This is a genomic window from Dyella thiooxydans (assembly GCF_001641285.1).
In the GTDB taxonomy this organism is placed as follows: Bacteria; Pseudomonadota; Gammaproteobacteria; order Xanthomonadales; family Rhodanobacteraceae; genus Dyella_A; species Dyella_A thiooxydans.
In genome coordinates this window covers 899263-1813132 of record NZ_CP014841.1, presented here as the reverse complement: position 1 = coordinate 1813132, position 913870 = coordinate 899263, and the positions used below count along the sequence as shown (strand labels likewise).

General features: G+C 67.9%; 812 protein-coding genes, 6 tRNA genes, 1 other RNA gene, 4 pseudogenes and 2 riboswitches (2 of these 825 running past the window's edge). Of the genes and pseudogenes, 452 read left to right on the top strand and 371 right to left on the bottom strand.

Going from position 1 to position 913870, the window contains the following annotated elements; translation table 11 throughout:
* Both fghA and ATSB10_RS08175 read left to right on the top strand, forming a co-directional pair.
* A protein-coding gene (fghA, locus tag ATSB10_RS08180; protein WP_063671980.1) for an S-formylglutathione hydrolase crosses the window boundary here: on the top strand, positions 1-538 show its 3' portion. The gene continues 311 nt to the left of window position 1, outside the view; 538 of the gene's 849 nt are visible here — the last part of the coding sequence; the start codon falls outside the window, past its left edge; its stop codon occupies positions 536-538.
* Positions 535-1086 (top strand): GNAT family N-acetyltransferase, encoded by a 552-nt coding sequence (locus ATSB10_RS08175; protein ID WP_063671978.1) that lies wholly within the window; start codon positions 535-537, stop codon positions 1084-1086. The genes fghA and ATSB10_RS08175 overlap by 4 nt, the downstream gene beginning before the upstream one ends.
* Positions 1087-1131: 45 nt before the next feature.
* On the opposite strand, the gene ATSB10_RS08170 is transcribed toward ATSB10_RS08175, so the two are convergent.
* Positions 1132-2466 carry a DEAD/DEAH box helicase gene (locus ATSB10_RS08170; protein WP_063671976.1) on the bottom strand — a complete coding sequence of 445 codons (1335 nt, stop codon included), beginning with the start codon at positions 2464-2466 and terminating at the stop codon, positions 1132-1134.
* A gap of 288 nt (positions 2467-2754) precedes the next feature.
* Between ATSB10_RS08170 and ATSB10_RS08165 the strand changes: the two genes are divergently transcribed.
* Together ATSB10_RS08165 and ATSB10_RS08160 are read left to right on the top strand one after the other, a co-directional pair.
* Entirely contained in the window at positions 2755-3987 is a 1233-nt protein-coding gene (locus ATSB10_RS08165) for an MFS transporter (RefSeq protein WP_063671975.1), read from the top strand.
* Positions 3988-4025: 38 nt separating this feature from the next.
* Positions 4026-4511: an FKBP-type peptidyl-prolyl cis-trans isomerase gene (locus ATSB10_RS08160; protein ID WP_063671973.1), complete on the top strand. Its 486-nt coding sequence runs from the start codon at positions 4026-4028 to the stop codon at positions 4509-4511.
* A gap of 75 nt (positions 4512-4586) precedes the next feature.
* Here the strand turns inward: ATSB10_RS08160 and ATSB10_RS08155 are convergent, their stop codons facing one another.
* The 3 genes from ATSB10_RS08155 to ATSB10_RS08145 are packed head-to-tail and all read right to left on the bottom strand — an operon-like array spanning position 4587 to position 6850.
* Positions 4587-5156 (bottom strand): C40 family peptidase, encoded by a 570-nt coding sequence (locus tag ATSB10_RS08155; protein WP_063671970.1) that lies wholly within the window; start codon positions 5154-5156, stop codon positions 4587-4589.
* A gap of 58 nt (positions 5157-5214) precedes the next feature.
* Entirely contained in the window at positions 5215-6465 is a 1251-nt protein-coding gene (locus ATSB10_RS08150) for a M56 family metallopeptidase (RefSeq protein WP_063671968.1), read from the bottom strand.
* Between the two features lies 1 nt (position 6466).
* The gene (locus ATSB10_RS08145) at positions 6467-6850 is read right to left on the bottom strand and encodes a BlaI/MecI/CopY family transcriptional regulator (RefSeq protein ID WP_063671966.1); all 384 of its coding nucleotides are present in this window, start codon (positions 6848-6850) and stop codon (positions 6467-6469) included.
* 166 nt (positions 6851-7016) lie between these two features.
* Here ATSB10_RS08145 and hutG point away from each other — a divergent pair, with 166 nt between their 5' ends.
* Positions 7017-7808: an N-formylglutamate deformylase gene (hutG, locus tag ATSB10_RS08140; protein ID WP_063671965.1), complete on the top strand. Its 792-nt coding sequence runs from the start codon at positions 7017-7019 to the stop codon at positions 7806-7808.
* A gap of 10 nt (positions 7809-7818) precedes the next feature.
* Here the strand turns inward: hutG and can are convergent, their stop codons facing one another.
* The 6 genes from can to asnS form a co-directional block, all read right to left on the bottom strand.
* Positions 7819-8490: a carbonate dehydratase gene (gene can, locus ATSB10_RS08135; RefSeq protein ID WP_063671964.1), complete on the bottom strand. Its 672-nt coding sequence runs from the start codon at positions 8488-8490 to the stop codon at positions 7819-7821.
* A gap of 79 nt (positions 8491-8569) precedes the next feature.
* The gene (gene nei, locus ATSB10_RS08130; protein WP_063671963.1) at positions 8570-9361 is read right to left on the bottom strand and encodes an endonuclease VIII; all 792 of its coding nucleotides are present in this window, start codon (positions 9359-9361) and stop codon (positions 8570-8572) included.
* A gap of 4 nt (positions 9362-9365) precedes the next feature.
* Positions 9366-10154: an SDR family oxidoreductase gene (locus ATSB10_RS08125; protein WP_063671962.1), complete on the bottom strand. Its 789-nt coding sequence runs from the start codon at positions 10152-10154 to the stop codon at positions 9366-9368.
* Positions 10155-10173: 19 nt separating this feature from the next.
* Complete coding sequence (locus ATSB10_RS08120; protein ID WP_083966146.1) at positions 10174-10497, bottom strand: hypothetical protein; 324 nt, start codon at positions 10495-10497, stop codon at positions 10174-10176.
* Entirely contained in the window at positions 10497-11291 is a 795-nt protein-coding gene (locus ATSB10_RS08115; protein ID WP_157469164.1) for a MalM family protein, read from the bottom strand. The genes ATSB10_RS08120 and ATSB10_RS08115 overlap by 1 nt, the downstream gene beginning before the upstream one ends.
* Before the next feature lie 19 nt (positions 11292-11310).
* Complete coding sequence (gene asnS / locus ATSB10_RS08110) at positions 11311-12726, bottom strand: asparagine--tRNA ligase (RefSeq protein WP_063671961.1); 1416 nt, start codon at positions 12724-12726, stop codon at positions 11311-11313.
* A 164-nt stretch (positions 12727-12890) separates the two neighbouring features.
* Here asnS and ATSB10_RS08105 point away from each other — a divergent pair, with 164 nt between their 5' ends.
* The 7 genes from ATSB10_RS08105 to radA all read left to right on the top strand — a co-directional run bounded on the left by ATSB10_RS08105 (position 12891) and on the right by radA (position 18990).
* Positions 12891-13217 (top strand): HesB/IscA family protein, encoded by a 327-nt coding sequence (locus tag ATSB10_RS08105; RefSeq protein ID WP_063671960.1) that lies wholly within the window; start codon positions 12891-12893, stop codon positions 13215-13217.
* Between the two features lie 181 nt (positions 13218-13398).
* Positions 13399-13821, top strand: coding sequence for a 30S ribosomal protein S6 (gene rpsF / locus ATSB10_RS08100; protein ID WP_063671958.1), 423 nt, complete (start codon positions 13399-13401; stop codon positions 13819-13821).
* Positions 13822-13838: 17 nt separating this feature from the next.
* On the top strand, positions 13839-14069 hold the full coding sequence (gene rpsR / locus ATSB10_RS08095; protein WP_017462785.1) for a 30S ribosomal protein S18: 231 nt from the start codon (positions 13839-13841) through the stop codon (positions 14067-14069).
* A 107-nt stretch (positions 14070-14176) separates the two neighbouring features.
* A complete protein-coding gene (gene rplI, locus ATSB10_RS08090; RefSeq protein WP_063671956.1) occupies positions 14177-14626 on the top strand; it encodes a 50S ribosomal protein L9 in 450 nt (149 codons plus the stop codon).
* A gap of 236 nt (positions 14627-14862) precedes the next feature.
* A complete protein-coding gene (locus ATSB10_RS08085; protein WP_063671954.1) occupies positions 14863-16260 on the top strand; it encodes a replicative DNA helicase in 1398 nt (465 codons plus the stop codon).
* 76 nt (positions 16261-16336) lie between these two features.
* Positions 16337-17425 (top strand): alanine racemase, encoded by a 1089-nt coding sequence (gene alr, locus ATSB10_RS08080; protein ID WP_063671952.1) that lies wholly within the window; start codon positions 16337-16339, stop codon positions 17423-17425.
* Positions 17426-17613: 188 nt separating this feature from the next.
* Entirely contained in the window at positions 17614-18990 is a 1377-nt protein-coding gene (gene radA, locus ATSB10_RS08075; RefSeq protein WP_063671950.1) for a DNA repair protein RadA, read from the top strand.
* Positions 18991-19065: 75 nt separating this feature from the next.
* Here the strand turns inward: radA and purU are convergent, their stop codons facing one another.
* Together purU and ATSB10_RS08065 are read right to left on the bottom strand one after the other, a co-directional pair.
* Positions 19066-19929: a formyltetrahydrofolate deformylase gene (gene purU / locus ATSB10_RS08070; protein ID WP_063671948.1), complete on the bottom strand. Its 864-nt coding sequence runs from the start codon at positions 19927-19929 to the stop codon at positions 19066-19068.
* A gap of 15 nt (positions 19930-19944) precedes the next feature.
* Positions 19945-20745, bottom strand: a complete 801-nt coding sequence (locus tag ATSB10_RS08065; RefSeq protein ID WP_063671946.1) for a cytochrome C assembly family protein — start codon at positions 20743-20745, stop codon at positions 19945-19947.
* A gap of 114 nt (positions 20746-20859) precedes the next feature.
* Between ATSB10_RS08065 and ffh the strand changes: the two genes are divergently transcribed.
* From ffh to rplS, 5 genes are all read left to right on the top strand, one after another.
* Complete coding sequence (gene ffh / locus ATSB10_RS08060; protein ID WP_063671942.1) at positions 20860-22242, top strand: signal recognition particle protein; 1383 nt, start codon at positions 20860-20862, stop codon at positions 22240-22242.
* Positions 22243-22375: 133 nt separating this feature from the next.
* A complete protein-coding gene (rpsP, locus tag ATSB10_RS08055) occupies positions 22376-22630 on the top strand; it encodes a 30S ribosomal protein S16 (RefSeq protein ID WP_063671940.1) in 255 nt (84 codons plus the stop codon).
* A gap of 2 nt (positions 22631-22632) precedes the next feature.
* Positions 22633-23148 (top strand): ribosome maturation factor RimM, encoded by a 516-nt coding sequence (gene rimM / locus ATSB10_RS08050; protein WP_063671938.1) that lies wholly within the window; start codon positions 22633-22635, stop codon positions 23146-23148.
* Positions 23149-23185: 37 nt separating this feature from the next.
* Positions 23186-23959 carry a tRNA (guanosine(37)-N1)-methyltransferase TrmD gene (trmD, locus tag ATSB10_RS08045; protein WP_063671936.1) on the top strand — a complete coding sequence of 258 codons (774 nt, stop codon included), beginning with the start codon at positions 23186-23188 and terminating at the stop codon, positions 23957-23959.
* Between the two features lie 18 nt (positions 23960-23977).
* Positions 23978-24361 (top strand): 50S ribosomal protein L19, encoded by a 384-nt coding sequence (gene rplS / locus ATSB10_RS08040; RefSeq protein WP_063671932.1) that lies wholly within the window; start codon positions 23978-23980, stop codon positions 24359-24361.
* 90 nt (positions 24362-24451) lie between these two features.
* Here rplS and ATSB10_RS08035 read toward each other — a convergent pair whose 3' ends face one another.
* Entirely contained in the window at positions 24452-26497 is a 2046-nt protein-coding gene (locus ATSB10_RS08035; RefSeq protein WP_063671930.1) for a GGDEF/EAL domain-containing response regulator, read from the bottom strand.
* A 136-nt stretch (positions 26498-26633) separates the two neighbouring features.
* Positions 26634-27641: an EF-P beta-lysylation protein EpmB gene (epmB, locus tag ATSB10_RS08030; protein WP_063671928.1), complete on the bottom strand. Its 1008-nt coding sequence runs from the start codon at positions 27639-27641 to the stop codon at positions 26634-26636.
* Positions 27642-27726: 85 nt separating this feature from the next.
* Here epmB and efp point away from each other — a divergent pair, with 85 nt between their 5' ends.
* The 7 genes from efp (at position 27727) to folE2 (ending at position 33349) form a co-directional block, all read left to right on the top strand.
* On the top strand, positions 27727-28296 hold the full coding sequence (gene efp, locus ATSB10_RS08025; RefSeq protein ID WP_017462799.1) for an elongation factor P: 570 nt from the start codon (positions 27727-27729) through the stop codon (positions 28294-28296).
* Between the two features lie 137 nt (positions 28297-28433).
* A complete protein-coding gene (locus tag ATSB10_RS08020; RefSeq protein ID WP_063671927.1) occupies positions 28434-29765 on the top strand; it encodes a TRZ/ATZ family hydrolase in 1332 nt (443 codons plus the stop codon).
* On the top strand, positions 29762-30025 hold the full coding sequence (locus ATSB10_RS08015) for a YciI family protein (protein WP_063671926.1): 264 nt from the start codon (positions 29762-29764) through the stop codon (positions 30023-30025). Before ATSB10_RS08020 ends, ATSB10_RS08015 begins: the two co-directional genes overlap by 4 nt.
* A 22-nt stretch (positions 30026-30047) precedes the next feature.
* Positions 30048-30758, top strand: coding sequence for a bifunctional 2-polyprenyl-6-hydroxyphenol methylase/3-demethylubiquinol 3-O-methyltransferase UbiG (gene ubiG / locus ATSB10_RS08010; protein ID WP_063671924.1), 711 nt, complete (start codon positions 30048-30050; stop codon positions 30756-30758).
* Positions 30755-31432, top strand: a complete 678-nt coding sequence (gene gph / locus ATSB10_RS08005) for a phosphoglycolate phosphatase (RefSeq protein WP_063671922.1) — start codon at positions 30755-30757, stop codon at positions 31430-31432. The genes ubiG and gph overlap by 4 nt, the downstream gene beginning before the upstream one ends.
* Positions 31429-32277 carry a squalene/phytoene synthase family protein gene (locus ATSB10_RS08000; RefSeq protein ID WP_063671920.1) on the top strand — a complete coding sequence of 283 codons (849 nt, stop codon included), beginning with the start codon at positions 31429-31431 and terminating at the stop codon, positions 32275-32277. Before gph ends, ATSB10_RS08000 begins: the two co-directional genes overlap by 4 nt.
* A 118-nt stretch (positions 32278-32395) precedes the next feature.
* The gene (folE2, locus tag ATSB10_RS07995; protein WP_063671918.1) at positions 32396-33349 is read left to right on the top strand and encodes a GTP cyclohydrolase FolE2; all 954 of its coding nucleotides are present in this window, start codon (positions 32396-32398) and stop codon (positions 33347-33349) included.
* A 25-nt stretch (positions 33350-33374) separates the two neighbouring features.
* On the opposite strand, the gene ATSB10_RS07990 is transcribed toward folE2, so the two are convergent.
* The gene (locus ATSB10_RS07990) at positions 33375-33914 is read right to left on the bottom strand and encodes a DUF4339 domain-containing protein (protein ID WP_169816707.1); all 540 of its coding nucleotides are present in this window, start codon (positions 33912-33914) and stop codon (positions 33375-33377) included.
* 86 nt (positions 33915-34000) lie between these two features.
* Positions 34001-34279, bottom strand: coding sequence for a membrane protein insertion efficiency factor YidD (gene yidD, locus ATSB10_RS18955; RefSeq protein WP_083966144.1), 279 nt, complete (start codon positions 34277-34279; stop codon positions 34001-34003).
* 124 nt (positions 34280-34403) lie between these two features.
* Here yidD and dksA point away from each other — a divergent pair, with 124 nt between their 5' ends.
* From dksA to arsH, 6 genes and pseudogenes are all read left to right on the top strand, one after another.
* Positions 34404-35558, top strand: coding sequence for an RNA polymerase-binding protein DksA (gene dksA, locus ATSB10_RS19560; protein WP_205631112.1), 1155 nt, complete (start codon positions 34404-34406; stop codon positions 35556-35558).
* Between the two features lie 100 nt (positions 35559-35658).
* Positions 35659-36009, top strand: coding sequence for an ArsR/SmtB family transcription factor (locus ATSB10_RS07975; RefSeq protein ID WP_063671914.1), 351 nt, complete (start codon positions 35659-35661; stop codon positions 36007-36009).
* A pseudogene (locus ATSB10_RS19690) lies at positions 36006-36368 on the top strand (arsenate reductase ArsC); the annotation flags it as partial. The gene ATSB10_RS07975 and the pseudogene ATSB10_RS19690, both read left to right, overlap by 4 nt.
* Before the next feature lie 162 nt (positions 36369-36530).
* Positions 36531-36947: an arsenate reductase (glutaredoxin) gene (gene arsC / locus ATSB10_RS19685; protein ID WP_236886548.1), complete on the top strand. Its 417-nt coding sequence runs from the start codon at positions 36531-36533 to the stop codon at positions 36945-36947.
* Positions 36948-36975: 28 nt separating this feature from the next.
* A complete protein-coding gene (gene arsB, locus ATSB10_RS07965) occupies positions 36976-38046 on the top strand; it encodes an ACR3 family arsenite efflux transporter (RefSeq protein WP_063671912.1) in 1071 nt (356 codons plus the stop codon).
* The gene (gene arsH / locus ATSB10_RS07960; protein ID WP_063671910.1) at positions 38043-38771 is read left to right on the top strand and encodes an arsenical resistance protein ArsH; all 729 of its coding nucleotides are present in this window, start codon (positions 38043-38045) and stop codon (positions 38769-38771) included. The genes arsB and arsH overlap by 4 nt, the downstream gene beginning before the upstream one ends.
* A gap of 83 nt (positions 38772-38854) precedes the next feature.
* Here arsH and ATSB10_RS07955 read toward each other — a convergent pair whose 3' ends face one another.
* Together ATSB10_RS07955 and cysS are read right to left on the bottom strand one after the other, a co-directional pair.
* A complete protein-coding gene (locus tag ATSB10_RS07955; protein ID WP_063671908.1) occupies positions 38855-39283 on the bottom strand; it encodes a SufE family protein in 429 nt (142 codons plus the stop codon).
* Positions 39284-39407: 124 nt separating this feature from the next.
* Positions 39408-40775 (bottom strand): cysteine--tRNA ligase, encoded by a 1368-nt coding sequence (cysS, locus tag ATSB10_RS07950; protein ID WP_063671906.1) that lies wholly within the window; start codon positions 40773-40775, stop codon positions 39408-39410.
* Between the two features lie 183 nt (positions 40776-40958).
* Between cysS and ATSB10_RS07945 the strand changes: the two genes are divergently transcribed.
* From ATSB10_RS07945 to ATSB10_RS07880, 14 genes are all read left to right on the top strand, one after another.
* Entirely contained in the window at positions 40959-41498 is a 540-nt protein-coding gene (locus ATSB10_RS07945; protein WP_017462815.1) for a glycine zipper 2TM domain-containing protein, read from the top strand.
* Positions 41499-41860: 362 nt separating this feature from the next.
* Positions 41861-42868 carry an N-acetylornithine carbamoyltransferase gene (locus ATSB10_RS07940; protein WP_063671904.1) on the top strand — a complete coding sequence of 336 codons (1008 nt, stop codon included), beginning with the start codon at positions 41861-41863 and terminating at the stop codon, positions 42866-42868.
* A 10-nt stretch (positions 42869-42878) separates the two neighbouring features.
* Positions 42879-43502, top strand: coding sequence for an FMN-binding negative transcriptional regulator (locus tag ATSB10_RS07935; protein WP_063671902.1), 624 nt, complete (start codon positions 42879-42881; stop codon positions 43500-43502).
* Complete coding sequence (locus ATSB10_RS07930; protein ID WP_063671900.1) at positions 43499-43972, top strand: OsmC family protein; 474 nt, start codon at positions 43499-43501, stop codon at positions 43970-43972. The genes ATSB10_RS07935 and ATSB10_RS07930 overlap by 4 nt, the downstream gene beginning before the upstream one ends.
* 31 nt (positions 43973-44003) lie before the next feature.
* A complete protein-coding gene (locus ATSB10_RS07925; protein ID WP_157469162.1) occupies positions 44004-45197 on the top strand; it encodes an argininosuccinate synthase in 1194 nt (397 codons plus the stop codon).
* Positions 45198-45200: 3 nt separating this feature from the next.
* Positions 45201-45644 carry a GNAT family N-acetyltransferase gene (locus ATSB10_RS07920; RefSeq protein ID WP_063671896.1) on the top strand — a complete coding sequence of 148 codons (444 nt, stop codon included), beginning with the start codon at positions 45201-45203 and terminating at the stop codon, positions 45642-45644.
* On the top strand, positions 45641-46741 hold the full coding sequence (locus ATSB10_RS07915; protein WP_063671894.1) for an acetylornithine deacetylase: 1101 nt from the start codon (positions 45641-45643) through the stop codon (positions 46739-46741). Before ATSB10_RS07920 ends, ATSB10_RS07915 begins: the two co-directional genes overlap by 4 nt.
* A 40-nt stretch (positions 46742-46781) precedes the next feature.
* Complete coding sequence (locus ATSB10_RS07910) at positions 46782-48098, top strand: acetylglutamate kinase (RefSeq protein WP_063671893.1); 1317 nt, start codon at positions 46782-46784, stop codon at positions 48096-48098.
* Positions 48099-48114: 16 nt separating this feature from the next.
* Entirely contained in the window at positions 48115-49068 is a 954-nt protein-coding gene (gene argC, locus ATSB10_RS07905) for an N-acetyl-gamma-glutamyl-phosphate reductase (protein WP_063671891.1), read from the top strand.
* A 106-nt stretch (positions 49069-49174) separates the two neighbouring features.
* Positions 49175-50470 (top strand): argininosuccinate lyase, encoded by a 1296-nt coding sequence (gene argH, locus ATSB10_RS07900; protein WP_063671889.1) that lies wholly within the window; start codon positions 49175-49177, stop codon positions 50468-50470.
* A gap of 9 nt (positions 50471-50479) precedes the next feature.
* Positions 50480-50827, top strand: coding sequence for a cupin domain-containing protein (locus ATSB10_RS07895; protein WP_063671887.1), 348 nt, complete (start codon positions 50480-50482; stop codon positions 50825-50827).
* On the top strand, positions 50820-51950 hold the full coding sequence (gene proB / locus ATSB10_RS07890; protein ID WP_063671885.1) for a glutamate 5-kinase: 1131 nt from the start codon (positions 50820-50822) through the stop codon (positions 51948-51950). The genes ATSB10_RS07895 and proB (ATSB10_RS07890) overlap by 8 nt, the downstream gene beginning before the upstream one ends.
* A 126-nt stretch (positions 51951-52076) precedes the next feature.
* Entirely contained in the window at positions 52077-53255 is a 1179-nt protein-coding gene (gene proB, locus ATSB10_RS07885; protein WP_063674394.1) for a glutamate 5-kinase, read from the top strand.
* Positions 53256-53257: 2 nt separating this feature from the next.
* Positions 53258-54523: a glutamate-5-semialdehyde dehydrogenase gene (locus ATSB10_RS07880; RefSeq protein ID WP_063671883.1), complete on the top strand. Its 1266-nt coding sequence runs from the start codon at positions 53258-53260 to the stop codon at positions 54521-54523.
* Positions 54524-54922: 399 nt separating this feature from the next.
* Here the strand turns inward: ATSB10_RS07880 and ggt are convergent, their stop codons facing one another.
* The 3 genes from ggt to ATSB10_RS07865 form a co-directional block, all read right to left on the bottom strand.
* Positions 54923-56695 carry a gamma-glutamyltransferase gene (gene ggt, locus ATSB10_RS07875; RefSeq protein WP_205631111.1) on the bottom strand — a complete coding sequence of 591 codons (1773 nt, stop codon included), beginning with the start codon at positions 56693-56695 and terminating at the stop codon, positions 54923-54925.
* 149 nt (positions 56696-56844) lie between these two features.
* Positions 56845-58125 (bottom strand): kynureninase, encoded by a 1281-nt coding sequence (gene kynU / locus ATSB10_RS07870; protein ID WP_063671882.1) that lies wholly within the window; start codon positions 58123-58125, stop codon positions 56845-56847.
* A gap of 46 nt (positions 58126-58171) precedes the next feature.
* On the bottom strand, positions 58172-58693 hold the full coding sequence (locus ATSB10_RS07865; RefSeq protein WP_063671880.1) for a hypothetical protein: 522 nt from the start codon (positions 58691-58693) through the stop codon (positions 58172-58174).
* A gap of 441 nt (positions 58694-59134) precedes the next feature.
* Between ATSB10_RS07865 and ATSB10_RS07860 the strand changes: the two genes are divergently transcribed.
* The 31 genes and pseudogenes from ATSB10_RS07860 to ATSB10_RS07710 all read left to right on the top strand — a co-directional run bounded on the left by ATSB10_RS07860 (position 59135) and on the right by ATSB10_RS07710 (position 109868).
* Complete coding sequence (locus ATSB10_RS07860) at positions 59135-59704, top strand: ECF-type sigma factor (RefSeq protein ID WP_063671878.1); 570 nt, start codon at positions 59135-59137, stop codon at positions 59702-59704.
* Between the two features lie 373 nt (positions 59705-60077).
* Complete coding sequence (tssB, locus tag ATSB10_RS07855) at positions 60078-60596, top strand: type VI secretion system contractile sheath small subunit (protein ID WP_063671877.1); 519 nt, start codon at positions 60078-60080, stop codon at positions 60594-60596.
* A 6-nt stretch (positions 60597-60602) separates the two neighbouring features.
* Entirely contained in the window at positions 60603-62093 is a 1491-nt protein-coding gene (gene tssC / locus ATSB10_RS07850) for a type VI secretion system contractile sheath large subunit (protein WP_063671875.1), read from the top strand.
* Between the two features lie 201 nt (positions 62094-62294).
* Positions 62295-62795: an Hcp family type VI secretion system effector gene (locus ATSB10_RS07845; protein WP_017462835.1), complete on the top strand. Its 501-nt coding sequence runs from the start codon at positions 62295-62297 to the stop codon at positions 62793-62795.
* Between the two features lie 48 nt (positions 62796-62843).
* Complete coding sequence (locus ATSB10_RS07840) at positions 62844-63641, top strand: type VI secretion system accessory protein TagJ (protein ID WP_063671873.1); 798 nt, start codon at positions 62844-62846, stop codon at positions 63639-63641.
* A gap of 13 nt (positions 63642-63654) precedes the next feature.
* Positions 63655-64158, top strand: a complete 504-nt coding sequence (gene tssE / locus ATSB10_RS07835; RefSeq protein ID WP_063671871.1) for a type VI secretion system baseplate subunit TssE — start codon at positions 63655-63657, stop codon at positions 64156-64158.
* A gap of 7 nt (positions 64159-64165) precedes the next feature.
* Entirely contained in the window at positions 64166-66049 is a 1884-nt protein-coding gene (tssF, locus tag ATSB10_RS07830) for a type VI secretion system baseplate subunit TssF (RefSeq protein ID WP_063671869.1), read from the top strand.
* The gene (gene tssG / locus ATSB10_RS07825; RefSeq protein ID WP_063671867.1) at positions 66013-67035 is read left to right on the top strand and encodes a type VI secretion system baseplate subunit TssG; all 1023 of its coding nucleotides are present in this window, start codon (positions 66013-66015) and stop codon (positions 67033-67035) included. Before tssF ends, tssG begins: the two co-directional genes overlap by 37 nt.
* 96 nt (positions 67036-67131) lie before the next feature.
* The gene (tssH, locus tag ATSB10_RS07820; protein WP_063671865.1) at positions 67132-69867 is read left to right on the top strand and encodes a type VI secretion system ATPase TssH; all 2736 of its coding nucleotides are present in this window, start codon (positions 67132-67134) and stop codon (positions 69865-69867) included.
* Between the two features lie 144 nt (positions 69868-70011).
* Positions 70012-71028: a M35 family metallo-endopeptidase gene (locus ATSB10_RS07815; protein ID WP_063671863.1), complete on the top strand. Its 1017-nt coding sequence runs from the start codon at positions 70012-70014 to the stop codon at positions 71026-71028.
* Positions 71029-71338: 310 nt separating this feature from the next.
* Positions 71339-72442, top strand: a complete 1104-nt coding sequence (locus ATSB10_RS07810) for a phosphatidylinositol-specific phospholipase C domain-containing protein (RefSeq protein ID WP_063671861.1) — start codon at positions 71339-71341, stop codon at positions 72440-72442.
* 151 nt (positions 72443-72593) lie between these two features.
* Entirely contained in the window at positions 72594-73088 is a 495-nt protein-coding gene (locus tag ATSB10_RS07805) for a hypothetical protein (protein ID WP_063671859.1), read from the top strand.
* A 52-nt stretch (positions 73089-73140) separates the two neighbouring features.
* On the top strand, positions 73141-73650 hold the full coding sequence (locus tag ATSB10_RS07800) for a DUF6795 domain-containing protein (protein WP_236886529.1): 510 nt from the start codon (positions 73141-73143) through the stop codon (positions 73648-73650).
* Between the two features lie 27 nt (positions 73651-73677).
* A complete protein-coding gene (locus tag ATSB10_RS07795; RefSeq protein ID WP_063671857.1) occupies positions 73678-74847 on the top strand; it encodes a lipase family protein in 1170 nt (389 codons plus the stop codon).
* 352 nt (positions 74848-75199) lie between these two features.
* Entirely contained in the window at positions 75200-75490 is a 291-nt protein-coding gene (locus ATSB10_RS07790) for a PAAR domain-containing protein (protein ID WP_017462846.1), read from the top strand.
* Positions 75491-75593: 103 nt separating this feature from the next.
* Positions 75594-76889: a tetratricopeptide repeat protein gene (locus tag ATSB10_RS07785; protein WP_063671855.1), complete on the top strand. Its 1296-nt coding sequence runs from the start codon at positions 75594-75596 to the stop codon at positions 76887-76889.
* 23 nt (positions 76890-76912) lie between these two features.
* Positions 76913-78946, top strand: coding sequence for a type VI secretion system Vgr family protein (locus ATSB10_RS07780; RefSeq protein ID WP_063671853.1), 2034 nt, complete (start codon positions 76913-76915; stop codon positions 78944-78946).
* A gap of 11 nt (positions 78947-78957) precedes the next feature.
* Positions 78958-79497 (top strand): DUF6931 family protein, encoded by a 540-nt coding sequence (locus ATSB10_RS07775; RefSeq protein ID WP_063671851.1) that lies wholly within the window; start codon positions 78958-78960, stop codon positions 79495-79497.
* Between the two features lie 58 nt (positions 79498-79555).
* Complete coding sequence (gene tagH, locus ATSB10_RS07770; RefSeq protein ID WP_063671849.1) at positions 79556-80887, top strand: type VI secretion system-associated FHA domain protein TagH; 1332 nt, start codon at positions 79556-79558, stop codon at positions 80885-80887.
* A gap of 25 nt (positions 80888-80912) precedes the next feature.
* Positions 80913-82253, top strand: coding sequence for a type VI secretion system baseplate subunit TssK (tssK, locus tag ATSB10_RS07765; protein WP_063671847.1), 1341 nt, complete (start codon positions 80913-80915; stop codon positions 82251-82253).
* Between the two features lie 166 nt (positions 82254-82419).
* Positions 82420-83784, top strand: a complete 1365-nt coding sequence (gene icmH, locus ATSB10_RS07760; RefSeq protein ID WP_063671845.1) for a type IVB secretion system protein IcmH/DotU — start codon at positions 82420-82422, stop codon at positions 83782-83784.
* Positions 83785-83788: 4 nt separating this feature from the next.
* Positions 83789-87319 carry a type VI secretion system membrane subunit TssM gene (gene tssM, locus ATSB10_RS07755; protein WP_063671843.1) on the top strand — a complete coding sequence of 1177 codons (3531 nt, stop codon included), beginning with the start codon at positions 83789-83791 and terminating at the stop codon, positions 87317-87319.
* Positions 87320-87344: 25 nt separating this feature from the next.
* Positions 87345-88961, top strand: coding sequence for a type VI secretion system-associated protein TagF (gene tagF / locus ATSB10_RS07750; protein WP_063671841.1), 1617 nt, complete (start codon positions 87345-87347; stop codon positions 88959-88961).
* The gene (locus tag ATSB10_RS07745) at positions 88958-89677 is read left to right on the top strand and encodes a PP2C family protein-serine/threonine phosphatase (RefSeq protein WP_063671839.1); all 720 of its coding nucleotides are present in this window, start codon (positions 88958-88960) and stop codon (positions 89675-89677) included. Before tagF ends, ATSB10_RS07745 begins: the two co-directional genes overlap by 4 nt.
* A 17-nt stretch (positions 89678-89694) precedes the next feature.
* Positions 89695-91425, top strand: a pseudogene (locus ATSB10_RS07740) (serine/threonine-protein kinase); the annotation flags it as partial.
* 395 nt (positions 91426-91820) lie between these two features.
* The gene (locus tag ATSB10_RS07735; RefSeq protein WP_236886528.1) at positions 91821-92501 is read left to right on the top strand and encodes a glycine zipper domain-containing protein; all 681 of its coding nucleotides are present in this window, start codon (positions 91821-91823) and stop codon (positions 92499-92501) included.
* Positions 92502-92661: 160 nt separating this feature from the next.
* Positions 92662-96384, top strand: coding sequence for a bifunctional serine/threonine-protein kinase/formylglycine-generating enzyme family protein (locus ATSB10_RS07730; protein ID WP_063671833.1), 3723 nt, complete (start codon positions 92662-92664; stop codon positions 96382-96384).
* Complete coding sequence (locus ATSB10_RS07725) at positions 96381-96725, top strand: hypothetical protein (RefSeq protein ID WP_063671831.1); 345 nt, start codon at positions 96381-96383, stop codon at positions 96723-96725. Before ATSB10_RS07730 ends, ATSB10_RS07725 begins: the two co-directional genes overlap by 4 nt.
* A 500-nt stretch (positions 96726-97225) precedes the next feature.
* Positions 97226-98953 (top strand): ShlB/FhaC/HecB family hemolysin secretion/activation protein, encoded by a 1728-nt coding sequence (locus ATSB10_RS07720; RefSeq protein WP_425478199.1) that lies wholly within the window; start codon positions 97226-97228, stop codon positions 98951-98953.
* Between the two features lie 12 nt (positions 98954-98965).
* On the top strand, positions 98966-108769 hold the full coding sequence (locus ATSB10_RS07715) for a filamentous hemagglutinin N-terminal domain-containing protein (protein ID WP_063671827.1): 9804 nt from the start codon (positions 98966-98968) through the stop codon (positions 108767-108769).
* On the top strand, positions 108759-109868 hold the full coding sequence (locus tag ATSB10_RS07710) for a hypothetical protein (protein ID WP_157469160.1): 1110 nt from the start codon (positions 108759-108761) through the stop codon (positions 109866-109868). The genes ATSB10_RS07715 and ATSB10_RS07710 overlap by 11 nt, the downstream gene beginning before the upstream one ends.
* A gap of 27 nt (positions 109869-109895) precedes the next feature.
* Here ATSB10_RS07710 and tssA read toward each other — a convergent pair whose 3' ends face one another.
* The 8 genes from tssA to ATSB10_RS07670 all read right to left on the bottom strand — a co-directional run bounded on the left by tssA (position 109896) and on the right by ATSB10_RS07670 (position 116954).
* Positions 109896-110942 (bottom strand): type VI secretion system protein TssA, encoded by a 1047-nt coding sequence (gene tssA, locus ATSB10_RS07705; protein WP_063671823.1) that lies wholly within the window; start codon positions 110940-110942, stop codon positions 109896-109898.
* 91 nt (positions 110943-111033) lie between these two features.
* Positions 111034-113157 carry an FUSC family protein gene (locus ATSB10_RS07700; RefSeq protein WP_063671821.1) on the bottom strand — a complete coding sequence of 708 codons (2124 nt, stop codon included), beginning with the start codon at positions 113155-113157 and terminating at the stop codon, positions 111034-111036.
* Positions 113158-113258: 101 nt separating this feature from the next.
* On the bottom strand, positions 113259-113822 hold the full coding sequence (efpL, locus tag ATSB10_RS07695; protein WP_017462865.1) for an elongation factor P-like protein EfpL: 564 nt from the start codon (positions 113820-113822) through the stop codon (positions 113259-113261).
* A 112-nt stretch (positions 113823-113934) separates the two neighbouring features.
* Positions 113935-114702, bottom strand: coding sequence for an SDR family oxidoreductase (locus ATSB10_RS07690; protein WP_063671819.1), 768 nt, complete (start codon positions 114700-114702; stop codon positions 113935-113937).
* 108 nt (positions 114703-114810) lie between these two features.
* Positions 114811-115383, bottom strand: a complete 573-nt coding sequence (locus tag ATSB10_RS07685; protein ID WP_063671817.1) for a GNAT family N-acetyltransferase — start codon at positions 115381-115383, stop codon at positions 114811-114813.
* Complete coding sequence (locus ATSB10_RS07680) at positions 115380-115856, bottom strand: GNAT family N-acetyltransferase (protein WP_083966140.1); 477 nt, start codon at positions 115854-115856, stop codon at positions 115380-115382. The genes ATSB10_RS07685 and ATSB10_RS07680 overlap by 4 nt, the downstream gene beginning before the upstream one ends.
* Positions 115853-116452 (bottom strand): YdeI/OmpD-associated family protein, encoded by a 600-nt coding sequence (locus ATSB10_RS07675; protein ID WP_063671815.1) that lies wholly within the window; start codon positions 116450-116452, stop codon positions 115853-115855. Before ATSB10_RS07675 ends, ATSB10_RS07680 begins: the two co-directional genes overlap by 4 nt.
* A gap of 13 nt (positions 116453-116465) precedes the next feature.
* Positions 116466-116954, bottom strand: a complete 489-nt coding sequence (locus tag ATSB10_RS07670) for a GNAT family N-acetyltransferase (protein ID WP_063671813.1) — start codon at positions 116952-116954, stop codon at positions 116466-116468.
* 152 nt (positions 116955-117106) lie between these two features.
* On the opposite strand from ATSB10_RS07670, the gene ATSB10_RS07665 reads away from it, so the two are divergent.
* Positions 117107-117595, top strand: a complete 489-nt coding sequence (locus ATSB10_RS07665) for an NUDIX hydrolase (RefSeq protein ID WP_236886527.1) — start codon at positions 117107-117109, stop codon at positions 117593-117595.
* Between the two features lie 4 nt (positions 117596-117599).
* On the opposite strand, the gene ATSB10_RS07660 is transcribed toward ATSB10_RS07665, so the two are convergent.
* Both ATSB10_RS07660 and ATSB10_RS07655 read right to left on the bottom strand, forming a co-directional pair.
* Entirely contained in the window at positions 117600-118904 is a 1305-nt protein-coding gene (locus ATSB10_RS07660; protein WP_063671811.1) for a metal-dependent hydrolase family protein, read from the bottom strand.
* A 555-nt stretch (positions 118905-119459) separates the two neighbouring features.
* On the bottom strand, positions 119460-120371 hold the full coding sequence (locus ATSB10_RS07655) for a hydroxymethylglutaryl-CoA lyase (RefSeq protein ID WP_063671809.1): 912 nt from the start codon (positions 120369-120371) through the stop codon (positions 119460-119462).
* A gap of 269 nt (positions 120372-120640) precedes the next feature.
* Between ATSB10_RS07655 and ATSB10_RS07650 the strand changes: the two genes are divergently transcribed.
* On the top strand, positions 120641-121822 hold the full coding sequence (locus ATSB10_RS07650) for an alpha/beta fold hydrolase (RefSeq protein ID WP_236886526.1): 1182 nt from the start codon (positions 120641-120643) through the stop codon (positions 121820-121822).
* A 35-nt stretch (positions 121823-121857) separates the two neighbouring features.
* Here ATSB10_RS07650 and ATSB10_RS07645 read toward each other — a convergent pair whose 3' ends face one another.
* Positions 121858-123855, bottom strand: coding sequence for an acetyl/propionyl/methylcrotonyl-CoA carboxylase subunit alpha (locus tag ATSB10_RS07645; protein WP_063671807.1), 1998 nt, complete (start codon positions 123853-123855; stop codon positions 121858-121860).
* Positions 123856-124426: 571 nt separating this feature from the next.
* Positions 124427-125215, bottom strand: a complete 789-nt coding sequence (locus tag ATSB10_RS07640; protein ID WP_063671805.1) for an enoyl-CoA hydratase-related protein — start codon at positions 125213-125215, stop codon at positions 124427-124429.
* Positions 125216-125335: 120 nt separating this feature from the next.
* On the opposite strand from ATSB10_RS07640, the gene ATSB10_RS07635 reads away from it, so the two are divergent.
* The 3 genes from ATSB10_RS07635 to ATSB10_RS07625 are packed head-to-tail and all read left to right on the top strand — an operon-like array spanning position 125336 to position 127730.
* Positions 125336-125581, top strand: a complete 246-nt coding sequence (locus ATSB10_RS07635; RefSeq protein ID WP_063674388.1) for a FeoA family protein — start codon at positions 125336-125338, stop codon at positions 125579-125581.
* A complete protein-coding gene (feoB, locus tag ATSB10_RS07630) occupies positions 125578-127419 on the top strand; it encodes a ferrous iron transporter B (protein WP_063671803.1) in 1842 nt (613 codons plus the stop codon). Before ATSB10_RS07635 ends, feoB begins: the two co-directional genes overlap by 4 nt.
* Positions 127416-127730, top strand: coding sequence for a DUF6587 family protein (locus ATSB10_RS07625; RefSeq protein ID WP_063671801.1), 315 nt, complete (start codon positions 127416-127418; stop codon positions 127728-127730). Before feoB ends, ATSB10_RS07625 begins: the two co-directional genes overlap by 4 nt.
* A 12-nt stretch (positions 127731-127742) precedes the next feature.
* Here the strand turns inward: ATSB10_RS07625 and ATSB10_RS07620 are convergent, their stop codons facing one another.
* Together ATSB10_RS07620 and ATSB10_RS07615 are read right to left on the bottom strand one after the other, a co-directional pair.
* A complete protein-coding gene (locus ATSB10_RS07620) occupies positions 127743-129152 on the bottom strand; it encodes a J domain-containing protein (protein ID WP_063671799.1) in 1410 nt (469 codons plus the stop codon).
* Positions 129152-130840, bottom strand: coding sequence for a molecular chaperone HscC (locus ATSB10_RS07615; protein WP_063671797.1), 1689 nt, complete (start codon positions 130838-130840; stop codon positions 129152-129154). The genes ATSB10_RS07620 and ATSB10_RS07615 overlap by 1 nt, the downstream gene beginning before the upstream one ends.
* A 357-nt stretch (positions 130841-131197) precedes the next feature.
* Between ATSB10_RS07615 and ATSB10_RS07610 the strand changes: the two genes are divergently transcribed.
* The 3 genes from ATSB10_RS07610 to ATSB10_RS07600 all read left to right on the top strand — a co-directional run bounded on the left by ATSB10_RS07610 (position 131198) and on the right by ATSB10_RS07600 (position 133207).
* Positions 131198-131524: a cupredoxin domain-containing protein gene (locus ATSB10_RS07610; protein WP_063671795.1), complete on the top strand. Its 327-nt coding sequence runs from the start codon at positions 131198-131200 to the stop codon at positions 131522-131524.
* A gap of 4 nt (positions 131525-131528) precedes the next feature.
* A complete protein-coding gene (locus ATSB10_RS07605; RefSeq protein WP_063671793.1) occupies positions 131529-132374 on the top strand; it encodes an FTR1 family iron permease in 846 nt (281 codons plus the stop codon).
* An 89-nt stretch (positions 132375-132463) separates the two neighbouring features.
* Positions 132464-133207, top strand: coding sequence for a hypothetical protein (locus ATSB10_RS07600; RefSeq protein ID WP_083966137.1), 744 nt, complete (start codon positions 132464-132466; stop codon positions 133205-133207).
* A 19-nt stretch (positions 133208-133226) separates the two neighbouring features.
* On the opposite strand, the gene ATSB10_RS07595 is transcribed toward ATSB10_RS07600, so the two are convergent.
* The 4 genes from ATSB10_RS07595 to ATSB10_RS07585 all read right to left on the bottom strand — a co-directional run bounded on the left by ATSB10_RS07595 (position 133227) and on the right by ATSB10_RS07585 (position 137980).
* Entirely contained in the window at positions 133227-134834 is a 1608-nt protein-coding gene (locus ATSB10_RS07595) for a carboxyl transferase domain-containing protein (RefSeq protein ID WP_063671791.1), read from the bottom strand.
* A 59-nt stretch (positions 134835-134893) separates the two neighbouring features.
* Complete coding sequence (locus ATSB10_RS07590) at positions 134894-135706, bottom strand: alpha/beta fold hydrolase (RefSeq protein ID WP_063671789.1); 813 nt, start codon at positions 135704-135706, stop codon at positions 134894-134896.
* Positions 135707-135990: 284 nt separating this feature from the next.
* The gene (locus ATSB10_RS18935; RefSeq protein ID WP_205631110.1) at positions 135991-136113 is read right to left on the bottom strand and encodes a putative 2OG-Fe(II) oxygenase; all 123 of its coding nucleotides are present in this window, start codon (positions 136111-136113) and stop codon (positions 135991-135993) included.
* 103 nt (positions 136114-136216) lie between these two features.
* Complete coding sequence (locus ATSB10_RS07585) at positions 136217-137980, bottom strand: sensor domain-containing diguanylate cyclase (protein WP_063671787.1); 1764 nt, start codon at positions 137978-137980, stop codon at positions 136217-136219.
* A gap of 394 nt (positions 137981-138374) precedes the next feature.
* Between ATSB10_RS07585 and ATSB10_RS07580 the strand changes: the two genes are divergently transcribed.
* Entirely contained in the window at positions 138375-139397 is a 1023-nt protein-coding gene (locus tag ATSB10_RS07580; protein ID WP_236886525.1) for an amidohydrolase family protein, read from the top strand.
* 187 nt (positions 139398-139584) lie between these two features.
* On the opposite strand, the gene ATSB10_RS07575 is transcribed toward ATSB10_RS07580, so the two are convergent.
* Positions 139585-140007 carry a hypothetical protein gene (locus tag ATSB10_RS07575; protein WP_063671785.1) on the bottom strand — a complete coding sequence of 141 codons (423 nt, stop codon included), beginning with the start codon at positions 140005-140007 and terminating at the stop codon, positions 139585-139587.
* 289 nt (positions 140008-140296) lie between these two features.
* On the opposite strand from ATSB10_RS07575, the gene ATSB10_RS07570 reads away from it, so the two are divergent.
* Positions 140297-140617, top strand: coding sequence for a hypothetical protein (locus tag ATSB10_RS07570; protein WP_063671783.1), 321 nt, complete (start codon positions 140297-140299; stop codon positions 140615-140617).
* Positions 140618-140812: 195 nt separating this feature from the next.
* On the opposite strand, the gene ATSB10_RS07565 is transcribed toward ATSB10_RS07570, so the two are convergent.
* The 4 genes from ATSB10_RS07565 to ATSB10_RS07550 all read right to left on the bottom strand — a co-directional run bounded on the left by ATSB10_RS07565 (position 140813) and on the right by ATSB10_RS07550 (position 146923).
* Positions 140813-142873 (bottom strand): oxidoreductase, encoded by a 2061-nt coding sequence (locus ATSB10_RS07565; protein WP_063671781.1) that lies wholly within the window; start codon positions 142871-142873, stop codon positions 140813-140815.
* A 115-nt stretch (positions 142874-142988) separates the two neighbouring features.
* A complete protein-coding gene (locus tag ATSB10_RS07560) occupies positions 142989-144299 on the bottom strand; it encodes an amino acid permease (RefSeq protein ID WP_063671779.1) in 1311 nt (436 codons plus the stop codon).
* A gap of 252 nt (positions 144300-144551) precedes the next feature.
* Entirely contained in the window at positions 144552-145859 is a 1308-nt protein-coding gene (locus ATSB10_RS07555) for a Xaa-Pro dipeptidase (RefSeq protein WP_236886524.1), read from the bottom strand.
* Positions 145856-146923, bottom strand: coding sequence for an aromatic ring-hydroxylating oxygenase subunit alpha (locus ATSB10_RS07550; RefSeq protein WP_063671777.1), 1068 nt, complete (start codon positions 146921-146923; stop codon positions 145856-145858). The genes ATSB10_RS07555 and ATSB10_RS07550 overlap by 4 nt, the downstream gene beginning before the upstream one ends.
* Positions 146924-146984: 61 nt before the next feature.
* On the opposite strand from ATSB10_RS07550, the gene ATSB10_RS07545 reads away from it, so the two are divergent.
* Positions 146985-148142 carry a DmpA family aminopeptidase gene (locus ATSB10_RS07545; protein WP_063671775.1) on the top strand — a complete coding sequence of 386 codons (1158 nt, stop codon included), beginning with the start codon at positions 146985-146987 and terminating at the stop codon, positions 148140-148142.
* 11 nt (positions 148143-148153) lie between these two features.
* Here ATSB10_RS07545 and ATSB10_RS07540 read toward each other — a convergent pair whose 3' ends face one another.
* The 6 genes from ATSB10_RS07540 to ATSB10_RS07515 form a co-directional block, all read right to left on the bottom strand.
* Positions 148154-150190, bottom strand: coding sequence for a S9 family peptidase (locus ATSB10_RS07540; RefSeq protein WP_083966135.1), 2037 nt, complete (start codon positions 150188-150190; stop codon positions 148154-148156).
* A gap of 134 nt (positions 150191-150324) precedes the next feature.
* Positions 150325-151644 carry an acetyl ornithine aminotransferase family protein gene (locus ATSB10_RS07535; RefSeq protein WP_063671772.1) on the bottom strand — a complete coding sequence of 440 codons (1320 nt, stop codon included), beginning with the start codon at positions 151642-151644 and terminating at the stop codon, positions 150325-150327.
* A gap of 15 nt (positions 151645-151659) precedes the next feature.
* Positions 151660-152445, bottom strand: coding sequence for a CoA-transferase subunit beta (locus ATSB10_RS07530; protein ID WP_063671770.1), 786 nt, complete (start codon positions 152443-152445; stop codon positions 151660-151662).
* Positions 152442-153299 carry a CoA transferase subunit A gene (locus tag ATSB10_RS07525; RefSeq protein ID WP_063671768.1) on the bottom strand — a complete coding sequence of 286 codons (858 nt, stop codon included), beginning with the start codon at positions 153297-153299 and terminating at the stop codon, positions 152442-152444. Before ATSB10_RS07525 ends, ATSB10_RS07530 begins: the two co-directional genes overlap by 4 nt.
* 10 nt (positions 153300-153309) lie before the next feature.
* The gene (locus ATSB10_RS07520; RefSeq protein ID WP_063671766.1) at positions 153310-154893 is read right to left on the bottom strand and encodes an aldehyde dehydrogenase family protein; all 1584 of its coding nucleotides are present in this window, start codon (positions 154891-154893) and stop codon (positions 153310-153312) included.
* A 10-nt stretch (positions 154894-154903) separates the two neighbouring features.
* The gene (locus ATSB10_RS07515) at positions 154904-156223 is read right to left on the bottom strand and encodes an aminotransferase family protein (protein WP_063671764.1); all 1320 of its coding nucleotides are present in this window, start codon (positions 156221-156223) and stop codon (positions 154904-154906) included.
* 105 nt (positions 156224-156328) lie between these two features.
* Here ATSB10_RS07515 and ATSB10_RS07510 point away from each other — a divergent pair, with 105 nt between their 5' ends.
* From ATSB10_RS07510 to ATSB10_RS07490, 5 genes are all read left to right on the top strand, one after another.
* Positions 156329-157147 carry an IclR family transcriptional regulator domain-containing protein gene (locus tag ATSB10_RS07510; RefSeq protein WP_083966134.1) on the top strand — a complete coding sequence of 273 codons (819 nt, stop codon included), beginning with the start codon at positions 156329-156331 and terminating at the stop codon, positions 157145-157147.
* Positions 157140-158336 (top strand): 3-oxoadipyl-CoA thiolase, encoded by a 1197-nt coding sequence (pcaF, locus tag ATSB10_RS07505; RefSeq protein ID WP_063671760.1) that lies wholly within the window; start codon positions 157140-157142, stop codon positions 158334-158336. The genes ATSB10_RS07510 and pcaF overlap by 8 nt, the downstream gene beginning before the upstream one ends.
* Positions 158333-159733 (top strand): M20/M25/M40 family metallo-hydrolase, encoded by a 1401-nt coding sequence (locus ATSB10_RS07500; protein WP_063671758.1) that lies wholly within the window; start codon positions 158333-158335, stop codon positions 159731-159733. The genes pcaF and ATSB10_RS07500 overlap by 4 nt, the downstream gene beginning before the upstream one ends.
* Before the next feature lie 62 nt (positions 159734-159795).
* Positions 159796-161820 (top strand): tetratricopeptide repeat-containing sulfotransferase family protein, encoded by a 2025-nt coding sequence (locus ATSB10_RS07495; RefSeq protein ID WP_063671756.1) that lies wholly within the window; start codon positions 159796-159798, stop codon positions 161818-161820.
* Between the two features lie 101 nt (positions 161821-161921).
* Positions 161922-164342: a TonB-dependent receptor gene (locus tag ATSB10_RS07490; protein ID WP_205631108.1), complete on the top strand. Its 2421-nt coding sequence runs from the start codon at positions 161922-161924 to the stop codon at positions 164340-164342.
* A 152-nt stretch (positions 164343-164494) separates the two neighbouring features.
* Here the strand turns inward: ATSB10_RS07490 and ATSB10_RS07485 are convergent, their stop codons facing one another.
* The gene (locus ATSB10_RS07485) at positions 164495-164917 is read right to left on the bottom strand and encodes a hypothetical protein (protein WP_063671755.1); all 423 of its coding nucleotides are present in this window, start codon (positions 164915-164917) and stop codon (positions 164495-164497) included.
* 164 nt (positions 164918-165081) lie between these two features.
* Complete coding sequence (locus ATSB10_RS07480) at positions 165082-166266, bottom strand: thiolase family protein (protein ID WP_063671753.1); 1185 nt, start codon at positions 166264-166266, stop codon at positions 165082-165084.
* 198 nt (positions 166267-166464) lie between these two features.
* On the opposite strand from ATSB10_RS07480, the gene ATSB10_RS07475 reads away from it, so the two are divergent.
* Entirely contained in the window at positions 166465-169266 is a 2802-nt protein-coding gene (locus ATSB10_RS07475) for a S8 family serine peptidase (RefSeq protein ID WP_063671751.1), read from the top strand.
* 68 nt (positions 169267-169334) lie between these two features.
* On the opposite strand, the gene ATSB10_RS07470 is transcribed toward ATSB10_RS07475, so the two are convergent.
* The 23 genes from ATSB10_RS07470 to ATSB10_RS07360 form a co-directional block, all read right to left on the bottom strand.
* Complete coding sequence (locus tag ATSB10_RS07470; protein ID WP_063671749.1) at positions 169335-170492, bottom strand: isovaleryl-CoA dehydrogenase; 1158 nt, start codon at positions 170490-170492, stop codon at positions 169335-169337.
* 90 nt (positions 170493-170582) lie between these two features.
* Complete coding sequence (yccS, locus tag ATSB10_RS07465) at positions 170583-172730, bottom strand: YccS family putative transporter (protein WP_063671747.1); 2148 nt, start codon at positions 172728-172730, stop codon at positions 170583-170585.
* 130 nt (positions 172731-172860) lie between these two features.
* Positions 172861-173304: a hypothetical protein gene (locus ATSB10_RS07460; protein WP_063671745.1), complete on the bottom strand. Its 444-nt coding sequence runs from the start codon at positions 173302-173304 to the stop codon at positions 172861-172863.
* 66 nt (positions 173305-173370) lie between these two features.
* Positions 173371-174099 carry a 3-oxoacyl-ACP reductase FabG gene (gene fabG / locus ATSB10_RS07455; protein ID WP_063671743.1) on the bottom strand — a complete coding sequence of 243 codons (729 nt, stop codon included), beginning with the start codon at positions 174097-174099 and terminating at the stop codon, positions 173371-173373.
* Complete coding sequence (locus tag ATSB10_RS07450; protein ID WP_205631107.1) at positions 174092-174565, bottom strand: hotdog family protein; 474 nt, start codon at positions 174563-174565, stop codon at positions 174092-174094. Before ATSB10_RS07450 ends, fabG begins: the two co-directional genes overlap by 8 nt.
* A complete protein-coding gene (locus ATSB10_RS07445) occupies positions 174562-175755 on the bottom strand; it encodes a beta-ketoacyl-ACP synthase (protein ID WP_063671741.1) in 1194 nt (397 codons plus the stop codon). Before ATSB10_RS07445 ends, ATSB10_RS07450 begins: the two co-directional genes overlap by 4 nt.
* Complete coding sequence (locus ATSB10_RS07440; protein ID WP_236886523.1) at positions 175752-176540, bottom strand: class I SAM-dependent methyltransferase; 789 nt, start codon at positions 176538-176540, stop codon at positions 175752-175754. The genes ATSB10_RS07445 and ATSB10_RS07440 overlap by 4 nt, the downstream gene beginning before the upstream one ends.
* Positions 176497-176982, bottom strand: a complete 486-nt coding sequence (locus ATSB10_RS07435) for an acyl-CoA thioesterase (protein ID WP_063671737.1) — start codon at positions 176980-176982, stop codon at positions 176497-176499. Before ATSB10_RS07435 ends, ATSB10_RS07440 begins: the two co-directional genes overlap by 44 nt.
* Complete coding sequence (locus ATSB10_RS07430; RefSeq protein WP_063671736.1) at positions 176954-177937, bottom strand: lysophospholipid acyltransferase family protein; 984 nt, start codon at positions 177935-177937, stop codon at positions 176954-176956. The genes ATSB10_RS07435 and ATSB10_RS07430 overlap by 29 nt, the downstream gene beginning before the upstream one ends.
* Positions 177934-178290 (bottom strand): 3-hydroxyacyl-ACP dehydratase FabZ family protein, encoded by a 357-nt coding sequence (locus tag ATSB10_RS07425; RefSeq protein ID WP_063671734.1) that lies wholly within the window; start codon positions 178288-178290, stop codon positions 177934-177936. The genes ATSB10_RS07430 and ATSB10_RS07425 overlap by 4 nt, the downstream gene beginning before the upstream one ends.
* On the bottom strand, positions 178287-178835 hold the full coding sequence (locus ATSB10_RS07420; RefSeq protein WP_063671732.1) for a COG4648 family protein: 549 nt from the start codon (positions 178833-178835) through the stop codon (positions 178287-178289). Before ATSB10_RS07420 ends, ATSB10_RS07425 begins: the two co-directional genes overlap by 4 nt.
* Entirely contained in the window at positions 178823-179110 is a 288-nt protein-coding gene (locus ATSB10_RS07415; RefSeq protein ID WP_063671730.1) for a phosphopantetheine-binding protein, read from the bottom strand. The genes ATSB10_RS07420 and ATSB10_RS07415 overlap by 13 nt, the downstream gene beginning before the upstream one ends.
* A complete protein-coding gene (locus tag ATSB10_RS07410) occupies positions 179107-179913 on the bottom strand; it encodes a lysophospholipid acyltransferase family protein (protein WP_236886522.1) in 807 nt (268 codons plus the stop codon). The genes ATSB10_RS07415 and ATSB10_RS07410 overlap by 4 nt, the downstream gene beginning before the upstream one ends.
* Complete coding sequence (locus ATSB10_RS07405; protein ID WP_063671726.1) at positions 179874-180623, bottom strand: beta-ketoacyl synthase chain length factor; 750 nt, start codon at positions 180621-180623, stop codon at positions 179874-179876. Before ATSB10_RS07405 ends, ATSB10_RS07410 begins: the two co-directional genes overlap by 40 nt.
* A complete protein-coding gene (locus ATSB10_RS07400) occupies positions 180620-181867 on the bottom strand; it encodes a beta-ketoacyl-[acyl-carrier-protein] synthase family protein (protein WP_063671723.1) in 1248 nt (415 codons plus the stop codon). Before ATSB10_RS07400 ends, ATSB10_RS07405 begins: the two co-directional genes overlap by 4 nt.
* Positions 181867-183090: a beta-ketoacyl-ACP synthase gene (locus tag ATSB10_RS07395; RefSeq protein ID WP_063671721.1), complete on the bottom strand. Its 1224-nt coding sequence runs from the start codon at positions 183088-183090 to the stop codon at positions 181867-181869. The genes ATSB10_RS07400 and ATSB10_RS07395 overlap by 1 nt, the downstream gene beginning before the upstream one ends.
* Positions 183091-183124: 34 nt before the next feature.
* Positions 183125-185548, bottom strand: a complete 2424-nt coding sequence (locus ATSB10_RS07390) for an MMPL family transporter (protein WP_063671719.1) — start codon at positions 185546-185548, stop codon at positions 183125-183127.
* On the bottom strand, positions 185545-186174 hold the full coding sequence (locus tag ATSB10_RS07385; RefSeq protein WP_063671718.1) for a LolA family protein: 630 nt from the start codon (positions 186172-186174) through the stop codon (positions 185545-185547). Before ATSB10_RS07385 ends, ATSB10_RS07390 begins: the two co-directional genes overlap by 4 nt.
* Positions 186162-186932: a glycosyltransferase family 2 protein gene (locus ATSB10_RS07380; RefSeq protein ID WP_063671716.1), complete on the bottom strand. Its 771-nt coding sequence runs from the start codon at positions 186930-186932 to the stop codon at positions 186162-186164. Before ATSB10_RS07380 ends, ATSB10_RS07385 begins: the two co-directional genes overlap by 13 nt.
* Before the next feature lie 11 nt (positions 186933-186943).
* Positions 186944-187213: an acyl carrier protein gene (locus ATSB10_RS07375; protein ID WP_017462214.1), complete on the bottom strand. Its 270-nt coding sequence runs from the start codon at positions 187211-187213 to the stop codon at positions 186944-186946.
* 337 nt (positions 187214-187550) lie between these two features.
* Positions 187551-188654 carry a Glu/Leu/Phe/Val dehydrogenase dimerization domain-containing protein gene (locus tag ATSB10_RS07370; protein ID WP_017462215.1) on the bottom strand — a complete coding sequence of 368 codons (1104 nt, stop codon included), beginning with the start codon at positions 188652-188654 and terminating at the stop codon, positions 187551-187553.
* Between the two features lie 211 nt (positions 188655-188865).
* Positions 188866-189201 (bottom strand): YXWGXW repeat-containing protein, encoded by a 336-nt coding sequence (locus ATSB10_RS07365; RefSeq protein WP_063674381.1) that lies wholly within the window; start codon positions 189199-189201, stop codon positions 188866-188868.
* A gap of 439 nt (positions 189202-189640) precedes the next feature.
* A complete protein-coding gene (locus ATSB10_RS07360) occupies positions 189641-190444 on the bottom strand; it encodes a M48 family metallopeptidase (protein WP_063671714.1) in 804 nt (267 codons plus the stop codon).
* Positions 190445-190552: 108 nt separating this feature from the next.
* Between ATSB10_RS07360 and ATSB10_RS07355 the strand changes: the two genes are divergently transcribed.
* Both ATSB10_RS07355 and ATSB10_RS07350 read left to right on the top strand, forming a co-directional pair.
* Positions 190553-191155, top strand: coding sequence for a TetR/AcrR family transcriptional regulator (locus tag ATSB10_RS07355; protein ID WP_063671712.1), 603 nt, complete (start codon positions 190553-190555; stop codon positions 191153-191155).
* Positions 191156-191165: 10 nt separating this feature from the next.
* A complete protein-coding gene (locus tag ATSB10_RS07350; RefSeq protein ID WP_063671711.1) occupies positions 191166-192095 on the top strand; it encodes an alpha/beta hydrolase in 930 nt (309 codons plus the stop codon).
* 703 nt (positions 192096-192798) lie between these two features.
* Here the strand turns inward: ATSB10_RS07350 and ATSB10_RS07345 are convergent.
* Positions 192799-193263, bottom strand: coding sequence for an REP-associated tyrosine transposase (locus ATSB10_RS07345; protein ID WP_063671709.1), 465 nt, complete (start codon positions 193261-193263; stop codon positions 192799-192801).
* 471 nt (positions 193264-193734) lie between these two features.
* On the opposite strand from ATSB10_RS07345, the gene ATSB10_RS07340 reads away from it, so the two are divergent.
* The 5 genes from ATSB10_RS07340 to ATSB10_RS19325 all read left to right on the top strand — a co-directional run bounded on the left by ATSB10_RS07340 (position 193735) and on the right by ATSB10_RS19325 (position 202475).
* Positions 193735-197397: a methylmalonyl-CoA mutase family protein gene (locus ATSB10_RS07340; protein WP_063671707.1), complete on the top strand. Its 3663-nt coding sequence runs from the start codon at positions 193735-193737 to the stop codon at positions 197395-197397.
* Positions 197398-197406: 9 nt separating this feature from the next.
* Positions 197407-198651 (top strand): AAA family ATPase, encoded by a 1245-nt coding sequence (locus ATSB10_RS07335; RefSeq protein ID WP_063671705.1) that lies wholly within the window; start codon positions 197407-197409, stop codon positions 198649-198651.
* The gene (locus ATSB10_RS07330; protein WP_063671703.1) at positions 198648-199691 is read left to right on the top strand and encodes a hypothetical protein; all 1044 of its coding nucleotides are present in this window, start codon (positions 198648-198650) and stop codon (positions 199689-199691) included. The genes ATSB10_RS07335 and ATSB10_RS07330 overlap by 4 nt, the downstream gene beginning before the upstream one ends.
* Before the next feature lies 1 nt (position 199692).
* Positions 199693-201375, top strand: coding sequence for a DUF262 domain-containing protein (locus ATSB10_RS07325; protein ID WP_063671701.1), 1683 nt, complete (start codon positions 199693-199695; stop codon positions 201373-201375).
* Positions 201376-201557: 182 nt separating this feature from the next.
* Positions 201558-202475 carry a hypothetical protein gene (locus tag ATSB10_RS19325; protein ID WP_157469154.1) on the top strand — a complete coding sequence of 306 codons (918 nt, stop codon included), beginning with the start codon at positions 201558-201560 and terminating at the stop codon, positions 202473-202475.
* Between the two features lie 719 nt (positions 202476-203194).
* Here ATSB10_RS19325 and ATSB10_RS18930 read toward each other — a convergent pair.
* The 4 genes from ATSB10_RS18930 to ATSB10_RS18915 form a co-directional block, all read right to left on the bottom strand.
* Positions 203195-203491, bottom strand: a complete 297-nt coding sequence (locus tag ATSB10_RS18930; protein WP_236886521.1) for a HigA family addiction module antitoxin — start codon at positions 203489-203491, stop codon at positions 203195-203197.
* 34 nt (positions 203492-203525) lie between these two features.
* Positions 203526-203804 carry a type II toxin-antitoxin system RelE/ParE family toxin gene (locus ATSB10_RS18925; RefSeq protein ID WP_083966132.1) on the bottom strand — a complete coding sequence of 93 codons (279 nt, stop codon included), beginning with the start codon at positions 203802-203804 and terminating at the stop codon, positions 203526-203528.
* Positions 203805-204665: 861 nt separating this feature from the next.
* A complete protein-coding gene (locus ATSB10_RS18920; protein ID WP_083966131.1) occupies positions 204666-204920 on the bottom strand; it encodes a helix-turn-helix domain-containing protein in 255 nt (84 codons plus the stop codon).
* 146 nt (positions 204921-205066) lie between these two features.
* A complete protein-coding gene (locus ATSB10_RS18915) occupies positions 205067-205429 on the bottom strand; it encodes a helix-turn-helix domain-containing protein (protein ID WP_083966130.1) in 363 nt (120 codons plus the stop codon).
* A gap of 162 nt (positions 205430-205591) precedes the next feature.
* Here ATSB10_RS18915 and ATSB10_RS07320 point away from each other — a divergent pair, with 162 nt between their 5' ends.
* Together ATSB10_RS07320 and ATSB10_RS07315 are read left to right on the top strand one after the other, a co-directional pair.
* Positions 205592-208012 carry a TonB-dependent receptor plug domain-containing protein gene (locus tag ATSB10_RS07320; protein WP_063671699.1) on the top strand — a complete coding sequence of 807 codons (2421 nt, stop codon included), beginning with the start codon at positions 205592-205594 and terminating at the stop codon, positions 208010-208012.
* 188 nt (positions 208013-208200) lie between these two features.
* The gene (locus tag ATSB10_RS07315; protein ID WP_157469152.1) at positions 208201-210312 is read left to right on the top strand and encodes an Atxe2 family lasso peptide isopeptidase; all 2112 of its coding nucleotides are present in this window, start codon (positions 208201-208203) and stop codon (positions 210310-210312) included.
* A 10-nt stretch (positions 210313-210322) separates the two neighbouring features.
* Here ATSB10_RS07315 and ATSB10_RS07310 read toward each other — a convergent pair whose 3' ends face one another.
* From ATSB10_RS07310 to ATSB10_RS07300, 4 genes are all read right to left on the bottom strand, one after another.
* Positions 210323-212059: an asparagine synthase-related protein gene (locus tag ATSB10_RS07310; protein WP_063671697.1), complete on the bottom strand. Its 1737-nt coding sequence runs from the start codon at positions 212057-212059 to the stop codon at positions 210323-210325.
* Positions 212059-212727 (bottom strand): lasso peptide biosynthesis B2 protein, encoded by a 669-nt coding sequence (locus ATSB10_RS07305; RefSeq protein ID WP_063671695.1) that lies wholly within the window; start codon positions 212725-212727, stop codon positions 212059-212061. The genes ATSB10_RS07310 and ATSB10_RS07305 overlap by 1 nt, the downstream gene beginning before the upstream one ends.
* A gap of 56 nt (positions 212728-212783) precedes the next feature.
* Complete coding sequence (locus tag ATSB10_RS19320) at positions 212784-212921, bottom strand: benenodin family lasso peptide (RefSeq protein ID WP_157469150.1); 138 nt, start codon at positions 212919-212921, stop codon at positions 212784-212786.
* Positions 212922-213122: 201 nt separating this feature from the next.
* Positions 213123-213752: a GntR family transcriptional regulator gene (locus tag ATSB10_RS07300; RefSeq protein WP_063671693.1), complete on the bottom strand. Its 630-nt coding sequence runs from the start codon at positions 213750-213752 to the stop codon at positions 213123-213125.
* Between the two features lie 407 nt (positions 213753-214159).
* Between ATSB10_RS07300 and ATSB10_RS07295 the strand changes: the two genes are divergently transcribed.
* Positions 214160-215047, top strand: coding sequence for an AraC family transcriptional regulator (locus tag ATSB10_RS07295; RefSeq protein ID WP_063671691.1), 888 nt, complete (start codon positions 214160-214162; stop codon positions 215045-215047).
* Between the two features lie 69 nt (positions 215048-215116).
* Here the strand turns inward: ATSB10_RS07295 and ATSB10_RS07290 are convergent, their stop codons facing one another.
* Positions 215117-218233, bottom strand: coding sequence for a VPS10 domain-containing protein (locus tag ATSB10_RS07290; RefSeq protein WP_063671689.1), 3117 nt, complete (start codon positions 218231-218233; stop codon positions 215117-215119).
* A 429-nt stretch (positions 218234-218662) separates the two neighbouring features.
* Between ATSB10_RS07290 and ATSB10_RS07285 the strand changes: the two genes are divergently transcribed.
* A complete protein-coding gene (locus tag ATSB10_RS07285; RefSeq protein WP_063671687.1) occupies positions 218663-219229 on the top strand; it encodes a Tse2 family ADP-ribosyltransferase toxin in 567 nt (188 codons plus the stop codon).
* Between the two features lie 37 nt (positions 219230-219266).
* Positions 219267-219509 carry a hypothetical protein gene (locus ATSB10_RS07280; protein WP_063671685.1) on the top strand — a complete coding sequence of 81 codons (243 nt, stop codon included), beginning with the start codon at positions 219267-219269 and terminating at the stop codon, positions 219507-219509.
* A gap of 141 nt (positions 219510-219650) precedes the next feature.
* Here ATSB10_RS07280 and ATSB10_RS07275 read toward each other — a convergent pair whose 3' ends face one another.
* Together ATSB10_RS07275 and ATSB10_RS07270 are read right to left on the bottom strand one after the other, a co-directional pair.
* The gene (locus ATSB10_RS07275) at positions 219651-220160 is read right to left on the bottom strand and encodes a DUF1801 domain-containing protein (RefSeq protein WP_063671683.1); all 510 of its coding nucleotides are present in this window, start codon (positions 220158-220160) and stop codon (positions 219651-219653) included.
* Positions 220161-220319: 159 nt separating this feature from the next.
* Positions 220320-221105, bottom strand: a complete 786-nt coding sequence (locus ATSB10_RS07270) for a DUF4019 domain-containing protein (protein ID WP_063671681.1) — start codon at positions 221103-221105, stop codon at positions 220320-220322.
* 304 nt (positions 221106-221409) lie between these two features.
* On the opposite strand from ATSB10_RS07270, the gene ATSB10_RS07265 reads away from it, so the two are divergent.
* Positions 221410-222429 carry a hypothetical protein gene (locus ATSB10_RS07265; protein ID WP_063671679.1) on the top strand — a complete coding sequence of 340 codons (1020 nt, stop codon included), beginning with the start codon at positions 221410-221412 and terminating at the stop codon, positions 222427-222429.
* 343 nt (positions 222430-222772) lie between these two features.
* On the top strand, positions 222773-224479 hold the full coding sequence (locus tag ATSB10_RS07260) for a M28 family metallopeptidase (RefSeq protein ID WP_063671677.1): 1707 nt from the start codon (positions 222773-222775) through the stop codon (positions 224477-224479).
* 171 nt (positions 224480-224650) lie between these two features.
* Here the strand turns inward: ATSB10_RS07260 and ATSB10_RS07255 are convergent, their stop codons facing one another.
* The 5 genes from ATSB10_RS07255 to ATSB10_RS07235 form a co-directional block, all read right to left on the bottom strand.
* Positions 224651-225412: a peptidoglycan-binding domain-containing protein gene (locus ATSB10_RS07255; protein ID WP_157469148.1), complete on the bottom strand. Its 762-nt coding sequence runs from the start codon at positions 225410-225412 to the stop codon at positions 224651-224653.
* Positions 225364-225951, bottom strand: coding sequence for a glycoside hydrolase family 19 protein (locus tag ATSB10_RS07250; RefSeq protein ID WP_063671673.1), 588 nt, complete (start codon positions 225949-225951; stop codon positions 225364-225366). Before ATSB10_RS07250 ends, ATSB10_RS07255 begins: the two co-directional genes overlap by 49 nt.
* Before the next feature lie 28 nt (positions 225952-225979).
* The gene (locus ATSB10_RS07245; RefSeq protein ID WP_157469146.1) at positions 225980-226657 is read right to left on the bottom strand and encodes a hypothetical protein; all 678 of its coding nucleotides are present in this window, start codon (positions 226655-226657) and stop codon (positions 225980-225982) included.
* Positions 226658-226915: 258 nt separating this feature from the next.
* Complete coding sequence (locus ATSB10_RS07240; RefSeq protein WP_063671669.1) at positions 226916-227563, bottom strand: hypothetical protein; 648 nt, start codon at positions 227561-227563, stop codon at positions 226916-226918.
* A 45-nt stretch (positions 227564-227608) separates the two neighbouring features.
* Positions 227609-228415: a protein NO VEIN domain-containing protein gene (locus tag ATSB10_RS07235; RefSeq protein ID WP_236886520.1), complete on the bottom strand. Its 807-nt coding sequence runs from the start codon at positions 228413-228415 to the stop codon at positions 227609-227611.
* A gap of 616 nt (positions 228416-229031) precedes the next feature.
* Between ATSB10_RS07235 and ATSB10_RS07230 the strand changes: the two genes are divergently transcribed.
* From ATSB10_RS07230 to ATSB10_RS07220, 3 genes are all read left to right on the top strand, one after another.
* Entirely contained in the window at positions 229032-229559 is a 528-nt protein-coding gene (locus ATSB10_RS07230) for a hypothetical protein (RefSeq protein WP_063671668.1), read from the top strand.
* A 235-nt stretch (positions 229560-229794) separates the two neighbouring features.
* A complete protein-coding gene (locus ATSB10_RS07225) occupies positions 229795-231720 on the top strand; it encodes a M61 family metallopeptidase (protein ID WP_236886519.1) in 1926 nt (641 codons plus the stop codon).
* Between the two features lie 217 nt (positions 231721-231937).
* Positions 231938-232120, top strand: a complete 183-nt coding sequence (locus tag ATSB10_RS07220; protein ID WP_063671664.1) for a YgaP family membrane protein — start codon at positions 231938-231940, stop codon at positions 232118-232120.
* A gap of 123 nt (positions 232121-232243) precedes the next feature.
* Here ATSB10_RS07220 and ATSB10_RS07215 read toward each other — a convergent pair whose 3' ends face one another.
* The gene (locus tag ATSB10_RS07215) at positions 232244-232636 is read right to left on the bottom strand and encodes a winged helix-turn-helix domain-containing protein (RefSeq protein WP_063671662.1); all 393 of its coding nucleotides are present in this window, start codon (positions 232634-232636) and stop codon (positions 232244-232246) included.
* A gap of 328 nt (positions 232637-232964) precedes the next feature.
* Between ATSB10_RS07215 and ATSB10_RS07210 the strand changes: the two genes are divergently transcribed.
* Positions 232965-233453, top strand: a complete 489-nt coding sequence (locus ATSB10_RS07210; protein ID WP_063671660.1) for a hypothetical protein — start codon at positions 232965-232967, stop codon at positions 233451-233453.
* A 100-nt stretch (positions 233454-233553) separates the two neighbouring features.
* On the opposite strand, the gene ATSB10_RS07205 is transcribed toward ATSB10_RS07210, so the two are convergent.
* On the bottom strand, positions 233554-234579 hold the full coding sequence (locus ATSB10_RS07205; RefSeq protein ID WP_063671657.1) for an alpha/beta hydrolase: 1026 nt from the start codon (positions 234577-234579) through the stop codon (positions 233554-233556).
* 860 nt (positions 234580-235439) lie between these two features.
* Between ATSB10_RS07205 and ATSB10_RS18905 the strand changes: the two genes are divergently transcribed.
* On the top strand, positions 235440-238508 hold the full coding sequence (locus ATSB10_RS18905; RefSeq protein ID WP_083966127.1) for a PPC domain-containing protein: 3069 nt from the start codon (positions 235440-235442) through the stop codon (positions 238506-238508).
* Between the two features lie 199 nt (positions 238509-238707).
* Here ATSB10_RS18905 and ATSB10_RS07195 read toward each other — a convergent pair whose 3' ends face one another.
* Positions 238708-239616, bottom strand: coding sequence for a LysR substrate-binding domain-containing protein (locus tag ATSB10_RS07195; RefSeq protein WP_063671656.1), 909 nt, complete (start codon positions 239614-239616; stop codon positions 238708-238710).
* Between the two features lie 142 nt (positions 239617-239758).
* Between ATSB10_RS07195 and ATSB10_RS07190 the strand changes: the two genes are divergently transcribed.
* A complete protein-coding gene (locus ATSB10_RS07190; RefSeq protein ID WP_063671651.1) occupies positions 239759-240289 on the top strand; it encodes a lipocalin-like domain-containing protein in 531 nt (176 codons plus the stop codon).
* A 48-nt stretch (positions 240290-240337) separates the two neighbouring features.
* On the opposite strand, the gene ATSB10_RS07185 is transcribed toward ATSB10_RS07190, so the two are convergent.
* Positions 240338-240733, bottom strand: a complete 396-nt coding sequence (locus ATSB10_RS07185) for a DUF1398 domain-containing protein (RefSeq protein ID WP_063671648.1) — start codon at positions 240731-240733, stop codon at positions 240338-240340.
* A gap of 35 nt (positions 240734-240768) precedes the next feature.
* Positions 240769-241239, bottom strand: coding sequence for a MarR family winged helix-turn-helix transcriptional regulator (locus ATSB10_RS07180; protein WP_063671646.1), 471 nt, complete (start codon positions 241237-241239; stop codon positions 240769-240771).
* 374 nt (positions 241240-241613) lie between these two features.
* Here ATSB10_RS07180 and ATSB10_RS07175 point away from each other — a divergent pair, with 374 nt between their 5' ends.
* Positions 241614-242747 carry an aminotransferase class V-fold PLP-dependent enzyme gene (locus tag ATSB10_RS07175; RefSeq protein ID WP_063671644.1) on the top strand — a complete coding sequence of 378 codons (1134 nt, stop codon included), beginning with the start codon at positions 241614-241616 and terminating at the stop codon, positions 242745-242747.
* A gap of 151 nt (positions 242748-242898) precedes the next feature.
* On the opposite strand, the gene ATSB10_RS07170 is transcribed toward ATSB10_RS07175, so the two are convergent.
* The 4 genes from ATSB10_RS07170 to ATSB10_RS07155 all read right to left on the bottom strand — a co-directional run bounded on the left by ATSB10_RS07170 (position 242899) and on the right by ATSB10_RS07155 (position 250923).
* Positions 242899-243753, bottom strand: coding sequence for a glycoside hydrolase family 16 protein (locus tag ATSB10_RS07170; protein WP_236886518.1), 855 nt, complete (start codon positions 243751-243753; stop codon positions 242899-242901).
* Positions 243754-243887: 134 nt separating this feature from the next.
* Entirely contained in the window at positions 243888-246152 is a 2265-nt protein-coding gene (locus ATSB10_RS07165) for a beta-glucosidase family protein (RefSeq protein ID WP_063671641.1), read from the bottom strand.
* 100 nt (positions 246153-246252) lie between these two features.
* On the bottom strand, positions 246253-247527 hold the full coding sequence (locus tag ATSB10_RS07160; RefSeq protein ID WP_236886517.1) for a hypothetical protein: 1275 nt from the start codon (positions 247525-247527) through the stop codon (positions 246253-246255).
* Positions 247528-247698: 171 nt separating this feature from the next.
* Positions 247699-250923 (bottom strand): TonB-dependent receptor, encoded by a 3225-nt coding sequence (locus ATSB10_RS07155; RefSeq protein ID WP_063671639.1) that lies wholly within the window; start codon positions 250921-250923, stop codon positions 247699-247701.
* Positions 250924-251521: 598 nt separating this feature from the next.
* Here ATSB10_RS07155 and ATSB10_RS07150 point away from each other — a divergent pair.
* Complete coding sequence (locus ATSB10_RS07150) at positions 251522-252535, top strand: LacI family DNA-binding transcriptional regulator (RefSeq protein WP_063671637.1); 1014 nt, start codon at positions 251522-251524, stop codon at positions 252533-252535.
* 66 nt (positions 252536-252601) lie between these two features.
* Positions 252602-253897: an MFS transporter gene (locus ATSB10_RS07145; RefSeq protein ID WP_083966126.1), complete on the top strand. Its 1296-nt coding sequence runs from the start codon at positions 252602-252604 to the stop codon at positions 253895-253897.
* A 52-nt stretch (positions 253898-253949) separates the two neighbouring features.
* Here ATSB10_RS07145 and ATSB10_RS07140 read toward each other — a convergent pair whose 3' ends face one another.
* On the bottom strand, positions 253950-254645 hold the full coding sequence (locus ATSB10_RS07140) for an AIM24 family protein (protein WP_063671636.1): 696 nt from the start codon (positions 254643-254645) through the stop codon (positions 253950-253952).
* Between the two features lie 322 nt (positions 254646-254967).
* On the opposite strand from ATSB10_RS07140, the gene ATSB10_RS07135 reads away from it, so the two are divergent.
* Positions 254968-255810 (top strand): hypothetical protein, encoded by an 843-nt coding sequence (locus ATSB10_RS07135; RefSeq protein WP_157469144.1) that lies wholly within the window; start codon positions 254968-254970, stop codon positions 255808-255810.
* Between the two features lie 84 nt (positions 255811-255894).
* Here the strand turns inward: ATSB10_RS07135 and trmY are convergent, their stop codons facing one another.
* The 5 genes from trmY to ATSB10_RS07110 form a co-directional block, all read right to left on the bottom strand.
* Positions 255895-256488 carry a tRNA (pseudouridine(54)-N(1))-methyltransferase TrmY gene (trmY, locus tag ATSB10_RS07130; protein ID WP_063671632.1) on the bottom strand — a complete coding sequence of 198 codons (594 nt, stop codon included), beginning with the start codon at positions 256486-256488 and terminating at the stop codon, positions 255895-255897.
* Positions 256489-256651: 163 nt separating this feature from the next.
* Positions 256652-257287 (bottom strand): DUF4893 domain-containing protein, encoded by a 636-nt coding sequence (locus ATSB10_RS07125; protein WP_063671630.1) that lies wholly within the window; start codon positions 257285-257287, stop codon positions 256652-256654.
* 149 nt (positions 257288-257436) lie between these two features.
* Complete coding sequence (locus ATSB10_RS07120; protein ID WP_063671628.1) at positions 257437-258192, bottom strand: M90 family metallopeptidase; 756 nt, start codon at positions 258190-258192, stop codon at positions 257437-257439.
* Between the two features lie 119 nt (positions 258193-258311).
* A complete protein-coding gene (locus ATSB10_RS07115) occupies positions 258312-258929 on the bottom strand; it encodes a dihydrofolate reductase family protein (protein ID WP_063671626.1) in 618 nt (205 codons plus the stop codon).
* Between the two features lie 311 nt (positions 258930-259240).
* On the bottom strand, positions 259241-261181 hold the full coding sequence (locus ATSB10_RS07110; RefSeq protein WP_063671623.1) for a CocE/NonD family hydrolase: 1941 nt from the start codon (positions 261179-261181) through the stop codon (positions 259241-259243).
* A gap of 227 nt (positions 261182-261408) precedes the next feature.
* On the opposite strand from ATSB10_RS07110, the gene ATSB10_RS07105 reads away from it, so the two are divergent.
* A complete protein-coding gene (locus ATSB10_RS07105; protein ID WP_063671621.1) occupies positions 261409-262131 on the top strand; it encodes a hypothetical protein in 723 nt (240 codons plus the stop codon).
* An 83-nt stretch (positions 262132-262214) separates the two neighbouring features.
* On the opposite strand, the gene ATSB10_RS07100 is transcribed toward ATSB10_RS07105, so the two are convergent.
* Together ATSB10_RS07100 and ATSB10_RS07095 are read right to left on the bottom strand one after the other, a co-directional pair.
* Positions 262215-263111 carry a hypothetical protein gene (locus ATSB10_RS07100; protein WP_157469142.1) on the bottom strand — a complete coding sequence of 299 codons (897 nt, stop codon included), beginning with the start codon at positions 263109-263111 and terminating at the stop codon, positions 262215-262217.
* Positions 263112-263304: 193 nt separating this feature from the next.
* Entirely contained in the window at positions 263305-264012 is a 708-nt protein-coding gene (locus ATSB10_RS07095) for an SDR family NAD(P)-dependent oxidoreductase (protein ID WP_063671617.1), read from the bottom strand.
* Positions 264013-264143: 131 nt separating this feature from the next.
* Here ATSB10_RS07095 and ATSB10_RS07090 point away from each other — a divergent pair, with 131 nt between their 5' ends.
* The gene (locus ATSB10_RS07090; protein ID WP_063671616.1) at positions 264144-265073 is read left to right on the top strand and encodes a LysR family transcriptional regulator; all 930 of its coding nucleotides are present in this window, start codon (positions 264144-264146) and stop codon (positions 265071-265073) included.
* A gap of 66 nt (positions 265074-265139) precedes the next feature.
* Complete coding sequence (locus tag ATSB10_RS07085) at positions 265140-265907, top strand: DUF2189 domain-containing protein (RefSeq protein WP_063671615.1); 768 nt, start codon at positions 265140-265142, stop codon at positions 265905-265907.
* A 53-nt stretch (positions 265908-265960) separates the two neighbouring features.
* Here ATSB10_RS07085 and ATSB10_RS07080 read toward each other — a convergent pair whose 3' ends face one another.
* From ATSB10_RS07080 to ATSB10_RS07065, 4 genes are all read right to left on the bottom strand, one after another.
* Positions 265961-267160, bottom strand: coding sequence for an alginate export family protein (locus tag ATSB10_RS07080; RefSeq protein WP_063671614.1), 1200 nt, complete (start codon positions 267158-267160; stop codon positions 265961-265963).
* A gap of 88 nt (positions 267161-267248) precedes the next feature.
* The gene (gene nirK / locus ATSB10_RS07075) at positions 267249-268613 is read right to left on the bottom strand and encodes a copper-containing nitrite reductase (RefSeq protein ID WP_063671613.1); all 1365 of its coding nucleotides are present in this window, start codon (positions 268611-268613) and stop codon (positions 267249-267251) included.
* Positions 268614-269263: 650 nt separating this feature from the next.
* Positions 269264-270319 carry a sensor domain-containing diguanylate cyclase gene (locus ATSB10_RS07070; protein ID WP_063671611.1) on the bottom strand — a complete coding sequence of 352 codons (1056 nt, stop codon included), beginning with the start codon at positions 270317-270319 and terminating at the stop codon, positions 269264-269266.
* A gap of 46 nt (positions 270320-270365) precedes the next feature.
* On the bottom strand, positions 270366-271559 hold the full coding sequence (locus ATSB10_RS07065; protein ID WP_063671609.1) for a cyclic di-GMP phosphodiesterase: 1194 nt from the start codon (positions 271557-271559) through the stop codon (positions 270366-270368).
* 484 nt (positions 271560-272043) lie between these two features.
* On the opposite strand from ATSB10_RS07065, the gene ATSB10_RS07060 reads away from it, so the two are divergent.
* Positions 272044-272865, top strand: coding sequence for a hypothetical protein (locus ATSB10_RS07060; RefSeq protein ID WP_063671607.1), 822 nt, complete (start codon positions 272044-272046; stop codon positions 272863-272865).
* 46 nt (positions 272866-272911) lie between these two features.
* Here the strand turns inward: ATSB10_RS07060 and ATSB10_RS07055 are convergent, their stop codons facing one another.
* Positions 272912-273796 (bottom strand): LysR family transcriptional regulator, encoded by an 885-nt coding sequence (locus ATSB10_RS07055; protein ID WP_063671605.1) that lies wholly within the window; start codon positions 273794-273796, stop codon positions 272912-272914.
* Positions 273797-273924: 128 nt separating this feature from the next.
* Between ATSB10_RS07055 and ATSB10_RS07050 the strand changes: the two genes are divergently transcribed.
* The 4 genes from ATSB10_RS07050 to ATSB10_RS07035 all read left to right on the top strand — a co-directional run bounded on the left by ATSB10_RS07050 (position 273925) and on the right by ATSB10_RS07035 (position 276290).
* Positions 273925-274482 (top strand): cysteine hydrolase family protein, encoded by a 558-nt coding sequence (locus ATSB10_RS07050; RefSeq protein WP_063671603.1) that lies wholly within the window; start codon positions 273925-273927, stop codon positions 274480-274482.
* A gap of 351 nt (positions 274483-274833) precedes the next feature.
* Positions 274834-275283 (top strand): helix-turn-helix transcriptional regulator, encoded by a 450-nt coding sequence (locus ATSB10_RS07045; RefSeq protein ID WP_157469138.1) that lies wholly within the window; start codon positions 274834-274836, stop codon positions 275281-275283.
* Positions 275280-275723: a VOC family protein gene (locus tag ATSB10_RS07040; RefSeq protein ID WP_236886516.1), complete on the top strand. Its 444-nt coding sequence runs from the start codon at positions 275280-275282 to the stop codon at positions 275721-275723. The genes ATSB10_RS07045 and ATSB10_RS07040 overlap by 4 nt, the downstream gene beginning before the upstream one ends.
* Before the next feature lie 42 nt (positions 275724-275765).
* The gene (locus tag ATSB10_RS07035; protein ID WP_083966122.1) at positions 275766-276290 is read left to right on the top strand and encodes an iron chaperone; all 525 of its coding nucleotides are present in this window, start codon (positions 275766-275768) and stop codon (positions 276288-276290) included.
* Positions 276291-276311: 21 nt separating this feature from the next.
* Here the strand turns inward: ATSB10_RS07035 and ATSB10_RS07030 are convergent, their stop codons facing one another.
* Positions 276312-277604, bottom strand: a complete 1293-nt coding sequence (locus ATSB10_RS07030) for an MFS transporter (protein WP_063671597.1) — start codon at positions 277602-277604, stop codon at positions 276312-276314.
* Between the two features lie 95 nt (positions 277605-277699).
* Between ATSB10_RS07030 and ATSB10_RS19315 the strand changes: the two genes are divergently transcribed.
* A complete protein-coding gene (locus tag ATSB10_RS19315; protein ID WP_157469136.1) occupies positions 277700-277930 on the top strand; it encodes a hypothetical protein in 231 nt (76 codons plus the stop codon).
* Positions 277931-277965: 35 nt separating this feature from the next.
* Here ATSB10_RS19315 and ATSB10_RS07025 read toward each other — a convergent pair whose 3' ends face one another.
* Positions 277966-278676: a CPBP family intramembrane glutamic endopeptidase gene (locus tag ATSB10_RS07025; protein ID WP_169816706.1), complete on the bottom strand. Its 711-nt coding sequence runs from the start codon at positions 278674-278676 to the stop codon at positions 277966-277968.
* 460 nt (positions 278677-279136) lie between these two features.
* Positions 279137-279673 (bottom strand): hypothetical protein, encoded by a 537-nt coding sequence (locus ATSB10_RS07020; protein ID WP_063671593.1) that lies wholly within the window; start codon positions 279671-279673, stop codon positions 279137-279139.
* Between the two features lie 335 nt (positions 279674-280008).
* On the opposite strand from ATSB10_RS07020, the gene ATSB10_RS07015 reads away from it, so the two are divergent.
* The 5 genes from ATSB10_RS07015 (at position 280009) to ATSB10_RS18900 (ending at position 285581) form a co-directional block, all read left to right on the top strand.
* Positions 280009-280827, top strand: a complete 819-nt coding sequence (locus tag ATSB10_RS07015; RefSeq protein ID WP_063671591.1) for an HDOD domain-containing protein — start codon at positions 280009-280011, stop codon at positions 280825-280827.
* Between the two features lie 181 nt (positions 280828-281008).
* The gene (locus ATSB10_RS07010; protein ID WP_063671590.1) at positions 281009-282961 is read left to right on the top strand and encodes a M61 family metallopeptidase; all 1953 of its coding nucleotides are present in this window, start codon (positions 281009-281011) and stop codon (positions 282959-282961) included.
* Between the two features lie 165 nt (positions 282962-283126).
* Positions 283127-283492 (top strand): hypothetical protein, encoded by a 366-nt coding sequence (locus ATSB10_RS07005; RefSeq protein WP_063671589.1) that lies wholly within the window; start codon positions 283127-283129, stop codon positions 283490-283492.
* A gap of 66 nt (positions 283493-283558) precedes the next feature.
* A complete protein-coding gene (locus tag ATSB10_RS07000; protein WP_063671588.1) occupies positions 283559-284362 on the top strand; it encodes an SGNH/GDSL hydrolase family protein in 804 nt (267 codons plus the stop codon).
* 289 nt (positions 284363-284651) lie between these two features.
* Positions 284652-285581 (top strand): GGDEF domain-containing protein, encoded by a 930-nt coding sequence (locus ATSB10_RS18900; protein ID WP_169816705.1) that lies wholly within the window; start codon positions 284652-284654, stop codon positions 285579-285581.
* 6 nt (positions 285582-285587) lie between these two features.
* On the opposite strand, the gene ATSB10_RS06990 is transcribed toward ATSB10_RS18900, so the two are convergent.
* The 7 genes from ATSB10_RS06990 to ATSB10_RS06960 all read right to left on the bottom strand — a co-directional run bounded on the left by ATSB10_RS06990 (position 285588) and on the right by ATSB10_RS06960 (position 292291).
* Positions 285588-287387, bottom strand: coding sequence for a GGDEF domain-containing protein (locus ATSB10_RS06990; protein WP_063671586.1), 1800 nt, complete (start codon positions 287385-287387; stop codon positions 285588-285590).
* A 287-nt stretch (positions 287388-287674) separates the two neighbouring features.
* Entirely contained in the window at positions 287675-289468 is a 1794-nt protein-coding gene (locus ATSB10_RS06985) for a GGDEF domain-containing protein (protein WP_063671584.1), read from the bottom strand.
* 31 nt (positions 289469-289499) lie between these two features.
* Positions 289500-289847, bottom strand: a complete 348-nt coding sequence (locus ATSB10_RS06980; protein ID WP_236886515.1) for a hypothetical protein — start codon at positions 289845-289847, stop codon at positions 289500-289502.
* Positions 289819-290640 (bottom strand): SAM-dependent methyltransferase, encoded by an 822-nt coding sequence (locus ATSB10_RS06975; RefSeq protein ID WP_484488884.1) that lies wholly within the window; start codon positions 290638-290640, stop codon positions 289819-289821. Before ATSB10_RS06975 ends, ATSB10_RS06980 begins: the two co-directional genes overlap by 29 nt.
* Before the next feature lie 91 nt (positions 290641-290731).
* The gene (locus ATSB10_RS06970; RefSeq protein WP_063671582.1) at positions 290732-291280 is read right to left on the bottom strand and encodes a peroxiredoxin; all 549 of its coding nucleotides are present in this window, start codon (positions 291278-291280) and stop codon (positions 290732-290734) included.
* A gap of 106 nt (positions 291281-291386) precedes the next feature.
* Complete coding sequence (locus ATSB10_RS06965) at positions 291387-291926, bottom strand: SRPBCC family protein (protein WP_063671580.1); 540 nt, start codon at positions 291924-291926, stop codon at positions 291387-291389.
* Complete coding sequence (locus tag ATSB10_RS06960) at positions 291923-292291, bottom strand: ArsR/SmtB family transcription factor (RefSeq protein WP_063671579.1); 369 nt, start codon at positions 292289-292291, stop codon at positions 291923-291925. Before ATSB10_RS06960 ends, ATSB10_RS06965 begins: the two co-directional genes overlap by 4 nt.
* Positions 292292-292781: 490 nt before the next feature.
* On the opposite strand from ATSB10_RS06960, the gene ATSB10_RS19820 reads away from it, so the two are divergent.
* Together ATSB10_RS19820 and ATSB10_RS06950 are read left to right on the top strand one after the other, a co-directional pair.
* The gene (locus tag ATSB10_RS19820) at positions 292782-294440 is read left to right on the top strand and encodes a methyl-accepting chemotaxis protein (RefSeq protein ID WP_063671577.1); all 1659 of its coding nucleotides are present in this window, start codon (positions 292782-292784) and stop codon (positions 294438-294440) included.
* Positions 294441-294673: 233 nt separating this feature from the next.
* Positions 294674-295357 carry a hypothetical protein gene (locus tag ATSB10_RS06950; RefSeq protein ID WP_063671575.1) on the top strand — a complete coding sequence of 228 codons (684 nt, stop codon included), beginning with the start codon at positions 294674-294676 and terminating at the stop codon, positions 295355-295357.
* Positions 295358-295370: 13 nt separating this feature from the next.
* Here ATSB10_RS06950 and ATSB10_RS06945 read toward each other — a convergent pair whose 3' ends face one another.
* The gene (locus ATSB10_RS06945) at positions 295371-296246 is read right to left on the bottom strand and encodes a class I SAM-dependent methyltransferase (protein WP_205631104.1); all 876 of its coding nucleotides are present in this window, start codon (positions 296244-296246) and stop codon (positions 295371-295373) included.
* 111 nt (positions 296247-296357) lie between these two features.
* Here ATSB10_RS06945 and ATSB10_RS06940 point away from each other — a divergent pair, with 111 nt between their 5' ends.
* Together ATSB10_RS06940 and plsY are read left to right on the top strand one after the other, a co-directional pair.
* A complete protein-coding gene (locus ATSB10_RS06940) occupies positions 296358-298160 on the top strand; it encodes a DegV family protein (RefSeq protein WP_063671571.1) in 1803 nt (600 codons plus the stop codon).
* A 24-nt stretch (positions 298161-298184) separates the two neighbouring features.
* The gene (gene plsY, locus ATSB10_RS06935; protein WP_205631103.1) at positions 298185-298817 is read left to right on the top strand and encodes a glycerol-3-phosphate 1-O-acyltransferase PlsY; all 633 of its coding nucleotides are present in this window, start codon (positions 298185-298187) and stop codon (positions 298815-298817) included.
* 45 nt (positions 298818-298862) lie between these two features.
* On the opposite strand, the gene ATSB10_RS06930 is transcribed toward plsY, so the two are convergent.
* Complete coding sequence (locus ATSB10_RS06930; RefSeq protein WP_063671567.1) at positions 298863-299354, bottom strand: GNAT family N-acetyltransferase; 492 nt, start codon at positions 299352-299354, stop codon at positions 298863-298865.
* A 212-nt stretch (positions 299355-299566) separates the two neighbouring features.
* On the opposite strand from ATSB10_RS06930, the gene ATSB10_RS06925 reads away from it, so the two are divergent.
* From ATSB10_RS06925 to ATSB10_RS06915, 3 genes are all read left to right on the top strand, one after another.
* Positions 299567-300835: an FAD-dependent oxidoreductase gene (locus ATSB10_RS06925; protein ID WP_063671565.1), complete on the top strand. Its 1269-nt coding sequence runs from the start codon at positions 299567-299569 to the stop codon at positions 300833-300835.
* Between the two features lie 175 nt (positions 300836-301010).
* Positions 301011-302186: an MFS transporter gene (locus tag ATSB10_RS06920; RefSeq protein WP_236886514.1), complete on the top strand. Its 1176-nt coding sequence runs from the start codon at positions 301011-301013 to the stop codon at positions 302184-302186.
* Between the two features lie 92 nt (positions 302187-302278).
* The gene (locus tag ATSB10_RS06915; protein ID WP_063671562.1) at positions 302279-303028 is read left to right on the top strand and encodes an SGNH/GDSL hydrolase family protein; all 750 of its coding nucleotides are present in this window, start codon (positions 302279-302281) and stop codon (positions 303026-303028) included.
* On the opposite strand, the gene ATSB10_RS06910 is transcribed toward ATSB10_RS06915, so the two are convergent.
* Positions 303025-303483 carry a hypothetical protein gene (locus ATSB10_RS06910; RefSeq protein ID WP_063671561.1) on the bottom strand — a complete coding sequence of 153 codons (459 nt, stop codon included), beginning with the start codon at positions 303481-303483 and terminating at the stop codon, positions 303025-303027. The two genes, ATSB10_RS06915 and ATSB10_RS06910, sit on opposite strands and share 4 nt — an antisense overlap.
* Positions 303484-303638: 155 nt before the next feature.
* On the bottom strand, positions 303639-305441 hold the full coding sequence (locus ATSB10_RS06905) for a DUF885 domain-containing protein (protein ID WP_063671559.1): 1803 nt from the start codon (positions 305439-305441) through the stop codon (positions 303639-303641).
* A 200-nt stretch (positions 305442-305641) separates the two neighbouring features.
* Here ATSB10_RS06905 and ATSB10_RS06900 point away from each other — a divergent pair, with 200 nt between their 5' ends.
* A complete protein-coding gene (locus ATSB10_RS06900) occupies positions 305642-306400 on the top strand; it encodes a tetratricopeptide repeat protein (RefSeq protein ID WP_063671557.1) in 759 nt (252 codons plus the stop codon).
* Between the two features lie 25 nt (positions 306401-306425).
* Here ATSB10_RS06900 and ATSB10_RS06895 read toward each other — a convergent pair whose 3' ends face one another.
* Entirely contained in the window at positions 306426-308021 is a 1596-nt protein-coding gene (locus ATSB10_RS06895; RefSeq protein ID WP_063671555.1) for a tryptophan halogenase family protein, read from the bottom strand.
* 198 nt (positions 308022-308219) lie between these two features.
* Here ATSB10_RS06895 and ATSB10_RS06890 point away from each other — a divergent pair, with 198 nt between their 5' ends.
* A complete protein-coding gene (locus tag ATSB10_RS06890; protein WP_063671554.1) occupies positions 308220-308765 on the top strand; it encodes a hypothetical protein in 546 nt (181 codons plus the stop codon).
* Positions 308766-308891: 126 nt separating this feature from the next.
* On the opposite strand, the gene ATSB10_RS19885 is transcribed toward ATSB10_RS06890, so the two are convergent.
* Positions 308892-309152: a glutathione S-transferase family protein gene (locus ATSB10_RS19885; protein ID WP_236886513.1), complete on the bottom strand. Its 261-nt coding sequence runs from the start codon at positions 309150-309152 to the stop codon at positions 308892-308894.
* Positions 309153-309203: 51 nt separating this feature from the next.
* Positions 309204-309548 carry a glutathione S-transferase family protein gene (locus tag ATSB10_RS19880; protein WP_236886512.1) on the bottom strand — a complete coding sequence of 115 codons (345 nt, stop codon included), beginning with the start codon at positions 309546-309548 and terminating at the stop codon, positions 309204-309206.
* Between the two features lie 184 nt (positions 309549-309732).
* Here ATSB10_RS19880 and ATSB10_RS06880 point away from each other — a divergent pair, with 184 nt between their 5' ends.
* The 6 genes from ATSB10_RS06880 (at position 309733) to ATSB10_RS06850 (ending at position 323218) form a co-directional block, all read left to right on the top strand.
* Positions 309733-314724: an alpha-2-macroglobulin family protein gene (locus ATSB10_RS06880; RefSeq protein WP_063671552.1), complete on the top strand. Its 4992-nt coding sequence runs from the start codon at positions 309733-309735 to the stop codon at positions 314722-314724.
* A gap of 101 nt (positions 314725-314825) precedes the next feature.
* Positions 314826-317201, top strand: coding sequence for a penicillin-binding protein 1C (gene pbpC / locus ATSB10_RS06875; RefSeq protein ID WP_157469132.1), 2376 nt, complete (start codon positions 314826-314828; stop codon positions 317199-317201).
* Positions 317202-317259: 58 nt separating this feature from the next.
* On the top strand, positions 317260-318756 hold the full coding sequence (locus ATSB10_RS06870; RefSeq protein WP_063671548.1) for an amidase: 1497 nt from the start codon (positions 317260-317262) through the stop codon (positions 318754-318756).
* Positions 318757-318787: 31 nt separating this feature from the next.
* Complete coding sequence (locus ATSB10_RS06865) at positions 318788-319426, top strand: glutathione S-transferase family protein (RefSeq protein ID WP_063671547.1); 639 nt, start codon at positions 318788-318790, stop codon at positions 319424-319426.
* Between the two features lie 557 nt (positions 319427-319983).
* Entirely contained in the window at positions 319984-321537 is a 1554-nt protein-coding gene (locus ATSB10_RS19310) for a YadA family autotransporter adhesin (RefSeq protein WP_169816704.1), read from the top strand.
* A gap of 172 nt (positions 321538-321709) precedes the next feature.
* Positions 321710-323218 carry a glucosyltransferase domain-containing protein gene (locus ATSB10_RS06850; RefSeq protein WP_063671543.1) on the top strand — a complete coding sequence of 503 codons (1509 nt, stop codon included), beginning with the start codon at positions 321710-321712 and terminating at the stop codon, positions 323216-323218.
* Between the two features lie 3 nt (positions 323219-323221).
* On the opposite strand, the gene ATSB10_RS06845 is transcribed toward ATSB10_RS06850, so the two are convergent.
* Together ATSB10_RS06845 and ATSB10_RS06840 are read right to left on the bottom strand one after the other, a co-directional pair.
* A complete protein-coding gene (locus tag ATSB10_RS06845; RefSeq protein ID WP_063671542.1) occupies positions 323222-324367 on the bottom strand; it encodes a DUF1615 domain-containing protein in 1146 nt (381 codons plus the stop codon).
* A 64-nt stretch (positions 324368-324431) separates the two neighbouring features.
* On the bottom strand, positions 324432-325553 hold the full coding sequence (locus ATSB10_RS06840; protein ID WP_063671541.1) for a PilT/PilU family type 4a pilus ATPase: 1122 nt from the start codon (positions 325551-325553) through the stop codon (positions 324432-324434).
* A gap of 140 nt (positions 325554-325693) precedes the next feature.
* Here ATSB10_RS06840 and ATSB10_RS06835 point away from each other — a divergent pair, with 140 nt between their 5' ends.
* The 4 genes from ATSB10_RS06835 (at position 325694) to bglX (ending at position 331318) form a co-directional block, all read left to right on the top strand.
* Complete coding sequence (locus ATSB10_RS06835) at positions 325694-326980, top strand: MFS transporter (RefSeq protein ID WP_083966112.1); 1287 nt, start codon at positions 325694-325696, stop codon at positions 326978-326980.
* 184 nt (positions 326981-327164) lie between these two features.
* Complete coding sequence (locus ATSB10_RS06830) at positions 327165-328427, top strand: GGDEF domain-containing protein (protein WP_063671537.1); 1263 nt, start codon at positions 327165-327167, stop codon at positions 328425-328427.
* A 91-nt stretch (positions 328428-328518) separates the two neighbouring features.
* Complete coding sequence (locus ATSB10_RS06825) at positions 328519-328785, top strand: DksA/TraR family C4-type zinc finger protein (RefSeq protein ID WP_063671535.1); 267 nt, start codon at positions 328519-328521, stop codon at positions 328783-328785.
* Positions 328786-328933: 148 nt separating this feature from the next.
* Complete coding sequence (bglX, locus tag ATSB10_RS06820; RefSeq protein ID WP_063671533.1) at positions 328934-331318, top strand: beta-glucosidase BglX; 2385 nt, start codon at positions 328934-328936, stop codon at positions 331316-331318.
* Positions 331319-331379: 61 nt separating this feature from the next.
* Here the strand turns inward: bglX and ATSB10_RS06815 are convergent, their stop codons facing one another.
* The 4 genes from ATSB10_RS06815 to ATSB10_RS06800 are packed head-to-tail and all read right to left on the bottom strand — an operon-like array spanning position 331380 to position 335339.
* Complete coding sequence (locus ATSB10_RS06815) at positions 331380-332132, bottom strand: proteasome-type protease (protein ID WP_063671531.1); 753 nt, start codon at positions 332130-332132, stop codon at positions 331380-331382.
* 43 nt (positions 332133-332175) lie between these two features.
* On the bottom strand, positions 332176-332988 hold the full coding sequence (locus tag ATSB10_RS06810) for a transglutaminase family protein (protein WP_063671529.1): 813 nt from the start codon (positions 332986-332988) through the stop codon (positions 332176-332178).
* Positions 332989-333003: 15 nt separating this feature from the next.
* The gene (locus ATSB10_RS06805; RefSeq protein ID WP_063671527.1) at positions 333004-333945 is read right to left on the bottom strand and encodes an alpha-E domain-containing protein; all 942 of its coding nucleotides are present in this window, start codon (positions 333943-333945) and stop codon (positions 333004-333006) included.
* A complete protein-coding gene (locus ATSB10_RS06800; protein WP_063671525.1) occupies positions 333945-335339 on the bottom strand; it encodes a circularly permuted type 2 ATP-grasp protein in 1395 nt (464 codons plus the stop codon). The genes ATSB10_RS06805 and ATSB10_RS06800 overlap by 1 nt, the downstream gene beginning before the upstream one ends.
* A 596-nt stretch (positions 335340-335935) precedes the next feature.
* Between ATSB10_RS06800 and ATSB10_RS19815 the strand changes: the two genes are divergently transcribed.
* Positions 335936-337519: a carbohydrate-binding protein gene (locus ATSB10_RS19815; RefSeq protein ID WP_063671523.1), complete on the top strand. Its 1584-nt coding sequence runs from the start codon at positions 335936-335938 to the stop codon at positions 337517-337519.
* A 132-nt stretch (positions 337520-337651) separates the two neighbouring features.
* Positions 337652-338599: a DMT family transporter gene (locus tag ATSB10_RS06790; protein ID WP_063671521.1), complete on the top strand. Its 948-nt coding sequence runs from the start codon at positions 337652-337654 to the stop codon at positions 338597-338599.
* Here the strand turns inward: ATSB10_RS06790 and ATSB10_RS06785 are convergent.
* Positions 338568-340142 carry a phospholipase D family protein gene (locus ATSB10_RS06785; protein ID WP_063671519.1) on the bottom strand — a complete coding sequence of 525 codons (1575 nt, stop codon included), beginning with the start codon at positions 340140-340142 and terminating at the stop codon, positions 338568-338570. The two genes, ATSB10_RS06790 and ATSB10_RS06785, sit on opposite strands and share 32 nt — an antisense overlap.
* A 278-nt stretch (positions 340143-340420) precedes the next feature.
* Here ATSB10_RS06785 and panE point away from each other — a divergent pair, with 278 nt between their 5' ends.
* Positions 340421-341362, top strand: a complete 942-nt coding sequence (gene panE / locus ATSB10_RS06780; RefSeq protein WP_063671517.1) for a 2-dehydropantoate 2-reductase — start codon at positions 340421-340423, stop codon at positions 341360-341362.
* Between the two features lie 8 nt (positions 341363-341370).
* Here the strand turns inward: panE and ATSB10_RS06775 are convergent, their stop codons facing one another.
* From ATSB10_RS06775 to ATSB10_RS06750, 6 genes are all read right to left on the bottom strand, one after another.
* Positions 341371-341907, bottom strand: a complete 537-nt coding sequence (locus ATSB10_RS06775) for a cytochrome b (RefSeq protein WP_063671515.1) — start codon at positions 341905-341907, stop codon at positions 341371-341373.
* A gap of 18 nt (positions 341908-341925) precedes the next feature.
* Entirely contained in the window at positions 341926-342966 is a 1041-nt protein-coding gene (locus ATSB10_RS06770; protein ID WP_063671513.1) for a cytochrome-c peroxidase, read from the bottom strand.
* Between the two features lie 44 nt (positions 342967-343010).
* Positions 343011-343556 (bottom strand): hypothetical protein, encoded by a 546-nt coding sequence (locus tag ATSB10_RS06765; RefSeq protein ID WP_063671511.1) that lies wholly within the window; start codon positions 343554-343556, stop codon positions 343011-343013.
* Between the two features lie 97 nt (positions 343557-343653).
* Positions 343654-345048 carry a sensor domain-containing protein gene (locus ATSB10_RS06760; RefSeq protein WP_063671510.1) on the bottom strand — a complete coding sequence of 465 codons (1395 nt, stop codon included), beginning with the start codon at positions 345046-345048 and terminating at the stop codon, positions 343654-343656.
* A gap of 71 nt (positions 345049-345119) precedes the next feature.
* The gene (locus ATSB10_RS06755; RefSeq protein WP_063671508.1) at positions 345120-345872 is read right to left on the bottom strand and encodes an alpha/beta fold hydrolase; all 753 of its coding nucleotides are present in this window, start codon (positions 345870-345872) and stop codon (positions 345120-345122) included.
* Positions 345873-346468: 596 nt separating this feature from the next.
* Positions 346469-348622 (bottom strand): putative bifunctional diguanylate cyclase/phosphodiesterase, encoded by a 2154-nt coding sequence (locus ATSB10_RS06750; protein ID WP_063671506.1) that lies wholly within the window; start codon positions 348620-348622, stop codon positions 346469-346471.
* Between the two features lie 225 nt (positions 348623-348847).
* Between ATSB10_RS06750 and ATSB10_RS06745 the strand changes: the two genes are divergently transcribed.
* Entirely contained in the window at positions 348848-349711 is an 864-nt protein-coding gene (locus tag ATSB10_RS06745; protein WP_063671504.1) for a DUF3014 domain-containing protein, read from the top strand.
* A gap of 22 nt (positions 349712-349733) precedes the next feature.
* Here ATSB10_RS06745 and ATSB10_RS06740 read toward each other — a convergent pair whose 3' ends face one another.
* From ATSB10_RS06740 to ATSB10_RS06730, 3 genes are all read right to left on the bottom strand, one after another.
* Positions 349734-350516 carry an SDR family NAD(P)-dependent oxidoreductase gene (locus ATSB10_RS06740; protein WP_063671502.1) on the bottom strand — a complete coding sequence of 261 codons (783 nt, stop codon included), beginning with the start codon at positions 350514-350516 and terminating at the stop codon, positions 349734-349736.
* A 43-nt stretch (positions 350517-350559) separates the two neighbouring features.
* The gene (locus tag ATSB10_RS06735) at positions 350560-351228 is read right to left on the bottom strand and encodes a DUF4396 domain-containing protein (protein ID WP_063671500.1); all 669 of its coding nucleotides are present in this window, start codon (positions 351226-351228) and stop codon (positions 350560-350562) included.
* A gap of 63 nt (positions 351229-351291) precedes the next feature.
* Positions 351292-351834, bottom strand: coding sequence for a lipocalin family protein (locus tag ATSB10_RS06730; RefSeq protein WP_063671498.1), 543 nt, complete (start codon positions 351832-351834; stop codon positions 351292-351294).
* A 160-nt stretch (positions 351835-351994) separates the two neighbouring features.
* On the opposite strand from ATSB10_RS06730, the gene ATSB10_RS06725 reads away from it, so the two are divergent.
* Together ATSB10_RS06725 and ATSB10_RS06720 are read left to right on the top strand one after the other, a co-directional pair.
* Positions 351995-352669, top strand: coding sequence for a cupin domain-containing protein (locus tag ATSB10_RS06725; protein WP_063671496.1), 675 nt, complete (start codon positions 351995-351997; stop codon positions 352667-352669).
* Positions 352670-352674: 5 nt separating this feature from the next.
* On the top strand, positions 352675-353241 hold the full coding sequence (locus tag ATSB10_RS06720; RefSeq protein WP_063671494.1) for a TetR/AcrR family transcriptional regulator: 567 nt from the start codon (positions 352675-352677) through the stop codon (positions 353239-353241).
* Positions 353242-353405: 164 nt separating this feature from the next.
* Here the strand turns inward: ATSB10_RS06720 and ATSB10_RS06715 are convergent, their stop codons facing one another.
* The 4 genes from ATSB10_RS06715 to ATSB10_RS06700 form a co-directional block, all read right to left on the bottom strand.
* Complete coding sequence (locus ATSB10_RS06715; protein WP_063671492.1) at positions 353406-354287, bottom strand: SPFH domain-containing protein; 882 nt, start codon at positions 354285-354287, stop codon at positions 353406-353408.
* Between the two features lies 1 nt (position 354288).
* Positions 354289-354486 (bottom strand): hypothetical protein, encoded by a 198-nt coding sequence (locus ATSB10_RS06710; RefSeq protein ID WP_063671491.1) that lies wholly within the window; start codon positions 354484-354486, stop codon positions 354289-354291.
* 759 nt (positions 354487-355245) lie between these two features.
* Positions 355246-356220 (bottom strand): aldo/keto reductase, encoded by a 975-nt coding sequence (locus tag ATSB10_RS06705; RefSeq protein WP_063671489.1) that lies wholly within the window; start codon positions 356218-356220, stop codon positions 355246-355248.
* Positions 356221-356655: 435 nt separating this feature from the next.
* Positions 356656-357267 carry a hypothetical protein gene (locus ATSB10_RS06700; protein ID WP_063671487.1) on the bottom strand — a complete coding sequence of 204 codons (612 nt, stop codon included), beginning with the start codon at positions 357265-357267 and terminating at the stop codon, positions 356656-356658.
* 1146 nt (positions 357268-358413) lie between these two features.
* On the opposite strand from ATSB10_RS06700, the gene ATSB10_RS06695 reads away from it, so the two are divergent.
* Positions 358414-358947 (top strand): hypothetical protein, encoded by a 534-nt coding sequence (locus tag ATSB10_RS06695; RefSeq protein ID WP_157469128.1) that lies wholly within the window; start codon positions 358414-358416, stop codon positions 358945-358947.
* A gap of 65 nt (positions 358948-359012) precedes the next feature.
* On the opposite strand, the gene ATSB10_RS06690 is transcribed toward ATSB10_RS06695, so the two are convergent.
* The 6 genes from ATSB10_RS06690 to ATSB10_RS06660 form a co-directional block, all read right to left on the bottom strand.
* Complete coding sequence (locus ATSB10_RS06690) at positions 359013-360020, bottom strand: NADP-dependent oxidoreductase (RefSeq protein ID WP_063671483.1); 1008 nt, start codon at positions 360018-360020, stop codon at positions 359013-359015.
* A 211-nt stretch (positions 360021-360231) separates the two neighbouring features.
* The gene (locus ATSB10_RS06680; protein ID WP_063671479.1) at positions 360232-361020 is read right to left on the bottom strand and encodes an SDR family oxidoreductase; all 789 of its coding nucleotides are present in this window, start codon (positions 361018-361020) and stop codon (positions 360232-360234) included.
* A gap of 15 nt (positions 361021-361035) precedes the next feature.
* Positions 361036-361803 carry an SDR family oxidoreductase gene (locus tag ATSB10_RS06675; protein ID WP_063671477.1) on the bottom strand — a complete coding sequence of 256 codons (768 nt, stop codon included), beginning with the start codon at positions 361801-361803 and terminating at the stop codon, positions 361036-361038.
* A gap of 29 nt (positions 361804-361832) precedes the next feature.
* Positions 361833-362525, bottom strand: a complete 693-nt coding sequence (locus ATSB10_RS06670; RefSeq protein WP_063671475.1) for a histidine phosphatase family protein — start codon at positions 362523-362525, stop codon at positions 361833-361835.
* Between the two features lie 2 nt (positions 362526-362527).
* A complete protein-coding gene (locus ATSB10_RS06665; protein WP_063671473.1) occupies positions 362528-363598 on the bottom strand; it encodes a phosphotransferase family protein in 1071 nt (356 codons plus the stop codon).
* Positions 363595-364824: an acyl-CoA dehydrogenase family protein gene (locus tag ATSB10_RS06660; RefSeq protein WP_063671471.1), complete on the bottom strand. Its 1230-nt coding sequence runs from the start codon at positions 364822-364824 to the stop codon at positions 363595-363597. Before ATSB10_RS06660 ends, ATSB10_RS06665 begins: the two co-directional genes overlap by 4 nt.
* A 124-nt stretch (positions 364825-364948) precedes the next feature.
* On the opposite strand from ATSB10_RS06660, the gene ATSB10_RS06655 reads away from it, so the two are divergent.
* Positions 364949-365875, top strand: coding sequence for a LysR family transcriptional regulator (locus ATSB10_RS06655; RefSeq protein WP_063671469.1), 927 nt, complete (start codon positions 364949-364951; stop codon positions 365873-365875).
* Positions 365876-365883: 8 nt separating this feature from the next.
* Here ATSB10_RS06655 and ATSB10_RS19305 read toward each other — a convergent pair whose 3' ends face one another.
* Positions 365884-366042 (bottom strand): hypothetical protein, encoded by a 159-nt coding sequence (locus ATSB10_RS19305; RefSeq protein ID WP_157469126.1) that lies wholly within the window; start codon positions 366040-366042, stop codon positions 365884-365886.
* 213 nt (positions 366043-366255) lie between these two features.
* On the opposite strand from ATSB10_RS19305, the gene ATSB10_RS06650 reads away from it, so the two are divergent.
* Positions 366256-366849 carry a 2'-5' RNA ligase family protein gene (locus ATSB10_RS06650; RefSeq protein ID WP_169816703.1) on the top strand — a complete coding sequence of 198 codons (594 nt, stop codon included), beginning with the start codon at positions 366256-366258 and terminating at the stop codon, positions 366847-366849.
* Here the strand turns inward: ATSB10_RS06650 and ATSB10_RS06645 are convergent.
* Positions 366846-368306, bottom strand: a complete 1461-nt coding sequence (locus ATSB10_RS06645; RefSeq protein ID WP_063671467.1) for a GGDEF domain-containing protein — start codon at positions 368304-368306, stop codon at positions 366846-366848. The two genes, ATSB10_RS06650 and ATSB10_RS06645, sit on opposite strands and share 4 nt — an antisense overlap.
* Before the next feature lie 165 nt (positions 368307-368471).
* On the opposite strand from ATSB10_RS06645, the gene ATSB10_RS06640 reads away from it, so the two are divergent.
* Together ATSB10_RS06640 and ATSB10_RS06635 are read left to right on the top strand one after the other, a co-directional pair.
* Positions 368472-369236 (top strand): class I SAM-dependent methyltransferase, encoded by a 765-nt coding sequence (locus tag ATSB10_RS06640; RefSeq protein ID WP_063671465.1) that lies wholly within the window; start codon positions 368472-368474, stop codon positions 369234-369236.
* A 3-nt stretch (positions 369237-369239) separates the two neighbouring features.
* Positions 369240-369413, top strand: coding sequence for an oxidoreductase-like domain-containing protein (locus ATSB10_RS06635; RefSeq protein WP_063671463.1), 174 nt, complete (start codon positions 369240-369242; stop codon positions 369411-369413).
* A 9-nt stretch (positions 369414-369422) separates the two neighbouring features.
* On the opposite strand, the gene ATSB10_RS06630 is transcribed toward ATSB10_RS06635, so the two are convergent.
* From ATSB10_RS06630 to ATSB10_RS06615, 4 genes are read right to left on the bottom strand one after another with little or no spacing between them, the layout of a single operon-like run.
* On the bottom strand, positions 369423-369845 hold the full coding sequence (locus ATSB10_RS06630; protein ID WP_063671461.1) for a group I truncated hemoglobin: 423 nt from the start codon (positions 369843-369845) through the stop codon (positions 369423-369425).
* Positions 369846-369847: 2 nt separating this feature from the next.
* A complete protein-coding gene (locus ATSB10_RS06625) occupies positions 369848-370702 on the bottom strand; it encodes a DUF3034 family protein (protein ID WP_063671459.1) in 855 nt (284 codons plus the stop codon).
* Positions 370699-373065 (bottom strand): putative bifunctional diguanylate cyclase/phosphodiesterase, encoded by a 2367-nt coding sequence (locus ATSB10_RS06620; RefSeq protein ID WP_063671457.1) that lies wholly within the window; start codon positions 373063-373065, stop codon positions 370699-370701. The genes ATSB10_RS06625 and ATSB10_RS06620 overlap by 4 nt, the downstream gene beginning before the upstream one ends.
* Positions 373055-373750 (bottom strand): methylamine utilization protein, encoded by a 696-nt coding sequence (locus ATSB10_RS06615; RefSeq protein WP_236886510.1) that lies wholly within the window; start codon positions 373748-373750, stop codon positions 373055-373057. Before ATSB10_RS06615 ends, ATSB10_RS06620 begins: the two co-directional genes overlap by 11 nt.
* 275 nt (positions 373751-374025) lie before the next feature.
* Between ATSB10_RS06615 and ATSB10_RS06610 the strand changes: the two genes are divergently transcribed.
* The gene (locus ATSB10_RS06610) at positions 374026-374547 is read left to right on the top strand and encodes a hypothetical protein (RefSeq protein ID WP_063671454.1); all 522 of its coding nucleotides are present in this window, start codon (positions 374026-374028) and stop codon (positions 374545-374547) included.
* Between the two features lie 6 nt (positions 374548-374553).
* Here ATSB10_RS06610 and ATSB10_RS06605 read toward each other — a convergent pair whose 3' ends face one another.
* On the bottom strand, positions 374554-375582 hold the full coding sequence (locus ATSB10_RS06605; RefSeq protein WP_063671452.1) for an HDOD domain-containing protein: 1029 nt from the start codon (positions 375580-375582) through the stop codon (positions 374554-374556).
* A gap of 137 nt (positions 375583-375719) precedes the next feature.
* On the opposite strand from ATSB10_RS06605, the gene ATSB10_RS06600 reads away from it, so the two are divergent.
* Both ATSB10_RS06600 and ATSB10_RS06595 read left to right on the top strand, forming a co-directional pair.
* A complete protein-coding gene (locus ATSB10_RS06600; RefSeq protein ID WP_063671450.1) occupies positions 375720-376718 on the top strand; it encodes an LLM class flavin-dependent oxidoreductase in 999 nt (332 codons plus the stop codon).
* A 61-nt stretch (positions 376719-376779) separates the two neighbouring features.
* Positions 376780-377634 carry a PA4780 family RIO1-like protein kinase gene (locus ATSB10_RS06595; RefSeq protein ID WP_063671448.1) on the top strand — a complete coding sequence of 285 codons (855 nt, stop codon included), beginning with the start codon at positions 376780-376782 and terminating at the stop codon, positions 377632-377634.
* A gap of 57 nt (positions 377635-377691) precedes the next feature.
* Here the strand turns inward: ATSB10_RS06595 and ATSB10_RS19300 are convergent, their stop codons facing one another.
* The 4 genes from ATSB10_RS19300 to ATSB10_RS06580 all read right to left on the bottom strand — a co-directional run bounded on the left by ATSB10_RS19300 (position 377692) and on the right by ATSB10_RS06580 (position 383193).
* Positions 377692-377913: a hypothetical protein gene (locus tag ATSB10_RS19300; protein ID WP_157469122.1), complete on the bottom strand. Its 222-nt coding sequence runs from the start codon at positions 377911-377913 to the stop codon at positions 377692-377694.
* Positions 377914-377917: 4 nt separating this feature from the next.
* The gene (locus ATSB10_RS06590; RefSeq protein ID WP_083966109.1) at positions 377918-379903 is read right to left on the bottom strand and encodes a CocE/NonD family hydrolase; all 1986 of its coding nucleotides are present in this window, start codon (positions 379901-379903) and stop codon (positions 377918-377920) included.
* Positions 379904-379988: 85 nt separating this feature from the next.
* On the bottom strand, positions 379989-382460 hold the full coding sequence (locus ATSB10_RS06585) for a sensor domain-containing protein (RefSeq protein ID WP_063671446.1): 2472 nt from the start codon (positions 382458-382460) through the stop codon (positions 379989-379991).
* Between the two features lie 187 nt (positions 382461-382647).
* The gene (locus tag ATSB10_RS06580) at positions 382648-383193 is read right to left on the bottom strand and encodes a YaeQ family protein (protein ID WP_063671444.1); all 546 of its coding nucleotides are present in this window, start codon (positions 383191-383193) and stop codon (positions 382648-382650) included.
* A 134-nt stretch (positions 383194-383327) separates the two neighbouring features.
* Here ATSB10_RS06580 and ATSB10_RS06575 point away from each other — a divergent pair, with 134 nt between their 5' ends.
* From ATSB10_RS06575 to ATSB10_RS06530, 10 genes are all read left to right on the top strand, one after another.
* Positions 383328-384194, top strand: coding sequence for a pseudouridine synthase (locus tag ATSB10_RS06575; RefSeq protein ID WP_063671442.1), 867 nt, complete (start codon positions 383328-383330; stop codon positions 384192-384194).
* 31 nt (positions 384195-384225) lie between these two features.
* Positions 384226-385200 (top strand): alpha/beta hydrolase, encoded by a 975-nt coding sequence (locus tag ATSB10_RS06570; RefSeq protein ID WP_236886509.1) that lies wholly within the window; start codon positions 384226-384228, stop codon positions 385198-385200.
* Between the two features lie 87 nt (positions 385201-385287).
* The gene (locus tag ATSB10_RS06565) at positions 385288-387294 is read left to right on the top strand and encodes an OPT family oligopeptide transporter (RefSeq protein ID WP_063671440.1); all 2007 of its coding nucleotides are present in this window, start codon (positions 385288-385290) and stop codon (positions 387292-387294) included.
* Positions 387295-387490: 196 nt separating this feature from the next.
* A complete protein-coding gene (locus ATSB10_RS06560) occupies positions 387491-387859 on the top strand; it encodes a YajD family HNH nuclease (protein WP_063671438.1) in 369 nt (122 codons plus the stop codon).
* 137 nt (positions 387860-387996) lie between these two features.
* Entirely contained in the window at positions 387997-389061 is a 1065-nt protein-coding gene (locus ATSB10_RS06555; RefSeq protein ID WP_063671436.1) for a class I SAM-dependent methyltransferase, read from the top strand.
* Positions 389058-389762, top strand: coding sequence for a pseudouridine synthase (locus tag ATSB10_RS06550; protein WP_063671434.1), 705 nt, complete (start codon positions 389058-389060; stop codon positions 389760-389762). The genes ATSB10_RS06555 and ATSB10_RS06550 overlap by 4 nt, the downstream gene beginning before the upstream one ends.
* Before the next feature lie 202 nt (positions 389763-389964).
* On the top strand, positions 389965-390186 hold the full coding sequence (locus ATSB10_RS06545) for a hypothetical protein (protein WP_063671433.1): 222 nt from the start codon (positions 389965-389967) through the stop codon (positions 390184-390186).
* Between the two features lie 74 nt (positions 390187-390260).
* On the top strand, positions 390261-390554 hold the full coding sequence (locus tag ATSB10_RS06540; RefSeq protein ID WP_063671431.1) for a hypothetical protein: 294 nt from the start codon (positions 390261-390263) through the stop codon (positions 390552-390554).
* A 72-nt stretch (positions 390555-390626) separates the two neighbouring features.
* Positions 390627-390947 (top strand): hypothetical protein, encoded by a 321-nt coding sequence (locus tag ATSB10_RS06535; protein ID WP_157469120.1) that lies wholly within the window; start codon positions 390627-390629, stop codon positions 390945-390947.
* A gap of 62 nt (positions 390948-391009) precedes the next feature.
* On the top strand, positions 391010-391444 hold the full coding sequence (locus tag ATSB10_RS06530; RefSeq protein ID WP_063671427.1) for a hypothetical protein: 435 nt from the start codon (positions 391010-391012) through the stop codon (positions 391442-391444).
* Positions 391445-391521: 77 nt separating this feature from the next.
* Here the strand turns inward: ATSB10_RS06530 and ATSB10_RS06525 are convergent, their stop codons facing one another.
* The 5 genes from ATSB10_RS06525 to ATSB10_RS06505 form a co-directional block, all read right to left on the bottom strand.
* The gene (locus tag ATSB10_RS06525) at positions 391522-392463 is read right to left on the bottom strand and encodes a bifunctional helix-turn-helix transcriptional regulator/GNAT family N-acetyltransferase (protein ID WP_063671426.1); all 942 of its coding nucleotides are present in this window, start codon (positions 392461-392463) and stop codon (positions 391522-391524) included.
* Between the two features lie 73 nt (positions 392464-392536).
* Positions 392537-393091 carry a demethoxyubiquinone hydroxylase family protein gene (locus tag ATSB10_RS06520; RefSeq protein ID WP_205631102.1) on the bottom strand — a complete coding sequence of 185 codons (555 nt, stop codon included), beginning with the start codon at positions 393089-393091 and terminating at the stop codon, positions 392537-392539.
* 2 nt (positions 393092-393093) lie between these two features.
* Complete coding sequence (locus tag ATSB10_RS06515; RefSeq protein WP_063671425.1) at positions 393094-393684, bottom strand: DUF1415 domain-containing protein; 591 nt, start codon at positions 393682-393684, stop codon at positions 393094-393096.
* 57 nt (positions 393685-393741) lie between these two features.
* Positions 393742-394140: an OsmC family protein gene (locus tag ATSB10_RS06510; protein WP_063671424.1), complete on the bottom strand. Its 399-nt coding sequence runs from the start codon at positions 394138-394140 to the stop codon at positions 393742-393744.
* 229 nt (positions 394141-394369) lie between these two features.
* Positions 394370-394750: a VOC family protein gene (locus tag ATSB10_RS06505; protein ID WP_063671423.1), complete on the bottom strand. Its 381-nt coding sequence runs from the start codon at positions 394748-394750 to the stop codon at positions 394370-394372.
* 107 nt (positions 394751-394857) lie between these two features.
* On the opposite strand from ATSB10_RS06505, the gene ATSB10_RS06500 reads away from it, so the two are divergent.
* A complete protein-coding gene (locus ATSB10_RS06500; protein WP_063674369.1) occupies positions 394858-396420 on the top strand; it encodes a protein adenylyltransferase SelO in 1563 nt (520 codons plus the stop codon).
* Positions 396421-396627: 207 nt separating this feature from the next.
* On the opposite strand, the gene ATSB10_RS06495 is transcribed toward ATSB10_RS06500, so the two are convergent.
* The 8 genes from ATSB10_RS06495 to ATSB10_RS06460 form a co-directional block, all read right to left on the bottom strand.
* On the bottom strand, positions 396628-397341 hold the full coding sequence (locus ATSB10_RS06495) for an SH3 domain-containing protein (protein ID WP_063671422.1): 714 nt from the start codon (positions 397339-397341) through the stop codon (positions 396628-396630).
* Between the two features lie 94 nt (positions 397342-397435).
* Complete coding sequence (trxC, locus tag ATSB10_RS06490; protein WP_063671420.1) at positions 397436-397873, bottom strand: thioredoxin TrxC; 438 nt, start codon at positions 397871-397873, stop codon at positions 397436-397438.
* An 88-nt stretch (positions 397874-397961) separates the two neighbouring features.
* On the bottom strand, positions 397962-398465 hold the full coding sequence (locus ATSB10_RS06485; RefSeq protein ID WP_063671418.1) for a thioredoxin family protein: 504 nt from the start codon (positions 398463-398465) through the stop codon (positions 397962-397964).
* A gap of 78 nt (positions 398466-398543) precedes the next feature.
* Positions 398544-400118, bottom strand: coding sequence for an FMN-binding glutamate synthase family protein (locus tag ATSB10_RS06480; RefSeq protein WP_063671415.1), 1575 nt, complete (start codon positions 400116-400118; stop codon positions 398544-398546).
* Between the two features lie 201 nt (positions 400119-400319).
* Positions 400320-401822: a S10 family peptidase gene (locus tag ATSB10_RS06475; protein WP_063671413.1), complete on the bottom strand. Its 1503-nt coding sequence runs from the start codon at positions 401820-401822 to the stop codon at positions 400320-400322.
* A gap of 104 nt (positions 401823-401926) precedes the next feature.
* Positions 401927-402349 (bottom strand): FKBP-type peptidyl-prolyl cis-trans isomerase, encoded by a 423-nt coding sequence (locus ATSB10_RS06470; RefSeq protein WP_063671411.1) that lies wholly within the window; start codon positions 402347-402349, stop codon positions 401927-401929.
* A 60-nt stretch (positions 402350-402409) separates the two neighbouring features.
* Positions 402410-402880: a peptide-methionine (R)-S-oxide reductase MsrB gene (gene msrB / locus ATSB10_RS06465; RefSeq protein WP_063671409.1), complete on the bottom strand. Its 471-nt coding sequence runs from the start codon at positions 402878-402880 to the stop codon at positions 402410-402412.
* A gap of 184 nt (positions 402881-403064) precedes the next feature.
* Complete coding sequence (locus ATSB10_RS06460; protein ID WP_063671407.1) at positions 403065-404948, bottom strand: 3'-5' exonuclease; 1884 nt, start codon at positions 404946-404948, stop codon at positions 403065-403067.
* 167 nt (positions 404949-405115) lie between these two features.
* On the opposite strand from ATSB10_RS06460, the gene ATSB10_RS06455 reads away from it, so the two are divergent.
* Positions 405116-406288, top strand: coding sequence for a GGDEF domain-containing protein (locus ATSB10_RS06455; protein WP_063671406.1), 1173 nt, complete (start codon positions 405116-405118; stop codon positions 406286-406288).
* Positions 406289-406307: 19 nt separating this feature from the next.
* Here the strand turns inward: ATSB10_RS06455 and ATSB10_RS06450 are convergent, their stop codons facing one another.
* Positions 406308-407228, bottom strand: a complete 921-nt coding sequence (locus ATSB10_RS06450) for an oxygenase MpaB family protein (RefSeq protein ID WP_063674368.1) — start codon at positions 407226-407228, stop codon at positions 406308-406310.
* A 314-nt stretch (positions 407229-407542) separates the two neighbouring features.
* On the opposite strand from ATSB10_RS06450, the gene ATSB10_RS06445 reads away from it, so the two are divergent.
* The 4 genes from ATSB10_RS06445 (at position 407543) to ATSB10_RS06430 (ending at position 410335) form a co-directional block, all read left to right on the top strand.
* Positions 407543-408613, top strand: coding sequence for a 3-deoxy-7-phosphoheptulonate synthase (locus tag ATSB10_RS06445; RefSeq protein ID WP_063671404.1), 1071 nt, complete (start codon positions 407543-407545; stop codon positions 408611-408613).
* Positions 408614-408817: 204 nt separating this feature from the next.
* Entirely contained in the window at positions 408818-409111 is a 294-nt protein-coding gene (locus tag ATSB10_RS06440) for a GNAT family N-acetyltransferase (protein WP_063671402.1), read from the top strand.
* A 21-nt stretch (positions 409112-409132) separates the two neighbouring features.
* Entirely contained in the window at positions 409133-409807 is a 675-nt protein-coding gene (locus tag ATSB10_RS06435) for a DUF1345 domain-containing protein (RefSeq protein WP_063671400.1), read from the top strand.
* A 9-nt stretch (positions 409808-409816) separates the two neighbouring features.
* Complete coding sequence (locus ATSB10_RS06430; RefSeq protein ID WP_063671398.1) at positions 409817-410335, top strand: hypothetical protein; 519 nt, start codon at positions 409817-409819, stop codon at positions 410333-410335.
* An 8-nt stretch (positions 410336-410343) separates the two neighbouring features.
* Here the strand turns inward: ATSB10_RS06430 and ATSB10_RS06425 are convergent, their stop codons facing one another.
* Positions 410344-410826, bottom strand: coding sequence for a YajQ family cyclic di-GMP-binding protein (locus tag ATSB10_RS06425; RefSeq protein WP_063671397.1), 483 nt, complete (start codon positions 410824-410826; stop codon positions 410344-410346).
* 177 nt (positions 410827-411003) lie between these two features.
* Between ATSB10_RS06425 and ATSB10_RS06420 the strand changes: the two genes are divergently transcribed.
* Both ATSB10_RS06420 and ATSB10_RS06415 read left to right on the top strand, forming a co-directional pair.
* Positions 411004-412185 carry a BaiN/RdsA family NAD(P)/FAD-dependent oxidoreductase gene (locus tag ATSB10_RS06420; RefSeq protein ID WP_063671395.1) on the top strand — a complete coding sequence of 394 codons (1182 nt, stop codon included), beginning with the start codon at positions 411004-411006 and terminating at the stop codon, positions 412183-412185.
* A 110-nt stretch (positions 412186-412295) separates the two neighbouring features.
* A complete protein-coding gene (locus tag ATSB10_RS06415) occupies positions 412296-413186 on the top strand; it encodes an NAD(P)-dependent oxidoreductase (protein ID WP_063671393.1) in 891 nt (296 codons plus the stop codon).
* A gap of 96 nt (positions 413187-413282) precedes the next feature.
* Here ATSB10_RS06415 and ATSB10_RS06410 read toward each other — a convergent pair whose 3' ends face one another.
* Together ATSB10_RS06410 and ATSB10_RS06405 are read right to left on the bottom strand one after the other, a co-directional pair.
* On the bottom strand, positions 413283-413747 hold the full coding sequence (locus ATSB10_RS06410) for a YaiI/YqxD family protein (protein WP_063671392.1): 465 nt from the start codon (positions 413745-413747) through the stop codon (positions 413283-413285).
* Complete coding sequence (locus ATSB10_RS06405; RefSeq protein ID WP_063671390.1) at positions 413744-414631, bottom strand: PhzF family phenazine biosynthesis protein; 888 nt, start codon at positions 414629-414631, stop codon at positions 413744-413746. The genes ATSB10_RS06410 and ATSB10_RS06405 overlap by 4 nt, the downstream gene beginning before the upstream one ends.
* Before the next feature lie 106 nt (positions 414632-414737).
* Between ATSB10_RS06405 and ATSB10_RS06400 the strand changes: the two genes are divergently transcribed.
* The 5 genes from ATSB10_RS06400 to ATSB10_RS06380 all read left to right on the top strand — a co-directional run bounded on the left by ATSB10_RS06400 (position 414738) and on the right by ATSB10_RS06380 (position 419281).
* A complete protein-coding gene (locus tag ATSB10_RS06400; protein WP_063671388.1) occupies positions 414738-415346 on the top strand; it encodes a rhomboid family intramembrane serine protease in 609 nt (202 codons plus the stop codon).
* Positions 415347-415450: 104 nt separating this feature from the next.
* Positions 415451-415891, top strand: a complete 441-nt coding sequence (locus ATSB10_RS06395; RefSeq protein WP_063671386.1) for a hypothetical protein — start codon at positions 415451-415453, stop codon at positions 415889-415891.
* 33 nt (positions 415892-415924) lie between these two features.
* Positions 415925-417031: an aminopeptidase gene (locus tag ATSB10_RS06390; protein WP_425478170.1), complete on the top strand. Its 1107-nt coding sequence runs from the start codon at positions 415925-415927 to the stop codon at positions 417029-417031.
* Between the two features lie 324 nt (positions 417032-417355).
* A complete protein-coding gene (pncB, locus tag ATSB10_RS06385; RefSeq protein ID WP_063671382.1) occupies positions 417356-418543 on the top strand; it encodes a nicotinate phosphoribosyltransferase in 1188 nt (395 codons plus the stop codon).
* A gap of 255 nt (positions 418544-418798) precedes the next feature.
* Positions 418799-419281, top strand: coding sequence for a glutathione peroxidase (locus tag ATSB10_RS06380; RefSeq protein WP_063671380.1), 483 nt, complete (start codon positions 418799-418801; stop codon positions 419279-419281).
* 4 nt (positions 419282-419285) lie between these two features.
* Here ATSB10_RS06380 and dacB read toward each other — a convergent pair whose 3' ends face one another.
* Complete coding sequence (gene dacB, locus ATSB10_RS06375) at positions 419286-420830, bottom strand: D-alanyl-D-alanine carboxypeptidase/D-alanyl-D-alanine endopeptidase (protein ID WP_063671378.1); 1545 nt, start codon at positions 420828-420830, stop codon at positions 419286-419288.
* Between the two features lie 117 nt (positions 420831-420947).
* Here dacB and ATSB10_RS06370 point away from each other — a divergent pair, with 117 nt between their 5' ends.
* Positions 420948-421430: an FKBP-type peptidyl-prolyl cis-trans isomerase gene (locus ATSB10_RS06370; protein ID WP_063671376.1), complete on the top strand. Its 483-nt coding sequence runs from the start codon at positions 420948-420950 to the stop codon at positions 421428-421430.
* Positions 421431-421501: 71 nt separating this feature from the next.
* Here the strand turns inward: ATSB10_RS06370 and ATSB10_RS06365 are convergent, their stop codons facing one another.
* Together ATSB10_RS06365 and ATSB10_RS06360 are read right to left on the bottom strand one after the other, a co-directional pair.
* On the bottom strand, positions 421502-422569 hold the full coding sequence (locus ATSB10_RS06365) for a phospholipase A (protein WP_063671374.1): 1068 nt from the start codon (positions 422567-422569) through the stop codon (positions 421502-421504).
* Positions 422570-422678: 109 nt separating this feature from the next.
* The gene (locus ATSB10_RS06360; protein ID WP_063671372.1) at positions 422679-423041 is read right to left on the bottom strand and encodes a hypothetical protein; all 363 of its coding nucleotides are present in this window, start codon (positions 423039-423041) and stop codon (positions 422679-422681) included.
* 261 nt (positions 423042-423302) lie between these two features.
* On the opposite strand from ATSB10_RS06360, the gene ATSB10_RS06355 reads away from it, so the two are divergent.
* Complete coding sequence (locus tag ATSB10_RS06355; protein ID WP_335645881.1) at positions 423303-424427, top strand: winged helix-turn-helix domain-containing protein; 1125 nt, start codon at positions 423303-423305, stop codon at positions 424425-424427.
* On the opposite strand, the gene ATSB10_RS06350 is transcribed toward ATSB10_RS06355, so the two are convergent.
* Positions 424428-424709, bottom strand: coding sequence for a hypothetical protein (locus tag ATSB10_RS06350; protein WP_236886507.1), 282 nt, complete (start codon positions 424707-424709; stop codon positions 424428-424430).
* 445 nt (positions 424710-425154) lie between these two features.
* Between ATSB10_RS06350 and ATSB10_RS06345 the strand changes: the two genes are divergently transcribed.
* The 6 genes from ATSB10_RS06345 to ATSB10_RS06320 all read left to right on the top strand — a co-directional run bounded on the left by ATSB10_RS06345 (position 425155) and on the right by ATSB10_RS06320 (position 429273).
* Positions 425155-425364, top strand: a complete 210-nt coding sequence (locus ATSB10_RS06345) for a cold-shock protein (protein WP_017460964.1) — start codon at positions 425155-425157, stop codon at positions 425362-425364.
* Between the two features lie 257 nt (positions 425365-425621).
* Positions 425622-425831 (top strand): cold-shock protein, encoded by a 210-nt coding sequence (locus ATSB10_RS06340; protein ID WP_017460963.1) that lies wholly within the window; start codon positions 425622-425624, stop codon positions 425829-425831.
* 130 nt (positions 425832-425961) lie between these two features.
* Positions 425962-426831: an alpha/beta hydrolase family protein gene (locus tag ATSB10_RS06335; RefSeq protein ID WP_063671366.1), complete on the top strand. Its 870-nt coding sequence runs from the start codon at positions 425962-425964 to the stop codon at positions 426829-426831.
* A gap of 97 nt (positions 426832-426928) precedes the next feature.
* Positions 426929-427987 (top strand): NADH:flavin oxidoreductase/NADH oxidase, encoded by a 1059-nt coding sequence (locus ATSB10_RS06330; protein ID WP_063671364.1) that lies wholly within the window; start codon positions 426929-426931, stop codon positions 427985-427987.
* A gap of 35 nt (positions 427988-428022) precedes the next feature.
* Positions 428023-428898, top strand: a complete 876-nt coding sequence (locus ATSB10_RS06325; RefSeq protein WP_063671362.1) for a pirin family protein — start codon at positions 428023-428025, stop codon at positions 428896-428898.
* A 72-nt stretch (positions 428899-428970) separates the two neighbouring features.
* Positions 428971-429273 carry an Mpo1-like protein gene (locus tag ATSB10_RS06320; RefSeq protein WP_063671360.1) on the top strand — a complete coding sequence of 101 codons (303 nt, stop codon included), beginning with the start codon at positions 428971-428973 and terminating at the stop codon, positions 429271-429273.
* A 74-nt stretch (positions 429274-429347) separates the two neighbouring features.
* Here ATSB10_RS06320 and ATSB10_RS06315 read toward each other — a convergent pair whose 3' ends face one another.
* From ATSB10_RS06315 to ATSB10_RS06300, 4 genes are all read right to left on the bottom strand, one after another.
* A complete protein-coding gene (locus tag ATSB10_RS06315; protein WP_063671359.1) occupies positions 429348-431009 on the bottom strand; it encodes a M28 family metallopeptidase in 1662 nt (553 codons plus the stop codon).
* A 77-nt stretch (positions 431010-431086) separates the two neighbouring features.
* Positions 431087-432106 carry a response regulator gene (locus tag ATSB10_RS06310; protein WP_063671357.1) on the bottom strand — a complete coding sequence of 340 codons (1020 nt, stop codon included), beginning with the start codon at positions 432104-432106 and terminating at the stop codon, positions 431087-431089.
* A complete protein-coding gene (locus ATSB10_RS06305) occupies positions 432103-433440 on the bottom strand; it encodes a sensor histidine kinase (protein ID WP_083966106.1) in 1338 nt (445 codons plus the stop codon). Before ATSB10_RS06305 ends, ATSB10_RS06310 begins: the two co-directional genes overlap by 4 nt.
* Positions 433441-433459: 19 nt before the next feature.
* The gene (locus ATSB10_RS06300) at positions 433460-433849 is read right to left on the bottom strand and encodes a cytochrome c (RefSeq protein ID WP_063671355.1); all 390 of its coding nucleotides are present in this window, start codon (positions 433847-433849) and stop codon (positions 433460-433462) included.
* Positions 433850-434010: 161 nt separating this feature from the next.
* On the opposite strand from ATSB10_RS06300, the gene ATSB10_RS06295 reads away from it, so the two are divergent.
* On the top strand, positions 434011-434802 hold the full coding sequence (locus tag ATSB10_RS06295) for a tRNA threonylcarbamoyladenosine dehydratase (protein ID WP_063671353.1): 792 nt from the start codon (positions 434011-434013) through the stop codon (positions 434800-434802).
* A 97-nt stretch (positions 434803-434899) separates the two neighbouring features.
* On the opposite strand, the gene phbB (ATSB10_RS06290) is transcribed toward ATSB10_RS06295, so the two are convergent.
* Both phbB (ATSB10_RS06290) and gluQRS read right to left on the bottom strand, forming a co-directional pair.
* Complete coding sequence (phbB, locus tag ATSB10_RS06290) at positions 434900-435640, bottom strand: acetoacetyl-CoA reductase (RefSeq protein WP_063671351.1); 741 nt, start codon at positions 435638-435640, stop codon at positions 434900-434902.
* A gap of 74 nt (positions 435641-435714) precedes the next feature.
* Positions 435715-436581, bottom strand: coding sequence for a tRNA glutamyl-Q(34) synthetase GluQRS (gluQRS, locus tag ATSB10_RS06285; RefSeq protein ID WP_063671349.1), 867 nt, complete (start codon positions 436579-436581; stop codon positions 435715-435717).
* Positions 436582-436691: 110 nt separating this feature from the next.
* Here gluQRS and htpX point away from each other — a divergent pair, with 110 nt between their 5' ends.
* Positions 436692-437591: a protease HtpX gene (htpX, locus tag ATSB10_RS06280; RefSeq protein WP_063671346.1), complete on the top strand. Its 900-nt coding sequence runs from the start codon at positions 436692-436694 to the stop codon at positions 437589-437591.
* Positions 437592-437796: 205 nt separating this feature from the next.
* Complete coding sequence (gene htpG / locus ATSB10_RS06275; RefSeq protein WP_063671344.1) at positions 437797-439665, top strand: molecular chaperone HtpG; 1869 nt, start codon at positions 437797-437799, stop codon at positions 439663-439665.
* Positions 439666-439725: 60 nt separating this feature from the next.
* On the opposite strand, the gene gloA2 is transcribed toward htpG, so the two are convergent.
* The 3 genes from gloA2 to ATSB10_RS06260 are packed head-to-tail and all read right to left on the bottom strand — an operon-like array spanning position 439726 to position 441127.
* On the bottom strand, positions 439726-440136 hold the full coding sequence (gene gloA2, locus ATSB10_RS06270) for an SMU1112c/YaeR family gloxylase I-like metalloprotein (protein ID WP_063671342.1): 411 nt from the start codon (positions 440134-440136) through the stop codon (positions 439726-439728).
* A 5-nt stretch (positions 440137-440141) separates the two neighbouring features.
* Positions 440142-440444 (bottom strand): putative quinol monooxygenase, encoded by a 303-nt coding sequence (locus tag ATSB10_RS06265; protein WP_063671340.1) that lies wholly within the window; start codon positions 440442-440444, stop codon positions 440142-440144.
* Positions 440441-441127 carry an MOSC domain-containing protein gene (locus ATSB10_RS06260; RefSeq protein WP_063671338.1) on the bottom strand — a complete coding sequence of 229 codons (687 nt, stop codon included), beginning with the start codon at positions 441125-441127 and terminating at the stop codon, positions 440441-440443. The genes ATSB10_RS06265 and ATSB10_RS06260 overlap by 4 nt, the downstream gene beginning before the upstream one ends.
* Before the next feature lie 207 nt (positions 441128-441334).
* Between ATSB10_RS06260 and ATSB10_RS06255 the strand changes: the two genes are divergently transcribed.
* The 3 genes from ATSB10_RS06255 to ATSB10_RS06245 all read left to right on the top strand — a co-directional run bounded on the left by ATSB10_RS06255 (position 441335) and on the right by ATSB10_RS06245 (position 445570).
* On the top strand, positions 441335-443209 hold the full coding sequence (locus tag ATSB10_RS06255) for a potassium transporter Kup (protein ID WP_063671336.1): 1875 nt from the start codon (positions 441335-441337) through the stop codon (positions 443207-443209).
* A 115-nt stretch (positions 443210-443324) separates the two neighbouring features.
* On the top strand, positions 443325-444863 hold the full coding sequence (locus ATSB10_RS06250; RefSeq protein WP_236886506.1) for an ATP-binding protein: 1539 nt from the start codon (positions 443325-443327) through the stop codon (positions 444861-444863).
* Entirely contained in the window at positions 444860-445570 is a 711-nt protein-coding gene (locus tag ATSB10_RS06245; RefSeq protein WP_063671332.1) for a response regulator, read from the top strand. The genes ATSB10_RS06250 and ATSB10_RS06245 overlap by 4 nt, the downstream gene beginning before the upstream one ends.
* On the opposite strand, the gene ATSB10_RS06240 is transcribed toward ATSB10_RS06245, so the two are convergent.
* The 4 genes from ATSB10_RS06240 to ATSB10_RS06225 form a co-directional block, all read right to left on the bottom strand.
* Positions 445567-445908, bottom strand: coding sequence for a hypothetical protein (locus ATSB10_RS06240; protein WP_063671330.1), 342 nt, complete (start codon positions 445906-445908; stop codon positions 445567-445569). The genes ATSB10_RS06245 and ATSB10_RS06240 overlap by 4 nt on opposite strands.
* A 65-nt stretch (positions 445909-445973) precedes the next feature.
* Entirely contained in the window at positions 445974-446549 is a 576-nt protein-coding gene (gene pnuC, locus ATSB10_RS06235; RefSeq protein WP_063671328.1) for a nicotinamide riboside transporter PnuC, read from the bottom strand.
* Between the two features lie 2 nt (positions 446550-446551).
* Complete coding sequence (locus ATSB10_RS06230) at positions 446552-448750, bottom strand: TonB-dependent siderophore receptor (protein WP_063671327.1); 2199 nt, start codon at positions 448748-448750, stop codon at positions 446552-446554.
* Between the two features lie 63 nt (positions 448751-448813).
* A riboswitch (TPP riboswitch) is annotated at positions 448814-448912 on the bottom strand.
* Positions 448913-448968: 56 nt separating this feature from the next.
* Complete coding sequence (locus tag ATSB10_RS06225) at positions 448969-450105, bottom strand: phosphotransferase enzyme family protein (RefSeq protein WP_063671326.1); 1137 nt, start codon at positions 450103-450105, stop codon at positions 448969-448971.
* A 131-nt stretch (positions 450106-450236) separates the two neighbouring features.
* Between ATSB10_RS06225 and ATSB10_RS06220 the strand changes: the two genes are divergently transcribed.
* Entirely contained in the window at positions 450237-451139 is a 903-nt protein-coding gene (locus ATSB10_RS06220; protein ID WP_205631101.1) for an AEC family transporter, read from the top strand.
* 4 nt (positions 451140-451143) lie between these two features.
* Here the strand turns inward: ATSB10_RS06220 and ATSB10_RS06215 are convergent, their stop codons facing one another.
* Positions 451144-451407 carry a hypothetical protein gene (locus tag ATSB10_RS06215; RefSeq protein ID WP_063671325.1) on the bottom strand — a complete coding sequence of 88 codons (264 nt, stop codon included), beginning with the start codon at positions 451405-451407 and terminating at the stop codon, positions 451144-451146.
* A gap of 43 nt (positions 451408-451450) precedes the next feature.
* On the opposite strand from ATSB10_RS06215, the gene ATSB10_RS06210 reads away from it, so the two are divergent.
* Together ATSB10_RS06210 and ATSB10_RS06205 are read left to right on the top strand one after the other, a co-directional pair.
* Positions 451451-451861 (top strand): RNA-binding S4 domain-containing protein, encoded by a 411-nt coding sequence (locus ATSB10_RS06210; protein ID WP_063671324.1) that lies wholly within the window; start codon positions 451451-451453, stop codon positions 451859-451861.
* A gap of 91 nt (positions 451862-451952) precedes the next feature.
* The gene (locus ATSB10_RS06205) at positions 451953-452600 is read left to right on the top strand and encodes a response regulator (protein ID WP_063671322.1); all 648 of its coding nucleotides are present in this window, start codon (positions 451953-451955) and stop codon (positions 452598-452600) included.
* Positions 452601-452660: 60 nt separating this feature from the next.
* Here the strand turns inward: ATSB10_RS06205 and katG are convergent, their stop codons facing one another.
* Together katG and mutS are read right to left on the bottom strand one after the other, a co-directional pair.
* Positions 452661-454823, bottom strand: a complete 2163-nt coding sequence (gene katG, locus ATSB10_RS06200) for a catalase/peroxidase HPI (protein ID WP_063671321.1) — start codon at positions 454821-454823, stop codon at positions 452661-452663.
* Between the two features lie 448 nt (positions 454824-455271).
* On the bottom strand, positions 455272-457845 hold the full coding sequence (gene mutS / locus ATSB10_RS06195; protein ID WP_063671319.1) for a DNA mismatch repair protein MutS: 2574 nt from the start codon (positions 457843-457845) through the stop codon (positions 455272-455274).
* Between the two features lie 94 nt (positions 457846-457939).
* Between mutS and ATSB10_RS06190 the strand changes: the two genes are divergently transcribed.
* The 7 genes from ATSB10_RS06190 (at position 457940) to ATSB10_RS06160 (ending at position 464077) form a co-directional block, all read left to right on the top strand.
* Positions 457940-458449: a CinA family protein gene (locus ATSB10_RS06190; protein ID WP_063671317.1), complete on the top strand. Its 510-nt coding sequence runs from the start codon at positions 457940-457942 to the stop codon at positions 458447-458449.
* A 169-nt stretch (positions 458450-458618) separates the two neighbouring features.
* Positions 458619-459659: a recombinase RecA gene (gene recA / locus ATSB10_RS06185; RefSeq protein ID WP_017460932.1), complete on the top strand. Its 1041-nt coding sequence runs from the start codon at positions 458619-458621 to the stop codon at positions 459657-459659.
* Between the two features lie 4 nt (positions 459660-459663).
* Complete coding sequence (locus ATSB10_RS06180; RefSeq protein WP_017460931.1) at positions 459664-460236, top strand: protein tyrosine phosphatase family protein; 573 nt, start codon at positions 459664-459666, stop codon at positions 460234-460236.
* Between the two features lie 10 nt (positions 460237-460246).
* On the top strand, positions 460247-460732 hold the full coding sequence (locus ATSB10_RS06175) for a regulatory protein RecX (protein ID WP_017460930.1): 486 nt from the start codon (positions 460247-460249) through the stop codon (positions 460730-460732).
* An 81-nt stretch (positions 460733-460813) separates the two neighbouring features.
* Complete coding sequence (alaS, locus tag ATSB10_RS06170) at positions 460814-463450, top strand: alanine--tRNA ligase (RefSeq protein ID WP_063671316.1); 2637 nt, start codon at positions 460814-460816, stop codon at positions 463448-463450.
* A 258-nt stretch (positions 463451-463708) separates the two neighbouring features.
* Positions 463709-463915 carry a carbon storage regulator CsrA gene (csrA, locus tag ATSB10_RS06165; RefSeq protein ID WP_063671314.1) on the top strand — a complete coding sequence of 69 codons (207 nt, stop codon included), beginning with the start codon at positions 463709-463711 and terminating at the stop codon, positions 463913-463915.
* A 69-nt stretch (positions 463916-463984) separates the two neighbouring features.
* Positions 463985-464077: transfer RNA gene (locus tag ATSB10_RS06160), tRNA-Ser, on the top strand.
* A gap of 370 nt (positions 464078-464447) precedes the next feature.
* Here ATSB10_RS06160 and ATSB10_RS06155 read toward each other — a convergent pair.
* The 7 genes from ATSB10_RS06155 to ATSB10_RS06125 form a co-directional block, all read right to left on the bottom strand.
* The gene (locus tag ATSB10_RS06155; RefSeq protein WP_063671312.1) at positions 464448-465176 is read right to left on the bottom strand and encodes a UDP-2,3-diacylglucosamine diphosphatase; all 729 of its coding nucleotides are present in this window, start codon (positions 465174-465176) and stop codon (positions 464448-464450) included.
* A gap of 5 nt (positions 465177-465181) precedes the next feature.
* Positions 465182-465916 (bottom strand): peptidylprolyl isomerase, encoded by a 735-nt coding sequence (locus tag ATSB10_RS06150; RefSeq protein WP_063671310.1) that lies wholly within the window; start codon positions 465914-465916, stop codon positions 465182-465184.
* Between the two features lie 92 nt (positions 465917-466008).
* Entirely contained in the window at positions 466009-467526 is a 1518-nt protein-coding gene (locus tag ATSB10_RS06145; RefSeq protein WP_083966103.1) for a Ppx/GppA phosphatase family protein, read from the bottom strand.
* 64 nt (positions 467527-467590) lie between these two features.
* Positions 467591-469699 carry a polyphosphate kinase 1 gene (ppk1, locus tag ATSB10_RS06140; protein WP_063671306.1) on the bottom strand — a complete coding sequence of 703 codons (2109 nt, stop codon included), beginning with the start codon at positions 469697-469699 and terminating at the stop codon, positions 467591-467593.
* Between the two features lie 75 nt (positions 469700-469774).
* The gene (phoR, locus tag ATSB10_RS06135; protein WP_157469116.1) at positions 469775-471019 is read right to left on the bottom strand and encodes a phosphate regulon sensor histidine kinase PhoR; all 1245 of its coding nucleotides are present in this window, start codon (positions 471017-471019) and stop codon (positions 469775-469777) included.
* A gap of 102 nt (positions 471020-471121) precedes the next feature.
* Positions 471122-471811, bottom strand: a complete 690-nt coding sequence (gene phoB, locus ATSB10_RS06130; RefSeq protein WP_026107161.1) for a phosphate regulon transcriptional regulator PhoB — start codon at positions 471809-471811, stop codon at positions 471122-471124.
* A 92-nt stretch (positions 471812-471903) separates the two neighbouring features.
* Entirely contained in the window at positions 471904-473526 is a 1623-nt protein-coding gene (locus ATSB10_RS06125) for a M48 family metalloprotease (protein ID WP_063671305.1), read from the bottom strand.
* A gap of 147 nt (positions 473527-473673) precedes the next feature.
* On the opposite strand from ATSB10_RS06125, the gene grxC reads away from it, so the two are divergent.
* The 3 genes from grxC (at position 473674) to ATSB10_RS06110 (ending at position 475496) form a co-directional block, all read left to right on the top strand.
* Positions 473674-473937 carry a glutaredoxin 3 gene (gene grxC / locus ATSB10_RS06120; RefSeq protein ID WP_063671304.1) on the top strand — a complete coding sequence of 88 codons (264 nt, stop codon included), beginning with the start codon at positions 473674-473676 and terminating at the stop codon, positions 473935-473937.
* Positions 473934-474320 carry a carboxymuconolactone decarboxylase family protein gene (locus tag ATSB10_RS06115; RefSeq protein WP_063671303.1) on the top strand — a complete coding sequence of 129 codons (387 nt, stop codon included), beginning with the start codon at positions 473934-473936 and terminating at the stop codon, positions 474318-474320. The genes grxC and ATSB10_RS06115 overlap by 4 nt, the downstream gene beginning before the upstream one ends.
* 162 nt (positions 474321-474482) lie before the next feature.
* Positions 474483-475496 (top strand): isocitrate dehydrogenase, encoded by a 1014-nt coding sequence (locus ATSB10_RS06110; RefSeq protein ID WP_063671302.1) that lies wholly within the window; start codon positions 474483-474485, stop codon positions 475494-475496.
* A 78-nt stretch (positions 475497-475574) separates the two neighbouring features.
* Here ATSB10_RS06110 and ATSB10_RS06105 read toward each other — a convergent pair whose 3' ends face one another.
* From ATSB10_RS06105 to ATSB10_RS06080, 6 genes are all read right to left on the bottom strand, one after another.
* Positions 475575-476033 carry a carboxymuconolactone decarboxylase family protein gene (locus ATSB10_RS06105; RefSeq protein ID WP_063671301.1) on the bottom strand — a complete coding sequence of 153 codons (459 nt, stop codon included), beginning with the start codon at positions 476031-476033 and terminating at the stop codon, positions 475575-475577.
* A gap of 35 nt (positions 476034-476068) precedes the next feature.
* On the bottom strand, positions 476069-476974 hold the full coding sequence (sigJ, locus tag ATSB10_RS06100; protein ID WP_063671299.1) for an RNA polymerase sigma factor SigJ: 906 nt from the start codon (positions 476972-476974) through the stop codon (positions 476069-476071).
* A 107-nt stretch (positions 476975-477081) separates the two neighbouring features.
* Positions 477082-478005: an aspartyl/asparaginyl beta-hydroxylase domain-containing protein gene (locus ATSB10_RS06095; protein ID WP_269465621.1), complete on the bottom strand. Its 924-nt coding sequence runs from the start codon at positions 478003-478005 to the stop codon at positions 477082-477084.
* A 133-nt stretch (positions 478006-478138) separates the two neighbouring features.
* A complete protein-coding gene (locus ATSB10_RS06090) occupies positions 478139-479518 on the bottom strand; it encodes a PhoH family protein (protein ID WP_063671295.1) in 1380 nt (459 codons plus the stop codon).
* 60 nt (positions 479519-479578) lie between these two features.
* Complete coding sequence (locus ATSB10_RS06085) at positions 479579-480040, bottom strand: peroxiredoxin (RefSeq protein ID WP_063671293.1); 462 nt, start codon at positions 480038-480040, stop codon at positions 479579-479581.
* A gap of 242 nt (positions 480041-480282) precedes the next feature.
* A complete protein-coding gene (locus ATSB10_RS06080; protein WP_425478169.1) occupies positions 480283-480873 on the bottom strand; it encodes a glycine cleavage system transcriptional repressor in 591 nt (196 codons plus the stop codon).
* A gap of 65 nt (positions 480874-480938) precedes the next feature.
* Here ATSB10_RS06080 and dapA point away from each other — a divergent pair, with 65 nt between their 5' ends.
* Positions 480939-481865, top strand: coding sequence for a 4-hydroxy-tetrahydrodipicolinate synthase (gene dapA / locus ATSB10_RS06075; RefSeq protein WP_236886505.1), 927 nt, complete (start codon positions 480939-480941; stop codon positions 481863-481865).
* Between the two features lie 36 nt (positions 481866-481901).
* On the top strand, positions 481902-482486 hold the full coding sequence (locus ATSB10_RS06070) for a hypothetical protein (protein ID WP_063671285.1): 585 nt from the start codon (positions 481902-481904) through the stop codon (positions 482484-482486).
* Between the two features lie 131 nt (positions 482487-482617).
* On the opposite strand, the gene fdxA is transcribed toward ATSB10_RS06070, so the two are convergent.
* Positions 482618-482941 carry a ferredoxin FdxA gene (gene fdxA, locus ATSB10_RS06065; protein WP_063671283.1) on the bottom strand — a complete coding sequence of 108 codons (324 nt, stop codon included), beginning with the start codon at positions 482939-482941 and terminating at the stop codon, positions 482618-482620.
* 48 nt (positions 482942-482989) lie between these two features.
* Positions 482990-483065: transfer RNA gene (locus ATSB10_RS06060), tRNA-Glu, on the bottom strand.
* Between the two features lie 224 nt (positions 483066-483289).
* On the opposite strand from ATSB10_RS06060, the gene pcnB reads away from it, so the two are divergent.
* The 5 genes from pcnB to panD all read left to right on the top strand — a co-directional run bounded on the left by pcnB (position 483290) and on the right by panD (position 487385).
* Positions 483290-484618: a polynucleotide adenylyltransferase PcnB gene (pcnB, locus tag ATSB10_RS06055; protein ID WP_205631129.1), complete on the top strand. Its 1329-nt coding sequence runs from the start codon at positions 483290-483292 to the stop codon at positions 484616-484618.
* Entirely contained in the window at positions 484615-485112 is a 498-nt protein-coding gene (gene folK, locus ATSB10_RS06050; RefSeq protein ID WP_063671278.1) for a 2-amino-4-hydroxy-6-hydroxymethyldihydropteridine diphosphokinase, read from the top strand. Before pcnB ends, folK begins: the two co-directional genes overlap by 4 nt.
* A 159-nt stretch (positions 485113-485271) precedes the next feature.
* Positions 485272-486039 carry a 3-methyl-2-oxobutanoate hydroxymethyltransferase gene (gene panB, locus ATSB10_RS06045; protein ID WP_236886544.1) on the top strand — a complete coding sequence of 256 codons (768 nt, stop codon included), beginning with the start codon at positions 485272-485274 and terminating at the stop codon, positions 486037-486039.
* A gap of 11 nt (positions 486040-486050) precedes the next feature.
* Positions 486051-486911 carry a pantoate--beta-alanine ligase gene (panC, locus tag ATSB10_RS06040; RefSeq protein WP_063671274.1) on the top strand — a complete coding sequence of 287 codons (861 nt, stop codon included), beginning with the start codon at positions 486051-486053 and terminating at the stop codon, positions 486909-486911.
* Positions 486912-486998: 87 nt separating this feature from the next.
* Positions 486999-487385, top strand: a complete 387-nt coding sequence (gene panD, locus ATSB10_RS06035; RefSeq protein WP_063671273.1) for an aspartate 1-decarboxylase — start codon at positions 486999-487001, stop codon at positions 487383-487385.
* Between the two features lie 16 nt (positions 487386-487401).
* On the opposite strand, the gene ATSB10_RS06030 is transcribed toward panD, so the two are convergent.
* Together ATSB10_RS06030 and queG are read right to left on the bottom strand one after the other, a co-directional pair.
* Positions 487402-487797, bottom strand: a complete 396-nt coding sequence (locus ATSB10_RS06030; RefSeq protein WP_063671271.1) for a nuclear transport factor 2 family protein — start codon at positions 487795-487797, stop codon at positions 487402-487404.
* A 3-nt stretch (positions 487798-487800) separates the two neighbouring features.
* Complete coding sequence (gene queG / locus ATSB10_RS06025; protein ID WP_063671269.1) at positions 487801-488874, bottom strand: tRNA epoxyqueuosine(34) reductase QueG; 1074 nt, start codon at positions 488872-488874, stop codon at positions 487801-487803.
* 49 nt (positions 488875-488923) lie between these two features.
* Between queG and ATSB10_RS06020 the strand changes: the two genes are divergently transcribed.
* The 5 genes from ATSB10_RS06020 (at position 488924) to ATSB10_RS06000 (ending at position 495413) form a co-directional block, all read left to right on the top strand.
* Complete coding sequence (locus ATSB10_RS06020; RefSeq protein ID WP_063671267.1) at positions 488924-490411, top strand: bifunctional ADP-dependent NAD(P)H-hydrate dehydratase/NAD(P)H-hydrate epimerase; 1488 nt, start codon at positions 488924-488926, stop codon at positions 490409-490411.
* Complete coding sequence (tsaE, locus tag ATSB10_RS06015; protein ID WP_063671266.1) at positions 490404-490895, top strand: tRNA (adenosine(37)-N6)-threonylcarbamoyltransferase complex ATPase subunit type 1 TsaE; 492 nt, start codon at positions 490404-490406, stop codon at positions 490893-490895. The genes ATSB10_RS06020 and tsaE overlap by 8 nt, the downstream gene beginning before the upstream one ends.
* A 177-nt stretch (positions 490896-491072) precedes the next feature.
* On the top strand, positions 491073-492533 hold the full coding sequence (locus tag ATSB10_RS06010; protein WP_063671264.1) for an N-acetylmuramoyl-L-alanine amidase: 1461 nt from the start codon (positions 491073-491075) through the stop codon (positions 492531-492533).
* A 47-nt stretch (positions 492534-492580) separates the two neighbouring features.
* Positions 492581-494404 (top strand): DNA mismatch repair endonuclease MutL, encoded by a 1824-nt coding sequence (mutL, locus tag ATSB10_RS06005; RefSeq protein WP_063671262.1) that lies wholly within the window; start codon positions 492581-492583, stop codon positions 494402-494404.
* A 67-nt stretch (positions 494405-494471) separates the two neighbouring features.
* The gene (locus ATSB10_RS06000; protein ID WP_063674361.1) at positions 494472-495413 is read left to right on the top strand and encodes a DUF1684 domain-containing protein; all 942 of its coding nucleotides are present in this window, start codon (positions 494472-494474) and stop codon (positions 495411-495413) included.
* Between the two features lie 118 nt (positions 495414-495531).
* Here the strand turns inward: ATSB10_RS06000 and ATSB10_RS05995 are convergent, their stop codons facing one another.
* Complete coding sequence (locus ATSB10_RS05995) at positions 495532-496314, bottom strand: enoyl-CoA hydratase/isomerase family protein (RefSeq protein ID WP_063671261.1); 783 nt, start codon at positions 496312-496314, stop codon at positions 495532-495534.
* A 157-nt stretch (positions 496315-496471) separates the two neighbouring features.
* On the opposite strand from ATSB10_RS05995, the gene bamJ reads away from it, so the two are divergent.
* The 4 genes from bamJ (at position 496472) to ATSB10_RS05980 (ending at position 498862) form a co-directional block, all read left to right on the top strand.
* Positions 496472-497182, top strand: a complete 711-nt coding sequence (bamJ, locus tag ATSB10_RS05990; protein ID WP_063671259.1) for a BamJ family beta-barrel-assembly machinery protein — start codon at positions 496472-496474, stop codon at positions 497180-497182.
* Positions 497183-497304: 122 nt separating this feature from the next.
* Complete coding sequence (locus ATSB10_RS19655) at positions 497305-497412, top strand: DUF1289 domain-containing protein (protein WP_236886504.1); 108 nt, start codon at positions 497305-497307, stop codon at positions 497410-497412.
* Positions 497412-498014 carry a CoA pyrophosphatase gene (locus ATSB10_RS05985; RefSeq protein WP_017460890.1) on the top strand — a complete coding sequence of 201 codons (603 nt, stop codon included), beginning with the start codon at positions 497412-497414 and terminating at the stop codon, positions 498012-498014. Before ATSB10_RS19655 ends, ATSB10_RS05985 begins: the two co-directional genes overlap by 1 nt.
* Positions 498011-498862 carry a sulfurtransferase gene (locus ATSB10_RS05980; RefSeq protein WP_063671257.1) on the top strand — a complete coding sequence of 284 codons (852 nt, stop codon included), beginning with the start codon at positions 498011-498013 and terminating at the stop codon, positions 498860-498862. Before ATSB10_RS05985 ends, ATSB10_RS05980 begins: the two co-directional genes overlap by 4 nt.
* Before the next feature lie 4 nt (positions 498863-498866).
* On the opposite strand, the gene ATSB10_RS05975 is transcribed toward ATSB10_RS05980, so the two are convergent.
* The 4 genes from ATSB10_RS05975 to uvrA all read right to left on the bottom strand — a co-directional run bounded on the left by ATSB10_RS05975 (position 498867) and on the right by uvrA (position 504630).
* A complete protein-coding gene (locus ATSB10_RS05975) occupies positions 498867-499619 on the bottom strand; it encodes an enoyl-CoA hydratase/isomerase family protein (protein ID WP_063671256.1) in 753 nt (250 codons plus the stop codon).
* A gap of 19 nt (positions 499620-499638) precedes the next feature.
* Entirely contained in the window at positions 499639-501075 is a 1437-nt protein-coding gene (locus ATSB10_RS05970; RefSeq protein WP_236886503.1) for a DUF4139 domain-containing protein, read from the bottom strand.
* A 106-nt stretch (positions 501076-501181) separates the two neighbouring features.
* Complete coding sequence (locus tag ATSB10_RS05965; protein ID WP_083966102.1) at positions 501182-501694, bottom strand: acyl-CoA thioesterase; 513 nt, start codon at positions 501692-501694, stop codon at positions 501182-501184.
* A complete protein-coding gene (gene uvrA / locus ATSB10_RS05960) occupies positions 501691-504630 on the bottom strand; it encodes an excinuclease ABC subunit UvrA (RefSeq protein ID WP_063671250.1) in 2940 nt (979 codons plus the stop codon). The genes ATSB10_RS05965 and uvrA overlap by 4 nt, the downstream gene beginning before the upstream one ends.
* A gap of 148 nt (positions 504631-504778) precedes the next feature.
* Here uvrA and ATSB10_RS05955 point away from each other — a divergent pair, with 148 nt between their 5' ends.
* The 6 genes from ATSB10_RS05955 to ATSB10_RS05930 all read left to right on the top strand — a co-directional run bounded on the left by ATSB10_RS05955 (position 504779) and on the right by ATSB10_RS05930 (position 509150).
* A complete protein-coding gene (locus ATSB10_RS05955; RefSeq protein WP_063671248.1) occupies positions 504779-505315 on the top strand; it encodes a DUF2059 domain-containing protein in 537 nt (178 codons plus the stop codon).
* Positions 505316-505442: 127 nt separating this feature from the next.
* Positions 505443-505757, top strand: a complete 315-nt coding sequence (gene rplU, locus ATSB10_RS05950) for a 50S ribosomal protein L21 (RefSeq protein ID WP_063671246.1) — start codon at positions 505443-505445, stop codon at positions 505755-505757.
* A 19-nt stretch (positions 505758-505776) separates the two neighbouring features.
* Positions 505777-506034, top strand: coding sequence for a 50S ribosomal protein L27 (rpmA, locus tag ATSB10_RS05945; protein ID WP_017460882.1), 258 nt, complete (start codon positions 505777-505779; stop codon positions 506032-506034).
* 139 nt (positions 506035-506173) lie between these two features.
* Complete coding sequence (cgtA, locus tag ATSB10_RS05940; RefSeq protein ID WP_063671245.1) at positions 506174-507262, top strand: Obg family GTPase CgtA; 1089 nt, start codon at positions 506174-506176, stop codon at positions 507260-507262.
* A 95-nt stretch (positions 507263-507357) separates the two neighbouring features.
* On the top strand, positions 507358-508410 hold the full coding sequence (locus tag ATSB10_RS05935) for a glycosylasparaginase (RefSeq protein ID WP_063671243.1): 1053 nt from the start codon (positions 507358-507360) through the stop codon (positions 508408-508410).
* The gene (locus tag ATSB10_RS05930; RefSeq protein WP_063671241.1) at positions 508410-509150 is read left to right on the top strand and encodes a copper homeostasis protein CutC; all 741 of its coding nucleotides are present in this window, start codon (positions 508410-508412) and stop codon (positions 509148-509150) included. The genes ATSB10_RS05935 and ATSB10_RS05930 overlap by 1 nt, the downstream gene beginning before the upstream one ends.
* A 70-nt stretch (positions 509151-509220) precedes the next feature.
* Here the strand turns inward: ATSB10_RS05930 and rpsT are convergent, their stop codons facing one another.
* Entirely contained in the window at positions 509221-509484 is a 264-nt protein-coding gene (gene rpsT, locus ATSB10_RS05925; RefSeq protein ID WP_017460878.1) for a 30S ribosomal protein S20, read from the bottom strand.
* A 257-nt stretch (positions 509485-509741) separates the two neighbouring features.
* On the opposite strand from rpsT, the gene murJ reads away from it, so the two are divergent.
* From murJ to ATSB10_RS05870, 11 genes are all read left to right on the top strand, one after another.
* Positions 509742-511349: a murein biosynthesis integral membrane protein MurJ gene (gene murJ, locus ATSB10_RS05920; protein ID WP_063671239.1), complete on the top strand. Its 1608-nt coding sequence runs from the start codon at positions 509742-509744 to the stop codon at positions 511347-511349.
* Positions 511350-511385: 36 nt separating this feature from the next.
* A complete protein-coding gene (locus ATSB10_RS05915; RefSeq protein WP_063671237.1) occupies positions 511386-512339 on the top strand; it encodes a bifunctional riboflavin kinase/FAD synthetase in 954 nt (317 codons plus the stop codon).
* Positions 512340-512525: 186 nt separating this feature from the next.
* Complete coding sequence (ileS, locus tag ATSB10_RS05910; protein ID WP_063671235.1) at positions 512526-515387, top strand: isoleucine--tRNA ligase; 2862 nt, start codon at positions 512526-512528, stop codon at positions 515385-515387.
* A gap of 83 nt (positions 515388-515470) precedes the next feature.
* Positions 515471-515965: a signal peptidase II gene (gene lspA, locus ATSB10_RS05905; protein ID WP_063671233.1), complete on the top strand. Its 495-nt coding sequence runs from the start codon at positions 515471-515473 to the stop codon at positions 515963-515965.
* Positions 515966-516024: 59 nt separating this feature from the next.
* A complete protein-coding gene (gene ispH, locus ATSB10_RS05900) occupies positions 516025-516981 on the top strand; it encodes a 4-hydroxy-3-methylbut-2-enyl diphosphate reductase (protein WP_063671231.1) in 957 nt (318 codons plus the stop codon).
* A 199-nt stretch (positions 516982-517180) separates the two neighbouring features.
* The gene (locus ATSB10_RS18895; protein WP_083966101.1) at positions 517181-518155 is read left to right on the top strand and encodes a tyrosine-type recombinase/integrase; all 975 of its coding nucleotides are present in this window, start codon (positions 517181-517183) and stop codon (positions 518153-518155) included.
* A gap of 111 nt (positions 518156-518266) precedes the next feature.
* On the top strand, positions 518267-520657 hold the full coding sequence (gene hsdR, locus ATSB10_RS05890) for an EcoAI/FtnUII family type I restriction enzme subunit R (protein ID WP_063671229.1): 2391 nt from the start codon (positions 518267-518269) through the stop codon (positions 520655-520657).
* Positions 520658-520672: 15 nt separating this feature from the next.
* Positions 520673-522265 carry a class I SAM-dependent DNA methyltransferase gene (locus ATSB10_RS05885; protein ID WP_063671228.1) on the top strand — a complete coding sequence of 531 codons (1593 nt, stop codon included), beginning with the start codon at positions 520673-520675 and terminating at the stop codon, positions 522263-522265.
* On the top strand, positions 522262-523401 hold the full coding sequence (locus tag ATSB10_RS05880) for a restriction endonuclease subunit S (protein ID WP_063671227.1): 1140 nt from the start codon (positions 522262-522264) through the stop codon (positions 523399-523401). Before ATSB10_RS05885 ends, ATSB10_RS05880 begins: the two co-directional genes overlap by 4 nt.
* Positions 523402-523406: 5 nt before the next feature.
* Positions 523407-524150 (top strand): HipA family kinase, encoded by a 744-nt coding sequence (locus tag ATSB10_RS05875; RefSeq protein ID WP_063671226.1) that lies wholly within the window; start codon positions 523407-523409, stop codon positions 524148-524150.
* On the top strand, positions 524147-524989 hold the full coding sequence (locus tag ATSB10_RS05870; RefSeq protein ID WP_063671225.1) for a DUF3037 domain-containing protein: 843 nt from the start codon (positions 524147-524149) through the stop codon (positions 524987-524989). Before ATSB10_RS05875 ends, ATSB10_RS05870 begins: the two co-directional genes overlap by 4 nt.
* A 112-nt stretch (positions 524990-525101) precedes the next feature.
* Here ATSB10_RS05870 and ATSB10_RS19290 read toward each other — a convergent pair whose 3' ends face one another.
* Positions 525102-525257: a hypothetical protein gene (locus ATSB10_RS19290; RefSeq protein ID WP_157469112.1), complete on the bottom strand. Its 156-nt coding sequence runs from the start codon at positions 525255-525257 to the stop codon at positions 525102-525104.
* Between the two features lie 2228 nt (positions 525258-527485).
* Between ATSB10_RS19290 and ATSB10_RS05865 the strand changes: the two genes are divergently transcribed.
* Positions 527486-528184: a hypothetical protein gene (locus ATSB10_RS05865; RefSeq protein WP_063671222.1), complete on the top strand. Its 699-nt coding sequence runs from the start codon at positions 527486-527488 to the stop codon at positions 528182-528184.
* A 64-nt stretch (positions 528185-528248) separates the two neighbouring features.
* On the opposite strand, the gene ATSB10_RS19285 is transcribed toward ATSB10_RS05865, so the two are convergent.
* Entirely contained in the window at positions 528249-528800 is a 552-nt protein-coding gene (locus ATSB10_RS19285) for a hypothetical protein (RefSeq protein ID WP_157469110.1), read from the bottom strand.
* A 55-nt stretch (positions 528801-528855) separates the two neighbouring features.
* Positions 528856-529632 carry a hypothetical protein gene (locus ATSB10_RS19280; protein WP_157469108.1) on the bottom strand — a complete coding sequence of 259 codons (777 nt, stop codon included), beginning with the start codon at positions 529630-529632 and terminating at the stop codon, positions 528856-528858.
* Between the two features lie 1246 nt (positions 529633-530878).
* Here ATSB10_RS19280 and ATSB10_RS19275 point away from each other — a divergent pair.
* The 7 genes and pseudogenes from ATSB10_RS19275 to ATSB10_RS05845 all read left to right on the top strand — a co-directional run bounded on the left by ATSB10_RS19275 (position 530879) and on the right by ATSB10_RS05845 (position 538855).
* The gene (locus ATSB10_RS19275; RefSeq protein WP_157469106.1) at positions 530879-531037 is read left to right on the top strand and encodes a hypothetical protein; all 159 of its coding nucleotides are present in this window, start codon (positions 530879-530881) and stop codon (positions 531035-531037) included.
* A 778-nt stretch (positions 531038-531815) separates the two neighbouring features.
* On the top strand, positions 531816-533138 hold the full coding sequence (locus ATSB10_RS05860; RefSeq protein ID WP_236886502.1) for an HlyD family secretion protein: 1323 nt from the start codon (positions 531816-531818) through the stop codon (positions 533136-533138).
* A complete protein-coding gene (locus tag ATSB10_RS05855) occupies positions 533131-535278 on the top strand; it encodes a peptidase domain-containing ABC transporter (protein ID WP_063671218.1) in 2148 nt (715 codons plus the stop codon). The genes ATSB10_RS05860 and ATSB10_RS05855 overlap by 8 nt, the downstream gene beginning before the upstream one ends.
* 151 nt (positions 535279-535429) lie before the next feature.
* Positions 535430-535684: a hypothetical protein gene (locus ATSB10_RS05850; protein WP_063671216.1), complete on the top strand. Its 255-nt coding sequence runs from the start codon at positions 535430-535432 to the stop codon at positions 535682-535684.
* A 35-nt stretch (positions 535685-535719) separates the two neighbouring features.
* Positions 535720-536265, top strand: coding sequence for a hypothetical protein (locus ATSB10_RS19270; RefSeq protein WP_157469104.1), 546 nt, complete (start codon positions 535720-535722; stop codon positions 536263-536265).
* 96 nt (positions 536266-536361) lie between these two features.
* Positions 536362-537246 (top strand): glycosyltransferase family 2 protein, encoded by an 885-nt coding sequence (locus ATSB10_RS19265; RefSeq protein WP_157469103.1) that lies wholly within the window; start codon positions 536362-536364, stop codon positions 537244-537246.
* A 458-nt stretch (positions 537247-537704) separates the two neighbouring features.
* A pseudogene (locus ATSB10_RS05845) lies at positions 537705-538855 on the top strand (IS256 family transposase).
* A 201-nt stretch (positions 538856-539056) separates the two neighbouring features.
* On the opposite strand, the gene ATSB10_RS05840 reads toward ATSB10_RS05845, so the two are convergent.
* A tRNA-Thr gene (locus ATSB10_RS05840) sits at positions 539057-539132 on the bottom strand.
* 33 nt (positions 539133-539165) lie between these two features.
* On the opposite strand from ATSB10_RS05840, the gene ATSB10_RS05835 reads away from it, so the two are divergent.
* From ATSB10_RS05835 to ATSB10_RS05790, 10 genes are all read left to right on the top strand, one after another.
* A complete protein-coding gene (locus tag ATSB10_RS05835; RefSeq protein WP_157469101.1) occupies positions 539166-541274 on the top strand; it encodes a tetratricopeptide repeat-containing diguanylate cyclase in 2109 nt (702 codons plus the stop codon).
* Positions 541275-541356: 82 nt separating this feature from the next.
* The gene (locus ATSB10_RS05830; RefSeq protein WP_063674359.1) at positions 541357-541962 is read left to right on the top strand and encodes a GspH/FimT family pseudopilin; all 606 of its coding nucleotides are present in this window, start codon (positions 541357-541359) and stop codon (positions 541960-541962) included.
* 44 nt (positions 541963-542006) lie between these two features.
* Positions 542007-542429 carry a type IV pilus modification protein PilV gene (pilV, locus tag ATSB10_RS05825; RefSeq protein ID WP_236886501.1) on the top strand — a complete coding sequence of 141 codons (423 nt, stop codon included), beginning with the start codon at positions 542007-542009 and terminating at the stop codon, positions 542427-542429.
* A 50-nt stretch (positions 542430-542479) separates the two neighbouring features.
* A complete protein-coding gene (locus tag ATSB10_RS05820) occupies positions 542480-543442 on the top strand; it encodes a PilW family protein (RefSeq protein WP_236886500.1) in 963 nt (320 codons plus the stop codon).
* 1 nt (position 543443) lies between these two features.
* A complete protein-coding gene (locus ATSB10_RS05815; RefSeq protein ID WP_063671212.1) occupies positions 543444-544016 on the top strand; it encodes a pilus assembly PilX family protein in 573 nt (190 codons plus the stop codon).
* A 36-nt stretch (positions 544017-544052) separates the two neighbouring features.
* Positions 544053-547313: a pilus assembly protein gene (locus ATSB10_RS05810; RefSeq protein ID WP_063671211.1), complete on the top strand. Its 3261-nt coding sequence runs from the start codon at positions 544053-544055 to the stop codon at positions 547311-547313.
* Between the two features lie 89 nt (positions 547314-547402).
* Complete coding sequence (locus ATSB10_RS05805; protein WP_063671209.1) at positions 547403-547846, top strand: type IV pilin protein; 444 nt, start codon at positions 547403-547405, stop codon at positions 547844-547846.
* Positions 547847-548320: 474 nt separating this feature from the next.
* Positions 548321-552715: a PAS domain S-box protein gene (locus tag ATSB10_RS05800; RefSeq protein WP_157469099.1), complete on the top strand. Its 4395-nt coding sequence runs from the start codon at positions 548321-548323 to the stop codon at positions 552713-552715.
* Positions 552712-553170, top strand: coding sequence for a response regulator (locus tag ATSB10_RS05795; protein ID WP_063671205.1), 459 nt, complete (start codon positions 552712-552714; stop codon positions 553168-553170). The genes ATSB10_RS05800 and ATSB10_RS05795 overlap by 4 nt, the downstream gene beginning before the upstream one ends.
* On the top strand, positions 553167-555629 hold the full coding sequence (locus ATSB10_RS05790; protein WP_063671203.1) for an EAL domain-containing protein: 2463 nt from the start codon (positions 553167-553169) through the stop codon (positions 555627-555629). Before ATSB10_RS05795 ends, ATSB10_RS05790 begins: the two co-directional genes overlap by 4 nt.
* A gap of 108 nt (positions 555630-555737) precedes the next feature.
* Here ATSB10_RS05790 and ATSB10_RS05785 read toward each other — a convergent pair whose 3' ends face one another.
* From ATSB10_RS05785 to ATSB10_RS05775, 3 genes are all read right to left on the bottom strand, one after another.
* Entirely contained in the window at positions 555738-556304 is a 567-nt protein-coding gene (locus ATSB10_RS05785; protein ID WP_017460862.1) for a GNAT family N-acetyltransferase, read from the bottom strand.
* Between the two features lie 86 nt (positions 556305-556390).
* Positions 556391-557149 (bottom strand): cyclic nucleotide-binding domain-containing protein, encoded by a 759-nt coding sequence (locus ATSB10_RS05780; RefSeq protein ID WP_063671200.1) that lies wholly within the window; start codon positions 557147-557149, stop codon positions 556391-556393.
* Between the two features lie 62 nt (positions 557150-557211).
* Positions 557212-557571 carry an ArsR/SmtB family transcription factor gene (locus ATSB10_RS05775; RefSeq protein ID WP_063671196.1) on the bottom strand — a complete coding sequence of 120 codons (360 nt, stop codon included), beginning with the start codon at positions 557569-557571 and terminating at the stop codon, positions 557212-557214.
* A 204-nt stretch (positions 557572-557775) separates the two neighbouring features.
* Between ATSB10_RS05775 and ATSB10_RS05770 the strand changes: the two genes are divergently transcribed.
* From ATSB10_RS05770 to ATSB10_RS05730, 9 genes are all read left to right on the top strand, one after another.
* The gene (locus ATSB10_RS05770; protein WP_063671194.1) at positions 557776-559065 is read left to right on the top strand and encodes an NAD(P)/FAD-dependent oxidoreductase; all 1290 of its coding nucleotides are present in this window, start codon (positions 557776-557778) and stop codon (positions 559063-559065) included.
* A gap of 29 nt (positions 559066-559094) precedes the next feature.
* Entirely contained in the window at positions 559095-559304 is a 210-nt protein-coding gene (locus tag ATSB10_RS05765; protein WP_063671192.1) for a YgaP family membrane protein, read from the top strand.
* 25 nt (positions 559305-559329) lie between these two features.
* Entirely contained in the window at positions 559330-560418 is a 1089-nt protein-coding gene (locus tag ATSB10_RS05760) for an efflux RND transporter periplasmic adaptor subunit (RefSeq protein ID WP_063671190.1), read from the top strand.
* Positions 560411-563677 (top strand): efflux RND transporter permease subunit, encoded by a 3267-nt coding sequence (locus ATSB10_RS05755; protein WP_063671188.1) that lies wholly within the window; start codon positions 560411-560413, stop codon positions 563675-563677. Before ATSB10_RS05760 ends, ATSB10_RS05755 begins: the two co-directional genes overlap by 8 nt.
* The gene (locus tag ATSB10_RS05750) at positions 563674-564141 is read left to right on the top strand and encodes an OsmC family protein (protein WP_063671186.1); all 468 of its coding nucleotides are present in this window, start codon (positions 563674-563676) and stop codon (positions 564139-564141) included. The genes ATSB10_RS05755 and ATSB10_RS05750 overlap by 4 nt, the downstream gene beginning before the upstream one ends.
* A 136-nt stretch (positions 564142-564277) precedes the next feature.
* Positions 564278-564892, top strand: coding sequence for an OmpW/AlkL family protein (locus ATSB10_RS05745; protein ID WP_063671184.1), 615 nt, complete (start codon positions 564278-564280; stop codon positions 564890-564892).
* Between the two features lie 42 nt (positions 564893-564934).
* Positions 564935-566539 carry a cytochrome ubiquinol oxidase subunit I gene (locus tag ATSB10_RS05740; protein ID WP_063671182.1) on the top strand — a complete coding sequence of 535 codons (1605 nt, stop codon included), beginning with the start codon at positions 564935-564937 and terminating at the stop codon, positions 566537-566539.
* Positions 566540-566542: 3 nt separating this feature from the next.
* The gene (cydB, locus tag ATSB10_RS05735; protein WP_063671181.1) at positions 566543-567676 is read left to right on the top strand and encodes a cytochrome d ubiquinol oxidase subunit II; all 1134 of its coding nucleotides are present in this window, start codon (positions 566543-566545) and stop codon (positions 567674-567676) included.
* A gap of 11 nt (positions 567677-567687) precedes the next feature.
* The gene (locus ATSB10_RS05730) at positions 567688-567891 is read left to right on the top strand and encodes a hypothetical protein (protein WP_063671179.1); all 204 of its coding nucleotides are present in this window, start codon (positions 567688-567690) and stop codon (positions 567889-567891) included.
* A gap of 54 nt (positions 567892-567945) precedes the next feature.
* Here the strand turns inward: ATSB10_RS05730 and cydC are convergent, their stop codons facing one another.
* The 4 genes from cydC to ATSB10_RS05710 all read right to left on the bottom strand — a co-directional run bounded on the left by cydC (position 567946) and on the right by ATSB10_RS05710 (position 574518).
* A complete protein-coding gene (gene cydC, locus ATSB10_RS05725) occupies positions 567946-569706 on the bottom strand; it encodes a thiol reductant ABC exporter subunit CydC (RefSeq protein WP_063671177.1) in 1761 nt (586 codons plus the stop codon).
* Positions 569703-571448 carry a thiol reductant ABC exporter subunit CydD gene (cydD, locus tag ATSB10_RS05720; RefSeq protein WP_205631099.1) on the bottom strand — a complete coding sequence of 582 codons (1746 nt, stop codon included), beginning with the start codon at positions 571446-571448 and terminating at the stop codon, positions 569703-569705. Before cydD ends, cydC begins: the two co-directional genes overlap by 4 nt.
* A 96-nt stretch (positions 571449-571544) precedes the next feature.
* The gene (locus tag ATSB10_RS05715) at positions 571545-574070 is read right to left on the bottom strand and encodes a cation-translocating P-type ATPase (RefSeq protein WP_157469097.1); all 2526 of its coding nucleotides are present in this window, start codon (positions 574068-574070) and stop codon (positions 571545-571547) included.
* Between the two features lie 10 nt (positions 574071-574080).
* Positions 574081-574518, bottom strand: a complete 438-nt coding sequence (locus tag ATSB10_RS05710; RefSeq protein WP_017460847.1) for a universal stress protein — start codon at positions 574516-574518, stop codon at positions 574081-574083.
* 194 nt (positions 574519-574712) lie between these two features.
* Here ATSB10_RS05710 and ATSB10_RS05705 point away from each other — a divergent pair, with 194 nt between their 5' ends.
* Positions 574713-575513 (top strand): universal stress protein, encoded by an 801-nt coding sequence (locus ATSB10_RS05705; RefSeq protein WP_063671175.1) that lies wholly within the window; start codon positions 574713-574715, stop codon positions 575511-575513.
* Between the two features lie 9 nt (positions 575514-575522).
* On the opposite strand, the gene ATSB10_RS05700 is transcribed toward ATSB10_RS05705, so the two are convergent.
* The 3 genes from ATSB10_RS05700 to ATSB10_RS05690 all read right to left on the bottom strand — a co-directional run bounded on the left by ATSB10_RS05700 (position 575523) and on the right by ATSB10_RS05690 (position 578049).
* Positions 575523-576263: a murein L,D-transpeptidase catalytic domain family protein gene (locus ATSB10_RS05700; protein WP_063671173.1), complete on the bottom strand. Its 741-nt coding sequence runs from the start codon at positions 576261-576263 to the stop codon at positions 575523-575525.
* A 79-nt stretch (positions 576264-576342) separates the two neighbouring features.
* Positions 576343-577344 (bottom strand): L,D-transpeptidase family protein, encoded by a 1002-nt coding sequence (locus ATSB10_RS05695; RefSeq protein ID WP_063671171.1) that lies wholly within the window; start codon positions 577342-577344, stop codon positions 576343-576345.
* Positions 577345-577377: 33 nt separating this feature from the next.
* On the bottom strand, positions 577378-578049 hold the full coding sequence (locus ATSB10_RS05690; protein WP_063671169.1) for a DUF2238 domain-containing protein: 672 nt from the start codon (positions 578047-578049) through the stop codon (positions 577378-577380).
* Positions 578050-578275: 226 nt separating this feature from the next.
* Between ATSB10_RS05690 and ATSB10_RS05685 the strand changes: the two genes are divergently transcribed.
* Positions 578276-582070 (top strand): EAL domain-containing protein, encoded by a 3795-nt coding sequence (locus ATSB10_RS05685; RefSeq protein WP_083966098.1) that lies wholly within the window; start codon positions 578276-578278, stop codon positions 582068-582070.
* A gap of 10 nt (positions 582071-582080) precedes the next feature.
* Here the strand turns inward: ATSB10_RS05685 and ATSB10_RS05680 are convergent, their stop codons facing one another.
* Both ATSB10_RS05680 and ATSB10_RS05675 read right to left on the bottom strand, forming a co-directional pair.
* Complete coding sequence (locus ATSB10_RS05680) at positions 582081-584366, bottom strand: sensor domain-containing diguanylate cyclase (RefSeq protein WP_063671167.1); 2286 nt, start codon at positions 584364-584366, stop codon at positions 582081-582083.
* 173 nt (positions 584367-584539) lie between these two features.
* Positions 584540-584614, bottom strand: a tRNA-Val gene (locus ATSB10_RS05675).
* A 131-nt stretch (positions 584615-584745) separates the two neighbouring features.
* On the opposite strand from ATSB10_RS05675, the gene ATSB10_RS05670 reads away from it, so the two are divergent.
* Positions 584746-585087, top strand: coding sequence for a lipid-A-disaccharide synthase N-terminal domain-containing protein (locus tag ATSB10_RS05670; RefSeq protein ID WP_063671165.1), 342 nt, complete (start codon positions 584746-584748; stop codon positions 585085-585087).
* A 111-nt stretch (positions 585088-585198) separates the two neighbouring features.
* On the opposite strand, the gene metH is transcribed toward ATSB10_RS05670, so the two are convergent.
* From metH to ATSB10_RS05655, 3 genes are read right to left on the bottom strand one after another with little or no spacing between them, the layout of a single operon-like run.
* Positions 585199-587883, bottom strand: coding sequence for a methionine synthase (gene metH / locus ATSB10_RS05665; RefSeq protein WP_063671163.1), 2685 nt, complete (start codon positions 587881-587883; stop codon positions 585199-585201).
* Positions 587884-587919: 36 nt separating this feature from the next.
* A complete protein-coding gene (locus ATSB10_RS05660) occupies positions 587920-588999 on the bottom strand; it encodes a homocysteine S-methyltransferase family protein (protein WP_063671161.1) in 1080 nt (359 codons plus the stop codon).
* A complete protein-coding gene (locus ATSB10_RS05655) occupies positions 588996-589946 on the bottom strand; it encodes a metalloregulator ArsR/SmtB family transcription factor (protein ID WP_063671159.1) in 951 nt (316 codons plus the stop codon). The genes ATSB10_RS05660 and ATSB10_RS05655 overlap by 4 nt, the downstream gene beginning before the upstream one ends.
* Positions 589947-590089: 143 nt before the next feature.
* Between ATSB10_RS05655 and ATSB10_RS05650 the strand changes: the two genes are divergently transcribed.
* Both ATSB10_RS05650 and ATSB10_RS05645 read left to right on the top strand, forming a co-directional pair.
* A complete protein-coding gene (locus ATSB10_RS05650) occupies positions 590090-590347 on the top strand; it encodes a hypothetical protein (RefSeq protein WP_063671157.1) in 258 nt (85 codons plus the stop codon).
* Positions 590348-590429: 82 nt separating this feature from the next.
* A complete protein-coding gene (locus ATSB10_RS05645) occupies positions 590430-591590 on the top strand; it encodes an acyl-CoA dehydrogenase family protein (RefSeq protein WP_063671155.1) in 1161 nt (386 codons plus the stop codon).
* A gap of 68 nt (positions 591591-591658) precedes the next feature.
* Here the strand turns inward: ATSB10_RS05645 and ATSB10_RS05640 are convergent, their stop codons facing one another.
* The 3 genes from ATSB10_RS05640 to ATSB10_RS05630 form a co-directional block, all read right to left on the bottom strand.
* The gene (locus ATSB10_RS05640) at positions 591659-592708 is read right to left on the bottom strand and encodes an acyltransferase family protein (RefSeq protein WP_063671152.1); all 1050 of its coding nucleotides are present in this window, start codon (positions 592706-592708) and stop codon (positions 591659-591661) included.
* Between the two features lie 108 nt (positions 592709-592816).
* Positions 592817-595999 carry a multidrug efflux RND transporter permease subunit gene (locus tag ATSB10_RS05635; RefSeq protein ID WP_083966097.1) on the bottom strand — a complete coding sequence of 1061 codons (3183 nt, stop codon included), beginning with the start codon at positions 595997-595999 and terminating at the stop codon, positions 592817-592819.
* Positions 596000-596011: 12 nt separating this feature from the next.
* Complete coding sequence (locus tag ATSB10_RS05630; protein ID WP_157469094.1) at positions 596012-597196, bottom strand: efflux RND transporter periplasmic adaptor subunit; 1185 nt, start codon at positions 597194-597196, stop codon at positions 596012-596014.
* 532 nt (positions 597197-597728) lie between these two features.
* On the opposite strand from ATSB10_RS05630, the gene ATSB10_RS05625 reads away from it, so the two are divergent.
* The 4 genes from ATSB10_RS05625 (at position 597729) to ATSB10_RS05610 (ending at position 604842) form a co-directional block, all read left to right on the top strand.
* Positions 597729-602651, top strand: coding sequence for an NAD-glutamate dehydrogenase (locus ATSB10_RS05625; RefSeq protein ID WP_063671150.1), 4923 nt, complete (start codon positions 597729-597731; stop codon positions 602649-602651).
* Positions 602652-602769: 118 nt separating this feature from the next.
* Entirely contained in the window at positions 602770-603531 is a 762-nt protein-coding gene (locus ATSB10_RS05620; RefSeq protein ID WP_063671149.1) for an NAD kinase, read from the top strand.
* A gap of 39 nt (positions 603532-603570) precedes the next feature.
* Complete coding sequence (locus ATSB10_RS05615) at positions 603571-604500, top strand: 5'-nucleotidase (protein WP_063674354.1); 930 nt, start codon at positions 603571-603573, stop codon at positions 604498-604500.
* A gap of 90 nt (positions 604501-604590) precedes the next feature.
* Positions 604591-604842: a hypothetical protein gene (locus ATSB10_RS05610; RefSeq protein WP_063671148.1), complete on the top strand. Its 252-nt coding sequence runs from the start codon at positions 604591-604593 to the stop codon at positions 604840-604842.
* A 56-nt stretch (positions 604843-604898) separates the two neighbouring features.
* On the opposite strand, the gene ATSB10_RS05605 is transcribed toward ATSB10_RS05610, so the two are convergent.
* The 4 genes from ATSB10_RS05605 to smpB form a co-directional block, all read right to left on the bottom strand.
* Positions 604899-605777, bottom strand: coding sequence for an aldo/keto reductase (locus tag ATSB10_RS05605; RefSeq protein WP_063671147.1), 879 nt, complete (start codon positions 605775-605777; stop codon positions 604899-604901).
* A 42-nt stretch (positions 605778-605819) separates the two neighbouring features.
* On the bottom strand, positions 605820-606695 hold the full coding sequence (locus ATSB10_RS05600; protein WP_063671146.1) for a DMT family transporter: 876 nt from the start codon (positions 606693-606695) through the stop codon (positions 605820-605822).
* Between the two features lie 105 nt (positions 606696-606800).
* Positions 606801-607152: a transfer-messenger RNA gene (gene ssrA, locus ATSB10_RS05595) on the bottom strand.
* A gap of 66 nt (positions 607153-607218) precedes the next feature.
* A complete protein-coding gene (gene smpB, locus ATSB10_RS05590) occupies positions 607219-607710 on the bottom strand; it encodes an SsrA-binding protein SmpB (RefSeq protein ID WP_063671145.1) in 492 nt (163 codons plus the stop codon).
* 92 nt (positions 607711-607802) lie between these two features.
* On the opposite strand from smpB, the gene ATSB10_RS05585 reads away from it, so the two are divergent.
* Together ATSB10_RS05585 and ATSB10_RS05580 are read left to right on the top strand one after the other, a co-directional pair.
* Positions 607803-608234 (top strand): type II toxin-antitoxin system RatA family toxin, encoded by a 432-nt coding sequence (locus ATSB10_RS05585; protein ID WP_083966096.1) that lies wholly within the window; start codon positions 607803-607805, stop codon positions 608232-608234.
* Complete coding sequence (locus ATSB10_RS05580) at positions 608227-608529, top strand: RnfH family protein (protein WP_063671143.1); 303 nt, start codon at positions 608227-608229, stop codon at positions 608527-608529. The genes ATSB10_RS05585 and ATSB10_RS05580 overlap by 8 nt, the downstream gene beginning before the upstream one ends.
* A gap of 22 nt (positions 608530-608551) precedes the next feature.
* Here ATSB10_RS05580 and ATSB10_RS05575 read toward each other — a convergent pair whose 3' ends face one another.
* Positions 608552-608983 (bottom strand): outer membrane protein assembly factor BamE, encoded by a 432-nt coding sequence (locus tag ATSB10_RS05575; RefSeq protein WP_063671141.1) that lies wholly within the window; start codon positions 608981-608983, stop codon positions 608552-608554.
* A 74-nt stretch (positions 608984-609057) separates the two neighbouring features.
* Between ATSB10_RS05575 and fur the strand changes: the two genes are divergently transcribed.
* Entirely contained in the window at positions 609058-609477 is a 420-nt protein-coding gene (gene fur / locus ATSB10_RS05570) for a ferric iron uptake transcriptional regulator (RefSeq protein ID WP_017460823.1), read from the top strand.
* Positions 609478-609787: 310 nt separating this feature from the next.
* Here the strand turns inward: fur and ATSB10_RS05565 are convergent, their stop codons facing one another.
* A complete protein-coding gene (locus ATSB10_RS05565; RefSeq protein ID WP_063671138.1) occupies positions 609788-611398 on the bottom strand; it encodes an MASE1 domain-containing sensor histidine kinase in 1611 nt (536 codons plus the stop codon).
* Positions 611399-611461: 63 nt separating this feature from the next.
* Between ATSB10_RS05565 and ATSB10_RS05560 the strand changes: the two genes are divergently transcribed.
* Complete coding sequence (locus ATSB10_RS05560; RefSeq protein ID WP_017460821.1) at positions 611462-612100, top strand: response regulator transcription factor; 639 nt, start codon at positions 611462-611464, stop codon at positions 612098-612100.
* 3 nt (positions 612101-612103) lie between these two features.
* On the opposite strand, the gene recN is transcribed toward ATSB10_RS05560, so the two are convergent.
* On the bottom strand, positions 612104-613777 hold the full coding sequence (recN, locus tag ATSB10_RS05555; RefSeq protein ID WP_063671137.1) for a DNA repair protein RecN: 1674 nt from the start codon (positions 613775-613777) through the stop codon (positions 612104-612106).
* Positions 613778-613918: 141 nt separating this feature from the next.
* Between recN and hrcA the strand changes: the two genes are divergently transcribed.
* The 5 genes from hrcA to dapB all read left to right on the top strand — a co-directional run bounded on the left by hrcA (position 613919) and on the right by dapB (position 619767).
* Positions 613919-614980: a heat-inducible transcriptional repressor HrcA gene (hrcA, locus tag ATSB10_RS05550; protein WP_063671135.1), complete on the top strand. Its 1062-nt coding sequence runs from the start codon at positions 613919-613921 to the stop codon at positions 614978-614980.
* A gap of 81 nt (positions 614981-615061) precedes the next feature.
* On the top strand, positions 615062-615583 hold the full coding sequence (gene grpE / locus ATSB10_RS05545) for a nucleotide exchange factor GrpE (RefSeq protein WP_063671134.1): 522 nt from the start codon (positions 615062-615064) through the stop codon (positions 615581-615583).
* 146 nt (positions 615584-615729) lie between these two features.
* Positions 615730-617649, top strand: a complete 1920-nt coding sequence (gene dnaK, locus ATSB10_RS05540) for a molecular chaperone DnaK (RefSeq protein ID WP_063671133.1) — start codon at positions 615730-615732, stop codon at positions 617647-617649.
* 131 nt (positions 617650-617780) lie between these two features.
* Complete coding sequence (gene dnaJ / locus ATSB10_RS05535) at positions 617781-618902, top strand: molecular chaperone DnaJ (protein WP_063671131.1); 1122 nt, start codon at positions 617781-617783, stop codon at positions 618900-618902.
* Between the two features lie 52 nt (positions 618903-618954).
* Positions 618955-619767, top strand: coding sequence for a 4-hydroxy-tetrahydrodipicolinate reductase (dapB, locus tag ATSB10_RS05530; RefSeq protein ID WP_083966095.1), 813 nt, complete (start codon positions 618955-618957; stop codon positions 619765-619767).
* 43 nt (positions 619768-619810) lie between these two features.
* Here dapB and ATSB10_RS05525 read toward each other — a convergent pair whose 3' ends face one another.
* Entirely contained in the window at positions 619811-620506 is a 696-nt protein-coding gene (locus ATSB10_RS05525) for a 2OG-Fe(II) oxygenase (protein ID WP_063671129.1), read from the bottom strand.
* A 215-nt stretch (positions 620507-620721) separates the two neighbouring features.
* On the opposite strand from ATSB10_RS05525, the gene carA reads away from it, so the two are divergent.
* From carA to greA, 3 genes are read left to right on the top strand one after another with little or no spacing between them, the layout of a single operon-like run.
* A complete protein-coding gene (gene carA / locus ATSB10_RS05520; RefSeq protein WP_063671125.1) occupies positions 620722-621849 on the top strand; it encodes a glutamine-hydrolyzing carbamoyl-phosphate synthase small subunit in 1128 nt (375 codons plus the stop codon).
* Position 621850: 1 nt separating this feature from the next.
* On the top strand, positions 621851-625078 hold the full coding sequence (carB, locus tag ATSB10_RS05515; protein ID WP_063671121.1) for a carbamoyl-phosphate synthase large subunit: 3228 nt from the start codon (positions 621851-621853) through the stop codon (positions 625076-625078).
* Positions 625075-625551 (top strand): transcription elongation factor GreA, encoded by a 477-nt coding sequence (gene greA, locus ATSB10_RS05510; RefSeq protein ID WP_017460811.1) that lies wholly within the window; start codon positions 625075-625077, stop codon positions 625549-625551. Before carB ends, greA begins: the two co-directional genes overlap by 4 nt.
* Before the next feature lie 125 nt (positions 625552-625676).
* On the opposite strand, the gene ykgO is transcribed toward greA, so the two are convergent.
* The 4 genes from ykgO to ATSB10_RS05490 form a co-directional block, all read right to left on the bottom strand.
* The gene (ykgO, locus tag ATSB10_RS05505; protein ID WP_008215056.1) at positions 625677-625802 is read right to left on the bottom strand and encodes a type B 50S ribosomal protein L36; all 126 of its coding nucleotides are present in this window, start codon (positions 625800-625802) and stop codon (positions 625677-625679) included.
* A gap of 61 nt (positions 625803-625863) precedes the next feature.
* Positions 625864-626775: a LysR family transcriptional regulator gene (locus tag ATSB10_RS05500; RefSeq protein WP_063671115.1), complete on the bottom strand. Its 912-nt coding sequence runs from the start codon at positions 626773-626775 to the stop codon at positions 625864-625866.
* Between the two features lie 253 nt (positions 626776-627028).
* Positions 627029-629047, bottom strand: a complete 2019-nt coding sequence (locus ATSB10_RS05495; RefSeq protein ID WP_063671113.1) for an NADPH-dependent 2,4-dienoyl-CoA reductase — start codon at positions 629045-629047, stop codon at positions 627029-627031.
* 75 nt (positions 629048-629122) lie between these two features.
* Positions 629123-629380 carry an acyl-CoA-binding protein gene (locus ATSB10_RS05490; protein ID WP_017460808.1) on the bottom strand — a complete coding sequence of 86 codons (258 nt, stop codon included), beginning with the start codon at positions 629378-629380 and terminating at the stop codon, positions 629123-629125.
* A gap of 107 nt (positions 629381-629487) precedes the next feature.
* Between ATSB10_RS05490 and cmk the strand changes: the two genes are divergently transcribed.
* The 10 genes from cmk (at position 629488) to ATSB10_RS05440 (ending at position 639548) form a co-directional block, all read left to right on the top strand.
* Positions 629488-630168 (top strand): (d)CMP kinase, encoded by a 681-nt coding sequence (gene cmk, locus ATSB10_RS05485; RefSeq protein ID WP_205631098.1) that lies wholly within the window; start codon positions 629488-629490, stop codon positions 630166-630168.
* A gap of 162 nt (positions 630169-630330) precedes the next feature.
* Positions 630331-632004 (top strand): 30S ribosomal protein S1, encoded by a 1674-nt coding sequence (rpsA, locus tag ATSB10_RS05480; protein WP_017460806.1) that lies wholly within the window; start codon positions 630331-630333, stop codon positions 632002-632004.
* 78 nt (positions 632005-632082) lie between these two features.
* Positions 632083-632382, top strand: coding sequence for an integration host factor subunit beta (locus tag ATSB10_RS05475; protein ID WP_063671111.1), 300 nt, complete (start codon positions 632083-632085; stop codon positions 632380-632382).
* Positions 632383-632505: 123 nt separating this feature from the next.
* The gene (locus ATSB10_RS05470; RefSeq protein ID WP_063671110.1) at positions 632506-632760 is read left to right on the top strand and encodes a hypothetical protein; all 255 of its coding nucleotides are present in this window, start codon (positions 632506-632508) and stop codon (positions 632758-632760) included.
* Positions 632757-633926 carry a lipopolysaccharide assembly protein LapB gene (gene lapB, locus ATSB10_RS05465; RefSeq protein WP_063671108.1) on the top strand — a complete coding sequence of 390 codons (1170 nt, stop codon included), beginning with the start codon at positions 632757-632759 and terminating at the stop codon, positions 633924-633926. The genes ATSB10_RS05470 and lapB overlap by 4 nt, the downstream gene beginning before the upstream one ends.
* 6 nt (positions 633927-633932) lie before the next feature.
* Positions 633933-634958: an MraY family glycosyltransferase gene (locus tag ATSB10_RS05460; RefSeq protein WP_063671106.1), complete on the top strand. Its 1026-nt coding sequence runs from the start codon at positions 633933-633935 to the stop codon at positions 634956-634958.
* The gene (locus tag ATSB10_RS05455) at positions 634958-636853 is read left to right on the top strand and encodes a polysaccharide biosynthesis protein (RefSeq protein WP_063671104.1); all 1896 of its coding nucleotides are present in this window, start codon (positions 634958-634960) and stop codon (positions 636851-636853) included. The genes ATSB10_RS05460 and ATSB10_RS05455 overlap by 1 nt, the downstream gene beginning before the upstream one ends.
* Positions 636854-637729 carry a UTP--glucose-1-phosphate uridylyltransferase GalU gene (galU, locus tag ATSB10_RS05450; protein ID WP_063671102.1) on the top strand — a complete coding sequence of 292 codons (876 nt, stop codon included), beginning with the start codon at positions 636854-636856 and terminating at the stop codon, positions 637727-637729.
* 114 nt (positions 637730-637843) lie between these two features.
* Entirely contained in the window at positions 637844-639133 is a 1290-nt protein-coding gene (locus ATSB10_RS05445) for an NAD(P)/FAD-dependent oxidoreductase (protein WP_063671101.1), read from the top strand.
* 64 nt (positions 639134-639197) lie between these two features.
* The gene (locus ATSB10_RS05440) at positions 639198-639548 is read left to right on the top strand and encodes a tRNA-binding protein (RefSeq protein WP_063671100.1); all 351 of its coding nucleotides are present in this window, start codon (positions 639198-639200) and stop codon (positions 639546-639548) included.
* A gap of 231 nt (positions 639549-639779) precedes the next feature.
* Here the strand turns inward: ATSB10_RS05440 and ATSB10_RS05435 are convergent, their stop codons facing one another.
* The 3 genes from ATSB10_RS05435 to ATSB10_RS05425 form a co-directional block, all read right to left on the bottom strand.
* Positions 639780-640724, bottom strand: a complete 945-nt coding sequence (locus ATSB10_RS05435) for an MBL fold metallo-hydrolase (RefSeq protein ID WP_063671099.1) — start codon at positions 640722-640724, stop codon at positions 639780-639782.
* A 362-nt stretch (positions 640725-641086) separates the two neighbouring features.
* Entirely contained in the window at positions 641087-641788 is a 702-nt protein-coding gene (locus ATSB10_RS05430; protein WP_063671098.1) for a pirin family protein, read from the bottom strand.
* Between the two features lie 124 nt (positions 641789-641912).
* Positions 641913-642926, bottom strand: a complete 1014-nt coding sequence (locus ATSB10_RS05425; protein WP_205631097.1) for an NAD(P)H-quinone oxidoreductase — start codon at positions 642924-642926, stop codon at positions 641913-641915.
* 173 nt (positions 642927-643099) lie between these two features.
* Here ATSB10_RS05425 and ATSB10_RS05420 point away from each other — a divergent pair, with 173 nt between their 5' ends.
* The gene (locus tag ATSB10_RS05420) at positions 643100-644998 is read left to right on the top strand and encodes an esterase/lipase family protein (RefSeq protein ID WP_335645880.1); all 1899 of its coding nucleotides are present in this window, start codon (positions 643100-643102) and stop codon (positions 644996-644998) included.
* Between the two features lie 59 nt (positions 644999-645057).
* Complete coding sequence (locus ATSB10_RS05415) at positions 645058-645846, top strand: META and DUF4377 domain-containing protein (protein WP_063671095.1); 789 nt, start codon at positions 645058-645060, stop codon at positions 645844-645846.
* 57 nt (positions 645847-645903) lie between these two features.
* Here ATSB10_RS05415 and ATSB10_RS05410 read toward each other — a convergent pair whose 3' ends face one another.
* Positions 645904-646335: a PepSY domain-containing protein gene (locus tag ATSB10_RS05410; protein ID WP_063671094.1), complete on the bottom strand. Its 432-nt coding sequence runs from the start codon at positions 646333-646335 to the stop codon at positions 645904-645906.
* Between the two features lie 159 nt (positions 646336-646494).
* On the opposite strand from ATSB10_RS05410, the gene ATSB10_RS05405 reads away from it, so the two are divergent.
* From ATSB10_RS05405 to ATSB10_RS05370, 8 genes are all read left to right on the top strand, one after another.
* Entirely contained in the window at positions 646495-647097 is a 603-nt protein-coding gene (locus tag ATSB10_RS05405; RefSeq protein ID WP_063671092.1) for a sulfite oxidase-like oxidoreductase, read from the top strand.
* A 66-nt stretch (positions 647098-647163) separates the two neighbouring features.
* Positions 647164-647733 (top strand): AAA family ATPase, encoded by a 570-nt coding sequence (locus ATSB10_RS05400; RefSeq protein WP_236886499.1) that lies wholly within the window; start codon positions 647164-647166, stop codon positions 647731-647733.
* Between the two features lie 33 nt (positions 647734-647766).
* On the top strand, positions 647767-648159 hold the full coding sequence (locus ATSB10_RS05395; RefSeq protein ID WP_063674348.1) for a VOC family protein: 393 nt from the start codon (positions 647767-647769) through the stop codon (positions 648157-648159).
* 166 nt (positions 648160-648325) lie between these two features.
* Positions 648326-649636 carry an efflux RND transporter periplasmic adaptor subunit gene (locus ATSB10_RS05390; protein WP_063671091.1) on the top strand — a complete coding sequence of 437 codons (1311 nt, stop codon included), beginning with the start codon at positions 648326-648328 and terminating at the stop codon, positions 649634-649636.
* Positions 649633-650352 carry an ABC transporter ATP-binding protein gene (locus tag ATSB10_RS05385; RefSeq protein ID WP_063671090.1) on the top strand — a complete coding sequence of 240 codons (720 nt, stop codon included), beginning with the start codon at positions 649633-649635 and terminating at the stop codon, positions 650350-650352. Before ATSB10_RS05390 ends, ATSB10_RS05385 begins: the two co-directional genes overlap by 4 nt.
* Complete coding sequence (locus tag ATSB10_RS05380; RefSeq protein WP_063671088.1) at positions 650352-651560, top strand: ABC transporter permease; 1209 nt, start codon at positions 650352-650354, stop codon at positions 651558-651560. The genes ATSB10_RS05385 and ATSB10_RS05380 overlap by 1 nt, the downstream gene beginning before the upstream one ends.
* Before the next feature lie 78 nt (positions 651561-651638).
* Complete coding sequence (locus ATSB10_RS05375) at positions 651639-652223, top strand: TMEM175 family protein (RefSeq protein ID WP_063671087.1); 585 nt, start codon at positions 651639-651641, stop codon at positions 652221-652223.
* A 108-nt stretch (positions 652224-652331) separates the two neighbouring features.
* Positions 652332-652703: a carboxymuconolactone decarboxylase family protein gene (locus ATSB10_RS05370; RefSeq protein ID WP_063674347.1), complete on the top strand. Its 372-nt coding sequence runs from the start codon at positions 652332-652334 to the stop codon at positions 652701-652703.
* Here the strand turns inward: ATSB10_RS05370 and ATSB10_RS05365 are convergent.
* Both ATSB10_RS05365 and ATSB10_RS05360 read right to left on the bottom strand, forming a co-directional pair.
* The gene (locus tag ATSB10_RS05365; RefSeq protein WP_063671085.1) at positions 652700-654139 is read right to left on the bottom strand and encodes an MFS transporter; all 1440 of its coding nucleotides are present in this window, start codon (positions 654137-654139) and stop codon (positions 652700-652702) included. The two genes, ATSB10_RS05370 and ATSB10_RS05365, sit on opposite strands and share 4 nt — an antisense overlap.
* Positions 654140-654308: 169 nt before the next feature.
* Complete coding sequence (locus ATSB10_RS05360; RefSeq protein WP_063671084.1) at positions 654309-654821, bottom strand: hypothetical protein; 513 nt, start codon at positions 654819-654821, stop codon at positions 654309-654311.
* 121 nt (positions 654822-654942) lie between these two features.
* On the opposite strand from ATSB10_RS05360, the gene ATSB10_RS19260 reads away from it, so the two are divergent.
* From ATSB10_RS19260 to ATSB10_RS05340, 4 genes are all read left to right on the top strand, one after another.
* The gene (locus ATSB10_RS19260) at positions 654943-656436 is read left to right on the top strand and encodes an ATP-binding protein (protein ID WP_157469091.1); all 1494 of its coding nucleotides are present in this window, start codon (positions 654943-654945) and stop codon (positions 656434-656436) included.
* Positions 656436-657104 carry a response regulator gene (locus tag ATSB10_RS05350; protein WP_063671081.1) on the top strand — a complete coding sequence of 223 codons (669 nt, stop codon included), beginning with the start codon at positions 656436-656438 and terminating at the stop codon, positions 657102-657104. Before ATSB10_RS19260 ends, ATSB10_RS05350 begins: the two co-directional genes overlap by 1 nt.
* A 103-nt stretch (positions 657105-657207) precedes the next feature.
* The gene (locus ATSB10_RS05345; protein ID WP_063671080.1) at positions 657208-658113 is read left to right on the top strand and encodes an ABC transporter ATP-binding protein; all 906 of its coding nucleotides are present in this window, start codon (positions 657208-657210) and stop codon (positions 658111-658113) included.
* The gene (locus ATSB10_RS05340) at positions 658110-658871 is read left to right on the top strand and encodes an ABC transporter permease (protein ID WP_063671078.1); all 762 of its coding nucleotides are present in this window, start codon (positions 658110-658112) and stop codon (positions 658869-658871) included. The genes ATSB10_RS05345 and ATSB10_RS05340 overlap by 4 nt, the downstream gene beginning before the upstream one ends.
* A gap of 71 nt (positions 658872-658942) precedes the next feature.
* Here ATSB10_RS05340 and ATSB10_RS05335 read toward each other — a convergent pair whose 3' ends face one another.
* The 3 genes from ATSB10_RS05335 to ATSB10_RS05325 form a co-directional block, all read right to left on the bottom strand.
* Positions 658943-660151 (bottom strand): acetyl-CoA C-acyltransferase, encoded by a 1209-nt coding sequence (locus ATSB10_RS05335; RefSeq protein ID WP_017460777.1) that lies wholly within the window; start codon positions 660149-660151, stop codon positions 658943-658945.
* A 136-nt stretch (positions 660152-660287) separates the two neighbouring features.
* Entirely contained in the window at positions 660288-662675 is a 2388-nt protein-coding gene (locus ATSB10_RS05330) for a 3-hydroxyacyl-CoA dehydrogenase/enoyl-CoA hydratase family protein (protein WP_063671077.1), read from the bottom strand.
* 80 nt (positions 662676-662755) lie between these two features.
* The gene (locus ATSB10_RS05325; RefSeq protein ID WP_063671076.1) at positions 662756-663370 is read right to left on the bottom strand and encodes a TetR/AcrR family transcriptional regulator; all 615 of its coding nucleotides are present in this window, start codon (positions 663368-663370) and stop codon (positions 662756-662758) included.
* Between the two features lie 234 nt (positions 663371-663604).
* Here ATSB10_RS05325 and ndk point away from each other — a divergent pair, with 234 nt between their 5' ends.
* From ndk to der, 7 genes are all read left to right on the top strand, one after another.
* The gene (ndk, locus tag ATSB10_RS05320) at positions 663605-664030 is read left to right on the top strand and encodes a nucleoside-diphosphate kinase (protein WP_063671075.1); all 426 of its coding nucleotides are present in this window, start codon (positions 663605-663607) and stop codon (positions 664028-664030) included.
* Between the two features lie 10 nt (positions 664031-664040).
* Entirely contained in the window at positions 664041-665192 is a 1152-nt protein-coding gene (rlmN, locus tag ATSB10_RS05315) for a dual-specificity RNA methyltransferase RlmN (RefSeq protein WP_083966089.1), read from the top strand.
* Positions 665182-665976 carry a type IV pilus biogenesis/stability protein PilW gene (gene pilW / locus ATSB10_RS05310; protein WP_063671074.1) on the top strand — a complete coding sequence of 265 codons (795 nt, stop codon included), beginning with the start codon at positions 665182-665184 and terminating at the stop codon, positions 665974-665976. The genes rlmN and pilW overlap by 11 nt, the downstream gene beginning before the upstream one ends.
* Entirely contained in the window at positions 665973-666956 is a 984-nt protein-coding gene (locus tag ATSB10_RS05305; protein ID WP_236886498.1) for a helix-turn-helix domain-containing protein, read from the top strand. The genes pilW and ATSB10_RS05305 overlap by 4 nt, the downstream gene beginning before the upstream one ends.
* Before the next feature lie 165 nt (positions 666957-667121).
* Positions 667122-667772, top strand: coding sequence for a YfgM family protein (locus ATSB10_RS05300; RefSeq protein ID WP_063671073.1), 651 nt, complete (start codon positions 667122-667124; stop codon positions 667770-667772).
* Positions 667769-668980: an outer membrane protein assembly factor BamB gene (gene bamB, locus ATSB10_RS05295; RefSeq protein WP_063671072.1), complete on the top strand. Its 1212-nt coding sequence runs from the start codon at positions 667769-667771 to the stop codon at positions 668978-668980. Before ATSB10_RS05300 ends, bamB begins: the two co-directional genes overlap by 4 nt.
* A 186-nt stretch (positions 668981-669166) precedes the next feature.
* Complete coding sequence (gene der, locus ATSB10_RS05290) at positions 669167-670564, top strand: ribosome biogenesis GTPase Der (protein WP_063671071.1); 1398 nt, start codon at positions 669167-669169, stop codon at positions 670562-670564.
* 54 nt (positions 670565-670618) lie between these two features.
* Here der and ATSB10_RS05285 read toward each other — a convergent pair whose 3' ends face one another.
* Positions 670619-671182 (bottom strand): GNAT family N-acetyltransferase, encoded by a 564-nt coding sequence (locus ATSB10_RS05285; protein WP_063671070.1) that lies wholly within the window; start codon positions 671180-671182, stop codon positions 670619-670621.
* A 69-nt stretch (positions 671183-671251) separates the two neighbouring features.
* Here ATSB10_RS05285 and folD point away from each other — a divergent pair, with 69 nt between their 5' ends.
* The 5 genes from folD to ATSB10_RS05260 all read left to right on the top strand — a co-directional run bounded on the left by folD (position 671252) and on the right by ATSB10_RS05260 (position 677180).
* Positions 671252-672121: a bifunctional methylenetetrahydrofolate dehydrogenase/methenyltetrahydrofolate cyclohydrolase FolD gene (gene folD, locus ATSB10_RS05280; protein ID WP_063671069.1), complete on the top strand. Its 870-nt coding sequence runs from the start codon at positions 671252-671254 to the stop codon at positions 672119-672121.
* A 96-nt stretch (positions 672122-672217) separates the two neighbouring features.
* Positions 672218-673675, top strand: a complete 1458-nt coding sequence (guaB, locus tag ATSB10_RS05275; RefSeq protein WP_063671068.1) for an IMP dehydrogenase — start codon at positions 672218-672220, stop codon at positions 673673-673675.
* 243 nt (positions 673676-673918) lie between these two features.
* Entirely contained in the window at positions 673919-675511 is a 1593-nt protein-coding gene (gene guaA, locus ATSB10_RS05270; RefSeq protein WP_063671067.1) for a glutamine-hydrolyzing GMP synthase, read from the top strand.
* A 169-nt stretch (positions 675512-675680) separates the two neighbouring features.
* On the top strand, positions 675681-676169 hold the full coding sequence (gene tadA / locus ATSB10_RS05265) for a tRNA adenosine(34) deaminase TadA (protein WP_063671066.1): 489 nt from the start codon (positions 675681-675683) through the stop codon (positions 676167-676169).
* A 141-nt stretch (positions 676170-676310) separates the two neighbouring features.
* Positions 676311-677180, top strand: a complete 870-nt coding sequence (locus ATSB10_RS05260; RefSeq protein WP_063671065.1) for a fumarylacetoacetate hydrolase family protein — start codon at positions 676311-676313, stop codon at positions 677178-677180.
* Positions 677181-677192: 12 nt separating this feature from the next.
* On the opposite strand, the gene ATSB10_RS05255 is transcribed toward ATSB10_RS05260, so the two are convergent.
* Together ATSB10_RS05255 and fdhD are read right to left on the bottom strand one after the other, a co-directional pair.
* Positions 677193-678020, bottom strand: a complete 828-nt coding sequence (locus ATSB10_RS05255; protein ID WP_063671064.1) for an NAD-dependent protein deacetylase — start codon at positions 678018-678020, stop codon at positions 677193-677195.
* Complete coding sequence (fdhD, locus tag ATSB10_RS05250; protein WP_063671063.1) at positions 678017-678853, bottom strand: formate dehydrogenase accessory sulfurtransferase FdhD; 837 nt, start codon at positions 678851-678853, stop codon at positions 678017-678019. Before fdhD ends, ATSB10_RS05255 begins: the two co-directional genes overlap by 4 nt.
* Before the next feature lie 224 nt (positions 678854-679077).
* Between fdhD and ATSB10_RS05245 the strand changes: the two genes are divergently transcribed.
* The 9 genes and pseudogenes from ATSB10_RS05245 (at position 679078) to ATSB10_RS05210 (ending at position 685954) form a co-directional block, all read left to right on the top strand.
* Complete coding sequence (locus ATSB10_RS05245) at positions 679078-680283, top strand: molybdopterin molybdotransferase MoeA (protein WP_063671062.1); 1206 nt, start codon at positions 679078-679080, stop codon at positions 680281-680283.
* Between the two features lies 1 nt (position 680284).
* Positions 680285-681337, top strand: a complete 1053-nt coding sequence (gene moaA, locus ATSB10_RS05240; protein ID WP_063671061.1) for a GTP 3',8-cyclase MoaA — start codon at positions 680285-680287, stop codon at positions 681335-681337.
* An 18-nt stretch (positions 681338-681355) separates the two neighbouring features.
* Positions 681356-681847: a cyclic pyranopterin monophosphate synthase MoaC gene (gene moaC, locus ATSB10_RS05235; RefSeq protein ID WP_063671060.1), complete on the top strand. Its 492-nt coding sequence runs from the start codon at positions 681356-681358 to the stop codon at positions 681845-681847.
* Positions 681844-682437, top strand: a complete 594-nt coding sequence (locus ATSB10_RS05230; protein WP_063671059.1) for an NTP transferase domain-containing protein — start codon at positions 681844-681846, stop codon at positions 682435-682437. The genes moaC and ATSB10_RS05230 overlap by 4 nt, the downstream gene beginning before the upstream one ends.
* On the top strand, positions 682434-682676 hold the full coding sequence (locus ATSB10_RS05225; RefSeq protein WP_063671058.1) for a MoaD/ThiS family protein: 243 nt from the start codon (positions 682434-682436) through the stop codon (positions 682674-682676). The genes ATSB10_RS05230 and ATSB10_RS05225 overlap by 4 nt, the downstream gene beginning before the upstream one ends.
* Positions 682673-683077: pseudogene (locus ATSB10_RS19895) on the top strand (molybdenum cofactor biosynthesis protein MoaE); the annotation flags it as partial. The gene ATSB10_RS05225 and the pseudogene ATSB10_RS19895, both read left to right, overlap by 4 nt.
* Entirely contained in the window at positions 683075-684319 is a 1245-nt protein-coding gene (locus ATSB10_RS05220) for a ThiF family adenylyltransferase (protein WP_335645885.1), read from the top strand. The pseudogene ATSB10_RS19895 and the gene ATSB10_RS05220, both read left to right, overlap by 3 nt.
* Positions 684320-684341: 22 nt before the next feature.
* Positions 684342-685601 (top strand): molybdopterin molybdotransferase MoeA, encoded by a 1260-nt coding sequence (locus ATSB10_RS05215; protein WP_063674344.1) that lies wholly within the window; start codon positions 684342-684344, stop codon positions 685599-685601.
* Entirely contained in the window at positions 685598-685954 is a 357-nt protein-coding gene (locus ATSB10_RS05210; RefSeq protein ID WP_063671054.1) for a hypothetical protein, read from the top strand. Before ATSB10_RS05215 ends, ATSB10_RS05210 begins: the two co-directional genes overlap by 4 nt.
* Before the next feature lie 13 nt (positions 685955-685967).
* Here the strand turns inward: ATSB10_RS05210 and ATSB10_RS05205 are convergent, their stop codons facing one another.
* Positions 685968-686654, bottom strand: a complete 687-nt coding sequence (locus ATSB10_RS05205) for a glutathione S-transferase family protein (RefSeq protein ID WP_063671052.1) — start codon at positions 686652-686654, stop codon at positions 685968-685970.
* Positions 686655-686869: 215 nt separating this feature from the next.
* Here ATSB10_RS05205 and ATSB10_RS05200 point away from each other — a divergent pair, with 215 nt between their 5' ends.
* Positions 686870-687226 (top strand): hypothetical protein, encoded by a 357-nt coding sequence (locus ATSB10_RS05200; RefSeq protein ID WP_063671050.1) that lies wholly within the window; start codon positions 686870-686872, stop codon positions 687224-687226.
* Between the two features lie 94 nt (positions 687227-687320).
* On the opposite strand, the gene ATSB10_RS05195 is transcribed toward ATSB10_RS05200, so the two are convergent.
* Positions 687321-687899, bottom strand: coding sequence for a TMEM165/GDT1 family protein (locus ATSB10_RS05195; RefSeq protein ID WP_063671048.1), 579 nt, complete (start codon positions 687897-687899; stop codon positions 687321-687323).
* 10 nt (positions 687900-687909) lie between these two features.
* Positions 687910-688085, bottom strand: a riboswitch (yybP-ykoY riboswitch).
* A 76-nt stretch (positions 688086-688161) separates the two neighbouring features.
* Here ATSB10_RS05195 and ATSB10_RS05190 point away from each other — a divergent pair.
* Together ATSB10_RS05190 and ATSB10_RS05185 are read left to right on the top strand one after the other, a co-directional pair.
* Positions 688162-688800 carry an HAD-IB family hydrolase gene (locus ATSB10_RS05190; protein WP_083966317.1) on the top strand — a complete coding sequence of 213 codons (639 nt, stop codon included), beginning with the start codon at positions 688162-688164 and terminating at the stop codon, positions 688798-688800.
* Between the two features lie 137 nt (positions 688801-688937).
* Positions 688938-689294, top strand: a complete 357-nt coding sequence (locus tag ATSB10_RS05185; RefSeq protein ID WP_236886496.1) for a helix-turn-helix transcriptional regulator — start codon at positions 688938-688940, stop codon at positions 689292-689294.
* A 13-nt stretch (positions 689295-689307) separates the two neighbouring features.
* Here ATSB10_RS05185 and ATSB10_RS05180 read toward each other — a convergent pair whose 3' ends face one another.
* The 3 genes from ATSB10_RS05180 to ATSB10_RS05170 all read right to left on the bottom strand — a co-directional run bounded on the left by ATSB10_RS05180 (position 689308) and on the right by ATSB10_RS05170 (position 694776).
* Entirely contained in the window at positions 689308-690300 is a 993-nt protein-coding gene (locus ATSB10_RS05180; protein ID WP_083966086.1) for an L-threonylcarbamoyladenylate synthase, read from the bottom strand.
* The gene (locus tag ATSB10_RS05175) at positions 690297-692345 is read right to left on the bottom strand and encodes an NAD(+) synthase (RefSeq protein ID WP_063671042.1); all 2049 of its coding nucleotides are present in this window, start codon (positions 692343-692345) and stop codon (positions 690297-690299) included. The genes ATSB10_RS05180 and ATSB10_RS05175 overlap by 4 nt, the downstream gene beginning before the upstream one ends.
* 463 nt (positions 692346-692808) lie before the next feature.
* Positions 692809-694776: a pyrroloquinoline quinone-dependent dehydrogenase gene (locus ATSB10_RS05170; RefSeq protein WP_063671040.1), complete on the bottom strand. Its 1968-nt coding sequence runs from the start codon at positions 694774-694776 to the stop codon at positions 692809-692811.
* Between the two features lie 240 nt (positions 694777-695016).
* On the opposite strand from ATSB10_RS05170, the gene ATSB10_RS18875 reads away from it, so the two are divergent.
* The 5 genes from ATSB10_RS18875 to ATSB10_RS05150 all read left to right on the top strand — a co-directional run bounded on the left by ATSB10_RS18875 (position 695017) and on the right by ATSB10_RS05150 (position 698632).
* Positions 695017-696198, top strand: a complete 1182-nt coding sequence (locus tag ATSB10_RS18875; RefSeq protein ID WP_205631096.1) for a RelA/SpoT domain-containing protein — start codon at positions 695017-695019, stop codon at positions 696196-696198.
* Between the two features lie 127 nt (positions 696199-696325).
* The gene (locus tag ATSB10_RS05165; protein ID WP_157469088.1) at positions 696326-697012 is read left to right on the top strand and encodes a hypothetical protein; all 687 of its coding nucleotides are present in this window, start codon (positions 696326-696328) and stop codon (positions 697010-697012) included.
* 105 nt (positions 697013-697117) lie between these two features.
* Complete coding sequence (locus ATSB10_RS05160) at positions 697118-697423, top strand: cupin domain-containing protein (protein ID WP_017460741.1); 306 nt, start codon at positions 697118-697120, stop codon at positions 697421-697423.
* 145 nt (positions 697424-697568) lie between these two features.
* A complete protein-coding gene (locus ATSB10_RS05155) occupies positions 697569-697949 on the top strand; it encodes an MAPEG family protein (RefSeq protein ID WP_169816701.1) in 381 nt (126 codons plus the stop codon).
* Positions 697950-698026: 77 nt separating this feature from the next.
* Positions 698027-698632, top strand: coding sequence for a hypothetical protein (locus tag ATSB10_RS05150; RefSeq protein WP_063671036.1), 606 nt, complete (start codon positions 698027-698029; stop codon positions 698630-698632).
* A gap of 31 nt (positions 698633-698663) precedes the next feature.
* Here ATSB10_RS05150 and ATSB10_RS19875 read toward each other — a convergent pair whose 3' ends face one another.
* The 5 genes from ATSB10_RS19875 to ATSB10_RS05130 form a co-directional block, all read right to left on the bottom strand.
* Complete coding sequence (locus ATSB10_RS19875; RefSeq protein ID WP_083966082.1) at positions 698664-698867, bottom strand: integrase core domain-containing protein; 204 nt, start codon at positions 698865-698867, stop codon at positions 698664-698666.
* A gap of 4 nt (positions 698868-698871) precedes the next feature.
* Positions 698872-699387: an SRPBCC domain-containing protein gene (locus ATSB10_RS05145; RefSeq protein ID WP_063671034.1), complete on the bottom strand. Its 516-nt coding sequence runs from the start codon at positions 699385-699387 to the stop codon at positions 698872-698874.
* A gap of 79 nt (positions 699388-699466) precedes the next feature.
* Positions 699467-699823, bottom strand: coding sequence for an ArsR/SmtB family transcription factor (locus tag ATSB10_RS05140; protein ID WP_063671032.1), 357 nt, complete (start codon positions 699821-699823; stop codon positions 699467-699469).
* A 207-nt stretch (positions 699824-700030) separates the two neighbouring features.
* The gene (locus ATSB10_RS05135) at positions 700031-700792 is read right to left on the bottom strand and encodes a LytR/AlgR family response regulator transcription factor (protein ID WP_063674341.1); all 762 of its coding nucleotides are present in this window, start codon (positions 700790-700792) and stop codon (positions 700031-700033) included.
* Positions 700789-701901 (bottom strand): sensor histidine kinase, encoded by a 1113-nt coding sequence (locus tag ATSB10_RS05130; protein ID WP_063671030.1) that lies wholly within the window; start codon positions 701899-701901, stop codon positions 700789-700791. The genes ATSB10_RS05135 and ATSB10_RS05130 overlap by 4 nt, the downstream gene beginning before the upstream one ends.
* A gap of 135 nt (positions 701902-702036) precedes the next feature.
* On the opposite strand from ATSB10_RS05130, the gene ATSB10_RS05125 reads away from it, so the two are divergent.
* The 4 genes from ATSB10_RS05125 to ATSB10_RS05110 all read left to right on the top strand — a co-directional run bounded on the left by ATSB10_RS05125 (position 702037) and on the right by ATSB10_RS05110 (position 708145).
* A complete protein-coding gene (locus ATSB10_RS05125; RefSeq protein WP_063671028.1) occupies positions 702037-703878 on the top strand; it encodes a chloride channel protein in 1842 nt (613 codons plus the stop codon).
* Between the two features lie 103 nt (positions 703879-703981).
* Entirely contained in the window at positions 703982-706168 is a 2187-nt protein-coding gene (locus tag ATSB10_RS05120; protein ID WP_063671026.1) for a putative bifunctional diguanylate cyclase/phosphodiesterase, read from the top strand.
* A 144-nt stretch (positions 706169-706312) separates the two neighbouring features.
* Positions 706313-707278, top strand: coding sequence for an Lnb N-terminal periplasmic domain-containing protein (locus tag ATSB10_RS05115; protein WP_063674340.1), 966 nt, complete (start codon positions 706313-706315; stop codon positions 707276-707278).
* 72 nt (positions 707279-707350) lie between these two features.
* Positions 707351-708145: a TOBE domain-containing protein gene (locus ATSB10_RS05110; protein ID WP_063671024.1), complete on the top strand. Its 795-nt coding sequence runs from the start codon at positions 707351-707353 to the stop codon at positions 708143-708145.
* A gap of 5 nt (positions 708146-708150) precedes the next feature.
* Here ATSB10_RS05110 and ATSB10_RS05105 read toward each other — a convergent pair whose 3' ends face one another.
* The 9 genes from ATSB10_RS05105 to ATSB10_RS05065 all read right to left on the bottom strand — a co-directional run bounded on the left by ATSB10_RS05105 (position 708151) and on the right by ATSB10_RS05065 (position 717309).
* Positions 708151-708831 (bottom strand): sulfate/molybdate ABC transporter ATP-binding protein, encoded by a 681-nt coding sequence (locus ATSB10_RS05105; RefSeq protein WP_063671022.1) that lies wholly within the window; start codon positions 708829-708831, stop codon positions 708151-708153.
* Positions 708831-709508 carry a molybdate ABC transporter permease subunit gene (gene modB / locus ATSB10_RS05100; RefSeq protein ID WP_063671020.1) on the bottom strand — a complete coding sequence of 226 codons (678 nt, stop codon included), beginning with the start codon at positions 709506-709508 and terminating at the stop codon, positions 708831-708833. The genes ATSB10_RS05105 and modB overlap by 1 nt, the downstream gene beginning before the upstream one ends.
* Positions 709509-709512: 4 nt before the next feature.
* Positions 709513-710271, bottom strand: a complete 759-nt coding sequence (gene modA, locus ATSB10_RS05095; RefSeq protein ID WP_063671018.1) for a molybdate ABC transporter substrate-binding protein — start codon at positions 710269-710271, stop codon at positions 709513-709515.
* Between the two features lie 70 nt (positions 710272-710341).
* On the bottom strand, positions 710342-711574 hold the full coding sequence (locus tag ATSB10_RS05090; protein WP_063671016.1) for an MFS transporter: 1233 nt from the start codon (positions 711572-711574) through the stop codon (positions 710342-710344).
* Positions 711571-712203: a nucleotidyltransferase family protein gene (locus ATSB10_RS05085; protein WP_063671014.1), complete on the bottom strand. Its 633-nt coding sequence runs from the start codon at positions 712201-712203 to the stop codon at positions 711571-711573. The genes ATSB10_RS05090 and ATSB10_RS05085 overlap by 4 nt, the downstream gene beginning before the upstream one ends.
* The gene (locus ATSB10_RS05080) at positions 712200-713294 is read right to left on the bottom strand and encodes an XdhC family protein (RefSeq protein WP_063671012.1); all 1095 of its coding nucleotides are present in this window, start codon (positions 713292-713294) and stop codon (positions 712200-712202) included. The genes ATSB10_RS05085 and ATSB10_RS05080 overlap by 4 nt, the downstream gene beginning before the upstream one ends.
* Positions 713295-713396: 102 nt before the next feature.
* Entirely contained in the window at positions 713397-715619 is a 2223-nt protein-coding gene (locus ATSB10_RS05075; RefSeq protein WP_063671010.1) for a xanthine dehydrogenase family protein molybdopterin-binding subunit, read from the bottom strand.
* 23 nt (positions 715620-715642) lie between these two features.
* Positions 715643-716644, bottom strand: coding sequence for an FAD binding domain-containing protein (locus tag ATSB10_RS05070; protein ID WP_063671008.1), 1002 nt, complete (start codon positions 716642-716644; stop codon positions 715643-715645).
* An 11-nt stretch (positions 716645-716655) separates the two neighbouring features.
* A complete protein-coding gene (locus tag ATSB10_RS05065) occupies positions 716656-717309 on the bottom strand; it encodes a (2Fe-2S)-binding protein (protein ID WP_205631095.1) in 654 nt (217 codons plus the stop codon).
* Between the two features lie 239 nt (positions 717310-717548).
* Here ATSB10_RS05065 and ATSB10_RS05060 point away from each other — a divergent pair, with 239 nt between their 5' ends.
* Entirely contained in the window at positions 717549-718010 is a 462-nt protein-coding gene (locus tag ATSB10_RS05060; protein WP_063671006.1) for an Hsp20/alpha crystallin family protein, read from the top strand.
* A gap of 54 nt (positions 718011-718064) precedes the next feature.
* On the opposite strand, the gene ATSB10_RS05055 is transcribed toward ATSB10_RS05060, so the two are convergent.
* From ATSB10_RS05055 to ATSB10_RS05045, 3 genes are all read right to left on the bottom strand, one after another.
* Positions 718065-718508: a host attachment protein gene (locus tag ATSB10_RS05055; RefSeq protein ID WP_063671004.1), complete on the bottom strand. Its 444-nt coding sequence runs from the start codon at positions 718506-718508 to the stop codon at positions 718065-718067.
* 109 nt (positions 718509-718617) lie between these two features.
* Positions 718618-718974 carry an HPF/RaiA family ribosome-associated protein gene (locus tag ATSB10_RS05050; RefSeq protein ID WP_063671002.1) on the bottom strand — a complete coding sequence of 119 codons (357 nt, stop codon included), beginning with the start codon at positions 718972-718974 and terminating at the stop codon, positions 718618-718620.
* 276 nt (positions 718975-719250) lie between these two features.
* Positions 719251-720057 (bottom strand): universal stress protein, encoded by an 807-nt coding sequence (locus ATSB10_RS05045; protein ID WP_063671000.1) that lies wholly within the window; start codon positions 720055-720057, stop codon positions 719251-719253.
* Positions 720058-720268: 211 nt separating this feature from the next.
* Here ATSB10_RS05045 and ATSB10_RS05040 point away from each other — a divergent pair, with 211 nt between their 5' ends.
* Together ATSB10_RS05040 and ATSB10_RS05035 are read left to right on the top strand one after the other, a co-directional pair.
* Positions 720269-721096, top strand: coding sequence for a universal stress protein (locus tag ATSB10_RS05040; protein ID WP_063670998.1), 828 nt, complete (start codon positions 720269-720271; stop codon positions 721094-721096).
* Between the two features lie 9 nt (positions 721097-721105).
* On the top strand, positions 721106-722086 hold the full coding sequence (locus ATSB10_RS05035) for a zinc-dependent alcohol dehydrogenase family protein (RefSeq protein WP_063670996.1): 981 nt from the start codon (positions 721106-721108) through the stop codon (positions 722084-722086).
* 25 nt (positions 722087-722111) lie between these two features.
* Here ATSB10_RS05035 and ATSB10_RS05030 read toward each other — a convergent pair whose 3' ends face one another.
* The gene (locus tag ATSB10_RS05030) at positions 722112-724154 is read right to left on the bottom strand and encodes an ATP-binding protein (protein ID WP_063670995.1); all 2043 of its coding nucleotides are present in this window, start codon (positions 724152-724154) and stop codon (positions 722112-722114) included.
* A 4-nt stretch (positions 724155-724158) separates the two neighbouring features.
* Positions 724159-724908 (bottom strand): response regulator, encoded by a 750-nt coding sequence (locus ATSB10_RS05025; protein ID WP_063670994.1) that lies wholly within the window; start codon positions 724906-724908, stop codon positions 724159-724161.
* A 229-nt stretch (positions 724909-725137) separates the two neighbouring features.
* Between ATSB10_RS05025 and ATSB10_RS05020 the strand changes: the two genes are divergently transcribed.
* Both ATSB10_RS05020 and ATSB10_RS05015 read left to right on the top strand, forming a co-directional pair.
* Positions 725138-725899 carry a helix-turn-helix domain-containing protein gene (locus ATSB10_RS05020; protein WP_063670993.1) on the top strand — a complete coding sequence of 254 codons (762 nt, stop codon included), beginning with the start codon at positions 725138-725140 and terminating at the stop codon, positions 725897-725899.
* 83 nt (positions 725900-725982) lie between these two features.
* Positions 725983-726279, top strand: a complete 297-nt coding sequence (locus ATSB10_RS05015) for an ElaB/YgaM/YqjD family protein (protein ID WP_063670992.1) — start codon at positions 725983-725985, stop codon at positions 726277-726279.
* A gap of 16 nt (positions 726280-726295) precedes the next feature.
* Here the strand turns inward: ATSB10_RS05015 and ATSB10_RS19645 are convergent, their stop codons facing one another.
* From ATSB10_RS19645 to ATSB10_RS05000, 4 genes are read right to left on the bottom strand one after another with little or no spacing between them, the layout of a single operon-like run.
* Entirely contained in the window at positions 726296-726451 is a 156-nt protein-coding gene (locus ATSB10_RS19645) for a hypothetical protein (RefSeq protein ID WP_236886494.1), read from the bottom strand.
* A 12-nt stretch (positions 726452-726463) separates the two neighbouring features.
* Positions 726464-726925, bottom strand: coding sequence for a phosphoribosyltransferase (locus tag ATSB10_RS05010; protein WP_236886493.1), 462 nt, complete (start codon positions 726923-726925; stop codon positions 726464-726466).
* Positions 726926-726929: 4 nt separating this feature from the next.
* The gene (locus ATSB10_RS05005; RefSeq protein ID WP_063670989.1) at positions 726930-727427 is read right to left on the bottom strand and encodes a flavodoxin family protein; all 498 of its coding nucleotides are present in this window, start codon (positions 727425-727427) and stop codon (positions 726930-726932) included.
* A 9-nt stretch (positions 727428-727436) separates the two neighbouring features.
* Positions 727437-727886, bottom strand: coding sequence for a CBS domain-containing protein (locus ATSB10_RS05000; protein ID WP_063670987.1), 450 nt, complete (start codon positions 727884-727886; stop codon positions 727437-727439).
* Between the two features lie 237 nt (positions 727887-728123).
* Between ATSB10_RS05000 and ATSB10_RS04995 the strand changes: the two genes are divergently transcribed.
* Positions 728124-728363 carry a dodecin family protein gene (locus tag ATSB10_RS04995; protein ID WP_017464154.1) on the top strand — a complete coding sequence of 80 codons (240 nt, stop codon included), beginning with the start codon at positions 728124-728126 and terminating at the stop codon, positions 728361-728363.
* 225 nt (positions 728364-728588) lie between these two features.
* Here the strand turns inward: ATSB10_RS04995 and ATSB10_RS04990 are convergent, their stop codons facing one another.
* Entirely contained in the window at positions 728589-729995 is a 1407-nt protein-coding gene (locus ATSB10_RS04990; RefSeq protein WP_063670985.1) for a purine-cytosine permease family protein, read from the bottom strand.
* Between the two features lie 110 nt (positions 729996-730105).
* Here ATSB10_RS04990 and ATSB10_RS04985 point away from each other — a divergent pair, with 110 nt between their 5' ends.
* The gene (locus ATSB10_RS04985) at positions 730106-731740 is read left to right on the top strand and encodes a N,N-dimethylformamidase beta subunit family domain-containing protein (RefSeq protein WP_063670983.1); all 1635 of its coding nucleotides are present in this window, start codon (positions 730106-730108) and stop codon (positions 731738-731740) included.
* A 106-nt stretch (positions 731741-731846) separates the two neighbouring features.
* On the opposite strand, the gene ATSB10_RS04980 is transcribed toward ATSB10_RS04985, so the two are convergent.
* Positions 731847-732263, bottom strand: a complete 417-nt coding sequence (locus tag ATSB10_RS04980; protein WP_063670980.1) for an H-NS histone family protein — start codon at positions 732261-732263, stop codon at positions 731847-731849.
* 122 nt (positions 732264-732385) lie between these two features.
* Positions 732386-732784 carry an HU family DNA-binding protein gene (locus tag ATSB10_RS04975; protein WP_198506917.1) on the bottom strand — a complete coding sequence of 133 codons (399 nt, stop codon included), beginning with the start codon at positions 732782-732784 and terminating at the stop codon, positions 732386-732388.
* Between the two features lie 194 nt (positions 732785-732978).
* Here ATSB10_RS04975 and ATSB10_RS04970 point away from each other — a divergent pair, with 194 nt between their 5' ends.
* From ATSB10_RS04970 to ATSB10_RS04955, 4 genes are all read left to right on the top strand, one after another.
* Positions 732979-733401, top strand: a complete 423-nt coding sequence (locus ATSB10_RS04970; protein ID WP_063670978.1) for an OsmC family protein — start codon at positions 732979-732981, stop codon at positions 733399-733401.
* A 194-nt stretch (positions 733402-733595) separates the two neighbouring features.
* Positions 733596-733997, top strand: coding sequence for a VOC family protein (locus ATSB10_RS04965; protein WP_157469085.1), 402 nt, complete (start codon positions 733596-733598; stop codon positions 733995-733997).
* A 74-nt stretch (positions 733998-734071) separates the two neighbouring features.
* Positions 734072-735718: an acetolactate synthase large subunit gene (locus ATSB10_RS04960; protein WP_063670975.1), complete on the top strand. Its 1647-nt coding sequence runs from the start codon at positions 734072-734074 to the stop codon at positions 735716-735718.
* A 2-nt stretch (positions 735719-735720) separates the two neighbouring features.
* A complete protein-coding gene (locus ATSB10_RS04955) occupies positions 735721-737112 on the top strand; it encodes an aldehyde dehydrogenase family protein (protein WP_063670973.1) in 1392 nt (463 codons plus the stop codon).
* A gap of 142 nt (positions 737113-737254) precedes the next feature.
* Here ATSB10_RS04955 and ATSB10_RS04950 read toward each other — a convergent pair whose 3' ends face one another.
* The 4 genes from ATSB10_RS04950 to ATSB10_RS04935 are packed head-to-tail and all read right to left on the bottom strand — an operon-like array spanning position 737255 to position 742503.
* On the bottom strand, positions 737255-738196 hold the full coding sequence (locus ATSB10_RS04950; RefSeq protein ID WP_063670971.1) for an aldo/keto reductase: 942 nt from the start codon (positions 738194-738196) through the stop codon (positions 737255-737257).
* 17 nt (positions 738197-738213) lie between these two features.
* Positions 738214-739665 carry an efflux transporter outer membrane subunit gene (locus ATSB10_RS04945; protein WP_063670970.1) on the bottom strand — a complete coding sequence of 484 codons (1452 nt, stop codon included), beginning with the start codon at positions 739663-739665 and terminating at the stop codon, positions 738214-738216.
* A 16-nt stretch (positions 739666-739681) separates the two neighbouring features.
* Complete coding sequence (locus tag ATSB10_RS04940; RefSeq protein WP_063670968.1) at positions 739682-741178, bottom strand: DHA2 family efflux MFS transporter permease subunit; 1497 nt, start codon at positions 741176-741178, stop codon at positions 739682-739684.
* Positions 741175-742503, bottom strand: a complete 1329-nt coding sequence (locus ATSB10_RS04935; RefSeq protein WP_236886492.1) for an HlyD family secretion protein — start codon at positions 742501-742503, stop codon at positions 741175-741177. The genes ATSB10_RS04940 and ATSB10_RS04935 overlap by 4 nt, the downstream gene beginning before the upstream one ends.
* A gap of 8 nt (positions 742504-742511) precedes the next feature.
* Between ATSB10_RS04935 and ATSB10_RS04930 the strand changes: the two genes are divergently transcribed.
* Together ATSB10_RS04930 and mug are read left to right on the top strand one after the other, a co-directional pair.
* Positions 742512-743141, top strand: coding sequence for a TetR/AcrR family transcriptional regulator (locus ATSB10_RS04930; protein WP_063670964.1), 630 nt, complete (start codon positions 742512-742514; stop codon positions 743139-743141).
* Positions 743142-743203: 62 nt separating this feature from the next.
* Complete coding sequence (gene mug, locus ATSB10_RS04925) at positions 743204-743737, top strand: G/U mismatch-specific DNA glycosylase (protein ID WP_063670962.1); 534 nt, start codon at positions 743204-743206, stop codon at positions 743735-743737.
* A 120-nt stretch (positions 743738-743857) separates the two neighbouring features.
* On the opposite strand, the gene ATSB10_RS04920 is transcribed toward mug, so the two are convergent.
* Complete coding sequence (locus tag ATSB10_RS04920; RefSeq protein WP_083966078.1) at positions 743858-744106, bottom strand: hypothetical protein; 249 nt, start codon at positions 744104-744106, stop codon at positions 743858-743860.
* 168 nt (positions 744107-744274) lie between these two features.
* A complete protein-coding gene (locus tag ATSB10_RS04915) occupies positions 744275-745267 on the bottom strand; it encodes an aldo/keto reductase (RefSeq protein ID WP_063670960.1) in 993 nt (330 codons plus the stop codon).
* A gap of 282 nt (positions 745268-745549) precedes the next feature.
* On the opposite strand from ATSB10_RS04915, the gene ATSB10_RS04910 reads away from it, so the two are divergent.
* The 10 genes from ATSB10_RS04910 to ATSB10_RS04865 all read left to right on the top strand — a co-directional run bounded on the left by ATSB10_RS04910 (position 745550) and on the right by ATSB10_RS04865 (position 763587).
* Complete coding sequence (locus tag ATSB10_RS04910) at positions 745550-746566, top strand: sensor histidine kinase (protein ID WP_169816700.1); 1017 nt, start codon at positions 745550-745552, stop codon at positions 746564-746566.
* Complete coding sequence (locus ATSB10_RS04905; protein ID WP_063670956.1) at positions 746563-747303, top strand: LytR/AlgR family response regulator transcription factor; 741 nt, start codon at positions 746563-746565, stop codon at positions 747301-747303. The genes ATSB10_RS04910 and ATSB10_RS04905 overlap by 4 nt, the downstream gene beginning before the upstream one ends.
* Positions 747304-747410: 107 nt before the next feature.
* On the top strand, positions 747411-748709 hold the full coding sequence (locus ATSB10_RS04900) for an ABC transporter permease (RefSeq protein ID WP_063670954.1): 1299 nt from the start codon (positions 747411-747413) through the stop codon (positions 748707-748709).
* Position 748710: 1 nt separating this feature from the next.
* Positions 748711-749943 carry an ABC transporter permease gene (locus ATSB10_RS04895; protein WP_063670952.1) on the top strand — a complete coding sequence of 411 codons (1233 nt, stop codon included), beginning with the start codon at positions 748711-748713 and terminating at the stop codon, positions 749941-749943.
* Positions 749944-750419: 476 nt separating this feature from the next.
* Positions 750420-753365, top strand: a complete 2946-nt coding sequence (locus ATSB10_RS04890) for a TonB-dependent receptor (RefSeq protein ID WP_063670950.1) — start codon at positions 750420-750422, stop codon at positions 753363-753365.
* Between the two features lie 155 nt (positions 753366-753520).
* On the top strand, positions 753521-755740 hold the full coding sequence (locus tag ATSB10_RS04885; protein WP_063670949.1) for a WD40/YVTN/BNR-like repeat-containing protein: 2220 nt from the start codon (positions 753521-753523) through the stop codon (positions 755738-755740).
* Positions 755737-757341: a GH35 family beta-galactosidase gene (locus tag ATSB10_RS04880; protein WP_063670947.1), complete on the top strand. Its 1605-nt coding sequence runs from the start codon at positions 755737-755739 to the stop codon at positions 757339-757341. Before ATSB10_RS04885 ends, ATSB10_RS04880 begins: the two co-directional genes overlap by 4 nt.
* An 11-nt stretch (positions 757342-757352) precedes the next feature.
* Positions 757353-759878: a glycoside hydrolase family 3 C-terminal domain-containing protein gene (locus ATSB10_RS04875; protein WP_083966077.1), complete on the top strand. Its 2526-nt coding sequence runs from the start codon at positions 757353-757355 to the stop codon at positions 759876-759878.
* The gene (locus ATSB10_RS04870; RefSeq protein WP_236886490.1) at positions 759875-762313 is read left to right on the top strand and encodes a glycoside hydrolase family 31 protein; all 2439 of its coding nucleotides are present in this window, start codon (positions 759875-759877) and stop codon (positions 762311-762313) included. The genes ATSB10_RS04875 and ATSB10_RS04870 overlap by 4 nt, the downstream gene beginning before the upstream one ends.
* A gap of 47 nt (positions 762314-762360) precedes the next feature.
* Complete coding sequence (locus ATSB10_RS04865) at positions 762361-763587, top strand: SGNH/GDSL hydrolase family protein (protein WP_063670943.1); 1227 nt, start codon at positions 762361-762363, stop codon at positions 763585-763587.
* Between the two features lie 608 nt (positions 763588-764195).
* Here the strand turns inward: ATSB10_RS04865 and ATSB10_RS04860 are convergent.
* Positions 764196-765422 (bottom strand): IS256 family transposase, encoded by a 1227-nt coding sequence (locus ATSB10_RS04860; protein WP_063670059.1) that lies wholly within the window; start codon positions 765420-765422, stop codon positions 764196-764198.
* Between the two features lie 411 nt (positions 765423-765833).
* Here ATSB10_RS04860 and ATSB10_RS19255 point away from each other — a divergent pair, with 411 nt between their 5' ends.
* The gene (locus tag ATSB10_RS19255; RefSeq protein ID WP_157469082.1) at positions 765834-766730 is read left to right on the top strand and encodes a DUF5677 domain-containing protein; all 897 of its coding nucleotides are present in this window, start codon (positions 765834-765836) and stop codon (positions 766728-766730) included.
* Between the two features lie 660 nt (positions 766731-767390).
* On the opposite strand, the gene ATSB10_RS04855 is transcribed toward ATSB10_RS19255, so the two are convergent.
* The 3 genes from ATSB10_RS04855 to ATSB10_RS04845 form a co-directional block, all read right to left on the bottom strand.
* A complete protein-coding gene (locus tag ATSB10_RS04855) occupies positions 767391-768953 on the bottom strand; it encodes a family 43 glycosylhydrolase (RefSeq protein WP_236886541.1) in 1563 nt (520 codons plus the stop codon).
* Between the two features lie 131 nt (positions 768954-769084).
* The gene (locus ATSB10_RS04850; protein WP_083966074.1) at positions 769085-770752 is read right to left on the bottom strand and encodes an alpha-L-fucosidase; all 1668 of its coding nucleotides are present in this window, start codon (positions 770750-770752) and stop codon (positions 769085-769087) included.
* Positions 770753-770989: 237 nt separating this feature from the next.
* Positions 770990-772216, bottom strand: a complete 1227-nt coding sequence (locus tag ATSB10_RS04845) for a XylR family transcriptional regulator (RefSeq protein ID WP_063670941.1) — start codon at positions 772214-772216, stop codon at positions 770990-770992.
* Between the two features lie 305 nt (positions 772217-772521).
* Here ATSB10_RS04845 and xylB point away from each other — a divergent pair, with 305 nt between their 5' ends.
* The 8 genes from xylB (at position 772522) to ATSB10_RS04805 (ending at position 782669) form a co-directional block, all read left to right on the top strand.
* Positions 772522-774021, top strand: a complete 1500-nt coding sequence (gene xylB / locus ATSB10_RS04840) for a xylulokinase (RefSeq protein WP_063670939.1) — start codon at positions 772522-772524, stop codon at positions 774019-774021.
* Positions 774022-774060: 39 nt separating this feature from the next.
* Positions 774061-775401: a xylose isomerase gene (gene xylA / locus ATSB10_RS04835; RefSeq protein ID WP_063670937.1), complete on the top strand. Its 1341-nt coding sequence runs from the start codon at positions 774061-774063 to the stop codon at positions 775399-775401.
* A 49-nt stretch (positions 775402-775450) separates the two neighbouring features.
* Complete coding sequence (locus ATSB10_RS04830; RefSeq protein WP_063670935.1) at positions 775451-776878, top strand: sugar porter family MFS transporter; 1428 nt, start codon at positions 775451-775453, stop codon at positions 776876-776878.
* A gap of 157 nt (positions 776879-777035) precedes the next feature.
* Positions 777036-777329 (top strand): hypothetical protein, encoded by a 294-nt coding sequence (locus ATSB10_RS04825; RefSeq protein WP_157469079.1) that lies wholly within the window; start codon positions 777036-777038, stop codon positions 777327-777329.
* 313 nt (positions 777330-777642) lie between these two features.
* Entirely contained in the window at positions 777643-778416 is a 774-nt protein-coding gene (locus ATSB10_RS04820; protein ID WP_063670931.1) for a polysaccharide deacetylase family protein, read from the top strand.
* A 438-nt stretch (positions 778417-778854) separates the two neighbouring features.
* Positions 778855-781278 carry a glycoside hydrolase family 31 protein gene (locus tag ATSB10_RS04815; protein ID WP_063670929.1) on the top strand — a complete coding sequence of 808 codons (2424 nt, stop codon included), beginning with the start codon at positions 778855-778857 and terminating at the stop codon, positions 781276-781278.
* A 352-nt stretch (positions 781279-781630) separates the two neighbouring features.
* Positions 781631-782089: a hypothetical protein gene (locus ATSB10_RS04810; RefSeq protein WP_063670927.1), complete on the top strand. Its 459-nt coding sequence runs from the start codon at positions 781631-781633 to the stop codon at positions 782087-782089.
* Positions 782090-782159: 70 nt separating this feature from the next.
* Positions 782160-782669, top strand: a complete 510-nt coding sequence (locus ATSB10_RS04805; protein WP_063670925.1) for a DUF2127 domain-containing protein — start codon at positions 782160-782162, stop codon at positions 782667-782669.
* A 136-nt stretch (positions 782670-782805) separates the two neighbouring features.
* Here ATSB10_RS04805 and ATSB10_RS04800 read toward each other — a convergent pair whose 3' ends face one another.
* The 7 genes from ATSB10_RS04800 to ATSB10_RS04770 form a co-directional block, all read right to left on the bottom strand.
* Positions 782806-783306: a group I truncated hemoglobin gene (locus tag ATSB10_RS04800; protein ID WP_063670923.1), complete on the bottom strand. Its 501-nt coding sequence runs from the start codon at positions 783304-783306 to the stop codon at positions 782806-782808.
* A 28-nt stretch (positions 783307-783334) separates the two neighbouring features.
* The gene (locus tag ATSB10_RS04795; protein WP_063670921.1) at positions 783335-784243 is read right to left on the bottom strand and encodes a DUF3034 family protein; all 909 of its coding nucleotides are present in this window, start codon (positions 784241-784243) and stop codon (positions 783335-783337) included.
* An 87-nt stretch (positions 784244-784330) separates the two neighbouring features.
* Positions 784331-784720, bottom strand: coding sequence for a COG4315 family predicted lipoprotein (locus ATSB10_RS04790; protein WP_063670919.1), 390 nt, complete (start codon positions 784718-784720; stop codon positions 784331-784333).
* Between the two features lie 206 nt (positions 784721-784926).
* Positions 784927-785712: an anti-sigma factor gene (locus tag ATSB10_RS04785; RefSeq protein ID WP_063670917.1), complete on the bottom strand. Its 786-nt coding sequence runs from the start codon at positions 785710-785712 to the stop codon at positions 784927-784929.
* Positions 785709-786269, bottom strand: coding sequence for a sigma-70 family RNA polymerase sigma factor (locus tag ATSB10_RS04780; RefSeq protein ID WP_063670915.1), 561 nt, complete (start codon positions 786267-786269; stop codon positions 785709-785711). The genes ATSB10_RS04785 and ATSB10_RS04780 overlap by 4 nt, the downstream gene beginning before the upstream one ends.
* A 347-nt stretch (positions 786270-786616) precedes the next feature.
* Entirely contained in the window at positions 786617-787102 is a 486-nt protein-coding gene (locus tag ATSB10_RS04775; RefSeq protein WP_063670913.1) for a hypothetical protein, read from the bottom strand.
* Positions 787103-787422: 320 nt separating this feature from the next.
* The gene (locus ATSB10_RS04770; protein ID WP_063670911.1) at positions 787423-789396 is read right to left on the bottom strand and encodes a pyridoxal phosphate-dependent decarboxylase family protein; all 1974 of its coding nucleotides are present in this window, start codon (positions 789394-789396) and stop codon (positions 787423-787425) included.
* Between the two features lie 639 nt (positions 789397-790035).
* Between ATSB10_RS04770 and ATSB10_RS04765 the strand changes: the two genes are divergently transcribed.
* Positions 790036-791262, top strand: a complete 1227-nt coding sequence (locus tag ATSB10_RS04765) for an IS256 family transposase (protein WP_063670059.1) — start codon at positions 790036-790038, stop codon at positions 791260-791262.
* A gap of 107 nt (positions 791263-791369) precedes the next feature.
* Here the strand turns inward: ATSB10_RS04765 and ATSB10_RS04760 are convergent, their stop codons facing one another.
* Positions 791370-791735, bottom strand: coding sequence for a DUF3693 domain-containing protein (locus tag ATSB10_RS04760; RefSeq protein ID WP_063670909.1), 366 nt, complete (start codon positions 791733-791735; stop codon positions 791370-791372).
* A 211-nt stretch (positions 791736-791946) separates the two neighbouring features.
* On the opposite strand from ATSB10_RS04760, the gene ATSB10_RS19250 reads away from it, so the two are divergent.
* From ATSB10_RS19250 to ATSB10_RS19235, 13 genes are all read left to right on the top strand, one after another.
* On the top strand, positions 791947-792096 hold the full coding sequence (locus ATSB10_RS19250; RefSeq protein ID WP_157469076.1) for a hypothetical protein: 150 nt from the start codon (positions 791947-791949) through the stop codon (positions 792094-792096).
* Entirely contained in the window at positions 792093-792785 is a 693-nt protein-coding gene (locus tag ATSB10_RS04755) for a hypothetical protein (RefSeq protein WP_063670907.1), read from the top strand. Before ATSB10_RS19250 ends, ATSB10_RS04755 begins: the two co-directional genes overlap by 4 nt.
* On the top strand, positions 792782-793075 hold the full coding sequence (locus tag ATSB10_RS04750) for a hypothetical protein (RefSeq protein ID WP_157469073.1): 294 nt from the start codon (positions 792782-792784) through the stop codon (positions 793073-793075). The genes ATSB10_RS04755 and ATSB10_RS04750 overlap by 4 nt, the downstream gene beginning before the upstream one ends.
* On the top strand, positions 793065-793259 hold the full coding sequence (locus ATSB10_RS19245) for a hypothetical protein (protein ID WP_157469070.1): 195 nt from the start codon (positions 793065-793067) through the stop codon (positions 793257-793259). The genes ATSB10_RS04750 and ATSB10_RS19245 overlap by 11 nt, the downstream gene beginning before the upstream one ends.
* A complete protein-coding gene (locus tag ATSB10_RS04745; protein WP_157469067.1) occupies positions 793243-794307 on the top strand; it encodes a rolling circle replication-associated protein in 1065 nt (354 codons plus the stop codon). Before ATSB10_RS19245 ends, ATSB10_RS04745 begins: the two co-directional genes overlap by 17 nt.
* Positions 794304-794576 carry a hypothetical protein gene (locus ATSB10_RS04740; RefSeq protein ID WP_063670902.1) on the top strand — a complete coding sequence of 91 codons (273 nt, stop codon included), beginning with the start codon at positions 794304-794306 and terminating at the stop codon, positions 794574-794576. Before ATSB10_RS04745 ends, ATSB10_RS04740 begins: the two co-directional genes overlap by 4 nt.
* A 3-nt stretch (positions 794577-794579) precedes the next feature.
* The gene (locus ATSB10_RS04735; RefSeq protein ID WP_063670900.1) at positions 794580-794789 is read left to right on the top strand and encodes a hypothetical protein; all 210 of its coding nucleotides are present in this window, start codon (positions 794580-794582) and stop codon (positions 794787-794789) included.
* Positions 794790-794792: 3 nt separating this feature from the next.
* Positions 794793-795017 (top strand): major capsid protein, encoded by a 225-nt coding sequence (locus ATSB10_RS04730; protein WP_063670898.1) that lies wholly within the window; start codon positions 794793-794795, stop codon positions 795015-795017.
* Between the two features lie 169 nt (positions 795018-795186).
* Positions 795187-796521 carry a hypothetical protein gene (locus ATSB10_RS04725; protein ID WP_157469064.1) on the top strand — a complete coding sequence of 445 codons (1335 nt, stop codon included), beginning with the start codon at positions 795187-795189 and terminating at the stop codon, positions 796519-796521.
* On the top strand, positions 796521-796808 hold the full coding sequence (locus tag ATSB10_RS04720; RefSeq protein ID WP_063670894.1) for a DUF2523 family protein: 288 nt from the start codon (positions 796521-796523) through the stop codon (positions 796806-796808). The genes ATSB10_RS04725 and ATSB10_RS04720 overlap by 1 nt, the downstream gene beginning before the upstream one ends.
* Complete coding sequence (locus tag ATSB10_RS04715) at positions 796805-797941, top strand: zonular occludens toxin domain-containing protein (protein ID WP_063670893.1); 1137 nt, start codon at positions 796805-796807, stop codon at positions 797939-797941. The genes ATSB10_RS04720 and ATSB10_RS04715 overlap by 4 nt, the downstream gene beginning before the upstream one ends.
* Before the next feature lie 75 nt (positions 797942-798016).
* Positions 798017-798460: a hypothetical protein gene (locus ATSB10_RS19240; RefSeq protein WP_157469061.1), complete on the top strand. Its 444-nt coding sequence runs from the start codon at positions 798017-798019 to the stop codon at positions 798458-798460.
* A 24-nt stretch (positions 798461-798484) separates the two neighbouring features.
* Positions 798485-799027: a hypothetical protein gene (locus tag ATSB10_RS19235; RefSeq protein ID WP_157469059.1), complete on the top strand. Its 543-nt coding sequence runs from the start codon at positions 798485-798487 to the stop codon at positions 799025-799027.
* A gap of 446 nt (positions 799028-799473) precedes the next feature.
* Here ATSB10_RS19235 and ATSB10_RS04710 read toward each other — a convergent pair whose 3' ends face one another.
* The 6 genes from ATSB10_RS04710 to ATSB10_RS04685 form a co-directional block, all read right to left on the bottom strand.
* The gene (locus ATSB10_RS04710) at positions 799474-799812 is read right to left on the bottom strand and encodes a hypothetical protein (RefSeq protein WP_063670891.1); all 339 of its coding nucleotides are present in this window, start codon (positions 799810-799812) and stop codon (positions 799474-799476) included.
* A 135-nt stretch (positions 799813-799947) separates the two neighbouring features.
* On the bottom strand, positions 799948-800445 hold the full coding sequence (locus ATSB10_RS04705; RefSeq protein WP_063674334.1) for a hypothetical protein: 498 nt from the start codon (positions 800443-800445) through the stop codon (positions 799948-799950).
* 125 nt (positions 800446-800570) lie between these two features.
* Entirely contained in the window at positions 800571-801593 is a 1023-nt protein-coding gene (zipA, locus tag ATSB10_RS04700; RefSeq protein ID WP_205631094.1) for a cell division protein ZipA, read from the bottom strand.
* A 12-nt stretch (positions 801594-801605) separates the two neighbouring features.
* Entirely contained in the window at positions 801606-805106 is a 3501-nt protein-coding gene (gene smc / locus ATSB10_RS04695) for a chromosome segregation protein SMC (RefSeq protein ID WP_063670889.1), read from the bottom strand.
* A 132-nt stretch (positions 805107-805238) separates the two neighbouring features.
* The gene (locus ATSB10_RS04690) at positions 805239-805502 is read right to left on the bottom strand and encodes a BolA family protein (RefSeq protein WP_063670887.1); all 264 of its coding nucleotides are present in this window, start codon (positions 805500-805502) and stop codon (positions 805239-805241) included.
* Complete coding sequence (locus tag ATSB10_RS04685; RefSeq protein WP_063670885.1) at positions 805499-805798, bottom strand: YciI family protein; 300 nt, start codon at positions 805796-805798, stop codon at positions 805499-805501. The genes ATSB10_RS04690 and ATSB10_RS04685 overlap by 4 nt, the downstream gene beginning before the upstream one ends.
* 205 nt (positions 805799-806003) lie before the next feature.
* Between ATSB10_RS04685 and ATSB10_RS04680 the strand changes: the two genes are divergently transcribed.
* From ATSB10_RS04680 to yidC, 19 genes are all read left to right on the top strand, one after another.
* Positions 806004-807764 (top strand): PHA/PHB synthase family protein, encoded by a 1761-nt coding sequence (locus ATSB10_RS04680; RefSeq protein WP_063670883.1) that lies wholly within the window; start codon positions 806004-806006, stop codon positions 807762-807764.
* 2 nt (positions 807765-807766) lie between these two features.
* Positions 807767-808531, top strand: a complete 765-nt coding sequence (fabI, locus tag ATSB10_RS04675; protein ID WP_205631093.1) for an enoyl-ACP reductase FabI — start codon at positions 807767-807769, stop codon at positions 808529-808531.
* 166 nt (positions 808532-808697) lie between these two features.
* Positions 808698-809189, top strand: a complete 492-nt coding sequence (locus ATSB10_RS04670; RefSeq protein WP_157469056.1) for a phasin family protein — start codon at positions 808698-808700, stop codon at positions 809187-809189.
* On the top strand, positions 809179-809925 hold the full coding sequence (gene phbB / locus ATSB10_RS04665) for an acetoacetyl-CoA reductase (protein WP_063670878.1): 747 nt from the start codon (positions 809179-809181) through the stop codon (positions 809923-809925). The genes ATSB10_RS04670 and phbB (ATSB10_RS04665) overlap by 11 nt, the downstream gene beginning before the upstream one ends.
* 29 nt (positions 809926-809954) lie before the next feature.
* Complete coding sequence (locus tag ATSB10_RS04660; RefSeq protein WP_063670876.1) at positions 809955-811400, top strand: bifunctional enoyl-CoA hydratase/phosphate acetyltransferase; 1446 nt, start codon at positions 809955-809957, stop codon at positions 811398-811400.
* Positions 811401-811411: 11 nt separating this feature from the next.
* Positions 811412-812602, top strand: a complete 1191-nt coding sequence (locus ATSB10_RS04655) for an acetate/propionate family kinase (RefSeq protein ID WP_063670875.1) — start codon at positions 811412-811414, stop codon at positions 812600-812602.
* 114 nt (positions 812603-812716) lie between these two features.
* Positions 812717-814123, top strand: coding sequence for a F0F1 ATP synthase subunit beta (gene atpD / locus ATSB10_RS04650; protein ID WP_205631125.1), 1407 nt, complete (start codon positions 812717-812719; stop codon positions 814121-814123).
* Positions 814120-814545: a F0F1 ATP synthase subunit epsilon gene (locus ATSB10_RS04645; RefSeq protein ID WP_063670873.1), complete on the top strand. Its 426-nt coding sequence runs from the start codon at positions 814120-814122 to the stop codon at positions 814543-814545. Before atpD ends, ATSB10_RS04645 begins: the two co-directional genes overlap by 4 nt.
* Positions 814542-814844 (top strand): AtpZ/AtpI family protein, encoded by a 303-nt coding sequence (locus ATSB10_RS19230; protein WP_063670871.1) that lies wholly within the window; start codon positions 814542-814544, stop codon positions 814842-814844. Before ATSB10_RS04645 ends, ATSB10_RS19230 begins: the two co-directional genes overlap by 4 nt.
* Positions 814845-814854: 10 nt before the next feature.
* Complete coding sequence (locus ATSB10_RS04635) at positions 814855-815175, top strand: N-ATPase subunit AtpR (protein WP_063670870.1); 321 nt, start codon at positions 814855-814857, stop codon at positions 815173-815175.
* Complete coding sequence (locus ATSB10_RS04630) at positions 815172-815888, top strand: F0F1 ATP synthase subunit A (protein ID WP_205631092.1); 717 nt, start codon at positions 815172-815174, stop codon at positions 815886-815888. The genes ATSB10_RS04635 and ATSB10_RS04630 overlap by 4 nt, the downstream gene beginning before the upstream one ends.
* The gene (locus ATSB10_RS04625) at positions 815885-816133 is read left to right on the top strand and encodes a F0F1 ATP synthase subunit C (protein ID WP_063670868.1); all 249 of its coding nucleotides are present in this window, start codon (positions 815885-815887) and stop codon (positions 816131-816133) included. The genes ATSB10_RS04630 and ATSB10_RS04625 overlap by 4 nt, the downstream gene beginning before the upstream one ends.
* Before the next feature lie 13 nt (positions 816134-816146).
* On the top strand, positions 816147-816893 hold the full coding sequence (locus ATSB10_RS04620; protein WP_063670866.1) for a F0F1 ATP synthase subunit B family protein: 747 nt from the start codon (positions 816147-816149) through the stop codon (positions 816891-816893).
* Entirely contained in the window at positions 816874-818400 is a 1527-nt protein-coding gene (locus ATSB10_RS04615; RefSeq protein ID WP_063670864.1) for a F0F1 ATP synthase subunit alpha, read from the top strand. Before ATSB10_RS04620 ends, ATSB10_RS04615 begins: the two co-directional genes overlap by 20 nt.
* Positions 818397-819245 (top strand): F0F1 ATP synthase subunit gamma, encoded by an 849-nt coding sequence (locus ATSB10_RS04610; protein WP_063670862.1) that lies wholly within the window; start codon positions 818397-818399, stop codon positions 819243-819245. The genes ATSB10_RS04615 and ATSB10_RS04610 overlap by 4 nt, the downstream gene beginning before the upstream one ends.
* 45 nt (positions 819246-819290) lie before the next feature.
* The gene (locus tag ATSB10_RS04605) at positions 819291-820244 is read left to right on the top strand and encodes an LOG family protein (RefSeq protein ID WP_063670860.1); all 954 of its coding nucleotides are present in this window, start codon (positions 819291-819293) and stop codon (positions 820242-820244) included.
* Positions 820241-821620 carry an MBL fold metallo-hydrolase RNA specificity domain-containing protein gene (locus ATSB10_RS04600; protein ID WP_063670858.1) on the top strand — a complete coding sequence of 460 codons (1380 nt, stop codon included), beginning with the start codon at positions 820241-820243 and terminating at the stop codon, positions 821618-821620. Before ATSB10_RS04605 ends, ATSB10_RS04600 begins: the two co-directional genes overlap by 4 nt.
* A gap of 27 nt (positions 821621-821647) precedes the next feature.
* Positions 821648-824035, top strand: a complete 2388-nt coding sequence (locus ATSB10_RS04595) for a phosphoketolase family protein (RefSeq protein WP_157469053.1) — start codon at positions 821648-821650, stop codon at positions 824033-824035.
* Positions 824036-824108: 73 nt separating this feature from the next.
* Positions 824109-824750: a membrane protein insertase YidC gene (gene yidC / locus ATSB10_RS04590; protein ID WP_063670854.1), complete on the top strand. Its 642-nt coding sequence runs from the start codon at positions 824109-824111 to the stop codon at positions 824748-824750.
* A 201-nt stretch (positions 824751-824951) separates the two neighbouring features.
* Here the strand turns inward: yidC and lysS are convergent, their stop codons facing one another.
* The 9 genes from lysS to ATSB10_RS04550 all read right to left on the bottom strand — a co-directional run bounded on the left by lysS (position 824952) and on the right by ATSB10_RS04550 (position 835158).
* Entirely contained in the window at positions 824952-826469 is a 1518-nt protein-coding gene (gene lysS / locus ATSB10_RS04585; protein WP_063670852.1) for a lysine--tRNA ligase, read from the bottom strand.
* Positions 826470-826544: 75 nt separating this feature from the next.
* On the bottom strand, positions 826545-826832 hold the full coding sequence (locus tag ATSB10_RS04580; RefSeq protein ID WP_063670850.1) for a hypothetical protein: 288 nt from the start codon (positions 826830-826832) through the stop codon (positions 826545-826547).
* Positions 826833-826876: 44 nt separating this feature from the next.
* Positions 826877-828002, bottom strand: a protein-coding gene (gene prfB, locus ATSB10_RS04575) for a peptide chain release factor 2 (protein WP_157469049.1) whose coding sequence is annotated in 2 segments (ribosomal slippage) — positions 826877-827926 and positions 827928-828002 — 1125 coding nt in all. Because the reading frame shifts where the segments join, the coding sequence is not laid out codon by codon here.
* Between the two features lie 153 nt (positions 828003-828155).
* Positions 828156-829847, bottom strand: a complete 1692-nt coding sequence (gene asnB / locus ATSB10_RS04570) for an asparagine synthase B (RefSeq protein ID WP_063670846.1) — start codon at positions 829845-829847, stop codon at positions 828156-828158.
* A 142-nt stretch (positions 829848-829989) separates the two neighbouring features.
* Positions 829990-830118 (bottom strand): hypothetical protein, encoded by a 129-nt coding sequence (locus ATSB10_RS19795; protein ID WP_257726582.1) that lies wholly within the window; start codon positions 830116-830118, stop codon positions 829990-829992.
* Between the two features lie 61 nt (positions 830119-830179).
* The gene (locus ATSB10_RS04565) at positions 830180-830545 is read right to left on the bottom strand and encodes a SpoIIAA family protein (protein ID WP_063670844.1); all 366 of its coding nucleotides are present in this window, start codon (positions 830543-830545) and stop codon (positions 830180-830182) included.
* An 80-nt stretch (positions 830546-830625) separates the two neighbouring features.
* Positions 830626-832332, bottom strand: coding sequence for a single-stranded-DNA-specific exonuclease RecJ (gene recJ, locus ATSB10_RS04560; RefSeq protein WP_063670842.1), 1707 nt, complete (start codon positions 832330-832332; stop codon positions 830626-830628).
* A gap of 2 nt (positions 832333-832334) precedes the next feature.
* Positions 832335-833243 carry a hypothetical protein gene (locus ATSB10_RS04555; RefSeq protein WP_063670840.1) on the bottom strand — a complete coding sequence of 303 codons (909 nt, stop codon included), beginning with the start codon at positions 833241-833243 and terminating at the stop codon, positions 832335-832337.
* A gap of 10 nt (positions 833244-833253) precedes the next feature.
* Positions 833254-835158: an ABC-F family ATP-binding cassette domain-containing protein gene (locus ATSB10_RS04550; protein ID WP_063670837.1), complete on the bottom strand. Its 1905-nt coding sequence runs from the start codon at positions 835156-835158 to the stop codon at positions 833254-833256.
* Positions 835159-835317: 159 nt separating this feature from the next.
* On the opposite strand from ATSB10_RS04550, the gene ATSB10_RS04545 reads away from it, so the two are divergent.
* The 6 genes from ATSB10_RS04545 to ATSB10_RS04520 all read left to right on the top strand — a co-directional run bounded on the left by ATSB10_RS04545 (position 835318) and on the right by ATSB10_RS04520 (position 839881).
* Positions 835318-835659, top strand: coding sequence for a hypothetical protein (locus ATSB10_RS04545; RefSeq protein ID WP_063670835.1), 342 nt, complete (start codon positions 835318-835320; stop codon positions 835657-835659).
* Positions 835660-835759: 100 nt separating this feature from the next.
* A complete protein-coding gene (locus tag ATSB10_RS04540; protein ID WP_063670833.1) occupies positions 835760-836797 on the top strand; it encodes an agmatine deiminase family protein in 1038 nt (345 codons plus the stop codon).
* 33 nt (positions 836798-836830) lie between these two features.
* Positions 836831-837721, top strand: coding sequence for a carbon-nitrogen hydrolase (locus tag ATSB10_RS04535; RefSeq protein WP_063670831.1), 891 nt, complete (start codon positions 836831-836833; stop codon positions 837719-837721).
* A 95-nt stretch (positions 837722-837816) separates the two neighbouring features.
* Positions 837817-839049: a TraB/GumN family protein gene (locus ATSB10_RS04530; RefSeq protein WP_063670829.1), complete on the top strand. Its 1233-nt coding sequence runs from the start codon at positions 837817-837819 to the stop codon at positions 839047-839049.
* A gap of 139 nt (positions 839050-839188) precedes the next feature.
* A complete protein-coding gene (locus ATSB10_RS04525) occupies positions 839189-839512 on the top strand; it encodes a c-type cytochrome (RefSeq protein ID WP_063670827.1) in 324 nt (107 codons plus the stop codon).
* An 18-nt stretch (positions 839513-839530) separates the two neighbouring features.
* Entirely contained in the window at positions 839531-839881 is a 351-nt protein-coding gene (locus tag ATSB10_RS04520; protein WP_063670825.1) for a c-type cytochrome, read from the top strand.
* A gap of 62 nt (positions 839882-839943) precedes the next feature.
* On the opposite strand, the gene ATSB10_RS04515 is transcribed toward ATSB10_RS04520, so the two are convergent.
* Entirely contained in the window at positions 839944-840552 is a 609-nt protein-coding gene (locus ATSB10_RS04515) for an NfuA family Fe-S biogenesis protein (protein ID WP_063670823.1), read from the bottom strand.
* A gap of 152 nt (positions 840553-840704) precedes the next feature.
* Between ATSB10_RS04515 and ATSB10_RS04510 the strand changes: the two genes are divergently transcribed.
* On the top strand, positions 840705-841046 hold the full coding sequence (locus ATSB10_RS04510; RefSeq protein WP_063670821.1) for a 4a-hydroxytetrahydrobiopterin dehydratase: 342 nt from the start codon (positions 840705-840707) through the stop codon (positions 841044-841046).
* Between the two features lie 53 nt (positions 841047-841099).
* Positions 841100-842536, top strand: a complete 1437-nt coding sequence (locus ATSB10_RS04505) for a CPBP family intramembrane glutamic endopeptidase (RefSeq protein ID WP_063670820.1) — start codon at positions 841100-841102, stop codon at positions 842534-842536.
* Here the strand turns inward: ATSB10_RS04505 and ATSB10_RS04500 are convergent.
* Positions 842514-843482, bottom strand: a complete 969-nt coding sequence (locus ATSB10_RS04500) for an RluA family pseudouridine synthase (protein WP_083966070.1) — start codon at positions 843480-843482, stop codon at positions 842514-842516. The two genes, ATSB10_RS04505 and ATSB10_RS04500, sit on opposite strands and share 23 nt — an antisense overlap.
* A gap of 343 nt (positions 843483-843825) precedes the next feature.
* On the opposite strand from ATSB10_RS04500, the gene ATSB10_RS04495 reads away from it, so the two are divergent.
* Entirely contained in the window at positions 843826-846957 is a 3132-nt protein-coding gene (locus ATSB10_RS04495) for an Rne/Rng family ribonuclease (protein WP_063670819.1), read from the top strand.
* Between the two features lie 92 nt (positions 846958-847049).
* Here ATSB10_RS04495 and ATSB10_RS04490 read toward each other — a convergent pair whose 3' ends face one another.
* Positions 847050-847703: a response regulator gene (locus ATSB10_RS04490; protein ID WP_026107178.1), complete on the bottom strand. Its 654-nt coding sequence runs from the start codon at positions 847701-847703 to the stop codon at positions 847050-847052.
* Between the two features lie 829 nt (positions 847704-848532).
* On the opposite strand from ATSB10_RS04490, the gene ATSB10_RS04485 reads away from it, so the two are divergent.
* On the top strand, positions 848533-849759 hold the full coding sequence (locus tag ATSB10_RS04485; protein ID WP_063670059.1) for an IS256 family transposase: 1227 nt from the start codon (positions 848533-848535) through the stop codon (positions 849757-849759).
* Here ATSB10_RS04485 and ATSB10_RS18860 read toward each other — a convergent pair.
* The 4 genes from ATSB10_RS18860 to tpiA all read right to left on the bottom strand — a co-directional run bounded on the left by ATSB10_RS18860 (position 849722) and on the right by tpiA (position 851661).
* Positions 849722-850177 (bottom strand): Arm DNA-binding domain-containing protein, encoded by a 456-nt coding sequence (locus ATSB10_RS18860; protein WP_083966069.1) that lies wholly within the window; start codon positions 850175-850177, stop codon positions 849722-849724. The two genes, ATSB10_RS04485 and ATSB10_RS18860, sit on opposite strands and share 38 nt — an antisense overlap.
* Before the next feature lie 183 nt (positions 850178-850360).
* Positions 850361-850445: transfer RNA gene (locus tag ATSB10_RS04480), tRNA-Leu, on the bottom strand.
* A gap of 7 nt (positions 850446-850452) precedes the next feature.
* Positions 850453-850887, bottom strand: coding sequence for a preprotein translocase subunit SecG (secG, locus tag ATSB10_RS04475; protein ID WP_063670818.1), 435 nt, complete (start codon positions 850885-850887; stop codon positions 850453-850455).
* A gap of 24 nt (positions 850888-850911) precedes the next feature.
* Positions 850912-851661: a triose-phosphate isomerase gene (gene tpiA / locus ATSB10_RS04470; protein ID WP_063670816.1), complete on the bottom strand. Its 750-nt coding sequence runs from the start codon at positions 851659-851661 to the stop codon at positions 850912-850914.
* 114 nt (positions 851662-851775) lie between these two features.
* On the opposite strand from tpiA, the gene ATSB10_RS04465 reads away from it, so the two are divergent.
* Positions 851776-852585 carry an SDR family NAD(P)-dependent oxidoreductase gene (locus tag ATSB10_RS04465; RefSeq protein WP_063670814.1) on the top strand — a complete coding sequence of 270 codons (810 nt, stop codon included), beginning with the start codon at positions 851776-851778 and terminating at the stop codon, positions 852583-852585.
* Between the two features lie 50 nt (positions 852586-852635).
* Positions 852636-853316 (top strand): DUF6445 family protein, encoded by a 681-nt coding sequence (locus ATSB10_RS04460; protein WP_063670812.1) that lies wholly within the window; start codon positions 852636-852638, stop codon positions 853314-853316.
* 58 nt (positions 853317-853374) lie between these two features.
* On the opposite strand, the gene ATSB10_RS04455 is transcribed toward ATSB10_RS04460, so the two are convergent.
* From ATSB10_RS04455 to orn, 4 genes are all read right to left on the bottom strand, one after another.
* A complete protein-coding gene (locus ATSB10_RS04455) occupies positions 853375-854310 on the bottom strand; it encodes an isopenicillin N synthase family dioxygenase (protein WP_063670810.1) in 936 nt (311 codons plus the stop codon).
* A gap of 101 nt (positions 854311-854411) precedes the next feature.
* Positions 854412-855794 carry a phosphoglucosamine mutase gene (gene glmM / locus ATSB10_RS04450; protein ID WP_063670808.1) on the bottom strand — a complete coding sequence of 461 codons (1383 nt, stop codon included), beginning with the start codon at positions 855792-855794 and terminating at the stop codon, positions 854412-854414.
* Positions 855795-855851: 57 nt separating this feature from the next.
* Entirely contained in the window at positions 855852-856763 is a 912-nt protein-coding gene (gene folP / locus ATSB10_RS04445) for a dihydropteroate synthase (RefSeq protein WP_063670806.1), read from the bottom strand.
* 8 nt (positions 856764-856771) lie between these two features.
* Positions 856772-857329 carry an oligoribonuclease gene (gene orn, locus ATSB10_RS04440; protein WP_063670803.1) on the bottom strand — a complete coding sequence of 186 codons (558 nt, stop codon included), beginning with the start codon at positions 857327-857329 and terminating at the stop codon, positions 856772-856774.
* 67 nt (positions 857330-857396) lie between these two features.
* On the opposite strand from orn, the gene sbcB reads away from it, so the two are divergent.
* Both sbcB and ATSB10_RS04430 read left to right on the top strand, forming a co-directional pair.
* Complete coding sequence (sbcB, locus tag ATSB10_RS04435) at positions 857397-858842, top strand: exodeoxyribonuclease I (protein WP_063670801.1); 1446 nt, start codon at positions 857397-857399, stop codon at positions 858840-858842.
* Between the two features lie 11 nt (positions 858843-858853).
* Positions 858854-859540 (top strand): DUF2461 domain-containing protein, encoded by a 687-nt coding sequence (locus ATSB10_RS04430; RefSeq protein WP_063670799.1) that lies wholly within the window; start codon positions 858854-858856, stop codon positions 859538-859540.
* Between the two features lie 106 nt (positions 859541-859646).
* On the opposite strand, the gene ATSB10_RS04425 is transcribed toward ATSB10_RS04430, so the two are convergent.
* Positions 859647-860963: an MFS transporter gene (locus tag ATSB10_RS04425; protein ID WP_063670797.1), complete on the bottom strand. Its 1317-nt coding sequence runs from the start codon at positions 860961-860963 to the stop codon at positions 859647-859649.
* A gap of 304 nt (positions 860964-861267) precedes the next feature.
* Between ATSB10_RS04425 and ATSB10_RS04420 the strand changes: the two genes are divergently transcribed.
* Together ATSB10_RS04420 and ATSB10_RS04415 are read left to right on the top strand one after the other, a co-directional pair.
* Positions 861268-862116, top strand: a complete 849-nt coding sequence (locus ATSB10_RS04420; protein WP_063670795.1) for a hypothetical protein — start codon at positions 861268-861270, stop codon at positions 862114-862116.
* A gap of 5 nt (positions 862117-862121) precedes the next feature.
* Positions 862122-863384 (top strand): DUF4785 domain-containing protein, encoded by a 1263-nt coding sequence (locus ATSB10_RS04415; RefSeq protein ID WP_236886488.1) that lies wholly within the window; start codon positions 862122-862124, stop codon positions 863382-863384.
* A 64-nt stretch (positions 863385-863448) separates the two neighbouring features.
* On the opposite strand, the gene epmA is transcribed toward ATSB10_RS04415, so the two are convergent.
* Genes epmA through ligA form a run of 3 tightly spaced genes read right to left on the bottom strand, consistent with a single transcriptional unit; the run spans position 863449 to position 867178 of the window.
* A complete protein-coding gene (gene epmA / locus ATSB10_RS04410) occupies positions 863449-864408 on the bottom strand; it encodes an EF-P lysine aminoacylase EpmA (RefSeq protein ID WP_063674330.1) in 960 nt (319 codons plus the stop codon).
* Positions 864405-864797: a VOC family protein gene (locus tag ATSB10_RS04405; protein WP_063670791.1), complete on the bottom strand. Its 393-nt coding sequence runs from the start codon at positions 864795-864797 to the stop codon at positions 864405-864407. Before ATSB10_RS04405 ends, epmA begins: the two co-directional genes overlap by 4 nt.
* Complete coding sequence (gene ligA, locus ATSB10_RS04400; protein ID WP_063670789.1) at positions 864794-867178, bottom strand: NAD-dependent DNA ligase LigA; 2385 nt, start codon at positions 867176-867178, stop codon at positions 864794-864796. The genes ATSB10_RS04405 and ligA overlap by 4 nt, the downstream gene beginning before the upstream one ends.
* A 137-nt stretch (positions 867179-867315) precedes the next feature.
* Between ligA and ATSB10_RS04395 the strand changes: the two genes are divergently transcribed.
* From ATSB10_RS04395 to ATSB10_RS04385, 3 genes are read left to right on the top strand one after another with little or no spacing between them, the layout of a single operon-like run.
* Positions 867316-868785, top strand: coding sequence for an MFS transporter (locus tag ATSB10_RS04395; RefSeq protein ID WP_063670787.1), 1470 nt, complete (start codon positions 867316-867318; stop codon positions 868783-868785).
* Positions 868786-868833: 48 nt separating this feature from the next.
* On the top strand, positions 868834-870225 hold the full coding sequence (gene nhaD / locus ATSB10_RS04390) for a sodium:proton antiporter NhaD (RefSeq protein ID WP_063670785.1): 1392 nt from the start codon (positions 868834-868836) through the stop codon (positions 870223-870225).
* Positions 870226-870280: 55 nt separating this feature from the next.
* Complete coding sequence (locus ATSB10_RS04385) at positions 870281-871462, top strand: cation:proton antiporter (RefSeq protein WP_063670783.1); 1182 nt, start codon at positions 870281-870283, stop codon at positions 871460-871462.
* Between the two features lie 82 nt (positions 871463-871544).
* Here ATSB10_RS04385 and ATSB10_RS04380 read toward each other — a convergent pair whose 3' ends face one another.
* From ATSB10_RS04380 to serS, 6 genes are all read right to left on the bottom strand, one after another.
* Positions 871545-871805, bottom strand: a complete 261-nt coding sequence (locus tag ATSB10_RS04380) for a hypothetical protein (RefSeq protein ID WP_063670781.1) — start codon at positions 871803-871805, stop codon at positions 871545-871547.
* 154 nt (positions 871806-871959) lie between these two features.
* Complete coding sequence (locus tag ATSB10_RS04375) at positions 871960-873375, bottom strand: cryptochrome/photolyase family protein (RefSeq protein ID WP_063670779.1); 1416 nt, start codon at positions 873373-873375, stop codon at positions 871960-871962.
* Positions 873376-873452: 77 nt separating this feature from the next.
* The gene (locus ATSB10_RS04370; protein ID WP_063670777.1) at positions 873453-873848 is read right to left on the bottom strand and encodes a response regulator; all 396 of its coding nucleotides are present in this window, start codon (positions 873846-873848) and stop codon (positions 873453-873455) included.
* 142 nt (positions 873849-873990) lie between these two features.
* Positions 873991-874080, bottom strand: a tRNA-Ser gene (locus tag ATSB10_RS04365).
* A 111-nt stretch (positions 874081-874191) separates the two neighbouring features.
* Positions 874192-874569: a hypothetical protein gene (locus ATSB10_RS04360; RefSeq protein ID WP_063670775.1), complete on the bottom strand. Its 378-nt coding sequence runs from the start codon at positions 874567-874569 to the stop codon at positions 874192-874194.
* Positions 874566-875846 (bottom strand): serine--tRNA ligase, encoded by a 1281-nt coding sequence (gene serS / locus ATSB10_RS04355; RefSeq protein WP_063670773.1) that lies wholly within the window; start codon positions 875844-875846, stop codon positions 874566-874568. The genes ATSB10_RS04360 and serS overlap by 4 nt, the downstream gene beginning before the upstream one ends.
* Before the next feature lie 157 nt (positions 875847-876003).
* Here serS and ATSB10_RS04350 point away from each other — a divergent pair, with 157 nt between their 5' ends.
* On the top strand, positions 876004-876741 hold the full coding sequence (locus tag ATSB10_RS04350; RefSeq protein ID WP_063670771.1) for a DUF3047 domain-containing protein: 738 nt from the start codon (positions 876004-876006) through the stop codon (positions 876739-876741).
* A gap of 88 nt (positions 876742-876829) precedes the next feature.
* Entirely contained in the window at positions 876830-877795 is a 966-nt protein-coding gene (bla, locus tag ATSB10_RS04345; RefSeq protein ID WP_063670769.1) for a class A beta-lactamase, read from the top strand.
* Positions 877796-877859: 64 nt separating this feature from the next.
* Here bla and ATSB10_RS04340 read toward each other — a convergent pair whose 3' ends face one another.
* Positions 877860-879197, bottom strand: coding sequence for a replication-associated recombination protein A (locus ATSB10_RS04340; RefSeq protein ID WP_063670767.1), 1338 nt, complete (start codon positions 879195-879197; stop codon positions 877860-877862).
* Between the two features lie 211 nt (positions 879198-879408).
* Between ATSB10_RS04340 and ATSB10_RS04335 the strand changes: the two genes are divergently transcribed.
* Entirely contained in the window at positions 879409-882456 is a 3048-nt protein-coding gene (locus ATSB10_RS04335) for a ligand-binding sensor domain-containing diguanylate cyclase (protein ID WP_063670766.1), read from the top strand.
* A gap of 4 nt (positions 882457-882460) precedes the next feature.
* Here ATSB10_RS04335 and ATSB10_RS04330 read toward each other — a convergent pair whose 3' ends face one another.
* From ATSB10_RS04330 to ald, 4 genes are all read right to left on the bottom strand, one after another.
* On the bottom strand, positions 882461-883150 hold the full coding sequence (locus tag ATSB10_RS04330; RefSeq protein ID WP_063670765.1) for a YoaK family protein: 690 nt from the start codon (positions 883148-883150) through the stop codon (positions 882461-882463).
* 10 nt (positions 883151-883160) lie between these two features.
* On the bottom strand, positions 883161-883823 hold the full coding sequence (lolA, locus tag ATSB10_RS04325) for an outer membrane lipoprotein periplasmic chaperone LolA (RefSeq protein ID WP_063670764.1): 663 nt from the start codon (positions 883821-883823) through the stop codon (positions 883161-883163).
* A gap of 202 nt (positions 883824-884025) precedes the next feature.
* Entirely contained in the window at positions 884026-886356 is a 2331-nt protein-coding gene (locus ATSB10_RS04320; RefSeq protein ID WP_063670763.1) for a DNA translocase FtsK, read from the bottom strand.
* Positions 886357-886586: 230 nt separating this feature from the next.
* Entirely contained in the window at positions 886587-887642 is a 1056-nt protein-coding gene (gene ald / locus ATSB10_RS04315; protein WP_063670761.1) for an alanine dehydrogenase, read from the bottom strand.
* A gap of 217 nt (positions 887643-887859) precedes the next feature.
* Here ald and trxB point away from each other — a divergent pair, with 217 nt between their 5' ends.
* From trxB to ATSB10_RS04290, 5 genes are all read left to right on the top strand, one after another.
* The gene (trxB, locus tag ATSB10_RS04310) at positions 887860-888825 is read left to right on the top strand and encodes a thioredoxin-disulfide reductase (RefSeq protein ID WP_063670759.1); all 966 of its coding nucleotides are present in this window, start codon (positions 887860-887862) and stop codon (positions 888823-888825) included.
* An 83-nt stretch (positions 888826-888908) separates the two neighbouring features.
* Positions 888909-890189 carry a DUF2254 domain-containing protein gene (locus ATSB10_RS04305; RefSeq protein ID WP_063670758.1) on the top strand — a complete coding sequence of 427 codons (1281 nt, stop codon included), beginning with the start codon at positions 888909-888911 and terminating at the stop codon, positions 890187-890189.
* Complete coding sequence (locus ATSB10_RS04300) at positions 890186-891358, top strand: GNAT family N-acetyltransferase (RefSeq protein ID WP_063670756.1); 1173 nt, start codon at positions 890186-890188, stop codon at positions 891356-891358. The genes ATSB10_RS04305 and ATSB10_RS04300 overlap by 4 nt, the downstream gene beginning before the upstream one ends.
* Positions 891355-892089: a leucyl/phenylalanyl-tRNA--protein transferase gene (aat, locus tag ATSB10_RS04295; RefSeq protein ID WP_063670754.1), complete on the top strand. Its 735-nt coding sequence runs from the start codon at positions 891355-891357 to the stop codon at positions 892087-892089. Before ATSB10_RS04300 ends, aat begins: the two co-directional genes overlap by 4 nt.
* Positions 892090-892415: 326 nt before the next feature.
* Complete coding sequence (locus ATSB10_RS04290) at positions 892416-895343, top strand: TonB-dependent receptor domain-containing protein (RefSeq protein WP_063670752.1); 2928 nt, start codon at positions 892416-892418, stop codon at positions 895341-895343.
* Positions 895344-895882: 539 nt separating this feature from the next.
* On the opposite strand, the gene ATSB10_RS04285 is transcribed toward ATSB10_RS04290, so the two are convergent.
* The 3 genes from ATSB10_RS04285 to ATSB10_RS04275 form a co-directional block, all read right to left on the bottom strand.
* Complete coding sequence (locus tag ATSB10_RS04285; RefSeq protein ID WP_063670750.1) at positions 895883-896557, bottom strand: class I SAM-dependent methyltransferase; 675 nt, start codon at positions 896555-896557, stop codon at positions 895883-895885.
* Positions 896558-896561: 4 nt separating this feature from the next.
* Positions 896562-897821: a flavodoxin-dependent (E)-4-hydroxy-3-methylbut-2-enyl-diphosphate synthase gene (gene ispG / locus ATSB10_RS04280; RefSeq protein ID WP_063670748.1), complete on the bottom strand. Its 1260-nt coding sequence runs from the start codon at positions 897819-897821 to the stop codon at positions 896562-896564.
* 83 nt (positions 897822-897904) lie between these two features.
* Complete coding sequence (locus tag ATSB10_RS04275; protein ID WP_063674329.1) at positions 897905-899851, bottom strand: acetyl-CoA hydrolase/transferase C-terminal domain-containing protein; 1947 nt, start codon at positions 899849-899851, stop codon at positions 897905-897907.
* Positions 899852-899903: 52 nt separating this feature from the next.
* On the opposite strand from ATSB10_RS04275, the gene ATSB10_RS04270 reads away from it, so the two are divergent.
* From ATSB10_RS04270 to ATSB10_RS04260, 3 genes are all read left to right on the top strand, one after another.
* Positions 899904-901373: a phospholipase D-like domain-containing protein gene (locus ATSB10_RS04270; protein ID WP_063670745.1), complete on the top strand. Its 1470-nt coding sequence runs from the start codon at positions 899904-899906 to the stop codon at positions 901371-901373.
* A gap of 117 nt (positions 901374-901490) precedes the next feature.
* Positions 901491-902861 (top strand): exodeoxyribonuclease VII large subunit, encoded by a 1371-nt coding sequence (gene xseA / locus ATSB10_RS04265; protein WP_063670743.1) that lies wholly within the window; start codon positions 901491-901493, stop codon positions 902859-902861.
* A gap of 76 nt (positions 902862-902937) precedes the next feature.
* A complete protein-coding gene (locus ATSB10_RS04260; RefSeq protein WP_063670741.1) occupies positions 902938-904368 on the top strand; it encodes an aldehyde dehydrogenase family protein in 1431 nt (476 codons plus the stop codon).
* 105 nt (positions 904369-904473) lie between these two features.
* Here the strand turns inward: ATSB10_RS04260 and ATSB10_RS04255 are convergent, their stop codons facing one another.
* A complete protein-coding gene (locus tag ATSB10_RS04255; protein WP_063670739.1) occupies positions 904474-905394 on the bottom strand; it encodes an AraC family transcriptional regulator in 921 nt (306 codons plus the stop codon).
* A gap of 202 nt (positions 905395-905596) precedes the next feature.
* On the opposite strand from ATSB10_RS04255, the gene ATSB10_RS04250 reads away from it, so the two are divergent.
* Positions 905597-906658 (top strand): NAD(P)-dependent alcohol dehydrogenase, encoded by a 1062-nt coding sequence (locus ATSB10_RS04250; protein ID WP_063670738.1) that lies wholly within the window; start codon positions 905597-905599, stop codon positions 906656-906658.
* A 39-nt stretch (positions 906659-906697) separates the two neighbouring features.
* Here ATSB10_RS04250 and ATSB10_RS04245 read toward each other — a convergent pair whose 3' ends face one another.
* The gene (locus ATSB10_RS04245; RefSeq protein WP_063670737.1) at positions 906698-907528 is read right to left on the bottom strand and encodes a YdcF family protein; all 831 of its coding nucleotides are present in this window, start codon (positions 907526-907528) and stop codon (positions 906698-906700) included.
* 131 nt (positions 907529-907659) lie between these two features.
* On the opposite strand from ATSB10_RS04245, the gene ATSB10_RS04240 reads away from it, so the two are divergent.
* Together ATSB10_RS04240 and ATSB10_RS04235 are read left to right on the top strand one after the other, a co-directional pair.
* The gene (locus ATSB10_RS04240; RefSeq protein WP_157469046.1) at positions 907660-908130 is read left to right on the top strand and encodes a VOC family protein; all 471 of its coding nucleotides are present in this window, start codon (positions 907660-907662) and stop codon (positions 908128-908130) included.
* 90 nt (positions 908131-908220) lie between these two features.
* On the top strand, positions 908221-909669 hold the full coding sequence (locus ATSB10_RS04235) for a lipase family protein (protein WP_063670735.1): 1449 nt from the start codon (positions 908221-908223) through the stop codon (positions 909667-909669).
* Positions 909670-909673: 4 nt separating this feature from the next.
* Here the strand turns inward: ATSB10_RS04235 and ATSB10_RS04230 are convergent, their stop codons facing one another.
* On the bottom strand, positions 909674-910246 hold the full coding sequence (locus ATSB10_RS04230; protein WP_063670734.1) for a BLUF domain-containing protein: 573 nt from the start codon (positions 910244-910246) through the stop codon (positions 909674-909676).
* A 52-nt stretch (positions 910247-910298) separates the two neighbouring features.
* A complete protein-coding gene (locus ATSB10_RS04225; protein ID WP_063674328.1) occupies positions 910299-910772 on the bottom strand; it encodes a YehS family protein in 474 nt (157 codons plus the stop codon).
* A 115-nt stretch (positions 910773-910887) separates the two neighbouring features.
* Here ATSB10_RS04225 and ATSB10_RS04220 point away from each other — a divergent pair, with 115 nt between their 5' ends.
* From ATSB10_RS04220 to ATSB10_RS04210, 3 genes are all read left to right on the top strand, one after another.
* A complete protein-coding gene (locus tag ATSB10_RS04220; protein ID WP_063670733.1) occupies positions 910888-912639 on the top strand; it encodes a vWA domain-containing protein in 1752 nt (583 codons plus the stop codon).
* A 157-nt stretch (positions 912640-912796) separates the two neighbouring features.
* On the top strand, positions 912797-913351 hold the full coding sequence (locus ATSB10_RS04215; RefSeq protein ID WP_063670732.1) for an RNA polymerase sigma factor: 555 nt from the start codon (positions 912797-912799) through the stop codon (positions 913349-913351).
* Positions 913348-913870 carry the 5' portion of a hypothetical protein gene (locus ATSB10_RS04210; RefSeq protein ID WP_063670731.1) on the top strand. The gene runs 347 nt beyond the window's last position, so the window shows 523 of its 870 coding nt (coding positions 1-523); it begins with the start codon at positions 913348-913350; the stop codon falls past the right edge of the window. The genes ATSB10_RS04215 and ATSB10_RS04210 overlap by 4 nt, the downstream gene beginning before the upstream one ends.

The window sequence follows — 913870 nt, the reverse complement described above, 5'->3', positions numbered from 1 at the left end:
CGGCTTCTACGTCGATGCCACGCAGGCGCCTTATGCCGCCCGGTTCCGCATGTACAGCTACGTGGTCGAGGAGCTGCCGGCGCTGGTCGCGCGACATTTTCCGGTCGACCCAACCCACAGCAGCGTCTTCGGCCACTCGATGGGGGGCCACGGCGCGCTGACCATCGCGCTGCGCCATCCGGATCGCTATCGCTCGGTGTCGGCTTTCGCGCCGATCGTGGCGCCCAGCCAGGTGCCGTGGGGACTCAAGGCGCTGCCGCGTTATCTGGGCGAGGACCGCGCAGCCTGGGCCGACTACGATGCCTGTGAGCTGGTCGCGCGGCAGACCTTCCCGGGCACGATCCTCATCGACCAGGGCGAGGCGGACAAATTCCTCGAGGGCCAGCTCAAGCCGGAGCTGTTCGACCAGGCCTGTGCAGAAGCGGGGCAGGCGCTGCTGCTGCGCCGGCATCCTGGCTACGACCACAGCTACTGGTTCATCAGCACCTTCGTCGAGGACCACATGCGCCATCATGCGCAGGCGCTCGGGCTGGCGTGAGCGGTGGAATCGCCTGGCGCACGGCGCGCTTGTCCTGTCGTCTCGCCAGGCCGGACGACGCCGAAGCGCTGTGGCGCTATCGCACGGCCAATCGCGACCATCTGGCACCGTGGGAGCCTCTGCGCGACGAGGCCTACTACACACCCGCCCACAGTCGGCGGACGCTGGAGGAGTGGATGCTCGGCGTGGCGCAGGATCGCGCCTATCCGATCCTGATGTTCGATCCGGACGAGCGCGAAGTGCTCGGCAGCTTCACTTTCTCGAATGTGGTGCGAGGTCCCTTCCAGGCCTGCCTGCTGGGCTACGGCCTGGCGGCGGAGCATGAGGGCCGGGGATTGATGCGTGAAGCGCTGGCGCCGGCGATGGACTGGGCCTTCGACACGCTGGGCCTGCATCGGGTGATGGCCAACTACCTTCCACGCAACGAGCGCAGCGGCCGGCTGCTGGCCTCGCTGGGGTTCGAACGAGAGGGACTGGCGCGGCGCTACCTGCAGATCGCCGGCGTGTGGGAAGACCACGTGCTCACGGCGAAGATCGCGCCGGATTGAACGGAGTGGCGGCACGTTGCCGTGCCGCCACGCGATGGGGCGATCTCAGGCCTTGGCCGCCGGACGCCCGCGGCGACGCCGTGTGCGATTGCCCGCGGCATGTTCGCCGCCGGCGCCAGCCTGCACGTGACCGTGCGGACGGTGGCCCGGGTTCGCCTTGCCCTGGCCCGAAGGCCGGTTGCCCGGGCGACCCTGGCGCTGATTGCCCTGCACCGGCTTGGGCGCACCCGGATCCAGCCGCAGCGGCGCCGACGGTTCGAAGCCGGCGACCGGATCGATCGCGATCTCCTGCTTGACCAGCTTGAGGATGTCGCGCAGGAGGCCCGACTCGTCGTGGCTGACCAGCGACACCGCCAGGCCGGTGGAGCCGGCGCGACCGGTGCGGCCGATGCGGTGCACGTAGTCCTCGGCGACCATCGGCAGGTCGAAATTGATCACCATCGGCAGCTGGTCGATGTCGATGCCGCGGGCGGCGATGTCGGTGGCCACCAGCACGGTGATCCGCCCGCTCTTGAAGTCGCTCAGGGCACGGGTGCGTGCGTTCTGGCTCTTGTTGCCGTGGATCGCGGCGGAGCGCACGCCGGACACCTCCAGGAACTTCACCAGCTTGTCGGCGCCGTGCTTGGTGCGGCTGAAAACCAGCGTCTGGCGGCGGCTGTCACCGGCCAGCACGTGCAGCAGCAGGTCGCGCTTGCGCGCCGCATCCACCGGATGCACGTGGTGGCTGACCAGCGGCGCCACGGTGTTCGGCGGGGTCACCGAGACTTCCTTCGGCTCGCGCATGAACTGCATGGCCAGCGCCTTGATCGCCGGGGCGAAGGTCGCCGAGAACAGCAGCGTCTGGCGCTGCTTCGGCAGCGCCGAGAGCACCCGCTTGAGCGCCGGCAGGAAGCCCATGTCGAGCATGCGGTCGGCCTCGTCCAGTACCAGCGTGTCGATGCCGCCGAGGTCGATCGTGCGCTGCTGCATGTGGTCGATCAGCCGGCCCGGGGTCGCGATCACCACGTCCACGCCGCGGCGCAGGGCGTTGATCTGGGGCCCCATGCCGACGCCGCCGAAGATGGTGGTGGTGGCGACGCGGACGTATTTGGCGTAGTCGCGGAAGTTGTCGTTGACCTGGGCGGCCAGCTCGCGGGTCGGGGTGAGCACCAGCACGCGCGGGCGACGGGTCTGCGGGGCGCCGGCGTCGATCAGCTTGTGGATCACCGGCAGGGCGAACGCGGCGGTCTTGCCGGTACCGGTCTGGGCGGCGGCCAGCAGGTCGTGACCGGCGATCACCAGCGGGATGGAGCCGGCCTGCACCGGCGTGGGTTCGGCGTAGCCCTGGTCGGTCAGCGCACGCAGCAACGCGGGCGCAAGGCCCAGCGATTCGAAGGACATGGAAACTCCTGAGGTGGCCCTTCGCGCTCCCTGATACCGCGCGCCAGGCAAATGAACATCGGCGGCTGCGCACCGGGGGAAGGTGGGCTGGCCGGGTGTCGCGCGCGCTACCGGGGTGGGGAAATGGGCAAGGGTTCAACCCTCGCCGAAATCTCCGTTAGGGAGTCGGAGGCGTCTACGAACCGTACAAGTGTAGCGCAAAGCGGCCGGGCTTGTTGCCGTGCGTCAATCCACGGTGTCCGGAGGGCACATGCTAGCCTCGGCAGCCTTTCCGCCGAGGAGCCGAGCATGTCCCTGGTTGCCGCGTTTCGCGCCCTTGATTCCCGCCAGCGGCACACGGTGCTGGCCAGCTTTCTGGGCTGGACCCTCGACGCCTTCGACTTCTTCCTGCTGGTCTTCGTGATCGGCAACATTGCCGGGGAGTTCGGGGTCGCGACGAAGGAGGTCGCCTTCAGCATCCTGCTGACGCTTGCGGCGCGGCCCATCGGGGCGCTGCTGTTTGGCCGCCTGGCTGACCGCTATGGCCGTCGGCCCGTGCTGATGGTCGACGTGCTGCTGTTTTCGGTGCTGGAGCTGGCCTGTGCCTTCGCGCCCTCGCTGACCGTGCTGCTGGTGCTGCGCTTCCTGTTCGGCATCGCGATGGGCGGCGAGTGGGGCATCGGCGCCTCGCTGGTGATGGAGTCGATCCCGGCCGGCTCGCGCGGCGCGGTGTCCGGTCTGCTGCAGAGCGGCTATCCCTGCGGCTACTTCCTGGGCGCGCTGGCGTACTGGCTGGTGTTCGGGGTGTTCGGCTTCGGCTGGCGCGCGATGTTCGTCGTTGGCGCGCTGCCTGCGCTGCTGGTGCTGTACCTGCGCGCCAGGGTGCCGGAGTCGCCGGTGTGGGAGGCGCGCCGCCAGGCCGGGAAGCCCCGCCATGTGCTGCATGCGATGCGCGGGCACTGGAAGCGGCTGGTCTACATGATGCTGCTGATGGCGGCGTTCAACATGTTCAGCCACGGCTCGCAGGACATGTATCCGACCTTCCTCAAGTCGCAGCTGCACCTGGGTACCGGCGAGGTGACCCTGCTGACCATGCTGCTCAATGCCGGTGCCATCGTCGGCGGCCTGTTCTTCGGCGCGTGGTCGGAGCGGGTGGGGCGGCGGCGGGCGATGGTGGTGGCGGCCCTGCTGGCGCTGCCGTGCATCCCGTTGTGGGCCTTCGGCGGCTCGCTGGTGCTGCTTGGCCTGGGGGCGTTCCTGATCCAGGTGATGGTGCAGGGGGCCTGGGGCGTGGTGCCGTCCTACCTCAACGAGATGTCGCCGGACGAGGTGCGCGGTACGCTGCCCGGTTTCGCCTACCAGCTCGGCAACCTGCTGGCGGCCAGTACCGCCTACGCGCAGGCCTGGCTGGCCGAGGCCCACGGCGGCAACTACGCCATGGTGATGGCGCCGTGGATGGCTGCGGTGGCGGTGCTGCTGGCGCTGCTGGCCTGGCTCGGGCCGGAGGTGCGGGGCGTGCGCTTCGGCGGCGGGCAGGCCTGATACAATCGCCCGCTTTGCACGACCCGAAAGAGACCGACATGAAGGCTGGCAAGGACAAGGTGATCTCGCTGCACTACACCCTCACGGTGGACGGCGAGAAGGTGGAAAGCTCGCTGGACGGCAACGAGCCGCTGTGGGTTCTGCTCGGCCACGGGCAGTTGATCCCGGGGCTGGAGAAGGCGCTGGAAGAGCGCGAGGCAGGCGAGTCGTTCCAGGTCGAGGTGCCGCCGGCGGAAGCTTACGGTGAACGCCAGGAGGGCCAGACCCAGCGCGTGCCGAAGAAGTACTTCCAGCAGGCGAACAAGCTCAAGCCGGGCATGGCCACGACGCTGGCGCTCAAGCAGGGCGGCCATCGCGTGGTGGTGGTGCAGAAGGTGGGCATGACCACGGTGGACGTGGATCTGAACCACCCGATGGCCGGCAAGGCGCTCATCTTCGACGTCACCGTCAACGAGGTGCGCGAGGGCACCGAGGAAGAGATCCAGCACGGTCACGCGCATCCGCCGGGCGGCGCGGCCCACTGAGCTCGCCCCATCTGCGGGATGAACAAAAAAACGGCGCCCTCGGGCGCCGTTTTTTGTTCAGCGACACGTGCCCGGTCAGTCCAGCAGGCGTTTTCCGAACTCGAAGTGGTCGCGCCAGTACGGGCCGTCGATGTCGTCCAGGCGCACCGTGCCGCCGCTGTTCGGTGCATGCACGAAGCGTCCCTTGCCGACGTAGACGCCGACGTGGCTGATGCCGCCGCGGCTGCCGAAGAACACCAGGTCGCCGCTGGCCAGGTCGGTCATGTGCCGGATCTTGCGCCCGTCCATCGCGGCCATCTCGCGCGAGCTGTGCGGCAGCAGGATGTCCGCGGCGTGGCGGTAGATGTAGTCGACCAGGCCGCTGCAGTCGAAGCCGGATTCCGGCGTGTTGCCACCCCATTTGTAGGGCGTGCCGACCAGTGCCATCGCGCGGAACAGCACGTCGTTGGCGACCTGCGCCGTGGCCGCCGAAGGCGCACGGGCGGGCAGGTCGGCGAGGTCGGAATGGGAGGCCTTGAAGGTCGGTTCACGGCGGTGCGGCGCGCTGGAGCAGGCCGCCAGCGCAAGGCATGCGAGCGCAGCGAGCACCCAGCGACCGGATGGCCGTGCGGGGTGATTTGGCGAGGCGTTGGTGAGCGGCATCATGCGGTAGGCCCATACCCGGATGGCATGAGCCTACCAAAGCCATCAAAACACTTTCAAATCAGTGCTTTTTTGCATATTCCGAAGCCTTTTTCTCGGCTTCGGCCTTGCTGACGGGCGTGGGTAATCGGTCCAGCGAAAAGTTGACCGGAACCCGGGCGTAGCTCTCGATGGCGTGGCCGCCGCGCATGGCCGGGATGAAGTGCCATTGCATGGCCGCCTCGCTGGCGGCGGCGATCAGGTTGCCCGACGTGGTGTCGCTGGCCTTGGGGTCGTAATCCACCTGCTTCACCGAGCCGTCCGGGTTGACCAGGATCTTGAGCATCACCGTGCCTTGCTCCCTGTTCGCGATGGAGGCTTTCGGATAGTGCGGCTGCACGCGGGCGTTGAAGGCCAGGTCCTGCGAGGCGCCTGCCGCTGGCTGGGCCGGGGGCATGGTTCGTGCCGCCAGGGAGAGGCCGGTGCCGGCCAGTGCCAGGCCGAGCGTGCCGGCGACGCGAAGCGGGGTGCGGGTGCGGTGGCGTCGGATCATGGTCAGTCGTTCCTTCAGCTGCGGCTCGGCGAGCCAGGGGATCAGCACCGGCGCAGCATCCATGCCGGCGCTGGAAAGCAGGGTGCGCGCATAAGCGGGGGCGTCCGCACCGTGGGCGCGCAGGGTGCGCTCGTCGCAGGCCAGTTCCTGATCGAGGCGGAAGCGGGGCAGGGCCAGCCAGGCCAGCGGGTGGAACCACAGCACGGCGGCCAGGATCTCCGCCAGCAGCGTCCACAGCGGATCGAGCCGGCGCAGGTGGGTGCATTCGTGGGCCAGCACCATGCGCATGCGCTCGCGGTCGCGGTCGCCATCACGGGCGAAATCGGGCGGCAGCAGCACGAGGCTGCGGGGAGCCCACAGCACGGCCGGCCCCATCGGGTGGACCCGCAGCCGCCGTGGATCGAGCGTCGGCGCCACGGCGGCCACCATGGCCTGCAGGGCGGCAGGTGCTGGCCGGGCCTCGCGGCGCAGGCGGACGTAGACGACCACGAGCCGCAGCAGTGCCAGGGCGGTGCCCGTGCCCCACAGCAGCAACCCCATCTCGCGGGAGCTTGGACTTGCCGCCAGCGCAGCGGCCGTGGCCTGCCGTGCCTGCACCAGCACCGGCGGCAGCGCGTACTCCGATATCGCCGGGATCGGCAGCCATGCCATGGCGGCGAGCATCGGCGGCCACAGCCACAGCGTGAAAGCCGGGCCGGCGCCAAGCAGGCGCCGCACCGGGCGGCGCAGGATCAGTACCAGCAGCAATCCGAGGGTCATATCGAGCAGGAGGGCCGACATCTCAGCGCTCCTTGCGCTCGATGGCGTCGATCAGCGCACGCAGCTCGGCGATGTCTTTCTCGCTGAGTTTTTCGTGGCGGCTGAAGTGCGCCAGCAGGGGCGCCACGCGGCCGCCGAACACGCGGTCGAGCAGGCTGCGGCTCTCCTGCGATTGCCACTGCTCGCGGCTCAGCAGCGGCCGGTACAGGTAGCGGCGCCCGTCGCGGTCGGCGGCCACCGCCTGCTTGCCGAGCAGGCGGTTGAGCAGGGTGCGGATGGTCTTCTCGTGCCAGCCGGTATCGGCCAGTGCGGCGACGATCTCCTCCGAGCTGCGCGGGGCCTGCTCCCACAGCACGGCCATGACCTGGCTCTCGGCGTCAGTGATGCTCGGGACCGCTGGGTTCATCGACTCGCCCTCAAGGATTACGAATGTAATTCGAAGTGAAATTACATCTGTAATTTGATGGACGCAAGCGTTCCTTTCCCGGATCCACGGCGCGGGGAGCCGTGCGTTCGAGTCGCTGCGGCCCAGGTACGGGAGTGGCAAGGGTGACGGCGGTTACACTGATGCGATGGATATCCCGACCTTCACCCTCGAGCGCGGTACCGCGCCGCTGCTGATCAGCCTGCCGCACGACGGCAGCACGATTCCCGACGACATCGCCGCACGCATGCATCCATCGGCCCGGCGCTCGGTCGACACCGACTGGCACGTCGGCCAGCTCTATGCCCCGCTGGCCAAGGCGTTGGGCGCAAGCCTGCTGCGCCCGGCGATGTCGCGCTACGTGGTGGACCTCAACCGCCCGGCCGACGGCCACGCGCTGTATCCGGGGCGGCGCGAGACCGGGTTGGTATCGACCATCGGCTTCGATGGCGCATCGCTCTATCCGGATGGCAGCGAACCCGATGCCGACGAGATCGGCCGGCGCGTCGATGTGTTCTGGCATCCCTATCACCAGGCGCTGCAGCACGAACTCGCGCGGCTGAGGGCCGAGCACGGTCGCGTCGTGCTGTGGGAAGGCCACTCCATCCGCAGCGTGGTCCCGATGCTGTTCGACGGGCGCCTGCCGGACTTCAACCTGGGTACTGCCGACGGGGCGAGTTGCGGCGAGGCGCTGCAGCAGCGCCTCGCCGACCGGCTGGCGGCCCAGGACACCTACACCCATGTCGTGAACGGGCGCTTCAAGGGCGGCTACATCACCCGGCAGTACGGGCGTCCGGCCGAGGGAGTGCAGGCGGTCCAGCTGGAGCTGGCGCAGTGCAACTACATGGACGAGGACACGCTGGAGTACCGCCCGGAGCTCGCCGCACCAGTGCAGGTGCTGATCGGCGAACTCCTGCGCGGTTGCCTCGACGCGGCCTGATTGCGCCGGCTCAAGCCGGCTCGCCGACCCGCTGCGTCAGGCGCTCCAGGGCGTCGTGGTAGGTGGGCCAGAGCGCCTCGTGGCTGCGGATGTGCACGCCGAGGTCGTTCATGTGGCCATTGGTGAGGCTGTAGCACCAGGCGTGCACGGTCAGGTTCTGGCCGCGTTCCCAGGCGTCCATCACCATCGTGGTGTGGCACACGTTCACCACCTGCTCGAGCGCATTGAGCTCGCACAGGCGAACGTTGCGGTCGATCATGTTCTGGAGTCCGGCGAGCATGTCGTTGTGCTTCTGCGCGACGTCACCGACATGCCGCAGCCAGTTGTCGACCAGGCCCATCCGGCGCTGGTCCAGCACCGCCTGCACGCCACCGCAGCCGTAGTGGCCGACCACGATGATGTGCTCGACCTTCAGCACGTCGACGGCGAACTGGATCGTGCTCAGACAGTTCAGGTCGGTGTGCGAGACCACGTTGGCGACGTTGCGCTGGACGAAGATCTCTCCCGGCGGCAGGTCGACGATCTGGGTGGCCGGTACGCGCGAATCGGAACAGCCGATCCACAGGTACTTGGGCGACTGCTGCCCGGCCAGCCGTTCGAAAAAGGCGGGGTCTTCCTCGCGGACGTTGGCCGACCAGCGCCGGTTGCTGTCGATCAGGTCCTGCAACGGATTGCGACTCATGGATATTCCTGGGCGGGCGCGCCGAAAGGCGGAACGCCCTGCGCATGGACCGCCATGGTAACCCGAGCCGGCCGTGTGCTCAGCGCTGGCAGTGCGGGCAGGCGTAGAACGGTCGGCTGGCCACCATCGACTTCTCGATCGGCGTGAGGCAGCGCTCGCAGGCTTCGCCGGCGCGCCCGTATGCGCGGAAGCGGAACGGCGTGTCCTGCAGGTGCCCGGCGCCGCGACGGCCGCGGGTGCGGTACGAGCGGCGCGGCAGATCGAGAATCGCCCCGGCCAGCAGGGCACGCTCGGTGTCGTCCAGGTCACAGGGGCGGCGGTCGTGGTCCAGTCCGGCCTCCCACAGGATCTCCACACGCAGGTAATTGCCCAGTCCGGCGATGAAGGCCTGGTCCAGCAGCAGTGCGCCGAGCCGGCGCCGGGCGAAGCGCGGATCGCGCAGCCTTGCTTCGACGGTGCCTGTCTCGAGCGAGGCATCGAGCGCGTCCGGTCCGAGCCGCTGCAGGAACGGATGCTCGTGCACCTGTGCGGTCGGCCACATCTCGATGTCGGTGGCGCTGTACAGCAGGATCGCCTTGCGCGACGTCTCCAGCGCCACCTTCAGGCTGCGCCCGGTGGCCGGCCGCTCGCCGGCGCCGGCCACGCGCCAGACGCCGTAGAGCTGGTTGTGCGAATAGAGCGTGAGGCCGTTGTCGAAACGGGTGAGCAGGGCTTTGCCGTGCGGGGTGATGGCCTCAATGCGGCGGCCGACCAGCTTTTTCTCGTGGCGCTTCAGCGCCGGAGGTGCGAACCAGGCCTGCACCAGCGGTTCGCCGGCCACGGCCTTGGCCAGTGCATCGGCGGCGCGACGGATCTCGGGGCCTTCCGGCATGGCGTCAGTTCAGCGCGCGGGTTCGGCCGCCATCGACCGGGATGCTGGTGCCGTTGATGTACGCAGCGGCAGGCGTGCAAAGAAAAGCGACCATGGCCGCCACCTCCGAGGCCTCGCCGAAGCGGCGTGCCGGCACCGACGCGGCCAGCTCGTCGGCGATCTCCTCGAGCGGGCGGCCCGACGCGGCGGCCTTCGCGGCAAGCAGGCCGTCCAGACGTGCCGTGCGGGTGTAGCCGGGCAGCACGTTGTTCACGGTAATGCCGTCGGCGGCGAGCTCCCCGGCCAGCGTCTTGGCCCAGCCGGCCATGGCCGCGCGGATGGTGTTGGACACGCCCAGGCCGGGGATCGGCTCTTTCACCGAAGTGGAGATCACGTTGACCAGGCGACCGTAGCCTTCCGCGCGCATGCCGGGCAGCACCGCCTGCAACAGCGTCTGCGCGGCCAGCACATGTTGCCGGAAGGCGGCCTCGTACGCGGCGCGATCCGCTTGATGCGCGCTGCCACCGGGCGGGCCGCCGGTGTTGTTGACCAGGATGTGCACCGGGCCGGCCGATACGAGTGCCGTGGCGGCCTCCGCCAGCGCCGCGGTGTCGGCCATGTCCACGGCGCGCCAGTCATGCTGCTGGCCGTGCTGGCAGGGCAGGGATTGCGCCAGGGCTTCGAGCGTGTCTGCCGAACGTGCCAGCAGACTCACGCGTGCTCCCAGTTGGGCCAGTTCGACCGCCGTGGCACGCCCGATACCCTGCGAGGCCCCGCACACCAGTGCGTGTCGTCCTTCCAGGCTCAGATGCATCGGATGCCTCCGGGTGCGGTCAGCGAGTGATCCAGCGCAGTGCGAAAGCGGCGATCAGGAAGGCCCAGGCTAGCAGGGGGAGGATTCGCCACAACCGCCGCCAGCGGTTGAGCACGGGATCCTCCAGTGCGGGCATCACCGGCGAGCGCAGCGCATTCTGCAGGCGCATCCAGCGCATCGGCGTGCTGACTGCGAGCCCCCGCTCGTCCTGCGCGATGATTTTCCATTTGTCCGGATGCTGCTGGCGCAGGCGGCTGGCCAGCCGGCCCAGTGCCACGTAGTGCAGCAGGAAGCTGGCCACACCGGCCAGCAGCAGAACCAGGTAGAGGAGGCCCAACGGCATCAGGGGGCACTCCCGGTCCAGTGGCTGGGCAGCGTGCTCAGCGTCTTGAGCAGACCGTCGCCCTTGGGCGCCTCGCCACACACGGCCTGGTCGACCGCAGTCTTGTAGCCATCGTTCATCAGCCCGACCCAGATCGTGCCGTCGGGCCCGTGCGGAATCTTGAAGCTTCCCTTGGACGTCATGTTGACCGGTGCCTCGGCCGAGAAGGCCGCGGGCGACTGCTCCCAGTAGGTGTTGCCGGACTGCTGGTCGGACGAGGAATAGATCACCAGGTAGCGGGCCTTCGGGTTGTCGATCGTGGTGCTGCCGAATGCGCCGGTGCTGGACTTGCTCCAGCCCATGTATTCGCACAGCGGAATGTCCTTGCCTTCGATCGGCTGGAACGCCTCGTCGAGCACGACCGTGGTCGGGGCGAACAGGTAGGCCGAGTGCAGCCAGCGGCCGTTCAATTCAGACTTGATCGCCACGCGGTAGGGCATCTTCAGGTCCGGCGGCAGCTTGAACGCGAGGAAGTGGCTGCGCACACCGTTGAGATTGGCCACCGGGCTGTTCGGGCCAAGCTGGAATTTCTTCGGCCGCCAGGGCAGCAGGGTGCCGTACGAAAAGTCCGCGAAACTGGTGCAGCAGGGCGTGGCGTCCTGCAGGTGCTGCTGGGCCAGCTTCAGCGCGTCGCCGGTGTCGGTCGGCGGGCGCAGGTTCGGCGGCACGAATACCTTGGCGCTGTGGCACGCGCCGAGGGCCAAGCACAGGCCGAGGGCGACGAGCAGGGCGGGAATTTTCAGCAGCACGCGCATGCTTGGGGACTCGCGAAGGTCAGAACTCGGCCGAACCGGCCACACGGGGATAGGGGATGGCGTCGCGGATGTTGGACAGGCCGCAGACATAGACCAGCAGGCGCTCGAAGCCGAGGCCGAAGCCGGCGTGCGGCACCGTGCCGTAGCGGCGCAGGTCGCGGTACCAGCCGTAGGTTTCGGCATCCAGGCCGAACTTGGCCATGCGCGTGTCGAGGTAATCCAGGCGCTCCTCGCGCTGGCTGCCGCCGATGATCTCGCCGATGCCGGGGGCCAGCACGTCCATCGCCGCCACGGTCTTCTCGTCGTCGTTCAGGCGCATGTAGAAGGCCTTGATCGCCTCGGGGTAGTTCATCACGACCACGGGACGGCCGATATGTTTCTCGGCCAGGTGCCGCTCGTGCTCGGTCTGCAGGTCTACGCCCCAGGCGACCGGGAACTCGAACTTCTGGTCGGCCTTCTTCAGGATCTCGATCGCGTCGGTGTAGTCGATGCGCTCGAACGGCTGGGCGATGAAGTTCTCCAGGCGCGAGATGGCCTCCGGCAGCACGCGCTCGGCGAAGAACGCCATGTCGTCGGCACGCTCTTCCAGCACCGCCTTGAAGATCGCCTTGAGGAAACCCTCGGCGCAGTCGGCGTCGGCGGCGAGGTCGGCGAAGGCGATCTCCGGCTCCACCATCCAGAACTCGGCCAGGTGGCGCGGGGTATTGGAGTTCTCCGCACGGAAGGTCGGGCCGAAGGTGTAGACCTTGCTCATCGCCAGGCAGTAGGCCTCGACGTTGAGCTGGCCGGACACGGTGAGGAAGGCCTCGCGACCGAAGAAGTCCTTGCGGAAGTCGATCTTGCCGTCCGGCAGGCGCGGCAGGTTGGCCAGGTCCAGGGTGGACAGGCGGAACATGTCGCCGGCGCCTTCGGCGTCGGAGGTGGTGATGATCGGGGTGTTGATCCAGAAGAAGCCCTGTTCGGTGAGCCAGCGGTGGATCGCCGTCATCATCGTGTGGCGCACGCGGGTCACTGCACCGAACAGGTTGGTGCGCGGTCGCAGGTGCGCGACTTCGCGCAGGAACTCCATGGTGTGCGGCTTGGGCTGGATCGGGTAGGTCAGCGGATCGTCGACGAAACCGGTGACCTCCACCGTCTCGGCCTGGATCTCGAAGCGTTGGCCCTTGCCCTGCGACGGCACCAGGGTGCCGGTGACGATCAGGCCGGCGCCGGTGGTCAGGCGCTTCACGTCGGTCTCGTAGTTGGCCACCTGGTCGGTGACCACGGCCTGGATCGGGTCGAAGCAGGAGCCGTCGGTGACGTTGACGAAGGACAGGCCACCCTTGGATTCGCGGATCGTCCGCACCCAGCCGCGCACGGTCACCTTCCGGCCGGCCTCGACCTGGCCGGAAAGGGCCTGCTTCACGCTGCACACCGTCGCGCTGACCAACGCCATGGATTGAAACTCCTGCTGCCGCGCCGCATCTGGACGCATGAACTGTGGGAAGAGATGGCCGGGCGGGATGCCGACGGGATCGGAACCGGCCAAACCCGCATGATAATGTAGGTTCCGACGGACCCGCGAGCCTTTGCCGGTCGCCACGTAAACGGTTGCACGCCATGACGATTTCCATCACCCCCGCTGCCAGCCAGCGCATGCGCCACTTTCTCGACCAGACGCCGACGGCGCCGGGCGTGCGTTTCGGCGTCAAGCGCACCGGCTGCTCCGGCTTCGCCTACGTGGTCGATCTGGCCGACGCGGTGGCGGCCGACGACCAGGTGATCGAGATCGACGGCCTGTCGGTGGTGGTCGACGCCAAGAGCCTGCCGCTGGTCGACGGCACCGTGATCGACTTCCAGCGTCAGGGGCTCAACGCCAGCTTCGTCTTCCACAACCCCAACGCCACCGGCGAGTGCGGCTGCGGCGAGAGCTTCACGGTCGGCTGACCGGCCCCGGCGGCTTGCCGCCGTTTCCCCTCGAATCAATCGCTTGCGGTCGCCACCGGGCGCGCCGTACAATTCCGCTTCTGTCCAGAGCGCAAAGGCTCCGGACGGAACCTTGCCTCACCGCACCGACGGGAGGCTGCCAGGCCTGAAAAAGGCTGCATCCACAAGGAGTTACCCAACAATGACCCTGCGTCATTACGAAGTTGTGTTCCTGGTCCACCCTGACCAGAGCGAGCAGGTGCCGGCGATGATCGAGCGCTACAAGGCGCTGATCGAGGCCGACGGCGGCAAGATCCACCGCCTCGAGGACTGGGGCCGCCGCCAGCTGGCGTACCCGATCGTCGACTTGGCCAAGGCGCACTACGTGCTGCTGAACATCGAGGTCACCCAGAACGCGCTGAACGAGCTCGAGTCGGGCTTCCGCTTCAACGACGCCGTGCTGCGCCACCTGTGCATCCGCCGCGACGAGGCCGACACCGAGCCGTCCTTCATCCTGAAGTCGAAGGAAAAGGACGACGCCAAGGGTTCGCGTCGCCGTGACGACGACAACGACGGCGACGACCGCCGCGGCAGCCGCGACAACGATCGCGACAGCGACGACTGATCAGGAGCACACAAGCCATGTCCAAGTTCTTCCGCCGCCGCAAGTTCTGCCGCTTCACCGCCGAAAAGGTGAAGGAGATCGACTACAAGGATCTCAACACGCTGCGCCAGTACGTCACCGAGAACGGCAAGATCGTGCCGAGCCGCATCACCGGCACCAAGGCGCGCTACCAGCGTCAGCTGGCGACCGCGATCAAGCGCGCCCGTTTCCTGGCCCTGCTGCCGTACACCGACAACCACGACGTCTAAGTCGTATCCCGCGTGCCGGGCTCCGGTCCGGCGCGCGGGCGCTCACTCTTCGGACAACCGTCCACGGCTGCGCCGGGCCACACCGGTGCTAACGAAAGGAAAAAACCATGGAACTGATTCTTCTCGAGAAAGTCCGCAACCTCGGCAACCTGGGCGACAAGGTCAGCGTGAAGCCGGGTTATGGCCGTAACTACCTGCTGCCGCAGGGCAAGGCCGTGCCGGTCACCGCCGCCAACCTCGAAGCCTTCGAGAAGCGTCGTGCCGAGTACGAAGCCAAGGCTGCCTCGCAGCTGTCGGGCGCCGAAGGCCGCAAGGCCAAGCTGGAAGGCGTCGAGGTGACCATCGAAGCCAATGCCAGCCCCGAGGGCAAGCTGTACGGCTCGGTCGGTCCGCGCGAGATCGCCGACGCCCTGCAGGCGGCCGGCCACGACGTGCACAAGAACGAAGTGATCCAGGGCGAAGGCCCGATCCGCAACACCGGCGAGTACGAGGTCGTGGTGTCGCTCCACGCCGACATCCAGACCACCGTCAAGGTGATCGTGGTCGGCGAGAAGTAAGCCAACCCCCTTCCCGGGTTTGGAAACGGGCGCCGCGAGGCGCCCGTTTTCGTTGGTGGCCGCTGGATGGCGGGCGTTGCCGGGCCGGGTTATCCACGGCTGGCCACAGCTTATCCACAAGCTGACCACAGAGTTGTTGTCTCGTTCCGCGCGACGCGCCCGCGTATGCTGGTTCGTCAGTACCCTTCGCCTGCGCGCGTCACCCGCGCGGCCGTTCCCTTGTGAGGTATCGCTCCATGTCCTTCGTTTCCGAGCGCAAAGGCGAGCGCGCGCCCAGCATCGAGTCGCTGCGCGTGCCGCCGCACTCCATCGACGCCGAGCAGGCGGTGCTGGGCGGCCTGATGCTGGCGCCCGACGCGCTGGACAAGGTCGCCGACCGCCTGTCCGAGGGCGATTTCTACCGCAAGGACCACCGCCTGATCTGGCGCGCCATCACCGAGCTGGCGAACAAGGGCATGCCCTGCGACGCGGTGACCCTGGGTGACTGGTTCGAGGCGAACGGCCTGGCCGAGATGGTCGGTGGCGCCAGCTACCTGGCCGAGCTGGCCAACACCACGCCCAGCGCGGCCAACATCGGCGCCTACGCGGACATCGTGCGCGAGAAATCGATCCTGCGGCAGCTGATCGACGCCGGCGTCTCGATCAGCGAGGACGGCTACCTGCCGGACGGCAAGAGCGTGCAGGAAGTGCTGGAAAGCGCCGAGCAGCGCGTGTTCAAGATCGCCGAGTCCGGCTCGCGCGGCAAGAAGGATTCGGTGTCCATGCGCGAGGCGGTGAAGGATGCCTTCCGCCTGCTGCACGAGCGCTACCAGAACCGCGGCCAGCTCACCGGTATCTCCACCGGCTTCAACGACCTGGACGAGCTCACCTCGGGCCTGCAGCCGTCGGACCTGATCATCGTCGCGGCGCGTCCCTCGATGGGCAAGACCGCGTTCTCGGTGAACATCGCCGAGGCTGCCGCACTGCGCGGCAAGAAGGCGGTGGTGATCTTCTCGATGGAAATGTCGTCCTCGCAGCTGGCGCTGCGCCTGATCTCCTCGATCGGTCGCATCCATGCCCAGCACCTGCGCAACGGTGACCTGGAAGAAGAAGACTGGCCGCGCGTCACCAACGCCATCGCGATCCTCTCCGAGGCGAAGATCTTCATCGACGACACCCCCGGCCTGTCGCCGGTGGAACTGCGCTCGCGCGCCCGCCGCTTGCATCGCGAACACGGTGGCCTGGGCCTGATCGTGATCGACTACCTGCAGCTGATGCAGGTGCCCGGAAACAAGGAGAACCGCGCCACCGAGATTTCAGAAATCTCGCGTTCACTCAAGGGCCTCGCCAAGGAGCTGAATGTGCCGGTGATCGCCCTTTCCCAGTTGAACCGTTCGCTGGAGCAGCGCGCGGACAAGCGTCCGATGATGTCCGACCTGCGCGAGTCGGGCGCCATCGAGCAGGACGCCGACGTGATCATGTTCATCTACCGCGACGAGTACTACAACAAGGAGTCGCCGGACAAAGGCCTGGCCGAGATCATCATCGGCAAGCAGCGTAACGGTCCGACCGACACGGTGAAGCTGACCTTCCTCGGCCACTACACCAAGTTCGAGAACTACGCGCCGGATTCCTTCGTCGGCGCGTTCGAGTGAGCTTCTTTTTTCCGGCGCGTTCTGCCGGGGTATCCGCCCCTGGCAGGCAGGCGTCGCTGCCTGTCGATCCACGCCCATGAGTCGCACCACCGTCGCCACCATCCACCTCGGCGCGCTGCGCCACAACCTGGCGCTGATCCAGCGCACCGCGGCGCCGTCCCGGGTCATGGCGGTGGTCAAGGCCGACGCCTACGGCCACGGGCTGGAGCGGGTGGCGCGGGCGCTGGACGGGCAGGCCGAGGCCTTCGCCGTCGCGGCACTGGGGGATGGCCTGCGCCTGCGTGCGGCGGGCCACCGCCAGCGTATCGCCGTGCTTTCCGGGCCGGATCAGCCGGGCGACATCGCCGAGATGCAGCGGCTGGACCTGGACGCGGTGATCCACCACGAAGCCCAGCTCGCATGGCTGGCCGAGGCATCGCCGCGCCGTGGAAGGCTGCGGGTGTGGATCAAGGTCGACAGCGGCATGCACCGGCTGGGCTTCGCGCCGGAGCGGGTCGCCGCCGTCCATGCGCAGCTGGCGGCGATGCCCGGCATCGACCCGCAGATCGGCCTGCTCACCCATTTCGCCGAGTCCGAGGTGTTCGGCGGTACGGTAACCCGCGCCCAGATCGAGCGTTTCAACGCCGCCACGGCCGGTCTCGACGGCCCGCGCTCGCTGGCCAATTCCGCCGGCCTGCTGGGCTGGCCCGAGGCGCGTGCGGACTGGGTCCGCACCGGCGGTCTGCTGTACGGCCTGTCGGTGGTCGACGGCAAGAGCGGCGGCGATTTCGGCTATCGCCCGGCGATGACGCTGTCCACCCGGCTGATCGCGATCAACCGGATCCGCGCCGGTGAACGGCTGGGCTACAACGGCACCTGGACCTGCCCGGAGGATATGCCGGTCGGCGTGGCGGCGATCGGCTACGGCGACGGCTATCCGCGCAGCGCGGTGGCCGGCACGCCGGTGCTGGTCGGCGACCGCCGCGTGCCGCTGGTCGGCCGCGTGTCGATGGACCTGATCACGCTGGACCTGCGCGAGGCGCCGGCCGCCCGCGTCGGCGACCGCGTCACCCTGTGGGGGCCGGAGCTTCCCGTGGAAGCCGTTGCGGCCCAGGCCGGCACGATCAGCTATGACCTCACCTGCGGCATGACCCGACGCGTGCTGTTTGTCGAGGACGAGGGCTGAGCGTCGTCTCCAGTGGTTGCCGGCGTTGGCAAGTTCGCGCACAGGGTGCGCTCCCACCGCGACTATGGCTGTAGGAGCGCACCCTGTGCGCGAGCCCGCCGAAGCCCGATCGACAGATATCGTCTCGCGGCACGCGACGCCCGCCCGCTAAGCTGCTCACCCTGACCCATACACGCTTCGGAATCTTCATGGCCAAGGCCAAGACCGCCTATGTCTGCACCGAATGCGGTGCCGAGCACTCCAAGTGGCAGGGGCAGTGCGTCGAGTGCGGGGTATGGAACACGCTCAGCGAGATCGTGCTGCAGCCGGCGGTGAAGTCGGCCGGTGCGGCGCGTGGCGGCTACGCGGGCAGGGCGGCGGGGGCGACGAAGGTGACGCCGCTGACCGAGGTGGCGGTGACCGCCGAATCGCGCACGCTCACCGGCATCGGCGAGCTGGACCGGGTGCTGGGCGGCGGCCTGGTCGACGGTTCGGTGGTGCTGATCGGCGGCGATCCGGGCATCGGCAAGTCCACCCTGCTGCTGCAGATGCTGGGCACGCTCGGCAGCCAGCTGCCCAGCGTCTACGTGTCGGGCGAGGAATCGCTGGCCCAGGTGGCGGCCCGCGCGCAGCGGCTGGACCTGCCGCTGGCGCCGCTGCACGGCCTGGCCGAGACCTGCATCGAGCGCATCCTGGAACAGGCCGTCGCCAGCCGGCCGCGGGTGCTGGTGATCGATTCGATCCAGACCATCTGGACCGAGCTGCTCACCGCCGCGCCGGGCTCGGTAAGCCAGGTGCGCGAGTCGGCGGCCAAGCTCACCCGCTTCGCCAAGGAGACCGGCACGTCCGTGTTCCTCGTCGGCCACGTCACCAAGGAGGGCGGCATCGCCGGCCCGCGCGTGCTCGAGCACATGGTCGATGCGGTGCTGTATTTCGAGGGCGAGTCCGGTAGCCGCTTCCGCGTGCTGCGCGCGTTCAAGAACCGCTTCGGCGCGGTCAACGAGCTGGGCGTGTTCGCGATGAGCGAGAAGGGCCTGCGCGAGGTGCCGAACCCGTCGGCGATCTTCCTCTCCGCGCACAGCGGGCCGACGCCGGGCAGCGCGGTGATGGTCACCCGCGAGGGCACCCGGCCGCTGCTGGTGGAAGTGCAGGCGCTGGTCGACCAGAGTTCGCTCGGCAACCCGCGCCGCGTGGCGCTGGGCCTGGAGCAGAACCGGCTGGCCATGCTGCTGGCGGTGCTGCATAGGCACGGCGGCGTCGCGGCGTACGACCAGGACGTGTTCGTCAACGTGGTCGGCGGCATCCGCGTGCAGGAAACCGCGGCCGACCTGCCGGTACTGCTGGCGGTGCTGTCCTCGCTGCGGGACCGGCCGCTGCCGGACAAGACCATCGCCTTCGGCGAGGTCGGCCTGTCCGGCGAGATCCGCCCGGTGCCGAATGGCGAGGAGCGGCTGAAGGAGGCGGCGACGCACGGCTTCCGCCGCGCCATCGTGCCGAAGGCCAATGCGCCGAAGAAGGGCCGGGTGGGCGAGATGGAGGTGGTGGGCGTGGAGCGCCTGTCCGAAGCCATCGACGCCTGCCGCTGAGGCCTATGTAGGAGCGCACCCTGTGCGCGACCTCGTCGCGTCGATGCATCACGCGGTCGCGCACAGGGTGCGCTCCTACGGTGCGAACACCACCGTCTTGTGACCGTCGACCAGTACCCGGTCGTCCAGCACCAGCCGCAGGGTGCGCGCCAGCACCCGGCGCTCGATGTCGCGGCCGATGCGGATCATGTCCTCCGGGGTGTTGCTGTGGCTGACCCGCTCGATGTCCTGCTCGATGATCGGGCCTTCGTCGAGGTCGGCGGTGACGAAGTGCGCGGTGGCACCGATCAGCTTGACCCCGCGCCGGTGCGCCTGGTGGTACGGCCGGGCGCCCTTGAAGCCGGGCAGGAACGAGTGGTGGATGTTGATGCAGCGGCCGGCGAGCTTGCCGGCCAGCTCGTCCGACAGCACCTGCATGTAGCGGGCGAGTACCACCAGCTCGGCTCCGGACTGCTCGATCACCGCCCACACCTGTGCTTCCTGTGTCGCCTTGTCGGCGCGGTCGACCGGCAGGTAGTGGAACGGGATGGCGTCGAAATCCAGGTGGCGGTAGGTCTCGCGCGGGTGGTTGGCGATGATGCCGACGATGTCCATCGGCAGTTCGCCGATCCGCCAGCGGTACAGCAGGTCGGCCAGGCAGTGGTCGAACTTCGACACCATCAGCAGCACGCGGCGGCGCTGGTCGCGCAGACGCAGCGTCCACTGCATGTCGAAGCGCTGGGCGACCACCTTGAAACCGGCGCGCAGGTCGTCTGCGGCCACGTCGGCGGTGCAGGGGTGAAACACCAGGCGCATGAAGAACTGCCCGGTCTGCGCGTCGCCGAACTGCTGCGCCTCGAGGATGTTGCTGCCCTGGGCGGCCAGGTGGCTGGAGACGGCGCCCACGATGCCGGGGCGGTCGGCGCAGGAGAGGGTCAGGACGAACTGCGCGGCTTCCATTTCCCCTCCACTCCGCTACATGCTGCGATGAAGGACCAGTTCGAGCACGGCCTTGGTGCCGAAGAAGGCCAGCACCAGCAGTGCGGTGCCGGACAGCGTGAGGTTAACCGCGCGACGGCCGCGCCAGCCGTAGCGCCAGCGGCCGAACAGCAGTGCGCCGAACACCAGCCAGGCGAGGATCGACAGCACCGTCTTGTGCACCAGGTGCTGGCCGAACAGGTTGTCGACGAACAGCGCACCGGTGACCAGGGTCAGGGTCAGCAGAGCGAAGCCGGCGCCGATCAGCTGGAACAGCAGCGACTCGGTCAGGGTCAGCGGCGGCAGCGCGCGCAGCCAGGGCCCGAACTGGCGGTGGCGCAGGCCGCGCTCCTGCACCGCCAGGCCGATCGCCAGCACCGCGGCGATCGACAGCACGCTGAAGGCGAGCAGGGCGATGGTCACGTGCAGCTTGATCTGCCAGTCCATCGGTGTGGGAACGGTCGGCGGCGCGACGAAGCCGTCGATGGCCACCAGCAGGGCCGAAAGGGGAAACACCGCCACGCCCAGTATCGCGACCGGCCGGGTCAGGTTCACCAGCAGGGTCAGTGCCGACACCACGCAGGCGACCAGCGACAGTGCGGCGAAGAAGTGCAGGTCCAGCGCGCCGCGGTGCATGCTCAGCAGCGCCGTGGCGTGCAGCAGGACGGCGGCGGCGGCCACCACCAGCGGCATGCGTCCCCCGGGAGGCCGGCCCTCCCCGAGCAGCGGCCAGGCGAGCGCGGCCGTGGCGATCAGGTAGAGGGCGACGGCCAGCAGGTTGAGCGCGGAAAGGATCATGGCCGGGCAGTGTCGCACAGCCATCCGCGGCTCGGGCAGGGGTGCGGCGGACGATCCTGCCGGATGCCGGGCGGTTGGCTATAATCGGACGCTTTCCACCCTGGTTTGCCCTGCATGTTCGAGTCGCTCAGCCAACGCCTCTCCTCCACCGTCAACCGCCTGCGCGGTCGCGGTCGCCTGACCGAGGAGAACATCCGCGAGTCGCTGCGCGAGGTGCGCATCGCCCTGCTCGAGGCCGACGTCGCCCTGCCGGTGGTGCAGGCGCTGATCGAGCGGGTCAAGGTGCGCGCGGTCGGCCAGGAGGTGCTCAAGAGCCTGTCGCCGGGCCAGGCGCTGGTGAAGGTGGTCAGCGACGAGCTGACCGCGGTGATGGGCACGGTCAACACCGAGCTCAACCTCGCCCAGACGCCACCGGCGGTGGTGCTGATGGCCGGCCTGCAGGGCGCTGGCAAGACCACCACGGTGGGCAAGCTGGCCCGCTTCCTGACCGAACGCAAGAAGAAGCGGGTGATGGTGGTCAGCTGCGACGTCTACCGTCCGGCGGCGATCGAGCAGTTGCGCACGCTGGCCGAACAGGTCGGCGTGAGCTTCTTCCCGTCCGAGGCGGGCCAGAGCCCGGTCGACATCGCGAAGAACGCGATCGCCGCGGCCCGCCGCGAAGTGATCGACGTGCTGCTGGTGGACACCGCCGGCCGCCTCAGCGTCGACCAGGCGATGATGGACGAGATCAAGGCGCTCCACGCCGCGATCACCCCGGTAGAGACCCTGTTCGTGGTCGACGCGATGACCGGCCAGGACGCGGCCAACACCGCCAAGGCCTTCGCCGAGGCGCTGCCGCTCACCGGCGTGGTGCTGACCAAGACCGATGGTGACGCCCGCGGCGGTGCGGCGCTGTCGGTGCGCTATGTCACCGGCCGGCCGATCAAGTTCCTCGGCGCCGGCGAGAAGTCCGATGCGCTGGAACCGTTCCACCCGGACCGCGTGGCACAGCGCATCCTCGGCATGGGCGACGTGCTGTCGCTGGTCGAGGAGGTCGAGCGCAAGGTCGACCATGAAAAGGCGCAGAAGCTCGCCACCAAGGTGATGAAGGGCAAGCGCTTCGACCTGAACGACATGCGGGACCAGCTCGAGCAGATGTCCAACATGGGCGGCCTGGCCGGCCTGATGGACAAGCTGCCGGGCATGGCCAGCGTGCCGGACAACGTGAAGTCGAAGGTCAACGACGGCGAGCTCAAGAAGATGGTCGCGATCATCCAGTCGATGACCAAGAAGGAGCGCCGCCATCCCGATCTGCTGAACGGCTCGCGCCGCGCCCGCGTGGCCCGGGGTTCCGGCACCCAGCCGGCCGATGTCAACCGCCTGCTCAAGCAGTACATGCAGATGGAAAAGATGATGTCCAAGCTGGCCAAGGGCGGCAGCAAGGGCCTGCTGCGGCAGATGCGCGGCGCCATGAAGGGCATGGGCGGAATGGGCGGTGGCCTGCCGCCGATGCGCTGACCCGGGCGCGTAAGCTTTCGGGAGGGCTCTCCGCGGGTCTTCCTTTTTCCCTGAAACCGGCTAAAATGCCGCGTTTACCGCGCACGGTCTCGTGCGTGCGGCCGGCGATTCCGGCATCTCTGGAGCTTTTACTATGGTCAAGATTCGTCTTTCGCGCGGTGGCGCCAAGGGCCGTCCGTTCTACCACATCGTCGTGACCGATCAGCGCAACAAGCGCGACGGCCGCAGCATCGAGAACGTGGGCTTCTACAACCCGGTCGCGTCCGGCAAGGACAAGCGTCTCGAGCTCAACGTCGAGCGCGTCAACGAGTGGGTGGGCAAGGGTGCGCAGCTGACCGACAAGGTCGCCGCCCTGGTCAAGGAAGCCGGCAAGCAGCAGGCTGCCTGAGCATGGCTGAAGCCGGTCGGCGCGTCCTGATGGGACGCATCGTCGGGCTGTACGGGGTGCAGGGCTGGCTCAAGATCGAATCCTGGTCCGAGCCCCGCACGCGGATTTTCGACTACCAGCCCTGGCAGCTCTCCACGGCGCCGGGCGAAGTGGTCGAGGTGTCGGGTATCAAGGGGCGTCCGCAAGGCAAGGGGCTGATCTGCCACCTGCCCAACGTGGACACCCGCGAGCAGGCCGCGGCGCTGGTGGGCAAGGACATCCATGTCGCCCGCGAACTGCTGCCGCCACCCGGCAAGGACGAGTACTACTGGGTCGACCTCGAAGGGCTTGAGGTCGTCACCACCGAAGGCGTGGCGCTGGGGCGGGTCAGTCACCTGTTCGCGACCGGAGCCAACGACGTGGTGGTGGTTAGGGACGGCGAGCGCGAGCGGCTGGTTCCCTTCATCCAGGGCAGTTACGTGCGTTCGGTGGATCTGGAAGCCGGGCGCATGGTGGTGGACTGGGATCCCGAGTTCTGAAGCCCGCGCCACGCTGGCCGCCGACCGGAGGATCCTGATGCGCATCGACGTCGTCACGCTGTTTCCCGACTTCATGCGCCAGTGCGCCGCGGTCGGTGTCGTGGGACGCGCGCAGCAGCGGGAGCTGCTGCAGGTGGAAACCTGGAACCCGCGCGACTTCGCCACCGACAATTACCGTACCGTGGACGGCCGCACCTGCGGCGGCGGACCCGGGATGGTGATGCTGATCGAGCCCTTGCGGGCCGCCTTGAAGGCGGTGCGTGAGGCGGCACCGGAGCCGGTGCATGTGATTTACCTCAGTCCGCAGGGAGCGCGGCTGACGCAGGACCGGGTGGTGTCGCTGGCGAAAATGCCGCGGATCGCCCTGCTCTGCGGACGTTATGAAGGAGTGGACGAGCGTCTGCTGGCGCACGAGGTCGACGAGGAGCTTTCCATCGGCGATTATGTGCTGTCCGGCGGCGAGCTGGGCGCCGCGGTGGTCATCGACGCGGTGGGTCGCTTGCAGGACGGCGCGTTGAACGACGCGCAGTCGGCGCAGCAGGATTCGTTCTCGGACGGCCTGCTGGATTGTCCGCACTACACGAAACCGGTGCATGACGCACTGGGTGACGTGCCGGCGGTGCTGTTGTCTGGCGATCATGCGGCCATCCGCCGCTGGCGCCTCAAGCAGTCGCTGGGACGGACCTGGTTGCGACGTCCCGATCTGCTGGCGCGACGGAACCTCGATGCAGAGTCCGCCGTGCTGTTGGAAGAATTCCGCCGCGACTATCTGCGGCACCACGAAGCGGCCGTCGCAGACCGCGGTAATTGAATCGACACAGGTGTTGCCATGAACAAGATCATCGAACAGTTCGAATCCGAGCAGATCACCCGCCAGCTGCCGGAATTCGGCCCCGGCGACACGGTGGTGGTCAACGTCAAGGTGAAGGAAGGTAACCGCGAGCGCGTGCAGGCGTTCGAGGGCGTCGTCATCGCCAAGCGCAGCCGCGGTCTGCATTCGGCCTTTACCGTGCGCAAGATCTCGCACGGCACCGGCGTGGAGCGCGTGTTCCAGGCGCACAGCCCGACCATCGAGTCGGTGCAGGTCAAGCGCAAGGGCAAGGTGCGTGGCGCCAAGCTCTACTATCTGCGCAATCTCGAGGGCAAGGCTGCGCGCATCAAGGAAGACATCGCCGCGGCTGCCGCTGCGAAGGCCGCGAAGTCCGCCGAGTAAGACCGCTCACGCAGGGCGAGACGAAAAGCCGCGGAGGCATGCCTCCGCGGCTTTTTCGTGTGTTCCGAAAGGCGCCGGGGCCGGAGGGCTTCAGTCGACCAGGCGTTGCGGTTCCTGCAGGAAGTTGCCCTGCACGAAGTCCACGCCGCAGGCGAACAACAGCGAAGTGCTGCTGGCGTCCTCCACCCACTCGGCGACGGTGAACCGCTTGAGCTCGCGCGCGTGGTGGCAGATCTCGGCGATCTTTTTCTGGTTTTCCGGGTGCTGGGGCAGCTGTGCCATGTAGGACCGGTCGATCTTCAGGTAATCCGCGTCGACGTGGTTGAGCAACTGGAACGAGTTGAGCCCGGAGCCGAACTGCTCCAGTGCGAAGCGACCCCCGAGTTTCTTCCAGCCGGTGACGAATTCCTGTGCCGGGCGCAGCAGCGTCACCACCTTGCTCTCGGTCATCTCGAGCACGATCTGGCCGTTCTTGAGGCCGGCCTTGCGCAGCTGTTCGCCAAGCCAGGCCAGCAGGGTGCCGTCCTGGATGGAGTCGGCGGTGAGTTTCACGAAGAACGTGGTCTTGATGCCTTGGCCGTCGCGGGCGCGCAGCGTCTCGATGGCCTTGGCCAGGACCCAGCGGTCGATCGAAGTGGTCAGGCCGTGCTTTTCCGCGATCGGCATGAAGAAGCCGGGCAGGACCTCGCCCTGCGGTCCGTTCATGCGCAACAGGATTTCCGAATACTCGCCCTCGGCGTCCTGCAGGCTGATGGTGTGCTGGTGGTAGAGCACGAAGCCGTTGTTGGCGAGGGCGTGCTGGAGCAACTGCAGCCAGTAGCGATCGCGCTCGGCGTCGGCCTTTTCGCGGGCGGCCGGATCGTGCAGCTCGACCTTGCCGCCGCCCTGGCTGAGCGCGTTGCGCAGTGCCTGTCCGGCCTGGTTGAGCAGCAGCTCGGCGTTCGCGTTCTTCTCGCCGAGCAGGCTTCCGCCGACGCTGGCGGAGACCGCGATCGACTGCGAGCCGAGGTCGAAGATCTCGCTGGCGATACGCGCCTGCAGGTCGCTGATCCACTGCTTGACCGATTCGTCATTGCGGTTGCGCAGGATCACGCCGATGGTGTGCTCGGACAGCAGGCCGGCCACATCGTCGTCGCCGACGCTGACGGTGACGCGATTGGCGAAGGCCGCCATCAGCTCGTCGGCCTTGCCCATGCCCACGCTGTCGAGCAGCGACTGCCAGTTGTCCGGCTCGATCAGCAGCAGGCTCTGCCCCTTGGTGCCCTTGGCGGCGGCGGCGACCGCATCGTCGATGCTCTCCAGCGTGCGTGCACGGTTGTACAGACCGGTGACCGGGTCGCGATGCAGCTGCTGGATCAGCTGCGGATCGATCTGCTGGCGTCGGAACACGATCTGCAGGCAGGGCTCGCCCTCGAACGTGGCGTGGGCGAACTCGACCGTCGCCTGGAAGTTGCTGCCGTCGGAGCGACGCGCCTGAAGATCGATGTGCGCCGCGGCCTTTTCGTTGCGGGCGTGGCTGCGCAGCAGGTTCTTGAAAGGCTCGGCGTCGGCGCTGCTGATCAGGTCGAGTACCGGCAGGCAGAGCAGGTCGTCGAAATCGTCGTAGCCGAAGGTTTCCAGGTACGCCTTGTTGGCGCGTACGTGCATGCCGTCGTGAACGAAGGCGATGGGGTCCGTCGACGAGTCGAGCAGGGCGTCGGCGCGACGCTCGGATTCCCGGAGCGCGGCCTCCAGCAGGCGCACCTGGCGGCGTGTCTGCAGCGCCTCGTGCTCGCGTTGCAGGACGGTCATCATCTGCCGCGGCTGGCTGCGGATGGCGATGCCGCGCACGCCGGTGTTGAACAGGTCGGCGACCGTCTGGTTGTCCACCTGGGCCACCAGCACGACCAGCGACAGGTCGCGGCCATGTGCCTCCAGTTGCTGTGCCACGTCGCGCAGCGGCAGCTTTGCCGGCGCCGGGTCGTACAGCACGATGTCCGGGATCAGTTCGTCCAGCGCAGCCTGGATTTCCTCCGGGTTGGTCGCTCGCGCCGGTCGCACGGCGATGCCGCCATTGCGGAGCAGACTGATGATCTGTTCGGCGTCCTCCACCGAGGCCTCGACGAACAGGATCTTGATCACGGAATCTTTTTTCATGGACACATCGGTCGGTTCGGGGAGGCGCCGGCCGGCTGCGACCGACGCGCGCCAATCCTGGCGCACTCCCCACGGTTGTAACGGATTCCCGCAGTGGCCGCCAGCGGGACGAGGCCATGGTGTGGCGACCGGGTGCTCACAATGGAAGCTTCGAGGGTGCGCCGGGCACCTCGCGAACCAGTCGCGGCACCAGATAGCCGGGAAGGCCGCCGCGCAGGTCGTCCATCAGGGCGAGCGCCCTTGCGTCGTCCACTTCGAAATGGGCGGCGCCCTGTACCCGGTCGAGCTGGTGCAGGTAGTAGGGGAGCGCGCCGATGGCGAACAGCGCCTCGGAGAGCTCGGCCAGCGTGCCGGCGTGATCGTTGATCCCCCGCAGCAGCACGGCCTGGTTGAGCAGGGTGCACCCCGCCTCGCGCAACCGTCTGCAGGCCTCGGCCACGCCGTGGTCGATCTCCCGCGCGTGGTTGGCATGCAGCACGACCACCTTCTGCAGCGGCAGGGCGGAGAGCCACTCGACCAGTGGCCCGTCGATCCGGTCGGGTAGCACCACCGGCAGGCGGGTGTGCAGGCGCAGGCGGGTGACCTGGGGGAGGTCCGCCAGGCCGTCCGTCAGCTCGATCAGCTTGCGGGTGGACAGTGCCAGCGGATCCCCGCCGGAGAGAATCAGCTCGGTGATCCCCGGGTCGCGCCGGAGATGGTCCAGTGCCTGGCGCCATTGACCCGCGGCCGCCATTTCCTCGCCGTAGGGAAAGTGCCGCCGGAAGCAGTAGCGGCAGTTGATCGCGCAACTGCCGCTGGCGATCAACAGGGCGCGGCCCTGGTATTTGTGCAGCACGCCCTGCGCCTCGCGGGCGGCCAGGTCGCCTACCGCGTCGGTGGCGTAACCCTCCACCCGGTCCAGCTCTGCCAATTGCGGCAGCACCTGGAGCAGCAGCGGGTCATGGGCGTCCCCCGGCAGCATGCGGGCCATGAATGCCCTGGGCACGCGCAGGGCGAACCCGGCGTCCGCCTCCGGCAGCCGGTCGACCAGATGCTCCAGCCCCAGCAGGGCGAGCAGCTCGCGCGGGTCGGTGACGGCATCGCGCCACTGCTGGCGCCAGTCGCCGGCCGGGGTTATGCGGGTGCCGGGGCTTGCGGTTATCATGTACGGCCTTGTATCGGGCGTAAGCCCGGGTGATTGATCATTTTAGCCGCTCGTACGGGCGGATTCTTCGATTGGAGCGCACTGCATGGCCACCGCTGGTCTGAACGACGTCAAGAAGGGGATGAAGATCCTCCACAACAACGACCCGTGGGTCATCACCGACGCCGACTTCATCAAGCCCGGCAAGGGCCAGGCGTTCACCCGCATCTTCATCCGCAACCTGAAGACCGGGCGCACCACCGAGCAGACGATGAAGTCGTCCGACTCGTTCGAAGTCGCCGACGTGGTCGACACCGACATGCAGTTCCTCTACTCCGACGGCGAGTTCTGGCACTTCATGCAGCAGGAGACCTTCGAGCAGCACCAGGCCAACAAGGTCGGCGTGGGCGACGCCGCCAAGTGGCTGAAGGGCGAGGAGGAGTGCGTGGTGACCCTGTTCAACGGCGAGGTCATCGCCGTTCAGCCGCCGAACTTCGTCGAGCTGAAGATCACCGAGACCGATCCGGGGGTCCGTGGCGACACCTCCGGCGGCGGCGGCAAGCCGGCCACCCTGGAGACCGGCGCCGTGGTCCGCGTGCCGCTGTTCGTGGGCACCGACGAGGTGATCAAGGTCGACACCCGCACCGGCGAGTACGTCAGCCGCGTCGGCAAGTAAGCCGTTCGATCCCGCCAGGTGATCGACGAGAGGGGCGGGGGCCGCGAGGTACCGCCCTTTCTCGTTTTTGCATCGAACCGTTTTGCATCAAGCGCGCAGGCCATGGCCGCCTGCCCATCCCGCACAGTGAGGTGAAGATGAGTGTCACGCCCCCGCAATCCGTCGACCTGGTGATCGAGGCCCGCTGGGTGGTACCGGTGGAGCCGCATGCGGTGGTGCTGGAGCAGCACGCCGTGGTGGTGGATGCCGACCGCATCGTGGCGCTGCTGCCGATCGCCGAGGCGCGTGCCGCCTATGCGCCGCGCGAGCGGGTGGAGCTCGGCGAGCATGCGCTGATCCCCGGGCTGGTCAACAGCCACACGCACAACCCGATGACCCTGCTGCGCGGCCTGGCCGACGACCTGCCGCTGATGACCTGGCTGCAGGAGCACATCTGGCCGGCCGAGGCGAAGGTGATCGGGCCGGAGTTCGTGCGCGACGGCGTCGAGCTGGCGGTGGCCGAGATGCTGCGCGGCGGCACCACCTGCGCCAACGAAAACTACTTCTTCCCCGATGCGATCGGTGCGACTTACCGCAAGCTGGGCTTCCGCGCCCTGGTCGGCCTGCCGGTGATCGAATTCCCCACCGCCTGGGCGAAGACCCAGGACGAGTACTTCGAGCGCGCCGGCGAGGTGCACGACAGCTTCCTCGGCGACCCGCTGGTCGGTACCGCGTTCGCGCCGCATGCACCGTACACCGTGTCCGACGCCAGCTTCGAGCGCATCCGCGTGCTGGCCGACCAGCTCGACATCCCGGTCCACCTGCACCTGCACGAGACCGCGCACGAGGTGGAGGAGGAAAAGAAGAAGAGCGGCCTGCGTCCGTTCCAGCGCATGCAGAAGCTGGGGCTGGTCAACGATCGCCTGATCGCCGTGCACATGACCCAGGCGACCGATGGCGAGATTGCCGCCTGCGCGGAGGCCGGCGTCTCGGTGGTGCACTGCCCGGAGTCGAACCTCAAGCTGGCCTCGGGCTTCTGCCCGGCGGAGAAGTTTCGCCGCGCCGGCGTGAACCTGGCGATCGCCACCGACGGCTGCGCCTCGAACAACGACCTGGACATGTTCGGCGAGATGCGCACCGCGGCGATCCTGGCCAAGGCGGTGGCGCAGGACGCGGCCGCGTTCGACGCTGCCTCGGCGCTGCGGGCCGGCACGCTCAACGCCGCCCGCGCGATGGGGCTGGAGGAGCAGATCGGTTCGATCGAGCCGGGCAAGCAGGCCGACCTCGCCGCGGTGCGGCTGAGCGACCTGGAGACCCAGCCGCTGTTCCACGTCGCCTCGCAGCTGGTCTATGCCACCGGTCGCCATCAGGTCACCGACGTGTGGATCGCCGGCCGCCGCAAGCTGGCCGGGCGCGAGTTGGTCGGAATGGATCTGGAGGCCATGCTGGCCCGTACCCGCCAGTGGCGCGAGCGGATTGCCGCGGTATGAGCCCCAAGCCGGTGTATCTCGTCCTGCTCAAGCGCCGTCCGGTGGTCGATCCGGCGGCGATCGAGGCCCACCGCGCGTTCCTCGAGGCGCTGCGCGCGCAGGGCGTGCTGGAGCGCTCGGGGCCATTCGCCGACAAGAGCGGCGGCGCCTACCTGATCCATGCCGACGATCTCGCCGCCGCGCAGGCGATCGTCGACCGCGACCCGGCCCGCACCAGTGGCGGCTGGGACGTCACCATCCACGAGTGGCAGGCGCGCTGAGCGCACGCCGGGAGTCATCACCATGCCGACCACGCACGCCAACGTCAGCCCCGAGGAGATCGCCCGCTTCGACAAGCTGGCCGACCGCTGGTGGGATCCGGACGGCGAATCGCGTCCGCTGCACGACCTGAATCCGGTGCGCGCCGCCTACGTCGCCGATCGCGTCGCCCTGAAGGGCGCGAAGGTGGCCGACGTGGGCTGCGGCGGCGGCCTGCTCAGCGAGGCGCTGGCGGCGGCCGGCGCGCAGGTCACCGGCATCGACCTGGGTGAGCGGGTCATCGGGATCGCCCGGTTGCACCTGTACGAGTCGAACCTCGCGGTCGACTACCGCGTGCAGTCCTCGGCGGAACTGGCGGCGACCGAGCCGGCCGGCTTCGACGCGGTGTGCTGCATGGAGATGATCGAGCACGTGCCGGATCCGGAGGCGCTGGTCAACGATCTGGCGGCGATGCTCAAGCCCGGCGGCATGCTGTTCATGTCCACCCTCAACCGCACGCCGGTCGCCTTTGGCGCGGCGATCCTGGGCGCGGAATTCCTGATGCGCATGCTGCCTCGCGGCACCCATCACTACGCGCAGTTCCTCAAGCCGTCGGAGCTGGCGCGGCTGCTACGCCACGCCGGGCTGGAGCTGGAGGACGTCTCCGGGCTCGGCTACAACCCACTCAGCCGCAAAGCGTGGCTGAGCCGCATCACCGCCGTGAACTACCTGCTGTGCGCACGCAAGCCGGCATGAACACCTTGCCCGACCGCGTCGAGGGCGTGCTGTTCGACCTCGACGGCACCCTGCTGGACAGTGCACCGGACCTCTACGCCGCGCTGGTGCGCCAGTGTGTGGAAGAGGAGGTCGCTCCACCGGATTTCGCGATCGTGCGTGCGGTCGTCTCGCGCGGTTCGCGGGCGATCCTGCGCTGCGCGTTCGGTGATCGAGGCGAGGCGGGGGTCGAGGCGCTGGTGCCGCGTTACCTGGCGCTCTACGAACAGGCCATGGCGGAGGACACGCACGCCTTCGATGGCATCGAGGCATTGCTCGGTACGCTGGAGCAAAGGGGCATCCGCTGGGGCGTGGTGACCAACAAGCCCGGCTTCCTCACCGATCCGCTGCTCGATCGGATCGGCTGGTCCGCGCGCGCGGCAGCGGTGGTGTCCGGGGATACTTTGCCGGTGAAGAAGCCCGACCCGGCCCCGGTGCGGCTGGCCTGCGATACCGCGGGGATCGACCCGTCGCGCAGCCTGTTCGTCGGCGACGATCGCCGCGACGTGCAGGCCGGGGCCGCCGCTGGCCTCTATACCGTGGCCGTGCGCTGGGGTTACCTCGACGGCGGCGATCCGGACACATGGCAGGCGGACGCGGTGATCGACCACCCCGGGCAGCTTCTCCGCCTGCTGGCGCCGGAGGTCTCCGCATGAGCGACGCGCCGCACGGTCCGCTGCAGAGCTATGTCGACAAGTGGCTGGCGGTGCAGCCGCAGCAGCGCGTGGCGCTGGTGTTCGTCGATCCGCATCGTCATGCCGGGCACATCGCGCTGGCCGCGCTCGAGCAGGAGCTGCTGGCCGCCGCGTACGGCATCCGCGAGCCGCAGGTGGCGGCGGTCAAGCTCAACTGGTGGGCCGAGGAACTGGCCGGGGCGGCGCAGGGCGGCGGGCGTCATCCGCTGACCCAGGTGCTGTTCGACGACGAGCGCGCGCAGGCATTGCCGGCCGAGCTGTGGCTGGCGCCGGTGCGCGCGGCGATCGCGCAGCTGGAGGCGGGTACCGCGGCCGATTTCGGTGCGCAGCTGGTTGCCGCCGAGCCCCTGCACGGCGCTTTGGCCGCACTGGAGACCGCATGGTGGTTCGGCATCGATGCCGATCCGCGGCGAGCGGGTCGCGTGGCCGTGCTGGCGCACCTGTGCCATGCCCTGCGTCGACTGCAGGACGATGCCGAGCGCGACCGGTTGCCGTTGCCCATGGCACGGCTGGCCCGTTTCGGCCTGTCGCGTGCCGATCTGCGCGCGCCAGGCGAGGCGCGCGACCAGGCATTGCGCGCACAGCTCGCCGACCTCACCGCGGCGTGGCGCGAGGCAATGGGACTAGCGGGCCCGCTCGGCATGTTCCGTACGCTGGAGGCTCGCGAGTCGATCCGGTTGGCGAAGGCAGCGGCGCGTGCTGGCGATCCGCTGGCAACGCTGCAGCGCGGCCTGCCGGGCAACGGCTTCGGGCTGACCCTGGCGGCTTGGCGTGCCGCACGCCACTGGCGCCGCAGCGAAGGCTGAGTCGGCGCCGGCCGCAGGACGCAGCGTTTCCCCGGCGCAACTGTTGCGACGGGCGATCCCGCCCCTACATTGACAGTTCCACGCGAGTGCGCTCGCAGCCCGTTCCAGGATGTCTCCCATGCACAGTCACGAAAACACCGCCCGCCTGATGCCCGATGTCGCCCATCAGGCCCAGCCGCACCTGGCCGGTGCGCTCGACTGGGTCGGCATGGATGGCATCGAGGTGCCGGTCCGCTTCGATGTCGGCGATGGCGAGGTGCAGCGTGCCAGCGCCCAGGTCGGCGCCTTCGTCAACCTTACGCGGCCGGACCAGCGCGGCATCCACATGTCGCGCCTGTATCTGCTGGTCGATCGCCATCTCGGCGGCAGCGAGCCGCTCAGCGCGAAGGGGTTGGAAGGTCTTCTGCAGGCCTTTCTCGAGTCGCACAAGGATCTCTCCGACCGCGCGCGCCTGAGCATCCGCTTCGATGCGCTGGTGCGCCGGGCTGCGCTGCGCAGTGGCAACAGCGGCTGGCGCAGCTACCCGGTGTCGGTCGAGGCCAGCTTGGGGCCGGACGGTTTCGCGCTGGAGCTGGGCACCGAGGTGGTCTATTCGTCGACCTGCCCGGCCTCGGCGGCCCTGTCGCGGCAGCTGATCCAGGAGCGCTTCACCCAGGATTTCGCCGCCGACCAACCGATCGACCATGCGGCCGTGGTGGCCTGGCTCGGTAGCGAGCAGGGTATCGTCGCCACCCCGCACGCCCAGCGCAGCGTCGCGCGGCTGCTGGTGCGGCTGAACGACGGCGTGTCGTTCGATCTGCTCGATACCCTTGATCGTGTGGAAGGTGCACTCGGCACGCCGGTGCAGACCGCGGTGAAGCGCGAGGACGAACAGGCTTTCGCGCTCGCCAACGGCGGCAACCTGATGTTCTGCGAGGATGCCGCGCGCCGGATCCAGCGGGCTCTCGAGACCGACGATCGCCTGGCCGACTTCCACGTGCGAGTGGAGCACCAGGAAAGCCTGCATCCGCACGATGCGGTGGCCTACGCCAGCAAGGGCGTCCCCGGCGGCTTCGGCAGCGGCCCGCGTTGATCTGAACTCGCGATCGCAGCGGGATTCAGGCCGGCATGCCGCCCTGCAGCGCGAACAAGAAGAACATAGCAATCGCAAGCAGGCTGACCAGCACGTAGTCCCGCCGGTCGCCGAGCATCCCCGCGCGCAGGGACAGATAGATCGGCGCACCCACGCCACCGAGCAGGATCAGCCACCACCCGGCATGAAGCAACGGGCGACCCGCGCGTTGCAGTTGCCGCCGGTCATGCAGCGCCAGCGCGATATAGGCCACCATGCCAATCAGTCCGGAGCCCGGCACTGGCGACAGCAGCAACAGGGCAAACGGCAGGCAGGCGATCAGCCAGGCCACGGCCGGATTCACTCGAACCGACGCTTGTGCGGATGCCGCGGCCGGTGTGATCCGGAGAGGCACCTCGGCGGCGAACAGTGTCTGTTCGACCGGTGCCCAGCCGGACATGCCCTCGCACCACACGAGGGTGCCGGCCTGCATCCGGCCCTCGCTCAGGCGTCGCCGGATGACATCCTCCTCGACCGGTCCCACGGCACGCTGGCCGTCCTGGTAGTGCCAGGCGGTCGGGGACATCAGCAGCACGGTCCCGGTGATTGCCGGGATGGCGGGTGGAGAGGCGTGGCGGCTGATTCGGGCATCTTCGCGGTATGGATGTGCGCTCAGCGGGCAGGGCGGGAGTCGTCGGTGCCCGTGGGGGCCTCGTGGCGGCATCGGCGCAGCTCGAACGTCTCCGGCACCGGATCCTCGCCACCGCAGCACAACGGCTGGCAGCGGACAATACGCCACGCGGCGAGGATGCTCCCGCGCAACGGCCCGAAGCGGGCCACCGCAATCCGTGCATAATCCGAGCAACTGGGGTAGAAGCGACAGCGTTGTCCCAGCAGGGGGCTGAGCCAGCGTTTGTACAGGCGGAGCAAAAGAAGCAGGAATCGGGTCAAGGCACTTCACGCGGCCGAAGCGGCTGGCGGTTTGTAATGCCCCAGTATTCCAGAAAGCTCGCTTGCTGGTGTAAGGCACATGGGCTATAACACCCGGCCGCCACGGCCAAAATGGTGAAGGGAAATGGCGAAAACCACGCGTAGTTCGACCGCCAGCAAGGCGCAGAAGAACAAGCCTGCGGCCACGGCGAAGTCCACCAAGACAGGGAAGGCAAAGCCCGTCGCAGCCACATCGCGTGGTGCGTCCCGGACCATCGCCAAGCCCGCAGCCGGGAAAACCAAGGTCGCAGCCAAGAAGCCTGTGCCGAAGAAGCCGGTCGCGAAGAAGGTGGCGCCCAAGCCTGCAGCCGCCAAGAAGGCACCTGCCAAGAAGGCACCTGCGAAGAAGGTGGCCGCCAAGAAGGCTGCGGTGAAGAAGGTCGCGGCAAAGCAGGCCGTCGCGAAGAAGGTGCCGGCCAAGGCACCTGCCAGGAAGGTGGTCGCCAAACCGGCCGTGGCCAAGAAGGCCCCGGTAAAGAAGGCTTTGAAACCCGCGCCGGTGCCGAAGAAGGCGGTCGCGCCGAAGGCTGCCAAGAAGGCGGTGGCCAAGGCGGCTCCCGTCAAGACGGCTCCCGTCAAGACGGCTCCGGCCAAGCCTGCGCAGGTGGTCGCCAAGCCGGCTCCGGCTGCGCCAAAGGCAGCGCCGGCGCCAGCAGGCAAGGTAGCCAGTGCCACCTCGATCGCGACGCCGAAGGTGGCAACCGCTACCATTAGTCACTCTCCTCCCAAGAAACAGAAGTCCCAGCCGTCCTCAATGAATAAAGCTGCAGCCAACAACGACCATGGCGTGACGAAGGAAGACGGGCGCTACGCGCTGCCTGCCAGCGTCACCATCGACCTGCCCAAGGGCTACCGTCCCTCCGCCGACGAGGAGTACATGAGCCCGCGGCAGCTGGCGTACTTCCGCAACAAGCTCCGCGACTGGCGCGACCAGCTCGTCGAGGAGTCGCGCCAGACCATGGAGAACCTCCGCGACGAAGTCCGCGACGTCGGCGACGAGGCCGAGCGCGCCACCCGCGAGACCGAGAACTCGCTGGAACTGCGCACGCGCGATCGCTACCGCAAGCTGATCTCCAAGATCGACAAGGCGCTGCGCCGGATCGAGGAGGGCCGCTACGGCTACTGCGAGGAGACCGACGAGGAGATCGGCGTCGACCGTCTCGACGCCCGTCCGATCGCCACCCTGTCGCTCGATGCGCAGGAGCGTCGCGAGCATCTGCAGAAGCAGATGGGCGACTGACCTCGAGGCACTGCCTGGAGGTCCGTGCGAAGCCCCGCCCCGGCGGGGCTTCGTCGTTCCGGGGCTTGCGCGACGATGAAATATCGATAATTCTGGATATATGGAAGAAAGTGTCGCCCTTGCTGCCCTGGCCGCCCTGGCCCAGCCGACCCGGCTGGCGGTGTTCCGCCTGCTGGTCAGCCACGAGCCGCGCGGCCTGGCGGCCGGTGACGTGGCCAGCGCGTTGGACGTGCCGCAGAACACCATGTCCGCCCATCTCGCCGTGCTGGCGCGGGCCGCTCTGGTGGCGACCGAGCGGCAGGGCCGCTCGATCATCTATCGCGCGCGTCTCGACGCGCTGCGCGCGTTGATGGTGTTCCTGGCGCGCGACTGCTGCAGCGCCCACCCCGAACTGTGTACCCCGCTGCTGGCCGACCTGGCCTGCTGCCCACCCGCCAAGGCGAAACCATGAGCGAGCGCGTCTTCAACGTCCTTTTTCTCTGCACCGGCAACTCGGCCCGCTCGATCCTTGCCGAGAGCCTGCTGAACCAGCTAGGCGGCGGCCGCTTCCGTGCGTTTTCCGCCGGCAGCCAGCCGAAGGGCGAGGTGCATCCGCTTGCACTCGGGTTGCTGCGCGAGCTCGGTCATCCCGTCGAGGGGCTACGCTCGAAGAGCATCGACGAGTTCGCTGGTGCCGATGCACCGGTGATGGATTTCGTGTTCACCGTCTGCGACAACGCCGCGGGCGAGGTCTGCCCGATCTGGCCGGGACATCCTATGACGGCGCACTGGGGTATAGAAGACCCGGCGGCCGTCACCGGCACGCCCGAGCAGCGCGAGCAAGCTTTCCACACCGCCTTCCGCCTGCTGGCCCATCGCATCCGCGCATTCATCGCGCTGCCATTGGCGGGGCTGGAGCGTGAATCGTTGCGTGCGCAGATTCAGCACATCGGACATGCCGAGGGCGCCAGCGCGGCAGCGGCTCCGGTCGACGTGGTGATCTACCACAACCCCGATTGCGGCACCTCGCGCAACACGCTGGCGCTGATCCGCCACTGCGGCTTCGAACCGCATGTCATCGAGTATCTCAAGACGCCGCCCAGCCGCGCGTTGCTTGCCCAGTTGGCGGCGCGCACCGGTGAACCGTTGCGCGCCCTGATCCGCGAAAAGGGCACGCCGTATGCCGAGCTGGGCCTGGGCGATACCTCGCTGTCGGACGATGCGCTGCTCGATGCGATGGTTGCCCACCCGATCCTGATCAATCGCCCGCTCGTCGTATCGCCGCTGGGCGTGGCGCTGTGCCGTCCCTCCGAGCGCGTGCTCGATCTGCTGCCGGTGCGTCCACGCGGTGCTTTCGTCAAGGAAGACGGCGAAGCCGTGCTCGACGCCCAGGGCCGCCGCGTCGGCTGACCGCTCACCATCTCCCCAAGGCAACATGATGACCGCCGCCACCCCGAGTCCGCGCCTGCGCCTCTCGTTCCTCGATCGCTACCTGACCCTGTGGATCTTCGCCGCGATGGCACTGGGCGTGATGCTGGGGGCGTTATTCCCTGGCCTGCCGGCGGCACTGGACCGGCTCAGCATCGGCAGCACCAATATCCCCATCGCCATCGGCCTGGTGCTGATGATGTATCCGCCGCTGGCGCGGGTCCGCTACGAGGAGCTGCATCGCGTGTTCGCCGACCGCCATCTGCTGTGGCTGTCGCTGCTGCAGAACTGGGTGATCGGCCCGGTGCTGATGTTTGCGCTGGCGGTGATCTTCCTGCGCGACCGGCCCGAGTACATGACCGGGCTGATCCTGATCGGGCTGGCCCGCTGCATCGCGATGGTGATCGTGTGGAACCAGCTGGCTGGCGGCGACAACCAGTACGTCGCCGGGCTGGTGGCGTTCAACGCGATCTTCCAGCTGCTCACCTTCGGTGCCTACGCCTGGTTCTTCCTGTCGGTGCTGCCGCCGTGGTTCGGGCTGGCCGGGCAGGTGGTGCCGGTGGCCTTCACCACGATTGCCGGGGCGGTGCTGATCTATCTCGGCATCCCGTTCGCGGCAGGCTGGCTAAGTCGCCGCGTGCTGATCCGTCGCCGTGGCGCGACCTGGTTCAACGAGCGCTTCCTGCCGCGGATCGGGCCGCTGACCCTGGCCGCGCTGCTGTTCACCATCGTCGCCATGTTCAGCCTGAAGGGCGGCGAGCTGCTGGCGTTGCCGGGCGATGTGCTGCGGGTGGCGCTGCCGCTGGTGGTCTATTTCGTGGTGATGTTCGGGGTGAGCTTCGTGATGGCGCGCTGGGTCGGCGCGGATTACCCGCGCACCACGGCGGTCGCGTTCACCGCCGCCGGCAACAACTTCGAGCTGGCCATCGCGGTGGCGATCGCCGCGTTCGGGCTGGCCTCCAAGGTGGCATTCGCGGCGGTGATCGGTCCGCTGGTGGAGGTGCCGGTGCTGCTGCTGCTGGTGCATGCGGCGCGGGCGATGCAGGGGTGGTTCGGCGTTCAGGTGGGAGCGGAAGGATGAGCCGGCAGCGCACGCTGGTCGATCCGGACCATCTGCCGGCGCTGGACGCGCGCTATGCCCATCGTCGCCCGGCCGAAGGCCTCGGCCTGGGCGAACCGCCGCCGCGCATCCTGCTGCTGTACGGCTCATTGCGCGAGCGCTCGTATTCCCGGCTGGCCGTGGAAGAGGCCGCGCGCCTGCTGCGCTTCTTCGGCGCCGAGACGCGCATCTTCGATCCGTCCGACCTGCCGCTTCCGGACCAGGCGGGCGCCGACGCGCATCCTGCGGTGCAGGAGCTGCGCGAGCTCTCGCAATGGTCGGAAGGGCAGGTGTGGTGCAGCCCGGAGCGGCACGGGCAGGTCACCGGGGTGATGAAGGCGCAGATCGACCACCTGCCGCTGTCGATCGGCGCGATCCGCCCGACCCAGGGCCGCACGCTGGCGGTGATGCAGGTGTCCGGCGGTTCGCAGTCGTTCAACGCGGTGAACACGCTGCGCCTGCTCGGGCGCTGGATGCGCATGTTCACCATCCCCAACCAGTCCAGCGTGGCCAAGGCCTGGCAGGAGTTCGACGAGGCCGGGCGGATGAAGCCCTCGGCCTACTACGACCGCATCGTCGACGTGATGGAGGAGCTGGTGCGTTTCACTGTGCTGTTGCGTCCGCATGCGGCCCAGCTGGTGGATCGTTACTCGGAACGCCGGGAGACTGACCGGCCCGTGTCCGAAACCATCCTCGCCAAACTGTAGGAGCCCGCTCGCGGGCGCTGCTTTTGGTTTTGATGTTGATCCAGAGCGAAAGGCATCGCCCGCGAGCGGGCTCCTACAAGGGGTCAGCCGAGCGCGGCCGCGGCGTAGCTCTTGATCTTCGCGAGCGTGGCGGCCAGGCCGTTGGAGCGCGTCGGCGAGAGGTGCTTGGCCAGGCCGATCGCCTGGATGAACTCCGGCTCGGTCGCCACGATGTCCGCCGCGGAACGGTCGGAGTACACCCGCAGCAGCAACGCGAGCAGGCCCGAGACGATGGCCGAGTCGCTGGCTGCGTTGAAGTGCATCTTCGCCGCATCGCCGCTCGGCACCAGCCAGACCATTGACTGGCAGCCATGCACGCGCCACTCGTCGGTCTTCGATGCCTCGGGGAACGCCGGCAGCTGCTTGCCGAGGTCGATCAGGTACTGGTAACGCTCGGTCCAGTCGCTGAAGAAGGCGAACTCCTCGGCGATCTGCTGCTGGGCGTCGTGGGCGGTAGCGGTCGTTTCAGTCATCCCACCATTATCGCCCCCGCGCCGGCGCGAAGCGACCCACCGCCGTAGGAGCGCACCCGGTGCGCGATGGCTTTTCTTCACGCCGCGAAAGAGCATTCGCGCACCGGGTGCGCTCCTACATAGATCACGCCTTGGCGACGCTCCAGCGCGTGCCCTGGGCGCCGTCCTCGATCACCACGCCCATCGCGGTCAGTTCGGCACGGATCGCGTCGGCGCGGGCGAAGTCCTTCGCGGCGCGAGCCGCCTTGCGTTCTTCCAGCAGCGCCTCGACACGGGCGCCATCCACCGCGTCGGCCCCCTTGCGGAACCAGGCCTCGGGGTCCTGCTGCAGCAGGCCGAGCAGGGCGCCGCCGCCGAGCAGGGCGGCCTTGGCTTCCGGCGTGCCGGCCTGGCGCGCGGTATCGGCCAGCGTGGCCAGCTCGGCCAGCGCCTGCGGGGTGTTGAGGTCGTCGCACAGCGCGGCCTCGACCGCCGCCGGCACCGGAAGCTCACCTTCCACCGTCACGTCGGCCAGGTCACGCAGCACGCGGTACCAGCCATCCAGCGTGCTGACCGCCTGGGCGATCGCCTGATCGGACCAGTCCAGTGGCTGGCGGTAGTGGCCGCGCATCAGCAGCAGGCGCAGCGCCTCAGGTGGATGCTGCTGCAGCAGTTGGTGGACATGCAGCACGTTGCCCAGCGACTTGGACATCTTGCGGCCGCCGAAGGTGAGCATGCCGTTGTGCAGCCACCAGCGGGCGAACACCTTGCCGCCGTGGGCGCAGGTGGACTGGGCGATCTCGTTCTCGTGATGCGGGAACTGCAGATCGACGCCACCGGCGTGGATGTCGATGGTTTCGCCCAGGTGGGCGGCGCTCATCGCCGAGCATTCGATATGCCAGCCGGGGCGGCCACGCCCCCAGGGGCTGTCCCAGCCAGGCAGCTCCGGCGTGGACGGCTTCCACAGCACGAAGTCGACCGGGTTCTTCTTGTAGGGGGCGACCTCGACGCGGGCGCCGGCGATCATCTCCTCGGTATCGCGACCGGACAGCGCGCCGTAGGCGGCATAGGAGGCGACGTCGAACAGCACATGACCTTCCGCCTCGTAGGCGTGGCCGTTGGCGATCAGCGTCCGGATCATCGCGACGATCTCGCCGATATGCGCGGTGGCGCGCGGCTCGATGTCCGGCGGGGCGATGCCCAGCTTGGCCATGTCGTCGCGGTAGGTGGCGGTGAAGCGGTCGGTGATCGCCGAGATCGGCACGTCCTGTTCCCGGGCGGCGGCGTTGATCTTGTCGTCCACGTCGGTGATGTTCCGGGCGTAGACCACCTTCGGGTAATGCCGGCGCAGCAGCCGCACCAGCACGTCGAACACCACCGGGCCACGGGCGTTGCCGATATGCACGTAGCTGTACACGGTCGGGCCGCACAGGTACATCGTCACCCGCTCGGGATCGAGCGGTGCGAACGGTTCGACCTGGCGGTTCAGGCTGTTGTAGAGCGAAATCGGCATCGGCGGTGCATCCACGGGGCGGGCGTCCGGCAGGGCCGCCGGACGGGAATCGGCCGGGCATCTTAACAAGCGCTAAGCCGGGCCGGGTGCGGGGCCGGTGTTCTAAGCGTCGATTCAGTGTGAATTTGTTCGAATGCGACGGCCCCGCAGTGGGTCCAGAGAACCTCTCCGTCCGGAGTTCGTATGAACAAGATGTTGCTCCCCGCCCTGGCGCTGACCCTGATGTTCGGTGCCGCGCACGCCCAGGATCGTTACGGGCCGCCGCCGCCCCAGGGGGGCGACGACAATACGCATTACGGCTGGGCGGATGTGCTGCGCGTGGATCCCAACTATTCCATCGTGCGTACCGAGGCGCCGCAGCAGCAGTGCTACGACCAGCAGGTGGTGCGCCGCGAGGGTGGCAACAGCACCGCCGGTACCGTGCTCGGTGCCATCGTCGGTGGCGTGCTGGGCAACACCATCGGCAAGGGCGATGGCCGCAAGGCGGCGACCGTGGCCGGTGCCGTGGCTGGCGGCGCGATCGGCCACCGGGCGGCAGGCAGCGGTTCGGAATACCAGACCACCGAGACCCGTTGCCGCGAGGTCAGCCAGGTCAGCGAGCAGCGCCGCATCACCAGCTACGACGTGGAATACCGTTATCGCGGCGAGGTCTACGTGTCGCGGCTGAGCTATGACCCGGGCGAGCGCCTGCGGGTGCGCGTCAGCGTCGAACCGGCGGACTGATTCCCGCCAGTCAGAGCCTCTACCGACCGCCGCCTTCGGGCGGCGGTCCCGTTTTTGGCCCCGCCGCTCCCTGGGCCCACTTTTTTGTTGCACGGCAGCGGAATTGCCGCCATGATTCGGTTTCCGCTATCCGAGCCCTCCATGTCCACAGCCGTCTATACCGCCAACGTCCTCACCAGCGCCCGCATGGCCGCTGGCATGACGTCGCGTGCGCGCCGACCGCTGGTCCGACATTCGGCCGGGTAGGCTGTCGCGCGCTGCTGTTCATGTGCAACGACTGAAAAACCCGGCCCTCGCGCCGGGTTTTTTCGTTTCCGCTCCGCCACTTTCCAACTCGACCACCGACACAGGATTCCGAACGCATGGCACTTCGACATTTCCTGACCACCCAGGACTACAGCCGCGCCGAAATCGATGCGCTGCTGGAGCAGGCCGCCGTGTTCAAGCGCTCGCCGCGCGGGCAGCATTTGGCCGGCAAGTCGGTGGCGCTGCTGTTCTTCAACCCCTCGATGCGTACCCGTACCAGCTTCGAGCTGGGTGCGTTCCACCTGGGCGGCCACGCCATCGTGCTGTCGCCGGGCAAGGACGCGTGGCCGATTGAGTTCGAGGTCGGCAGCGTGATGGACGGTGACACCGAGGAGCACATCGCCGAGGTCGCCCGCGTGCTGAGCCGCTACGTCGACCTGATCGCGGTGCGCGCCTTCCCCAAGTTCCAGGACTGGTCGGTGGATCGCCAGGACAAGGTCATCAAGGCCTTCGCCCAGTACGCCACGGTGCCGGTGATCAATATGGAGACGATCACCCACCCCTGCCAGGAGCTGGCGCATGCGCTGGCCATGCGCGAGCACCTGGGCGACCTGACGAAGAAGAAGTACGTGCTGACCTGGACCTACCACCCCAAGCCGCTGAACACCGCGGTGGCCAACTCGGCGCTGCTGATCGCCACCAAGATGGGCATGGACGTGACCCTGCTGTGTCCCACGCCCGACTATGTGCTGGACGAGCGCTACATGCAGGCCGGCTACGAGAATGCCCAGGCCAACGGCGGTTCGCTGAAGGTCAGCCACGACATCGAGGAGGCCTACTCGGGCGCCCACGTGGTCTACGCCAAGAGCTGGGGCGCGCTGCCGTACTTCGGCCAGTGGGAGCAGGAAAAGCCGATCCGCGAGGCCAACAAGCACTTCATCGTCGACGAGGCGAAGATGGCATTGACCGACCACGGCCTGTTCAGCCACTGCCTGCCGCTGCGCCGGAACATCAAGGCCACCGACGCGGTGATGGATGCGCCGTACTGCATCGCCATCGACGAAGCCGAGAACCGCCTGCACGTGCAGAAGGCGGTGATGGCGTCGCTGATCGGGCAGGGCTGAGATCGAGTCCATGTATTTGCCCGGGCATTTTGCCGAGAGCCGCGACGAGGCCCAGTACGGGCTGATCGATGCGCACCCGTTCGCCACGCTGCTGGTGCCGGGCAACGCCGGCGTCGCCGTGAACCACCTGCCGCTGTTGCGGCAGGGCGGTGTGCTGCGCGGCCACGTGGCCGGTGGCAACGAACTGGCCGCGATGGATGGTGCCGCGGTGGTCGCGTTGTTCCACGGTCCGCAGGGCTACGTGAGCCCGAACTGGTATCCCAGCAAGCGTGAAACCGGACGCGAGGTGCCGACCTGGAACTACGCCGTGGCGCACGTCCACGGGCGCCTGCGCGTGATCCGTGACGCCGGCTGGCTGCGCGATCTGCTCGACGCGTTGACCGATCGCTTCGAGGCGACCGAGCCGTCGCCGTGGAAGGTCGCCGATGCACCGGCCGACCATGTGCAGAAGCTGCTCGGTGCCATCGCCGGCATCGAGATCGCGATCGATCGCATCGAGGGCAAGTTCAAGCTCAGCCAGAACCATCCGGCAGCGAACCGTGCCGGCGTGATCGCCGGTCTGGGCCGTCGCGGGCAGGGCGATGACCTCGCACTGGCCGCCCTGATGCAGGCACAGGAGGAGCACCACGCATGAACCGCCCGCATCGCTACCGCGTCGACGTGGTCTGGACCGGCAACCGCGGCACCGGCACCGACGGCTACCGCAACTACAGCCGCAACCATGTGATCCGCGTGCCGGGCAAGCCGGATCTGGCCGGGTCGGCCGATCCCACCTTCCGCGGCGATGCCACCCGGCACAACCCGGAAGACATGCTGGTGGCCGCGCTGTCCACCTGCCACATGCTGTCCTACCTGCACATGGCGACCGTCGCCGGTGTGGTCGTTACCGACTACCGCGACGCCGCCGAGGGCATGATGGTGACCGAAGGCGACGGCGGCCACTTCACCGAAGTGGTGCTGCGTCCCGTCGTCACCATCACCGCCGCCAGCGACCCGGCTCAGGCCGAGGCCGCGCACGAGGCCGCGCACCACGCCTGCTTCATCGCCAATTCCGTGAATTTCCCGGTGCGCTGCGAACCGCGCACCGTCGTCGCTTCCGATTGATCGCCCACCTTCGCCCCAGGATCCCCGCACCATGAGCCAGAAAGACATCGTCCTCGCCTTCTCCGGCGGCCTCGACACCAGCTTCTGTGTCCCCTACCTGAAGGAGCGCGGCTGGGCCGTGCACACCGTGTTCGCCGACACCGGCGGCGTGGATGCGGAGGAGCGCGCGTATATCGAGGCGCGTGCGAAAGAGCTCGGTGTGGCCAGCCACGTCACCGTGGACGGCGGCCCGGCGATCTGGGACGGCTTCGTGAAGCCCTTCGTCTGGGCCGGCGAGGGCTACCAAGGCCAGTACCCGCTGCTGGTCTCCGACCGCTACCTGATCGTCGATGCGGCGATCGCCCGTGCGAAGGAGCTGGGCACCAGGGCGATCGCGCACGGCTGCACCGGCATGGGCAACGACCAGGTGCGCTTCGACCTGGCGGTGAAGGCGCAGGGCGACTACCAGATCGTCGCGCCGATCCGCGAGATCCAGAAGGAGCACACCCAGACCCGCGCCTACGAGCAGGCCTACCTGGAAGAGCGCGGCTTCGAAGTGCGTGCCAAGCAGAAGAGCTACACCATCAACGAGAACCTGCTCGGCGTGACCCTGTCCGGCGGCGAGATCGACCACTGGAAGGCGCCGGGCGAGGGCGCCCGTGGCTGGTGCAAGCCGCGCGCCGAATGGCCGTCCGAAAGGCTGACCGTCACGCTGGGCTTCGAAAAGGGCGAAGCGGTGTCGCTCAACGGCGAGAAGTTGCCGGGGGCGGCGATCCTGGCCAAGCTCAACGCGCTGTTCGCGCCGTATGGCGTGGGTCGCGGCATGTACACCGGCGACACCACCATCGGCCTGAAGGGTCGCATCGTGTACGAGGCGCCGGGCCTGATCTCGCTGCTCGCCGCGCACCGCGCGCTGGAAGAGGCGGTGCTGACCAAGCAGCAGAACCGCTTCAAGCCCGAGGTGGCGCGCAAGTGGGTCGAGGTGGTCTACGAAGGCTTCTTCCACGATCCGGTGAAGACCGACCTGGAAGCCTTCCTCGCCTCCAGCCAGTCGCAGGTCAACGGCGAAGTGGTGCTGGAGACCGCCGGCGCCCAGGTCACCGCGGTGGAGATCCGCTCGCCGCACATCCTCAACGCCAAGGGCGCCACCTACGCGCAGTCGGCCGACTGGGGCGTGGAGGAGGCCGAGGGCTTCATCAAGCTGTTCGGCATGAGCTCGACGCTGTGGGCCGAGGTCAATCGCTGACGCATGGACGGCACGCTGCGCATCGACACGTCACGGGAGGCGCTGGATCGGGACATGATCCACGCCTTCCTCGCCGAGCAGGCCTACTGGAGCCGCGGCATCCCGCGCGAGACGGTGGAACGGGCCATCGAGGGCTCGCTTTGTTTCGGCGGCTACCTCGACGGCCGCCAGATCGCGTTCGCGCGGGTGGTCACCGATGGCGCCACCTTCGGCTACCTGGCGGATGTGTTCGTGTTGCCGCAATACCGCGGACACGGCTATGCCAAGGCGCTGATGGCGGCGGTGATGGCGCACCCGCAGCTGCAGGGCCTGCGGCGCTTCAGCCTGGCCACCAGCGATGCGCACACGCTGTATGCCGGCTTCGGTTTCACTGCACCGAGCCGGCCGCAGAACCTGATGGAAAAGCTCGACCCGGACATCTACACCCGACAGCCAGGCAGGCCATGAATCCTCTTCTGCAATCCACCCTGGAACACCTCCAGGCGCTGGTCGGTTTCGACACGCGCAATCCGCCGCGCGAGATCGGTACCGGCGGCATCTTCGACTACATCCGTGCGCAGCTGCCGGGCTTCGAGGTGACCGTCACCGACTACGGTGCCGGTGCGGTCACCCTGCATGCCGTGCGCGGTGCGCCGAAGCGGCTGTTCAACGTGCACCTGGACACCGTGCCCGATTCGCCGCACTGGAGTGCCGATCCCCATGTGCTGCGTATCACCGACGACCGCGCGATCGGCCTGGGCGCCTGCGACATCAAGGGGGCGGCGGCGGCCCTGATCGCCGTGGCGAACGTCACCGACGGCCCGATGGCGATGCTGTTCTCCACTGACGAGGAGGCCAACGATGCGCGCTGCATCGCCGGCTTCCTGCGCGCGAAGCACGACTACGACGCGATCATCGTGGCCGAGCCAACCAGGGGCGAGGCGGTGCTCGCCCATCGCGGCATCCATTCGGTGCTGATGCGCTTTGCCGGCCACGCCGGCCATGCCTCGGGCGAGCAGAAGCCCAGCGACAGCGCGCTGCACCAGGCGGTGCGCTGGGGCGATGCGGCGCTGGATTTCGCTGCGGCGCAGTCGCACGAGCGCTTCGGCGGGCTGACCGGCCTGCGCTTCAACATCGGCCGCATCGACGGGGGCATCAAGGCCAACATGATCGCGCCGACCACCGAGGTGCGCTTCGGCTTCCGCCCTCTGCCGACGATGGACCCGGATCGCATGCTGGAAACCCTGCGCACCCTGGTGGAACCGGTGCCCGCCGAGTTCACCGAGACGTTCCGCGGCGACTCGCTCCCGGCCGGTGACACCGCTACTGCCGAATCGCGACGGCTGGCCGCGCGCGACCTGGCCGACGAGCTGGATATCCCGGTCGGCAATGCCGTGGACTTCTGGACCGAGGCCGCGCTGTTCTCCGCCGCGGGCTATACCGCGTTCGTCTACGGCCCCGGCGACATCGCCCAGGCGCACACCGCCGACGAATGGGTGGCACTCGACCAGCTGCAGCATTACGCCGACACCATTCATCGCCTCGTCGCCCGCGGCAACGCGTGAGACGGCAGCTCCGTCCCCCGACATTCCCCCGATCAACGCCATGACCAACGGTTCCCACACCCGCAAGACCATCGTTCGCCTGCTCTCCGCCATGGGCAGCGCGAAGGAGATCCAGCAGTACCTCAAGCGCTTCTCCCAGCTCGACGCCAGTCGCTTCGCGGTGGTGAAGGTGGGCGGTGCGGTGCTGCGTGACGAACTCAACGATCTCACCTCGTCGCTGACCTTCCTGCAGCAGGTCGGCCTGACGCCGATCGTGCTGCATGGCGCCGGCCCGCAGTTGGACGAGGAGCTCGCGGCCGCCGGCATCGAGAAGCAGACCGTCAACGGCCTGCGCGTGACCAGCCCGAAGGCGCTGGGCATCGTGCGCCGCGTGTTCCAGCAGCAGAACCTCAAGCTGGTCGAGGCGCTGCAGTCGATGGATACCCGCGCCACCTCGGTGCCCTCCGGCGTGTTCATGGCCAGTTTCCTGGACCGCGACACCTACGGCATGGTCGGCAAGGTCGACAGCATCAACCTGGCGCCGATCGAGGCCAGCCTGCGCGCGGGTTCCATCCCGGTGATCGCCAGCCTCGGCGAGACCGACGAAGGGCAGTTCCTCAATATCAACGCCGACTTCGCCGCCAACGAGCTGGTGCGCGTGCTGCAGCCGTACAAGATCGTGTTCCTCACCGGCACCGGCGGCCTGCTCGACGACCAGGGCCGGCTGATCGACTCGATCAACCTGTCCACCGAGTACGACCACCTGATGGCGCAGCCGTGGATCAACGGCGGCATGCGGGTGAAGATCGAGCAGATCGCCGACCTGCTGGACAAGCTGCCGCTGTCGTCCTCGGTGTCGATCACCCGGCCGTCCGAGCTGGCCAAGGAGCTGTTCACCCACAAGGGTTCAGGCACCCTGGTCCGCCGCGGCGAGAAGGTGCTGACCTTCGACAGCTGGGCTGGCGTCGACCAGGTGCGCCTGCGCGAGTTGATCGAGTCGAGCTTCGGCCGCAAGGTGGTGGACGACTACTTCGAGCGCACCACGCCGTACCGGGTGTACGTGAGCGAAAACTACCGCGCGGCGATGATCCTCACGATGGACGAGGGTCTGCCGTATCTGGACAAGTTCGCCGTGCTCGACGACGCACAGGGCGAAGGACTGGGACGAGCCGTGTGGCAGGTGATGCGCGAGCAGCACCCGCAGCTGTTCTGGCGCTCGCGCCACGGCAATCCGGTCAATCCGTTCTATTACGCCGAGTCCGACGGCTGCTTCAAGCAGGAGCGCTGGAAGGTGTTCTGGTACGGGCTGGACGGCTTCGACACCATCGAACGCTGCGTCGCCCACTGCGCCACCCGCCAGGCCACGCTGGTCGACTGAACCCATGAGCCACGACATGACATCTGCACGCAAGACCCTCGGCATCGTCGGCGCACGCGGCCACACCGGTGCCGAACTGATCCGCCTCGTCGCGGCCCATCCGGCGCTGGAACTGGTGTTCGTCTCCTCGCGCGAGCTGGATGGCCAGCGCGTGGTCGACCACGTCGACGGCTATGCCGGCGAGCTGCGCTACGCCAGTCTCGACGCCGACGCGGTCGCTGCGCAGGGCGTCGACGTAGTGGTGCTGGCCCTGCCCAACGGCAAGGCCGCGCCGTATGTCGAGGCGATCGACAAGGCGAAGCCGGATACCCTGATCCTCGATCTGTCTGCCGACTACCGTTTCGACAGCACGTGGTACTACGGCCTTCCCGAGCTCACCCGCGGCAAGTGGCGCGGTGAGAAGAAGATCAGCAACCCGGGCTGCTATGCCACGGCGATCCAGCTCTCGATCGCACCGCTGAAGGACCTGCTGGCCGCGCCACCGGTGTGCTTCGGCGTGTCCGGCTACTCCGGTGCCGGCACCACGCCCTCGGACAAGAACGATCCCGAGAAGCTGCGCGACAACCTGATGCCGTACTCGCTCACCGGGCACACCCACGAGAAGGAAGCCAGTCGCCACCTAGGCGTGCCGGTGGAGTTCATGCCGCACGTGGCGCCGCACTTCCGCGGGCTCACCGTCACCACCAACCTCTACCTCGCGCGCAAGATGAGCCGTGAGGAGGTGATGCAGCGCTTCCATCACGCCTACGACGCCGAGCCGCTGGTGCAGGTGCTCGACGAGGCGCCGTGGGTGAGTGCCGTCGCCGGCAGGCATCACGTCGACATCGGCGGCTTCGCGGTTTCCGCCGACGGCAAGCGCGTGGTGGTGGTGGCCACGCTGGACAACCTGCTCAAGGGCGCGGCCACCCAGGCGCTGCAGAACATCAACCGGGCGATCGGCGTGGACGAGTTCACCGCCATCCCGCACTGACCTGTAGGAGCACACCCTGTGCGCGAGAGTTCTCGCTTCTGATGGCCACCGGGCAAGAGCGTTCGCGCACAGGGTGCGCTCCTACACAGACCATAGGTAGATCCCCATGACCCAGCCTCTCTGGCAGAAATCCGGCATCCAGATCGACCAGCGCATCATGCAGTTCCTGGCCGGGGACGACGTGATCCTCGACCGCGAGTTCTTCCTGCACGACATCACCGCCAGCAAGGCGCACGTGGAAGGCCTGCAGCACATCGGTGTGGTCAGCGCGGACGAGGCGACAGCGCTGAAGCGCGAGCTGGACCTGCTGGCGGAGGATTTCCGCTCCGGCGCCTTCGTGCTGGACGAGCGCTTCGAGGACTGCCACTCGGCGATCGAGGCCCGGCTCACCGAGCGGCTCGGCGACGCCGGTCGCCGCGTGCACACCGGGCGCAGCCGCAACGACCAGATCCTGGTCGCCACGCGGCTGTGGCTGAAGGAGAAGCTGGCCGAGCTGGAAGCGCATTGCCGCGCCGTGGCCGAGGTCTGCCTGGAGCGCGCCGCGCATCCGGCACTGCCGCTGCCTGGCTACACCCACCTGCAACGCGCCGTGGTCTCCTCCACCGCGATGTGGTTCGCCGGCTTTGCCGAGGGCTTCATCGACAACGCGCTGCGCGCCCGGCAGACCCGTGAGCTGATCGACGCCAACCCGCTGGGCACCGCCGCCGGCTATGGCGTCAACCTGCCGCTGGACCGCGCGCACACCACGTCGACATTGGGCTTCGCCCGCATGCAGATCAGCCCGATCTACGCGCAGCTGTCGCGCGGCAAGTACGAGATGGCGGTGCTGGAGGCGATCGGCGCGGCAATGCTCGACCTGCGCCGCCTGGCCTGGGACCTGTCCCTGTTCACCACCGCCGAGTTTGGCTTCGTGCAGTTGCCGGCGCAGTACACCACCGGCAGCTCGATCATGCCGAACAAGCGCAACCCCGACGTGGTCGAGTTGCTGCGCGCAAGCTACGCCAGTGTGGCGGCGGCGCGTACCGAGATCGAGCAGTTGCTGTCGCTGCCCTCGGGCTACCAGCGCGACCTGCAATTCTCCAAGGGCTCGATCTTCCACGGCGTGCGCCATGGCCTGATGGCGCTGGAACTGGTGCCGGGCCTGCTGGCGCAGATGCAGTGGAACGAGGCGACCATGCGCGCGGCGATCGAGCCGGCGATGTATGCCACCGACGTGGCGATCGAGCAGGCGGCGGCCGGCGTGCCGTTTCGCGATGCGTACCGCGCTGCGGCCGAGACAGCGGCGTCGGCCGGCGAAGGTCGTACGCCCGAAGGCAGCCTGGCGGCGCGCACCTCGCCCGGTGCCGGTGACCAGCTGAAGCTGGACGAGCTTCGCGCGCGGCTCGCCGCGCTCGGCCAGTGAGCTGACGCCATGGCCGCCGTCAGCACCGCCAACGCAGCGCATTACGTCTGGGGCCGGCAGTGCGACGGCTGGCACCTGCTGGACGGCGACGATCTCAGCGTGATCGAGGAGCGCATGCCGCCGGGCAGCAGCGAAGTACGTCACCGGCACGCGCATGCCCGCCAGTTCTTCTACGTGCTGGACGGCACCGCCACGCTGGAACTCGATGGCGTCGCGCATCGTCTCGATGCGGGGCAGGGGCTGCACGTGCCGCCCGGAGCGGCGCACCAGATGCGCAACGACTCCGCTGACGAGCTGCGCTTCCTGGTGGTCTCTTCGCCGCGCAGTCACGGCGATCGCGAGGTGGTCGATGGCTGAGCTCGCGTTCCAGCCGCTGCCGGCGTGGCACCGCGCGGTGATCAAGGTCGGCAGCAACCTGCTGGCCGCCGACGGTGGCGGCCTGACGCCCGTTTATGCGCGGGCGCTGGCGGCCTTCATCGGCGACAGCCAAGCGCAGGGCAGGGAAGTGGTGCTGGTGTCGTCCGGCGCGGTGGCGGCCGGTCGCGCGCTGCTGCGGGAACGTGCCGTGCCCGCCGGCGACCTGGCCGAGCGCCAGGCGCTGGCCGCGCTGGGCCAGGCGCCGATGATCGCGCTGTGGCAGTCGCTGTCGACCCGCGCGGTGGCCCAAGTGCTGCTGACCCACGACGACCTGCGCAACCGCCGCCGTTACCTCAATGCCCGCGCCACCCTGCGCCAGCTGCTGGCGATCGAGGTGCTGCCGGTGATCAACGAGAACGACACCGTGGCGGTGGACGAGCTCAAGCTCGGCGACAACGACAATCTCGCCGCCATTGTCGCGGCGCTGGTCGACGCCGATCTGCTGCTGATCGCCTCGGACATCGACGCGCTGTACCGCGCCGATCCGCGGCGTGATCCGGACGTCGCGCCCATTCCGCATGTCGCCGAGATCACGCCCGAGGTCATGGCAATGGCCGGTGGCAGCGGCAGCGTGGTCGGCACCGGCGGCATGCGTACCAAGCTGCAGGCGGCGCAGAAGGCCGCCGCGGCCGGTATCGCCACGGCGCTATTCAACGGTCGCGACGCGGAGACGGTGCGTGCGCTGGGCGAGGAGCGGCTGCGCGGCACGTTGTTCACGCCGGGGCAGAGCCGCATGCAGGCGCGCAAATACTGGTTGCTGCATGCGCCGGGTGGCAACGCATCGATCCGTATCGACGCCGGCGCCGCGAACGCCCTGGCGGGCGGGCGCGCCTCGCTGCTGCCGGGTGGCGTGGTCGAGGCCACGGGCGACTTCCATCGCGGCGACCTGGTCGACGTGGTCGATCCTGACGGACGCGTGGTGGCGCGGGGACTCTGCCAGTACGGCGCGGTCGACGTGCGGCGGCTGGCCGGGCGCCACAGCCGCGATATCGACGGCGTGCTCGGGTACAGCTACGGGCCGGCGATCGTGCATCGCGACGATCTGGCGCGGGTGTCGTCGTGATTCATTTGGACGTCCAGATGTTTCAAGTGAAATAGACGTCTTTCGGTGGATTTGTTCCGCATGGGTTGAAATGCCGGAACCTGCCCAGACCCTCTAAGGGTTGTACCGATGGAGGATGCCGGGGACATGACCCAACTCAGGGCCTTTCGACAGCAGTCCGTGCCGCCGTGGCGGCGTGCCGTACTCAAGGTGGGCAGCAGCCTGATCGCCGCCGACGGTGGCGGGCTCAGCACGCGCTATGCGCTGGGGCTGGCGCAGTTCATCGCGTCCTGCCACGCGTCCGGGCGCGAGATCGTGCTGGTTTCCTCCGGTGCGGTGGCTGCCGGACGCGTGGTGCTGAAGGACCACGCGGGCGAGGAAGATGCCAGCCAGGCCGCGCGCCAGGCGATGGCGGCGCTGGGCCAGACCCAGACCGTCGGCCTGTGGCAGCGGCTGCTCGACATCCCGCTGGCGCAGGTGCTGCTGACCCACGACGACCTGCGCAACCGGCGCCGCTATCTCAATGCGCGTGCCACCCTGAGCGAACTGCTGCACCATCGCGTGATGCCGGTGGTGAACGAGAACGACACGGTTGCGGTGGACGAACTCACCCTGGGCGACAACGACAACCTCGCCGCGATCATCGCCGCGCTGGTCGACGCGGACATGCTGTTGATCGCCACCGATATCGACGGCCTGTACACCGCCGACCCGCGCAGCAATCCGGGCGCCGAGCCGGTGAACGAAGTGCCTGAGCTCACCCCCGAGATCATGGCGATGGCGGGCGCGGCCGGAAGCTCGGTGGGTACTGGCGGCATGCGCACCAAGCTGGAGGCGGCGGAGAAGGCCGGCGCCGCCGGCATCGAAACGATCCTTTTCAACGGCCGCGACAGCGAGGTGGTGAGCCTGCTCTCGCGCGACCTGCTGCACGGCACCCTGCTGCGCACCAAGGCCACCCGCCTGCAGGCGCGCAAGTACTGGCTGCGACACGTGCCGGCGGTGCCCGGGCACATCGAGGTGGACGCCGGGGCGATGCGCGCGCTGAACGAGGAAGGCGCCTCGCTGCTGCCCAAGGGCATCCTTGCGGCCGAGGGCGAGTTCCAGCGTGGCGACATGGTGGAGATTGTCGGCCCGGGGGAAAACGGCTCGCTGCAGTCCTTCGCGCGCGGCATCAGCCAGTACAGCGCCATGGAAATCAACCGCATCGCGCGCAGCCACACGCGCGAGATCAAGACCCGGCTCGGCTACAGCTTCGGCGAGAACGTCGTGCATCGCGACGACCTCGCCCTGGTGCGCGAGCTGGACCTGACCACAGGAGACATCTGAGCATGAGCGATATCCGAACCCGCGCCCTGGCCTGCCGCGACGCCGCCCCGGCGATTGCCACGCTGGACGCCGAGGCCCGCCGCGCGCTGTTGCGCGACATGGCCGAGGCGGTCGACGCGCATGCCGACGCGATCCTCACCGCCAACGCGAAGGACATGGCTGGCGCCTCCGACAAGGGCGTGCAGGGTGCGATGCTGGATCGGCTGAAGCTGGACGCCGGCCGTGTGGCGGCGATCGCCAACGCCGTGCGCGAAGTCGCCGACCTGCCCGATGTGGTCGGCGAGGTGACCCGCCGCGAGACGCGTCCGAACGGCCTGGCGATCGAACGTGTGCGCATTCCGCTCGGCGTGGTGGCGATGATCTACGAAGCGCGCCCGAACGTGACCGCCGACGCTGCTGCGCTGTGCATGAAGGCCGGTAACGCGGTGATCCTGCGCGGAGGTTCCGAGGCCTTGTATTCCAACCTGGCGATCGCCGCGGCCCTGCATGAGGCGATGGACAGGCACGGCGTGCCACGCGAGGTGCTTACCATCATGGACGACCTGCGCCGTGAAGCGATGGTCGAGCTGCTGCAGCTCAGCGACATCGTCGACCTGGCGATCCCGCGCGGCGGCGAGGGGCTGATCCGCTTCGTCACCGAGCATGCACGCGTGCCGGTGATCAAGCACTACAAGGGCGTGTGCCACCTGTATGTGGATCGCGAGGCCGATCCGGACCTGGCGATGGACCTGCTGATCGACGGCAAGACCACCCGAACCGGCGTGTGCAATGCGCTGGAGACCCTGCTGGTGCACAAGGACATCGCGCCCGACTTCCTTCCGCGGGCGGCGAAGGCGCTGCGCGCAAAGGGTGTGGAGCTGCGCGGCGACGCGGCCAGCCGCGCGCTGGTGGCGGACATGGTCGAGGCCACCGAGGCCGACTACGACGCCGAGTTCCTCGACCTGATCATCGCGGTGCGCGTGGTCGACAGCCTGGACGAGGCGATCGGCCACATCCGCCGCTACGGCTCGGACCACACCGAGGTGATCGCCACCCGCAACGAGGCCACCGCGGCGCGCTTCGTCCACGCGCTGCGTTCGGCGGTGATCATGGTCAATGCCTCCTCGCGTTTTTCCGACGGCGGCGAGCTGGGCCTGGGCGCGGAGATCGGCATCTCCACCACGCGGCTTCACGCCTACGGCCCGATGGGCGCCGAGTCGCTCACCATCGAGCGCTTCGTGGTGCGCGGGGAAGGGCAGGTACGGCACCCGGAAAGCCGCACCCGCTGACGCCGCATCGTAGGAGCGCACCTTGTGCGCGACCGCCTTCGGCCGTGTGACAGAGAGTGGTCATGTGACGGAGAGCAGTCGCGCACAGGGTGTGCTCCTACGGAAAAGGGTGCCCGAGAGGGCAGCTTGTTCTTTGTGCTTTTCCGGTGGCGGCGAGTCGGGACTTGGCGCCGAGTCGCTCACCATCGAGCGCTTCGTGGTGCATGGGGAAGGGCAGGTGCGGCACGCGGAAAGCCGCAGCCGCTGACGCCGCATCGTAGGAGCGCACCTTGTGCGCGACCGCCTTCGGCCGTGTGACAGGGAGTGGCCATGCAACGGAGAGCAGTCGCGCACAGGGTGCGCTCCTACGAAACAGGGCGTCCGATCGGGCGCCCTGTTTTTTTTCGATGAGCGGCCGGATCAGTAGCCGGCGGCCAGTCCCGACGGGCGGCGACGATCGTTGGCGCCTTCCAGCAGGCCGGTCTTCGGGCTGCGCAGGATCGCCTCGTCGGCGCCCCAGGACTGCACCTGCTTGAACTTGTAGCCCATGCCCTCCAGTTCCTTCTTCACCGCGTCGGTGAACAGGCCCGGCTCGTAGATCACCGCGTCGGGATACCACTGGTGATGCATGCGCGGGGCGTTCACCGCCTGCTGCATGTTCATGCCGTAGTCGATCACGTTGGTGATGCTCTGCATCACCGTGGTGATGATGGTCGAGCCGCCGGGACTGCCGGTGACCATGAACAGCTTGCCGTCCTTCAGCACGATGCTCGGCGACATCGAACTCAGCGGGCGCTTGCCGCCCTCCACCTGGTTCGCCTTGCCCTGCACCAGGCCGAAGGTGTTCGGTACGCCGGGCTTGGAGGTGAAGTCGTCCATCTCGTTGTTGAGGAAGAAGCCGGTGTCGCCGGCGATCTGGCCGACGCCGAACAGGTAGTTGATGGTGTAGGTCACCGACACCGCGTTGCCGTCCTTGTCGACCACGGCGTAGCTGGTGGTGTCCATGCCCTCGGTGGCGCCGAGGCTGCCCTTGACCTCGGTGGACGGCGTGGCCTTGTCCGGGTCGATGGTCGCTCGCAGCTGGTCGATGTGCTTGTCCGAGAGCAGCGTGTCGATCGGGTTCTTCACGAAGGCCGGGTCGCCGAGGTAATTGTTGCGGTCGGCGAAGGCGCGGCGCTCGGCCTCGATGGTGAAGTGCAGGGCGCGGGCCGAGCCGTAGCCCCAGTCCTTCAGCGGATAGGGTTCGAGCAGTTTGAGGATCTGGCACACGGTGACGCCGCCGGAGCTGGGCGGTGGATCGGAGACCACGGTGTAGCCGCGGTAGCCGCACTTGATCGGGTTATCCCATTTCACCGTGTAATCGGCGAAGTCCTTCATCGTCAGCAGGCCGCCGTTGGCCTCGCTGGCGGCCACCACCCGGCGCGCGATGTCGCCGTGGTAGAAGGCCTGGGTGCCGCCCTTGCTGATCTCCTCGAGGGTCTTGGCAAGCTGTGGCTGCACCAGGCGGTCGCCGACCTGGTACGGCTGGCCGTTCTTCAGGAAGATCGCGCCGACGTTCGGGTACTTCTGGAAGTCCTTGGTGCGCTCGCCGAGGATGTTCACGTCACCCTGCTGCAGCACGAAGCCCTGCTTCGCCAGCTTGATCGCCGGGGCGATCACCTGCTGGCGCGAGAGGTGGCCGTACTTCCTCAGCGCCTCGTCCATGCCCATCACGGTGCCGGGCACGCCCACGCCGAGATAGGTGCCGGTGCTCTTGCCCGGGACCACGTTGCCCTTGTCGTCCTGGAAGAGGGTCGGGCCGGCCTTCAGCGGGGCCTTCTCGCGGAAGTCGAGGAACACGTCCTTGCCGTGCGCCAGGTGGATCAGCATGAAGCCGCCGCCGCCGATGTTGCCGCAGCACGGATGCACCACCGCCAGTGCGTAGCCCACCGCGACCGCAGCGTCCACGGCATTGCCGCCGCGCTTGAGGATGTCCACGCCGACTTGGGTAGCCAGGTGCTGGGCCGAGACGACCATCGCGTGCTTCGCGGTGACCGGCTGGTCTTTCGACAGGTCGGCCAGGGTGGTCGGGGCGGCGGTGGCGTCGAGCGCCTGCTTGGGGATGTTGTCCTGCACGGCGGCGGACTGGCCCCAGGCCAGCGGCGCGGCCAGCAGCAGGGCCGCCGCCAGGCCGTGGATCAAGGTGTTTCGCATCGGTGGCTCCGGAAGGTGGTGGGGACGGGGTGCCGGTTCCCGATGGTAACCGGCACCGGTACGGTGTGCCTCCCTGCCTGCATCCCTGCACGTTCCTGCGATGTTCCTGCTGGCGGGACGTCCATACTGCCGTACGTCCCCGCGTCGATTCAGCCCGCGTCGCTCCACGCCCGCACGGCCTCGGCGAAGGCGAGGCAGTCGGCGAAGCGGTTGTACAGCGGCGCCGGCGAGATGCGGATGACGTCGGGCTCGCGCCAGTCGCCGATGATGCCCTGATCGACCAGGTAATCGAACAGCGCGCGGCCGCGCTCGCGCCCGCCTCGCACGCGGATCGACAACTGGGCGCCACGCTGCGTCGGATCGGCTGGCGTGATGATCTCCAGCAGGTCGGCCAGCTGCGAGTTCACCAGCCACTCCAGATAGCCGGTGAGCTGCAGCGACTTGGCGCGCAGCCGGTCCATGCCGGCACGGTGGAAGATCTCCAGCGAGATGCGCAGCGGCACCATCGCCAGGATCGGCGGATTCGACAGCTGCCAGCCTTCCGCGCCCGGGGTGGGATCGAAGGTCGGCGCCATCTGGAAGCGGTTGTCGCGGCGATTGCCCCACCAGCCGTGGAAGCGCGGAAGTTCGGCGGTGGCATGACGCTCGTGCACGAACACTCCGCCGACGGCGCCGGGGCCGGAGTTGACGTACTTGTAATGGCACCACACGGCGAAATCCATGCCGCTGTCGTGCAGCGCCAGCGGCAGGTTGCCCACCGCGTGGGCCAGGTCGAAGCCCACCGTGCAGCCGCGCGCGTGCGCCAGCGCGGTGATCGCCTTGAAGTCGAACGCCTGACCGGTGCGGTACTGGATGCCGGGCAGCAGCACCAGCGCGACGCGATGTCCGTGCTCGGCCAGGGCCCGCTCGATGGCGGCCATCGACAGCGTGCCGTGGGGGCCGTCCCCCTCCAGCTCGATCAGTGCGTCGGCCGGATCGAAGCCGTGGTAGCGGATCTGCGATTCCACCGCATAACGGTCGGTGGGGAAGGCGCCGGCCTCGATCAGGATCGCCGGGCGTTCGGCGGTGGGGCGGTAGAAGCTGACCATCATCAGGTGCAGGTTCACGCCCAGGGTGTTCATCGCGACGACCTCGATCGGCTTGGCGCCGACCAGCGCGGCGAGGTTGTCGCGCAGGTAGTCCTCATAGTTCAGCCAGGGCGCGCGGCCCTTGAAGTGGCCTTCGACCGCCAACTCGCCCCAGTAGTCCAGTTCGGCGCTGAGCGCCGGGCGCACGGCGCGCGGCTGCAGGCCGAGCGAGTTGCCACAGAAATAGCGGCCGTCGCGGCCCTCGTGCGGCGGGATCAGGAATTCGTCGCGGAAGCCGGCCAGCGGGTCGGCGGCATCCTGTGCCTGTGCCCAGGCGGACGTGGCTTCGTAGGTGGGGGGCATGACGCGGTTCCGGCAAAAACAGCCCCGAAGGTTACCGCGTCAACGCCTATTTCCCCAGCCGGTCGGCGATCCCCTGGCAGCCCTTGTCGAACGCCGCCTGCCAGGCCGCACCGGCCTGGGTGGACGCCGGACGCAGGCAGCGCAGCTGGATCGCATGACCATCGCGGTACCAGTAGTGCTCCACGTAGGCCATGGTCGAGCCGGCCTCGTTGGCGGTGTAGAGGACGTTGTCCGGCCCGCCGGTGTTGCTGACGCTGCGGATCGCCTGGTAACCCGGCAGGCCTTGCGCCTTGGAGTTGGCCTGGCTGACGTACTGCTGGAAGCCGCCCATGTCGCCGACCTGCTTGACCGTCACCGAGACGCGGGCGAGCGTGTTGCGTGCGGTGGGCGAGGGATCGGGCACCTGGAACACCCGCACCTCGGGATCGCCCTGGGTCTCCATGATCCCGATCCAGTTGTCCGGGGTGCTGAAGGAAACGGTGCCATTGGCCATGGTGACGTCGGTGGCGAACAACGGGCCGCTGGCGAGCAGGGCGGTGGCGATCAGGGCGAGGCGGGACAGATGCATGCGGGCTCCGGGCGGGGCCGGGTTCGGCCGGGTCGGGAAGGGTGTCCCCCAGCATAGCCGCTGCGGGACACCCTGCGTGCCGATGCCCGTCACAACCGGAGGCCCGTGCGGGGCAGGATAGGCGGGTCGGCCGCGGCGTATACTCGGCCGGCTGTTTTTGGAGATGGGGGGATCCGTGAGCGATCGCGGCGGTGGCGATTTCCGCAAGTCCGGGCCGATCCCGCTGGAAGCGGTGACCGCGGCTTCGCGCGCCGGTCGGTCCGGAGGATCGCAGCGGACGTCGTCCGCGCTTGACCGTCCCCCAGCCCGTTTGCCGTCGGCGCCCGCCGCTGCACGGCACGGGAGCCGGCGGAGCATCCCGGCACCGGAAGCCTTCTCCGGACCGGTTTTCGTGCGGGGCGGAGCCCCGCGTTGTCTTGCGATGAACGGATTGATCGACCGATGAATACGCTGGAAAAGCAAGCCGAAGTCACCCGTCTGCTGCATTCGGCACAGGCCGGCGATCCGGACGCGCTGGACGAGGCGTTGCGGCAGATGTACGGCGCCCTGCACCGACTGGCCGGCGCCCAGCTCCGCCAGAACAGCAGCGAGCGCACGCTCAGCGCCACCGCGCTAGTGAACGAGGCCTATCTCAAGGTGTTCGGCGGCGGCGGCACTCCGGAGTGGGAGAACCGTGGTCACCTGCTGGGCGTGGCCGCCCGCGCCATGCGCGAGGTGCTGGTCGATTCCGCCCGCCGGCGACAGGCGTCCAAGCGGCCGCAGTCGGTCGACCGTATCGAGTTGTCGGAGATTTCCGGCGCGCTGGCGCACCAGATCGACTACGCCGCGCTGCTGGAGTGCATGGAGGCGCTGGAACAGATCGATCCGCGTCAGGCCAGCATCGTGTCGATGCGTTTCTTCGTGGGCCTGACCGCCGAGCAGATCGGGGCCGCGATGGGTATTTCCCCGGCCACCGTGCAGCGCGAGTGGCGTCTGGCCCGCGCCTGGCTGCAACGCGAACTCGAAGGCTGAGGGCTTCTCCTGGACGACCTTCCGCCTCGCGCGATGCGCGAGGTTCCGTCGTCGTGCCTGCCGCACCCCGAGGCCAAATAAATGAACGAAGCCTGAATATTGGCTGAGATGGGGTGACCAAGACCGCGGTCCCGCCGCGCACTAACCCGGTGGAGGGGCTCGCAACGCCCCGACGAACACGCTCGCTAGGGCACGTTCCGCATCGACCGGCGGGACTCCGGTGGCGGTCGGTTCCATTTCTGCAGCCAGGGGGGCATCGCATGGCGTCAGGTACGGGAGATGCGGCGGGTTTCCGCGGCGTTCCGGCCGTGTCGTGCGTGCCTGCCCGGGTCCGTCCTCATCACCGGTAGACCCTCTTCGAAGGAGACATCGCATGGCCAAGCAAAGCAGTCAGAAATTCATCGCGAGAAACCGCGCGCCGCGTGTGCAGATCGAGTACGACGTCGAGGTCTACGGCGCGCAGAAGAAGGTGCAGGTGCCGTTCGTGATGGGCGTGATGTCCGACCTGTCCGGTGCCAACAACGCCGAACTCCCGGCGGTCGAGGACCGCAAGGCACTCGAGATCGACGTCGACAATTTCGACCAGCGCCTGCAGTCGATGAAGCCGCGCGTTTCCTTCGCGGTGCCCAACACGCTCACCGGCGAGGGCAGCCTCAACGTCGACATCACCTTCGAGAGCATGGACGACTTCTCGCCGGCCGCGGTGGCCCGCAAGGTCGCGCCGATCGCCAAGCTGCTCGAGGCGCGCACCCAGCTGGCCAACCTGGCCACCTACATGGACGGCAAGGCCGGTGCCGAGAAGCTGATCGCCCAGGCGATCAACGACCCGGCGCTGCTGCAATCACTGGCGTCGGCACCCAAGCCCGGCGACGAAGGCAAGGACGGGGAGTAAGCAGACATGGCAACCGAGAAACTGGCCGAACAGGGCGCTGCCGCCACTGCCGAAGCGAGCGATTTCGCCGCGCTGCTCAACAAGGAGTTCAAGCCCAAGAGCGAGCGCGCCAAGGAAGAGGTCGAGTCCGCCGTCCGCACGCTCGCCGAGCAGGTGCTGAGCAAGGCCGACATCGTCTCGGACGATGTGACCCAGACGATCAATGCCTACGTGGCCGAGCTCGACCGCAAGATCAGCGAGCAGCTCAACCACGTCATGCACCACGAGGATTTCCAGAAGCTGGAGAGCGCGTGGCGCGGCCTACACTACTTGGTCAACAACACCGAGACCGACCAGCTGCTGAAGATCCGCGTCATGAACATCTCCAAGAAGGAGCTGGGCAAGACGCTCAAGCGCTACAAGGGCACCGCCTGGGACCAGAGCCCGATCTTCAAGAAGGTGTACGAGGAAGAGTACGGCCAACTCGGTGGCGAGCCCTATGGTTGCCTGGTCGGCGACTACTACTTCGACCACAGCCCGCCGGACGTGGAGATGCTGGCCGGCATCGCGCAGGTGGCCTCGGCCGCGCACGCGCCGTTCATCGCTGCGGCGAACTCCAGCCTGATGGGCATGGAGAGCTGGAACGAGCTGTCCAACCCGCGCGACCTGGCCAAGATCTTCTCCACGCCGGACTATGCCTCCTGGCGTTCGCTGCGCGAATCGGAGGATGCCAAGTACCTCGGTCTGGCGATGCCGCGCACGCTGGCGCGCCTGCCTTACGGCGCGTCCACCAATCCGGTGGAAGAGTTCGACTTCGAGGAGGACACCGCGGGTGCCGACTCCTCCAAGTACACCTGGCAGAACGCGGCCTATGCGATGGCGGTGAACATCAACCGCTCGTTCAAGGAATACGGCTGGTGCTCGCGCATCCGCGGCATCGAGTCCGGCGGCGCGGTGGAAGGCCTGCCGGTACATGCGTTCCCGACCGACGACGGCGGCGTGGACATGAAGTGCCCGACCGAGATCGCGATCACCGACCGCCGCTCGGCCGAACTGGACAAGATGGGCCTGATGCCGCTGGTCCACCGCAAGAACTCGGACATGGCCGCCTTCATCGCCGCGCAGTCGCTGGCCAAGCCGGAGGAGTACGACGATCCGGACGCCACCGCCAACGCCGCGCTGAGCTGCCGCCTGCCTTACCTGTTCGCCGCCAGTCGCTTCGCGCATTACCTGAAGTGCATCGTGCGCGACAAGATCGGCTCGTTCTCCAGCCGCGACCAGATGCAGAGCTGGCTGACCAACTGGGTCATGAACTACGTCGACGGCGACCCGGCCAACTCCAGCGAGGAGACCAAGGCGCGCAAGCCGCTGTCGGCCGCCGAGGTGGTGGTGGAGGAGGTCGAGGGAGCTCCCGGCTACTACACCTCCAAGTTCTACCTCAAGCCGCACTACCAGCTAGAGGGGCTCACCGTCTCGCTGCGACTGGTGTCGCGCCTGCCGTCCGCGGCCAAGGCCTGATCCGTCGGCGCGGCACGGGACGTTCCCGTGCCGCGTCGCCACGCAGCAGTTCATGGATGCGACGGGGAACGGTCGCTTCCTGCAGTGCCCACGGCGGCCACAGGCCGGCGACGTTCCCTTCAAGCAACCACGGATCGACCGGTGCGGGTGCGTTCCCGAACGGCGTCATCCATCCATCACAGGTGATCGAGGAGAGGTTCCATGGCATTCGACATGCACATCAAGTTCGGCTCGGGCAAGGTCAAGATCGAAGGCTCGTCCAAGCACAAGAAGCACACCGGCGAGATTCCGATCCTCGCGTGGTCGTGGGGCGCCAGCAACACCGGCGACCTGCACGGTGGCTCCGGTGCCAGCGGCGGCAAGGCCCACGTGCAGGACATCTCCGTCACCAAGTACGTCGACACCAGCTCCAGCGCGCTGCTCAACGCGGTGTGCACGGGCGGCCGTATCGATCAGGCCTGGCTGTACGTCACCAACGCCACCGGCGAGCAGACCGACTTCCTCACGATGGAGCTGAGCGAGGGCATCCTGGTCACCTCGTACTCCACCGGCGGCAGCGGCGGCGAAGACCGCCTGACCGAGAACATCACCCTGCACTTCGGCAAGTTCAAGTACTCGTTCCAGCCGCAGGACGACAAGGGTGCCGCGCAGGGCGGTTCGAAGGACTTCACCTTCGACATCCAGGCGGTGGCCGCGGCCTGACGGCCCGGGCCTGCACGCGTCCTTCCTGCTGACCAAGGCGTTCTTCAAGTGGAAAATTCCGCGGAAAACCTGCTCCGGGACGGCCGGCTGGACGAGGCGCTGCAGGCCCTCACCACCCAGGTGCGGTCGCATCCTTCCGATGCGCCGCACCGCGTTTTCATGTTTCAGCTGCTGGCCGTGCTCGGCCAGTGGGAGCGGGCACAGAACCAGCTGAAAGTGGCCGGTGAACTGGATCCGGCCAATACGCTCATGGTCGGTGCCTACCGCGTGGCGCTGGCCGGCGAGATGCAGCGCGCCGAAGTCATGGCGGGGCGGCGCTCGCCGGTGATGATCGGCGAGCCCGAGCCCTGGATCGCCCTGCTGCTGCAGGCATTGAAGTTGACTGCGGAAGGCCGGGTCGCCGAGGCGCAGGCGTTGCGCGGTGAGGCCTTCGAGCAGGCGCCGATGGCGGCCGGCAGCATCGACGGCGTGCCGTTCGAATGGATCGCCGACGCCGATCCGCGCTTCGGTCCGTGCCTGGAAGTGATCACCCAGGGCGGCTACGCCTGGGCACCGTTCTCGCGCATCCTGTCGCTGTCGTTCGACGAGCCGAGCGACCTGCGCGACAAGGTGTGGTCGCCGGTGCAGATCACCTGGACCAACGGCGGCCAGGCGATCGGCTTCGTGCCATGTCGCTATCCGGGCGCCGAGTCGGCCTCCGAACCGGCGCTGGCGCTGGGCCGGCGCACCGACTGGATCGACCTCGGGCACGACCTGCAGATCGGTGCAGGACAGCGCATGCTGGCCACCGACGAGGGCGACTACCCGCTGCTGGACGTCCGCTCGATCACCTTCGACCACGACTGAGCGGGAGACCGCCGTGGCCGAACTGACCACCCAGGAACGGCTGCAGCCCTCGCTGCTCGACCGGCTGACCGACGACGAACCGGGCCAGCGCGAGGAGAGCCGCGAGAAGCGGGTGATCTCCGCCAGCCGGCTGCGCGAGTGCGTCACCCGCGATATGTCCTGGCTGCTCAACTGCGTGAACCTCGGCGTTGACGAGGATCTCGCCGACTTTCCGGAAGTGACCCGCTCGGTGGTCAACTTCGGCATTCCCGATCTCACCGGCTCGGCGCTTTCCGGCGTCGACGCCGCGGTGCTGCAGCGGCAGATCCGCGCGGCGATCGTGGCGTTCGAGCCGCGGCTGATCGCCAGCACGCTGCAGGTTACGGTCAACATGGACACCGATCGCATGGACCGCCAGTCGCTGGTGTTCAACATCGAGTCCGACATGTGGGCACAGCCGATCCCGCTGAAGCTCTATCTGAAGACCGAGGTCGACTTGGAGACCGGCACCTTCCACGTCTCGGAGGGCTTCGGCTGAGCGCGCCATGGACCCCCGCCTGATCCGCTACTACAACCGCGAGCTGCAGCACGTCCGGGAGATGGGCGGCGAGTTCGCCCGCGAGTACCCGAAGATCGCCGGCCGCCTGGGCCTGGAAGGCTTCGAGTGCGCCGACCCCTACGTCGAGCGCCTGCTGGAGGGCTTCGCCTTCCTCGCCGCGCGCGTGCAGCTCAAGCTCGACGCGCAGTACCCGGTGTTCACCCAGCATCTGCTGGAGATGGTCTACCCGCACTACCTCGCCCCGGTGCCGTCGATGGCGGTGGTGCAGCTGCAGCCGGACCTGAAGGAGTCCGCGCTGGCCGGCGGTCACGTCGTGGCGCGGCACACTGCACTGCGCAGCCAGACCGGTCGCGACGACCGCACCGCCTGCGAGTACCGTACCGCGCACGACGTCACGCTGTGGCCGCTGGAGCTGGCCGAGGCGAAGTATTTCGAGACGCCGGCAGCGGTTGCCGCGGCGGGCATCCCGATCCCCGAGGGCAAGCCGGTCCGCGCCGGCCTGCGGCTGAAGTTCCGTGTCACCGCTGGTGTGCCGGCCCATGCGCTGGCGCTGGACCGGCTGCCGATCTTCATCGCCGGCGCCGACGAGCTGCCCAAGCGCCTGTACGAGCAGTTGCTCGGCAACGCGGTCGGCTACCTGGTGCGGACCCACGGCGCCAGCGGTCCGGTCAGTGCCAGTTACCCGGCCGAGGCGATCCTGCCGCGCGGGTTCGCCGACGAGGAGGCACTGATTCCCTACACGGCGCGTTCGTTCAGCGGCTATCGCCTGCTGCAGGAATATTTCGCCTGCCCGGAGCGCTTCCTGTTCGCCGAGTTCACCGGCCTGCGCCAGGTGCTGGCCCGCGCGCAGGGCAGCGAATTCGAGATCGACGTGCTGCTGGACCGCAGCGTGCCGCGCCTGCACAACGCCGTGGATGCGGGCAACTTCAGGCTGTTCTGCACGCCGGCGATCAACCTGTTCCCGCGTCGTGCCGACCGTATCCACCTGCAGCCCGGCAAGAGCGAATACCACGTGCTGGCCGATCGCACCCGGCCGATGGATTTCGAGATCCACTCGATCAGCGAGGTCGACGGCTTCGGCGACCGGCAGGAGCCGGAGTTGCGCTTCCAGCCGTTCTACGGCTGCGACGAGCGCAGCTGGCACAGCGGCACCGCCGCGTTCTACACGGTGCGCCGCGAGCCGCGCCTGCTCTCCTCGCGCCAGCAACTGCACGGTGCGCGCTCGAGTTACGTCGGGCACGAGCTGTTCGTCTCGCTGGTCGATGCGCGCGACGCGCCTTACTCGACCTCGCTGCGCCAGATCGGCATGCAGTTGCTGTGCACCAACCGCGATCTGCCGTTGCACATGCCGGTGGGCAAGGGCACGACCGACTTCACCATGGAAGCCGGGGCTCCGGTGCAGGCGATCCGCTGCGTGGCCGGGCCGACCAAGCCGCGCGCGCCGACGGCGACCGGCGAGACCGCCTGGCGCCTGCTCAGCCACCTGCAGCTCAACTACACCTCGCTGCTCGGCGAGGGTGCCGACCAGGGTGCCACCGCGCTGCGCGAGATGCTCACGCTGTATTGCGACGAGTTCGATTCCGGCGCCCGCCGGCAGATCGAAGGCGTGAAGTCGGTGCGCTCGGCGCCGATCGTGCGACGCATCCCGGTGCCCGGACCGATCAGTTTCGGCCGCGGGCTGGAGATCACGCTGACCTGCGACGACAGCGCGTTCGAGGGCACCGGTGCCTACCTGCTCGCGTCGGTGATGCAGCACTTCTTCGCGCGCTACGTCTCGGTGAACTCCTTCACCGAGACCGTGCTGCGCACCCTGGAACGCAACGAGGTGGCCCGATGGCCGGCACAGCTGGGCAAGCGCCAGACCCTGTAGCGCCGCTCGCGGCGCTGCGGGACGAGCCGGAACGCTTCGATTTCTTCGACGCGGTCCGGCGGATCGAGTGCGCGCACCCGGACAAGCCGCGACTGGGCGAGTCGACCAAGCCGTCGGAAGATCCGGTGCGGCTGCGCCATACGCCTTCGCTGGCCTTTTCGCCGCGCAGCCTCGACCGCTTCGAGCCGGCTTCCGGCGAGCAGCCACACCGCCTGTACGGCCTGTTCCTCGGCCTGTTCGGTCCGAACGCGCCGCTGCCGCTGCACCTGACCGAGTACACCATCGATCGCCAGATCAACGCGCGCGACCGCACGTTCAGTGCGTTCGCCGACATCTTCCACCACCGGATGATGAGCCTGTTCTACCGGGCCTGGGCGGATGCGCAACCCACCGTGCAGTACGACCGGCCGAAGCAGGACCGCTTTGGTTCCTACGTCGGTGCGCTGGTCGGCCTGGCGACCCCGCATGCCGGCGATCGCGACGCGATGCCCGACCGCTTCAAGCGCTTCTTTGCCGGCCGCCTGCTGACCCAGGCGCGCAGCCCGGAAGGGCTGCGCCAGCTGCTGCAGGATTTCTTCCGCGTGCCGGTGCGGGTGCTGGAGTACGTCGCCGAGTGGATGCGCCTGCCGGACGAGTCGCACCTGCGGCTGGGGTCGTCTCCCCAGGTGGCCGGGCTGGGCCGCACGGCGGTGCTGGGCGATGCGGTATGGGAGGCGCAGCAGCGCTTCCGCCTGCGCATCGGGCCGCTCGATGCCGCGCAGTTCCGTCACTTCCTCCCGGGTGAGGAGGCCTTGCAGCAGCTCGTCGCCGCGGTCAGGACCTACGTCGGCGAGGAAAAGGCCTGGGACGTGCAGCTCGTGCTCCGGCGCGAGGACGTGCCGGTCACCCGCCTGGGCCAGTCCGGCCGCATGGGGCTGACCACCTGGCTGGGCCGGCGCGACCAGCTCACCGATGCCGACGACGTCGTGCTGCGTCCTGCGGGCTGAAGAGGATGCGCATGCCGACGATCGTCACTGATTTCCGCTTCCTGTCCTGCGCCCTGCGCGCGGGCACCCACCGCTAACCTCGCAAGGATCCACGCCATGGCCGACATCAGCCGCAGCGCCCTTTTCGGCAAGCTCAACAAAATCGCCTACCGGGGCATCGAGAGCGCCACCGTCTTCTGCAAGCTGCGGGGCAACCCGTACATCGAGCTGGTGCACTGGATCCACCAGATCCTGCAACTGCAGGATTCGGACCTGCACCACATCGTCAAGCAGTTCAACCTCGATCCGTCGAACCTGGTGCGCGACGTCACCGACGCGCTGGATCGCCTGCCGCGCGGCTCCACCAGCATTTCGGACATCTCCAGCAACGTGGAGGAAGCGGTCGAGCGCGCCTGGGTGTTCGCCACGCTGATGTTCGGCGAGGCGCAGGTGCGCACCGGCTACCTGATCGTCGGCATCCTGCAGACGCGCAGCCTGCGCAATGTGCTGGTGGGCATCTCCAAGGAGTTCGAGAAGATCAAGCTGGAGACGCTCACCGATCGCTTCGAGGAAGTGGTCGACGGCTCGCCGGAGAACAATCAAGCCGCCTCCGACGGCTTCAGGATGGGCGGCGCCGTACCCGGCGAAGCCAGCGGCGCGATGGGCCCGGCGCAGATGGGCAAGCAGGAGGCGTTGCGCCAGTTCACCGTCGACCTCACCGAGCAGGCGCGCAGCGGCAAGCTCGACCCCATCGTCGGCCGCGACGACGAGATCCGCCAGGTGGTGGACATCCTGATGCGGCGTCGGCAGAACAACCCGATCCTGGTCGGTGAGGCCGGCGTCGGCAAGACCGCGGTGGTGGAAGGCTTCGCCCAGCGCATCGTGCGCGGCGACGTGCCGCCGTCGCTGAAGGACGTGGAGCTGCGCACGCTGGACGTGGGCCTGCTGCAGGCCGGTGCCAGCATGAAGGGCGAGTTCGAGCAGCGCCTGCGCTCGGTGATCGAGGAAGTGCAGGCCAGCCCGAAGCCGATCATCCTGTTCGTCGACGAGACCCACACCCTGGTCGGCGCCGGCGGTGCCGCCGGCACCGGCGACGCGGCCAACCTGCTCAAGCCGGCGCTGGCGCGGGGCACCCTGCGCACCATCGGCGCCACCACCTTCGCCGAGTACAAGAAGCACATCGAGAAGGACCCCGCGCTGACCCGCCGCTTCCAGACCGTGCAGGTCGACGAGCCGAGCGAGGAGAAGGGCATCCTGATGATGCGCGGCGTGGCCAGCGTGATGGAGAAGCACCACCGCGTGCAGATCCTCGACGAGGCGCTGGAGGCGGCGGTGAAGCTGTCGCATCGCTACATCCCCGCGCGCCAGCTGCCGGACAAGGCGGTCAGCCTCCTCGACACCGCCTGCGCCCGCGTCGCGGTCAGCCAGCACGCGGTGCCGCCGGAAGTGGACGACACCCGCAAGCGCATCGAGGCGCTGGAGACCGAGCTGGCGATCATCGTCCGCGAGAAGACCGTGGGTGTCGACGTGACCGAGCGTGAGGCCCTGGTCAACGAGAAGCTGGCTACCCAGCGCGAGCGTCTGGAGAAGGTGGAAGCCGACTGGGCCGCCGAGAAGGTGCTGGTCGAGCAGATCCTCGCCATCCGCGCCAGGCTGCGCGGCGACAGCGCGCCGGTGGAAGGCACCGGCAGCAAGCTGGAGGCCTCGGCCGAAGCGACCGCCGTGGCCGAGGATCCCGCCGCCGCCGTCGAGTTCGACGATGCCGCCCGCGCCGCGGCGCTGGAGGAGCTCAAGAAACTGCAGGCCCAGCTCACCGAGCTGCAGGGTGAGAACCCGCTGATCCTCCCGACCGTGGACATGGTCGCGGTCGGCGCGGTGGTCTCGGACTGGACCGGCATCCCGGTCGGCCGCATGGTCAAGAGCGAGCTGGAAACGGTGATGAACCTTGCCGGCCTGATGGGCAAGCGGGTGATCGGCCAGGACCACGCGATGGAGATGATCGCCAAGCGCATCCAGACCAGCCGCGCGGGCCTGGACAACCCGAACAAACCGATCGGCGTGTTCATGCTCGCCGGCACCTCCGGCGTGGGCAAGACCGAGACCGCGCTGGCGCTGGCCGAGGCGCTGTACGGCGGCGAGCAGAACGTCATCACCATCAACATGAGCGAGTTCCAGGAGGCGCACACGGTCTCCACCCTCAAGGGCGCGCCTCCGGGCTACGTCGGCTACGGCGAGGGCGGCGTGCTGACCGAGGCGGTGCGTCGCAAGCCGTATTCGGTGGTGCTGCTGGACGAGGTGGAGAAGGCCCACCCGGACGTGCACGAGATCTTCTTCCAGGTGTTCGACAAGGGCGTGATGGAGGACGGCGAAGGCCGCCGCATCGACTTCAAGAACACCCTGATCCTGCTCACCACCAATGCCGGCACCGAGATGATCGCCAGCATGTGCAGCGATCCGGACCTGATGCCCGACCCGGAAGGCATGGCCAAGGCCTTGCGCGATCCGCTGCTGAAGATATTCCCGCCGGCCTTGCTCGGCCGCCTGGTGACCATCCCGTACTACCCGCTCAGCCCGACCATGCTCGGCGAGATCGTCAAGCTGCAGCTCAACCGCATCAAGAAGCGCATCGAAGGCCGCTACAAGATCCCGTTCGAGTACGGCGATGACGTGGTGAAGCTGGTGGTCGAGCGCTGCACCGAGAGCGAGTCGGGCGGCCGCATGATCGACGCCATCCTCACCAACTCGATGCTGCCGGACATCAGCCGCGAGTTCCTCAACCGCACGATCGAGGGCAAGCCGATCGAGAAGGCGAGCGTGGGCGTGAAGGATGGGGAGTTCAGTTATGCATTCTGAGTCGGCCCCGGCTCCGGACGGGATCGGTCCGGACAGAGTTCGGGGGCGTGGATGCCTGGGCCTATCGGCGGGCCAGCTGACGGATGACCGGATGCGGGAAGCGATGAATCTTCATGGGCGGAGGCTGCGCCCGAGGGAAGTACGATGAACGACTACAAGAAGCTGATGAAGTTTATCGAGGCCCAGGCGCTGCTCGCTCCGGTCTCCCCGGGGGAGTCGACCCGAGACCTCTACACCTATTTCCACGAGAAGCTGGACAACCCGTCGAACGATCGCGGGGACGTCAGGGAGATGGCGAACCGGGCCCTGCGGGTGGCTGGGCTCAGGCCACGGAACTCGAGCCAGGCGTCGACCCTGGATGCGCCGGAAAACGCGGATCTGAGGGCCCGCGCCGCCGCGCTTCTGGCGATGTCGATCATTCGCGACATGAGCGAAAACGAACTGACCAGCCAGTACGCACGCCTGCGCAAGCTGAATCAGTCGGCGGTGCTCTCCGAGTTGCGCGTGACGCTCAAGAAGGGCGACGTGGTGCAGTCCCGGAAACACCCCAAGCTGGAGATGAAGAATTTTTCGAGCGCGGGAACGCGTGCCAGCATCTGGAGGCACGAAATCGAGGATGCCTATGAGAAGACGCACGGCATGCTCCTTCAGTGCGAAATGCGCTTCCTGGTCGGCGGCACGACGTTGACGGGCCCCCTCGATACGGCCTTCAGGGCGTACTTCGGGGATCCGGCGGCAGTCGTCGATACGTCGGCACTTCCCTTCAGCGATGCATCGAAGCCGGTGTGGACGCCGTCGAACCAGACGCGGCTCGAAGTGGTCCGGGAGGTGATGCGCAGGGTTTGCAGGAACTTCGTGCGGCAGTCCATCCGCATCTACTTCGGTGGGCGCAGTATCGATGACGGCACGTTTGCCTACGTCAGCGGGAAAACCAATCCCACCAAGATCCACGTCGGCGGGCAGTTCTTCACCAAGGGGAAGGAGGGTCTTGCCAGCGAGGCCGGCACCATCGTGCACGAGTGCACACATACCTTTGCCGGAACGAAGGATCACAAATACCGCGACGACCCCTGCAAGCAGCTGGCGATCAACGATCCGGCCAAAGCCATGGCCAATGCCGACAGCTACAAGTTCTTCGTCGAGGCCGCGTTCGGATCGTGACCGGGCGCGAAGTGTGCCGGGAGATCACTGGCTGCGCTCATTCCCGGCACCCGCCGCCACCGAGGTGCCGGGATGGGATGGAATTCGGTAGTCGGAGCCGGACGCGAGGACATGGTTCCGGAGCCGCCGACGTCAAGCCAGCCGGGCTCTCCCTATGGGGGGCGTGGCTGGAAAGGGCGCTCCAGGGCCTGGAGGCCGGGAGAGCGCACGGGGATTCTGGCCAGCGGCTGCCGGCGCGAGGTGCCAGGAAATACATGTCGGGCGGGCGATCAGAACGCCTGCCGCAGACGCCAACCATGGGGTGATAGCCGTGATCGAATACTACGACCTTGGACCGGACAAGAAGCTCAACGAAATCGTGATGGCCGGCAGCCACGACGCCGGCATCACCGGCGGCGGGAGCAACGTGCAGACCCAGGACCGGGACATCTACGAGCAGGCCAAGGCCGGCGTGCGCATCTTTGACCTGCGCATCGCGCTGGCGACGACGGGAGGAACGCACGACGGCGCAAAGCTCGCCGAACTGAAGGCCTTCCATGCCGACAAGAAGCTGGTGTCGAACAGGACGACCACCCGCCACGTGGGCAGCCTGGGCACCACCCAGCAGGTCGAGCGGAGCAAGCTGCGAGGCGGCGCCTTCGGCATGAACCTGAGCAACATGCTCAGCCAGGCCAAGCGCTTCGTCGACGAGAATCCCAACGAGTTCCTGCTGCTGAAGTTCGACAAGTCGACGAACTGGCTGCTGATCGCCGAGGCCTGCGTGAACTATCTCGACAGCGCGCTGTACACCGGGGGCGGCAATCTCAATACCAAGACCCTGCGCGACCTTCGTGGCAAGGTCGTCCCGCTGTTCGTCGAGTCCGGCATGCAGGCCTTGCGCTCCGCGAACGTCAACGGGCCGGGCATCGGCATCCTGGGCATCAAGAACATGAAGGATGACAAGGGTGGTTACAACGACCGCTACGAAGGCATCCAGTATTACGGCAAGGGTGGCACCAATCCCTTCAGCCCGTTCAAGAAAACCAAGCAGAACGTCACCAAGCAGTCCGATCTGATGAAGAAGGGTGGCCAGGGCAACCCTGCGGTCATGGGCATGATGTACTGGACGAGCACGGGCCTGTTCGAGAGCATCAAGGATCGCAACGACGGCATGTGGACGCAGCCCAACGTGGACAAGCTCAAGCGCATGTGGTCCCAGGGGCTGGAACAGGCGATCCAGGATCGCGCGGGCAAGTACGCGCAGATCAATGGCTTTGGTGGAGGGCAGCGGTTGAAGGCGTTCCTGCCCAATTTCGTGATGATCGATTTTGCCGACCCGACGAAATGCGGGGAGATCTTCGAGCTCAACACCACGCCGGTCACCGTGATGGTGGACGCTTTCGGCCTCGGCCAGCACCGTATCCGCCAGGCCTGAATTGTTGGGGGGCCTTGCCGCGCAGGGCCCGCCGCGAGTTTCGGGACGTGCGCCGGTATCGCGCATCCAGCCACCCGCCTACCTCGGTTGCTGGGAGGAGCGGGATGATCCGGCCGCACGTGGGTCCAGGGAGTCGGGAGGGAGCAAACGCATGGCTGCAGACAGCTTCGAATACGAGGTGGCCAGGGGGACGAGAAATTCGGCCGATCCGCATGACGACCCCGGTGCGCGCTGCGCCGCCGGTGGACGGCGCGCAGTGAAGGAAACCGACCCGAACCGCATTCCGATCATCCGCGAGTGGGAGTACGCATCCGGTCGTGTCATCGCCTTTTCCAGGATCGACTCATGCCTCGGTGCCATCCAGATCGCCGACAACCGACGGCTGAGAGGTGCCCACTTCTCGATGTTCGCCTCCGGCTTGCCCTACGACACGGTGCAGTTCGCGGCGGCGATGGCCGCCGCGGGCTTCCAGGCGAACCTGCCGATCCTGTATTTCGGCGGCGGCGTCCAGGACTGGCTTCAGGGCCTGGGCATGAATGCCTACATGGGCGTTGCCCCGTTCGCGCACCCGGTCGCCGACGCCGCCCAGCGGCAATGGATCTTCGAAATGGACAATGGTGCGTTCACCTACCACTCGATGGCGTAGCACGGGCGGCGTCGCGCAGGCAGCGCGCGGCGCCGCGGATCGGGAGAGCCGGATGATGGGAAAATCAGCGGACGGGCGGGGATTCCGGCGATGGTCGCCGGTATGGCTGGCGATGCTGGCACTGGCTGCGATGGGAGAGGTACAGGCGATGGGAAAGATGTGCATGTTTTCCGCGGTGCAAGGTGTGGTGACCGAGCACGGCAAGCCGGTGCAGGGCGCGGTGATCCGGCGTGGCTTCTTCTGGCACTGGAAGAGCGAGCGCGGCTCGGACGAGGCGACCACCGACGAGCAGGGGCACTTCGCGCTGCCCGCGATATGGCGCAGCTCGCTGTTCGGCGCGCTGCTGCCGCATGAGCCGGTGGTGGAGCAGCAGATATCCATCGAGTACGGCGGCAGGAGCTACGTCGCGTGGAGTTTCATGAAGGGCTCGTATCGGGAAAACGACGAGCTGTTCGGGCGTCCGCTGGAGCTGCGCTGCCCGCTCGAGAACGAGCCGGTCAAGCACCGGCTCAAGGAAGACCATGTCGAGCACGACATTTTCGGGATCTGCGAACTGCCCTGAACAACCTCCGGACAAATGGACACTGTCATGACGGACTTCACGCCAACCGAAGCAGCACGCATCGCCAGGGGCGTCTACGGCCTGCGCACCGAAACCGTATCGGGACTGGCGCGAAATCATCGCGATCTGGGCTGCGAGGGCATGTTCGCGGTTGACGACAGCTCGCGCTTTGTCGGCCGCTCCGGTGGCCTGGTCGTGTGCAAGAAGCTCACCGGCTTCGGCTACATCGCCGCCGGCGAGGGACGCCGGCAGGGCGAGGTGCTGATCGCGACGCGCGGCACCGACATGCCGCTGGACTGGCTCAGCAATTTCAACATCGGCGTACAGATCGGACCGGGTGGGCACCTGGTTCATGCCGGCTTCCACGACATCTGGAAATCGTTCGCCGCCGACATCGCCGAATTCCTGCGCGGGCGCAATCCGTCGGTGGTCCACTGCGTGGGGCACAGCCTCGGCGGCGCCCTGGCCAATCTCAACGCCGACTACCTGAGCAGCAAGGGCGTGGCGAGCGTGCGCCTGTACACCTTCGGTGCGCCACGTGCCGGTACGGTGCCATTTGCCCGCGCGCTGACCCGGCGGGTCGGAGCCGCCCACATGTACCGTGTCCACCACCGTTCGGATCCGGTGCCGATGATCCCCGTGTTTCCGTTCCAGCATGCGCCTGTCCGCGGGACCATGTACGAGCTGACCGGCCGGCACACGGGGCTGATCAACAGCCAGGCGCATTCGATGCTGGGCAGCTACATGCCGGGTGTCGACGAACTGGACTGGCTGGCGCTGGCCCGCCAGGGGCAGGACGCCATGGCCGACGCGCACACGCAATCCTGGCTCGACCAGGTCGCCGGAGGCGGTGGTGGGATCATCCCCTTCGGCGCCCGCGCACTGCAGATGATCGGCCGCGCGCTGGGCTGGTTGCTGCGGCAGGTGCGGAATGTCCTGGTGGGCGTGCTGGGAACGGCGGCCACGGTGGGAATGACGGTGCTCGACCAGCTGGCCTGGATGATCAGCCAGGCGGCACAGTTGTCGATCAGCATGTCTTCCTACGTTGGCACGCTCATCGCCGCGATCTTCCGCTTCCTTGGCCGTACCGTCATGACCGGCGTGTCGATGACGATGGCCTTTGTCCGCTGGGTGCTCGATCTGCTCTACAGCAGCCTGGGCAACGTCGCCCGGCTCGCGCTCTCCGTGCTGAACTAGGGCGCGGGCGAGGCATCCGCCGGCGGGTGCCCCGCGGGGCGTCCTGGGGGCTTCTCCGCCACCTGGACGGAAGCGGCGGTATGACCCCGGGGTCGGGAAGGGGGCGGCCCTGGCCGGCCCCGGGCGCCCGTACCCGACGCGGCCCGCGGCTGTGCCGGCCCTCGCCCGCGGGCGATTGTGACGGCGTGATCAATTCCGCGGGTCTTTTACGCACCTAACCATGGAGCGCCATGCCGGCCGGTCGTCGCAGACGGGCCCAGGCGCACAGCCATGGGGGAGGTGCCGGATGTTCCAGTCATGCCGTTTGCTTGCATTCGCCGCGCGTCGTGCCGCGGATGCGGGGCGCTGAGCCATGCCGCAGCCTGCAGCCCGCGTGAGCGATATGCACGTCTGCCCGATGGTGACGGGTGTGGTGCCGCACGTCGGTGGTCCGGTCAGCCCGCCCGGCAAGCCGACCGTGCTGATCGGCGGTCTGCCCGCCGCCCGGATGGGCGACATGGCGATCTGCGTCGGGCCGCCGGACACCATCGTGATGGGGGCGCCGACCGTGCTGATCGGCGGTCAGCCCGCCGCGCGGATGGGTGACACCTGCTCGCATGGCGGCACCATCGTGCTGGGCTGTTTCACCGTGCTGATCGGTTGAGGGGGATTCCATGCGATCCGCGACCCGCTCGATCCCTTCCCGTCGCAAGGCCCCGCCGCTCTCCCCAGCGGGCCGGGCATTTGCGAGCCAGCTGCAGGAAGCCATGCGGGTACACCAGGCCGGCGACCTGGACGCGGCCGAGCGCCTGTACGGAGAGGTGCTCGAGCTGCATGCGGCGCAGCCCGATGCGCTGCACTTCCTCGGCGTGCTGGCGCATCAGCGCGGGCGCAGCGACGAGGCGGTGCTGCTGATCAGCTCGGCGCTGAAGATCATTCCGAAGCACCCGGACGCGCACAACAACCTGGGCAACGTGCACAAGGAGTGCGGCCGGCTGGCCGATGCCGAGCGCTGCTACCGCAGGGCGCTGGCCTGTGCACCGGAGCACTACCAGGCGCAAAGCAATCTCGCCGTGGTGCTGGAGGCGCAGGAGCGGCTGGACGAGGCGTTCGAGGCCTACTCGAAGCTTATCCAGCAGGCGCCGACCTACGCCCACGGCTACCACCGGCTCGGCCTGTTCCTGCGCAACTACGCGCAGAACGAGGAGCACCTGGAGCAGTCGGCCGAGTGCTTCCGCCAGTCGTACGAGCACGACCCGGCCAACGTGCGCGCGCTCGAAGGGGTGGGCGTGGCGCTGTACATGCTCCATCGGCATGACGAGGCCGCCGATGTCTATCGCCAGTGGCTGGAGCGCGAGCCGGACAACCCGGTGCCGCGCCACATGCTCGCCTCCTGCGGCGCCACCGAGGCGCCGCCGCGCGCGGCCGACGACTATGTGCGCGATGTCTTCGACGGCTTCGCCGAGAGCTTCGACGAACAGCTGATCCAGAATCTCGGCTACCGGGCGCCGGAGGTGCTGGTGGGCATGCTGGATGAGGTGACGCCTGCCGACGGCGCCTCGCTCGACGTGCTCGACGCCGGCTGCGGCACCGGCCTGTGCGCGCCGCTGCTGCGCGAGCGCGCGCGCCGGCTGGTCGGGGTGGACCTGTCCGGTGGCATGGTCGACAAGGCCCGGTTGCGGGGAGGCTACGACGCGCTGGAAGTGGCCGAACTCACCGCCTGGCTGGAGGCGCATCCGCAGGCATTCGACCTGATCGTCTCGGCCGACACGCTGGTGTACTTCGGCCAGCTCGGCCCGGTGCTCGCCGCCGCGGCCGGGGCGCTGCGCCCCGGTGGCTGGCTGGGTTTCACCCTGGAGGCGGTCGAGGGCGACGGCGAGGTGGCCGAACTCACCTCCAGCGGCCGCTACCGCCACTCCCGCTCCTACGTGGAACACCTGCTCGCGGCCAGCGGGTTCGACGCCGTCGTCGTGCGCGGCGACACCCTGCGTCGCGAAGCGGGCAAGCCCGTGCACGGCTGGGTCGTCCGGGCGCGCCGCAGCCACTCACCCGACGGCGCCTGAGCGCACTACGACGGACCCCGCCCATGGCACACGCGATCACCGTAACCAGCGACGCCGAGAGCACCCTCCTGTTCGTGCGCATGAGTGCGACCGAGGGACTCGGGCAGCTGTTCTCGTTCGAGCTGCACCTGCTCAGCGAGAACGCCGAAGTCGACCTGCGCAAGCTGCTCGGCACGCCGATGGCGGTGAAGCTGGTCGACGAGGACGGCACCACGCGCTACTTCCACGGCATCGTGGCGGAGGCCGAGCAGACCGGCTTCGAGACGATCTCCAAGGTGCGCTACGCCGGCTACCGCGTGCAGCTGGTGCCCAAGCCCTGGCTGCTGTCGCAGAAGATCGACTGCCGCATCTACACCGAGATGGACGTGCCGTCGATCGTCAAGGCGGTGCTCGGCGACATCGGCTACGCCGACGTCAAGCTCAGCCTCACCGGCAACTACCCGCAGCGCGACTACTGCGTGCAGTACCGCGAGAGCGGCCTGAACTTCATCAGCCGGCTGCTGGAGCAGGAGGGCATCTACTACTTCTTCACCCATGCGGCCAACGCGCACACCCTGGTGCTGGCCGATGCGCTGGGCGCCCATGCGGCCACCAGCGGCTTCGAGCACGTGCCGTACTGCCCGCCGACCCAGCGCGGCGGGCGGCAGGCCGGCTCGATGACCCAGTGGCGCACCGCCGAGCAGGTGCGTTCGCTGAAGGTGCAGCTCACCGACTACAACCCGCTCACGCCGAAGACCTCGCTGCTGGGCACTGCGACGCTGAGCGGCTCGGAATACCACGGCGTCGGCGGCCTGGACGTGTTCGACTATCCCGGCCCGCACGAGACCGCGGCGGACGGCAACCGCTACGCGCAGGTGCAGGTCGAGGCGCGCAACGCGCTGCACAAGGCCTGCCACGGGCAGACCGACGCCTTCGGCATCGCCTGCGGCGCGCTGTTCACGCTGCAGGACTTTCCGCTGCAGGCGCTCAACCGGGAGTACCTGGTCACCAGCACCCGCATCGAGCTGTGCGACCCCGGCTACTACGGCGGCGCGGATGCGGGCCAGGAGCCGTTCCGCTGCGACCTGCAGGCGATCCCCAGCAGCCAGCCTTTCCGCAGCCTGGCCACCGCGGCCAAGCCGCGCATCGCCGGCCTGCAGACCGCGGTGGTCTGCGGCAGCGACACCGACGAAGACATCGCAGTCGACAAGTACGGCCGCGTGCAGGTGACCTTTCCCTGGAACAAGCCGGACAAGCCCAACGCCAAGAGCTCCTGTCCGGTGCGCGTAGCCTCGCCGTGGGCCGGCAAGACCTGGGGCGCGGTCAGCATTCCGCGCGTCGGCCAGGAGGTGGTGGTGAGTTTCCTGGAAGGCGATCCCGATCGGCCGCTGATCATCGGCAGCGTCTACAACGCCGACAACATGCCGCCGTATTCGCTGCCGGACAACAAGACCCAGTCCGGCGTGAAGTCGCGCAGCCTGCTCGGCGGTGCCGACGACGCCAACGAGCTGCGCTTCGAGGACAAGAAGGGCTCCGAGCAGTTCTTCATGCACGCGCAGAAGGACATGCTCGAGGAGGTCGAGAACGACCACACGGTCACCATCGACCACGACGAGAAGGTCACGATCAAGAACGACCAGACGCTGGAGGTCGGCAACGACCAGACCGAGACGGTCAAGCACGACCGCAAGGTCACCGTGCAGAACGACGACACCCTCGACGTCACCGCCAACGGCACCACCAGCATCGGGCAGAAGTTCAAGCTCAGCGCGGGCACCGAGATCGAGCTGGTGACCGGTGCGTCCAGCATCACCATGAAGAGCGACGGCACCATCGAGATCAAGGGCGTCAACATCAAGATCACCGGCGATGTCGGGGTGAAGATCGAAGGGCAGGTCGAGGTCGGCATCAAGGCGGGCGCCACCATGGACATCGGCGCCGGCGCCAGCCTGAAGGCGCATTCGGACGCGATGCTGGAGGTAGCCGGCAGCGCGATGACCACGGTCAAGGGAGCGATGACCACCATCAAGGGCGACGCGATGACCCAGGTCTCCGGCGCCATCATCATGATCGGCTGACGGGGACGCACATGTCGGCAGTCATTCACGCCTCGGTGCAGATGGAGCTTCCCGCGGAAGCCAATGCGGTGCTTCGCGCGGAGATGACTCCGCAGGTGGCCGTGCAGGCGCTGCTCGCCGCCGGTCGCCCGCAGGACGCGCTCACCCTGCTGGCCCGCCTGCTGCCCAAGCGCTACGCGGTGGCCTGGGTGTGCCAGTGCGCGCGCGAGCAGGCGCTCACCCAGGAAGACCGCGCCGGCGCCTCGCTGGCCGAGCAGTGGGTGCGCGAGCCCAGCGAGAGCAATCGGCGCGCCGCGTTCGAGTTCGCCCACGCCGGCGGCTACAGATCGCTGGGCGCGTGGATCGCCGCCTCGGCCGGCTGGTCCGGCGGCAGCCTGGCGCCGGCCACGCAGGAGACGCCGGTGCCGCCGCCCGAGCATCTCACCGCGCGTGCCACCGTGGCGGCGATCAACCTGCTGGCGGCGCTGGAGCCGGCCGAGTTCGATGCCCGGCGCAAGGCCTTCATCGAGCGCGCGACCAGCCTGCTGCAGGCCGGAGGAGGGGAGGCATGATCCGCTGCCCCGTCCACCCGCGCCGGTCCGACTTCCGCCACGAAGAGGAGCGCTGAGCGTGTCGTCGATTCCCACCCTGGTCCTGGCGGTCACCGGCGTGCACGCGGCGCAGTTCGGCGCGCGCGGGCAGAAGGCCTTCGAGGGGCGCGATGGCAGCATCGGTCGCTCGGAGGATTGCGACTGGGTGCTCAGCGCGTCCGGCGTGTCGCGGGTGCACGCGATGATCCGCTGCCTCAACGGCATCTATTTCATCGAGGACCGCAGCACCAACGGCATGCTGCTCAACGGCGTGCCGCTGGTGAAGGGCGACCCGTCGGCGCTCAAGCATGGCGACCGCCTGCAGATCGATACCTTCGAGGTATCGGTGAGCGTGCAGGTGGCCGGCGCGGCGGCCGTTCCGCCTGCGCCCCCGGCGCCGCAGGACGTGTTCTCCACGTCGCCGCTGCCGGCGGCCGCCCCGATGCCGATGGCGCGCGATCCGCTGGACGACTTCCTCGACCTGGGCCCGGCATCCCGGCCGCCGGCCGATGCCGGGCTGATCCCCGATCCGGTGGCGCCGGCCGGGGGTTCGCTCGATCCGTTGAGTTTCCTCGACGAGCCGTTCGCGCCGTCGCCGTCTCCCGCCGCACCGTCGCCGGACTGGAACCACACGCCGGGCGTCTCCGACCACTTCCGTCCGCCGTTGCAGGAAGGCCAGCGGGCCGCCCAGATGCTGCCGGAAAACTGGGACCTGACCGTGGGCGATTTCGGTGCGCCGGCGGCATCGACGCCGGCTCCCGCTCCGGCGCCCGTCCCGGCGCCGGCCCCGCCGCCGGCCGCCTGGACGCCGCCGGCACCGGCTCCCGCGCCCGCGCCGGCCGGTGCTGCGATGCCGGCGGATATCGAGCAGATGCTGTCGATCGTGGTCGACGGCGTGATGGATGTGCTGCGCGCACGCGCGGAGATCAAGAACACCTTCCGCCTGCCGGTGACGATCATCCAGCGCTCGGAGAACAACCCGCTGAAGTTCGCGCCGAACGCGGAGGAAGCGCTGCAGAAGATCCTCTCGCCACCGAACGCGGCCTTCCTGTCCGGGCCTTCCGCGTTCGACGACGCATTCGACGATATCCGCTGCCACCAGATGGCGATGCTCGCCGGCGTGCGCGCCGCGTTCGAATCGCTGCTGGCGCACTTCAACCCCGACCGCTTCGAGCAGGAGGCCGACGGCGGCAAGCGCTCGGCGTTCGCCGGCAAGGGACGCTACTGGGAAAAGTACCGCGAGCACTTCGAAGGGCTGGCGAAGAACCCCGACGAATGCTTCCGCCGGCTGTTCGGCGACGAGTTCGCGCGGGCCTACGAAGAACAGCTGGCGCGCCTGAAGTCGGCGCGCCGCAACGCCGCGCGGCGATGACATTTCAGACACGGGCATCGATCCGATGACGCAAAACAACAAAGTGGTTTGGAGCGAAGGCCTGTTCCTGCGGCCGCAGCACCTGCAGCAGAACGAGCGCTACCTGGAGCGCTTCGTCGAGCTGCGTGCCGGTGCGCTGCGGCCGTACAGCTTCGGCTTCACCGAGCTGGAGCTGGAGGCCGACCTGTTGGCGGTGGGCAAGCTGGGCATCAAGCGGGCGCGGGGCGTGCTGCCCGACGGCACGCCGTTCGCGATGCCGTCCGACGACCCGCTGCCGCCGCCGCTGGACGTGGATGCCAACTGGCGCGACCAGACCATCTACCTGACCCTGCCGCTGCGCTCGCCGACCCAGCCGGACAGCGGCCGGCCCGAGGCGCCGGCGGAGAAGCTGTTCCGCTTCCGCGTGCGTGAGGCCGAGGTGCGCGACGCCTCCGGCAGCACCGACGGCACCGCGGTGCTGGAAGTCGGCGGCATGACCAGCCGGCTGCTGCCCGAGTCGCAACCGCTGGAGGGGCTGACCCGGCTGCCGCTGGCGCGGGTGGTGGAGTGCCGCTCCGACCGCCGGGTGATGCTTGACGAGGGTTTCATGCCGACCGGCCTGCGCTGCGAGGCGGTACCGCGGCTGGTGACCTTCCTCACCGAGCTGCTCGGCCTGCTGCACCAGCGTGGCGAGGCGCTGGCCAGCCGCGTGGCGCTGACCGATCGCGGCGGCGCCGCCGAGATCGCCGACTTCCTGCTGCTGCAGGTGGTCAACCGCTACCAGCCGCTGGTCGCCCACCTGGCCGAGGCGCCGCTGGCGCATCCGGAGGAGTTGTACCGGCTGATGGTGGCGATGGCCGGCGAGCTGGCCACGTTCACTGCGCCGGGCAAGCGGCCGCCGGCGTTCCCGGCCTATCGCCACGAGGCGCTGCGCGAGAGCTTCGAGCCGGTGATCGCCGCGCTGCGCGCCAGCCTGAGCGCGGTGATGGAACAGACCGCGCTGGCGATCCCGCTGCAACAGCGCAAGTTCGGCGTGTGGGTGGCGGTGGTGCCGGATCTCTCGCTGCTGGACACCGCCGCCTTCGTGCTGGCGGCCAAGGCCGACCTGAAGTCCGAGGAGCTGCGCCGGCAGTTGCCGGCGGTCTCCAAGATCGGCCCGGTGGAGAAGATCCGCGACCTGGTGAACCTGCAGCTGCCGGGCATCGGGCTGGCGCCGATGCCGGTGGCACCGCGGCAGATTCCCTACAACGCGGGCTACCTGTACTTCGAGTTCGACCGGCACTCGCCGATGTGGCGTGAGCTGAAGACTTCCGGCGGCATCGCGTTCCATTTCGGCAGCGAGTTCGCCGGGCTCGATCTGCAACTCTGGGCGATCCGGGGAGGGTGAGGCGGACCATGGCTTCCTTCAGTACTGCGTTGCCGTCGAGCGACCCCGATCCCGCGGTCATGGAGCGGCCTCCGCTCGTACGCCCCGTCATGTCATTCCCCTTCATGGATGCACGCGCCCGCCACCCGCGGTGCGGCGCATCCGCAAGACACCCGCAGGCCCAGCCATGAACACGCCGAACGGCCCCGGTCATCCTCCCGGTTATCCGCCGGTGCCCGACGACGCCACCATCGTGCGTCCGCGCGGCACCCAGCCCGCCGCTCCGGCACCTGCATCGCATGCGCCGCCGCCGGCAGCGCCCGCATACGCGCCTGCACCGGCCGCACCGGCACCGCGGGCCGACATCAGCGAGTTCCTCGGTGGCGGCATGAATCCGCTGGTGCAGGCGGCCGCGCCGCTGTTGCTGCTGGGCGTGCAGCTGCGCCACAGCGTGTCGCCGCCCGATGCCACGCGCCTGCGCGAGCAGGTGACCACCCAGGTGCGCCGCTTCGAGAGCCATGCCAATGCCGCCGGCCTGCCGGTGCAGACGGTCACCGCCGCGCGCTACGTGCTGTGCGCGATGCTCGACGAGTCGGTGCTCAATGCGCCGTGGGGCGAGCAGAGCGGCTGGGCGCAGAAGACCCTGCTGGTGACCTTCCACGGCGAATCGTACGGCGGCGCCAAGTTCTTCCAGATCCTGGAACGCCTGTGCGCCGACTTCAGCCGCCACATCGACCTGATCGAACTGATGTACCTGTGTCTGGCGCTGGGCTTCGGCGGGCGCTACCAGATCGAGGCGGGCGGGCGCGCCAGGCTGGCCGACATCCAGGAAGACCTCTACCGCCGGATCAAGGCGCAGCGCGCACCGGCCGCCGACGAACTGGCGCCGCACTGGCGCGGCATCGAGGACCGGCGCAATCCGCTGATCCGCTACGTGCCGCTGTGGGTGATCGCGGCCGCGGCTGCCTGCGTGCTGCTGGTGGCGTTCCTGTTCTTCTACACGCGGCTCAACACGCTGTCCGCGCCGGCCAGCGCGCAGATCGCGCAGATCGGTCTGGAGAGCGCCACGCCGCCAGACACCACGCGGCTGAACCAGGCCACGCCGCCGGCGCCGCACAAGACGCTGAAGGAACTGCTCGCACCGGAGGCGCAGGCCGGCCGGCTCGAGGTGATCGACCAGAGCGACGGCAGCGAGCTGGTGCGGTTGAGCGGCTCGGACATGTTCGCCTCCGGCGGTGTGGACGTGAGCGCCGCGGAGATCCCGCTGCTGCACCAGATCACCGCCGCGCTGAACCAGGTGCCGGGGCGGGTGATCGTGGTCGGCCACACCGACGACCAGCCGATCCACTCGCTGCGTTTCAAGGACAACTTCGAGCTGTCCGCGGCGCGCGCCCGCGCGGTGGTGCAGATCCTGGCCCAGGGGCTGGACAACCCGGCGCGACTGGAATCCAGCGGCGCCGGCTCGTCGCAGCCGATCGCACTGCCGCCGAACCTGCCGGCCAACCGCACGCGCAATCGCCGCGTGGAAATCAAGTACATCCCGGAGGGCTGAGCTCGTGAAGAAGGTGCTTTCCCTGCTCAAGTCCGGCTGGTTCATCGCCCTGGTCGGCCTGCTGCTGCTGTCGCTGCTGATCTGGCTCGGCGGTCCATACCTCGGCATCGGCGACAGCCAGCCGCTGGCCAGCCCGGTGACCCGGCTGGTGGTGATCATCGTGCTGCTGGTGATCTGGGGCGTGGTGCTGCAGATCCAGCAGATGCGCCTGCGCAGCAAGACCGCGCAGATGTCCGGCGACCTCGCCCAGCAGGACGGCGGTGCCGCCGCGCCGGCGCCGGCCGGTGACGACCGCAGCGCCAGCGAGCGCGCCCAGCTGGCCTCGCGCTTCCAGGAGGCGGTGGACACGCTGCGCAAGCGCCGCCATGGCGGCGGCAACCTGTACACGCTGCCGTGGTACGTGGTGATCGGTCCCCCCGGCTCGGGCAAGAGCACGCTGCTGCAGAACTCGGGCCTGAACTTCCCGTTGTCCGACCGCTTCGGCAAGGAAGCGCTGCGCGGCATCGGCGGCACCCGCAACTGCGACTGGTGGTTCACCGAGGAAGCGGTGTTCCTCGACACCGCCGGGCGTTACACCACGCAGGATTCCGATCGCCAGGCCGATGCCTCGGCCTGGGGCGAGTTCCTCAAGCTGCTGCGCAAGTACCGCAAGCGCCGGCCGATCAACGGCGTGCTGATCGCGATGAGCATGTCCGACCTGCTGGTGCTGGACGAGAACGCCCGGCAGGAACACGTGCAGGCCGTGCGTCGGCGCCTGGACGAACTGGCCGAGCACCTGCGCATCGGCGTACCGGTGTACCTGGTGCTGACCAAGTGCGACCTGGTGGCCGGCTTCAGCGAGTTCTTCGACGACTTCTCGCCGGAGCTGCGCAGCCAGGTCTGGGGCATGTCCTTCCCGGTCGCCAAGACCATGGACGGCAGCGCCGCCAAGGCGTTCGCCGACGAGTTCCAGCGGCTGCTCGACCGGCTCAACACGCGGGTGCTCGAGCGCGTGCATGCCGAGCCCGACCGCATGCGCCGCGCCGCGATCCTGTCGTTCCCGCAGCAGCTGGCGGCACTGCGCGACGTCGCCCGGCATTTCGTCGAGGGCGTGTTCGCGCCGAATCCCTACGGCAGCCCGACCCTGCTGCGTGGCGTCTACCTCACCTCCGGCACGCAGGAAGGCACGCCGATCGACCGCATGATGAGCGCGGTGGCGCGCACGTTCGGCGTGGACGCGGCGCGCGTGCAGGCCAAGGGGGCGCAGCAGCGCACCTTCTTCGTCGAGCGGCTGCTCAAGGACGTGCTGTTCAAGGAGTCCGGCTTCGCCGGGACCAACCCCAAGCTGGAGCGCCAGAAGATCCTGCTGCAGGCGGCGGCGTATACCGGCGTGCTGCTGCTCACCGGCCTGCTGTTCGCCGGCATGGCGATCAGCTACGGCCGCAACCGCACCTACCTGGACAACGTGCAGAAGGCGCTGGCCGCCTATCCGGCGAAGACCTCGCTGGACGACGCGCCGACCCAGAAGGCCTATTTCGCGCTGGTGCTCGAACGACTGGAGGGACTCGGTGCGGTCAGCGGCGTGGCCGAGCAGTACCGCAGCCACGTGCCGTGGCTGATGCGTTTCGGGCTGTACCAGGGGCATGCCGTCGGCGGCGAAGTGCACGACGCCTACCTGCGCGAACTCAACGGCCTGCTGCTGCCCGGGGTGGCCTCGCAGTTCCGCGCCGGGCTCAGCGCCAGTGCCGGCGACCCGCAGGCGCTGTACTACTACCTCAAGGGTTACCTGATGCTCGGCGAGCCGAAGCATCGCGACCCCGGCCAGCTGGTCGCGCTGACCGACCTGGAGTGGCCGAAGGTGTTCCCCGGCGATACCGTGCTGCAGGACGCGATCGCCAAGCACTTCAAGGCGCTGGTGGGCGAACCGGACCGGATGCGCGCCATCGGACTGGACAAGGGCCTGGTCGAACAGGCGCGGGCGACCCTGCGCACGGCCGATCTGTCGTCGCTGGTGTACGGCAGCATGAAGCTGTCGGCCACCGCCTCCGATGCGCCGCCGCTGCAGCTGGACAAGGCGCTGGGCCTGCTCGGCAACGTGTTCCGTCGGCGGAGCGGCACGCCGCTGTCGGCGCCGCTGCCGGCGCTGTTCACCCAGTCGGTATTCGCCGAGGAGGTGAACAAGGGGGTCGCCCAGGCGGTGGACAACTTCGCCAAGGACGACTGGGTGTTCGGTGCCAGCGGCATCGACGCGATCGGCAAGGCGCGCCTGCAGCAGCAGGTGCTGGGTCTGTACCAGACCGACTACATCAAGGCCTGGGACGACCTGCTCAACGACCTGGAACTGCAGCCGATCGCCAGCATCCAGGACGCCAGCGCGATCGCCGCCAAGCTGGCCGGTCCCAGCTCGCCGCTGAAGGCGCTGCTCGGCGTGGTGCGCGACAACACCCACGACCTGCTGCGTGCGCCGCCCGAGGACGGTGCCGACAAGGCGCTGGCGGCGGCGAAGAAGGCGGCCGAGAAGAAGGCCACGCAGAGCGCGCTGAGCCGGGCGCTGGCCGCGGCGGCGGGCTCGGCGCCGGCCGCGCCGACCGCCAGGCCGGGCGACGCGATCAGCGAGCATTTCGACACGCTCGACAAGCTCAGCGAGGGAGCTCCAGGCGCGGCACCGATCGACCAGACGCTGGGCGTGCTCGACCAGCTGAGCAAGACCCTGCTGACGATGACCGACTTCAGCAATGCCGCCGGTCAGCCCAATCCGCAGTTGCTGCTGGCGCAGCAGGCCGCGGCGCAATTGCCGCCGCCGGTGTCCGGCTGGGTCGCTGCGCTCACCGGCAAGAGCGAGGCGCTGGTGGCCAGCGGTACCAAGGGTGCGCTGGGCGACCAGTTCCAGCAGGCGGTGGCCAAGGACTGCGCCGACTTCACCCGCGGGCGCTATCCGTTCGCGGCGAACGGCCGCTCGGAGATCCCGATCCAGAACTTCTCCGAGCTGTTCGGCTACGGCGGCGAGTTCGACAGTTTCTACAAGCAGACGCTGGAGAAGCTGGTCGATGCCAGCGGGCGCACCTGGAAGTGGAAGGACGGTCCGGGCGCGGTCAGTGGTCCGCCCGGCATGCTGGCGCAGATGCAGCTGGCCGACTCGATCAAGCAGTCATTCTTCCGCAACGGTAGTCCGACGCCCGAGGTCGGTTTCACCTGGATGGCGCCGCAGCTCGACGCGGGCATCGGCAAGCTGGTGATCCAGGTCGACGGGCAGAAGTTCGAGTACGCGCCCGGTGGCCCCACCAGCGCCGCGATGAAGTGGCCGGGGCCGCAGCCGGGGCAGGTCTCGGTGAGCGCCTACGACACCGCCGGCAACCTGATCAGCAGCGTGGACTACCAGGGCGACTGGGCGTTCTTCCGCGCGCTGCAGGCGGCGCATCTGACGAAGCAGTCGGACCTGCGCTACACCGCGACCTTCCGCTTCGGCAGCCAGAGCGCCCGCGTGACGCTGCAGGCGGCCAACCTGAAGAACCCGTTCCTCGATTCCGACGTACAGCGCTTCCGCTGCGGGGGTTGAAGCCATGCCGAATCCGACAGGGGGGATGACGGCATCGGTGGGATTCTTCGGCAAGCTGGCTGGCGCCGGGGATTTCGTGCAGCGGCGGTTGCCCGGCGATTTCGTCGAACGCTGGGACCGGCACTTCGAGCATGCGGTGGCGGCCAGCCGCGAACGGCTCGGCGCCAGTTGGCAGGAACGCTGGTTCGCCAGTCCGGCGTGGCGCTTCGTGCTGGCGCCGGGCGTGTGCGGCGAGTCGGCCTGGGCCGGCGTCATGGCGCCGGCGGCCGACCGGGTCGGTCGCTGTTTTCCGATGGTGATGGCCGCACCGCTGGGCCGGGATCCGGCAGCCTGCACGCGCACGCTGCGCGAGGCGCAGCGCTGGTTCGACGTGCTCGAGGTGGCGCATGCCGAAGCGCGTCGGCAGGCGTGGGGTGCGGATGCGTTCGACGCCCGCCTGGCCGCGCTGCCGGGACCGCAGGAGGTCACCCGCAGCGATCCGTCCGCCGCGCTCGCGGGGATCGACTGGCGCGGTGCCCCGCAGTGGCGGATGCCGTTGCGGGTGCACGGCCACGACGAGCGTTTCCTCGAGGTGCTGTGGTCGCAACTGGCGGCCTCCGGTCCATCGTGGTGCCTGTGGTGGACCCACGGAGCCGCGATGGTGCCGGCCAGCGCGATGGCCACCCAGGGGCTGCCGGCGCCGTCGGGCTTCGCAGCGTTCCTCGACGCGGGGCAGGGCGAGGAGGGCTGGCGGACCCTGCGCTCGTTCGCACCGGGCGGAAATGCGGGCGTTGCCGCGGCGCCTGCACCGGCCGCACCGGCACCCGCGCCGGCCATGACGCCGCCGTCGCCCCCACCCGGCACGCCGGTGCACGTCGACGGTGATACCACGGCGTCGCGTGCGCTGGCCGGTGGCGCCGCGCCGGTGCCCGACGACGTGACCGTGCCCGGCTTCGGCCGCGGCACGCCGGAGGCTGCACCTGCGCCGGCCATCGAGTCGCCGGTGTCGGCGACCGCACCGGCGCGCTGCGCGGTGTATCGCAGCATGGACGGTGCACTGACCGTGCTGGCCGCCGACGACGGCGCGCACGACGCCCGCTGCCGCGCTGCCGCCACGGCGCAGGCGGTCGCAGCGTCGATGGCGCCGGGCGAGTTCTCCGGCGGCATGCACCTGCTGCGCGAGCGGCTGCTGGCACGACATCCGGCGCTGCAGGCGTCGAGCGAGGACCTGATCGACCCGGTGATGGAGGATGCCGCCGTGGTCGCGCTCCACACCACCGGCCGCTGGGCGGCGGTGCTGCGCATGGGCACCGCCGAGGTCTGGCAGTGGCGTCGCGGGCAGATGCGCCCGGTGTTCGCCGGCGATGCCGCGTCGGCCGGCGCCGGCGTCGATACCCTGCTCGGCGCCCGTCGCGGTGCCGTTGCCGTGGGGCTGGGCGGTTCCGGCGCACCGGAATCGGAGGACATCGTCTGCGCGGTGGAGCCGGGCGACCGCTTCCTGCTGCTCGCCACGCGACGGCTGATGGGGCTGGACCAGGCGCTGCTCGCCCAGGCGCTGGCGATTCCCGACCCGTCGCATGCGCGCGCCCTCATCGCACAGGCCGCGGCGCTCGGCACCGACCCCGCGCCCTGGCCGCTGGCCGTCATCGAGGTGGCAGCATGACCGATCGTTACGTTTCGGCGGGACTCACGGTGACCGGCAAGGTCCGGCGCCACAACGAGGACGCCATCCTGGTGCGCGACGACCTCGGACTCTGGGTGGTGGCCGACGGCATGGGCGGCCATTCGGCTGGCGACTATGCGAGCGCGCTGATCGCGCAGCGACTCGGCGCACTGACCCGCAACGGCAGCGTCTTCGACTTCATCGAGGCGATCGAGGATGCGCTCGAGCAGGTCAACACCGATCTGGTCGCGATGGCGCGTGCGCGCGGCGTGGACATCATCGGCTCCACCGTGGTGGTGCTGGTGCACCACCACGACTACATGCTGTGCGGCTGGGTCGGTGACAGCCGCGCCTACTGCATCGAAGGCGGCGTGCTCGAGCAGGTGACCCGCGACCACGTGCACGGCACCAAGGACGACGTCACCCAGTTCGGCGGTGCGCCCGCGGCCCCGTCGCCGGGTGCCGGCGTGCTGACCCGCGCGATCGGCGCAGAAGACCGGCTGTTCGTCGACTGGCAGGTGGCCGGCGGACGGCCCGGCATGCAGTTCGTGCTGTGCTCCGATGGCGTCAACAAGGAGATGACCGACGCCGAGCTGGAGGCGGAGTGCCGGCAGCGGGGCGCGCCGCAGGAGCTGCTGGAAGGGTTGTTCGCACTGGCCCTCGGCCGGGCGGCGCGGGACAACGTGTCCGCCGTAGTCGTGCAGTTGCAGCCGTGAACCCGGCCGCCGCTCCCATGCGCGAGCTCGAGCACGCCGCCGCGGCGTTGCAGGCGGGCGAGACCGCACCGGAGGCGGTGCTCGACGCGCTGGCTGCGCGGGGCGCCCGCCCCGCGGACGCCCACCAGCAGGAGCTGGCGGCGATTGCCGGGTGGGTCGCGGATGGACGGCTCGCGGCGTCGTTGGCGGATCTGCTGGTGGCCCGCCTGCGCGAGCTGCAGGACGCGCAGGTGGACGACCCGGATGACGCCACCGTGGTGCACCCGCTGCACACTTCCACGTGCTCGCCTGCAGCTGCCGGGCGCGATCCTGACGCCACCGTGGTGCAGCCGGGTCCTCAACCGGGCGCGCCCGGCGACGAGGACGTCACCCGCGTGCAGCCCCGCGCTTCGTCATCGCCGTCATCGGCGCCGGAACGGACCGGCACCGTCCAGCCGACGCTCTCGCAGAGCGACAGCGCAGACAGCTGGAAGCGGGTGGCGGAGGCCGGGCCGGCCGACCAGGTCGCAGTCGGCCGCATGCTGAAAGGGCGCTTCCTGCTGGAGAAGGAGATCGGTCGTGGCGGCATGGGCGTGGTGTTCCTGGCCCGCGACGAACGCAAGGTGGAGGCGCGCGACCGCGATCCCTATGTGGCGGTGAAGGTGCTGAACGACGAGTTCCGTCGCCATCCCGATTCGCTGATCGCGCTGCAGCGCGAGTCGCGCCGCTCGCAGTCGCTGGCGCACGACAACATCGTGCGCGTCTACGATTTCGACAAGGACGGCGCCACGGTCTTCATGACCATGGAGTACGTCGATGGCTGTGATCTGAAGACGCTGATCCGCGAGCGCGCCTATGGCGGCATGCCGCTCCGGCAGGCATGGCCGCTGATCGAGGGCATGGCGCTGGCGCTCAAGCGCGCGCACGACGCCGGTGTGGTGCACTCGGACTTCAAGCCGGGCAACGTCATGGTCACCCGCACCGGGATGCCGAAGGTGTTCGATTTCGGCATCGCCCGTGCCGGCAAGCACATGGGCGACCAGGTTGGCGAGCAGACCGTGTTCGATGCCGGCACGCTCGGTGCGCTGACCCCGGCCTATGCCAGCCTGGAGATGATCCGTGGCAAGGAGCCCACCCCCAGCGACGACATCTACGCGCTCGGCTGCGTGACGTTCGAGCTGCTCACCGGCAAGCATCCGTTCGACAAGGTCAGCGCCGAAGTGGCGATGAAGCAGGGGCGCAAGCCGCCATCGGTGCCGGGCCTGACCAAGCGGCAGTGCCAGGCGCTGAACGATGCGGTGGCATTCAGCGGGGAGGGGCGCCTGAAGAGCGCCGACCAGCTGCTGGAGGGGCTTCGCGAGATCACCCTGCGCGAACGCTTCGGTCCGCTGCTGGCCTACGGCGCGCTGGCGGTCGCCGTGCTGGCCATCGGTGCCTTCGCCGGTATGCGCTACCTGCACGCCCGGCACGTGAACCAGATCGTCGCCCGCTTCAACCTCGATGACCCGCACCATTACGGCAATGAGGACCTGGCACTGGGCGCGCTCGGCAGTCTGGACGAGTCCGACCGCCAGCAGCTGATGCTGGCCCACGGCGACGTGATCCAGCGTTACCTGCTGGCCCGGCTGGACGCGTACTGGAACCCGGCCAAGGGCCTCTACGACTACCCGCGGGTGCAGCACCTGTTCGCGTTGCGCGAGCGCCTGCAGCTCTACCTGCCGCAGGTGGACCTCCGGCGGGCGGCGATCGAGAAGGAACGGGCCGAGCGCCAGCTGGCGGCGGAGAAGAAGACGGCTGCCGCAAATGCCCCGGCCACCGACACGGGTGCGCAAGCCGGACCACCCGCCTGTCCGGCGGGAACGGCGCCGCAGGACGGTCGCTGCGTGGCTTTGGCGACGGACCGCGAGCCGGGCGACCGTCGCAGCCCCGCGCCCGCGCCCGCGCCGGCGGTGGATTCCGGCCATCTGCAGGATGTCGCGCTCAAGCTGACCAGTGAAGGGGAGCGCAACTTCGCGCGGCAGAACTATTCGGCGGCGATTGCCAATGCCCAGGCGGCACTCGCGGTGAAGCCGGGGGACGCCCGGGCGCAACGCCTGCTGGACAAGGCCAAGCGGGCCCAGAGGCAGGCCATGAACAGCATTTCCATCCAATGAGGGCCATGGACATGAACACAGGTGGATTTCGTGCGACCAGCCTCGCGCTGGCCAGCCTGGTGCTGACCGTCACCGCGGGCTGCGCCCAGATGCCCAGCCAGAGTGGATCGGGCGATACCTCGGCGGGCTCCGGGAGCTCCGCCGGCTCGTGCAATCCGGTGGTGGGCGGTGCCCTCGGCGCGCTTGCCGGCGCCATGTTCGGCAAGGGCAAGGGGCATCTGGCGGGGGCGGCGATCGGCGCCGGCATCGGCGCGTTCGCGTGCATCGCCTACAACTACCACGTCCGCAAGGTGCGTGACGCCAAGGCGGTGGAGCAGGAGTACGCGCGCCAGCGCGGCGCGCTACCGGCCAGCAACACCGTGGCCGACTACCGCAGCGAGCTGACGCCGTCGAACACGGTGCGCTCGGGAACCTCCGCGCAGATGCAGTCGCGGGTCACCGTGATCAGTGGAACCCACGACGCGACGCCGCAGCTGAAGGAAGAGCTCACGCTCTACTCGCCCGAAGGCAAGGTGCTGTCCACGGTGAGCAAGCCGGCCACCGCCGTCGATGGCACCGGCGAGTACGAAACGAACTTCAACTTCAACCTGCCCAAGGGCATCGAGGAAGGGCGTTACACCATGCGCTCGACCCTGTTCATGGACGGCAAGCAGGTACGTACCAACGAGGTGCCGATGCTGGTGGTGAGCTGAATCCACGCCGGCGCAGGCGACTGCGCCGGCCCCTTTTCCGCGTCGCCTCGATCGCGGCGCACGGGCGTCGGACAGAACCGAACGGGCTTGATCCCCGACGCCCGCGAGCACTTCTTCGCCGTCCCGGTACGGCTTCCGGATTGACCAAGACCCTCACTTCATGAATTTCCTCAACGAACTGATCGCCGCTTTTCAGGCCGACAAGCTGCAGTTGTCGACCCTGCTCGACGTATTGCGCTCGCGTGGCGCCCAGCCCGCCGAGGTGCATCGCGAGGAGGTGGCGACGGTCGAGCGGCTCGCGGCCGAGGGTGCGTTGACGCCGGACACGGCGGCGGCGCTGCTGGGGGTGCTGCGATCGCTGCAGGATGCCGCGGCGGCGGCGGCGGCGCCGGTCACGGGCGAGGACGCCACCGTGGTCCAGTCCTCGCATCGGCCGGCCGCGGACGATCCGACCGTGGTCCAGCCGGGCGGGACGTCGATGGCGCCGGCCGCGCACGACGGCGATGCCACCGTGGTGCAGCCGGCCTCGGGCCCCTCGCATGCGGACGACGAGGCGACCCAGGTCAAGCCGGCCTCGACGCCCGTTCCGCGTGATGCCCAGGCCACCAGCGTGACCGGCAGCGCCACCGGTACGGGCACCAGCAGCACCTTCAATTCCGACAGCTGGCAACGCATGGCGTCCGTCGAGGGCAGCGACTACGCGGCGGTCGGCAGCGTGCTCAAGGGCCGCTTCCACCTGGAGAAGGAGATCGGCCGCGGCGGCATGGGTGTGGTGTTTCTGGCGCTGGACGAACGCAAGGTGGAGGCGCGCGACCGCGATCCCTACGTCGCGGTGAAGGTGCTGAACGACGAATTCCGTCGCCATCCCGACTCGCTGATCGCGCTGCAGCGCGAGGCGCGCCGCTCGCAGTCGCTGGCGCACGACAACATCGTGCGCGTCTACGACTTCGACAAGGACGGCACCATCGTCTTCATGACGATGGAGTATGTGGACGGCTCCGACCTCAAGACGCTGATCCGCGAGAAGGCCTACAACGGCATGCCGCTGGCCAGGGCGCGGCCGCTGATCGAGGGCATGGCCTGGGCGCTCAAGCGCGCGCATGCGGCGGGCGTGGTGCACTCGGACTTCAAGCCGGGCAACGTCATGGTCACCCGCGACGGCATGCCGAAGGTGTTCGACTTCGGCATCGCCCGCGCCGGCAAGCATCTGGGCGAGGCGACCGGCGAGCAGACCGTGTTCGATGCCGGCACGCTAGGCGCGCTGACCCCGGCCTACGCCAGCCTGGAGATGATCGAGGGCAAGGAGCCCACGCCCAGCGACGACATCTATGCGCTCGGCTGCGTGGCGTTCGAGCTGCTCACCGGCAAGCACCCGTTCGACAAGGTCAGCGCCGAGGTGGCGATGCGCGAGGGGCGCAAGCCGCCACCGGTGCCGGGCCTGACCAAGCGCCAGTACCAGACCCTGTGCGATGCGATCGCCTTCACCAGCGACAAGCGCCTGAAGAACGCCGCGGACCTGGTCGAGGGCCTGCGCGACATCAGCCTGCGCGAGCGCGCCGGGCCGTTCGTGGTGGTCGGTGCGATCGGCGTGGTGATCCTCGTCGCCGGCGGCTGGGGCGCGCGCCATTACCTGCAGCAGCGCGAGGTGAACGAGGTGGTGGCGCGCTTCTCGCCGACCGATCCGCAGCACTACACCACCGAAGACCAGGCCTACGGCGCGCTCGATGCATTGGGTGCCGACCAGCGTACGCGCGTGGTGGTCGACCAGAGCGATGTGATCCAGACCTTCCTGCTCGATCGCGTCGATGCGTACTGGAATCCGGCCAAGAAGCGTTACGACTATGCCGGTGCGCAGCACGTGTTCGCCCTGCGCGACCAGCTCAAGCTGTTCTCGCCCAAGCTCGACCTCAAACGCAGCGCGATCGAGCAGGAGCGCAACGACCTGCTCAACCAGCTCGACACGCGCCTGAGCAAGGCGATCGAGAACGGCGCGATCTTCGCCGACCAGCCGGACAACGCGGTACAGATCCTGGCCACGATCCGCGCCATCGATCCTACCAGCGGGCTGCTGAAGAACGCCGAGCTGGAGCTGAAGTACGACATCGCGATCGGCCAGTCGCTGGCGGCGAACCACGTGGACGAGGCCCGTGCGCAGCTGAAGCAGGCGCAGGCGGTGTTCCCGGATTCGGCGCGACTGAAACAGCGTGCGAACGAGCTGGCGCAGATGGCCGCGCCGGCACTGGCCCGCGCCGCCCCGGCGACCACGCAGAGCGTTCCACAGACGCACGCGGCACTGGCCGCGCTGATCGCCCGGCCGACCCTGGACAACGATTGGCAGGCGGCGGTGGCCCGGGCGATGAGCACGCTCGCGACCGCCCACGATGCGCAGACGCCGAAGCAGGTCGAGGCGCTGGCGACGGCGATCGCAACCGCGGTCGCCTCGCAGAACGATCCGTCGCAGCTGCCGCAGGCTTCGCGGGCGATCGACCTGGGTCTGCATTACGCACCGAAGTCGGCACCCCTGCTGGCCCAGCGCAGCCGCATCGATACGCTGCAGCAGCAGGTGCAGGCGCAACTGGCGCAGGAGAGCGCCGCCGCCGAGGTCACCTCGCGCATCGAATCGATGAAGCGCGCCGCCGCCGCCAACGATGTGGCCAAGGCGCAGGAAGCCCTGGCGCGCATCCGCACGCTGCAGCCGGACAACCCCTTCCTTGCCGGCACGGGCCCGCAACTGCTGGCCAATGCCTACCTCGGCCAGGCGACCGATGCGATGCGACGTGGCCGGTTCCAGTCGGCCGCGGACACCCTGGCGCGCGGACTCAAGGCGCTGGGCAACCGCGACGACCTGCGCCAGGCCAAGGCCCGCTACGACCTGGTGGCCGATGCGATGAAAGCCCGCGCCAGCGGCGTGTCCTCCGCCGAGTTGTCGCGCCTGCGTCTGCAACTGGCGCGCGTGCAGAAGGATGATCCCGATGCCCTGAAGGCGCTCGAGTCCGACCTCAAGCTGCGCGGGCAACTGCCCCAGGGGAACCTGTCGGCACTGCTGGACAGCCTCAAGCCCAGTCAGGCGACCGTTGCGCCAGCGGCGCCTGCCACCGTGGCGGCGCCCGCGGCCGCTGCCCCGGGTGCCCCGGCGGTGACACCTGCCGGCACCCCCGCGCGTCCCGGTGGCGCAACCACGCCGTCGCATCCGGTCGCCGCCAGCGGCAAACCGGTATCGGCAACATCCGGCAATGGCACGGCACCGGCCGGCAACGATCCCTGCGGCGATCCGGCGTTGGTCGGCAAGGGCCGGATCTGTGCCGATGAAGTGGCCGGCAAGCGCGGCCCGCCGCTGGTGGTGATTCCCGGCCTGGCCGGCGGGCGGGCGTATGCGATGTCGCGTACCGAGATCAGCGTCAGCGAGTTCAACCGCTTCTGCAGTGCCACCGGGCAGTGCGCGCCACGGCCGGCGGGCGACCGGCTGACCGCGACCCAGCCGATCAGCAACATTCCGCTGTCGCTGGCTCGGTCGTACACCGCATGGCTGAGCAAGGGCAGCGGGTTCACCTACCGCCTGCCCACCGATGCCGAATGGCTGCATGCGGCGAAGGCGGGCGGCGGCTGGAAGCAGTCGCCGGACAGCAACTGCGTGCCGCCCAACGCCAACGGCGACGACGGCAGCGGCGCGCCGATCTCGCCGCTGGGACGCAGCCCGAATCCCTGGGGGCTGGTGAACCTCACCGGCAATGTGTGGGAGTGGGTGGTCAGCGGCGGCCAGGTGGGCGTGCGCGGGGCCAGCTACACCAGCTACTGGTCGGACTGCACGGTCGATGCGCATCGCGCCGACAGCGGCAGCGCCCAGAACGACGTCGGATTCCGCGTGCTGAGGGAGCTCAAATGAACGAGCAGGAGCGTCGCATCAATGTGGGGTTGCGGGCACTGGACGAGGCACACCGGCTTGGCCGGCTCGGCCGCGAGGACTACCGCGCCCGGCGGCGCGCGCTGCTGCAGGGACTGAACGACAGCGATGGCGTGACCGCGCGCAACGCGATCGCCCCGCCCGCCCCGGGGGGAGGACGAGGGGACGGCGCCCGGCGGCAGGCCCTGCCGAGCGCCGACATGGCCGGCGCGCTGTTTCCCGACCGCCGGCGCCGGATGGTGCAGACCTGGCTGCTGGCCGTGGCCGGGCTGGCCCTGGCGCTGCTGCTGATCTACGGGGTGGTGCAGCTGGGCGGGAGCTGAGTCGCAAGGAATCGCCGGCGACTGACCAGATTTGTGACGCAGTTGCGCATTACTCAGGAGGGGTGCCGTTCCCGGGGGCTGCGCGCGCACTCCGCTTGCGGGCATGGCGGATCCACCGTCCATGTCGCGGGCAGCCTCATTGCAAGGGGACAGATGTCGTGCGGATGGCTTCTCTGGCAGCAGCCCTGGCGCTGGCGTTGGCTGGCAGCCAGGCGTGGGCGCAAGACAACCCGACCCCTCCGGCATCGTCCGCCCCGGGAGCTTCACCGGCCCCGGTGGCGGTCCCCTCGCAGCGGATCCTGGTCAGCGGCATTCCCGCCGGCAGCGACGCGGCCTCGGTGCAGGCGATCGTGCAGGCCGGCTACCGCCAGGCGATGGCGGCCGCCGGTCATCCGGCGAGCCTGAGTCCGGCGCAGTGGCAGGCCGCGGCCGACGCCATCACGGCGGCGTTGCAGAAGGCCGGCTTCAAGGACGCACGAGCCTACCTGGCCGAGCAGGTGATGGCCTTCACCGTGCAGGACACGCCAGCCACCCCGACCGGCGAGGTCGCCCAGCAGACTCCGGCGCAGATGCCGCCCGCGGTCGTGGCCGCGGCCCCCGTTCCGGCTCCGGCGCCCAAGCCGATGGCACCCGACAACGTGGTGCCGCCGGTACGCGAACGCGACCAGGCCCCGGCGCAGACCGTGGCGGTCAGCGCGTTCCGCGTGCAGGGCGTGGGTTCGCACCCGGATGCCGGGATCACCCCGACCTCGATGCAGGCGCTGGCCGACGCGCAGTTGCGCAAGCTCGGCGGCGGCCCGGGCCAGCCGGCGCAGCTTGCCTTCACCCAGCTGCAGCAGGTGGCCGACGCACTCACTGAGACCTACCGCAAGGCGGGCTTCATCTTCGGCACCGCGTTCCTGCCGGCGCAGACCATCGGCCAGGACCACGTGGTCAGCATCCAGGTGCTGGAGGGCACGCTGGGGCGTGTCATCGTCAAGGGCAACAAGCGCTACCGTGCCAGCGCGATCGCTGCGTCGGTGGAACCGCTGAAGGGCAAGGTGCTGCGCAAGGGCGATGTCGATTCGGCGCTGCTCTACGCCCGCGATCTGCCCGGCGTGTCGGTGAGTTCGACCTTCCAGCCCGGCGAGAAGACCGGCCAGACCGACCTGCTGATGGTGGCCAACGAGGCGAAGCGGCCTTACACGATCACCACCGGCGCGAACAACTACGGCACCGATCTCACCGGCCGCTACCGCGCCCAGCTGGGCTTCAGCTGGAACAGCCCGCTGGGCATCGGCGACACCTTCGCCGCCAACGTCGACTACGCGATGGATCCGCGCAACAACGTCTACGGCTCGCTGGTGTACCGCGCGCCGACGGTGGTGGTGCCGGGCCTCAGCGGCGTGATCGGTGCCACCCGCAGCGAGCTGCAGCTCAATTCCACCCAGCTCGCCGCGCTGGACGTGAAGGGACCGAGTTCCTCGCAGTACGGCGGCGCCGACTGGAAGTTCGTCAATACCGACACGATGCAGATGCAGGCCACGCTGCACTACATCCGCGAGAAGTCGCGCCTGACCAGCCTCGGCATTCCGCTGTCGGACGAGAGCTTCGACGTGGCCGAGCTGGGCTGGGCGATGAACCGCACCGACCAGCGCCTGCACGGCATCGACCTGCTGCAGGTGAGCCTGCGCAAGTCGATCAAGGACCGCTCGCGCGAGCCGGACCTGGTCAGCCCGAACCACGCCAGCAGCTTCACCAGCCTGCGCTTCTCCTACACGCGCCTGCAGTTCCTGACCAAGTCGCAGCGCGCCTATTTCAAGCTGGCGGGGCAGTGGACCAACGCCGCGCTGGCGCCGCTGGAGCAGTTCGTGATCGGCGGTCCGGACAGCGTGCGCGCCTATCCGATCGCCGATGGCCTGACCGACCGCGGCTACTACGCCTCGCTGGAATACCACGTCGATGCGCCGGGCTTCGGCAACAAGATCTCGCCGTTCTACGCGCGGCCCTGGCGCGAGTTGCTGGAGCTGGAGGCGTTCATCGACTACGCCCGCGGCATGCCGGCCGGAGCCGACCGGGCGAGCTCGAGCGCGCTGACCTTCAAGGGCGTCGGCGCGGGCTTCATCTTCCGCCTGCCGCGGTTCCACCGCTTCGAGTTCCACCTCGACGGCGCGGTGCCGATCGGCGGGCCGCAGGCCTCGGACAAGAAGGGCTACCACGTGTACGCGCGGTTCGGCTTCACGTTCTGACAGGCAACGACCATGCATAACCACACTGAGTATCCGCATCGTCCGTCACGCTGCCGCAACGGCTCGGTGGCGACCCGTCCCCGCCGCAAGCTGCTGCCGACTTGCCTGTCCATGGCACTGGCCGCCGGTGTGCTGGTGGCGCCAGGCGTTCGCGCCGGCAGCGTGGCGCCCGGCGCGAATGCCGGAACGGTCTCGGTCACCGCGTTGACCTCGCCCACCGGCGGCACCGTGGTGGGCGGTACCGGCTCGATCACCCAGAGCGGCGGCACCACGGTGATCAACCAGCTGTCGAACAAGCTGGCGCTGGACTGGCAGACCTTCAACGTGGGCAAGGACGCCACGGTGCTGTTCAAGCAGCCGTCGTTCACCGCGGTGGCGCTGAACCGCATCCTCGACCAGAACCCCAGCCAGATCTTCGGCCGCATCAATTCGAACGGCCAGGTGTTCCTGATCAACACCCACGGCATCATCTTCGGCACCAGCGCCCAGGTGAACGTCGGCGGCCTGGTCGCCAGCACGCTGGACCTCACGCCCAGCGACTTCCTCGCCAACCATTTCAACCTCGACGCACACGGCGGCAGCGCCGGCGTGGTCAACCACGGCACCATCGCCGCGGCCAGCGGCGGCTCGGTGAGCCTGGTCGGCGGCAGCGTGGCGAACGATGGCCTGATCCTGGCCAACTACGGCAACATCAACCTCGATGGCGCCGACCGTGCGGTGCTGGATTTCGACGGCAACGGACTGATCACGGTCGAGGTCACCGGCGCGCTCAAGCAGCGCCTGGACGACCGCGCCGCGGTGTCCAACAGCGGAACCCTCGAGGCCGACGGTGGCACCGTGGTGCTGCAGGCCTCGGCCGCGAAGGACCTGTTCACCGACGCGGTGAACAACTCCGGCGTGATCAGCGCCGGCGGTATCCGCACCGACGGCGGCACCGTGCGGCTGGTCGCCTCCGGCGGCAACGCGATCAACAGCGGCAGCATCAACGTGTCCGGCGTGCACGGTGGCACCGCACAGGTGTTGTCCGATGCCAACGTGGGCGTGACGGGGAGCATCGACGCTTCTGGTGTGAACGGCGGTGGCAGCATCCGCCTCGGCAGTAGTGCCGCAGGAGGCACGGTCGCACAGAGCGTCACACTCGGTACCGGCACCTTGCTGAATGCCGACGCGACGATCCAGGGTCGTGGCGGCTCGATCGTCGTCCTCGGCCAGCAATCGACCCAGGTGGATGGACGCATGAGTGCGCGAGGAGGCGCACAAGGCGGGGACGGCGGCTTCATCGAGACATCGGCCGACCACGTGAGGATCGCCCACGGCACCCAGGTGGATACATCGGCGCCGTTCGGACAGACCGGCAACTGGCTGATCGATCCGTTCGACTTCACGATCGACGCCGCCGGTTCGGATGGCCTCACTGGCTCGGACGTGGGCACACTCCTGCAGTCGAGCAACCTCACCATCCACTCCTCCGATGGCGGCAGCCCCGGCACCGGCAACATCAACGTCAACGACGCCATCAGCTGGAGCGCGAACACGCTCACGCTGACCGCAGCAAACAATGTCAACATCAACGCGTCCATGTCGGCCACCGGAAGCGCCGGCCTGGTGCTGAACCCGGCCACGGCCAACGGCGGTGACGCCGCCGTAGGGACCGGCGCAAACATCATCTCCGGCTCCGGTTCGCTGTCGCTGGCCGGCACCGGTACGATGACGCTCAATGGCGGGCTGGTCGACAACGGCTCGCTGAATATTTCCGGCTTGACTGCGGGGCTCGGCATGCCCCGGCTCACCGGCTCGGGCACGGTCAACCTCGGCAGCCATACGCTGACGTTGTCCAATGCCGCAGGCACGTTCTCCGGTGTCGTCAGCGGCACCGGCGGTCTCACCCTGACCGGTGGCTCACAGACACTCTCGGGTGTGAACACCTATACCGGTGCGACGTCGATCAATGCCGCCACGCTCGCGCTGAGCGGCAGCGGCAGCGTGGCCGCATCGAGCGGCGTGACCGCCAACGGCACGCTGGATATTTCGGGGACGAGCAGCGGTGCCTCGATCAAGAGCCTGTCCGGCAATGGCACCGTGACGCTAGGCACGCAGGGGCTGACACTGTCCAATGCCGCCGGCACGTTCTCCGGTGTCATCGGCGGCACCGGCGGGCTCACCCTGGCTGGCGGCGCGCAGACGCTCTCGGGCACGAACACGTACACGGGCGGAACGACGATCAGCGGCGGCACCCTGGCGGTATCGAGCGACGGGAATCTCGGTGGCGCCGGCGCCGGCCTGACCCTCGATGGCGGCACGCTGGAGAGTACGGCGACCCTCGTCCTCAACCGGGCCATTACCCTGGGAGCTGGCGGCGGCACGTTGCAGACCGACAGCGGCACCAACGTCACCGTGGGCCAGGCGGTTTCCGGTAGCGGCAGCTTCAGCCAGACCGGCCCGGGCACGCTCACGTTGGGTGCCAACGTCACCACCGGCGGCAGTCAGACCTACAACGGCGCCGTGACCCTGGGCGCGAACGTGACTTTGTCCAGTACGGGCAGTGGCGACATTCACTTCCTCTCGACCCTGGACGGCCCGCAGCAGCTGACCGTCACGACCGGCGGCGCGCTGATGCTGGATGGTGCAGTGGGAGGGTCCCAGGCACTCAGTGGCCTGAGTACGACGAGTGGCTCGCTGAGCATCGGCAGCATCGACGTCACCGGCAACCTTTCGCTGACGACGACGGCGAGTGGAATCGGGCAAAGCGGAGCGTTCGTCGTCGGCGGTACCTCGTCCTTCGATGCAGGTGCCAACGCGATCTCATTGATCGATTCGGGCAACGACTTCAGCGGTGCGGTCAGCCTCACCGGCGGCACCACACAGTTGTCCGACCAGACGGATCTGATCCTGGGCACGCTGACCACCGGGGACCTGACGGTAAGCAGCGGCGGAGCGCTGGCACTGGGTAGCGGCACGGTTGGCGGCAAGCTGGATGCCACCGCCACTACGTCGATCACCGCCAACGGTGCACTTTCCGGCCTGAGCGATGCGGTATTCACCACGCCAAGCCTTTCCGGCAGTGGCAGCATCTCCGGCACGGGCGCGATCAGCGGCCTGGGCAACACCTCGTTCAATCTGACGGGCATGACCACCGGCACGCTTGGTGGGATCACCTTCAGCGGATTCACCGCGGCCGATACCACGCATGTCAGCGGAGCGGCGGGCTTCGATGACGGCAACCGGAGCAGCGAAGGCATGACCTTCGCCCTTGCCACTCATGTGGCGGGAACGGGAGCGATCTCCAACGTCACCGGCAGTTTTGCCGATGACGCGCTGACCTCGTCAGCGACCGGCATCGTCTACGCGGGCTTCGGCTCGGTTGCCGGCAGCGGTGGCGTGGTGACCGGTGTGGCGGGCAACTTCGACCTCGGCACCAAGGTCTCCGCATCTTCAGGCCTCGATTACAGTGGTTTCAATCTCGGCACGGTGGCAGGCAACGGCGGGGGTACGATCACCGGTTCGGGCCAGACCTATACCCTGGACAATGCGATCGTCGACAAGGGCAGCAGCGGCGGAATCGGCTGGACTGGCTTCGGCAACATCGACGACAGCACCGGCACGGTGGCCTTCGGCACCGGCGGCAGGGTCAGCGGCAATATCACGGCGCAGACGCTGGACTACGGCAGCTATGTCGGCGCGGTGGGCTTCGACCTGTCCAACGGCGCAGGCAACACCACCGGCATCGGCGGTAGCTGGGGCGGTGTCACCTCGGTAGTCGGCAACGGCGGCAGCGCGACGATCACCGGTTCGGGGCAGACCTATACGCTGGACAACGCCGTCGCCAACAAGGGAGGCAGCGGCGGAATCGGCTGGACCGGGTTCGGCAACATCCAGGACACCACCGGCACCGTGGTCTTCGGTACCGGCGGCAATGTCAGCGGCAACGTCACGGCCAAGACGCTGGACTACGGCAGCTACGGCAGCGCGGTGAACTTCGACCTGTCCGCCGGCGTCGGCGCGACGACGGGCATCGGCGGCAACTGGAACGGTGTGACCTCGGTCATCGGCAGCAGCGCGGGAGACACCATCGCCGGCAGCAACCAGACCTATACGCTGACCGGCGCCAACGCGGGCAACAACGGTACGGTGAGCTGGACCTCGTTCGAGAACATCGCCGACAGCGGCACCGGTACGCTGCAGGCAACCGGGGCGACCTTCAACCTCAGCGGCGGCAACTCGGGCACGGTGACCACCCTGCTGCCCGGAGGCTTCAGCGGTATCGGCAACCTCGACGACGCCAACGGCAGCGTGGTCTTCGGTACCGGCGGCGGCGTCAGCGGCAACGTCACGGCCAAGACGCTGGACTACGGCAGCTACGGCAGCGTGGTGAACTTCGACCTGTCCGCCGGCAGCGGCACGACGACGGGCATCGGTGGCAGCTGGAGCGGTGTGACCTCGGTCACCGGCAGCAGCGCGGGAGACACCATCGCCGGCAGCAACCAGACCTACACGCTGACCGGTGCCAATGCCGGCAACAACGGTACGGTGAGCTGGACGTCGTTCGAGAACATCGACGACACCACCGCCGGTACGGTGGCTTTCGACGCGGGTGGCAGCCTGAGCGGCAACGCCACCGTCCAGGCGCTGGATTACAGCGGCTACGGCAGCGCGGTGAACTTCGACCTGTCCGCCACCAGCAGCACGACGACGGGCATCGGCGGCAGCTGGAGCGGCGTGACCTCGGTCACCGGCAGCAGCGCGGGAGACACCATCGCCGGCAGCAACCAGACCTATACGCTGACCGGTGCCAATGCCGGCAACAACGGCACGGTCAGCTGGAGCTCGTTCGAGAACATCGCCGACAGCGGCACCGGCACGCTGCAGGCGGCCAGCCAGAGCTGGAGCCTCACCGGGCACAACCAGGGCAGCGTGACCGACCTGTCCGGCGCGTTCAGTGGCATCGGCAACCTGATCGACACCGGCACCGGCTCGTTCCTGATGCACTCGGGGGCCGATGGCGACATCTCCGGCAACCTGGACGCCGGCTCCGGCGGCAGCATCGACTACACCGGCTACACGACGCCGGTGAACGTCAACCTGTCCGGCGCCGGCAGCACCGGCGTCGGTGGCACGGTCAGCGGCCTCGCCTCGATCACCGCGGACAGCAACCTCGCGGTCAGCGGCACCACCGCTGGTTCGCTGGGCATCACCAACACCGGTACCGGCGCCACCACCACGCTCGGCACGCTCTCGACCGGTACGGATCTGACCATCAACGCCAGCGGGGCGGTGCTGCAGAGTGGTGCACTGACGGTCACCGGCACCACCACGGTGAATGCGGGCAGCAACACGATCGCCCTGGGCGGCAACGGCAACGACTTCGGCGGCACGGTAAACCTCACCGGCGGCACGACGCAGATCACCGACCAGAACGCGCTGACGCTGGGCACGCTGTCCATCGGTGGGCTGACGGCGACCAGCACGGGAACGCTGAACCTGGGTCACGGCGGCATCGGCGGGAACCTGGTCGCCACCAGCAACAACGGCACGATCACCGAGGGCAGCGGCGGGGTGCAGGTGACAGGCACCAGCAACCTGCAGGCCGGCACCGGCGGGATCACGCTGACCGACGGCAGCAACCATTTCACCGGAGCAGTGACGGTCGCGGGTCAGGGCGTGTCGCTGGTGGATGGGGGCAACCTGACGGTCACTTCGCTGAGCAGCGGCACCAACGGCACGGTGAACCTCACGGCAAACGGTTCGCTGACGCTGCCCGCGCTGGGGATCGACACCGGCACGGCGAACCTGACGCTGGCGGCGAACGGCGGCGCGCTGGTGATGCCCGGAGCGCTGAGCGGCGCGAACGTGACCCTGAGCGGTCGCGACGGGATCACCCTGGGCAGCAACCTGACCAGTGCCGGCACGGTGACCCTGACCAGCAGTGGCGGCGCGATCAGCCAGACCAGCGGCGTGCTCACTGCCGGTACCCTCACCGGCAGCTCGGCCGGCGCGACCACGCTGGGCGATGCCAACCTGATCACGGCGCTGGGCAGCTTCAGCGCGGCCGGCTTCAGCCTGACCAATGCGCAGGCGCTGACCGTCAACGGGGCAGTGAGTGGCGGCAGCAGCACCACGATCGACACCGCCGGCAACCTGAGCCTGGGCGGCAACGTCAGCGGCACCACCACGACCTTGAGCGCCGTCGGCACGATCGACCAGACCGCCGGCATCGTCACGGCCACCACGCTGAACCTCGGCTCGGCCGGTGGTGCCAGCCTCGCCGACAACAATCTGGTCACCAACCTGGGCGCGGTGACCAATACCGGCAGCGGCGGGTTGTCCTTCACCAACGCCAGCGGCCTGAACCTGGCCGGTGCGATCGACGTCGGCAACGCCAGCGGCAACGACGTGATGCTGACGGTCACCGGCAACCTGACCCAGTCCGGCGGCAGCGTGATCACCGCCAACCAGCTCAGTGGCAGCAGCACCGGCAATACCACGCTCGGCGGCAGCAACCGGCTGACCACGCTGGGCAGCTTCGCCGCAGCCAACCTGGCGTTGACCAATGCGCAGGCGCTGGCCGTGAATGGTCCGCTGAGCGTGCCGGGCACCCTCAGCCTGACCACGACGGCCGGCGGGCTCAGTCTCGCCACCGACCTGTCGGCGACGACAGTGAGCCTGAGTTCGGCCGCGACGCTGTCCCTGGCCAACAACATCGGTGCAACCACGTTGTCGCTGACCTCTGGTGGTGCGATCAGCCAGGGTGTGGGGGCGTCGCTGACGGTCACCGGCACCACCACGGTGAATGCGGGCAGCAACACGATCGCCCTGGGCGGCAACGGCAACGACTTCGGCGGCACGGTGAACCTCACCGGCGGCACGACGCAGATCACCGACCAGAACGCGCTGACCCTGGGCACGCTGTCCATCGGTGGGCTGACGGCGACCAGCGCGGGAACGCTGAATCTGGGTCACGGCGGCATCGGCGGGAACCTGGTCGCCACCAGCAACAACGGCACGATCAGCGAGGGCAGCGGCGGGGTGCAGGTGACAGGCACCAGCAACCTGCAGGCCGGCACCGGCGGGATCACGCTGACCGACGGCAGCAACCACTTCGCCGGTGCGGTGACCGCCGCCGGGCAGGGCGTGTCGCTGGTGGATGGGGGCAACCTGACGGTCACTTCGCTGAGCAGCGGCACCAACGGCACGGTGAACCTCACGGCAAACGGTTCGCTGACGCTGCCCGCGCTGGGGATCGACACCGGCACGGCGAACCTGACGCTGGCGGCGAACGGCGGCGCGCTGGTGATGCCCGGAGCGCTGAGCGGCGCGAACGTGACGCTGAGCGGTCGCGACGGGATCACCCTGGGCAGCAACCTGACCAGTGCCGGCACGGTGACGCTGACCAGCAGCCATGGCGCGATCAGCCAGACCGGCGGCGTGCTGACTGCCGGCACGCTCACGGGCAGCTCGGCCGGCGATACCACGCTGGGCAAGGCAAACCACGTCGGTACGCTGGGTACCTTCAGCGCCGCGGACTTCACGCTCACCAACGCCCAGGCACTGACCATCGGCAGCAACCTGGTGGTCGGCGGCGGCACCGGAACGATCGCGCTGACCACCACCAGCGGCGGCCTGACCGTCCAGCACGATCTCAACGGCGGGGCCATCACACTGGACTCGGCGGGCAACCTCTCGCTGGCCGGCAACCTGGTCGGGAGTTCGGTCGACCTGGTGTCCGGTGGCGACATCGCACAGAGCGCGGGCGTCATCCAGGCCGGCACGCTGACTGGGCAGGCCGGCGGTGGCACGACACTGGCGAAGGCCAACAAGATCGGCACGCTGGGCAATTTCAGCGCGAGCAACGGGCTGAGCATCAGCAACGCCCAGGCACTGACTGTCGGCGGCACGGTGAACGGCGGCAGCGCGACCAGCCTCACCACCACCTCCGGCAGCCTGACCACCAGCGGCAGCATCGGTGGCAGCTCGATCGCGCTGGCCGGGCAGGGCGGGCTGGCGATCGACGGTGCGGTGAACGCCGGCACCGGCGACATCACGCTGGCGTCCGCCGCCGGCGGGATCAGCGAAGGCAGCGCGGGCGTGCTCACCGCAGGCAGCCTCTCCGGCACATCGAGCGGCAGCACCGTGCTCGGGGGCGCCAACCAGGTGGTGACCCTGGGCAACTTCACCACGGGCGGCGACTTCAGTTTCCGCGACGCGCGCACCCTGACCGTGAACAGTCCGCTCGATGTCCATGGTGGCAGCGGCAACCTCAGCCTGACGGCGAACGGGGCCAGCTCGGACCTGATCCTCGGTACCGGCCTGGCCGGCGGTACGGTCACGCTCACCGCCGGGCGCAACCTCACCAGCTCGTCGGGCATCACTGCCACGACCCTGACCGGCAGTGCGGGAGGACAGGCGCAGCTGGGCAGCAGCAACCACGTCGCGAGCCTGGGCGACTTCAGTGCCGGCAGCCTCACCTTCGGCAATGCCGGCGCGCTGGTGGTCGGGGGGCAGGTAAGCACCGGCAGCGGTGCACTGGACCTGTCGACCACGGCGGGCAACCTGCGGCTGACCGGCGCAGTCACGGGTGGCGCGGTCGGGCTGACCTCCGCCTCCGCCCTGGCCATCGACGGCACCGTGTCCGCCAGCACGCTCGCCCTGGAGGCGGCGGGCGCCATCACCCAGTCCGGCGGTGCGATCACCGCCAGCAGCCTGACCGGCACCTCAGGCGGCAGCACCACGCTGGATGGCGCCAATCACGTCGGGTCGCTGGGCAGCTTCAGCGCGGCCGGTCTCCGCTTCACCAACGCCGGCGCACTCGACGTGGCCGGCGCGATCGACGGTGGCAGTTCGACGCGGCTGGCCACCACGTCCGGCGACCTGGCGATCAACGGACAGGTCAGCGGAACCACCACCACCCTGGTGTCGGCCGGCGCGATCACCGAAGGCTCCGCGGGCCGGCTCGTGGCGGGTACGCTTGCGGGCCAGTCCGGCGGCGCCACCACGCTCGGCGGCAGCAACAGCATCGATACGCTCGGCAGCTTCTCCGCCGACGGCCTGAGCCTGACCAATGGCAAGGCGTTGAGCGTCGGCGGGCCCGTCAACGGCGGCGCCAGCGCGTCGCTCACCACGACCTCCGGCGATCTCGCCGTGGACGGGCAGCTGGGCGCCACCGCGGTATGGCTGCAGTCGGCCGGTGCGATCACCGAAGGCAGCGGCGGGGTGATCACCGCCGGCACGCTCAGCGGCCAGTCCGCCGGACTCACCACGCTGGGCACCCAGTCGCAGGCCATCGGCAACCAGATCGACACGCTGGGCAACTTCTCGTCCACCGCCGGCTTCAGCCTGACCAACGGCAAGACGCTGACCCTGGCCTCGGTGGACAACAGCGCGTTCACCGTCGATGCCGGGCATGCCGAGCTGTACCTTGGGGTGACCCAGGGCGACCTGCTGGAGCAGGGCAAGACCCCGCTCTACGACGGTACCGGCACGTTCGCCTCGGCCGGCCACATGGGCTCCGGTTCGTCGCCGATCTACGTGATCGGCGACGGTGCGCAGCTGGTCGCGCACGTCGGCGAGGCCCCGGCGTACTTCTACGCGGTGGACCGCCAGGGCAACATCCTGCCGCTGACCGGCGAGCTCAGCTTCAACGTGCCGACCTCGCTGTTCTTCGGCAAGGCGCAGAACGGCAACGGCCGGGGCGATGCCTACATCGATCCCAGCGTGATCTCGGCCAACTACCGGTCGTTCGGCATCGTGCCCTCGGGCATCCTGCTGCCGGCCGACCAGCAGGCCTGCGACCCGGGAGCGGAGGATTGCGGTGACCAGTAGCCTCAGCCGATCGGCCTGGTGCGTGCCGCTTGCGGCAGCCTGGATGCTCGCTGCCACGCCGGCGCCGCTGCACGCGCAACTGGCCCCCAGGCTGAGCGCGCAGGTGTCGCTGGACGAGTTGTCGACCGCGACCGCCGCGTTGCCGGCGGACCCGGCGCTGGCCTCCCTGCGATCGCAGCTGCAGGGCATGGCCGACGAACTGCGCCAGGACGCGGGCAAGGATGCGGACAAGCCGGCCGACCTGGTCGGCGATGCGCTGCGCGGTCGCATCGTGCGGGCGCACGCAGCGGCGACCCGGGTGCAGGCCTACCTGAAGACCATGGCCGACTGCCAGGGCGCGGACCGCACGGCGATGCAGTCGGCGCTGGCCGAGAGCGTGAAACTGCTGGCCGCGGCCGACGGCGGTGCCAGGGCGATCCCGGCGGTCGAGGACGTGCAGTCGATGCCGGTGCCGGGGTCGCTGTTCGCGATCCGCGCGGGCGGCGGTCCCTTGGCGTTCGCCCTGACCGGCAGCGACCTGTTCGACAGCCAGTGTCCGTCTCCGCGGGTCAGTGTCACCGACGCCGGCGGCACCGCGCTGGCCAACCAGCCGATCCTCACCGGCGCCTCGCCGGCGCGACTGGAACTGAAGTGGGCGGATGTCGGCCAGGTGCCGGTCGGCCCCGTGGTCCTGCACGTGGTCGCGCAGCGCAAGGTATTCCTGCTCGGCTGTCAGGCCCTGCCCGAGGCCACGGCCGTGATCGCGGTGGTGCCGGCAACGCATTACCGCGTCGACTACGCCCTGGAGGCGATCTGCCCGGCGCCGGGTGACGCCAACCGCGTGGTTGCGCTGGGCAAGGGCACGCTGGAGCTGGCCGGCGGCGGCGCGAGCGCCGCGCAGAACGTGCCGACCACCGCGTGTGCGGAGCCGGCGGCCTATCGCCTCAGCGCCTCGGTCAGCGCGTCGGGCGGCGCGCCGTCTCCGGCCGGGCCTTTCACCCAGTCCGCGCAGGCATCGATCACCGCCGGGTTGCCCGGCGGATTGACGTTGAGCTGGGATCCTTCCGTGCAGTCGGTGTTCGTCCGTGCCGGAGCGAACACCTGCAAGGGCGTGCGCTAGCGTTCCGCCGCAAGGGCGGCGCGCAGCTCAGAACTCGTCGGTGCCGGAGATCGTGCGCAGCTCGCTGAGGCCACCGGGGGCCAGGTCCTGCAGCAGCTCCGGAAAGCTCAGTCCGACCAGTCGCTGGGCGCGGCGCAGCAGGATCGGCAGCGGGCTGGCCGGCTCGTACCGGGCGTAGTACTCGCACAACTCGTCCAGCCGGCGACGCACGTCCTCCGGGCTCTGGATGCGACCGGCCGCGACCGCCACGCCACCCGCGGCCGGCGCTCCACCCGTTTCGTCGCCGGCCACGCCTTCCTCGCCGGGAGCCGCCGCTTCGGGCGTGCGCAGGGCGACCTGCGCGTCGAGGAATTTCTTCAGTTCGTAGGCGTCGGTGAGCAGCGGCTTGAGGTCCGGTCCGAGCGTGCCGATGCGGTCGGTGAACAGGGTGTCGATCGCCTTGCCCAGGTCGAGGATCTGCGCTGCCGCCTCCAGCGAGCCGGTGAGCTGGCCTTCGTCGCAGTCCAGGCAGCAGGCCTCGATGTCGGTCATCGACGGCAGGCCCTCGCCATTCTCGTTGCCGGGGACCTTCAGCGTGCCCTGCGCCACCCGCAGGTCGCGCAGCGAGAAGCGGCCGATCCGCGGCGAGGCGACGAACGGGGTGTTGCGCAGGTAGGCCAGCACGGCCAGCGGATCGCCCAGCGGCACCACCGCGTTGACGCGCGCGGTGGGATCGTTGTCGTCCTCGGCATCGAGCTGCGGGTGCACCGCGTCCCAGAAGTTCTCGAGCAGGCCGTGCACCAGGCCCAGCCCGCGGGCGAGGCCGGCCAGGCCCTCGGTGCGCAGCCAGGCGGTGGAAAGGTAGGTGGCCACGCGGAGGTCGCGGGTGCGTTCGAACAGGCCGTTGGACAAGGCGATCACCTTGTCCCACTCGGGCTCTTCGGCGGCTTTCACCGAATCGCCCATGGCGCGCTCGGCGCGCGGCGCGGCGGCGCGTTCCAGCGCCATGAAGTCGGCGTCGTATTCCAGGTCGGTGCCGCAGGGGGCGTCCTCGCCCAGCGGCGAGAGGTAGGACGTCAGCAGGTCGTCGGACATGGGCGGACTCGTCGAGGGTGGGCCATGGCGTCGTCCGGCCAGTCGGGACGGACGTCTCCCTCTGTAGTGCGCAAAAACACGCCCGATCCGGTCAGGAGGCCCAGTCCTGCGGCAGCCGGTGTTCGTCCGGGGTCGGCCCGGGCAGCGGGTAGCGGCTGCGTTCGACCACGTGGGCCAGGGTGTTCACGTTGTCGACCAGGCGGTCGGACAGCCGCGCCAGCAGCTCGGCCGTCGCGGCATCGTCGCTCAGTTCCAGCAGGGCGGCGAAGCTGCGTTGCAGGTCGCGCAGCGGCGGCAGCGCCTTCACCGGTCGCTGCTCGCGCAGGCCCACCGCGATCGCGTGCAGGGCATCGGCGGTCTGGCCGACGAAGCCCGACACCTCGATCTGCTCGGGCAGGGCGGCGCGGTTGTCGATCAGCGCTTCCAGCGACATCGCGGTGCGCGCCAGCCGGTTGCCGTTGGCGAACAGCGATTCGGCCAGCTCCAGCAGCGTCGCCGGCGTACCGGGCTCGCCGCGCATGCGTTCGATCGAGGCCTGCGCGTTGGTGCGTGCCATGCGCGCGGCCGTGCGTGCCTCGCGATGCGCGTCATGTTGCTCGGTCGCGGCCAGCGCACGCAGGTAGTTGGCGTAGGCGCCCAGCATCTCGGCCAGGGCGGCACGGGCGCGGGCGCGCTCCCAGGTCGGCCAGAGCACGTAGGCGAGCAGGGCCATCGCGCTGCCCAGCGCGGTGTTGATCACGCGGTCGATCACCGCATCGGCCGGGCTGACGCCCTCGAACGACAGCAGGATCACCACCGTGCCGGTGAGCGCTGCCACCGCCGCCCCGTAGTGGGCGGTGGCCAGGTAGCGGAAGCCCATGCACAGCACCGCCATCAGCGCCAGGTGCGCCCACGGTTCGTTCGGCGCCAGCCACAGCAGCGCGGTGGTCAGCAGCAGGCCGAGCACCGTGCCGACCACCCGCAGCAGGCCGAAGTTGAAGGTGGCGGCGAAGTCCGGGCGCAGCACGATCGCCGCGGTCATCGGCACCCAGTAGCCGTGCGGCAGATGCATGTGGCGTGCGACCGCCCAGGCCACGCCCAGGCAGGCGGCGCTGCGCACGGCATGGCGGAAGGCCACCGAGTGCGGGGTGAGGTTGGCACGCAGGGTGGCCAGCGGCGAGTGCCCGCGTAGCGCGGCCGGCAGCGGCGTTTCTGCGGCAGCCGCGCGCAGCTCGCCGCGGCTGCCGGCCCAGTGGGCGTTGCGCACCGCGGCGGCCAACTGGCCGGCCAGGGCGTGGATGTGCACGGTAAGGCCGTCGCTGGCGCGCTCGTCGTCGAGCAGGGTGCGTTCGCTGGCACGCAAACCCTTGAGCGACTGCTCGGCGCGCTCCGGGGCATTGCCGGTTTCCAGCGCCTCGGCAATGGCGGCCAGCACCAGGGCCGCGTCCTCGCGGAAGATCGCATGCATCGCCGGGTGGCTACGCAGCTCGGCTATCGCGGTGAGTTCCAGGCGGATCCGCTCGGCCAGCTCCAGCAGCACCCCGAACGCCTCCATCGCCCGTCCCCGGGCGTGATGGCGGCCGAGCAGGGTGGTCTGCAGCGTGGTCATCGCCTCGGTGAGTGCCGGTACGTCGGCGTCGTCATGGGCCTGCTGTCGCGCCAGTTTCGCCAGCCCGCGGTAGACCCCGGCCAGCGCCTGGCGTTCGGGCCGGTAGCGCTGCAGCGGCCAGGCAGCGATCGAGAACAGACCGAGCAGCAGACCGCCGGCGAAGATCAGGGCCGCAGCCCCCAGTGCCTGCGAGGCCTGGGCAACGGGCGTCGAAGCGGTGACCACCAGCAGGATGATGCTGGTCATGCCGACGCGGGCGATGTCCACCCCGAACACCACCAGCAGCCCGCCGAAGAAGCCGGTGCCGACGATGGCGGCGAGCATCGGCCAGAACTCGCCGCCGACCAGCATGCCCAGCAGCGAGGCGAACGCGGCCGCCAGCGCAGCCATCAGCAGGCGCCACATGCGCTGCCGGTAAGGCCCAGGCTGGTCGGAAAACATCGTGTTGAGCGCGCCGGCACCGACGCCGAGGCCGATCTCGGTATGGCCGGTGGCCATGCCGGCGGCCAGCGGCAGGATCACTGCCGCGGTATTGCGCAGCACCACCCGCAACGGCACGTCCGGACGCCGGGTGCGGGTCAGGCTGTCGATGAGTGTGGCGCGAAGCGAGTAGCTGCGGGCGGTCATGCCGCTTCCGGTCCGTCGGCGGAGTCGCCCTGATTCTGCACCAGCCCCGGTCCATGCGGCACGGTCGCGGCGATTTGCGCCGCGACCGCGTCAGCGGACGCTCAGGCGCGGCCGCCGAACTCGCCGGTGGTGGTGTTGACCCACACCTTCTCGTCGTTGGTGATGTACTCGGGCACCTGGATCTCGATGCCGGTGTTGAGCTTGGCCGGCTTGGTGCGCTTGGTGGCGCTGGCGCCCTTCAGTTCCGGGGCGGTGTCGACCACGGTCAGCATCACGCTGGTGGGCACCTGCAGGCCGACCGGCGCGTCGTCGATCAGCTGCACGTAGTAGCCCTCGAGCTCCTCGACGATGTAGCCGGCGTTGTCGCCGACCAGCTCGGGGCTGAGCAGGTACTGGGTGTAGTCCTCAGTGTCCATGAACACGAAGGCCTCGCCGTCCATGTAGGAGAAGGTGGCGGCGCGGCGCACCAGGTCCATCTCCTTCAGGTCGTCGTCGGCACGCAGGCTGAGGTCGAACTTGCGACCGCCGGGAATCGAATACATGGTGAAACGGAAGGTGACGTTGCCGCCACGCGCGGTGGGCGAGCTGCGCTCGATGTCGCGCACCTGGTAGACGGTGCCGTCGTGCTCGACCACGTTGCCTTTCTTGACGTCGGAAGCTTTCATAGGTCAGGAGTGAGTGTTGAGTAGTGAGAAGTGAGAGAAGGGCTGGGAGCTGCGCGGGGTGGGGAGGAGCGAGCTTTCTCTCACTCCTCACTCCTCTCCACTCACTCCTCGCTCATTTCGGCTGCAGCCGCACCGCGCCATCCAGGCGGATGGTCTCGCCATTGATGTAGCGGTTGGTGAGGATGAAGGCGACCGTGGCGGCGAATTCCTCCGGCTTGCCCAGACGCGAGGGGAACGGGATCGAGGCGGACAGCGACTCCTGCACCGCCGGCGGCATGCCGTCGACCATCGGGGTCCAGAAGATGCCCGGGGCGATGGTCGCCACGCGGATGCCGAAGCGGGCCAGCTCGCGCGCCATCGGCAGGGTCATGCCGACCACGCCACCCTTGGAGGCCGAGTACGCGGCCTGGCCGATCTGGCCCTCGTAGGCGGCCACGCTGGCGGTGTTGATGATCACGCCGCGCTCGCCGTCCTCGCCCGCCTCGTTGCCCTGCATCAGCGCCGCGGCGGCCTTGGCCACGTTGAAGCTGCCGACCAGGTTGACCATCACCGTGGTCTGGAACTGCGACAGCGCCATCGGGCCTTCCTTGCCCAGCACGCGGCCGGCGCCGAGGATGCCGGCGCAGTTCATCACCATGTTCAGGCCATCCATCGCCTCGCGGGCGGCGGCCACGTTGGCGGCCACGCCGTCCTCGCTGGTGACGTCGGTGCGGTAGAAGCGCGCGCCGTTGCCCAGCGCCTGTGCGGCCTGCTGGCCCTTGTCCTCGTTGACGTCGAACAGTGCGACCTGCGCGCCGTGCGCGACGAGGTGCTGGGCGACGGCGTGGCCGAGTCCGGAGGCGCCGCCGGTGATGACGGCCTTGACCTGATCGAGCTGCATGGAGATGTCCCGAAGCGTTGGAAAACCGCGATTTTAGCCGAGCGGCCGGGGCACCAGCCATGGGCGCCGTTGAGGCGTGGCATGCGGCCTTGATGGCCGCTGGCCGCGTCAACCCGTGCGGGCCAGCAGGGTCCGCCAGGCCGGCAGTTCGCGCAGCTCGCGGAACCGCAGCACCGGCACCGGCGGATTGGCCGGCTCGGCGAGTGTCTTCTGCCACACGCCCACGTCCCACCATTGCCCCAGCTTGTAGCCGGCCTGCCGCCACACGCCGGCGGGCGTGAATCCCATCGCCTCGTGCGCGGCGACGCTGGTCGTGCCGGGTAGGGTGATCACGCCCACCGCCTGGAAGATGCCCTGCAGGCGCAGCGCGTCGAGCAGGGTGCCGTAGAGCTTCCGGGCGATGCCGCGGCGCTGCGCATCGCTGCGCACATAGATCGAGGTCTCGGCAATCCAGTCGTAGGCGGCGCGCTCGCGGAAGCGGCTGGCGTAGGCGTAGGCGAGCACCTCTCCCGCCTCCTCCCAGACCAGCCAGGGATACTGCTCCAGCCGCCCCAGCACGCGCTCGCGCATGGCCGTGACGCCTGGCGGCACGGTCTCGAACGTGGCCACGCCCTCGAGCACGTGCGGGGCGTAGATGGCGTGGAAGGCGTCGGCATCGGCGCCGGTGGCGATGCGGATCATGCCAGTGCCTTTTCCATGCAGACGCTGCGCGGGTTGGCGTGGTGTTCGCCGAACGGCGGGCAGCGGCGGTAGCCGGCGCGCTCGTAGAGCTCCAGCGCCTCGGCCTGCGCGGTGCCCGCTTCCAGTCGGACCAGCCGGCCACCGAGGCGGCGGATGTGGTGTTCGATCGCCTCCAGCAGCTGCTTGCCCAGACCCAGCCCGCGACAGGCCGGCAGCACGTACATGCGCTTGACCTCCATGTAGTCGCCGCCGTCGATGCAGGCGCCGCAGGCCACCGGCTCGCCGTCCACCCGCGCGGTGAGCAGACTCACCCCGGGACGTTGCAGTGCGGCCAGCGACACCGGCTCGATGTTGCCGGTGGGGTGCAGTTCGGCAAGGTAGCCGTCGGTCGGTTCGATCAGCGGGCGCAGCTCGGGCAGGCTCGGATCGTCGACGCGGAATTCGAGGCGGGGCGGCAGGGATTCGTCGCTCACTTCATGTATTTCCAGTTGCGGTGCTTGCCTTCGGCCAGCCACTCCAGCGTGGTGGCAAGGCGCTTGCTGCGGGTGGCGTCGGTTTTCGCGCCGGTGATCCAGTCGGTGTACTCGCGCTTTGCGCTGGGGCTGAACGCATCGAAGTGCTTCTTCGCCGCGGCGTGCTTCTTCAGCGCAAGCGCGGTGGCCAGGTCGTCCGGTATCGCAGGCGGCGCCTTGGCTTTGGGCGTCTTCGCCGGCGGCGCGGCTGCACCGTCGTCGATCCGCTGCGCGGCCGCTTTCACCGCAGCGGCCAGCGCGCGCTTCGGCGGCAGGTCGCCGACCGCGGTGAGCTTGCCGTACTGGCCCATGCCGTCGCTGCCGTCCGCGCCGGCTTCCGCCCGCGCTTGCCAGAAGCCGAAGCTGCAGTGCTGCTTGAACGCCGCCATCATGCACAGCGGTCGCCCGCGGTACTCGAAGAACGGCATGCGCCACTTCAGCGTCTCGGTTGCCTCGGGGCAGGCGGCATGCACCACCGATCGAAGGTGTTCGAGCACCGGCCGCGCGAACGGGGCGGCGTCGGCGATGTAGTCGTCAACACGGGGATCGGTGTCCATGGCGTGCCTCCGTCTAGAGTTCCCGCAGGAAGAAGCGGTCGCAGCTGAAATGGCCGGTGCCGCCGAGCGGCGCGCACAAGGCCTTGAAGCCGCTGCGCAGATACAGCGCCTGCGCCTCGTCCATGCCGGTGAGCGTTTCCAGGTAGCAGCGGGCGAAGCCGTGCCCGCGGGCCGCGTCCAGGCAACGCTGCATCATCGCCGTGCCGGCGCCGATGCCGCGGGCCTCGGGCAGGAAGTACATCTTGCGCAGCTCGCAGACGTCCGCCTCGCCACCTTCGAGTGGCGCGATGCCGGCGCCGCCGATCACCCGGCCGTCGCGCTCCACCACGAAGTAGCTGCTGCGCGGTTGCGCGTAGGCCTGGTACATCGTGTCCACTTCGGGATCGTGGATCGCGAAGCCGGGGCCGTCGGCGCCGAACTCGGGCATGACGGTGCGGATGATCGCGGCCACCGCCGGATTGTCTTCGGGAGTGATGGGGCGGATCAGGAAACCGGAGGGCATGGCGTGCGTCGGGTGGGTCGGGGAACGGAGCCGACAGTCTGCAGTAACCGCGGCGGCGAGGAAAAGCCGCCTTTCGTCACAGAGCCCGGCCGCCGCTTGTGGGGGCTGGCCGCACCGGTGCAGAGTCGGTCGGGTCCGCCAGGGAGCCTGCGATGATGAACCCGCCCGTCCGTGCCACCGGCCTGCCGATCCGCTGCGGCATCGTTTCCGTGGTGGTGCTGCGTGGTGCGGGCACGGCCACCCGGATGCTGCTGGCGCGCCGTTCCGGGGCCTGGCTCGACGGTGTCTGGAGCTACATCGCCGGCCACGTGCAGGAGGGCGAGACCGGCTGGCAGGCGGCGCGCCGCGAGTTGTTCGAGGAAACCGGACTGGTGCCGGAGGCGCTCTACGCCACCGGCTTCTGCGAGCAGTTCTACCGGGCGCAGCCGGAAGGCGTCGAGATCGTGCCGGCCTTCGTGGCGCGCGTGGACGAGCACGCCGCGGTGCGGCTCAACCACGAGCACTCGGCGTCGTGCTGGGTGGATCTGGACGAGGCCGCCGCGCGGCTGCCGTTCGGCAGCCAGCGCGACCTGCTGGCCCACGTCCGTCGCGAGTTCGTCGAGCGCACGCCGTCCGAGGCGCTGCGCATCGGGCTGGACTGAGCGCTCAGGGCTGGCGGTAGACCACGCCGTCCTTCATCACGAACACTGGATGCTGCAGCGCCTGGATGTCGCGGCTGGGGTCGCCGGCGAAAGCGGCCATGTCGGCGAACGCGCCCGGAGCGATCCGGCCGAACTGGCCATCGGCGCGCAGGATGTGCGCAGCGACATTGGTGGCGGCGTGCAGTGCCTGCACCGGCGTCATGCCGTCGGCCACCATCATCGCCGGTTCGCGCCAGTTCTCGCCGTGCGCGAAGACGCCCACGTCGCTGCCGTTGCCGATGGTGACGCCGACCTTCAGCGCGGTGCGGAAGGCATGCTCGGCCTGCTTCATCGACGGTGTCGGTTCGGACTTTCCGGGCACGTAATGCTGGAAGTACTCCGAGGTGGCCTCCACCGCGGTGAGCGTGGGCTCGTAGGCGATGCCCTTCTGCTTCATCAGGCGGAAGGTCGCCTCGTCGGTGCCATAGCCGTGCTCGATGGTGTCCACGCCGGCCTCCACCGCGTTGCGCACGCCGGCCTCGCTGGCGGCATGCGCGGCGACCGGACGACCGATCTGGTGGGCGGCGTCGACGATCGCCTTGATCTCGGCCGGCGACAGCGTCGGCATGGTCTCGCCGTGGTCGCCCACGCGGTAGTCGGCGTAGAGCTTGATCCAGTCCGCACCGCGCGCGGCCTGCTCGCGCACGGCTGCGACAGCCGCGTCCACGCCGGTGACCGGCTGCGCGCCCTGCGGCAGATCCAGGTCGGGGCGGAAGCCGCGCGGACCGGGTCCATAGCTGGCGGTGGCGACGATGGCGCGGGTAGCGACGAACATCCGCGGCCCCGGGATCAGCCCCTCGTCGATGGCCCGCTTGATCGACACGTCGGCGAAGCCGGCGCCCTCGGTGCCGAGGTCGCGCAGCACGGTGAAGCCGGCCAGCAGGGTGGCCCTGGCATGGGCAGCGGCTTCCAGCGTGCGGTAGTCCTGCGGCTCCGTGAGCACCTGGTCGTTCCACAGCGTCTCGTTGTACGGATGCAGGAACAGGTGCGAATGCAGGTCGATCAGGCCGGGCGTGAGCGTGGTGCCGGGCAGGGCGATGCGTTCGGCATTGGCGGGTGCCTTGATGCTGTCGGCCGGGCCCACGGCAGCGACCTTGCCCTCGTGCACCAGCACGACCCATCCAGCGTGTGCGGCGTCGCCGTCGGCGGTCCACACGCGGTCGGGCAGCAGCAGGGTGTCTTTGCTTGCTGCATCGGCGGCAGCAGCCAGTGGCGCGATGGACAGCAACGCGGCGAAGACCGCAGACCAGATCCCGTGACTTATACGCATTGGACTCCCCTCGAGACAAAGGCGGGCAAGGCATCACGCCTCATCGATTCTAGCGGTGGCCGCAGCGAGGCCGCGATGTTTCGAATCGAATCCTGCGGCGTGCCCTGTAGGAGCCCACCTTGTGGGCGACAAAGGGTGACGACGAAGCGGCTCGCCGGTCGCGCACAGGGTGCGCTCCTACAGGGCGTTCCTGGTTGTGATGATTGGCGCAGCGATGTTCTTCGCGGACGCCGATTCCGGCGTCAATCCCGCGAACGCAGGGGCTCAGGCCGCGGTGCGCGCGCGGGTCACCGGCTGGTGGTTTCCTTGTGCAGCTGTGTGGCGAGACGCCTCATCGATTCTGGCGGTGGCCGCAGCGAGGCCGCGATGTTTCGAATCGAATCCTACGGCGTGCCCTGTAGGAGCCCACCTTGTGGGCGACAAAGAGTGACGACAAAGCGGCTCGCCGGTCGCGCACAGGGTGCGCTCCTACAGGACGTTCCAGGTTGTGATGGTCGGCGCAGCGATGTTCTTCGCGGACGCCGATTCCGGGGTCAATCCCGCGAACGCAGGGGCTCAGGCCGCGGTGCGCGCGCGGGTCACCCGGCTGGCGGTTTCCTTGTGCAGCTGCGCGGCGAGCCAGGCGCCGGTGGCGACCAGCAGATCGAGATCCACGCCGGTGTGCATGCCCATGCCGTGCAGCATGTACACCACGTCCTCGCTGGCCACGTTGCCGGTCGCGCCCTTCGCGTAAGGGCAGCCGCCGGTGCCGGAAACGGCGCTGTCGACCACGCGCACGCCTTCCTCCAGGCAGGCCAGGATGTTGGCCAGCGCCTGCCCGTAGGTGTCGTGGAAATGCACCGCCAGCGCGCCCATCGGCACTTCGGCGGCGACCGCGCGCAGCATGGCGCGCGCCTTCGCCGGCGTGCCGACGCCGATGGTGTCGCCCAGCGAGATTTCGTAGCAGCCGGCCGCGTGCAGCCGCTGCGCCACGCGCACCACGTCGGCCACCGGCACGTCGCCCTGGTAGGGACAGCCGAGCACGGTGGAGACATAGCCGCGCACCTTCACGCCATCGGCCGAGGCACGTTCCAGCACGGGCAGGAAGCGCTCGATCGATTCATCGATCGAGGCGTTGATGTTCTTGCGGTTGAACGCCTCGCTGGCGGCGGAGAACACCGCCACCTCGGTGGCGCCGACCGCCCGTGCCCGCTCGTAGCCCTGCAGGTTCGGCACCAGCACCGGGTAGCTCACTCCCGGCACCTTGCGGATGCCGGCGAACACCTCGGCCGCATCGGCCAGCTGCGGCACCCACTTCGGGCTGACAAAGCTAGTCGCCTCGATGGTGGTGAGGCCAGTGGAGGACAGCCGGTCGATCAGCGCGATCTTCACGTCGGCCGGCAGCAGGGTCTTCTCGTTCTGCAGGCCGTCGCGCGCGCCGACTTCGACGATGCGGACGTGATTGGCGGCGGAGCTGGGAGTGTTCATGACGGATGCGCTGACAGCCAAAGAGCCACAGGGTACCGCGCCCGATGTCCGGCCCGCGCATGGGGCGGACGTCCGGCGCATTGTCCGCGGACGGACGGGATCTTCGACGGGTGGGCAGGAAACCGCGCCCTGGTGCGGTCCGCGCGGGCGGGAGGGTGCTGGCACGGCGATTGCTGAGTGGCCTGCATCGTCCCGGTCGGGGTCAGCCGCCTCACCGGGTCCTCTGCGCCAGCGGCGTGCTGGCGTCCATCCGTTGCAGGAGAGCTTCGTTGAAACCGATCCATTCCGTCCTTGCCGCCGTGCTGACCTTCATCGGCTGCGCCGGCCACAGCTTCGCGGCCTCCGCGGATACGTCCGCCGCCGCTGCCCCATCGGCTACCGCGGCGCCAGCCTGGACCATGTCCCGCGACCGTGTGACCGCGATCCTCGACAGCAACCGGGCGATCCTCTCGCCGCAGGGCGTGGACGAGAAGGTGAAGCTGCACATCGACGGCATCGACCAGTGGATATCGATCCGCGGCAAGGACCGCCGCAACCCGGTGCTGCTGTTCCTGCATGGTGGCCCGGCTTCGCCGGCGATGCCCGAGTCGTACACCTTCCAGACGCCGTGGGAGGACTACTTCACCGTGGTGCAGTGGGACCAGCGCGGCGCCGGCAAGACCTACGCCGCCAATACCGAACAGGCGATGGCGCCGGGGATGAGCGTGAGGGGCATGACCGACGATGCGGCCCAGGTGGTGCAGTACCTGCGCCAGCGCTTCGGCAAGCGGAAGATCTTCCTGCTCGGTCACTCGTGGGGCTCGGTGCTCGGCGTCGAGCTGGCCCAGCGTCATCCGGATTGGTTCTACGCCTACATCTCGGTGGGGCAGGTGGTGAATGGTCACGCCAACGAGGCCGAGGGCTACGCGTTCGCGCTGCGCGAAGCGATCGCGCACCACAACCAGGAGGCGGTGAAGGAACTGAAGGCCATTGCGCCGTATCCCGGCAAGGCACTCACCATCGATCGTGTCGGCGTGCGCAGCAAGTGGGAGATGTATTACGGCGGCCTGGCCTGGGGGCGCACCAACTACCAGTTCGATGTGGATGCCGAGGAGCTCTCGCCCGACTACAGCCGGCAGGACCTCGACGCCATCGACAAGGGCAGCCTGTTCTCCCTGAACCACCTGCTGAAGCCGCTGCTGGACGTCGACTTCGACCACGTCACGCACTTCGGTTGCCCGGTGCTGGTGTTCGTCGGCGCGCATGACTACACCACGCCGCATCAGCTCGCCGAAACCTGGTTCGGGCACATCCGGGCGCCGTCCAAGCGACTGGTCGTGTTCGCCGATTCGGCACACATGATGATGCAGGAGCAGCCGGGGCGGTTCCTGATGCACCTGGTCGACGACGCGCTGCCGCTGGCGCGCGCGGCCGGCGATGCGGCACCGGCGGAAGTCGAGCGGACCCGTTGATCGGCAAGCGACGGCACCGCCGCCGCTTGCGCCCCTCACTCGGCGAAGCGCACCAGCACGGCGTCGGCCTCGACGAAGTCGCCCTGGCTCGCACCGATGCTTTCGATGATGCCGGCGCGGGGAGCCTTCAAGGCGAGTTCCATCTTCATCGCCTCCATCACCAGCAGTTCCTGGCCCTCGGCGACTTCATCGCCGGCGGCGGCCCTCACCAGCACGATGCGACCCGGCATCGGCGCCACCAGCTTGTCGCCACCGGCGGCGTCGCGGCTTTCCCAGGCGTAGGCGGCCGCGCGGGCCAGGTGATGGCGCTGGCCGTCGACGTCATGCAGCAGCACGCGGGTGGCATCGGCGCGCACGGCCAGGCGCAGCGCGTCGCCGTCGAAGCGGGCGCTCAGGATCTCGCCGTCGTGGCGGGCGCCGCTGACCTCGCAGCGGTCGTCGCCGTGGCGCATGCGGTAGTGGCCGGCGTGGCCATAGGCTTCCACCTCGTAGCGGCGGCCATGGTGTTCCAGCGCGACCAGCCGGCGCCCCTCGTGACCGATACGCCAGGCGTCGGCGAGCGCCCACGGCGAGTGCGGATCGCTGCTGCCGCGCGTGTGCGACATCGCCGCGCACTCGTCGTGCAGCAGCGCGGCGGTGGCCGCGGCGAACAGCACGTAGTCGGGCGGTGCGACGTCGCCGGCGAGGAACTCGTCCAGGTGGCGGTCGAGGTAGCCGGTGTCGATGCGGCCTTCGACCACCGCCGGATGCCGCGCCAGCCGCTCGAGGAAGGCGATGTTGGACTTCGGTCCGGCGATCTCGCATGCGGCCAGCGCCTCGCGCAGGCGCAGCAGGGCGCGCGGGCGATCGGCGTCGAACACGATCAGCTTGGCGATCATCGGGTCGTAGAAGATGGTGACCGTGTCGCCCTCGATCACGCCGCCGTCCAGCCGCACGTACGTCGACGGTGCCGGCAGGCGCAGGCGCAGCAGCTTGCCCGAGCCGGGCAGGAAGTTCTGATCGGGATCTTCGGCGTACAGGCGCACCTCGATGGCGTGGCCGTGTGCGCGGATCTGCTCCTGCGCGAGCGGCAGCGGCTCGCCCGCGGCCACGCGCAGCTGCCATTCCACCAGGTCCAGCCCCAGCGTCAGCTCGGTGACCGGGTGCTCCACCTGCAGGCGGGTGTTCATCTCCATGAAGAAGAACGCGCCGTCCGGCGCAACAATGAATTCCACCGTGCCGGCGCCGACGTAGTTCACGGCCCTGGCCGCGGCGACCGCGGCCTCGCCCATCGCGGCGCGGCGCTTGGCATCGAGGAACGGGGAGGGCGTTTCCTCCAGCACCTTCTGGTAGCGGCGCTGGGCCGAGCACTCGCGCTCGTTGAGGTGGATCACCGTGCCGTGGCTGTCGCCGAACACCTGGAGCTCGATGTGTCGCGGGTGCTCGACGTAGCGCTCCAGGATCACCCTAGCGTCGCCGAACGAGGACTGCGCCTCGCGCTGCGCCGAGGCCAGCGCGTCGGCGAATTCGTCGGCCTTGCGCACGATGCGCATGCCCTTGCCGCCGCCGCCGGCGGCGGCCTTGATCATCAGCGGGAAGCCGGTCTTGCCCGCCTGTTCGGCGAGGAAGGCCGCGTCCTGGTTGTCGCCGTGGTAGCCGGGCACCAGCGGCACCCCGTGGCTTTCCATCAGCGCCTTGGCGGCGGCCTTGGAACCCATCGCGTCGATGCTTTCCGGGCGCGGGCCGATGAACGCGATGCCCGCCTCGGTGCAGGCGCGGGCGAAACCGGTGTTCTCCGAGAGGAAGCCGTAGCCGGGGTGGATCGCCTGCGCGCCGGCCTTCTTTGCCACCGCGATGATCGCGTCGCCGCGCAGGTAGGAGTCGGCCGGCCGGGGACCGCCGATCGGCCACGCCTCGTCGGCCAGCCGCACGTGCTGCGCGTCGGCATCCGCCTCCGAATACACCGCGATGGTACGGATGCCGAGCCGGCGGCAGGTGCGGATCACGCGGCAGGCGATCTCGCCGCGGTTGGCAATCAAAACGCGCTCGAACATGCGAAGTCCCTAAGCTGGCGTGCGCCGCGATGCAAAGCTCGAAAAGGTAGCAGAAGGGCGGTTTTGAGCCGATGCGCAGCGCAGCAAGGCACGCGGGGCCGGTCGTGGCCGCCGGGTCGGGAGCAGTGCACGGCATGTCACGTGTCGGAGCTCACCGTGTGGGTGACGGCGGTGGTTCGAGGGCGGGGTGGGTTCGCGCACAGGGTGTGCTCCTACCGGGTGCTTGCGTGTAGGAGCTCACCCTGTAAGCGACAGCGGTGGCGCGAGAGGGGATGGGTTCGCGCACAGGGTGCGCTCCTACCGGGTGCTTGCGTGTAGGAGCTCACCCTGTGAGCGACAGCGGTGGCGCGAGAGGGGATGGGTTCGCGCACAGGGTGCGCTCCTACCGGGTGCTCGCGTGTAGGAGCTCACCCTGTGAGCGACAGCGGTGGCGCGAGAGGGGATGGGTTCGCGCACAGGGTGCGCTCCTACCGGGTGCTCGCGTGTAGGAGCTCACCCTGTGAGCGACAGCGGTGGCGCGAAAGGGGATGGGTTCGCACATAGGATGTGCTCCTGCTGCGGCGTGATGGTGTTACCCCGCCCACGCCGGCGCACGCTTGGCCAGAAACGCTCCCAGCCCCTCCTGCCCCTCGGCCGACACGCGCAGCCGCGCGATCAGCGCGGCATTCTCATCGTCGATCCGCTCGGCGCCTGCTTCGTCCAGCCCGGCCATGCCCAGCGCCAGGGTCTTGGCCTCGGCCTGCGCCTGCGGGCCGGCCTTGGCGAGGAAGCCGAGCACGCGCTGCACGGCGTCGTCGAGCTGCTCGCGCGGCACCGCTTCGTGCAGCAGGCCGATGCGCTGCGCGGCCGCCGCATCGAAGAACTCGCCGGTGAGGAACAGCCGGCGCGCCTGGCGCAGGCCGATCGCGGCGATCACGTAGGGCGAGATCACCGCCGGCACCAAGCCGAGTTTCACCTCGGTCAGGCCAAACTTGGCGCCCTCGACGCCGATCGCGATATCGCAACAGGCGACCAGCCCCACGCCCCCGCCGAATGCTGCACCGTTGACCCGGGCGATGGTCGGCTTGGGGCAGAACTGCAGCCGGCGCATCAGCCGCGCCAGACGCGACGAATCGTCGCGGTTTTCCTGCTCGCTGGCCTGGGCCATGCCGCGCATCCAGTTCAAATCGGCACCGGCGGAGAAGCTCTCGCCCTCGCCTGTGAGTACCACCGCGCGCACGCTTTCGTCGCGGCCGGCATCGTCGATGGCGGCCGTCAGTTCCGCGATCAGCGCGTCATCGAAGGCGTTGTGCACCTCCGGGCGGTTCAGCGCGATGCGGCGGACGCGGTCCTGGTCGGCGATCGAGAGGCGGCTCGTCATGGCGGGGTTCCCTGGCAAAGACCGCCGATGATAAACGCCGGCAAACGCGGCGGTCGGCTTGAATGCGGGCAGAAAGGGAACGATATACAATGCGAACCATTCCCATTTAGGTCCTTGCCTGTGCGCCTGTCCGATCTGCCCAAGGGTTCGCCTGCCGTGGTGGACCGCGTGGACGATGCCCACGCCGACGATGTCATCGCGCAGCGCCTGCGCGACCTCGGTTTCGTGGCGGGCGAACCAGTGCGCCTGGTGGCCTACGGACCGATGGGCGCCGACCCGCTGCTGATCCAGATCGGCTCGACCCGGTTCGCCCTGCGGCGCAACGAGGCTTCGCGGGTGACCGTGCGCATGCAGGAGGCGGCGTGAGCGCGGGTTCGTTGCGCATCGCCCTGGTCGGCAACCCCAACTGTGGCAAGACCGCGCTGTTCAACCAGCTCACCGGCGGTCGCCAGAAGGTGGCCAACTACGCCGGCGTCACCGTCGAGCGCAAGGAGGGCCGGTTCACCGCGCCGTCCGGCCGCCTGCTGCACGTGCTGGACCTGCCGGGCACCTACAGCCTGGACGCGACCAGCCCCGACGAGCAGATCACCCACGATGTCTGCGCCGGCCTCTACCCCGGAGAGGCGCCGCCGGACCTGATCGTCTGCGTGGCCGACGCCACCAACCTGCGCCTGCACCTGCGCTTCGTGCTGGAGGTGAAGCGACTGGGGCGGCCGATGGTGCTGGCGCTGAACATGATGGACGCGGCCCGCCGCCGCGGCATTGTCATCGACGTGGCCGAGCTGTCGCGCCGGCTCGGCATGCCGGTGGTGGAAACCATCGCCGTGCGCCGCGAGGGCGTGAAGGCGCTGGTGGCCCAGGTCGACGGTGCGATGCCCGAGGCGCCGCCGGCGCAGCCGGACGATGCGGCCAGCCGGGCGGACCTGCACGCACAGGTGCGCGAGCTGCTGGCCGCCACCGTCGCCATGCCCCGCGCCACCGATGCGGTGGACGACGCGCTGGACCGCTGGGCACTGCACCCGGTGTTCGGCCTGGCGATCCTGGCGGTGGTGATGTTCCTGGTGTTCCAGGCGGTGTATTCCGTCGGCAAGCCGATGACCGATGCCATCGCCGACGGCTTCGACTGGATGGGCACGCACGTGGCCGCCTGGATGCCGGCCGGGCCGCTGCAGAGCCTGGTCACCGACGGCCTGTTCGGCGGCATCGGCACGGTGCTGGGCTTCCTGCCCGAGATCCTGGTGCTGTTCCTGTTCATCCTCACGCTGGAGGAGTCCGGCTACCTGCCGCGCGCGGCGTTCCTGCTGGACCGCTGGATGGTGGCGGTGGGGTTGACCGGGCGTTCGTTCATCCCGCTGCTGTCCAGCTTCGCCTGCGCCATCCCCGGCATCATGGGCACGCGCTCGATCACCGACCCGCGCGACCGCCTGGCGACCATTCTGGTGGCGCCGCTGATGACCTGCTCGGCGCGCCTGCCGGTGTACGCGCTGCTGATCGGTGCCTTCATCCCCTCGCATCGCGTGCTCGGCGTGTTCAACCTGCAGGGCGTGGTGCTGTTCGCGCTGTATGCCATCGGCATCCTCGGCGCGATGCTGGTGGGCTACGTGATGAAGCGCATCCGCCGCGACAAGAGCGAGCATGCGCTGCTGATGGAGCTGCCGTCCTATCGCCTGCCGAAGCCGCGCGACGTGGCGATCGGGCTGTATGAGCGCGGCATGATCTTCCTCAAGCGGCTGACCGGCGTGATCCTCGCGCTGACCGTGATCATGTGGTTCATCTCCACCTTCCCGGGGCCGCCGCCGGGTGCCACCGAGCCGGCGATCGAGTACAGCATCGCCGGTCACCTGGGCCGGGCGCTGCAGCACATCTTCGCGCCGATCGGCTTCAACTGGCAGATCAGCCTGTCGCTGATCCCGGCGTTCGCCGCGCGCGAGACCGCGGTGGCGGCGCTGGCCACGGTGTACGCGGTGGGTGGGGATGCCGCGACGGGTGGGCTGGGTCACGCGCTGACCGTGAATTTCCCGCTGGCCAGCGCGCTGTCGCTGCTGGTGTGGTTCGCCTTCGCGCCGCAGTGCATGTCCACGCTGGCGGTGATCCGCCGCGAAACCGCTTCGTGGCGCAACGTGGCGATCTCGTTCGGCTACATGTTCGCGCTGGCCTACGTGGCCTCGTTCATCACTTACCACGTGGCGGTGTGGCTGTCGTGAGCACCAGCCTGCTCGTGCAGTACGTGGTGATCGGTGTCGTCCTGCTGGTCAGCGTGCTGGTGGTGCTGCGCAAGCTGGCACCGAAGCTCACCGCCCGCTGGCTGGCGGCCGCCGCGCTGCGGCTGGACCGGCCCGATGCACCGGGCTGGAAACGCGCGCTGGCGCATCGCCTGCAGCCGAAGCAGACCAGCGGCAACTGCAGCGACGGCTGCGATACCTGCGGCGCCTGCGGTCCGAAGCCGGCGGCTGCCGCGCACCCGCCGGCGGCGGACGGCTCCATGCCGCTGCATTTCCGTCCGCGGGGCAAATAAGCGCGTTCCGGATCAGGCCAGCGCGCGCTGTCGGCGGGGCACCCGGCGCCAGGCATCGATCGCCCAGGCCAGCAGGGCCGCGCCGGCCAGGCTGTTGCCCATGATCACCGGTACCTGCACCGCGCTGGCAACGAGGCTGGCGACGGGATAGATCAGGAAGATACCCAGCCGCAGCCATGGGCGCAGCGAAGCCGATACCTGCCTCCCGTGCAGCACGCGGGCCAACGCGAGCCATAGCGCGGGTACGGTCAGCATCCAGCCGGCCATCGGCGAGTCGGTGGCATCGACGACAATCAGCGCGCCGATGGCGAGCAGCGGAACCAGCGCGAAGTGCAGCCATCCGACTGCGCCTTTCAGCGGCATCGGGCGGCGCTGCCAGCCGGTGAGCTCGGACCAGGCCATGACGGCCAGCGCCACGCCACAGAAGCCGCCGGCGATCACCTCCAGCAAGCCGACCATGCCCCAGGCGAACTGCCCGCCCTGCATGCCGGCAAACGCACCGAACGCCAAGCCCAGAAGCAGCCCGAGCAGCAGCGTTCCGGCCACCCTCGCGCCGACGATGGCAGCCCCGACACGACTGAACAGTCCGCTGTGCGCGGCCTGCAGCCAGAATGCCTGTTGCCGGGGATCCACGGGTGGCGGCAGTTCGACCGGGGGCTGCCCGGCCAGGCGCAGGATCAGGTTGTTCATGCTGCGAAGGTTCTGCGGCAGCAGACTGCGCCACAACGCGACCGGCCAGCGGAAAGGTTGCTGCAGCCAGCGGAGCGAGCGGGTGATCTGCTTGCGTGCGCTGACCGAGCGGGCGCCGAGCAGGCCGGCCAACGCATTACGGCGCGCGGGCGCCAGGTGCCAGGCCATGTGCATGCGCTGGCGGCGCTGTGCCACGAGCAATGGATCGGGCACGGCACCGGCGTGATCCAGCCGGAAGAACGCCAGCATCTCGTCGAAGCAGCCATCCGGCATCGGCGGTGCGGCCTGGTGGACGAACGACAGCCAGTGCTGGCCGACGCGCGTCTTCAGGCTCAGCGACCAGAGCGCCTGGTGGCTTTCCAGCCATTTGCGCAGCGCGGCAGGTTCATTGGCATCGGCACGCGCCACCGCTTCCCGCAGGAAGGCACTGGCGTCGAACGTCACTGGTGCCGGTGCCGGCGTCGACGGAGGTGAAGACGCCGGTTGGCTTGCCGATGGCGCGGCGACAACCGGCGAAGGCAACGGGCGCGGTGCGGCGGGGGGTGCTGCCGCAGGCGGGGCTGGCGCGTGACCCCGGCAGCGCTGCAATGCTGCCTGGTAGGCCTCGTGCAGCCGCTGGAAGCCCTCCGGATTTTCGTCCGGGCGGTTCTGCTTGAGCTTCACCGCGTAGGCGCGCTTGATCGCGCGCTCGTCGGCGGTAGGCTCGATGCCCAGCTCGCTGTACGGCCACATCAGGTCGATTCCAGCGTGTCCAGCGCGCGCCCCAGCTCCAGTCGGTGTTCGCGGATCACCATCTCGTCCTGGGTTTCCAGCACGGCGCGGAACTGTGCGATCCACGCCTGCACCTGGTCGCGCATCGTCAGGTGTTCCTCGTAGATGCGCTCGGCGCGGGCGAGCAGGGCGAGGTTCTCCTGCTTGCTGCGCGGGTGGATCTTGATCTCGGCCAGCGCGGCGAGGCGGGTGCGGATCTGCTCGGCGCTGAGCACGCCCGGGTTCTGTTCCAGCACCAGCTCGTACTGCTTGCCGGTCGAGGACACGTTCGCCTCCACCTGCAGTACGCCGTTGACGTCGTAGGTGAAGCGCAGGTTCACCGCGTTCTCCTGCGGCGGGCGGGTCGGGTCGATCTCCACTTCCAGCTCACCCAGCTTGATGTTGCGTTCCACCATCGGGCTCTCGCCCTGGAACACGTCCAGCCGCAGCTTCGACTGCCCCGGATTGACCGGGAAGAAGCTCTGCTCGCGGCTCACCGGCACCACGCTGTTGCGGTGGATGATCGGCTCGAAGAAACCGCCCTGCATCCGGCCCTGGGGGTCGCGGCGCACCACCTCGGTGCCCAGCGAGTAGGGACACACGTCGGTCAGCACCACTTCGTCCAGGCGCTGGTCGCGCGACTTCAGGCCCGAGGCGACGCAGGCGCCCAGCGCGATGGCCTGGTCCGGGTTGACGTGGCGCAGCGGCAGCCTGCCGAACATGCGGGTGACCAACCGCGCCACCAGCGGCATGCGGCTGGCGCCACCGACCAGCACGATCTCGTCGAGCTGTTCGGGTTGCAGCCGCGCGTCGCGCATGGCGCGTTCCAGCGGTGCGCGCATGCGCTGCAGCAGCGGGTCGGCGAGCTGGGCGAAGCGCGTCTCGTCGATCGACCACTCGTGCGTTTCGCCGCGTACGGCGAGCTGCACCGTCGCCGAGGCCTGGCCGGTGAGCGCGCGCTTGGCGGTCTCCAGCCGCTGGCGCAGCACGCCACTGGTGGCCGCGTCGAGGCTGGATCGCTGCAGCCCCAGGTCGGCCAGGCAGGCCTTTTCCAGCACGTCGAGGAAATCCTCGCCGCCGAGGAAGTTGTCGCCGGCGCTGGCATGCACTTCCACCACGCCTTCGAACATCTCCAGCACCGACACGTCGAAGGTGCCGCCGCCCAGGTCGAACACTAGGAAGCGCGAGCCGTCGCGACGTTCCTGCAGGCCATAGGCCAGTGCCGCCGCGGTGGGTTCGTTGATCAGCCGCTCGACCTTGATCCCGGCCAGCGTGCCGGCGGCCTGGGTGGCCTTGCGCTGTGCGTCGGAGAAATACGCCGGCACGCTGATCACCGCCTCGGTCACCGTCTCGCCGGTGGCCGCCTCGGCATCGGCGATCAGCGCACGCAGCACCAGGGCGGAGAGCTCTTCCGGGCGGAAGCTGCGATGGCCCAGCCGGGTCTCGCGGTCGCTGCCCATCCAGCGTTTGAAGCTGGCCACGCTGCTGCCCGGGTGGCTGATCAGCCGGTCGCGCGCGGCCTGTCCGACCAGCGCGTGGCCGTCGGCGTCCAGGCTCACCACCGAGGGCGTGAGCAACTGGCCGAGCGCGTTGGGGAAGAGGGTGGGGCCGTTGTCGCCGTAGCGGCCAATCAGCGAGTGGGTGGTGCCGAGATCGATGCCAACAAGCATTCCGTGACGGTCCCCCTAACGACCGTGTCCAGGGCGGGCGGTCAGCCGCCCGGTGATTCCATGCGGAAGGCGCCGGAGCGCCGCGGTTCGACTGGGACCCCGGACATGGCGACAAGGGCCGCGTCCTGTCCCCGGCGTTACGGCCGGATCGAAGCCTTCATGGTCCCACAGTCCCGCGCCGATGGTGTAGAGCCGACCGTACGAGCTGCGGCGCGTTGCCACGGGCGCGTTCCCCCTTTGCCTGGTGCCGGCCGGTTGGCTAGCGAAGCCATTCCGGCATCGGCACGCCTCATTTGCTGTTGCTAATGAGAACAATTATCATATCCGCATCAAAAGAACTGATCCGGATGTCTCGCCGTGAATCGCCTCGCCCTCGCCGCCGTCCTGCTGCTCTGGAGCTTCGCCGCCCGGGCCACGGACGTGCCCGAATTCCATCTCGCCATCCAGGACCACGCCTACCAGCCGGCGGAACTGAAGGTGCCGGCCGGGACCAAGGTGAAGCTGGTGATCGAGAACCGCGACGCCTCGCCGGAAGAGTTCGAGAGCACCGAGTTCAACCGCGAGAAGATCGTGCTGCCGAACAGCACGATCACCGTCTACGTCGGGCCGTTGAAGCCGGGCAGCTACCGGTTCTTCGGCGACTTCCACCAGGACACGGCCCAGGGCCGGCTGATCGTGGAGTGATGCCATGCCCGGTGTAGCGCTGCTGGTGTTCCGTGAAGTGCTGGAGGCGGCCCTGATCGTCTCCATCGTCTGCGCCGCCACGCGGGGTGTGCGCCTGCGCGGGCTGTACGTCCTGGGCGGTATCGGCCTGGGCCTGGCCGGCGCGCTGCTGGTCGCGCTGGGCGCCGGCTTCATTGCCGGGCTGGCCAGCGGGTCGGGGCAGGAACTGCTCAACGCCGGCGTGCTGCTGGCGGCGGTGGCGATGATCGGCTGGCACGTGGTGTGGATGTCGCGCCACGCGCGCGAACTGGCCCAGCACATGAGCGCGGTGGGGCAGGCGGTGAAGGCTGGTTCCAGCTCGCTGACCCTGCTGCTCGCAGTGATCGCGCTGGCGGTGCTGCGCGAAGGCTCCGAGGTGGTGCTGTTCCTGTACTCGATGGCGATGGGCGGCATCAGCGCCGGTGGCCTGATCGGCGGCATCGCGCTGGGCGTGGGCGGCGGCGTGGCGCTGGGCTTCGCGCTGTACTTCGGTCTGCTGCGCATTCCGCTGAAGCACTTCTTCGGCGCCACCAACGTGATGCTGGTGTTGCTGGCTGCGGGGCTGGCCTCCACCGCCGCGCGCTTCCTGCTGCAGGCCAACCGGCTGCCGGCGCTGGGTGAACAGCTGTGGAACACCTCGTGGCTGCTCTCCAACGGTTCGCTGGCCGGCAAGACGCTGGGCATCCTCATCGGTTATGACGCGTCGCCGGCCGGCATCCAGCTGGTGTTCTACGCGGTGACGCTGCTGTTGCTGATCGGCGGCATGCGGCTGGCGGCGCGGCCGGCTGCCGCGCGCCGCGAAGCCCCGGCCGCCGCCATCCCGCAATCCTGATCGCAGGTCCTTCCCTGGTCGCCGGGCGCCTGTCGCCCGCGCGACGGGTGCCTGCGGTCTGCAGACAACGATATCGAGGAAGTCCGAGCATGCGTTTCATCTCCCGAACCACCGCCGCCACCACTGTGGCGACGCTGTTCGCCGTAGTCGCCTTCGGCGTCGCCGGCCGCGCACACGCGGACGACTTCATCGTGTACTCGCCGCACGTCATCGCCGGCCAGAGCGAGATCGAGCTGCGCGGCTACGGCATCACCGACGGCCGCAGCGAATACGACGGCGAGCGCGCCGCCGAACTGTCGGTGGCGCACGCCTTCACCGGCTGGTGGAAGCCGGAGCTGTACCTGGCCGAGTACGAGAAGGAGCCCGGCGCCGGCGGCAAGCTGGTCGGCTACGAATTCGAGAACACCTTCCAGTTCACCGAGCCGGGCGAGTACTGGGCCGATCTCGGCCTGCTCGCCTCCTACGGCCACCCGAAGGGCGGCGGTCCGGGCGAACTCGAGGTTGGACCGCTGATCGAGAAGACCGTCGGCCGCTTCGACCACCGCGTCAACCTGATCTGGGAGCGGCACATCGGCGCGGGTGCGGAGTCCAAGACCGAATTCCGCTACAGCTACGCCGGCACCTATGCGGTGTCCAAGGCGTTCCGCCCCGGCATCGAGGCCTATGGCCGGCCCGACGACCACGCCTACCAGGCTGGCCCGGTGGTCGCCGGCGAGTGGCATGTCCCGCACACCATGGGCAATGTCGAGTACCGCGTCGGCGTGCTGCTGGGCATCAACGCCGCGGCACCGCGCCACACCTGGGTGGCACAGCTGGAATACGAGTTCTTCTGAGCGCGCTCGGCGCTCGTCGCTACATGCGGAACACGCCGTAGCGCTGCGGTTCGATCGGTGCGTTCATCGAGGCGGAGATCGCCAGCCCCAGCACCCGGCGGGTGTCGGTCGGGTCGATGATGCCGTCGTCCCACAGACGGGCGCTGGCATAGTAGGGGTGGCCCTGGCGTTCGTATTGTTCGCGGATCGGTGCCTTGAAGGCGTCCTCGTCCTCCTCGCTCCAGCTCTTGCCGGCCGCCTCGATGCCGTCGCGCTTCACCGTGGCCAGCACGCTGGCGGCCTGCTCGCCGCCCATCACCGAGATGCGCGCGTTAGGCCACATCCACAGGAAGCGCGCGCCGTAGGCGCGGCCGCACATCGCGTAGTTGCCGGCGCCGAAGCTGCCGCCGATCACCACGGTGAACTTCGGCACGTGCGAGCAGGCCACGGCGGTCACCATCTTGGCGCCGTCCTTGGCGATGCCCGCCTGCTCGTACTTCTTGCCGACCATGAAGCCGGTGATGTTCTGCAGGAACACCAGCGGCACGTTGCGCTGGTTGCACAGCTCGATGAAGTGCGCGCCCTTGAGCGCGCTCTCGGCGAAAAGAATGCCGTTGTTGGCGACGATGCCCACCGGGTAGCCGTGGATGTGCGCGAAGCCGCAGACCAGGGTCTTGCCGTAGCGCGCCTTGAACTCGTGGAACTCCGAGCCGTCGACGATGCGCGCGATCACCTCGCGGATGTCGAACGGCCGGCGGGTGTCCTGCGGGATCACGCCGTACAGCTCCTCGGCCGGGTACTTCGGCTCGATCGGCGCGCGCAGCGCCAGCGGCATGTCCTTCCTGCGGTTGAGGTGGCCGACGATGTCGCGGGCGATCGCCAGCGCGTGGGCATCGTTCTCGGCGTAGTGGTCGGCTACGCCGGACACCGAGGTGTGCACGTCGGCACCGCCCAGCGTCTCGGCATCCACCACCTCGCCGGTGGCGGCCTTCACCAGCGGCGGGCCGCCGAGGAAGATCGTGCCCTGCTCGCGCACGATGATGGTCTCGTCGCTCATCGCCGGCACGTAGGCGCCGCCGGCGGTGCACGAACCCATCACCACGGCGATCTGCGGAATGCCCAGCGAGGACATCCGCGCCTGGTTGTAGAAGATCCGCCCGAAGTGCTCCTTGTCCGGAAACACCTCGTCCTGCAGCGGCAGGAACGCGCCACCGGAGTCGACCAGGTAGACGCAGGGCAGGCGATTCTCCAGTGCCACTTCCTGCGCGCGCAGGTGCTTCTTCACCGTCATCGGGAAGTAGGTCCCCCCCTTCACCGTGGCGTCGTTGGCCACCACTACCACCTCGATGCCGTTGACGCGGCCGATGCCGGTGATCAGCCCCGCCGCGGGCGCGGCATCGTCGTACATGCCGTGCGCGGCCAGCGCGGAGAGCTCCAGGAACGGCGAGCCCGGATCGAGCAGGGCGCGGATGCGCTCGCGCGGCAGCAGCTTGCCGCGAGCGGTGTGCTTGTCGCGCGCCTTCTCGCCGCCGCCCTCGGCCGCCTTCGCCAGTTCCTGGTGCAGATCCTCCACCGCCACGCGCAATTGCGTCGCGTTGGCCTGGAACTCGGGTGACCGGGGGTCGATCTGCGAGGCGATCACGCTCATGGAAAAGCCTGCCGTGCGAGGGAAAACCGCAATGATAGCGTCGCCTCGCGCACGGCCCATTACGCACTGCCGCAAACGGCGGCGGAAGTATCGGTGGTGGCGAGCCACGAGCGCACGGCGTCGTGGAATGCGTGCCTGCAGTCGATCATCACCCAGTGTCCACCCGGCAGGCCGAGTGCGCGACTGCCCGGCAAGGCGGCGATCGCTTCGATCCAGCGGGTCGAGTGCAGCGTGAACGGCTTGCGCTCGCCGTAGACGTAGAGCATCGGGCAGTGCGGCGCGAAGACACGACGATCGTGCGATCCGCCGGCGACACCCAACCACGACACGGCATACGGGTAGCCCATCTGCGCCGTCACGGCGCGGGGATCGCCCGGACAATGCAGTACGCGGGCCATGCCGCGGGCCATCGCATCGCCGATGCGCCCGCCGATGCGCCAGGCCAGGGCGAGCCACAGCTGATAGGCGACCACCGCGGCGATGCCGGACAGTCCCAGTTCCCGCCGATGGTCGACGGATCCGGCGTCGCCGATGTCCACGCCGATCACCCGCGCGACCAGGTGCGGATGGCGCATCGCGAACTTGTAGCCGAAGTAGCAGCCCCAGTCGTGCAGCAACAGGCATACGCGCTCGCCGGGGCAGGCTTCGACCACCACGCGATGGATCGCCTCGACGACCTCGTCGATTGCATAGGCGCGGCGGGGATGGGCCCGGCCGAAGCCGGGCAGGTCGAAGCGCACGCAGCGGTAGCGGTCGCTCAGGGCATCGACGGAGGCGTCCCACAGGCGATGCGTATCCGGCCAGCCGTGGATCATCACGACCGAAGCGGGACCCTCTCCTTCGACGTGTACCTCGATATCGGCCACCTTCATGCCACGTATTCCCCCCAGGTCGATCCGTCAGCCGCGAGGGTAACCGTCTTTCCTTGCGCGGGTGGCACGTCGCCTTGTCCGTTGCGATGCCGGCGCAACTATTCGACCCGACCGGCTATCGGTAGTCCGGATGCCGCAGTGTCCTGGCGATCGTGCGGTTGATCGGCGTGACTGCTGTCGCGGGCCCGCCGCCTCGTGGGTGACACCATGCCGGTGTGGCACCGGGGGCGGCCGCAGCCCGCTGAGTGGAGCGCGCGAGGTCGAGGCAGCGGCGTGGTGAGTGCTCAGGCCGGCAGCAGGTCGAACGCGATGGTCAGGTGGCGGTCCTGCGGTTCTCCACGGAACGGCAGCGTGCCGTGCCACATCCACGACGGAAACAGCACGAGCAGGTCCGGTTGCGGTTGCACCAGGTACTCGTGCGTCAGCGCCGGCGTGGTGGGTACGCCGGGCTGGCCGCCCCATGATGGGGATGAAGTGGCCGCGGCCTTCCACGAGCGTGCAGGGACAGCCTCATCCGCCTTCGGTCACGGCTTCCACCCGGTTGCGCCCGGCGCGCTTGGCGCGGTAGAGCGCAGCATCGGCCTGCGCCATCAGCTCGGACAGTTGGTAGCCGCCGGTTCCCGTCGAGGCCAGCCCGAAGCTTGCCGAGATGCCGAGCTCGGGGTGCCTGTCGTCGATCGGCGTGTCGGCCAGGGCCAGGCGGATGCGGTCGAGCAGCTCCAGCCCCTGTTCCAGAGGGCAATCCGGCAGCAGGAGGCCGAACTCCTCACCGCCCAGCCGGCCGAAAATGTCGGAGGAGCGCAGATGCTCCTGGCACAGCGTGACCATCCGGACGATCGCCGCATCGCCGATGGCGTGGCCGTAGGTATCGTTGACCTGTTTGAAGTGATCCAGGTCGACCAGTGCCAGGCAGGCGCTGCGCGAGGATTTATCGGCCTGACGCAGGGCCGCATCAGCCTCGCCCAGGAAGTTCTGGTGGTTGAGGATGCCGGTAAGGCCGTCGCGACGCGCCAGCCGCCGGAACCGCAGCTGCGAGCGCTTGGTGCGCACCAGCCAGATCCCCACCGACGCCAGTACGGTCGTCAGCAGCAGGAGCTGCAGCCGGGTCGTCTCGATCTGCTTCTGGTCCAGCGCCTGCTGCAGCTCCAGTACGCCGTTCTGTTTGCCCAGCGCATCCACCTGCAGCTGGTGCACGGACAGCTGTTGCTGCACGGAGTGGTAGGCCATCGCGATGGCCTGTGCATCGCTGACCGAACGCGCCTTCACGTCGCGGTAGTGACGGTAGTAGTCCAGTGCCGCGCGGTCGTCGCCGGCCTGGCGCGCCACCTCGTACAGCACCTTGTAGACGTATTCCGACATGCCGTCGAAATTGCCCTTCGGATCCATCGCCAGCGCGGCGAGCGCCCAGCGCTTCGCCTTCGCCGCGTCGCCACTCTTCCAGTAGGCGAAACCCAGGGTGGAGCGAAGCCCGTAGGCGTGTACCTGGAACCCTTGCGCATCGATCGTCGGTGCGATCTGCTCGAGCAGGACCAGGGCGGCCCCGGGCTTGCCGGTTTCCGCCAGCCGGCGTGCCAGGTCCAGCTCCACGGCGTCGGCGAACATCAGTTCCCCGGCGGCCTTGCAGGCGTCGATGGCCTGGCGAAAGATCGGCGCGGTCGGAGGCAGGGTGCCGTCGGCGTTCAGTGCGTCGAACAGATAGACGTCCGGCCGGCATGGCGATTGCCCGGGCTCGGCAAGCTGCTGCATCTGCCGGGCATAGCTCACCGCCGGCTCGACCTGCTGCGCCGAGGCCATCAGCTGGGACAGCTGCGACAGCGCCACGTAGGTCACCTTGCGGTCGCGGATATGGGGAAGGTTCGCCACCAGCTTGTCGGCCCGCTCGAACGCTTCCTGGTAGTGATGGCTGATCGCCAGGGTGTTGAGCAGGGTGCCCGCGGCCAGGGCCTGCAGGTCGGTGTCCGGGGCGTGGTCGGCGACATCGCGCAGCAACGGCTGGGCCGCGGCGTAGTCGCCGGTGAACGAACCCTCCCAGCCATCCAGGTAGCGCAGGCGCCACTGCTGGTCGGGCGACAGCGCCACATCTGACTGGTGCAGTTGCCGTAGCAGCTGCAGGAAACGGCTGTGGTCGGTGGTCTTGAGGGCGTACGCCTGGTCCAGCAGGGCAGCAGCGTCGCCGGCCGCGGCCGCCCCCGTCGACCCCAGGCCGAGCGCTGCCATGGCCGCGAAGCAGATACCCAGGCGTCGCCCGCTGCCGCGAGGTCCCACGGTGGCCATGAGCGCCGCCCGGGCGCCCGCCCTCATGAGCGGCGCAGCCGGTGGATCCGACGGTGTAGCGGTCCGCGCGTAGCGCACAGGATGGCCTGTGGCCGGTGGTGCGCAGCCCCCCACCGCGCGTCACCGCCCTGGATCTCGATTCGCATGCCCCATCCCCCGATGTCACAGCTTGTACGGCTCATCTTACCCAGCTCGCGCGATGGTGCGCGTATGGCCACGCCGGCTCAGGATCTTGGGGGGGAGCTGGCCGCGGCCGTGGCGTGGTGCCCGGGGTTCCGGATTCGAGCCGGGTCATCGCGCCTGCGGCCAGTGATGCGGCCTGCGCTATCCTCATCGCCGCATTCGCGCCCTGCCGCGAAACCGCTTTCCCGCAGCTGCGCAAGAGGCGCCCGCCATGCGTTGGATGAGCAGGACGTTTCCCCCGATCGTCGCGCTGGCGTGCCTGGCGGCCGCCCCCTTTGCCGTCGCGAGCCGTAGCTCCGGGTCGGCGCCGGTGGTCGTTCGCGTGGATCACCACACGCATCTGAACTCACCGGCGATCCAGGCGTTCCTGCCCGATTTCTGCCGGAGCGTGGCGCGTTTCGGGAAATGCGATCCGGCGTTGACCACGCCACAGACTCCGGCCGATCTGCTCGCTGCGATGGACAAGGCGGGCATCCGGCGCGCGCTGGTGCTGTCGACCGCGTATCTGGCCGAGAGCCCGATGGTGAATCCGCCGCGCGCCGACGCGGTCGATCTGATGCGAGCCGCCAACGACTGGACGGTCCAGCTCGCGCGCGACCATCCCGGTCGCTTCCGCGCCTTCATTTCGGTCGACCCGCTACGTGCCACGGCGTTGCCGGAGATCGCCCGCTGGAAAGGCAACTCCGCCGTCACGGGGCTCAAGCTGCACTTGACCAGCTCGGGTGTGGACCTGCGGCGTGACAGGGATGTGGCCGCGCTGAAGAAGGTGTTTGCGGCCGCGGCGACTAACCACTGGGCGATCGTGATCCACCTCCGAACCCAGCGCGGCGATTACGGTGCCGCGGACGTGCGCCGCTTTGTCGACGAAGTGCTGCCGGCCGCGGCCGGTACGCCCGTCCAGATTGCCCACGTCGGCGGCTGGAGCGGGATCGACCCGCCGACGCTGGCCGCGCTCGGCGCGTTCGCCGACGCCATCGAGGCCAAGCCCGCAAATTTCTGCCACGTCTGGTTCGATCTCTCTGGCGTCTGGACAGACAAGACGCCCCTGGCGGACCGGCAAGCCATCGTCGCCCTTATCCGCCGGATCGGATTGCGCCACTTCCTGGCGGGTTCGGACTGGCCGTACGGCGGCACCGACCTCGCCGACTACTACGGCCGCGTGTATCCCGAGCTGCCGCTCACGCCGAGAGAGTGGGCCGTGATCCGCCGCAACGTCGCCCCCTACGCGCGCTGACCGGCAAGCGCATCACCACTCGCACGATGACGATACGCACGCCGCCGCTCCCCCTGTAGGAGCCCGCTCGCGGGCGATGCTCTTGGCTTTGATGCGCATCAAAAGCAGAAGCATCGCCCGCAAGCGAGCTCCTACAGCCAGCACGCGCAACGCGCAGCGCACCCCGATCAACCCGCCACGCATTCCCTCAAGCCGCTCCGCTCCGGGCCTCACGCACCAGCAGCCACCACGCCCCCAACGCCAGCGCGGGATCAAGAATCGCGAACGCAATCATCGTGTGCGGAAACACGCCGGCCAGCGCGGTGGGCACCAGCACCAGCGGCACCAGGATCAGCCGGTCCAGCACCGAGGCGGCCACCACCTGCCGGCCCCCGGAGCGACCGCCGAAAAAGTAGAGCCAGCCGATCACCGCCAGCGCCATGCCCAGCACGCGCACCAGCGCGGCCTCGCATCCCTGGAAGGGCGCATCGCCCAGCAGCGTCTGGATCAGGCCCGGCCACGCGATCAGCAAGCCGCCGCTGGCCAGGTAGAGCAAGCCGTTGAGGGAGGTGTATCTGGCGGCGGTGGAGCGGTGGGCGGGTGTTTCCCGAAGTGCGACGAGCAGGGACATGGGCTACTCCGAATGTGACGATGACCGTCTATCGATGGAAGCGCGCCTCGGTGCGCCCGGTTGAATCCAACCTAGGGGGAGGTAAGTGAATCTGACCCCGCTATCCCTCGGTTCGACTCACCTGGCTGGACCCGGATCAAGTGATGGCGGGGTATGTACGCGAATGCATCGCCAGGACGCCGCAACATAGCCCCAGCGTGGGTGTGGCGCTAGCCACGCCTTATCATCGAGCCTGACCTTTCATCCAGGGCGGTAGATTGCGCCGCCGATCGACTCCAGGGTTGAGCCCATGTCACTCGCGACGACCATCTTCCGACACCGGCGAGCGCTGATCTTCGCGGCGCTGGCGTCTTTGCTCGTGTTTCTGGCCGAGATTTTCTACCTGGTTCGCGTCAGGACGCTTTCCACTGGCCCACTGTTGGGTGCGCTGGTTCTCCTGCCGCCGCTGGTGCTGTGGTACGCGATGCTGGGGCTCTGGTACGCGGCGTGGTTCAGGGAGGGCGTGCAGGCACCACCGCGGATCGTGCGGCTGCTGGTGTTCGGTGGCTTTGCCCTCGGTTCCTCGCTGATTTGGTTGAACATGCTGGTGACGACGGTGTCCGTCCGCTAGCTGGGTTGGCCAGCGTATCGAGAGGCGGACGGTGTGGCGCTTCGTGACGAGTCGCTACGCACACGTGACGAGCTCCGCCCGCCTCCCGCCGGAGGCGTTCCGCTGATCGGGATCGCGAGGGCGATTCGTGACCGATGGGCGGGACGGATCGGATTCGCCAACGCTTATGGGATCGAGGGGCCAGTCGCTGGGTGACTACGTCCCGGCCGCATGGAAGTGCCGCTTGAACGCCACCTCTCCCGTCACCGGCTCCCCCAACTCCCGCGCATACCGATGCCCCGCATACACCGCGTGGGCGATCAGCCCCGGTGCGTCGGAATCGCCGATATTGCGCACGCTGTGGGTGCCGGCGTCGGCCCAGTCGGCTTCGCGTTCCAGTAGCTGCTGGTAGAGCGCGTCATTGGGCAGGCGGGCGGTGACGGTGAGCACGGCGTCGACGGCGAGCGGTTGCTGGCGGTCTTCCCAGGCGTGCTCGAGGGTGAGGATCTCGCCGTCGTAGCCGGTGACGGTATGGGAGACGATCACTTCGATGCCGAGCTTGGCCAGGCGCTTACGGATGTGGCGGTAGTCGAGCGTGTTCTGGCTCCACGGGGCGAGGGTGTCTTCCGGGGTCACGTAGACCACCTCGCAGCCGTGGGCGTGCAGTTGTTCGGCGGCGATGCTGGCGTAGTAGAAGCCGTCGTCGTCGAGCACGGCGATGCGGCCGGCGGGAATGCGGCCGTCCATCAGGTCGTCCAGCGTGTAGACCTTCGGGTTGTCCACGAAGCCGGGGATCGGGGCGCCGTGGCTGCGGCCATAGCCGTCGCGGCGCCAGTGGCAGCCTGTAGCGAGCACCACGTGTTCGGCGCCGAAGTCGAGCACGTCCTGCGCGGTGAGCGCGGAGTCGAGGTACACCGACACGTTGGTGAGCTTGTGGATCTGGCCGAGGCGCCAGTCGCGCACGCGTGCCCATTCGGCTAGGCCGGGCAGGCGCGCTTCGCGGGTGACGCGGCCGCCGAGTTCCTTGCGCGCTTCGGCCAGGCTCACCTCGTAGCCGCGCTGGCCCAGCGCGCGGGCCGCTTCCAGCCCGGCGGGGCCACCGCCGACCACCAGCACGCGGCCGGGCTTGCTTGCCGGGGCGATGCGCTCGGGGTGCCAGTCCTTGCGCCACTCCTCGCCCATGGTGGGGTTCTGGGTGCAGCGGATCGGCGAGATGGTCATGTCGCCGGAGACGCAGATGTTGCAGCCGATGCATTCGCGGATGTCGTCGATGCGGCCCTGTTCCACCTTGGCCGGCAGGAACGGGTCGGCGATGGACGGGCGCGCGGCGCCGATCAGGTCGAGCACGCCGCGCTTGATCTGCGACACCATGGTGTCCGGCGAGGTGAAGCGGCCCACGCCCACCACCGGCTTGCTGGTGACCTGTTTGACGAAGGCGACGAACGGCTCCTGCGCGCCCTCGGCAGCGAAGCGCGACGGTACGGAATCGTTGTACCAGGCGGCCACGTTGACGTCCCACAGGTCGGGCAGCTCGGCGAGCATAGCCACGATGTCCTTCGCTTCGTTCAATTCCACGCCGCCGCCGCCCAGCAGTTCCTCGGTGGCGAAGCGCAGCGCCACGCCGCAGCGGTGGCCGATGGCGTCCCTGGTGTCTTCCAGCACTTCGCGCAGCAGGCGCACGCGGTTTTCCAGCGAGCCGCCGTAGGCGTCGGTGCGTTGGTTGCGGCGGCGCTGCAGGAAGTGCATCGGCAGCGAGAGATCGTGCGCGGCGTAGACGTAGACGATGTCCATGCCGGCGCGCATCGCGCGCACGGCCGCCTCGCGATGCCAGCGACGGTACTCGGCGATGTCCTTCAGCGACATCGCCCGTGCCTGCGAGGGGTAGCCGTACTTGCTCGGCTGGTGCGAGGGGCCGATGAGCACCTCGCGCGAATACAGGTTCGATGCGGTGGGGCCGTTGTGCGACAGCTCCACCGCGGCCAGCGCGCCGTGCGCGTGCACCTTGTCGCACATCAGCGCGAGGGCGGGGATGTCGCGGTCGTCCCACAGCCGAGCCTCGACGTAGGGCGTGAGGTCGCTGCTGGGGTGGATCTCGCATTCCTCGGTGGACACCACCGCCCAGCCGCCCTCGGCCTTCACCTCGCGCATGGCCGCGTGGGCCAGCGGCATGGCGTGGCCCATGCCGTTGCAGTGCGGCACCTGGAAGAAGCGGTTCTTCGCGGTGACCGGGCCGATCTGCACCGGGGTGAACAGGATGTCGTAGCGGGGGTCTCTCATGGCTACCTCGAATTTGCCGTCATCCCAGCGAAGGCTGGGATCCAGCGTCTTCGCACTTCAGGGCGACCAAAAGTCACTGGGTCCCAGCGTTCGCTGGTGATGACGGGCGTGGGGCTTATGGCGTGGCGGCCTTGACCGCCTGCGGCTTGCGACGCAGCCGCATAACGGCGTACAGCGGCAGGCCGACGGCGATCAGGCCCAGGCCGAGCACCAGCGGTTCGTGGCCGATGCCGATGAAGGCGAACACCACGAACAGCACGCCCAGCACAGCCGGGACCAGCGCCGCGCTGCGCACCGCGCCGCGGCGCCACAGCACGATCAGCGCCAGCGAGCAGCACAGGTACAACGGCAGGTTGGCGGCGGTAACCACGCGGGTGATGAAGGTGAAAGCGGCCACCAGCGACTTGCTGTAGCTCATCCACACCATCACCGAGCCAAGCACGCCGGTGACCACCAGCGCCACCGCGGGCGCGCCGCGGCGGTTGTCGCGCGAGAACACCGAAGGCAGCACGCCGTTGTTGGCCATGGTGCGGGTGAGCTCGCCCACCAGCAGGGTCCAGCCATTGAGCGCGCCCAGTCCACTGACCACCACGAACAGCGACAGCCAGCGGCCGAAGCCGGCGCCACCGAAGCGGTCCATCAGCAATGCGAACGGCGCGCTGGCGCTGCCCAGTTCCTGCTGCGGGATCAGCAGCAGCGGCACGGTGGAAACGATGATGTAGATCACCGCGGTGAGCACGGTGCCGGCCATGGTGGCGCGCGGGATGGTGCGGCCGGGGTTGTCCACGCGGCCGGCCGGTACGCTGGCCGCCTCGATGCCGAGCATGGCGAACAGCGCGATGGTGCCGGCGGCCATGGTGTCCTTGAGGCTTACCGGGGTGGCCGGCAGGTGTGCGGTGTAGCTGGCGGGCGAATGCAGCAGCACCCAGGCGCCGAGCAGGGCGATCGCCGCCATCGGCAGCAGCTTGAGCGCGGTGGTGACGATCTGCACGCCACCGCCGGCGCGCACGCCCATCAGGTTGATGCCGACGAACAGCCACAGCAGCCCCAGCGCGAACACCGCCGGGTGGATCACCTGCAGCGCCGGGAACACCACCGTGATGTAGCCCACCGCACCGGTGGCCAGCGCCGCGTTGGTGAGCCACAGCGAGACCCAGTATGCCCACAGCGCCATGTAGGCCGGCAGGTCGCCGAGAGTGCGGCGGATGTAGCCGTAGGGGCCGTCGGCATCGGGCAGCACGTGCGCCAGGTGCGAGAACACGCGGGCCAGCGCGAGGCAGCCGAGCAGGGTGGCGGTCCAGCCGATCAGGGCGTTGAAGCCGTAGGGCGCAAGCGAGGCGGGCAGCAGGAAGATGCCCATGCCGATCACGTTGCCCACCACCAGCGCGGTGCAGGTCCAGAAGCCGATCTTGGTGCTGTGGGTCATGGGGTGCGCTCGTGGTGGTGCGAGGGTTGGGTGTTCATGTGATGCGTGTGATTCCTCAGCGTCATCCCGGCGAAAGCCGGGATCCAGTGACTCCAAGCTTGTGGAGTGCAAAGACGCTGGATGACCAGCCCTTCGGCTGTTGATGAAGCGCCTCCGGCTTTCGCCGGGATGACGGAGAGGAGCCTTGTGCCCTTCCGGCAGAAGCCGGCCGGAGCGGCTGAGCCGAGCCATTAAAAAACCACGACACGCCCATCACTCCAGCGACACCGGCGTACCGGCCTTGATCACGCCGCGGATGGAGCGCAGGCAGTCGATGTCATGCAGCGGGTCGCAGCCGACGGCGACCAGGTCGGCGGCCTTGCCGGGGGCGATCGAGCCGAGCTCCTTTTCCTTGCCGAGCAGGCGGGCGGCGTCGATGGTGGCCGAGCGGATCGCCTGCAGCGGGGTCATGCCCCAGCGCACCATGTAGGCGAACTGGCGGGCGTTCTGGCCGTGCGGGTAGACACCGGCGTCGGTGCCGAAGGCCAGGTGCACGCCGGCCTTCACCGCCTTGCGGAAGCCTTCGCGCTGGGCCAGCGTGGTCTCCTCGTTCTTGCGCAGGATCTCCGGCGACCAGTGGTCGCGGGTGCCGACTTCCTCGATGTAGTCACCATCGTAGATGTCGGCCACCAGCCAGGTGCCGTGCTTGACCAGCAGCGCGATGCCTTCGTCGTCGATCAGCGAGCCGTGCTCGATCGAGCGCACGCCGGCGCGGATGGCGCGCTTGATGCCCTCGGCCCCGTGCGCGTGGGCGGCGACGAACTTGCCGCGTTTGGCCGCCTCCACCACGGCGGCGTGGATCTCCGCCTCGGTGAATTCCGGCTTGCCCGGTTCGGTGCCGTTGGCCAGCACGGCGCCGGTGGCGATCACCTTGATCAGGTCGGCACCGTGGTCGAGGATCTTGTCCACGTTTTGGCGCACCTGGTCCACGCCCCGCGACACGCCCTGGCGGAACTCCGGCGGCACCACGGTGCCGGGCGGCAGGCCGGTGATCTCGCCGCCGCCGCCGGGCGCGGTGATGTAGGCGCCGGCCACGAACATGCGCGGCCCGGGAATCTCGCCGGCGTTGATCGCATCGCGCAGGGCGATGTCGGCGAAGCCGCGGTACACGCCGACGTCGCGCACGGTGGTGAAGCCGGCCTGCAGCGTCTTGCGCGCGTTCATCGCGCCGATGAACGCCTGCTGCGCCGGGCTGATCTTCAGCGGCGCGGCGATGTCGGCGGTCTCGGCTTCCTCGGAGATGTGCGTGTGCATGTCCATCAGGCCGGGGACCACCGTCCAGGCGGTCCAGTCGAGCACGCGCGCACCCTTGGCCGCGTCGGCGGACCACGGCTGCACCGAGACGACCTTGCCGTCGGCGAGCGTCACCGCCTGGTCGGCCAGCATCTTGCCGCTGTCGACGTCGAGCAGGTGGCCGGCATGCACCACGGTGCGGTCGGTGGCCTGGGCGGATGCAGCATGGGCGGGTGCGGCGAGGGCCGCAGCGAGGGCGAGCAGCAGGGTGGGCAGGGCCTTTTTCACGCGTGCTCTCCCGCGGCGGCGTAGGCCGCGCGCAACTGGTTGTGGAAGTGCCAGACACCGCTTTCGCGCTTCGGGCACAGCCGGCCGGCTTCGTACGTGCCGGAGGTGAGGCCGCGCTGCACGGCGACGCAGATGTCGATGTCCTCCTGCTGCACCTCGTCGCTGAACTCCTGGTCGGCGGCGATGCGCGCCTGCGCGGCGGCGTCCTGCGCGTAGTAGTAGTCGAACTCCACGCGGCAGCGGTCCGGACCCAGCGGCACGATGCGGTTGGTCTGCATGCGGCCGGGCATGATGTTGAGCATCACGTTGGGATAGACGAAGTAGTAGAACGCCTCGCCGTCGCCGTAGATCGCGGTGCTGTTGCGCAGCGGCGAGGACTGCAGCGAATACCAGTCGAACAGCTCGGTGTCGTAGGCGCGGTAGTCCAGCACCTTCGAGAGCCCCGGATGCACATGCGGCAGGTGGTAGCCCTCGAGGAAGTTGTCGACGTAGACCTTCCAGTTGCAGTCGATGTCGTAGCTGTCGCGGCGCAGGTAGCGCATCGCCGCGAGATCGATCGGCGCGATGCGCTCGGCGATGCCGCCGTAGACTTGCTCGAACGGCGGCACGGCGTCGTCCAGCGCCACGAACACCAGGCCCTGCCACTCGTGCACGCGGATCGGCGGCAGGCGGATGTCGGCAACGTCGAAGTCCGCCGCGCCCTGCATCTCGGGCGCGCTGCGCAGCTGGCCTTCCAGGGTGTAGGTCCAGCCGTGGTACTTGCAGTGCAGGGCACGCGCGCCCTTGCCGTTGCACAGCGCCAGCGGGCCGGCGCGGTGGCGGCAGACGTTGACGAAGCCACGCAGCACGCCGTCCTGTCCGCGTACCACGATCACCGGCACGTGGCCGACCTGTTCCACCACGTGGTCGCCGGGCTCGGCGAGCTGGCCCTGGTGCGCCACCAGCTGCCAGCTGCGTGCGAATACCGCACGGTGTTCCATCGCCAGCATCGCCTCGCCCACGTAGTAGCGGGCGGGCAGGGCGGTGGCGCGGTCGAGGCCGGGGGGGTACGTCTCAGCTTGCATGCAGTGCTCCGCGATCGGAATAGACTGGCGCGACCACGACGGTCGCTTCGGGGGAGGCCTCATGTTCCGTTTCACGTTGACGCTGGCGCTGTGTGCGCTGGCCGGACTGGCACAGGCGGCCGGTCCCCGCGCACGCGACCTGGGCATCCCGTTCGACGGCACCCCGGGGCCGCTCAATGCCATCACCGACGTCGCCGGCGTCACCGTGGGCCAGGTCACCCTGATCCGCGACCTCCCCGACGGTCACAAGGTGCGCACTGGCGTGACCGCGATCCTGCCACGTGGCAAGGCCAGCTACGAGATCCCCGCGTTCGGCGGCTGGTTCGCGCTCAACGGCAACGGCGAGATGACCGGCACCACCTGGCTGGAGGAGTCCGGCCAGCTGGAGGGGCCGGTGATGCTGACCAACACCCACAGCGTGGGCGTGGTGCGCGACGCGGTGATCGCCGAGCGCGTGCACGCCGGCGGTGCGGACGCCTCGGGCTACTGGTGGTCGCTGCCGGTGGTGGCCGAGACCTGGGACGGCGAGCTCAACGACATCAACGGTTTCCACGTGCACGCCGCGGACGCCGCGCAGGCACTGCATGAGGCGAAGGGCGGGCCGGTCGCCGAGGGCAACGTCGGCGGCGGTACCGGCATGATCTGCCACGAGTTCAAGTGCGGCATCGGCACCGCCTCGCGGCGCGTGCGCATCGGCGAGTCGACCTACACCCTGGGTGTGCTGGTGCAGGCCAACTACGGCCTGCGCGACAGCCTGCGCATCGCCGGCGTGCCGGTGGGCCAGTACCTGCGCGAGGACCGCCTGTACAGCGCGACCAACCCGGCGGCGGTGGACACCGGCTCGATCATCATCGTGGTGGCGACCGATGCGCCGCTGCTGCCGCACCAGTTGAAGCGCATCGCCCGGCGCGCCGGCATGGGGCTGGCGCGGATGGGCAGCTACTCCGGCAACGGCTCGGGCGACATCTTCGTGGCGTTCTCCACCGCCAATGCCGACGCGCTGCACGACCGGCCGCTGCAGCAGGCCAGCTTCATCGGCAACGACCACATCGACCCGCTGTTCGAGGCCACCGTGCAGGCTAGCGAGGAGGCCATCGTCAACGCGATGATCGCGGCGAAGGACATGTGCGGCGAGGGCGGGCATTGCGTGAAGGCGATCCCCCATGCGGAGCTGGTCGCGCTGCTCAAGCGCTTCGGTCGCTACCAGCCGCCGCACTGAGGGAGCCCGGGTCACGGCGCCTTGTCCCCCGGCTTGAGGAAGCGCTCGTACCAGGCGAGGTTGCGGCGCATGCGGTCGAGCAGGTAGCTCGGCACGCTGATCTCGTGGTGCTGGCCGGGATAGACCACCAGCTCGGTCGGCACGCCGCGAGAGCGCAGCGCCTGGTACATCTGCTCGGCGCCGATGCACGGCACGTTGAAGTCGATCTGGCCGCACTGGAACAGCGTGGGCGTGGTGATCCGGTCGGCGTGCAGGAACGGGTAGCTGACGCGGTCCCAGGCGGCGCGGTGGTCCCAGGGCGTGCCCAGTTCCAGCTCGTATTCGCGGGCGTATTCGTCATCGCCGTACATGCCGTACATGTTGCCGGTGCCGGCACCGCTGATCGCCGCCTTGAAGCGCGTGGTGCGGGCGATCACCTCATCGGTGAGGATCGCGCCGTAGCTCCAGCCGCCGATGCCCAGGTGCTCCGGATCGGCGACGCCGAGCTTGATCGCATGGTCCACGCCGGCCATCAGGTCCTGCATGTCCTTGTCGCCCCAGTCGGCGTAGATCGCCTTGGCGAAGTCGAAGCCGCGGCCGGAGCTGCCGCGCGGGTTCACCGCCAGCACGGCGAAGCCGTTGGCCGCGTAGACCTGCCAGTCCTCCATGAACTCATGGCTGAACTGGTACACCGGGCCACCATGCACGCGCAGGATGGTCGGGTAGCGCTTGCCCTTCACGTAGCCGATCGGCTTCACCAGCAGCGCGTCGAGCGGGGTGCCGTCGGCGCCGGTGAAGTGCAGGGTCTCGGTGCTCGCCAGCTGCTTGCCGGCCAGCCACTCGTTGTGGTCGGCCAGCAGGCGCAGGTGGCCGCCATCGAGCGCGGAGATGTTGTAGGGGTGCAGGTCGTCGCCGCCGAGCACGGCGATGCGGCCGTCGCGTGCTACCGACAGGTCCACGTCGAAGCGGTCGCCGTGGGTCAGCTCGGTGACCTTGCCGCTGGGCACGTCGATGCGCGCCAGGTGGGTGACCTCGGCCTGCTCGATGAGCGCGTACACGCTGCGCCCGTCCGGCGCCCAGGTCGGGTGGGTGAAGCAGCGGTCGATCGGTGCGGGAATCGTCGACTTGCCGGTGGCTACGTCGATCACCGCCAGCTGCCAGGGCGCGTAGTAGATCCACTTGTCCTCGCCGCTGCGCAGGTAGGCGATGCGCTTGCCGTCCGGCGACCAGGCTGGGCGCGAGACCCAGTACGGGTCGAGGTCGGCGCCGGGGAAGGTGGTGAGCTGGCGCTCCCTGGCACCGGCGCGGGCATCGATGACGTAGATGTCGTAGTTGAGATGGCGATCGGGGTCGGCACCGCGCTTGGTGACGTAGGCGATCTGCCGGCTGTCCGGCGACCACGCAGGCAACTGCTCGTCGTGCTTGCCGGGGGTGAGCTCGGTAGTCTGGCCGCTGGCGATGTCGACCACGTACAGGTGCTTGTGGCGCGCACCCAGCCAGCCCGAGTCGTCGTCCTTGAACTGGAAGCGGTCGGTGACGATCGGCGGCGGGTTCTTCGGCTTCTTGGTTCCCGGCGGACGCTCGGGGTCGAAGGCGATCACCGCCAGCCGCTTGCCGTCCGGCGACAGCGCGAACTCCTCCACGCCGGCGGGGAGATGGGTGACCTGGTGCGCCTCGCCGCCGTCGGCGGGCATCGTCCAGACCTGCGAGCCGCTGTCTTCGTCGTCCTTGTCCGTGCCGGTCTTGCGGTCGGTGAGGAAGGCGATGAGCTTGCCGTCGCCGGACCACTCCGCCTGCGACTCGTCGGCGTCGGGCGTATGGGTGAGCTGGGTGCGTCCGCGACCGTCGAAGCCGACCCGCCACAGATCCGACTGCGGCTGGTCGGTGTCGGCATTGGTCGTGGTGACGGTGTAGAGCAGCCAGCGGCCGTCCGGTGACAGGGCCGGGTCGGACAGTGCGGCGAGCCGGTTGATGTCGGCCGGGGTGAACGGGGTCTTCTCCGCGGCGGGTGCGGCCATCGGCAGTGCCAGCAGCGCCAGAAGGGCGAGCCCGGACAGGCGTCGGATCATCGACGATCTCCTTGCATGGGAAGCGCAGGCGTGTGGCCGGCGTCCGGCGGGGGTGGCTTGTGCGGACGCCGCACCGGACATCGCCGCCGGCAGAGCGGCGGCGATCGGTGCGGCGTTCGCGCGGGGCGGCATGCTCAGGCCCCGGCCAGTGCCTGGTCGAGGCTGGCGCGCAGCAGCGCGATCGCCTCGTCCACTTCCTCCGTGCTCACCGTCAGCGGCGGCATGAAGCGCACCGTGCTGGTACCGCAGGAGAGCAGCAGCAGGCCGTTGTGGTACGCACGGGTGATCACCGCGTCGCACAGCGCGGTGGCAGGGGTCTTCTTCGCGTCGCTCTCGACCAGCTCCATGCCGATCCACAGGCCCTTGCCGCGCACGTCGCCGATGCACGGATAGTCGCGCTGCAGTTCGCGCAGGCGGGCGATGAAGTGCTCGCCGACCCTGGCGGCGTTGTCGGACAGGCCGCCGCGGACCAGGTCCAGCGTGGCGTTGGCGGCGGCGCAGGTGATCGGGTTGCCGCCGTAGGTATTGCCGTGGGCGCCGCGCTTCCACTGCGACATGATCGACTTCCTGGCGATCACGGCGCCGATCGGCAGGCCCGAGCCCAGGCCCTTGGCCGAGGTCAGGATGTCCGGCTGCACGCCCCAGTGCTCGCAGGCGAACATCCTGCCGGTGCGGCCGATGCCCGACTGCACTTCGTCGAAGATCAGCAGGATGCCGTGCTCGTCGCACAGCGCGCGCAGGCCGGCGAGGAAGCCGTCCGGCGGCGTCAGGTAGCCGCCTTCGCCCTGCATCGGTTCCACCAGCACCGCCGCTACCTCGCTCGGCGGCACGCTGCGCTGGAACAGCATGCGCATGTAGTCGAGCACCGCCTCGCCCTGGTCGTTGCCGGCGAACAGCGGCCGGTACGGATTGGGGTAGGGCACGTGGGTGACGCCGGCCAGCGTGGGCGAGAAGCCCTTCTGCTGGGTGTACTTGCTGGAGGTGAACGACAGCGAGCCGAAGGTGCGGCCGTGGAAGCCGCCGAGGAAACCGATGAAGCGCGGCCGACCGGTGACGTAGCGGGCCAGCTTGAGCGCGCCTTCCACCGCCTCGGTGCCGGACTGGCAGATGAAGCTCATCGCCGGCTCACCCATCGGTGCGATCGCGGCCAGGCGCTCACCGAGGCCGACCATCTGCTCGTGCCAGTAGTCGCTGGAGATGTGCAGGAATTTCTCCGCCGCGTCTTGCACCGCCTTGACCACCTGCGGGTGCGCGTGACCGGTGGCGCACACCGCGATGCCGGCCATGAAGTCGAGGAAGCGGTTGCCGTCCACGTCCCACACTTCGGTGCCGCGTCCGTGCGACATCACGAACGGGTAATCGCGCGGGTAGGACGGCGAGATCACTTCGGCGTCGCGGGCGATCATCGCCTGCGCCTTGGGTCCGGGGAGAGCGGTCTTGATGTGGGCGTTCACGGCAGAACCTTTGCGTCAGAGAGGAATGTGCACGGGGCGCGCGTGCGCCTCGCGGGTACGCGCGTTGAGCGCGCGCAGGGTGTCCAGCTCGTGCGTGCTGGGCGGGGCGATGGTGTCGAGACGGTCGGCGACCTTGAGCGGCCAGCCGACGGCGGCGCGGGCTTCCTCCACCCCAATGCCATCGAACAGGGCGACCAGTTGCAGCTCCTCGCTCCCGGGGTGCGGGGCGAGCATGCCGAAGTCGGTGATCACCGCACGCGGGCCGCCGCCGGGCGCGCCGGCGCGGGCGCGGGCGCCGTGGCCGTCGAGGTAGCCGGCGCTGCTGCGGAAATCCAGCTGCTCGACGAAGCTGCGCGGCGTGGCCCGCGCCATCACGAAGACCTGCCGGGCGTGCAGCGCGATCTCCGGCGCGCCGCCGGCGCCGGGCAGCCGCGTGGACGGCAGCTCGTACGGGCCGATCACGGTGCTGTTGAGGTTGCCGAAGCGGTCGATCTGCGCGGCACCGAGGAAGCCGACGTCCACGCGTCCGGCCTGCAGGTAGAAGCTGAAGATCTCCGGCAGCGGCACCACGCAGGCGGCGGTCTCGGCCAGCTCGCCGTCGCCGATCGACAGCGGCAGCACGTCCGGCCGCGTGCCGATGGTGCCGGACTCGTAGATCAGCACGATCTCCGGCGCGTGGGTGAGCCGGGCCAGGTTGCAGGCGGCGCTGGGCAGGCCGATGCCGACGAAGCAGACGCTGTCGTTGGCCAGCAGGCGCGCGGCGGCCACGGTCATCCACTCGTCGCGGGTGCAGGCGCTCATGCGGTGGCCTCCGTCTGCAGCGAGGCGAGGAAGGCGCGGTGGTCGCGGGTGCCGAGCACGTGGTGGTCCATCCAGTCGAGGAAGCGCTGGCGATCGCGGGCGATCGTGTCCCAGCGCTGGTAGAAGGCGTTGTCGCGGGCGTAGTGGCCCTGTGCGTAGGACGGGTAGGCGCCGCCGCGGCAGTGCACCACCGCGGCCACCGTCCAGTGCGGCAGCACGATGCCGTTCATCGCCGGTGGCAGTGCGTCGACGACCTCCTCGACGGTAACGATCAGCGTCTTCGCCGCCAGCGCTGCCTCGCGCGCGGCGCCGACGATGCCGTCGATGGCGACGTTGCCGGCGCGGTCGGCACGCTGTGCGTGCAGGATGGTGACGTCGGGATTGAGCGCGGGCACGGCCGCCAGCGATTCGCCGGTGAACGGGCAGGCGATGCGGCGGATGTTCGGGTTGTGCGCGGGCAGGTCGGTGCCGATATAGCCACGCAGCACGCCGAACGGCAGTCGCGACGCACCGGCGGTGAACGCCGCGGCCATGCCGGCGTGGCTGTGTTCGTTGAGCTCCAGCGCATGCGGCCAGCCGTGCTCGACTGCATCGCGCAGGCGGTGCAGCGAGCCCACGCCGGGGTTGCCGCCCCAGGAAAAGGTGAGGCTGCGCGCGCAGCCCATGCCGATCAGCTGGTCGTAGACCAGGTCCGGCGTCATGCGGATCAGGTGCAGGTCGCGCTTGCGCTGGCGGATGATCTCGTGGCCGGCGGCGAACGGGATCAGGTGGGTGAAGCCTTCCAGCGCCACGCTGGCGCCGTCGTGCACGAACCGCTCGATGGCTTCGGCAAGTTGCAGGTGCTGGCAGCTCATCCGTGGGCGCTCACTCGACCACCGTGCGGGACTGCTCGCGCAGGTACTGCGCCAGGTAATAGAACGAGGCGATCGCCTTGCCGGTGGAGCCCGAACCCTTCCAGCCGCCGAACGGCTGGTAGCCCGGCCAGGCGCCGGTGGTCGCACCCTGCGGACGGTTGGCGTAGGTCACGCCGGCCTCGATGTGTTCGTGGAACCACGCCACCTCGTCGGCACCGCCGTAGAAGCCGGCGGTGAGGCCCATGGAGGTGTCGTTGGCCAGTCGCATCGCCTCGTCGCGGTCGCGGACGCGGTGCAGGGTGAGGATCGGCAGGAACATCTCGTGTTGCCACAGCGGATGACCCAGCGGCGCTTCGGCCAGGGTCGGCTCGACGAAGAATCCGCGGGCCAGTTCCGCGGGTCCGCCGGTGCCTTCGCCCAGCCGGCGCCCGCCGGCCAGCACGGTGGCACCACCGGCCTCCAGCTCGTCGATGTACTGCCGGTAGTGGCCGTAGGCGGTGGCGTTGACCACCGGACCCATCCATTGATCGCGCTCGCGCGGGTCGCCGATGCGCAGCGCGCCGATGCGCTGCTGCAGGCGCTGGATCAGCGCGTCGGCCACGCGCTCGTGCACGTACAGCCGCGACAGTGCCGAGCATTTCTGCCCGCTCATGCCGTAGGCCGAGCGCACGATGCCGGCGGCGGCGTCGTCGAGGTCGGCATGCTCGGTGACGATGCACGGGTTCTTGCCGCCCATCTCGGCGACGCACGGTCGCGGCCAGGCGCCGCCGGCCATCTGCCGCATCAGCTGGCGGCCGACCGCCACCGAGCCGGTGAAGGTGAGGCCGGCGACCAGCGGATGCTGCGCCAGCGCCGCGCCGACTTCGCGGCTGCTGCCGGAGAGGTAGTTGAACACGCCCGGCGGCAGGCCGGCGTCGCGGATGCAGTCGGCCAGCAGGCGCGCGGCCCACGGCGTGTCGCTGGCGCCTTTCACCACCACCGTGTTGCCGGTGACCAGCGCCGCGGCGGTCGGGCCGCCGGCCAGCGCCAGCGGGAAGTTGAACGGCGCGATCACCACCCACACGCCGTACGGGCGCATCACGCTGGCGTTGTGCGAGACGACGCCCTCGATCGGGTCGTCGGGCAGCGTGTGGTGGTAGCCGGCGTGGCTTTCGAAGTCGTCCGCGTAGTGGCGGAAGAAGTCCACTGTCTCCTGCGCCTCGCCCAGCGCCTCCATGCGGTTCTTGCCCACTTCCAGCACCAGCGCGGCGGCGATGTCGTAGACGCGCTCCTCCAGCAGGTCGCCGACGCGGCGCATCAGCCGCGCGCGCTCGGCCACCGGCGTGGCACGCCAGGCGGGGTAGGCGGCCTGTGCCGCACGCATGGCGCGGTCGGCATCGGCTTCGTCGGCCAGCGCGAAGTGGCCCAGATGCAGGGCGTTGTCGAACGGCGCGCGGCGGTCGGAGGAATGCTCCGCATCGACATCGCGGCCGTCGATGAACAGGCCGTGCCGCGCGCCGAGCGTGGCCGAAACGCGGGCCAGTGCCGCCTCGAAGCGTTCGTGCATGGCTTCCGGCGGGTCGTACATGGTGGCGTAGGTGAGGCGGAAGCTCATGGGGACCCCTTTAGGCATGGGCGGGGAAATGCTTCCCCAGCAATCGGTCGATCAGCGCCAGCGCGTCGGCCAGCGCGGTTTCCTCGATCACCAGCGGCGGCGCGAGGATCAGCAGGTTGCCGCGGGCAGCCAGCGAAACGCCCTCGTCCATCGCCTCGCGCAGCAGCGCGCCCAGCGTGGCGGGCAACTGTGGCCACGGCGCCAGCGGCGTGCGGCTGGTGCGGTCGGCGACCAGCTCGATCACCGCGAACAGGCCGTGGCCGCCGCGCACGTCGCCGATCACCGGGTGGCGTGCCTGCATCGCCTTGAGCTCGGCAAACATCGTGGCGCCGAGTCGACGCGAGCGTTCGATCAACTGCTCGTCCTCGTAGGCGCGCACGGCGGCGACGCCGGCGGCGCAGGCCAGCGGATGGCCGCAGTAGGTGAGGCCGGTGTAGAGCATGCGATCGGCCAGCCGCGCGTACACCTCGGCCGACAGCAGCACCGCGCCCAGCGGCAGGTGCGCGCCGGTGAGGCCCTTGGCCAGCGTCATCAGGTCGGGGCGGCCGGCTTCGCCGTGGCGCTGCCAGGCGAACCACTCGCCGCAGCGGCCGAAACCGCTCATCACCTCGTCGGCGATCAGGTGCACGCCGCGTTCGCGGGTCGCCGCGCGCAGGGCGGGCCAGTAGCTGTCCGGGGCGACGATGCCGTTGGTGCCGGCGTTCGGTTCCATCAGCACGGCGGCGACGGTGTCCGCACCGGCGCGGTCGATCGCCTCGCCCACGGCGTCGGCGGCGAGCCGGCCGCAACTGTCGTCGTCGGTGCTGCCGAACGGACAGCGGTAGGCGTACGGCGCCGGCACGCGGATCACGCCGAAGGCCTCGGCGTCGACCTGGTCGCTGGTGCGCGCATCGCCGGACAGCGCCATGCCGGCGTAGCTGGCGCCGTGGTAGGAGCGCTCGCGCGCCACGATGTGTCCACGCGGCAGGCCGCTGGCCAGGCGCGCGAACTTCACCGCATTCTCGTTGGCGTCGGCACCGGCCAGGGTGAAGAACACCCGGCCGCCGTCGAAGCCGGATTTCTCCAGCAGTGCCTCGGCCAGCGCCTTGCGCGGTTCGGCCCCCCACGCGGCGGTGACGAAGCACAGCTGCTCGGCCTGTTCGCGGATCGCCTGCACCACCGCCGGATGCTGGTGGCCCAGGTTGCTGCACTCGGCCAGGCTGCTCATGTCGAGCACGCGCCGGCCATCGGCCAGCTCGAGGTGGGCGCCACGCCCGCTGACCACGGTGGGCGCCTGCCACGTCGACGGTACACACCAGCTGTGCAGCACGCTGTCGCGTTCGTTGCTCACGCCACGCTCTCCCCCGATAAATGTTCGATAATCGAACAAGAATTCGTATTGCGAACTCATTGGAATGCTTCTACGCTCGGCCTGTCAATGGACCCAAGCGAGCCGATGGCCTCCCAACCCTTCGAGGAAAGTCCCGACTACGTGCAGTCGCTGGCGCGCGGCCTGCAGGTGCTGCGGGCGTTCGACCACGAGATGCCCAGCCCGAGCCTGTCGCAGGTGGCCGAGCGCATCGGGCTGTCGCGCGCGGTGGCGCGCCGGCTGCTGCTGACGCTGCAGCATCTGGGTTACGTCGGCAGTCGCGGACGCAGCTTCTTCCTGACCCCGCGCGTGCTGGAGCTGGGCTACAGCTACCTCACTTCGCTCGACCTCACCGAGCTGGCCCAGCAGAGCCTGGAGCAGTTGTCGCACCGCGTCGGCGAGAGCTGCTCGATGGCGGTGCTTGACGGCCAGGACATCGTCTACGTGCTGCGCGTGCCGGTGCGCCGCGTGATGAGCGTGGCGCTGGGCGTGGGCGCGCGGCTGCCGGCGTTCGCCACCTCGATGGGGCGGGCGATCCTGGCCGACCTGGACGACGACGCGCTGGCCGCGTGGATGGAGGGACAGACCTTCCGCGCCTATACGCCGCAGACGCTGCACACGGTCGGCGCGCTGAAGGCCGAACTGGCCCGCGTGCGCAAGCAGGGCTATGCGCTGGTGTCGCGCGAGCTGGAGCACGGGCTGTGCTCGATCGCGGTGCCGATCCGCGCTGCCGACGGCAGCACGGTCGCCGCGCTCAACGTCGGCATGCCGTACAGCGAGGACGCGCCGAAGCGCGCGCTGAAGGAGATCCTGCCGGCGCTGCGCGAGACGCAGGCGGCGGTGCAGCAGGCGATCGCCCGCGGCGGCTGGCTGCCGCAGCAGGCGATCCGGGGGGCTTATGCGTAACGCCTTCCTGGTGGACGCGACGCGCACGCCGTTCGGCCGCTTGGGCGGCGCGCTGGCCGGCATCCGCACCGACGACCTTGCGGCGCTGCCGATCCACGCCTTGCTGGCGCGGTACCCGCAGCTCGATCCGGCCATGATCGACGAGGTGATCCTCGGCTGCGCCAACCAGGCCGGCGAAGACAACCGCAACGTGGCACGCATGGCCGCGCTGCTTTCAGGGCTGCCGCCGGAGGTGCCGGGTGTGACGGTCAACCGGCTGTGCGCCTCGGGCCTGGAGGCGGTGGGGCAGGCGGCCCGCGCGATCGCCTGCGGCGAGGCCGAACTGGTGATCGCCGGCGGCGTGGAGAGCATGACCCGCGCGCCCTACGTCATGGCCAAGGCGGATGCCGCCTTCGCGCGTGGCCAGCAACTGGAGGACACCGTGCTGGGCTGGCGGCTGGTCAACCCGGCGATGCGCGCCGGCTACGGCGTGGACTCGATGACGCAGACCGCGGAGAACCTCGCCCGCGAACACGGCATCGATCGCGCCAGCCAGGACGCCTATGCACTGCGCAGCCAGGCGCGCACGACGCATGCGCAGGCCGAGGGCTGGCTGGCCGAGGAGATCACGGCGGTGCCGGTGGGCAAGGATGGCGAGCTGGTCGCGGTGGACGAGCATCCCCGTCCGGCCACGACCGCCGGGCAACTGGACAAGCTCAAGCCGCTGCTGGGACCGGATACCAGCATCACCGCCGGCAACGCTTCCGGCCTCAACGACGGCGCTGCGGCGCTGCTGCTGGCATCCGGCGCGGCGGTCGAGCGCTTCGGCCTGGAGCCGCTGGCGCGCGTCGCCGGCATGGCCTCGGCCGGCGTCGCGCCACGCACCATGGGCATCGGCCCGGTGCCGGCGATCCGCAAGCTGCTGGCGCGCACCGGCCAGCGCCTGTCCGACTTCGACCGCATCGAGATCAACGAGGCTTTCGCCGCGCAGGTGCTGGCCTGCACGCGTGCGCTCGGCCTCGCCGACGACGCGGAGCATGTCAACGCCAACGGTGGTGCGATCGCGCTCGGTCATCCGCTCGGCGCCAGCGGCGCCCGGCTGGCGATGACCGCGGCGTTCGCGCTGCGTCGGCACCGTCAGCAACGTGCCCTGGTCAGCCTCTGCGTGGGCGTCGGCCAGGGCCTCGCCCTGATCCTGGAGCGTCCATGAGCCGAATCCTCCGTCGTGCCCTTCCTCTCGCCCTGGGCGTGGTGCTGCCGTGGGCCGCGCAGGCCGCCGACCCGGTGCCGGCGGGTGAGCGGGCGCTGGCGCACGATCTGCTGGTGCAGATGATCGGCACCGACACCACCTCCGAGCACGGCAGCACCACGGTGCTGGCCGAGGCGCTGGCGCAGCGTTTCCTCAAGGCCGGGTTTCCGGCGGCGGACGTGCAGGTGGTGGGCGACGATCCGAAGCGGCGCAACCTGGTGGTGCGCCTGCGCGGGCAGGGCCAGCGCGAACCGGTGCTGCTGCTGGCGCACCTGGACGTGGTCGAGGCGTTGCCGCAGGACTGGCACTTCCAGCCGTTCAAGCTGACCGAAAAGGACGGCTATTACTACGGCCGCGGCACCATGGACATCAAGGGCGCCGGCGCCGGCCTGGTCGCCACCCTGCTGCGCTTGCACCAGGAAGGCTTCAAGCCGAAGGGCGACTACATCCTGGCGCTCACCGCGGGTGAGGAGGACGGCAAGTCCAACGGCATCCAGTGGCTGCTGGCGCATCGTCCGGAACTGATCCGCTCGCAGTACTCGATCAACGTCGACGGCGGTGGCCCGGAGATCCGCAACGGCCGGCCCGAGGTCGTCGCGGTGGAAACCGCCGAAAAGGTCTATGCCAGCTACACCCTGACCGTGCGCAACCCCGGCGGGCACAGCTCGCTGCCGACCCCGGACAACGCGATCTACCGGCTCGCCGCGGGACTGATGCGGCTGTCCAAGCTCGAGTTCCCGCTGCATACCAACTCGGCCACGCGCGGCTACTACGCGCAGCTGGCCACGCTGTATACCGGCTCGACCGCGGCCGACATGCGCGCGGTCGCCCACGATCCGTCCGATCCCGCGGCAATGCAGCGGCTGGCCGCCTCCAGCCCCTACAACAACGCCCACCTGCGCACGACCTGTGTACCGACCCTGCTGGCTGGCGGCGATGCGGAGAACGCGTTGCCGCAGATGGCCCGGGCCACGGTGAATTGCCGCATCCTGCCGGACGAGCCACCGGCGCAGGTCGAGGCGGCGATCCGGCAGGCGCTGGACGATCCGCAGATCGAGGTGGCGCCGGTCGCCCCGGCGCCGGCCAGTCCGCCCAGTCCGATCGATCCGGCGCTGTTCGCGCAGGTCGCACGGACGGCGAAGGCGGTCTGGGGGCATGCCATGCCGGTGTCGCCGTACATGTCCGCCGGTGCCTCGGACAGCGTGTTCCTGCGGGCGGCCGGGATGCCGTCCTACGTGTTCAACGGCATCCCCTACGACGTGGACGACGACCGCTCGCACGGGCAGGACGAACGCATTCTGGTGAAGTCCTACTACCAGTCGCTCGATTTCGACTATAGATTGCTTAAAAACTTGTAAGGAGCCGCCGCCACCATGTCCCGTGCCACGCCCCTGACGTCCTCCGCATCGCGGTACCTCCGGTGACGGCGGCCGCGGCCACCGGCTCGCTGGAGCAGGCACTGGCGCACGCCGGGCGCCTGCTGGCCCGCGACCCCGCGATGGCCGAGGCGCAGGCGGGGGAGATCCTCAAGGCCGTGCCGGAGCATCCGCCCACGCTGCAACTGCTGGCGGCGGCGCGTGCGGCGCAAGGCAACCTGGCTGGCGCGCTGGCCGTGCTGGAGCCGCTGGCGGCCTCGCAGCCGAAGTGGGCGGCGGTGCAGTTCGAGCTGGGCCTGGCGCTGAGCCAGGCCGGCCGCCTGGACGATGCGATCGCCGCGCTGCGCCGTGCGGTGGCATTGAAGCCGGACCTGCCGCAGGCCTGGCGCGTGCTGGCCGATCGGCTGCTCGATGCCGGCGACGCGGATGCGGCCGCCGAGGCGTATCTCGGGCACGTGCGGCATGCCGCCACCGATCCGCGGCTGATGGCGGCGGGGGCCGCTCTGGCCGACGAGCGCATTCCCGAGGCCGAGGCCATGCTGCGCCAGCATCTGCGCGAGGCGCCCACCGATGTGGTGGCGATCCGCATGTTCGCCGAGCTGGCGGCCCGGGTCGGGCGCACCGACGAAGCCCGTTTGCTGCTCGAGCGCTGCCTGGAACTGGCCCCGGCCTTCCATGCCGCCCGGCAGAACTACGCCCTGCTGCTGCACCGGGCCAACCTGCCGGAGCAGGCGCTGGTCGAGCTCGAGCGCCTGCTTGCCGCCGAGCCGAAGCACCCGGCACACCGCAACCTCAAGGCCGTGGTGTTGTGCCGCACCGGCGACTACCACACGGCGATCGACCTTTACGCCGGGCTGCTGGCCGAGTACCCGGACAATGCCCCGGTGTGGATGAGCTACGGCCACGCGCTGAAGACTGCCGGCCTCACCGATCGCGCGATCGAGGCCTACCGGCGGGCGCTGGCGATGACGCCGTCGTTCGGCGAAGTCTGGTGGAGCCTGGCCAACCTCAAGACTTTCCGCTTCACCGAGGCGGACATGGCGACGATGCGCGCGCAGCTCGCGCGCACCGACCTGTCCGACGACGACCGCCTGCATCTGGACTTCGCGCTGGGCAAGGCGCTGGAGGACGCCGCCGATTACGAGGCGTCGTTCCGCCACTACGCCGCGGGCAACGCCCGCCGTCACGGCCAGCTCCACTACAGCGCCGACGATACGCACGCGCGGGTCGAACACATCGCGAGCCATTACACGCGCGAGTTCTTCGCCGAGCGCGCCGGCAGCGGCAGCACCGCGCGGGACCCGATCTTCATCGTCGGCCTGCCGCGTTCCGGTTCCACCCTGATCGAGCAGATCCTGTCCAGCCACAGCCAGGTCGAGGGCACGATGGAGCTGCCGGAGATCACATCGATCACCCGGCTGCTACGCGAGCAGGTCGAGGGCGACAGTCCGATGCCCTACCACGACGCGCTGGCCCGGCTCGACGCCGACGCGCTGCGCGAGCTGGGCGAGCGCTACCTGGCGCACACGCGGATCCAGCGCAAGACGCCGGCACCGCTGTTCATCGACAAGATGCCGAACAATTTCATGCACATCGGGCTGATCCACCTGATGCTGCCCAACGCGATCATCATCGATGCGCGGCGGCATCCGATGGCGTGCTGCTTCTCCGGCTTCAAGCAGCATTTCGCGCGTGGCCAGAGCTTCAGCTACCGGCTCGAGGACCTGGCCCGCTACTACGCCGATTACGTGCGGCTGATGGCGCATTTCGACGCCGTGCTGCCGGGTCGGGTGCACCGGGTCATCTACGAGAACATGGTCGAGGACACCGAAGGGGAGGTGCGCCGCTTGCTGGCGCACTGCGGCCTGCCGTTCGAGGAGGCGTGCCTGCGCTTCTTCGAGAACGAGCGCGCGGTGCGAACCGCCAGCTCCGAGCAGGTGCGCCGGCCGATCTATCGCGAGGGCGTGGACCAGTGGCGGCATTACGCGCCCTGGCTGGGACCGCTCGAGCAGGGTTTGGGAGCGGTGCTCCGGGCGTATCCCGGGGTGCCGGATCAAGAGGGAGCGTAGTCAAGGGCCGTTTGGGGAATTGTCTCTTTTTGGGAGGGGAACCGATGCATCGACACCGAAATACACCAGCCTCCGGGGCTGCGCGCAGGCGCCTGTCCCGCATGCCGTTGGCCGCTGCCATCTGCCTGGCGATCGCCGCACCGGCGTTCGCGCAGGACGCCAGCGCGCCGTCGTCCGCCACGCCGCCGAAAGACCAGAAGGTGGCCCAGCTCAGCACCGTCACGGTGACCGCGCAGAAGCGCACGGAAAATCTGCAGAAGGTGCCGATCAGCATCCAGGTGCTGGGTACCGAGAAGATCGAGCAGCTGCACATCAACAGCTTCGACGACTACGTGAAGTACCTGCCGAGCGTGTCCTACCAGAGTGCCGCACCGGGATTCTCGGAGATCTACATGCGCGGCATCGCCAGCGGCGGTGACGGCAACCACTCCGGCTCGCGGCCCAGCGTCGGCGTGTACCTGGACGAACAGCCCGTCACCACCGTGACCGGTCCGCTCGACATCCACATGTACGACATCGCCCGCGTCGAGGTGCTGGCCGGCCCGCAGGGCTCGCTCTACGGCGCCAGCGCCCAGTCCGGTGCCCTGCGCATCATCACCAACAAGCCCGATCCGCAGGGCTTCGCGGCCAGCTACACCGCGGGCGTCGACACGGTGGCCAACGGCGGCATCGGCAACCTGGCCGAGGGCATGCTCAACGTGCCGATCTCCTCGAATGCCGCGATCCGCCTGGTCGGCTGGCACGAGCGTGACGCGGGTTACGTCGACAACATCCCCGGCACCCGCACCTATCCGAGCTGGGGCGGTACGGTCAGCAATACCTCCTCGTGCACGCCGAGCAGCCTGATGGTGTGCACGCACGCCGCCAAGAACCACTACAACGACAACACCACCAACGGCGGACGCGCCGCGTTGCGGGTCAATCTCAACGACGACTGGTCGATCGACGGCACCTTCATGGGCCAGAAGACCACCGCCAACGGCAACATGGCCAGCGACACCGCGCTTGGCGATCTGGCGATCTCTCACTTCTACCCCGAGTGGCAGACCGACCGCTGGTGGCAGGCGGCGATGACGGTGCAGGGCAAGATCGGCAATTTCGACCTGACCTATGCCTACGCGCACCTCAAGCGCAACCAGGAAGAGCACAACGATTACAGCGACTACTCGTTCTGGTACGACACGCTGGCCGGCTACGGCACCTACATCTACGACAACAGCGGAGCGCTGATCAATCCGTCGCAGTACATCATCGGCAAGGACCACTACACCATGGACAGCCACGAGCTGCGCCTGGCCTCGCCGAAGGACAGTCGCCTGCGCGCGGTCGGTGGCCTGTTCTGGGAAAAGTCGGTACACGACATCGAACAGCGCTACATGATCAACGGCCTGTCCGATGCGCTGACGGTACCGGGCTGGCCGAACACCATCTGGCTGACCGAGCAGGTGCGTACCGACAAGGACGAGGCGGTGTTCGGCGAGCTGTCCTACGACCTCATTCCCGACACCCTGACCGCGACCATCGGTGGACGTTACTTCCGCGCCGACAACAGCCTGGGCGGCTTCTACGGCTTCAGTTCCGGCTTCTCGCCGAGTTCGAGCTACGGCCAGGCGGGCTGCATTTCGCCCACGCCGTTCCGTGGCGCGCCCTGCCTGGACTTCAACAAGAACGTCAAGGAGACCGGATCGCTCGGCAAGATCAACCTGACCTGGAACATCTCGCCGACCAAGATGGTCTACGCCACCCGTTCGGAAGGCTATCGTCCCGGCGGCATCAACCGCCGCGGCTCGCTGCCGCCGTACAAGTCGGATTACCTCACCAACTACGAGCTGGGCTGGAAGACCACCTGGCTCAACAACCGGCTGTCGTTCAACGGCTCGGTATTCCAGGAGGACTGGAAGGACTTCCAGTTCAGCATCCTCGGCGCCAACGGCCTGACCGAGATCCGAAACGCCAACCAGGCCCAGGTCCGCGGCATGGAGACGGAGCTGAACTGGGCGGCCACCTACAACCTGCAGCTGAGCGGTGGCGTGGCGTTCTACGACGCCAAGCTCACGGCGAACTACTGCGGCTATACCGATGCCAACGGCAAGCCGGTGACCGCCTGCGCCACGCCGGAAGCTCCGAAGGGCAGCCAGTTGCCGGTGACCCCGAAGTTCAAGGGCAACCTGGTCGCCCGATACACCTGGGACGTCGGCAACAACGAGGCCTACCTGCAGGGAGCCGTGGTGCACGTGGGCAAGCGCCGGTCGGATCTGCGCACGCTCGAGAACAGCCTGGTCGGGGACATGCCGGCCTACACCACGCTGGACCTCTCGGCGGGCTACAACTGGGCGAGCTTCTCGGTGAACGTGTACGTGAACAACGTGTTCGACAAGCGTGCCGCGTTGTACAAGTACACCGAGTGCGCCGAATCGGTGTGCGCCGCGCACGGCGTGGTGCCGCAGTATCCGAACGGCCAGGTCTATACGGTGACCAACCAGCCACGGACGATCGGCGTGCGCTTTACCCAGGATTTCTGAGCTGGGGTAAATCGGCGCCTGTTGAAAAAAGCCCCGGATTTTCCGGGGCTTTTTTTTCGCCCTGCGCGACTCACGGTGGCAGGGATATCGAGCGCAAAAAAAATCGGCCGCCCGGAGGCGGCCGATTCATTACGCGTGCAACGATGGGCGGATTACTTCTTGCCCGAAGCGTCCTTCATCGCGTCCTTGGCGTTGTCGGCGGCGCTCTTGGCAGCGTCGGCCGCCTGCTTGGCCTGGTCGGCGGCGTTGGAGGCAGCTGCCTTGGCGTCCTTCATCATGCCATCGCCCGAGGCGCTCATCGCACCAGCCGGGGCGGCCGAGGAAGCAGCCGAGGCTGCGCTCTTGGCCTGGTCAGCCGCCATGCCGGCGGTATCGGCAGCAGCCTTGGCCTGGTCGGCAGCCTGCTCGGTGGCCGTGGTCGGCGCAGCGGCGGCAGCCTTCTGGGCCTGTTCGGAAGCCTGCTGAGCCTGGTCAGCCGACTTCTGGGCGTCCTGCGCGGAATCCTGCGCGCCGTTGCTGCAAGCCGCCAGCAGCGCGACGAGCGCGGAGGCGAGAAGGGTACGCGTGAACTTCATGTTGAATCTCCTTTGCCGTGGAATGCCGTATGGCCGCGTATTAATAGCGCTTTCCCGTGAAAGCCGCTACCGGCCCCCAAGTGGGCCCAATCGCGTCATTAATGCGCCCGTTAACTGAGTGTCGAAAACGACGCCCGGGATTGTTCGCCCGGGCGCGTGACGATTCAGTCGAGACGCTCGACGGCAATCGCGGTGGCTTCACCGCCGCCGATGCACAGGGTGGCGACGCCGCGCTTCAGACCACGCACCTTCAGCGCATTGAGCAGGGTCACCACCAGGCGGGCGCCGCTGGCGCCGATCGGGTGACCGAGGGCGCAGGCGCCGCCGTTGACGTTGACCTTGTCATGCGGAATGCCGAGCTCCTTGATCGGGGCCATTGCCACCACGGCGAACGCCTCGTTGATCTCGAACAGGTCCACGTCGCCGACCTTCCAGCCGGCCTTGTCCAGCACCTTCTGGATCGCACCGACCGGGGCGGTGGTGAACCACTCCGGCTCCTGCGAATGGGTGGCGTGGGCGACGATGCGGGCCAGCGGGGCCAGGCCGCGGGCCTTGGCGTCGTCGGCCGACAGCAGCACCACGGCGGCGGCGCCGTCGGAGATGCTCGACGAGCTGGCGGCGGTGATGGTGCCGTTGTCCTTCTTGAACGCCGGGCGCAGCGTCGGGATCTTGCTGACGTCCGAACGGCCGGGCTGTTCGTCGGAGTCCACCACCACGTCGCCCTTGCGGCCGGCCACGGTGAAGGGGACGATCTCGCCGGCGAAGGCGCCGTTCTTCTGCGCGTCCAGCGCACGGGTCACCGAGGCGGTGGCGAACGCATCCTGCTCCTCGCGGGTGAAGTGGTACTTGTCGGCGCACAGTTCGCCGAACACGCCCATCGCCTTGCCGTCGTAGGGGTTGGTCAGGCCGTCCCAGGCCATGTGATCGACCAGCTGGCCGTCGCCGTAGCGGATGCCGGTGCGGGCCTGCACCATGTGCGGGGCGTTGGTCATCGACTCCATGCCGCCGGCCACGACGACGCTGGCCGAGCCGGCCTTGATCAGGTCGTGGCCCAGCATGATCGCCTTCATGCCCGAGCCGCACACCTTGTTGATGGTGGTGGCGCCGGCCGCCAGCGGCAGCTCGGCGTGGATCGCCGCCTGCCGCGCCGGCGCCTGGCCGAGGTTGGCCGGCAGCACGCAGCCCATGATCACCTCGCTCACGTCGGCGGCGGCCACGCCGGACTGCTCCAGCGCCGCCTTGATGGCGGCCGCGCCGAGCTTCGGGGTGGGCACGCCGGTGAACTGGCCGAGGAAGGAACCGATGGCGGTGCGCTTGGCACCGGCGATCACTACGCTGACATCAGACATGGGATTCTCCGGGGAAAGACCTTCGGGGGCGCTGGGCGCACTGGTAACCGGTTGATTATCGCAGTGCCCGGACGGGAGCGGCAAACCGGCATCCAGTCATCCCGGTGAACCGGGCTTATGCGAAGATCGCGTCAAGGAGCGGTGAAGCCAAGGGGGGGCTGCTGTTCCAGCGTGATCAATCCATTTTGGGGTAAAGCCATGAGCGAGCAGGGACGGACGCTGGTGCAGCGTCGCATGTCGGTGGTGATTGCAGCCATTCTCGGCCTTTCCGGCTGCGGTGGCGGGGGCGGAAACGTCAAGACGACCCCGGCGCCGCCTCCCTCGCCGCCACCGGCCAGCACCCAGCCGCCGATCGACGCCCACCTGGCACTGACCGACACCTATGCCGCACACACGGCGGGCTTCACCGGTGCGGGCGTCACCATCGGCGTGGTCGATACCGGCATCAATGCCAACCATCCGGCGCTGACCGGGAGGGTCAAGGCGCTGCTGGTCTATGTCGACCCGGCGACCAACAATACTGCCGTGGACGACGTGGTCGGGCACGGTACCTGGGTATCGCAGATCGCCGCCGGCAAGTCGTTCGGCCAGTGGCCGGGCGGCATCGCGCCGGACGCGACGCTGGTGTCCGCGCGCATCATCAACGACAAGGCGCCGGTGGACGACGGTTCGGGCAAAGGCAACATGGTGCAGCCGTCCGATGCCGACTTCTTCGGCCAGACCCTGCTGCCGGACCTGATCAACCAGGGCGTGCAGGTGATGAACAACTCCTGGGGCGGGCTGTACTTCGACCCGTCCAATGCCACCGCCGTGGGCACCGCCTTCGGCAATGCGTTCCGCTCGTTCGTGATCGACCACAACGGCCTGGTGGTCTTCGCTACCGGCAACGACAGCCTGGCCCAGCCTTCCGATACGGCGGCCATCCCGTACTACGCCCCCGACCTGGAACGGGGCTGGCTCGCCGTGGCCGCTCTGGATTCGCTGCATCCGACCCAGTTGGCCTCCTACTCCAACCAGTGCGGCAAGGCGATGAACTACTGCCTGGTGGCGCCTGGCGACGTGATCGTCACCGGCGCCACCGATACCGCCGGCAACCCGACCTACTATGTGGTGGAGGGCACCTCGTTCGCCACGCCGGCCGTCTCCGGGGCGGCGGCGGACGTGTGGCAGGCCTTTCCCTATTTCACCAACGACCTGGTCCGCCAGACCCTGCTGGGCACGGCCAAGGACCTCGGCGCCCCGGGCGTGGACCCGGTATTCGGCTATGGCCTGCTCGATGTCGGCAAGGCGGTGCAGGGGCCGGCGCAGTTCAACTGGGGCGACGTGACGGTCAGCTTCACCGGTTCCTCCACCTGGGGTAACGCCATTTCCGGCGCGGGTGGCCTGATCAAGCAGGGTGGCGGCACGCTGACCTTGAGCCAGCCCTCGACCTACACCGGGCTGACCCAGGTCCAGGGCGGCACGCTGATGGCCAACTCACTGGCCGGCAGCGCGACCATCGCCGCGCAGGCCAGCCTCGGCGCCAGCCACGTGGGAGGCAGCATCGACAACACCGGCACGCTGGACATCGGTAACGCCGGTGGCACCACGGTCGGCGGCAACTATACGCAGGAGGTCGGCGGCCGGCTGGCACTCTCGCTGGGCTCGGTGCTGACGGTTTCCGGCACGGCCACGCTGAACGGTGGCGACGTGTATGTCTATGACAAGAACAGCAACTACACCGTCAGCGCGCATACCGACGTGCTCACGGCCAGCGGCGGGCTGACCGGCACGTTCAGTGGGGTGACCACACCCAGCAGCGTGCTGCTGACTGCCACGCTCGGTTACGACGGCAACAGTGCCTGGCTCAATGTGTCCCAGGTCAGCGTCACCAAGGTGGCCGGCGCCAGTTATACGCCTGCTTCCTACGGCGCGGCGCAGCGGGTGCAGGGGGCGTTCGAGTACCTCAACAGCCAGCTCGCCGGCACCTCGACCACCGCGATGCCGACCAACAGCGCGCTCCTGGCCGGTGCCGCCAGCCTGCAGCAGGTGTCCAGCACCGCGGCGCTGGAGCAGTCGCTGCAGAGTCTCTCGGGTCAGCTGCACGCGGCCAGTGCGGCGATGACCTTCGAGGCGATCGACGCGGGAACCCGGGCGTTGTCCGACCATGTCGACCAGTTGCTCGACGGTCGTCAGGCCAGCCTGTGGAGCCAGGGGCTGGGTTACCAGGGCAACCTCTCCCGTGCCGGTTACGGCAACGTGGGGATCGACCTCAACGGCTGGATGACCGGCGCCGATCAGCGCGTCGGCACCCACGGTTTCGCCGGCTATGCGATCAGCCAGGCCAGCGGACTGGGCCGGTTGGCCGAAACCGCCGACCAAGGCCGCAGCCACTCCACCGAGGCGATGTTCTACGGCGGCGTGGTCGACGGCTCGTGGTACACGATGGGGCGCGTCGGCCTGGGCCAGTACCGCGAGTCCATGCGCCGCGGCGTGCAGCTGGGCGGCTTCGCCACCGGCGTGGCCAGCATGAGCCACGGTCGCTACGGCGTGGCCTATGGCGAAAGCGGTTACCGGTTCGGGCTGGGCGGGCTGCAGGTCACCCCGTACGCCAACCTGCAGTACGCGCAGATCCGTCGCGACGGTTTCAGCGAGGTCGGTGGCAGCGGCTTCGGCCTGAAGTCGCCGTCGGGGCTGACCGCGCGCTGGCAGGCCGGCGTCGGCCTGCGCGCCATGCGCTCGTGGACGCTGGCCGGCGGCACGCGGCTGTCCTGGCAGTCGCACATGCTGTGGCAGCGGGCGTTCGGCCTGCGCGGCGACGTGCTGCAGGCGAGCTTCACCGGCGTCAACCAGTGGGCGCCGGTCGGCGGCATCGGCCTGTCGCGTTACGGCGGCATGGTCGGTAGCGAGCTGGACTGGAACTTCTCGCCAAGCAGCAGTTTCGGCATCGGCGTCGACCAGTACGTGGGCCAGCACGACCATGCCAAGATGGCGACGCTGAACTATCGACTGAGCTTCTGATCCTTCCGTCCCGCCGAAAAGAAACGGCCCGCACGATGCGGGCCGTTTCTTTTGCGTGGGGCTGGTACTCAGCTCTTGCCGTGGAACAGCTCGCGGCCGATCAGCATGCGACGGATCTCGTTGGTGCCGGCGCCGATCTCGTACAGCTTGGCGTCGCGCAGCAGGCGGCCGGCCGGGAACTCGTTGATGTAGCCGTTGCCGCCCAGCGCCTGGATCGCCTCCAGTGCCACCTTCACGGCGTTGGTCGAGGCGTTGAGCAGGCAGGCGGCCGGGTCGATGCGCGACTTCACGCCCGAGTCGAACTGCTGCGCCACCATATAGGCGAAGCCGCGTGAGGACTGCAGCGCGGTGTACATGTCGGCGACCTTCGCCTGCATCATGCCGAAGGTGCCGATCGGCGCGTTGAACTGCTTGCGCTCGCGCACGTAGGGCAGGGTGAGGTCCATCGCCGCCTGCATCAGGCCGATCGGACCGCCGGAGAGCACCAGCCGCTCGGTATCCAGGCCGCTCATCAGCACGCGCACGCCTTCGTTGACCTCGCCGACGATGTTCTCCTCGGGAATCTCGCAGTCCTCGAACACCAGCTCGCAGGTGTTGGAGCCGCGCATGCCGAGCTTGTCCAGCTTCTGCGCGGTGGAGAAGCCCTTCATGCCCTTCTCGACGATGAAGGCGGTCATGCAGCGGCTGCCGGCGGCACGCGGCGCGGTGCGCATGTAGACCAGCAGCACATCGGCGTCGGGACCGTTGGTGATCCACATCTTCGAGCCGTTGGCGAGCCATACGTCGCCCTTCTTCTCGGCCTTGCAGCTCATCGAGCCGACCACGTCTGAGCCGGCGCCCGGTTCGCTCATCGCCAGCGCACCGACGTACTCGCCCGAGCACAGCTTCGGCACGTATTTCTGCCGCTGCGCCTCGTTGCCGTTGTGGAAGATGTTGTTGACGCACAGGTTGGAGTGCGCGCCGTAGGACAGGCCGACCGAGCCGGAGGCGCGCGAGATCTCCTCCATCGCCACCATGTGCGCCAGGTAGCCCATGTCGCTGCCGCCGTACTCGCCAGGCACGGTCACGCCGAGCAGGCCGAGTTCGCCGAACTTGCGCCACAGGTCGGCCGGGAAGGCGTTGTTGCGGTCGATCTGGTCGGCGCGCGGGGCGATCTCCTTTTCCGCGAACGCGTGGACGGTCTCGCGCAGCAGGTCGAGGTCTTCGCCGAGGGGGAACGGGCGCATGCGGTGCTACTCCATGGAGGGGACAAAGCCCATCAATGGTAGCGCGTGGGCCAGTGGCGGCCTTGGCGCGACGCACAAGACCCCGCGGCCTCAGTGCGCCGCAAGCTCCCGCGCATGCTCGGAAAGGCGCGCGTACTGGGTCATCACGCGGACCAGCTGGCCCAGCACGAAGCGGCTGGCGGCGTCCTCGGCGGTCGGTGCGACGAATGCGGACTCGCTCGACGCCGGCGGCACCGCCGGGCGCCCGGACAGCACGTCCGCCAGCTCGTCGAGCGCGTCGATCACCTGGCGTCCGGTCGCCTGCACCGGCGCCAGCGCCGCGGGCGGCATCGCCTGACGGTGCGCGCCGAGCGCCGAGAGCTGGCCCAGCAGCAGGTGTGCCGCGGTGAGGAAGCGCAGCAGCGCCTCGCGACTCGCCGGGGCGCGGTCCGGCTCGCGCAGCATCGCGGCGAACTGGCCGCTGAGCGCGGCGTCGGCGTTGTGCGCGTCGCGACGGGCGATGCGGTAGGCGAGGTCGTCCTGCTTGCCACTGGCGTACTGGGCGAGGATCCGCTCGAGATAGCGCGCGTCGCTGCGCAGTGCCTCGGCCAGCACTTCGCCCAGCTGCCGGCCGCGCCAGTCCGGCAGCACCAGGTAGATCGCCAGCGCGGCGATCGCGGCGCCGATCAGGGTGTCGAGCAGGCGCGGCCACATCACCGAATAGCCGTTGCCGATCTGGTTGAAGCACAGCAGCACGAACAGGGTGATGAAGGCGGTGGCCAGCGCGTAGCGGCGCTGCCGCGTGGCGAAGAAACCCACGCCGGTGAGCACGATCAGCCCCATCTGCCACAGGCCGAACGGGGCCAGCTTCAACGCGGCCCAGCCGGCGACCAGGCCGAGCACGGTGCCGACGATGCGCTCGAGTAGCAGGCGGCGCGTGGCGCCGTAGGTCGGCTGGCACACCAGCAGGGTGGTCAGCAGGATCCAGTAGCCCTGCCGCGGATGCACCGCCAGCAGCACGAGATAGCCGGCCAGCAGCGCCAGCGCCAGCCGCAGCGCATGACGGAAATGCATCGAGCGCGGGGTGAACTGGATACGGATGCGCGCCCACGCTTCACTGGGTGTCTGCGGCCCCGGATCCTGCAGCACCAGCCCGTCGTCGACGGCCGGGGCGTGGCGGGTGGCATCGCCGAGGCGGATCTGGATCGCCTCGAGGTTGTGCGCCAGCGCGTCGACCGCGTGCTGCACTTCGGCGGGCGGTGGCGACGCCTGGGTTTTCATCGCTGCCACCGCATCGTGCAGGTCGGCCAGTGCGGCGGCGGCGATCGGCGAGCGGCGGAACGGGACGCGCAGGCGCAGCGCCGCGGCGCGGGCGCGGCAGCCGTCGGCCTGCAGCCGCAGCAGGTGGCCGCAGCGGAACAGCACGTCCGAGTGGAACAGCGCCTCGGCCAGCGCGTCGTACGGGTGATGGGTGGAACTGGCGCGCTCGTGGATGTCCTGCGCCATGAAATAGAGCTGCAGGCGCGCCGCCGTGGTGCCGCGCGGGCGGCGGTTGCCGATGCGGTCGACCAGTACCAGCCGGGTCGCGTTGAGCGCCTGCACCACGCGCTCGTTGCGCAGCGCCAGCTGCAGTTGCAGCGCGTCGCGGTCCACCCCGTGCACCGGGGCGAACAGGGCGGCCTTGCAGTCGAGGTAGTCGGCCAGCGCATCGAACGAGCGGGCCAGCGCCAGGCGCAGTGCCTGCTGCGGCGCCAGCGCGCTCCAGGCCAGCGACAGCACGCCGTACCAGCCGGCACCGGCCAGCAGCAGGAGTGGTTCATGCCAGGGATCGGTGAAGCTCCCGTGCGCCGCGTCCACGCCGATCATCGTGTAGACCGACAGGATCAGGGTGCCGCCGGCGATGGTCGCGTAGCGCCCGCTGGCCGCACCCAGCATCACCAGGGCAAAAGTGGCCAGCGGCAGGCTGGCGGCAAACAGCCACGGCGTGGGCAGCAGCCATTGCACGGCCATCGCGGCGATCGCGAAGCAGGCGAGGGTGACCAGCAACGTGCCGAGCCGGCTGCGCCAGTGGTCCTCGGTTTCGGCCAGGGCGCAGGCGATCGCGCCCAGCAGGGCGGGGATCACCGCATGGATGTCGCCGCGCGCCAGGCACCAGGCGACGATGCCGCCCAGCGCCAGCCCGACGCGCACGCTCTCGGCGTAGCGGTCCGAGCCGCGGAAGCGGCGCCAGGGGTCAATGAACAGGGCGGGGAGATTCACCCGGCGAGGATACGATGGAATGCCCGCACGTTCGGGGCCGCGCCGGGCCTTGCCCGATCCCGCGGAATGCGCCGATGGCGCCCGCGGACGATGGCCGGAGCAGGCCGCGCGGCCCGCCCCGGCGCATCGATCACTTCACCTTGGCCAGCTTGGCCTTCAGGTCCACGTCGGACATCAGGAAGCCGACACGGCACTCGTAGTTCTTCGGGTCGCGGTACTCCTGCCCCTCGTGCACGCCGACGATGTCGGTGACCGCATTGGCGCCGGCGTCCTTGGCCGCCGACTGCAGGGTGATCAACGCCGACAGCATCGCCCAGTCGCAGGTCTTCTGGTCGCTCTTGCCGAAGGCGTTGGTCTTCTTGTGCGTGGTGACGAGGTCGTCGACCACCTGGACCTGGCCCGGCGGCGTGTTGCCGGCGAGATAGAACTTCACGCTGCCGTCGAGCTTGCCACTGGCGAGGCCGGCCTGGACGGCGTGGTCGAAGGCCAGGTGCACGGTCTTGTCGGCGGCGAAGCTGGCGCACGGCAGCGCGGCGAACAGCAGTACGGCGAGGCGGCGGAATGGTGCATGCATGCGGTGATTCTCCCTGGTGTGGTCGGTTTGGTTTGGTGAGGAACTTCGGGGTGGCGGATGGGCCGGTCAGCACAGCCCGCCGTTGACCGCCAGCACCTGGCGGGTGATGTAGCCGGCATCCGGGCTCATCAGGAACTGCACGGCCGCGGCCACTTCTTCCGGCGTGCCCATGCGCTGGGCGGGGATGATCCGGAGGATCTCCTCCACCGGTACCTCGCTGTCGAGCATGTCGGTGTCGATCAGCCCGGGTGCCACGCAGTTGACGGTGATGCCGCGCTTGGCCAGCTCCACCGCCAGCGCCTTGGCCGCACCGATCACGCCCGCCTTGGAGGCGCTGTAGTTGACCTGGCCGCGGTTGCCGATCAGCCCGGAGACCGAGGCGATGCAGACGATGCGGCCCGCTGCGCGGCGGCGGATCATCGGCATCGCCAGCGGATGCAGCACGTTGTAGAAGCCGTCGAGATTGGTGCGCAGCACGCTGTCCCAGTCGTCGTCGGACAGGGCGGGGAACGCGCCGTCGCGGGTCAGGCCGGCGTTGCAGACCACGCCGTAGGGCGCGCCGTGAGCGGTCACGTCGGCTTCCAGCGCAGTGCGGCAGGCGTCACGGTCGGCGATGTCGAACTGCAGGATGCGCGCGTTGCGGCCCATCGCCCGGATCTGGTCGGCAACCGCCTCGGCATCGTCGCGGCGGGCACGGCAGTGCAGGACCAGGTCGTAGCCGGCGCGGGCCAGGCGCAGCGCGATGGCGCGGCCGATGCCGCGGCTGGAACCGGTAACCAGGATGGTGTCAGTCATGGGTGGCTGCTCGTGCAAGAGTGGCGAGGAAGGCATCCGGGTCGGGCGGGCTGAACACGCTCAGTCGGGCTTCGGCCCTGCCCGCAGCGGAGTCGATGCGGCAGGCGAACACGCCCATGCCGCCATCGTCGTGGAAGCTTCTCACGGCTTCCACGCGCAGTTCGGTGCCGGACGGGAACACATCCAGATCGCTGCGGTAGTGCCGCGTGCCGAGCAGGAAGCCGACCCGTACCGGCCGGCGTTCGCACCGCGCCTGCCAGCCGGCCCAGGCGGCCACGGCCTGGGCCATCAGCTCCACGCCGGCCCAGGCGGGCAGGCCGTCGCCGTACTCGAACAGGCCGTCCGACTGCACCAGCCGGGAGCACACGATGTGTTCCTCGCCGGCCTCGATGACGGTGTCGAGCAGCACCATGTCGCCGGCGTGCGGCAGCAGGTCGGCGATCGGCGGGTAGCCAGCGTCGCTCACGACGCATCTCCCAGGATCAGGCTGGCGTTGTTGCCGCCGAAGGCGAACGAGTTGCTCATCAGCCGGCGCGGATCGCCCGGGGCCAGCGTGTCACCGACTTCGGCGAAGGTCAGGGCGGGGAGCTCGGGATCTGCCTCGCCATGCGTCGTCGCCGGTGGCAACCGCCGCGCCGCGCGCGGATCGGTCAGGCTCAGCCAGCAGAACGCCGCTTCCAGCGCGCCGGCCGCGGCCAGGGTGTGGCCGGTCAGCGACTTGGTCGAGGAACAGGGCACACCCTGCGGGAACACTTCGGCGACCGCCCGGCTTTCCATGCGGTCGTTGTGCTCGGTGGCGGTGCCGTGCAGGTTGAGGTAGTCGATCTGTGCGGGCTCCAGCCGCGCATCGTCCAGCGCCGCGCGCATCGCGGTGACCGCGCCGCGACCTTCCGGGTCGGGGCTGGACATGTGGTAGGCGTCGCTGCTCGCGCCCACGCCCAGCAGCTGCACCGGGCCGTGTTCGCGGGTCATCAGGAACAGCGCGGCGGCTTCGCCGATATTGATGCCGCGTCGCTGGCCGGAGAACGGCCGGCAGCGCTCGTCATCCATCGCCTCCAGCGCGTGGAAACCGTTGAGCGGCAGCCGCGCCAGGGTGTCCACGCCGCCGCACAGCACCGCATCGCAGACCCCGGCGCGCAGCATCCGCTGTGCGCTGATCAGGGCGCGCGCCCCGGCGGTACAGGCGGTGGAGATGGCATAGCGCGGACCGCACAGGCCCAGCCACTCGGCCAGGAACTCGGCCGTGCCGGCAAGCTCCTGGTGCGCGTAGCGGTAGTGATCGGGCCAGGTGCCGTCCCGACGCCAGTCGGCCAGGCCGGCGGTGGCTTCCTCGATGCCGCCGGTGCTGGTGCCGATCACCACGCCGATGCGCTCCCCGCCGTAGCGGGCGATGGCATCGCGCAGATCGGCCTCGATCTCCAGCGCAGCGGCCAGCGCCAGCCGGTTGCATCGGTTGTCGCGGGTTGCCGACAGCGGTGCCGGAATGTCCGGCAGCGGAGTGCGCACCGCACCCATCGGCGGGGCATGGCCGGGAATCCAGCCGGCTTCCGGACGCAGGCCGTCGCCGTCGCCGGCGAACAGCGCCTCGGCCACCGCGAGCTTGCCGATGCCCAGCGAGCAGGCTACGCCGAGCGCGTTGAGGTAGCCGTCGTTCACGCGCCCGGCTCCGATCCTGCCTGCGGCTTGCGCGCCGCCACGTTCACCAGGGTTTCCTCGCGCTGGCCCGGCGGAGGCGGGGCGCGCAGGCCCCAGCGTTCGAGCAGGCCGAAGTCCTTCGAGCGGCTCCACCACAGATAGGGCAGCGAGACGTTCGTGTCGTCGAACACGAAACCCTGTCCACGCAGCATGGCGAGGTATTCGTCGGCGCTCTTCTGCACGTGCATCGGATGACGGAAGAACCAGCGGATCACCCAGGTGTCGATGTACGCCCGGGTGGACTCGGCGAACAGCAGCCAGCCGCCCGGTTTGAGCACGCGCCAGAACTCGGCCAGCGCCTTCTCCTGCTCGACCAGGTGGTGGAAGGTCTGGTGGCAGAACACGACGTCGACGCTGGCGTCGGGCAGCTCGATGCGGGCGCAGTCGGCGGCGAGCATCTGCGCGTCGAGGCCTTCGCGCTGCGCCTCGGCCTGTGCCAGTGCCAGGCTGTGCGGGTCGGCGTCCAGGCCGATCAGGTGGTCGGGAGCGAAGGCCTCGCGCAGCAGGCGGAACGACTTGCCCTGGCCGCAGCCGGCATCGAGCAGGGTGCCGCCGCGCGGCAGCGGCTCGCCGGCCAGCCGCTTGAGATCGTTGATCGCCACCCGCAGCACGTGGTGCTGCCAGGTGTGCGTGGCGAGGAAGCGGAAGCCCAGGCGGGTTTCTTCGACGTAGGTGGTGCTGGCGTAGGTCATCGGATCGACTTCACTGGGGAGTGCGGCGGTGGGTGGCCGCACTTGCTTGATCATCGCGGCCTTCATGGCCGCCGGAGAGGTGCCGTTCCACGGCGTCGACAAAGCTTTGCGGCGAGGCCAGCTGCATCTCGCCGTCGGCAAGGCGCACGGCCACCTGCACGGTGCTGGCGCGGGTCATGCGCTCGCCGCTGGATGCATCGCTGATGAGGTAATTCACCTTCAGCCGGTTCTGCCATTCGACCAGATCGGCGCGCACGCGCAGGCGCTGGCCGAAACGTGCGGCGCGCACGTAGCGCAGCTGCAGGTCGATCACCGGCCACACATAGCCCTCGGCCTTCATGTCCATGTAGTTGTGGCCGAGGCGGTCGAGCAGCGCGCAGCGCGCGACCTCCAGGTATTTCACGTAGTGGCCGTGCCAGACGACGTCCATCGAGTCGACGTCGAAAAACGGCACCAGCACCTCGCTGTCAACGTGCAGCACGCCGCGGGCTCGCATCCGCATCTCCTTCACTTTCGGCTTGCCAGTAGGCGTAGAAGTTGAACCACTGCCAGGGCGCCAGCAGGCACAGCTGGGCGAGGCGGTCGGCATAGCGCTGCGCCCAGCCGGCGATCGCCTGCTCGCGCTGGCCGCGCTCCCACGACGGGGCGTCGAGGAACGGTTCGAGGCGGATCTGGTAGCGACCGTCGATCTTGATGCAGCACATCAGGTGCACCGGGCAGCGCAGCAGGCCGGCCATCAGCCAGGGGCCCTGCGCGAAGGCCGCACGATGCCCGAGGAAGTCGACCAGCACGCGGCGGCCGTCCTGCAGCGGGATGCGGTCGCCGGCGATGGCGATCCACTCGCCGCGGTCCAGCCGCTGCGACAGGTCCAGCATCAGCGCGGCGTCCACCTCGCTCACCTGCAGCAGGCGCAGCTGGCGGTCGCCGGCCTCGCTCTGCAGCCGGTTGAAATGCGCGGCATGCCGGTTGTGCACCAGCACGTTGAGCGGGACTTTCTCCTCCATCTCGGCCAGTGCCCGGCACACGTCCAGGTTGCCCAGATGGGTACAGACCAGCAGCTGGCCACGCTCGCCGCCCTGGCTCCGGTGCAGCTGGCCGCGCACGTCGGCCGGGTCGTGCAGGCTCACCTGTGCCGCGCCCAGCGTGCCGCGCCAGACGTCCAACCGGTCCAGCAGGCTGTCGGCGAAGGCCATGAACTGGCCGAACACGCGGCGGGTGGTCGGACGCAGGTCGGCGCGACCGCTCCATGCGGCGAGGTAGGCCTGGTACTGCCGCACGTGGCGTCGCGCCCGCCCGAACACGAAGAAATACAGCACCACCAGATGCAGCACCGGCTGCATCGAGCGGCGCCCGAGATGGCGCACGGCGAAGGCGGTGAGCTTCATCATCGCGAAGCTGCCGCGCTCCTTCTGGGTCGCCCAGTGGCTCGCCTGCACCCGGGTTCCGTTCATGCGCGCAGCTCCACCCGCAGCCGCCCGGACGAACAGTGCTGGTCGTCCAGGCGGTAGGCGAAATGCAGCTTGCCGCGTTCGCGGTCCAGGCGCAGCTCGAGTTGCACCACGTCGCCGGGACGCAGCAGGCGCTGGAACTTCAGCGCCTCCATCTCGCGGCAATGCGGTGCGATCGCCAGACGCGGGGCCGCCAGCGCCAGTGCCCACTGCACCTGCAACACGCCCGGCACCACTGGCGCCCCGGGGAAATGCCCGGGGAAATGCGCCAGTTCCGGCGGGATGCGCAGGTCGAGCAGCCACGTGCCGTCGTGCGTACGCTCGTCGAGCAGCTCGGGATCGCGCACCTCGTTCACGCGTGCCGCCTGCGCAGTCGCTGGCGCAGCAGCCATTCGCCGACGAACAGCACGCCCATGATGAAGTACACCAGCAGACCGTTGTACAGCGTCCACCACTTCAGCGGTGCCCACAGCGTGAGCGCTGCCGAGACGGCCGCGTTGAACACGAAGAAGCCGACCCACATCCAGGTGACCTTGCGCGTGTACGGCACCGCTTCCGGCGGCAGCTCGGGTTCGCGCAGGCGCGCCACCCGCTCGATGATCGGTGGGCCGTAGATCAGGCTCACCCCGAAGGTGGCCAACAGCAGCAGGCTGATCAGGGTCGGGTACCAGCGCAGCAGCTGCCCTTCGCCGGTGACCGCGAGCAGCACGCAGTAGGCCAGCGCGGCGCCGACCATCCAGCGACCGCCCGGCTCGCGCAGCAGGCTCGGCGCACGGATCAGCCAGATCGAGCCGAGCACCAGCGCGAACACCGGCGGCGCGACCTTCTCCATGCCGAAGTAGACGACGAACGGATACAGCACGCCGACGATCGGCAGCAGGATGGCACTCAGTCGGCGCATGGGGCCTGCTGGGACGCGACGTAGGCGGCAAGGTTGGCGACGGTGGCAAAGTGCTCGCGCGCGTTCTTCGCGTCCGACTCGACGCGGATGCCGTAGCGCTTCTGCAGCGCCAGCGCCAGCTCCAGCGCGTCCACCGAATCCAGTCCCAGGCCGTCGCGGAACAACGGCTGGTCGGGCGGGATGTCGCCGGGCTGGAGGTCTTCCAGGTTCAGCGTGTCGATGATGAGGCCGGCGATGTCCTGTTCCAGCGAGGCGGTGTCGATGACGGCGTTCACGAGGCGGCGAGCTCCCTTTCGAAAAGTTGGTGCAGATGGTCGTTGAGCCGGCGCGAGGCGATCGGCAGCGGTGCGTCGGCGTTGAAGGTGGCCGGGTCGATGTCCTCGCCCACGCGCAGGTGCACCTGCACGCGCCGCTCGGGGATGCGGTACCAGGGCTCGGCCTTGGTCAGCGTGGTGGGCGCCACGGTGATGTACACCGGGGTGATCGTGCGGGCCCCGCGCAGGGCGATCGCCGCCGCGCCACGATGGAACACCGGGGCATGGCCCGGCCGGGTGCGCGTGCCTTCCGGGAACACCACCAGGCACTGGCCCTCGCGCAGCACGTCGGCGGCCGATTCCAGCATGGTCATGCTGCCGTCGTTGCTGATGTAGCGGGCCGCGCTGACCGGGCCGCGGGTGCACGGGTTGCCGAACAGGCCGGACTTCACCACGCAGTTGGCGTTGCGGATCTGCCCGATCAGGAACACCACGTCGATCAGCGAGGGGTGGTTGGCCACCACCATCTGCCCGGGGCGGCCCAGCCGCTCGGCGCCCTCGATGCGGAAGTCGAGCACGCGGCTGCGGTGCATGAACCACACCAGCATGCGGAACGACCGGCTGATCGCGGCGCGGGCGCGGCGGCAGCGCGCATCGGCGCCGCCCGGCAGCAGGCCCATCAGCGGCAGGATCAGCAGCCGCAGCAGCAGCCCGCCGATCCCGAACAGCACGAAGCTGGCGCCGGTGGCGACCAGTCGCCACGCCCAGGCATCGGTGCGGCGGCTCAGGCCCGCTGCTGCCAGATCCATCGGCGTGTCTTCCATGCGTGTTCCAGTGACGGTTCCCGGGTGATCGTGGCGCGCAGGAAATCGAGCGCATGCGGCCACGTGCAGCGGGCGCGATCGCCGTCGGCGCGCGCGTGGCGCAGCTGCCAGTCGGCCCCGCCCGGCGCGCTGCCGGCGGACGCCTGCCGCCCCAGCCGAAGCGCTACGGCGTAGGAGAACGGCACATCGTCGATCCACGGCGCATAGGCGCCCGGTGGCTGTTCCTCGGCGACCACCACCAGCACCGCGGGCGCGCCGGTGTCCAGCAGCAGGGCGCCTTCCAGCATGGCGTGCTCGAAGGTGTCGGCCTCGCCGGCGATGGCGGTCGATTCGCCGCGCTGCCCGCGCAGGATCGACCATTGCCCGGCGATGGCGTTGTGCACCGACAGGCCGAACTGGGTCGGCGACAGCGGCTGTCCGTCGGCGATGTCGCCGAGCAGGGCGAGCGTGCGGGTGGTCTCGCCATGGCGCGAGGCGAACACGAAGGGCAGCTGCTCGTCCTCGCCGCACAGCGGCCAGGCGGTCTCCATCGTCATCCGCGCCAGACGGCTCAGGCGGCGACGCTGCATCGGCGGCAGGAACGCGCAGGCCGGTTGCTGCTGGCCATCGTCGGACACGACATGCGGCTCCGCCGCCCAGGCCTGCCATGCCTCGGGCGTCTCCAGGCCGGGGGCCCAGGCGCGCCAGGCGTCGATGCGCAGCGCGGTCATGCGTGAGCCTCCGCGAGGCGCCGGAACAGCAGGGCGGTGCAGCTGCCGCCGAAACCGAAGTTGCCCGACAGCACGCTGTCCACCGTGTGTTCGCGGCACGCGTCGAGCAGCGGCGCGTCGGCAAATGCCTCGTCGACGGGGTCCGGCACCCGGCCGGGCGCGAGAAATCCATGCTGCAGCATCAGCAGGCCGGCGATGGCATCCAGCGCGCCGGCGGCGGCGGGCGCGTGTCCGAGCAGTCCCTTGATCGACGACAGCGGCGGCACCGGCGCATTGCGTTCGGCGAACACGGTGCGGATCGCCTGCCATTCGGCGAGGTCGCCCTGCGGGGTGGAGCAGGCGTGCGTGTTGATGTAGTCGGGCAGGGTGCCGGCGCGCACGATCGCCTGGCGCAACGCGCGGGCGATGCCGTCGGCGCCGGGGCCGACCATGCTGGCCGCCTCGGTGGCGCTGCCGTAGCCGGCCAGTTCGGCCAGCACGGTGGCTCCCCGGGCCCGCGCGTGTTCCAGCGATTCGAGCACCAGCACGCCGGCGCCCGCGGCCAGCACGAAGCCGTCGCGATCGCGGTCGTACGGGCGCGAGGCGAGCGTGGCGTCGTGCTGCGGCGACAGCGCGCCCATCGCGTCGAACCACATCGCGGTGCTGTCGTGCAGTTCTTCCGCGCCGCCGGTGACCACCACCTGCTGGCGGCCGAGCTGGATCAGCTCCATCGCCTGGCCGATCGCGTGCGCGCTGCTGGTGCAGGCCGAGCTGATGGTGAGGCTGGTGCCGCCGATGCCGAAGGCGTGCGCGATGCTGGCCGACAGCGCGCTGCTCATGCCGCGCGGCACGATGAAGGGCGAGAGCTTGTGGATGCCGCGGCTGCGATGCAGTTCCAGCGCCGTCTCGTGCTCGCTCAGCGCCGCGCCGCCGCCCAGCACCAGGCCGCAGTCGTCGCGGTGCAGGCGCTCTTCGGTCAGGCCGGCCTGCGTCAGCGCCTCGTTCATCGCATGCCAGGCGTACAGGCCCGGCGCGGCGAGAAAGCGCCGCAGCTTGCGCGGCGGTTCGGGCAGACCGGAAAGGTCGACCGGACCGCCGATGCGCGCCTGCATGTCGAGCGCGGCGAAGCCGTCCATCGGGCGCAGGCCGCTGCGGCCATTGCGCAGGCCGTCGAGCAGCGCGGCGTTGCCGGCGCCCAGGCAGGACACCGAGCCGGTGCCGGTCACCACCACGCGCGGCAGGCCGTTGGCGTCGACCAGACGCATCAGTCGACCGCCCGGAAGATCAGCGAGGTGTTGATCCCGCCGAACGCGAAGTTGTTGTTCATCACGCAGTCGGTGGCGATGGCGCGCTCGCTGCCGGCGATGTGGTCCAGCTCGGCGCAGTCCGGGTCGACCTCGGCCAGGTTGAGCGTGGGCGCAAATCGGCCCGCGCGCATCATCTCGATCGCCCACCACGACTCCAGCGCGCCGCAGGCGCCCAGGGTGTGGCCGACGTAGCTCTTTATCGCGCTCACCGGCACGCGCGCGCCGAGCACTTCGTGGGTGGCATGGCTCTCGGCCACGTCGCCGCGGTCGGTGGCGGTGCCGTGGGCGCTGACATAGCCGATCGCCTCCGGCGGCAGCTTCGCGTCGGCCAGCGCCAGGCGCATCGCCACCGCCATCGTCGCCGCGGTGGGCTGGGTGATGTGCACGCCGTCGGAATTGCAGCCGAAGCCGATCACCTCGGCGTAGATCGTCGCGCCGCGCGCCTTCGCGTGTTCGTACTCCTCCAGGATCAGCGTGGTAGCGCCTTCGCCGACCACCAGGCCGTCGCGCGTACGGTCGAACGGACGCGGCGTGAGCTGCGGCTCGTCGTTGCGCGTGCTGGTGGCGAACAGCGTGTCGAACACCGCCGCGCCGGGACCGGACAGCTCCTCCGCGCCGCCGCACAGCATCAGCACCTGCTTGCCCTGCGCGATCGCCTCGTAGCCGTAGCCGATCGCCTGGCTGCCCGAGGTGCAGGCGCTCGAGGTCGGGATGATGCGCCCCTTCAGGCCGAAGAACACGCCGACGTTTACCGCCGTGGTGTGCCCCATCATCTGGATGTAGCTGGTGGCGGTGACGCCCTGCATCGAGCCGGTGTCGAGCATCCGGCCCATCACGCGCACCGGCTCCACGCTGCCGCCGGACGAGCCGTAGGCCACGCCCATGCGGCCGTCGCGGATGGCGTCGTCGTCGAGCAGGCCGGCATCGCGCAGCGCGTGTTCGCTGGCGGCCACCGCCAGTTGCGAGACGCGGCCCATCGAACGGGTCTTCTGCCGCGGCCAGGCCGGTGCGACGAAATCGTCCACCGGGCAGCCGAGGCGGCCGTTCAGTCCGTCGAAATAGTCCCACTCGGGCATCCGGCGCACGGCGTTGCGACCCTCGCGCAGGCGGGCGGCGATGCTCGGCCAGTCATGGCCCAGCGCGGTGATGCCACCCATGCCGGTGATGACGACGCGCTTCATGGCCGGGACATCCGGGACGGCAGGGAGAGATCGATCATGGAGCGTCCATCACGGGTGGGCGGCTGGTCGGCACCAGCAGCACGGTGAAACCGATACCCAGCAGCAGGGTGAGGCCGAAGTCGTGCAGCGCGGGCATCGAGCTCAGCGACAGCAGGCCGAAGGAAAGCAGGGTGGTGATCGCCGACAGCAGCACGCTGGCGTACATCGCGCCGGGGCGATGCGCGGTGTACGGCTCGCCCTCATGCAGGAACACCGCATAGTTGGCGCCCACGCCGAGTACCAGCATCAGCGCCATCCAGTGGAACAGCGTCAGCGGCTGGCCGAGGTAGCCGAGCGCGGCCAGCGCCAGCGCGATGCCGGCGACCGGCGGCAGCATCACCCGCAGCATGCTTCGCCAGCCGTAGCGCCAGCCGAACACCGGCACCACCAGCACGAGCGCGGCGAACAGCCACAGGCTGGCGTAGCGGCGGTAGCGGCCGAACAACTGCGAGACGCTGGCGGCCTTGTCCACCAGGGTCACGCCAGGCAGGCGATCGGCGGCGCTCTGCAGCTGCGCGTCGTCGTCGCCCTGCGGCAGCACGATCGAGGCACAGCCCTGTGCGTTGCAGCCCATCCACAGGTAGCGGAACGGCGTGGCCAGCGGCGACTCCAGCCAGCGGGCGAAGTCGAGCGGCGTGCCGGGCCAGGTGTCGGCATAGCCGGCCGCGGCGTCGCTGCGCAGTCCGCCGGCGACCAGCAGCGACTGCAGACGGGCGCGATCGGTGCGGGTGCGCAGCGAGGCCGGATCCCCGGCCGGTGCTTCGCCCGATGCGGGCACGGTGTCGTCCGCCGGCAGGCTGCGCGCGATCAGCGCGTGATCGGCCATCTGGCGCGCCTGCGAGGGTGCCATGCGGGCCAGCCCCAGCCAGTCGGCGAGCTGGCCGCGGCGCACCATCGCCTGCAGCCGCTGCTCGAGCAGTTCCTCGCGCTGCAGGGTCTGTTCGATGTTGGCGCCCTGCACCAGGTAGAACTGGCTGCCGTTGCCGAGCCCGGTGATGTCGCGGATGCGGTGTTCCTGGGTGACCAGCGAGGCCGGCGGGGAAATCAGCAGGTGCACGTCGTCGTCGTGACCGAGCCGCTGCCAGCCGGGCAGGGCGAGCAGCAGCAACAGCAGCGCCAGCCACCGTCCGCGTCGCCCCTGGCCGGCGCGGCCGACCGCGCGCTGCAGCGCCAGCGCCCAGCGGACCGGGGCCGCCGACAGCGGCCGGGCCGCGCGCTGCAGCATTGCCGGCAGCAGCCAGAACACGCTGAGGCAGGCGGCGAGCATGCCGCTCATCGCGAACACCGCCATCTGGCGCAGCGCAGGGAAGGGCACCCCGGCCAGCAGCGCATAGCCCAGCAGCGAGGTGGCCAGCGCCAGCAGCAGGGCCGGCCGCACCTGGCGCAGGCCGGCAGCGGCATCCCAGCGGCTGCCGGCGTTGGCGCGCGCGGTGAGGTACTGGATCGAGTAGTCCACCGCCTCGCCCAGCAGCGCCGCGCCGAACACCAGGGTCAGCAGGTAGATCTGCTTGAACACCAGCAGGCTGACCACGGTGGCGGTCAGCACGCCGGCGGCGGTCGAGAGGAAGGCCAGCAGCAGCGGCCCGGGCGAACGGAACATGCCGATCAGCAGCAGCGCGATGCCCAGCGTGGAGATCCAGCCGACCAGGTGTACGTCGTGCTCGGCACCGGCCCGGGCGGCGGCGGCATAGAACACCGCGCCGGTGCGCAGCACCTCGGTGCCGGGCTGCTCGCGTTCGACCTGCGCGACCGCGGCGTCCACGGCCGCCAGCGCGCGGCGCTGCACGGTGTCGTCGTAGGAGGATCCAGCCAGCGTCGCGGTAACCAGCACGCGGGTGCCACCGTCCTGGTGCGCGACCAGCAGGTTGTCCTCCGGCAGCAGCGGCGAGCGGCTCCAGGGCTGCTGGTCGAGCCAGTGCTGCAGCCAGCCGAACGGGTCGTCCTGCAGCGTGGTGCCCACGCCATCGAGGAACGGTGCGTTGAGCCGCTGCGCCAGCGCCCGTGCCGGGTCGTAGCCGGGCGCGGCCATCGCGGCACGGTCGTCGTCGGACAACAGGAAGAACCGGTGCGCCAGGTAGGGAGCGACCATCTCGTGCAGGTCGAACGGCGGCAGCTCCGCCATCACCGAGCGGAACACGTGATCGGCCGCCAGCGCCTTGCCCAGGGTGCGGGCCGCCGCCTTGGCGCGGTCGTCGTCGACGTTTTCCACCAGCAGCACCACGCGGTCGCCGTTGGCGTGGGCCAGCCGTTGCACCGCGGCCTCGGCCAGCGGTTGCTGTTCGGTGGCCGGCAACATCGCCAGCAGGTCGGTCTGGATGGGAACGCTGCCGCGACCGAACAGCAGCCACGCGCCGAGTCCGGCGAGCAGCGCCATGGCAACCGCGAACAGCGCGGCGTGCAGGGTCAGTCGAGACTTCACGGCAGTCCGAGCACGCGCTTTTCCAGCGCGCTGAGCGCGCCGGCGTCACGGTTGTGGCTGAAGCGGATATCGGTGTCGCCGCCATCGTGCATGACGATGCGGATGCCCTGGAGAAAATCGTCGCCGCTCAGCTCGACGCGTTCCAGCACCTGCGCCACGCGTTCCTGCCGGGGAACCAGCTGGAGTGTCCAACTGGCGGGGGTGCCGCTCGCGGTGATCGTGAACTGCCGGCTCACTTCGTCGCTGTGGCCGCCGAGCATGGCCTGCAGCATCCCGGAGATCTGGGCCACCCCGCGGGCATTGCGCAGCGGGTAGGCCCGGCCCTGCGGGTCGATGCGCGCGGCCTGCCGCCCGGTGAACGCCAGCGTCTCGGCCACCGGCGCCAGCGACTGCCACAGCATGCCGTGGCCGAGCACGAACAGCAGTTGCCCGTGGCTTTCCTGCGGCCGGGCCAGCGCGGGATTGGAGCGGGTCTGCACGAAGTCGGCCCGCACCGCCTCGTGGCGGGCCAGCTCACCCAGCACCTGCTGCAGCAGGGGGGCGGGGGTTCCGGTCGCGCAAAGGCCGGTATCGGGCGTGCCGAGCAGCACTCCCAGCGCGAACAGCACGGCGATCAGATGGCGCATGACGGCTCCCGGCGCAGACGGCGCCACAGCAGTATGGGCGCACGCGGCAGCATGCCGAGCAACAGGCGGGTGTGCATCGCGCTGATGCGCAGGTTGTCGCGCAGCATGCGGAAGTGGGACAGGCCGTTCTCCGGGTAGATCACGCGGGTCGCCAGGTTGCGGACCGGCACGCCGCGCCAGAACAGGCGCACGGCGATCTCGGTGTCGAAATCCATGCGTGCCGGCACCGGCGCGCGATCAAGTTCGGCGCAGGTCGCCTCCAGCGGGTACAGCCGGTAGCCGCACATCGAATCGCGGATCGCCAGCGACAGCGTTTCCACCCACACGCAGACATGGGTGACGTAGCGGCCGTAGAGGCGGCCACGCGGCACGCTGTCGTCGTAGACCGGGCAGCCGCAGACCAGCGCCCGCGGGAACGCGCGCGCCTCCTCGACGAAGCGCGGCGCGTCGGCCGTGTCGTGCTGGCCGTCGGCGTCGATCTGCAGTGCGTGCGTATAGCCCGCGGCGTGCGCGGCGCGCATGCCCGCGGCCAGCGCACGGCCCTTGCCCTGGTTGTGCGGCAGGCGGATCAGGGTCATGCCGGGTTCGTCGCGATCCAGCGCGTCGAGCACCTCGCGCGTGGCGGCGTCGCTGCCGTCATCCACCACCACGACCGGCAGGCCGTGCGCGCGCAGTCCCTGGACCGTGCGCGCGATGGTGCTGCCGTGGTTGTAGATCGGGATCAGTGCGCAGGGCGCAAATCGATCCGGAGCGGACATCTTGCGGCGGGTCAGCGTCGGAGCAGGGTATGCACGGTGGCGATCACGTCGCCCACCGTACGCACGCTCTTGAAGTCTTCCGGCCGGATCCGCATGCCCGTCATCTCCTGCACCTGGATGGCGAGGTCGACGGCGTCGATCGAGTCCAGTTCCAGGTCGGTGAACAGGTGGGCCGAGGCGGTGACCCGCGACGGGTCGATCTCGAAGGTATCGCGCAGCACTTCGCGGAGCTTGTCCAGAATCTCCTCGTCGCTGATCCCTGCTTCCAAAACGCTGCTCATACCGGTTCCACCTGTTCCTGCTTTTTATTGATGCTTCTCCCGCGCCCGCAACCCATCGCGCGGCCACCTGACCGTGGCGCACGGGAAACCGGCACGGTACCCCGTTCCGGTGGATGCTGCTCGACGCCGGCCTGTGCCGACTGCCCGTGAAACGGGCCTCCCCTGGTTCCAGCTTTGCCTTTGCCGGCAAAGCCTTGCAAGTTGTTCAGCGAATGTGAAGTTTAGCAGGGCAGCGCGCCGATTGAAGAGGGGGAGGAGGGAAGTCATGGCGCGCCGCAACGAAAGAGCCCGGCGCTGCGGCCGGGCTCTTCACGATCGTCACGGCAGCGACGGGCGCTTACTGACCGCGCATGCGGCCCTGGAAGCGGGTGCCGCCGTTGCCCATGTGCGGCAGCTTGATCTTGCCGATCAGCGCGATGCGCTCCTCGGCCAGACGGTCGGCGGCCTGGTAGGTCGGCACGTTCTCGGTCTTGGAGATCTCGAAGATGCGGCCCAGGTTGTAGTAGATCTGCCGCATCATGCGCATCGCGCGCTCGCGGTTGTAGCCGTCGATCTCCAGCGAGATGTTCATCACGCCGCCGGCGTTGACCGCGTAGTCCGGCGCGTACAGCACGCCGCGACGGGTCAGCTCGTCGCCGATCTCGTTGGTGGCCAGCTGGTTGTTGGCCGCGCCGCAGATGATCTTCGCCTTGATCCGGTCGATGGTCTTCTCGTTGAGCGTGCCGCCCAGTGCGCAGGGCGAATACACGTCGGCGTCGACGTCGTAGATCTCGTCCAGGCCCACCGCCTCGCAGCCCAGCTCGTCCACGCAGCGCTGCACCGCTTCCTTGTTGATGTCGGTGACGAACACCTTGGCGCCCTGCTCGCGCAGCAGCTTGATGAACTCGCTGCCGACGTGGCCGCAGCCCTGCACGGCGTAGCTGTACTTGCCCACGTCCTCGTTGCCGTGCTTGAAGTTCAGCGCGGCCATCAGGCCCTGCAGGGTGCCGTAGGCGGTGAACGGCGAGGGGTCGCCCGAGCCGCCGTGCACCTGGTGCACGCCGGTCACGTACTCGGTCTCGCGGAACACGTATTCCATGTCGTTGACGTCGATGCCGACGTCCTCGGCGGTGATGTAGCGGCCGCCCAGCGAGTTGACGAAGCGGCCGAACGCGCGGAACAGCGCCTCGGACTTGTCCTTCGACGGATCGCCGATGATCACCGCCTTGCCGCCGCCCAGGTTCAGGCCGGCCACGGCGTTCTTGTAGGTCATGCCGCGCGACAGGCGCAGCACGTCGTTCACCGCTTCGGCCTCGGTCTTGTACGGCCACATGCGCAGGCCGCCCAGGGCGGGGCCGAGCACCGTGTTGTGGATCGCGACGATGGCCTTCAGGCCGGCGTCCTTGTTCTGGCAGAACACGACTTCCTCGTGATCCGTCTTGGCGATGGTTTCAAAGATCATTCGAACGATGACTCCAGGTGGGACGGCGCCCGGGGATGGCGGCCGTTCGGGATGGAACAGGGCCGCACCAGGCGGCCCTTTCCGGCATGCACGCTTGCAACAGCTTGAAAACCAAAGCCCCAGCGGGGCTGGGGCTTTGGTTTCGGGGGGCGAAGTTTAGTACGTCGCCGCTGCAATTGCTGACGCGGCGCAGCAAGCCGGGCTGGAGCGCTCAGCGCACCCAGTGGCCCGGGCGGAAGTACCAGCCGCCCCGCCGGTGCACCCAGTGCTCCGGCACGTAGCGGTAACCCGGGCGGGCGTGCACCCAGTAACCGGCCACCCAGACGTGGCGATGCCGACGGTGATCCCAGCGCCAGTAGCCGGGCGCCCAGACGTAGCCGACCCGCGGCGGCGGCACGCGCACGTAGCGCGGCGGCGGCGGGGGCACGCCGATGGTGACGCCCACGGCGACCTGGGCGGCCTCGGTCGGCGGGGCATAGCCGGTGCCGGCACCCGCGGCGAGGCCGAGGGCGGCGAGCAGGGCAAGCTTGCGGGTCATCGTGATCATGCAGGTCTCCGTCATCGCCGCATCGCGCGGCGGCAGGCGGAAGAACGAACCGGCCGTCGTGTTGTTGACGTAGCCGGGGCCGACACGTTCAGCCGGCGGTCGGGGGCGGGCGAAAAGCGAAGGCACTGGATGACCAGCCCTACGGCTGTTGATACAGCGCCTCCAGCGTTCGCTGGGATGACGTGAGGAAATTCCAGATGCATCGGTCATTCCTAGCTGCTTTAGAAACGCCTCTGCTTCCGAATGAGTCGCGGAGAGTTCTAGGCTCCCTTACGTCATCCCAGCGAACGCTGGGATCCAGCGTCTCTGCTCTTTGGAGCTGAAAGTCACTGGATGACTCGCCCTCCGACTGTTGATGAAGCGCCTCCTGCTTTCGCAGGAATCACGAGCAAGAGCACTGCCTCCCAACACCGGGCAGCTCCGCTGCGACGGACTGCCCTCAGAGCCGGCATTCCGGATCGTGGTGATGGGCACGCGCCTGCTGGTACACCGGCATCAGCTGCTGCGCCTGCTGCTGCAGGGTCTGCTCGCGCTTGCTGCTGGACGGGTGGGTGGACAGGAACGCCGGCGGTTTGCTGCCGCCCTGCGCGCCCATCTTCTGCCACAGCGTGGCGGCCGCGCGCGGATCGAAGCCGGCCTCGGCCATGTAGCGCTGGCCGAGCACGTCGGCCTCGCTCTCCTGGGTGCGCGAGAACGGCAGCAGGAAGAACACCTCGGCGGCTACCGCGGATCCAGCCACGATGGTTCCGGTGTTTCCACCGCGGCTGGCGCCGTATGCAGCGCCAGCCAACACAGCGCCCTGGGCAGCCAGGTTGTCGGACATGCGCTCGGCGCCGTGCCGCGCCACCACATGCGCCAGCTCATGGCCCAGCACCACGGCCAGCTGGTCCTGGTTGGTGGCCACCTTGAACATGCCCTGGTTCACGCCGATGCGGCCGCCGGGCAGGGCGAAGGCGTTGGCGCTGTCGTCGCCGACGATCTGCACCTCCCACTGGTTGGCGTTCCACGGCGGCGGCAGCACGGCGATCAGCGCGTTCGCCACGCAGGTGGCGTAGGCACGCTGCCGTGGCGCGTCGACGAATTTGCCCTGCTTGCGCATGTCGTTGAACGCGGTGATGCCCATCTGGCTCATCTGCGCATCGGACACCATCATCAGCTGCGAGCGACCGGTGGGCGAGGTGGCGCAGCCAGCCAGGCAGAGCGTGGCGGCGGCAAGGGTGGCGGCGAACGCGGTGGCGCGCATGGAGAGCTCCCTGATCGATGGATGGCGCACGCAAGGATAGACGCCCCGGCCGTGCAGGCGGCATCGCGGCACTGTAAAAAGAACGAACGGTCGTGCTATTTTGCCGCCATGATGACCGCCGCCGCCCCGACCAAGCGCGCCCTGACCCGCGAGCTCATCCTCGACCACGCCTACGAGCTGGCCCGTCGCGACGGTCTGGAAGGGCTGACCATCGGCAACCTCGCGACCGACGTGGGCATGTCCAAGAGCGGCGTGTTCGCTCACTTCGGTTCGCGCGAAGACCTGCTGCTGGCCGTGCTGCATTCAGGCGCGGAACGCTTCACCGAAGCGGTGATGCGCCCGGCGCTGCGCGAGCCGCGCGGCCTGCCGCGGCTGCGCGCCATCGTGCGGCGCTGGTTCGACTGGGCCGACCGCCACGCCGAGGGCTGCGTGCTGCTCTCGGCCGCCAGCGAGTACGACGGCCGCGACGGCGTCATGCACGACGGCGTGGTGACCCAGCAGGCGCAGTGGCGGGCCGCGCTGGCCAAGGCGGCCGGGCAGGCGATCGAGGCGGGGCACTTCCGCGCCGACGCCGACCCGGAGCAGATCGCCTTCGAGATCTACGCGCTGATCCTGGGCCTGCACCACGACGCCGGCCTGTTCGGTTTCGATTCGGCCAGTGCGCGCGCCGACGCGGCGTTCGAGCGCCTCTGGCGCAGTTGGCAGCCCTGAGACCTTCCCCATGCCTTCCCCCACTTCCGCAGTTTCCGCCCAGGCCGGCTTGTCCGCCCGTCTCAAGCTGTCCACCGTCCGTGCGTTCTTTGCCGTCGGCAGCCGGGTGGCGCCCGGCCGCACGGTGAACCGGGCCGCCCGGCTGTTCTCCACTCCGTTCGCCAGCAGCCGAGCCCGCGCCGACGCGGTGCGCGGCGACGACGCCATGCAGCGCGGCAGCCTCACGTTGAACGGCGAGACCATCGCCACCTATGTCTGGGGCGATCCCGCGCAACAGCCGTATGTGCTGCTGGTGCACGGCTGGTCGAGCTTCGGCCTGCGCTTCCTGCCGTGGGTGGCCAGGCTGCGCGCACTCGGCTACGCGGTGGTGACGTTCGACCAGCCCGGCCACGGCCACAGCAGCGGGCACCTGTGTACCTTGCCGGACTTCATCGCCACCGTCCGCGCCGTCGGCAGCCGTTACGGCAACGCCGCGCTGGCGATCGCCCATTCGCTGGGCGGCGCCGCGGTGACCCTGGCGCAGGACGAGCGCTGGCGGGCGCACAAGCTGGTGCTGATCGCCCCCGCCGTGGACATGCGCGCGGCGGTGCATCGCTTCTTCCGCTTTGTGCGGCTCGGCCGGCATCTCCGCGAACCGTTCTTCGCCTGGCTGCGCGGGCGCACCGGCGTGCACGTGGACGAACTCCAGGTCGAGCGCCGGCTCCCCGCGCTCGGCCAGCCCGCGCTGGTGGTGCATGACCTTGACGACCCCGACGTGCCGTGGTCCGAGGGCGAGCGCTACGCCATGTACTGGCCTGGCGCGCGCCTGCTCACCACCCAGGGACTGGGTCATCGCCGTGTGGTGGACGCACCGGAAGTGGTCGACGGTGTACTCGCCTTCCTGCGCGGCGAACCGGTCGGCCAGCGGGTGATCGGCAGCCCGGCGCTCGCTGCGCTGTAGGCGAAGCGGATCAGCGTGCGGCGGTAGGAGCGCACCCTATGCGCGACCAGCGCGCACCCACCACCAAGCCTGCCGAGGTCGCCCACAAGGTGGGCTCCTCCAGGAGGGCGGTAGGAGCGCCCCCTGTGCGCGACCAGCGCGTACCCACTACCAAGGCTGCCGAGGTCGCCCACAAGGTGGGCTCCTACAGGAGGGCGGTAGGAGCGCACCCTGTGCGCGACCAGCGGGCACCCACCGCCAAGGCTGCCGAGGTCGCCCACAAGGTGGGCTCCTACAGAAGGGCGGTAGGAGCGCACCCTGTGCGCGACCAGCGCGTACCCACCACCAAGGCTGCCGTGGTCGCCCACAAGGTGGGCTCCTACAGAAGGGCGGTAGGAGCGCACCCTGTGCGCGACCAGCGCGCACCCACCACCAAGCCTGCCGAGGTCGCCCACAAGGTGGGCTCCTACAGGAGGGCGGTAGGAGCGCACCCTGTGCGCGACCAGCGCGCACCCACCACCAAGCCTGCCGAGGTCGCCCACAAGGTGGGCTCCTACAGGAGGGCGGTAGGAGCCCACCCTGTGCGCGACCAGCGCGTACCTACCACCAAGCCTGCCGTGGTCGCCCACAAGGTGGGCTCCTCCAGGAGGGCGGTAGGAGCGCACCCTGTGCGCGACCTCTCAAGCCCGCCGCGCAAGCCATGCCCAACGCGGACCAGCACCACCTACAGCCAGACACAGTCCCAGTACGGATAATCCCCCAACTGCGCCACCAGCCCCGCCCGCAGCGGATTGCCGACGACATAGCGCGCCACCGCCCGAACGTCCTCCTCCCGCCGTATCGCCCGGTCATGAAATCCGCGGCACCAGAGGCGGTCGCCCTGCAGATGTCGGCAAAGCTGCTTGCTGATGCGCGCCTTGAACCGGTTCATCACACACGAGAGATCGTCGCGCGGGCCGAGTTCGACCAGCCCGTGCCAGTGATCCGGCATGAACACCCAGCCCAGCGGCCTGGCGTCACCCCATGTCATTGGCTCGATCATCTGGCGACAGGCCAGCCGGGCCACATCAGGATCGAGAAACCATGGCATCCGATGGGCGGTGACGGTGGTGAGTAGGTAGATCTGTCCGGGGACGGAAACCCGGCCCTTGCGTAACGCGCGATGGCCGGGAGATGCGATGGGTGCCATCGACCCACCATGCCGATCCGGGCAGGAAAAAAATGTCGGACATGCGCTGCACGGTTTGTAGGTAGGGGAGGGCTGGGCCACGGCGGTTCGCGCACAGGGTGCGCTCCTACAGGTAGGACGCGGGGCGTTTGTGTGCCTCCCAGACATCCCGACAAAACCACCCTTGTAGGAGCCCACCCTGTGGGCGACCAACCGTAACCCCACCCCCCGGCGTGTCGCGCACAGGGTGCGCTCCTACAGGTAGGACGCAGGGCGTTTGTGTGCCCCCCCAGACATCCCGACAAACGCACCCTGTAGGAGCCCACCCTGTGGGCGACCAACCCCGAACCCCACCCCCGGCGAATCACGCACAGGGTGCGCTCCTACAGTTGAGGCAGGCGATTTTGCTGCAGGTGCAACACCGACTTCTCCGCGCCTTCAACCCCGATCCTCTAGAATTGCGGGGCTAAGCACACTGAGGTCGGAGTTGCCATGAGTTCCCAGCCCAAGCACGTCCCCACCGCCGGCGACACCCAGCAGGCGCGCACCCCGGGCGAGGCCTCGCCGCTGCGCTTCGTCACCGCCGCCAGCCTGTTCGACGGCCACGACGCGGCGATCAACATCATGCGCCGGATCATCCAGGCGCAGGGCGCCGAGGTGATCCACCTGGGCCACAACCGCTCGGTGGAGGACGTGGTGCGCGCCGCGCTGCAGGAAGACGCCGACGCCATCGCGCTGTCGTCCTACCAGGGCGGCCACGTCGAGTACTTCAAGTACATGGTGGACATGCTCAAGGAGCGCGGCGCGGGCCACATCCGCGTGTTCGGCGGCGGCGGCGGCACCATCACGCCGGAAGAGATCAAGGAGCTGCAGGCCTACGGCGTGGAGCGCATCTACCACCCGAACGACGGCATGAAGCTCGGCCTCACCGAGATGATCGAGGACGTGATGGCCCGCGCCGGCGCGGCCGCGGCCAAGCGTGCCGAGGAAACCCAGGGCGTGCCCGCCGTGCGAGTGGACGACGAGATCTCGATCGGCCGCATGCTCTCGGCGATCGAAGAGGGCGCGCTCAGCGACGCCGAGCTGGAGCATCAGCGCAAGCAGTGGAAGCTCGCCGGCAAGCACACCCCGGTGCTCGGCCTCACCGGCACCGGTGGCGCCGGCAAGTCCAGCGTGGTGGACGAACTGCTGCTGCGCTTCCTGCAGGCCTTCCCCGAGATGCGCATCGCCGTGCTGGCGGTGGACCCGACCCGTCGCCGCTCCGGCGGCGCGCTGCTCGGCGACCGCATCCGCATGAACTCGTTGAGGTCCCATCGCGTCTACATGCGCTCGATGGCCACCCGTCGCCAGCACGCCGCCACCAACACCGTGCTGCACGACTGCATCGACTTCCTCAAGAGCCAGCCGTACGACCTGGTGATCGTGGAGACCGCCGGCATCGGCCAGAGCGATTCGGAGATCGTCGATCTCGTCGACTTCCCGGTCTACGTGATGACCAGCGAATACGGCGCGGCCAGCCAGCTGGAGAAGATCGACATGATCGACTTCGCCGAGCTGATCGTGCTCAACAAGTACGACAAGCGCGGCGCCGAAGACGCCCTGCGCGACGTGCGCAAGCAGTGGAAGCGCAACCGCACCGCCTTCGCCATGAAGGACGAAGACGTGCCGGTCTACCCGACCATCGCCAGCCAGTTCAACGATCCGGGCGTCACCTGGATGTTCACCAACCTGTGCCGCCTGATGCGCGAAAAGCTCCACCTCGGCGCGGACTCCACGCACGCCGTAGGAGCGCACCCTGTGCGCGACCAGAGCGCTCCAGGCAGCGACGCCGCCGAGGTCGCCCACAAGGTGGGCTCCTACAAGGGCGGGTGCGATTGGCAGCCGCACCTGGACACCAGCCTGAAGGAACCGCGCGCCACCGTGCTGATCCCCGGCAACCGCGTGCGCTACCTCGCCGAGATCGCCGAGCAGGGCCGCGGCATCAACGCCTCCATCGCCAAACAGGCCGAGCAGGCCAGCAAGGCCCAGCACTGCTACGAGGCGCTGAAGGAGCTGGGCGACGACAAGCTGCCCAAGCCGCTGGACCTCTATCCCTCCACCGACCTCACCCCCGTAGGAGCGGCTTCAGCCGCGACCGGGCAGGGCGAGGGCGTGGGCGAGAGCATCGCGGCTGAAGCCGCTCCTACACAAAAGCCTGTGGTCGACCGCTCGCTCCTGCTCCTCCGCCAGCGCTACAACGCCGCCCTCGGCGAGCTGACCAAGGAATCCCTCGAACTCCTGCGCAACTGGCCCGCCCTGCGCGAGTCGGTCACCGCCGAGGTCAACGAGTACCAGGTGCGCGGCAAGACCATCCGCGTGGAGAACTACCGCGAGTCGCTCAGCCACCAGAAGATCCCCAAGGTGGCGCCGCCCAAGACCCGCGATTGGGGCGACCAGCTGCTGTTCCTCGGCAAGGAGAACCTGCCGGGCCACTACCCCTACACCGGCGGCGTGTACCCGTACCGCCGCAGCGGCGAAGATCCCACCCGCATGTTCGCCGGCGAAGGCACGCCCGAGCGCACCAACCGCCGCTTCCACTACCTCAGCCAGGGCGGCGCGGCCACGCGTCTGTCCACCGCGTTCGACTCGGTCACCCTGTACGGCGAAGACCCGGCGCCGCGTCCGGACATCTACGGCAAGATCGGCAACTCCGGCGTCAACATCGCCACGCTCGACGACATGAAGAAGCTGTACTCCGGCTTCGACCTGTCCGCGCCCACCAGCTCGGTCTCCATGACCATCAACGGCCCGGCGCCGATCATCCTGGCGATGTTCATGAACACCGCCGTCGACCAGAACGTGGAGAAGTACCTCAAGGCCGACCCCGCCCGCTGGGCCGAGGCGGAAAAGAAAATCGCCAAGCTGTTCGAAGGCCTCGAGCGCCCGCGTTACTCGGGTGAGCTGCCGGCCGGCAACGACGGCCTCGGCCTAGCCCTGCTCGGCGTCACCGGCAACCAGCTGGTGGATGCCGAGACCTACGCCAGGATCAAGGCCGAGACGCTAGCCACCGTGCGCGGCACCGTGCAGGCGGACATCCTGAAAGAAGACCAGGCGCAGAACACCTGCATCTTCTCCACCGAGTTCGCGCTGCGCATGATGGGCGACATCCAGCAGTACTTCGTCGACCACAAGGTGCGCAACTTCTACTCGGTGTCGATCTCCGGCTATCACATCGCCGAAGCCGGCGCGAACCCGATCAGCCAGCTCGCCTTCACGCTGTCGAACGGCTTCACCATCGTCGAGTACTACCTCGCGCGCGGGATGAACATCGACGACTTCGCGCCCAACCTGTCGTTCTTCTTCTCCAACGGTATGGACCCGGAGTACACCGTCATCGGCCGCGTCGCCCGCCGCATCTGGGCCCGCGCCATGCGCGAGCGCTACGGCGCCAGCCCGCGCAGCCAGATGATGAAGTACCACATCCAGACCTCCGGCCGTTCGCTGCACGCGCAGGAGATCCAGTTCAACGACATCCGCACCACGCTGCAGGCGCTGTACGCGCTGTTCGACAACTGCAACAGCCTGCACACCAACGCCTACGACGAGGCGATCACCACGCCGACCGAAGAGAGCGTGCGCCGCGCCGTGGCGATCCAGATGATCCTCAACAAGGAGCTGGGGCTCAACTTCAACGAGAACCCCTGGCAGGGCAGCTTCATCGTCGACGAGCTCACCGACCTGGTCGAAGAGGCCGTGTACAAGGAGTTCGAGGCGATCAGCGAGCGCGGCGGCGTGCTCGGCGCGATGGACACCATGTACCAGCGCGGCAAGATCCAGGAAGAGAGCCTGTACTACGAGCACAAGAAGCACGACGGCAGCCTGCCGCTGATCGGCGTCAACACTTTCCTGCCCAAGGACCACGGCGGCGAGATCGCCACCGAGATCGAGCTGATCCGCTCCACGGAAGAGGAGAAGGGGCAGCAGATTGCGAACGTGCGGGGGTTCGGGGAGGCGCGGAATGGGCTGGAGCCTCAGAGCCTGAAGCGGTTGCAGCAGACGGCTCGGGAGCGGAAGAATGTGTTTGAGCAGTTGGTTGAGGCGGTGAAGTACAACTCGTTGGGGCAGATTAGTCACGCGTTGTATGAGGTGGGTGGCGAATATCGGCGGAATATGTGAAGGAACACTATGGCCATCACCTCACTCTCGTTCGAGCGTTATCGCAAATTCAAGGACCGGCAGGACGTGCGTCTTGCGCAGGTCACCATCATTATTGGCAAGAACGGAAGCGGGAAGAGCGTCTTATCCCGGTTGCCATTACTTATTGAGAAGGCGCTTTCGCCGTCTCCCGAGGGGATACTCAGTCTTTCCGCTGGGGATATCGACCACGCCGCAACTTTTCAAGACTTGGTGCATGCCCGTGGAGCGCTGCCGTTTCTACTCGGCGCAGCAATGGACGTCGGCGAAGACGTCCTTCGCTTCGAGACGCGCATTCGGTACGTGCACGAGATTCGCTTGCTCGTGGTCGAAAGTTGCGTGCTCAGGCGAAATGACGACCGCGTTTTCGAAGCGACGCTTGCCGATACAGGTGACCCAACATACAGCTCTCCCCGGTATCGAGTGTCGGGTGTCGAGGGTGAGCCTGTCGACCTAGGCTTCAAGGGCCTGCTGCCTACGCTGAACTTGCCAGGCGAAGGTGAGGCCGTTGTGGACCTCCTCCGCGCGGCGATGCCGGCAACGTCCTATCTGGGACCGTTCCGCGTTGAAAGCGGCGCGTCGCTAAAGATGCCTAGTCAGCACATTGATAGTTTGGGCCCGCGGGGCCAGCGCGCTCTTGAGGTTCTCGCGGACGATAAGTTGCGACACGGCGGCGCGCTTAGCCGTGCGGTTGCTACCTGGTTCGCCCAAGCTATGGGGAGTGCACTCGAGATTGACGTTACAGGGGACCGTCCCCGCGTCTGGGTCTCTGACAGCGGTTCAAAAACCGAGGTTGACCTGTCCGATACAGGTGCCGGCTTCTCGCAGAGCGTTCCGGTGGTAATTCAGCACCTGGCATATCAGTGTGGACGTCTCCCTGCAGGGCTGCTAATTGTGGAGCAGCCGGAGCTGCACCTCCATCCAGCTGCGCATGGTGCGCTCGCTGACCTGTTCATCGCCTCCGCGAGGAAGGGAGCCCAGGTCCTTGTCGAGACGCATTCGGAGCAACTCATAATGCGCTTTAGGCGCCGTATTGCAGACGGGACGCTTGACGCATCGCTGGTGAACCTTGTGTCGGTGGATCATGCTGAAGGCCTCGAGGAAGCGCCGTTACCGGTGTGCGACGTCTCTTTCAACGAGCGCGGAGATCCCAGTTCTTGGCCCGCTGGCGTTTTCGAGGAATCGCTAGACGACCTTAAGGAACTCAGGGCTGCTGCTCGAGCTAGAGCCAAGTGAGGGTCTCCTTCACACCGTCGGTGCTGTCCGACGCTCGGTACTTCTCGGTTCTAGACGTGGTCGCTCTTCTCGTTGAGGAAGAGCGGCACGTTGTCGATGCCGACACTCTGCAAGCGATTGAACGCAGCGAGTGGGTCGCTCAGCGTCCGTCCGATCTCTACGAATTTCTCGAGCACGTGGCGCTGGCCGCGTCGTACACCCCGCGCGACCACCGGTCGATAGTCGAAATCGACGACGCAGCACCAATCGGTGGAGAGTACCTGGAAAGCGCCGGCGTCCGCCGGACACGGGTACGCCCTTTGGAGGCGCTACTGTTTCTTTCCACGCCTTTCCAAATTGTCGTTGAGAACGAGGAATACGACGGTGCCTTTCTATTGTGGATGAGCAGGCTACTGAGCCAGCCGCGCCTTCTCAAGGCCTACCGGCAGCAGCGGTTTGTTTTCCGACACGCGGGTGGGAAGGATTCGATCGTCAGATCGATGCGCATTTTCTCTGCCGGCATTTGGGCACGCAGCGACGGGAGGTATAGGCGTGACTTCCGGATGTGGTTGGGGGCATTTTTGGACAACGACGCCAAGCATGGCGCGGACGATCCGAACGCGGACATAGTTCGGCAGGCAGGCCAGCTGGGTATTTTCACCCACCAGCTAAGTAAGCGATCTATCGAGAGCTATCTGCCTCAGTCAGCGCTTCTCGCCCGGGATCGGTCGCGGGACTTTAAGCGGAAGGTAGAGGCACTTTTCCGTATGACGGTCGAGCAGCGCCGCCACTACCACATGAAGCGCGGCTTTCGCATAGAGAAGAGGCCGGTATCGAAGGCCGATTATTTCGCGTCCGCGGCAATAAGCTCTGAGGAGAAGGCGCTCTACGGCTCTGTTTCGGAGCAGGACTGGGTTCTTCTGGCTGAGGGGTTCGGTTCCGGACTAAGCTCTATCTTCGTCGAGGAAACTGGCCGGCCCGACCAACGAATGACCGTTGCCCACACGGATGACGCCGTCGAGCTCGGCGGGCTAATTGACGCAATTTGCGAGGCGCTGTGATATGACGCAACTTCCTGCTGCTTCTGCCCGCCCGGACATCATTGCCGTAAACGACCTGCTGGACGGGGTTGTGTCTGGCGAGTATCGAGTGCCACGCTTCCAGCGGCCTTACGTGTGGTCGCCGGAAGACATGCTTCAGCTGTTTGACAGCGTGCTGAAAGGTTATCCGATCGGTTCGCTTCTGATCTGGCAGACAGAACGGTCAGACATTGCGAGCTTGAAGGCAATCGGTCCCATTGTCCTCCCGAGTGACGGCCCATTGGTGAAGTCATACGTGGTGGACGGCCACCAGCGCTTGGCGACGCTACTCGGCGTGCTCAAGCTTCCCGAGAACCATCCATGCGAGCGCTTGGAAGACTGGCGCTGGTGGATCGCATACGATTTGAAGGCCGAGCAGTTTGTTCATCTAAAGGGCACCTGCCGGTCCGTCCCGCTTCATTTTTTGCCGCTGCGGAACATTCTGCGCACTGTCGACTTCGCACGCCGGACGCGTGATATTGCAGCCAGCTCGGCCTATTCGGAGACAGAGGCAAGCCTGCTGCTTGACAAGGCTGACGCCCTGCAGCGGGCTCTTCGCGAGTACCGTCTGCCTCTCACGATTTTGAAAAACGGCTCCATTGATGACGCTGTGACCATCTTTGCGCGAATCAATCAGCGCGGGCGGGATATGACGCCCGATCAAATGCTTTCAGCTCTCACTTACTCGGACGCTGCCGGCAACGCGTTTGACTTGGCGAGCTCTATCGACGAGTTGCTTGGCAGCTTGCGTGCGACCGGCTTCGGGGACCTTCATCGACGGATCATTCTGCAGGTGGTGCTAGCGATCGCCGGACTGGACTTCACGCGACCCTCGTACGAGCGTTTAGTGGACCGGAGTTCTGCCGCTCGAATGAGAGCTGCGGTCCAGACGGCGTCTCAGGCGCTGCTGGAAACGGCTGGTTTCCTCAACGAGCAGGTTGGCCTGCGCACTAGCAAGCTTTTGCCGTATTCGTCTATCTTTGTGTTGCTTTCGATATTCTTCGCTGAACACGGCGCGGTCCGCAGTCAGCTTTCAGCGAACCTCTTGATGAGTCTCAAGAAGTGGTTTTGGGCGACTTCCTTTAACGGCTGGTTTGCCGGTGCGAACACTACGGATCTCCGGAGGGCCGCTGACATCCTGCGGGCGGTCAGTCGAGAGGAGGCCGGCCCGGAGTTTGCTAGTGAGTTCTTGAGCCGACCTATCCGGCCATTCCCGACCGCGTTTGATCGTCGGTCTGCGCGGATTCGTGCGTCACTGTTGGTGCAGATATCAAATGTGTTGCTGGACCCAAAGACCGGTGAAGCGATAAACGGTACGGCCATATTCTCGAGCCCGGATACTGCCGATATACCGTATTTTTTTCCCAATCAAAGCAGACCGAACGTTTCAAATCCGGCAAACAGGGTCATCCTCCCCGCGGGCTACTCGCGTAACGCGCGAGGCGTGTTCGCTGCCCTGCCAGACGACGCGAATGGCGTCGAGATTCAACGCTCCCATTTGTTGTCTGCGGCGGCGATGGAGTGCCTTCGTAACGACGACTGCGATGGTTTCATCGCGGAGCGTGAGCGCGCGATCACGGACTTCGAGTCGTCTTTTCTTGCGCAGTTCGACCTACAAGTGGATAGGGACGCCGTTAGGGCAAGTGACGAGGTGGATTCGGTGTAGAGAGCTAACCGGGTCACCATTTCGCCGCCAAAACCCGGGTCAGAGTGCACTTTCTGCTATCTGACTTGTCCGCCCTGGTCGGGGAGGCGGGACAGCCACGGATGAGGCCGGCACATGGACCTGCCTTTGAGGAGAAGGGGCTCTGACCCGCTTAGTTGTGGGTCAGTTACTGCAACGGAAAGGTGCCTGGGATCAAGAAAATGCAGAGTGCTGGCGGCTTGAATAATGGTACTAACCTAGGTGGCAATGTTGGCACCTGTGCCCTGTGTGATACAAAGAATGTCGCGCTAGCGGAATCTCATTTGATACCGAAGTTTGTTTATGACTGGATTAAGAATACGTCCATAAATGGCTATCTAAGGTACAGTGATGACGTCAATAAGCGCGAGCAAGACGGGCCGAAAGAGTACCTGCTTTGCGCCGATTGTGAAGGGAGGCTCGGAACTCTCGAAAAGGAGTTGGCGTCTAGGCTATTCAAGAAGATAGCTAACTACAGACTGCAGAAATCTGAGGTTCTGATTACTAATAATGTTCGACTTGCAGTGTTGTCAATCTTCTGGCGGACAATGATTACCGCTAAGCACAGGCAAGACGATCGCACTGATGAAGATAATCGCCTGCTAGATGAGGTTATCGGTGCGTGGAAGGCCCAGATTCGAGATGGCGTTTGCAAAGAGCGAATTTACTTTGCGCCATTTTACGGTGAACCTCCTTATTTTGACATTGACGTAGCTTTCAATTACTTTCTTGAGCGCGGTGTTGGTTGCCAGGACGTGCGCTTTGGCGATGATCCGCATGGATTCTTTGCCGTATTCAAGTTGCCTTTTATGTTCTTCTATATGGTGAGCGACAGCTGGACTAGAGTGAACGCTGAGAAGTCGACTGAGCTAGCAGAGGGTGCGTTGTCGGTGGACGGAATAACAGGAATACCTGATATTCTCCGACGCTACATTAACCAGCTGCATAGTGACTTTGAGCGGCTGAAGCTCTCGCTCAATCGAGCGTCTAGAGAAAATATCGCGCGTGATTTCGAGAAAGCAAAGTCTGTCACGGGTGCCCATAAGTCTATTGCTCGCTCTAAACCGAAACCGGGCGAATAGACCCGGGGCGGATAACGGGTCAGGCTCTTACGCAAAACCCGGGTCACCATTTCGCCGCCGGGGTCAATAGGCACATAGCTCTCCCAGCAAAACGGGGTCAGAGTGAGCCAGTTCCGCTTTCTCTAAAACCCCGGTCAGAGTGCACTTTCTGCTAGCTGACCTGCCCGCGCTGGTCCAATAAAAGGGGACGTGGCTAATTAAATCCGGCCGTCACTGGCAGGGTATTCGCCTGGCTCTACCAGCCACGTCCCCCTTAGAGACCCATGGGGTCGGAGCCTTTTCCTGAAACGGGGTGGCGCGACATCCGGCAGACGCGCCTCGGTTCGGCACGGCACCCTGGAGCGATCGCAGGCCGATGGTAGTAGGGGCTGCTTGGCTGCGCCGATATCCAAAGGCTTACAGCAACATAACAGCGTCAGGTTCACTTACCTAGAAAGCGGGACTGGCTCAGCCTGACCCCGTAGGATCTACGTCTAGGAGATGTTCGATGCGGTTTTCTTTCCGGCTGACCCACCCCCAGATATCCGGGCCAATCTAAAGTAGAGACTTCGTCCCGCGTGGGCCCCGTATCACACGAGGAGTCAGGCGATGAAGAAGTCCCGTTTCACCGAAGAGCAGATTGCCTACGCGCTCCCCCGCTTCCTCAGTTTTGGGAAGGACCGATTCAGTGAGCCGCAAGAAGAGATGGGGGCCTAGATTGGCCCCAAAATTGATTCGAACTAACCGACGTGTCGTTGCTCGATCGGGCGGACATCATGCTCAACAATTTCGCCAAACTCAATTTCCGCTTTACGTAGATCGAATTTTGCCTGCAAGTTCATCCACACGTCGGGGCCGGTTGCGAACAGTCGGCCGAGACGTAGGGCTGTATCCGCCGTGATTGCTCGCTTCTCGTTAACAATCGCGTGAATTCGAGTCGCCGGAACACGAAGAGCCTGTGCCAAGGCGTTTGGCGACATGTCATAGCCGGGGAGAAAATCTTCCCTGAGAATCTCCCCTGGATGAATGGCACGCATGCCATTTTTAACCATTACGGTACCCTCAATGGGTTTAATGGTAGTCGGTTATCTCCACATCATGCGGCCCGTCATTCTCCCAACGGAAGCAGATGCGATACTGATCATTGATCCTGATGCTGTACTGACCAGTCCGATTTCCCATTAATTTTTCTAGTCGATTTCCAGGTGGATACCTAAGCGCTTCGAGCGTAACAACGGAGTCAAGGTAGGTAAGCTTGCGCTCGGCTGTGGTCCTGCATAGCTCGAGTTCCTTAGGACACTGCCCGGAATAGAGCTCCTTAGCCAGGGGGCCTGATACAGAGTGGATCATCGGGATGAATCTCCCACGGTCGTTGTTTTGGGTACGCGAAAATCGCGGACATGTGTTCTCTCCTATCCTCTGTGTGTGGGTTCATTAACGACTTGGTGCCTAGCTTTGCGAGGCTTTAGAGGCCTTGCCCAGCGCATCAACTCTTCATCGCGATTGCTGATAAATCAGCTGAGGGTGTTCTAAGTTGTCCTGCGCCTTGGTCAGTGCAACTACATGCCCTGAGGGGCCGCACGCTTCGGTCGCCGGGTGCAGCGGTAACGCACTGCACGACATCAAGGTATTACGCGATGCGTAATACGTCAAGCGGTTTACGTGCCGCGGTCAGCTTTCCGCTGGTATAGCCTCCGTGCAGATCAGTGGCTTCGCCTCCCCCGGCGCCGCGTTGATTGTTTGGGCGGTGATCGGTGGTTCTGGGCGGGGCGGTACCGCCGGCGACCGTACTGTTCAGCTTCTACTGGTTGCGCAGCCTCATTGGCGTGATTACCTGTCGCGCTGAGACCGCACCTAAAGCGGAGGGTGTCGGACGGGCAGTTGGCGGGTCACTCACGCCCAAAAGTGGCTTGCACTTACAGCATCAGGATGTGAGCTGAGGCAATCTGGAAATGCCTCGACGTCCGGCCCAAACCGACCAAGCTGTCAGGCGTAAGCCAGCCGGCACGGAAAGTCAGGCGGAACCGACGTCGGGGCACCACTTTTTTGGATAGCTCTCGCCCCCTTGAGCTATGACACGCGCCCCCAGGGGCGCTTTTTTTTGCTCGCGTTGGGGTCCGACGGGCGAAGTGGTCTCCACAGCTGAGCCCCGGACGGGCTCGTGCACCCCCGCATGGAGCAAAGGGGGGGGGATGGGAGCTGGTAAACCCCTTAGCGCTTTTCCTGGGCTGGTACTCGAAGCAGCTCGCTGACATCAACACCAAGAACCTCAGCCAGCCGTTCCAAGCCATCTATCGAGATATTGGTCACACAGCGCTCCAGCTGAGACACGTATGTGCGATGAAACTCAGCGAGTTCGGCCAATTGCTCTTGGCTCAGCCCCTTGGACTTGCGCAGGTGGCGGATATTTGCGGCCACCCGATTGCGAGCGTTAGGCAGAGATGGCGGGGAGGGCTTGGACGGCATACGTCCAGCCTGAACATCTACCGTCTACAGTTCTACAGAATATAACTCTACTTTAAATAGCCATGTTCCTTGCTTGGGTGTGGCGGCCTCGAGCGCAGCCAAGCATTACATCTCGCGATTTTGTAACTGCGGGGGTAGGGCATGTCTCAGGTGCGCTGAACACGCCTACTTTTCCCGCGCTTCGAACCCTGCATCTGTTCGCTATCTGTGGCGCTTGGCAGCCCTGCAAGATCTGCCGGTATGTCGTCCGTTAGCGGCTTGGGTGGCTGCATCAAGGTCAGCGCATCCACACCTAAGACCTTCGCCAGTCCCTCAAGACGCTCAACAGAAATGTTGGTCGTCCGCCGCTCGATCTGTGACACGTAGGTGGGGTGGCACGGCACGAGTTCACTTAAGCCGGCTTGAGTCAGGCCCATTGCTTTGCGCCGTCGGCGAACGTTGACCGCAATGCGGCCCAGAGGGCTCGACATGGGCGCGGGCTCGCGCTTCGGCGTGGACTTGGAGGGCATGCGCCCAGCCTGTCCGTCTACCGTGTTGAATTCTACAGATTATTACTCTACTTTGTATAACTCTACTTGTCTGGCGGCACCGACGCCGCCGGTGGGGGAGACATGACCGCAATTGGAGCGGTGACAAAACGGACCACGCCTAGGGGAGGCAAAGGACGCATCATGACGACACGTACGCTACGTAACGCCATTTCCATCGCCTTGCTGGTGGCCGCCACCGGCACCAGCGAACGGGCTGTGGCCCAGGACGCCACCGCAGATACGGCCGGGCAGGGCAGGGCGACAACCACCCACGCCAGCGCCGGCCAACGCTCGAAGAACGAGAAGGCAGCGCCCGCGCAGCCAGGCACCACCAACCTGCAGACCATCACGGTAACCGGCACCCGCATCCGCGGCGGCACCACGCCCTCGCCGGTGATCACCATCGGCAGCGAGCAGATACAGCAGGAAGGCTTCACCGATCTGGGCGAGGTGATCCGCAGCGTGCCGCAGAACTTCGGGGGCGGGCAGAATCCCGGGGTGGCCGTGGGTGCGACTGCCGGAGCCGGGGGCATCGCCAACCAGAACGTGACCGGTGGCTCGTCGTTGAACCTGCGCGGGCTGGGGCCGGACGCGACGCTCACGCTGCTCAATGGCCGGCGGCTCGCCTACGGCGGCATTGTGCAGGCGGTCGATATCAGCGCCATACCGGTGGAGGCGGTGGAGCGGATCGAGATCGTCCCCGATGGGGCGTCGGCCATCTACGGCTCGGATGCCGTGGGTGGCGTGGGCAATGTGATCCTCAAGCGGGACTACCAGGGCGTTACCGTGGGGGCGCGCTACGGCGGGGCGGCTGATGGCGGGCTGGCGACGCGCGAGTACAACGTCACGGCGGGCGGGCAGTGGTCCACCGGCGGGCTGATTGCGACCTACAAGGATGCCTCGACCGATCCGATCTACGCCCGCCAGCGTGCCTACACGCGCAGCATGTTCGACCCCACCACGCTCTATCCGGGCAGCGAGTTGCGGAGCGGGCTGGTGAGCCTGCATCAATCGCTCACCGACGCCGCCGAGCTGCACGTGGATGCGCTGAGAACCCGCCGGACGCAGGACGTTTACCCATACAACACCGGCCTGCGGCCGTTCTATTACCGGGTAACGCCCACTACCACCACCTCGCTGGTGTCGCCGGGGCTGGATGTGTTTCTGCCGGGAGACTGGACGCTCTCCGTGGCGGGGAGCTGGGGCAGGGACAGGCATATCCAGCGTCAGTCCCGGGTGGATCTTGCAACGGGTGCGTCGGCCATCCTCATCCACGACTGCGACTGCAACACCGCCCGCTCGTATGAGCTGAGTGCCGAGGGGCCGCTGTTCACCTTGTCCGGTGGCGAGGCGCGTCTGGCGGTGGGCGCCGGACGCAGGAAGAACACCTTCGAGCAACACAGCTACCTCAGCGGCGCGACGGTCATCCACGGCGAGCAGAGTAGCCGCTTTGCCTATGCTGAGATGAATCTGCCGCTGGTGGGGGCGGACTCGGGCGTGTCGGGCATCCGCCGGTTGGACCTGACGGCCGCCGTGCGCAACGAGCATTACGACAGCTTCGGTGGTGTTACCACGCCCCAGCTGGGTGTGATCTTTGGCCCCAACGACGACGTGACCCTCAAGGCGTCCTGGGGCCGCTCGTTCAAGGCGCCGACGCTGGTGCAACTGCACCAGGCGCAGATCGCGCTGCTGGATGTGGCCAGCTTCTATGGCGGGGCGGCCTACGCGCCGGATGCGACGGTGCTCTCGCTGCAGGGTGGCAACCCGGATCTCGGTCCGGAGCGCGCCACCACCTGGACGGTGTCGTCGGCTTTCCACCCCGAAGCACTCCCCGGGCTGGAGTCGGAAATCACCTGGTTCGACATCGACTACACCGACCGCGTGGTGCAGCCCATCACGGACTACGGTCGCGCGCTGGTGAACCCCAACGATGCCCAGTTCGTCTCGCTGATGCCGTCGGCGCAGGCGCAGGCCGACCTGCTGGCATCGACCAGCGCGTTCTACAACTTCGCAGGCGTGCCCTACGACCCCAGCCATGTGGTGGCGATCCTGTACGCGCGGTACGTCAACGTCGCCCGCCAGCATGTGAAGGGCCTCGATCTGTCGTCGTCTTACCGGGTGTTTGTGGGGGCAGGGCACCTGACCCTGCGTGGCTCGGCGACGTGGCTGGACAGCTCCCAGCAGAACACCCCCACGCAGGACAGCTACGCGGTGGCCGGTGTGCTGTTCAACCCGGCCAAGGTACGCGGGCGATTGGGTGCGGTGTGGAGCCGTGGCGGGTGGAGCACCTCGGCGTTTGCCAACTACACCAGCGGCGTCACCGATCGCGCGAACGGGCGCAAGACGTCGTCGTTCACCACGTTCGACGCGACCATGCGCTACGCCTTCGGCGAAAGCTCGGGAGCCCTTTCCGGCGTGGAGCTTGCGCTGTCCGCACAGAACCTGCTCAACCGGGCGCCGCCTCTCTATGTAGCCACGTCGCCGGATCGACCGCCCTACGACTCCACCAACTACTCGGCGATCGGGCGCTACGTGAGCCTGTCGGTATCGAAGCACTGGTGAAGCGGAAGCGGGTGGCGCCGTGCCCGATGCGCGGCGCCACCCATCATTCAACACGGCAGCACATGAGCGGCGGGGGCGGATGTCGGGCGGGTGTGCGCGTTCGCCTGCTCCGGACCGGGTGAGCTTTGGACGCGAGCCCGCATTGCTGGGCGGCCAGGTGCTGCAGGAAACGGGAAGGGGTAGGCGTTGTGTTCGGAAACATGACTTCAAGAAGGGTGTGCTTCGCGGTCGCGGCGGTGGGCCTCGGCCTGGCGGTGCATGCGGGCGGCGCGGTGTCCTCGCCGGGCATCGCATCCGTCTCCATCCGGCAACTGGTGGAGGTGGTCGACATCGGCAGCGTGTCGGCGTCGCCGGATGGTCGGTGGGTGGCGTTTCGTACCGAACGGGCGTCGGTGGAGCGCAATACGTATGACACGGCCTGGTACGTGCAGCCTGTCGATGGCTCTGGCCCGCCGAGGCGGCTGGGGGAGGGCGGCGCACCGTTGCGGACTACCGGCGGACTGTCCGCGCGGGCGCCGGTGCTCTGGTCGCCGGATGGGCGCTGGATCTTCTATCGCGCGGTGTTCGCCGGCCGGGTGGAGGTGTGGCGTGCGGCGGTGGATGGATCCCGCACCGAGCCAGTGGTGCAGGACCCGGCCAATGTCCGCCAATTTTCGTTGAGTGCCGATGGATCGGCCCTGACCTACAGCGTCGGCGCCACCCGCGAGGCGGTGAGAGACGCGGAGCGGGCGGAATACGACCGCGGCGTGCACATCGACCGAACCGTGCCGCTCGGCGACGACCTTTACCGCTCGGGCTTCCACGAGGGCCGCCTCGCCACGCAGCGTCTGGTGGATAACGAGCTGGAGCGGTTTCCCCTGCTTCACCAGGAGCCGGATCACTGGAAGGCGGTGGATCTGGCGACGGGCGTTATCCACGCACTGGCGGCCGATGCGCTGCCGGCAAAGTCCGCGGTGACGGCTGGATTTCCGAAACGATTCGGCAAGATCGTCGCGGTGGCAGAAGACCATGGCAGCGGCCACTTCGCCCTTCTTGTTCGCCCGGGCCACGAAGGCCGCGAGGCGGAGCGCTCGTCACCCGAGCTGGCGATGCTGCACACGAAGGCCTCCCGCAGATTGACGAGATGCACAGCAGCCCCCTGCGTCGGCAAGCCGATCACCAACATCGTCTGGCGGCCGGGAGGTGCAGAGGTCGTCTTCACCGTGACGGCGCCGGACAACCGCCAGTCGATCTTCCGCTGGAAGGTGGCGAGCGGAGCGGTGGTGCCCGTGGTGGCATCCAGCGGGCAGGTGGGCGGTGGCGGACGCTGGGAGCCGGGTTCGTGTGGCGTGTCACCCGACGCGCTTGTCTGCGTCACGGCGAGGGCGGATCGACCGCCTCGACTGGAGCGGATCGAGCTGGATTCGGGAAAGCGCGATGTGCTGTTCGACCCGAACGAGGCCTTGGCGCACAACATGGCGCAGTCGGTGCCGGTGCGGGAAATCCATTGGGTGGACGCCCAGGGCACGCGGTTCTCCGGACAGTTCTACCCGGCGAAGCCGCAAGGCCACAAGCCACCTCCGTTGTTCATCGCCTACTACCGATGCTCGGGCTTCCTGCGTGGCGGGGTAGGGGACGAGTGGCCGCTCGCCCCGCTGGCGCTGCACGGCATATCGGCGCTTTGCATCAATGCGCCGCCGACGCCGTCCGACGCCGTGAAGCGCTACCGACAGGGACAGTCCGCGGTGGAGAGTGCGGTGGCTTATCTCGGCTCGCGCGGCGACATAGATCCGGATCGGGTAGGGATGGGCGGCCTCAGCTTCGGTGCGGAAGTGGCCATGTGGAACGCCATGTATTCGCGCGTTCCCCGTGCGATATCGGTGAGCACGCCGGTGGTCTCCCCGATGGCGCGGACCCTGTTCGGACTCTGGGGTGACGTGTACGCCTCCCGGTTGAAGCGGTTCTGGCAGCTCGGCTCCCCCAAGGAGACACCGGAGCGCTGGCGACTGCTCTCGCCGTACTACGACGTGGGGCGCATCAAGGTGCCCGTGTTGATGCAAATGTCCGAGCAGGAATACCGATCCGGGCTCGACTACATGGTGCCCTTGATCCGCGAGCACCGGGCCGACGTCTACGTGTTCCCGAACGAACCGCACCAGAAGTTCCAGCCACGGCACAAGCTGGCGGTTTATCAGCGCAATCTGGACTGGTTCCGCTTCTGGCTGCTGGGCATGAAGGACGCAGATCCCGCCAAAAGCGAGCAGTACGCACGATGGGAAAAGATGCGGCAGAGCTTGCCCGGCGCGCTTGCGGGATGGTGAGTTCCGGTGCCTATTGTTGCTGGCGAAGCCAGTTTTCCATGGCGCAGAACTGAAAGATGCGCATGAAGGATCCGTCGCCCCGGGGCAGCTCGCCTTGCGTGAACTGAACTAGCGCGTCAACGTCCAGAAGTCCGTGGGCATGGAGCTCGCCGTCGAGGAGAAAGTCGCGCATGCCGCTTCTGTTCCTGCGATAGAGCGCACCAAGAAAGCCGGTGAAAGTCCCTTTGCTCTTTCTTGTGTAGACGTTCTGAGGTAGCTCATCCGCAAAGGCCTGGCGGGCGATGGCCCGGTTCTGTGCTCCAGAAAACCACATCCAGCTTGGTGCTCTCAGGCACGCCTCGATGACCGGCTGGGCGAGCAGTGGCATGCGGACGGGGCGATTGAGCGTGCGAGGGCAACTGTCGCGGAACAGTTGCGTTGCGCCCAGCTCGAAGATGCGCTGTCGGTCACCGGACAGGGAGCCCTTCGGCGATGTCAGCCATGGATGGCGCTCAGGCTCAGGCAGAGCGACGGACTGTGGCACTAACGAGGTGTCAGCCTTGTACGGCAGGGTGCTGGACGGCATGAGCTTTTTCAGGGCGAGTCGACCGGCCTTCCAGTAGGTGCACTGATGAAAAGTCGAAAGGTCATGCAGTGTGCGAAACCCCTGGGAGACGCCGGCGGAACGAAAGGCGTCGGCCGCAGGCGAGGCATCCGTGAGATAGCAGAGCACCGTGTCACCGCCTGCACCGGAAAAGTAGCTGTTTGCACCGACCCGTGCGGCCGTGGCTTCCATCAGCTTGTCGGAGACATGCTGGAGTGCTCCGACTGCAGGATTGACGGCCGTTGGTGGGAGAGGGAATTCCAGCAAGGCATCGCCGAAAGCGACTTCGGTCGTGATGAGCTCGATACCGAGCATGGTCGCGATCGGGTTCGCATACTCGCGTTCGTCTGCGCCAGGCACGGGAGCCGTCAATGTTGCGCACTTCACTTCGGCGGCGGCTTGCTTGAGGCAAACCGCGATGATGGATGAATCCAGCCCGCCCGATAGCTCCAGCAGCAGGGTTCCATCCTGAGAGGCCAGGGTGCTTACTACGGACTCGATGGTGTTCCTGACCGCGGTGGCAGCCTCGCCCGGGTCCTCGTAGGCGTTGGCTGCGCCGACGAAGCCCCAGGGGCTCCACGCCTGATCGACACGGACCCGGCCTTCACAGATTTGGACGCTACATCCCGGAAGTAGCTCGGTGATTCCGGAGAGGCCGGTCCGACTCGCTTTCAGGCTTGGATAGACCAGCCGAAGGGCCAGGGTGTCGAAGTCGACATGCTTGCGATAGATGCCGAGTCGCAATGCGAGCGAAATATCCGAAGTGAGAAAGCTTGCGCCATCGGTCGTAGAGTAGAGGCACGGAAGTTCGCAGGCATGGGACGGGCTGCGCATGACGCTGAAGCTGGATGGGTTGTGTCTGTCTGGCGATATGACGATGTATTCCCCCCAGAAGTCGTTGAGGATGCGCCGCCGGGGAGCTGCATCGGTTCCGTCGCAGTCCAGCTGGTTGGCATCCAGGACAGGGTGGCCATCGTGCGAATAGAGATCCCCAACGATGATCGCCCCGCGTGGGAGTTGGAGCGCTCGTGTCCCTTCAGAGGCGAACAGGGCGAGCGCGTTTGATTGAACCAGAACGCGCAGGCCCTCTTCGTGTTGTGCCCGTTGCAGTACTTCTGGGTCCAGGCCGTGCGGGTCGTGCAGCAGGAGATAGGACGGGCGCATCAGATCACCCGGATCACCGAGTAGGCCCGGATGTGCCCAATCGTGTCACTCAGCACGGCGTCATCGAACTGCGCCCAGCAATGTGCCGAGAAGGGATCGCCGGTAACGCCAAAGACAATGTTGGCGTGCAGGTGCCTTCTGGCGAGAAAGCGGGCGATCGAAAGCGAGTCGAGCAGACAGCAGGTTTCGATGGGTACGAACTTGCGCGCGTTGAGGAAGTTCGATGTCTCGCTCAGGACATGCTTCCGTTTTTGATCGTGCGCCTGTGTGGCTCTCCGGAGTCGACGATCGATGAGATGGTCGAGGATGGCCTTCAACGGGCGCGTCTTCAGCTGGATCTGCGTCCAGCAGACGGTGGCCAATACTTCGGCTGCGACCCCGGGATGGAAGGCTTCACGTGCGGGTGTGGACTCCAGTGCGCTACAAGACGCGGTCGGAACGGCGACGCTTTGGAGACAGTTGCGCGGAAGCGTCCAGGTGAGGATGTCGCGCTCGATCAGCGGAGCCAGCTCCTGCCGTGAATGAGCGGTGTTGTCGATGTGGCCAAGGAACAGTCGCTCGAGTTCGCCGGACAGGCGGAAATACCTGTCTTTTCGAATGTCGAGAAAGATCGGGTGGCCATCGACCAGGCAGAAGGAAAGGTCGTCGCGAAGCCTGAGCATGTCCATCGCAGTGGGCTCCGGATGGAGAGCGAGACGCACCTCGCGGTGCGCCTCGCATGGGGTCACTGGGAGATGCCTGCTTCGGTCAGCCGACCGAACATTTCATCGACCGGCTCGCCGATGCCCTGCGTCTCGACACTGGCGACGCCGAGCTCGATGACATCGTCCTGCTGCTCGCGGATGTTCTCGTTCGTGTTCATCTCAGTCTCCTACGGTTGTGTCATGGCGCGTCCATGACGCGGGCAGGGTAGGAGCCGAAAATTTTGATTTTCAAATGATTGTTGCGCTGTTAATCCGTGATTTTTTGCCGGCCGTGATCTGCGTCATGGGCCATGGATTGACACGGAGTGATGCGCACGCCACGTCGATACCCCGCCATCGAGTGGGCAAGGGTGGCAGAGTCAGTGGTGCCCGTCGGTGCGGTCGTTCAGTGCCGCCACGATGTGCGGCACGGCCTGCTTGCGGCGCTCGTGGTATTGCCGCAGTGAGGCGCGCAACGCGGGAATGTCACGACGTTGCCAGTGATCGAGCAGTGCGACGAGCTCTTCGTAGGTGTGCTTCACCAGCCCCAGGTTGGCCCGCCGTACCGGGGTGAGGCGGTCGTTGGCCTGCATCACGGCGTGGCGCAGCGCGCCGTGGCCGGAAGCTTCGGCGATGGCGTCGAACAGCTGCCAGGTGATGTCCACCAGGTCGTCGTCGGTGGAGCTCAATTGCAGTTGGGCGGTGGCTTCATCCGGCGGAGCGATGCCGATGTCGCAGGCCATCAGCAGCATGCGCTCCATCCAGTCGTACAGGTCGCGCAGGGCCAGCTCGGTAAGCAGCGGCACATGCAGGCCGTTGCGCGCGTGGTCGGCCACCAGGCCTTCGCCCACCAGTCGGTAAAGGGCAAAACGCACGGGCGTGGGGCTGGTATGAAACTCTTCGGCCAGCCTGCCGGGATCGATGCGCTGGCCGGGGGCATAGCGCCCCGATTGCAACGCGCGCTTCACCTGCCGGTAGACGAACGCGCTCTTGGAGTGGGCTGCATTCATGGCTCGACTCCCTGTCAGCGGACAAATGCTCCATCGCAAGATCTTACAGATATTTGACAGCGTGCGATTTCATCAAGCAGATCGCCAGGGATGTCGCGCCGCGGGAGCATGGCCATTCATCGATCGAGGCTTGTGCACACATGCGCCGTAGCGATGGCGATGCGCCATGATCGGTCGACCGACGACAGTGCGGGGACAGGCCAGGGCATCGATGCCAGTAGCTCGAACCCGCTTTCTCTGCGCTTTGCCATGCTGCATTCCTTCCATGGGTGTACATCGAGTCGATGAGGGCGGGTGGCGTCCGGCCAAGGCTTGCCGATTCTTGGTGACCCCGCCAGACCCGCAAGATCGGTCGAGCAGCGGGTGACCTCGGTCGGCAGGATGGTTGCACCACGGAGAAACGGGCGATGACGGCAACGGTTAGCAACTATCACGCGCGGATGCAGCGCGTGCTGGACTATATCGATCGGCACCTTGACGATGATCTGGATCTGGAAGCGGTCAGCCGTGTCGCCGCCTTCTCGAAGTTTCATTTCCATCGACAGTTTGTGGCGACCTTCGGGTTGTCCCTGCATCGCTATGTCCAACTGGCCCGCATGAAACGTGCATCGCGCCGGCTGGCTTGGAACGACGCCGAAAGCGTCACCGACATTGCGATGGATGCAGGCTACGAGGCGCCCGATGCCTTCGCCCGTGCTTTTCGCCAGCGGTTCGGGCAGTCGCCGTCGTCGTTCCGGAGGTCGCCCGACTGGGCGCCGTGGATAGCCGCCTTAGGGCCTCTGGACAACGCAAGGAACAAGCTCATGCAGATTATCTTTACCCGCGACGACGTGACGATCCGTGACGTGCCCCCGATGCCGGTGGCGATGATCGAGCATCGAGGCGATCGGGCAACGCTCGGCACGACGATCGAGCGATTCAAGACCTGGTGCAAGGCCAGGGGCCTGTCGCCCGAAACCGGGCGACCCAGCTTGATGGTGTTTCGATCCGAGCGGTGTCCCGCCAACCCGGCCGACTACAGCATGGATCTGTGTGTGGGGACTGATCAGCCGGTCGAGACGAACGACCAGGGGATGAGGGCCGGCGTGATCCCTGGCGGACGCTGTGCGGTGCTGCGCTATCCCGGCAATACCAACGATCTCGAGCCCGCCGCGCTCTTCCTCTACCGCGACTGGCTTCCGGACAGCGGTGAGGAGATGCGCGACTTCCCGATCTATTGCCAGCGGCGGCTCTCCCTCGCGCCGGATGCGTCGACGCCTGAGGTCTTCCTGGAGTTGTTCCTGCCGCTGATATAGCACGTCGCGGTGTCAGAACAGGGGGCAGACTTTCCGGGAAAGCGCGCTCTGGCCCCTGTTTTGGTTTTGCTACAGCGCGATCGGTTTGGCCCCGGCTGCCTTCAGGCGGGCATTGAGATCGGCCAGATCACTGCGCTTCAACCGCTGCCATGCCTCGATCGTGGCATCCAGTGTTTTCGACAGTTCGGCATACGATGCCTTCGCATCCGGGCTGGGGTCGGCGTCGGCGCCGTCGACGGCCTGTTCGAGCTTGGCCAGGTTCATCGACAGGGCGCGCAGGCTGTCGGTGCGTCGCGGCGGGGTGCCCATCGAGTTGCGCGGGTCGGGATGCACGACAACGCCGGACAGGTCCTGCGCCTTGGCCATCAGGGCTTCGACCTGGGTATGCAGGGTGGTCTGCGGCAGGGCGTCCAGTGCCTTGAGCAGCTTGCCCGCTTCGGTGCTGGCGCGGGCGGCGCGCGCCGAGGCTTCCTCCACCTTGCGCGCCAGTTCGAACTCGCGTTGCATGGCGGCTGTCGACACTTTTACGCGCGGGTCGGCCTTCAGCAGTAGTGGCTGCCGGTAGCGGTGACCGTTCACCTGCAGCTCGACGGTGTACTGGCCGGGCGGCGCCCACACGCCGCTCTTCTCTTGCGGGCTGTCGGTCTCGGCGGGCAGCTGCGACGGATAGTGCAGATCCCACACGAAGCGATGCATGCCCGGTGCGGTGGACAGGCGCATCGGTGCCGGCACCCACTCCGGTGCGACGGCGAGCTTGGCCGGATCGGGCCTGGTCACCGGCTCGGCACTGCTGAAGCTGCGCACCGGCTTGCCCTGGGCATCGAACACGGTCAGCGTCACCGCGCCCTTCACCCCGGTCGGCAGCGCGTAGTCGATCATGGCGCCGTCCGGCGGATTGGCCGCCATGGGCTCGTCCTTCGGGAACGGGGTGCCGGTGAAGCGGGCGCGGCGAACGCGGATGGCATCGGCCGGCCGGAACAGGGTGGCCGTGTCCGCGTGCAGGCCGGCCATCTGCCGCAGCGCGGTGACGTCGTCCATGATCCAGAAGCCGCGGCCGTGGGTGGCGATCACCAGGTCGTCGCCGTGCACGTCGATGTCGCGCACCGAGGTCATCGGCAGGTTCTGCTGCAGCGCCTGCCAGTGGGCGCCGTCGTCGAACGAGACGTACATGCCCCGTTCGGTGCCGGCGTAGAGCAGGCCGCGGTGCCTTGGATCCTCGCGCACCACGTTGACGAAGCTGTCGCGCGGGATGCCGGTGTCGATGCGCGTCCAGGCTTTGCCGCCGTCGGTGGTGCGGTAGAGGTAGGGCGTGTCGTCGTCCAGCCGGTGCCGGTCGATCGCCAGGTAGGCGGTGTCCGGGTCGAAGTGCGAGGGCTCGATGCCGGCGACCTTGGACCACGGCGTCAGCGCCTGCGGCGTGACCGGCTGCCAGTGCGCGCCCTCGTCCTCGGTGCGCCAGACCAGGCCGTCGTCGGTGCCCACCCACAGCACCTTGGCGTCGAGCGGTGAGGGCGCGATGGTGTAGATCACGCCACGTCGCTTGTCGAGGTGGCTGTCGTCGGCCGCGGTGGGAGCGTCGAGGTTGGCCGGCACGCCGGCGTCCTCGCGGGTCAGGTCGGGGCTGATCGGCGCCCAGTGCTCGCCGCCGTCGTTGGTGCGGAACAGGCGCTGGTTGGCGAAGTACAGCACCTTGTGGTCGCGCTTGGAGAAGGTCAGCGGCAGCGTCCAGGCGGCACGGTAGTGCGCGGCGGGGTAGGCGAGGGTGGGATCGACGCTGCGGGTCTGTTCGGTGCGGGTGTCCAGCTTGTCCACCCGGCCGCCGTACACGATGTCCGGATCGTCCGGATCCGGCGCGATCATGTCGCTCTCGCCGCCGGCGGTGACCTCGTGGAACTGCTCCATGGTGATGCCGTCGCCGTTGCCGGTGCGGCTGGGCAGCGCCACCGCGCCGGAATCCTGCTGCGCCCCGTAGACCCAGTACGGGAAGCGGTTGTCGGTGCTGACGTGGTAGATCTGCGCGGTGGGCTGGTTGTACCAGCTGCTCCAGGTCTTGCCGCCGTTGAGCGTGACCAGCGCGCCCTGGTCGACGCCGAGGATCTGCCGGTCCGGATTGGTCGGGTCGATCCACATCTGGTGGAAGTCGTCGCCGGTGGGGTCGCCCTTGAGCGCGATGAATTTTTTGCCGCCGTCGTCCGAGCGCAGCACGATGGTGTTCATCACGTAGACGCGGTCGGCGTTCTTCGGGTCCACCGTGAGCCGGCAGAAATACCAGCCGCGCTGCCAGATGCGCTGGTCGGAGGTCAGGTGCTTCCAGTGCGCGCCGCCGTCGTCGGAGCGGTACAGGCCGCCTTCGCCGGCCGGCGCATCGACCAGGGCGTACACCCGGTCCGGTTCGCTCGGCGCCACTGCGATGCCGATGCGGCCGGGATGGGCCGCGAAGCCGTGGCCCTGCAGCGGGCTCCAGTGCTCGCCGCCGTCGTGCGATACGTACAGCCCGCTGCCCGGGCCGTTCGAGGGCGGGTAGACGCTCCACGGCGGGCGGCGGGTCTGCCACAGCGCGGCGTAGATCGTGTCCGGATCGCCGGGCTTGAAGGCCAGGTCGATCGCGCCGGTGTCGTCGTTCTTGAACAGCACCTTGCGCCAGCTCTTGCCGCCGTCGCGCGAGCGGAATACGCCGCGTTCGGCGTTCGGACCGTAGGCGTGGCCAAGCGAGGCGACGAACACCACGTCCGGATCGCGCGGGTCGACCAGCACGCTGGCGATCTGCCGGCTGTCTTCCAGCCCGATGTGCGACCAGTGCCGGCCGCCGTCGGTGCTCTTGTACATGCCATTGCCGTGCGCGATGTCCGAACGCATGTCGGCTTCGCCGGTGCCCACGTAGAGCGTCTTCGGGTCGGACGGCGCCACCGCCAGCGCGCCGATCGAACCGACCTTCTCGTCGTCGAAGATCGGCTGCCAGGTGCGACCGGCGTCCTGGGTGGCCCAGACCCCGCCGTCCACTGCGCCGAAATAGAAGTGCCGGTTGTCGCCCGGTACGCCCGCCACGGTCAGCACGCGCCCGCCGCGGAAGGGGCCGATCAGGCGCCAGTGCAGATCCTGGTACAGCGACGGATCGACGGAGGCCCGCGCGGCCAGCGCCGTGGTGATCCCGAGGGTGAGCAGGGCGAGGCGATGGCGCAGACGCATGGGTGGCTCCGGGGACAGCAGGCTGAAACGCACGATCTGCGCACGTTGCCGGGGGAGATTCAAGAGCTTGAAGTCACGGCAGCCAGTCGGCGGGGAAAACTGGGGTCAGAGTGCACTTTCTTGCGGTGTGCCACTTTAAAAGTCGACTCTGACCCCTGTTCCGCTGTCCTTCGAGGTCGTCGCGATCGATGGGCACCAACATGGCGAAGTCGTTGGGCGCTGCGCACCTCAGTTCCCGGATGGTCATCCGTTCTCCTTTCAGCGTGGGAAGGCAGCTGACGCGAAAGGCTTACTTGCCGATTACGTGCAAGTGAACCCCGCCTCTTGAATTGGGAAGACCTCTGGTGGGCGGGGGCGTCTGTCTGGCTTAATTGGGCGCGGCCCCTTTTATGGATTGGGGCAACGCAGGAAGTTCAGGACGCGCAAGCCATGGAGCAGGGAACCACGATGGCCGAGATTGCATGGAATTTGTATCGGGCGATTCACCACGACGCCCCCGAGTCGGGAAAGCTGGACAGCGTGGCTGCAGGCCAGTCAGGGGCAACCGCAGCCGGGTTGCTGCACGCGCGAGCAGAGGGTGACGTACAGAGTGGATCCGATGGCCGGCAGTTCGTGGAGGGCGCGGACGTCATGCTCGAACGCTCCGGTGACGACCGCCCCTGGTACGTGCTGACCGACGGCGGCACCTCCACGCACGACGTGCCCGGCTGGTTCGGCTTTAGCCAATGGAGCTATTTTTCCGTTCCAAAGGGCACGGAGTATTGCGCTGACACGCTGTACATCAAGCGCGACGCGAAGAAGAAATGGAACCGCACAAAGACGGTGAGTGGCCGCCATTACACCATCCGCCCAAAGAGTCGGATGACACTGGATGCGTACTTCGGTGCGCTGGACAACCTTGCACGTGCTGCAGTGGCGCGATCGGTTGAGCTCGGCCGGGCGGTCAAAGTGATCCAAGCAAGCGATGCCAGCGGTATCGAGCCGGCCGCGGACTGACATCCGGCCGCTGAGCGGCCCCAACGGAGAACCTGCGATGCCCGAAATCAGTGCGCGATCCCTTGTGTTGATCATCCAGGCGGTGGACCGTGAGATCCAACGCCTGAGTCACCTGCCGGACGAGACCATCACTCCGGCCGAAGAGATGCAGCTGGTCAAGTACGAGGCGCTCGCCGACGAGCTGGAGGAGGCCTACGCCTCGGCCAATCAGGGCCAGACCAATCTGCCCGACTACAAGCTGCTGGTGACCGAGCGCGGGCACGATCTGGGCGAGGATTGAAACTAGGGTCAGAGTGCACTTTCTCGAAAAATGGATTGTGCCCTTACCCCTTCCGAAGTAGAGGTTTTCAACGCGCGCAATGCGGACTGGCGCCCTTCCGGCGCAATGGAAAGATCGAGGGAGGGACCGGTCGCGTCGTCTTCACTTCCTTGCCGGCCGCTTCCCCACGCCCGGCTTCGCAGCGATCTGCCGCATCCACGCCACGACCTGGTCCTCGTCGATGTCGCCCAGCGAGGCCAGCTCCACGCCCCGCGTCGCCTTGCCCATGGCGACCGGCGTCACCGGCGGCACCGGGTCGAGCGTCGTGCCGTTGACGAACATCAGCTTGACGTGGCCGGCGAACGCGCCGCAGCTGAAGCACCAGCCATCGCCCACGCCGTAGTACGCCATGCCCCATTTCACGCTGCGCTCCAGGCCGGGCAGGGTGTCGGCGGCCAGGCGGTCGATACGTTCGGCAATGCCGCGCTGCGGTTGCGGCAGGCTGGCGATATAGGCGAACACCGGCTTGTCGCCGACGGCGGCCTTGGCCTGGCTGGCCTTGCCGTTCATGGTTTCGGGCAGGGCAATGGGGGAGGGGGCGCGGTTGGCGGCGGGCTTGCGTACGTTCGCCGCGGCGGGGCGCTGCGGCTTTTCTGTCTTGCGGGTCACCATGGCGGACTCCGGATGGCTTCGGGCTCCCATGAGCGACGATCAAGCACCTGCCGGATCGACACGAGTAAGCAAGATCGGGTGGCGGGCACGGAGCGCTCTCTTGAAGCGTTGACGCCACCTCTCGTTCTTCTCGCCCGCACTCGCCCGTTGTGACAAAGGCTAGCGCTTGCAACCCAGCTGGGCTTTCACGCTGGCCATGCGGTCAGGAGGAACGGCGGCTGCCTGGGACGGGGATAGTTTTCCTTCGTCCTCGCGGATCATCGCAAAGCTGCCGTCGGGTTGGCGCATCCAGGCCAGGTAGCCGCAATAGAACGCAGCGCTTGCGTAGGTGGCGGTGTAGTCGGCCGTTGCGTACCAGCCTGGTGGCGCCCCAGGCGGGTGGTCGAACCAGCTGATGGCGATCACCTCGCGGCTGCTGACGGGTCCCGCTGCTGCGTTGAATGCGCGTCGCGCATCCTGCCATTGCGAGTGGGCCATCATGCCGCGCGTTGGTTCGGCCACCATCGCCAGCGCACTCTTGAAATCGTCTCGATCCTTGGCCTCCAGGTAGGCGAGCGTGCGCTTCCGGATGATCTCCTGGTCGGCCGGGCCGGGGTGCCAATCGTCGTTCTGTTGCGGCCGATTCGGGTCCGCTGATGCAGACGCGCCGCAGGTGACCTGCTGGACGATGGTGATCTGCGGCGTTGCTTCACCGTTTCCCGGGGCTACCGGCGCGGAAGTCGAAAATGTGTAGTGGCCCAGCGAGTAGGGCTGCTTGCCGCAGCGTTTCGCCGCCTCTGGCACCAGAAGCCGTTGGGCCGTTTCCACGTCTGTGCTGCCATCGAAGGTAGCGGTGAGCTCGTAGTGGCCAGGGGACGGCTGCTGCACCCGGACAGCTTGTCCGGTGCTGGCAAGCGCAAAGGCGGGCAGGGCGACCAGGACACCGAGGCAGAGACGGGCGAGCATGCGAGATCCTTTCGAACATGAGCCGGTGTGAACTGGCGCAGGCTAGCACTTTGGTGTGGGGTCGTTGTACGGACGGCCAAATCGGGAGGTATTGCGTACTTCAGTGTGCCGGACGACCTTGCCCGTGCGGCAATGGCGCGGTCGGTTGAGTTGATCGGGTCAGGGCCCCTTGTCGATGAGGTTTGGTTGGGCTGACGAGGGAAGGGGCAGGCCTGATAGGCGGGGCGGCGATGCGCGATCCGCTTGCTAGTTATCGCTATATCGACCGGAAGTAGTCGCATCCGGGACGTGCGACAATCATGCTATGCCAACCTCGCGGCCGCGCGTTTCTCCGACGCCCTTCTGGTACTACCTCGGTGCTGTTTATGCGCTTTACGGGGCCTACTTGCTTGGTCGGGTTGGGGGGCTGCTTTCGCCGTACCTGCCAGCAAGCCTCCCACTGCCTGCACTGATCCTGCTGGATCTCGTGGCTTTGCCTGCGCTGATCTTCGCGTGGCTATGGCGCGACCGGCCGCCGGTTGCTCTGGTCGGCGCCGTCGTCATCGTCACGGTCGGGATGCTTGCGGGCTTTTGGGGATTGGGTCCGACGGCGGTTGACGCCGCGTTCCATTCGTTGCTTCCGGGTAAGGCGATCGTGATGATCGGATCATCCGTGTTGATGGCCGGATATGAGGCGCGAGTCCTTTGGGAGGTGGTAAGCCTTCGCCGACGGACCAATTTCGATGTGGTCATTTCCCGGAAAACTGCGGTTGGGCCGGGTGACTCGTGGGTCGTGCGGAGATGGAAAAAGGCCTTGGCCGCCGAGCTGAGACTCTGGACCTACGGTCTTGTCCGTAAGGCTCCGGCTCTGAGTGAATTTCCGGGCGACCGCCACTTTAGTTACGGTTCTCAATCGGCGAACGCCAGTACCTGGATGGCGTGGGCCGTCATCAACCTGCTGCCTCTGCCGATCCTGCATCTGCTGATGGACAAGATCAGTCCCGGCGTTGCTTATGTCAGTTCGATCATGACCCTTCTCAGCGCGCTCTGGTGTCTCGCCGAGGCGCGTGCTTCGAGATTCCGACCTGTCTCGCTTGATTCGAAATCGCTCCACCTTCGCTACGGTCTCTCGGTGGAACGGACGATTGAGCTTTCCGGCATCCAGGTCGCGCGAAGCCTGAGCTGGAAGGATCTGGATGCGCGAGACGTCACTCGCTATGCCGGATTCGGTGGCGTGAACCTGCGCCTGGAGCTGCGTGGCGGCGAGGTGATTCACCTTGGTCTCGATGACCCCCGTGGATTTCTGGACGAGATGACTCGACTGAAGGCAACGCTGCGGACGTAGAAGGGTAATGAGCGAGGGGAGGCCATCCGGGTCGGAGCCCCTTGTGACAAGGTTTGTTCCGACGGATGCGGACGGAGCGGGCTCTGGCCTGGTCCCGCCCTTTCGGAGTGGGATCTGTCGATCGCACGGAGGGGCCACTGGCGGGAGTACTGGCGCATTTTCTTGCCAGCGACGGCCGATGATCGTCCGCCTCGCAGGGTGAGAAGTTCGTGCAACCCGTGAGGGGTTGGTGTGGCATCGACCTCTGCACGCTGGTGCCCCGTGGCGGTGGCCATGCGCCATGGACAGTCGCCCGGCGGCGCGCTAGAAAGGTCGCTTTCCGCCAGTCGTCGAGGAGTTCTCCATGCGTGCAGCGACATCCGTCCTCCTGGTCGCCGCGACTTTGGCGGCAGGCGCCGCACAGGCCGGTACGCCATCGGCCGCATCGCCTGCTGCAGCACCTCCGGTGGCTTTGGCGCCGCAAATTAATGCGGCTGATTTTGCGACGTTCGACAAGACGCTCAGCTCCGATGCGTTCGGCGGCCGTAAGCCGGGCACCGTGGGCGAGCAGCGCACCACGGCCTGGCTGGTGGATCGGTTCAAGCGCATGGGGCTCAAGCCCGGCAACCACGGCTCGTGGTTCCAGACCGTGCCGGCCGACTCGATCACGCTGCTCAACCCCGACGTGAAACTGCACATCACGGCGCACGGCAAGGACACCGCCTTCGCCTATCGCACCGACATGATGGTGCAGACGCTGCAGGCGAAGCCGCTGATCGACCTGAAGCATTCGCCGGTGGTGTTCCTGGGCTACGGCGTGGAAGCGCCCAACTGGCACTGGAACGACTACAAGGGCGTCGACGTGAAGGGCAAGACGGTGATCGTGCTGGTCAACGATCCTGGCTTTGCCAGCGGCGATCCCAAGCTGTTCAACGGCCGCGCTATGACCTACTACGGCCGCTGGATGTACAAGTACGCCGAGGCGGCGCTGAAGGGGGCCGCGGCCTGCTTCATCGTGCACACCAGCGACGCGGCGGCGGGTTATCCGTTCAGCGTGCTGCAGAACAGCGGCAGCGGTCCGCAGCTGAGCCTGCCCACCCGCGTCGACCCGGCCCCTCGGCTCCCGGTGGCCGGCTGGCTCACGCACGAGGCGGCCACGCGGCTGTTCGCCGCGGCGGGCTTCGATTTCGACAAACTGGCGACAGCGGCGGGCAAGCCCGGCTTCAAGCCCGTCCCGCTGAATGCCACCGCTTCGGTGACGCTGCACGACAAGATCGGCCACATCGAATCGCACAACGTGCTGGCGATGGTGAAGGGCAGCACCAAGCCGAACGAGGCGGTGATCTACACCGCCCACTGGGATCACCTCGGTACCGACCCCAGCCTCAAGGGCCATCAGGTCTACAGCGGCGCGATCGACAATGGCACCGGCCTGAGCATGCTGCTGGAGCTGGCCGACGCCTTCGCGCACCAGAAGACCCCTCCGCAGCGCAGCGTGCTGTTCTTCATGCCCACGCTGGAGGAATCGGGCCTGCTCGGCTCGCAGTACTACGCCGCCCGGCCGGTGTTCCGGCTGGACAAGACGGTGGCCGACATCGCCGTGGACGCGCTGCCGATCATTGGCCGCGCGCACGACATGACGGTGATCGGCAAGGGCCAGTCGCAGCTGGAGGACATGCTGGCCGGCGTGCTGAAGACCCAGGGGCGGGTGATCTCGCCCGAGACCACACCGGAGAACGGCTTCTACTTCCGCTCCGATCATTTCAACTTCGCCAAGGCCGGCGTGCCGGCGATGCTGGCCAGCTCCGGCCTGGACCTGCTCGACGGCGGCAAGGCCGCGGGCGAGAAGGCCGCCGAGGATTACACCGCGCACCGCTACCACACGACTAACGACGTGTTCAATCCGAACTGGGACTACTCGGGCATCCTCGAAGACACCCAGGCGCTCTACGACCTCGGTCGCGAACTGAGCCGCACCGGCGTGTGGCCGCAGTGGTACTCCGACAGTCCGTTCCGCGCGGCGCGCAGGAAGATGATGGCGCCGGCGGCGAAGGGGAAGCCGGGCGGTTGAGCCGAAGGAGGGGATGTGTTCGCCTTTCCGCGCGAGGGCCTGAGGCTGATCTCATAAGGCTGGCGCGCAGGTTGGCGATACCGATGCCGGCAGAGGGGTGCGCTCTGGTGCCACCCGACGGCGCCCCCCCGGCAGGAGAACAAAGGCCCGGCAATGCCAGGCCTTTCCGTCTCAACGCTGCATTGCCGGCTGCGGCGCCTGCACATCTGCCGTCTGCATCAACGGGGAGGGCGCCTGCACGGCCCATCCCGGCGACTGGAACTGCGTCCAGTCCGTACTGCTCTGCGCAAGCGGTGTGTTGACACCGGCGAGCACATCTACATCGGCCAGTCGTCGCAACGGGGAGCGCAGATCGCCTTGCACCGCGATCGCCCGGGTGGCGTCATCGCTCAGCACCACATGATCGATCCGCTCCAGCCCCTCGCGCCTTGCCGCCAAAGCCAGCACGCCAGAAAGGTTGTAGCTCTGGAAGTTCGTCGCACGGCCCTGGGCCTGGTCGAGCTTCCCGACACAGGCGAGCGATTGCTTGAACAGGGGATAGCCCGGATGTTGCGGGTTGTCCATGGCTATCGCCTGCAAGGCGGATTCTTGCAGGCTGATGTGCCGGATGGCCTCGTGCTGAAGTGCCTGATTGGTCCCGGTGCCGGCGATGCCATCGTCCAGCAAACTGTGGTCCCTCTGGAACGCTTTGACCGCGCTGAGTGTTGCCGGGCCGAAGTCACCGTCCGGGTGCAACGGCCTGCCATGATCGTCGGCATATCCCAGCTGTCGGAGTTCGATCTGTAGCTGCTCTATTCCTTTGCCGTGGCCACCTTCGCGCATAGTGTCGCCAACCCCCAGCGTGGCGAGCCGATCCAGGTCGATGGTTCCATCTTTCACATTCTTTACAAGCTCCGGGGTGATCGTGCCCTTCCAGAGGTTCGACTGTGCCACGCGCGCATCTGAACCGTTGGACCCCCCATTGATGCTGATACCTGCCTTCCTGGCGTCCTCGCGATACTTTCAGGGACCTTGAGCTTCCAGTAGGCGATGGCAAGTTCCGCCGCCATTTCCGGCTCAGCGGCTTGGTCGGGGTTGTCAACAAGATTGACGCCAAACTTCTCGCCAAAAGTGGCGTAGTTGTACCGGCCGGTGAACTGAAAGTAGCCGCGACCGTGATACCTGTAACCGTCGCCAGTTGTGCTGTTGCCTAAGTCACTACGTCCCTCGTAGAGCACTTTGGCGACTTCTTTTGGGTCGTGGCTGTCGACGGCGGCTTGGATCTCTTCGCGCGTGTAGCGCTCGATTGAACTCGGTGACGCGTGTATGACTGCATCGGCGGACGAGTATCCAAGGCCTTCGTGCATGGTGTGGAAATTTTTTGTTTCGACCGACGCATTTCCCAGAATGTTGGCGAGCTCAGAGGGCGAGTCGATTCCCGACTCGATGCAGCGCTTGAACAGCAAGGCCGAACTCTCGTTGAAACGTGGCATGGCGAACTCCTTTCACCTGTTACTCGCTCTATTTGGCCAGCTTGTTGAGAATGTCGGCCATGGCATCCGGATCGACCGATGACATGGGCGTCCAACCGAAGTTTTTCGGGTAGCTGGCACTCACATCGGTGACGCTCACGTCGTTGACGTCGGCACCGTCCCCAACGTTGGTTGCCGTGGCGCGGCGCAGATACCACGCGGCTTTCTTCTGCGACCATGCGAAGTAGAAAGTACTGTTGCCCCTGGCCTTCTGATTGATGAATACGATGCTTGCAGGCGACACCTTGAGGTAGTCATTCAACGACATGGCTGGTGCGTGGCGTTCCACATCGTTGTAGGTACAGTCGACCGCTTTCTTGCTGTGGTCAACCTTCACGAGCTTGCCGCGCTCTCTCCGCAACACCAGCAGATCACAGGGGTTGTGGTCGAAGTCGAGGTCGCTCATTTCGCTGGCGGGATGGCGAACCACGATAACCGCCGCCCAGGAGCCGTCCCTGTAGAGATCGGCTGCCTTGTAGGCCAGCAACGTGTCGGTCGGTGCGACGAGGGCGCGCACATCGGCGGGCACGATTACCGGCTTCGTTCCGGCGGGTGCGGCCGTGCATCCGAGGGTCACCACGCTCACTACGTACCCGATAAGAAGCTTGGCGAGGAGTGTGGGTTTTCGGCGTCGGCGAAAAGGATCGCGCGTGCGAGCGGAAAGCATCAAAACTCCTTGACGATGTGGTACGAGACATTCCCTGTGCGAAGAGGCTAGCAGCGATCAGTAACCGAAAAAGCGGATCCGACCTGCGATTCACGTAGGGGAGTTCTTTCTCGGATCATGTGCCCACTTGCGGCTCAGACGGCTGGCGTGGGGTGGGCGGTCTTTGTCGCGGAACGAAAGCAGAGGGCGACGCAGAGGTCAGAGTGCACTGTCCTTCGACCGCTGAGCCGTCAAGGTGGCGAAGTTCGGACTTGATTCCTAGACCTGATCGCGCAGTGCTTGGCTAAGCAGTGCGTCGTACAGCTCCAGGCGAAAGCGCAGGCTCAACTGCAGCATGCTTGCCCAGTAGCAGAGCATCAGGAAGGCGATGAGCAGGATTTGCGGCCAGCCCAACTGGAGGGGCCAATGAAGGTCCTTGAGCTGCAGAAACAACCCTGCGATGAGAGGAAGGGCTCCCAGTTTCTCGACTCCTCCGGTCAGGAGCGGAAGCTTGGTTCGCATCCGCTCCAACCGGTGGGCGCAGTAGGTACTCAGAAGCTCCAATCGCCCTCTGGGGAAGCCCTTTAGCCATTCAATGAGCTCGAGGTAGTGGGGCAGGTCGAAGTCCAGCGTTTCGGCATACTGCTGACGCTCTTTGGACGGTCGCAGGTTCAGGGACGGAAGCTCGGCGATCCACGCGATTGCAACGGCGATCACCTCCACGGCGAGCAGCACCCAAGTCGCGATCAGAGCCGTGATGCTGGCGGGGAACATCTTCCCAAGGAGGAGCCCGGCTAGCCCTGCCGCGATGCCGATCCCTGTGCCCCAGATGGTACGGCGTGTGGAAAACACCTGGTACGAGGAATGCTCCGGTATCTCCTCAATGCGCCTTTCCAATGCGATGAAAGTGAGCTGTTCCGTTTCCATGCGCGAGAGCGCTCCTTGCTTGTCGTACGAGGTCCGTGGCTCGCGCTAGCCGCCAACGCGCGCCAGGTAGGTGCTTGCTTCCAACTGGCAGGCGTCTTCAATCGCGCCAGGCAGGGCGAAGAGGCGGGGCCTGTCCCTGAAGCTGAAGACGCGATAGAGCTGATAGCGCTCGGCGTCAGCCCTGGATCGTGCCAGTTCGTTGCGGCTGACGTAGAACGGCGTCAGCTCGCCGAAACCGGTCGTCTTGACCTCGATCAGCCGCTCGCGGCCGTCTTCTTCGAACGACAGCACGTCGAAACCGAGGCCGTCGCCTCGTGTCGCAGCGACGTGCTCAACGCGCATGCTGAGCACCTTCTTGCCAGCGGCGTGCAGGCGGCGCGCTTCCAGTTCCAGAACGAACAGTTCGCCGGCGCGCCCGAGCGAGCGGTTGCGTGCTTCCTGGGCGAGGTAATCCCGTTTGGCGGGCGAGAAGCTGGGCGCGTAGTTCGCTGGGGCTTCACGAATGCGCGAGGGTCTGGGCGTCGGCACCCAGACGGATGCTTCGTCGGCAATGGCGATGGCGGCTGCGGGGCGTAGCACGGCCGCCTGCGCGGCGTCCTGTAGATCGGGACGTAGCTGGACTTGCGCTTCAACCACATCCAGCAACATGTGCTGGTAGTTGCCGCGCGGTTTATAGCCAGGGATGTAGGGGTAGTCGAGTTCCAGCATCACCGCACTGATGTTGCAGTGCTTGAACTCGATGGATGGACGGCTGCGCCCCTTGAGCTTGTGCATCAAGCCTTTGGCGTGCTCGGTCTTGTTGTAACGCTGGCCGTTGAGTTGAAGCGTCAACATCGCGAGGTAGTCGGCCACGCAGGCTTCCACCTCCAGCCGAGACCATTCCTCTCCTGTTGCCACGTGCGCCCCCTGATCAGACCGGCCAAGCGTAGCCAATTTCACCGCCAGCGTGCGCTTTGATATTGCGGCCAGGCTTGGCAGGGGCGCGTGAGTAGGCGGAGGTAACAGGGAGCGATCTATGGCCTCCGCCTCCCCCGTTCAGGGCATGTCCCAGGTGGCAGGGATGACCCGGCAGCTAGTGCCCTGTCGCGCGCTCGCGATGCCGGCAGCGCGGATGCCACCAGTGGGACGCTGAGGTTCACCGACGGGCCGTACGTGCGCCCCCCCCCGGTTCCTCGGCGGGTTCACCGTGATCGACGTGGCCGATGAGCAGGCGGCAAGACATTGGGCCGGCAAAGTGGCTGAAGCCTGCGGCTGGCCGCAGGAGGTCCGCCGGTTCAAGCCGTGAGTCCGGGGCGAACGGAAGTGGGTGGCAAGCATCCTCGAAGAGTTGATATCGCTCCCCGTTTTTGATGCTCGGATACTCAGGGGCGACCGTCATGGTGCTTGCAGATAACGACGGACTCGCATGAGAGTCGAAATCGCCGGTCGCCCGCTGGCAGACTGCACGGCACCCAACAAGGATGAACCCATGGACATGCAAAAGCGGATCAGCTTCCGGGTGCTGGCTGCGGTCGTCTGCCTGTTAGTCGGCTGTAGCAAACGTGTCGGTGAAGCACCCATTGCTCACGCTTCGTACCAGCCGTTGAGCTTGGCGCTTGTTTGCGATCGATCGACTCCCGCTCCGCTCAGGACAGAGCTCCCGGTGCGCGGCGCCGCGGGTGTCTCTGGAAACGACTGTGTGGAGCGCGAGGCGCGTGGTGCCGATGCATTACAGGTTACGCAGATCGACATTGAGCGAAATGCGGCGTTCGAGGAACCGGTTTACGAACTCAAGATTAGGATCGATCCGAAGAGCCAGACGCGACTTGATGCGAGCATGCGCAGGGCCATGGACGCCCATCGGGCACTGGCATTTCTGGTGAACGGGAGCGTGGTTTTCCAGACCCTTGTGATGGGGCTGCCGAAAGACGGAGTGATCTCGCTCGGAGGCTTCAGCAGCAAGCAGGAGGCTGAGGCAGCTGCGGCACCTTTCAAGGCGCCTCCGTCGAGGCAATAGGCAGCAACGGGACCATATCTACGTTTCCGGGGCCTGGAAGCGCCTGGCGAGTTGTCCGCCTCGGCGCCACCGGTCCCGTCAATTGTCGACCCTCCGGCCTGGCGCCATCCCCTCCGGCGCACGTTGACGCTCTCTGCCCGGTGACGTACACACGAGGACGTTGTGTCCATCGCCGCCTCGCGATTTCCTGCGCCCGGCGTGCGTGTTTGCCATCACCAGTTACAGGGGGTCTCCGGTGAAACTGCCGTCCGTTCGTCAGGGCATCCGGGCGCTTGCCCTGGTCGCAGGGTGTGTCGTGTCCATGGTGTGCGCCGCGCAGGCGTCGACGCCCGACGCGCCGAAGGACAGCCCTTATCCGGGGATGTTGGCGATCACGATGGATCTGCGCGATGCGCCGCGCCGCATCTACCGCATGCACGAGACGATTCCGGTGACGCCGGGTCCGTTGACGCTGTACTACCCGAAGTGGCCGTTGCCCGACCACGCCCCGGATGGCGGCATCGCGAACATCGCGGGGCTGATCGTCACGGCGAACGGCAAGCAACTGCCGTGGCGGCGCGACGTGGTGGACATGTACACGTTCCATCTGGACGTGCCGCAGGGCGCCGATCGCATCGAGCTGTCGTTCCAGTACCTCTCGCCAGGGCCGGGTGTCTGGTACGGCTACGAGGTGTGGTCCACGCCGCATCTGGCCGACCTGGATCCGACCCAGGTGGCGTTCTATCCCGGCGGCTACTACGCGCGGGCCATCCCGATCCGGCCCACCGTGGTGCTGCCGTCCGGCTGGCAGTTCGCCTCGGCGATGGAGGTGGCGAGCCGCTCGGGCGATACGGTGCATTTCAAGCCGATGAGCTTCAACAACTTCATCGACTCGCCGCTGATCGCGGGCGAGTACTTCCGGCGCGTGGACCTGTCGCCGGGCGACAAGGTGCCGGTGCACCTGAACATCGTGGGCGACAGCGCGATGTCGGTGCAGATCAGCGACGCGCAGGTGGCCGCGTACCGCCGCATGGTGAAGCAGCTTTACGCGCTGTTCCACGCGCACCATTACGACCACTACGACCTGTTGCTGACGGTCTCCGATCACGTGGCGGGGACCGGACTGGAGCATCACCAGTCGAGTTTCGAGATGACGGGCGCGGACTTCCTTACCGACCCCGACGCGTTCATCGCCTCGGCCACGCTGATCCCGCACGAGTTCACGCACTCGTGGAACGGCAAGTTCCGCCGTCCGGCCGACATGTGGACGCCGGCGTTCAACACGCCGCAGCCCGCCGACATGGTGTGGTCGTACGAAGGCCTGACCGAGTACTGGTCGGCCGTGCTGGCGGTGCGTTCGGGCCTGCTGACACCGGCGCAGTTCCGCGATTCGCTGGCCTCGGTCGCGGCGAAGATGGCCCACCGCACCGGACGTGCCTGGCGCCCGCTGCAGGACACTGCGACCAGCGCGCAGCTGCTGTATTTCAACGGTGATTACTGGGGCAACTATCGCCGCGGCACGGATTTCTATCCGGAAGGCGAGCTGCTGTGGCTGGACGTCGATACCAGGATTCGCCAGCTCAGCCACAACCGCCGTTCGCTGGACGACTTCGCCAGGCTGTTCTACAGCATGGACAACGGCAGTTACGTCACCCGCACCTACACGTTCGACGACCTGGTGGGGGCACTGAACCAGGTGCAGCCGTTCGACTGGGCCGGCTTCCTGCGCCAGCGGCTGGACGCTACCGGCCAGGCGCTTCCGGAGCACGGTATCGAGCGGGGCGGCTGGAAGCTGGTGTACACCGATACGCCCTCCGATTACGACCAGGCCGTGTCGAAGGCGGAGCACCGCGTCGATCTGGCCTATTCGATCGGCGCGACGATGTCCGACGAGGGGGAGGTGAGCGACGTGCAATGGGACGGCCCGGCCTACGCGGCGGGCCTGGTGCCGGGCATGAAGATCGTCGCCGTCGACGGCGAGCATTTCACCGGCGATGCGCTCAAGGACGCCATCCGGCGGGCGAAGGGCGGCCACGCACCGATCACGCTCACGGTCTCGTATCTCGACACCTATCGCACGCTCGCGATCAATTACTACGACGGGCTGAAGTACCCGCATCTGGTGCGCGATGGCAGCACGCCCGATTACCTCAGTGATATTGCGAAGGCGGCAAGAGGCTGAGATGACGGCACGGGCTGGCGGGGCAGCGAGAACCGCCCGGCGGGGCCGGGCACGGAAGGTCCGGGGGTACGCGGCCATGGGACGCATCGCCCGTGCGGGTTCAGCGGGCACGCAATGTGGGGCCGGCTGGGGGCTGTTCTCGGCGGTAGTTGACCGCGATCAAGGGGCACGCGGACCACGGCTGCCATGCTTCGCCCACCTTCAGGAGGGCATGCGCATGAAATCCAACGTCGGATCCGTGGACAAGTGGCTTCGTATCGCAGTCGGTCTGCTGCTGATCGTGTGGGCGGTTGCCGGTGGCCCGGTGTGGGCGTGGATCGGGGTGGTGCCGCTGGCCACGGGGCTGTTCAATTTCTGCCCGCTGTACAGCCTTATTGGCGTCAATACCTGCAAGCGCTGAACCGGGTGGAGGGTCATCAGGGAGCCCGCTGCACCTTATATTCGCCGGCTGCGATGGCCTCCCGGCTGAAGTGGCGAGCCCCCAGCTCGGCCACAGAGGGCGCGGGTGCCCTTCGACATTGCGCTAGGGGCGGATCAATGCGTCTCCCGGCGCCCGCAGCCACGCCGGCGCAAACCGCGGCCGGCGATGCACCTTGCCGATGAAGCGGTAGCCGATGGTGTGCACGGTGGCGATGTAGCGCGGATGCAGTGCTGAGTCGCCCAGGGCCTGGCGCAATTGCGAGATCGCATGGGCGAGCACGCCAGGAGTGACATGGCGATGGCCCCAGGCGGTATCGAGCAGGGTCGTCTTGTCGACCACGTCGCCGGCCTGTTCCAGCAGTGTCAGCAGCACCGCATAGGCCTTGGGTTCCAGGGGGCGGTCCCGGCCGGCGCGCTCCAGTCGGTGCGCGTGGGGATCGACGATGATGTCGTCGCACTGGTAGAACCAGTGCTCGTCCAGTTCGGAGCGCGGCATGACGGTGCCTCTCGGAGACTGACCCTGCCGGCGCAGTTTGCGCCCGTCAGCGCTAGCGAGTCGTCTGCCAGAGGTCATTTTTTTCCCGACGGTCAGCGTCCAGTCCGGGTTGGGAGCATGGAAGTCCGCCAGGACAGGATCACTCCCGCGTATCGCAGCAGCGCTGCCGGCAACGATTGCACGGGTAACGAATGGCAGGGTCGCACGAGGAGCCTGCCGAAAGTCACCCCCCGAATCCACGCAGATTCCTCATGGATTCCTCAGGTAAACGCCGCGGCAGCGGCCCAGAATTTCCCCGACGGGCATCGGCGCTCGTCGGGAGGCTCCCATGAAGCACACCATCGTTGCTGCAATCGTGACTTTCGGCTTTGCATGCGTCCCCAGCATCAGTGCCGCCCAGGACCAGACCACCGAGCTGCAGGATGTCACCGTGACCGGCTTGCCGGCCCCGTACGGGGTCTACGTCGTCGATTTCGACACGGGCTACGGACTGAAGGCCCTCGTCGGCCACACCCATCGGCAGTACATGCACGCGCAGCGGGCGGCCGCGGCCGCCGAGGCGATGCGGAAGCGGGGGCTTGCCATGAGCCCCTATGTCACTGTCGCCATCGACAACTCCGGTTCCGGCCTGGCAAAGCAGATCCAGTTGATGGACGCCGGATGGAACACGGTCGCCATCGTGAACGTGTACTGCAAGGGAGGCGATCCATCACGGGGTCGCCGCTGCAAGCTGGTCTCCGTGCCGGTATCGGGCAGTGCACCGGGGCCGCGTATGGCGTCGACGTTGTCGGTCGCCGCCGTTGACGAAGGTGGGTGAGCAACCCGGCAGGGGTCAGGGTGCACGTTCCGGAAAGTCGCCCCTGGCTCCTGCTTCCCGGCCGCTCGTCTGCCTTGCCGTCACTAGCCGTTGGAGCGCGTCACTCCGGTGAGTGCCGCGCCATCCGCATGGCCTGCTCCACCGCTTTGACCACCGCCTCGGGCTGATCGATCTGGATGTCATGGGAGGTATCCGGCACATGCACCAGCGTGCCGCGGGAAGAGGTGGCGACGATCTGCGCCTGCGTGCGGGCCCGGGCCTCTTCCAGCCCCTTGCGGTCGCGGGGCAGGGCGTCGGCGTAGGTATTGGCGGCGGACAGCACGATCAGGGGCATCGAGCCGTGCGTCTCGCGTGCCGACACCGGTTGCCTGAACACCCGGACGTTGTCCTGCAGCACCGACAGCACGGTGCGCCAGAACGCCGGCCTGGACTTGAGGGACAGGTTCACCGCGTTGAGCCGGGCACTGGCATGTGGGTCGGGTCCGCCGAGGCAGTGGCTCAGCTCCGGATCGCTGGACGGCAGTTCGTGTTTCTCCGCAGCCGCCTCGCAGTGGTGGAGGAAGGCGAACCGCTGCGCCGAGAGGGTGTCCTCGTCCTTCTGCCAGGCGGGAGCGAACCGGCCGATGTCCTGTGCGGGCGGGTCGACGAGGATCATCGCGTCCACGTCGGACGGATACTTGCCCGCATACCTCCGGGCGATGTTGCTGCCCAGCGAGTGCCCCACCAGCACCAGCGGCTTGCTGAGGCCGGCGTGCCGGATCAGCGCGTGCAGGTCCGCCACGTCGGCATCGAGGTCACGCGGCATCGGTCCCTCGCTGCTGAAACCGAAGCCCGCCCGGTCGTACGCGCAGACGCGGGTGCGGGCCGCCAGCAGCGGCTGCACCCTGAACCAGGTGGAGGAGTCGGCGATGGCCCCGGCCTCCAGTAACACCGTCTGCGGGCCGCTGCCCGAGCAGCGCAGGTTGAGCTGACGGCCATGGCCGAGGTCGACCCGTTTTGCGGGCTGGGCATAGGTATCCGGCACGCGCTGCGACATGGTCGTGGCGCTCGCGTCGTTGGCCTGGGCGTGGCCCAGCATCGCGACCAGCAGCAGGGCCGGGCCCGCTTTCAGGCAAGTCCTGTTCAAGGCGCATCTCCCGTCGATGGCCCGGCCAAGGCGCCGGGCCGGCACCTTCATCGACTGGCGCCCCTGCAGGAAGTTCAGGATACGCAAGCCAGGAGCCGGGAGCGACGATGACCGTTCCGCATCCCCGGGACCCGGGACTGTGACCCGTCCGCACGGCCCTGCGCTGGCGGCGCGCTGACGTCATCGACGCGCAACGGGAGGTACCTGCACGGGTAGGCCACCATCACACCCGGATCGGGTCCGGGCCGCCCGGCCATGCATCCTCCCCGGGGCACCGGCTGGCGGCCGGGCATACGATGGTGCTCCTTGCGCAATCGCGCCACGGGACGTCCCGGGCCATCGTGGCGCCGCGAATCGCGCCACCGTGCAGTCGATCCCCGGCACGCAAGCGCCGTTTCCAGCGCATGACCTGATCGTCCGAAGCGAGCCTGCGGCCCCGGCCGCGACGTCCGTGGGCCCGATCCGGGGCCCGCTTTCGCGGTGCACCCGCACCCATCGCCGCGCCGGAACCGCACCGGACGGAGGGGCTGTGGGCAGGCGGGAACCCCAGCGGTCGGCATCCATTTCAGGGGACAGATGCCTGGTCGGAGCCGGGTGCGGGTATCCCTGCGCGCGGCTTCCGCAAGTGGGTGCAGGGGGTATTTGCGGCCCAACTTCGCGAAGCGTGCGCGTCATCACGGTCCTTTCACATTGCTCTGTGAGGTGGCTAACAATTGACCAAGACGCTTCTGCGTAACGTGCCACCTCAGATCGACCCCGGATCTAGCCACACCCCACAAACCCACATTCCCCATCCCCCCGTGTGACAGACGAAGGCATGTCGTAGGCGTCCGCGGAAGCGACAAGTTTTGGAGTCCTCAATGAACTTTCCCCGCAACAAGAAGGCGGGGCGTGCATCGTACGCCCTCGTTTCGGCCCCGGCCGCGTCCAGCGACCGCCGTCCCCTCGGCCAGCCGTCCAAATATCTGCGCGGCGTGGGCGCCGGTACCTGCGCCATGCTCTTCGCGCTGCTGGCAACCACCGCGTCCTCGAGCGCTTTCGCGGCGACGGCACCGGCGGTGACTGCCGCCCATCCGCGCATGATCCTCGATACGTCGACCCTTTCCGCCCTGCGCCAGAACGCTGCCGCCAACACGCCCGAGTGGCAGATGCTGAAGTCGGTCTGCGATTCGTACATCGGCGGCACGGTGAACTACCCGACGGGCAATGCCTATCCGAACCTGCCCAACATCGGTTCGGGTTACCAGGGCGAGTCCTACCTGCCGGCCCTGATGTCCGAGGCGCTGTGCTACCAGACCCTGAAGACCAGCAATCCGACCGCGGCCGCCACCTACGGCGCCAAGGCGGTCGACATCCTGATGAAGATGGCCACGCCGTACTCCACCGCCAGCGGCAACCAGGGCTGGAACCCGAACAGCGACGACGGCTATGCCATGCGCAACTACGGCGTGGGCTACGGTCTGGGCTACGACTGGCTGTACGACCTGCTGACCCCGGCGCAGCGGACCCAGGTCTACACCACGGCCAATGCGTGGGTGACCTCGTTCGAAACGCAGACGTTCGAATACAACCACCCGCAGAGCAACTATTTCGCGGGCTATTTCCACGCCAAGGCGGCCATCGCACTGGGCACCTACGGCGACAACCCCAGCGCGCCGACGCAGTGGAACGACTGGTACACCCACCAGTTCGCCCAACGGGTGCAGCCGTACTACGCGCAGCACCTGACCGGCGGTGGCTGGCCGGAAGGTTTTGCCAACTACGCGCCGCTGGGCATCCTCAACATGAGCCTGCCGGCACGTGAAGTGATGACGGCCACCGGCACGGACATCGTCCACGCCTCGGCCGCGCCCTTCAGTTTCCCGACGGACAACGCCGACTACCTGATCCACTTCACCTGGCCGTCGCGCGCCTACTTCGACGACCGCGACATGAACCATGCGGACGGCTCGCCGATGGGTATCGGCATGCCGGGTACCACCCAGGTCGGCCTGGCGGAAGTGGTGCTGGGCGAGGCCGGCTTCTGGAAATCGCCCAAGGTGGGCGTGCTCCACCAGTACGTCAACGAGATCAGCGCGGCCACCAATGGCTTCAACTCCTCCGCGCCCTGGCTGCTGTTCCTGGAGACCAACCCCGCCGCGCCGAGCACGTCGCTCGACTCCCTGCCGGTGTCCTACTTCGCCCAGGGCATGAACGCCGTGTCGGCGCGCTCCGACTGGAGCACCGCTGCCAGCTGGATGTCGTTTCGCGCCGGCCCGTACACCAATGCCCCTTCGCAGGGTGAGCAGTATTTCGACCAGGGCAGCGTGGCGCTGACGCGCGGCAACACCCCGCTGCTGGTGAATGCGGGCGGCTGGATGGTGCATGGGTCCACCGGCAGCGCGGACGAGGACAAGATCTACAACGACAACTACGGCAGCGCCGACGGCACGCTCTACATGGGCAACCGCGAGCTCTACAACATCTTCTACGTCTTCAACAAAAGCAGCGGCAAGATCGTCGAGCCCGGCGGCCAGATCGCGGCGACCACCGAGGACAACCAGGTCCGCACGCATGTGGCCGCCTACGAGGATGGCGGCGAGTACGTCTACACCCGCGCCGAACACATCGAGGACATGTACCGCAAGTTCTCCGCCGGTCCGGCGGTGGCGGTCTGGTCGCGCGAGGTGGTCTACCTGCGGCCGAACCGGTTCGTCGTCCATGACCGGACCACGGCCGGCAGCAGCGCCTACGACCAGTACCTGGCCTGGCACTTCCCGGCCAGCCCGACCCAGGGCACGGCGCCCGCCGGCGAGACCCGGCTGGACGTGACCTACAACGGGACCTACGCCGGTGCCATGACCACGGTGCTGCCCGCCAACGCGGCCACGACCACCACGGGCCTGTATCCGGGCAGCAATCCGGTGAAGGTGTGGCAGGTGCAGGAGCGCGCGCCGACGTCGGCCCTCAGCCAGCAGTGGTTGAACGTGTTCGATACCTCGTCGTCGGCGGCGGGCGTGGCGACCGCCAGCCCGGTCACCGTCAACGCCGGCAACATCGTGGGCGTGTACCTCGCCGCAAGCAACGGCAACGACGTCGTCATCAACAGCGCCGGCGCCGCCGGCACGCCGATGAGCGGCACCATCAGCTACACCGTGCCCGCCAGTGCGGCCAGCCACGTGATCACCGAGCTGGTTCCCCAGACCGGTTATTCGGTGACGGTGGCCAACGTCAACGGGCAGCAGCAGGTAAGCGTCACGGCCGGTGGCACCTTCATGGCCAGCGCCAAGGGCGTGCTTGCCTTCGACGTGAGCGGTGGCGGCACCGTGACGCCATCTGCGACGCTGGCTCCGGCTCCGGCTCCGGCTCCGGCTCCGGCTCCGGCCCCGGCTCCGGCTCCGGCCCCCGCCCCGGCTCCCGCCCCGGCTCCCGCCCCGGCTCCCGCTCCGGCTCCCGCTCCCGCTCCCGCCCCGGCACCGGCACCGGCACCGGCACCGGCACCGGCTCCGGCTCCGGCTCCGGCTCCGGCTCCCGCTCCGGCTCCGGCTCCCGCTCCCGCCCCGGCCCCGGCCCCGGCCCCGGCCCCGGCCCCGGCCCCGGCACCGGCACCGGCACCGGCACCCGCTCCCGCCCCGGCCGGTCAGCTGCAGAACGACGTGGCCGTGGCCGGGCTGAACATCGCCAAGGGCCAGAACCTGCAATTCACCATGGTCGTTCCCAGCGGCGTGACCTATGCGGAGGTCCTGACCGTGAATGGCACGGGTAACGCCGATCTCTACGTCAAGTATGGTTCGGCGCCGACCTTGAAGAAGTTCGACTGCCGTTCGGCCCATACCGGCAACCACGAGCTGTGTACCTGGAGCAGCCCGAAGGCCGGCACGTACTACATCCTGGTGCACGCCAGGGCGGCCGTCACAGGCCTGACCATCCGGGCCCAGTGGTTGCCGTAACGGAGGTCGGGGTCGGGAGGCGGGAACGGGTTTCATCGGGCCTTTCGGACCGTCGCCTCCGCCCATGTTTCGCCAAGACGAGGCCCGGCATTGCCGGGCCTCGTGCGTTTATCGCAACGGCTATGCCGGTTGCGTGTCTGCAGACTGCGCGAGTGATCGGCCGGCGTCCTTCCGCATGCCAGTGCCCACGGCCGCGACCTCAGCGGGTGCGGGATGGGCGCGCCGCGGCCTGCCTTTTTCCGCCGAGTTCCGCCAGCGCCCGCTCCGCCACGGTACGGCGCAGTTGCCCGAGCGCCGGCGATGCCCCGTCGCCCCCGTGCAGGCAGACATCCACTTCGGGCAGCGGTGGCAGCCCATGGCGACCGTCCAGGCGGGAGAGGCCGGGCGGAATGCCGGCGCTCGTGCGCAGGGTGATGCCGAGCCCGGCGGCCACGCCGGCCCACAGGCTCTGAAGGCTGCCGGTGACGAAGGCTGGTCGCCAGGCGATGCCGGCCTTGTCCAGCGCCGCGGTGCCGGCCTGGCGGAAGAAGCACGGCGGGCGGTAGAGCGCCAGGTCGATCGCCGGGCCGGAGCGCAGGCGCCCGATCGCATCCGCGGCACCCACCCAGGTCATCGGCAACGTTGCGAGCCGTTCGGCGTCGGCGCGCCGCGCGTGGCCCATCGCCAGCACCAGATCCAGCTCGCCGCGATCCAGTCGCTCCAGCAGCGCGCCGTTGCGATCGACCTCCACGTCCACCCGCACCGCGGGATGAAACTGCTTGAAGCGCCCCAGCGCCGCCGGCAGCCAGGATTCGGCGAAATCTCCCGGCAGACCGAAGCGCACGGTGCCGTCGATGGCGGCGCCCTGCACGGTGTGCACCGCCTCGTCGTTGAGCGCCAGGATGCGCAGCGCATACGCGTGTACGCGGTCGCCCGCCTCGGTCAGCACTACCTTGCGGCCCTGCTTGCGGAACAGCGGCTGGCCCAGTTGCGCCTCCAGCTTGCGCATCTGCTGGCTCACCGCCGACTGCGAGCGGCCCACCCGCTCGGCGGCACGGGCGAGGCTGCCCAGGCGAAGGATCGCGGCCAGGGTGCGCAGGGCATCCATGTCCAGGTTGGGTTGCTGCATGGTGAAGCATTTCCGATGGATTGCCGTCGAATTATTCCATTTTATGAATGGTATGGCAGCCCTAGGATGCGTAGTGCCCGGCGCGTGACGTCGGTGGCTCCCCTCCATCGAATGCTCCCCCTTCATCGAAAGGAGACTCCCCATGCGTACATCTCCCGCACGCCGCTTCTTCGCCGCCGCCGGCCTGGTCGCGGGCCTCGCCGCGGCCACCGGTGCACCGGCTGGTGACGCTCCCGCGGGTTTCCCGCTGGCCGGTACCTGGACCCTGGTGGCTGCCGACGCGTTGCACCCGGACGGCACGCGATCCAGCGACTACGGCGCCGCTCCCAAGGGGCTGCTGATGGTCGACCGGCAGGGCCGCTACTCGCTGCAGATCTTCCGCGCCGAGCGCCCGCATTTCGCCAACGGCGACAAGGCCCACGGCAGCCTCGTCGAATACCAGGGCGCGGTAAAAGGCTCGAGCACGCATTACGGCACCCTGGAGCTCGACGCGAAGCGCCACCTGCTGGTGTTCCACATCGACGGCGCCTCGTTCCCCAACTGGGAGGGCCAGCAGCAGCGCCGCACCTTCGAACTGCGCGGCAACGTGCTCAGCTACCGCGTGCCGCCGCGGCCGGACGGCGACGTGCCGATCTCGGTATGGCGACGGATCGGGGCTGACATGGCCCGCTGAAACGGTGGCGGGGCGGGGCGCCGGGCACGGCCGCCGTGCGAGGCGGCGTCAGTCGGGAAAGCGTTCGACGTGTGTGTCGCCATGGCGGCCCGCGTAGGTGACGTGCCGGCCGGCGATCCACACCGTGTAGCTGCAACAGCCCGCCGCCTGCGACAGCTGCTTGAACTGCGGGTACATCAGCTGGCCTTGCTGCGCGCCCCGGATCGCAGCACGCAGGGCCTCGGCGTCGAAGGTGTCGGCGATGCCTCGCGGGGGAAGCTCGACACCGACATCCAGCGTGTCGCCGTCGGGCAGGTAGCAGGTCGCGCGGCCGGCGCGGTAGTCGACGTGGTAGGACTCCACCCGGGCCTGCATCAACTGCCCGATCATGTCGCCGAAATGGATGCGGCCCTGGCTGGATGCCTCGAAGGCGGAGACGATGATTGCGCGGGTGCGGTCGTCCATAAGATGTCCTGGGCTGAAGTTGCGACGGAGATGGATCAGGTGGTGGGCACCTGCTGCAGCCGGTGGTGCTTCACCAGCCCCTGCATGGCGTCCATCAGGGCCTGCCGCTGTTTCGCGGGCAGGTGGCCGAAGAAGTGCGCGTCGTTGGCGTCGGCCACCCGGGCCAGCCGCGGCACCAGTGCCCGCCCGGCGGCGGTGAGTAGCAGCGCCTGTCCGCCCGTGCCGTCCCCGGCGCGGGCGCGCTGCGCCAGGCCCTTGTGCTCCAGTCGCGACACCACCTTGGAGGTTGCGCCCTTGGTCATGCCAAGCGCGCGGACCAGCCCGGCATGGCGGGTTTCCGGCTGCGCCCACAAGGTGCGCAGCGCCACCCATTCCGAGATGCTGATGTCCCGTTGCTCCAGTTGCTGCTGGAAGCGGGCGGACACGTGGTTGGAGACGAAGCGCAGCCAGAAGCCCAGATGGGCTTCCAGCGGGGAAACGGGAGTTCCGGATGAGCGGGCGGCCATGAGTGTTTCCAAGGAAACTCGGTGGAGTTTAGTTTCCTTGGAAACTCGATGTCAACCGGAGGGAGTTGCAGATGCGTGGGGCCGTCGCCGGTCCGAGGGAACATCGCGCGCGGCCGTCCTGCTGCGGCAGGGCGAAAGCCCGCGAACGTTTTCCGCGGGTGACGATTCCACGGCGACGACCACGATGGGAATGGGGGATCGCCGTGCCGGCCTCAACGCTGCCGGTGCGCAGTCCCCTCTCCGGGCCGGACCTGCGGCCCTGCGTCCCGGTTCGGCGGTGAATCGACCGTGCTAGCTTTCCCCGGTGGCGCGTCATATGGGCTGCTTCCGCGAAGTTCGAGACGTGCCTGCCCCTTCGAGACAAGGTGAACCCCATGCAGACTGCCCCGTCTTCCAGCGTCGACCCGACCGGCCTGCGCGAGTACTCGGTGGTGTTCACCGACCGCGCGCTCAACCACATGTCGCAGCGCTTCCAGCAGGTGATGCGCGAACTGTCGGCGAACCTGAAGGCGGTCTACCGCGCGCATGCCGTGGCGCTGGTGCCCGGGGGCGGGACGGCGGGGATGGAGGCCGTGGCCCGGCAGTTCGCGCAGGGCAGGGAAGTGCTGGTGATCCGCAACGGGTGGTTCAGTTACCGCTGGAGCCAGATCCTCGAGCTGGGCGGAATTCCGGCGCAGACCACGGTGCTCAAGGCGCGCCCGACGCACGCCGGGCACCAGGCGTCGTTCGTGCCGCCGCCGATCGACGAGGTGGTTGCCGCCATCGCCGAGCGCAAGCCGGAGGTGGTGTTCGCGCCGCACGTGGAGACCTCGTGCGGGATGCTTTTGCCGGATGACTACCTGCAGCGCGTGGCGGCGGTCGTCCACGCGTATGGTGGCCTGTTCGTGCTCGACTGCATCGCCAGCGGCGCGCTGTGGGTCGACATGCAGCAGATCGGCGTGGACGTCCTGATCTCCGCGCCGCAGAAGACCTGGAGTTCGACCCCGTGCGCCGCGATGGTGATGCTGTCGGCCGAGGCCGAGTCGCGCCTGGGCAGCACGCAGAGCTCCAGCTTCACGCTGGACCTGGCCAGGTGGCGAAGCATCATGGCGGCCTACGAGAACGGCGGTTTCGCCTATCACGCGACGCTCCCCACCGACGCGCTGGCGCAGCTACGCGACGCGATGGTCGAGACGATGGGCATGGGGCTGGAACAGGCGCGCGATGCCCAGCTCGCGCTGGGCAGCAAGGTGCGTGCGCTGCTGGCCGGTCGCGGGTTTCCCTCCGTCGCCGCCGAGGGCTTCCAGGCGCCGGGCGTGGTGGTGAGCTACACCGACGACGCCGCCATCCACAAGGGCAGTGCGTTCGTCGCCCAGGGGCTGCAGATCGCCGCCGGCACGCCGCTGGCCTGCGACGAGCCGGCGGACTTCAAGACCTTCCGCATCGGCCTGTTCGGGCTGGACAAGCTCAGGGATGTGGATGGCACGGCGGGACGGTTGGCCGAGGCGCTGGCGCATATCCCGGGTTGACGGTGGGCTCACGCAGCCGTTTCCGGTTGCGCGAGCCCGCTTTGTCCGCGTGGCCGGCTCTTCGCGTATCGAGCGGGATCCCGCGTGCCGCGCATCGGCGCGGCACGCAGGCCCATCTCACGATCGAGACCAGCCTCGGCCCGGCACGACCTCAGTGGTCCCGGGTCCAAACGGCGACGTAGTCGACGAGCATCGGGTGGCCGGGCTGCGTTGTTGCGGTCGGGGTGCGTACCGGGGCGCTCAGGCGGTCCGGAAATTCGCCGCCGATGGCCACGTTGAGGATCAGGAACATGCCGTCGGGTGCGCTCATGCGCTGCCACGTGGCAGCGGGGAGCTGGTCCTGGCGCAGGGTGTGATAGAGCTGCCCGTCGACGTACCAGCGCAGCACCTGGGGAGCGGCGCGGCGGTCCCATTCCACCGCATAGGTGTGGAATGCCGCATGGCAGCGGGTGTCGGGGCAGGGGGCATCGGCCGACAGACCATGCTTCTCGGTGCACGGACCGCCCGGTGATACGCCGCAGTGCAGGGTGCCCCATGTGCGGTTCAAGCCGTTGACGTTTTCCATGATGTCGACTTCGCCGACCGCCGGCCAATCCAGCCGCTGCCGGAACGTGTGTCCGAGCATCCAGAACGCAGGCCAGTAACCGATTGCCGCCGGCCCCTGCACATCGGGCATGCGGATGCGCGCCTCGACTCTCAGCACGCCACCCGGCGGTGCGTGGAAATCGGCCTGGTTCGTTTCGATCCTAGCGGACGTCCATTGTCCCTTCGCGTCGAGCAGCGGCGTGATTCGCAGATGCCCCTGGCCATCGAGGCTGACATTCGCGGGGCTGGCGGTGTTCGCCTCGATCTCATGGGTGCCCCAGTTGTTTCCTTCCGCGCCGGAGTAGCCGTGGCCCAGGTCGAAGCGCCAGCGGGTCGATGCGGGCAGCTGTCCGACCGGCCCGTTGAAGTCGTCCGCGAACCGCAGCGTCCAACCCTGCCGTTGCGGCACCTCGGCGCGCACCGTTAGCACCGGCAGGAGCAGTGCGATGGCGAGCCAGGGCAGGTGCTTGCCGATGACGCCACGCCGCCGGCGGGCACGGCGGGTTCTTGTCGGTGTCTGCATTCGATGCTCCATCGATGGGCGGGTGCCGATGCCTAGCTACGGCTCGCGAGGCAGGGCTGTGCATCGCCCTGCGGCGGGGCGTCCGCCGGCCACTCGGCCTTCGGCAGCGTGAGGGTGCCTTCGCCCTGGAAGTCGGTCGCGGAATGCCCCAGCTGCAGCATGTAGCTGCCGGCCGGTCGCAGCCAACGTTGATGGGCTTCGTCGAAGCGGGTGAGCAGGCGCGGATCGGCCACCACCTGAAGGTGTACGGACTGTCCCGGCGCCAGGCTCACCCGGCACCACCCCGCCAGCCGCCGCACTTCGCCGTTGCCGGGCAGGGTCGCGTACAACTGCGGGACGTCCACGCCATGGCGCGCGCCGCGGTTGCTTACCGTGAACGAGGCTTCCACGTGGCCATGCACGCGGCGCACCGCGAAGTCGCTGTAGGTGAAGTGGGTGTAGCCCAGGCCGTAGCCGAACGGGAACAGCGGGGTGATGCCCTGGCGCTGATACCAGCGGTAGCCGACGTCGGCCCCTTCGATGTCGTAGTTCACGCGCTGGTCCGGTTGGCCGTGTGGCGGCAGGCCGATCGCGGCCAGGCCGGCGCCCGGGATCTGTGGGCGGGGCAGTTGCGATTCGTCACGCGGCCAGCTCACCGGCAGGCGTCCGGCCGGATCGACCTCGCCGTAGAGCAGTCGCGCGATGGCCTCACCGCCACTGGCGCCGGGATACCACGCCTCGAGCACGGCGCCGACCTGATCCAGCCACGGCATCGCGACCGGCCCGTTGTTTTCCAGCACCACCACGGTATGCGGATTGGCCCGGGCGACGGCGGCCACCAGCGCGTCCTGGTCTTCGGGCAGGGTCATGTGTGGTGTGTCGAAGCTCTCTGCAGCCCATTGCTCGACGAAGACCACCGCCACGGAGGATTGCGCCGCCAGCTTGGCTGCCGCTGCGATGTCGCTGCCATCGGCATAGGCCACCTTGCCATGCGCACGATGCTCGATCGCCGCCAGCGGCGCGGATGGCTGGTAGATGCGCGGGCCGGGCCACGCCGACGGCGGCAGGCCGGGCACCGCGTTGCCCTCGGGTGACTGCACCGCGGAGGAGCCGCCGCCGGTGAGCACGCCCTTGTCGGCATGACCGCCGATCACGGTGATCGACTGCGATGTCGACAGCGGCAACAGCGACGCCTGGTTGCGCAGCAGGACCGCACCGGCTTCCTCGGCCTGCTGGGCCACCTTGCGGTCGGCGGCGAAGTCGATCGGCGCGGGCCTGGCCGGATGGTCGATCACGCCGTCGGCGAACAGGCTGCGCAGGATGCGTCGCGCCATGTCGTCGATGCGCGAGGTGGGGACTTCGCCCTTCGCCACGGCCTCGCGCAGCGGGCGGTCGAAATACACCTCCTGGTCGAAGGTTTCACCCGCCGATTCCTGGTCCAGTCCGGCCAGGGCGGATCTGGCCGCGCTGTGCACGGCACCCCAGTCCGACATCACGAAGCCCGGGTAGTGCCAGTCGTGCTTGAGCACCGTGTCGAGCAGCCAGCTGTCCTCGCAGGTGTAGACCGTGTTGAGCCGGTTGTAGGAGCACATCACGGAACCCGGGTGGCCGGTGTCGATGGCGATCTCGAAGGCCAGCAGGTCCGACTCGCGTGCAGCGGTCCGGCTGATGTCGGCGCTGAGGGTGTTGCGCGCGGTCTCCAGGTCGTTGAGCGCGTAGTGCTTGACGGTGGAAACCAGGTGCTCGCTCTGGATGCCGGCGATGGCGTTGCCGACGATCAGGCCGGTCAGCAGCGGATCCTCGCCGGCATATTCGAAATTGCGGCCGTTGCGCGGGTCGCGCACCAGGTCCGCACCGCCGGCAAGCATGATGTTGAAGCCACGGCGGTGTGCCTCGCGGCCGATCATGGCGCCGCCGGCGTAGGCCAGGGCGGGGTCGAAACTGGCGGCGGTGGCCAATCCTGACGGCAGCGCGGTGGCTCCCGCACTGAGCGGCTTGGCCACGCCAAGCCCGGCATCGCTCTCCTGCAGTGCCGGTAGTCCCAGACGCGACAGCGCGGGCTGGTAACCGGCGGAGCCCAGTGCGCCGGCGGGCATCGGATGGCCGTTGTTCGCGTCACCGAACTCGGTGCGGATCAGCTGAAATTTTTCGTCCTGGGTCATCGCCTTCAGCACGAGTGTCGCTCGCTGGTCCGCTGTCAGTCGGGTATCCAGCCATGGTCGCTGAGCGGCGACCGGGGCGTCGGCAGCGCCTGCACTCGCGCAGAGCAGCAGCGTCATGCCGATGAAGGAGGCGAGATGGGTCTTGGTGAGGGTCATGATCGGCTCGCTTGGAGGGTCGGTGGGGTGCGGACCTGGGCGGCACGGGGAGCGCCGCGCAGTGGCTTTCCCGGTGGGCGGACTGCCGCGAGGGTGGCGCTCATGAAGCGCCCACGTAGGGGTTTCGGTCGAGGGCGGCAAGCACCGCCCACGCGGTGGCCGCCAGGCAGGGTTGGTGGCGGTACCAGGAATACACGGCGCGGATGCGCGGCTCGCGCGAAGCGTAGAGAAAGCCGCCGGGCGAAACCTGCCGCGCGATCGTGCCGAACAGCGGGTCGGCCCGGGTGGCGGCTCCTGCCTGCCGATAGACCAGCGCCGCCTGAGCGGTGCCTTCGGTCCACATGCCGTCGCGCGCGTCGGTGAAGGCAAAGCCGCCGCGGACGGCGTTGGCCTGCTCGACCCAGTGGACGGCTCTCCGCCAGGACGATGGCGCGTGCGGCAGCAACTGCGCCCAGAGCTGTACGTCCAGTGCGGAGGGCGTGCGCAGGGCCGTAACGCCATCGGCGGTGGTGCCCATCCAGAAATGCCCGCTGGCTGCATCCCATTGCGCCGTCACGAAGTGCCGCGCGCGCGCGGCCTGGGCGCGCCAGTCGCCACCCGGTGCATCGATGCGGGCGAGCCAGTCGAACAGGGCGGCGAGGTCGATGTTGTGTTCGGTCGATTTCCACAGCGCCGGCCGCGGATGCAGCAGATAGGATTCGATCCCGCCGTTGAAGCCGCCCGCGCCGCGCTGATCCGATGCGTGGGCAACGACCCACTGGGCGAGGCGCACTGCCGCATCGCGCCAGCGCACCTCGCCACGGGCGTCGTACAGCGCCAGCAGGGCCAGCGCCGTCCACGCGACGTTGCCGCATGACGTGCCGTCCTGGTAGGCACCGGGGTACTGTTTCGCGGCCTCGACCCAGTGTCCCCGCCCGGCGTCCCACCACCCGTTGGGCATGGGTTGTCCACCGCGTACCGCGCCTGCGAGATAGGCATCGTGCAGGCGTGTGCCGTGCATCGCCGCCAGCCGCAGGGCTTCGCCGATGCGCGCGGCCTGCAGCGGCTTGTCGCACGCAAGCAGTGCGATCACGGCAAGCGCGTTGTCATAGGTGAATGCCGCCGCATGCAGCGGCCGGGTGACCGGCGCACCCCGGCCGGCGGGTGCGTCGTAGCTGCGCAGCAACAACGGACCGCTGCCTGCCGTCGCGTCGACGCGCGTCGCCATCGCCGTGCAGCCGAGGCTGGCGACATGCCGGGCCGATGCTGGCGATTGCGCCTCCGCTCCGACGCGACCCGCCGGCAGCATCACGAACGCGAACATCGCGCACAGGGCTGCCGCGGTCAGCGACCGGGATGTTCTGCCGCCCGGTCCGACCGCGCCGCTTTTCATCATGGGGAGTTGCCTCGGGTCGATGCGAAAGGGCGACCGGTCGTGGGCAGGGCGGGGGCCGCGGAGGGTACGTCGTTCTTCCCCGACGGTGACGCGCGGGCAGCTGCCACGGCTGGAATCCGTCGCCTCGTCGTGGCCCGTTCCGGGCCACGACGAGGGTCGTTCGAACCGCCGTCAGAGAGCCATCGTCAAGGTCAGGTCGTAGCGGGTGTCGAAGCGGAAGTAGCCCTTGGGTACCTGCAGGCCTTCGGTGTTGACGATTTCCCGGGTCTTGAAGGTCGAGTTCAGGATGTTGGCCGCCTGCAGCGAGACCTTCAGGTGCTTGTTGAACGCATAGCTCACCGAGGCGTCGACCTGTCCCTGGCCCGTGGCCATCACCGGCAGGAACGGATAATCCGCTTCGGTGGCGCTGACCAGGAAGGCCGAACGCCAATTCCAAACCACCTTGGCGTTGAACGGGCCCTTGCCGTAGTACAGACCCAGGTTGACGCTGTCGCGGGACAACTCCTGCGGCGGGAGCCGGGTCTGGTTCACGCACTGCGTCGCGGCGGCGTAGCCGTAGGCGCAGTAGTTGACCGAGCCGTAATGCATCCCGATCGGCTTGATGTAGGTGTAGTTGGCGTTGGCGCCCAGGCCGGACAGCCAGCCGGGCAGGAACGAGAAGGTCTGCTGGTACGCCAGCTCCACGCCGTGCACGCTGGCCTTCTTGTTGAGGTTGACCAGGCCCGCGGTGTAGATCTCCGGATAGGTCACGCCGTTGTTGGTGACGGCCACGTTGACCACGCTGGTGTCGTACTGGATGGTGTTGTTGAGCTTTTTCCAGAACAGCGTCGCGGACAGCTGGCCGACGTTGGCGAAATACCACTCGGTGGTGAAGTCGAAGTTCTGCGAGGTGATCGGCTTGAGGTAGGGGTTGGTGCTGGTCTGGATGTTGCCGACGGTGGGCACCGTCAAGCCGTTGGACGGCGTGTAGGGCAGCAGTCCGGACACGCCCTGGCCAGCGGCCAGCGATTGCAGGCTCGGGCGATAGATAGCCTTGGAGTAGGCGAAGCGCGAGATCAGGTCGTTGGTCCAGCCGATCGCCAGGTTGAAGCTCGGCAGCAGGTTGTTGTACGAGTTCGGCGCCTTGATCGGGGTGAAGGCGCCGTTGGCGAACGTGGCGTACTTCTGCTGCTCGGCCGGCGTCAGCGCGCAGAAGGTCCCCGGTGCAGCGGTTCCGCCGGAGGTCTGGATGGCGCAGTACTGCGCGACGGTGGCGCCGTTCTGCGCCAGTGCCTGGTTCGGGACGATCAGGTAGCCGGTGGCATCGTTCTGCGTGTGGATGAAGCGCACGCCCACGTTGCCGCTGATCTGCAGGTTGCTCAGGAAGCTGGTGTTGTCGTTGCCGAAGTTCAGCTGCACATAGGCGGCACGGGTCTTGGTGGAGTTGGAGGAGATCTCCTGCGGCAGGTACTTGGTGCCCGGGACGAGGCCGCTGCGCTGGTCATTGGTGTAGTAGGGGTTGCCCAGCGATCCGGGTGGTGCGGAGGCCAGCCACTGGGCGTTGATGCCCCGCATGATGGCGACGGCCTGCGCGAACTGCAGCGCGGGGTTCACGTTGACGTAGGGAGCGGTCACGCCATAGTTGGTGTTGAACCCGGGCAGGTCGATGCTGATCGGCGTGGTCACTCCCGGTGTCTGCGCGCCGGTGATGACGGGGGAGTATCCGCCCCAGACATAGGGCGAGCTGATGTTCTGGTAGTTGAAGTTGGAGCTCTGCAGCGTTTCGCCCTGCTTGTCGTAGCGCACGCCGAACTGGATCGTGTCGATGAAGTCGGCGTTGACGTCGAAGACGCCATCGAGGCGCAGGGCGTGCTGGTCGCCCCAGGAATGGCGATAGGCATCCTGTGCGGCGGCATAGTAGAAATTGCCCGGATCGGCGAAATACTCCGCGGTGGTCTGCGCCGGGTTCGGCGACAGCACGCTGATGCTGGGCACGCTGTTGCCATGGGTGGTGATCGCCCAGTTGGCGTTGGTGAGCTGCCGGATGTAGTAGTACAGATAGCTGTACTTCGCGGTGGTGTACTGCGCGCCGCCGCTCAGGTGAAAGCTGTCGGTGGGATCCCAGGTCACCTTGAGGCTGACGTCGTTGGTGTTGTAGCGGGTGCGATAGCCGGTGGTGTCCAGCTGGGTCTGCATGCCGCCGTAGCTGGTCGGCGTGAAGCTGGTGCCCGACGGTGCGGTGGTGATGACGCCCGAGGTCATCACGCCGTCGGCGTTGTACGTCGGCGTGGTGCCGGGCAGGGGGATCGCACAGGTCGTGTAGCCGCCGAACGCGCAGGCATCCGTCGAGGCCTGCAGCGTGTGCTCGTAGGTGGTCTCGTTGTCGGAGACGCCGATCCATTGCAGCGTGGCGCCGAGCTTCTTGTCCGGGCTCTGCCACTGCAGCGCCAGGTCATGGCCGAAACGCTCGGAGGTCTGGTCCTGCAGACGCAGGTCACCGCCCACCGGGACATACGCGGTCTGGCCTGCGGTCAGCCCGGGGAAGGCGTCCACCACGCCGTTGGGCAGGGTGCAGCCGTTGCAGCGCTGCTGGTAGTCGACCACGGAGATCGCGTTGTCCTGCTGGGCGATCCGTCCGTACGCCGCGGCACCCAGGAAGCCGAAGCGTCCCCATTGCGTGTCGACGTTGTGGCTGAACAGCGCGGACATGTGCGGCGTGCTCTTCCTCGCCAGTGTGCCCCAGTCCGTACCGACGCTCACCGACGCGGTGGTCGGCTTGTCGCTGTCGAACGGCTTGCGCGTGTTCATGTCGATGGTGCCGGAGATGCCGCCGTCGATCATGCTGGCCGTCTGGTTCTTGCTCACCACGACCGAGCCGATCAGCTCCGGGGCCACGGTGGAGAAGTTCAGGCCCTGGCCGCCACCCGCGGAAAACACCGAGCCGCCATTGATCAGGGTGCTGGTGTAGGGCAGGCCCTGCAGGTTGATGTCGGTGCCCTGGATCGAGAAGTGGTCAGGGTCGGCCTGGACGCCGAACGAGCTGACCGTCACGCCTGGCAGGCGCTTCAGCGCCTCGGTGACGGAGGTGTCCGGCAGCGAGCTCACGTCCTGCGCCGAGATGACGTCGACCACCGTGTCGGCGTACTTCTTGATCTGCTGCGACCGGCTCAGGCTCGCGGCATAGCCGTTCACGGTCATCGCCGTCAGCGTCACCGCTTTTTTCTTGTCGACCTTGTCGGTCTTCTTGTCGTTGGCGGAGGCCTGGGACTGGGTGGTCTGGTCACCGGTCGCCTGCGCCGGCGGCGTGGCCTGCGCATGCAGCGGGCCGGCCGCCAGGATGGTCAAGGCGATCGCCAGGGGCAGTCGGCGCTGCTGGGGGGCGATGGACACATGCCGATACGTGGACTGCTTTTTCACCGCTGATCTCCTCGCGTATTTCGTGATTGCCTGATCGATGCCGCCGTCCGCGTGCGTCCCCGGCCGGTCGTGTTGCGAATCGTGGGCGGAGGCTGTCTGCCGCCCGTCCTGCCACGGCCGGATGCGCTGCGCCGGTCTGCGATACAACCGGTACAGCCACATGCGTCCGGTGCCGACACGCGCCTCTCGTTCGCAGTGCGTGCGCGGTGCAGGAGCTGGATCGACATCTTTTCCCCCCGGTGCCCGCGTGTTGCGTCGGACCCCCGATTGCGACGCAAGCTAGCCACTTGTACAAGCGCTGTCAACAAAAATACCAGCGCTGGTATTTTTGGAATGGACGGCCAAAATGGCGGGCGGCATCGCACGATTTCCCGAGTGCGATGATGCGCTGCAGCGACGGGGTCGGGTGGCGTGGCATCCGGTGCGAGGCGGGCGGTGCGCCGCGATGTGCGGCGACAGGTGTCGAGCGTCCCGAAGTCATGCAAGAATGCCAGCGCTGGTATTTTCAGGGCGCGCGGCTGATGTCCCTCGTGGCGGCCGGTCACCGTCGTCACCGGCATGGTGCGTTGCAATACGGAAAGGAAGGAAAGCTCAGGTCATGGCCGCAAGAATCGAAGACGTCGCCGCGGACGCGGGGGTATCCGTCAAGACGGTGTCGCGCGTGCTGAACGGGTACACCAATGTGCGGGTCAAGCTCAGGGAGCGCATCGAGAAGTCGATCCGCGACCTGAATTACGTGCCCAACGCATCGGCGCGCAGCCTGGCGGGCCGGCGCTCGTTCCTGGTGGCGCTGCTCTACGACAACCCGACGGCGGTGTCGAGCTACATCATGGACGTGATCGTCGGCGTGCTGGAGGCTTGCAAGGAGACGCCCTACAACGCGGTGCTGCACCCTTTCGACGCGGCCGATGACCTGGCAGCGCGAATCGACGGCTTCGTGGCGCACCATCGGCCGGACGCGCTGGTGCTGGTACCGCCGCACGCGAACAACGCCAAGCTCCTGCAGCGACTGGACGAGCTGGACATCCGCTACGCGACGATCTCGTCGCGATTGCGCGAGTCGAGCATCGATATCGGATTCGACGAGCGCAAGGCGGCGGAGGACATCGTCGCGCACCTGCTGTCGCTGGGGCATCAGCGCATCGGTCACGTCACCGGACTGAAGGGGCACGGCGCGAGGGCGTGGCGTCGCACCGGCTATCGCGATGCCCTGCGCAAGGCCGGTGTCGCTTACGACGCATCGCTGGTGGTCGAGGGCGATTTCACTTTCGAGTCGGGGCTGGCGGCCGCCAGGGTGTTGCTCGATCTGGACCATCCCCCCACCGCCATATTCGCGGCGAACGACGACATGGCGTGCGGCGTGATGCGCGAAGCGTACGAGCGGGGGCTGGTCGTTCCCGACGACCTTTCGGTATGCGGCTTCGACGGGACGCCGGTGTCGCAACTGATCTCGCCTGGGCTGACCACGGTGCGTCAGCCCTGCCGGGAGATGGGGTGCGCGGCGGTGCAGAGCGTATTGCAGGCGATTCGGGATCCCTCCCTGCATCACCAGGAGCGCCTGCCTTACCAGCTGAAGATACGCGGGTCATCGGCTGCACCCGGAACGTCGTAGGATTCGTACAGGCCTTGTGCCCGGCATGTCCCTGGCGGGGCATGGGGTGCAGGGGGCGAATGGACGATGGACGACGACAAGGCCGATGTGGCGGTGGCGGAGATGCCGCTGGCAGGTGTGGACGGTTACGCGTGGGCACGCGCCCGCCCGGTCAGCCGGTGGTTCATGCTCGTCTATGGCCTGGCATACACGGGCATGTGGATGGCGTTGCTGTCGCCACTCCTGGTCGGGCTGGCGATGCGCGTGCAGGTGATCGACCCGGCGCATGCGGACAACAGTCTTTCGCTGGTCGTCGGTGTGGGGGCGCTGGCGGCGTTGTTCGGCAACCCGTTCTTTGGCCGTCTGTCCGATCGCACGGTGTCGCGCTTTGGAGTACGCCGGCCCTGGCTGGTGGGTGGCGCGCTGGTGGGGGTGGCCGGTCTGGCCATGGTCGCGCAGGCCGAGTCGATCCCGGCACTGCTGCTGGGCTGGTGTGTCACCCAGTTGGCCTACAACGCGCAGCTCGCCGCTCTGGCCGCCATCCTGTCCGATCAGGTTCCGCCGTCGCAACGCGGTACGGTATCCGGCATCGTGAGTATCAGCCTGCCGGTGGGCATGACCGTGGGCACTTTCCTGGTACAGGCGTTCGCCACCTCCACCTATGCGATCTTCCTGCTGCCGGGCGTCATCGCATTGATTTCTGCGCTGGCCCTGGCGGGTGCCCTGCGCGGCGAGCGATCGGCTGAAGCGCATGCTGCGCCCTATGGCTGGCGTGAATTCGCAGGCAGCTTCTGGATTGATCCGCGGCGGTTCCCCGACTTTTCCTGGACGTGGTGCAGCCGCTTCCTCCAGTTCGCCGGCGTGGCGCTGCTGCTTACCTACCAGGAGCTTTACCTGATCCACCAGTTGCACTGCCCTGTCCATGAGGCGCCGCACCGGATTTTCCTGTCCACCCTGCTGCAGTCGACCATGCTCGCCGCCTTCGGCGTGCTGGGTGGGCGGCTGTCGGACGCAGTCGGGCGCCGCAAGGCATTCGTATCCGGCGCGGCGTTGCTGTATGCGCTGGCCCTGCTGCTGATCGCACTCACCCGCTCGTTCGACTGGTTCCTCGTCGGGATGGCGGTGACCGGCATCGCGCAGGGGGCCTACCTGGCGGTCGACCTGGCGTTGCTGACCGACGTGCTGCCCGAGCGCGAGACCCACGCAGCGCGGAACCTGGGCATCTTCAACATCGCCAGCGTATTGCCGCAGCTGCTGATGCCGGCGATGGCGCCGGGCATCCTGGCGATGACCGGTGACAGCTACGCGGTGCTGTTCGTGCTTGCGGCGATCCTGGTCGTCGCCGGGGCCTGGACCATCCAGCGGGTGCAGGGCGTGCGCTGAGTCGGTGGCAGTGCCGGTCCGGTCGTGGCCTCGTCCGCCCCGTGGCGATGACTCAGCGTGCCTCCGGATAGTGCATGTACATCGACTGGATGCCGACGCGGCCCGGGCCGGTGAAGCGGTTGAGCACCAGGTTCATGCCGCCCAGCAGGCCGCTGGTGAGGCGGTCGACGGTGGTCTCCATGCGTACCGAAGGGTCCTTGTACAGCCAGCCGCCCGGCTCGATATCGATCGACTCGCCCGGCGCCAGCACCTTCTCGAACACGTTGCCGTAGCCGTGCAGCCACAGGATGCCGTCGCCGGCATGGCTGTGGAACTTGTCGATGAAGAAGCCGCTGCCGCCGAACAGCATGTTGGAGAATCCCTTCACCCGTTCGAAGCTGTAGTCGATGCTCTGCGTCGCGGCCAGGAACTGGTGCTCGCGCACGTGCAGTTCGCGCCCTTTCTCCAGGTGGATCGGCACGATGTGGCCGGCGCCGTCGCGGCTGAAGGCGATCATGCCGGGGCCGCGTGCCTCGGTCACGAAGATCTGCATGCCGGCCATCATCCGCTTCAGCGAGCCGCGCATGTTGCGCAGGCCGATCGCCACCTGCGGGTGCTTCCACAGCAGGATGTGATGCTCGAAATAGACGGCCGTCTGCGCTACGTCGACGGTGAGCACCGGCACCAGTTCGCCGTCGATGTGGTAGGTGACTCCACCGAAGGTCTCGGCTCTGGCGGTGGTCGGCATCAACACGGGCAGTTCTTTCATCGCTGCATCCTTGGCTGAAAGATCGGGAGGTGCTACCGGTTGAGCTTAGCCGGATGCGGCGGCTTCAAAGCCTTCCGGTGATCGATTCGAAAGGATTTGCGGGTGCGCCGGGGGCGCATGGTCGGAGTGGCCCCCGGTGCGGCCCCTTCTTGAGGGAGCGCACGGAAGTCGCCGGCCAGCGGATCTGCCCTGCATGTCTGGACGTGCGTGTGCTTGCGGTCTGCTGGGGACGCCACCGCGACTTGGCGCATACTGTGCGAGGCTTGGTGCAGGAAGCGAAACCATGGCAAGTTCAGCCTCTTGGCGTCGTTGTGCAGGGACGATGGCATGCCTGATGGTGGGCGTCGCGCTCTCCGGTCCGATCAGGGCCGAGGCGGCTCAGGATCGATCCACCATGGCCTGGGCGGTGATCCTCGATCCGCACCAGCCGTTGGACTTGCGGCGACAGACGCTCGCCGGACTCGAGGAACATGCGCCTGACGACGACCAGCACGACCTGTATCTGCTGGGTTCGCTCTATCAGATGGGACCGAAAGCGTCGGGTGCCCCCGTTCCGCAGGACTTGACCAAGGCCACGCTGTATCTGGGCAACGCGGCATTGCGCGGCAGTCTGCTGGCGATGGCGAAGATGGCCGAGATCAAGCTGGCCGAGCACAAGGACCGCGAGGCGATGATCTGGGCGCAGGTCTTCGCGCACTACGTGACGCAGGTGCCTGGCGACGAGCGACCCCCCGAAGGCTATATCGCCGAGCTGGTGCAGCGGATTCTCGATCGGCTGGGGCAGGCGGGCATGCCGCAGGTGATGTCGGACGTGGCCGGCTTCGTTGCCCAGCACGACGCAGCTATTCTTGCTGGCCTCCGTGCGCAGAGCCGCGCAAAGACTCCGCGGCCGCAGTCTGGCGAGCACTTCGTGACGATGCCGCCCGGACGCTTTGCACCGCAGTCGGGTATTGCCGATTACCTCGTGGCGTTCCGACCGGATGGTTCAGTTGAGCATGCCTGGCTGCTCGACGCGGTGCCTAATCCTTCACTGGGCGGGGCCTTGCATCACTACGTGCACGGGATGACCCTGCCGGCCCGGTCCGGCGAGGATGGGCGTCTACGCTACGAGTGGGTGCCCGCCATGTATGACGATCACAGGTATCGCGCGAAATCGGGTGCCTAGCGGGTAGCCAGGGAGGCACTCGGCCAGCGCGCGATCGTCGCCGTTGTTCTCGTTATCTCCGCTGGGGCGGCCGCTTCGGGGGAATCAGCGCCCATCCAGCTCGTGGTGGATCAACACCACGCACTGCGAGGCGAACAGCATGGTCGGGCCCAGGGTGATCTTCTTCGCGCCCAGCCGTTCCAGGCTGTGGAAGCTCTTCTTCGGCATCGGAATGTGGTCGGTGAGCAGGAAGCAGGGTTTGCCGTCGAAGGCCTGCTCGCGGATCGGCGCGCCCTTGCGGTCCATCACGAACAGCTGGTGGTCTTCGGCCAGCTCCTGCACCAGCCGTTCGAAGCTCACCGTGCGTACGGTGATGCCGGGCGCGACCGGGCGCGACTCCTCCTTGCCCATGCCGACGGATGCATCCAGTGCCCTGGCCACCACGGCCAGCAGCCGGCGCTCGTCGAAGCCGCCGATGTCGGTGAGCGCGTTGGCCTCGACGCGGATCGTGCGCGAGTAGTCCTGGGTGCTTTCCAGCACCAGGTAGACGACCACGTCCGCACGGTGCGACTGCGCCACGAAGATCGCGTTCATCAGCGTGTGCGCGAGGATCTCCGGGTGTGCCTCCTGGCCGATGGCGGCCAGCAGCTTGTGGCTGTCGGTGGGCGCGGCGCGCGCGCGCAGTACGAAGGTTCGCATGGGGAGGTTCGATTCGTGGTCTTGCGCAGCGGAAGGCGCGCCTGCTCTCCATTGTCCACGAACCGGCGGACCGGGCGACAGTGTGGGATGCAGCAGCGATGCCGGAGGGCCCCGCGCAGGATGGTCCGTCTGGGCCCCTGGCGCGACGGGAGAGGCCGCCGTGTCAACGCTCCAGACGATAGAGTTCGAAGCCCTTGTCGCCGGCGTCGAGGATCATCACCAGCGTGTGCGGCCCGATGCGCAGCAGGCGGCCTGCGGAGTTCCTGGAATCCTCCGGGCCGAAGCTTTCCTGGGTCATGCGGTTGTCCGGCCCATACGGCTTGGCGATCGTGTCGTTGACCGTCAGTGCGCCGAGAAATGCGAGTGCAGAGGCGTCGCCTTCCATGGGCAGCAGCTTGCCGTGGCGACGCTGCGATCCGCTGGTCTTGCTGAAGCGGTAGCCGCAGGCGGCGTGCTCGATGCGCGCGGCAAAGTAGGGGTAGGCGTAGGCACCCGTGCGCCCGGCCTGGATCGACTTCACGCGCCAGGTCCCCCGGATGTCACCCAGTGGCAGGGGGTGGCTGGCGCTGTCCAGCAGAAAGCGGGCCTCGTCGAGCGAAGCCATTTCGTCAGCCATGTATTCGGGACTGGCGTCGACCGGTCTTGCGGGAAGCTGGTCGAGCAACTGACGGATGGTGACCGTCACGGCGGGCCGGTCCGATGGCAGCACGATCGACTGCCAGTTGCCGCATGCGGCGGCTGAAGCGATGGCCGGCAGCAACAGCCACGCGGGAAGAAGAACCCATGAACGCTTGAACATGTCGTTTCGCCCTCCTGGCGAGCAAACGGGCCGGAATCTGGCCCGGGGCGGGAGTCTACGCGTGCCGGAGCGCGGATCTCATGCGGGACTGGTCAGCCTGCGACGAGGCGCACGTTCACGGGCACTTCCATCGTCGTGCCCCGGGGAACTCAATAGGGATGCTGCCGGTAGAACAGCTCCAGTTGCCGGTACACCTCCGGCAGATGCTCGCGCAAAGTCGCGGGTGCCTCGAAGAACTGCTCGCTGGCCACGGCGAAGAATTCGGCGGGGTTCTCCAGACCGTACGGGTCGATCGGGATGGGGACGCCCTGGTGGTGCTCCCGGCGCAGGTGCTCCCAGGCGTCGGAGAACACCTGCGTCCACCGGCGCGGGTCCATGCGCCGGTGCAGCGGCGGAAAGCCGTTGGCGGCGCCGTTCTGCAGGTCGAGCTTGTGCGCCATCTCGTGGATGACCACGTTGTGTCCCGGTCGGTGGCCGGCACGCAGCACGTCCGCCCAGGACAGGATCACCGGTCCCCGGCCCCAGGCCTCGCCGGCCATCGGGGTGCTGGTCCGGTGCACCACGCCGGCGTCGTCGACCTGCGTACGGTGGGGGACGAAGACGTCCGGGTAGACGATCACGCTGTGCCAGCCGTCGAACCAGTCGATGCCCAGCTTGAGGATCGGCACGCAGGCATGGGTGGCCAGCAGTACGCGGTCGGCGTCGTCCAGCTCCAGTCCCTGCACCGGCTCGATCGACTTCTCGCGCAGGAACAGCGTGGCCGTCACGCGCAGCGCAGCCTGGTCGGAGGCGCCCAGCTGCCGCGCTGGCGCGCATTGCGCCAGCGCCGCCTGCCACAGGGGGTCGGGGATGGGGTGCCTGGCGACGATGCGGCGCACGCGCCAGTTTCGGATGCGTTTGAACATGCCCACCTGCGGGGAGACTCGGCTTCCCCAGCATCAGGGCGAAGTGTCCATTCTCAAGCGGGGACGGCTCGTCTGGGCGGAAGGTGTCACGGTTGCCGGCAGCCACCCCAGTCCATTGCTCAGGTCGCTGTCGATGCGACCGCCACCTCGCCCTCGCGCACGTAGTGGATCACCACGTTGCCCTTCGAGGAAGTGGTGGAAGACACCGGCCGGAAGGCGGTAGGCCGCGCGCGATCGTCGAACAGGCGCTTGCCCGTGCCGAGCAGGATCGGGACCACGATCAGGATCAGCTCGTCGACCAGGTCGCCGGCCAACAGCTGCTGCACCAGCTCGCTGCTGCCCTGGGTGAGCAGGGGGGGGCCATCGCTTTGCTTGAGCGCACGCACGGCCGCGATGATGTCGGGCCCCAGAGCCTGGCTGTGGTCCCACGGCAGCACGTCGGGACGGTGCGTGGCGACGTGCTTGGTGGCGGCATTGAATAGGTCCGCCGTGGTGTGCAGCGGGGAGTCCGCGGCGACCTCGGGCCAGAAGCTTGCAAAGCCGTCGTAGGTGCGCCGGCCCAGCATCAGCTCGAACGGTTGCTGGAACAATGCCTCCATCGCGTCGGTGGCCTCGTCGGCATAGGGCCAGAACCAACCGCCGTGGGTGAAGCCGTCGCCAGTGTCCTCGTCCGGGCTGCCGGGTGACTGGATGACACCGTCGAGGGTGACGAAGGCGGGGACGATGAGCTTTCTCATTCGGGTGACTCCTGTGGCGTTCGGAAGCTGCGCATACCTCTTTGACGAACAACAGGATGAGGAATCGACAACGTCTGCAGCATTGCACGCGGCCGGTGTCATGGGTCAGTTCATGCCTGGTGGATGCTGCGCGCCGGCGTACCGAGGTGTCCTGGACGGGAGGAACCATCTGCCACCCCGGCGGCGTCTGGTGCGTGGTGGTATCGGGCATGGCTGCCGATGGTGAGCCCTGCCGAGCCGGAAAGGCCCGGCCCGCGATGCTTCGCGAACCGGGCCGCCCCATGGATGCCCGCCGATGGCGGGATGCCGAATCAGCGCGGGGTGGTTGCCACCACCGGCAGAAGCACCGCGCTCTTGCCGTCGGCTCCGTGCTCGATGGTGATCGTGGCCTTCTTGTAGTCGGCCGGCTTGGCGAACAGGATGTTCGGCACGTACGTCTGCGGGTTGCGGTCGTACAGCGGGAACAGGGTGGACTGGATCTGCACCATGATGCGGTGGCCCGGCTTGAACTCGTAGTTGATCGTCGGCAGGCGGAACCGGTACTGCTGCACCTCGTTGGCCGGGATCGGCGACGGATCGGAGAAGCTCTTGCGGTAGCGGCCGCGGAAGATGTCCATCGACACCGGCAGCTCGTAGCCGCCCATGGTCGGGTCGGTCGGCACGCTGCCCGGGTAGACGTCGATCAGCTTCACCACGAAGTCGCCATCGGTGCCGGTGGTCCTGGCGAAGATGTCGGCGATCGGCGCACCCTGCACGGTCACCGTTTTGGTGAGCACCGGTGTGGTGTAGGACAGCACGTCGGGGCGATCGACCACGAAGCGCTGGTCCTGCACCAGCCAGGTGCGCCAGCGGTCCTCGTTCTGCGCCGGGATCGGGCGCTGCAGGTAGGGCACCGGCTTGGCCGGGTCGGAGACATAGCTGTCGCTGCCGCCCGAGGGCTGCTCGAAGCCCAGGCCGAAGTCGCCCTGCAGGTAGATCGGGGTGAGCTTCTGCTCGCTGGCCGGCTTCCAGTCGTTGAAGCTGTCCCAGTGCTGCTCGACCGCGTTGTAGATCATCGCCTCGGGCAGCGGCTTGGCCATCGGTGTGCCGCGCAGGTAGTGGTTGAACCAGGGGATGATCACCTGCTGGCGGAACTGTGCGGTGGTGTCGCCCGGCCACTTCAGCGGGCCGAGGTTCCAGCCGGCGCGGTTGATCTGGCTGTGCCACCACGGGCCCATCACCAGATGGTTGTTGGCGCCGTGACCGGCCTTCTCCAGCGCTTCCCACGCGTGCACGGCGCCGTAGATGTCCTCCTGGTCCCACAGGCCCTGCAGCCACATGGTCGGCACGTTGGACGGATGCTGGACCAAGAGCTTGTCCAGCGCCTGCAACTGCCAGAACGCGTCGTAGGACGGGTGCGCGGCGAAGCGGTTCCACCAGGGCAGCTGCTTGAAGCCGTGGGCGTCGGCCCAGGCACCGGGCGAGCCGGCTTCGAGGAAATTGGTGTAGTCGTCGTAGTTCTCGCGCGGCACGCTCTGGCCCGACCCCTGCTTGGTCATCTGGCCGGTGAAGTAGTCCAGATTGACCTGGCGCAACGCGCCGTAGTGGTACCAGTCGTCACCCATCCAGCCGTCGACCATCGGGCTTTCCGGTGCGGCGACCTTCAGTGCGGGATGCGGGTGGAGCAGGGCCATCGCCACGGTCCAGCCGTCGTAGGACGAGCCGATCATGCCGACCTTGCCGTTCGACTCCTTGATGTTCTTCACCAGCCAGTCGATGGTGTCCCAGGCGTCGGTGGTGTCGTCGGTCTTGGTCGGGTTGAGCGGGCCCATCGGCGGGCGCGTCATGATGTACTTGCCTTCCGAACCGTATTTGCCGCGGATGTCCTGCCACACCAGGATGTAGCTGCCGTCGGCCCAGTCCTTGTCGCCCGACCACACCGCGTCGGCCATGTGCGGGCTGTTGCCGGAAGCCATGCCGCTGGCGTCGTAGGGCGTGCGCTCGAGCAGCATCGGCAGGTCGTGCGCCCCCTTCGGGATCATGATCACCGTGTGCAGCTTCACGCCGTCGCGCATCGGGATCATCACCTCGCGCTTGACGTAGTCGAAGTTGCCCTGCGGCTGCACCCACTTGGCCGGGATGTCCGACCCGGTCTGGATCATGTCTGGGGTGACCTTCGACGATTCCTGGCCCGGCAGGGGCGCAGCGAACGCGGTGGCGGAAGCAAGGCAGACGAGCGAAACGATCGCCGAAGCCAGGGCGGCTTTCTTCATGGGTGGGGTTCCTCTGGGTGGAGAGCACGCGCCACCCCGCAGGGGCGGCGATCCGGCAACTATGGAAACGGCGGGGCGGGTTTGGCAAGCGAACCGGGACTGCCGCATGGGCTCGCTGCTGCCGACGCCGGGCCGATATGGGCCAGCGCACGACTTCCCGGGAAGCAACGGTGGTGGTTTCATGGCTTCTTCGAAAGATCATGCGGGGGTGTGCGATGTCCAGATGCATGTCGGTTCTGCTGGTGCTCGCCGGTCTGTGCGCCCCGGCGTACGCAGCAAAGGCACCGGCCCGGGTAGTGGTGCTGGCGACACTGCATGCAATGCATGCAGAGGTGCCGGCCTACGGCTTCGACCGGCTCGGGTCGATCATCGAGACGCTCGAGCCGGATGTGTTGTGCCTCGAAGTGCAGCCACGCGATCTCGAGGTGCACGGTCCGGAACGGGTGAAGCAGGAGTATCCGCGGGTGATCTATCCGCTCCTGGCGCGCCATCGTTACGCGGTGTATGCGCTGGAACCGGCCGAGCCGGAGTTCAGCGCGATCGTGAAGCCGTATGCGTCGGCCTCGCAGGCGTTTGGGCAGCAACATCCGCGGCAGGCGCAGGCGTTCGCAGCCTATGGCGAAGCCGCGCTGAAGGCGCTTGTGGCTTACTGGACATCGCCCCGCCGCGTCAACGACGCCACCACCGATGCCGTGCTCGACGCCAAGCACCAGCTGCAGCAGGACATGGTCGGCCCGGGCGAGCGCGCTGGCTGGCAGGCCTGGAACGGGCATTTCCTGCAGGTGATCCAGCGCGCCGCACGCGAGCATCCTGGCGCGCGCATCGTCGTTGCGGTCGGTGTAGAGCACACCTACTGGCTGCGCCGGCACCTTCGCGGGTTGCCCGGTATCACGCTGGAAGATACGGCCAGCCTGTTGCCCGACACCGACACCGACACCGAGCCGCGCTGAGTGCCGGCGATCGCCCGGTGCCTACGTGGCCGGGTCGTGCATGGCCGGAACCTGGCGGAGGCGGCCCCACCCGAGGCCGATGGTCAGGCCGTGGCCGGCTCCGGCAGCGCGGTGACGTCGTCGGTGCCGCACACGTCACGCCACAGGTGGTAGCTCACGCCGAACATGCCCATGAAGATCGTCATCATGAAACCGATGTACAGCGGTATCGCGATCACCAGCATCAGCCAGCTGCCGACCAGTCTGCCGAGCAGGAACGCCAGCATCATCACCAGCATCAGGGCGATCGCAATCCCGATCATGGCGAGCAGGCCACCGAGCGCATAGGCCAGCAACGGCAGTGCGTTCTTCGCGGTGCCGACCACGCCGTCGCCGATCGCGGCGAACACTCCCCGGCGGCCCAGTGCGATCTGCCCGAGGGCGATCGCATAGAAGGCGCTGAACAGCAGGAAGAACACCGCGCCCAGGGCGATGAGCGTGCCGAAGCCATGCGGCAGCGATGGCGACACGGGCTGTGCCTGCATGGTGAGCGCCTGCATGTACCAGTGCAGCAGTCCGCCGCCCATCGCAACGAGAAGGAGCGCGAACATCGCGAAGTAGATCAGCAGGACCACCAGCCCGAAGCCGATCAGGCGCAGGGCACTGCCGTCGCGATAAGGGCCGAAGATGTCGCGGATGCGCGCCGCGCGGCCGCATTCGGCCGCATCGATCACCTGCAGGTACCCACCGTACAGCGGAATCACCAGCAGGCCGATCAGCATCGAGAGTGCGGTCCATGCGACGGAGGTCATCGGGGAGACCGGCACGCCGGCATGGATGGCATGCAGGCGCATCGGCAGCGTCACCAGCGACGGCAGGACAACCGCCGTCAGCAGTATCACCGCACTGCCCCACAGCGGTTTCGGATGGCGAAAGCCAGCACTGAATCCGCGCATCAGCCAGCCGAACCCGGCCGACGTCCGCCTCGATCGTGTCGTCATCGTTGCTCCCCCTGATCGGCGCCCCTTGCGCCGCTGAGGTCGAGCATAGCGACGTCGCCGGTCCGAACAGCGGCGCGGTTCGCCGGGGCCTTGAAAAGCGCCGCATTTCGCAAGCGTTTGCGACATGCCGGTGGCCGCACGTTCCACGCATCCACGGGTTGCCGCGGGTATCGCGAGCCCCACCCGGGCGCCGCTACCAGGGCACCGTGCGCCCCAGATAGTCGAGGTACCGCAATCCGGGCGTGCCCGGCTGGGCGAGCAGCACGTCCACCAGGCGGGGCACGCTGTCCTCGATGGTCAATGGCGCCTCCGCGCCACCGAGCTCGGTGCGCACCCAGCCGGGGGCCATCAGCACCATGGCGCGGGCGGAGCCGGCGTGCCGTGCGGCGAAGCTGCGCATGAACATGTTCAGCGCGGCCTTGCTGCCCCGGTAGAGCTCGCGCATGCCTTTCTCGTTGTTGGCGATGCTGCCTTGTCCGGACGACATGATGCCGATGAGGCCGGTGGGGATGACCAGCGCTTCCAATTGCTCGACCACCCGCATCGGGCTGAGCGCGTTGGTGACCATCAGGTCGACGAAATCCCGGGTCGACACCTCGCCGATGGTCTGCGTGGGATCGGGATTGGTCGTGCCGGCATTGACGAACAGCATGTCGAAGCGCCGGCGATCCAGGCGCTTGCGCAGGGCGGCGAGCTGCTCGGGCTCGCGGATGTCCAGCGTCTCGATCGTGATCGCTCCCGGGTGCGCCTCGGCCAGCTCGTGCAGCCCCGTGCGGGCGGTGCCGCGCACGGTGCCGACGACGTGCCAGCCCCTGCGCAGGAACTCGCCCGCCATGGCCAGGCCCAGGCCGCGCGAGGCACCGATCAGCAGGATCGTCGGGGGGAGGGGCGGTGTCGGCATCGCGTGGTGTCCATGCAGCGGGGGCGACAGGAAGGGTTTCACGCCTCAATGGATGGCGCCAGACGCATTGGATACAAATTGTTTGTGCATCAAACGCAATCGTATAGACCGCGCGGCGCTATGCTCCGCGGATGGAATCGGTCGATCTCAATCTGCTGCCGGCCCTCGACGCCCTGCTCGCCGAAGGCAGCGTGACCGGCGCGGCGCGCCGGCTCGGTTTGAGCGCATCGGCGATGAGCCGCACGCTGGCGCGACTGCGCGCGGCGACCGGGGATCCGCTGCTGGTGCGCGCCGGTCGGGGGCTGGTGCCCTCGCCGCGGGCGATCGAGCTGCGCGATCGCGTGCATGACCTGAGCCGCGACGCGCAGGCGGTGCTGCGGCCACTATCGGAGCCGCTCGACCCTGCATCGCTGGATCGCAGTTTTACCCTACGCGCCAACGAAGCCTTCGTCGAGCGGTTCGGCGTGCCGCTGTTCCGGGCAGTGTCGACTGCAGCGCCGCGGGTGCGGCTGCAGTTCGTGCACAAACCCGACAAGGATGCGACGCCGCTGCGCGATGGAAGGATCGATCTGGAGATCGGCGTGGTCGGCACCGCGGCGCCGGAAGTGCGTACCCGCCTGCTGTTCCGCGACCGCTACGTGGGCGTGGTGCGTACCTGCCATCCGCTGCTGTCGGCGCGGACCGTGACCGCGAAGCGCCTGGTGGCGTGCGGGCATGTCGCCGCGTCACCCGGCGGCGAGACGCGCGGACCGGTCGACGATGCGCTGGCCGCCGTGGGACTGCATCGCGACGTGCGGGTCGTGGTGCCCGGCTTCACCGATGCATTGGCGATGGCGCGCGATACCGGCCTCGTCGCCATCGTGCCGCAGTCCTGCCTCGGAAGCGCGTCGCCGGGACGTCGCTCCCGTGCCTCCGCGCTCGACATGTTCGAGCTCCCGCTGAAACTGCCGCCGCTGATGGTGAGCGCGATCTGGCATCCCCGGCTGGATGCCGATCCGGCCCACCGCTGGCTGCGTGGCGTGGTGCTGGCGGCCTGCCGCGCCGCCTATCCGGCGGGTTAGCCTGCCGGCACACGGCGGTGGCGCGGCTCGTTATAGTCCGCCGCAGGGGATCGTGGAGGAGGGGCCATGACCGAGGAAGCACAGCGACCGTTCGTGGTGCCCTGCCGGCCGCTGCCGCTGTCGGCGCCTTGGCGCTGGCTGGCCGCAGGCTGGCGGGACGTGCGGCGGGCACCGGCGCTGACCGCCGTATTCGGCACGGTGATCGTGCTGGTGAGCGCAGCGGTGTCGTGGCTGGCCTGGGAGCTGGGGCGGTTCGCCCTGCTGGCCTTGCTGCTGTCCGGCTTCGTCTTCGCGGCGCCACTGATCGGCGTGGGGTTGTATTCGGTGAGCTGCGGCTTGATCGCCGGGCGCGAACCGCGGTTGCGCGACTCGTTCGCGGTGGCGCGGCGGGTGATGGGGCAGGCCGGGATCTTCGCCTTGATGCAGTTGGTGATCATCCTGATCTGGTCGCGTGCCGGCATGATGCTCACCGCCTTCGTGCCGGTGGATCCGGGCGACCATCGCGCGCTGCTCGAGTACCTGGCGATCGGCTCGCTGATCGGTGCCGCCTTCGCCGCCTTTACCTTCGCCGTGTCGGTGGTGTCGTTGCCGCTGATCGCGCAGCGCGACGTGGACATGGTCACCGCCTGCGTCTCCAGCTTCAACGCGGTGCTGCGCAACAAGCCGGCGATGCTGCTGTGGGGCGCGATCATCGTGGTGCTGACGGTGGTCGGTTTCGCCACCGTGATCGGGCTGGGGCTGGTGATGCCGTGGCTGGCCTACGCCACCTACCACGCCTACCGCGACACGCTGGATGCGTCGGACTGGCCGCTGCAGGAGGGCGCGGCCGGCTGATCCGCGTGCGATGCGGCGGCGACCGGCGGTGACGCCGGCCGCCGCCGTTCCGCTCAGAGCTTGTACTCCACGGAGAACCAGACGATGCGGGTATCGGTGGCGTAGTGGTCGGCACGGTAGTCGGCGAGCGCCAGCGAGGTGCTGAAGTGGCGGTCGATCGCCAGGCCGGCGGACAGGTCCAGCTCGTCGCCGTAGTGCGTGCCGGTATGCGTCGCGGCGAAGTGGTGCGCGGTGGCCGCCACGCTCAGCGTGCGCGCCTTCCAGCTCACGCCCAGGTAGCTGTCGGCCAGGCCGTCGGCCGGCGTGGCGAGGAAGCGGTCGGCCCAGCCGTTGAACGCATGCAGCGTGGCCAGCGGGGTCTGCAGGGCGCTGGTGCCGTCGCCCTGCAGCCGCTCCTGGCCCAGCGTCCATTGCCAGGCACGCAGGCCCAGGGCCACTTCGGCATGCAGGTAGGAACGGCTGCCTTGCAGCGTGCCGCGCTTCCAGGCGTGCTGCCGGGCCGCTTCCAGCGTGTAGTCGATGCTCCAGTCCTGGCCGCGCGCGGCGTGGCCCAGCCAGCGCAGGCCGAGGTCGCGATGCGAGCTGGCCGGCAGCGACTGGTTGCCGATCAGGTAGGCGTAGCCGACCACGGTGCCCGCCGCCTGCTTCCACGACACGTTGAGCAGATGGGTGTCCAGGTTCTGCCGGGCGTGCAGCGGATCGGGATGGTGCGCGCCGAAGATGCGGTTGACGCGGGTGAGCCAGGCATAGTCGACGCGCCAGGCCGATGACGGCGTCCAGATCGCGCGCACGGCGTCGAAGCTCTGTTCGAGCTGGCGGAAGCCGACGTTGCCGACGAAGCGGTCGTTGTCGAGCTTGATCACCTGGCGGCCCACGCGCAGGTCCAGCGGCTGCCAGCCGTGGTATTCGACATAGGCCTGGTCCAGCTCGGTATCGGCCGGGTCGGACACCACCGGGTAGTTCGTCTGTCCGTTACGGGTGCTGTTGTACAGATCGTTGCCGACCACGCGGTTGTCCTGCAGCGAGACCAGCGCGCTCCAGCCGCTGTGATCGGCGAAGCGGTAGCCCAGCCGGGTGCGCACGGTCGAGGCGTTGGCGTCGCGGGCGAAGCCGCCCTGGTCGACCTGCTCGAGGCGATAGCGCACGTCGAGCTGGGGACCGCTGGCGGTGTCGGCTTGCGCATTGGCGCAGCCGGCGGCGCCCAGCAGCAGGACGAACGCGGCGCGCGGGGCGTTGACGGCCCATGGTTTCATGGTCGTTTCCTCGGAGTATTCGGGAGGGATGGCCCGACGGCGGGCGCCGCCGGGAGGGGAGGGCGGCGTGGCCGCCCGGAAGGCCGGATCAGTTGCCGGCGCGGAAGATGCTCGGGTCCTTCGGGCCGGTGACTTCGACCCAGCCGGCGAGGCCCTTCTCCAGGCGCGACAGCGCATGGTCGACGAGGATGTACTTGCCCGGTTCCTCGAAGTGCACGTCGGTCACCACCGCGCCGCCCGGCGGAACCGGGATGGTCTGCACGTCGTGTTCCGGCCGGTTGGCCAGCGCGCCCCAGGCCCAGGCGTCGTCGAACATCTCGCCGATCAGGTGGAACGAGGAGGTCTTGTTCGGGCCGCCGACGCCGAAGTAGATGCGGATGGTGTCGCCCACCCTGGCCTTGAGCGGATGGTCGGTGGTGAGCGCGCCGACGGCGCCGTTGAAGACCATGTAGGTCGGCTGTTCGGCGAGCAGCTTGTTGACGTCGAACTGCAGGTGGCCGTGGGTGTTGAACGGCTCGGTGGTGTAGATCTCGCCCTGCATCATGTAGAACTCGTGCGCCACCTTGGGCAGGCCGCCGGCCGGCTCCACCAGCACCATGCCGTACATGCCGTTGGCGATGTGCTGTGCGACCATCGGCGTGGCGCAGTGGTAGACGTACAGGCCCGGCTTGAGCGCCTTGAAGGTGAAGCTGCGGGTCTGGCCCGGCGGCACCTGCATCACCGCCGCACCGCCGCCCGGACCGGTCACCGCGTGCATGTCGACCGAGTGGTTCATCAGGCTGTGGGCGTCGTTGTGCAGGCTCACCGTGACGGTGTCGCCGACGCGGGCGCGCAGCATCGGGCCGGGCACCTTGCCGTTGAAAGTCCAGTAGGTGAACGTGGTGCCGTTGGCGAGTTGGCCGGTGACTTCCTCGGTGGTGAGGTTGAACTGCAGGTGCTTCGGCGCGCGGTCGCCGACCGGCGCAGGCAGGTCGTCCGGCGCGCGGCTGATGTCGGCGGCGGTGGCCTTGGGGGCGGCCTCCGCCTTGCCCACCACCAGCTTGCCGTCCATGCCGGCGGCGCGATGGCCGGGGATGTTGCAGAAGTAGTCGAAGTTGCCGTCGTGGTCGGCGCGGAACACCACCGCGGTGCTGGCGTCCTTGCCCACCACGTCGTTGGACAGCACGTTGAAGTCGGGCAGGCGGATGTTGTGCATCGAGCCGTCGCCGTCGATCAGGTTGATCTGCACGATCGCCCCGGCGGGCACCTTCAGGGTGGGGTTGAGCTGGCCGTCGATGGCGCCGCCCACGCCGCGGAAGCCCATGCCGAACGAGCCGACATCGGTCTTCAGGGTGAAGGTCACGGTCGGTGTGTATTCGGCCGGGCTCTGCAGGTTGGAGGTGGTGGCGTTCGCGTGGCCGGCCCAGGCCAGCGCCAGTGCGAACACGGGTAAAAACATGTGACGAATGTTCATGGTTCCGTCTCCTGCAGCGACAACCGGGCCCCTGTCGCGTGCACTGATCTCGGAAAGCGTCCTGCCCGGCGAGCGTGTCGTTCGATTCGATCAGCGTTCGGGGCACACGCTATCGGCCCGGGTGGTGCGAGCGGTCTGATCCATGTCAGGCGGGTCCGCCATGGCGCGGGGTGCGACCGGATGCCACGGGACGGCTGCGCGGGGCGGGACGCGGCAGCGGGCTTGTCGACCGGCGGGTGCCTCTCGGCGAAGCCCGGTTCGATCAGGATCATGCGGCAGTCGCTGCCGGCACCTTCGTCGCCATGCTGGCGACCCGGCGGTCCGGGCGACCGCCGCCGGTTCGCCACCTGCCGACCCGTCGGCGTGTCGCGACTGCAGGTGCCGCAGTTGGTGCCCTCTGCGGGAGCATGACGATCGAGGATGCCGAAGTGGCTGCAACGGAGTCGATGCGCATGGGCGCCGTTGCACCGGATGGTTCCGCAAAGATCGAGACCGGGAGCCACGTCGGGTGCGATGGCGCGCCAATCATCTGCACCAGCCGTCTTCGCGCGGGCTCCGGGCAGGGGTGCTGCGCCTGGAGTCGATCATGCGGATCGTCGGCTGACGCATGGAGTCGGCGGGTGCACCCGCCGACGAAGGAACCCGGCGCGTCAGAGCGGCGGCAGGTCCGGTGCGTGGCTGCCGACGCGGTTTCTGCCTGCGTCCTTGGCCTGGTAGAGCGCACGATCCGCGGCTTCGATCCATTGGCGCGGATGGTTTTCACCGCGCGGCCGGGAGGCGATCCCGATGCTCACCGAGCAGCGCAGCGAGGGTGCCAGCGGAAAGCGCAGGCTCTCCACGTCGGCGCGGATGCGCTCGGCGATCGCACCCGCCGCGGACGAATCGACAGGCAGTACGAGGGCGATTTCGTCACCCCCCAGCCGTCCGGCCAGACCGCGGTCGGCCGCGTGTTCGCGCACGATGGCGCCGATCGCGCGCAACACGTCGTCGCCGATCGGATGGCCGTGGGTGTCGTTGACCACCTTGAAGTCATCCAGGTCGATCAGCAACAGCGTGGCGGTGGCATCCGGGCGCAGCGCCGCCAGCATCGCGGCAATGCCCTGTTCCCAGTGGCGTCGGGTGTGCAGGCCGGTCAGCGGGTCGGTATGGGCCAGTTCCTTCAGGCGCAGGTTCTGCAACTGCACCCGGCGCACCAGGCTGTAGCTGATCGCGCTGACCACCAGCGTGTGGATCACCAGGATAGGCAGGCTGGCCACCACCACCGCCATGTCGGAAGCGGGGGCGGCAGCGAAGCCGGTGAGCAGCCCGCCCAGCACGATGCCGGCGGCGGTCCAGCCCAGCGAGCGAAGCCACAGCCCGCGGATGCCGGTGGTGACCTTGTCCGCTGCCACCACGGCGATGAGCACGACCGACGGCAGCAGATTGAAATGCATCAGCGGGGCGCAGGTGCCGGCGAAGAACGAGTCGAGCAGCAGATTGCGTCGTTCGGCAGCGGCCGGGTCCCTGCCATGGCGGGCCATCAGGAAGGCGAGGTGCGGCCAGGCGAAGCAGACCAGCACCGCCCATGCCCAGGCCTGCCAGCTTCCATGCCGCTGCTGCAGCACGACGGCGATGGGCAGGGTGCCGAGCCCCATGCCCAGCACGCGCAGGACGTAGGTGCGCCGGTAGAGCTGGCGCAAAGGATTGCTGGACAGGTCGTTCTTCATGGGCTTCAGGATGCCTGCGGGCGGGCCGGCGGGAGCTGTGCCGGCTTCATGCGCGCAGCAGGGCGGGTACATCCAGATCCCAATGGGCGGGATCTTCGATGGCGACGATGCGATCGTCCGAGTCCTCCAGGTCCAGCGTCTCCGGCTCCAGCCGCGCGCGCTCGGGAAGGGTGCAGATCAGTCGCACGATCGGGTTCAGCGCGCTGCCGTTGCCCTGCACCAGTACCACGGCCAGTCGCTGGGATGCCAGTCGCACGAGTGTGCCGGTGGGATAGATGCCGATCAGCTTCACGAAGACATGGAAGATCCGCCGGTCGAAATGGCCTTCCTGCCACTCGGCCATGCGGCGAATGGCTTCGGCCGGCTCCCAGCCGGGCTTGTAACAGCGCTCGGAAGTGATCGCATCGTAGACGTCGCAGATCGCACCCATGCGTGCGACCTCGCTCAGTGCGTCGCCGGACAGCCTGTGTGGGTAGCCGGTACCGTCGGTCTTCTCGTGGTGATGCAGGGCCACATCCAGTGCCATCGGACCGGCGGCCGATTCACGGCTGAGGATGTCCCAGCCCACCTGCGGGTGCTGCCGCACGGTGGCCAACTCCAGCGGGCTGAGGCGACCGGGCTTGTTGAGGACCGCGTCGGAGATCCCGACTTTGCCGATGTCGTGCAGCAGGCCCGCCACGCCGAACTCCTTCAGTGCCTCGCCCTCATAGCCCAGGCGCTTGCCGAGGGCGATCATCAGCGCGGCGACGGCGACCGAGTGCAGATAGGTGTAGTCGTCCTTGTTCTTCAGGCGGACCACGCTCAGCATCGCCGCAGGGTTGCGGGCAATCACCTCGTTGATCTCGTCCACCACCTCGGCGGCGGCGTCCATGCTCAGCGCCTTGCCCATGCGCGCTTCGCCGAACAGCGACTTCGCCACGCCCTTGGCGCGTTCGCGGATGGCTTCGGCCGCCGCGTAGTCGTCGCCGAAGTCCGAGCGTTCGGGCGACGGCTCCGGCGTCGTCTCGATGACGGGCGCCGCGGAAGGCGTCACCGGTCCGGATGCCAGATCCAGCCCCTTGCTGGTGTCGATCCACACACCCTGCTGCCCCAGCGCGCGCAGCGTGACCAGGGTTTCGCCGGGCTCGACCAGGAACGATCCCCGCCAGAACGGATGATCCAGCCAGTTGCCCTCGATCTTCCGGACGTACATGCCCGCAACCACCTGGGTGGCGACGATCTTCTTCAGCGGCGAGGTCATGTTCGGGCCAATCCAAATCTCGTCGGTTCTGCGTGGGCGCGTCCCGGGCGGAGTCATCGTTGCAGGGGCGATCGATCGCTTTCGCGGCCTGCCGTCAGGCGGGCCACGTCCGGGTGCCGGACCGTGCGTTCGGTTATCGGCCCGCACGGGGCGTACTTGAGTGGCGGCCGGGCCTGACGGCAGGCCGCTGGTGGGGTGTCGAGGGGCGTACCGATGCCGGTTCGTCCGGCATCCGCGCCGGCGGCGGGCGCCGACCGCGATGCCGTTGCGCCGCGTGGGGTGGGCGTGGCTCCGCAGGGGCGGATGACCCCTGGATCTGCCCTCGCCGTTCCCCCGACCTGAGCACCGTTTGATCCTGGACAAGTCGGCGACCTCGACGCGGGGTTACGGTGACGATCCCTATTTGCGTTGCGGCGGCCGGAGTCGAACGCGCGCGAGGGCAACCGAGGCAGCGCGACACCGACCATTCAAGGGAGTCCAGACCATGCGTTACGTGATTCTCGCCCTGGCGATCTTCCTCTCTCCCGTGGCCTGCACCCAGGCCTGGGCCCAGACCCGGCTGAGCATAGGCATCAGCGACCGCGGCGTGAGCCTGGGCTTCGTCGTATCGACGTATCCGACGTTCGAGCGCATTCCCGGCTACCCGGTGTACTACGACCCGCGCATCGACCAGAACTACTTCTTCTACGACGGCCTGTACTGGGTGTACGTGGACGACGGCTGGTATTGGAGCACCTGGTACAACGGGCCTTGGTACCTGGTTTCGCCGGCTTACGTGCCCTTGTTCATCCTGCGCATTCCGGTGCGCTACTACCGTCGTCCGCCGCCCTACTTCCGCGGCTGGCTGCCGAGCGCGCCTCCGCGCTGGGGCGAACACTGGGGGCCTGGTTGGGAACGGCAGCGCAGCGGGTGGGATCACTGGAATCGCCGCTCCGTGCCGGCACCGGCGCCACTGCCGACCTATCAGCGCAGCTACACCGGCAGCCGCTACCCCCGCCAACTGGAGCAGCAGCGTTCGATCGAGTCCCGCAACTACCGCTACCAGTCACGCGAGACGGTGAGCAGACAGATTCTCGAGCAGCATCGTCGCAACGAGCCGTCGCGCAGCCGGCCCCTGCAGAACGACCGGCCGCAGGAGCCGCGGAGCCGTCCGCAGCAGGGCGTCCAGCAGCCACTGCAGCAGCGTGCCCAGCCACAACAGCCGCACTCGCAGCCGGTGCCCAAGGCGCGCGGCAAGGGTGACAAGGGCCGGTCGGACCAGGACAAGGGGCGCAGGGACAAAGGTCAGGACGGCGGTCACCCCTAGCCAGTGAGCCGCCTGCCCACCGGCGCGGGGGGGCGGGCGGGGCCGCCTAGAGCCGGATCCGGCGCAGCTCGTCCAGCAGACCGGCCAGGGGTTCTTCGATGGCTGCGCCGTCGAGCGCGGTGACCTCCAGCATCATCGCCGGCAGTGGTTGCGACGTGGCGACCTCCACCAGTTCACCCTGAGCCAGTTCGGCGTCGACGGCGTAGCGCGGCAGGGCGCCCAGCTCGCCGCCGGACGCCACCCGCCGTTTCACCGCCTCCACCGAACCGGCCGAATGCAGCGTCGCGGGAACCCCGAGGTGGCGCAGCCAGGTGGAGAGCAGCGCGTTGAGTGCGCCCTCCGGGTCGGGCACGCAGATCGCGGGTGCCGGCAGGCCGGGCACCAGCGCCGGTTCGGTGGTGCCTGGCGCCCGGAACAGCGCCAGTCTCGATCGCGTCAGCTGCAGCAGGGTCTGGTCGGGTGGCACGGCCTGGTCGATGCTCGGGCCGATGGTGATGGCGGCCTGCAGCCGGCCTGCCGAGACCAGCTGGCGCAGCTCCGCGCAGAGCCCGGTGCGCACCTGCACGATGAGCGCGGGCCAGGTCTCGCGCAGACGCTCCAGCACGTCCGGCAGCACGTAGGTGCCGACCGATTCCGACGCACCGATGGCAAACGACCGCTGCGGCTGCAAGCCACGTGCGAAGGCCATCGTCTCGTCGGCGACCTGCAACAGCCGCCGCGCGTGGGGCAGCAGCGCTGAAGCCTGACGGGTAAGCGTCGCGCCGCTGCCCGGCGTGCGCTCGGTGATCGCGAAGCCGACCACGCGTTCGAGCGAGAACAGCGCTTCGGAAAGCGTCGACTGCGCCACGCCCAGGGCCTTGGCCGCGCGGGCGATGCCCTGCTGTTCGGCAAGGGCGATCAACGCCCGGCAATGACGGAGTTCGATGTCCATAGGCGGAGAGTGAGGTGATCGGCGAGGCCGATGGGTCCATCGGCGTTTTGGAGCGGGTGGCATCGGCCCGGACCATGCCGCCACCGCGCCGGATCCAGGCGCATGCGACAGGCAGAACGACCGTGACGATGATCCTTCCCCGCAAGACCGCGCTGATCGTGATCGATGTCCAGCAGGGTTTCAACGATCCCCGCTGGGGCGCCCGCAACAACCCGGATGCCGAGGCGAACATCGCCCGTCTGCTGGCGGCGTTTCGTGCAAAGGGTCGCCCGGTGATCCACGTGCAGCACGACTCGGCCGCGCCGGACGGCGCCTTCCGCCCGGGCACGCCGGGCCATCGGCCCAAGCCCGAGGCCGTGCCGCACGAGGGCGAGCCGGTCTACCGCAAGTCGGTCAACAGCGCGTTCATCGGCACCACGCTTGAGCGCGACCTGCGCGACGCCGGCATCGAAGGCCTGGTGATCGTCGGGCTGACCACCAACCATTGCGTGTCCACCACCACGCGCATGGCCGGCAACTTCGGTTTCGCCACCAGCATCGTCGCCGACGCCACCGCGACGTTCGAGCGCATGGGTATGGACGGCACGATGCGCCCCGCGGCGGAGGTGCATGCCAGTGCGCTCAGCGACCTGCGCGATGAGTTTGCCGCGGTGGTCGATACCGATGCGGTGATCGCCGCGGTGTGACACGCGGCCGGTGAGAGGGCGTGGCGGCGTCGCGCCCGGCCGGACAGGCAAGGTCTTCCCGGCCGGCACGCCGTCGCAACCAGGTGCAGGGTGCCGGCGTGCCGCAGGCCACGCGCAGCGCGATGCAATGCAACTCGCCCGCGCCAGGATGCCGCCGGGCACGCCGGTGCTTGCGCGCCGCCTTCCTGCGGAACGAAGGGCGGGGCGCGCGCGGATCCGTTCGCAGGTCAGGCGTCGGTTTGCCGATCGGATGGATATTCACCACGGCTCCCGTTTCACGCACGGGGACCGGCGCGGGCCGGGCCTGCGCGAGGCTGTATGCCCATGCGACGTGCGTGGGAGAATCCCGGCGTGGCCCACCCATCCGACCCGTCCCGCCATCTGCGCGACCTCGCCCGCCTGCGGCGGGTGCGCGATCGCATCGACCGCGAATACGCGCGGCCGCTGAACGTCGAGGCGCTGGCGCGCAGCGTGCACATGTCCGCCGGCCACCTGAGCCGGCAATTCCGGTTGGCGTTCGGCGAGTCGCCCTACGCGTACCTGATGACCCGCCGCATCGAGCGGGCGATGGCGCTGCTGCGGCGGGGCGATCTGCAGGTGACCGAGGTCTGCTACGCGGTCGGATGCGCCTCGCTGGGCACGTTCACCACCCGCTTCACCGAGCTGGTCGGCGTGTCTCCCGGTGCCTACCGGCGCGAGGCGGCGGAGGCCACGCGCGGGATGCCCTCGTGCGTGGCCCGGCAGGTGACGCGACCGGTCAGGAATCGAGAAGCGCCGGCGGACGAGCCCGATCTAGCATGACCACTCCTTCCACACCTGAGGCCAACGCCATGGAAATCGCCATCCACGCCAGCTTTCTTCCGCACACCGACCCGGACGCCTCGTTGGCGTTCTACCGCGATACGCTGGGCTTCGAGGTGCGCAACGACGTCGGCTACCAGGGCCTGCGCTGGATCACCGTCGGACCGCAGGGGCAGCCGGAAACCTCCATCGTGCTGGCTCCGCCGTCGGCCAGTCCCGGCGTCACCGAGGACGAGAAGCGCACGATTGCCGAAATGATGGCCAAGGGCACCTACGCCATGCTGCTGCTGGCGACGCCGGACCTGGATGCCGCGTTCGAGCGGATCCAGGCGAGTGGCGCGGAGATCGTGGAAGAGCCGACCATGCAGCCCTACGGCGTACGCGATTGCGCGGTACGCGACCCGGCCGGCAACCTGCTCAGGGTGCAGGAGCGGCGCTGATCCCCGTCGAGTCAGGATCGACACACTGCAAAGGAGATGGACATGGCGGAAAAGAAAGGTGGCAAGAAGTCCGCAGCGAAGCCGGCGGCCAAATCGGTGGCCGGATCGACGACCAAATCGACCGCCAAGTCGGCAGCGCGGTCCGCTCGCGGCTTTACCGCCGAAGAGCAGGCGGCGATGCGCGAGTACGCGCAGGAGCTGAAAGCGGCCTCACGCCCGGGCAGGAAGGCCGCGGACGGCGAAGCGGACCTGCTGGCCAAGGTCGCCGCGATGTCCGAGCCGGATCGGGTGATGGCCACGCGCATCCACGCCATCGTGCGGGCGAGCGCGCCGTCGCTGGTGCCAAGGACCTGGTACGGCATGCCGGCCTACGCGAACGCCGAGGGCAAGGTCGTTTGCTTTTTCCAGGGCATGTCGAAGTTCAAGACGCGCTACGCGACGCTCGGTTTCAGCGACAGGGCGAAACTCGATGACGGCACGATGTGGCCGAGTGCGTTCGCGCTGAAGACGCTGGATGCCGCCACCGAGGCGCGCATCTCGGCCCTGGTGGCGAAGGCGGCGGGGTAGGTGTTCCGCGTCCGGCTTGGCTCAGCCGGACGCGGGCGTGCCGGCGGTCGGCCGGGTCTCCGGCATGCGCGCGAGGACCGGCAGCACGGCCAGTGCGACCAACGCGATCATCGCCCCGGGCAGCGCCGTCCAGCCGGTGAGCTTCACCAGCAGCTCGGCCAGGAACGGGGTCAGTCCGCCGAAGATCGCCGTGGCCATGGTCACGCCCAGTGCCAGACCGCTCAGCCGGCCTTCGCCGGGAAACTGCTCGGCCGTGGCGGAGGCGCCCACCGCGCTGACGCCACCGGCCAGGCAGGCGAGCACGAGCGCCCCCAGCGCGATCGCCATTTCACCGCCGTGTCCCATCACCGCGAACATCGCCAGCGGCAGCAGCGTGCTGCCCGCCGCCAGCCATAGCAGGACGGGCTTGCGTCCGATCCGGTCGGACAGTGCGCCGGTGAACGGCGTCACTGCGATCACCGCGACGGCCGCCAGCGTGGACAGCCACAGCGATCGTCCCTCGGCCAGCACGCCGGAGGAGGTGAGGAATGCCGGCACGTAGGTAATGCCGACGTAGTAGGTGATCGATCCCAGCGCGGACACCGCGAAGGTCCGCCCCAGGGCCGCCCGGTGGTGGCGCAGCGTATGGCGCAGTGGCGAGGCAGGGACGGTGCGTTCGGCGACCTGACGTTCGAAATCGGGCGACTCCTCCATCATCGAGCGCGCGAGCCAGACCGCGCCGGCCAGCGCCGCGCCGACGAAGAACGGGATCCGCCAGCCCCACGCCGCGAGTTCGGCCGGAGTCAGTGCGCCGACGGTCAACGCCGACAGCGCGACGGCGAGCAGTGCTCCCACCTCGCTTGCCGCCGACGCCAGCGAAGTGAGCAGGCCGCGTCGCTCCATCGGCGCGCCTTCCAGCAGGTAGGCGACCACGCCGGTGTATTCGCCGCCCACCGAAAACGCCATGAAGCAGCGCAGCGCGAGCAACAGCACCCCGGCCGCCGGGCCGATCGTGGCGTAGTCCGGCAGCAGCGCCGTGGCCAGCATCGCGGCGGTCATCAGCATCATCGACAGCAGCAGGGTGCGGCGGCGGCCGATGCGGTCGCCGATGTGGCCGAACACCACCGCTCCCAGCGGGCGCATCGCGTAGGAGATGGCGAAGCCGGCCAGCGTGGCAAGCAGCGACGTGGCGCCACCGCCGAAGAACACCCTGGACAGCACGGTGGCGAAATACAGATACAGCGTGAAGTCATACCACTCCACCACGGTGGACCATGCAGCCACCGCCATCGAGCGGCGCGTGACGGCAGTGGTTCGGCTCGGGACTTCTTTCATGTGCGGGCACCGCGTGCGGGGATGCCCGATGGTAGCTGCCGCGACGTGCCGGGCCGGCGCAACGCTGGTTACAGCCGGTTCCAGGCGCGTGCGAGGTGAAGGACGACCATGACGATGCCCCTTCCCTCGAGACCGCGCTGATCGTGATCGATGACCAGCAGGGTTTCAACGATCCCCGCCTGGAGCCTGCAACAACCCGGATGCCGAGGCGAACATCGCACACCTGCTGGCGGCGCTTCGGCAAAGGGCGGGCCGGTGATCCACGTGCAGCCCGACTCGGCCGCGCCGGACGGTGCCTTACCGCCACGGCGATCGCCGCAGTGTGACGCGCCCGACGACGGGGCGCACGGCGAAGCGCCGTTCAACCGAACAGGTGCGCGCCCCAGGCGGCCATCACGCGGTCGTAGCCCAGCGTGATGCACACGGTGGCCAGCGTGTCGTAGACCAGGTGCAGCGCAACGCCGTACCACAGGCAGTAGTCGCTCAGGACGTAGACCAGCGCCAGGATGCCGCCGAGCGCGCCGGTGAGGATCCAGCCGCTCAACCCCTGATACCCATGGGCCAGGCCGAACACCACGCAGGAGGCTGCCACGGCGACAGCCGTGGCAGCGCGCGAGCCGCCGAACGCGGCGCGAATGCGCCCCAGCACGATGCCGCGGAACACGACTTCCTCGCAGAAGCCGGCCGAAATCCAGATCAGCGGCAAAAGGGCAAGCAGGGCGTGCCAGTTGCCGCGCAGGTAGTCGAACATGCTCAGATCGCGGTGCTGTCCGGTGAAATGCTCGATCGCCGGGGTCAGGGCCACCTTCACCAGCAGCAGTTGCGCCACGCCAGCGAGCAAGCCGAAGGCAGCGATCCGGCGCCAGTCCACATGCTTGCGCAGGCCCAGCGGCACGTGCCATCGGCGCGGCTCGAACCAGGCGATCAGCAGTGCCACACCCGCGCCCCACATCGAACCCCAGCCCGGGCCGTTCCATACCGCCGCGATGACAACCCCGACGACGGCCAGCTGCCACAACGTCGAGGCCGTTCCGGAAGCGGGCAGGGCGGGAGTGCGGGCGGCAGGGGACATGGCGCGGGCTCGGGTGGCCGGAGCGCGGCAGGATCCGTGGCATGGGCCGTCTCCGCATGTGCCGCTGGTCATCCTGCCCGCGCGTCGGACGGCGCCCGGCGGCGGATGGGATTCACGTCGCCGCGGGAGGCGCGCGCCCCATCCGGATGTCTACCAGTTGCGTCGGGCGGCACCCTCGAACTCGTTGCTGGAAGGATTGATCTGGATCATCCGCCGTCCGGCGCGGCGGATCCGCGGTCCCAGCGGCTGGACCGGATCGTGCGCGCACCGGAACGAGCAGCGCGCGTTGCCCGCGAAGCTGCGGCACAAGCGACCGGTCGCACGATTGAACGGACACCGTTTCGGCGTCGAAAAAAAAGCGCCCGCATGGGCGGGCGCGCACGCCGTCGCAATCCGGGGTATGACGCGACGAGGGGAGAGTGGTCGGGCCGCCCGGGGTTTTGGTCCCTGGCGGGCCGGGTTATTGCTGGTTCTGTTCCTGGTTCTGGTTCTGTTCCTGGTTCTGGTTCTGGTTCTGGTTCTGGTTTTGGTTTTGGTTCTGGTTCTGGTTCTGGTTTTGGTTTTGGTTCTGCTGCCGCATCTGCGACTGCGAACCTTGCCCGTTGCCTTGCCCTTGCCCGCTGCCCTGCCTCTGCATGCCCGGCAGGGTGACGCCGCGGTCGCGGGCGCGTTGCTGCATCTGTTCCATATGCTGCTGACGGTAGGTTTCCCGCTCCTGCAGCGTCTTCATCTGCATGATCTGCGAACGGTAGGACGAGCGCTCGGCCGGGGTCATCAGCGAATAGCCATAGATTTGGTTGTCTCGATCGCGGGTGCGGTCGCGATCCATGTCGTGGGCCGGGTCACGGATACGGTCATGCAGGCGGTCCTGCTGCATGGTTCCCTGACCGGCCTGTTGGCCGCCGCCGCGACTGCCGCGGGCCTGGTCGGCCATGGCCAGCGCCGGGATGGCGATCGCCAGGCAGGCGCCCAGCACCAGAGTCGGTTTCATTCGCATGGGGAGACCTCGTTGCGCATGCCACATGGCACGTCTGTCATCTTCGGGCGCCGCGGATCCGCGATCTTGATCGCCGTCAATGTCCCTGTCCGGCCGGATGGGGCGGTATGTCGCAGCCGCTGGCGACGGCCCGTATTTCGCCCGTACGGGTCGACATGTCGGGCCGACCGGTAGCGCGGACGCCGTAGCAGGGGGCCATGACCCGCGCGATCGCGCGGCGGGGAGGCCTTCACTTCTCCCGGGGAGATGCCGATAGACCTAGATGCCGGCCACCGGTCGGCGATGCCGCTGGTGGTTCCAGCGGGCATGTATTCCATCCGGCGCGCGAGGTGCGCATGATTCTGGACGAGCTGTTCGAGAAGCTGCACGACATGCCCACCGTGCCTGAGGTGGCGCAGGAGCTGCTGCGTCAGTTCGACGATCCCGACACGAATATCGACGAGCTTGCCCACACCATCGAGCGCGATCCGGTGATTGCCGCCAAGGTGCTGCAGCTGGCGAACTCGGCGCGCTTCCACGGGGCCCGCGACTGCACGCATGTGGCCGAAGCGGCGCTGCGCCTGGGCTTCAACATGCTGCGCACGCTGGTGCTCGCCTCGGCGGTCACCGGCGTCTTCCGTCCCGAAGGCCGCTTCGACCTGAAGCGCTTCTGGCGACGCAGTTTCGAAGTCGCCAGTATCGGCCGGCTGCTGGCCCGGCAGCGCGGCATCGATGCCGAGGCCGCGTTCATCTGCGGCATGATGCACAACCTCGGCGAATTGCTGATCCAGACGGCCGCGCCGGAGTACGCGAAGCTGCTGCAACAGGCTGCGTCGTCCACGGCCCATGGCGAGGAGGGGGCGTTGCAGTCGGGGTTCGGTTACCCGGAGGTCGGAGCGGAGCTCGCACGACGCTGGAACCTGCCACGCCTTATCCAGCACGCGATCGCCTACCAGGCCCGGCCAATGCAGGCGCCGGCCGGGTCCGTCATGCCGCTGCTGGTGGCGCAGGCCGTGCACATTGCCGATGCGTTGGACGCTCACGGCGGCATCGGCGACGAAGCCCGCCTCGCCGCGGACGGTCCTTTGATGGAGGGCGTGCAGCTCGATGTCGTGTTCCGGCTGTTGCCAAAGACGCTGGAGGCCGACGGCGCCTTCGCCGAGGTGCTTGGCTAGCTGCGGTGTTGCCGTCGCCGGCTCCTGCGTGAGTGTCCGCCGCGGCGTATTACTCGAAGGGGTTTGAGGGGGGCAGGCGCCCGGATCCGGACGAAGCCATCGCCAGATGGCTTCCGGCACGGCCCATCGTGTGCCGGCGGGTGCTAAGTTCCGGGGTTTACCACCGCTGCTGGAGCCGTCCATGTTCTCCCTTCCCGCCAACGGTTCGCCGCTCGCCGCGAACCGCAATTTTTCGCGTGTCACATTGGCTATTGCACTGGTCCTGGGCAGCGCGGTCGCCAGCGCCCAGTCATCACGCAGCGGCAACGTGCCGGCGCCGCAGGACGTGCCGTATCCGGGCACCGTGGCCATCCACGTCGATGCCAGCGACACCCGGCAGGGCATCTACCGCGTGCACGAGACCGTGCCGGTGAAGCCCGGTCCGTTCACGCTGCTGTATCCGCAGTGGATTCCGGGCGACCATTCGCCGACGGGCCCGATCGCCATGCTGGCCGGGCTGGAAGTCCGGGCCGATGGCAAGCCGCTCAGGTGGACGCGCGACAAGTACGACGTCTATGCGTTTCATCTCGACGTGCCGGCGGGCGTGTCCAGCCTCGACGTGTCATTCCAGTACCTGTCCGATCGCCGCGGCGGTTTCGAGATGACCGACCGTATGCTCGACCTGGAATGGAACAAGGTGGCGCTGTACCCGGCGGGCTATTACTCGCGGCGGATCACCTTCGCGCCCAGCGTGAGCCTGCCGGAGGGCTGGCAGTTCGGCAGCGCGCTGGAGACTGCCGCGCAGTCGGGCGACACGACCACCTTCAAGCCGGTCACCTTCAACCACCTGGTCGACTCCCCGATCTACGCGGGCAAGTACTTCAAGCGGGTGGATCTGACCCCGCCAGGCGGGGCGCCGGTGCACCTGGATGTGGTCGCCGATGCGCCGAAGTACCTGGTGATGACGCCGCACCAGGTGCAGGTGCACCGCAACCTGGCGGTGCAGGCCACCAAGCTGTTCGGATCGCATCACTACGACCACTACGACTTCCTGTTCTCGCTCTCCGACGAACTGGGCGGCAACGGCCTCGAGCATCACCAGTCCAGCGAGAACGGCCTGGGCGCCGACTACTTCACCGCCTGGGACGACGCGGCGCCCGGGCGCGACCTGCTCGCGCACGAATTCACCCACTCGTGGAACGGCAAGTTCCGCCGTGGCGCGGACTTGTGGACGCCCAACTTCAACGTGCCGATGGGCGACTCCCTGCTGTGGGTCTACGAGGGTCAGACCCAGTACTGGGGCTTCGTGCTGACCGCGCGTGCCGGGATGTGGACGCCGGAGCAGTTCCGCGACGCGCTGGCGATGGTGGCCGCGAACTACGACCGCAACCGCGAGGGCTTCCGGTGGCGCACGCTGGAGGACACCACCAACGACCCGACTGCGGCCCGACGCGCCGCGCTGCCGTACCGCAGCTGGCAGATGAGCGAGGAGTACTACAGCGCCGGCCAGATGGTCTGGCTCGCCGTGGATGCCAAGCTGCGCGCGCTCACCCATGACCACAAGTCGCTGGACGATTTCGCCAGGGCGTTCTTCGGCGTCGACAACGGCAGCTACGTGACCAAGACCTACACCTTCGACGACGTGGTCGCCGCGCTCGATGGGGTGGCGAAGTACGACTGGGCAACGTTCCTGCGCCAGCGCGTCGACATGCTGGATCCGCCGCTGCTGGACGGTCTGGCGGGCACCGGCTGGAAGCTGGTCTACACCGACCAGGAAAGCCCTTACGAGAAGCAGTACAACAGCCGATCGGAATCGTCTCGCCATCTCTACAACTTCACCTGGTCGATCGGCCTGACCATGGCCGACGGTGGCGTGATCAACGACGTGCGCTGGGACGGTCCGGCGTTCAAGGCGGGCGTCAGCACCGGCGCGACCCTCGTCGCAGTGAACGGGCAGGACTATTCCAAGGACGTGCTGAAGCAGGCGATCACGGCCGCGAAAACCGGCCAGGCACCGATCGACCTGCTGCTGAAGTACCAGGGCGGCTACCGGCATGTGGCGGTCGACTACCACGGCGGCCTGCAGTACCCGCACCTGGAGCGGGTCAAGGGCACGCCGGACTACCTGGACCAGATCATCGCCGCGCAGAAATAGTCGTCACGCTTCAATAATGTGATTTGAATCACATTATTGGCCGGCGGCAGTTGACATCAATCAACTGCCGCCGGCCCTGGTAGGGGCAGAGTGGCCATCCGATAGGGACGACGTCGGGTGCGGGAGTCCGCCGAGGCTCCCGCGACACACCTGGGAGGTGCGGTCATGCGGAATGAATGGCGTGGTGCGTTTGCCGTCGCGCTCGAGCTCGTTGCCGTCGGCTTGAGCCTGGCCTGGGCCGGTGAAGGACTGATCCAGTTTTCCGGAGCGGTGGTCACGCCCACCTGCGCCGCAGGCCCGGTGACGCGTCTGCCCGCCGAGGTGGGCGGGCCAGCCCGGGCGTTTTCGTGTGGCGCGCCGGTCGCCGACGGTGGCGGGGGCGATGCAGGCAATCCCTCGACCTACCGCCGCGAGGTGATCCGCCTGAACGACCATGAGTCGCTGCCCGCGCTCCGGCAATTCGGCGATCAGGCGGCGTCGGCGTCATCCACGGGCCAGCGGCCGCTGCTGGTGGTGCAAACCTACAACTGATCCAGTCGAGTGCCGTGGCGCATTGCGCTAACGTGTGCCGAATCGGTCTGTCGTGGAGTTGTCCGGATGTCTCGAGTGTTGCCCGTGGTTGCCGGCCTGCTGCTGGCCCTGTCCTGGAATGCCTTGGCGTCCGGCGGAAAAGATGGGGCGCCACAGGCGATCAATCCGCTCTATACCGCGCCTCCGTCATCGCTGGACCTGGCGCAGATCGACTCGATGCAGCAGCTGCTGGCCGACTGGCCGCAACTGCAGCGCTACCGCGCGGACAACCGGCGGCTGGTGGCGCCGAAGCCCGGCGAGCAGCGCGTGGTGTTCTACGGTGATTCGATCACCGACGCGTGGGGGCGAGCGCCCGGCACGACGTTCTTTCCCGGCAAACCGTTCGTCAACCGGGGGATCTCCGGCCAGACTACCGCGCAGATGGTGGTCCGCTTCCGGCAGGACGTGATCGATCTGCACCCGGCGGCCGTGGTGATCCTGGCCGGTACCAACGACATCGCCGGCAATACCGGACTGGCCAGCTTGCCGATGATCGAGGACAACTTCCGCTCGATGGCCGAGCTGGCCCGGACCCACGGCATACGCGTGATTCTCGCTTCGGTGCTGCCGACCACCGACTATCCCTGGCACCCGGGACTGCAGCCGGCAGGTCGGATCCGCGCGCTGAACGCATGGTTGAAGGCCTATGCGAAGGCGCAGGGCGCGGTCTATCTCGACTATTACGACGCGCTGGCCAATGCACGGGGCGGGCTGGATCACCAGCTCGCCGTAGACGGCGTGCATCCGACGCCGGCCGGGTACGCGATCATGGCACCGCTGGCGCTCAGGGCGATCGACACGGCGCTGGCAGAGTCGCCCCGCGTGCGCTGAGTGGCATGGCAGCTCCCGATGGCTCCCGCTAAAGTGAAGGGGATTCACAGGGGAGTCCAGGGGAATGCATCGACTGGCTGGCTTGCTGGTGGCCGCCGTGTTGGCTTGTGCCGGCATGATGCCCGCGCACGGGCAGCAGGGGGACCCGGCTCGTTTTCCGCCGCCGCGCGGGATGCGTCCGCCGCCACCGCCACCTCCGCCCGGCATGCCGCCACCGCGTCGATTCCCGCCGCCACCACCACCGGAGGCAATGCGGCAGCCGGCGACGTTGCCAGCCACGGTGCCCATCGTGACGGCGCCCGCTCCCGCACGCGTGGCGAGCGACTCCGGGCACACCGCCGGCTTGCAGCCGGAGACGCCAGCGACGGCATCCCGGGTGGCGCCCGCGCCTGCTGCATCCATCCCGACTCCGGCCGCTTCGGCGCCGCCGCCGGTCAGCGTGGCGGACGCCTTGCCGGCGGGAGCGAGAGCCGCTCCCGGTTCGCCCCCGGAGTCCCACAAGGCGCCGACCTGGCCGTGGCTGGTGCTGCTGGCCGTACTGGCCGCTGCCTGGTGGACGGCCTGGCGCCACAGCCAGCGGCTGAAAGCGGAGACCGAGCGGCTGGCGCGCCAACAGCGCGTGCTGAAGTCAGCCCACAGCCACCTGCAGCGCAAGTCGGAGAAGCTGCAACACCTGTCCATGCACGATCCTCTCACCGGCACGCTCAACCGGCAGGCGTTCGGGGCCGAGCTGCGCGACCGGATCGACCACTTGTCCAAGTACGGCCAGCCGCTCAGCCTGATCGTGTTCGACCTGGATCACTTCAAGCAGATCAACGATCGCCACGGCCACCTGGTGGGTGACGCGGCGCTGGCGCTGGTGGTCGGCGTGGTGCGTGAGCACCTGGTCAGCGACGATCTGTTCGGTCGCTTCGGCGGCGACGAATTCATGATCGCCAGCCCGGGCCAGGATGCCGCGCGCACGCTCTCGCTGGCCGAGACCCTCCGCCTGGCGGTTGCCGCACGCGCTCCGCACGCCGAGCCGCCGGTCCCTGGCCTGACGCTCAGCCTGGGCGTGGCCCAGGCCGATCCCGATCAGGGTTACCAGCTCGACGAGCTGTTCGCGCGGGCGGACGCGGCGCTGTATGCAGCCAAGCAGCGCGGCCGCAACCATGCCGTCGCGGCTGACGAAACGATGATGGCGCAATTGGTGCCGGGTACGGTGCGCAGGCACCTTTAGGCGGGTTCAGGCGGGACGGGGATCGCGCACTGAACGGCCGAGCAGATCCTCGTCGGTGAGCTCGGTCATGACCCGGTTGCGGCCGGCCCGCTTCGCTGCGTAGAGCGTGGCATCGGCGTGGTGGAACAGCCGGGACAGGTCGAAGCCCACTCGCTCGGCAAACGCCATGCCGATGCTTGCGGTGACGACGATCGGCTCATCGTCCAGACGGAGCGGTGTCGCCGCCACGGCCTCGCGGATGTGTTCGGCAAGGGCGACGCAGTCGTCGTGCGCACAGCCGCTCAGCAGCAGGCCGAATTCCTCGCCACCCAGGCGACCGAACAGGTCGCCGGGGCGCAGCCAGGCCTGCACCACCGACACGATATGGCGCAGCGCCAGGTCTCCGGTCACGTGGCCGTGGACGTCGTTGATCTGCTTGAAGTGATCCAGGTCGATCAGCGCGAGCGCCACGTTGCCGGATCGCTTCGCCTGCTCGGCCACCAGGGTCTCGGCTTCCTGCATGAAGTGCTGGTGGTTGAGGATGCCGGTGAGTCCGTCCCGGCGCGCCATCTCGCGGAAGCGCAGCTGCAGGCGCTTGACCCGCAGCAGCCAGAGCACCAGGAGGGTCAGCAGCCCGAGCAGCAGTAAGGCATAGAGTCGGGTGGTGCGTGCCGCTTGTTCAGTGAGCGATTGCCGCAGGCGCAGGACCTGGTTCTGCCGCTCCAGCGCTTCGTTCTGCATTTTCTGGGCGAGCAGGTCCTGCTGCACGCGCTGGTAGGCGAGCGCACGCGCGGACACGTCGTTGAGGTAGCTCGTGTTCAGCGTGACGTAGTGCTCGTAGTCGTCCAGCGCCGCCATGCCGTGGCCGTGCTTTTTCTCGATCTCGTAGAGCACGTGGTAGGCGTCGGCCAGATGAATGCTCTTGTCGTCGGCGGTACTCATCGCGATGACGCGCCTGGCCGCCTGCTCGGCTTCGGCATCATGGCCCAGTGCCAGGTTGGCCTGGGCTCGCTGCAACCGCATCGCCAGCAAGTGCGGGTAATAACCGGTGCTGCGGATATCCGCGGCAGTGCGCTCGACCAGTTCGAGCGCGTCTCGCGGCCGGTGCTCGGCAAGGTAGCGGTCGACCTGGATCAGTCGGGCGGTGTCCGCGATTACCAGTTTCCCGGCGGCGAGGCATGTCTGGATGGTCTGCCTTAATCCCGCGCTGGACGAGTTGAGCTTCCCCAGGCTTTCCAGCGCGGCGATCTCCAGCGCCATGCTGTCGCACGGTGAATCACCGGCGGGCAACGGATCCCGCATCATTCGGGCGTACTTCAGCGCCAGGTCGGGCTGGCCGGCAAAGTCGAGTACCTGGGACAGGTTGTGCAACACCGTCTGGCGGGCATCGTTGCTGGTGACGCCCGGCAGTCTGGCGACCATCGCCGCAGCCCCCCGGTAGGCATCGTCGTACTTCTGGTTCAGGACTTGGACGCTCAGCAAGAGCGCCCCGGCCTTGGCGGCGAGGTTGATGTCGCCGGAGTGGCTGGCCACGTCTTTCAGCCGGGTTTCCGCCGTGGGGTAGTCGCCCTCGAAGGCGGACTCCCAACCCTCCAGATAGCGCAGCCGCCACTGCTGCGACGAGGTCATCGCCGGAGCTTCCTGGCGGATCTGCGCGAGCTTCTGCACGAAGCGCGAATGGTCGCTCAGCCGGATGCTCTCGGTCTGGTCCAGGAAGCCCCCGACGTCGGTGATCGCGGCAGTCGCCCATGCCGCCCACAACGACAGGGCCGTGGCAAGCACGGCGGCGGTCAGTCGGAACGGGCGGGAAAGGCGGCGAGGAGACATGTCAGTCGCAATCAGCTTCGCCCTGGTGCGGGGGTGCCGACACACGGCGCCGAACAGACGCGCAGGCTGACCCTGTCCATGGCCATTTGGTGATCACACCTGGACCGGGCCGCCGGCCCTGCGTGGGGGAAGCTCAACAACATCCTTTCCTCGAACAGTCAACGAATGCCGGGATGCCCGGCGCTCCCTGCAATGACGGCAGCGGAGCGGAAAGGTTGATGTCCGGGCGGAAGGCGGGGGGGGCGTGGATTTCACGCCTGGGGAATCCTGGAGTCGCGAGCGGCAGGTCATACGAAAACAGAAGTGCCTTCCCCCGCATCCGCGATCACCCGGTTACGGCCGTCGCGCTTGGCCCGGTAGAGCGCGGCGTCGGCCTGTCGGCACAGTCGCTGCAGGGCATGTCCCGCGTTGTAGGTGGAGGCGATACCGACGCTGGCGGAAACCTTCAGCATCATGCCCTCGTGCTCCAGGGGATTGCCTTCGATCGCCAGGCGGATGCGATCGGCAATGGCGATGGCGTGGTCCCGCTCGCATTCCAGCAGCAGGATGCCGAATTCCTCGCCGCCCAGGCGCCCGAACAGGTCGCCGGGGCGCAGATGATCGTTGCAGACCGCCACGATATGGCGCAGCACGGCGTCACCGGCGGCGTGGCCATGGGTATCGTTGATCTGCTTGAAATGATCCAGGTCCATCCACAGCAGGCTGGCATGCCCCGATTTGCGTTCCAGGTGGCGGAGCTGTCGCTCGGATTCGTTGATGAAGTGCTGATGATTGAGGATGCCGGTCAGACCGTCACGGGTGGCCATGCGCTTGAAACGGAGCTGCGAATGTTTCAGGCGCAGCAGCCACAGCACGATGCCGGTCAGGCCGATCAGCAGCAGCACGATATACAGCCGACTGGTTTCAACCGCTTTGGCATCCAGTTCCTGCTGCAGGGTCAGAATCCGGTTTTGCTTGCTGAGGCTCTCGGCCTCGAGCTTCTGTGTGAGTACCTTTTGCTGGACGGTCTGGTAGGCAATGACCGGAACGCTGAGGTCGTTCATATAGCCTTTGTCCTGAACTACGAACTGCTCGTAATAGTTGAGTGCGTCGGCCGCATTGCCCTCCTTCCTGGCAATCTTGTAGAGCACCTCGAGTGCCGAGCGGAGATACCCACTGATCTCGCCGGGCTTGGCTATGGCGATTGCTTCCTTGGCGGCCTTTTTGGCGTTTTCGTCCTGACCAAGTTGCTCGTAGGCCTGCGCCCGCTGTGACAGTGACGACAACAGGTGCGGGTAGTATCGATTCTTGATGACCGTCGGATTGATTTGATTCAGTACGGAGAGGGCCTTTGATGGCTGCTTCTCCTTGAGGTAAAGCGAGCTGAGGATGAGCTCCGCGGCCGCGGTAACCACCGGTTCGTGTGCCGCAGTGCAAGTTTTGATGACCCTGGCGAGCTCGGTGCTTGACGATCTGAGCTTGTCGGCATTGGACAAGGCCGCTGCCAGTTTGAAATCCGGATCGCATTCGGTAGCGTTTTCCGGGATCGTGTTCATCATCATCTGCGCATATTTTGTGGCCAGCTCCGTCTGGCCCGCAAAATTAAGCATCTGCGACAACGCGCCCAGGGTCTGGAATCGTGACTCCCGGGAACGGAGCTTCGGTAGATTGAGGGTCATCTCGTTGGCGAGCTTGAATGCAGCTTCGTAGCGATGCGTCGCCGTGAGGTTGGTCAACAGGGCCGCGGAAGCTTTCGCCGCAAGATCAACGTCACCGGAATGATCGATCACGTCCCTTAGCGGCTCGGTTGCTGCTGCGAAATTGCCGTCCAGCGAAGATTCGAGCGCGTCGAGATACTTCAGCTGCCACTGCTCGGCTGGGGTGAGTGTGGGGGACACGCGGTGGAGTAGGGCAAGGCGCTGGGCGAATAGCCGATGATCCTTGATGCGCAAACTCTCGGTCTGCGCAAGAAATGCTGCAGGATCTCCGATGGCAGGAGAGCTTCCGGCCTGCGTGCAGAATGCCGGGCAGCAAAAAACCACCGTCGCGAAAACGACGGCGGCAACAAGCCAAAAGCTACCCCTACCTTTTCCCCGAGTCATGCGTCTGACTCAATCCTGGCGAGCGAGCAGCTTACTCGCCATCCTTGTCCTCGTCGTCGTCCTCATCGGGGACCTCTTCATCTTCCTTGCCCGGAGAGTGGACGATCTGAGGCTCCCCCATCTGACGATGCCCAAGCTCTGACTTCAGATCCATAGCGTTGCCAGAGGCGACCGCCGCTTGCAACGAGCTGCTTGCCCCAATCTCGCGCAACTTGGCGGCAAGCGAGTCCCTGTCTGCGTGACGCAGTTCGGCGTTGGCTCCGATCGCCTCCAGTAATTCGACCGTATGGCTCATCTTGAAATCCCCCTGCTTCAGTTTCCAGCGGTTAGTGAATCTCGACACCCCGACGTCAGGTGGGCAATCGAGCTGCTTCGGCATCCAGGGCCTCCAAGACGGCCCGGATTGCCAGATTCTGCTTTAGCGGGATCGCCGGCGGCACTACGACGGTCTCCTTGGCGGTCATGGCAACTTCGGGTAGCTCCCGAAGCGCTACGCGGACGATCTCCGGCTGTTGTATCGGCAGTGTTGGTGCACTGTAGACAATGACTTGGTGGTCCAGCGGGTAGTCCTCGGCCAATCGTTGAACGAGTACTCGCCGATAAGCCGCACCGGTGGAAAAGCGCGTGAGGGACAAGTCGCCAACCAGACCGGCCTGCCAAAGCACGAGGTACGCGGAAGGATCTATGCGGCGTTCGTATAGGAGGAGTTGGCTTGCTTCGAAATGCTGGCAGCCAAATCGCCCGGGGTCGATGCCGAGGTCGGCATAGAGGCAGTCTTCGGCAGAAATGCCTGGCTCCATATGGGCGAGGTACCCTTCGGACCGCGCCAGTTCGATTACCTTGTGGGGCGACCAGGCGAAGACCCCGGGGTGACCGTAGAAAACACCGCATACCCGCTTTCCCGCCCTGACTTCAGCCATCATCACTGACACCCACTCCTTGTAGGTGATCATGCGTGATTTACCGTGCCCGTAGTAGCCATGAAGGCTGCGCACGTCCGGGTGCATGCGTTCCAGCCACAGCGCCACGACGTGATCGGATACCGCGGTAAACACCACGTCGGCTTGCTGGATATGGCTGCGCGCCAGCGGCGTGAGATGCGAGCCCAGGGTCATGCCGACTCCCACGCAGGCGATGCTGCCGCGCGGGGCTTCGGCTGTGATCGGTTTCACGGAAGAAGTCATCCGTCGGATGTTACGGCGAATGACATGGAAAAGGGGAGACGCCCGACACGATGGTCAGGCGCTCCACACATGAAAGCGTTTACTTGTGTTCCAGCGCCTTCACGGCATCCAGCGTGTTCTCCACGTGCTTGTTCGGATTGAGCGCCGAGTACACGTAGGTGATCTTGCCGCTGGAATCGATGACGTACGAGGTACGGTCGGACCAGCCCGGACGCATCATCAGCGTGGCGTCGTACTGCTTGGCGACCTTGGCGCCCTCGTCGGCGGCCACCGGGAACTTGCCGCTGCAGTGCTCGGTTTCCTTCGAGAATGCCGCCAACTGGTCGGTATTGCCGGCAGTCACGCCAATCACCGTGGCGTGCATGGCCTTGAACTTGTCGATCGCCTGCGAGAACAGGTGGGCCTCGAGATTGCAGCCGGCCGTATGTGCCGCCGGGAAGAAGTACACCACCACCGGCCCTTTCTTCAGCGCGTCGGCCAGCTTGAAGGTGAAAGGCTGGCCGGCGAGGTAGGCGGGCAGGGTGAAGCCGGGAGCCTGGGCGCCTTCCTTGAGTGCTGCATGGGCGGGGGAAGCGAGGGCGGCGACGCCCACGAGGGCGAAAGCGGCCAGCTTGGACACGAACTTCATGGCGACACTCCTTGGGACAGGGCAGACCCGCTGTTATACGCGGGTTTGCCTGTCGTGGATGTTGCCGGCGTGCCTGGCGTGGTCGGCGCGGGCGCGGAATCCGCTATCAGACGGGCGTGCGCCGCTCGTACTCGTGCCGGAGGCCGGTCCAGCGATCCCAGAACGGCGCGGGCTGCTGCCCGGTGAGGCGGGCGACCAGCACGTCCAGGTGCATGTGCCAGCCGGTGCTGACATTCAACAGCGTGCTGCGCTCGTCGACACGGCGGTGGGTCACGCTGAGCAGCACTCCGTCCCGGTCCCCGTCCTCGGCCAGCACGAAGCTGACGCCGCCGGTGCTGCCCCAGGTGATGGCCAGCCGATGCGGCGGGTCGAGTTCGGTGATCCGGCAGCTCATGCGGTGCTCGTTGGGAAAGCCCTCGGGGCGCCGGCCCGGCGGATCGGTGAGCTCGTCGTTGCGCCAGACCAGCTCGACCTTCGCGCCGACCTCCATCGGCATGTCGCCGGCAGCCAGCCACTGGCGGCGCAGGTCGCTGTCGGTGAGGTAGGCCCACACGCGTTCGATGGGCCCGGGTAGGCGGCGCTGCACGGTGAGCGTGGTCGGCTCGGTGAGGGTGCCGTAGGCGTTCTGCAGGGTGCGTGCACTCATGGGGCGTCTCCTTTCCGGGATGACTTGGACGTGGTGGGGCTCTCCGACTGGAGGGCGTGTTCGAGCGCGTCCAGGCGCTGGGTCCAGAAGCGTTCGTAGAAGGTCAGCCAGGCATTGGCGCTGGCCAGCGGGCCGGGTTCGAGCCGGCAGAGATGGGTGCGACCGCGGATGTCGCGCCGGATCAGGCCGGCGTTCTCCAGCGTGCGGACGTGCTTGGAGGCGGCGGCGAGCGACATGGCGAAGGGTTCGGCCAGTTGGCCGACGGTGCGTTCACCCTGCGCCAGTTCGCGCAGCATGTGACGCCGGGTGGCATCGCCTAGGGCGTGGAAGATCGCGTCGAGCTGAGAAGATGCTTGCTCAACCATGGGGTTGAATATATGCCGGTCACGGGGAATATCAACCTTTTGGTTGAATGATCTTCCTGGGAGGGGGCCGCCACCAGGGCATCGCCTGAAGTCGGGTGGGTCCGCGTCGCGGTGAGATGCGGTCAGTCACGGCGATCGTCCGCGGGGTTATTCCCGTCACCGGTCCGCCCCGTCTCCGGAAATCACGCGGATCGAATGGGCTCAAATCGCTTCGAACGATTTTCCCGCCTGTCTCCAGTCCGGTTTGATGAAAATCCATCTGGCTGATTTAGATGCGGAAACAGCGCAAGTAATTACGTTAAAGGTCGGCGAAACCCTGTCGCTAATCCGCACGTGATGCACCGATATTTCCGGTGCCGCTGATGGTGGACCGCAAGCCGCTGCCGACGGGAATCACCGGTGCCGGAACGACGATTTCAAATCCACTCGCGAAGCCGGTTTTTCCCGCTCATCCAAACCGGCCCGGGTCATCTCTTGAAGGAGTAAGGGTATGGCAATTCCGCAGTTTTCCATCAAGGCCCGGCTGGCCGGGACGCTTGGCGTGCTTGCCGTGCTGCTCGGTGCGCTTGGCTTCATGTCCATCGTCGACCTGGACAGCAGCAAGGCCGCATTGCAGGACATGCACGCGAACAAGCTGGTACCCGCGATGGCGCTGGCCCGCGGGCTGGATCTGCTCGGTGCCGAGAGGACGGCCCTGCATCGCGCGGCTGCGGCGAGGGATCCGGCACTTGTCGCCAAGGCAAGGCAGGCCGAACAGGGCGATGACGGCCAGCTGGTGAAGCTGTTGGCCGCGTTCCATGGTGCAGTGCTCTCGTCGCAGGAGCAGCTCGTCGGCAAGCGGCTGGATCAGGACATGGGCGGCTTCCGCCAGAGCGTCGGTCTGACGCTCGACGAGCTGGGCTCGCAGAGATTCGACCAGGCGACGCAGACCCTGGACGGCCCGGGCGAGAAGAGCTATCTGGCGCTGCGTAGCGGCATCGGCGACTTGTTCACGCTGCAGGACTCGATCGCCAACGACGCCTACGCCGTCGACGAAGCGCGCGAGTCGCGCGCGGTGGACACGACCATCGGGTCGATCGCTTTCGGATTGCTCCTCAGTGCGGCGATCGGCTTCCGCCTGGTGCGTTCGATCTCGCGCTCGCTGGGTGATGCCATGCGGGTAGCCGACAACATTGCCGCTGGCAGGCTCAACAACCGCATCGACCGCATTCCCGGCGACGAGGTCGGCCGCCTGCTGCGCTCGCTGGCTGAGATGGACGCGAAGCTGACCAGCGTCGTGACGGACGTGCGCTTCGGTGCCGAGTCGGTGGGCACCGCAGCCCGGCAGATCGCCCAGGGCAACGACGACCTCAGCCAGCGCACGCAGGAGCAGGCCTCCAGCCTGGAGGAGACGGCCGCTTCGATGGAGGAGATGACTGCGACGGTCAAGCAGAACGCCGGCAACGCCGCACATGCCGACCGTCTGGTGCGCGATACGCGCGAGCAGGCCGAGCATGGTGGCAAGGTGGTGGCGCAGGTGGTCGAAGCGATGGCCGGCATCTCCGCCTCCAGCGGCAAGATCGCCGACATCGTGGGCATGATCGATGAAATCGCCTTCCAGACGAACCTGCTCGCGCTGAATGCCGCCGTGGAAGCCGCCCGTGCCGGCGAGCAGGGGCGCGGGTTCGCGGTGGTGGCCACCGAGGTGCGCAACCTGTCGCAGCGCAGTGCGGTGGCGGCGAAGGAGATCAAGGCGCTGATCGGCGACAGCGTGGAGCGGGTACGCCTCGGGTCGGAGCTGGTGGATGCCTCCGGCCGCTCGCTGGCGGCGATCGTCGACGGCGTGAAGAAGGTGAGCGACATCGTCTCGGAGATCGCCGCCGCCAGCGGCGAGCAGTCGGCCGGCATCGAGCAGGTCAACCTGGCGGTGACGCAGATGGACGAGGTCACCCAGCAGAACGCCGCACTGGTGGAGGAGGCCGCGTCGGCCAGTCGCGCCATGCACGAACAGGCCCACGTCCTGCAGCAGCGGGTGGCCTATTTCCGTCTCGACGAGGACCCGGTGCCGGCCATGACGGCCGGCCATATCGGGCGGACGCTGCCGCGAGGTGGAGTGGATACATCGGCGGCTTTGTTGCCGGCCCCCGACCTGGCCTGGGCGACTTCGTGAGTGGTCCGGGGCGCGGCGGATCCTGTTTCGCCGCTGCGTCCGCAGGGTAGTTTGTCGAGGCCGCCGGTACGTAGCGATGGCCGGTCGCCCCGGCTTCGCATGCGGATGGAAGGAGGGAGTGTGCCTGCGGGCGTATCGCGAGCCACGCCGGTGCTGGCGGCGAAATCCGCCGATGCATGCCTCGGGTGGTGGGCGGTTCCTGTACCCTTCCGCCGTCCAAGCAGGGGATCGCGATGCATCTGGAGTTGCCCAAGGTCAAGCTGGAATCGCTCAAGGATTTCGCCAAGCATTACTTCATGATCGTGCTGTCGATCCTCACGGCGCTTGGCCTCGAGGCATGGATCGAGCACGCGCACCATGCCGAGGCGGCCCGGGTCGCGGTCGAGCGGATGCAGCACGAGCTGCATGAGGACCTGGGCAACATCGACCGGTCGATGGCCCGCAACGACGCCACGCTGACAAACCTGCTCAAGCTCGACCGGCTTCTGCGTGCGGACATGGTTGCCGGCAAGTCCGACGCGCAGATCAACGCCGACATCCATCTTCACCGTGAACTGTTCGCGCTCAACCTGGACTTCCCGACGCTCGCCACCGATGCCTGGGATGTGGCGGTCGCCAACCAGTCGGCGGGTTGGGTGGATGCCCCGATGCTGCAGCGCTACTCCTCTGCCTACTCCTCGACGCGGGAGCTGGCGTCCTGGGTCCAGCACGATGCGGTGCTGCTGTTCAACGGGCCGCGCATGGTGGATTTTTTCACCGACCTGCAGACGGACCAGCCGGTGGCGCCGCGTGACTTCCTCTATGAAGTGCGGCAGATGACCACCACCATCCACTCCACCCAGGGCGAGTTGCGCTCGGTGCGCGACGAACTTCGCAAGGATCTCGGACTGCCACCGGACAGCCCCACGCAGTCATGAAACGCGAGGTGGCTCAGCGGCGGGTCGCGAACACCCCGTCCAGCGCCAGCTCTGCCTTGAAGCCGGCGCGTTCCAGCCGGCGCGCCACTTCGCGCGGCACGTCGCGGCCGCTGGTCAGCCTGTTCGGGTTGCCGGTGTAGTGGAACAGCCGGCCGCCCCGGCGCAGCACGCGGGCGAGCTGGTCGTAGAAGGTCTGCGCATACAGCTCGCCGGCGATGCCGAAGCGCGGCGGGTCGTGCAGCAGGGCGTCCATCGACCCGTCGGCGATGCCGGCGATGGCGTCGGTCACGTCGGCATGGGTCAGCGCAAGGCGGCCACCGCTGACGGGCGCGTCCGGATCGGGCGACCACGGGTTGATCGTGCGCAGCCACAGCACGTCGGCGTTCTTCTCGAACGACTGCATGTGCGCGACGCCGGCCTCCAGGCAGCAGGCGGCGAAGTAGCCCAGACCGCCGCAGGTATCGAGCACGCGCTTGCCGCGCGGCTCGACCAGCGCCACCTTGCGGCGCGCGTCGTCCAGCGGCGACTCCTTCGCCGAGGGCAGCATCTTGATGCCGTCGATCTCGAAGGTCGGCACGTCCCACTCGGTGGGCACCAGCTTGATCAGCGAGCCGGAGAAGCGTGAGACCGGGGCAAACGCCTCGCCGTCCCACCAGTACAGGGTGCGCTCCTTGAGCTTGCCGGGATAGGGGTAATGCTGATCGCGCCACTGCCAGTGCCCGGGGCCCAGGTGCGCTTCGCCGGTGGATCGACCCAGGTCGAGCGAGCCGCGCCAGATTGCGTCGCCACGGCCGACCGCGTCCAGCAGGGCGGTGCCGGTCGCACGGGTCAGCAGGGGGCCGGTGTAATGGGTCAACGCGGGTTCCGAGGGGCACGGCAGGGGCGGCATGGTAACCCAGCCCGGGCGGCCAGCCGGCCGCGCGTGCGTTGCAGCATGCGCCCGGTCCGTACCTGCTCGTATGCTCGCGCGGTCACCCACGCCACGGACACCGACAGCCGCATGACGACTGCCATCCTGCCGCGCGCCATCCGCGGCCCCGCCCTGCGCCGGGCACTGATCGGCGGTGCCCAGCGGGTGATCGCCGGGCGCGACGGACTGAACCGCATCAATGTGTTTCCGGTGGCCGACGGCGATACCGGCAACAATCTCGCCTTCACCATGGGCAGCGTGCTGAGCGGTGCGCTCAGTCGTCGCGCTCCGGGCGTGGGCGAGCTGCTGCGCCGGGTCGGCGAGGACGCGGTGGACGGCGGGCGCGGCAATTCCGGCGCGATCCTGGCGCAGTTCCTCACCGGCGTGGCAGCGGACCTGGGCGATCGCATCGCCGTGGCTCCCGCTCGGCTGGCGCAGGCGGTGCAGGCGGGCGCACGCGCTGCACGCGAGGCCGTCGCCGAGCCGCGCGAAGGCACCATGCTCAGCGTGATTGCCGCCTTCGCCGAGGCGCTGGAGGTCCGGGAGGATGTGCGCGACCTGAAAGCCTGGTTCGGTGACGCGCTGGACCGTGCCCGCCGGGCGCTGGCGCATACGCCGCAACAGCTGCCGGTGCTGCTCAAGGCAGGGGTGGTGGATGCTGGCGCGCAGGGTTTCGTGCACCTGCTCGAAGGCATTGGCGCGGTGCTCGGCGGCGAGGCGGTGGCAGTGGACGTGGCGGTGCCCGAGCTGGACCCGGTGCATGTCCACGGCGACGACGCGCTGGCCGATGCCGATCCCGCGCATCGCTGGTGCAGCGAGTGCCTGATCAGCGGCGACGACCTGCATCCGGCCGCGGTGCGTGAAGCCGTCGCTTCGCTGGGCGCGTCGTGCGTGGTGGTCGCCGGTTCCACCACGCGGATGCGCCTGCACGCACACGTGGCCTCGCCGCAGGCGCTATTCGAACTGGCCGCGCGCTTTGGCCGGGTCGAGTCGACCAAGGCCGACGACATGCAGGCGCAGGCGCGCAGCGCTGCCGATGCCAGCGCGGTGGCCATCGTCACCGACAGTTCCGCGGACCTGCCCGAGGGGCTGGCCGAGGCGCTGCATCTGCACGTGGTGCCGCTGCGGCTCAACTTCGGCGAGCAGGATTACCTGGACAAGGTCGGCATGACGCCGGCGCAGTTCTACGCCCGCCTGCGCCACAGCGATGTGCTGCCGCGGACCAGCCAGCCGGCGCCGGGCGATTTCCGGCGGCAGTTCGACTTCCTGCTCGCCCATCATCCGGCGGTGGTCTACATCGGCGTGGCACGCGCGGTGTCCGGCACCATCCAGTCGGCCGAGACCGCTGCGCAGCGCGGCGACGCGGCGCGCACCACCATCGTCGACAGCGCGAATGCCGCTGGCGGCCAGGCGCTGCTCGCCATCGCCGCCGCCGAAGCGGCGCGCGAAGGCGCCGACGTCGAGACCATCGTGACGCGGCTGGATGCGCTGCGCCCGCGCACCCTGACCTGGGCGATGACCCGCGACCTGACCATGCCGGTGCGCGGCGGACGCTTGCCGGCGTGGAGCAAGACCGTGGTCGAGCTGCTGGGGCTGGTGCCGATCGCGCGGGTCAAGCCAAGCGGCAAACTTGGCGTGGTCGGCGGACTGTTCGGTCGCCAGCGGCTGGTCGAGCGTTTCGCCGGCTATATCGCACGGCGCCTGCCGGCCGACGCGCGCTGGCGGGTGATCGTCGGCCATTGCGATGCGGCGGTGGAAGGCGCGGCGCTGCTGGACGCACTGCGCGAGCGGCTGCCTTGCCGCGAGTCGTGGCTGGTCGAGACCGGTCCGGCGATCGGCGCGCATGCCGGGCCGGGCACGCTGGTGGTCAGCGTGCAACCGGAGCAGGGCTGAGCGATGGTCGGGCCGATCGCATCGGTGACATGGGCCCTCACGCTGGCGCTGATCGCGCTGGCCTACCTGCTTGGCTCGCTGTCCGGCAGCCTGCTGCTGGGCGGGCTGCGCGGCGTGGATATCCGCACCCTGGGTAGCGGCAACGCGGGCGGTACCAACGCACTGCGCACGCAGGGCTGGCGCTTCGCGCTGGGTACGGTGCTGATCGATATCGGCAAGGGTGCACTGGCGACCTGGCTCGCGGTGCACTGGATGCCCGATGCAACGCGTGCCTGGGCCGAATACCTGGCCGCGCTGGCGGCCGTGGCCGGTCATGTCTGGCCCCTGTTCCACGGCTTCCGCGGCGGCAAGGGAGCGGCCACCCTGGTCGGTGCGCTCGCAGTGGCCTGGCCGGGCGCGTTGCCGGTGATCCTCGTCGTATGGCTGCTGTGCCTGCTGTCCACCGGCTACGTGGGGCTGTCTACCGTGCTGGCGGCGCTCAGCCTGCCGCTGTTCGCGCTGGCGGTCTGGGCCGGGGCGATCCGGCTGGGCTTCGCAGTCGTCGTCGCCGCGCTGGTGGTCTACACCCACCGCGCCAACCTGGCGCGACTGCGGGCGGGCACCGAGTCGCGCTTCGAGCGGGTGCGGGTGTTCCGGCGGCGGCCGGAAAAGCCCTGAGGCGAGACATCCCGGGCGCTTGCGCGTCCCGGGTCGGAAGGGTGGTCAGAGCCGGCGGTGCAGCCGCAACAGCGTCTGGCCTTCGAACTTGCCCGCCGGTGCCGGCGACTGCTGGTAGGCGACGAAGCCGTTGCGCTCCAACACCCGCAGGGAGGCGAGGTTGCTGGCCAGGCAGGTACTCAGCAAGGCCTTGAGACGAAGGTGGGCGCTCGCGAACTGCACGGCGAGCGCCGTGGCCGCCGTTGCCACGCCACGGTGCTGATATGGCGTGGCGACCCAGTAGTCGAGATGCGCCCGACCCACCGTTGCGTCGATGTCGTTGAGGCTCAGGACGCCGCGAAAGGCGTCGTCTTCGGTGATCGCGAAGACGGTGGCGTGGCCCTCGTCGATCCGGCGCGCGACCGTCGCGTACCAGGCGATGGCGCCGTGGTCGGGATAGGGCGAAGGCACGTAGCTGCTCGCACCGATGGCCGGATCGGAGGCGTATCGCTGGACGTCGGGAAGGTGCGCTTCGGCGATCGGAGTCAGCTGGAGCATGGGATAGGCCGTCCATGGTGCGGGCGACGCCGCTGCTTTCCTTTGCTTCATTGCAGCGGTGTAGCGTCGGAGGGTGCGTCGGCCGCCATGCCGACGATCAGGATGGCCGCCAGCGTGGCGGTAACGCCGCGTCACCACAAGCGCACATGGTCGGGATGTCGCTGGATGTCGTTACGCTTGAGGGAATACGGAGACGAACGCGCGGGGCAGGGATGACGAAGCAGTTGCGGGTGGCGGTGATCGGCTACGGCAGTGGCGGGCAGGCGACGGCACTGCTGCTTTCGCGCGACGGCCACCGGGTGGAAGTGTTCGAACGGGTACCGCAGCCGGGGCCGGTCGGTGCCGGTTTCCTGCTGCAGCCGGTGGGGTTGCGCGTGCTGTGGGAACTGGGCCTGCTCGACGCCGTGCTGGCGCATGGCCGGCGGATCGGCCGACTGTTCGGCGAGACCGTGGCTGGGCGGGCGGTGATGGACATGCGCTACGCGGAACTGGATGCGCGCCTGTTCGGCCTCGGCCTGCAGCGCGGCGCGCTGTTCCAGCTGCTCGACGCGGCGTGGCAGTCCGGGCGCTGCCTGCGTGCCGGCAGCGCGATCGTCGAGATCGATGTCGAGGCCGGGCGGCTGGTCGATGGCGAGGGCCGGGTTCACGACGGCTTCGACCTGATGGTGGTTGCCGACGGTTCGGCTTCGTCGTTGCGCGGGCAGATCGCGCCGCCCCTGCTGGACCGGCCGTATCCATGGGGCGCGCAGTGGTGCCTGGTCGAACAGGCGCAGTGGCCCTGGGTGGATGAATTGCGCCAGCGCTACGTGGCGGCGCGACGCATGGCCGGCGTGCTGCCGGTGGGCACGCGACCGGACGATCCGGCGCCGAAGATGAGCTTCTTCTGGAGCCTGCCGTCGGCAGCGCTGGACGCCAGCGGCGACGCGGAGGAGCCCTGGCGGGCCGAGTTGGCAGCGGTGTGGCCCGAGGCGGCCGAACGCCTCGCCACGACACCGGTGCCGCAGGGCCTGGCCGCCGCGCGCTACCGGGACGCCGTGCATCGGCAGTGGCACCGCGGCCGTGCCGTACTGCTGGGTGATGCGGCCCACGCGATGAGCCCGCAGCTGGGGCAGGGCGTCAACATGGCGTTGCTGGATGCGCTGGCCCTGCGCGACAGCCTGCGGCTCGCCGGCAGCGTGTCCGAAGCGCTTGGCTGCTACCAGGCCGAGCGCCGGACTCACCTGGGCGTCTACCATTTCTGGAGCCGCTGGCTCACGCCACTGTTCCAGTCCGGACAGCGCCTCAGCCCGACGCTGCGCGATGCACTGTTCCATCCGCTGTCACGCATGCCCGGCGGTCGTGGCCAGATGCTGCGCGTGCTGACCGGCACCCGGCGCGGCTGGTGGGGCACGGTGGCGTTGCCGCCCGCGTTCCTGGCGAGGCTGGAGTCGTCGGCAGGAGCTGCTGTCGGCCGCTCGTCCGAAGCGACCACCCCGGGTTGAGTGCGGTCGGCGCGGGGGCATTCATGCCTGGCAGGCACGAGTGATGTGAGCGCAGAAGGGATGGGGCTGTGGCAGGACACCCTCTACCCTATGCCGCATCGGGTCCCGGATGTCCCGGGGCTCCTCCCGTTCGGAAACATCTCCCATGCATCTGTCCGCCTCTCCCGAGGCGCCCGTGACGCTTCGTCGCGGCACCCTGTTCGCGATGGCGCTGGCCTGTGGCACCGCGGTGGCGAACATCTATTACAACCAGCCGATGCTCGGCATGATCGCCGCGCGCTTCCCTGCCGACGGCGTGGCCGGTCTGGTGGCGACCCTGACCCAGGTGGGCTACGCGCTGGGCCTGCTGTTGCTGCTGCCGCTGGGCGACCTGCACGAGCGCCGGCGGCTGATCGTGATCCAGTTCGTCGCAGTGGCGATCGCCTCGGCGGCCGCGGCGCTGTCGCCCACCGCGGCGACCCTGCTGGCCGCCTCGCTGGCGCTGGGGGCGGCGTCGACGGTGGCGCAGCAGATCGTGCCCTTCGTGGCGATCCTGGCCGAGCCCTCGCGGCGCGGTGCTGCGATCGGTTTCGTGATGAGCGGGCTGCTCACCGGCATCCTGATCAGTCGCACGCTGGCCGGCTTCGTCGCCGAGCACCTCGGCTGGCAGGCGATGTTCTGGGTGGCGGTGCCGATCGCGCTGGGCAGTGCAGTGCTGATGCGACTGAGTCTGCCGGCGCATCATCCGCGGCAGTCGTTGCGTTACGGCGCACTGCTCGCCTCGCTGGTCCGGTTGTGGCGGACCGAGCCGGTGCTGCGCCGCGCGGGCCTCACCCAGGGCATGCTGTTCGCCGCCTTCACCACGTTCTGGACCATCCTCGCGCTCCGCCTGCAGCAGCCGCGCTTCCACCTTGGTCCGGATGTGGCCGGCCTGTTCGGCGTGGTCGGCGCGGTCGGTGTGGCGATGGCGCCGCTGGCCGGACGGGTGGCCGACCGGCGTGGGCCGTATCGGGTGATTTCGCTCGGTACTGCTGCGGCTTTGCTGGCCTGGCTCGTCTTCGGCGCGTGGCAGACGATCGCCGGCATGGTGGTCGGCGTGGTGCTGCTGGATTTCGGCGTGCAGGTGTCGCTGGTCTCGCACCAGCACCTGATCTACGGCCTGCACCCGGAGTACAAGAGCCGGCTCAACACCGTGTTCATGACCACGATGTTCTTCGGTGGCTCGCTCGGCTCGATCGGGGCGGCGTTCGCGTGGCATCACCTCGGCTGGTCCGGCGTCAGTCTGTTCGGCGGTGCGCTGGCACTGGTGGCGCTGGGCTCGCAGTGGCGTGCCCATCGGCTGGAGCAGCAGCGAGTGGCGACGGTGAGCTGATTCCGGGCTTGTGTCCTGCCACCGATGTCGCCACCTCGAGCTTCGGGTGACAGGAGGCAGGCGAAATGCGGAGTAGGGCGAGGCGGTGGTCGATGCAGGTCGTGATGCTGCTGGCGGTCTCGTCCGCGGCGGCCGGGTCGGCCGCAAGGCGGGTGCTGTTCGTCGGCAACAGCCTGACCTACGTGAACAATCTGCCGGCCGCGTTCGCGTCGCTGGCGCCTGCCGGCCAGCCACTGTCGGTCGATGCCTTCGCCCGGCCGGGGGCGCGGTTGCAGGACGACCTCGGCGATCCGGCGCTGGCGCGGCTTCTGGCCAAGGGGAAATACACCGACGTGGTATTCCAGGAGCGGGGCGGTATCGCGGTATGCATGCCGCCGACCGGGCACTGCCGGGAGCTGGCTGCAGCTGCGCAGGCCAGTGAGACCCTTGCCCGGGCCGCTCGTGCCGGAGGCGCCCGCGTGTTCTATCTCGGTACCTGGCAGCTGAACCCGCAGGTCGAGCCGTGGTTGGTGCGTGGCGAGCGTCGTATCGCCACGCGGATGCGGGCGCACTACATCCCGATCGGCAGCGACTGGATCGCGTTGCGCTCCGCCCATCCCCGGGAGGACTGGCTGGCGCCCGACGGCGAGCATCCCGGCAGGGCCACCACGGCGCTGCTCGCCGTGCGGACCTGGCAGGTGGTCACCGGGCATGCTGCCACGCGTGTTCCGTGTGTCGGTGGGCCGCTCTATACGCACGCGCCCGGCGAGCATGGCTTTTTCCGGGTCGCTCCGCTGGCCCGGCCGGTCACCTGCCTGGTGTCAGCGTCCCTGTTGCCCGCGCTGCGGGGTCGGTCCCGTTAGTGCAGCACCGTGGGCAGGTCGAGCCGGCGCATGGCCGAGAGCGTGAGCACCAGCTCGCGGTAGCTGGCAGCGAGCTGCTCGTACAGCGCGGCATAGGCGCGGCGGCTGGCGTCGGCCACGCCCTGGTAGGCGGAGCGGCCGATGTCGATGTAGTAGCCGACACTGACGCGGCGCCGTTCGGCCAGCTGCGGGAACAAGCCGGCGACCAGCAGGCAGCGGTCACCGACGTCACGCAGCGAATCGGTGCGTGCGGTGCCGACCAGCTCGAGCGCCGCCAGCCAGTCCAGGCCGTGGGTGTGGGAGAGCAGCTGCGCATCGCGCTGGAAGCGCAGCAGCACGAAAACCAGATGGCTCTCGCGCGCCTCGTCCAGCGGGTGCCCGGCGTGGCGGGCGGCTTCCTGCACGAGTTCCTGCCAGACCTGCGCCGGCGTGCCTTGATGGAATGCATCGATCATGTCGCGTACCCCCTGTTGGTGCTCGACGATTCGAGCCTAGCCTTCATCCAGGGAAATTGCGCGGCAGCCGGAAGCGCCGACTGCTAACAGTCGTGGCGCACATCACGCTTTGCCGTGAGGCCGATCCCGCCGCGGGGGCGGGATCGGCCGGACGCTTACTGTGCCGGCGCGCCGGCGGGTGCGGTCCACAGCTTCGCCTCGACCGGGCCGCCGAGCATCTGCTGGCGCACCAGCGGAATCGGCGGGCCGCCGTAGCTGAGGAACTGGTCGTGGAAGGCTTTCAGCGCATCCGGTCCCGGGTGTTTGGCCATCCAGTCTTGGCGCAGCTGCATGATCATCAGCTTGCCCAGCGTGTAGTTGAGATAGGCCGGGTCATAGGTACCGCGCGCGGCCTGCTGGCGGGCGCTGCCCGGGTCCTGGAAGGCCTGCTCGCGGAACATCTTCTCCGACTCGGCCATGCTCATGCCGCCGGTGTGCAGGCCGATCGCCGAGAGGTAGCGCACGTCGCGCAGCAGCGCATTGGTGAGCTGGCCGATGTGCACTTCCGGCGTGGCACCGTCGACGCCCTGGTCGTACATCATTTCCTCGGCGTAGTGCGCCCAGCCCTCGGCATAGGCGTAGCCGACGAACAGCCGGCCGAACATCCACTGCGCGCGGTTGGCATGCAGGAACTGCAGGAAGTGACCCGGCCACACCTCGTGCGAGGAGACGAACAGCAACGCCGCCTTGCCCGGCACGTAGGCGGCCTGGTCGGCCTTGCTCCAGTGCGGGTCGGGCGGGGCGATGTAGTAGACCGACGGCAGGTTCTTCTCGTACGGACCGGGAATCTCGATGTAGGCGAAGTTCCAGCGGTTGAACGGCGGGGCCTCCTCCACCTTGGCCTGCTCGTCGCCGGGAATCGTCACCAGGTTCTTGTCGACGATGAACTGGCGCAGCCCGGCCAGCTGCTTGCGCGCGCCTTCGACCGCACCGCCGGTGGGCTTGTCCGCGGCCTCCTTGGCCACGCAGGCGGCCAGCGACTTGCCGGGGGCGAACTGGTCACAGGCGCTCTTCAGCGAGGCGAGGTTGCGCTTGAGGTCCGACTCGCCGATCGCCTTGAGCCGGTCCAGCGGCAGGTCGACCCGCTCGGTCGCCCTGAGCATGGCGGCGAACTTGTCCGCGCCCAGCGCGAAGTCCTGGGTGGCATGCGGCTTCTGCGCCTTGAGCCAGTCGGCCAGTTCCTGCGCGGCCTTGATCGCCGCGGCGTTGGCGGTCTTGAAGCGCGCCTGCAGGGCCGGGTCCTTCACGCTGGCGAAGATGCCCGGCACGTCGTGTTTGAAGAACGCGGCGTAGCCGCCGAAGGAATTGACGCCCAGGTCGATGTAGCTCGCCGGCAGCGGCAGCTTCAGGTTCGCCTTCACCTGCGCCAGCGCGGTCGGCAGCGCCTCCTCGTAGCGCACGAAGGCCGCCATGCGGTCGGCCAGCGGCGCGTACGGCCGGGTCACGTACATGCTCGGCGAAAGGTGGTCGGTGTAGAAGGCCGGGTTGGAATAGGGGAAGCCGGACTGCTCCAGCCAGAACAGCTGCCCGTCGATCACCGCCAGCACGTAGTCGCGATGGAAGCGGCCCTCGGCGTCGAGGCTGTCGTCGGTGAAGGCGGTGAACTTGCTGCGCTCGTCGTGCAGCCAGGTCGCCATCGCCTTCAGGCCGTCCGCACTGTAGTCCGGCAGCTTGCCGTCGTACTCGTGCTTGCCGGCATTGGCGGCGAACACCGGATCGTGGTCGAACATGCCCTGGATGAAGCCATCGACCGCGGTGGCCAGATCGGCGTCGCGGTTGGCCACCGGCTTGGCCGGCGCGGTGACGGCCGGCGCCGGGGTCGCGGCCTGGCTGGCCGGTAGAGCCTTGTCCTGCGAGCAGCTGGCCAGCAGCGTGGCGGCGATGACGGCGGATAGCGTGAGCGTGCGCAACGGTCGCATGGTGACTCTCCCCGGGGTGTGTCTGACCCGCCGACATTAGGTGCTTCCGCCGCACGGGGCAATCACAGGCGGTGGGGCATGCGGGAGGTGATTCCATCATGCGCGGCTTGCGGGTCGACGGCGGTGCTGGCATACCGGAACCAGGAGGTGGTGCCGCGGCGCCGCGTGGACAGGATGGACCGCAAGGGGGGGAGACGGGGATGGACTGGAAACACGCGGCGATCGCATGGATCGCCCTGGGGTTGGCCGCCTGTGCCGCGCATCCGGACAAGCCGGCCGGGCGGGACGTGCGGATCGTGCAGCCGGACCCGGCCGAGCAGGCTGCCGAGGACGCGCAGGTGCAGCGCGTGGTCGAGGGCGTGCGGATGATCCAGCAGGGCCACATCCAGGCGGCCATCGACGGGCCGTTCGACGAGGTGGCCGGGTATTACGAGAAAAAATACCAGGGACACACCGACACGATCTTCAGCGCCCGCGGCATGCCCGACGCCCTGCTGTATTCCACGGTGGCGGCCAAGGACAAGCACATCGCCTCGTCCCGGGTGATCGGCCCGGCCTGGGCGATGGCGTACTGGGGACGTGGCTACGCCTACAACGAGATGGCCCGTTACGACGACGCCATCGTCGAACTGGACAAGGCGCTTGCCCTGGCGCCGTTCGACGCGCAGTACAACATCGAGATCGGCTTCGCCTACCAGCGCAAGCGTGCGTGGCAGGAATCGCTGAAGCACTACGAAGTGGCCGAGCGTTTCGCCAGGCTGACGGCCGACGACAAAAATGTGGCCGACATGACCTGCAAGGCGTTGCGAGGCGAGGGCTACGACCTGGTCGAACTGCACCGCTATCCCGAGGCGCGCGCGGCTTACCGGAAGTGCCTGGGGCTGATCCCCGGTGAGCCGAGATCGCTCGGCGAGCTGAAATACATCGATCGCGTGGCGGGGCCGGAGCCGACGCGCTGAGGCAGTCGCGTCCGCCGCCCGCCGATCACCAGAAATACACCTGCAGCGTCTCCTCGCGCGGTCGCGGCGGAATGGCGCCGAGCAGCTCGCGGTGGTCGGGGAAATTGCGCGCGCTGCGTTCGATCAGGTTGTCGATGGCGGCGAGGCTGTGGGGCGCATCGCCGGACACGTGCGAGCCGACGTCGTCGGGGAACAGGCCCATGCCGGCCAGCAGGCTGTACCAGGACATCACCGGATAGCCCTGGCCGAAGGTGCCGCGGCGGATGCCATCGGCGATCGGGCGGCTGGCCAGCCAGGTCCTGAGCAGGCGCACCAGCGGTTCGGACAGGTGGGTATTGGCCGCGTTGGCGCGCCAGTAGTCGGTGTCGCTGCGGGTGTTGGTCTTGTAGTGCGCCACGATGTAGTCGCGGGTGCCGTCGAACTGCGTATTCATCGCCGCATTGAAGCCGGCCTGCGCCGCCTCGCCCAGGTCGCCCTTTTCCAGCGCCTTGACGAACAGGCTGGCGGTGCGCTGCACTAGCATCAACGCGGTGGCCTCCAGCGGCTCGATGAAGCCCTGCGCCAGCCCGACGGCGAGGCAGTTGCGATGCCAGTGGCGATCGACCCGACCGGTGCGCATGCGCAGGTGGCGGGCCGGCACGTCGGCATCGAGCAGGCCCAGGTGCCGGCGCAGCTCGGTCTCGGCCTGTTCGGGCGTGCAGTGCGCGGTGCTGTACACGTAGCCATTGCCGTAGCGGGCCGTGAGCGGGATCTTCCAGGCCCAGCCGTGGCGCAGGGCGGTGGAGATCGTCTGCGACATGATCGGGCCGTCCAGTGGCGTAGGCATCGCTACGGCGGCGTCGTTGAACAGCGCATCGGCGTACGAGGTGTACGGCGTTTTCAGCGTCTTCTCGATCAGCAGGCCGCTGAAGCCGGTGCAGTCGATGAAGAAGTCAGCCTCGAAGCGTTCGTCGCCTTCCAGTTGCAGAGCGGCGATGTCGCCGTGCTCATCGCATTGCACCGCGTTCACGTGGCGGGGCAAATGGCGGATGCCGCGTTCCAGCGCCTTGCGATGCAGGAACTGGCCCAGCTTCACCGAATCGAAGTGGTAGCCGTACCAGACGTCGAACGGGAACTCGTGGCGTGGCCGCGGCGCCTTGCACTCGCGGGCGAGCCGGGCGGCGATGAAATAGTGGTCCGGATGCGCGTGGACGTCCTCGCGATTCAGCCGGCGATGCACATTGTCGACGAACTGGGTCATCGTCAGGTTGTCGAGCATCGAGGCGAAGGCGTGGAAATAGCGCTCGAAGCCGGGCCGGGTCGACCAGCCATCGAAGGTGATGCCGGCCTTGTAGGTGGCGTCGCAGGCCGGCATCCATTCCGACTCCTCGATGCCGATCTCTTCGAAGAACCCGCGCATCCACGGCGTGGAGCCCTCGCCGACGCCGATCGCGCCGACCTGCGGCGACTCCAGCACGGTCACCTTGATGCGTTCGCCGTAGCTGGAGTTCGCCAGCAGCAGGGCGGTCATCCAGCCGGCCGTCCCGCCGCCGACGATGGCAATGTGGCGCACCGGCGGATCAGTGAGGGCCGTGCGATGAGTGTGGCGCTGGTGACGGTAGACGGTGGCTGTGTCGGACATGTCGTGGTTGTTCTGAGGCGGTGAGAGAGCCCGGCTCCCTGGGCCAGGCATCATGCCGGGACAGGCGCCCCGAAACGCGATCGACGGGAAGAATTGGCGCTAACCTGAACCGGCCAGTCGAGGAATTGGTCGTTTGCCGATGGCTTTCATTCCGTCCCGATCCATATGCGACTGGCGCCCTGACTCAAGGATGTCGTCATGAAACTTGCTCTCCCCATCGCCCTGGCGGGATGCCTGGCAATCGGCAGCGCGGCGGTACACGCCGAAAGCCCATCATTGAACAGTTTCCCCAATCACATCCTGCCCGTGCTGGTGCGGGTGGATTCCCACGGCAAGGTAACCGATGTCTCGTCTGCGGTGGAGTTGACCCCGCACTACGAGCGCCTGTTGCGCGCAACGCTCGACGAGATGATCACCCGGCCTGCTTCCGACCACGGCAAGCCGGTGGCCAGTCAGTTCGTCATCAAGCTCGGTCTGCAGGCCAAGCCGCGGAGTGATGGCAAGTACGACGCGAGCTTCTTCTACGTGGGTGCCCAGCCGATTCCCGCCGGCCGGTGGATCTGGCAGCACGAGGATGGCCATCGTCTGGCGCTGGTGAACAGCGAAATGATCCGCAACCAGTTCAAGCATCGCTGGACCAACAACGGCTGGTTAGCACGGCCACCGGGCCTGTCAGCGCCGCGCAACCTGCCGCCAGCGCCCAGGGCGAACTGCACGTCTGCTGGGCGCGGCGGCAAGCCCTGATCGCTCCGCTGGCGCGGACGCCAGGAAAGCGGCAGCTCCGGCTGCCGCTTTTCGTTTGGGTGCAGTCGGAGCGACGCACGGGTCGAAGCTTGCCTCCGCCTATGGCTCCGCGATGCCTTTGCGGCTTCAGTCGCGGTCCGGCGCGCCGAGCGGAAAGTAGTGGCGATAGGGGCGCGCCTCATCCACTGCGCGGACCATCGACGGCCGCGCCAGCAGGCGGGCGCGATAGGTGCGGACGTTGGCCAGCGATGCCGGGATCGGATGCGTCCAGTCGGCATAGAACAGGAACGGCGCGGCACCGCAGTCGGCGAGGCTGAAGGCGTCCCCGGCGGCCCAGGTACGCCCGGCCATGTGCTGCTCCAGCCAGCGGTAGCTGGTATCGAGCATCGCGCGCGCTTCCTCCACTCCGTGCCCATCGCGGCGGTCGGCCGGGCGCAACTAGTCGAACACGATCTTCTGCTGCGGCGTGGACACGTAGTTGTCGAAGAATCGGTCGAGCTGCCGTACCTCCAGTGCCACGTCGGGATCGTCCGGGATCAGCTGTGGGCGGTCCGGGTGCCGCTGCTGCAGGTACTCGATGATGCAGGTGGCCTCGATCACGGTGCGCTCGCCGTCCTGCAGCAGCGGAAACCGCTTCATCGGCCACAGCCGGGCGAGCTCGTCCATCGCGTCGGGGGATTCGAGATGGCGGTACTCGAACGGCGCCTCCTGCTCGTACAGCGCGAGCAGCACCTTCTGGCAGTAGGACGAGAACGGGTGGGCGTACAGGCGGGGGAGGGGCATGCGAAGCTCCGGGCGGGATGTCCGTGTCGACGACGCCTGGCCCTGGCGGAAATCGACAGTGCGGCGGATTCGGGCCGGGTGTTCGCCCGGGCATGACAGAATTCGCGGGGTGGCTGCCCGCGCTGCGCCATCGCATCGCCACCAAAGGAAGCCATACTTCGGCTGTATCCAGGGAGAGGTTCTCATGTCACGTCCGTCGATCGCGCATCGTCGCTCCATCCTGTCGCCCGCGCGCCTGCTGGCGCCCCTGCTGGGCCTCCTGCTGGTTGCCTGCAGCGGCCACCCGCAGGGCGAGCAGCCCGTGCTGCAGCACGCGCCGGCACCGGCAGCGAGTGCGGGGAAGACCCACTCCACCCATTTCCGGCTGACTTCGGCGAGCGCTTCGGTCCAGGACGGCCGCAGCCAGCTCGACCTGGTCTTCGATACTCGGCTGGCGGCGGCGCAGGGCTTCGACCAACTGGTCGCGGTGAACGGCCCGTCCGGAGAGACCGTCAGCGGCAGCTGGAGCTTGGGCAGCGACGGCACCACGCTCAGCTTTCCGTTCGTCAATCCGGACCGCCGCTATTCCGTCGAGGTCAAGCCCGGCCTGCTGGCCGCGGACGGGCGCTCGTTGGGCGAGACGGTCCATCGGGACATCTATTCCGGCAATCTGCCGGGGGCGGTCGGATTCGCCTCCCATGGCAGCGTGCTGCCGGCGCGTGGCACGCGCGGGCTGCCGCTGGTGTCGGTGAACGTGCATGACGCCGACATCGAGTTCTTCCGGGTCCACGACGACGAACTGTCGGACCTGTTCTGCGCCTATCCGCGCAATGGCCACCGCGACAGCTACGAGCTGGACCACGATCCGTACTGGTACGACACCTGCAGCAAGGACAAGCGCGCCAAGCGGTCGATCACCGACATGGCCGACTCGGTCTACGCCAACCACTACACGCTGAAGGGCGCGCCGAACGAGCGCACGGTGACCTATATCCCGGTGCAGGACGTGCCCGAGCTGTCGCAGCCGGGCGTCTACATGGCCGTGGTGAAGGCCGGTGGCACCTTCCGCGGCGGTTATGACACGGCGGTGTTCTTCGTCAGCGACCTGGGTCTGCACCTGCGCGTCTACAAGGACAACGTGCTGCTGCATGTCGCCTCGCTGCGCGACGGCACGCCAGTGGCCGGTGTCGACGTCACCGTGCAGGATGCTTCCGGGCACACCACGCTGAAGGCCACCACCGACGATGGTGGCAATGCGCTGATGGCCTACCGGGTGAACCCGACCGACGTGCTGGTGGCACGGCACGGCAAGGATGTGTCGGTGCTGCCGTTCAACCGCCCGGCACTGGACGTGTCGAACTTCGATATCACCGGGCGCAAGCAGGCGCCGTTCGAGGTGTACGCGTGGTCGGGGCGGGACCTCTACCGTCCCGGCGAGACGTTGCACGCCTCGGCGCTGTTGCGCGATGCGGACGGCACGCCGATGAAGGCGCAGTCGCTGTTCGTGCGGGTGCGCCAGCCTGACGGACGCACGCTGGCGGATACCCGGCTGGAGCCCAAGGCACTGAACTACTACGACCTGAGCGAGGCGATTCCGGCCGACGCGCCCACCGGGCTGTGGCAGCTGGAGTTCCGCCTCGATCCGGCCAGCAAGGAGTCGGTGCAGGCATTCCCGTTCCATGTGGAAGAGTTCCTGCCCGAGCGCCTGAAAGTATCGCTGGACAGCCCGCAGAAGCGTCTGTCCCCGAGCGAGCCGCTGCAGCTGAAGGTGGCCTCCAGCTACCTGTACGGCGCACCGGCGGCCGGCAACCGCTTCACCGCCAAGCTGCTGGTGTCGCCGGAAGTCCATCCGGTGGCCAGCATGAAGGACACCTTCTTCGGCGATCCCACGGTGGACCTGCCGAAGTCGGCGGACGACGTCGTCGACACCAAGCTCGATGCGCAGGGCGAGTTGGCGCAGGACGTCGCGCTGCCCGACGACGTGAAGCCGGTCGCGCCGCTGGCCGTGACGCTGTCCGGCAGCGTCTACGAGACCGGCGGTCGCGCCGTCACCCGCCTGCTCAAACGCACCTACTGGCCGGCGGACCGCCTGGTCGGCGTGCGCCCGGAGTTCGACCCGAAGCAGGGCGCGGAGAGCGAGGCGCCGGCCGGTTTCGAAATCGTCCGCGTCAACGCCGAGGGACAGCGCGTCGCCGGTCACCATCTGAAGGTGCGGCTGCAGCGCGAGCTGCGCGATTTCTACTGGCTGTACGAGCGCAACGGCGGCTGGAAGGCCGATGCCAACGCCAGCCTGCAATTGGTCGATGAAAGGGACGTCGATGTCGGTGCCAGCGGCACCACCCGCGTCGAGTTCCCGGTGCAGTGGGGCAGCTATCGGATCGAGGTGTACGACCCGGACACAAAGCTGACTACGGTGTTCCCGTTCTTCGCCGGCTACAGCTGGGACGACGAGAACCTGGGCAAGGAGGCGCGTCCGGACAAGGTGAAGCTGGCACTGGACAAGGCGCGCTATCGCGCCGGCGACACCATGAAGGTCACCGTGACGCCGCCGCATGACGGCCCCGGCGTGCTGATGGTCGAATCGGACCACCTGCTGTACCTGAAGGACATCGACGCCAAGGCCGGTTCGACCTTCTCGATCCCGGTCACCAAGGACTGGGAGCGGCACGACGTGTACGTGGTCACGCTGGTGTTCCGCGGCGGCGAAGCCACCGAGCGCACCACGCCGGCGCGTGCGATGGGCGTGGAATACGTGACGATGGACCGCAACGACCGGCGCATCCCGCTCACGCTCAAGGCGCCGTCGCTGATGCGGCCGGGCAACCCGCTGGACGTGACCGTGCAGGCTAGCGGCCTGGCCGGCAAGGAAGGTTACGTCACCCTGTCGGCGGTCGACCAGGGCGTCATCAACATCACCGACTACCCGGTGCCCGACGCCTGGTCGTGGATGTTCGCCAAGCGCGCGCTGGCCACCGAGGCGTATGACCTGTACAGCCGCCTGATCGAGGCGATGGACGGCGACACCGGGCGCCTGCGCTACGGCGGCGACATGAGCGGACCGGCGCTGCCCAAGGCCGCGCGCATCAACCCCAAGGTGAAGATCGTCGACCTGTTCGCCGGCCCGGTGGCGTTCGACGCGCAGGGACGTGCGCAGCTGCACGTGGACGTGCCGGATTTCAACGGCAGCCTGCGGCTGAGCGCGCTGGCCTTCACGGCCGACCGCTTCGGCAACGCGGACGGTGCGATCACCGTGCGGGCGCCGCTGGTGGTCGAGCCCAGCACGCCACGGGTGATGGCGGCCGGCGACAAGGCGGTGGTCAGCCTGGACCTGAAAAACCTCTCAGGCAAGGACGGCACCGCCCGGATCAAGGTCACTACCACCGGGCCAGTGCGGCTCGAGCATGGCGAGCAGAACGTGCCGCTGAAGGACGGCGCCGGTACCACGCTCACCCTGCCGGTGACCGCCGAGCCGGGGGCCGCCGTGGCCGGCGTGGACATCCATGCCCAGCTCAACGACTACCAGGTCGATCGCCACTTCGAGTTCGCCGTGCGACCGGCCTGGCCGGAGGTGCTGCACACCCGGCCGATGGCGCTGGAGGGCGGCAAGGCGGTCACGTTCGGCAGCGAGCAGCTCGCCGGCCTGATTCCCGCCACCGTGCATGCGCGGCTGAGCCTGAGCACGCTGCCTCCGCTGCCGTACGGCTCGGCGCTGCGCGACATCCTCCGGTATCCGTACGGCTGCATCGAGCAGACCACCAGCAAGGGCTATGCGGCGCTGATCCTCGATGGGGACACGGCCAAGGCGCTGGGTCTGAAGCCGATGACGCCCGAGGTGCGGCAGGCCGCGGTGGAAGGGGCGTTGTCCCGCATCGCCTCGTTCCAGGCCGCCAACGGACACTTCAGCTTCTGGGGGGGCACCAGCCCGATCATGACCTTCACCACGCCCTACGTGGTGGACTTCATGCTAGATGCCCGCGACGCCGGCTTCGCGGTGCCGCAGGATGTGCTGCAGAAGGCACTGCAGCGGCTCAGCGACGACCTGCTTGCCGGTGGTCATCCGTACTACGGCTACGAGCACCACGATCACATGCGCATCGCCGACGAAGCCTATTCCGGCTTCGTGCTGGCCCGCGTGAACCGCGCGCCGCTGGGCACGCTGCGCGCGATCTTCGACAACGAGCGCGGCAAGCTGGTCGGCCCGTTGCCGCTGGTGCACTTCGGTATCGCGTTCAAGCTGATGGGCGACAACGAGCGCGCGCAGAAGGCGATCGCCGAGGCCTTTGCCTGGAACAAGGAGCGCCCTTGGTACGTCGGCGACTATGGCTCGGACCTGCGCGACCTCGCGCTGATGGTGGCGCTTACCCACACCTACGGGCTGAACAAGCCGGAGTACGACGCCAAGCTGATCGACTGGGCGCGCAACGTCGACAACTACGTGCGCGGTCGCAAGCAGGAGGACCCACTGTTCTTCTGGTCCTGGTCCTACCTGAGCACCCAGGAGCAGGTGGCGATCGCCCGCGTGGCCAAGGCCTTCGGTGCCGCCGGCTCGGCGCCGCTGGCCGCCTCGATCACCGTGGGTGGCAAGACCGAGCAGGCACCGGACGCCCGTGTGTGGACGCGCGACCTCGACGCCGCCGAGCTGGCCTCGGGTGTGCGCCTGCAACCGACCGGCGATGCCACTGTGTTCGCCACGCTCGACACCGCCGGTGTCAGCAAGGCGCTGCCGCCGCCCGACGACAGCCAGGTCGACGTGCGCCGCAGCTACTTCACCACCGATGGCAAGCCGTGGAACGGCGACACGCTGAAGGAGGGCGACACGCTGATCGTCGAGCTGACCATCGAGGCGCGGACGTTCATGCCTGACGCGATGGTCACCGACCTGCTGCCCGGTGGCCTGGAGGTGGAGAACCTCAACCTCAGCGGTACCCAGCAGTGGGCTGGCGTGGTGATCGACGGCATCGACCTGCAGCAGCACGACTCGGCCGCCCAGGTGCAACACGAGGAGTACCGCGACGACCGCTACGCCGCTGCGCTGAAGCTCGATCGCGGCGACGCGGCCCACGTGTTCTACCTGGTGCGCGCGGTGACGCCAGGCACCTACACCGTGCCGCCGCCACAGGTGGAGGACATGTACCGGCCGGCGATCCGCGGCATCGGCAAATCCGATCCGGCGCAGATCAAGGTGGTGGAGCCCTGACACCGATGCCGTAGGAGCGCACCCTGTGCGCGACGGTTCCTGAAACAAAAAAGCCGTCGCCCACAGGGTGCGCTCCTACGGGCCACGCGGACGTCATGCCGATGAAGACAGACCCCGCCAAAAAGCCTCCCCGGCACCCCCGCCTGCGACGCTGGCTGCTTCGCCTCGGCATCGCGGCGGGCGTGCTACTGCTCGTGGCCGCGATTCTCGACCGCGTGTTCCCGCTGCCGCTGCCGAAGCCCGACGGCGGCAGCACGGTGGTGCTGGCGCGGGACGGCACCCCGCTGCGCGCGTTCGCCGACAGCGATGGCGTGTGGCGCTACCCGGTCACCGTGGACAGCGTGTCGCCGCTGTACCTCACCGCGCTGATGGGCTACGAGGACCGCTGGTTCTACCGTCATCCGGGGGTGAACCCCTACGCCTTGGCGCGTGGCCTCGCGGGTGGCTTGCTGCATGGGCACATCGTTTCGGGCGGCTCGACCCTGACCATGCAGGTGGCGCGGATCATCGAGCCGATCCCGCACACCTTCGGCGGCAAGTTCATCCAGATCCTGCGCGCACTGCAGCTCGAAGCGCACCTGAGCAAGCGGCAGATCCTCGAGCTGTACCTCAACCATGCCCCCTTCGGCGGGCCGATCCAGGGCGTGGATGCCGCCTCATGGGCCTACCTGGGCAAGCCGGCGGCGCAACTGTCGAGGGCCGAGGCGGCCCTGCTGGCGGTGTTGCCGCAGGCACCGAGCCGGTTGCGTCCGGACCGTCACCCCGACGCGGCGCGTGTGGCTCGTGACAAGGTATTGGCGCGGCTGCGCGACGAGGGCATCTGGACCGCCGCGCAGGTGCGCGCGGCGCGGATCGAGCCGGTGGTGGCGCGCTCGCTGCGCGCACCGCTGTCGGCGGCGCTGCTGGCCGAGCGCCTGCATCGGGAGCAGCCGCGGGCGCGGCGGATCACCACCACCATCGATGCGAACCTGCAGCGTGCGGCGGAGGATCGCGTCAGCGACTACCTCCCGCGATTGCCGCGCCACACCACCGCGGCCTTGCTGGTGGTGGACAATGCCACCCACGAGGCGCGGGTGTATCTGGGTACCAGCGACTTCGCCGATCCGGACCGCCACGGCTACGTCGACATGGTGCAGGCGCCGCGCTCGCCCGGTTCCACGCTCAAGCCGTTTCTCTACGGACTCGCACTGGACGACGGGCTGATCACGTCGGAGAGCCTGCTGGTGGACGCGCCACAGGATTTCGACGGTTACCAGCCGGGCAATTTCGACGAGGCGTTCTCCGGTCCGGTCGGCGTGGCCGAGGCGCTGCAGCGTTCGCTCAACGTGCCGGCGGTGGACGTGCTCGACCGGGTCGGTCCGAACCGCTTCGTCGCGCGGCTGGCGGCCGGTGGCGTGGACCTTGGCCTGCCGGCGGGAGCGAAGCCGAACCTGTCGATCATACTCGGTGGTGCGGCGACCACGCTGGAGAACCTGGTGGGTGCTTACTCGGCGTTTGCCGATCGCGGCGTCGCCGCGGCTCCGCGCTACACCCGGCAGCAGCCGCTGCAGGCTCGGCGTCTGCTGTCGCCGGGTGCGGCGTGGATCATCCGCGACATCCTCGCGCACAACCCGGCCGACGTGGAGGGTGCGCCGCTGGCCGGCGCCGTGAATCGCCATGCCGCGGTGGCCTGGAAGACCGGTACCAGCTACGGCTATCGCGATGCGTGGGCGATCGGTGTCACCGACCAGTTCACCATCGGCGTGTGGATCGGCCGCCCGGACGGCACGCCGTCGCCGGGCCAGTACGGCGCGGTCACCGCCTTGCCGCTGCTGTTCCGGATTGCCGACATGCTGCCCGCGCGTGGCGCAGCGGTGCGCTTCGCCCAGCCGGCCAGCGTGCGCTCGCAGGTGATCTGCTGGCCACTCGGCAGCGCGCAGGCCGACACCGATCCCACCCAGTGCCGTCAGCGGCGCACGGCCTGGGTGCTCGATGGCGTCGTGCCACCGACCTTTGCCGAGCGCGGGCTGGATGCCTGGTCCGCGGGCCTGCTGAGCTTGCGGGTGGACGGCAAGGGCAGGCGCCTCAGCGCGACCTGCCGGGGGCAGGGCGAGCATGTCGAGCGCATCGCGCGCTGGCCTGCGCTGGCCTCGCCCTGGCTCGATGCCGACGATCGCGCAGCCTCCGACCTGCCGCCGCTGGCGCCGGGCTGTCCGGCAGACTCGCTGGACGACGGAGAGCCGATCCGCATTGCCGGCATCGCCAACGGCACACGCCTGCGCCGTGCGCCGAACAGCAGCGAGCCGCTGCGGGTGACCCTGCGTGCGCTGGGTGCCAGCGGCACTGTGCAGTGGCTGCTGGACGGCCGCCTGCAGGGCACCACGCAGGATACGCACAGCATTCTGCTGCAGCTCGGCCAGCCCGGGGGGCATACCATCACCGCGCTCAGTGCAAGGGGCGCGTGGAGTTCGCTGCGGGTCGACGTCGCCGCACCCTGAGTCGCGCACGGCTCCCGGTGCAGCCTTAGGATGGAGCCTTTCCAGCCGGGGGCGCTCCATGTTCGACGAGTACGCACAGCACGATGCCACCGCGCTGGCCGCGCTGATCTCACGCCGCGAGGTCTCCGCCGGTGAAGTGCTGGACGCCGCGCTGGCACGGGCGGCGCAGGTGAATCCTGCGCTGGCGGCGATCTGCCTGCCGATGGCGCCGATCGCGCGCGAGCGGGCGGCAGGGCCGCTGGCCGGTCCGTTCGCCGGCGTGCCGTTCCTGCTCAAGGACATGGCGCAGGACTACGCCGGTGTGCCCAGTCCTTCCGGCAGCCGTGCACTGCGTCACTGGGTGCCGGACCATTACAGCGAGGTGGTCCGGCGCTTCCTCGACGCGGGCCTGGTGGTGTTCGGCAAGACCGCCTCGCCGGAGTTCGCGCTGAAGGCGGAGACCTCGCCGCGCGTGTGGCCGCAGCCCACGCGCAACCCCTGGGATCCCGCGCGCACGCCGGGTGGCTCCTCGGGCGGCGCGGCCGCGGCGGTGGCCGCCGGCATCGTGCCGGTGGCCGGTGCTTCGGACGGCGGAGGCTCGATCCGCATTCCTGCGTCCTACTGCGGCCTGTTCGGGCTGCGCCCCTCGCGCGGACGCGTGCCGAACGGGCCTGACGATGCCGAGCACTGGGAGGGAGCTTCGAGCCATCACGTGATCAGCCGCAGCGTGCGCGACTCGGCCCGCATGCTCGACGCCATCGCCGGTCCGGAACATGGCGCGCCGTTCGTCATCGCGCCGCCCTCGCAACCCTGGGCCGGCGCGATCGCCCGGCCACCCCGGCGTCTGCGCATCGGCTTCAGTACGCGCTCGCCGCTGGGCACGCCGGTGCATCCGCAATGCGTGGCCGCGGTCGAGCGCGCGGCGGCGTTGCTGGCGGATCTCGGACACCACGTGGAGGAGGCAGCGCCCGCGGTCGATGGCCCGGACCTGGCGCGCTGCTACGTCACCATGTACTTCGGCCAGACCGCGGCGGCGATGGCCCGGGCGCGGGCGCTGACCGGTGCCGGGAACGACGGTTTTGAACTGGAGACCCGGATCCTCGGCCTGCTCGGACGGGCCGTGAGCGCGGGGGAGTACGTCAGCCGGCATGCGCGCTGGAACCGCTTCAGCCATGCGCTGGCGGACTTCCACCAGCGCTACGACCTGTACCTCACGCCGACCACCGCGCAACCACCCAACCGTATCGGCGAGCTCGACACGCCGCCGGGCCAGCAGCGACTGGCCCGGCGGGTACTCGCGTTGCGCGCCGGTCGCCTGTTGATGCTCACCGGCATGGTCGACGAACTGGTGGAAACCAGCCTCTCGCGCGTGCCGTTCACCCAGTTGTCCAACCTCACCGGCACGCCGAGCATGTCGGTGCCGCTGCACTGGGCGGCAGTCGAGGAAGGTGGCCCGGAGCTCCCGTTCGGTGTGCAGTTCGTCGCGCCTTTCGGTGACGAGGCGACGCTGTTGCAACTGGCCGCCCAGCTCGAGCAGGCTGCGCCGTGGGGCGGTCGCCGGCCGCCCGAGCCGTGATGGACCCACCGCACGTTTTCCGGAGTCGAGAGTGAACCCAGCCCTACCCCTGTTGATCGGTCGCAGCAGCTCCCACTTCACCCGCGTTGTGCGCATCGTCGCGGCCGAGCTGGGCGTCGACCTGGCTTTCCAGCCGGTCTACGACCTCGGTTCGCGCGACAGCGCCGATTACGGCGGCAACCCGGCGATGAAGCTGCCGGTGCTGCGGCTCGGTAGCGAGACGGTGTTCGGCACCGAGAACATCTGCCGCACCCTGGCCGAGCGCTTCCCGGGTGAAGTCCGCATCCTGTGGACCGAGCAGTTGCCCGGGCCCGCCGCACGCAATGCGCAGGAAATGGTCTGGCACGCGATGGCGGCGCAGGTGCAACTGGTGTTCGGTACGCAGGCGGCCGGGTTGCCCGCGGACAACCTCTACTTCGTCAAGGCGGCAGAGGGCATGGCGCAGGTGCTGGCCTGGCTCGATGCGCACGTCGACGAGGTGCTGGCCGGGTTGCCGCCGCGCCAGCTGAGCCTGCTGGAGATCACGCTGTTCTGCCTGCTCGAACACCTGGATTTCCGCCCGACGGTACCGCTCCTGCCGTATGTGTCGCTGGCCTCGCATGTCCAGCGTCTCGGCCAGCGCTTCTCTGCACGCCACACGGCTTATCACTTCGACCGCCCTCCGGGCTGAACCACACCGGTGCCCTTGCGCGTCGGCCACCTGGCGTCGGTTGCCTGACGCCTGCTGGGGCGCGCCGGAAAACCGCTGCCGCGTGTCGGCGGCGCCCACTGCGATCGTGCTCCAACAGGCCAAGTCACTGAAATCATGAGCGGGCCGCGTCGCCGTTGCCGCTGGCCTGCCTCTTGCTTCAGGCGTCCCCGAGCTGAACCCGCCTGGGTAGCGGCCTTCCTTGCCGGGGTACACGCTGTGCCGGCAACGGGGCGGTTCGTATCGATCGGCGGGCGCGAGCTCGGGTGACGCATCTGTTCAAAGACACTTCCACCATCGACACGGGACCTTCTTGTATGACCCCAAAGCCGCGCCTGTCCGCCTCGTCGCCTGCGAAGCCCGACACGCCAGTTTGCCGACACGACGTCGCCCTCCCGGCCTTTGCTCGACGTCCAGCGAGGACGCACAGAACAGGGTCCGCTTGGCTGCTAACGCCGCTGGTCCTGGCTGTCGGGGCGGTCATCACCGTTCCCGCCTACGCCAGTGCGACCACGGGCGGAACCAGCGCGACCAGCGGCGTGTGTTCGCAGAGCACGAGCCAGAACCAGCTGGCATGCGGCAGCGGTAGCTCTGCCGGAGGCTACGGCAGCACGGCCGATGGTCTGAGCGCCAACGCGTCGGGCAACTGGAGCGTGGCAGTCGGGTATTCCAGTCAATCCGCCGGAAGCAGCGGCACGGCGCTGGGCAGCAGCAGCAGCGCAAGCGGACCGCTGAGCACGGCGCTGGGTAATTGGAGCCAGGCCAGCGGAAACAGCAGCACGGCTTCGGGCGCATACAGCACGGCTACCGGGGACTTCAGCATCGCCGCAGGACGCGATACCACCGCCAGCGGTTTCGGCAGCCAGGCAAGCGGTGGCGCGGCGAATGCGGCGGGCAACGGCGATATCGCCCTGGGCACGCAGGCAACTACTTATAGTGCCACCCCCAGCGGAGGCAATATCGCCATCGGTAGCTCGACCGGCAGTTTGGGCGGCGGCTTCGGCGGGACGTCGACCACCGCCACGGGCGGCAACAGCGTGGCATTGGGAACGGGGGCGCAATCGACCTATGCCGGCTCGGTGGCGTTGGGTGCCGGCAGCGTTACCAGCGCTACCGATCAGGTGAGTGTAGGTAGCGCTGGCCAGACCCGCACCATCGCCAACGTGAGCGCCGGCGTGAACGCGACCGATGCCGTCAACGTGGCGCAGCTCGACGCCTCGGTCGCCAGCGCCACCGGGACGGTGCAAACGGCCGCGACGCAGGCCCAGACCATGGCCACTCAGGCCCAGACTACCGCTAGCCAGGCCCAGAGTACGGCGACTCAGGCGCAGTCCACGGCCGACTCCGCGATGCAACTGGGGCAGCAGAACGCGGTGCAGATCCAGGCCATGGTGAATGGACAGATGGGGGTATGCCGGGTCAACCAGGGGGCACTGGAATGCTCAGTGCAAGGACAGGCTGCCACCCACGCAGCCGGCCAGGGCGCGGTGGCCGTCGGTGGCGGCGCTTCGGCGGACGGTGACGGCGCGATGGCGCAAGGCCAGGGGGCGGTGGCGCGGTTCGCCGGTTCGGTGGCGATCGGCGCGGGCGCCCAGGCGAACGCCGATCCGACCACCGCGGTGGGCAACAACGCGATTGCCAATGGCAACAATGCCGTGGCACTGGGAGCCAATGCGGTCGCCAACGGCGAGAATTCGGTCGCGCTGGGTCAGGGATCGGTGGCCAATGCCGACAACACGGTGAGCGTGGGCAGCGACACGCTGCAACGCCAGATCACCAACGTGGCGCCAGGGACGAGGGGCACCGATGCGGTGAATCTCGATCAGCTCAACCAGGTCGGCATCGGCGTGCTGGGTCAGGCACGCCGTTATGCCGCACGTGCCGCTGCCCAGGCGATGGCCCTGCCCACCGTGGCGATCCCGGCAGGGCGCGCCAGCGGGCTGGCGGTGAGTGCGGCCTCCTATGCCGGCTACGGTGCGCTGGGTGTCGAATATGCCCACACGGTCAGCGCGCATCTGCAGTTGCAGTTCGGCACGTCGGTCGCTTCCGGTGGCGACAGCGCTGCGCGCGCGACCGCCATCATGAGCTGGTAGTCAGGGATCGCTGCCACAGCGCCCGTAGTCGTTGCTCGGGTCGGCCCCGGGTCGCGGCGTCGAAAGCGCTGCGCAAGCTAGTTCGGCTATCTTGTGCAGCGCCGCCGCTGAGGGCGGGTACGGAGGATCGCCGGTGGCAGGCAGCTCATCCCGGATTGAAGCGGAGGGTGAAGTGCGTGCCGTCTTCTGGCGGCTGCTCGGGCTACTGGCTTTCGTGCTTTATCCCATCCTGCGCGCCGACCGTCCCTACAACGACGACCTCAAGCGCGCATTGCTGGGACGGGCCAGCTGGGATTCCAACGGCCGTCCGCTCACCACGCTGCTGATGCGCGCACTGCAGGCCTACGACCACACCATGGTCGACATCGCGCCGCTGCCGCAGATCGGCGCGGTGCTGTTGCTCGCCTGGATCGGCTCGCGCATCGCCGTGCGCTATACCCGCGCCTCGCCCTGGCTGGCCGCACTGCTGGTTTTCCCGCTGGGCGCGCAGCCGTTCTTCCTCGAAAACCTGTCCTACCGCTTCGACGCCCTGAGCATGGCGCTGGCCGTGCTGCTGGCGGCCTGGCCGCTGTTGCTGCCGGACGGTCGCAAGCCCTGGCAGCGCGGCGTGCTCTGTCTGTTTGCCGCCCTGTGCCTGTACCAGCCCGCCACCAACGTGTTCCTGGTGCTCGCGCTGCTGGAGGCGTGGCAGATCCAGGATCGCGACCGCTCGCCGGCGGCGTGGCTGCGCCAGCTCGGCCGCCGCGCGTTGCAGTGGCTGGTGGCGATGGGGGTCTACGAGTTGCTGGTGGGGATGCACATCAGCGGCTGGGTGCGGCGCCAGGCCACCCCGATCCAGGGACTGCATGAGCTGCCGCTGCTGGGTCACAACTTCGTCCTGTTCTACGGTTTCGTTGCCGATGCGTTCAATGCGCACTGGTGGAGCGTGTTCCTGCCGGTGCTGGCCGTGCTCGCGTTGGCGCCGGTCGCGATCGGGCTGAGGCACGCGCGCGGCAGGACGCCCATGGCGACGGTCGCGCTGGGCCTCGTGGCGCTGGCCATGCCGCTGGCGGTCATGGTGGCGGCGCTGGGGCCGATGCTGGTGCTGCGCGAGCCCGAGATCCGGCCGCGCGTGCTGATCGGCCTGGGCGCGCTGCTGGTGGCCGGGCTGATCGCCGCGCACGAGCTGCTCTGCCGCTGGCGCCATGGCTCGCGGGTGAGCGCGGCGCTGGCCGGCGTGCTGGCGGCGGCGATGCTGGTCGTCGCCAGTGCGGACGGCAATGCCATGGCCGCGCAGCAGCGCATGGAGCGTCACGTTGCGGCGCGGCTCGCCGACGATCTGTCGGTCCTGGCGTCCGGTCATGCGATCACGGCGTTGCACGTATCCGGCGCGACCGGGTTCGCGCCGCTGGCCGAGCATGCGGCGGTCGAGTTTCCGCTGCTGCGGACACTGGTGCCGGGCTACCTCACCGAGGCCGACCTGTTTGGTACCAGCGGTTTCCTGATGGACTACCTGCCGCAGTGGGTGGACGCCCGCAAGCCGGACAGCATCCGCACGCAGCCGGAGGAGACCGCTGCGCTCACCCGTTGCATGGCGACACCGCTGCGGCAGGCCGCCGGCTATCGGCTGTGCCTGGACGGCGACGTGGCACGGGTGGAGTTGCTGCCGGCCGCGCTGCCATCGAGAGCCCAGCGGCGCTGAGCCTCAGCGCATGCGTTCCATGCAGCTGCGGTAGCGGCTGTCCACCCGCTGGGCAAACCAGGCGGTGGTGAGCCGGCGGGTGATCTTCGGGCTCTCCAGCCGGATCCTCGGCAGCATCGCGCGCGGCAGCGGCCGGCCGTTGAGGCGGTCGGCGAGGGCGAAGACCCGGGTGTAGGTGTCGGTCTGCGCGAAGTCGGCCTGCTCGCCCTTGGCCAGCGCGCGATGGATTTCACCTTCGCCCAGATCCAGCCGGGTCGCCAGGGTGCGCAGGGCCAGCTCGGTCTTGCCCACCTCGCTCCAGCTGCTGTAGTTCACCAGGTCGCCATCGAGATCGAGCGGAATGCCGGACGCGCGCGTCACCGCGTTCTGGAACGCCGCGTTGCGGCTGGCGTAGAAGCCCGCGTTGTAGTCGGCGAAGCGGTAGATCGGCGAGGGATAGTCGGCCGGATAGCCGAGCAGGTGGGCGATGCCGAAGTACAGGCCGCCGCGCCGGCTGAACACCTCGTGGCGGATCGAGCCTTCGATCGGGTAAGGGTAGGGATGGTCCTTCGCGTACTGCTCGGCAAAGGCCACGCTGACCTGCATCGGGCCGCCGGTGTGGATCGGATTGGCGTCGCCGAACAACCGCTTGCCCAGCGGCACCATGCCGATGAAATCCTCGTAGACCCGGCTCAGCTCGCGCTCGCTGCGTACCGCGTCGATACGGTCGGCGTAGCTGCGGCCGTCCGGGCCATGCAGCGCCAGCGCCGCGCGGACCAGGAACTGCGGAATGTGATGCTCGGCGGCACGACGGTCGATCTCGGCGCGGGCGATCCGGCCGAGCCCGGGTACGGTCGGATCGGACTGGAAGTTGGACTCCTGGCCGGCCACCGCGATCACCGCGCAGAGATTGCCGCGGTCCGGTTCGATCCGCTGCGCGGCGAGCGCCGCGGTGATGTCGCGGGCCCAGCCGCTGCGGTCGTCGGCGCTCGCGGGCAGCACGTGGATGATGCGCGCCTGCACCCGGGCCGGGTCGTAGCCGGGGGACTCCGCTTTCGGCGTGGTGCAGCCGGCGACCAGGGCAACCAGGGCCAGCGTGAGCAGGCGGGCGGACCACGGGCGTCGCCGGAGGGAAGTGCGTGCTCGGCCGGGTGGCTGGCTGGCGATCATCAAGGACGGGGTCGGCCGGGAAAGGGCGCATTGTCCGGCATCGCGGCTGTCGGCTGCTTGAACCTCATTCCAGGCCGTCGATGTGCGCGCTGTCGAGCTCGTGGCCGCCATCGTCCGGCTCCGGCCCCTGCAGGCGGACGCGCAGCGCCAGGTCGGTCTGCGAGTCGGCGTGCGCAAGCGCCTCCCGGTAGCCGATGCGACCGGACGCATAGAGCCGGTAGAGCGACTCGTCGAAGGTGAGCATGCCGTGATCGAGCCCCTGCTTCATGGCTTCCTTGAGCGCGAGGACCTCGCCTTTCTCGATCAGGTCGGCAACGTAGGGCGTGGACAGCAGGATCTCCGCGGCCGGCAGGCGCCTGCCGTCGACGCCGCGCAGCAGCCGCTGCGATACCACCGCCTTGAGGTTGAGCGAGAGGTCGATGCGCAACTGGTGGTGGGCCGAGTCGGGGAAGAAATTGATGATGCGGTCCAGCGTCTGGTTGGCGTTGTTGGCGTGCAGGGTGGACAGGCACAGGTGGCCGGTCTCGGCGTAGGCGATCGCTGCCTGCATCGTCTCGCGGTCGCGGATCTCGCCGATCATGATCACGTCGGGCGCCTGCCGCATGGCGTTCTTCAGAGCGGCGGCATAGCTCATCGTGTCCAGCCCCACCTCGCGCTGGTCCACCATCGACTGCTTGTGCGAATGCAGGTACTCGATCGGCTCCTCCACGGTGAGCATGTGGCCGGTCCTGCGGGCGTTGCGGTAGTCGATCATCGAGGCCAGCGTGGTCGACTTGCCCGAGCCGGTGGCCCCGACCATCAGGATCAGTCCGCGCGGCAGCATGATCAGATCGCGCAGGATTGGCGGCAGGTTCAGTGCCTCGATCGACGGAATCTCCCCGGTGATGAAGCGCACCGCCAGGGCGACATGGCCGCGTTGCCGGTAGACGTTGACGCGGAACCGCCCGGTGCCGGAGAGGCCCAGCGCGAGGTTCATCTCCATGGTGGCCTCGAACTCGCGCTGCTGGCGGTCGCTCATGATCGAGTAGGCCAGGTCGCGCAGGTTCTCCGCCGTCAGCGGCTCGCCGTCGAGGTGGTACGTTTCGCCGTCGATCTTGATGTGCGGCGTGGCGCCGACGGAGAAGAACAGGTCCGATGCCTTGCGTCCGGCCATCACCTGCAGGAACCGCGTCAGTTCGATCGCCATGATCAGTCTCCGCCCACGGATGGCGCATCCTAGCGCGGGCAACGCCCGGCCGGGCGGTTCGCGGGCGGCGCCCGCGATGCCCGCACGATCGTCCGGCTCTGGCAGAATCGGCCGTCCATCCGTCCAGACGAGATCGCCGCATGTCCCAGGCCCGAACCGAGCCGGCCCGTTCCCCTCGCCGCGTGCTGCTGGCCAGCCTGGTGGGCACCACCATCGAGTTCTTCGATTTCTACATCTACGCGACGGCCGCCGTGCTGGTGTTTCCGGCGCTGTTCTTTCCCTCCGCCGATGCGACCTCGGCCACGTTGCAGTCGCTCGCCACCTTCGCGCTGGCGTTCTTCGCGCGGCCGGTCGGCTCGGCGCTGTTCGGCCACTTCGGCGACCGGGTGGGGCGCAAGGCGACCCTGGTCGCCGCGCTGCTCACGATGGGGCTGTCGACCGTGGCGATCGGCGTGCTGCCCACCTACGCATCGATCGGCGTGGCGGCGCCGGCACTGCTGGCGCTGTGCCGCTTCGGCCAGGGGCTGGGCCTGGGCGGCGAGTGGGGCGGGGCGGTGCTGCTGGCGGTGGAACACGCGCCGCCGGGGCGACGGGCCTGGTTCGGCATGTTTCCGCAACTGGGCGCGCCGATCGGCTTCTTCCTGTCGACGGGGCTGTTCCTCTGGCTGACCCGGGCGATCGGTGAGCCGGCGTTCTTCGCCTGGGGCTGGCGGGTGCCGTTCGTGGCCAGCGCGGTGCTGGTGGCGGTCGGCCTGTGGATGCGTCTGCGCCTGACCGAGACGCCGGCGTTCGCGCGCGCCATGGCGCAGCAGGAACGGGTACGCCTGCCGATGCTGGAGGTGGTGTTGCGCCATCCGCGTGCGCTGCTGGCGGGAACGTTCGCCGCGCTGGCCACCTTCGTGCTGTTCTACCTGATGACGGTGTTCAGCCTGAGCTGGGCGACCAGCCGGCTGGGTTACTCGCGCGAGGGCTTCCTCGGCCTGCAGATGCTCGGCGTGTTGTGTTTCGCCGTCACCATTCCGCTGTCCGCGGCGTGGGCCGATCGCACCGGCGCGCGTCGCGTGATGGTGGTGGCGACGGTGCTGATCCTGCTGTTCGGGCTGGCAATGCCCTGGCTGTTCACGGCGCACAGCGTCTGGCACGTGCTGGCGTTCCTCGGCCTGGGGCTGGCGGCGATGGGGCTGACCTATGGTCCGCTCGGCACGGTGCTGGCGCACATGTTCCCGGTGGCGGTGCGCTACACCGGCGCATCGCTGGCCTTCAATCTGGCGGGCATTTTCGGTGCGTCGCTGGCGCCGTACTTCGCGACCTGGCTGGCCGTGCACCACGGGCTGACCTGGGTCGGGCTCTATCTGGCCGTCGCGGCGGCGATCACGCTGGCGGCGCTGGCGGCGGTCCCGCACGCGCATGACCGGGTGTCCGCGTAATGCGCGGCCGCAGCGTCCCCGTCTCAAGAAATCGCGCGGGCCGCCGATAGGCCGGCATGAGTCCGTCGTGGTCGTCCGAAGGGTCGCTGGCACCAGAGGCAGGGGCGTGCCGGCTTGGGCGGTCCGCTTCGCGCCAGGTTGTCAACACCTTCGACCGCGATGGCGTTGAGTTTCCGGGTCGTCCATGTTGAATCTCTCCGTATTTCCCGACTTTCTGGCCATCGGCGGCCTGGCGCTGGTGTTCGCGTCGCTGCTGCGTCGCACGCGCCAGACCCGGCTGCGCTACTGGCTGGTGGGCTGGGTGATGATCCTGGTGCACATCATTGCCCAGTTGGTCTACCTCAATGTCCCGGCGCTGGAGCACGCCGGCGAGGCGCTCTCGCTCACCATGCTGTTGCTGACCAGCGTGTCGTTCATCTGGGCCGGGCACGACCGCCGCTCGGGCTGGGCCAACGGATTCGCCTGGAGCCTGCTGGCCGCCATGCCGGACGTGGTGTTCGTGGTGCTGCTCGCCTGGGATGTGGGCGATCGGGCGGTCTTCCTGTCGCTGACCGGCCTGGCCGCATGTACCGCGATGGGACTGTTCCGTTCCGACCGGCGCGGCGCGCGCCCGCGCGAACGTCGCCTGCTGGGCAGCGTGGTGCTGCTGGCCTATGCGGTCCAGGCGGTGCTGGTGGCCCGGGACGCGCTGGATCCGGCGCTGATCTGGATGCTGTTCTGGCACTACGCGCTGGTGGCCTATTTCTTCTGGCGGGGCTCGGACCGCGCCACCCTGGGCGTGTCCTTCACCACGCTGAGCTTCGTTGCCTGGTCGCTGGTGTTCCCGGTGGCCGCGGCGCTCGATCGCTGGCTGCCGGGGCTGGGCATCCAGAACGAGGCATGGAACCTGCCCAAGTTCATGGTGGCCACCGGCATGATCTTCACCGTGCTGGAGGAGCAGCTCGGCGTGGCCAAGCACGCGGCGCTGCACGATCCGCTTACCGGTCTGCCGAACCGCCGACTGTTCGCCCAGCGGCTGGATGCCGCCCTGGAGCGGGCGCGCCGCGATCGCCGGCGCATCGCTTTGCTGGTCATCGACATGGACGATTTCAAGCAGGTGAACGACACCCGCGGCCACGCCACCGGGGACGCCGTGCTCGCTGCGGCAGCGACGCGGCTGCAGTCGCGCCTGCGGGTCACCGATACGCTGGCGCGGCTCGGTGGCGACGAGTTCGCCGCGATCCTGCCCGAACCCGGCCCGGACGAAGCGATCGCCGGGCAGGTCGATCGGCTGCTGTCGGCGCTGCGCGCGGGCTTCGAGATCGAGGGTGAGTGCATCGTGGTACAGGCCAGCATCGGCGTGGCGCTCTACCCGGCGGACGGCGAGGATGAAGCCGGCCTGCTGGCCGCCGCCGATCGGGCGATGTACGCGCGCAAGTTCACCGCGCGCGATCCGCGGGGCGATTGAGGCTTGCCCCGGGGGCCAGGCGCCGCCATGTTGGAGGGCCTGCAGTCGCGGATCGGCATCGCCATCCGCCAGAGATACGAGGAGGCAGGCCATGGCTACCGGTTGGGCCGGCGACGGCGCCGTGCAGGACCAGATCGACGCGACGGTGGATGCCGCCGTGCAGCGCGCCCGGCGCCAGCTCCACCAGGGTCCGGGCCTGACCCACTGCGAGGAGTGCGGCGAACCCATTCCCGAGGCCCGTCGCAAGGCGGTGCCCGGCGTGCGCCTGTGCGTGGCGTGCCAGTCCGGACAGGATCGGCAGGGGCAGGCCGCCGCGCTGTTCAACCGTCGCGGCAGCAAGGACAGCCAGCTGCGTTGAGCCGCCGTTCCGGAGCTTCGCTGCCCCGGCGGGACGCGCCAGTGGCGATATTGCGGTGCACGTTTACGGCAGTGCCTGTAAACGTTTACATTGCCGCGTCACCCACCCGGGCCAGGGGGCCCGGACCTGCCGTCCCCGTGGAGAATCGATGAAGCCCCAGTTCCCCTCCGGCCTGCGTCCCCGCTCGCTGTTCCTGAGTTCCGCCATCGCACTTGCCGTGGCGGGCGTTGCCTGTGCGGCCCCGGCCGAGGTCGGTCAGCCGGTGCCGCCGTCCAATCCGCAACTGGTCACGCCGCAGATCGAGCAGAAGGTCGATGCACTGCTGGCGAAGATGACGCTGGCCGAGAAGATCGGCCAGCTGGTGCAGTACAACGACCAGGGCTCGTCCGCCCCCACCGCCGCCGACGCCGACAGCGCGATCGCGGTCAATCCGGAAACCCGCGACCACGTCGATGCACTGGAACTGGCGCGCAAGGGCGAGCTGGGCTCGATGCTCAACGTGATCGGCGCGGCCAAGACCCGCCGCTTCCAGGAGGCGGCGATGCACAGCCGCCTTGGCATCCCGATCCTGTTCGGTGCCGACGTCATCCACGGCTACCGCACCATCTATCCCGTGCCGCTGGGCCTGTCCGCCTCGTGGGATCCCCAGCTGGTGCAGGACGTCTCGCGCATGTCGGCGAGCGAGGCCACCACGGCCGGCGTGAAGTGGTTCTACTCACCGATGGTGGACATCTCGCGCGATGCGCGCTGGGGCCGCTCCACCGAAGGCGCGGGCGAGGACGCCTACCTCGGTTCGGCGATGGCGCGCGCCTACATCCGCGGCTACCAGGGCACCGACCTTTCGAATCCGCAGAGCGTGGCCGCCTCGGTCAAGCACTTTGCCGCCTACGGTGCCGCCGAGGCCGGTCGCGAATACAACACCACCGACATGTCCGACATCCGCCTGCGCCAGGACTACCTGCCGCCCTACAAGGCGGCGGTCGAGGCGGGCGCCGCGACGATGATGAGCTCGTTCAACGCGCTCAACGGTGTCCCGGCCACCGCCAACCCGTACCTGATGACCGACATCCTGCGCAAGGAATGGGGCTTCGACGGTTTCGTGGTCAGCGACTACACCGCGGTGATGGAGCTCACCCACCATGGCATCGCGCTGGACGCGGCTACCGCCACCGAGAAGGCGCTGAAGGCCGGTGTGGAAGTGGACATGATGAGCCACTTCTACGACACCCAGATCCCGAAGCTGCTGGAGGAGCACAAACTCTCCATGGCCACCGTGGACGAGGCCGTGCGCCGGGTGCTGCGGGTGAAGTTCGCACTGGGCCTGTTCGAGCATCCCTATGCCCGTGGCACCGAGGTGACCCAGGCGGTCGATGCGCACCGTCCGCTGGCGCGCCGTGCGGCGGAGGAGTCCTTCGTGCTGCTCAAGAATGGCGGTGACGGCAAGGCGCCGGTGCTGCCGCTGTCCTCCCACGTGAAGAAGCTGGCGCTGATCGGTCCGCTGGCCGACGACGCCAGCGAGATGCAGGGCGCCTGGGGCGGCGCGCAGCACCTGCCGGACGTGGTGACGCTGCGCGGCGGGCTGGCCGCGCGCATGAAGAAACTCGGCGGCGAGCTGCTGTACGCCAAGGGCACCGACGTCCTGACGGATTCGGAGGCGGGATTTGCCGCGGCGAAGCAGGCGGCCAAGCAGGCCGACGTGGTGGTGATGGCGCTGGGCGAGTCCTCCAGCATGAGCGGCGAGGCCGGGTCGCGCGCACACCTGGATCTGCCGGGCAACCAGCAGAAGCTGCTCGAGGAGATCGTCGCCACCGGCAAGCCGGTGGTGCTGCTGGTGTTCTCCGGTCGTCCGCTGGTGCTCGACTGGGCCGACCAGCACGTGCCGGCGATCATGGAGACCTGGTTCCCCGGCACCGAGGCCGGCAACGCGGTGGCCAATGTGCTGTTCGGCGATGTCGCGCCCAGTGGCAAGCTGACCATGAGCTTCCCGCGCGCGGTGGGCCAGGAGCCGCTGTACTACAACCAGTTCCCGACCGGTCGCCCGGCTGGCGACGCCGACCTGAGCAAGCCGCCGGCCGGCGACACGCGCTTCATCTCGCGCTACATCGATGTGCCGAACAGTGCGCTGTATCCGTTCGGCTGGGGCCTGAGCTACACCACCTTCGCCTATTCCGGCGTGCACGTGTCGCGCAACCGCGTGCCGCTGGTCGAGGCCGACCGTCCGGACGCGAAGGACCTGGTGACGGTCACCGCCACGGTGAAGAACACCGGCCAGCGTGCCGGTACCGAGGTGGTGCAGTTGTATGTGCGCAACCTCGGCGCCAGCGTGGAGCAGCCAGTGCGCAGCCTCGAGGGTTTCCAGCGCGTGGCACTCAAGCCGGGCGAGTCGAAGCAGGTGACCTTCCACCTTGGCTTTCCCGAACTGAGCTTCTGGAACGTGAAGAGCCAGCAGGTGGTCGAGCCGACGCACTACACCGTGTGGGTCGGCGGCAGCTCGTTGGCGACCCAGCAGGCGGATTTCGACGTGACGCCCTGAACGCATCGCGCGATCGCAACGGAAAACGGCAGCCTCGCGGCTGCCGTTTTCGTGTCGGGATTCAGTCCGCGTCGGCGTGCAGCCAGTCCGGCGCCGGGATCGCCTTGTGCGCGGCCGACAGGGCCGCCGACCAACGCTCGCGGATCATCCGGAAGTACGCATCGCCGTCTTCCAGGCGGTGGGTCTCCACTCGGTCGATGCTGTTGTTTCGGTAGACCAGCAGGTCCAGCGGCATGCCCACGCTGAGGTTGGAGCGCAGGGTGGAGTCCATCGAGATCAGCGCCAGCTTCACGCCGTCGGTCAGCGTGGTGGCGCTGGTCACCGCGCGGTCGAGGATCGGCTTGCCGTACTTGTGCTCGCCGATCTGCAGGAACGGGGTGTCGCGTGTCGCCTCGATGAAATTGCCGGCCGCATAGATCTCGAACAGCCGCATGGTGCGATTGGCGATCTGCCCGCCGAGCAGGATCGACACGTCGAAGGCCACGCCCTGCGCCTTCATCGCCTCGCCGTGGGTTTCGTACACCTTGCGCACGGCGGCGCTCACCAGCCCGGCCGCGGCGAACATCGTCGCCACGGTGTAGATGGTCTCCGGCTTGCCGGTTTCCGGATGCGGCAGGCCGTCCTGGATCAGGTTGATCACCGCCTGCGACACCGCCAGGTTGCCCGCGGTCATGGTGGCGATCATGCGCTCGCCCGGGCGATGGAACTGCTGCAGCTTGGTGAAGGTAGAAATGTTGTCCAGACCCGCGTTGGTGCGCGTGTCGGCGAGCATGACCAGGCCTTCGTCGAGGAACAGGCCCACACAGTAGGTCACATGAAACTCCTGGCTTGATGCGGCCCGGCCGTTGCCGGGGCGCCTATTGTGCCTGCTGCGCGGTCTCGGCGATGGACACTTCCACCTCGAGCGTTTCGGCGATGCCGCCGCGGCGCACGCCGCGAACCGGGGCGGCGTCGCGGTAGTCGCGGCCGCAGGCGATGCGCACGTAGCTCTCATCCGGACATTGCCGGTTGGCGGCATCGAACCCGACCCAGCCGAGGTCGTCGACCAGGATCTCCGCCCAGGCATGGCTGGCAGCGGCGGACTCGCCGCGGGGGCACAGGTAGCCGCTGACGTAGCGCGCCGGGAAGCCGAGTGCCCGGGCGCAGGCGATCATCACGTGCGCATGGTCCTGGCAGACTCCGCGCGCGGCGGCGAAGGCCTCGATCGCGGTGGTCTCGGCATCGGTGACGTCGGGCAGGTAGTCGACGTGGTCGCGCACGCCAGCGCAGAGCCGGTGCAGCCGCTCGATCTGCCCGCCGGTGCCGGCGGCCTGCGCGGCCATCGCCACCATCGCCGGGCTGGTTCCGGTCAGCGCGGTCGGCGCCAGGTAGAAGGCGGCGGGCAGGGTGTCCTGTGCATCACTCTGCACCCCGTGCAGGTCGCGCGTCTCCACGTGGCCGCGCACCGCGATGCGCACCGTCTCGACGCTGCGGTCGATGGTGTGGGTGGCCACCGGGTTGCCGAAGCCGTCGGTACAGGTCGGCTGCAGCTTGCGGCCGTCCACGCTGACCTGCCAGTCGCGGATGCGCTGGCCGTCGGCGGGCGCCGGCCACATGCGCAGCGCCTGCACGATCAGCGAGGCGGCCTGTTCGTAGCGGTAGGTGGTCTCGTGGCGGATGTGCAGCTGCATGGCTGGGGTGCCCGTCTAGAAAAGATGGCCGACTGCGATCTGCGTGCCGAGCGCCTCGGTCCGCTCGATCACGTCGGTGAGGAACTCGTGCAGGCCGGTGTCGATGATGCGGTCGACGCTGGCATAGCGCAGGTCGGCGTACAGCGAATGGGCGCATCGCTTGGCCTCGGCCACGCGGACCGGGTCCTGGTCCTCGATCGCGTCCAGGTGATGGGTGATCTGCTGGTAGCAGAACGCCAGCGAGCGCGGGAACACGCTGCGGGTGATCAGCAGCTCGGCGACCTGCGCCGGCTCCACCCGCCCCTTGTAGAGCACGCGGTAGGCGCGCCGGGCGCCGACCACGCGCAGGATCGCCAGCCACTGGTAATAGTCGATCACGCCGCCGACGTCGCTGACCTGCGGCAGGCGCACGTGGTACTTCACGTCGAGCAGCCGTGCCACGTTGTCGGCGCGCTCGAGGAACTGCCCGGTGCGCAGGAAATAGAAGCTGTCCCGCCGCAGCATGCTGTTCGAGCACACGCCGTGGAACAGGTCCACCCGCACGCGCACCCATTCCAGGAAATCGTTGAGCAGATCGGCGTTCTTCGGCGCATCGCGGAAGCGCGGCAGCTCCTGCCAGGCGCCCTGCACGGCGTCCCACATGCTGGTGGTCAGTGCGGTGCGCACCGTGCGCGCATTGCGGCGCGCGGTGTCGATGCAGTTGGCGATGGAGGAGGGGTTGTCGCGGTCGAAGGCGAGGAAGTCGATCACCGTCGCCTCGTCCACCGTGGCGTGCTTGGCGAAGTAGGGCAGGCTGCCGCCCGAGGCGATGATCGCCGACTCCCATTCGCTGCGGCGGTCGCTGTCGACCCGCACCGCGCTCATGTGCCCGGCCACCTGCAGCAGGCGGGCCACGTAGTCGGCCCGCTCCATGTAGCGGGCCAGCCAGAACAGGCTTTCGGCGGTGCGTGCGAGCATCAGTCTTCCAGTATCCAGGTGTCCTTGGTGCCTCCGCCCTGGGAGGAGTTGACCACCAGCGAGCCCTCCTTCAGCGCCACCCGGGTCAGTCCGCCCGGCACCACGCGGACCTGGTCGGCGCCGCACAGCACGAACGGGCGCAGGTCGACATGGCGCGGCGCGATGCCGTCGTCGACGAAGGTGGGCACGGTGGACAGCGACAGGGTCGGCTGGGCGATGTAGTCGTGCGGTCGCTGGACCAGCTGCTGGCGGAACGCCGCCAGTTCGTCGCGGCTGGCGTGCGGGCCGACCAGCATGCCGTAGCCACCGGAGCCGTGGACCGCCTTCACCACCAGCTCGTCGAGGCGGTCGAGCACGTAGGCCAGCTCGTCGGGCTTGCTGCAGTCGTGGGTCGGCACGTTCTTCAGCAGCGGTTCCTCGCCGAGGTAGAAGCGCACCATTTCCGGCACGTGGATGTACACCGCCTTGTCGTCGGCGATACCGGTGCCGACGGCATTGGTGATGGTGAGGTTGCCGGCGCGGTTGGCGAAGTGCAGGCCGGGCACGCCGAGCATGGAGTCGGGGCGGAAGACCAGGGGATCGAGGTAGTCGTCGTCGACCCGGCGGTAGATCACGTCCACCCGCTCCAGGCCTTTGGTAGTGCGCTGGTAGCAGACGTCCTTGCTGACCACCAGGTCGGCGCCCTCGACCAGGTCGATGCCCATCTCGTCGGCGAGGAAGGCGTGTTCGTAGTAGGCGCTGTTGTGGATGCCGGGGGTGAGCAGCACGATGGTCGGTTCGCCCGGACAGTTCGGCGGCGCCAGCGAGCGCAGCGTGGCCAGCAGCTCGTCGGGGTAGTGCGCCACCGGTGCCACCGTGTTGCGGCGGAACAGGTCCGGAAACAGCCGCAGCATCACCTCGCGGTTTTCCAGCATGTAGGAGACGCCGGAGGGCGTGCGGCAGTTGTCCTCCAGCACGTAGTAGTCGTTCGGTCCGGTGCGCACCATGTCGATGCCGCAGATGTGCGCATACATCTGGCCCGGCAGGTCCAGTCCGCACATCTCCGGCCGGAACTGGCTGTTGTGCAGCACCAGCCGTTCCGGCACGCGGCCGGCGCGGATGATCTCGCGGTCGTGGTAGACGTCGTGCATGAAGGCGTTGAGCGCGCGGGCGCGCTGCTCCAGCCCGCGCCGCAGGTTGCGCCACTCGGCCTGGGCCAGCACGCGCGGGATCAGGTCGAAAGGGATCAGGCGCTCGGCGTCGCCGCCCTCGGTGTAGACGGCGAAGGTGATGCCGATCCGGCGGAACAACACCTCGGCCTCGCGGCGCTTCAGCGCGAGCTGGTCCGGTGGGGTGTCGCGCAGCCAGGCGTCGATCAGCGCGTACGGCGTGCGTACGTCGTCGGGCCAGCCCATCTCGTCGAAAACCGTCGCTGCAGACACCCGTGGGATCCCCTCGAAGACGGGCTTCGACCGTGGCGGTCGCCGTCGGCAAAGTCAAGCAGGCGCAGCCTTACGGACGTCCATACGGCCACTCGCCTGACACCCGTCCGTGCCTTGCCAGATGCCCCGATCATCTCGGGGAAGGGGCGCCAACACACCCTGTGCCGGCAGTGTTGCGATGCCATTGAGTCAATCAGGACAATCGTTGTCATTCCCGGTTTGAAAAGCGAAGTGATGCCGCCCCGTCGGCGTGCTGGTCGGGGAGGGGACGATGAATTCCGCTTTGCAGCAGAATTCTTCGAGGTCTTCGGGTGTGGACTGGTTATCCGGCATGGTGCGCCTGCACCTGTCTGCCTGGATGGCCAGGACGGATATGGCGTCCGGTCACAGTTCGGAAAAAGTCATATAGACAACGTTGTCATTTCGGGAGTACCAAGGGCGGGCAACACCTCAGACATGCGGTAGCAGCAAGGACGCGGCGGCGAGCTTCCCCGTCGACCGGAGGAAGCCGGTCGTGGCATCGCCAGGTCATTCCACGCAGCGATGAATTTCAATCTGGAGGAAATCCCATGCTTGTGAAGCGATCGAATTCCCTTTCCCGGCTCGCCCTCGGCGTGCTCGGCAGCCTGGGCGGCTCGGTGATATCGGCGGGGTTGCTGGCGGCCGTGCCGGTACAGCCGCTGCACGCGCAGACGGTAGCCACGTGCGCCGCCGCCTGGAGCGCCGGCACCGCCTATTCCGGTGGCGCCACGGTCAGCGAGAACGGCGTGAACTACGTGGCCAACTGGTGGACGCAGGGCGACGATCCGGCTACCCACAGTGGTGGCTCGGGTTCCGGGCAGCCGTGGACATCGCAGGGTAGCTGCGGCGGCTCCGGCGGGACGGGTGGCACCGGTGGTTCGGGCGGTTCCGGCGGTGGTTCCGGTTCGACCTGCGCCACCGCCTGGAGCGCGGGTACGGTCTACACCGGCGGCAACACCGCCAGCGAGAACGGCGTGAACTACGTGGCGAACTGGTGGACCCAGGGCGACGATCCGGCCACCCACAATGGTCCGACGGGTTCGGCGCAGCCGTGGACATCGCAGGGCAGCTGCGATGGCTCCGGCAGTGGTGGCACCGGCGGTACGGGAGGCACCGGTGGCACGGGAGGTACCGGAGGGACTGGCGGCACGGGCGGCACGGGCGGTCCGGCACCGGGCAGCCTGCTGTTCAGTCCCTACAAGGACGTGACCATCAACCTCAACTGGAACACCAACACCATGCGCACCGCGGCAGCCACCGGCTCGCCGATCCCGGTGGTCGGCAGCGGCAGCCTGGTATCCGACTACCTGCCCAACATCGGCGCGATCACCCTGGCGTTCGCCTCGGGCGAATGCGGCAGCGAGAGCTGGGGCGGCATTCCGGCGGCCAACTTCGCCACGGCCAACATCCAGCCGCTGGCCGATGCCGGGGTGAACTACGTGGTGTCCACCGGCGGCCAGGCGGGCAGCTTCACCTGCGGCTCGCCCGCAGGCATGGCGCAGTTCATTTCCCGCTACTACACCTCGCACATGGTCGGCGTGGACTTCGACATCGAGGGTGGGCAGAACCAGACCACCATCAACAACCTGGTGGCCGGCGCGGTCTACGCGCAGAGCCTTTACCCGAACCTGCGCTTCTCCTTCACCCTGGCGACCCTGGCCGCATCCGACGGCAGCTACGGCGGCGTCAACAGCCTGGGCGACATGGTGGTCCGCGCGGTGATGGCGTCGTCGTTGCAGAACTACACCATCAACCTGATGGTGATGGACTTCGGTGCGGCGAGCCCCGGCGTGTGCGTGGTCGCCAACGGCCAGTGCAACATGGGCCAGTCGGCAATCCAGGCGGTGACCAACCTCGAGCACACTTATGGCGTGCCGGCCAGCCACATCGAGTTGACGCCGATGATCGGCACCAACGATGTGAGCAGCGAGGTCTTTACTACCGCCGACGTGGATACGATGACCACCTACGCGATCAACGCCGGGCTGGTCGGCGTGCACTTCTGGTCGCTGGACCGCGACACACCGTGTTCGGGCGGCAGCACCGGCTACGCCTCTCCGGTGTGCAACTCGGTCAATGGCACCACCTCGCTGGAATACAGCAAGCGGTTCCTGTCCGACCTCGGGCGCTGATCCGAGGCAGTCGTACCGCGCGGACCCGGTGGAGGCCGGGCCCGCGCGTCTGGCGTTCGACCAAGGCCGTGTCGACACCGGGCCGGCGCGCTCGCTAGCGTGGTCGACCATGTACTGTCCGCCGGCCCACCGATGACCGCCCTGCAGCACCGGCACGCGCCGGATCCCGGTTTCTACGCCCTGTTGCTGGGAGCCACCTTCCTGATGGGTTCGAGTTTCATCGCCGGCAAGATCCTGCTGTCGCAGGGTGTGCCGGCGATCCTGCTGGTCGGATGGCGGTTCCTGGTGGCGGCGACGGCGACCCTGCCGCTGCTGCTGGCCAGCCGGAAGCCATTGGCCCGGGTGCTGTGGCCGGCGGGCATGCACTGGCGCCACGTACCGGTCGTCGCGGCGATCGGCCTGCTGCAGACCGCCGCCGTGATGGGCCTGCTGTTTGTCGGCATGCGCACGATCCCGGCCGCGGCGGCGGCGATCCTGTTGTTCAGCAACCCGATCTGGGTGGCCTTGCTGGGGCGCCTGATCCTGCACGAGCGCCTGGGTGCGGTAAGGCTCGGCGGGCTCGTGCTCGGCATGGCCGGCGTGGCGCTGGCGATCGGGCCGGGCGCGCTGCTGCAGGGGCAGCGTGCGGCCTTGGCCGGCGAGCTGTGCTGTCTGGGATCGGCGCTCTGCTGGGCGGCGGCGACCACGCTGAACAAGCGCGCCGCGCTGCCCATCGGCGGGCTGGCATTGAATTTCTGGCAGATGCTGGTGGGATCGCTGGTACTGCTGGCGCTGGCGCATGCCGGAGGCGAGCGCTGGCCGGCGGGGTTCACCCTGGCTGACTGGGGCTGGTTCGCCTGGCTGGCGATACCCGCATCCGCCGGGTCGTTCGGGCTGTGGTTCGTGGCGCTGCGCCGGGGTGGCGCCACCCATGCCAGCGGCTGGCTGTTCCTGGCGCCGTTGTTCGCGGTGTTGCTGAGCTTCGTGGTGCTGCACACCACGCTGGCGCCATCGCAATGGCTGGGCGGTGCGGCCATCGCCGGCGGACTATGGCTGGTGAACCGCGCGCCTAGAGCAGGTTCTCCACCGGCAGCAGCTTGATCAGGCCAACCTCGACCTTGCGCCCGGCGGTTGCGTCCGGATCGCTGGTCAGGGTGACCATCTTGCCGTCGTCCATGCCGCGCCAGACGAGCGGCGCGTGCTGGCGTGGCTTGGTCGGATCCAGCATCACGCGCCAGGCGCGGGTGGGCGCCGTCGCGGAGTCGAAGAACTGTTCCACCGCCTTCGCCAGTGGCGCGTTGTCCACGATGATGCCCATCTCGGTGTTGAGCAGTTTGGAGCGCTCGTCCATGTTCATCGAGCCGATGAACGTTTCGTGCGAGTCCACCACGATTGCCTTGGCATGCAGGCTGACGCCGGACGACTTGCCGGCATCCGTGGCCGGTTGCTTCGCGCCGGGTTGCGGGCGCAGCTCGTACAGTTCGACGCCGCCGCGAAGCAGCGGCAGGCGGTAGCGCGAATAACCGGCGTGCACGGCCGGCTCGTCGGTGGAAGCCAGCGAGTTGGTCAGCACCTGCACGCGTACGCCGCGCGCCGCGATGCCGGTGAGGAAGGCGGTGCCGTCGTCGCCGGGGATGAAGTACGGCGAAATCAGGCGTACATCGTGCTTCGCGCCGTCCATCATCGCCTTGATGTCCGGGCCGATGCGCAGTTGCGGGTCGTCACCGTCGGCGTCGATCTTGGCCGGCTGGTCGGCCACCAGCACCGCGTGCCCCCAGAACCACTTGCCGGGCCGGTCGCCGGAAGGGCCGTGCGGCAGCTGGTCGAGCGTGGCCTGGGCATAGTCGCTCTGGGCGAACTTGCGCGCATGCTGCGCCAGCTGCTCGCGCAGCCGGGCCAGGTCGGCCGGGCCGGCGTGTTTCCCGCTGTAGGCTTTCACCGGGTAGGCCGCGTCGCAGTTCCAGTAGGTGTCGAAGGCCTGCGAGGCCTGCCTCACGACCGGACCGATGGCGATCAGGTCGAGATCGCGGAAGTGGGTGTTCTGGCCCGCGTCGAAGTAGTCGTCGCCGATGTTGCGTCCGCCGATCACGGCGACGCTGTTGTCCACGATGAAGGACTTGTTGTGCATGCGATGGTTCAGCCGGCTGCCGTCGAGCACGAACTGCGCGGCCTTGGCCAGGCCGGAACGGGCCTGGGTGCCGAACGGATTGAACAGCCGCACCTCGATGTTCGGATGGGCGTCCAGCGCATCGAGCATGTCGATCTCGTCGCCCACGTTGATGTCGTCCAGCAGCAGTCGCACGCGCACGCCGCGGTCGGCGGCGGCCAGCAGGCGCTGGGCGACCAGCCGGCCGGTGTCGTCGTCGGCGAAGATGTAGTACTGCAGGTCGAGGGTGTGCTTCGCGTGGTCGGCCAGCACCACCCGGCTCATCAGCGCATTGGTGCTGAAGGTCAGCAGGCGGAAGCCCGAGAGATCGCCGTGCCTGGACACCTCCCGGTGCACGTAGCGCGTGCTCGGCGTGTCGTGCTGCGGCGGCAGGGCGGTCGACGGATGCTTCGCGAAATCCTTGCGCAGGGTGGCGCAGCCATCCAGCGCCAGTGCGGCGAGCAGGATGATCGCGAGTTTCGGCAGGTTCCGGCGCATGGCGTACCTCTTCGTTGCGGTCGCGCCGCATCGTGCCCGGCTTCCGGGGCCGGCGAGCGGTCCGGCAGAACAGCCTGCCGACGCTGTCGTGAACGGGGCGCGATCCGGCGGAGCATCGGTGCCGGCCGGATCATCGCGCATTCACGGATGCATGCGTGGCGTGGACGTCCCGGCGGTGCGGGGCGGTCCGCAATGTCGTTCCCGGGGCATTGTCGTGGGTCCATGTGCGCGTGCAGCATCTACACTGGCAGGCCCCTGATCCCCCTCTGGAGTTTTCCATGCGCATGCTCGTTCTCGGTGCCGGTGGCACCGGCGGCTATTTCGGTGGCCGCCTGGCACAGTCCGGTGCGGACGTGACTTTCCTGGTGCGCGAGGCCCGTGCCGCGCAGCTGGATCGTGACGGGCTGGTGATCCGCAGCCCGCTCGGCGACGCGCGGTTCCCGGTGCGGCACCTCACTGCCCCGCAACTCGCTGGCGCCGCTGCGGCGCAGCCGTTCGACATGGTGCTGCTGAGCTGCAAAGCCTACGACCTGGATTCCTCGATCGAGGCGATCGCGCCGGCGGTGGGCGAGGGCACCACGGTCTGGCCGATCCTCAACGGCCTGAAGCAATACGAGTCGCTGGATGAGCGCTTCGGCGAGCAGGGTGTGCTCGGCGGTCTGTGTTTCATCAGCGCGACCAAGAGCGATCGCGGTGAGGTGCTGCACCTGGGGCGGCCGGCTTCGGTGACGTTCGGCGAGCGCTCCGGCGATCCGCGCAGTGCGCGTTGCCAGGCGCTGGCCGATGCCTTCGCGGCGGCCGGGGTGGACCACCACTATTCGGAACACGTCGCGCGCGACCAGTGGATCAAGTTCGCCTTCCTCACTGCGTTGGCCGGCGCCACCTGCCTGATGCGGGCGAGCATCGGCGACATCGTTGCCGCCGAGGGCGGCCGCGCCTTCGTCGAAGGGCTGTACGAAGAGTGTCTGGCCGTGGCGGAAGCCGCGGGCCACTCGATTCCCGCCGAGGCACGCGACAAGGCGCTGGGCATGCTGACCCAGGCCGGATCGAGCGTCACCGCATCGATGCTGCGTGACCTGGAGAGCGGCCAGCGCACCGAGGGCGCGCACATTGTCGGCGACATGCTGCGCCGGGCCCGTGCGGCCGGGCAGGCGGCGCCGCTGCTGGACCTGGCGTGGGTGCACCTGCAGGCCTACGAGGCACGGCGACCGGCCGGTTGACCGGGGCGCTAGAGCATCCGGCGCAGCGTGTTGTCCCGCTTGATGAAGTGGTGCCATAGTGCGGCGACCACGTGCAGGCCGATCACCCAGTAGAAGATCTCGCCCAGCGATTCGTGCAGCTCCTCGACGAACTCCCGTGCGCCCGGGTCGGCATGCACCAGCGCAGGGAGGGGCGTGCCCGACCACGGCAGGGTGACCGCCTCGCCGGCGTAGTTCACGGCCAAGATGCCGAGCACCGGCTGCGCCAGCAGGAACAGGTACAGCGCCAGATGCGTGATCCGTGCCGCCAGCACGGAAATGTGGCCGGGTGCGGGAACGATGGGCGGCCGCGGCCCGAGCGCCATGCCGAGCACGCGGACCGCCAGCAACGCCAGCACCGCCAGCCCGGCTAGGTAGTGCCCCTGCATGGCGGGCCCGACGGCGCCGCCATGGTCTTCGTCATCCCCCACTTCCACCAGCAGGTAGGCCGCCACGACGGCCAGCACGGTCAGCCAATGGGCCCAACGGACCGTCGCGGAGTAGCGGTTGCGCGAAGGTGCATGCATCGGTCGGAGACCTCGGGCTCAGGGTTTGGGTCGCGGCGTCGTGGCGACGCTGGGCGGCAGGATCGGCAAGGTGACCTGCGGCTGATCGCCGGAAAGACTGCCGAGGAAGGCGGTGATGCTGTCGATCTCCGCGTCCGTGAGCTGGGCCCCGAGCTGGCTGCTGCCCATTACCGCCACCGCCTGGCGCAGGTCCCAGACCTTGCCCGAGTGGAAGTACGGCGGCGTCAGCGCGACGTTGCGCAGCGACGGCACGCGGAACACGTAGGCGTCGCTCGCCGTCTTGGTCACCGCGAAGCGGCCGCGATCGTCCGGCGGCAGGATCTCTGCACCGGGACGCTCGACCACGCCGAATGGCGCATACATGGCACCACCCACGTTGATGCCGGCGTGGCAGGCGGCACAGCCCTTGTTGATGAACAGCGCCAGCCCCTCGCGCTGGCTCGCATCGAGCGCCTTGGCATCGCCCTTGAGATAGCGGTCGAATGGCGCGTTCGGAGTGATCAGCGTGGCTTCGAACAAGGCGATGGCACGACGGATGTTTTCGAACGTGATCGCGTCGCTTCCCCCGGGGAACGCCTTGGCGAACGCCTGGACATAGCCCGGGATGGCGCGCAGCTGCTCGACCACGTGGGCCTCGGTGGTATCCATCTCCACCGGATTGACCAATGGCCCGCCGGCCTGCTGCTCGAGATCCTTGGCGCGGCCGTCCCAGAACTGGGCGATGTCGAACACCGCGTTGTACACCGTGGGCGCGTTGCGGCCACCGTGCTGCCAGCGGTGGCCGAGCGAGGTCTCCTGCAGGTCCACGCCGCCCATGCCGACCATGTGGCACGAGTTGCAGCTGATCGCATGACTTTCGGACAGGCGAGGATCGAAGTAGAGCATCTTGCCCAGTGCCACGCGCTGCGCCGTTGCCGGATTGCCCGGCAGGGCCGGCGGCGTCGAGGGAATCGGCTTGAACAGCTGCTGGGCCTGGTGCTGCAGGTCCGACTGCGACCAGGCGGGTGCGGCCAGCAGGCTGGCCAGCGACAGTGACGCGATGAGGGAAAGTGATCGCATGGCATCGTTCCTCCGGTGGCGGGACAGGAAAGCGTGGCGCGCAATCAGTTGCCGCCGCTGTCGTCACCCGTGCTGCGCTCGCGCTGCTCCTGCTCGGTCTGGGTGCGCGCCGGATCGCCCTTGCCGGACGACGACGGCGTCTGCGGCCGGGTGCGCTCACGGGTTTCCTGCTGGGTCTGCATGGGCTGCATGCCCGGCCCCATCCCCTGGTTCATTCCCTGGTTCATCCCCCGTCCCATGCCTTTGTTCATGCCCGGTCCCATACCCGGTCCCATGCCGCCGCGCGCTCCTCCCATCGGAGGCATGTCGGGCAACTGCATGCCGCGCTCCTGGGCGCGTTTCTGCATCTCCTCGTGGTGCTGCGATCGAAACGCCTGGCGTTCCTGCGCCGTCTTGAGGCTGCGCATCTTCTGCCGATACGCATTGCGTTCGGCGGGGGTCATCAGTTGCGATCCGTAGATGGTTTTGCCGCCCGCCGTGCTGCCGGCGACGGGACGGCCTTGCTGTCCGGCGGAAAAGGCCGGCGACGGCAGGCTGCACGCCAGCGAGAGGGTGGCTGCCGCGAGGGAGAACAGGATGGGTCGGCGCATGACGGAAGCTCCATGTGGGGTGTCGGATGCCCCACTATCGCGCCCGGTTCGCGGCTCTTCTTGATGCTGGTCAACAATGGCGCCGGTCGCGCCCGGCCTAGTCGTCCATGGCGGGCGGCACCATGCTCATCAGCAGGCGATTGCCGCCGCGTCGTTTCGCCGCGTACATGGCGTCGTCGGCGAGCCTGAGCAGGGTGTCCTCGCTCTCTCCGTGGTCGGGGTACAGGGCGATCCCGATGCTGGCCGATACCCGTACCGATCCGCCTTTCATGGCGAACGGCTGATGCATCGCGCGGCGCAGCTTCTCGGCCACGCGCAGTGCGTCCTCGTGCTGCTCGATCCGTGGCAGCAGCACGGCGAACTCGTCCCCGCTCAGGCGCGCCACGGTGTCCGATTCGCGTACGCAGCCGGTCAGGCGCCTGGCAACTTCCTGCAACAACTGGTCGCCGGCGCTGTGGCCCTGCTGGTCGTTGATGTCCTTGAAGCGGTCCAGGTCGAGGAACAGCATGGCGACGCGACCGACCTCACGCCGGGCCAGCGACAGCGCATTCGCCAGCCGGTCGCGGAGCAGCGTGCGGTTGGGCAGGTCGGTGAGGTGGTCGTAAAGCGCCAGATGGTTGAGCTGGGCCTGGATCTGCTTGCGTTCGATCGCCGCCGCGACCTGGGTGGAGACGAACTGCAGCAGCTGCAGATCACTTTCCCCGTAGGTCACCTCGCCGCTGTAGCTCTGCACCACCAGCGCTCCGATCACGCCGCGCGGAGCGATCAGCGGAACGCCGAGCCAGGCCAGCGGCGCGTGGCCGGGCGGGCGGCGGGCGATGACCGCACGGACGCTTTCGCACGGATGTTCGGCATCGTCGGATCGGAACAGCAAGGGTCTTCCGCTACCGATGACCTCCCCGCTGAGCGTCCCGGAATCGAGCCGGCGCGGTTCGGGCGGGGCATCGAATTCGTCGACGAAGTAGGGGAAGCTGATGGTTCCCTCGAGTTCGTCGTGCAGGGCGACGAAGCAGTTCCGCGCCGGCAGCAGGCCGCCGATGATCTCGTGCACGCGGCCGAACAGCTCGCTCAGGTCGGCGGCGGCGTGGGCCGCCTCGGAGATGGCGTACAGCGCAGACTGCAGCAATTCGGACCGCTTGCGGCCGGTGACATCGCGGGCCACCGCCACCCGCACGCCGTCCTCCGGCGAGTGGCGGGCAGTCCACATTACGTCGACTACGCTGCCGTCCTTGCGGACATAGCGGTTCTCGAAGTGCGGCGAGGCGGTGCCATCCACGATGGAAGCGACATGGGTGAAGGTGCGCGCATGGTCGTCCGGATGCATGAAGTCGGTCATGGGGCGACCGATCATTTCCTCCGGCCGGTAGCCGAAGATCTGTTCGCTCGACGCGCTGACATAGACGAACTCATGCTGGTCGTTCACCACGCAGACGGCGTCGACCAGCAGATCGATCACGTTGGCCAGCGGGGGGAGGTAGCCGGGGGGAGTCATGGTCTGGGGATGCCGGTTCGTTCGGGGACTCGGTGGCGTATGCATGATGCGTGCCGATTTCGCGGGTCACCTCATGGCGATGCGCCGGCACGTTCCAGCAGCATCGGCAGCGCGGTCGACCAGAGCGTCCAGTCATGGTGGCCGGGAAGCATCACCACGTGATCCGGGGTAAGCAGCGGGGACATCAGCTCGATCGGCGCACGGAAGCGCTCGTGGTCGCCGTAGGCCAGCCACGTCGTGGCTGTGCGGCCGGGGCGTTGCCGCCATTGCTGCAGGGAGCGCCACAGCTCGCGCTGGAACGTCTGCGGACCGACCGGCCGGACCGGGCCCGGCTTCCAGGAGGTGAGGCCACCCGCGGCGACGATCTCGCGGTGGATCGGTGCGTCGCCGAGGTAGGGCGACAACAGCAACAGTCCGTGGACCACCCCGGGGTGCGCCTGGTCGTAGAGCAGGGCACCCAGGCCGCCCAGCGAGATGCCGACCAGCCAGACCCTCCGGTAACGGCCGAGCGCCGGCCTGACGATCTGCTGGTCCAGCCGGGGGATCGCCTCCCCGGCACGGTAGTAGGGAAGGGTCAGGCCGGTCAGCAGCACGTCGGCGTCGGGCCATCGACGCTGCACGAGTTCCGCCACGCGATGACGCAGCAAGGCGTCGATGCTGTCACCACGGCCGGGAAGCACCACGACCAGCTGCGTCGCGTGGGCCCCGGAAGGCATGAGGCGGCTGGGGATCGGGCGGCGCGGGTCGCCGGTGGAGGCACAGCCGCACAGCAGGATGATCGAGACGATCAGGACGGCCAGTTGGCAGGCAAGACGGCGGGGCACGTCGGGCTCCTTGCACGTGTACGCGCTTGTGCCGGCGCGGCTGGATGCAACGTAGCACGGGTGCGCGGACGAGGCAGCGCCGGACCGATGGCGGGCCCAGTGCTGCATCGCTGCCGCCGCCGATTTTCCGTCTCCGCGCCAGCTCCCGTCTCGGCTGGCTCGCCGTACCCGCCCCGCACGGGGAGGGCTGGGCTGCGGACATCCGGTCTGCGAAGTGAAGGGAGCGGACATGCGGATGTCGGGTCGGGGGTTTTGCGACGACCGAGGTTCGCTCTCGCTGCGTGGCACTCGCGTCCTGCGGGTGCGGCCGGCGGATACCGGAGTTTCGTTCGGCGCGATGTGCCTGGCACGCCGACGGACATCCTTGCCGACGATCTCGGCGTGCTCGCGGACCCACAGGGTCACATACTGACCCGCACGGATCATGGGGTTGCCCGCGGGAGCGGGGGGGGGGGCGCCGGAAGCTGTTCGGCCCCGCCAGTGGCCTTGCGGACGTGGGCATCACCGGCGCTGACGTTCGATCGCGGCGCCCTACAACGCCAGGCAGGCGGGAAGTAACCGGTTGTCGATCACTACGGGCATCGACTGAAGGCGCTTCATGGCGCCTGCTGGGCGGCCGCCCGCCGCGTCCTTTCATGGTTCTCGAGCCACTCCGCGAAAGCATCGTGCCGCAGCGGCGGACAGAGCAGGTAACCCTGCATTCCATCGCAGCCAAGCGCGGCCAGCGTGGCGCGCTGGCTCTTGCTTTCCACGCCCTCGGCGATGGTGGTCATGCCCAGGCGATGGCCGACGTCGACGATGAAGCTGGCCAGTGGGCTGGGCGCTTCCGGACGCAGTCCGCAGATGAACGAGCGGTCGATCTTCAGCTCGTGCAGCGGCAGCTGGCTCAGATACGCGAGCGAGGAGTAGCCGGTGCCGAAGTCGTCCAGCGCCAGCCGGAAGCCGATGCCGGCCAGCGCGTACATCGTCTGCAGGGCCGACTCGAAGCCCTGCAGCAGCGCGCTCTCGGTCAGCTCCAGGGTGATCCGTCCCGGCTGCACGCCCGCTTCGCGAACCAGCCGTTCCATGGAGTCGACGAAGCCGGGATGGGAGAGCTGCCAGGGGCTGACGTTCACCGCCAGGTGCTCGCCGAAATCCACCCGCTGAGCGTCCCAGGTGCGGATGTGTTCGCAGGTCTGGCGGACCACCCACGCACCGAGGTCGTGGATCAGTCCGGTTTCCTCGGCGATCGGGATGAATACCTCGGGTGACACGTCTCCCAGCGTGGGGTGACGCCAGCGCAGCAGCGCCTCGGCACCCATCAGCTGGCCATTCATCCGCACCTGCGGCTGGAAATGCAGCTGGAACGAGTGCTCCTCGTCCAGGTGTTCGACCGCCGCGCGCAGGCCGCGCTCGAGCTCCAGCCGCTCGTCGGCAGCCACCTGCATGTCCGGCTCGAACAGCCGAACCGCATTGCGTCCGGCGGCCTTGGCCCGGTACAGGGCGATATCGGCGCGGCGGATGACGTCGTTTGGCTCGCCGTCGCGCCCGCCGAACAGCGCTACTCCGACGCTTGCGCCCACGGCCAGCACGCGACTGTCGACGCTGACCGGCGCGGCGAGCCGCATGCGTATCTGCTGCGCCACTGCTTCGATGTGGCTTGCCGCGTCGCTTTCCTCCGCCGACAACTGGCCGATGACCACCACGAACTCGTCGCCGCCGAGGCGCCCCAGCGCGGAGCCGGCCGGGACGGCTCCGAGCAGGCGATCGGCGACCGCTTCGAGCAGACGGTCGCCGACGTGGTGGCCGAGTGCGTCGTTGATCGTCTTGAAGTTGTCCAGGTCGATCACCATCGCGGCGCACGTGCCACGGTGCCGTCTCGCCTCGGCGGCCATCTCGGCCATCATGTCCATCACGCTGCGGCGGTTGGGCAGGCCGGTCAGCGGATCGTGGTAGGCCAGGTGGCGCAGGCTCAGTTCGGCCTGTTCCCGCGTCGCCGCCTCTTCCCGCAGGTGGCGTGTGGTCCGCTCCAGTTGCAGCGTGCGCTGGTGCAGCTGGCTGGCCATCGACAGGCCCATCAGCAACACGAACGGGAGGAACGAGAACGCATCCAGATAGGGGTAGGGCATGCCCATCAGGTCGATCACGATGTCGCCCCACAACAGCGCTGCGAACTGGGTCAGCAGGCACAGTCCGAGCAGCGTGGCCGGCAGGCGCTCGCCGCGGCGGAACTGCAGCGCGGTCATCAGCAGCGCCCAGGCGAAGGCCAGGTAGGTCAGCAGGTGGAAGGTCCAACCGACCGGTGACGGCACACCGTTGATCTTGGTGATCCATTCGCCCCAGGGCAGTTCGGCCGACTGCATGCCGCTGATGTGCGAATAGAACATCGTGCCGGGGGCGAACTGGTTGTAGGCGGCGAACGCAATAGCGGCCGCGGTGATCACAAGCAGTGCCCGCGTGCTGAGTGAGCGCTTGGTGTAGGCACCAACAAAGGTAAAAAAGAATGGGAATGACACCGCGGCCGAGGTGCACATCACTCTTAGCATCTGTACTGCGCGGGCCTGATCGTGCGCCAGACCGAACAGCGCATTGAAGAAGGACAGGCCGGCGATGCACAGGCACAGCATCGCGTAGGAGAGGTACAGGCGATCGCGTTGCTGGCGCAGGCCGATGATCAGGAACTGGATGCTGGAGGTGACCGCAATACAGGCAGTGGCCACGAGCGCAGCCGTGTAGTAGCCGAAGACGGCGTGACCTGCAGCCTCGACCATGCCCTAGAGCTTCCCGATTGTTACCATGTGGGCCTCCCCCCTGCAGTGCCACGATAACCGAAGCCCGCGACAAAAGCTGCGGCTCTTTTGCCGGACGGGCACCCGCGCTATCGGGCACGATACCGGGGAGGACGTCGGCCGGATGCCGTCGCTCCATCGAATGCAAATGAACGAATCCTGCCGCTCCGGGTCGAGTGGTTCGGGTCACAGCCAAAGGTCAAAGTCATGAGCAAGCGTTTCTCCGGTGGTGGCTGGGTATTCGCCGTCATCGCAGTGGTCCTGATCGCGTTCGCTGCCTGGTTCCTGGTGCAGCGTGCCCGCAAGGCCGATCAGGCCCGTCCGGCTCCGGTCGCGGCTGCCACGGCCCCGGTTCCGGCTCCGGCCAGCACGGCCCCGGCCATCGCGCATCCGATCGAACAGGCACAGACGGCCCCCGCCGCGGCCAGCACCGCGCCGCTGCCGGCGCTGGGCGACAGCGATGCCAGCGTGCTGCAGGGCCTGGCGGCGCTCGCGCCGGGCAGCGACGTCGGCGCCTGGCTGGTACACCAGTCGATCATCCCGCGCATCGTGGCCACGGTGGACGCGCTGCCCCGCCAGGACCTCAGCCCGTTCATCCTGCCAGTGCGCCCGGCCAAGGGCAGCCTGAAGACGCAGGACGCGAACGGCCAGAAGGTCGTCGACGCGGCGAACGCCGCGCGCTACGCGCCCTACGTCAAGGCGATGCAGGCGGTGGACAGCCAGGCGCTGGTGGACTGGTACGTGCACAGCTACCCGCTGTTCCAGCAGGCCTATCGTGAGCTGGGCTACCCGCATGCCTACTTCAACGACCGCCTGATCGCGGTGATCGACCACCTGCTGGCTTCGCCGGAGCCGACCGGCCCGCTGGCCGTGGTGCCGTACAAGGAAGGCTTCGCCTACGCCGATCCGTCGCTGCAATCGCTGTCGATCGGCCAGCGCACGATGGTGCGCATCGGCGCGGAGAACGAGGCGGCGGTAAAGGCCAAGCTGCGCGACCTGCGTGCGCGGCTGGTCGGCAGCGGCCTGCACAAGGGGACTGCTGCGCCGGCCGCCGCGACCACGGCACACTGACCGCCGCGGCCGGGACGTCCCTTCACCAGGGAATGTCCTGGCCGTCCCAGGCGATGAAGCGCCCGCTGTCGGCGGGCGTGGCGCTGGCGATGATCGCCAGCAACTGGCAGGCCGCCCGCGCCGGTTCGAACAGCTTCGCGGTCGGTACATTCTTCTGGAACGGCGCGGACAGGGCCGTGTCCACCGTGCCGGGATGCAGCAGCAGGCAGCAGCCCTGGCGGTTGCGGCGCGACCACTCGATCGCGAACGTTCTCATCAGCTGGTTCTGTGCCGCCTTCGAGGCGCGGTAGGCGTACCAGCCGCCGAGACGGTTGTCGCCGATCGAGCCGACCCGCGCCGACAGCGAGGCGAACACCGCCGGGCCGCGCTCCAGCAGCGGCAGCAGGGCGCGGGCCAGCAGCACCGGCGCGAACGCGTTGAGTGCGAACACCCGCTCCAGCGACTGCCGTCGCACCTCGCGTACGGACTTTTCCGGCTGCAGGCCATCGCCGTGCAGCACGCCCGCCGCGTTCACGACCAGCGCGAGTGACGGGTGGCGGGACGCCAGCGCGTCGGCCAGGGCGTCGAGCGCGGCTTCGTCGGTGAGGTCGACGTCTGCGCGGTGCAGCCGTCCGGGTGCAGCTTCGCCGAGGCGCGCCAGCTCGGCACTGCCGGAGGCGTGGCGGGCGACCGCGGTCACGCTGGACACCTGCGGGTGGGCAAGCAGCGCTTCAGTGATCGCCAGCCCGATGCCGCGGCTGGCGCCGGTCACCAGCACGTGGGCGGGGCCGTCGAGGCCGTGGATGAGCAGCGGGTGGTCAGGCATGGCGGCGGCTCGGGAAGAAACGCGTCGGGTACGCGGCCCGGCGCTACATCGGATGCTTGATGCCGCGTTTGAGCAGCCACGCGTTGACCGGGCAGGCGGTGGCGAAGCCCGCCAGCATCGCAATCTGCATCATGAGCCAGAACACCGGCCCGGCCTTGTCAAGCGTGCCGCCGAACAGGCCGAACGTGGCGATCGCCATCCAACCGTACATGCCCACCTGCCAGGACACCAGCGAGAGCGTGTCGGCCTTCAGCGCGGCCAGCAGGGCCTCTCGTGCGGACATCTCGCCCATCGGCCGGATCGTGAAGTACTGGAACGCGATGCCGATGACGAAGGCGAACACGAAGTCCAGCGTCCAGCCGGTCAGCAGCTCGCTGCCGAACAGGGTGAACGGCAGCGCCAGCAGCAGGCTCTCGGCGGTCAGGTCGCCCAGCGTGCAGCCGCTGCCGCAGTGGGTGGCGGCCAGCATCACGCTCTGCGCAAAGGGGCGCTCGCCGTGGTGGCCGTGGTCGCCGTGCCTCGGTGCGCGGCCGATCCTCGCGTAGGCCCACAGGCCCAGAGGTCCGGCGTACAGCGCGGTGATCGGCCACACCAGGTTCATGATCGCCATCGGCTGGCGGCGGCCCAGCGCGATGTCCAGGGCGATGAGCGCCGCGCAGGCCATGGCGACGACAAGCGAGACAAGGGCGAGGACGTGCAGCCACTCGGGCATCGGCAGGCTCCGTGCAAAACCCGAGCATGCCGCGATGCCCGTGGATGCCCGATCAAGCCATCGTCAATCCAGCGGGGCGGCCATCACCAGCTTGTCGACCGGATAGCCGCGTTGCGCGGCGCGCTCGCGGATGCCGCGGAACGTGCCCGCGTCCATGTGCGGCTCGCGCGACAGCACCCACAGATACTTGCGGCTGGGGCTGCCGACCACGGCCCAGCGGTAGTCCGGGTCCAGCTCCACCACCCAGTAATCCGCCCACACCATCGGCAGCCAGCCCAGCCAGGCCGGGGCGAAGCGCACCTTGAGGGCACCGGAACGGTCGTCCACGCGGCGTGCCACGCCGTCGGACGCGTCCATGCCCTTGGCGGTGCGACAGGCGTTGTGCACGTTGACGGTGCCGTCGGGCCGCTTCGTGTAGGTGGCGGTGATGGTGTCGATGCACTTGCGCTGGAAGAACATCGGCAGGTGCGCGATCTCATGCCACTGGCCCAGGTAGCGGTCCAGGTCGAGCTGCGGCACCGGGCGGTTGGGCAGAGGCTCCGCATGCACGCTCAGGCCGACACAGGCGAGGACGGCGAACACGGCGACTTTCAGGTGGCGAATCATCGTGGCGAACTCCAGGTTCCGGACGCTCCAGCGTTTCCAGAGGAGTGTCGGGGATCGGTGAATGACCGGTGAGAACAAGTGACAGCCGTTCATACGTCGGCTTGCCTGCCGGTGGATGCGGATGCATGATGCCTACCTTCCAATAGGTAGGTAAGCGATCATGCAGCTGCGTTCCGACTGGTCCCGGCGGGAGGTCGTCGATGCTTCCGCGCTGGAGTGGACGCCGTCGCCCGCCGCCGGCGTTGAGCGCAAGATGCTCGAGCGCGACGGCGACGAGGTGGCCAGCGCCACGTCCATCGTCCGCTACGCGCCCGGGTCGCGCTTCGACAACCACGTGCACGCGCTGGGCGAGGAGCTGTTCGTGCTGGAGGGCGAGTTCTGCGACGCGACCGGCCGCTACGGCCCTGGCAGATACATCCGCAACCCGCCCGGTTCCTCGCATGCGCCGTGGTCGGACACCGGCTGCGTGCTGTTCGTGAAGCTGCGCTATTTCGATCCGGACGACCTTGTCCGGGTGGTGGTGCACACGCGCGAGGAACCGTGGCTTCCCGGTCTGGTGCCGGGCCTGTCGGTGATGTCGCTGCACGACTTCCGCACCACACACACCGCGCTGGTGCGCTGGGCGCCGAACACGTATTTCAATCCCCACCGCCACTACGGCGGCGAGGAGATCCTGGTGGTGCAGGGCACGTTCGAGGACGAGCACGGCCGCTATCCGGTCGGCAGCTGGATCCGCAGCCCGCACCTGAGCCAGCACAAGCCGTTCAGCCGCGAGGGCTGCATCATCCTGGTCAAGACCGGGCACCTGATCACCGACGCCGAGGCCGCCGCGTGAGCGCAATGGCCGGGACCGCGACGCGGGTGTTGGATGTGGCCGAGGCGCTGATCCAGCAGCGTGGCTACGGCGGTTTTTCGTTCGACGATGTGGCGCAGGCGGTGGGCATCCGCAAGCCCAGCGTGCACCACCACTTCCGCACCAAGGCCGATCTCGTTGCCGCATTGGCGAAGCGCTACACCGAACGCTTCGAATCGGCGCTGGCGGCGATCGACGTGGCCCGCCGCGATCCGATGGCGCGGCTGAAGGCCTATGTGCGGCTGTTCGCCACCACCTATGCGCAGGACGGCCGCCTGTGCGTCTGCGGCATGCTCGGCGCCGAAGCCGATGCCCTGCCGGGCGAGGTCGCCGACGCGGTGGCCGGCTTCTTCCGGCTCAACCTCGACTGGCTCACCGCGGCCTTTCGCGACGCCCAGCAGAGCGGGCGAGTGGCCAGCGGCCAGCGGCCCGCCGCGCTGGCCGAGCTGATGCTGTCGGCGCTGGAGGGGGCGATGGTGGTGGGGCGGGGGAGTCGCTCCGGCGGCGGCCCTGCGGCGGTGGGCAAGAGTCTGCTGGCTGGCCTCGCGGCGTGATGCAACCCACGTGGTGCCACACCGGTAGGAGCGCACCCTGTGCGCAATGCCTTTCGTAACGTGACGAAGAGCATTCGCGCACAGGGTGCGCTCCTACCGGCGGCGTGGGTCGTCGCTCGCCTCACGAAAAAACGGCGACGGATCGCTCCGTCGCCGTCGATGACTTACTTCGCCTGCGGCAGCTGGATCAGCGGTACCGAGTTGCCGCCGGTGTACATCGGCAACTGGCCGTTCCACTTCTCCACCGCCGTCATGTGGATGACGTCGGGGTTGGCGCGCAGGGCGTCGCCCTTCATGCGGATCGCCTGCGCCTCGGCTTCGGCGATCGCCAGCTGGGCCTTCGCCTTGCCTTCGGCCATCGCCACTTCCTTGGCCGCCTCGGCCTGCGCCTGGGCGATCTCGTTCTTGCGCTGCTCGGCCATCTGCGTGGCCTGGATCTTGGCGTTGATCGACTGCACCACCGTCGCCGGCAGGCGCAGTTCGCCGATCCAGTAGATCTTCTCGATCACGATGCCGGTGGACGCCACCTCGTGGCTGATGTCGTCCTGCACGGACTGGATCAGCGAGGCCTTGCCGCGACCGTAGACCGACTCGATGCCGAGCACGCTGGCCTCCTTCACCAGCGCGTCGCGCACCATGTTGCGCAGGTAGATGTCGGTGATCTCGTTCACTCCCTTGCGGTACTTCTGGAAGATCGTGGTCACCTTGTCCGGGTTGATGTGGTAGGTGATGCCCACGTCCGCGTTCACCGACAGGCCCTCCACGGTCTGGAAGGTCAGCGACTCGTCGTTCGGCGAGCCTTCGGTGGGGCTGCGGGTCCAGGTGTAGTTCTGGGTGAAGGTGGGGAAGGTGTAGAGGTCGTAGCCCCAGCCCACCCAGTAGCGTCCCGGCGGCAGTTCCTTGAGCGAGCCCTTGCCGTCGCCGTACAGCTTGAATTTCACGCCGACGTTGCCGGCCGGCACCTTGCTGCACTGGGTCAGCGAGAGCGAGGCCAGGGCGAGCACGAGGATGCCCACGAACAGGCGGGCGGAGAAAATCGTCTTCATGTCACTTTCCTTGAGTGAAGGTGTGTCCAAACAGTCGCCACGCCCAGACGAGCAGGGCGACCAGCAAAGCCAGGCCAACGGTGACCGCCAACGTGCTGGCGGCGGACATCAGCCACGGGCCGAGCAGGCCCAGGTAAAGCGCCACGCAGGCGGCGAACAGCCACAAGCTGGCGCGGCGGTGACGCGGTTGCGGATCCATCGGTGTAACTCCCCTGGTGATGGGCGCGCGGGGCAGGGACTGGCTCGCGCGCGGTGACGCCGCCGGCGGCGGCAAGGCGCTGCGGCATGAATCGATGGCGGGCTCGCGGGAATGGACTGCAGGCGGTCCACCGGCGCGTCGGCACCGGAGCGGCATGCAAGCGGTTCGAGGGGCGGCCGTCGTCCGGATCAGGCGGGTTTTCGCCGGGGGACGCGACTCACGACGCGGAGTGGATCAACGCGTTGGAGGGACGTCGGTCAGCGTGGCAAACAGCCCGCTCGCAAAGATGGCCCAACGCGGATTGGAGGTGTTCATGGCCGTGTATGGAATCAGGGACTCGACCCGATGAATTTTACTCCCGCCCGTCGCGCGGGGAAAGAAAAATCGGTGGTGTTACGGAGTAACGCGAGGCTTGGCCATTCCGAGGAAAACGTGTTTCCAGCGCAGGGAATCCAGCCTCTTATCGCGTCGTGCCTTCTAGAGGAAGCGGGTCGTCTCTGTTGCGCCGATTCATCTGCTACCTTCGCCGCAGATGACCACGGAGAGGCCCCGTGTTTCCGCCCCAGACCAAGAACCTTCGCCGCCTGTACTGGCTACGTACCATCCTCTATGTCGCCATGACCGTGATCGGTCTGGTCGTGATCGGCGTCCACGCATGGAGGCATCGCTAGCGCGCCGATTCGCGATGCGGTGAGCGGAGCCGGCGTCGGTCGCACGGCTCCTATCCTGGTTGTCGATTCGGTCGAATCGCGGGACTTCTCAGTGCCCTGCCACTGCGTGAGGCACGTAGTGTTCTTCCAGTGCGGCGATTTCCTCGGTGGAAAGCTGCAGCGACAGCGCCGCGACGGCGTCGTCGAGGTGGTCCGGCTTCGAGGCGCCGATGATCGGCGCGGTGACGAAGGGTTTGCTGAGCATCCAAGCCAGCGCTACCTGCGCCTTCGGCACGCCGCGCCGTTCGGCGACGGTGGCCACGGCTTCGACCACGCGGCGGTCGGCGTCGGGCACCTTGTACAGCGTCTTGCCGAAGGCGTCGGTGCGGGTGCGCTCGGTCGCTTCGTCCCAGGCGCGGGTGAGGCGGCCGCGGGCGAGCGGGCTCCACGGGATCACCGCGACGCCCATGTCCTGGCAAAGCGGCATCATCTCGCGCTCCTCCTCGCGGTAGAGCAGGTTGTAGTGGTTCTGCATGCTGACGAAACGCGTCCAGCCGTGGCGCTCGGCCACGTGCTGCGCCTTGGCGAACTGCCACGCGTACATCGATGAGGCGCCGATGTAGCGCGCCTTGCCGGCCTTCACCACGTCGTGCAGCGCCTCCATGGTTTCCTCGATCGGCGTGGTCGGGTCCCAGCGGTGGATCTGGTACAGGTCCACATAGTCGGTGCCCAGCCGGCGCAGGCTGTGGTCGATCTCCGCCATGATCGCCTTGCGCGAGAGGCCCATCCCGTTCGGTCCTACGTGCATGCGCCCGTGTACCTTGGTCGCCAGCACGATGCGGTCGCGCTGGCCGTAGTCCTTCAGCACGCGGCCGACGAACTCCTCCGAGGTGCCGTCGGAGTAGACGTTGGCGGTGTCGAGGAAGTTGATGCCGGCGTCCAGCGCCTTGAGGATCAGCGGGCGGCTGCTCGCTTCGTCCAGCGTCCAGGCGTGGTTGCCGCGGGCGGATTCGCCGTAGGTCATGCAGCCGAGGCAGAGGCGGGAGACGTCCAGGCCGGTGCGGCCGAGTTTGCGGTATTCCATGGGGAGTGGAGCTCCGGTGGAAGGGGGATCTGGGGAGATTACTCCCCTCGATCTCCCCGACCGTCATTCCGGCGAAAGCCGGAATCCAGTGACTTTGCTTTGTCTTGTTTGAGCCTTGAGAGCGACGAGCCAAGAGCGGCTTCGTCCTCCTCCGGAGGCCGAGTCACTTTTCTCTGTGTGGCCAGAGAAAAGTAACCAAAAGAGAGGCCACCCCGCTTCCGCGCCTCCCGTGCCTGCGGCCCGGGAGGTCCGCGTCCGGGCTACGGGGTTTGTCGACAGTCCATCCATGGACTGACGCCAAACTGGCCGGCATCCCTGCCGGCCACCCTTCGGGCTGATCCTCCGCCCGGCCGCCGCTGCAGAGGGGAGGGAAGAGCGGCGCGCGGTTGCGCGCACGATAGGGCTCGATGTGCTGCGGGAATGTTTTGGCTCACCTCAACAGAGCGAATGCCGCCGTATTCTCCAGGCAAGGATGATTGCTGCGATGCCAAGCATCCACAGGATTCCAGCCGTGCTTTGCAGGAACTTCACGAAAAGCTCTGCCGAGAAAACAGGGTTGAAGGCGCCGAGGACGAAGATGTCTACCAGGTAGCCATAGACGAAGCTCCCCATGTCATGGCCGAGGACGAAGCAGGGGTGAACTGCGTTCTCCCCCAGATTGCAGCCGAGCCGACTCGCGCCTTCGATGACGATGAAGTTCCCCAGCAGAGGGATGGCCAACAGGACAAAGAACATGACGACCGGGACGACGATGCTCCACAGGAGCACGCGCAGGCGCTTCAGTACCGGATCCACGGACAGGCGGGCAGCTCGAGCGCGCGCTCTTTCGGTGGCTTCCAGCTTCGCGACGGCCTTCTCAATGGCGGCAGTTTCTGCAAGTTGCAGTTGCTCATCTGCTTTCTCGCGGGAGTAACCCCTGCTTTCGAGCACGTCCAGGAGCGCCGCGGCAGCTTCGGGCACGAGGCCGCCCTGTTTGTAACGGTGCAGCAGGAGGTTGGTCGGCATGGCATCGAATTGCTCGATGAAGCTCCTTCGCCTGGTGTCCATGGATTCTTCCCTGATTCGCGATGGCCCGCTGGGCGCTGACGCGTTGCCCTGCGTCATCGTCGATGCAACTGCCCGGCATTGTCCATGGGCTTCATTCCGAATGACACCGCTGCCTCTGCTGCCCCCCTTCTTGGCCTGGATGATTCAATGGAGAAGAGCAATTTCGTCCTCCTGCGGAGGCCGAGTCACTTCTCTTTGCTTGGCCAAAGAGAAGTAACCAAGAGAAAGGCCACCCCGCTTCCGCGCCTCGCCGGTCTATGACCGGCGAGGTTCGCAGGTGGGCTACGGGGTTTGTCGACAGGGCCTCCTGCCCTGACGCCAAACTGGCCGGCATCCATGCCGGCCACCCTTCGGGCTTTTCCTTCGCCCACCTGCCGCTGCAGAGGGGAGGGAAGTTCAAAGGCAGCGCGCTACGCGCCTCCCCGGGCTCGGCGATCGCTCACGCGATCACCATCGCCTTTGCGTTGTTGTCCGTGCGGATGCTGTTGCTGAGGCGGTGGTCGCTGTTATTGCCGCTGTTACCGCTCCCGCGGTTTGGTCGCCGTCATCGTCGCCGTTGCCGTTGCCGTTGCCGTTGCCGTTGCTGTCGCTTTGGCTTTGGCCGTTGCCCTTGCTTTTGATCCCCACCTCCCTTGTGAGGCAGTGAGTCGTGGACGATCAGGCCCGCAGGGGCATCGGCAGGGATGCCGATGCCTTTTCGCCAGTGCATGGATGCACTGTCGAAAAGCCCGGCCGCGGCTCACGGACTTGCCGGGCAGCATGCCCGGCAAGTGCCGAGGAGGGTCGCCTTCTCTTTGGTTACTTTCTCTTGGCGACCCAAGAGAAAGTGACTCGGGCGCCGACGGCGGACGAAAGCTTTTGTTCTTGGGGAGGGCGACCCTGCGCCTGCATTGCTCTCGACGCTGGCTTTTGTCAGTGGCCTCCGAAAGAACTTCGCTGACGATCGAGAGGTCCATCCATAACATATGGCATGGAGGGCCGGCGGTGCGCGGAGGGCAAGGGAAGCGTCAAAAGCTCGGGGTATCGCGTCACCGGATCGTCACGCTGGTCATCGTGATGGGGGGGCACCTGGTGCTTTGGTTGGTTGTGATACGACCGCTCACCGTCTGGCGAACTCCGGCGCAGGGCGACGGAAGGACGGGCTCGGTGCTGGAACTGCGCTTTGTTCGCAAGCCGCGCATCCGTCTGCGTGCGTCGGCCACGCCGCGTCATGGTCCATGGAACGCCGTACACGGTCGTCGTGATTCGCCTGAGCAGCGCCGGCCATCGCAAGTGATGCCCCCCGTTCCTGCTTCACGTCCAGTCGAGGCGCATGGTGCATCGGGCCGCATCGTGGTCCGCATCCCTGAACCCCAGGGCACCAACGATGCCGCGGATGACGGCGGCTTCGCGGCGCGCCTACACGCGGCGCAGCGTGCCGATGTGGTTCATGGGGTGCCGGGTTCGGATACGACCTACGCGCCGGGCATTCGTCTGACCGACCCGATGGATCAGGGCATCGGTGCCGTGATGCGCACGACCCAGCGCGCCTTTGGGATCACCAGCCGCCATTGCATCGATGTCGATGTCTGGAAGCACCTCACCCCGGGACAGCTCGCCGCGCGGCACATATCGCCGGCTGACGTGGCGAGTGCGGAAGCGAAATACCGCTGTGATTCGCCGCTGGGCCTCCATTTCTAGCCACCTGGGCTGGCGTGTATCCGATGCTGGCGGAATGCCGGCGTCGGGCGTGGAGGCAAGCCGGCTCAGTCGGCGACGTGCAACACCAGCTTCCCCCGATGACTCCCATCGAACAACCGGTTCAACACCACCGGTGCGTTCTCCAACCCCTCGGCCACCGTCTCCTCCGTCTTCAGCTTCCCCTCGCGAATCCACCCCGTGATGGCGTGCACCGCCTCCTTGGTCTTGGTGTAGTCGAGCACCAGGAACCCGCGCATGGTGAGGCGCTTCATGATGAAGGGGCTGAAATCGTCGCTGGGTTTCTCGCCGGAGTTGTAGCCGGCGATCAGGCCGCACAGGGCGACGCGGCCGCCGATATTCATGCGGCCGAGCACCGCCTTCATCACTTCGCCGCCGACGTTCTCGAAGTTGACGTGCACGCCGTCGGGGGTGGCCACCTTGAGCTGCTGCTTGAAGTCGGCGGCCTTGTAGTCGACGGCGGCGTCGAAGCCGAGTTCGTCGACCAGGTACCTGCACTTGTCGGCGCCGCCGGCGATGCCGATCACGCGTGCGCCCATGATCTTGCCGATCTGGCCGGCGATGGAGCCGACCGAACCGGCGGCGGCAGACACCACCAGGGTCTCGCCTGCCTGCACCGGGGCGATGTCGGTCATGCCGTAGTAGGCGGTGATGCCACTCATGCCGGCCGCACCGAGCAGGGTCGGCAGCGGGATGCCGGGATCGGCGGGTAGGCGCACGTAGCCGGGGGTGTCCTGGTGCAGCACGAGGTAGTCCTGCCAGCCAGTGATGCCCTGCACGAGGTCGCCTTCGGCGTAGCGCGGCGATCGCGAGGCGACCACGCGGCCGAGGCCGAGTGCGCGCATGGTCTCGCCGATCGCCACCGGCGGCAGGTACTGCGGGATGTCGCGCATCCACACGCGGTTGGTCGGGTCCATGGAGATGTAGAGCGTGCGCACGAGGACTTCGCCGTCCTTGAGTTCGGGGACTTCGGTCTCGACGAGGTCGAAGTTCTCGCGCTGGACCAGGCCTTCGGGGCGGGTCTTGAGGCGGAGCTGGCGGTTGGTGAGGGACATGGTGGGCCTCGCGATTTTCTGGAGTTTGAAAGTCACTGGATCCCGGCATTCGCCGGGATGACGAGTAGGCGGGTATTGGGTAAGGCGAGGAGTTGTTGCCCGCCCAAGACGTGGCAGAGCACACGCTCGTCATTCCAGCGCATGCTGGAGTCGCTGTTCAACGGCGAACGCCGGTCATCCAGCGTCTTGATGCGGGTACGAAGCGCGCGCATCACACCGCCGATGCCCCGCCATCCACGCGCAGCTCGGCGGCGGTGACGTAGCGGCTTTCGTCGGAGGCGAGGTAGAGCGCAGCGTAAGCCACATCGTCCGGTTCGCCGAGGCGGCGCATCGGGTTGCCGCGGGTGAGCTTGCGGATCGCTTCCTCCTCGCCGAGCTGCTGGAAGAACGGCTCGACAATGCCGGTGCGGATGAAGGCGGGGTGGATCGAGTTGCAGCGGATCGCCAGCTGCTGGCGCGCGCAGTCCACCGCCACCGACTTGCTCAGCGAGGCCACCGCGGCCTTGGAGGCGTTGTAGACGGTGTAGTCGGGGTCGACCTTGTACGCGGCCATCGACGAGATGTTGATGATCGAGCCAGGCTGACTCTGCTTCAGCCACGGCAGGGCGTACTTGCAGCCGAAGTAGACCGCTTCCACGTTCACGCCCATCACGCGCTGCCAGTCCTTGGTGGCGAGACTCTCGACGCCACCGAGGGCGCCGATGCCGGCGTTGTTCACCAGCACCGAGAGGCCGCCCATGGCCTGCGCGGCCTGTTCCAGCAGGGTCGGCCACAGCGCTTCGTCGCGCACGTTCTGCGCCGCGGACCAGGCTACGGTGTCATCGTGCTCGGCGTTGATCGCGGCGGCTTGCGCCCGGGCGCCGTCGCCGTCGATGTCGGCGAGGAAGACCTTGGCGCCGTGTCGGGCGAACAGCTTCGCCATGGCGCCGCCGAGGCCGCCGGCGCCGCCGGTGATGTAGGCGCGCTTGCCGGCGAGGCGGGCGGTATCAGCGAGGGTCATGGTCGCGTTCCCGGATCAGACGGAGAGGTAGCCGCCGTCGACGTTGAGCACGGCGCCGGTGGTGTAGGAGGAGGCGGCGCTGGCGAAGTACAGCGCGGCGCCGGCCATCTCGGAGGGCTGCGCCACGCGGCGCATCGGCACGTGTGCCATCGCCTGCTTGAGGATGGCGGGGGTGTTCACCAGCACCGAGGCGAACTTGGTGTCGGTGAGGCCGGGCAACAGCGCGTTGCAGCGCACGCCGGCCTCGGCGCATTCCACCGCGAAGGCCTTGGTCATCGAGATCACCGCGGCCTTGGTGATCGAGTAGATGCCCTGCTGGAAGCCGGGCACCACGCCGTTGACCGAGGCGACGTTGACGATCGATCCGCCGCTGTTCTTCGCCATGCGCTTCGCCGCGTGGGTGGACATGTAGAAGTAGCCGCGGATGTTCACGTCGACGGTCTTCTGGAAGATCGCCGGGTCGGTGTCGGTGATCGGGCCGAAATACGGGTTGGTGGCGGCGTTGTTGACCAGTATGTCGAGCCGGCCGTGGGCTGCGTCGATGGCCGCGTACAGCGCCTCGATCTGCGCCATCTCGCCGATGTGGCAGGCGATGGCCTCGGCCTTGCCGCCCTCGGCGACGATGCCGTCGACCACTGTCTGGCAGTCCTCGAGCTTGCGGCTGGAGACGATCACGTGCGCGCCCTGCGCCGCGAACAGGCGGGCGATCTCGGCGCCGATGCCGCGGCTGGCGCCGGTGACGAGGGCGATCTTGCCGGTGAGGTCGAACAGCTCGGTGGTCATGCAGGTGTCCTCGGAAAAATGCGGAAAGGTCAGCGATAGGTGAGCAGGCCGGCGGCGCCGGCCAGATGCGGCCAGGCGTTGTAGGTGACCATCTGCGGGCCGGCCCCGTTCACCCGCACGCGGCTCAGGCCGGTGTTGGCCAGCGGCCAGCTCAGCGCGAAGGTGTGCTCCGGCGGCGTGCCGAACAGCTGCGCGGCGATCACCGCGATCGGCCCGCCGGAAGTGACTATCCAGGTGTCGCCGTCCGCGTCACGGGCGCGGGCGGCGAGGGCAGTGAGTGCCTCCAGCACGCCGCGTCGGAACTGCGGCCAGCTGCGCGCGTACTCGTGGTCGTGCGCGCCGGCGGTCCAGCGGTCTACCGCGGCGACGAACATCTGCTGGAACGCGCGGTGCGGATCGGTCGATGCGCGCAGTTCGGCAGTGAACGCTTCGTGGCCGTCGAGGTCGGGACGGTGGCGGGCCAGCAGGTCGACGTGGTCCAGCTCGTCCAGCGCGGCGATGACCTCGATCGGGGTGTCGAGGCCGGCGCCGCGCAGGCAGTGCTCGGCGGTCTGCGCGTGGCGGCGCAGCGCACCACGCACCACGTGTGCGGGAGGCGCTTCGTGCGCAGCCAGCCACGCGCCGAGGCGCAATGACTGCTGCTCGCCCACGGGCGAGAGCCGGTCGTAGTCGGCCGCGCCGAAGCTGGCCTGGCCGTGACGGATCAGCAGCAGGTCACCCATGCTCAGAGGCCCGAGGCGGCGATGCGCCGGCGGCAGCGCTGGGCCAGGTATTTCGCCGCGTCGCCGAAGCCGGCGAACTGCGGGTTGCTGGTCTGTCCCAGCGCGAAGCGGCGGTAGATCTGCTGCACGATCACCTGCAGGCGGAACAGCCCGAACACCTCGTGGAAGTCGAAGTGCTCCACGTTCCAGCCGGTGCGCTCGCCGTAGTAGTCCACCACCTCGCGACGGGTCAGCATGCCCGGCGCGTGCGTGGGCTGGCGGCGGAACGATTGGAACACCGGGTCGTCGTCGGCCTGCACCCAGTAGGCCAGCGCGCCGCCGAGGTCCATCAGCGGGTCGCCGAGGGTGGTCATCTCCCAGTCCAGCACGCCGGTGATGGTGAGCGGGTCGGCCGGGTCCAGCACCACGTTGTCGAGGCGGTAGTCGTTGTGGATCACGCAGATCGCGGTCTCGCGCGGCGGCTGTTTCTCGGCCAGCCACGCCATCGCGTCCTCGCACGGGTCGCTGCCGTCGGTGAGCGCCTGGCGGTAGCGCTCGCTCCAGCCGGCGACCTGCCGCGCGATATAGCCCTCGCCCTTGCCGAGCGCGGCGATCGCCGGGTCGGTCGAGTCGACACGGTGCAGCTCGACCAGCCGGTCGATGAAGCCGGTGCACAGCGCGCGCACGCCAGCGGGGTCCAGGCCGAGGTCGGCCGGCAGCTCGCGGCGCAGGATCACCCCGGCCAGCCGTTCCATCACGTAGAAGTCGCAGCCGAGCACGTCGGCGTCGTGACAGGTGGCGAGGATGCGGGGCGCGTACGGGTAGTGCGGGCGCAGCGCGGTCATCACCTGCGCCTCGCGCAGCATGTCGTGCGCGGACTTCGCCTTGGCCCCGGGCGGCGGGCGGCGCAGCACCAGCTCGCGCCCGTCGTAGCGCAGCAGGTAGGTGAGGTTGGAGGCGCCGCCGGGGAACTGGCCAAGCTCGGGCGTGCCGGTGAGGCCTTCGATGCGCTCCTTGAGGAAGGCGTCGACGCGGGCGAGGTCGAAGGCGTCCTCGGCGCGCACCGGGCGCGGCTGGTCGATGGCGGCGCTCATCGGGCGTCTCCGTGTTGCTGCTGGGCCTTGAGTTCGAGCTTGGCGACCACGGCGCGGTGCACTTCGTCCGGGCCGTCGGCGAGCCGCAGCACGCGGGCATACGCGTACAGCGCGGCCAGCGGGAAGTCGTCGGAAAGACCGGCGCCGCCGTGGATCTGGATCGCCGCGCCGATCACCCGCTGCGCCACGTTCGGCACCACCACCTTGATCTGCGAGACCAGGCTCAGCGCGGCCTTGGGGCCAGCGGTGTCGAGCGTCCAGGCCGCTTTCAGCGTGAGCAGCCGGGCCTGTTCGATCGCCATGCGCAGCTCGGCGATGCGCTCGCCGTTGCCGCCCAGCTCGGCCAGCGGCTTGCCGAAGGCGACCCGTTCGCGGGCGCGGCGGCAGAGCAGGGCGAGCGCGCGTTCCGCTGCGCCGATCGCCCGCATGCAGTGGTGCACGCGGCCGGGGCCCAGCCGTCCCTGCGCAATCTCGAAGCCGCGGCCGGGACCGAGCAGGATGTTCGACGCAGGCACGCGCACGTTGTCGAAACGCACCTGGCCATGGCCGCCCGGCTCGTCGTAGTCGTGGAACACGGTGAGCATGCGCTCGACGGTGACGCCCGGCGCATCCAGCGGGCACAGCACCATCGAGTGGCGCGCGTGCGGCGGCGCGTGAGGATCGGTCAGGCCCATGAAGATCAGCACCCGGCAGTGCGGATGGCCGATGCCGGTGGACCACCACTTGTGGCCGTCGAGCACCACCTCGTCGCCGTCCAGCGTGGCGGTGGCGCGCATGTTGGTGGCGTCGGAGGAAGCGACCTCCGGCTCGGTCATGCAGAACGCCGAGCGGATCGATCCGCCCAGCAGAGGCTTAAGCCACTGTGCCTGCTGCGCCGGCGTGCCGTAGCGAGCCAGCACTTCCATGTTGCCGCTGTCCGGCGCGTTGCAGTTGAACACCTCCGGCGCGATGAAGCTGTGCCCCATGCGCTCGGCCAGCGGCGCGTAGTCCGCGTTGGACAGGCCGGCGCCGTGCTCGCCGTCGGGCAGGAACAGATTCCACAGGCCTTCGGCCCGCGCCTGGCTTTTCAGCGTTTCCATGATCGGCGGCTGGCGCCAGCGGGTGTGGTCGGCGCCGCCGGCGAGCTGGCTGGCATAGACCGGTTCGGCCGGGATCACCTTCTCGCGCATGAAGCGGTCGAGGCGGTCGAGCAGTTCGCGACTGCGGCTGGAGTGCGAGAAATCCACGGTGGCGGCTCCTGGTGACTGGTGGAGCGTACGCCGGCGTATCGAATCATTGAAATGCATGTGCCTTATGCCGGGTCATCGCCAGCATTGATATGCTCGGCGCACCTCCGCACGGATCGCCCGCATGCCCGCCCGCCGCATCGACCTCAACCTGTTCCGCGTGCTCGATGCGATCCACGTGCACGGCGGGATCAGCGCCGCGGCGCGCGCGCTGCACCTGACCCAGCCGGCGGTGACGCATTCGCTCAACCGCCTGCGCGAGCACTTCGGCGATCCGCTGTTCGTCCGCCAGGGCAACCGCGTGGTGCCGACCGAGCGCACGCTGCGGGTGATCGGCGACGTGCAGCAGCACCTGCGCGGCCTGCAGGCCAGCGTGCAGCGCGAGCTGCCGTTCGTGCCGGGGACGCTGGAGATGACCTTCACCATCGGCTGTCGCGACGTGCTCGAGTCGATCGCCCTGCCGCCGCTCGTGCGGCGGCTGGCGGAGAAGGCGCCGGGTGTGCGGCTGGTGAGCCGCCGCGTGACGGCGGGCGAGCTGGAGCGTGACCTGCTCGCCGGCACGCTGGATCTGGCCGTGGATCGCCGTCAGCGCGTCGGCGCGCGGATCGCCAGCGAGCCGGTGATCGACGAACCGTTGGGGGTGGCGATGCGCCGCGACCATCCGCTGGCGAAATACCCGCTGCGCCGACCCGACTACCTCGCCGCCAGCCACGTGGCGGTGTCGCCGCTGGGCGAGCCGGCGGCACTGGACGTGCTGCTGCATCAGGACGGTCGCGACCGCGACGTGCGCCTGACCTGCCAGCACTATTTCGCCGCCTGCCAGGTGGTGGCGGCGAGCGACCTGCTGCTGACCCTGCCGGCCGGCTACGCGCAGAGCCTGGCCGCGATGCTGCCGCTGGTGGTGCAAGCGCTGCCGCTCAAGCTCAAGCCGGTGCCGATCCATGCCTACTGGTCGGCCGCGCGGACCGACGAAGCCGGTCACGCCTGGTTGCGCGGCGAGATCATGGCGGCGATACGGGCTGCCTCGGCGGCGTTGCCGGGCGGGCGCTGAGAGCGAGGCTAGCGGCGCGCCGCCTTGCGTGCCGGAGAAGCGGTCTTGTCGACGGCTTTCCTGGCTGCCTTGCGCTTGCGTGCGGCCGGCTTGGCGGGACGGGCGGCATCCATGCGATAGACGTTGTGGATGTCCGAAGCGGTCATTTCTCGGGTAGGCGAAGACATGGCGGACCTGCGGTCGGAGGCTCCCGGTCGGGAGCGCGTCGGTGCGGTTGGGCCTCGACCGGGCCCGGAACGTGTGCCTCCATCGACAGCGATGGGCCCGGGCAGCGCCCCTCGACGATGCTCCGCTCCGCGTTACGCGAACGTAACGTTCAAGGCCGGCATTGCGCTGCTAACCTGCCGGGCCCGGTCCCGGCGACCACTGCGTCCTTGCCCATGCCTTCGCCGCAAGACAGCCTGTTCGACCCGGTGCAGGCACCCATGCCACGCCATCGCCTGTTCTTCGCACTGGTCCCTTCGGAGGCCGCACGGGCGCGGCTTGCCGAGGTCGCCGCCTCGCTGCGCGCGCAACGTGCACTGACGGGACGCTGGGTGCAGCCGGCGCGATACCACCTGACGCTGGCCTTCCTTGGCGACCACGTGACCCTCGGCGACGCGCTGCTCGCTTCGGCGCGTGCGGCGGGTCAAGCTGCCGCCGCGCAAGCGTCGCCGTTCGTCTGGATGGCCGATCGCATCGACAGCTTCCGCGGTCGCCAGCCGCCCTGCGTGCTGCGAGGTGGATCGGATGTCCGTGCGCTGCTGGAACTGTGGAGTGGTCTGCGGCGTGAGCTGGTACGCCGTGCCCTGGACGGCCACATGGTTCGCAGCTTCGTGCCGCATGTGACCCTGGCCTACGCCGAGCGCGCATTGCCGGCACCGGTCATGCTCGAGGGAGGCGTGGAGTGGCCGGTCGATGCGCTCGAGTTGCTGCACGGTGAGGTCGGTCATCGTGACTACCGGACGCTCGGTCGCTGGCGGCTGGGAGGCTAGTCGTCGATGGCCGCCATGCGGTTGCGGCCGTTTCGCTTGGCCTGGTACAGGGCGCTGTCGGCCTGGGCCACCAGCAGGTCCAGCGGGCGCAGTCCGGCCATGCTGCTGGATACCCCGACGCTGATCGTGACGACGCCGTGCGGGCTGCCGGAATTCTCGATCGCCAGCGCCTCGACGGTCTGGCGCAGCCGCTCGGCGACCACCAGCCCGGCCTGCAGCGGAGCCCCGGTCATCACCACCGCGAACTCCTCGCCACCGTAACGGCCCAGCATGTCGCCCGGTCGCCCCAGCACCTGCCGCAGCGCTTCGGCGATCTTCTTCAGGCAGGCATCCCCGGCCGGGTGGCCGTAGGTATCGTTGAGCTGCTTGAAGTAGTCGATGTCGATCATCAGCAGGGTGATGCGGTCACGGATCACCCCGGGCCGGTACCAGGCACGCTCCAGCGCCTCGTCCAGTGCGCGCCGGTTCGGCAGGCCGGTGAGGCTGTCGGTGTGCGCCATCGTTGCCAGCTCGTCGCTCTGCCGGCGCAGTCCTTCCTCGTTCTTGATGTGCTGGACCTGGGTGAGCGTATTGCGGGCGCCGTAGCCCAGCACGGCCACCACGATGCCGGTCACGCCTGCGTAGAAGCGCTCCTGCAGCACCACGATCGCAAGGGCGAGCAGCGCCAGCGCCATCAACAGCGGACTGCCACTGCGGACCATGCGGACGAGGGCCGGCGACGGCCGTCGCGGTGTCCGCGCGCGCTCGCGCCAGGCGGTCAGTGCGAAGGCCAGGAAAGGGACGTCGACCAGCGGGTCGCGCAGCGAGCCGAAGTCGGGATGGTCGCCCAGCGCCACGAAGTGGTTGTAGTAGGCGGTGGTCACCGTATAGAGGCCGGCGAAGGTGACCACCGCCCGGTAGAACTGGAATTCGTGCCTACGGTCGCTGGCGCTGAAGCGGATGGCCGAGGCGAGCAGCACGAACAGGTTCTCGGCATCGAGCATGCGGGCCATGTATTCGGCCTGCTCGCGGCTGCCGGCGCCATGCAGGGTCACCACGCTGAACACGTGCACGTAGAACAGGTAGCCCAGTGCCAGGGCGAGCATGGCATCGATGCTCCGCACCAGCGGGGACTCGCCCTCCACATAAGGTGCCGAGATGGCCAGCACGATCGGCACCCCGTACAACACGAACAGCAGCGTGCTGTCGCCCGGGGCCGCGTTCGCGTTGTCCAGGAACAGGTCCTGTCGCAGGCTTGCCGCCATGCCCAGCGCCCACGACACCATGCCCAGCGCCATCAGCAGCCAGCCACGTCCGGCGCGCCATCCACCGCGCAGGCCCTGACGCAGGGCTGCGGCGGCCGCGATCAGGGGCGCGGCCAGCAGGAAGGCGTAGGACACCTGCATGGCATAGGCAGGCAGGAAAAAGATCGCCGACGCATGCAGGAGGACGAAAACGCATGCGAACAGCAAGGTCATCGGCGGCATCCTTGGTCGTGACGGCGGTCCGGGCGGGACACAGCACTAGTACTACTTGGAGCGGGGCGCGGCAACAGGTGGTGCAGGGGCATAGGGCGCCGGTCATGGCGACGACCGCCCGGTCGAGGGTGCACACTGTCGCCTTTCCCCCGCCGGAGATCCGCCATGCGCCTTACCCTGCTTGCCGCCAGCCTGGCGTTGCTGATGCCGATGGCCGCTGTCGCCTCGTCCCATGCCAGGACGGAACCGTCCTACGTGCGCGCCGCCGTCGCCGATCCGGCGCGCAAGGCGGACGCTGCCAACGACGCGCGCCGCAAGATCGGCGCGCTGATGACCTTTGCCGAGGTGAAGCCGGGTCAGAAGGTGGTGGACCTGATCCCCGGCAGCGGCTACTTCAGCCGGGTGTTTAGCGTGATCGTGGGCCCGAAAGGCCATGTCTACGGCATCTGGCCCGACGCCTACGACAAGGTGTCCCAGCCCGATTCGGCCAACCTGCGCAAGCTCTCGCAGGAGCCGCATTACGCCAACATCAGCGTGCTGGTGCAGCCGGCGACGCAATTCTCTACGCCCGAGCCGGTGGATCTGGTGTTCACCTCGCAGAACTACCACGACTATCCGGACAAGTTCATGGGCCACGTCGACCCGGTGGCGTTCGACAAGCAGGTGTACGACGCGCTCAAGCCCGGCGGCCTGTTCGTGGTGGTCGACCACGTGGCGCCGGCCGGATCCGGCATGAGCGATACCGATACATTGCACCGGATCGACCCGGCCATCGTGAAGAAGCAGGTCGAGTCGGTCGGCTTCGTGTTCGACGGCGAGAGCAAGGTCTTGCGCAACCCGAAGGATCCGCACGACATCAAGGTGTTCGATCCGTCGATCCGCGGGCATACCGACCAGTTCGCCTACCGCTTCCGCAAGCCCGCGCACTGATCGATGGCGGAACTGGAACGTGATCCCAGGCCGCAGCCTCCGCCGGAGCCCGAGCCCGGCGAGTGCTGTGGCCAGGGCTGCATCCCCTGTGTCTACGATCTGTACGAGCAGGCGCTGGGCGAGTACGGCGAGGCGCTGGCGGCGTGGCGCGCCCGTCATCCGGACGCGCCGGCCTGAGACCGGTGTTCAGTGGTAGATGATGTCCTTGCGCTGCGGCGCCAGGCGGGCCAGCAGCCGGTTCTGCACGCGTACCGGGACGTGTTCCCGGTCCATCGCGATGATCAGGTCCTGCACGACCGCGTTGAACATCGCTTCGTCGATGTGCATGCCACGATGCACCTCGGACATCGGGTCGCCGGTGTAGCGGCAGGGGCCGTCGGCGGTCTGGCACAGGTAGTCGGCGAAGTAGCGGCGGAAGCGCCGGATGTCGACATGATCGAAGGTCGGGGCCACCCGCGGGTCGCGGGCGAACGCGTCGAGCAGGTGGTCGGTGATCGCCGCGATGCCGTCGCGCCCACCGAGCTGCTCGTACAGCGTCGGCTCGCGGTTCGGCGCGCCGGCACAGGCGGCCAGCAGCGCGAGCGCGGCAAGCGGGGCGAGGCGCCGCATCGTCACAGGCTCCCCTGCAGCGAGAGGTACCAGCCGCGCTGGTCGCGCAGCCCGGCGACCGGGCCGAGCGACACGTAGGCTGCGGTCAGCGACACGTGCTTGTCCGGGAACCAGGCGACGAAAAGGTCGGCCGCGCGGCTCTCGCGGGCGAACGAGAGATGGTCCGGCTTCTGCCGGTATTCGGCGCCCACCGCCACGTGCGGATCCAGCAGCACCGCCAGCGAGCCCTCGCCGACCAGCCGGCGCCCGCCACGGTCGCCGCCGAAGCCGAGCAGGCCGAACTGGTTGGCCGCGGTGGAGCGCAGCGTCGCGTTCCACAACAGGTTGTAGCCGCCAGCGGCGCCGAGCAGCACCTGGCTGGCGGCGAGATAGACGTCGGTGCCACGGTCGCGCCGTGCGCCGACCAGCCGCGGGATGGTGAAATCCAGCAGGCGCTTGTGCTGCACGCCCACCGCGAGCTGCGGCCACGGGCCGTACACCAGATCGCCGGCAAGACGCAGCTTGGCGCTGATCACGTCCTGGCGCAGTGCGGCCCCGGGCAGGCCGATGGCCTGGCCAAGCGTGCCCAGGTCGAAGCGGTCGCGCGCCACGGAGAACTCCACCCGGTCGTGCCAGGTGAACGCGGCTCCCCAGGCATCGAGCCGGTAGTCGGGCAGGTCGAGCCGGGTGCGGAAGGCGGTGGCCCCGACCTCGTCGCGGGTGCCGTAGCCGGCCAGCACCGCCCACGGCACCAGGCCGCCGCCGGCGCTGCCCTCGACCTCGGTCACGCCGCCGGTGGCGAGCAGGCGGCCGTCGCCGGCGCATGCAACGACCGGCGACAGGGCGAGCACGGCGAGCATGGCGAAGGCCGCCTTCATGCCACCGTGCCCGCCGCTTCGGCGTTGTACCGCCGGCTCGCCTCGCCCAGCCAGCGCGTGGCCTCGGCGACGGCCATCGGCCGGCTGATCAGGTAGCCCTGCACGCTGTCGCAGCGGTAGCGGTGCAGCAGCTCCATGGTGGCCTCGGTCTCCACGCCCTCGGCCACCACCTTCAGCCCCATGTTGTGGGCCAGCTCGATGGTCGAGCGCACGATCACCGCGTCGTCCTCGTCCTGGTCCATGCCGATCACGAAGGACTTGTCGATCTTCAGCTCGTCCACCGGTAGGCGCTTGAGGTGCGACAGCGAGGAGTAGCCGGTGCCGAAATCGTCGATCGCCAGCATCACGCCGCACGCCTTGAGGCGGTTGAGCACCTCCAGCGAGTAGAAGGCGTCGCGCATCACCGCGGTCTCGGTGATCTCCAGCACCAGCCGGCCCGGGTCGAGCCGGTAGCGGGCGAGGTGGCGCGCCAGCACGTCGGGCAGGTCGCCGCTGCCCAGGTCCATCGCCGACAGGTTCAGCGCGATGCCGATGTCCAGTCCGCTGTCGGCCCATTCGGCGCATTGCCGGATCACCTCGTGCAGCACCCAGTCGGTGAGCGAGCGGATCAGGCCGGAGTGTTCGGCCAACGGGATGAACTCGTCCGGCGGCACCAGTCCGTGCTGCGGGTGGCGCCAGCGCAGCAGTGCCTCGACATGGGCGACGCGCCGGCTGCTGAGCTGCAGCTTGGGCTGGTAGTGGAGCTCCAGCTCGCCGTTGGGCACCGCGCGGCGCAGGTCGTTGACCAGCGAGAGCCGGTGCAGGTGTTCGGCGTCGCGGCCGGTGCGGTACACCTGCAGTCGCTGGCGCGCCTTCTTGGCGTCGTACATCGCGATGTCGGCGCGGCGCAGCAGGTCGTCCGGATGTTCGCCGTGCTCGGGGAACACCGCCATGCCGGCGCTGGCCTCCAGGAACAGCTCCACCGCGCCCGCTGTCACCGGCTGCGAGACGCCGGCGACCACCGCTTCGACCCGGGCGTCCAGCGCGGCGCGGTCGACCGCGCCGACCACCAGCACGAACTCGTCGCCGCCGAAGCGCGCAAGCGCGTCGCCCTCGGCAAGGGCGGCCTGCAGGCGCTGGGCCACCTCGATCAGCACGCGATCGCCGATGGCGTGGCCCATGGTGTCGTTGATTTCCTTGAAGCGGTCCAGGTCCAGCATCAGCACACCGAGCGGCTGGCCGTCGTCGCGCGCCCGTGCCAGCGCTTCGCCCAGCAGCTGCTGCATGCGCGCCCGGTTCGGCAATGAGGTGAGGTTGTCGTGGAAGGCCGCATGGGCGATCTGCCGCTCGCGCCGGGCGATGCCGCGCTGCATGGCGTTGAACGCCTCGGCCAGCTGGCCGAGCTCATCGTTGTGCTCCACCGGCACCAGTCCGAGGTAGTCGCCGTGGCCGATGCGCCGGGCCGCCTCGGCGAGCTGCGAGACCGGACGGGTCACGTTGCGCGACAGCCACAGCACGCCGCCGATCGAGGCGAGCAGTGATACCAGCGCGATCAGCAGCAGCTCGCCGCCGAGCGCGTGGTAGCTCGACAGCGCCCGGTCGCGCGAGTACTGCAGCAGCGCGCCGGCGGTGCCGCCACGGCCGGGCAGCGGCTGCCAGCGGGTGAAATAGTCGTGCGGACCCAGCGCCACCAGCCTGGGTTCGCCACCGCGTCCGCCGGCCGCGGCGAACAGCGCGTCCCGTTCGGTGGTGCCGGGAGCGGGCAGGGTGCTGGCGACCCAGCGCTGGCCGTCGTCGTCGCGCGCCACGAAGCTCACCTCCACCCCGGTCAGCTCCTTCAGCGTGCGCGCCAGCTTGCCGTCGAGGGCGAAGCCCATGCCGACCCAGGCGATCGGCGTCGGCGCGCGGACCGGCACGATCACCAGCTGGTAGGGCCGCCCGCCGATGACCGCCACCGAGGTGCCGCTGGCGTTCGCATCCGCGCCGGCGACCAGTCCCGACCAGTCGCCGGCGGGCACGCTGCGCCCGTCGCCGTCGAGGCTGGCGACCACGTGGCCGTCGAGCCGGGTCAGCACGGTGAGGTCGGCGGCGATGCGGTGGCCCTGGTTGTAGAGCACCGAGTGGATGGTGGGTTTGTCGCCCGTGGCCACCGCCTGCTTGAAGCCGAAGTCCGCGGTGGTGACGCGCACCGCGTCCTGCAGCTGGCTGCCGCGACTGGCCAGCAGGTCGCCGAACACGCTCGCGCCGGCGTCCAGTCGCGCCTGCGCCTGGTTCAGCGCGCTCTGCCGGGTGGCGTAGTAGAACGCCAGGAAGGTGGGCACCTGCACCAGCACGAACAGGCCCAGCAGCAGCAGCGCGAGGCGGGCGCGGAAATCAATGCGCATGCGATGGGGCCCGGTCCCCCAGGCCGATCTCGAGATTCGGCGGCGCTGTGTTGGTGAGCTCGGGCGGGTGCAGCGCGAGCGTGTACTGCCGCTGCGCGGGTGTCCCGTCGAGGATCACGGTCCCACCGGCCGGTGGCGTAGCGGGATCCTGCCGTGCGTCCCACAGCTGGAGCGTGTAGCGACCGCGCGGCGCTTCGAGCGTGGCCACGCCTTCCGGTCCGGTCTTGGCGAACCAGGGCGTATCGACCACCACCACGTACCCAAGCATCCAGTCGTGGATGTTGCAGCCGAGCACGTCCACTCCGGGGTGATCGAAAAGCACGGTGGACGCGTGGTTGCCGGCGTAGAGCTTCAGTTCGAAGCGCTTGGCTGGCGAAAACGAATAGACGTGGTGGCGCACATTGTCGCTGTTGGGGAAGCGCACCTTGCTGCCCGTCTGCACCACCAGCACCTGCGGCACGAAACTGAGGTTGCGCTGATCCATGGTGGCGAGGGCGTCATGTGCTGGTGGCGCGGGTCGGTCCAGCGGCTGCAGCGAGACCACGGCATCGGTGACGGGTGCGCCGTGCGTGTCGTGCACCCTGACCTGCAGCACCGATGCGCAGGCGCCGGTGGCGGATGCGAGCATGATCGCCAGCCCGGCGGCGAAGCCGTGGAAGACACGTGTGGATGATGGTGATCTCAAGGGCAGGCTCTTCCGGTGACGTGGCGGAGCGAGCCACGGTGCTGTCGTCCGCCCCCGGGATGCGGGGCAAGGCCCGCGAGCCGCTTGTCCTTATCGGCAATGCGTGACGCGACCTTGAGTCGACGGGGTCGACCTTCCGACGCCTACGCTCCCAGCGTACGAACGGCCGGGCGAATCGGTTGCAGGATCTTCCCGGTTTCGTGACCCATCGACGTTGATCGCATGGAGGCGCGCCGGTTAGGCTCGAGCGGTATCAGCAAAACGGGGGGCAAACCATGAAACGCATCCTGGTCGCGGCGGGAGTCACACTGCTCGCCGCATGCAGCCACGACGTCCGCACGCCGGTCGCGCTCGACACGCTGGTGGTGCCGAACCAGGCGCCCTGGCTGATTCTCGGCGACGGGCCGGAGCAACTCGAGGTGAAAGGGCTGGACCAGAGCGTGAAGCTCCAGCCCGAGCCGCCACTGGCCAAGGCGCTGGAGGCACAGCTGCGTGCGGCGGTGCAGAAGGATTACTTCACCAACCTCACGATCGCCTGCGACGGGCCGAAGGCCGCCCTCCGCGGCGGCGACGAGGACGCGCCGGACGCGGTGCGACTGGAGTTGTCGCTCCACTGCGTCATCAATGCCCGCGGCTATGTATCCAGCCATGACTACCGGGCCACGTCCACGACCAAGGTGCCGACCGGCTCCGACAACGCGGCCTATGCCCGTGCGCTGGTCACCCTGCTGCGCGATGGAGCCGCGCAGATCGCCGCCGGGCTCGAGCCGGACGTCCGCAACAGCCTGCCGAAGTAGGCCGGTCTAGTCCGGCTGCGCCTCGGCCTCGCGGAATTGGCGTTGCAGGTCCTGCTGGCAGCGCTCGATCATCGCGGCGGGGAAGAACTCGCACTGCGCCCCGACCGGGCTGGCGCCGCTGGGCAGCAGGCCGTGGTCGCACAGCACCTGGGTCATGGTCAGCGTGTCGGCGCAGGCCAGCGCGCGCCCCAGTTGCGAGGACGGGGGCGTGCGTCCGTCGGCACGTTCCTCCAGCGCCGCAAGCACATTGGCCGGCAGATCCCAGTGCTGGGCGGCCTTCAGCGAAATCTGGGCTCCCAGCCGGGCGCAGGCGGCCAGGAACTGGCCGGTGAGCGGGCCGATTTCGGCCGGAGCCTCCTGGTCGAGCAGGCGCACCACGGCGCCGGTGCCGGTGTTGCACACAATGCCGGCCAGATACGCCTCGAACGGGTCCGAGGTGGACTTCCCCAGGTAGGCGCAGGCGTGCGCGCAGCGCTCGGCGTGCTCCCACAGGCGCTGGCCGGCGACGTGGCCGAACATGCCGGCGCTGGCATGGAGGATCGGCTTCATCACGTGCATGGTGACCACCCGGCGCAGGCCGTCCTGGCCCAGCAGCACCACGGCGTGCTGAAGACTCTGGATCGGATGCAGGGTGCGGTAGTAGATGCTTCGGCTGACCCGCATCACCTCGCCCACCAGCACCGGGTCGCGGCCGATCAGCTTGGACAGCTGGGCACCGCCGACGTTGTCGGCCTTGAGCGAGCGCAGCAGCTGAGGCAGCACGGTGGGCAGGCGGGGCAGGCTGCGCACGTCGAACTGCACGCTGTGCAACTGCAGGCGGCGCAGCAGGGTGCGCTCCTCCAGGCTCGGCTCGTCGACCGCGTAGTCCGGCAGGCCCAGCACGAACCGGTGGAAGCGTTCGTCGAGCTGGGCCAGCGGTACCGCCTCGGGGGTGTCCCTGATGACATCGCGGAGCGGCGCCGGCGCGGCAACAGACGTCCGCGCCGCCGGCGCAGCGTCCGAATAGCCAAGAATCCAGCGCCACAGCTTGCCCATGCACCCCATCCCTGGCCGGGTTCCCCCCGGCTCTCGCCCCGGTCTTAACGGCCACCGCACAGAAAAATGAAGCGTCAGGGGTGGAGCGGATGGTCCGCAGGCCCCATCTAGCCGGTTCTCCCCCCTCCGACGCCCCCATGATCCCCTTTTCGATCCTTGATCTGGCACCCGTCACCGAAGGCAGCGACGCGTCCCGGTCCTTCCGCAACAGCCTCGATCTGGCCCGGCTCGGCGAGCGCCTGGGTTACCGGCGCTACTGGCTGGCCGAGCACCACAATATGCCTGGTATCGCCAGCGCTGCCACTGCCGTGCTGATCGGTCATATCGCCGGCGGCACCTCGACCATCCGCGTCGGTGCCGGCGGCATCATGCTGCCGAACCATTCGCCGCTGCAGGTGGCCGAGCAGTTCGGCACCCTGGCCGCCCTGTATCCGGGCCGGATCGACCTGGGCCTGGGCCGGGCGCCCGGCACCGACCAGGCCACGGCGCGTGCGCTGCGCCGCTACTTCGAGCGGGCCGACACCTTCCCGGACGATGTGGTCGAACTGCTCGGCTATTTCGAACCGGCCGCGCCGGGCCAGCCGGTGCGGGCCGTGCCAGGTGCCGGGCTGGACGTGCCGGTGTGGCTGCTCGGCTCCAGCCTGTTCGGCGCGCGGCTGGCGGCGCAGCTGGGCCTGCCGTACGCGTTCGCCTCGCACTTCGCGCCGGATGCAATGGACCAGGCGCTGGCGATCTACCGCCGCGATTTCCGCCCCTCGGCACGACTGGCCGCGCCCTACGCGATCCTCGCCGCCAACGTGGTGGTAGCCGACACCGACGCCGAGGCGCGGCGGCTGTTCACCACCCAGCAGCAGGCCTTCGTCAACCTGCGGCGGGGGCGGCCTGGGCTGATTCCGCCGCCGCTGGACGACATCGAGGCGTTCTGGACCCCGGCCGAAAAGCTAGGCGTCGAGCATGCGCTGGCCTGTGCCGTGGTAGGTGATCCGGCCACCGCCGAGGCCGGCCTCCGCGCCTTCATCGAGCGGCACCGCCCGGACGAGCTGATGATCACCGCCAACGTCTTCGACCATGCCGCGCGGCTGCGCTCGTTCGAGCTGGCCGCCGGGGTTCGCGACGCGCTCGTCGCGACCGCATGAGCGCCGGGATGCGCGGTTCAGGCATCATGGCCGATTCCCCCGTACGGCCCGGCCCCATCGCATGAAGATTCCCCACGGCCTGCAGCCGCTGATCGAAGACGGCGTGATCGACGAGGTGCTGCGGCCGCTCAAGAGCGGCAAGGAGGCCTCCGTCTACGTGGTTCGCTGTGGCGAGGCGATCCGCTGCGCCAAGGTCTACAAGGACATGGGCCAGCGCAGCTTCCAGCAGCGTGTCCAGTACCAGGAAGGCCGCAAGGTGCGCGGCAGCCGCGAGGCCCGGGCAATGGGCAAGTCGACCAAGTTCGGCCGGCGCGAGGCCGAGGCGGCGTGGAAGAACGCCGAGGTCGACGCGCTGTACCTGCTGCACGATGCCGGGTTGCGGGTTCCGCGGCCGCACGGCTACTTCAGTGGCGTACTGCTGATGGAGATGGTGGCCGACGAGGACGGCCAGCCGGCACCGCGGCTGGGCGAGGTCGACCTGGCTCCGGACACCGCGCGCGCCTGGCACCGCGCCCTGATGCAGCAGGTCGCGCGGATGCTCGGCCTGGGCCTGATCCATGGCGACCTGTCCGAATACAACGTGCTGGTGGGCGCGGACGGACCGGTGATCATCGACCTGCCGCAGGCGGTCAGCGCGGCAGGCAACAACAACGCCCGCTTCATGCTTCGCCGCGACGTCGGCAACCTCACCATCAGCCTGGCGCGGTTCGCGCCGGAGCTGCTGGACACGCACTACGCGGAAGAAATGTGGGCGCTGTTCGAGCAGAGCGGGCTGCAGGCGGACACCCCGCTGACCGGCGAGTTCGCGTTCGACGAGCGGGAGGCGGACGTGGACAGCGTGATGCAGTCGATCATCGACGCCCGCGAGGAGGCGTTGATCCGCGAGCAGGGGCGGCTGGCGGCGCGGGAGGGCTGAGTGGGCAGGGCGCTTGCCTTGCCGACTGAAAAGGGCCGCGATGCGGCCCTTTTCGATTCAGTGCCCGGGGAAGACGGAGGCCTTCGCCGCCTTCTTGGCGATTTTCTCGGCCTTCTTTTCCTTGGGGGTCTTCAGAGCCTTTTTCTTGTCGCCTTTCTTCTGGTTCAGACTTTTCATGGCGTGCTCCTGCGCTGCGGAGCGATCTCCGCGATCGCCATGGTGACAGCTTTTGCCCGCCGCGCGCGCTTCGGCGCGTGCGGCGGGCGAAGCGGCCGTCACGGGCTCAGTAGCCCTTGCCCGAGACCACCGGCAGTTCCACGTAGCTGGAGTGGAACACCTCCTGCGTCGCCTTCCGGTAGTCCGTCGGCCTGGCCAGCATGATGTTCGGCACGAAGGTCTGCGGGTTGCGGTCGTACAGTGGGAACCAGCTGGACTGCACCTGCACCATGATGCGGTGGCCCGGCAGGAATACGTGGTTGGCGGTCGGCAGCGTGAAGGTGTACGGCAGCGGGGTGTTCGCCTTGATCGGCTCGGGCTTGTCGAAGCCCTGGCGATAGCGGCCGCGCAGGATGTCCATCGCCACGGCCAGCTGGTAGCCACCCATCTCCGGCTGCGCCGCCACCTCGTCCGGGTACACGTCGATCAGCTTCACCACCCAGTCGCTGTCGGTGCCGGTGGTCGAGGCGGTCAGGTGCACCTGCGGCTCGCCGGCGATGGTCACCGGGGCCGTGAGTACATCGGAGGTGTAGGTCAGCACGTCGGTGCGGCCTGAGGCCTCGCGCTGGTCGTCCACCAGCCACTGCGCCCAGGTGTCGTGCTCGCCGTAGGCGACCGGCTGGATCGGCCGGGCGCGGAACGGCACCGGATGCGCCGGGTCGGAGACGTAGCTGTCGCCACCGTCGTCGGCCGGTTTGGTGAATGTGGCCTTCATGCCATCGCCCAGGTACAGCGGCGTCGGCTTGACCGCGCAGCCGCTGTTGCAGCCGGCCGGCCAGTGCCTGAGGTTCTCCCAGCGGTTGCTGCCGGTCTGGAAGGCGGTGACCGGGGCCACGTCGGCCTTCGGTGCATCGTTCTTCAGGTACTGCGCCAGGTAGGGGCGCAGCATGTGCTCGCGGAAGTACCTGCCGGTGTCGCTGCCGAACTTGATGGCGCCCAGCGAGCTGCCATCCCCGATCTCCTGGCCGTGGTGCCATGGCCCCATCACCAGCTTGACCATGGTGCCGCTGGTGTCCTTCGGCTTGATCGCCTTGTAGACCGCGATGGCGCCGTAGATGTCCTCCTGGTCCCACAGGCTGTGCACCAGCATCACCGGCACCTTCAGCGGCTCCTTCGCGAGGAGCTTGTCCACCGCCTGGTCCTGCCAGAAGCTGTCGTAGGCGGGGTGGGCCAGCACCTTCTGCCAGAACGGCAACTTCTCCATGCCGTGCTCGCGCGCCAGCTCGCCGGCCGAGCCGGCGCGCAGGTACAGGTCGTAGTCGTCGTGCACGTTCGACCACCACTTGTAGCTGTTGCCGCGGCTGGCGGTCTGCTCGTAGATGTAGGGCAGGTTCTGCTCGCGGAAGGCACCGTGGTGGAACCAGTCGTCGCCCATCCAGCCGTCGACCATCGGGTTCATCGGCACCGACACCTTCAGCGCCGGGTGCGGATGGATCAGCGCCATCAGCGGCTCGAAGCCGTCGTAGGAAATGCCCAGGGTACCGACCTTGCCGTTGCTCTCCGGCACGTGCTTCACCAGCCAGTCGATGGTGTCGTACGTATCGGTGGCGTCGTCGACCGGAGTCGGATTGATCGGCCCGTGCGGCGGGCGATTCATCACGTAGTCGCCCTCGGAGTGGTACTTGCCGCGCACGTCCTGCACCACGCGGATGTAGCCATCCTCGACGATCACGTCGGCCGCGTTGTCATAGCCCTCGAGGTTCGATTCCATGTGGCCGCTCTGCGCCAGGGTGGTCATCCCGTCGGCGTCGTAGGGTGTGCGGGTCAGCAGGATGCCGGCCTTCTTGGCATGGTCGCCGTTGAGGTTCTTCGGGATCAGGATCACCGTGTGCAGCTTCACGCCGTCGCGCATCGGGATCATCACCTCGCGGCGCTCGAAATCGGCGTCGGCGTTGACCGGAGTGAACTTCGCCGGCGTTTCGCTCGGGTAGCTGGGGTATTGCGGAGCGGCATCCTGCCGGGCAGCGGCGCCGGCCGAGACGACCAGCAGGGCGGTGGCGAGCACGGGCAGCAGGCCCGCGCGCACGGAGGCGGCAAGTGCTTTTCGCGACATCTTCGTTTGTCCCCTGGGTTGGAGCGTAAACGTTATCAGCGCGCGGGCCGTGCCGGCCACTCGCCGATGGTCTCAGACGACGGGCTCAGCGCAGCTGGGCCTCGAAGGCCTCCGGCGGCATGGCCTTGCCGAACAGGTAGCCCTGGTAGTGGCGGCAGCCCTGGCGGTACAGGAAGTCGCGCTGCTCGATGGTTTCCACGCCTTCGGCGACGGTCTTGATCCCCAGGTTGCCGGCCAGCGAGATGATCATCCGGGTAATCGTCGCGCCGTGCTCGTCGTGGCGGGTGTCCTGCACGAAGGAGCGGTCGATCTTGATCTCGTCCAGCGGCATCCGCTGCAGGTAGCTGAGCGAGGAGTAGCCGGTGCCGAAGTCGTCCAGTGCGAAGCGCACACCGCGTTTCCGCAGGCGTTTCATCCGCTCGATCATCTGCTCCATGTTCTCGGCAAACAGACTTTCGGTGACCTCGAGCACCAGCCGCGACGGGTCGGCGCCGGTGCGTTCGAGGACGTCGATCACGCCCTGCACGAAGCCCGGGTCGTGGAACTGCCGCACGCTGGCATTCACCGACAGGCTCAACCCGGCGGTAGGTGGATGGTTCGCCCAGGCGGCGAGCTGGCGGCAGGCCGTTTCCAGCACCCACTCGCCCAGCGGCAGGATCAGTCCGGTCGCTTCGGCCAGCGGAATGAACCGCGCGGGTGGCACGTCGCCGCGCACCGGGTGGTTCCAGCGCAGCAGCACCTCAGCACTCACCGTGCGGCCCTCGCTGTCCACCTGCGGCTGGAAGTGCAGATGCAGCCGGCGCGCCTGCAGGTCGTTGCGCAGGTCGTGCTCCAGCGCCAGCCGCTCCTGCATCGCCACCTGCATGGCGTGGTCGTATACGCGCAGCGTGTTCTTGCCGGCCGACTTGGCGTGGTACATCGCCAGGTCGGCGTGCTTGAGGGTGTTCTCCGCGCCGCGCTCGCCCTGCTCGAACAGGGCGATGCCCACGCTGACCGTGCAGCGGTAGTCGATGCCTCCCAGCGTGTAGGGCAGGGCGAGCACGTCGCGGATCTTGTGCGCCACACCCTCGGCCCGTTGCAGCGCGGTGCCGGGGTCGCGACCGAGGTCGTCGAGCAGGGCCACGAACTCGTCGCCGCCGAGCCGGCCCAGCACGTCCTGTCCCCGCACGCACGCGTGCAGCCGGCGGGTCACCTGCTTGAGCAAGAGGTCACCGACCTCGTGGCCCATGGTGTCGTTGAGCAGCTTGAAGTTGTCCACGTCGACGAACAGCATCGCGCCGAGCTGCCGCTCCGGCGCCGGCCGCGCCAGGATCCGGCCGAGGCGCTCCATCAGCTGGCGGCGGTTCGGCAGGCCGGTGAGCATGTCGAAATACGCCAGGCGATGGATCTGCTGCTCGGTGCGCCTGCGCTCGGTGAGATCGGTGTTGGTGCCCGAGACGCGGGTGGGGCGGCCGTCGGCATCGCGCAGGATGAAACCGCGTGAGAGCACCGGCACGTAGTGCCCATCGCGATGCTGCAGGCTGAACTCCAGCTGGTAGCTCTCGGTGTCGCCGCCCAGGAACTCCTCGAACGCGGCCAGCACGCGATCCACGTCGTCCGGGTGCATGCGCCGCTTCCACATCTGCGAGTCCACCGGCAGCGCGCCGGGTTCGAGGCCGAGCATGTGCCACCAGCGCGGCGAGTAGTACAGCTCGTCGGCGGCCAGGTCCCAGTCCCATGCGGCGTCGTTGGCGCCGCGCAGCATCAGGCTGAGGCGCTCCTCGGACTGCTTCAGCGCCTGCTCGGCCTGCTTCAGTCCGGTGACTTCGGTGAAGCTCACCACCACCTCGGTGGGTTCGCCGTTCCCGTCGAGGTTGGGGATGGCATTGCACATGACCCAGACAAGCCGGTGGTCGCTGCAGCGGCGCAGGCCGAGAACGTAGTTGCCCACCGCCGCCCGGCACGCCAGCGCCCGCGCCACGGGAAACTCCTCCGGGGGCATCGGCGAGCCGTCCTCGCGGATGAAATCGAATCGCTCGTCGGTGTAGAACGCGCCCAGCAGCACGTCGTAGCTCATGCCCAGCAGCTGCAGCGCGGTCTGGTTGGCGTAGATGATCTCGGTGTCTGCCTTGTGCAGCACGATGCCCGCCTGCACGTGCTCGAACAGGAACCGGTAGAGCCGCTCGCGCGACGCCTGGACTTCCAGCGCCTGCTTGCGCGCCGAGCTGTCGCGGGTGATGCCGAGGAAGCCCGACAGCACCCCCTGCTCGAACACGGGGGTGATCGTCAGCTCGTTCCAGAACGTCTCGCCGGCCTTGGTGTAGTTGAGGATCTCACCGCAGAACGATTCGCCGGCATCCAACGCGGCGCGCATCGCGCGCACGGTGTCGGGGTTGGTCTGTGGACCCTGCAGCACGCTGCAGGTGCGGCCCACCAGGTCGCCGCTGGCGTAGCCGGTGAGGTCGATGAATGACTGGTTGACGTAGGTGACGCGGCGTTCGCGGTCGGTCAGGACGACGCCGTCCGAGACCGTCGAAAGTATCGGTGTGATGCTCCCGAGATCCATCGCACTGCCCATGACGCACCGCCTCGATCCTGGTCCGTGCCGATTCCGGGGGGCCGTCCGCTGCCCGTGTCGCTGCCCGTGCCTGCGGGTGCGCTGACGTTACACCGCCCCCGCACGGCTTTCCACGCCGGGTCGATGGCGCCTTCCGTACCGGCCGTCGGCCGGCGGCGGTGGTGCCCGTCGACGGCCTGGCGATCGGTCAGTCCGACCCCATGCGCCGGCGGGCGTGCACGCTGACGCTGCGACTGCCGTCCATCAGCTGCAGCTCGCCGTCCTGTACCAGCACCTGCAGGCGCATGCTGCGCTCGAGCAGTTCCGCCAGTTGCCGCACGGTGGCCTCGGGGATGTCCAGCACGGTGAGGTTGCGGTACCGCGCAAGGCTGCCGGCGACCTTGTCCCACCACACGTCGGCCGCATGGCCGCCGTAGTTGACCACCACCACCTGCCGGGCGCGGGCGCAGGCTTTGCGGATGCGCGATTCGTCCGGCTGGCCCAGCTCGATCAGCAGCTCGATCTCGCCGGCATAGTTCCTGCGCCAGAGGTCGGGTTCCTCCTCGTTGCTCAGGCCCTTGCCGAATTCCAGCCGCTCGTCGGCGTACAGGGCGAAGGCGAGCAGCCGCACCATCAGCCGTTCCGCGGTTTCCGAGGGATGGCAGGCCAGGGTGAGCGTATGGGTGGCGTAGTAGTGCCGGTCCATGTCGCTGACCTGCAGTTCGGCCTTGTAGATGGTGGCGTTGGGGGCCATGCGATGCGTTCCGGGAAGTAAGCCGTGCAGTCTAACGGCAGGGCGACGGGCGCGCGGTGCCGGTCGCCCTCGGCCGTGGTCGGGCGCGCGGCGGCCGGGTTACGCTGGCCGACGTTTCCCGCTGATCGCCCGCCGTGTCTCCGATTCCCCCCAGCACGCTGCATCTGCCGCCCGGCGCCTGGTCCACGGTGCTGGATTGCCTGTGCGATCACTTCGCCGCGATCCCGCGCGAGCGCTGGCTCGATCGCATTGCCCGCGGCCGCGTGCTCGACGCCGACGGCGCGCCGATCACCGCGCAGACGCCGTACCGGGTGGGGTTGCCGGTGCGCTATTTCCGCGAGGTGGCCGACGAGCCGGCCATTCCCGGCGACGTGCGCGTGCTTCATGTGGACCCGCATCTGGTGGTGGCTGACAAGCCGCCGGGCCTGCCGGTGACGCCGGTCGGCGCCTACGTGACGCAGACCCTGCTGGCCCGTCTGGTGGCGCTGACCGGCAATCCCGACCTGGTGCCGCTGCACCGGCTCGACCGGCTGACCTCGGGCCTGGTGCTGTTCTCCGCGCGGCCGGACAACCGCGACGCCTACCTGCGGCTGTTCCGCGAGCGGCGCATCGGCAAGCTCTACGAAGCGCTGGCGCCACCACTTCCGGAGCTGGATTTTCCCCTCGTGCGACGCTCGCGCATCGAGCGTGGCGAGCCGTTCTTTCGCATGCACGAGGTGTCGGGCGAGCCGAACAGCGAGACGCGCATCGAGGTGATCGAGCATGGCGCGGCGGTGTGGCGTTACCGGCTTCGCCCGGTCACCGGTCGCAAGCACCAGTTGCGCCTGCACATGGCCGCGCTCGGTGCGCCGATCGCGAACGATCCGTTGTACCCGCAGCTTGCCGCTCCGGCGCCGGATGATCCGGCGCGTCCGCTGCAATTGCTGGCCCGCGCCCTGGACTTCGTCGATCCGCTGACCGGCGAGCCGCGTCATTTCGAGAGCAGCCGGGTGCTGCGCTAGGGTGGCGGCTGTTCGCTGCGGGAGCGCTGGCATGCGGTACGTTCGTCGTTGTCTTGCGCTGTTCTGGCTGGCCGCCCTGGGCACGGGGGCGGCGCGGGCGGCAGGCCCATCGCCGAGCCTCGACACGCAGCGGTTCATGCTCCCCGGAGGCGCGCTGGCGCCGGGCGGTTTCCATGTGCGCGTGTTCCTGCCGCCGGGTTACGCCCAGGGCAGGGCGCGCTACCCGGTGCTGTACGCCAACGACGGGCAGGACATGGACGCGGTGGCGATGCGCGCCACGCTGGCCCGGCTGGAAGGCACGCATGCCATCGCGCCGGTGATCGTGGTCGCCGTCGATGCGCTGCCGGACCGGCTTGCGCAATACGGCCTGTTCGACCGCGGTCGCCACCGACCGATCGTCGGCGGCTCGCCGGTCGGACCCATCGGTAGGAACGCGGCCGCCTACGCGCAATGGTTCATCGGCACGCTGCTGCCTTACGTCGACGCCCACTACCGCACCGAACCCACGCCGCGCGGGCGCGCCGTGCTGGGCTGGTCGCTCGGCGGCCTGGGTGCCTTCGGCCTGGGCTGGAACGCGCCGGACCGGTTCGGCACGGTCGGCGCTTTCTCGCCCTCGTTCTGGGTGGCGGCCGACCGCGGCAGTGCCGATGCCGTGCAGCGCTCACGGCTGGCGCTGCGCATGGTCGATCGCGGTCCCCCACGACCGGGCCTGCGGCTGTGGCTGTCGGTCGGCACCGGCGAGGAGACTGCCGACCGCGACCACGACGGCGTGATCGACGCGGTGGACGACGTGCAGGACCTGGTGAACGGCTGGCGTGCCCCGGATGGCCACACACTTCGCGGCCTGCGCCAGCTCGGCGATCGCGTCTTCGAGGGCGGCCCCGCCGATCCGCCGCGCCGGGGTCAGGTCGCGCTGGAGGTGGTGCCCGGTGCGCACCACGACCAGCCGGCCTGGGCGGCCGTGCTGCCGGACTTCCTGCGCTGGGCATTCCCGCCGCGCGGCTGAGCCGCTGGCCCATGCGGCGGTGCGCGCTGCCATGCGGGGGCGATCCACGCTATCGTTCGGCCCTTGTCCATCCGGGGAGTCCTGCACGTGAGCCAACCCAAAGCGCCGGGCCTGGAGCCGCGCACCGAACTGACCGTACGCGGCCTGATCATCGGCGTGGTGATCACCGTCGTGTTCACTGCCGCCAATGTGTTCTTCGGCCTGAAGGCCGGCCTCACGTTCTCCACTTCGATTCCCGCGGCGGTGATCTCGATGGCCCTGCTGAAGGGCTTCAAGGATTCCACCATCCAGGAAAACAACGTCGTGCAGACGATCGCCTCGGCGGCCGGCACGCTGTCGTCGATCATCTTCGTGCTGCCCGGCATGATCATCATCGGCTGGTGGACCGGTTTCCCGTTCTGGCTGTCGTTCGCCATCTGCGCGCTGGGCGGCGTGCTCGGCGTGATGTATTCGATCCCGCTGCGCCGCGCGCTGGTGACCGGCTCGGACCTGCCGTATCCGGAGGGCGTGGCCTGCGCCGAGGTGCTGAAGGTCGGCGCCGGCGACGACAGCACCGACACGCCCACCGAGGACAGCCGTTCGGGCCTGCTCGCCGTGCTGTGGGGTTCGATCGTCTCGGCGGTGTTCGCGGTGGTGGTGGCCACGCAGATCTTCGCCTCCGACGTGGTCAAGTACTTCAAGGTCAACGACCGCGGCGGCGTCACCGGCTTCGACTTCGGGCTGTCGTTCGCGCTGTTCGCGATCGGCCACCTGGTCGGCATCTCGGTCGGCATCGCGATGCTGGTCGGTGCGCTGATCGGCTGGGGCTGGGGTGTGCCGCACTACGCCGCGCTGGCCGGCGGCACCGGCGCCATCGCCGACCTGGCCCAGGCCACCTGGAGCCACAAGGTGCGCTACGTCGGCGCCGGCGCCATCGCGGTGTCGGCGATCTGGACCCTGGCCAAGCTGGTCAAGCCGGTTGCCAGCGGCCTGGCCGGCGCGATGGCCGCCAATCGCGTGCGCAAGGCCGGGCAGGCCGACACGCTGCCGCGCACCGAGCGCGACATGCCGATCGGTCTGGTTGGCCTGGTCACGCTGGCCTGCTTCGTGCCGATCGCCTGGCTGCTCGGCCATTTCGCCAATGTCAGCGGGCTGGGCAATGCGGTGGCGATGCTGGCGATCGGCGGCGTGGCGTTCGTGGTGCTGATGGGCTTCTTCGTCTCCACCGTGTGCGGCTATATGGCCGGCCTGATCGGCTCGTCCAACAGCCCGCTGTCGGGCGTGGGCATCCTGGTGGTGATCTGCGCCTCGCTGCTGCTGGCGGCGTTCGTGCAGCCGCACCTGGCGCCGGATACCGGCAAGGCGCTGGTGGCGTTCTCGCTGTTCGTCACCGCGGTGGTGTTCACCGTGGCGGCGATCGCCAACAACAACCTGCAGGACCTCAAGACCGGCCAGCTGGTCGACGCCACGCCGTGGAAGCAGCAGGCGGCGCTGATCGTCGGCGTGATCGCCGGCGCGGCGGTGATCCCGCCGGTGCTGGACCTGGTGAACCAGGCCTACGGCTTCCTCGGCGCGCCGGGGGTGAACCCGGCCAACGCGCTGCCGGCGCCGCAGGCGGGGCTGATCTCCGCGCTGGCGCAGGGCGTGATCCAGGGCAACATCGACTGGAGCCTGATCTGGACGGGCGCGGGCATCGGCGCGGCGATCATCCTGATCGACGAGGTACTGGCCCGGGTCAGCCGCTTCCGCCTGCCGCCGCTGGCGGTGGGCCTGGGCATCTACCTGCCGACCGTCTCCACCCTGATGGTGGTGGTCGGTTCGGTGGTGGGCTGGGTCTACGACCGCCAGGCCGACAAGGGGCCGCGTGCCGAGCCGGTGAAGCAGCTCGGCGTGCTGCTGGCTTCGGGCCTGATCGTGGGCGAGAGCATCATCGGCGTGGTGATTGCCGCGATCAAGGCGTTCGCCGAAAAGCTCGGGCTCAACAAGGACGCCCCGCTGGCGCTGGTCGGTGGGGGCTTCGACGACTACGCCGTGTGGCTGGGCGGTGGCGCGTTCGCCATCGTGGTATTCGTGCTGTACCGCTGGGTGGCGCGGATGGGCCGGGCAGGGGCGTAACCACCTCGGCATGGCATCAGCGGTGCAGCTTCGGCACCGCTTGATGCCATCTGGAGTTGTGACATCGGGGGGGCGAGTGATCCCGGGTTGCGGCGGCCCTCCTTGTCGTCATCCCGGCGCAAGCTGGGATCCAGCGTCTTTCCACGTCCCCGGTCGGAGCCACCGGCGCATCACCTCATCAACCCGACCCGACACCATGCCCCCCAACGATCCCAGCAAGCTCGACCGCATCGTCGCCGAAGCCCGCCGCGCCGCCGAACAGCGCGGCCATGGCTACCGCGACCGCGCCCTGAAGATGTATCCGTGGATCTGCGGCCGCTGCGCGCGCGAGTTCGACCGCAGCAACGTGCAGCAGCTCACCGTGCACCACCGCAACCACAACCACGACGACAACCCGGCCGATGGCAGCAACTGGGAACTGCTGTGCCTGTACTGCCACGACAACGAGCATCAGCGTTACCTCGACCACGACGCCGGCACGCTCGACACCGGCGACACCCAGGCCCCGGCCACCGGCAACCCCTTCGCCGACCTCAAGGCGATGCTGGAACGCAACAGCAAATAGCCACCAGCCCCGCGCGCCCCGTAGGAGCGCACCCTGTGCGCGACCCCGCGACCCCGCCGCCCAGCGCTCCCTCGATCCCGACCGCCCCCGCCACCCCGCGTACAATCACGGCCCGCCCGCCGCCTGAAGCCGTGCCGATGTCCCCTGTAGCCGCCGCCCCCGTCGACGACGTGCTCGATGCCCTGTTCCTGCCGCTGGAAGAGGGTGCCCTGCGCCTGCCGGCGAACGCCCGCGTGCTGTTCCTGCGTGCCCGCGACGGCTTCCGCCTGCGCGAGATGGCCAGGCCCGGCTGGCGCTGCGAGCAGAGCTTCAAGCCGTTCGCCGAGGCGCTCGCGCGCAGCCGCCTGAGCGTGGACGCGCAGATCGACGACGAGCGATTCGACCTGGTGCTGGTATTGCCGCCGCGCCAGCGCGAGGAGGCGCGCGCCACCTTCGCCCGCGCCGTGCAGCTCGCCGCACCCGGCGGCGTGGTGCTGGCCTGCGTGCCGAACGCCGAGGGGGCGAAATCGGCGCAGGCGGATCTCGCCGCGCTGGCGACGCCGGGCGGCCACCTCTCCAAGCACAAATGCCGCGTGTTCTGGACCGCGCCGCTGGACGGCACGCACGACGCCGAGCGGCTGGCGCAATGGCTGGATCTGGACACGCCGCGCCGCAACGCCGCCGGCTACTGGAGCCGGCCCGGCCTGTTCGCCTGGGACCGGGTGGATGCGGCTTCGGCGCTGCTGGCGGCGCACCTGCCGCCGGATCTGGCCGGCCACGTCGCCGACCTCGGCATGGGTTACGGCTACCTCGCCAGCGAAGTGATCGCGCGCTGCCCCGGTGTCACCGCGCTGGACGGCTTCGAGGCCGAGCAGCGCGCACTGGTCTGCGCGCACCAGAACCTCGCCGAAGCACAGGCCCGGGCAGGGCACCCGGTGGCGGTCTCGCTGCACTGGCACGACGTCACCGCGGGCCTGCCGGGTCGCTACGACGCCGTCTTCAGCAATCCGCCGTTCCACCAGGGGCGTGCCGACCAGCCGGAACTCGGTCGGGCCTTCATCACCGCCGCCGCCCGCGTGCTCACGCCCAACGGCCAGCTCTGGCTGGTCGCCAACCGTCACCTGCCGTACGAGGCCACGCTCGCCGTCCACTTTGCCGAGGCGCGCACCGTGGTCGACGAAGGCGGCTTCAAGGTCATCGCCGCCCGCGGAGTGCACGCATGAAACTGGTCAAGCTCATCGCCAACCTGGGCTACGGCAGCCGCAAGGACGTGCAGTGGATGTTCCGCGCAGGCCGCATCACCGACGCCGGTGGCGGGGTGCTCTACGCCGACGACAAGGTGGAGCACGCCAACATCCGCCTCGACGGCGAACCGCTGGACCCGCCAGCCGGCATGGTGCTGATGCTGCACAAGCCGCTCGGCGTCACCTGCTCGCGCAAGGACGGCGGCCGCGTTGTCTACGACCTGCTGCCGCCGCGCTACCGCATGCGCGACCCGGCGCTCTCCACCGTCGGCCGCCTCGACCGCGACACCAGCGGCCTGCTGCTGATCACAGACGACGGCGCCCTGCTGCACCGGATCATCTCGCCCAGGTCCCACGTGCCCAAGGTCTACGAGGTCACCCTCGCCAACGATCTGCGCGGCGACGAAGCGGCCGCTTTCGCCAGCGGCACCCTGATGCTGGAATCGGAAACCACCCCGCTGCTGCCCGCCGAACTGGACGTGCTGGAACCGCGCAAGGCCCGCCTCACCCTGCACGAAGGCCGCTACCACCAGGTCCGCCGCATGTTCGCCGCCGTGGGCAATCACGTGGAGGCGTTGCACCGGGTGTCGGTGGGCGGGTTGGGCCTGGGTGAGCTGCCGGCGGGGGAGTGGCGGATGCTGGGGGAGGGAGACGTGGCGTCGATTTTCGGCGGGGGATGACGGCGGCTACAGCCAGCGGGGCAAGGTGTCGCAATGCCGGGACGTGCTGCGGGTTTGGACGGATCGGTTGGGCGGCAGGAGGTGATGGTCCATTGAAGCTGAATGTGTCGGGCTTGGTTGTTGACTGTGCGGCAGGGGCCGGTTTGCCGGATTACACTGCAATTTCGAGCCTGCTTTAGCTGGGCACCACAGGGAAAGTCATATGAACCTCAAGGCAGTCGCCACCGTTGTCACCATCATCGGCGTAGTCATCGCGTCCTTTGCCGGTAACGCCATTGCGCGGCAGGCAGGCTTGGGTGCCGAGGGCTGGCTCGTGGCAGCGTTTGCGCTCGGCATCCTATTGCTGAGCCAAGGTCCAGTTTTGCAACTTCGGCAAGAGGTTCGTGATCTCAAGGTGAGATCGGCCGACCGCGGTGAAGCGTAATCATTCATTCAAGCCGGCGCCGCTTCGCGGCTAGGACCGAAATTCAGGTGTTGGTCGCTCAGGAGCCCAGTTGCATGGATGAGAAAACCAGGCGCAGGAATTCGTATGTGGTTGCATCATGTCCACTCGTCATTGCGGGCATGCAGGTTTTGTTCGGTTTTGCGCCACTGGTCATGCTCGGGATCGGTGCATGCATGTCCGTCGTGGCGTTTGTCATGTTCCGATTCCTGTCCGGCCTGCGCGTCTTTGGAGCGGGCTCGGTGCAGTTCGGCAGGGCTACCGCGCTACGGATCTGGCAGGCCCCAATAGTGTGGGTTCCCATCGTTGTCGGCGTTGGCGCGATGGTCTTTCTCAGGGACGTCATTTGATGCGCATCGGCGTGTCCAGCTCGGCGAGCAAGCGAACGGCTTTGCGTTTCCGCCCACATTTGCGTTAGCGCAATGAGCCGCAAGGCATCTCTGGTCATCGCGTCAATGGCCTATATCGGCGTGCCGCTTTGGGCTTTGTTCGCCCTCCAGCGGGATGCGGAGGCCCAGCGTGTGGCTCACGCGTTCGCCTGCGGCAATGTCGCCATGGGCATCATTGTTTTCGGCCTGATGCTTTGCGCCACGCTCTCGCTGGTAGCCAGCGCCTTCGCTCTCGCCTCTTTCCGGAAGCTGCCTTCACCTCGTTCCAGATTCCGGACACTGGAGTTGGTGTTCATTGCCTTTCCTCTGCTGGCCGGGATCGTGTCCGTGGCGTTGTTGTTCCTGTACGCCTAGCATCCCTCCAGGCGCCCCTACCGCACTGATGGGCGCCATCGTCAGACCCCACAGGCGGATTCATGCGTATCCTCAAGGCAGGGCTGGTCTACTTCCTGTGGGTGTTCGGCACAGGATTCGCACTGGCGTTCATACGCATTCCGCTGCTTGTCCCAGCCTTCGGTGTCCGTATCGCCGAGCTGCTGGAGACGCCGGTGATGCTAGCGGTGATTGTCTGGGCATCCCGGAGGTTGGCCCATCGCCACGCGGAACTGGGGCGCGCGCGGCGACTGCTTGCTGGTTTGGTTGGCTTCGTCCTGCTGATCGGGGCGGAACTGTGCGTGGCCTACTTTCTCGGTGCCCGCTCACCCGGCCAGTACATTGCTTCGCGCGATCCGGTCTCCGGCAGCGTGTATCTCGCGTCGCTGTTCTTCTTCGCCGTGGCGCCTGCGATGTGGTTCGCCCGGCAGGGACCCGGCGATTCGCCGGAGCGCGCGCCGCGAGACGGCACGGCTTGACCACGGAGGCTGGTGAAGGTGGCCGCCCCGCTGACTGGCTTCCAAGCGGGTAACCGGATGCAAATCGGCAGGGACGTCTACAGGACACCGGGAGCGCTGGTGGCTCCGGTCGCACCACCGAACGTGGTGTCGACCTTGCGCCGCTTCTTCTCGAACCAGTGGTGGGCGTAGGGGTTGGCGTTGTACGCCGGAATCTCGCGGTAGCCGTTGCGCAGGTACATCGCGCGCGCCTCGGTGAGCGCGCGATTGGTGTCGAGCCGCAGCGTGGTGAGACCGAATGCCACGGCACGGGCCTCGATCGCGTCCAACAGGCGCTGGGCAATGCCCAGGCCGCGCGCCGTCGGGTCGACCCACATCCGCTTGATCTCGCCGACACCGCGCGAGCCTACCTTCATCGCGCCGCAGCCGACCGCGCGGCCGTCGAGGCGCGCCAGCAGCAGTACGCCCGCCGGCGGGACCAGTTCGGCGGGAGCCGCCGACACCGTCAGGGCGGGGTCGAATCCACCTTCGAAGCGCTGCTGAAGTTCGTGGAAGTAGGCGTCGAAGCACGCCAGGGCCTCGGCGCTGCCGGGGTCGACCGGTTCGATCACGACGGCCGACGCCCGCATCAATCGTTCGATCTCGGTCATGGCGGCGATCAGGCGACTGCGCTGCGACGCTCCGAGTGGCTCGAGCAGCGAGGTGGCGACGTCCTGCGATTGCCGGTCGAGTGCCCGCCACTCGGCGAGGCCCTTGCGGGTCAGCACCGCGCGGCGTGCGCGACCGTCACCGGGGGCACGCTGCGAGGCAACCAGGCCCTGCGTTTCCAGCGAGCGCAACAGGCGGCTGAGGTAGCCGGAGTCGAGCCCCAGGCGGGTACGCAGGTCACGCAGGTCCGCGCCATCCCGGCCGATCTCGAACAGCAGCCGCGATTCGCCGAGTGGGCGGCCGCGGCCGAGGTAGTCGTCGCTCAGCGCACCGATGCGCCGGGTGACGGCACGGTTGAATGCGCGGACCTGTTCGATCTGGCGTGTGTCCATTGACTGACTTTAGTCAGGTATTTGAGCCGGCGTCAATCGGGCGGCTGGGCCAACGCCTGCCGGGGCTGGGTCATCACAGATGCATGCCCAGCCAGATGACTGCTTCTGTTGCTGCGGCGACGATCGGAGTGATGGTCCGCAACCACCGACTGCTGCCCTCGAGCCGCCGGACCGACGCATCGTGATGCAGGCGTTCGTCATCCACGATGGACGATATGACCGCTACCGCGGCCGGATCGGAGTCGCGCAGGTCGTCGATCTGCTGCTGCAGGTGGCGAAGCACCACCTGTTCCACGGCGGCGGTGGTCGCGGCAATGGCTTTCGAGCCGCATAGCCCGGTGAGGAAGCCCAGCGCGTATCCGCCGAGGCCGCAAAGCCAGTAGCTGCGGCAGCGCCGGCATCCACGTCGAGCCAGCTCGGCCCCGAAGAGACTCCGGTGACGTTCCTCATGGGTGCGGAATTCGGTCAACTCGGCGACGATCGCCGGTGCCGTCAGGCGCGCCAGCAGGATCTGGGCGCGGTAGATGCAGATGGCGCCGTGCTCGCCGGCATGGTCGACCTTGATCACGCGATCGCCGGGCGCCACGCGACGCCCGGACAGCATGGTCCTCGGCTGCGGCGTATCCATCCTCAGGAGCGCGGTGTACCTACGTCCAGCTTCTCCCACCCCTCACGCCCCAGCTTGCGCAGGGTGTCGATGTTGCGGCGATAGATCTCGTCCGGGTCGCTCATGGCCTCGGCGGCGCGTTCCACGCTGGCTTCGCGCAGCAGGTGCAGAGTGGGGAACGGCGAGCGGTTGCTGGCGTTCTCCACGTCGTCGGGGGCGGTGTCGGCAAACTGGTAGTGCGGGTGGAAGCTGGCAACCTGCAGCACGCCGTCGAGTTTGAGCGTCTCCACCGCGGCATCGGCGACGTCGAGGAAGTCGTTGTAGTCGAGGAAGTCGACCAGCACGTGCGGGTGGATCAGCAGCGTGGTCTCGCATTCGGCGGGATCGGCCGCGGCAAGGCTCTGCAGCTCGCCGCAGAGATCGTCGAGCAGGGCGTCGGTGTTGCGGGCGTGGCTCACCGCATAGCGGATGCGACCCTGGATGAAGGGCGCGCGCGCGAACGGGCACAGGTTGAGGCCCACTACGGCCCGTTCCACCCAGCGATTCGTCGCCTCGATGTAGGGCGCATCTTCCGGGGTCAGGCCGGCGGTGATGAAGGGGGAGGCGTCGGACATGGCGGTGCTTCCGTGGACGGGCCGCGACTATAGCGGGGTCGCGTTCGTCCCGTGCGTCTAGCTCTGTTCCAGGGTGACCGGCACGCCGGCGCGCACGGTGTTGTGGATTTCGGCCACGGCGTCGGTCTGGCGGATGAGATCGCCGATCTGTTCCGGGGATGCCGGCGATTCCACCCGGGTGCGATAGCGGATGTCGCGGGCGGCCAGCCCGACGCCTGCGAATTCCGCGTGCGCTTCCACTTCCACCCGGGTCAGCGCGATGCCCATGCGCTGCGCCTCGCGGTAGAGGTCGTTGCAGTAGCAGGTGGCCAGCGCGAGCATCAGGAACTCGCCGCCGTTGACCGCCGAGCCGCCGCCTGGCTTGGCTGATACCGGAAGCGTCTGTTCGCTGCCACCGGTTGCAACGCGAGCCTCGTGCTCGCCATCGCCGCTTCTGACAAACGCCGAAATCTGCATGATTTCTCCCGGTTTTTCCTGGTCTGGAGCGCCTTTTCGTCCGATCTGGAGTCATCGGTCGGCCGGGCTGCTGGCCCGGGCTTGAGCTACCCGGGAGCAAGGCAAGGCTGCGCTTGCGGCCTCCGGTTGGCAATGCGTCCCGCGCCTGCGGCCGGCGGTGGAGTGCAAGCGCTGTCCGGCGTCCTGGGCTTGGGCGGTGCCGAGTGATCCGCAGGCATCGCCCGGCGGCTCACTGCGCGCTGATCATCACGCGATAGCCATCCGGATCGCTCAGGGCGAATTCGGCGGTACCGGTGTTCGGATTGATGCCGGGTTCCGCGTCCAGCACTGGCACCAGGGTGCGGGCGCGTTCGAGCGCGGCGTCGAAATCATCGATCCGGAAGAACAGCAGCAGCCCGTTGCCGGGTGTGGCATGGGCGGGGCTGTGCAGCGACGGATGGTCGTGCTCCCCCCAGGCATGCAGGCAGAGCAGGACGGTGCCGTCCCCGTCGAGGATCTGGCCGAAGTCGTCGTGCGCCGGTTGCGACGGGGGCAGGCCGAGCAGGGTCTGGTACCAGCGGAAGCTGGTGGCGACATCGTCGACTCCGATGATGGTCCACAGGCGTTTCACGGTGGATTCCCCGGCGAGGCGGCTGGATGGGTGGGAACGTACACCGATCGGGTATGCGACGCGGGGCGCGGCTTGCGTCCGGCCCGCTTCGCCTCAACCATCCCGGCATGACCCCAATGACCTTCGACAACGCGTTCCTCCGCGAGCTGCCCGCCGACCCCGAGGCGGGATCCCGGTTGCGGCAGGTGGATGGTGCGCTGTATTCACGCGTCGATCCCACACCGGTCGCGTCGCCACGACTGCTGGCGCACTCGTCGGAGATGGCACAGGCGCTTGGTTTCAGCGAGGCGGATGTGGCATCGCCGTGGTTCGCCGAGGTGTTCGGCGGCAACCGCCTGCTGGAGGGCATGCAGCCCTGGGCCAGCAACTACGGCGGGCACCAGTTCGGCCACTGGGCCGGGCAGTTGGGCGACGGCCGGGCGATCTCGCTGGGCGAGGTGGTCACCACGAAGGGCGAGCGCTGGGAGCTGCAGCTCAAGGGCGCCGGGCCCACGCCGTACTCGCGCACGGCGGACGGGCGGGCGGTGCTGCGCTCGTCGATCCGCGAGTTCCTGTGCAGCGAGGCGATGCATCACCTGGGCGTGCCGACCACGCGTGCGTTGAGCCTCGTCGGCACCGGCGAGACGGTGCTGCGCGACATGTTCTACGACGGCCATCCGGAGTTCGAGCCCGGCGCGGTGGTGTGCCGGGTGGCGCCGTCGTTCATCCGGTTGGGCCACTTCGAATTGCCGTACGCGCGGGGTGACCATGCGCTGCTGCGGCAACTGGTGGACTTCACCATCCGTCGCGATTTCCCGCATCTGCAGGGCTCGGGCGAGGCGCTGTACGCCGAATGGTTCGGCGAGGTGTGCGAGCGTACGGCGCAGACCATCGCGCAGTGGATGCGGGTGGGCTTCGTGCACGGCGTGATGAATACCGACAACCTGTCCATCCTCGGCCTGACCATCGACTACGGCCCCTACGGCTGGATCGACAACTTCGACCCGGACTGGACGCCGAACACCACCGACGCCGGTCGCCGCCGTTACCGCTTCGGCCAGCAGATGCAGGTGGCGTGGTGGAACCTGTCGCGGCTGGCCTCGGCGCTGTCACCGCTGTTCGCCGGCACCGGGCCGCTGCAGGCCGGGCTGGACTGGTATGCCAGCACCTATGCGACGGTCGAGCGCCGGATGCAGGCCGACAAACTGGGCCTGGCCGAGCCGCGCGCCGAGGACGATGTGCTGCACAGCCAGCTGCATACGCTGATGGTGCAGGCGCAGATCGACATGACGCTGTTCTACCGCGCACTGCTCGATTTCGACCCGGCCCGGCCGCAGCCGACGGCGGCGATGGAGCAGGCGTTCTACGACCTGGCCTTGCGCGAGCGCTTCGACGGCGAGCTGCGCGACTGGCTGGCGCGCTACGCGAAGCGGCTGGGCGAGGATGCGCAGCCTGCGCTGCAGCGACGCGAGCGCATGCGTCTGGCCAACCCGCGCTATGTGCTGCGCAACTACCTGGCACAGGAGGCGATCGACCTGGCTACGCAGGGCGACCTGTCCGGCGTGCACACCCTGCTCGAGGTGATGCGTCGTCCCTACGACGACCAGCCGGGTCGCGAGCATTACGCGGGCAAGCGACCGGACTGGGCGAAGGAGAAGGCGGGCTGCTCGATGCTGTCGTGCAGTTCGTGAGGGGCGCGCCCGCCGGGATGAGGGCGTGGCCCGGCGCCTATCCAGCTAGCGAGAGCAAGACCCGGATGCCGGTTTTCGTCGGCATGACGGGCTCAGCGGCTGGGATCGCCGGGGTGGCCCGGGTCCTTGCCGGGTGACTGCCGTGTTTCCGCCGCCACCCCGGCGCTGGCCGGGAGCCGACCTGCACGGCGTGTGGTAACCCCGGGCTCAGTGCCCGCCGCGATCGTCGCGCTTGCGATCGTTCGGTTTGCCGCGGCCGTTGTCGTTCGCGTTGCCGTGCCCCTTGCCCTGTGACGGTGCAGGCCGGGCCGCCGGCATCGGCCGGGGCTGTGGCCTCGCCGCGGGTTGCGGGCGCGGTGCCGGTCGCGTGGTTGGCTGTGGCCTGGGTTGCGGACGAGCCTCCGGCCGCGGACGGGGCGGCGGCATCGGGCGCAGGCCACCGCCAGTCGGTGGACGGACCCCGGGGCGTGGCGGGGGACGATGCCAGGGGCGATGCGGCGGGGGTGGCGGCGGGCGATGCGGGATCGGCCGCGCGTACCAGACGTTGCGCTCGCGGTAGAACGGCCGGTGGCTGTAGTAGTTCGACCAGTACAGCGCGATCGTGAAGGTGACGACGGGGATGCCGACTTGCGCGCCGTACTGCGGCAATGGCTGGTAGTACCCGTTGTCGTAGAACTCGATGTAGCTGCCGGCCACCCAGCCGCGGTCGCCGCGGAAGCCCACGTCGCACCACACCCAGCCGCTGGTGCAGCCGTAGATCTGGATGCTGTAGCCGACCGGGATGGTGTCGATGCGCGGATAGCCGATATCCGGCCCGGCGCGCAGGTTGACGCTGGCGGTGACGTAGCCATCCGCGGCGGTTGCCACGGCGGGGGCGAGCGCAAGCAGGAGCAGCGAGGACAACCAGATCAGGCGCTTCATGGTGAGGCTCTCCGGTCGTGGCTGGCGGGCCGGCTGCCCGCCGCCTCTCAGGTTGTGCCACGCCATCCTCGCGTGCAAGTGCGCCAGGCGAATTTCAGCGCAGCGACTGCGCGACGAACTGGCGCAGCTGTCCGGCATTGAGCGCACCGGACTGGCGGGCGATCTCGCGACCCTCGCGCAGCAGGATCAGGGTGGGGATGGAGCGGATGCCGAAGCGCTGCGCCAGCGGCTGCTGCGCGTCGGTATCCACCTTGGCCAGCCGCAGGCGCGGCTCGAATTCGCGTGCTGCCGCGGTGAAGATCGGCGCGAAGCCGAGGCACGGGCCGCACCAGGTGGCCCAGAAGTCGACCAGCACCGGCAGGTCGCCGCGCCCGGCCACGGCATCGAAGTTGGCGGTGGTGAGCTCCAGCGGATGACCGCCGAACAGGGGCTGGTGGCAGCGGCCGCAGTTCGGGTGCTGGTCGAGGCGTTCGGCCGGTACCCGGTTGAGGGCGCTGCAGTGCGGACAGGGGACGGCGAGCGGTGAGGTCATGACGAGTCCGGATTCGGGTGACTGGTCCGCAACATGATGGCCGCGCCGGCAGGCTCAAGTCCCCGCCATGATTTCCGCCTGCGGCAGTTCAGCGCGCTGCCAGCGCCTGCTGCACAGCGTGTTCGATCGCTGCGTAACCGCCTTCGCCGATGTGCGTGTAGACCACGCGTCCCCGGCGGTCGACCACATACTGCGCCGGCCAGTACTGGTTGTGCCAGGCGTTCCAGGTGGCGTAGCTGTTGTCCTGCGCCACCGGGTAGGTGATGCCCAGCCGCTTCACGGCAGCGAGCAGGTTGCCGGTGTCGCGCTCGGCATCCAGTTCCGGCGTGTGCACCCCGACGACGACCAGTCCCTGGTCGCGGTATTTCGCATCGAGTGCCTTGACCTGCGGCAGCGCATGCAGACAGTTGATGCATTCGAAGGTCCAGAAGTCGACCAGCACCACCTTGCCGCGCAGGCCTTCGATGGTCAGCGGCGGCGAGTTGATCCAGCGGGTGATGCCGGTGAAGGCGGCCGCGTGTGCCGGGGTGTCGGCCAGCGCGGGCGCGAGGCTGGCGAGGAGCAGGAGCGGGGCAAGCAGGAAGCGTCGCATGGGGCGTCCGGAAGCGGGCGGCGGGTGCCGCGGTCTTGCTCTATCGCTGCAACCGGCGGTCGGGTTACCCCGGATGGCTCAGAAGCGCTCGGCCGAGGCTTCGTTCCAGTGTGCGGCGAACGGTGCGGGTACCGTGTCGCCGAGCAGTGCGCCCGGCGCGAGGTAGTGGTGCAGCTGGCCGTAGTCGCGTGCCTGCTGGTCGGGCATGCGGTGCAGGATGTGCCGCGGCTCGAGCTGGTCCGGGTGGGCCACGCCCATCGCGCCGGTGATCTCGATGAAGCTGTCCATGGTGGCGCGGTGGTAGCGGCGCACGTGTTCGGCGCGTTCGTCGATCTTCAGCGCGCGGGCGCGGCGCTTGTCCTGGGTAGCGACGCCGGTGGGGCAGGTGTTGGTGTGGCAGCGCAGGGCCTGGATGCAGCCGACGGCGAACATCATCGGCCGCGCCACGTTGCAGATGTCCGCGCCGATGGCGATCTTGTGCACCAGGTCGAAGCCGGTGACCACCTTGCCGCTGGCGATGAGGCGGATCCTGTCGCGCAGGCTGCAGCCGACCAGGGCGCTGTGCACGAACGGCAGTGCCTCGTTGATGGTCAGGCCGAGGCGGTCGGACAGCTCTACCGGTGCGGCGCCGGTGCCGCCCTCGGCGCCGTCCACGGTGATGAAGTCCGGCAGGGTGCCGGTGTCCAGCATCGCCTTGCAGATGCCGAGGAACTCGCTGCGCCGGCCGATGCACAGCTTGAAGCCCACCGGCTTGCCGCCACACAGCGCGCGCAGGCGGGCGACGAAGGCGAGCAGGCCGCGCGGTGTGTCGAACTCCGGATGCGCGGCCGGAGACAGGCAGTCCTTTCCTTCAGGCACTTCGCGGATGCGCGCGATCTCGGCGTTCACCTTGGCCCCCGGCAGCATGCCGCCGTGGCTGGGCTTGGCGCCCTGGGACAGCTTGATCTCGATCATCTTCACGTGCGGATCGGCGGCCTTGCGGCGGAAGTCCTCGTCGTCGAAGCGGCCGTCCCTGGTGCGGCAGCCGAAGTAGCCCGAGCCGATCTCCCAGATTACGTCGGCGCCGTGTTCGAGGTGGTACGGCGTGAGTCCGCCCTCACCGGTGTCCTGCGCGAAGCCTCCCATCGCCGCGCCCTTGTTCATCGCCAGCACCGCGTGGCTGGACAGTGCACCGAAGCTCATCGCCGAGATGTTCAGGCGCGAGCTGTCGTAGGGCTGGCGGCACTGCGGGCCGCCGACGGTGATGCGCTCGGCGGTCTTCGGCACCTGCTTGACGGCGATCGAGTGCACGGCGAAGTCGAAGCCGGAGGCGAACACGTCGTACTCGGTGCCGAACGGATGCGTACCGCTGCTGCCGGCACCGCGCGACTTGACCAGGTCGCGCTGCTGCCGGTTGAACGGGCGCCCGCTCTTGTCGTCCTCCAGGAAGTACTGGCGGATCTCCGGGCTGATGAACTCCATGATGTAGCGCAGGTGCCCGATGATCGGGTAGTTGCCCAGCACGTTGCGCGGCGAGGCGATGTCGTACAGGCCCAGCGCGACCAGCGGCAGGATGACCGCGAAGGCCCAGGCGGCCTCGGGATGGAACGGAACGAGGGCAGCGACGGCGAGGATGGCCAGGACGGACAGCGCGTAGAACAGTTGGCGCCACATGCGACGGCTCCGGCAGGCGGCACGTCGCGCAAGGGAGTCGACACGCCGCGTGGATGGCCGTCCGGCATCGCGGTCCGCGGAAGCGGTGCGCCGGGACGGAGCTGGCGAGGCGGCAAGCGCCGCGTCTGCCCACCAGCGTGCCCCGGGTGGCGTCGATGCGACATGAAGCGCCGCGCCGGCGGACCGGCGCGGCGCTCCGGATCACTTCACGCCGTAGAGCTTCTCGACGTCGTTGCGCAGGGCGCGCTGGCTGTCCGGGCGGGCGTAGAACATGTGGCCGCCGGGGTACTCCTTCACCTGCACGCGGGTCGGGTCGCCCATCGCCGGCATCTGGTCGACGATCAGCACCGAGGCCATGAACGGGCAGGACAGGTCGTCCCAGCCATGGGCGATCAGCACGCGCAGGCCCGGATCGTTCGCCACCGATTCGCGCAGCTCGTTGACCGAGCCGCGGTTGGCGTCCTTGTCCCGGTGCCACAGGCGGTTCACTTGGTAGCTGAGTGCGTTGTAGCGCGCGTCGATCTTCCAGCCCACGGTCTTGGTGACGAAGTTGACCATCGCGGTGGTGGTCGGGGCGATGATGCCGTTGAGGATCGGATCGCCGGTTTCCTGCTGCGGGGCGGTCGGGAACGGATCCCAGGCGGTGACGTTGGAGTCGTAGCGGCTGCCCAGCTTGCCTTCGGCGCGATAGATCTCGCGCAGGTAGGCCTGGGTCTCGATGCGGCCGCCGGAGCGCTTGACGAACAGCGGATCCAGCCCGGTCAGTTCGGTGACCTTGTTGATCATCGCGGCGGTGGCGGCGGGGTTGCTGCGGCCCTGCATCAGCGTGGTGGCGTAGGTGGTGCGGGTGTAGTCGACGATCGGCGCCATCGCTTCGGCGGTGAGCTTGTGCTCCCGCTCCAGGTTGGCGGCGGCGATCGACGGCAGGGTGAGCATCCACGGCAGCGGCGAGACGTTCTCGTCATCGGAGGCGGCCGGGTCGAGGTAGGGCGAGACCAGCACCAGGCCGTTGATGGCTACGCCGAGCTGGGTCTGCAGGTAGTCGGTCATGCGCGGGCCGCGGAAGCCGCCGTAGCTCTCGCCGACCAGGTACTTCTTCGAGTCCATGCGGCCGTTCTTCACCAGCCAGTCGTAGACGATGCGCGACAAGTACTTGATGTCGTTGTCGGTGCTGTAGAAGAGCTTGGTGGCCTCCTTGTCGTCGACCAGCGCGCGGCTGAAGCCGGTGCCGACCGGATCGATGAAGACCAGGTCGGTGAAGCCCAGCCAGGTGCCGGGGTTGTCGTGCAGGGTGGCCGGGTCGGACGGATTGGCACCGGCCACGCCGAAGTTCACCCGCTTCGGACCGATCGCGCCGAGGTTGAGGTACACCGAGGAGGCGCCCGGGCCGCCGTTGACCGCGAAGGTCACCGGGCGATCCTTGCCGGGCATGGTGTAGGCGGTGTAGACCACCTCGCCGGTCACTTCGCCCTTCTCGTTGCGCACCGGCAGTGAGCCCACGGTGACGGTGTACTTCAGCGTGCGGCCGTCGATCTGCGCGGTCTGCGACACGTGCGCATCGGCTGGTAGCGGCGGCAGGTGGAAGGCCTTGTCGGCGGGCGCGGTGGCGGTGTCGGGCTTGGCCGGCTGGTCGGCGCAGAAGGCGAGGGCGGGGGTGCCGGCAGCGAGCGCGGCGAGCAGGGCGCAGGAAAGTACGTGGCGCACGGGTGGGGTCCTTGCGGGGAAAGCCCACGACCCTAGCGGGACGCTTCCGGCGGCAACCGTGCAGGAAGTCATGGCCCCGGCCGGATCGGCCGGGGCCGTGTCGATCACTTGATGCTGACCAGCTCCACGTCGAACACCAGCGCGGCGTTCGGCGGGATCGCGCTACCCGCGCCGCGGCTGCCGTAGCCCATCGACGAGGGAATCAGCAGCGTGCGCTTGCCGCCGACATGCATGCCGGCGACGCCTTCGTCCCAGCCCTTGATCACCTGGCCGGCGCCGAGCGGGAAGGCGAAGGTGCCGCCGTGGTCCTGCGAGGCGTCGAACTTCTTGCCGTGGTGGTCGGGCGCCTTCGGGTCGTACAGCCAGCCGGTGTAGTTCACCTCCACCGTGTCGCCGGGCTTGGCCACCGGGCCGGTGCCGACCACGGTATCGATGCTCTGCATCGCGGGGATGTCGGCGGCGGGGGCGGCGTGCTGCGAGGAGCAGGCGGCGAGCAGGAGCGGGAGCAGGCAGAGCAGTCGGCGCATGGTTGATCCTGTAGGTGAGAGCGATTCGGGATTGTAGCCGGCCGTGCTGCCCGCACCGGCTCAGCTTGCGTCAGGCCGGCCTTCCGGACCGCCACGATGCAGCACATCCGGCAGCGCGTCGCCCTGTTCGACGAAGTCCAATGCCACTGAGTTCAGGCAGTGGCGGTGACCGGTCGGCGGCGGTCCATCGGGAAACACGTGGCCGAGGTGGCTGCCGCAGCGGGCGCAGACTTCCTCGGTACGCACCATGCCGTAGCTGGTGTCGCGGATGTAGCGCAGGTGGGCGTCGTCGTAGGGGGCGAAAAAGCTCGGCCAGCCGGTGCCGGAGTCGAACTTGGCACTGGAGCGGAACAGGGGCAGCCCGCAGAAGCGGCAGGTGTAGACGCCGTCCTTCTTGTTGTCCAGGAATACCCCGCAGAACGCCGCCTCGGTGCCGTGCTGGAGCAGTACGCGGCGCTCGTCCGCGGTCAGCCCGGCGGTGATGGTCTGGCGCTGGGCGTCGGTAGGTGGGGTGAGATCGAAGCGGGACATGGCGGCTCCAGCGGGTGGCGGTAGTGGCGAGGTGGGGTGTGAGGCTGGGTTGTCCAAGCTTTTTCGGGTGCAAGCGTGGAACGGGAGGGGACTGGATTCCAGCGAATGCCGGAGGTGCTTTTCAACAGCCGCAGGGCTGGTCATCCAGTGACTTCATCGCGTTTGGGCACCCCACCGCGCCGGCTCACTCCAGCGCCTGCAACTGCCCCTGCACGTCGTTGATCGCGTTGCGGATGCGCTGGCTGAACACCGAGTCCTCATGGTGGATCAGCACCAGCCGCTCGGTGGCGCGGGTCATCGCCACGTAGAGCAGGCGGGCTTCCTCGGCCTCGTCCTTGCCCGGTTTGGGCAGCGAGCCGAGCCCCGGGATGAATACCACCGGGAACTCCAGGCCCTTGCTCGAATGCATGGTGACCAGCCGGACCGCGTCCTCGACCAGGAACAGCGCGCGCTTGCCATCGCCTTCGGCCAGCCGGCTGGCGATGCCCTCGCGCTTCAGCGCTTCGTGCAGCTTTTCGCCTTCCCACTGATTGCGGAAGATCACCGCCATGTCCGACAGTGGCCGGCCGTGGGCCGCCTCGTCGCGCAGGCACTGGATCAGCACGGTGAGCTGCTCGCCGGCGGTGTCGGTGCGGATCAGCTCGGGCACCGGGCCGCGGCGGCCGGCGCTTTGCGGCGCGATCAGCGGCACGCCGTCGTCCTCGCCGATCCGTTCGATCAGCAGGTCGCTGGCAAAACCGCGTGCCACCGAGAGGATCTCCAGCGTGTTGCGGTAGTTGAGCTTGAGGATGGTGGTGCGGCCCTGCGCCTGCACGCCCAGTTCCTTCCAGGTGAACTTGCGGCGGTCGTCGCGGCCGTAGATGTTTTGCGCGTCGTCGTACAGCACCAGCAGCGAGTTGGTGCTGGGGTCGACCATCTGCACGATCAGCTTGTACCAGTCCGGCTCGAAGTCGTGGCCTTCGTCGACCAGCACGGCGCCGTACTGGAAGCGTGGGATCTGGCCGCGGTCGACGCCGGCGATCACCCGTTCGACCATCTCGGCGAAGAAATCGTCGGTGCTCTTGCCCTCCTTCGTGGGCAGGTCGACGTGGTAGGCAGTGAGCATCTGCCGGCACCAGCGGTGGAAGTTGTAGACCTGCACCTTGTCCGACAGGCCGCGCTCGCCGACCAGCTGGTCCAGCCGCCCGGCCAGGGTCTTGTTGTAGCAGAGCACCAGGATCGGCTTGGCCATGGTCCGTGCCAGCTGCAGCGCGCGGAAGCCCAGGATCATCGTCTTGCCGGAGCCGGCCACGCCGTGGATCAGGCGGTGGCCGTCGCCCAGCGAGCGGGCGAGCTGCTCCTGCTGGGCATCCATCACCTTGACCAGCTCGGGGATCTCGATCGCCTTGCCCGGCTCGTCCGCCTGGGCGGGAAACAGGCCGAACTGGCCCGAGCCCGGGTCGACCCGGAGCTCCGGGAACAGGTGCCAGCGCACGCGGTCGAGCTGGGGCAGGGTGAGCGCCACCGGGAACACCTGCGGGAACATCGCCCATAGCCGTTCCTGGAACGCTTCGGCTTCCACCGACTCGTAGATCTCGTCGCGGCAGATCACCAGGTGCGCCGGCAGCACGGCGTCCAGTCCGCCCTCGTCGAACTGTTTGCGGCTGATATTGGCCAGCACCACGCCCCAGCCCCACGGCATCACCAGCTTGCCGGCGTGGCGGTGGCCCGGCGGGAAGTGCAGGGCCGGGTCCTTCTGCAGCGCCACGCCGATCTCCAGCGCATAGGCGCGTGCCTGCAGCAGCGGGTTGTTTTCCTTCACCGTGCCGCGGTCGGTGAGCAGGGTGACCTGGGTGCTGTCGACCTGCTGCAGGGTCTCGGCCTTCCAGTCCTTCACCTCCAGCACCAGCAGGCCGCGGCGCGGGTGCACGATGACGAAGTCGGGATGCCGCTGCTTCGGGCCGACCGGGACGTCGTACCAGACCAGGTAGTCGTCCTCGAGCTTCTGCTCCAGGCGTTCGGAGACGCGTTTCTCGCCGCCGGTCATGCGCGGCAGGCAGCTGTTGCGGGAAGGAATGAGCGTGGCCATCCGGTGTCCGGTTGAGTGTCCCCGCGGCGAAAGTAGCCAATCCCCGCAGACTGGCAAAGCCCCGGGTGACCCCGGGGAGCCGCCGCCGTGCACGGAGGCCGGCCCGACAGGTACTATCGCGCCGTGCAATTCGGCGGCACACGTGGCCGGCCGGGCGGGGAGAGGGGATGCCGGTTCAAGTCGAAACACTGTCTCTGCTCAATGCGGTGCAGGCCCTGGCGCTGGGTCTCATGCTCTGGGTGGGCACCCACAGCGGCAACGACCGCGCGCTGGCGGCCATAAGGCTGCGCGCGCTTGCGTTGGCGGTGGAGGCTACCGGCTACGGACTGCTGGCGTTGCAGGCGTTCATTTCCCCCTCCGCGCTGGTGATCGGAGGCAACGCCCTCAACCTGCTCGCCCAGGGTATGGTGGTGGTGGCGATCCGCCAACTGCTCGGCGAGCCGCTGCGGCTGAAGACGGCGGCGACGATCGGTTTCCTCGGCTGGGCCGGCGTTTCCTGGCTGGGTGCGGTCTATCCCGACTACCGGCTGCGCGTGCTGTGGGGATCGTGCGCGATCCTGGGCAACGTGTTGCTCAATGTCGAGGCCTTGCGCGGCGGTTGCCGGGACCGCGACACGCGTGCCCGATGCGTGCTGTTGTGGGTCTACCTGCTGGAACTGGCATTGCTGCTGTGGCGAAACGGGTCGCTGTGGCTGGGCTCCCACCCGCCGGAGCAGGTGGCCACGCCGTCGCCGGTGAACGTGTTCTACGTGCTGCTCTCGGGCATGCAGCCGCTGTTTGCCAGTATCGGCTTCCTGCTGCTCTACAACGAGATCCTGCGTCGCGAACTGCACGAACTGGCGCGCATCGATCCGCTGACCGGCGTGGCCAATCGGCGCGCCATGGGCGAGGCTTCCGACCGGATGCTGGCCGAAGCCAGGGGCTGGAGGGGGTCGGTCGGTGTGCTGCTGCTCGATGCCGACCACTTCAAGACCATCAACGACCGTTTCGGCCACGACGGCGGCGACAAGGTGCTGCAGGCCCTGGTCGGTCACATCCAGAGCATGCTCCGCAGCGGTGACATCGTCGGTCGCGTGGGCGGCGAGGAGTTCCTGGTGCTGTCGCCCGGTGTCGATGAAGCGGGCCTGCTGGCGCTGGCCGAGCGCATCCGCGCCACGGTCGAGAGCTCGCCGCTGGTGATCAACGGCGAACCGGTGCGCCTGACGGTGTCGATCGGCACCGCCGTGGCCGGTCCCGGCGGCTGGGACATGACCGTGCTGCGTCGTCGTGCCGATGCAGCGCTTTATGCGGCCAAGCGGGCCGGGCGCAATCGCGTGATGTCGGGAGAATCCCTCGCCTGAGCCGGGCTTGGGCACGCACCTACCAGCGGTGCAGTTCGCGCGGATCGCGTCCGACCCGGCGGCATGCATGCGCCGCGATGCCTTCGGTCAGGGCCAGCCGGAATACCGGTGCCATCGACCACAGCGCATGCGCCGCCATCCGTGCCCTGGCCCGCTGGGCAGGCGTCCTCCGCAGCATCCGGACCGCCCATTCGGGCAACAGCGCGGCCCCGGCGTGCAGGAACACGTCGCGCGACAGCGAGGCGACCGGCACCGGCAACCGCACCTGGGCGAGGATGTCCAGCACGGTGCGGGTGCGCCCGGTATAGGCGAGCGTGGGGCGCACTGCACGGAAGTAGGCGTCGACCTCGCCCTCGCTGCGCGGCACATCCCGCGCCCCCAGCGCTTCGGCTACCCGGCGGCATTCGTCGAAGTAGCGGTCGGCCGCACCGGCCGGCAGGTCGATGTGACTGTATCGGCGATAGCCCTGCAGGAAGCTGTAGGCCTCGGTCACGTGGACCCAGGTGAGCAGGGCCGGGTCGTTGGCATCGTAGGGGCGGCCATCCTCGGTGCTGCCGCGGACCCGGTCGTGGATATGGCGCACGCGCTCGATCAATGCCTCCACCGACGCGCGGGGCGCATAGGTGGTGCCACCGACGAAGGTGGTGGTTCGGCGCAGCCGGCCGAGCAGATCCTCGCGGAAATTGGAGTGGTCCCACACCCCTGCCAGCGCCAGCGGATGCAGCGTCTGCAGCATCAGCGCGGCCAGGCCGCCGGCGAGCATGCCGGGGAAGTCGGCATGGATGCGCCAGGTCGCGCCGTCCGGATCGAACAGGCCGGGATCGCCCACCGGGGTGTCGTAATCGACCGTGCCGCCGCCGTTGCGCGGGAACGCGCCCGCCACCCAGCGGCGGATCGCTGCCTGGGCCGGTCGCGTGACGAGGTGCAGGGCGGTGGGCATGCCGCGCATCTTAGCGGCGCCGACAGGTGCCGGCAGGCGCTTGCGGCAACGTGCGCCCGCCCTCCGGCCACCGATGGTCGGCGCTTATGCCATTTCCGACGTTTGCATCGGTCGTCGGATGTGGTATCCCTAACTCCATGACGATCCGCACCGCCCGCTGGTTTGCTTGGTTTTATGGCTATCCGAAGCCACAGGCGGAGCCAGGGGCGCGATCGTAAGCAGAACACCGATCCCACCGAATCCTGAAAGCCGCCAGCCCAACCCTGGCGGCTTTTTTCATGGTCGCCCGGAACCCCGACACGAGGAACCGCACCATGAGCACCGTTACCGACGACCTGCGCATCCGCGAGCTGAAGCGCCTGTCCACGCCCGCCGACGTCATCGGTGATTGCGCCGATCCGGAGGCCGCACACCGCACCGTCGCCCGCAGCCGGGAGCGGCTGCACGCCATCCTGCAGGGGCGTGACGATCGACTCGCCGTGGTGATCGGCCCGTGCTCCATCCACGACACCCGGGCCGCCATCGAATATGCCCAGCGCCTGGCGGTTGAGCGCGAGAAGCATGCCGATGCGCTGGAGATCGTGATGCGCGTGTATTTCGAGAAGCCGCGCACCACGGTCGGCTGGAAGGGGCTGATCAACGACCCGGATCTGGATGGCAGCTTCCGCATCGACCGCGGCCTGCGCCTGGCGCGGGGCCTGCTGATCGGCATCAACGAACTGGGCGTGCCGGCCGGCAGCGAGTTCCTCGACATGATCACCCCGCAGTACATCGCCGACCTGGTGAGCTGGGGCGCGATCGGTGCGCGCACCACCGAGAGCCAGGTGCACCGCGAGCTGGCGTCGGGGCTATCGTGCCCGGTCGGCTTCAAGAACGGCACCGACGGCAACGTGAAGATCGCCGTGGACGCGGTGCTGGCCGCCTCGCAACCGCATCATTTCCTGGCCGTGACCAAGGACGGCCGCACCGCCATCGCCACGACGGCCGGCAACGGCGATTGCCATGTGATCCTGCGCGGCGGCAGCGCGCCGAACTACGACGCGGCCAGCGTGGAGGCGGCCTGCGTTGCGGTCGCCAAGGCCGGGCTGGCGCCGCGGCTGATGATCGACGCGAGCCACGCCAACAGCAGCAAGAAGCCGGAAAACCAGCCGGCGGTGGTGGCCGATATCGCCGGCCAGATCGCCGGAGGCGAGTCGCGCATCATCGGCGTAATGGTCGAGAGCCATCTGGTGGCCGGTCGTCAGGACCTGGTGCCGGGCGAGTCGCTGACCTATGGCCAGAGCATTACCGACGGCTGCATCGACTGGGATCGCTCGGTCGAAGTATTGACCCGGCTGGCCGATGCGGTACGCGCCCGCCGGCAGGCGGCACGCCAGGTGGCCTGAGCGAACGCGGCTTGCGCGGATCGGGATGCCCTGACCGGACATCCTGGGACACGGGGATCATCGACCCGTCCGGCGGGGCCCCGGGTGAGCAATCGCTAACTGCCGGCTGACCGCGCAACATGTTGCGCCTGGCGTTCTCCCGCGACGTGCGGCCGGCCGACCGCGCCGGTCGTATGCTTGTCGCATCGATTGCCGGGAGAGGCCATGTCCGAGGAATTTGCGGTCCAGCACGATGAGGATGCCTGCCTGTTCGAGACCGTGCATGACGGTCATCGCGGCATCCTCACCTACCTGCTGGACACCGGGGCGTCGCCTCCGCTGATGACCATCGACCACACCGGCGTACCCCCGGCCGTGCGCGGGGTCGGCATGGCCGCGGCGCTGGTCGCGGCTGCGTTCGAGGTGGCGGAGCGACGAGGATGGCGGGTGCGTCCGGCCTGTTCGTATGCGGCGGCATGGGCACATCGCCACGCCGCTGTCGCCGGGTTGCTGGCATGAGCCCGGTCGTGCGGACATGCCATGAACGATGACTCCGTGAAAGCACCGGCGAAGCGCTGGCGCCCGCTGCGCTCGCTTCGCGTGCGTCCACGGCTGAGCCTGTCGGCCGGCGTGTTCCTGCTGGCCTCCGCGTGCCTGTATGCCGGTGGCATGGCGCCGGCTCCCGCGCTGCTGGGGGGATTCGACCTTGGCGCGGCGGCCTTCCTGCTCGGCATGCTGCTGATGTTCAACCGGTCGAGTACGGCTGGCATGCGGCAGCAGGCCCGGCTGCAGGATGCCGGACGCTGGGGCATTCTGTGGAGCTCCATCGGCATCACCGCCGTGGTGATGGTGGCACTGGCCACCGAACTGCATGTGGCCAAGGGCGGTGGTGTGCTGTCGCTCGCGGTGGCTGGCGCGAGCATTGTGTTGTCCTGGCTGTTCATCAACGTGATGTTTGCGCTGCACTACGCGCACGGGTTCTACGGTGACTACGGCAGCCAGCACCAGGGCCTGGAGTTTCCCGGCAAGGGGCAGCCCGACTACTGGGATTTCGCCTATTTCTCGATCGTGATCGGGATGACGTTCCAGGTATCGGACGTGCAGATCAGCAGCCGCGAAATCCGGCGCATCGTGCTTTTGCACAGCGTGATCGCCTTCTTCTTCAACGTGTTCATCATCGCGGTCACGGTGAATATCGTGGCTGGCCAGGTCTGAGGAGGCCGCATGATCGGCATTGTCGGCGAAGACGGCGAGGGCTATCGCTGGTTGCCGCCCAGGGCATCGGACGTGCGCGACGGCCGCCTACGGGTGATCCCGTATGTCTCTCGCCGCGCGGCCGCGCGTCTCGTCCTGTTCAACGCGCTGGTGACGCTCGCGGTATTCGCCTGCCGCCATGGCGAACGCCCTGGCATCCATGTCCCCTGGCACGCGACGCTCTACCAGGTGGCCGTCGCCGTTCTGCTGGTGCAGCTGGTGCTGCGCGTGCCCGGCTGGTTGGCCCGACGTCAGGTCCGGGTCCGGTTGCCTCTGCGGCTGCAGCCGGTGCCGGTGCTGTACTGGGTGGAGCTGGTGCAGTTCTTCTCGGCGCTGACCGGGGCGCTGGTGGCCTGCATTGCGAGCGATCACCCCCATCCGGTGCTCCCGTGGGAGATCCTCTCGTGGGCGGTGTCGATGGCCTGCGTGGCGGTGGCGCTGGCACCCTGGATCGGGCGCCAGTTGCTGCGCCGTCGCGGCGCGGCCTGAGGGCCGGCTCAGTCGCGGAAGTTGTCGAACTGCAGCGGCACGCCGACGTCGGTCTGCCGCAGCAGGGCGATGGCGGCCTGCAGGTCATCGCGCTTCTTGCCGGTGACGCGAAGCTTCTCGCCGTTGATCTGCGCCTCGACCTTGATTTTGGCCGCCTTGATCGCGGCGATCAGCTTCTTGGCGGACGCCTGCTCGATGCCCTGTTTCACGGTGATCTTCTGCCTCGATCCGGCCAGATTGGTTTCCGGGTCGGCGGTTTCCAGCGCGCGCAGGTCGATCTTGCGCGTGGCAAGGCGAGTGGTGAGGATGTCGCGCATCTGTTTGAGCTGGAACTCGCTGGCACCGGTGGCGGTGATCACGAAATCGTCCAGCTCGAACTTCGCGTTCGTGCCCTTGAAGTCGAAGCGCGTGGTGAGTTCGCGGTTGGCCTGGTCCACGGCGTTGGTGAGTTCGTGCTTGTCGACTTCGGAGACCACGTCGAAGGAGGGCATGGCGACATCTCGGCTTGCTGGAAAAGGTCGCCAGTGTAAGCCAGTGCGGGCATGGGATAATCACCGGCCTTCATCCTTCCACGCGTCATTCCGGCGCAAGCCGGAATCCAGCGCCTTTATGCCTCTCGCCATGCCTCTGTCGTTCGCTCCGTGGTCATCGAATCCGGTTTCCCGCGCATGAAGGTCGACGTGCTGGTGATCGGCGCCGGCGCCGCGGGCCTGATGTGTGCCATCACCGCCGGCCAGCGCGGCAAGCGTGTGCGGGTGGTCGACCACGCCAACAAGGCGGGCAAGAAAATCCTGATGTCCGGTGGCGGGCGCTGCAATTTCACCAACCTGGGCACGACGCCGGCCAACTTCCTCTCGGCCAACCCGCATTTCGCCAAGTCCGCGCTGGCGCGCTACACGCCGTGGGATTTCATCGCGCTGGTGGAGAAGCACGGCATCCGCTATCACGAGAAGGAACTCGGCCAGCTGTTCTGCGACGAGTCGTCCAAGCTGATCGTGCGCATGCTGCTGGACGAGTGCGCGGCGGCCGGTGTGGAGGTGCGCACCGGCTGCGCGGTGAGCCGGGTGGAGACATCGGAAGAGGGCTTTCTTGTCCATACGGCCGACGGGCCGGTGCAGGCAACCTCGCTGGTGGTGGCCACCGGCGGCCTGTCGATCCCCAGCCTGGGGGCCACCGGCTTCGGCTACGAGCTGGCGCGGCAGTTCGGCCACACCGTGCTGCCGACCCGGGCCGGCCTGGTGCCGCTCACGCTCAGCGGCAAGCATCAGGAGCGCTATCAGGACCTGGCCGGCGTCGCGCTGCCGGTGAGCGAGGCGCGCGTGGGCAAGCGCAGCTTCCGTGCCGGCCTGCTGTTCACCCATCGCGGTGTGAGCGGACCGGCAATCCTGCAGATCTCCAGCTACTGGCAGGCGGGCGACGACCTGCGCCTGGACCTGTCGCCCGAGACCGACATCGGTGACTGGCTGGTGGCGCAGCGTGGCGAGCGCCCGGCGGCCGAACTGAAGAACGTGCTGGGCGACCTGCTCCCCAAGCGGCTGGCGCAGCGGCTGTGCGAGGTGTGGTTCCCGAGCAAACCGATGCGGCAGTTCCGCGAGGCGGAACTGGTCGACATCGGCCGCCAGCTGCACGACTGGCCGATCGTCGCCAGCGGCACCGAAGGCTACCGCACCGCCGAGGTCACCCTGGGCGGGGTCGACACGAACGAGCTCTCGTCCTCGACGATGGAGTCGAAGCGGGTGCCCGGGCTGTATTTCATCGGCGAGGTGGTCGACGTCACCGGCTGGCTCGGCGGCTACAACTTCCAGTGGGCCTGGGCATCCGGCCATGCGGCCGGTGAGGTGGCCGGCTAGGAAACGCTGCGTTCCCCGGTCGGCGCTTCTGCCATGCGCCGGCTTCGCGTCCACTGAACGCCGGTGGTGGTCTCATCCACCTTTTTAGCATTCGCCGCGGAGCACATCGCATGAAAGTCGGATTCATCGGACTGGGGTCCATGGGCAGCGCCATGGCCAGCAACCTTGTGGCAGCCGGTCATGCCGTCACGGTCTGGAATCGCTCGGAGGCGGCGGCCGAGCCGCTGCTAGCGCTGGGCGCGAAGCTGGCCAGGACCCCCGACCGTGCCGTGCTGGGCGACGCCGTATGCTCGATGCTGGCCAACGACCAGGCGGTACGTGCGGTGTTCCTCGACAGCGGTCTGCTCGACGCGATGGATCCGGGCACGGTGCACGTCAACCACGCCACCATCTCGGTGGCGTTGGCCCGGGAGCTGGCCGACGCGCATGCGGCGCGGGGGATCGACTACGTTTCCGCACCGGTGTTCGGTCGCCCGGATGCCGCCGCTGCGGCCAAGCTCAACATCGTCGCCGCCGGCAAGCCTGCCGCCATCGACAAGGTACGCCCGCTGCTCGAGGCGATGGGCGCGAAGGTCTGGCCGATGGGCGAGGATCCGGTGCGGGCCAGCGTGGTGAAGATCGCCGGCAACTTCATGCTCGCCTCGGCGATCGAGACGATGGCCGAGGCCTCCACGCTGACCCGCGCCTACGGCGTGGACGCGGGGGACTTCCTCGAGGTGATGACCTCCACGCTGTTCGCCGCGCCGGCCTACCAGGGCTACGGCAAGCTGATTGCCGAACAGCGTTTCAGCCCGGCCGGCTTCGCCATGCCGCTGGGTCTCAAGGATGTCGGCCTGGCGTTGAGCGCAGGGGAGGGCAGGCGGGTGCCGCTGCCGTTTGCCGGCGTGCTGCGCGATGGCCTCCTCGACGCGCTGGCCCACGGGGGCGAGGATCTGGACTGGTCCGCCCTGGCGCTGGTCGCCGCGCGCCGCGCGGGCCTCGACGGGGGCGAGGACGCCTGAGCGAATCTTTCGCGTAGGAGCCCGCTCGCGGGCGATGTTTCTCTCTGTTTGCCTCGTTGTGGATCAGGAGCAGGAGCATCGCCCGCGAGCGGGCCCCTACCCGGACCGGGGCCGCCGGCTGAGCCAGATGTCGAGCTGGTTGGCGAACGCCTGGCGGTCGCGCGGATGGAAGGCGGGCGGTCCGCCGGTATCCACCCCGGCGCCGCGCAACTCCTCCATGAAGTTACGCATCGACAGCTGCTGGGCGATGCTGTCGGGGGTGAACGGTACCCCGCGCGGATTCACCGCCTGCGCGCCCTTTTCGAGCACCTGCGCAGCAAGCGGGATGTCCTGCGTCACCACCAGATCGCCCGCGGCGACCCGCGCCACGATCTCGTTGTCCGCCACGTCGAAGCCGCCCGCCACCTGCAGGCTGCGCACGAAGCGTGAGGGCGGAGTGCGCAGGGACTGGTTGGCAACCAGGGTGACCTGCACCTGCGCGCGCTCGGCGGCGCGAAACAGGATCTCCTTCACCGGAACCGGGCAGGCGTCGGCGTCCACCCAGATCTGTGCCGCGCTCATGCGTTGGCGTCCCACTGCAGGCGGCCGTCGATGACCGTGTTGGTACGGCCACCGACCCACACCGCGCCATCGTCGTCGATGCGCACGAGCAGCCGCGCGTCGTAGCCGATCTCGCGCCCCTGGCTGACTGCATAGCCGCGGGCCAGCGGGCCGTACGGTTCGGCCTGGGCCAGCCAGGCGGCGAGCAGGCCGTTGGCGGCACCGGAGGCGGGGTCCTCGGTAATGCCGGCGCCCGAGGCCAGCGCGCGCACCACGAGCTGGTGGTCGGATGCTTCGCTGCGGGCGAAGGCGCATATGCCCATGCTGTCGGTGGCCTTGCCCAGCGCACCGATCGCTGCGTGATCCGGCTGCCATCGGCGCAACGCAGCCTCGTCCACGCATTCGACCACCCACCATCGGCGTCCACCCTCGACCAGTGCGGGCGCGAGCCGGCCGCTGGCCACGCCGGCCAGGGCAGGGCGCAGCAGTGGGTGGGCATCGGCGCCGGACTCGCGCACCGCGGCTGGCGGCGAGCGAAGCAGCAACTGACGGTGCCCGTCGTGGTCTTCCACCCGGATCGGCAGTACGCCTGCGCGGCACTCCTGCCATAGCAGGCCGTCGTGCGGTTCGATCAGTCCGCAGGTCAGCGCCGCGTGCGCGCTACCTACGCTCGGATGGCCGGCGAAGTCGATTTCCTTGTGCGGGGTAAACATCCGGACGCGGTAGCTGGCCCGTGGATCGGCCGGCGGCAGCAGGAAGGTGGTCTCGACCAGGTTGGTCCAGCGGGCGAAGGCCTGCATGGCGGCGTCGGTCCAGCCGCTGGCGTCGATCACCACGCCGAGGTGATTGCCGCCGCCGCGGCGGGCGGCGAACACGTCCAGGTGCAGGTAGCGGAATGCGGTCATCGTCGGCGGCGCAAGAAAGGGCGGTAGCCCTTCATGATAGCGGGCGGTCGACAGCTGCCGCGGCTCCGGCCAAGATGGCGAGTCGCTTCATCCACAGACGGAACCCATGACGATCACCCTCATCATCCTCGCCGTGACCTGCGTGGTCTCCTTCATGGCGCTCAACAACGGCAAGCTGATGGATGACCTGCTGCTGTGGCCGCCGGCGATCCAGCGCAGCCGCGAGTACTACCGGCTGGTCACCTACGGGCTGGTGCATGCCGACTTCGGGCACCTGCTGTTCAACATGATGACGCTGTTCTTCTTCGGGCGGCTGATGGAGCAGTTTTTTACGGCCCGGCTCGGTCCGCTGGGTTTCGTGCTGTTCTACATCGGCGGCCTGGTGGTCTCGATCCTGCCGACCTACCTGAAGAATCGGGGCAACGCGCGGTACCGCAGCCTGGGCGCGTCGGGAGCGGTGTCGGCGGTGCTGTTCGCCTTCATCCTGCTGGCGCCGTGGGCGCGCATCTATGTGTTCGTGATTCCGATGCCGGCGATCATCTACGGGGTGCTCTACACCGCCTATTCGATCTACATGGACCGGCGCGGCCAGGACAACGTCAACCACAGCGCGCATCTGTGGGGGGCGGCCTACGGTGTGGCGTTCACCCTGATCATCGAGCCGCGCGTGCTCTCGCATTTCATGGGGGCGCTGCTGCGGCCCGGCGGCCTGTGAGTCGCTTGCCCGACGCTGGCCTGGCTGGATCAGGAGGCATTCAGCGCCACGGACTAGCGTGGTGCTCCCGCGCAGTCGGCGCGGTGTGTCCGCGGAGGCATGTCATGAGGAAGATGCTGCTGGGAATCGTGCTGGTCGGGGCGGCCTCGCTGCTTTCGGGCTGCTACGTGGCGCCGGACTACAGCTATGTCCGGGGGCCGGACGGAGGCGGCGCCTACTACGGCCGCGCGACCAGGGTGTACGACGACGGCTATTACGCGCCCTACGGGTACGGCTATTACGATTACCCCTATGGCTACTATCCGGGTGGCGTGACGGTGGGAATCGGCACCACCTGGTACGGCGGCTCCCGTCACTGGCGGGACGATCGCGACGACCGTCACTGGCGGGGTGATGACCATCGCGGGCACTGGGACCACGATGGGGATCGCCATCGCGATGCGCCACATCCGAACGGCGGTCACGCCTACCGGCCACCGCAGCGGAGCCACGATTCGGGCGGGCAGCATGAGCGGCGGCGGAGCCCGGATGAGCGTCATCGCTAAGGCGATATCGGCACCTCTGGTGCCGCTGCCCTGATGGGGCGCTGGTGGACGGCGGCCTGCCGGTACCTGGCAGGCATGGGGCTGGCGGTGCTCCTGGGCGGCTGCGCCACCGTCCGCTACTACGGTCACGTGGCGCATGGCGAGGCGGCGCTGCTGCTCGCACGCCGGTCGATTCCGGAGGTGCTGGAGGATCCGCGCACACCGCCTGCGCTGGCGCGGCGCCTGGATCTGGCCGGGCAGGCGCGTCGCTTCGCTTCGGAGCATCTCGACCTGCCGGACAACCGCAGCTACACCAGCTACGTGGCACTGGACCGGCCCTATGTGGCCTGGAACGTTTTCGCCGCACCACGCTTCTCGGTGGAAGCTGTGCCGCAGTGTTTCCCCATCGCCGGGTGCGTGGCCTACCGCGGCTACTTCCGTGAGGCGCTGGCGCAACAGCGCGCGGCGATGCTGAGGAAGCAGGGACTGGACGTGTGGCTGTCGCCGGTGCCGGCCTATTCGACCCTGGGCTGGTTCGCCGATCCCATCCTCAGCTCGATGATGCGCTGGGACGACGACGAACTGGCCGGCACGCTGTTCCACGAACTGGCGCACCAGCAGGTCTACGTGAAGGGGGACACGGCGTTCAACGAGTCGTTCGCCACCTTCGTCGAGCACGAGGGGCTGCGCCAGTGGCGTGCGTCCCGCGGCCTGCCGCCGCCGGATGGTCGCGAGCAGGCGATGGAGCACGGCTTCACCGCGCTGGTGCTGGGCCTGCGCGAGCGCCTGCGGCAGGACTATGCGCGTCCGGGCGACGCCGAGGCGATGGAGCGGCGCAAGCAGGCCGACATCGCGGCGTTCCGGCGGGACTACGCTGCGTGGCGCGATCGCGACTTCCCGGGCGACCATCGCTACGACGCCTGGGTGGCCGCGCCGATCAACAACGCCCGGCTGCTGCCGTTCGGTCTTTACGACCGGTGGACCGGTGCCTTCGCGGCGTTGTTCTCGCAGGTGGACCGCCAGTGGCCGGCGTTCTACCAGGCGGTGGCCGCGATGGGGCGCCTGGCACCGGCGCAGCGTCAGGCCAGACTCGAGGCGCTGCTTCCGAAAGGGGCCGCCCCGGAGGCCGGTGAAGCGGTAAGCCCCGGGTTGTCTCGGTGACCCAATGGATTGATCTCCCAGGGCTTTCGTGACATCGGCCGGAGGAAGCTGAACGAATGCCTTTTTCTGGCTGCGGCTGCCTTGAACTTCAAAGGGGGCAGCCACACTAATGGGTCGTATCGCCGAGACGGCGACAAGAGGCGGGCCAGAACAACGGACCGCTGAGGGGTCGGCCCCTTCCTCCCCCGGATCGCCGACCTGACAAACCCCGGCCCGCCCCTCCCCTGGCGCTCCGGGGTTTTTTTATGCCCGTCTTCCGGGCCAGGTTCGCGGTGCGCCTTCGTTCGCACCGATAATGTCTGCACCCCACCCACGGATCTGGCGATGATCATCCGCTCGCTGCTCGACACCGACCTGTACAAGTTCTCGATGATGCAGGTGGTGCTGCACCAGTACCCGGGCGCACACGCGGAGTACCGCTTCAAATGCCGCACGCCAGGCGTGGATCTGGTGCCGTACCTGGACGAGATCCGCAGCGAACTGGAGACGCTGTGCCAGCTGCGCTTCGACGAGGACGAGCTCCAGTACTTGCGTGGCTTGCGCTACATCAAGAGCGACTTCGTCGACTTCCTCGGGCTGTTCCGGCTCAACACCAAGTACGTCGAGCTCGGGCCTTCGCCCGAGGCGCCGGGGGAGATCGAGATCCATATCCGCGGCCCGTGGCTGCACACCATCCTGTTCGAAGTGCCGCTGCTGGCGATCATCAACGAGGTGTACTTCCGCAACACGCAGCCGGGCATTGATCTGTCGACCGGCCGCGAGCGGCTGGCGGCCAAGATCACGCTGTTGCACGACACCCCGGGCTATGCCGATTGCCGCATCGCGGACTACGGCACGCGCCGCCGCTTCTCGCGGGACTGGCACCGGGAGGTGGTGACTGCGCTGCGCGACCGGCTGGGGCCGCAACTGGCCGGTACCAGCAACGTGGCGTTGGCGCGCGAGCTGGGACTGATCCCGCTGGGCACCCTGGCGCACGAGTACCTGCAGGCCCACCAGGCGCTGGGCCCCCGTCTGCGCGATTCGCAGGTGGCAGCACTGGAGGCGTGGGCGCGCGAATATCGGGGCGATCTCGGCATCGCGCTGTCGGACGTCTACGGGCTCAATGCATTCCTGCGCGACTTCGACATGTACTTCTGCAAGCTGTTCGACGGCACCCGCCACGATTCCGGCGATCCGTTCGCCTGGGGCGAGCGGGTGCTGGCGCACTACCGCGCCAACCGTGTCGACCCGCGCGGCAAGATCCTGGTATTCAGCGACGGCCTCGATATCCCGCAGGTGATGAAGCTCTACGCGCACTTCCAGGGGCGCTGCCAGCTCGCGTTCGGCGTGGGCACCAACCTGACCAACGACGTCGGTCCGACGCCGCTGCAGATCGTGATCAAGATGGTCCGCTGCAACGGCCAGCCGGTCGCCAAGCTCAGCGACAGTCCCGGCAAGAACATGTGCGACGACCCCGCCTACGTCACCTACCTGCGGCAGGTATTCGAGATTCCCGCCGAATCAGCGGGCTGAGTCATGCCTGCGCGCGCAGCCCGCGTCGCCCGCAAACCGTTTCAGGCCGGGCCAGGCGAGCAGCAGTAGCGTGCCCAGCGCCATCAGGCTGGAGAGCAGCAGGGACATCGTGGATCGCCTCGGACGAAAGTGCGGGCACGATAGCCCGCGCGCAGGAGCGGGGGATCTGGCGATTTCTCATATGCATATGTCGCTGCTTGCGCACGAACGGGCCCTCGGCGCACGCTTGACGCCTTTTCCGACGCCGGATCCGACATGACCACGATCTACGACTTCAGCGCCCGCGACATCGATGGCAACGAGCGCGCGCTCGCCGAGTTCCGCGGCAAGACGCTGCTGGTGGTGAACGTGGCCTCGCGATGCGGATTCACGCCGCAGTACCAGGGGCTGGAAGCGGTCTGGCGGCGCCTGCGCGAGCGCGGGCTGGTGGTGCTGGGATTTCCCTGCGACCAGTTCGGCCACCAGGAACCGGGCGACGAGGCGGAAATCCGCCAGTTCTGCAGTACCCGCTACGAGGTCAGCTTTCCCATGTTCGCCAAGATCGAGGTGAATGGCGAAGGCGCCGATCCCCTCTACAAGTGGCTGAAGCAGGAAGGCAAGGGCATCCTCGGCAGCGAGGCGATCAAGTGGAACTTCACCAAGTTCCTGGTCGATGCCGAGGGGCAGGTGGTTCGCCGCTATGCGCCGACCGACACGCCGGAGAAGATCGCGAAAGAGATCGAGTCGCGGCTGGGCTGACCGCTCAGGGGCGCCCGCGGTAGTTCGCCAGCAGTTCGGCAATGGCATCCAGCGTGTGGCTGGGTGAAGCCGCGCCTTCTGGTGGCACGTCGTGGTTGATGATCGCCGCGAACGCCAGGTGCTCGCCGCCCGCGCTGGTCACATAGCCCGCCAGTGCGCTCACCCCGGTCATCGAGCCGGTCTTGGCGTGTACTTCGCCCTCGGCCGGCGTGCCGCGCATGCGCGCTATCAGCGAGCCATCGACGCCGGCCACCGGCAGGTCGTCATGCAGGGTGGCTGCGTAGGGTCGGGTCGCCATGTACTGCAGCAGCCGCACCAGGGCCGATGCGGTGACCAGGTTCTGCCGCGACAGTCCGCTGCCTTCGGTGAGCCGCGCCTGCGTGGGGGCGATGCCGATCTCCTTCAGCAGGGCGTCGAGTGCGCGCAGCCCCCAGGCGCTGGAACCGAGGAAACCGTCGGGCGCGGTACCGTCGGCGATGGCCTGGGCTCGGGCCTGTACGCCGGCCAGCTGCAGCAGGTTCTGCAGGTAGAGGTTCTGCGAGCGCTTGAGCCCGCGCTCGAGGATCGCGCCGTACGTCGGCGATTCCACGCGGCCGAGCTCGACGGCGCCGGCAAGGTAGGCGCCGTCCTCTTCGGGCCAGTGCAGCACCTGCACGCGGCCGTGCAGGGTGATGCCGTGGCGGGCCAGGGCATTGCGCAGCAGCTCGCCGGCAACGCGCGCCGGATCGGTCATCGCCAGGTGGTAGCGCATCGTCGCGGAGCCCGTCGGTACGGAGCCGAAGGCGTAGAGCGTGTCGCTGCCCGGCGCACGGTAGAGGTTGATGTCGGGCGGGCTGCCCGCGGCCGTGGTGAGCACGCGGCTGCTCATGTCTGGAATCGCGAAGGGCGGGTCCAGCACCACTTCGGCCGCATCGCCGGCGGCGGTTCCGGGCGTGATGGTCAGCCAGGCGGCGTTCTCCTGCACGCTGAGTGCGGCGGCAGGCACGGCAAAGGCGCCGAGCAGGTCGCCCACCTCCCAGCCGGCGCCGATCGGCGGCCCCTGGAAATAGGTGTCGTCGGCGATCAGGTCGCCATCGATCCTGCGGATCCCCCGCTCGACAAGCGTCGTCGCCAGGTGATCGGCCCAGTCGGTGCTGTCTTCCGTGCCCAGCGTCGGATCGCCCATGCCGTAGAGCACCAGCGGACCGTGCAGGCGGCCGCGGACGACCGGGCCGCGGGCGAGCAGGCGGGTGCTCGTGTGTCCGTCTGCCCCGAGCTTCTCCAGCACCAGCGCGGCAGTGAACAGCTTGGCGGTGGATGCCGGTTCCAGCAGCCGCTCGGGCTGGTGCGCGTACAGCGTGTGGCCGCTGTCCAGCGAGACGATTTCGATACCCCAGTCCGCGCCGCCGAAGCGAGGCGCGTCGATCAGCGCGTCGATGCGACTGGCAAGCTCCGTGGGCGTCGCGGCGGGCGTCGCCGGAGACGGGGCAGACGGGGCGGCGGCAAGCGCGAGGGCTGGACAGAGGGCGAGGAAGAGCAGGGCGGTGATCGGCCAAGGGTATCGATGCATGCCCGTCAGTATGGGCATCCGGCCGGCGCTGTACAGGGTGGATCACGCCGATCTGTTAGGCTTTGCGCCTCGCGCCATCGTTCCGGCGCCACTTTTTCACTTCAATGCGAGAGCCTCATGCAGATTGCCGACCAGACCGTCGTCTCCTTCCACTACACGCTGACCGATGACCAGGGCACCGTGATCGACAGCTCGGCGGGTCGCGAGCCGCTCACCTATCTGCATGGCGTCGGCCAGATCGTCCCCGGCCTGGAGAAGGAGATGGCTGGCCGTACCGTCGGCGACCAGTTCAAGGTCGACGTGGCGCCGGAAGAGGGCTACGGCGTGCGTCACGCCGAGCTCGAGCAGCAGGTGCCGCGCGAGGCTTTCCAGGGCGTGGAGGACATCCAGCCCGGCATGCAGTTCCAGGGGCGCGGCCCGCAGGGCGTGATCAACGTCACCGTGACCAGGATCGAGGACGGCGTGGTGCATATCGACGGCAACCATCCGCTGGCCGGCCAGACCCTGCATTTCGACGTGCAGGTGACCGAGGTGCGCGAGGCGACCGCCGAGGAACAGCAGCACGGTCACGTGCATGGTCCGGGCGGCCATCACCACTGAGCCGTTGCGGTCCTGGTGAAGTAAAAACGCCGCCCATCGGGCGGCGTTTTCTTTTGCGCTCGACGCAATGCTCAATACCAGTCGAGCAGCGACACGCCCAGGCCGAGATAGGTGGCGTTGTGGTTGTAGTCGATCATGCTCTCGCCGTATCCCTTGAACAGTTCCATGTAGCCGCGCAGGTTGCCGGCGACCGGAAAGCTCCAGGTGAACTTGCCCGCGCCGTGGCTGCGGCTGCCGCCGCGCAGCGAGTGTCGCAGCAGCAGCCCGAATTCCTGCCCGTGCCACTCGTGCACGATCTGCGCCTCGGCGCGTCCCATGTAGTCGCTGATGTCGGGATTGTTGTCGTCCGCCGCGCTCTCCGGGATCCGCCACCACGGGCGGATCATCACGGTCCAGCCGGGTCGCTCTAAGCCGACATCGGCGATCACCCGGTTCCAGCTGCGCGACATCGGGTTGGAACGGCCATTGGACTGGTGGTCGAAGCCGATGCCGAGCAGCCGGCCCTGCCAGCCGAGCACGTCGTAGTGCGTGTCGAACACCAGCATCGCTTCCGGTTCGTAGTTGGTCTCGCGGAACGGGCGGGAGAGTCTGCTGTTGTAGACCTGCCAGTGCGAGGACTGGGTGTAGCCGACCCAGACGTCGCCGCCCGCATCGCCAAAGACGTCCTGCGCGACCTTGGTCTTGAGGCTGAGCTGGAACTTCATTTCGGCGTTCTGCAGGGCGATCGGCGCCGACACCGTGTTCACGGGGTTCGGACTGGTCGGGCGGTCGTTCTGGTTGCTGGTGGCGAAGATCGGCATGACGTACACCGGCTTGTAGCCCCGGATGTTGAAGGTGCCGAGCTTGGCTTCCGGTGCCAGTTCCCAGCGCGAGTCGAGCAGCGACAGGGGGGCGGCCACGGAGTTGCCGTCATCGGGCTTCCTGCCTGTATCCCGGGCGAACAGCGCGACGTCGTCGGGGTTCCCGTGCTTCTGCGCGATCGGCAGGTTGTCGCGGCCGGTGGCGCGGTCGTAGCACGCCAGTCGCTGGGAGTCGCTTTCGATCGCCGTGCAGGCGCGGATGTCCATCGGATCCGGGTTCTGCGCGTGGGCTGCGGCGGCAGCCAGCGCGAGCATGCCGGCGAATGGAACGGAAAGCATCCGGTGCAGGGGGGGCGTCATGACGGGAAATCTCGTTGTCTGTGGCGGGCGCGGGCACGAAAAGGCCGGCCGCAGGTTACTGCGGCCGGCCAGTCCGGGCGATAGCGACCTACTTGCCCTTGGTCCAGCGCGCGTACTCGGCCTCACTGATCCTGCCGTTCTTGTTGCTGTCGGCGTAATCGAAATCGTTCGCCAGCGGCGGGTAGGCAGCCGCCTGTTCGGGCGTGATGAATTTAGCCTTGCCCGCGAGCTGGGCGAACGGTGGCGGCGCGCTGTCGGTGGGTGCCGGGGGCAGCGTGCTGCGGATGGTGACTTGTCCCTGCGGTGTCTGGAACACGGCACTGTCGGGCTTGGCGGTGGTGCTTCCCGGGGACGGGGACGACATGCTGTCGGTCTGCGCCGCCATCGCCTGGCCGGCGGTGAACAGCGTGGCGGCAGCGACGAACGGAATCCAGGATCTGCGGAATGTCATGTTCGGTACTCCATGCCAGAATCGATGGGTGGGCGCATCGGCGGCTGGACCACGAAGGTTCGGTCGCCAGGGGAGCGCCCGGTCACGCTAGCAACGGACGTGTCAATGCCATCTCAATCTGCAGCAACCGGATGGCCGCGCACCGTCACGCCAGCGCTCCGCTTGGACCAGGCACGGCGTCTTCAGTTGCATGCCATGGGGCTTCTTTCCCGGCCACGCCGTCGCGCACGGCCGCAGGATCTTGTGGATGCGGTGCTGCGCATGCGGCTGCTGCAGATCGACACGATCCACGTCGTCGCGCGCAGTCCCTACCTGGTGCTGTTTTCCCGGCTCGGCGACTATCCGCCCGAGTGGCTGGAGCAAGCGCTGGCCGACGGGCGCCTGGCTGAATGCTGGGCGCATGAGGCGTGTTTTGTTACCGCTGCCGATTTCCCGTTGCACGACGCCTGGCGGCATCGGCGTGGTCATCACTGGTCGTACCGTCACGCCGAGCGCATGCAGCGCGAATATCCCGCGGAGATGCGCGCACTGCTGGAGCGTATCGGCCAGACCGGGCCGGTACGTTCGGCGGATTTCACCCGCGAGGATCGTGGTGCTGGTGGCTGGTGGTCGTGGAAACCGGAGAAGCGCTGGCTGGAAGCCTGGTTCGCACTGGGCGAGCTGATGGTGTTGCGCCGGGAGAGATTCCAGCGGGTCTACGACCTGGCCGGGCGCGTGCGCGAGCGACTGGATCCCCCGGACTCGGGCGTGGCCTCCGGCCTGGACGAGGCGGGGCTGCGTCGTCACTTCATCGCCGACACCGTGCGTGCGCTCGGCGTCGTGCCGGCGCGCTGGATCGCCGACTACTACCGTTTGCGACCACAGGTGACCGACCAGGAAATGCGGCCTCTGCTGGTCGACGGCGAAGTCCTGCAGGTGGATGTGGCCGGCTGGGATGCGCCGGGTTATGTCCACGCCGATCACGCCGGGGCGCTGGCCAAGGCACTGGGTGGTCGGCTGCGCGCCACGCATACGGCGGTGCTGTCGCCCTTCGACCCGCTGGTGTGGGACCGCCAGCGGCTGCAGGGCATGTTCGGCTTCGACTACGCACTGGAGTGTTACGTACCGGCGCCGAAGCGGCAGTACGGCTATTTCGTGTTGCCGATCCTCCACCGCGGTGCGCTGGTCGGTCGGCTGGACGCCAAGGCACACCGTTCGAAAGGGGAGTTCGAGATCAAGGCGTTGTACCTGGAGCCCGGCGTCGACGGCGACACGCGGCTGGCCGATGCGTTGGCCGATGTGCTGCAGCGATTGGCCGATTGGCACGGCACGCCCACGGTGAGGCTGACCCGGACGCGACCGGCCGCTTTCGCGCGGTTGCTCAGGGGCGCGTTGGCCAACCACTGATCAGGACCGGTCGTCCTTGCCGTTACGCCGTGGTGCGGTCACCTGGCTTGAGTCTGTTGTACAGGACTTGCCGTCGAGCGCTTCGTGCAGGCTTCGTGTCAGCACTTCGCAGCGGGTGGCCAGCCGGGGACGGATGTGCGGATCGAGTGAGTCGCGCAGCAGGCTGCTGCGCATTTCGCGGTAATGGGGCTCGATCTGATCGGGTGGGAAGATCCCTGCCGCCCGGTGGCAGGCCCGGTAACTGGCCAGGTAACGGTCGCAGGCCGGGATACCGGTGTCCACGGGCGGTTCCGCTCCCCCTGGACGCTCGTTGTTCCCGGTCGCTCCGGTTCGTGCCGATGAACCGTGGTGAGGTTCGCCGGCGCATGCGGCGAGCATCAATGGCAGCAATAGGGCGTGCACGGCGAGGCGTCGGGATGTCACGGGGGCTCCTAGGGAAACGCTGACCGGTGCCAGATTACCCGCCCCGTCAGAAGAACCTGAACGCCAGGCGCCTGCCATGTCGGAAGGGTTGCCGGGCCTGGGAAAAACGGCATCGCGGAGTTTTTCCGGCTGTGGTTATAATCGCGTTACTGTGTTTGCCGGGGTCACCAGAGTCTCGTGACCCGATGCCGCTGATTCCTATCCGCTTCATCGCTTCACCCCCGAGGATTTCCGCGCAATCCAGTGTTCCCGCCGGCGTTTGCTGGTCGGGTTCCGATTCCAGAAACCTACGGAGTGAAAATCCATGTCCGATCGTCAGACCGGTACCGTCAAGTGGTTCAACGATGCCAAGGGCTTCGGCTTCATCAGCCGTGACAATGGCCCGGACGTGTTCGTGCATTTCCGCGCGATCACCGGCAACGGCTTCAAGAGCCTGCAGGAAGGCCAGCAGGTCACCTTCAAGGTGGTGCAGGGCCAGAAGGGTCTGCAGGCCGAGGAAGTGACCCCGGCCTGATCGCCAGGGAAGCCTCCTGTCGTACCGAGAAGCCGGGCAGCAATGCCCGGCTTTTCTCGTTTCGGGCCACCGCCGCCGGCAAGGGGGCTTGCACGACGCGAAAATCCGTTATGCTTTTTTCACTGTGTCAGCTCAGGCCCGGGGGGGGCCCGCGCCGGCGTGAGACCCGCGCGAGTCACCCGCGTTGCGCATGACCCAGTCGACTGCCGCCCGGGCGGGCGGGCAGCCGGTCACGAGGGGCGTAATCGGAGTGAGTCATGTCGGATCGAGAGAGCGGTACCGTCAAGTGGTTTAACGACGCCAAGGGTTTCGGCTTCATCAGCCGCGAGAGCGGCCCGGACGTGTTCGTGCATTTCCGGGCGATCACCGGCTCCGGCTTCAAGAGCCTGAAGGAAGGCCAGAAAGTGACCTTCAAAGTGGTGCAGGGGCAGAAGGGCCTGCAGGCCGAGGAAGTATCTCCGGCCTGATCCGCCGGGTGGTTTTCCGTATCGCCCAGGAGGTCGGCATGTGCCGGCCTCCTGCGCGTGTCTTCATATCGCGACCGTCCCGCCGCCGGGCCATCGGCGGCGTCAGGCTGGTGCGCTCGAAAGGGCAGAAATGAGCGACGCGCTCTCCGCTTCGGCAACCTTGCGCGTGTCGTCTGTCGAATCCGGCGACGGGACTCGTGCCGAACTGATGCTGGTGTCGCCTGCCGACGAGCGCGCAATGCGGGCGGCGGTGTTGTGGCTGCCTGCGATGGGCGTGCCGGCCCGCCACTACCTGGCTCTGGCCGATGACCTGGCGAACCAGGGCGTGGCCATGGCGATCCACGAGTGGCGCGGTATCGGATCGAGCGATCAGCGGGCCGGTCGACACAGCGATTGGGGCTATCGCGAACTGCTGTCGCAGGACCTGGCGGCCAGCCTGGGCGCTGCACGCCGGCAATGGCCGGGGGCGCCCCTGGTCGCCGGTGGCCACAGCCTGGGCGGGCAACTGGCGGCACTGTTCGCGGCGATGCATCCTTCGTCGTTTGCCGGGCTGGTGCTGGTCGCCAGTGGTTCTCCGTTCTGGCGGATGTTTCCGCGCGGCCCGCTGATCCGCATCGCCTACAGTGCAGCACCGCTGCTGGCCGCGCTGCGCGGCCACCTGCCTGGGCGATGGCTCGGCTTCGCTGGCAACGAGGCGCGCGGCGTGACGGTCGACTGGGCGCGCAGCGGACGTACCGGCCGCTATGCCGCGCGCGGGCTAGACATCGACCTTGAGCAGGGGTTGGCACAACTGGATCTGCCCGTGCTGGGCATCCGTTTCGAAGACGACTGGCTGGTGCCGCCTGGCTCGCTGGAGTGGTTGCTTGCCAAGTTGCCGCTTGCAACGCCAACCAGGCTCGTGCTCGGCGCAGAGGCCCTGGACGGCCGGCCGCCGGACCACTTCGCGTGGATGAAGGCTCCGGCCGCGGTGGCCGGGCGGATCGCCGGCTGGTTGCGCTGAGGAAACGTGGCGTTCGCCGGATCGTTCCTTCCGGAGCCTTGAATCCTGTCCCACGCGCCAGCAGCTCAGCGGTTTGCCCAGGTCCGGAGGCTCGTCGATGTCCCTGTTCGAACCGCTGCAGCAGCGTTCGCTCACCCTGCGCAACCGCCTCGTGGTCGCGCCGATGTGCCAGTACAGTGCCTCCGATGGCCTGCCCGATACCTGGCACCTGGTGCATCTGGGTAGCCGCGCGGTCGGAGGTGCGTCGCTGGTGATCAGCGAAGCCACGGCGGTATCTGCCGAAGGGCGGATTTCCCCCGGAGACGTCGGCCTGTGGAACGAGGCGCAACAATGCGCCTGGGCGCCGATCACTGCGTTCATCCGCGCCCAGGGTGCCCTCGCCGGCGTGCAATTGGCGCACGCTGGACGCAAGGCCAGCGCGCAGCGTCCCTGGGAGGGCGGCGGCCCGCTCGGTATCGACGAGGGAGCCTGGCCGACCGTTGCACCCTCGGCCCTTCCGTTCGATACCGGCTGGCATGTTCCGGCAGCGCTGGATGAGGCGGGCATCGCCAAGGTGATCGGGGATTTCCGGACCGCCGCGCGCCGCGCGCTGGATGCGGGCTTCCAGCTGGTCGAGGTGCACGCGGCCCATGGTTACCTGCTGCATCAGTTTCTGTCGCCGCTCAGCAACCGTCGCAGCGATGGCTATGGTGGCAGTTTCGAGAACCGCACGCGGCTGGTGCGCGAGGTGGTCGCTGCCATCCGTGAAGTGTGGCCCGAAGCACTGCCGGTGTGGCTGCGCATTTCGGCCACCGACTGGGTCGAGGGCGGCTGGGACATCGAGCAGAGCGTGGCGCTGGCGAGGCAGGTCCGCGAGCTGGGCGTCGACCTGATCGACGTGTCCAGCGGTGGCCTGGTGCCTGGCGTGCGGATCCCGCTCGAACCGGGCTACCAGGTACCGTTCGCGCGCCGCATCCGGGCGGAGGCCGGCATCGCCACCGGCGCGGTCGGCCTGATCACCGAGCCGGAGCAGGCGGCCGCGATCGTCGCCGACGGTGCGGCCGACGTGGTGCTGCAGGCGCGCGAGAGCCTGCGCGATCCCTACTTTCCGCGTCGCGCGGCGAAGGCGCTCGGCGCGTCGATCGACGTGCCGTTGCAATACCAGCGCGCATGGTGATGTAGTCGACGACCCGAGCCGAGGAGACCCGAGCGATGGATGCCAACCCGCTGCTGATCGATGGCCGCGTGCACGACCTGGGCGACGGCTTCCGGGTGCGCCGCCTGCTGCCTGTGCTGCAGGCCCGCCACGTCGGCCCCTTCGTGTTCTTCGACCACATGGGTCCGGCGAGGATGCCGACGGGTCGCGGCATCGACGTGCGCCCGCATCCGCACATCGGCCTGGCTACGGTGACCTGGCTGTTCGAGGGGGCGATCCGCCATCGCGACAGCCTCGGCAGCCTTGCCGACATCCGTCCCGGAGCGGTGAACTGGATGACCGCCGGCCGTGGCATCGTGCATTCCGAGCGCACGCCGCCGGCCGAGCGCGAGAGCGGGCACAACCTGCACGGCGTGCAGGTGTGGGTGGCGCTTCCGGCCGACGCCGAGGAGGTCGCGCCGGAGTTCCACCATCACGACGCGGCCGAGCTGCCGCGGATCGAGCGCGAGGGTGCCTCGCTGACCCTGATCGCCGGTACCGCGTGGGGCGAGCGGTCGCCGGTGAAGGTGTTCGCGCCGATGTTCTTCGTCGAGGCGCGGCTGGACGCCGGCGCGACGCTGGAGTGGCCGCTCGAGCACGCCGAGCGCGGCGTGCATGTGATCGAGGGCGAGGTCCGCTGGGGCGGACTGGACGTGTCGCCCGGACTGATGGCGGTGCAGGCGGGCGACGCGGCGCCGCCGCTGCAGGCGTTGTCGGCCAGCCGCGTGATGCTGTTCGGTGGGGCGCCGCTGGATGGCGAACGCCACCTGTGGTGGAACTTCGTCTCCACCCGGCGCGAGCGGATCGAACAGGCCAAGGCGGACTGGCGCGGCGGACGCTTCGACACCGTGCCCGGCGACGAGGTCGAACGTATCCCCCTGCCGGAGCGCTGAGCCACCGCGTGCACCCGCGTCATGCATTCGCCCCGGCGCGCGCGTAGGCTGGTGCCGTCAGCAGGAGCGCACATGGCCGGTTTCTCCAGTTTCCGCGAGTTCTATCCGTTCTATCTGGGCGAGCACCGCCACCCGGTGTGCCGGCGCCTGCATTTCGCGGGCAGCCTCTGCGTGCTGGCGATCATCGCGATGGTCATCGTCAGCGGTCGGCTCGCCTGGCTGTGGCTGGCGCCGGTGGCCGGCTACGGCTTCGCCTGGATCGGTCACTTCGTGTTCGAGAAGAATCGTCCGGCCACGTTCAAGCATCCCTTCTACAGCCTGGCCGGCGACTGGGTGATGTTCTTCGACGTGTTGCGCGGCAAGGTCCGCTTGTAGCGGACGGTCCATCCCTAGAAAACCGAGAGGGCGGCCAAGTGGCCGCCCTCTGCGTTTGCTGTGCCAGCCAGCGCCTACTTGCGCTGGTCGTCGGTGGCGTCGCGAGCGGCGCGGAACTCGGAGTCCTTGCTCCAGTCCGGCCACTGGCGCGAGTCCGCCAGGTTGCGGCCCAGCGTGTAGAGCATGCCCATGTCGTGCGCCATGCCCTTGAACGACCAGTCGGCCTGCCACTCGTCCGAGGGCTGGTGGTAGTGGTCGCGGGTGTAGGCCTTGTCCGCCGCCTCGCCGGCGGCCACGCCGCCGTCCACCCAGTCGTCGCCGGAGCCGAACGAGATTGCCGGCACGCCGCGCTTGGCGAACGAGAAGTGATCGGAGCGGAAGAAATAGCCGGCCTCCGGGTGCGGGTCCGGCGAGTAGGTTTCGCCGAACTGCTTGGCCACCTTGATCAGGTCGTCGAGCAGGCCGAGCTTGGCCGTGCCGGAGATGGTGAAGTTGCGGGTCAACCCGTGCGGGTCGAGCGCATCCATGTTGATCACGCCCACCGTCCTGGCCAGCGGGAACACCGGGTGGCTGGCGTAGTACTCCGAGCCGAGCAGGCCTTTTTCTTCCGCGGTGACGTTGAGGAACACCACCGATCGCTCCGGCTTCGACGCGTGCGCGAACGCGCGGCCGAGAGCGAGCAGGGCGGCCGTGCCGGTGCCGTTGTCCACCGCGCCGTTGTAGATGCGGTCGCCCTTCGCGTCGGGCGCACCGATGCCGAGGTGGTCCCAGTGGGCGCTGTAGATCACCGTCTCGTCGGGATGCTTGCTGCCCTTGACCATGCCCAGGATGTTCTGCGAGGTGATCACCTTGGCGTCGACGTCGAACTTCGCCGAGAAGGTCTCGCCCTTGAGCGTCACTGGCTTGAATTCGCGGGTCTGCGCCAGCTTCTTCATCGCGTCGAAGTCGAGCCCGGCGTTCTTGAACATCGTCACCGCGAGGTCGCGCTGGATCCAGCCTTCGACCTTCGAGTGCGCCTCGGAGGGATGCTCTCGCACGATGTCGAACTGCGCATTGGTGTTGGAGTTCTTCACCGTGGGCCAGCCGTAGGAGGCGGGCGCCGTCTCGTGGATGATCAGCAGGCCCAGCGCGCCCTGCCGAGCGATTTCCTCGTACTTGTAGGTCCAGCGGCCGTAGTAGGTCATGGCCTTGCCGCCGAAGTCGCCGTGGCCGGTCTCGTAGTCGGGGTCGTTGACCAGTGCCACGGCGATCTTGCCGCGCAGGTCCACGCCCTTGAAGTCGTCCCAGTTGCGCTCCGGTGCCTTCACGCCATAGCCGACGAACACCAGCGGCGCGTCATGGATGTCCACATGGGTGGAGCCGTCCATCGCCGCGCGCACGGCAATCTGGTCGCCCTGCACCAGCGGCACGTTCTTGCCGTCGAGCATGAGGTTGAACGCCGGCGTGCCGGTGATCTCGAAGCGGCCCAGCGGCACCGGCTGGGTCCAGCTGCGTTTGCCGTCCTTCATCACGCCGGCCGGTTGCAGGCCGGCGGCCTTCATCTGGCTGATCACGTAGGCGACGGTACGCTTCTCGCCCTCGGTGGCCGGACCGCGGCCCTCGAAGGCATCGGAAGACAGCATCTTGACCTGGCGGGAAAGGTAGTGCGGATCGAACGTGGGGGTCTTCGGTGCGTTGGCGGCCGACGCGGCACAGGCGAACGCGGCGGCGATGGAACAGGCAAGCAGTCGTTTCACTATCGGGAGCCCCTGGGCTGTGGAGAGCCGCTTCATCCTAGCGGCAAGCCAGCCTCATGGGCACTGCTCCGAGGGTATCAACCACGAAGTGCGTCGTCCTGGTCCCTGAGCCAGCGACGGTAACTGACGATCCGGTCCAGCTCGAAGCGTTGCGCCACGTCCTCGACCAGCGCGTAGTGGTACCAGTGCTCGCCGCGTACGGTGGTGGCCGGGATCATCTGCACCGGCGCCACCGTCGGATCGTCGCTGTAGTAGCCGTCACGGCTGGCGAACCATGGCAGGGCGGTGGCGTCGCGCAGGGCGGACAGCACCTCGATCGGAGCGCCCAGGTCGCTGGCGATCTCGTAGTGCGTCCGCAGGTCGTCGTCGGTCTGCACCAGCAGGAAGCGCCCTTCGCCGTCGGCATCGATCAGCAGCAGCCCGGTGGGGTTTACGTGGAGGTAGCACTCCACCGCGGGGAACCTGGCCAGCACGTCGCGCAGCACCGGGAGGAATACCGGGTCGCGCAGGAAGTGCACGTCGCCGAGCGCCATCGCCTCGGAGACGAAGCGGCTGGCACGCTCGAAGTAGCGCTCCTGCAGGGCGGCGATCGCCTGCTGCAGCTTTTCCATCGCACGCGGATCGTTCTTGCGGATGAAGCGGTCGATCAGGCCCGAGTTGAAGGCCTCGATTGCCGTGGCGTCGTCCGCCCGGCCGGTCAGCAGCACCTTGCCGATGTACGGGTTGTCGATGCGGCTGCAGAACTCCAGCCCGTCCATTTCCGGCATAGCCTGGTCCACCACCACCACCGAGACTTCGGCGAAGCGCATCGGGTCGAACATCGTGCGCACGATCGCGTCCATGTCCAGCGCCATCAGCTCGCGGCTGGGCGAGGGGTGCTCGTGCCAGCGGTACAGCCAGCCGCCGCCCGGCACGGCGCGGGTGTCGGCCCGGTGCAGGTCGGCCAGCGCCTGCCGCGGCGAGCTGTAGCTGCGGATCCGCTGCATCGGGTCGAGCATCAGCGGCACCACGCCGAGATAGGTTTCGTGGTCGTCCACCATCAGCGTCGTGGTGGGAAACCGGAATGGCGTCAGGCCGTGGTCGAAGGTCAGGGTCATGCGCGGGCGGTGGGATCGCGGGCCGGTAGGGAAATCAGGAATTCGGTGTATTCGCCCCAGCGGGAGCGGCAGGTGATGGTACCGCCCATCCGCTCGACCGCCTCGCGGCAGAACGCCAGGCCGATGCCCAGCCCGGCGACGCCGCCCCGGTCCTCGCTGTAGGAGTAGAAGCGGTTGAAGATGCGCGGCAGCACGTCGGGCGGGATGCCCGGTCCGGTGTCGCGGACGCGGACGCGTCCCCAGCGGCCCTCGTGCTCCACCCCGATCGAGATCTCCCCCTTGCCGGCGCGCCCGGTGTGGTACAGCCCATTGCGCAGCAGGTTGAAGATCACGTGGGTCAGCAGCGGCTCGCTGCCCATCAGCACGAAGTCATCGCCTTCCAGCAGATGCACCCGCTCCTGCTCCACCCGCGCGGCATAGGGATAGCGGGCGATCGCCTCTTCCAGCAGCCGACGGATTCGCAGCGGCGCCAACTGCTGCTGGTCGAGCGGGCGCGCGGCCATCAGCAGCATGTCGATCACGGTGTGCGCGTGCGCCACCTCATGCTCGATCGTGTCCATGCCCCGTTCCAGCGCCTCCAGGTGCGCCTCGCGCAGTTCCGCCACCGGCAGGCCGGCTTCCTTGGCCATCCGGTGGCTCACCAGCAGGTCGGGCAGGTAGCGCCGGAACGCCTGCCCGGCGATGTGCAGCGCCCCGAGCGGGGTGCGCAGCTCGTGGGCGATGTTGTTGGAGGCCCGGGTCAGTGCCTGGATGCGGGTCTTGTCGGCATGCTTCTGCGACAGGCTGGCCAGCGGGCCGAGCGCCAGCGCCATCGCCAGCAGCGGCAGGTAGAGCTGCAGTCGCAGCAGCGGCATCGGGTCGTGCGAGCCGAGCATCCAGGCCAGCCACGCCAGCAGGCTGCCGACCACGAAGATCGCGCCGAAGGCGACCACGTCGAACATCATCATGGTCAGGTACATCGACGCCAGGTGGATCAGCAGCCATGGCGTGCTGCCACCGTTGCGCAGCAGCATGTAGCCGGCGAAGAACGGCAGCACGAAGGTGACTGCCAGATGCCAGTACGCCGGCAGCAGGGCGCGCAGGCGGCGTGGCCACCAGCGCTGCATGGCCAGCGGCAGCAGCACGATGCAGCCGGCGACACGCAGCGGCAGGTTCTCGTAGGGTTGCGGCAGCGCGTACTTCCACACCGGGTAGTACGCCAGCATGCACAGCGCCCCGATCAGGCCCATCGCTGCCAGGCTGGGCTGGCTGGGTCGGGTGTGTTCGAACAGCGTGTCGTCGAGCCGCGTCAGCCCATTGCGCAGGCGGATCCACAGGCGGGGCAGGCTCGACATGGCGCAGAGTTCCGGTGTGTCAGCGGAACCGCTTGTGGCAGTCGTCGCAGGCGTTGTCGACCGGCTGCAGCGCGGTGGCCAGCGCCGCGCAGGTGCCTGGCGCCGCGGCGACCGCATCGCGCAGCGCACCCTGCAGCTTGTCGGACGATTTCATGAAGGGATCCTCGGCGCCCTTGAAGGCGCCCGGGATGTCCAGCGCCGCGGACTGCAGCCGCTCCAGGTTCGAACGGGTCGCGGTCGCATCGCATTGCTGCGTCTTGACCGAGTGTTCGAGCTGGCTCATGTGATAAGCCATCACCGTCATGACGGCCTTGGGCAGCGGGGTACGCTGGTGCAGTGCGCTGATCGCGAACGCGGTGCCGAGGATGCCGATGGCCAGGCCGAGCGCGATGAGTAGGGCAGACCGCATGTGTCCGGAATCCTGTCGGTTTGGGGTGCGGGGAGCATAGCCGAGGCGGGCGCGCCTGCCATCAGCGCAGCGGTCCGTCGCCGCTACAATGCACCGGTTGTCCTGTCGGAGTTGTCCTGCATGCGGTCTTTCCATGGCCCGGTCCGGGCGGGTTTCGCGCCATGAGCAGCGCGGCCGAAACGGCGCTGCGCGAGCGGTTCGCGGGTGTCGAGCGTCTGTACGGAGTGGGTAGCCTGTCGCGGCTGGCCGGCAAGCATGTCGCCGTGGTCGGCATCGGCGGCGTTGGCTCCTGGGCGGCCGAGGCGCTGGCCCGAAGCGCAGTGGGGCGGTTGACCCTGATCGATGCCGACGAGGTCTGCGTCTCCAATACCAATCGCCAGTTGCACGCGCTGGATGGGGAGTACGGTCGTCCCAAGGTCGGCGTGATGGCCAGCCGGCTCCATGCGATCAATCCGGCGCTGCGGCTGGAGGTGATCGAGCGCTTCCTCACGCCATCGACCCTGGATGACCTGCTCGATCGCGGCTACGACGTGGTGCTCGATGCCTGCGATGCGTTCCGGGTGAAGCTGGAGGCGATTGCCTGGTGCCGTCGGCGCAAGCTGCCGATGGTCACCGTCGGCTCGGCCGGCGGTCGCACCGACCCCACCCAGATCCGCGTGCGCGATCTTTCCCGCACCGAACACGACGCGATGTTCAGCCTGATCCGGAAGAAGCTCCGCCAGGACTTCGGCTTTCCGCGCAATCCGGACCGCTACTTCGGCATCTCGGCGGTCTATTCGCTGCAGAACGTGCAGTACCCGCAGCCGGACGGCACCGTCTGCGGTACCCGTCCGCCGGGCGGCGAAACCTTGAACCTGGCCTGCGGTGGCGGGCTTGGGGCGGCCACCCACGTCACCGGCGCATTCGCCTTCGCGGCGGTCGGCAAGGTGATGGAAAAGCTGCTCGATCCGTAGGAGCGCACCCTGTGCGCGAATGCTTCTTGTCTCGTCGGCGAAGAGCGTCGCGCACAGGGTGCGCTCCTACGGTTGGTCACTAGCCCATGGCGCAGGATCACCAGCCCATGTAGTGGCCGCCGTTGATCGCCAGGTTGGCGCCGGTGATCCAACTGGCCATGTCACCGGTGAAGAAGGCTACCGCGTGGGCGATCTCTTCCGGCTTGCCGAGGCGCCCGACCGGAATCTGCGCCACGATCTTCTCGCGCACCTCCTCCGGCACCGCCATCACCATGTCGGTGCCCACGTAGCCGGGCGAGACGGTATTGACGGTGATGCCGAACTTGGCGTTTTCCTGCGCCAGCGAGATGGTGAAGCCGTGCATGCCGGCCTTGGCCGCGGCGTAGTTGGCCTGGCCGTACTGGCCCTTCTGGCCGTTGATCGAGCTGATCTGCACGATGCGGCCCCACTTGCGCGCACGCATGCCCTCGATCACCGGCCGGGTGACGTTGAAGCAGGCATTGAGGTTGGTGTTGATCACGTCCGTCCACTGCTCGTAGCTCATCTTGTGGAAGGTGGTGTCGCGGGTGATGCCGGCGTTGTTGACCAGGATGTCCACCGGGCCGGCCTGCTCCTCGATCGACTTCACCATCGCCTGGCACGAGACCGGGTCGGACACGTCGCCGTGCACCATCAGCACGTCGATGCCATCGTCGGCCATCGTCTTGCGCCAGCGCTCCGCCTTGTCGGCATCCCGGTAGTTCGACGCCACGCGATGCCCCTGGCCGGCCAGGTAACGGATGATGGCGGTGCCGATGCCGCCGGTGCCACCGGTGACGAGCGCGGTGCGTTGAGTCATGTCGTTGGATCTCCTTCGGAAGGTGGCTGGGATGCCTGGGTGCCGCAGGGCGGGTATCGGGTCTTTATAGCGGTTCAGCCGTCCGGATGGCTGCTGCGGCGCGCCAAGTCGTTTCGATTGAAACATCTCGATGTTGCAGAGAGCAGTTCCGCCGGGGTCGCGGCCGGGGGGTCGTGCGGCAGCCCAAGGAAGGCCAGTGCCCGCCGTAACGCGGGCATCGGGTCGGCCGGGTCCACCGCTCCCGCTCCGGCCGACTTGGACAGCTTGCGGCCCTCCGCGTCGCAGGCCAGGGGCAGGTGCAGATAGGTGGGCGTGGGTAGGCCGAGTACCCGCTGCAGGTGGATCTGCCGCGGGGTGGAGTCGAGCAGGTCGGCGCCACGCGCCACTTCCGTGATGTCCTGGAAGGCATCGTCCACCACGCAGGCCAGCTGATAGGCGTAGTAGCCCTCGACGCGCCGGATCACGAAATCGCCGGCGACTTCGCGCAGGTTCTGTCGTTGCGGACCCTGCAGCGCATCGTCGAAGGCGATCTCGGCATCGGGCACCCGCAGGCGCCAGGCGGGCGGGCGGTCGTCGGTCGGCGGCGCGATGCAGTGTCCGTCGCGGTGGAGGCCGCCGGTGGCGGCCAGATCGCTGCGGCTGCACCAGCAGGGAAACACCTCACCGGCTGCACGCAACTGCTCGAAGGCCGCGTCGTAGGCGGCGCGTCGGGTGGACTGGAACAGCACCGGCCCGTCCGCGACCAGGCCGAAGGCGGGCAGGGTGGCCAGAATGTCGCGGGCCGAGCCGGGAACCTCGCGCGGGGGGTCGATGTCTTCCATCCGCACCAGCCACTGGCCGCCGGCCTGGCGGGCGCACAACCAGCTGCCGACCGCGGCCACCAGCGACCCGAAATGGAGTGGTCCGGTAGGCGAGGGGGCGAAGCGTCCGCGATAGGTCATCGCGGCATTCTATGCGGGGTCGCCTGTCTTGAAACCCGGCGGTTTCGCCCCGAATAGCGGAAGGCGGCTCCGGTCGCGTTCCCCTTTTCATGACTGCCAGAGAGACAGCCATGCGTCGCATCGCCCTTTTCCTCGCCACCAATATCGCCGTCCTGTTCCTGCTCAGCATCGTCTGCCACCTGCTGGGAGTCGACCAGTGGGCGGCCGCCCGCGGCTACGGCGGCATGACCGGGCTGCTGGTGTTCGCCGCCGTGTTCGGCATGGGCGGCGCCTTCATCTCGCTGCTGATGTCCAAGTGGATGGCGAAGATGTCCACCGGCGCGCGGGTGATCGAGCAGCCGGCCAACGAGGTCGAGCGCTGGCTGGTCGAGACCGTGCGCCAGCATGCCCAGCGGGTCGGCATCGGCATGCCCGAGGTGGCGGTCTACGACGCCCCCGAGATGAACGCCTTCGCTACCGGCGCCAGCCGCAACCACGCGCTGGTGGCGGTCAGCACCGGCCTGCTGCAGCAGATGGACCGCGACCAGGTCCGCGCCGTGCTCGGCCACGAGATCGGCCACGTCGCCAACGGCGACATGGTGACCCTGACCCTGATCCAGGGCGTGCTCAACACGCTGGTGATCGTCGCCTCGCGCATCGTTGGCCGGGTGGTCGACAGCTGGCTCTCGGGCGGGCGCGACAGCCGCGACAGCGGGACTGGCATCGGCTACTTCATCTCGGTGATGGTGCTGCAGGTGGTGTTCGGGCTGTTCGCCTCGATGATCGTGGCGGCGTTCTCGCGCTGGCGCGAGTACCGGGCCGACGCCGCGGGGGCGAACCTGGCCGGCCGCGGTGCGATGGTCTCCGCGCTGCAGCGGCTGCAGGGCAACCACGGCGAGAGCACCCTGCCCAAGACCATCGCCGCGTTCGGCATCTCCGGCCCGCTGGCCGCCGGTCTGCAGCGCCTGTTCATGAGCCATCCGCCGCTGGACGAGCGGATCGCGGCGCTGCAGAACGCCACCGGGCGCTGAGTCCCACCGGTTTCCCGCAGCGGAGAGCCGCGCAGGAGGACGAGCGGGGCACGCCTCCCATCCTCCTCACCGTCAGCCCGGCGAACGCCGGGACACAGTGCCTCCGGGATGGGAATCCAAGCCGCTGGATCCCGGCGTTCGCCGGGATGACGGCAAAGAAGCACAAGCCATATCCAAGCAACTGCACCACACGGAAACTCTACGCATGAACGCACCTGCCGAAACCCGCAAGTTCGAAGCCGAAGTCGCCCAGGTCCTGCACCTGGTGACCCACTCGCTCTACTCGCACAAGGAAATCTTCCTGCGCGAGCTGATCTCCAACGCCTCCGATGCCTGCGACAAGCTGCGCTTCGAGTCGATCGCCCACCCCGAGCTGCTGGCCGGCGACGGCGAGCTGCACATCGACGTGAGCTGGGACGAAGCGGCCCGCACCGTGACCGTGCGCGACAACGGCATCGGCATGAATCGCGACGAGGTGGTCGCCAACATCGGCACCATCGCCAGCTCCGGCACCAGGCGCTTCCTTGAAGCGATGAGCGGCGAGCAGAAGGCCGACGCGCGGCTGATCGGCCAGTTCGGCGTGGGCTTCTATTCCGCCTTCGTGGTGGCCGACAAGGTCACCGTGGTCACCCGCCGGGCGGATCTGCCGGAAGGCGAGGGCGTGAAGTGGGAGAGCGACGGCAAGGGCGAGTATTCGCTGGAGCCGGTCGATGCACCGCAGCGCGGTACGTCGGTGACCCTGCACCTGAAGGCCGACGAGGACGAGTTCCTCAAGGGCTGGCAGCTGAAGTCGCTGATCCGCAAGTACTCCGACCACGTCGCCTTCCCGATCCGTACGCCAGTGGAGAAGGACGGCCAGCCGACCGACGAATTCGAGAGCACCAACGCCGCCTCGGCGCTGTGGACCAAGCCGAAGAGCGAGATCTCCGACGAGGACTACATCGGCTTCTACAAGTCGCTGGGCCACGACTTCAACGATCCGCTCGCCTGGACCCACAACCGCGTCGAGGGCAGCCAGAGCTTCACCACCCTGCTGTACCTGCCGGCGCAGCCGCCGTTCGACCTGATGATGGGCGGGCGCGACGAGCGCAAGGGGCTGAAGCTCTACATCAAGCGCGTCTTCATCATGGACGCGGCCGAGGAGCTGCTGCCGAACTACCTGCGTTTCGTGCGCGGCGTGGTCGATGCCGACGACCTGCCGCTCAACGTCAGTCGCGAGATCCTGCAGCAGAACCGCAACCTGGATCGCATCAAGTCGGCCTGCGTGAAGCGCGTGCTCGACCTGATCGAGAAGCTGGCGCGCGACGAACCGGAGAAGTTCGCCACCTTCTACAAGGCCTTCGGCAACACGCTGAAGGAAGGCGTCGCCGAGGACGGCGCCAACCGCGAGCGCATCGCCAAGCTGCTGCGCTTCGCCAGTACCCGGGGCGACGGCGCCGAGCAGACGGTGTCGCTGGACGACTACGTCGGTCGCATGGCGGTGGGCCAGGACACCATCTGGTACATCACCGCCGACGGCTACGCCGCGGCCGCAGGCAGCCCGCAGCTGGAGGCGTTCAAGGCCAAGGGCATCGAAGTGTTGCTGATGTCCGACCGCATCGACGAGTGGATGGTCGGCTCGCTCAGCGAGTACGCCGGCAAGAAGCTCAGGAACGTCGCCAAGGGCGAGCTGCCGCTGGACGAGGCGGACAAGCAGAAGCAGGAAGAGGCCACCAAGGCGGCCGAGCCGCTGTTGGCGAAGCTCAAGGAACTGCTCGGCGACCGCGTGGGTGACGTGAAGGTGTCCGCGCGCCTTACCGACAGCCCGTCCTGCCTGGCGCTGTCCGACTACGAGATGGCACCGCACCTGGCGAGGCTGCTGCGCGAGGCCGGCCACGACATGCCCGAGGCCAAGCCGACGCTGGAGGTGAACCCGGCGCACGCCCTGGTGCAGCGCGTGTCCTCCGAGGCCGACGCGGGCAAGGCGAAGGATCTGGCCCTGCTGCTGCTGGAGCAGGCCGAGATCGCCGCCGGTGCCCAGCTGCCGGATCCGGCCGCCTTCGTGCAGCGCATGAACCGCGTGCTGCTCGGCTGAGCGATCGCCTCGTGCTGAAACAAGAAGCCCGCCATCCGGCGGGCTTTTTGTTGGCGGGGCTCAGACGCCGCCGACCTCGTACAACTCCAGCGGCAGGCCGTCCGGATCGGCGAAGAACAGGAAGCGCCGACCGGTGTACTCGTCCACGCGGATCGCCTCGGTGGCGACGCCGGCAGCGTTGAGATAGCTCTGCCAGTCGGCCACGTCGTCCACCGCAAAGGCCAGATGGCGCAGGCCGCAGGCTTCCGGCCGGCTCGGCCGCGGCGGTGGCTTGGGAAAGGAGAACAGCTCCAGCCGGGTGCCGTCGGGCAGGGCGAGGTCGAGTTTCCAGCTGTCGCGTGCGTCGCGGTAGTGCTCGTCCAGCACGGTGCAGCCGAGCAGTTCCGTGTAGAAGCGCTTCGAGCGCGCGTAGTCCGAGCCGATCAGCGCGACATGGTGGGTGCCGCGCAGGGCCGGCCTCGCTGGCGTCATCACGCTCATGCACCGGCCACGTCGAGCGGCGCGAGCACGTGGACCTCGGGCGGCGCGGCCAGCCAGTCCGCCACGGTGGCGCGATAGGTGCGGTGGTGCGCGCTGTCGCGGTGCGCCTGCAGGGCGGCTTCGTCGTCATAGGCCTCCACGATGTGGAACACCGGCGAGCCGTCGGCGGCGGCGAACAGGTCGTACTGCCGGTTGCCCGGCTCGGTGCGGCTGCCGGCGATCAGCGGGCCGAGGGCACGGGCGACGTCGTCGCGGTGTTCGGGGCGGGCGGTCAGTCGCGCGATCACATGGATGCTCACGGTGCATCTCCGTTGTCGGGGGACAAGCCATCGGCATGGCGACGCGCCAGCCGCCGTTCGATCGAGCTACGCCACTCGGCGGACAGTTCCGGCACGGTCAGCGCGCGGGCCAGCAGCGCCTGCGTTGCCGGTTCGTTCGGGTGAAGGTAGGCGTGGAACAACGGGCGGATGGCAATCTGGCCCTGACCGCGGGCTACACGCTGCACCGGGTCGCCGGCCTCGATGATGCCCAGATCCAGCACGCGCAGGTACACCCCGCTGTGCAGCGAGTCGGCGAAGCGCTTCGGCAGGCTGGCATCGCCGAAGCGCAGGCCGAGCTTGAAGCATGGGACGCGCGGCTGGGTCACCACGAAGCGGGCCGAGCCGATGGCGAGCTGGTCGCCGATGCAAAGCTCGTTTTCGTCGAGTCCGGCGATGGTGAGGTTCTCGCCGAAGTGTCCGGGGACGAGATCGTCGCGACCGAGTTCCTGCTGCCACCAGTCGTAGTGTTCGGCCGCGTACGCGTACACCGCCTTGTCCGGTCCGCCGTGGTGGATCCGGTCGGCCTGGCCGTCGCCCTCCAGTTGTTCGGTCAGCACACGCACAGGGCCGTGCACCGCCGTCTTGAAGATGCCTGTGGAGACCGTGCGGTCACCGTGGGGCACGTCGCGGGGAAGGGCAACGCTGATGGTGGTCAAGTGCATGGGGTGCTTCTGGCAAAGGGTCTGGTATGCGGCGTCAGGATGCCGCAGTGCGGCAATTTTTACGCAGATTTTATGCCGACGCTCGAATCCGCCATCCCCTCGTTATGCCTGCCTGACGATAATACGCGGTGCGCCACGCAAGACGATGCCGGGCGGCGTCGTCGTGGTTTTGGGGTGCCGGACTGGCCGCCCCCGGGAGCTTTTGCAATGCAAGCTGTTTCTTCGCGCCGCATGGCCGCGCTGGCCCTCGGCGCCGTGGGCGTGGTTTACGGCGACATCGGTACCAGCCCGCTGTACACGCTGAAGGAAGTGTTCGGCCCCCACGGCGTGCCGGCCTCCCACGACAACGTGCTCGGTGCCCTGAGCCTGGTGTTCTGGGCGCTGATCATCGTGGTGTCGGTGAAGTACCTGCTGTTCATCATGCGCGCCGACAACAAGGGCGAGGGCGGCATCATGGCGCTGATGGCGCTGGCCCAGCGCTGCACCCGGGATCGTCCGCAGCTGCGCTGGGGCTTGGTGCTGCTGGGCCTGTTCGGCGCGGCGCTGTTCTACGGCGACGGCGTGATCACGCCGGCGATCTCGGTGCTGTCGGCGGTGGAGGGCCTGAAGGTCGCCACGCCGGAGCTGGCCCATTACGTGGTGCCGATCACCGTCGGCGTGATCCTCGGCCTGGGCTGGCTGCAGCGGCACGGCACGGCGCGCATCGGTGCGGTGTTCGGCCCGGTCTGCGCGGTGTGGTTTGTCGCCATCGCCGCACTCGGCGTGTCGGGGATCGCCCGCCATCCGGCGGTGCTGTACGCCCTGCTGCCGACCTATGCCATCGAGTTCTTCACCCACAACCATGCCGAGGCGTTCTTCGCCCTGGGCGCGGTTGTGCTGGCGGTGACCGGTACCGAGGCGCTGTATGCGGACATGGGGCATTTCGGCAGGGGGCCGATCCGGGTCGCCTGGTTCAGCTTCGTGCTGCCTGCGCTGCTGCTGAACTACTTCGGCCAGGGCGCGCTGGTGCTGATGGATCCGGCCACGGTGGCCAACCCGTTCTATCACCTGGTGCCGCGGACGTTGCTGTACCCGATGATCGGACTGGCCACCGCGGCCACGGTGATCGCCTCGCAGGCGGTGATTTCCGGCGCGTTCTCGATGACCCGCGAGGCGATGCAGCTCGGCTACGTGCCGCGCATGCGGGTGGTGCACACCTCGCAGGAGATGTCCGGCCAGGTCTACGTGCCGTGGATCAACCGCGTGCTGGTGGTGCTGATCGTGCTCGCGGTCGTCGGCTTCCGCTCCTCGGACAACCTGGGCTCGGCCTACGGCATCGCAGTGACCGGCACGATGGTGATCACCACGCTGCTGGCGCTCACCGTGGCGCGCATCCAGTGGCGCTGGAGCTGGGCGGCAGTGATCGCCATAGGCACCGGCCTGCTGGTGGTGGACCTGGGCTTCTTCAGCGCCAACATCATCAAGATCGAATCCGGCGGCTGGTTCCCGCTGGCACTGGGGCTGGTGGTGTTCCTGCTGATGACCACCTGGCGTCGCGGCCGCGAACTGGTGGTGCGCGAGATCCAGCAGGGCGGTCTGGCGCTGGCCCCGTTCATCGTGAACATGAGCGAGCACCCGCCGGTGCGCGTGGCCGGCACCGCGGTGTTCCTCACCGGCAACGGCAATGCCGTGCCGCATGCGCTGCTGCACAACCTCAAGCACAACAAGGTGCTGCACGAGCGCAACGTGATGCTGACGGTGGAGACGCTGGATGAGCCGGTGGCCGACGAGGACCAGCACATCGAGTGGACGCCGCTGGAAGGTGGCTTCGCACGATTGCGCCTGCGTTTCGGCTTTGCCGAGGATCCGGACGTACCGGCGCGGCTGGCCGAGTGCGCGCGCAACGGCATCCACTTCGACATGATGGACACCACGTTCTTCGTCTCGCGCGAGAGCATCGTGGCCGGCAGTCGGCGGCCGGGGATGGCGCTGTGGCGGGAGAAGCTGTTCGTGCTGCTGGCGCGCAACGCGATGCCGGCGACGGCCTTTTTCCGCATCCCCGGCAATCGCCTGATCGAGCTCGGGGCGCAGGTGGAGATCTAGCCGCTTGGCCGCGGATTCCGCCGATGACCGCGGGGTGACGGGCAGCACGGCGCGACCCCTCGCCGTCGGGCTGCGCGATGCACTAACGTGGGCCGGCATCCTTGGATCCGACCGCATGACCGACGTCTCGCGTCCGCAGCCACCACCGGCGTCCCGTCGGCTCGGCGACTACCTGTTCGCCACCGCGGTCGCGGTGCTGGGCTTTGCGCTGGCCTTCGTGGCGCAGCGCTACCTGTCGGTGGCGAACCTGGCGCTGGTGTTCCTCACCGCGGTGCTGGTGGTGGCGGTGCGCACGCGCATGACCGTGGCGGTCTACACCGCGCTGCTTTGCTTCGTCGGCTACAACTTCTTCTTCACCGAGCCGCGCTACACGCTGGCGATCGAGCGGCCGGACGACGTGCTGGCGGTGGGCTTGTTCCTGGCGGTCGCGCTGGTCTGCAGCCGGCTGGCGACGCGGCTGTCGACCCAGGTGGAAGGCCTGCGCGAGGCGCAGTGGCGCGCCCGTGCGCTGCTCGACCTCGGCAAGCGGCTGGCCGGTTGCGGCGGGCTGCAGGCGGTGCGCGACACTGCGGTGGTGACCCTTGCACGCACGCTCTCCGGCGGTGTCGTGCTGTTCGCGCCCGATCCGCGGGGGGCGCTGGCGGTGGTCGCCGCCTCGTCCGATGCGCCGGAACTCGGGCCGGACGAGCTGGCTGCCGCCAGCTGGGTCGCTGCCCATGCGCGTGCTGCCGGTCGCCACGAGGCGAACTTCGCCGGAATCGGCTGCTGGCTGCTGCCGGTCGACCCGTTGGCGCCGGCCGCGGGACTGGTGGCGCTGTCACTGACGGACGAGGACGACGGGCCGGACCTGCCGCGGCGCGAGCTGGCCCTGGCGATGCTCGCCGACATCGCGCGCGTGCTCGAGCGAGCGCGGCTGGCCGAGGCGCTGGAGCAGGCCCGTGTGCAGGGCGAGACCGAGCGCCTGCGCAACGCGCTGCTGTCCTCCGTCTCGCACGACCTGCGCTCGCCGCTGGCAGCGATGATCGGTGCGGCTGGCACCCTGGCCAGCTACGACGACCAGCTGGCGCCGGCCGAACGTGGCGAACTGCTGCAGTCGATCCTCGGCGAGGGACAGCGGCTGGACCGCTACATCCAGAACCTGCTCGACATGACCCGGCTCGGCCACGGCACGCTGAAACTGCAGCGCGACTGGGTCGATGCCGCCGAGATCGCGCTGGCGGCGATCGGCCGGCTGCGCCGCTATTACCCGGAGCAGGCGGTCGAGACGCATTTGCCGGAGGCGACAGTGCTGCTCTACGTGCATCCGGCACTGATCGAGCAGGCGTTGTTCAACGTGCTGGAGAATGCCGCGCATTTCTCCCCGCCCGGTGCGCCGGTGACGGTGGACCTGGCCGTGGATGGCGAGCGGCTGGTGATTCGCGTGGCCGACCGCGGACCCGGCATTCCCGAGGCCGAGCGCGCGCGCATTTTCGACATGTTTTATTCGGTCTCGCGTGGCGACCGTGGCCACAAGGGCACCGGCCTGGGCCTGTCGATCTGCCGTGGCATGATCGGCGCGCACGGCGGCTCGGTCGAGGCGCTGCCCGGCGAGGGTGGCGGCACCGTGATCCGCATCGTCCTGCCGCTGCCGCCCGCACCGGAGCCTGGCCCATGACAGCATCCGCACCGCGCGTGCTCGTGATCGACGACGAGGCACAGATCCGCCGTTTCCTCGACATCGGGCTGCGCGCCGAGGGCTATCAGGTGCTGCAGGCGGCCACGGCCGAGGAAGGCCTGGCACTGGCGGCCACGCAGTCGCCGGACCTGGTGATCCTGGATATCGGCCTGCCGGATCGCGAAGGCCACGAGGTGCTTGCCGAACTGCGCCAGTGGAGCCAGGTGCCGGTGCTGATGCTGTCGGTGCGTGACAGCGAGGCGCAGAAAGTGCGCGCGCTGGACAACGGCGCCAACGACTACGTGACCAAGCCGTTCGGCGTCCAGGAACTGATGGCGCGGCTGCGCGTGCTGCTGCGCAGCCGGGTGGCCGCGACGACCGCGCCGGACGCTGCACCGCGCTACGACGACGGCCGTCTGGTGGTCGATCAGCTGAGGCGCGAGGTGACACTGGACGGTGAGCCGGTGGCACTGACCCGCAAGGAATACGCCGTGCTGGCCATGCTGCTGCGTCATGCCGGCCGGGTGGTCAGCCAGCAACAGTTGCTGCGTGAGGTCTGGGGCGCGACCCACGTGCAGGACACCCATTACCTGCGCATCGTGATCGGGCGTCTGCGCCAGAAGCTCGACGACGATCCGGGCGAGCCGCGCTGGCTCAAGACCGAGCCAGGGGTGGGTTACCGCTTCCTGGCCCGGGATGAGACTTAGTCGCCGGTATCGTCCGTCCGCTTGCGGCGGCGGCGCGGTTGCGGCTGGGCGAGCAGGGACTGCAGGTAGGCGATGCCTTCCTCTTCCGGGAAGAACGCCACCACGTCGCCGACGCCCAACTGGTATTTCGCGCGCAGGGTGAGGAATTCCTCGCGGGCCCGGGCCATCCGCTCGGCCTCGGCGGCCTTGGTGCTGGGGCGGCCGCGACCGCGCTTGACCGGTGTCGGCGCAGGGGCCGGGACGGCCGGTGCCGGTTCGGGTTTCGCCGTTTCCCTGGCCTGGTCCAGTGCGGCCAGTTCGGCCTGGAACTGTCGGAAGTCGTAGTTGCTCGAAGCCATGTCCAACGAAAAAGGAGTGCGGGCGGGAGGCGCCATCTTCGCATGCCCGGCGCGTGGGCGCCGGCTCAGACCGCGACGACGGGCACCTCGCCACGCGCCTGCTGCCACTCGCGCAGCCCCATGATGGCCAATACCACGAAGCCGGCGTACAGCACCGAGGTGATCAACAGGTCCTTGTAGACGTATTCGCCCACGTAGATCACGTCGACCAGGATCCACAGCCACCAGGCGGCCAGGTGGCGGCGCCCCTGCCACCACTGCGCGACCAGGCTGAAGCTGGTCAGCGCGGCGTCCAGCCAGGGCAGGGCGGCGTCGGTCCAGCGATGCATGGCGTAGCCCAGCGCCAGCGCACCGGCCACGCCGAGGACGGTGTGCCCCACCGCCTCGCCGAACGGCAGCGGCGCCACCTGCACCCGGCCGTCGTCGTCGAGGTTGCGCCGCCAGCGCTGCCAGCCGTAGACGATCAGGCCGGCGAACGCCAGCTGCAGCAGGGCATCGGAGTAGAGCCTGGCATCGACGAAGATGCCGCCGTAGACCAGCACCGAGGCCAGGCCGACCGGCCAGCACAGCGGCCGCCGGCGGGCGGTCAGCCACACCGCCCAGGCGCTGATCACCGCTCCGGTCAACTCGACCCAGGACATGGTCAGAACCCGACCGTGACCGACAGCCGCGCCAGCCGCGGCGCGCCGGGGAACAGGTAGGTGTCGCCGTAGGCGCCGCCGGTGTCGCGCCAGTAGAAGCGGTTGAACACGTTGTCCACGCTCAGGTGCCAGGCCATCGGGTGGCCGTCCCACGCCGTGGCGTAGCGCAGGCCGGCGTCGAACACGTTGTATGCCGGAACGCGGACACGGCCGTCCGGCGTGGCCGGATTGGCGCTCGCGTAGCGCCAGCCGGCCAGCAGGCCGACCGCGTGCGCGAACGGCAGCCGGTAGTCCAGGTACACCGAGGTGCGCAGGCGTGGCACGTTGATGATCTGATGGCCTTCGTAGGCCGGCGTTCCGCTGTGGCTGGCGCGGGCCTGGATCAGGTTCGCGCTGGCGGTGAGGCGCAGGTCATCGCTGATCCGGCCGTCGGCGCCCAGCTCTAGGCCGGTGTGTGCTTCCTGGCCGCGCTGCACGAAGGTGAAGCCGGCCGCCGAGTGGTCAGGCTGCGCGAACTGGTAGGGCTGGCGGATGCGGTACAGCGCCGCCTGCAGGCTCAGCGTGTCGCTCCAGTCGTACTTCACGCCGGTCTCGATCTGCCGCGAGTGCACCGGGGCCAGCATCTGGCCGCCGTTGCTGGTCCAGTACGGCGCCTCGGCGCCCAGCGCGAGGTTCTCGCTGTAGCTGGCATAGACGGTCAGCGGCGCGGTCGGCTGCCACATCACCGCCGCCTGCGGCAGGGTCCTGCTAAGGCGGGTATCGCGCTGGAGCACCTGGCCGCTGCTGTCCCACGCGCGCTCGTGCAGGCGTACGAAGCGGGCGCCGGCCAGCACCTGCCACTGCTCGCCGAGGTGGATGCGGTCGATGCCGAACAGTGCGCGTTGCCAGCTGCTGAAGGTGCGCGCGGACGGGCCGGGCTGGTTCGGCGAAGGCGCGAAGTACGGCGGGATCACCTGATCGATGTTGCCGGTGCCGACGTAGTCGTAGACGTAGGGCCGCTGGTCCAGCGTGCGGCGGAAGGCGCTGGCACCGAGGCTGACTTCATGGCTGATGCTGCCGGTATCGAAGCCACCCTTGAGCACCGCGCGCACCTCGTCGTTCTGGCGGGTGTCGCCCGGGCTGCGGAAATCGTAGATGTCGTAGTCGCCGTTGGGCGCGAAGAAATTCCCCGGGTACTCGCCGGTGGCGCACTGCGGCGCGTAGAAGCAGCCGTAGGCGAAGGCGACGTTGTCGTTGATCACGGTGTGACTGTGGCCGGCCGAGAGCCGGGCGCTCCAGCGGTCGCTGAAGCGGTAGTCGAAGCGCGCGGTGGTGTTGCTGGAGTGGATGCCGACCGGCTGCTGCCACGGCTCGTAGCCGAGCAGGCGGGTGTTGCTGGGATGCGCCGGGATCGTCGTGCCGCCGAGCAGCTGGTAGCCCGACACCGAGCGCTGGCCGCTGGTCTGGTAGTCGGTGTCGAGCTGAAGCGTGGCGCGGTCGCTGATCTTCCAGTCGGCGGCCAGCGAGAGAAAGCTGCGCCGGCCCGGCGTGTGCTGGACGTAGGAGTGCATGTCCTCGTGCGCGGCGTTGACGCGCAGGCCGAAGTTCGGGGTCAGCCAGGCGCCCATGTCCACCGCGGCGTAACGCGAGCCGTGCGAGTCGGTGCCCAGCGTGGCAGTGCGCACGTCGGCCGGGCGCTTGGTGACGTAGTTGACGATGCCGCCGGGCGCGATGATGCCGGCCTCCAGCCCGCCCAGGCCCTTGAGGATCTCGACCCGCTGCTTGTCCTCCAGCGGCGTCAGCTGCTCGCCGTTGATGGTCATGTCGTTCATGCGGTAGGCGGTGGCCAGGTCGAGCACGAAGCCGCGGATCGCCAGGTCCTGGTAGTAGCCCACGGGCGCGTAGTTGTCGCCGACCGAAGCGTCGGTGCGCACCAGCTCGCTGAGCGTGCGCGGCTGGCGGTCGTCGATCAGGTCGCGGGTGATCACGGTGACCGAGGCCGGCGTGTCGTGCAGCGGCGCGTTGCCGAAGCTGCCGAACGTGTCCACCTGCGAGCTGTCGGCGTGATAGCCCTTGTCGGCGTCGGCGGTGACCTGCACCGTCCCGAGTTTCTTCGCCTGGGCCGGGTCGTGGCCGGCGTCGTCGGCGGCGCGGGCGCACAGCGGCGCGATCGCCAGGGCGGCGAACAGGGCGGTGGCAAGGGGCGTGCGGTGCAGGGTCATGGTCGTCGTCGTCTCGAAGGGGCGGGACGAAGCGACGGCGCAACCACGACGCACGGACGTGCGTCATGGTTGCTGCAAGCTCCCTACGCCGGTGCGAACCGGATCAGGTTCCAAGGGACTCTCTCAGCCCGGCCGTTCGACCGGGCACCCCCGCTTCAAGACCGCTATTGAAACATGAAAGCCCGTGCGATGGGGAGCCGCGCCGATGGCGGCCCCGCTCAGTGCGCCTCGCGGATCGCCGCCAGCAGGTGCTGTCCGTGAGCGCCCTCGAACCACGCAGCATGGCCGATCAGGAAGGTATCGTAGGCCACGTCGGCCGCGTGCGCCGAGCGGGTGACGCCGTGGAAGTACTCCACTTCCGACAATGCAAAATCCACGTGCACCACCGGCAGCAGGTCGGCGAGCAGGTGCAGCTCGTCGGCGCCGAGCGGGAGTTCCGCGCGATAGCCGGCGATGAGCGCCCGCGCGATATCGGGGCGCGCGGCGGCGTTACCCGCATCGAGCGCCAGCCAGGCGATTGCGTTGCGCTCGATGGCGGTGGCCAGGTCGAACAGGGCGAAGTTGGCTGCGGCCAGTCCGAAGTCGAGCACGCAGGTCACCTCGGCGTCGTCACCGGCACCGCTCCAGCACAGGTTGGAGACGTGCCAGTCGCCGTGCGTCCACAGCCGCGGCTGCCGCGCCAGCGCCGGCTGCGATGCCCGCCAGGGCGCGAACAACCGCTCGAGGTCGCGCGGCCAGTCGCGGCGCGCGAGGTAGTCAGCCAGCGCGGGGCGCTGCGGCAGCTGCGCCTGCAGCGTGGCCACCGGATCGGCGGCCGTCGCCAGCTCGCTGCGTGCGACCAGGATGTGTGTCCCGCGCTGGGTCGCGGAATGCCCGGCGGAGGCCCCGTGCAGCCGGGCCAGCATGCGGCCTGCGGTGCGCGCATGGGCGAGCCGGTCGGGCGGCTGCCACGACATCGTGTCGCGATAGAGGTCCTCGCCGCGGGCGGCGGTGTGTACCTCGTAGGTCCAGTCGCCGTGCGCGAGGGCGGTGCGGCCGTCGCGGTCGGCGAGCAACTCGACCACCGGCAGTCCGTGGCGCTTCAGGTGCGCCAGAAGGGCATGCTCCTCGGCCAGCGTGGCGGCCCCGCGCACGCTCACGTGGTGTCGCTTGACGAAGACGGTGCCGCCCCGCGCGGTCTCGACCAGGCCAGCGGCGGACAGCGGGCGCGGACTGTGCCAGAGCACGCGCCGCAGGCCGCCGGCCGCGGGCATCGTGGCCAGCACGCCGGTCAGTTCCGGCTCGGCGAGGGCGGGCCAGTCCGGTGCGATCTCGTCGCCGGCCAGGCCATGCACGCGGTGGGTGGGGTCGGTCATCTCGGGGCACGGATCCGGGGCGGCGGGGCGCCGATTATCGCCGATGCGCCGGCGCGACCTTGGTCCGGCTTCCCTGACTCATGTTGCATCGCGTCTAATGGCGCTTTGCGTTGCGTGGGCCGTCGCCGCCGATGAGTGCGTTGCTGTTGCTGTTCGTGTGTCTGGTGCTGGGCGCCCTGGTGGCGCGCTTCGCCCGTCCGCCGGCCGGGATCGTGGCCGGGCTGAACTGGTGGGTGCTGAACATCGCGCTGCCGGCGCTGGTGCTGGCGATGATCCCGCGCGTGCACTTCGACCGGCACCTGTGGTTTCCGGTGGCGACGATGTGGGTGACCTTCTTCGGGGCCTGGCTGCTGTTCGCGCTGCTGGGACGCCTGTTCGGCTGGTCGCGCTCGCGCATTGGCGCGCTGACCCTGGTGTGCGGCCTGGGCAACACCTCGTTCATGGGCTATCCGATGGTGCAGGCGATGCACGGACAGCCGGGGCTGGCGCTGGCGGTGGTGTCCGATCAGCTCGGCTGCTTTCCGCTGCTGGCCGCCGGCGGCATCGTGGTGGCCTCGCTGTACTCCGGACGGCAGCCCAGCGTGGCGCTGGTGGTGCGCCGGATCGCCACTTTTCCGGCGTTCATCGCGCTGCTGGTGGGCATCGTCGCCGGTCTTGCCGGCGGCTGGCCGGGGACGCTCGATCACCTGTTCCTGCAACTGGGCCAGACGCTGACGCCGCTGGCGCTGTTCTCGGTCGGCCTGCAGTTCAAGCTGCACCTGCACCGCGACCAGCTCGGCGCGCTGTCCAGCGGGCTGGCCTGGAAGCTGGCGCTCGCGCCGCTGGCCGGATGGGGGCTGGGCATGCTCGCCGGCGTCACCGGCCTGACCCTGGTGGTCGGCGTGCTGCAGGCGGCGATGGCACCGATGATTTCCGCGGCGATCCTGGCCGACCAGTACGAACTGGAACCGCGCCTGGCCAACACCGTGCTGGGCGCCGGCATCGTGCTGTCGCTGGCGACAGTGCCGCTGGCGAACCTGCTGATGGGGGGCTAGCGGTTCAACGGCGCATGCCCAGCTCGCGAGCCCGTTGCTCGACCGCTTCCTTTGCCTGCTTCAGGCCGCAACCGGTGCGGTCCCGGTACCGCTTGATCGCCTCGATGATCTTGTTCGCGCGGATCGCGGCGTCGACGGCCTCGTCGTCGATGCGCGGCGGTGCGGGCCGGCTGGTCGGTTTCGCTAGCCGGTAGATCGACCGTGCCAGCATGAAACCGGAGACGAAGGCGATGCCGGCCATGATCCAGGATTGCAGGGTCGGGTCCATGCGGGCTTTTCCTCGGTGCGGTCCGGTCGACCATAATGCCGTCATGAGCGAAGCGAAATGCACTCCGGCCGACGACCTGCGCATCGACGTGTGGCTGTGGGCGGCCCGGTTCTTCAAGACCCGAAGCCTGGCCAAGCAGGCGGTCGGCGGCGGCAAGGTCGAGCTCAACGGTGGACCGTGCAAGGCGGCGCGGCCGGTGCGCGTGGGTGACCGCATGATCGTCCGTCGCGGTGAGGAGACGATGGAAGTCGAAGTGCTGGGCCTGTCGGGCCAGCGCGGTCCGGCACCGGTGGCGCAGGCGCTGTATCGCGAGAGCGAGGCCAGTCGCGTTGCGCGGGAGGCCGCACGCGCGAATCGTCGTCTGATGCTTGCGCCACGGCCTGTCGGGCGGCCCGGCAAGCACGATCGCGCCGATCTGCGTCGCCTGAAAGAGGCTGGATCCAACCAGGACTGAATTGCGGATGCAGGCCGTCGCCTGCACGCGACAATTGCTTCCCGGGCAGCAGGCGCCGAGACTAGGCGCGAGTATCGAGGGGAGGGTCACCATGTCAGGCTTCGATCTGTTCAAGCGCCTGCTGGGCACCGAGCGCCGCCAGCACATGCCCCGCACGCAGGCCGTGCGGGGCACGCGCATGCTGGTGGTGGACGATTCGCCGACCATCCGCGCGGTGCTGGGCAAGATGCTCACCCAGGACGGTTACGTGGTGTCGAAGGCTGGCGACGGCGAGACGGCGCTGCGCCTGGCTCGCGAGGAGAAGCCCGAGCTGATCTTCCTCGACATCGTGATGCCGGGCATGAACGGCTTCGCCGTGCTGCGCGCGTTGCGCCGCGAGCCGGACACCCATGGCATTCCGATCGTGATGATCAGCGGCAACCTGCAGGCGACCGAGCAGTTCTACGTGCAGCGCTTCGGTGCCGACGATTTCATGAAGAAGCCGTTCGGCCGGGCTGAGGTATTCGGCCGCATCCAGCACCTGGTCGAGGCGGGCCGTTTGCCCGCGCGCGACCCGGTGCTCGATCCTCCGCAGGATCTGCCGGTGGACTCGGCCATCGACAGCAGCATCCCGGATGTCGCCCTGCCGGATGCCGACGATCCGCACATGGTCACTCCCGTGTTCACCGGGGCATTGGACCCGCACGTGGAAGAGCCTACGACGCAGGTGCCTGCCGACACGGCGCCCACGCGTGAGTGAACCCGCCAAATGAGAGCGGCGGCGGAGGTTGCCCTCCGCCACCGTTCTTCCTCGCCCGAGTCAGCCTTGCAGGTCGAAGCGGTCCAGGTTCATCACCTTGACCCAGGCGGCGACGAAGTCGGCGACGAACTTGTCCCTGCCGTCGGCCTGGGCGTAGACCTCGGCCAGCGAGCGCAGCACCGAGTTCGAGCCGAACACCAGGTCGACGCGCGTGCCGGTGTACTTCACCGCGCCGGTCTTGCGGTCGCGCCCCTCGAAGCGCTCGCCGGCCGGTTTCCACTCGGTGGCCATGTCCAGCAGATTGACGAAGAAGTTGTTGCCGAGCACGCCCGGCTTGTCGGTGAACACGCCGTCCTTGCCGCCGTCGAAGTTCGCGCCCAGCACGCGCAGGCCGCCGACCAGCGCGGTCATCTCCGGCGCGGTGAGGGTGAGCAACTGGGCCTTGTCGACCAGCAGGTGTTCGGCAGGCACCGACGACTTGCCTTTCAGGTAATTGCGGAAGCCGTCGGCGAATGGCTCCAGGTAGCTGAAAGAGTCCACGTCGGTCTGCTCGGCGCTGGCATCCACTCGACCTGGCGAGAACGGCACCTCGACGCTCAGGCCCGCGGCCTTCGCCGCCATCTCGATACCCACGCCGCCGGCCAGCACGATCACGTCGGCCAACGAAGCCTTGCCGGATGCCTTCTGGATCTCTTCCAGCTTCGGCAGCGCTTTCACTGCCGCGGCGTTGACCGCCCAGTCCTTCTGCGGGGCGAGGCGGATGCGCGCACCGTTGGCACCGCCACGCTTGTCGCCGCCGCGGAAGGTCGACGCCGAGGCCCAGGCGATCGACACCAGCTGCGACACGCTCAGGCCCGAGGCGGCGATCTTCGCCTTGAGGTCGGCGATGTCGGCGGCGGTCGGATGATGCGCGGCCTTGGGCAGCGGGTCCTGCCACAGCAGATCTTCCTTCGGGATCTCCGGCCCGAGGTAACGGGACTTCGGACCGAGATCGCGATGGGTGAGCTTGAACCAGGCGCGCGCATAGGCTTCGGCGAAGGCCTGCGGATCGTCCCGGAACCTGCGCGAGATCTTTTCGTAGGCCGGGTCGAAGCGCAGCGAGAGGTCGGTGGTGAGCATGGTCGGCCGGCGCTTGGGCGAATCCGCCGAGGGGCCGGGAATGATCGCTTCGGAGCCCTTGGCCACCCATTGCTGCGCGCCGGCCGGGCTCTTCTCCAGCTCCCACTCGAAATCGAACAGGAACTTGAAGTAGTCGTTGCTCCACTGCACCGGGGTGCGGGTCCAGGTGACCTCCAGGCCGGAGGTAATCGCATCCTTGCCCACGCCGCTGGCGAACGAGTTGGTCCAGCCGAAGCCCTGCTGCTCCAGTGGCGCCGATTCCGGATCCGCGCCGACGTGGCTGGCCGGGGCTGCGCCGTGGGTCTTGCCCAGGGTGTGGCCGCCGGCGATCAGCGCGACGGTCTCTTCGTCGTCCATCGCCATGCGGGCGAAGGTTTCGCGGATGTCGTGCGCGGCGGCCACCGGATCGGGGTTGCCGTCCGGACCCTCCGGGTTCACGTAGATCAGGCCCATCTGCACGGCAGCCAGCGGGTTGTCCAGGTTGCGCTCGCCGGGCTTGCCGTGGGAGTAGCGGCTGTCCGGCGTGTTGCTGAGCGCCAGCCACTCGGTCTCGCTGCCCCAGGACACGTCCTGGTCGGGCTCCCATACATCCTCGCGGCCGCCGGCAAAGCCGAAGGTGCGGAAGCCGGTCGACTCCAGTGCGACATTGCCGGCCAGGATCATCAGGTCGCCCCAGGAGATCTTCTGGCCGTACTTCTGCTTGATCGGCCACAACAGGCGTCGCGCCTTGTCCAGGCTGACGTTGTCCGGCCACGAGTTGAGCGGAGCGAAGCGCTGCTGGCCGCGTCCGGCACCACCGCGCCCATCACCGATGCGGTAGGTGCCGGCGGCGTGCCAGGCCATGCGGATCATCAGGCCGGCATAGCTGCCGAAGTCGGCCGGCCACCAGTCCTTGGAGTCGGTCATCATCGCCAGCAGGTCCTTCTTGAGGGCCGCATAGTCGAGCTTGGCGAATGCCTTGCGATAGTCGAACGAGCGGCCCAGCGGGTCGGACTTCTCCGAGTGCTGGCTGAGCAGTTCGAGTCGAAGCTGGTTGGGCCACCAGTCCCGGTTGGTGGTGCCGGTGGCGGCAGGATGGAACGGGCATTTCGCTTCGCTGGACATGATCTTTCTCCCTCTGGCCTGGTGATGCGGCTTTCCGGTCAGTTCCTGCGCCGGGATGCCTGACGTGGGTGGGAATTCCCTCGACGCGTTCGCCGTGCGCCGCTCAGCCGCGCAAGCATGCGCGGTGGTGCGTGCAGGAGATGTCGCCGGTGTGCAGTGCGGAGGCCGGTGACAACCGCGCCGGCAATCGGAGGTCATGCCTCACACGGTTCGGACTCGGGACCATGCACGCCTCCGCTGCTGAGGGAACGATGCGCGACGGGGCTGGCGGTGGCTGGTCCGCGATCGCGACCCGGCCAAGGTAGTCCTCCGTCTGTCATGCGTGAATTCGTTTGTTCCGATGCAATCGATAGTCTGAGGCTATGCTGCATGCGCGCCATGGACTAGCACGATGGTGCGTGGTTCCGGGGGAGGGCGGCCGGCGCACAGCCTGCGCCGGCCTCGCGGATCAGGACAGCGCCTTGAGCCGGTAAAGCTCGGCCAGTGCGTCGCGCGGCGAGAGCGCGTCGGGATCGACCTCGGCCAGCCGTTTCTCCACCGCCGAGGGCTCGGGCGGCGCGAACAGGCCGAGCTGCGGCGAGGCCTCTTCCCGGCGCGTGGCGGCTCCGCCCGGATGCGCACCCTTTTCAAGCGCGGCCAGGGTGCGCCGCGCGTCGGCGATCACTGCCTTGGGCAGGCCGGCCAGCGCCGCCACCTGCAGGCCGAAGCTGCGGTTGGCCGGGCCTTCCTTGACCGCGTGCATGAAGACCAGCTGGTCGCCGTACTCCACCGCGTCCAGATGCACGTTGGCGATGCCGGGGTATTCGCCGGCCAGTTCGGTCAGCTCGAAGTAGTGGGTGGCAAACAAGGTGTAGGCGCGGCTGGCTGCCGCCAGATGCACCGCGCAGGCGCGGGCCAGCGCGAGGCCGTCGTAGGTGCTGGTGCCGCGGCCGACCTCGTCCATCAGCACCAGGCTGTGCTCGGTGGCGTTGTGCAGGATGTTGGCGGTCTCGCTCATCTCCACCATGAAGGTGGACTGGCCGCGCGAGAGGTCGTCGCCGGCGCCGATGCGGGTGAAGATGCGGTCGATCGGGCCGATCGTGGCCGCGCTCGCCGGCACGTAGCTGCCGATATGGGCCAGCAGCACGATCAGCGCGTTCTGGCGCATGTAGGTGGACTTGCCGCCCATGTTGGGGCCGGTGATCACCAGCATGCGGCGGGCGTCGTCGAGGATCAGGTCGTTCGGTTCGAACGGCTCGTCGCGCACCTTCTCAACCACCGGATGACGGCCGCGCTCGATCGCGATGCCCGGCGCGTCGGTGAGGGTGGGAGCGCTCCAGTCCAGCGTGTCGGCGCGCTCGGCCAGGGTGGCCAGCACGTCGAGCTCGGCGATGGCCGAGGCAGCGGCCTTCAGCGGCTCGAGGTGTTCGATCAGCCGGTCGAGCACGGCTTCGTAAAGCGCGCGCTCGCGCATCAGCGAGCGTTCCTTGGCCGACAGCACCTTGTCCTCGAACTGTTTGAGCTCCTCGGTGATGTAGCGCTCGGCGTTCTTGGTGGTCTGGCGGCGCGTGTAGTGCGTGGGCGCTTTGTCCGACTGCGCCTTGCTGATCTCGATGTAGTAGCCGTGCACGCGGTTGTAGCCGACCTTCAGCGTGGCGATGCCGCTGGCGGCCTTCTCGCGTTCCTCCAGCTCGACCAGGTACTGGTCGGCGTGGGTCGAGAGGCGACGCAGCTCGTCCAGCTCGGCGTCGTAGCCGTCGGCGATCACGCCGCCGTCGCGCTGCAGGACCGGCGGCTGGGCCACGATCGCCTTCGCCAGCCAGTCGGCGAGGTCGGCGTGGTCGCCGATGCGATCGACCAGCGCGTGCAGCAACGGGCTTTCCAGCGCCACGATCTGGCCGCCCAGTTCCGGCGCCGCGGCGAGGCCGTCGCGCAGCGTGGACAGGTCGCGCGGACGCGCCGAACGCAGCGCCACGCGGGCGAGGATGCGTTCCAGGTCACCGATGCCGCGCAGGGTGTCGCGCAGGCCCTGGTAGCGGCGGTTGTCGATCAGCGCGGCGATCGCACCGTGGCGGCCGCGCAGCAGCTCGCGCGAGCGCAGCGGGCGGTTCAGCCAGCGGCGCAGCAGGCGCGCGCCCATCGGCGTCACCGTCTCGTCCAGCACGCCGAGCAGGGTGTGCTCGGTGCGGCCGGTGGGATGCGTGTCCAGCTCCAGGTTGCGGCGGGTCGCGGCGTCCAGCGCGATGGTCTCGCTGGCGCTTTCCACCGCCATGCCGGACAGGTGCGGCAGCGCGCTCTTCTGGGTTTCCTCGACGTAGCCGAGCAGGCAGCCGGCCGCGGCGATCGCCAGCGGCAGCTTGTCCACGCCGAATCCGCCGAGGTCGCGCGTGCCGAAGAAGCGGTTGAGCTCGCGCCGGGCCGCGTCGGCGTCGAAATGCCACGGCGGCCGCTTGCGCAGGCCGGGCAGGGCGCTAACCAGTTTCGGCCAGGCCACCGACTCGTCGACCAGCGTCTCGGCCGGTTGCAGCCGGGCCAGTTCGGCGGCGAGGGTTTCGGCGGTCGGCACTTCGCTGAGCAGGAAGCGCCCGCTGGAAAGATCCACCCAGGCCAGGCCGTAGCTGCCGCCCGGACCGGCGGCGATCGCCAGCAGCAGGTTGTCGCGGCGTTCTTCCAACAGCGCGGCGTCGGTCACCGTGCCGGGGGTGACGATGCGCACCACCTTGCGCTCGACGATGCCCTTCGCCAGCGCCGGGTCGCCGATCTGCTCGCAGATCGCCACCGACTCGCCCAGCCGCACGAGGCGCGCCAGATAGTTCTCCACCGCGTGATAGGGCACGCCGGCCATCGGGATCGGCTGGCCGGCCGACTGCCCGCGCTGGGTCAGGGTGATGTCCAGCAGTCGCGCCGCCTTGCGCGCGTCCTCGTAGAACAGCTCGTAGAAATCGCCCATGCGGAAGAACAGCAGCACGTCCGGATGCGCGGCCTTGGCCGAGAGGTACTGCCGCATCAGCGGGGTGTGCTGGGAAAGATCGTCTTGGCTCATGCTCGGGGCGGGTCTTGGCTCGATCGGGCGGAACGGGTAGAACGGAACGCTTCGCGCCGCGCGTGGCGCCTGTTCCGAAGCCGAGGAGTCTCGCATGGAGTCCGCATCCGTTCCTACCGACGAGGCGCTGCGTCGGCTCGCCGAGGAGGTCGCCGGCCTGATGCGCGAGCGCAAGCTGATGCTGGTGACCGCCGAATCGTGCACCGGCGGCTTTATCGCCAAGGTGCTCACCGACCTGCCGGGCAGCTCGGCCTGGTTCGATGCCGGCGTGGTGACCTACAGCTACGAGGCCAAGGAGGCGCTGCTCGGCGTCAACCCGCGGACGCTGGAGCGGACCGGCGCGGTGAGCGAGGAGACCGTGCTGGAGATGGTCTCCGGCGCGCTGGCGCGCTTCGGCGCCGGGGCGGCGGTCGCGGTGACCGGCATCGCCGGCCCCTCCGGCGGTACCGAGGAAAAGCCGGTCGGCACGGTCTGGATCGGCTGGAAGCGCCGCGGCGGCTATGCCCATGCCAGGGTGTTCCATTTCGGCGGCGATCGCGACGCGATCCGGCGGCAGACCGTGGCCGCGGCGCTCAGCGGGCTGGGGCGTGAGCTGACCGGCTGAGCCGGCGCCTGCCCGCCGTGGGCAGGGCGGGTCGACGACCGGGTCGGGCTTGACCGGTGTGGGATACTCCGTGTCCCGGAATCGCAGCCCTTGAGATGGCTCCGGCGCATGCTCCGCGCCGTAGACGATTCACCACCCTCCTTTTCACCGTTGACGCAGGATCCCCACGATGGATGACAACAAGCGCAAGGCGCTCGCCTCGGCCCTCGGCCAGATCGAAAAGCAGTTCGGCAAGGGCGCGGTGATGCGTCTCGGCGACCGCGTGAACGAGGCCATCGAGACCGTTTCCACCGGCTCGCTCGGCCTGGACATCGCCCTGGGCATCGGCGGCCTGCCTCGCGGCCGCATCATCGAGATCTACGGTCCGGAGTCCTCCGGCAAGACCACGCTGACCCTGCAGGTGATCGCCAACTGCCAGAAGAACGGCGGCACCGCGGCCTTCGTCGACGCCGAGCACGCGCTCGACCCGTCCTACGCCGAGAAGCTGGGCGTGAACCTGGACGACCTGCTGATCTCGCAGCCGGACACCGGCGAGCAGGCGCTGGAGATCGCCGACATGCTGGTGCGCTCCAACGCCGTGGACGTGGTGGTGGTCGACTCGGTCGCCGCGCTCACCCCGAAGGCGGAAATCGAGGGCGAGATGGGCGACTCCCACGTCGGCCTGCACGCCCGCCTGATGAGCCAGGCGTTGCGCAAGCTCACCGCCAACATCAAGAAGTCCGGCACCCTGGTGATCTTCATCAACCAGATCCGCATGAAGATCGGCGTGATGTTCGGCAGTCCCGAGACCACCACCGGCGGCAACGCGCTGAAGTTCTACGCCTCGGTGCGCCTGGACATCCGCCGCACCGGTGCAGTGAAGAAGGGCGACGAGGTGATCGGCTCGGAGACCCGTGTGAAGGTGGTCAAGAACAAGGTGGCGCCGCCGTTCCGCCAGGCCGAGTTCGAGATCCTTTACGGCGAGGGCACCTCTCGCGAGGGCGAGATCATCGAGCTGGGCGTGCGCGAGAACCTGATCGACAAGTCCGGCGCCTGGTACAGCTACAACGGCGACCGCATCGGCCAGGGCAAGGAGAACGTGCGCCAGTTCCTGCGCGACAACCCGGCCATCGCCAACGACATCGACCAGCAGCTGCGCGCCCGCCTGCTGGTCTCGGCCAGCGGCAAGGCTGCTGCGGCGACCGAGGAGGAGGTCGAGTCGGAGGCCTGATCCGGTGAAGTCGCGCCGTTCAGTTCCGCTGGTGGCCGGCCTCGTGCTCGCGCTCGGGGTGGCCGGCCCGAGCGCGGCTCGCGCACCCGCCGAAGGGGGCGCCACCGCGGCGCCAGTGCCGGCACCGGTAGTCCACGAGCTGCCCGGCGGTGTCTGGCTGGCCGGCCAGGTCACTCCGGCGCAGCTTCAGGGACTGCAGGCTCGTGGTCTGGCCGCCGTGGTGGTCGTGAGGCCCGACGGCGAGGCCCCGGGCCAGCCGACCGCCGCCGAGATGGCCCGCGCGGCCCATGCGCTTGGCATGGCGTTCGACTATGCCCCCGTCGCGCCCGGCACGATGCCGGCCGACTCGGTCGCAACGGTCGGCCGCGCGCTCGCGGCGCCGGCCCGGCCGGTGCTGGTCTATTGCCGCAGCGGTCATCGGGCGGCGCACATCTGGGCCCTGGCCGAGGCCTCCCGCCCCGGCGGCCTGGAGGTGGCGGCGATCGAGGCCGCTGTCCGTTCGGCCGGCCAGTCGGTGGACGACATCGACGGCGCGCTGCGCTCGCGGGTCGCGGCGCGACCCGTCTCCACGCGCTGACGGCGCGGCGATGGCGTTTGGCCGCAAGCCGCCACCGGACAAGCCATCGGCTTATGCGGCCGCGCTGGGCATGCTGGCGCGGCGGGAGCAGTCGCGCCGCGAGCTCCGGCGCAAGCTCGACCGCAAGGGCTTCGAGGGGGATGAGGCCGAGCAGGCGCTGGATCGCCTGGGCGATCAGCGCTACCAGGACGACGAACGCTTCGCCGGCATGCTGACGCGCAACCGGGCCGGACAGGGCTATGGACCGGTGCGGATCCGGATGGAGCTGAAGACCCACGGGCTGGACGATGCCGCTATCCGCGCCTGCCTGGACGAACTCGACGTCGACTGGGATGCCAGTGCCGCGTCGCAACTGCGCAGACGCTACGGCGGCAAGGCCCCGGTGGACCACGCCGAGCGGGCCAAACGGGCGCAGTTCCTCTTGCGTCGCGGCTTTTCCGCCGCCACAGTACGTCGTGTTACCCACGCCGACGTGGATGACGCCGACGACGACTGAGCTTCAGGGTCGCGTGGCGTCGCCCCGGCGTGGATTCGTTTCTGCCGCCCCTCGCCGGCGGCCCCGACGCCAGATGCCTGCATGAAGACCGCCGAAATCCGTTCCGCCTTCCTCGAATTCTTCCGCGCCAAGGGTCACACCATCGTGCCCTCGGCCTCGCTGGTGCCGTCCAGCGACCCGACCCTGCTGTTCACCAATTCGGGCATGGTGCCGTTCAAGAACGTGTTCCTCGGCAGCGAAAAGCTCCCGTACGTGCGCGCGGCCGACGTGCAACGCTGCCTGCGCGCCGGCGGCAAGCACAACGACCTGGATTCGGTCGGCTACACCGCGCGCCACCACACCTTTTTCGAGATGCTGGGCAACTGGTCGTTCGGCGACTACTTCAAGCGCGAGGCGATCGCCTGGGCGTGGGAGCTGCTGACCGGCGTGTTCAAGCTGCCGGCAGAGAAGCTGTGGGTCACCGTCTACCACACCGACGACGAGGCCTTCGAGCTCTGGAACAAGGTCATCGGCGTGCCGGCCGAGCGCATCGTGCGCATCGGCGACAACAAGGGCGCGCCCTTTGCCTCGGACAATTTCTGGCAGATGGCCGACACCGGCCCCTGCGGTCCATGCACCGAGATCTTCTACGACCACGGCCCGGACGTGGCCGGTGGCCCGCCCGGGTCGCCGGACGAGGACGGTGACCGCTACATCGAGATCTGGAACCTGGTGTTCATGCAGTTCGACCGTGCGCCGGACGGCACGCTGAGCCCGCTGCCGGCGCCGTGCGTGGACACCGGCATGGGCCTGGAGCGCCTGGCCGCCGTGCTGCAGCACGTGCACTCGAACTACGAGATCGACCTGTTCCAGCGGCTGATCGCCAAGGCCGCCGAGTTCACCGGCACGGCGGACCTGGCCAACAAGTCGCTGCGCGTGATCGCCGATCACATCCGCGCGTGCTCGTTCCTGATCGTCGACGGCGTGCTGCCGTCCAACGAGGGCCGCGGCTACGTGCTGCGCCGGATCATCCGCCGGGCGCTGCGCCACGGCTGGATGCTCGGCGTGCGCGGCGATTTTTTCTGGAAGATGGTCGCGCCGCTGGTCGCCGAGATGGGCGAGCCGTACCCGGAGCTGGCGGCGAAGCAGGCGTTCATTGAGGACGCGCTGCGCACCGAGGAGCAGCGCTTCGGCGAGACGCTCGAGCACGGCATGCGCGTGTTCGACGAAGTGGCCGGCAAGGCCGGCAAGACCATCCCCGGCGTCGACGCGTTCCGCCTGTACGACACCTACGGCTTTCCGGTCGACCTGACCGCCGACATCGCCCGCGAACGCGGCATGGACGTGGACATGGCCGGCTTCGAGCAGGCCATGAACGAGCAGCGCGAGCGCGCCCGTGCGGCGGGCAAGTTCGAGGCCAAGGGCGTGATGCCGGCCGAGCTGGCCAGCCAGCTCAAGCCCACCGAATTCCTCGGCTACGAGGCGCTGGCGGCTGAGGGCGCCAGGGTCGTCGGAATCGTCCGCGCCGGCCGCCAGGTCGATCAGCTGGCCGAGGGCGAGGAGGGTTTCGTCATCCTCGACCGCACGCCGTTCTACGCCGAGTCCGGCGGCCAGGTCGGCGACACCGGCACACTGTCCAGGGCCGGCGGCACCTTCGCCGTGGCCGACACGCTGAAGATGGGTGGCGTGTTTTTCGGCCACGCCGGCCGCTGGCAGGGCGCCCAGCCGCTGAGCCAGGGCGACGTGGTCCGGGCGGCCGTCGACGGCGAGCGTCGCCAGGCGATCGTGCTCAACCACTCGGCCACCCACCTGCTGCACGCGGCGCTGCGCAAGGTGCTCGGCGACCACGTGACCCAGAAGGGCTCGCTGGTGGCCCCGGATCGCCTGCGCTTCGACTTCGCGCACCACAAGCCGGTGAGCCGCGAGGAGCTGGCCGAGATCGAGGCGCTGGTGAATACCGAGGTGCGTCGCAATGCCGCCGCCGATGTGCGCCACATGGCCTACGACGATGCCATCGCGTTCGGCGCGATGGCGCTGTTCGGCGAGAAGTACGGCGACCAAGTGCGCGTGCTGAAAATGGGCGAGTTCTCGACCGAACTGTGCGGTGGTACCCACGTCGGTCGCACCGGCGACATCGGTCTGTTCAAGATCGTCAGCGAGGCGGGCGTGGCCTCCGGCGTGCGCCGCATCGAGGCGGTGACCGGTGCGGGTGCACTGGCCTACGTGGCCGACGAGGAGCGCCGTCTGGGCGAGCTGGCCCATCTGCTCTCCGGCAACGGCGACGAAGTCGTCGACAAGCTGCGTCAACTGTTCGAAAAGCAGAAGAAGCTCGAGCGCGAGCTGGAATCGCTGCGCGCCAAGGCGGCCGGCTCGGCGACCGCGGACCTCGCGGCCTCGGCGACCGACGTGGGCGGGATCAAGGTCGTCGCGGCGCGTCTGGAAGGGCTGGACGCCAAGGCGTTGCGCGACAGCGTCGACCAGCTCAAGCAGCAGCTGGGCGATTGCGTGGTGCTGCTGGCCGGCGTGGCCGAGGGTCGCGCCTCGCTGGTCGCCGGTGTGCATGGTGCGGCGCTCGGGCGCATCAAGGCCGGCGAGGTGGTCGCCCACATTGCCGGCCAGATCGGTGGCAAGGGGGGCGGGCGACCGGATATGGCGCAGGGCGGTGGTGACGATGCCCCGCAGTTGCCGACACTGCTCGCTGACCTGCCAGCCTGGATCGGGGCGCGCCTCGGAGCCTGATGGAAGGCATGGGAAAGGTGGGGCGGTTCCACTAGACGCTGATTGCGCGCCCTGTCTGGGCTCGGCTAGTATCAATAGATTGTCGGTATCACGAATTGCGGTGATATCGCCTGCCAAGACAGTTAATTCGCCTTGGCGGATGCCGGGGAAGGCGGAAAGGCCTTCGACGGAAACTGTCGTCGAACTGCTGGTGGACTCAGGGGTGAGGTCTCACCGACAGAAGGCCTGTAACCACACCAAATGATGGAGTAGCAAGCCATGTTGATTCTGACCCGCCGGGTCGGTGAAACCCTGATGATCGGTGACGAGGTGACCGTCACCGTTCTCGGCGTCAAGGGCAATCAGGTGCGCATCGGCATCAATGCCCCGAAGAACGTCGCGGTCCACCGCGAAGAGATCTACCAGCGTATCAAGGGCGAGAACGAGTCCGGTGGTGCCGCGCACCCGGAAGACGCCGCGGAATAATCGCGAAGGCTTTACCTCGAGCGCGCCGGTCAGTATCCTTGCCGGCTCCGCAGCAATGCGGCAAAACACGGAGAGATGCCCGAGAGGCCGAAGGGGCTCCCCTGCTAAGGGAGTATAGGGTCAAAAGCCTTATCGAGGGTTCGAATCCCTCTCTCTCCGCCAGATACGCAAAACGCCCCCTTCGCGGGGCGTTTTGCGTATCTGGTCCGGGGCCGTGGGGCGACGGACCTTCTGGCGACCGGTCGCCCCCGTTTCACCTCGAGTGTCATCGGCTGCTCCGATGTCCATTCCGTGGACGGCTCTGGCAAGCCCCTCATTTTCGTCTGCAGCAGGATTCGGACAGCCGGAAAAGCGGACGTCCATGCGCAGGGCGGACGGGTGGGCTCCATGGACAGGGTCAACGCTCCCTCGCAAGGCACTGGACATGCACACCCCTTTCGGGGCGCTGCGTGTATGCGGTGGAGTAGAGAGGGGCGGTGCGTTGTGCTGTGCTTCCCATGCCGCGCGCCAGGTGACAGCGTTCGCGGTCGGATCAGTCCGTCGGCAGGCCGCGCAGTTCGACGTGGCCGGGAGTGACCCGGAGTACCGAGCCCTGCTCGTACCAGTCGCCCAGCACGATGCGCTCGGCAGGCTGCCCGTCGAGGTCGAAACGATGCACCGCCGGGCGATGGGTATGGCCGTGGATGAGCCGGGTGACGCCGGCGTTGCGCATCGCCTGCGCGACCGCTCCTGCATTCACATCCATGATGGTCTCCATGGTCGAGCCGGTGTGGGCGCGGCTGTCCTCGCGTGCTTTCGCGGCGAACGCGCGTCGGGCATCCAGCGGCATGGCCAGTACCTGTGCGGCCCACGCCGGCTGGCGTACCTGCCGGCGGACCGCCTGGTAGGCGACGTCGTCGGTGCAGAGCACGTCACCGTGCATCAGCAGGGTGGGCTGGCCCTGGATGGCGTGGACGGTGCCGTCTTCGAGCAGGATCAGTCCGGCGCGCCGGGCGAAGGACTCACCCAGCAGGAAGTCGCGGTTCCCGGCCATGAAGTGCACCGGTACGCCGGCGTCCGCAACCGCGCGCGTGGCCACCGCGATTCGGGCGGGAAGCTCCGCGTCGTCGTCATCCCCGATCCAGGCTTCGACCAGATCGCCGAGGACGTACAGGGCATCGGCCGAGCGCACCTCGTCGCTGGCCATCCAGCGCTCGAACAGGTCGGTGATACCGGGGCGCGCGACGTCCAGGTGCAGATCGGAAATGAGCAGCGTATGCACGTCGATCAGCCGTGCCGTTTGGTCGGTGCGGCGCCTTTCTTCGGCTTGCTCGTGGCGGCCTTGGCCGCGGGCGCTGCGCTGCCGGCGGTCGCTGGCTGAGTGTCTTCGCTCTTGGTGGCCTCGCCGACGATATCCGCACCGGTGATCACCACCAGCGGGTTGGGCACGTCACCCGCGAACGGCCCCTGCGCGCGGGTAGGCAGGGAGGCGATCCTGTCGACCACGTCCATACCCTTGATCACCTTGCCGAACACGGCGTAGCCCCAGGTCAGCCCGCTCTGGCTGCCGACGAAGTCCAGGCGGCGGTTGTCGACCAGGTTGAAGAAGAACTGCGAGGTGCCGGAATTGGGGTCGGCGCCGCGGGCGACCGCAATGGTGCCGCGCACGTTGGACAGGCCGTTGTCTGCCTCGCTGGCGATCGCCGGCCGGGTGCGGCGCGGTTGCAGGTCGCGGGTGTACAGGCCGCCCTGCACCAGATAGCCCGGGATCACGCGATGAAAGACGGTGCCCGCATAGAAACCGTCACGGACGTACTGGAGGAAGTTCGCCACGCTCTTGGGCGACTTGTCCGGGTAGAGCTCCAGCGTGATGTCGCCGAGCGAGGTATGCATCACCACTTCCGGCCGCGGCGTCTCCTGCGCGGTGGGCTGTGGAGTTGCCGTGCTGGCGTCCTTGGGTGCCTTCTGCGCCAGCAGGGTGGACGGAGCAATGAGCAGCAGGGAGAGCAGGAAAGCTTTCAACGTGGATCTCGCGCGTGCCTGGAATCGCCCAATGATACGCGGCCGCGCCAGCCTGGGGCTGGCCGTGGCTGAATCGCAGTGCGCTGCCACGGTCAGATCGCGCTGAGGGCCAGGGTGAAACCGAGATCGGACATCGGGGAGCGCTCCTGCTCCAGGTCGGCCTCGGTGAGCGGATGCTGCTCCAGCCATGCGGCCGGCAGCGCCAGGCGCAGGCGTTGCCGGGTGGCGGCCAGCCGCAGCGCCGGCAGAGATTCGGCGCGGCGTGCCCGGCGGAACAGTACCGCCAGCCGCAGCAGGGCCGTGATCTGCCGGGCGATCAGCCGATAGCGCTGGGGCAGGGCCGAGATCAGCGCCTTGTCCGGCTTGCGCCGGTGCAGTTCGACGATGGCCGCGAGCAGTTGTTGCTCCTGCCGGGAGAAGCCGGCGAGGTCGGCGTTGCGCAGGATGTAGGCGCCGTGGCGATGGTGCTGGCTGTGGGCGATCGCCAGGCCGATCTCGTGCACACGGGCCGTCCAGGATAGCCACTCGCGCGCCTCGGCATCGAGCTTCCACTGCGACGCGATCTGGTCGAACAGCACCAGTGCGGTCGACTCCACGCGTCGCGCCTGTGCCCGGTCCACTCCGTAGCGGGTGGCCAGCGCATCGATGCTCGCTGTGCGCGGATCGCTACCGCCGGCGCGGCCGAGCATGTCCCATAGCAGGCCCTCGCGCATCGAGCTTTCGCACACGCGCATGCGCTCGATGCCAAGCGCCTGGAAGGCCGCCTCGAAAATCACCACGCCGCCGGCGATCACCGGCGCGCGGTCGTCGGCCAGTCCCGGGAGCTTGAGCGAGCCGATCTGTCCCTGGTCGAGCAGCGCGTCGCGCAATGAGGCCAGCGACGACTGGGTGATGCCGTCGTCCGAGAGCTTCATCGCCTGAACCACCGAGCCGATCGCCTTGGCGGTACCGGACGAGCCGAATGCCTCCTGCCAGCCCGCCTCGCGGTAGTCCTCTTCGAACTGCTGCAGCAGCAGGCCTATCTCGCCACGGGCCTTCTGCCAGCGCTTGCGGTTGAGCTTGCCGCCGGCGAAGAAGCGCAGCGTGGAGGCGATACAGCCGACCTGGACACTCTCGGTATGCAGCGGCGCGACACCGCGGCCAATGATGAATTCGGTGCTGCCACCGCCGACGTCGATCACCAGCCGGGGCTCGCGCGAGGCGGGCAGGTCGTGGGCCACGCCAAGGAAGATCAGGCGACCTTCCTCGCGGCCGGAGACCACTTCCACCGGGTGGCCCAGCGCGGTTTCCGCGGCCGTGAGAAACGCCTGTGGCGAGGCGAGGCGGCGCACCGTATTGGTGGCCACCGCGCGCACGTGCAGCGAGGGCAGGCCAGCCAGGCGCTGGCCGAAGCGGGCCAGGCAGTTCAGGGCCCGCGCGCGGTGCTCGGCATCGAGGGTGCCGTCGCTGCGCAGGCCCGCGGCCATGCGCACGGTGTCGCGCAGGCGATCGATCACGCGCGGCTCACCGTGTTCGACCCGCGCGACGACCATGTGGAAACTGTTCGATCCCATGTCCACTGCGGCAACCAGTTCGCCGTCGCGGATCGGCACGTTGTCGCCCAGCGTCATGCGAGGCATTCCAGGCGGCTTGGCGGACGCGGTGCGGAGGCGGTGTGGGGCATGCTTGGATCCCTTACGGTCTGATCGGCCCGCTGAGCTTGTCGAGCAGCGACTGCTGGGCGTTGTAGGGCGGCTGTTCGCCGGGTGTGGCGCGCGTGTAGCGACCGTTGCTGCCCAGCAGCCAGGCCTGCGTGTTGTCGGCGAGCGTATTGGCCAGCGTCTCGTCGAACACGCGCTGGGCCAGCACGGGGTCGAGGATCGGGAAGGCCACCTCGATGCGCCGCATCAGGTTGCGCTCCATCCAGTCGGCGCTGGCGCAGTACAGCTCCGGCTGGCCGTCGTTGGCGAACCAGTACACCCGGCTGTGCTCGAGGAAGCGGCCGACGATGGAGCGCACGCGGATCCGCTCGGAAACGTCGGGCAGACCCGGCCGCAGCGTGCAGGCGCCGCGCACCACCAGGTCGATCTCGACGCCGGCCTGGGAAGCCCGGTAGAGCGCCTCGATCACGTGCGATTCGTTCAGCGCGTTGAGCTTGGCGACGATCCGCGCGGGCTTTCCGGCACACGCGTTTTCGGTCTCGCGCTCGATCTTCGCCACCACACTCTTGTAGAGGGTGAATGGCGAGTGCAGCAGGCGCTTGAGGCTGATGGTCGGTCCCAGCCCGGAGAGCTGCTGGAAGATCTTGTGCAGGTCCTCGCCGATTTCCTCGTTCGCCGTCATCAGGCCGATGTCGGTGTACAGGCGGCTGTTGGCCTGGTGGTAGTTTCCGGTGGACAGGTGCGCGTAGCGGCGAAGACGGTCGCCCTCGCGGCGCACGATCAGCATCATCTTGGCGTGGGTCTTGAACCCGACCACGCCGTAGACCACCTGCACGCCGGCTTCCTGCAGGCGCGTGGCGAGGCGGATGTTGGCCTCCTCGTCGAAACGCGCGCGCAGCTCGATGACTACGGTGACGTCCTTGCCGTTGCGTGCCGCCTCGATCAGCAGGTCGACCAGCGGGGTGTCCTCGCCGGCGCGGTACAGCGTCTGCTTGATCGCCAGCACCTGCGTGTCCTGCGCGGCCTGGCGCAGCAGGTCGACCACGGCCGAGAAGCTCTCGTAGGGATGGTGCAGCAGCACGTCGCGCTGGGCGATCACGTCGAACTTGTTGCGGCTGGCCTCGATGGTGGCCGGGACCCGCGGGGTGAAGCGCGGGAACTTCAGGTCGGGCCGGTCGACCCAGTCGTAGATCAGCCCCGCGCGGATGATGTTGACCGGTCCGTCGCAACGGTAGACGTCGGCCTCCTCCAGGTCGAAGTTCTCCACCAGCATGCGGGTGATCGACTTGGGGCAGTCGGTGCCGATCTGCAGGCGCACCGGCCGGGCATAGCCGCGGCCGAGCAGCTCTTCGGACAGCGCCCGGGCCAGGTTGTCGACCTCGGCCTCCTCGACCATCAGCTCGCTATTCCGGGTCACCCGGAACTGGTGCGAGCCGAGCACCTTGAAGCCTGGAAAGGCGAGGTCGACGAAGGCATGCAGCAGTTCGGCCAGGAACACGAAATGCTCGCCCGGACCGCTGACCTCGGCCGGGACGCGGATGATCCGCGGCAGCGAACGTGGCGCCCGCACCAGCGCCATGTGCCCCTCGTGGCCGAACGCGTCGCGGCCCTTCAGCACCACCGCGAGGTTGAGCGTCTTGTTGAGGATGCGCGGGAACGGGTGGACCGGGTCCAGCCCCAGCGGCGACAGGACCGGCAGAACCTCTTTCTCGAAGTAGCCGCGCAGCCACTGGTGCTGGCGCTTGCTCCAGCGCTGGCGCGGCAGGATGCAGATGCCCTCGGCCTCCAGCCGGGGGCTGAGGTCCTCCTGCCAGGTGGCATATTGCTCGGCGACGAGGTCCAGGGCGCGGGCGCGGATGCGGGCCAGCAGCTCGCCGGACGGGATGCCGTCCGGGCCGGGCGAGGCCGAACCAAAATGGTGATGGTGCTTGAGCATCGCCACGCGAACCTCGAAGAACTCGTCGAGGTTGTTGGCCACGATGCTCAGGTAGCGCAGGCGCTCGAGCAGGGGCACGTTCGGGTCGCGCGCCATCGCCAGCACACGGAAGTTGAACTCCAGTGCGGCCAGTTCACGGCTGAGGAACAGCTCGGGAGCCCGGAGCTCGGCCGATTCGGTAGTTTGGGACGAGGGTGCACGACGCATGACGCCATTCTGTCGCAACTGTCGTCGGCGCACATCCCATGTGACGACAGGGGTATCGGCCCGACCGGCGCCGGTTCAGCCCTCGTCGCCGGCTGACGGGCCGAGCAGCCGCTCGCGGCCGAAGTGGCAGGAGAACGTCGACCCCTGGCCGGGCGTGCTTTCGATCTGCAGGCGGGCCTGATGCAGGTTCAGCACGTGCTTGACGATGGACAGGCCCAGGCCGGTGCCGCCGGTGTCGCGCGAGCGGCTCGACGAGACCCGGTAGAAGCGTTCGGTCAGGCGTGACAGGTGGTTGGCCGGAATGCCGAAGCCGGTATCGCTCACCGAGTACACCGCGCCGTCGCCCTGCCGCTGCCAGCGGATGGTGATGGTGCCGCCGGCCGGGGTGTATCGCACCGCATTGCTGACCAGGTTGGAAAAGGCGCTGTGCAGGTCCTTGGGCGAGCCGAGCAGGTCGGTCTCGGCGGTGGACTCGAGCACCACGCGATGGCGGCCCTGGCTCAGTGCCTCCGCTTCCTTGCGCAGGGTGGCAAGCAGCGGAGCCATGGCGACGCGTTCGTCGGAGACGTGCTCCTGCGTTTCCAGCCGTGACAGGGTCAGCAGGTCTTCGACGATCTGGCCCATGCGCTTGGACTGGGCGCGCATCTCGCCCAGCACCGGGGCCAGCTCGGGCACATCCTCCGGATCGAGCAGTTCGAGATAGCCGTGGATCACCGTCAGCGGCGTGCGCAGCTCGTGCGAGACGTTCGCGACAAAGTCGCGGCGTATCTGCTCCAGCCGGGTGAGGTCGCTGATGTCGCGGGCCAGCAGCAGGCGCTGGCGGCGGCCGAACGGCAACAGGGTGACGTTGAGGTGACGGTCCGGTCGACCCGGTGCGGGAATGTCGTTGAGCGGCTCGCGCGCGCCGTCCTCCAGCCAGCCGGCGAGGTCGGAGTGGCGCAGCCGTTCGTGCAGGTCGGAGCCGCGATCCTGCGGTCGACGCAGCCCCAGCAGGTCCTCTGCCGCATGGTTGAACCAGCGCACGTGCTGCTCGTTGTCCAGCAGCACCACGGCATCGGGAAGGTTGCCGGCGGCGCTGCGCAGGTCGCGCAGGCTGGAGGCGATACGGCGGGTACGTGTCATGAAACGGTCATGCGTGGGCGGGGAGAAGGAGGGCGATGCGATCATCGCTCGACGCAGATGACGGATCGAAGACAGCAGCAATACGATTTCCGCCAGCGCTGCGACGGTCACACCCGCAGGTGCGTGGCCACCGGCGAAGTGACCGGCCAGGCCGCCGCCAAGCAGGCCAAGGACCAGCCAGAGAACCAGGACCGGCATTCCGGGGAGTCGAACGTTGCTCAAGACGATGGAATCCCGCGGGAGAGGGCAGTCGGCAGGATCGGAAAAACCTCGTTGCTGCGCAAGCCGCGCCCGCGGCGATCACACGCTGGCGGAGAAGCGATAGCCCGAGCCGCGCACGGTCTGCACCATGTCGTCCAGCTTGAACGGCTCAAGCGTCTTGCGCAGGCGCCGGATGTGCACGTCCACCGTGCGCTCTTCCACGTAGACGCTGCCGCCCCACACATGGTCGAGAAGCTGGGCGCGTGAGTACACCCGTTCCGGATGGGTCATGAAGAAGTACAGCAGGCGGTATTCGGTCGGCCCGATCGACACCGGCTCGTCGCCGGCGAACACGCGATGGGCCGGGCCATCGATGCGCAGCGCGCCCAGCTCCACGATGCCGGAGCCGTCGTCGCCGTGGCTGCGGCGCAGCACCGCCTTGATGCGGGCGATCAGCTCGCGGGTCGAGAACGGCTTGATGACGTAATCATCGACGCCGGCCTCCAGGCCGTTGACGCGGTCCATCTCCTCGCCCCGCGCGGTGAGCATGATGATCGGGATCTCCCGGCTGAGCTCTTCCTTGCGCAGGCGCCTCGCCAACTCGAGACCGCTGGTGCCGGGAAGCATCCAGTCGAGCAGGATCAGGTCGGGCACCTGCTCGGCGATGGCCAGCTGCGCGGCACGGGCGTCGGCCGCCTGGGTCGCCTCCATGCCGGCCTTGCGCAGGGCAAAGGCGACCATGTCGCGGATCGAGGCTTCGTCTTCAACGATCAGAATGCGCTTGTGCACGCTTGCTTACGCCCATGTCTGTGACGGTGGGATTGCAGCGTCATTATGTTACGTCGCGATGACAGTTGCGCCGCGACGGGATGTCACCCCGGTTACTGCTGGCCGCGGTCCGGGTTGTCTTCGGTCTGCACCTTGCGCTTGCGCAGCTCGAGCACCAGCGGTGTCAGCTCGGCAATCCGCGCCTGGATACGGGCCCGGGCGTAGTAGTCCAGGTCGTTCCGCTTGAGCACCCGCTTGAGCTGTTCGAGCGCATCGAACGGGCGGCCGGAGAGGTAGCTGGCATCGGCATAGGCTTCGGCGGCGCGGGCGTCATATCCGGCCAGTTCGTTGGCTCGGGCATAGGTGCTGAAAATGTCCGGATCCTCGCTGGTGTCGGTGGCCGGACGCAGCAGGGCCGCGGCGTGGGCCGCCTGGCCCTTGCTCGGCTTGTCGATGATCAACGCCTTGGCATAGGCAAGGGTGATCGCCGCATTGCGGGGCGACTCGTCGTTGAGGGCAGCGTAGGCGTTCAGGGCGCGGGCGCGCTGGCCGTCCTGCAGTTCGGCGTCGGCCAGGGCCAGCCGCAGCACCTGGTTGTCGGGGTGCGATGCCAGCAGTGGCTGGAGGACACTGATCGCCTTCGCCCCACTGCCGCTGCGGGTCAGCGCGAGCGCATACCCGTAGCGGTTGGCCAGCGTGTCGAAGCCATGGTGCGGCAGGTTGGCCGAGTAATAAGTGGTCAGCCTCAAGGGATCGCCCGCCAGCACGCGGACCCGCTCGCGCATCAGGGCGTAGGTGTCGACGTCGCCCGCTGCGGACGTGGCGGGCAGCAGGTCGGTCGGGTTGCGCACGTAGGCGATCGGCGCGGTGCTCTGCGCCCATTGCGCCGGATCGATGGTGTTGCCGCTGGGGCGTTCCTTCTGCATCGCGATCAGTGCGCCGGCGCGCTCTTTCGCGTCACTGATGCGTTCGGTGGTGACCGGATGGTCCTGCAGCAGCGCGGGCACGCCGTCACCTCCGGAACCGGTGCGCAGCGTGTCCTCCATCCGCTCGAAGAACGCAGCCATGGCGTTGGGATCGAAACCGGCGCGGGCCAGGGTCTGGATGCCCACCCGATCCGCCTCGATCTCGTCCTTGCGGGTGAAGTTGATCTGTTTCTGCATCAACGCCCCCTGCCCACCCATCAGGATCGCGCCGGCGGCGTCGCCGGAATGGGCGCTGGAGCCGGCGGCGATCGCACCGAGCAGAACCAGTGCCATCAGGGGGGCATCCTTCTTGGAGGCCTCGAAGGCCCGCTGCAGGTGGTTCTGCGTGATGTGGCCGATCTCGTGGGCGATCACGCCGGCCAGTTCGCTCTCGCTGCGGGTGATCTGGATCAGGCCGGAGTTGACCGCGATGTACCCACCTGGGGCGGCAAAGGCATTGATCTCCGGATCCTTGACGATCAGGAAGCGGAAATGGTCCTTGGGCTTGTCGCTGGCCGCGACCAGCCGGTAGCCGAGGTGGTTGATGTAGTCGTCCAGCAGGGGGTCGTCGACCACCATGTCCAGCGCGCGCATCTGGCGCAGCATCGCGGCACCGTAATCGTTCGCCTCCTGGTCGGAAATCAGCGCGTTCGCCGAGCTGCCCAGATCGGGCAGCCTAACGTTGTCCTGCGCGCCGGCGGCGAGGCTCAGGCCGGCGCTGACCAGCGCAACGAGCAGGCGGGAAAGGGGACGTCGTGGTGCCATGGTCATAGGTCGGCGACAATAGCACTGCGACCGCGACGGCCGCGCTCCGGTTCCGGCCGTTCGGCGCGCATCCGTTCACCCGCCAGCCGCCTTGCGCGGCGGCACCAGCGGCCCCACCTGAGCCCACTAGAAGGTTTTCCCTGGAGTCCGGCAATGCCCAAGATCGAGGTCTATTCCACCGCCGTCTGCCCCTACTGCGTGGCGGCGAAAAACCTGTTGAAGGCCAAGGGTCTGGAATGGACCGAGGTACGCATCGACATGGACATGTCCCAGCGCGACACCATGCTCTCGCGCAGCGGCGGCCGGCGCACCGTGCCGCAGATCTTCATCAACGACCAGCACGTGGGCGGGTTCGACGACCTGGTTGCCGCCGACCGCAGCGGCAAGCTGGCCGAGCTGCTGGGAGCGGGCGCATGAGCACGGAAAAGGATCGCCTGGCCGAGTTCACCGCTTTCCGCCAGCGCATGAACGAGCGGATCCTGGCCGAGGACAACCAGGTGGTGCGGCGCTTCTTCGCACTGGACACGCAGACCTACAAGGGCGGCGCGCTCGACGTGAAGACCAAGGAGCTGCTCGGCCTGGTCGCCTCGATGGTGCTGCGCTGCGACGACTGCATCAGCTACCACGTGGCCCAGTGCAGGGAGGCGGGTGTGACCCGCGAAGAGTTCTTCGAGACCTTCAGCGTGGGGCTGATCGTGGGCGGATCCATCGTGATTCCGCACCTGCGCCGTGCGGTGGACTTCCTCGACCAGCTCGAGGGCGGTGCCGGCCAGTCGGCGGAGTGCGCCGACCACGCCTGAGCGCGTGCAGCTTTTTGGGACGCTGCGTACCAGCATTTGCATCGCCCGCGGCTGTCAACGCGGTGGCCGCGACAGCGGGCATAAGCGATAATTCGCCGGTTATAAGGCCCCGATCTCCCCCTCGGGCGCCTTCCCCCGGAAACGCATCCCAAGGAGCATCCCATGAGCAAGACCATTGCCGTGATCCCCGGCGACGGCATCGGCCCGGAAATCATGACCGCCACGCTGCGCGTGCTCGACGCGCTGGATTGCGGCCTTGAGTACGACTTCGCCGAGGCCGGCATGATCGCGCTGGACAAGCATGGCGACCTGCTGCCGAAGGACACGCTGGACAAGATCGCCCGGCACAAGGTCGCGCTCAAAGGGCCGCTGACCACCCCGATCGGCGGTGGTTTCACCTCGATCAATGTGACCCTGCGCCGCCACTTCGACCTGTACGCCAACGTGCGTCCGGCGATCAGCTTCCCGGGCACCAAGTCGCGCTACGACAACATCGACATCATCACCGTGCGCGAGAACACCGAAGGCGCCTACCTGGCCGAGGGCCAGACGGTGTCCGAGGACGGCGAGGTCGCCCAGTCGATCATCCGCAACACCCGCAAGGGCAGCACGCGCATCGTGCGTTACGCCTTCGAGATGGCCGTGAAGAAGGGTCGCAAGAAGGTCACGGCGGTGCACAAGGCCAACATCATGAAGACCAGCTCCGGGCTGTTCCTCAACGTGGCCCGCGAGATCGCCAAGGAATACCCGCAGATCGAGTTCAACGAGATGATCGTGGACAACACCTGCATGCAACTGGTGATGAAGCCCGAGCAGTTCGACGTGATCGTCACCACCAACCTGTTCGGCGACATCCTCTCCGACCTGTGCGCCGGCCTGGTCGGCGGCCTGGGCCTGGCCCCGGGCGACAACATCGGCGAGCACGCGGCGATCTTCGAGGCGGTGCACGGCTCGGCACCGGACATCGCCGGCAAGGGCATCGCCAACCCGTGCGCACTGCTTCTCGCCGCAGCCGACATGCTCGATCACCTGGGCATGGTGGAGAAGGGCACGAAGCTGCGCCAGGCGATCCGCGACACCATGACGAACGACCGCGACAGCGTGACGCCGGATCTCGGCGGCAAGGGTTCGACCGAGAGCTTCGGCGAGGCGATCGCGCGCCGCGTGAAGGGCTGATCCGGTTCGACCCGGCTTGGACGAAGAAAAACGGCCGCGGCGCCTGCCGTGGCCGTTTTCGTTCCTGCCCGGCGGGATTCAGTGGGCGGCAGGGCGGTAGTGGCCGCCGATCGTGCGCGCGGCGACGTTGATCCGGTTCCAGCTGTTGATGGTCACCACCAGCAGGGTCAGGTCGACCAGTGCCTCCTCGTCGAAGTGCTCGCGGGCCTGTTCGTGGAGTGCGTCGGACACGGCCTCGGGCGAGGCCAGCGCGGTGAGCTCCTCCGCCCAGGCCAGCGCGAGGCGCTCGCGCTCGCTGTACAGCCGGGTCTCACGCCAGGCGGGCAGCAGGTAGAGGCGCTGCTCGGTTTCGCCGGCGGCGCGCGCGTCCTTGCTGTGCATGTCCAGGCAGAACGCGCAGCCGTTGATCTGCGACACGCGCATCTGCACCAGTTCGATCAGGGCCGGCTCCAGCCGGCCGGCGTCGCGGATATTCTGGCCGAGGGTGATCAGCGGCTGCATGGAGGCATAGTGGCGTTGGATGGCAAAACGGGTCATGCAAGGCTCCTTGGAGTGCGGCCGGTATCGGCCGCTCAGGACAAGGACGTCGGAGCCCTGGTTTTCGTGACCGCCTGCAGCCGGGCCAGTTTGTCGGGATGGCGCAGCGCATGTACCGCGGCGATGCGTTCACCGGCCTCGTCGATTTCGATCCACAGCGCCGTGCCCAGCCGGTCGCCCTCGTGGATCAGTAGCGCGGGAGCATCGTTGAGCGTGGTGAGCTCAAAGCGGATCGCGCGCCCCGACAGCTGGCCGGCCACCTGCTGATACAGCCGGGCCAGCCGCTCGGCGCCGTGCAGCGGCCGCAGCGCCGCGCGCACCACGCCCCCGCCATCGCTGATGTGCACCGCATCTTCCGCAAACAGCGCGCGCAGCGAAGCCAGGTCGGGACGCTGCATGGCCGCGACGAAGCGCTGCAGCAGGCGCCGTTGTGTACCCGCATCCACGCGGAAGCGCGGGCGCCCCTCGCGCAGTCGCGTGCGGGCGCGATGCGTGCGCTGCCGGCACGCGTCCTCGGCAATGCCGAGGATGGCCGCGGCCTCGGCATGGCGATAGTCGAACACCTCGGTGAGCAGGAAGGCGGCGCGCTCCTCCGGACTCAGCCGTTCGAGCAGCAGCAGGAACGACAGGCTGAGCGACTCGCTCCGTTCCGCCTCGGCCTCCGGCCGCTCGGCGTCGGTCGGCATCGGTTCGGGCAGCCACGGGCCGGTGTAGTGTTCGCGTTCGGTCCTGGCCCGGCGCAGCCGGTCCAGGGCGAGCCGGGTGGTTACCGTCACCAGCCACGCTTCCGGATCGTCGAGGTCGGTGCCTTCCTGCGCGTGCCAGCGAAGCCACGCATCGTGCAGGACATCCTCGGCGTCGGCCGGGCTGCCGAGCATGCGGTAGGCCAGCCCGAACAGGCGCGGACGGTGTTGCTGGAACAGGGCTGTGCGTGGATCCATGGCGGGAACTCCGGCGGCATGCCACGAGGACGCATGGCGACCCTCAAACGTGACCGCATCTCCGCCCCCCGGCGAAAACCGAGCGGGAGGCGCGACGCGCACCGCGTTCAGCGGACCAGTGGCCAGGGCGCCAGGAAGACCAGCCAGATGAACACCAGCATCGCGGTGTATTTCAGTGCCCGGAACAGCTTGGGGTGCTTCCTCTTGAACGCCCGGCTGCGCTCGCGCCCGCGCTGGTTCAGGGCGAACGCGCGGTTGACGAAGCCGACCTTTTCCGCGGCGGTGTCGCTGTTCGGCGAGGCGGTGATCGAGCCCATGAACGCGCCCACGCGATGGTTGATCGCACTCATCCAGCGGGTGCGCAGCGGCCGTTCGACGTCGGCGAACAGGATCACCCGGGTCTGGTCGGTCCTGTTTTCCGCCCAGTGCACGTAGGTTTCGTCGAACACCACGTCCTTGCCGTCGCCCCAGGCGTGCATCTGGCCGTCGACGAAGATCCGGCAGTCGTCCGAATTCGGCGTGATCAGGCCCAGGTGGTAGCGCAGCGAGCCGGCGAAGGGATCGCGGTGCGGATTGAGCTTCGAACCCGGAGGCAGCAGGGCGAACATCGCCGCCTTGACGCTGGGGATGCTGTTGAGCAGACGCACCGTCTGCGGGCACAGTGCCTCGGCCGAGGCCAGCGGCTCGCCGTACCACTTGAGGTAGAAGCGTTTCCAGCCCTGCTTGAAGAAACTGTTGAAGCTGGCGTCGTTGTGCTTTTCCGCCGCGCGGATGTGGCCCTCGTCGAACAGCGACAGCGCCTCGGCCCGGATCGCCTCCCAGTTGGCCTGCAGCAGGTCCAGCTGGGGGAAGCCGCGACGGTCGAGGATCGGCGTGGCCGGCACGGCCGAGAAGGCGTACATCAGCAGGTTGTACGGGGCGAACACCGCCGAGTGGTCGACCAGCTGGCGATCGAAGCGCAGTTTCACGCGCCCGCGCAGGTGCACCAGCAGCACGCACAGGACGAAGGCGAGCAGCAGGTACAGAACGATCAGGCGGGGGCTGAGCAGGTGCATGGAGACGAATGTCCGGACGACAGGCGCCAAGCATAGCGCCGTGGCCCGGTTCCGGCGTGTGCCAGGGTGCCGCGGGCGGACGCCTGTGGGGCGCCCGCCCGCCGTTGTGTCAGAGCGCTTCGGAAGCGAAGTCGGCCAGTCGCGAACGCTCGCCCCGGCGCAGGGTGATGTGCGCCGAATGCGCCCAGTCCTTGAAGCGGTCCACCGCGTAGGTCAGGCCCGAGGTGGTCTCGGTCAGGTAGGGCGTGTCGATCTGCTCCACGTTGCCCAGGCAGACGATCTTGGTGCCCGGGCCGGCGCGGGTGATCAGGGTCTTCATCTGCTTGGGCGTGAGGTTCTGCGCCTCGTCGATGATCAGGTAGCGCGACAGGAAGGTGCGCCCGCGCATGAAGTTGAGCGAGCGGATCTTGATGCGCGAGGCGAGCAGGTCATTGGTGGCCTGGCGACCCCAGCTGCCGCCTTCCTCCGGGTGCGCCAGCACCTCGAGGTTGTCGGTCAGCGCACCCATCCATGGCGTCATCTTTTCCTCCTCGGTGCCGGGCAGGAAGCCGATGTCCTCGCCCACCGAGACGGTGGCGCGGGTCATGATGATCTCGCGGTAGCGCTGCTGGTCCATCACCTGGGCCAGGCCGGCGGCCAACGCGAGCAGGGTCTTGCCGGTGCCGGCGGTGCCGAGCAGAGTGACGAAATCCACGTCCGGGTCCATCAGCACGTTGAGCGCGAAGTTCTGCTCGCGGTTGCGCGCGGCGATACCCCAGACGCTGTGGTTCGGATGGCTGTGGTCGTCCAGCAGCACCAGCGTGGCCTGCTCCTCGTCCACGGCCATCACGCGCAACTCGACGCTCTCGTCACCGGGCAGGAACAGGCACTGGTTGACGTACCAGTCCTCGCCCTCGGCGCGGTCCAGCCGGTAGAAGGTGCGGCCCCGTTCGCTCCAGGATTCCACCTCGGGGTGCTGGTCCCAGAAGTTCTCCGGCAGCTCGCCGGCGCCGGTGTAGAGCAGGGCGAAGTCGTCCAGCGCCTTGTCGTTCTCGTAGTCCTCCGCGTCGATGCCGAAGATGCTGGCCTTGATGCGCAGGTTGATGTCCTTGCTGACCAGCACCACCGGCCGGCCGGGTTGCTGGTCGAGCAGCTCCAGCACCGCGGCGAGGATCAGGTTGTCCGCCTTGCCGTGGTTGCTGGTGGCGCGCTGCTGGAAGTACAGCCGGCCGATCTCCGGGCCGCGCCTGAGATTCACGCCGGAAGGATTGTCCAGCGACAGGCCGTCCCTGATGCCGTGGCCGTTGCCGCGTTCGATCAGCTCGTTCAGGAAACGACTGACCTGACGGCCGTTGCGCGAAACCTCCGAGGCGCCCTTCTTCTTTTCGTCCAGTTCCTCCAGCACCGTCATCGGGATGAAGATGTCGTGTTCTTCGAAGCGGAACAGCGACGTCGGGTCGTGCAGCAGCACGTTGGTGTCGAGCACATAGATGCGCTTGCTTCCGGTCATGCGGAAGAAACCTCGCTGGGCGTCTTGGAGGGGAGGGTCATGGAATCAGGCCGGTCCGGCCTAGGGGGTTGGGATCGCGTCCAGCACCGCCTGCGCGTGGCCCGCGACCTTCACGCCGCGCCACTCGGCGGCGAGCCGGCCATCGGGATCGACCAGGAAAGTGCTGCGCACGACGCCCAGGTGCTTCTTGCCGTACAGCGTTTTCTCGTGGATCACGTCGAACGCCTGGCACCACGTCTCGTCGGTGTCGGCCACCAGCGGAAAAGGCAGATCCTGCTTGGCGGCAAAGTTGGCGTGGGAGCGGACCGAGTCGCGCGAGACACCGATCACCTGTGCGTTCCGCTCGCGGAACTGCGGGTAGAGGTCGCGGAACTGCTGGGCTTCGGTGGTGCAGCCGGGCGTGCTGTCCTTGGGGTAGAAGTAGATCACCAGCCACTGGCCTTTCAGGCTCGACAGTTTCAGCTCGGTGTCGTCGCCCGTGTGTCCTTTCAGGGCGGGAATTTTCTTGCCGGTTTCAGGCATGGGGTCTCCGGCGGCAGCGTTGGGCTGTCGCGCATGTGCAGAAAAAGGGGATGGCCGCGGAGCGCGGCGGACAAGCGGGGCGGCGAAAACAGGCGGCGGTCAGGGCGTCGCCGCTTGTGCGGCGCTGGTTCCTCGAAGGATGCCCTGACTGCATGGCTGGCCTCGTAAACGTCCCGGGCCAGAGACTAGCGCGTCTGGCGGGGAATGAAAGCCCTTGCCAGACACGCGCGGCGGAGCGATGCTCAGAACTTCACCGGATCCATGATGGCATCCAGGTTCAGGCTGTCGCACAGCTCCAGGAAATCGTCGCGCAAGGTGGCGATGTGCAGGTCCGACGGTATGCCGATGGTGATCTGTGCCTGGAACATCTCGGCACCCGTCTGCATAGCCTGGTAGCGCATCGAGCTGAGTTGCTCGACGCTGATCCGGTTGCGGTGGAAGAACTCCACGATGCGCACCAGGATGCCGGGACGATCGGCACTGACCACTTCCACCAGATAGGGCAGCAGTCGGGAGTCCGGCTCGCGCGGCTGTGTGCGGTAATGGATCAGGTGCAGCTCTTCGTCGCGGGCCAGCTTGGCCAGTGCATTCTCCAGCTTGGCCAAAGCATCCCAGGCACCGCTGGCCACCAGCACCAGGGCACTGTCGCCGCCGATGGTGGACACCCGTGCGTCGGACAGGTTGCAGCCAGCGTCGGCGATGCGCCGCGCCAGCGTCAGCAGGGGGCTCTTGCCGGTGGAGGAGAGGGTCTGAATCAGCAGCTGGTGATGGTCGCTGCCGGCGCGGGGGGGAGTACGGTTCAAAGGCTTGCCTGCCTGGCGGGAATCGTCCACGGAACGGGGAATCCCGCGCAACGGCCTTCGAGCTTACTTGCCCGTCGCGCGAGCCCGCAAGTAACATGCTGGACTCGAATTTTGCCGGAAACCTTGCCTTGGACATCCGCGGCAGCATCTGCGCTTTGGCGACGCCGTTCACCCCGGAAGGGGCGCTCGATCTCGACGCCTTCGGCCGCCTGCTGGATTACCAGATCGACGGCGGGACGCAGGCGGTGGTGGTAGCGGGATCCACCGGCGAAGCGCACATGCTCGAGCATGACGAGTTCGACACCCTGCTGTCGTTCGCGGTGCGCCACGTCGACGGCCGCGTACCGGTGATCGCCGGCACCGGCGAGGCCGGCACGGCCAAGACCGTCGCACTGACCCGGCGCGCCGCCTCGCTCGGCGCGGATGCCGCGCTGGTGGTCACGCCGTACTACGTGCGTCCCACGCAGGAAGGCCTGTATCGCCATTTCGTCGACGTGGCCGACCAGGGCGGCCTTCCGGTGATCCTCTACAACGTGCCTGGCCGCACCGGCTGCGACCTGCTGCCGGAGACCACCGTGCTGCTGCGCGATCATCCGGGCATCATCGGCATCAAGGAAGCGCGCGCCGATGCACAGCGCATTGCGGCGACGGCGGAACTTGCGCGTGCGGATTTCGTCTATCTGTCCGGCGACGACGGTACGGCGGTCCAGGCCATGCTCGGCGGCGCTGCGGGGACCATCTCGGTGGTGGCCAACCTGGTGCCGGCGGTGTTTCGCGAGTTGTGCGACGCGGCGACGGCCGGCCAGGCGGATGCGGCGAACGCCGTCGACGCCAGGCTGGCTCCGCTGGTGGATGCGCTGAACGGCGCGCCCAACCCGATCGCGGTGAAGTCGGCGCTACCCTGGCTTGGCCTCGGCAGCGCGATGCCCCGGCTTCCCCTGGTCGAACTGGCCGAGGGTACGGTGCGCGATCAGATTCGTCAGGCGTTGATCCGCCTGGCTCCCTTGGCCGTCGCCGCCTGATCCAGGCGACACGAACCTCCCACGGAAAACCATTACATGAAGAAAACCTCGCTTGCTGTGGCCTTGCCGGCCTTGCTTCTTTCCGGGCTCATGCTCTCGGGCTGCGGCATGTTCCGCTCGCACAAGGCCTGGGATACCGCCAAGCAGGAGTCTCCGCTGGAGATCCCGCCGGGCATGGATACGCCCTCGGCCAGCGAGGCGCTGGTGATCCCGCCTCCGGGGGCCAATCAGCCGACCGCCAACGGTGCGACCGCGGCCACCCGGGGCGCCGCTGCGACCATTACCGATGGCTTCGTGGTGAGCGGCGATGTCGAGACCGCCTACCAGCGTGTCGGCCAGGTGCTCGATGCGGGGGACATCGGCCAGGTGACCGCGCGTGACCCTTCGAACCACAGCTTCACCGTGACGGTGATGGCCGGCGCCAAGGTGGCGAAAAAGCGCGGCTTCTTCGGCCGCATGTTCCATGGCAACGACGAGGGCGAGAGCTCGCGCGCGACGGCACAGCAGGTGCTGGTGACGGTGAGCGCGAGCGGCCAGAAAGGCAGCGAGGTGCGCGCGCAGGGTTCGGCTCCGGCCGTGGCGAAGGCGGTCGATGGCCTGAGGGCCAAGCTCGGCGGTTGAGTCGTCGAGAAGTCCGAACGAAAAAGCCGCCGTTGAGTCGTCGAGAAGTCCGAACGAAAAAGCCGCCCTGTAAGGGCGGCTTTCTCTTTGGGGCGAGCGACTGGCTCTCTCTGCCTGAGTCGGTGCCGCAATCAGCGCTCGAGCAGGTCGAGCTTGTTCGGCTTGCCTTCCCACTCCTTGGCGTCGGTCAGCGCATCCTTCCGCTCGGTGATGACCGGCCAGCTCTTGGCCAGGTCGGCATTGAGCTGCACGAAGCCTTCCTGGCCGGCAGGGACATCGTCTTCGGGGTAGATGGCGTTGATCGGGCACTCCGGCTCGCACAGGGTGCAGTCGATGCACTCGTCCGGATCGATCACCAGGAAATTCGGGCCTTCGTGGAAGGCGTCGACGGGGCAGACCTCAACGCAATCGGTGTACTTGCACTTGATGCAGTTGTCGGTGACGACAAAGGTCATGCGGGGAAGAATTCCGTCGAGGAGACAGGCAAGACGGCCTGACTGAAGTGGCGCTCCCTACGAGGTTCGAACTCGTGTTCCCGCCTTGAGAGGGCGGTGTCCTAGGCCACTAGACGAAGGGAGCGTTCTGACTCAGAGCGCGCTAGTATAGCGAAATTGTTGCAGCCGGCAATGCCTTTTTGCGGCACTCGCCGGGTTTCTCTTCCGCGCCTCCTTCCTGATGGTTTTTGGGGGCATCGCGCGCCATTGTGCGCGTGGTATGCCTTGCTGGCGGCGTGGGTTAGGCTTCCGGGCTTCATGATCGGCAGGGACTGTTACCGCTTGAACCACGAAACAGGGACCGACGGCATGCATGCGCTGCGGATCATTCCGCGCGACCAGCATGTGATTTCCCGCAAGAACATCAGCAAGGCCGCGCTGCGGGTGCTTTATCGCCTCAACGAAGCCGGCTATGACGCATATCTCGTTGGCGGCGCCGTTCGCGATCTTCTGCTCGGCGGCCATCCCAAGGACTTCGACGTGGCGACCAGTGCCACGCCCGACGAGGTCAAGAAGCTTTTCCGCAATTGCCGGCTGATCGGTCGGCGTTTCCGCCTGGCGCACGTCGTTTTCGGCCCTGAGATCATCGAGGTTGCCACGTTCCGCGGCACCGGCGAGGAAGACGGTGAAGGCGATCGCCACATCGTCGACGGCCGCATCGTGCGGGACAACGTCTGGGGAACGATCGAGGAGGATGCGGTGCGCCGCGACTTCCGTGTCAACGCGATGTACTACGACATCAGCGATTTCTCCGTGCGCGACTACGTCGGCGGCATGCAGGACGTGCAGGACAAGGTGCTTCGGCTGATCGGCGATCCGGTCACGCGCTACCGCGAGGACCCCGTACGCATGCTGCGCGCCGCCCGCCTGGCGGCCAAGCTGGGCTTCCGCATCGACGAGGCCGCCGCGGCGCCGTTCGAGAGCCTGGGGCCGCTGCTGACCGAGGCCGCGCCGGCCCGGCTGTTCGACGAGTCGCTCAAATTGTTCCTGGCCGGGCACGGGCTGAAGAGTTTCCGCATGCTCGAGCAGTGCGGGCTGCTCCGGTTCCTGTTCCCATCGACGGCACGTGCATTGAAAGGCGGAGACGGGGCGCTGCGCGCGCTGGTCGAGCGTGGCCTGGCGAATACCGACGCACGCGTGGCCGAGGGCAAGTCGGTGACGCCAGCCTTTCTGTTTGCCGTGCTGCTGTGGGGCGAAGTACGCGATCGTGCGCAGGATCTGGTCGCTGGTGGCCTGGACCTGTCCGAGGCCTGGGCGCGGGCAGCGGCCCACGTGGTCGGCGAGCAGTGCCAGCGGGTAGCGATCCCGCGGCGATTCACGCTTACCATGGAGGAGATCTGGGCGCTCCAGCCGCGCTTCGAGCAGGTGCAGCGCAAGCGGGTGCTCAGGCTTCTCGCGCAGCCACGGTTCCGTGCGGCGTTCGATTTCCTGCTGCTGCGGGCCGAGGAATCGCCGGCGATCCGCGAGCTCGGCCTGTGGTGGGATCACGCGCAGCAGCTCCCGGTCGACGTGCTCGCTGCCGCGTTGCCCGCCGGTAGCGGGACGCAGGGAGCGGACCTGGTCACAACGACCAGCGCGCGTCCTCCGCGCAAGCGCCGCCGCAGGCGAAAGCCCGGCGGACACTCCGGCTCCGCATGAGCGAGCCCGCCGCCAGGGATGCCTATGTGGCATTGGGCAGCAACCTGGGGGATTCACGCGCCACGCTAGTCGGCGCGACCGAGGCGTTGGCTGCTCTGCCGGGCAGTCGGCTGGCAGGCATCTCCCGCATCTACCGGACGCCGCCATGGGGTCGGCGCGATCAGCCGGATTTCCTCAACGCAGTGGTGTGTCTGCGCACCTCGCTCCCGCCGCATGACCTGCTCGATGCGTTGATGGCGATCGAGCGCCGGTTCGGCCGCACGCGCGACGACGAGCGCTGGGGGCCGCGTACGCTCGATCTCGATCTGCTGCACGTGGACGGCGTGGTGCTGGACGAGCCGCAGCTGACCCTCCCGCATCCGCGGATGGGCGAGCGCGCCTTCGTGTTGCTGCCCCTGGCCGACCTGGCGCCTGAACTGGAGTTGCCGGGGCAGGGGCGGGTGGCCGAACTGCTGCGGCGGGTGGATGCCGGTGGATGCGAGCCGGTCGACTGAAGCGCGTGCTGCACTGCGGCGTCGAGGGTTTATGATGGTCGGCCCGCGGCGGATTCCGGTGTCGATCCGGACAGCCGTTCCAACAGGAAACACCACGTGTACGTGCAAAACGCCAGCGCCCCCGACCGCAAGCCGGTGACTGTTCCGGCCCTGCGCGCGATGAAGGCCGAGGGTCGCCGCATCGTCATGCTCACCGCCTATGACGCCAGCTTCGCGCACCAGCTGGAGACGGCCGGCGTCGACGTCGCGCTGGTCGGAGACTCCCTCGGCATGGTGGTTCAGGGCCATGCCAGCACCCTGCCGGTGACGCTCGACCAGATGGTCTACCACACCGCGGCGGTGTCCCGCGGGCTGCAAGCCACGCTGCTGGTGGCCGACCTGCCGTTCATGAGCGACCGCGACACGGCACACGCGTTGGAGGCGGGCGCCCGGCTCGTGGGCGAAGGCAACGCCGCGATGGTGAAGATCGAGGGCGGTGCCCCGCACGTGCTGGAGGCGATCAACGCGCTGTCGGTCCGCGCAATTCCGGTCTGTGCGCACCTGGGCCTTACTCCGCAATCGGTGCACAAGTTCGGCGGCTTCCGTATCCAGGGGCGCGAGGAGGCTGCCGCCGCGCGGGTACTGGATGAGGCGCGCGCGGTCGAGGCCGCCGGTGCCGAACTGCTGGTGCTCGAAGGCATGCCGGTCGCACTTGCCGAGCGGATCACCGCCGCGGTGTCGATCCCGACCATCGGTATCGGCGCCGGCCCGCGCTGCGATGGCCAGGTGCTGGTGCTGCACGATCTGCTGGGCGTCACGCCCGGCAAGCGACCGAAGTTCAGCAAGGACTTCCTGCAGGGACGCGATTCGGTGTCTGCCGCGATCTCGGCGTTCGTCGACGAGGTGCGCAGCGGCGTCTTTCCCGCTCCCGAGCACTGCTTCAACTAAAGGCCACTTCGATGCAAACCGTGCATGATGCCGGCGCGCTGCGCGCTGTCGTACGCGGCTGGCGTGCCGCCGGCCAGACCGTGGGCTTCGTGCCCACCATGGGCAATCTCCACGCCGGGCACTTCTCGCTGGTCCGTTTGGCTCGGGCGCGCGCCGACCGGGTCGTTGCCAGCGTATTCGTGAATCCCACCCAGTTCGGCCCGAACGAGGATTTCTCCCGCTATCCGCGCACGCTGGCACAGGACCAGGCCGGCCTGGCCGAACACGACTGCGATCTGCTGTTCGCGCCCGACGTGGCGACCCTGTATCCCTACGGTGCGGAGCACACGGTGCGGCTCAGCGTGCCGCAGATCACCGAGACGCTGGAAGGCGCTCATCGCCCCGGTCATTTCGACGGCGTGGCGACCGTCGTCTGCAAGCTGTTCAACCTGGTGCAGGCGGATCTGGCCGTGTTCGGTCAGAAGGATTTCCAGCAGCTGAAAGTAATCGAGCGCATGGTGCGCGACCTGGCGCTGCCGGTGAAGGTGATCGCCGCACCCACCCAGCGCGCCGCGGACGGCCTGGCGCTGAGTTCGCGCAACCAGTACCTGAGCGAGGCCGAGCGCGCGCTGGCGCCGCGTATCCACCAGGTGCTGGTGCAGATGCGCGACATGCTTGGCAAGGGACACGCGCCGAAGGTGCTGGAGCAGGCGGCGGCCGGGCAGCTCGAGCGTGCCGGCTTCGTTCCCGACTACGTCGCCATCCGCCGCGCGGACGATCTTTCCGAGCCGGTGGCAGGTGAGCGCACCGGCCTCGTCGGCCTTGTCGCAGCGCGCCTGGGAAGCACCCGCCTGATCGACAACTTGCTGTTCGACGGGACCGCCCCCACGTAAACGGTTCCGGCCGGTCGTGTTGCGGTGCACGGCCGGCGACTCGATAATTGAGAGCTACGCAGGCCGTACCTACTGGAAAGTGATGCCATGCAACTGAACATGCTCAAGGCCAAGATCCACCGCGCGACGGTGACCCATGCCGAGCTCCATTACGAAGGTTCGATCGCGATCGACAGCCTGCTGCTGGAAGCGTCGGGCATTCGCGAGTACGAGCAGATCCACGCCTGGAACATCAACAACGGCAAGCGTTTCGTCACCTACGCACTGAAGGCGGAGGCCGGCTCGGGCATCATTTCGGTGAACGGCAGCGCGGCGCATCGCGCCTCGCCGGGCGACCTGATCATCATCGCCGCGTTCAGCCAGTTGTCCGAGGCCGAGGCCGAGGCGCACCAGCCGATGCTGGTCTACGTGGACGCGAAGAACGCGATTTCGCATACCAATCGGTCGATCCCGACCCAGATGGCCGCCGCCTGAGGCGACGGCCCGCGCTTCACGCACGCGGCGTCAGCAGCGTGCCCTGGTGGAACACCGCCTTCCAGCCATCGACCGTGCGACGCCACAGCGTCGTGCGGCGGCTGCCGCGTTGCTCCTGCCACAGTACGTAGGTCAGCAGGTAGAGGCTGGGTGACAGCGGGTGGCACTCGAAGCCTTCCGTTCGCAGATGCTCCCTGGGCGGATGCGCTACGCGCTGGCTCAGGATGTCAAGTACCTCGGGACGGCTGTAACGTTGCCCCGATGCGCCGATCTCCCAGAACGTCTCCTCGGTGATCTGCTCGCCGTCGCCCGGTCCGGCCCCCGACTCGGGCCGATGGAAGATCGGCTCGCGCTCGCGCAGTTCGGCCAGCACGTCCTCCAGTCGCGGCATGCTCTTCATCGTGTCGCTCATCGGTTACCTCATCTCGTCCTGCCGGGTCAGCGCCCAGGCCACGTGTTCGCGCACCAGGTCCGACGGATGGTCTGCGCGCGCCAGCAGCGCGGCCCGCACCGCGTCGGACCGCGGTGCATTGCCCAAGGCTACCGCGATGTTGCGCAGCCAGCCCTCATAGCCGGTGCGGCGAATCGCCATCCCCTCGGTCCGCTGCAGGAATTCCTCCTCGGTCCAGGCGAACAGCTCGACCAGCTTGCTGCCATCGAGCTGATGCCGTGGCGCGAAATCCGGTTCGGTCGTCGCCTGCGCGAACTTGTTCCAGGGGCAGACCAGCTGGCAGTCGTCGCAGCCGAAGATGCGATTGCCCATGGGCGCGCGGAGCTCTTCTGGGATGCTGCCTTTCAGCTCGATGGTCAGGTACGAGATGCAGCGTCGTGCGTCGAGCCGGTAGGGAGCGACGATCGCCTGGGTCGGGCAGACATCCAGGCAACGTCGACAGCTGCCGCAGTGCTCGCTGGCCGGCGTGTCGACCGGTAGCGGAAGATCGGTGTAGAGCTCGCCGAGAAAAAAATACGAACCGGCACGGCGATGGATCAGCACGGTGTGCTTGCCGATCCAGCCCAGGCCGGCATTGCGTGCCAGTGCCTTTTCCAGCACCGGTGCGGAGTCGACGTAGGCGCGGTAGCCGAAATCGCCGATCTCCGCGCGGATGCGGTCGGCCAGTCGCTGCAGCCGCTGGCGCAGCAGCTTGTGGTAATCGCGTCCGAGCGTGTAGCGCGAGATGTAGCCGAGCTCGCCGTCCTCGATCACCGACCAGGCGCGGTCGATGTCCGGCGGCGCGTAATCCATCCGCACCGAGATTACCCGCTGCGTTCCCGGCTCCAGCTCGTCCGGTCGACTGCGCTTGGCGCCGTGGCGGGCCATGTAGTCCATTTCGCCGTGGTGGCCGTCGGCCAGCCAGCGCTGCAGATGGGTCTCGTCCTGCGCCAGGTCCACGCCGCTGATGCCGACGTCGGCAAAGCCGAGGTCGCGCGCCCATCGTTTGATCGAGCGGGCCAGCAGGGCGTAGTCGATGGCGGGAGCCGGGCTTTGCATGGGGCTAGTCTAAATCGCCGCGGTGCCGCGGCCTGCCTATAATCCGCCGATGAATGCACCGGACGCCCGCTACGCGCTCTACACCGTCGACCAGGTGCGGGCGCTCGATCGCCATGCCATCGAGGTGCTCGGCATACCCGGCTTCGAACTGATGCGCCGGGCCGCGGCCGCGGCGCTGGCCTGCCTGCGGCGGCGCTGGCCGCAGGCGCGGCGGGTGGCGATCTGGTGTGGACCGGGCAACAACGGCGGCGATGGTTATCTGCTCGGTGCGCTGGCGCGCGAGGCGAGCCTGCAGGTCGAGCTGGTCGCCGTGTCCGGCAAGGCCGCCGGCGATGCGCTGAAAGCCCGCACCGCCTTCGAATTCGCCGGTGGGCGCGTACATCTGCTCGAAGACATGGCCGCATGGCCCGAGGTCGACGTCCATGTGGATGCGCTCTACGGCAGCGGGCTGAACCGGGCACCCGAGGCGCCGGTGGCCGGGCTTATCGAGCGCATCAACGGCAGCGGTCGGCCGGTGTTGGCGCTGGATGTCCCCTCGGGCCTCGATGCCGATCTCGGTGTCTGCCCAGGCGCGGCGGTGCGGGCGACGACGACGGTCTGCTTCATCGCCGCCAAGCGCGGCCTTTATACCGGTGTCGGTCCGGACGTGGTCGGCAAGCTGGAGCTGGACACGCTGCAACTGCCGGATGCCCTGTGGGAAAGCCAGCCGCCTGCGGCGATGTTGTTGCGCCCCGATGCCCTGCAGGCACGTCGACGCAGTGCGCACAAGGGCGACAGTGGCCACCTGCTCGTGGTCGGCGGCGAGCAGGGCACGGCTGGAGCCATCCGGCTGTGCGGTGAGGCCGCGCTGCGCGCCGGCGCAGGGTTGGTCAGCGTGGCCACGCAGGTCGGACATGTGCCAGCACTCAACGCCGGACGCCCTGAGCTGATGGCGCACGGAGTGAACGGACCGCAGACGCTGGAGCCGCTGCTCGAGCGCGCCGACGTGCTGGCGGTCGGTCCGGGGCTCGGTCAGGCCGCCTGGGGGCATGCGCTGTGGCTCACCTCGCTCGACTCTGGCCGGCCGCTGGTGCTCGACGCCGATGGACTGAACCTGCTCGCCCGCGAGCCACGCCGTTTCGACCGTGCGGCCGTGCTGACCCCGCATCCCGGCGAGGCCGCGCGTCTGTTGGGAACGGACGTCGCCACCGTGCAGTCGGATCGTTTCGCCGCGGCGCGCGAGCTGGCCGGTCGCTTCGGTGCGGTGGTGGTGCTCAAGGGGGCCGGCAGCCTCGTCGCGCATCCGGACGGGCGGTTGGCCGTCTGTCCCTGGGGGAATCCGGGGATGGGCACGGGAGGGATGGGCGACGTGCTGACGGGGGTGATCGGCGCGCTGCTCGCACAGGGCGCGACGGCATGGGACGCCGCGTGTCTGGGGGTGGGCCTGCACGCGCGCGCCGGGGATGCGGCCGCGCTGGAGGGCGAACGAGGAATGGTCGCCGGTGACCTGATGACGCCCCTGAGACGGCTCTCCAACGGACTGGCCGATCATGCTTGAGCGCACCTTCGTGCTGCCCGACGAGGCGGCCACGCAACGGCTGGCTTCACGCGTGGGGGCGGCCATGGAGCGCGGAGCGGTGTTTCATCTCAGCGGCGAACTGGGCGCTGGCAAGAGCAGTTTCGCGCGCGCCTTGCTGCAGGCGCTGGGGGTGACGGGGCGGATCAAGAGCCCGACCTACAGCCTGGTGGAGAATTATCCGCTCGAGCGCGGCCAAGCCTGGCACCTGGACCTCTACCGTATTGCCGATCCGGACGAATTGCAGTGGCTTGGGGTGGACGCGCTGGGCGAGCCGGATGCGGTGGTGCTGATCGAGTGGCCACAACATGGGCGGGGCGCGATTCCATCTCCCGACGTCGAGCTTGCCCTGGCCTATGCCGGAACCGGGCGCCATGCCCGGTTGAGCGCGCGCACTGCCCGCGGCGAGCGACTGCTGGAACGCCTGGATGCCGGCGTCGAGGCGTCGGCGCAGACGCGCGGTTGACGCTAAGTTTGTGTTTTTCCAAGGGATTCGTCTGTCCCTCTGGTTTCGGATATCCGCCAGAAAAAGCGTGGGTTGCCGCCGTATTCTGGACACATCCTGACAAATGCGGTGCAGGTTGCGGATATCCAAAGGAAAAGTGCTTGCAATCGCACGTGGGCTGCGATTGAATTCAAGCCCATGAGGGCATCCTTGTTCAGGTTCGGCTTGTGCGCGCTGGTGGCTGCGGCTGCCGGTCTGTCATCGCCCGTCCGCGCAGCGGAAATCCGCGGTGCACGGGTCTGGGCCGGACCCGAGTACACCCGGGTGGTGTTCGATCTCAGCGGCCCGGTCCGTTACGACATCACGCCCCGCGGAGACCAGATCCGGGTCGATCTCGGCAACGACCGCCTCGCGTCGGCCTTCGAAAAGCCGACGGCCCAGGGGCTGTTCAAGGGCGTTACGGCGCATCGTCGTGGCGGCAAGCTGGAGCTTCTGGCGGATGTCTCGGCCGGCACGACGCCCAAGAGTTTCATGCTGAAGCCGGGTGGCGGTTACGGCTATCGCCTGGTTCTGGACCTTTATCCGAAGAGCGTTGCCAAGGCCCCCGATGCAAAGGCTTCCGCACCCGCGACGCGGGTAGCCAAGGCCACGGTCACCAAGGCGGACAAGCGCGAGGTGCTGACGCTGCGCCAGGTGGCCGAGCAGATGGGCGGCGAGCGCAAGGTCGTCGTGGCGGTAGATGCCGGTCATGGCGGTGTCGACCCCGGCGCGCACGGTCCGCATGGCACGTTGGAAAAGAACGTGACGCTCGCGGTGGCGCGCAAGCTGGCGGCGCTGATCGACAAGCAGCCAGGCATGCAGGCGGTGCTGACGCGGGATGGCGACTACTTCATCCCGCTCAAGCGCCGTTACGAGATCGCGCGAGAAAAGAACGCCGACCTGTTCGTCTCGATCCATGCCGACGCCTTCAGGAACGGTGACGCCAAGGGCTCGTCGGTCTGGGTGTTGTCCTCCCGCGGCAAGAGCACCGTGGCTGCACGCTGGCTGGCCGATCGCGAAAACAGCTCCGACCTGATCGGCGGCGTGTCGTTGGCCTCCGAGGACGACAGCCTCGCCTCGGTGCTGCTGGACATGCAGCAGGGCTGGGCCGTGCAGGCCAGCGAGTCGATCGCAGGCAATGTGCTCAAGGCGCTGGGCAAGCTCGGACCGACCCACCGCGGTTACGTCGAACGCGCCAACTTCGTGGTGTTGCGCTCGCCGGACGTGCCCTCGATCTTGGTCGAGACGGCGTTCATCAGCAATCCGTCCGAGGAGCGCAAGCTGCGCGATCCGGAACACCAGACCGAACTGGCCGAAGCGGTGATGGGCGGCGTGCGCAACTATTTCGAGACCACGCCGCCGCCCGGCACCTGGTTCGCCGCACAGGCGGCACGCCGTAATGGCACCCTGCTGGCGTCGACACAGGCGATCGATGCACCGGCCGGCAAGCGCGCCGACGACTCGGTGCAGGACATGCACAAGGTTGCCCGCGGCGAGAGCCTGGGCAGCATTGCCAGGCAGTACGGCGTAAGCGTGGGCGCGTTGAAGAGCGCCAACCGCATCAGCGGCAATGGCGACACGCTGCGTGCCGGCTCGGTGCTGACGATTCCCGCGAGCTGAGCCTCCGGCGCCTTCTCGCGTCCGGAGCCCTCGCGTAAGCTACGCGGATGCCTGTGATCCGCGTGCTTCCCCCCGAACTGATCAACCAGATCGCCGCCGGCGAGGTGATCGAGCGTCCGTCATCGGTCGTCAAGGAGCTGGTCGAAAACAGCCTCGATGCGGGCGCGACGCGTATCGAGGTGGACATCGAGCAGGGCGGGGCGCGGTTGATCCGCGTGCGCGACGATGGCGTGGGCATCGCGCCGGACGAGTTGCCGCTCGCCGTGGCCTCGCACGCCACCAGCAAGATCGGCAGCTTCGACGATCTAGAACATGTCGCCAGCATGGGGTTCCGTGGCGAGGCGCTGGCTTCGGTGTCTTCGGTGGCGCGCTTTGCGCTGACCTCGCGCCAGCACGATGCCGATGCCGCGTTCCGGGTCGAGGTCGATGGCGGCCGGCTGCAGGCGGCGCGTCCCGCACAGCATCCACCTGGCACCAGCGTCGAGGTGCGCGACCTGTTCTACAACGTGCCGGCGCGCCGGAAATTCATGCGCGCTGAACGCACCGAGTTCGCGCACATCGACGATCTGATGAAGTCGCTGGCGCTGGCCCGCAGCGGTGTGGAGTTCCGCCTCAGCCACAACGGCAAGCCGGTGCGCGTGTGGAAGGCCGCGCGCGACGAGCAGGCGATGCTGGTGCGGGTTGCCGACGTGCTGGGCGAGAACTTCCCAGCACAGAGCCTGCATCTGGATCATGCGGCTGCCGGCATGCGGCTGTCCGGCTGGGTCGGTCTTCCCACCGCGTCGCGCGGGCAGGCCGATTCGCAGTTCTTCTATGTCAACGGTCGGCTGGTGCGCGATCGCGTGGTGGCCCATGCGGTGCGGCAGGCCTATGCGGACGTGCTTTTCCACGGTCGCCATCCGGCGTTCGTGCTGTACCTGGAGCTGGACCCGGCCGGCGTCGACGTGAACGTGCATCCGGCCAAGCACGAGGTGCGCTTCCGCGAGCAGCGGCTGGTCCATGATTTCCTGTTCCGCAGCCTGCACGAGGCACTGGCGCAGACACGGGCGGGGCAGGTGGTCGATGCGTCCGACGAACCGGTGGCTGCGCCGATGCCATTCCGCGCGCCGGCTTCGTCCGGCTCGGGCAACTGGCCGAGCCAGGCCAGTCAGAGCCGATTGAGCCTCGGCGTGCGCGACGAGCCCCTGGCGGGTTACGCCGCCCTGCTCGGCGAGGGGAGCCCGATGCCGCTGGATCGATCGGCCGCCGTGCCGCTGCCGGCGATGGCCGAGTCCGATCCGGAGCGTGCGCCACCGCTGGGTTACGCGCTGGCGCAACTGAAAGGGATCTACGTGCTGGCTGAGAATGAGCACGGCCTGGTGCTGGTGGACATGCACGCGGCGCACGAGCGCATCACCTACGAGAAGCTCAAGGCGGCCCGGGAGGGCAACCACCTGCGCTCGCAGGTCATGCTGGTGCCGCTCAACCTGTCGGTAAGTGCGAAGGAGGCCGCCGCCGCCGAAGAGCATGGCGACGCGCTGGCTGCCTGGGGGTTGGAACTGTCTCGCAGTGGTCCGTCGACGGTCGTGGTTCGCCGGATTCCGGCACTGCTCGAGGGCGCTAACGTGGAACAGCTGACCCGCGACGTGCTTTCCGAACTCGCCCTGCACGGCAGTTCGCGGCGGCTGCAGGAACTGGAGAACGAACTGCTCTCCACCATGGCCTGTCACGGCTCGGTTCGCGCCGGCCGTCGGCTGACGATTCCCGAGATGAACGCCCTGTTGCGGGAGATGGAGGCGACCGAGCGCTCCGGTCAGTGCAATCACGGTCGCCCCACCTGGACCCAGCTCGGGCTCGGCGAACTGGACAAGCTGTTCCTGCGGGGACGTTGACGCCGGATTGCCCCCGGCGATGCAGGATCGCCATACTCGTGGCTCCCCCGCCCTGGTCGACCGCCCGATGACGCGACGTCTTCCGCTTGCCCTCGCCCTTGTACTCGGAGTTTCCGCCGTGCACGCCACCGAACCTTCCGCCTCCCACCAGCCCTCTGCCACGCAGGTGGTGGAGCAGGTCGAGCAGTGGCGCGCCGATCGCATCAAGCGACTCACCGCACCGGACGGCTGGCTCAGCCTGATCGGGCTGGAATGGCTGCACGAGGGCGCCAATCGAGTGGGTGCGGCCGCCGATAACGACATCGTGCTGAAGGCGGGGCCGGATCATCTTGGCGTGGCGACGCTCGCGGCGGATGGCACGGTGCGTTTCACCGCGACACCCGGCAGCGGAGCCGTCATCGACGGCAAGCCGGCGTCCGATGCCGTGCTGGTCGACGACATGCACGCGGGAAAGGCCGGCCCCACCACGGTGCACTTCGGCAGCGCCAGCTTCTACGTGATCGACCGCGAAGGGCGCAAAGGCCTGCGCGTGAAGGATCCGGAGGCCGAGACGCGTCGGCATTTCCTCGGTATCGATTATTTCCCGATCAATCCGTCGTGGCGGATCGTGGCGGACTGGGTGCCGTTCCATCCCGTGCACACGCTGGAGATCGGTACCGCGATCGGCACCATCGACAAGGTCGAGGTGCCAGGCAAGGCGGTGTTCCATCATGGGGGCAGGACCTTCGAGCTGCTTCCCTACCAGGAAGAGCCCGGCGGCGAGCTGTTCTTCGTGATGGCCGATCGCACGTCGGGCAAGGAGACCTACGGCGCGGCGCGGTTCCTGTATGCCGCACTGCCTGCGGGCGGCCTGGACAAGCCGGGTGCCGTGGTGCTGGATTTCAACCGCGCCTACAACCCGCCGTGCGCGTTCACGCCTTTTGCCACGTGTCCGCTGGCGCCGCCGGAGAACCGGCTGGACATCGCCGTGACCGCCGGCGAGAAGAAATACGCCGGCGGCCATCACTGAGGCCTGCGTCCCCGTGTAGGAGCCCGCTGGCGGGCGGTGCCTTTCGCTTTGATGCGACATCAGAGCTAAAAGCGTCGCCCGCCAGCGGGCTCCTACACGGATTGCCGCAAGGGGGGACTCAGCGGCCCTTGAATTCGGGCTTGCGCTTGTCGAGGAACGCGCGCGTGCCCTCGCGCATGTCCTCGGTGGAGAACACCAGCGCGAAGCCCTGGGTCTCGAATTCCAGACCCTGGTCCAGCCCTGCCTCGCCGCCCTGCAGCACCGCATCGAGAATGCCGGCAGCCGCTAGCGGTGCGGCCGCGGCGAGCTGGTCGGCCAGCGCGGTGACTGCCTCGTCCAGCGCTTCCGGTGCGACTACCCGGTTCACCACCCCGAGTTCGTAGGCGCGCTGTGCGGAGATCGGTGCGCCGGTGAGGCACAGTTCCAGCGCCGCGCTGCGGCCGGCCAGGCGCAGCAGCCGCTGGGTGCCGCCGAAGCCGGGGATCAGGCCGAGGTTGATTTCGGGCTGGCCGAACTTCGCCTTTTCGCTGGCGATGCGCAGGTGACAGGCCATCGCCAGTTCCATCCCGCCGCCGAGTGCGAAACCCTGGATGCGTGCGATGACCGGCTTGCCGAGGCGTTCGATCAGGCTCATCAGTCGCTGGCCGGTGCGCGAGAAGCCCTGCGCCTGCACCGGCGTGTAGCCGTTCATTTCGGCGATGTCGGCACCCGCCACGAAGGCCTTCTCCCCGTTGCCCGTCAGTACCACCACGCGCACGGAATCCTCCTGCGCGGCTTGGGCGAAGGCCAGGGTCAGCTCGTTCAGGGTGTCGCGATTCAACGCGTTGAGCTTGTCCGGGCGGGCCACGGTGATGGTGCGGACGGCGCCGCGATCGGCGACTTCGATGTTGCGGTAGGCCATGGCTTGAACCTGCTTGAAGGAAAGGCGCCGATGGTAGCAGCGGGAACCTTTGACGCCCCCCGGAATCTCATGCGGGGCCAGTCAACCGCCGAGGCCCTGCACGGGGCTCACGTCGGGCAGTAGCATGCGGGGCTGGCGTCACGATCCGGAGGATGGCATGGGCAAGTGGGCAGGACTGTTGGCGGGACTCGGGCTGGTCGGCGCGGTGCATGCGCAGCAACCCTCCAAGTCCCCGGCGCCAGCGCCTGTGATCGACAAGTCCAAGCTGTCCTACGCGATCGGCTACCAGATCGGCAGCCAGTTCGCCGATGGCCAGCCGGCGGTCGATCTGCCGACACTGCAGCGGGCCATTGCCGATGCCTACGCCAAGCGCCAGCCGTCCGTCCCGACGGCGGAGATGCGTTCCCAGCTGCGGGCGCTCGACGAGCAGATGCACGCCAACGCCGTGGCCGAGTTCAAACGCATCGCCGAAGCCAACGAACGCAAGAGCGAGCAGTTCATGGCGCACAACCGGGCCCAGCCGGGGGTGGTGCAGCTGCCCTCGGGCGTGCAGTACGCGGTGATCTCTAAGGGCGACGGCGGCGCCAGCCCCACGGTGGACAGCAAGGTCACGGTCAACTATCGCGGCATGCTGATCGACGGCACCGAGTTCGACAGCACCTGGGCCCACGGCCAGCCGGCCTCGTTCACGGTGAAGAGCGTGATCCCTGGTTGGCGCGACGTGATACCGCGCATGCACGTCGGCGATCGCTGGAAAGTGGTGATTCCGCCGCGCCTGGCCTACGGCGAACGAGGCGCATTGCCCAGGATCGGCCCGAACGAGGCGCTGGTGTTTGACATCCAGTTGTTGAGCGTCGATTCGCCCTGATCTGCGAGGCGTCGCAGGCGCTATCATCGTCGGCCATGCCGAACGATCCCCGCGCTTCCTTTTCCAATGCTCCGTTGACCCCCTGCACTGGCGTGTGCCGGCTGGACGGACGGGGTTACTGCATGGGATGCCAGCGCTCCATGGGCGAGATCGCCCGCTGGGGGACCATGCACGATACCGAGCGGATGTACCTCATGAACGTGGTGCTACCCACGCGCAAGGTGTCGTGATGGACGGTATCTGGCGCGAGCTGGCGCCAGCGCTCGTGCCGCTGGCCGAGCCGCCGCAGCCGCCGGGATGGAACCATGTGCAGATGAGCGAACTGCTCGGCTCGGTCGAGCGCCGGCCGGCCGCCGTACTGGTGGGTGTGCGGGAGGGCGTGGATCCCCGGGTGGTGCTGACCGTGCGTACGGCGCACCTCGCCTCGCACGCCGGACAGGTGGCGTTTCCGGGCGGCGGCAGCGATCCCGAAGATCGCGACGTGATCGCCACCGCGCTGCGCGAGAGCCGGGAAGAGATCGGACTGGATCCCGGCCATGTCTCGCCACTCGGTTTTCTCGACATGTTCGAGACGATCAGCGGCTACTGCGTGACCCCGGTGGTGGCGCGGATCGCCGAGCAGGCGGTGCTGGCACCGGCGCCGGACGAGGTGGCCGAAGTGTTCGAGGTGCCACTGTCATTCTTCCTGGAACCGGCCAACCTGCGTCGCTACACGATGGAATACCGCGGTCATCGCCGGCCGATGGTGGAATTTGTCCACGGGGGACACCGCATCTGGGGTGCCACCGCGGCGATGCTTCTGAATCTCCTGCAGAGGATGGGCCGGGCATGAGCTTTTCCGCACCGCTGATCGACGTCGCCGGGTTGGCCGGCATCCCGGCCGGCGAGGTCATGATCTTCGACTGTCGCGTCGACCTGGCCGATCCGACCCAGGGGCGGCGCGACTTCCTGGCCGGCCATATTCCCGGTGCGGTCTATGCCGATCTCGACCACGACCTGTCCGACCTCTCGCGGCAGTCCGAAGGGCTGGGCCGGCACCCGCTGCCCAGCGCGGCGGCGTTTTCCGCCACGCTGGGGCGCTGGGGCTGGCGGCCGGATCTCCCGGTGGTCTGCTACGACGCAGGCAACGGTGCGCTGGCTGCGGCCCGCCTCTGGTGGATGTTGCGCGCAGTCGGTGCGCAGGCCGTAGCCGTGCTCGATGGCGGGCTGGCCGCCTGGCTGACGGCGGGACAGCCACTGGAGGCCGGCGAGCCGGCAGCCCGCGCGCCGACCCACGTGGAGATCAGCTTCGAACCGTCGATGGTCGTCGACCACGCCGGTGCGGCGGATGCCGCATCGAAGGGGAACCTGGTCGACGCCCGGGCCGAGCCGCGTTACCGCGGCGAGGTAGAGCCACTCGACCGCGTGGCCGGCCACGTGCCGGGCGCCTTGAACCGTCCCTTTGCCAGCAACCTCGAGCCGGACGGCCGATTCAAGCCGGTCGCGGCGCTGCGCGAGGAATGGCTGGCGCTGCTTGGGGGACGCGATCCCGCCGCGGCCGTGCACATGTGCGGCTCAGGCGTCACGGCGATCCACAACATGCTCGCGATGGAGCGGGCGGGGCTCGGTGGTTCGCGGCTCTATCCGCCTTCGTGGAGTGGCTGGATCAGCGATCCGGCGCGGCCGGTCGCGGTCGGGTAGCCGGTCACTTCTTGCCCAGGCGCGCGACCAGCGCCTGCAGCACTGCCTGGGTGTCCGGCCGGAAGAAGCCGTCGACGAATGCGTCCAGCGGCAGCGCGTCGATGTCGGCATAGGCTTCGGCCAGGTCGGCCCGCGCCAGTGCCCGGGTGGCCAGCATCGCGTGGGCCGGCAGGGCGGTAAGCTCGCGCAGCCAGAACAGCGCCCGCGTCACGACCTGGTCGACGGCGGTGGTTTCGTCCACGAAGCCGCAGGCCAGCGCGTCCTTCGACTCGATCATCGCTCCGGCGACCAGCAGCCGTTCGGCACGATAGGCGCCGACCACCCGGCGCAGGGCGAACTGAATGCAGTCCGGCACCACCAGGCCGACCTGCACCTCGTTGAGGCCGATCTTGAACGGCCCCTCCGCCATCACCCGGTAGTCGCAGAACAGCGAGAGCACGGCGCCGCCGGCCGGGCTGTGGCCGGTGATCGCGGCGACGACCGGAATCGGCGAGCGTGCGAGCACGCCGCAGGTGGCGAAGAATTCGCGCCAGAATGCGCGCACCTCGGCGCGCTCGCGCCCCAGCAGGGCCGGCACGTCGACGCCGGCGGAGAACATGCCCGGGCTGCCGGACAGCACGACGCCGCGCGCACCACTCCCGGTCGCTTCGGTGATGGCCTGCTGCAGTGCGACCAGCAACTCGCGGTTCAGCGCGTTGACTGGCGGTCGCGCCAGCTGGATCTCGACGAGGTGGTCGTGGGAAATGCGGTTGAGCATGACGGCTCCGGTAGTTCGGTTATTGCGGCTGGACGTCGGCAGTCCAGGTGTAGCGCACGGCATAGTCGAGCGTCGTCTTGCCGTTGGCGGGGACCTTCACGGCGAAGCTCAGCGTGTCCGGCGTGATGTCCGTGGGCTTCTGGCTGGACGAGGCCAGGGTCCATGTGTGCCACCGCGAAGGATGTTCGCGCACGGTGACGACGCGGGCTTCATCGCCGGCATTGGTGAGGGTGAGCCGGAACGCCTCGTCCATGGTCCGCCCTGTGCGGTCAACATGGAAGGCGGTGCGCTCGCGCTTCACCCGCAGATCGAACGCGTTGCCCAGGGTGAGCGTGACCTTGCCGCCCCTGGGGGTGTCTTCCACCCGGCCCTCGCCGATCACCTGCGCCGCGCCGTGGGCGTCGTCGGCGAGCACCCGCAGGTAGCCGGCGGGCAGGCTGTCGAAGGCATCGAAGGCCAGGGTGCTGGTGACCTGCTCCTGGCCACCCGGGTTGAAGCCCGGCTGGACCATCGGCATCGGCGGCTGGTAGGCGTTGCCGCTCTCGTACAGCGCCGTTCGTTCGCACGACACCGTGCGCGTGGCATACAGCGGCAGCAGGCTTACGGTGCCATCGGGCAGGTCGACCGGGGCCGGCAGGTGGAAGCTGCGATAGTCCGCAAGGGTAGACTGCTCGGGCATGTCGCGTGCCGCCTTGGCGCTGAAGGCCATCACCCTCGGTCCCGGGGCGTTCGGCTTGGCCAGGTTCGGTGCGCCGGCGATGAGGGTGAGGTCGGCGTCGTGCCAGTCGCTGCCGCTGCGGTTGGCCACACTTGCGCGTGACTCCAGCGTCATGCGGCAGCCCCCCCCTGGCGCCAGCGTGCCGATGTAGGAAGCACGCCAGCCCAGGCCGGCGGTGACGAAGCCGAGCTGTGCCTGCGCCGGACCACGGTGCTTGGCGTCGACGCGCAGATCCAGTCGGGCGCCGCGTTGGATCGGTCCGGTGGCGCGAACGGCAGCGTAGTCGTGCACCAGCACCGTGGCATCACCCTGGCGCAGTTCGAGGCTGCCGCGGGCGGAGAGCAACTTGCCGCTGGCCAGCACGTTGCCGCTGGCGCCGAGTACATCGATATCGCGACCGACCAGGTCCGACAGACCCGCCGATTCGCCCTGCACCAGGCGCAGCCGCTGCGATATCACGGTGGCTGCGGCATCCCTGAAGCGAAGCGAGAGCGCTTCCGGATCGAGGAACTGCGGCAGGCCGCCGAGGCTGACGTCCTGCGTGCCGGACGTCAGATCGAGCCGTCGCGGCTCGCGCACCATGGCGTAACCGCTATTCAACGGTGCGCCATCGTTGTTGAACAGCGAGGCGTCGTCGCTGCGGTAGACGGTGATTGAGGTGGCATCCGTCGCGGCGGCCTGCGCGCCGGCGCAGGCAAGCATGCCGAGGGTGATCAGGGAGAGGCGGAGTGGGCGCACCGTTCGAGCTCCTTTCGTGGAAACGCCGGTCATCTTAGCCATCGCACGTGAAGCGCAGGCAAGCCGGGCGTCATGGCGGGCAACCCCTTTTTCCCACCTGCCGCGTTCAGGCGGCCGGCGAGACCGTGTGTGCCGAATCCCGGATCGCCTGGGGCAGCGGCACCGGCTTGCCGCTGTGCGGGTCCATCCAGACCAGTACCACGTGGCCGTCGCAGTAGAGCCGCTCCGGCTCGTCCGCATCGACGATGCGGTGGGCGAGGGTGATCGAGCTGTTGCCGAGCCGCTCGCACGACAGCATCACCGACAGGCGCGCCGGCCAGGCGATCGGCAGACGGTAGTTGAGCTGGCTGGCCGCGAGTACCGGCATGGCGTGCTCGTCGAACCACGGGCCGGGCACGTGGCTCAGCCACTGCAACCGGGCTTCCTCGAGGTAGGTCAGATAGGTCGCGTTGTTGACGTGGTTGAACGCATCCAGGTCGCGCCAGCGGGCGTCCAGTTCGGCAACGAACAGCGGGGTCGTGCCTTCCTGAGACCGCGGTACAACCTCGGCAGGGGCTGCGGTCGCCTCTTTTTCGCGGGTCTTGCGGGGGCGCTTGGTGGCGCCTTCTTCGGTGGTCACGAACGTTTCTTCCTGGGCATGGGCCGGTGTTTGTCGGCCGAGGCGATGTGTTTGGTGGCGGCCTTGGTGCGCTTCGGTGCGTCGGCGCGCTTGGCCTTGGTGGCCTTGGTCGAGCGCAGGTGCGGCGCAAGGAAGTGGCCGGTATGCGAGCCGGCCGTGGCAGCCACCGTTTCCGGCGTGCCCGAGACCAGGATGCGCCCGCCGCCGGAGCCACCCTCGGGGCCGAGGTCGACGATCCAGTCGGCGGTCTTGATCACGTCGAGGTTGTGCTCGATCACCACCACGGTATTGCCCTGGTCGACCAGCTGGTGCAGCACGTCGAGCAGTTGCTCGATGTCGTGGAAGTGCAGGCCGGTGGTCGGCTCGTCGAGGATGTACAGGGTGCGGCCGGTATCCCGCTTGGACAGCTCCTTGGACAGCTTCACGCGCTGCGCCTCGCCGCCGGACAGGGTGGTCGCGCTCTGGCCCAGCTTGATGTAGTCCAGTCCGACCGCGCGCAGGGTGTCGAGCTTGCGTGCGATGGTCGGCACGTTCTCGAACAGCTTCAGCGCATCCTCCACCGTCATGTCGAGCACATCGGCAATCGTGTGGCCCTTGTAGAGGATGTCCAGCGTCTCGCGGTTGTAGCGCTTGCCGTGGCAGACGTCGCAGGGCACGTAGACGTCGGGCAGGAAGTGCATCTCCACCTTGATCATGCCGTCGCCTTCGCAGGCCTCGCAGCGGCCGCCGCGTACGTTGAAGCTGAAGCGGCCCGGCGTGTAGCCGCGCGAGCGCGCTTCCGGCACCTGCGCGAACATCTCGCGCAGCGGGGTGAACAGGCCGGTATAGGTGGCCGGGTTGGAGCGCGGCGTGCGGCCGATCGGCGACTGGTCGATGTCGACCACCTTGTCGAACAGGTCCATGCCGGTGACCGACTGGTACGGCGCCGGCTGCGTCGAAGCACCGTTGAGTTCCATCGCGGCCAGCCGGAACAGGGTGTCGTTGACCAGGGTCGACTTGCCCGAGCCGGACACACCGGTGATGCAGGTGAACAGCCCGGCCGGAATCGCCAGGTCGACGTTCTTCAGATTGTTGCCGCTGGCGCCCTTCAGGTGCAGCCAGGACGCCTTGTCGGCCGGCTGGCGACGCTTCTCGGGCACCTCGATGGCGCGCTTGCCGGAAAGGAACTGGCCGGTGACCGAGCGCGGCGAGGCGAGCACATCGTCCACCGAGCCCTGCGCCACGATCTCGCCGCCGTGCACGCCGGCGCCGGGGCCGATGTCGAGCACGTGGTCGGCCATGCGGATGGCGTCCTCGTCGTGTTCGACCACGATCACCGTATTGCCGAGGTCGCGCAGCCGGGTCAGTGTGCCGAGCAGGCGCTCGTTGTCGCGCTGGTGCAGGCCGATCGACGGCTCGTCCAGCACGTACATCACGCCGACCAGGCCGGCACCGATCTGGCTGGCCAGGCGGATACGCTGGGCTTCGCCGCCGGACAGTGTGTCGGCGGTGCGGTCCAGGGTGAGGTAGTTCAGTCCGACGTCGCTGAGGAAGGTCAGCCGTTCGCGGATCTCCTTGACGATCTTCACCGCGATCTCGCCGCGCCAGCCGGTCAGCGTCAGCGTCTGGAAGAACGCCAGCGAGTCGTCGATCGAGCGGTGGGTCAGCGCGGGCAGGGCATGGTCTGCGACGAAGACGTTGCGTGCCGAACGGTTCAGCCGCTGGCCTTCGCAGGCCGGGCAGGGCTGGTCGCTGATGTACTTGGACAGCTCCTCGCGCACCGCCATCGACTCGGTTTCTTTGTAGCGGCGTTCCAGGTTCGGCAGGATGCCCTCGAACGGATGCTCGCGGGTCACGCGGCCACCGCGCTCGGTGATGTAGCGGAACGCGATCGGCTCGCGCCCGCTGCCATGCAGCACCGCCTTCTGCGTCGCCGCGGGCAGTTTCTGCCACGGCGTGTCGACGTCGAAGCCGTAGTGCGAGGCCAGCGACTGCAGCATCTGGAAGTAGTGCGGATTGCGCCGGTCCCAGCCGCGGATTGCGCCGCCGGCCAGCGACAGTTCCGGATGGCCGACCACCCGCGCCGGGTCGAACACCTGGGTTACGCCCAGTCCGTCACAGTCGGGGCAGGCGCCGATCGGCGAGTTGAACGAGAACAGCCGCGGTTCCAGCTCGGGCAGCGAGTAGTCGCAGACTGGGCAGGAGTAGCGCGAGGACAGCATCTGGTCGGGCTGGTCGGTGTGATCCATGTCGGCCAGCAGGACCAGGCCGTCACCCAGCCGCAGCGCCGTCTCGAACGATTCGGCCAGCCGCTGCTTGATGTCCTCGCGCGGGCGGAAGCGGTCGACCACCACCTCGATCGTGTGCTTCTGGCGCAGGGTCAGCGGCGGCACCGCGTCGAGGTCGTAGACCGCGCCGTCGACGCGGGCGCGCACGAAGCCCTGCGCGCGCAGCTGCTCGAACACCTGCACGTGCTCGCCCTTGCGGTCGCGGATCACCGGCGCCAGCAGCATCAGGCGCTTTTCCGGATCCATCGCCAGCGTGGCGTCGACCATCTGGCTGACCGTCTGCGCCTCCAGCGGGATGCCGTGGTCCGGGCAGCGTGGCGTGCCGACGCGGGCGTACAGCAGGCGCAGGTAGTCGTAGACCTCGGTGATCGTGCCCACGGTGGAGCGCGGGTTGTGCGAGGTCGACTTCTGCTCGATCGAGATCGCCGGCGACAGGCCTTCGATGTGGTCGACATCGGGCTTTTCCATCATCGACAGGAACTGCCGCGCGTACGCCGAGAGCGACTCGACGTAACGCCGCTGGCCTTCGGCATAGATGGTGTCGAAGGCCAGCGAGGATTTGCCCGAGCCGGACAGGCCGGTGATCACGATCAGCCGATCGCGCGGCAGGTCCAGGTCGATGTTCTTGAGATTGTGCGTGCGTGCGCCGCGAATGCGAATGGTGTCCATCGCGTGGTCAGATGGGGGGAAACGACCAATATAGCAATGCCCGGTGACTGGCTGGGTGCTAGCTGACCGCGGGGATCGCCGGTGCCGCCATGAACGGTGCGCTGCTGTGGCTAAATGGGCGCTTCCCGACGAATCCGGAGTCCCGTGCATGACGTACAAGCGGTTTGGCCAGCACTTCATCGGTGCACTTGCCGGTTTGCTGCTTGCGGCGGGAGCACCGTCGGTCATGGCCGGCCAGGCCAGCGCCAAGCAGGTTCGGGAATTGATGGGCTTGTTCGGTACCGACCGCATGTTCCAGCAGATGAATGCCCAGATGGCGGCGATGATGGGCAAGCAGCTTCCCTGCGTGCCGGCCAGCTACTGGAACGGGTTCCTCGACGACCAGGCCACCCGGGAACTCAGTGCTAAGCTGGTGCCCATCTACCAGCGGCACTTCACCGAGCAGGATGTCCGGGGGCTGCTGAAGTTCTACCGCTCACCGCTTGGTAAGAAGCTGCTGCTGGAGCAGCCGTCGATCATGGCCGAAGTCATGCAGATGGGGCGGCAATGGGGCGAGCAGCGGGCCCAGGCGATGATGGCCCAGTTGCAGCAGAACGGCACCCTGACCGCGGAAAGGCGCTGCCCGCCGGCATCCGGGCCCCAGCCCGCTTTGGTGGCGCCGGCAGCGGCAGCCAGCAGCCCCTGACCGGGCTTGTCGGCGCCGGGTGGTCAAGGATTGACCAGTGGTTCTTGCCCTCGTTATACTCGGCAGTCCAATGCGCTCGGTTAGGCGTGTCGGAACCCAAGAGAATAACGACAGAAGGGACATTCCCATGAGTTACGCAGTCATCAAGACCGGTGGCAAGCAGTACCGGGTGCAGCAGGGCGACGTCCTGCGCGTCGAGCTGCTGAACGCCGAAGAAGGCGCCACCGTGAATTTCGACCAGGTCCTGCTGGTCGGTGCAGGCGAGTCGATCACCGTCGGCGCGCCGACCGTGGCCGGCGCCACCGTCTCGGCCACCGTGCGCAAGCATGGTCGCGCGGACAAGGTGCGGATCATCAAGTTCCGCCGCCGCAAGCACCACAAGAAGCAGCAGGGTCATCGTCAGCACTTCACCGAAGTGGAAATCACGGGCATCAACGCCTGAGCAACTGGAGCATTGAGTCATGGCACATAAAAAAGGCGTAGGTTCCAGCCGCAACGGTCGCGATTCGAACCCGAAGTACCTCGGCGTGAAGATCTACGGCGGCCAGGCCATCGAGGCCGGCAACATCATCGTGCGTCAGCGCGGCACCCAGTTCCATGCCGGTACCGGCGTGGGTCTCGGTCGCGACCACACCCTGTACGCGCTGGTCGACGGCACCGTGCAGTTCAAGGTCCGCGGCGCCAAGAACCGCCGCTTCGTCGACGTGATCCCGGCCTAAGCCGGCCGCGTCGCGATGCGCGAAGGCCCCGCTCCGGCGGGGCCTTTGTTTTTTCCGGGGCGGCGAACCGGGCGGGCGACCCGCTCACCGGATTCCCGGTTACCCTTTCGATCCATGCTACGCGTTCCGGGCAGATCCCATGAAATTCGTCGATGAAGCAGTCATCAAGGTCCATGCCGGCAACGGCGGCAACGGCTGCGTCAGTTTCCGCCGCGAGAAGTTCATTCCCTTCGGCGGCCCCAACGGCGGCGACGGTGGCCACGGCGGCTCGGTATGGCTGGTCGCCGACGAGGGCCTCAACACGCTGGTCGATTTCCGCCACCAGCGCGTGTTCAAGGCCCAGCGCGGCGAGAACGGCATGGGTTCGGACATGTACGGCAAGGGCGGCGATGACACCATCGTCCGGGTGCCGGTCGGCACCGTGGTCACCAACGTCGATACCGACGAGGTCATCGGCGACCTGACCCAGCACGGTCAGCGCCTGCTGGTGGCCCAGGGCGGCAAGGGCGGCCTGGGCAACATCCATTTCAAGAGCTCGGTGAACCGGGCGCCCCGCAAGGCGACTGACGGTACGCCGGGTGAGGTGCGCGAGCTCAAGCTCGAGCTCAAGCTGCTCGCCGACGTCGGGTTGCTGGGTTTTCCCAATGCGGGCAAGTCGACCTTCATCCGCGCCGTTTCGGCCGCGACCCCGCGGGTGGCGGACTATCCGTTCACCACGCTGCACCCGAACCTCGGCGTGGTCAGCCTCGGTACCGACCAGAGTTTCGTGATCGCCGACATTCCCGGCCTGATCGAGGGTGCGGCGGACGGCGCCGGCTTGGGCATCCAGTTCCTGCGCCACGTATCGCGCACGCGCCTGCTGCTGCACCTGGTGGACATCGCGCCGATCGACGGCACCGATCCGGTCGAACAGGTGCGTGCGATCGAGCAGGAGCTGACCAAGTTCGACCCGGATCTGCTGGATCGCCCCCGCTGGCTGGTCCTCAACAAGGCCGATGTTCTGCCGGAAGACGAGCGTCAGGTGGTGGCGGAAGACATCGTCCAGCGACTGGGCTGGACCCAGCCGTGGTTCCTCGTCTCGGCGATCGCCCGCGACAACACGTTGGCGGTCTGCCAGCAGGTGCAGCGCTTCTTCGAGTCGCAGCGACGCGCGGCCGAGGAGGAAGTCCAGACCGACTTCGCGCCCGACGACGTGCGCAGCCGGGGCGGGGCCTCGCAGCCGGAGTAAGGCTTCGCCCGGGCCGTTGCGCTCTCGCGCGCGGCCCGAGTCAGGGCATCATGGGCGCTTCCGGCCGCGAGACCGTCGAAAGGAGCGCTTTTCCAATGCCCACCCGTCGCGATTTCCTCAAGAGCACGCTGATGACCGCCAGTGCGCTGGCGGTGCCGTCGATCGGTGCGGCGGCCACGACCGAGCCGGCACAGCGGGCGGCAATTCCGGCGCGCGCCGGGGCCCGCGTGGTATCGACCTGGGACTTTGGCGTCCCCGCCAACCGGGCGGCCTGGGCGTTGCTGGGCCCGGGCGGCAAGGCGCTGGACGCGGTGGAGGCCGGCGTGCAGATCCCCGAGGCCGATCGCGCCAACCACAGCGTGGGTCTGGGCGGCTATCCCGACCGGGACGGTCACGTCACGCTGGACGCCAGCATCATGGACGGCGACGGCCGCTGCGGCGCAGTGGCGTGTATCGAGCGCATCGTGCACCCGATCCGGGTGGCGCGCCGGGTGATGGAGGTGACGCCGCATGTTCTGCTGGTGGGCGAAGGCGCGCTCCAGTTCGCCCGGGAGCAGGGTTTCCACGAGCAGGATCTGCTCACTCCGGAGGCCGAGAAGGCCTGGCACGCGTGGATGAAGGAGGCGAAGTACCGCCCGGTGCCGAACAGCGAGAACCGCGACTATCACCAGAGCCTCGGGTTGCCCGGCGGCAAGCACAATCACGACACGATCGGCATGCTGGCAGTGGATGCCCACGGGCATCTGGCCGGCGCCTGCACCACCAGCGGCATGGCCTGGAAGCTCCACGGCCGGGTCGGTGACAGCCCGATCATCGGTGCCGGCCTGTATGTCGACGGTGAGGTCGGTGGCGCCACCTCCACCGGTGTAGGAGAGGAGGTGATCCGCAACGCCGGCAGCTTCCTGGTGGTCGAGCTGATGCGCCAGGGACGCAGCCCGCAGGAAGCCTGCGAGGAGGCGGTGCGCCGCATCGTCAAGAAGAGACCCGACGGCGCGAAGGAGTTGCAGGTCGGCTTTCTCGCCTTGCGTCGTGACGGTGCAGTCGGTGCCTTCGCGATCCAGCACGGCTTCACCTACGCGGTATGCGATGCCGACTCGCAGGATCGGGTGTTCGGTTCCCCCAGCGTCTACCGCACGAGTTTCAACTGATGCCCCTGCTCGAGATCGCTGCGGGCTCGCTCGAGTCGGCGCTGGCCGCCCAGGCGGGCGGGGCGGGGCGCGTCGAGCTGTGCGGCAACCTCGCCGGTGGCGGGGTCACGCCCTCGTATGGGCTGGTGGCGATCGCACGCGACCGGCTTTCGATCCCGCTGCATGTGCTGATCCGGCCGCGGACCGGGGATTTCCTCTACGGCGAAGCCGAGCTGGAAATCATGCTGCGCGACGTGGATGCCTGCGTCCGTCTCGGCTGCGATGGCGTGGTGATCGGTGCGCTGGATGCTGATGGGCGCGTCGATCGGTCATTCTGTCGCACCCTGGTGGAGGCCGCCGGGCCGCTGGGCGTGACCTTCCATCGCGCATTCGACGCGGCCCGCGATCCGGCGGAGGCGCTGGAGGATGTCGTCGTGCTGGGTTGCGAGCGCGTGCTCACGTCCGGCGGCTGCCCGAGCGCGCTGGAAGGGGCCGAAGCCATCGCTGCGCGGGTCCGGCAGTCGGCAGGCCGCATCCGGGTGATGGCCGGGGCCGGCATCCGGCCGGACAACGTTCGCGAGGTGCTGGGGCGCAGCGGCGTCGACGAAGTCCATGCCTCGGCGCGCACGCTGCAGCGTTCGGCCATGCGCTGGCGCAACGAGCGACTGCTGGATCTGCCGGTGGATCGTGACGAGACCGCCCGTGCGACCGTCGCCGCCCTGGTCGCCGAGTTGATGCCCGCTGACGGCGTTGCCGGGTAAGGCGGGCGCCGGGCAAAGAAAAAGCCGGCTTGCGCCGGCTTGTTCACCAACCCGAAGGAGCGTTCTGGCTTCAGGCCAGTTCGCGGATCTTCGCGTTAAGGCGGCTCTTGTGGCGAGCGGCCTTGTTCTTGTGGATCAGGCCACGCGCGGCGTAGCGATCCATGACCGGCTGGGCGGCGGCAAAGGCCTCGACCGCGGCAGCCTTGTCCTTGGCCTCGATGGCCTTGACGACCTTCTTGAGGGCGGTGCGCACCATGGAGCGGGCGCTGACGTTGCGCAGGCGGCGCTGCTCGGACTGGCGCGCACGCTTCTTCGCGGACTTGATGTTGGCCAAGGTAAAACTCCGAAATCGCTTGGGGTTGGAAAAAGACGCGCAATTATGCGTGCATTGCGCTATGGCGTCAAGCACTTGGCGCGACCGATGGGCGCTTGCGGCGCCCGGTGTGACAGGCCGTCGATGACGGTCGCTGCGTGCCCGGATTGTGCCACACCTGAGCCTGTCATCGCGCCCCCTGCCGCTGTCACACTACGCCCTTTGCGCGCCGTGCCACGGCTCGCACCGTATCCATCCACAGAGGTGGCGTCACCCGCATGAAGTCTCCCAGCATGCTGCGCGGGCTGCTGTCGTTCAGCAGCATGACCATGGTCTCGCGCGTCCTCGGACTGGTTCGCGATATCTCCATGAGCCACGTGTTCGGTGCCAGCGCGGCGACGGACGCCTTCGTGATCGCCTTCCGCATTCCCAACTTCATGCGGCGCCTGTTCGCCGAGGGGTCGTTCTCCACGGCGTTCGTGCCGGTGTTCACCGAGGTGAAGGAAACCGGCACCCGCGAGCAGCTCAAGGAGTTGCTGGCCCGGGTGTCGGGGACGCTGGGCGGCGTGCTGCTGGCGGTGACCGGGCTGGGCCTGGTGTTCGCGCCGCAGGTCGCCTCGATGTTCGCTCCGGGGGCGCTGGACAATCCGCACAAGTTCGACCTGACCACCGACCTGGTGCGGCTGACCTTTCCCTTCATCTTCTTCGTCTCGCTGAACGCACTGGCGGCCGGCGTGCTGAACAGCTTCCACCGCTTCGCGCTGCCGGCGTTGGCGCCGGTGATCCTCAACCTGTGCATGATCGCCGGTGCGCTGTGGCTGGCACCGCGGCTGCAGGTGCCGATCATGGCAATGGGCTGGGCGGTGCTGGTGGCCGGCGTGCTGCAGTGGCTGTTCCTGCTGCCGGCGGTGCGTCAGCTCGGGTTGCTGCAGCGGCCGCGCTGGGGCTGGAGCCACCCCATGGTGCGACGGATCATGCGGCTGATGGTGCCGACCCTGTTCGGCTCTTCGGTGGCGCAGCTCAACCTGCTGCTCGACACGGTGGTGATCTCCTTCCTGGTAACCGGCTCGCAGACCTGGCTGTGGCAGGCCACGCGCTTCCTCGAGCTTCCGCTGGGGGTGTTCGGCGTGGCGCTGGGTACGGTGATCCTGCCCTCGCTGTCGCGCCACCACGTCGGGACCGATCGCGAGGGCTTCTCGCGCGCACTGGACTGGGGGCTGCGGATCACCCTGCTGATCGCCTTGCCGGCGATGCTGGCACTGCTGCTGCTGGCCGAGCCGCTGGTATCGACCTTCTTCCAGAACGGCCGCTTCACCGCGACCGACGCACGGATGGCAGCGATGTCGGTGCTGGCCCTGAGCGCCGGCCTGCCGGCCTATGCGCTGGTAAAGGTGCTGTTGCCGGCGTTCTATTCGCGGCAGGACACGCGCACCCCGGTTCGGGCTGGCGTGGTGGCGCTGGTGGCCAACATGGTGTTCAACGGTGTGTTCATCGCGCTGCTGTACCAGCTGTGGGCGACTCCGGCTCAGCTGGCGGGGAGCTGGATCGCCGGCATCGCCCAGGTGCGCGGCCTGCACGTGGGGCTGGCCATCGCCAGCTCGCTGTCGAGCTACGTGAACTTCCTGCTGTTGTGGCACTGGCTGAAGCGGGACGGCGTGTACCGCCGCGCGCCGGGCTGGTCGCGCCACTGGCTGCGGCTGGGGGTGGCCTGCGTGGCCATGGTGGCGGTGCTGCTGGCCGGGCGCTGGCTATGGCCGGACTGGAGCGACGTGAAGGTGTCCGCCCGCGTGTGGCATCTGATGGTGCTGGTGATTGCCGGCGGCGGCACCTACGTCGCTGCGCTGTTCGCGCTGGGCTTCCGGCTGCGTGACCTGCGTGCCCATTGAGGCCCGGGCCGCGTGGCGGGCCGGTATAATGGCCCGATGATCAAGCTTTCACGGGACGTCGCGGGACCCTGCTTGGCGCCACGCGGAAGCGTCGCGGCGATCGGTGCGTTCGATGGCCTGCACCGCGGCCACCAGGCCCTGCTCGCGGAGGTGCGGGAACGCGCTGCAGCGCTCGACTGCGAGCCGGCAGTGATCAGTTTCGAGCCACTGCCGCGGGCGTACTTCTCGCCGCAGCCGGTTCCCCGGCTCTCCAGCGTTCGCGAGAAGCTGGTCGGCTTCGACGCGGCCGGCATCTCGCAGGCGCTGCTGCTGCGCTTCAACGCGGCGCTGGCGGCGATGACGCCCGAGGCTTTCGTGCGGCAGGTACTGGTCGAACGCCTCGCCGCCCGCGAAGTGTGGGTGGGCGGCGACTTCCGCTTCGGGCACAAGCGCGCGGGCGACGTGGCGCTGCTGGAGCGGATGGGGCGGGAGCTGGGTTTTGTCGCCCGCACCATGCCGCCGGTGTTGCTGCACGACGAGCGCGTCTCGGCGACCCGGGTACGCGAGCTGCTGGCCGCGGGCGATTTTGCCGCCGCCGCACCGTTGCTTGGGCGGCCGTTCGTCATCGAGGGCAAGGTCGAATACGGCAACCAGTTGGGCCGGACCCTGGGCTATCCCACCGCCAACATCCACCTGCACAGCCGGGTCAGCCCGGTGCAGGGCATCTTCGCGGTCCGGGTCGGCCTGGGCAATAGCGAATGCGCCTGGCCCGGCGTGGCCAGCCTGGGCGTGCGCCCCACGGTGAACCAGGTGACCCAGCCGCTGCTGGAGGTGCACCTGTTCGATTTCGAGGGCGATCTCTACGGCCGGCGCATGGCGGTGGAGTTCGTCGCCAGGCTGCGCGACGAGCAGAAATTCGATGGACTGGATGCGCTGAAGGCGCAGATGGATCATGATGCGCGCTCGGCCCGGGCCATCCTGGGCATGAACCCGGTACTGGCTCGCGCATGATGCTCAGCGACACGATCAATTCGCCGTACCCCGCCCGCGACCGCGCCAGCGCCGTCGCGGCAATCATTATTATTTGAAGGCATCCGCCCGCAGCGCGAGCGCCTGTCGCCGCGCGCGACGGGCGGCAAGACAGCGCCTGTGGCCTCGCGGCCCCGGGACGAGACAGCGAAGAAGGCACTCGAAGCGATGAGCACCGACTACAAGAGCACCATCAACCTGCCGCAGACGGACTTCCCGATGCGCGGCGACCTGCCCAGGCGCGAGCCGGGCTGGCTGGCCGAGTGGGAACAGGTGGATCGCTACGCGCAGATCCAGGCCAGGGCGGCCGGCCGCGACAAGGTGTTCGTGCTGCACGACGGCCCGCCGTACGCCAACGGCGCGATCCACATCGGCCACGCGGTGAACAAGATCCTCAAGGACATGACGGTCAAGTCCAAGCTGCTGGCCGGCTACCGCGCGCCGTACGTGCCGGGCTGGGACTGCCACGGCCTGCCGATCGAGATCGCGGTGGAAAAGCAGTACGGCAAACCGGGCGACAGGCTCGACGCCGCCGCGTTCCGCCAGAAGTGCCGCGAGTACGCGGCCAGCCAGGTCGACACGCAGCGCAGCGACTTCAAGCGGCTGGGCGTGCTCGGCGACTGGCAGCAGCCGTACCGCACGATGGACTTCACGTATGAGGCGGACATGGTGCGCGCGCTTTCGCGCATCGTCGCCAACGGCCACGTGGTGCGCGGCGCCAAGCCGGTGTACTGGTGCTTCGACTGCGGTTCGGCACTGGCCGAGGCGGAGATCGAATACGCCGACAAACAGTCGCCGGCGGTGGACGTGGCCTACGACGCGGTCGACCCGCAGGCGCTGGCGAAGGCGTTCGGCGTGGACGCGGGCGACGCCATCGTTGCCGTGCCGATCTGGACCACCACGCCGTGGACGCTGCCTTCCAGCCTGGCGGTGTCGCTGGGTGCCGAGCTGGAGTACGCGCTGGTCGAAGGTCCCGCGCGCAACGGGCGTCGCGTGCTGCTGGTGATCGCCAGCGCGCTGGTGGAACGCGCGCTGCCGCGCTACGGCGTGGAGCAGCCGGTGGTGCTCGGCCACGCGCCGGGCCGGGCGCTGGAAAACATGCAGCTCCAGCATCCGTTCTATGCCCGGCAGGTGCCGGTGATCCTCGGTGACCACGTGTCGGCCGAGGACGGCACCGGCGCCGTGCACACCGCGCCGGACCACGGTGTGGAGGACTTCACCGTGTCGCGCCAGTACGGCATCGGCACGATCAACCGGGTCGACGGTCGCGGCGTCTACCGCGAGGACACGCCGGCGCTGGATGGCACCGCGCTGGCCGGCGTGCATCTGTGGAAGGCCAATCCGATGATCGTCGAGGGCCTGCGAGCCCGCGGCGTGCTGCTGGCCCACGCCACCATCGAGCATGCCTATCCGCACTGCTGGCGGCACAAGACGCCGGTGATCTACCGCGCCACGCCGCAGTGGTTCATCGGCATGGAGCAGGCCGGCCTGCGCGAGGCGGCGCTGGCCTCGATCAAGCAGGTGCGCTGGGTGCCCGCGTGGGGCGAGGAGCGCATCGCCGGCATGGTGACCGGGCGTCCGGACTGGTGCATCAGCCGCCAGCGCACCTGGGGCGTGCCGATCGCGCTGTTCGTGCACAAGGCCACACACGAGCCACATCCGGATTCGGTCGCGCTGATGGAGCAGGTGGCCAAACGGATGGAAGAGGGCGGCATCGACGCCTGGTACGCGCTCGATCCGGCCGAGCTGCTGGGCGACCAGGCCAAGGATTACGAGAAGGTCACCGATGTGCTGGACGTGTGGTTCGACTCCGGCGTCACCCACTTCGGCGTGATCGGCCAGCGCCCCGAGCTGCAGGCCGGCGACGCCGGCGACTACACCGTGATGTATCTGGAAGGCTCGGACCAGCATCGCGGCTGGTTCCAGTCCTCGCTGCTGACCTCGGCGGCAATCCACGGCCGCGCGCCGTACCACCACGTGCTCACCCACGGCTTCACGGTGGATGCGGCCGGCCGCAAGATGTCCAAGTCGCTGGGCAACGTGGTGGCGCCGCAGAAGGTGATGGATACCCTGGGCGCCGACGTGCTGCGCCTGTGGGTGGCCTCGGCCGACTACCGCAACGAGATGACCGTCTCCGACGAGATCTTGAAGCGCGTCTCGGACAGCTACCGCCGCATCCGCAACACCGCGCGCTTCCTGCTCGGCAACCTGGACGGATTCGATCCGGCAAAGCACCTGGTCGCCGTCGAGGACGGCCTGCTGCTCGATCAGTGGGCGGTGCAGCAGGCGTACGACGTGCAGCAGGCGGTGCTGGCCGCCTACGAGCGCTATGACTTCCCCGAGGTGATCGCCCGCGTGCAGAACTTCTGCACCAACGAGTTGGGTGCGCTGTACCTGGACATCACCAAGGACCGCCTCTACACCATGCCGACGGAGAGCCTGGGCCGGCGCAGCGCGCAGAGCGCGATGTACCGAATCGCCGAGGCGATGGTGCGCTGGCTGGCGCCGGTGCTGAGCTTCACCGCCGAGGAAATCTGGCAGTCGCTGCCGGGCGAGCGTGGCGGCAGCGTGCTGTTCGAGACCTGGTACGACGGCCTGGCCGCCACCCAGGGTTCGCCGGAGCAGCGGCGCTGGTGGGCCGACCTGCTGGCGATCCGCGAGACCGCCTCGCGCGTGCTCGAAGGTATGCGCAAGGCCGAGCAGATCGGCGCGGCGCTGGAAGCGAAGCTCACCGTGCACGCCGACGATGCGCTGCGGACGCGCTACGCCGATGCGGCGGACGAACTGCGGTTCTTCTTCATTACCTCCGAGCTGACCCTGGCACCGTTGGCGCCACGTCCCGAGGCGGCGGTGCAGGTGGACCTCGATGGCGCCGAAGCCTGGGTCTCCGCCGAGGTCAGCGGTGCCGCCAAGTGCATCCGCTGCTGGCACCGTCGCGACGATGTCGGCAGTCATGCGGATCACCCGGAGCTGTGCGGCCGCTGCGTGGAGAACGTGGCCGGTGCTGGCGAGGTGCGCCGCAGCTTCTGACTTCCATTCCCGCGCCCTTAGTAGGGCGCGGGAATGCCGCCATGCGATGCCGGCAGGGCCGGCTCCACCTGAAAGAGTCCTTCATGTCTTCGAAACCCCGTGCGCTTCCCTGGCTGCTGCTATCGGCGGTCGTGGTGCTGATCGACCAACTGACCAAGGTGTGGGCGCAGCATGCGCTGGCACCGGCCGGCACGCCGCACCCGGTGATCCCGGGCCTGCTCAACTGGACGCTGGCGTTCAATCCCGGAGCGGCCTTCAGTTTCCTCGCCAGCAGCGCCGGTTGGCAGCGCTGGTTCTTCGTCGCCCTGGCGGTGGCGATCAGCAGCGTGCTGGTGGTGTGGCTGGCGCGTACGCCGCGGCACGACTGGCGCACGGCGCTGCCGCTGGCCCTGGTGATCGGCGGTGCGATCGGCAACATGATCGACCGCCTGCACGCGGCGGTGGTGACCGACTTCATCCAGGTCTACTGGCACCAGTGGAGCTATCCGGTTTTCAACGTGGCCGACTGCGGCATCACCGTGGGTGCGGTGTTGCTGGTCGTGTTCGGGCTGTTCGCGGACCGGCGAAAGGCCGGGTGATCCGGCCATGGGGCAGGGCATGCGATAATCGCGGCCTTACCTGATCTGCCGGATCGTCTGTGGACATTCTTCTCGCCAACCCCCGCGGCTTCTGCGCCGGTGTCGACCGCGCCATCGCCATCGTCGAGCGCGCGCTGGAATCCTACGGTGCGCCGATCTACGTGCGGCACGAGGTGGTGCACAACCGCTACGTGGTCGACAAGCTGCGCGCCGACGGTGCGGTGTTCGTCGAGGAGCTGGCCGAGGTACCGGACGGCGCCACGGTGATCTTCAGTGCGCACGGGGTGTCGCAGGCCGTACGCAGCGAGGCCGAGCTGCGCGGGCTGAAGGTGTTCGACGCCACCTGTCCGCTGGTCACCAAGGTCCACATGGAGGTCGCCCGGCTGGGGCGCATCGGGCGCAGCGTGATCCTGATCGGCCATGCCGGGCACCCGGAAGTCGAGGGCACGATGGGTCAGTGGAACCCGGCCAATACCGGCGAAATCCTGCTGGTGGAGTCGGTGGAGCAGGTGGCCGAACTGGCGCCGAAGTTCCCGCACCAGCTGTCCTACGTCACCCAGACCACGCTGTCGGTGGACGACACCCGGGCGATCATCGAGGCCCTGCGCGGCACCTTCCCGGACATCGAGGGGCCGCGCAAGGACGACATCTGCTACGCCACCCAGAATCGCCAGGACGCCGTACGGCGGCTGGCCGAAGCGGTCGACCTGGTGCTGGTGGTCGGCTCGGTCAACAGCTCCAATTCCAACCGCCTGCGCGAGCTGGCGGAGAAGCAGGGCGTGCCGGCCCACCTGATCGACGGCGCCGAGCACATCGCCCGCGAGTGGCTCGATGGCGTGACGAGCATTGGCGTGACTGCCGGTGCGTCGGCGCCGGACAAGCTGGTGAAGGAGGTCATCGCCCGGCTGCAATCCTGGGGTGCCGGCAGCGTGCGCGAGCTGGACGGCGAGCCGGAAACCATCACCTTCGCCCTGCCCAAGGAACTGCGGCTGTGCGACGGCACGGCCGCGGCCTGACCCGACGCCACCCATCCGGAAAACGAAAAGGCCCGCGTTGCTGCGGGCCTTTTCGCTGTATATGGTGCCGGAAATAGGAATCGAACCTACGACCTACGCATTACGAATGCTAAAATATGTCGCTTTAATGTGTTGGTATTGTTAGGTTTAATGACAAATAGTAAGCTGTCGGGGACAAATTGGGGACACCCGGCAGTCCATGGCAACCATCACGCAGCGCGAGTCAGGTCGGTGGCAGGCGAAAGTTCGGCGTGGTGACGCGCCGCCGATTTCGCGGACGTTCCGCACGCAGGCGGACGCCGAAGCTTGGGCGCGAAAGCAGGAGAGCGAAATCGAGCGCGGCGTGTGGCGCGATGCCAGCGCGGCGGAAAGCACTACCCTGGTCGAGTGCCTCGATCGCTATATCTCTGAATGGGTGCCGCGGAAGTCGGATCCCGCTCGGGAGAGGTCCCACGTCAATGCAGTACGGCTCCTTCCGCTAGCTCGGCATTCCATGGCCCGCATTCGGAGTTCCGATATAGCCGCGGCACGTGATGCGTGGGCGTCCGATGGCCATGCGCCAGCCACCATCGTCCGGCGGCTCGCCGTGCTGTCCAGGGTGTTCAACCTGGCGCGCCGCGAGTGGGGCATGGAATCGCTGGCCAACCCGGTTGAATCGGTGTCTAAGCCTCGCGTTGCCAACGCACGGAACCGCCGTGTTACCCAAGATGAAATCGAGGCGCTCTGCGCTGCCACGGGTTCGGTAGAGCTGGGCGTATTCATCCGGCTGGCCGTGGAGACAGCCATGCGCCGTGGCGAGCTTTGCAACTTGCGATGGGAGCACGTGGACCTGCGTGCCTGCACGGCCCATCTCCCCCATACAAAGAATGGTGCCGCTCGCACCGTGCCACTCTCCACGCGGGCAATCAGCGCGCTTCGCGGGCTACCACGACGCATCGATGGTCGAGTGTTTGGTCTAAAGCCCGACTCGGTATCCCAGGCTTTCGATCGTGCTTGCCAGCGGGCTGGTTTGAGCGGGCTTCACTTCCATGACCTGCGGCATGAGGCGACTTCCCGCCTGGCTGATCTCCTCCAAGCGCATGAGCTGGCGAAGGTTACGGGACACAAGGACATGCGCATGGTGCTTAGGTATTACCATCCCCATGCATCCGATCTCGCCAAGAAGCTCGGGTGAGGCTGTTCGTTGCCCCGCAAGGCGGGGCATGACACAGTTCAGAGCCACAGGGGGCAGTGGGTATCCGCACGGTCGGATTTGTTGCTGTCGCCCGCCTGACGAGCGACGAGCATGGACGAGAAGCTGATCCTGACCGAAGACGACACGTGCCGCGCCTACGTGTTGCCGGCGTTGCAGCGTGCTGGTTGGGAGAACGCACCGCATGGGATCGGCGGTCAGCACCCAATAACTGACGGTCGCATTGTGCTAGTTGGCGGCAAACCTCGGCGCGGTAAGCGGAGGCGGGCCGACTACGTGTTGTATCTACGCCGAGACTTTCCCATAGCCGTAGTGGAGGCGAAGGAGGTGGGACTGCCTGCCGAAAACGGCGTACAGCAAGCACGTGAATATGCCGAAATGCTGGGCTTGCGCTTCGCCTATGCAACCAATGGCCGACGCATCATCGAAATCGATTACACGACTGGCGCCGAGCTAGAGATCTCCAAATATCCTAGCCCGGAGGAACTATGGCAGCGTCTCAACGGCGAGGCGAAGCTACCTGAGCCTGTCGCGCACTGCTGGCTGGAACCGTACAACCTCATTTCCGGCAAGGTTCCTCGCTACTATCAGGACATCGCTATCCGCCGTGTTGTGGAGGCGATCCTTCGGGGCCAGAAGCGCGTGCTGGTCACACTGGCGACTGGCACGGGCAAGACATGCGTGGCGTTTCAGGTGTGCTGGAAGCTCTGGTACAGCCGCTGGAATCGAGCGGGGGAACACCGGCGCCCGAAAATTCTGTTTCTCGCCGATCGCAACATCCTTGTTGACGATCCCAAGGACAAGATGTTTGCGCCTTTTGCAGACGCGCGACACAAAATCACCAGCGCGGACCCCAGTCTGGCGCGCGATATGTATTTCGGTATCTACCAATCGCTCACCAACGGCGGTAGCGATGATCTGTTCCGTCAATACCGGCCCGACTTCTTCGACCTCATCGTTATCGACGAATGTCATCGCGGCTCGGCCCGCGACGATAGCAGTTGGCGCAAGGTGCTGGACTATTTTGCTCCGGCCGTGCACTTCGGCATGACGGCCACGCCGTTGCGCGACGAATCCCGCGATAGCTACGAATACTTCGGCAATCCGGTCTACACCTACAGCCTGAAGCAGGGCATCGATGACGGCTTCCTGGCGCCCTACCGAGTGCATCGTGTCATCACCACCGCCGATGCCGCGGGCTGGCGCCCGAACAAAGACGAGCTGGATCGCTACGGCCGCCCCATCCCGGACGACGAATACCAGACCAAGGACTTCGAGCGCGCAGTGGCGTTGCGTGCCCGCACCCAGGCGATGGCGAAGCACCTGACCGATTTCCTTAAGTCCACGGATCGCTTCGCAAAGACCTTGGTTTTTTGCGTGGACCAGGAACACGCCGCCGAAATGCGCGAGGCGCTGGTCAACCTCAATAGTGACCTTGTGCGTCAGTACCCAAATTATGTCTGCCGTGTCACCAGCGACGAGGGCGCCATCGGGCTGGGGCATCTGAGCGACTTCCAGGACGTCGATGAGCCGACTCCTACCATCCTCACCACCTCGCAACTGCTTACCACCGGGGTGGATGCCGAAACGGTGAAAAACGTGGTGCTCGCCCGCGTGGTCGGCTCGCGTGCCGAGTTCAAGCAGATCATCGGCCGCGGCACGCGCCTGCGGGTGGACTACGGCAAAGAATTCTTCAATATTATCGACTTCACCGGCACCGCCACCCGGCACTTTGCCGATCCGGAATTCGATGGTGAGCCGGCGCGTATCGAACAGGTCACCATCGACGCGCAAGGCGAGGTGCAGATCGAACAGGCTATTGCCGAACAGGAAGAGGCCCCCGAGCACGACATTACCGTCGGACCGGGGACGCTGGACGCCGAGATCACCGGCGACCCGCGAAATGAGCCACGCAAGTTCTACGTCGACGGCGGCGAGGTAGAAGTTATCGGCCACCTGGTCTACGACCTCGATGCCGATGGCAAGAAGCTGCAGGTGGTGCGCTACACCGATTACTCCGCACGCACCGTGCGCTCGATGTACCCCACCCACGGCGATCTACACGCTGCATGGGCCCGGCCGGACACTCGTGCCGACGTACTGAAGGAGTTGGCTGAAAGGCAGATCAACTTCGAAGAGCTGGCCTCGGCGAGCGGACTATCCGACGCGGACCCCTTCGATCTCTTATGTCACCTGGCGTGGGATGCGCCATTGCTCACCCGTCGCCAACGCGCCGAGCAGGCGCGCCATGAGGTGCCGGCCTTGTTCGGTCAGTACGGCGACACTGCACGCGAAATCCTCGACTTGCTACTTGAGCGCTATGTCGAGCGCGGCATCATTCAATTCAACCATCTGTCGGATCTGCTGAAGCTTCATCCCTTCGACCGTTTCGGCAGCCCATCGGAAATCGCCAGCCAGCACTTTGGTGGCGTGCCCGCCATGCGCGAAGCCGTGACCCGTCTGCAGACGGCGCTGTACCCCTAATTCGAATCGAGCCCCATGCCCCGCACCAAGAAAGTCGCCAAACCCGCGCTCACCACCGCTCAGCAACTGTCGGCCCTCATCAAATCCGCACGCCAGATCCTGCGCAAGGACAAGGGTCTTAACGGCGATGCCGATCGTTTGCCCTTACTCACCTGGGTGATGTTCCTCAAGTTTCTTGACGACCTCGAGCGGCGCCATGAGGATGAGGCCGGGCTGGACGGGAAGCCCTATGCCCCGCTGATCGACAGCCCGTACCGGTGGCGCGACTGGGCATCTCAGGCTGACGGTATCAACGGCGACGAGCTTCTGGCCTTCCTCAACCAGGACGAAGCCATTCGACCAAATGGCACCCGTGGGCCAGGTCTGTTTGCATACCTGCGTGCGCAGGGCGAGCGCGAAGACAGGACCGGCCAGCGTTCCGTAATCGCAAATGTCTTCCGCGGCGTGCAGAACCGTATGGTGTCAGGCTACCTGCTGCGTGACATCCTCAACAAGGTCGATGCCATCCACTTCACCAGTAGCGAGGAGGTGCATACCCTCTCTCACCTGTACGAGTCCATGCTGCGCGAGATGCGTGATGCCTCAGGTGACTCCGGCGAGTTCTACACGCCGCGGCCGGTAGTGCGCTTCATGGTCGAGGTCACGGCGCCCCAGCTGGGTGAGATCGTGCTCGATCCCGCCTGCGGAACCGGCGGGTTCTTGGTAGAGGCATATGAGTACCTGAAGCGACAGGTGAACACCACCGAGCAGCGGCAACACCTGCAGAACGGTGCCTTGTTCGGGCAGGAGGCTAAGCCGCTGCCGTACATGCTGGCCGAAATGAACCTATTGCTCCACGGGTTGGAGACGCCACAGATCACGTACGGGAACACCTTGACCCAGCGTCTCACCGAGATCGGTCATGCTGAGCGCGTGGATGTGATCCTCACCAACCCGCCGTTCGGCGGCGAGGAGGAGGCCGGCATCAAGGCCAACTTCCCGCCCAACCTGCAGACCAGCGAAACCGCGCTGCTGTTTCTGCAGTACATCATGCGCAAGCTGCGTGTGGCCGGTGCCCCGCGTCTTGGTGATGGGCGCAAGAAAGGCGGGCGTGGCGCAAGCCAAGGCGGCCGGGCCGCCGTGGTGGTGCCGAACGGCACCCTGTTTGGCGATGAGGTGGCCGCACTCATCAAGCAGCAGCTCCTGACCGAATTCAACCTGCACACCGTCGTGCGTCTGCCGCAGGGCGTGTTCGCACCATATACCGACATCCCCGCCAACCTGCTGTTCTTCGAACGCAATGGCAAGACAGAGGACATCTGGTTCTACGAGCTGCCGCTGCCAGACGGCCGCAAGAAGTACACCAAGACGGTGCCGCTTCAGTATGAGGAGTTCGCCGACTGCCTGGCATGGTGGCATGAGCGCAAGGAAGGGCCGCAAGCATGGAAGACGACCGCCTCTGAGGTCGCTGCGAACGGTTGGAATCTCGACCTCAAGAACCCGAACGCGAAGCAGGGGCTGGAGTATGCCGAACCAGCCGCATTGGTCGCGCGCATGCGTGCGCACGAGGTTGAAGTTCAAAAGTTGCTGGGCGAGATAGAAAAACTGGTGCAAGGGGTGGCGGCGTGACCGCGGCCCGGCTTGTCGCGCTTGGAGATGTGCTGGTTCGCTCCGACGAGCCGGCAGTGCTTGCTGCGGATGCGGAGTATCACGAGGTCACGATCAAGCTTTGGGGCAAGGGCGTCGTCAGTCGCGGTAAGGTTCAAGGCAGTGACGTGGTGGCGAATCGGCGATTAGTGCGTGCAGGACAGTTCATCTTGTCGAAAATCGACGCTCGCAATGGCGCGGTTGGCATCGTTCCACATGAACTGGATGGCGCGATCGTCAGCAGCGACTTTCCGTCGTTTGCTGTCCGCGATGCAAAGATTTTAGATCCCTCCTTCTTGGGCTGGATGGCCCGCTCGCCGGGTTTTGTCGGGTTGTGCAAGGCGGCCAGCGAAGGGACCACCAATCGGGTTCGTATCAAGGAATCGAAGTTTCTCAAGCAGGAAGTTTCCCTGCCATCGCTCGCCGAACAACATGCCATCGTCGCTCGCCTCAATGCGCTGACCGACAAGACCAGGCAGCTGACCGCTTACCTCGACATCATTGACGCCGACAGCGATAGTCTTCTAGCTCAGCGCTTTGCCAAGATCATAGTCGGTGCGCCTCGCAAACCAATGGCCTCAGTGGCGCCGATCGTACGGCGAGAGGTAGTCATCCAACCAGAAGCCAGCTACACCGAACTCGGAGTGCGAAGCTTTTACAAAGGAACATTCCATCGTCGCACCATCCTTGGCGTAGAGTTCACGTGGCAGAAAATGTACCGCGTTGAATTGGGTGATTTGATCTTCAGCAACATTATGGCGTGGGAGCAGGCCATCGCACTTGCTACTCCGGACGACCATGGTTGTGTTGGCAACCACCGCATGTTGACTTGCGTAGCCGATCCAGAAGTTGTGTTGCCTGAATTCCTTGCGTACTACTTCACCACTGACGATGGCTTTGCCAAAGTTTATGCAGCGTCACCCGGAACAGCCGCCCGCAACCGTACGCTAGTTGCCGGTAATCTTGAAGCCATCGAGGTTCCTGTTCCACCCCTTCCGGTCCAACGTGCCTTCGTCAAATTGCATACTGCTGTGAAGGAGCTCAAGGGGCGCAATGCGACCATCCGCAAATCTAGCGCGGCCGTGGTACCCGCCACCCTTGAACGCGTGTTCGCCTGACACCTATGCCTATCGAGCCCCTGCTGATCGTCGAGATACTGGAACGTAGCGAGCAGGGTGTGACACGACCGTTTCTCTGCCGGTGCAGTGACGACCAGCTCTACTACGTAAAGGGTCAAGGGGCCGGTCGGCGAAGCCTGCTTTGCGAATGGTTTGCTGGCCATCTCGCCCAAGCATTGGACTTACCGTTGCCGCCGTTCGCCATCGTGGAGGCGCCACGGGAGCTGGTCGAGTTACATCCGGAAGGGCACGACCTGGGTGCGGTGCCGGCCTTCGGCTCGCGCGTGGTTGCGCATACCCAAGAGCTGTCCGTTTCCCATCTGGACGACGTGCCGGTGTCCTTGCGGCGGGATGTACTCATGTTCGACTGGTGGACGCACAATCCGGACCGAACGCTGACTACACAAAGCGGCAACCCAAACCTGTTATGGGACACGGACAACGGGCAGCTGGTGGTGATCGACCACAACGAGGCTTTTGATGTAGCGTTTGAGCCTCAAGCGTTCAGCGAAACGCATGTCTTCGCTGGCCTGATTCCCTCTATTTTTCAAGATCTTGTCGAGCGGGTGAGCTACGTTGATCGGCTGCGGTCGGCGCTGGCGGTATGGCCTGCGGCCTGCCAAAATGTGCCCGACGAGTGGTGGTTCGCGGACGTGGAACGCACAGTTTCCGCAAGCTTCGATCTCGACGCCACATGGGCGCTTTTGAACCGCTGCACGCAAGAGGAGTTCTGGAGGCTCGCGCCATGATCAGGTACGCCTGCCAATACGCCATTGTCCGTTTTTTGCCCTATGCAGAAACGGGCGAGTTCGCCAATGTAGGCGTGGTGTTGGCGTGTCCGGCCACCAGCTATCTGGACGCCCGCCTGATGTCGCCCCGCAGGACGGGTCGTATCACGGGTTTCTTCGAGCAGCTCGACCGACGTATCTATCGGGAGGCCATGGCCTACCTCAAAGAGGAGCTGACGCGCGTTGGCAAGCTGGTGGCCGATCGAGGTCCCGGCCAGCCAACCTTCGTACAGCAGGCCTTTGCCGGGCTGGTTCGTCCCCGCGAGGCCCTGTTGAGGTTCAGCGAGACTCGCGTGATTCTCGCTGAGCAGCCCGCGGACACGCTACACAAACTTTTTGCTACCGTGGTCGAACGCGACTTTGCGGACAAGAGCTATCACGACCAATGGTTGGAGCGTGGTGTGCGTGAGACGTTGCGGAAGGCCCAACTTCGGCAGTTTTTCCAGCCAGCGGATATTGGCAACCAAGATCTACACATCCGTGTTCCGTTCGTGCATGAGCATGAGGGACGCCCGCAGCTGGCCATCAAGCCTCTCGACTTGGCTAAGGAAGATCCGAATCAGGTGTACGACATCGGTGCACGCTGGGTGGGTAGGGTGCAGTTGCTGCAACGGCACCAGTTACTCCCCGGGAGCATGTTGTTTGCAGTCAGCATGCCCGAGGCAAAGTATGAGCGTGCTCATGCTGCGGTGGAGGAGATCCTTGGCGACCTGCGCCGCACGGCGTCCGTCGAGGCCGTGCCGATCACCGACGCTACGGCGATCATTACCTTTGCCAACAGCGCGGCAAGCAAGCACTAACGACGCTGCCCGGTACGGCTTGAGAAATCATCTCCCGTGCATGCTTGATAAAAGTTTCGTCCCCCAGGCAAATGCCTGGGGGACGTGTTTTTGGATCAGATCATGCTGGCTATCAGTCTTTGATTTGCTGGCCAGTGAGCGGATTGAACATGTCCGCGTAAAATCGCGTAAGTATGCGAATGATCAGCTCTTCATTCGTTTTTGAGTAATTCAAGGCGAATGCTAGATCCCTGGCCATAACGTCAGGTACGTTGATCGTAATTTCCATCAGTAATACTCCTGTGTAGGCGCAGCTTTGCTGCTATTAGTCGGTTCCCGCTACGCCCTCGTTGTGAGCGCGGCGAGCAGTCTGTTACTTGATCCGAGGTTCCACCCTCAGTGCGCATGCCTGCCTGCCGGTGCCAACCGGCAAGCAGGGCACGCTTCACCACATGAGCCTTCCGGCCCAGAACGAGTTCGTCACTCACTCCCGCTTTTGGCGACTTCGGGGCCAACCGAAGCTGTCAGGTCGTGCCTGACTCGCGTGTCCTTTCGGGATCACGCTTTGTTGCCTGATCGCGGTTCGCTCTCGCAGCTTTCGAGTTTTTCGCACGCGCTACGTGCGTACCGACGCCTGCCACGGCGCCGATCTCGACTGCCACTTGCCCAGTTCTCCGGAACGGTCAATCTTGTCTCGCCTAGGACCTCGTCAACCTGTCGCTACCCTCGCTGGCGCGTCTCCAGCTTTCATCGGCCCGATGCTCCACAGCGGCTCGATTACGTCGACATGTCTTTGGTCCATCGCAGTTCACTAACCTAGTCGGCTAGACAAGCTCCACACAGCGCCATGACTAGGCGCCGTTACACGCTTACGCTCCCGCCCCTCCATGCTGCTTCCCGGCGCGACTCGGTTCACCGCGTGGTAGGCCGACATCTCCGCTCGCTTTTGCGCGTGATATCGATGCCGATCTCTCGACCGGCCTGACGGCCTGCGTGTGTGGCAGACGTTGTGCGGTTTCCCGCACCCCGCCGATGGGACTCACACCCATTTTCCTTTCCGGCAGGATCGCTCCAGTTACCTGGTGATCCGTGCCCTGGTCGCCCAGCACCTGTTGCCGGATGGGATAGAAACGACGGTTTGTTCGTACGCGGCGCGTACGGTTTTGGCCGTCGAAGCCTCCCTCGCACCCGTTGAGCCCGATTAAGGGCGGCGGGCGCTAATGAGCGACTTCCCTGAGCTGGCGACCCAGGGCTGGAAGTTGGCAACTCCCATGGATCAACGATCCGGAGCGTTCTGTGATGTGGTGGAGGCTGGCGACCTCCCCATACTTCCGCCGGAAGGGAAGAAGCATGGGTGAGGCCGCCAGGTCCACCGGTGCCACGCCAAGTAAATCTGTGCTCTCGGACTTCACGAGGCAGGCGCGGCGGGGATTGATCCGGTTCGCGATGGTCAGGGTGGCCTATGTTTCCAGGGAGGCCGGTTCAGGCTAGTTGTCGTTGCACGGGCTTGTAAAAAGTCCCCGTGTCGGATGCCCCGGCAACTCTCGGTGTAGGGCAATACGGACCGTTCGGCGAGGTGGCAGAGACAGGTGCCTTCTTCCGCCCTCACCGTGAGGGAAAGGAAAGGGGAGGACACCTGTTCTGCCGGTGCCACGGCTTCAAGTTGCGGGCTCTGGCGATCGTCCAGCCAGCCGGAGCAGGAAATACATCCGCTCACAATCATCAGGCCCTTGGAATTTCTGGCCTCTTCGGTAGTAGTTGTCGTTGCATGGGCTTGTAAAAAAGGCGACCGGTCGGAGATCGATCCATACGCAGACTTCTGGCGAGTCGGAACGAGAGCGAGGTGGCGGGGACGGGCGACCTTTCTTGCTTCCACATCTACAGCAAGCACGGAGGTCGGCCACCTGTGCCGCCGCCGGCGCTGCGGTCTTGGTGTATTAGCCGTGGCGACAGGGGAATCAGTGCGGCCGAGGACAATCTCGGTTGCGACGATCGACAGACCGCGTGTCGTAGGTCACTTCACATCAGTTGTCGTTGCGTGGACTCGTAAAAGCCCCGTTGGGCGGAGGAGGCGTGAATACGGTTCCCAAGGCATCAGGGATCACGACGTGACACGTCGCACGTGTCACGTGCAACGTCCCCAGTTTTGGCGACGTCTACGGATGCAACTTCTGCGTCGGTATTGCCGCGATTTTCATATCTTGATCAATGGGATGGGCCGCACGTGCCACGTGTCACGTGACACGTGACACGTGATACGTGATACGTGTCACCTCGTCACCCAGGGGGCGTTTTCGAGCCGTCAATTTGCTCCTGGAAAGGACCTCTGCATGCCTGAGCATGGCGATTGCACGCCTTCCACGGAGTCAGCGCTCGCTCGCTTCCGTGGAATGTGCATGTGTTCCTTGCTGCGCAAGGAACATCATTTGCACGATGAAGTTTTAACGCAATCGTGTAGATAAATCAGCTATTTAAATGGTAAAATCAAGCTGTCGAAGCTGCACACGATGGCGTGAAATGAACCAGCTTTGTGAGACCCAGACGGATGCTCAGCGCCTGATTTCCAAGCACGTCAGTGCCTACCCCTTGTGGGTGTCCGGCGAGATTCACGTGACGCGCTGGGAGAGGCTGGTCGAGAAATTCAGCCATCTCTACGAGACGGATATCACCCCGTCTGCCAGGCAATGGAGAAAGCGCCGGGGGCAGTGCAGCGCCCACCTGGTTGCGGCTCCGTTGCCCGGGGAAAAGTTGCGCTGGGTGTTGCTCGTCACCGAGCACGGGGCAGGGCCCGTCAAAGACTCTGAGAAGCTTCGCGATGCGAGATCAGATCGCCTGGTGTGGGGCGACTACGTCCTTATCCGGACCACGAAGTCGAGTGCATTCGGTGGCGGCATCCATTGGAGCTGGTTCCTGACGTCGAATGCCGAGCGCAGGGAGACCAGCTTCCTGACGACGCTCGCCCAGTCTGCCGGGATTGCCAGGCAGCCCCAGCGTCTGACTGCTTTCACCGACACGTTGATGCAGAGGCCGCTTCATGCCGGCGTGCGACGCCAGGTGGCCAAGATGATGCGGCGCGCCCAGAAGGTCTGGCTGCGGCATTCCGGTGGTCTTCCGTGGCCGGGCCCTGATCCGGCAAATTTGCCGCACGTTGGAAGCTTCCGAAGCGTTGGGGGCCGGCGTCAAGAGCAAATCAAGGGTGAAAGTCGCTCCGTCTGATCAGTCCGCACCAAGTTCCCGCAGGCAAGTTCAACCTCTTGCCGCGGGAACTTGGTCGAATGTTTCAGGAGGCTTCTGGCGGTCGGACGCCTAGCATCTGGCTGATCTCCCTCAGGTGGTGCTCCGCAACTGACGCGCGTCTTGCCACTTCTTCATCGCTTGGACCAAGCATTTCTGCCGGACGATGGGGCTGATTGGCTCGAATCGACGGATCCGGGTACTCGATTGCGTGTGTCATGGCCACCTGCCAGATCTTGAGAAACTCGTTGGCCCCCTTCCCATGCTCATCGCGATTACGTACCCGGGCGCTTCCTCCGGGAAGCTCATGAAGCGCTTGCCAAATGATTGGCGACAACTTCCACCATTTTCCGGTGGCACTGGCGCGGTCAATCTGCAAAAGCGCCTCACGTGCTTCTTCCGTGCGTACTAGTTGCTCTGGCTTGCACGCGGCGATCAGCGCTCCAATGTTCGGCGGATACGGTCGATCTGAGAGCTTGCCGATCGCTCGGGCAAGAGCCTTCCATGTGATAGCAAATGGTTGTTCGATGATCGCTCGGCCCCACGACCGAGCGAAGCTGTCATCCGATGCCCAAGGCGCCTGGGCTGGCCATCGCATTTGAATTTCCGCCAATGCACGGGCTGCCAACTGAGTTGCTTCTGTGAGCGCGGTTTCAGGATCCCGCGGTGCCGAAGTGTTCCTCTGAGGGGTCGAGGTAGTAGGCGAGGAGGCTTCCTGCAGGGCTTTCTGAATTGCGTGGCTGACATGATTCATTGGGGGCTCCGGCAGAGAGTGTCAGGATCTTTTCCACTTCGCTTGGAAGCGGGTTGGTTCGCGGACTGTTGGACGGACTCTTGCGCCTAGGCGGCTGCCAGCTCGTCACGGCCGTGGTTACCGCTTCGTCGCCATGTTTGGCACGCAGGAAGGTGACTCGTTGCTCATCGCGCTCATTCCAGCAACAGATGCCCAGAATGAGCGCGGGCCTTTTCTTTGCATCGCGACGCGTGAGCGCGTTGCAGGAAAGAGAAGTGCTCTTAGAAGTAGAGCTCTTGCTCTTATCGCCCGGCGAACCGACACCCGGGGAACCGAAGTACGGGTTTCCGGGCATCGGTGCAGTGGTGGGATAGTCATCAGACAGGGGCAGCAGTTGTGAGGTGTCATAGATCGTCCGATGCGTCGTCCAGCGACCGCGTCGATCCATTTGACGAATGATCTGGATATATCCGGCACCTTCGAGGTTGCTCAGACACTTTCTGATGGCTTCACGCCCCTCTCTGGATTCACTTTGCACGGCGAGGTCTCTCGCCGTGAGCGCGTTGCCGTCCATGCTGCAGAGCAAAGCGATCAGTACCCCGAGATCGCGGTAGCTCAGACGTGGGTCCTGGATGGTCCCAAGCGGAAGACCTACGCCGTGATGCATGCTGCTCGTTTTGATAGAGCTGCTGCTCACAAAGCACCTCCGGATCGCAAGGCCAGAGCCCGGTGCTCGTGCGAAGAGCAGGGAAGCGTCGATGCTTGCGCTGCGCGGCGAGTCAGAGAGGCATGCGCCCCGGGGGCTCCGAACCACTCTGCGGCGTCGAGTTCCGAGTGGGGCCGGTTGTCACTGGCCGAATAGCCATTCGAAGTCATCGAAGAGCGTTTTTGATTCCGGCCGCCTTGCCAGGGTGTGACTGATCGACACAGACGCGTTTCAGAGTTAGAGGTGACGTCCATCAGTCGCACCTCACGGCCGCCGACTTGCGGGGTCGGCCACGGCGCTTAGGTTCGGCTTCTGCATGGAAATCTAGCGAAGGTGGGTACGCTGCCCCCTCCCTCTTTGCAGCCATAGCTGCGATCCAGGCATCGATCTCTTCTTCGATGTAGCGGAGCTGGCGCCCAACCTTGATGGGCACAGGGAAGCCCAACGGTGGTCGGCGCCGGCGATACGCCCAGTGCTCCACTGTCTTTAAGGCAAATCCGGTTTTGGAGGCTGCTTCCAATAGCGTCTTCAGCTGCACGGGTTACTCCTCGTGGCAGCTAGACGTCGGGTCGCAGCACTTCCCCATGCAGGGTCAGAGAGTGGTGAAGTGCTTGTAGAGATAGGGCGGCATATCTCAACGCTCCTATCATACTCTTTCTTTTTCCAACTATCTACATCTCTAGCGAGCCGCCCGACCCGCCGCCTAGCTTTAATAGCCAGACCTGCGAGTGAGTTGCTCCGAGAGCTACTTGTAAGAAAGGACGAGGCTGGGCGCGAGAACGGAGGACAAATCAAAAGCAGTGCGCAGCGCGCCGGTCCGTCCGAGATGGACGGATCCCTCGAAATGCAGGTGGGCTGGCAAGCCTGTCCGAACCGTTGCATCATGAGGCGCAGCGGGGTTCTCCGCTGCACGACATTCCGTTGGACTTTTGGCTTGCCGGACTGGTGTCCGGCGAGACCTCTCTTGTCTAGATCAAGGAGTCCAACTTATGAGCAAACTCAAGCTTTCTGCTGACGAGCATCGGATGCTAAGTGATTGCGCGCGGAGTCTCGGGATCGAGCCCCGTGCAGCCCTCCGGCGGGCAGTGACTGACTTTCATCGAGCGTCGATTGAGGGCATGCGCACTCGGGATGCCGCTGCTTCCGGGCGGAAAATCGAGTTGCAGTCTGGCGTATCCATGACAGTGGATTGCATCGTTGCCAGACTGGGTTTGTGTGAGCGACGCGAGCGCACCCTATGAATGATCTGATCAAGGCCGCCTGGCGCGGCGCTCGCCAAGGAGTTGCGGAGGGGCTGCGAGATGCTCGTAGTCTTCCGAAGGACTACTTTGCACCAATTATTTTCGGCGCTAAGTGGCTGAAAAAAATGTCGAAAAGGGCATTCGGGCGTGCCTAGATTGCATGCGGTAGCGCAAGCACCCCGGTCAAGTGATCTGGGTGCTTGCGAGTCATGAGGAGTGGGGCGGGGGTCAAATGCTCGATCGGGTTCTACCCCGTCACCACGGACACTTCAAAGAAGCCTCATGATGAGGCAGGAGGAGTGTCATAGCACAGCGAAAAAAGTTCAGCGAGGAATTCAAGCGTGAGGCGGTCGGCCTGGCCCGACTGCAGGCAGCGAACCTTCGGCGCGCGGCGGGTTCGAATACGGCCACCCTGGTCGGTCAATTTTCGGCTATGCGGCCAAATCCCGACATGCGCCAACTTACCGCGGGGAAAAATCAGAGTTTCCCTAGGCGGTCGTTTGGCGGGCTCGCCCTAACCGTTCATCGCAGCGGACGCGCTAAGCGCGCGTTGCAGATCATCGGGTGCGATGCTTGTGTCCAGCCAACGCCGATGGGCTTGGGCGCGTTCGTTGTGTCGTTTCCCATCGCCAGATAGAGCGGGTGCGGCGTGATGAGGGGATCGCGTGCGCGCCAAATGCGTGTGCACGCTGGACCATTGATAGTCCTGCGACGCCTCGACCATGGCGGCTCGTACCGGGTTGAGCTCGATATAGCGCATCACGGTCAGCAGGTAACGCTCACTCTGCACCAGGCAGGACTTGAGGCGCCCTTGCCACAACGCGCCGCAGCGCCTGTCCCGGCGAATGAATGCTTGCACGCAGGACGGGCTCGAAATTTCTTGCTCGTTGACAGATATCTCAAAAGCTCTATAGCTTTTAAAAAAGGTGATTCATGACGAATCGCCAGCAGGTTCATGAAGGACTAGGTAGTAGCTGGATGTCAGGGACGTCGTTGTTCAGACAGGAGGTTGTAGAAGCGCGTCAAGGCGAGTGGCTTGGCTCCATCATTGTCGCCGCGCCCTTGTCGCGTTGGCTGCTGAGCACCCTCGCGCTGCTGCTAGCCGTTACCCTGCTTTTGTTTCTGATTCTCGGTCACTATACCCGCCGAGAAACTGTCACCGGCGAGTTGGTTCCTAGTGCAGGGCTGCTCAATCTTGCCGCACCCAATGCCGGAACCATTACCCGTGTGCATGTGCACGATGGTCAGGCCGTCAAGGCCGGGGACGTGCTGCTGGAACTGGCCAGCGATCAGGACAGTGCTGCTCTCGGCGATACGCACGTATTGATCGGACAACAACTGGACGCTCAGCGCGCGGGTTTGCAGGCGGATCTGCGTAACCAGCAGCAGCTGTCGCAGCAGCAAGCCGATGGACTGCGCAGCAAGACGATGCTCCTTCGTGCCCAATTGGTTCAGATCACCGCCCAGCTTGCGATCGAGCAGCAACAGGTCACCAGTAACCAGCAGTTGCTCGCACGCCTCTTGCCGCTAGGCGCCAAGGGTTACGTCTCGGCTGTCCAGATTCAACAACAGCGAGGGGCGACGTTGGATGCCCTGTCGCAATACAAGGCTCTCCTGCGCCAGCAACTAGATACTCGCCAACAACTTTATGCCGCGCAGCAGCAGCTGAAGCAGTTGCCGTTGAATGCCATGGCGAAGCGTAACGATACCGAGCGCCAGCTCGCAAGCGTGGCGCAGTCCATCGCACAGAACGAGCAGCAGCGCGCCGTGGTGCTGCGCGCGCCGCACGATGGCTTGGTCTCCGCAGTGTTGCTGAAGTCGGGCCAGATGGTCAGCGCTGGCGAGCCCCTGCTGTCTATCCTGCCGGCGGACTCAACCTTGCAGGCGCAATTGTTGGTACCTAGCCGCGCGATCGGCTTCATCGAACCAGGCAGTCGGGTAGTGCTGCGTTATCAGGCCTTTCCGTATCAGAAGTTTGGGCAGCAGTACGGTAAGGTGAGCGACATCTCGCGTAGCGCGTTAACACCGGGCGAAGTGCAGACGCTGGTCGGCCAGCAGACGCAGGAGCCGCTGTACCGGGTGCTGGTAACGCTGGACCACCAGGACGTACTGGCCTACGGCAAGGCCGAGCCGGTCAAGCCCGGCATGGCCTTGAACGCCGACATCCTGATGGATCGGCGCAGCCTGCTCGAATGGGTGTTCGAGCCGCTGTACGGTATGGCACACCACCTGGCTGGAGGTGCCACGCATGGCTGATGGCACCCAGCATGAAACCGCGCCGACTGCTGCGGGCTATCGGGCGATCTTGCAGTTCAGCTGGACGCGCCGGTTACCGATGATGTTGCAGACCGAAGCGACCGAGTGCGGTCTGGCCTGCTTGGCGATGGTGGCGAGCTACCACGGTCACGACGTGGATCTGGCCTCCTTGCGGCGGCGCTTCTCCACCTCGCTCAAGGGTGTCACCTTGGCCCGAGTGATGACTATGGCCGGTCAGCTGGGCTTGACCTCTCGGCCGCTCAAGCTGGGCATGAAAGACCTCCCCTTGCTTAAGACGCCCTGCCTGCTGCACTGGGACCTCAACCACTTCGTGGTCCTCAAGCGGGTCGGTCGTGAGATTGTGATCCACGATCCAGCTCGCGGTATTCAAACCTTGAGTCGAAGCGAGGTGTCCAAGCACTTCACTGGAGTGGCGCTGGAACTGACGCCGGGCGCAGATTTCAGCCCCGTGCGAGAAAGGCAGGCGGTCTCGCTGCGTGCGCTCACCGGCACCGTACGCGGCCTGTTGCCCGCGCTGGCGCAAATTCTGCTGCTGGCGCTGGCACTAGAAGTGTTTGCACTGGCAGCACCATTTTATATGCAATGGGTGTTGGATCAGGTCCTGGTCTCGGCCGATCACGACCTGCTGACCCTGCTCGGTCTGGGCTTCATCGGCATCACGGTCTTCTCGGCACTGGTCACTGCGGCGCGCACGTGGGCAGTGACCTGGCTGGGCGCCACGCTCAATGTGCAATGGGCGAGCAATCTATTCAGCCACCTGATGCGCCTGCCACTGGATTGGTTCGAGAAACGTCACATCGGTGACGTGGTCTCGCGCTTCGGTTCGATCCAGACCATCCAGAAAACGCTCACGATGCAGTTCATCGGCTCGTTACTAGACGGTCTCATGTCGCTAGTGACCTTGGTGGTCATGAGCTTTTACAGCCTCTGGCTCACCGCACTAGTGGTGGCACTGTTCCTAGCATACGGACTGATCCGCTTGGCCTTCTTCAACCCGTTGCGCCGGGCTAACGAGGAGCAGATCGTACATGGCGCCCGACAGCAGAGCGAATTGCTGGAATCTATTCGCGGTGCTATGCCGATCAAGTTGGCAAACAAACAGGACGAGCGGCTGGGTCGCTACGCCAATGCCACGGTTGCGGCAATCAATCGCACCATCGAGATCCAGCGGCTCGGCATCGCGTTCACCCTGAGCAACCACCTGATGTTCGGTATCGGCCGTGTGGCGATGATCTGGATTGCCGCCACGTTGGCGCTGAAGAACGAGTTCTCCGCCGGCATGCTGATCGCCTTCATCGCCTATGCCGACCAGTTCACCAGCCGCGCCGCTGGGCTTATCGATAAGCTTGTTGACTTCCGCATGCTGAAGCTACACGCGGAGCGGATTGCAGACATCGCGTTGACGGTGCCGGAGACGCGCGCCGAGACGCCTTGGAGCGGACCGATCCCCGAGGCTAGCATCGAGCTGTGCAATGTCAGCTTTCGCTATGCAGAAAACGAACCGTGGATACTGCGTAACTGCAACCTCAAAGTTGAGGCCGGTGAATCATTAGCCATCACTGGTCCCAGCGGCTGCGGTAAAAGCACGCTGGCCAAAATCGTACTGGGTCTGCTGGAGCCCACGGAGGGCCAAGTAAGATTCGGCGGCATCGACATCCGCAAGCTGGGGGTGGACGTCTACCGGCAGTGGGTAGGGGCGGTAATGCAAGACGATCAATTGTTCGCCGGATCGATCCTCGACAACATCAGCTTCTTCGAGCCGGAGGTAACGTCAGTGAAAGTGGAAGCGGCCGCACGGTTGGCGGCAATTCACGACGACATCATGGCGATGCCCATGGCCTATCAGAGTCTGGTTGGCGACATGGGGTCGAGCCTCTCGGGTGGCCAGAAGCAGCGCTTAATACTGGCGCGAGCGTCATATCGGCGCCCAAAATTGCTAGTTTTGGATGAGGCAACCAGTCACCTGGATGTCCAGCGAGAGTCTCTTGTCAACGAAGCTATTCGTCGATTGAGAATAACAAGGATAGTAATTGCGCACCGGCCGGAAACCATTCGCATGGCGAAAAAGGTCGCATCTCTGCGGAATGGGATGGTAGAGCTGGTCGATTCCACCCAGTAGTGCGATTTACTAAGCAAAAGCCACGGCAGTTCCGCGACTGCAGTGGATTAAGGATTGGTTGTTCCGTGCGGTGAATTCAACTGACGGCATGGCCGATACGGCGTCAAGGCTTTGGCGCGAATTTTATGCGTTGTAATCTAAGGAGAGATAGATGTCATTTTTTGAAGCGATGCGTGAACTCGAGCAGTGCGAAATCGAAGAGGTCAGTGGTTGCGGGTACTTGACCGCTTCCGGTACTGAGGCGGCGTTGTCTGCGATACTTGGTGGCGCGGCATATGTGACCGCAGAAGCAGGGCTCGCGAGCGCCACTGTTCCCGTCATCGGAACGGCTCTCGGTGGCTTCCTGGAGGCGGGGGCCGCCGTGATGGGCGTTGGCGCTGGGGTGGCGTATCTGCTCGGCGACTAAGATGTAATGTAAAAAATAAATACTCACCCTTCGGGGTGGGTATTTATTCAATTGCAAATAACGATGGTTTTTCGATTATTTGGTGGTTTGAGGGTGATATGATAGTTGTCAAGAACGAATACGGTTCTGGTTGCACCATATTTTTTCCCGGTGCAATTGCGAATGGAAGAACCTTCAAGGCGAAGGAGTTAATCCATCTTAAAAAACGTGCAATTCCATGCATTCTATTCAACCTGGGGGTCGCTGGAGCTCTAGTTATTGGAAGAGAGGGTGGCAATTTAACTTCCGTCTTGTCAATGCTGATATTGGCATATGTCTTATTTAGGGTAATGCTTTCCAAGCATATAGAGGTAAATATGAGGAAGCAGGAGACCACCTTGCAGCTAGCTCCTGCGTCAATATGGGTGGATCATTTTACATATTTCTTCATGCTGTTTATTTGGATATGCGTTGCAAATAAGAGTGTCCCTCTATTTAGTTTTGATGGTCTTCTAATAACTTTGGCTGGGTTATTTGTTATTTTTATTGCCATCGCCCCTGTTTGGAGCTTATTTATATATTGGAAAAATCGAAGTAATTGAGCGTGGCGTAAATGGTTTGATGCTTTTTTAAAGTTTTCATTCACATATAACCGGGATGTGAGAGTGGTGGTCGCAACAAAATTTTACGAAACGCCGATGGGGAAGCTGTTGACGCTTTATGAAAATCAGAAGCGGGTCGATCCTATCACTCCTAAGCATCACGGCTTGAACGGTCAGCTTATCGTCTCGATGACGTCTTATGCGCCACGGTTTAAGTGGCTTCATTTGACCATAAAGAGCCTCCTCGAACAAACTATTATTCCCGATGCCCTTGTGCTGTGGATTGCTGAGGAAGAATTAAATTTGTTGCCAGACTCCGTGCGTGCTCTGAGCAAGAAAATTGTCATTGAGCCCACAAAAAACCTCTATTCGTACAAGAAAATTATCCCGGCTCTTCGTGCATATCATCAAGCACATATTGTGATTTGCGATGATGATATCTACTACCCGAGGGGGTGGCTTGAGGGTTTGGTTTGCGGTTTTGGCAATTTTAAGAGGGCCGTTTTTGCACATTCTGTGCATCGATTTCATTATTCTCCAAGTGGACAAATAGCTCCCTACTACGATTGGAGCTTTGATGTTCAGGACAATAAGGCGCGACAGCGCAGCTTTGACACGCTCGCTGTTGGTGTGGGCGGGGTTCTTTATCCGCACGGCAGTCTGCATCCTGATGTTACGGACGAATCACTTTTCACTTCATTATGCCCCGGAGGTGATGATCTCTGGCTGTATGTTATGGCTCGCTTAAATGGATTTCTTCCCGTTAAAGTTGGAAATAGGTTGCATCCAATTTTCTGGCCTGGCACCCAGTCGGTTGGCTTGTTTAAAGAGAATATGTATAAAAATGACGATATCGCCATAGCGAAGCTAATGGCTCATTATGGGAAAGAAATTTTCAACCCAGCCGTTGATGTCGAGGATGGGAAACAGGGGGCAGGTTCTGAGGTTTCCCTCCGTTTTCATGCGGGCACACCGAGCTGATTGAGCAGCGGTGACTTGGGCTTGTGGAGCTGCTCCAAGAAGTGATGTATTTGGATTTGAGCCATCGTCGCGGCAGCGCTTCTTGGCCAAGACGCATCACCAAGTACAGCCGGCGCTTGGATTGAAACAGAATCAACAACCGGTCTGTGCCGTTCACTTCACGTGCCATACCGACTAGTCAGGTGGCGAACGCCGACAGCGCGCTGAGCAAGAGCAGCACCTCGATGCGGGCACCCTTGCGCGCGAGGCTTTCTTCGAAGGCTTGCCCGTAGCGATGCGACTTGAGATCGCGAAACGACAGAATCGATATCTAGGGAGGGCGTGTCCTAGATTTTGTGTAACCGGGCCCCAGGCAGGCCACTGCCGCCAGACCCGCAGAGACCATGAGTCCACGCAAACACGAGGTGCCCGACGAGCTGCTTAGCAGCCTGTTGGCGAACTACTAGAAGGCTGAAGACCTGATCGGCAAGAACGGCCTGCTCAAGCAGCTGACCGAGCTGCTGGTTGAGAAGGCTCTGGATGCGGAGATGACCGAGCTCCTCGGTCACGAGAAGCACGAGCCGGTGGCCAACCCGGGCGGCAGCACCCGCAACGGCCTTAGCCGCAAGACGCTTAAGGGCGAGTTCGGCGAGCTGGCGATCGAGATCCCACGCGACCGGCACGGCAGCTTCGAGCTGAAGCTGATTCCCAAGCACCAGACACGCTGGAGCGGCTTCGACGACAAGATCCTGTCGCTCTACGCCCGCGGCATGACGGTGCGCGAGATCTAGGCGCACCTGGAAGAGATGTATGGCATGGCGTGTCGCCGAGCCTGATCTTCTCGGTCACCGATGCGGTGATCGACGAGGTGAAGGCATGGCAAGGCCGGCCGCTCGATCCGGTGTATCTGATCGTCTACCTGGATTGCATCCACGTGAAGGTGCGCGAGGGCGCGGTGCTGGTAAAGGCGGTCTATCTGGCCATTGGCATCACCATTGTCGGCGAGAAGGAGGTGCTGGGCTTGTTGCTGGCGCAGACCGAGGGCGCCAAGGTCTGGCTGCAGGTGGTGACCTAGCTGCGCAACCGGGGGTGCAGGACATCTTCATCGCCTGCGTCGACGGCCTAAAGGGTTTCCCCGAGGCAATCGAGACCGTATTTCCGCACACCACGGTGCAGTTGTGCCTCGTGCACATGGTGCGGCACAGCCTGAACTACGTGTCGTTGAATCTACGGCCGGAGGTGGCCGCCGACCTCAAGCGCATCTACACCTGCGCCACCGCCGAGGAGGCCGAGCAGCGGCTGGCCGAGTTCGAGGCGCGCTGGGACAAGGAATACCTGCCGATCGGCCAGTCTTGGCGACGCAACTGGCCGCGCCTGATCCTGTTCTTCGACTACCCGCCAGAGATCCGCAAGGTGATCTACACGACCAACGCCATCGAGTCGGTGAACATGAGCCTGCGCAAGCTGACCAATCACCGCGGGGCCTTTCCGAGCGACGAGGCACTGGTGGAGCTGTCCTACCTAGCCCTGCGCAACGTCAGCAAGAAATGGACGCTGCCGATCCGTGATCGGAAGGCTGCGCTCAACCGCTTTACGATCCAGCTTCGAGGAGCGACTCCCTCAGCTGTAACCCGAACCCCGGTTACACAAAATTCTGCACACGCTCGCCTAAGGGTTGATCGACGTGTTGCGAACGTTCGAGTGACCCCTTGGGACACAACCGGGACAGAAAGAACGGTACGCAGGCGGTACGCTCCGGGACAAAACGGGGACAAAGCCAAAAAAAAGGCCCAACTTTGTAGAGTGGGGCCTTTCGCTAAGTGCTTGAATTTGGTGCCGGAAATAGGAATCGAACCTACGACCTACGCATTACGAATGCGCCGCTCTACCAACTGAGCTATTCCGGCGGAGAGCCGCAAAGTTTACGGGGAGGGCGAAGGGTGCGCAAGCGGCCCGGCGTCTGGGGCAAACGTGTTCAAGTTGTCCGGTCCGGGGCCGTTATGGTGCACACGAACATCGCTTTCCAGTGCCAACGGAGTGGCCGCAGCCGAGCATCCGTCTTGCTTTCAGCCTCCTCCATCCGGCAAAGGTTCAGGGACATCCTCGTGATGTCGCTGCTGCTCTGCGCTTCCGCGATGGCGCAGGAGATCGATCCAGGCGGGAAAGGCGGATCCTTCGATCGCTACGCCGATCAGCTCGAGCGCGGCGAAGTGGTGATCACCACGCATGCCGACGCCCTGCGTGACCTGGAAAAGCTCAAGAGCGAGATCCCGCCTGGCGACGCACGGCGCGAGCTGCGCTACCGCTACATGTACTGCATCATGGGTATCGCCGACGACCCGTCGGCCGGCAAGGCCTACGCCGAGCAGGGCCTGGAGGATGCCCGCCGTGTCGGATACGCGGACGCCGAGGTCAATTTTCATTTTTGCCGGGGGGCCAATCAGGAGTCCCTGACCACGCCGCGGGATGCGCTGGCGGACTACAACGCCGGCATCGAGATTGCCCGCGCCGAGGAAAACAATCGACTGGTCGCCGATGGCCTGACCTGGCGCGGCTCGGTGCAGTCCCTGCTCGGTGAGCATGCACTGGCGCTGGTGGATTTCCTGGATGCGCAGAAGTTCTATGACAGTGCCGGCGAGCCGCTGGAGAGCGAGCAGAACCTGTTCAATATCGCGGTCGCCTACCGGCGGCTGGGTGAGCGCAAGGAGGCGAGGGACTACCTGGAACGCCTGATGAAATTCGGCATCCAGCGCAAGGACCTTCCCCAGCAGATGGCGGCCCACATGGAGCTGGGCTTCCTCGGCGTGGAGTCCGGCCCCGAAGCGCTGCCTTCGGCGCGCAGGCATTTCGACGAAGCCCTGCAGATCGCGGAAATGGTGGGCAATACTGCGGCGCAAGCGTCGGCGCATCTGGGGTTGGCCCAGGTCGACAACCTCGGCGGGGACTACACCGGGGCGCTGGCGGAGTTGGGCAAGGCGGAAGCCGGCCTGAAGGTCACCGGCGACCGCTCCAATGGCGACATGATCGCGCTGCAGGAGGGCGAGGCGCATGCCGGCCTGGGTGAGCACGAGCAGGCCATCGCCGATTTCGACCGGTCGGAAGCGTTCCTGCGCAAGAGCGGGAACCTGCGCTACTACGCCGACCTTTTGCAGCAGCGCTCACGCAGCTACGAGGCTCTGGGGAAAACCACCCTGGCGCTGGCCGACCTCAAGCAAATGATCAAGGTCCACCAGGCGCTCGATCGCAAGGCGAGGTCGTATACGACGACGCTGATGAGTTACCAGTTCGATACCGCGCGCCGCGAGCAGGAAAACCGGAGGCTGGCGGCCGACCGCCAGCTCAAGGAGGCGCAACTGGCTTCGCTGGAGAAGGTCCGACGCTGGCAGTGGGCGGCTCTCGTGATGGGCGGTCTGCTGATCGCGCTGCTGCTCTGGCAGGCGCGGCGACAGGTACGTGCCGCGCGCAGCCTGCACCGGATGGCGATGACCGACCCGCTGACCGGCATCGCCAATCGTCGCCGCATCGAGGCCTTGGGTCAGCCGATGCTCGACGAGGCGATCAAGCGCGACGAGCCGATGGCCGTGGTGGTACTGGATGTGGACCACTTCAAGCAGATCAACGATGCCTGCGGCCACCAGGCGGGGGATGTCGTGCTTCAGCGGATCGTCGATACCTGCAGAGGGATGCTGCGCCATGGTGACCAGATCGGTCGCGTGGGTGGGGAGGAGTTCGTCGTGTTGCTGCCCAATACCGACGTCCATGCGGCCAGGGAGGTGGCCGAGCGTTTGCGCGAATGCGTCCGCATGCTCGATCTCGGCGACGTCGTGTCGGCAGCTTCGGGTACATCGATCAGCCTGGGGGTGACCACCCGCCGGGAAGGCGACCGGGAACTTGCGGAACTGATCGTGCGAGCGGACGAGGCTCTCTACCGGGCGAAATCATCCGGGCGGAACCGGGTCGAGGTCGCCGGGCAGGGGGAGGTCCCGATGACCATCGTCGGGGGCGATGCAGTTCACATTTCGACCAGGATGCACCCCGCTCGTCGGTAATTTGCCGCCGTTTGTCGGGCGGCGCCACCCTCCTGGAGGAGGTCCCGCCTATCGTATGGTCCAGCGGCAATCAGGGGTAATCATGCGCTCGTCCATTGTTCCCTTTCGAAGGGGCGCAGTCGCGCCTCCCCCCCTGCTGGTGAGGCGGGGGCTGCACTTTCGCGCTTCCCGTGGCTTCACCCTGGTCGAGCTGATGGTCACGGTATTCGTGGCGGCGATCCTGGTGACCATCGCGGTGCCCAGCTTTCGATCGATCATCGCCTCCACCCGGCTGCGTTCGGCTGCCGACGATGTTTACAGCGCGGTCAACTCCGCCCGAATCGAAGCCATCAAGCGCAACACGACCACTCAGCTCTGCGGCAGTCCGCAATCCTCGAATGGCACCGGGACGCTGGCGACTAACTGCAGCACGCAGTCGGCTGGAGCCATCGTTTCGTCCACCGGAGTGGGTGTCATCCGGTCGGGCCTGCCCGGGATCAATGCGCCCCTGCAGCTCAAGGGCGGTCTCACGGCATTGCAGTTCGACAGCAACGGGATTGCCCACGCGATTGGCAGCACGGCGAATTACACGGGCACGGTTGCCGACATCTGCACCTCCACGACGTCGACCAATAATCATCGCCTCGTACAGATCACCGCCGGGTCGATCGTCACCGTTGCTGATCCTTCCAGCGGAGCTTGCCCGTGATGCCACGCCGCCACCGTCCGATGGGGCCCCGTCTGCAAGTCGGGGTGGGCCTGATCGAAGTGCTCATCGCTCTGCTGGTGCTCTCGATCGGCCTGCTCGGTGTTGCTGCGCTCCTCGCAACCTCTCTGTCCACCAACAACAGCGCCATGTCGCGCAGCATGGCGGTGGTATCCAGCTATTCCATCCTGGATGCCATGCGTGCCGACAGCACCAACGCCAAGGCGGGCCAGTACAACACCACGGTCAAGGCCGATGCCTGCCCTACCGGGCAGGGGACGCTGGCCGCCACGCAACTGGCGACCTGGTGCAGCCAGCTCGGTACGTATTTCGGGCAGACCGCCAACACCCAGGGCATCGTCAACTGCACGTCGCTGGGGATCTGCCAGGTGCAGGTCGTGTTCGACGACAGCCGCGCGGGAACGGGCGGAGCCAATAACCAGACCGTGACCACGCAGGCCCAGCTATGAAGACGTACCGGTCACTCCGGCAGGTCGCCGGCTTCACCCTGGTCGAGTTGATGATCGCGATGCTGCTCGGCCTCATCGTGGTCGGCGGCGCGCTCAGCGTGTTCCTGGCCGGACAGAATTCCTACACCACGAACACCGCCCTGGCCGATGTCCAGGAGAACTCCCGCGTGGCGTTCGAGATGCTGATGCAGGACCTGCGGGCGGCCGGACTTACCGGGTGTGACAACGGTGCACCGGTGGCCAACGTGCTGCTGCATCAGGACACCCAGTGGTACGCCAATTTCGCCAATGCGGTGCATGGCTACACCGGGTCCCAGACCGACCCGGCGGTCGCCACCGGAACAGCGGCAGGCCAGCGGGTCACCGGCACCGATTCGATCCAGGTGCTGGGCGCCACCGACACGGGCCTCAGCGTGCAGTCCTACGATAAAAATTCGGCCCAGTTCACGCTGAACCAGCCCTCTCCGCTGGTACCCGGCGACATCATCGTGGTGTGTGATCCCACCCACACGGCCATCACCCAGGTATCGGGCCCCAGCACGTCCAGTTCGACCAACGTGGAGGTCGTGACCAATACGGGCGGCTCGCAATATCCCGGAGTCTGCTCAAAGGGTCTGGGCTTTCCGGTGGTGTGCACCCCGACCGGCAACCAGTACCCGTTCGGCGCCAACTCGCAGATCATCAAGCTGGTCGCCCACGACTGGTACATCGGCTACAACTCGGCGGGTACCAAATCCCTGTTCCGTGGTTCCGTGGATACGACATCGAGCAGTTCCAGTGCGCCGGCGATCGCCGACGAAATGGTGCGCAACGTTACCGACCTGCAGCTGCTCTACCACGTTCAGGGCGACGCGACCTTCAAGACGGCGGATCAGGTCAGCGACTGGTCGAAAGTCGATGCCGTGCAGGCGTCCCTGACGCTGGAAAGTACGGACAAGCGCGCCAGCACCGCCCAGCAGGCGATTAGCCGCAAATTCACGGCGACCGCCACCATTCGCAACCGGGTGAACTGAGATGATCCGTTCCAGCCATCGCCGTCTCTCTTTGCCCCATGCGCGGCACCAGCGCGGCGTCGCCCTGGTGGTGGCGCTGCTGCTGCTGCTGCTCATCACGATCGTGGGCCTGGCGGCTGTGCGAAGCACGACCATGCAGCAGAAGATGACCTCGAATTTCCTGGACCGGCAGATCGCCTTTCAGGCGGCCGAGGCTGCGCTGCGGCAGGGCGAGGTAGCCGTGCAGGCGGCTGCGTCCCCGGGAAACTTCTACGACTGCTCTCCCACGGGCGGCAACAATTGCCTGATCAACGCCATGACTGATCCCAATGTCCCTGCTGATCAGGTTGTCTCGGTTGCGAAAACCGCATTCGATGCAGGGACTCTCTCGGCAAGCCAGCCGCAATACGTGGTCGAGTACCTCGGGAATTTCCAGATTCCCTCGCCGGTCGTCAGCCAGGTGTCCAGTTGTTCGGGTTATGGCCCGTGCAGCTCCAACAGCACGGCCGATTTCTTCCGCATCACGGCGCGCAGTGGACCGGCCAATGCCGGCGACCGTGCCACGGTGACGCTGCAGTCGATCTACCGCAAGTAACGGCGAACGTCGCCCTGTCCTGATCGGGAAACCATCATGAAGCGCAATTCCCTCATCGCCAGCGCGCTGCTCACGCTCCTTTGCTTCGGCGGGGCAGCGCGCGCCACCACCTACACCGACAACTTTTCGGGAACGCAGTCGACGCTCGACTGGAAGGCCCTGGATTACGCCTGCCTGACCGCCGGTTCCGGCACGGGCAGTATTCCCAAGTGCTCCAGTCCGAATGACCAAGCGGGCTATGGCGCCCTTCGCCTCACGCCTGCGGTCAACAACCAGACAGGCGCCATCCTCTCCAACTTCAGCTTTCCACTGAGCCAGGGTCTGCAAGTCACCTTCACCACCTACACCTACGGTGGCAATAGTGGCGGCACGGCGGGGGACGGCGCCGACGGCATCACGTTCTTCATGACAGACGGTACCAAGCCCGTCCCATCCACCGCCGGTGCACTGGGCGGCAGCCTGGGTTACAGCTGCTCGAACGTGAATGGCAAGTACGAAGGCCTCGCCAACGCCTACCTCGGCCTGGGCATCGACGAGTTCGGCAACTTCCTCAATAGCGGCGACAACACCAACACCGGTGTAGTCAACACCCACTACTCGGGAGACATGTCGCTCGGTTCAAACAGCTGGTACAACGGTGGGCGTCAGTACCAGCCGATGCGCATCGGCCTGCGCGGCGCGGGAAACCTGACTTGGGCGTATCTGCAGTCGTTAAATCCGAACTACTACTCCGGCTCGCCGAACAAGAGCAAGCTCACGGCCGTCTGCTCAAGCGGCAAGTACGTCGGTTCCGATGGTGACAGTGTCTCGCTTCCTGCCTACACGAACTATGCCGTCATCCCCGGTGGCTACCGCGTGCTCCCGAATTCGCAGAAGATTGCCAAGGAGAGCGCCTCCACGCGTACCGATGCGTACCCGATCACCTACAAGATCACCATCTCGCCGTCGGGCCTGCTCAATTTCGCCTATAGCTACAACAATGGCGCGTTCACCCCGGTCCTTGCCAACCGCCTGATCACCCAGGACAACGGTCCGTTGCCCAGTGCGCTGCGCTTCGGCTTCTCCTCCGGTACCGGAGGCAGCAACAACGTCCATGAGATCACCTGTTTCCAGGCCTCGCCGTTGCAGTCCAATTCCAGCGCGGCAACCAACACGATCCAGTCGGGCGAAGTGAAAATCGGGTCGCAGGTCTATCTGGCGACGTATACCACGGATAACTGGTGGGGTTCGGTGCAGTCGCTGCCATTGGTGACCACCAACGGGACGCTGAGCATTTCCACCCAGGCCAACTGGGATGCCAGTTGCGTGCTGACCGGTGGTGCCTGCCCGGCGATGGGGACCGATGCCAGCGGCAATGCGACCACCACGGTGACTGCCGAGTCGCCATCTTCGCGCCAGCTGATGACCTGGAACCCGACCAGCGCCCAGGGCGTGGGATTGCAGTGGTCCAACCTGACGACCACGCAACAGGCTGCGCTGAACAGCACGGACAGCCTGGGCCAGGACCGAGTGAGCTGGCTGCGTGGTGTGCGCAGCGTCGAGCAGTTGCAGCCTTCGCCGGGCAACCTTCGGGCGCGTACCAAGGTGCTGGGCGACGTCATCGACTCCAGCCCGACCTTCGTCGGTGCGCCGGTGTCGGGCACGCTTCCGGATTCGTTCGCGGACGCCCTCTACAGCAATGCGAGTATTCCCGAGTCGGCGTCCGGAGCGCAGAGCTACAGCGCTTTCGTGACCGCACAGACCGGACGCACCAACATGGTGTACGTGGGTGCCAACGACGGCCTCCTGCACGGTTTCGAGGCTGGTTCCTATGACAGCTCCGGCAACTATGTCAGTACCAACAACGACGGCAAGGAGCTCGTCGGTTTCCTGCCGTCCGGCCTTTTGACTGGCAGCAAGCTTGTCAACCTCACCAGCCCGGTCTACACGCATGACTTCTATGTCGATGCCACCCCCAGCGTGGGTGACCTGTTCTACGGCAATGCCTGGCACACCTGGCTCGTGGGAGGGGTAGGGACCTCCGGAAGCGAAATCTACGCACTGGATATCACCAACCCGGGCAATTTCTCCGAGTCCAATGCGGCCAGCCTGGTCAAGGGCGACTGGATCGGCGGCTCCGGCACGCTCAGCCACCTGGGGCAGACGGTCGGAACGCCGATCATCGCCCGCATGCACAACGGGCAATGGGCGATCATCTTCGGCAACGGCCTGGGCAGCGGGACGTCGGCGGGCGTCTACATCGGGCTTGTCGATTCGACCACCGGTGCGGTGACTTTCCAGTTCCTTGATACCGGCATCGGTTCGTCCACGCTCGCCAATGGCATTTCCTACGTGACCTCGGCCGATCTCGATGGTGACCACATCGTGGACTACCTGTACGCGGGCGATCTGCAGGGCAATGTCTGGCGCTTCGATGTGACCAGCAAGAACTCCAATAGCTGGTCGGTATCCAAGTACGGTGCGAACGGCTCGGCCTTCAATCCGCTGCTTGTCGCCAAGGACGCCTCCGGCAACCGGCAGCCCATCACCACGGCGCCGGTGGTGGCGAGCGTGCGCACGGGCAACACCAACCGGCTCATGGTGTTCTTCGGCACCGGCCGCAAGACGCCGTTCACGGCCAGCCAGGGCGACCAGTACGCTAACGGCACCCAGACGTTCTACGGCATCTGGGACTACGACATGAGCAACTGGAACAGCATCGCGTCGATCAAGTACGCGACGCTTTCCGGTGCGCAGTCGATCTCGCGCAGCACGCTGCTGCAGCAGGCGCTGGTGTCGCAGACCGCCGGTAGTGGCAACGGCCAGGTGCTCGGCTACCGGACGCTGTCGACGTCGAACGTGGTCTGCTGGAAGGGGTCGACCGACTGCACCAGCAACGACAACGAATATGGCTGGTATTTCGATTTGCCCGATACCGATGAGCAGATCATCTACAACCCGACCATCGTGGAGGGGGCAGTGGTGGTCAACACCGCCGTCCCGCCGACCATCTCGGCCATCCAGTGCAACCCCGGCCTGCAGACCGGCTGGACCATGGCGTTCGATCCGGCCTCCGGTGGCGGGGTGAAGAACGGCTTCTTCCCCGGCATCAGCGGCGGCTTCGGCGCAAGCGGCGATGGCTCGGTCACCTCGGGCATCCGCCTCGACGCCGTGGGTACGGTGACAACGGTCAAGTACGGTGGCGACACCTACATCGTCACCCAGACCGTGCAGGGTGCCGCCAAGCTGAGCAAGGTGAATCCGCCGAACAACGAGAACCCGTCGCGCGTATCGTGGCGCGAGATCCGCTCGAACTGAGCGGGTGCGTAGTCCAAGGCAACCGGTGGCTGCGTATCGCGCGTAGCCACCCGCCCGGCGAGTCGGGCAAAGATCCAGGAGAACGATCGATGTCCCACCCGCATACCAACCGACCACCCGCAGCCCGAGTCGCCGGTTTCTCGCTAATCGAGCTGATGATCGTGGTGGCCGTCATTGCCATTCTCATGGCGATCGCGGTGCCGTCCTACATGAAGTACACCATCCGGACCCATCGCACGGCGGCCGAGAGCTGCCTGTCCGAGTATGCGAACTACATGGAGCGCTACTACACCACCAACATGCGCTACGACCAGTCCGGCGGCACCACATTGACCCTTCCCACGCTGGGCTGCAAGACCGATACGGCGTCCTACTACAACTATGGGTTCGCCTCCGGCGAGCCGACCCAGACGACATTCAATATCCAGGCGGTTCCGATCGGCAACCAGCTCGCCAAGGACACCCAGTGCGGCACGCTCTCGATCAACCAGTCCGGTACCCGCGGCTCCAATGACACCGCCAGTTGCTGGTAAGCAATGATGGGCTGACGGCTGAGTGACCGCATGGTTGTCTGGAAAGTGATCCGAAGGGATTTCCAGCCCCCATGCTTATGGGGTGGCGGACTGCCAGTCTCAGAGCGATCTCGACTCGAAGCTCGTAGACTGGGCGCCTGCCGCCGAACCGTGCGATGAGGTCGGCCTGTTAGAACGTTGGGCAAGTCGCCAGACTGGGGGAGGTATGGCGGGCACTCGTGCGTGGACTGGCATCGGTTTTCTGGTGCAAAGGGTGGTCCCGAGGCCATCACTCCGTCTCGGATCAACCGATCCGGATCGGAGTCTGCCTGCGTTCGAGATGAATAGTCAGCGCCGCCATTCCCTTCCAATCGCTTCAGCCTTCGATATGCAGCGAAGCGCTTCAGCGCCCCGCAACGTGGTCCGGTGGCGGGCAGGGGGCACGGCATGCTTGGATGCACGCGCTCCGGGTGTGCTGCTAGGTGACATGCAGACGTGAGAGGCGATGCCCCACTGTCGGCTGACGAAGTCCGTCGCAACTGGTTCTTGCCGGTGGCGACGGGGGTGCTCGTGGTGCTGCTCACCACCATCCTCTGGAGCGTGCTCGACCGAAGACAGGCATCCCTCGAGGCGGCGCTCGCCCGCAGCCGTCAGCAGGGACTGACGACCGCGCTGCGGGCCGGCATGGATGTACAGGCGACCGCCGTACAACGTCTGGCGAAGCGCCTCGGCATGGTCGACGAGCCGCTGAGGGGCGAATTGTTCAAACTCGATGCGGCTGCGTTTCTCGCCGACATGCCCGGCCTGCGCGCGCTGGCATTCGCCGACAACGACCGGGTGCTTCGCCTCAATCTGGTGCGCTCCGCGCCTGGCGTGGGCTTGGGAGCGAAACTCGACGAGGCACCCGATCGTCGCGCGGTCTTCGATGCGGTGGACGCCGAAGGCGTGGTGCACCTCAGTGCGCCCGTTCAACTGTTGTCTGGCCAGCCGGGCGAGTTGCTGGTGGCCCCGGTGGTGTCGTCCGGCAGCCGCGTTGGCTATGTGGTGGCCGTCGTCGCGTTCGATCGGTTCTTCCCCAGTCTGCTCGCCTCGCAGGAGGGTGCCGATTCGCTGCTGATCAAGCAGGGCCGGCAGACCATTTTTGCCCGTGGCTTCGTGCGTGTGCCTGGCAGCGCGCCAGCGGCCACGGTGTCGCTCTACGGCCAGCAGTGGAGTGTGACGTCCAGCGCCCCCGGGCGGATCGCCGACCAGCGGCCGACGTGGATGGTGCTGCTGCTGGGCATTGCGTTGGCCGTGCTGCTGACCTGGGCATTGAGCTTGTCCGGCCTGGCCAGAGCCCGTGAACGCCAGGCGATGCTGATGAGCGCCAGGTTGCGCGACCAGGTGCATGCGCGCGAAGCGATGCAGGCCGCACTCGCGGATGCCGAAAAGGACATGATCGCCGTGCTCGAGAGCATCAGCGACGGCGTCTTCATGGTCGACCCGACCTGGCGCTTCACCTACGTCAACCCACAGGCGGCGCGCATGCTCCAGGCGGATGTCGGTGCGCTGCAGGACGTGTCGTGCTGGTCGGTGCTGGGTGGTCTGCTCGACGATGCGGGCACCGGCGGTGCCATGCATCGCCGGTGGCAGGACGCCATGCGGGACGGCCGGCCGGTCACGCTGGAGGCAACGAACGAGGTCGGGGGCTGCTGGTACGAGATGCGTGCCTATCCCCATGCGCGTGGCCTGACCGTCTACATGCACGATATTTCCGAGCGCAAGCGTCGTGAGCGCGAGTTGCTTAAACGCGATGCCGATTCGCGCCACGCGCTGCAACTCGGGCGCATGGGTAGTTGGGAACTGTACCTGCGCAGCGGCTACCTGCACTGGTCGCCGGAGACCTGCGCCATCTTCGGCGTCGAGGAAAGTCCGGGGGAGAAGGGCATCGAGGCATTGCGGCGACGGGTGCATCCGGAGGATTGGCAGGCGCTGCTGGACGACCAGCGGCGCCTTGAGCACGGCGACGACCGCATCGACCGGCGCTACCGGATGATCCGTCCGGACGGCGAGGTGCGGGTGATCCGGGCGCTGGCCGAGCTGGTGGTCAAGGAGGGCGATCCGATCGTCGCCGGCGCCGTGCAGGACATCACCGAGCAGGAGCGCGTGCGCGAGGCGCTGTCGCAGGCGATGGAAGCGACCCAGCTGGTGATGGACAGCGCTCCCGATGTGATCATCGTCCTCGACCGTGAAGGGCGCCTGTTGCGGGTCAGCGCGGCGGCCGAGCGGTTGTGGGGCTATCCGGTCGAGAGCCTGGTCGGCGAATCGATCACCCGGCTGGTCCATCCCGATGACGTTGCGGCCACGTTCGAGGCGGCCGCGGACATCGCGGCGGGGCACCCGAACCCGAACTTCCGCAACCGCAACCTCACGAACGACGGCCGCGTGTTGCACATGCAGTGGTCGGGTATCTGGTCGGAGCGTGCGCAGTGCATCTACGCGATCGGGCGCGACCACTCCGAGCTGCACCGGGTCGAGGAACTGGAGGCGGCGCAGCGGCAGGTGCTGACGGCGATCGCAAGCGGCAGGTCGCTACCCGATGTGCTGGAAGCCATCGTTCGAGCCTGCGAGGCGCAGCAGCCGGAATCGCTTTGCTCCGTTCTGCTGCTCGAAGACGGGCGGCTGCGTCATGGCGCGGCTCCGCATCTCCCGCGGCAATACATGAAGGCCATCGACGGTGCGGCGATCGGACCGGAAGCGGGATCCTGCGGCACGGCCGCGTGGCGGCGGGAGCGGGTCGTGGTCAGCGACATCGCCACCGACCCGCTGTGGGCTAACTACGCGGCGCTCGCGCTGCCGCATGGCCTGCAAGCCTGCTGGTCGACTCCGATCATGGCCCGCAACGGCAGCGTGCTGGGCACCTTCGCGGTGTACTACGGCGAGATCCGCGAACCTGGTACGGAGGAGTTGGCTGCCATCGACGGCCTGGCGGCACTGGCCTCGATCGCGATCGAGCACGAGCAGGCCTTCCGGCAGCTCAGCGAGAGCGAGCAGCGCTTCCGTTCCCTATTCGATCACCACCCGGACGCGGTATTTGCGCTCGATGCCGAGGGGCGCATCGCGCAGTCGAATGCCGCCGCATCGGCGCTGCTGGGCGCGACGCCCGCCGAGCTTCGGCAGCGCCTGTTCGCGCGCTTCTTCACCGAGGACGAGCATTCCCGCATCGAGGCGGCGCTCGCCAGCGCCGCGGGTGGCGAGGCGGGCCGCCTACAGGTGGAATTGCAGGGAGCCGAGGATCGCTTTCCCGGCTACCTCGTGACCCTGCCGATCATGGTCGAGCAGCGGGCCCATGGCCTGTTTGCCGTGCTTCAGGACCATCGCCAGCTGCGCAGTGCCCAACAGGCCACGGTAAACCAGCTGGCGCTGCTCTCGGCGGTGGCCGAAAGCGTCGGCGAGGGGCTGCTGGCGGTCGACGCCAGCGGCGTCCCGACCTTCCTCAATCGCACGGCCGCCCGCCTGCTGGATCTGCCTTCCTACGGATTGCCGCATCCCGAGGCCTTGCCGCCGGAGGCCCGGAGCGCCGTGGCAGGGATCCTGGACGGTCGCGACCTGGCCGGCAACGACGACGCGTCGTTCTCGCTGGGGGACGGGCACAGGCTGGATGTGGCCTACGTCGCCACGCCCCTGCGCATCGGCGGCCGGCTGGCGGGCGCGGTGCTGGCATTCCGCGACATCGGCGACATCAAGGAGGCGCGCCGCTCGCTGCTCGACCGCCAGCGCTTCTTCGAGCTTTCGCTGGAGGTGTTCTGCATTTTCGACGCGGGCAGCGGGCACTTCGTGCAGGTCAATCCTGCCTTTTGCCGGCTGCTCGGCCACGACGAGGCCACGTTGCTGGGCATGCCGCTGGTCGAGCTGGTCCATCCCCAGGACCGCATGGCCACCGAAGATGCGGTCACCTGGCAGTACGAGAGTGGCGAGCCGCTGTCGCATTTCGTCAACCGCCTGCGCCGCGCCGACGGCAGCGACGTGTGGCTGGAGTGGACGTCGCGTCGTTCCCCGGAGGGGCAGATATTTGCCGTCGCCCGCGATGTCACCGCCAAGCGCCAGGCCGACCAGGCGCTGGAAAAGGCGATGGATGACCTGCGCATCCGCAATCGCGAGCTGCAGGATTTCGCCTATGTCGCTTCCCACGATCTGCAGGAGCCACTGCGCAAGATCCAGGCGTTCTCCGATCGTCTGCAGTCCCGTCTCGCCGGGCAACTGGACGACTCGTCCAGCGACTACCTGCAGCGTATGGGCGACGCGGCGTCGCGCATGCAGACGCTGATCGACGACCTGCTCGCCTACTCGCGCGTGGGAACGCGTCCGGCAGCACTGGTGCCGGTGGACCTCTCCGCCGAGCTGGCCACGGTGCTGGACGACCTCGATGCACGCGTGCAGGAGGCCGGGGCGCGGATCGATGCCGGACCACTGCCGAAGCTGCAGGCCGATCCCTCCCAGATGCGCCAGTTGTTGCAGAATCTGCTGGCGAACGCACTGAAGTTCCGCGCACCGGACCGTCCCTGCCTGATCAGGGTATCGGCCCGGCCGCTGGGGGAGGCGGGAATCACCACCGAACGCTGGGAGATCTCGGTGCAGGACAACGGAATCGGCTTCGATCCGTCTTACGTAGAGCGTATTTTTGCTCCATTCCAGCGACTGCACCCGCGCAATGTCTATCCCGGTACCGGTATCGGGCTGGCCATCGTCCGGCGTATCGTGGAGCGCCATGGCGGGACGGTGTGGGCGGAAGGGGTGAGTGGGCAAGGGGCGCGCTTCGTCGTCGTGATGCCGGCCCATGCGGCTGGACCGGTACGGGAGCTGCCGGATGCGCCACTGTCGAACAGGGATCTGCCAGGAGCGAGTTCATGACGCAGTTGCAGGGGACGTTGTCGATACTGGTGGCCGAGGACGATGCGGACGATCGCGTGCTGTTGTCCGATGCATTCGGCGAGAGCGGGGTGGAGGTGGCGATCGAATTCGTTGCTGACGGCGTCGAACTGATGTCGCGTCTGGTCGAGCGCGATGCCGCGGCTAACGGGGGATTGCCGGATCTGGTGCTGCTGGATCTCAACATGCCGCGGATGGACGGGCGCGAGGCGCTGCGGGCGATCCGCGAAAGCGAGCGGCTGCGGCATCTGCCGGTGATCATCCTGACCACCTCGAAAGCGGAGCTGGACATCCGGCTCAGTTATCAGCTGGGCGCAAATTCCTACGTCACCAAACCGCGCCGCTTCGACGAACTGATCATGGTGCTGCGTTCGCTGGAGCGATACTGGATGGATATCGTGCAGCTGCCTTCCAGCGCGCGACGGGAGGATGCATGAACCATACGCCGCTCCGCGTGCTGGTGGTGGATGACGACGAGGACGATTTCATCCTCATCCGCGACATGCTCCGCGATGCCAGTGCGGGCGGCTATCAGTTCGACTGGTGCGCGACACCGGAAGAGGGGTTGAGCGCATTGCGGCAGGGCGACCACGACGTTTACCTGGTCGATTACCTGCTCGGCCCGACCAGCGGGCTGGACCTGATCGAGACGGTCAACCGCGAAGGGCTGACGCGGGCCTTCATCGTGCTCACCGGGCGCGGCAATCCCGCGGTCGACATGGCCGCGATGGAAGCCGGTGCCAGCGATTACCTGGTGAAGGGGCTGATCGACGCCGAGCGCCTGGCGCGCAGCATCCGCTACGCGGTCGACCACACCCGGTTCGTCGAGGTCCTGCGCGAGAGCGAGGCCAGTCATCGGCTGCTGTTCGATGAGGGGCCGGTGCCGCTGGTGCTGTTCGACCCGGGCCGGGGGCGCATCCTCGCGGCCAATGCGGCGGCCCAGAAGCAGTACGGTGGTGCGCAGGGCTCGCTCGAGGGGCGGGCCTTCGAGACCCTGCTCGCGCCCGGCGAGCGCGAGCGCTTCGCCAGCCAGCTGTCCGCGGGCGAACTGCTCGATGGCCAGCCGACGATATGGGAGCACCGTCGCGGCGACGGCTCCTCCCTGCCGGTCGAGGGCATCTACCGGGAGATGGACTACCGCGGACGTCGCGCCGTACTTGCACACCTGCAGGATGTCAGCGCCCGGGTCCATGCCGATGCGCGCCGCCATCTGCTGGAGCGCGCCATCCAATCCACCGGCAACGGTGTCGTGATCGCCGATGCCCGGCAGCCGGACATGCCGGTGATCTTCATCAACCGGGCATTCGAGAGGATCACTGGCTACTCCGGGCAGGAAGTGCTGGGGCGCAATTGCCGCTTTCTCCACGGCAACGAGGACAACGAAGCCGAGCGCGCGGGCATCCGCCACGCGTTGGCCAACCACCAGGAATTCAGCACGCTGCTGCGCAACGTCCGCAAGGACGGCACGCTGTTCTGGAACCAGCTCTATATCGCGCCGGTGCGGGATGCCCGGGGCGAGGTCACGCACTACATCGGGATCCAGAGCGACGTCACCGAGCAGCGCGACACCGAAGCCCGACTGGCTTATGCCGCCACCCACGACGCGGCGACCGGGCTGGCGCGTTATCCGGTGATCGAGGCGATGCTGGAGGCGCACGGGCGGCTGCACGCGCAGCAGCCGATGACGCTCGTCTATGCCGACGTCGACCATTTCCATGCCATCAACGAGGCCATGGGGCACGAGGTCGGCGACCGCATCGTGGCGGAGATCGCCGGGCGACTGCGTGCGCTGGTCGGCGATCGGGGCCGGGTGGCCCGGTTCACCGGCGACGAGTTCGTGATCGCGCTGCCCGGCATGGCGCTGGGCGACTCGATGGAACTAGCGGCGGCACTGAGCCAGGAAGCCGCGCAGCCGATCGCCATCACCACCGGCGAGGTGCTGGTCACCATGAGTATCGGCGTGGCCAGTTATCCGGAGCGGGTCGAGGATCTCTCCGAGCTGCTGCTGCGGGCCGAGGCGTCGATGACCCGCGCCAAGCATCTGGGGCGCGACATGGTCTGCGCCTACGCGCAGGAGGACATGCTGCGGGTGGAAGATCGCCGCATGCTCGGTGCGCGGCTGCGCTCGGCCATGCAGGCCGACGAGCTCTACCTGGACTACCAGCCGCAGGTCTGTGCGCAGGACGGTCGGCTGCTCGGTTTCGAGGCATTGCTGCGCTGGAACAGCCCGGAGCTCGGTCTGGTCATGCCCGACCGATTCATTCCCGTGGCCGAGGGCATGGGGCTGATGCCGGAGCTGGGACAGTGGGTGCTCGACCGCGCCTGCATGCAACTGCGCCAATGGATCGATCAGGGCATCGGCGGTGGGCTGGTGCTGGCGGTCAACGTGGCGGCGCAGCAGGTGCAGCGCCCCAATTTTGCCGAGCTGGTGGCCGAGACGCTGCAGCGCCACGGGCTGCAGCCCGAACAGCTCGAGCTGGAGGTGACCGAGTCCTCGCTGATGGAAAACATCGACCGTGCGCTGCAGGCCATCCGCAAGCTCGAGGCCCTCGGCGTACGACTCGCGTTCGACGATTTCGGCACCGGCTATTCCAGCCTTTCCTACCTGCGGCAGTTCAAGGTCGACCGGCTGAAGATCGACAAGTCCTTCATCCGCGACCTCCCCGACGACGACGACAGCGTCGCGATCACCCGCACGGTGATCGCGGTGGGGCACCAGCTTCAGATGGGGGTGGTCGCCGAGGGCGTGGAGACGGCCGAGCAGGCGCGGCTGCTGAAGATCCTGGGCTGCGATGCGCTGCAGGGCTACCTGATCAGCCGGCCGATGCATGCCGACGCAGCTGGGGAGTGGCTGCAGCGCCAGCCGGCCGTCGCCACCGCGTCACACGAGGCCTGAGCCCGACGGGCGAGCGGATGCAGGATGCGCGGCAGACCCGCATCGCGCGCTTTGCCCGGGGGCGGGCGGCGCGAGGGCGCGACGATGCGGGCCGCCGGCACGGGGTGGTCACAGTGCCAGGGTGTGGATCACCTGGGCGGCGTCGTCCGGATCGAGGTGGCGCTGAAAGCCCAAGTGGTGGGCCAGCTCGCGCATGGCTTCGTTTTCGGCCGAGTCGATCGAGAACATCTGCTTGAAGCCATTGCGGCGTGCCACGTGGATCAGGTGTTGCATCAGCACCACGCCGAGACCGCGATGACGCCAGTCGTCGGCCACCGTCACCGCGCATTCGCAACGGCTGCCGTCGCCCGTGGCGCTGTAGCGGCTGACCCCGACCTCGCGCAGTTCGCCGTTGTCGTGCGCCAGCGCGACGAAGGCCATCTGTTCGGGATAGTGCACGTCCATCAGTTGCTGCAGCAGCGCCGGACTGACTTCCTTGAAGTCGCAGAGGAACCGATAGCGCCGGGATTCTCCGGACAAGCGCTCGATGAAGGCTTCCTCGCGCTCGCGGTCCTCTGCGCGAAGCGGACGGATCAGCACGCGGGTGCCATCGCGCAGGGTGTCGATCCAGTGGGTGCCTTCGAGCGCTTCGGGCGGCAGTTGCGGGTCGAGCGGAGCAGGGGGCTGGGCGTTCATGGCGGACTTCCGGCAAGAGTGCCCGTGCATCCTAGGCGGACGCCCGTCGAACCGGATTGACCTCGGTCAAGACCGGGGGCGACGCCTCAGAGGGCGCCGCCTTTCTTGCTGCTCGTGCGCGGGCTGCTGCACATCTCCTCGAGCAGGTCCGGACGCAGGATGGTGACGGCCTTGCGACTCACTTCCAGGATGCCGGCCTCTTCCATGCGGGTGAACAGCCGGCTCACCGTTTCCACGGCCAGGCCAAGGTAGCTGGCGATGTCATAGCGCGACATGGACAGGTTCAGCGAGCTGCCGTCGCGGTGCAGACGCGCATAGCGGTCGGACAGGCTGCGCAGGAAGATCGCCATGCGCTCCTGCGCCGGCTGGCGGCCCATCACCACCATATGCTGGTGCTCCGCGGCAACCTCGCGGCTGACCACGCGCATCAGCTGCCGCTGCAGCGAGGGCATCTGGGCCAGCAGATGGTTGAGGTGCTCGTAGGGCAGTTCGCAGATGCTCGAACGTTCCAGCGCTTCGGCCTGGCTGGCGTGGTGGTCGTTGGCCAGGGCGTCCACGCCGACCAGTTCTCCGGGCAGGTGGAAGCCCAGCACCTGCGAGTTGCCGGATGCATCCTCGACGAAGGTGCGCAGCGAGCCGGAGCGGACCACGTACAGCGCGTGGAACTGGCCGCCTTGGCGGAACAGTGCTTCGCCGCGATCCAGGGTGCGTTTGTCGCGGATGGTGGCGTCGAGCCGCTTGAGGTCCTCGCCGTCGATGCCGGCCGGAAGACAGAGCTCGTGCAACGCGCACGAGGCGCAACTGCGGCGGAGCTGGTTCAGGTCGAGAACGCTGCTGGTATCCATGCGGGTGCTCTTTCCCTGTCCTAGGCAGGAGGTGTATCGGTTTCTTGCGTAGCCCGGGCAGGTTAACCGATTGCCGAGCAATCGTCTCCCGTAGCCGGTGCGCAGTAGATGCCGTGCAGCGCTTCGATCACCTGCAGCGCCGGGCCAGGGGTCAGGGCGTAGTAGATGGTCTGCGCCTCGCGCCGGGTCGTGACCAGGCCGTCCTGCCGGAGCCGGGCGAGATGCTGGGACAGCGCCGACTGGCTCAGCGTCATCGACGCATGCAGGTCGCTGACCGAGCGTTCCCCGCCCAGCAGCAGGCAGAGGATGCGCAGCCGCTGCCCGTTGGCCAGCACCTTCAGCAGCGAGGCCGCCTGGTCGGCGTTCTCGCGCATGGCATCGATGTCCAGTTCGACCGGGGGAGGCGGATGGGAGCTTTTCATGGACTCGGTCTCGCGATGGCTCCGGGGGCGGGCTTGTCCCGCGGACGACGTTGACATTTTAGCTTGAAGCTAATTAAGATGACACTACATTAGAAAAAGCTAATTTAGTGCACATTTGATCAGCGGCAAGTCGATCGCTCACCCGTGGGCGCATCGTCAGGCCCGTCGCGACCTCTCCGGCGCACCACCAGAAGGAGTCCACTCATGGCACACGTCATCGTCATTGGCGCCGGCATCGGCGGCATGTGCGCGGCCTACGAATTGCGCGCCGCGATCGGCGGCAGTCACGCGATCACCGTCGTCGGCGAGGCGCCGAGCTTCTCCTTCACTCCGTCCAACCCGTGGGTGGCGATCGGCTGGCGCAAGCCTTCGGACATCCAGGTCGAGGTGGCGCCGGCGCTGGGTCGCCGCGACATCGGCTACATCGACTGCGGCGTTGCCAAGGTCGTTCCGCAGGAGAACCGCATCGAGCTCAAGGACGGGCGCAGCATGGCCTACGACTACCTGGTGATCACCACCGGGCCGCGCCTGGCGTTCGACGAAGTGCCCGGCCTCGGCCCGCATGGAGGCCACACCCAGTCCGTGTGCACCACGCCACACGCCACCGACGCGTGGGCGAACTACGAGGCGTTCGTGAAGAATCCGGGGCCGGTGGTGATCGGCGCGGCGCAGGGAGCCAGCTGCTTCGGTCCCGCCTACGAATTCGCACTGATGCTCGACACCGACCTGCGCCGGCGCAAGATCCGCGACCGGGTGCCGATGACCTTCATCACCAGCGAGCCCTACATCGGCCACATGGGCCTGGGTGGCGTGGGCGACTCGCAGGGCCTGCTCGAGCGCCAGTTCCGCCAGCGCCACATCCGCTGGCTCACCAGCGCGAAGATCGACAAGATCGAAGACGGCCAGTTCCACGTCTCCACCCTGGGCGGCGCCAGTCAGCCGGCTGGCGAACACACGCTGCCGTTCGCCTACTCGATGATCATCCCGGCCTTCACCGGCGTCGACGCGGTGCGCGGCGTCGAGGGGCTGGTGAACCCCCGTGGCTTCGTGCTGATCGACAAGCACCAGCGCAACCCCACCTACCGCAACGTCTTTTCCGCCGGCGTGTGCGTGGCGATCCCGCCGGTGGAAGTGACGCCGGTGCCGACCGGCGCGCCGAAGACCGGCTTCATGATCGAGTCGATGGTGACCACGCTGGTGGCCAACCTGAAGGCCGATCTGGAAGGGCGCGAAGGCAATGCCGAAGCCACCTGGAACGCGGTGTGCCTGGCCGACATGGGCGACAGCGGCGCGGCCTTCGTGGCGTTGCCGCAGATTCCGCCGCGCAACGTCACCTGGGCCCGCGAGGGCAAATGGGTGCACGTGGCCAAGGTGGCCTACGAAAAGTACTTCCTGCGCAAGATGCGCGCCGGCACCAGCGAGCCGCTGTACGAGCGCTACGTGATGAAGGCGCTTGGCATCGCACGCATCAAGCCGGGCACCGGCAAGCACTGATCCCGATCCTTTTCCACCAGAGAACCGTCATGAACATCGATCGCTTCGTCCTCGCGTTTGCCGGCAGCGTGGTGCTGCTGAGCGTGGCGCTGGCCCACTTCGTTTCGCCGTGGTGGCTGCTGCTCACCCTGTTCGTCGGTGCCAACCTGCTGCAGTCGGCCTTCACCGGCTTCTGCCCGCTGGCGCTGATCCTGCGCAAGGTCGGCCTCAGGCCGGGCTGTGCGTTCGGCGACCGCTGACCCACCTTCCCCCAGAGAGACCGACATGATCGTGCGTGTGCGCCACCTAGCCCCCCTTTTCGCGCTGGCCCTGCTCGCCGGCTGCGGCGACAAGTCCGCGCCCTCGGCAGGCCAGGCGCCCCGGCCTTCGCTTGCCTCGCAGGTGATCCATGCCGGCGACGCGTCCCGCGAGCAGACCTGGGATGGCGTCGTCGAGGCAGTCAACCAGGTCACCCTGACGGCGCAGACCAACGCCCGCGTGCTGGCCTTGCCCCACGACGTCAACGACGTGGTGCCGGCGGGCGCGGTGCTGGTGCGCTTCACCGACGTGGAGCAGCGCTCCTCGCGCGACGCGGCGCTGGCGCAGCTCGCTTCGGCACGGGCCAGCTACAGCGATGCGCAGGCGTCGTTCGAACGCTTCTCCGCGCTGTTGCCCAAGGGTTACGTGTCGAAGTCCGACATGGACAGCGTGCGTGCCCGGCGCGATGCCGCCAAGGCCGCGCTGGACGCCGCGCAGGCCCAGCTTGCCCAGGCGAAGCAGAGCGTGGACTACACCGAAGTGCGCGCACCCTACGCCGGCGTGATCACCCGCCGTTTCGTGCACGTGGGCGAGGCGGTGCAGTCCGGTCCGCCGTCGCCGCAGCCGCTGATCGCGATGGAATCGCTCGACGCACTGCGCGTCAGCGTGCAGGTGCCGCAGAGCTCGGTCGATGCGATCCGTGCCGCGAAGAGCGCCACCATCCTCGCCGATGGGCGTCGCGTGCCGGCGAAGGACATCACCGTGTTCCCGTATGCCGACCCGGCCACGCATACCTTCACCGTGCGCGTGGAGGTGCCGGGGCAGGACAGCGGCCTGCGTCCGGGCACGTCGGTCAAGGTGGCATTTCCCACGGGCGACGCGAAGCAGTTGCTGGTGCCGGCGTCTGCGCTGGTGCGGCGCGGCGAGCTGATCGGCGTCTACGTGATCGGCGATCACGGCGTTTCGCTGCGCCAGCTGCGCGTGGGCGATACGGTCGGTGACCGCGTGCAGGTGCTGGCCGGTCTGGACGACGGCGAGACCATCGCGACCGATCCGGTGGCGGCGCTGAATTTCCTCGCGCAGCGGCGCGCCAAGGATGCGTCCGGCCATGAGTGAGGCAGGGAAGATGGGCATCTCCGGGCGCATCGCACGGGCGTTCCAGGCTTCGCAGATCACCCCGCTGCTGGCCCTGGCGGGCCTGCTGCTGGGCATCGCCGCGGCGATCATCACGCCCAAGGAAGAGGACCCGCAGATCGAGGCCACCATGGCCAACGTGATGGTGCCGTTTCCCGGCGCCAGCGTGGACAACGTCGAGCACCTGGTTTCGTTCCCGCTGGAGCAGAAGCTCTCGGAGATCCGCGGGATCAAGCACGTCTACTCGATGAGCCGTCCGGGCATGTCGGTGGTGACGGTCGAGTTCCAGGTCGGCGTGCCGCGCCAGGAGGCGCTGGTCCGCCTGTACAACAAGATCTATTCGAACGCCGACTGGGCGCCGCAGGGGCTGGGCGTCGGCCAGCCGCTGGTCAAGCCCTATGGCATCGACGACGTGCCGATGATGGCGCTCACGCTGTGGTCGGACCGCCCCGAGGTGGACGCCGACCAGCTCGCGCGGGTCGCGCACACGCTGGAAACCGAGGTCAAGCGCATCCCGGGCACCCGCGACGTCTACACGCTCGGTGCGCCCGACCGGGCGGTGACGGTGCAGATCGATCCGTCGAAGCTGGCCAACTACCAGCTCACCGTCGGCGATCTCGACCAGGCGCTGAAGGCGGCCAACATGGCGGCCGACGTCGGCAGCGAGATCGGCGACAACCGCAACGTGCCGGTGAAGGCCGGTCGCCTGCTGATGAATGCCGACGAGGTGGCGCACCTGGTGATCGGCCTGTCCGGCGGCAAGCCGGTGTACCTGTCCGACGTGGCCACGGTGACGGCCGGTGCCGACCAGCCCAGCCAGTTCGCCTCGTTCGGCGCGCCGGCGGGCAAGGCCGGTCCGCTGACCGGGCTGGTGCCGGCGGTGACCATCGCGATCGGCAAGAAGGCCGGTACCAACGCGCACACCATCGCCAGCGAGGTGCAGGCGCGCATCGCCGCGCTGCGCAACGTCTCGATTCCGGACAGCGTGCACGTCACGGTGACCCGCGACTACGGCTACACCGCCAACCAGAAGGCCGACGAGCTGATGCTGCATCTGGCGCTGGCCGCGCTGGCGGTGGTGGCGCTGGTGCTGTTCGCGCTGGGCTGGCGCGAGGCGGTGGTGGTTGGCGTGGCGGTGGTGGTGACGCTGGCGATCACCCTGTTTGCCTCGTGGGCGATCGGCTTCACCATCAACCGCGTGTCGCTGTTCGCGCTGATCTTCTCCATCGGCATCCTGGTCGACGACGCGATCGTGGTGGTGGAGAACATCCACCGGCACATGGCGCTGGGCGGCAAGCGCCTGCTGGAGGCGATCCCGCAGGCGGTGGACGAGGTCGGCGGCCCGACCATCCTGGCCACCTTCACGGTGATCGCGGCGCTGCTGCCGATGGCCTTCGTCGGCGGCCTGATGGGCCCGTACATGCGGCCGATCCCGATCAACGCGTCGGCCGGCATGATGATCTCGCTGGCGGTGGCCTTCGTGGTCACGCCGTGGCTGGCTTTCCGCCTGCTCGGGCACCACGAGCACCAGGCACATCCGGGCCATGGCGAGGGGCTCAAGCCATCGCGCATCGATGCCTTCCTGCAGCGCTTCTTCAAGCGCCTGATGACCCCGTTCCTGGCCGGTCGCAGCGCATCGCGCAAGCGCCGCATGCTGTTCGCCGGCATGGGTCTGCTGGTGCTATTGGCGGTGGGCCTGGTCGGCGTGAAGGCGGTGATCCTGAAGATGCTGCCGTTCGACAACAAGAGCGAATTCCAGGTAGTGCTCAACATGCCCGAGGGCTCCACCCTCGAGCAGACCCAGCGCGTGCTGGTGGAGATGAGCCAGGTGATCGACAAGGTGCCGGAGGTGAAGGACTTCCAGATCTATGCCGGTACCTCTGCACCGATGAACTTCAACGGCCTGGTGCGCCAGTACTACCTGCGCAACCAGCCGTACCAGGGCGACATCCAGGTCAACCTGGTCGACAAGGACGAGCGTTCGCGGCAGAGCCACGAGATCGCCAGTTCGGTGCGTCCGGCGCTGGCCGCGGTGGCGCGCAAGTACCACGCCCACATGGTGCTGGCCGAGGTGCCGCCGGGTCCGCCGGTGATGGCGCCGATCGTGGCCGAGATCTACGGGCCGTCCTACGGCGGCCAGCGCCAGCTGGCGCGGACGATGGAGCAGATGTTCGGCAAGACCGACGGCATCGCCGACATCAACTCCAGCGTCGAGAGTCCGGCCGCGCGCCGCAAGGTGTTCGAGATCGACCGCGAGCATGCCGCCACGCTGGGCGTGAGCCAGGCCGAGATCGTCTCGGTGCTGCAGGCGGCGATGGGCGGCGACCGCGCAACCTACCTGGGCGAGCCGGGAATCAAGTACGCGGTGCCCGCGCTGCTGCGGCTGTCGCCGGCGGCGCTGGCGTCGACCCAGACCATCCTCTCGCTGCGGGTACGCTCGCGCAGCGGTGCGCTGATCCCGCTGTCGGAGGTGGTGAAGGTGAGCGACGAGCCCTGGGCCGGCGCGGTCTACCACAAGGACCTGCGCCCCTATGCCTTCGTCACCGCGGACGATGCTGGCAGCGAGGACAGCCCGATCTACGGCATGTTCCGGCTGGTCGGCAAGCTCGGCGCGGGCAAGGTGGATGGGCACACGCTCACCCAGCACTTCACCGGGGCGCCGATCGGTGACGACCACTACTCGATCAGCTGGAGCGGCGAGTGGGAGATCACCTACGAGACCTTCCGCGACATGGGCATCGCCTATTCGGTGGGTCTGGTGCTGATCTACCTGCTGGTGGTCGGTCAGTTCCGCAGCTATCTGGTGCCGCTGGTGATCATGGCGCCGATCCCGCTGACGGTGATCGGCGTGATGCCCGGCCACTGGCTGTTGGGCGCACAGTTCACCGCCACCTCGATGATCGGCATGATCGCGCTGGCCGGCATCATCGTGCGCAACTCGATCCTGCTGGTGGACTTCATCAACCATGCGATCGCCAGCGGCCTGCCGCTGGAAGAGGCGGTGGTGGAGGCTGGCGCGGTGCGTGCCAAGCCGATCATCCTCACCGCGATCGCGGCGATGCTCGGCGCGTTCTTCATCCTCACCGACCCGATCTTCCAGGGGCTGGCGGTGTCGCTGGTGTTCGGCGTGCTGGTGTCCACGGTGCTCACGTTGCTGGTGATCCCGCTGCTGTATTACGCCATGCTTGATCGGCGCCGCCGGAAGACCGCGGCGATCACCGATCAAGGAGCACATGCATGAGCGAGACCCAGGAGTTCACCCTGACCCTGACCCAGGAGAGCGACTACGTCTTCCGTATCGCCTTCGACGACACCCCGATCCCCGAACTGGTCACCGATGAGACCGCGCCGCTCGGGACCGATCACGGCCCGAATCCGTCGCGTCTGCTGGTGGCGGCGGTGGCCAACTGCCTCAGCGCGAGCCTGCTGTTCGCGCTGCGCAAGTTCAAGAACGACCCGGGCACGCTGGTGACCCGGGCACGTGCGACGCTGGGCCGCAATGAGGAAGGGCGGCTGCGGGTGCAACATATCGCCGTCACGCTGGAGCTGCCCGAGGCGGTGGCCGATTATCAGCAGGCCGAGCGCCTGCTGGCGCAGTTCGAGCACTTCTGCGTGGTGACCGGTAGCGTGCGCGACGGCGTGCCGGTGGAAGTCACCGTGCGTGATCGTGACGGCCAGACGGTCCATCACAGCGAGGCGGAGTAGGGCGGGCGATCGAGGGCTGCGGCAGGGCGTCGCAGCAAGACGGATCGGATCGAAAGAACTGACGGCGGTCAAAAGGCGAAGCGACAGGCTGATGACAATGCATCCGTCTTTCGACACAACAACAAAGGAACGCCCCATGAAAGCATCCGCTCTTGCCCTGACCGCCCTGGCCCTCGCCTTGGGTGCCGCATCCGCCGCCCACGCCGCCGATACCTCGCCGTGGGTGTTCCGGGTTGGCGTCCACACCGTCAATCCGAAGTCCAACAACGGCACGTTGGCCGGGATGAAGGCCACCATCAACAGCGACACCAAGCCCACCTTCAGCATCGAATACATGTTCGATCGCAACTGGGGTGTCGACGTGCTGGCCGCGCTGCCGTTCAAGCACACCGTCCGCCTCAATGGCGTGTCCGCCGCGACCACCAAGCACCTGCCGCCGACGGTGGGTGTGAACTACCACTTCATGCCCGACGCGACGGTCTCGCCGTTCGTGGGCGTGGGCCTGAACTACACCAATTTCTTCCAGACCCGCGGTGTCGGCCCGCTGCAGGGTACGCATGTAAGCATCGCAAACAGTTTCGGCGCAGCCGCGCACGCCGGCCTCGATTTCCGCATCAACGATCGTTGGCTGGCTACCGCGGATGTACGCTGGATGAGCATCGCCGGTGACGTGAAGGTAAACGGCACCAAGGTCGGCAAGGCCAAGATCGATCCGCTGGCCTACGGCCTGAGCATCGGTTACCGCTTCTGATACCGGAGATGCGATCACCTTCGTCCACCTGGGAACAAGGACATGATCGACAGTACGGTTGTTGAACTCTCGCGGTGGCAGTTCGCTGTCACCGCGCTTTATCACTATCTGTTCGTACCGCTCACGCTCGGGCTCAGTTTCTTCATAGCGGCGGTGGAGACGGTCTACGTCACCACCGGCAAGGCCATCTACCGCGAGATGGCCGAGTTCTGGGCCAAGCTCTTCGTGGTGAACATGGCCCTGGGCATCGCCACCGGCCTGACCATGGAGTTCGAATTCGGCACCAACTGGTCGTTCTACTCCGGCTTCGTCGGCGACATCTTCGGCGCGCCGCTGGCGATCGAGGGCCTGATGGCCTTCTTCATGGAATCGACCTTCGTCGGCCTGATGATCTTCGGCTGGAAGCGGCTGTCCAAGGTACAGCACCTGCTGGTCACCTACCTGGTGGCCTTCGGCACGAACCTGTCGGCGCTGTGGATCCTGATCGCCAACAGCTTCATGCAGGACCCGGCGGGCGCGAAGTTCAACCCGGTCACCATGCGCATGGAGCTGGACAGCTTCTCCAGCCTGATCTTCAGCCACGATGCCCAGGCCAAGTTCGTGCACACCAGTATCGCCGGCTACGTCACGGCGGCGATCTTCGTCACCGGCATCAGTGCCTACTACATGTACCGCAACCGGCACATGGCGATGGCGCGTCGTTCGTTCCGCATGGCCGCACTGTTCGGTGTGCTGGCCACGGCCGGCGTGATCACCCTGGGTGACGCGCTCGGCTTCGTCGGTGGCCAGGCGCAGCCGTCGAAGCTGGCGGCGATGGAGGCGATGTGGCAGACCGAGCCGGCGCCGGCGGCGTTCAACGTGATCGCGTGGCCCTCGCAGGAGCAGAAGCGCAACCTGTTCGAAGTGCAGGTGCCCTATGTGTTGACGCCCTTGCTGACCCACACGATGACCCAGGAAATCCCGGGCGTGGACTGGATCGAGGCCGATGCGGCCAAGCGCATCGCCAACGGCATTCCGGCCGTGGCGGCGCTGAAGGTGCTCAGCAAGGATCCGACCAATGCCGATGCGCTGGCGCAGTTCAACAGCCATCAGCAGGATCTGGGCTACGGCTTCCTGGTCAAGCGCTATGCGCCGGACCAGGACGTGGAGAAGGCCACACCGGCCGATATCCAGAAGGCTGCCGGCGATGCGGTGCCGAACGTCTTCGCGATGTTCTGGAGTTTCCGCGTGATGGTTGGGCTGGGCCTGGCGATGCTCGCGTACTTCGTGCTGGCGGTGATCTTCTCGGTGCGCAACGACGTGGAGAACCGCAAGTGGTTCCTGCGCCTGGCGCCGTGGATGATCCCGATACCGTTCATCGCCAACGAGTTCGGCTGGCTCACCGCCGAGATCGGCCGGCAGCCGTGGACGGTGTACGGCCTGCTGCCCACCTGGATGTCCGCGTCCAGCCACAGCGTGGGTTACATGGTGTTCTCGCTGATCGGCTTCGTCACGCTCTACACGGTGTTCATCGTGATCGAGATGACCCTGATGGTGAAGTTCATCCGCAAGGGGCCGAGCAGTCATGGGCACGGCGATCACGCGCCACCGCGTCCCGCACTGGGTGGTCGCGCCGCGGCCGTGGCCATGATGCGCAAGGAGGACTGAACGATGGAACTCTATTTCGGACTCAAGGTGCTGTGGTGGCTTGTGCTCGGCGTGCTGCTGATGGGGCTGGCGATCATGGTCGGCATGGACATGGGCGTGGGCACGCTGCTGCGCTTCGTCGGTCGTGACGACAACGAACGTCGGGTCTGCCTCAACGCGATCGGTCCGCACTGGGACGGTAACCAGGTGTGGTTCATCCTCGGCGGCGGCGCGATCTTCGCCGCGTTCCCGCTGATCTACGCCACGGCGTTTTCCGGCCTGTACGTGGTGATGCTGCTGCTGCTGTGGACGATGATCGTGCGTCCGCTCGGCTTCGAGTACCGCAGCAAGCTGCCTTCGGCCACCTGGCGCAACGCCTGGGACTGGGCGCTGCTGGTCAGCGGCGCGGTGCCGATGATCATCTACGGCGCCGCGATGGGGAACATGCTGCAGGGCGTGCCGTTCCACTTCGACTGGGACATGCGCTCGTACTACACCGGCAGCTTCGTGTCCCTGCTCAATCCGTTCGCCGTGCTGTGCGGCCTGCTGTCGCTCTCGCTGTCGATCTACATGGGCGGCGTGATGCTGATGGGGCGCGCCGGCGGCGCCGTCGCACCCCGCGCGCGCAAGGCGGCGATGGGCGCGGCGATCGCGGCGATCGTGCTGTTCACGCTCGGTGGCATCTGGGTGTCGTTCCTGCCGGGCTTCGTGCTCGAGCATGCGCCGGCGCCCGGTCTACCGCAGAACCCGCTGCAGCAGCAGGCGAGCGTGGTGGCCGGCGGGCTGCTGGCCAACTACCGCAGCCAGCCGCTGCTGTGGGCGGTACCGGCGCTCGGCTATGCCGGTATGTTGCTGGGCCTGCTGGCCGTGCGCGGCAGGCGGTCCACGCTGGCCTGGTGGCTGGGTGCGGGCGCCTGGATCGGCGTGATCGGCACGGTGGGCGCGGCACTGTTCCCGTTCCTGATGCCGTCCAGCAGCGAGCCGTCGCAGAGCCTGACGCTGTGGAATTCGGTGTCGAGCCAGACCACGCTGCTGTGGGCGACCGGGTTTGCCGCGGTGTTCGTGCCGCTGGTGGTCTGGTACACCAGCTGGGCGTTCTGGGTGATGCGCGGCGAGGTCGATGCCGCGGCCATCCAGCATGACGAACACGCGTACTGAGGGAGCGAGCCATGAAGACGTTTCTGCAATTCCTGATCTACATGCTGCTCGCCGTGGTGGCGATCGTGATGGGCGTGATCCTGGGCGACTACGGTTCGTGGTATTTCGCCTGGTTCGTCGGCACCGCGATGATCGTGTTGGTCGCCGCTGCAGGCGGCGCCTGGATGGACGCGCACGACGGTACCGTCGACGAGACGGAGCCGGCCGGCCACTGAGCCGGACGCTTGCGGGGAAGGGGCGAGGGGACCGGCAACGGTCCCCTCGTTTTTTCAGCCCAGTACGTCCTGCAGGTCGAGGAAGGGGCCGGGTTGCCGCATCAGGTCGTCGGGCCGGCCGCGCTGCACGATGCGCCCGCCGTCCAGCACGGCCACCTCGTCGACCAGACCGGCCAGCGTGCCGAGCTGGTGGGTGATCAGCAGCACGGTGCGGCCGGCCATGGCGACGGCCAGCGAGTCGTGGAGCGCGCGGGCAGTGGCGGCATCGAGGCCCTCGGTGGGCTCGTCCAGCAGCAGGATCGGGGCATCCTTGAGCAGCGCGCGGGCGATCGCCAACCGGCGCGCCTGGCCACCGGACAGGCGCATGCCGGCTTCGCCGAGCGTGGTGTGGTAGGCCTCGGGAAGGGCTTCGATCACCTCGTGCACCTGCGCCGCGCGGCAGGCCGCCACGATAGCCGCTTCGCCGGCATCCGGCCGCGCCAGCAGCAGGTTGTCCAGCACCGTGCCGTTGAACAGGTAGGCGTCCTGCGAGACCACCGCGAAGCAGGCGCGTGCGTCGTCCGGGGCGAAGTCCCGCAACGGCTCGCCGCCGAGCAGTACCTGGCCGTCCTGGAAGTCGCGGAAACGGGCCAGCAGCTGCAGCACGCTGCTCTTGCCGGCACCGCTGGCACCGACCAGCGCGGTGCGCGAGCCGGGCGCGAGCGCCAGGTCGAAACCGTCCAGCACCCAGGGGCGGTCCACGTCGTAGCGGAAGCGCACGCGTTCGAAGCGCACGCTGGCATCGCGCGGTGCGGGCGATGGCCGGTCCGGCGCGGCCACGGCCGGCTCGGCGTCCACCACGGCAAAAATGCGTCGTGCCGCGGCGAGCTGCTCGCCCAGCATCTGGAACGCCAGCGGCAGCGGCGTCACCGCCTCGAAGGCGGCCATGGCGAACAGTGCCAGCATCGCCAGCTGCGCCGGTGCGATCGTGCCGGCGGCCACCGCGGGTGCCGCGGCGATCACCGCCCACCACAGCGCCAGGTTGGCGCACAGGCCGACGGCGCCGGCGGAAAATCCGGCCAGTTCGCTCAGCCGGCGCTGGTCGGCGAGCAGGTCGTCGGAGAGCTGCTGCACGCGTTCATGCCAGGCGTGCTCCGCGCCGTACACGCGCAGTTCGGCGGCTCCGGCGAGGGCATCGGCCACCGCGTTGCGCAGGGCAGCGCGGGTCTGCACGGCGCGGGCGCCGGCCGCTTCGCCGCGATGCCGCAGCCAGGCCGGCAAGGCCACCCCTGCGAGCGCAAGCCCCAGCGCTGTACCCAGCGCGACCGGCACGCTGAAGATGGCCATCACCGCGACGATCGCCAGGCTGCCGAGTGCGGCCACCACCACCGGCACGAACAGGCGCAGATAGACCTGGTTGAGCGTGTCGATGTCGGCCTGGATGCGCGACAGCAGGTCGGCGGCGCGCAGGGACTGCAGGCGTGCCGGGGCCAGTGGCTCGAGGTGTTCGTAGAACCACACCCGCAGCTGCGCCAGCAGGCGGAAGGTAGCCTCGTGGGTGACCAGCCGCTCCAGGTAGCGGCCGCCGGTGCGGGTCAGCGCGAAGGCGCGGATCAGCGCGGCCGGGGTGAAGTAGTTCAGCGTGACGCCGGCCGCCCCGGCCAGCGCCATCGCCGCAATGAAGTGGCCGGACACTGCCAGCAGGCCGACGTTGGCGAGCAGGGCGGCCAGCGCCAGCAGGGCGCCGCCGGCCATCCATGCGCGGTAGGGGCGGAACAGCACCCACAGCCGGCGCAGGTCGGCACGTCCTTGGGCGCGGTCGGCGCGGCGCCTCATGCGGACACCGCGGCGGCGGCCAGCAGGCGTGCGAACGGACCATCGGCCGCGCGCAGCGACTCCGGCGGGCCCTGTTCGACCACCCGTCCGTCGTCGAGCAGCACCACGTGGTCGGCCAGCGCCAGCGCGTGCAAGCGATGGGTCACCAGCAGCACGGTGCGGCCGCGGGCCAGCCGCTCGATCGCTTCGATCACCGCCCGCTGACTGTGCGTGTCCAGATGGGCGGTCGGCTCGTCCAGCAGCAGCACCGGCGCGTCCTTCAGGAAGGCGCGGGCCAGCGCGAGTCGCTGCACCTGTCCACCGGACAGGTTGGCGCCGCGCTCGCCGAGCGGCGTGTCAAAGCCCTGCGGCAGCGCGTCGATGAAGGCCTCGGCGCCAGCGGCGCGGGCGGCCTCGCGCAGCCGGGCATCATCGGCATCGGGGCGGGCCAGTCGCAGGTTGTCGGCCACGCTGCCCTCGAACAGGTGCGCACGCTGCGGCACCCAGCCGACGCGCGCCAGCCAGTCGGTTTCGGCGATCTCCGCCAGGTCGACATCACCGACCGTGATGCGACCGTCAGTGCATCCGATGAACCCGAGCAACAGGTGCAGCACGGTGCTCTTGCCGGCGCCGCTGGCACCGACGATCGCGGTCACCTGGCCGGCGGGTGCGGTGAAACGGCAGCCGTCCAGGGCGACGGTGCCGTCGGGATAGGCGAAGCCCGTGGCTTCGAATGACAGCGACGGCGCTGCGGAAGGGGCCGCCCCCGTTCCGGGTCGTCGCTCCGGGACGGGTTCGGCGAAGACCTGCACCATCCGCTCCGCCGCACCGATGGCTTCCATGCGCAGGTGGTAGACCGTGCCCATGTTGCGCAACGGGCCGAAGAACTCCGGTGCCAGCAGCAGGGCGAACAGGCCGGGCAGGAAGGCCAGTTCGCCCCACATCAGGCGGAAGCCCACCAGCACGGCGACCACGGCGATGCTCACCGTGGCGAGGAACTCCAGCACCACCGACGACAGGAACGCCACGCGCAGCACCTGCATGGTGCTGCGCCGGTAGTCGTCGGACACCTGCGCCACCACGGCCGCCTCGCGCCGGCTGGCACCGAACAGCTTGAGCGTGGTCAGGCCCTGCAGGGTGTCCAGGAAGCGCGCCCCGAGGAACGCCAGCACGCGCCACTGCTTCTGGTTCAGCTCCTCGGTGCCCTTGCCGATCATCCACATGAAGAACGGGATCAGCGGCGCGCTGACCAGCATCACCAGCGCCGAGATCCAGTCGGCGGGAAACACCGCGACCAGGATCGCCAGCGGCAGCAGCGCGGTCATGCCCATGGTCGGCAGGTAGCGCGCGTAGTAGCCCTCCATCGCCTCCACGCCGCCGACGACGCGGGTGACCAGATCGCCGCGCGCCTGCCGTTGCAGCCACGCCGGTCCCAGCCGCTGCAGGTGGTCCAGCAGGTCGGCGCGCAGCGTGCGGCGCACGATGGCGCCGGCGCGGAAGGCGACGCGCTCGGCCGCGCGCGCCAGCGCGAAACGCAGTGCGAACACCACCGGCAGGACCGCCAGCGCCGGCCACAGCCGGGCTAGTGGCGCGCGGTGCATCACGCCGGCATTGATCGCCCACGCCGCCAGCCAGGCCTGGGCGACCAGCAGCAGTCCGTTGACGAGACCGAGTGCGGTCGCCTGGCGCAGCGGTGCACGAACCCGGGAACGGAAGCTTTTCAGCCAGACTTCGGGGCGCGGCAGGTCGGAGGCGGCGGACACGCGGCAGGCACGCTCGGTGGGCAGGGGGACGGAGTCGCCGGACGGCGACTCCGGGCCCGCGCAGGATAACAGTGCGCGACCGCCCGGCTGGTCGCCTCAGTCGCTCGGCGGCGAGGCGTGACGACGCAGCAGCGCCAGCCATGCGGCGGCTGCCGCCAGCATCGCCGCCATGCCGAGCCACGTGGCCGCTGCGGGCCAGGCCATCGCCATCACATGGCGCAGCCACGGCACGCCTAGCGCCAGCACGATCATCGCCAGCAGGGCGGCGAACATCGGCAGCAGCCAGGGGTTGCCGGCCCCCGCACGGTGGCGCGCGCGGTTGGCGAGCGTCAGCAGGAATACCGACAGCAGCAGGGCGAGGAAGGTGCCGGTGCGCGCCTGGACCGGTCCCACGGTGTCCTGCAGCAGGCCGAAGCCCGCGAGCAGGATCGCCGCGAGGCCGGCGCCCTGCAGCAACCCGCGCAGCAGCTGGCGGGGGGCGAACGGCGAGTCGGCGGCCCGGCGCGGCGGGCGGCGCATCACCGTGTCGGCGGCCGGGTCGGCCTCGAACACCACCGAGCAGGCCGGATCGATCAGCAGCTCCAGCAATACAATGTTCACCGGCATCAGCAATACCGGCCAGTGCGCCAGGGCCGGCACCAGCGCCAGCGCCACCACCGGCACGTGCACGGCGAAGATGAAGCGGGTGGCGCGGCGCACGTTGTCGTCGATGCGACGCCCCTGCCGGATCGCCGCCACGATGCTGGCGAAGCTGTCGTCCAGCAGCACCAGCGCCGCCGCCTCGCGCGCCACGTCGGTGCCGCGCTCGCCCATCGCGATGCCGACATCGGCTGCCCGCAGTGCGGGCGCATCGTTGACGCCGTCGCCGGTCATGCCCACCACCTCGCCGCCGGCCTGCAGGCAGCGCACCAGCCGCAGCTTCTGCTCGGGCATGACCCGGGCGCAGATGTCGGTGTCGCGCAGGCGCGCAGTCAGGGTGACGTCGTCCATCGCGTCGATGTCGCCGCCGGTCAGCACCACCGGCTGGTCGGCGAGGCCGACGCGGTGGCCGATCGCCTGCGCGGTGAGCGGATGGTCGCCGGTGAGCATGATCACGCGGACGCCCGCCGCACGACATTCGGCCAGCGCCGCCGGCACCTCGCTGCGCGGTGGATCCAGCAGGCCGACGAGGCCGAGGAATTCGAAGTCGAAATCGTGCTGGCTGGCCGGGCGGGCGTCTCCGCGCCAGTGGCCGCGGGCCACGCCGAGCACGCGCAGGCCGCGTCCGGCCATCGCCGCCACGGTCGCGCGCAGGTCGGCGAGATCGGGTTCGGCCAGGTGGCAGAGGTCGGCGACCGCCTCGGGTGCCCCTTTGGTCGCAAGCAGGTGGCGGTCGGGCGCGCGCTCCGGGTACACCCGGGTCATCGCCAGGATCTCTGGACTGAGGCCGTACTCGGCGACCGGCAGCCAGTCGGCATGCACGTGTTCGGTGCCGGCGAGCAGGCTCCGGCCGAACGCCTGGATCGCCAGCTCCATCGGGTCGAACGGCTGCGCCGGCGTGGCCAGCATGGCGAACTCGACCAGCGCGTGGAACGGCTCGTCCAGCGGACCGTCCGTCGCCGCGTCGTAGTGGCTGCCGTCGATGGCCAGCTCGGCAACCTCCATGCGGTTGCGGGTCAGCGTGCCGGTCTTGTCGGCCGCAAGCACGGTGATCGCACCCAGCGTCTCCACCGCCGGCATGCGCCGCGTCAGTACCTGCTGGCGGGCGATGCGCCAGGCGCCGAGCGCCAGGAACACGGTGAGCACCACCGGGATCTCCTCCGGCAGCAGCGCCATGCTCAGCGCGACGCCGGCCAGCACGCTGGGCAGCACGCCCAGGCCGTCCCACGACCACAGCAGCAACGCGTAGGTGCCGGCGACCAGCAGGCCGGCGACGGTCATCGTGCGGATCAGCCGGCGCGAGGACCGCTGCAGGCGCGAGGGCGGTTCCACCGCGCTGGCCAGCGCCAGGCCGATGCCGCCGACCCGGGTGCGCGCACCGGTGGCGATGACGCGGGCAAGGCCGCGGCCGCGGGTCACCACGGTGCTGGCGAACAGCGGCGCGGGGGCGGTGCCGACCAGCTTGTTCACCGGAACGGCCTCACCGGTGAGCAGCGACTCGTCGACATCGAGCTGGCCTTCCAGCAACGAGGCATCGGCGGCGATGCGGTCGCCCTCGTGCAGCACCAGCAGGTCGCCCACCACCACCTCGATCGCGGCGATGCGGACCCGCTGTCCGCCGCGCAGGACCAGCGCGCGCGGCGCAGACAGGTCGCGCAGCGCTTCGAGGGCCCGCTGGGTGCGGTGCTCCTGGGCCAGCGTGATGCCGATCACCACCAGCACCGAACCCATCAGGAAGGCGGCCTCGGCGCGGTCGCCGAGGGCCAGGTAGATGCCGCCGGCGGCCAGCAGCATCAGCAGCATCGGCTCGGCCAGCACGCTGGCCAGCGTGCGCCACAGCGGCCGGTGTTCGCCGCCGGGCAGGGCGTTCGGGCCGTCGCGCCGCAATCGCCGCGCCGCCTCCGCCGGGTCGAGGCCGGCGCGGCTACCGTCGCCGTCGCCGTCGCCGTCCGGAGCCGTGGACGGAATGCCCTCCGCCCTCATCGCGGAGGCATCAATGGCAGACCAGTACGGGCGGCTCGGCGGTCAGCAGCACCTTCTGCGTCTCGCTGCCCAGCAGCAGGCGGTTCAGCCCGCGCCAGCCGTGCGAGCCCATCACGATCAGGTCGCAGTGGTTCTCGCCGGCGACCCGCGCGATCACCTTGTGCGGCTGCTCGTCCAGCAGATAGCGGCTGTCGCACGGTACGCCGGCCTTGGCGGCACGATCGCGGACCTCGGCAAGAAAGCGTTCCGCGCGCGCGATCGACTCCTGCGTGTAAGCCAGCTCGGTGGCCGCAAGCATCTCGGCCATGTAGGAGATCGTGTGGAAGGGCGGCACCACGTGCAGGGCGAGGATGCGCGCGCCGCAGGTGCGGGCGAGGTCGATGGCCGTGGTGGCCGCACGGATGGAGAGCTCCGATCCGTCGGTGGGAACCAGGATGTGCTTGAACATGGCGTGCTCCGGACGCAGTGGACGGATACAGGGTGCGCCAGGTCGGCAAGGCCGATCTTGATGGGCGTCAATGGCGCCCCCGTTCGGTTGCCGGGGAGACGGGGCGTCGTGGCCGGCCGGCCGGTTGACCCTGATCAACGGCCGGCACGAGCGGTTGGTGCAGCATGTCGACCACGCCCTCCGGAGCCCCCGTCATGCTCGACCTGATCATCAACCTCGACCGCCTCGAGGACGACACGCCGGCCTGCGTGGTCGGCCTGGCCGCGGCCCGTCAACTGGACGCCTTCGCCACCGGCATCCACGTGGTGGCGGTGTATCCGCCGGTGATGGCCATGCCCGAGGCACTGGCGATGCTCGATACCGAAGAACGTTCGGCGCAGACCTTCGCCGCGCAATGGGCGGCGCTGTGCGCGCGGCATGGCGTGAAAGGGGAGTGGGAGGTGATCCGCGGCGCCTATGTGCCGATCCTCGCCAAGCGCTCACGGCTGGCGCAGTTCATCGTCACCGAGTTGCCCGTGCGCAACCCGGATGCGCCGATCGGCTTCGACAACATCACCCGCACCCTGTTCGACGATGCCTCGCCCATGCTGCTGGTACCGGAAACCTGGCGCGGCACCGGCGCGCCGGATCGCATCCTGGTGGCCTGGAACGGGTCCGGCGAGGCGGCCGGTGCGGTCAAGGCGGCGTTGCCGTTGCTCAAGCGGGCAAGCAAGGTGCTCGTGCTGGACGGCGAGCGCACCGGCCTGCCGGGTCTGTCTCCGCCGGCGCTGCCACTGCGGGCCTGGCTGGGACGGCAGGGTGTGGCGGTCGAATGGCAGCGCTTCGACAGGGGTGCCAACGTCGGCAAGGCCCTGCTCGAGACGGCCCGGGAGATCGAGGCGGACCTGCTGGTGATGGGCGCCTGGGGGCGCTCACGCCTGAGCGAGCTGGCCCTCGGTGGCGCAACCCGGCACGTGCTCGACCACGCCCATCTGCCGCTGTTGATGGCGCACTGACACCGGGGCTCAGGGGCTGAGCAGCGCCCGGCGCGGGCCGGTCGCCCGGTCGAGGCCGGCAGTCACCTCGGAACCGCAATCCCCCAGCGTGGAGGACTGCTTCAGCCACTTGGGATCGGGGTAGTAGGCAAAGACCACCGAACGATCCTTGATCGTGTCGATCAGCCGCTTGGCTACGCCCCGTCGCACCGCCGGGCAGCCCCAGCTGCGCCCCAGGCGCCCTTCGGAAGAGGCGAACAGGGGACTGACATAACCCGCCCCGTGGATCACGATGGCGCGGCTTTCGGCGTTGTCGTTGAAGCCCTCGTCAAGCCCCTTCAGACGCAGCGAATAGCCGTTGTGGCCCACGTAGGTGCCGTCCGTGACGAAGGTGCCGAGGCTGGACATCAGGCTGCCCGGCGCATTGGAGAAATGCGAGGCCAGGTTGTCTCCGCTGTTGCGGCCGTGCGCCACGAGCTCCTTGAACAGCAGGGTGCGGTGAGTCAGGTCGAACACCCACAGTCGCGGCTGGGTGGACGGGCGCGAATAGTCGATCACGCTGAGCGTGCGAGCGGGCATCGCCTTCTGCACGCACTGCAACGCGCGGGTCGCCAACGCGATCACGTGTGGATCGGCCGCCGGCGCAGCCCGGACCAGCGCGCTCGCAAGGTCGCCGGGCGCCGCCGCATGGGATGCGGGCGAGAGGCCGAGCAGCAGGGCAACAACAGGAAGCACGCGACGCACCAGGGTGCGAGGGGCAAAGTACGGCATGGGAGGCAGCCACAAGAACGAACGGCGGCCAGTTTCCGGTGCGGAAGCTGAACGAATTGTCAGGAAAAAATGAACGAACTCAGCGACTTTCGCGCGGCGTGACGGGCTTCGCGGTCGCCGGGGCGGGGGAGACCGCTTCGAGCAGCTTGGCGTAGGGGGCCTTCTCGTCGCCCCCCAGACCGGGCAGGTCGGTGACCAGCACCGTTGTCCCCGGCACCATGGCGTCGCGCAGCCGCTGCCCGAACCCGCCCGGCACATGTATCTGCGCGGCCATCGTTGCGGGATCCGGCACAGGGCCTTCGCCCAGGATGCGATAGGCCGACCAGCGGGGCAGTGTCGGCCGGTCGTCACCGCCGGCTTCCGCCTGACCGGTCATCACGTAGAGCAGCGTGCCCTCGGGAATCTCGCCCGGAGCCGTCGACAGCGGCGCCTGACCCACCAGCACGCCATTGCGCAGCACATAGACCCGCTGGTCGTAAGTGCTGACCACCACGCCCAACGCGCCTCCCGGCGCCAGGGTGAGCGTATCGTCGCCCTCGCCGGGCACGGCCATCGGTGCGCCGGTCAGGTCGATCGGTGCCACCGCGGCGGGGTGCACGATCGGCGCCGGCGATACCTTGCTGTCGGATACGACGACGATGCCGCCACGCTGGGTCACGGCAAACAGCTTCTCGGCGAAGGCCGGCGGCAACCGCACGCAGCCGTGGGAGGCCGGATGCCCGGGAAGCACGCCGCCGTGCAGCGCGACGCCGTCCCAGGTCAGCCGCTGCATGTACGGCATCGGCGCATCGTCGTAGAGGTTGGAGCGATGCTCGCGCTCCTTCTGCAGGATGCTGTAGACGCCGGGGGGCGTCTCGTACCCCGGTTTGCCGGAGCTGATCGGGCCTGCGCCGATCGCCACGCCATTGCGATACACGTAGATCGACTGCTCGTCGAGGCTGACGATCACCACCACCGGGCCGGCAGGTGCAATTTCCGGATGCCAGAAATAGCGCGTGGCAGCCTGCAACGCCGCCGCCGGCCACAGCAGCAGGGCGAGCAGCAGTGCGATCGACAGGTGGGGCCGGCGCGGGGAGGGCATGCGGAAAGAAAGGGCGGCGAAATCGGTATTCCATCATGGGCCGCTTGCCTGACGGCGGCAATCGCGTCCCCGGCGAAGCGCATCGCCAGCCGCCTTCGCCAGCATGGCCAGCACGCTGCCGAGTGCAGCCAGCGCCATGTCCTTCTGAGCGTCCCACGGATCGCCTTGGGTGCCGAGATAGGCGGTGCCCAGCCCGCTGCCGAAATGGACCGCAGCGAGCCATTCCACCAGCTCGTACACCACCGAGTGCGACATCACGAAGGTTACCGGCAGGATCCACCGCCAGATGCCCCGCGGCGGCGCGCGCCCATCGAGCAATTCCACCGCCATCGGCGTCACCAGCAGTCCGTAGAGGAAGTGCACCAGGCGGTCGTATTCGTTGCGCGGGAATCCGAGCAGGCGGTCGAGCGAGTGGCCGGTGAGGCGCTGGAACCATGCGTCGTACGGCACCTCGGAGTAGGTGTAGTGCGCCCCCACTTCGTGCAGCAGCAGGAATGCGAACATCGCGATGCATGCCCCACGGGAAAAACGGAGGCGGTGCCAGCCGTAGGTGAGCAGGGGCAGCGCCACCAGCACGACCGCGTTCTCCAGCAGCCAGTCCTGCCGATAGCGTGGCGCGATGCCGAGCAGGCTGGTCGCGATGAGGAACAGCCCCAGCAGCAGCGCGGGGAACCGCCAGTCACTGTCGCTATCGGAAGGCACCATGAAACCCGTCGGGGGTGGTTGCAGGTCGTTTGGCCCGCAGTCTGGCACGTGGCGCAGGCCTTCGCGCACGGGGTTATGATGCCGGACGCGGGCGGTGGCGATTCAAGCTCCGCATGGGGACGACGATAAGGAAGCATACGGGTCCGGAGCGCCCCGGGGGCACTTCGCTCCACCGGTTCACCGGGGCGCGGCAGTGCGTGCGATGGGCGAGTCGGGACGATTTCGGATGGAACAGGGCGATCGGGGAGCAGAGCGCGACGGCTTGAAGCGGGAGGCGCCGGATCATCCCCTGGCCGGAGCCGGGCTGCGCTCACGCTTCTACCGGAGCCTTGCCGAAACCCTGGTCCGCCTGCACACGAACCACGGCTATGACCGCCGACTTGCCATAGCCGAGGCCGTGGCGATCTTCGCAGCAACGATGGAGCTGCCGCTGGTGTGGCTCGGCCGGCACGTGCCCGGTGGCGATGGAGTCACCGTGCTGGCCGCGGCCGGGTCGGCGACCGACCGGGCTGGCCGCCTGCTTTCGGGAGACGATCCGCCTCGCGTCGGGCCGGAGAGCCCGGTGGGCCAGGTGCTCGATCTGCAGGCTGGGTACGTCTTGCGGCGGAGCCCCGAGGCGTCCGCCCCGGGGCAGACCGGCGCGTGGAACGACGGGTTCGCGTGTTGCCTGGCGGCAACCCGTGCGCAGGATGGCAGCCGATTGGTGCTGGCGGCCTGCGCGGTCGATGCCGCGGACGAGGCGCTGGATCAACTGGGGGCGTGGCTGGAGCAGCTGGTGGTCGAGCTGGTTCGGTTCTGGGACCACCAGGCCATGATCGAGCGGGACCAGCGCATCAGCCGTTACCGCGAGGCGCAGCGTGCAATCCAGCGGGCGCTGCTCGAGCAGCCGGACCCGGCCGCGGTGTATCGCACGCTGGCCCAGTCGCTGGTCGAAGTCGCCGGCGCCGCCGCCGTGGATGTACTGATGGTCGAGAATGATGGCGCGTCGCTTCGCCGCGTCGCGCTCGCCGGCCCGATCGCCGAGGAGCTCGGGCGACTTTTTCCCCGGCTACCGGCCGAGGGGGAGCGGGTGCCGCTGCCCCTGATCGCCTTGCGCGAAATGCGTCCGCAGATCCGGATCCGTCCCGGCGAGCGCAGCGACATGTCGCCGATCTGGCGGCACGGGCCGCTGGCGGGCATGGGGGCCTCCGGATGCTGGCCGATTCTTGCTCCGGACCACGCGCCCGGGCGCTCGGCGAAGCCGATCGGGGTGTTCGCCCTGATCACCCGGGAGGAAGACGCGTTCGACGACGAGATGTGCCACGTACTGGACGAACTGGCCGAGGTGGCCGGAATCGCTCTGCACCAGCACGAACGTCGCCGGGCCCAGCTCGAAGAGCAGCAGCGGCAGACCTACCTCGCCCTGCACGATGCGCTGACCGGATTGCCGAACCGGCGTGCGCTGGACATGCACATGGAGTGCGCTCTCGAGCGCGCCGAGCGCAACGAGCGACTGGTTGCCGTGGGCATGCTCGATCTGGATGACCTGAAGCCGATCAATGATCGCTACGGGCATGCCACCGGCGATCTCCTGCTGGTCGAGGTCGCGCGTCGGCTGCGCGCGGCATTGCGGCCGGACGACTACATCGCCCGCCTGGGCGGCGACGAGTTCGTGATCGTCTGCGAGGGGCTGCATCGCGACGTGGAGATCGAGCCCCTGCTCGATCGCCTGTGGATCGCCCTGCGCGAGCCCATGCGGGTCGACGGCGAAGTGTTCGAGCTGACTGCCAGCCTGGGCATCGCGCTGTTTCCGGACCATGCGACCGGCGGCGGCCAGCAGCTGCTGCGCCGCGCCGACCAGGCGATGTACCAGGTGAAGGCGCGCAAGCGGCAACGCGAGCGCTGGTGGTCGACCCCGCTCGCCGCGGCCGGACAGCCCGTCCCCGAGTTCGATGGCCGCAACCAGGCTCCCTACGGGCAGCACGCCGAGGCCCTGCTGAGGCCGTGGGCGGCGCTTGCCGAGCCGCTGGTTCCCGAGCTCGTCGAGGCCTTTATCGGCGAGCTCCGTTCGCACGAAGGCATCGCCCGGCTGTTCGCGGTATTGCCCGAGGTCGATCGCGCCATGCTGGCAGCACGCTTCGCCCAGCACATCCAGCTACTGGTGCAGCCGGGCCTGGATATCGAGTCGCATCGTTTGCAGGCGGCACGGGCCGGGCGCTTCCATGCATCGGCCGGCCTGGAGGAGGTCTGGTTGCTGGAGGGCGTGGAACGCCTGCGGGACCTCATCGCGCAGCGTTTCGGCAGCCTGTCGGTCAGCGATCGCCGCCCGCTGGGCATCGTGCTGCAGCGGCTCGGGCTCGAGCGCCAGTGGCAACTGGAGAGCATCCGCGACGTGCAGCGTGAGCGTGTGGCGCTGCTGGCGCGTCTCAATGCACTGGCCTGGTCGGCGGAAGGTTATCTCGAGCTGATCCAGGGCGTGGTGGACGCGCTTGCCGGGCACAGCGAAATCTGTTCCTGCGCGGTGGGGCGGCCCGACGACAGCGGTCAGCTCACCTACGAAGCCGTCGGCGGCGAGGCGTTTGCCGAATACCTCCGGGCGCTGGCACGGGGTGGCGCCGCGCCGATCCGGGTCAATGCCGACAGCCAGCAGGGCGGCGGGCCGAGCGGGCGCGCGTGGCGTACCGGACAGGTGCAGCGTTGCCTGCACTACGGGACCGATCCGGCGATGGTCAGCTGGCGCGACGTGGCGCTGCCGATCGGGATCGTGTCGAGCGTGGCGATTCCCCTTTGCCCGATGCCGCCGACGCCATCGGCGGTGCTCACGATCTACAGCGCGTATTCGGGCGGCTTCCAGAGCGAGGACCAGCAGGCATTCGTCGACCAGCTCAAGAATCTGCTCGATCTCGCCCTGGCCCGCCTGGTGCCGCCGCGCCCGGGGACGGAGCTGTTGCCCTTCTTCGTGCGCGAACGCTGGCGGGCGTTGATCGCCACCGATGCCTTGCAGACCTACTACCAGCCGGTGGTGCGGCTGGCCGATGGACGGGTGTCCGAACTGGAGGCGCTGGCGCGTCTGCAGGACCCGGACGGAGGGCTGCTGTCACCCGCGCGTTTCCTCCCGGCACTGGGGGATGACGACCTGGTGGTGCTGTTCCGGCAGGTGCTTTCGCAGGCGACGCAACAGCGGGAGATGCTCTTCCGGATGGGCCATGTGGTGGACGTGTCGGTGAACACGCCGGCCGCGGCTCTGGAGGATCCGCGCTACGCCGAGGCCGCAGCGGCGAGCATTTCCGAGGGACGCTGCCCGGTCGAGTCGCTGCTGCTGGAGATCCTCGAGTCGCCGATGGGCACAGACCACAGCGCGGCTTCCGGGATGGCCGGCATGCAGGCGCTCAAGGCACTGGGCGTGCGGCTGGTCGAGGACGATCTCGGCGCAGGCTACAGCTCGCTCATCCGCCTGCGGCACTGGCCATTCGACCGGGTGAAGATCGACCAGGCCATCGTGATGCAGGTGGCTGACGATCCGCTGCGCACGCTGCGCTTCATTCGCCAGCTGGTCCGGCTCGGGCACGACCTGGGGCTCGATGTGGTGGTCGAGGGTCTGGAGACGCCGGGTCTGATCGAGGCCGCGTTGTGGCTGGGCGCGGACATGGGGCAGGGCTACGCGCTGGCGCGGCCGATGCCGCCGGGGGATCTCCCGCGCTGGCTGGACGGCTTCCGCTGGAAGTGGAACGCCGCCCGCCCGGTCACGGCGCTGGGAGCCCTCGCCAGCGCATTGCAGTGGGAGGAGCAATTGCTGGCGCTGCCGGCTGGGCCGGAGTTCTGGCGGCATCACGCCGAGCGCACGTGTGCGACCGGAAGCTACCTGGACGCCGCGCTCGCGGTAAACGCGAACCTGCGAGAGGCGAGCACGGCGCACGTCGCGATGCATGCCGCCGCCGTGGCCGGTCCCCACGATGCGCAATACCGCCGGCAGAGGAACCGCTTCATCCAGCTGCTGATCGAACAGGTGCAATTCGAGGAGCGCTCCCGCGCGACGGCGTGAGCCGACCGGATCAGAAGGCCAGTCGCTGCCTGCCGGCAGCCTTCGCCCGGTACATCGCCGCGTCGGCACGGCGCAGGAGCTCCTGCGGGGTCTCCTCGTCCTCGCCGTCGTGCACCGCCACGCCGATACTGGCAGCCAGTCGCACGGCCACGCCCTGGATCTCCCGCTCCGTGGCCAGCCGCTCCAGCAGCGCCCGACCGAGTCGTCCGGCGTAATCGCGGACCGGCGCGAGATCCTCGATCACCACCACGAACTCGTCGCCGGCGAGCCGGGCCACGAAGTCGGACTCGCGCACCGAGTCACGGATGGTTTCGCCAAAATGGCGCAGCACGGCGTCGCCGAACTCGTGCCCGAGCGTGTCGTTCATCGGCTTGAAATTGTCCAGGTCCATGAACAGCACGGCCACCGCCCGGTCATGCCGACGAACGCGCGTCATCGCCTCCTGCAGCCGTTGCATCAATGCGCGGCGGTTGGGCAGGCCAGTGAGTGCGTCGTGCGAAGCTTCGTGCTCGATGCGTTCGTATAGAAGCTTGCGCTCGGTGACATCCTGGGCGAGCAGGTAGAAGCCCGCGACGACCCCGTCCTCACCCATGTGGGGCACCAGCGTGGCGTAGAACCACATCGGGCCCGCAAGCCCGGGCAGCGAATACTCCGCCGTGGCGCGATGCCCGGCCAGCACGCGCTCGATCACCGCCTGCAGCTGCGCGTAGGTCGTCTCGCCCCAGAACTCGGGCACCCGGACACCCAGCAGCCCGTCCGGCGCGATGCCGAACCAGTCGGAATAGGCGCGGTTGTGGAAGCGGTAGCGCAGATCGCGGTCGATGTAGGCGATCATCGCCGGCGCGTTGTCGGTGATGGTGCGCAGCCGCTCGGCGCTGCTGCGCAGCGCCAGTTCGTCCGCCTTGCGACGGCTGATGTCCTGCAGAAAGGCGTTGGCCACCATGCGGCCGCCGATCCGGGTCGCTCCCAGCGTGAGTTCCAGCGGGAACTCCTCGCCATCGCGTCGCACGCCGCTCAATTCCAGATGTCGGCCGACCAGGTGGCCGGTGTCGGGCAAGCCGGCCATGAAGCTTTCGAATGCCTTCAGGTGGCGCTCCCTCATCGACGCGGGGACGATGGTGTCGGCCAGCGAGCGCCCGATCGCCTCATCGCGCGACCAGCCGAAGATCAGCTCCGCCGAGCGGTTCCACGACACGATGCGATCGTCCGCATCGACCTCCACGAAGGCATCGGAGGCGAGCTGGAGGGTGGTTTCGAAGCGCTCCTTTTCCTCGATCAGCGCCTGCTGGGCGGACGCGCGCGCGGCGATCTCGCCCTGCAGGCGGGCCACCGTGAGTTGCAGTTCCGCCGTGCGCTCGGCGACACGTTGCTCAAGGGCATGCTGCAGGGTCGCCAGATCGTGCTCGACGGTCTTGCGGACATGGATGTCGGTGAGGACAACGATGAGGTTTTCGGGGCGTCCTTCGCGGTCGCGCAGCACCGATGCCCCGACCTGGGTCCAGGAACAACTGCCATCGGCGCGCATGAAGCGCAGCTCCATGTCCAGCGCCTCGGTATCGCCCTGCAGTACCCGGCGGGCCATCGCCAGCCCGGGCTCGCGGTCGTCGGGGTGGGCGAAGTCGGCCACGTGTGAGCCCAGCAGTTCTTCGCGCGAATGGCCGAGGATGTCGCAGAAGCGCTGGTTCATCTCCAGCCAGTGGCCGCCCGTGGACGCCACCGCGATGCCCACCGCGGCATGTGCGGCGGTCCGCGCCAGCAGGGTCTCGCTGCGTTCCAGTGAGACTTGCATTGCGCGGGTCCTCCCTGCGTCCTCCAGGCTCCACAGGTGGTCCTGCACCATGTCCGCCAGGTCGCCGAGCGCGGCACGGTCGACATTGCCGGGATCGCGCGGTGCCTGGTCGATCACGCAGAGCGTGCCCCATACGATGCCCTGGCGCGAACGCAGCGAGCGGCCCGCATAGAAGCGGATGTGCGGTGGGCCGGTTACCAGCGCATGGTCGTGGAAACGGATGTCGTCGGCCGCGTCGCCAACGACCATGGCTTCGTCTTGCCCGATGGTGTGTGTGCAGAACGGCAGCCAGTTCGATGCATCCTGCCAGTCGGCACCGTACCTGGAGAGCGGGCACTGACGGTCGCCATGGATCAGCCGCACCATGGCCATGGGAACGGCAAACAACCGCGCGGCCGTACGCGTGATCCTGTCGAGCACGGGGTCATCGATGTGTCCGTGCAGCTCGAGCCGGCGGAGCAGGGCCAGGCATTCCGGTTCGTCGTGGGACTGGCTGGGCGGAAGCATCGGACATCTCTTCGGGTCCGCACACGGTGCGGGGGCGGGAGAAGTTCCGTCTTCAGTCAAAGCCTGGCGTCGGGACGGCTGACGTGGCTGTGCCGGCGATCACCTGGCCGGCATCGGGAGGGCGACCATACGAAAGCGGGTCCGGCATGCCGGACCCGCTTTCGTCGATTCGTTGGTGGGCGGTACAAGGATCGAACTTGTGACACCTGCCGTGTGAAGGCAGTGCTCTACCGCTGAGCTAACCGCCCGCCGGGAGCGCGCAAATATACGGGGTGTCCCCGCTTCGGTCAATACTTCCTTAATCGCCCCGCCGGGGTTCGGCGGGGAAGGTGCCGGCCGGTTGCTACAATCGGCGGCTTGTCTCCCTGGCGACACCCTCATGGACTCCTTCGCGCACCACTTCCAGCACATTCTGGATGCCCTGCATCGCTTCGAGCTGACGCCCTGGAAGATGGTCGGCTACGCCGGCACGTTGATGTTCACCAGTCGCTGGTTCGTGCAGCTCTACTACACCCGCAAGCACAAGCGCGTGGTGATGCCGCTGGCGTTCTGGTGGCTGTCGGTGATGGGCAGCACGCTGCTGCTGGCCTACTTCATCCTGGGCAAGAACGACTCGGTGGGCATTCTCTCGAACTTCTTCCCGGTGTTCGTCTCGGTCTACAACCTGGTGGTCCACCTGCGTCATCAGAAGAACAGCATCACCGGCGACGCGACCGGCTGAGTCGCCAGCGGCCACGGTCACGGATATCCCCGGCCTGTAGGAGCGCACCCTGTGCGCGACGGGGTTTTGTGATCGGTGGTGGTCGCGCACAGGGTGCGCTCCTACAGAGCCCTATTCCGGATCGTAGTCCAGGTTCGGCGCGAGCCAGCGTTCGGCCTCCTCGCGGGTCCAGCCCTTGCGATGGGCATAGTCCTCGACCTGCCCGCGATTGATCCGGCCAACCACGAAATATTGGCTGTCCGGGTGCGCGAAGTACCAGCCGGAGACGGCTGCGGCCGGCGTCATCGCGAAGCCCTCGGTCAGGCGCATGCCGGCGTTGGCCGGGGCGTCGAGCAGGGCGAACAGCGAGGCCTTCTCGGTGTGGTCGGGGCAGGCCGGGTAGCCCGGTGCCGGGCGGATGCCGCGGTAGCGTTCGGCGACCAGCGCCTCGTTGTCCAGCGACTCGTCCGGCGCGTAACCCCAGAATTCGCGGCGCACGCGTTCGTGCATGCGCTCGGCGAAGGCCTCGGCCAATCGGTCGGCCAGCGCCTTGAGCAGGATCGCCGAGTAGTCGTCGTGCGCTGCCTCGAAGTGGGCCACGTGCTCGTCGATGCCGATACCGGCGGTGATCGCGAAGCCGCCGACCCAGTCGGCCTTGCCGCTGTCCTTCGGTGCGACGAAGTCGCTGAGGCAGAAGTCCGGCCGCTCGACCGGCTTGTCCACCTGCTGGCGCAGGTGGTGCAGCCGCACGGTGCCATCCGGCGTGGTCACCTCGATGTCGTCGCCGACGCTGGCCGCGGGCCAGAAGCCGACCACGCCGCGGGCGGTCAGCCACTTTTCGGCGATCACCTGGTCCAGCATCGCCTGCGCGTCGGTGAACAGCTCGCTGGCCTGGGTGCCGACGATCTCGTCGGTGAGGATGGCCGGATAACGACCAGCCAGTTCCCAGGCGTTGAAGAACGGCGACCAGTCGATGTACTGGCGCAGCTCGGCCAGGTCGTAGTCGTCGAACACATGCAGACCCGGCTGGGCGGGTGCCGGCGGATCGTAGCTGGCCCAGTCGGGCTGGAAGCGCTGGGCGCGCGCGGTATCCAGCGGCACCAGCGGCTTGCCGGTACCGCGGTTGCGGTGCCGCTCGCGGACATCATCGTAGTCGGCGCGGACCTTGGCCATGAACGCGTCCACCAGCTCCTTGCTGAGCAGGGACTGCGCCACGCCGACGGCACGCGAGGCGTCCTTCACCCACACGGTGGGCGCCGCGTAGTGCGGATCGATCTTCAGTGCGGTGTGCGCGCGCGAGGTGGTGGCGCCGCCGATCAGCAGAGGAATCCGGAAGTCCTGCCGCTGCATCTCGCGCGCGACCTGGCTCATTTCCTCCAGCGACGGCGTGATCAGGCCGGACAGGCCGATGATGTCCGCCTTGTGCTCGCGCGCAGCGTCCAGGATGGTCTGCGCCGGCACCATCACGCCGAGGTCGATCACCTCGAAGTTGTTGCAGCGGAGCACCACGCCGACGATGTTCTTGCCGATGTCGTGCACGTCGCCCTTCACCGTGGCCATCACGATGGTGCCGTTGTTCCTGCCGGCGTCGCCGGTGCGACGCTTCTCTTCCTCGATGTACGGGATCAGGTGGGCGACCGCCTTCTTCATCACGCGGGCGGACTTCACCACCTGCGGCAGGAACATCTTGCCCGCGCCGAACAGGTCGCCGACCACGTTCATGCCATCCATCAGCGGGCCTTCGATCACGTCGAGCGGGCGGCTCGACAGCTGGCGCGCTTCCTCGGTGTCCTCGACCACGAACTGGTCGATGCCGTGCACCAGTGCGTGGGCCAGCCGCTCTTGCACCGGCTTCTCGCGCCATGCCAGGGTCTCGACGACCACCTCGCCTTTCTTCGCCTTGAACCGCTCGGCGATCTCCAGCAGGCGCTCGGTGGCGTCCGGGCGGCGGTTCAGCACCACGTCCTCGACGCGCTCGCGCAGCTCCGGCGGGATATCGTCGTAGATCATCAGCGCGCCGGCGTTGACGATGCCCATGTCCATGCCCGCCTGGATGGCGTGGTAAAGAAACACCGAGTGGATCGCCTCGCGCACGGTGTTGTTGCCGCGGAACGAGAACGACACGTTGGACACGCCGCCGGAGACGTGGCTCAGCGGGAAGCGCTTGCGCAGCTCGCGGGTCGCCTCGATGAAGTCGACCGCGTAGTTGTTGTGCTCCTCGATACCGGTGGCGATGGCGAAGATGTTCGGATCGAAGATGATGTCTTCGGGCGCGAAGTCGAGCTTTTCCGTGAGCAATGCATAGGCGCGCGAGCAGATCTCCACCTTGCGCGCGCAGGTATCGGCCTGGCCGACCTCGTCGAACGCCATCACCACCGCGGCGGCGCCGTACTGCTGCACCTTGCGCGCCTGCTCCAGAAAGGCCGCTTCGCCTTCCTTCATCGAGATCGAGTTGACGATGCCCTTGCCCTGCAGGCAGCGCAGCCCCGCTTCGATCACGGTCCACTTGGACGAGTCCACCATCACCGGTACGCGGGCGATGTCGGGTTCGGCGGCGATCAGGTTGAGGAAGCGCGTCATCGCCGCCTCGGAGTCGATCAGGCCCTCGTCCATGTTGACGTCGATGATCTGCGCGCCGTTGGCGACCTGCTGGCGGGCCACTTCAACGGCATCGTGGTAGCGCTCTTCCTTGATCAGCTTGCGGAACTGCGCTGAGCCGGTGACATTCGTGCGCTCGCCGACGTTGACGAACAACAGGTCGGGGGTCAGCACCAGCGGCTCGAGGCCGGACAGTCGGGTGTAGCGGGGGGATGCCATGGGATTGCTTCGTCTGTGGGGCAGTGGGAGCACGGCTCAGGCCGCCTGCTCCTCGAGGTCGGGCAGGGTGCGCGGTTTGCAGTCGCGCACGGCGTTGGCGATGGCGCGGATGTGCGCCGGGGTGGTGCCGCAGCAGCCGCCGACGAGATTGAGCAGACCGTCCTTCGCGAAGCCGCCGATCACCGTGGCCATCTGCTCGGGCGTCTCATCGTATTCGCCGAAGGCGTTGGGCAGGCCGGCGTTGGGATGGGTGCTGACGTAGCCGTCGGCAACCCGCGCCAGGGTCTGGATGTGCGGTCGCAGGTCCGCCGCGCCGAGCGCGCAGTTGAGGCCGACCGACAGCGGCCGCGCGTGCTGCACCGAGTAGTAGAACGCCTCGGCCGTCTGGCCGGAGAGGGTGCGGCCGGAGCGGTCGGTGATGGTGCCGGAGATCATCACCGGCAGCCGCCCTCCCAGCTCGCGGAACAGCTCGGACAGCGCGAACAGCGCGGCCTTGGCGTTCAGCGTGTCGAAGATCGTCTCGACCATGATCACGTCGGCACCGCCGTCGATCAGGCCGCGCGCCGACTCGGTGTAGTTGGCTGCCAGCTCCTCGAACGTCACGTTGCGGAAGCCCGGGTCGTTGACGTCCGGCGACAGCGAGGCGGTGCGGCTGGTGGGCCCGAGCACGCCGATCACGAAGCGCGGCTTGTCCGGGGTCTTCGCCGTCATGGCGTCGCAGGCCTCGCGGGCCAGCGCGGCGCCGGCGCGGTTGAGCTCGTAGGCGAGGTGCTCGAGGTGGTAGTCGGCCTGGCTGATCCGGGTCGAGTTGAAGGTGTTGGTCTCGACCAGGTCGGCGCCGGCTTCCAGGTAGGCGGTGTGCACGCCGCGGATGATGTCCGGCTGGGTCAGGGTGAGCAGGTCGTTGTTGCCCTTCAGGTCGCAGGCGCCGGGGTGATCGTGCGCGTGCGCGGTGTCGTGACCGCCGGCGAAGCGGTCGCCGCGGAAGGCGGCCTCGTCCAGCCCGTGCCCCTGCAGCATGGTGCCCATGCCGCCGTCGAGGATCAGGATGCGCTCGCGCAGCGCCGCCTCGAGCCGGGCGACGCGATCGGGGTGCAGCCAGGGCAGGGTGGTCATGGGGACTCCTGAAAAGCGGTCTGCGGCTTGCGCGCCAGCAGGCTGATGACTTCGAAATGCGGCGCCTTGCGCTCGCGGCTCAGGTGGTTGGCGCTGATCACTTCCAGTCCGGCGCTGGCGGCGAAGCCTCCCAACTGCTTCAGCGAGAAGCCAAGGTTGGTGTGGTCGAACGGCTCGACCGCGGTCCGGTGATCGTGCTCACCCAGGGTCACCGCCAGCAGGCGCCCGCCGGGACGCAGTACCGCCGCAGCCTCGGCTACGGCGCGAGCAGGGCTTTCGGCATAGGTGAGGGCATGCAGCATCAGCACCAGGTCGAAGCGGCGCTCGCCCAACTCCAGCGCCTGCATGTCACCCTGGCGGACCTCGACGTTGGCGAAGGGCTGCAGGCGACGGGCAGCGGCCTCGACCACCCGCTCGCTGGAGTCGATGCAGACGATCGAGCGGGCATGCGGTGCCAGCAGTTCGGCGGTGATGCCGTCGCCGGAGGCGATGTCCAGCACGTCGCCGGTTTCCAGCAGCTGCAGCAGCGAGCGGGCCAGCGTCTCCCAGGTACGGCCGGGCGAATAGTGGCGTTCCATGTCGCCGGCGACCGTGTCGGCCCAGCCGGCCTCGCGGGCGCGTTGGGCCAGCACGCCGGGGACGCGGGCCGCATCCTCGCGCAGCAGGGCGTCATCGATGCTCTCGCGCAGCGATTTCACCAGCTGGTGCTGGTGCTCGTCGCCCTCGGTGTTGGCGCGGTAGTAGGCCGACACGCCGGCACGTCGGTCGCGGACGAGGTTCGCCTCTTTCAACTTGGCCAGGTGGGTGGACACGCGCGGCTGCGCCAGGTGCAGTACCGCGGCCAGTTCGGCCACGGTCAGCTCCTCGCTCTCCAGCAGCGCCAGCAGGCGTACCCGGGTGGGATCTGCAAGCAGACGCAGCACACTGGAGGCAGTCGCCAGATCCATGAAATATCCCTGTATCAAGATGCAAAGATGGAAGGGTAGGAATCGCTGCCGGCCGAGTCAATAGCGCATGCTGGCGGAGGCGGTCATGAGCGCTGCGGCTTGTGCTGTCAGCCCGGCTGCCAACACCTCAAGGAGGGCCTGCCATGAAATGGATCGTCGCTTTTCCCGTGCTGCTTGCCGTGGCCGGGTGCCAGACCACGCCAGCCGGCACCGTGCAGGCCGCCGCTGCGCTGCCGGATCGCGCGGCGGCATCCCCGCCTTTGCCGGTCGCCGACCAGGTCTGCAGCGATGGCACACCGGTGGTGTCGCTGGGAGATTGTCCCTCGGCGGCGCAGCAGCGCCGGAACGAGCAGCAGCGCATCTCCCGGACCATCCTGGATATCCACGCCCACGGCGGCTGAGGCCGGATTGCTGCGATGCACATGAGCGATGGCGGGCGACTCGCTAAAATTGCCGGTTTCCGTTATCGAACCGGAGCATTTCGTGGATTTCCGTTTTACTGAAGACCAGTTGTCGATCCAGGCGATCGCCCGCGATTTCGCGCTCAAGCGGATCGCCCCTGTGGCGGCCGAGCTCGACGCCAGGGGCGAGTTCCCGCTGGACAATATTCGCGAGATGGGTCAGCTCGGCCTGATGGGCATCGAAGTGCCCGAGGAGTACGGCGGCGCGGGCATGGATCCGGTGGCCTACGTGCTGGCGATGATCGAGGTCGCCGCGGCCGACGCGGCCACCTCCACCGTGATGTCGGTGAACAACTCGCTGTTCTGCAACGGCATCCTCAAGCACGGCACCGAGGAACAGAAGCAGAAGTACGTGCGGGCGATCGCCCAGGGTGAGGCGATCGGCGCCTATGCGCTGACCGAGCCGCAGTCCGGCTCCGACGCCTCGGCCATGCACACCCGCGCCACCAGGAACGAGAATGGCGACTGGGTGATCAACGGCAAGAAGAGCTGGATCACCTCCGGCCCGGTGTGTCGCTACATCGTGCTGTTCGCGATCACCACGCCGGGCATCGGCGCCAAGGGCGTGTCCGCCTTCATCATCGACACGCAGAAGCCGGGCTTCCACGCTGGCAAGACCGAGCCGAAGCTGGGCATCCGTGCCTCGGCCACCTGCGAGATCGAGCTCAACGAGTACGTCTGCTCCAAGGACGACGTGCTGGGCGAGGTCGGCAAGGGCTTCTCCATCGCCATGGGCGTGCTCGATGCCGGCCGCATCGGCATCGCGTCGCAGGCGGTGGGCATCGCCCGGGCCGCGTACGAGGCCACGCTGCAGTGGTCGCGCGACCGCAAGGCCTTCGGCCACCCGATCGGCACCTTCCAGATGACCCAGGCCAAGATTGCCGACATGAAGTGCAAGCTCGACGCGGCGACCCTGCTCACCCTGCGCGCTGCGTGGGCCAAGGGCGAGGCCGAGAGGAACGGCGGCCGCTTCGGTACCGAGGCGTCGGTGGCCAAGCTGGTCGCTTCCGAGGCGGCGATGTGGATCACCCACCAGGCGGTGCAGATCCACGGCGGCATGGGCTATTCCAAGGAGCTGCCGCTGGAGCGCTATTTCCGCGACGCCAAGATCACCGAGATCTATGAGGGCACCAGCGAGATCCAGCGCATCGTGATCGCGCGCAACGAGACGGGGCTGCGCTGAATCGGTCGGGCTCCGGCCGGCAGCGGGGCATCGCCCACCTGCCGGCCCACCCAGCCAGGTCCCTCCCTTCAGGGGGCGTGGTCGGGGAACCAGCGACGCAGTTGTGGCTTCAGTCGTAGCGCGGAACGTTCCACGGTGTGCCACGATAACCAGGCGATGGCACTGCTAACGACGATGGCAAACGCCAGTGTTCCCGCCAGCGATGGCGTGCCAGGCCAGCTGCGGATGATCGCCTGCTGCACGAAATACGCGTACAGATAGGTGCCGTATGAGAGGTCGCCGAATCGACCGGCTGCCCGCAGCCCGGGAGTGCTCCGGGTGCCGATGGCGAGCACCACGGCCGGAATCGCCGCCCATTCTCCGAGGGCGGGAAGGTGCGTGGCGGAGGCGATCGCCAGCAGCGCCAGGATGACGATCCACAGCCACCGCCGGGCCCGCAACAGTTCCGCCCGGAACTGCCGTGCGCATGTGCCTGTGAAGAAGAAGGCGACGTAGAGCGTGTACAGGTTCTGATGTGCATCTGCGCCGGCATGGCCGGGCAGCGTCCTGGCGAAGGTGACCGCGCAGGCGATCAGCGCCAGCAGCGACAGCAGGCGCCGACGCAAGCCGATGAGCCCGAGCAGTCCGAGATACAGGTAGCACTTGGTTTCCAGGCGGATCGTCCACCAGCTGCCGTTGACCGCCCCAGACGGCTCGCCATCGAACACCCCCGGCAGGTGGAAGGCCTGCCGCAACTCGAGATTCCGCGCGATGAAGTGCCTGGTCTCGTGCCCAAAGTAGGTGCCGGTCGGGGCAGTGGTAAGCAGGGCGCCGGCGAACACGATGAACAGAGTCGCGGTCGCCAGCGCCGGCCAGATCCGGAGCATCCTGCGTAGCAGGAAACGCACGATATGCGGATCGCGATACCAGCTCTCCGCGACCAGGTAGCCACTGATGGTGAAGAACACCATTACCGCGACCTCGCCCAGCGTGTGGCCGGTGGGGGCCGGTTGCGCGCGGCCGAGGAAGAAGAACTGGTGGGACACCATTACCAGCCATGCGGCGGCCAGGCGCAGGGCATCGAAGTTGTTGGCATGTTCCAGCCCATCCGGTCTGGCTGGAGCGACGGCTGACTGCATGCGGGCGACACTTCGGGGCGGGGTGCCTGTGGGCACGACGACATCCTTGTCCAGTGGTCGGGAGCCCCCCGCCCTCCGTGGCGTACGGAGAGCAGGGCGGAGCGGGGATCATGCGCCCCGTCGCGGATCCGAGTCGAACGGCTGCATGCCGCCGTGTCCGGTCGACGGCGCACCATCGTCGTGATGATGGTCCAGCCGGTCACCCAACAGGCGCCGCACCGTGACGTAGAACACCGGGATAAGCAGCAGGCCTAGGAAGGTGGCGAACGTCATGCCACCGATCACGCCGGTACCGATCGCGTGGCGCGAATTGGCGCCGGCACCGGTGGAAACGGCCAGCGGCAGCACACCGAGGATGAAGGCCAGCGAGGTCATCAGGATCGGGCGCAGTCGCAGTCGTGCTGCCTCGATCACCGCCTCGCGCAGGGGCCTGCCGGCCGCCTGCTGCTCGACGGCGAACTCGACGATCAGGATCGCGTTCTTCGCCGCCAGGCCGATCACCGTGATCATGCCGATCTTGAAGTAGATGTCGTTCGGCAGGCCCCGCGCCATCGAGAACACCACGGCACCGAGCAGGCCCAGCGGTACCACCAGCAGCACCGACACCGGGATCGACCAGCTCTCGTAGAGCGCGGCCAGGCAGAGGAACACGATCACCACCGACAGCACCATCAGCAGCGTGGCGGCGTTGCCGGAGAGGATCTCCTGGTAGGACTGCCCGGTCCAGTCGTAGCCGAAGCCCTTGGGCAGGTCGTCGTTGACGATCTTCTCCATCTCGCCCATCGCCTGGCCGGTGGAATAGCCCTGCGCCGGGTTGCCCACGATCTCCACCGCCGAGTAGCCGTTGTAGCGGGCCAGCGCGGGAGAGGCCATGTGCCACTTGGCGTCGACCACGCTGGAGATCGGAATCATCTGCGGCGTGCCGTCCGCATTGGTCTGTGTGCTCGGCGTGTAGATGTGCTGCAGCGCATCCGGCCCCATGCGGTAGGGCTGGTCGGCCTGCATCAGCACGCGCTTGACGCGCCCGCCATAGGCGAAGTCGTTGACGTAGACCGGGGCCAGGGTCAGCTGGATCGCGGTGTAGATGTCGCTGACCGACAGGCCCAGTGACTGCGCCTGGGTGCGGTCCACGTGCAGCTGCAGGGCCGGGGCGTCTTCCAGCGCCTGCGGGCGGATGCCGGTGAGCTTCTCGTCCTGTGCGGCCTTCGCCAGCAGTGTATTGCGTGCCTGGGTGAGTTCCGCGCGGGTCTGTCCCGCGCGCGCCTGCAGCCACATGTCGATGCCGCCGAACTGGCTGAGGCCGCGGATAGTCGGCAGGTTCACCATGAAGATCTGCGCATCGCGGATGCTGCCCAGCGCACGGTTGGATTCGGCGATGAACTGGTCGGCGGTTTCCTTGCGTTCGGACCAGTCCTTCAGGTGCACGAAGGTCATGCCGGTGTTTTCACCGGCGCCGACGAAGCTGAAGCCGGATACCTGGAACATCCCCTCCACCGCCGGATTCTTGAGCAGGACGGCGCGGATCTCCTTCATCACGTGCTCGGTGCGCGAGACCGTCGCTCCAGGCGGCAGCGAAACGATGGCCAGCGCCACGCCCTGGTCCTCGCTGGGCACGAAGCTGGTGGGCATGCGGTTGAAGAGCACGCCGCACAGCACCACGATCACCACAAATACCGCCATCCAGCGCGGTGCGTGACCGACCGCGCTGTGGATGTGGCCACCATAGGTGTGGGTGACGCGGTCGAAGATGCGGTTGAACGCGCGGTAGACGATGTTCTTCTTGTGCTCGTGCTCCGGCCTGAGGATGCTGGCGCACAGGGCCGGGGTGAACGACAGCGCGAGGAACGCGGAAAAGCCCATCGACACGGCAATGGTCAGCGCGAACTGCTTGTAGATCACGCCGGAGGCGCCCGGTTGCAGGGCCGAGGGCACGAACACCGCCGCCAGCACCACGGTGATCGCCACGATGGCACCGGTGATCTGGCCCATCGCCTTGCGCGTGGCGTCCTTCGGCGACAGGCCCTCCTCGGTCATGATGCGCTCGACGTTCTCGATCACCACGATCGCGTCGTCCACCACGATGCCGATCGCCAGCACCATGCCGAACAGGGTCAGCTGGTTGACCGTGAAGCCCAGCGGCAGCAGGCCGATGAAGGTGCCAAGCAGCGCCACCGGAATCACCAAGGTGGGGATGATCGTGGCGCGGATGTTCTGCAGGAACACCAGCATCACCAGAAACACCAGCACCATCGCCTCGACCAGCGTGTGCATCACCTCCTTGATGGAGATGCGCACGAACGGCGTGCTGTCGTAGGGCACCGACCAGGTCACGCCGGGCGGGAAGCTCTTGGCCAGCTCGGTCATCTTCGCGCGCACCGCGGTGGCGACATCCAGCGCGTTGGCGCCGGGCAGCAGCTGCACGCCGAAGGCGCCGGCTTCCTGGCCGTTGTACTGGGCATGGAAGCCGTAGTTCTGGGGGCCGAAGGCGATGCGCGCCACGTCACGCAGGCGCACTGCGGTGCCGTCGCTGTTGGCGCGCAGGATGATGTCGCCGAACTGCTCGGGCGTCGAGAAGCGGCCTTCGGCCGACACGGTGGCGCTGAAGCCCTGCCCGGGCGGTGCCGGATCCGCACCCAGCGAGCCGGCCGCGAATTGCACGTTCTGCGCGCGGATCGCCGCCAGCACCTGGGAGGCCGACAGGCCATAGCCGTGGAGCTTGTCGGGATTGAGCCAGATCCGCATCGCGTATTCGGAACCGATCTGGCGGATGTTGCCCACGCCGGAAATGCGCGAGACCTGGTCGAGCACCTGCGAGGCGACGATGTCGTTGAGTTTCGCGCCATCGATGGCCGGATTGCTCGAGGTGAGCGCCACGAACATCAGGAAGTCCGGGTTGGCCTTGGCTACCACCACGCCCTGCTGGGTCACCTCGGAAGGCAGCCGCGGCGTGGCCAGCGAGACCTTGTTCTGTACCTGCACCTGGGCGATGTCGGGATCGGTCCCGGTTTCGAAGGTCAGGGTGACCGACGACGAGCCGTTGGCGCTGGACGATGAGCTGAAATAGAGCAGGTGGTCGATGCCGGTCAGCTGCTGCTCGATGACCTGGGTCACCGTCTTTTCCGTGGTGTCGGCGCTGGCGCCCGGGTAGGACGCGCTCACCGTCACCTGCGGCGGGGCAATGTTCGGGTAGGACTCGATGCCCATGTTGAGCACCGCCAGCGTGCCACCCAGGGTGATCAGGATGGCCACCACCCAGGCGAAGATCGGGCGATCGATGAAAAAGCTGGGCATGGATGCGCTCCGTTACTTGCCGCGCGCCGCCGACTGGCCCGCGGCGGACGCGGAGCCGGATGGTCCGGGCGTCCAGGGCTCGGCCGTCGCGGGGGCGCCGTCCTTGACCTTCTGCAGGCCGGAAACGATGACCTTGTCATTGGCCGCCAGCCCGTCGGTTACCACCCAGTGGCTGCCGCTGGCCTGGTCGGCGGTGACGTCCTTGCGCGCCACCTTGCCGTCCTTGCCGACCACCATCACGTAGGCACCGACGGTGTCGCGCTGCAGGGCGGGCTGTGGCACGAGGAACACCTTGTGCTGCTCGCCCAGGCGTGCCTTCAGGGTCACGTACATCCCCGGCAGCAGCACGTGGCCGGGGTTGGGCACCGTCGCACGCAGGTCGACCGAGCCGGTGGCCGGGTTCACCGTGGTGTCGGAAAAGTCCACCGTGCCGGGATGGTCGTAGCGGCTGCCGTCGGGCAGCGCGACCTCGACGGTGGCCTTGTCGGTGGCGGCGAGGGTGACGCTGCCATCGGCCTGGGAGCGGCGCATCTGGTCGAGCTCCGCGGTGCTGAGGCTGAAGTTCACGTACAGCGGATCGATCTGGTCCACCGTGGTCAGCAGGGTCGCGTCGCCCTGGCCGACCAGGGCACCCTCGGTCACCTGCTGCTTGCCGGCACGACCGTCGATCGGCGACCGGACACTGGCATAGCCCAGGTTGATGCGGGCGGTCTGCACGTTCGCCTGGGCCTGCTGCACGCTGGCTGCAGCGGTGCGCTCGGCGGCCAGTGCGTTGTCCAGGTCGGACTTGGACACGTAGCCTTTGGGTGCCAGTTCGCGCACGCGCTCGGCGGCCACCTTGGCATTGGTGTAGGAGGCGCGTGCCTGGGCCAGGTTCGCCAGGCTGGCATCGAGCGCCGCCTTGAGCGGCGCAGGATCGATCTGGAACAGCAGCTGGCCCTTCTTCACGTCGGAACCTTCCGCATAGACGCGCTTGACCAGAACGCCCGCGACCCGCGCGCGCACATCGGCGCTGCGATAGGGCGACAGGCGGCCGACCAGGTCCTTGGTCAAAGGCTGGTTCGTCGGCGCGACGGTCACGACGCCAACCTTGGGCGGCGGCGGTGCCGGCTGGGCATTCCTGTCCTTGCCTCCGCATGCAGCCAACGCCAGCAGGCCCAGGCACAACAGGGGGGCGCGCAGTGAAGAGGGGTTCATGAAAACTCCATGATCGCGTGGTCAGGTTTATTCGGTGCCGCAACATGGCCAGGCTGCGAACCTTTGGCGGGGAGGGATCGCAGTTGCCGACGGGATTCGGCGGGGGAGCGCCGGCACCTTGCCGCCCGCCCGCGGATCGCGTTGCGGTGCATGGCACGGACGTCAAAACACCAATATACCCAGCAGTACAAAATTTGTCTCGCTCGTTGGCCTGGCTTGGCTGGGCCCTTTTCGCACTTGTGGTCGGGCCGGATTTGTGACAACGAACCTGGGTGCGCTAGCCGTGCTTCGACACCGTGCCGCGTCGAATCATTTCGAGCACGAACGAGGGAGTGTTGCCAGGGCTGGAACGGCGTCTCGGGTGTGTTGCGGTGAAGACGTTTTCTATTGCGGTGCAGCGCAACCCGGCAGCGGTTTTCCATGCGCCCGGGCATGGCAGAAAACGGCCTCGCGCGGTGGATTCGACGAAACGCGAAGCGTATCCTTCGCGGGCTTTTTGTTCCCCCTCTGCATCCACTGAACAGTAGAAGCCATGAATGCGATTCGCGCGGCCGTGAATGAGTCCCTCGCAGCAGCTGTCATCGACGAAACAAGCAAAAAGGATTCGCCCGTCCAGCGCCTCCAGGAGGCGCAATTTTTTATCCGCACCTTCTTCGCGCGACTGGCCGCTGGCGACGAGTCGCTGCATACCCCGGCGCAGTGGGCTGAGCTGGTGCTCGATCTGCTCGGATTCATCGCCCGGCGCGAACCCGGCCGGGCATCGGTGCGAGTGACCAATCCCGCGCTCGGTCATGACGGCCGCAGCGTCGTGGAGGTGGTGACCGACGACATGCCGTTCCTGGTCGACACCGTCAGTATGATTCTCTCGGCGGATGGTCCCATCCATACGGTGATCCACCCGGTGGTCAGGGTCGTGCGGGATGCCGCGGGCGCCCTGCAGTCCATCGGCGGCGACCAGGGCCAACCCGAATCGGTGATGCATTTCGAGATCGACCGGCTTGCCGACGGTGAGCCGCAGGCCGAGCTGAAGGCCCGGATCGAGTCCGCGCTGGATGACGTCCGGCTGGCTGTCCGCGACTGGGAGGCGATGCGGGACAAGGCCCGGGCCATTGCCGCCGAGCTGCCGGTCCGCCCGAACACGCGCGATGTGGCCGCGACGACCGAGTCGGCGGAGTTCCTGCGCTGGCTGGCCGACGACAACTTCACCTTCCTCGGCTACCGCGAATACGAAGTTCGCCAGGGCGAAGGCGGCGAAGTGCTGCAGTCGGTCGAAGGCTCGGGACTGGGCATCCTGTCCGGTACCGAGCGTTCTCTGGCGCCGCGCTCGGTGGCCTCGCTCGGTGCCCATGGCGCCACCGCCGGCTCGATCGAGCCGGTGATCCTGACCAAGACCAACGCCCGTTCGCAGGTGCATCGTCCGGGCCACATGGACTATGTCGGCGTGCTGCGCTTCGATGCCAACGGCAAGCCGATCGCCGAGCAGCGCTTCCTCGGCATGTTCTCGTCCAATGCCTACATGGCCCGCCCGCAGGACGTGCCGGTGGTGCGCGACAAGGTGGAGGCCGTGCTGACCCGCTCCGGGTTGAAGCGCGATTCGCATTCCGGCAAGTCGCTGCGCCACATCCTGGAGACGCTGCCGCGCGACGAGCTGTTCCAGTCCAACGAGGACGAGCTGTACCAGGCGGTTTCCGGCATCCTGGAGCTGCGCCAGCGCGCGCGAACCCAGCTCTTCGTGCGCCGCGACCGTTACGGTCGCTTCTTCACCTGCATGGTGTTCGTGCCGCGCGAGCGCTTCAACACCACGGTGCGCGAACGTATCGAGGCGCTGCTGCGCGAGGCGCTGCACGGCCAGGAGCTGGATTCGACCGTGCTGCTGGGCGACTCCGCGCTGGCGCGCCTGCACGTGGTGGTGCGTCCCCGCGTGGGCGAGCAGGTGTCCTACGACCTGCACGCGCTGGAAGAGGGCGTGGCCGGCATCGTGCGCAACTGGCAGGACGAGGTGCGCGACTCGCTGGTCGGCCGGCTCGGTCCGCAGCGGGGCGTGGTGCTGGCCAATCGCTATGCCCGCGCCATGCCGCCCGGTTACATCGACGAGGTCGCTCCGGCCGTGGCTGCGGCCGACATCGAGGCGCTGGCCAGCCTCGAGGGCGACGATGCCATTCGCATGTCGCTGTATCGCCACGCGGACGGTTCGCTGCGCTTCAAGGTGATCCATGCCGGCGAGCCGATCCCGCTGTCCGAGGCGCTGCCGATGCTGGAGAACATGGGCGTGCGCATGCTGGCCGAGCACGTGTACAGCCTGGAGGGGCAGGAGCGCCCGCTCACCATCCACGACTTCGAGGTCAAGCCCAAGCAGCCGCTGAGCTTCGAGCTGGAGCACGTGCGCGATCGCTTCGAGCGCGCGTTCGAGGCGCTGTGGCGCGGCCAGGCCGAGAGCGACGGCTTCAACAACCTGGTGCTGTTTGCCCAGGCCGACTGGCGCCAGATCGCTGTGCTGCGCGGCTACTGCAAGTACCTGCAGCAGGTCGGCATCGCGTTCTCGCAGACCTACATGGAAGCCACGCTCAACCGCTACCCGGCAATCGCCGGCGTGCTGATCGAGCTGTTCCATGCCAAGTTCGATCCGCGCCGCGAATCGCTCTCGGCCGACGAGCTGGTCCGCGCAGGCGAAGACCTTCGCCGCGAGATGCTGGCGCTCATCCCGGAGTCGACGCGCAATGCACGGCCGGACCTGGTCGACGGCATGGTGGCGTGCCTGGCCAAACCTCGGGCGGAGCAGGAGCGGGCACTGGTCGAGGCGCTGCGCACATTGCTCGACGACGTCGCCAGCCTGGACGACGAGCGCATCGTCAAGAGCTATCTCGATGTCATCGGCGCGACCCTGCGCACCAGCTTCTTCCAGCAGTGGGACGGCCAGTTCCGTCCGTACATCAGCTTCAAGTTCGACTCGCACCGCGTGCCGGACGCGCCCAAGCCCGTGCCATACCGCGAGATCTTCGTCTACTCGCCGCGGGTCGAGGGCGTGCACCTTCGCTTTGGCCCGGTCGCGCGCGGCGGCCTGCGCTGGTCCGACCGTCGTGAGGACTTCCGCACCGAGGTGCTGGGCCTGGTGAAGGCGCAGATGGTGAAGAACACCGTGATCGTGCCGGTGGGCTCGAAGGGGGGCTTCTTCGTCAAGAATCCGCCCGAGGGCGGCGATCGTGACGCGCAGCTGGCCGAGGGCATCGCCTGCTACCGCCTGTTCATCGCCGGTCTGCTCGACATCACCGACAACCTGGTCGAGGGCAAGGTGGTGCCGCCGCACGACGTGGTCCGCCACGACCAGGACGATCCGTACCTGGTGGTCGCGGCCGACAAGGGCACGGCCACCTTCTCCGATATCGCCAACGCGATTTCGGTGGGGCACGGTTTCTGGCTGGGTGACGCGTTCGCCTCGGGCGGTTCCAACGGCTACGACCACAAGGCGATGGGCATCACCGCCAAGGGCGCGTGGGAGTCGGTCAAGCGCCACTTCCGGGCGCTGGGTCGCGACTCGCAGACGCAGGACTTCACCTGCGTCGGCATCGGCGACATGTCCGGCGACGTGTTCGGCAACGGCATGCTGCTGTCGCGCCACATCCGTTTGGTGGCGGCATTCGATCACCGCCATGTCTTCCTGGACCCGAATCCGGATGTGGAGCGTTCGTTCGTCGAGCGCGAGCGCATGTTCAAGCTGCCCCGCTCGAGCTGGGAGGACTACGACAAGTCGCTGATCTCCGCCGGCGGCGGCGTGTACCCGCGCAGTGCCAAGTCCATCCCGCTCTCGCCCGAGGTGCGTGCGGTGCTCGGCATCAAGGGCGACGTCACGCAGCTGTCGCCGACCGAACTGCTCAGCGCGATCCTCAAGGCGCCCGTCGACCTGCTGTGGAACGGCGGCATCGGCACCTACGTCAAGGCAAGCAGCGAGACGCACGCCGAGGTCGGCGACCGCGCCAACAACGCGCTCCGCGTGAACGGCGCGGAGTTGCGCTGCAAGGTGGTGGGCGAGGGCGGCAACCTGGGCATGACCCAGAAGGGGCGCATCGAGGCGGCGCACCACGGCGTGCTGCTCAACACAGACTTCATCGACAACTCCGCCGGCGTGGACACCTCCGACCACGAGGTGAACATCAAGATCCTGCTCGGCGACGCCATGCAGCGTGGTGAGCTCACCGACGAGGCACGCAACGAACAGCTGCGCGTGATGACCGACGAGGTCGGCCGGCTGGTACTGTGGGACAACTATCGCCAGAACCAGGCGATCACGGTGATGGAGCACCAGTCGATCAAGCGCATCGGCTCGATGGCGCACTTCATCCGCACGCTGGAAAGCGAGGGCCTGCTCGACCGCCAGGTGGAGAACCTGCCGAGCGACGCCGAACTGACCGAGCGCAAGACCCGCGGCCAGGGCCTGACCCGGCCAGAGCTCTCGGTGCTGCTGTCCTACGACAAGATCAAGCTGTTCCAGCAGCTGCTCGAGTCCGACGTGCCGGAGGATCCGTACCTCTCCAAGGAGCTGGTCCGCTATTTCCCCGAGCCGCTGCACGGCAAGTACGCCGAGCACATGCAGCGGCATCGCCTGAAGCGCGAGATCATCGCCACCGCGGTGACCAACTCGACGATCAACCGCATGGGCGCCACCTTCATGATGCGCATGCAGGAGGACACCGGGCAGGGGCCGGCGGCGATCGCCAAGGCCTACACCGCCGCCCGCGAAATCCTCGATGCCCGCGAACTGTGGGCGGAGATCGAGGCGCTGGACAGCAAGGTGGCCGAGAACACCCAGATCGACGCGATCTTGCAGATCTGGAACCTGCTGCGGCATATGACGCGCTGGCTGCTCAATCGTCCCGGCGGCACGCTGGATATCGCTGCCAACGTCGAGCGTTACCACGATCACGTCAGCGAGCTCCGCAAGGCGTTGCCCGATGCGCTCACCGACACCGGTCGCGGCGATTTCGAGTCCAGCCAGGAGAAGTGGGAGGGGCTTGGCCTGCCGGGTGATCTCGCCGTGCGTCTGGCCAGGCTCTCCGAGCTTCGCGCCGCGCTCGACATGGTCGAGGTGGCGCAGCAGAGCGGTGCGCCGATCGCCCGCGTGGCTACCGTGTTCTACGAACTGGGTGAGGCGCTCGACCTGGAATGGTTGCGCGACCAGATCGAAGCGCTGCCGGTGGAGGGCGCCTGGCACGCGCAGGCCCGCGGTTCGCTGCTGGACGAGCTCAACCATCAGCATCGTGCGCTGGCGCTGCAGGTGCTCTCCCTGTGCGGCGACCGGACCGACCGCACGCCGGTGCAGGCCTGGCTCGAGCGTGACGATGCGACGCTCAAGTACACCCGGGCCATGCTGGCGGAGATCCTGGCGCAGAACGCGGACTACCCGATCGCCTCGGTCGCCGTTCGCCGGCTGGCGCAGCTGGCCCAGGTACCGGTCGGCTGACCACGTCCGCCCTCCTGCATGGAGGGCGGCTGCGATCGTCCATGGATGCGCCGCGCCGTCGCCTGACGGCGCGGCGCTCCTGTAAGCTCGAAGGGTTGCCATCGCCCGCGGATACGCCATGCGCTTTGCCTTCGTCGCCAGCGATACACCGGTCGCCCAGCAGGCGCGCCGAAAACTGGTGGCCCAGTACGGCGACGTGCCGCCAGCGCAAGCCGAAGTGATCGTGGCACTGGGGGGCGATGGCTTCATGCTCCGCACCCTGCATGCACACCGCGACGGGCAGGTGCCGGTCTACGGCATGAAGCTGGGCCGGGTCGGCTTCCTGATGAACAAGCACCGGCTCGAAGATCTGCCCGGGCGCATTACCCAGGCCCACGCGGCGACACTCCATCCGCTGGAAATGCACACCACCGATGCCGATGGCGTCGAGGCCACGGCGATCGCCTTCAATGAGGTCTCGCTGCTTCGCCAGAGCAACCAGGCGGCGCACCTGGAAGTGAAACTCAACGGCACGGTCAAGCTGTCCAACCTCATCTGCGACGGCCTCCTCGTGTCCACGCCGGCCGGTTCCACCGCCTACAACCTGTCGGCCCATGGCCCGATTCTGCCGCTGGATGCCAATGTGCTGGCGTTGACGCCGATCAGCCCGTTCCGTCCGCGCCGCTGGCGTGGCGCGATCCTCCCGCACCTGACCGAAGTCGGCCTGCGCGTGCTCGACCCGGGCAAGCGCCCGGTGAGCGCGACGGCCGATTTTCACGAGGTGCGGCACGTACGCGAGGTGTCGATCCGGCAGGCGCGCGACCAGGGGGTTCGCCTGCTGTTCGATCCGGAGCACAACCTCGAGCAGCGCATCCTGGACGAGCAGTTCGCGCTCGACTGAGCGACGCCGGCATCGGCCGGATGCGCTAGATTGCACGACATGACCGTGCACTTTCCCGATGCCCACGATCCGGCGGCCAGCCAGGACAACCGGTTGGTCGTTGCGATCTCCTCCCGCGCGTTGTTCGATCTCGGCGACAGCCACAGCCTGTTCGAGCGCGATGGACTGGATGCCTACCGCCAGTTCCAGATCGAGCACGAGGAAGAGATCCTCCGGCCGGGCGTGGCGTTTCCGCTGGTGCAGAAACTGCTGGGTCTTAACCGGCTGGCCGGCGACGTGCCGCCGGTCGAGGTGATCCTGCTGTCGCGCAATTCCGGTGACACCGGCCTGCGCATTTTCAACGCGATCCAGCATTACGGGCTGGAGATCAGCCGCGCCGCATTCACCAGCGGTGCGCCGACGTCCGATTACGTGGCCCCGTTCAAGGCCGACCTGTTCCTTTCCGCCAATGCCGAGGACGTCGGGCGTGCGCTGGCGGCCGGAGTCGCGGCCGCGACAATCCTGCCCAGCACCGCCCCGCCTCGCGCCAGCGAACAGCTGCGCATCGCCTTCGATGGCGATGCGGTGATCTTCGGCGACGAGGGCGAGCGGGTCTCGCGGGAGGAGGGGTTGGCCGCCTTCCATCGCAGCGAACACGAGAACGCGGCCGAGCCGCTCTCGGTCGGTCCGTTCCGCGGATTCCTCACGGCGGTCCATCGCCTGCAAGCCGCGTTCCCCGCCGAGAACTCGCCGATCCGTACGGCGCTGGTCACCGCACGTTCGGCCCCGGCGCACAAGCGGGTGATCCTGACCCTGCGCAAGTGGGGCGTGCGCATCGACGAGGCGCTGTTCCTCGGTGGTCGGGACAAGGGGCCGTTCCTGGATGCGTTCGGTGCCGACATCTTCTTCGACGATTCGCCGGCCAACGTGGAATCGGCACGCCGCCACGTGGCTACCGGGCATGTGCCGCACGGGGTGAGCAACCGTTGAGTCGCTCGCCGGCCATGGGGCCGGTGATGGCGCGGCGCGTTTGTTCTATCGTGGGCTGCCGCCAGGGTGGCGGCTCAAGGAGGAATCACCATGAAACCAAGTCATCGCTTGCTTGTTTCCGTGCTCCTGCTGCTGGCCGTCGCCGGCATAGGCAGTGCAGCGGCACAGACCGTGATCGTCGTATGCCATCCTTGCATCATGACCTACCAGGACTGCCTGGACAGCGGCCAGTCGCCCAACTATTGCCAGACACACACCTACGCCTGTTGCCCACCCATGTCCTCTACGCAGACGGGTGTGCAACCGGTCGCCGACCGGGCGAACAAGTCCGGAAAGGCCTGAAACGGCGCATTGCGCGCTGGCTTCGCGGGGCGCGATGCGCCCCGCACTCTTTCCTCTCAGGGGACCGCGTGCCCCTGGCTGGCCGTCCAGATCGCATACCAGTCCTCGTTGTCCAGGCGGAGATCGAGCGCATCGAGTGCTTCCCGGATTCCGTCGATGCGCCCGCTGCCGGTGATCGGATGAGGCCGCGAGGGATGACGCAGGATCCACGCATAGGCCAGGGTGGCGATGCTGGTGTCCAGGCGCGCAGCGATGGCGCTCATCTCGTTTCGGAGCCGGACGGCACGTTCGTCCTGCCCGGAGAACAGCCTGCCGCCAGCGAGGGGCGACCAGATCATCGGCCGGCAGCCCAGCGCCTGGGCCTGATCCAGAGTCCCATCGTCGAGCGCACCCGGCGCCAGCGGCGACAGTTCCAGCTGATTGGTGACCAGGGGATGATGGCGGTTCAGCAGGTCGAACTGGCTGGCGCTGTGATTGGAGACCCCCCATTGGGCCACCTTGCCCTCCCGGGTGAGTGTCCGGAAGGTGTCGGCCAGGGCGGCAGCATCCATCAGGTAATCCGGGCGATGGATCAGCACCAGGTCCAGTTGTTCGGTCCGGAGCTGCGCCAGCGATCGTTCCACCTGGCCGCGGACATAGGCAGCTGAGGTGTCGTAGTGATTGACCCGGTAGGGCCGGTCGGCGGAACGCAGCCGGATACCGCATTTGGTGATGAGCCGCATCCGCTGGCGTAGCGCCGGAGCTGCCTCCAGCGCCTCACCGAACAGGCCTTCGGCCCGATAGTCGCCGTAGATGTCCGCCAGGTCGAACGACGTCACTCCCAGGTCGAGTACCTGCTCGATCCAGCGCACGCGCTGGGCGGCGTCCAGTTTCCAGTCCGCAATGCGCCAGAGGCCGGCAATGATCGGAGACAGTGGTGACAGTTTCGGTGACATCGGGGCATCCGTGGGTGGAAGGGCATGGGTCCTGGAGGGGCGTCAGGGCAGGGGCTGCCGACGCCACCAGCGGGTGACCTGCTCCTCGCGCACCAGCGTGAACAGGCCCGCGCCGAGGATCAGCACGATGCCCACCAGCATGGGCCAGTCGAGTCGATCGCCGAACAGCCAGTAGCCGAAGCCGATCGCCCACAGCATCTGGCTGTACTGGGTCGGTGCGATCCGGTTGGCCGGCGTGAGCAGCGTGGCCAGCATCAGCAGCACGCCGGCGACGCCCTGCATCAGGCCGTAGCCAAGCAGCTTCATCCAGGCCGACGGGTCGGGCCAGACCATGTGCGGGAGCATGAAGATCCCGCCGACCAGCAGCGGGCCGATCACGCCGGCGCCGTAGAGGCTGATGCGTCTCTCGTGCTGGCCGGCCAGGCGCATGGCGACCATCGAGACCGCCCCGGACAGCCCGCAGGTGATCGCGGCAAAGTGACCGATGCCCAGTTGGCGGAAACCCGGGCGAAGCACCACGAGTACCCCGACGAAGCCGACCACGACCGCTGTCCAGCGGCGCCAGCCGACGTGTTCCCGCAGGAACAGCACCGACAGCAGCGTGACGAAGATCGGCATCAGGAAGATCAGCGCGAAGGTCTCCGCCATCGGAAGCAGGGTGAAGGCGATCACTGCGCTGATGTTGCAGACCGCACCGGTGATCGCGCGTATCCACCAGACTCCGGGACGCCGAGCAACGACCAGGTCGCGCAACCGGTCGCCCGGTGCACGAATGAAGGGCACGGCACCCAGGCAGAGCAGGGCGCCGACGAACACGACCTCGTAGGCCGGGATCGCTCCGCGGAGGGATTTCACGCAGGCGTCGCTGATCGCATAGGCCGCGTAACAGGCGAAACCGAGGATGACGCCTTGGCGCATGAAGGGGGAGCGTGGGCGGAAAGGAGGCGCATTGTCCCATGTCGACTTGCCGGTAGGACGCGGGACAAGAAAAAACCCGCCGGGCGAGGCCAGGCGGGTCGGTATTGGTGGAGGTGGCGGGAGTCGAACCCGCGTCCGAAGGCGCTCAACGCCCAGTACTACATGCTTAGCTCACCGTTGGATCTCGTCCCGCGACAGCACGATGTGCGAAGCGCATCGAAGGACCAGCCTGCTTGATTTGACCCTGGCCGACAGGCGGCGGCTTCGGGCGATCCCGTGATGATGACCCTACATCCACGAGCACGAGCACAAGTGGGTTCGGGGCTAGGCCTTAAGCGGCCAGAGCGTAGTTGTCGTCGTTGGCAACTATAAGTTTGCGGCTGGATTAACGAGGAAAGCTGCCCCCTCGGCATGCACCAGGCCATCTCACTACCCCCGTCGAAGCCAGAACACCCCCGGGAAGTACGAAACAGCTTCAACAGTATATGGGGCCGATGGCCCGGCCTTCAATGAATGCCTGTCGTCAGGCGGCCTTGTTGTGCGATCGCATCGTGCGCTGCTTCTCGCGCTGCCAGTCTCGCTCCTTGGCCGAATCGCGCTTGTCGTGCTCCTGTTTGCCGCGGGCGACGCCGATCTCCACCTTGACCTTGTTGCCCTTCCAGTACATCGCAGTAGGCACCAGGGTGTAGCCCTTGCGTTCGGTGGCGCCGATCAGGTGGTCGATCTCGTGACGGTGCAGCAGCAGCTTGCGGATGCGGCGATCCTCCGCTATGACGTGTGTGGATGCGCTGATCAGAGGCGGAATCGAGGCTCCATAAAGGAACAGCTCGCCGTCGCGCACGATCGCGTAGCTCTCGCCGAAGTTGATCCGGCCGGCGCGCAACGCTTTCAGCTCCCAACCCTGCAGGGCGATGCCTGCCTCGTAGCGCTGATCGATGTGGTACTCGTGGCGGGCGCGCCGGTTCAGCGCGATCGTGCCGCCGCCCTTGGTGTCCTTGTCCTTGCTCTTGCTCATGTCCGCTAGACTTCCGGGCGGTTGCCCTGTGCTGGGTCGGCCTCATATCCGGCAGGCCAACCTTTGAATCGTGATGTGTCGAGAGGCTTTGCGTGATCGAAATCCGCCGCAGCGCGCTGGTGACCTATACCCCCGCGCAGATGTTCGATCTGGTGAACGACGTGGAAGCATACCCAAAGCGCTTCGCCTGGTGTGCCGGTTCCCGCGTGCTGGAGCGCGGAGAGAACATGATGGTGGCGCGGCTCGACCTCAAGATGGCCGGCTTCAACCAGAGCTTCACCACCCGCAACACCGCCGAACGTCCCGAGCGCCTTCAGATGAGTCTGGTCGACGGGCCCTTCCGCAGCCTGGAGGGCCTGTGGACGTTCCAGGCCCTGGGGGAAAACGGTTGCAAGATCGCGTTTTCGCTCGACATCGACTACGGCGGCGTGATCGGCGCCGGCGCCATCAAGCTCGGCTTCCAGGGGCTCGCGGGCCGGATGGTCGAAGACTTCACGCGTGAGGCCCGGCGGACCTATGACTGACCGGGCGGCTCTGATCCGGGTGGATGTCGTGATCGCCATGCCTGGCTCCGCCTGGAATACCTCTCTGGAGCTTCCGCACGGAGCTACTGTCGCCGATGCCGCCGCGGCTATCGAGCGCATGGCAGGATGTCCTCAAATCGCCGCCGAGGCCATCCGTGCGAAGCGGGTGGGCGTATTCGGGCGCCGCGTCGATGACGATTTCACCCTGGGCGACGGTGACCGACTGGAACTCTATCGCCCGCTTACCGCCGATCCGAAGGAAGCCCGCCGTCGGAGGGCGGCCCGCCCCGGGTGAGGGAGCAGGCTTCGATGCGGCCTCAGTGCTGGTCGCCGCCTGTGTCGGCCGGGCCTTCGTTCTTGTCGCCCTTGGCGTCGTCGACCGGATAGCTCACCTTGAACTTCTGCGTTTCCTTCAGCAGCTTCTCGGCATCCTCGGCGAAGAAGTCACCTTCGGTGCGCACCAGGGTGTCGTTGTTGAAGGTCAGGGTGAAGGTGCGGATCTTGATCGGGCCACCGCGATGCTGCTGGGTCGAGACGTAATCCCAGCGATCATGGTCGAACGGGTCGCTGACCGAGGGCGATCCCAGCAAGACCAGCACCTGCCGCTTGGTCATGCCGGGCTTGAGTTGTTCGACAGCGTCCTTGGTGAGGATGTTGCCCTGCTGCACGTCGGGGGTGTACACGAGTCGGCAACTGGCCAAGGAAAGCGCCAGAGTGGCGAAACCCAGCGTGCGAATCAGCTTTTGCATGCGTGTTGCGTCCCGAACGTAAAGGTCACGGATGATACACTAACGGCCTTGCGATACCGCCCGCGGAGCCGGCAATGGATCAGGAAACCAGAGAGCTGCGCAAGGCCGGGTTGAAGGTCACCCACCCGCGTATGCGCATTCTCCAGATCTTCGAGGAAGAGGGTGTCCACCACCTCTCTGCCGAGGACATCTACCGCCGCCTGCTGGCTTCCCAAGAGGACATAGGACTGGCCACCGTTTACCGGGTACTGACCCAGTTCGAGGCGGCCGGTATCCTGATGAAGCACAATTTCGAGGGCGGGCAGGCGGTTTATGAACTCGACCGTGGCAAGCACCACGACCACATGATCGACGTAGACAGCGGCAAGGTCATCGAGTTCGTCAGCGAGGAAATCGAACGCCTGCAGCGGGAGATTGCCGCCAAGCACGGCTATGAGCTGGCGGACCACAGCCTGGTGCTGTATGTCCGTTCCAAGGACAGCCGCTCCCGATAGTGCATCGATGTGGGACCCGGGTGTCCGCGCCCGGAGGTTGGCTCGGTGCCTGCTGGAGGTAGGTAATAAAAAAAGCCGCAGACGGACTCCTGTCCATCTACGGCTTATCCGCTACCTGTTGGCGATGGATTCGGGCGAGTTGCTCGCAGAAACCCAGTCGTCGAAGGTATCGGCCGAGCAGCAATCCTTGCCGCCCTTCGAAGCCACCGTCCCCACGGTGACTTCGGCTCGCCATCTTGCAATGGCGGCTCCCCCACATCGATGGAAGGATCCTAACGAAGCCTTCACGAACCGGGTATCAGAAAAATTCCTAGGGATGACGCACGGACGGGTCGACCTTGCCGGGCGAAATATTGTTGCCACGCAACAAGATGCGCAGGTGGACCCCTGGCGTGCCCGGTCGCAGGCGGAACAGCCCGCCCAGCGAGGTGACCCGGTCGCGCATGCCCTGTAGCCCGCGACCTCCCCGCGGAATCGTCGACGGAAGGCCGTTGCCGTTGTCGCGAATGTCCAGCAGGGCCAGCGGAGCGCCATGGCGCTCCCCGATGCGCAGCCGCAGCCGGTACTGGCTGGCCTGGGCGTGCTTGACCGTATTGGTGGCACTTTCCTGCACCAGGCGGTAGATCGCAGTGCGGGTGTCGTCGTCGAGCAGCCTCGGATCGCCGTAAAGGTCGGTGATGTACTCCACCCCGGCGGCGTCCAGCAGGTCTCGTATCGGACCCTCCTCAAGTGCCCGAAGCAGGCCGAACTCGTCCAGCACGGCCGGGCGGAGGTCGTCCAGCAGCCGGTGCAGGGCCCGGCGCATGTGTCCGAGGATGGTGTTGACCGAGTGGACCACATCCTCCATGCCCGAGGCCTGCAGCCGGGCCTGGGCCAGCTTCATGTGGGTCTGGATGGCCGTGATGTTCTGGCCCAGTTCGTCGTGGAGTTCGGCCGCCATGTAGCGCCGCTGGCTCTCCTCGGCCTGCAGGTTACCGCGGGCGGCGTCGCGCAGCTGGCGGGCAAGCTGATCGAGCCGTCGGTTCACGGCGGCGAGATAGACATTCTGTTCGGCCACCCGCTCGCTGCTCCGGCGCAGGGCATCGGTAGCGGAGCCGAGCATCAGTGCACCGGTTCCCGCCACGGCAAGAAACAGATAGCCCGAGGCACTGGGGACCGGTTGCCCCACCACGAAGTCCACCAGGCTCATGCCCATGCTGGTGGTGATCATGGCCAGGCTGGCGCCGCGCCAGCCGTGGCGGAAGGCGAAGAACATCACCGGGGCAAGCGACAGCACGCGGGCGAACTGTGGCTGTGGCGCCGCGTGCTCGGAAAGCATCAGCAGGATGGCCATCGATGGCAGCATGACCAGCAGGCCGTCCATGATCAGGTTGGCGAGCATGCGCCGGCTGGGTCGGGCACGAACCAGCATGATCATCAGCGGAACCACCAGCAGGACACCCAGGTAGTTGCTCAGCAGATCCAGGCCCAGGGCCTCGATCATCGGGCTGGACGGGGCGGTCTGGTGCATCAGGGCGAGCAGCGCGGCATCCACCGCGGTGGTCGCTGTGACCACGAGCACCGCAGACAGCAGCAGGCGGGTCACGTCTTCCGGCACCCGCAGGCTCGGATGGAGGTTGGCCTTGCGCAGCAGCCACAGGCCGGTGGCCACGATCAGGGGGTCCGGTACGTCTCCGATAAGGAAGCCCAGCAAGCCCATCACCTCGTCGCGATGAACGTCCAGGAAAACGCTGGCCCCCAGCTCCATGCCGAGCAACCACGGCCACTGGCGCGTCGGCGTCAGCAGCAGGGCGCCGAAGCGCAGGCCGAAGGGGAGCATCCAGTAGGGCTGTTCGGTCGGCCACAACAGCAGCCAGGCCGCCAGGTAGCACACGCCGAGGAACGGGCCGGAGGCCAGGAGCCGGGTCGTAAGGGTCCGCATCGGGGCATGTTACATGTGCGATGCTTGGTGCGGTCGAGAGGGTGCGGCAGGGTGGAGAGGGGCATGTACAGCATTGTTCTGGTGGACGACCACGCCATCGTGCGTGAGGGGTTCAAGCGACTGATCGAGATGGAGCCCGACCTGGAGGTCGTGGCCGAGTGCCGCTGCGCCGATGACGCGGTGGATGCCATCAACCGGACTTCGCCCGACCTCGTGGCGCTCGACCTGTCGTTGCCCGACGGCAGCGGGCTGCCGCTGATCGAACACCTGCTCAGCGTGTCTCCCGGCAGCCGGATCGTGGTGCTCAGCATGCACGATGGCGAGCCTTACGTTTCGGAAGCTCTGCGTCGTGGTGCGAGCGGTTTCGTGACCAAGGGGGTTGCTCCGGAAGAGCTCGTTGCCGGACTCCGGGCGGTCATGGATGGGGAGTGCTACCTGAGCTCGGACCTGCGCCAGCGACGGGCTGAGCGGCCGAGCGAGGCACTCGACCCGATCCAGCGTCTGACCGCCCGCGAGCGGGAAGTCTTTCTGCTGCTGGCAGCCGGTCGCGCGCCCAAGCAGGTGGCGGCCGAACTGGGTATCGGCCAGAAGACGGTCTACATCCATCGGGCCAGTCTGATGGGCAAGCTCGGTGCCGGCTCGGAGCTGGATCTCTACCGGATGGCCAGCGAACGAGGCCTGCTTGACGGTCCGGCAACCTGAGCCTCAGTCGGCCTGCGCCCGCTCCAGCATCTGCTTGGCGTGAGCGCGGGTCGCGGCGGTGATCTCCAGGCCGCCAAGCATCCGCGCCAGCTCGGCCTGGCGACCGGCCCCATCCAGCGTCTTGATCAGGGTGGCGGTGGTCTCGCCGTCGCTGCGCTTGCTCACTTGGAGATGGGCGTGGCCCTGCGCCGCTACCTGCGGCAGGTGGGTCACGCACAGAACCTGGCGCAGGGTGCCGAGCGAGCGCAGTTTCTGGCCGACCACTTCGGCCACGGCGCCACCGATGCCCGTGTCCACCTCGTCGAACACCATCGTGCCGACGGTGTCCTTGCCCAGCGTGGCCACCTCGATCGCCAGGCTGATGCGCGCCAGTTCGCCGCCGGAAGCCACCTTGCGTAGCGGCCGGGGCGGTTGTCCGGGGTTGGCGCTGACCAGCAACTCGCAGCGTTCGCGGCCCTGTGGGTCGGGATCCGCGCCACCGGCCGGCTCCAGTTCGATCGCCAGCGTGCCGCCGGCCATGCCGAGCTCGCCCATCAGCACACCGACCTCCGCCGCCAGGCGGGTGGCCGCGTCGCGGCGGGAGGCGCCGAGGACGTCGGCGGCTTTCGCGTATTTCTGCTGCAGTTTGTCGCGGCGAGCTTCGAGCGCGTCCAGTGCTTCGCCCGCACCCTCCAGTTCCATCAGCTCGGCACGCAGGGCGACGAGCTTGTCGTGGAGGTCGGTCGCGGGTAGACGGTGCCGACGGCCCAGTTCGTGCAGCCGGGCCAGGTGGGTGTCGACCTGGGTGAAGCGCTCGGGGTCGAGATCGACGTCCTGCGCGTAGCGCCCCAGGTCGTCGGCGGCCTCGCCGAGCTGGATCGTGGCATTTTCGACCAGTTCCAGCAGTGGCTGCAGCCGGTCGTCGATCGCCGCCAGCCGGGCCAGCTCGGCCTGCGTGCGGCCCAGCACGCGACACAGCGCGAACTCGCTGTCGCCGTCGATCATGTCGACCACCCCGGCCGCGCCCTCGGCCAGCCGGCCGGCATTGGACAGACGCTTGTGCGACGCCTCCAGCTCGGCCAGTTCCTCCGGCGGCAGCGCCCACTGCTCCAGTTCGGCGACTTCGTGGCGAAGCAGCTCGAGCTGGCGGTCGCGGTCATCGCCGCCGCTGAGCTTGCGGATGCGGGTGCCGACCTCACGCCATTCGGCGGCCAGCGAGCGAACCTCGCCAAGGGTAGCCTCGTTCCCGGCGTAAGCGTCCAGGAGGGCGAGCTGGTGCCCCCGAGAGAGTAGCGCCTGGTGCTCGTGCTGGCCGTGGATCTCCACCAGCAGCGCGGCCAGCTCACCGAGCTGGCTGGCATTGGCGGGGCGGCCGTTGATCCATGCGCGCGAACTGCCCTCGGTGCGGATTACCCGGCGCAGCTGGCAATGCCCTTCGTCATCCAGTTCCTCGCGCTCCAGCCAGGCCCGAGCCTCCGGAAGTCCGGTCAGGTCGAACTCCGCGGCCAGCTCCGCACGGTCCGCGCCGGCGCGCACCATGCCGCTGTCGGCGCGGGCACCGGCCAACAGCATCAGGGCATCGACCATCAGCGATTTGCCGGCGCCGGTTTCGCCGCTGACCACGGTAAGCCCCGGGCCGAAGACGATCTCGGCTTCTTCAACGACGGCGAAGTGTCGGACGTAGAGCGAAGTGAGCATGGAAAACGGTTCGATGGAAGAGACTGGATTGTAGGGATGGCAGGCGACACGGGCGAGGCCCCCCGCCGCCGGACACGCTCCGGCTTGCAAAGCCGCTCGCCACACCTTATTTGTTCCCCGTCTCAAGGATTGCCACAGCGCATGCGACAGCACCATGGCCACGAACTCGACGCCCGCGCCCGCAGCTTGCTGCGGTCGTTGATCGCGCAGTATCTGTCCGACGGCGAGCCGGTCGGCTCGCGCACGCTGTCGCGCTCGTCCGGCCTGGACGTCAGTCCGGCGACCATCCGCAACATCATGGCGGACCTGGAGGAAGCCGGTCTGGTCGCCTCGCCGCACACCTCGGCCGGGCGCATTCCCACGCCGCGCGGTTTGCGTCTGTTCGTCGACAGCCTGATCGAGCTCCAGCCACTGCATCGGGACGACATGGCGCGGCTCAGGCGCGAGCTACCGCCGCAACCGGCCACCACGCGGGATTTGCTGGGCAACGTGTCTTCGCTGCTCTCGGCGATGACCCATTTCGCCGGCGTGGTCACCGTGCCCAAGCAAGGGGACTTCCCGCTGCGCCACATCGATTTCGTGGCACTACCTGACGCCCAGGTGCTGGTCGTACTGGTGTTCGCCGACAACCAGGTGCAGAACCGCATCGTCCGCCTGGCCAAGCCGCTGGACAATCGCGAGCTGGAGCAGGCGGCCAACTACCTCAACGCTCATTTCGCCGGGCTGCGGCTGGACGACATCAGGGCCCACCTGCTGCGCGAGATCCGCGAGGCCGGCAGCGAGCTCAACCGGCTGCTGGCCAGTTCGGTCGAGCTCGCTGCCGCTTCGTTCGCCCCCGCAGGCGAGGGCGAGGACGTGCTGGTAAGTGGCCAGACCAATCTGATGAACTATGCCGAGCTTGCCGACCTGGACCGTTTGCGCGAGCTGTTCGAGGCGTTCCAGAAGAAGAACGAGCTGCTGCAGCTCATGGAAATGTGCGCCCGGGCGCCGGGCGTGCGCTTGTTCATCGGCGAGGAATCGGGCTTCACCGCACTGGATGGGTGCAGTGTCGTCACCGCCACCTACGGTGCCCACGGTCGGGTGATGGGGGCGGTGGGGGTGATCGGGCCGACGCGCATGGCCTACGAGCGGGTGATCCCGGTGGTGCAGGCGACCGCCGGGCTGCTGAGCGACGCCTTGAATCGGGCCGCGCCGACCTCATAAACGCCCCGGGAGGCGGGGTTCCCCGCATGTTTCGAGGGTCGGCAAGCCTTGCCGGCCCGGGTTTTCTGCTGGAGTGGGATTATGCAAAACAACGATCCGCAGGCGCCGGAGCAGGGCCGGGAAACGGCTGACCAGGCCGACGATCTGGCGGCGCTGCAGGCACGCATCGTCGAGCTGGAGGCCAGCAACGCCGAGCTTCGCGAGAGCGTGCTTCGCGAGCGGGCGGACCTGGAGAACCAGCGCCGCCGCCTGCAGCGTGACCTGGAGCAGGCGCGTCGCTTCGCCAACGAAAAGCTGCTCAACGACCTGCTGCCGGTCTACGACAGCCTGGAACGCGGCCTGGCCGTGGAGGGGGGCGACGTGGCGGCGATCCGCGAAGGGATCAGCCTGACACTGAAGGCCTTGCTCAAGGTGGCTGAAGCCAACGGCATGGCGCAGGTCGACCCGGTCGGGCAGCCGCTGGATCCGGAGCGCCATCACGCGGTCAGCATGGTCGCCGCGCCGGACAAGGCTCCGGGCACGGTGGTGAGCGTGCTGCAGAAGGGCTACGTGTTGAACGACCGCCTGCTGCGGCCGGCGCTGGTCGCCGTCGCGCAGGATTGAGCCATCGCCTGACGCTGGCCGATTGACCTGCGTCAAGCCAGACACCTATCGGGCGGCCCGATCGGCATTGAATCGCCAGGTCCGGGCCCCATTCTGAAAACCAGTTCGCGGCCGCGGGGGTCGCAAGAAAATTTCGGAGCAGACACATGGGCAAGATCATCGGCATCGACCTGGGCACGACCAACTCGTGCGTGGCCGTCATGGACGGCACCTCGGTCAAGGTCATCGAGAATTCGGAAGGCGATCGCACCACGCCATCCATCGTCGCCTTCAACAAGGATGGCGAAGTGCTGGTCGGTGCCTCGGCCAAGCGCCAGAGCGTGACCAACCCGAAGAACACCTTCTACGCGGTGAAGCGCCTGATCGGCCGCAAGTTCACCGATGCCGAGGTGCAGAAGGACCTGGACATCGTCCCCTACGGCATCGTGGCGCACGACAACGGTGACGCCTGGGTGCAGACCTCCGACGGCAAGAAGATGGCGCCGCAGGAGATCTCCGCCAAGGTGCTGATGAAGATGAAGAAGACCGCCGAGGACTATCTCGGCGAGACCATCACCGAGGCGGTGATCACGGTCCCGGCCTACTTCAACGACAGTCAGCGCCAGGCGACCAAGGACGCCGGCAAGATCGCCGGCCTCGACGTCAAGCGCATCATCAACGAGCCGACCGCGGCCGCGCTGGCCTACGGCCTGGACAAGAAGGGCGGCGACCGCAAGATCGCGGTGTACGACCTGGGCGGCGGCACCTTCGACGTGTCGATCATCGAGATCGCCGAAGTCGACGGCGAGAAGCAGTTCGAGGTGCTGGCCACCAACGGCGACACCTTCCTCGGTGGCGAAGACTTCGACATGCGCGTCATCGACTATCTGGTCGAGGAATTCCAGAAGGACCAGGGCATCGACCTGCGCAAGGATCCGCTGGCCCTGCAACGCCTGAAGGATGCGGCCGAGCGCGCCAAGATCGAGCTGTCCTCCAGCCACCAGACCGAGGTCAACCTGCCGTACGTGACGGCCGATGCCTCCGGTCCGAAGCACCTGAACATCAAGCTGACCCGCGCCAAGCTGGAAGCGCTGGTCGAGGACCTGGTCAAGCGCACCATCGAGCCGTGCCGCACCGCGCTCAACGACGCCGGTCTGCGCGTGTCCGACATCAACGAGGTGATCCTCGTCGGTGGCCAGACCCGCATGCCCAAGGTGCAGGAGTCGGTGAAGGACTTCTTCGGCAAGGAGCCGCGCAAGGACGTCAACCCGGACGAGGCCGTTGCCGTCGGCGCGGCGATCCAGGGCGGCGTGCTGGGCGGTTCGGTCAAGGACGTGCTGCTGCTGGACGTGACCCCGCTGTCGCTGGGCATCGAGACCATGGGCGGCGTGATGACCAAGTTGATCGAGAAGAACACCACGGTGCCGACCAAGGCCTCGCAGGTGTTCTCAACCGCCGACGACAACCAGACAGCGGTCACCGTGCACGTGCTGCAGGGCGAGCGCGAGCGCGCCAGCGCGAACAAGTCGCTGGGCAAGTTCGACCTGCAGGGCATCGAGCCGGCGCCGCGCGGCATGCCGCAGATCGAGGTGACCTTCGACATCGACGCCAACGGCATCCTGCACGTGTCGGCCAAGGACAAGAAGACCGGCAAGGAGCAGCGCATCGAGATCAAGGCCGGCTCGGGCCTGTCCGAGGAAGAGATCGCGCGCATGGTTGCCGACGCCGAGGCGAACAAGGAAGAGGACAAGAAGTTCCACGAGCTCGTCGCCGCCCGCAACAAGGCCGACCAGCTGGTGCATGCCACGCGCAGTGCGCTGAAGGAGCATGGCGGCAAGGTGCCGGCCGAGCAGCTGTCGACCATCGAGGGTGCGCTGTCCGATCTGGAGAAGGTCAAGGACGGTGACGACAAGGCGGCGATCGAGGCGAAGGTCGAGAAGCTCGAGCAGGTCGCCCAGGCGCTGTATGCCGCCGCCCAGTCGGGCGGCGACGCGGGTGCCCAGTCGGCGCCGGGCGGCGGCTCGGCGCAGCCGGACGACGTGGTCGACGCCGAGTTCACCGAGGTCAAGGACGGCGACAACAAGTAAGCGACGTCCGTCGACGACATCGACGGAAAACCAGCCCGCGCCGCGCCGAAAGCCGGCGCGGGCTGTTTGCTTGGAAGGGCGCCGGCAGCCTGCCCGGCGTTGGGGAAGTGATCGAGTTTCGGGTGTGATGAATGAGCAAGCGTGACTACTACGAAGTGCTGGGCGTGGAGCGCAGCGTCACCGAGGTGGAGCTGAAGAAGTCCTTCCGCCGCCTGGCCATGAAGTACCACCCGGACCGCAATCCCGACGATCCCGGGGCGCAGGAGAAGTTCAAGGAGGCCAAGGAGGCCTACGAGGTACTGGCCGACGCGCAGAAGCGCGCGATGTACGACCAGCACGGTCACGCGGCGTTCGAAGGCGGCATGGGCGGCCGTGGTGGTGGCGCCGGCTTCGGCGACATGGGCGACATCTTCGGCGATATCTTTGGCGACATCTTCGGCGGTGGCCGTGGGCGTGCCCGCCGCGGCGCCGACCTGCGCTACATCATGGAGCTGGATCTCGAGGAGGCGGTGTTCGGCATCGAGCGCACCATCGAGATTCCCACCCAGGTGAACTGCCACCACTGCAATGGTTCGGGCTCGGCCGACGGCAAGACGGTCACCTGCAAGACCTGTCACGGCCATGGTCGCGTACGCATGCAGAACGGCATCTTCTCGATCCAGCAGGCATGCCCGCACTGCGGCGGCAGCGGCCAGGCGATCGAAAAGCCCTGCCGGCACTGCCATGGTGAGGGGCGGCTGGAAGAGACCCGCAAGCTGTCCGTGCGCATTCCGGCTGGCGTGGATACCGGCGACCGAATCCGCCTGGCCGGGCAGGGCGAGGCGGGGCCGGCCGGTGCCGAATCCGGCGACCTCTACGTGGAAGTGCGCGTACGCGAGCACGCGATCTTCCAGCGCGACGGCAACGATCTTCACTGCGAGGTGCCGATCCGCTTCTCCCAGGCCGCGCTCGGTGCGGAACTGGCCGTACCCACGCTGGAGGGCGAGGTGCCGGTCACCATCCCGCCGGAGACGCAGACCGGCCAGCAGTTCCGCCTGCGCGGCCGCGGCGTGAAGTCGGTACGCAGCGGCCGGCACGGCGATCTGATCTGCCGGGTGGTGGTCGAGACCCCGGTGCGGTTGACCAAGGAGCAGCGTGAACTGCTTGAGCAATTGGAGGCCAGCTTCGCCGCGGGCGATGCCGGAAAGCACATGCCGCGTGCCAAGACCTGGGTCGACGGGGTCAAGCAGTTCTGGTCGCGGGTTACCTCCTGAGCTGCCGGTCGTGCCCGGTCGGGCATGATGGATATCCTGAGGGTTTCGTCTGATGGAGCGGATCATGGGTGAGGTTGTTCGTGTCGCGGTCAATGGGGCCACCGGACGCATGGGGCGCGTGCTCGTCGACCTGCTGCGACGGGATCGCCGGTTCGACCTCGTTGCGGCAATCACGGCAGCTGACGCCCAGGAAATGGGCGCGCCGGTTGCGCCCGGCAGCCAGCTTCGCTTCACGCATGATTGGGCCAGCGTGTCCACTCCCGACGTGGTGATCGATTTCAGCGGCCCCGAGGGTCTGCAGGCGGCCCTCCAATACTGTCTGGACAGCGGTGCGGCATTGGTGGTCGGCACGACCGGCGTGGGTGATGCACTCGAGGCGGGACTGGCGAAAGCGGCCGGGCGCCTGGCGCTGCTGCGCTCGGCGAATTTCAGTCTCGGCGTGGCGGTGCTCTCGCGACTGCTGCGGCAGGCTGCTGCCGCGCTTGCCGAGTGGGACCTGGAGATCCTCGAGGCCCACCACAACCGCAAGGAGGATGCTCCCTCCGGCACTGCTCTGCTGTTGGGCGAGGCCGCTGCTGCCGGGCGGGGCGTCGCGCTCGGCGAACGGGCCGTGTTTTCGCGAGAAGGTCGTACGGGACCCCGCGAGCCGGGCGAGATCGGCTTTGCCGTGATTCGCGGTGGCGACATCGTCGGCGAGCACACCGCCATGCTGATCGGGCAGGGCGAGCGATTGGAGCTTGCGCACCGCGCCACCGACCGTGGCATCTTCGCGCGAGGGGCGATCGAGGCCGCACACTGGCTCGCCGGGAAGCCACCGGGCAGCTACGACCTGGATGCGATGCTCGCCGAGCGAAGCGGCGGCTGACGCCGCGTTCGCGCACCCGATGCGCGAACCGCTCCGACCGGGGTCAGTCGCGGTGCGCGGCGTCGCGGGCGCGGCCGGCGCCAAAGCGGGTGTCCAGTCGGCCGAAGATCTTCTTGAACGAGCGCGAGAACTTGCCGCGCTTGGTCTTGCGCATCTTTTCCTCTTCGCTGGTAAGCCATGCGATCTGGATGACGCGACGCTCCCCCTCGTACGGCAGGTGCCCATGGAAGGAGTTGTCGCAGCGCTTGAATACGGCGAACTCGCCGTACAGCGGCTTCAGTTCCGGCACGACCACGTCGTCGATATTGTCGATGCGATGCAGGAAGCGCAGGCAGCCGTCGCTGGTGTCCGGCCACTTCGGGTTGAGGTAGAGCAGGGCGGTGGCGATCTTGGAGCGGCTGTCGGTGTGGATGGTGCCATGGCGCTTGTTGAGCGAGCGGCAGATCGTCACCAGCGTCGGATAGTCGCCCAGGTTCTCGATGCCCAGCCGACGACCCACGGCGCTGGCGAACGAGGGGGCAGTCAGGTGCTCGACCAGGGTGTTGATGGTCGGTCCGCAGTCCGCGGGGTCGTAGGGAAAGAATCCTGCGCTGGTGTATTTCGGGAAATCGCGATCGAGGTCGCTGCGGGCTTCGTCGGGAAGCTGGCCGTGGGCAACCATGAACGGGAACGGCTCGAGCTTCACCTCCGTATCGGGACGGTCCAGGCGGGCAGGATCGAGCAGCACGACGGCATTCATCGGGTGATGGCTTCCACGAGGGGCGGACGCGCAAGTGTAGCGCTCCGCGAGGCGTCTTCACTTGCCCTGCCTGGCTCTCCGTTCACCTGAAGTCGTGGACAGGAAAGCTGTCGCGGCCTATCATTTCGATCCGCCCAGTCCATCCACGACCTAAGGTCCACAAGCCAGCTTGATCGCGGCTTGCGGGCTTTGCTGCACCTAAAGGCGGCCTCCCCATGCTTATTCCTGCTCTGCTAGCCCTCGAAGACGGCAGCGTGTTCCACGGCCACGCCGTGGGTGCCACCGGCCAGACCGTCGGCGAGGTGGTGTTCAACACCGCCATGACCGGTTACCAGGAGATCCTCACCGATCCCTCCTACGCCCGGCAGCTCGTCACGCTGACCTACCCCCACATCGGCAACACTGGCTGCAACGTCGAGGACGAGGAGTCCGCCGCCGTGCACGCCGCCGGGCTGATCGTCCGCGACGTGCCGCGCCGTCCCAGCAACTGGCGCAACCAGGAGAGCCTGCCCGACTACCTCCGGCGCCACGGCATCGTGGCTATCGCCGGCATCGACACCCGCCGCCTCACGCGCATCCTGCGCGACAAGGGCACGCTGGGTGGCTGCATCGTGGCGGGCGAATCGATCGATGCCGACGCGGCCATCGCCGCGGCCAGGGGCTTCCCCGGCCTGAATGGCATGGACCTGGCCAAGGTGGTCAGCACCACCGCCCACTACGAGTGGAACGAGGGCACCTACGACCTGGACCGCACCGCGTTCAACCACCCGGAGAAGCGCTTCAAGGTGGTGGCCTACGACTTCGGCGTGAAGCGCAACATCCTGCGCCTGCTGGCCGAGCAGGGCTGCGACATCACCGTGGTGCCGGCGCAGACCCCGGCCGCCGAGGTGCTGGCGATGCAGCCGGACGGCGTGTTCCTCTCCAACGGCCCCGGCGACCCGGCGGCCTGCGACTACGCCATCGCCGCCACGCGCGAGCTGCTGGATGCCAAGGTGCCGCTGTTCGGCATTTGCCTCGGGCACCAGATCATGGGCCTGGCGCTCGGCGCGAAGACGCTGAAGATGAAGTTCGGCCACCACGGCGCGAACCACCCGGTGAAGGACCACGACGACGGCCGCGTGCTGATCACCAGCCAGAACCACGGCTTCGCGGTGGATCCGGCCACGCTGCCGGCCAACGCCCGCGTCACCCATACTTCGCTGTTCGACGGTTCGCTGCAGGGCTTCGCGCTCACCGACCGCCCGGCGTTCTGCTTCCAGGGCCACCCGGAAGCCAGCCCCGGCCCGCACGACATCGGCTACCTCTTCGACCGCTTTGCCGCCCTGATGCAGGAGGCCCGCTGACATGCCCAAGCGCACCGACATCCAGTCCATCCTGATCATCGGCGCCGGCCCGATCGTCATCGGCCAGGCCTGCGAGTTCGACTACTCCGGCGCCCAGGCCTGCAAGGCGCTGAAGGAGGAGGGCTACCGGGTCATCCTGGTGAATTCCAATCCGGCCACCATCATGACCGACCCGGACACGGCCGATGCGGTCTACATCGAGCCGATCAACTGGCAGACGGTCGAGCACATCATCGCCAAGGAGCGTCCGGACGCGGTGCTGCCCACGATGGGCGGCCAGACCGCGCTGAACTGCGCGCTGGACCTGGCCGACAACGGCGTGCTGGAGAAATACGGCGTCGAGCTGATCGGTGCTTCGCGCGAGGCGATCCGCATGGCCGAGGACCGCGAGCTGTTCAAGCAGGCGATGGCCGAGATCGGGCTGGACTGCCCGAAGGCCGAGGTTGCGCGCAGCTACGAGCAGGCGGTGGACATCCAGACCCGCGTCGGCTTCCCGACCATCATCCGCCCCAGCTTCACGCTGGGCGGTTCCGGCGGCGGCGTGGCCTACAACGTCGAGGAGTTCGAGGAGATCGTCAAGCGCGGCCTCGACCTCTCGCCGGTGCACGAGGTGCTGGTCGAGGAGTCCGTGCTCGGCTGGAAGGAGTTCGAGATGGAGGTGGTCCGCGACAAGGCGGACAACTGCATCATCGTCTGCTCGATCGAGAACCTCGATCCGATGGGCGTGCACACCGGCGACTCGATCACCGTGGCGCCGGCGCAGACGCTCACCGACAAGGAATACCAGCGCCTGCGCGACGCCTCGCTCGCGGTGCTGCGCAAGATCGGCGTGGACACCGGCGGCTCCAACGTGCAGTTCGGCATCAATGCCGAGACCGGCCGCGTGGTGGTCATCGAGATGAATCCGCGCGTGTCGCGCTCCTCCGCGCTGGCGTCCAAGGCCACCGGTTTCCCGATCGCCAAGATCGCCGCCAAGCTGGCGGTCGGCTACACGCTGGACGAACTGAAGAACGACATCACCGGCGGCCTGACCCCGGCCTCGTTCGAGCCGACCATCGACTACGTGGTCACCAAGATCCCGCGCTTCGCGTTCGAGAAGTTCCCGCAGGCCGACGCCCGCCTGACCACCCAGATGAAGTCGGTGGGCGAGGTGATGGCCATCGGCCGCAGCTTCCACGAGTCGCTGCAGAAGGCGCTGCGTGGCCTGGAGATCGGCAAGACCGGCCTCAACCCGACCGGTCTGGACCTGACCAGTGACGAGGGGCTGGCTAAGCTCAAGCGCGAGCTGCGCGAGCCGCGGCCCGACCGCGTATTCCACCTGGCCGATGCGTTCCGTGCCGGCTTGTCGCTGGAGGAGGTGCACAGCCTCAGCCGCGTCGATCCGTGGTTCCTCGCCGCGTTCGAGGACATCGTGCTGGCCGAGAACGCCGTGCGCGAGCAGGGCGTCACCGCGCTGGACGCGCCGCGCCTGCGCCAGCTCAAGCGGCTGGGCTTCTCCGATGCGCGGCTGGCCGAGCTGGTCGGCACCGACGAGGCGGCGCTGCGCCACCTGCGCCGCACGCTGGGCATCCGCCCGGTGTACAAGCGCGTCGACTCCTGCGCCGCCGAATTCGCCACCACCACCGCCTACATGTACTCCACCTACGAGGAGGAGTGCGAAGCCAACCCGAGCGACCGCCAGAAGGTGATCGTGCTCGGCGGCGGTCCGAACCGCATCGGCCAGGGCATCGAGTTCGACTACTGCTGCGTGCACGCCGCGCTGGCGCTGCGCGAAGACGGGTTCGAGACCATCATGGTCAACTGCAACCCGGAGACCGTCTCGACCGACTACGACACCTCTGACCGCCTGTACTTCGAGCCGCTCACGCTCGAGGACGTGCTGGAGATCGTCGACCTGGAGCAGCCGAAGGGCGTGATCGTGCAGTACGGCGGCCAGACTCCGCTGAAGCTGGCCCGTGCGCTGGAGGCTGCCGGCGTGCCGGTGATCGGCACCTCGCCGGATTCGATCGACCTGGCCGAGGACCGCGAGCGCTTCCAGCAGATGATCCACAAGCTGGGCCTGCGCCAGCCACCGAACCGCACCGCGCGCAACGCCGACGAGGCGCTGGCGCTGGCGCGCGAGATCGGCTACCCGCTGGTGGTGCGTCCGAGCTACGTGCTGGGCGGCCGCGCGATGGAGGTGGTCTACGACGACGCCGACCTCGCCCGTTACATCCGCGATGCGGTGCAGGTGTCGAACGACTCGCCGGTGCTGCTGGACCGCTTCCTCGACCATGCCGTCGAGGTGGACGTGGACATCATCGCCGACGCCACCGGCGAGGTGCTGATCGGCGGCATCATGGAGCACATCGAGGAGGCCGGCGTGCATTCGGGCGACTCGTCCTGCTCGCTGCCGCCGTATTCCCTGTCGGGCGAGGTGCAGAACGAGCTGCGCCGCCAGGTCGCGGCGATGGCCAGGGAACTGAAGGTCATCGGCCTGATGAATACCCAGTTCGCGATCCAGGGCGACACGGTCTACGTGCTGGAAGTGAACCCGCGCGCCTCGCGCACGGTGCCGTTCGTCTCCAAGGCCACCGGCGTACCGCTGGCCAAGATCGCCGCACGTTGCATGGCGGGCCGTTCGCTGGCCGAGCAGGGCGCGACCCGCGAGGTGATCCCGTCGTACTACTCGGTCAAGGAAGCGATCTTCCCGTTCCTGAAGTTCCAGAACGTCGATCCGATCCTCGGCCCGGAGATGCGTTCCACCGGCGAGGTGATGGGCGTGGGCCGCAGCTTCGGCGCCGCCTTCGCACGCGGCCACGATGCTGCCGGCATCAAGACGCCGCCGAAGGGCAAGGTGTTCGTGTCGGTGCGCGATGCCGACAAGGAGCGCCTGCTGCCGGTGGCGCGCGACGCGATCCAGCGCGGTTTCAGCCTGGTGGCCACCGCCGGCACGGCGGCATTCCTCACCGAGCACGGCGTGGTCTGCGAGCGCGTCAACAAGGTGCTCGAGGGCCGGCCGCACATCGTCGACCTGATCAAGAACGGCGAGATCGTCTATATCGTCAACACCACCGAGGGCAAGCAGGCGATCGCCGACTCGTTCTCGATCCGGCGCGAGGCGCTGCAGCACCGCGTCACCTATTCCACCACCGTCGCCGGTGCCCGGGCCCTGATCCATTCGCTGGACTTCCATGGCGCGGGCGAGGTGCACAGCCTGCAGGAACTGCACAGGGAGTTGAGCGCATGAGTCGCGCACCGATGACCAGGGCGGGCGCTGAGCGCCTGCGTGGCGAGCTGGATCGCCTGAAATCCGTGGACCGCCCCAAGGTGATCGCCGCGATCGCGGAAGCCCGCGCTCACGGTGATCTCAAGGAAAACGCCGAGTACCACGCTGCCCGCGAGCAGCAGAGCTTCATCGAGGGCCGCATCGCCGAGCTGGAAGCGGCGCTGTCCACGGCCGAGGTGATCGACATCACCCGGCTCGGCGCAGGCAACCGGGTCGTGTTCGGCGCCACCGTGGACCTGGAGGACGAGGACAGCGGCGAGGCGGTGACCTACCAGATCGTGGGCGACCTGGAGGCCGACATCAAGAAGCGGCTGATCGCGGTGTCTTCTCCGATCGCGCGCGCCCTGATCGGCAAGAGTGCGGGGGACAGCTTCGAGTTCACCGCGCCGAACGGCGTCAAGCATTACGAGATCGTCGACGTGCGCTACGAATGATCCGGAGACCATCGGTGCCTCGCCTCAGGGCGGGGCACCAGCGGTTCGCGAAGTGGTCCGGTCCCCGAGCCAGGCACAAAAAAAGGCCGCTTTCGCGGCCTTTTTCCTGACTCGTCGCGCGGGAATCAGCGCTGACGGGCCTTGAAACGCGGGTTGCTCTTGCAGATCACGAACACCTTGCCGCGACGGCGCACAACCTTGCAGTCACGGTGCCGCTGCTTGGCGGACTTCAAAGAGGAAAGCACCTTCACGGCCAGCTCCTGGAACCAAAGAAAAATTCAAGTCCGCGATTGTAGCGTGCTTTCCTGACCATCACAAGCTGCCGACGGTGGCGGTTTCCGCGACCACGGCCAGGAACTGGGCCAGCGCCGGCGAGGTGTCGCTGGCCCGGCTGGCGATGGCCAGGAGCATGTAGGCGTCGGGGTCTTCGACCGGGACATACGCCAGCCCGGCCAGCCGGACGGTCCGCATCGTCGCCGGTACCAGTGCGAGGCCAAGGCCCGCAGCGACCATCGCCAGCATGCCGTTCACCTGCTGCACGTGGCGCTGGATCCGGGGCTGGAATCCGGCCTTCTGCGCGAGCTGGTGCAGGCGGTCGTAAAGCGTCACGGCTACCTCGCGTGGCTGCGCGACGAAGGGCTCCTGCGCCACTTCGTCCAGCCGCAGGCTGCTGCGTCCCGACAGGGGATGGCCCGCCGGCAGGGCGAGCAGCAGCGGCTCCCGATCCAGGACGGTCATGCGCAGCGCCCTGGCATCGATCGCGCGACGCGGCTCATCGCGTACGAGGCCGACGTCGATCCGGCCGTCCAGCAGCGCCTCGAACTGTGGCTCGGTGTACAGCTCGCTCAACTCGACCCGCACGTTCGGTGCGACCTGGCCATAGCGCAGCAGGATCCGCGGCAGGGCGGGGTGGAACGATACCGATACCGTGTATGCCAGTCGCAGCTGGCCGCTGTGGCCGGCTGCGGCCGCCACTACCTGGGTGCGCGCCTCGTCCGCCTTGGCCAGGATCTGCCTTGCATGATCGAGAAAGATGCGCCCCGGGCCGGTCAGCGAGACGGATCGCTTGGTGCGTTCGAGCAGGCGCACGCCGAGATCCTGCTCAAGGGCCTGGATCTGCTGGGAGAGCGGCGGTTGCGACAGATGCAGTCGTCGAGCCGCACGAGTGAAGCTCAGCTCTTCGCTGACGGCCACGAAGTAGCGCAACTGGCGGAAATCAAACATATAGGGAAACCAGATTAATCTGGCGGGAAATATATATTGGCGCTGTTTCTTGGGCGAGCCTAAGATTCCACCTGTCCGCCACCTTTCCCCTCCCCCGGGTGGCGCGGCCCCGCCCCGCAGCGACGCTCTCCCCCTCGACCGCCGGCCTCCCCCCTTGAGCCGCCCGTCGATGCGTCGTTTCGCGGGGCGTTTCTTTTTTCCCTCCCGCGGAATCCTTTCCGCGGGGAGCGCGCTACCCTCCGGTACCCTCTCGTCAGAGCGATGCAGCCAGGCGTGTGCCCTGATCGATGGCGCGCTTGGCATCGAGCTCCGCCGCCACGTCGGCACCACCGATGACATGAGTGGTCATTCCTGAGGCTGACAGCGAATCAGCCAGCGGCCGGAACGGCTCCTGGCCGGCACAGACCACCACATGATCGACCGGCAACACGGTTGGCTTGCCTGCCACGCTGATGTGCAGGCCCTGGTCGTCGAGGCGATCGTAGGCGACGCCGCCGAGCATCTGCACCTGCTTGGACTTGAGCGTGGCGCGATGAACCCAGCCGGTAGTCTTGTTAAGCCGCGCGCCGGGACGACCTTCGCTTCGCTGCAGGAGCCAGACCTGGCGTGCGGGCGACTCGGGCGCCGGTGCGTCCAGGCCGCCGCGCGCGGTCAGGGCCATGTCGACGCCCCATTCGCGAGTCCATCGCTGGATGTCCGTGCTGGGCGCGGGCGGGTTCTCGACGAGGAACTCCGCCACGTCGAACCCGATGCCGCCGGCGCCGATGATCGCGACCTTGTGACCCACCGGGCGATCGCGTGCGAGCACGTCGAGATAACTCAGCACGCGCGGGTCCTCGCTGCCGGGGAAGGCGATCCGGCGCGGCGTGATCCCCGTCGCCAGTACCACTTCGTCGAACGATCCGTCGGACAGCATGGCGGCATCGACGCGTGTGCCCAGCCGTAGCGTCACCCCCGCGTCGGCAAGGCGGTGGCCGAAATAACGAAGGGTCTCGTGGAACTCTTCCTTGCCCGGGATGCGTTTGGCGTAATTGAACTGGCCGCCGATGCGGTCGGCCTGGTCGAACAGGGTGACGGTGTGGCCACGCTCGGCGGCCACGCTCGCACAGGCCATGCCCGCCGGTCCTGCGCCGACGACGGCAATGCGCTTGCGCTTCGCCGCCGGCGTGATGGTGAGCTCGGTCTCGTGACAGGCGCGCGGGTTCACCAGGCAGCTGGCGCGGCGGTTCTGGAACACGTGGTCCAGGCAGGCCTGGTTGCAGGCGATGCAGGTGTTGATGCGCGAGGCGCGGTCGTCCATCGCCTTGCGCACCCAGTCCGGGTCGGCCAGCAACGGTCGCGCCATCGACACCATGTCGGCGTCGCCACCGGCGAGAATCCGCTCGGCGACGTCGGGCATGTTGATGCGGTTGGTGGTGACCAGCGGGATGCGCACCTCCTGCTTCATCCTCCGGGTCACCCACGTGAACGCGCCCCGCGGCACCGAAGTCACGATGGTCGGGATGCGCGCCTCGTGCCAGCCGATGCCGGTATTGATGATGCTCGCGCCGGCGGCCTCGATCGCCTGGCCCAGTGCAACGATCTCCTCCCAGCTCTGGCCCTGCTCGACCAGATCGAGCATCGATAGGCGGTAGATGATGATGAAGTCCTTGCCGACCGCTTCGCGGGTGCGCCGCACGATCTCCACCGGAAAGCGCATCCGGCGCCGGGCGTCGCCGCCCCAGGCGTCCTGGCGGCGATTGGCGCGCTCGACCAGGAACTGGTTGATCAGATAGCCCTCCGAGCCCATCACCTCCACGCCGTCGTAGCCCGCCTCGCGGGCCAGTTCCGCGCTGCGCACGAAGTCGCCGATGGTGCGTTCGACGCCACGGGCGGAGAGGGCGCGGGGCGTAAACGGGGTGATCGGCGACTGTATCTTCGACGGTGCGACGGACAGTGGGTGGTAGCCGTACCGGCCCGCGTGGAGGATCTGCATGCAGATGCGTCCGCCCTCGGCATGCACGGCACGGGTCACCTTGCGGTGCCGCGCGACATGCCAGGGCATCGACAGTCGCCCGCCGAACGGCTTCAGCCAGCCCTCGATGCTCGGCGCGATGCCGCCGGTCACGATCAGGCCGACGCCCCCCCTGGCGCGCTCGGCGAAATAGGCCGCCAGCTTATCGAAGTCGGCGGCGCGATCCTCCAGGCCCGTATGCATCGAGCCCATCAGCACCCGGTTGGGCAGGGTCACGTGGCCCAGGTCGAGCGGGGCCAGCAGGTGCGGATAGGACATGGCAGGGTTCCGATCAAACGATCGTATGAATCTGCCCGCAACGCGGTGGGAAAAGCAAGCTCGCCGGGGTGGCGCTCACGGCAGCAGTCGTTCGACCAGGGCGATGTAGTGCTGCATGGCCTCGTCGCTCGGGGTGCCACGCAGCTTGGCCCAAGCCTCGTACTTCGCGGTGCCGACGAAATCGAAAAAGCCCGGAGGCTCACCGTGAACGTCGCCTTCGGAGCCCTGCTTGAACAGGGCGTAGAGCTTCAGCAGGGTGTCGTTGTCCGGCCGCGTGCCCAGCCGTTTGACGTCCTCGGCCGCACGCTCGAAGGCGTGGCGGAGATCGCTCATGAGATGCTTGCCCCCTTGCCCGGAGCGGGCAGTGGCCGGCTTGATAGCACGCACCCGGGGAGGGGTCAACGCGGTAACATGGCGGCCTTTGCCCAAGGAAACCGCCCATGTCCCGTCCCGTTGTCGTGCCTGTGCTCACCATCGACGGGCCGTCGGGATCGGGCAAGGGCACCGTCAGCCGGCTGGTCGCCGAACGCCTCGGCTGGCGCCTGCTCGACTCCGGCGCGCTGTACCGGGCGGTGGGCTATGCCGCCGGGGCGGCCGGACTGGACCTGTCCGACGTCGATGCGGTCACCCGTTGCGCGCAATCCACGAAAATCCGATTCCACCCGTCGGCGGACGGCGGGGACACGCGGGTGCTGGTGAATGGGCACGATGCCACCGACGAACTGCGCACGGAAACGGCGGGTGCCGCGGCCTCGGCCATTGCCTCGATTCCTTCGGTGCGTCAGGCACTTGTGGATCTCCAGCTGGGTTTTCGCAAGGCCCCGGGGCTGGTTGCGGACGGGCGCGACATGGGCACGGTGATCTTCCCGGATGCCGCCCACAAGGTATTCCTCACCGCCAGTGCGGCCGAACGGGCGAAAAGACGCTATAAGCAGTTGAAGGAAAAGGGTCTGAGCGTTACACTCAGCGGCCTTCAGCGCGAGATTGAGGCGCGTGACGCCCGCGACGCTTCCCGGGCCGTCGCTCCGCTCAAGCCTGCCGACGATGCGGTTCTGGTGGACACCACCGGCATGCCCATCGACGAGGTCGTCGCGAAAGTATTCGCCGTCGTGCGGTCCTGAGGACCGCGGGCCGGCAACAAGCGCCCCTGCCGCGGCATGGGGTTTTGGTCAACGGTGAAGGGGGTAACCCCGATCACCCACAACCGGTGGGCCGATCCGTTTCTGCGCATTACATCCGACGGCGCGCAGGAACTACGGCCTTTTCTCATTTCTGGAATCAACATGACTGAAAGTTTTGCCGAGCTGTTTGAACAGAGCCAGCAGGCCATCGCCAAGCTCAAGCCGGGCGCCATCGTCACGGGCATCGTGGTGGAGATCCGCAACGACGTCGTCGTGATCAACGCGGGCCTGAAGAGCGAAGGCATCGTCCCGATCGAGCAGTTCAAGGACGAGAAGGGCGAGTTGGAAGTGCAGGTGGGCGACGAGGTCAAGGTCGCCCTGGACGCCCTGGAAGACGGCTTCGGCGAGACCAAGCTCTCCCGCGAGAAGGCCAAGCGCTCGATGGTGTGGGACGACCTCGAGACGGCTTTCGACAAGGAAGAGACCATCACCGGCATGATCTCCGGCAAGGTCAAGGGCGGCTTCACCGTCGACATCAAGGACGTCCGCGCATTCCTGCCGGGCTCCCTGGTCGACGTGCGCCCGGTCCGTGACCCGGTGTACCTCGAGGGCAAGGAACTCGAGTTCAAGATCATCAAGCTGGACCGCAAGCGCAACAACGTGGTCGTCAGCCGCCGCGCCGTCGTCGAGACCGAGTTCTCCGAGGAGCGCGAGAAGCTGCTGGAGCGCCTGACCGAGGGCGCGGTGGTCAAGGGCACGGTCAAGAACCTCACCGACTACGGCGCGTTCGTGGACCTGGGCGGTATCGACGGCCTGCTGCACATCACCGACATGGCGTGGAAGCGCGTGCGTCACCCGTCCGAAGTCGTCAACGTCGGCGACGAGCTGGAAGTGCGCGTGCTGAAGTACGACCGCGAGCGCAACCGCGTCTCGCTGGGCCTGAAGCAGCTGGGCGACGATCCGTGGGTGGCCATCTCGCGCCGCTACCCGGTCGGCAGCCGCCTGTTCGGCAAGGTCTCCAACGTCACCGATTACGGCTGCTTCGTCGAGATCGAGCCGGGCGTCGAGGGTCTGGTCCACGTGTCCGAGATGGACTGGACCAACAAGAACGTCAACCCGGCCAAGGTGGTGCAGGTCGGTGACGAGACCGAGGTGATGGTGCTGGACGTGGATGAAGAGCGTCGCCGCATCTCGCTGGGTATCAAGCAGACCCGCTCGAACCCGTGGGAAGCCTTCGCCGCCATGCACAAGAAGGGCGACAAGGTCTCCGGTCAGATCAAGTCGATCACCGATTTCGGCGTCTTCATTGGTCTGGACGGCGGCATCGACGGCCTGGTCCACCTGTCGGACATCTCCTGGCAGGCCTCGGGCGAGGACTTGGTGCGCAACTTCAAGAAGGGCGACGAGATCGAGGCCGTGGTGCTGGCCGTGGATCCGGAGCGCGAGCGCATCTCCCTCGGCATCAAGCAGATGGAGCAGGATCCGTTCGGTCAGTTCATGGCCAACCACTCGCGCGGCACGGTCGTCACCGGTACGGTGAAGGAAGTCGACGCCAAGGGTGCGGTGGTCGACCTGGGTGATGGCGTCGAGGGCTACATCCGCGCCAACGACATCGCCAAGGAGCGCATCGACGACGCCACCCAGCATCTGAAGGTGGGCGACAAGGTCGAAGCCAAGTTCACCGGCATGGACCGCAAGGGTCGTCAGCTGTCGCTGTCGATCCGCGCCAAGGACGAGGACGATGTGCAGGATCTGATGGCGGACTACGGTTCGGCCAGCAGCGGTACGACCAAGCTCGGCGCGCTGCTCCAGGAGCAGCTCAACAAGGCCGAGTAACTCCTGTACGAGTCTTAGCAGGATGCGGGGCGGCTTTCCGGCCGCCCCGCAGTACCACGTCACGGACATTGGGGACCCATGACCAAATCCGAGTTGATCGAGGCGCTGGCCAAGCGCCAGCAGCATCTTGCGTTCGGTGATGTCGAGCTGGCCGTCAAGAGCGTCATCGAGCAGATGAGCCATGCACTGGCCAACGGTGAACGCATCGAGGTCCGGGGGTTCGGCAGCTTTGCCTTGCACTATCGTCCGCCGCGCATGGGGCGTAACCCCAAGACTGGCGAGGCGGTGGCGCTTCCGGGCAAGCATGTACCGCACTTCAAGCCAGGCAAGGAGCTCCGCGAGCGGGTGAACCAGTCGGCCGAGTCGGCCGAAGACTGATATCCGCTGGTCTGGCCCGTTCGGGCCAGGGATGAAGGCAGGCGACCGCGAGGTCGATCCTGCCTTTTGCTTTTCGGGTCCGGTGATCTGTGCCGGCCTGGGGCGATCGGGTAAAGTCATCGGATGCGCTTGCTCATCCTGCTCGTCGTGATCGCTTTCGTTGCCCTTGGCGTCATGCTCGGGGCGCTCAATGCCGACCTGGTCGTCTATGACTTCGGTATCGCGAGCGTGTCCCTGCCCAAAGGGGCGGCCCTGCTGGCCGCATTGCTGGTCGGGTGGCTGCTTGGCGGGTTGACGGCATGGCTTGGCCGGTTCCGCCGACCGGCCCGCGGAAAGCGCTCGTCTCGGGTATCCGGCGAGGCGTCCCGCGCTCCATGAATCCCCTGTATGCGTTGTTGCTTCTGCCAGTAGCTTTCCTGAGCGGGTGGTGGACTTCGCGGCGTGCCGGTGTGCGTCGCTCAGGCGCCAGGGTGAGCGAACTCTCCTCGGACTATTTCCGCGGCCTGAACTACCTGCTCAACGAAGAACAGGACAAGGCCATCGAGGTGTTCCTCAAGCTGGCCGAGTACAACCGCGATACCGTGGAGACCCACCTCGCGCTGGGCAATCTGTTTCGTCGACGCGGCGAGGTGGATCGTGCCATCCGGTTGCACCAGCACCTGGTCTCGCGCCAGGGGCTGTCCGACGCGATGAAAACCGTCGCCTTGCTCGAGCTGGGCGAGGACTACATGCGCGCGGGCCTGCTGGATCGCGCCGAGACCCTGTTCTGCGACCTGGTGGCGATGGATGCGCATGCGCCATCGGCCCTGCGGCACCTGATTGCGATCTACCAGCACGAGCGGGACTGGCACAAGGCGATCGAACACGCCCGTCGACTGGAGGCGATGACCGGCGAGGACGAGTCGGCGATGGTGGCGCAGTTCTACTGCGAGCTGGCCGAACGTTCGCGCCAGGCAGGAGCCCGCGCCGAGGCGGCGGACTACCTCAGGCAGGCCTTCGAATGCCAGCCGGACTGTGTCCGCGCATTCATGCTCACTGGTCGCCTGCACGCCGAACAGGGCGAGCACGACGATGCCATAACCGCCTACGAGGCAGCCGTGGCGGCCGACGTGGCTTTTGTGCCCGAAATCCTGCCGCCGCTGCTGCACAGCTATGCCTGTACGCAGCAGATGGCGCGTGCCGAGACATTCCTGCAGGACATCCTGACCCGCTACCACGGCATCTCGCCGGTGCTGGCCCTGACCCGGCTTTACCAGCAGCGCGACGGCGAGCGGGTGGCGGTCGACTTTCTCACCGGGCAACTGCGCCAGCGCCCCTCGGTGCGCGGCCTGATGGCGCTGATCGATGCCACGATGGACAAGATCCAGGGCGAAGCGAGGGACAATTTCCTGATTCTTCGCGATCTCACCCGCAAATTGCTCGAAGGTCAGGCGATGTACCGCTGCAGCCGTTGCGGCTTCGGTGCCAAGGCGCACCATTGGCAGTGCCCCAGCTGCAAGAGCTGGAGCACGATCCGCCCCATCCATGGCGTGGCCAACGAGTAGCGCGGAATGGTCTTGCCAGGGTCGGCCTCGTTGCTTCCACCGCTTTGCTTCCTCGTCGCCCTTGCGGTGGTCCGCGCGGCGATCGCCTATGCGCATCGTCGCGGCATGCTGGACCAGCCTGGACAGCGGCGCTCCCACACCATCCCGACCCCGCGTGGCGGCGGGATCGGCATCGTCGTCGCGGTATTGATCGGTTTGCCGGTCATTGCCCTGGACGTTGTGTCGGCCGAGCGCCGGCTGACGTTTGCTGCCGTCTGGCTGGGTCTGGCCTGCGTGGCGTGGACCGGATGGTGGGACGATCACCGCCCGCTTCCGGTCGTCCCCAGGCTGGTGGCCCAGACGGCTGCCGCGGGATTGCTGGCGCTGGCGTTGTGCGCCTCCGGTGTCCCGGTTGCATGGTTGCCGCTGCTGCTGTTCGTCGGCGTGGGGAGCATCAACCTGCACAATTTCATGGACGGCATTGATGGCCTGCTGGCACAGCAGGCGATGTTCGTGATGGCAGGGCTGGCTTGCCTTGCGCTGGCCCTGGCTCAGCCGGCCTATGGGCTGGCCATCGTGGCGCTTGCCGTGGGGTTCGCGACGGCCGGATTCTGGGTATACAACCGGTCACCGGCCCGCATCTTCATGGGCGATGTCGGAAGCGGCTCGTTGGGGTTTCTGGTGTTCGCCATCGGAGCGATGCTGTGGCGGATCGCCCCGGCCACGTGCTGGCCAGCCGCCATCCTGTGCTCGGCGTTCTTCACCGACGCCGGCATGACGCTGCTGGTCAGGATCTGGCGAGGTCGCCGCTGGTACAGTGCGCATCGCGAACATCTTTACCAGTGGATGGTTCGCGGGGGGCGGTCCCATGGAGCGGTGTCCGGGTCTTATACGGCCTGGAACCTGCTGGTGTGCGCTCCGTCGGCGTATGCCGCATGGCGCATGGGCGCGCAAGGCTGGGTGGTTTTTGTCGTGATCTACGGCGTGTCGTTGGCGGTCTGGATGATGCTGAAGCGGCGTTGCCTTCGGCGGGCTAGGGAGCGGAAATTCTGATGTCGGTTCGTAAGTTCATCGCAGCGATCCATCCGCGCGCGGCTGTGGTGGTGCATGACCTCGCCGTGGCCGCCATCGCCTGGTGGCTGGCCAAGGCGCTTCGCTATGCGATGAAGCCGGACGAAGTGGTCAGCTTCGTTGCCCTCGAATTTCCGCTGGTCCTGGCCGTGCAGGGCCTGCTTTTTGCCTGGACCGGCCTGTACAAGGGCGTGTGGCGGTTCGCCAGCCTGCCGGACCTGTGGAACATCCTGCGCGCGGCCGTGGCCGGCAGCCTGGTGATCGGCCTGGTGCTGTTCCTCTACGACCGGCTTGCCGGGGTTCCCCGTTCGGTACTGCTGCTTTACCCGGTGATCCTCGCCACCCTGCTGGGGGCCCCGCGTCTGCTCTACCGGTTCTGGAAGGACAGTCGCGTCGACCTGTTCGAGTCCAAGCCGGCCAAGCGTGTCCTCATCGTGGGCGCGGACCGGGCCGGTGAAGCGCTGTTGCGCGACCTTCGTCGGGACAGCCGCTTCAACGTGGTGGGGTTCGTCGACGATCTGGGCAGCCTGCGCGGCGCCAAGATCAGCGGCTGTCCGGTACTGGGGCGGTTCGAGGACCTGCCCGACGTGGCGCGCGAGACCGGCGTGGAAATGTTGCTGATCGCGTTGCCCGGAGCGTCCACGGCGCAGATGCGCCGGGTGGTCGAGCTGTGCGACTCCACCGGACTGCCGTATCGCACGGTTCCCCGGCTCGAGGACGTCGTTGCCGGGCGCGCCCATTTCAACGAGATCAAGGAGGTCGCGATCGAGGATCTGCTCGGGCGCGATGCCATCCAGCTTGACTGGACCGCGATCCGCGAGAATCTCACCGGCCAGCGCGTGATGGTGACCGGCGGCGGTGGCTCGATCGGTTCGGAGCTGTGTCGCCAGGTGGCGCGGCTCGGGGCGGCGGCGCTGACCGTGGTCGACAACAGCGAGTACAACCTCTATCGCGTGGCCAAGGAACTGGCTGCGGATTTCCCCGAGCTGATTCTGGATGGCGTACTGGCCGATTGCGGCGATCGGGTCGCGATGGCGCAGGTGTTCGTCGACCACAAGCCGCAGGTGGTTTTCCATGCGGCCGCCTACAAGCACGTGCCGCTGTTGCAGAGCCAGTTGCGTACGGCCTTCCGCAACAACGTGCTCGCCACGCGCCAGGTGGCCGAACTGGCCCACGAGCACGGCGTCGGGTGCTTCGTATTGATCTCCACCGACAAGGCTGTGAATCCCACCAGCGTGATGGGGGCGTGCAAACGTATTGCGGAGATCTGGTGCCAGAATCTCAGTGCCCGCTCATCGACCCGCTTCATCACCGTGCGCTTCGGCAACGTGCTCGACTCGGCCGGCTCGGTGGTGCCGCTGTTCCGTCAACAGATCCGTGACGGTGGGCCGGTTACCGTCACCCATCCGGAGATGTCGCGCTACTTCATGACGATTCCGGAGGCGTGCCAACTGATCCTGCAGGCATCCACCCTGGGCCGAGGCGGAGAGATCTTCGCGCTGGACATGGGGGAGCCGGTCAAGATCCGCGATCTGGCCGAGCAGATGATCCGGCTGGCCGGAAAGAAGCCGGGCACCGAGATCCCCATCGTCTATACCGGGCTGCGAGCGGGCGAGAAGTTGTTCGAGGAGTTGTTCCACGCGCAGGAAAACTACAGCGAGACCGCCCACGCGAAGATCTTCCTGGCACAGCACCGCGAGGTGGCCTGGGAGTTGCTGGTGGCGGCCATCAACAAATCGGCGGAAGCGGTCGACCGCTTCGATGAAGAGGAACTGCGGCGTTGCGTGTCCAGCCTGTTGCCCTCGTTCCGCTGGAGCGAGACGGCGCAGCCGGCCAACGTCGTATCCATCCGTCGCCAAGAGACTGGAGAAAGGTAAGTGAGCAAGCCGTTGCGCAAGGTGGTGTTCCCCGTCGCCGGACTCGGCACCCGGTTTCTTCCCGCCACCAAGGTGGTGGCCAAGGAGATGCTGCCGGTGCTGGACCGTCCGCTGATCCAGTACGCAGTGGACGAGGCGGTCGACGCCGGGGCCGACACCCTGGTGTTCGTCACCAACCGCTACAAGCACGCCATCGCCGACTATTTCGACAAGGCCTACGAGCTGGAGGCCAAACTGCAGGAAAAGGGCAAGTCCGACCTGCTGGCAATGGTCCAGGGCACGCTGCCCAGGCACGTGCGGGCGATCTTCGTCACCCAGCCCGAGGCGCTCGGCCTTGGTCATGCGGTACTGTGCGCCAAGCCGGTGGTCGGCGACGAGCCGTTCGGGGTGATTCTGCCTGACGATCTGATCTGGAATACCGGCCGCGGTGCCCTGGGGCAGATGGCCGAGCTCTCCCAGGCCCAGGGCGGCGCGGGCGTGATCGCCGTGGAGGAAGTGCCCCACGACGAGACCGACAAGTACGGCATCGTGGCCGCTACGCCAGTGGATGAGCGCAGTGCCGAGATCCGGCACATGGTGGAGAAGCCGAAGCCGGCGGACGCACCCTCCAACCTGGCCGTGGTCGGTCGCTACGTGCTCCCCGGGCACATTTTCGAGCTGCTCGAGCGCACCACGCCCGGAGCCGGTGGCGAGATCCAGCTCACCGACGCGATCGAGGCGCTGCTCAAGGAGCAGGGCAAGGTGCTGGCCTACCGTTTCCAGGGCACCCGCTTCGACTGCGGCAACAAGGCCGGTCTGGTGCGCGCCACCATGCACATGGCCATGCAGGATCCGAAGCTGGCGGCGGTGGTGCGCGAATTCGTCGCCACCCACTGACGGCCTTGGCTTCCGCCTGTGGCGTTCGGCACGGGCCGGACGCCGTCAGCCCCGCGGGTGGCGGTATGCGGTTATCCTCCGGGCTTCGTCGATAGCCGGTTCACCCTTGCCCTGATGCCCCCTGTACCGGCCGCCTCCTATTACCGCGCCACCGCGAACGCCTACGCGCCCTTCGCGCCGCTGCAAGGTCGGCGTGAGGCCCGCGTGGCGATCATCGGCGGCGGATACGCTGGCCTGAATACCGCACTCGGCCTGGCCGAGCGCGGCGTCACCGACGTGGTGCTGCTCGAGCGCGAGCAGGTGGGCTTCGGTGCGTCCGGGCGCAACGGCGGTTTCGTCTTTGCCGGCTACTCGCTCGGCGAGCAGTCGCTGCTCGACCAGCTCGGCGCCGAGCGCGCGCGTGCGCTGTTCGGGCTGACCACGGCGGCCGTCCACCGCATCCGGGAACGGGTCGCCCGTTACGACATCGCCTGCGACGCCGTGGACGAAGGCGTGATCTGGGCCAACTGGTTTCGCGACCCGGCCGTATTGCGCGATCGCCAGACCCTGCTGGCCGAACGCTACGGCGTGCACTGGGAATGGCTCGATCAGGCCGAGCTGCGTGACCGCGTGCGCAGCGAACGCTATTTCGACGGGCTTTACGAACGCGACGCGCTGCACCTGCATCCACTGAACTACGCCATCGGCCTGGCCTCGGCGGCGGCGGAGCAGGGTGTGTCGATCCATGAAGGAACGGCAGCGAAGCGCATGGAGCGGGCGGGCCTGCGCTGGAGGATCGTCACGGCACAGGGCGAGATCTTCGCCGACCAGGTGGTGCTTGCCTGCGGGGGATACCTCGCCGGACTGCAGAAGCCGATCGATCGCGCGATCCTGCCGATCGCCACCTACGTGATGGTGACCGAGCCGCTCGGGGACCGCCTGGATGACTGCCTGCGCACGCGTGCGGCAATCTACGACAGCCGCTTCGCCTTCGATTATTACCGTCCGCTGCCCGATCGCCGGCTGCTGTGGGGTGGACGGATCTCGGTGCTCAACCGTTCGTCCCAAGCCGTGCAGCGGCTGCTCAAGCGGGACCTGCTGCGGGTCTTCCCGCAGCTCGAGGGCGTGCGCATCGACTATGCCTGGTCCGGCCTGATGAGCTACGCACGTCACCAGATGCCGCAGATCGGCAGCGACGGCAACGGCCTGTGGTGGGCGCAGGCGTTCGGCGGTCACGGAGTGGGACCGACCTGCGCGGCGGGCGAGCTGGTCGCCGCCGCGATCGCCCAGGGCGACGAGGGCTGGAAGCAGTTCGCCGATTACGGCCTGCCCAGCACCTGGCGGCCATTCGGCTTCGCGGGAGCCCAGGCCACCTACTGGTGGCACGAGTTCAACGACTGGCTGAAGACCCGCCTGGAGGGCTGAGCGTGGCGAACGGCCGTGTGTGGCCGCTACCCTGCGGTTTTTCCACAGCGCACCGCGTGAGTCCATGAGCGACGCCAATGTTCCCGCAGAGATCAGCTGGGCCGACTTCGAGCGCGTGCTCATCGTTGCCGGCACCGTTACCCGGGTCGAGGCGTTTCCCGAGGCCCGCCGTCCGGCATGGAAGGTATGGGTGGACTTCGGTCCCTATGGCGAGCGCAAGACCAGCGCGCAGATCGTGTCGCTGTACCGGCCCGAGGATCTCGTCGGCCGGCAGATCGTCGGCGTGATCAACTTTCCCGAGAAGCAGGTCGGGCCGTTCCGTTCGCAGTTCCTGCTGACCGGGTTCCACACGGATGAGGGTGTCGTCATCACCACTGTCGAACGCCCGGTGCCGAACGGTTCGCGCTTGTCCTAGCCGGAGGCGGCGGATGAAGCAGCGGATCGCACCCGGCATGCAAAGGGCGCGGACGCCCGTAGCCTGGCCGACGATCGTTGACGGCACGTGGGCTTCCGTCCCGAGTCGGGCCGGAAGCAATGGGACGGGCGGAGCCGGGGCCGCGGCAGCTGGGTTGCGTGCCACGGCTGCAGCATCGACCGGGTGGGAGCACCCCACGGGCAACGCGCGCTCGATGCGCGCGCTCGGGCGTCAGTCGCGCGAGTCCCTGCGGCCATCGAGCCAGACCTCCAGCCCCTGCGTGTTGAGGGTGATGTCCATGTCCAGCGCCAGCGCTTCCAGTGCCTCGCGGCCCTTGGTCCAGCCGTGGGCCTGGGCGCGGGAAAAATACAGGGCGGCCAGGGAAGCGCGAAGCCGATGGTAGCGATCCGGCTGGCCATCGGCTTCGAGTGCCAGCTCAACCATGGCATCGATCTGTGCGTGAAGGTCGGCAGCCAGTCGTTCCACCGCTTCCACCCGCCCGTAGTGGGTCAGGTACATCGCCTCGGGTTCCAGCGCGAGCAGGCGGTCGATCGAGTCGTGCAGCGCCTCCGGATCGAACTGCACCGGCGAGGTGGTCGGAATGATGAAGGGTCCCCGGTCGGTATCCAGGTCGCGATAGGACAGCCCGAAGGTGTCGCCGGTGAAGCAGGCGTTCGACTGGCGGTCGTAGATCGCCATGTGGTGCCTGGCGTGTCCGGGCGTGTGGATGCACAGCAACTGCCGGCCCTGGAGGTGCACGATGTGCCCGTCGGCCGCCTCGATCACGCGCTCGGCCGGCACCGGGCGCAGCCGCCCGTACGTTTCGTCCATCACGGCCTCGCCGTACACCGCGCTGGCGCCGGCCCACAGCTTTGAGGGATCGATCATGTGGCGCACGCCGCGCGGGTGCACCACCAGTTTCGCGTTCGGCAGCTCGGCCATCAGCTCGCCGGCGCCGCCGGCATGGTCGAGGTGCACGTGGGTGAGGATCAGCCAGTCCACATGCGCGGGGGTCAGCTCGGCGGCGTCCAGCGCGGCGAGCATGCGCGGCACGGCGTAGTTGGTGCCGCAGTCGATGAACGCCGCGCGATCGCCTTCCACCACGAGGTAGGCGGCGTCGAATTGCGGGCGCACGAAGCCGGTGTCGATGGTGTGGATACCGTAGGGAACGCTCATGACTGCCTCCGTCCAGGAACAGTCCTCAGGGTAGCAAGCCACCCCGTGACGGGCAGTTGAACCTTGGTCGCGGAACGGCTGGGCAGGCAAGCGCGTGAGCATCCTCCGGGCCGCGATCCGTGAGCAGCGATGGAAAATGCGCCGGAGGAACCGGTTCGCGCTGACGGCTGTCGGGTGGGCAGCCGCGTCGATCGGGGACTTCCTCGACGAGTGCCATATCGCGGTGCCACTGTTCGAGCGGCATGGTCTGGCTGACTGGCGGCGATCGGGGCTCCGTGCAGCGCCACCTGCGACAGGGCCATGACGCGTGGGTTGTGTCGCTGACGACGGCCACCCGCCTCTCGGCGGGTGGCCGGGGTGGCTCATGCCGCGGCGTCCACCAGCACCAGCTCGGCGTCCTCCAGTGCGGTGACACGCAGGGCCGGCTCGTTGCGGATAGCCGCGCCATCGCGCGCATCCAGCGACACGCCATTGACCTCCACCTTGCCCTTGGCCGGAACCAGGTAGCCGTGGCGTCCGTCGCCCAGCACGTAGGTGGTGCTCTCGCCGGCCTTCAGCGTCGCGCCCAGCACGCGGGCGTCGGTGCGCAGGGGCAGGGCGTCGGTGTCTTCCTTGATGCCGCTGGCCAGAGTGACGAACTTGCCGGCGCGATCGCCGCGCGGGAACGGCTTGGCGCCCCAGGAGGGCGGACGGCCGTGTTCGTCCGGAATGATCCAGATCTGGAAGATCCGCGTGGTGCCCGGCTCGAGGTTGTACTCGCTGTGGGTGATGCCGCTGCCCGCGCTCATCACCTGCACGTCGCCCGCCTCGGTGCGCCCCTCGTTGCCGAGGTTGTCGCGGTGGGTGATGGCACCCTCGCGCACGTAGGTGATGATCTCCATGTCCGAATGCGGGTGCGGCGGAAAGCCGGTGCCCGGGGCGATGGTGTCGTCATTCCACACACGCAGCGCGCCCCAGCCCATCCGGCGCGGGTCGTGATAGCCCGCGAACGAGAAGTGGTGCTTGGCATTGAGCCAGCCGTGGTCCGCACTGCCGAGGGTGCTGAAAGGACGGCGTTCGATCATGACGTTCTCCCATGTGGTCGGCGCCGGTCGGCGCCCTGGAGCGAACGATAGGCGCAATCATGTCGTGCGCATAGTGACGCCAATAGAACTGATTGTTGCCTTATTGGATCAATATTGGAAACGATCAGGGCTCCCACGTGAGCACCAGCTTGCCGATGTGCTGCGAGCTCTCCATCAGTGCATGCGCCTGGGCGGCCTCGGCGGCCGGGAACATCTGGTGCACCACCGGCCGCACCGTGCCCGCGGCCAGCAAGGGCCATACGTGCTCATGCAGCGCCCGGGCGATCGCCGCCTTGAACGCCACCGGCCGGTTGCGCAGGGTCGAGCCGGTGATCGTATGGCGCCGACGCATCAGCGCACCGGCGTCGATCGTGGCAGCGCTGCCGCCCAGTGTGGCGATGATTACCAGCCGGCCGCCTTCGGCCATGGCGTCGAGCTCGCGGGGCACGTAGTCGCCGGCAACCATGTCCAGCACCACGTCCACGCCACGGCCGTCGGTCAGCGCCTTGATCCGTGCCACGAAATCCTCCTCGCGGTAGTTGATGGCCTCGGCACCCAGGGCGGCGCAGGCGTGGCATTTCTCCGCGTTGCCCGCGGTGGCGAACACCCGGTGGCCAAGTGCGCGCGCCAGCTGGATCGCGGTGACGCCGATGCCACTGGAGCCACCCTGCACCAGCAGGGTTTCCCCGGCACCGCCTTCGCCCCGGCCGAGCTGGCCGCGGTCGAACACGTTGCTCCATACCGTGAAGAAGTTCTCCGGCAGTGCCGCGGCCTCGACGATGCTCAGGCCAGCAGGCACCGGCAGGCACTGGCCCAGCGGAGCTACCGCGTATTCGGCATAGCCGCCGCCGGCAAGCAGGGCGCAAACGGCATCCCCGGCTTTCAGGCCAAACGGGTTGTCGCCACTGAAGTCGCCCTCGACCAGCTCGCCCGCCGCCTCGAGCCCGGGCAGGTCGGAGGCGCCTGGCGGTGGCGGGTAGCGGCCGAGGCGCTGGAACACGTCGGGCCGATTCACCCCGGCGGCGGCGACGCGGATCAGTACTTCGCCCGGCCCTGCAGCCGGACGTGGCCGTGCGCACGGCGTCAGTACTTCCGGACCACCCGGTTCCCGGATGGCGATGGCGCGCATGGTGGTCATCGCAGGCTCCTGATCGACGGTGAAGATCGCCCATGATCGCGCAACGGCAGTGCAGGGCGTGCGATGTACCCTTGGCTGCAGGTGGGGAGGCGCGCATGCGGGAAAGCGATACGACGGCACCGATTCGATCCGGCGGGTGCAGTGGGCCCGCGTCGGCGCGCTGGATCGCCGTCGTGCTGTTGCTCCTGCAGTTGACCGGTTGCGCGCTGGTGCATGTGAAACAGGGCGATCCGCGGGACTACGACGAAGGCCGTCGTGGCGACGTCCTCAGCACCGGCCATCTCAGCTATGCCAGCCGCAACGCGATGTCGCGGCTGGGGCTCGATCCCGATCGCTGCGTGGCCGAGCCGTCGCCCTGCGTGGAGGCGTTGCGCGAGGCGACCATCTTGGGCAATGACTCTCGCCTCTCCGCGTTGGCCGAGCTCGCCCTGGACGGTGCGCTCAAGGCCGACCGCTCCGCCGGCCGCGATACCGCCGGCCCGATCGCCGACTACCTCGATGCCGCGCGCTATGCCTACGCCTATCTGTTCTTCGGCGAGCGCACGCCGCGCGAACGCGCTTTCGAGGATCGGCAGACGCAGATGCGCGACAGCTACAACTACGCCGCCGAGCGCGTCGCGGCACTGCTGTTCGCGCGGGGGCAGCGGGCCGGGCACGTTCATCCACCGTCCCCGGGCAGTGCCGAGGCGGTGGATGGCTGGCGCCTTCGCTACGGCGAGATCCAGCTGACCCTGCCGCGCGGCGCGCCGAAACTCGAGGCCATGGTGCCGGCCTCCCGCCTGCGCATCGACGGGCTCGAGAGCGTCTATCGCCGGGACGGTCTCGGTGCCGAGGTAGTGATGGTGGCGCGTCCGACCCAGGCCGCCCGGCGGGCGCCGACGCAACCGTTCGCCGAGACCGGTTACCTGCCGGCCACCGTGTTGCTGCAATTTCCCGGCGACACCCTGGCGCAGGTGCTCGACACCCGCGAAGCGGTGGTCGACGCCCTCGATCCGTATCGCCAGGACACGATGCAACTGGACGGCCAGACCGTGCCGCTGGCGGCCAACTTCAGCGCACCGTATGCGCTTTGGCTGGCCGAGTCCGGCTTCAACCGCAAGGCGATCGACAACCTCCTCGGACGCGACAACGCGCTCGATCATCCGCGCGTGATCCTGATGCAGCCGTACGATCCCCATCGCCTCACGGTGGTGATGATCCATGGCCTGGCTTCCAGTCCCGAGGCCTGGGTGAATCTCGCCAACGAGGTGATGGGCGACGAGGCGCTGCGCAGGCGCTATCAGATCTGGGAGGTCTATTACCCGACCAACGCACCGATCCCGGTGAACCTGGTGCAGATCCGGGCGGCGCTGGAGCAGACCTTCGCCGCGCTCGATCCGGCCGGCACCGCGCCGGCCAGTCACCACGTCACGTTGATCGGCCACAGCATGGGCGGCGTGATCGCGCGATTGCTGGTGGTCGACAGCGGCGAAGTGCTCTGGCAGCGCATCTTCCACGCTCCTCCGGATTCGCCGCGGCGCAGGCGGCTCGCCGCGTTGGCACCCTACCTCACCATCAAGCCGCTGCCTGGCGTGGACGAGGCGATCTTCCTCGCCGCGCCGCATGCCGGCACGCCGGTCGCGGGACACTGGCTGGCACGCATGGTCACCCGGCTGATCCGCCTGCCGAAGACCCTGCTGGATGCCAGTACCCGCATCGCCGATGCGCTGGCCGGGGAACTGCCGGAGCAGGCGGCGCTGTTCCGCGCCGCGCCGACCGGTGTCAACGTACTGCGCGACACCAGTCCCTACCTGCGGGCCACGTCCACGCTGCCGATCGTGCCCGGCGTGCGCTATCACTCGATCATCGCCCGGCGCAGCGCGGAAGGGCCGCTGGAGGTCTCCAGTGACGGCTTCGTGCCTTATGCCAGCGCACACCTGGCAGGCGCGGCGAGCGAGAAGGTGATCGTCTCCGGCCACAGCGTGCAGGAGACGCCGCAGGCGATCCTGGAGATCCGGCGCATCCTGCGCGAGCACGCAGGTCTGCCTGCCGGGGACGCGGTCGTGCCGCGTGCATCGGACACATCGCGCTAACACGCGGCCTGTCCGGGCGACATATGCTCCATCGGTCACGTCACCCGGGAAGCGCCGATATGTCGATCCGTACCCTGGTCCTGCCGCTGCTGTTGGCATTGGCGGCGTGTACGGCGTGCTCCGCCAAGCCGGTGCCCGGCGCGTCTCCGGATTCCATCGTGCCGGTTGATCCGGCCTCCTTGCAGGGCTACCACTGGAAGCTGCAGTCGGCGATCGATGCGCATGGCAAACGCATCGCGGCCCTGTTCGTGCGCCCCGACCGGCCGGTGCAGCTCGATTTCTCGCAGAACCACCTGACGATCGGCCAGCTGTGCAACGCCAGGGGAGCGAATTACCGCATCGAACAGGGGCAACTCGTGCTGGGCCCGATGCTCTCCACCCAGATGGCCTGCCTGCAGGCCGGCCTGGGCGGCCTCGATCAGGCCGTGGTGCAGAGGTTGAAGAGCCGGCCATCGATCTCGATCGACCGGGAGGGAGCCATGCCCCAACTGCAGCTGGTCACCGCCGACGGCGACGTGCTGCAGTTCACCGGGCAGCCGACGGCCGAGAGGCGCTACGGCGGGCCAGGGCAGGTCGAATTCCTGGAGGTGGCGGCGCAGGACGTGCCATGCGACACCGGCGCATCCCGCGACACCCGATGCCTGAGCGTGCGCGACCGGCACTACGACGCCCACGGCCTGAAGAGCGGCGAGCCCGGGCCGTGGCATGTCATGACGTCGGGCATCGAGGGCTACACGCATGAACCCGGCATGCGCAATGTCCTGCGGGTAAAGCGCTTCGATACCTCGAAAGGTCCGGCCTACGTGCTCGACATGGTGGTTGAATCGGAGAAAGTCGCCAGCCCCTGATCCCGGCGCAGACCGGGGCGCGGCCAGCGCGTGGAGCGCACCGGCCGCGGTCGGGCCTCAGTCGTCGGTGCCGACCACCTTGCCGGTATCCGGATCGACGTCCAGCTTCACGTGCTTGCCGGCGCGGTTCTCGGCCTTGGCGGTCCACAGCCCGTCATCGAAATCCACGTCGTGCACGTCGGTGTAGCCGGCGCTGGAGAGGGCGGCACGGATGTCGTCCTCGCCCAGGCGGGCAAGCTTCTGGTCGTCCGCATAGGCCTTGCCGGTGCGGGCGTCGACGCGCAGGTGCACGTGGTGGCCATTGCCGCTCTCGGCCTTGGCGCGCCACATGCCGTGGCTGAATTCCAGATCATCGACGTCGTTATAGCCCTGCTGCTGCAGTTGTGCCCGGATCTGTGCCTTGGTCATCACGCCATGATCCGGCGACTGGGCCATCGCCGCGCCGGCAAGGCCCAGCGCGAGGGCGGTGGAAAGTACGACCGTTTTCATCGCCTCGTCTCCTGTGGGGAAGGGAGTCCCGAGTCTTGGCAGGCGGGGATCAGCGAGCGGTGAAGATGGCGTGGCGGGTGCGTGGGGTGTTCAGGCGACGTCGTGCGGCCGGCCGGTGCTAAGGTCACGCGCTGTCAGGATCTTGAGGGGACGCCGAAGATGTCCGGTTCCAGTCGTGCCGACGACGGGGAGGCCTCCACGGAGCGTCTGCCGCCCCGGCAGGTGGTTACACGCAAGTTCCCGGTGATGTCGATGGCGCCCACGCCGGTGCTGGACACGGCGGACTGGTCGCTGACGCTCAAGCACGGCGTGCGTCCGCTCAGGCGCTGGGACTGGGCGGGTTTCGATGCGCTGCCCAGGCAGCGCGTCGTGCGCGATATCCACTGCGTCACCCGCTGGTCGAAGCTCGATACGGCCTGGGAGGGCGTGTCACTGGACGACCTGTTCGCCGACGCGGGCATCACCCCACCCACCGGCTTCGTGCTGGCGCACAGTGCCGACGGCTACTCCACCAACCTGCGGATCGACGACCTGCTCGGCGGTCGCGCGATGATCGCCACCCGCTACGACGGCCAGCCGCTGCCGCCCGAGCACGGTGGTCCGGCCCGTCTGCTGGTGCCGCACCTGTATTTCTGGAAGTCCGCCAAATGGCTCACCGGCCTGCAGTTCACCGCGCGCGACGAAGCGGGGTTCTGGGAGTTGCGCGGGTATCACATGCGCGGGGATCCGTGGCGCGAAGAGCGGTTCGCGGACGATGAATAAGAGTGGCGATTTCTTTCTTCGACCGAGCCGAAGCGGCCCTGGACAAGGCCCGCACCGGATCCGTTCGTGCAGCAGCGCGCCATGGCGGAAAGCGCCATGCACAGGTCCCGTCCTGCCATGAAAATTCTCCTCTTCGGCAATTCCGGGTCCGGCAAGAGCACGTTGGCCAGACGGCTGGCTGCGGACCATGGACTGGCGCATCTCGATCTGGACTCCATCGTCTGGGAGCCGGGGAGGATCGCCGTGCAGCGATCGACCGAGGCCATTGCCGCGTCCCTCGCGGCGTTTCTCGCCGGGCATGACCGCTGGGTGATCGAGGGCTGCTACGGCGAGCTGGTTCAGGCCGCGTCCGCCCACTGCACGGAACTGGTGTTCCTCAACCCCGGACTGGAAATCTGCCTGGAACACAACCGCCGGCGCCCCTGGGAGCCGCACAAGTACGCCTCGAAGGAGGCGCAGGACGCCATGCTCGAGGCCCTGCAGGCCTGGGTGGCCGGATACTACGAGCGTGAGGATCAGTGGTCGTACCAGGCGCATCGGCGCATCTACGATGCCTTTGCAGGCCACAAGAGCGAGCATCTCGATGACACCGGGGCTCGCGGCCGATGGGGGCTTCACGAGTCTTCCGGCCGGTAACCGCACATGCTTCCCGATTCCGCGGAGCGCCCCATGAAAGCGAACCTTCATGCCGTGCATCCCGTGCTCGCCTGCCGCGAAGTGGGTGAGTCGGTGCGCTTCTACCGCGATCTCGGTTTCGTGCTGTTGTTCCAGGACGCACCCGAGGCGCCGAAGTACGCAGCCGTGGGGCGGGACGGGGTGGAGATCCACCTGCAATGGGCGGACGCGGGGCAGTGGGCTTATCCCACCGATCGTCCGGTCTGCCGCTTCCAGGTGGACGACGTGGACGCGCTCTACGAGGAGTTCGTCGCGAGCGGCAGCATCGGCGAGCAGCACCACCCGGAAGGTCCCTGGGCGAGACCGTCGCAGACGCCTTGGGGAACCCGCGAGTTCCATCTCCACGACCCCGGCAGGAACGTCCTCCAGTTCTATTCCCTTCGGTAGAAGACGGCCTCCGCAGCGACGGACGCAGTCGTGATTGATGGGGGTCAATACGCCGGCGCATGCGCTGGCCTAGGGTGTCGGGCGTGGTGATTGGCCACATTCGCATGGGTTTCGCGATGAAGGCTTGCACGGTAAGGCGCGGTCGCGAGAGCGTGGAGCGTTCGCGATGAAGGCGCCCGACGATTCCGGAGCCGGTGGCGGTGGGCGGTCCGATGCCGCGGCAGTCACCGCGTTGCTGGGCGGCGGTCCGGGTGGCGGGCGCGGTCGCCGGGTTCTGCGCTGGATACTGATTGTCCTCGCGCTGCTGGTCGTGGTCGTGGCCGGCTACGGCTGGTTGCTGCGTGGTCGTGAGGCGGCCCAGCCGCGCTACCAGACGGCGGAGGTCACCCGCGGCAACCTGGTGGTGACGGTCGCGGCCACCGGCAACCTGCAGCCGACCAACCAGGTGGACGTGGGCAGCGAACTGTCCGGCATCATGGAGTCGGTCAAGGTCGACGTGAACGACACGGTCAAGCGCGGCCAGGTGCTGGCCCAGCTCGATGTGTCGCGGCTCAGGGACCAGATCGCCAACGCGCGCGGGGCGCTTGCCGCGGCCCGCGCCCAGGTGGCGCAGGCCGCGGCCACGGTCACCGAGACGCGGCTGCAGTTGAGCCGGCTCCAGCGCATGTTCGCCACCAGCGGTGGCACGGTGCCGGCCCAGGTGGACATCGATACCGCACGGGCGGCCATGCAACGTGCCGAGGGTGCCGAGGCGAATGCCCGCGCGGCCGTGGTGCAGGCGCAGGCGTCGCTCAGCACCGGCGAAACCAACCTGGCCAAGGCGTCGATCCGCTCGCCGATCGACGGCGTGGTGCTGAGCCGCTCGATCGAGCCGGGGCAGACCGTGGCCGCCTCGCTGCAGGCGCCGGTGCTGTTCACCCTGGCCGAGGATCTGTCGAAGATGGAGCTGCAGGTCGACGTGGACGAGGCCGACGTGGGCCTGGTGCACGATGGCCAAGAGGCGACCTTCACCGTGGATGCCTATCCCGGTCGCGAATACCCGGCCAAGGTGCGCCGGGTCGGCTTCGGCTCGCAGACCAAGGACGGCGTGGTGTCCTACCTCACCGTGCTCACCGTGAACAACGATGACCTCAGCCTGCGTCCGGGCATGACCGCCACCGCCGCGATCGTGGTCAACGAGCGCCGGCAGGTGCTGCTGGTGCCGAGTGCCGCGCTGCGCTTCACGCCGGCATCCACGACATCCAGTCAGGCCTCGGGCAGCCTGGTCAGCCGGCTGATGCCGCGACCGCCGCACGGCCCGAGCCGCGCGGTGTCGGGCAACGGCAAGTCCCGCCAGGTGTGGGTGCTGCGCGAGGGCGAGCCGCTGGCGGTGCCGGTCACGGTCGGCGCCAGCAACGGCCAGTTGACGGAGGTGACGGGAGGCGAGCTGCAGTCCGGCATGCGGGTGATCACCGAGAGCCTCGGTGGTGCCCAGTGAGCCAGGGTGACGGCGCCGCGGCGCCGCTGATCGAACTGGCCGGCGTCACCAAGACCTACGGTCAGGGGGCGGTGGCGTTCCAGGCGCTGCGCGGCGTGGACCTGGTGGTGGAGGAGGGCGAGTTCGTGGCGATCATGGGGCCGAGCGGCTCGGGCAAGTCCACGGCGATGAACATTCTCGGTTGCCTCGACGTGCCGACCACCGGCAGCTACCGCTTCCGCGGTACCGCCGTGGAGCGGCTCTCGCGCAACCAGCGGGCGCTGTTGCGCCGGCATTACCTGGGCTTCGTGTTCCAGGGCTACAACCTGCTGGGCCGCACCAGCGCACTGGAAAACGTGGAGCTGCCGCTGTTGTACCGCGGCGAGCCGCCGGCTGCGCGTCACGCCGCGGCACGCGAGGCGCTGGCCGCGGTGGGACTGACCGGCTGGGAACACCACGTGCCGGCCGCACTGTCCGGCGGGCAGCAGCAGCGCGCCGCGATCGCCCGCGCCATCGTCACCCATCCCGCGGTGCTGCTCGCGGACGAGCCCACCGGCAATCTCGACACCCGGCGCAGCCGCGAGATCATGGATCTGATCGCCGCGCTCAATCGCGACCGCGGCATCACCGTGCTGATGGTGACGCACGAGCCGGACATGGCCGCCTACGCCCGGCGCGTGGTGCACTTCGTCGACGGCCAGGTGGAGAGCGACATGCGCCAGGCGGGGGTGGCCTGATGTTCTGGAACACGCTGCTGCTGGCGCTGAAGGAGATCCGCCGCAACCTCACGCGGAGCTTCCTGACCGTGCTCGGCATCCTGATCGGCGTGGCCGCGGTGATCACCATGGTCACGCTCGGCAACGGCGCTACCGCGTCGGTATCCGCGCAGATCGCCAGCCTGGGCAGCAACCTGCTGATGGTGCGTCCCGGCCAGCGGCTGGGGCCGACGCGCGATACTGCCGGTGCGGCGGCCTTCCGGCTGGCTGACGCCAACGCCATCCAGAGCCAGGTGAGCGGCCTGGCCGGGGTGGCGCCGGTGGTCTCGCGCACGGTGACCGTGGTGCACCTGGCCAGCAACTGGTCCACCAGCGTGGTGGGAACCACCAACGACTACTTCACCGCCGGCAACTGGAAGTTCGCCGCGGGCCGGCCGTTCCTGGACGCCGAGCTGCAGGCCGGCAAGGCGGTGTGCGTACTGGGCGAGACCGCGCGCAACAAGCTGTTCGGCAGTGAGAACCCGGTCGGCGGGGCGATCCGCGTCAAGCAGTTTTCCTGCGAGGTGGTCGGCCTGCTGGCGGCCAAGGGGCAGTCGTCGATGGGGCGTGATCAGGACGACACGGTGGTGATGCCGCTGCGCACGGTGCAGCGGCGGCTGGCCGGTAACCAGGACGTGGGCATGGTGCTGGTGTCGGTGCAGCCCGGCGTGCCGACCGCGCAGGCCAAGCAGCGGATCGAGGCCCTGCTGCGCGAGCGCCGGCACATTGCCGATGGCCAGGAGGACGATTTCAACGTGCTCGACACACGCGAGATCGCGGACATGCTCTCCAGCACCACGCGCGTACTCACCCTGCTGCTCGGTGCGGTGGCCGCGGTGAGCCTGCTGGTGGGGGGCGTGGGGATCATGAACATCATGCTGGTGTCGGTGACCGAGCGCACCCGCGAGATCGGCATCCGCCTGGCGGTGGGGGCGCTGGAGCGCGAGGTGCTGCTGCAGTTCCTGATCGAGGCGGTGGTGCTGTCCTCGATCGGCGGACTGCTGGGCGTGCTGCTGGCGACGGTCGGTTCGATCGTGCTGGCACGGGTGCTCGAGGTGCCCTACGTGTTCGGACCGTCGATCAACCTGCTGGCGTTCGCATTCTCGGCGGTGATTGGCGTGGTGTTCGGCTATTTCCCGGCGCGCCGGGCGGCACGGCTGGACCCGATCGAGGCGCTGCGCCACGAATGACCATAGCGAGGGGCGGGTGCGGGCGCCGGGCGGGCCGGCGATACTCTGGCCTTCTCCCGGCCACCGGTACAGACACCCATGGGCAAGACCCGGCTCGAAGCATTCAGCGATGGCGTGCTCGCCATCATCATCACCATCATGGTGCTGGAGATGAAGGTGCCGCACGGCGTGTCGCTGGGGGCGCTGTGGCCGGTGCTGCCGGTGTTCCTGAGCTACGTGCTGAGCTTCGTCTACGTGGGCATCTACTGGAACAACCATCACCACATGCTGCACCTGGTGCGCAGCGTCAGCGGCGGCATCCTCTGGGCCAACCTGCACCTGCTGTTCTGGCTGTCGCTGCTGCCGTTCGCCACCGGCTGGATGGGCGAGAACCACTTCGCCGCGGTGCCTTCGGCGCTGTATGGCGTGGTGTTGCTGATGGCGGCCGTGGCGTACTGGATCCTGCAGCGGGCGATCATCCGCGTGCAGGGGCCGGGCTCCGCCCTGGCGGGCGCGCTCGGCCGCGACTGGAAGGGCAAGCTGTCGCCGTTGATCTATGTGACTGGCATCGTCTTCTCGGTCTGCGCGCCTGGGCTGGGCATGGCGTTCTACGCCGGTGCGGCCCTGCTGTGGCTGGTACCGGACCGGCGGATCGAGCGGGTGGTGGTCCGGTCGACCGACTGAGCGGCGCGGCGGGTCGCCGCAGCGGCTCGCAGATTGACGTGCGTCATCGGCCGTGCGGACGGAGGCGGCGAGGATGGACGGTATCCGATCGATGCCGTGGAGGCCGTCATGTCGAGCAAGTCCTTCGTCGAAATCACCCAGGATCTCAACCGCGCCATCGCCACCATCCGCGCCGCCGCGCCGGGCACGATGGGCGGCTTCTCCACCATGGCCAAGGCCGCGCTCGAACCGGGGGCGCTGTCGGCGATCGACAAGGAGCTGATCGCCCTGGCGATCGGCGTGGCCGGACACTGCGACGGCTGCATCGGTTTCCACGTCAAGGCGCTGGTGCGCCTCGGCGTGGAGCGCGAGAAGTTCATGGAGACGCTCGCCGTTGCGGTCTACATGGGCGGCGGACCGTCGCTGATGTATGCGGCCGAGGCGGTACGCGCGCTGGAGGAGTTCGGCGAGGCCTGCCAGTCCACCGCGAGCGAGGTCTAGCGCGGCCGGTGCCCGCTCAGCTCGTGGCCGGCGTCGTGGGCGAAACGCAGGTGCCAGATCGTCGAGCTGAGCGAGACCAGGGTCACCGCCACGAACGCGAACGAGAAGTCGGCCGCCTGCGGGTGGGCGTGGCCACGCACACCCATTGCCAGCCTCAGCAGCAGCGCGCCGGCGCATACGCCGAACGAGAGCATCAACTGCTGCAGCGTGGTGTACAGCGCGTTGGCCGCACCCAGCCGTTCGCGCGGCACGCCCTCGTAGGCCACCGTGTTGTACGCGGCGAACTGGAACGACATGAAGGCTCCGCAGCCCATCAACAGGCCGAACATCAGCGCAAACGGCCAGTCCGGGCGGAACAGCGCACACACCGCATACCCGAGGCTGCTCAGCACGCCGTTGTAGAGCATGCCGTTGCGGAAGCCGACCAGCTGCAGCAGGCGCGGGGTGAACGAACGGGTGAGCAGGGCGCCCAGCGCGGTAGCCAGCACCAGCTGGCCGCTGCGCACGGCCGAGAAGCCGAAGCCGATCTGGAACATCAGCGGCAACAGGAACGGCTGCGCGCCCTGGGTGATGCGCATCAGCGAGCCGCCGATCACCGACAACCGGAACGAATCGATACGCATCAGCCCCAGGTCGAGCAGCGGCTCGGCCCGGTGCCGGGCGTGCCACAGGTAGCCCAGGCAGCCGGCCAGGCCGACCGCCAGCAGCGTCGCCGCCATCCCCAGGTCCGCGCTCTGTCCGACCATTTCCAGCCCGAACAGCAGGCCACCGAGTCCCGCGCCGCAGAGCGCAAAGCCACCAACGTCGAGCGGACTGCGTCCGGCATGCTGCGCGATCGGCGGGATGAACCGACGCACCAGCCAGACCCCGAGCAGGCCAATCGGCAGATTGATGTAGAAGATCCAGCGCCAGCTCAAGTACGTCACGATCAGTCCGCCCAGCGGCGGACCTGCGAGGGGGCCCAGGAACGCCGGCACCAACGACCAGGACATCGCCGAGACCAGGTGCCTGCGCGGCACCGCCGATAGCAGGATCAAGCGGCCGATCGGCGCCATCATCGCGCCGCCGGCGCCCTGCAGCAGCCGCGCGGCCACCATCGCCGGCAGGTTGGGGGCCAGCGAGCAGGCGATCGAGCCGAGCAGGAACACCCCGATCGAGGCGGCGAACACGCGGGTGGCGCCGAAGCGGTCGGCGACCTTGCCGCTGACCGGGATCAGGATCGCCAGGGCCAGCAGGTAGCTGGTCATCGCGATGCTCATGGCGGGCGCGCCGACGTGGAAGTCGCGCGCCATGGTGGGCAGCGCGGTGGCCAGCACCGTCGCGTCCAACTGCTCCATGAAAATCGCGCAGGCGATGATCAGCGAGATGACGCGGTAGTCGGGAAACGCCGGCGTCCCGGTATCGGACGCAAGGGGGGCCGCGGTCGACTGGCTCACGGAGGGACTCGGTGCGGGCGTGGGAAGCCGGCAGCGGTCGTGGGGGTGGCCGCGGCGGCGCTTGCGCCCGGGGAGCGGCGCGGCGCGGATTATAGAGGGCCGCCCGGTATCGACAACGAGACCTGGCGGCCGGGCATCGCGGGGATGCCCGGCCATGTGCCGGTGACGGTCAGTCGGCGTCGTCGGGTGGAACCGGGGGCGCCGGAGGCGGCGGTGGCGCGTCGAGTTGCGGCGGCTGCGGCGGGCGTGGAGCCATCGGCGGCGGAGGTGGCGGAGGCGGCGGCGGGAAGTCGCTCAGTGCCTTCCAGCGATCCATGGCCTTGTCGCCGACGATGCCGCGGAGCTTGTCGCAGGTGGCCTTGTCGTCCTGGTGACGCCGCTCGAACAACTGCTGCACCTGCCGGGCCTGGTCGGTGCTGATTCCGAGCACCGCCTGCCAGCGGCTTTCACGGGTGAAGTCGGGAAACATCGGGTGCGACGTGGACTTCCACTGCCGGTCGAGGCAGCCGGGCGGGAGCGGCGGCAACGGAACGCCGTCGACAGTCACCCGGGTACGATCGACTTCGATTCGACGGGCGTTCTGGGCGGTCGGCGGCGTCTGGTCCGTCGGTTTGCCGGCCTGTGCCGACGCGGCGCCGGCACAGGCGAGACCGGCGAGGACGACGATCAAGCGGGTTTTCATCAGGTGAACTCCTTGGAGTGGCCGGGTGATCCGACGGACGTCACGATGACCTGCAAGATCGCAGGCAATATGCAGGGAATGTGGAGGCGGCGGCACGGGGCGGCCGCTATGCTCGGCCGCCATGACACCGGCTTCTTCCCGACCCACCGGCTGGCGCCTGCGTGTGGCGCACAAGCTGTTCCTGTTGCTGGCGATGGCGATGGCGTTCTCGCTGCTGGCGATGGGCCTGCTGACCGTGCATCACCTGCGCAGCAGCTTCGTCGCCTACGTGAACGATGCCGACCTGGACCGTCTTACCCCGCTGGCGCAGACGTTGGCCCGGCGCGGCGATGCGGTGAGCGGGTTTGACGGTCTGCGCGACCCGCAGGTCTGGCATTCGGTGTTGCAACGCTCGCTGGTGCCGGATCAGCATCCGGTGGATGAGGGGACGGGACCGCGGCCTTCGCCGTTGGAGGCGCCGCTACCTCCACCTCCGCCCCCACCGCCGCTACCCCCGCCACCGCCCCCTCCACCGGCGGTGGCGCAGACCCCGTCGGCGCCTCTGCCGGCGAGGGTCAGCCTGCTCGATGCCGGCCATGCCGTGGTCGCCGGAGAGATCCCGCCACCGGGCGCCCTGGAGCGCCCGATCCGGGTCGACGGCAGCGTGGTGGGCTGGCTGGCACTGCGCCCACTGAGCCGCCCGGCCGATCCCCGCGACACCGCGTTCCTCGCTGCGCAGGTGCGCGGCATGGCCTGGCTGGCCGGGCTGCTGCTGTTGCTGGCGATGGCCGTGGCGTGGGCCTTCGCCCGTCACCTGCTCGCGCCGCTGCGTGACGTCGAAAAGGCGGCGCGCAAACTCTCCGACGGCGCGTTCGGCGGGCAGCTGACTACGCACCGGCAGGACGAACTGGGCGATCTGGTACGGCACGTCAATCGCCTGAGCAAGGCGCTGGCGGCGCACGACACCGCGCGGCAGCGCTGGATGGCCGACATCTCGCACGAACTGCGCACGCCGCTGGCGATCGTGCGCGGCGAACTGGAAGCGATGCGTGACGGCGTGCGGCCGACGGATGCCGCGACACTGGCCTCGGTGCACGAGGAGGTGATGCGGCTCGGTCGGTTGGTGGATGACCTGCACCAGTGGTCGATGGCCGATGCCGGCTCGCTGAGCTACCGGCCGGCACGACACGACCTGGCCGAGCTGCTGATCGAAGGGGTGGCACGCTTCGATGCCACCGCGCAGATGGCCGGCATCGCCATCGCCCACGACGATCAGCCGGCGCCGGTCCATGTCGACGCCGATCGCATGCGCCAGCTGATCGACAATCTGCTCAGCAACAGCCTGCGCTACACCGAGCGCGGGGGCAGGATCGAGGCGCGGGTGTTCGTCGAGGGCGGCCAGGCCTGCCTGCGCATCGACGACACGCCGCCCGGCGTGCCCGAAGAAGCCTTGCCCTTCCTGTTCCAGCCGCTGTACCGCGTCGACGGCTCGCGCAATCGCGCCCTCGGTGGAAGCGGACTGGGCCTGGCGATCGCGCAGCGGATCGCCATCGCGCATGGGGGCACGCTGACGGCATCGGTCTCGCCGCTGGGCGGCCTGCGGATGGAACTGCACCTGCCACTGGAGACGGCCTGATGGCCCGGATCCTGATCGCCGAGGACGAGCCGAAGATCGCCCGGCTGCTGGCCGACTACCTTGCGCAGTCCGGCCACGAGGCATCGGTGGTGGGCGAGGGGGACCGCGTGCTTGCGGCGTTGGCTGCCGAGCGGCCGGCGCTGCTGCTGCTGGACATCATGCTGCCGGGCCAGGACGGGCTGGCGATCCTGCGCGAACTGCGCCGCGACAGCGCGTTGCCGGTGATCATGCTCACCGCACGCGTCGAGGAGATCGATCGCCTGCTCGGGCTGGAGCTCGGCGCCGACGACTACATCTGCAAGCCGTTCAGCCCGCGGGAGGTGGTGGCCCGGGTGCAGGCGGTACTCCGCCGCAGCCGGCCGGGCGCGGCGGCCAACCCGTTTACCCTGGACGAGTCCGCGCAGCGCATCCGCTACCAGGGACGCCCCTTGCCGCTGACCACCACCGAGTACCGCCTGCTGCAGGCCATGCTGTCGCAGCCCGGCCGGATCTATTCGCGCGACCAGCTGCTGGACCTCATGCACGACGACCTGCGTGACGTGACCGATCGCGTGGTCGACAGCCACGTGCGCAACCTCCGTCGCAAGCTGGAGGACATCGCACCCGGGCAAGCCTTCATCCGTTCGGTGTATGGCGCCGGGTACCGTTTCGAGGTGGCTGAAGGCTGAGCTGGGCGGCACCGGTCACAAGTCACTGTGAGCTCAGGCCTATGGCCGGGGGAGGCGCGTTCTGGCTTGATGGGCCACGAATGATCCACGGAGAACTCGCGCCATGCTGGCCATCGAAACCCGGGCGTTGACGCGCCGCTTTGCCACCGGACACGGCGTGGGGGCGCTCGACCTGGCGGTGCCCGCGGGCAGCGTGTACGGCTTTCTCGGTCCGAACGGGGCCGGCAAGACCACCACCATCCGCCTGCTGCTCGGCCTCCTGCGCGCGGATGACGGCGAGATCCGCCTGTTCGGTCAGCCGCTGACGCGGCAGTCGCGCGCTCCCCTGCGGCAGGTCGGTTCGATGGTGGAGTCGCCCTCGCTGTACCCCCACCTGTCCGGTTACGAAAACCTGGAAGTCACCCGGCGCCTGCTCGGTCTTGCACCGGAGCGCATCGACGCCGTACTGCGCATCGTCGGCCTCGAGCGCGATGCGCATCGCCGCGTGCGTGTGTACTCGCTGGGCATGCGCCAACGCCTCGGCATCGCGCTGGCCCTGCTCGGCGAGCCGCGGCTGCTGGTGCTGGACGAGCCGAGCAACGGCCTGGATCCGGCGGGCATCGTCGAGTTGCGCACCCTGCTGCAGCGCATGGCCGGCGAGCTGGGCATTACCGTGTTCGTTTCCAGCCACCTGCTGGCCGAGGTGGAGCAGATGGCCTCGCATGTCGGCGTGCTGCACCAGGGAAAGCTGCGGTTCCAGGGCACGCCCGGCGAATTGCGCGAGCGCTATGGGGACCCTCTGGTGATCCGCTGCACCGATGGCGATGCGGTCTGCACTGCCCTTGCGGAACTGGGCGAGGCCGCCCAGCGGGTCGACCCCACCACCGTGCGCGTGCCGATGCCGCAGCGGCCGGACCACGAGATCAACCGATGGCTGGTGACCCAGGGGCACGAGGTGCACGCGCTGGCGCGAAGCCCGCGCTCGCTGGAGACGCTGTTCTTCGAGATGACCGGGAGGGACGCCGCATGAGCGCACTGGGTCGGGCACTGGCCGCCGAGCAGGTGAAGCTGCGGCATACCCTGGCGGCCTGGATGGTGGTGCTGGCGCCGATGCTGGTGGTGCTGCTGAGCGTGCTGCAGATCAGCCTGAGCCGGCTGCATGGGCCCTCGTCGCTCAGCGGGCAGGAGGCCTGGATGCGCTTTGCCAGTGGATTGTTCGTGCTGTGGGTGTTTCTGATGCTGCCGCTGTTCGTGACCCTGCAGGCGGCCTTGCTGGCGAACATGGAACACGGCCCGCAGACCTGGAAGCACCTGCTGGCGCTGCCGTTGCCGCGCTGGAGCCACTACGCGGCCAAGCTGTTCGTGCTGGCAGCGATGGTGGTGATGGCGACCGCCTTGCTCGCCCTCGCTACGCCGCTGGCCGGCTGGGTGATCATGCATACGCAGCCGGCGTTCGGCATCGCCGGTCCGGCGCCGTGGCGTTGGCTGGCCGTCCATGCAAGCGCGTGTGTGGCTGCCGCTGGCCTGATGATCGCGCTGCAGGCCTGGGTGGCCATACGCTGGCAAAGCTTCACCACGTCGGTGTTCGTTGGCGTGGCCGGTACGGTGGCCGGGTTCCTGATCGGCCAGTCGGCCCGGTTCGGCCCGTGGTTTCCCTGGTCGATGCCGGTGCAGGTGCTCGCGCGTCAATCCAACCACCTGATGCAGGTGGTCGTCGTGGGATCGCTCGGTGGCCTGCTGATGGCGGGCCTGGGGCTATGGCACTTCGACAGGAGCGAGACCGGCTGAGTGAGGTGTTTGCCCCAAAAGAAAAAGCGCCGCATCGCTGCGGCGCTTTTTCGTTCGAACCGGATCGCGGATCAGAGCGATTCGAACACGCCTGCCGCACCCATGCCGGTGCCGATGCACATGGTCACCATGCCGTACTTCTGCTTGCGGCGGCGCATGCCGTGCAGCAGGGTGGCGGCACGCACCGCACCGGTGGCGCCCAGCGGGTGGCCCAGCGCGATGGCGCCGCCCAGCGGGTTGACCTTGGCCGGGTCCAGACCGAGGTCGCCGATCACCGCCAGCGCCTGCGCGGCGAACGCCTCGTTGAGCTCGATCCAGTCCAGCTGGTCCTGCGAGATGCCGGTCTGCTTGAGCGCCTTGGGGATCGCTTCCTTCGGACCGATGCCCATGATCTCCGGTTTCACGCCGGCCACCGAGTAGCCGACGAAGCGGCCGATCGGGGTCAGGTTGAACTCCTTGATCGCCTTCTCGCTGGCCAGCAGCAGCGCGCCGGCGCCGTCGGACATCTGCGAGGAGTTGCCGGCAGTCACCGAGCCGCCGAAGCGGTCATTGCGGAACACCGTGCGCAGCTTGGCCAGCACCTCCATCGTGGTGCCCGCGCGCGGGCCCTCGTCGGTGTCGATCAGGCGGCTGTCGGTTTTGATGCCGCCGGTGGCGAGGTCCGGATAGTGGTCGTCGAGCTGGAACGGGGTGATCTCGTCCTTGAACTCGCCGGCGGCGATGGCGGCCAGCGCGCGGCGGTGGCTTTCCACCGCGAAGGCATCCTGCTGCTCGCGGGTGACCTTCCACTGCTCGGCCACCTTCTCGGCGGTGATGCCCATGCCGTAGGCGATGGCGCGATCCTCGTCGTTGGCGAAGATGGCCGGGTTCATCGCCACCTTGTGGCCCATCATCGGCACCATGCTCATGCTCTCGGTGCCGGCCGCGATCATCAGGTCGGCCACGCCGAGCTGGATGCGGTCGGCGGCCATGGCGATGGCCTGCACGCCGGACGAGCAGAAGCGGTTGATGGTCACGCCGGGCACGGTGTACGGCAGGCCGGCGAGCAGGGCGCCGATGCGCGCCACGTTCATGCCCTGCTCGGCCTCGGGCATGGCACAGCCGACGATCACGTCCTCGATGCGGTGCGGATCGACGCCCGGCGCCTGCGCCATCACGGCGCGGATCACGTGGGCGAGCATGTCGTCCGGACGGGTGTTGCGGAACACGCCGCGCGGCGCCTTGCCGACCGGGGTGCGGGTGGCGGCGACGATGTAGGCGTCCTGTACTTGCTTGGTCATGGTGCTTGCTCCGTGGCGTCGCGCGTAGCGCGGCGACGCCCAAGTTTTTGATCGTCATTCCGGCGAAAGCCGGAACCCAGTGTCTTCAAACGGTAGTGAGTCGCTGGATCCCGGCTTTCGCCGGGATGACGGCTCATCAGTTACGCAGCGGCTTGCCGGTGCTCATCGTGTGGGCGATGCGCGCCTGGGTCTTCTCGGTCTTGGCCAGTGCCACGAAGTGCTTGCGCTCCAGCGCCAGCAGCCAGGCTTCGTCGACGGGCGAACCGCGCTCGATCGCACCGCCGCAGAGGCAGTCGGCGATGCGGCTGGCGATGTCGATGTCGTGCGGCGAGGCGAAATAGCCCTCCTGCAGGTTGGCCAGCGAGGCCTTGAAGGTGGCGGTACCGACATCGCCGGCCACCGGCACGGCGCGGCCCGGCATCGGCGGGCGGTAGCCCTGCTCGGACAGGCCGAGCGCGACCTTCTTGGCCACGTAGAGCAGCTCGTAGGCGTTGAACACCACCACGTCGCTGTCGCGCAGCAGGCCCATCGCCTTCGCTTCCAGCGCGCTGGAGGAGACCTTGGCCATCGCCACGGTCTCGAACACCTTCTTCAGCTCCTCGAACGGATCGGCCGGGTTGGCCTTGGCCGCGCGGACCGCCAGCTCGTGCAGGCCGCCGCCGGCCGGCAGCAGGCCGACACCCGCCTCGACCAGGCCAATGTAGCTTTCCAGCGCCGCCACGGTGCGCGCCGAGTGCATCTGGAACTCGCAGCCGCCACCGAAGGCCATGCCGCGCACGGCCGAGACCACCGGCACCAGCGCGAACTTGATCGCCATGCTGGTGGCCTGGAAGTTGGCGACCATCTTCTCGAAGTCGTCGAACTTGCCCGCCTGCAGCAGGCCCAGCGCGCCCTTGAGGTCGGCGCCGGCGGAGAACGGCTCGCCGGTCTGCCAGATCACCACGGCCTTGAGCTTTTCCTCGGCGATCCTGATGGCCTGCTGCACGCCGTCGAGCACGAAGTCGTTGACGGTGTTCATCTTGGTCTTGAACGAGAGGATGCCGACGCCGTCGTCGCCCAGCGTCCACAGGCGCACGCCCTCGTTCTCCCACACCGTGGTGCCCTGGTCGAACTTCTCGCCCAGGATCGGATCGGGGAACAGCTGGCGCGCATAGACTGGGTGGTTCGAGCGCGGCTTGTACTGGCCGGCGCTGGCCGACCACGAACCGTCCTTGCCGTGCACGCCGGCGCGGCCGTCGGTGACCCAGGCGGGCAGGGGAGCGTTGCTCATGGCCTTGCCGGCGGCGATATCCTCGGCGATCCAGCCGGCGACCTGCTGCCAGCCGGCGGCCTGCCAGGTCTCGAACGGACCGAGCTTCCAGCCGTAGCCCCAGCGGATCGCGAAGTCGACGTCACGCGCGGTGTCGGCGATGTCGGCCAGGTGGTAGGCAGTGTAGTGAAACAGGTCGCGGAAGATCGCCCACAGGAACTGTGCCTGCGGGTCGGACGAAGCGCGCAGCTTGCCGAACTTCTCCGCCGGGTCCTTGATCGCGAGGATCGCCGCGACTTCGTCGGACGGCTTCTGCTCGGAGGTGCGGAAACCCTCGCTGGCCAGGTCCAGCACCTGGATCTCCTTGCCGATCTTCTTGTAGAAGCCGCCGCCGGTCTTCTGGCCCAGCGCACCCTTCTCGATCAGCGCGGTCAGCCACACCGGCGCCTTGAAATACTGGTGCCAGGGGTCTTCCGGCAGGGTGTCGGCCATGGTCTTGATGACGTGGGCCATGGTGTCCAGGCCGACCACGTCGGCGGTGCGGTAGGTCGCGCTCTTCGGGCGGCCCAGCGCCGGGCCGGTCAGCGCATCCACCGTGTCGAAGCCGAGCTTGAACTGCTCGGTGTGGTACATCGTGGAGAGGATCGAGAACACGCCGATGCGGTTGCCTATGAAGTTCGGGGTGTCCTTGGCGATCACAACGCCCTTGCCGACCGTGGTGGTCAGGAAGGCTTCCAGGCCGTCGACCACGGCCGGGTCGGTGAGGCGGGTGGGGATCACTTCCACCAGGTGCATGTAGCGCGGCGGATTGAAGAAGTGCACGCCGGTGAAGCGGTGGCGCATCTCTTCCGGCAGCGCCTCGGCCAGGCCGTTGATCGACAGGCCGGAGGTGTTGGAGGCCAGCACGGCGGTGGCCGAGACGTGCGGCGCGATCTTGCGGTAGAGGTCCAGCTTCCAGTCCATCCGCTCGGCGATCGCCTCGATCACCAGGTCGACGTCTTTCAGGTGATCCAGGTGCTCGTCGTAGTTGGCCGGGATGATCGCGCCGGCCAGGTTCTTGTCGGCCAGCGGGGCCGGCGAGAGCTTCTTCAGGTGCTCGATCGCCTTGATCGCGATGCCGCTCTTGGGACCTTCCTTGGCGGGCAGGTCGAACAACACGGTCTCGACGCCGGCATTGGTGAGGTGGGCGGCGATCTGCGCGCCCATCACACCGGCGCCCAGCACCGCGGCCTTGCGGATGCGAAGCGCGGTAGAGGAGGTTGATGCAGCAGTCATTGGCTTCTCCATACGATCGAACGATTGGGGTTCGGACACGACAAGTGGACCGGACCGCCGTGGCAATCCGGTGAAATGGGTCAGGGGTGGCTCAGGCCCGCGGCCGCGAAGCGGATCAGGTGCGCGGCAGTCTGCTCGCGGTGCTGCTGCTCGCTGACGTCGTCCTTGCGCTGGATCATGCCGAAGCCGGACATCGCATGGGTCAGCGCGCCGGTCACCAGGTCGATGCGCCAGTACAGCTCGGCCCTGTCCAGATGCGGCAGCAGCCGGGCGAACTCGGCGGTGAACTGCTTCATCACGTGGCCGTAGTTCTCCGACAGGAACTGGCGCAGGGTGTCGTCGTGCTCGGCGAACGCGCGCGCCAGCACGCGCATGAACAGCGAACCGTTGCCTTCGTGCGAAAGTTCCAGCGCAGGACGTATATAGGCCGCCAGCACGTCTTCCAGCCGGGTCGTGGGCTTGCCGGCAACCTTGGCCAGCTCGGCGAGGCGGTGCTGGTTCAGCGCGTCCAGGCGGCGCTTGAACACCTGCTCGACCAGCTTTTCCTTGGAGCCGAAGTGGTAATTCACTGCCGCCAGATTGACCCCGGCGGCCGATGTCAGCTGGCGCAACGAGGCACCGTCGAAGCCGCGCTGGGCGAACAGCGCCTCGGCGGCGGTGAGGATGCGTTCCTTGGTCGAGGTCGAACTGTTCACGGTAGACAGCCACCGCCCACGGCAGAATCAAACGATCGTTTGAGCATACGCGCGGGCCTCGCCGGCAGTCAAACGAACGTTTGCAGCCGGCGCGGTCCGGCTTGCGATTAGGCTAGAATCTGTCAAACTTTCTTGTGCTAAATCCTCATTCCTTGACGGTTTTGGCATCTTTGCGCCGGATTTTCCGGCCTATATACGAAACTTTCCTATCCCCGTTTTTCGGAGCACATCTGTATGGCGCTCGAGCGCACCCTTTCCATCATCAAGCCCGACGCCGTCGCCAAGAACGTCATCGGCGAGATCTACGCCCGCTTCGAGAAGGCCGGCCTGAAGATCGTCGCCGCCAAGATGAAGCACCTGTCGCGCAAGGAGGCCGAAGGCTTCTACGCGGTGCACAAGGAGCGTCCGTTCTTCAACGCGCTGGTCGAGTTCATGATCTCCGGCCCGGTGGTCATCAGCGTGCTGCAGGGCGAGAACGCCGTGCTGGCGCATCGCGAGCTGATGGGTGCGACCAACCCGAAGGAAGCCAAGCCGGGCACGATCCGCGCCGACTTCGCCGAGTCGATCGACGCCAATGCCGTGCACGGTTCGGACGCCACCGAGACCGCCAAGGTCGAGATCGCGTATTTCTTCGCCGAGACGGAAGTCTTTCCGCGCTGAGGCAGTTGCCGTGAACCAGGTGGTACACATCCCGACCGTCCCGGCAGATGCCGGGGAAAAGGTCAATCTGCTCGATTTCGATCGCCAGGGCCTGCGTGATTTCTTCACGCAGATCGGCGAGAAGCCGTATCGCGCCGAGCAGGTGATGAAGTGGATCTACCACCACCTGGAGAGCGACTTCGGCAAGATGACCGACGTGGGCAAGGCGCTGCGCGCCAAGCTCGAAGCCACGTGCTACGTCGGTCCGCCCAAGACCCTGTTCGACAAGGGCGCTGCCGACGGCACCCACAAATGGCTGCTCGGCATGGATGGCGGCAACGCCATCGAGGCGGTGTACATTCCGGAGCCGACCCGGGGCACGCTGTGCGTGTCCTCGCAGGTCGGCTGCGGTCTCAACTGCCAGTTCTGCTCAACCGCCACCCAGGGCTTCAACCGCAACCTGTCCACGGCCGAAGTGATCGGCCAGATGTGGGTGGCGGCCAAGTACCTTGGCAACATCACCCACCAGAACCGCCGCATCACCAACGTGGTGATGATGGGCATGGGCGAGCCGCTGCTGAACTTCGACAACGTCGTCAAGGCGATGAGCCTGATGCGCGACGATCTCGGTTTCGGCCTGGCTTCCAAGCGCGTCACGCTGTCGACTGCCGGCCTGGTGCCGATGATCGACAAGCTCTCGGAGGCCATCGACGTGTCGCTGGCGGTGTCGCTGCACGCGGCCAACGACGAGCTGCGTACCGAGCTGGTGCCGCTCAACAAGCGTTACCCGATCGCCGAACTGACCGAGGCCTGCCAGCGCTGGATCGCCCGCAAGCCGCGCACCTCGATCACCTTCGAGTACACCCTCATGAAGGGGGTGAACGACCAGCCGGAGCACGCGCGCCAGCTGATCAGGTTCATGCGCAAGCTTCCCACCTGCAAAGTCAATCTGATCCCGTTCAATCCGTTCCCTGGGACACGTTTTGAACGCTCGGACGCCGATACGATCCGGGCCTTCCAGACGCAGTTGCTCAACGCAGGCATCCTCACGATGCTGCGACGGACCCGCGGAGACGACATCGATGCCGCGTGCGGGCAGTTGAAGGGGCAGGTGCTGGATCGAACGCGGCGACAAGCCGAATTTCTCAAACGTCTGGATCAGGGGGCTGTCCATGCGGGTTGATCGTTGGAGCGGACTGTTGTTGTGCGCGTTGCTGGCCGGGTGTGTCACCGTGAATGGCAGCTCCGGCGACAACAGTTCCGGGGACCACCTTCCTACGACCAGCAAATCCGATCAGGCCGAGGATGCAGCGCGCATCCACACCGACCTGGGTCAGCATTACCTGGAGACGGGCGACCTGCAGACCGCATTGCAGAAGCTCACCCTGGCGCTGCAGTTCGACGAGAACTACGCACCGGCGCATACCGTGATCGCGGTGGTGTACGAAAAGATCAACGACCTGACCCACGCCGAGCAGCACTACCGGCGCGCGGTCGAGCTCGAACCGAACCGCGGCGGCCCGAACAACAACCTCGGCGCCTTTCTGTGCCGCATCGGCAAGCCGGTGGAAGCGGAGACCTATTTCCGCAAGGCGATCACCGACCCGTTCTACAAGACGCCGGATGTTGCGCTGACCAATGCCGGCATCTGCCAGATCAAGGCGGGGCGCGAAGCGGCGGCCGAGAACGATTTCCGCGATGCGCTGCAGCGCAATCCGAACAATGCAGAGGCGCTGTTCCAACTGGCGAGCGCCCTCTACAAGACCGGCGACGCCTTCCACGCGAGTGCTTTCCTGCAGCGCTTCGATGCACTCGGCCATCCGACAGCCGATGCCTACCTGCTCGGCATGCAGATCGAATCCCGCTTGGGCAATAAGGACGCTGCCCAGTCGTATCGCCAGCGCTTGCTGAGCCAGTTTCCGGACTCGGACCAGGCCCGCAGCCTCGATCAAAGCTCCCGTCCATGAATTCTGTCCCGCCCTCGATGCAAGACCGGACTTCACCCGAAGCGGAGCACTCCAGTCAGGTCGGCGCCTGGCCGGATGCCCTTTCCAATGAGGCCTCCGAGATCACGTTCGGCCAGCGCCTGCGCTCGGCGCGCCAGTCGCGCGGACTGGACGTCGAGTCCTGCGGCCAGCAACTGAAGTTGCCGACGCGCGTACTGCGCCAGCTTGAGGACGATCGCCACGATGGCATCGACTACCGGGTCTACCTGGGCAGTTACATCACCAAGTACGGCCGTTATCTCGGTATCGAGGACTCGCTGATTCAGGCGGAGGTGTCGCGCATCCGCCGCCGCAGCGAGCCCGAGCTGGTGGCTACCGGAGGCATCTCGCACTCACGCTACCTGCTGGAGCGCTACGCGACGGCGGCAACGTACGTGGTGCTTACCGCGGTGATCGTGGTTCCGGTGGTGTGGCTGGGTATCCGCGGCACCCTTAGTCGCGACATCGCCCATCTCGCCCCGCTCGACGCGTCTCCCGTGGCGCAGCAGGAGATTCAGGCATCTGGCAGCCCGATGGCGGGGCAGACGCCCACTGCAGCCTCGGCGGCCCTTCCGGCGGCGAAGAGCGAGGACGAGCAGCCTCTGCTCGCGTCGATGGTTCCCAACATGGCCGCCGATGCGGTCAAGCCGGCGGCACCGGCCAGCCCGGCCACCGTCGATGCGGGGCAGGGCGGGCATGTCCTGACGCTCGCCCTGACCGACGCGAGCTGGGTCGAGATCACGTCGGAAGATGGCACCCGGCTGGAGTACGGCCTGCTCCCTGCCGGTACGCACCGCACTTATCACAGCGCGACCCCGCTGGAGATACGCCTGGGCAACGCGGGCGGGGCGTCCGTGAGCGTGGATGGCAAGTCGCTGTCGCTCGATCCCTATCGCCGGGCGAACGTTGCCCATTTCCGCATCCAGATCCAGGACGGCAAGGCGGTTCCCGCCGGCGCCTGAGGCGCCACCCACCGACCCGGTCGCGCCTGCCTTGCCGGGCGCGACGGCCGCGGTTTCGGTTATTCTTGCCCTTTGTCCGAGCGCGCCACGGCGCGCCGGTGTCTCAACTGACGTGCTGCGGCCGAGCTGGTCCGGGCGGCGGCTGGCGTTTCCAACGGTGATTGCATGGCATTCGACGCATACGACGACTACGAGCAGAGCGAACTTGTACAGAAATGGCTGCGCGAGAATGGCGTATCCATCGCGGTAGGCATCGCGATCGGTCTGGTCGGCATCTTCGGGTGGCAACAGTGGCGCAACCACCAGGCCAGCAACCGTGCGGCGGCTGCTGCGATCTATCAGCAGGTCCAGGCGGCCGAGAACGTGGGCAACCAGGCGGTCGCCGACCAGCTCACCGAGCAGCTGCAGAAGGATTACGACAAGTCGAGCTATGCGGTGTTCGCCACCAGCGAGCGGGCTCGTCATCTGGTGGAGACGAAGCAGTTCGACAAGGCGGCCGCTTCGCTCGACTGGGCGATCGCGCATGCGGAGGAGCCCGCCCTGAAGTCCCTGATGCGCCTGCGCATGGCCCAGGTCCAGTTCGCCCAGGGCAAGGACAAGGACGCCCTGGCCACGCTCGATCAGCTCACCGACAAGCAGTATGCCGGCATGGCCTCGGAACTACGGGGTGATGTGCTGGTCAAGCTTGGTCGGGTCGACGATGCGCGCAAGTCCTACCAGACTGCCTTGTCGGCCATGAGCGGGGACTCGCCGTTGCGTGATGCCCTGCAGCTGAAAATTGACGATCTGGCTGCGGCCGGGAAGCAGGGTGCATGAAACCGGTTTTCAAGAAGTTCGTTTGGCTGATCGCGATGTCTTCCCTGGTGGCCCTGGCCGGCTGCCACAACAAGAAGAAGGACAACATCGAGCCGCCGACCCCGCTGGCGAAGGATTTCACCCCCACCGTGAAGGTGGCCAAGATGTGGAGTGCACGGGTGGGTGACGGCGCCGGTGTGACTGGCGTGAGGATGGGGCCCGTGGTGGTCGACGGCGTGCTCTATGCCGCCAGCACCGATGGCGAGCTGGCTGCTTTCGACGCCGCCACCGGCAAGAAGATGTGGTCGAAGAAGTCGAGCACCCACGGCTGGTTCGGCTGGGGCGACAAGCACCGCAAGGATGCCCTGTACGCCGGTGGCCCGGCCGTGGATGGCGACCTGCTGGCGGTCGGCACGCTGGACGGCCATGTTTACGGGCTGAGTTCCAAGGACGGGTCGCAGCGCTGGGAAGCCAACCTCAACTCGGAGGTGATCACCACGCCGGTCATCGTGGGCGACCTGGTACTGGTGCGGACCCAGGATGGCCGGGTCTACGGCCTGGATCGCGCGAGCGGTGACCGCCGCTGGGTCTATGACCAGGGCAACGTGCCTCTGCTCAGCGTGCGCGGCAATGGTCCGCTGCTGGCTGCCAACGGTGTGGTGTTCTTCGGCAGCGACGACGGCAAGCTGGTCGCCCTGCGCATGGACAATGGCGAAAAGCTCTGGGAGCAGGCGCTGGCCAATGGCGAGGGCCGCACCGACATCGAGCGCCTGGACGATGCCGACGGCGCTGTCGTGCTCGACGGCACCACCCTGTTCGGCACCGCCTACCATGGCAACCTGGTGGCCATCGACGGCCCCAGCGGCCGCCCGCTGTGGAGCCGGCAGTTTTCCAGCTACGGCTCGCCCGCGGTGGCTGGCAACATGGTCTTCGCGGTGAACGACCAGTCGCAGGTTTGGGCCTTCGACCGCAGTGGCGGCGCCGACCAGTGGAAGAATGACGCGCTGAAGTATCGCTGGCTGAGCAGCCCCGCGGTGCAGGGTAGCTACGTGGTGGTCGGTGACGTCGAGGGTTACGTGCATTGGCTGCAGACCGGCGATGGCGCGCTGGCGGCCCGCGAGCGTCTCTCGAAAAAGCCGATCCGTGCCCAGCCGGTGGTCGTGGGTGACATGGTCTACGTGGAAGACATCAAGGGCCATATCGGCGCCTATCGTCTGTCCGCCAACTGAGCCGACCCGGGCGCCTTCGGTGCCCGGGGCTACCTGCTGACGGGCGTCGCCTTGGTGCGGCGCCCGTTTTTGCGATGAGGGCCGGTGTCGCCGGTCTTATTGCCTTACACTGCCGACGCTCCCGTGCCGCACCCCGTCCGGTGCGACTGGCCGCGAGCACCGTCATCCAACTCCTGGTTTCCTATCATGCTTCCCGTCGTTGCACTGGTCGGCCGTCCGAACGTCGGCAAGTCGACCCTCTTCAATGTACTCACCCGCAGCCGCGATGCGCTGGTAGCCGACATGCCCGGCGTGACCCGCGACCGGCACTACGGTGTCTGCCGCCTGGGCGAGCGGCCGTTCGTCGTGGTCGATACCGGCGGCCTGTCGGGAACCGAGGAAGCGCTGGACGTGCTCACTGCCAAGCAGGTGCGCCTGGCGATCGAGGAAGCGCAGGTGCTGGTGTTCGTGGTGGACGCGCGCGATGGCCTGCTGGCGCAGGACCACGTGATCCTTGGCGAACTGCGTCGCAGCGGCAAGCCGATCATCGTGCTGGTGAACAAGACCGATGGACTGGATCTGGCCACAGCGATGGCGGAGTTCTCGGTATTCGGCCTGGCCGCCACGCTGCCGGCCTCGGCCGCGCACAACCGCGGCACCGAGGATCTGGTCGATGCGATCGGTCCGCTGCTGCCCGAGGACGCGGACGAGGAGATCGCGCCGGAAGACGACGGCAGCATCCGCGTGGCGATCGTCGGCCGGCCCAATGCCGGCAAGTCGACCCTGATCAACCGATTGCTCGGCGAGGACCGGCTGATCGTCTCCGACGTGGCCGGCACCACCCGCGATCCCATCCGCGTCCCGCTGGAGCGCGACGGCAAACGCTACACCCTGATCGACACCGCCGGCGTGCGCCGCAAGGCGCGCGTGGAAGAGGCGGTGGAGAAGTTCAGCGTGATCAAGACGCTGCAGTCGATGGCCGCCGCCCAGGTGGTGGTGGTGATGATCGACGCGCGCGAGAACCTCGCCGACCAGGACTTGACCCTGATCGGTCACGCCATCGACGAGGGCCGCGCGCTGGTCATTGCCGTCAACAAGTGGGACGGCATGGATGCCTACCAGCGCGAACAGTGCCAGCGCGCGCTGGAGCGCCGGCTGGTGTTCGTGGAATGGGCCAAGACCGTGTTCATCTCGGCGTTGCATGGCTCGGGCCTGCGCGAGCTGATGCGCGCGATCGTGCGCGCGCACGCCGGAGCCACCCGCGAGCTCGGCTCGTCCGAGCTCACCCGCGCGCTTGAAAAGGCCTACGAGAGTTACCAGCCGCCGCTGGTGCGCGGGCACGCTCCAAAGCTGCGCTTTGCCCATCCGGGCGGCAGCAACCCGCCGACCATCGTCATCCACGGCAGCCGCACCAAGCACATCGCGCCGGCCTATCGTCGCTATCTGGAGGGCTTCTTCCGCAAGCGCTTCAAGATCGAGGGCACGCCGATCCGCATCGACTTCCGCGATGGCGAGAATCCGTATGCGGGCAAGAAGAACGTCCTTACCGAGGGCCAGCTGCGCAAGCGCCAGCGCATGATCCGCGAGATGAAGCGGCGCAAGTAACGCAGCCGCCCCCGCGCCGGCGCGACGCGCCCGGGTGCGGGGCCGGGGTGGTTTCTAGCCGCCTCCCAGCTCGTCCGGGGTCAGCGCATGAACCGCGCCATCGGATGCGGTGTCCCCCAGCCAGAGTCGGTTGCGCGCGATCGCCTCGAATCGCGCGCCGGTCTGCTCGGCCACCCGTCGGCTGGCCCGGTTGTCCGGGTGGGTCACGATCTCGATCCGCACCAGCCCGAGCTGCCCGAAGCCGAAGGCCGCGGCCAGGCGTGCCGCGCGCGGCGCGATGCCCTGGCGCTGGCAGGTTTCGCGGGTCCAGTAGCCCATCGCGGCGCTGCGGTGCTGGCGGTTGCGCTGGTTCAGTCCGACGCTGCCGAGCAGCCGGTGGCTGGTCCGGTCGAAGATGCCGAACGCGAAGTGTTCTTCGTCGGTCCAGCCCTGCGCACAGCGGCGCACCCAATCCTGCGCGGCGGCGAGGTCGTAGCCGACGCGGCACCACAGCAGCCAGCGGGCGAGGCTGTCGATCGATTCGACCACGGCCTCGTGCAGCGCCGTGGCATCGTCCGGTCGCCACGGGCGCAGCAGCAGCGAGCCTTCGACGATTTCCGTGTCCTTGGGGATAGTCATGGTGAATTCCGTTTGTGCGGGGCTGTGGCGGCAAACGATAATAAGCGCCTTTTCCGACAGGCCTACCGCATGAGCGCACGCATTCTCGACGGCAAACGCATCGCCCAGGAACTGCTCGAGCGCATCGGGCGCCGCGTCGAGGAGCGCAAGGCCAAGGGGCTGGGCGCGCCCGGCTTGGCCGTGGTGCTGGTCGGTGACGACGCGGCCTCTTCGGTCTACGTACGCAACAAGCGCAAGGCCTGCCATCAGGTCGGCTTCCGTTCGTTCGACTTCGACCTGCCGTCCAGCGTGACCCAGGACGAGCTGTTTGCGCTGATCGACAAGCTCAACGCCGATCCCGAGGTGCACGGCATCCTGGTGCAGTCGCCGCTGCCTTCCCACATCGACGAGGACGCGCTGGTCGACCGTATCGACCCGTCCAAGGACGTGGATGGCTTCCAGGCGATCAATGTGGGCCGGCTGGCACTGCGCCGCTTCGGGCTGCGTCCCTGCACGCCCAAGGGCGTGATGACCCTGCTCGGGCACACCGACCGGCCGGTGCGCGGCCAGCACGCGGTGGTGGTCGGTGTCTCCAACCACGTCGGCCGGCCGCTGGCGCTGGAGTTGCTGATCGCCGGCTGCACCACCACCTGCTGCCATCGCTTCACCAAAGACCTGGAAAGCCACGTGCGGCAGGCGGACATCATCATTGTCGCGGTCGGCAAGCCCGGCCTGGTCAGGGGCGAGTGGATCAAGCCCGGGGCGGTGGTGGTCGACGTGGGCATCAACCGCCTCGACGATGGCCGGCTGGTCGGCGACGTGGAGTTCGCGCCGGCCGCCGAGCGCGCCAGCTGGATCACGCCGGTGCCGGGCGGGGTGGGGCCGATGACCGTCGCCACGCTGATGGAGAACACCCTCGAAGCCGCCGAGGCGCGCGACGCGGTCCGCTCCTTCGGCTGAACACACTCCCTTGGGGGCGGCATCCGACCGCACTGCAACATCTGGCAAGGGGCAGGGCGGGTGCGTATAATTCCCTCTTTGCCGGGAACCCTTTCCATGCGCATCCTCGCCGAGGCCCTGACCTACGACGACGTCTATCTCGTTCCGGCCCATTCGGCCGTCCTGCCGCGCGATGTGGACACGTCCACCCGGCTCACCCGCGACCTGCGCCTGAACATCCCCATCGTGTCCGCCGCCATGGACACGGTCACCGAAGCCCGCCTCGCCATCACCATGGCCCAGTGCGGCGGCATCGGCATCATCCACAAGAACATGACCGCCGAGCTGCAGGCCGCCGAAGTGCGCCTGGTGAAGAAGTTCGAGGCCGGCGTCATCCGCAACCCCTTCAGCGTCGGCCCGGACACCTCCATCGGCGAGGTGCAGCGCCTGACCCGCGCGCACAACATCTCCGGCGTGCCGGTGGTGGAGGGCGAGAAGCTGGTCGGCATCGTCACCAGCCGCGACATGCGTTTCGAGCGCAAGCACGACGACCCGGTGCGCAACATCATGACCCGCCAGGACAAGTTGGTGACGGTGCGTGAGGGTGCCAGCCAGGACGAGGTGCTGCAGCTGCTGCACAAGCACCGCATCGAGAAGGTGCTGGTGGTCAACGACGACTTCCAGTTGCGCGGCCTGATCACCGTCAAGGACATCCAGAAGGCGCGCGACAACCCCAACGCCGCCAAGGACCGCAACGAGGCGCTGCTGGTCGGCGCGGCGGTCGGCGTCGGTGGCGACACCGAGCAGCGCGTGGCGATGCTGGTCGATGCCGGTGTCGACGTGCTGGTGGTCGACACCGCCCATGGCCATTCGCAGGGCGTGATCGAACGCGCCGCCTGGGTCAAGAAGCACTACCCGAAGGTGCAGGTGATCGCCGGCAACATCGTCACCGGCGAAGCGGCGCGTGCGCTGCTCGATGCCGGCGTGGATGCGGTCAAGGTCGGCGTGGGCCCGGGTTCGATCTGCACCACCCGCGTGGTGGCCGGCGTGGGTGTGCCGCAGATCACCGCGATCGACCTGGTCGCCACCGCGCTGAAGGACGAGATTCCGCTGATCGCCGATGGCGGCATCCGCTACTCCGGCGACATCCCCAAGGCGCTGGCCGCCGGCGCCTCCAGCGTGATGCTCGGCTCGATGTTCGCCGGTACCGAGGAATCGCCTGGCGAGGTCGAGCTGTTCCAGGGCCGCTCGTACAAGAGCTACCGCGGCATGGGCTCGCTGGGCGCGATGGCGCTGGGTTCGAAGGACCGCTACTTCCAGGAAGAGGCCGACGCCGACAAGCTGGTGCCGGAAGGCATCGAAGGTCGCGTGCCGTACCGGGGCCCGCTGCGCAACATCATCCACCAGCTGATCGGCGGCCTGCGCGCCTCGATGGGCTACCTGGGTGCGGCCACCGTCGAGGACGTGCGCGCCAACGCGCAGTTCGTGCGGGTGACCGGCGCCGGCGTCACCGAAGCCCATCCGCACGACATCCAGATCACCAAGGAAGCGCCGAATTACCGGCTGAACTCCTGAGGCGATGGCGCGGTGCCGAAAGCGACGCTCCCTCCGCCTCGCGACCTTGCACCTGCGCCGGATCGTCATTCCAGCGAAAGCTGGAGGAGCTCAACAACGGCGCAGCCGATCATCCAGTGCCTTCGATGCTGAAAAGTCGCTGGATCCCGGCTTGCGCCGGGATGACGGTGATCCACCTATCCGCAGGTCGGGACGTTGCGGCGTTCCGACCTTTCGCTTTTTCGAATCCGGACCTTTGCCGACATGACCGATATCCATAGCGACAAGATCCTCATTCTCGACTTCGGCGCGCAGTACACCCAGCTGATCGCCCGCCGCGTGCGCGAGATCGGCGTCTACTGCGAGATCTGGGCCTGGGACCACGATCCGGCCGAGATCGCGAAGTTCGGCGCCAGGGGCATCATCCTCTCCGGCGGTCCGGAGTCGACCACGCTGGAAGGCGCGCCGAAGGCGCCGCAGGAAGTGTTCGACGCCGGCCTGCCGATCCTCGGCATCTGCTACGGCATGCAGACCCTGGCCGCCCAGCTCGGCGGCGCCACCGAGGCGGCCGATGCCCGCGAGTTCGGCCATGCCGAGGTGGACATCGCCGCGACCAGCCGCCTGTTCGCCGGCCTGAGTGACCACGGCGACACCCATCGGCTGGACGTGTGGATGAGCCACGGCGACCACGTCGCCAAGGCGCCGCCGGGCTTCGTCGTCACCGGCACCACCGACCGCATCCCGGTCGCCGTGATGGAGAACGAGGCCAAGCGCTGGTACGGCGTGCAGTTCCATCCGGAAGTGACCCACACCAAACAGGGCACCGCGCTGCTCAAGCGCTTCGTCACCGAGATCTGCGGCTGCCAGACGCTGTGGACCGCTGCCCACATCATCGAGGATCAGATCGCCCGCGTCCGCGAGCAGGTCGGCGATGACCACGTGCTGCTGGGCCTGTCCGGCGGCGTGGATTCCTCGGTGGTGGCGGCGCTGCTGCACCGGGCGATCGGCGACCAGCTCACCTGCGTGTTCGTCGACACCGGCCTGCTGCGCTGGCAGGAGGGCGACCAGGTGATGGCCATGTTCGCCGCCGAGGCCGCGAAGGGCGGCATGGGCATCAAGGTCGTCCGCGTCAACGCGGCCGACCGCTACTTCGCCGCGCTGGAAGGTGTGGCCGATCCGGAGGCCAAGCGCAAGATCATCGGCCGGCTGTTCGTGGAGATCTTCGACGAGGAGTCGGAGAAGATCATCGCCGGCGGCGGCCACGTGAAGTGGCTGGCGCAGGGCACGATCTACCCGGACGTGATCGAGTCGGCCGGCAGCAAGACCGGCAAGGCGCACGTGATCAAGAGCCACCACAACGTCGGCGGCCTGCCCGAAGACATGAAGCTCGGCCTGGTCGAGCCGCTGCGCGAGCTGTTCAAGGACGAGGTGCGCCGCATCGGCGTCGAGCTCGGCCTGCCGCGCGAGATGGTCTACCGCCACCCGTTCCCGGGCCCGGGCCTGGGCGTGCGCATCCTCGGTGAGGTGAAGCCCGAGTACGCCGAACTGCTGGCCAGGGCCGACGCGATCTTCATCGAGGAACTGCGCAAGGCCGACCTGTACGACCGCGTCAGCCAGGCGTTCGCGGTGTTCCTGCCGGTGAAGTCGGTGGGCGTGGTCGGCGATGCCCGCGCCTACGAATGGGTGATCGCGCTGCGCGCGGTGGAGACCATCGACTTCATGACCGCCCACTGGGCGCACCTGCCGTACGACTTCCTCGGGCGCTGCTCAAACAGAATTATCAATGAGTTGCGCGGTGTTTCTCGAGTTGTCTATGACATCAGTGGCAAGCCGCCCGCAACTATCGAGTGGGAATGAGGTTTTTGCTGGGCACCTGCCCGGCATTTCTCAAGAAAGTTTCGCAAATCATTGAACAAAATCAATTTATTTACGGTGAGCGATGGGCGTCGTACAGGGACGCCCGTCGCTGTTGACGTGAAGCGCTACCGCTAGAATGCCGCTCCCACTGACCAGCGACCCGCCAGGCATGACCGACGACATCGCGCCCGCTACGCCGGCGTTCACCGACGAAGACGAGCGCTTCATGCGGCGGGCCCTGCAACTGGCCGAGCACGCCCGCGACGCGGAAAACGAGGTGCCTGTCGGGGCCGTGCTGGTACATGACGGGCAGATCCTTGGCCTCGGCTGGAACCGCAACATCACCCTGCACGATCCCACCGCGCACGCCGAGATCATGGCGTTGCGCGCGGCCGGCGAGAAACAGCAGAACTACCGTCTGCCGGGCGCGACGCTGTACGTCACGCTGGAGCCGTGCTCGATGTGTGCGATGGCGCTGGTGCATGCCCGCATCGGTCGGGTGGTCTACGCCGCCAGCGACCCGAAGACCGGGGCCGCCGGCAGCGTGTTCGACACGCTGGTCGATCCGCGCCACAACCACCGGATCGAGGTGCAGGGCGGCTTGCTGGCGGAGCTGTCGTCCGAGCTGCTGCGCAATTTCTTTCGGGCCAAGCGCTGATCGTGGCCGATGGCCGGTGCCCGGTGCGTCGGAGGCGCGCCGGGCAGGACGGGCATATCGCGGCTAGAATGTGACGCAATGCTCACTTCCCGCCGCCGTGGCGACCGATGAGTGCGCGCCGTCCCGTCGTCCGAGAGTGTCATGCGACTCGTTACCTATCTGCATCATGGAATGATCGGCGTCGGCATCACCGACGCCGATGCGACACGGATCCGTCCCCTCGACCAGATCGATGGCACGCCCATAGCCGACATGCTCACGCTCATCCGCGACGGGCTGGAATCGGCCACGCCCAGCGTGATGCGGCCGATGCTCGCGCGGGCGGAGGTCGATCTGCTGGCACCGATCCAGCGGCCACCGCGCAATCTGTTCTGCGTGGGCAAGAACTACCGCAAGCACGCGCAGGAATTCGCCGACAGTGGCTTCGATACGGCCTCCTGCACGGCCATCCCGCCGCATCCGGTGGTGTTCTCCAAGTTGCCCAGTGCAGTGATCGGCAATCGCGACAGCATCCAGTATCCCGAAGGACTCAGCGACGCGCTCGACTACGAGGCGGAGCTCGCCGTGGTGATCGGGCGTGGCGGGCGGGGGATCGCGCGGGCGCAGGCGATGTCCCACGTATTCGGCTACACCATCGTCAATGACGTGACGGCGCGGGACTGGCAGCAACGCCACGGCCAGTGGTTTCTCGGCAAGTCCTTCGACACCTTCTGCCCGATGGGGCCGGTACTGGTGACCGCCGACGAACTGGATGCCTCGGCCCTGGACATCCGCAGCTGGGTCAATGGCGAGCTGCGGCAGAACGCCAATACCCGCGATCTGATCTTCGACATCCCGACCCTGATCGAGACGATTTCCGCGGGCATCACCCTGCAGCCCGGCGACATCATCGCCACCGGTACGCCGGAGGGTGCGGGTGTCGGCTTCCGGCCACCGCGATTCCTGCAGCGTGGCGACGAGATCGCCATCGAGATCGCCGGTATCGGCCGGCTGGTCAACGACGTGTCCTGAGTCCGGAGCGACTCAGCGAAGGAACGCCAGCGCCTCGACGCAGGGCGCATCGATCTTCAGCGTGACCAGCGGATCGGCGCGGGTCACGCCCAGGTTCACCGTGGCGATCGGCTTGCCGGCCTTCGCCGCCGCCGCGACGAAGCGGTAGCCGGAAAACACCATCAGCGAGGAGCCGACCACCAGCACGGCGTCGGCCGCCTGCCAGGCCTCGACGGCGGTGGCCACGCGGTCGCGCGGCACGTTCTCGCCGAAGAACACCACGTCCGGTTTCACGATGCCGCCGCAGGCAGGACAGGGTGGTACGTCGAAGCGGCCGAAGTCGTGGCCGTCCAGGTCGGCGTCGCCATCGGGGGCATCGGCGGCATCGAGTGAAGCGAAGTCCGGATTGCGCACCACCAGTACCTGCTGGAAGGCGTGCCGATCCTGCCGCCAGTCGCAGGCCATGCAACGCACCTGGTCCAGCCGGCCATGCAGGTCGACCACGCGCTCGCTGCCGGCGCGCTGGTGCAGGCGGTCCACGTTCTGCGTCACCAGCAGTTCCACCTGGCCGCGCCGCTCCAGCGCGACCAGGGCGCGGTGGGTCGCATTCGGCTCGGCACATCCGAAACGCCGCCAGCCGACCAGGCTGCGCGCCCAGTACCGCTGCCGCGTCGCCGTCTCGTGCATGAAGGCCTGGTAGGTGACCGGCGGCGTGCGTTTCCACTGGCCGTCGCGGTCGCGGTAGTCGGGGATGCCGGAGTCGGTGCTGATCCCGGCGCCGGTCAGCACGAACAGTCGCGGGTGCGCCTCGACGAAGTCGCGCAGGCGGGTGTCGAGGCCAGGCTGGATCGCGGCATTCATGCCTGCAGGCGCTCCGGGTGGGTATAGATGTTGTGGCTGCCCGGACGGGCGAAGCCGACCAGGGTCAGGCCTGCGCTGCGCGCCAGTTCGATCGCCAGCGCCGTCGGGGCGGAAATCGCGGCCAGCAGGCCGATGCCGGCACTGGCGGTCTTGCTCGCCATCTCGTAGCTGGCGCGGCTGGTGACCACGGCGAAGCCCGTGGCGGGATCCCGGCCGGAGCGGTGCAGGGCGCCGACCAGCTTGTCCAGGGCGTTGTGCCGGCCGACGTCCTCCCGCACCAGCACCAGCTCGCCATCCGCGCTGGCCCAGCCGGCGGCGTGGACCGCGCCGGTGAGTGCCGTCATCGGCTGGCGCTGGCGCAGCGCATCGAGCGCCCGTTCGAGCGCGGCGTGGGTGATCCGCAGATCGCCGCGTACCGGCGCCGGCTGGCGCACCGCGTTCTCGAGCTGGCGGGTGCCGCAGATGCCGCAGCCGCTGCGCCCCGGGAGCAGCCGGTCGTCCGCCGGATCGAGGTGGGCGCCGTGGGCATCCTCACGCACGGTCATCGCCAGTTGCGTGCCTTCGAGCAGCGGGCGGATCTCGGTCCCGAGCAACTGCGCCGGCTCGGCGACGAGCCCTTCGCTGAGCGCAAAGCCCAGCGCGAAATCCTCCAGGTCGCACGGCGTGGCCATCATCACCGCGAAGGCGACGCCGTTGCAGGCCATTGCCACCGGATGCTCCTCGGCGACCCAGTCGTCGACCACGTCAACCGCGCCCTGCCGCCAGCGCTCGATCCGGCGGGATACGCAACCGGGCGTCTCGTCGGTCGAGGTGGGAGGCGGTGGGGTGACCATCGACGCATCATAGCGAGCCGAAGCGGTCCGGACACCGGCGTCGCATCCACCGCCGGCCAGTCGACGTAACCCCTCGGCCGCACCGGGCGAAGGCTCGCCGATGGCCGTCGCGTGCCGGTGTTTTCGACCTTGGGCGCGGTTGTCAAAGACCACCCCCGGTTCCATGATCGTGTCGATCGGCGCGGTGGCCGTCGTCGTCGCGCCAGACCAAGGTTGTCCCATTCATGAGCGAGCTGATCCCCGTCCACGAAGCCGAGCAGCGTATCCGCTCGAGCCTGCCGTCCTTCGGCACCGAACAGGTGCCCATCGACCGGGCGGCCGGCCGGGTGTTGCGGCAGGCCGTGCGCGCCGAGTGCGACCAGCCACCGTTCGACCGCGTGATGATGGACGGCATCGCGATCGCCCTGGGCGATGGCAGCCGCCGGACATTCACCGTGCGGGGACGCCAGCTGGCCGGGATGCACGGGCAGTCGCTGGACGACCCGTCCGGCTGCATCGAGGTGACCACCGGTGCGGTGTTGCCGGCCGGCTGCGACTGTGTGGTGCCGGTCGAGCAATGCCGGCGCGACAGCGACCGGGTGGAACTGGTCGCCGACTGGCAGCCGCAGCTGCGCCAGTTCATTCATCCCAGGGGCTCGGATTGCCGGCAGGGTGACGAGCTGCTCGCTCCCGGCATGCGGCTGCGGGCGCCCGAGCTGGCGGTACTCGCGGCCAACGGCCTGGATCGGGTCGAGGTGGCGCGGATGCCGGCGGTGGCCATCGTCGCCACCGGCGACGAACTGGCCGAGGTCGACCAGCGGCCGCTGGCCGAGGGGCAGATCCGCCGCTCCAACGACCGCGCTTTGGCCGCGGCGCTGCACGGTCGCGGCTTTGACGACGTGTTGCTGACCCGCGTGCCCGACGATCTGGCCGCCACCACGCAGACGCTGGCCGGCCTGCTGGCCAGCCGCCAGGTGCTGGTGCTGTCCGGCGGGGTGTCGGTCGGCCAGCGCGACTTCGTGCCCGCGGCGTTGCGCGAGCTGGGGGTGACCCAGGTGTTGCACCGCATCGCCCAGCGGCCGGGCAAGCCGATGTGGTTCGGGATCGGGCCGCAGCGGCAGATCGTGTTCGCGCTGCCCGGCAATCCGGTGTCGGCACTGGTCTGCGCCGTGCGCTACCTGCTGCCCGCGCTGGAGCAGGCGGTGGGCCTGCCGGGCGTTGGCGGCGAGCCGGTGGTGCTGGCCGCGCCGGCAAACACGAGTCCGACGCTCACCTGCTTCATACCTGTGCGTGTGCACCATGACGGGGCCGGTCGCACGCTGGCCGTACCGGTGCCGGCGCCGACCTCCGGGGACTTCTCCGGCTTGCCGCACACCGATGGCGTGATCGAGCTACCCCCCTCCGGCACCCCGGCCGCGGCCGGCACCGTAGCCCCCCTGTATCGCTGGTGACATGACCGATCCGCACGCCCATACCGAGATCGCTGCCGAGGCGCCGCCGCGGGACACCCGTGGCCGGCCGCTGCACGACCTGCGCATCTCGGTGATGGACCGCTGCAATTTCCGCTGTCCGTACTGCATGCCGGAGTCGACCTACGGCGAGCACTACCGCTTCCTCGGCAACGACGAGCGGCTGAGCTTCGACGAGATCGAACGCATCGCCCGGCTGGCCGGCGATCTGGGTGTGAGCAAGCTGCGTCTGACCGGCGGCGAGCCGCTGCTGCGGCCGAAGCTGGCCGAGCTGGTGGCGCGGTTGCGCGTTATTCCCGGCATCACCGACCTGGCGATGACCACCAACGGCGTGCTGCTGACGCGCCACGCGCGCGACCTGCGCGCGGCCGGGCTGGACCGCGTCACGGTGAGCCTGGACACGCTCGACCCCGCACTGTTCCACCGCATGAGCGGCGGCCGCGGGGCGCTGGACGAGGTGCTGGCCGGCATCGAGGCGGCGCAGGCCGCCGGCTTCCCGCAGGGCGTCAAGCTCAACACCGTGGTGCAGCGGGGCGTCAACGAACATAGCGTGCTCGATGTGATCGGACGCTTCCGCGGCACCGGCATCGTGCCGCGGCTGATCGAGTACATGGATGTGGGCAACCGCAACGACTGGAACCGCGAGGCGGTGGTGCCCTCGGCCGAGCTGATCGCCGCCATCGATGCGCGCTGGCCGCTGGACGCGCTGCCGGCGAAGTATCCGGGCGAGGTCGCCACGCGCTTCCGCTTCCGCGACGGGCAGGGTGAGATCGGCACGATCTCCTCGGTCAGCCAGCCGTTCTGCGGCGGCTGTTCGCGCGCCCGGCTGTCGTCCGACGGCACGCTCTACACCTGCCTGTTCGCGGTGCAGGGCACCGACCTGCGCGCGCCGCTGCGCGACGGCAGCAGCGACGACGTGCTGCGCGAGCGGTTGCGCCAGGTGTGGTTGCAGCGCGCGGACCGCTACAGCGAGGAACGCGAGGAACGCCGCCAGCGCTCGCGCCCGAAGATCGAAATGCACTACATCGGCGGCTGAGCCGCCCGACGGAACCCCATGACCACCCGCAAGCTCTCTCACCTCGACGATGCCCAGCGACCGCAGATGGTCGACGTGGGCGGCAAGGCGGTGACCCGCCGCACCGCCCGGGCCCAGGCCGAAGTAGTGTTTCCGGCCGAGGTCGCCGCGCAGCTGCACGGCGCCGGCTACGTCACGCCGAAAGGCGCCGTGCTCACCGTGGCCAACCTGGCCGGCGTGATGGGTGCCAAGGCGACTTCGCAGCTGATCCCGCTGTGCCACCCGCTGGCGCTGGACAAGTGCCACATCGACATCGCGATGGACGGCACCGTGGCGCGCATCGTCTGCACCGTGTCCTGCGAAGGCCGCACCGGGGTGGAGATGGAGGCGCTCACCGGCGCCAGCGTCGCCGCGCTCACCCTGTACGACATGTGCAAGGCGATGTCGCACGACATCGTCATCCGCGAGCTGCGCCTGCTGCGCAAGACCGGCGGCAAGAGCGACCTCGACTACCGCGGGGAACCGGCATGAGCGCCGCCCCGGTCTACGGCCTGCTGCTCTCCGGCGGCGCCAGCCAGCGCATGCAGCGCGACAAGGCGCAACTCACCTACGCCGGCGAACCGCAGCTGCTGCGCGCCTGGCGCGCCCTCAGCGCTGTGACCGACCGGGCCTTCGTCTCGGTGCGCGAGACGCAGCGCGACGATCCGCTGCGCGCGGGCCTGCCGCAACTGGTCGATACCTACGATGCGGTCGGCCCGGTCGCCGGCATCCTCTCCGCCCAGGACGCCCATCCCGACGCCGCCTGGCTGGTGATCGCCTGCGACCTGCCGCGGCTGGACGAAGCCACCCTGCGCAGCTTGCTGACCCAGCGCGATCCGTCGAAGGAAGCCACCGCCTTCACCAGCCGCTTCGACGAGCTGCCCGAACCGCTGTGCGCGATCTGGGAGCCGGCCAGCCACGCCCGGCTGAAGCAGCGCTACGACAGCGGCAGCTACTGCCCGCGCAAGGCGCTGATCCAGGGCGACATCCTGTTGTTGCCGGCACCGGGTGCGGCGCTGGACAACGTCAACACCCCCGAGGAATTCGTACGGATGCAACACCAACTGGAGCGGCAGTCGTGACCCGCGTGACCCTGCAGTACTACGCGCAGCTGCGCGAGCAGGCCGGCGCCAGCAGCGAACAGGTGAGTACCTCCGCGTCCACGCTGCGTGACCTGTACGCCGAATTGCAGGCACGGCACGGCTTTTCGCTGCCTGTCGATGCATTGAAGGTGGCGGTGAACACGCAGTTCTCCGACTGGAACCGCCTGCTCGCCGAAGGCGACACGGTGGTCTTCATCCCGCCGGTGGCTGGCGGATGAACCGTTTCGAGCTCACCGCCGCGCCGGTCGACCTGGCCGCCCAGCGCGAGGCGCTGAAGCACCCGGGCAGCGGCGGCTTCTGCGCATTCGAGGGCTGGGTGCGCAACAACAACGAGGGGCGCGAAGTCAGTGGGCTGGAGTACGAGGCCTACACCGAGCTGGCGATCGCCGAGGGCGAGCGCATCCTGGCCGAGGCCACCGAGCGCTATGGTGTGCTGGCGGCCAGCGCGGTGCATCGCGTCGGCAACCTGGCCATCGGCGACCTCGCCGTATGGATCGGCGTCTCCGCCCCGCATCGCGACGAGGCGTTCCGCGCCTGCCGCTACATCATCGACGAGATCAAGCACCGCCTGCCGATCTGGAAGAAGGAGCACTACCTCGAGGGCGATCACGCCTGGGTGGCCTGCTCGCACACCGAGCGGGCGCACGAGCTGGAGCCGCCGCACACGCACGGTCACCACCACCACCCTCATGCCGTCGTCCCAGCGAAAGCTGGGACCCAGTGCCTGCAAGCCGTTACCCGGGAGTCGCTGGACCCCAGCGTTCGCTGGGGTGACGAGCAAAAGACCTTCGCGCCGGACTATTCGCGTCAGGTCCGCCTGCGCGAGGTGGGCGAGGGCGGCCAGCGCAAGCTGGCCGACGCCCGCGTGCTGGTAATCGGCGCCGGTGGCCTCGGCGTGCCGGTGATCAGCTACCTGGCCGGCGCCGGCGTGGGCACGCTGGGCATCGTCGACGGCGACGTGCTCGATGCCAGCAACCTGCACCGGCAGGTGATGTACGACGCACGCGACATCGGCCAGCGCAAGGTCGATCTTGCGGCGCGACGGGTGGCCCGGCTCAACCCCACGGTCGAGGTCGTCACCTACGAGCAGCCGCTGCATGCCGGCGACGTCGCCGAGGTGTTCGCGCAGTACGACCTGGTGGTCGAGTGCACCGACGACCTGGCCAGCCGCTACCTCGCCAACGACGCGGCGGTACTCACCTCGACGCCGCTGGTGCTGGCCAGCGTGTACCAGTACGAGGGCCAGCTGCAGGTGGTGACCGCCGAGCCGGGCGAACCCTGCCTGCGCTGCCTGTGGCCGGATCCGCCGGCGCCGGCGCTGGCCGGCAGCTGCGTCGAGTCCGGCGTGCTCGGCCCGGTGCCGGGCGTGCTCGGCACCATGCAGGCGATGGAGGCACTGAAACTGCTGCTAGGCCTGCCGCAACCGGCCGACCACGCGCTGCAACTGGTCAACCTGCTCGACGGCACCAGCCAGCGGCTGCCGATCGACGCCGGCCAGGGCTGCGCGCTGCACGGCGGCTGTGTCGCGGTAGCGCGGCGCGCGCTGGAACGGGCGCATGCCGAAGGTGAACTGGAGCGGCATTTCGACCGGCTCGACGCAGCCGTGCAGGCCGGCTACGCCATCGTCGACGTGCGCGAACCGGACGAGATCGACGCGGTGCCGCTGCACGTGACTTCGTTGCGGATGCCTTCGGGCGCGATCTCCGCCGACACGCTGCGGCACCTGGAGCGTCCGGTGCTGCTGGTCTGCGCCAGCGGACGGCGCAGCGCACACGCCACCCGGCTGCTGCGCGAGCAGGGTGTGGATGCGTGGTCGCTGGCCGGCGGCGTCGCTGCGCTGGTCGATCCGGCGGTGTCATGACAGCGGTGCCGGGGCCGCCGCGGTGATCCGCTATCACCAAGCCATCGAGCGTCTGCTGGCGGCGGTGTCGCAGCTGCCGGTCGAGTCGTGCCGCGTGGTCGCGTGCAGTGGCCGCGTGCTGGCCGCTACGGTGCGCAGCCCGATCGCCTTGCCCGGCTTCGACCATGCCGCGATGGATGGCTACGCCCTGGCGGCGCCGGAACCGCTGGAGCCGGGCAGCGAGCACCGCGTGCTCGGTTCGCAGGCCGCCGGCGATGCACCGCGCGATGCCAGCGGCGGTGCCTGGGAAATCATGACCGGTGCGCGCCTGCCCGATGGCCTCGATGCGGTCGTCGCGGTGGAGCGCACCGAGCTGCTGGAAACCGCACCCGATGGCAGCCCCCGTCGCATCCGCCTGCTCGACGCCTTGAGCGAAGGGCAGAACGTGCGACGCGCCGGGGTGGATGTGCAGGCGGGCGAGTCGGTGCTGGCACCGGGCACGCCGCTGGGGCCGGCGCAGATCATGTTGCTGGCAGCGCTCGGCATCGCCGACGTCCCGGTGGTGCGGCGTCCGCGCGTGGCGGTGATCGGTACCGGCAAGGAACTGGTCACCGATCCCGCGCAGCCGCTCAGCGGCGGACAGATCTACAGTTCCAACGGTCCGTACCTGGCGGCTGCGCTGGCCATGGCCGGTGCCGAGGTGATCGCCTGCGAGCTGGTCGACGACACGGCCGTCACCTATGCCGATGCCGTGCGGCAGGCGCAGGCTGCCGGCGCCGACCTGGTGGTCAGCACCGGTGCGGTGTCGATGGGCCGCTACGACTTCGTGCCCGAGGCGCTGCGCCGGCTGGGCGCGGACGTGTTGTTCCACAAGGTCGCGATGCGACCCGGCAAGCCCCTGCTCGCGGCCAGCCTGCCGGCCGGTCCGCTGGTGATGGCGCTGCCGGGCACGCCGATGGCGGTCGCCGCCGGGCTGCGCTTCTTCGTCACCCCGGTGCTGCGCGCCATGCTGGGGCAGGGCGCCGAGCCGGACCTGCGCGCGGTGCTCGACACCCCGCAGCAACCGAAAGCGGGGCTGCGCCATTTCCTGCGCGCGGCTTTCCATCTGGACGCGGCCGGCGGCCTGCATGCGCGGGTGATGCCGCAGCAGCAACCGTTCCGCATCGCCCCGTTCGCCGCGGCCGATGGCTGGGTGGTGCTGGACGAGGACGCGGGCGATTGCGCGGCCGGTCGCGTGGTGCCGGTGGCGTCGCTCGATCCCGGCACCGGGCTGGTGATGCAGTCCCTTGGAGACGTCCCATGAAACTGCAGCTCGAAGGCCAGCAGTGGCGCGTGCGCATCGACGAGGACGAATTGCAGACCCTGCTCGCCGGCGGTGCAGTGACCGCCGAGAGTCATGCGGCCGGTCGTTTCAGCCTGGTTGCCTCGGTGCGGTTGTCGTCCGGTTCCGAAGCCGCGCTCGAAGGCGAGGCCTCGCACTGGTCGCTCGCCTTGCCCGAGGCACCGGTGCGCGAGCTGGCCGGACGACTGCCGACCCGCGATGGTCTGCTGTTCGAGCTGCCGGCGGTCACTCCGGCGCAGTCGCTGCAGGTGCGTTTCGACGTGGACGTGCGCGACAGCGCCCGCCGGCTCAAGGCAGCCCGGCAGGGCGACTGACACGGATCGCAGCTCAGCCGGCCAGGCGGGCGTTCTGCGGAAACAGCACCTTGCGGGCCTCGTCGTCGACCACCGGCTTGAACGCATGCCGCTGCTTCAGCGCATCGGCACGCTGCGCCGCCGGTCGGGCCTGGATGGTGTCGAACAGCCGCTTCAGGTGCGGCAACTGCTCCCAGGCGTGCTCGCCAAGGATGTACGGCACGCGGCCGGCCCATCCCCACACTGCCATGTCGACCAGGCCGTAGTCGTCGCCCAGCATGTAGGCGCGGTCGGCCAGGTGCGCGTCGAGGATCTTCCAGTGCCGCCACGCCTCGAAGTCGTAGCGGTTGAGCGGGTACTCCTTCGGCTCCGGCGCGTAGTGGCGGAAGTGCACGCACTGGCCGGAGTAGGGGCCGATGCCGGTGGCGACGAACATCAGCCAGGACAACATCGCGGCGCGATCGGCCGGCGTGTCCGGCGGCAGGAAGCGGCCGGTCTTCTCCGCCAGGTAGAGCAGGATCGCGTTGGAGTCGAACACGGTGGCGTCGCCGTCGACCAGCACCGGCACCTTGGCATTCGGGTTGAGCGCCGTGAAGCCGTCGGCATGCTGGTCGCCCTGGCGGGTGTCCACCGGCACCAGCTCGTAGGGCAGGCCCGTCTCTTCCAGGAACAGCGCGACCTTGGCCGGGTTGGGCGACGGGTGGAAGTAGAACTTGATCACTGGGGTGTCCTCCTCGGGTGGGGAAACTCCAGTTTATTCGTTCCGAACTATCGCCTGGTTTCTCCGGGCTGCTGCCTGGGCTGACCAGAATTTCCGAGCGTCAGGGGAATAGACCGGATGGAGAGTCATCACGCGACAGCGCGGCGATGATCCGGCCATTGATCGGTATGCTCAGTCGCTCCGAGGTGTCACTCCTGGAACGAACGGAAGCGAATATGTCGACAACCGATGATCTGACGGTGATGTACCGGCCGGTGGGTCCGGAGGAACTGGAGCTCTTGCGCCAGGCAGACTTCAGGCGATGGCCGCCGCGTCTGCCTGAGCAGCCCATTTTCTACCCGGTGACCAACGAGCAGTACGCAGCCGAGATCGCTGAAAAGTGGAACGTCCGCGACAGCGGCTATGGTGCGGTCACCCGGTTCCAGGTGCGCAAAGCCTTCGTGGACAGGTACCAGATCCAGCGCGTGGGCGGGTCCCATCACACGGAGTGGTGGGTACCCGCCGAGGAACTGGAGGAGCTGAACGACAACATCGTGGGCCTGATCGAGGTCATAGGGGAGTTCACGTCGTAAGCCACGTGTCTTTTGCCGCATGACGCAGGCCCTGATGTTTCGTCGTGCTTCGGTGCGCCATTTCCCTGCGTGTGCAGGCGTGGACGACAAACCCCTAGAAGCCCAGCTTCGCGCCTGCCCCGAACAGGGTCGCCAGACCCAGCGCCGCGAAAATCGCCGCGGCGATCGAGTGCACCAGCTTCATCGGGATCTTCGCCGCCAGCCGGTCGCCGATGAACACCGCCGGCACGTCGGCCACCAGCATGCCGATCGTGGTGCCGGCGACCACCAGCAGCGGCTGCTGGAAATGCGCGGCCATCGCCACGGTGGCGATCTGCGTCTTGTCGCCCATCTCGGCCAGGAAGAAGGTGACCACGGTGGCGGTGAACACGCCCACGCGCTTGGCGATCTGGGTTTCCTCTTCCTCGATCTTGTCGGGGATCATCGTCCAGATCGCCATGCCGACGAACGACAGGCCGAGCACCCAGCGCAGGATGCCGGGGCTCACCACCGAGGTGATCCACGCGCCCAGCGCACCGGCCAGGCCGTGGTTGACGAGGGTCGCGCAGAGGATGCCGGCGATGATCGGCAGCGGCTTCTTGAAGCGTGCGGCGAGGATGAAGGCGAGCAGCTGGGTCTTGTCGCCGATTTCCGCGAGGGCGACGACGCCGGCGGAGACGAGGAGTGCTTCCATGAATGTGTTCCCGGGCCGGACGAAGACGATTGACCACACGCCTCCCCGGCCGCAGTCGGAGGCGTGTGGTCAAAGGTCTTGCCAGGCGGATCGGCTGCCTGCGCCATGGCCGGTGGGCCAAGTGTGTTGACGCGGGCCTCTTCGCGAACGAAGAGCGGCTACTCCCCAATGACCGGCGCATGATAGCCGAAGCGGCGGTCCCCGCGAAGTCGCCCGGCCATGGCGTATGCTGCCCCCGCTCTCCACGGACGACCGGATGCGCATGGATCTCGCACTGTTCGATTTCGACGGCACCATCACCACCGGCAACACCTATACGCCGTTCCTGCAGTACGCCAGCACCGCCACGATGAAGCGTCGTGCCCGGCGGCAATTGCTGTGGCCATGGCTGGGTTACAAGTTCGGCCTGGTCTCCGCCGTCGCGTTGCGCCGCCAGGCCACCGCCTATGTGCTGGCCGGCCGGAGGCTGACCGACATCCGCGCGCTGGGAGCCCGCTATGCCCGCGAACGCCTGCCGCGCGTGCTGCGTCCCGCGGCGATGGCGCGGATCGCATGGCATCGGCGGCGCGGCGATCGGGTCGTGGTGGTGTCGGCCTCGCTGGATGCCTACCTCGTGCCGTGGTGCCGCACGCATGGGCTGGAACTGATTTGCAGCGAGCTTGAGACCGACGGTTCGATGCTCACCGGCAGGTACCGCGGCGGCGACTGCGCCGGCGCGGCCAAGGCGACGCGGGTGCTTGAGCGTTTCCGCCTGGACGACTACGGTTCAGTACACGCCTACGGTGACACCGCGGAAGATCGCGAGATGCTCGCGCTGGCCCATCACCCGGTGTATCGCTGGCGCGCTGCATGGCGGCGGGGTGCGAGGCGGGCGTCCGCTGGCGGATTGCTCAGGGATTGACGATACGCAATACACGCCGGCGAAAGATTGGGCAGGCTACGGTAACGGTGTGGGTCGTCGGGTCGGCCGCTCGGACCTGCGGATCCCTCCAATAGGGGCTTGGAAACCAGCGAACTATGTCAGCCAACGAAGGCAACGTGTCCTCTCCCATCACGCAGGCGTCTGGTCGCGAAGGGCCGCCGGATCAGGTTGCTCCGGCCGCAGCTCCCGCCAAGCCGGTGTCCGGCTGGACCTTCTTCAGCAACCACGCGCACGTGCTGTTCTGCCTGTCGGCCGAGCCGACCATGTTGCTGAGGGACGTGGCATCGCGCGTCGGCGTCACCGAACGGGCGGTGCTGCGCATCGTTGCCGAACTGGAAGAGGCCGGCGTGCTGCAGCGCCAGCGCGAAGGGCGACGCAACCGCTATGCGGTGCTCAAGGATGCGCCGCTGCGCCATGCCGTGGAGTCGCACTGCACGGTGGGCGAGCTGCTGGCGGTGATCAACCGCAGCTAGGCGGCCGCAGAGGTCAGCGCGCGATGGCGCGCTTCAGGCGGTCGCGCACGGCGGCCCACTCCGGCGTGTCCGGCGGCAGGTCGATCGCGATCCAGTCGTAGCCATGCGCGTCCAGTTCGTGCAGCGCCGCGTACAGGCGCTGCGCGTACGGCACCGGCTGGTCGGGCATCACCTGCAGGTGCGTCACCGGCAGATGCTCGTAATGGCCGGGCCGATGCGTGAGCAGGGCGCCGGTGCCGCTGGGCACCGACATGGCCGGATGTGCGGTCAGCGTCATGGTGCGGGGGCTGTAGTGGCGGAAGTGCATGCCGGGGGCGGCATGCACCGCACCTTTCGCCGGCGCCTGGCCGGGCAAGGCCACCGGCTGGCCGATCACCGCCTCGATCGCCTCCCGGCTGACGCCGCCGGGCCGGAGCAGTACCGGGCCATCGCCGTACAGCGCCAGCACGCTGGACTCGATCCCGACCGTGCAGGCCCCGCCGTCGAGGATCACGTCCACGTCGGCGCCGAGCCCGTTGCGCACATGCTGGGCCGTGGTCGGCGAGATCTGGGTGAAGCGGTTGGCGCTGGGCGCGGCCACCGGCACGCCGGCGGCCTCCAGCAGCGCCCGCGCCACGGGGTGACTGGGCATGCGCACGCCGACGTGGGTGCCGCCGCCAGTAACGATGTTCGGCACCACGTCGCGACGCGGCAGCACCAGCGTCAGCGGGCCGGGCCAGAACGCTTCGGCCAGCTGCTGTGCGGCGTCGGGCCATTCGGTCACCAGCGCGCGCGCGGCGGCGATGCTGTCCACGTGCAGGATCAGCGGGCTGGTGCGCGGCCGCCGCTTCACCTCGAAGATGCGCGCCACCGCCTGCGGGTCCAGCCCGTTCGCGCCCAGCCCGTAGACCGTCTCGGTGGGGAAGGCCACCAGCTTGCCGGCGCGCAGCGCCTTGGCCGCACGGGCCAGCTGCAGCCGGCCGGGCATCTTCGTGGGCCGGTCGGCGCTCAGCGGCCGCAACTTCATGCCGGCACGTTCTCGTCAAGGTCGCGCAGCCACGCATCGGGCACCGCGTCGCTGGGCATGCGCCAGTCGCCGCGCGGCGACAGCGAGCCGCCGCCGCCCACCTTGGGCGCGTTGGGCACCGCGCTGCGCTTGAACTGCGCCGCGAAGAAGCGGGTCAGGAACACCCGCATCCAGTGCTTGATCTCGCCCAACGTGTACGCGGGCCGGCGGTCGGCCGGCACCAGCGACGGCCATGCACCGCGCCCGGCCTCGCCCCAGGCCTGGTGGGCGAGGTAGGCGATCTTGCTCGGGCGGAAGCCGAAGCGGGTGAGGTAGTACAGGGTGAAATCCTGCAGCGGATACGGGCCGACGTGGGCCTCGGTGTCCTGCAGCGTGCCGTCGGCGTCGGCGGGTACCAGCTCGGGCGAAATGGTGGTGCCGGCGATCGCTTCCAGTACGGCGCGGGTGGCGTCGTCGTGGCGGCCGCCCTGCGCGAACCAGCGGATCAGGTACTGGATCAGCGTCTTCGGCACCGAGGCGTTCACGTTGTAGTGCGACATGTGATCGCCCACACCGTAGGTGCACCAGCCCAGCGCCAGCTCGCTGAGGTCGCCGGTGCCGAGCACGAAGGCACGGTGCCGGTTGGCCAGGCGGAACAGGTGCGAGGTGCGCTCGCCGGCCTGCACGTTCTCGAAGGTGATGTCGTAGACCTTCTCGCCCTGCGCAAACGGGTGGCCGAGGTCGGCCAGCATCTGCATGCACGAGGGCCGGATGTCGATCTCCTCGCCGCTCACCCCCAGCGAGCGCATCAGCGCGTGCGCCTGTTCCAGCGTCTGCGAGCTGGTGGCGAAGCCGGGCATGGTGTAGCCGAGGATGTTTGCCCGCGGCAGGCCGAGCCGGTCGAACGCTTCCACCGCCACCAGCAGGGCGAGGGTGGAATCCAGCCCGCCGGAGACGCCGATCACCACGCGCTCGGCCGAAGTGGCGCGGAGGCGCTGGATCAGGCCGTGCGCCTGGATGTTCACCGCCTCGTAGCAGCGCTGGTCCAGCGTGGCCGGGTGGGACGGCACGTAGGGATAGCGCGGCACGCTGCGGCGCAGGTGGGTGTCGGCCAGCACCGGGGCGCGGAAGGCGAACGGCACCCGGCGCATCGCCTTCAGCTGCGGCTGCAGGTCGCGCACCTGGTCGTTGTAGCTGGTCATGCGCGAGCGCTCCTGCACCAGCCGCTCCAGGTCCACGTCGGCCAGCAGCAGGTGGTCGCCGGCCTGGAAGCGCTCGGACTCGCCCAGCACCACGCCGTTCTCGGCGATGATCGCCTGTCCGTCCCAGGCCAGGTCGGTGGTCGATTCGCCGGCGCCGGCCGAGGTGTAGACGTGCGCGGCCAGGCAGCGGGCGGAATGGCTTTCGCTCAGCAGGCGGCGGTAGTCGGCCTTGCCCACGGTGACGTTGCTGGCCGACAGGTTCACCAGCACGGTGGCGCCGGCCAGCGCGGCGTACGTGCTCGGTGGCACCGGCACCCACATGTCCTCGCAGATCTCCGCATGCACGCGCAGGTGCGGGTGCGAGGCGGCGGTGAAGATCAGGTCGCTGCCGAACGGCACCTCGCGCCCCAGCACCACCGCGGTGTCGGCCACCGCATGGCTGCCGGCGGTGTACTGGCGCGCCTCGTAGAACTCGCGGTAGTTCGGCAGGTAGCGCTTGGGCACCACACCGAGCAGTTCGCCGCCCTGCAGTGCCACCGCCACGTTGAACAGCTGGCCCTCCAGTCGCAGCGGCAGGCCGACGAACACCAGCGGCAGCAGCTGCGTGGTGGCTTCGCGCACCGCCTCCAGCGCGGCCAGGCTGGCGTCGAGCAGGGCGTCCTGCGGGGCCAGGTCGTCCAGGCTGTAGCCGGACAGGCCCAGCTCCGGAAATACCACCACCGCCGCCCCCTGGTCCGCCGCCTCGCGCAGCTGCGCGATGGTCCGCCCGGCATTCGCCGCCGGGTCGGCCAGCCGCACCACGGGCACCGCCGCTGCGAGGCGGACGAATCCGTGACGGTAGGGCGAGTCGAAATCGGACGGCATGCATGAAGCTCCGGTGCAGCAAACATGCCGATGCTACGTGGTTTCGCCCGCGCCGCGAACCCAAGCGCGGCCGCCCTGGCCGCAGGCCATAAGGCTCCCCCGATCCGTCATTCCGGCGAACGCCGGAATCCAGCGTCTTCCTTCGCCTCCTTCATGAGTCACTGGATGACCGGCTGCACCGTTGTGGAGCTCCTCCGGCTTGACCAGCCCTCCGGCTGTCGAGAAGCGCCTCGCCGGGATGACGAGCGGGAGCGATGCGGCTTCGAGCTCCCCGCAGCATCGGGTGCGCCATCCACCACGGAGCGAGCCCTTAGGCAAATGCCACGTCCCACAATGCCGTCATCCCGGCGAAAGCCGGGATCCAGCGTCTTCTTTTGCATCCCGCGTGAGTCACTGGATCCCAGCGTTCGCTGGGATGACGGTGAGGGAATGTGAGGCTGCGCGGGGAGCCCCCGCAGCCACCTCACTCCGGCAACTTGAACGCCACCAGCGCATCACTGCGCCCGGTATCCAGCTTGCCGTGCCCACCGGCCGCGATCACCACGTACTGCCGGTTGCCCACCGCGTAGGTCATCGGCGTGGCCATGCCCGGCGCCGGCAGTTCGGCGCGCCACAGCTCCTTGCCGGTGGCGCGGTCCAGCGCGCGCAGGTAGCCGTCGGTGGCCGCGCCGATGAACACCAGCCCGCTTGCCGTCATCAGCGGCCCGCCCATGCCCGGCATGCCCTTGATCGAGATCGGCCACGGCGCCTTGTGCTTGCCGGTGCCCAGCGGGATCGACCAGTCCAACTTGCCGGTGCCCAGGTTCAGCGCCACCACCCGGCCCCACGGCGGGGCGATGCACGGCGCGCCCAGCGGCGACTGCAGCACGCGCCGGCGCATGCCGTACGGGGTGTGCTTCATGCGGGCGTACTCCCAGCCCTTTTCGCCGCCGGCCTTGATCTGCCGCAGCCACTCCTCGCGCGGCAGCAACTGCACCTGCATCGGCAGGTCGTTGACGTTGGTGACCAGGGTCTGCGTCGCCGGGTCCCACGCGCCCGAGCCCCAGTTCACGCCGCCGGCGTAGCTGGGCATCTCGATGGTGCCCTGCTGGCTGGGCGGGGTGAAGATGCCCTCGCTCTTCAGCGAGGCGATCAGCGCGCGGCAGCGGTTGCGGTCCCAGAAGGTGAGGCCGTGCGCATCGGCCGGCGTCACCGGTCCGTTGCGCACCAGCGATGGCAGGGCCGAGAACGGCTGGGTCGGCGACAGCTTCTCGCCCGCCACGCCGTCCTGCGGCACCGGCTTCTCGGTGATGTCGAACAGCGGCGTGCCGTCGTCGCGGCGGAACACGAACACCTGGCCGGTCTTGGTCAGCTGGATCACCGCCGGGATGCTCTGCCCGTCGCGCTTCAGGTCCACCAGCATCGGCTGCGCGGCCAGGTCGTAGTCCCACACGTCGTGGTGGATCAGCTGCCGCGCCCACACCAGCTTGCCGGTGGCGGTATCCAGCGCCACCAGCGAGTTGGCCCAGTGGTTGTCGCCGGGGCGCTCGCCGCCGTACGGGTCCGGGCTGGCCGAGCCGGAGGGGATGAACACCAGGTGCCGCGCCGCGTCCACCGAGAACACGCCCCAGGCATTGGCCGCACCGTCCCAGGTCGGGTAGGGCTTGGCGTCCGGGTCGCCGGCCTCGGCGGTGCGCTCGATCGGGTCCCAGTGCCAGCGCAGCGCGCCGGTGCGCGCATCGAACGCGCGCACCACACCCAGCGCATTGGCGGCCGACCAGTTGTCGCCGATCGACGAGCCGAGGATCAGCGTGTCGCCGTCCACCGCCGGCGGCGAGGTGAACTCGTAGTCGCCCTTGGAGGAATCGCGCAGCAGGTGCGCGGAGAGCTGCAGCTGGCCGTGCTCGCCGAAGCCTTCGCAGGGCTTGCCGGTAGCGGCATCCAGCGCGATCAGTCGCGCATCGACGGTGCCGAAGAAGATGCGCGTGGCGCAGGCGGTGCCGGCCGCCGCCGTCGGGTCGCGCCACCAGGTGACGCCGCGCGAGGAGAGTTCGGAGCGGTCCTCGCTGCCGTCGACGTGCGCGTCGTACTTCCAGCGCTGGGTGCCGGTGGCCGCATCCAGCGCGAACACCTCGCCGGTGGCGGTGCTGAAGTACAGCGTGCCGTCCACGAACAGCGGCGTCGCCTCAAAGGTCAGCTTCTCCCCGGACTCCCAGCCCTTGGCCAGCGCCCCGGTATGGAACGTCCACGCCGGCTTCAGCGCCGCCACGTTGGCCGGGGTGATCTGCGTGAGCGGCGCAAACCGGCTGCCGCCCGCATCGCCACCCCAGGCATTCCACTGGAACGCATGCGCCGCGGCATCCAGCGGCGGCACGTCGACCGCGGCGTGACTGGAACAGCCGCCGAGCAGGGAGGTGACGGCGGCGGCGAGGATGAAGGTGGAACCACGCATGGGTGACGCTCCCTGTGACAGTGGGCGCAGGGTCGCGGGTGGGGTGGGGTGGGGCAAGTGGTTTGGGGTGAGTGGGATGGGGGATGGTGTGGGCGGGATACTGCCTACCCGTGGGCCGGCACGCTGGTAGCTGCAGTTTTGCGAGGGTGCGCTTCGATCGCTTCGCAGGCATGCCGCTAGTTTCAACTGCCCGCTTGCGCAACTCATGCACGATCACTTCCGCTCCATAACGCCGGCAGCGTGCGACGGGAAATCACCACAGAAAGCATCGTAACCAGAGAAATTCATCGCTTGTCCGCCACGTCTGACACCGTGCATACTCGGCGTAGTACCCCTGATGGGGCTAAACGTAAAGTATTAGGGAAAATTATGGCGCAGGAAAGCTCATATCCCGGTGGATCTAAATCTCGCGTCAGCCGAGCTGGAGACAATGTCCGTGACGATAGAGCTACCGACGAGGACCTTTCCGTAATTGAAGATTGGCGTGCAGCGCATCGCGGCGTCATCAACACATTTCAAGCAATTCTCCGCAATCGCCTTCGGGGACAGCGGGTTATAGTTGCCCAACGGCATAAGCGCCGAAACACCATTTTCGACAAGCTTAGACGTTTGCCCGGGATGCAACTCGCCAGAATGGACGACGTCGCCGGATGCCGGTTAATCTTTCGCAATGAGAGGGAGCTTAGAAATTTTCGTCGTTCGCTTCATGAGGCCAGATTTAATCATAAGCTTCGTCATAATCCGGATAAGTACGATTACATTGAAAATCCAAAGCACACCGGGTATCGTGGAATACACGACGTTTACGAATATGATGTGAACTCTGAGGCCGGTAGAGGGTTAAAAGGTCTTTACGTAGAGATCCAGTATCGCACTCTCGTTCAGCATGCGTGGGCTACGGCGGTGGAGATTGTTGGTTTTATTACGGAGAGTCAGCCAAAATTTGAACGTGGTGATGAGAGATACCATCAGGAAATGGCTCTTGCGAGCGAAATTTTGGCCAGGGCGCATGAGGGTAGAACTGGCCCATTTCCTGACATGAGTGACCGAGATCTGCTTGAGTCATTTCTGTCGCTTGATAAAGAACTGGGCCTTCTGCAAACGCTGCGCGGACTTCATCAGGCTAAGAGCGAAATTTCCGACAAGAAAAATAGTATTTTAATTTTTGACCCATCAGGTGAGCTAACCATCCGTAGCTATCGAGATGCTACTGATGCGCTCCGAGATCTATTTGATCTCGAAAAGGAGATGCCTGGAAAAGACATTGTGTTGGTGCGCGCAGACTCGAGCGATGAAGTTCGAACTGCTTTTCGCAACTACTTTACTGACGCACGCGAGTTTGTGCGACTCCTTGATGCCGGTTGCGCAAAGCTAAGTGGGCATGATGGTATGTTGCGCAGGCGGGGGAGACGTAACGCCTAGAGAAAAAGGGGCGGAGTCGACTTTTCGATGAGCTGGCCTGGTGAAAGTGCACTCTGCTCCCCCGTTGTTGTGCAGGATTACACTGCATTTTCAAACTTACTTTTAGTTAGGCTCCATGGCGAACACCGTGAAGCACCCCTTGGAAGTGCGTAAGCGAATCGCGACTTTTCGGAATGACGAGCAGCAGATGCTCGACATCGGAAAGCACCTCTTTGGCGCGCCGGGGACGGCATTCTTCCCGCTTGACTTACTTGCCTACGCCGCTCTTAAGCGGAACCTGAGTACGGCCGAAGCTTTGGCGCTGCTGGTTGAAAACTTTAATCTTGTGTCCGCGCGTGCTCTTCTCCGAGTGCACATCGATACGTCTCTTCGCTTCGCCGCCGCATGGTTCGTGGATAAGCCACAGGACTTCGCTTCAGCCGTCCACGGCGGAGCCAGGATCGACAAGATGAAGGATACCCAAGGCAAGAAGTTGACAGACGCTCGACTTGTCGAGCTCCTATCCCCTGACCATCCTTGGCTTCCGGCCGTCTACGAGAATCTCTCCGGATTCGTGCATCTCTCTGGCAGTCACGTGGCAGCAAGCATTGCAGCGCTCGACACTGAGACGAGAAAAGTATCGTTTCATATTGGGAAGTCCGACGATCACTATCCGCCATTTAGTTGGATCGAAGTGCTTGATTGCGCACACGAGTCCACTGCCATCCTTGCGCACTATCTTCGTGGCTACATCGCCACCAAGGCAATGTCCCCCGAAGAGCTTGCCGCAATAAAAGGGGGCGCAATAAAAGGGAATAAAAGGGGACGTGGCTAATTAAATGCGAGCTCTGTCTGGCATGGTGTGCGTCTTCCTGGATTAATTAGCTGTCCCATTATTGTTATCGGTTCTCCAGCGTTAGGCCCTACAAGGAATCTCCCGATGGCCGAACACACGAATCTCGTCGCCCTCGCATCCTCGCTCCCGGAAGCCTGGCGGTCGCATGTGGTGGGCCGGCCTGCCGGTGCCAACTTCAAGGTGGTGCGAATGGACGGCCAGGCCTATCCGAACGAATCCCATCCGTTCGATGAGGCGCTTCTGGTTCTGGACGGACAGATGAATCTGCAGTTTGGCGACGCGGTAACACGCGTAGGCCCCGGCGAGGTATACATCGTGCCGGCCGGCGTGCCGCACGCCGTGGCAGAAGGAAGCCATGGCACGCTCGTCATCATCGACAGCGGGGCTTAGCAATCCTTCGAAGCCGTCGCCGCCTCGCGGCTAGGCTTAACCCGGGGATAAAAGCAGGGTCAGAGTAGACTTTTTGATGAGCGATGGTGGTGAAACTGCGCTCTGACACTTTTTGCTATTGAGCGAAGTTACCGGAGGCTATCGAGTGCACCTGACAACGATCATCCTGCTCGTGCTCGCTCTATACGTCGCGCAGATCTTCCTGCAAGAGACCTCGCGCTTCAGGTTTGATCTCAAGGGCATCGTTGGCAACCGCGACGTTCAGCCCGAACCCTCGGTGATCGCGGCCCGGCTGGATCGGGCGAAGAACAATCTTCTGGAGGCCTTGCCGATCTTCATCTCCCTGGCACTGCTGGCCCTCACGAGTGGCACCAGCCAGGAGGCCGAGGCTCGGGGCGCCCTGGTCTTTCTTGTCGCCCGCGTCGTCTACGTGCCCGCCTACGTCAGCGGCATCCCCTGGCTGCGATCGCTGGTCTGGCTGGTCAGCATGGCTGGTCTTTTGATGATGGCCTTGCCGATGATCTAGGTCGCGTCGGGAGGCATGGGGCAGGGTCGACTTACCATGCGAAAACTCGGCGGGAACACATTCAGACTGCTTCTTCGGTGATCGACATGCTCAAACATACCGCTACGCTCTCGATCACCATCCTCCTGCTGATGGTGTCACTCTGCGCGGTCGTGGTTGCCGGCCAGAAGCGCTATTTCCCGGAAGGGGCGCTCGATCCCGCCTCGACCGGGTCCGATGGTTTCAGGAACAGCTGGTACTCCGGGCAACTCGAGGTCATGTCCGAGCCTGCGCTGAAGCCGGTAGCGGGCACGCGCACATATCGATTCACCTGGCTCCGGACTTTCAATCATCCGGTCGCTATCAGGGTGGTCATTGGCCAGGCGCAATGCACGCTCCACGCGACGGAACTCGATGGTGCGGGCGGCTCTGCACCGGGCAGGGTGTATCGGCAGAAGGTCGAAGAGATCGCTCCCGAGGCCTGCGCCAGGTTTGAGGCATTCATCCGCGACCATGGCTTCTGGTCTATTGCGCGACGTGGTTCGGCCGTCGGCGAGGATGGCTCCGAATGGATCATCGAAGGCGTTACTGACCGCTATCGCGTGGTCACCCGCTGGACCCCCGAGTCCGGTCCGGTCCGCGCCATCGGCGAGCAGTTTCTTTCGCTGGCCGGATGGAAGTACCCGCAGCGGGAAATGCACTGAACCCACCTGACAGCAATCAAAGGGGACGTGGCTAATTAAATGCGGAATTTGCCTTATGAGGCGGTCGTATGCTCGGATCAATTAGCCACGTCCCCTTATGCGCCAGGATTTCCTCGCGAAAGTTGCGGTTGAAGCGCTCGACATAGGCGTTCTGATGCGGCTCGCCCGGTTTGCGCGGCGTACACCCAGTCCAAAACCGGGTTCGTTCAGCAGGCGCTGGAATCTCCCGGCTCACTTATCTAGTCAGTGGAACTGAACGTGCCCCGTCCTTGGAACATATCGTCGAGGCGGGTGTAGCTGTGCTCCATGCCGTCGGTCATGCCGGTGGAGACTGCTTCTTCACGTGCTTGCTTCGAGGCGAACGTCAGGTTGCAGATCAGCGTCGTGATGCCGTTCTCCTCCGTGAGTTCAAGTGACACGATGCAGGGATCGCCCGTTGGCATGGTGAAGTCCATGTCGCCCGGGTCGAAATATTGTTCGTGGACAAGCCTGGAGCCGTCATCGACTTCGGTGAACGTACCCAGGAAGCCAAACGCGTTGCCGTCTTCGCGGTTTTTCCACTGCCACTTGTATGTGCCGCCGACGCGGACATCCATGTCGCACACGGGCATGTCCCAGCCTTCATAGCCTTGCCATTTGCGCACGAGCTCGGGGCGGGTATGTGCATCCCACACCATCTGGCGAGGCGCATTGAATGTACGTGTGACACGGACTTCGCGATCACTGGGAAATGTCACTTCTGCGGGCTTGGGCATGGTTCTCTCCTTGGTGATCCTTCGTGATGGCGCGCGGCCCTGAGGACGCATGAGCGAACAGTGCGCTGACAAGTCAGCGCTATTTGTTTTTCTGTTTGCGCCGGGACGGTTTGGCCTGGAGTTCCCCGAGCAACGCATCGAGACGCTGGTAGTTCTGCTCGAAGATCTCGCGGTAACGTTCGATCCAGTCCGCGGCCTCCTTCAATCCTTCCGGTTCCAATCTGCGTGGACGTCGTTGCGCATCGATGTCCATCGAGATGAGGCCGGCGCGTTCAAGCACTTTCAGGTGTTTGGAAATAGCGGGTTGGCTCATCTCGAACGGCACGGCGAGTTCCGTCACGGTGGCCTCTCCCGTGGCCAGCCGGGCAAGGATCGCGCGGCGGGTAGGGTCGGCCAGGGCGGCAAAGGTCAGGTTGAGGCGTTCCGAGCTTTGCATAACTATCCAGATACATAACCTAAAGGTAATGTACGGCGGTGAGACAGGCTGGTCAAGACCAACCGACCGGGGGCAGGTTGGGGAATAGGAATTAAAGGGGGACGCGGCTAATCAAGCCAACCCTTAGCGAAGAGCAAGATGGATTCCCGCGTTCGCGGGAATGACGGTGAGGGGGAGTTGTGGCATGGGCCGGGCTGGCGCGCAGCTTTACCGCCCCCGCAACCCCTCCGGCAACGCCTCCCGATACCGCCGACTCACCATCACCGTGGTCCCATCCCGCAGGGTGAGCTCCGCATCCCCATGCCCCCGCGGCGTCAGCGCGGCGATCTGGTCGGCGCGGACCAGGTAGCTGCGGTGCACGCGCAGGAACTGCGCGGGGTGCAGCCGGCTTGCCAGTTGGGTGAGTGTGGCGCGCATCAGGTAGCTGCGTTGCGGGGTGTGCAGTTCCACGTAGTTGCCGCTGCCGACCAGATGGGTCACTTCGTCCAGCGGCACGACCACGCGCTGGCCGCGTTCGGTGATGACCAGCGGCGGCGGATTGAAGGCGGGGGTGGGCATGGCGGCCTGCAGGCGGCGCAGGTCTTCCTCGGCGGGGAGCGGATCGGTGTCGGCGAGGCGGGCGCGCAGGCGGTCCAGCGTGGCGGCGAGGCGCGGGGCGTCGAAGGGTTTGAGCAGGTAGTCCACCGCGGCGACCTCGAACGCGCGCAGCGCATGCTCGTGGTAGGCGGTGGCGAACACCAGCAGTGGCCACGGCGGTGGCAACTGGTCGAGCAGGTCGAAGCCGGTGGACTCGCCTAGTGCGATGTCGAGGAACAGCGCGTCGGCGTTGGCGCCGGGCAGGCTGGCCAGGGCGGCGGGCAGGGTGTCGGCTTCCAGTACGACTTCGAGGTCCGCGTGTTCGGCCAGCAGACGGCGCAGCCGGGCGCGGGCCGGGGCTTCGTCTTCCACGATGGCCAGGCGCAGCGTCATGCGGCCGGCTCCGCCGTCCACGGTTCCAGCGGCAGGGTGATGTCCACCGCGGTGCCGCCTTGCGCAGCGGGGCCGATCTGCCAGTGGTGGCGATCGGGGTAGAGCAGGGCGAGGCGTTCGCGCACGTTGGCCAGGCCCACGCCGGGTTGGGCATCGGCGGCGAAGCCGACGCCGTCGTCCTCCACCCGGCAGTGCAGTTGCCCGTCGTCGCGGCGCAGGGTGACGGCGAGCCGGCCGCGGCCGTTGCGCAGGCCGTGGCGGAAGGCGTTCTCCACCAGCGGCTGCAGCAGCAGGCGCGGCAGCCGCATGGCATCCAGCCCTTCGTCCACGGCGATATCCACCTGCAGCAGGCCGGGTTGCCGTTCGGCCATCAGTGCGGTGTAGGCGCGCAGCCAGTGCACCTCGTCGGCGATGCGCACGAACTCCGAGCCATCGGCGGTCATTGCGGCGCGCAGCAGGTCGGACAGCGCCACGATCATGCGGTCGGCGGCCGGCACGTCCTCGTAGATGCGGTTGGAGATGGCGTTGAGCGTGTTGAATACGAAGTGCGGCTCGATCTGCGCGGACAGGTGCGCCAGTCGCGCTTCGCTGAGCGCGCGGCGCAGCTCCAGCTCGTCCAGTTGCTGCTGGCGGCGCTCGCGGATGGTGCGGATCAGCGCACAGGCGACGACCAGGCTGAGGTAGGTCATCAGGTCTTTCTGGAACTCGTAGACCAGCCCGATCCACACCTCGCCGAACTCGTACGACGAGCCCATTGCCGCGTACACCGCCTTGCGGATCACCACGATGATGGCGACGTGCACCACCGAGAACACCACCGCCGCCGGCAGGTGGATCGGCAGGCGCCGCCAGGCGCCGGGACCGGTGATGCGCCAGCGCGACTCGAACGAGGCGACCGCCAGCGCCAGCGCGCCGATCACCAGCGCGCTGCTCAGCTCCCACGTGTAGTAGTGCCAGGCCACCGCATTGGGGTTGTCGCGCTGGCTGATCCACACGTTGGTGCCCAGCCACAGGCCGATGAAGGTCCAGCCGGCGAAATAGGCCAGCAGCCAGCGCGGTCGGCGCAGCAGGAACGGGCGCAGGGGACGTTCGGAGGGCGTGGTGGGCATGGAGGTTCGGCGGCTGGGCAGCGGCTATTGATAGCGTGCTGTCGCACCGGCCGCCACCCCATTCATTTTCCAGCCAGCTACGACGCTTCGATCCGCGTAGCCTTGCGCCGCCTCCTCGCTGCTTCGCGAACTCCCATGACCGACCCTGCTTCCGCGCCGCACTCGCGTGCGGCGATTCCGCTCGCGCCTTCGCTGGACCCGACGCTGGCCGAGGTGCACCTGCCGCGCCGCTTCCGCCCGCTCGACCGTCGCGTCGTCGGCATCGCGCTGGCCGCGATGGCGCTCGGTGCGGTGGTGGCCGGCGTGGCCCGCGCGCTCACCGCGTTGATCGGTGCGATCACCCACCTGGCGTTCTATGGCCAATGGGGCACCTCGCTGGTCAGCCCGGCGGGGCATCACCTCGGCGCGTGGGTGATCGCGGTGCCGGTGGTCGGCGGGCTGATCGTGGGCGTGATGGCGCGCTGGGGTTCGCGGGCGATCCGTGGCCACGGCATTCCCGAGGCGATGGAGCAGATCCTGCTCAACGAGAGCCGCATCCCGCCACGGATGACCTGGTTGAAGCCGGTGTCCTCGGCGGTGGCGATCGGCACCGGCGGACCTTTCGGCGCCGAGGGCCCGATCATCGCCACCGGCGGTGCACTCGGCTCGCTGCTCGGCCAGCTCGCCCACGTCACCGCCGACGAACGCAAGACGTTGCTCGCCGCCGGTGCCGCCGCCGGCATGGCGGCGGTGTTCGCCGCACCGGTATCGGCGGTGCTGCTGTCGATCGAACTGCTGCTGTTCGAGCGCCGTGCCCGCTCGCTGATTCCGGTGGCGCTGGCGGCGTTCGTCGGCACCGGCGTGCGCTTCGTGCTGGAGGGGAGCGAACCGATGTTCCCAATGCCCGAGGTGGCCGCGGCCGCGCCCGCTGCGCTGGCGGTCTACGTGCTGCTGGGTGCGCTGATCGGCGTGGTCGGCGTAGGCATCACCAAACTCTGCTACGGCATCGAGGACGCCTTCGAAAAGCTGCCGATCCACTGGATGTGGTGGCCGGCGCTGGGCGGCCTGGCGGTGGGGCTGATCGGCTACGTGCAGCCGCTGACGCTGGGCGTGGGCTACGCCAACATCACCACCGCGATCGGCGGCACGCTCGGCGTGTCGGCCCTGCTGGTGCTGTGCGTGGCCAAGCTGGCCTCGTGGTCGATCGCGCTGGGCAGCGGCACCTCCGGCGGCACGCTGGCGCCGCTGTTCACCATCGGCAGCACGTTGGGCGGCGCTCTGGGGCTGGTGATCGCCCAGACGATGCCGGCGCTGCAGGTGGATCCGCGGATGGCCGCGCTGGTATGCATGGCGGCGATCTTCGCCGGCGCCTCGCGCGCCTTCCTCACCTCGGTGGTGTTCGCCTTCGAGACCACGCTGCAGCCGCACGGCCTGCTGCCGCTGCTCGGTGCGTGCGCCGCGGCCTACCTGGTGTCCGGGCTGATGATGCGCAACACCATCATGACCGAGAAGATCGTGCGCCGCGGCGTGCGTGTGCCGTCGGACTACAGCGCCGACCCGCTGGACCGCATCGCGGTGGGTGAGGCGTGCACGCGCGAGGTGGTGACGCTGCGCGCCGAGCAGACCATGGCCGAGCTGCGCGCCTGGCTGGCCCGCGGCGAGGACGTGTCGCGCCACCAGGGTTTTCCCGTGGTCGACGCGCAGGGGCGGGCGATCGGCGTGCTGACCCGGCGCAACCTGTTCGATGCCACGGTGCCGAACGCCGCCCGCGTGGGCAGCCTGGTCACGCGTCCGCCGCTGGCCGTGCACGAGGACCACAGCCTGCGCGAGGCGGCCGACCACATGGTGACCGCCGAGGTGGGCCGGCTGCTCGTGCTGGCCGCCGGGGACGCCACGCGGATGGTCGGCATCCTCACCCGCGGCGACCTGCTCCAGGCGCATGGCCAGCGGCTGCGCGAGGCACGCGAACGACGCAAACATCTGCGCCCGGCAAACTGACAGTTGTCCCAGTTGCCTGTGCGCGGGCAACTGGAGGATGCTCTGTGCCCTGGCGGCCCGGCGTGGAGGAGGGCCCGGAGCAATCTCCGACGAAGGAATCGTGGTGACTGCAAAGCCGGCCTGGTACTGCCTGATCGTGTCGATGCTTCTGCTGCTGCCCCTGACGGCGGCGGGCAAGGTGCTGCGCGTCGTCGGCGACAACAACTATCCGCCCTACCTGTTCCTCGGCCCCGACGGCAAGCCGCGCGGCTACGTCGTGGACGAGTGGAAGCTGTGGGAGCAGAAGACCGGCGTGCACGTGGATCTGGTGGCCACCGACTGGGCCGATGCCCAGCAGCGCCTGCGGTCCGGCCAGGCCGACGTGATCGACATGATCTTCCGCACGCCGGAACGCGAGGCGCTGTACGACTTCACCGAGCCGTTCGCCACCGTGCACGTGGGCGTCTACGTGGATGCGGGCATCACCGGCATCGACAGCCCGGAGGCGCTGTCGGGCTTCAACGTGGGCGTGGAGCGCGGCGACGCCTGCGTGGACCGCCTGCACCGGGCCGGGGTGGATTCGTTGCACGAGTACCCGGGCTACGCCGACATCATCGGCGCGGCGCAGCGGCTGGACATCCGCATCTTCTGCATGGACGAGATGCCGGCGAACTACTACCTGTACCGGCTGCAGGGCGACACCCGCTTCGTGAAGGCGTTCGACTTCTACACTGACGAGTTCCGCCGCGGCGTACGCAAGGGCGACACGCAGACGCTGGCGCTGGTCGAGCGCGGCATGGCGATGATCACCCCAGCCGAACGCGAGGCGCTCAAACGCAAGTGGATGGGGCGGCCGCTGGACTTTGCGCCGTACATGCGCACGTTCGGCTATGCGCTGCTGGTGGCGATCGGTCTCGGCGTGGCGCTGCTGCTGTGGGGCCTGTCGCTGCGGCGGGCGGTGGAGCGGCGCACCCGCGACCTCGAGCACCTGACCCACCACGACGCGCTGACCGGCCTGCCGAACCGCCGCATGCTGCAGTTCCGCCTCGACCAGCTCACCAGCCAGGCGAACGCCTCGCCGCTGGCGCTGCTGGCGGTGGACCTGGACAACTTCAAGCGCGTCAACGAAAGCCTGGGCCACGCCGCCGGCGATCTCCTGCTGCAGGCGGCCGCGAAGCGCCTCGGCGACGCCGTGCCCGAGCACGACCTCATCGCCCACCTTGGCGGTGACGAGTTCGTGGTGCTGCTGGCCAGCAACGTCACCGCGATGAGCGTGTCGGCCACCGCCGGGCGCATCCAGCGCGCCTTGTCCGAACCGTATCGGCTGGACGGCGGCGAGGTGGTGGTCGGCGCCAGCATCGGCGTGAGCCTGTGCCCGGTGGATGGGCGCGACGGCGCCACCCTGCTCAGGAATGCCGATACCGCATTGGACCGGGCCAAGCAGTCCGGGGCGGGCGACTGCCGCTTCTACAACCGCTCGCTCACCGACCAGGCCAGCAGCTGGCTGCAACTGGGCGTGAAGCTGCGCCGCGCGATCCAGGACGGGGCCTTCGAGCTCCACTACCAGCCGCAGATCGACCTGCGCACCGGTCGCCTGGTCGCCGTCGAGGCGCTGCTGCGCTGGCCCGATGGCGGTCCGGATGCGATGCCCGAGCATTTCATTCCGTATGCGGAGGAAACCGGACTGATCGAACCCATCGGCGAGTGGGTGCTGGAGCATGCGGTACGGCAACTGGCCCAGTGGAAGGTCGACGGCCTGCCGTCGTTCCGCATCGCGGTGAATCTCTCGCCGCGCCAGGCCGTCGATGCGCAACTGCCGCTGTTCCTGGTGCGTGTGCTGGCCGATACGGGCCTGTCGCCGGAACTGCTCGAGCTGGAGATCGCCGAGAGCGGATTGATGGAGCACGGCGCGGCCACCGCGTCGCTGCTGCAGTCGCTGCGCCGGCTGGGCGTGGGTCTGTCCATCGACGACTTCGGCACGGGTTACTCCTCGCTGGCCTACCTGCGCCGTCTGCCGGTGGAGGCGATCAAGCTGGCGCCGAGCTTCCTGGCCGGCCTGCCGGAAGACAGCGGCTCGCGAGCCATCGTCGCCGCGGTGATCGGCATGGCGCATAGCCTGGACATGCGCGTGATCGCCGGGGGCGTGGAACGCGCCGAGCAGGTGGAATGCCTCGACGAGCTGGGTTGCAACGTGGTGCAGGGCTACCTTTATGCCGATCCCATGCCCGCCGACGCGTTCCTGCAGTGGTACCGCGAGCATCCGGTGTGCCCGGTTCCGTCAACGACGGATATGCCGTTTCAGGACGCCTGAGCCGTCCGTCCGCCGGGTTTCCCGCGGGGGCGATCGTCTGCGCGGGCGCGAGCGGCCAGGCACTAGACTGCCTGCATGATCGAATCGTCGCCGCCGATGCCGTCCGCAGGTTCGTCCCGCTTGCGCCGCGCCGTGCACGTCACGATGACGGTGCTCACCGGGCTGCTGTTGCTGGCCAGTGGTGCCTGGGGAACGCTGGCACTGTGGTACCGCCTGCCGGGCGGCGGGATCGTCCGGGGACTGGGCAGCGCGCTGTGGTCGGTGCTGGTGCTCGGCCTGTTCGCGCTGGCGGTGGTCCGGCGCAGTGGCTGGCCGTTGGCGGCGTACGTGGTGGGCTTCGCGCTGCTGCTGGCCTGGTGGAGCTCGATCCGTCCCTCCAACGATCGCGTCTGGGCCGACGACGTCGCCCGGCTGATGCGCGGCGAAGTGCACGGCAACCGGGTCACCCTCACCAACGTGCGCGACTTCACCTGGCGCCGCGACGACGACTACGACGTGCGCTGGGAGACGCAGACCTACGACCTGGACCACCTGGTGTCGGCCGACGCGATCCTGTCGTACTGGGGCAGTCGGGCGATCGCCCACGCGATGATCTCGTTCGGCTTCGACGACGGCCGCCACGTGGTGTTCTCGGTGGAGATCCGCAAGAAGCGCGGCGAGGCGTTCTCCAGCATCGGCGGCTTCTTCAAGCAGTTCGAGACGGTGCTGGTGGCGGCCGAGGAAAACGACATCGTGCGCGTGCGCACCAACGTGCGCGGCGAGGACGACTACCTGTATCCGATGACGCTGGAGCGGCCGACCATGCGCAAGTTGTTCCTCGCCTACGTCGAGGCCGCCAACCGGCTGGCCGAACGGCCGGCGTTCTACAACACCGTGACGTCCAACTGCACCACGCTGGTGTACCGCATGGCGCGGCAGATCAACCCCGGCCTGCCGATGGACATCCGCCTGCTGCTCACCGGGCACCTGCAGGGTTACCTGCGCGACCACGATGCCATCGACACCCGCGAACCGGAAGCCGCGCAGCGCGCCCGTGCCCGCATCACCGACAAGGCCCACCGGGTCGGCCCGGGCGAGGATTTCTCGCGCGCGATCCGTGCTCCCGGCTGACCTTGCCGAGCCACGCGCACGCCTGGCTTGCCGCTAGACTGCATCGGGCATTGCCGGGCGACACGAGGACGCATGACCAGGCTCGAATTCAAAGGCGCGCTCTCGCTGCACGCGGGCGATCGCCCGCTCGGCGGACCGGAGCGCATCGAGCTGCTGGCGGCGATCGGCGAGACCGGCAGCATCAGTGCGGCCGCCCGTTTGGTGGGCATGAGCTACAAGGGCGCCTGGGACGCCATCGATGCGATGAACAACCTCGCTGATGAGCCGCTGGTGGTGCGGGCCGCTGGCGGTCGCCGCGGCGGCGGCACCACGCTCACGGCGCGTGGGCAACGACTGGTCGATGCCTTCCGTGCCGTGGCCGCCGAGCATGCGCGCTACGTGGCCCGGCTCGGCGCATTGGACGAAGCCTCGTCGCGCGACCTCCGGCTCATGCGCCGCTTCGCCCTGCGCACCAGCGCCCGCAACCAGCTGGCCGGCACCGTCGTCGCCCTCGCACCCGGCGAGGTCAATGACCTGATCGAGCTGCGGCTGCCCGGCGGGCAGGCGCTGCGGGTGACCATCACCCGCGCGAGCACGGAGGAACTGGCGCTGGCCGTGGGCGTCGAGGCGATCGCCCTGATCAAGGCCTCGGCGGTCATCCTGGTCCCGGTCGATGACGACGCCGCCGACGGCAACCGGCTGGACGGCACCGTCGTGGCAATCCATCGCGATGCGGCGGATGCCGAGGTGCGGCTCGAACTGGACGGTGGTGGTGTGCTGGTCGCGGTGACACCGGGGGAGCGGATCGATGCGCTGCAGCTGGCCGAGGGACGGCCCGTGTGCGCGGTGATCGATGCATCCAGCGTGCTGCTGGGTACCACCGGCTGAGTCCGTCAGTCCGGTCGCGGGCCGGGATGGATGCGCCCGTCGCGGATCTCCAGCACCTGCTGCGCCACCGCTTCGACGTCGGCCGGGTCGTGGGTGATCATCAGCATCTGCAACCCCAGCCGTTCCTGCAGCGCGACGAGGCTGTCGCGCAGGCGGCCGCGCAGGGCGGTGTCCAGTGCGGCAAACGGCTCGTCGAGCAACAGCAGCCGCGGCTCCGGCGCCAGGGCGCGCGCCAGTGCGACACGCTGGCGCTGGCCGCCGGAGAGCTGCGAGGGATAGCGCGCGGCGAGGCCGTCGATCTCGAACGCTTCCAGCCAGCGGCGCGCGGCTTCGGGTACGCGCCGCGGCGACGGCTGGCGCAGGCCCACGCGCAGACCGAACGCCACGTTCTGCGCCACCGTCAGATGGGGGAACAGCGCGTAGTCCTGGAACACGAAGCCGACCTGGCGATCCCGTGCCGGCACGTCGACCCCGCGGAAATCGTCGAACAGGGTGCGGCCGGCCACGGTGACGTGACCGCGATCCGGTCGCAGCAGGCCGGCGATGGCGCGCAGGGTGAGGCTCTTGCCGGCGCCGGACGGGCCGAACAGCACCAGCCGGCCGGCGTCCGAACGGAACGCCACGTCGAGCGCGAACGGGCGCTGCGGATCGTCCAGCCGGCGCTGGATGGCGATGTCCAGGCGCATCAGGCGGCCCCCCGCGGAGTGCGCTCGCGGGTCAGCCGGCTGGCGAGCAGCAGCGCCGTCACGCAGGTGAGCGAGGCGACCAGCACCAGCAGGTTGGCGCCAGCGTCGTCGCCGGCCTCGATCGCCGAATAGATCGCCACCGACAGCGTCTGGGTGCGGCCGGGCAGGTTGCCGGCGATCATCAGCGTGGCGCCGAACTCGCCCAGCGCGCGGGCAAAGGCGAGCAGCGCGCCGGCCACGATGCCGCGCATCGCCAGCGGCAGCGACACCCGCACGAATATCGCCAGCGGCTTCAGGCCCAGCACTTTCGCCGCGTCCTCCAGTTGCACGTCCACGCCCTCGAACGCGGCCCGCGCCGCCTTCTGCACCAGCGGGAAGGCGGCCAGCGTGGCGGCGATCACCGCGCCCTGCCAGGTGAACACGGGGTTGAGGCCGAGGTCGTCGAGCCAGCCGCCGATCAGGCCGCGTCGCCCCAGCAGCACCAGCAGGTAGTAGCCCAGCACGGTCGGTGGCAGCACCAGCGGCAGGGTCAGCAGGGCGTCGACGGTGGCGTTGAGCCGCGAGCGCCAGCGCGACAATCCGTAGGCCACCGCGACACCGAGCACGAGATTGATCCCGGTCGCCCACAGCGCGACCTTCAGCGACAGCAGCAGCGGCTGCCAGATCTCCGGCCGCACGGCGTCAGGGGGCCAGGAAGCCGAAGCGGGCCATTACCTGCTGGCCGGCGGCCGAGCGCACGAAATCGATGAAGGACTGCGCCTCGCTCGCATGAGCCGAATGCGCGACGACGGCGATGGGGTAGGTGATCGGCGTGGGCGAGGGCAGGCGCAGCGCCAGCTTCACCTTGCTGCCGCCGATGGCGGCATCGGTGGCGTAGACGAAGCCGGCATCGACCTCGTCGCGCTCGACGTAGTCCAGGCATTGCCGCACGTTCTGCGCCAGCACCGCCCGCGGCGCCAGCTGCCTGCTCAGGCCGGCATCGTGCAGCACGCGCTGCGTGTAGCGGCCCACCGGCACCGACGCCGGGTTGCCCCAGGCGATGCGCTTGAATCCCGGCCCGGCCAGGTCGGCGAGAGCGGTGAGATGGGTACGCGTTCCGGTGGGGACGATCACCACCAGCTGGTTGCCTGCAAAGTCGATCCGGGTGCCCGGCACGATGGCGCCCTGCGATTGCGCGCGGTCCATCGCCACCTGGTCGGCCGAGGCGTAGACGTCGGCCGGCGCGCCATTGAGGATCTGCCGCAGCAAGGTGTCGGAGGAGGCGAAGTTCAGCACCACGTGGGTGCCCGGATGCGCGGACTCGTAGCCTTTGGCGACCGCCTGGAAGGCATTGGTAAGGCTGGAGGCGGCCGACACCACCAGGTCGCCGGCGTGGGCGGTCCCGAGGGCGGCAAGCGCCAGCAGCAGGGCGGTGAGGCGGCGGGTAGGGAATGCGCGCATGGCGATGCCGGACGTCGTTATTAACCTGGCTATATAACGACGATTCCCGCCGCCGGACAACCGTCCCGGCTCAGCGTGCGCGCAACATCGCCAGCGTGCCGGCCAGCATCAGCCCGGCGGCCAGCGCGAAGCCGGCGGCGGGCGAGTGCAGGCTCCAGGCCAGCCCCACCGCGGCGCTGGAGACGAACTTGGCCACGCCGTTCACCGTGCCCAGCGCGCCGTAGCTGGTGGACAGCCGTTCGGCCGGCACCATCGACGCGGTGACGGTGGATTCCAGCGCCTCCTGTACCGCGGTGTAGAGCCCGGCCACCACGAACACCCCGGCGAGCAGGGCCACGCTGTGCACCTGCCGCAGCACCGCCAGCGCCATCAGCGCGGCGGTCAGCGCGCCCAGCGCATAGCCGGCGACCAGCACCGGCCGGTGGCCGATGCGGTCGGCCAGCGCGCCGATCGGGAACGAGGCGAGCACCTGCACCACGTTGCGCCCCACGTAAAGCAGGCCGGCCACCTGCGCGGCGCGCACCACGCCCAGCGAAGGCGCCAGCAGGGTGGTGGCGGCGAGGATCAGCAGGCTGTGCGAGAAGTCGCCGATGCCGAACAGCCCGACCGCACCGAGGTAGCGCTTGAAACTGGCCGGCAGCTCGCGCAGCGAGCGCATCAGGCGCAGGGCGGGGTTCGGCGACTCGCGCGGGTCGCGCACCAGCAGCAGGAACGCCAGCGCCGCCAGCACGCCGGGCACCAGCGACAGCCACAGCACCAGCCGGAACGGCCAGGCCGCGTCCACACCGTTCAGTCCGCGCGCCCAGCCGAGCAAGGCCACGCCCAGCAGCGGTCCGGCCACCGCGCCCAGCGTGTCGGCAGCCCGATGGAAGCCGAACGCGCGGCCGCGGGTGGTCTCGCTCACCGCCTGCACCACGATGGCATCGCGCAGCGGTCCGCGCAGCCCCTTGCCGAACCAGGAAAGCAGCCGGCCGGCCAGCAGCAGCGGCCACCCGGCCGCCAGCGCGATCAGCGCCTGGCCGGCCGGCGTCAGCGCATAGCCGGCGACCACCAGCGCCTTGCGGTGGCCGAGCCGATCGGCGACATGCCCGGCCACCATCTTGGTGAAGCTGGCCAACGCGTCGGCGGCGCCCTCGATCAGCCCGAGCGCGGCGGCCGGGATGCCGAGCACGGCCAGGAAGCCGGGCAGGATCACCGTGGTGGTCTCGTAGCAGAAATCGCCCAGCGCGCTGGTGAGGCCGGCGCCGGCGACGGTGCGGTTCAACCAGTGGCGGGGCGTGGGCGGCGTCGGGGTGGCGTTCACGGGCGGGCGGTCGCGTTGGCGGAAGGGCGGGTGGCCAGGACCAGATCGTCCGGCGTGTCGATGTCGAGCAGATCGGCGTCGTGGTCGCGCGGGTCGAGCCGTGTCACGCGGTCGGCCTCGCGCTGCAGCAGTCCGCGGGCGCCGTGTGCGCCGGTGAGCGCGGCGAGCGCGGCGAAGTCGTCGCGGGGGAACAGGGCGGGCGGTCCGGCGCGGCCGTCGAGGGCGGTGGCGATGATCCGCCGCGGCGAGCGGGCGTGGGCCTGCAGCAGCGCGGGCAGCAACCGCAGGCCGATCCGGGGCTGGTCCGCCAGCGTCACCAATACGCCGCTGGTGCACGGATGGCGTGCCTGCACCTCGCGCACGCCGGCCGCCAGCGAGTCGCCCATGCCCTGCGACCAGCCCGGGTGGACGTGCACGTCGAGCGGCAGGTCGGCCAGCACAGGCGCCACCGCGTCGGCGTGCGCACCGAGCAGCGCCAGCACCGGCACGCCGCAGGCCAGCGCCTGGCGGGCGCAACGGCGGATCATCGGTTCGCCGTCGACCGGGGCGAGCTGCTTGATGCCGCCGAAGCGGGCGCCTTCGCCGGCGGCCAGCAGCAGGATCACCGGTTGGTGGGCGACCGCGCTCATCCGTGGATGGCGCCGTCGTTGTCGCGCAGTGGGCCGCCGCCGCGTCCGTTGAGCACGGCCATGATCTCGGCCGCGACCGCGAGCGCGATCTCCTCCGGTGTTTCCGAACCGATGTCCAGGCCGGCCGGCGCGTGCAGGCGCAATCCGGCCAGCTCGTGGGCATGCCGCATGCGGGCGACGCGCTCGCGCGATCCCAGTGCACCGGCATAGGCGACGGGTGCATCGCGCAGCGCGGCCAGCCAGGCGATGTCCTGTTCGAGGTTGTGGGTGATCACCACGACCGAAGTGTGCCGGTCCAGCGGCAGCGCGTCGCGGAGCCGCTCCGGGGTCGTGCACATCGTGCGCAGCTCCGGCAGCGGTTCGTGGCGGCGCAGCCGGTCGGCATCGCTGTCGACCAGGGTGGTGCGCCATCCCAGCGCGGTCGACACCGGGAGCAGGGCACGCGCGGCGGCGCTGCTGCCGATCACCACCAGCGCGTGCGGCGGCTCGATCGCCTCGACCAGCACGTCGAGCGTGCCCCGCGGCGAGGACAGCTGCCGCGTGCCGGCCCCGCGTCCCGGCCAGTCGGCACAGGCGGCGGCCATGGCCTCGCCGAGGACCGCGTCGTCCGTGCCGTCGAAGCACACCCGCGCGTGGCTCCAGAGCAGTCGCCGAGGAACGATCACCTCGTCGTCGACGGCGAACAGGGTCGCCAGCCGGACGTCGTCGCGCGACGCCATGCATTGCGCCAGCGGCTCGGCGAAGTCCACGGCACTCGGCGACGGCAGCGGCTCGATGAGGACGTCCAGTTCGCCACCGCAGCCCATTTCGATCAGCACATCCAGCCCGGATTCGCTGTTGTAGCGGATCCGGCGAGGCTGGCCGCTGGCGATGGCTTCGCGGGCCTGTCGTTCGATGTCGCGCTGCGGGCAGCCGCCGGACAGCTCGCAGACCAGCCGGCCGTCCTCGAACACCAGCATGTGCGTGCCGGGCCGGCGGAAGGTGGAGCCGCGCGTACGGGTGAGCGTGGCCAGCGCGGCGCGTGGATGGGGTTCGCCGTGCAGCGCGCGCAGGGCGTCGATCAGCAGGGCCAGTTCGTGCGGCGAATTCATCGCGGGGCTGAACCGGTCGGGAAGTGCATCGAGCAGGGGTCCTGGGATGGGGGCAGGGCATCGCGACGGCGGAACGATGCCCGCCGCGGCCGGAGCGTGGTGCTAGGCCACGTGCGAGGCCAGCAGATCCTCGATCTTCACCGGCAGGTCGCGCACGCGCACGCCGGTGGCGTGGTGCACCGCGTTGGCGATCGCCGGAGCCACGCCGGCCAGGCCGATCTCGCCGATGCCGCGGGCACCGAGCGCGTTGAGCTTGGTGTCCGGATAGTCGAGGAACAGCACGTCCACGTCCGGCATGTCGGCGTGGGTGGTCATGATGTAATCGGCCAGATTGCTGTTGATCGCCTTGCCGTGCAGCGGTTCGTAATGGGTGTCCTCGAACAGCGCCATGCCCACGCCCATCGCGATCGCGCCCTCGATCTGGTTGCGTCCCGTGAGCGGGTTGAGGATGCGCCCGGCGTCGATCGCGGTGACCACGCGGCTGACCCGCAGCCGCGCGATGGCCGGCTCCCAGGTCACCTCGACGAAGTGCGCGCCGTAGGAGTGCATGGAGAACTTCTTCGCCTCCTTGTCGCCGAAGGTGTTGCGCGACTTGCCCTTGCCCTCGACGTGCGCCAGCCGCGCCTGCTTCAGGATGTCGGCGAACGGCACGCCGTCGGCCGGCGTGCCGCTGCGCAGGTGCACGCGACCCTCGGTGAAGGAGAGCTGCTCGGCCTTCGCCCCGGCGAACGGCCCCTGGCCGGCGGCGGTGTCCAGCAGGTGCTGCACGGCGTCGGCCGCGGCCTGCGCCACGGCCGGCACCAGCGAGCCGGTGACCATCGAGCCGCCGGAGAGCGGCCCCGGCGGCAGCGCGCTGTCGCCGATCACCACCTGGATGCGCTCGATCGGCACGCCCAGGTCGTACGCCACCATCTGCGCCAGCATGGTGTAGGTGCCGGTGCCGATGTCCTGCGTACCGCTGGCCACGCGCACGCTGCCGTCGGCGTTGAGCAGCAGCGACACCTCGGCGTCGAGCCGCTGCGCCATCCACGCACAGGCGGCCACGCCCCAGCCGAGCACGACACCGCCCTGCCGCATCGCACCGATCGCCGGATTGCGCCGCGCCCAGCCGAAGCGGTCGGCGCCGCGGGTCAGGCACTCCTTCATGTGGCGCGAGGAGAACGGGATGCCCAGGCTTTCGTCGATCGCCGGTTCGTTGCGCAGGCGCAGTTCCACCGGATCGATCTTCAGCGCCAGCGCCAGCTCGTCCATCGCCGACTCGATCGCGAACAGGCCCGGCACCGCACCGGGGCCGCGCATGGCGGTGTTCGGCGCGATGTCGCGGCGGGCGCGGCCGCTGGTGACCTTGAGGTTCGGCGTGGAGTAGAGGAAGGCGGTGACCTCGCCGCAGTCCTCCTTGGAATCGTCGATGCGCGAGGTGCGGTAGATGAAGTCCTGGCGCAGCGCGACCAGCTTGCCGTCGTGGTTCGCGCCCAGCCGCACGCGCTGCTGGGTGTTGGTGCGGTGGCCGACGTTGTGGAACATCATTTCCCGCGTCACCACCAGCTTCACCGGCTTGCCCAGGTCGCGCGCCGCGGCGGCGGCGAGCAGGGCGTGCGGCCACGGCCACAGCTTGCCGCCGAAGCCGGAGCCGAGGAACTCGGTAACGATCCGCACGTTCTCCTTCGGCACGCCCAGCATCTGCGCCATCACCGCGCGGTGGTTCATGATCGACTGGGTGGTCTCGTACAGCGTGAACGCCTTGCCGTCCCACACCGCCACGCTGGCATGCAGCTCGATCGGATTGTGGGTTTCCGGCGGCGTGGTGTAGGTCTGGTCGACCGTCACCGGCGCGCTGGCCAGGGCCGCGTCGACGTGGCCGCGTTCGGAGTCGGTGGTCTGGTTTTCCTCGGGGTCCAGCGCCATGCGCACGTCCGGCGCGGACACGTTGCGGTAGTCGACCTTCACCGCCCGCGCCGCGGCGGTCGCGTGTTCGAACGTGTCGGCCACCACCAGCGCCACGTACTGGCCGTAGTAGTGGACGGTGTCGTCCTCGAACGGCGGCCGGCTCTCGTCGATGGTGCCGGACTTGCCGGGTTTGTAGAACGTGCCGATGTTGGCGCGGGTGTAGACCTTGCTTACGCCGGGCATGGCTGCGGCGGCGGAGTCGTCGATGGCCGCCACCTCGCCGCGGGCGATGGTCGCGCCCACCGGCACCGCATAGAGCAGGCCGGGGAAGTGGTGGTCGGAGCTGTAGCCGGCACGGCCGCTGACTTTCAGCGGGCCGTCGACGCGCGGGAGGGAGGCGCCGATGGCGGGTCGGGTCGAGGTGGCATCGGGGGACATGGTCGGTTCTCCTCGCGGGGCGCTCAGGCGGTGGCTACGGTGGTGAGGGCGTGCACCAGGCAGCGCCGGGCCAGCTCCACCTTGAAGCCGTTCCCGCTCTGCGGGCGGGCGTCGCGCAGCGCCGCGGTCGCGGCCGCGGCAAAGCTGGCCGGCGTCGCCGGCTGGCCGAGCAGGGCACGTTCGGCTTCGGGCGCGCGCCACGGGCGCGTGCCGACCCCGCCCAGTGCCACGCGGGCGTGCTGGATGCGCCCGCCGTCCACGCCCAGCACCACCGCGGCCGAGGCCAGCGCGAACTCGTACGAGGCGCGGTCGCGCAGCTTGAGATAGTGCGAGCGCGTGCCGGCCTGCGGCGGCGGCAGCAGCACGTGGGTGATCAGGTCGCCCGGCTGCATCACCGTCTCGCGGTCGGGCGTGTCGCCAGGGAGCAGGAAGAAATCGGCGATCGGCACGATGCGCTCGCCGTGCGCGCCGTGGATCGCGATGCGTGCTTCCAGCGCGGCCAGCGCCACGTTCTGGTCGCTGGGGTTGGTGGCGATGCAGTGGTCGCTGGTGCCCAGGATCGCCAGCGTGCGGTTGGCGCCGCCGATCGCCGGACAGCCGCTGCCGGGCTGGCGCTTGTTGCACGGCATGTGCTCGTCGCGGAAGTACATGCAGCGCGTGCGCTGCAGCAGGTTGCCGCCGGTGGTCGCCATGTTGCGCAGCTGCGCCGAGGCGCCGGCCAGCAGCGCCTGCGACAGCACCGCGTAGTCGCGCTTCACCTCGGCGTGGTTGGCGACGTCGCTGTTGCGCGCCAGCGCGCCGATCTTCAGGCCGCCGTCGGGCGTGCGCTCGATCCGGTCCAGCGGCAGGTGGTTGATGTCCACCACCTGCTGCGGCGTTTCCACGTGCAGCTTCATCAGGTCGAGCAGGGTGGTGCCGCCGGCGACGAAGCGCACGCTGGCGCCCTGCTGGGCGGTGGGGGAACGGGCGCCGGCGTCGATCGCCTGGCGGGCGTCGGTGGCGCGGAGGAAGGTGAAGGCCTGCATGGTGTGCTCCTTCAGCCCTTGCGGACCCGGCGGATCGCGGCATGGATGTTCGGGTAGGCGCCGCAACGGCAGATGTTGCCGGCCATCGCCTCCTTCATGGCCGCGTCGTCGGCGGCCCACGGCTCGTCCAGCATCGCCACCGCCGACATGATCTGGCCGGAGGTGCAGTAGCCGCACTGGTAGCCGTCGTGCTCGAGGAAGGCCTGCTGCATCGGGTGCAGCCGCCCGGGCGCACCCAGCCCCTCGATGGTGGTGACGTGGTCGCCCTCGTGCATCGCCAGCAGGCTGAGGCAGGCATTTACCCGGCGTCCGTTGACGTGCACCGTGCAGGCGCCGCACTGGCCGTGGTCGCAGCCCTTCTTGGTGCCGGTGAGCACGAGGTGCTCGCGCAGCGCGTCGAGCAGGGTGGTGCGCGGATCGACGGTGAGCGAGCGCGGCTGGCCGTTGACGGTCAGCTTCACGGTGACCGTGCCGTCGCCGTCCTTGCCCGGCGCGTCCGGCGGCAGGTGCGCCATCGCGGTGGCGGCCAGGGCGTGACCGCCCAGGCCCAGGGTGGAGGCCGCGCCGGTGACGCCGACCATCTGCAGGAAGCCGCGGCGGCTGATCGAAACGGCGGGGGCGGTGACGTCGCCCAGAGGCGGCTGGGGTGGCTTGCGCTGGGACATGCGGTCTGACCTCCGGGAAGCGGCGGACGCCGGCGGGACGGCAGGGGCACCCGCGGGCAGCGGGCGACGGAGCAACCCGTGAACGGTACACCCGACGCGCCGGATCGGCAGCAGTGAAGATGTGATTTCCGCGCCACGCAAGCTTGACCGGAATCAACACCACACCGTCGCGGCGGACGCAGATTGTCTGGTGGCGTGACCCGAGCCGTTGCGCCATCGCCCAACCAGGAGGAACCACCATGAGCACCCTCACACACTGGAACCCCTTCAAGAGTCCCGCCCGCATCGATCCGCTCGCCGGTTTTCCGCTCGGCGCCTTCGACGACGTGTTCCGTCCGATGGCCAACCGGGCGTTCTGGCGCGACGTGGACATGATCCCGGAGATGCGCCTGGACGTGTCCGAAAAAGACGAAGCCTACGTGGTCAAGGCCGATATCCCCGGCGTCGACAAGAACGACATCGAGATCTCGGTGGACGGCGGCCAGGTGGCGATCAGTGCGGAAGCCAGGCACAGCAGCGAAAAGAAGGAGAACGAGCATGCGCTGGTGAACGAACGCTACGTCGGACGCGTCTTCCGCGCCTTCAGCCTGCCGGCCGAAGTCGACAGCAGCAAGGCCGAGGCGCGCTACGAGGGTGGCGTGCTCACGCTGACCCTGCCGAAGAAGCCGAATGGAAGCAGTCAGCGCATCGCGGTGAAATGAATGCGCCATGCGCCGTGGACGCACCGCCGCATGCGGTGCGTCCACCCGGCGCGTTCAGACCGGCAGTTCGCGCATCACGCGCTCGCGGACGTCCAGTTCCTCCAGCGCGGTGAAGTCGTTCTGCAGCTCGCCGCTGATCCGTTCGCGCAGCGCCTTGTCCAGCACGCCGTGCAGCGTGCCGAGGAAGCGTGGCGGGGCCACCAGCACCAGTTGCTCGCAGCGACGCTCGGTGCAACCGCGATCAAGCTCGTCACGCAGCATGCGCGCGAAGCGCTCGCTGCTCTTGTCGCGCAGGGTCGTATGCGGTTCGATCGCGTGGCGCGCCGAGCCCACGCTCTCCATGGTGCGTGGCGCACGCTCGGTGGTGGCGTCGCGGCCCGGGGCCCTCCCGTCCGGATTGGCAAGGCACGACACCACCGTCCACGGACCGCCGCGCCGCTCCGATTCGAACACCCTCGCGCGGGCCGCATCCGCCACCAGGATCCAGGTCGATGTCATGTTGCCTCCCGCCCTTCGGGCCGATGAGATGGGGTGTTCCGATGCTAGGAGCGGGGGCGGCGGCGCCACTTGACCTGCATCAATGGCCACACGCGTCCCCCGGCTTTCGTCATCGTGCATCGGGTCGCTCGTGGTGCTTCACCTCGCCACGGCGCACCTGGAGGAAGTCCTGCAGTTGGCGCCGCAGCGCGGCAAAGGTGTCGCGCACCGCCACGTGGACGTCGGCATGGGTGTCGTTGCCGGTCTCTCGTCTCGCCTCGAACTGGGCGCCGGGCAGGCTCACCCGGGCGAGCACGCGATAGTGGTTCCCGGTGCGGTGGCGCGCCTCGGTATGGCGCACCGTGATCCGGCAGTCGGTCAGTGTGGGAGCGAAGTGTTCCAGCTGCAGCGCGTGGCGCGAGATGTCTTCGTACAACGCCTTGGACGGCCGCATGTCGAGGAAGCTCACTTCGATCAGGAAACTCATGACGGGGACTCCACGTCGTTGGGGTACTCCGCCATGCTGGCGCCCTGTGCGTCGCACGGTTTGATCCAGATCAGCCTCTTGCCACGAGTGGCCGACGGCTGTCGCGGCCACGGTCCGGGGTTCCCGCTCGTTGGGCATGCGGGTCTGCTTTTCCGGGCCGGCCACCACGCGTTCGATCTTGCCGGGGAGGTCGTCCGGTTCGACCTGCTCGTGCCGGGCGCATCTTTCCGATGCTGGTCAAGGCCGGGCCAGCCGGGTCACCTCGGTGACGGCCCGCTAGTGCCGGAGATAGAGCGGCAGATGGCTGCGCGACAGCACCACCCGCGTGGTGGCGCCGAAGCTGCAGCCACCCGGACGCCGGCATCCGCTGGCGCCGAGCACCAACAGGTCGGCCCGCTCCTCGGCGGCGATGGCCAGCAGATGTTCGCCCGCGTCTTCGTCGGCCTCGCCCACGGTCTCGATGCGGGTCACGTTCACGCCGCGCGATCGCAGGTGCGAGGCCGGATCGAACAACGGGCGGCCTGGTCGCCGCTCCGGCGGCGGCTGCAGCAGGGCGACCGCCGTCGCGTCGACCAGCAGCGGCAGGGCGCCATGCAGGGCGCGGTGCGACGCAAGGCTGCTGTCCCAGGCCACCACGGCACGCGCCACGCGACCGGGCGAAAAGCCGGCAGAGGGCACCAGGATGCATCCCACGCCGGACAGCAGGGTCTCCAGCACCAGGCGTTCGTCGACGGAGCAGGGCGGCACGTTGCCCTGCAGGATCACCACGTCGTTCCATTGGCCGGCCAACACCAGCGCGTCCGCCGCCGGCCCCTGTGCGACCTGCCAGCGCGCTTCGCGCACGCCGAGCGTGGTTGCCCAGGCGGCAAAGGCCGGTCCGGCGAGCACCGCCTGCTGGAGTTCGTCCTGTGCGTAGGCAAGCGCCTCCTGCGCCAGTTGTGGCGGGCCCGGCAGGGCCACGGTCGGCGCGGCGATGTACAGGCCGGTCAGTCCGGCGCGGGTGTCCGCGGCGAGCTGTGCGGCGTAACGCACGGTGGCTGGCCAATGCCGGAAATCCGGGCTGTGGACGACGATGTCGCGCACGTGATGCCCCTCGCAAAGCCGGCTGCACGGAGAGCCGGTTGAGCGCCAGCATGCATGGGCCGCCGCAGGTGAGCTTGATCCAGATCATGCCCCGGGATGGGGCGGGAACCCGTCGCAACCTTGACCTGGGTCACCAAGACCATGGCCGACTTGGTCCAGCGTGCTCCCCTGGTGTCGCCGGCGAACGGCATGGGCAAATGGAGGGCTCGCGATGTACGACATCCTCGTCAACACCATCAACTTCGAGACCTGGTCCCGCGATGCCCAGTACGGCATCCGGCTGGCCGCCCTCGTGCACGGCTCGGTCACCGGGCTGTACGCCTATCCGCCACCGCTTTACGCCGCGCCCGAATTCGGCACGCCCGAAGTGATCGAGACGGTGGTCGGGATGTCGCGGATACTCGAAGCGAGCGCGCTCGGTGCCGAAGCGGCATTCGTCGCGTGGGCGAAAAGCCTCGGGGTGGAGCAGGCCGCCTGGGTGGTGGTGCAGGGCGATCTGCGCGACGTGCTCTCGCGGATCGCCTGCTGGCATGACCTGCTCGTCGTGGAGCGGGATGAGGACCGGACCTGGTCCACTCCCGAGGACCTGGCCGGGCTGATCCTCTCGGTCGGGTTGCCGTGCATCGTAGTGCCGCCGCGACCGGTCGGCGAGGTCTCGCTGGCCCGCATCGCGATTGCGTGGAACGGCGCGCCCGAGGCGATCCGCGCGGTGCACTCGGCGTTGCCGCTGCTGAGACGGGCAGACGACGTGCTGCTGTTGCGAGGTGCACCCAGGGAGACCCTTCGCGATATCGCCTGGAAGCCGCCCTTCGACATCGATGCCTATCTCAACCGGCACGGAATCCAGCCGCGCTCACTGGATCTGAATGCCGCTGGCCGCGGGATCGGCGAGGTGCTGCTGGAGCATGCGGGCCGGTTCGATGCGGATCTGCTGGTGATGGGGGCGTTCGGGCGGAGCCGTTTCAGCGAGCGGGTGCTCGGCGGCGCCACCCGGCACGTGTTGTGGAAGGCGTCGCTGCCCGTGCTGTTCCATCACTGAGGACTCGCCATGCGTGCCATGACGCTTGAAGCGGCGGGACAGCCGCTGGTGCTGCGCCATCACGAGGATCCCGTGCCGGGACCTGGCGAGGCACGGATTCGCGTCGAGGCCTGCGGCGTATGCCGCACCGACCTGCATCTGGTCGACGGCGAGCTGCCGGAGCCGGCCCTGCCGGTCGTTCCCGGGCACGAGGTGGTCGGGTGGGTCGAGTGCGTGGGGCCGGATGCCGGCGGGCTGGTTCCGGGCCAGCGCGTGGGCGTGCCCTGGCTGGGAGGGACCTGCGGCGTATGCGACTACTGCCGCGGTGGGCGCGAGAATCTCTGCGACGCGCCGCAGTTCACCGGCTATACGCGGCCCGGCGGCTTTGCCAGTCACCTGATCGCCCGCGCCGACTTCTGCATCCCGCTGGGCGAGGTCGATCCGGTGGCCTGTGCGCCGCTGCTGTGCGCGGGGCTGATCGGCTGGCGCGCGCTGGCCCGGACCGACGAGGCCGCCACGATCGGCATCTACGGCTTTGGCGCAGCGGCGCACCTGATGACCCAGATCGCGCGCCACCAGGGGCGTCGCGTGCTGGCGTTCACCCGGCCGGGGGACCATGCGGCACAGGATTTCGCCCGCGCGCACGGCGTCGCCTGGGCCGGAGATTCCGACGTGGCGCCGCCCGAGTTGCTCGACGCGGCGATCATCTTCGCGCCCAGCGGGGAGCTCGTGCCCCGGGCCCTGCGTGCGGTGCGCAAGGGCGGGCGCGTGGTCTGCGGTGGCATCCACATGTCCGATATTCCGTCGATGCCCTACCGGTGGCTGTGGGGGGAGCGGGAACTGGTGTCAGTGGCCAACCTGGCCCGGTCGGACGCGCGGGAGTTCTTCGACCATGCAAGGCGCGCCTGCGTGAGCGCCACCACGCGGCGCTATCGACTGGAGCAGGCGAACGAGGCGCTGGACGACCTGCGCCACGGCCGCTTCGAGGGTTCCGCCGTGCTGGTGCCGTGAACCGGTCCCGGGCCGTCGGCGGCGGCTAGCGCACCTTGCCTTCGAGCGCCCTGGTCACGGCCTCGGCGAGCTGGCTCTGCCGGTACGGCTTGCGCAGGAGCTGGATGCCGTCACGCTGCGCCGCCGCGGCCCCCGCGGCCGCCTGCTCGTATCCGGACGTCAGCAGCACGGCCAGGCCCGGCCGCATCATGCGTGCCTCGCGCACCAGCTCGAATCCGGTGTGTCCGTTGCCCAGGGCCACGTCCGAGAACATCAGCCGGATCGTCGGGTCTTCATGCAGCCGTGCCAGCGCCTGCGAGGCGCTGGCGGCCTCGACCGGTTCGTAGCCGAGCGCACGGAGCAATCCCATGGCCACCCGGCGCACGTCTGGCTCGTCCTCCACCACCAGCACCCGCGGGGGATCCCGGCGCACTGCGGCGTCCGGGGCGGCGTCGGACTCCTCCTCTTCCTGCGGCGGCATTGGCGAGGTCGGCAGCAGCAATTCGACCCGGGTCCCCTGGCCCGGCATGCTCTCGATCCTGACCCGGCCACCCGATTGCCTGACGAAGCCGTAGACCATGCTCAGGCCGAGGCCAGTGCCCTTGCCGGCCGTCTTGGTGGTGAAGAAGGGGTCCATCGCACGCTTGAGCACATCCCGCGACATGCCGGTGCCGGTATCCGCCACGGTAAAAGCGACGTAGCTGCCCGGTGGCAGTCCATCCGGCCCCTCGGGTGGCGTCGGGCGCGCGCGGGCGGTGATCCGCAGCGCTCCTCCGTCCGGCATGGCATCGCGGGCGTTGAGCGCGAGGTTCACCAGCGCGGTCTCCAGTTCGTTGGGGTCGGCGAGCACCGCCGGTACGTCCGCGGCGCAGTCCGTGCTGAGCCGGACGCGCTCGCCCAGGGTGTGGGCGAGCATCTCGCCCAGCTCGGCGAGCACGCGCTGCGGGCGCAGCGCGCGCGGGGACAGTGCCTGCTGGCGTGAGAACCCCAGCAGCTTGCGGGTGAGCGCGGCGCCGTGATCGACCGCCCGCAACGCGCTTTCGATCAACGGATGCGCTCCCTGGCCGCCGGCCTGCTCGGCATCCAGCATCTGCAGATTCCCCGAGATGATGGTGAGCATGTTGTTGAAGTCGTGCGCGATGCCCCCGCTGAGCTGGCCCAGGGCGTCGAGGCGATGGACATGGGCGAGTTGCTCCTCGCTGCGGCTGCGCTGGATCGCCGCAGCCAGGATGTGGGCGGCCAGCCGCAGGAAGTTCGACTTGTCGTCGTCGCAGTTGTCCGGCTGGGTGGAGAAGGCGAGCAGGGCGCCGGTGGGCTTGAGCCGGTCGAGCAGCGGCACGATCGCCATGTCCGCGAAGCCGTGGGCATCCAGCGTCGCGCGCAACGCCGGCAGGTCGTCCGCCGGACTGCGCGAGAGCGTCCAGATGCCGGTCGACCGGAACTCGGCCAGGCGTTCGGACAACCGGTCGCTGGCGAAGGCTTCGGGCAGAGCATCCGCCAGCCGCGCAGGCACCCCGTGGGATGCGCGGATCGGCAAGGCTTCGCCGTCGGGAAGGCCGACGGCGACCGCCGCCGCCTCCACGCCCAGCGCTTCGGCGATCAGCGCGGGCACGGCGGTACGCGCCGACTCGTCCCGGTTCGATTCCAGCACCAGCCGGCCCAGCTGCGCCAGGTAGCCGTGGTAGCGGGCGTGCTGCAGGGCTTGTCGCACCCGCTGGGTTTCCGAGATGTCGCGGATCGAGGCGGCGAACAGTTCCTGGCCGATCGGGCTCAGCGCAACCTCCACCGGAAAGGTATCCCCGTTGCGTCGCAGCCCGGTCAGCTCGAAGCCCGCGCCCATTGGACGGACCCGGGGATGGCTCATGTAGCGCTCGCGATGCCGGGCATGCGCTGCGCGCACGGCTTCCGGCAGCAGCGCCTCGATGGCCAGGCCGGGCAGGCCGCCGGGTACATAGCCGAACAGGTGGTGGGCCTGCGGATTGGCCAGCACGATGTCGCCGCTGCGGTCGACCACCACCATGGCGTCGGGCACCGTGTCGAAAAGCGTCCGCAACATGAGTTCGTTTTCGGCGATGCCGGCGTTGGCCATGGCTTTACTCCCGCTGCACCGTGTCGCTGAACATGTAGCCTGCGCCGCGCACCGACTTGATCAGCGTGGGCGCAGCCGGGTCGGGCTCGATCTTGCGCCGCAGGCGGCCGACCTGCACATCCACCGCGCGGTCGAAGGGACCGGAATCGCGGCCATAGAGGTGATTCATCAGCTCGTCCCGGGACAGCACCCGGTTCGGATGGGTGACGAAGACCTGCAGCAACTCGTATTCGCCGTTGGTGAGTGCGACCGGCTGGCCGGCATCGGTCGTCAGCGTGCGGCTGTGGGCTTCCAGGCGGTAGCCCGCGAAGCGATAGGTGGTCGGCTGCGCTTCGTTGTTCCGCGGGCGCTCGCCGACACGGCGCAGCACGCTGCGGATGCGCGCCAGCAGCTCGCGCAGCTCGAACGGCTTGGTGACGTAGTCGTCGGCGCCGAGTTCCAGCCCGACGATGCGGTCGACCGAATCCCCGCGCCCGGTGACGATGATCACCGGTCCGTGCCAGTGCTCGTGCAGATGCCGGGTGAGGTCGAGACCGTCCTCGCCGGGCAGGCCGAGGTCGAGCAGGATCAGGTCGACCGCGGTCTCTGCGAGTCGGGCAAGCATCTCCCGACCGGAGCCGACGATGCTGACCGCGAAGCCTTGGGCGGCGAGATAGCGCTTGAGCAGCAACGCGATCTCGCTGTCGTCATCGACCACCAACACGTGCGTCTGCTGGCCGGACGTCCCGCACTTGTCGGTTTCTGTCGACGTCACCCTTGCCTCCGTATCCCGCCTTGCGGCCAGGCCCCCGCCAGGAAGGCGAGGCTTGCGCCCGGTGCTTCCGGCCAGCGGCAGATTACTCGCCCCGCACCCGGCGTGCTGCAACGCCGTGGCAGCGCCTGCCGGGGCTGTTACACGCCGTTACAAAAGGTTACCTCTTTGTAGCCGTCGCACGCGCCTGGCAGTGCAGGATCGAGGCTCCCGAGTTGACTGGAGCCATCCGATGTCCGCGACGATCGCCTCCTTGTCCACTGCACGCAAGCTGGCCGACGACACCCTGCATCGCAGCGCCTTCGGGCGGGAGCTTCTCAAAGTGGCCTCCCGCTTCACGCTGCACGTGCACCGGATGCAGAAGGGCGGCTACCTCGCCTGTGCGGGTGCGCCCTTCCGCTCGCTGTTCCTGCTCACCAGCGGCTCGGCCAAGGCGACCTGCCCGGGCGCCGACGGTCGCGAGCAGATCACCCGCTTCTACATGGCCGAAGACCTGCTGGGGCTGGATGCGCTGGATGCCGGTGTCCATCCCACCTCGATCCGCATGCTCGAGTACAGCGTGGCGCTGGAAATTCCGCTGCCGCAGCTGGAGCAGGCCGGCATCGATATCCGTGGGCTCTACGTGGCGCTGATCCGCAAGCTGTCCCACGAGGTGGAGTACGAACAGCAGACCCTGCTGCTGCTGGGCTCGGCGAAGGCGGAGGAGCGTCTGGCCACGTTCCTGCTGGAGCTCGGCCGGCGCCATGCCGAGCACGGCTGCTCGTCCAGCGAGTATGTGCTGCGCATGACCCGCGAGGACATCGCCAGCTACCTGGGGCTGAAGCTGGAGACGGTCAGCCGCGGGCTGAGTCGTCTCAACCGGATCGGTGCGGTCGACGTGCAGGGGCGCAGCATCCGCATCCGCGATCCGCGACAGCTCGAGCGGTCGGCGGTCTGGGGCAGGGGAGCGGCGCCTTCCGCCCGTACCGACGTGCCGCAGGTGGCGGTGGCCTGAGCCCCGGCTGCCCGGCTTGGCGGGCACCGCCCCGCCCCTTTGCAGAACCACAACCCCGCATTGATGCATCCCGGAGGCCCGTCATGGCACATGTGCATGCCCAATACCTGAAGAGCGACCTGAACGCGATCGCCGGCGACGTCGATCGACTGATGAAAGACGTGGCGGCCGCGACCGGAGAGGAGGCCGAGGATGTCCACGCCCGACTGCGCGGGATCCGCGAGCGGGTCTCGCGACTCGAGCGCGATGCCGGCGATCGTGTGCGCCGGACCGTCGACCGTGGCAACCGTTACGTGCACGAGCAGCCCTGGGTCGTTCTCGGCGGCGTGGCGGCCGCGGCTTTCCTGATCGGTCTGCTCGGCAGCCGCGCGCGCGATTGAGCCCGCCCTGCGCGGCTCAACGCAGCGCCGCCACGACGTCCTCGTCCTCGACCTGGTCGAAGCGCAGGTAGAACGCCCCCACGCCACCGAAGTGCGGCGGAACGTGCAGGCAGACGACGTCGTCGGCGAGGGTGCGCACCCGCGCAAGCGCATCGGCGGATGCCACCGGCACCGCGCAGACCAGTTACGCCGGCGCCTGCCGTCGCACGGTGGCGAGCGCGGTGGCCATGGTCTCACCGGTGGCCAGGCCGTCGTCGACCACGATCACCACACGTCCGGCCGGATCGATGGGCGGGCGCTCCTGGCTGTACAGCCGACGCTGTTCCCTGATGCGTTGCAGCTGTCGCGCGCGCTCGTGCCCGAGATAGCTGTGGTCGGCACCGGCGCTGGCGGCGTATTCGGCCAAATGCACGGTCCCTGACTCGTCGACCGCGCCGACGGCGAATTCCGGATTGCCCGGCGCACCGAGCTTGCGCACCAGCACCACGTCAAGATCCGCGTGCAGGGCGTCGGCGATGACGCGGCCCATCGGCACGGCGCCGCGTGGGATCGCGAGCACCAGCGCATCGGCATCGCGGTAGGCACCGAGCCGCTCGACCAGCAGGCGGGCGGCCTCGATCCGGTCGAAGAAGGGCAGGCCGCGCATGGCTTCAATGGCCCGGGGCGGGCCGTTCTCTCCCGAGCTTCGCGACGAACCTCTGCAGGGTATCGCGGTGCAGTCCCGGAGGAAGGTGTTGCGCATCCACCACCAGGGTGGCCTCCGGGATCTTGCCGCAGAGCCTGCCGAGATCGTCGAACGCCTGCTCGGCACCGCGTCCGCCCTCGGTGCAGAAGAACGCAACCCTTGGCGCACGCTCGGCCAGCTGCCTGGCGTAGCTGCGCAGCGGCGAGGCCATGCGACCGGCCCACACCGGGCCACCCATCGCGAGCAGATCGTAGACGGCAGGATCGTGGCGCGGCGTTCCGATCGGCGGTTCGCGGCGCAGGACCGCATCGAACAGGGCGCGCAGTACACCGCGCAGGCCGCGGCGTGGATGCGGTTCGCGGATTTCCTCCACGTCGGCCTGCAGCGCCGAGCGCAGTTCCTCGGCGATGTCGCGGGTGTGACCGGTCATCGAGTAATAGGCGAGCAGGATACGTGGCTTCATGGCGGCGGCTCAGGCGCGGACTTCCATCTCGCGCACCTGCTCGCGGGCCAGCGCCTGGCTCAGCATGCGCAGATGCGTCGACAGCGCGCCGTACAGGTCGTCGGCCGAGACCATGCCGACCAGCCCGCCCTTGTCGTTGACGACCGGCAGCCGTCGCACGCTGCGCGCGAGCATGGTGGTGATGATGTCGAACAGGTCCTCGCTCTCGGTGCAGGTGGCGACGTTGCGGTTCATCACGTCCTCGACCGTGAGGTTTTCGGGCTGGATGCCCGCCGCCACTACGGCGATGGCGATGTCGCGGTCGGTGATGATGCCGGCCGGCACGCGTTCGCCGTTCGGCTGGTCGGTGATCACCAGGGCGCCGACGTGATGGCCGCGCATGCTCTGCGCCGCCTCGCGGATGGACGCCTTCCGGTCGATGTAGACGACGTGTCGGGTGCAGATTTCAGCGGCATGCATGGCACGACCCCACGGTCAGGAGTGACTCGTGATGCAGCCTGCGCGCCGCTGCGATCGTCACCTTGACGGCAATCAAGGAATGGCGCTGCGAGGCGTGCGGCAGCGGCCGGGCGCCTGCGCCATGCGGGCAGCGGAGGGGGCGCGGCTCGTACCGGCCGGCATGTTTGATCGTGATCAAGGTCGCTCTGCGCCCATCGCCTACGGTGGCCCGACATTCCCATGCCGGAGGAGCCACCCATGGCCACGAAGAAGTCCAGGTCCGCAAGGACGCAGCTCGCCAAGGTGATCGAGGTCAACGCCGCATCGGACAAGGGCATCGAGGAAGCCGTGCGCTTCGGTCTGGGCCGGGTGGCCAAGACCATCGGGGACATCCGCGGTGCCTGGATCAGCGACATCAAGGTCTGCACCACACCCGACGGCAAGATCACCGAATGGCGCGTGGACATGCGCGTGAGCTTCATCGTCGACCAGGGCTGACGCCACCCGCGTCGTGGTGGGCGACGTGCGTCGAAGGCCACGACACCGGGAGGAGCCCTGAAGGCTCCGGCAGGGAGACGCGATCCTCGGTCAGCGATGTGGCGTTCGCGGCGACGTCCGCCCAAGCCATCCGTGTCCACCGAGCGAGGGCGTCCGTCGCTTGTCGCGGTGGTTCACCGATGGGAGAGCGCCTGGCTCGCCCCGGCATCGGGGCGTCGAGCCGGGCTACTCCACGCCTTCGGCCTCGGCCAGCATCACCGGCATGGCATGGCGGGGCGCGCTGAAGTAGTAGACGGCCGCGGTGACCACGAGACCGGCGAGCCAGGAAAGGTCGATGCCGCCGAGCAGGCGCGCCACCGGGCCGACGTAGAAATCGGCGGCGATGAAGGGAACCTGCACGACGATGCCGAGCGCGTAGGAGGCGAGCGCTGCCACGTTGTAGCGGCCGTAGACGCCGCCGTCGGCGGCGAAGAACGACGGCACGTGATAATCGCCGAACCGCACCCAGTAGTAATCGACCAGGTTCACCGCCGTCCACGGCACCATCAGGTAGAGCAACAGCTCGGTGAACCGGCTGTACAGCGGCAGGAAACTGGCGGCACCGACGGTGCCGAGCGCGACGGCGACGAGGAAGATCGCGGTGGCGATCGGCGCCCGCGTGCGCCAGCTCGCATGCCAGTCGGGGATGAAGGTCTGCGCGAGGGTGATCACCGCGAGCGTGCCGCCGTAGATGCAGATCGCGCCGGCGACGGCCACGCCCGGCGTGAACAGCATGACGATCGGCGTGCTTGCCTTTCCGGTGAGCGCCGAGATCGCCGCGACGACATCGCCGCCGACGACAGCGGGGCCAATCAGGGCACCGAAAATCATCGGCAGCACCGCGCCCAGGGTGGTGCCCCAGTACGAGGCCCAGAACGCCTGCCGCGGGCCGGTGTCGGGGGGCAGGTAGCGCGAATAGTCGGAGACGTACGGCGCGTAGCCCAGCTGCCAGAACACGCCGATCGACATCATGCCGAGGAAGCCGACGACGGAGAACGAGCCCTGGGTGAGGTATGCGTGCGGCAGCCGCCCCTCGACCGCGAGGGCGACGTAGCACAGCACGACCGCTGCGCCGGAAACGTAGGCGATGGCGCGCGTGGCGGCATGGATCAGGTCGTGCCCGTAGATCGCCATCGCCAGGCTCAGCAGGCCGACCACGGCGATGCCTTCGCGCACGCCGACCGCGGGCACGATCGCATGCAGCGACTGGCCGCCGGTCACCAGGGCGGTCGCCCCGTACCCGACGTACATGAAGATCACCAGCGCCACCACCGACGCCGCACCGCGCGCGCCGAACTGGCCGCGGCTCTGCACCATCTGCGGCACGCCCAGACGCGGCCCCTGCGCCGCGTGCAGCGCCATGAACAGGGTGCCGATCAGGTTGCCGAGCACGATGGCGAGGGTGCCGGCGAGGAACGATTGCCTGAACACCGTCGTCGCCAGCGCACCGGTGACGATCGTCAGCACGTTCAAATTCGCGCCGAACCACAACGAGAACAATTGCCGCGCCTTGCCGTGTCGCTCATCGAGCGGAATCGGAAAGATCGTGTGCTGTTCGACGCGACGTCGACGCGTGCTTGTGCGGGTTTGCATGGGCGTGCAAGTATTTTTTCTGCGCGGTGTTGGGCGAAGAGAACACAAACGCACACCGTCCACAACTATTTGTTTTTGTTCGCAATGCGAACGTGCAACAGGCCTCGTTGATGAGCACGGATTACCCTGATTTCGGACTGGATGCGGCGCAGCGCCGCGATGCCGTGTTTGCCCATCGATACGAGTATCCGGGCATGGATGGTGCCCGCGGCGAGCTGTGGTGCTACAGCGATGCATTGGCCTACGCGCCGGGCTCGCTCGTGCGGTTGATGATCAGTTCGAGCGTGGAGCGCGCGGAGCTCGAGATCGCCCGTGACGGTGCCGAACTGCGCGTCGTCCTGCAGCAATCGCTGGCGGGTCTGCGCTGGCAGCCGACCCCGGAGGATTGCTCGGTCATCGGCTGTGGCTGGGAGGCCGCGTTCGAGTTCCGGATCGGCGAGGATTGGCCGTCCGGTGCCTACCGGGTCAGCCTGGTCGCGGAGGGGCGCGACGGAGCGCCGATCCGTTCGCATCACCTGTTCATCGTCAAGCCGCACCCCGGTCCCAAGCCGGGCCGGATCCTGCAGGTCGCCGCCACCGGAACCTGGACGGCCTACAACACCTGGGGCGGTTCGAACCACTACCGGGGCCTTACCGGACCGAATCGCGACCAGTACTCGCCGACCGTCAGCGTCGAGCGGCCGTGGTGCCGCGGCTTCGTCGTGCTGCCTGCCGACGCACCGCGGGTGCCGCTCGAATGCTCGCCACCGCCCGGCGCACCGTTGCGCTACCCGCACATGGAGTGGGCCTACGCGACCGGCCATTCGATCAAATACGCGTCGGCCGGCTGGGCGAGCTACGACTCGCACTTCATGCGCTGGGCCGAACGCGCCGGCTACGCCGTCGACCTGGTCAGCCAGCACGAGCTTCACTACGAGCCGGAGTTGCTGCACGACTACGACTGCGTCGTGATGGTCGGCCACGACGAGTACTGGAGCTGGGAGATGCGCGACGCGATCGACGCCTACGTGGAGCGCGGCGGGCACGTGGCGCGCTTCGCCGGCAACTTCATGTGGCAGACGCGGCTGGAGGACGGCGGCAGGCGCCAGGTCTGCTACAAGTACCGCGCACGCGCCGAGGACCCGGTCTATCGCCAGCCCGACAACGCACGCACGACCGGCTCCTGGGAGGCGCCGGAGAGCGGCCGGCCAGGCGCGGCCACGTTCGGTCTCAACGCCATCGACGGCCTGTACGCCGGCTGGGGTGGCTGCGCTGCCCGGGGCGTGCGCGGCTTTCCCGTCTACCGGCCCGAGCACTGGGCCTTCCGGGGCACGGATCTTTCCTACGGCGACCTGCTGGGCGCCGACGGCCACGCGTTCGGCTACGAGGTCGATGGCTTGCCCTACGTGATCCGCGATGGCCTGCCCGAGGCCCTGCCAGAGGGTGGTGCGCCGGAGAGCCTCTCGATTCTGGCGCTCGGGATGTCCTCGCTGATCGAGGAACCCCGCTCGCACACCGGCATCGACGACCGCTTCATCGGCGACGAGGAGGCGACCTACGTCGCCGAACTGCGCTTCGGCGATGCGAGCGAGGAGTCGGTCGATCGCGTCAAGCGCGGCTGCGGCATGATCGTGCACTTCACGCGGGGCGCCGGCGAGGTGTTCCACGCCGGAAGCTGCGAGTGGGTCGCGGCGCTGCTGCGCGACGACCCGATGGTCGCCCGGGTGACGTCGAACGTGCTCGACCGCTACCTCGCCGGGAACTAGGTCTCGTGCGGTGGTCGCGGACGACTGCCTCGACGGACCGGGCTTCGATCACGAAAAAGCCCCGCAGCGAGCTGCGGGGCTTCAAGTTTTTCAGCACGGCGGGAAGTTACTTCTTTGCCGCTTTCTTCGCCGGGGCCTTCCTGACGGCCTTCTTCGCCGCTTTCCTGGCCGGCGGGGCCTTCGGCGCGGAGCCGGCAATGAGCATGCTCTCCGCCGTGACGCCCTTCTTCTTCAGGGCCGCGGAGAACCACAGCGGACGCTTGCCGCGGCCGGACCAGGTCTGGGCGGCGTTTTCCGGATTGCGATACTTCGGTGCGACGGCGGCCTTGGAGGCCTTGCTTCCCTTGCCGCCGCGCCGGGGGTAGACCTCGTCGATGCTCAGGCCGGCGCTCTTGAGAAGCGCGTCAATCCTGGTGCGGACTTCCTGGGCCTTGTTCTTGCGGGCAGATTCCATCTGCGCTTCGGCGTTCCTGATGAGCGCCTGGAGTTCAGCAGGGGAGAGCGAGTCGAGATTGATAGCCATGTTTGTCCTCGGGAGTCGAACCAGCAAATCATGCGTCCGCGATCCGGCGATGCTTCATCCGCCCCTGATCGCCTGCAACAGGGTTGTCTGCGCGGACGGTGCCGCGCAGACAACCGGACGACTCAGAGCGCCGCGTCCTTGAGCTTCTTGAGCGGCCGCACCTTCACCTTCACGGAGGCCGGCTTGGCGGCGAACACCTGCTCCTCGCCGGTGAAGGGGTTCTTGCCCTTGCGCTTCGGCTTGGCCGGCACCTTCACCGCGTTGATCTTGAACAGGCCGGGGAGGGTGAAGTTGCCCGCGCCCTTCTTGTGCACCGCGCCGAGCACCGTGTGCTCGAGGGCAGCGAGCACGGCCTTGACGTGCTTCGCCTCGACGCTGGCCTGCTCGGCCAGGTGCGCGATCAGCGCCGATTTGCTCATCGCGTCCTTGATCGGCTTGATGGTGGGAGCTGCCTTCGGGGCAGCCTTGGCTTTGGTGGTCTTCTTGGCAGTGGTCTTGGTGGCCATGATCTTCGGTCTCATGCAATGCACCGCCCCTCATGGAGCGATGGCCGTTGGGCACGCCAAATCTACGTGGTTACGGCGTTTCAGGCCACTTCCAGTGACGATGATCTGCTCGAGGTGACCGGTAAGGCGCACGATGTAGTCGAAGGCGAGCCGCCGCCAACCCCCACTTCGACCGCCCCGGCGGTCTTGCCCGCTAACGAGGAATCGCCATGAGCGACACCCGCACAAAGATGACTTTCGACGTCAGCGCACGCCGTATCGACGCCCACGGCAGCACGGCGCACTGCAAGGAGGCCGACCTTGCGCTGGACACCGACCTGGGCGGGCGTCGCGACGCCTTCAACCCCGCCGAGCTGCTGCTGGCCGCACTGTCGGCCTGCATGCTCAAGGGCATCGAGCGGGTCACGCCGATACTGGATTTCCAGCTTCGCGGGGTGGAAGTGCGCGTGCACGGGGTGCGCCAGGACGTGCCGCCGCGGATGGAGTCGATCGACTACGAGATCCTGGTCGACACCGACGAGAGCGAGCACCGGCTCGAATTGCTCCACGAGAACGTGAAGAAGTTCGGCACGGTGTTCAACACGGTCGCGCCCGGCACCGTCCTGCGCGGGGTGCTCCGGCGGGCCGGGTAACCCTTGGGCTGCCGGACGGGGCGAAGACGGGAAGGAAGGCGATCCCGCGCTGGCGCCGGCATTCTTCCGGTATGCGCAAGAGTGTCTGCCGGGTGTCGGCTATTCGTTTGGCAACGCATGAGGCGTAGCGTTACCGGCGAATCCGGTTGGACGCGTTGTCCGGCCATCATGCAGGAGTGCGGTCCGTGGCAGACATGAATCCCTACACCCTCGGTGTCGACCACGTCGGCCTCACCGTGAGCGACATCGAGCGCTCCCGCCGCTTCTTCGTCGAGTGCCTGGGATGGACGGTGGTGGGCGGGAATCCCGCGTACCCGGCCGTCTTCGTGTCCGACGGCACCACGCGGTTGACCCTGTGGCAGGCCGACGGCGACCACGTCGCGTTCGACCGGCGCCGGAACGTCGGTTTGCATCATCTGGCCCTGAAGATCGCAGACCTCGATGTGCTTTCGGAACTCCACGCGCGCGTCTCGGCCTGGCCGGATGCCGTGGTCGAGTTCGCGCCCGAGCCGGTGGGCAAGGGGCCCAGGGTGCACTGCATGATTCGGGAGCCCGGCGGCGCCCGTATCGAGCTGGTCTGTACGCCGTCGAGCTGACGGTTCATGCCGGGGTCACCGGCAGCGGCCCGCATGAAGCCCACCGGGTCGTCTGGCTATCGTGGAGATAGGTCATGTTGAAAGCTTCGGATCTGTTCGTCGCAGCGCTCGAGAACGAGGGTGTGGAGCGCATCTTCGGCATTCCCGGCGAGGAAAACCTCGACCTGGTCGAGTCCATTCGCCGGTCGTCGATCCAGCTGGTGCTGACCCGGCACGAGCAGGCCGCAGCCTTCATGGCCGCGACCTACGGCCGGCTCACTGGCAAGCCCGGGGTATGCATTACCACGCTCGGGCCCGGTGCGCTGAACCTGGCGACGGGGGCTGGATACGCGCTGCTCGGCGCCATGCCGATGATCATGATCACCGGCCAGAAGGCGATCCGCTCATCGAGGCAGGCGCGGTTCCAGATCGTCGACGTGATCGCCACGATGAAGCCGCTGACCAAGCTGTCGCGCCAGATCGTCTCGCCGACCATGATTCCCGCCATGGTGCGCGAGGCGTTCCGCGTCGCCGCGGAGGAGCGGCCCGGGCCGGTGCTGCTGGAACTACCCGAAGACATCGCCGCGGAGTCCTGCGAAGAGACCGCGCTGATTCCGGCGCATCCGATCGAGCTCCCCGTCGCGAGCATCGAGTCCATCGAACGCGCGGCGCAGCTGATCATGCAGGCGCAGGCCCCGCTGCTGATGCTGGGCGCGGCGGCGTCGCGGCCGCGTTCGTCGTCCGATCTCGCCACGTTCGTCCTGCGCACCGGCATCCCGTACTTCACCACGCAGATGGGCAAGGGCACGGTACCCGGCGGCAGCGAGCTCTACATGGGCACCGCGGCGCTTTCCGAGCGGGACTATGTGCACGAGGCGATCGAGCGGGCGGACCTGATCGTCACCATCGGTCACGACACGGTCGAGAAGCCGCCGTTCCTGATGGGCGCCAAGGGGCCGAAGGTCGTGCACATCGGCTACGAGCCCGCGCATGTCGAGCAGGTCTACTTTCCCCAGGCCGAGGTGGTCGGCGACCTGGGGCCGTCGCTGCGGCAACTGGCCGATCGGGTGGAAGGGAACATCCCCAACGCGCAGGCGCTGCTGCCGCTGCGCGAGGGCATCCTGAGCCGGATTGCTGCACGCGCCACCGAGGATCGCTTCACGCCGCAGCGGCTGGTGCACGACGTGCGCGAGGTGATGCCGGCCGACGGCATCCTCGCCCTCGACAACGGCATGTACAAGATCTGGTTCGCGCGCAATTACCGCACGCAGGTCGCCAACACGCTGCTGCTCGACAACGCGCTGGCGACCATGGGGGCAGGGCTGCCCTCGTCCATCATGGCCGCGATGCTGTATCCCGGGCGCCGGGTGATGGCCGTCTGCGGCGACGGTGGCTTCATGATGAACAGCCAGGAGCTGGAGACCGCCGTCCGGCTCAAGCTCGACCTGGTGGTGCTGATCATCGAGGACCGGGCGTTCGGCATGATCCGCTGGAAGCAGGCCGTCGACGCGTTTCCCGACTACGGCATGACCTTCGACAACCCGGACTTCGTGACCTACGCGAAGGCGTATGGCGCGACCGGCACCCGGGTGGAAACGATCGACGAACTGCGCCCCACGCTGGAAAAGGCGTTCACCGACGGGGGCGTGCAGCTCGTCGTGGTGCCCATCGACTATTCGGAAAACAAGCGCGTGCTGGTCGACGAGTTGCAGCAGCGCCTGCCCATCCAGAAGGAGGCCTGACCATGACACGTCCACTGCAGGTGGTGCAGGCATTCGATCGTGCGGTGATTACCGAGATTGCCGTCGACGATGCTGCCGCCCTCGAAGCCAGGCTCGCCACGGCCAGCCGCACGCTGCTCAACCGCGACGCGTGGCTGAAACCCCATCAACGCAGTGCCGTGCTGCTGCGCACCGCCGAATTGCTGCAGGCCCGGCAGGGCCATTTCGCCCGGCTGATCGCCCAGGAAGGCGGCAAGCCGCTGGTGGATGCGACCGTGGAGGTGATCCGGGCCGTCGACGGCTTGCGCAACGCGGCCGAGGCGATCCGGACGTTCGCGGGCCGCGAGATCCCGATGGGTCTGACGCCGGCCAGCGAAGGACGCTGGGCCTTCACCACCAAGGAACCGATCGGGGTGGTCGCGGCCATCTCCGCGTTCAACCATCCGCTGAACCTCATCGTTCACCAGGTGGCACCGGCGATCGCCGTCGGTTGCCCGGTCATCGTGAAGCCGGCCGCGGTCACCCCGTTGTCGTGCCTCGGCCTGGTGGAGCTGCTGCACGAGGCCGGGCTCGACGAGGCGTGGTGCCAGACCTTCATCACCGACGACAACGCGCTGGCCGAGCGTCTGGCCACCGACCCACGGGTGGCGTTCCTGAGTTTCATCGGCTCGGCCAAGGTCGGCTGGTATCTGCGCAGCAAGCTGCCGCCCGGGACGCGCTGCGCGCTCGAGCATGGCGGCGCCGCGCCGGTGATCGTCGATCGCAGTGCGCCGCTCGATACGATCATCGAGCCGATCGTGAAGGGCGGTTACTACCACGCCGGCCAGGTTTGCGTTTCCACCCAGCGCATCTTCGTCCACGCGGATATCGCGGACGGCTTCATCGAGCGCCTGGCCGCCCGTGTCCAGGCGCTGCGGGTGGGCGATCCCTTGCTCGAACGTACCGAGATGGGCCCGCTGATCGCGCCGCGCGAGGCGGATCGCGTGCTGTCGTGGACGGAGGAGGCGGTGGCCGCCGGCGCGAAGATCGTGGGCGGCGGACGCCTGTCCGAGACCACCCTCGCTCCCGCCGTGCTGCTCGATCCGCCGACGGAGGCGAAGGTGTCGCAGCTGGAGATCTTTGGCCCGGTCACCTGCGTCTACCGCTACCGGGATCTCGACCAGGCGATCGACGCCGCCAATGCGCTGCCCTTCGCGTTCCAGGCCAGCGTGTTCTCCGCGGATATCGCCCCGGCGATGCGCGCCGCCCGGCGCCTGGATGCGTCCGCGGTGCTGATCAACGACCACACCGCGTTCCGCACCGACTGGATGCCGTTCGCCGGTCGCCGGCAATCGGGCTACGGCGTGGGCGGCATCCCGTATTCGATGGAAGACATGTCCCAGGACAAGATGGTCGTGCTGCGCTACGAGGGTTAGCCCACCGACTCCGCCCACCGCGGCGGTCCTGGCCCGACGGCCTGCCTGCGCGGCAGGCCCGGGCGTTCGGCCCTTCTGCTGGCTGATGTGCAGCCCGCCACCTGACACCGATGCGGCCCCGACGGCCGCATCGGTGGCCGCATCAGCCGGCCTTGGGAACGAATCCCGGAACACCGGTATCGACCACGGCATTCAGCCGGAACGTCGTCTCGATGCCGCTGCGCATCGCCTGCATGGCGTCCTCGGGCAACGCCGAGATCGCGAAATTCTCCCGGATGTGCGCGGGGTTGGTCGAGGTGGTCAGCAACGCACTGCCGCGCTGCACGGCCCAGGCCAGCGCCACCTGCGCCGGCGTCCTGTCGAGCCGCTGCGCGATGGCCTTGATCACCGGGTCGTCGGTGATCCGCGGTTCCATGCCGTGGCCCAGCGGGGCGAACGCGAGCAGCACGATGCCGTGGGCCTGGCAGAACTCCAGCAGTTCCCATTCCGGCAGGTAAGGGTGGCACTCCACCTGCACCACGGCAGGCATGATCCGCGCCACCGCGACGATCTCCTTCAGCCGCTCCAGGCGGATGTCGGAAAGACCGATGAAGCGACACTTGCCCTCGTCGACGAGCCGCTCCATCGCCCGCCAGGTCTCCACCAGCGTCACCTCGCGGTCGTACGCGGGCTGGCCGTCCTTGTCGGTCGGATACTGCTCGTCGCCGGGCCGGAAGGCGTACGGCGTGTGGACGAGATAGCCATCCACGTAGTCGAGCTGCAGGCGCTTGAGGCTCGCCTCGAGCGCGGGGCCGACCCGCTCCGGCCGGTGGTTGTTGTTCCACAGCTTGGTGGTGACGAACAGATCCTCGCGCCTCACCGTGCCGGCATCGAAGGCCTCGCGCATCGCCTGGCCGACGACGTCCTCGTTGCGATAGAGCTCGGCGCAGTCGAGATGGCGAAAGCCGGTCTCCAGCGCCACCTTGATCGCCTGCCTTGCCGCGACGGGGTCGCGGATCAAAGTGCCGAAGCCGACTGCGGGCAGCGTTCCGGCGCCGTTGGCCAGCGGGAGGGTGGTCTCATAAAGATGTTTTGCAGGTTGCATGTCGGTTCTCCAGGTCATCATTCGTTGTCGCGGGCCATCCTGCGCGCAAGAGCGCTATCGGAATGGCCACCCAGCGCGACGGAGAGCTGCGCCGTGTCGAGGTACTGCGCCGTCTTTGCGCGGAGCTGCCCGATCAAGGCGTGCTGGTAGGCCCGCTGGGCGTCGAGTACCTGCAGCAGCCCGGTCTCGCCCGCCTGGTAGCCCGCCTGGCTGATCCGCAGGCTGGTTCCCGCGGCGTTCAATGCGCGCTGCTGCGCCGCGTATTCCTCGTTGTCGTGATGGATCGCCTGCAGCAGGTCGGCCACCTGGCCCAGCGAGCGGATCACCGTTTGCCGGTAGATCGCGAAGCTGGCCTGGTAGGCGTCGACGGCGCCGCGGCGGTTCGCCTTGAGGGTACCGCCGTGGAAGAGCGGTGCGGTCAACGCCCCGGCGACACCCCAAAGCGTGCCTGCGCCCGGCCCGGCCCGGCTCACCGAGGCGGAGAGCTGCAGGTGCGGATAGAGGTCCGCGGTGGCCACGCCGATCGCGGCGCTCGCCGCGTGGAGTTCGGCCTCGGCTTCGAGGATGTCCGGGCGTTGGCGCGCGAGCTCGGAGGGCAGGGTGAGGGGAAGCTCGGCCGGCAGCGCGAAATCGGACAGCGCGAAGTCCGGCGGCGTCCAGTCGGCGGGACCTTTCCCCGCAAGCACGGACAGCGCGTGCCGCGCCGTATCCCGCTGCTGCGCCAGCGGCGGCAGCAAGGTCTGGTCCTGCGCGAGCTGATTCAGCGCGAGCGCGACGTCGACCTGGGTCGCGCTGCCGTAGCGCTCGGCGGAGCGGACCAGCTCGAGATTCCTGCGGTCGTCGGCCAGCAGCTCGTCGAGCGCGTCCATCTGCGCCCGCGCCGAGGCGAGCAGGATGGCCTGGCGGGCGACATCGCCGGTCACGGTCAGGTAGGCGGCATCGAATCGATGACACTGCAGCTCGGCCAGCGCCGCCTGCGCCTCGATTCGCCGGCGGTTGCCGCCGAAGAGGTCGAAATCGAAACTGACCTGCGGACCGACCGCGTACTGGGTGGTGGTTCCGTGCCCCGTGCCTTGGCGCCCGCCCTGGGCGGCGATATCCAGCTGCGGCAGCAGCGCACCACCGGCCGCGGCGACGGCTTCGTTCGCCTGGGCGATGGTCGCATCGGCAGCGTCGAGGTCCAGGTTGCCGGCGACCGCCTGGCGCATGAGCTGGTCCAGCTTCGGCGAGCCGAACACCGCCCACCAGTCGTCGGTGGGCGCGCGATCCGCGTCGATGCGCTGCGCGCTGCCTGGCACGCCCGGCGCGGTGAGCGCCCGCTCGGCCTGCAGGTCGTAGTGGCGCGAGGCGGGTGCGGCCGGTCGCGAGAAGTCGGGGCCGACCATGCAGGCCGACAGGAGCAGGGCCGGGGCGGCAAACAGCGCCGCCCGGGCGACGCGCCGGGAAAGGGATGATCCAGACAGTTTCATGCGCGGCTCCGGCCTGTCACAGGCGTTGGCGGGGTTTGCGGAGGAACAGGACCAGCGGGCTGGCCGCGAGCATCACCAGCATCAGCAGCTTGAACTGGCCGATCACCGCGATCAGTGCCGCCTGGCCGGTGACCATCTCGTTGATCGCGCCGAGTGCCGGCCCCGCGAGCGGGCCGCTCGCCTGCGCGGCGACGCCGTAGGGCCGCAGATGCCTGGCGAGCGCCAGGTGTATGGCCTGGGTGTTGTTGTAGAAGTAGATCTGCACGATCGCGACGCCGATCGTGCTGCCGTACAGCCGCGACAGGTTGAACAGCACCGTGCCCTCGGCGCGGAACTTGGGGTCCAGCGTGCCGAAGGCTTCCCGGGTGAGCGCGGGCATCATCATGCCCAGGCCCGCACCCTGGAGCGCACCGGCGACCATCACCGGCATACCATCCATCAGTGGCGAGTAACCGAGCATGCGCCAGTTGGCATAGATCACCAGCGCCATGCCGACGGCGACCAGCAGCCGGTTGTCGATCACCCGGGGCGCGCGCCAGGTCAGCATCAACGCGCCGATCAGCGCGGCACCGCGCGGGATCGTGAGGTAGCCGGCGGTGTCGGCGGGGTAGCCGAGCAGTTCCTCCAGCATCGGCGAGGTCAGCGCCAGCGTCGGCAACAGCACGAAGCCGAAGGCGAAGAAGATGATCGCGCTGAGCCCGAAATTGCGGTCCCGGAACAGCGCCTTGTTGAGGAAGTGCTCCCGCCGCGTCAGCGCGTGCACGATGTACAGGTAGAAGCCCAGCGCCGAGACGACGGCTTCCACCCGGATCTCGGTCGAGGCGAACCATTCCAGGCGCTCGCCGCGATCGAGCAGCATCTGCAGCCCCGCGACGCCCAGGGTGAAAGTGAGCAGCCCGAAGACGTCGAGTGGCGGACCCTTGGCGAATTTCTTCTCGGGCAGGTACAGGCCCATGGCCGGCAGGATGAACGCGACCATCGGCAGGCTGAACCAGAACAGCGCATGCCAGCCGCAGGTCTCGCTGAGCCAGCCGCCGATGCCCGGCCCGCTGAGGATGCCGAGCAGCGAGGTCACGCTCCACACCATGCCGATCCGCCCGTGCCGCAACGGCGGCAGTTCGTCGAGCAGGATCGCCATGGACAGGGGCGCAAGCGTCCCGCCCGCGGCCCCCTGGAAGATGCGCGCGGCCACGAACTGCAGCGGTGTCGTGGCCAGCGTGTCGAGCACCAGCGCCACGCCGAACAGCACGATGGACGTCTGGAACACGGTCTTGCGCCCGAACCGCGCAGCCAGCCAGTGCATCAGCGGCATCACGATGGCGCTCGCCGCGATATAGGAAGTGAACACCCAGCCGATCTCGTCGTCGGTCATCGACAGGCTGCCCTGGATATGCAGCACCGCGGCATTCGGCAGCGAGATGTTGACCGCCTGCATATAGGTCGCGAGCAGGGCGGCGGCGACGATGACGCGATGGCCAAACGCCGTCGCGCCCGGGGCAGGGGAGCTGCTCACAGGCGTGTGTCCGCGACGCTCCCGGCCGGCGTCCGTTGCGCCCGGGTATCCACCCGCGCGGTCACGCTGATGCCGGAATACAGCGGCCAGCGCGCATCGGGGGCATCGAGCTCGAGGCGCACCGGCAAGCGCTGGACCACCTTCACCCAGTTGCCGGTGGCGTTCTCCGGCGGCAGCACCGAGAGATCCGACCCGGTGCCGGGACTCATGCTCACCACATGGGCGCGGAACGGGTGCCCGGGATAGGCGTCCACCGCCACGGTCGCGGGCTGTCCCGGGCGCATCCGGGTCAGGCCGGTCTCGCGGAAGTTGGCCTCGATCCACACGTCGCGGCTGGAGATCATCGAAAACACCGCCGCCCCGCCGTGGACGAAGTCGCCCACCTGGAGGTCATCGACATGGGTCACGATGCCGTCATCGGGCGCGACGACGTTGGTGTAGGACAGGTCCAGCCGCGCGCGGTCCAGTTGGGCCCGGGCTTCACGTACCGCCGGATGCCGATCCACGTCGATGTCCGGATTGCCGTCCAGCCCGGCCACGGTCCGCGCGACCTGCTGCTGCACCGAGGCGAGGTGTTGCCGGGCGACCTTGAAGTCCGTCTCGGCGCGTTCATAGGCGGCGCGGGAGGCGAAGTTCGATGCGAGCAATCCTTTCTTGCGCGCGAATTCGCGCCGGTCGAAGTCGGCCGCATCGCGGGCAGAAAGCGAGTCGGCCAGTTGCTGGCGATAGGTCGCCTTCAGCGCCTCGATCTGCAGGCGCGCACTGGCCAGCCGCGCCTGGGCCTGGGCCACGGCAATCCGGTACGGCTGCGGATCGACACGAAACAGCAACTGGCCTTTGCGGACCCGCTGGTTGTCCTTCACCCGGATCTCCACCACCTGGCCGGACACCCGGGCGTTGATCGAGTCCCTCGCCGCGCGCACGAACGCATCGTCCGTCGAGACGTAGCGCATGTCGGCGAGGAACCAGGCGGCACCGCCCAACGCCAGTACCACCGGCAGGGCAAGCATCAATGGCCAGCGCAGCCCTTCCTTCGTCGTGCGGGTCGAAGCCGCATGCCCGTGCCCCGTGTCCGGGGCCTTCGTGTTGTCGTCGACTTCCTGATGCATGGTCTGGATCCGGTATCTCGAGTGAGTGACGCCGTCGCCGGCGCGGTGGTGGGGCGGCATCGCCACCGTGGGTGTCCTGCGTGCGCTGTGGCGCCCTGAACTGCGCGATCCGGCGGCTGGTAGCCGCACCTGGCACAGGTGTCCTTCGGGGTGGACCGGGCGTCCGTTGAATTTTGTACGGAGCCGTATAATATTCACGCCATCGACGGTCTTCAAGGGTTTTTATGCAGAACGGAACAAAAAAAGACGAGAGCGCACGCAAGCCCCGCGGGCGGCCGCGTGCCTACGAGCCGGCGGCGGCGCTGCAGCAGGCCACCGACGCTTTCTGGAAGACCGGCTATGCCGGCACCTCCCTCGACGACATCGCCGCGGCGACCGGCATGAACCGACCCAGCCTGCGGGCCGCATTCGGCGACAAGCGCGCCATCTACCTGAAGGCGCTGAACGCGTACTGGGAGCTCAAGCTCGCCGCGATGCGGGAGGCACTTGGGGGAGACCTGCCGCTCGACCAGGCGCTGATGGCCGTCTACGACGCGGCACTGTCGATCTATTTCTCTGGCCGCGGCCGGGCGCGTGGATGCTTCGTGGTGGGAACCGCCGTCACCGAAGCGGTGCACGATGCACAGACCCGCAAGGTGGTCAGCGACGGGTTCCGCAAGCTCGATGCCGACTTCGCGGCGCGTCTGCGCCTTGCGCAGGAGACCGGCGAACTCAAGCCGTGCGCCGACCCGGAGGCACTGGCGATGCTCGCCACCGCCACGATGCAGACGATGGCCATCCGGGCGCGTGCCGGCAGCTCCCGTGCAGACCTGCGGCGGTTCGCCGAACAGGCCGTCGCCGTGATCTGCGGATAAGCGGGTCCCGCGCCCCATGCCCGCAAGCACTCCCGGAGCCGGCCGCACCGCCGCGTCGAGCCATGGCTGACGCACTGCCCGACCTCCTCGTCGAGGGCCTGGCCGTGGTGTTCTGCGGCATCAACCCGGGCCTGCATGCGGCGGCCAGCGGGCACCACTTCGCGGGCCGCGGCAACCGCTTCTGGCAGACCCTGCATCTGGCCGGTTTTACCGACCGGCGGCTGCGCCCCGAGGATGACCGCCTGCTGCTGGGTTATCGGTGTGGCTTGACCTCGGTGGTCGAGCGGCCCACGGCGCGCGCCGACGAACTGTCGACCGCGGAATTTCTCGCCGCCGCTGCTGCCCTCGAGCAGAAGATCGCTCGCTACCGCCCCGGCTGCATCGCCTTTCTCGGCAAGGTCGCGTACGGCACGCTCTCCGGGCGAACGGCCGTCACGTGGGGCCGGCAGCCGGAAACGATCCACGGCAGTACCGTCTGGGTGCTGCCCAATCCGAGCGGGCGGAATCGTGCCTTCGGCCTGGCCGAGCTGGTGGACGCCTACCGCGCGCTGCGCCTTGCCGCGTGCCCGGCGACCATGGCGTCTACTGCCGCGTGAACGTGAATGCTGGGGCTCGCCGCCGTGTCATCCGACGCACGGGAATTCCTGAAGCCGGGAGCAGTCGCTCCGGGTGCCGCGGCGGGCAGGGCCGGTGACGGCGACCGCTGGCGCGGCCGTTCAATACCTCAGGTTCAACTCCGGCACCCGCTTCTTGTGGATCTCGAACAGTTCCAGGAATTCCTCTTCGCTCAGTTCGTCCGGGGCATATACGGCGACGGGATCCCAAGCATGGTCGGTCGGTTGCGGTGTCCGCGGGCCGCCGCGCAGCGAGAACGGGCGTCCGTCGTAGTCGAGCAGCTCGGGCGCCTCCTCCAGGTGCTCGATTTTCGCGTCGTCCGCACTGACAAGAAACACGGTGAAGATCATCGATGGCTCCCGGAGGGCTTCGCGAAGCAGGGGCCGGCATCATGGGCTGGCAGGCGTTAGGAAAAAGTGCTTTCCGAGCCGCAACGGCTCGGGCGTGTTCCGCGTCTGGCGCCAACCACGCCGGACGCGCATCGGGCACGGCTCCGATGATCGCGCGGGTGGCCGGAGCTACCGGCGGGTCTGCTTTTCCAGGTGCGCCGGATAGCGTTCGCCATGCACGGTGACACGGTCCAGGACGCGCTGGATGGCCTGCAAGTCTTCCGGAGTCAGCTCCATCTCGGCCGCCGCGAGGTTTTCCTCCAGGCGAGCGAGGCGGGTGGTGCCGGGGATCGGCACGATCCACGGCTTCCTGGCCAGCAGCCAGGCGATGGCGATCTGCGCGAGGGTGGCGTGCTTGCCCCGTGCAATGCCGTCGAGCGCATCGATGAGCGCCCGGTTGGCTTTGCGGGCCTCCTCGCCAAAGCGGGGCAGGCGGTTGCGGAAGTCGTTCTGCGCGAATTCGGTGCTGTCGTCGATGGCGCCGGTGAGAAAGCCCCGCCCGAGCGGACTGAACGGCACGAACCCGATGCCCAGCTCCTCGAGCATGGGAAGGATCTCGCTCTCCGGCTCACGCCACCACAGCGAGTACTCGCTCTGCAGCGCCGCCACCGGCTGCACCGCATGCGCGCGACGCACCGTGTCCACGCCGGCCTCCGACAGCCCGAAGTGCTTGACCTTGCCTTCGGCAATGAGGTCACGGACCGTGCCGGCGACATCCTCGATGGGCACGTCCGGGTCCACGCGATGCTGGTAGAACAGATCGATCCGGTCGGTCTTCAGGCGAGCCAGTGAAGCCTCGCAGACTTCCCGGATGTGCGCGGGCCGGCTGTTGAGGCTGCTGCGCCGGACACTCGCGTCACCGACGGCGAAGCCGAACTTGGTGGCGATCACCACCTCATCGCGCACGGGCTCCAGCGCCTCACCCAGCAACTGCTCGTTGGTATACGGACCGTAGATCTCCGCGGTGTCGAACAAGGTGACTCCACGATCGATGGCCGCACGGATCAGGGCGATGCCGGTCTTCGTCTCGACGGGCTCGCCGTAGGCATGGGTCAGCCCCATGCAGCCCAGGCCGATCGCCGATACCTCGAGCCCACTGCGGCCGAGCGTGCGCAGATGCATGCGACTCTCCTGTCCGTGACATTGAGGGAATGCAATCACTGACAAACCTAACACGGCGCGGAGAGAGGGCGATTGGGGTGGGGTATCAGGGGTGGGGCAGGCAAATGTCCGTTTCACCCCTCGCATGTCCCGCTTACCACGCAGAGAACCAGCGACGCCGTGGGCGCGGCTACACTCTCGCCGATGACCATGCGCCCCAGCCAGCCAGCGGTAGGCGTCCACTCCGGCCACAGGGTGACGCTGTCTCCCAGGACCTTACCCACGTTCTGGGCGCTGTGGGGGGTGTTCTGGCTGCTCATGATCAGCGTGTCCATCGGGAACGAGCTGCACAACCCGCTCACCCGGTGGTGGGAGCCGGTCCTTTGGGAGGGAAGCTCTGCGCTCGTCTCGACAGGGTGGATGTTGCTTGCCGTGTGGGGACGAGGCCGCTATGCGCAACACCTGGGGCGGCCGCTGACATGGTTCGGGTGCTACCTGCGGTGGTTGCCGCTGGTCTTCATCAGCTGGATCGCCGTGGTGTACGCGATCCGGCTTGGTGTCTACGCCATGGCGGACCGTACCTATGAACACCCTGGCTGGGGCTTCGTCATTGTCTACGAGAGCCTCAAGCTGACGTACTTCTCGGGGCTTTGGCTCGGCGTGCTGTTCGGGATCGAGTCTTTCGGGCAATGGCAGCTCCAGTGGCGCCGTTTGTTGCAGACGCAGAAGGCATTGGCGGAAGCGCAGCTCGCCCATCTACAGGGACAGCTTCGGCCGCATTTCCTGTTCAATGCGCTCAATACCATCTCCGCCTTGATGCATACGGACGTGGTCCGTGCCGATCGGTTGGTTGCCGAGCTCGGTGATCTGTTGCGCGTCAGTCTCCGGTCCAACGAGCATGAGATGACTCCGCTTGCAGACGAACTGCGCATGCTCGAGCTCTACGCGGGCATCATGCTCGAGCGGTTCCGGGATCGCGTGACGCTGGATTGGCAGGTCGACCGGACCCTGCTCAAGACGCCCGTTCCTTCGCTGTTGTTGCAGCCCCTGCTGGAGAACGCGTTCAAGCACGGGGTCGAGCCCACGGTGGTCCACGTGCGCATCATGGTCAGCGTCAGGCACGAGGCCGACTCGCTGGAGGTCGTCATCCGCAATTCGGGTTCCAGGTTGGCGCCGGAGCAGCGCGACGGCGTCGGTCTGCGCAACTGTCGTGAGCGGTTGGGCATCATCTACGGCAGCGCGGCATCCCTGCGGGTCGACAACGGCGACGACGGGGTGGCTGCACGCATCGCGATACCGATGGGGGACGCCGCGCCGTGATCCGCGTGGTAATCGCCGACGACGAGGCACCTGCTCGCGAGAAGCTCCAGCACTGGCTCTCCGAACAGGCGGACATGACCGTGGTGGGATCGGCAGAAGACGGCTTTTCTGCGTCCCAGTGCATCGACCGATGCCAACCGGATGTAGCCTTTCTCGATGTCCAGATGCCGACCCTGTCGGGGCTCCAGGTCGCGGCACAACTCGAGCCGTCGAGCGCGCCACTTATCGTCTTCGTGACCGCGTTCGACGAGCATGCGGTGAAGGCATTCGACCTCAACGCTGTCGATTACCTGCTGAAACCCTACGACCGGGAACGTCTCGCACGAACCGTGCAGCGGGTGAGGGAGAGGATCCGGACGCATCAGCCCGGCGCAGCTGCGGTCGCGATCGGACGTGAGCACTCTCCGGTCTGCGACCGCCTGCTGGTGCCAGATGGCGAGCGGCTGCAGCTGATCGATGCGGCCTCGATCGAGTGGCTGCAGGCCGACGACAACTACGTTCACGTGCACACGGCGGTGCGTACCTACCTGGTGAGAAGGACGCTGCAGGACCTGTTGTCCCAATTGGGTGAGCAGAGCTTTGTGCGGATACACAAGTCGACAGCCGTCAACCTCGGCTCGATCGGCTCGCTCACGCCGCTCTTCAAGGGCGACTACGAGATCCACCTGAACAACGGTCGCATCCTCCGTCTCAGCCGCCGATATCGCGAGGCGCTGTTCGCCCGCTTGGGGCAGTAACGTCCACCTCGCCACGCCGGCGTCTCCTTTCGCCCCCGATCCGTCGCGCGCTTGCTGGCGACCGATCAATCTCCCGCAAACACGGAAGGTCCGGGAGGAAGAAAGGCATGTTCGGCTACTACCTCGATCTCGCGCTGCACAGCCTCGTGCGCAACAAGGCGCTTACCGCACTGATGGTGGCGGCGATCGCGCTCGGCATAGGCGCCAGCATGACCACGTTGACGGTGCTGCATGTGCTGTCGGGCAACCCTTTGCCCGACGCCAGCAGCACGCTGTACGCACCGCAACTCGACCCGCGCGACATGCAAGGCTACCAACCCCGGGCCGAGCCGCCGGACCAGGTCACCTGGATCGATGGCATGAATCTGTTGCAGGCTAAGCGGGCGGATCACCAGGCCTTGATGACGGGCGGATCGGTGGCCATCCAGCCCGCGCAGTCGGCACTCGACCCGTTCTACGAGCCTGCTCGCTACACCACTGCCGACTTCTTCCCCATGTTCCGCGTGCCGTTCAGGTATGGACATGCCTGGGGTGCATCCGAAGATGCCGCCAGCGCGGCGGTCGCCGTGATCAGCAGCCGGCTCAACGACAGGTTGTTCGGAGGCAGGGACAGCCGAGGTCGCATGCTCCGCGTGGATGGGCATGCGCTTCGCATCATCGGCGTGCTGGGGGACTGGCGTCCGGACCCGCACTTCTATGATCTCAACGTCAAGAACTACGGCAGCCATGAGGGCGTCTACCTGCCGTTGTCCACCTCGCAGGATCTGCACCTCGCACACCTCGGCGGCGCCGATTGCTGGGGCAACGGCGGGGCCGATGCCACCCCGGCGGCGCCTTGCGTGTGGCTGCAGTTCTGGGTGCAGCTGCACACGCAAGCGCAGGTAGCTGCCTACCGGCAGTTCCTTGTCCATTACTCGGAGGAGCAGGAGTCGCTCGGCCGTTTCCAGCGCCCACCCAATGTACGGTTGCGCGACCTGATGCAGTGGCTGGATTACCGGCAGGTCGTGCCAGGTGATGTCCAACTGCAAACCTGGCTGGCGCTGGGGTTCCTGCTCGTGTGCCTGGTGAACACGGTGGGGTTGATGCTGGCCAAGTTCCTGCGTCGCGCACCCGAGCTGGGGGTGCGCCGGGCACTGGGTGCATCGCGGCGGGCGCTGTTCGTCCAATTGCTGGTGGAATCCGGCGTGGTCGGCCTGGCCGGTGGCTTGGGCGGCCTGCTGCTGGCTTGCCTTGGCCTGTGGCTGGTACGCCGGCAGCCGGCAGACTACGCACCACTCGCACACCTGGATGGCGCGATGCTGCTGCTGACGTTCCTGTTGGCGGTCGGAGCGAGTCTGTTGGCCGGTGTGCTGCCCGCATGGCGTGCCTGTCGTGTCAGCCCCGGTCTGCAATTGAAGGGACACTGACATGGAAATCCGCCCGATTCTCTCCACGCTGCTGCGGCACAAGACCACGGCATTTCTGCTGATCGTTCAGATCGCGCTGACCTGCGCCATCGTCTGCAACGCGGTATTCCTGATCCACCAGCGTCTGCAGCGCATGGATATCCCCAGCGGCATCGCCGAGCACCAACTCCTGCAGATCCAGTTTGCTTACGTGGGCGATCGCCCGGATGCCTACGCGCAGGCACAAGCCGATCTGGCCACGTTGCGGCAGATCGCCGGGGTACAGGCCGTGGCGCTGGCAAACCAGCTGCCCCTGAGCGGCTACGCCATGTCCAACAGCGGCATCAAGCTGCGCCCCAATCAGCAGCATGACTCGCTGGAGGTGGCCAGCTACTACGGACAGAACCTGTTGGCCACGTTGGGGGTTCGACTACTGGCGGGACGCGACTTCCGATCCGGCGAACTGCTTGACTACAAGGCCGTCATGCCCGCGCTGCACACCAACGACATGACGCATCTGCCGCACGCGGTGATCGTGTCCCAGGCGGTCGCTGCACGCTTGTGGCCTGGCCAGGACGCGCTGGGCAAGACGATCTACGTTGGCAACGACATCCCATTGCAGGTGATCGGCGTGAGCGGTCCGCTGGCGCGCCCCGACGATCTGCAGAATGGCCCCCAATACAGCATTGTCTACCCGATACGCCTGACGGCGACGGAGGGCGGCAGCTATGTGATACGTACCGCAGCGCGTGACCGCAAGCAGGTGCTGAAAGCCGCCTTGGTGGCCCTCCAACGGCTCGACCCGAATCGCATCGTGCTCGAGAAGCGCACCTATGACGAGGTGCGCCAAAGCTTCTTCGGGGGCGACCGCGCCATGGCGGGCATGCTCGCAGGAGTCATCGCGGCAATGCTCGCGATCACGGCGCTGGGGATCGCGGGACTGGCCAGCTTCTGGGTGGCGCAACGTCGCCGAACGATCGGCATACGCCGTGCCCTCGGTGCCACGCGTGGCGACATCCTTCGCTATTTCCAGACCGAGAATTTCCTGCTGGCGACCCTCGGCATCGCACTGGGCATGGGGCTGGCCTACGGCGTGAACCTGCTCCTTATGCAGCACTACGAGCTGCCGCGGATGCCGTCGATCTACCTCCCCGCAGGCGCGATCGCGCTCTGGATGATCGGCCAGCTCGCGGTATTGGTGCCGGCGCTTCGTGCCGCTGCAGTGCCGCCAGTGGTGGCAACCCGAGCCAGCTGACTTCGGGAAAGAAGCAGGCGCCCCATCGGACACGGCCGCTGCTGGAACGTTCCGACCAGACAGGCCCGAGCACCGGACCTTCGACCGGGCGCGCAACGTGCCCCATTTGGCTATGGTCGCAGCACACCGCGTCGGCGGGCGCCCCTCGAACCATCAAGGCGCCGAAGCCCGGGTTCCGGTGGCGCCGATTGCTGCATGCTTCGGACGGATCGGTCCAGGCTGATCGCATGCTGCGGCCGCACACGGAGAAACGTTAACCGCGGCTTTCGATTTCGCAATTGTATGGCTTTAGTGCGTCGCGACAGCATCACTACCCGCTGGCATCACCCGGAGGAGGAGGGCTCCGGAATGCCTCGCAGGTTGCGGGAGAGCCGACCGACGTTCGAACAGGTCGGCCATGTCAAATCTTTGGGGGAGGGCTCATCATGCCGGTCAAGTTCACGTTTGATGCAGGGCGTCGCCGTTCGACGAACGGAATGCCGATGGCGCGGTTGTCGGGGGCGATCGCCTTCGCGCTGCTGTGCAGCGGTTCGCTGGAGGTGCACGCGCAGCCGGCTGTCGGGACGCCCCCCGCACAGGCGCAGGACCAGGCCGCGTCGACGGCCTCCGCCACCGGCGCGAAGTCGCCGAAGAAGAAGCCGGCGAAGGCCGACGACAAGCAGACCAAGGATCTTTCCGCCGTCGTGGTGACCGGCATCCGGGCCTCGGTGGAGAAGGCGCAGGACATCAAGTACGACGCCGACACCTTCGTCGACTCGCTGTCCGCCACCGATATCGGCGCCTTGCCGGACCGCAGCGTCACCGAAACCCTGTCGCGCATTCCCGGCGTCACCATCGACCACTTTCTCTCGCAGGGCGATCCGGAGCACTTCTCGGCCGAAGGCAATGGCGTGCAGGTGCGCGGCCTGACCCAGGTGCGTTCGGAGTTGAACGGCCGCGACATCTTCTCCGCCAACGGCGGGCATGCGCTCAGCTTCCAGGACGTGCCGTCGGAATTGATGTCCGGCGTCGACGTCTACAAGAACCAGACCGCCGAGATGATCGAAGGCGGCCTGGGCGGCACGGTGAACCTGCGTACCTTCATGCCCTTCGACTTCCAGGGCCAGAAGATCGCCGCATCGGCCAGCGAGAACTACGGCGACTTCAGCAAGAAGTACAAGCCGTCCGCCTCGGTGCTCTACAGCAATCGCTGGAACACCAGCCTCGGCGAGATGGGCTTCCTCGTCGACGTCGCCGATTCGCGCCTGACGACGCGCACCGACGGCCTGTTCGTGCGCCCGTTCTTCAAGAACGCGGCCGGCATCTGGGTGCCGCGCGGTGCCGACTGGCGCACGCTGCAGTACAACCGCAAGCGCGACGGCTACTACTTGGCCTTCCAGTGGCGGCCGAACGACGACCTCGACTTTTTCGCCACCGCGTTCCAGAGCAAGTACCACGAGGTCTGGGACGAGGACGCGATCTTCGTCAGCAACGACCCGACCCAGGTGGTGGTGGACGCCAGCCAGCCCAGCAAGATCAACGGCGGCGTGTTCCAGTCCGGTCGTCTCACCCAGCCCGGCGGCGTGCCGATGGGCACCGACATCCGTGCTTCGGACAGCCACTCCAAGACCACCGATTTCTCCACCGGCATGAAGTGGCGGCTGGGGGACAAAACCGACCTCTCGAGTTCGGTGCAGTTCGTCAAGGCCACCACAAGAAGCCTGGATTCCACCGTGGCGCTGGGCACCAACGTGCCCTACATCGATGTGGCGCTGAACGGAAGCAGCCCGCCGCGGATCGGCGTCGACACCGGCTTTACCGGCAACTCCGCCAATTACTACTGGGGGTTCACCATGGACCACCAGAACCAGAACTACGCGAAAGAGCTGGCCTGGCGCGCGGATATCGACCACCGCTTCAGCAGCGGCTTCCTGCAGGGCGTGAAAGCGGGCGTGCGCCTGACCAACCGTTACGCCGACAACATCGACACCGGCTACAACTGGATGCCCGTGTTCCAGACCTGGATGCAGGGCTGGGCGCTGCCCGGCGGCGCATTGCCCGGCCTGGACCTCAACGGCACGGTCAACAGCAGCCTGGTGCACCTGGACACGTTCAAGAACTTCTACAAGGGTGACGCCGGCATCCCGGGTGCGTTCTACGCGCCGGTGCTGTCGACAGCGCTGGGTTATCCGGCCAGCTACGCCGCCATCCACGACGCAGCGATCCCGTTCTATTCCTGCTGCTACGCCAATCCGTACCAGCCCACGCTGCTCGACGCCTCGCACACCAACATCCAGCATGAGAAGACCTATGCGGCGTACGCCATGCTCGACTTCGGGATCGACGAGGCCAACCTGACCGGCAACGTCGGCGTGCGCGCGGTGAAGACCCGGAACTCGGCCGATGGCTTCCTGGTGTACCCCAACCAGGCGCTTGCGCCGTATCTGGGTGCAGGCCAGTCCTCGCCCATCAACGCCCGCAACGAATACACCGACGTCCTGCCCAGCCTGAACGTGAAGTGGGAGTTCGCTCCGGACTGGATCACGCGCTTTGCCTTCTCCAAGGCGATCGCGCGACCGGACTTCAGCCAGATGCAGGCCTACCAGATCCTCAATGCCGCGGTGGTATCGGGCTACACGCCGCCGCCGGGCACGACGGCCCTGCCGATCGACAAGCTGACCCTGACCGGCAGTTCCAACAGCAATCCGTACCTCACGCCGATGAAGGCCGATCAGTTCGACCTGTCGCTGGAGTGGTACTTCGACCAGGACCGCGGCGGCATGGCCTGGATCAACCTGTTCCACAAGGGCATCAGGGACTATTTCCGTAACGAGTCGCGCTTCGTCACCTATCCGGGCGTCGACGGCAACAACTACCAGTACCTGATCACCCGCCCGGTGAACATTGGCAAGGCGACGATCGACGGCGCGGAAATCGGCTGGAACCAGTTCTTCGACTTCCTGCCGGTCAAGGGCTTCGGCATGTCGACGAACTACACCTACATCCGCAGCCGGACCCACGTGCCGAACGACACCACCGCGGTGCCGGTCGATACGGATGGCTCCACCTACGGCAACCTCCCGGCGGATGGCCTGTCGAAGAACTCGCTCAATGTCGCCGGCTTCTACGAGCACGGTCCGTGGCAGGTCCGCCTGGCCTACAACTGGCGCAGCCGCTATCTGCTGTCGATCGGTCCGAACGGCTACAACGGCACCGACAACAACATCCCGTGGAAGCTGCCGGTGTTCGCCGATGCCTACGGACAGCTGGACGGTTCGATCTTCTACGCGTTCAGCGACCACCTGAAGCTCGGCCTGGAGATGAACAACCTCAACAACGCCGAGCAGCGCACGATCATGTATCAGAACGCCTCGGGCAAGCACACCACGTCCTGGTACGTGAACGACACCCGCTACGCGTTGACACTGCGCGCGTCGTTCTGACCGTGCGGTGCCGGAACCGTCGATGGGGGTTCCGGCAGGGGGCAGGGCATCCGGCATCGGATGCCTCGCCCGGCACCCGCGAAGTCCCGTCGCGCCCCGACCCGTTCGACGCATGGGCCGGGACGGTGGCAAGGCTGAGAAAGAGTTTCTTCGACATGCTCAGAAACATCGGCGTCATCGCCTGCGCCTGGTTCCTCTCGCTGAGCGCCTACGCCAGCCAACCCGCTACCGTTCCCTACCACTTCGCCAACGTGCGTATCGGCGGTGGCGGCTATGTCTCCGGCGTACTCTTCCACCCGACGGTGCGCGGCCTGCACTACGCGCGTACCGACGTGGGCGGCGCCTATCGCTGGGACGAGAGCCGCGGACGCTGGCAGCCGCTGACCGACTGGATCGCGGCGAAGGATCAAAACCTGTTCGGCATCGACAGCTTCGCGGTCGATCCCTCCGATCCGCAGTGGCTGTACCTGGCTGCGGGCACGTACACCACGCCCCGATCCGGCGATGCCGCGATCCTGCGCTCGCACGACCAGGGACGCAGCTTCCAGCGCGTCGACCTGCCGTTCAAGCTTGGCGGCAACGAGCTGGGACGCGGCAATGGCGAGCGGCTGGCGGTGGATCCCAACGACGGCCGCGTGCTGTTCCTCGGTTCGCGCGACGCCGGGCTCTGGCGCAGCGGCGACCATGGCGCGCACTGGGCACGGGTGGCCGGCTTCCCGGCCGTGGCCACGTCGCCGTCGGCCAGTGCCACCAACGCCTGGCGCACCCAGCCCATCGGCATCGTGTTCGTGGTGTTCGATCCGGCCAGCGGTCGGCCGGGCCAACCGACACCCGTGATCTATGCCGGCGTGTCCACCCGCCAGACCAGCCTGTTCCGTTCCACCGATGGCGGCCACCGCTGGAGTGCCGTGCCGGGCCAGCCGGTGGGTCTGCGGCCCAGCCACATGCACCGCGCCAGTGACGGCGACTACTACCTGAGCTACGGCGACGAGCCCGGCCCGGACACCATGAACGACGGCGCCATCTGGCGCTGGCAGCCGGCCACCAACCGCTGGACCGACATCACGCCGATCCCCCGCCACGGCGGGCCCGCGGGCTTCGGCTGGGGCGACGTCGCGGTGGCGCCCTCCAACCCGGCGTTGCTGGTGGCCAGTACCCACCATCACTACCACCCGCACGACCTGCTGTTCCGCAGCACCGACCGCGGTGCGCACTGGACCGAAGTGCTTGCGCACTCGGTGTTCGACCGGAGCGAGGCGCCCTGGACGGTGGAGCACACGCCGCACTGGATGACCACCGTGGCCATCGACCCGTTCGATCCCGACCACGTGATCTTCGTCACCGGCTACGGCCTGTGGTCCACGCATGACCTGGGCCGGCTCGATCACGGCGGCGAAGTGCACTGGAGCTTCGCCGACCGCGGACTGGAGGAGACCGTGCCGCTGGGCCTGATCAGCCCGCCGCAGGGCGCGCATCTGCTCAGCGCACTGGGCGACCTGGACGGCTATCGCCACGACGATCTGGCCGTGGCGCCGCTGCAGTTCCAGGCACCGCCGCGCTACGCCAACAGCCAGGCCATCGACTACGCCGGGCTGCGGCCGGAGCGGATCGTGCGCACCGGCTACCTGCGCGAGCCGTTCGGACCGGCGGTGCGTGCGGCCTGGTCCGACGACGGCGGCCAGCACTGGCAGGCCCTGGCCAGCGAACCGCCGGAAGGCGAGGGGGCGGGCAGCATCGCCTGGACCGCAGATGGCGCCGGCGTGCTGTGGGCGCCGCGCCACGCGAAGCATGTCTATCTCACCCGCGATTTCGGCCGTCACTGGCAGGCCGCGGCCGACCTGCCGGGCGGCCTGAAGGTGCTGGGCGACCGCGTGGATCCGCGGCGCTGCTATGCGTTCGATCCGGACTCCGGCGCGCTGTACGCGAGCCACGACGGTGGCGCGACGTTCGCGTCGCTGGGTGGCGCACTCGGCACCGCGGCGCAAGGGCGCCAGCACGTGCAGCTGCAGGCGGCGCCCGGTGCGGCGGGGGCGCTCTACCTGGCCGCGCGCGACCTGCCGCTGACGCGCGGCGACGATACCGGACGCGTGCAGCAGGTGCTGCCCGGCATCGCCGGGGTCGACGCCTTCGGCTTCGGCAAGCCGGCGCCGGGTGGGCACTCGCCGGTGCTGTTCGTGGCCGGTCGCTACGGCCGGCAGCAGGGCCTGTTCCGCTCGCTCGACGGCGGCTCGCACTGGCAGCGCATCAACGACGACGCCCACCAGTACGGCCGTATCGACGTGCTCATCGGCGATCCCCGTGTCTTCGGCCGCGTGTACCTGGCCACGGGCGGGCGCGGCATCGTGTTTGGCGACCCCGAGGAATCCGCACCATGAGGCTCTGTTCTTTTGTCGGCGCGTTCGCGCTCGTCTTCGGCATCCTTGCCGTGCAGCCCGCCGCTGCCACGCCTCTGCCGCGCGTGGTCACCGCGCATGGCCGGCACATGCTGCTGGTGGACGGCCAGCCCTACCTGATGCTGGGTGCGCAGGTGAACAATTCCAGCGCCTGGCCGGCGATGCTGCCGAAGGTCTGGCCGGCGATGGACGCGCTGCAGGTGAACACCGTGCAGGTGCCGATCGCCTGGGAGCAGATCGAGCCCAGCGAAGGGCATTTCGATTTCAGCTTCCTCGACACCCTGGTCGCACAGGCGCGCGGGCACAAGCTGCGGCTGGTGCTGCTGTGGTTTGCCACCTGGAAGAACAACGGCCCGGCGTACGCACCGGCCTGGGTGAAGCTGGACAACCGGCGCTTCCCGCGCGTGCGCAAGAAGGACGGCGACACGCTGAACTCGCTGTCGCCGTTCGCGCAGTCCACGCTGGACGCCGACCGCCGTGCCTTCGTGGCCCTGATGAAGCACCTGCGCCAGATCGACGGCGACCAGCACACCGTGATCATGGTGCAGGTGGAGAACGAGACCGGCACCTACGGCACCGACCGCGATCACTCCGCTGCGGGCGACCGGCTGCTGCAGTCGGCCGTTCCTGCGGCCGTGTTGAAAAAGACCGGCCATCGCGCCGGCAGCTGGGCCAATGTGTTCGGCAAGGACGCGGCGGAGTTCTCCTACGCCTGGGCCATCGCCCACTATGTCGACCAGGTGGCTGCGGCCGGCAAGGCCGTCTACGACCTGCCGATGTACGCCAACGTCGCGCTGCGCGATCCGTTTCATCCCGGTCCGCCCGGTGGCTATTCTAGCGGTGGCCCCACCGACAATGTGCTCGCCATCTGGCGTGCCGCCGCACCGGCGCTGGACCTGATTGCGCCGGACATCTACATGCCGGAGTACGCGAAGTACACCGCGGTGCTGGACCGCTACCGCCGCGCCGACAACCCGCTGTTCGTCGGCGAAACCAGCAGCGCGCCGTCGTATGCGCGTTACTTGTTCACGGCGCTGGGGCACGGCGCGATCGGCTACTCGCCGTTCGGCATGGACTACACCGGCTACTCCAACTGGCCGCTGGGCGCGCACAAGATCGATGCGGACACGCTCAAGCCGTTTGCGCTGGACTATGCGCTGCTTCGTCCGATCGCCTCGCTGGTCGCCAAGGCGAACTTCGAGGGCAGGGTGTGGGGCGTGTCCGAGCCGGAGCAGACGCATACCCAGCAGATCGACCTGGGCGACTGGACCGCGCAGATCGGCTATGGCCTGCCGCTGTTCGGCACGCCCGAGCCGAAGGGCAACCCGACGCCGCAGGGCGGTGTGCTGATCGTGCAGCTCGGTCGCAACGACTACCTGGTGGCCGGCTACCACGCCCGGGTGAGCTTCCAGCCGTCGGGTCGCAACGCCGGCAGACATTCGCTGTTCGAGCGCGTGGAAGAGGGCCGCTACGTCGACGGCCAGTGGCAGTTCCTGCGCGTGTGGAACGGCGACCAGACCGACTATGGCCTCAATCTCACCAGCACACCGCAGTGGCTGCACGTCAAGCTGGCCACGTACTGAAGGATGTCCGCATGATCCGTTGGAAAACGCTTTCCATGAGTTTGCTGCTCACCGGCCTGACCCTGCCGGCGCTGGCCGCCGGGCCGCAGCCCGACTCGCCCGCCGTCGAGCACCGCGTCGACAGCCTGATGCAGAAGCTCACGCTGGAGCAGGAGGTGGCGCTGATCGGCGGCTCCGACGGCTTCGACATCCGCGCCGTACCGTCGATCGGCCTGCCGGCGCTGGGCATGTCCGACGGCCCCTACGGGGTACGCGTGGGTGGCCCCTCCAATGCCTATGCCGGCGGCATCGCGCTGGCGGCGAGCTGGGATCCGGCGCTGGCCAGGCGCGTCGGTGAGGCCATGGGACGCGATGCGCGCGCCCGCGGCATCAGCTTCCTGCTCGGGCCAGGGGCGAACATCTACCGCTCGCCCCTGAACGGCCGCAGCATGGAGTATTACGGCGAGGATCCGTACCTCGCCGGCCGCACCGCCGTCGGCCTGATCGACGGCGTCCAGAGCCAGGGCGTGGTGGCCACGATCAAGCACTTCGTCGCCAACAACTCCGAATACGACCGCCGCCAGATCAACTCCGTCATCGATCCCCGGCCGCTGCACGAGATCTACCTGCGCGCCTTCGAGATGGCGGTGAAGCAGGGTCATGTCGGCGCGGTGATGAGCAGCTACAACCAGCTCGACGGCGAATACACCGCCGAGAACAAGCGCCTGGTCAGCGGCATCCTCAAGCACGACTGGGGCTTCGACGGCCTGTTCATGTCCGACTGGGGTGCGGTGGACGACGGCCTCAAGGCGTTCAAGGCCGGCCTGGACCTGGAGATGCCCGCGGCCGACAAGATGCAGCCTGCGCTGGTGATGGCCGGCCTGCGCAACGGCACGCTGTCCCGCGCCGAGCTCGACGACAAGGTGCGCCGCATCCTGCGTACGGCCGTGCGCTTCGGCTTCCTCGACCGGCCCCAGCTCGATCTGGCGCAGCCGCGATTCAGCGCCGCCAACGACCAGGTGGCGCTGGACTCGGCGCGCGAGTCGCTGGTGCTGCTCAAGAATGATCGGCAGGCCCTCCCGCTCGATGCCGGCAAGATCAAGACGATCGCTGTGATCGGCCCGGATGCCTACCCGGGCTACGCCACCGCGGGCGGCAGCTCGCACATCGATACGTTCCGCAGCGAGAGCATCCTCGCCGGCATCGTCGACCATGTCGGTCCGAAGGTGCGCGTGCTGTACGACCGTGGCCTGCCGTCGCCGGACACGGTGTTCAAGCGCGACGGTTTCACTACGGCCGGCGGCAAGCCCGGCCTGCAGCGCGAGACGTTCGACAATCCCGACTTCCGCGGCACGCCGGCGTTGACCGCCGTGGATACCCATGTCGACCAGTGGAAGCCGGAGCTGTGGACCACGCCGGCGGTGCAGCGGCGAAGCATCCGCTGGAGCGGTCGTTACGTGGCGCCGCACGCGGGGCGTTACCTGTTCCTCACCGCGGCGGCGAGCGCGGACAGCTACACCTTGTACGTGGACGGCAAGCCGGTGATCAAACAGCCCAAGCGCGAAGGCCAGGCGCCGCTGTACGCCGCGCTGGATCTGAAGGCAGGGCAGGCGGTGTCGGTGCGGCTGGACTACCTGCCCGACGTGGACTACAGCCGCATGGGCCTGGGCGTGGTACCGGTCGACGAGCTGATCTCGCCGGCGGCGCTGAAGATGGCGGCGATAGCCGATGCCGCGGTGGTGGCGGTCGGCTTCGACCCGACCTCGGAGAGCGAGGCGTTCGACCGCACCTTCGCGCTGCCCTGGGGCCAGGAGGCGCTGATCGAGGCAGTGGCCAGGGCGAACCCGAAGACGGTGGTGACGGTGACCTCCGGCGGCGGCTACGCCACAGCCAACTGGCTGGACCAGGTGCCGGCGCTGCTGCAGAACTGGTATCCGGGGCAGCAGGGCGGCCGCGCGGTGGCCGAGGTGCTGTTCGGTGCGCGTTCGCCGGAAGGCAAGCTGCCGATCAGCTTCGAGCGCCGCTGGCAGGACAACCCCACCCACGACTACTACGACGCGCCGGCGCATCCGCCGGGCACCCATCCCACCGTGCATTACGGCGAGGGCCTGTTCGTCGGCTACCGCTGGTACACCAGCCACCCCGACAAGCCGCAGCCGCTGTTCCCGTTCGGCTACGGCCTGTCGTACACGAGCTTCGCGTTCTCCGGGCTCAAGCTGACGCCGACCCACGCCCACGACGGCGACACGGTGCAGGTGTCGTTCGAGGTGCGCAACACCGGTTCGCGTGCCGGTGCGGAGGTGGCGCAGGTCTACGTGAGCGACCCGTCGGCCACGGTCGAGCGGCCGGAGCGCGAGCTCAAGGCATTCCAGAAGGTGAACCTGGCACCGGGGCAGAGCCGTCGTGTCACCCTTACGCTCGACCGGCGCGCGTTCGCTTACTACAACCCCGATCACAACGACTGGACCGTCGACCCCGGTCGCTTCGTGATCCGCGTGGGCGATGCGTCCAACCACACGCCGCTGGCCGCCGACCTGACCCTGGAGAAAGCACGATGAGCCGCATGCGATTGCGCCCGGTACCGCCGGATTCCGATGGCGCGTCCGAAGCCACGCCATTCGTCCGGCGCAGGGGGGCTGTGGTGCACGCTTCCCGGATCGCTTGGTTCGGCCTGCTGCTGTCCTGCGCCACGGCGGTGGCCGCCGCCGCTGCCACGCCGATGACCACGCTTGACCGGCAGGGCGCATGGGTCAGCGTCGAGGCGTATGGGCCGAACGTGGTCCACATCACGATGGCCGCCGACAAGGCCGAGGTGCTGAAGCCGGCCGGTTACGGGATCATCACCGCCCACGCAGACAACTCGGCGTTCCACCAGACCCACGACGCGAGCGGCGACACCTTTGCCTCCCCGGCGTTGACGCTGCATGTGAACGCGCCGCCACCGCCGCACGTGCCGGGGATCACCGACCGCTATTTCGCGCCGGACCTGCCGCCGGTGCGGCTGCAGGTGAAGAACGCCAGCGGCGAAACGATCGTCGACATGACCGGCTGGAACATGTCGCCGCACGAGGTGAACGGCGAGGCCACCTACCAGGTGGGCGCCACCTTCGCGGCACCGGGCGACGAGCACTACTACGGCATGGGCCAGAACCAGGGCAGCCTCGGCCCGCTCGACCTGCGCGGCCGCGTCATCGACTGCAAGCAGTGGTACGACGCACCGGCCGGCGAAACCGTCTGCGTGCCCTTCATGGTGTCCTCGAAGGGCTACGGCATCATCTGGGACAACCCCTCCGATACGCACTTCGTCGCCGGCATCAACGGCCGCACCCGCTTCGAGTCGAAAGTCGGCGAGCGCGTCAGCTTCTTCGTGATCGTCGGCAATACGCCGGAAACGATCTATTCGGCCTATGCGCGGGTGACCGGCAAGACGCCGATCCCGCCCAAGGCGGCGTTCGGCCTGATCCAGTCCAAGGCGCGCTACGACAGCCAGGCCGAAGTGTTGCGCGTGGCCCGCACCTATCGCGAAAAGCGCTACCCGCTCGACGTGATGGTGATCGACTGGTTCTACTGGACGCACATGGGCCAGCTGGACATCAACCCGGCGGAGTTCCCCGACCCGGACGGCATGAACCGGCAACTGCATGCCATGGGCATGAGGTCGATCATTTCGGTCTGGCCGCGCTTCGAACGCGCCGGACGCTACTTCAAGGAACTCGACGCCAAGGGCTATTTCCTCAAGGACAGGAACGGCAAGACGGTCGACGGGCTGCCGTTCCGTACGGATCGCGCCGGCGCGCTGATCGACTCGACCAACCCGGCGGCACGCACCTGGTACTGGGACCACGTGCGCGACAACATCCTGTCGCACGGCTTCGACTATCCGTGGCTGGACGAGACCGAACCGGACCTCGTGCCGGACGGCTTCTTCTTCTCGATCGGCTCCGGTGACCGCTACCACAACGTCTACCCGCTGCTGCACGTGGAAGGCGTCGCGAAGGGCATGCGCGCATGGAAGCCCGACAAGCGCGTGCTGATCCTCGCCCGTGCGGCCTACCTTGGGTCGCAGCGGACCGGTGCGCTGTTCTGGTCCTCGGATATCGACCCCTCCTGGGAGGCCCTGCAGCGCCAGATCCCCACCGGTCTGAACATGACCGCCTCGGGCATCGCCTACTGGGGCAACGACATCGGCGGCTGGCAGTGGTTGCCGCAGACAACCAGCGCCACCAAGGCGCCGCTGCTCGACCCTTCCGATGCGCGCGACACGGTGGGGCAGAACAACGATTACCCGGAACTGCTCACGCGCTGGTTCGAATACGGCACCTTCCTGCCGACCCTGCGCCTGCATGGCATGCGCAAGCACACGGAAATCTGGGCCTTCGGCCATCAGGCCGAGGCGATCATGGCGAGCTACGACAAACTCCGCTACCGCCTGATTCCCTACATCTACAGCCAGGCGAAGAACACCTACGACACCGGCGCGCCATTCATGCGGCCGCTGTGGATGGATTTCCCCAACGATCCCAATGTCGCCGACCTGGGCACGCAATACATGTTCGGCCCGGCCTTCCTGGTGGCGCCGGTCACCACCCAGGGCCAGACGGAAAAGGACGTCTATCTGCCCGCCGGCAGCGATTGGTACAACTTCTGGACCAACGAAAAGCTGGCCGGCGGGCGCTGGGTCAAGGTGGCGGCGCCGATCGACCAGATCCCCGTCTTCGTTCGTGCCGGCGCGATCGTGCCGCTGGGTTCGGACATCCAGTCGACGGCATCGAAGCAGGCCATCGCCGAGATCCGCGTCTATCCGGGCCGCGACGGCGACTTCGCCCTCTACAACGACGATGGCACCTCGTACGACTACGAAGCGGGGAAGGGCACGACCACCCGGCTGCATTGGAACAATGCATCGGGCGTCCTCAGTGCCACCGGTGGCGATCCCGCGTTCGACCGGAAGGTAGCCGGACTGGCCCGGGTGATGGGCAAACCAGGGAAATGACCCTCGATACGCCGGTGAATCGGCAGGAACCACGCAGGAGGAACGGAATGCAGCATCAGTTAGTGAAATGGGTATTCGCCGGAGCCATCGGCGCGCTGGCGAGCGGCGCCATGGCGGCCGACGGCAGTACGCAACGCGCCTGGGCGGATGGGTGGTCGGCGCCGCCGGACACGGTCGGCCCGGTGCTGGACGCGCAGACGGTGCGTCAGGTCGTGCGCACCAGCATCGGCGGCTCTGCGCTGCGCGTGCGCCTTTCCAACCTGTTCGGCAGCGTGCCGGTCACGCTGGGCCCGGTGCACGTGGCGCTGAGTGCCGGCGGGGCGGATACGGTACCCGGCAGTGACCATGTGCTGCTGTTCGACGGCAAGCCCACCGTCACCATCGCCAAGGGCGAGAGCGTGCTCAGCGATCCACTGAAGATGACGGTGAAGCCGCTGCAGCAGCTGGCGGTGAGCATCTACGCGCCGACCGACACGCACTACCATCCGGCCACTGTGCACAGCGCCGGGATGGCTACCGCGTACATCACCGAACAGGGCGATGCCACCGGGGCCGTGCATTTTCCGCGCGAGGAAACCAGCGGCAGCCGCTTCTACCTCACCGACGTGGAGGTGGCCGGTGCGGCCCCGCGTCACACGCTCGTCGCCTTCGGCGATTCCATTACCGACGGCGTGGGTTCCAAGCAGGACGCCAACCAGCGCTGGCCCGACTACCTGGCCGCGCGCCTGCAGGCCGACCCGCAGCTGTCGTCCATCGCCGTGGCGGATGCCGGCATCGGCGGCAACCGCGTGCTGCACGACGGCTACGGGCCCAGCGCACTGGCGCGCTTCGACCGCGATGCGCTGGACCAGCCCGGCGTGCGCTGGGTGATCCTGCTCGAGGGCATCAACGACATCGGCGGCTCGGGCTACGCCTGGGACGCCAAGGACAAGATCGACGCGCAGCAGCTGATCGACGGCATGAAGCAGCTGATCGCACGGGCGCATGCCCGGCACGTGAAGATCTACGGCGCCACCCTGACGCCGTACGGCGGCAACGGCTGGCCGTACCACAGCGCCGCGGGCGAAAAGACGCGTGAGCAGGTGAACGCATGGATCCGCCATTCCGGCGCCTTCGACGGCGTGGTGGATTTCGACAAGGCGGTCCGCGACCCGGCGGCGCCGCTGAAGATACTCCCCGCCTACGACAGCGGCGACCATCTGCATCCGAGCAGCGCGGGCTATCGGGTCATGGCCGCGGCGGTGGATCTGAAGTTGTTCACCGGCAAGCAGTAACGAACGGGACCGCATCGCGACCATTCGGCGGTCGGCGCCGTCGCGGCGCCACTGCCGAGTGACGAGGTAGAGGATGCAGGGTGGCGGGTCCGGGCCGGACACCGCCACGTTCTTGCTGCGTATCACGCGACCGATCGGCGCTGACCAGCCTACCGATCGACATGATCAGCCGCTGGCACACGGCGGCGCGCAGCAATCGACCCGAAGCGGACGTTCACGAGCCCGGCTCCCCGTCCGGCCATACGCTTGGTTGTTAGCCGGACCCGGCAACGATAGGCTTCCTTCAGAACAAGGGGTTGCGTCGGAATTTCCTGGCGCGATCGTGGATGTATAACCGGACCCACAGGCCCGCTTATTCGGTAGTTAGGCCTCGGACAAATGCCATGCGGACTTTAAAGGATGCCATCGGTGTCTCCGTGAGGATCGACATGATCCGCGGCGAAGATGCGTATGCAGGCTTGATAGAGGGGACGCCTTACCTCGCTAGGCGTTTCCGGTTGCTTCAAGGAAGAACATGGATGGAAAGAGCGGGCCACTACGTGCATGGCCTTGATGAACTCGAACGGGAAATCGAGCGTGTGCAGAATTTTGTGTAACCGGGATTCGAGTTACAGCTGAGGGAGTCGTTCCTCGAACTGGATCGTAAAGCGGTTGAGCGCGGCCTTCCAATCACGGATCGGCAGCGTCCATTTCTTGCTGATGTTGCGCAGGGCCAGATAGAACAGCTTCACCAGTGCCTCGTCGCTCGGGAAGGCCCCGCGGTGCTTGGTCAGCTTGCGCAGGCTCATGTTCACCGACTCGATGGCGTTGGTCGTGTAGATCACCTTGCGGATCTCTGGCGGGTAGTCGAAGAACGGGATCAGGCGCGGCCAGTTGCGTCGCCAGGACTGCCCGATCGGCAGGTATTCCTTGTCCCAGCGGGCCTCGAACTCGGCGAGCCGCTGCTCGGCCTCCTCGGCGGTGGCACAGGTGTAGATGCGCTTGAGGTCGGCGGCCACCTCCGGCCGTCGCTTCCACGACACGTAGTTCAGGCTGTGCCGCACCATGTGTACGAGGCACAACTGCACCGTCGTGTGCGGGAATACGGTCTCGATCGCTTCGGGGAAACCCTTCAGGCCGTCGACGCAGGCGATGAAGATGTCCTGCACCCCGCGGTTGCGCAGCTCGGTCACCACCTGCAGCCAGAACTTGGCGCCCTCGGTCTGCGCCAGCCACAGCCCAAGGACCTCCTTCTCGCCGGCCATGGTGATGCCAATGGCCAGGTAGACCGCCTTCACCCGCACCGCGCCCTCGCGCACCTTCACATGGATGCAGTCCAGGTAGACGATCGGATACACCGGATCGAGCGGCCGGCCTTGCCAGGCCTTCACCTCGTCGATCACTGCATCGGTGACCGAGGAGATCAGGCTCGGCGAGACCTCCGTGCCATACATCTCTTCCAGGTGCGCCTGGATCTCGCGCACCGTCATGCCGCGGGCGTAGAGCGACAGGATCTTGTCGTCGAAGCCGCTCCAGCGAGTCTGGTGCTTGGGAATCAGCTTCGGCTCGAAGCTGCCGTGCCGGTCGCGCGGGATCTCGATCGGCAGCTCGCCGAACTCGCCCTTGAGCGTCTTGCGGCTGCGGCCGTTGCGGGTGTTGCCGGCCGGGTTGGCCACCGGCTCGTGCTTATCGTGACCGAGGTGCTCGGTCATCTCCGCATCCAGCGCCTTCTCGACCAGCAGCTTGGTCAGCTGCTTGAGCAGGCCGTTCTCGCCGATCAGGTCTTCGGGCTTCTTGTAGTTCGCCAACAGGCTGCTAAGCAGCTCGTCGGGCACCTCGTGTTTGCGTGGACTCATGGTCTCTCCGGGTCTGGCGGCAGTGTCCTGCCTGGGACCCGGTTACACAAAATCTAGGACACGCCCGGGAAATCGGAGAAATTCCGAAGGACACATCAGTCTGGGCCCCTAATGAGCAATGGACGGCGAAGCTCATCTGGTCGGAGGATAGCCACAGCGCATCAAGGAAGTACCTGGTCATCACGTGGTATCAAGAAGCCGAAGATCCGATGCAGCGTCTCGTCAAGATTCTGGGGTCCGTCGACGTCGAGAAGCACCACCAGAAAGAAGCGTTCTCTCTCGAGTGAGCGGCCGAAGCCTAACTGTGCGCTCCAGCGGACCTGCGCGGAGTAAGCTGCTCGCTCGACCACACATTCTGGCCGCGCAGGCCGCTAAGCTTAGGCGTTAGACGGCATGGGGTCCGGGAGCGCAATGTCCAAAGAAGAACTATCGCTGCTTGATTCTTTGCGCGGTCTGGTCATGCTCCAGCAAGAATTTCTACGCCTTGCGTTATTTGTTGCTTCGCAGGGACCAGCTACTTTCGAAGGCGAAAAGCTGATCTGTTCCCTTCCTGATGGGCAAAAACGAACAAGTACGTTGTTGGCTATGGCTGCTGGCCAATCTCTCGAAACGCTATTGTGCATGGCCAAGCTCCGCGGGATTCCTGTGCGTGACGCATATCCAATTGCACGTTCAGCCATCGAATCTTTTGTAAATGCCAGTTATTTGCTAGCCGAGTCTGACGAAATAGCAGATCGAGCTATTCGTTACGTTAGTTTTGCCTCTTGGCGCCACCACAATAGAAAGTTTGGGAGTGGTGAGTTCTCCATCGAAGTACTGTCTGACCCTGACCCATCGGCCACATTGGCCAACGAATATCCCGAGTTCAATGGCAAAGGAAAGGGAGTTTGGACATCTCTTGATGTTCCCAGTCGCATCAGGCGGGTTGGAGAACTCTCAGGCCATAGGGCAGGGTCACGTCTTCTGGCTGCCTACGGCTTGATTTATTCTCTTTCGTCCGAGGTTATTCATGGTTCACCATTTGGAGCAAGCTATTTCTACTCTACGCATTTAAATGGCGAGAGTACTACTGAAGCTTTTTTAGCCGGTTCAGTCCGTCACCTCGAAGAAATCTTAATAGCTGTGCTTCATGCTGGTTGCGGTTACCTGACGGCATTCTTCGGGCGACAAAGTATGCAAGCGCCGCTTAATGCGGAAGAGAAAATATTTGCGCGGCTCCTAGACTTAAGCACTAAACCATCTTCAGCGTTTCCTCCTACACCTATCGAAGTGGGGTCAGATCGTGAGCCGCAATCCAATGCCGTCTAACACTTCGGTCAAGAGGGACGGCCTACCGGCCGCCCCTTACCTCCAACGTTATGCCGCAAGGGAGAATTCACCGCATGCTGGCATTGGATAGCCCCCGTTGGGCTGAGCTGCAACATGCATACGGGGCCGCAACAGATACGCCAGGCCTCCTCCGCGAGCTCGATGCTTTGCCGGACTCCGAGGGTGGGAGTGAGCCGTGGTTTTCCCTATGGAGCTCGCTCGCACACCAAGGCGATGTTTATTCGGCCTCCTTTGCCGCCGTTCCTCACGTTGTTAGGGTTTTATCGTCTGCCACAGACACCGCTCCGGCCACCTACTTTCAGTTCCCGGCGTGGGTGGAGGTTTGTCGCAAGAAACGTCGTGTGGCTGTCCCTCAAGACCTGGCAGCGTCTTACTTCGCTGCAATTGCAGAACTCCCTTTGCTCGTCGCTGCAGCAGCCGCGCGGCCTTGGGATTCCGAGTTCACCGTATGCGCTCTAGGCGCGGTTGCTGCAGCAAAAAGTGATGCCAAAGTGGCCGAGGCGGTCATGGAGCTTACCCCTGAGGTAGCCGAAAGCTTTCTCAATTGGTTCTCCGCGCAGTAGCGGCATAACCATTCGTCCGAGCGGACGCGCGAAAGGCAACGCACCATCCAGCGATTCCCGCGGTGCTTCTTCGGCCTCACACCAGCGGATTGCCCTTGATCGCCCGGTAGCGGAAATCGATCAGCCGCACGGTGCCTTCGCCCGCGGCGTAGATGCCCGGCTTCAGGCTGAGGAAGTCGCCGAACACGTTGTGGTGGATGCCGGAGACTTCCATGCGCAGGGTGTGCAGTTGCCAGCTGTGGCCGTCGTCGTGCGAGTACTCGAAGGTCACCACGTTGTGGTCGTTGGTCAGGCGCACGCGCACCCGCCGGTTGTCCCGCTTGATGCGGGCCCAGGTCAGTTCCTGCGCGTATTCGAAGGTCTTGATCGTGTCCGGCGTGAAGCCGACACCGACGAAGGCCTTGTGGTTGTAGAACAGCAGCAGTCCGGCTTCGGCGTGCCCGGAAGGCTCCAGTGTGAGCTCCACCACGTAGGCACGGTCGCCCGCGCAGCAGGTCATCGGCGAACTGTCCGCCGGCGACGTGCCGGCGCCGGCCAGCAGCATGCCGTGGCCATCGCGGTGGACCCGCTGCATCTCGACAGGACGCGGTTCGTGGAACGACCACTGCACGCCGAAGCGGTCGGTGGAGAAATCGTCCGACAGTGCGAAGCCGGACGGACCGCTGCGCCCGCCGGCCGGTTTGCGCAGTGGCCGCGACAGGTCGCCGCCGGTGGCCACCGGCCAGCCATCCGCAGTCCAGGTCATCGGTTCCAGCAGTGTCTGGCGACCCAGCGTGCGGAAGCCGTTCTCGTAGCCGTGGTAGATCATCCACCAGTCGCCCGCCGGTGCCTCGACGAAGGTCGCGTGGCCGCGCGACCACCAGGGTTCGGCCGCCGATCGCGTGCGCACGATGGGATTGTGCGGACAGTTTTCCCACGGGCCGTGCACCGACTTCGAGCGCGCCACGATCACCATGTGGCTGGTGGGCGGGCCGGCGGTGCCGCCGACGGCGCTGACCAGGTAGAACCAGCCGTCGCGGCGCAGCAGCTTCGGTCCTTCCGGGGCGAAATCCTCGACCACCCAGTCTTCCGGGTACTGCCAGGGCGTGTAGGCATGCACCAGCTTGCCGTCGGTGGCCATGCCGTCGTCGGTCAGGCGGATCATGCGGATGCCGTTGACGAACAGGTAGCGCTTGCCGTCCTCGCCGACCACGTGGGCCGGGTCGATGCAACCGGGGATCTCGAGGTCCACCGGGTCGCTCCACGGGCCGGCGATGTGCTCGGCGGTGATCACGAAGATCGACCAGTCGCCACCGGCTTGCTGGGTCGGCAGGTAGATGTAGTAGCGGTCGTCGTGCTTGCACAGGTTGACCGCGAAGATGTTGCCCATCGGCTTGTGCAGGGCGGTGGCGACCGGTGTCCAGTTGACCAGGTCGGTCGAATGCCAGATCACCAGCCCGGGCGAGGTGGTGAACGGCGTGAACGTCATGTAGTAGTCGTCGCCGTCCCGGAGCACGGCGGGATCGGGATGGTCGCCGGCAACGATCGGGTTGAGGTAGCTGCCGTTGCCGAGATCGGCCATGCGCTGGTCTTCGGTACCCGGGCGCCAGTGCGGCTCGCGCCCGGCACATTGCGGGGCAGGGCCGCCGGCCTTGGCCATCCGCGCCAGGGGAATCGCGGCCGCGCCGGCCGCTGCAGCCTTGAACAGGTTCCGCCGTGCGAGGTTCGGCGCAGGCTCGGAGGAGGGGGCTGGATCGCCGGCGGTCGCGTCGAGACGATCGATGGGCATCTTCATGGGGTGTCCTTGGCGGTGCGGATGGCGAAAACGAAGGCGGCGGAACCGGCCGGCCGCGCGCCGGGATGCAGCACCAGCCCCTGGGCGGTGCTCTGCCAGCGCACCGGCGCGGACGAACCCAGCAGGCGCACGTCCTGCACGCGGTCATCGGGCGTGATGCTGTGGATAACCACGCTGCCGTCATCGGGCCAGGCCAGCTCGATGGCGTACACGGTGTCGTGGTTGCGGGTGAAGCGGAAATCGGCGGCCGTGTAGCTCGTCGCCAGTTTTTCCTTGAAGGCGCCGGCGGCCGTGGCCGTGGGACCTTCGCCGAACACGCGCCAGGGCTGGCTGTCGTAGATCGCCGCGCCGTTGGTCGCCAGCCACTGGCCGATGTTCAGCAACACGGCTTTTTCCTGCGGCACGATGCTGCCGTCCGGCTTGGGGCCGATGTCCAGCAGCAGGTTGCCGTTCTTGCTCACCACGTCGGCCAGCAACTGGATGATCGCCGTGGCCGAACGGTAGGTGTCGTGCTCCACGTAGCCCCAGGAGCTGTTGCTGATGGTGGTATCGGTCTGCCAGGGCGCCGGCTGGATGGCGCCGAGCTGGCCCCGTTCCACGTCCTGCACGCCGCTGCCGCTGGGCATCGCGTGCAGCTTGTAGTTCAGCACCACGCCGCCGCGCTGCGATCCGCGGTTGTAGTAGTAGGCGGCGAACCGGGCCAGCGCGTCGCGGAACGCGGGGTGGCCCACCCACCAGTCGAGGTAGACCAGGTCCGGCTGGTAGTACGCCTCCAGTTCGGTGGTGCGCGCCAGCCAGTCGTCGACGTAGGTCGGTGAAACATCGGTCCAGTCCTGCTGCAGGTCGAGGTCGCCGTCCTGCACGAAGTGGGGGACGGCGGGACCGTAGAAATCCGCGTAGGCCGGATCGTTCACGTCCGAGGAGATCCTGCGGCCGCGATCGAAGAACCAGTCGTGCTCGGCGCGATGCGAGGAGAGGCCGAAGCGCAAACCTTCGGCGCGTACGGCCCGTTCCAGCTCAGCCACCACGTCGCGCTTCGGACCCATCTTCGCGGCGGTCCAGCGCGACAGCCGGGAGTCGTACATGGCGAAGCCGTCCGAATGCTCGGCCACCTCGACCACGTAGCGCGCGCCGGCCTGCCTGAACAGCTTTGCCCAGGCCGCGGGATCCCAGTGCTGCGCCTGGAACCCGGCGATGAAGTCCTTGTAGCCGTGCTGCGCAAGCGGACCGTAGGTATCCACCTGGTGGGCGTGTTCGCGCGCCGTGCCGTCGTACATGTTGCGCGGATACCACTCGTTGGCGAACGCCGGCACGGCATACACACCCCAGTGGATGAAGATGCCGAACTTGGCGGCACCGAACCAGGCCGGCGCCTGGTAGTGCGCGAGCGACATCCAGTCCGGGCGGAACGGACCGGCCGCATCCCCTTGCGCGACCCTGGCCAACAGCGCCCGGCGCTCGGGGGCGTAGCGCGCAGTGGCACGCTGCCATGCCTGATCCATCTGTGCCGGGGTGAGTACGCCGGCGGTCGGTGCATCGGGATCGCCCGGCGGTGGTGCCGCCCGCGCCAGCAGAGGGGTCAGCAGGCACGCGGCCAGCGCGCATCCGGTGAACACGGCACGGCGAGGTTCGTGTCGGCAGATGGCATGCCGGAACAAGGGCATGGGAGCTCCTGGCGAAATGGCCAGTGCACGCTAGCAGCAAGCCTGCGCCCGCATGGCTGCTTGTGCGCTTGCATACGAAGAAACGTTAGCGCCCGGGGGCAATTTCGCAATCGTCGCCACGACGACGCCTTGGCTCGATCCGGCGGGTGAGGGGAGTCACAGCGAGCAGCACGAGGTACGCCGTGGACCGCGAGGCGAAACGATGCGCCACATCCCCGGTGCCGGAATGGTGTGTCGCTACAGCGCTGCGCGTTTTGGCACGGTCAGCGGTTCCGCAACGCCGGGAACGGCTTCGCCGGCCTGGACCGCTTCGGCAAACTGGCGCGGCGTGCAACCCAGTTCGCGACGGAATACCGCGTACATGTACTGCAGCGAGGTGAACCCGCTGCGCACCGCCACGTCGGCCAGCGGCACGGCGGCATCGGCGAGCATCTGCTGCGCGGTCTGCAGCTTGTGCTGCAGGATCGCCTGGTGGACGGTCAACTTGAGCTCGCGCTTGAAGTGCTCTTCCAGCAGGGTGCGCGACACGCCCACGTAATCGGCGACCTGGTCGGTCTTGATACCCAGGCAGGCGTACTGGCGGATGTGGTGAAGGGCGCGCATCACATGCGGATTGTTCATCGGCACGTGCCGGCTGCTGGCCTGCACGTTGATGCCCTTGGGCGGCACGATGATCCGTTGCTGGGGCAGACACCCGCCGTGCAGCATCTGGTGCAGCAGGCGGGCGGCGGTGTGCCCCATTTCCTCGGCGCCCTGGATCACCGAAGTCAGCGGGATGCGGCTGAGCAGCTGCGCCATCGGGTCGTTGTCGATGCCCACCACGGCGATCTCGGCCGGCACCGGGACATCGGCCACGATGCAGGCCTGCAGCAGATGACGGGCGCGTGCATCGGTGACCGCGATGATGCCGATCGGCTTGGGCAGGGCGCGCACCCAGTCCGCGATCGCTTCCTGGGCGACGCCCCAGCCGCCCGCGCTGGTGGGCGAGCCGCGGAACACCAGGCCTTCGAGATGATCGGCGCGGGTCATGTCGAGGAACGCCTGCTCGCGTTCCATCGCCCAGCGGTTGCCCGGCGTGGGCGGCAGCCCGTAGAAGGCGAAGCGCTGCAGGCCCTGGTCGATCAGGTGGTCGTAGGCCAGCCGCACGAGGCGTGCGTTGTCCGTGGCCACGTAGGGAATCCCGGCCGGATAGTTCGCCGGATCGGCATAGGAGCCGCCGACCGCGACCACCGGCAGCGGCATGCCGCAGAGGGTCTCGCCGACGACCGGGTCATCGAAGTCGGCAATGATGCCGTCGCCGCGCCAGTGGTGGATGCCCACCGTGCGGCTGCGGAAATCCTCCTCCATGAACAGGTCCCACTCGACCCGCGTGGACGTCAGGTAATTCCCGATGCCAGTGAGCACGTGACGGTCGTAGACCTTGTTCGCATTGAACAGCAGGGCGATGCGGTGAGGTGATGGCATGCGATACCACGATCTGCCGAGACGGCGTCTACTTGATGGCGTCGACGATACCTGTTGGTGGTTGGCGGCACATGCGGCAATGCCGCACGGAAAATGACGTGCCGCAATGACGGATTTCGCAATTGCAGCCCTCCGATGCCGGAAGCAGCATCGAACCGGGGTCGGGCCTGCGCGCCGCCCTGGACGGCGCCGGCGCATGCCTGCCGGCCTGTATCCGGACACATGAAAGGGTGAGGTGTCTTGAAGGTTGCGAAGACGAGTGCGCCACCCGCGGGAAGCGTGGGCGCCCCGGGACGGGAGGCGTCATGAGCGTCGTCGCCGGCCTGGACATCGGTACCCAGAGCGTCAAGCTGCTGGTCTACGACACCGCGCATCGCCGCACGCTCGCGATTCGTGCGCAGTCGCTCACGCTGGACGAGGGGCACGACGGCAGCCGCGAGCAGCACCCGGCATGGTGGATCACCGCGGCAGCGCAATGTTTCGCCGACCTGGATGCCGCAGTGCGCGACCGCATCGTGGCGATCGGGGTTTCCGGCCAGCAGCACGGTTTCGTTCCGCTGGATGCGGCAGGCGAGGTGCTCGCCCCGGCCAAGCTGTGGTGCGACACCAGCAGCTGGCGCGAGTGCGAGGAGATCATGGCTGCGGCGGGCGGCTACCGGCAGTGCATTGCGCTGGCGGGCAATCCGATCCTGGCCGGCTACACCGCATCCAAGCTGCCGTGGACGCGCAAGCACCGTCCCGACGTCTACCGCCGGCTGGCCAGCATCCTGCTGCCGCACGACTACATCAATTTCTGGCTCACCGGCGAACGCTGGATGGAATGCGGCGACGCCTCGGGCACGGGCTGGCTGGACGTGCGCACGCGCCGCTGGTCCGGCGCGATGCTCGCGGCCACCGACGCGGACCGCGACCTGTCCGCCTGCTTGCCGCCATTGGTCGACGCGCATTTGAGCGCGCCGATCGCGCCAGCCACCGCCGACGCACTGGGCCTGTCGCACGAGGTGCGGGTATCCGCCGGCGGTGGCGACAACATGATGGCGGCGATCGGCACCGGCAACGTGGCGCCCGGCATTCTCAGCGTGAGCCTGGGCACCTCCGGCACCTTGTTCGCCAGCACCGAACGCCCGCTGGTCGACGACGACGGCCTGTGGGCGGCGTTCTGCTCGTCCACCGGTGGCGGCCTGCCGCTGATCTGCACGATGAACTGCACGGTGGCCACCGGCGGTGTCGCCGAAGCCTTCGGTCTCGAGGCGGGCGAGGGCGACCGGCTGATCGAGGATACGACGCCCGGCGCCGAGGGCCTGCTGATGCTGCCGTTCTTCAACGGCGAACGCACCCCCGACCTGCCTTCGGCGCGCGCCAGCCTGCACGGCATGAGCCCGGGCAACTTCACCCGCGCCCATGTTTACCGTGCGGCGATGGAGGGCGCGACCTACGCGCTGCGCCAAGGCCTGGACGCCCTGTGCCGCGCCGGACTGGCATTCCAGGCGATCCGGCTGACCGGCGGCGGGGCGAACAGTGCGCCCTGGCGGCAGATGGTGGCCGACGTGTTCGGCCTGCCGGTGGAGATGCCCGTCCAGACCGAGGGGGCCGCCTTCGGCGCGGCCCTGCAGGCCCTGTGGGCGTGGCGGCATCACGCCAGCGACACCGGGGGCATCGAGGAGATCGCGCGCGAACACGTGGTGCTGGACGAGTCGCGGGCCGCATGGCCGGACGCCGGTCGCGCGCAGGCGTATCGCGAGCCCTACCAGCAGTTTCTCGACCAACTGACCGTTCTGCAGCAGGCCCATGCGGTCTCCGGCTGATCCGTCTCAAGCCATGCACATGCACAGGAATCGCACCCCATGAACACTCCCTTCGTCGGCAAGCGCGAATACTTCAGCGGCATCGGCCGCATCCCCTACGAGGGCGTCGCGTCCGACAACCCGCTGGCGTTCAAGCACTACGACGCGGACCGCAAGATCGGCGACAAGACCATGGCCGAGCACCTGCGCTTCGCGGTGTGCTACTGGCACACCTTCTGCAACGCCGGACACGATCCGTTCGGCCCCGGCACCCGTGTTTTTCCGTGGGATGCGGCCGGCGCGCCGCTGGCCCGCGCCGAGGCGAAGATGGATGCGGCGTTCGAGTTCTTCACCAAGCTGGGCGTGCCGTACTACTGCTTCCACGACATCGACATGGCGCCCGACGACGACGACGTGGCGGTATACGAAAGCAACCTCAAGCACATGGTGGCGCTCGCCAAGGAGCGCCAGCAGGCCACCGGCATGAAGCTGCTGTGGGGCACCGCCAACCTGTTCAGCCACCCGCGCTACATGAACGGTGCGGCGACCAATCCGGACTTCGACGTGGTCGCCCGTGCCGGCGTGCAGATCAGGGCCGCGCTGGAGGCCACGGTGGAGCTGGGCGGTGGCAACTACGTGTTCTGGGGTGGCCGCGAAGGCTACGCTTCGCTGCACAACACGCAGATGAAGCGCGAGCTGGACCACTTCGCGCGCTTCCTGACGATGGCGCGCGACTACGGCCGCAGCATCGGCTTCACCGGCAACTTCCTGATCGAGCCCAAGCCGATGGAGCCGATGAAGCACCAGTACGACTTCGATTCCTCGACGGTGGCGGGCTTCCTGAAGGCGCATGGCCTGGAGCGGGACTTCAAGCTCAACATCGAGGCGAACCACGCCACGCTGGCCGGGCACACCTTCGAGCACGACCTGCAGGTGGCCTCCGACCACGGCCTGCTCGGCAGCATCGACGCCAACCGCGGCAATGCCCAGAACGGCTGGGATACCGACCAGTTTCCCAGCGACCTGTACGACACGGTGGGGGCGATGCTGGTGGTGCTGCGCCAGGGCGGGCTGGCCCCGGGCGGCCTCAACTTCGACGCCAAGGTGCGGCGCGAGTCGACCGATGCCGAAGACCTCTTCATGGCCCATATCGGCGGCATGGACGCGTTCGCGCGAGGCCTGGAAGTGGCGCACGCGCTGCTCACGCAGTCGCCGCTGGAGCAGTGGCGTGCCGAACGCTACGCCAGCTTCGAAGCCGGCACCGGCCGCGCGTTTGCCGATGGCAAGTTGAGCCTGGATGATCTGCGCGCGCATGCCATGGCGCGTGGCGAGCCCACGCAGCGCAGCGGCAAGCAGGAGCGCTATGAGAACCTCGTCAACCAGTACCTGGTGCGGGTGTAGGCAAGTCGGCGCTGCAACGGAACAGGCGAGGGGAGATCCGATCGTGGAAATGCACAGCGCGACATTCGATACCGGCGGTTCGCTCGAACAGTCGGAAAACACGCGGCTGATCGTCCAGATCAGTTGCGTGGCCACCCTGGGTGGCTTCCTGTTCGGCTTCGACAGCGGCGTGATCAACGGCACGGTGGACGGGCTGAAGCAGGCCTTCCATTCAACCGCGGCCGGCATCGGCTTCGAAGTCGCCTCGATGCTGCTGGGCTGCGCCATCGGCGCGTTCTTCGCCGGACGCGCGGCCGACTACCAGGGGCGGCGCACGGTGCTGATCGCCGCGGCGATCCTGTTCCTGCTGTCGGCCTTGGGAGCCGGCGCCGCGCCCAGCGTGGTGTTCTTCGTGGCGGCTCGCCTGGCCGGTGGTTTCGCGGTGGGCGCCGCCAGCGTGATCGCTCCGGCGTACATCGCCGAGGTGGCTCCGGCGCGCTATCGCGGGCGCCTGGCCACCATGCAGCAGGTGGCGATCATCAGCGGTCTGTTCTGCGCCTTCCTCAGCAACTACCTGCTGGCGCGAGCGGCGGGCGCGTCCACCGAGGCACTGTGGCTGGGGCTGGATGCCTGGCGCTGGATGTTCTGGATGCAGGTGCTGCCCTCAAGCCTGTTCCTGGTCTCGCTGACCTTCATCCCGGAGAGTCCGCGCTTCCTGGTGATGCGCAAGCGCGAGGCGGAGGCGCAGGCGGTGCTGGTGCGGCTGTACGGCGAGGCGACCGCGCGCACGAAGCTCGCCGAGATCGGCGGCTCGTTGGCGCAGGATCGTCATCGTCCCAAGCTTTCCGACCTGGTCGACAAGACCACCCGGCGCATGCATCCGATCGTGTGGGTCGGCATCGGGCTGGCGGTGCTGCAGCAGCTGGTGGGCATCAACGTGGTGTTCTACTACGGCGCCGTGCTGTGGCAGGCGGTGGGCTTCTCCGAGAGCGACGCGCTGCTGATCAACGTGGTGTCGGGCGCGCTGAGCATCGCGGCCTGCCTGGTCACCGTGGGCCTGGTGGACCGCATCGGTCGCAAGCCGCTGCTGTGGATCGGCTCGCTGGGCATGACGGTGTCGCTGGCGCTGGTGGTGTGGGCGTTCGCGCAGGCACACATCGATGCAGCAGGGAAGCTTGCGTTGCCGCCACCGATGGGCACGCTCGCGCTGGTGGCGGCCAACGTCTACGTGGTGTTCTTCAACATGTCGTGGGGCCCGGTGATGTGGGTGATGCTGGGTGAGATGTTCCCCAACCAGATCCGCGGTTCCAGCCTGGCCGTGTCCGGCGCCGCGCAATGGATCGCCAACTTCGCCATCACCATCAGCTTCCCGTTGCTGCTGGCCGGTATCGGGCTGGCGCCTACCTATGCCATCTACGCGGTGGCCGCGGCGTTGTCGACGGTGTTCGTGCTTCTGTGGGTCAGGGAGACGCGCGGCAGGGAATTGGAGCAGATGTGATGGCGGGCGGGCGCGGGCCAAAAGGAGTGCATCACGTCCTCCGGCCCGGGCTCCTGGTGCCCGGCGGGGCACGGCAGCCCGTGCCGGGGTGCTTCGGGGCAGTCGGCGTAACCGGCCTTCCTGCCGGCTGCGTTCCGCATCGTCTGGGGGGCGTGACTTGAGCTATGCCTTGCTCCTGATGGGAGAGAATTTCCTGGTCGCCGGGCAGCCCGGTTTGCGGGGTTTCTTCATTACCCGAGGGATCGATGCCTCAAGCGAGGAGATCGCGAAGGCCGAGGCCATCGCCGCGGTCATGGCCGATGCCCAGCTTTCTCGAGCGGCCTCCGTCGAGCCCACGGTGACGGTCAAGGCCATTCACCCGATTGCGGAGTCAAGCCACGTGAGAGAGACGAGATATTTCTTCTTTCCGATGGCAGCGACCCAGCATGAGCAAACCCTTCGCGCGTCGTGACGGTGGTGGATGAACGGCTCCCATTGCGTGTCGACCGGAGCGGGAGGGGGCACCTTCCGTGCGGTGGCCGCAGGTGTTGGCGGGGTGATCGGTGCCTGGGCGGGTATCCGGTTGCACGCCGGCCTCCAGGAGAGCGGGCGACGTGAACGTGGCAGCAGGCGGATGACGCTGGTCGGGAGATTGCGCCGGTGCCGCTCTGATGGGGCGACGGCGGGCCCATCCGGAATGGCCGTCGTGAATCGCGCACCCACCCTGCGTGGATTTCCGGGCGAAGAGTAGGGCGCAAACGGGCGCCATGGAGTGGAGGACAGTGATGCGGATCGGACTGGTCTTTTTGATCTTCACCATGATGGCTACCCAGGCCGTGGCCGGGACATGGCCAGACGGCAGGCGGGCAGCCGTGGTGCTGACCTATGACGATGCACTCGTCTCACAGCTGGACATCGCGATTCCGGCGCTCGACGCCGTTGGCCTCAAGGGAACATTCTTCCTGATCGGCAGCAAGATCGGGCCGGAGCAGGTTTCGCGCTGGCGGTCTGCCGCGGCCGAAGGGCACGAGCTCGGCAACCACACCATTCGCCATGCCTGTCCGCAGGCCAACTATCCACCGGCAAAAAGCATCGACACCAGCGAAGCCTCCGATGTCGACACCATGCTGACGGAGATCCGCACGATGAACACGATGCTGACGGCGATCGACGGCAGGCCGCAGCACAGCTATGCCACACCCTGTGGCCAGCATCTGGCCGGAGGCATCGACTATCTTCCGGCGCTGCGCGCGAGCGGACTGGTCCGTTACACCCGCTCGGCAGACCCGTCGGAACGTCCTTTCGATCCGATGGATGTGCCGGCCCGCTTTTTCCCCTCGAACGCAACGGGCGCCGATCTGATTGCCGCCGTCAAGGATGTCGAGCGCAGGGGCGGGATGATCGTGCTGGGTTTCCACGGTGTGGGCGGCGATTACCTCGCCGTGTCCGCGCAAGCCCATGCTCAGCTTCTTGCCTATCTCAAAGCCCATTCCGACACGATCTGGGTGGCGCCGTTCTCGACCGTGATGGATTACGCCACCAGCCATCCGGATCATTGACGACCGGCCCGGCATGAGCTTCCGGGTTCGCGGGGATCCCGCGAAGCAGGCTTCGGGGGCAGGGTCGATCGACCATCACGGCCCGGTGCATGGGGTGTCGGCACGGGTATGACCGGGTGGCGCATTCAAGCTGTCCCACAGCGTGCGTCGCTTGCCTTGCACCGCGGGTGCCCATCGCAGTTCCTGGTCTTGCGCGCGCTGATCCCGCCTGGTGATTCGTTGCGATATTGGCCAACCCGAATTGCGATTATTCGTCAGGTCGCGAAGATGAGAAGGAAGACCCTGCCAGGGGTGACAGAATGCGGTCGGCGACGGTGAATTGCGAGGCATCACCGCGGGGGTGCGGGACGGACATCGGCGATGGAAGAGCGATGGGAAGGTCCCGCCTGGCGGATTTCCGAAACGGCATCGGCAGCATGATCGGGAGCGCGACATCGCATGATGCATAACCTGTTTTCGTACGGACTTTGTGCGTTGCTTCTGGGTGCGTCGTTGAACGTCGCGGCAGCGGCGCAGGATGCACCACTCGTGCTGCAGCGGGACGGGCGGACCATTTCACTCGAGCCCTACGCGCCAAACATTCTGCGGGTGACGTTCGGCGTCGATCGCGCGGCCGTGATGCATCCGCCCGGATACGGATTCGAGGCCGAACCCTCGGCCAAGGGGTGGACGCATACGCGCGACGCAGCAGGCGGCGACGTGTTCCGTTCGGAGAAGATGGTGGTACGGGTGGCGCCCGGGAAGCTTGCGCCTGACGAACTCCCCCAGCGCATGCCCCTGGACGCGCTGAACCGCCAGCTGCGCGAGAAGTACTTCGGGGGGTGGAAGGATCCGAACACCTTCAACGACGCGCTGCGGATCACCGACGCCGCAGGCAAGACGCTGCTGCGCATGCGCACATGGACGATGGTGCCCGAGGCGACGCAGTCGGATGCAGGCACAAAAAGCTTCCTTGTCGGCGCCACCTTCGAATCGCCCGCCAACGAGCATTACTACGGGCTCGGACAGCAGCAGAAGGGGTGGATGGACCTGCGCGATCACGAGGTCCATTGCTGGCACGACTATTCCGCGCTGGGTGGCGAGAGCGTCTGCGTTCCCTTCATGGTGTCGAGCCTGGGCTACGGCCTGGTCTGGGACAACCCTTCGAAGACCACCATACGGCTCGGCTTCAACGGCCAGAACGTCTGGTCATCGGACGTGGGCGATCGCGTCTCCTATTTCGTCATTGCGGGAAGCAGCGCCGACGAGATCTACCAAGGTTATCGTCGGCTGACGGGCGTGACGCATCTGCTGCCCCGGCAGGTCTACGGCTACATCCAGAGCAAGGCGATCTACCCGACGCAGGAGCAGCTCCTGGCCGTTGCCGACGAGTACCGCCGGAAGCACCTGCCGCTGGGCGTGATGGTGGTCGATTTTCTCAACATGACCAGGCAGGGAAACCTGGACCTGGATCCGACGCGTTGGCCGGATCCCGCCGCCATGAACCGGCACCTGCATGCGATGGGTGTGGGCACGCTGCTGAGCGTATGGCCGCACTTCTCGAAGGGGTCGAAGTTCTACGACATGCTCGCCAGCAAAGGCTGGCTGGTGCATACGCCGGATGGCGTGCCGGATCCGGGCGGCTTCAAGGCGGTCATCGGACCGAACATCGACACCACGAATCCGGCCGCGGCAAAGTGGTTCTGGCAGGAAATCCGCGATCGCTACATCAAGCCGTATGGCTTCGACTACCTGTGGCTCGATGAAACGGAACCGGACATCGACCCGGCAAAGGACGTGTTCTGGATCGGCTCGGGCAGACGCTTCTACAACGTGTATCCGCTGTTTCATACCGCCGCTGTGTACGACGGATTCCGGCGCGATTTCGGCAACAGCCGAAGGGTGATGATTCTCGCGCGTGCGGCCTACCTCGGCGCGCAGCGCAACGGCACGGTCTTCTGGTCCAGCGATATTTTCGCGACCTGGGACATGCTCAAGCGATCCATTCCGGCGGGGCTCAATTTCACCGCGACGGGGTTGCCGTACTGGGACACGGACATCGCGGGCTTTTTCTCGCCCCTGATTCCCGCCGACTACCACGCGGCGCACAAACCCTTGATCGACGGCTCCGACGTGCGCGACACGATCGGAAACTACGAAGACTATCCCGAGCTGTTCGTGCGCTGGTTCGAATGGGGTGCCTTTCAGCCGGTGATGCGTGCGCACGGCGAAAGAAACCACAACGAAGTGTGGTCCTACGGCAAACAGGCCGAACCGATCCTGGCGAAATACCTGAAGCTGCGCTACCGGCTATTGCCATACACGTATTCGGCGGCCTATCGCAGCTACCGGACGGGCGCGCCGTACATGCGTGCGCTGTTCATGGATTTTCCGGGCGATCCGAACGTGGCTAACATCCCCGACGAATACATGTACGGTCCCGCGTTCCTGGTCGCTCCGGTTACCGAGCAAGGCGCCACCCACCGCACGGTGTATCTGCCGGCAGGCTGCGACTGGTACAACTACTGGACGAACCAGCGCCTGCACGGCGGGCAGACGGTCGACGTGGATGCACCCATCGATACGCTGCCGCTGTTCGTGAAAGCAGGGAGCATCGTGCCGATGGGCTCGGACGAAGGTGGTGTCCAGCAAACGCAGAAGATCGTGTCGGTCAGGGTGTACCCGGGAGCGGATGGCAGCTTCACGCTTTTCCGTGACGACGGGACGTCCTACAACTACGAGCAGGGCAAATACTCGCTCACCCGGCTGATCTGGGACGATGCCGCCCATCGACTGCGGCATGAGGGGGCACCGGCATGGAGCGGGCCGGATTCGGCCGTCGTGTCCGTCGTAGGCGATGCGCCTGCCACACCTTCCAACTGACGCGGCACCCACAGATCCGAGCTGCACTCCGAGCCCCCTCGAGAACGCGCATCCGGCCATCCCGGCGCGCCAGCACCGGAGAGGCCATGGCTAGCGGCAGCACGTGATGCGGATTCGCTCGACACGCAAAGGCTGCGCGCCCGTCATTACGGTAACTGCCAGCTGTACGGGGATGGCCGGTCAGCACGCAGCTAAGTGGTCCATAAGGATCCGGACGTATCCATGAACCATGCGAGTCGAAACGATGGGTGATGTCGATCGTTCGCTCGATGCGGTGGATCGACCGGCTGGATCCTCCGATCGCACGACGCACACAAGCCGGACATCGATACAGAGTCGACGGAGGTGGGTCATGGTCAAGCGCCTGGCTGCAAACAAAATGTTGATCGCAATGGTTGTTGCGACCCTTTGCGCCGTGCCGTTGGGCGCATCGGCCCATGATCATTGGGATCATGGGGACCGGTATCGGCACGAATGGCACCATGATGACCGGCATGGCGATCGCGACGACTGGCACGGTGATCGCGATGACTGGCACCGTGATCGCGGCGATTGGCATCGCGGTGGCGACCGGTGGCGGCATGACGACGACAGGGATGGTGGCCGCTGGATAGCGGGTGCGCTCGTGTCCGGTGCAGTGGAAGGCCTCATCGACAATGCCGTGGCTCCGGCACCCCGTTACTACGAAGCGCCGCCAAGGGTGGTCTATCGTCGTCGGGTGATCTATCGGGAGGCGCCGGTGGTCACGCGGACCATCGTCTACGGTGCACCTTACGGATCGCGCGACGACGACGATGATGATGGTGACTGAGCCTTGCGGTTCGGTTCGAGAAGAGCCCGGCCCCGGCCGGGCTCTTCGGTAACGGACCGACGAAAAGCGCATGCGATATCTGTCCACACTGACGACAACCGACAAGCTGTTCGCCATCGCTCTCGTGCTCAAGGCCGCCGATGCCCTGGGAGAGGTGGCAGGTTGCTTGTGGCTGCTGCTGATCGATCCACAATGGCTGAAGGACAGGGTGGCCGCCATCGTGGCACCCGAGCTGCGCGAGGATCCTCGCGATTTTCTCGCCGTGCACGTCCTGCACTGGGTGGCCCACCTCAGGCAGCACGCCATGCTGTTCGCGGCCGCGTACCTGCTTTCGCACGGCGTGGCGAAGCTGATCGTGCTGGTGGGGATCGTGCGCGGCCGACTGTGGGCCTACCCGGGACTGATCGCGCTGACCGCGCTGTTTGCGGCCTACCAGCTGTACCACATGGCCGTGACGGGCCTGTCGGCCGGCTATCTCGCGCTGACGCTGTTTGATCTGCTGATCATCGCTCTCACCGCCGTGGAGTACGCCAAGCTGCGCTCGCCTGGCTCGGCCAATCTTTGTCTTGGACGAAGCTGATCCAAATTGGAGTGATCAGGGTGCGTTATCGGGGGTATGACATTTGGGGACGGAGGTTCCCTCGGCAATATCCGATTCGATGCCATATCCGTGAGCGCCGTGGCTTCGCCCGCGACGCTCACGGATGACCACTACGTCATAGCTTGGTGACGATCTGCCGGTGCATCGGTGCGAGCTTCGCCAGCAGCTTGTTCTGCGCGCGGAAAGGGATGTCGTGCTTGTTCATCGCGCTCTGCAGATCCTGCACGAGGGCGTTGAACGCGGCCCGATTGACATCCATGCCGCGGTGGGCCGAGGCCATGTCTTTGCCGGTATAGGTGCACGGCCCGTCGAGAATCACGCAGAACTGGTCCACCAGTTCCGCCTTGATGTGATCGCGATCGGCGTTCTCGAAGTAGGGGCGGGTGACCGGATCGGCCACCAGGTTGTCCATGAAGTCGTTCATCAGCGCGACCAGGCCGGGCTTGCCGCCGAACTGCTCGAACACCGGCTTGAGCGCCGGGTCGCGCGGTGCCGACGGGTAGGCGTCCGCATTCGCCGCGGGCCGGGCGGCCGGCATCGCGTCCTGCGCCGCGGCCAGGCCGCCGATGCACAGGCCGGCGGCCAGCAGCAGGGTGGAGATCATGATCTTGTACATGGTCGGAATCCTCGAAGATGGTTGGGGGTCAGAAACCGACCTGCACGGAGGCATACAAGCCGCGCTGGTTGTCCTTGATGACGACGTTGCCGAGATGCGCGTAGGCGAGGGTCACGGAGACGTTCTTGGTCGGTGCCCACGCCACGAAGGCGTCGTACCAGTCGTTTTCGTGTGCGATGCCCAGGTTGTCCGGCTTCTGCCGGTACTCCGCGCCGACCGCCCAGTTGCGGCTGAGCAGGTACGCCAGCGACCCCTCGAACTCCGCCTGGTAGCTGTCGTGCCGGTCGCCGCCGAAGCCGAGGATGCCGATCTGGTTGGCCTTGGTGAAACGCAGCGTGGCGTTCACCAGCACGCTCTGCGACAGGTACAGCTTGGTCGCGCTGACGTAGTAGTCGATGCCGTGGTCGCTCTTCGCGCCGATCGCATGCAGGATCGCACCCTGGTTGTTCTTCTTGTACTGCGCGCCGACCGAGACCTGCGGCACCCAGGAGTCCTGCTCCAGCACGGCATCGCCGAACAGCCGGACCTTCACCCCGACCACGTTCTGGCGGAAGGTGAACCCGCGACCGAGGCCCAGCGCGGCGCCGACGTCCTCGGTATTGAAGCGCTGCTGCGCCACCGAGAACTCGACCCGGTTGTCGATGCCGACCAGCGCGCCGGCGTCGTCCAGGTGGTAGTCCTGCACGTTGACGCGGGTGTAGAACGCGTTGGCGCCGATCTGGTCCTGCGTGCCGTATCCGCCGATCACCGCCCAGGGGGTCAGGCCGCCGCCGGCAGCGCCCTCGATCTGCGAGACGCCGCCGGTGAGCAGCAGCTTGCCGCTGATGTTGGCCGGTGAGGCGTCGCTGTCGCCGGCGAGTGCCGGAAGCGAGATGAGACCACCGGCCAGCAGCAGGGCGCCGGCCAGCCATCGGGTGTTCCTTCGATATGGATGCATCGTCGTGTTCTCCGTCGAAGGCGCGACAACCGCGCCCCTACCGGCCGGTACGAGACGAAAACGCCGAGGGATGCAAACGACTTTGATTCACGGATGACGAGCGACATGCCAGGTGCCATTGATCCCATCACCGAGCGTGCTGCCCGTTGCCGTGTCGCCGGCGTATCGGTAGAGCGGATGGCCGCGCCAGGTCCACTGCCGCGCGCCGTCGGCACGCACGATGACACCGTAGCCCTCCGGCGGCTTGGCATCGGCGGTGGCGAGGAACGGCGGCCACAGGCGGGCACAGACGCCTTCGCAGCGACTGGGTCCGCCCCGGCCGTCGCGGTCGTAGGTATAGAGCGTCAGGCCGTCGGCGCTGACCAGCCGGTGCGAGGCGTCGGCATGCGGTGCCGTTGCGGTCTGCGCGACCGCCAGCGAGGCGCAGGTGCACAGCGCGCACCACAGCGCGCCAGTGATCCAGATCCGGGCGTTCATCCACTGTCTCCTGATGTAGGCAGGCAGAGGCCTGCTTTAGCAGCTACGAGACCCGTGGACGCCGGGATGCGGACAAGCCGCTATTCCGTCGCGCCGGTGCGCCGACGCGAGGGACGACACGGCGCTTGGCAATAGCGAAATGAGGGATGCCCTGATGCGCCGTCGGCGAGACCCGGCGGGGTTCGGACAAGCCCACGGCGCCGCACTCAGGAATCGAGCGGGTGCCTGGGGTTCGCGAGGGGCGCCTGGATCGCCCCACCGGAGGTATCGAGCAGGCCCTTGGCGATCACCGGCCCGGTCGGCTGCCCGGTCGGCGATCCACCTGGCGGCTCCACCGACACCGCAAGCGCCGCACCCGGACCAAAGCTCGCCAGCAGCCGCGGGGCCAGCGACAGCGTGACCGGTGCGTCGCCACCGATCATGCCCACGGCGATCGGGCGCTGCCCTTCGGGAATCAGCCAAAGCTCCGGGGCGCGATCCTTCGCGATCGCCTGCGGTCGCGTCGGCACGATGACGACGCGGTGGTGGTCCAGATCCACCGTCGCCGTCCAGCCCACCTGGCCGTCGCCCTGGGTGATGGAGGAGGCGAGATAGGACGGCGTCGTTCCGGATGGCCTCGGGCCCGCCAGCAGCAGGACGAGGCAGGCCGCGGCCAGCACGCTCGCGCCCAACCCGAGCCCTTGCCAGAAGCGCAGATTGTTCCACCAGCGGGGACGGACGGCCTCGGGCGTGGCGCGGCGGGCCACCATTGAAGACGGCTCCAGCGCCAGCTGCTGGCGGATGCGATGCCACACGTACTCGGGCGGATCGACAGGCGCGCTCTCGGCAATGAGGGGCAGCAGCCGGCGCTGCCAGAGTGCTACGGCGGTGGCGATCGCATCGCTGGAAGCCATGTCCCGCTCCACCTCGGCACGGGCGTCGGCGTCCAGCACGCCGAGCACGTATTCGGCGTAGCGCAGCTGTGAGTTGCTATCGTCGGTCGGTGTGTTCATAGGTCAAGGCACGTGCGGAGCTGCAACAGGCTGCGACGGATCCAGCTTTTCATGGTGCCGAGGGGCACCTGGCTGCGCGCTGCCAACTCGTTGTACGTGACGCCGGAGAAAAAGGCTTCACGCACCGCGCGCCGCTGCTGCGGCTGGAGCTGGTGAAGGCACTTGCGGAGGCGAAGGTACTCCTGCGTCTGTTCCGCGCCGTCCGCCGGATTGGGGTCATCGTCCTCGAGGTGGTCCACCAACTCCGGATCTTCGAGCAACTGCTCCCGGCGCTGCCGCAGCCGGTCGATGGCCTTGTTGCGGAACAGGGTGCCAAGCCACGTTCCCGCGCTCGCCTTGGCCGGGTCGAACGAGGAGGCGCGATGCCACACCGTCACCCACGCCTCCTGCAGCACTTCCTCGGCCTCTTCGCGCTCGCGCAGCATGCGGACACAAACGCCGAAGAGCCGGGGAGAGGCGAGCCGGTAAAGCTCTGCGAATGCCGCCTGATCGGCGTCGGCGGTCTTCGCGAGCAATTCGCCAAGCAGGGTCTGCTCGGGCGTACGGTTGGGCAGCATCAGCGGGTATCCATCTGGGGGCGATCGACTCAGGCACGACGCAAATCAAGCTGAGCCAGGCAGCCGAAGCTGGTTCAGACATATACGTGGTGCCTAGGGCTCGAGGCTTACGTCCCCAACGCTGATTTGGATGAGGTGCTTGCCGGACAGACACGACATTTCGGCATGCGTAGCACGATCAGTCGACGCGTTTTTTGCTTAGTGGAGGAACCCTGAGCCCGCATAGGGCAGGGGGATCAGCCCGTGTTATCGGGGGCAGAGACCCGCTCCCGATCAGAGATGAAATCGGGCGCGTGCTGCGCTGGCTCTTTGCACTCGAATGGTGGAAAAGCGGCAAGCGGGGGCAATCAGTGGCGGCTCAACCGATCGTCCAGACCCAACCCGCCCCGCGCAGCGGCACGGGCACGTTCGACATCCTCCGGGTCCACCACGTCGACCGTGGGCGACATGGCCGGGTTGGGGCGCGGCGCGTCCTCGTCGCTGGTGCATACATGCCCGGCGCCGGAAGCAAGCAACATCCCACGCAGCGCGTCCTCGTCGAGGTCGCAGGGCAGGGCGACGAACAGCCGGGTACGCCCCTGCAGCGCGGGATCCCGCACGGCATCGGTCATGCGCACGCCGGACGCGCGCCTGGCTGTGCCGGGATAGGCCGGCGTGTCCAGGCGCTCGCGCACGACCGTGGTGGGCGCGTGCGAACTGGCGGCCGGGTACATGCCGCGCTCGTCCAGTTCAAGGAACAGGTGGTCGAGTGCCACACCACAGGAAGCGAGCCGGTCAGCCGCCGCGGCGGCGAGCCACTGCTGATCGAACTCGGCGATGATGGATGAGTGCATGGCTATCCTCCACGGATGCGCTCGAAAGGCAGGCAATCCCGATGACCGCCCATCACCCGCCGATCGTGACAGCGGCCCGCCGTAAGTGGCGTGAAGAACGCCCGCCCGGATTCAGGTGATGCCGCCGCTGCCGCAAGCAGCGGCAGGCCGGAGAAGCCGTGGAAGTACCCGGCCGACAGGATGAAGCGGAACCTGCAGATCCCGTTGATATATGCCGGCTACGGGAGAAATGGCCTCGGCGAGGTCGACAAGATTCGGCACACCCGCGGGTCGGCAGGGGTTATCGCAGCTGCGGAAGGGTCGAAGTGCACAGCAACCGGTTAGCCGCCGGTCGCTGCGCTCGGATGCCCCGACGCTCCCCTGGCCAGCACACGCACGCGCTGGGCGAGGAAGTCGAAATAGCGCTCGATGTAGCTGATGCCGTTTTCGCGGTCGATCAGGTAGGGGTTCATCAGGGTGTGGCGCAGGATCAGCAGGCGGTCGGCTCCGTCGTCGCCCAGCGTGACGGGATCGAGCCCGAGCGCGTCGAGGATGCGTGCGGTCTCCGCCGGTCCCAGCAGATCCGGGCGCAGGCTGGTCACCGAGCCGAAGAACTCCTTGAGTTGCAGGGGATGCGTCGGGTCGATGCGCAGTTCGTCGTGTAGTGCGCGCAGAAAGGTGTTGGCGCTGTCCACGCGCGTGTTGCCTGTCGGATTCAGGGCCAGGCACACCAGGTTGCTGTCGGGTGCGAACGGCACCAGTACGCGGGCGCAGCCGGCCAGCTCCAGTGCCAGCCGACTGGCGCCAGCGCAGAAGGCCTCGGCGGCGCGTACCGTGGCGCGCGGCAGGCGGCCGAACTGGGTGTGGTCGAGCGGCAGCACCTTGTGCATGACGTACACCGCGGCGGCCGCGGCGCCGGATTTGGAGCCCTCCGGGATGTACTGGCCCAGGCTGCGATAGCGCGTGAGGTAGTCGCCGGTCGCCTCGCCGTGGAATACGTAGTCGGCGCGCTCGGCCAGAAGCGCCATCGCGCGGTGGTCGCGGCAGACGAAGGCACCGCTGCCGTAGGGCAGGTAGCCGAGCTTGTGCGGGTCGACCGTGATGGAGTCGGTATCGCCCAGCGCGGCGAAGGCGGCGTGCACGGCGGGCGAAGGGAAGGCCACGTAGTCGGCCGCCACTTCCTCGCGGTTGCGCAGCGAGCCGTCCTCACGGCGGAACAGGGTGGCGAGGTAACCGCCCCAGGCGGCGTCCACGTGCACGGCGAAATCCAGCCCGGCACGGCGGCTCTCCTCGCGCGCGGCGAGCACGGCGTCGATCGGGTCGATGGTGCCGTACTCGGTACCACCCAGCACCGCCACCGCCATCAACACGCTCTGCCGCTCGCGGGCAAAGCGGGCCAGGGTGTCGCGCAGCGCGTCGGCATCCAGCCGCATGCCGGTGGTGGGCACGAGTTCGAGCTGGTCACGGCCCAGCCCCAGCAGTTTCGCTCCCTTGCTCCACGAGTAGTGGGCGGTGATCGGCACCAGCACCTTGGGGACATGGAGACCGGGGTGCGTGGCGAAGAAATCCACCAGGCCGCGTTGCTCGATGCGCTCGCGTTCCACCCGCGCGATCCAGCGCCTGCGCTCGACGGGTGCTTGCGCGGCCAGCCAGCCTTGCCAAGTCTCCAGCAGGGCGATGCCCTCGGCCTGCGGCAGGTTGAACGCGGTCCAGTCGTCCCCGGGCAGCTCGAGATCGGGCACCTGCGCCGCGCGCAGGGCCACCGGGAAGGCCTTGAGCGCCAGCGCGAGACGCAGCGCCTGGTAATTGGCCAGCGTGCCACCGGAGGTGAGGTGGCCGAAGGCGCAAGCCGGCTGCGCGGGGTCGTGCGGATAGCCCAGCATGCGCGCCAGCTGCAGGCCGGCCTGCACCTCCATGTCGACGGTGACCGGCGCGGCATCCTCGCTGACGTTGTTGGGGTTGTAGGGCAGGGTGAGCATCTGCGCGGCAAGCCCGGGCAGCAGCAGGTCGCTGGCCATGTGGCCGATGTAGCGCGGGCTATGGAACGGCACCGATTTCTTCAGCTGCGCGGAGAGCAGGTGCAGCTCGCGCCGCATGCGCGACTCGAAGGCGAGGTAGTCGGGATGCCGCGCGGCGGCGGTGCCGATGGCCGGCGGATCCTCCGGATGGAAGTTGCGTCGCCAGTACACATGGTCGCGCAGAAACTCCACCAGCAGCTTTTCCAGCAGGGCGTCGTTCTCGCCATAGGGGCCGAGGAAGCAGGCATCCAGCGTGTGGTCGCGCGGTTCGTTCGCGGGGAGGGGCGAAGCATTCATGGGAACTGTCCATGCGCCGCGGGTGGCGGCACCAGGGGCGGGGTGTGACATCGGTGCTGGTGTTGGCGGATGAATGAAGCATCGGCGCAAGGGAGGTGCCTTGCCCTGATTTGCGTCATTTTTCGCAGCCATCGCCACTCGTTTGCGGGGCCGCGACTGCGAGAGCGGAGCCGGGCAAAGGCCGATCGCTGACCAGCGGCACCAGCACGCGGCCGGATGACCTGGTCGCGTACTTCAAGCCGCGCATTGAGGGCCAGCCATGGACCGCGCCGGCCTACGACAGCCGGCCGGTGCTGTCCGACCCCGAGGTCTATTGCATCGCCGCCGAGAACGGCCGGTGCAGCTGCATGACGGAGCAGGGCACGCGCTACGAGATGGACAAGAAGATCTGTCGATCGATCGCAGCGAACTGGGTCTACAACTCGTCCAGGCGCCCTGCCAGCAATCCCCGGCAGGGACAGCAGGCCAGCCAAGCGAACCAGCCGCAGCAGGTGCCGCAAGACTCTACGAGCGGGGCCGGGGCCTCTGGTGGCTCAACGGGCTGGCCGGGTGGGGTCGGAGCGCCGTCCTACAGGGCGTGTCCTAGATTTTGTGTAACCGGGTCCCAGGCAGGACACTGCCGCCAGACCCGGAGAGACCATGAGTCCACGCAAACACGAGGTGCCCGACGAGCTGCTTAGCAGCCTGTTGGCGAACTACAAGAAGCCCGAAGACCTGATCGGCGAGAACGGCCTGCTCAAGCAGCTGACCAAGCTGCTGGTCGAGAAGGCGCTGGATGCGGAGATGACCGAGCACCTCGGTCACGATAAGCACGAGCCGGTGGCCAACCCGGCCGGCAACACCCGCAACGGCCGCAGCCGCAAGACGCTCAAGGGCGAGTTCGGCGAGCTGCCGATCGAGATCCCGCGCGACCGGCACGGCAGCTTCGAGCCGAAGCTGATTCCCAAGCACCAGACTCGCTGGAGCGGCTTCGACGACAAGATCCTGTCGCTCTACGCCCGCGGCATGACGGTGCGCGAGATCCAGGCGCACCTGGAAGAGATGTATGGCACGGAGGTCTCGCCGAGCCTGATCTCCTCGGTCACCGATGCAGTGATCGACGAGGTGAAGGCCTGGCAAGGCCGGCCGCTCGATCCGGTGTATCCGATCGTCTACCTGGACTGCATCCATGTGAAGGTGCGCGAGGGCGCGGTGCGGGTGAAGGCGGTCTACCTGGCCATTGGCATCACCATGGCCGGCGAGAAGGAGGTCCTTGGGCTGTGGCTGGCGCAGACCGAGGGCGCCAAGTTCTGGCTGCAGGTGGTGACCGAGCTGCGCAACCGCGGGGTGCAGGACATCTTCATCGCCTGCGTCGACGGCCTGAAGGGTTTCCCCGAAGCGATCGAGACCGTATTCCCGCACACGACGGTGCAGTTGTGCCTCGTACACATGGTGCGGCACAGCCTGAACTACGTGTCGTGGAAGCGACGGCCGGAGGTGGCCGCCGACCTCAAGCGCATCTACACCTGTGCCACCGCCGAGGAGGCCGAGCAGCGGCTCGCCGAGTTCGAGGCCCGCTGGGACAAGGAATACCTGCCGATCGGGCAGTCCTGGCGACGCAACTGGCCGCGCCTGATCCCGTTCTTCGACTACCCGCCAGAGATCCGCAAGGTGATCTACACGACCAACGCCATCGAGTCGGTGAACATGAGCCTGCGCAAGCTGACCAAGCACCGCGGGGCCTTCCCGAGCGACGAGGCACTGGTGAAGCTGTTCTATCTGGCCCTGCGCAACATCAGCAAGAAATGGACGCTGCCGATCCGTGATTGGAAGGCCGCGCTCAACCGCTTTACGATCCAGTTCGAGGAACGACTCCCTCAGCTGTAACTCGAATCCCGGTTACACAAAATTCTGCACACGCTCTTAACTGGTTAGGTGACAGGGTTAACTGGGGAACGACAAGAGCCAAGCCCGCCAAAGGGTCAGACGTTATTTTACATAATATACACGTGGCCCGAATTATCGGACGACGAAATTCCGGCGAAATGAGCGGCAGCAGGGCGGGGCGATAGGCCCACTGCGAGCGTCACAATCGCTGCCGCCTGAGCCAACCGCAGCCACACTTTCCGAGCCGCTGGCGTGCGTGCACGTTCCGCCTCGATCAGGTGGAGCCATCGCGCCACCGGCTCACCGGTGGCCACACACATGGCTTCAACGCTATCCGCGTCCGGATGGTTCTCGCCGTGACGCCATTTGCTGACGGCCTGGCGGGACACGCCTAGCGACGCAGCGCACGCGTTATCCGAAGTGATCGCGCAAGCCTTCTTGTACTTGTCGAGCAGATCAATCGTGTGGCTCATGTCCCGCACCTGTTGACAGTGATGTCCCGGACCACTATACATCCGCCAAGTGTCCCGCATCCCGGGACAGATGGGGAACACGGATGTACGCCCTCCTTGCTCTGCTTTTCGTGATCGTCGCCGGCTGGCTGCTGGTGGTGGTCATCCGCCTCCGGGCCCTGTCGCAGCGCCAGGCCGCCACCCTCGTCGGGGTGCGCTCGTGATCCCGGCCGTGCTGCTGCTCCTGGTCATCTTGAGCTACCCGTTCTCCCACTGGATGGCCATGCAGCCGTGGTGGGTCCAGTGCAACGTGGTCCTGCTGGTCACCTCGTCGGCGTACTACCTCGCCGGCTATCTGCACAGGGATGGGCGCCGGCGATGAACAGCCCGGCGTACTACTCACTGCACCCGGTCGCCTACTTCTTCGACTGCGGCATCGGATCCGATCCGACCTCCACCGGCCCGTGCACGGGCACATACACCGCCGCACAGGTGGGCCAGGGCACGGCGTCGATCTTCTCCAGTGGCAAAGCGCAGGTGATCGCCGTGGGCGCTGTCCTTCTCGCGCTGGCCGCGATTCTCGTCCTGATCCGCTTGTCCGCTGCGGCCACGTCCGGCCGTAACCGCAAGGGCAAGCAGGCCGAGGCCGAGCCGCTGAACTGCGAGCGCTGCGGCGCCGCGATCAATACCGACGACGAATTCCCCACCAGCCACGGCGACCTGTGCGGTGACTGCTTCTTCGCCGCAGGGGAGGGCGCTTTGACCCTGCTGCCGGGGCAGGCGATGTGCATGAGCTGCGGTGTGGTGGTGGACATGGCCGAGGGCGAGCACTGGGACGGCTGCCCGGCGTGTGGCTTCAACGGATCAGAGGAAGAGGAAGCGATGGGCGTCTGCTCTGTGTGTGGTGTCGAGTCCGCCGAGCTGGTGGGCGATCTGTTCCCGGCGTGCCCTGACTGCGCGGCAGAGTCCGAAGAGCGCGCCATACGCGAGGACACCGACGACGGCCCCAGCGACGCGGACACCTACGACGGCAACCCGGACGGCATCGGCGGCGGCGGGGTGCGCGCATGACGGCCAGGACGGAAACCACCGTGATGGTGGACGCGGCCACGGTGTACGCGGAGGGCATGCTCGCGGGCCTGCGCACCGCCTGCAATCTCATCGGCCGAGACGATCAAGGGCTGATCCCGCCGCGCCTGCACATGCTGGTGCGCGAGTGGCGCGCCCGGGCGATCCACAACCAGTGGCTGGCCGAACGCGGCCGCCCCGAAGCACTCCCCGACCTACCGCCCCGCGAGGAACTGCTCGCGCGGATCCACGCGTTCCTGATGACCTTCCCGGACACCGACCATGAGCATTGAAGGGCGAGTCACGCCGGCCGAAGTGGCCGCTGTCGTGTCGGACATTCGCGCACTCGAGACGCGAGCGATGGAGAACGGCCAGAACTGGCTGGGCTTCTCGTTCAACCTCGCGGCTGCCTCTATCGAGGACAACGCCGAAGTGGCGTTCGGTGAAGATGAGGGCGACGATGATCGGCACGGCTGAACTAGCTCGCGCCGACTCGCACCCGCGCTGCATGAAGGCGTGGGGCACGCTCGGACGCCTGCCCACGTTCACCCCGGCGCCGTGCCTGACGCCGCCGGCTGAGCCGCGCACGCTGGCACCGCTGCACAGCGCCTACGACGGCCAGACGATCCGCGCCAAGGTGCGCGCTGCACGCGTCTACGCACACCAGCAATCGGCGCTCGACGCGCCTTTCTCGGCGATCCGTCATAGCCAGTGGGAAGCCGGCCAGGTCGAGACGACACAGGCCCCCGCGCGAGCGTCAGCGAGCGCGGGGGGCCTGGGGCTTGTCTCTAATGCAACAAGTGGGACGCAGGCCGACTCCGTTGCATCGGGGCCCGTCCGCGAGAAGCTGAAAATCAACCGGGCCGCCCAGCGCATCAAGCGCATGCGGACGGCGGTCGGCCATGCGGCCCGCCTGCTGCACTTCGACGCGCACAGCGAGCTTTCCGCGCAGCGCTGGAACAAAAAATTCCTCACCCTGACGTACCGCGACCGCGACGGCTGGCGCCCGGGGCACTTCTCCAAGTTCCGCGATGCGCTGCGGCAGTGGTGCAAGCGCCGCAAGGTCAAATGCCGCTTCGTGTGGGTGGCCGAGCTCCAGGAGCGCGGCGCGATCCATTACCACGTCGTCGTGTGGCTGCCGAAAGGCAAGTTCCTGCCGTTCGCGGACGCCAAGGGCTGGTGGCCGCACGGCGCGACGAACATTAAGACCGCGCAGTCGCCTATCTCCTACATCGCCAAGTACGCCAGCAAGACCACGGCGGACTCCGTGCACGGCTATCCGCGCGGTGCGCGCATGCACGGCGCTGGCGGCCTCGATCCCGAATCGCGCCGGCACATCCGCTACTGGCAGGCGCCGTTCTGGGTGCGTGACGCGCTCTCGGGCCGGGCGGATATCCGCAAGGTGCAGGGCGGCTACATGAACAAATTCACGGGCGAATTCCTCCCCTCGCCCTGGCGTGTGTGCATTGGCCCGGATGGGGAGCCGTGGGCCTATCGAGTCGATCAAACGGAGACGATCCAATGAAAATCCAAGTTCTCAACCGTGCCGCCGAGCCGTTCGAATCCACGTGGGACGGCGTGACGCGCCAGCGCGTCAAGCAGTGGTGCCTGCTGGAAATCGACGGCCTGCCGACCGCCTTCCAGATCACCGTGGACCCGGGCAAGGAACACACGCCCGGCGAGTACGAGCTCGCGCCCGAGTCGTACTCGGTCAGCAACGGCCGGCTCACCATGTCCCGCGTGGTGCTGCGCCAGGTCGCGCCGGCCAAGGTCCAGCCGGGCAAGGCGGCCTAAGTCATGTCCGGGGGCATGTACGTCGCGCAGTGCGCGCCGGCCGACATCGACGCCTCCGGCAACTGCACTCACATCGTGTGGGTGCAGCCACCCGACAGCCTGAGCGTGCCGCCGCTCAGTGCCTCCCAAGGCTTTCTCATCTCCGGCGCCATCGCCGCGTGCTGGGCCGTGGGTTTTCTCGTGCGGCAATTCCGAAACCAAGCAAGGAGCTGAAACATGAACCTCAAGCAGAAGATCGTCGGCGCTGCCGGCGCGGTGTCCTCGGTCCTGATGACCGGTGTGGTGATGGCCCAGACCTCGGGCGGCGCGGCCGACCTGACCGCGGCCGTGACCGGCGAGCTGAGCGACGGCAAGGCGCAGCTGTACGTGATCGGCGGTGCGGTGCTGACCCTGGTCGCCGTGGTCGCGCTGATCCGCCACATGCGTCGCGCCGCGAACTGACGGCCGGCGCCACCGGCGCAACCGAGCCGGGCAGGGCGACTTGCCCGGCTTTTTTTTCATTCCAAGGAGACGGACAAATGGAAGGCTATTTGGTGATGCTCGGCATTCTGCCGGCCGTGTGGTTGATCTTCTCGTGAGGCACGCGATGCGCGGCCCGTGGTGGTCCGTGGTGGCGCTCCTGGTGCTGATGCTGGCACCGGGAGCGTCGCGGGCAGAGTCGAGCGTTGGCAGCTACGCGGAGGCCATGTCTGAGTGCCAAGCGTTCGAGTCTTCCGCCAATCCGGCGAATTATGGTTACCCCGATCACGCGTGGGTTCCCTGCTACGTGGGTGCAGCCTACGGTGGCGGCAATGAGGTCTTTGCGGACCTCGAAGGCGTTTCCTATCACATCAACGGCTGGCGGTTTCCGGGTACACCGCCACCGTCGAACCCGTGCACGTCGCTGCCCTCGGTGAGCATGTTCTTTGACGGCAAGGTGCTCGCCGGTTACAGCTTCACCCAGAACGCGAAGGACACGAACGGCGGCACCGTGCAGTGCGCGATGACCTTCACGCCCACGGGCGCGCCGGTGTGGAATCAGTGGTCAGGAATCTGGCAGACCTATGGGCGCGTGACGCCCAGCGGCAACATGGCGACCGGCTCCGGTGTGACCGATGGCAACGGTGGCCAGGTTCAGGGCGTGCCGCTGCCGGACAGCTACCAGAACGAACCGAACCCGCCGGCGATCTGTGACACCGCCTCTTGCTACAACGTGGCGACGGATCAGTACTGCGCGAGCTCGGGCGGCTCGCAGTACTGCGTGTCCGGCAGCACGGCCAGGTCATCGCCCGGTGGCTGCAACGGTTCGGCGGTGGTGCTGTGTGGCGGCTCGCCGTCGCCGCCGCTGCCGTCCACCTCGCAGATCCCAGACCCGGCGACGCAGATCGTTGGCCAGAGCAAGGCCACGCAGGCCGACCCGAATACGGGCGCCACGCTGCCGGTGGTGGTCAACATCTACAAGGGATCGCAGGCCACCGGCGACGTGACGAACGGGCAGACCGGGAGCGACTCCGGCCCGGCGCCGGCATCGTCGTCCCCGTCGACCGGTTCAGCCAGTGGTGGCCAGGACTGCAACTCGCCGCCGATCTGCTCCGGCGATGCGCCCACCTGCGCGGTGGTGTCGCAGACGTGGCTTAGCCGCTGCAAGCCGGACTGGTACGACAAGAACGGCGACGGCACGCCGGATTGGGTGTCTAACGGCTTGGATAGCGTCGGCCCCAGCGTGCCGGACACGCCTGTCGGCTCGGTGGTCACCACCGACACCAGCGGAACCAGCGCGATCGATGAAAGCGGCTGGGCCGGTAACACCTGCCCGCAACTGCCGAGTCTGACCCTGTTCGGGAAGGAAATGACCTACGGCGATCAGTCGCTGTTCTGCTCATGGCTCGCCACGCTGCGGCCGATCTTCCTGCTGTTCTGCGGCTTCATCGCCGCCCGCATCCTTGCCTCGGGAGGGAAGTCCTGATGCCTGCCGTTCTCGCCGCGCTCGGGCGCATGCTGACGTGGCTGGTCTCCACGTATATCGGCCAATGGATCCTCAAGGCGCTGCTGGCCCTGGGCGTTGGCCTCGTGATCCACCAGATCGCGCTACCCGACCTGATCGCCTACGTGCGCAGCAAGAGCTACGGCATGGGGCAATTCCTGTTCGACTCCTTCGGCGCGCTCGGCGGCGATGTGGGTTTCACCATGATCCTGTCAGCCACGGTGTCGGTGGCGACGGGGCGCGTACTGCTGAAGGCGCTCGCGAAATGATTACCCTGATCTCTGGCCAGCCCGGCCACGGCAAGACGCTGCGCGCTATCGAGCTCGCGCTGGAACACAAGGCCAAGGGCAGGGCGGTCTACGTGCACGGCGTGCGCGGGATCGACTACGCGGCGGCCGGTTTCTTCCCGCTCGACGATCCCAAGGACTGGCAGAACCTGCCGGATGGTGCGGTGGTGGTTGTGGACGAGTGCTATTCGGCGTTTCCGCGTCGCATGCCCGGGGCCAAGGTGCCGGCATACGTCGAGGCGCTGGCCACGCACCGCCATCGCGCCTTCGACTTCATCCTGATCTGCCAGCAGGCCAAACAGCAGGTGGACGGCTTCGTGTTGGGCCTGGTCGAGTGGCACGAGCACGTGCGCCGAAAGATGGGCGTCAAGGCCGCGATCATCCTGTGCTGGGACAAGTTCTCGGAGAACACCAACAACAGCCAGATCAAGAAGCCGTGGAAGTACCCGGCCGAAGTGATGAAGCGGAACCTGTACGAGTCCACGGTGATGGACACGACAAAGATCCGCGTGCCGTGGTTCGTCTGGGCGTTGCCGCTGACGGTGGCCCTGCTGGGCTTTCTGCTGTGGCGCGTGTGGGCGTTCTTCACCCCGGAGAAGCCCAAGCCCGCCCGGAAGCCGCAGGCGGCCGTGACGGCGAAAGCGGAGCCGAGCAAAGGGCTATCGCTGAGCAGCGGCACCAGCACGCGACCGGACGACCTGGTCGCCTACTTCAAGCCGCGGATTGAGGGGCAGCCGTGGACCGCCCCGGCCTACGACAGCCGTCCGGTGGTGGCCGACCCGGAGGTCTACTGCATCGCGGTCGACGATGGCCGGTGCAGCTGCATGACGGAGCAGGGCACGCGCTACGAGATGGACAAGAAGATCTGTCGATCGATCGCGGCGAACGGGGTCTACAACCCGTACAGGCGGCCGGCCAGCGCACCCCAGCAGGGGCAGCAGGCTAGCCAAGCGAATCAGCCGCAGCAGGCGCCGCAGGACGCTACAGGCGGGGCCGGCGCATCCGGTGGGTCAACGGGCTGGCCGGGTGGGGTCGGAGCGCAGTCCTACACGGCACCAGGTGAGCCGGGCTCGTGGAAGGCGGATGCGTTCAGTGGTCCGGGTGGGCGCGGTTGAGTGCTTACTCTTAGGAGAGTCGACTAATTGGAATGTTGGTACTATCTGTGCCTTCGATGCTTGAAAGAGCGCGCAATGATGATTCAAGGACTAGTATTCGCATTCGCGACTGTTGTTGTCGGCTTGGTATTTAAGAAGCTGGAGGGCAAATATTATGGATGGCTCGCCATATCCATGCTCTCAGTGTTCCTTGGGTCCATATATCTTGCATTTGCCGCAGGTAATTTTCTTGCCATGAATTCAGCGCAAGACATTGTTCAGTCATCAATAAACGACATCGTAAACTCTAATAGCGACAAGGTGCGATTTGCATTTGATTTCGTTAAGGCCATTCCAGTTAACTTGGGGAAGGCGGGGCTGCCTAATGTTTGGGCTTTTCTCCTAAGCATAATGATGGTGACATTTGGCCTTACTGGAACCATGCATTTCGGCAGTGTGGCTATCAAAGTAATTAAGCACGCTGCAAAGAACGGGATTGACCCATCAGACGTCAAAGTGGTTTGGGGGAATGATGATTAACGCTAATCATATTTGTTGAGCGCCATGGAATCTCATCCTCTGCCACCGCTTATTGGGAAGTTCGTAGACGGGGTTTCTACGTGGGAAACTCTTGATCGCACTGATTTCTCGGTTATTGGATATCTATTATCCTGCCATTTAATTTTAGAGAGCTATATTGACGAGTATATACAAGCGGAGGCAGGAAAGTGGCTCGATTTTAGTAGGGCGCGTCTAAGTTTTTCTCAAAAGATTTCAATTATTAACTTTCCCGACATTGAAGAAAATCTCGACTTCATGCCCGCCCTCGCGCACATGAACAATCTGCGAAATAAGCTTAGTCACAATGTGCGATATAAAATATCTACAGAGAGCGTCCTTCCTTTAATCCATTTTTTGGAAAAGAGTCGAGGAAGTAAGCTAGAGAATCGTGATCCGATTTCGGTCATAGGTGCGTTTACATCTTTCGTGGGTGCATGGTTTGCTGCGATGTATGTTCGCATTAAAGAAGGGAAGGATGTTGACCGCCGCGCCGCTTTTGAACGATGGATAAGCGCTCACTACCCAGGCAATCCCCGCGGTGCTTAGAAGCTCCACGGCGCAGCCGAGCCCCGGAGGGGCGTCCCCAGGCCGGCTGCAATTTCTGCAAGTGCGACTGTAATCACCCCGGCCGCACGTCCTCTCGATCCATTCCCCAGGACGATGCCTTCCCGCCGAACCCGCTTTTTCTTACGCTGTGCGCAGGGAAGGGAGGTTCAACATGGATAGTCGGGTCTTCTGGGGCGTGCTCTGCGCCCTGCTGGTCTTTAGCGGACTGGTGGCGGTCGCGACGGCAGTTCAGCAACGCTTGGCCGCACAAGCGCAGGCCGAGGCCATCCGGCAGGTGCTCTCGATTGCCTCGGACCCTGACCCTATGGGCCTGCGCCGCGAATCCGCTAGGCGCGCCGCTGAGGCGCAGCGACAGGCTGCCTTGGACTTGCAGCGCCGCCGCTTGGCTCCCTCAGAGCGCTGCATCGGCGGCACAGTGGTGCAGGTCAATGGATCGACGTACACGCAGGCCAGTGGCCCGGACGGTCGGCCTGTCGCGTGTTCTGGGCTTTATCGTCTGAGATAGCGTCCGCAATCCAGCGCAGGAACAGCTTCGTGGTGTTCGGCTTCAACCTGGGCGAACCGGGACCGTGGCCGGGAGGAATCAGCGCGTCACCGCGCATCTTCCAGCCAGCCCACGGCCCGGTGAAGTCGTGCCGGTTGTCGCGCTGGTCGGCCAGCATCTGGGCGATGCTGGTCAGCGTCACAATGCGACCGGATGGTGTGGTGAATTCCTGACGCTCGTCGTCCCACGACCAGTTCAGGCGGCTGCGTTTGCGGCCCATTCGTGCAATCCATGCAGGGAGGGGCGCAACTTCTTGCAGACCGCGTGCCAAGCCCGCCGAACGGCCCTGACAATATTTGACATAATATACATTATGCGCAATTAGCTATGCGCCTTGGGTGAGGCCGGCCACGCCTCACGACATCACGGTGGGATGATCGAATGGCAGCTGCCGGGCTCCCGCGGCCGCGACGTTATCGACTGCGTCCTGCATCTCCGAATCGTCAACGTCCACCACCAGCAGGATTTCACCACGCTCGATCACGTCTTCGAATTCACGCTGCACGGGATCCGGCACCGCGGAGCCGGCCAAGGCGGTTGACCAGCCGCCAAGTGACGCCCCCGCCACGGTGCATCCGACCACGCCGGCGACGGTGATGCCGATCGGTGCGAAGACGGCAGCCGCAAGGCCGGCCAACAGGCCCACGGTGCCGCCGCCGACGACGCCCTTCATCGCCGCTGGATAGAAGTCGCCTTCCACCAACTTGCGGTCGTCGGGAATCTCGTCCAGCGCGATGTCCGATCGCGCGATCAGGGAGAGGTCGTCGTCATCCACTCCCGCCTTGCGCGCGGCGTCCATGGCCCGACGAACGACGGCCATATCTGGGGCGCGGAATACAGTGCGATGTTTCATCGTGGCATGCCCTCCACTGCTGCGGATAACCGCTGACAGCGTGAGCTTGCCCGGCATCGCCTGATCGTGACGTCCGCCGGGCGTGAACCCGATGTCTGCGACGCCCCGGCGGCGGCCACCGTAGGTCAGCGGCCGAAGATGATCTCTTCGCCCTCGTGGTCGCGGTCCCAGCCGCGCAGTTCGTCGCGGATGTGGGCGATGCGCTGGCGGCCCAGCGCGTTGCGCTCCTCGTCGAGCACGTGGCCGTCGAGCAGTTCGGCGATGCGCTGGGCGGTGGGCAGCATGGCGTCCCACGCGTCCAGCGCGGGAATCGGCGCCGGCAGCGTCATGAAGAAGCTCAGACCGGGCGTGCGCAGCGATTCCAGCCGTCCCAGGTCGAAGTTGCCGGGCTTGAGCATGTTGGCCACGCTGAAGATCGGGCCGAGCTCGCGCTTGCCGTCGACCAGGCGGTGGTAGATGCCCATGTCGCCGAACTCGAGGCCGGCCTTCTCCGCCGCCACCACCAGGTCCGGTCCGTGGAACAGCTCACCCTCGCGGGCCACCACGAACAGCGTGACGATGCGGTCCACCGGCATCTGCGGCGGTCGGCGTCCGAGATCGGAACGCGGCATCTCCCGCGGGGCCGGCTCGGCTGCGGGCGGCGCCACCGGTGCAGGTGCCGGTGCGGCCGATACCGTCGGCTGCGGGGCCGGCGCCGGCGCATCGTTGCCGAACAGCGCGCCGGGTGAACGCAGCGCATTGATGATCGACTCGGCCTGGCTGGACGGCCGCGGGGTGTTCCTGGCCTGCCCCGGCTCGCTCCCGCGCTCACCGGCGAGCGTGGCGCCGAGCTTCTCGAGCTCCTGGCGCAGGCCCATGTCCAGCTCGCCCTGCTCCGGCTGTTCCGGCAGATCGTGCTCCGGAGACTGCGCCACCCGATCGAGGGAACTGAAGAACGGATCGTCGGCCAGGCTCGTGTGGCCCATGGTCGGCTCGCGACGTTCCTGGTGGCCCCCGGCGGCCGGCTCGGGAGCCGGTCGGCGCCTGCCCTGCTCCTTCTTCGGCTGGCCGAACAACCAGACCAGACCAAGCACGATCAGGCCGGCGATGAGCAGCGGAACACCGACGTTGGCGTTCCAAGCCAGAGCGAGGGGAATCTCGAGCGTCATGGCGAATGTCCTTTAGGCGGCGCCGGCAAGTTTAGCCGCTTCGGCCAGATCCACCTGCACCAGGCGCGACACGCCGGGTTCGCGCATCGTCACGCCGCACAGCTGGGTGGCCGCTTCCATGGTGGCCTTGTTGTGGCTGATGAAGATGAACTGCACCTTCTCGCTCATCTCGCGCACCATCGCGGAGAAGCGGCCCACGTTGGCTTCGTCCAGCGGTGCGTCCACCTCGTCGAGCAGGCAGAACGGCGCGGGGTTGAGGCCGAAGATCGAGAACACCAGCGACACCGCGGTGAGCGCCTTCTCGCCACCGGACAGCAGCGAGATGTTCGACACGCGCTTGCCTGGCGGGCGGGCCATGATCGCCACGCCGGTGCTGAGCAGGTCGTCGCCGGTCAGCTCCAGGTAGGCGTGGCCGCCGCCGAACAGGCGCGGGAACAGCTCCTGCACGCCGGCATTGACGCGGTCGAAGGTCTCCTTGAAGCGCTGGCGCGTCTCGCGGTCGATCTTCTTGATCGCGTCCTCCAGCGTCTCCATGGCGCTGGTGAGGTCGTTGAGCTGGTTGTCCAGATAGGTCTTGCGCTCGCTCTGCTCGGCGTGTTCCTGGATCGCGGCGAGGTTGACCGGCTCCAGCCGCACGATCTTCTGGCCGATGTCGGTGAGCTGGCGGCGCCAGGCGTCGGCTTCGGCGTCCTCGGCCAGTTCGGCCAGCAGGGTTTCGAGTTCCAGGCCGGAAGCCGCGATCGCGTCGGCCAGCTGCTGTGCACGCATCTGCAGCGCCTGCGCGGCGAGGCGCTTCTCCGAATGCTGCTCGCGCAGCGCGGCCAGTTCCTGTTCGTGCAGCTGGCGCTGCTGTTCCAGCTTGCGCACTTCGATGTCGCAGTCTTCCAGCGCGCGGCGCGCCTCGACCAGCTGGCGGTCGACCAGCAGCCGCTGGTCGAGGTAGGTCTGGCGTTCGGCTTCCAGCTCGGCGATCGGATCGGCGCCGGAAGCGAGCTGTTCGGCGATCTCGGTGCGGCGGGCCTCGACCGTGCGCAGTTGGCTGTCCAGACGGGCCAGCGCCTGCTCCAGCGAGGCCAGCGAGGAGCGCTTGGATTCCATCGACAGCGCCAGCGCGTGCGCCTGGTCGGCGGCCTCGCGAGCGTTCATGCGGGCTTCTTCGCGCGCCTCCAGCAGCGCGCGGCGCTCGTTCTCCAGCTCGCGGCGCTGGTCTTCCAGGTCGCCCATGTGGTTGACCGACTCGTCCAGCCGGGCCCGGGCCTCGCGGGTCTGGCCCTGCAGCTCGTCGAGCTGTTCGATCAGTACGGACAACTCGCCGGCGACCTTTTCGGCACGGGCGCGGGCGGTTTCCACCTTGCCACGGTGGCTCTGCAGCTGGCCGGCCAGTTCGGACTGGCGGCGGTGCGCGTTGTACAGCTCGCGCTGGGCGTCGTCGCGCCCACGCTCGGCTTCGAACTTGGCGGTGCGCAGGTCCTCGAGCTGGCCGGTGGCCTCCTCGATATGCGCTTCCAGCGTGGCGATCTGCTCGGCCAGCGTGCGGATCTCGCGCTCGCGCGCCAGCACGCCGACCTGGTTGCCCTGCGCCCGACGCACGCGCGCCCACTGCGGGGCCAGCCACTCGCCGGTGCGGGTGATCACCGACTGCCCGGCGCCGAGCGCCCCCACCCGGTTGCGGGCTTCTTCCAGCGTCTCTGCAATGTGCACGTTGGCGAGCAGCTGCAGGGCCGCCGCCGGACCGCGCACGCGCGCCGCCAGCGTGCCCTCGGCGCCCTGCCCGCCGGCCTGCGCGGCCAGCAGCGCGATGTCGGCTTCGCCCAGGCTGGCGAAGTCGTTGACCAGGGCCAGCGGATCGTCCACCAGCACGCCGTCGAGCAGGCCGGCCAGCACGGTTTCCACCGAAGATTCCCAGCCGGCGTCGACCTGCAGCGATTCGCCCAGACGACGCGCCTTGTCGAGCCCGAAGCCGGCCAGCCAGCCGCTGGCGGCCGATTCCTCCTGGCCCAGCGCGGCGTGCTGCAGCGCCTCCAACGAGGACAGCCGGCCGCGGGCGGTCTGCAGCTGCTGGCGCGCCTCGTTCAGTGCCGACTGCACCTGGCGCTCCTCGTCGAGCACCTTCTCGTGCGCCGACTTGTGCTGGTCGAGCATCTGGCCCAGCGTTTCGACCCGCTCGCGCTGGGTCTCGTGTTCGGTTTCCAGCTGCTCGGCCGCGGCATCGAGCGCGCTGACGTCTGTGGCCTTCTGCTCGGTCTCCAGCGCCTCGCGGCGCTTGGCCAGGTCCACCGCCTGGCGATCGAGGTAATTGAGCTTGGTGCGTTCCACTTCCGCTGCGCGGCTCGATTCGCCGGCGGTGCGGGTGTAGCCGTCCCAACGCTGCTGCCAGTCGGAGAGCTTGGCCTCGGTGCTGCGCTGGGCCTCGGCGGTCTCGTCCTGCATCTGCTGCAGCGCTTCGAGCTTGGGCTCGCCCTCGGCCAGCGCGAGCGCCAACGTCTCGATCTGCTCGCGGTCGGTGGCGATGTGCGCGGACAGCTCGGCATGCTCGCGTTCGGCCTCGCCCTGGGCGCGCTGCAGGCGCTCGGCGGTTTCCTTGTTGAAGCGCACCTGCTGCTCGACGCGGGCGATCTCGGCGCCGACCTTGTAGACCTCGGCCTGCACGCCGTTCAGGTGATCGCTGGCGGCGACATGCCGCTCGCGCACGGTTTCCAGCTGCGCCTCGACGTGGCGCTGCTCGGCGAGCTTCTTCTCGATGGCGATCTCGGCAGCGGACAGCCCCTGCCCTTCGCCGTCGTGCTGGCCCTTCAGCGCGCGGTATTCCAGCGCGCGCAGCTCGGCTTCCTTGCGGGTCTGCTCTTCCTTCAGCGCCTTCCAGCGCTCGGCGGCGCGGGCCTGGCGGTTGAGGTGCTCGAGCTGCTTGTCCACCTCGTCGCGCACGTCGCGCACGCGGTCGAGGTTCTCGCGGGTGGACTTGATGCGGCTCTCGGTTTCCTTGCGGCGCTCCTTGTATTTGGAGATGCCGGCGGCCTCTTCCAGGTGGGTGCGCAGGTCTTCCGGCGCCGCCTCCACGATCTGGCTGATCATGCCCTGCTCGATGATCGAGTAGCTGCGCGGACCCAGGCCGGTGCCGAGGAACAGGTCGGTGATGTCGCGGCGGCGGCAGCGCGCGCCGTTGAGGAAGTACGAGGACTGCCCGTCGCGTGTGACCTGGCGCTTGACCGAGATCTCCGCGTACTGGCCGTACTCGCCCTGCACCGAGCCGTCGGCGTTGTCGAAGATCAGCTCCACCGTGGCCTGACCCACCGGCTTGCGCGAGTTGGAGCCGGAGAAGATCACGTCGGTCAGCGAGTCGCCGCGCAGGCGGCTGGCGGCGCTCTCGCCCATCACCCAGCGGATCGCGTCGATGATGTTGGACTTGCCGCAGCCGTTGGGACCGACCACGCCGGTCATGTTGGTGGGCAGGTGCAACGTGGTCGGATCGACGAACGACTTGAATCCGGCAAGTTTGATGGTGGTCAGGCGCATCGGCGGCTCGATATTCCTTGAGAGCGCCCACGCGGACGCGGGGCGACGGGGCACTGTGCCAAACGGCAGGCGCTGCCGCAATGCGTTGCGGCGGCGCAATCCACTTGAAGAAGTTACTGCAAGCGGCTGATTTTACGCGTTTGGTGTCCGCGCATCGATGGACAGGGCGTGGATCCCGTGGTCCATCAGGCCATCCAGCGCCGCGTACACCATGCGGTGGCGCTTGATCGGCAGCACCCCGGCGAACGCGGCACTGGCGATGCGGACGTGGAAATGGCCCTTCCCCGCGTTGGCGTGGCCGGCGTGCTTGTGGCCCTCGTCCAGCACCTCCAGCTCGGTCGGCGCCAGGGCGGCGGCGAGACGTTCGCGGATCTGCTCGACCGTCGCCTGGCTCATGGCAGGGTCTTGCGGAACGGCTTGACCTCGACCTCGGCATAGACGCCGGCCGCCACGTACGGGTCGGCGCCGGCCCAGGCTTCGGCATCGGCCTGGCTGGCGAACTCGGCGATGATCAGGCTGCCGGTGAAACCGGCCGGACCGGGGTCTTCCGAGGCGATCGCCGGGAACGGACCGGCCAGCAGCAGGCGTCCTTCAGCCTGCAGCGCGTGCAGGCGGGCCAGGTGCTCGGGCCGGGCGGCCATGCGCTTGGCGAGGGAATCGGGGTGGTCCTTGGCGTGGACGGCAAACCACATGCGGGGCGCTTCCTGACTGGGCAAACCGGCATTTTACTGCAGCCGCGTCTCTCCACGGCCTTTTGCTGCGTCGCAGTAACGTTCGCCACCCGGATTGACCTGGGTCAACGCTTGGGATTTTGCGGCGGCGCATCCTGCCTGGGCTCCCGGCATGACAAGGCTTGCACGCCGGTGCTGGACCCCACTCGCGTATCCGGATGACCCGATGAAGGAAGTCGCTCCCGTTCCGAGAACGCCCCAGCCCACGGCCGCGGCGCGCACCGACCGTCAGGTCCGCGCAGCGCTGGCGCGATGGAGTGCCTCGATCTCCCCCGCTTCGCTGGAACTGGCCTGGAGCGACTGGGCGGCCCACCTCGCCGCTTCGCCCGGCAAGCGCCTGGAACTGATGCACCTGGGGTTGCGGCAATGGCAGGCGCTGGCGGATTACGCCGCCCGCTGCGCCCTCCCCGGTGCCGCTCCCAACGGCGGCTGCGTGACGCCCCGTCCCGGCGACCGCCGTTTCCGCGAGCCCGAATGGGGACGCTGGCCGTTCAACGTGATGCATCAGGCTTTCCTGATGGCCGAACGCTGGTGGGAGGAAGCCACCCATGGCGTGGAGGGCGTGGAGAAGCACCATGCCGACGTCGCCGGATTCGTCGCCCGCCAGTGGCTGGACATGTGGTCGCCGGGCAACCAGCTGGCGACCAACCCGGTGGTGCTGAAGCAGACGATCGAGCAGGCCGGCACCAACCTCTGGCGCGGCTGGCTCAACGCACTGGACGACCTGGACCGGCTGGCGATCGGCGCGCCGCCGGCCGGCACCGAGGACTATGCGGTCGGCCGCAACCTGGCGGTGACCCCTGGCAAGGTGGTGATGAAGAACCGGCTGGCGGAGCTGATCCAGTACTCGCCCACCACGGACAAGGTGCGGCCGGAGCCGGTGCTGATCGTGCCGGCGTGGATCATGAAGTACTACATCCTGGACCTGTCTCCGCACAACTCGCTGATCCGCTACCTGGTCGACCAGGGCCACACCGTGTTCTGCATCTCCTGGAAGAACCCGGATGCCGACGACCGCGACCTGGGCATGGAGGACTACCTCGACCTCGGCGTGATGGCTGCGCTGGACGCCGTGGGCGCGATCGTCCCGAAGCAGCAGGTGCACGGCGTGGGCTACTGCCTGGGCGGCACCCTGCTGTCAGTCGCCGCGGCCGCGATGGCCCGCGACGGCGACCACCGGCTTGCCTCGGCGACCCTGTTCGCCGCGCAGACCGACTTCACCGAGCCGGGCGAGCTGGGCCTCTTCATCGACGAGAGCCAGGTCTCCCTGCTCGAGGCGCAGATGTCGCAGACCGGCTATCTCACCGCCCAGCAGATGGCGGGCGCGTTCCAGATGCTGCGCTCCTACGACCTGCTGTGGTCGCGCATGGTCGGCGAGTACCTGATGGGTACGCGGCCGCCGATGAACGACCTGATGGCGTGGAACGCCGACGCCACCCGCATGCCGGCGCGCATGCACTCGGAATACCTGCGCCGGCTGTTCCTGCACAACGACCTGGCCGAAGGGCGTTTCCCGGTGCAGGGACGACCGGTCGCGCTGAGCGACATCACCCTGCCGGTGTTCGTGGTGGGGACGCAGACCGATCACGTGGCGCCCTGGCGCTCGGTCTACAAGCTGCACTACCTCACCGTCGCCGACCTCACCTTCGTGCTGACCAGCGGCGGGCACAACGCCGGCATCGTCAGCGAGCCGGGACATCCGCACCGCAGCTATCAGCTGCAGCAGCGCCCTGAAGGTGCGGCATATATCGGTCCCGACGACTGGCTGAAGCAGGCGCCGATGCACGATGGCTCCTGGTGGCCGGCCTGGCTGCAGTGGCTGGACGCGCATTCGGGCGAGCCGGTCGCACCGCCTTCGATGGGTAATGCCCGTGCCGGCTACCGTCCGCTCGCCGACGCCCCCGGCCATTACGTGCGGGAGACCTGAGCATGGCCGGTCTCAGCGGCGCGAAGGGCCTGGTGGTCGGCATCGCCAACCAGCACAGCATCGCGTGGGGCTGCGCGCGGGCCCTGCGTGCCGCCGGCGCCGAACTGGCCGTGACCTGGCTGAACGACAAGGCCCGCCCCTGGGTCGAGCCGCTGGCGCAGGCGTTGGAAGCGCCCCTGCAGATGTCGCTGGACGTGACGCAGCCGGGCCAGCTCGAGTCGGTGTTCGACGCAGTGAAGCGGCGCTGGGGTCGGCTGGATTTCGTGCTGCATTCGATCGCCTTTGCGCCGAAGGAGGATCTGCACGGCCGCGTCACCGACAGCTCGCGCGACGGCTTCCTGCGCGCGATGGACATTTCCTGCCACTCGTTCATCCGCATGGCCCGGCTGGCCGAGCCGCTGATGGACCGGGGCGGCAGCCTGCTGACCATGAGCTACCTCGGTGCCGACGAGGTGATCGACCACTACGGTTTGATGGGGCCGGTGAAGGCCGCGCTGGAATCGTCGGTACGCTACCTGGCCGCCGAACTCGGCCGGTCCGGGATCCGCGTCAATGCGATCTCGCCCGGGCCGCTGGCGACACGCGCCGCCTCCGGCATCGAGCAGTTCGACCAGTTGCTGCGCGAAGCGGTGCAACGCGCGCCATTGCGACACCCCGTGGATATCGACGACGTCGGCAGCCTGTGCGTGTTCCTGGCCAGCGACGCCGCCCGCTCGATCACCGGCGACACGCTGTACGTGGACGCCGGCTACCACATCCTCAACTGAACGGAAGGGAACGAAGGCCACGCCACACGCTCTCAACCCTCGAATGGCCGCACGGATTGTCATGGAGCGCGGCCACCTTTGCGGACGACCGCCGGTATCGCCCGCCAGGATGACGTCGGGATGCCGGCCTTACGCCAACCGCTTCATCACGAGCGAGGAGATGAACATGAGCATCGACACCAACCTTCCCATGGAGCTGTACAAGGCCAACGTCCAGCTCTGGTTGAACATGGGTCTGTTGCTGCAGGAGGCCCGCCAGCAGTGGGCCGACCTCGGCGACAAGACGCTGGAGGACGACGTGGAAGAAACCCGCAAGGAGCTGGAGGAACTCTCCCACGCCAGCGACTGGAAGGACCTGGGCAACCTGCCCGGCAGCACCGCATGGCGCCGCATGCAGAAGCGCGTGGGCGACGCCCAGGCGTGCACCGAGACCGCCATCGCCGAGCAGACGCGCTTCGTCGCGGGCATGCAGCACGCGCTGGCGGACTGGCAGAAGTCGCTTACCCGTGCGGTCAGTGACGCCGGCAAGTCGATCCCCATGGGCGTGCCGATGAACGGCGCCGTGCCCGACTTCGGCGCGCTGATGGCGATGTTCACCCCGCCGGGCGCCGGTTCTGCGACGAAATCCGCAGGCAAGGGCAAGAGCCATGCAAACTGACCATACCGCCGTGGTCACCGGCGGCATGGGCTGCCTGGGCGAGTCGATCGCCCAGGCCTTGCACGATGCCGGTTGCCGCGTGATCGTCACCCACTCGCCCGGTCGCAGCGACGTGCAGTCGTGGCTGGACACGCATGCCGCCCAGGGACGCAAGTACCTGACCTACGAGATGGACGTGACCGATGCGGACTCGTGCGCGGCGTGCGCCGAACGCATCCTTGCCGACGGCCACACCGTGGACATCCTGGTCAACAACGCCGGCATCACCCGCGACGCCAGCTTCCGCAAGATGCAGAAGGTGGACTGGGACGCGGTGATGCACACCAACCTCGATTCGCTGTTCAACGTCACCAAGGCGTTCGTCGAGGGCATGATCGGCGGCGGCTGGGGGCGCATCGTCAACATCGCCTCGGTCAACGGCTCCAAGGGCGCCTTCGGGCAGACCAACTACGCCGCGTCCAAGGCCGGCATGCACGGCTTCACCAAGTCGCTGGCGCTGGAACTGGCGACCAAGGGCGTCACCGTCAACACGGTGTCGCCGGGCTACCTGCAGACGCGCATGGTGGCGGCGGTGCCCGAGGAAGTGCTCAAGACCAAGGTGCTGTCCCAGATCCCGATGGGCCGGCTGGGCCGCACCGACGAGGTGGCCGCCCTGGTGGCCTTCGTCTGCAGCGATGCGGCCGCGTTCATGACCGGGGCGAACCTGGCGATGAACGGCGGCCAGCACATGGCCTGAATCCCTCCACGGACCCAAGGAGCGCGTCCATGCCCGACACCCCCGCCGTTCCCGCCGGCCCGCCCGGCGACACCGACGACATCCACTTCATCCGCAACCGCACGTTCGACGAGATCGCCGTCGGCGACACCGCGGTGATCGACCGCACGCTGACGGCGGCGGACATCCAGCTCTTCGCCGTGATGTCCGGCGACGTCAACCCGCAGCACCTGGACCCGGACTTCGCCGCCTCCACCCGCTTCCACGGCGTGATCGCCCACGGCATGTGGGGCGCGGCACTGATCTCGGCCGTACTCGGTACCCGCCTGCCCGGCCCCGGCACGATCTACCTGTCGCAGACGCTGAAGTTCCTCGCCCCGGTGCACATCGGCGACACGCTGAGCATCCGGGTCACCGTGCGGTCGAAAGACGAAGCGCACAAGCGCCTGGTGCTCGACTGCAGTTGCACCGACCAGGCCGGCCAGCGAGCGATCGAGGGCGAGGCCGAGGTACTGGCGCCCACCGAACGGATCGTGCGGCCGCGGGCGACTCTGCCGGAGGTCCGCCTGACTGGCGGCACCAACGGCGTGAAGCGCCTGCTCGACTACGTGCGTCCACTGGGCTCGATCCGCGTGGCGGTGGTGCACCCCTGCGACGAACCCAGTCTCGGCAGCGCCATCGACGCCCGGGTTGCCGGGTTGATCGAGCCGGTGCTGGTGGCCCCGCGCGAGCGCATCGAGGCGGTGGCAAGCGCAGCGGGCTTCGACCTGGCCGGCATCGCCATCGAGGACGTTCCACACAGCCACGCCGCCGCGGCCCGCGCGGTGGAGCTCGCCGCCACCGGCGAGGTCGACGCGCTGATGAAGGGCAGCCTGCACACCGACGAGCTGATGGGCGCGGTGGTCGCCGCCGGCAGCGGCCTGCGTACCAAGCGGCGGATCAGCCATTGCTTCGTGATGCAGACGCCGGCCTACCCGCGGCCCTTCATCATCACCGACGCGGCAATCAACATCACCCCGACGCTGGAGGAAAAGGCCGACATCATCCGCAACGCCATCGATCTGGCCCAGGTGATCGGGGTGGCGCAGCCGCGCGTGGCGATCCTCGCCGCGGTGGAGACGGTCAACCCGCACATGCCGGCCACGCTGGATGCGGCGGCGCTGTGCAAGATGGCCGACCGCGGACAGATCGAAGGCGGCGTGCTGGATGGCCCGCTGGCGTTCGACAACGCGGTGTCGGTGGCAGCGGCGCGGATCAAGGGCATCGTCTCGCCGGTGGCCGGCCAGGCCGACGTACTGGTGGTGCCGGACCTGGAGAGCGGCAACATGCTGGCCAAGCAGCTCGAATACCTCGGCGGCGCGGCCAGTGCCGGCATCGTGATCGGCGCGAAGGTCCCGATCGTGCTCACCAGCCGTGCCGACTCGCGCGAATCGCGCATGGCCTCCTGCGCGGTGGCGCTGCTGCTGGCCCACCGTTACCGGACCCATCCGCTGTGAGTGCCTTCCCCATGGCGAAAGCGGCGGGCGACCTGCTGCTGGTGCTCAACTGCGGCTCGTCGAGCATCAAGTTCGCGCTGTTCGACGCGGCGATCTCGCCGCTGCCGCGCCAGCCGGCCTGGAGCGGCAAGGTCGAGGGCATCACCGGGGCGGCACCGCGCTACGAAGCCTCCGGCGAGCCCGACGCGACGCTGGCACTGGATGCCGACGATCCGTACACCGGCGCCCTGATGCACATCCGCGAGCGCCTGCAGGCCCGGCTCGGCGAGCGCCGCCTTGGCGCGGTGGCGCACCGCGTGGTGCACGGCGGCAGCAAGTATTTCGCGCCGGTGCAGGTGGATGCCGCCGTGCTGGCCGACCTGCGCAGCTACATCCCGCTGGCGCCGCTGCACCAGCCGTTCGCACTGGAAGCGATCGAGGCGCTGCTGGGGCTGCATCCGGAGCTGCCGCAGGTCGCCTGCTTCGACACCGCCTTCCACCACACCGTGCCGAAGGTGGAGCAGATGCTGCCGCTTCCGCGCGAACTGTGGGACGAAGGGCTGCGCCGCTACGGTTTCCATGGCCTGTCCTATGCCTACATGGCCACGGTGCTGGCCGAACGCTACGGCGACGGCGCCCGGGGCCGCACGATCTGCGCCCACCTCGGCAGTGGCGCCAGCCTGTGCGCCATGCACGGGCTGCGCAGCGTCGCCACCACGATGGGGTTCTCCGCGCTGGACGGCCTGATGATGGGCACCCGTTGCGGCGCGCTCGATCCCGGTGCCGTGCTGTACCTGATGCAGGTCCGTGGACTCGGCGTCGATGCCGTCGGCCACATGCTCTACCACGACTCCGGACTGCTCGGCGTGTCGGGGGTGTCGGGCGATCCGCGCGAGCTGCTGCCCCGCGAAGGCGAAGCCGCCGTCGCCGAGGCGCTGGCCCTATACGTGCGGCGCATCGTGCGCGAGATCGGCGCGCTCACCGCCGTGCTCGGCGGGCTGGACATGCTGGTGTTCACCGCCGGCATCGGCGAGCACAACGCGGTGATCCGCGAGCGGGTCTGCGATGCGCTCGGATGGCTGGGCGTGGCGCTGGACACCCGCGCCAACGCGGCGCACGCTGCGGTGGTGTCCGGCCCGGAGAGCCGGGTACGCGTGGCGGTCGAACCGACCAACGAAGAGTGGATCGCCGCGCGTGCCGCGCTCGAACTGATGCAGGGCTGATCCGTTCCGGATTGATGCCAGTCAACTCCCGCAGTGCACCGATGCCCGACCATGGGACATCGCATGCGGGTGGCGCGTCCACCCTGGAGAACGAGAGCTTCTTTCATGGCCGGGATGCACGAGGGACAGGTCACGGCAGTGCGCGGCGCAGTGCTCGACGTGCGCTTCGCGCAGCCGCCGCTGCCGGCGGTCGGTGAAGCCCTGCATGTGCTGCGCGACGACGGCACGCCGCTGCTGGTGGAGGTCACCTCGCAGCTTTCCACGACAGATGTGCGCGCGATCGCCCTGCAGTCCACCGAGGGCATCGCCCGCGGACTGCGCGTGCAGGCCCAGGGGCAGCCGCTCGAGGTGCCGGTCGGCCCGGCCGTGCTCGGCCGGCTGCTCGACGTTACCGGCCAGCTCGGCGACGACGGCCCCGCCTTGCCCGCCGACGTGCCACGCCGCCCGATCCACCGCGCGCCACCTCCGCTGTCCGCACAGAGCGGCACCAGCACCCTGTTCGCCACCGGACTGAAGGTGATCGACCTGCTCACCCCGCTGGTGCAGGGCGGCAAGGCAGCGATGTTCGGTGGCGCCGGCGTCGGCAAGACGGTGCTGGTGATGGAGCTGATCCACGCGATGGTCGAGCGCTACCAGGGCATCTCGGTGTTCGCCGGCGTCGGCGAGCGCTCGCGCGAGGGTCACGAGATGCTGCTGGACATGCGCGATTCCGGCGTGCTCGACCACACCGTGCTGGTCTACGGCCAGATGAACGAGCCACCCGGCGCGCGCTGGCGGGTGCCGTTCACCGCGCTGACCATGGCCGAGCACTTCCGCGACGAGCGAAAGCAGAACGTGCTGCTGCTGATGGACAACATCTTCCGCTTCGTGCAGGCCGGCTCGGAGGTCTCCGGCCTGCTCGGCCGCCTGCCTTCGCGGGTCGGCTACCAGCCCACCCTGGCCGACGAGGTGGCGGCGCTGCAGGAACGCATCGTCTCGGTGGACGGCGTGGCGGTCACCGCGATCGAGGCGGTGTACGTGCCGGCCGACGACTTCACCGACCCGGCAGTCACCGCGCTGGCCTCGCACGTGGACTCGATGGTCGTGCTGTCGCGCGAGATGGCCGCGCAGGGCATGTACCCGGCGATCGACCCGATCGCCTCCTCCTCGATCATGCTCGACGCCGACCTGCTCGGCGAACGCCATGTGCACATCGCCACCGAGGTGCGCCGGGTGATCGAGCATTACCGGCAACTGCAGGACGTGATCGCCCTGCTCGGCGTCGACGAACTCGGCGCCGACGACCGCCGGCAGGTCGAACGGGCGCGCCGGCTGCAGCGCTTCCTGACCCAGCCGTTCGCGGTCACCGAAGCCTTCACCGGCATGCCCGGCCGCAGCGTGGCGCTGGCCGACACCCTGGACGGTTGCGAGGCGATCCTGCGCGGCGACTGCGACGGCTGGCGGGAGAGTTCGCTGTACATGGTCGGCACACTGGCCGAAGCCCAGGCCAAAGAAGCCGCCGCCACGAAGGCTGCGGCATGACTGACCACCTGCACCTGATACTCACCACGCCGCAGCAGGTCGTGCTCGACCTCAACGACGTGACCGCCGTGCGCGGCGAGGACGCCAGTGGCAGCTTCGGCATCCTGCCCGGCCATGCCGACCTGATCACCGTGCTGGTACCCACCGTGCTGCGCTGGCAGCGTGCCGGTGGGGAAAAGGGTTACTGCGCGCTGCGCGGCGGCGTGCTGCGGATGAGCGAAGGCGGGCAGCTGCACGTGGCCTGCCGCGGCGCCGTGCGCGGCGACCAGCTCGACACGCTGGAGAACACCGTACGCTTGGCGCGCGCCGACCAGGCCGATGCCGACCGCCGCGCCCGTGTCGAGCAGATGCAGCTGCACGCCCGCGCCGTGCGCACGCTGCTGCGCTACCTGCGGCCTGGTCCGCGGAACGTCGCACCATGACGACACCGCCACCCGAGCCTCGCAGCACAGAGGGCCGCGACCCGGTCGCCACGGCCGCCCGCCGTGCCCGCCAACGCGACGAAGCGAACCGCGACGATCCCGCCACCCCGGCCAGCATCCGCCTGGCGCAGATCGGCGTGCTGGGCTGGACCATCGTCACGCCGATCCTGCTCGGCCTGCTCGCCGGCCACTGGCTGGATCGCTGGCTGCGCACCGGCGTGATGTTCGCCGCCGCCCTGCTCACGGTTGGTGCGGGGCTGGGGATGTGGTTCGCCTGGCGCTGGATGCACCGTCAATGAGGAACCCAAGATGATCCTGTCGCTTGCTTCGCTTCCGTTCGCTCCGGCAATCGGCATCGGCCTGCTCGGCGGTGGCCTGGTCGGCCTGCTCCACTTCGTCGGGTTGCGCTACACCGTGCGCCTGCTCGCCACCGGCCGCACCGGACTGGCGCTGGCATCGCAGGGGCTGCGCGTGCTGGCCAGCGCCCTGCTGCTGGCGGCGCTGTTCCACTTCGGCGTAAGCGCCCTGCTGGCCGGGTTCGTCGGTTTCCTGGTGGCACGGCAGGCGCTGCTGCGTGATGGCGCCGCCGGCGGCAACCCGCCATCACCGACTGGAGAGCCGGACGCATGATCGGCTCGCCGCTGCGCACCGAGACGCTGTTCCACCTCGGGCCGGTCCCGGTCAGCACCGCCGTGGCGGTGACCTGGGGAATCATGGCGCTGCTGGTGATCGGCGCCTGGCTGGCCACCCGCCGGCTGTCGTTGCGTCCCTCGCGCACCCAGGCCGTGCTCGAGTTGCTGGTCGAGACCATCGACGCGCAGATCCACGACACCATGCAGGTGGACCCGGCACCGTACCGTCCGCTGATCGGCAGCATCTTCCTGTTCGTGCTGGTCGCGAACTGGTCGGGCCTGGTGCCCGGTATCGAACCGCCCACCGCCCACCTGGAAACAGACGCCGCGCTCGCCGGCATCGTGTTCTTCGCCACCATCTGGTTCGGCCTGCGCGCCCGCGGCGTACGCGGCTACCTCGCCACCTTCGCCGAGCCGGGCTGGCTGATGGTGCCGCTGAACCTGGTCGAGCAGATCACCCGCACCTTCTCGCTGATGGTGCGCCTGTTCGGCAACGTGATGAGCAGCGTGTTCGTGGTCGGCATCGCGCTGTCGCTGGCCGGGCTGATCGTGCCGATCCCGTTCATGGCGCTGGACCTGCTCACTGGCGCCATCCAGGCCTACATCTTCAGTGTGCTGGCGATGGTGTTCATCGGCGCCGCCGTGCACCCCGCCCCGCCCTCGCGCGCGCCGGACGCGCCCGCATCTTCCGATCGGAGAGACCCGTCATGAACGACCTGATTCCCGTTGTCAGCATCCTCGCCGCCGCACTGTCGGTGAGCTTCGGCGCGATCGGCCCGGCGCTCGCGGAAGGCCGTGCGGTGGCCGCCGCGATGGATGCGATCGCCCGCCAGCCCGAATCGGCCGGCACCATCTCGCGCACGCTGTTCGTCGGCCTGGCGATGATCGAGACGATGGCGATCTACTGCCTGGTGGTCGCGATCCTGCTGCTGTTCGCCAACCCGTTCCTGAAGTGAGCGGCGACCTTCGATGAAAATCGACTTCTGGACGCTGGCGCTGCAGGCGATCAATGCGCTGGTCCTGATCTGGCTGCTGTCGCGCGTGCTGTACCGGCCCGTGGTGCAGGCGATCGCGCGACGGCGCGAGGCGGCCGCCAAGCTGCTGGCCGACGCCGAAGCCGAACGCGACCGCGCGCGCCAGGCCACGGCGGCGGCACAAACGCAGCAGGCCGAGCTCGCCGCCGGGCGCGAGGCGGCGATGAAGGCCGCGCAGACCGATGCCGAAGCGGCACGCACCCGTCTGCTGGCCGCCGCGCAGACCGAGGTCGACACCCTGCGGCAGCAGGCGCAGGCCGACCGCGACAAGCAGCTCCTCGCACAGCAGCATGCCGACGAACAGCGCGCGGCCGCCCTGGCCATCGACATGGCCGGGCGCTTGCTCGACCGCCTGCCCGCCTCGGCCCGCGTCGCCGGCTTTCTCGACGATCTGGTCGCCTCGCTGCGGGCGCTGCCGGATTCGCAGAAGCAGAAGCTGGCCGATGCGGCGACCCCGCTCGCACTGGTGGCGCCGCGCACGCTCGAGGCGGGCGAAAGGGACCATTGCACACAGGCGATCCAGCAGGCCATCGGCCGCGCTGCCCCACTGCCGACCATGGTCGATCCGAACCTGATCGCCGGGCTGGAACTGCGCAGTCCCGACCTGGTGGTCAGCAATCACCTGCGCGCCGACCTCGCCCATCTCCAGCACGAGCTGACCCATGCCGACGGACACGCCTGACGCCACCGCCGGCGACTGGCTGCGCCGCAGCCGGGATGTCGTCGCCCGGGCCCGACTCGGCGTGCGCTCGGTCGGCCTGGGTCACGTGGTGCGGATCGCCGACGGCATCGCCATCGTCTCCGGCCTGGCCCAGGCCCGGATGCACGAGCTGCTGCGCTTCCAGCACGACCACATGGGCTTCGTGCTGTCGCTGGACGAGGACACGCTGGCCGCGGTGCTGCTGGACGATGACGGCAGCGTGGAGGCCGGTTCGGAAGTACTGGGCACCGGCGAGGTGCTGCGTGTACCGGTCGGCCCGGGCCTGCTCGGCCGCGTGCTCGACCCGCTGGGTCGCCCGCTGGACCGCGACGAGCCGGTGGCGGCCGCGGACCACCTGCCGATCGAGCGCCCGGCCCCGGCGATCATCGAGCGCGACCTGGTCAGCGAGCCGGTCGCCACCGGCGTGCTGGTGATCGACGCGATGTTCCCGATCGGCCGCGGCCAGCGCGAGCTGCTGATCGGCGACCGCGCCACCGGCAAGACCTCGCTGGCGGTGGACGCGATGATCAACCAGAAGCACTCGGACATGGTCTGCGTGTACGTCTCGGTCGGCCAGCGCGCGCATGCCGTGCAGCAGGTGATCGAGGCGGTGCGCGCGCATGGTGCGCCGGAGCGCACCATCTTCGTGGTCGCCTCGGCGTCGGCGTCGGCCGGCCTGCAGTGGGTGGCGCCGTTCGCCGGCTTCAGCATCGCCGAGTACTTCCGCGACCGCGGCCAGCACGCGCTGATCGTGATCGACGACCTGACCAAGCACGCCGCCACCCACCGCGAGCTGGCCCTGCTCACCCACCAGCCGGCCGGCCGCGAGGCCTATCCCGGCGACGTGTTCTACCTGCATGCCCGCATGCTCGAACGCGCCGCCAAGCTGTCATCCGCCAGGGGCGGCGGTTCGCTCACCGCGCTGCCGATTGCGCAGACCGAGGCGGGTAACCTGGCCGCCTACATCCCGACCAACCTGATCTCGATCACCGATGGCCAGATCGTCTTCGACACCTCGCTGTTCGCCGCCGACCAGCGACCCGCGGTGGACGTCGGCCTGTCGGTCAGCCGGGTCGGCGGCAAGGCGCAGCCGCCGGTGCTGCGCGAGGTGGCCGGCCAGCTGCGGCTGCAGTATTCGCAGTTTCTCGAACTGGAGCTGTTTACCCGCTTCGGCAACCTCAGCGACACCCGCGTCAAGGCGCAGATCGCGCGGGGCCGGGCGATCCGCGCCCTACTCACCCAGCCGCGCTTCGCCGCACAGCAACTGCCGGAACAGCTCGCCCAGCTCGCCGCGCTGGACGACGGCGTGCTGGACGACCAGCCCGCCGACCTGATCGCCGAGCTGCGCCGGCAACTGCCGGCCCGCCTGGCCGAGGGACAGCCGATACCGATCGGCGACGCACTGGATCCGTCCACCCGCAACGCGCTGGTGAAACGGGTGCGCGAACTGGTCGCCGGCATCGCCGCCGCCAAGGGGGCGCAGGCATGAGCGGACAGCTGGCCGAAGTCGCGGCGCGACTGGACTCCACGCGCCAGCTGGGCAGCGTGATCTCCGCGATGCGGGCGATCGCGGCGAGCCGTTCGCAGCAGGCGCGACGCGAGCTGGAAGCGATCCGCCTGTATGCCGCCACCATCGGCCAGGCCATCGACCAGGTACTCGGCAGCTTGCCGTCCGGCCGGTCCGTCGCTGCGCCAGCCGCACCCGGCGACGGCGTCCTGGTGGTCGCGCTGTGCGCCGAACAGGGTTTCGCCGGCAGCTTCAACGAGCGCGTACTCGATGTCGCCCTGCCGCTGGCCGACAAAGCCAACAGCCGCCTGTTCATCGTCGGCGACCGCGGCCTGATGGTGGCCGGCAACCGCGGGCGCACACCGGCCTGGAGCGTGCCGATGGCCGCCCATACCGACGAGGTCTCCGCACTGGCCGACCGGATTTCCGATGCGATCTATGCGGCGCTCGCCGCGCGTGGACCAGGCCGGGTGCTGCTGGTGCACGGCAGCCCGGGCGAAGGCGAGGAGCAGAGCATCGAGCAGCGCCGGCTGCTGCCGTTCGACTTCGGCCGCTTTCCCGCCCGTCTCGCCGATGGCCAGGCGCCGCTGATGAACCTGCCGCCGACGATCCTGCTCGAACAGCTCGCGGTCGAATACGTGCATGCCGACCTGTGCGCGGCGCTGATGCTGTCCTACGCGGCGGAAAACCAGGCGCGCATGCAGGCGATGATCGCCGCCCACGGCAATCTGGAGCGCACCGAAGCCTCGCTCACGCTCGAGTTTCAGCGCGTGCGCCAGGAAGACATCACCGACGAGATCCTTGAGCTTTCCGCCGCCCGGACCTGACCACCCCCGATCGCAGCCACCGTGCCGCGACCAAAGGAGCCGCACTTGAACCACCGCCGCCACTGCCCGCCGCCTCCGCCCCACAAGCGCCGCACGCCGCTGCCTTGGGAGCATCCCAAGGCACACGCCGAAGAACCGCAGGTCGACGAGCGGCTGCGCGCGATCATGCAGCACCCGTCGTACCGGGAAGCGGACAGCGATACGGCTTTCCTCCACGAGGACGCCGCGCGCGGCGTTCGCCTGCAGGTGGACTACCTCAAGGCCGAGCTGGTGCTCGCCGCACACGGCATCGAGCGCACGGTGCTGGTCTACGGCAGCACGCGCCTGCGCGAGCCGGAGACGGCAAAGCGCGAGCTCGCCTCGGCGCGGGAAGCGGCCGGCTCGCGGCCCGACGACCCGGCCACCGTGCGCGCACTGCAACTGGCCGAGCGGCGGGAAGCCCTGTCGCGCTACTACGAAGTGGGGCGCGAGGTCGGCCAGCGGGTCGGCCTGGCCGGCATTCCCGGCCTGGCCATCCTCACCGGTGGCGGTCCCGGTGCGATGGAGTCGGCCAATCGCGGCGCGTGCGAGGCCGGCGCGCAGACGGTGGGCCTGAACATCGCGCTGCCGCGCGAGCAGTATCCGAACCCCTACGTCACGCCGGGGCTGTGCATGCAGTTCCACTACTTCGCCATGCGCAAGCTGCACTTCATGAAGCGGGCAGTCGCCATCGTCGCCCTGCCCGGCGGCTACGGCACGCTGGATGAGGTGTTCGGCGCGCTGACCCTGATCCAGACCCGCAAGAGCGCGCCCATTCCCATCGTGCTGGTCGGCGAGGACTACTGGCGCCGCGTGTTCGACGTTGATTTCCTGCTCGAGTCCGGCAGCATCGACGAGGAAGACCGCGACCTGTTCTGGTACGCCGAGACCGCCGAGGAAGCCTGGCAGGGGATCCTCGACTGGCATGAACGCAACGGCAGCCCCCTGCTCCCCTCCACTGCCACGGATGCACGCCCATGAAAATCTCCTTCCACGGCGCCGACCGCGAGGTCACCGGCTCGTGCCACCTGCTCGAGGCCGCCGGCAAGCGGATCCTGGTCGACTGCGGCATGTACCAGGGCAGCCGCGAACTGGACGAGCAGAACGGCGACGATTTCGGCTTCGATCCGGCCTCGATCGACATACTGCTGCTGACCCACGCCCACCTGGACCACTGCGGTCGCATCCCGCTGCTGGTCGATCGGGGGTTCTCCGGCGAGATCATCACCACCGCAGCCTCGCGCGAGCTGGCGCGGCTGGTGATGCTGGACGCCGCCGGTCTGCAGGAAGCCGATGCCGAGCGCCGCCAGCGACACGCATGGCGTCGCGGCGACAAGGACGGGCAGCCGCTGTACACCACCCTCGACGCGCTCAACGCGATGGACCGCTTCGGCCGCGTCGCGCGCTATGGCCAGCCGATCGAGCTCGCGCCGGGCCTGACCGCCACCTTCCATGACGCCGGGCACATCCTCGGCTCGGCCAGCATCCGCATCGTGCAGGAGGGCGACGGCGGCCGCTCGGTGATCTTCTCCGGCGACCTCGGCAACAGCGGCCGGCCGATCCTGCGCGATCCGCAGCCGCCGCCGCATGCCGACGCGGTGGTGATGGAAACCACCTACGGCGACCGCCTGCACAAGCCGCTGGGGCCCTCGGTGGAGGAGCTGTATGCCGCGATCACCGACACCTTCGCCCGCGGCGGCAACGTGGTGATCCCCACCTTCGCGCTGGAGCGTGCGCAGGAGATCCTCTACTACCTGCGCGCCGGCGTGGAGAGCGGCCGGCTGCCGCGCACGCTGCCGGTGTTCCTCGATTCGCCGATGGCGATCTCCGCCACCGAGATCTTCCGTCGCCACACCGAATGCTACGACCCGAAGGAACGTGCCCTGTTCGCCCAGGGCGGCGATCCGTTCGCCCTGCCCGGCCTGCGCTTCACCCGCGAGACCGCCGACTCGATGGCGCTGAACCGGATCCGCGGCGGCGCGATCCTGATGGCCGGCTCGGGCATGTGCACCGGCGGGCGCGTGCGCCATCACCTGCGGCACAACCTGTGGCGCGAGGATTCCAGCGTGGTGTTCGTCGGCTACGCCGCCTCCGGCACGCTGGCGCGCATCCTCATCGATGGCGCGAAGTCGGTGCGCCTGTTCGGCGACGACATCCCGGTACGCGCCCATCTGCACACCATCAACGGCTTTTCCGCACACGCCGATCGCGACGAGCTGCTGGCCTGGCACACGGCGATCAAACCGGACAAGACCATCCTGGTGCACGGCGACGAGCGGGTGATGCAGGCGTTCGCCACCCGGCTGTCCGCCACCGAGGTGCACATGCCCGGCAACGGCGACGCCATCACCCTCTGACGATCATCCACGGCCAGGAGGCTGCCCGTGTCCACCCCATCCCCCAACATCCTCTCCGACGACGAACTGGTCCTGCTCGACCGCTACTGGCGAGCCTCGCTCTATCTCTGCGCCGGCATGCTCTACCTGCGCGAGAACCCGCTGCTGCACGAGCCGCTGCGGCTGGAGCACATCAAGCACCGGCTGCTCGGCCACTGGGGTTCGGACCCGGGCCAGACCCTGGTGTGGACGCACATGAACCGGCTGATCCGCGCGCGCGACCTCGACGCGATCTTCGTCTCCGGCCCCGGCCATGGCGCGCCCTCGGTGCTGGCCCACGCATGGCTGGAAGGACGCTACGGCGAGCTGTATGCGGACAAGGGGCCAGGCCTGGACGGGCTGCGCCGGTTCTTCAAGGAGTTCTCCTTCCCCGGTGGCGTGGGCAGTCACTGCACGCCTGAGACGCCGGGATCGCTGCACGAGGGCGGCGAACTCGGCTACAGCCTGTCGCACGCCTACGGCGCGGCGTTCGATCATCCCGACCTGCTGGTGGTGTGCATGGTCGGCGACGGCGAGGCGGAAACCGGCCCGCTGGCCACCGCTTGGCATTCGAACAAGTTCCTCGATCCGGCGCGCGACGGCGCGGTGCTGCCGGTGCTGCACCTCAACGGCTACAAGATCGCCAACCCCACGGTGCTGGCGCGCATTCCCCACGACCAGCTCGCCGACCTGATGCGCGGTTACGGCTATGAGCCGTTCTTCGTCGAAGGTGACGAGCCGCAGCGCGTGCACCGCCTGCTCGCTACCACGCTGGAAACCGCACTGGACCGGATTGCCGACATCCAGCGCCGTGCGCGCACCGGCAGCTTCGAGGGCCTGCCGACGTGGCCGATGATCGTGCTGCGCACGCCCAAGGGCTGGACCGGCCCGAAGGAGGTGGACGGCCATCGCGTGGAGGGCACCTGGCGCGCCCACCAGATCCCGCTGGATCCGCACAAGGACACCGCCCACCTGCGCCAGCTCGAACAGTGGCTGCGCAGCTACCGCCCCGAGACGCTGTTCACCGCGGACGGCCAGCTGGTGCCCGAACTGGCGGCACTGGCCCCGTCCGGACATCGCCGCATGAGCGCCAACCCGGTGGCCAACGGCGGCCTGCTGCGGCGGGCGCTGCTGCGACCGGACATCCGCGAATACGCGGTGGCGGTCACCGAACCGGGCACCGCCACCGAGGAAAACACCCGACCGACCGGCCGCCTGCTGCGCGACGTGATGCGCGCCAACCCCGACCGCTTCCGCTTCTTCTGCCCCGACGAGACCGCCTCGAACCGGCTCGACGACATCTACCAGGCCAGCGGCAAGGCGTGGATGGCCGAGACGCTGCCGGAGGATGCCGACGGCACCCACCTGGAACGCGGCGGCCGGGTGATGGAGATCCTCTCCGAACACACGCTGGAAGGCTGGCTGGAGGGCTACCTGCTGTCCGGCCGGCACGGCCTGCTCGCTTCGTACGAGGCCTTCATCCACGTCATCGACTCGATGTTCAACCAGCACGCGAAGTGGCTGGAGAAGGCGCTGGACGTGCCGTGGCGGGCGAGCGTGTCCTCGCTCAACATCCTGGTCACCTCCACCGTGTGGCGGCAGGACCACAACGGCTTCTCGCACCAGGACCCCGGTTTTCTCGACGTGGTCACCAACAAGAGCCCGCGGGTCACCCGCATCTACCTGCCGCCGGACGCGAACTGCCTGCTCTCGGTCGTCGACCACTGCCTGGACAGCACCGACAAGATCAACGTGATCGTGGCCGACAAGCAGCGCCACCTGCAGTACCTGACCATCGAGGAGGCCGCCGACCACTGCACCAAGGGCATCGGCATCTGGGACTGGGCAAGCAGCGACGACGGCGCCGAGCCGGACCTGGTGATGGCCTGCGCCGGCGACGTGCCGACGATGGAGGCACTGGCCGCCACCGCCCTGCTGCGCGAGCACTTCCCGGCGTTGAAGGTGCGCTTCGTCAACGTGGTGGACCTGTTCCGGCTGCAGCCGGAGAGCGAGCACGTGCACGGGCTCTCCGATGCCGAGTTCGACAGCCTGTTCACCCGCGACAAGCCGGTGATCTTCAACTTCCACGGCTATCCGTGGCTGATCCACAAGTTGCTCTACCGCCGCCACAACAGCCGCAACGTGCACGTCCGCGGCTACAAGGAACAGGGCAACATCAACACCCCGATGGATCTGGCCATCCGCAACCAGATCGACCGCTTCGACCTGGTGATCGACGCCATCGACCGCGTGCCCGGGTTGCTGGTCGCCGGTGCGCACGTGCGCGACCGGATGAAGGACGCCATCCTCGCCTGCCAGCGCTTCGCCTGCAGCGAGGGCTACGACCAGCCCGAATATGCGGACTGGCGCTGGCCAGGGCGCACCGGCGCGGCGTGACTTGCGGCCCTCTTGAACACCGCTCCGAACGGGCGCATGTCGCAGGAACCGACATGCACAGGGAAGCGCCATCGTGGAATCTTTCGTTCATCCGTTCGCCGAAGGGCTTTCGCTCCTCGCCCATCTGCTGGGCGGCAGCTACGGTCTGGCTGTCGTCGCTATCGCCGTGGCCGTCCGTCTCGTGTTGCTGCCGCTGACGTTGCGGCTGGCCGAACAGGGCTGGCACCGCCAGCAGCGGATGCGGGCGCTGCAGCCGCTGCTCGACGCCCTGCGCGAGCGGCACGCCAAGGATCCGCTGGCCTACGCCCGGGCCGCCCAGGCATTGCAGAAGCAGCACGGCATCACCAGCGGGCTCGGTGGCGGGCTGCTGGTCTCCGCGGTGCAGGCACCGCTGGGCATCGGCATCTACGCCGCCATCCGCCAGAGCGTCGCCGCGGCCGGTTCGTTCCTGTGGATCCCGCGACTGGCACGACCGGACTTCCTGCTCGCCCTGGCCGTCGCCGCACTCACGTACGCCGCGATCACGCTGAATCCGGCCATGCCGGCACAGATGAAGACCGCGCTGCAGATGCTGCCGGTGCTGGTCTCGTTCCTGATGGTCTGGCACCTGGCCGCCGGCCTCGGCCTGTACTGGGCCGGCTCGAGCAGCGTCAACGTGCTGCAGGCGGCTCTGCTGCGGCGGCGTGTTGGGACCAGGGGCATCGACGCCCTGTAGGAACGCACCCTGTGCGCGAATCGATCTCGCCTCGCCGCCACACCGGTCGCCCACAGGGTGGGCTCCTACACGATCCGGACACCCTGTAGGAGCGCACCCTGTGCGCGACCCGATTTCGCCTCGCTGCCACATCGATCGCCCACAGAGCCTGCCCCGGACTTGATCCGGGGGTGGGTTCCTACAAAGGGGAAATGCGGGGAATCAGGCCTCCGGACGCATGTAGGGGAACAGCAGCACGTCGCGGATCGACGAGGCGTCGGTGAGCAGCATCACCAGCCGGTCGATGCCGATGCCGAGGCCGCCGGTGGGCGGCAGGCCCACTTCCAGCGCGCGGATGTAGTCGGCATCGAAATGCATCGCCTCGTCGTCGCCGGCGTCCTTGGCGTCGACCTGGGCCTGGAACCGCGCGGCCTGGTCTTCCGGATCGTTGAGCTCGGAGAAGCCGTTCGCGATTTCCTTGCCGTTGACGAACAGCTCGAAGCGGTCGGTGATGCCCTGGTCGCTGTCGTTCTCGCGCGCCAGCGGCGAGACCTCGACCGGGTGCTGGGTGATGAAGGTCGGCTGGATCAGCGTGTGCTCCACCGTCTTCTCGAAGATCTCCAGCAGCAGCTTGCCCCAGCCGTAGCCGTCCTTGACCTGCACGCCCAGGCGCTTTGCGTGGGCCGCCATCGCGGCACGATCGCGCAGCTCCTCGCGCCTGATCTCCGGGTTGTGCTCCAGCACCGCGTCTTCCATGGTCCAGCGGCGGAACGCCGGGCCGACGTCGATGGTGGCGCCATCCCAATGCAGTTCGGTGGTGCCGATCACCTGCTTCGCGGTGTCGCGGATCAGGTTCTCGGTGAGGTCCATGATCTCGTTGTAGGTGGCGTAGGCCTGGTACAGCTCGAGCATGGTGAACTCGGGATTGTGCCGGGTCGACACGCCCTCGTTGCGGAAGTTGCGGTTGATCTCGTAGACGCGGTCGAAGCCGCCGACCACCAGGCGCTTGAGGTACAGCTCCGGCGCCACGCGCAGGTAGAGGTCCATGTCCAGTGCGTTGTGGTGGGTGATGAACGGACGCGCGGTGGCACCGCCGGGGATGACGTGCATCATCGGCGTCTCCACTTCCATGAAGCGGCGCGGTGCGGCCTCCAGCCACTGGCGGATATAGCCAATGATGCGTGAGCGCTGCTGGAAGGTGCGGCGCGCCTCCTCGGTGACGATCAGGTCGACGTAGCGCTGGCGGTAGCGCTGCTCCACGTCGGCCATGCCGTGATGCTTGTCCGGCAGCGGACGCAGGCTCTTGGTCAGCAGGCGCAGCTGCTCGACCTTCACCGACAGCTCGCCGGTCTTGGTGCGCATCACCACGCCTTCGGCGCCGACGATATCGCCCATGTCCCAGCCCTTGAAGGCCTCGTAGACGTCGCCGACGGTGCCGGCATGGATGAACAGCTGGATACGGCCGGTCATGTCCTGCATCTGCACGAAGCTGACCTTGCCCTGCACGCGCTTGAGCACGATGCGGCCGGCCACCTTCACGCGCTTCGCTGCGGCATCGATGGCCTCGGCGGTCCAACGCTCGGCATCGGCGAACTCGTTCTTGAGGTCACCGGCGAAACTATCGACCACGAAGTCGTTTGGAAACGCGATGCCCTGCCCGCGCAGCGCCTTGAGTTTCTCGCGGCGCTCGGCGATCAGCTTGTTCTCGTCGACGGGCGGGTTCTCGGGGGTTTCGCTCATTGCAGATTCCGTGGCGGGTGGCTTGCCTGCGCTGGCAGGCGCCGGTCAGTTTTGGATCGTGGAGGGGCGGCTGACTCAGCCGCCCTTGTGGAACACTTCCTTGAAGCCTTTCTTGGTGGCATCCCAGCCCTCACGCGCGCCCTTGGCGATACCGTGGCCGGCGTCGCGGGCACCGTGGCCGACCTTGACCGCCACGTCGCGGGTGGCATGGCCGACGTCGCGGGCACCGTCGGCGATGTCATGGCCGGCCGCCTTGGTGTCGCGCTTGATGTCCTGCCCGGCCGACTGCGCCTGGGCGCTGGCCATGCCGGCGCACGCAAGCAGGGCGGCGACGGACAACGAAAGGAACGTTCCACGCTTCATGGATGTCTCCTCGCAAGTTCGAACGGATGGAGCCGGTTTCCGGATCAGGCGTCGACGCGCTTGGCGCCGACCTCCAGGCCCGCCTTCAGGCTGGCCTCGACGAATTCGTCCAGGTCGCCGTCGAGCACTTTCTGGGTGTCTGAGCGCTCGATGCCGGTGCGCAGGTCCTTGATGCGGCTCTGGTCGAGCACGTAGTTGCGGATCTGGCTGCCCCAGCCGATGTCGGACTTGGTCGCTTCCACCGCGTCCTTCTCGGCGTTGCGCTTCTGCACTTCCAGCTCGTACAGCTTCGCCGCCAGCATCTTCATCGCGGTGTCGCGGTTGGCGTGCTGGCTGCGACCGGTCTGGCAGGCCACGACGATGCCCGAGGGTACGTGGGTGATGCGCACCGCGGACTCGGTCTTGTTCACGTGCTGGCCACCGGCACCGGACGAGCGGTACACGTCGGTCTTCAGGTCGGCCGGGTTGATGTTGATCTCGATGTTGTCGTCGACTTCCGGCGACACGAACACCGAAGTGAAGCTGGTGTGGCGACGGTTGTCCGAATCGAACGGGCTCTTGCGCACCAGCCGGTGCACGCCGGTTTCGGTCTTCAGCCAGCCGTAGGCGTAGTCGCCCTCGACGCGGAAGGTGGCGGACTTGATGCCGGCCACTTCGCCGCCGGAAGCTTCCATCAGCTCGGTCTTCCAGCCGCGCGACTCGCACCAGCGCAAATACATGCGCAGCAGCATCTCGGCCCAGTCCTGCGCCTCGGTGCCGCCGGCACCGGCCTGGATGTCGACGAAGGCGTTGGCCGAATCCATCTTGCCGGCGAACATGCGCTGGAACTCCAGCTTGTTCACCTCGATGTCGAGCAGGGCGACATCACCCTGCACCGCGGCCACGGTGTCGTCGTCGCCATCGGCGGCGGCCATCTCCAGCAGTTCGCGGGCATCGGTGAGGCCGGCGGTGAGCCGGTCGATGCCGTTGACGACAGTGTCCAGCCGGGCGCGTTCACGGCCCAGTTCCTGCGCGCGGGTCGGATCGTCCCAGACGTTGGGGCTTTCCAGTTCGCGGGTTACTTCTTCCAGGCGTTCGCGCTTGGTGGGGTAGTCAAAGATACCCCCTAAGCGACTCGATGCGGCCGGTCAGGTCCGCGATCTGCGCAAGGATCGGATTGGTCTCGATCATGGATGGTTGGCAACAGGGAAAATGGCCGGTCATGGTAGCAGAGCCGGCCCCGGGCTTGGACCGCTCCGCCTGGTTGCTCCCGGTTGCGGAGCTCGATCGACGGGCCGTCCGCGGGGTGGCTGCCCGGGGACGGGCGACTGGCCAAACAGCCATTCAGCTCAGCGCATCGGCATGCACCCCGCGCACCGCCCGGCCGGACGGATCGGCCATCGCCGCAAAGGCCGGGTCCCAGGCCAGCGCCGCCGGTGACGAGCAGGCGATCGATTTGCCGCCCGGCACCGTCGCTGCGCAGGCCTCGCCCGGATAGAACTGCTCGAAGATGCTGCGATAGAAATACGCCTCCTTGGTCGCCGGCGTGTTGAACGGAAAGCGCGAGGCGGCCGCGGCGAACTCGCGGTCGCTGACTTCCTGTTCGGCATGCGCCTTGAGGCCGTCGATCCAGCCGTAGCCGACGCCGTCGGAGAATTGCTCCTTCTGCCGCCACAGGATCTCCTTCGGCAACGCACCGTCGAAGGCGGCGCGCAGCACGTGCTTCTCGATCTTGCGGCCGCCGGCGTCACTCTGGTCGACCATCTTGTGGGCGGCATCCATGCCCATCGCCACGTCGATGAACTCCAGGTCCAGGAACGGCACGCGCGCCTCCACGCCCCAGGCCATCATCGCCTTGTTGGCGCGCAGGCAGTCGTAGCTGTGCAAGGCGTCGAGCTTGCGCACGGTCTCCTCGTGGAAGGCCTCGGCCGACGGCGCCTTGTGGAAATACAGGTAACCGCCGAACAGCTCGTCCGAGCCCTCGCCGGAAAGCACCATCTTCACGCCCATCGCCTTGATCCGGCGGGCCAGCAGGTACATCGGCGTGGCGGCGCGGATGGTGGTGACGTCGTAGGTCTCCAGATGGCGGATCACCTCGGGCACCGCGTCCAGGCCTTCCCAGAAGGTGTAGACGAAGCCATGGTGCACCGTGCCGAGCGCGTCGGCGGCGACCTGGGCGGCAGCGAGATCGGGCGAGCCTTCCAGGCCGATCGCGAACGAATGCAGCCGCGGCCACCAGGCTTCGGAGCGGTCGTCGTCCTCGATGCGCTCGCGGGCGAAACGGGCGGCACAGGCGGCGACCAGCGAGGAATCCAGGCCGCCGGAGAGCAGCACGCCGTAGGGCACGTCGGTCATCAGCTGGCGGTGCACCGCCTGCTCGAAGGCCTCTCGCAGACCCTCCGGCCCCTGTCCCCTGGTCGCCTCGTAGTCGCGCCAGCCCTTGACGTAGTAGCGGGTGAGCTCGCCGCTGGCGCTGTCGTAGACATGGCCCGGCGGGAACGCGGCCACGTCGTTGCACACGCCGACCAGCGCCTTCATCTCCGAGGCCACGCACAGGCGCCCTTCCCCATCGTGGCCCCAGTACAGCGGGCACACGCCGATCGGATCGCGGGCGATCACGTAGCGCTGGCTGGGGCCGTCCCACAGCGCGAAGGCGAAGATGCCGTTGAGCTTGCCCACGCCTTCGGCCACGAAGGCGTCGCCGCCGAGGTCGCGATACAGCGCGTTGATCACCTCGCAGTCCGAGCCGGTGGTGAAGTCGTAGTCGCTGGCCGCGCGCAGCTCGCGGTGGTTGTAGATCTCGCCGTTCACGGCCAGCGCCAGCGCGCCGTCGCGCGAACGCAGCGGCTGCGCGCCGCTGGCCGGATCGACGATGGCCAGGCGCTCGTGCACCAGGATCACCCCGGCGTCGACATACACACCGCTCCAGTCCGGGCCGCGATGGCGCTGGCGCTGCGACAGTTCCAGCGCCTGCCGGCGCAACGCAGCGAGATCGTCACCCGGCTGCAGGTCGAACATCCCGAAGATCGAACACATGGCCAAACCCCTCTTTCGAAAGTTGATGGATCGGCCGGAAACCGCCCCTGCGTTTCCGGCATACCGGCCATCCATGGCCATAAAACGAAAAAGGCCCGCACTGGGCGGGCCTTTTTCGCGTATGTGGAGCTGAAACCTGTGTCTACGCGATGGCCCGCCCGGTGAGGCGATTATTATTGCCATTGCGGTTGTTCAGGCCGTTCGCGACGCACGCAGCCGCACGATGCAGGGCATCGGCGAGACGGACGGCGGCGGTGAACGACTGGGTCATGGCCCGACTAGATCACGACTTTTGATGCGGTGCAAGAACTATTTCTGGACGGCCATACCGCTCAGGGCGCCAGCAGCCAGTCCCGCGCCTGCGCGTACTCGGCATTGGCGAACAGGCGGAACTCGGCCGGAATCGCGAAGCGCATCGCCCGCGCCGCCACCCGCAGCCAGCCCACGTCGGTGACCAGGGCGACCTTTTCCCAGCCGCTGAAATGACGCATGCCGAGCTTGGCATCGTCCCAGGCGGCCTTGGCGTCGAAGCCGGTGAAGTCCTCGCCGCAGTGGTACATCAGGCGCAGCTTGGGGTTCATCGCGAAGGCGGCTTCGACGTCCGGCACCAGCACGTTTTCGTAGTCGGCGGCGGTAACCTGGCCGCGGGCGCGGAAACCCAGCACGCCGGCGGGAAGATCGGTGATCTGCTCGATCATGGATGACACTCCTTGCGGGACGATGCCGCCATCGCACTCCGAACCGCCGCTCCGTGCAAGCAGTGCGGCGTGAAAACGCCTCAGACCGCTTCGATATGCCGCAGCAGCAACTGCAGGCTCTCGCGCCCCTGCCAGTCGTTCACCGCCAGTTCGTAGGCCGCGCGCAGCACCGGTGGTGGCGCTGCGCCGGTGTAGGCGTTGAACATCACTGCTTCGTAGACCTGTCCGTCGCGCGGATCACGCAGCTGCAGTTTCAGATGCTTCTCGGCCATCACTCGCCAGGAACGGCACTCGAACACGTTGTCGAACACCGGCTCGGGGAAGGCCTGCCCCCACGGCGCGGCGTGCCGCAACAACCGGGCCAGATCCAGGTCCAGTTGCCCGGGCCCGAGTTCGCCATCGCTATCCAGCACGGCCTGCAGCGGGCGATCGCCCAGCCACTCGCGGGCCACCGCGTCGAACGCTCCGGCGAAACGGTCGAAATCCTCGGCGCGCAGGCTCAGGCCGGCCGCCATGGCATGCCCGCCGAAGCGCTCGACCAGCCCCGGCTGACGCGCATCGATGGCAGCCAGCGCGTCGCGAATATGGAAGCCGGCAATCGAGCGCGCCGAGCCGCGCAGCACTTCGGTCTCGTCCTCGCTGGCCGGCGCGAAGGCGATCACCGGTCGGTGCAGGCGCTCCTTCAGCTTGGACGCCACCAGCCCGACCACACCCGCATGCCAGCTCGGCTCGAACAGGGCCACGCCCACCGCATCGGTGGCGTGGGCCGCGCCGACCATCTGCTCCGCCTCGGCCACCATCGAGGCCTGCAGGTCGCGGCGCTCGCGATTGATCCGGTCCAGTTCGGCGGCCAGATGCATGGCGCGCGACGGGTCGTCGGTGAGCAGGCACTCCACACCCAGGCTCATGTCTTCCAGTCGACCGGCTGCATTCAGCCTAGGGCCGACCACGTAGCCGAGATCGCTGGCGCAGACTGTCGCCACGCTGCGCTTGCCGGCCTCGATCAGCGCCGCGATGCCGGCACAGGCACGACCGGCGCGGATGCGCTTGAGCCCGGCCTCGACCAGCACGCGGTTGTTGAAGTCCAGCGGCACCAGGTCGGCCACGGTACCGAGCGCAATCAGATCCAGCAGGACCGACAGATCCGGCTCCGCACCGTCGCCGAACGCGCCCTGCCCGCGCAGCGCCGCACGCGTCGCCAGCAGCAGGTAGAACATCACGCCGACGCCGGCCAGCGCCTTGCTGGGAAAGCCATCGCCGGGCAGGTTCGGATTGACCATCGCGTCGGCGTCCGGCAGGCGCTCGCCCGGCAGGTGGTGGTCGGTCACCAGCACGCGGATGCCTCGCGCCTTCGCCGCCGCCACGCCGTCGACGCTGGCCACGCCGTTGTCCACGGTGATCACCAGTTGCGGCGTCGGCTGCAGCGATGCGACCAGCGCCGCGCTGAGGCCGTAACCGTGCACGAAGCGGTTGGGGATCGCGTAGCGCACATCGGTGGCGCCCAGCAGGCGCAGGCCGCGCAGCGCGACGGCGGTGCCGGTGGCGCCGTCGCAGTCGTAGTCGCCGGCCACGACGATCGACCATTGCCCGCGGATCGCCTCGATCAGCAACGCGACGGCCTGGTCCATGCCACCGAGTGCCTGCGGCGAAGCCATCCGCGCCAGCCGATGCTCGGCTTCATCCGGCGACAGCACGCCGCGCGCGGCATAGACCGCCTGCAGTACCGGATGCACCTGTGCCGACCAGCCTTGTGGCGCGCCCTTCATCACGCGACGACGCAACTGCATGCTCACCGCCGCCAGAACCGCCAGCGGTGCAACGGCTTGTGCAGCCAGCGCTCGCCGCTGGCGAAATCCAGTTGCACGGTGCGCTGCGCCAACAACGCCTCGATCACCGGCCACCACGCCTGCTCCAGCTCGGCGACCGGCAGATCCTGCAGATCGACCAGGGCGCCCTCGGCAGCGGCGCCGACCGAACCCGTCGAGCGGGGTACGGCCGGGATACCCGCCCGTGCGGCCAGCGCCAGCAGCAGCGGATCGTCGCCGACCACCCGCGTCGGCCCAGCCACCACATGATTGGGCAGCGATCCACCCCCCCACAGCCAGAGGTTGTTCACCGGCGGCAGCCCCCTGGCCCGGCGCTCGGCATTGAGCGGATGCTGGTGCAGCAGCACCTGCAGCTCATTGATCAGGATCCGCCAGCGTCGTCCCTCGGCGCCCTGCGGAAGGTGCTGGTACAGATCCTCGCCCAGCGCCTGCTCGGGCGCGGCGAAGTCCGGCACGGGCGTGCCCTCCACCAGCCGTACCTGCCAGCGGTCGGGCGCGGTGACCTCCAGCTGCATGCCGGCATCACCGAACACCGGGCGCAGCGGCGCAGCCAGCGCCTCGGCCTCGTCCTGCGACAGACCGAGCTGGCCGCAGGCGAGCAGGCGTGCGCCGTTCATCTCGGCCTGCACCCAGGCGGGATCGGCGCAGAGCCACGGCGTGTCACCGGCGTCACCGGCGAGGTGCTGTCGCAGCAAGGCGGCGGCCGGCAGCGCGCGGGCATGCGTCTGGAAGTAGCGCCCCAGCCCATCCATGTAGCCACGCTGGCCATCGGGCTGGCGGTTGCCCTGGCGCAGGGCGCGATGCAGTGGATGGTCCGGCGCGAAGCGCGCCAGCGCGGGCAGCCAGAGGGCGACCGGAGCGAGCTGGCTCATGCCACCGGCCTCAGGCTTCCAGCTGTTCGTAGATTTCCAGCCATTCCGCCTCCAGCGACTCCTTCTCCTTGCGCAGGTCGGCCTGCTGCTGGCCGAGTTTCATCAACTCGGCGGTGGAGCCGCTGTAGATGGCCGGGTCGGCCAGCTTCGCCTCCAGCTTGCCCAGTTCGGCATCGATGGTCGCCACGCGGGTCTCGATCTTCTTCACCCGCGAGCGCGAGGTTTTTTCCTGGTCGCGCTGGGCGGCGGCCTTGCGGCGGCGCTCCTCCGGCGACTCGACCGGTGCGGCCGGCTTGGTCTCGCTCTTTTCCGCCTTCTTTGCCTGGCTGCCGCGCGAGCGCAGCCAGCGCGCGTAGTCGTCCAGGTCGCCGTCGAACGGTTCGACCCGGGTGTCCGCCACGCGCCAGAAGCTGTCGCAGACCATGCCGAGCAGGTGGCGGTCGTGCGAGACCAGCACCAGCGCACCGTCGAAATCGGCCAGTGCGTCGGCCAGCGCCTCGCGCATCTCCAGGTCGAGGTGGTTGGTCGGCTCGTCGAGCAGCAGCAGGTTCGGCTTGTCCCAGGCGATCAGCGCCAGCGCCAGGCGCGCCCGCTCGCCACCGGAGAAACCGTCGACCGACTCGAATGCGCGGTCGCCAGCGAAATTCCATGTGCCGAGGAAGTCGCGCAACACCTGGTTGCCCACGCCCGGCGCGCGGTCCTGCAGGTGATCCAGCGGGCTGGAACCGGCGCGCAGGCTCTCGACCGTGTGCTGGGCGAAGTAGCCGATCTTCAGGTCCTTGTGCACCTTGCGCTCGCCGGCCAGCGGCTCCAGCTCGCCGACCAGGGTCTTGACCAGGGTGGACTTGCCCGCGCCGTTCGGGCCGAGCAGGCCGATGCGCTCGCCCGCCTCAATGCTGAAGCCGACGTCGGCGAGCACGGTGGAGTGACCCTCGCCCGATTCCAGCGGATAGCCCGCACGCACCTCGCCGAGCTGCAGCATCGCGTCGGGCACGCGATCGGGCTGGGGGAAGCTGAAACTGAAAGCCCGCTCGGCACGCACCGCCTCGGTACCGGCCAGCTTCTCCAGCCGCTTCATCCGCGACTGTGCCTGCTTGGCCTTGCTGGCCTTGGCCTTGAAGCGGTCGATGAAGGACTGCAGGTGCGCCCGCTCGGCCTGCTCGCGCTCGAAGCTGATCTGCTGCTGGCGCAGTTGCTCGGCGCGCAGCCGCTCGAACGCGCTGTAGTTGCCGGTGTAGAGCTTCGCCTGGCCCTGGTTGAGATGCAGGGTGTGGGTGATCACACCGTCGAGGAACTCGCGGTCGTGCGAGATGATCATCAGCGTGCCCTGGTAGCGGCGCAGCCACTCTTCCAGCCACAGCACGGCGTCGAGGTCGAGGTGGTTGGTCGGCTCGTCGAGCAGCAGCAGGTCGGACGGGCACATCAGCGCGCGGGCCAGGTTCAGGCGCCCGCGCCAGCCGCCGGAAAATTCCTTCACCGCGCGCTCGTGGGTCTCCGGGGCGAAGCCCAGACCGTGCATCAGGCGACCGGCGCGGGCACGGGCGTCGTAGCCGTGCAGTTCCTCGATGCGGTGATGCGCACGGGCCATCGCCTCGATGTCGCCGCGCTCCTGCGCGTTGGCCTCGTCGCGCAGCGCCGCGGCCAGTTCCTCGTCGCCGCCCATCACGTAGTCGATCGCCAGGTCCGCCAGCGCTGGCGTCTCCTGCGCCACCGAGGCCAGCCGCAGCTTGCCGGGCATGTCCAGCTCGCCGGCGTCGGATTCGAGCTGGCCCTGCAGTGCGGCGAACAGGCTGGACTTGCCGCAGCCGTTGCGGCCGATCACGCCCAGCCGCCAACCGCTCTGGATCACCAGGTCGATGTCGGAGAGCAGCAGCCGGCTGCCGCGGCGCAGGGCGAAGTGGCGGAAAGCGATCATGCGAGGGAAACCATACGGACCGGGCGCACGCCGCGCCCGCAGCCGCACATCATAGCGGCTGCGGAACGCCCAACCCATCGCAAACCCGGTCGTGTGCCGTGGCTAAGCGCCGGGGCTTCTGCTAAAACGGCGCAGCACGCATTCCGTGGAGAGGGGATCATGATCAACCGTCGTTTCAGCCTGGCACTGGCCTGCGCCCTGGCCGTCGGCGCTGTCGCGCTGCCGTCCGCGGCCAGCGCGGACAACCTGCTGATCAACCGCGTCAAGCAGGAAAAGGGCATGAACCTGCCCACCCGCGGCATGACCATGGCGCAGGTGGAAAAGAAGTACGGCGCACCGCAGCGCAAGCTCAGCCCGCGCGGCGGGGATACCGCGAAGCACCCGGTGATCAACCGCTGGGACTACGCGACGTTCATCGTGTACTTCGAGAAGAACCACGTGATCCACAGCGTGTTGAACACGCCGGCCGGCAACAACACCGATCCGTCGGCCGCGAAGTAATCGCCCCCAGCCCCGGCCGGCGGGCCGGGGCTGCCGCACCGGGACATCCGGTGCCTTACAATTCGCCGTTCCGTGTTTCCCCGACGAGCGAATGTCCCCGATGAACGACTCCACCCTGCGCCTGCCGGCGGAATGGGAACCGCAGGCCGCGGTGCTGATCGCCTGGCCGCACGCCGGCACCGACTGGGCCGACCGGCTGGCGTCCGTCGAGACCACCTATGCCGCCCTGTCCGCTGCGGTGACCCGCTTCGAGTCGCTGGTGATCGTGGTGCCCGACGCCACCGTGCGCGTCCACGCCGAACGCCTCATCCGGGAGGCGGGTGCCCGCCTCGAGCGCATCCGCTTCGTCGAACTGCCGTACGACGACACCTGGCTGCGCGACTCCGGCCCGATCACCCTGCGCGACGACGCCGGTCGCTTCCAGTTGACCGATTTTCGCTTCACCGGCTGGGGCGGCAAGTTCGGCGCCGAGCAGGACGACGCGCTGATCGCCGGCCTGGTCGACGCCGGCGTGTTCGGCCAGGCCGCGCACCGCCGCATCGACTGGGCACTGGAAGGCGGCGGCATCGAGAGCGATGGCTCCGGCACCGTGCTGACCACTTGGCGCTGCCTCAACCAGCGCCATCCGGAGCAGTCGCGCGAGGACATGAACGCCATCCTGCGCGACGGCCTGCACGCCTCGCGCATCCTCTGGCTCGACTACGGTTACCTGGAAGGCGACGATACCGACGCCCATATCGATACGCTGGCGCGCTTCGCGCCCGGCGACCGGATCGTGTACCAGGCTTGCGACGACGCCAGCGATCCCCATTTCGATGAACTGCAGCGGATGGGTAGCGAGCTGGCCGCGCTGCGCACGGCCGACGGTCGTCCGTACGCGCTGCACCCACTGCCGTGGGCCCGACCGATCATCGACGAAGGGCGGCGCCTGGCGGCGTCGTACGCGAACTACCTGATCGTCAATGGTGCAGTGCTGGTGCCCGCCTATGGTGACGCGGCCGATGACGAAGCGGCACGGATCATCGGTGAAGCCCACCCCGGCCGCGAGGTCGTGCAGGTACCCTGCCGCCCGCTGATCTGGCAGAACGGCAGCCTGCACTGCATCACCATGCAGTTGCCGGCCGGGCTCGTCGGCTGAGCCGACGACGTTCCACGACACAGGATTCCCGAGATGACCCGCAAGACCCTCAAGGTGGCCCTGCTGCAGGAAACCCATCGCGGCAGCCGCGACGCCAATCTCGACGCGATCGAGGCCGGCCTGCGCGAGGCCGCTGCGGCCGGCGCCGAGCTGGTGCTGCTGCAGGAGCTGCACAACGGCCCGTACTTCTGCCAGCGCGAGTCGGTGGACGAGTTCGACCTGGCCGAGACGATCCCCGGCCACAGCACCGCGCGCATCGGCAAGCTGGCCGAGGAGCTCAAGCTGGTGATCGTTGCCTCGCTGTTCGAGAAGCGTGCCACCGGGCTGTACCACAACACCGCGGTGGTGTTCGACCGCTCGGCGGCGATCGCCGGCAAGTACCGCAAGATGCACATCCCGGACGATCCGGCGTTCTACGAGAAGTTCTATTTCACGCCGGGCGACCTGGGCTTCGAGCCGATCGACACCTCGGTCGGCCGCCTCGGCGTGCTGGTGTGCTGGGACCAGTGGTATCCGGAAGCGGCGCGCCTGATGGCGCTGGCCGGCGCCGACCTGCTGCTCTACCCCACCGCGATCGGCTGGGACCCGAACGACGCGCAGGATGAGAAAGACCGCCAGCGCGAGGCGTGGGTCACCGTGCAGCGCGGCCACGCGGTGGCCAACGGCCTGCCGCTGCTGTCGTGCAACCGCACCGGCTACGAGGCGGACCCGTCGGGCGTGGGTGCGGGCATCCAGTTCTGGGGCACCAGCTTCGTCGCCGGGCCGCAGGGCGAATTCCTGGCCCGCGCCGGCACCGACGCGCGCGAGCTGCTGATCGTCGACGTCGACATGGCCCGCAGCGAGCACGTGCGGCGCATCTGGCCGTTCCTGCGCGACCGCCGCATCGACGCCTACGGCGACCTGCTCAGGCGATTCCGTGACTGAATCCTCGCCCCTCGGCTGAACCGTGCCGACGGTCGCGCTTGTCCGATACCGGCGCGGTCCCCATGCTTGGCATTCCCCCGATCCGGTTCCACCGCATGACCGCTGACGCTGCCGACCTGTCCTCCCTGCCCGCCGCGCTGGTCGACCAGCCGATCGAGCGCGTCGAGCGCGACGGCGTGGAATACGTGCTGCTCGGCACGGCCCACGTGTCGCGCGCCAGCGTGGACGCCGTCCAGGCGATGCTGGCGCATGAAACGTTCGATGCCGTGGCGGTCGAGCTGTGCGACAGCCGCGCGCACGGCATGCGCGATCCGGAGGCGTTCCGTCGCACTGACCTGTTCCAGGTGATCCGCCAGGGCAAGGCCGGCATGGTGGCGGCCAGCCTGGTGCTCTCCTCGTTCCAGCAGCGGCTGGCCGACCAGTACGGCATCCAGCCGGGTGCCGAGATGAAGGCGGCGATGGACGGTGCCGAAGCGCGGGGCACGCCGGTATGGCTGGTCGATCGCGACGTCGGCACGACGCTCAAGCGAGCCTGGCGCAGCGTCGGTTTCTGGCAGCGCTTCGGCCTGCTGGGCAGCCTGCTGGCCAGCGTGTTCGACCGCGAGGACATTGCCGAACACGAGATCGAAAAGCTCAAGCAGAGCGACCTGCTGGAGAGCGCCTTCAGCGAATTCGCCAGCCAGTCCGAGCCGCTCTACCGCAGCCTGATCGGCGAACGCGACAGTTTCATGGCGGCGCGTCTGCGCGAGGAGGCCGGACTCGCCGCGCCCCCGGTGCACAAGGTGCTCGTGGTGATCGGTGCAGGCCATCTCAAGGGCCTGGCCACGCAACTGCGCGAGGACCGAAGCGACCCGAGCGCCACCGCTGCCGCGCTGGCACAGACACCACCGAAAGCGCGCTGGCCGAAGTGGTTGGCGATCGGCCTGGTGCTCGCGGTGTTCGCGATGATCGCCTATGCCTTCCACCGCAACGCGGCGCTGGGTGCCGATGCGCTCTGGCACTGGGTGCTGTTCACCGGCGGCTTCGCCGCGCTCGGCGCGCTGGTGGCCGGGGGGCATCCGCTGAGCGTGGCCGCCGCCTTCGTGGCCGCACCGATCAAGCCGTTCCGTCCCGGCGTGCCGGCCGGCGGCATCAGCGCGATGGCCGAAGCATGGGTGCGCAAGCCGCGGGTGGGCGATTTCGAGACCCTGCGCGAGCAGGTCGGGCACTGGACCGGATGGTGGAAGAACCGCGTGGCCCGCACCTTGCTGAACTTTTTCCTGGTCAGCATCGGCACGCTGATCGGCGAATACAGCGCTGGCGTGCACATCTTCCGCAGCCTGTTCTGAGCCGCAAGAACCTGCCCCCACGCAGGGCTCCGGAGGCCACGCGCGCGTGCCGGCCGATTGTTGTCGCTGGTCTCGGGCAGCCTCTATACTTCGGTGACTTTGGTGTCACGTACTTGCCGGACTCTGGGGATCTAACGCAATGACTCGACTGCAACTGCTCGGCCTCGCCGCGGCCGCCGCCCTGTTCACCGTGGGTGCCGCACATGCCGAAGGCGACAAGGCTGCCGGGCGCAAGCTCGTCTACACCTGCAACGGCTGCCACGGCGTCGAGGGCTATACGAACGCCTACCCGGACTACCCGGTGCCGCGCATCGCCGGCCAGAACGAGCAGTACATCATCAATGCGCTGCACGGGTACAAGAGTGGCGACCGCACCCACCCGACGATGATGGCGCAGGCGCAGAGTCTGTCCGACAAGGACATCCAGGACATCGCCGCCTATCTCTCCAGCCTCGCCAAGTAAGCTGCCAAAGGATTCCGCATGACCCGTGCGCTCACCCTGATTTCGTTCGCCGCGCTGGCGTTCGCCTCCTCCTCCGTGATGGCGGCCGGCAATCCGCAGGCCGGCAAGGCCAAGGCCGCCACCTGCTTCGCCTGCCACGGCGCCGATGGCAATGCGGTCGATCCGCAGTACCCGCGTCTGGCCGGCCAGTACCAGGGCTACCTCGAGCAGGCCCTGCACGAATACAAGACCGGCGGCCGCAACAACCCGATCATGAAGGGCTTCGCCGCCACGCTGTCCGACCAGGACATCGAGGACATCACCGCGTACTTCTCCAGCCTGCCGACCAAGCTCAGCACGCTGAACGGGCACATCCAGGGCGACAAGTAAGATTCACGCGCCCCGGCAGCCTGCAAAGAGCCCGCTTCGGCGGGCTTTTTGCTGTCCGCGGGTCAGTCCATCGCCGAACTGCCGCGTCGCCCTTCGTAGTAAGGCTTGCTGCCTTTGGCATGGTCGGTGGCGTCGCGCACCGCGGTCACCTCCGGCACCCGCTCGCGCAGGGTCTTCTCCACCCCCTGCTTGAGGGTTACGTCGACCATGCCGCAACCATGGCAGCCGCCACCGAACTGCAGCACCACCACGCCCTCGGCATCGATCTCGCGCAGACTGACCCGTCCGCCGTGCGACGCCAGGCGCGGGTTGATCTCCGCCTCCAGCACGTACTGCACGCGTTCCACCAGGCCGGCATCCTTGCCCGGCGTCTGCCCCTTGATGCCCGGCGCACGGATGTTGAGCTGACCACCGGTGGGGTTCGGCTCGAAATCGATGCTGGCCTCGTTGAGCCAACGCACGCTGTCGCCCTCGAGGTAGAACTGAAAGCCCTCGCACTCGAGCGTCCACTCGCGGCCGGTCAGGTCTTGCCGCTCGCAGAATTCGAGCTCGCAATCGGCAGCAGGGGTGCCGGCGGCAGTCACCCGCAGCCGGATGCCCAGCTCTTCGTCGCCCTGTTGCGCGAGCAGCTTGCGGAAATGGGCCTGGGCCCGCTCGGAGATGTCGATCATGGGAGTACCGGTCGATTGAATGGGCGCACTGGAGCCACCCGGATAAAAACAGCACCATTTTAGTACTGTTTCGAAAGTGTGTCGCCCGCTTTGACATTTCGCCGCACAGCTCCGACCCTTCGCATCCCCGAACCCAGGCTCCGGAGAAAAGCATGCGCATCGACGATCTCGCCCAGCAACACTGCATCCCGCGCAGCGGCAGCGAGCATGCGCTGGATGCGGCCGCGGTCGCCGGACTGCTTGCCGGGATGCCCGGCTGGTCGCTGGTCAACGACGGCAAGGCGATCGTCAAGGACTTCCGCTTCGACGACTTCCATCGCACGCTCGGCTTCATCAATGCCGTCGGCTTCATGGCCAACAGGGAGGACCACCACCCCGACCTGGAAGCCGGCTACGGCCATTGTCAGGTTCTCTGGTCGACGCATGACGTCGGCGGCCTCTCGCTGAACGACTTCATCTGCGCCGCGAGGGTCGAAGCGCTGCTCGCACGCTGACCGTGCACCCGGGCCGATCACGCTACGCGCGTACCGCCGGCCTGCTGGCCAGTGTGATCGCTCTGCTGCTGGCGTTCGGCTTGCTCGCGGCCGAACTGACTGCGATTCATCTCGCCAACGACGCGGGGCGAGTGCTGCAGACGCTGCAGCGGGGCGAGCCCCGATGGCAATGGCGCCCCCGCGTACCCCGGGACCTCATCGCCGGTCGGATTTTCGGTGACGGCGATGCCCGCAGGACATCAGACGGACTGGAAATCATCAGCCGGGGGAAGGATCCCTTCGAGCTGGGACTTCCCATCGCCCAACGACTGGACCTGGCGCACTGGCCTGTTCTCGCCGTCGACTCTGAAGGCAGCGCCACTGCACGTGTTTCCATCGTATGGGGAGATGGCCATGGCACGGCATGCCTGACGCCGGCACAGGCTTGGCAGATCGGCGCCCCGCTCCGCATCGACCTGCGTCGGCAAACGGGCCGGGACCCGGCGGGTCGCCCTTGCCCTTTGCCGCTGAGTGCGTCCATGTTGCGGCTGCGCGTCGACGCGCCACCCGGGACATCCTGGATTCTCAGGCACGTTGCCCTGGAGGCAGCGGATCCGGCAACCGACGAGTGGACGCCACCCGCATTCCCCTCTCCCTCGCTGCCGTCGCCGACGGCGCAGCTGGCGGCCCTGACCGGGCAGACCGCCTCGCCGCTCATCTGGCTTCCGGTAAACGCATCGGCCGAGGAACTGCTGACCTGGCGCGACGAAGCCGTTCGCAGGCAGGCCGGCGCCATCGTCGTGCGCGCGGATCTCCCCCCACGCACACCGCGACCGGGCCTGCCCGGATGGCTGACCTGGCTGGCCTGCGGCACCTATGCCGCTGCGTTACTTCACCTGGCGTGGCGACCGCGGGGAGATCTGATCGCACTGGCGGCAGCGCTCGCCGGCCCGCTCTGGCTGCTCGCAGGGTTGCAATGGGGTGGGCGGGCCAGCTGGCCCGCCGCCGCGGCGTTCGCATCCGCGTTGGCGTTCGCCGCCTGGAGCACCCGCGATAAGGGGCTTCGCCAATGGTGCTGGCTGGGACGCTGGAAGTCGGCAATGTGGTGGGCACCCTTGTTGCTGGTTCCCGTGGCGGTCGCGGTCGGCCAGCTGTGGGGCCACCCGATGGAACCGGTCAAACCCGGGCGAGCGGTGATCTATCTTGGCTGGGCAGGAATGCAGCAATGGCTGCTGCTCGGCTTCGCCCTGCCGCGCCTGGAGCGGATCCTGCGATCCGGGCCATGGGCAGTCCTCGTCGTCGCCGCGTTGTTTGCCCTCATGCATACGCCGAACGGCATGCTGATGCAGCTGTGTCTGCTGTCCGAACTGTTCTGGGCGGCCTGCTTCCTGCGCAACCGCAGCCTGCTGCCGGTCGCCATTGCACATGCCGCCAGTGCCCTCATCGTTGGCGCCATGCTGGTCGGCCCAATGTTGCGTTCGCTGGAGGTTAGCGCGCGTTTTTTCTCTTAGATACAAGAGCATCCAAAAAAGACTTCAAGTCATCTGGAAGCGGCGCTGAAAAGCCGTATGACCGACCGTCGAGCTCGAAGCTCATGTGCGAAGCGTGCAGGAACAGCCGGTGCAGCCCCCGGCCGCGGAAGCGCTTGTTGGCGTCCTTGTCGCCGTATTTCGGGTCGCCAGCCAGTGGATGGCCGATGTGCGCGGCATGCACGCGGATCTGATGGGTGCGACCGGTGCCCAGTGTCGCCTGCATCAGCCGGGCGCCCGGATACTGCTCCATTTCCTGGAAAAAAGTGAGCGATGGCTTGCCGTTATCGGACACTCTTACCATACGTTCTCCGCCCTGCAGCACCGACTTGGCCAGCGGCGCATTGACGTTGAACTTCGCCTTGGACGGGTGCCCGACCATCAGGCAGAGATACTGCTTGACCACCTGGCCTTCGCGAATGGCCGCCTGCAGCCCGGTGAGACCCGCGCGGGTCTTGGCGAACACAAGCACGCCACTGGTATCCCGATCCAGCCGGTGGACCAGTTCCAGATGCTCGTTGGGCCGAGCCGCGCGCATCAGCTCGATCGCCCCGTGACTCACCCCGCTGCCGCCATGGCTGGCCATGCCCGACGGCTTGTCGATCACCAGGAAATGCTTGTCCTCGAAGATCACCGCGGCCGCGGCCTCGGCGACCTGAGCGGAGGCGGGCCCCTTCGTCTCATGTTTCTCTGCGACACGAACCGGGGGGATGCGCAGCAGGTCACCGGCGGCCAGCCGGGTGTCCGGCTTGGCGCGCTTGCCGTTCACCCGCACCTGGCCGGTACGAAGGATGCGATAGATGACACTCTTGGGGACGCCTTTCAGCAGCGTGGCCAAGGCGTTGTCGATCCGCTGGCCGTCCCGTTCCGGGCCGACCTCGACTTGACGCACCCCGTGAGGTACGTCAGGGGAAGTTACCGTCTGCATTGAAAAAAATCCGCTTCGATAGGATACTCGACCGGCGCTTCGCCCTGCCCGATCCAGTGATCGTGCGGGCCCCGTCCGTCACGTCGGCGAGGATTGCGCCGGCCGCCTTCCCCGGGGCGCCCGGTCGCTGCTCCCTTTCATCGTAACGGGTCGGATGGCGGTTTGTCCGGATCCTTCGAAGGAGCGGGCAACCGCGGCGTGACAGTTAGAGGAATCATCGCCGGCACCCGGAATGGTGTCGTACTTTTGCCGCCCTCCCGCAAGCGGCGCGATCCCCGGCAGGCCGCCCCCAGTGGCGCCACCGAGGCACGCGACGCGCGGAAGGTCCAAGGAAAACAACACAATGAAGCGCATGTTGATCAACGCAACTCAGCGTGAAGAGTTGCGTGTGGCCATCGTCGATGGCCAGACCCTGTACGACCTCGATATCGAAATCCCCTCGCGCGAGCAGAAAAAGGCCAACATCTACAAAGGCCGCATCACCCGCGTCGAAGCCTCGCTGGAAGCCTGTTTCGTCGACTATGGCGCCGAGCGCCACGGCTTCCTGCCGATCAAGGAAATCGCCCGCGAGTACTTCACCCCGGGCCTGGATCCGCACAAGGCGAACATCCGCGAGCTGCTGAAGGAAGGCCAGGAACTGGTCGTCCAAGTCGAGAAGGAAGAGCGCGGCAACAAGGGCGCTGCACTGACCACCTACATCAGCCTCGCCGGCCGCTACATGGTGCTGATGCCCAACAACCCGAAGGCGGGCGGCGTCTCGCGCCGGATCGAGGGCGAGGATCGGCAGGCGCTGAAGGAAGCGCTGGACCTGCTCAACGTACCGGATGACGTCGGCCTGATCGTGCGCACCGCCGGCATGGGCCGCGACGCCGAAGAGCTGCAGTGGGACCTGGACTACCTGCTCACCCTGTGGCGCTCGATCTCCGAGGCCGCCGCCAAGCAGAAGGCTCCGTTCCTGATCTACCAGGAATCGAAGCTGTTCATCCGTGCCCTGCGCGACTACCTGCGCAATGACATCGGCGAGATCCTCATCGACGAGGAATCGCTGTTCAACGACGCGCGCGAGTTCATGCAGCAGGTGATGCCCAACGCCCTGCGCAAGCTCAAGCTGTACAAGGACGATACCCCGCTGTTCTCGCGCTACCAGATCGAGACGCAGATCGAGAGTGCGTTCGATCGCCAGGTACGCCTGCCCTCCGGTGGCTCGATCGTGATCGACCAGACCGAGGCACTGACCGCGATCGACATCAACTCGGCCAAGTCGACCAAGGGCGGCGACATCGAGGAAACCGCCTTCAACACCAATTGCGAAGCTGCGGTGGAGATCGCCCGCCAGCTGCGCATCCGCGACGCCGGCGGCCTGATCGTCATCGACTTCATCGACATGGACAGCCCGCGCCACCAGCGCGAGGTCGAGGAGAAGCTGAAGGACGCCCTCAAACTCGATCGCGCCCGTGTGCAGGTCGGTCGCATCTCGCGCTTCGGCCTGCTGGAGATGTCGCGCCAGCGCCTGCGCCCGAGTCTGGGCGAAGCGACACAGATCGTCTGCCCGCGTTGCGAAGGCCACGGCCACATCCGCAGCGTGGAGTCGCTGTCGCTGTCGACCCTGCGCCTGATCGAAGAGCACGCGATGAAGGACAACACCGGCCAGGTGCTGGTGCAGGCGCCGCCGACGGTTGCCAACTTCCTGCTCAACGAGAAGCGCGCCAGCGTCGTCGAGATCGAACTGCGCAACAAGGTGCACGTGGTCATCGTTGCCGACCGCAAGTTGCAGACCCCGCACATCGAGATCCAGCGGATCAAGGAAGCGGAGATGGGCGAGCACAGCAAGCCCAGCTACGAGCGCCTGACCGCTGTCGAGGCCTCGCCGATCCCGAAGATGGGCCAGGCCCTGGGCAGCAGCGAGCAGCCCGCGGTCAGCGGCGTGGTTCCATCCACGCCAGCTCCGGTCCGCGAGGAAACTGCCCAGGTCGCCGCAGCAGCACCTGCCCCGAAGGCTGCGCCGCGTCTCCAGGCAGCGGCGCCCGCACCGGCCCCGTCCGGCGGCCTTCTGACCCGACTGCTGGGCTGGTTCCGTGGCCCGGCCGAAGCGCCTGCACCGTCCGAACCGGACAGCAGCGAGCGCTCCGGCAATCGTCGTCAGGGGCCGCGCCGCGACGAGCGCAATCGTCCCGCCCAGCAGGCCCAGGGCAATGCATCCCAGGGCAACAAGGGCAATCGCCGCGAACAGGGCCAGCAGCCCGGTCGCAGTGGCAATGCGCAGCAGCAAAAGGGCAATCGCCAGCGCGGTGGCGAACAGGAACAGGCAGGCCGCTCCCGCCAGGAAAAAGCCGCTTCCGGCAATAGCCCTCGCCAGGACAAGGCACCCCAGCCGCGTCCGCAGCCGAAGTCGGAATCCGCGAATGCGAAGGCGGATTCGGCCGGCACCCCGCCGGCCAGCAACCGTCCGGAGCGCCAGGCTCCCGCCGCAGCGGCGCGCCCGCAATCGCCGCAGGGTCCGGCCGTGAGCGAAGCACCGGCCGAAGAGCCGAAGAAGTTGGTAACGGCGGCCGCCGAGCCGGTCGCCGCGACGGGGCAGGCTCCTGCGGAAGGTGCTGCCGAGGCCACCGACGGCAGCACCCCGCGTCGCCGTCGCGGCCGTCGCGGCGGCCGCCGCCGCCGCCGCCATGACGAAGGCACCGCCGGTACGACGGCCGATGCTGCGTCGCAGGCCGATGGACTGGATGATGAGGATCGCGACGATCAGCACGATGGCACCGGTGAAGGCGCGGCCCCCGCACCGTCGACGCGCCCCGCCGAAGCCGGTGCGGCTGCGATCGCAGCGGCAATCGTGACCTCCGCATCGGCTGACGTGTCGACCGAACCCACCCTTCCGGCCAACACCGAGAACGCGGCCGAAGCCAGGACCGTGACCATGGCTCCGCCGGTGGCGACGGTGACTACGTCGGCAATGACATCGTTCAACCTGCCCACCTTGCCGCCGATTCCGCCGGCATCGGCCGAGCCCGCTCAAGGCAACTATTCCGAGGCCGACGAACCGGTCCAGGAGGTACCGTCGATAACCGTGGCCACACCGGCACCTGCGCCTGCGCCTGCGCCTGCGGTGACGGTAACCACACAGGAGGAGAAGCAAGACGACACGGTGTCCGTGGCCCCGCTACCTCAGGCAGAAAACGAGATGGCTCTGCCTGGCGTGACCGACACCGATGCCATCGCGCCCACTCCCGCAGCCAGCCCGGCGGCAGAACCTGCGATCACCATCGCTGCAGGCCCGGCGCAGGGTGACCTGCTTGCGCAAGCGGCGACTGTGACGCCAACGCACACGCCCCGGGAAGCGATCGAACCGCCCGCGGCCACCAAGCATGCAGCGCTCGAACCGGGAGCAACGACCGAGCCCCCTGCCTCCGAAACGCCGGAAGCGGACAAGGAAGACGCACCGGAACGCAAGCAGGACGGCAATACCGAAACGAACTGACCGGATGCCGGCGAAAGCTGGTGTTCCCGATAAACAAAAGCCGGGCAAATTGCCCGGCTTTTGTTTGGCCGCCACGTGTGGCGTCGTTACGCTCAGGCGTTGGCGTGCTGCGCCTGCGTGTCGATCAATCCGTGTACTGCCATCAGATGAGCCAGGCTGATCACGTGGTCGACATTGAGCTTTTCCATCAGACGCTGCTTGTACGTCGACACCGTCTTCGGACTGAGATTGAGCTGCTCGCCGATCAGCGTCAGCGGCTTGCCGCGCACGAGCATCATTGCCACTTCGAGCTCGCGGCTGGAGAGCGTGTCGAACGGCGAGTCGCTGCCATCCAGCGTTGCCAGCGCCAGCTGCTGCGCCACGGCCGGCGCAAGATAGCGACGACCACTGGCCACCTGGCGAACCGCCGCCAGCAGCTCTTCAGCGGTGCACCCCTTGGTCAGATAACCGAGCGCGCCGGCATCGAGCAGACGCTTCGGAAACCGGGCGTCGTCGACCACCGTCACGATGACGATGTGGGTATGCAGCTTGGACCGCACCACCCGCTCGGTGAGCTCGATACCACTCATGCCAGGCATGTGGACATCCACCAGTGCGATGTCGGGCGCCAGGGTGCGGATCAGGCGCAAGCCCTCCTCCGCGCTCCCCGCCTCCCCGCGAATGCGAATATCCGGTTGCTGTTGCAGGATCATCCGGAAGCCGGTGCGAACCAGCTCGTGATCATCCACCAGGACAACATTGATCACTACGCTACCCTCCTTGGGTACTGAATCATATTGCGCGCAAATTCCACTGCGCGCCAGCAGCCGGCAAAGCATGTCCGCTTGCCATCAAACCACCCTTTCCACCATGGATGACACATGCGGGCCGGCATCAAGACGCTCGTCACAACCGACGAACGGGAAATAGCTTGCCATCGCTTTGTGGGTCGATGCCGTAGGAGCACACCTACCGACCGCGTACGGTATCCACCGCAAGGCAGGCGAAAAGTGGCGGCGGTCGCACAGTACCCCGCACACCGGCCATCGAAGCGGGCGGACAGCTAGCTTTCGGGAAAGGATTGAAGGAACTGGCTGCGTGCCAGCTCGTCCCCGCGTCTAGTGCGGGCCTCAGAACACCAGGAAACAAGATCGCTCCTTGCCGCCAACGCCTCGGGCGTGGTCGAACGGGCCCTCTCGCCCGCCAGCATCCCTGCAAACAATCGCAGCCCGCGCCACAGCACAGAGCCTGCTTGCATCGTTTGCATTTTGACTCCCCACAGCTGCCCCTGTGCAGCCGCAGAAAAAGACTAGCAACACTTTGCGCCTCGTGCACGCTGCGATCACAAAAACATCGAACAACAAAAAAGCCGCCTTGCGGCGGCTTTCGATCCGGGGCTGGCGCTGCTCTGCATGCCCCGCTGTTGTTGGTGCCAAGGGGGGCAACGAAAAAGCCCAACTCTTGGGGCCTTCAGGGGCCATTGGAAATTTATGCCCCCAAAAATGCCCCCAACCTCACCGCCCCAGCATGGGGCGTGTCCTAGATTTTGTGTAACCGGGTCCCAGGCAGGACACTGCCGCCAGACCCGGAGAGACCATGAGTCCACGCAAACACGAGGTGCCCGACGAGCTGCTTAGCAGCCTGTTGGCGAACTACAAGAAGCCCGAAGACCTGATCGGCGAGAACGGCCTGCTCAAGCAGCTGACCAAGCTGCTGGTCGAGAAGGCGCTGGATGCGGAGATGACCGAGCACCTCGGTCACGATAAGCACGAGCCGGTGGCCAACCCGGCCGGCAACACCCGCAACGGCCGCAGCCGCAAGACGCTCAAGGGCGAGTTCGGCGAGCTGCCGATCGAGATCCCGCGCGACCGGCACGGCAGCTTCGAGCCGAAGCTGATTCCCAAGCACCAGACTCGCTGGAGCGGCTTCGACGACAAGATCCTGTCGCTCTACGCCCGCGGCATGACGGTGCGCGAGATCCAGGCGCACCTGGAAGAGATGTATGGCACGGAGGTCTCGCCGAGCCTGATCTCCTCGGTCACCGATGCAGTGATCGACGAGGTGAAGGCCTGGCAAGGCCGGCCGCTCGATCCGGTGTATCCGATCGTCTACCTGGACTGCATCCATGTGAAGGTGCGCGAGGGCGCGGTGCGGGTGAAGGCGGTCTACCTGGCCATTGGCATCACCATGGCCGGCGAGAAGGAGGTCCTTGGGCTGTGGCTGGCGCAGACCGAGGGCGCCAAGTTCTGGCTGCAGGTGGTGACCGAGCTGCGCAACCGCGGGGTGCAGGACATCTTCATCGCCTGCGTCGACGGCCTGAAGGGTTTCCCCGAAGCGATCGAGACCGTATTCCCGCACACGACGGTGCAGTTGTGCCTCGTACACATGGTGCGGCACAGCCTGAACTACGTGTCGTGGAAGCGACGGCCGGAGGTGGCCGCCGACCTCAAGCGCATCTACACCTGTGCCACCGCCGAGGAGGCCGAGCAGCGGCTCGCCGAGTTCGAGGCCCGCTGGGACAAGGAATACCTGCCGATCGGGCAGTCCTGGCGACGCAACTGGCCGCGCCTGATCCCGTTCTTCGACTACCCGCCAGAGATCCGCAAGGTGATCTACACGACCAACGCCATCGAGTCGGTGAACATGAGCCTGCGCAAGCTGACCAAGCACCGCGGGGCCTTCCCGAGCGACGAGGCACTGGTGAAGCTGTTCTATCTGGCCCTGCGCAACATCAGCAAGAAATGGACGCTGCCGATCCGTGATTGGAAGGCCGCGCTCAACCGCTTTACGATCCAGTTCGAGGAACGACTCCCTCAGCTGTAACTCGAATCCCGGTTACACAAAATTCTGCACACGCTCGAATCCAGCGGGTCTTGTTGGCTGTTACTTCGGCGACTTCCTGCCGAGCCATCCAGTCGTGGGCCACCGCTTCGAACGTGTCGGCAGCCACTGCCGCTGCCTCGGCGCGGGCCTGCTTGGCCTCCTTCCGCGCAGCACTCGGGTCTACGCCTCGGGCGATCAGGCGACGGGCCTTGTCTCGTTCCTCGCGGGCCTTGCTCAACGGCACCTCGGGATAGACGCCCAGCGCGAGGCGCTTCTCCTTTCCCGCGAAGCGGTACTTCAGCCGCCAATAGCGGGAGCCGTTCGGCATCACTTCCAGATACAGGCCGGCGGCGTCCGCCAGTCGGTAGGGCTTGTCGCGCGGAGTGGCCTTCCGTGCCGCAATATCAGTCAGTGCCATGGGGGCATATTCCCGGCTTGACGGGGGCATCTGCCCCAGGTGCCCCCAAATATGCCCCCTGCCTTGCCCGGATTTCAACGCACCTTGCTGGACGATTCTGGACGTTCAGGCACAAAAAAACCCGCTAAGTTGCGGGTTTCCTTGTGTTTCTTGGACTCTATCGGACGTCCTGAAACTATCGTATGGTGCCCAAGGGGGGACTCGAACCCCCACGCCTCTCGGCGCTACCACCTCAAGGTAGTGCGTCTACCAATTCCGCCACCTGGGCAGGTGTCTTACTTTTTGCTGCTGCTCGCCGATGCGGGAGCCGCGGCAGCAGGCGCTGCTGCGGGAACGTCACCGGTGCTGGTGGCCGGCTTGGCCGCCTGCGGCACGTCGCTGTTCACCGCCGCAGCGGGCTGCGCATTTTGGGAGGCTGGCGCCGACTTGGCAACCCCCGCCATCACACCGAGATCGTTGTCCGATGCCTTCGGCGTGCCGCTGTGGCTCAGGTACATACCCATGCCCAGGCTCAGCAGGAAAAACAGGCCCGCCAGCACCGCCGTCGTGCGACTCATGAAGTTGGACGAGCCGCGGGCGCCGAACACGGTCGCCGAGGCGCCGCCACCGAATCCCGAGCCCGCATCGGCGCCCGCGCCGCGCTGCATGAGGATCAGCACGATCATCGCCGCGGCCACCAGGATGTAGAACACGCTGAAAATGACGAACATGACTATTTTTGGATTCCGTTGCGCTCAACGAGCGGCTTCGCAGATGCCGAGGAAATCGCCGGACTGCAGGCAGGCACCGCCCACCAGGCCCCCGTCGACATCCGGCTGCGCGAACAGTTGCGCAGCGTTTCCGGGCTTGACGCTGCCGCCGTAAAGCAGCCGAGTCAGACCCGCAATCATAGCATCCTCCCGGGCCAGTTGGCTACGAATGAGCGCGTGCACCTGCTGCGCCTGCTCCGGTGTTGCCGTGTGGCCGGTGCCGATCGCCCACACCGGTTCGTAGGCGATCACCGCCGTATCGAATGGCGCGATACCCACCAGGTCGAGCACCGCCTTGACCTGACGCTGCACCACCTGCCCGGTCTCCCCCGCTTCGCGCTGGGCCAGCGTTTCGCCCACACAGAGAATCGGCGTCAGCCCGGCGCCGAGCGCGGCGACGAACTTGCGGGCCACCAATGTGTCGCCCTCCTCGTGGTACTGGCGGCGTTCCGAGTGACCGACCAGCACCCAGCCGGCGCCCACGTCGGCGAGCATGGCGGCCGATACTTCGCCGGTATAGGCCCCCTGCCCCTCATGCTCGCTCACATCCTGCCCGCCCAGACCGATCCCGGCCCGGGCACAGGCATCGGCGACCAGCGCCAGATAGGGAAACGGCGGGATCACCAGCACATCCACTTCCGGTGTCTGATGGGCAGCCAGTTCGGCGACGAGCGAGCTCGCCATGGAACGGCTGCCATGCATCTTCCAGTTGCCTGCGACCAGCTTCTTGCGCATGGGATGTCCCGCAAAAAAGCGCGAGCTTAGCGATGCTCCGGGCCCCGGACAATTGCGCTGGCAGCCAATGCAGACTCCCGCGAAGATGACCGCCTACCCACAAGGAACTCCGTGATGTCCGACAAACGCCCCTGCAGCCTCATCACCGGCGCCTCCGCAGGCATCGGAGCGGCCTTTGCCCGGGCGCTGGCCGCCCGAGGCCATGACCTGGTGCTCGTCGCCCGCCGCGAGGATCGCCTGCACGCCCTGGCCGAGGCGCTACGTGAGCGGCACGGCACGCGCTCCTTGGTGCTCGCCGCCGACCTCGCCGATCCATCGTCTCCGCAGCGCCTGTTCGAAGCATTGGAGGCGGAGGGCTATGCCGTCGACTGGCTGGTCAACAATGCCGGCTACGGCCTGCCCGGCACCCTGGTCGCCAATCCCTGGCAAGCTCACGCCGACTTCATCCAGGTGATGATGACCGCGCCGACCGAACTGGCCTGGCGGCTGCTTCCCGGCATGCGCGAGCGGGGGCATGGGCGTGTGATCAACGTGGCGTCGCTGGCCGGTTTCGTTCCTGGCACGGCCGGTCACACGCTATACGCGGCTTCCAAGGCCTATCTGATCAAGCTCTCGCAATCGCTGGCACTGGAGAACCGCGATGCCGGAGTCCATGTCTGCGCACTCTGTCCGGGCTTTACCTGGTCGGAGTTCCACGACGTCACGGGTACCCGCCAGAAGATGAATGCGATGCCTCGCTTCATGTGGCTAAGCGCCGAGGAGGTCGCTCACCAGGGTGTCGACGCCGTCGAGCGCGGCGCGGTGGTGTACGTCCCGGGGCGCGTCAACCGCATCATCAAGACCATCACGGAACTGCTGCCCGATCGTCTCTCCCTGTGGCTGTCCCACCGCGAATCCGCGCGCTACCGCAACCGCCACGACTGAGGTCCATGCGCTAACGTGCACAGCCTGGACCATCGTCGCGAGATCCCAGCATGTCCCTTTTTCCCAACCACCCTGCGATGCAGCCGTTGCCCTACCGGAAGCCGACCGAGGGGCGCGACTACTGGGTGGTCGACGAGGTGCTGCCGAACCCGGACGAGGTGCGCCAGCGCTGCCTGGCCAAGACCGACTGGGAATACGGCTACCCGACCACGGGCGAGGTCTGGCCAGGCATGCGCGCGAACGACGCGCTGCTGCCGGCCGAACTGGAGGCGCTGGAAGCGCGGGTGCGCCAGCTCACGGGCGCCAAACGCCTGTGGGTGGGCCAGACCGAAGACGGCCTGAGGCTCAACCACAACGTGGTGCAGGTGGTCGGTTCGCTGGAAGGTGCGGTCAAGCCGCACACCGATTCGCTCAACCTGTGCCGCTACGCCGCGGTGATCTATCTCAATCCCGACGTGCCGGAGCGCTGCGGCACCAGCTTTTTCCGCCAGCGCATGCCGAACGGCCAGCTGGCCGGCAACATGGTGATGCCGCCGCATCGCAACCTGGTCGACGCGCTGGGGAGTCGTTTCGTCGCGCCCACGGCCTTCGTCGAGGACGTGCGCGTGCCGCACCGCTACAACCGCCTGCTGCTGTACAAGTCCAACATCATCCACAGCGCCAGCAGCTACTGGGGGATGGATGGTGTCGAGTCCAAACGGATGACCGCCCTGTTCTTCTGGATGGCCTGAATGCAAAACGGGGAGCCTTCGCTCCCCGTTTCATCCGCAGCGCCGTCAGCTCGGAAAATCAGATCAGCTTGATCTCGCGCAGGCGCTGCATCAGGTACTCGTGCGAGGTCATCGAGGTGTCGTAACGGCTCGGGTTGTCCGGCGTCACGCACTGCGGCAGCGGGTCGAGCACCACGTCCGGGTTCGGATGCAGGAAGAACGGCACCGAGTAGCGCGGCTTGCGCGCATTCTCGTTCTGCGGGTTCACCACCCGATGGGTGGTGGACGGGTACACGTGGTTGGTCAGCCGCTGCAGCATGTCGCCGATGTTCACCACGATGGCGTCTCCCCGGGTGGTGATCGGCAGCCACTGGCCCTCGCGGGTCAGCACTTCCAGCCCTTCGGCGCTCGCCCCCACCAGCAGGGTGATGAAGTTGATGTCCTCGTGGGCGCCGGCGCGCACGTTGGGAATGTTGTCCTCGGTGATCGGCGGGTAATGGATCGGCCGCAGGATCGAATTGCCCTGGTCGGTCTTGTCCTCGAAGTAGCTCTCCGGCAGGCCGATGTGCAGGGCCAGCGCGCGAAGCACACGCGTGCCGAGCTGGTCGAGCGCCTCGAACAGGCCGTAGCCGTACGCCTTGAAATCGGGCACTTCCTCCGGCCACAGGTTCGGCGGCATCACGTCGGCGAACTTCGAATCGCGCGGAATTTCGCGCCCGACATGCCAGAACTCCTTCAGGTCCGGGTAGCTGCTGTCCTTCGCAGTCTCCACCTTGAACGGCGTGTAGCCGCGCGCACCGCCGGACCCGGGCACGTGGTACTTCATCTTGGTCTCGGCCGGCAGCGCGAAGAAGCGCTTGAAGGCGTCGTAGGCGCCATCGACCAGTGCCGGGTCGATGCCGTGGCCGCTGATGCAGCAGAAGCCGAATTCACGGTAGGCCGCGCCGAGCTCGGCGACGAAGGCGTCGCGGTCGCTGTCGTAACGGCGGATATCGAGGGTGGGAACGTTCTTCAAGAGTCTGACTCCAGGTTGGCGTGCGGTCGATTTCATCCGCCACCGCAAGGGCGGGGCACGTCGGGCCATTCCATGGCGACCTGGATACAGCTAGAGCAGGCTCACGAGCGTTCGGCGACGGATTTTACGACGTCTGCCAGGCTCTGCGCCAAAGCCTTCACTTCATCGGCATCGGCCCCCTCGACGGTGATGCGTACCACCGGCTCGGTACCCGAGGCGCGCAGGAACACCCGGCCGCGGCCCGCCATCTGCTGCTGGGCTGCGCCGACGGCCGTCGCCACCTCGGCATCCTCCAGCACGGCTTTGGCATTGCCACTGAAGCGCACGTTGAGCATCACCTGCGGCAGCTTCACCAGGCCGGCGCGGGCCTGCACCAGATCCTGGCCCGACTCGGCCAGCGCCTCGAGCACGGCGAGCGCGGCGACGATGCCGTCGCCGGTGGTGGCGCGGTCCAGGCACAGCACGTGGCCGGAGGTCTCACCGCCGAGCACGCCGTCGTGCGCGCGCAGCTGCTGCAGCACGTAGCGGTCGCCCACGTTGGCGCGCACCAGCGGCACACCCATCGCGGCGAGCGCCTTCTCCAGCCCATAGTTGCTCATCAGGGTGCCGACCACCGGCCCCTTCAGCTCGCCCTTGGCCTGCCAGGCGCGGGCGAGCACGTAGAGGATGTCGTCGCCATCCGCGACGGCACCGGTGCGGTCGACCAGCAGCACGCGGTCGCCGTCGCCATCGAAGGCGATACCCAGGTCCGCACCGCGCTCGACTACGGCCTGCTGCAACGCCTCGGGATGGGTGGAGCCGACGCCCCGGTTGATGTTGAAGCCGTCCGGGGTGTCGCCGATGGTGAAGACCTCGGCGCCGAGCTCGGCGAACACCTTCGGCGCGACCTGGTAGGTGGCACCGTGCGCGCAATCGAGCACGATCTTCATGCCGTGCAGGCTGAGCTCCTCCGGCACGGTCGCCTTGCAGGACTCGGCATAACGCGCCACGGCGTTGTCGATGCGGGTGGCCTTGCCCAGGTTTTCCGACGGCACGGTGACGAAGTCGCGCTCCAGCTCGGCCTCGATCGCCAGCTCGACCTCGTCGGGCAATTTCTCGCCGGTGGCGGAGAAGAACTTGATGCCGTTGTCGTCGAACGGGTTGTGCGAGGCACTGATCACGATGCCGGCCACGGCACGCAGCGAGCGGGTGAGGAAAGCCACCGCCGGGGTCGGCAGCGGACCAAGCAGGCGCACGTCCACACCGGCCGCCACCAGCCCGGCCTCCAGCGCGGACTCGAACATGTAGCCGGAGATGCGCGTGTCCTTGCCGATCACCACCGCCGGGTGCTTCGGCACCTGGCCGCCGGCGATGCTGGGTTTGGCGCGCGCGGCCAGCACCGTTCCTGCGGCACGACCGAGGCGCAGCATGAAGTCGGCGCTGATCGGCCATTGTCCGGCCCGGCCGCGGATGCCGTCGGTACCGAAGTACTTGCGCTGGGTCATGCGTATGTCCTTGAAGGCTGGAAAGGAAGTCGGGCAGCCACCGTCGGCGGCGGCGGATCAGTCGTCGTCCGGCCAGCGCGGCATCGACGGCGCCGTATCCTTGCGGCGCGCAGGGCGGTTGGCGTCCACCGCATGCCACACCGTCAGTGCATCGACGGTAGCCTGCACGTCGTGCACGCGCACCAGCTTCGCGCCCTGCTGCACGGCGATGAGTGCCGCGGCGACCGAACCGGCGGCGCGGTCCGCGGGCGCGCTGCGCCCGGTGATCGTGCCGATCATCGACTTGCGCGACAGGCCGGCGTACACGCCAGCGCCCAGGTCGGTGAAACGCCGCAGTTCGCGCAGCAGCTCGAGATTGTGTTCCAGCGTCTTGCCGAAGCCGAAGCCCGGATCGACCAGCACTTTGCGCCTGTCGATACCGGCCAGCTCGCAGGCGAACAGGCGATCGGTCAAGAAGCGGTGCACCTCGCCGACCACGTCGTCGTAACGGGGATCGTCCTGCATGCCGCGCGGCTCGCCCTGCATGTGCATGATGCACACCGGCACGCCAAGCGACGCGGCCGCATCGAGCGCCCCTTCGCGGCGCAGTGCGTAGACGTCGTTGATCATGCCGGCACCAGCCGCCACCGCGGCGCGCATCACCTCGGGCTTGGAGGTGTCGATCGAGATCGGCTTGTCGGTGCGCGCGGCCAGCGCCTCGATCACCGGCAGCACGCGCGCCAGTTCGTCCTGCTCCGACACGTCGGCCGCACCCGGTCGGGTCGATTCGCCACCGACGTCGAGCATGTCGGCGCCCTGCTCCACCATCGCCAGGCCGTGCGCCACGGCGGCATCGAGGTTGGCGTAGAGGCCGCCGTCGGAAAACGAATCGGGCGTGACGTTGAGGATGCCGACCACCCGCGGACGATCCAGCGTCAGCGGGCGGCCGTTGCAGTCCAGGACGGTGGCGAACAGGTCGGCGGCGGACATCGTCGTGCTCAGGCCAGCCCGCCCAGCGCGCCCATGTGCTGGCGGTAGTAGCGCAGCTCGTCGATGGAGTCGCGGATGTCCGACAGCGCGGTGTGCGCCGAGTCCTTGCTGAAACCCTTGCCTACGGACGGCGCCCAGCGGCGGGCCAGCTCCTTGAGCGTGGAGACGTCGAGGTTGCGGTAGTGGAAGTAACGCTCCAGCTGCGGCATCTGGCGATGCAGGAAGCGGCGGTCCTGGCAGATCGAGTTGCCACACATCGGCGACTTGCCGGCTGGCACCCAGGCCTTGAGGAATTCCACCGTCGCCTGCTCGGCTTTCGCGTGGTCGGCGGTGGATTCGAGCACCTGCTGCCAGAGTCCGGAGCGGCTGTGCTGGTTGCGATTCCAGCTGTCCATCGCTTCGAGCCGGTCGAGCTCGTGGCGAATGGCGAAAACCGGCCCTTCGGCGAGGACGTTGAGGTCCTTGTCGGTGACGATGGTGGCGATCTCCAGGATGGAATCGGCGTCCGTGTCGAGGCCGGTCATCTCCAGATCGATCCAGATCAGGTTGTCGTTGTCTTGGCTCATGTGCCCTCCCGGGCTGCGGATTCTAGCAGCAGGCATGCCACGCGCCGCCCCATGCGATGATCGCCCGATGCAGACCTTCTTCTGGCACGACTACGAAACCTTCGGTGCGGACAGCCGGCGGGACCGGCCGGTGCAGTTCGCCGGCATCCGCACCACCATGGAACTGGAGATCGTCGGCGAGCCGGTGATGTTCTTCGGCAAGCCGCCCAGCGATGCCCTGCCCCATCCCGAAGCCTGCCTGATCACCGGCATCACGCCACAGCAGGCCGAACGCGAGGGCGTGATCGAGGCCGAGTTCGCCGCCCGCGTGCACGAGCAACTGGCCGAACCGGGCACCTGCGGCGTGGGCTACAACTCGCTGCGCTTCGACGACGAGGTCACGCGGCAGCTGCTGTACCGCAACTTCTACGATCCCTACGGCCGCGAGTGGGAAAACGGCAATTCGCGCTGGGACCTGATCGACCTGGTGCGCATATGCGAGGCACTGCGTCCGGAAGGCATCGCCTGGCCGACCCGCGAGGACGGATCGCCCAGCTTCAAGCTGGAACACCTGGCCCAGGCCAACCACCTGCAGCAGGAACGGGCGCACGACGCGCTGTCGGACGTGCACGCGCTGATCGACCTGGCCCGCCTCATCCGCGTGCGGCAACCCAGGCTGTGGGACTGGCACTTCGCCCTGCGCCGCAAGCAACGGGTGTTCGAACTGCTCGACGTGGCCGGGATGACGCCGCTGGTGCACGTGTCCTCGCGCTACCCGGCCAGCCAGCACTGCCTGACCCTGATCGCCCCGCTGGCATTGCACCCGGCCCGTCCGGGCGAGGTGATCGTCTACGACCTGCGCCACGATCCCGAAGAGCTGATCGCGCTGGATGAGGAGGAGATCGCCGACCGGGTCTTCACCTCGCGTGCCGACCTGCCCGAAGGCGTCGAGCGCATCGCGCTGCGCACCGTGCGCGCCAACCGTGCCCCGGCGCTGGCGCCGCTGTCGGTGCTCAAGGGCGCGGACCTGGATCGCCTGCAGCTCGACGTCGACCGCTGCCTCGGCCACGCTGCCACCCTGCGCGACGCGACCGGGTTGCGCGACAAGGTGCAGCGCCTGTTCAAGCAGGCGGCGGCGATGCCTCCGGCGGAGGATCCGGAGCTGGCGCTGTACGACGGGTTCCTGCCGGACGCGGACAAACGGCGCCTCACCGAGGTGCGTGGCACGCCGCCGGAAGCCCTGGCCACGGCCGGCATCACCTTCCGCGACCCGCGCTACACAGAGCTGCTGTTCCGCTACCGCGCGCGCAACTGGCCGCAGACGCTCAGCGTGGAGGAGCAGGACCGGTGGCAAACCTTCCGGCGCGACCGGCTGACCCGCCTTACCCCGCTGACCGGCCTCACGCTGGACGACTACTTCACCCGCCTCGAGCAGATGCGGAACGATCCCGCGCTGGCGGAACGACGTCCCCTGCTCGACCAGCTCGAGGCCTGGGGCCGCCAGCTCGCCGCCGAACTCCAACCGCTCGCCTGACCGACCCGCCGATGCCCACCACTTACTTTTCGCCCGCGACCTTCCGCTTCCTCAAGGCCCTGGACCGCAACAACAGCCGCGAGTGGTTCCTCGACCACAAGACGGACTACGAGCAGCACGTGCGCGAACCCTTCCTTGCCCTGATCGCCGACATGCAGGCGCCGCTGACGAAGATCAGCCCGCACTACCGCGCCGACGCCCGCAAGAACGGCGGCTCGCTGTTCCGCATCCACCGCGACACGCGCTTCTCCAACAACAAGCTGCCGTACAAGCCCTGGCAGGGCGCGCGCTTTTTCCATGAGCGTAGGCACGAGATCGCCGCGCCCTCCTTCTATGTGCACATCCAGCCCGGCGACTGCTTCGCCGGTGGTGGCATGTGGCACCCGGAGCCGGACGACCTCAAGCGCATCCGCGCCTTCCTCGCCGACAACCCCGCCGCGTGGAAAAAGGCCACGCAAGGCAAGGCTTTTCGCGAACGTTTCGAGTTCTGGGGCGAGTCGCTGAGCCGCCCGCCGCGTGGCTACGACCCCGACCACGAGCTGATCGAGGACCTCAAGCGGAAGGACTTCGCCGCCGGCCAGGGCTTCGACGAGGCACTGGCCTGCTCGCCGCAGCTGCTGCCCACGCTGGTGGACATCTACCGCCACCTCGCGCCGCTGAACGACTACCTGTGCGCCGCGCAGGAACTGGAGTTCTAACCCGCGGTAGGAGCGCACCCTGTGCGCGAATGCTCTTGGCCTCGATACGCGAGAGGCATTCGCGCACAGGGTGCGCTCCTAGCGGCGATGGCCGATGCCGGCAGCTTCAGGCACCGGGACTCGGTGGCATCCGTCTCCCGGTGCGCAGGCCCGCGGCCACCGCGATCGCCGCCAGCGCGGCCAGCGCCACGTAATGGGCCGGCGCCAGCGGTCCGAAGGCCTTCAGCGTGGCGCCGATCAGTGGCGGGGTCAGGCCGCCGAACACCGCGTAGGCCACGTTGTAGGAAAACGACAGGCCGCTGAAGCGCACCGACGGCGGAAACGCGGTCACCATCACCGTCGGCACCACGCCGACCACGCCCACGGCGAAACCCGCCAGCGCATACAGCGGCAGGAAATGCGCTGCGCCGTGGTGCAAATCCAGATAGAGCGCGTACGTGGCCAGCAACAGCGCCGCCGCACCCGCCGCCAGCGTGCGCGCCGGACCGAACCGGTCCGACAGTGCACCGAACACCAGACAGCCCAGCGCCAGCGCAGCCGATGCCACGCTGTTGCCGAGAAACGCGACGGACGGCGGCAGGTGAAACACCACCTGCACCAGGGTCGGCGTCATCAGGATCACCACCACGATCGCCGCGGTCAGCGTCCAGGTCACCACCATCGAACGCGCCACCGCACCGCCGTGCGCCCGCAGCACGCGCTTCAGCGGCAACTCGTCGGCCAGCGCGCGCTGCGCCTGCATCGCCTCGAATACCGGGGTCTCGCGCAGCCAGCGCCGCAGCCAGACCGCCACGAAGCCGAACACGCCGCCGAGCAGGAACGGCAGCCGCCAGCCCCAGGCGAGCAGCGCGTCGTGACCGATCCTCTGATGGATCGCCGCGGTGAGCAGCGAACCAATCAGGATGCCCACGGTGAGCCCCGAGGTCAGGCTGGCGCAGGCAAAGCCCACCCGCGACGGCGGCACATGCTCGGCGACGAACACCCAGGCGCCCGGCACCTCGCCGCCCACCGCCACGCCCTGCAGCACGCGCAGCACCAGCAGCATCACCGGCGCCAGCGCGCCGATCTGCGCGTACACCGGCAACAGGCCGATCAGCAGCGTGGGAAGCGCCATCAGGAACACACTCAGCGTGAACATCCGCTTGCGTCCCAGCAGGTCGCCGTAGTGCGCCATCACGATGCCGCCCAGCGGTCGCGCCAGGTAGCCGGCGGCGAAGATGCCGTACACCTGCAGTTGCGCCAGCCAGGGTGAGGTGCCTTTCGGAAAGAACAGCTCACTCAACGGCAGCGCGAGGAACACGAACACGACGAAGTCGTAGAACTCCAGCGCGCCGCCCAGCGCCGCCAGCGTCAGCGTTTTCAGCTCGGACCGGCCAAGGCGATCGTCAACGGGAGATGGGCGGGCGGCAACGGGACTGCGCATGCTGGGCGGGACTCGCGTCGAGACGGGCGCGTCACCTTACCCGAAGCACCGGCGTGTGACGCGTCGCACCTTTCTGCCGCTTTGCGTCAAGACCACGGTCATCTCCCGCTGCTAGCCTCCATTCGCCGCCGCATGGTCGTCAGGGGTGACCGCGGCGGCAGTCGGTGCCCTAGGGGGAGGCGCCACATGCCATGGTCGACCTGCCGCAAGCCACGGATGGTTTGTCTCGCCCGTGCCTGCGTCCGCAGGCGATCCCACGCGCGGCCCCGAGGCCGCATCGAAAGGGAGAGACGACGTGAAACGCATGATGCTGACAGGGGCACTGGCACTGGCCAGTGCGGGGGTACACGCCGCCACCGGAGTGGCGCTGGTGCACGGCACGGGCAAGCAGACCGATGCCTACAACAACTACTGGCAATCGGACATGGTCGAGGGCATCCGCAAGGGCCTGGCCGATCCGAACAACCTGCTGGTGGTGAACTGCGACTTCGACCAGTACATGTGGGACGACCGCGCGGCCGGCTGCCTCGCCGGCCAGCTCACCAGCTTCATCCAGAACCGCAACATCGACCGCCTGATCGTCATCACGCACTCCAACGGCGGCAACGTGATGCGCTGGATCCTGTCCAACCCGACCTACGACGCGCGCTATCCCGCGATCATCCAGCGCATCGTCAAGGTGGACGCGATCGCGCCGTCCAGCGCAGGCACGCCGCTGGCCGACGCGGCGATCGCCGGCAACGTGTTCGAAACCTCGCTGGGCTGGCTGCTCGGCTACAAGACCGACGCGGTGCGCCAGCAGCAGGTCGGCTGGATGGCCACCTACAACCAGCAGTACCTGCTCGGTACCTCCGGACGTCCCGCCCTGCCGGTGCCGTTCCGCGACGTGGTCGGCACCGACGTGGTGTCGGCGGTGTGGTCCAGCCAGGCCTACTGCGGCGGCTACACCCAGAGCGTGGGCCTGGAGATCACCCAGAACTGGCTGAGCAGTTGCTCCGACGGCTTCATCGAGTGCTCCAGCGCCCAGGCCGCCGGCACGCTCTGGTTCAAGGACAGGACGCGCACCAGCGGCGGCCAGGTGCTGAACCACAACCAGAGCCGGCGCGCCTGCTTCGGCCTGCCCTCCATCCTCGCCAACGACCTGAAGGGGTGATCGCGATGAACCGACGGATCCTTGCCGCCGGCGTCCTCGCCGGCCTTTTCGCCACATCCGCCTTTGCCGGCACGCACACGCTGCTGCCCGCCACACCGACCGACATGGTGCCGGTCGCCCTGCAGGCAGCGCCCGCACCGATGCCTGCCACTGCGGCCGCCCTCGCCGGCGTGGACATCCCGCGCCCGCACGCCGAGCACCAGCCGGTCAGCGTGAGCTGGGCGCTGCCCGCCGACGCCCCGGTGAACCCGGTACCGCAACCGTTCGCCCGCGCCAGTCGCGAGTACTGGACCGACGTCTCGGCCACCGAGATGCAACGCGGCGTGGAGCTGCCGCTGTCCGCACCCGGCGCGGTGATCCGGGTCAGCCCCGGCGACCCCAAGGGCGGGCGACTTGAAGCCACCGGCGTGACCTTCCGCATGAACGGCCAGACCCTGGCCGGTGACCGCGCGGCCAGCACGGTCGGCGACGTGGCCTCGTTGCGTGCCGCCGGCATGGCTGTGCCGGACGCCTCGCTGGTGATGCAGCTGCGTCCCGAACTGGGCGCCGGCCCGGTCACGCTGCAGGCGCCAAATGCCAGCGGCCGCTACGTGGTGCACGTGTTCGAGCCGAAAAGTCCGTTCACGGTGACCGCCAAAGCCGACCGCGACGACCTGCTGCTGGGTCAGCGCCTGCACCTGGACGTGGCGATGAAGGACGGTGATCGCCAGCGGCCGCTGCAGGCGGTCGGCGGGTTCCTGCGCGCACCGGACGGCAGCACCACCCTGCTCGACTACCACGCCAACACGGACGGCAGCTTCAGCACCGACGTGGCGCCGGTGCAGCCGAGCAGCACGCCCGGCCTGTGGGAGCTGCACAGCTTCACCATCGGTGACGACGGCCAGGGCCATGCGGTGCGGCGCGACACCACCAGCGTGTTCGCCGTGGCCACGCCCGACGCGAAACTCGACGGTACCGCCGACACCCGTCGCGCCGGCCGTCACGGCATCGACATCGCGCTCGGCGTCACGGTGGACAGCGCCAGCCGCTTCGCGGTGTCCGGCGTGCTCTACGGGCGCGATGCGAAGGGCCGCATGGTGCCGGGCGCGTTCGCGCAGTCGGCCGCCTGGCTGAAACCGGGCGAACGTCGGCTTGTGCTGCGCTTCGACCCATCGAGCGTCAGGGGCATCGGTGCGCCGTACGAGCTGCGCGACCTGCGCCTGCAGGACCAGCCGGCGATCAGCCTGGTCGAGCGCCGCGCGCTCGCACTGCGGTTCGACCGGCCGTAAGTGGATGTCCATCACCGCGGCGGAGCGCTTCTCCGCCGCGGTGAACCGGAAGCATCCAGGCCCGTCAGGCCTCGGCGAACGGAAACGCCAGCACGTCGGCGATGGCATCGCTGCCGGCCAGGCACATCAGCAGCCGCTCGACGCCCAGCGCCACGCCGGCGCAATCGGGCATCGCATCGAGTACGGCGAGCAGGCAGCGGTCGAGCGGCACCTCGGGCAAGCCGCGGGCTCGGCGCCGTTCGTTGTCGCGCGCGAACCGCGCGGCCTGCTCGGAGGCGTCGTTCAATTCGTGATAGCCGTTGGCCAGCTCGTAGCGGCCCAGATACAGCTCGAAGCGCTCGGCCAGCGGCGGCTCGCCGGGGCGCACGCGCGCCAGCGCGCACTGGCTGGCGGGATAGTCGTGGATCACCGTGATGCGGTCGGGCGGAAACGCCGGCTGCAGTCTGTGCGTGATCAGCAGATCCAGCCAGTCGTCGTGCTCCAGGCCTTCCGGATCGATGCCGGACTCGCGCAGCGGCATCTGCAGCGCCTGAAGCGGATCGTGCAATGGATCGATGCCCAGCTCGTCGAGGAACAGTTGCCGGTAGCCGCTGATCACCACCTCGGCGCGTCGCCCCACCAGGGCCAGCGCCTCCTGCACCAGCTCGATGGTCTCCTCCATCAGCCGGTGATGGTCCCAGCCGACGCGGTACCACTCGAGCATGGTGAACTCGGGATTGTGGCGGCCGCCGGCCTCGCCGTTGCGGAACACCCGGCCCAGCTCGTAGCAGTCGCCGACGCCGGCGGCGAGCAGACGCTTGAGCGGAAACTCCGGCGAGGTGCGCATCCAGCGCTGTGGCGCACCGGCATCAACGTGTCCGGTGAAGCGGGTGACGAAGCTCTCGATGTTCGGGTCGGTATTGCCCGCCGCCGAGAGGATCGGCGTCTCCACCTCCAGCACCCCGCGGCGGGCGAAAAATGCGCGGACCTGCGTATACACCTGCGCCCGCAGATGCAGATGTCCATGGTCGGTGCGCGGACTCATGCCGTCCACGCCGCCTGTTGCACGATCACCCGTCCGCCTTCGGTGTCCACGAAGCACCGGCCGAGACGCTCCCAGTAGGGATTGGCGGCGGGCACCCGGGCGAAGCCGGCGCGTGCCATCGCCGCGGTCCGCTCCAGCCAGTCCCGGTGCTCGGGCACGTAGACCACCAGCGCCTGTTCCGGGTGCGGTGCAGGCGGTGGCGCCTCGCCCCGCACGTGGACAAACTCCAGGTGCCACGCTCCCTTCGGCTCGCCGAGGATGACGCCATCGAAGCCTTCGTGATCGACGAAGCGCCCCAGCTCGTGAAGGCCCAGGCCCGCACGGTACTGAGCCGTCATGCCCTCAAGGTCGCCACAGGCCCGTGCCACGCGCAGGACCGGCAAGCTCATGGCGCGACCCCATGTTCGGCCAGCAGCGCCAGCAATTGCGCCTCGTCCCATACCGGCACGCCCAGCTCGTTCGCCTTGTCGAGCTTGGAGCCGGCCGCTTCGCCAGCCACCACGAAGCTGGTCTTCTTGGAGACCGAGCCGGCGACGTTGGCCCCCAGGGATTCCAGAAGGTCTTTCGCCTGATCGCGGCTGAGCGAAGGCATCGTGCCGGTGAGCACCACGGTCTGTCCGGCCAGGGGTGCCTCGTCGCCGGCGGCACCTTCCGGTATCGCAGCGAGCAGGTGCCGCATGGCCTGTTCAGCCCGGGCGAAGGCATGGCGATGGTGACGATCGGCCAGCATCGCCTCCAGGTTGATCGCCGCGGCCTGCGGCACGCCGGCGACGATCCAGTGCGCCGAACCGGCCTGCTCCAGCGCCTCCAGCGTGGCGTACTGCGCGGCCAGGAGTTTCGTGCTCTTCGGGCCGAGCTTGGACACGTTGGCGATGTCCAGCAGCACGCCGAGGTCCAGCCGCTCGCGCAGCTTCGGCGACGGTTCGCCTTCGTCGGTGAAATGCACGCCGGCGGCCAGCAGCGCATCGACCACCTGCTGGTTGCCCTTCTGCGCGAAGAACGCGGCGATGGAACCGGCCACCTCGGCGCCGATGTCCGGCAGCACCCGCAACACCGGTGCCGGCATGCTGCGCACGAACTCCAGGCGGCCGAGCCAGGCCGCCAGCGTCTTGGCCGTGCTCTCGCCGATGTGCATGATGCCCAGCGCGAACAGGAAGCGCGCCAGCGTAGTGGTGCGGCTGGCGTCGATCGCCTCGACCAGATTCTCCGCCCACCTGGTGGCGATCTTGCCCTGCTTGACGGTCTCGGGAACCGTGCCGTCGCGCTCGTCGGCACGCTGCTTCATGGCAACGAAATCGTCCACGGTCAGCGCGTAGAGGTCGGCCGGCGTCCTGACCATGTCGAACTCGACCAGCGCGTCGACGTAGCGCTCGCCCAGGCCGTCGATGTCCATAGCGCGGCGCGCGGCGAAATGGATCAGCGCCTCCTTGCGCTGCGCGGCGCAGAACAAGCCGCCGGAGCAGCGGTAGGCGGCGGCGCCCTCCTCGCGCACCAGCGCCGAACCGCACACCGGGCAATGCGCCGGCATGTGCCAGGGATGGGTGTGTGCCGGCCGATGCTCTTCGACCACGCGCACCACCTCGGGAATCACGTCGCCGGCGCGGCGCACGATCACCATGTCGCCGACGCGCACGTCGAGCCGCGCCACCTGGTCGGCGTTGTGCAACGTGGCGTTGGTCACCGTCACGCCGGCCACCTGCACCGGCGCCAGCCGCGCCACCGGGGTGGCCGCGCCGGTGCGGCCGATCTGGATCTCGATCGCCTCGACCCGGGTCATCTGCTCCTGCGCCGGGAACTTGTGCGCGATCGCCCAGCGCGGCGCGCGCGAGACGAAGCCCATGATGCGCTGGCCGTCGTAATCGTCCAGCTTGTAGACCACGCCGTCGATGTCGTACGGCAGCGCATCGCGCTTGGCACCGATCGCGCGGTAGTAGGCGATCAGACCGTCGAAGCCGGTGGCGGTGGACACCTCCGGCGACACCGGGAAGCCCCAGTCACGCAGCTTCTGCAGCGTCTGCGAGTGGGTCGGCGGCAGCTCGCCGTCCTCGACCACGCCGACGGCGTAGGCGAAGAAGCTCAGCCGTCGCTTCTGCGTGATCGCCGGATCGAGCTGGCGCAGCGAACCGGCCGCGCCGTTGCGCGGGTTGGCCAGGGTCTTTTCGCCGTAGCTGCGGGCGTGTTCGTTGAAGGCCTCGAAGTCCCTGCGCAGCATGATCACTTCGCCGCGCACCTCCAGCACCTCGGGCCAGTCGGCACCGCGCAGGCGGAGCGGGATCGCGCGCACCGTGCGCAGGTTGGCGGTGACGTCCTCGCCGGTCTCGCCGTCGCCGCGGGTCGCGCCCTGCACGAACACGCCGTGCTCGTAGCGCAGGCTGATCGCCAGGCCGTCCAGCTTGGGCTCGACCGAGAACACCGGATCGCGGCGGTCCAGCGTCTGCTCGATGCGCCGCTCGAACTCGGCCACTTCATGGAAGCGATCGCGGTCGGTGTCGCCCTCCTCGCTGAAGGCGTTGCCCAGCGACAGCATCGGGATGGCATGACGCACCTCGGCGAAGCCGCCGGTGGCGCGGGCCCCGACCTTGCGGGTGGGCGAATCGGGCGAAGCCAGCGCCGGGTACTGCGCTTCCAGCGCCTCCAGTTCGCGCATCAGGCGGTCGTACTCGGCGTCCGGGATCGTCGGATCGTCCAGCACGTGGTACTGGTAGTTCGCCTGCTCGATCTGTTCGCGCAGGGCGGCGGCACGGGCGGCGATGTCGTGGGGAACGGTCATGCGGGAGCTTGGCGTGTCGAGGCAGGCGCGCAGTGTAGCGAACCCGTCGCCGGCGGCTGACCGCGGCATGAAGTGGCTGCGGCCCGGCGCCCGATCGTCCGCACCAGATACCTGCCACAACAACTATAATTGCAGCGATGTCCCCGCCTCCCGCCACGTCCGCGGCCCCCCTGACCGACGCACCTGCCGCCACTGCCGCGGAGTCGTCGCGTGTCCGCTATCGCGGCCTGCTGTGGCTGGTCGCTGCCGCGTTCTTCATGCAGGCGCTGGATTCCACCATCGTCAACACCGCGGTGCCGGCCATGGCCGGGGCGCTGGGTGTGACACCGCTGGGCATGCGCACCGCGCTGACCAGTTACGTGCTGACCCTGGCCGTGCTGATCCCCGCCAGTCCCTGGTTGTGCGACCGCTTCGGCACGCGCCGCGTGTTTGCGGCCGCGATCTCGGTGTTCGGTATCGGCTCGCTGCTCTGCGGCATCTCGCAGACCCTGCCGGAGCTGGTCTTCGCCCGTGTGATCCAGGGCATCGGCGGCGCCTCGCTGATGCCGGTAGGCCGCTACGTGCTGGTGCGAAGCATCGACAAGCGCGAGTACGTACCGGCGATGAGCACGGTGGCCACCTTCGGCCTGCTCGGCTCGGTGCTCGGACCGCTGCTCGGCGGCCTGCTGGTGGAGTTCACCAGCTGGCGGCTGATCTTCCTGATCAACGTCCCGGTGGGCCTGGCCGGACTGTGGATGAACCAGCGCGACATGCCTGAATACCGGCTGGAGCAGGCACGTCCGTTCGACACGGCCGGTTTCCTGCTGTTCGCTGCCGCGTCGGCCCTGCTGCTGACCGCTTCGGAGCAGGCCGGTGCGCAGATCCACCACTGGATGCTGGTAGCCGCATGCATCGCGCTTGCCGTGCTGCTGGGCGCCATCTACGTCCGGCACAGCCGGCGCACCGAACACCCGGTGGCCGATCTCACCCTGTTGCGGGTGCGCAGCCTGTCGGTGGCCCTGGTCGGCAACCTGTTCACCCGACTCGGCATCGGCGGCATGTTCCTGCTGCTGGTGCTGTTCCTGCAGGTCGGCTGCGGCTGGTCGCCGACCCTGGCCGGCCTGATGATGGTGCCGCAGGCGCTGGGCTCGATCAGCTCGAAATGGGTGGTGAACCGGCTGCTGCTGCGACTGGGTTATCGCCGGCTGCTGCTCGCCAACACGACTGCCGTCGCGGTGATGCTGGCCGTGTTCTCGCAGGTCGACGGCAGCACGCCGACCTGGCTGATCGCGATCCTGGTGTTCGTCTACGGCTGCTTCACCGGCCTGCAGTACACCACCATGAACACGCTGGCCTACACCGACGTGGACATCCGCCATGCCTCGATGGCTTCGTCGATGGCCTCGACCACGCAGTACCTGTCGATCAGCTTCGGCATCGCCTTCGCCTCGCTGCTAATGGAGGTGTTCGTCGGCCGCCAGGTGCATGCCGCGCATGCCTACGTGACGGCGTTCCATGTCACCGTGCTGGTGCTGGCCGCGGTCACCGCACTGGCCGCCACGATCTTTCTGCGACTGCGGCCCGACCATCCCGGTGCCAGCCGCCGGGACGGTGCCGTGGACGCATAGCGGGCTGCTAATCTTCCTGGCCCGTTCCACTCGCCAAGGACCGCCCGAATGCGCTGGACTCTCGCCCTCGCCGCCCTGCTCGCCAGCGCTCCCGCTGCGGCAGCCGAGACCCGGGACGTGAATTTCCATCTCACCAACCACCCGGTCGGCGTGGTCGCGCTGGTGCTGTTCGTGCTGGCCTATCTGGCGGTGATCTTCGAAGAGCACCTGGCCATCGCCAAGTCCAAGCCGGTGATGCTGGCCGCGGCGCTGATCTGGGGGATGATCGCGTGGGTCACCGGCGACCCGGCCCGGAGCGTGACGCCGGCCGCCACCGCCTTCGAGGGCATGTTTCTCGAGTACGCGGAGATCTTCTTCTTCCTGGTGGTGGCGATGACCTACGTCACCGCAATGGGCGAGCGCAACGTGTTCGAAGCGCTGCGCGATGCGCTGATCCGGCGTGGCTTCGGCTATCGCTCGCTGTTCTGGATCACCGGCCTGCTCGCGTTCTTCCTCTCGCCGGTGCTGGACAACCTGACCACCGCGCTGGTGATGTCGGCGGTGATCCTGGCCGTGGCCGGCGGCAACCATCGCTTCATCACCCTGGCGATGATCAACCTGGTGGTCGCGGCGAACGCCGGCGGCGCCTGGAGCGCGTTCGGCGACATCACCACGCTGATGGTGTGGCAGGCCGGCAAGAGCGGCTTCTTCGACTTCTTCCGGCTGTTCGGCCCGTCGCTGGTGAACTGGCTGGTGCCGGCGATCCTGATGGCCTTCGCGCTGCCCAAGGGACAACCGGACAGCGCCGGCAGCGGCGGCCACCTCAAGCCCGGCGCCATCGGCATCTGTCTGACCTTCGCGCTGACCATCGCGATCACCGTGATCGGCCGCCAGTGGCTGGGCATGCCGGCCGCCTACGGCATGCTCACCGGCCTCGCCTTCCTCAACCTGGTGGCCACCCGCATCGACCGCCACCAGCGCCGCTACGCGCTGGCCCAGGGCGAGGAGCCGCAGAGCTATTCGATCTTCCGCATCATCGCCAACGCCGAGTGGGACACCCTGCTGTTCTTCTACGGCGTGTTCGCCTGCGTCGGCGGCCTGGCCGCGCTGGGCTACCTGGAGCTGGCCTCGCACCACCTCTACGGCAACCTCGGCTACACCCTGGCCAACACCATCATGGGCGTCACCTCGGCGGTAGTGGACAACATCCCGATCATGTTCGCGGTGATCAAGATGAACCCGCCGATGGACCAGGCGCAGTGGCTGCTGATCACCCTCACCGCGGGTGTCGGCGGCAGTCTGCTGTCGGTGGGTTCAGCGGCCGGCGTGGCGCTGATGGGTGCCTCGCGCGGCCAATACACCTTCATGAGCCACCTGCGCTGGACCTGGGCGATCGCGCTCGGCTATGTCGCCAGCATCGCACTTCACCTGTGGCTGGCCGGACACGTGTTCCAGGGCTGATCGACGTCATCGCCGCCCTGTAGGATGGGCCGCGAATCCAGGGAGAGACCGACGCATGCACCACGCCGCCGACATCCTGCTGACCCTGTTCGTGATCTTCATCGCCGCACAGATCGGCGCCGAGATCGCGCAGCGGCTGAAACTGCCCGGCGTGGTTGGCGAGATCGCCGCCGGCTGCGTCGTCGGCCCTTCCGCGCTGGGCTGGCTGACCCCGGAGCAGATCCTGCCCGGCACCCCACTGGACGTGCTGGCCGAGGTCGGCGTGGTGCTGCTGCTGTTCTCGGTCGGCCTGGAAACCCGGCTGGACGACCTGAAGAAAGTCGGCAAGAGCGCCTTCCTGGTCGGCGTGCTCGGCGTGATCCTGCCGTTCGGCTGCGGCGCACTGTGGGCGCATGGCGAGGGCTTCGACTGGATCAAGTCGCTGTTCGTCGCCGCCGCCTTCGTCGCCACCTCGGCCGGCATCACCGCGCGCGTGCTGCAGGAGCTTGGCGTGCTGTCGCGGGTGGAGAGCCGGGTGATCCTCGGTGCGGCGGTGATCGACGACATCCTCGCCATGTTGCTGCTCGGTGTGGTGTCCTCGCTGCAGGGCGGCGGCGAACTCAACCTGCAGTCGCTGCTGCTCACCCTGGCCGGTGCGGTCGGCTTCGTGGCGATCATCGGTTGGGGCGGCACCAAGGTGATGCGCCGCGGCTCCGGCTGGCTGGAGAAGCCGATCAGTCCGCATTCGCCGCTGACCCTGGTGCTGGCGCTCTGCCTGGGCCTGGCCTGGCTGTCCACGCGCTTCGGCCTGGCCGCGATCATCGGCGCCTTCCTCGCCGGCATGATCGCCTCGGAAACCCGCCAGCGCGAGGACCTGGAACACAAGACCCTGCCCCTGCTGTCCTTCCTCACGCCGTTCTTCTTCGTCATCACCGGCGCCAAGGTGAACCTGTCCGAGCTGGCCAGCGTGGACGCGCTGGTGATGCTGGCCGTCGTCACCGTGATCGCGATCGTCTCCAAGCTCGCTGGCGGCTTCCTCGGCGCGCTGGCGCTGGGCAATCGCAGCGCCACCATTGTCGGCTTCGGCATGGTGCCGCGCGGCGAGGTAGGCGTGGTGATCGCCAGCCTTGGCCTGGCCGCGGGAGTGTTCAACGAGCGCGTCTACGCGATCATCGTGGCGATGTCGCTGCTCACTGCGATGGTCACGCCGCCGGTGCTGGCGATGCTGCTCAAGCGTGGATCGACCGCGGAAACCTGATCACCCTCACGCCCCCTGCTGCGCGGAGATTTTCGCCGAAGCCCATGGGGGACCGAAGGCGCGCCCTTGTGCGGGGCAGGCGTTACTTCCCGGCGACGTGGCGAAAGAGACGCCAGCCCCTTGGGGCGTCGCGTTTCGACTGACGCAGGATCTCCATCAGCCGGATGCGCTCGGCCCGCTTTTTCGACTCCTGCTGCGCGAGCAACACGTGCCGACGACTCATCGGCGCATCGGCAGGCTTGGAGACCGGGACTTCGGGTCGCCCGAACAGACGGCGAACGCCACCGAACCAGCGATGCGACAGCTCGCGTGGATGGACAAGCGGGGTGGTGTGGGTCGTCATGGGGAATCCTCGGGCGCGGACCGGGTCGTCGGCTGGTAGGAAGTGCCTGCCAGCACCGTTCAATGTGGACCGTCACCTGTTAGCCGCATGTTCCCGTTTCCTTGAACATCGCTCGGGTGGGACAAAATGCCCCGACCGCGCCCGTCCCGTAACCTCAACGTCCCTGCAGCGTTCCGTAAGCCGCCAATGCCGCTGCCCGCGACTCGCCCAGATCCACCATCGGCGCCGGATACCCTGAGCGCCTGAGCAGCGACGGATCCTTCCACGGCTCGTGCCGCAGGGCCGGCACCGCGCCGGCCAGTTCCGGCAGCCAGCGCGCCAGGTACTCGCCCTTCGGATCGAACTTCTGCGACTGGCTGACCGGGTTGAACACGCGGAAATACGGCGCAGCATCGGCGCCGCAGCCGGCCACCCACTGCCAGCCCAGCGAGTTGTTCGGCAGATCGGCATCCACCAGCGTGTCCCAGAACCAGCGTGCGCCGTGATGCCAGTGCTGGCGCAGGTTCTTGGTCAGGAAACTGGCCACGACCATGCGCACACGGTTGTGCATCCAGCCGGTGTGCCACAGCTCGCGCATACCGGCATCGACCAAGGGGATGCCGGTGCAACCGCGCTGCCAGCGCTCGATCAGCGCCTCGTCGGCCGCGGCCCAGGGAAAGCCATCGAACTTCGGGTTGAAATTGGCGGTGTGGGTTTCGGGAAAATGGAACATCAGGTGATGGGCGAATTCGCGCCAGCCCAGCTCGCGCAGGAAAGGCTCCACATCGGTTGGCCTGCCAGTACGCCCGGACAGCAAGCGATGCAGGCCAGCCTGGATCTGCCGCGGCGAGACCTCGCCGAAATGCAGGTGCGGCGACAGCCGCGAGGTGCCGTGGCGCGAGGGGATGTCGCGGCCTTCGGCGTAGTCGTTCACCGCGTCGTCGGCGAACAGTTCCAGCATCTCCTGCGCGCCGCGCTCACCCGGGGTCCACGCCTCGGCCATGCCGGTGTCCCAGCGGATCCGCGGCAGCAGCTCCAACGACTCCAGCGTCACACCGCCGTCCACGGTCGCGCCACGCAGCGGCTGCGGCACAGGCAGCGGCTCGGAACCGTCGATCATCGTGCGCAGGTTGCGCCAGAACGGCGTGAACACGCGGTACGGATCGCCGGTTTTGGTCTCCACCTGCCAGGGCTCGCGCCACAGCGCCCCGTTGAAGCTGTGCGCCGCCACACCCTGCTCCCGCAGCACCTGCTTGATCCGGGTATCGCGCGCGACGGCGGCCGGCTCGTACAGCCGGTTCCAGTAGACCGCCTCGGCCCCGGTAGCCTTGATCAGTGCCGCCAGGATCCGCTCGCTGTCGCCCTGACGCAGATGCAATTCGGCGTGATGCACGTGCAAGGATGCGCGAAGCGCATCCAGCGCATGATGCAGCCACCATCGACTGGCCGCGCCGGGCGCCCAGTCGCGCTCCTCCTGCGGCGCGTGGATGTACAGCGGCAGCACGCGTTCATGGGCGGCGCAGGCAGCGCACAGGGCGGGGTTGTCGGCCAGCCGCAGGTCGCGGCGGAACCAGACGATGGCGAGGGACATGGGAAACCGCTGGCTCGTCAGACCTGAGATGGCAGTCTACGGGCAGAAACCGCGGGCGGATGCTCAGGCACCCCGACTCACTCTGTGCCTACACCCTCGCGACGCGCCTGCGCGCCACGGTTCGCCTCGTCGATTGCCGCCAGCAACTCGCGGGCGCCGAATGGCTTCGGCAGGAAGGCCGCCGATGCCGGCGACGCGATCCGTGCCGAACCATCGGAAGACATCGCTACCAGCGCCACGTCCGGATGGCGCCGCAGCGCCTCATGACAGATCGCAGCCCCGCAGTCATCGGACACGTCCACATCCACGACCAGCACATCCAGGGATTCCAGCGAATACAGCCGACGCAGCGCACCGCGCGCTCCCAGCGCGGTGAGCACGTGGAAACCGGCCCGCCCCTCGAGCAGGACGCGCATGGTCTCCAACACCGACGGATCGTCATCGACGATCAGGACCGCGCGGCCGGTATCCATCCCCCCCCCCCTTGGGCCCGCGCCCACGGCGGGCACGGTGCACTGCAACAGTGTACCCGCGTGTCGCTGGCAGGGAACAGGCATGACCCACGACAAACAATTGTTTGAAGTAGGAAAAAATCCTAGCAGGCCGAAGCGGAACTGGCGGAGAGAGTGGGATTCGAACCCACGGAAGGTTTGACCCTTCGCCGGTTTTCAAGACCGGTGCCTTAAACCGCTCGGCCATCTCTCCGTTTGGATTGTCCGGATGGCGTTGCACCATCCGCTTCAGGCTTTCGTCGGAACCAGCGCTGAGGCCGGCCCCTGGGTGCGGCCGCAAATGCGGCAACCGCCGCGCATGGTATCAGGATCGCGGCGCAGACCGCGGCTCGGGGCGCTTGCGCGACAGCACGGCGAGCGAAACGGCCAGGATGATTACCGGGACGATCGCGCCGAGCAGCGGCAGGATCAGCACCGGCTGGCGCACCACCATCGGCACCAGCTGGGTGGCGGCGCCAAAGGCAACAGCGCTGATGCGCAGCCAGCGGCGCGTGCGCCCCAGCCACAATGCCAGCGCGGTGAACGCCAAGGCCATCCAGGTGAGCACCAGGTCCACCGGCGGCAGCTTCCACACGTCGGCGAAGCTGAGCCGGGTCACCAGCACCGTGGCCAGCACGATCAACAGGCTGAAGGTGGTGAACAGCTCCACCTTGTCCCAGGAGCGGCGGGTGGACGTGCTCACGCCAGCTTGTCCGCGCCGCGCAGGTACGGGCGCAACGCCTCGGGCACGGTGATCGAGCCGTCGGCGTTCTGGTAGTTCTCCATCACCGCGACCAGGGTGCGGCCCACCGCCAGGCCGGAGCCGTTGAGGGTGTGCAGCAGCTCCGGCTTGCCGGTGGCCGGGTTGCGCCAGCGCGCCTGCATGCGGCGGGACTGGAAGTCGCCGCAGTTGGAGCAGCTGGAAATTTCGCGGTAGGTGGCCTGGCTCGGCAGCCACACTTCCAGGTCGTAGGTCTTCACCGCCGAAAAGCCCATGTCGCCGGTGCACAGCAGCACCTTGCGATACGGCAGGCCGAGCTTCTGCAGCACGGCCTCGGCGTGGCCGACCATTTCCTCCAACTGGTCGAACGACTGCTCCGGCGTGGCCAGTTGCACCATCTCCACCTTCTCGAACTGGTGCTGGCGGATCATGCCGCGGGTGTCGCGGCCGTAGCTGCCGGCCTCGGCGCGGAAGCACATGGAGTGCGCGGTGAGGCGCATCGGCAGCTCCGTCGCCTCGACGATGGAATCGCGTACCAGGTTGGTCAGCGCGACCTCGGCGGTGGGGATCAGGTAGCGCTTGGTTTCGGCCACGTTCGTGGCGAACAGGTCTTCCTCGAACTTCGGCAGCTGGCCGGTGCCCTGCATGGTGTCGGCGTTGACGATCAGCGGCACGTTGCACTCGAGGTAGCCGTGCTCGCCGGTCTGCAGGTCGAGCATGAACTGGGCGAGCGCGCGATGCAGATGCGCCAGCTGGCCACGCAGCACGGTGAAGCGCGCGCCGGAGAGCTTGGCGCCGGCGTCGGCGTCGAGCCAGCCGTGACGGGCGCCGAGGTCGACGTGATCCTTGATGGCGAAATCGAAGCTGCGCGGCGTACCCCAGCGCAGGATTTCCTGGTTGTCGTGCTCGTCCTTGCCCTGGGGCACGGACTCATGCGGGATGTTGGGGATGCCCAGCGCGATGTCGGCGAGCTTGCCCTGCACCTCGGCCAGCGCGGTTTCGTTGGCCTTGAGCTTGTCGCCGATGCCGGCGACCTCGGCCATCAGCGGCGCCACATCCTCGCCCTTGGACTTGGCCTGTCCGATCGCCTTGGAGCGCGTGTTGCGCAGGTTCTGCAGCTCCTGCGTCTCGGTGGCCAGGCGCTTGCGCTCGTTCTCGAGCGCCTCGACGGCGGACACGTCCAGCGCGTAACCGCGGGTCTCCCGGAGACGGGCAGCAGTTTCGGCCAGGCGCGTGCGCAGCAGGGCGGGGTCCAGCATGGTGGTTCCTTCGGGCGGGCAAGGCGTGGAATTATCGCGGTCGCCCGCATGGACGCGCAAACGTCATGCGATGTAACACGCGCTGCACATCCGGTTCGCCAGACTGCCGCGGCCGTCCGGCCCCCGGCTGGCACTCGCCATCACCCTGGACTCCCCGATGCACCGACGCTCCCGGCCCGTTCTCGCGGCCCTGCTGATCGCCCTTGCCCTGCCCGCCCTGGCCGACACCACCTCGCTGGACTTCTCCCGTGCACCGACCGGCACCGCCCTGCCCGCCGGCTGGCAGCGCTACACCATGTCCCGGCACAAGCCGCCTGCCGCGGTGACGGTGGAAACGCTCGGTGGCCGCAGCGTGGTGCACATCGATGCCGACCGCAGCGCCGGCGCCATCGTCGACCGCTTCCGTGCCGCGCCCGACGCGACGCTGGCCTGGCGCTGGAAGATCGACCACACCGTGGCCAAAGGCAACCTGGCCAAACGCTCGGGCGACGACTTCGCCGCGCGGGTCTACGTGTTCTTCGACGTGCCGACCAGCCAGCTCAGCTTCGGCCAGCGGATGACGCTGTCGATCGCCCGCCACCTCACCGGCGAGAACCTGCCGGCGGTGGCGATCTGCTACGTGTGGGACAACCACCACGCCATCGGCACTGTCGCCCCCAACCCGTTCTACGCGCCGGTGCACACCTTCGTGATCGAGAGCGGCAATGCGAAGGCCGGCCAGTGGGTCGCCGAAACCCGCGACCTGGCAGCCGACTACCGCAAGGCCTTCGGCCGCGACCCGCCGCCGATCACCGGCATCGCCGTGGCCTCGGATACCGACAACACCCGCTCACAGGCCAATGCGTGGTTCGGGGATATCCGGTTCATCCCGGCGTCCGCCGCCACCCCGCACTGATCATCGCCGCCCGGCCTTCGCCAGCGCCGGGTTATGCCGGCGCCCTCGCCGCCCGCGATACTTCCGCGCTTTACCACCGGAACCGCCCATGCGCCTCGCCCCCTGGCTCACCGCCGCACTCGGCCTGCTGGCCGCACAGACCTGTCTCGCCGACGAGTTGCAGGCTCGCCTGCAGGCGCTGTCCCGCCAGGCCCTGCCGGGGCGGCTCGGCGTCACCGTGCTGGACCTGCGCGACGGACATGCCTGGCGCACGGGGGCCGATCGCGCCTACCCGATGATGAGCGTGTTCAAGGCGCCGCTGGGCGCGGCGCTGCTGGCAAGGGTGGACGCCGGCACGTTGTCGCTGGACCGGCAGGTCACGATCACCCGCGCCGACCTTCGCCATGGACGCAGTGCAATCGCCGATCGCTTTCATGGCGAGGCGATGCATTTCACCGTGCGTGAGCTGCTGGTCGCGGCCGTTGCCGACAGCGACAACACCGCGGCCGACGCGCTGCTGCCGCTGGCCGGCGGACCAGCTGGCGTCACCGCCTTCCTTCGCTCGCATGGCATCGATGGCCTGCGGGTGGACCGCGGCGAAGGCGCCATCTACCACGATGTGATGGGGCTGGATGCTCACGACCAGCCGCCGCCCCACGAAACCCCGGCCGAGGAAGATGCCCGCATCCGTCGCGGCGAACTGGCCTACATGGCCGGGCCACGGGATACCAGCACGCCGGACGCGGCGGCCAGCTTCCTGCGCCAGCTGTGGCAGGGCGAGTTGCTGTCGGCGCCGTCCACCCGCCTGCTGCTGGACACGATGACCCACACGCCGCCGTTCCGCATCGAACCGGGCCTGCCGAAGAGCGTGCGGTTTGCGCACAAGGGCGGTACGTCGGCCACGTTCGAGGGCATCACGGCGGCATTCAACGATATCGGCGTGATCGCCTGGCCGGATGGCCGGGCGGTGGTGGTGGCGGCATTTCTTACCGGCTCGACGCAGTCGGCGAAGGAGCGCAATGCGCTGTTCGCGGAGCTGGGGCGGGTGGTGGTGAGGGGTGTGGGCGAGAAGTAGGCATCACGGCTTGCCGGGGTCGCGCACAGGGTGCGCTCCTACGGCGTGTGCTCGCCCGGCCGAACTACTTCTGCCGCGCCTGCCGCCGGGCCTCGCGCAGCGCGCTGAGCTTTTCGCGCAGCTTGATCTCCAGCCCGCGGTCGACCGGCTGGTAGAACTCGGTGCCGACCAGGGCGTCGGGCAGCAGTTGCTGGTCGAGCGCAATGCCGCCTTCGGCGTCGTGGTCGTACTGGTAGCCCTTGCCATAGCCCAGGCCCTTCATCAGCTTGGTGGGGGCGTTGCGCAGGTGCATCGGCACCTCCAGCGTGCCGGTCTGCGCGACCACGGCGCGGGCCTGGTTGTAGGCGGTGTAGGCGGCGTTGCTCTTCGGCGCGATGGCCAGCCAGATCGCCAGTTGCGCCAGGCCCAGCTCGCCCTCCGGGCTGCCCAGCCGCTCGTAGGTGTCCCAGGCGTCCAGCGCCATGCGCCAGGCGCGTGGCTCGGCCAGGCCGATGTCCTCCACCGCCATGCGGGTCAGCCGGCGCGCCAGGTACAGCGGATCGCAGCCGCCGTCGAGCATGCGGCACAGCCAGTAGACCGCGGCATCCGGGTCGGACGAGCGCACGGATTTGTGCAGCGCCGAGATCTGGTCGTAGAACTGCTCGCCGCCCTTGTCGAAGCGACGGGTGCGGTCGGCCAGCACCTGTTCCAGCGTGGTCTGGTCGATGCGGCCATCGTCAGCCAGCTCGGCGGCGATCTCCAGCAGGGTGAGCGCGCGGCGCACGTCGCCGTCGGCCGCCTCGGCGATCAGCCGCAGCGCCTCGTCGGGCACGGCCAGCCCCTGCCCGCCCAGTCCGCGCTCGCCATCGTCCAGCGCCCGGTGCAGGGCCTGCACGATGTCGTCGGGCGACAGCGCCTCCAGCACGTGCACGCGGCAGCGCGAGAGCAGTGCGGAGTTCAGCTCGAACGAGGGGTTTTCGGTGGTGGCGCCGACGAACACGATCACCCCGCGCTCGATGTGCGGCAGGAACGCGTCCTGCTGCGCCTTGTTGAAGCGGTGCACCTCGTCCACGAACAGCACGGTGCGGCGGCCCTGGGCGAAGTTGCCCTCGGCCTCGGCCAGCGCCTTGCGCACTTCGGGCAGGCCGGACATCACCGCCGAGATGGCGCGGAAATCGGCCTCGGCGTAGCGCGCCACCAGCAACGCCAGGGTGGTCTTGCCGCAGCCCGGCGGCCCCCACAGCACCATCGAGTGCACCCGGCCGGCCTCCAGCGCCCGCCGCAGCGGCTTGCCCGGGCCGACCAGCCGCTGCTGGCCGACCACCTCGTCCAACGTACGCGGGCGCATGCGCTCGGCCAGGGGTTTGAGCGCTTCGGGCTCGGCAAACAGACTGCCGTCGGGGGTCAGGGAGGAGCGCGACATCCCGCGATGATAAGGCAAGGCCCGGGCCCGGCCGCCTTGCGAACGCATGAAACCTTCAGCACCCGACAATCCACCGGTCAGCCGGTATCATTCCGCCCAAGACCCTCCCCGGACCGGACCCTGTGATGCCCGGATCGTCGTGCCCCCCGCCCACCTGCCCGGCTCGACTGCAGGCTGCCGTGCTTCCGGAAACCGGGGGTATGACGGGCGCATGAGCATGCGATCGGGGGGGGCATTCGGAAGGTGGTCGTCGATCTGGCTGCTGGTGTTGTTCTGGGTGGGAACGGTCCCATCCCTGCACGCCATGGACGCCGATCCGTGGGCACCGTTCCTCACTCCCTGGTTCGAGCGCGTCGGTACCCGCGAGGGCCTGCCGCATTCGGTCACCACTGCGCTGGCCCAGGACACGCGGGGCGTGGTGTGGATCGGCACGATGGGCGGGCTGGTTCGCTATGACGGCTTCCGCATGCAGGTGTTCGACGGCGGCCGGGCGCCGGACGCCCTGCGTGACGCCTACGTCCGCACCCTGCTGGCGCTGCCCGGCGGCGACATGCTGGTGGGTACCAATGCCGGAGGCCTTGCCCGCTTCCAGGCCTCGACTGGCCGGTTCCAGGCCTACCCCACCGGCGCAGGCGGGATATCCGACCCCAAGATCTACGACCTGGCCGGCGATGGACGTGGTGGCGTGTGGGTCGCCACCGACCGCGGCATCGACCATCTCGACGTGGCGAGCGGCAAGATCGCTGCCGTGCCGATCGGTACGGCAGCGGCACCGCGCAACTTCAGCGTGCTGCAGGACGACAAGGGCGACCTTTGGCTAGGCAACGACCGCGGGTTGTTCGTTCGCCGCGCCGGAGCGACGGCCTTCAACCGGGTCGATGCGGCCAATCCCACCGTCTCCGCCGTCCTGCACAACCAGGTCTGGGCACTGCACCAGGACCCGGACGGTCGCCTGTGGGTGGGCAGCGGCCAGGCCGGCGTGGTGTACCGGGACGGCGACGGCAGCTGGCATGCCGTACCCGGCTTCAGTCCCTCACCGCAGCGGCGTAATTTTCCGACCGTGCGCCACTTCGCCCAGTCCGCCACGGGCGAGGAGTGGATCGCCACCGATGGCGAAGGCGTACTGACCTACCGTGTCGGTCAGCCATCGGTGCGCCAGTTGGCCCACGATCCAGCAGTGGCTTCGTCGCTGCAGGGCGACTCGATCCGCGACCTGCTGTTCGACAGTACGGGCAACATGTGGGTCGCCACCGACCTGGGTGCCGCACACACCAACACCCAGGCGCAGATGGTGTGCGCGCTGCTGCCCTCGCCGCTGGCCCGGTACGGCCTGTCCGAGAGCAACGTGCAGGGCATGCTGGTCGACAGCCGCAAGCGCATCTGGCTGGGACTGGGCAACGGTCACATCGACCTCGTGGACCTTGCGCAAGGCCGGCTGCAGCATCTGGTGATGGGCGGCGCGCAAAGTCATCGCGACGTGTTGGCGTTCACCGAAACGCCGGACGGCACCATCTGGGTCGGCACGCTGGGCCTGGCCCGGATCGACCCGGACACCCTGCACGTCACCAACGATGTCCTTGCGCCACTGTCCACGCACCCGGTCCTTAGCATGACCAGCGTGGACGGTGTGCTGCTGATGGGCACCTACGACGGCGTCTACCGGTACAACCCGGCCACAGGGCAGCTCGACCACTTCCGCCACGATCCGGCCGATCCGACTTCGCTGGCCAGCGACACGGTGCGCTACATCGCCCAGGTGGACGGCAAGATCTGGTACGCCACCACGGCCGGCATCAGCGTAGCGGACCGGGCCGGCGACGACCGGGGCTTCCGCAACATCCGCCAGCAGCCCGGACGGCCGGACGGCCTGCCGCACGATTACGTCGGCTCGATCGCCAAGGACGCCCGCGGCAACCTGTGGCTGGCCACCTTCGGCGGCGTGGCCGAACTGCCGGGAGGCCGGCTCGATCCGCAGGCCCGGTTCCGCATCTTCGATATCGCCTCGGGGCTGTCCAGCGACAAGGTCAATGCCGTGCTGCCGGACGACCGCGGCCATCTCTGGACCAGCCTGTCCAACGGCATCGCCATGATCGATGTCGCGACCGGTGAGGTCCGCAACCTCGGCGCACGCGACGGACTGCACATCCCCAGCTACATCTACCTCGCCACGGCGCGGGCTCCCGACGGATCGTTGCTGTTCGGCGGCCAGGGAGGCCTCACCCTGGTGCGCAGGCACGCGAATGAGGAAAAGCCGGCCGAGGTCCCTCCTCCGTCGGTCACCTCGGCTCGGGTCGGTGGGCAGGAGCTGCCGCCCGGAGCACTGCCCCGATCCGGCGACACCCTGACCATCAACAATGGCCATCGCGGACTGCAGCTGAGCTTCGCCGTGCTCGATTACCGCGCTCCGCTGGAAACGCGCTACAGCTACCGCATGGAAGGTTTCGACGACGGCTGGACCGACATACCGGTGGGCTCGTCCCCCAACGCCGTCTACACCAACCTGCCGCACGGCGAGTACTCGCTGCGGCTGCGCGCCACCACGCGAGGCATGTTTCCGACCACGGTCGAGTCCGACCTGCGGGTCGTGGTGCAGCCGCGCTGGTACGAAACGGTCTGGCTGCGCACCCTGGTGATCCTGGCCGGCATCGCCGCGGTGTTCGCGCTGGTCCACCTGCGCACGATCTATCTGCGGCGGCAGGCCAAACGGCTGCAGCGGCAGATCGACGAGCGCACTCATGACCTGCAGGAAGCCAATGCGCGGCTGGACAAGCTGGCTGGTACCGACGAGCTCACCGGGGTCTACAACCGCCGCCGCTTCCTGGCCCTGGCCGAAGGCGTGCGCGCACTCTCCGCCGAAGGCCAGGCATGCCTCGCGGTGCTGGACCTGGACCGATTCAAGGAAATCAACGACGGCTACGGCCACCTGGCCGGTGATGCGGTGATCCGCGCGATCACCGACATCATCATCAGTCAGTGCCGCCCGGGCGACCTGGTGGGCCGTTACGGCGGCGAGGAGCTGGTGATCTGCCTGCCCGACTGCACGGCGACCGAGGCGATGCGGGCGACCGGGCGCATCCGCGAGGCGCTGGCCCGTGCCGAGGTCCATCACGAAGGACGCAGCATCCGCGTCACCACCAGCATCGGTGTGGCCGCCATCCATCGGCACGAGAGCATGGAGCAATGGCTGTCCCGCGCCGATGCCGCGCTCTACGAAGCGAAACGTCGCGGCCGCAACTGCGTGGTGCTGGCCGGCGACTGAGCAGTCAGTCCGGCTGGCCGGGGGAATCGTCGCGCGTCATCGCGTAATGCCGGTAGACCGCGTAGCCGAGCCCGACCACGCCGGTGAGCGTCGCCGGTATCAGCAATACACGCTCGCCCATACGCGCGAAACCGAGGGTCCCGAGGATCGCGCCGATGATGAAATGGCTGGCCACCAGCACGCAGACATGGATGCGCAGCATGTCCACTTCGAGCCCGCGCAGGCGCTGGCCGAGATAGATGCCCAGGTCGGTGAAGATGCCCGACACGTGGGTGGTGCGGAACGTGGCGCCGCTATAGGTGCTGACCATGGCGTTCTGCAGCCCGCAGGCGGCGGAAGCCAGGTAGATCCCCAGATCGTGATGGGCGGCAATCAGCGGCGTGGCCGCGAACAGCAGCAGCGACTCCATCATCAGCACTGCGCCGTAGCGGCGGCCCAGCTGCAGCGTGCGCTGCTGCACGATGAATCCGCTGGCCATGGCGCCGCCCAGGAACGACAGGATCGCCAGCCCCCAGTGCGCGATCTCGGCCAGGTCCAGCCGGGCCACCGCGAGGCCGAGTTCGGTGCTGGTGCCGGTCAGGTGGGTGATCGGCTGGTGGCGGAAACACAGGTAGCCGACCGAGTTGATGCAGCCGGCAACCAGCGCCAGCAATCCGCCGCCGATCCAGGCCCAACGCGGCAGCTGGCGCAACATGACGGTGGCTTCAGTCCTTGATCGGCTGGGTGGTCAGCACGGGTGCATCGCCGATCACGTCGGCGCCCGGCGGCGGGGTGAAATTGAACGTGCTGTCCGGGATGGGCGCATTGCGCTTCCAGTCGGAAAACCGGATCAGCGTGGTGGCGCCGAGCTGGTCACGGAACACCATCTCGTCCAGGCCATCCTCGCCGAAGCCGAGATCGGCATGGTCGAACTGCGGATCCTTCGACCGGGAGGTCAGGCGCAGCCACAGCAGACCATCATGCGCGCCCTGCTCGGTCACGGTGAACTCCTGATCCATCCGCTTGACGTCGGTGAGCACGGTCAACGGGCTGTGCGATTCGGCGCTGCTCTGGGTGCGCACGGTCACCTGCTCCAGCTCCGGGTCGTACATCCACACGCGGCTGCCGTCGGCGACGATGGTCTGCTTGTACGGGGCCAGCGTGTCCCAGCGGAACTGCCGCGGCGCCTCCAGCGCCAGCGTGCCGGAGCTGGTCTTGCCGTCGTGGCCGTTGGGGTCGGTCAGGGTCTGGCTGAAGCGGCCGGTGAGCGAGTGCAGGTCGTGCGCGAAGGCGTCGAGCCGGGCGCGCGCCGTGTCGGTCGCCGCGTGGGCGAAGCCGGCCAGCGACAGGGCCAGGATGGCGAAGAAGAGGGAGACGAAACGCTTCATGGGAACCTGGGCGTAGGGGCGGTACGTGGAAGTGTGCGGAGCGGGAGCTTAATCGCGATTGTAGGAGCCCGCTCGCGGGCGATGCTCCTGCTCCTGATCTGCCAATGAGACAAAAGGCCTGAGCATCGCCCGCAAGCGGGCTCCTACAACCCAAGCGAAGAGCAAAAGCATCGCCCGCGAGCGGGCTCCCACCAAGGGGGAGCTACTTCGGCGGCGGTGGCGCCAGCACCTCGCGGTTGCCGTTGTGCTGGGGCGCGCTGACCACGCCGTCGGCCTCCATCTGCTCGATCAGCCGCGCGGCGCGGTTGTAGCCGATGCGCAGGTGGCGCTGCACGCCGGAGATCGAGGCGCGCCGGGTCTGCGTGACGATGGCCACCGCCTTGTCGTACAGCTGGGTGTCGGCGTCGCCTCCCTCTTCCCCGTCCTGCGGCAGGCCGGACTCGTTGATGAACTTGCCGTCGGCGGTGGCCTGCACCTCTTCCAGCACGCCTTCGATGTACTGCGGCTCGCCCTGCGACTTAAGCCAGGCCACCACCTGGTGTACCTCGTGATCGTCGACGAAGGCGCCGTGCACACGCTCCGGCGCGGCGGTACCGGGCGGCAGGTAGAGCATGTCGCCGTGGCCGAGCAGCGCTTCGGCACCGGATTGGTCCAGGATGGTCCGCGAGTCGATCTTGCTCGACACCTGGAACGCGATGCGGGTCGGGATGTTGGCCTTGATCAGGCCGGTGATCACGTCCACCGACGGACGCTGCGTGGCCAGCACCAGGTGCACGCCGGCGGCGCGGGCCTTCTGCGCCAGGCGGGCGATCAGTTCCTCCACCTTCTTGCCGACGATCATCATCATGTCGGCGAACTCGTCGATGATCACGACGATGTACGGCAGCGGCTCCAGCGGCTCGGCGGCCAGGTTCGGCATCTCCGGGTTCGGCCGGAACAGCGGGTCCAGCAGCGGCTGGCCGGCCTTGTCCGCCTCGGTCACCTTCTTGTTGAAGCCGGCGAGGTTGCGCACGCCGACCGCGGCCATCAGCTTGTAGCGGCGCTCCATCTCGGCGACGCACCAGCGCAGCGCGTTGGCGGCCTCCTTCATGTCGGTGACCACCGGCGCCAGCAGGTGCGGGATGCCCTCGTAGACGCTGAGCTCCAGCATCTTCGGGTCGATCATGATCATCCGCACGTCTTTCGGGCTGGCCTTGTACAGCAGGCTCAGCACCATCGCGTTGACCGCCACCGACTTGCCCGAGCCGGTGGTACCGGCCACCAGCAGGTGCGGCATCTTGGCCAGATCCGCCACGGTCGGGCGACCGCCGATGTCCTTGCCCAGCGCCAGGGTCAGCGGCGACTTCATCGCGTCGTACTTGTCCGAGCGCAGGATCTCCGACAGGTAGACGATCTGCTTCTTGGCGTTGGGGATCTCCAGGCCGATCACGTTCTTGCCGGGGATCACGTCGACCACGCGCACGCTGACCACCGACAGGCCGCGGGCGATGTCCTTGTCCAGGCTGGACACCTGCGAGCCGCGCACGCCGGCGGCCGGCTCCAGCTCGAAGCGGGTGATCACCGGCCCGGGATAGACGCCCACCACCTTGGCCTCGATGCGGAAATCCTTGAGCTTCAGTTCGACCTGGCGCGACAGCACCTCAAGCGTCTCTTCCGAATAGCCCGGCCCCTGCGGCGGTGCCTCGTCCAGCAGCGACAGCGGCGGCAGCTCGCCCGGCTGGGCGGCGCCGACGAACAGCGGGATCTGGGTTTCCTGGCGGGCGCGGTCGCTCTTGGCCACCGGCGTCGGCGGTGCCTCGATGCGCACGGGTTCGCGCTTGGCCTGCTTGACCGCCTCGGTCTTCTTTACTGCCTCGCGCTCGACCCGGGCCTGGCGCGCGGCCATCACCTCCGGCGCCTTGCGCATCTTGCCGCCGAGCCAGCCGGCCACACGCAGGGTGGCCTGACCGGTCCAGTCCATCAAGCGAAACCAGGACAGTCCCGTGGCCAGTGTCACCGCGACCAGGAACAGCGCCAGCAGCAGCAGCGGCGCGCCGGTAGAACCGAGCGCACCGAGCAGCGCGTTGCCCAGCCACTGGCCGGTGATGCCGCCCACGCCCTGCGGCATCACCGTATCCGGCCGGTTGGCATTGATCGCGAACAGCGCCGGCAGGGTGATGAAGAAGAACACGAAGCCGATCAGCCGCAACGACGGCTCCCACGGATGCACGTTGCGCTCGCCGCGGTGACGGAGCACCTGCACGCCAAGTATCAACAGCAGCAGTGGAAACGCGTACGACACGAGGCCGAAGATGTAGCGCAGCAGATTGGCGATGTTGGCGCCAATGGCGCCGCCGAAATTGCGCGCGTGATCGAGCGTGCCGACGTGACCCCAGCTCGGGTCCTGCTCGTTGTAGCTGAACAGGCACACCAGCAGGTACAGCGCCAGGGGCAGCAGCAACAGGGCGCCGGCCTCACGCAGGCGACGCCTGATCTCGTCGCTGAGGGCCGGCGGGGGATTCTTGGCTTTCTTGACGTTCGCGCTACGCGCCACCGGTACGGACTTCCCTGGATGAGAGCATCCGCCCAAGTCTACACAGGCGGCCGCGTCTGGAGGAACGTGCAAGAGCACAACCGTGCCGGGGAACACGCGCACCAAACGTAGGAGCCCGCTCGCGGGCGATGCTCTTCGCTTTGGATCGACATCAAAGCAAATGCATCGCCCGCGAGCGGGCTCCTACGGGGGTGCCGGGCAGCGCCCGGTTTCGGGCGCGGCCGGAGGGCTTACTGCAGCGCCGGATGCACCAGCTTGCCGCCGTCGACGTTGATACCGGCCTTCAGCGGGGCGAAGTCGCGCCACTCGTTGCCGGCCGCCAGGCGCTGCACGTACGGCAGGATCGCCGCCGAGATCGCCAGCGACGAGGTCTGCGGTACCGCACCCGGCATGTTGGTCACGCAGAAGTGGGTGACGCCGTGCACGTCGTAGGTCGGCTCCTTCCAGGTGGTCGGCTTCGAGGTCTCGAAGCAGCCGCCCTGGTCGATCGAGATGTCCACCAGCACGCTGCCCTTCTCCATGGTCTTGACCATGGCTTCGGTGACCACGCGCGGCGCCTTGGCGCTGGGAATCAGCACGGCACCGACCACCAGGTCGGCGTCACGCACTTCCTCGGCCACCGAGGACTCGTAGGCGTACAGCGAGGTGACGTTCGCACCCAGCTCCATCATCTCGGCCAGGCGATCCTGGCGCTTGTCGAACACCACCACGCGGGCGCCAGCGGCCGCGGCCAGCGAGGCCGCCGCCTTGCCCGCGGCACCGCCGCCGAGCACGACCACCTTGCCGCGCGAGGTCGAAGCCATGCCGCCCAGCAGCTTGCCCTTGCCGCCCTGCGGGCGATGCAGCAGCGTGGTGCCGATCTGGGTGGCGATGCGGCCGGCGATCACCGACATCGGCAGCAGCAGCGGCAGGCCGCCGTTCTCTTCCACCGACTCGAACGCCACGCCGGTCAGGCCGATGTCGAGCAGGCTCTTGGTCAGCTCCGGCTCCGCGGCCAGGTGCAGGTAGCAGAACAGCAGGTGGTGCTTCTTCAGCAGGGCCAGGTCACCGGCGATCGGCTCCTTCACCTTGACGATCAGCTCGCCCTTCTCGTAGAGCGCGGCCGCGTCGGGAACCACCGTGACGCCCTGGCTGGTGTAGGCCTCATCGGAGAAGCCGCTCTTCTCGCCGGCACCCGCCTGGATGAAAACCTCGTGGCCGCGGCGCACCAGGTCGGCGGCGGCAGCGGGGACCAGGGCGACGCGACCTTCGAGGGTCTTGGTTTCGGAAGGGATACCGATACGCATGGGGAAGCAGTCCTGTGGAGTTCGTGGCGTCGGCGCCAAGCAGCGCCGGCGTGGGTTGGGAAAGCCATCTGCATGACGCTTGAATCGGGCTGCCCGGTTCCCCATCCTTGCGGACCTGAGGGAACCTGCCGCCACCTCCCGTGCCGGTAGCTTCTGACGACGCTGGCCACCGTGCCGAAAGCGATCAAAGCCGTTCAGCAAACCTAGGGATTATCACATGTCCGAAACCCCCAAGCACAGCCGCCTGCTGATCCTCGGCTCCGGCCCCGCCGGCTACACCGCTGCAGTGTATGCCGCCCGCGCGAACCTCAAGCCGACCCTGATCACCGGCCTGCAGCAGGGTGGCCAGCTGATGACCACCACCGAGGTGGACAACTGGCCCGGCGACGTGGAAGGCCTGCAGGGCCCGATGCTGATGCAGCGCATGGCCGAACACGCCGAGCGCTTCAACACCGAGATGGTGTTCGACCACATCCACCAGGTGGACCTGTCGAAGCGGCCGTTCACCCTCAAGGGCGACTCCGGCACATACACCGCCGACGCGCTGGTCATCGCCACCGGCGCCACCGCCAAGTACCTCGGGATTGCCTCGGAGGAGAAGTTCAAGGGCAAGGGCGTGTCGGCCTGCGCCACCTGCGACGGCTTCTTCTTCCGCGAGCAGGACGTGGTGGTGGTCGGCGGCGGCAACACCGCCGTGGAAGAGGCGCTGTACCTGTCCAACATCGCCCGCAAGGTCTACCTGGTGCATCGTCGCGACACGCTGCGCGCCGAGAAGATCATGCAGGACAAGCTGTTCGCCAAGGCCGAGAGCGGCAAGATCGAGCTGGTGTGGAACCACACCATCGACGAGGTACTGGGCGACGACTCCGGCGTCACCGGCGTGCGGGTGAAGGCGGTCGACGGCGGCGCCACCCGCGACATCGAGGCGACCGGCTTCTTCGTGGCGATCGGCCACACCCCGAACACCGGCATCTTCCAGGGCCAGCTGGACATGCACGACGGTTACATCAGGACCCACAGCGGCCAGAACGGCATGGCCACGATGACCTCGGTGCCGGGCGTGTTCGCCGCCGGCGACGTGGCCGACCACGTGTACCGCCAGGCGATCACCTCGGCCGGTTTCGGCTGCATGGCCGCGCTGGATGCCGAGCGCTGGCTCGAACAGCAGTCGGTTGCCGGTTGATGCATCGATGGCGGCGATGACGACCGGTCGACGCGAGACCGGTATCGTGGTCGCCGCCTGATCCGCTTTCTCGAGGAGTGCCCATGCCGGCCCTGAGCGCCCGCCTGCGACTGGTGCTGCTGCGGATGACCCGCCGGCTCTGGTTCCGTGCCGCGCTCTACGCGCTGGTCGGCGTCGCCACCGCCCTGCTCGGCACTGTCCTGCGCCCATGGTTGCCGGAGGGCGTGGCGGCCCGCATCGGCGCCTCGGCGGTGGGCAACATTCTCGGCATCCTCGCCTCCAGCATGCTGGCGGTGACCACCTTCTCGCTGTCCACCATGGTCGCCGCCTACAGCACCGCCGGCAGCAACGCCACGCCGCGCGCGGCGATCCTGCTGGTGGAGGACTCCATCGCCCAGCGTGCGCTGGCCACCTTCATCGGCGTATTCCTGTTCAGCGTGGTCGGACTGATCGCGCTCAGCACCGGCATCTACGGCGACAGCGGCCGGGTGGTGCTGTTCGGCGTGACGATCGTGATGATCGTGGTCATCGTGGTGACCCTGCTGCGCTGGATCGAGCAGCTCTCGAAGCTGGGCCGGGTGGCCGAGACCATCGACCGCGTCGAGCGTGCCGCGCGGCACGCGCTGCTCGAACGCGCCGCGGCGCCCCACCTGTCCGCCGCCGACTGGGAGCCGCCTCCCGCGGACGCCTTCGTGCTGCACGGCGGACAGGTCGGTTACGTCGCCCACGTCGACCTGGCGACGCTGCAATCTCTGGCCGATGAGCATGGTCTGACGGTGTGGGTGGAGGCCGTGGCCGGCCACTTCGCCACGCCGGAAGCGCCGCTCGCGCGCCTGTCGCCGCGGCCGGAACCCGGCGTGCACGAGCAGTTTCTCGATGCCTTCGTGATCACCGACCAGCGCGATTTCGAACAGGACCCGCGCTTTGGCCTGGTGGTGCTGACCGAGGTCGCGCAGCGGGCGCTCTCGCCGGCGGTGAACGATCCGGGCACCGCGATCGACGTGCTCGGCACCGTGACCCGCCTGCTGTGCGACTGGGCGTCAGCCGCGCGGCACGCCGCCGGCGACGGCCATCGGCCGCGGCCCGCACCGCGCCACCCGCGGGTGAGACTGCGCGCACTCGATCCGCGTGAGCTTCTCGAAGACGTCTTCACGCCGCTGGCGCGCGACAGCGCCGGCATGCTGGAAGTCGCCATCCGCCTGCACAAGTCGCTGGCAACGCTGGCCGCACAGGGCAACCCGGCCCTGCGCGATGCCGCGCGTGCCCAGGCCACGCGCGCACTGCAGCTCGCCGACGCGAAACTCGCGCTGGAAGAAGACCTGGACCGGCTGCACGAACTCGCCGCCTGGCGAAACGCGACATGAGCGGACCGGCCACTGCGCTGCAAGCGCGATTCCATGCGCGGATCGACGAGATTCCGGCTGCGGACTGGGACGCACTGCGACCGGACGGCAATCCCTTCCTCTCGCATGCTTTCCTGCACGCCCTGGAGCGCACCGGCTGCATCCGCGAGGACTGGGGCTGGGCGCCGCATCATCTGGGACTTTATGACGGCGATCGGCTGGTCGCCGTCGCGCCGCTGTATCTGAAAGGCAACTCGCACGGGGAATTCGTGTTCGACTGGAGCTGGGCCAGCGCGTGGGAGCGGGCCGGCGGCGAGTACTACCCCAAGCTGCTCAATGCGGTGCCCTACTCCCCGGTCTCCGGCGCGCGCCTGCTGGCCGGAAGCGATGCACGGTCGCCGACGCTGCGGCGGGCGCTGGTCACCGCGATGCGTGGCGAGGTCGACCGGCTGGGGCTGTCTTCGCTGCACGCGAACTTCCTTGCGGCAGACGACCTGCCCGCCTTCGACAACACATGGCTGGCGCGCACCGACGTGCAGTTCCACTGGCACAACCACGGCTACGCCGACTTCGATGCCTTCCTCGCCTCGCTCAACCACAAGAAGCGCAAGAACATCCGCCAGGAGCGTGCCCAGGTGGCGCGCAGCGACCTGCGCATCGAGCGCCGCAGCGGCGCCGGCCTGTCGCCGGACGAGTGGCGGCACGTCCACGCGCTGTACGAGGCCACGTTCGATGCCAAGGGCAACCACGCCGCGCTGACCCGCGCCTTCTTCCTTGCGCTGGGCCAGACTCTCGGCGACGCGGTGCAGCTCGCACTGGCGTACGACGCGGAGCGGATCGTTGCCATGGCCTTGCTGATCCAGAGCCAGAGCACGCTCTACGGCCGCTATTGGGGCAGCGCGGTGGACGTACCGGGCCTGCATTTCGAGCTCTGCTACTACCAGGGCATCGAACACGCGATCGCGCGGGGCCTGACCTGCTTCGAACCCGGTGCCCAGGGTGAGCACAAGCTGGCACGCGGCTTCCTGCCGACCTTCACCCACTCGCGCCACTACCTGGCGCATCCGCAGTTCCGCCGTGCGGTGCACGACGCACTGGTGCACGAGACCGCCTCGGTGCGGGCCTACGCGGAGGAACTGCGCGCACACAGCCCCTACGCCCGCGATCGCGCCGCGGAGCCCGGCGCATGATCCGCCTGCCGCTGCTCGACCATTGGCCGCCGCAACGCTTCCCCGACCCGTCGCAGGCACTGGCCGATCCGCCGGGCCTGCTCGCGTTCGGCGGCGACCTCTCGCCGGAGCGCCTGCGTGCGGCCTATGCACAGGGTGTATTTCCCTGGTTCAACGAGGGCGAGCCGATCCTGTGGTGGTCGCCCGACCCGCGCTGCGTGTTCCGCACCGAGCGCCTGCGCCAGCCGAACCGGTCGCTGCGGCGCCTGCTCCTGCGCTGCGGCTGGCATGTCACCGTCGACCGGGATTTCGCCGGTGTGATGCAGTCCTGCGCCGCACCGCGTGACGGACAACCCGGCACCTGGATCAGCGAAGAGATGATCCAGGCCTACCTCGCCCTGCACGCCCGCGGCGACGCGCACAGCGTGGAGGTGTGGGACGGCGACCGCCTGGTCGGCGGGGTCTACGGCGTGGCCTCGGGCCGCCTGTTCAGCGGCGAATCGATGTTCAGCCGCGAGAGTGGCGGCTCCAAGGTCGCGCTGCTGGCACTGGCGCGACTGCTGCACGCGTGGGGATGCCCGCTGCTGGATGCCCAGGTCAGCAACCCGCACCTGCTCGGCCTGGGTGCGGAGGAAATCCCCCGCTCCACGTTTCTGGCCAGCCTGCGGACACTGTCGACTGCAGTATTGGACGAGGGTGTGTGGCGGCGTGTCGAACCGACGCTGGCCACGGCATTGCTGAGCACGCCCTAGCCGCGGCGCTCCCGACGTCACCGTGGTCGTCCTCCGCTTGACGCGATAGGCCAGGTGACTTCTTGCTGCTCGTTTAAGTGCTGGGGAGCTCACTTTCCGACGATGCCGGCACGCGCTGTTCGTCGTAATTTCTTTTCGGCAATAGGCCAACGGTCTTGCTTGAACGAAATAGTGACGACGAATTAACTTCGGACATACATCGCCGTTCACACAACACGGCGATGCCCAGGCTCGCAGCTTCCCCCTAAGTGCTGCGTGCTCCCCCAACCACCCGATGTCGCGGCCAGATCGAGCCGGGATTGGGTGTTCTTTGTCCGGAGTTAACAATGAAGCAAAAAACTCTGCTGGCTACCGCCATCACGGCGGCGCTTGCGCTGAATGCGTGGGCCGTATCGGCCCAGGAAGCAGCCGCCAACAACGCGCCCCCCAGCAACTCCGCCAGTTCACAGGGCAACCCCAAGCAGTTGCAGACCATTGTGGTCACCGGTTCGCGAATCCGCAGTGTCGACGTGGAAACGGCCCAGCCCGTCTTCACCATGACGCAGCAGGACATCCAGAAGACCGGCCTGACCACTGCCGGCGACATCCTCAACCACATGACCGTCGCCAGCGCGACCACCTACGGCAAGGCCAGCGTGCTTGCCTCGAACTTCGAGCAGGGCGGCCAGTACATCAACATGCGCCACCTCGGTGAGCAGCGCGTACTGGTGCTGGTGAACGGCAAGCGTTGGGCGACCGGAATCGACGGCCTCACCGATGTATCCAACATCCCATCGGCGCTGATCGAGCGCGTCGAAGTACTCAAGGACGGCGCGTCGTCCGTCTACGGCTCCGATGCGATCGCCGGCGTGGTCAACTTCATCCTGAAGGACCACTACGACGGCGCCGAGGTGAGTGGATATCTCGGCCAGAACCAGGGCGGCGATGGCACCACTGACAACTATTCGTTCACCGTCGGCGGCTCCAACAAGAAGTCGGCGATCGTGTTCAACGCCAACTTCAACAAGCAGAATACCGTATGGGCGAATAGCCGCGACTGGACCCGCTATCCCTACGGTTTGGCGCATTCCACCGACGCACTGAGCGGCATCAGCCCCTGGGGGCGCTACACCACCGACACCAGCGAAAACTTCAGTGGCCCGTTCTACGTTATCAACCACACCGGTTCGTATGATGGGGTGGGCACGGCCGCCGACTCGCGCGACCCGGCCAATTACCACCAGGGTGTGACCACCGCCGACCGCTTCAACCCGACTCAGCAGATGATGATGCGCATCCCGAGCGAGCTGAAGTCGGTGTTCACGCAGGGGCACTACGACCTCACGGACAACCTGACCTTCCGCGCCACGGGGATGTACTCCGAGCGCGACTCGAGCGCCCAGATCGCCGGTTACCCGCTGACCTCGTGGGCACAGAGCAACTATCCGGTCTTCATCGACAAGGACAGCTACTACAACCCGCTTCCTGGTCAGGACCTGGCTTTCGCGCGCCGGACGTTCGAATTGCCGCGAGTGACGCGCAACAATGCCAAGACTTTCCATTTTGACGCGGGTGTCGAGGGCTACTTCAACGTCGGCGAGCACGAGTGGAGCTGGGACGCGGGCATCAACTACAACAAGCTCGACGGCGTCGTCACCAGCACCGGCAACCTCAACCTGATCGCACTGAAGAACGCGCTGGGTCCGTCGTTCCTCAACGCCGATGGCGTCGTGCAGTGCGGCACGGCGGCCAACCCGATCCCTCTGGGCACCAGCCTGTCCGGTGGCCAGTGCGTTCCGTTCAACATCCTCGGTGGCCCCAACGGGGCGACGCCGCAGGCGCTGGCCTACATCAGCTCGCTCGGCCAGGCGACGTACGGCGATACGTCCAAGATCTACTCGGCGAACATCACCGGCGATCTGTTCAGCATGCCGCTGGACGCGGGTGACTTCAGCTTTGCCGCTGGCGTCGAGCACCGTGACGAATCCGGCTACGACCGCCCGGGCCAGTTCGAGCAGTCCGGTTTCTCCACCGACCTGGCCGCCGCGTCGACCAACGGCAAGTACCAGACGAACGAAGCGTATGTCGAGTTCAGCGTGCCGGTACTGAGGGACCTGCCCGGCGCCAAGGAGCTGTCCTTCGACGTGGCCAGCCGCTACTCGAACTACAGCAACTTCGGCAGTACCACCAACAACAAGTACAGCTTCATGTGGAAGCCGATCGAGGACGTGCTGGTCCGCGGCACTTATGCCGAGGGCTTCCGCGCGCCGACCATCGGCGACATCTCCGGCGGTGGTTCGCAGAGCTTTGACACCTATATCGATCCTTGCGATACCAAGTACGGCGTGGCGGCGACCAACTCGGCTGTAGCCGCCCGCTGCCAGGCGGCCGGCGTTCCGGCGAACTTCCGCCAGCTGGACACGGCCGGGGCGCCGGTGGCCAGCTCCGGTGGCGATCAGGGCACGGTGCCCTTCAACGCCGGCGTGGGCAACATCAACCTGCAGCCGGAAAGCGCCACCACCCGCACGCTGGGCCTGGTTTACAGCCCCGCTTCGGTCCGCGGCCTGGATATCAGCCTCGACTGGTACAAGGTCAAAGTCACCAACATCATCACCAGCATCTCGGCACAGTACGTCATGGACCAGTGCCTGGTGCAGGGCGTGTCCAGCTGGTGCAACGACTTCACCCGCGGCAGCAACGGGCAGATCAACAGCCTCAACCGCGGCAATGCCAACCTGGGCGCCATCCAGACCGAGGGCTACGATTTCGGCGTGCACTATCGACTGCCGGAGTTCTCGTTCGGTCAATTCGTGGTGTCGCTCGACAGCACATACCTGAAGTCCTACGACCAGCAAAGTGCATCCGGCGCCCCGTACGACACCTATGCCGGCACCTGGTCGTACCCGCGCGTGAAGGGCAACCTTGGCCTCGATTGGTCGCTCGGCAATTTCGGCGCGACCTGGGGCCTGCGTTACCAGGGTGCGTTCCGCGACCTGTGCTGGGACGCGGCGGCGGGAATCGAGTGCAACCAGCCCAACTACACCAGCGCCACCTGGGGCACCATCGGCGCCAACCGCAAGGGTGCGATCGTGTTCAACGACGCCCAGTTCCGCTGGAAGGCGCCGTGGAACGCGACGTTCTCGGTCGGCGTAAACAACGTGTTCGATCGTCGTCCGCCGATCACCTACAGCGTGGTCAACAGCGACGCGGCATCGTATGACCCGGCGCTGGACCTGACCCGGTACTTCTACGTCAGCTACAACCAGAAGTTCTGACCAGGCGCTTCATGAAGAGGAATCCGGAGCCCCGCAAGGGGCTCCGGATGTGCCGAAACACGTCCGCGCTGCGCTGCAGGACCGGAGATTCCACTTCGTCTTACACGGCATCGCGGGCTCGACGTCGAGTGCCGCGGAGCACGCATCGCACCAGATTCATCTGATCGCGCCATCAGTCGGTCAGTTCGAGGTTCCAGTAACACCATGGCTACGGCTTGCGCATGGAATGCACAAGCCATCAAGGCACGAAGAGGCCTGATGTCTTTGGTTGCTGACTGGGCCGGCCGCCCTGCTCTCCCACACCCACAGGCGGTCGCTGCTGCCGCGTCGGCTCCCCCCCCTTGCCGACGCGGCCTTTTTGATCCCGTCCCCGGAGCGCACGCCGCTGGCTTCGTCCGCAGCACGCGGCTTCGGTATCCGCCCAATGAAACATCCCCGGAACCCGGAAACCGGAAGCCGCCTCCGCTTCTCGCGACGAGCTTTCGGGACCAGCGCGTCAGGGCGCTGAACGTGACGAGCCCCGGACGATCGGCCGCGGCTCAGGCCTGCGGCTGGAGGGTGAGCACGATCGACGCCGGCCGTCCTGTCTCCGGATGCACCGGTTCGGCGATCCCGCGCAGCGACAGCCCCGCGTCCCGAAAACTCCGCTGCCAACCGGCCAGGGTCCGGAAATACCAGGGCGCCGCCTCCCCGAAGCCGTTCCCGCAGCCAGCCCACGAACCCTCGCGCCAGCCATCGCGATACGGCGCGTCGCCGCAGGCAGCGCACGGATGCAGCGTCTGGATCACGAGGGCACCGCCCGGCGACAGCAGCGACGGTACGGCACGCAGCAGCAGGTCGACCGACTCCGCGCCGAGCAACGAAAAGTTGCAGACCGCCACGTCGGCCTGCTCATGCAGCCCGCCGGCAGCAATCGCGGCGTAGTCCATCACGCGGTAGCGCCCGCCTCCGGCCACCTGCGCGGCTTCGACCAGCGCCGGCACCGCGTCCACGCCGAGCACGTCGATGCCCTGCCCAGCCAACGCACGCGCCAGCCAGCCCTCGCCGCACCCGAGGTCGATCACGCGACCTGGTGCAAGGGCAAGCACGGCAGCGACCACCGCAGCATCGGTCACCAGCCGTCGGCTGGCGATACGCCCTTCACGCACGGCACGGGACCAGGGCAAGGCGTGCCCATGCCAGACGCGCAGGATGGCCTCCTCCGCGTCCATCATCCGCTCAGGCCTCGCGGCTGGCGTAGTGGGTTTCGACGTAGTCGTCGAGGATGCCGATGAACTCGCTGGCGATGTGGTCGCCGCGCAGGGTCATCGCCTTCTCGCCGTCGATGAACACCGGCGCAGCCGGTGCCTCGCCGTTGCCCGGCAGCGAGATGCCGAGGTTGGCGTGCTTGGATTCGCCCGGGCCGTTCACCACGCAGCCCATCACCGCCAGGGTGAGGTTCTCCACGCCGTCGTACTTCACCCGCCACAGCGGCATCTGCTCGCGCACGTGGGCCTGCACGGTCTTGGCCAGCTCCTGGAAGAACTCGCTGGTGGTGCGGCCGCAGCCCGGGCAGGCGGTGACCAGCGGCGTGAACGCGCGCAGGCCCATGGTCTGCAGCAGCTCCTGCGCCACGATCACCTCGCCGGTGCGCGCACCGCCGGGCTCCGGCGTGAGCGAGATGCGGATGGTGTCGCCGATGCCTTCCTGCAGCAGCACCGCCAGCGCCGCGGCCGAGGCGGTGATGCCCTTCGAGCCCATGCCGGCCTCGGTCAGGCCCAGGTGCAGTGCGTAATCGCCGCGCGCGGCAAGGTCGCGGTACACCGCGATCAACTCCTGCACGCCGGACACCTTGGCCGACAGGATGATGCGCTCACGCGGCAGGCCGATCTCCTCAGCCTTGGCGGCCGAGTCCAGCGCTGAGCGGATCAGCGCCTCGCGCGCCACGTGGGCGGCGTCCCACGGCTGCGCGCGGCGGTGGTTCTCGTCCATCAGCATGGCGACCATGGACTGGTCCAGCGAGCCCCAGTTGGCGCCGATGCGCACCGGCTTGCCGTACTCGATCGCCTTCTCGATGATCGCGCCGAACTGCGCGTCCTTCTTCTTGCCGAAACCGACGTTGCCGGGGTTGATGCGGTACTTCGCCAGCAGCTCGGCACAGGCCGGCTCGGCTTCAAGCAACTGATGCCCGTTGTAGTGGAAGTCGCCGATGATCGGCACGTCCACGCCCATCATCTGCAGCCGCTCGACGATGCGCGGCACCGCCGCGGCTGCGGCCGGCGTGTTGACCGTGATGCGCACCAGCTCGGAACCGGCACGAGCCAGTTCGGCGATCTGCCTCGCCGTGCTGACCGGATCCTCGGTGTCGGTGTTGGTCATCGACTGCACGACGATCGGCGCACCGCCACCGACGGTGACCTTGCCGATCTGCACGCCGACGCTGGGACGGCGCGGTTCGGCTTCGGCGGGACGCGGGGCGGGCTGGGAAGATTCGCTCATGGGGACGGCTTGGACACGTGGCCGCGGGGACGCGGCGGAAGCCTGCAAGGATACCCGATGCGCCGGCGCGCTCCCCAGCCGGATCAGCGCACGGTGTGTCGCAGCGCGGCCTGCAGCAGGCGCCGCTGCACGCGATCGGACAGCGTCGCCGCCCGCTCGAAGCCCATCCGCGCCAGGGCCTCGACCTCGCCATCGACGGCCGCTCCCGGCCGCAGCCAGGCACGCGCGATGGCCAGCCGCCCGCGCCACGTCCGGCTGCCCCGTTGCAGCCAACCCAGCGCCGGCAACAGACGCTGTTCCACCTCGGTGAAGTCGCTGCCGAACGGAAAGGTCGGCGCCAGCCCCCGGGCCTTCAGCGGCGCCAGCGCCTCGGCCAGCACCTCGGGCAGATGGCGCCGCCACGCATCGGGAATCGCGAAGTCGGCGCGCAGCTTGCCGTGGGCCTTGGCCTCGGCGGCCAGCGCTTCGACGAAACGGGCATCGCACACCGAAAGCATCGCCTCGATGCACTCTTCGTCGGTCTTGCCGCGCAGGTCGGCCACGCCGTACTCGGTGACGAACAGGTCGCGGAGATGCCGCGGAATCGTGGTGTTGCCGTAGTTGAAGCGGATGTTGGTCTCGACTCCGTGCGGGCCGTCGCGGGTGGCCCGCAGCAACAGGATCGAGCGCCCGTCCGCCAGTTCGTGCGCCATCGCCACGAAGTTGTATTGACCGCCCACGCCGCTCACCACGTGGCCGTCCTCCAGCCCATCGGACACGGCTGCCCCGGTGAGCGTGGCCATCATGCAGGTGTTGAAGAAGCGCGCGCCGCGTCGCTGCAGTGCGGCCAGCACCTGGTGGTCGCCATACAACTGGTTGACGTTGGAGACCCGGCACATGTCGATCGCATCGGGATCGGCTGCCTCGGTCTCGTCGAGCCAGCGGTAGAGCTCCCGCGAACCGAGGAAGAACGCGCCGCGCAGGTAATGCCCGCCCGGTGCGTCGCCCGGCAAGCGACCGGCCACCGCGGCCCGCTCCAGTGCGAGGTTGTCCCACGAACGGCGCTTGAGGATGCCGCCGCGCTGCAGGTGCATGAAGCCATCCATCACCATCTCGCTGGCGCCGTAGAGGCCCTGGCGGAGCGGCTCCATGCCACCGAGCTGCAGCGCCAGCGTGTGGCTGACGTAGCCGGTATCCAGCGCCTCCAGCGCAGCGCGCCAGGCCAGGTTGTGGCGCTGACGCAGCAGTAGCGACTGCACCAGCGCGTCGGACAGCGCGCCAATGCCGATCTGCAGGCAGCCACCGTCCCTGACCAGCGCGCTGGCATGCAGGCCCAATGCGTATTCGGCCGCCGACACCGGCTGTCGTGGCAGCGCGAAAAGCGGTGCGGCGTGCCGCGGCGCCAGTTCGATGTCGAAATAGTCCTGCGGCACCTCGGCATGCCCGGACAGATATGGCAGATCCGGATGAACCACCGCCACGCACAGCGGTCGCGGCTTGCCGGAAGCCACCGCGCGCTCGAGGAAATCCAGGGTGAGGTCGGGGTTGCACGACAGGCTGTAGCGCACGCCGTCGGGTGTCTCGCGACGCGCCACCAGCTGCACCAACAGGTTGATGTCCTGCACGGCCAGGTCGCGCGCCACGTGGGTGTAGTTCTGGCTGATGTAGCTGCGCTGGGCGCTGCCCGAATGCAGCATGGCGCCGGACTGCATGTAGAACTCGTGCACGGCGACGTTTGGCGGCAGCGCATCGCGTGCCTGGTCCAGCGCATACTCAGGGTCGACGCAATCCTCGCCGAAGTGGCGTGCCAGGAAGGGCTCGAGAAAACGTGCCTCCATACCCGGCTTTGGCCGTGGCCGGGTCAGCGAGAGCGCGGTATACAGGGTAAGCGAGCGCGCCGGCTGCGCCTTGATCAGCGCGTAGATCGCATTAAGCAGGCCGTGCGGCTTGCCCAGGCCCAGCGGCGCCGCGACGCGCAGGTCGGGACCGAGCCGGTCGGCAATCACCTGGGCACAGGCGGCAGTGTCCGTGAACCGTTGCTGGAGAGGCATGGCCGGATCATGCCAGAAGCCCGAATTGCGGAGCATGCCCTAGACTGCCCGCATGGCTTCCTCCCCGTTCGAAACCACCCGTCCCGACCGCTTGCTGGCTGCCCAGGCATTGAGCCGCGCGGCCGGCGCGCCGCTGGTGGCAGGCAATGCCGTGGAGCTGCTGATCGACGCGGCAGTGCACTACCAGCGCTGGCTGGCGGCGATCCGCCAGGCGCGCTCGCGGGTGCTGCTGGAGAACTACATCATCCGCGACGACGCGATCGGCCGGGCGTTCCGCGATGCGCTGGTCGAGCGGGCGCTCTCGGGGGTATTCGTCGCGGTGCTGTACGACTGGGTCGGCTGCCTCAACCAGTCCGGCGCGGCGTTCTGGAAGCCTTTGCGCGAGGCCGGCGGCCAGGTGCGCACCTACAACCCGCCCCAACTGGGCAAGCCGTTCGGCTGGATCAGCCGCGACCACCGCAAGGTGCTAGTGGTCGACGGCGAACTGGGCTTCCTGTCCGGCGTGTGCATCAGCGAGAAATGGCTGGGCGATGCCGCCCGCGGCGTGGCGCCCTGGCGCGACACCGGCGTATCGCTGCGCGGACCGGCCGTGGCCGAGGTGGAGGCGGCCTTCACCCGCAGCTGGTCCGGCAGCGGCGGCACCCTGCCCGCCTGGACGCCGGGAAGCAGCGACCCCATGGGCCAGGTGGCCCTGCGGGTGATCGCCACCGAGCCGTCCACCGCCGGCCTGTACCGGCTGGACCAGCAGATCGCCGCGATGGCCCGCCGCACGCTGTGGCTGACCGACGCCTACTTCGTCGGCGTGGCGCCCTACGTGCAGGCGCTCGCCGCCGCCGCCCGCGATGGCGTGGACGTGCGCCTGCTGGTGCCGGGCAGCAGCGACATCCCGATGGTCGCGGGCCTGTCGCGCTCGGGCTACCGGCCGCTGCTGAAGGCCGGCGTGCGGGTGTTCGAGTGGAACGGCTCGATGATCCATGCCAAGACGGCGGTCGCCGACGGCCAATGGGCACGGGTCGGCTCATCCAACCTCAACATCGCCAGTTGGCTGGGCAACCGCGAGATCGATGTCGCGGTGGAAGACGAAGGCTTCGCCGCCCAGCTCGCCGGGCAGTACGAGAAGGATCTGGCCAATGCCACCGAGATCGTGCTTGCTCCGCGACCGCGCCGTCGCGGCGAGCGGGTGCAGCCGAGCGACGGGGCCCCGCCGCGCACACGGCCGTCGCGTCCGCCGCGCGGCGGACGCGGGAGTTCCGGACGGGCCGCCGCCAGCGCGCTGCGCCTGGCCAACACGGTCGGCGCCGTGCTGACCGACCGTCGCGTCCTCGGCGATACGGATACCGGCCCGTTGCTCACCGGTACCGCGGTGCTGGCGCTGCTGGCCATCGTCGGAGCCCTGTGGCCGGCCATGCTGGCCTGGCCGCTGGCACTGCTCGCCGCCTGGTTCGCACTGAACCTCGGCGTGCGGGCCTGGCGCAGCCGCCGGGCGCATCTGGACCGGGGCGCGTCGGAAATCGACGAATAGAAATCGTCATTTTTTGCGATTTTATTCATGAAGTTACATCGCATGCCTGAGGACTGGCATGCATGACCAGCTGCAAGCACATGTCCTGCGTGACCTTCGTGCTAACCTGCGCCGCTCATGTCCACGTTCGATCCCTTCCCCGGAGGCCCGGCACCCGACGCCGGCGCCCCGCGCCGCATCCTCACCCCCAGCACGCTGAACCGGCTGGTCCGCGGGCTGTTGGAAGACGCGCTGCCGATGGTGTGGATCGAGGGCGAGCTGTCCAACGTCGCCCGCCCCGCGTCCGGGCACCTGTACTTCACGCTCAAGGACGCCGGCGCCCAGGTGCGCTGCGCCATGTTCAAGATGAAAAGCAGCCGGCTCACCTTCAAGCCGATGGACGGCATGCAGGTGCTGGTGCGGGCGAAGGTGGGCCTGTACGAGCCGCGCGGCGAGTTCCAGCTGGTGGCCGAGGCGATGGAGCCCTCCGGCGAAGGCGCGCTGCGTCGCGCGTTCGACCAGCTCAAGGCCCGGCTTGATGCCGAGGGCCTGTTCGACGCTGCACACAAGCGGCCACTGCCCCGCTACATCCGCCGGCTCGGCGTGATCACCTCGGCCACCGGTGCGGCGATCCGCGACGTGCTGAGCGTGCTCGGCCGGCGCTGGCCGCTGGTCGAGGTCGACGTGCTGCCGGTGCCGGTGCAGGGCAAGGAAGCACCGCCGGCGATCGAGGCGATGCTGCGCAAGGCGTCCGCCAGCGGCCGCTACGACGCCCTGCTGCTGACCCGCGGCGGCGGTTCGCTGGAAGACCTGTGGGCGTTCAACGACGAAGCGGTCGCCCGCGCCGTGCACGCCAGCGCGGTGCCGGTGGTCAGCGCGGTGGGCCACGAGGTCGACTTCAGCATCGCCGACTTCGTCGCCGACCTGCGTGCCCCCACGCCCTCGGCCGCGGCCGAACTGCTGGTGCCCGACGCGGCCCAGATGGCGCGGCAGCTGCGCCTGCTCGAGCAGCGCCTGGTCACTGTCGAACGGCGCAAGCTGCAAACCCTCGACCAGCGCGTGGACCAGCTGTTCGCGCGCCTGCAGGCGCAGCGTCCGCAGGCGCGACTGGGCCGCGACCGCGATCGGCTGACGAACCTGCACCGCCGCCTGCACGCGGCGCTGAGCGCCGGCAGCACGCGCCGCGAACGCCGGCTGGAGCAACTGCTCGCCCGGCTGCTGGCACAGCATCCACGCCACCGCCTCACCCTGCTCCACCGCAGGCTCGACGAGCTCGATCCGCGTCTGCGCCGCGCCATTGCCCGCATGCTCGAGCGCAAGCGGCTCACTCTCGCCCAGGTCGCCCGCGCGCTGCATGCGGTCAGTCCGCTGGCCACGCTGGAACGCGGCTACGCCATCGCCTTCGACGCCCGCGGCAAGGTGCTGCGCTCGCCAGCCCAGGTCGAGCCCGGCGATGCGCTGCGCATCCGGCTGGCCGAGGGCGAACTGGCCGCCCGCGCCGGCGACTGACCGGCGCATCCACGTCCGCACCACGTCGGACGCACGACACTGTCGGCTTCCCCACCGGTCCGCACCGGAGACCTCGATGCTCGCCAAGTCCTATCCCTACTACCTCGCCAACCGTCCGCAGACGTCAAAGCAGACGCTCGAGGTCCGCGACAAGTTCAGCGGCCGGCTCGCCACCCGCGTGGCGGTGCCCGACGCCCGCGCCACCGAGAAGGCGATCGCCGCCGCAGTGAAGTCCGCGCCGGCGATGCGCGCGTTCAAGCCGTGGCAGCGCCAGGCGGTGCTGCAGCACTGCGCCGAACGCTTCGAGGCGCGCCGGGACGAGCTCGCCCGGGCGCTGTGCATCGAGGCCGGCAAGCCGATCCACGATGCGGCCGGCGAGGTCACCCGGCTGATCGAGACGTTCCGCATCGCCGCCGAAGAGGCTGTGCGCATCAACGGAGAGACGCTCAACCTGGAGATCGCCGGCCGGCTCGACGGCTACCACGGCTACACGCGTCGCGTGCCGCTGGGGCCGGTGAGCTTCATCACCCCGTTCAACTTCCCGCTCAACCTGGTGGCGCACAAGGTCGCCCCGGCGATCGCGGCGGGTTGTCCGTTCGTGCTCAAGCCGTCGGAGAAGACCCCGATCGGCGCGCTGATCATCGGCGAGGTGCTGGCCGAGACCGATCTGCCGAGGGGCGCATTCTCGATCCTGCCGCTGGACGGCGCGCATGCCACGCCGCTGGTGGAGGACGAGCGCTTCAAGCTGCTCTCCTTCACCGGCGGCCAGATCGGCTGGGAGCTGAAGGCGCGCGCCGGGCGCAAGAAGGTCACGCTGGAACTGGGCGGCAACGCCGCATGCATCGTCGACGCCGACCAGGGCGACAAGCTCGATCACGTGGTCGAGCGGCTGGTGTTCGGTGCGTTCTACCAGTCCGGGCAGAGCTGCATCAGCGTGCAGCGGATCTACGCGCACGTGGACGTCTACGAGGCGCTGAAGCGCAAGCTGGTCGCTGCAGTGAAGAAGCTCAAGACCGGCGACCCGAAGAAGAAGGACGTGTTCCTCGGCCCGATGATCGACGAAGCCGCCGCCGAGCGCCTGCACGGCTGGATCGCCGAGGCCCGCCAGGCCGGGGCCAGGCTGCTGTGCGGCGGCGAGCGCGATGGCGCGATGCTCGAGGCCACGCTGATGGAAGACGTGCCGAGAGAGGCAAAGGTCAACCGGATGGAAGCCTTCGGCCCGTTCGCCCTGCTCGCCCTGTTCCGCACGCTGGACGAGGCGGTGGCGCAGGTCAACGACTCGGACTTCGGCCTGCAGGCCGGCATCTTCACCAACCGCCTCGACCACGCCATGCGCGCCTGGGACGAACTCGAGCAGGGCGGCGTGGTGATCAACGACGTCCCCAGCTTCCGCGTCGACAACATGCCGTACGGCGGCGTGAAGCTCTCGGGCCTGGGCCGCGAAGGCGTGCGTTATGCCATCGGGGACATGACCGAGGTGCGCCTGCTGGTGATGCGCGAGGGGTGATGAAGCGGAACAGCACCCGGTAGGAGCGCACCCCGTGCGCGACGGCGCGCGGCGCAAATCAGGGCGAGAGGCCGTCGCGCACAGGGTGCGCTCCTACGGGGCGGATCAGGCCGACGCGGCCTGCCGCTCCAGGCTGCGGCGCAGGTGTTCGACGTCGCGCGAGGGCGGCGCGCCGAACTGGCGGCTGTATTCGCGGCTGAACTGCGACGGGCTCTCGTAACCCACGCGATGGGCCACCGACGCCACGTCCCCGGCCTCGGACATCAGCAGCCGGCGCGCCTCCTGCAGGCGCAGCTGCTTCTGGTACTGCAGCGGACTCATCGCGGTGACCGCGCGGAAGTGGTGGTGTAGCGAGGAGGTGCTCATTGCCACCTCGGCAGCCAGGTCGCCGATGCGCAGCGGCTGGCGGTAGTGCCGTCGCAGCCAGTCGATCGCCCGCGCGACCTGCTGGCTGCGGCTGCCGGCCACCGCCCGCTCGCGCAGGCGCTGGCCCTGCGGTCCGGTCAGCAAGCGGTACAGGATCTCTCGCTCGACCAGCGGCCCGAGCACGGCCAGATCGCCAGGCACGTCGAGCAGACGCACCAGCCGCAGCATGGCATCGAGCAGGCCCGGATCGAGCGGACTCACCGCCAGCCCCCGCCCGGACGGCCCGGGCAGCGCCACCGGCGCCGTGACCAGCAGCTCGCGCAGCCGGTCCATGTCCAGGCACAGCTTCACGCACAGGTACGGGCGCTGCGGCGAGGCCTCCACCACCTGGCAGTGCGCGGGCAGGTCGAACGCGCTGAGCAGATAGTTCGACTCGTCGTAACGATGCACCTCGTCGCCCAGGATCACCTGTTTGGCGCCCTGCGCGACCAGCACCAGGGCGGGGTCGTAGACCATCGACAACCGCGGCTCCGGCGCCTCGGCCCGGAAGAACGCCAGCCGCGGGTGGAACCGCCCGCAGGCTCCGTCGGCGGTGGCGTATCGTTCAATGCGGCTTGCCAATTCTTCCCGATCCAGCCCCATGCGATAGGAGCGGATCATGGCCTTGTCATCTGTTTTCACGACATTTTCAACCCTTGGCGACCGGGTGATCTTGCCCAATTCTCCACGTCATATCGAGCATCATCGCGACGACTCCGGAGAAACAGGCAAGGATCCCGCAGGATCCGGCTACGGCCCCCACCGCCCCGGCGACGATAATTTCCCGGTCGCTCCGAACCATCCCCCATCCAAGGAGAACCGCATGGCATTGAACATCCGTGGCTTTGCCGCCCAGTCCGCCACCACCCCGCTGGCCCCGCACAGCTTCGAGCGCCGCGAGCCGCGCGCCGACGACGTGGCGATCGACATCCTGTACTGCGGCGTGTGCCACTCCGACATCCACCAGGCCCGCGACGAATGGGGCGGCAGCCGGTATCCGATGGTGCCGGGCCACGAGATCATCGGCCGGGTCGCCTCGGTCGGCGCCGAGGTGAAAGGCTTCAAGGCCGGCGACCTGGTCGGCGTGGGCTGCATGGTCGATTCGTGCCAGCACTGCGAGGCCTGCCACCAGGGCCTGGAGCAGTACTGCGTCGAGGGCATGGTCGCCACCTACAACAGCGTCGACAAGAAGGACGGACTGCCGACCTTCGGCGGTTACTCCGAGCGCATCGTGGTGAACGACAAGTTCGTGCTGCGCATCGATCCGCGGCTGGACGCCAAGGCCGCCGCGCCGCTGCTGTGCGCCGGCATCACCACCTGGTCGCCGCTCAAGCACTGGAACATCGGCCCGGGCAGCAAGGTGGCGGTGGTCGGCCTGGGTGGCCTGGGCCACATGGGCCTGAAGTTCGCCAAGGCGCTGGGCGCCGAGGTCACGCTGTTCACCCGCTCGCCGAGCAAGGAGGACGAAGCGCGCCGGCTGGGTGCCGACCACGTAGTGCTGTCCACCGACGAGGCGCAGATGAAGGCCGTGGCGCGCCGCTTCGACTTCATCCTCGACACCGTGCCGACCCGGCACGACCTCAACCCGTACCTGGCCACGCTGGCGCTCAACGGCACGCACTGCCTGGTGGGCCTGGTCGAGCCGATGGATCCGCCGGTGCACGCGGCCAACGTGATCTTCGGCCGTCGCTCGATCGCCGGCTCGCTGATCGGCGGCATCGCCGAGACCCAGGAAATGCTCGATTTCTGCGCCGAGCACGGCATCGTCTCGGACGTGGAGATGATCCGCATCCAGGAGATCAACGTCGCCTACGAGCGCATGCTCAGGAGCGACGTGCGCTACCGCTTCGTGATCGACCTGGCCTCGCTGCGCGACGCGGCCTGAGTCCGCACCGGGCCGCGGCTCCAGGCCGCAGCCCTCCGGTCACTCCTGCACCGGCAGCGGCACCGATGAGGCCCGGGCCGGTGCCACCGTGGTGGCCGCCGCCGGCAGCGGCGCCAGCGACAACGGCGGCAATGGCGGCGGGTTCTTGCCGGTGAGGTTGTAGTAGCGGAACTGCAGCTGGCCGAGATACTCGTGCAGCGCCAGGTCGAACACCATGGCGTTCCACGAACTCGGCAACCAGCCCTTGCGGGCCCGCAGCAGATCGGCACGCACCGGTTCGGGATGCATGCCGAAATGGCCGAAATACAGCAATGCCCGCCGCATATGCATACCGGACGTCACCAGCACGAGCTTCTGCGGGTGGTAGGCCGCCAGCAGCGGTCGGCTGAACTGGGCGTTCTGCCAGGTCGACCGGCTATGCGACTCGAGCATCAGGTCGCTGCGCGGCACCCCCATCGCGGCAAGCAGGTCCGAGTACACCAGCGCCTCGGCGCGGCCGCTGTGCACGGCGTCGCCGCCGCTGACCAGCAGCTTGCAGTCATTCCCCGAGGCGTGGCACTGCTGATAGACCACGGCGGCCCTCGCGATCCGGCCGAACGCATAGAACGAGGGCTCCACCGTGCCATCCGGCACGCGCGTGGTACCGGCACCGAGCAGGATGATCGCGTTGCGCGGCGCCCAGGTACCGCTCACCTGTGTGGATAGCCCGTCCTGCAGGCCATCGAGCATGCGCTGCGGCACCGGGCGATACCCCACTCCCCACAGCGTCCCCAGCGCCAGCAGCAGGACGGCCACGCCCGTCCGCCTCGCCCCCCGCCATGCCAGCACCAATCCCAGCACGAGCAGTATCCCCAACACGCCCAGGCTCATCGCTTTCCTCCATCGAAACGGCAAGCCTAGCGCAGCGTTCGTGTCGGGAAACGCAGCGACCACCGAATCGCCACTGGAAAGTCACCCGGGCAGTCCAATCTTCCGGGCATCGCCGATTCGAGGTGCGTGTCGTGATCCAACGAGGATGGTTTTTTGCCGGGCTGATGCTGGCGCTGCTGTTCGCCGGCGCTTCCGCTCCCGCCCGGGCGGAGTCCGGTAGCGACTACGCCCGCCTGACCGCACCGGACGTCCCCGCGGCCACGGCATTCCTGCGCGACACCATGAATTGCGACGTGCTCGATGCCGGGGCCTCGCGGGCGCTGCTGGAATGCGGCCCGGGCAGCGTGGTGGAGATCACCCGTGGCCGGCCGGTCAACGGAAACCAGCCAGCCTTGCGCCTGCGCACGGAAAACGCCGATGCCACGCTTGGCTGGCTGCGGCAGCGCCATGTTCCGCTGGTCGACGACCGCACCGCCGGCACGCTCGGCCCGGACGGACTGCTGCACATCGACGTGCGCACCCCCTGGGGACAGACCCTGGAGCTGGTGGGCTACGGCCGCGCCGCACCGATCGCCGCGACCCGACCGCTGGCGGTCGACTGAGGCCGCTCCCCGGGCGTCGCTGCGGCGGCGTACGATGCCCTCGAAACCCGGCGGCCCCTCTCCCGCCGGGCATGGAAAGGGAGACGGCGCATGGGCACCCTGGTCTTCGTCCACGGCTGGAGCGTCACCAACACATCCACCTACGGCCAGATGCCGCAGCGCCTGCAGCAGCAGGCTGCAGCGCAGGGCCTGCCGCTGACCATCCGCGACATCTGGCTCAGCGAATACGTGAGCTTCGACGACGCAGTCACCATGACCGACCTGGTGCGCGCGTTCGACCATGCCTTGCGTGACCTGCATCTGCTCGAGCCATCCTTTGCCTGCATCACCCATTCCACCGGCGGCCCGGTGGTGCGCGAATGGCTGCGGGCGCAGCGCGACACCCCGACCCGCTACAGCACCATCCGCCTCAGCCACCTGGTGATGCTCGCCCCGGCCAACTTCGGCTCGGCGCTGGCCCAGCTCGGCAAGGGCGTGCTCGGCCGGTTGAAGGCCTGGTTCGACGGGGTGGAGCCGGGTCAGCGCATCCTCGACTGGCTGGAGCTGGGCAGCGCCGAGTCACTGCGGCTGAACCTGGACATGATCCACGGCAGCGATCCGCTCGACGGCGGACTGTTCCGCTTCGTGCTCACCGGCGACCGGCCCGACCGCTCGCTCTACGATCATCTGAACAGCTACACCGGCGAAGACGGCTCCGACGGCGTGGTGCGCATCGCCGCAGCCAACCTCAACGCCTCGCATGCAGTGCTGAGCCTCGCCGGTGGCGGCAGCGGCGTAGCCGCCGGCACCGATCCGCTCTCGCTCTACCTCACGCGCGGACCGCGCTGCGCGTTCAAGATGATCGCGGGCGCCGCGCACTCGGGCACCGACCACGGCATCCTCGCCAGCGCCCAGCCGGCCACCATTGAAGTGATCCTTCGCTGCCTCGCGGTGCGCGATGCACCCGGCTATATCGCGCTGTGCGATGCCTTCGAACGGGAGAACGCCGCGCGCGATGCGGACAAGGTGGAGCTGGAACCGGCCGGGCCGTTCCCACCGCGCGTGCACATCCACGATCCCCGCAGCCTGCTGATCCTGCGTCTGGCCGACGAAGCAGGCGAACCGCTCACCGGAGCCGGCCTCCTGCTGACCGCCGGTACTCCACCGAGCCCGGACCTGATGCCGCCGGACTTCCTGGTCGACCGCCAGGCCAATTCGCACCAGCGCACCACGGTGTCGCTGTTCCTCAACCACACCCTGCTGGCCGGCGACGACCGCGTGCCGGATCCCCGCAACACGCGCCGCACGCTGCGTCCGGCGATCCAGGCCCACCGCCCCTACGGCGCGCTGGTGAAACCGGTCGACCTGACCGGCCTGGTGCATCACGCGCTGGCACAGAGCGGCGCCAGCGACGACCTGTTCACCGCGCTGGGACCGCACCAGACCACGGTGCTCGACGTGGTCCTGCCACGCAAGATCCATGAAGGCGTGTTCCGATTGACCCAGGACCTCACCCCGCAGGACTTCAGTCATCCGTTGCCGGGAGCGCTGATCGGCTGACCGCTCAGCGCAGCCACCACAGCGCCGCAGCCACCGCGACGATCGCCAACATCGCGGGCAACAACCACCGACCGCCGCCCGACGCCGTCGTCCGCGCCGCGGCAGACGCAGACCGTGCAGGCACCGATACCGGGTTGAGGCTGTCGGCATCGCTCCGGCGCTGCAGCAGGCCGACCATCGCCTCCAGCAATGCGTCGTCGAACGCGTACGGGTCGAAGCGGTCCTTGCCGTGTATCGCCAGCAGGGTCTGCACGTCTCCCGCGGCGGGCACGTACTTCATCGACCAGTCGGCGAACGACGGCGCATCGATGGACTGGCGCCGCAGCACCATCACGTCGCGGTGGCGGGAATCTTCCTGCAAGCGCCCGAACAGCTCGTCGAGCGCGTCCCGCGGCCCCTCCAGGCACTGGAAGAAGCACCCGTCGCCGTAGTACAGCGCGCCGACCAGCTGGCGCCGCGGGTTGTTGCGACGCGACTGCATCAGGATGCGGGCCACCTCCGGCTCGACGCCGCCGCCGTTGTCGGTGGGCTGGAAGGTGGCACGGCTGGCGTACACCAGCTGGTGGATGTCGGACATGGTCGGGCCTCGCGAGGGTCGGGCCGCCGGAGCGGCAAACCCTGCGTATACGTCAAACCCCGCCGCGTAGACGCAGCGTCAGCCCCTTCATGAAATTGCGCAGCATCTGGTCGCCGCAGGCGCGGAAGTTCTTGTGCTCCGGCTGGCGGAACAGCGCGCTGAGCTCGGGCTTGGACACCGGCAGGCCGACCGCCTCGAAGATGGCATGCATGTCCACGTCCTTCAGTTCGAATGCCACGCGCAGCTTCTTCAGCACCACGTTGTTGGTGATGCGCTTCTCCGGCGGGCGTGCCGGCTGGCTGTCGTCGCGGCCGCGCCGGTAGATCACCAGCCCGTCGAGGAAGCGGGCCAGCAGCGGCGTGCTGCAGGTCTGGTAGCCCGGATCCTCCGGACGCAGCAGCATCGCCTGCACGTCCTCCTTCTCCAGCAGATAGGCCGGATCGGCCAGTTTGACCAGTTCCACCACCTTGGCGTCGCTGAGATCGAGCATGTAGCGGATGGCGCGCAGGATGTCGTTGTGGAGCATGGTCGGGACGGCACCGCGTGGGGAAAGGGCGCCCATGCTACCGCGAGCGGCGGCGTTCGACCCCGTTTCCCGGGCGGGTGCGTTTCATCCAACACACCCACCCGGAGGTCGTCCGATGCCCGCCAAGCTCCCGCTGCGCACCCTGCCCCTCGCACTCGCCACCGCACTGGCGCTCGCCGCCTGCGCGCCCGCCCGCCAAACGCCACGGGCGACGGACACGCACGCAGCGCCCCCGGCACCGGTTGCCACGGCCGACCGTCCGCCCCCCGTGACGGACCGCCTGTCCGCGCCCCCGGCACCGCCGGCGCCGCCAAGTGCACCCGCGTTCGCCCGCGAGGCGCGCAGCCTCGGCGCGCTGAAGGCGATGCAGGTCGCCGGTGCCCCCATGCGCATCGCCTCGTTCGCTCCGGTGCTGCCGGTCGCCGTGAACACCGAGCACTACACCCATCGCGACAGCAATCCGGTGCAACTGGCCAGCGAGCAGCCCGTGTCGACCTTCGGGCTGGACGTCGACACCGGTTCGTACACCAACGTCCGCCGCATGCTCGATGCCGGCCAGCTGCCGCCGGCCGATGCGGTGCGCGCCGAGGAGTTCATCAACTACTTCGACTACGGCTACACGCCACCGCAGGACCGCAGCCAGCCCTTCAGCGTCACCACCGAACTGGCGCCGGCGCCATGGAACCCGCAGCGCCAACTGCTGCTCATCGGCGTGCAGGGTTACCGCGTGCCGGCCAGCGCGATTCCCGCGGCCAACCTGGTGTTCCTCGTCGATACCTCCGGCTCGATGAATGAGCCGGACAAGTTGCCGCTGCTCAAGGCCTCGCTCAAGCAGCTGGTCACCAAGCTGCGCCGGCAGGACCGCGTGGCCATCGTCACCTATGCCGGCAGCGCCGGCGTGGCGCTCGCCTCCACGCCCGGCGACCGGCACGCCACCATCGATGCGGCGATCGACCGGCTCGGCGCGTACGGCTCCACCAACGGTGCGGCCGGCATCGACCTGGCCTACGCCGAAGCCGAGCAGGGCTTCATCAAGGGCGGCGTGAACCGCGTGATCCTCGCCACCGACGGCGACTTCAACGTCGGCACGGTCAGCGAAGAAGCGCTGAAGACGACCATCGAGGACCATCGCAAGAGCGGGGTCGCCCTCACCACGCTGGGCTTCGGCCAGGGCAACTACAACGACGCGATGGCGGTGATGCTGGCCGACGCCGGCAACGGCAGCCACCACTACATCGACAGCCTGGCCGAAGGCCGGCGCGTACTGGTCGACGAGATGTCCGCCACCCTGCTGACCATCGCGAAGGACGTGAAGGTGCAGGTGGAGTTCAACCCCGCCCAGGTGAAGGAGTACCGCCTGATCGGCTACGAGAAGCGCGTGCTCCGTCGGGAGGACTTCAACAACGACGCGGTGGATTCCGGCGACATCGGCGCCGGCGCCAACGTCACCGCGCTGTACGAGATCACGCCGGCCGGGTCGGACGCCGCACGCGTCGATCCGCTGCGTTACACGACGCCGAAGAACGACGACTCCCACCATGGCGAACTGGCCTTCCTGCGCCTGCGCTACAAACTGCCCGGACACGACCGCAGCTCGCTGATCGAACGCCCGATCGCCGCGCAGCCCGCGCACGGCGCGAGCGCACGCCTGCGCTTCGCCGCCGCGGTGGCCGCGTTCGCCGACCGGCTGCGCGGCGGGCGCTACACCGACGGCTACGACTACGCCCACATCGCCGAACTGGCCCGCGGCGCGCGTGGCGACGATCCGGACGGCTACCGCGCCGGTTTCGTCCAGTTGGTGTCGCTGGCCGACGGCCTGTCCACCCATGCGCCGGACGTGGCCGACGACGCCACCGCGCAGCGTTGAGGTCGACCGTGCCGTGGCGCCGTTGGCGATGGCGATGGCCGGTTCCCCGCCGGCTTTCCTCCCCCGTCGCGACGACGCCACGGACGCGGTCACCCTGGCCCGGTGGAGGCGCATGACGACTTATCGTGACAGCGTGGATCGCGTACCCTCGCCGCCCATGGATGCGGCGGTCGATCCCGATGCCCAGCTGATGCTGGCCTACGCGCGTGGCGATCTCGCTGCGTTCGACGCGCTGTATGCGAATCACCGCGGACCGCTCTACCGCTTCCTGCTGCGCAGCGTGCGCGACCGGGCGCTGGCCGACGAGCTGTTCCAGGAGACCTGGAGCCGGGTGATCGCCGCGCGCGAACGGTACCGGCCGGAGGCCCGCTTCCAGACCTGGTTGCTGCAGATCGCGCACCGTCTGGTCATCGATGGCTATCGACGCAGGCGACCGATCGCGGTCGGCGAGGAAGCCGAGATCGCGCTGGCCAGCCACCCTACGCCCGAGCGCGAACAACCCGAGCAGGCGCTGTCCGAGTTCGAACAGCGGCGCCGCCTGCAGCTCGCCATCGAGCAACTGCCCGACGAGCAGCGCCATGCCATCCTGCTGCGCCTGGAAAACGAACTGAGCCTGGAGGAGATCGCCGACGTCACCGGCGTGGGCCGCGAGACCGTGAAGTCCCGCCTGCGCTATGCCATGACCAAACTGCGCGACGTACTGAGTCCATGACCACGCCCCTGCCGCCCGATCCCACGCACGACGACGACCTGCCCGGCGAAGCCGAGCTGAGGGCGTTGTATGGCCGGCTGCCACCGTCCGAGCCCGCACCGGCGCTGGACGCGGCGATCCGGCGTGCCGCCGCGCAGGCTGTCGATGCAGACACCGGCCTCACGCATCCGCGCCGTCGCCCGCGCTGGCCGATTGCGCTGGGCACCGCGGCCACGGTGGTGCTCGCGGCGGGACTGGCCTGGCGCATGCGCGAGACCCCGACACCCCAACCCGCCGCGCCGGCTTCCGTGGTCACCGCCGCTGCCGATGCGGCCCGCCTCGACGAGGCGGATCGGGCGACCGAAGCCGGTGCGAAGGCACCCCGCATGCGCGCCGCAACCGTCGGCAAGGAGCGCGTCAGCGCCAGTCCGGCACCGGCTGGCGAAGCCAAGCAGTCCGCGTCCGCGTCCCCGCCGCCGTCCTTGGTATCGGCACACCCGGCGATGCAGCGGCAGATCCCGGCCGCTGCCGACCGCGTCG

What these genes read in the sequence shown, in the direction of transcription:
- ATSB10_RS07115 (WP_063671626.1), bottom strand. Translation starts at nt 258,929, where the DNA reads ATGAGAAAGCTCATCGTCCCCGCCTTCGTCACCCTCGACGGTGTCATC.
- ATSB10_RS04800 (WP_063670923.1), bottom strand. Translation starts at nt 783,306, where the DNA reads ATGTACAAGATCATGATCTCCACCCTGCTGCTGGCCGCCGGCCTGTGC.
- ATSB10_RS04395 (WP_063670787.1), top strand. Translation starts at nt 867,316, where the DNA reads ATGTCCCCGCCTCCCGCCACGTCCGCGGCCCCCCTGACCGACGCACCT.
- ndk (WP_063671075.1), top strand. Translation starts at nt 663,605, where the DNA reads ATGGCGCTCGAGCGCACCCTTTCCATCATCAAGCCCGACGCCGTCGCC.
- ATSB10_RS06105 (WP_063671301.1), bottom strand. Translation starts at nt 476,033, where the DNA reads ATGACCCGTTTTGCCATCCAACGCCACTATGCCTCCATGCAGCCGCTG.
- ATSB10_RS04805 (WP_063670925.1), top strand. Translation starts at nt 782,160, where the DNA reads ATGCGATATCTGTCCACACTGACGACAACCGACAAGCTGTTCGCCATC.
- ATSB10_RS04795 (WP_063670921.1), bottom strand. Translation starts at nt 784,243, where the DNA reads ATGCATCCATATCGAAGGAACACCCGATGGCTGGCCGGCGCCCTGCTG.
- ATSB10_RS06440 (WP_063671402.1), top strand. Translation starts at nt 408,818, where the DNA reads ATGTCCGAGGAATTTGCGGTCCAGCACGATGAGGATGCCTGCCTGTTC.
- ATSB10_RS07010 (WP_063671590.1), top strand. Translation starts at nt 281,009, where the DNA reads ATGTTCTCCCTTCCCGCCAACGGTTCGCCGCTCGCCGCGAACCGCAAT.
- ATSB10_RS05805 (WP_063671209.1), top strand. Translation starts at nt 547,403, where the DNA reads ATGTCCCACCCGCATACCAACCGACCACCCGCAGCCCGAGTCGCCGGT.
- ATSB10_RS06070 (WP_063671285.1), top strand. Translation starts at nt 481,902, where the DNA reads ATGAAGAAAACCTCGCTTGCTGTGGCCTTGCCGGCCTTGCTTCTTTCC.
- ileS (WP_063671235.1), top strand. Translation starts at nt 512,526, where the DNA reads ATGAGCACCGACTACAAGAGCACCATCAACCTGCCGCAGACGGACTTC.
- ATSB10_RS05490 (WP_017460808.1), bottom strand. Translation starts at nt 629,380, where the DNA reads ATGAGCGATCTCCGCCACGCCTTCGAGCGTGCGGCCGAGGACGTCAAA.
- ATSB10_RS06555 (WP_063671436.1), top strand. Translation starts at nt 387,997, where the DNA reads ATGTCCCCTGTAGCCGCCGCCCCCGTCGACGACGTGCTCGATGCCCTG.
- ATSB10_RS07560 (WP_063671779.1), bottom strand. Translation starts at nt 144,299, where the DNA reads ATGACCCACAGCACCAAGATCGGCTTCTGGACCTGCACCGCGCTGGTG.
- ATSB10_RS05200 (WP_063671050.1), top strand. Translation starts at nt 686,870, where the DNA reads ATGTCGACAACCGATGATCTGACGGTGATGTACCGGCCGGTGGGTCCG.
- ATSB10_RS04915 (WP_063670960.1), bottom strand. Translation starts at nt 745,267, where the DNA reads ATGCATCTGCGCACGCTCGGCCGCAGTGGGCTCGAGGTATCGGCGATC.
- tpiA (WP_063670816.1), bottom strand. Translation starts at nt 851,661, where the DNA reads ATGCGCAAGAAGCTGGTCGCAGGCAACTGGAAGATGCATGGCAGCCGT.
- ATSB10_RS06115 (WP_063671303.1), top strand. Translation starts at nt 473,934, where the DNA reads ATGAGCACGGAAAAGGATCGCCTGGCCGAGTTCACCGCTTTCCGCCAG.
- ATSB10_RS04555 (WP_063670840.1), bottom strand. Translation starts at nt 833,243, where the DNA reads ATGAGCCAGCTCGCTCCGGTCGCCCTCTGGCTGCCCGCGCTGGCGCGC.
- gloA2 (WP_063671342.1), bottom strand. Translation starts at nt 440,136, where the DNA reads ATGACGCCAGCGAGGCCGGCCCTGCGCGGCACCCACCATGTCGCGCTG.
- lspA (WP_063671233.1), top strand. Translation starts at nt 515,471, where the DNA reads ATGTCTTCGAAACCCCGTGCGCTTCCCTGGCTGCTGCTATCGGCGGTC.
- ATSB10_RS07975 (WP_063671914.1), top strand. Translation starts at nt 35,659, where the DNA reads ATGGAAGAAAGTGTCGCCCTTGCTGCCCTGGCCGCCCTGGCCCAGCCG.
- smc (WP_063670889.1), bottom strand. Translation starts at nt 805,106, where the DNA reads ATGCGCCTGACCACCATCAAACTTGCCGGATTCAAGTCGTTCGTCGAT.
- tsaE (WP_063671266.1), top strand. Translation starts at nt 490,404, where the DNA reads ATGCTTGAGCGCACCTTCGTGCTGCCCGACGAGGCGGCCACGCAACGG.
- ATSB10_RS07460 (WP_063671745.1), bottom strand. Translation starts at nt 173,304, where the DNA reads ATGCATGCACCATTCCGCCGCCTCGCCGTACTGCTGTTCGCCGCGCTG.
- ATSB10_RS06205 (WP_063671322.1), top strand. Translation starts at nt 451,953, where the DNA reads ATGTCAGGCTTCGATCTGTTCAAGCGCCTGCTGGGCACCGAGCGCCGC.
- moaC (WP_063671060.1), top strand. Translation starts at nt 681,356, where the DNA reads ATGACCACCCGCAAGCTCTCTCACCTCGACGATGCCCAGCGACCGCAG.
- ATSB10_RS04975 (WP_198506917.1), bottom strand. Translation starts at nt 732,784, where the DNA reads ATGAGACCGAAGATCATGGCCACCAAGACCACTGCCAAGAAGACCACC.
- ATSB10_RS04875 (WP_083966077.1), top strand. Translation starts at nt 757,353, where the DNA reads ATGATCCGTTGGAAAACGCTTTCCATGAGTTTGCTGCTCACCGGCCTG.
- ATSB10_RS04745 (WP_157469067.1), top strand. Translation starts at nt 793,243, where the DNA reads ATGATCGGCACGGCTGAACTAGCTCGCGCCGACTCGCACCCGCGCTGC.
- ATSB10_RS04290 (WP_063670752.1), top strand. Translation starts at nt 892,416, where the DNA reads ATGAAGCAAAAAACTCTGCTGGCTACCGCCATCACGGCGGCGCTTGCG.
- folK (WP_063671278.1), top strand. Translation starts at nt 484,615, where the DNA reads ATGAGCGAGCCCGCCGCCAGGGATGCCTATGTGGCATTGGGCAGCAAC.
- lysS (WP_063670852.1), bottom strand. Translation starts at nt 826,469, where the DNA reads ATGAGCGAAACCCCCGAGAACCCGCCCGTCGACGAGAACAAGCTGATC.
- bla (WP_063670769.1), top strand. Translation starts at nt 876,830, where the DNA reads ATGCGCCTCGCCCCCTGGCTCACCGCCGCACTCGGCCTGCTGGCCGCA.
- ATSB10_RS06220 (WP_205631101.1), top strand. Translation starts at nt 450,237, where the DNA reads ATGAGTGCGTTGCTGTTGCTGTTCGTGTGTCTGGTGCTGGGCGCCCTG.
- ATSB10_RS06435 (WP_063671400.1), top strand. Translation starts at nt 409,133, where the DNA reads ATGAACGATGACTCCGTGAAAGCACCGGCGAAGCGCTGGCGCCCGCTG.
- ATSB10_RS06640 (WP_063671465.1), top strand. Translation starts at nt 368,472, where the DNA reads ATGCGCCTTACCCTGCTTGCCGCCAGCCTGGCGTTGCTGATGCCGATG.
- ATSB10_RS06930 (WP_063671567.1), bottom strand. Translation starts at nt 299,354, where the DNA reads ATGCTCCAGCTGACTCCGATCGCCGAAGCGCACCTTCCCGACGTCCAG.
- ATSB10_RS06300 (WP_063671355.1), bottom strand. Translation starts at nt 433,849, where the DNA reads ATGCGGTCTGCCCTACTCATCGCGCTCGGCCTGGCCATCGGCATCCTC.
- ATSB10_RS07565 (WP_063671781.1), bottom strand. Translation starts at nt 142,873, where the DNA reads ATGAGAGACCCCCGCTACGACATCCTGTTCACCCCGGTGCAGATCGGC.
- ATSB10_RS06595 (WP_063671448.1), top strand. Translation starts at nt 376,780, where the DNA reads ATGAAGATTCCCCACGGCCTGCAGCCGCTGATCGAAGACGGCGTGATC.
- nei (WP_063671963.1), bottom strand. Translation starts at nt 9,361, where the DNA reads ATGCCGGAAGGCCCCGAGATCCGTCGCGCCGCCGATGCACTGGCCAAG.
- ATSB10_RS07800 (WP_236886529.1), top strand. Translation starts at nt 73,141, where the DNA reads ATGATGGGAAAATCAGCGGACGGGCGGGGATTCCGGCGATGGTCGCCG.
- ATSB10_RS06525 (WP_063671426.1), bottom strand. Translation starts at nt 392,463, where the DNA reads ATGGACACACGCCAGATCGAACAGGTCCGCGCATTCAACCGTGCCGTC.
- ATSB10_RS05615 (WP_063674354.1), top strand. Translation starts at nt 603,571, where the DNA reads ATGACCGTGCACTTTCCCGATGCCCACGATCCGGCGGCCAGCCAGGAC.
- ATSB10_RS07815 (WP_063671863.1), top strand. Translation starts at nt 70,012, where the DNA reads ATGAACGACTACAAGAAGCTGATGAAGTTTATCGAGGCCCAGGCGCTG.
- ATSB10_RS06985 (WP_063671584.1), bottom strand. Translation starts at nt 289,468, where the DNA reads ATGACTCGGGGAAAAGGTAGGGGTAGCTTTTGGCTTGTTGCCGCCGTC.
- ATSB10_RS08115 (WP_157469164.1), bottom strand. Translation starts at nt 11,291, where the DNA reads ATGCGCGTGCTGCTGAAAATTCCCGCCCTGCTCGTCGCCCTCGGCCTG.
- rplI (WP_063671956.1), top strand. Translation starts at nt 14,177, where the DNA reads ATGGAACTGATTCTTCTCGAGAAAGTCCGCAACCTCGGCAACCTGGGC.
- ATSB10_RS05285 (WP_063671070.1), bottom strand. Translation starts at nt 671,182, where the DNA reads ATGACTATCCCCAAGGACACGGAAATCGTCGAAGGCTCGCTGCTGCTG.
- ATSB10_RS07165 (WP_063671641.1), bottom strand. Translation starts at nt 246,152, where the DNA reads ATGACCCTCACCAAGACCCATCTCGCCTCCTTCATCGGCATGACGCTG.
- ATSB10_RS06470 (WP_063671411.1), bottom strand. Translation starts at nt 402,349, where the DNA reads ATGCGCCGACTGCTCTGCCTGCTCCCGCTCCTGCTCGCCGCCTGCTCC.
- alaS (WP_063671316.1), top strand. Translation starts at nt 460,814, where the DNA reads ATGAAGACCGCCGAAATCCGTTCCGCCTTCCTCGAATTCTTCCGCGCC.
- lapB (WP_063671108.1), top strand. Translation starts at nt 632,757, where the DNA reads ATGAATCCCCTGTATGCGTTGTTGCTTCTGCCAGTAGCTTTCCTGAGC.
- ATSB10_RS05830 (WP_063674359.1), top strand. Translation starts at nt 541,357, where the DNA reads ATGCGCTCGTCCATTGTTCCCTTTCGAAGGGGCGCAGTCGCGCCTCCC.
- ATSB10_RS07615 (WP_063671797.1), bottom strand. Translation starts at nt 130,840, where the DNA reads ATGCTTGTTGGCATCGATCTCGGCACCACCCACTCGCTGATTGGCCGC.
- ATSB10_RS06905 (WP_063671559.1), bottom strand. Translation starts at nt 305,441, where the DNA reads ATGCGACCGTTGCGCACGCTCACGCTATCCGCCGTCATCGCCGCCACG.
- ATSB10_RS06190 (WP_063671317.1), top strand. Translation starts at nt 457,940, where the DNA reads ATGGAGTCCGCATCCGTTCCTACCGACGAGGCGCTGCGTCGGCTCGCC.
- ATSB10_RS07785 (WP_063671855.1), top strand. Translation starts at nt 75,594, where the DNA reads ATGCGGGTACACCAGGCCGGCGACCTGGACGCGGCCGAGCGCCTGTAC.
- ATSB10_RS07745 (WP_063671839.1), top strand. Translation starts at nt 88,958, where the DNA reads ATGACCGATCGTTACGTTTCGGCGGGACTCACGGTGACCGGCAAGGTC.
- ATSB10_RS04710 (WP_063670891.1), bottom strand. Translation starts at nt 799,812, where the DNA reads ATGGGCCGCAAACGCAGCCGCCTGAACTGGTCGTGGGACGACGAGCGT.
- ATSB10_RS04670 (WP_157469056.1), top strand. Translation starts at nt 808,698, where the DNA reads ATGAGCATCGACACCAACCTTCCCATGGAGCTGTACAAGGCCAACGTC.
- ATSB10_RS04620 (WP_063670866.1), top strand. Translation starts at nt 816,147, where the DNA reads ATGAAAATCGACTTCTGGACGCTGGCGCTGCAGGCGATCAATGCGCTG.
- ATSB10_RS05640 (WP_063671152.1), bottom strand. Translation starts at nt 592,708, where the DNA reads ATGCAGTCAGCCGTCGCTCCAGCCAGACCGGATGGGCTGGAACATGCC.
- ATSB10_RS05060 (WP_063671006.1), top strand. Translation starts at nt 717,549, where the DNA reads ATGAGCACCCTCACACACTGGAACCCCTTCAAGAGTCCCGCCCGCATC.
- ATSB10_RS05755 (WP_063671188.1), top strand. Translation starts at nt 560,411, where the DNA reads ATGAGTGAGGCAGGGAAGATGGGCATCTCCGGGCGCATCGCACGGGCG.
- ATSB10_RS06990 (WP_063671586.1), bottom strand. Translation starts at nt 287,387, where the DNA reads ATGTCTCCTCGCCGCCTTTCCCGCCCGTTCCGACTGACCGCCGCCGTG.
- ATSB10_RS04845 (WP_063670941.1), bottom strand. Translation starts at nt 772,216, where the DNA reads ATGCCATCACCTCACCGCATCGCCCTGCTGTTCAATGCGAACAAGGTC.
- ATSB10_RS04705 (WP_063674334.1), bottom strand. Translation starts at nt 800,445, where the DNA reads ATGAAACATCGCACTGTATTCCGCGCCCCAGATATGGCCGTCGTTCGT.
- ATSB10_RS07380 (WP_063671716.1), bottom strand. Translation starts at nt 186,932, where the DNA reads ATGTCCGCTCCGGATCGATTTGCGCCCTGCGCACTGATCCCGATCTAC.
- ATSB10_RS06650 (WP_169816703.1), top strand. Translation starts at nt 366,256, where the DNA reads ATGCCTTCGCCGCAAGACAGCCTGTTCGACCCGGTGCAGGCACCCATG.
- ATSB10_RS19305 (WP_157469126.1), bottom strand. Translation starts at nt 366,042, where the DNA reads ATGTCTTCGCCTACCCGAGAAATGACCGCTTCGGACATCCACAACGTC.
- ATSB10_RS06945 (WP_205631104.1), bottom strand. Translation starts at nt 296,246, where the DNA reads ATGCCGCCCCTGCCGTGCCCCTCGGAACCCGCGTTGACCCATTACACC.
- ATSB10_RS07845 (WP_017462835.1), top strand. Translation starts at nt 62,295, where the DNA reads ATGGCATTCGACATGCACATCAAGTTCGGCTCGGGCAAGGTCAAGATC.
- ATSB10_RS05715 (WP_157469097.1), bottom strand. Translation starts at nt 574,070, where the DNA reads ATGAGGGCGGAGGGCATTCCGTCCACGGCTCCGGACGGCGACGGCGAC.
- ATSB10_RS04920 (WP_083966078.1), bottom strand. Translation starts at nt 744,106, where the DNA reads ATGATCTTCACCGTGTTTCTTGTCAGTGCGGACGACGCGAAAATCGAG.
- dksA (WP_205631112.1), top strand. Translation starts at nt 34,404, where the DNA reads ATGGCGAAAACCACGCGTAGTTCGACCGCCAGCAAGGCGCAGAAGAAC.
- ATSB10_RS06550 (WP_063671434.1), top strand. Translation starts at nt 389,058, where the DNA reads ATGAAACTGGTCAAGCTCATCGCCAACCTGGGCTACGGCAGCCGCAAG.
- ATSB10_RS04215 (WP_063670732.1), top strand. Translation starts at nt 912,797, where the DNA reads ATGGATGCGGCGGTCGATCCCGATGCCCAGCTGATGCTGGCCTACGCG.
- ATSB10_RS05935 (WP_063671243.1), top strand. Translation starts at nt 507,358, where the DNA reads ATGCCCACCCGTCGCGATTTCCTCAAGAGCACGCTGATGACCGCCAGT.
- ATSB10_RS08085 (WP_063671954.1), top strand. Translation starts at nt 14,863, where the DNA reads ATGTCCTTCGTTTCCGAGCGCAAAGGCGAGCGCGCGCCCAGCATCGAG.
- csrA (WP_063671314.1), top strand. Translation starts at nt 463,709, where the DNA reads ATGTTGATTCTGACCCGCCGGGTCGGTGAAACCCTGATGATCGGTGAC.
- ATSB10_RS04850 (WP_083966074.1), bottom strand. Translation starts at nt 770,752, where the DNA reads ATGCCCTTGTTCCGGCATGCCATCTGCCGACACGAACCTCGCCGTGCC.
- ATSB10_RS04250 (WP_063670738.1), top strand. Translation starts at nt 905,597, where the DNA reads ATGGCATTGAACATCCGTGGCTTTGCCGCCCAGTCCGCCACCACCCCG.
- ATSB10_RS06295 (WP_063671353.1), top strand. Translation starts at nt 434,011, where the DNA reads ATGAGCAGCGCGGCCGAAACGGCGCTGCGCGAGCGGTTCGCGGGTGTC.
- ATSB10_RS06360 (WP_063671372.1), bottom strand. Translation starts at nt 423,041, where the DNA reads ATGACATTCCGCAGATCCTGGATTCCGTTCGTCGCTGCCGCCACGCTG.
- mutS (WP_063671319.1), bottom strand. Translation starts at nt 457,845, where the DNA reads ATGAGCCAAGACGATCTTTCCCAGCACACCCCGCTGATGCGGCAGTAC.
- ATSB10_RS05690 (WP_063671169.1), bottom strand. Translation starts at nt 578,049, where the DNA reads ATGGTGCCTTCCGATAGCGACAGTGACTGGCGGTTCCCCGCGCTGCTG.
- ATSB10_RS04430 (WP_063670799.1), top strand. Translation starts at nt 858,854, where the DNA reads ATGCCCACCACTTACTTTTCGCCCGCGACCTTCCGCTTCCTCAAGGCC.
- ATSB10_RS05180 (WP_083966086.1), bottom strand. Translation starts at nt 690,300, where the DNA reads ATGAAGTTGCGGCCGCTGAGCGCCGACCGGCCCACGAAGATGCCCGGC.
- ATSB10_RS05815 (WP_063671212.1), top strand. Translation starts at nt 543,444, where the DNA reads ATGATCCGTTCCAGCCATCGCCGTCTCTCTTTGCCCCATGCGCGGCAC.
- ATSB10_RS05655 (WP_063671159.1), bottom strand. Translation starts at nt 589,946, where the DNA reads ATGGATCTGGCGACTGCCTCCAGTGTGCTGCGTCTGCTTGCAGATCCC.
- ATSB10_RS04330 (WP_063670765.1), bottom strand. Translation starts at nt 883,150, where the DNA reads ATGTTGCGCCAGCTGCCGCGTTGGGCCTGGATCGGCGGCGGATTGCTG.
- ATSB10_RS05190 (WP_083966317.1), top strand. Translation starts at nt 688,162, where the DNA reads ATGGATCTCGCACTGTTCGATTTCGACGGCACCATCACCACCGGCAAC.
- ATSB10_RS05230 (WP_063671059.1), top strand. Translation starts at nt 681,844, where the DNA reads ATGAGCGCCGCCCCGGTCTACGGCCTGCTGCTCTCCGGCGGCGCCAGC.
- trmY (WP_063671632.1), bottom strand. Translation starts at nt 256,488, where the DNA reads ATGCGAACCTTCGTACTGCGCGCGCGCGCCGCGCCCACCGACAGCCAC.
- ATSB10_RS04510 (WP_063670821.1), top strand. Translation starts at nt 840,705, where the DNA reads ATGCGCATCGACGATCTCGCCCAGCAACACTGCATCCCGCGCAGCGGC.
- trxC (WP_063671420.1), bottom strand. Translation starts at nt 397,873, where the DNA reads ATGACCTCACCGCTCGCCGTCCCCTGTCCGCACTGCAGCGCCCTCAAC.
- ATSB10_RS08125 (WP_063671962.1), bottom strand. Translation starts at nt 10,154, where the DNA reads ATGCATCTGAGCCTGGAAGGACGACACGCACTGGTGTGCGGGGCCTCG.
- ATSB10_RS05130 (WP_063671030.1), bottom strand. Translation starts at nt 701,901, where the DNA reads ATGCCCACCACGCCCTCCGAACGTCCCCTGCGCCCGTTCCTGCTGCGC.
- ATSB10_RS07725 (WP_063671831.1), top strand. Translation starts at nt 96,381, where the DNA reads ATGAACGAGCAGGAGCGTCGCATCAATGTGGGGTTGCGGGCACTGGAC.
- ATSB10_RS04790 (WP_063670919.1), bottom strand. Translation starts at nt 784,720, where the DNA reads ATGAACGCCCGGATCTGGATCACTGGCGCGCTGTGGTGCGCGCTGTGC.
- ATSB10_RS07180 (WP_063671646.1), bottom strand. Translation starts at nt 241,239, where the DNA reads ATGGCCGCCCGCTCATCCGGAACTCCCGTTTCCCCGCTGGAAGCCCAT.
- ATSB10_RS06460 (WP_063671407.1), bottom strand. Translation starts at nt 404,948, where the DNA reads ATGGCCACGCTCATTCCTTCCCGCAACAGCTGCCTGCCGCGCATGACC.
- ATSB10_RS08065 (WP_063671946.1), bottom strand. Translation starts at nt 20,745, where the DNA reads ATGATCCTTTCCGCGCTCAACCTGCTGGCCGTCGCCCTCTACCTGATC.
- ATSB10_RS07370 (WP_017462215.1), bottom strand. Translation starts at nt 188,654, where the DNA reads ATGATCTTTGAAACCATCGCCAAGACGGATCACGAGGAAGTCGTGTTC.
- ATSB10_RS07790 (WP_017462846.1), top strand. Translation starts at nt 75,200, where the DNA reads ATGCCGCAGCCTGCAGCCCGCGTGAGCGATATGCACGTCTGCCCGATG.
- ATSB10_RS07990 (WP_169816707.1), bottom strand. Translation starts at nt 33,914, where the DNA reads ATGTCCCCGACCGCCTGGCACTACCAGGACGGCCAGCGTGCCGTGGGA.
- orn (WP_063670803.1), bottom strand. Translation starts at nt 857,329, where the DNA reads ATGAGCCAAGACAACGACAACCTGATCTGGATCGATCTGGAGATGACC.
- bamJ (WP_063671259.1), top strand. Translation starts at nt 496,472, where the DNA reads ATGGGCAAGTGGGCAGGACTGTTGGCGGGACTCGGGCTGGTCGGCGCG.
- ATSB10_RS19235 (WP_157469059.1), top strand. Translation starts at nt 798,485, where the DNA reads ATGGAATCTCATCCTCTGCCACCGCTTATTGGGAAGTTCGTAGACGGG.
- ATSB10_RS07485 (WP_063671755.1), bottom strand. Translation starts at nt 164,917, where the DNA reads ATGAAGTTCACGCGTACCCTTCTCGCCTCCGCGCTCGTCGCGCTGCTG.
- ATSB10_RS04965 (WP_157469085.1), top strand. Translation starts at nt 733,596, where the DNA reads ATGAATCCCTACACCCTCGGTGTCGACCACGTCGGCCTCACCGTGAGC.
- sigJ (WP_063671299.1), bottom strand. Translation starts at nt 476,974, where the DNA reads ATGGATCCACGCACAGCCCTGTTCCAGCAACACCGTCCGCGCCTGTTC.
- panE (WP_063671517.1), top strand. Translation starts at nt 340,421, where the DNA reads ATGCGCATGCTCGTTCTCGGTGCCGGTGGCACCGGCGGCTATTTCGGT.
- ATSB10_RS05995 (WP_063671261.1), bottom strand. Translation starts at nt 496,314, where the DNA reads ATGGCCTACCGCAACATCGAAGTCGCCGATCGCGGCGCCGTCCGCACC.
- ATSB10_RS05875 (WP_063671226.1), top strand. Translation starts at nt 523,407, where the DNA reads ATGCCTATCGAGCCCCTGCTGATCGTCGAGATACTGGAACGTAGCGAG.
- carB (WP_063671121.1), top strand. Translation starts at nt 621,851, where the DNA reads ATGCCCAAGCGCACCGACATCCAGTCCATCCTGATCATCGGCGCCGGC.
- ATSB10_RS06425 (WP_063671397.1), bottom strand. Translation starts at nt 410,826, where the DNA reads ATGCCCTCCTTCGACGTGGTCTCCGAAGTCGACAAGCACGAACTCACC.
- pcaF (WP_063671760.1), top strand. Translation starts at nt 157,140, where the DNA reads ATGCGTAACGCCTTCCTGGTGGACGCGACGCGCACGCCGTTCGGCCGC.
- ATSB10_RS07735 (WP_236886528.1), top strand. Translation starts at nt 91,821, where the DNA reads ATGAACACAGGTGGATTTCGTGCGACCAGCCTCGCGCTGGCCAGCCTG.
- ATSB10_RS06890 (WP_063671554.1), top strand. Translation starts at nt 308,220, where the DNA reads ATGAAACTTGCTCTCCCCATCGCCCTGGCGGGATGCCTGGCAATCGGC.
- ATSB10_RS05040 (WP_063670998.1), top strand. Translation starts at nt 720,269, where the DNA reads ATGTACGACATCCTCGTCAACACCATCAACTTCGAGACCTGGTCCCGC.
- ATSB10_RS05470 (WP_063671110.1), top strand. Translation starts at nt 632,506, where the DNA reads ATGCGCTTGCTCATCCTGCTCGTCGTGATCGCTTTCGTTGCCCTTGGC.
- ATSB10_RS06305 (WP_083966106.1), bottom strand. Translation starts at nt 433,440, where the DNA reads ATGTCGAGCCTGCCCCGCCTGTGGATCCGCCTGCGCAATGGGCTGACG.
- ATSB10_RS07030 (WP_063671597.1), bottom strand. Translation starts at nt 277,604, where the DNA reads ATGAAAGAAGTCCCGAGCCGAACCACTGCCGTCACGCGCCGCTCGATG.
- ATSB10_RS06325 (WP_063671362.1), top strand. Translation starts at nt 428,023, where the DNA reads ATGGATGCCAACCCGCTGCTGATCGATGGCCGCGTGCACGACCTGGGC.
- ATSB10_RS05380 (WP_063671088.1), top strand. Translation starts at nt 650,352, where the DNA reads ATGTTCTGGAACACGCTGCTGCTGGCGCTGAAGGAGATCCGCCGCAAC.
- ATSB10_RS05390 (WP_063671091.1), top strand. Translation starts at nt 648,326, where the DNA reads ATGAAGGCGCCCGACGATTCCGGAGCCGGTGGCGGTGGGCGGTCCGAT.
- tagF (WP_063671841.1), top strand. Translation starts at nt 87,345, where the DNA reads ATGACGGCATCGGTGGGATTCTTCGGCAAGCTGGCTGGCGCCGGGGAT.
- ATSB10_RS07600 (WP_083966137.1), top strand. Translation starts at nt 132,464, where the DNA reads ATGCGTTTCATCTCCCGAACCACCGCCGCCACCACTGTGGCGACGCTG.
- ATSB10_RS07860 (WP_063671878.1), top strand. Translation starts at nt 59,135, where the DNA reads ATGAATACGCTGGAAAAGCAAGCCGAAGTCACCCGTCTGCTGCATTCG.
- ATSB10_RS19885 (WP_236886513.1), bottom strand. Translation starts at nt 309,152, where the DNA reads ATGCTCGATACCAGCTACCGCTGGCTGGAGCAGCACATGGCCGGGCGT.
- ATSB10_RS06680 (WP_063671479.1), bottom strand. Translation starts at nt 361,020, where the DNA reads ATGACCCTCGCTGATACCGCCCGCCTCGCCGGCAAGCGCGCCTACATC.
- zipA (WP_205631094.1), bottom strand. Translation starts at nt 801,593, where the DNA reads ATGACGCTCGAGATTCCCCTCGCTCTGGCTTGGAACGCCAACGTCGGT.
- ATSB10_RS04690 (WP_063670887.1), bottom strand. Translation starts at nt 805,502, where the DNA reads ATGAGCCAGGCGACGGTCGAGCAGATCCGCGAACGTCTCGCCGCCGCC.
- ATSB10_RS07355 (WP_063671712.1), top strand. Translation starts at nt 190,553, where the DNA reads ATGATGACCGCCGCCGCCCCGACCAAGCGCGCCCTGACCCGCGAGCTC.
- ATSB10_RS06245 (WP_063671332.1), top strand. Translation starts at nt 444,860, where the DNA reads ATGACAGCATCCGCACCGCGCGTGCTCGTGATCGACGACGAGGCACAG.
- ATSB10_RS07585 (WP_063671787.1), bottom strand. Translation starts at nt 137,980, where the DNA reads ATGGCCACCGTGGGACCTCGCGGCAGCGGGCGACGCCTGGGTATCTGC.
- atpD (WP_205631125.1), top strand. Translation starts at nt 812,717, where the DNA reads ATGCACGAGGGACAGGTCACGGCAGTGCGCGGCGCAGTGCTCGACGTG.
- ATSB10_RS07775 (WP_063671851.1), top strand. Translation starts at nt 78,958, where the DNA reads ATGTCGGCAGTCATTCACGCCTCGGTGCAGATGGAGCTTCCCGCGGAA.
- rpmA (WP_017460882.1), top strand. Translation starts at nt 505,777, where the DNA reads ATGGCACATAAAAAAGGCGTAGGTTCCAGCCGCAACGGTCGCGATTCG.
- ATSB10_RS05195 (WP_063671048.1), bottom strand. Translation starts at nt 687,899, where the DNA reads ATGGAAGCACTCCTCGTCTCCGCCGGCGTCGTCGCCCTCGCGGAAATC.
- ATSB10_RS07430 (WP_063671736.1), bottom strand. Translation starts at nt 177,937, where the DNA reads ATGAACGGAACCCGGGTGCAGGCGAGCCACTGGGCGACCCAGAAGGAG.
- ATSB10_RS06670 (WP_063671475.1), bottom strand. Translation starts at nt 362,525, where the DNA reads ATGGGTGACCTGCTGCTGATCCGTCACGGCCAGGCCAGCTTCGGCGCG.
- ATSB10_RS07920 (WP_063671896.1), top strand. Translation starts at nt 45,201, where the DNA reads ATGGACGGCACGCTGCGCATCGACACGTCACGGGAGGCGCTGGATCGG.
- ATSB10_RS07365 (WP_063674381.1), bottom strand. Translation starts at nt 189,201, where the DNA reads ATGATCACGATGACCCGCAAGCTTGCCCTGCTCGCCGCCCTCGGCCTC.
- ATSB10_RS05695 (WP_063671171.1), bottom strand. Translation starts at nt 577,344, where the DNA reads ATGCCCTCCCCGCGCCGGCCCCACCTGTCGATCGCACTGCTGCTCGCC.
- ATSB10_RS04785 (WP_063670917.1), bottom strand. Translation starts at nt 785,712, where the DNA reads ATGAACACACCGACCGACGATAGCAACTCACAGCTGCGCTACGCCGAA.
- ATSB10_RS05575 (WP_063671141.1), bottom strand. Translation starts at nt 608,983, where the DNA reads ATGCAAAAGCTGATTCGCACGCTGGGTTTCGCCACTCTGGCGCTTTCC.
- ATSB10_RS05065 (WP_205631095.1), bottom strand. Translation starts at nt 717,309, where the DNA reads ATGTCCCAGCGCAAGCCACCCCAGCCGCCTCTGGGCGACGTCACCGCC.
- ATSB10_RS07055 (WP_063671605.1), bottom strand. Translation starts at nt 273,796, where the DNA reads ATGGACATCGAACTCCGTCATTGCCGGGCGTTGATCGCCCTTGCCGAA.
- bamB (WP_063671072.1), top strand. Translation starts at nt 667,769, where the DNA reads ATGAAACCGGTTTTCAAGAAGTTCGTTTGGCTGATCGCGATGTCTTCC.
- ATSB10_RS19230 (WP_063670871.1), top strand. Translation starts at nt 814,542, where the DNA reads ATGACGACACCGCCACCCGAGCCTCGCAGCACAGAGGGCCGCGACCCG.
- ATSB10_RS05710 (WP_017460847.1), bottom strand. Translation starts at nt 574,518, where the DNA reads ATGTTCAAGCACATCCTGGTTCCCACCGACGGATCGGAGCTCTCCATC.
- ATSB10_RS05035 (WP_063670996.1), top strand. Translation starts at nt 721,106, where the DNA reads ATGCGTGCCATGACGCTTGAAGCGGCGGGACAGCCGCTGGTGCTGCGC.
- tssB (WP_063671877.1), top strand. Translation starts at nt 60,078, where the DNA reads ATGGCCAAGCAAAGCAGTCAGAAATTCATCGCGAGAAACCGCGCGCCG.
- ATSB10_RS04635 (WP_063670870.1), top strand. Translation starts at nt 814,855, where the DNA reads ATGATCCTGTCGCTTGCTTCGCTTCCGTTCGCTCCGGCAATCGGCATC.
- ATSB10_RS07655 (WP_063671809.1), bottom strand. Translation starts at nt 120,371, where the DNA reads ATGAACACTCCCAGCTCCGCCGCCAATCACGTCCGCATCGTCGAAGTC.
- modA (WP_063671018.1), bottom strand. Translation starts at nt 710,271, where the DNA reads ATGCGCGCATTCCCTACCCGCCGCCTCACCGCCCTGCTGCTGGCGCTT.
- efpL (WP_017462865.1), bottom strand. Translation starts at nt 113,822, where the DNA reads ATGAAAGCTTCCGACGTCAAGAAAGGCAACGTGGTCGAGCACGACGGC.
- ATSB10_RS05245 (WP_063671062.1), top strand. Translation starts at nt 679,078, where the DNA reads ATGAGCGAGCTGATCCCCGTCCACGAAGCCGAGCAGCGTATCCGCTCG.
- ATSB10_RS05300 (WP_063671073.1), top strand. Translation starts at nt 667,122, where the DNA reads ATGGCATTCGACGCATACGACGACTACGAGCAGAGCGAACTTGTACAG.
- ATSB10_RS08145 (WP_063671966.1), bottom strand. Translation starts at nt 6,850, where the DNA reads ATGAACCCAGCGGTCCCGAGCATCACTGACGCCGAGAGCCAGGTCATG.
- rpsF (WP_063671958.1), top strand. Translation starts at nt 13,399, where the DNA reads ATGACCCTGCGTCATTACGAAGTTGTGTTCCTGGTCCACCCTGACCAG.
- ATSB10_RS07240 (WP_063671669.1), bottom strand. Translation starts at nt 227,563, where the DNA reads ATGGAAACGGAACAGCTCACTTTCATCGCATTGGAAAGGCGCATTGAG.
- ATSB10_RS06635 (WP_063671463.1), top strand. Translation starts at nt 369,240, where the DNA reads ATGGCGGAACTGGAACGTGATCCCAGGCCGCAGCCTCCGCCGGAGCCC.
- ATSB10_RS04235 (WP_063670735.1), top strand. Translation starts at nt 908,221, where the DNA reads ATGGGCACCCTGGTCTTCGTCCACGGCTGGAGCGTCACCAACACATCC.
- ATSB10_RS07915 (WP_063671894.1), top strand. Translation starts at nt 45,641, where the DNA reads ATGAATCCTCTTCTGCAATCCACCCTGGAACACCTCCAGGCGCTGGTC.
- ATSB10_RS07605 (WP_063671793.1), top strand. Translation starts at nt 131,529, where the DNA reads ATGCCCGGTGTAGCGCTGCTGGTGTTCCGTGAAGTGCTGGAGGCGGCC.
- ATSB10_RS04995 (WP_017464154.1), top strand. Translation starts at nt 728,124, where the DNA reads ATGGCCACGAAGAAGTCCAGGTCCGCAAGGACGCAGCTCGCCAAGGTG.
- ATSB10_RS19285 (WP_157469110.1), bottom strand. Translation starts at nt 528,800, where the DNA reads ATGCGATGGCCAGCCCAGGCGCCTTGGGCATCGGATGACAGCTTCGCT.
- ATSB10_RS06415 (WP_063671393.1), top strand. Translation starts at nt 412,296, where the DNA reads ATGAAAGTCGGATTCATCGGACTGGGGTCCATGGGCAGCGCCATGGCC.
- ATSB10_RS05680 (WP_063671167.1), bottom strand. Translation starts at nt 584,366, where the DNA reads ATGCTTCCGCCCAGCCAGTCCCACGACGAACCGGAATGCCTGGCCCTG.
- ATSB10_RS07955 (WP_063671908.1), bottom strand. Translation starts at nt 39,283, where the DNA reads ATGACTGAAACGACCGCTACCGCCCACGACGCCCAGCAGCAGATCGCC.
- dacB (WP_063671378.1), bottom strand. Translation starts at nt 420,830, where the DNA reads ATGCATCGATACCCTTGGCCGATCACCGCCCTGCTCTTCCTCGCCCTC.
- pncB (WP_063671382.1), top strand. Translation starts at nt 417,356, where the DNA reads ATGATCATCCGCTCGCTGCTCGACACCGACCTGTACAAGTTCTCGATG.
- ATSB10_RS05605 (WP_063671147.1), bottom strand. Translation starts at nt 605,777, where the DNA reads ATGTCACCGAAACTGTCACCACTGTCTCCGATCATTGCCGGCCTCTGG.
- ATSB10_RS06480 (WP_063671415.1), bottom strand. Translation starts at nt 400,118, where the DNA reads ATGTGGCGCCAACTGTTCTACGCGCTGTCCGTCCTGGCCATCCTCGCC.
- ATSB10_RS04485 (WP_063670059.1), top strand. Translation starts at nt 848,533, where the DNA reads ATGAGTCCACGCAAACACGAGGTGCCCGACGAGCTGCTTAGCAGCCTG.
- ATSB10_RS05305 (WP_236886498.1), top strand. Translation starts at nt 665,973, where the DNA reads ATGAATTCTGTCCCGCCCTCGATGCAAGACCGGACTTCACCCGAAGCG.
- guaA (WP_063671067.1), top strand. Translation starts at nt 673,919, where the DNA reads ATGACCGATATCCATAGCGACAAGATCCTCATTCTCGACTTCGGCGCG.
- ATSB10_RS07805 (WP_063671859.1), top strand. Translation starts at nt 72,594, where the DNA reads ATGGCTGCAGACAGCTTCGAATACGAGGTGGCCAGGGGGACGAGAAAT.
- ATSB10_RS07160 (WP_236886517.1), bottom strand. Translation starts at nt 247,527, where the DNA reads ATGATGAAAAGCGGCGCGGTCGGACCGGGCGGCAGAACATCCCGGTCG.
- ATSB10_RS04380 (WP_063670781.1), bottom strand. Translation starts at nt 871,805, where the DNA reads ATGACGACCCACACCACCCCGCTTGTCCATCCACGCGAGCTGTCGCAT.
- phbB (WP_063670878.1), top strand. Translation starts at nt 809,179, where the DNA reads ATGCAAACTGACCATACCGCCGTGGTCACCGGCGGCATGGGCTGCCTG.
- ATSB10_RS04750 (WP_157469073.1), top strand. Translation starts at nt 792,782, where the DNA reads ATGACGGCCAGGACGGAAACCACCGTGATGGTGGACGCGGCCACGGTG.
- ATSB10_RS05770 (WP_063671194.1), top strand. Translation starts at nt 557,776, where the DNA reads ATGGCACACGTCATCGTCATTGGCGCCGGCATCGGCGGCATGTGCGCG.
- ATSB10_RS05425 (WP_205631097.1), bottom strand. Translation starts at nt 642,926, where the DNA reads ATGACCACCATGCGCGCCATCGCCATCCGGGAACCGGGTGGTCCGGAA.
- ATSB10_RS07895 (WP_063671887.1), top strand. Translation starts at nt 50,480, where the DNA reads ATGGCCGCCGTCAGCACCGCCAACGCAGCGCATTACGTCTGGGGCCGG.
- ATSB10_RS05160 (WP_017460741.1), top strand. Translation starts at nt 697,118, where the DNA reads ATGGCCGAACACACGAATCTCGTCGCCCTCGCATCCTCGCTCCCGGAA.
- ATSB10_RS05375 (WP_063671087.1), top strand. Translation starts at nt 651,639, where the DNA reads ATGGGCAAGACCCGGCTCGAAGCATTCAGCGATGGCGTGCTCGCCATC.
- ATSB10_RS07360 (WP_063671714.1), bottom strand. Translation starts at nt 190,444, where the DNA reads ATGCGCGCCACCGCGTTCGCCGCCACCCTTGCCGCCGCCACGCTCTGC.
- ATSB10_RS05930 (WP_063671241.1), top strand. Translation starts at nt 508,410, where the DNA reads ATGCCCCTGCTCGAGATCGCTGCGGGCTCGCTCGAGTCGGCGCTGGCC.
- ATSB10_RS07080 (WP_063671614.1), bottom strand. Translation starts at nt 267,160, where the DNA reads ATGAAACCATGGGCCGTCAACGCCCCGCGCGCCGCGTTCGTCCTGCTG.
- ATSB10_RS04230 (WP_063670734.1), bottom strand. Translation starts at nt 910,246, where the DNA reads ATGTCCGACATCCACCAGCTGGTGTACGCCAGCCGTGCCACCTTCCAG.
- ATSB10_RS04495 (WP_063670819.1), top strand. Translation starts at nt 843,826, where the DNA reads ATGAAGCGCATGTTGATCAACGCAACTCAGCGTGAAGAGTTGCGTGTG.
- ATSB10_RS07050 (WP_063671603.1), top strand. Translation starts at nt 273,925, where the DNA reads ATGATCCTTCCCCGCAAGACCGCGCTGATCGTGATCGATGTCCAGCAG.
- ATSB10_RS07720 (WP_425478199.1), top strand. Translation starts at nt 97,226, where the DNA reads ATGGCCTTCACCGTGCAGGACACGCCAGCCACCCCGACCGGCGAGGTC.
- ATSB10_RS05460 (WP_063671106.1), top strand. Translation starts at nt 633,933, where the DNA reads ATGGTCTTGCCAGGGTCGGCCTCGTTGCTTCCACCGCTTTGCTTCCTC.
- ATSB10_RS05175 (WP_063671042.1), bottom strand. Translation starts at nt 692,345, where the DNA reads ATGCCGTCCGATTTCGACTCGCCCTACCGTCACGGATTCGTCCGCCTC.
- panD (WP_063671273.1), top strand. Translation starts at nt 486,999, where the DNA reads ATGCAACTGAACATGCTCAAGGCCAAGATCCACCGCGCGACGGTGACC.
- ATSB10_RS06320 (WP_063671360.1), top strand. Translation starts at nt 428,971, where the DNA reads ATGGCCGGTTTCTCCAGTTTCCGCGAGTTCTATCCGTTCTATCTGGGC.
- ATSB10_RS06250 (WP_236886506.1), top strand. Translation starts at nt 443,325, where the DNA reads ATGACCGACGTCTCGCGTCCGCAGCCACCACCGGCGTCCCGTCGGCTC.
- ATSB10_RS07110 (WP_063671623.1), bottom strand. Translation starts at nt 261,181, where the DNA reads ATGAAGAAAGCCGCCCTGGCTTCGGCGATCGTTTCGCTCGTCTGCCTT.
- ATSB10_RS04460 (WP_063670812.1), top strand. Translation starts at nt 852,636, where the DNA reads ATGTCCCTTTTTCCCAACCACCCTGCGATGCAGCCGTTGCCCTACCGG.
- ATSB10_RS05795 (WP_063671205.1), top strand. Translation starts at nt 552,712, where the DNA reads ATGACGCAGTTGCAGGGGACGTTGTCGATACTGGTGGCCGAGGACGAT.
- ATSB10_RS04880 (WP_063670947.1), top strand. Translation starts at nt 755,737, where the DNA reads ATGAGGCTCTGTTCTTTTGTCGGCGCGTTCGCGCTCGTCTTCGGCATC.
- ATSB10_RS05610 (WP_063671148.1), top strand. Translation starts at nt 604,591, where the DNA reads ATGAAACCAAGTCATCGCTTGCTTGTTTCCGTGCTCCTGCTGCTGGCC.
- trxB (WP_063670759.1), top strand. Translation starts at nt 887,860, where the DNA reads ATGTCCGAAACCCCCAAGCACAGCCGCCTGCTGATCCTCGGCTCCGGC.
- ATSB10_RS04270 (WP_063670745.1), top strand. Translation starts at nt 899,904, where the DNA reads ATGGCTTCCTCCCCGTTCGAAACCACCCGTCCCGACCGCTTGCTGGCT.
- ATSB10_RS06750 (WP_063671506.1), bottom strand. Translation starts at nt 348,622, where the DNA reads ATGGTCGAGGCTGCAGGTCACGCCGTCTTCGGCTACTACACGGCTGCG.
- ATSB10_RS04420 (WP_063670795.1), top strand. Translation starts at nt 861,268, where the DNA reads ATGATGCTGACAGGGGCACTGGCACTGGCCAGTGCGGGGGTACACGCC.
- ATSB10_RS04525 (WP_063670827.1), top strand. Translation starts at nt 839,189, where the DNA reads ATGACTCGACTGCAACTGCTCGGCCTCGCCGCGGCCGCCGCCCTGTTC.
- ATSB10_RS05430 (WP_063671098.1), bottom strand. Translation starts at nt 641,788, where the DNA reads ATGATCGAACGCCGTCCTTTCAGCACCCTCGGCAGTGCGGACCACGGC.
- ATSB10_RS04520 (WP_063670825.1), top strand. Translation starts at nt 839,531, where the DNA reads ATGACCCGTGCGCTCACCCTGATTTCGTTCGCCGCGCTGGCGTTCGCC.
- ligA (WP_063670789.1), bottom strand. Translation starts at nt 867,178, where the DNA reads ATGACCGTTCCCCACGACATCGCCGCCCGTGCCGCCGCCCTGCGCGAA.
- ATSB10_RS18930 (WP_236886521.1), bottom strand. Translation starts at nt 203,491, where the DNA reads ATGCGTGCCATTCATCCAGGGGAGATTCTCAGGGAAGATTTTCTCCCC.
- ATSB10_RS08165 (WP_063671975.1), top strand. Translation starts at nt 2,755, where the DNA reads ATGTCCCTGGTTGCCGCGTTTCGCGCCCTTGATTCCCGCCAGCGGCAC.
- ATSB10_RS07590 (WP_063671789.1), bottom strand. Translation starts at nt 135,706, where the DNA reads ATGAAGGTGGCCGATATCGAGGTACACGTCGAAGGAGAGGGTCCCGCT.
- mug (WP_063670962.1), top strand. Translation starts at nt 743,204, where the DNA reads ATGGCTGACGCACTGCCCGACCTCCTCGTCGAGGGCCTGGCCGTGGTG.
- ATSB10_RS07040 (WP_236886516.1), top strand. Translation starts at nt 275,280, where the DNA reads ATGACCACTCCTTCCACACCTGAGGCCAACGCCATGGAAATCGCCATC.
- ATSB10_RS19815 (WP_063671523.1), top strand. Translation starts at nt 335,936, where the DNA reads ATGCTTGTGAAGCGATCGAATTCCCTTTCCCGGCTCGCCCTCGGCGTG.
- ATSB10_RS06665 (WP_063671473.1), bottom strand. Translation starts at nt 363,598, where the DNA reads ATGAGCGCCGCCATCGACCAGCCGCGCCCGGTGCGCGCCGAGGACGCC.
- serS (WP_063670773.1), bottom strand. Translation starts at nt 875,846, where the DNA reads ATGCTGGACCCCGCCCTGCTGCGCACGCGCCTGGCCGAAACTGCTGCC.
- ATSB10_RS04680 (WP_063670883.1), top strand. Translation starts at nt 806,004, where the DNA reads ATGAAGGAAGTCGCTCCCGTTCCGAGAACGCCCCAGCCCACGGCCGCG.
- ATSB10_RS19260 (WP_157469091.1), top strand. Translation starts at nt 654,943, where the DNA reads ATGACACCGGCTTCTTCCCGACCCACCGGCTGGCGCCTGCGTGTGGCG.
- ATSB10_RS04300 (WP_063670756.1), top strand. Translation starts at nt 890,186, where the DNA reads ATGAGCGGACCGGCCACTGCGCTGCAAGCGCGATTCCATGCGCGGATC.
- ATSB10_RS08155 (WP_063671970.1), bottom strand. Translation starts at nt 5,156, where the DNA reads ATGATGCCGCTCACCAACGCCTCGCCAAATCACCCCGCACGGCCATCC.
- ATSB10_RS04815 (WP_063670929.1), top strand. Translation starts at nt 778,855, where the DNA reads ATGATGCATAACCTGTTTTCGTACGGACTTTGTGCGTTGCTTCTGGGT.
- ppk1 (WP_063671306.1), bottom strand. Translation starts at nt 469,699, where the DNA reads ATGCGTCGTGCACCCTCGTCCCAAACTACCGAATCGGCCGAGCTCCGG.
- ATSB10_RS05975 (WP_063671256.1), bottom strand. Translation starts at nt 499,619, where the DNA reads ATGCTCAACCGCATTTCCCACGACCACCTCGTCGAGATCCAGCTGGCG.
- ATSB10_RS04340 (WP_063670767.1), bottom strand. Translation starts at nt 879,197, where the DNA reads ATGTCGCGCTCCTCCCTGACCCCCGACGGCAGTCTGTTTGCCGAGCCC.
- ATSB10_RS06690 (WP_063671483.1), bottom strand. Translation starts at nt 360,020, where the DNA reads ATGTCCCTCACCAACCGCCAGCTCCGCCTCAAGACCCGCCCCGAAGGC.
- fdhD (WP_063671063.1), bottom strand. Translation starts at nt 678,853, where the DNA reads ATGGTCACCCCACCGCCTCCCACCTCGACCGACGAGACGCCCGGTTGC.
- ATSB10_RS04415 (WP_236886488.1), top strand. Translation starts at nt 862,122, where the DNA reads ATGAACCGACGGATCCTTGCCGCCGGCGTCCTCGCCGGCCTTTTCGCC.
- ATSB10_RS06725 (WP_063671496.1), top strand. Translation starts at nt 351,995, where the DNA reads ATGCAGCTGCGTTCCGACTGGTCCCGGCGGGAGGTCGTCGATGCTTCC.
- ATSB10_RS07000 (WP_063671588.1), top strand. Translation starts at nt 283,559, where the DNA reads ATGTCTCGAGTGTTGCCCGTGGTTGCCGGCCTGCTGCTGGCCCTGTCC.
- ATSB10_RS19880 (WP_236886512.1), bottom strand. Translation starts at nt 309,548, where the DNA reads ATGCCCCTCCCCCGCCTGTACGCCCACCCGTTCTCGTCCTACTGCCAG.
- ATSB10_RS04550 (WP_063670837.1), bottom strand. Translation starts at nt 835,158, where the DNA reads ATGATCGCTTTCCGCCACTTCGCCCTGCGCCGCGGCAGCCGGCTGCTG.
- ATSB10_RS05885 (WP_063671228.1), top strand. Translation starts at nt 520,673, where the DNA reads ATGCCCCGCACCAAGAAAGTCGCCAAACCCGCGCTCACCACCGCTCAG.
- metH (WP_063671163.1), bottom strand. Translation starts at nt 587,883, where the DNA reads ATGGCATCCCCCCGCTACACCCGACTGTCCGGCCTCGAGCCGCTGGTG.
- ATSB10_RS06145 (WP_083966103.1), bottom strand. Translation starts at nt 467,526, where the DNA reads ATGACGCTGGGCGACAACGTGCCGATCCGCGACGGCGAACTGGTTGCC.
- ATSB10_RS06225 (WP_063671326.1), bottom strand. Translation starts at nt 450,105, where the DNA reads ATGACCGACCCCACCCACCGCGTGCATGGCCTGGCCGGCGACGAGATC.
- ATSB10_RS05855 (WP_063671218.1), top strand. Translation starts at nt 533,131, where the DNA reads ATGGCTGATGGCACCCAGCATGAAACCGCGCCGACTGCTGCGGGCTAT.
- ATSB10_RS07190 (WP_063671651.1), top strand. Translation starts at nt 239,759, where the DNA reads ATGCGTACATCTCCCGCACGCCGCTTCTTCGCCGCCGCCGGCCTGGTC.
- ATSB10_RS04980 (WP_063670980.1), bottom strand. Translation starts at nt 732,263, where the DNA reads ATGGCTATCAATCTCGACTCGCTCTCCCCTGCTGAACTCCAGGCGCTC.
- ATSB10_RS06370 (WP_063671376.1), top strand. Translation starts at nt 420,948, where the DNA reads ATGCAGATTGCCGACCAGACCGTCGTCTCCTTCCACTACACGCTGACC.
- ATSB10_RS05020 (WP_063670993.1), top strand. Translation starts at nt 725,138, where the DNA reads ATGTCCGCGACGATCGCCTCCTTGTCCACTGCACGCAAGCTGGCCGAC.
- arsH (WP_063671910.1), top strand. Translation starts at nt 38,043, where the DNA reads ATGAGCCGGCAGCGCACGCTGGTCGATCCGGACCATCTGCCGGCGCTG.
- ATSB10_RS04760 (WP_063670909.1), bottom strand. Translation starts at nt 791,735, where the DNA reads ATGAGCCACACGATTGATCTGCTCGACAAGTACAAGAAGGCTTGCGCG.
- ATSB10_RS04625 (WP_063670868.1), top strand. Translation starts at nt 815,885, where the DNA reads ATGAACGACCTGATTCCCGTTGTCAGCATCCTCGCCGCCGCACTGTCG.
- ATSB10_RS04610 (WP_063670862.1), top strand. Translation starts at nt 818,397, where the DNA reads ATGAGCGGACAGCTGGCCGAAGTCGCGGCGCGACTGGACTCCACGCGC.
- ATSB10_RS07305 (WP_063671695.1), bottom strand. Translation starts at nt 212,727, where the DNA reads ATGGACATGCTCAGGCTTCGCGACGACCTTTCCTTCTGCCTGGTCGAT.
- ATSB10_RS07335 (WP_063671705.1), top strand. Translation starts at nt 197,407, where the DNA reads ATGGCCATCACCTCACTCTCGTTCGAGCGTTATCGCAAATTCAAGGAC.
- ATSB10_RS07400 (WP_063671723.1), bottom strand. Translation starts at nt 181,867, where the DNA reads ATGCGTCTGGTCGACGCCAACGGCCTGCCGCGCGTGGTGGTGACCGGC.
- ATSB10_RS04385 (WP_063670783.1), top strand. Translation starts at nt 870,281, where the DNA reads ATGCACCACGCCGCCGACATCCTGCTGACCCTGTTCGTGATCTTCATC.
- rpsA (WP_017460806.1), top strand. Translation starts at nt 630,331, where the DNA reads ATGACTGAAAGTTTTGCCGAGCTGTTTGAACAGAGCCAGCAGGCCATC.
- ATSB10_RS07935 (WP_063671902.1), top strand. Translation starts at nt 42,879, where the DNA reads ATGTATTTGCCCGGGCATTTTGCCGAGAGCCGCGACGAGGCCCAGTAC.
- ATSB10_RS05760 (WP_063671190.1), top strand. Translation starts at nt 559,330, where the DNA reads ATGATCGTGCGTGTGCGCCACCTAGCCCCCCTTTTCGCGCTGGCCCTG.
- ATSB10_RS04245 (WP_063670737.1), bottom strand. Translation starts at nt 907,528, where the DNA reads ATGAGCCTGGGCGTGTTGGGGATACTGCTCGTGCTGGGATTGGTGCTG.
- ATSB10_RS08035 (WP_063671930.1), bottom strand. Translation starts at nt 26,497, where the DNA reads ATGAAAAAAGATTCCGTGATCAAGATCCTGTTCGTCGAGGCCTCGGTG.
- ATSB10_RS04955 (WP_063670973.1), top strand. Translation starts at nt 735,721, where the DNA reads ATGACACGTCCACTGCAGGTGGTGCAGGCATTCGATCGTGCGGTGATT.
- ATSB10_RS06675 (WP_063671477.1), bottom strand. Translation starts at nt 361,803, where the DNA reads ATGACCACCGAGCTGTTCGACCTCACCGGCAAGATCGCCCTCGTCACC.
- carA (WP_063671125.1), top strand. Translation starts at nt 620,722, where the DNA reads ATGCTTATTCCTGCTCTGCTAGCCCTCGAAGACGGCAGCGTGTTCCAC.
- ATSB10_RS07580 (WP_236886525.1), top strand. Translation starts at nt 138,375, where the DNA reads ATGCGTTGGATGAGCAGGACGTTTCCCCCGATCGTCGCGCTGGCGTGC.
- ATSB10_RS06560 (WP_063671438.1), top strand. Translation starts at nt 387,491, where the DNA reads ATGCCCCCCAACGATCCCAGCAAGCTCGACCGCATCGTCGCCGAAGCC.
- ATSB10_RS05360 (WP_063671084.1), bottom strand. Translation starts at nt 654,821, where the DNA reads ATGAAAACCCGCTTGATCGTCGTCCTCGCCGGTCTCGCCTGTGCCGGC.
- ATSB10_RS04535 (WP_063670831.1), top strand. Translation starts at nt 836,831, where the DNA reads ATGACCCGCAAGACCCTCAAGGTGGCCCTGCTGCAGGAAACCCATCGC.
- pilW (WP_063671074.1), top strand. Translation starts at nt 665,182, where the DNA reads ATGCGGGTTGATCGTTGGAGCGGACTGTTGTTGTGCGCGTTGCTGGCC.
- ATSB10_RS06940 (WP_063671571.1), top strand. Translation starts at nt 296,358, where the DNA reads ATGACGACTGCCATCCTGCCGCGCGCCATCCGCGGCCCCGCCCTGCGC.
- ATSB10_RS07065 (WP_063671609.1), bottom strand. Translation starts at nt 271,559, where the DNA reads ATGACCTCGCCGCTGAAGAAGATCGTCGCCACCCAGGTGGTTGCGGGC.
- ATSB10_RS06340 (WP_017460963.1), top strand. Translation starts at nt 425,622, where the DNA reads ATGTCGGATCGAGAGAGCGGTACCGTCAAGTGGTTTAACGACGCCAAG.
- ATSB10_RS07490 (WP_205631108.1), top strand. Translation starts at nt 161,922, where the DNA reads ATGCCGTTGGCCGCTGCCATCTGCCTGGCGATCGCCGCACCGGCGTTC.
- ATSB10_RS05500 (WP_063671115.1), bottom strand. Translation starts at nt 626,775, where the DNA reads ATGTTTGATTTCCGCCAGTTGCGCTACTTCGTGGCCGTCAGCGAAGAG.
- ATSB10_RS04870 (WP_236886490.1), top strand. Translation starts at nt 759,875, where the DNA reads ATGAGCCGCATGCGATTGCGCCCGGTACCGCCGGATTCCGATGGCGCG.
- ATSB10_RS08020 (WP_063671927.1), top strand. Translation starts at nt 28,434, where the DNA reads ATGAGTGTCACGCCCCCGCAATCCGTCGACCTGGTGATCGAGGCCCGC.
- ATSB10_RS05705 (WP_063671175.1), top strand. Translation starts at nt 574,713, where the DNA reads ATGCTCGACCTGATCATCAACCTCGACCGCCTCGAGGACGACACGCCG.
- ATSB10_RS06520 (WP_205631102.1), bottom strand. Translation starts at nt 393,091, where the DNA reads ATGGATACGCCGCAGCCGAGGACCATGCTGTCCGGGCGTCGCGTGGCG.
- ATSB10_RS04720 (WP_063670894.1), top strand. Translation starts at nt 796,521, where the DNA reads ATGCCTGCCGTTCTCGCCGCGCTCGGGCGCATGCTGACGTGGCTGGTC.
- ATSB10_RS04370 (WP_063670777.1), bottom strand. Translation starts at nt 873,848, where the DNA reads ATGGATACCGGCCGCGCGGTCCTGATCGTCGATGACGATCCGTCGGTG.
- epmA (WP_063674330.1), bottom strand. Translation starts at nt 864,408, where the DNA reads ATGAGTCCGCGCACCGACCATGGACATCTGCATCTGCGGGCGCAGGTG.
- ATSB10_RS07015 (WP_063671591.1), top strand. Translation starts at nt 280,009, where the DNA reads ATGATTCTGGACGAGCTGTTCGAGAAGCTGCACGACATGCCCACCGTG.
- ATSB10_RS05260 (WP_063671065.1), top strand. Translation starts at nt 676,311, where the DNA reads ATGCGACTCGTTACCTATCTGCATCATGGAATGATCGGCGTCGGCATC.
- trmD (WP_063671936.1), top strand. Translation starts at nt 23,186, where the DNA reads ATGCGCATCGACGTCGTCACGCTGTTTCCCGACTTCATGCGCCAGTGC.
- ATSB10_RS06030 (WP_063671271.1), bottom strand. Translation starts at nt 487,797, where the DNA reads ATGAGCGACACGATGAAGAGCATGCCGCGACTGGAGGACGTGCTGGCC.
- ATSB10_RS07270 (WP_063671681.1), bottom strand. Translation starts at nt 221,105, where the DNA reads ATGCTCGCCCGTCTCTGCCTCGGTGTCCTGGTCGCCCTGCCCGCCTTT.
- cysS (WP_063671906.1), bottom strand. Translation starts at nt 40,775, where the DNA reads ATGCCGATTTCGCTCTACAACAGCCTGAACCGCCAGGTCGAACCGTTC.
- ATSB10_RS04765 (WP_063670059.1), top strand. Translation starts at nt 790,036, where the DNA reads ATGAGTCCACGCAAACACGAGGTGCCCGACGAGCTGCTTAGCAGCCTG.
- ATSB10_RS07300 (WP_063671693.1), bottom strand. Translation starts at nt 213,752, where the DNA reads ATGAATGCAGCCCACTCCAAGAGCGCGTTCGTCTACCGGCAGGTGAAG.
- ATSB10_RS06705 (WP_063671489.1), bottom strand. Translation starts at nt 356,220, where the DNA reads ATGGAATACCGCAAACTCGGCCGCACCGGCCTGGACGTCTCCCGCCTC.
- ATSB10_RS04335 (WP_063670766.1), top strand. Translation starts at nt 879,409, where the DNA reads ATGAGCATGCGATCGGGGGGGGCATTCGGAAGGTGGTCGTCGATCTGG.
- rpsR (WP_017462785.1), top strand. Translation starts at nt 13,839, where the DNA reads ATGTCCAAGTTCTTCCGCCGCCGCAAGTTCTGCCGCTTCACCGCCGAA.
- ATSB10_RS07410 (WP_236886522.1), bottom strand. Translation starts at nt 179,913, where the DNA reads ATGGAAGACACGCCGATGGATCTGGCAGCAGCGGGCCTGAGCCGCCGC.
- alr (WP_063671952.1), top strand. Translation starts at nt 16,337, where the DNA reads ATGAGTCGCACCACCGTCGCCACCATCCACCTCGGCGCGCTGCGCCAC.
- ATSB10_RS07620 (WP_063671799.1), bottom strand. Translation starts at nt 129,152, where the DNA reads ATGTGGCCGTACAGCGAGCTGGGCATCGAGCCTACCGCCGACGAGCGC.
- ald (WP_063670761.1), bottom strand. Translation starts at nt 887,642, where the DNA reads ATGCGTATCGGTATCCCTTCCGAAACCAAGACCCTCGAAGGTCGCGTC.
- ATSB10_RS04540 (WP_063670833.1), top strand. Translation starts at nt 835,760, where the DNA reads ATGAACGACTCCACCCTGCGCCTGCCGGCGGAATGGGAACCGCAGGCC.
- ATSB10_RS06450 (WP_063674368.1), bottom strand. Translation starts at nt 407,228, where the DNA reads ATGCCCACCGCCCTGCACCTCGTCACGCGACCGGCCCAGGCAGCGATC.
- ATSB10_RS05525 (WP_063671129.1), bottom strand. Translation starts at nt 620,506, where the DNA reads ATGAATGCCGTCGTGCTGCTCGATCCTGCCCGCCTGGACCGTCCCGAT.
- ATSB10_RS04810 (WP_063670927.1), top strand. Translation starts at nt 781,631, where the DNA reads ATGGTCAAGCGCCTGGCTGCAAACAAAATGTTGATCGCAATGGTTGTT.
- ATSB10_RS18915 (WP_083966130.1), bottom strand. Translation starts at nt 205,429, where the DNA reads ATGCCCTCCAAGTCCACGCCGAAGCGCGAGCCCGCGCCCATGTCGAGC.
- ATSB10_RS08120 (WP_083966146.1), bottom strand. Translation starts at nt 10,497, where the DNA reads ATGCCGTTGGGCCTCCTCTACCTGGTTCTGCTGCTGGCCGGTGTGGCC.
- ATSB10_RS04685 (WP_063670885.1), bottom strand. Translation starts at nt 805,798, where the DNA reads ATGTGGTTTGCCGTCCACGCCAAGGACCACCCCGATTCCCTCGCCAAG.
- ATSB10_RS06735 (WP_063671500.1), bottom strand. Translation starts at nt 351,228, where the DNA reads ATGCCCGAGTGGCTGCACGTCCTCGCCCTTGTCTCGCTTGTCGTCGCC.
- ATSB10_RS05765 (WP_063671192.1), top strand. Translation starts at nt 559,095, where the DNA reads ATGAACATCGATCGCTTCGTCCTCGCGTTTGCCGGCAGCGTGGTGCTG.
- ATSB10_RS19290 (WP_157469112.1), bottom strand. Translation starts at nt 525,257, where the DNA reads ATGGAAATTACGATCAACGTACCTGACGTTATGGCCAGGGATCTAGCA.
- ATSB10_RS06810 (WP_063671529.1), bottom strand. Translation starts at nt 332,988, where the DNA reads ATGCAGCTGCACATCCGCCACGAGACCACCTACCGCTACGAACAGGCC.
- ATSB10_RS07145 (WP_083966126.1), top strand. Translation starts at nt 252,602, where the DNA reads ATGGACGACGACAAGGCCGATGTGGCGGTGGCGGAGATGCCGCTGGCA.
- ATSB10_RS04220 (WP_063670733.1), top strand. Translation starts at nt 910,888, where the DNA reads ATGCCCGCCAAGCTCCCGCTGCGCACCCTGCCCCTCGCACTCGCCACC.
- cydB (WP_063671181.1), top strand. Translation starts at nt 566,543, where the DNA reads ATGGAACTCTATTTCGGACTCAAGGTGCTGTGGTGGCTTGTGCTCGGC.
- ATSB10_RS06870 (WP_063671548.1), top strand. Translation starts at nt 317,260, where the DNA reads ATGTTCGACGAGTACGCACAGCACGATGCCACCGCGCTGGCCGCGCTG.
- ATSB10_RS04255 (WP_063670739.1), bottom strand. Translation starts at nt 905,394, where the DNA reads ATGATCCGCTCCTATCGCATGGGGCTGGATCGGGAAGAATTGGCAAGC.
- ATSB10_RS05350 (WP_063671081.1), top strand. Translation starts at nt 656,436, where the DNA reads ATGGCCCGGATCCTGATCGCCGAGGACGAGCCGAAGATCGCCCGGCTG.
- ATSB10_RS06915 (WP_063671562.1), top strand. Translation starts at nt 302,279, where the DNA reads ATGCAGGTCGTGATGCTGCTGGCGGTCTCGTCCGCGGCGGCCGGGTCG.
- ATSB10_RS07295 (WP_063671691.1), top strand. Translation starts at nt 214,160, where the DNA reads ATGACGGCAACGGTTAGCAACTATCACGCGCGGATGCAGCGCGTGCTG.
- ATSB10_RS06590 (WP_083966109.1), bottom strand. Translation starts at nt 379,903, where the DNA reads ATGTCGCGAAAAGCACTTGCCGCCTCCGTGCGCGCGGGCCTGCTGCCC.
- ATSB10_RS04730 (WP_063670898.1), top strand. Translation starts at nt 794,793, where the DNA reads ATGAACCTCAAGCAGAAGATCGTCGGCGCTGCCGGCGCGGTGTCCTCG.
- ATSB10_RS07320 (WP_063671699.1), top strand. Translation starts at nt 205,592, where the DNA reads ATGACGACACGTACGCTACGTAACGCCATTTCCATCGCCTTGCTGGTG.
- ATSB10_RS04860 (WP_063670059.1), bottom strand. Translation starts at nt 765,422, where the DNA reads ATGAGTCCACGCAAACACGAGGTGCCCGACGAGCTGCTTAGCAGCCTG.
- ATSB10_RS19655 (WP_236886504.1), top strand. Translation starts at nt 497,305, where the DNA reads ATGGGATGCCAGCGCTCCATGGGCGAGATCGCCCGCTGGGGGACCATG.
- ATSB10_RS07260 (WP_063671677.1), top strand. Translation starts at nt 222,773, where the DNA reads ATGCGTGCAGCGACATCCGTCCTCCTGGTCGCCGCGACTTTGGCGGCA.
- ATSB10_RS04985 (WP_063670983.1), top strand. Translation starts at nt 730,106, where the DNA reads ATGAGCACGGATTACCCTGATTTCGGACTGGATGCGGCGCAGCGCCGC.
- grxC (WP_063671304.1), top strand. Translation starts at nt 473,674, where the DNA reads ATGCCCAAGATCGAGGTCTATTCCACCGCCGTCTGCCCCTACTGCGTG.
- ATSB10_RS19240 (WP_157469061.1), top strand. Translation starts at nt 798,017, where the DNA reads ATGATGATTCAAGGACTAGTATTCGCATTCGCGACTGTTGTTGTCGGC.
- secG (WP_063670818.1), bottom strand. Translation starts at nt 850,887, where the DNA reads ATGTTCGTCATTTTCAGCGTGTTCTACATCCTGGTGGCCGCGGCGATG.
- sbcB (WP_063670801.1), top strand. Translation starts at nt 857,397, where the DNA reads ATGCAGACCTTCTTCTGGCACGACTACGAAACCTTCGGTGCGGACAGC.
- ATSB10_RS06085 (WP_063671293.1), bottom strand. Translation starts at nt 480,040, where the DNA reads ATGCCTGAAACCGGCAAGAAAATTCCCGCCCTGAAAGGACACACGGGC.
- ATSB10_RS07005 (WP_063671589.1), top strand. Translation starts at nt 283,127, where the DNA reads ATGCGGAATGAATGGCGTGGTGCGTTTGCCGTCGCGCTCGAGCTCGTT.
- ATSB10_RS06380 (WP_063671380.1), top strand. Translation starts at nt 418,799, where the DNA reads ATGACCACGATCTACGACTTCAGCGCCCGCGACATCGATGGCAACGAG.
- ATSB10_RS04615 (WP_063670864.1), top strand. Translation starts at nt 816,874, where the DNA reads ATGCCGACGGACACGCCTGACGCCACCGCCGGCGACTGGCTGCGCCGC.
- ATSB10_RS06020 (WP_063671267.1), top strand. Translation starts at nt 488,924, where the DNA reads ATGAATGCACCGGACGCCCGCTACGCGCTCTACACCGTCGACCAGGTG.
- ATSB10_RS06330 (WP_063671364.1), top strand. Translation starts at nt 426,929, where the DNA reads ATGTCCCTGTTCGAACCGCTGCAGCAGCGTTCGCTCACCCTGCGCAAC.
- ATSB10_RS05140 (WP_063671032.1), bottom strand. Translation starts at nt 699,823, where the DNA reads ATGCAAAGCTCGGAACGCCTCAACCTGACCTTTGCCGCCCTGGCCGAC.
- murJ (WP_063671239.1), top strand. Translation starts at nt 509,742, where the DNA reads ATGAAGTCTCCCAGCATGCTGCGCGGGCTGCTGTCGTTCAGCAGCATG.
- ATSB10_RS04350 (WP_063670771.1), top strand. Translation starts at nt 876,004, where the DNA reads ATGCACCGACGCTCCCGGCCCGTTCTCGCGGCCCTGCTGATCGCCCTT.
- argH (WP_063671889.1), top strand. Translation starts at nt 49,175, where the DNA reads ATGACCCAGCCTCTCTGGCAGAAATCCGGCATCCAGATCGACCAGCGC.
- epmB (WP_063671928.1), bottom strand. Translation starts at nt 27,641, where the DNA reads ATGATAACCGCAAGCCCCGGCACCCGCATAACCCCGGCCGGCGACTGG.
- ATSB10_RS08160 (WP_063671973.1), top strand. Translation starts at nt 4,026, where the DNA reads ATGAAGGCTGGCAAGGACAAGGTGATCTCGCTGCACTACACCCTCACG.
- fur (WP_017460823.1), top strand. Translation starts at nt 609,058, where the DNA reads ATGGATCAGGAAACCAGAGAGCTGCGCAAGGCCGGGTTGAAGGTCACC.
- ATSB10_RS07220 (WP_063671664.1), top strand. Translation starts at nt 231,938, where the DNA reads ATGAAATCCAACGTCGGATCCGTGGACAAGTGGCTTCGTATCGCAGTC.
- ATSB10_RS19255 (WP_157469082.1), top strand. Translation starts at nt 765,834, where the DNA reads ATGTCCAAAGAAGAACTATCGCTGCTTGATTCTTTGCGCGGTCTGGTC.
- fabI (WP_205631093.1), top strand. Translation starts at nt 807,767, where the DNA reads ATGGCCGGTCTCAGCGGCGCGAAGGGCCTGGTGGTCGGCATCGCCAAC.
- ATSB10_RS05410 (WP_063671094.1), bottom strand. Translation starts at nt 646,335, where the DNA reads ATGAAAACGGTCGTACTTTCCACCGCCCTCGCGCTGGGCCTTGCCGGC.
- ATSB10_RS07025 (WP_169816706.1), bottom strand. Translation starts at nt 278,676, where the DNA reads ATGTCCCCTGCCGCCCGCACTCCCGCCCTGCCCGCTTCCGGAACGGCC.
- ATSB10_RS06840 (WP_063671541.1), bottom strand. Translation starts at nt 325,553, where the DNA reads ATGGCGATCGAACTGACGCGGTTCCTGCAGGTGATGGCCGGACGCAAG.
- ATSB10_RS05560 (WP_017460821.1), top strand. Translation starts at nt 611,462, where the DNA reads ATGTACAGCATTGTTCTGGTGGACGACCACGCCATCGTGCGTGAGGGG.
- recJ (WP_063670842.1), bottom strand. Translation starts at nt 832,332, where the DNA reads ATGCAGTTGCGTCGTCGCGTGATGAAGGGCGCGCCACAAGGCTGGTCG.
- ATSB10_RS05015 (WP_063670992.1), top strand. Translation starts at nt 725,983, where the DNA reads ATGGCACATGTGCATGCCCAATACCTGAAGAGCGACCTGAACGCGATC.
- ATSB10_RS07175 (WP_063671644.1), top strand. Translation starts at nt 241,614, where the DNA reads ATGCAGACTGCCCCGTCTTCCAGCGTCGACCCGACCGGCCTGCGCGAG.
- ATSB10_RS05395 (WP_063674348.1), top strand. Translation starts at nt 647,767, where the DNA reads ATGAAAGCGAACCTTCATGCCGTGCATCCCGTGCTCGCCTGCCGCGAA.
- ATSB10_RS05125 (WP_063671028.1), top strand. Translation starts at nt 702,037, where the DNA reads ATGACCGACCCTGCTTCCGCGCCGCACTCGCGTGCGGCGATTCCGCTC.
- ATSB10_RS05580 (WP_063671143.1), top strand. Translation starts at nt 608,227, where the DNA reads ATGACTGACCGGGCGGCTCTGATCCGGGTGGATGTCGTGATCGCCATG.
- ATSB10_RS07150 (WP_063671637.1), top strand. Translation starts at nt 251,522, where the DNA reads ATGGCCGCAAGAATCGAAGACGTCGCCGCGGACGCGGGGGTATCCGTC.
- ATSB10_RS18905 (WP_083966127.1), top strand. Translation starts at nt 235,440, where the DNA reads ATGAACTTTCCCCGCAACAAGAAGGCGGGGCGTGCATCGTACGCCCTC.
- ATSB10_RS07125 (WP_063671630.1), bottom strand. Translation starts at nt 257,287, where the DNA reads ATGTTCAAGCGTTCATGGGTTCTTCTTCCCGCGTGGCTGTTGCTGCCG.
- ATSB10_RS06645 (WP_063671467.1), bottom strand. Translation starts at nt 368,306, where the DNA reads ATGACCTTGCTGTTCGCATGCGTTTTCGTCCTCCTGCATGCGTCGGCG.
- ATSB10_RS04530 (WP_063670829.1), top strand. Translation starts at nt 837,817, where the DNA reads ATGACCGCTGACGCTGCCGACCTGTCCTCCCTGCCCGCCGCGCTGGTC.
- ATSB10_RS06515 (WP_063671425.1), bottom strand. Translation starts at nt 393,684, where the DNA reads ATGTCCGACGCCTCCCCCTTCATCACCGCCGGCCTGACCCCGGAAGAT.
- ATSB10_RS06830 (WP_063671537.1), top strand. Translation starts at nt 327,165, where the DNA reads ATGTTGAATCTCTCCGTATTTCCCGACTTTCTGGCCATCGGCGGCCTG.
- ATSB10_RS06980 (WP_236886515.1), bottom strand. Translation starts at nt 289,847, where the DNA reads ATGCCGAAGCAGCTCGATTGCCCACCTGACGTCGGGGTGTCGAGATTC.
- ATSB10_RS07250 (WP_063671673.1), bottom strand. Translation starts at nt 225,951, where the DNA reads ATGCCACGTTTCAACGAGAGTTCGGCCTTGCTGTTCAAGCGCTGCATC.
- ATSB10_RS06210 (WP_063671324.1), top strand. Translation starts at nt 451,451, where the DNA reads ATGAGCGAAGCGAAATGCACTCCGGCCGACGACCTGCGCATCGACGTG.
- ATSB10_RS19795 (WP_257726582.1), bottom strand. Translation starts at nt 830,118, where the DNA reads ATGACCCAGTCGTTCACCGCCGCCGTCCGTCTCGCCGATGCCCTGCAT.
- ATSB10_RS08000 (WP_063671920.1), top strand. Translation starts at nt 31,429, where the DNA reads ATGAGCGACGCGCCGCACGGTCCGCTGCAGAGCTATGTCGACAAGTGG.
- fabG (WP_063671743.1), bottom strand. Translation starts at nt 174,099, where the DNA reads ATGACTGACACCATCCTGGTTACCGGTTCCAGCCGCGGCATCGGCCGC.
- ATSB10_RS06090 (WP_063671295.1), bottom strand. Translation starts at nt 479,518, where the DNA reads ATGACCGGAAGCAAGCGCATCTATGTGCTCGACACCAACGTGCTGCTG.
- ATSB10_RS06960 (WP_063671579.1), bottom strand. Translation starts at nt 292,291, where the DNA reads ATGGTTGAGCAAGCATCTTCTCAGCTCGACGCGATCTTCCACGCCCTA.
- ATSB10_RS07700 (WP_063671821.1), bottom strand. Translation starts at nt 113,157, where the DNA reads ATGACCGCCCGCAGCTACTCGCTTCGCGCCACACTCATCGACAGCCTG.
- htpX (WP_063671346.1), top strand. Translation starts at nt 436,692, where the DNA reads ATGCGTCGCATCGCCCTTTTCCTCGCCACCAATATCGCCGTCCTGTTC.
- ATSB10_RS04930 (WP_063670964.1), top strand. Translation starts at nt 742,512, where the DNA reads ATGCAGAACGGAACAAAAAAAGACGAGAGCGCACGCAAGCCCCGCGGG.
- glmM (WP_063670808.1), bottom strand. Translation starts at nt 855,794, where the DNA reads ATGACCCAGCGCAAGTACTTCGGTACCGACGGCATCCGCGGCCGGGCC.
- ATSB10_RS04405 (WP_063670791.1), bottom strand. Translation starts at nt 864,797, where the DNA reads ATGAGCTTGCCGGTCCTGCGCGTGGCACGGGCCTGTGGCGACCTTGAG.
- ATSB10_RS07525 (WP_063671768.1), bottom strand. Translation starts at nt 153,299, where the DNA reads ATGAGCTGCCAGCACCTGCAACTTGCCGAAGCCATCGAGCGGTTCGTG.
- greA (WP_017460811.1), top strand. Translation starts at nt 625,075, where the DNA reads ATGAGTCGCGCACCGATGACCAGGGCGGGCGCTGAGCGCCTGCGTGGC.
- ATSB10_RS05650 (WP_063671157.1), top strand. Translation starts at nt 590,090, where the DNA reads ATGAAATGGATCGTCGCTTTTCCCGTGCTGCTTGCCGTGGCCGGGTGC.
- ATSB10_RS06485 (WP_063671418.1), bottom strand. Translation starts at nt 398,465, where the DNA reads ATGCGACGCTTCCTGCTTGCCCCGCTCCTGCTCCTCGCCAGCCTCGCG.
- ATSB10_RS18895 (WP_083966101.1), top strand. Translation starts at nt 517,181, where the DNA reads ATGGCAACCATCACGCAGCGCGAGTCAGGTCGGTGGCAGGCGAAAGTT.
- rimM (WP_063671938.1), top strand. Translation starts at nt 22,633, where the DNA reads ATGGCTGAAGCCGGTCGGCGCGTCCTGATGGGACGCATCGTCGGGCTG.
- ATSB10_RS05330 (WP_063671077.1), bottom strand. Translation starts at nt 662,675, where the DNA reads ATGACTGCTGCATCAACCTCCTCTACCGCGCTTCGCATCCGCAAGGCC.
- ATSB10_RS06970 (WP_063671582.1), bottom strand. Translation starts at nt 291,280, where the DNA reads ATGAAGTTCGTGTCCAAGCTGGCCGCTTTCGCCCTCGTGGGCGTCGCC.
- argC (WP_063671891.1), top strand. Translation starts at nt 48,115, where the DNA reads ATGACATCTGCACGCAAGACCCTCGGCATCGTCGGCGCACGCGGCCAC.
- ATSB10_RS06880 (WP_063671552.1), top strand. Translation starts at nt 309,733, where the DNA reads ATGTCACGTCCGTCGATCGCGCATCGTCGCTCCATCCTGTCGCCCGCG.
- ATSB10_RS07510 (WP_083966134.1), top strand. Translation starts at nt 156,329, where the DNA reads ATGGCCTCCCAACCCTTCGAGGAAAGTCCCGACTACGTGCAGTCGCTG.
- ATSB10_RS04630 (WP_205631092.1), top strand. Translation starts at nt 815,172, where the DNA reads ATGATCGGCTCGCCGCTGCGCACCGAGACGCTGTTCCACCTCGGGCCG.
- nirK (WP_063671613.1), bottom strand. Translation starts at nt 268,613, where the DNA reads ATGAACATTCGTCACATGTTTTTACCCGTGTTCGCACTGGCGCTGGCC.
- ATSB10_RS18860 (WP_083966069.1), bottom strand. Translation starts at nt 850,177, where the DNA reads ATGGCACTGACTGATATTGCGGCACGGAAGGCCACTCCGCGCGACAAG.
- ATSB10_RS05750 (WP_063671186.1), top strand. Translation starts at nt 563,674, where the DNA reads ATGAGCGAGACCCAGGAGTTCACCCTGACCCTGACCCAGGAGAGCGAC.
- ATSB10_RS06585 (WP_063671446.1), bottom strand. Translation starts at nt 382,460, where the DNA reads ATGGGCAGTGCGATGGATCTCGGGAGCATCACACCGATACTTTCGACG.
- ATSB10_RS07570 (WP_063671783.1), top strand. Translation starts at nt 140,297, where the DNA reads ATGTCACTCGCGACGACCATCTTCCGACACCGGCGAGCGCTGATCTTC.
- ATSB10_RS19320 (WP_157469150.1), bottom strand. Translation starts at nt 212,921, where the DNA reads ATGAACACGAACGAGAACATCCGCGAGCAGCAGGACGATGTCATCGAG.
- ATSB10_RS07575 (WP_063671785.1), bottom strand. Translation starts at nt 140,007, where the DNA reads ATGTCCCTGCTCGTCGCACTTCGGGAAACACCCGCCCACCGCTCCACC.
- cydC (WP_063671177.1), bottom strand. Translation starts at nt 569,706, where the DNA reads ATGAGGCGCCGCGCCGACCGCGCCCAAGGACGTGCCGACCTGCGCCGG.
- ATSB10_RS06310 (WP_063671357.1), bottom strand. Translation starts at nt 432,106, where the DNA reads ATGACCCTGACCTTCGACCACGGCCTGACGCCATTCCGGTTTCCCACC.
- ATSB10_RS05685 (WP_083966098.1), top strand. Translation starts at nt 578,276, where the DNA reads ATGGAACAGGGCGATCGGGGAGCAGAGCGCGACGGCTTGAAGCGGGAG.
- ATSB10_RS05405 (WP_063671092.1), top strand. Translation starts at nt 646,495, where the DNA reads ATGTCCGGTTCCAGTCGTGCCGACGACGGGGAGGCCTCCACGGAGCGT.
- ATSB10_RS07350 (WP_063671711.1), top strand. Translation starts at nt 191,166, where the DNA reads ATGCCTTCCCCCACTTCCGCAGTTTCCGCCCAGGCCGGCTTGTCCGCC.
- ATSB10_RS07195 (WP_063671656.1), bottom strand. Translation starts at nt 239,616, where the DNA reads ATGCAGCAACCCAACCTGGACATGGATGCCCTGCGCACCCTGGCCGCG.
- ATSB10_RS07780 (WP_063671853.1), top strand. Translation starts at nt 76,913, where the DNA reads ATGGCACACGCGATCACCGTAACCAGCGACGCCGAGAGCACCCTCCTG.
- tssK (WP_063671847.1), top strand. Translation starts at nt 80,913, where the DNA reads ATGACGCAAAACAACAAAGTGGTTTGGAGCGAAGGCCTGTTCCTGCGG.
- ATSB10_RS06770 (WP_063671513.1), bottom strand. Translation starts at nt 342,966, where the DNA reads ATGCGATCACTTTCCCTCATCGCGTCACTGTCGCTGGCCAGCCTGCTG.
- ATSB10_RS07405 (WP_063671726.1), bottom strand. Translation starts at nt 180,623, where the DNA reads ATGACCGCGCTGCGCATCGACGCCTGGCGCGCCTGGGCCCCCGGCCTG.
- ATSB10_RS05870 (WP_063671225.1), top strand. Translation starts at nt 524,147, where the DNA reads ATGATCAGGTACGCCTGCCAATACGCCATTGTCCGTTTTTTGCCCTAT.
- ATSB10_RS05600 (WP_063671146.1), bottom strand. Translation starts at nt 606,695, where the DNA reads ATGCGCCAAGGCGTCATCCTCGGTTTCGCCTGTTACGCGGCCTATGCG.
- ATSB10_RS06790 (WP_063671521.1), top strand. Translation starts at nt 337,652, where the DNA reads ATGACCGCCCTGCAGCACCGGCACGCGCCGGATCCCGGTTTCTACGCC.
- ATSB10_RS04715 (WP_063670893.1), top strand. Translation starts at nt 796,805, where the DNA reads ATGATTACCCTGATCTCTGGCCAGCCCGGCCACGGCAAGACGCTGCGC.
- ATSB10_RS05785 (WP_017460862.1), bottom strand. Translation starts at nt 556,304, where the DNA reads ATGAACGCCCAGCCCCCTGCTCCGCTCGACCCGCAACTGCCGCCCGAA.
- ATSB10_RS07210 (WP_063671660.1), top strand. Translation starts at nt 232,965, where the DNA reads ATGAAGCACACCATCGTTGCTGCAATCGTGACTTTCGGCTTTGCATGC.
- ATSB10_RS06240 (WP_063671330.1), bottom strand. Translation starts at nt 445,908, where the DNA reads ATGGCTTCGAGCAACTACGACTTCCGACAGTTCCAGGCCGAACTGGCC.
- ATSB10_RS06610 (WP_063671454.1), top strand. Translation starts at nt 374,026, where the DNA reads ATGAAACGCATCCTGGTCGCGGCGGGAGTCACACTGCTCGCCGCATGC.
- ATSB10_RS06545 (WP_063671433.1), top strand. Translation starts at nt 389,965, where the DNA reads ATGAACCTCAAGGCAGTCGCCACCGTTGTCACCATCATCGGCGTAGTC.
- ATSB10_RS05565 (WP_063671138.1), bottom strand. Translation starts at nt 611,398, where the DNA reads ATGCGGACCCTTACGACCCGGCTCCTGGCCTCCGGCCCGTTCCTCGGC.
- ATSB10_RS06715 (WP_063671492.1), bottom strand. Translation starts at nt 354,287, where the DNA reads ATGAAGACGATTTTCTCCGCCCGCCTGTTCGTGGGCATCCTCGTGCTC.
- ATSB10_RS04990 (WP_063670985.1), bottom strand. Translation starts at nt 729,995, where the DNA reads ATGCAAACCCGCACAAGCACGCGTCGACGTCGCGTCGAACAGCACACG.
- ATSB10_RS05810 (WP_063671211.1), top strand. Translation starts at nt 544,053, where the DNA reads ATGAAGCGCAATTCCCTCATCGCCAGCGCGCTGCTCACGCTCCTTTGC.
- ATSB10_RS05780 (WP_063671200.1), bottom strand. Translation starts at nt 557,149, where the DNA reads ATGGATACCAGCAGCGTTCTCGACCTGAACCAGCTCCGCCGCAGTTGC.
- ATSB10_RS07090 (WP_063671616.1), top strand. Translation starts at nt 264,144, where the DNA reads ATGGAATCGGTCGATCTCAATCTGCTGCCGGCCCTCGACGCCCTGCTC.
- ATSB10_RS05055 (WP_063671004.1), bottom strand. Translation starts at nt 718,508, where the DNA reads ATGACATCGACCTGGATCCTGGTGGCGGATGCGGCCCGCGCGAGGGTG.
- gph (WP_063671922.1), top strand. Translation starts at nt 30,755, where the DNA reads ATGAACACCTTGCCCGACCGCGTCGAGGGCGTGCTGTTCGACCTCGAC.
- ATSB10_RS04260 (WP_063670741.1), top strand. Translation starts at nt 902,938, where the DNA reads ATGCTCGCCAAGTCCTATCCCTACTACCTCGCCAACCGTCCGCAGACG.
- ATSB10_RS06390 (WP_425478170.1), top strand. Translation starts at nt 415,925, where the DNA reads ATGGGGCGCTGGTGGACGGCGGCCTGCCGGTACCTGGCAGGCATGGGG.
- ATSB10_RS07035 (WP_083966122.1), top strand. Translation starts at nt 275,766, where the DNA reads ATGGCGGAAAAGAAAGGTGGCAAGAAGTCCGCAGCGAAGCCGGCGGCC.
- ATSB10_RS04895 (WP_063670952.1), top strand. Translation starts at nt 748,711, where the DNA reads ATGGAAATCCGCCCGATTCTCTCCACGCTGCTGCGGCACAAGACCACG.
- ATSB10_RS07230 (WP_063671668.1), top strand. Translation starts at nt 229,032, where the DNA reads ATGGACATGCAAAAGCGGATCAGCTTCCGGGTGCTGGCTGCGGTCGTC.
- ATSB10_RS06260 (WP_063671338.1), bottom strand. Translation starts at nt 441,127, where the DNA reads ATGCACTTGACCACCATCAGCGTTGCCCTTCCCCGCGACGTGCCCCAC.
- folE2 (WP_063671918.1), top strand. Translation starts at nt 32,396, where the DNA reads ATGCACAGTCACGAAAACACCGCCCGCCTGATGCCCGATGTCGCCCAT.
- ATSB10_RS07420 (WP_063671732.1), bottom strand. Translation starts at nt 178,835, where the DNA reads ATGCGCCGACTGAGTGCCATCCTGCTGCCGATCGTCGGCGTGCTGTAT.
- ATSB10_RS05030 (WP_063670995.1), bottom strand. Translation starts at nt 724,154, where the DNA reads ATGGCCAACGCCGGCATCGCCGAAAACGAACTCATGTTGCGGACGCTT.
- ATSB10_RS06570 (WP_236886509.1), top strand. Translation starts at nt 384,226, where the DNA reads ATGCGGTACGTTCGTCGTTGTCTTGCGCTGTTCTGGCTGGCCGCCCTG.
- ATSB10_RS07340 (WP_063671707.1), top strand. Translation starts at nt 193,735, where the DNA reads ATGAGTTCCCAGCCCAAGCACGTCCCCACCGCCGGCGACACCCAGCAG.
- ATSB10_RS06630 (WP_063671461.1), bottom strand. Translation starts at nt 369,845, where the DNA reads ATGCGGCGCCTCGCCCCGCTTGCCGCGCTCGCGCTGCTGGCCGCCTGT.
- ATSB10_RS06580 (WP_063671444.1), bottom strand. Translation starts at nt 383,193, where the DNA reads ATGGCCCCCAACGCCACCATCTACAAGGCCGAACTGCAGGTCAGCGAC.
- ggt (WP_205631111.1), bottom strand. Translation starts at nt 56,695, where the DNA reads ATGCGAAACACCTTGATCCACGGCCTGGCGGCGGCCCTGCTGCTGGCC.
- ATSB10_RS07665 (WP_236886527.1), top strand. Translation starts at nt 117,107, where the DNA reads ATGATGAACCCGCCCGTCCGTGCCACCGGCCTGCCGATCCGCTGCGGC.
- ATSB10_RS07290 (WP_063671689.1), bottom strand. Translation starts at nt 218,233, where the DNA reads ATGCGTCTGCGCCATCGCCTCGCCCTGCTCACCCTCGGGATCACCACG.
- ATSB10_RS06625 (WP_063671459.1), bottom strand. Translation starts at nt 370,702, where the DNA reads ATGAAGGCGGCCTTCGCCATGCTCGCCGTGCTCGCCCTGTCGCCGGTC.
- ATSB10_RS06845 (WP_063671542.1), bottom strand. Translation starts at nt 324,367, where the DNA reads ATGATCGCCAGCCAGCCACCCGGCCGAGCACGCACTTCCCTCCGGCGA.
- ATSB10_RS07375 (WP_017462214.1), bottom strand. Translation starts at nt 187,213, where the DNA reads ATGAGCAGCGTTTTGGAAGCAGGGATCAGCGACGAGGAGATTCTGGAC.
- ATSB10_RS06700 (WP_063671487.1), bottom strand. Translation starts at nt 357,267, where the DNA reads ATGGACACCAGGCGAAGGAGCTTCATCGAGCAATTCGATGCCATGCCG.
- ATSB10_RS07105 (WP_063671621.1), top strand. Translation starts at nt 261,409, where the DNA reads ATGTCGGTTCTGCTGGTGCTCGCCGGTCTGTGCGCCCCGGCGTACGCA.
- ATSB10_RS19265 (WP_157469103.1), top strand. Translation starts at nt 536,362, where the DNA reads ATGGGGAAGCTGTTGACGCTTTATGAAAATCAGAAGCGGGTCGATCCT.
- xylA (WP_063670937.1), top strand. Translation starts at nt 774,061, where the DNA reads ATGAACACTCCCTTCGTCGGCAAGCGCGAATACTTCAGCGGCATCGGC.
- ATSB10_RS05790 (WP_063671203.1), top strand. Translation starts at nt 553,167, where the DNA reads ATGAACCATACGCCGCTCCGCGTGCTGGTGGTGGATGACGACGAGGAC.
- ATSB10_RS06540 (WP_063671431.1), top strand. Translation starts at nt 390,261, where the DNA reads ATGGATGAGAAAACCAGGCGCAGGAATTCGTATGTGGTTGCATCATGT.
- ATSB10_RS06345 (WP_017460964.1), top strand. Translation starts at nt 425,155, where the DNA reads ATGTCCGATCGTCAGACCGGTACCGTCAAGTGGTTCAACGATGCCAAG.
- arsB (WP_063671912.1), top strand. Translation starts at nt 36,976, where the DNA reads ATGACCGCCGCCACCCCGAGTCCGCGCCTGCGCCTCTCGTTCCTCGAT.
- ATSB10_RS07285 (WP_063671687.1), top strand. Translation starts at nt 218,663, where the DNA reads ATGGAGCAGGGAACCACGATGGCCGAGATTGCATGGAATTTGTATCGG.
- kynU (WP_063671882.1), bottom strand. Translation starts at nt 58,125, where the DNA reads ATGCCCCCCACCTACGAAGCCACGTCCGCCTGGGCACAGGCACAGGAT.
- ATSB10_RS07715 (WP_063671827.1), top strand. Translation starts at nt 98,966, where the DNA reads ATGCATAACCACACTGAGTATCCGCATCGTCCGTCACGCTGCCGCAAC.
- ATSB10_RS05255 (WP_063671064.1), bottom strand. Translation starts at nt 678,020, where the DNA reads ATGAATGCCGCGATCCAGCCTGGCCTCGACACCCGCCTGCGCGACTTC.
- ATSB10_RS05445 (WP_063671101.1), top strand. Translation starts at nt 637,844, where the DNA reads ATGCCCCCTGTACCGGCCGCCTCCTATTACCGCGCCACCGCGAACGCC.
- ATSB10_RS05775 (WP_063671196.1), bottom strand. Translation starts at nt 557,571, where the DNA reads ATGAAAAGCTCCCATCCGCCTCCCCCGGTCGAACTGGACATCGATGCC.
- recN (WP_063671137.1), bottom strand. Translation starts at nt 613,777, where the DNA reads ATGCTCACTTCGCTCTACGTCCGACACTTCGCCGTCGTTGAAGAAGCC.
- ATSB10_RS07100 (WP_157469142.1), bottom strand. Translation starts at nt 263,111, where the DNA reads ATGACGACACGATCGAGGCGGACGTCGGCCGGGTTCGGCTGGCTGATG.
- ATSB10_RS05115 (WP_063674340.1), top strand. Translation starts at nt 706,313, where the DNA reads ATGACGGTGCTCACCGGGCTGCTGTTGCTGGCCAGTGGTGCCTGGGGA.
- ATSB10_RS04890 (WP_063670950.1), top strand. Translation starts at nt 750,420, where the DNA reads ATGCCGATGGCGCGGTTGTCGGGGGCGATCGCCTTCGCGCTGCTGTGC.
- ATSB10_RS06965 (WP_063671580.1), bottom strand. Translation starts at nt 291,926, where the DNA reads ATGAGTGCACGCACCCTGCAGAACGCCTACGGCACCCTCACCGAGCCG.
- ATSB10_RS18920 (WP_083966131.1), bottom strand. Translation starts at nt 204,920, where the DNA reads ATGCCGTCCAAGCCCTCCCCGCCATCTCTGCCTAACGCTCGCAATCGG.
- ATSB10_RS05740 (WP_063671182.1), top strand. Translation starts at nt 564,935, where the DNA reads ATGATCGACAGTACGGTTGTTGAACTCTCGCGGTGGCAGTTCGCTGTC.
- ATSB10_RS06175 (WP_017460930.1), top strand. Translation starts at nt 460,247, where the DNA reads ATGGCGTTTGGCCGCAAGCCGCCACCGGACAAGCCATCGGCTTATGCG.
- ispG (WP_063670748.1), bottom strand. Translation starts at nt 897,821, where the DNA reads ATGAGCGAATCTTCCCAGCCCGCCCCGCGTCCCGCCGAAGCCGAACCG.
- ATSB10_RS07910 (WP_063671893.1), top strand. Translation starts at nt 46,782, where the DNA reads ATGACCAACGGTTCCCACACCCGCAAGACCATCGTTCGCCTGCTCTCC.
- cgtA (WP_063671245.1), top strand. Translation starts at nt 506,174, where the DNA reads ATGAAATTCGTCGATGAAGCAGTCATCAAGGTCCATGCCGGCAACGGC.
- ATSB10_RS19820 (WP_063671577.1), top strand. Translation starts at nt 292,782, where the DNA reads ATGGCAATTCCGCAGTTTTCCATCAAGGCCCGGCTGGCCGGGACGCTT.
- ATSB10_RS08105 (WP_063671960.1), top strand. Translation starts at nt 12,891, where the DNA reads ATGACGATTTCCATCACCCCCGCTGCCAGCCAGCGCATGCGCCACTTT.
- ATSB10_RS05070 (WP_063671008.1), bottom strand. Translation starts at nt 716,644, where the DNA reads ATGCAGGCCTTCACCTTCCTCCGCGCCACCGACGCCCGCCAGGCGATC.
- ATSB10_RS07325 (WP_063671701.1), top strand. Translation starts at nt 199,693, where the DNA reads ATGACGCAACTTCCTGCTGCTTCTGCCCGCCCGGACATCATTGCCGTA.
- ATSB10_RS07265 (WP_063671679.1), top strand. Translation starts at nt 221,410, where the DNA reads ATGCCAACCTCGCGGCCGCGCGTTTCTCCGACGCCCTTCTGGTACTAC.
- ATSB10_RS06000 (WP_063674361.1), top strand. Translation starts at nt 494,472, where the DNA reads ATGACGCGACGTCTTCCGCTTGCCCTCGCCCTTGTACTCGGAGTTTCC.
- ATSB10_RS06775 (WP_063671515.1), bottom strand. Translation starts at nt 341,907, where the DNA reads ATGCATGCACCTTCGCGCAACCGCTACTCCGCGACGGTCCGTTGGGCC.
- ATSB10_RS06745 (WP_063671504.1), top strand. Translation starts at nt 348,848, where the DNA reads ATGAGCAAGCGTTTCTCCGGTGGTGGCTGGGTATTCGCCGTCATCGCA.
- phbB (WP_063671351.1), bottom strand. Translation starts at nt 435,640, where the DNA reads ATGACTCAACGCACCGCGCTCGTCACCGGTGGCACCGGCGGCATCGGC.
- ATSB10_RS07245 (WP_157469146.1), bottom strand. Translation starts at nt 226,657, where the DNA reads ATGCTTTCCGCTCGCACGCGCGATCCTTTTCGCCGACGCCGAAAACCC.
- rpsP (WP_063671940.1), top strand. Translation starts at nt 22,376, where the DNA reads ATGGTCAAGATTCGTCTTTCGCGCGGTGGCGCCAAGGGCCGTCCGTTC.
- ATSB10_RS05455 (WP_063671104.1), top strand. Translation starts at nt 634,958, where the DNA reads ATGTCGGTTCGTAAGTTCATCGCAGCGATCCATCCGCGCGCGGCTGTG.
- ATSB10_RS04820 (WP_063670931.1), top strand. Translation starts at nt 777,643, where the DNA reads ATGCGGATCGGACTGGTCTTTTTGATCTTCACCATGATGGCTACCCAG.
- pnuC (WP_063671328.1), bottom strand. Translation starts at nt 446,549, where the DNA reads ATGTCCTGGGTCGAGTTGACCGGAGCGGTGATCAGCGCCTGGGCGGTG.
- hrcA (WP_063671135.1), top strand. Translation starts at nt 613,919, where the DNA reads ATGCGACAGCACCATGGCCACGAACTCGACGCCCGCGCCCGCAGCTTG.
- ATSB10_RS07660 (WP_063671811.1), bottom strand. Translation starts at nt 118,904, where the DNA reads ATGCGTATAAGTCACGGGATCTGGTCTGCGGTCTTCGCCGCGTTGCTG.
- grpE (WP_063671134.1), top strand. Translation starts at nt 615,062, where the DNA reads ATGCAAAACAACGATCCGCAGGCGCCGGAGCAGGGCCGGGAAACGGCT.
- ATSB10_RS07690 (WP_063671819.1), bottom strand. Translation starts at nt 114,702, where the DNA reads ATGCAGCTCGATCAGGTCAAGGCCGTCATCACCGGCGGCGCCTCCGGA.
- ATSB10_RS05850 (WP_063671216.1), top strand. Translation starts at nt 535,430, where the DNA reads ATGTCATTTTTTGAAGCGATGCGTGAACTCGAGCAGTGCGAAATCGAA.
- rplS (WP_063671932.1), top strand. Translation starts at nt 23,978, where the DNA reads ATGAACAAGATCATCGAACAGTTCGAATCCGAGCAGATCACCCGCCAG.
- tssA (WP_063671823.1), bottom strand. Translation starts at nt 110,942, where the DNA reads ATGTCCGACGACCTGCTGACGTCCTACCTCTCGCCGCTGGGCGAGGAC.
- ATSB10_RS04375 (WP_063670779.1), bottom strand. Translation starts at nt 873,375, where the DNA reads ATGTCCCTCGCCATCGTCTGGTTCCGCCGCGACCTGCGGCTGGCCGAC.
- ATSB10_RS07945 (WP_017462815.1), top strand. Translation starts at nt 40,959, where the DNA reads ATGAACAAGATGTTGCTCCCCGCCCTGGCGCTGACCCTGATGTTCGGT.
- ATSB10_RS05415 (WP_063671095.1), top strand. Translation starts at nt 645,058, where the DNA reads ATGTCGATCCGTACCCTGGTCCTGCCGCTGCTGTTGGCATTGGCGGCG.
- tssC (WP_063671875.1), top strand. Translation starts at nt 60,603, where the DNA reads ATGGCAACCGAGAAACTGGCCGAACAGGGCGCTGCCGCCACTGCCGAA.
- ATSB10_RS06495 (WP_063671422.1), bottom strand. Translation starts at nt 397,341, where the DNA reads ATGAAGCGCCTGATCTGGTTGTCCTCGCTGCTCCTGCTTGCGCTCGCC.
- ATSB10_RS06215 (WP_063671325.1), bottom strand. Translation starts at nt 451,407, where the DNA reads ATGGACCCGACCCTGCAATCCTGGATCATGGCCGGCATCGCCTTCGTC.
- rplU (WP_063671246.1), top strand. Translation starts at nt 505,443, where the DNA reads ATGAGTTACGCAGTCATCAAGACCGGTGGCAAGCAGTACCGGGTGCAG.
- ATSB10_RS07640 (WP_063671805.1), bottom strand. Translation starts at nt 125,215, where the DNA reads ATGACGAGCCGCCTCTCGATCGCCGACCAGGACCGCGTCCGCCGCATC.
- panB (WP_236886544.1), top strand. Translation starts at nt 485,272, where the DNA reads ATGAAGGCCGAGGGTCGCCGCATCGTCATGCTCACCGCCTATGACGCC.
- ATSB10_RS07135 (WP_157469144.1), top strand. Translation starts at nt 254,968, where the DNA reads ATGGCATGCCTGATGGTGGGCGTCGCGCTCTCCGGTCCGATCAGGGCC.
- dnaJ (WP_063671131.1), top strand. Translation starts at nt 617,781, where the DNA reads ATGAGCAAGCGTGACTACTACGAAGTGCTGGGCGTGGAGCGCAGCGTC.
- ATSB10_RS05050 (WP_063671002.1), bottom strand. Translation starts at nt 718,974, where the DNA reads ATGAGTTTCCTGATCGAAGTGAGCTTCCTCGACATGCGGCCGTCCAAG.
- ATSB10_RS05370 (WP_063674347.1), top strand. Translation starts at nt 652,332, where the DNA reads ATGTCGAGCAAGTCCTTCGTCGAAATCACCCAGGATCTCAACCGCGCC.
- ATSB10_RS05980 (WP_063671257.1), top strand. Translation starts at nt 498,011, where the DNA reads ATGAGCTTTTCCGCACCGCTGATCGACGTCGCCGGGTTGGCCGGCATC.
- ATSB10_RS06400 (WP_063671388.1), top strand. Translation starts at nt 414,738, where the DNA reads ATGACGATCACCCTCATCATCCTCGCCGTGACCTGCGTGGTCTCCTTC.
- ATSB10_RS05210 (WP_063671054.1), top strand. Translation starts at nt 685,598, where the DNA reads ATGAAACTGCAGCTCGAAGGCCAGCAGTGGCGCGTGCGCATCGACGAG.
- ATSB10_RS06740 (WP_063671502.1), bottom strand. Translation starts at nt 350,516, where the DNA reads ATGCCTGACCACCCGCTGCTCATCCACGGCCTCGACGGCCCCGCCCAC.
- ATSB10_RS06950 (WP_063671575.1), top strand. Translation starts at nt 294,674, where the DNA reads ATGCATCTGGAGTTGCCCAAGGTCAAGCTGGAATCGCTCAAGGATTTC.
- ATSB10_RS05000 (WP_063670987.1), bottom strand. Translation starts at nt 727,886, where the DNA reads ATGCATGCCGCTGAAATCTGCACCCGACACGTCGTCTACATCGACCGG.
- ATSB10_RS06600 (WP_063671450.1), top strand. Translation starts at nt 375,720, where the DNA reads ATGATCCCCTTTTCGATCCTTGATCTGGCACCCGTCACCGAAGGCAGC.
- ATSB10_RS06500 (WP_063674369.1), top strand. Translation starts at nt 394,858, where the DNA reads ATGACCCCAATGACCTTCGACAACGCGTTCCTCCGCGAGCTGCCCGCC.
- ATSB10_RS07020 (WP_063671593.1), bottom strand. Translation starts at nt 279,673, where the DNA reads ATGCGAATGAAACCGACTCTGGTGCTGGGCGCCTGCCTGGCGATCGCC.
- ATSB10_RS05660 (WP_063671161.1), bottom strand. Translation starts at nt 588,999, where the DNA reads ATGACCACCCTGCCCTGGCTGCACCCCGATCGCGTCGCCCGGCTCGAG.
- ATSB10_RS06895 (WP_063671555.1), bottom strand. Translation starts at nt 308,021, where the DNA reads ATGTCCGACACAGCCACCGTCTACCGTCACCAGCGCCACACTCATCGC.
- ATSB10_RS05340 (WP_063671078.1), top strand. Translation starts at nt 658,110, where the DNA reads ATGAGCGCACTGGGTCGGGCACTGGCCGCCGAGCAGGTGAAGCTGCGG.
- ATSB10_RS07085 (WP_063671615.1), top strand. Translation starts at nt 265,140, where the DNA reads ATGACCGAGGAAGCACAGCGACCGTTCGTGGTGCCCTGCCGGCCGCTG.
- ATSB10_RS04775 (WP_063670913.1), bottom strand. Translation starts at nt 787,102, where the DNA reads ATGCACTCATCCATCATCGCCGAGTTCGATCAGCAGTGGCTCGCCGCC.
- ATSB10_RS04865 (WP_063670943.1), top strand. Translation starts at nt 762,361, where the DNA reads ATGCAGCATCAGTTAGTGAAATGGGTATTCGCCGGAGCCATCGGCGCG.
- ATSB10_RS07475 (WP_063671751.1), top strand. Translation starts at nt 166,465, where the DNA reads ATGAGCGAGCAGGGACGGACGCTGGTGCAGCGTCGCATGTCGGTGGTG.
- dnaK (WP_063671133.1), top strand. Translation starts at nt 615,730, where the DNA reads ATGGGCAAGATCATCGGCATCGACCTGGGCACGACCAACTCGTGCGTG.
- ATSB10_RS04645 (WP_063670873.1), top strand. Translation starts at nt 814,120, where the DNA reads ATGACTGACCACCTGCACCTGATACTCACCACGCCGCAGCAGGTCGTG.
- ATSB10_RS04545 (WP_063670835.1), top strand. Translation starts at nt 835,318, where the DNA reads ATGATCAACCGTCGTTTCAGCCTGGCACTGGCCTGCGCCCTGGCCGTC.
- ATSB10_RS04900 (WP_063670954.1), top strand. Translation starts at nt 747,411, where the DNA reads ATGTTCGGCTACTACCTCGATCTCGCGCTGCACAGCCTCGTGCGCAAC.
- ATSB10_RS04655 (WP_063670875.1), top strand. Translation starts at nt 811,412, where the DNA reads ATGGCGAAAGCGGCGGGCGACCTGCTGCTGGTGCTCAACTGCGGCTCG.
- moaA (WP_063671061.1), top strand. Translation starts at nt 680,285, where the DNA reads ATGACCGATCCGCACGCCCATACCGAGATCGCTGCCGAGGCGCCGCCG.
- ATSB10_RS06720 (WP_063671494.1), top strand. Translation starts at nt 352,675, where the DNA reads ATGGCCGGGACCGCGACGCGGGTGTTGGATGTGGCCGAGGCGCTGATC.
- gluQRS (WP_063671349.1), bottom strand. Translation starts at nt 436,581, where the DNA reads ATGACCTATCGCGGACGCTTCGCCCCCTCGCCTACCGGACCACTCCAT.
- ATSB10_RS05670 (WP_063671165.1), top strand. Translation starts at nt 584,746, where the DNA reads ATGGACTCCTTCGCGCACCACTTCCAGCACATTCTGGATGCCCTGCAT.
- ATSB10_RS06355 (WP_335645881.1), top strand. Translation starts at nt 423,303, where the DNA reads ATGCGGCTGCTGCAGATCGACACGATCCACGTCGTCGCGCGCAGTCCC.
- ATSB10_RS07435 (WP_063671737.1), bottom strand. Translation starts at nt 176,982, where the DNA reads ATGCGAGCCCGCGGCGTGCTGCACGTTGACAGCGAGGTGCTGGTGCCG.
- ATSB10_RS18925 (WP_083966132.1), bottom strand. Translation starts at nt 203,804, where the DNA reads ATGATCCACTCTGTATCAGGCCCCCTGGCTAAGGAGCTCTATTCCGGG.
- ATSB10_RS07795 (WP_063671857.1), top strand. Translation starts at nt 73,678, where the DNA reads ATGACGGACTTCACGCCAACCGAAGCAGCACGCATCGCCAGGGGCGTC.
- ffh (WP_063671942.1), top strand. Translation starts at nt 20,860, where the DNA reads ATGTTCGAGTCGCTCAGCCAACGCCTCTCCTCCACCGTCAACCGCCTG.
- ATSB10_RS07275 (WP_063671683.1), bottom strand. Translation starts at nt 220,160, where the DNA reads ATGGTGACCCGCAAGACAGAAAAGCCGCAGCGCCCCGCCGCGGCGAAC.
- ATSB10_RS06730 (WP_063671498.1), bottom strand. Translation starts at nt 351,834, where the DNA reads ATGATTCGCCACCTGAAAGTCGCCGTGTTCGCCGTCCTCGCCTGTGTC.
- ATSB10_RS07440 (WP_236886523.1), bottom strand. Translation starts at nt 176,540, where the DNA reads ATGATCAAGCAAGTGCGGCCACCCACCGCCGCACTCCCCAGTGAAGTC.
- phoR (WP_157469116.1), bottom strand. Translation starts at nt 471,019, where the DNA reads ATGCCGGTCCTGGTTCTCTGGCTGGTCCTTGGCCTGCTTGGCGGCGGC.
- purU (WP_063671948.1), bottom strand. Translation starts at nt 19,929, where the DNA reads ATGGAAGCCGCGCAGTTCGTCCTGACCCTCTCCTGCGCCGACCGCCCC.
- ATSB10_RS04285 (WP_063670750.1), bottom strand. Translation starts at nt 896,557, where the DNA reads ATGATGGACGCGGAGGAGGCCATCCTGCGCGTCTGGCATGGGCACGCC.
- pcnB (WP_205631129.1), top strand. Translation starts at nt 483,290, where the DNA reads ATGCATGCGCTGCGGATCATTCCGCGCGACCAGCATGTGATTTCCCGC.
- ATSB10_RS07530 (WP_063671770.1), bottom strand. Translation starts at nt 152,445, where the DNA reads ATGAGCGCCTGCACCCGCGACGAGTGGATGACCGTGGCCGCCGCGCGC.
- ATSB10_RS04600 (WP_063670858.1), top strand. Translation starts at nt 820,241, where the DNA reads ATGAAAATCTCCTTCCACGGCGCCGACCGCGAGGTCACCGGCTCGTGC.
- ATSB10_RS06710 (WP_063671491.1), bottom strand. Translation starts at nt 354,486, where the DNA reads ATGGATCCGCAACCGCGTCACCGCCGCGCCAGCTTGTGGCTGTTCGCC.
- ATSB10_RS06835 (WP_083966112.1), top strand. Translation starts at nt 325,694, where the DNA reads ATGTCCCAGGCCCGAACCGAGCCGGCCCGTTCCCCTCGCCGCGTGCTG.
- ATSB10_RS06785 (WP_063671519.1), bottom strand. Translation starts at nt 340,142, where the DNA reads ATGCGCCGGAACCTGCCGAAACTCGCGATCATCCTGCTCGCCGCACTG.
- tssF (WP_063671869.1), top strand. Translation starts at nt 64,166, where the DNA reads ATGGACCCCCGCCTGATCCGCTACTACAACCGCGAGCTGCAGCACGTC.
- ATSB10_RS05985 (WP_017460890.1), top strand. Translation starts at nt 497,412, where the DNA reads ATGGACGGTATCTGGCGCGAGCTGGCGCCAGCGCTCGTGCCGCTGGCC.
- ATSB10_RS04755 (WP_063670907.1), top strand. Translation starts at nt 792,093, where the DNA reads ATGAACAGCCCGGCGTACTACTCACTGCACCCGGTCGCCTACTTCTTC.
- ATSB10_RS05435 (WP_063671099.1), bottom strand. Translation starts at nt 640,724, where the DNA reads ATGAGCGTTCCCTACGGTATCCACACCATCGACACCGGCTTCGTGCGC.
- ATSB10_RS08170 (WP_063671976.1), bottom strand. Translation starts at nt 2,466, where the DNA reads ATGTCCTTCGAATCGCTGGGCCTTGCGCCCGCGTTGCTGCGTGCGCTG.
- ATSB10_RS05620 (WP_063671149.1), top strand. Translation starts at nt 602,770, where the DNA reads ATGCGCTTTGCCTTCGTCGCCAGCGATACACCGGTCGCCCAGCAGGCG.
- ATSB10_RS07345 (WP_063671709.1), bottom strand. Translation starts at nt 193,263, where the DNA reads ATGGCACCCATCGCATCTCCCGGCCATCGCGCGTTACGCAAGGGCCGG.
- ATSB10_RS04855 (WP_236886541.1), bottom strand. Translation starts at nt 768,953, where the DNA reads ATGGCCAAGGCCGGCGGCCCTGCCCCGCAATGTGCCGGGCGCGAGCCG.
- dapA (WP_236886505.1), top strand. Translation starts at nt 480,939, where the DNA reads ATGCTGGACTCGAATTTTGCCGGAAACCTTGCCTTGGACATCCGCGGC.
- ubiG (WP_063671924.1), top strand. Translation starts at nt 30,048, where the DNA reads ATGCCGACCACGCACGCCAACGTCAGCCCCGAGGAGATCGCCCGCTTC.
- ATSB10_RS06535 (WP_157469120.1), top strand. Translation starts at nt 390,627, where the DNA reads ATGAGCCGCAAGGCATCTCTGGTCATCGCGTCAATGGCCTATATCGGC.
- queG (WP_063671269.1), bottom strand. Translation starts at nt 488,874, where the DNA reads ATGCAAAGCCCGGCTCCCGCCATCGACTACGCCCTGCTGGCCCGCTCG.
- tssG (WP_063671867.1), top strand. Translation starts at nt 66,013, where the DNA reads ATGGCCGGCACAGCTGGGCAAGCGCCAGACCCTGTAGCGCCGCTCGCG.
- ATSB10_RS05745 (WP_063671184.1), top strand. Translation starts at nt 564,278, where the DNA reads ATGAAAGCATCCGCTCTTGCCCTGACCGCCCTGGCCCTCGCCTTGGGT.
- icmH (WP_063671845.1), top strand. Translation starts at nt 82,420, where the DNA reads ATGAACACGCCGAACGGCCCCGGTCATCCTCCCGGTTATCCGCCGGTG.
- ATSB10_RS06230 (WP_063671327.1), bottom strand. Translation starts at nt 448,750, where the DNA reads ATGACCCTGCACCGCACGCCCCTTGCCACCGCCCTGTTCGCCGCCCTG.
- ATSB10_RS07670 (WP_063671813.1), bottom strand. Translation starts at nt 116,954, where the DNA reads ATGCCCTCCGGTTTCCTGATCCGCCCCATCACTCCCGAAGACAATCCG.
- ATSB10_RS07730 (WP_063671833.1), top strand. Translation starts at nt 92,662, where the DNA reads ATGAATTTCCTCAACGAACTGATCGCCGCTTTTCAGGCCGACAAGCTG.
- bglX (WP_063671533.1), top strand. Translation starts at nt 328,934, where the DNA reads ATGAAGCCCCAGTTCCCCTCCGGCCTGCGTCCCCGCTCGCTGTTCCTG.
- ATSB10_RS06655 (WP_063671469.1), top strand. Translation starts at nt 364,949, where the DNA reads ATGCCCGCCCGCCGCATCGACCTCAACCTGTTCCGCGTGCTCGATGCG.
- ATSB10_RS05625 (WP_063671150.1), top strand. Translation starts at nt 597,729, where the DNA reads ATGAATGCGATTCGCGCGGCCGTGAATGAGTCCCTCGCAGCAGCTGTC.
- ATSB10_RS06825 (WP_063671535.1), top strand. Translation starts at nt 328,519, where the DNA reads ATGGCTACCGGTTGGGCCGGCGACGGCGCCGTGCAGGACCAGATCGAC.
- dapB (WP_083966095.1), top strand. Translation starts at nt 618,955, where the DNA reads ATGGAGCGGATCATGGGTGAGGTTGTTCGTGTCGCGGTCAATGGGGCC.
- ATSB10_RS06455 (WP_063671406.1), top strand. Translation starts at nt 405,116, where the DNA reads ATGCCGGTTCAAGTCGAAACACTGTCTCTGCTCAATGCGGTGCAGGCC.
- ATSB10_RS06365 (WP_063671374.1), bottom strand. Translation starts at nt 422,569, where the DNA reads ATGCTTTCCGTTCCATTCGCCGGCATGCTCGCGCTGGCTGCCGCCGCA.
- ATSB10_RS05075 (WP_063671010.1), bottom strand. Translation starts at nt 715,619, where the DNA reads ATGTCCCCCGATGCCACCTCGACCCGACCCGCCATCGGCGCCTCCCTC.
- ATSB10_RS06125 (WP_063671305.1), bottom strand. Translation starts at nt 473,526, where the DNA reads ATGACCATGGCACCACGACGTCCCCTTTCCCGCCTGCTCGTTGCGCTG.
- ATSB10_RS04565 (WP_063670844.1), bottom strand. Translation starts at nt 830,545, where the DNA reads ATGATCGAGCAGATCACCGATCTTCCCGCCGGCGTGCTGGGTTTCCGC.
- ATSB10_RS04770 (WP_063670911.1), bottom strand. Translation starts at nt 789,396, where the DNA reads ATGAATGCTTCGCCCCTCCCCGCGAACGAACCGCGCGACCACACGCTG.
- ATSB10_RS08150 (WP_063671968.1), bottom strand. Translation starts at nt 6,465, where the DNA reads ATGTCGGCCCTCCTGCTCGATATGACCCTCGGATTGCTGCTGGTACTG.
- ATSB10_RS04425 (WP_063670797.1), bottom strand. Translation starts at nt 860,963, where the DNA reads ATGCGCAGTCCCGTTGCCGCCCGCCCATCTCCCGTTGACGATCGCCTT.
- ATSB10_RS05085 (WP_063671014.1), bottom strand. Translation starts at nt 712,203, where the DNA reads ATGAGCGCGGTCGCCCACCAACCGGTGATCCTGCTGCTGGCCGCCGGC.
- ATSB10_RS05630 (WP_157469094.1), bottom strand. Translation starts at nt 597,196, where the DNA reads ATGAACCCCTCTTCACTGCGCGCCCCCCTGTTGTGCCTGGGCCTGCTG.
- ATSB10_RS07280 (WP_063671685.1), top strand. Translation starts at nt 219,267, where the DNA reads ATGCCCGAAATCAGTGCGCGATCCCTTGTGTTGATCATCCAGGCGGTG.
- ATSB10_RS06530 (WP_063671427.1), top strand. Translation starts at nt 391,010, where the DNA reads ATGCGTATCCTCAAGGCAGGGCTGGTCTACTTCCTGTGGGTGTTCGGC.
- fdxA (WP_063671283.1), bottom strand. Translation starts at nt 482,941, where the DNA reads ATGACCTTTGTCGTCACCGACAACTGCATCAAGTGCAAGTACACCGAT.
- ATSB10_RS07480 (WP_063671753.1), bottom strand. Translation starts at nt 166,266, where the DNA reads ATGTCTGATGTCAGCGTAGTGATCGCCGGTGCCAAGCGCACCGCCATC.
- ATSB10_RS04515 (WP_063670823.1), bottom strand. Translation starts at nt 840,552, where the DNA reads ATGATCGACATCTCCGAGCGGGCCCAGGCCCATTTCCGCAAGCTGCTC.
- asnB (WP_063670846.1), bottom strand. Translation starts at nt 829,847, where the DNA reads ATGTGTTCGATCTTCGGGATGTTCGACCTGCAGCCGGGTGACGATCTC.
- ATSB10_RS07095 (WP_063671617.1), bottom strand. Translation starts at nt 264,012, where the DNA reads ATGCCGACACCGCCCCTCCCCCCGACGATCCTGCTGATCGGTGCCTCG.
- ATSB10_RS06410 (WP_063671392.1), bottom strand. Translation starts at nt 413,747, where the DNA reads ATGAGCGCGGCACAGATCTGGGTGGACGCCGACGCCTGCCCGGTTCCG.
- efp (WP_017462799.1), top strand. Translation starts at nt 27,727, where the DNA reads ATGGCCACCGCTGGTCTGAACGACGTCAAGAAGGGGATGAAGATCCTC.
- ATSB10_RS06510 (WP_063671424.1), bottom strand. Translation starts at nt 394,140, where the DNA reads ATGCAGATTTCGGCGTTTGTCAGAAGCGGCGATGGCGAGCACGAGGCT.
- ATSB10_RS06010 (WP_063671264.1), top strand. Translation starts at nt 491,073, where the DNA reads ATGAGGGCATCCTTGTTCAGGTTCGGCTTGTGCGCGCTGGTGGCTGCG.
- hsdR (WP_063671229.1), top strand. Translation starts at nt 518,267, where the DNA reads ATGGACGAGAAGCTGATCCTGACCGAAGACGACACGTGCCGCGCCTAC.
- ATSB10_RS04740 (WP_063670902.1), top strand. Translation starts at nt 794,304, where the DNA reads ATGAAAATCCAAGTTCTCAACCGTGCCGCCGAGCCGTTCGAATCCACG.
- ATSB10_RS04580 (WP_063670850.1), bottom strand. Translation starts at nt 826,832, where the DNA reads ATGAAGCGTGGAACGTTCCTTTCGTTGTCCGTCGCCGCCCTGCTTGCG.
- ATSB10_RS07385 (WP_063671718.1), bottom strand. Translation starts at nt 186,174, where the DNA reads ATGCGCCATCTGATCGCCGTGCTGTTCGCGCTGGGAGTGCTGCTCGGC.
- ATSB10_RS05865 (WP_063671222.1), top strand. Translation starts at nt 527,486, where the DNA reads ATGAACCAGCTTTGTGAGACCCAGACGGATGCTCAGCGCCTGATTTCC.
- ATSB10_RS04465 (WP_063670814.1), top strand. Translation starts at nt 851,776, where the DNA reads ATGTCCGACAAACGCCCCTGCAGCCTCATCACCGGCGCCTCCGCAGGC.
- ATSB10_RS07120 (WP_063671628.1), bottom strand. Translation starts at nt 258,192, where the DNA reads ATGTTCAAACGCATCCGAAACTGGCGCGTGCGCCGCATCGTCGCCAGG.
- ATSB10_RS07500 (WP_063671758.1), top strand. Translation starts at nt 158,333, where the DNA reads ATGAGCCGAATCCTCCGTCGTGCCCTTCCTCTCGCCCTGGGCGTGGTG.
- msrB (WP_063671409.1), bottom strand. Translation starts at nt 402,880, where the DNA reads ATGTCCCGCTTCGATCTCACCCCACCTACCGACGCCCAGCGCCAGACC.
- ATSB10_RS04780 (WP_063670915.1), bottom strand. Translation starts at nt 786,269, where the DNA reads ATGCTGCCCAACCGTACGCCCGAGCAGACCCTGCTTGGCGAATTGCTC.
- der (WP_063671071.1), top strand. Translation starts at nt 669,167, where the DNA reads ATGCTTCCCGTCGTTGCACTGGTCGGCCGTCCGAACGTCGGCAAGTCG.
- ATSB10_RS05005 (WP_063670989.1), bottom strand. Translation starts at nt 727,427, where the DNA reads ATGAAGCCACGTATCCTGCTCGCCTATTACTCGATGACCGGTCACACC.
- ATSB10_RS06620 (WP_063671457.1), bottom strand. Translation starts at nt 373,065, where the DNA reads ATGCGCATTGATTTCCGCGCCCGCCTCGCGCTGCTGCTGCTGGGCCTG.
- ATSB10_RS05010 (WP_236886493.1), bottom strand. Translation starts at nt 726,925, where the DNA reads ATGCGCGGCCTGCCCTTCTTCGACCGGATCGAGGCCGCCCGCCTGCTG.
- uvrA (WP_063671250.1), bottom strand. Translation starts at nt 504,630, where the DNA reads ATGGACACCATTCGCATTCGCGGCGCACGCACGCACAATCTCAAGAAC.
- ATSB10_RS07140 (WP_063671636.1), bottom strand. Translation starts at nt 254,645, where the DNA reads ATGAAAGAACTGCCCGTGTTGATGCCGACCACCGCCAGAGCCGAGACC.
- ATSB10_RS06110 (WP_063671302.1), top strand. Translation starts at nt 474,483, where the DNA reads ATGAGCAAGACCATTGCCGTGATCCCCGGCGACGGCATCGGCCCGGAA.
- ATSB10_RS05335 (WP_017460777.1), bottom strand. Translation starts at nt 660,151, where the DNA reads ATGACCAAGCAAGTACAGGACGCCTACATCGTCGCCGCCACCCGCACC.
- pbpC (WP_157469132.1), top strand. Translation starts at nt 314,826, where the DNA reads ATGAAGACAGACCCCGCCAAAAAGCCTCCCCGGCACCCCCGCCTGCGA.
- ATSB10_RS05860 (WP_236886502.1), top strand. Translation starts at nt 531,816, where the DNA reads ATGACGAATCGCCAGCAGGTTCATGAAGGACTAGGTAGTAGCTGGATG.
- ATSB10_RS07310 (WP_063671697.1), bottom strand. Translation starts at nt 212,059, where the DNA reads ATGCGCCCGTCCTATCTCCTGCTGCACGACCCGCACGGCCTGGACCCA.
- smpB (WP_063671145.1), bottom strand. Translation starts at nt 607,710, where the DNA reads ATGAGCAAGAGCAAGGACAAGGACACCAAGGGCGGCGGCACGATCGCG.
- ATSB10_RS06335 (WP_063671366.1), top strand. Translation starts at nt 425,962, where the DNA reads ATGAGCGACGCGCTCTCCGCTTCGGCAACCTTGCGCGTGTCGTCTGTC.
- ATSB10_RS07470 (WP_063671749.1), bottom strand. Translation starts at nt 170,492, where the DNA reads ATGCGCCCGTTCCCCCTCGGCGAAGACCTCGACCTGCTGCGCGAGACC.
- ATSB10_RS06395 (WP_063671386.1), top strand. Translation starts at nt 415,451, where the DNA reads ATGAGGAAGATGCTGCTGGGAATCGTGCTGGTCGGGGCGGCCTCGCTG.
- ATSB10_RS07925 (WP_157469162.1), top strand. Translation starts at nt 44,004, where the DNA reads ATGAGCCAGAAAGACATCGTCCTCGCCTTCTCCGGCGGCCTCGACACC.
- ATSB10_RS06910 (WP_063671561.1), bottom strand. Translation starts at nt 303,483, where the DNA reads ATGATCGATGCATTCCATCAAGGCACGCCGGCGCAGGTCTGGCAGGAA.
- ATSB10_RS04275 (WP_063674329.1), bottom strand. Translation starts at nt 899,851, where the DNA reads ATGCCTCTCCAGCAACGGTTCACGGACACTGCCGCCTGTGCCCAGGTG.
- ATSB10_RS04885 (WP_063670949.1), top strand. Translation starts at nt 753,521, where the DNA reads ATGCTCAGAAACATCGGCGTCATCGCCTGCGCCTGGTTCCTCTCGCTG.
- proB (WP_063671885.1), top strand. Translation starts at nt 50,820, where the DNA reads ATGGCTGAGCTCGCGTTCCAGCCGCTGCCGGCGTGGCACCGCGCGGTG.
- ATSB10_RS04500 (WP_083966070.1), bottom strand. Translation starts at nt 843,482, where the DNA reads ATGCAGACGGTAACTTCCCCTGACGTACCTCACGGGGTGCGTCAAGTC.
- ATSB10_RS04225 (WP_063674328.1), bottom strand. Translation starts at nt 910,772, where the DNA reads ATGCTCCACAACGACATCCTGCGCGCCATCCGCTACATGCTCGATCTC.
- ATSB10_RS07930 (WP_063671900.1), top strand. Translation starts at nt 43,499, where the DNA reads ATGAACCGCCCGCATCGCTACCGCGTCGACGTGGTCTGGACCGGCAAC.
- htpG (WP_063671344.1), top strand. Translation starts at nt 437,797, where the DNA reads ATGAACGCACCTGCCGAAACCCGCAAGTTCGAAGCCGAAGTCGCCCAG.
- ATSB10_RS04660 (WP_063670876.1), top strand. Translation starts at nt 809,955, where the DNA reads ATGCCCGACACCCCCGCCGTTCCCGCCGGCCCGCCCGGCGACACCGAC.
- tadA (WP_063671066.1), top strand. Translation starts at nt 675,681, where the DNA reads ATGACCGACGACATCGCGCCCGCTACGCCGGCGTTCACCGACGAAGAC.
- ATSB10_RS06900 (WP_063671557.1), top strand. Translation starts at nt 305,642, where the DNA reads ATGGACTGGAAACACGCGGCGATCGCATGGATCGCCCTGGGGTTGGCC.
- ATSB10_RS07685 (WP_063671817.1), bottom strand. Translation starts at nt 115,383, where the DNA reads ATGATCCGCATCGCCACCGGCGCCGATGCCGACGCCTTCCACGCCATC.
- ATSB10_RS06800 (WP_063671525.1), bottom strand. Translation starts at nt 335,339, where the DNA reads ATGGGCTGGCCCGACGACGTACGCACGCCGTACGCGCTGATCGACGCC.
- ATSB10_RS06405 (WP_063671390.1), bottom strand. Translation starts at nt 414,631, where the DNA reads ATGACCGCATTCCGCTACCTGCACCTGGACGTGTTCGCCGCCCGCCGC.
- ATSB10_RS07185 (WP_063671648.1), bottom strand. Translation starts at nt 240,733, where the DNA reads ATGGACGACCGCACCCGCGCAATCATCGTCTCCGCCTTCGAGGCATCC.
- hutG (WP_063671965.1), top strand. Translation starts at nt 7,017, where the DNA reads ATGGATATCCCGACCTTCACCCTCGAGCGCGGTACCGCGCCGCTGCTG.
- ATSB10_RS06445 (WP_063671404.1), top strand. Translation starts at nt 407,543, where the DNA reads ATGAGCACCGTTACCGACGACCTGCGCATCCGCGAGCTGAAGCGCCTG.
- aat (WP_063670754.1), top strand. Translation starts at nt 891,355, where the DNA reads ATGATCCGCCTGCCGCTGCTCGACCATTGGCCGCCGCAACGCTTCCCC.
- ATSB10_RS06430 (WP_063671398.1), top strand. Translation starts at nt 409,817, where the DNA reads ATGATCGGCATTGTCGGCGAAGACGGCGAGGGCTATCGCTGGTTGCCG.
- ATSB10_RS05110 (WP_063671024.1), top strand. Translation starts at nt 707,351, where the DNA reads ATGACCAGGCTCGAATTCAAAGGCGCGCTCTCGCTGCACGCGGGCGAT.
- ATSB10_RS05820 (WP_236886500.1), top strand. Translation starts at nt 542,480, where the DNA reads ATGATCGCGATGCTGCTCGGCCTCATCGTGGTCGGCGGCGCGCTCAGC.
- guaB (WP_063671068.1), top strand. Translation starts at nt 672,218, where the DNA reads ATGCGCATCCTCGCCGAGGCCCTGACCTACGACGACGTCTATCTCGTT.
- ATSB10_RS04970 (WP_063670978.1), top strand. Translation starts at nt 732,979, where the DNA reads ATGAGCGACACCCGCACAAAGATGACTTTCGACGTCAGCGCACGCCGT.
- ATSB10_RS05345 (WP_063671080.1), top strand. Translation starts at nt 657,208, where the DNA reads ATGCTGGCCATCGAAACCCGGGCGTTGACGCGCCGCTTTGCCACCGGA.
- ATSB10_RS07880 (WP_063671883.1), top strand. Translation starts at nt 53,258, where the DNA reads ATGAGCGATATCCGAACCCGCGCCCTGGCCTGCCGCGACGCCGCCCCG.
- ATSB10_RS08015 (WP_063671926.1), top strand. Translation starts at nt 29,762, where the DNA reads ATGAGCCCCAAGCCGGTGTATCTCGTCCTGCTCAAGCGCCGTCCGGTG.
- ATSB10_RS05080 (WP_063671012.1), bottom strand. Translation starts at nt 713,294, where the DNA reads ATGAATTCGCCGCACGAACTGGCCCTGCTGATCGACGCCCTGCGCGCG.
- ATSB10_RS04305 (WP_063670758.1), top strand. Translation starts at nt 888,909, where the DNA reads ATGCCGGCCCTGAGCGCCCGCCTGCGACTGGTGCTGCTGCGGATGACC.
- ATSB10_RS05700 (WP_063671173.1), bottom strand. Translation starts at nt 576,263, where the DNA reads ATGCCGTACTTTGCCCCTCGCACCCTGGTGCGTCGCGTGCTTCCTGTT.
- ATSB10_RS06255 (WP_063671336.1), top strand. Translation starts at nt 441,335, where the DNA reads ATGCAAGCTGTTTCTTCGCGCCGCATGGCCGCGCTGGCCCTCGGCGCC.
- folD (WP_063671069.1), top strand. Translation starts at nt 671,252, where the DNA reads ATGAGCGCACGCATTCTCGACGGCAAACGCATCGCCCAGGAACTGCTC.
- nhaD (WP_063670785.1), top strand. Translation starts at nt 868,834, where the DNA reads ATGCGCTGGACTCTCGCCCTCGCCGCCCTGCTCGCCAGCGCTCCCGCT.
- ATSB10_RS07540 (WP_083966135.1), bottom strand. Translation starts at nt 150,190, where the DNA reads ATGATCCGACGCCTGTCCGGGCTCGCCCTTCTGGCGCTGCTGGCACTG.
- recA (WP_017460932.1), top strand. Translation starts at nt 458,619, where the DNA reads ATGGATGACAACAAGCGCAAGGCGCTCGCCTCGGCCCTCGGCCAGATC.
- ATSB10_RS06925 (WP_063671565.1), top strand. Translation starts at nt 299,567, where the DNA reads ATGACGAAGCAGTTGCGGGTGGCGGTGATCGGCTACGGCAGTGGCGGG.
- ATSB10_RS07595 (WP_063671791.1), bottom strand. Translation starts at nt 134,834, where the DNA reads ATGAGCGTGATCGCCTCGCAGATCGACCCCCGGTCACCCGAGTTCCAG.
- ATSB10_RS04960 (WP_063670975.1), top strand. Translation starts at nt 734,072, where the DNA reads ATGTTGAAAGCTTCGGATCTGTTCGTCGCAGCGCTCGAGAACGAGGGT.
- tssH (WP_063671865.1), top strand. Translation starts at nt 67,132, where the DNA reads ATGGCCGACATCAGCCGCAGCGCCCTTTTCGGCAAGCTCAACAAAATC.
- ATSB10_RS07070 (WP_063671611.1), bottom strand. Translation starts at nt 270,319, where the DNA reads ATGAAGAACGACCTGTCCAGCAATCCTTTGCGCCAGCTCTACCGGCGC.
- radA (WP_063671950.1), top strand. Translation starts at nt 17,614, where the DNA reads ATGGCCAAGGCCAAGACCGCCTATGTCTGCACCGAATGCGGTGCCGAG.
- ATSB10_RS07060 (WP_063671607.1), top strand. Translation starts at nt 272,044, where the DNA reads ATGCGTTACGTGATTCTCGCCCTGGCGATCTTCCTCTCTCCCGTGGCC.
- ATSB10_RS07545 (WP_063671775.1), top strand. Translation starts at nt 146,985, where the DNA reads ATGTTCCGTTTCACGTTGACGCTGGCGCTGTGTGCGCTGGCCGGACTG.
- xseA (WP_063670743.1), top strand. Translation starts at nt 901,491, where the DNA reads ATGTCCACGTTCGATCCCTTCCCCGGAGGCCCGGCACCCGACGCCGGC.
- ATSB10_RS05105 (WP_063671022.1), bottom strand. Translation starts at nt 708,831, where the DNA reads ATGCGCCTGGACATCGCCATCCAGCGCCGGCTGGACGATCCGCAGCGC.
- ATSB10_RS06765 (WP_063671511.1), bottom strand. Translation starts at nt 343,556, where the DNA reads ATGCGCCGACCCATCCTGTTCTCCCTCGCGGCAGCCACCCTCTCGCTG.
- ATSB10_RS05135 (WP_063674341.1), bottom strand. Translation starts at nt 700,792, where the DNA reads ATGACGCTGCGCCTGGCCATCGTGGAAGACGAAGCCCCGGCCCGCGCC.
- ATSB10_RS04945 (WP_063670970.1), bottom strand. Translation starts at nt 739,665, where the DNA reads ATGAAACTGTCTGGATCATCCCTTTCCCGGCGCGTCGCCCGGGCGGCG.
- can (WP_063671964.1), bottom strand. Translation starts at nt 8,490, where the DNA reads ATGAGTCGCAATCCGTTGCAGGACCTGATCGACAGCAACCGGCGCTGG.
- ATSB10_RS05635 (WP_083966097.1), bottom strand. Translation starts at nt 595,999, where the DNA reads ATGCCCAGCTTTTTCATCGATCGCCCGATCTTCGCCTGGGTGGTGGCC.
- ATSB10_RS05495 (WP_063671113.1), bottom strand. Translation starts at nt 629,047, where the DNA reads ATGTCCTATCCGCACCTGCTGGCCCCGCTCGACCTGGGCCACGTGACC.
- ATSB10_RS07675 (WP_063671815.1), bottom strand. Translation starts at nt 116,452, where the DNA reads ATGGACACCGATCCCCGTGTTGACGACTACATCGCCGACGCCGCCCCG.
- ATSB10_RS05440 (WP_063671100.1), top strand. Translation starts at nt 639,198, where the DNA reads ATGAGCGACGCCAATGTTCCCGCAGAGATCAGCTGGGCCGACTTCGAG.
- ATSB10_RS07550 (WP_063671777.1), bottom strand. Translation starts at nt 146,923, where the DNA reads ATGCAAGCTGAGACGTACCCCCCCGGCCTCGACCGCGCCACCGCCCTG.
- ATSB10_RS05145 (WP_063671034.1), bottom strand. Translation starts at nt 699,387, where the DNA reads ATGCCCAAGCCCGCAGAAGTGACATTTCCCAGTGATCGCGAAGTCCGT.
- proB (WP_063674394.1), top strand. Translation starts at nt 52,077, where the DNA reads ATGACCCAACTCAGGGCCTTTCGACAGCAGTCCGTGCCGCCGTGGCGG.
- ATSB10_RS06605 (WP_063671452.1), bottom strand. Translation starts at nt 375,582, where the DNA reads ATGGGCAAGCTGTGGCGCTGGATTCTTGGCTATTCGGACGCTGCGCCG.
- asnS (WP_063671961.1), bottom strand. Translation starts at nt 12,726, where the DNA reads ATGGCGTTGGTCAGCGCGACGGTGTGCAGCGTGAAGCAGGCCCTTTCC.
- ATSB10_RS06805 (WP_063671527.1), bottom strand. Translation starts at nt 333,945, where the DNA reads ATGCTCGCACGCACCGCCGAAAGCCTGTTCTGGCTGGCCCGCTACATG.
- ATSB10_RS07520 (WP_063671766.1), bottom strand. Translation starts at nt 154,893, where the DNA reads ATGAGCTTCCGCCTCACCTACGCCACCATGTACGACCCGCCGGAAGCC.
- ATSB10_RS19245 (WP_157469070.1), top strand. Translation starts at nt 793,065, where the DNA reads ATGAGCATTGAAGGGCGAGTCACGCCGGCCGAAGTGGCCGCTGTCGTG.
- ATSB10_RS05955 (WP_063671248.1), top strand. Translation starts at nt 504,779, where the DNA reads ATGACGTACAAGCGGTTTGGCCAGCACTTCATCGGTGCACTTGCCGGT.
- ATSB10_RS06760 (WP_063671510.1), bottom strand. Translation starts at nt 345,048, where the DNA reads ATGACTCCCCCCGGCTACCTCCCCCCGCTGGCCAACGTGATCGATCTG.
- ATSB10_RS19275 (WP_157469106.1), top strand. Translation starts at nt 530,879, where the DNA reads ATGAATGATCTGATCAAGGCCGCCTGGCGCGGCGCTCGCCAAGGAGTT.
- ATSB10_RS04735 (WP_063670900.1), top strand. Translation starts at nt 794,580, where the DNA reads ATGTCCGGGGGCATGTACGTCGCGCAGTGCGCGCCGGCCGACATCGAC.
- katG (WP_063671321.1), bottom strand. Translation starts at nt 454,823, where the DNA reads ATGTCCAGCGAAGCGAAATGCCCGTTCCATCCTGCCGCCACCGGCACC.
- ATSB10_RS07865 (WP_063671880.1), bottom strand. Translation starts at nt 58,693, where the DNA reads ATGCATCTGTCCCGCCTCGCCCTGATCGCCACCGCCCTGCTCGCCAGC.
- lolA (WP_063670764.1), bottom strand. Translation starts at nt 883,823, where the DNA reads ATGAAGCGTTTCGTCTCCCTCTTCTTCGCCATCCTGGCCCTGTCGCTG.
- ATSB10_RS05475 (WP_063671111.1), top strand. Translation starts at nt 632,083, where the DNA reads ATGACCAAATCCGAGTTGATCGAGGCGCTGGCCAAGCGCCAGCAGCAT.
- ATSB10_RS05170 (WP_063671040.1), bottom strand. Translation starts at nt 694,776, where the DNA reads ATGCGTGGTTCCACCTTCATCCTCGCCGCCGCCGTCACCTCCCTGCTC.
- ATSB10_RS05915 (WP_063671237.1), top strand. Translation starts at nt 511,386, where the DNA reads ATGATCAAGCTTTCACGGGACGTCGCGGGACCCTGCTTGGCGCCACGC.
- ATSB10_RS04950 (WP_063670971.1), bottom strand. Translation starts at nt 738,196, where the DNA reads ATGCAACCTGCAAAACATCTTTATGAGACCACCCTCCCGCTGGCCAAC.
- ATSB10_RS04830 (WP_063670935.1), top strand. Translation starts at nt 775,451, where the DNA reads ATGCACAGCGCGACATTCGATACCGGCGGTTCGCTCGAACAGTCGGAA.
- panC (WP_063671274.1), top strand. Translation starts at nt 486,051, where the DNA reads ATGCAAACCGTGCATGATGCCGGCGCGCTGCGCGCTGTCGTACGCGGC.
- ATSB10_RS06420 (WP_063671395.1), top strand. Translation starts at nt 411,004, where the DNA reads ATGAAGGTCGACGTGCTGGTGATCGGCGCCGGCGCCGCGGGCCTGATG.
- cmk (WP_205631098.1), top strand. Translation starts at nt 629,488, where the DNA reads ATGTCCCGTCCCGTTGTCGTGCCTGTGCTCACCATCGACGGGCCGTCG.
- ATSB10_RS07645 (WP_063671807.1), bottom strand. Translation starts at nt 123,855, where the DNA reads ATGTTCGAGCGCGTTTTGATTGCCAACCGCGGCGAGATCGCCTGCCGC.
- mutL (WP_063671262.1), top strand. Translation starts at nt 492,581, where the DNA reads ATGCCTGTGATCCGCGTGCTTCCCCCCGAACTGATCAACCAGATCGCC.
- folP (WP_063670806.1), bottom strand. Translation starts at nt 856,763, where the DNA reads ATGTCCGCCGCCGACCTGTTCGCCACCGTCCTGGACTGCAACGGCCGC.
- ATSB10_RS05730 (WP_063671179.1), top strand. Translation starts at nt 567,688, where the DNA reads ATGAAGACGTTTCTGCAATTCCTGATCTACATGCTGCTCGCCGTGGTG.
- xylB (WP_063670939.1), top strand. Translation starts at nt 772,522, where the DNA reads ATGAGCGTCGTCGCCGGCCTGGACATCGGTACCCAGAGCGTCAAGCTG.
- ATSB10_RS07395 (WP_063671721.1), bottom strand. Translation starts at nt 183,090, where the DNA reads ATGAAGCGCGTCGTCATCACCGGCATGGGTGGCATCACCGCGCTGGGC.
- ATSB10_RS07940 (WP_063671904.1), top strand. Translation starts at nt 41,861, where the DNA reads ATGGCACTTCGACATTTCCTGACCACCCAGGACTACAGCCGCGCCGAA.
- ATSB10_RS07215 (WP_063671662.1), bottom strand. Translation starts at nt 232,636, where the DNA reads ATGCCGCGCTCCGAACTGGACGAGCACTGGTTCTACCAGTGCGACGAC.